This is a genomic window from Bacillus cereus ATCC 14579, assembly GCF_000007825.1.
Lineage (GTDB): Bacteria > Bacillota > Bacilli > Bacillales > Bacillaceae_G > Bacillus_A > Bacillus_A cereus.
Window position 1 is genome coordinate 1124387 of the sequence record NC_004722.1, and the last position, 922746, is coordinate 2047132.

Genomic DNA, 922746 nt, shown 5'->3' on the forward strand with positions numbered 1-922746 from the left:
TGGAATTCAAACTGTAGAAGAACTCTCAAAATATAGTGAAAAAGAAATTTTAAAACTGCATGGTATGGGACCTGCGTCTTTGCCGAAGCTTAAGAAGGTTTTGGAGGAGAGTTGGTTATCATTTAAATAAAATAGTGCCTCTTCACTACTTACTTGTTTATACCACTATTTGTGGACTGTAAAGCTCTTGCTTATTAAAATTTCATTTTAATAATTTTGAATTACATAAAAGAAAAAAGTAGGAGAATATCTCCTACTTTTTTTACGCTGTTCCAATCTGATCTTGATCTGCCACATCAGAATCAAATGTATTCGTTGCACTAACACCGTTAAACGTATTCACGACAAATCCAACATTGGAAGCTCCGGACCCATTATAAGCTTTCGTGTTTTCTTTCGGAGAAACGTTATAAAAATCTCCTAAATTGAAAGAACCGTTACTGTTTTGAACGACGAGATTTCCAACAACAGAAGGCATATCCATCCACCTACTTTACTAAACTTTGTAATTACTATATGAATTATTGTGCGGAAGGTTCATCTGTAATATATTGGCGGATTTGCATAATACGAGAGTTATTAAAAACATAATCAACATTTCCAATTTGAAATCCACCAGAGTTTAAAAGTGTGCGCAATTCAACGTTATTCACTTCAATAAAAGGGCATTCATTTACAATATTTAATTTTACATCTGTCGTTCGTTTTGGAATTGTAATGTGTTCATCTGTAAAGATTTCAAAAGCATCAAAGCTACCTTCTCCCCGTATATAACAAGGAATTTCACGGTGGACGGCAATAGCTCTACTTTTTAATTCCATTTGATTGGCATCTCCAACTTGAAATACGGCAGCAATCCCTAACGAAACAATAGAAACATTTTGGACAATAGACACATGATGCAACATAATTTTTCAGTCTCCTTAACCTGGAGTAGGAGGGACATCTGTTACTAATGGTACAAATGGACCCTCTGTAACTGTTTCAAATGGTGTATCGAGAATAGAAGATAGAATGAGGAGATTTGCATCTCCAATTAAAAAGAGTGCGGACGACGATACACCGTTCATTTTAATCTGTCCGACTTTTAACTCACGGTTTACAACGTTAAGGTTCATACATACTTACTCCTTTCGGAAATTTCCCGGTATGTGCTGAATAAAGGAGAGAAAGGCTTTGTCAATATCTTGTTTCATTGCCTGAATAATGATATCTCGTAAATAATCTGGATCTGTTGAAATACCTTCATATGATTGCGCTTGTGATAAATAATAAGGGAGTCGATGCTCCATCTGTTTTTTTATGTCATCCACCATCATTTGTCGATACATTTCATCAAGCGGTGTTCTCTCTTCTTGTTCAAAATGGAGAATACGATTATATGCTTCTTCATCTAAGTATCGATGCATTTCTTGGAGGATACCTTGATAAAAGTCTGGGTTTGTTTCGGTTTCAGGGTTTACCTTCAATGTTTCTGTATCCACTTGAAAATCTTCAATTTGTTGTCCTTTTGCTGAAAATGGGTTTAAACCAATATTTAAAGTACCATTTAAATTTTCGACTTTTAATTGATCGAATTTGTATTCCACTTTTCCTACAGAAGAGGAGGGGCGATTTTTTAATTCGTTAAGCTCTTCTTGGAGTTGGCGCACTTGATCTTCTAAATTTAGGATGGCTGCTTGTTGTGTTTGAAGAGCTTGTTGAAGTTGGTGTAAGTAAGTATATATATCTTGATTCATTTGTGAAACCTCCTTTTCAATAGGGAGGGTAAAAATATTCCTGCTATATATTTATGACAAGGATGTCTTAAGAAGAACTAGTTGATGGTTTGATAGAAATAATTTGTCCTTTTGCCTGTAATGGGCGAAGCGGTTCCGTAAATCCGCCCGTATTTGAAAATTTAGATAGGGCTTTAATACTTCCGGCAGTACCAATTTGGAACACAGAAGAGGTTGTAATGCTATCAATTTTAATACTGTTGATGATGATACTTTGGTTTACATAAAAATTCAATGCAATTGCCTCCTTTAAGTTGAGCCAATTATCGCTTGATCGATTACATCTGAATCGTTGACAGTCGTTGCACTTTGATAATTGTAGACAGAAACATTATCTCCAACGTTGAAAGAGCCGGCCCCGGCGAAAGCACGTGAGTAACTAATAGGCCTAATCGCAAATACATCTCCAATATGAAAAATACCACTTGATCCAATATTGACGATACGAATATGTCCGACCATAGCTGGCATACAAAACACCCTTCGTTTTTAAAATTTTCTTTTCTACTATTGTATGGGCGTTTCCAATAAAATGTGTATTTTTTTGAAATAAAAGAAACACACGCATTATTGCGTGTGTGTTTTGAACGTTTGATTAGGGTGTAAATCCGTATGTACATGACAAATTACATTTAAGAGCCTGTCCAGTTCTTGGCTACAATCCACTGTTTTTTGAGAAGTCATTCCATAGCGTTCAGCAAAATAAATCATTTTTTCACGTTTTTTTTCAATCGCTTGCTCAAACATTGAAATCGGCTCCATCTCTAAATGAAATTTTTAGTATATATGTAGTACATATTATACAAAAACTTCATAAAAAAGAAATGCATTCGCTAAAAAAAGTAAAATTTCTACATTTTATGCCAAATGATAAAGGGGTAACGAATAAGGGATGAGAAGAATATTGTAAAAATTAGCGTGCATGAGAAGGTTTTTTTCTTGCGGATGCGAATACAATTAAAGGGTATGAGTTTTAGGATGGAGAGTGGAAATATTGCGTTTTGTAACGGCGAAGAAAGAAGAAAAGGTATTTGTAGGTATTGTAGATGAAGAAGAAGAAAAGGTATTACACTTAAGAGAAGCGCAAAGACAAAAAGGGGAAAAGGTTACAATCCCTATTACAATGTTAGAGTGTATTGAAAGAGGGACTGAATGCTTTGAGAAAGTATGTGAAATTGTAAATTGGGCAAAAGAGAACGGGGAAGCGGCGTATTATCCGTTAACAGAGGTGAAAATATTAGCGCCGATTCCAAGGCCAAGAAAGAATATTTTGTGCGTTGGAAAAAACTATCGTGAGCATGCGGTAGAAATGGGCGGAGTAGAGTCTATTCCAGAAAATATAATGATCTTTACGAAAGCACCAACAACAGTTATTGGCATAAATGAGCAAATTAATGGTCACCCTCATGCAACGGACGAACTAGATTATGAAGGAGAATTAGCTATCATTATTGGTAAGCGAGGGAAGCAAATAAAAAAAGAAAAAGCGCTTGAGCATGTTTTTGGTTATACGATTATCAATGATGTAACAGCTCGAGACATTCAAAGAAAACATAAACAGTTTTTCTTTGGGAAAAGCTTCGATACATTTTGTCCGATGGGACCGTATTTAATTCATAAATCGGTGGTTAATGCGCCGAATGCATTACACATTGAAACGGTAGTAAATGGAGAAGTAAGGCAAACTTCTAACACAAATAAAATGATTTTTTCAATAGAAGAAATTATTTCAACGATAAGTAAAGGAATGACTTTAGAACCAGGTGATATTATTGCAACAGGAACGCCGGCTGGTGTCGGAAAAGGTTTTACACCACCGAAGTTTTTACATGCTGGTGATGAAGTGGTCATTACAGTAGAAGGAATTGGTACTTTACGAAATGTAGTGAAATAAAGAAAAGAGCTATCTTGTTAAAAGATAGCTCTTTTTTTATGGCCTTGGGTTATAGAGGTAATCGATAACGGCAAAAGTGTAAAGACCAATGAATGCAAGTGTACAAATGCCAAATAGTATAACCGTAAGTGCGCTTTTTTCTCGTCCAAAACCAATGATAGTAAGAATAACAGCAGTCCAAAATGATGCTTTCAGTAGTGTGAGTGTAGTAGGAGTTGAGTAATGAAGCCATGTTGTGGAAAGTAGGAAACCAAAGAATGTAACTAAAATAAAAGCTGTAGCTAAATAGTTAATATGTTTACCATATCTTAATAGCATGTCGCACCTCCTTTACGATTTTAAAATACAGAAAATTACAATTTCATCTTAATATAAATGAATATAAAAAGAAAGAGGTTGTCCCAACATGTCGGACAACCTCTCTATCATTACGATAATACAGCTTTAATTTTTTGGAATGCCCACTCTAAATCTTCTTCAGAGATTACTAGAGGTGGTGCGATACGAATTACATTTTCGTGTGTTTCTTTACATAATAGACCAGCTGCTTTTAGTTGTTCACAGTAAGGACGAGCTGGCTCGTTTAATTCGATACCGATGAATAAACCTTTACCACGAACTTCAGTGATCATTGGGTTATCAATCTCTTTTAATTGCCCAACTAATTTTTCACCTAATTGAAGAGAACGCTCTGTTAATTTTTCTTCTTCTAACACTTCAAGAGCCGCGATAGAAACAGCACATGCAAGTGGATTACCACCGAATGTAGAACCGTGAGAACCTGGCTCAAATACACCTAAAATGTCGCGGTTTGCTGCTACGCAAGAGATTGGGAACACACCGCCGCCAAGTGCTTTACCAAGTATGTACATGTCAGGAGTTACATTGTCCCAGTCACAAGCAAATACTTTACCAGTACGGCTTAAGCCAGTTTGGATTTCATCTGCTACAAATAAAACGTTTTCTTTTTTACATACTTCAAAAGCTTCTTTTAAGTAACCAGCTGGTGGGATATTAATTCCTGCTTCACCTTGAATTGGCTCTAAAATGAATGCTGCTGTGTTTGGTGTAATTGCGGCTTTTAATGCTTCTAAATCACCGTAAGGAATTACAACGATGCCAGGAAGCATTGGACCGAATCCACGCTTGTACTCTTCATTTGAAGACATAGAAACAGAACCCATTGTACGTCCGTGGAAGTTATCTTCACAAACGATGATTTCAGCACGGTTTGCTTCCACTTTCTTCACATCATAAGCCCAGCGACGAACTGTTTTAATTGCAGTTTCAACAGCTTCAGCACCTGTATTCATTGGAAGTACCATTTCTTTATTAGTTAGTTTCGCAACTTTTTCGTACCAAGGACCTAATTGATCGCTATGGAAAGCACGAGAAGTTAACGTAACACGATTAGCTTGGTCAATTAAAGCGTTAATAATTTTCGGGTGACGATGACCTTGGTTTACTGCAGAATATGCACTTAATAAGTCCATATAGCGGTTTCCTTCAGGATCTTCTACCCAAACACCTTCTGCTTTAGAAATAACGATTGGAAGTGGGTGATAGTTATTTGCTCCGTATGTGTCTGTAAGTTCGATAATATCCTTAGTTTGAATCATGATTGTTCCCCCTTTTGTTATTACAAGAAGTTTGTAAATACTCTAAATATTATAGCATTTAAATGTAAAAAAGCGAAACATTTCCTGAAAATAAATGAACATGTTATCATATAAAGTGAAAAAGTGTGAAAAGAGGAGGTAAGGGATACGATGGTACATATGCATATTACAGCATGGGCGTTAGGTTTAATTTTATTCTTCGTTGCGTATTCACTTTATTCAGCAGGAAGAAAAGGGAAAGGTGTACATATGGGGCTTCGCCTAATGTATATCATTATTATTGTGACAGGCTTCATGTTGTACATGAGTATTGTGAAGACAGCAACAGGTAGCATGCACATGTGGTATGGCTTAAAAATGTTAGCTGGTATTTTAGTTATCGGTGGAATGGAAATGGTTCTTGTGAAAATGAGCAAAAACAAACCAACAGGGGCGGTTTGGGGCTTATTTATTGTTGCGCTAGTAGCAGTATTTTACCTTGGGCTGAAATTACCGATTGGCTGGAAAGTATTCTAATAAAAAATAAAGCCACCTTATAATCTCAAAGACTTGGGAGATTATAAGGTGGTTTTTTACTTTATCCCGTAAACATCAGATTGGTGAAGGCTAATAATCAGTGGGCTCCCCCGCTGATTAAAGTTTCACTTTATGTCGCATCGATATGCAACTCTTCTCCATTTACTTTCGTAAAACGGAACATATTTTTATTTGACGTAGTGTGACGGACGAAATGGTGCTGCAGTGTACAGATCATTTCTTCGTTATCAAACAAAAGAATATTTACTCCTTCGCGTGACTCCTCTTGCGGTAAGAAAGATAAATAATTATGACAATACATGCAATCATATAAAGAGTAGTGAAGTGATTGCAATGATTCGGTTAATAATGTGAAGACAGAGTCAGGTAATTCCTCCAGCCATTCATTATAGCTAAGAAGTAACTTTTTTCGAATACGTATCATTTCACCATTTTGCAAATGGTGTTGCTCGTTGGCGATTTGTAATACATCTTGTTCATAGAAACGGGCTGGTAGCCAATTGTTATTATACAAAATTTCAAACCCATCTTCGGCAATATCTTCTAATAAAAACGCTTCATCATTTTCATCATCAAAGAATACCCACTCATTGTTTATATATTCTACATTACCGACTGTATGAGCACGGGGCTGATTATATAAAATATGTTTACGTTGTATCATACACGATTTCTCCTTTATGAAAAGTAGTTATTCCTGTTATAGACAGTTCGTGCATTCTTTATAACTAGACACATATAGACATAGGTGGGCATACAATAAAACACGTTTTACTGAGTGAAAATGCTATTCCATATGTGGATAGTAGGTTATCGTCAAGTTTTTCATTTTTTTGATCCGCACTCACAGGGTGGGGATTACTGCACGTTCAAGAAAAGAAATAAGATGGAAGGATGATTTATATGTGCGGGATTACAGGATGGGTGGATTATAAACGCTCATTAGAAGGAGAAAGAGATGTCGTTACGAAGATGGCTGAGACGTTAGCGAAACGGGGGCCGGATGATAATAAAGTTTGGATTAAAGGAAATGTCGCATTTGGGCATAAGCGGTTAATCGTTGTGGATCCTGAGGGCGGTAAACAGCCGATGACTTGTTTAAAAGATGAAACGAATTACGCCATTTGCTATAACGGTGAACTTTATAACACAGAAGACATTCGAAAGGAATTATTAAGAAGAGGATATAGGTTCAAAGGTCATTCTGATACAGAAGTATTATTAGCTTCTTATATTGAATGGAAAGAAGAATGTGTCGATCATTTAAACGGTATATATGCGTTTGCAGTATGGGACGAACAGAAAGAACAAGTATTTATTGCGAGAGATCGATTAGGTGTAAAGCCACTTTTTTATAAATATGATAGCGGACGCTTACTATTTGGTTCGGAGTTAAAAGCGATATTGTCGCATCCAGATGTGAAGGCGGAAGTAACGTTAGAAGGATTATCAGAAATATTCGGGCTCGGACCGTCAAGAACGCCTGGCCACGGTATTTATGCTGGTATAAAAGAATTGCGTCCAGGTCATGCGATGACATTTTCAAAGAACGGTTTGTGTATATGGAGATATTGGAATGTAGAAAGTAAAAAACATGAAGACTCTTTTGAAGAAACAGTAGAGAAAACGCGCTTTTTATTACAAGATGCTATTACAAGACAGCTTGTTTCTGATGTACCACTATGTACTTTTTTATCGGGTGGTGTAGATTCGAGCGCTATTACAGCTATTGCAGCGAAAGAATATGAGAGATCGGGAAAAGGGCAATTACACACGTATTCTATTGATTACGAAGATAATGACAAATACTTTAAAGCGAATGCATTCCAGCCAAATTCAGATGCTCCGTTTATTAATTTAATGACTGAGACATTTCAAACCAACCCATCATCGCTGCGTCATTTCGAATGAAAAATTAGCAGAGTATTTAACTGAAGCAGTACTCGTTCGTGATTTGCCTGGTATGGCAGATATCGATTCGTCATTATTATGGTTTTGCCGAGAAATTAAACAAGATTTTGTCGTTGGCTTATCTGGAGAATGTGCAGATGAAATATTTGGTGGATATCCGTGGTTTTATAGAGAAGATGATTTACAATCGAGTGCATTTCCGTGGATGCGTTCTACAGAGGCACGTGAACAACTTCTAAAAAAAGAATGGAGAAATAAATTAAATTTACAACAATATGTACAAAGGCGCTATGAAGAGTCGATTCAAGAAGTTCCTATTTTAGAGGGGGAAAGTCCGCTAGAAGCAAAAAGACGCCAATTATTTTATTTAAATATGATATGGTTTATGACAACATTATTAGACAGAAAAGACCGCATGAGTATGGGGGCGAGCTTAGAAGTACGTGTTCCATTTGCAGATCATCGTCTTGTCGAATATGCGTGGAATATTCCTTGGGAAATGAAAATGTATAAAAACCGCGAAAAAGGTCTATTACGTAAAGCGTTAGAAGGTATACTTCCACATGACATCTTATATAGAAAGAAGAGTCCTTATCCGAAAACGCACAATCCGCACTATACAAAAGCAGTAACAGTATGGCTTCAAAATCTATTAACGGATAAAGGTTCAATTTTACACGAACTGTTTGATAAAGAGCAGTTGAGCGGATTAATTCAGTCTGGCGGCAGTGCATTTCAAACACCATGGTTTGGTCAATTGATGACTGGGCCACAGCTTTTAGCTCATTTAGCACAAATTCACGTTTGGTTTAAAGAATATGGGGTAAATATTAAAGAATAGGAGAAAAGCGACTTACTTTATAAGTAAGTCGCTTTTTATTAAATAAATTGTCATATAAAATTCAGAATCATATTAGAAAAAATCCTTATTTAGAATAATTATCTTTACGTATTTATTATTAGTTGTTATAATTGGAAACAAATGTTCTTGAAAAAGATTCTCATTTATAAAATTGAGGTGTTATATAGATGAAAAAGAAAAAAATAGGTTTACTCGTAATGGCGTATGGAACACCAGAATCATTAGACGATGTAGAGGCGTATTATACACATATCCGTCACGGGCGTAAGCCATCAGAAGAAGCGCTTGAAGATTTAATTGGGCGCTATAAAGCGATTGGTGGAATTTCGCCGCTTGCAAAAATTACGAAAGAACAGGCGCATAAATTAACAGATTCAATGAATAATATATTTACAGAGTATGAATTTACTTGTTACTTAGGTTTAAAACATACTGCTCCGTTTATAGAAGATGCTGTAGAAGAAATGAAGCGTAATGGGATTGAGCAAACGATTAGTATCGTATTAGCGCCGCATTATTCTACATTTAGCATTAAAGCGTATAATGACCGTGCTATTCGTCTTTCAAAAGAAATCGGTGGTCCTGTTATTGAATCAATTGAACAATGGTATGATGAACCGAAGTTTATTTCGTATTGGGCAGACCAAATAAAAGAAACGTTTACAGAAATTGATGATAAAGAGAAAGCAGTCGTAATTTTTTCAGCGCATAGTTTGCCAGAAAAAATTATTGCAGCAGGAGACCCATATGTAGAACAACTAAAGCATACGGCAGATTTAATTGCAGAAGCTGCAAATATTCAAAACTATACAATCGGTTGGCAAAGTGCTGGGAATACTCCAGATCCGTGGATTGGTCCAGATGTGCAAGATTTAACGAAAGATTTATATGAAGAGCATGGGTACGAATCTTTCATATATTGCCCAGTTGGTTTTGTAGCGGAGCATTTAGAAGTTTTATATGACAACGATTATGAATGTAAAGTTGTAACGGATGAATTAAATGCCAAATATTTTAGACCAAATATGCCGAATGCGCAATCTGCATTTATCGACTGTTTGGCTGAAATTGTTTCCAAAAAAGTGAAGGAAATAGTTGACAAAGATCTAGTTTTGAATAATAATTAGTTTATAATAATTTTAAACAAATAATAATTACTATGAAAGAAAGAGGAGGATCCCCCTAGATGAATCCAAATAATCGCTTAACAACAAACCAAGGTGCTCCAGTTGGAGACAACCAAAATTCTCGTACAGCTGGTCGTCGTGGACCAGTATTATTAGAAGACTATCATTTAGTAGAAAAACTTGCACACTTTGATCGTGAACGTATTCCGGAGCGTGTTGTGCATGCACGTGGTGCAGGTGCTCACGGTGTATTCGTAACGAAAAATAGTATGAAGCAATATACGAAAGCTGCATTTTTACAAAATGAAGGAACTGAAACACCTGTATTTGTTCGTTTTTCAACGGTTATTCATGGTCAAGGTTCTCCTGAAACAGCACGTGACCCACGTGGGTTCGCTGTTAAATTTTATACAGAAGAAGGAAACTACGATATCGTAGGTAATCATTTACCAGTTTTCTTCATTCGTGATGCAATTAAATTCCCTGATATGGTACATTCTTTAAAACCAGCACCTGATACGAATATTCAAACGCCAGATCGTTACTGGGATTTCATGACGTTAAGTCCAGAATCTACACATATGATGACATGGGTATTTTCTGATTACGGTACACCAGCAAGTTATCGTGAAATGGAAGGTTTCGGTGTACATTCATTTAAATGGATTAATGAAGAAGGTAAAATTGTTTATATTAAATACCACTGGAAACCACAGCAAGGTGTACGTAACTTAAATGCGAAAGAAGTGCAAGAGGTACAAGGGAAAGACTTCAATCATGCTACTCGTGACCTGTTCGACGCGATCGAAAAAGGAAATCACCCGAAATGGGATTTACACGTACAAGTTATGCAATTAGATGAAATGGATTCTTTAGACTTTGATCCACTAGATCCAACGAAAGTATGGCCAGAAGATCGCTTCCCGTTAATTGAAGTAGGGACAATGACGTTAAATCGTAATCCGAAAAACTTCTTTGCAGAAGTAGAACAAGTAGCGTTCTCTCCAAGTGCCACTGTAAATGGTATTGAGCCATCGGAAGATAAATTATTACAAGGTCGTTTATTCTCTTACCCAGATACACAGCGTTATCGTCTTGGTGCAAATTACTTACAAATTCCTGTAAACTGCCCATACGCAGCTGTTCATAATCAACAACGTGATGGTGCGATGCAAGTGAATCAAAACCCATCTACAATCAACTACGAACCGAGCCGTCATGCTGAAAATCCAGTTGAAGACCCAGCTTACCGCGATTCAACTATGAAAGTAGAAGGCTATGTATCTCGTGAAAAAATTGAGAAACCAAATGACTTTAAACAAGCAGGTGAGCGTTACCGTTCATTCTCTAAAGAAGAGCAAGATAACTTAATTGCAAACTTAACAAATGACTTGAAAGACGTAAATGAACGCACGAAATTACTAGCTGTTTGTAACTTCTTCCGTGCAGATCAAGAATACGGTATGCGTTTAGCGCAGGCATTAAATGTTGATATTACGCAATATGTAGGAAATGCTCCGAAATAAATCGGAAAAGACGACTGGGTTTCGGTCGTCTTTTTTATGTGTAAAGTTACACGCGGGTATTCTTCAGTTTCGTTATGTCGGAATTTGTTGGTAAATCGATATCTTGTGTCGAAACGTTGATATATTGAAAGGAACAATCGATATATTTGAAAAATCGTTGATATATCCAAAAAACCGTTAATATATTTCCGGTTATACTAGGTGGGGTATATTGCCCGGTGCGCAAAAAAGAGATGCAATCTATTACTAATAGATTGCATCTCTTTTTTAGTTCACTCGCTCAGTATACTCATAAGCTTTCTCCCCGTGCATCGAAATATCAAGTCCCATATGTTCCTCGTGCTCATCTACCCGGACAGGGAGGAAGAAGTTGATTGCTTTAATAATGGCATACGTCATTATAATTGTGAACGCATATGTTGCGCCGATCGCTACAAGTTGTTTCAACAGCAGCGAGGCGTTTCCGTAAAATAATCCGTTAGCGCCATCGCCGTTTACGGCAGTAGTTGCAAATAATCCTGTCGCAATACCGCCCCAAGTTCCACCGATGCCGTGACATCCGAATGCATCGAGTGTATCGTCGTATCCGAATTTTGTTTTTAAGAAAAAGACCGCTCCGAAGCATAATACGCCGCCAATTGCTCCGATAAGAAGAGCTGAGAAAGGTGTAACGAACCCGCAAGCTGGTGTAATAGCGACTAGACCGGAAACGGCGCCACAAGCAGCTCCCATCGCAGTCGGTTTTGATTGGAAGAACCACTCTGAAAGCATCCAAGTTAATGCTGAGGCAGCAGCGGCTATATTTGTATTAATAAATGCAGTTAAAGCTACGTCGTTTAAGGATAATGCGCTGCCGACGTTAAAACCGAACCAGCCAAACCATAATAAGCCTGCGCCTAACATTGTAAATGGCAAATGGTGAGGAGAAGAACCATTTATGTTTTTTCGTTTTCCGAGGAAAATAGCTAATACAAGACCAGCAACTCCGGAAGTGATGTGAACGACGTTTCCGCCAGCGAAGTCTAGTGCACCAAATTCCCTTAGCCACCCGCCGACGCCCCATACCCAATGAGCGACAGGATTGTAAACAATCGTTGTCCATAAAAGGATAAAAATAAGAAAGGCAGAAAATCGCATTCTTTCAGCAAATGCACCTGAAATTAAAGCTGGAGTTAAAATGGCGAACATGAGTTGAAACATCATGAATAAATTGTGAGGAATAGTAGATGAGTAGTCTGGATTTGGTGCGTAGGTAACTCCGTTTAGACCGAACCAATCAAGTGTACCAATAAGCCCGTGCCAATCTGGTCCGAATGATAAAGAATAGCCGATAACAATCCATTGAATCGAAACGATAGCCATTGCACTATAACTATGCATCGTTGTACTGAGTACATTTTTGCTGCGAACCATACCTCCATAAAAAAGTGCCAATCCTGGTGTCATCAACATGACCATTACTGTCGTCACAAACATAAAAACTGTATCTCCCATATTCATGAGCTCTCCTCCTATGATGTTAGAAAAAATAACATCGTTTTGTTATGTTTCATATCATATTCGAAAAAGAACTAAAAATCAACTAAAAATTCAGAAAAATATATACATGATGTTAGAAAATATAACATAGATTATTTTGTGAGGATTGAAATCGACATATGCGTTTCTCTCGGATAATTGGTATAATATTCTTACAATTAAAAACTTGGGGGATGCGTGTGGGAAAAATACGGACTAGGAAACTATTCATTTGTTTTTGCTTAGCTTTTGTTTTGTTTGTACCAATACATACTTTTGCAGACGAAAAAAGAGAGTGGAAAGATGAAGTTATATACTCCATTATGATTGATCGCTTCAATAATGGAGAACCGAAAAATGACAAACAATTAGAAGTTGGTAATTTAGAAGGGTATCAAGGCGGGGATATAAGAGGAATTATAAAAAGGTTGGATTACATAAAAGAAATGGGTTTTACTACCGTTATGCTTTCGCCGCTTTTTGAAAGTGGAAAGTACGATGGATTAGACGTGCGAAATTTTAAAAAGGTAAATGAACATTTCGGGACAGACAATGATGTGAAAGAACTTGTAAAAGAAGCTCATGCAAAAGGAATGAAAGTTGTATTTCAATTTCCGCTTGGAGAAAACGAACGACAGGTAATTGACGCAATGAAATGGTGGATAAAAGAAGTTGATTTAGACGGAAGTTATGTTATACATAGTGAAAAAAAGCCGCGTTCCTTTTGGGATAACGCGCAAAAAGATATGCAAGTGATAAAGAAAGATTTTCGTATTATGACAAAGGAGGATAGCGAATACAACGAAAAAATCGTAGAATCGTTTTCCGAAGCGGATGTATCGGTGAAATCGTTATACGATGTGAGTAAAAAAGAAGGGGAATTTGTTACGTTTTTAGATGATCAAGAAACAAAAAGATATGCGCGTATTGCAAAAGAAAATATGTATTATCCGCCATCACGTTTAAAACTGGCGCTTACTTATTTGTTAACATCACCTGGGATTCCGAATTTTTATTACGGAACGGAAATTGCATTAGATGGAGGAAGTGTACCCGATAATAGACGATTAATGGATTTTAAGTCAGACGAAAAATTTATGCAGCACATAACAAAACTAGGTGAACTTAGGCAGGCGAGACCGTCTTTACGACGCGGTACGTTTGAGCTTCTGTATGATAAGAGCGGGATGAGCATACTAAAACGAAAATATAAAGATGAAGTAACTTTAGTAGCAATTAATAATACGAAAGAAACACAAAAAGTCTCCTTACCTGCAAGTGCAATTGGTGAAAAACAAGAGTTAAGAGGATTGTTACAGGATGAAATTATAAGAGAGGAAAACGGAAAGTTTTATCTCGTTTTAAAACGTGAAGAATCAAACGTGTATAAAGTTAACGGAGAAACAGGTGTGAATTGGTTATTTATCTCCTTAATCGTTGGTGTGAATGTATTATTTATTGCGTTTCTAATTGCAGTTAAAAGGAAGCGTAGATGAGATGAGAAATTACTCGCTCTATGTTCATGTCTTCTTATTGTATTTGTAAGTTTGTTCGGCGGGGCAATAGTGTTATTCTGTTGATATGAAATTTCTTAAGAGAAACGACGTGAGAATGAAAACGTCCCTAGTGAGAGGAGGGCTAGGTTAGGAAGAGGATATTCTTCCTAACCTGTTTTTTGTGTTAACACCGATAGGGAAGAATCTTTGAAGCAATCAATAATTGCAACTATATTAATTTTACATTACATTAAAAGTTAGAGAATACTCTTATACTAATACAGTGCTAAATAGTAGGTGGGAAAATGGAGTTTTACGATTTGGGTATTACCATTAAAGAGCTTAGAATTAAAAAAAATATATCACAATCCGAATTATGTCATGGAATATGTTCGCAAAGTCAAATTAGCAAAATAGAAAAAGGTGTGATTTATCCATCTAGTATATTGTTATATCAATTATCAGAAAGACTTGGTATTGACCCAAATAATATATTTGCATTAACTCAAAACAAAAAATTAAAATATGTAGAAAATGTAAAATGCGTAATAAAAGATTGCTTAAAGCAAAAACAATACAAAGAACTTTATGAAATAGTGAAAAAAGAGAAAAACGAAAATAACTTCCAATCAACAGAAGATAAACAATTTTTAATATGGCATGAAGCGATTGCTATATTTATGGTGGATAAATCAATAAAAACTGCTTTAGATTTTTTAAATAATGCATTAAAATTAACTGTAACTAATTCTGATTTTTTATCAGAAAGAGAAATAGATATTATGCAGACAATTGCTATATTCCATGGGGAAAATAAAGAATATGAAAAAAGTATTAATATATTAAGAAGGTGTTTAACTAATTTTAATAAGTTAGATTTTCCTAGAGATAAAGAAATTAAATTGAAAATTATTTTTAATTTAGCAAAAATTTTAGGTCATGCAAATCAACATGAAGAGGCAGTAAAATACAATGATATGGGTATCAAACTAGCTATTAATCTAAATACTTTATATTTACTAGGTGAATTATACTATGGAAAAGCTTGGAATTTATTGAAACTTAAACAACCTAATGAAGAAGATGTTGCAAATAACATGAAAAAAGCATTATTTATATTTGAACTAACAGAAAAAGAAAATCTGATAAAAATGGTTAAAGAAAAATATTTTGAAAACCAAACTGAAAAAAGTCACTCATAATTCATTTGGAAATCACTTGAAATATAATAAAACCTACAGGGGAAATCTCTGTAGGTTTTATACTTATAAACTTGCTTCTAAAATATTAGTGCTTAATATAAATTTTTGAATAAGAGTTTACTTAGCGCTTTAGTGTACTTTTTTATTTTGAAGCCTGCATCTTTATTAAAGATGTATGCTTCTGTTTAAATCCATCCGAATATTATTGGTTCAAGTCGGAGGAAGGTACTTTGGGGTGTCTTTTCTTTAGATCTTTATCATTAACTATTTAATGTTTTTTAAATGATTACATGACATATTTTTTTTGTACCAAGCTTTGTTGATACAGTTAGATTTATCCGTTAGTGTATTCGTATTATTAGAACATCCTACAGTATTTAGGGAGAATGTGGCTAATAAAAACCATAATATTAATTTCTTCAAAAAACCACTTCTAACTCTTTTTTAATTAACATTTTTGAGATCCTTACTAATTTTACATTACATTAAAGGTTGGGAAATATTCTTATACTCATAAATTGTTACGTTTTGGCGGGGAGAGGAATTATGAGTCACAGCGATTTTTAAGATGACTTTGGCCCAGGATGTGGTTATTAAGAAAAGTAATTCAAATTGAAGGGGAAACGTCTTAAGGTATATTTTTCTTATTTTCAATAAGGTCTGCTAAATACATGTATAAAACAAATTCTACAATAAGGCCTAGTTTAATCATGTGCTCACTTGTAAAGTATTCGTATGGTTAGACTCTGTTCACTTAGTGATTTTCACCGCATATACCATTTTTCTATGGTTTGTTCTCGGAATATTGTCTCTACAAAACAAAAAACTCCTCTAATTAAGAGGAGTTTTCTTTTTAGCGGTAGTTAATGAACTGTACGTCGATTGGTAAATCAGCGCTACGAACAGCTGCGATTACTGCTTGTAAGTCATCACGGCTTTTCGCTGTAACACGTACTTGATCATCTTGTACTTGTGTTTTTACTTTTAATTTCATTTCTTTAATGATGTTGTTAATTTTTTTCGCGTTATCTTTATCGATACCTTGTTGAAGTGTTGCGCGTTGGCGAACAGTGTTGCCAGTTGCAGCTTCAACTTTTCCGTAATCTAAGTTCTTAATTGGAACGTTACGTTTTACAAGTTTAGAGATAAGAACGTCTTTTACTTGCTCTAATTTAAACTCGTCATCAGAAGTTAAAACAAGTACTTCTTTTTCTAATTTAATATCACTTTTACTTCCTTTAAAGTCATATCGGTTTTGGATTTCTTTTAATGCGATGTTAATTGCGTTTGTTACTTCAGGTAATTCTACTTTCGAAACGATGTCAAAAGAACTATCTTTTGCCATAGTTAGCACCTCCAAATAAATTTCTAATCTTGTTATGTACTGTACATACTAAAGTATAGCTGAAAACGAGTCTAGACTTAAGTGTTTTCGTACTTATATTCATGTAACCTTATTTTATTATAGTGAATTTTGGGCAGTTGGACAAATACAGGAAAAATCATGTTATAATTAACTTTTGTTTGGAATGATAAAAAAGATAATTTTATATATATAGAAGGGAATTAAAAAATATGTATTTGCAAATAGGATCGATTGAACAGGTAACTGTTTTACGCGAAACGGAAATTGGATATATGGTTGGGAATGAAGAAGAAGAAATTTTCCTACATAAAAACGAAGTAGCTGGAGAAATTGAAGAAGGCGATACGATTGACGTATTCTTATACCTTGATCACCAAAATCGTATTTCAGCAACAATGAAGGAGCCAATTATTACAACTTATGATTGGAACTGGGTAAAGGTTGTAGAAGTTATTCCGAGTTTAGGTGTGTTTGTTGATATTGGTGTATCAAAAGATATACTAATTCCAGCTGATGAATTCCCAATTTATATGCCGGTATGGCCAGAAGTTGGAGACGAATTATATTGTACGTTAAAATTAACGAATCGTGATCGTTTAATTGCTCTTCCAGCAAGAGATAGTGATATGCAAGAAATCGTTGTAGATGCGACACCATCTATGCGTAATAAAAACGTAAACGGACGTGTATATCGTTCGCTTCAAGTTGGTTCATTCATACTAACTGATGAGCATTTCCGTGCTTTCTTACACCATACAGAAAGAAAAGAACAAGTTCGCATCGGTCAGCGTGTAACAGGACGTATTATTGACGTAAAAGATGACGGTACAATTAACATTTCACTTCTTCCTCGTAAAGAAGAAGGAATGGAAGACGATGCTGCAGTAATTTATGCATATATGGAAGAACGAGGCGGAGCAATGCCGTTTTGGGATAAGAGCCATCCAGAAGATATTAAAGAACGCTTTAACATGAGTAAAGCTGCATTTAAGCGCGCACTTGGTAAGTTGATGAAAGAAGAAAAGGTTTACCAAGAAGAAGGTTGGACTTACTTTAAGAAATAAGATGAAAGATTAAAAAGCACACCCTTATCTAAAAAGATAAGGGTGTGCTTTTTTTAATTTCCTTGCGGAGAAACAAGAGTAAACGTATCTTTCAAATCACTATCATTTATTTTAATATTTGCCTTTTTTAATTCCTCTTGTAACAATTTTTTGCTGAATACAGGATCAGCAGTACGTTCTTCCTCTAAGTTTTTGCGAATAGAGTCTTTCACTTCATCATAAGGCTTTAAAGCTTTTTTATCAGTTAATTTAATAACGTGATAACCGTTTGATGATTTTACGGGATTGCTAATTTGTCCAACATTTAGTTTGTAGGCAGCGGTTTCGAATTCAGGGGCCATTGTACCTGAATTGAAGTATCCAAGGTCTCCACCTTTATCTTTTGATAGCAGATCTTGTGATTCTTGTTTTGCTAATTCTTCAAATGAAGCACCAGCATCTAGTTTACTCTTTATTTCTTTCGCTTCATTTTCGTCACTTACTAAAATGTGACTCGCTTTAATTTCTGGCTTATAGTGGTCTTTTACGTCTTTTTCTGTAATGCTTTTCTTAATCGCTTCATTCATAGCAAGTTTGAACTTAATTTGATTTTTGAAATCCTCTTCATCTTTTAAACCATAATTTTCTAATACTTTTTTGAATTGATCTCCATATTGTTTTTTTACTTTTTCTACTTCTTTATTTACCTCTTCATCAGGTACTTTATATTTTTTTGTGATGACGTCTTGTGCCATCATTTCGTATAGCATGTCTTTTCCGTAACGATCTTTCAATTGTTTTTCGAAGTTATCCTTTGTAATGGTGGAGTCTGTTGCTGTAGCGACTGTAGCTGAGCCATTCTTTTGTCCGCAAGCAGATAGCATCAATATACTTATTAGTGCAGTAATAATGAAAATATGTTTCCCTCTCATGCCAACACCTCATCCGAATATGTTATCGCTATTGTAGAATATAGAAGTGAACATGAAGTGAATTTTTAATGTTTTTTCCTTTAAAATGTAAAAAAGTACATCAACATAATTGTTGATGTACGATGGAATCAAAGGTGATCGGTCTTTTTAGAGTATGCACGTTTACCTTGCTGAATATTTTTTTGCTCTTGCTCATTTTTTTGTGTGCGTTTTGCGTTATTATCACGTGCTTTTTTGTCGTTATCACTCGTATGTGGCATATGTATCAACTCCATTTCTAAACGTTGTACGTTTATCATTTCCTTTTTCGTAAAGACTATGTATAGCGGTGCATTTATGAAGGGTAAAGGTGGATTCGAAATGGATTTGAAGTTGAATTATACTGAACTTATAAAGAAGTTAATCGTTGTAATCATCGCAGGTTTATTAAACGCGATTGGGATGAATTTATTTTTAACGCCAGCAAAAGTGTATGCGAGCGGCTTTGCTGGATTGTCTCAATTATTATCACAAATATTAGGTGATTTTTTATCGATTCACATATCTACGGGAGTATTGTTTAGCTTATTTAATATTCCTGTCGTTATTTTAGCGTGGAAAAAGGTTGGAAAGGCCTTCACCTTTTTTAGTTTTCTTTGTGTTATATTTATGACTTTGTTTCTAGAAATCATCCCTGTTAGAGCGGTTTCGAATGATATCATATTAAATGCGATTTTTGGCGGGATTATTTCGGCAATTGGAGTAGGGATTGCTTTAAAGTGGGGTGCTTCTACAGGTGGATTAGATATTATCGCCATGATTTTATCAAAAATAAAAGATAAGCCTGTCGGTACATACTTTTTCTTTTTTAATGCAATTATCATTATCGCTGCTGGCTATGTATATGGATGGGAAAAAGCGTTATATACGCTAGTGACTTTATATGTATCAACGAGAATTATTGATGCAATTCATACTCGTCATGTAAAGATTACAGCATTAATTGTTACGAAGAATGGGGCAGATGTAAGAAAGGCGATTCACTCGCGATTAGTAAGAGGGATTACAACGATACCAGCAACAGGTGCTTATACGAATGAAAATAAAGAAATGTTAATGATGGTTATTACTCGTTATGAGTTATACGAATTAGAGAGGATTATTAAACAAGTGGACCCAGGTGCATTTACAAATATACTGCAAACAGTTGGGGTGTTCGGATTGTTTCGGAAAGATTAAAGAGGACCAAAGTTGGTCCTCTTTTTTAATGTAAATTCGTAATGTTTTGCAATTGCTCTTGCATTTCACGGAGCTGAACTTTTTCAGCAGTTGAAGAGTTTGCGTAAGCGGATTGCAAAGCATTTTTTGCTCTATACACGAGATCTTGTTGCTCAGTACCGCTTGAACAAGATACGGCATTTTCAACAGCATCTCTAGCTTGTTGGAATAGTAAGTTCCCCATTTAAACCCCTCCAAAAGAAGAGTTACTTCTTGCTTTTTCTGCCTCAGCTAATGTACCTCTGTACGGGAATCTTGCATCATGCTTCATAACAGCATCGGCTCCTTGTTGGATAAAACGTTTTGATTTGTTCTTTTTACCCATTCGAAAAACCCCCTTTATTTAGCTGAAAACAATCGACGCGATGTCTCATGCGTCTACTTATAGTATGGACATTTGGCAGGAAACTATAAGTAGGGAATTTTTAGATTACAACCCAAGAACCTCTTCTAAATATAAAGCAATACCATCTTCTTCGTTCGTTAACGTCGTATGGTTTGCGAGTGATTTTAATTCAGGGATGGCATTTCCCATTGCGATGCCGTGACCAGCAAATTCAATCATTTCAAAATCATTATCTTCATCACCGAAAGCGATAATGCGCTCTTGTGGAATGTTGTAATGACTAGAAATTTTTTGTAATCCAACTGCTTTATTTAATCCGCTTTTCACAATTTCAATAATCGGCCAAGGTGCGCCCCATTTTCTATGGTCGATTACTTCCGCATGCATATCGGTTAAATGTTGACGAATTGCAGTAGAATGCTCGTCATGTGCGTCAATTAATAAGCAAGTTGGATGATCGTTTAAAATATTTAATAAGTCTCCCGTAAAAATCTTAGGAGAGCCGAATTCGAAAATATGTTTTTTATCTTCATCAATTTCACGAACATACACATCGTCCATTACTTCCGCGTATATATTTTTTACGCCAAAATCAAAGCAAGCTCGGACAATTTCTTGCGCTGTTGCTAGCTCAAGAGGAGAGTGATGTGTTCCCCAGTTTGAATCAAGAGGATGATGTACGTAAGCGCCGTTAAAGTTTACGATAGGTGTGTTAAGATCAAGTTCTTTATAGTAATCATAACTAGCACGGAATGGACGTCCTGTTGAAATAACGACAATATGTCCCTGTTCCTTTGCTTTTGCAATTGTATGTTTCGTTCGAGTGGAAATTATTTTGTTGTCTGTTAATAAAGTGCCGTCTAAGTCTAATGCGATTAAATGTTGTTTGTTCATAATTTCACCTCTTATAATAATTTTTTTGTATCTATCTGTATTTCCGTTTTTAATATGCAGAAATAAGAGGTTAGACTCGGTGAAATCACCATAGATGGAAATTTCACTATATATCCATCTTACGTCTCAAAGTGCTGTGGTGTCTACTATTTATCGTTGGAAATTAAGAAAAGTCAACATCTTTTTAGAAAGTTCAAACAATGTTTCTTTCATTATGTACAAATTGTGAAAAGGGTTACATTGCTCGTGTGATGAGGCATATAATGAACATGTAATCTTCTCGTATATGTTTGACTCTCCTTTGAAACTAGCCTAGAGTAGGTTGGTTTCTTTTTTTTTCTACAGGTAGGAAAGAAATCCCTGCTTACGCTTGTGTCATTCATATATATGTACAAGAATGAGATGTAGTACTGTTTCCTAAACATGACAGAAAAGCTTTCTTTTAAAATGGATATACTAATGAGGCAAGACGTCATGGAAGGAGAATGAAGATGGGACAAAATCGCAGGTTTCGTTCTGGACAAAAAGCGCCGAATGATGGCATTTACGTAGAAATTGGTGAAACGGGAAGTATGGTGAAAGATCCGCAAATGGTGAAATTAACTGCCGGTGAAAAGTTTCCGGATAACACGAATCATAACCGCCAGTGGACATATAAAAGAAAACCGTAACAGAAGCCGCAATCATTATTGCGGCTTTTTTGTCGTTACACATTGTAATTTCATTTACCGTATTTTTTAGCAGTATAATGAATGCTCTCTTTTTCTTTTTCAAATAATAAGTTTGAAAATACATAGGCGAAATTATTGTATAAAAAAGTCAGTTGGCGTATAATCAAATCAAAGGTCAAAGAAAGTCAAACTTTTGGAGGGCTGTAAAGATGGACTTAAATCAAATGACAACAAAAACACAAGAGGCGATTATGAGTGCCCAATCTTTAGCGGTATCTCATCATCACCAAGAGGTGGATACTGTTCATCTATTACTTGCATTATTAGAAGAGCAAGATGGATTAGCAGTACGTATATTTCAAAAAATGAATGTTGATATAGAAGCATTAAAGCAAGGTGCTGAAAGTTTAATTAAAAAGAAACCTTCTGTAACGGGGAGCGGTGCAGAAGTTGGGAAATTGTATGTAACGAGCGCTCTGCAACAACTTCTTGTAAGAGCAGGAAAAGAAGCAGAAAAACTGCAGGATGATTACATTTCAGTAGAACATGTATTGCTTGCTTTTTCTGAAGAAAAAGGCGATATAAATCAATTATTTACAAGATTGCATATTACGAAAGATAACTTATTACAGTCTTTAATGACAGTTCGGGGGAATCAAAGAGTGACGAGTCAAAATCCAGAAGCAACTTATGAAGCGTTAGAAAAATATGGCCGTGATTTAGTGGCGGAAGTGAGAGCAGGGAAAATCGATCCTGTAATCGGCCGTGATAGTGAAATACGACGTGTAATTCGTATTCTTTCACGTAAAACGAAAAACAATCCTGTTTTAATTGGGGAGCCAGGTGTTGGTAAAACAGCAATCGTTGAAGGGCTAGCACAGCGTATCGTGAAAAAGGATGTACCTGAAGGATTGAAAGATAGAACGATTTTTGCGTTAGATATGAGTGCGCTCGTAGCAGGTGCGAAATTCCGTGGTGAGTTCGAAGAGCGTCTGCAAGCTGTATTAAATGAAATTAAAAAGAGTGAAGGACGCATTTTATTATTCATTGATGAACTTCATACAATAGTTGGAGCGGGTAAAACAGAGGGAGCCATGGATGCAGGAAATATGTTAAAACCGATGCTTGCGCGCGGTGAACTGCATTGTATCGGGGCGACGACGCTCGATGAATATCGCAAATATATTGAGAAAGATCCAGCGCTAGAAAGACGTTTCCAACAAGTATTAGCAGAAGAACCAACTGTTGAAGATACAATTTCCATTTTACGTGGATTAAAAGAACGCTTTGAAATTTATCACGGTGTAAATATTCATGACCGTGCGATTGTAGCAGCGTCAGTTTTATCAGATCGATATATTTCAGATCGCTTCTTACCCGATAAAGCAATTGACCTTGTTGATGAAGCGTGTGCAACAATTCGTACAGAAATTGATTCTATGCCAACAGAATTAGATGAAGTAACGCGCCGCATTATGCAGCTGGAAATTGAAGAAGCGGCTCTTGGGAAAGAAACGGATCGTGGTAGCCAAGAGCGTCTAAAAACATTGCAACGTGAATTATCGGATTTAAAAGAAGTTGCAAGTGGCATGAGAGCGAAATGGGAGAAAGAAAAAGAAGACATTCACAAAGTTCGTGACTTACGTGAACATTTAGAACGTTTGCGTCGTGAATTAGAAGAAGCAGAAGGCAATTACGATTTAAATAAAGCAGCGGAACTTCGTCACGGGAAAATTCCCGCAATTGAAAAAGAGTTAAAAGAAGCGGAAGAAATGGGCGCGCATAATAAACAAGAAAATCGTTTATTACGTGAGGAAGTAAGTGAAGAAGAAATTGCAGATATTGTTTCACGCTGGACTGGTATTCCTGTTGCGAAACTCGTGGAAGGTGAACGCGAGAAATTATTACGCTTAGAGCAAATCTTATCAGAGCGTGTCATCGGACAAGAGGAAGCAGTAAGCTTAGTGTCAGACGCAGTTCTTCGTGCTCGCGCTGGTATTAAAGATCCGAACCGCCCGATTGGTTCTTTCATCTTCTTAGGACCAACAGGTGTTGGTAAAACAGAACTTGCAAAAACGTTAGCCCAGTCTTTATTCGATAGTGAAGAGCAAATGATTCGCATTGACATGTCTGAGTATATGGAAAAACACGCCGTGTCTCGCTTAATTGGTGCACCTCCTGGATATGTAGGATATGAAGAAGGCGGTCAATTAACAGAAGCGGTAAGACGTAAACCATATTCCGTTGTTTTATTAGATGAAATTGAAAAAGCACATCCAGAAGTATTCAACATTTTATTACAAATGTTAGATGATGGACGCATTACAGATTCGCAAGGTCGTACAGTGGACTTTAAAAATACAGTTATTATTATGACTTCAAATATTGGATCTGCTCATTTACTAGATGGATTAGAAGAAGATGGTTCCATTAAAGAGGAATCAAGAGACCTTGTAATGGGGCAATTAAGAGGACATTTCCGCCCTGAATTTTTAAACCGTGTGGATGAAATTATTTTATTCAAACCTCTTACAACGAATGAAATTAAAGGCATTGTTGATAAAATTGTAAAAGAACTACAAGGTCGTCTAGCTGACCGTCACATTACAGTAGAATTAACAGATGCAGCAAAAGAATTTGTTGTGGAAGCAGGTTTCGACCCAATGTACGGAGCTCGTCCATTAAAACGATACGTACAGCGTCAAGTGGAAACGAAATTAGCACGAGAATTAATTGCAGGAACAATTACTGATAATAGTCACGTAGTTGTTGATGTAGAAAATAACGAGTTAGTCGTTCATGTGAAATAAAAATAAAAAAGAGTTCGGATAAAATCCGGACTCTTTTTTTAGTGTTGTTCTACTGGCTCGTTTGGAATTGCAGCTGAAATTGCTAGTACTAACACAGCAAGAACAACTGAGAAAATAGACGCTTGGTTAAAGTCGTATGTACCGCCAGTCATAGAGCCGATTACATAGCTCATCATATGTACAAGTAAGAACGACCAAATTAATGCCCAAATGAAACGCATATTTTACACCTCTATTCGTTCAATCTGTCCTTATTGTAACACAATTGAAAAAAGAATATAGAAAAATATTTGTAGATTTTTCAACGCAAATTTGCATTCCGTTCATACATTATAAAAGAGTGGTTTTATATGTTTAGAAAATAAGGCGGGGGAAAAATGAGTATTACGGAACGTTTTTTTTACTTAGAAAAAGAACCATGTGTCATTTATTTACCGGAGAAGCCAAATGGATTTTCTGTTATGCTCCTCGGTGATTATAACTACTTTATTGAGAATGGTACAAGTTTATGGACACAGCATGCGGGTAGATCTTATTTTTTACATGGCCTTATTGAGCAAGGCTACACAGTCTTTTCTTCTAATTTATACGGAAGACATTGGGGAAACGACCAATCTGTTCGTCTAGCGAAACGTTTATATGACGTTGTGTTGAGAAAAGAGACATTGAATGCGAAAATGCACATTATGGCAGATGGTATGGGAGCACTTGTAGCACTCGAAATGATGAACAAATACCCTGAGTGTATACGCTCTGTCATTATGTTAAATCCGTGTTTAGATTTACCAGAATATGTGGAGTTTGAGAAAGAGCATAAGTTTTTTTACAAGAGACTCGTGAAGGAATTAAGTTTGGCGTATGATGCCAAAGAAGAAGAATTAGAATCAAAAATAAATAAGAAATCATTTACGCTTCTTCCATCTTGTGTACCTGTTAAAATTTTCGTATCAACACAAGAAAAAAGAGGAAGAAAACAGCAGTTGCGTAGATATGAGAAAATGAGGCAACTAAATCAATGTGATACTTCTGTCTTGTTCCATCTGCAAGATGTGAAATATAAAATGGTTAGGCAAACGACCGATTTCTTTAAAAAATATGAAGAAGAATTATGAAGCTCCCATATACATAAATGAGGAGCTATTTGTTTCAGAGGGAAAGGGTTGGTGGTATGGAACGCGTGCTAATTGTAGGTGCACTTACGTTTGTAGGTTATCACCTTGTAAATAAAATGATTGCAGAAGAAGTGGAAGTATATGGTCTTGATTTTGATGAATTCGATAGTATGACGAAAATTAATGAAGAGAAGTTATTATTAATTGGGCGAAATGCATTATTTACGTATTATTCGATAAGAGATGAAGATGGATGGAGATCGGTTGAGGAAGAGAGATTCGATACTGTTTACTTTTGCTTATATGAGCCAAATCAGCAAAGTGGATTTCGGAATGAAAGAGTCATATTACAATATTTAAAGCGAATTATAAGAATGTGTGAAGAACAAAAAGTGAAGTTAAATTTAATTTCTTCTATTGAAGTAGGCAGTACAGATGAATCCGAAAATAAGCGACTATTTTTGAAAGTAGAAGAAGGATTGAAAAAAGGGAATTTACAATATAGTGTATTTCGAGTTCCAACATTATATGGACCGTGGCAACCGTCCTTTATGATGTTTCATCAGCTTATTTTATCAGAATTAGGTGAAAAAGAGTGCCGTTGTACGATTGAGGAAAAGGGGAATGATTTACTTTACGTTGAAGATGTATGTGAATACTTATGGGAAAATGGAACGAACGGGGCGCATCTTGGTATATACAATTTACTTAGTGGTAAACAGTCATTATGGGAAAAAGGTATGAATCTTTTACGCGCGGATGATAAAGTAAATAAAAATAATAACGAAGTAAGAGATGAGGCTATCGAGGTAATTTCAATAAAAAGAAATACTCCGTTAGAATACGGTTTAAATAAGCAACTGGCACACATGAAAAAATATAAAGAGTTATACGAAGGGTAGTACGCGTGTTACACTATTGTATGTGAAAGTTTTAATGGAGAGGAAGAGCATAATATGAACGAAAAAAGCATGCAGTTTTTACAAATCGCAATGAAGCATTTACCGGAAGCAAAGGCAATTTTAGATGATAATGGAATTGCACTTGATATGGAGAAGGCACAGCCGGTGTTAGAGTTGTTAATGAAAGTTATGAACGAGGCCTATGAGCTCGGGAAAGCAGATAAAGAATAAAAAGAATAAAAAGCATCTTTTTAAGATGGAAGAGAGGCCCGAACCGTGGATAGAAGCGGTCAGGGCCTTTTTTATTCTCGCCTGGGGGAAAACCAGAGATATGAAGAGGATAAAGGAAAAGTAGTGAGGAGAACTCTCTAGTTTAGAAGGAAAGCAGATGAAGAATAAAAAGCATCTTTTTAGATGGAAGAGAGGCCCGAACCGTGGATAGAAGCGGTCAGGGCCTTTTTTATTCTCGCCTGGGGGAAAACCAGAGATATGAAGAGGATAAAGGAAAAGTAGTGAGGAGAACTCTCTAGTTTAGAAGGAAAGCAGATAAAGAATAAAAAGCATCTTTTTAAGATGGAAGAGAGGCCCGAACCGTGGATAGAAGCGGTCAGGGCCTTTTTTATTCTTGCCTGGTGGAAAACCAGAGATATGAAGAGGATAAAGGAAAAGTAGTGAGGAGAACTCTCTAGTTTAGAAGGAAAGCAGATAAAGAATAAAAAAGCATCTTTTTAGATGAAAGAGAGGATCGAACTGTAAATAGAAGCGGTTTGAGTCTTTTTATATTTGAGAGGTATGTTTCCGTTTCTTTTAATGAAAAATAACGTGAATAATGCGTTAGCTTTCTGTTTTATGCGAAATATATTCTAGACAAAAATACATTTATGTTTTAAAATTAGTACCAAGTCATAATAATTGATATAAAACGGAGGGCTGCGATGTGAACGTGGGCATTTTAGGGATCGGAAGATATGTGCCAGAAAAAGTAGTCACAAATCACGATTTAGAGAAAATAATGGAAACATCCGATGAATGGATTCGTACGAGAACGGGAATTGCAGAAAGACGCATTGCCGATGATACAATAGATACTTCATATATGGCCGTAGAGGCTTCTAAAAAAGCACTTGAAGATGCAGGAATTAGCGGAGAGGATATCGATCTTATTTTAGTAGCAACAGTAACACCAGATCGTGCTTTTCCAGCAGTTGCTTGTGTAATTCAAGAAGCAATAGGAGCGAAACATGCAGCCGCAATGGATTTAAGTGCAGCATGTGCTGGTTTTATGTACGGAATGATTACAGCGCAGCAATTTATTCAAACAGGAACGTATAAAAATGTATTAGTAGTTGGTAGTGATAAACTATCTAAAATTGTAGACTGGAACGATCGAAATACAGCAGTACTATTTGGAGACGGAGCCGGTGCTGTCGTAATGGGAGCTGTTTCAGAAGGTAAAGGCGTTCTATCTTTTGAATTAGGAGCAGACGGAAGTGGCGGCAAGCACCTTTATCAAGACGAGTATGTTATGATGAATGGCAGAGAAGTGTTTAAATTTGCCGTTCGTCAACTTGGTGATTCTTGTCTTCGCGTTTTAGATAAAGCTGGTCTTACGAAAGAAGATGTGGATTTCTTAGTACCGCATCAAGCAAACATTCGTATTATGGAATCTGCAAGAGAGAGGTTAAATTTACCACAAGAAAAAATGAGTATGACGATTGAGAAGTTCGGTAATACATCAGCTTCTTCAATTCCGATTGCAATGGTAGAGGAATTGCAAAACGGACGTATTCAAGACGGTGATTTAATTATACTTGTTGGTTTTGGCGGCGGATTAACATGGGGAGCAGTCGCTCTTCGTTGGGGTAAATAAGGACTGAGAGAAAAAAAGGAGTGTATTTTGTATGGAAAAAAAGAGGGTCGTAATTACAGGACTAGGAGCTGTTACACCGGTCGGAACAGATGTTGAAACAGCGTGGGAAAACATTAAAAAGGGTGTATCTGGAATCGGGCGACTTACAAGAATTGATCCAGAACTATTTCCAGCAAAAGTAGCAGCGGAAATTAACGACTTTGAAGTCGAGAAATATATTGATAAAAAAGAAGCGCGCCGTATGGATCGCTTTACACAATATGCAGTGGCAGCAGCGAAAATGGCAGTTGCAGATGCAAAACTTGAAATTACAGAAGAAAACGGACCTCGAATTGGTGTATGGATTGGATCTGGTATTGGCGGTATGGAAACATACGAAGAACAATTTAAGATTTTTACTGAGAAAGGCCCACGCCGCGTGAGCCCATTCTTCGTGCCGATGATGATTCCAGATATGGCAGCAGGTCAAGTATCAATCGCAACAGGAGCAAAAGGAATTAACACTTGTTCTGTAACGGCTTGTGCATCTGGTGCAAACTCAATTGGTGATGCATTTAAAGCAATTCAGCGTGGTGATGCTGATGCAATGATTACAGGCGGAGCAGAAGCGCCGCTAACAAGTATGGCATTCGCAGGATTTAGCTCAGCGAAAGCATTAACATTTAATGAAGACCCAGCAACGGCTTGCCGTCCATTTGATAAAAACCGTAGCGGTTTCGTAATGGGTGAAGGCTCAGGTATTCTAATTCTTGAAGAATTAGAGCACGCATTAGCACGCGGTGCTCACATTTACGCGGAAATTGCGGGTTATGGTGCAACTGGAGATGCATTCCATATTACAATGCCTGCTCCTGGTGGGGAAGGCGGAGTGCGTGCAATGCGTCAAGCTTTAGCTGATGCAGGCCTACAGCCAGAAGATATTGATTACATTAATGCGCACGGTACAAGTACTGATGCGAATGAAAAATATGAAACGATGGCAATTAAAGAAACTTTCGGTGAGCACGCGTATAAAGTAGCAATTAGCTCAACGAAATCAATGACAGGTCACTTATTAGGAGCAGCTGGTGCTGTTGAAGCGATTTTCTCTATTAAATCAATTACAGACGGAGTAATTCCTCCAACAATTAACTATGAGACACCAGATCCAGAATGTGACTTAGATTACGTCCCAAATCAAGCGAGACACCAAGAAGTAAATGCAGTATTAAGTAACTCATTAGGATTTGGTGGTCATAACGCAGTGTTAGTATTTAAATCGTATAAATAATCGATGAAATAAGGAGTTTTTTCGCAATAGATTGCGAAAAAACTCCCTTATTTATTTTTACGCCTTTTTCTCCTGTAGCATATACATAAGAAAAAGGAGGGATAAAGATGGGGATTGTTGAAACAGCTGAATGGTTACATTTATATTATGGACGGCCAGAAAAACTTTGTGAGAAATTTACGAAGTATATTCCGTTGCCAAAAGAAAGGTTGTATCGCTTTTTAATTTCAAAAGGGATGTATCGCCCGATCATGCGCGGAGAAAAGGAAATTAAAGAATTAGAAGAAAAGGAAATTTGGAAAGAATTGAGCCTGGAGTATGATAAACTGAAAAATTGGTTAAAAGGTCCAGATGTCCCTGTCTTTATTTTATTATCAGATTCCTATAATCAAACTGTACAAGAAGAGTATAACGGTAGGGCTGGATTATCTATGCGTCATGTTATTTTCTTATTCGTATGTGGGCGGAATTCGGTAGAAGAATTAAAAGTGTTATTGGCGCATGAATATCATCACATATGCAGGTTACATCAAATTGAGACGAAAGAAACAGAATATACATTACTTGATACGATGATTATGGAAGGGCTAGCGGAACAAGCAGTAACAGAAAGGTATACAGAAAAAAACAATGCACCGTGGACGGCGTATCTTTCAAAAGAAGAGGCTGTTTATTATTGGAAAAATGTTGTACATGAAAGAATAAGTATAAAACGAGGAACAAGGGAACATGACATCTTATTAAATGGCTTTCACTCTTATCCGAAGATGCTTGGCTATGCGCTTGGATTTCATATTGTCAAAGATTGTGTAACTTTGGAAGGAGAAGATACACTTTCTTTATTATCTATAGATGCAAAAGAAATATTGAATAAAGCAAATACATTTCATATATAAAAAAACAGGAATTCTATTTCCTGTTTTTTTAGTATTAATAGAAGAAAAAATAATAATTAGAATATATTTCCTCAAGTGGAATAAAGTTAAGCAAAAATGAACATAATGATTGGTACAAACAGTAGTGAAGTGAGGGGTAGTGAATGTTATATCTACATGATGTATGGGTAAATTGGTTTGAAGGTGAAGAAAATGGGTATAACGTTTGTCATTTTTACGAATGGCGGAAAGATGATACGATTGAGCTATTAGATCAAGTGCCATTATTAAAAGTAGATGCCACATTATATCATTACATCGAGAACGAATTGTTAGAGCTTCCGCAAAAAATGCTGAAGACGTACATCATAAGGCTTATATTCGTAAAAATCATGAACGTTTGCAGCAAGAGTATTGCTTTGTTGTTACAGAATGGAAAAGGAATTATTGCGATTGACACAATTGGTTACAATGTACCAATTCGCAAAAGTAGACTTATACCACGTCAAGAGCAGATGGTATATGAGATGGTAGAAAACGTACAAGCAGAAAAGTATGAGTTCCAAGTAGAAGAAACAGAAAAAGAACATCATATTTTATCACCATCGCCTTTCATTATGAATGGCTTGACTCGTAAAGAAAGACAGCTAAAACAATTATTATTTATGGCGTTAGATCAATTACATACAACGAAAAACACAGCAGAAATTCGCTATTGGTTCACAGAGTGGGATCCATCAGCATATGGAATGGTTCAACATATGGAATTTGAAGATATTTGGGCTAAGCTGTATGATGAAGCGAAAACAGGCTGGTCTGATAAGCACGAACAATTATGCGAGCGTCTCGTAAAAGGACAGCCATTTTTTGAAAAGTTATGGGAAATGGAAAATGAGCAAAAGGTAAATTAAAAAACCGCCAATTGGCGGTTTTTTAATTTTGTAGAAATCTAGTTCCAGCGGCAAGAATGTTCGGTGGCTTCGCGCCTTCACATTCTAAACGAGCCGCCTCCGCTTTTTGTAGAAATCCAGCTCCGGCAGCGAGCTCTTCGTGTCTAAGAACCTTCCGCATAAGAAGACAAAAAGCGTCTTCTATGCGAAAGAACCTTATCCAGTCAGAGCTGAACGAGCTGCCTCCGCTTTATATGTAATCTAGCTCCGGCTCCTAACCCTTCGCGTCTAAGAACCTTCCCCACAAGAAGGTAAAAAGCACCTTCTGTGGGAAAGGTTCTTAGACGTCAGGGCTAAGCAGTCGCCTCCGCTTTATATGTTACCTACGTTTTCTGCTTAGTCCCATTGCGTTTTCTACTTTGCGTAGTTGTTTGAATGCAACGCGGTTTGCTTTTTCTGCACCTTTGTCTAGGATTTCGTCTAGTTCTGGTGAGTTGATTAGTTCGTTATATTTGTCTTGGATTGGACGAATAGCTTCTACGACTACTTGCGCTAGGTCGCCTTTGAAGTCGCCGTATCCTTTTCCTTCGTACATTGCTTCGATTTCTTCAACTGTTTTTCCAGAGAATGAAGAGTAGATTGTTAATAAATTAGAGATACCAGGTTTGTTTTCCTTATCAAATTTCACAATACCTTCAGAGTCAGTTACAGCACTCTTAATTTTCTTTTCAATTGTTTTTGGCTCATCAAGCATACTAATCATTGATTTTGGATTCGGATCAGATTTACTCATTTTTTTCGTAGGCTCTGTTAATGACATAACGCGAGCTCCTACTTTTGGAATGCGAATTTCAGGCATTGTGAAGATTTCGCGGTAACGTTTGTTGAAACGCTCTGCTAAGTCACGTGTTAATTCGATATGTTGCTTTTGGTCATCACCAACCGGCACGATTTCAGTGTTGTAAAGTAAAATATCAGCAGCCATTAATGGTGGATACGTAAGTAATCCAGCTGGAACTGAATCTCTACCAGAAGCTTATCTTTATATTGCGTCATACGTTCTAATTCTCCAACGTAAGCAACAGATTGCATGATCCATCCTAGTTGAGCGTGTGCTGGTACTTCTGATTGTACAAATAAAGTAGCTTTTTCAGGATCGATGCCGCATGCTACATAAAGTGCAGCAAGACTGCGGATGTTTTTACGAAGCCCGACGGGATCTTGAGGTACTGTAATCGCATGTTGGTTTACAATACAGAAATAACAGTCGTGTTCATTTTGAAGCTCTGTAAACTGCTTCATTGCTCCTAAATAGTTTCCAAGTGTAATCGTTCCACTTGGTTGAATACCAGAAAAGATAACTGACATAAGTAATTCCTCCTAAAATAGAATGCGTGATGTGGGGAAGAGAAGGCAAACAAAAAAGCCCATTCATCCCAAAAACTATAGGGACGAATGGACCGTGGTACCACCCTAATTATTTCACTACTGTGAAATCTCTCTAATCCATAATAACGTTTGGATATAACGCCAAAGCCTACTACTTTCGGTTCGGTTTGGTGCTCAAAAGCCCATTCCATACTGTACAATTACTTGTTCACACCAACCACAAGCTCTCTGAAATTGCCTCAATATGTACTCTTCTTTATCATCGCATACATATAAATTTATTTATTGTTACTTGAGCTCTTTTAATATGAAAGAACTAAAGTTTTATAACAAAATGTTTTGCTGATTATTATATCATATGGGATAGTGTTTGCAAACTACATCAAAATAGTAAAGCTAATGAGGGTCGAGAACAACCCAAGGAAGATACCTGTAATACAAATTGGATATGTCCATTTGAATGAATATGTTTTATAAATACGTTCTTTCTTATCTGTAGGTTCCTCGACTTCTTCAATTAAAGAGTCAATCTTTTTGTTCGTACCAAATACTCTTTGGAATGCGTAAATGGTTACATTGAAAAAACCATTTTGAAATATGTATAAAAAACCGCCGATAAGAATAAAAAACAGTGCAATATAAAACAAAATGTTGACAAAGTTCAACAAAAATTGAGATGAAATGAGGAATGCGCCAATACTAGAAGCAATCATCGCTATAAAAATTAGTATACAAGTATGAAAAAAAACTTTATTCAAAATATTCCCCTCCGTCAAAATATTACTAGAATTATTATACTATAAAAGCTATAATAAGTACTAGGATTAATTTTTTGAAAATTATACGCAATTAAAGGTCTGATTTTAAGATGATGGTAGCAATGTTAATGTATCCCTTTACGAAAAATTAAAAATATAAATATTTTATTAAAAATTTTAACAAAAAAACAAAAAACTATATTCACAATTGTTATATTATATGTATAATGAAAATTGTAGAAACTTGGAGATTATTCTTTCAATTCTACTTTTTAACAAGTGAGGGTACAGGAAGTGCAATTAGGGGAGGCAACACAACATGAAGAAAAAGATACCGTTATTACTTGCATCAACTTTAACTGCAAGTATGTTGCTTAGCGCGTGTAGCTACCAAAAAGATGACGCAAAAGCAAAAGGGAAAGAGAACGCTACGAGTAGTAGTAACGGAAAACAGATTCTTAATTTAACAGAGTTATCTGAAATTCCGTCAATGGATGCATCATTGGCATCTGATTCTTCATCTTCTACAGCATTAAATAATACGATGGAAGGTTTATATCGTATTGGCAAAGATCAAAAGAGAATGCCTGGAGTTGCAGAAGATGTCGAAAAGCTAGATGATGGGAAGAAATACATATTTAAATTAAGAAAAGATGCGAAATGGTCGAATGGGGAACCTGTAACAGCTAAAGATTTTGTGTATTCATGGAAAAGAGCAGTAAATCCAGATACAAAAGCAACGTATTCGTACATTATGTTCGATATTAAAAATGCAGAGAAAATTCATAAAAAAGAATTACCTGCTGACCAATTAGGTGTAAAAGCGATTGATGATTATACATTAGAAGTAGAATTAGACAATCCCGTTCCTTACTTTATCGATTTAACAGTTTATCCAGTATTTTACCCACTAAATGAAAACTTTGTAAAAGCACAAGGGGATAAATTTGGTTTAGAGGCAAATACAACATTATATAACGGTCCATTCGTTATGAGTGATTGGAAACATGAACAAAGTTTCCAATTCAAGAAGAATCCTTCATATTGGGATAATAAAACGGTTAAAATCGAAGAAATCAACTTTAATATTGTAAAAAATACAGCAACTGATGTAAATTTATATGAGACAAACGCGATTGATCGAGCGGCTTTAACGTCTGAATTTGTTGATAAATTTAGAAAAAGCCCAGAGTTCCAAACAAGAAAAGAAGCAGGGGTTGCTTACTTAAGATTTAACCAAAGTAATCAGTACTTAAGTAATAAAAACTTAAGAAAAGCAATTTCAATGTCCTTTGACCGTGATAACATTGCAAAAGTTATTTTAAATAACGGTGCAATTGGAGCTTACGGATTTGTTGGAAAAGATTTCGCTGAAGGTCCGAATAAAAAAGATTTCCGAGCTGAAAATGGAAAGCTAGTTGAAACAAATCCAAAAGAAGCGAAAAAGCTTTGGGAAACAGCGAAGAAAGAGCTTGGAACTGATAAAATCGAACTAGAATTCTTAAACTTTGATAATGAAGATGCTAAAAAAGTTGGGGAATTCTTAAAAGGTGAGATGGAAAAGAACTTACCAGGTTTATCAATTAAAATTAAACAGCAACCATTCGCACAAAAAAATAAATTAGAAGATTCTCAGCAATATGATATTGCGTTTGGTATTTGGGGACCAGATTTCCCAGATCCAATCTCATATTTAGATATGTTTGTTACGAATGGTTCTCAAAATAAAACAGGGTATTCTAATCAGAAATATGATGAGTTAATCCTAAAAGCTAAAACAGATACAAAAGATTTACAAGCTCGCTGGGACAACCTTCTAGAAGTAGAGAAGATGTTAATTAAAGAGGATGCAGTTATCACTCCAATCTTCCAAAAAGGTTCAGCGTATGTAGTAAAAGGTGCCGTAAAAGATATTATCCCAATTAACTATGGTGGTAAATTAACTTACAAATGGGCATCTGTTGAACAAAAATAATCTTTTTTTCCATCGTTTACAAGGGTATATGCCTATGATGGGCATATGCTCTTATTTTAAAAAAATAAAAGTAAGAATATTTTAAACTATCTTATTGCTTTTGAGAAAAACGGGGAGGTGCTTGATATGGGACGTTATGTATTAAAACGTTTCGTGTACATGGCTTTGACATTATTTTTAATTACTACACTGACTTTCTTTTTGATGAAATTACTTCCGGGTTCTCCGCTTAAAAACCAGGAGAAGCTATCACCGGCACAAAAAGAAATCATTCTTGAAAAATACGGATTGAATGATCCGGTACCAGTTCAATACGCACGTTACTTAGGTAACCTAGCAAAAGGTGATTTAGGGGTATCATTCCAATATGATAACCGCCCAGTAACAGACATGATTGTGGATCGTATTGGACCATCAGCCCAATTAGGTTTACAAGCGATTATATTAGGAACATTTATCGGTTTAATTTTAGGTATTGTTGCCGCACTTCGTAATAATACGTGGGTAGATTATAGTGCAACAGTTATTTCGGTACTCGGAATGTCGGTACCATCATTCGTATTCGCCGCATTACTGCAATATTTCGTAGGGGTAAAACTTGGCTGGTTCCCAGTAGCATTCTGGAAAGGACCAGAGTTTACTGTAATGCCTACAATTGCATTATCGATGGGAGTTATCGCAACAATCGCACGTTTCTCTCGTGCAGAATTAATTGAAGTTATGCAAGCCGATTACATTTTAACAGCGAAAGCGAAAGGAATTAGCCAAGGCGTTATTATTGTCAAACATGCACTTCGTAATGCGTTAATTCCAGTTGTAACAATTTTAGGACCAATGGTTGCGGCATTAATTACAGGAACACTTGTTATCGAGCAAATTTATGCTGTACCAGGACTTGGGGAACAATTCGTTAAATCGATTACTTTAAATGACTATACAGTTATTATGGGAACTACGATTTTCTATAGTGCAATCTTCATTTTAGTTATTTTCATTGTCGATATTTTATACGGAATTATTGATCCTCGTATTCGTTTAGCGGGAGGGAAAAAATGATGAAAGATGTACAAAAATTATCTCCAGATTTATTTCAACAAGCCAATCAAAATAATGTTGATAATGAAGTCATTGCCCGTCCAAGCCTAACGTTTTGGCAAGATGTAAGAAGACGTTTATTCCAACATAAAGGTGCGATGCTTGGCCTTGTATTATTAGTTATCATTGCACTATTAGCGATTTTTGGACCGATGGTAAGTAAACACTCGTATAAAGAGCAAGATTTAGGTCGAGCGAAATTACCACCAAAAATTCCAGTTATTGAAAATGTTCATTGGTTACCATTTGACGGTACAGATCAATATGGTGTTGACCAATATGAAAAACGTGATATTAAAGAGTACTTCTGGTTTGGTACAGATGATCTTGGCCGTGACTTATGGACAAGAACATGGGAAGGTACACGCGTATCATTATATATCGCTCTTTTAGCAGCAGCAATTGACTTAGTAATTGGGGTTGCATACGGAGGTATTTCAGCATTCTACGGCGGTAGAGTAGATAACATTATGCAACGTATTATGGAGATTATTAACGGTATTCCATACTTAATCATCGTTATTTTAATGGTAATCATTATGGGATCTGGTATTTGGTCAATTACACTCGCGATGGCGATTACAGGTTGGATAGGGATGTCGCGTATTGTTCGTGGACAAATCTTAAAGTTAAAAAACCAAGAATATGTATTAGCATCTCGTACATTAGGTGCAACAAATACACAATTAATTGTGAAACATTTAATTCCAAACGTAATGGGACCTATTATCGTAATGACAATGTTTACAATTCCATCAGCGGTGTTTGGTGAAGCGTTCTTAAGTTTCATCGGTTTAGGAATTCAGCCGCCATTTGCGTCACTAGGTTCTCTTGTAAATGATGGTTATAAATCTATTCAAACGTATCCGCATATGATGTTCATCCCTGCGGTTGTCATCAGTATATTAATTTTAGCGTTTAACTTAATGGCAGACGGATTACGCGACGCGTTAGATCCAAAAATGCGTAAGTAAAAGAGGGGAGAGGCAAAGATGAAAACATTGTTAGAGGTAAAAGATTTACAAGTCTCCTTTGATACACATGCAGGTGAAGTACAAGCTGTACGCGGCGTTACTTTTGATTTGGAAAAAGGAGAAACATTGGCGATTGTAGGAGAATCTGGTTCAGGGAAATCAGTTACTTCTAAAGCGTTAATGGGATTAATTCCGAATCCTCCTGGACGCATTAAAAATGGTGAAATCGTATTTGAAGGTCGTGACTTAACGAAATTAACAGAAAAAGAAATGCAGCAAGTACGCGGTAAAGATATCGCGATGATTTTCCAAGATCCAATGACATCATTAAACCCAACGATGACAATTGGAAATCAAATTATGGAAGGTCTAATTAAACACCAAGGAATGAGTAAAGCAGATGCACGTAAAGTTGCTTTAGAATTAATTGACCTTGTAGGTATTCCAAATCCAGAAGCTCGTTTAAAACAATATCCTCACCAATTCTCAGGTGGTATGAGACAGCGTGTAGTTATTGCGATGGCGTTAGCTTGTAACCCGAAATTATTAATTGCCGATGAGCCGACAACAGCGCTAGACGTTACGATTCAGGCGCAAATTTTAGAACTTATGAAAGACATTCAGCAAAAAACAGAAGCAGCAATCATTTTCATTACGCATGACTTAGGTGTAGTAGCAAACGTTGCGGACCGAGTGGCAGTTATGTACGCTGGTAAAGTTGTTGAAATTGGAACTGTAGATGAAATTTTCTACAATCCGAAACATCCATATACTTGGGGTTTAATCGCATCTATGCCAAGTTTAGATGGTTCAGAAGAAGAGTTATATGCAATCCCTGGAACGCCTCCAGATTTATTGAAGCCGCCAAAGGGAGATGCTTTTGCCCCACGTAACCCACAGGCACTGAAAATTGATTTTGAAATGGACCCACCTTTATTTAAAGTAAGTGATACGCACTATGCGGCAACTTGGTTACTTCACGAGCAAGCTCCAGAAGTAAAACCGCCAGCAGTCGTTGAAAAACGCATTCTTCAAATGAAAGCAGGTGAACAACATGACTAAACAACGTGAGAAATTAATTGAAGTAAAAAATGTAAAGCAGCACTTCGACGTGAGTGGTGGTGTTGTCAAAGCGGTTAATGATATTTCATTTGATATTTACCGCGGAGAAACATTTGGTCTTGTAGGAGAATCAGGTTGTGGTAAATCGACAACTGGAAGAACGATTATTCGTTTATATGATGCAACTGCTGGTGAAGTATTGTTTGATGGTGAAAACGTACATGGTAAGAAATCACGCGCAGAACTGAAGAAATTCAACCGTAAAATGCAAATGATTTTCCAAGATCCATACGCATCATTAAATCCTCGTATGACAGTAGGGGATATTATCGCAGAAGGTATTGATATTCACGGATTAGCGAAAAGTAAAAAAGAGCGCATGGACCGTGTTCATGAACTATTAAACACAGTTGGTTTAAATAAAGAGCACGCAAACCGTTTCCCACACGAATTCTCAGGTGGACAACGTCAGCGTATCGGTATCGCTCGAGCGCTTGCTGTAGACCCAGAATTTATCATTGCCGATGAGCCGATCTCAGCACTTGATGTATCGATTCAGGCGCAAGTTGTAAACTTACTGAAAAAGTTACAAAAAGAAAAAGGTTTAACATACTTATTCATCGCCCATGATTTATCAATGGTAAAATACATTAGTGATCGTATTGGTGTAATGTACCGTGGCCAAATCGTTGAGTTAACAACAAGTGATGAATTATATGCGAATCCAATTCATCCATATACGAAATCACTATTATCAGCGATTCCACTTCCAGATCCAGATTATGAGCGCAATCGTAAACGTATCGTATATGATCCATCACAGCATAATTATGGTAGTGAAGCACCAACAATGCGTGAAATTCGCCCGGGACATTTCGTACTATGTTCGGAAGCGGAGTACAAGAAATATAAAGAGATTTATCAATAAGAAAAAGAGCCATTCTTCTGTTATGGAAGGATGGCTCTTTTTCTACTATATAAAAGAATTGTATACATTTGTCGGTCAGTCGATATATTTAAAGAATCGCCGATATAAATCTCATGTATCATTAGTGATATCCATATGCAAAATTACTGAACTTGAACAGAAACATTCTCCTCTTGTTCTTCAGGTTTAACAAGTGCATAACGCTCCCATGCTCTACTTTTCCAGCGGAAGAACATAATAATGGCACGTGTCCATTCGTCGATGGCGATTGCTAGCCAAATACCAACGAGCCCCATATCTAAATGAAAGGCGAAAAAGTAACCTAGTGGTAAACTCATTAACACCATAGAGAATGCACCGATTAAAACAGGATATTTTGCATCACCAGCTGCACGAAGCGAATTAATGATGACGATATTCATCGTACGTCCCGTTTCAAGTAGTACACTTAGTAAAAGAACACTTGCGCCTAACCCGATAATGTACGGATTATCTGTAAACAGTCCCATTAATTGTGTACGGAATGTAATAACGAGAGCGACCATACATAAAGTTACACCAATCGCCCATTTTACACTTTTCCACAAGCGTTCGTATGCTTCATCTTTTTCGCCACCACCAACGAGGCGGCCAATAATAATGGCTGTTCCCATACCAATTGCAATAGCGAATAAATAAGTGAACATAGAAATGTTCGTAGCGTATTGTCTAGCCGCTAACGATTCCGTTCCTAAATATGTTGCATAGTATAAGAAGACAATTTGACAAGCTTGATACATAACTTGCTCAAAAGCAGATGGAATCCCGATTTTTAAAATTTTTCCGATATATTCTTTTGATAAGGTGAAATAATATTGTAATTTCACACGATATTCCATAACGCGGTATAGTAACCAGAAGAAAACAATAAGCGCTATAAGTCGGCTGACAGCAGAAGAAATGGCAGCCCCTTGTACACCGAGCTCAGGAAAACCAAATTTCCCGAAAATGAGTACGTAGTTTCCAGCGATATGAATCATATTCATTCCGAGTGAAATAAACATCGCTTGCTTTGTAAAACCGTGTACACGGATAATTGCGGCTAATGAGTTAATAATAGCTTGTAGGAAGATGGCTCCTCCGACGATAGATAAGTAGTTTTGCGCATACGTTAGTACATCGCCTTGTAAGTTCATTGCGAGCATCATATGTTTCGAAAATAAAAGAAAACCAGTGCTTATAACGAGCCCAACTATTAAATTTAATGTGACGGCTAATGCTGATATTTTAGATGCTTCCATAAAGCGTTTGGAACCGAGGTATTGAGATACGACGATAGCTGCGCCGTTCCCGATGACTTCTAGTACCAAAATAGCGATATGGAGGTATTGATTCGCTGCACCAACCCCAGATACAGCATCGTCTGATAATGCACTTAACATGAAAGTATCAGCGATCCCCATTAACATAAAAAGAAAAACTTCTAGAAAAATAGGCCATGTTAATAAGAATAAACTTAATTTCTCAGTAGGCCCGTTTTTTGCCTGAATTGCTGCCATGTCCGTCCCCTCTTTACCGATATCTATTTTTAGCAAAATGTATCGTAACATACTTTCTTAACCTTTGCACTCATTTTAGCCTACATATTTTTATTATGAAGAGAGTGCTATTTTATGATAAAAACAAAAGGATAATTATACATAAAGTATTATGAGATATAAAATTCATTTTTCTCTGATAATTTAGAAAAGTATAAAAAATATTGTTTTTAACACTTTAGTAAGAATAATCAGCAATATGAAACGTTTACAAAGATTTATTTTTTAACAGGAAATTTTAATGAAATAGAAATATAAATATACAAAAAATATATTTGTGTGTATAATATGAATTATTAGAACATATATATATTTCTTTCTGTTTGAAAATGAAAGGGCTAACATTTTTATGGAGGGTGGAAGTATGAAAAAAAAGATGCCAGTTTTTGTAGTATCAACAGTAGCAATGAGCATGATGTTAGGGGCATGTAGCTACCAAAAAGATGAACCGCAAGCGAACGCAAAAGGGGATAGCGGGAAAAGCGGTGCGAAGCAAGTTATTAACTTAATTGAAACGCAAGAAATTCCAACGATGGATCCAGCGTTATCAGCTGATGCAGTTTCTTCAAGAGTAATGGGTAATACGATGGAAGGCTTATACAGTTTAGGAAAAGATGATAAGCTAGTTCCTGGTGTAGCGAAGGAATTCCAAAAATCAGAAGATGGTAAAAAATATACATTTAAATTACGTGAAGACGCAAAATGGTCAAATGGTGATCCTGTGACGGCAAAAGATTTCGTATACGCATGGCAAAGAGCGATTAACCCAGATACAGCTGCGAAATCAGCGTACATTATGTATGATATAAAAAATGCAGAGAAAATTAATAAAAAAGAGATGAGTCCGGATCAATTAGGGGTAAAGGCGATTGATGATTATACATTAGAAGTGGAATTAGATAATTCAATTCCATACCTTGTAGATTTAATGGTATATCCAATCTTCTATCCTGTGAATGAAAAGTTTGTGAAAGAGCAAGGTACGAAGTTTGGTTTGGAAGCGAATACAACGCTTTATAACGGACCATTTACATTAAGTGATTGGCAACATGAACGTAGCTTTAAAATGACAAAGAGCGCGTCATATTGGGACAATAAAGAAGTGAAGATTGAAGAAGTAAACTTTAATATTGTAAAAGATACATCTACGCCAATTAACTTATATGAAACAAATGCAATTGATCGAGCGTCGTTATTAGCGGAGTTTATTGATAAATATAAAGGAAAACCAGATTTCCAAACAGTAGAAGATACATCTGTATTCTTCCTTCGTTTAAATCAAAAAGATCCAGCTTTAGCAAATAAAAATATTCGTAAAGCAATTTCACTTGCTTTTGACCGTAAGCCATTCGTGGATACATTATTAAATAACGGTTCTAAGCCAGCAACAGGATTAATTCCTGATAACTTCATTAAAGGACCAGATAAAAAAGATTTCCGTGCTGTAAACGGGGATATTGTAAAACCAAACGTGAAAGAAGCGAAGAAATATTGGGAAGCTGGTAAAAAAGAACTTGGTAAAAATGAAATCGAATTAGAATTATTAAATGAAGATGTAGAGTTATCAAAGAAAACTGGTGAATATTTAAAAGGTGAATTAGAAAAGAATTTACCAGGTTTAACAGTAAAAATTAAACAACAACCATTCGCACAAAAACTAAAATTAGAAGATGCGGGCGATTATGTCATGTCATTCTCTGGATGGAGTGCGGACTTCCCAGATCCAATTACATATCTTGATATGTTTGTAACAGATGGGTCACAAAATAAGATGAAGTACTCTAATCCAAAATACGATGAAATCATTATGAAGGCGAAAAAAGATGGAAGCGATGTAAATGCTCGTTGGAAGAACTTATTAGAAGCAGAAAAAATGTTACTTGATGATGCTGCGATCGTTCCAGTATATCAACGTGGTAGAGCATATTTACAAAGAGATTCAATTAAAAATATGTATAACCATAAATATGGCGGCGATTTAAGCTTTAAATGGGCGTCAGTAGAGAAATAAAAAAAAAGCAGGTGATCGCCTGCTTTTTTTTTAATACGTTCGTTTCTTATAAATGCCTTTTCCGCCAACTTGGTTCCAGCCAGATTGTACATCCAAACTTTTGTTAACAAACTTCATTTTTTCTTTTCCACCAAAGAGCTTTTCGCCGATGCTATTTGTAATGACACCAATCAATGCTGTTATTCCGATGATGAGGGCAGCAACCGTAATAAAATCAATAAAAAAAGCAATCATTTGAAAACTCCCCCTTTGCCTGTCTGTATGTTTATTGTATGAGATAAAAAATGAAAAAGAAAGAAATGTCAGAAAAATATTTAATTTACTTTAGAAATCGTGTAGACAGGAGGGAGGATATTTGTTAAAATGAGAACAAATGTTCCTTTTTATTCTCATTTGTATAGTCTTACATTTCTTAATTGATTTATCAAGAAAAAGTAAGAAAACGTTCTCTTTTTCATAGGGAAGATTATAGATAAATAACTATATATTATATGAAAAATCTATGAGAAGTGAGTAGTAAAAGGATTGAAAGTTATTGTTAAAGTACAGCTGAAGTGAGCGTAATCATGTTACATAGCAGTGAAATGCACGGAAGAGTTTTCTCAACTAGCAGGAAATTTACTGTATATTTCTTGCAAAATCTATTGTATAATGATTATAGAAGTTACTTATTAAAAGTAATTGTTGTTTATTATAAGTTGTTGCTTACATGAAATGCGATTTTTGTACTTTTCAATAAGACAAGTTATCGCGAAAAATTGCTGAAGTTAGAAATTAAAACTGTATTTAGTACAGAATTTGTACTCTTTAAGGAGAGTGAGCTTTGTATGGTAACATTATATAGTTCTCCAAGCTGTACGTCTTGTAGAAAGGCGAAATTATGGCTAGAGGAAAATCATATTCCCTATACAGAACGTAATATTTTCTCAGATCCATTAACGATTGAGGAAATTAAAGAGATTTTACGTATGACAGAAAGCGGAACGGATGAGATTATTTCTACTCGTTCGAAAGTTTTCCAAGAATTGAATGTAAACTTAGAGTCTTTACCACTTCAAGATTTATATAAGATGATTCGTGACTATCCAGGGATTTTACGTCGTCCAATTATGATTGACGAGAAACGCCTTCAAGTTGGTTACAACGAAGACGAAATTCGTCGTTTCTTACCACGTACAGTAAGAACGTTCCAATTACGTGAAGCACAACGTCTTGTAAATTAATTATAATAATATGAAAACCTTCTACCTATTATATAGTAGAAGGTTTTTTTTAATGTTTCACATTGCGTAATCGAACTTGTTGTACGATAAAGCCGATGCATAAAATAGTGAAAATGAACAAATAAGGAATGCTTGTAGTGAAACTTGGATTGTTATGAAAAAAGGTTGCAAGTCTGTCTTCATGTGTAACCATTTTTCCTGCAGTATAGGCAAGAATCGCTGCACCGCAATAAATGAGGAATGGAAATCGTTCCATAAGTATTAAAATAAGTTTGCTGCCCCAAATAATAATCGGGATAGAAATGAGTAAGCCGATTATGACGAGTAAAAATCTCCCGTGAGCTGCACCTGCAATGGCAATAACATTATCAAACCCCATAACGAGATCCGCGAAAACAATTGTCCGCACAGCTTGAAATAAAGTTGTTTTTCCTTGAATAGAAGAAAGATCGTTGCTATTATCGGTTAATAAATTGACTGCAATTAATGTAAGTAAAACCCCGCCAATCAATTGTAGAAATGGAATGTCGAGTAAATAGACAGCTAGTATAGTAAGGATGATTCTTAGTACAATCGCTAAAAGAGTACCGATCAAAATAGCCTTATTTCGTTTCGATTCAGGTAAATTTCGGCTAGCTAGTGCGATGACGATTGCATTGTCACCACCTAATACAACATCGATACCGACAATCATTAGTACGGATGTTAAAAACTCTAAGTCCATTCGTCTGCCTCCATTTATGATGTTTTAATAAGCGAACTATATGTATGTGATGAAGAAAGTTGTTGTTAAATAATCTCTTCTAATAGAAGTTTCACTTTATTACAGTGTACGGGGGAATGTGGAAATGTATGTCCAAATTTTTTGTAAGTAAGAAATCGCTATAATAATATATTTATGTAGTTTATCGAGTAAAGATAGGCATATAACTATTTTTGTAAAATAAATCGATTTTATTTCCATTCTGGAGAATCTTATCATAAAATGAGAGTACAAGAATCTATTGATTTGTCATATGAGTGGGGAATCCCTTCATAACAATTCTAAGCAGGAAGGGAGAGTTGTATTTTGGATATTGAAAGAATTAATGATCATACGATGAAATTTTTTATTACGTACATTGATATAGAGGATAGAGGATTTAATCGTGAAGAAATTTGGTATGATCGCGAACGAAGTGAAGAGCTCTTTTGGGAGATGATGGACGAAGCTCGTGATCATGACGATTTCTTTATTGATGGACCGTTATGGATTCAAGTGCAAGCAGTCGATAAAGGGATTGAAGTACTTGTCACGAAAGCAGAGCTTTCAAAGGACGGACAAAAGCTGGAACTACCGATAGGGGTAGACAAAATTATAGATATTCCTCTAGATGAAGGCATCGAATCATTATTCCAACAAGAATTAGTCGAAGAGGTAGAAGAACAAACAGGAACAAACTTTAATGAAGATGGTACGTTTGGCTTTTTAATTAAATTTAATGATTTTGAAGATGTCATTTCATTAAGTCATCGTCTTATCTTTGAAGATATAAAAGATGAGCTGTATTCATTTGAGGACCGCTATTATGTATATGTGGAATTCGATGAAGTGCTACATGATGAAGAAGAAATCGATCGTATTTTAAGTATTATTTTAGAATATGGAGAAGAATCAACTTTAACAATTCATCGTGTAAGTGAGTATGGAAAACAAATTGTGAAAGAGCATGCGCTTGAAACGATTCGCAATAATTTTCCTGCTAAAACGTAGGCCGATTTCTGTAGTATGAAATCGGCTTTTTATATGAAGAATAGGAAAGCTTTCTTAGTTAGGAGGTAAGAGATGAAAAATACGTTAAAGCTGATTTTCTTTATACTGCTATTGTTCGCATTATTTGTTTCGTTACGTATGTTTATTGATGTAGCATTTTATTCAGATGTGATTGGGATAAAAGATGTTTCGATTTTAGGTATTATTAGTATTTTATTTACAGTATCTGCGTTTTTAATTGGTTGCGTTATTTTCTTAGAAAATCGACATCCATCTAAAACACTTACATGGTTAATTGTTTTAGGAATTTTTCCGGTATTTGGTTTCTTTGCTTATTTATTATTCGGACAAAATTTTCGAAGAAAAAGAATGTTCCAAAAGAAGGCGTTACTTGATGAACAGGCGTTTTTACAATATAAAGGGCATGAAGATTACGAAGAACGAATTTTACGCAATCATAAGCATCAAGAACTGTTATTTCGTTTAGCGGATCGATTAGGAGCTTTAAATATTTCATTTCAAACTGAAACGAGGACATTAACAAATGGAGATGAAACGTTTCGGGCTATTTTAAATGGGTTAAAACGAGCGAAACATCACATTCATATGGAATATTACATTGTGCGTGATGATAAATTAGGAACAGAAATTAAAGATATTTTAATACAAAAATCGAAAGAAGGCGTTGTTGTTCGCTTTTTATATGATGCGGTTGGAAGTTTTAAGTTATCGAAATCGTATATTGAAGAATTAAACGATGCAGGTGTAGAAATGATTCCATTCTTTCCTGTGCGCTTTCCGATTTTAAACGATAAGATTAATTATCGAAATCATAGGAAAATTGTTGTGATTGATGGGAACGAAGGATTTGTAGGCGGATTAAATATCGGTGATGAGTATTTAGGGAAAAATAAATATTTTGGCTTTTGGCGAGATACGCATTTGTATTTACGTGGTGAAGCGGTTCAAAGTTTACAACTTATTTTCCTTCAAGACTGGTTTTATATGACTGGAGAGGCTGTGCTAGCCCCTGAATATTTACAAGCAAAAGCAGTTGAGGGTGATCATTGGGGAGGAGTGCAGCTAGTTGCAGGTGGCCCCGATAATAAGTGGGAAACGATTAAGCATTTATATTTCGCAATGATCGCTTCTGCTCGGAAATCAATTTGGATTGCAACGCCGTATTTTATTCCGGATGATGATATTTTATCCGCATTAAAGGTTGCTGCACTTGCTGGTATTGATGTTCGTTTATTAATGCCGAGTAAACCGGATAAGCGTACTGTCTTTTACGCATCGAGATCGTACTTCCCAGAGCTTTTAGATGCAGGAGTAAAGATATATGAATACGAAAAAGGTTTTCTTCATAGTAAAATTGTCATCGTTGATTCTGATTTAGCTTCAATTGGGACAGCTAATATGGATATGAGAAGTTTTCATTTGAATTTTGAAGTAAATGCCTTTTTATATGATACAGATAGCATTCGAAAACTTGTTCAAGACTTTAAAGATGATTTAGAAGAATCAAGTGAAATTCATGGTGATCATTTTCATAAAAGACGTCTTCATAGACGAATTGTTGAATCAACGTACCGATTATTATCACCTTTATTATAAAAAGAGATGTCCGAAATTGGGACATCTCTTTTTTAAAAGGAATTTGTAACAAATTGTAGAATATAAGGAGCTGAAAGGGTGTGATTACGATATTTATCGCTAAAAGAGAAAACGGTGAAAAAATTCATTTACTCTATAATTGTAATGAAGAGCTTTTGCGCCGTATGCGTCAACAAGAACGATTCTTTTGTGTAGCTTGCGGAAAGGAAGTGCAAATGAAATTAGGGAAACAAAAAAGTTGGCATTTTGCTCATAAAAAAGTGGATTCATGTCTTGCCTTTTATGAAGCGGAATCAAAGTATCATATGCATGGTAAAGAATTGTTATATAGATGGTTCAAACGTCAAAACTTTCAGGTGGATATAGAGTACTACCTCCCAGAAATTAAGCAACGACCAGATGTTTTTGTGGAGAGGGCGGGTAGAAAAATTGCAATTGAATACCAATGTGCAAACCTCGCTATAGAGCAGCTGTACAAAAGAACATATTCGTATTGGCAAGCTGGTATACAGGTCATTTGGATCGTTGGTGGAAATCAATTGAAAAAGCAATCTGCATATTGGATGAAATTTTCCTCACTTATGGCTTTCTCCTTACAATCTTATCCTCAGCCACTTCTTATTTTCTTCTGTCCGAAACAAAAATCATTTATGAAATGTGCATTTGTCACTCCCTTTTCTACAAATGTTTTTTTCTCACATACTATATATTTACCAACTGATGCGACTACTTTTGAAATGCTTTTTTCTCCTGTTCCTTTCGGGAAAGAAAGATTGGGTGAAGAGTGGAAGAAGAGAAAGAAAAACTTTCGCCAAAATGCCTTACCGATTTGGAATTATAATTATAAGTCATTATTACGCCTCTTATATCAATTTAAATGTACCCCAGCGAGCTTTCCTTCTGAAATTGGTGTTCCACTCCCTTCTGCATTTGCTTTTCAAACAAACCCATTTATATGGCAAGCTTTTCTATATATGAAGTGTATAGGGGAGCTTACAGTGGGAGAGTGTATTTCTCTTCAATACGTGTGTAGTTATGTAAAAAGGTATACGAAAAGGCGGATACTTCCGTACTTTTCGCAGCACATATGGAAAATGGCAGTTACTGAATATATGACATTTTTATGCTATATAGGTGTTTTACGTAAAGTGAGAACTTATACGTACCGAAAAATAAGGGATGCCGTGATGTTAAAAACAGAGGAGGAAATTATGAAACATGATGAGATTTGCTTAATACATGCGCTATCTTTATTTGAGGCAAATTTTAACATGAGAGGAGGAAAAGCGGATATAATAAAGAATGATTGTGAAGGAATTACATAAGAAAAAAACGAATTGTACTTAAGTAGAGATATTTAAAGGAGGGCTTAAAGAATGTCTGAACAAAACAAAGCGAAAGCATTACCAGATCGCAACGAGATTGAAGAAGCAAGTACGTGGCGATTAGAAGATATTTTCCAAACGGATGCAGAATGGGAAAAAGAATTCCAAGCTATTAAAGAGCTATTACCGAAGTTAACTGAATTTAAAGGGAAACTTGGTGACTCTGCGGACAATTTACTTGAGGCATTGCAATATGAAGATGAAATATCAATGCGATTAGGTAAGTTATATACATATGCTCATATGCGTTACGATCAAGATACAACAAACTCTGTATATCAAGCATTAAATGATCGTGCAACAAATTTATATTCACAAGTATCTAGTAGCACAGCGTATATTGTGCCTGAAATTTTATCGATTTCAGAAGATACATTGCAAACATTCTTGAAGGAAAATAGAGATTTAAGTGTATATGAACATGCATTAGAAGAAATTACACGTCAACGCCCGCACGTATTATCAGAAGCTGAGGAAGCTTTATTAGCGGAAGCATCTGAAGTAATGAGTTCATCAAGCAATACATTTGGTATGTTGAATAACGCGGATTTAAAATTCCCATCTATTAAAGGGGAAGACGGAGAAGAAATAGAAATTACACATGGCCGTTACATTCAGTTTTTAGAAAGTGATGATCCTCGTGTTCGCAAAGATGCATTTAAAGCTGTATATGAAACGTACGGAAAATTTAAAAACACATTCGCAAGTACGTTAAGCGGAGCAGTAAAACGTAATAATTTCAATGCGCGTGTTCGTAAATATGATTCTGCTCGCCAAGCTGCACTGAGCAATAATAATATTCCGGAAGCAGTATACGATCAACTCGTTGAAACAGTAAATGACAACTTACATTTATTACACCGTTACATCGATATTCGTAAGCGTGCACTAGGACTTGATGAGCTTCATATGTATGATTTATATACACCACTTGTACCAGAAGTGAAAATGAATGTGAAATACGAAGAAGCGCAAGACCTTTTATTAAAATCTTTAAACGTACTTGGTGATGAATATGTTGATATTTTGAAAGAGGCATATGAAAATCGCTGGGTAGATGTGTATGAGAATAAAGGAAAACGAAGCGGGGCATATTCATCTGGTGCATATGGAACAAATCCGTATATTTTAATGAACTGGCATGATAATGTAAATAATTTATTTACACTTGCTCATGAGTTTGGTCATTCGGTGCATAGTTACTATACAAGAAAAACACAACCGCACGTATATGGTGATTATTCCATCTTCGTAGCAGAAGTGGCATCTACTTGTAATGAAGCACTTCTAAATGATTATTTATTAAAAACGACAGAAGATAAGAAAGAGCGTCTATATTTATTAAATCATTATTTAGAAGGGTTCCGTGGTACTGTATTCCGTCAAACGATGTTTGCAGAGTTTGAACATATTATTCATAAGAAAGTACAAGAAGGACATGCTGTTACGCCAGACATGTTAACGGAAATTTACTATGATTTAAATAAGAAATATTTCGGTGACGCTTTAGTAATCGACGAAGAGATTGGTTTAGAATGGTCTCGTATTCCACACTTCTACTACAACTATTACGTATATCAATACGCAACAGGATTTAGTGCAGCGACAGCTCTATCTAAACAGATTTTAGAAGAAGGACAACCAGCAGTAGAACGTTATATTAACGAGTTCTTAAAAGCAGGAAGCTCTGATTATCCAATTGAAGTGCTGAAAAAAGCAGGAGTAGATATGGCATCTCCTGAACCAGTAAAAGAGGCACTACAAGTATTTGAAGAGAAATTAAATGAATTAGAAGCATTATTATTTGAAGAAAAGTAATGAAAAAAGACGAGGGATTGTATCCTCGTCTTTTTGTTGAATAGATTCAATGTCGATATTTGTCGGAGAGAAAGGTGAATTTCTTTGTTTTTCTAACTGAAAGGATAGTTTTACGACTGATTTTTAAAATTAAAACCCTTTGAATCGTTTTTTATAATTGAAATAAGAGAGAGTGATAACGATGATTCCAAATAAAAGAGGTAAGGCAATAATTTTAGGAAAAGCTTGTAGTAGAGAGAGGATGTACAAGAAAAAAGAAACGATGACAGCTAGAAAGAGAAGAGCAATATAAGATTTTTTCATAAATAAACCCCCTAAATGACCTTTTTTATAGCTTATTCAAAAATGAAAACGTTTAGAATGTGACAAAAGTGTGAAATTCGACAAAAGGGGTTGTCATCTGACGTCGAATCTTGTAATATAATAAGCGTGAACGAATTCACATACAAACATATACCCCTTTGTTTGAACGTGAAAATTTCTCCCATCCCCTTTAATATTTTTATAAGCCGTAAAGAAAAAGACCTGGTGTTTACACCAGGTCTTTTTCTTTTGCTATCCATTTCCAATAACGTTCGCATTTTACTTCTATCATTTGTACTTTTCGTTTCAGTTGTAATTTTTTTAGTTCGCGTTCAATTTCTTGTTGCGGACAATCATAAATAAATGCTACTTCTTTTGAAGATATAAATTGTGTTGCTTCTAGTAACACTTCTAAAGGTGGTAATGGTTCTGGCTCAATTTCACATTTTACAAGTTCTTTCAATAATTGTACGTATACATCGTAGGAATAATTTCCAGCGATTTTAATACCTTCTTCATCTGAGTTCGCATGAAAAAAGACGAGGGAAGGTATTTCTGTAATATGCATTTCATTCGTGAATTTCAAGTCACATTGGAAAGCTTTTTTTGCACTAGCAGAATGTAGATCTTTTTTAAATTCTTCTACATCAATATTGCTATCTTTCGCACATGCAAGTAATAGTTCGCAGTCAGGGTTTGATACATTTTCAAGGAAAATGTATTCTTGGAGTTTTCGCAAAAACTTCGAACCTGCTTTTCGGCCTTGCAACTCCGCTGCCTTAATTGCCATCGAAACTAAATATGGTGTTGACGATGCTTCTTGCATATGTACCTTTCCATCACATGAAAAACCTTGTAAACTGGTTGTCTTTTCCCACACAAATCGAATATTAGCAGGTTTATTCCATTTGTGTGAGGAAGCGTTCGTTCCATCCACTTTTCCTGTTACGATATGACGAATAGAGAAGTATTTCCCGTATTCAAGCCATAGTTTAATAATAAAAGGCTCAATTTCCCAGCAATCTTTACAAAGTGGATCAATAAATAAATATGCTTCTACAGACTTATGCTCGCATGCGGAAGGAGATGGCATATTTATATGCTTTGCTTCCTGCTTATCCATTACACTTCACCTGTTTCGTTTGGAGTATTAACCATATGCTGAGCGGTTAATGCTAAACGTTCAAAAACAAACTCTCTTATATGACCATGAACTCCAGTATCATCCATTGCTTGCTCCATACATGATAGCCAAGCCTCTGCTCGTTTTGGAGTAATCTCAAACGGAAGATGGCGTGCTCTTAACATAGGATGACCATGTTCTTCAGTGTACAAATTAGGACCACCTAAATATTGTGTTAAAAATTGCTTCTGCTTCCTAGCGGTTTCTGTTAAATCTTCCGGGAAGATGGGAGATAAGTCAGGGTGTTTACTGACATAGGAATAAAATGTATCTACTAATATTGCAATGCATTGTTCACCGCCAATTGCTTCAAATGGTGTCATCGGTTGCTTGCTCATCCTTTATAAACTCCTTTTTCCATGAAATGTATATCTATTGTAGCAATGGAATGTTCGAGAGGGCAAATAAACAGCTTTCTCAAAGATTCTTTGCTTATTCTACGGGTGTAAACTTTTTTAGTGAGATGTATCCACTAGTGAAACATATTCACTAGTGGAATTTTCACTTTAGCGTGCTTTTTTTTGTTTGGCAAGGAAAAAGCGTTTTACTTTGTTATTTGTATGGCGAACAGGTATGTTATGTTGCGTTAATAAATGAATAAATGCAGCTTTTCCTGTTTCTTCATCTTGCACTTCAAATTCAATTTCATAATCATCGTGATTGTAATAGAAACTATGATCAAAGACAAGCGTTCCGCCTTTAAATAATGTTTCTGCTCTTTCTGTTGTTAAACTACCCATATATGTTAAAGCAGAAACAGGAATTTGTAATTTGTGTAATTGATCTACTACTGCTCCTTGAATGATTGTGTTTGTTTCCATCATCATTTTTGCTTCGTCTTCTGTTACGACTTGATGCGTTTCTAATAAACCGATTTCTGCAGGTTGTTTCAACGTTAACGTATAAGTTTCTCCTTTATGACGAATACGAAGTGCAGAGCCAGCTTCTTTTAACGAGAAGTCAGGTGTTTCAAAGTAGTGATTCACTTGTTTTGTAAATGCTTCAATAGAAAACGATTTACATAATGTATCGAATTCTTCTTTTGTAACGATATTTTTGAATTCAATTTCAATTTCTTGTGTCATTGTATAATCTCCTTTTGAAAAATAATTCTTTACACATTATCGCTTTTTCATAAATTTGGTTCAATGTTTTATTTGTTTGCGTCCATGTTATGATACAATAATACTGTTAAGTAAGACAGGAAGTTGAGATGGAGGAGTTAGAGCATGCAAAATAAAATCCAAGTTAAGAGCGTAGAAAAGAGAGAGAATGCTCTTATTTTTTGTGCGGAAAATAGTGAAATAGAGGTAAAGGAGTTAAGTGCGCGTAATCACGTACTTGTAGACTCAGACAATTTATCATTTTTATATATCTTAGAAAATGAATCATCTTTCATTTATGTAAGTATTCCGCACACATGCTGGGAAGCAATGCATGAAGCGATGAATAACGATGTGGTTATGTTCGTTCGCGTGAATGACATTGAAATGGAATTAGAAGGATTAAAAGAAGAAGTAGAATATTTAGTTGAAAATATTGAAGGTAATGCAAATTACGGAGAAGAATTAGTAACTGCTGTAGAAAAAGTATTTCTATAAGCAAATGGATTGATTTTGGTGGTGGTTGAAATGAATCGAAATTGGGAAGAATTTTTAGCACCTTACCACCAAGCGGTGGCAGAGCTAAAAGTGAAACTAAAAGGAATGCGTACTCAATTTGCAATGTTAACAGAGCATTCTCCAATTGAGTTTGTAACAGGAAGGGTAAAGTCGGTTGCAAGTATTATTGATAAAGCGGAGAAGAGAAATGTACCGCTAGACCGATTGAGAGAAGATATGCAGGATATTGCTGGGCTTAGAATGATGTGTCAATTTGTTGATGAGATTAAGCCTGTTGTAGAATATCTTCGAAAACGAAATGACTTTGAAATCGTGGAAGAACGTGATTATGTCACGCAAAAGAAAGATAGCGGTTATCGTTCTTATCATGTTGTCATTAGTTATCCTGTTCAAACGATTCAAGGTGAACAAAAAGTATTGGTAGAAATCCAAATACGCACGCTAGCAATGAACTTTTGGGCAACAATTGAGCATTCTTTAAATTATAAATATAGTGGACGTTTTCCTGAAGATATTAAAATACGATTGCAACGTGCAGCTGAAGCGGCGTTTTTATTAGATGAAGAAATGTCTTCTATTCGTCTTGAAATTCAAGAAGCGCAAAAGGCTTTTTCAAGAAAGCAAGAAACGAAAGATTCCGAATCATAAACTAAAGGGTGTTGGGCGATGAAATTTACAATTATGTCAAAGGGAGATCAATCATCAGATACACTGGCAAGCACGATGAAAGAGTACTTGCTAGATTTTGGATTTATAATGGATGAAAAGGAACCCGATATTGTAATTTCTGTTGGGGGAGATGGAACGCTTTTATATGCGTTTCATCGTTATTATAATCGATTGGATGAAACAGCATTTGTTGGTGTACATACAGGACATCTAGGTTTCTATGCAGATTGGTTACCAACAGAAGTAGAGAAATTAGTAATTGCGATTGCGAAAACACCATTCCAAGTGGTGGAATATCCGCTTTTAGAAGTTATTATTCGCTATGTGAATGGAAGTAAAGAGTCACAGTATTTAGCGATGAATGAGGCGACTGTAAAAAGTGCAGAAGGTACATTAGTAACAGAAGTAGAAATACGCGGAGAATATTTTGAAACATTCCGCGGAGATGGCCTTTGTATCTCTACTCCTTCAGGAAGTACCGCGTATAATAAAGCGCTTGGCGGAGCAATTATTCACCCATCTATTGAAGCGATTCAAATTGCAGAAATGGCGTCCATTAACAATCGTGTATTTCGTACTGTAGGATCGCCACTCGTATTGCCGAAGCATCATACATGTGTGTTAAAGCCAGCTGCAGGAATGAACTTACAAATTACAGTGGATCATTTAACGATGGTTCATCAAGATGTGAAATCAATCCAGTATCGCGTCGCAAACGAGAAAGTACGATTTGTTCGTTTCCGCCCATTCCCGTTCTGGAAACGAGTTCGTGACTCGTTTGTTGCAGATAAATAGAAAGGGTTATATATTTGAACAGATTTACATTGAAATGGGATATAGGGCCGGCTCAAGAGGGAACTTTAGTTAGGGAATTTTTGAAAACGAAAGGTATTTCTAAAGCCGCTTTAACGGATATAAAGTTTCATGGCGGAGCAATTGAAGTAAATGGTCAACATGCGAGTGTTCGTCATCAGTTGCGTGCTGGTGAAGAATTACGTGTCTTTTTTCCAGTGGAGGAAAGAAGTGAAGGGATGATGGCAGAAGATATTCCTTTATGCATTATATATGAAGATGACGCGGTTCTTATCATTAATAAAGAGGCGAATATGTCAACGATTCCGTCTAGAGAACATCCGGCAGGAAGTGTTGCCAATGCGCTGTTATCTCATTATGATAAGCAGCATCTTGCAAGTACAGTGCACATCGTAACACGTTTAGATCGTGATACTTCGGGGCTTATGCTTATTGCAAAAAATCGTTTCGTGCATCATCTTTTATCGAAGCAGCATCAACAAAAAGCTGTGAAACGAACGTATGAAGCAATTGTTCACGGAAAGATTGTAGAACGAGAAGGAATGATTGATGCACCAATTGGTCGAAAATCTGATAGCATTATTGAGCGAATGGTTTGTGAGGATGGACAAAGGGCAGTTACTCATTTTAAAGTAATTGATAGTACATATCATAAGACACATGTAGCGCTTGAGCTTGAGACAGGAAGAACGCATCAAATTCGTGTGCATATGGCTCATATAGGACATCCATTACTTGGTGATAGCTTATATGGAGGGAGAAGGGATGAAATGAAACGGCAAGCACTTCATAGTAAATCTTTGACGTTTTATCATCCTATTTTAGAGAAAGAGATGTCTTTCACTATAAAGCTTCCAAGCGATATGCAAGAAGTGTTGCGGCATACTTAAAAAGGGAACAAAATTCTTATATTATAAAGAATTTTGTTCCCTTTTTTCTTAGCGGAATAATATTAAAATTTGGTTTTCACCCGTACGCTTTATAACGAAAAATCCATTTTCGGCTTTTGTAGCAATGCCATTGTCATTTGGAAGACAAAATCCATGTGCTTCGCAAGTGCCGTCATCACGTACTAACATTTGTCCAATTAATCCGACAGGAAGCCACTCGGCGCGATCTTTTCTGGCTACATATTTGCGAGTTGGATCCCATTCTGTATTTAAAAGAGTTGTATTTCTTCGGTTTCCGTCCATACATATTGGCGTTTTCCAAAGTTATCTGTTTTATAACGTTTTTCCCAACTTAAAGCCCCGCTATTTCCTATAAGGGCAGGGGTTGCACTAGATATTCCTAAAATGAACGAGTCGTGTGAAGTAGCTATCCGAATTTTTTCTTCGCTACTAAATGTAACGAAATAACCGACATCAATAGGTTTATGATCTTCGGTTTCAAACATTTGTGCAAAATCCGTTCCACTTGCATTGTAAGACGCACCCTCAATGTACATTTCTCCATTATGGGCAAGCCATTTAGCCCCGATATTATGGTCGGTGTCGCTTACACCATTTGCAATAAACCAAGAATAAGCTTCTTCTGCAGTGCCGAAGCGCCCCATAATATGGCTACCTGCAAAATGAGCTGTTGATGTATGATGACCTTCCGCATGAGAAGAGGATCCGTTAGCGATAGTTGCGGTTCCTTCTGCGTGTGCTGCTTCGCCTAAAGCAATCGTCTGTTTACCCTCTGCATGAGAATAAGCTCCGCCTGCTGTCGTTTCACTTCCCTCACTATGCGAACTATGTCCAGTTGCTTTTGAGTTTGATCCCTCTGCATGATATAAAGAACCTTTTGCGTGTGTTAATAAGCCTTCCGCATGTGCTGCCATGCCCTCCGCATGAGAGTGAAGCCCTTCCGCATATGCATATCGGCCGCCCCTTTTAACTTTTGTATTTTCAGGTGTAGGTGTCTCAATTATGAGTGGTTTTTCAGTTTGTATATCATTCGATGAAGCCAATGCCTCTTTTATTTTTTTTACTTTGGTTATAATAGCAGCTGGAATTTCTGGTTCCACTTTTTTATTTATTGCTACAGAAATATTTTCTTCCGTCTTTTCTTCTGTTTGATTAGAATGTATTACCTGTTCATCTTGATTTGAGAGCTGTTTATTTTTTTGCTGCATTTTTATTTTTCTGCGATCGATTATGCGGCTCATCACAGCATTTTCTAAAGAGACATATGTTGGTTTTACTTTGCTTTTTTTTGATGACTCTTGTTCTTCCAGTTCTTCTATCGCTGCAGCCCGAATACTACACCAGTTGTTAATTCCGTACATGGGCAGATATAAAGGGGGAAATTTTCTTTTTTGTTTAGAAGATTTTTTCTTCATTATGTCACCTCCTGCGACATTATATGTAGTGTAATTAAAAAAAGATGCACTTTATTGCATCTTTTTTTAATTACTTTACCTAGTTTTATATGAGATCTGCCTAAATAATACGGTAATCTTTCGCTAAGTAAGGTAGTTATGAAATTGGACGGAATTTCTCAGCGACAAAAGGTAAAGAAGAAGGAACAGAGATAGTCTCCATTTCAGGATAACGTAATCCGGTTAATTTGCCACCAAATACAGCACCAGTATCAATATTGACTGTCTGATTGACGAATCGAGGTTCTGCTACTGGTGTATGTCCATATACAATCCAAGCTTGCCCCTTGTACTCTTGCGCCCAATCGCGACGGACAGGTGAGCCATCGGCATGCTTTTCTCCTGTAATATCGCCATATAATACAAAGGTTTGTACTTTTTTATCTCGTCTTCCTATGTAATCTTGCCGAATCCCAGCGTGACATACGATTACTCTTTTTTCATCTAGTATGTGGTAGAGCGGTGATTGTTCATAAAGAGTGATAAACTTTTCTTTTATAATGTTTTGCTTATGAGAAGGGAGTGCCTCATATTCAGCAACAGTTGTTTCAAGTCCGTGAGCGACTGTTACATTACGCCCAAGGAAAAATCGATATAGTTTATTACAGTGATTTCCAGGAGCGTAATAAGCTTCTTTTTTATGTATGACAAGTTCCCATACAATTTCAATCATACGTAATGAATGAGGACCACGGTCTGTAATATCGCCAACGAATGCAAGTTTACGTTGGTCAGGGTGAACCGGTAGACCGCTACTCCAGTTATATCCTAGCTTCTCTGTTAAATTTTGAAACTCTTGGAAGCATCCATGAATATCTCCTATAATGTCATATTTCATATTTAAACCTCCATCGTATTTTTCATTAGTATATCTAAAAAAGGATAGAGATAAAAATATAGCGTTTTTGTGTTGTTCATTTAAACATAAAGATTTTCGTTCTTGAGCGAACATTTAAAATGAATCCAATCGCAATCATGTATGTAAGCAGTGAACTTCCTCCGTAACTCATAAGAGGTAATGTTATCCCTGTAATGGGAAGTAATCCGATTGTCATCCCGATATTTTGGAATACTTGGAAAGTAAACATTCCGATTGTACCAGCGCAAATGTAACTACCGAAAGGGTCATTACTTTCTAAAGCAATATGAATCATTCGAAAAATGAGTAAGAAAAAAAGAGAAATAATGACACTTGCGCCTAGAAAGCCAAATTGTTCAGCGACATTAGTGAAAATAAAATCTGTATGTGGTTCTGGAAAATATACTTGTCCATTTTCCCACCCTTTTCCTTGCATTTCTCCGGATCCAGTCGCTAAGAATGCTTGTCTTAATTGATAGCCTTGTGCATCATATTTGTAAGGTGCTAACCATCCGTAGAAGCGATTTAATTGATACTCTTTTAAAATGTGTGCTTTAAAGAAATCTGTGTGAGTAAAAAAAATATATATTAATGTAGATCCAGCAACGAAAGTACCTGAAACTAATCCAAAAATAAAACGCCATCGTATGCCAGAAACTAGTATCATTGCTGCAAGCATCGCTGAAATGACCATTGTGTTTCCTAAATCTGGTTCTTTTGCAATAAGTAGTAGTGGTGGCAAGCTTGTCGCAAATATTTTTCCAAGTAGTAAAAAATCGTCATGTATCGTTTGGGAAAAATATTTCTCATTATGATTTGCTATAATTCGTCCAATGACGATAATTAAAAACAATTTCATAATTTCAGAAGGCTGAAAATTTCCGATGCCTGGGAGCCTGTACCAAGCGGTAGCGCCTTTAATTGTAACGGCACCTGGTACTTGAAGTTCTAGTCCAATAAGTAGTACCATTGCAAAGCTGTACAAATACCAAGCAATTTTTTGATAACGATCGAAGTCGATAATCATAATAACACCAATGGCTATAAATCCAATGAAATACCATTGGATTTGCTTTAGTACAAAATTGACGTTTTGTAAAAATGGCGGTAAAGAGGCTTGCGCACTTGCAATAGCACAACAACTAACAATCCCAATGGCAAATAAAATAAATAGTAATACGTAGTCTATTTGATATTGAGAATTTGGATCTTTCAATGTAGGTATTCCTTTCTACTGCTCTTTATAGTAATGGATTTTATCCCGCATTAATGGGCAGTAAGACCCCCACCTCAAAATTCAGCGAAAGCGAAGAAGTTAGGTGGGGGATCAACTGCCCGTAAAAGCCCGATTGGTGAGAGCTGATTAAAGTTTCACTTTATAGTATGAGAAAGAATGTATGAACTATACGAATGATTCACATATAGTCCATACACTTTTAATTTTGCAGAGTAGTTTAATTGTTTAGCTCTTTAATAATTATATCCAAACAATGAGAGAGACGTACATGTGCGTCAGGAAAAATATCTAGTTGATGAAGATAGTATTTTAAGGAACTTTTACACCATTGGTAAGCACTAAGTAGAGCTGCTCTATAGTCCGTAGTATTTTGTAAAAAGCCATATTCTTTTGCTGTTATAACAAGGTGTGTGAAATCTTCACAACCTTGAAGGAGCTTATTGTGTATTTGTTGTCCAGCATGGTAGCGAAATTGACTTAAAGGCTCAGAAATGTATATTGCATTTCCTTTAGAAAGTAAAGAAATCCATGAGGCCATATCAACACTACAAGAATATTGTCGCTCTTTAAGGGTGCCAAAAGGTTCAGTGAGCAATTCCTTTCGGAACAAAGTAGTTGTAGGCTCACCGATAATGTTGTGTCCGCCCTTTAACATCCAATTACCTAAAAATATCCCGTTTAATGGGGTGTCTTCACTATATAACCTTTGTGTTGGATGGGAATCACCTATTAGATTTCCATGATCATCAATGCGTACTCGATAAGAAGTAACAAGAGCAAGATTTTTATTGGGATCTTGCTCAAAATAGGTCATCATTTTTTGTATTTTATGCTTATAAAACACGTCATCGTCCATTAAAAAATTTATATACTCACCATTTGATTTTTCTATGAGCATAAGGTCATTGTGAAATTGTCCTAGAGTAGGGGTATTTCGAATGTATGTTATATTTTTATAATTTGGTAAGTATTGTTCGCGTATTAAAGTTGCTGTTTCATCATTTGTACTATCATCTCCGATGATGATTTCAATATTTGAATAAGTTTGTGCCAATGCACTTTCTAGAGCAATTTTGAAATAATGAGGCCGATTATAAGTAGGAATAAGGATGGAAACGAGAGGTGGATTTTTTTCATTCATCATACATAACTTCCTTTCAGAAGCTTTTTTTTGTTAGAACAATATCTTGGTAACTTGTATATTCATGTCTGCCGCACCATAAACCGTAATGCGGCTTATTGATTATTTCTAGGCCGTACTTATTCAATAGATTGCAAATATCTGTCTCAGGATAAGCAACTGCGAAATTCGGAATATCTTTATTTACAACGTAGCAATTTTCGATTCGATGATAAAAACCTAATGTACTTTGTCCTGCATTTAAATAATAGGATGATTCAGGGTTTATAAGAAAGAATGTAATGAAACATCTCCCGTCTTTTTTTAATACACGTACAATTTCAGATACGTAATGTTCTAATTCTTTTGGGAGAAGATGTGTAAATACAGAAGTTAAAAAGATAAAATCGAATGTTCCGTCTTCATAGGGAAAACGATATTGAGAGGCATCTTCTTTTCCTTCCGGATTATAGAATTGATTGTATATGTCAACATGTTCAAAGTGAAAATTATTACGCATAGTTGAAATGTTATTTTGACACCAAGTAATTCCATCTTTAAACAAATCAAATCCATAATACGCTCCATCATCATTTAAGTAATTCATTAATGGTACAGCCATTCGGCCGACACCGCAGCCTACATCTAATACTTTTTCATTTGATTTTAAAGCACCAATTTGAATAAAATGCTTTAGGAACTCTTTTCCAACCTTTTTGAAGTCGCCACCTACATATTGGACGAGTTCAGGAGGGGGGAGTAAAGTCATTTCTTTGTTAAGTTCACTCATGAGTATACCCCTTTCTTGTATGAGAAGATGCAGTAAATCTATTAATAAAATTTTCAATTTGTAGTGAGAGAATACAGGAAAACAATTGTTATATGTAAGGAGATTCCGAAAAAGAATACTTAATTGGATTAGAAGTGAGAGAAGAATGAGTGAAAATGGAATCTCCTATAGATTAAATCTTTTTTTATTCTTTTCTCCAATAAACGCCAAATACATCAATTTTAGTAATAGGGGCTTTTAAATTTCGTTGGTTTCTAAAGTCTGTCACAGCCTCAGCGCATGGCGGTAGCCCGTAGTCATCGATAATTATATAGCCACCTTTAGAAACTTTATCATATAAGTTCACGAGACCATCCATTGTGGATTCGTACATATCACCATCAAGCCGTGCAATTGCTATTTTTTCAATTGGTGCTGTTGGTAAAGTATCTTTAAACCAACCTTTTAAAAATTTCACTTGATCATTTAGTAAATCATATTTTTTGAAATTCTCTTGTACTTGTTCTAAAGAGACGCGTAAGTAATCGAATGTGTGTAAATAATCACCGTAATCTTTTGGATATTGTTCTAGATTCGGTGCTGGCAAACCTTCAAATGAATCTGCAACCCACACATTACGATCCGTAATGTTGTTTGCTTGTAAAAAACCATTCATAAAAATGCATGATCCTCCGCGCCATACACCTGTTTCAATAAAATCACCTTCTATATTTTCACGAACAACGGTTTCCATCGCCTCTTGTAATTGGTTCATACGTTCTCGACCAATCATGCTATGTGCTGCTCTTGGCCAATCCATTCCATCATGACGTTCACTTTTAGAAACATTTGGTTTTACAATTTTTAAGTTATGGTTTTCAGCATATTGCTTAATGAATAAAGGGAGGGGGACTGTAACTGGTTCGAATTCTAGTTCTTTTGAAATATGTAGAGATGCGGGTAAGTATGCCTCATATTCTAACCATATTTCAAATAAAATGGTCTTCTTTAGCAATTCGAGATAAAGCTGAACAGCAGATTTACTTTCCATATTTGTGCCTCCTGCAAAATGTCATACAACAATATGATTATGTAGATAGCGAATGTTTCATGATTGAATTTGAAATTGAAAAAGCAGTAAAACTGATATCAGTTTTACTGCTAAGTAAAAAATTAAGCGATTTTTTCAATAATAATAGATGCATTTGTACCAAGAGCTAATGATAGCCCAAGTCCTGTAACGATTACTTCAACTAATGATGGAGTTGTCGTAATTTGCGTAATTGCTTGAACAACGATAGGTGCTCCAACTGAGATTAAAGTAGCCCCAGTACCTGGTACAGATACCCCATTTACTTGGATTGTAAGCCCCCCTAATACACTTATTGCCGCAGTATATACGATAACAGTGATTTTATAGAATCCAGTTTCAGCAATAACGAAAGTATCAGCATCTAATTGAGAAATTGCTGTACCAAACTGAGATCCAACAGTATTAAATGGTACTGGAGCATTTAGTCCAAGATCTAAAGAAATTCCAGCGGAGTTAAATGCATACAATCCTGCTGGAAGTACCAGTCGGCCCCGTAGGTCCAGTCGGCCCCGTAGGTCCAGTAGGTCCAGTTGGCCCGGTAGGTACAGTCGGCCCTGTAGGTCCAGTCGGTCCAGTCGGCCCGGTCGGCCCAGTCGGAAGGGTAAACGGTGGTATCGGTGGTAATGTTGGTCCTACAAGATTAGGGTCAAATGCACTAGCTGATAAAGATTCATCGGGATTTAATCCATTTGAATAATTATTATTTGACATAAATTCACCTCCATAAAGCGTTCATTATATAGTAGATGCAAAACCGAAAGAAAATGACACGGACATTTGAATTATTGAAAAGAAATCTTAAACTACTTGAACAATTTAAAAAAATGGAAAGTTTAGTATATGTATAACATATGATTGATTTGGAAGAGGGTGATTATGTTGAACAAGCAAGGAATTACAATTAGTTTATGTATGATTGTTCGAGATGAGGAGGAGACAATAGCCCGTTGTTTAGAAACAGTTGAAAAAATTGTGGATGAAATTATAGTAGTTGATACAGGTTCCGTCGATCGAACGAAAGAAATCGTAGAGAAATATACTTCTAACATATATGATTTCCAGTGGATTGATGATTTTGCAGCAGCAAGAAATTTTTCTTTTTCAAAAGCGACGCAAGAGTATATATTGTGGCTAGATGCAGATGATGTCTTATTAGAAGATGCTCAAGAAGCATTGAAACTTTTAAAAAGAGAATTAGATCCTAAAATTGATGCTGTTTCGATGCCTTATCACCTTGCAATGGATTCTAACGGGAAACCTTTATATTGTACAAAAAGAAATCGACTTGTAAAGCGTGAAAAACAATTTCAATGGTTTGGAAAGGTTCATGAGTATTTAGCTATTTCTGGTGAGGTTTTTAGTAGTAATGTTGCTATTACACATAAAAAAGAAAAAAAAGTAACAAATCGTAATTTGAAAATTTTTCAAAATACTGTAGCGGCAGGTGAAGAATTAAGTCCGAGAGATTTATTTTATTACGCAAATGAATCTACGGATAACCAAAAATATGATGATGCAGTTCTTCTATATGAAACATTTCTTAATCAAGACGAAGGATGGTATGAAGAGAAAATTTATGCATGTGGTAAGTTAGGAGATTGCTATGCAAAGCTCGGAATGTGGGAGAAGGCAATCGAATCTTGTGTGAAGTCGTTTCGGTATGACGTCCCTAGAGGAGAGAATTGTACAAGAATAGGATATATATATATGGAACAAGAAAAATATAATGAAGCGATATTTTGGTTTAAACTTGCTACGGAAGTACCAATGGCAACGGAAAGTCCTTTCCATAGTCCAGCTAGCTACACATGGCTACCCTATTTACAAATGTGTATTTGTTATAGCAGGTTAGGGGAGCAGGATAAAGCGTATTATTACAATGAATTAGCAGCTTCTTATGTTCCGAATAATGCTGCAATTGAATATAACCGTAAATATTTTCGGGGAGTTTTTGATAAACCATATAAAGTGTAATAGGTTTCGTTTTTTAGAAATGATTTATCGCTATTCTAACTCTAATAGATTGGTTATATATTAGAGTATCAGTAACGTAACCAATATAAATAAAAGATTTTATACTGCTATTTGCGGGCTAATAATCATTGGGGGATGAACAAAATCTGCACTTTATAGAATTCATATGAGATTTATATTTCTAATTCAATTTGCATAAGGAGTGTGTGAAATGAATCGCGAAAAAAGTTCTTTATATGAAGAAAAATCCGAGCATTATTATAATGCAGCGAATCCGAATTTATTAAAGCATATAAAAAAGGAATGGAAAGAAGTTCTTGATATTGGTTGTTCGAGCGGTGCATTGGGAGCAGCTATTAAAGAAAACGGTACACGTGTATCAGGAATAGAGGCATTTCCAGAGGCGGCAGAAAAAGCGAAGGAAAGACTAGATCATGTTATTTTAGGGGATATAGAAAAAATAGATCTTCCTTATGAGGAGGGGCAATTTGATTGCGTCCTATTTGGGGATGTATTAGAGCATTTATTTGATCCGTGGGCTGTGATTGAAAAGGTTAAGCCATATATAAAGCAAAATGGTGTGATTTTAGCAAGTATACCAAACGTTGCTCATATTTCAGTATTAGCTCCCTTACTTGCTGGAAATTGGACGTATACAGAATATGGTTTATTAGATAAAACACATATTCGTTTCTTTACATTCAATGAAATGCTAAGAATGTTTTTAAAAGCAGGATATTCAATTAGTAAAGTAGATCGTGTATATGTTGATCATAAAATGTATGAGCCGCTTATTGAGGAGTTATATGGAATTTGTAAAAAATATCGTCTTGGAAGTGGCTTCATGGCTGAGACAGTTGTATTTCAGTATATTATTGAAGCTGAAAAATCACAATTATGAGTGCTGCAGACAAAACAATATTATTTGTTACATGTATAAATGATCGGAAATTGTATGCAAACTGCGTGCGACATATATTGCAATTGTTAGTACCGCCAGGGTATATTGTCCAATTTATGCCGATTCGAAATGCGAAAAGTATGACGAGTGGATACAATCAAGCCATTTCGCATCCAGCGAAGTATAAAGTGTATTTACATCAAGATGTTTTTATTATAAATAGGGCTTTTTTATACGGATTACTTCAATTATTTGAGGAACATGAAAACCTTGGGATGATTGGGATGGTTGGAGCGCAATATGTTCCTCCGACTGGCGTATGGAACGAAGGGCGTGGAATTGTAGGGAAAGTCATTGGTTATATGAATGATTTGTTTTATATGGCAAGTTTAGAACAACCGTATCATGAATCAAAAACATTTATTCCTGTAGAATGTATTGATGGTTTATTAATGGCGACACAATATGATGTTCCGTGGCGAGAAGACTTATTTGACGGATTTGATTTTTATGATGTATCTCAATCATTTGAATTTAGAAAAGCAGGATATACAGTCGGTGTACCTGTACAGCGCGATGCTTGGTGTATCCATTATCATTTTGATGTGAATATGACGAACTATGAAAAGTATCGGAAAATATTTGTGGAACACTATATGTCAGATGTAAATAAGGAAGAATAAAAGGGGGGACAAAAATGAAAGATCATACAATATTAGTCGTTGTTTGTGTAAATAATGAGGAGCTTTTCAAACAATGTGAGAGCCAAATAAGAAACATTTTTGTTCCCCCTGGTTATGTCGTGCAAATTTTTCCGATACGAGATGCGCAAAGTATGGCAAGTGCATACAACCGAGCTCTTTCATATCCAGCGAAATACAAAGTGTATATACATCAAGATACATATCTTATTAATCGAGACATGTTTTCTACACTTATATCTCTTTTTAAAGAAAATGAAAAGCTTGGTTTAATAGGAGTCGCTGGGGCTCAGTTTTTACCGAATAACGGGATATGGTGGGAAGGAAAAAATTTAGTAGGGAAAGTGATTGAATATAGAAGACAGAATTATCAATTATTAAATTTAGATCAGGTTTTTTATGGTAATCAACCATTTTTGTCAGTTCAGGCAATTGATGGTTTATTCATGGCAACGCAGTATGATATTCCGTGGCGAGAAGATTTGTTTCAAGGGTTTCACTTTTATGATGTGTCACAGTCTTTAGAGTTTCAAAGGGCTGGTTATTTAATTGGTATCCCAAATCAAGCAAATTTATGGTGTATTCATTACAACGGGGATGAGTTTGATGCGGATACATATGAGAAGTACCGGAAAGTGTTTGTAGAACATTACAAAGATATATTATCTCCATCATAAAGGAGAGATGCAAAGTGAAAGGAATTATTTTAGCAGGTGGTACTGGATCGAGATTATATCCAATAACGAAAGTAACGAATAAACATTTACTTCCTGTTGGTCGGTATCCGATGATTTATCATGCGGTATATAAGCTAAAACAATGCGATATTACAGATATTATGATTATTACAGGTAAAGAGCATATGGGGGATGTTGTTAGCTTTTTAGGGAGTGGTCATGAATTTGGGGTTTCCTTTACGTATCGTGTGCAAGATAAAGCGGGCGGGATCGCACAGGCGTTAGGGCTTTGTGAAGATTTCGTCGGGAATGATCGTATGGTAGTTATATTAGGTGATAATATTTTTTCAGATGATATTCTTCCGTATGTTGAAGAGTTTGCAAATCAAAAAGAAGGTGCGAAAGTGCTATTGCAATCTGTAGAAGATCCCGAAAGATTTGGCGTAGCACATATTCAAAACCGAAAAATAGTTGAAATTGAAGAAAAGCCGAAAGAGCCGAAAAGTTCTTATGCGGTTACGGGAATTTATTTGTATGATTCGAAAGTCTTTTCTTATATTAAAGAATTAAAACCTTCTGCACGGGGAGAACTTGAAATTACAGATATAAATAATTGGTATTTAAAACGAGGGGTACTTACTTATAATGAAATGAACGGCTGGTGGACTGATGCGGGAACTCATGCTTCGCTTCAAAAGGCGAATACGTTAGCGCGTGATATTAATTTTGGGAAACAGTTTAACGGAGAATAGGTGAGAATATGAAAGTTGTAGAAACAAATTTTACCGATGCAAAATTGTTAGAACCGAGGTTGTTTGGAGACGAGCGTGGCTTTTTTTCAGAGAGTTATAATAAGCAGGTGCTAGAAACATTAGGGATAACGTATTCATTTGTACAGGATAACGTATCTTATTCGGCTAAGGCAGGAACGATTCGGGGACTACACTTTCAAAAAAAACCGAAAGCACAAACGAAACTCATTCAAGTTATGCAAGGGGCAATTTATGATGTTATCGTTGATTTACGAAAAAAATCACCAACATTTAAACAATGGAAAGGATATATTTTAAGTGCAGATAACCATCGGCAATTACTAGTGCCAAAAGGGTTTGCGCATGGATTTTGCACGCTTGTTCCGCATACTATCGTTATGTATAAAGTAGATGAATATTATAGCGCAGAGCATGACTCAGGATTACTTTGGGAAGATAAAGATTTAGCAATTCCTTGGCCAGTAACCGATCCTATATTGTCCGATAAGGATCAGATATTACCATTATTAGAGGAATATGAAGATAGTTTTTAAGTAGGAGCGTTGTTTATGAATATATTAGTAACAGGTGGGGCTGGATTTATTGGAAGTAATTTCGTTCATTACATGCTACAAAGTTATGAAACATATAAAATTATTAATTACGATGCATTAACATATAGCGGGAATTTAAATAACGTAAAATCTCTTCTGGATCACCCGAATTACTCTTTTGTAAAGGGAGAAATTCAAAATGGAGAGCTATTAGAACACGTTATAAAAGAGCGGGACGTACAAGTGATTGTAAATTTTGCAGCTGAATCACATGTGGACCGTAGTATTGAAAATCCGATTCCTTTTTATGATACAAATGTAATTGGGACGGTCACTTTATTAGAACTAGTTAAAAAATATTCGCATATAAAACTTGTGCAAGTATCAACGGATGAAGTGTATGGCTCTTTAGGAAAAACAGGGAAGTTCACAGAGAAAACGCCGTTAGCTCCAAATAGTCCATATTCTTCAAGTAAGGCGAGCGCGGACATGATAGCTCTATCTTACTACAAAACATATCAATTACCGGTTATAGTAACGCGTTGTTCTAACAATTATGGACCGTACCAGTATCCTGAAAAATTAATTCCATTAATGGTTACGAATGCACTAGAAGGAAAAAAACTACCGTTATATGGTGATGGTTTAAATGTAAGAGATTGGTTACATGTAACGGATCATTGCAGTGCGATTGACGTTGTTTTGCATAAGGGACGTGTCGGAGAAGTATATAATATAGGTGGAAATAATGAAAAAACAAATGTAGAAGTTGTGGAACAAATTATTACTCTTTTAGGAAAAACAAAAAAAGACATTGAATATGTTACAGATCGTTTAGGGCACGATCGTCGTTATGCGATTGATGCAGAGAAAATGAAGAATGAATTTGATTGGGAACCGAAATATACGTTTGAACAAGGATTACAAGAGACGGTGAAATGGTATGAAAAGAATAAGGAATGGTGGAAACCACTAAAAGACCAGTAAGGGGCATGTTAAATGAAAGAGAGGGTTATCATAACAGGAGCAAACGGTCAATTAGGAAAGCAACTATTTGAAGAGTTAGACTCTGAAGAATATGATATATATCCATTTGATAAAAAGTTATTAGATGTGACAAATATATCCCGAATACAACAAGTGGTACAAGAAATAAAACCACATATAATTATTCATTGTGCTGCCTATACGAAAGTAGATCATGCGGAGAAAGAACAGGATCTTGCATATAGAATAAATGCAATCGGAGCTCGAAATGTAGCGGTTGCTTCACAATTAGTAGGGGCGAAGCTAGTTTATATTAGTACTGATTATGTATTTCAAGGCGCCAGACCAGATGGATACGACGAATTTCATAGTCCAGCGCCGATAAATATATATGGGGCCTCTAAGTATGCGGGGGAGCAGTTCGTCAAAGAGTTACATAATAAATATTTTATCGTTCGCACATCGTGGCTATATGGTAAATATGGGAATAATTTCGTGAAAACGATGATGCGATTAGGAAAAGAAAGAGATGAAATATCTGTTGTAGCGGATCAAGTTGGCTCTCCTACGTATGTGGCGGATTTGAATATGGTTATTAATAAGCTCATTCATACTTCTTTATACGGTACATACCACGTATCAAACAGAGGCTCATGCTCTTGGTTTGAATTTGCACAAAAGATATTTTCGTACGCCAATATGAAAGTGAATGTATTACCTGTTTCAACGGAAGAATTCGGGGCTGCGGCTGCGAGGCCCAAATATTCTATTTTTCAACATAACATGCTAAGATTAAATGGTTTTTCACAAATGCCGTCTTGGGAAGAAGGATTAGAGCGGTTTTTTATAGAAACCAAAAGTCATTAACAAATTTCTGTTAATGACTTTTTTGTTTGCCTTTAAGCGGTTTTATGGTACTATAATTATAGTATCAGGTACTAATAACAAGTATAAGTATTTCTGGGAGGATATATCATGGAACTATTACAAGGGAAAACATTTGTTGTTATGGGCGTTGCGAACCAAAGAAGTATTGCATGGGGAATAGCTCGCTCTTTGCATAATGCAGGTGCAAAATTAATATTCACATATGCAGGAGAACGTTTAGAAAGAAACGTTCGTGAATTAGCGGACACATTAGAAGGACAAGAATCACTTGTATTACCTTGTGATGTAACGAATGATGAGGAACTTACAGCTTGCTTTGAAACAATTAAACAAGAAGTAGGTACTATTCACGGTGTAGCACATTGTATTGCTTTTGCAAATCGCGATGACTTAAAAGGTGAATTTGTAGATACTTCTCGCGATGGATTTTTACTTGCACAAAATATTAGTGCATTCTCTTTAACAGCTGTAGCAAGAGAAGCGAAGAAAGTAATGACAGAAGGCGGAAATATTTTAACGTTAACATACCTTGGTGGCGAGCGCGTTGTGAAAAATTATAACGTTATGGGTGTTGCGAAAGCTTCATTAGAAGCGAGCGTGAAATATTTAGCGAACGATTTAGGTCAACACGGTATTCGTGTTAACGCTATTTCTGCAGGACCAATTCGTACGTTATCTGCAAAAGGCGTAGGCGATTTCAACTCAATCTTAAGAGAAATTGAGGAGCGCGCACCACTTCGTCGTACAACAACGCAAGAAGAAGTTGGCGATACAGCAGTATTCCTATTCAGTGATTTAGCACGCGGTGTAACAGGAGAAAACATTCATGTTGATTCAGGGTATCATATCCTAGGATAAATATAATATTAATTTTTAAAGGACAATCTCTAAATGCTGAGATTGTCCTTTTATTTGTTCTGAGAAAGAACGATTTTTAACGAAAGTTCTTGCCACGTGATGAATATAACTATAATAGTACACGATTTATTCAGCTACGTATGGAAGTGGGAGGGACGAGTGTGAAGAATAAAAATAAAAGTTCAACAGTTGGAAAACCGTTGTTATATATCACGCAAGTAAGTTTAGAACTTGCTGCACCGAAAATAAAAAGGATTATCCTGACAAACTTTGAAAATGAAGATCAAAAAGAAAAAAGTAACATACAGGAAAATGTTGTAAGTAGTGCTGTGGAAGAGGTAATAGAACAAGAACAACAAGAAGAGCAGCAAGTGGAAGAAAAAATAGAAGAAGAGGAAAAAGAAGAACACGCAGAACAAGAAGAGCAAGAACCAGAACCAGTAAGAACCGTCCCACATAATAAATCATTTAAGGATATGAATAATGATGAAAAAATTCATTTTTTATTAAACCGCCCTCATTATATTCCGAAAGTAAGGTGCAGAATAAAAACAGCTACAGTTTCTTATGTTGGATCAATCATATCGTATCGTAATGGCATCGTATCTATTATGCCGCAAAATAGTATGAGAGATATTAGGTTGTCTATAGATGATATCCAATCAATTAGTATGGCCGGCTTTTAAATATGTAAAGGTGGTAGAAAGCTTCTACCACCCCAATAGTTTTTTAGTTTACTTCACTTATTAGATAGTAACGTCGCGTAAGCACTGAATCGCACAGAAACAGCTTAAATCAACAGTAATGCAAGTAGATGTCGATACTAGTCTTGCATTTGGTACAGCTAAAAACGTACAAATTGGGTCATCAGTAGGTGGTACAGGAGAGCTATCACCTAATACTACACTTAATACACGTAGTACAGCACAGCTATCATCATCTACACTTTCCACACGGAAAATTGGAGATCGGCAGCCAACAAGGCTTGCAGATGGCGCAAATGCTTCAAATGGTGCTCCAGCTTTTGTGTATAAAATAAAAGGACGTGTATTTGCTACTGATGCAGTATTATGTGCACCTAAAAATGGGATTTCACAACCAGATCCACACGTTGTTGTAGAACAATCTTGTAATTCATTGATGAATTTAACAACGTCAACTACACAATGAGAAGAGCCATGGTGTTTATTTTCGTTACAACTCATTAATGTCACTCCTTATCTTCTTGTTTGTATTTACATTAATAAGATATTGGAGTCGAGGAGATTTGGTCACAATCTCAAGACCTTTTTTTTTAAATAGGCGAAAGAGGATAAGGGAAGGTGGAATTATGCTGTTTACAAGCTGGCTTTTATTTTTTATTTTCGCGTTAGCAGCCTTTAGGCTCACTCGTTTAATTGTTTATGATAAAATTACAGCCTTTTTGCGAAGACCATTTATTGATGAATTAGAGATTACGGAGCCAGATGGAAGTGTATCAACGTTTACAAAAGTGAAAGGTAAAGGATTAAGAAAGTGGATTGGCGAATTATTAAGCTGTTATTGGTGTACAGGTGTATGGGTTAGTGCTTTTTTATTAGTTTTATATAATTGGATTCCTATTGTTGCGGAGCCGTTACTTGCATTATTAGCTATTGCAGGAGCAGCAGCAATCATTGAAACGATTACAGGATATTTTATGGGAGAATAATATATTTTCATAATAAGAGAAAAAGCGGAGTTTAAAAGAATGAGGGAACGGAAATAAAGAGTTGTTCATATAGTAAATAGACAGAATTGACAGTAGAGGAGATGTTTGCTGTGAGCAATAATCCAAGGCAAAATTCATATGACCTGCAGCAGTGGTATCAAATACAGCAACAGCACCATGCACAACAACAGGCATATCAAGAACAATTGCAACAACAAGGATTTGTGAAGAAAAAGGGATGTAATTGTGGGAAAAAGAAGAACACAATAAAACACTATGAAGAATGAAACACTCATGTTACTGTGAGTGTTTTTATTATATATAAAAAGCGGTATTTCTGTATTAGAAATACCGCTTTTTACTAGCTAATTTGTGCAACTGTTAATGCTGCTGCACGGATGTCTACAGTTCCAATTAACTCAACTGGTACAATTTGAATTAAGTCACCAGGGTTTAAGTTAATAAGAATAACACCGCTGGATACGTCTACTTCACCAGTACCAATAACGTTAGAACGAACCGCTGTACCTGATCCAGGAATAATGTTAGCTGGTGTACCTAATGATAAGAAGAAACGACCAGCTTCTGGTGCTACAGGTGCGTTATCAAGACTAATCGTTAATGTATAACTGATTTGATAAATACCAGCTCGTAGAATTCGAATGCCATCTCCAACACTTACTGTATCATTTATTACAGGAACAGTAATATTTGGGTTTGGACTTACGCTAGGTAATAATAGTGGTGTAAATAGTGAAGCGAACTGAGGTGCAGACGCGTTGAAAGCAAAACCGAAGGCAGGTAATGTACTAGCTGGCTTCGCCTCGCAATCGATTTTAGTAAATTCGCAATCAGAAGAGAACATGTTTTTCACTCCTTTATCTGTTTCTACTTTCAGTTAATGAAAAGGACAGGTTCTATGTTCTAGACAAGTTCCCAATTTTAAGAAATTTACATAAGAATACTCTTTAAGCATGGATTGGGTGGCAGAATACTCTGCCACCCAATCCATGCTTAACTCATTATTTAGTTTTAAATAGAAACATCGCGTAAGCATTGAATAGCACAGAAGCAACTTAAATCAACAGTAATGCAAGTGGAGGTTGATACTAATCTTGCATTTGGTACAGCTAAAAATGTACAAATTGGGTCATCAGTAGGTGGTACGGGTGAGTTATCACCTAATACTACAGTTAATACACGTAATACAGCACAGTCATCATCATCTATACTTTCTACGCGGAAAATGGGAGATCGGCAACTAGTAAGGCTTGAAGATGGTGCAAATGCTTCAAAAGGTGCTCCGGCTTTTGTGTATAAAATAAAAGGACGTGTATTCGCTACTGATGCAGTGTTATGTGCTCCTAAAAATGGAACTTCGCAACCAGATCCACATGTTGTCGTTGCACATTCTTGCAGTTCATGTATAAAGCGAACGACATTAGATACACAGTTGAAATCACAATCATGTTCATGATGGTCTTCGTTACAATTGCAGCTCATTATGTTCACTCCTTCTCGTGAGTTCTGACATACACTATTACAATATGAGTGGGATATGGCTGATATTACGTTAATTCTCACGATAAAAACAAGGAATTTATATAGGAGGGATGTACATAACGTGATATAAAAAAAGACATCCTTATTTAGTGGATGTCTTTTCAGGCAAATCTTTTCGCACAGTATATAAAAAACGAGATATGTCTAATTTCTTTCCTCTGAAAAATTGCGGAGAAGAAATGTAAAGTTCTTCTTTCGCACGTGTAATGGCGACATACAGTAATCGGCGTTCTTCTTCTAGCGCTTCAGAAGTTTCCGTAATACGATCATTTGCATCTTTTAAAGAAGAAGTATGGGGCAGGATTCCATCACTCGCTCCAAGTAAAAAGACACATGGAAATTCAAGGCCTTTTGCGTTATGGATTGACATAAGTGAAACGGCATCTTTTTGCGGCATTGTTTTTAATGCTTCCATTTCTTTTTGACCTTGAATCGCCTCGTCGATAAATTGTAAATAAGCTGGAATATCGGTGAAACGAGTTGCAGACTCCATTAATTCTTCCAACATTTCTTCTTGTATGTCTTTATGCATCGTAAAGGAAGAACGATCGTTACTTTGTAAGTACTCTAAATATTTTCCTTTACCATGAATGATTTCTTTTAATGCTTTTTTCGGTTCTAATTCTTTAATAAACTTAATAAAATCGATGCGCTCATTTACCTTTTTCACTTGAAAAGGTTTTAAGCTTGGATTTAATAGTAAGAAATGAAGAAGAGAAGGGAAGCGTCCCTCACCATATTTCCATTGTTCACGTTCAATAAATGAAATACAATCATCACGTCCGATATACATCGTCGGCAATATGTTTGAAAGTGATTCTAGTCGAAACGGCTCAATCACGAGTCTTAAATGATCTAATACAGGCTTAATTAAAGAATGTTCATAAAATGATTGGCTCGCCCCGTGTTTAATAAACGGGATTTTATGAATGGTAAGCTGATCAAGTAACGAACGACTTACAGAATGTGTGCGATACAGTAAACAAAAATCTTTATAGTTTCGTTCACCGCTATCTACTTTTTCTTGAATGAGCTGTAAAATTTGATTTGCTTCATCAAGAGTCGTAGCAGGTCTTGCATAAAAAGGTTGTACACCTTCCTCACGAACGGAGTATAGCTCTTTATCAAAACGTTCTTGATTTAATTTTATAACTTCATTTCCAAGCCCGACGATAAAGGGATTGGATCGATAATTCGTATTTAGTGCAATAATTGTTGTGTTATCAAATTCTTTTGGAAAAGATAAAATAATTTGGTGACTTGCCCCTCGCCAGCCATAAATTGCTTGATCATCATCACCTGCGATGAACAAATTATTTCTTGGCGTGGCTAACAATTTTACAATTTCATATTGTGCATAGGATGTATCTTGAAACTCATCTACTTCAATGTAGTGAAAACGTTGTTGTAATTGAGTTAGTAAAGGAGCATTATTTTCTAACATGTAATATGTTTCCAATAAGATGTCATCGAAATCAATATAATTGTATCGTTGTTTTACCTCTTCAAAACGTTCATATACTTCTTTAAATTCTTGTTCCACTGGTGTTTTCGCTTTTACATCTTTCGGACGATTTAATTTGTTTTTCTCAAGTGAAATCATCGCGAGCATCGTTTCCGCATCATAATCGTCTTTTAAACGCAATTCTTTTAAGATTTTCTTTATCATAATTTGTTTATGTTTTTCATTTGCTAAAATTTGCTGATTATACCCTTGACTACGAAGCAATTTTAAGAAAACAGAGTGAAATGTACCAGCAACAACGTAGCTACTTGCTGCATGATTCATACCTGGTAACTTCGCAACACGACTTCGGATTTCTTCAGCTGCTTTTTGTGTAAATGTAAGTAATAAAATATTTCGTGGATGAACTTGTTTTACATTTACTAAATAACCAACGCGAGTTGTTAAAACAGATGTTTTCCCGCTTCCAGCACCAGCTAGTGTAAGAACAGGACCTTCTGTTGTGCGCACGGCTTCTAATTGTTTTTCGTTTAAAAAAACATTTTGTTGTTCAAGAGCGCGGAAATAAGCCGCATCTACATCTTCTTCCATAATTAAATGGGTAGATGTTTTCGGAATATGATATGTCGCACGCGGAATATCAGCGTGTGTTAACGATTTTTGTGAAAATTTTTCTTGTGTCATATGTTCACCTTCAAAACTATAGCATCAACATTTAACTTTAGCGGAAGAAAAAGAAAATAGCAATGTAAAAAAACAGGAGGGGTTACCTCCTGTTTTCAAATTACAATTTTTTTATCATTACGACGTGCGGGATATTTGCTTCCATAAATACATCAGAACTTGTTACATATCCAAGTTTTTTATAGAAATCTTCAGCATGTGTTTGAGCGTGAAGTTTCAATTTTGGTAGCGAATTTTCTTTTGCATACGCTTCAAGAGAATCCATAACAATTTTTCCAATCCCTTTTTTGCGATGGGAATTTAGCACGCAAATGCGTTCCATTTTTCCTATACCATCAAGGATGCGAAAACGTCCAGCACCAACTGGAACATCGTTGTCATATATAACAACGTGTGTTGAAGTTTCTTCAAACTCATCGTACTCTTCTTCAGCAGAGACACGTTGTTCATTTACAAACACTTGTTTACGTACAGAGAATGCATCTCTTAGTTGTTCGTCCGTTTGTACAATCTGTGCGTGCAAATTAGTTGTTCCCCTTTCCAAGACGGAATGTTTCGTGTACAGTCCATGTTCCATTTTCTAATTGATATAGAAGATGGAAACGATCAATTGGTTGTTCGTAATAGAAATCTTTCATACGTAATCGGCCCAACACATCAGCATGCTCTGCATCTGATAAGCCTTGTCCGATTGTTAGATGAGGTACGAAAGCATATTCGCGTTCTTGCGTGAATAACCCGCTATGCATTTCTTCATTTAAGAAAGTAAGTTCAGGTGTTTTTTCTACTTTAAAGTAAAGGACGTTATTAACAGGTGCGAAAGAACCAACTTTCCCAACATGAAGGGTGAAAGGGTTCGTTTTACTTGCGATTGTATGTAACTCGTTTACAATCGACTCTAATTGTTCATCTTGCGCCTCAAAGGGTGTTTTCAATGTAATATGTGGCGGAACTAATGCGTAGTGCGGGTCATAACGTTTACGCAATCCGTTCGCTTTATCTTGAATCATTTTAGATGGAAAAATTACAATGCCTAATTTCATGTTCCAATTCCTCCCTTTGTAAGTCTAGTTAGATTTTGAGATAAATAAATCTCTTTATCTATTATATCAAATTATTCTGAATACTGCTCTCTATTATTTCATTGATAGAATATGAGAGAAGGCTTTCGGTAAATCGGTCTGCCAATATTTCCAAGTATGATTGCCTTCAAATTCCTCGTAATGCGTGATGAAGTTTCTATCTGTAAGAAGCGTATTTAACTCACGGTTCGGCCCTACGAAATCAGATACTTGTCCATCAGTACGCTTTACAGCCGTTTCTTCTGTACCGATGACGTGATACAGTTCTAACGCCTGTGGATCTTTGAATTCTTTTGCTAAGTTCATCACTGTCTCATCCACAAATGGTGATTGCATAACGACTTTACCGAATGTATGCGGATACATAAGTGCAGTCATAAAGGAAACTGTTCCGCCAAGAGAATCACCAATTAAAACACGACCTTTTCCCATTTGATACGTTGGATAATTTTCATCAATATATGGTGCAAGTTCATGAGCAAGGAAACGAATATATGCAGCATTTTTCACTTCATTTGGGAAATATTTTTCTTTACGATCATGTACATTTTTATATGGAATACCGACAATAATTGTACGGTCAATTTCTTCGGTTTCACGAAGGCGCTCAATTACACGGTGCGCTTTACCGAGCTGAAAATAATCTCTACCATCTTGTGCAATTACAACTGTATGTTTGTGCAGTGGTGTGTAATTTACTGGTAAATAAACGAGAAGTGTAACATCATCTTGAAGTGATGCGCTATAAAATGAAATTTCTTCAATTCTCCCTATTGTTTGACTCATGTAGATCCCCCTAAATAAAAATTTACTGTAACGATTGTAAGAGCGACGCTTGTAGTGAAAAGGAAAGAAATATTCACTAATTGGTGCCTTAATTTCTATTTTACCATAATGGTACGAAGAATCTAAAAAATTAGTATTTAAGTTACGAAAGAAAACGGATATAATGAAGTGGGATTTTTGACAGGTGAGAGGGGAGACAGGATTTGAAACAAGAAAAATCAATCGCACTACCATTGGCTATTTCTATAATTGCCATTTCCTTTGCAGCAGTTTTTGTAAAGATGTCCTCAGCACCATCTTCAATATTAAGTATGTACCGCTTATGGATTATCGTACTTATTATGCTGCCTATCGTATGGAAAAAAAGAGAGGAATTTAATAGGATTCAAATGAAAGATTGGGGCTTTTTAATTGGATCTGGTTTCTTTTTAGCACTTCATTTTCTTTTATGGTTTGAATCTTTAAAGCATACAACAGTTGCTAGTTCAACAATTATTTTGGCGCTTCAACCAATCGTATCTTTAGTTGGAGGTTTTTTTCTATTTAAAGAAAGAACAACATATTCAGCCATTGCAACGATGGGAATCGCTATTTTAGGAGTAATGTGCATTGGTTGGGGAGATTTAGGTTTAAGTAAGCAAGCAATTTATGGTGACATATTATCCTTTCTAAGTGTAATAGCAGTTGTCGGTTATTTATTTATCGGGCAAACGACAGTGAAGAAAGTATCGCACTGGATTTATAGCTTTACAGTCTTTGCGTTCGCAGGTCTTTTTATGGGGATTTATAATGTCATATTACAAGTTCCCTTTACAGGTTATACGAGGTGGGATTGGACTGTTTTTCTTTTACTTGCAATTGTGCCAACAGTGTCACATGTAATTAATACCTGGCTATTAAATTATGTAAATGCAACGCCAATTTCAATGAGTATTTTAGGAGAACCTGTTGGAGCATCTATACTTGCGTTCTGCTTACTTGGAGAAAAATTAAATGCAATGCAAATTATCGGTAGCATGCTCGTATTGTTTGGTGTATCTGTTTTCTTACTGCAGCAACAAAAGCGAACAGCAAAAAATGTCGTAAACGAGCCGGTGTATACACAGGAATTATAGTGTTAGGGGAGAAAAGAGAAGTTGTGATACTTCTCTTTTTGTTTTATAGAAATACGGGTGTAGAAGGGGGAGGAAAATGGAATTTCCATCAAAAAAAGATGTATGGTTACATCCAATTTTTTTTTATTGTTGTAGGCGCCTGTTTTGCTCCTATATTTGCAGGGAGAGAATATTTTCTTTTGCTTTTTACAATTCCATTAGCAATGTTGTTTAGTTGGAGTTGATTTTTGGCAAAATATATTGCCGAGAAAGAAACAATTACGATTAGATCGGGTCTCGTTACAAAACGTATATTTATACGAGATATAAAACAAATTTCAAATACGAAAAATCCAATAGCAGCTCATGCATTATCATTTGACCGACTTGAAATTGTTTACGATACACATAAAACAGAAATTATTTCTCCAAGAAATAAAGAACAATTTATTAACCTTGTAAAAAGTAAAAACTCAAATATTGAAATCAAGTAAAAGAGTGGCTATGAAGCCACTCTTTTACTTTGGATTTGTCATATAAGGTTGTACATGAATGACACATAGGTCACGAAATTTGCCTTCAGCAGTTGTGACAATTACGACTGCTTTACCTGCACTTTTTCCAGTAATCGTTACGGTGTCACCTTTTGGATATATGGTGATGATATCAGAATTCATGTTTGACCAAATAAGTTCTTTATTCGTTGCTTGTATTGGCAAAATGGAAGCTGATAACACAATGTTTTGTCCTGTTTTTATTTTTAATTTATGTTTTTCCATATGAACACCGATGACTGAAATAACAGAAGGAGCAATTGAAATTTTAGGCGGATTAGGTTGCATGTTTAAACAAGACGCAGAAGTATTTGTGATAGGTGAAAATTTTCGTGTTTGTTGTTGCTGGAAAGCTGCTAACATGTTGGAGTCCCCTTTCTGTATAAGTGCTGATACTCATACTATAAAGGAGTAGTGTTATGTTAAATTTAACGAAACATAAAGAATTTGTTAAATTTGATAAGAAGATTGTCGAACTGTAAAAAATCTCTGCTGTTACGATAACAGCAGAGATTTTTTTATAAATTATGACGATGTTGTTTTTCGAAATCCTCAAATTGCTCTTCAACTTCTTTTGAAGGTTGTGTTAGTAAACTAACAATTACGATGGCTAGTAAACTAATAGCGAAACCTGGAATCATTTCATATAAGAAATCTCTTAAGAATTTGAATTGAGTCCAGATAATAACAGTAGCGGCACCAGAAATCATACCAGCAAGCGCGCCCCATTTCGTCATACGCTTCCAATATAAGCTTAATAAAATAGCAGGTCCCAATGAAGAACCAAAACCAGCCCCAGCGTATCCAACAAGAGCTAAAATCGTATCATTTTGTTTAAACGCTAAAGCGCACCCAACTAATGCAATACCAAGTACAGCCATACGACCGACAAATACAAGTTCTTTATCAGATGCAGAACGTTTGAAGAATGTACGATATAAGTCTTCCGTTACGGCACTAGAAGTAACGAGTAACTGAGATGAGATTGTACTCATAATCGCTGCTAAAATTGCGGCTAATAAAAATCCAGTAATAAGTGGGTGGAATAAAATTTTCCCAAGTTCAAGGAAAATTGTTTCTGGGTTAGATAATGTTAACTCTTGTTGTGAATAGTAAGCAATACCAATAAGACCAGTAAACATAGCTCCGACAACAGAGAAAATCATCCAGCTCATACCAATTCTTCGTGCGCTTTTAAGTTCTTTTACAGAAGCGATTGCCATAAAGCGTACGATAATATGAGGTTGTCCGACATAACCAAGGCCCCATGCGAATAGAGAAATCATTCCTAAAGTAGAGGCACCTTTAAAAATATCTAGACGTGTTGGATCTACAGATCGAATTGTATCAAATGCAGGTCCAAGTCCGTTCGAATTCATAATTGTTACGATAGGAACAAGAATAAGAGCAACTACCATAATGATTCCTTGCACGAAGTCTGTCCAACTTACTGCTAAGAAACCACCAAATAATGTGTAAGCTACAACAACGCCTGCTACAATGAATAATCCAACATGATAGTTCATGCCAAATGAATTTTCAAATAATACAGCGCCTGAAACTAATCCTGAAGCTACATAGAAAGTAAAGAAAATCATAATAACAAGTCCAGATACTAAACGTAGCATATGAGATTTGTCGTGGAAACGGTGTTCCAAAAATTCTGGGATAGTAATAGAGTTATTTGCAATTTCTGAGTAGGTACGTAAGCGAGGAGCGACATAAAGCCAGTTTGCGTATGCGCCTAGTGTTAGGCCGATCGCAATCCAACTACTACTTAATCCAACGCTAAACATTGCACCGGGTAATCCCATTAAAAGCCAACCACTCATATCGGATGCTCCAGCACTTAATGCTGTTACTGCGGGGCCTAGTGTACGCCCGCCAAGCATATAATCTGTTAAGTTGGACGTTCGTTTGTAGGCGAAATAGCCAATTACTAACATCCCGAGCATGTAGATAGAGATCGAAGTTAAAGTTAACATCTGCGTACTCATGTAGTTCCCCTTCCTTTTGTCATGTCTTTTGATGCGTTATGCATATTTATAATCTATCATGATTATTCTGAAAAATCCATATAGAAATATGAATTTTCAGAAATGTAAGCGTTTTTTGACGTCATTTTAATTTTTTAATATATAATATTCATACAAAAAACCTTATTTTTAATAGAGTATTTATTATATTTACATAAAAAGAGGTTGTTTTGTCAATATAATATTGAAAGGAAAGAAAAATAAAATTTTTGAAAAAGTATTGACTTGTGAAAAAAGTTAGGTCTATAATGAGTGCAACTTAAAAAAATGCAAGCGTTGATGAAGAAGAGTACACATGATGAACATGTCAGAGAGCTGATGGTTGGTGCGAATCAGTATGGAATTGATGTGGAATGGGCTTCGGAGCTTCCAAACCGAAACGAAAGAAGTAGGCTTTGGCGACATGATCTCATCGATACAAGAGACACGTATTGTTTTTGATACGGTAAAGTGCGTTACATTTGTAACGAATTAAGGTGGCACCACGGGAGTACCCGTCCTTTCTATAGGATGAGTACTCCCTTTTTGTGTATAAAAAATTAAATAAGTGAAATCGTTTAAGTAAGAAGAGTACGTATATTGGAGACGTTACAGAGAGCCGGGAATAGGTGGGAGCCCGGTACGTGCCATATACGGAATGGGCTTACGAGAGGTATGCTGAACAATTATTTTCAGTAGGCAACCCGGGTTCCGCCGTTACAAGGATAAGGTATAAATTTTGTACCTGAACAAAGCGGGATGCTTTTGCATCCAACACGAGGTGGTACCGCGGTATATTTATCGTCCTCTACATATTTTCGATATGTAGAGGATTTTTTTATTTTTCAGGGCGAGGTGAAGGACATGATGACGAAAGAAGAATTTATAAAACAAAAAAGAGAGAGAAAGACATTTTTAGTAATCACTGAAGAAGAAGGAGATAGCATTACGCCAATTTCTTTATATAGACGTATGAAAGGGAAGCAGAAATTCTTATTAGAAAGTTCACAGCTTCATCAAGATAAAGGGCGTTATTCTTACTTGGGATGTAATCCTTATGGAGAAGTGAAAAGCGTTGGTACGGAAGTGGAACGAACAATTTACGGCCGGGCAGAAAAGTTACAAGGTAATGTACTGCAAGTGTTAGAAGAAGTAATCGCACCATCACAAGTAGACAGTCCATTTCCATTTTGCGGAGGAGCAGTTGGTTATATTGGATATGATGTCATTCGGCAGTATGAAAACATTGGAGCGGATTTACACGACCCATTAAATATTCCGGAAGTACACCTTTTACTATATCGTGAGTTTATCGTTTACGATCATTTACGCCAAAAGTTGTCGTTTGTATATGTATGCAGGCAAGATGATTCAGCAGATTATGAAGAAGTATACGAAAGGCTACGAGTATACAAAGAGGAAGTGCTACAAGGAGAAGAAGCTGAAGTAAATACAATACAATCCCCATTATCATTTACTTCTTCTATAACGGAAAAAGAGTTTTGTGAGATGGTAGAAATGGCGAAAGAATATATAAGAGCGGGAGACATATTCCAAGTTGTACTGTCACAGCGTTTACAAAGTGAATGTATTGGTGATCCATTCGCGTTATATCGAAAACTTCGAATTGCAAATCCATCACCATATATGTTCTATATCGATTTTCAAGATTATGTTGTACTCGGTTCTTCGCCGGAAAGTTTACTATCAGTAAGGGAGGATAAAGTGATGACGAATCCAATTGCTGGTACAAGGCCGAGGGGGAAAACGAAGAGGGAAGATGAGGAAATCGCAAAAGAACTGTTAGGCAATGAGAAAGAGCGAGCAGAGCATATGATGCTTGTAGATCTTGGGCGAAACGATATTGGTAGAGTGAGTGAAATCGGCTCGGTTACGATAGATAAATATATGAAAGTAGAAAAATATTCTCACGTTATGCACATTGTATCCGAAGTTTACGGAACATTGCAAAAACAAATGGGCGGATTTGATGCGTTAGCGTATTGCTTACCAGCAGGGACGGTTTCTGGAGCTCCGAAAATTAGAGCGATGGAAATTATAAATGAACTAGAGAATGAAAAAAGAAATGTATACGCTGGTGCAGTTGGATACGTTAGTTTTTCAGGAAATCTTGATATGGCGCTCGCCATTCGAACGATGGTCGTAAAGGATGAAAAAGCATACGTTCAGGCAGGAGCAGGAGTCGTTTACGATTCAGATCCAGTAGCTGAATATGAAGAAACATTAAATAAAGCGAGAGCGCTTTTGGAGGTAATGAAATGATTGTACTTATCGATAATTACGATTCGTTCACATATAACTTGTATCAACTGTTAGGCGAACATGAAGAAGAAATTGTAGTTGTAAGAAATGATGAAATAATGATAGAACAGTTAGAAGAGATGAATCCAACAGGAATTGTGCTTTCACCAGGACCAGGAAAACCAGAGGATGCTGGTATTTGTATCGAAGTGATTCGTCATTTTTATAAGAACGTTCCCATATTAGGTATTTGCCTTGGTCATCAGGCGATTATATCAGCATTTGGAGGAGACATTGTTAGAGCAGAACGTATTAAACATGGAAAAACATCACGCGTGAAACATAATGGAACGTCAATTTTTTCATACGTTACACAGCCTTTAACAGCGATGCGCTCCCATTCCCTTGTCGCAGCGCAAACGAGCTTGCCAGAGTGTTTTCTCATATTAGCGACAGCGATGGACGATGGAGAAATTATGGCAGTTCGTCACAATTATTATCCGCTATTCGGATTACAGTTTCATCCGGAATCAATCGCGCCAGAAGAAGGCGGAAAGTTAATACGTGCCTTTTTAACAGAAGTGAAGGAGGAGGAAAGAGTATGAATAGCTATCTTCGTAAATTAGTGGAGGGGAAACATTTAACAGAAGAGGAAATGTATAGAGCAGGGCTTCTTTTATTAAATGAAAACATATTGGAAAGTGAAATTGCAGCTTTTTTAGTCTTACTGAAAGCGAAAGGTGAAACTGCAGAAGAAATATACGGCCTTGTTCGAGCTCTTCGCGAAAAGGCACTACCATTTTCGAACCATATACAAGGAGCGATGGACAATTGTGGAACGGGTGGTGACGGTGCTCAAACGTTTAATATTAGTACAACATCGGCATTTGTACTGGCAGGAGCTGGCGTAAAGGTTGCAAAACATGGTAATCGTGCTGTTTCTAGTAAAACAGGAAGTGCGGACTTATTAGAAGAATTAGGTGTAAATATTAGCAGTACGCCAAGCGAAATTGATTATTTACTAGAGCATGTGGGCATTGCATTTTTATTTGCACCAGCGATGCATCCAGCACTAACGCGCATTATGAAAATAAGAAAAGAGTTAAACGTGCCGACGATCTTTAATTTAATTGGTCCTTTAACAAATCCGGTAAATTTAGAAACACAATTTGTCGGCATTTATAAACGAGATATGTTACTACCAGTTGCGCAAGTATTACAGAAGCTGGGAAGAAAACAAGCGCTTGTCGTAAACGGAAGTGGATTTTTAGATGAAGCATCATTACAAGGAGAGAATCATGTTGTCATTTTAAAAGATAATGAAATAGTAGAAATGAGTATTGATCCAGAAAAGTATGGTTTTTCAAGAGTGAAAAATGAAGAGATTAGAGGAGGGAATTCAAAAGAAAATGCAAAGATTACGCTTGAAGTATTGAGCGGAGAAAAGAGTGTTTATCGCGATACCGTTTTATTAAATGCAGGTCTAGCTCTTTTCGCAAATGGAAAAACGGAAACGATTGAAGAAGGAATTAAACTCGCGGCACATAGCATTGACTCTGGAAAAGCATTAGCCAAATTAAACTTATTAATTGTAGCAAGCAACGAAAAATTAGAAAGGGTGAACTAAAGTGGGGACGATTTTAGATAAAATTGTAGAACAGAAGAAAAAGGAAGTTGCGGAGTTATATGAAATATATACACCAGTAAAAACAAAAAGAAAGACACAGTCACTTGTAGAAGCGTTACAGCAGTTTACTGTCATTGCAGAAGTAAAGCGAGCATCACCATCAAAAGGAGATATCAATTTACACGTTGACGTACGAAAACAAGTGGGAACATATGAGAAATGTGGTGCAGGAGCAGTATCTGTTTTAACAGATGGTCAATTTTTTAAAGGATCGTTTCACGATTTACAAACAGCAAGAGAAGAAAGTAACATTCCGCTTTTATGTAAAGATTTCATAATTGATAAGATTCAAATCGATAGAGCGTATGAAGCGGGAGCAGATATTATTTTACTAATTGTAGCAGCGTTAACGAAAGAGAAGTTAAAAGAGTTGTATAGCTACGTGTTAGAAAAAGGATTGGAAGCGATTGTTGAAGTTCATGATGAACAGGAATTAGAAACTGCGATTGTATTAAATCCGCACGTTATTGGCATTAATAATCGTAATTTAAAAACGTTCGAAGTAGATTTAAGCCAAACTGAAAAGCTTGGAAAAAGATTGAATGAGGAGAAACTACTTTGGATTAGTGAGAGTGGCATTCATTCAAAAGAAGATATTATCCGTGTTAAAAGAGCTGGAGCCAAAGGTGTATTAGTTGGAGAGGCGCTTATGACATCATCTTCTATTAGTAGTTTTTTTGAAGATTGTAAGGTGAATATATGAAAGTGAAAATTTGCGGCATCACTGATGTGGAAACAGCGAAAAGTGCGTGCGAATATGGCGCAGATGCACTCGGATTTGTTTTTGCAGAAAGTAAGCGGGAAATCACTCCAAAGAGAGCGGAAGAAATCATTCAGGAGCTTCCAGCCAACGTGTTAAAAATCGGTGTTTTCGTAAATGAATCAGTAGAAGTGATCCAGAAAATTGCAGATGAGTGCGGGTTAACACATGTACAACTACATGGGGATGAAGACAATTATCAAATTAGAAGATTGAATATTCCGTCTATAAAGTCACTAGGAGTAACTTCAGAGAGTGATATGAAAAACGCCCAAGGGTATGAAGCGGATTATATATTATTTGATAGCCCGAAAGAAAAGTTTCATGGAGGAAATGGAAAGACATTTTCATGGGAACTACTTAGAGATATGCCAAAAGAATTGCGAAAGAAAATGATATTAGCTGGTGGATTAAACGCTCTTAATATAGAAGAAGCAATTCGAACTGTTCGGCCATATATGGTCGATGTGAGCAGCGGAGTAGAGACAGAAGGAAAGAAAGATGTAGAGAAAATAAAACAATTTATTATAAAAGCGAAGGAGTGTTCCAAATGAACTACGCATATCCAGATGAAAAAGGACATTACGGTATATACGGAGGACGATACGTTCCAGAAACGTTAATGCAATCTGTACTAGAACTAGAAGAAGCATATAAAGAAGCGATGCAAGATGAAGCATTTCAAAAGGAATTAAATCATTATTTAAAAACGTACATCGGAAGAGAAACACCGCTATATTATGCTGAAAATATGACGAAGTATTGCGGTGGTGCAAAGATTTATTTAAAACGTGAAGATTTGAATCATACAGGAGCTCATAAAATTAACAATACAATCGGTCAGGCACTACTTGCAGTGCGAATGGGCAAGAAAAAAGTTGTCGCTGAAACAGGAGCTGGACAACACGGAGTTGCAACAGCTACTGTATGTGCTCTTCTCGGATTAGAATGCGTCATTTTTATGGGAGAAGAAGATGTAAGACGTCAAAAATTAAATGTGTTCCGAATGGAATTACTCGGAGCGAAAGTAGAAAGTGTAGCGGCAGGTAGTGGTACATTAAAAGATGCGGTAAACGAGGCGCTTCGTTACTGGGTTTCACATGTGCATGATACGCACTACATTATGGGATCTGTTCTCGGACCACATCCATTCCCGCAAATTGTACGTGATTTCCAAAGTGTAATTGGAAATGAAACGAAAAAACAATATGAGGCGTTAGAAGGAAAGTTACCAGAAGCAGTCGTTGCTTGTATTGGCGGTGGCAGTAATGCGATGGGAATGTTTTATCCGTTCGTACACGATGAAGAAGTTGCTCTTTACGGCGTAGAAGCAGCTGGAAAAGGCGTTCATACAGAAAAGCATGCAGCAACTTTAACGAAAGGAAGCGTTGGCGTTCTCCACGGATCAATGATGTATCTTCTGCAAAACGAAGAAGGACAAATTCAAGAAGCACACTCTATTTCAGCAGGACTTGATTATCCAGGTGTTGGTCCAGAACATAGCTTGCTAAAAGATATTGGCCGCGTTTCCTATCATTCGATAACAGACGAAGAAGCATTAGAAGCATTTCAATTATTAACGAAAAAAGAAGGCATTATCCCGGCGTTAGAAAGCTCGCATGCTGTCGCATACGCATTAAAATTAGCGCCGCAAATGAAGAAAGATGAAGGGCTTGTCATTTGTTTATCTGGCCGCGGTGATAAAGATGTAGAGAGTATAAAACGTTATATGGAAGAGGTGTAAAAAATGGGAGTAGAAAAAATTAAAGCAGCGTTTGAAAATGGCAAGAAAGCATTTATTCCGTACGTAATGGGCGGAGATGGTGGCCTTGAAAAATTAAAAGAAAGAATTCGTTTTCTTGATGAAGCAGGAGCAAGCATCGTTGAAATTGGTATTCCGTTTTCAGATCCAGTTGCAGATGGCCCAACGATTCAAAGAGCAGGGAAACGAGCGCTAGATAGCGGCGTAACATTAAAAGGCATTTTTCAAGCGTTAGCAGAGGTAAGGAAAGAAGTACAAATGCCCTTTGTTCTTATGACATATTTAAATCCGGTACTTGCATTCGGAAAAGAGAGATTCATCGAGAACTGTATAGAAGCAGGTGTAGACGGCATCATCGTTCCAGACTTACCGTATGAAGAACAAAATATTATTGCGCCGTTACTTCGAGAGGTAAACATTGCGCTCATCCCACTGGTTACCGTAACGAGTCCTATTGAAAGAATTGAAAAAATTACGAGTGAATCAGAAGGGTTCGTTTATGCTGTTACAGTAGCGGGCGTAACGGGAGTACGTCAAAACTTTAAAGAGGAGATTCATAGTTACTTAGAAAAAGTAAAATCACACGTCAACTTACCAGTAGTCGCTGGATTCGGCATCTCAACAAAAGAACATGTAGAAGAAATGGTTACAATATGCGACGGAGTTGTCGTTGGAAGTAAGGTCATTGAGCTTTTAGAAAATGAAAAGCGAGAAGAAATATGTGAATTAATATATGCAACAAAACAAAAAGAAGAGGCATAGTCTCTTCTTTTTGTTTTGCGTAATAAGTGTTAAAATATACAGAAAATACATATAATTCAGAGGGGGAGAAGGCATGCTAAGACGTAAATTACTATATCTATTTTTAACTGTACCATTATACGCTTGGCTCATTAGCATGACGAAAATAGAGTTAATGGCTCTATTTTTAGGGTATGTATTCATCTTTTCCAACTTAAATCGCATTCAAGAACAGTCTATTTTAGAAATATGTCTATTTTCGATTAGTATAGAATTATTTAGTATCGTTTCGATTGTATTATTAAACGAATTATTTCTACGGATTCATTCATTTACATTAATGAAATTTTGGAATATTATATTGCAAGCAATATGTACTTACATTGTGTTTGTTGTGTTGAAAGAAATAGTCGGAAAGCAGACAGTTTTTCAGGATAATAGAAAATGGGAGTGAATGAAAAGGAGCCGTTTGGTTCCTTTTTTGAATCTGTTTTAAAAACAATTGAAAATTATAGCATCTGTTATATAATAGTTAAAAATTGTATTTTAAACGAAATGAGATGATAACATGGCCATATTGTTGGCACTTATCCCAATTATGATGATTTTCATTTGTTTATTTTTATTTAAACAAACGTCATTAAGGTCCTCGTTAATTTCTTATGCTGTGTCTGTTGGAATCGTTTTACTCTCGCCAACGTTTCAATTAGGGATAAGTGAAACTGTACACGCAACGATTAAAGGATGGTTAATTTGTTTTATTGTCGGGTACGTTTTATTTTTCGGTATTTTTTTATTTCACCTCATGAACAAAATGGGGTACATCGATCAAGTAGCACGTTTTCTAGAAGAAGTTACTCAGGATCGCTTATTACAAATGCTGCTTATGTGTTTTGGCATTTGCCCGCTTATTGAATCAGTAAGTGGATTCGGTATCGGCTTCATGGTTGCAGCACCTATTTTTCTTTCACTAGGATATAAACCATTTCAAGCTGTACTACTCTCATTCATCGGCTTACTAGCTAGTTCATGGGGCGCAATGGCAACGGGTACGATTATCGGTTCGCAGCTAATAAATATGCCTCTTACAACACTTGGCACAAATACAGCGCTATTAAGTATTCCGATGTTTGCTTACTTCGTTATTCTTTCTTTACACGTTGTTGGCGGCTGGCAAGCGGTTATAGAAAAGTGGAAAGAAGGAGTAGGATTCTTTCTATTATTTTCTCTCGGAATCTATCTTTCTAATGCATACGTAAGTGTTGAACTAGCCGGGATATTAAGTTCTATCGTTACGATTACCTTTGGCTTTCTTATCATTAAATTAAAAGGAAAAAGTGGGCAAAATCTTATAACAGAGCATGCGGCTGCAACGGAGAGAGAAGTATCCATTATAAAAATTATTAGCCCTTATATATTTCTAACAGTTTGTATTTTACTTTCTCGCCTCGTTCCAGCATTACATGATTTGTTCAGATCATATGCGGTTCTTGATTTGAAATCATACTCTTACAAACTAGAGTTACTATATTCACCAGGATTTTGGCTCGGTATGACTTGCTTATTTACTATTATTTTCTTCCGCATCCCGTCTAATATTATTAAACAATCACTCTCACAAACGATCAAACAATGGATTCCTTTTGCGATTACGACGACAATGTTTATCGCCATTTCAGAACTAATGGGTGCATCAGGCATGCATTCATTACTCGCAAAGACAGCTGGTGATACATTTGGAACATTTTTCGTTTTCGTTGCGCCGTTTATTGGCGCTATTGGTGGATTTTTAACAGGTAGTAACGCAGGATCAAATGCAATGTTTATAAAACTACAAATGCAAACCGCACAAAACGTAGCACTCCCGTGGCAATATGTCACAACACTTCAAAACACCGCATCATCAGTAGCGACAATCGCTTGTCCATCACGGATTACACTAGGTGCTTACTTATGTAATATCCCTTACCGTGAAAATGAACTATTAAAGAAGACGACGTTAATGATTTTTGGTGCGGTTTTGCTTGTAGTGGTAGAGGTTATTGTTTGGTATATGTTGAGAAATTAAAAATCCTCCTAATATAGGAGGATTTTTTTTATGAGTGGATAATGATTTAAATATGAATAGCTTCTACTAGATGAATAGGAGATGAAATGTATGACCCTAAAAAACTACGGTGTGTTAAAAGGTACAGTTATACAATCAGAGATTGGAAAAGGGAAAACACCTCATTATCAAGTTCATTTACAGGGCGAGACAGGAGTAGATTATCGTATTGCAATTAACGTAAAGTCACAAAGTTATCCATCAGAAGTTTTATATTTTGCGAGTAACAATATTAAGTCAGAGGCGATTCATATTTTACCGACATTACCATTCGGTTTTACAGAAATAAAAAACAATGAACCGAAAGTAGCTTTAGATTATATAAGAGGAAATCTATTTGACTCAAATCAAATGATTCCTTTACCTCCCGAAAAAGCAGGAGCAGATAATGATTTAAATGAAAAAATAGAACGTTATATAAAACGAGCGATAGAAGAAAAAGCAATTATTTACGCATTTGGTGAAAGATGGGGACCAGAAGAAAATACACCAGATTCCTATTTTCATTTCAAACCAGGAAACGGTATACATGATATTCATATGAATCAAGGGAATGTAGAAAAATGGCAAGGTGATGATGGCATATGGCAAGACGGAGGAATACTCATTCACTTTGAAAAGGAAGAAGAATGGATTGGTATCTTTCTGGCATTCCAATCACAGTCATGGTGTACCGATGAAGAAGGGCATGCTCGTGTGCCTGTTGAGCATTGTGATTATAAGGGGAATATAAAATAAGAAGAGGGAGTTCAAAAAGAACGCCCTCTTCTTATTTTATAAAACGAAAAACTAACAAGTGTAGAAATACAAGAGAAAAGCAGTGCTACACTAGAAAACGCAATGAGATACATATTATATTTCATAACCTGTCCAATTAGCTGGTTACTGTCGTATTGGAACAGTCCCGTTATGATGTTGAATAAAAATAAAACGATAAACATGACGATAACTCCGTCTATTGATCCTTTAATGTCTGGTTTACTTAAAGCGATATGTGCGGAAATGCAAATGGCGATAAATAAAAATAACCAAAAGGAAGGATTCAATAAATTACCGATTGTAAATAAGCTTTTCAATAATACAAACGTCGACAAGAGCATGTTTTGGATCATTTCTATATTAATAGAAGTAGAAGCAATCGTTTTTTCGAGAGTTGTATTAAATAAAAAATATGATTCTGGTACGAAATAGCGCATTAAAAGGATTAGTGCAGTAATACCAGAAATAATAGGCCCAATGCCGATGAAGAAATTCCCAATTCGTTGATACACACTTTTTTGATTGTATTGATGTTGTACGTAACCTAAAGCCCCTTGACTTGTATCTGTTGGGAAGAACTGAGTCGCCACAATTTTATGACGGAACAGTACGCACATAATGGCATGTCCAAGTTCATGAATCGGAACACCGATCCAAGCCGTTAATAGGAATCCTTTTCTTCCAAAAGCTCTCGACCAATACATGCGTGTGAGAGATTCTAAATAGCCTAATAGAAATCCAATTACAATGATAACGCCAATTAAAGATAATAATTGGATTACGCTTGTAAGGAGTATTTGAAAAATTGAGTTTACCAATTCCATTGCCAGTCATCCAATCTGTTAAAAATATTATTTATTCTGTTTCATAATAGCATTTTTTTTCAAGATTACTAGCACATATATTTTCTTTCGGAAGAAGGATTTCAGAATCTTTTTCTTGTAGTCATGTTTTATGTCCAAAGTCATATATTGAACTTGTAACACCCTATATGGTATATGCTTAAGGAGGGATAAGAGAATGAAATGTCCGTCATGTCATACAGGAAATGCAGCGGAGGCAAAGTTTTGCGGGAATTGTGGACATTCGTTAACGGAAGAAGTAGTGGCAAGTAGTGGCCAAGAAGAAGGGCCGGAACAAGCAAAGGAAGCTCGGCCAAATGAAACGGTAGAGCAAGCGAAGCGGTTCGCGAGCGGCTATTTTCAATTTTTTAAACATGCATTACAAGCACCGACAGCGATTATGAAAAGCGGCGCTATTGAAGTGCGAAATGGAATTGTAAGCCTTGTTCTTATTTGTTTTTTAGGAGCATGTATTTTTTATAGAATGATGAGTGCAGCATCAGCAGTTACGAGAACATTTGCACCAGATATATCTACTCCCACGTTTTTTGGAGAATCTATAACGGTCTTTTTCTTTTTATTAATTTTAACTTTATTTGTCGGATTTATTATTTTTGTAAGTGGTAAGATGATGAAATCGTCTTTTTCGTTTCTTGAAGTATTTGGTATATGGGGAACGATAGCGACGCCGACTATTGTCATATTAGTCCTTTCTTTTCTTTTTAGTTTCTTATTAATCTTTTTCTTACCTATATTATTATCCGTAGCTGCAACTTATATAGGGATTAGTATAACTGTAGCCGTATTAAAGCTAGACAATGGCGGATTAGATCTTGTTTACACACTTATTATTGCAAATGTTTTAATTGGAATTGCAACGTTCATGGTACTTTGGTCTTACATTAGTACGATAATTCAAGCCTTAACAAAGGGAATAACTGGCTTCTAATGAAAAGGTGGTTGACTGAATGAATGTATGTACAAAGTGCGGAGCTCAGTTTGAAGATGGTGTGCAATTTTGTCAAAACTGCGGGTCGAAGAGGGGACGTCCTGTAGTAAAGAAGAACATGAGCGGTGGTACAAAAGTTGGCATTACACTGTTAGCACTATTCGTTATAGTGATTATTGGATTGTATTTGTACGGAGCATCGTATTATACGCAGGTGGCACAAGTAGACCGGATGATTACGATTTTACAAGAGAGGGATGGAGAGAAATTAGCTGAGATCGTTACGGCAGATGATCCATCGGTTATGATAACGAGAGAGAGTTTAACGCCTCTATTTTCATATATAAAAGAAAATCCATCTTACGTAAATGAATTAAAAGGATATTTGAGACAAGGTGAAAAACAACGGGACGGAATAGAAAGAGTTGATTTTTCATTAACGAAAGACGGAAAGTATTTCTTTATATTTGATCGATATAAATTGAAAGCGAAGACGTACTATACAACTTTGCTTACAAATGAAAAAGGCGTATCGTTAAAAATGAATGGAAAAGAAATTGATAAGACAGATGACAAAAAGTTTGAGAAGCAATATGGGCCATTTCTTCCGGGAAATCAAGTGTTTCAATCAGATTATAAAAATGACTATGTAAAATTATCTCGTGAGGAAAAGGTTGTACTTATGAAACAAAGCCAATATAACGTAACGATAGATTTAACGTTGCAAGGTCAATATATTACAGTTCAAACGAACGCGCCTGGTGCAACATTGTACGTAAATCAAAAACCGGTTACAGCGCTGGCAGGAGAAGAAATTACATGGGGGCCTGTAGCGACTGATGGAAGTGCGACGATTTATTTAGAACGAAATGGAGAAAGCGGACGAGAAACGACACAAGTAGAGACGATAACGACACTTTCGTCTTATAATCTTCCATTCCAAAAGAAAAGTACAGAAAAAACAGTTGTTTATAATGTTACTCCAACGCCCGCGACTGGGCATGTATATAATGGTTTCATCTTTCCTGATAGTGATATTCGAAAATTAACGAGTGCAGATTTAACATATTTATCGAAAGAGCAGTTGAAAATTGCTAGAAATGAAATATATGCAAGGCATGGACATATTTTTCAAACGAAAGATATGCAAGCGTATTTTGCAAAACAGTCTTGGTATAGAGAAAATCCTTATTTTAAAGGAACGTTAACAGATATTGAAACTTATAATATTGAACTAATCAAATCAAGAGAATAGGCACTTGAAAAAGGTACAGTGTATATTGCTGTACCTTTTCTATTGTTATTTAGCTGGACCAGGATCCCTTGAGAAAAAGATATGAAAGAGAAATGTGACTTTACTTGATCCTCCTGATGTACTAGCTTGTATATGTGATAAAGGACCAGACGTTAGAGCAGCCTCGGAATGGGGTGGTACGACTATTTTGAGCGCATGATCTGATTCTGGTGAAGCAGTAACAGTAATTGTATCATCAGAGAAGTTTATAATTTTAACAGAACCGACTGGAAAGATGGACTTGCCAGCATGTGATGCTGAAGCGAATTGGGTAGCTTTCCAAATATCTTGCGCAAACGTATCATCGTTAGATAACCAAGCACGAGCGCTATATATTGTTGCATTAATGGAAAATTCTTGGTCAAGTGAGACGGCGGGTTTCGGTTCTTTTGGTTCTTGCGGTTCATCTGGAAGCTGGGCGAGAAGGCCGGCGCACATATATTTCACCTACTTTCAATAGTAACTGTTATAGCATATTAAACATGTTGTTTATAAGACACGACAGTTACCTATTCATACATAAGTTTGTGCACCAAATTTGAAGATAAAATTCTCTTTCTTTACAATGGAGGTAGGTGTTATTTTTATAAAATATGGAAAACGTAAAGAGTATGTAAAAAAGAAGGAGTGGTAAAGTGAACTATGTCATTATTGGCGGAGATGCAGCTGGTATGAGTGCAACTATGCAAATTGTTACAAACGATGAAAATGCAAATGTTGTGACGCTAGAAAAAGGTGAAATTTATTCGTACGCACAGTGTGGGTTACCGTATGTCATTAGTGGTGCTATCGCTTCAACGGAAAAGTTAATCGCGCATAATGTAAAGACGTTTCGTGATAAATACGGAATTGATGCGAAAGTACGACATGAAGTAACGAAAGTAGATACGGAAAAGAAAATGGTATACGCAGAGCATACGAAGACGAAGGATGTCTTTGAATTTCCATATGATCGATTATTAATTGCGACTGGAGTGCGTCCTGTTATGCCAGAATGGGAAGGACGGGAATTACAAGGCGTTCATCTTTTAAAAACAATTCCTGATGCTGAGCGCATATTAAAAACGCTAGAAACGAATAAAGTTGAAGATGTAACGATTATTGGCGGTGGCGCAATCGGACTGGAGATGGCAGAAACATTCGTCGAACTTGGTAAGAAAGTAAGAATGATTGAGCGAAATGATCATATCGGTACGATTTATGATGCAGATATGGCAGAGTACATACATAAAGAAGCAGATAAGCATCATATTGAAATTTTAACGAATGAAAATGTAAAAGCGTTTAAAGGGAATGAACGAGTAGAAGCAATTGAAACGGATAAAGGTACGTATAAAGCAGATCTTGTTTTAGTGTCGGTAGGAGTGAAGCCAAATACTGATTTTCTTGAAGGGACAAATATACGTAAGAATCATAAAGGGGCAATTGAAGTAAATGCATATATGCAAACGAATGTGCAAGACGTATATGCAGCTGGTGATTGCGCAACACATTACCACGTTATAAAGGAAATTCATGATCATATCCCGCTCGGAACGACTGCCAATAAACAAGGCCGACTTGCTGGACTGAATATGCTTGATAAACGAAGAGCATTTAAAGGTACGTTAGGTACAGGCATTATTAAATTTATGGATTTGACGCTTGCAAGAACAGGATTAAATGAAAAAGAAGCGAAAGGGCTACACATCCCGTATAAAACAGTCAAAGTAGATTCGACTAATATGGCGGGCTATTATCCAAATGCGAAACCACTTTACTTGAAATTACTATACCGTTCCGACACGAAACAATTATTAGGCGGACAAGTAATTGGAGAAGAAGGTGTAGATAAACGGATTGATGTAATCGCAATGGCACTCTTCAATAAAATGAGCATTCACGATTTAGAAGATGTCGACTTAAGTTATGCCCCACCATATAACAGCGTTTGGGATCCAATTCAGCAAGCGGCAAGGAGAGCGGAATAGCACTTTTTAAAGTGCTATTTTTTTTACAATGAGGGAGTAAATAAAGTTTCACTTTATTTTGAATATACCGTTTCCCCTTGAAAACATATTACGTATCGCTTATATTTTCATATAGTATTTATTTTTTAAACGAAGCAATGAACGAACCAGGGGGCGCAGTATGGCAATTAACATGAAAACAATCGAAGAATGGATTGCTGAATCAAATGCAAGACATGAAGAAGACTTTGGACACGTTGTGGAAGAAATGAAAGAAGTATGTGTCGGACTTGATAACGCGACATTAATTTATACGAAAAATGTATTTTGTTTCGGTAAAAAAGTAGAAGTATTTTTCTTCTTCCAAGACCATGTCGTGATTGGACAAGAAAAAGACGAATATGTTGAGATTGAAAAATTAAAGTATGATGCCATTACAAATAGTAACTTAAAAACAAATGACAAAAATACTACGTTAGAATTAAAGTTTGCTAACGGACAATCTATCAATTTAGATAGTTTAAATGATAACTACGGTACGAAAAATTGGTTATTTGCTAGACAAATTAAGAGTATTTTTAAGTTAATCTAGTAAAAAAGCACGCCGTCTACCGGCGTGCTTCTAATTATGCAAAGCCCCTTTTAACCAATTCCGCGCCCGATACGCCCCAACTGGAACTTGAATAAGAGACGTTTCATTCCCAGCATCTATTCCGTACAATTGATCACATGAATTTGTATCAAAACTAAGTAAAGGATGCCCGCCCATCCCCATCGCGGTCGCTGCAAAAACGAGTTTATGAACAAGTATACCTGCTTCCATTTGATGAATACGATACCCTCTATAGCCTAATGCATTTGTATAATAATCTTTCTTTCCAACTACATGTAGGCAAAGTGATACTTGAAAAAGGTTTACGTTATCCATCGTCATACTAGATTGAAGAGGATAACGAAGGTCCCCATATCGAAGTGGTTGTATGGAATGCGTTTTACTGTTATAAGTGTAAGCGCCGTTTTTTATATCTTTTACATTATAGAAACATCCATATAATGAGACGCGCGCATTTTCATTTATATACTTACCATCAAGGTCGTTGGAATAAGGGAGGGAGAGGCTCGCTTCTTGTAGTAAAGTAGCGAGCTCGGCTGCATCCCATTTCGTTAAAGTAAAGTCAGCATCAGGGGAATACCGTTTTCTGCAAAGTTGTAAGAAATCATAAGATAAACGCTCTACTTTCGGCAGTTGTACAGCATGCTCATGATATTGATAGTGCTCTTCATGAGCTAGTGTTTGGAAGTGTGCTGTCGATTCGATCATAGAAGCTTCATTTATTTTTGTTATCATCGGATATTCATCTACATGTTTTGAGCGAACGAAATGTTCATGTGCGAGCGGCGGAATTTGTTGCAACAACTCATGAGAAGTAACTGTTTTATTTTCATGGTAATCATTGTGAAACCAATTAGTTTCTGGCTCTGTACTTAAAGGAATAACGGCATACACACTTTCTTCACCTTCTGACAATCCGAGTAAATGGTTCAGTGCACGGTCTAGAAATTGAAAGTATACGCCGTTCGTATAACCGAACTGTTTTGCACATTCAAGTAATTGTCCAATGAGAACCCCGCTATCTAATCCTTGAAGGCGATATGAAAAGTTATTGTATTTAAAGAAGTTTTTCCAAAACATAGTGGATACGAATGCGGCACCGAAACAATCATGTATATTACAGCGATTACCGAGTGCGTCTGCTAAATAAGAATCGAAATTTCCTTCGCGAAGTAAAATAAGCCGGTGATGCGCGGCGTCATAATGGTAAATGCCGTCTGGATAATCGTCAATCTTTAAATAGATATACAATTCATTCGGGTATAAGGCACCGCCTGAAGGAATGGATCTACGTAATACATTTCTCCCGCTATTTAGCTGACATAATTGTGTTACACCAAATGAATACCAAAGGTAGTGACCAATCTCATTTAGAGTAGGTGTAGTAGAAGAGTTCGATAAAGATAACGGGATTTCTAAGGAGAGCGGGATGGTAGGTACATTTCGATATAATTTATAAGGAAGCGGTGCGTCTTTCCAGTCCACCTCATGATTTGGCATAATTTCATCGATAGAGAAATGGAGATGATGTAAAAAAGTATTTAGCTGCATGAAATCCCTCCTTTACTATGGAAACGGATGTGGATGTGGATTTAATTTTTCATTTGTTAAAGGTTCGTCTGTATATCCAAGTGTCATCGGTATGGTATATACCCGGTCCAGTCCTGTAACCCGAGTAAGATGGTGTCCGAACGTCATCGGTAACATACCTGGAATAATAACTTTTACACAGTGTAGTCCGTTCTTTTCTATAAGGGGAACGGTTTGATCTACAACGATTACTTCAAGGTCAGATTGATGCAAACGATTTAAAAGTTGGTGGAGATCGGATGTTAAATCCATATCAAATGATTGTGATACATTCATTTCTTGGAACATTTGCACCGGTGCATCTTCTCGTAAAAGGAAGTGAAGACGTTCTTCCGTTTCTTTCAATCCATACAGCATACTATGGTCTTCCATTTTATTAACGAAATAAGGATCTTGTAAGCATTTTTCGTAGTATTCTCTTTTGTGCTCGAGCTCATCGTCTGTTATAAGTAACATGCCTGCTATTTCTTGAATGGCACTTTTTAAAGCTCGAATAGGATCTAAATGAGCGCCTCCTGCACAAACAACGTTCATTCCATTTTCACGCGTATTTTTTGCAATTACCCATAAGCTAGGGATGCCGTGTTCCATCGTCGCGTTAAAAGCGTGTAATTCATATCCGGTAATCGTACGTAACCGCTGAATCATTAATTGTAATTCTGTATCATTTGCTGAACTCAGATCAAGGCGGGGAAGAGGTAATTCTGCATACCAAGTGAGTAAGAAGGCATCACGCTCTACAATTTCTAAAATGCCGTGAAAAATCGCTTCTTCTAAACTACCGCCAATTGCACATCCATTTGATGTTTCATATACGAAAGCGTCTCGATGACCGAGGCTATAATAAGCAATTGATTCAGGAACTAAAAGCGGTCTGTTTTGTGATAAAGAATATCCCCATACCCAGTTTTGCTCATAATCAGGATCAAACGGTTTAAATGGAAAATTATCACGATTGTAATGTTCATTTGTATGTACACCGAGCGAGAGGGGATTTAGTGCGTGTTCTTCTAAATCATGAAAACTACCATGCACATTTGTCTTTTTCCCGCGAGGCGACATCCCGCAATATCGTTCTAAACCTTCTAAAATAGCAGTTGCTTCACTCACTGCAAATGAATGAGTTCGGCCTGCAACACCTTCATTTCCGAACATTAATGGCATGTTTATAATGACGTCAGCGAATGGTAATAATGAATGCTGCATTTTGCCGTTCAACATACCGACCCGATAATCTAAATAGTCTCTCGTTAAAAATGTGTTTAATTCATGAATGGAACGGCAGCGATACGTTTCGGTGCTTACTTTTAAACTCGGTTGTAAAGAAATTTCCGCCGCATCCGCAGTATCATTAGGTAAATTACTACATACAGGACAGAGAGGATCTGGAAGAAAAGAATGCCGCGTACATTGTAATGTTTGTAAGTTTAGTAAAATAAGTTCATTTTCTAAAGAAGAATGGTTATGAGTTAATATTTTTTCTGTTTCTGCGCAAATAAGATGGCACATTTGTAACATTCCATTTTGGGTGGCACGTACATCACGCCTCGTTACATCATCTGCTTTAAAGGCATATTTCCGCTGTAGTTCCCACATTTCTTTTTGGTCAAAGCCAGCGATAAAACGGCGTCCATCAGAACAATGGGAACATCCGGGCGTAAGAGGATGAATGTAAGGACCGATAATACCTTCGCCAAATGAAGTAAAACCACGTAGCCATGGAATATGATTTGACCGAAAAATTAGCTCAGCGTCATGATGAATAGTAGAAGGAGATCCGTCATGTAATACGAGAGCGAGATGAATATTTTCAGGAAGTACTTCTGGAAGGGTATGCTGACGAATGATGGAATATTGTTTGCATAATTGATCATGTACATAGTCTGCAAGAAGGCCATCTCCTATAAGCAATATATTTTGAGTCATAGACCGTCCTCCTTTGCAATTAATACCCCATACACACCGTCTAAGTTTTCTTTCAAAAATGGTTCGATTGCTAAATCAAACACGAAGGGATAAAAATTATGTTCTTCTAAATGCTGTAAGGCAAGCTGTAAAGATTGCACACTTGGAATTTCTTCTTCCGCTTGTATTTCCACTCTAAAAGAATCCGTGTCATATAAAATAATAGATGATTCAGGCAAGATATTAGCTCTGTAAGGAGTCTCTTCACTTTGAATGTGGAGCAGTGATAGTTGTAGTGCGTTCCGTAAGGCTAACGTCATATTAATATTAGATGCACCGTACCATCTATCATTTATACCAACCCAAATGACTGGAAAACTGAGAATCTCTTCACTCATTGCAATTTTAGGTGTTTCATGAATTGTAGCAAGAGCATCGTAATAAAATCTACAATGTTTATCGTGAATATCAGTTAAATCAATCGTTGTAAGTTCTTCTAGCATATGTGACTGCCGCTCATACAGTTTATTGTTTAAATGTTGTTGTAGTGCCCGGTAAAATCCTTCTGTCATCGTTTCTCCAGCACCGATACCGATATCGTTATGTTCAGGAATAAGGCGGTGAATGATTTCTGCTACATATGTTTCAATTCCTGTTAAACCGGCTTCTCGGCGTGCTTCATTATGAGTCAATCCACTGCAAGTCATAAGAGGCAGAAGGGGAGCTGGGCCATCTGATAGTGGAGTGGCTACTTGAATATAGCACTGTGATAACGGTAATTGATATGAATCTTGTTCATCCCATACATGGAATATACCGGCTTCTTTAGAAGTTAATGAGTCGAAAAAGCGGAATATATCAGTTGAAGTATGTTGGCCATACCGATGCTCAAGTTTTTCAGAAAGATTTTCTATCGTATCAATTGTAAAACTTTCATCAGTTGCAAGAGGGTGTTTTATAAAAGGATGCCACGTTCCTTCAAGTGTTTCATAGTTTAATAAAAAGAATTGTGCTTCTTTTTCACGATAAGAATCATCCGCGACATGTTTAAACAATTCAAAAACGATTACATTTGCTAACATGGCAGATGTAATTTGTGAGAAGGAATCCGATGAATTTTCATTTTGCAAAGTCGTTTCATGTAGCCGATGCCATGCGGATTCCCAGCATTCATCACGATTTTCCATTACGACAGGTCCAGCTATACCGAGTGTTGATAAACAAATAGCTGGTATAAAATTCTTTTTCGTTTCTCTACAAATAGTGTGAACTGTTTTTAAACCGTCAATGTCTCCATTTTGAGAAACATATAAAATCCAATCAAAAGGTTCGAATACTTCATGTAAGGGACGGTCAATTGTAGTATCGATTTCTTGAAGGAGTACACTGTTATCAACTTCATATGCACGTTCTATTAGCTCATGTATTCTGTCATAGTTTGTTTCATCTCGATCTGTAACGAGGTAATGAAATGTAGGTAAACCAGATTCTAATAAAGAAGAAACTAAGGAAGTGAGCATATCCCCAGAACCAAGTACAAGGACATTTGCTCCGCGGTACGTTTCGAATTTTAAAGCACCTGAATGAGAATCGGCTTCTAAAAATTCAATTTGCGAAGCATATCTGTCGAGTAATGTACTGTTTAATTCATGAGGTGCATCTTGATTTGCATCACGCACGAAACCATTTTCATATAAAATCTCTCCAATTTCAAATACACGGTTTTGATAGGGGAGAGGGAGGCCATCGGTTATTTCTGCTAAAGAATAATTCCCGTTAAACATTGGCATTAATTTTTCAATCCAGTCATAAATTCCATCACCGTCCATGCGAAATGAACTGGCGTTATTTCGAAAATAGACACCCCCGTTTGAATCGGGGAGGAAGAAAGTATCCTTATTTACTTTAAGTTTTGCATGAATTGGAAGGTTATTCATTTTAATCCTCCTTACGTTTAGGCATACATTATTACCTTATGTCATGAAATTTGTCCCGTATGAACACAATAAAAAAAGGCTGTAGAATGAATCATTCTACAGCCTTTAATAGATTTTTAATCTATCAACCTTCTAATAATAATGACTTTGGATCTTCAAGCATATCTTTAACAGCAACAAGGAAGCTAACTGCTTCTTTACCATCAACAATACGGTGATCGTAAGATAAAGCAATGTACATCATTGGGCGGTTTTCCATACGTTCGTTATCAATTGCAACTGGGCGTACTTGGATTTTATGCATTCCTAAAATACCAACTTGAGGGCTATTTAGGATCGGTGTTGACATTAGAGAACCGAATACACCACCGTTTGTAATTGTAAATGTACCACCTTGTAGTTCTTTTAATGAAAGTTTGTTATCGCGTGCTTTTTTACCTAATTCACGAATTTCGCTTTCGATTTCAGCGAAGTTTAATTGGTTAGCATCGCGTACAACTGGAACAACTAATCCATCTGGAGCTGCTACTGCAATACCGATATCATAGAATTTTTTAATGATAAGCTCGTCACCTTGAATTTCAGCATTTAATAATGGGAATTGTTTTAATGCTGCAACAACTGCTTTTGTGAAGAATGACATGAAGCCAAGACGTACATCATGTTTTTTCTCGAAAGCATCTTTGCGTTCTTTACGTAATTCCATGATCGCACTCATATCAACTTCGTTAAATGTTGTTAACATTGCAGATGTTTGTTGAACTTCTACAAGACGTTTTGCAATTGTTTGACGGCGGCGGGACATTTTCACGCGCTCAACTGGTTTTTCAAATTCCGTTTTTGCAACTGGAGCAGGAGCTGGACTCTTTGGAGCAGCTGGTGCTTCTTTTGGTGCTGCAGCATGAGCTTGTACATCATGTGGTCTCACGCGTCCAAGTGGATCTGTACTACGTACGTCGTTTAAGTCGATTCCTAATTCACGAGCCATCTTTCTAGCAGCTGGTGATGCGATAGGACGGTTTGTATTTGGTAACCCTTGTAGTGTTGCAGTTTGCTCAGCACTTGGTGCCGCAGCTTTCGGTGTTTCAGCTGTTTCTTGTTTTGGTTGCTCAGCAGCCGGTGCAGGTGTACTTACTGCAACTGGTGCTCCATTAGCATCTAAAATTGCGATAGTTGCGCCAACTTCAACTGTATCCCCAGGTTCGCCTAGTAACTTCGATACAATACCTGAATCTTCTGCAATGATTTCTACATTGACTTTATCAGTTTCAAGCTCAACAACGCTGCCACCTTTCTCAACTTTGTCGCCTACGTTGATAAGCCATTGTGAAATAGTTCCTTCAGTAATAGATTCTGCAAGCTCAGGTACTTTAATTTCGATCATTTTAAATGTCCTCCCCTTATTTGCCTAACGGTGTGTTTTTTCTTCTTTTGTCTTCGGTAATCTCCATTTGTTAGCCTGGCCTTGGGCAGAATATCTGCCCAAGGAACAAGCTAGAAACATTCATTGTTACTTTTTAGTTGCTGTAAACTTCAATTTCTTGTTTATCTTGACGGAAGTTATACTTCACATCTAAAGCGTGTGCAACAATTAGTTCTTGCTCAGCTTTGTGAGCGAATGGATCGCCGCCAGATGGACTAGAGCGATCAGGACGTCCAATGTAGCCTGTTTTCACTTTATCTCCAGCAAGTTCGAACAGAATTGGAGCCATGTAATGCCATGCACCCATATTGCGAGGTTCTTCTTGAACCCAAATGATTTCTTCTAAGTTTTTAAAGCGTTTAATAATAGATTGAACTTTCTCAGCAGGGAATGGGTACAATTGCTCAATACGAACGACATGAACTTCGTCTAAGTTGTACTCATGTTTACCAGACTCGATTTCTGCTGCTAAGTCAATCGCCATTTTACCTGTGCTTAAAACAAGACGTTTTACTTTATTTGGTTTCATGCCAAGGTTTTCTTGTTCTAAAGCAGGTTGGAAACGTCCTTCGCTTAACTGACTAGCAGTTGAAAGCGTAAGTGGGTGACGTAATAAACTCTTCGGCGTCATCAATACTAATGGTCGAACAGCTTCTGTTCCTAAGATAGATGCTTGACGACGCAGGATATGGAAGTATTGAGCCGCGCTCGTTAAGTTTGCAACTGTCCAGTTATTCTCAGCAGCTAACTGTAAGAAACGCTCAGGACGTGCACTAGAGTGCTCTGGTCCTTGACCTTCATAACCGTGTGGTAATAGAAGAACTAAGCCAGATTTTTGACCCCATTTTGCTCTTCCAGCTGAAACGTATTGATCAAATAATGCTTGCGCAGTATTTGAGAAGTCACCATATTGCGCTTCCCACATAACAAGAGTTTCTGGAGCGAATACGTTATAACCATATTCGTAACCAACAACAGCAGCCTCTGATAACGGACTGTTATGAACAGAGAACGATGCATTAATGTTTGGTAAGCGATGTAACGGTGAATATGTTTCATTTGTATCAGTATCGTGTAATACGATATGACGGTGTGCGAATGTACCACGCTGTGAATCTTGACCAGTTAAACGAATTGGCGTACCTTCTTGTAAAATAGAAGCGAATGCTAACGATTCAGCAAGTGCCCATTCAATTTTACCGTTCTCTTCAAGAGCATCTTTACGGCGCTCAAGAATTTTCTTCACTTTCGGATATACGTTAAATCCTTCTGGCCAAGATAGTAGACCTTCATTAATTGCACGAAGTGAGTCAATCTCAACACCAGTATCAATTGGTTGAATACCTTTTGCAACAACATCTGGTACTTTAACGTGAATTGTTGCGTCGCTCGTATCAGCTGGTGGTACTTGTGCATAGTCGGATTTTAATTGCTCTTGTGTAAACTGTGTAATTGTTTCAACCTCATCTGCATTTAGAACACCAGCAGCTTGTAATTGATCTGCATAAATTGCCCTTACAGTTGGATGGTTTTTAATTTTTTTGTACACTTGTGGTTGCGTAACTGCTGGATCATCCATTTCGTTATGACCGTAGCGGCGGTAACCAATTAAATCGATTAAGAAATCTTTTTTGAACAACATGCGATATTGAATCGCAAGGTTAGCAGCTGCAAGACAAGCTTCCGGATCATCAGCGTTCACGTGAACAATCGGAATATCGAAACCTTTTGCAAGGTCACTAGAATATTTCGTAGAACGAGAATCATAGCTATCAGTCGTAAAACCAACTGCATTGTTTGCGATAACATGAATCGTTCCGCCTGTTTGATACGCGTTCAATCTGCTTAAGTTGAGTGTCTCAGATACAATACCTTGACCAGGGAATGCAGCATCACCATGAACTAAAATTACGAATGATTTTGAAGTATCTTGATCTGGAAGACCAGATTTTTTACGATTCTCTTGAGCAGCACGTGCAAAACCTTCTACTACAGGATTCACGAACTCAAGATGACTCGGGTTATTTGCTAATGTCACGCGAGTGCTAACTTCTTCGTTACTAACGACTTGTTCTCTACCTAGGTGGTATTTCACATCGCCAGTCCAGCCAGAATTAGCCACTGCGCCTTCTATTTTTGCATGTTTGAACTCAGCAAACATGTGGCTATATGGTTTTTCTAATACGTGAGCAAGTACGCTTAGGCGACCGCGGTGAGCCATACCAATCATGACATCCTCAACGCCGTTTTTAGCACCTTCTAGAACAATTTCATCTAAAACAGGTACAAGCATATCAACGCCCTCGATAGAGAAACGTTTTTGCCCAACGAATGTTTTATGCAAGAATTGCTCGAAACCTTCAACAGCTGTTAAACGTTTTAAAAGAGCAGTTCGTTTTTTATTTGATAGTGGTTGACGCAATGAATTTGATTCCACCATTTGATGCAACCACGCGCGTTCTTCACTATCTTGTATATGAGAAAATTCATAAGCTAAAGATTTTGTATAAACGTCTTTTAATCTATGAATTACATCAAGTGCAGTGTGAATACCTTCTGGTGCATCTTGCCATACTGTTTTCGCTGGAATCGCTTTCAAGTCAGCATCGCTCAGTTCGCTCATTGCTTTCTCAAGAAGAGATTGTCCATTTGCAGCATCTTCCATCGGGTTGATGTGAGCCAACGTGTGCCCGAAAGAACGAATCTGCTCAACAAGTTGAACGACTTTAAGAATTTTTTCAATGTTACCTGTGTTTTGAGGAGAAAAATGTGTTGCTGTGTTGTCCCCTGTTACGACATCATCTTGAAACGAAGGAGCTCCAAAAATTTCAAAAAGCTCTTGTAATTCCGGATCAACAGAACCTGCTCCAGTTACGTAAAGATCATACTGCTCAATAACATAACCAAGGTTCGGACCGTGGAACTTGGCCCAAGGGTTTGTCGTTGTATTCTTCCTCGTCATTTGTTTAAACCTCCCAATGCATATAATCCTTTTCCATACAAAGGTGCATTTTGCTCTTTTTCAATAAGTAATAAATCAATAATCAATGTAAATGTTTTCTTTACTCTTATGTTATTACAATAATTTACATAATACCAAACACTATTACTTATCTGTTTTGTAAAAAAACATTCACAATAACTTATCACCCAAGTTAATCTTTCATGTTATAAAGTAATTTTACAGAAAAATGGGGTGGATATATTTGGTATGCCTATACTAATAGCTATAATTGTTGCATTTAAATATAGGTATAATAGTTAGAATGTTTCGATAAAATTAGTTTGAATTATGTATATTGAAATAATAAGCGCTTTCATAGATATTATACAACAATATAACGGAATATAGTATAAAAAATAAAAAATTATGAATTTATCGTAAACTTTATTTAGATAGTGTTAAATATTGCAAGGAAAGTGAAGGATTTCTACAAAAAAAGTTACTAAACATAAAAAATGCTCCATAAACAGTTAGTTTCTATAAATATGACGAAAAACACCGTAAAACAAATAACGTATTTCGTGAAATAAAGAAATAAATGAAATGTTTTAAAAGGATAAAACAAATATGGAGATATTAAATTTTTAAAAAAGAAGTGAGGAGATATAGTAACATTTATTTACAGTGTTCCGTGTTTCGCTTCAAAATAGACGTGCTGAAATTGAAAAAAGTTTCTTCTATATAAATAGCGTGAATAATAATCAAAATATATGTAAAGGGAACTTGACGTAAAGTTTCCTTTACATATATACTCGGTATATGGAAGGAGGGAGAAATTTCCTTGGAAAATAAAATGGTCGAATACCGAAAAAAATTTGGACTATCTCAAGAAAAGTTGGCTGAGAAACTTGGAGTTTCCAGACAAACCATTATCTCAATTGAAAAAGGGAAATACGATCCATCACTTCCGCTAGCATTTGAAATAGCGAAAACATTTCAGACAACAATAGAACATGTATTTATTTATAAAGGAAAAGAAGAGGGGGAATAGGGATGAATTATTCACAAAAGTACTTTGTAATTATGGGGATTATTTTTCTATTTATGAGTGGATTTATGATATTAACAGGTATAATGACGCATTCTGCACCGCCAGCCATAACGTATCCATTGCTTGGGATGATGATTATGTGTTTCTGTCTAAGCTACTTGCATCCGCAATTTAAAGAAAAAGACGAGCGAATGAAACTTATTCGTTATAAAGGAATGTTTGTAACCTTTTTTGCATTAACGGCATATTATCTTCTTTTCTCTATCGGCTTAAATTTAAAAATACTTACACTATCTGCTACTGAATTATTGAATATACTTATGGCACTTACGATGAGTACCGTCTTTATCTCATTTGTTGTTTTGGCAAAAAGATATTAAGATGGAAGAGAGAAAGGAAGATTAATATATGCAAATGATGTATGCTTTTGGCATTGGGCTTGTATTATTTTTAGCAGTATTCTTATTTATTCGTAAAGACGTTCAAGGCGGGACGTTAACGAAACGAGGATTTTATAAAATGATCGGCTGTTTAGTTGTTATGTTTATAGCGATTATTGTAATGATTGTTTTAATAAGTCGGTCACTATAGAATGTAAAAACGGAACCTTACTTCGGTAAGGTTTTTTCTTTATTGTTCAACCTAAAAATTACCACTAAATCCATTTACTATAAATGACTTGTATTATATAATCCAATGAAATGATAGATAAGGAGTGTAGTATATGAATAAAAAAACTATCTTCTATTTATTAACTTGTCTACTACTTGTAGCTAGTACTACTTATATAATATGTAACAAACGAGAACAAGTGCCACCTATGTTAGTATGGGACGAACAAGAATACTATGTTACGAATGAATCTGCCAAAATAGAAGAAGTTGGGCAAAAACTTGGCGAAGTAACAAAGAAAATTAAAACAAGTAAAAAACCTACTAAAAATAAAGAATCTAATACATTACAAGAGAAAACAGAAGTATTCACAATGATTGAGGAAGAAAAAAGTGATTACCCGCCTTTAATCATAAAGGAAGCTTATAGTGATAAATATAGGGTAGTGAGGCCGATGTCGAAGCAGGTATTGTGATGAAAAGGAGAATCTTTTGTAGACAGTAATTTAGTATTCGTGGTCGTTAAGAAAAATATTTGTCTTTTCCTCCTATCGGTGCCGTTTACATTTTGATGAATAGAGGAGCAATGCAAAAGAGAGATTTCATTTTATATTTATTATTTACTGCTATTAATATATCGCTTTGGTTATCGTTTATGATTTTTGATTGGAGTATGTGGATGGTAGTAGGGCATTATTTGTTTGGAGCAGTTGTTATTGTTTTTTCGAATATGAATAAGAGCTAAGCCAGCAACCTTAAAGTTGCTGGTTTTTATTTTGCTATTTATAATGAAGAAACAAATTTTTAATAGAGAGTAGTGGGCGTTATGAGATGGAAAGAGGGAACGTTTGAAAAAATAGACACGAATGACTCATCTGTTGAGCAACTTATAAACACGTTTAAGGAACAAAACTTAATTGGTGGAACAATAATAAGCTGTTTTAAAGTGCATAACGAAAATTTTTTTAAAGAAATACCACATTCGAAAGATGGACATGAGCACTTCTTTAGAAGAATCTTCAACTCTTTAGACATAATCAATAACTTAGAAGAGTTAAAAATACATACATCAGACAAATATAAGTTTCGTTTTAAAGAGCAGCTGGCAGTTATGCTTGATGGTAGCATTGCTGCGCAAATTTTGTGGGGCGGAGCATATGAAGGGTTTAAGGAACGACCAGTTATCGCAAAACAATTAGCAGTCAATGTATGTCAATATATGTTCCAAGATTGATACGAAGATATTAAAGTGTTCGAAAGCTATCGCCCTTGGACAGATTGGTTTTACGATGTTGCGTGGGATGTTACTTGGATGGTGTTAGATAGTAGGGAACAGAAAATGTGGTTCATTTGTGCTACGGATACAGATTGATAGAAGAGGGCCTTGTAGGAATGCTGCAAGGCCCTTTATCTTTTGGGAATTAATAGAAAACGAATCATATAAATGCTATACTAAAAAATGTTTGTAATGTCAGTTTCATAATATTGTATGATGCTGACTTACTAGAAAAGATAAGAGGAGAATGAGCGTGCAAAAGATAAAGAAATTATTGCTATTAATGATGGTAGTAGGATTAACAGCAGGTGTTTTAGCAGGGTGTGCAAATCCGAAAGATACTACAGAAGAATTTTTAACAGCGATACAAAAAGGTGATATAGAAAAAGCTCGTACATTTGTTGAGAGTGACAAGGAATTTAATAAACTAAATGAAAAAACAGATGATGCTGAGGCAAAAGCAATGCTAAGTGCAATTACAAAGAACTTTAAATTTGAAAAGCTAGAAGAAGTATCGAAAAAGGATGACAAAGCAGAAGTGAAAGTGAAAATTACATCTGCTGATCTATCCGTTGCTGTAACAAAAGCAGTGGGAGAAGTTATGCCAATGGCCTTCGCTAGCGCATTTAGCGAAGACAAAGAACAATCTGAAAAAGCGATCGAAAAAACAATGACCTCAACTATCATCAAAAACTTAACGGATAAAGATGCAGCAATGGCAACTCGCGAAGTTACATTGAACTTAAAGAAAGACAAAGATGGCGACTATAAAATCGTTGCTGACGATAACTTGAAAGAAGTATTGTTTGCAAATGCGAAATCTTTGGAGAAGATGTTTGGTGGGAAGTAATTGAATGAGATAAAAAAGAGACACTATATCACGTAGAAGGTTGATATGGTGTCTCTTTTTTATATGACCCCGGAGAGGCTCGAACTCACGACCTCCACCCTGTCAAGGTGGCGCTCTCCCTGCTGAGCTACGGGAGAAACGTTGATTTAAAGGCATTTTTATGGATTTGTATAAAGGAAATTCTATTAAAAAAGCAATGATTATTGTAAGTTCTGTGACCATTTGTGACCACAAAATTATGCTCTTAACTGTCTGTATAGTGGTAGATTAATCATTTTGATAGCTTTATATATCTATTAAAAGTTATCGATATTCTTGAAGATTATGTGTAGGATATACATCATAGTTTAGATTGGAATGAGGGTTTATAGAGAGAATAGGATTGTAATCTACACTTTCTGTATAATGTAGCGCGAGTATCTGATAATAATTCTTTTTTACTAGGTTTATCATTAAATGCTAAGTAGCCATTTATTGTCACAATAACCATTTGAAGGCGAAAGTATTATAGTTGTGAGAAGGGGATAAATGAACAAAAGCTGACTCAAATAGAAATATTGGCACATCATTTGATTCTTCCTTTACAAAAATGTAAGTAACTATTTAATAGTGACAATTATATTGTTATACGATATCTTAAAGGAATAGAGGAGGTAAATTATGTTATTAAAAGATTTTAAATTATTACTAGATGTAGATGAAGAAGATTTTATAAAGATAATTAAAAAGTTTGGATTTGAAGGTTTAACAGAAATTGATGATGATTTAGCAAACGATATTATTAAAAGGATAAATATTAAAAAGAAATTTAAAAATGATAGTTCATTAAAGGGAATAAAAATACATGGCTTATTTAATAAGTATGACTACGAGGTAGTATTTAATGAAAATATTAATATTTTTGTTGCTGAAAATGGTCATGGGAAAACTACAATTATAAAAATAATAGTAGCTGCATTAAATGGAGATTCTGTAGCGCTTAATAAACTCCCTTTTGAAAAGGTAGAACTGGACTTTGGTAATGAAAATGTAGTTAGTATCAAAAAGCTTAAAAATTCAAAGACGTTTTCGAATATGGAAACTTATTATCAGAAAATAATTGATTTAGAAGAATTATTTCAGCGGAAAAATCTACCTAAAGCTTTAAGAAACATAGTGCTTCATAATGGAGACGAAATGATTTCAGAAGAGGTACTTCGGATGTATCTTAAAGTTTTGAGAAAATCAGGTGACCTTAGTATCGACGAAATTAAAAATGCAAACAGATTTATAAATCGTGTAAAAGATAGCCAAACTGAAAGTTGTAAGAAAATCAAAGAGAATTTAAAAGAGAAGGTTAAATATCTACCAACTTTCAGAAGGGTTGAAGCAGAGTTAAGAGAAATCTACACTGAGGATATTGAGTTTGAGGGGAAATTTGAAGAAGGTAGTATGAAGTTTGGACTAAAGGATGTTGAGTCAAGAATTAACAGACTTACAAATAGGCTTACCAAAGAGGCATTTGAAACGCATTCAAAAATTAATGGGGAAATATTAGGTGATTTATTAAGCGATAGTCCATTAAAAATTTCGGAGAATCAAAGAAAAGAAATAACTATAGAAAAAATGGAAATTATTATAGGGCGGATTGGAAAAGAGAATATTAAAGAGTATGATAAGTTAATTCATTTTTTGTCTAATCTTGATAGCAATGAATATTCTAATAATAATGAATTTCTTGAGTATTATATTTATAAATTGATAAAAATATTTGACAGTCAAAGAGAAATTGATAATAAGATTAAAGAATTTAAAGATGTGTGTAATAAGTATCTTATTAACAAAGAATTGGAATATGATGAAATTTCCCCTAAAATGCAAATTGTGGATAAAGAAGATGGAAGTCCAATTCTATTTTCAGAACTATCTTCTGGTGAGAAACAAATACTTTCTATTTTTTCTGAATTATATTTAGAAGACACGGAACCATTGATTTATATTATTGATGAACCTGAATTATCACTTTCAATTGCATGGCAGAAAAAGATTCTTAAAGATATTTATAATTCTGGAAAAGTAGCATTAATGATTTCAACTACTCACTCTCCATTTATATTTAAAAATGAATTTGAAGTGTTCGCTAAAGACTTGAATAAATTTAAAACAAAAACATATCGTAATTCTAATAAGGATAAATGATTTGCTATGATACTCGATTTAGAAAATTTAAGCGAAACTGAGAGTCCAGAAGATTTAGTTGAAGAAATGTTGGGAGAGTTAGATGCTATAGAGGTTATTTTTCAAGAATTAGTTCAATCGAAAAAAGAACATGGAATAGATGAAACGATTTTTTGTTTTTATGAAGGAAAGGATGATTTTAAATATTATCCTACACGAATAAGAACATGGTTAGAGTTACATTCAAATAATAAAAGTCTCTTTTCTAAAGGTTGTGGAAATAGAGACAAAGTTATCAAAGTTTATAATAAAATAAAGTTCGATTTTGAAGAAATTGATGATGTATCGTTATATTTTATTGATAGGGACTTTAATAAGGAAAATAATTTAGGAAAAAGAATTTATGTAACTCCTTGTTATGCGATAGAAAATCTATATGCTAAAGAAACTGTTCTGGAAAAATTTTTAGAATCGCATATTTATATAAACAGTAAATCTATTGGGAAGGATTTAAAAGATTATTGCATCATTAGGGAGTATTATGTCCAAAATCTTTTTGAAAAATTAACTCAAATAGCCCTAATAAATGCTTGGTATTCAATACAGATAAACAAAAAGATAGAGGACTTGAAGAATGGAGGCGAAATTTCACTAGATTTAAAAAAATTAAAATCTTTATCGGACATAAAGAAATCCACAAGTGTGGAAGAATTTTCAGAAATAGATATAGAAATGTTGAGGGAGATAACTGATAATCCCTATGAAGTAACAGAAGAAGAAATCGAACTTGAACTTAGGCATATAAAGGGAGATATTTTAAGTAATTCAAGAGGAAAGTACATAGAAGAAATTTTAATTGAATTGTATAAAAAAATTATAGATGAAACTAATCTTCCTACTGAATTTGAAATTGAAAAGCGTAGTATATCGCTCCCAATTGGAAAGAAAAACTTTAAAATACATTTAATGCCATTTGCTGATACTCCAGAATGCTTCAGGACATATTTGAAAGAGAGAATAAAGTAAACTACCATGGTAAATAAAATATTAATGGTTTGATTTATTATTTGAATAATTTATAGTCTGTTAAAGAGGGGCTTTGAACCAAGTTTGTAAATATGTAGTCCACAAACTTTAAGACATTACTATGCACAAAAACAATCAAGTTTAGGTTTGGATGTATATAGTTTAAGTCGATTGTTAGGGCATGAATGGATTATCATTACTAATCGATATTTACAGTCCATACAAGATGAAGAAGTTATAGGGATAGTAAGGTCAACAAGTCCTTTAATGAATCTTTAAACAAATAAAAAAACAGGCGTATAAAGTCAATAACAATGTTTGTTTAATACATTGTTAGTAGCATTATATTTATGTTTAATTTGCAGTTGCAACTCCGTTGCCCTGCATCTGCTTTGACAATCTAAAAATAAATGTTAAAAGCCCCTCCTGTAACTTGGAAGGGCTTTTGTTATAATCTCATAACGTGAAAGAATGAAATACTTATGTGTAAGTGCTATTGACGAGTCACTAGCGTAGCAGGTGACTCGTTCCAAATGAATTATAAGAGCTGTAGCCCTTTAGGGCGTATAGCTCTTAATTCATGCGGAAGTAAGCAGTGTGCGAAGCGCACCTGCAAGGTAAATAGTTTTCTGGTATATAACACATTAACTTGAAAAATAAAGTGAAATATTATATAATATAATTAATATTAAGTCAATAATTTTTGGTCACTTTTATATAATCTTTATTTAAGAGATGCCCTGTAAAACCCTTGATGTATAAGGGTTTATTTTTATTTGGTGCACTTTTTAGTACCGAAAGTTATTGAGTATAATTTATAGCTTTATATTTTGTAAATGCTTTAAAAAATAAATAGAAAGGATGGGATTGTATGTGGCTTTGAAGATAACATTTTCTTTTATAGGAAGAAGGGAATTTGTTTTATTAATTAATAAATTTAAGTTAGAAAGGTAAGATGTAAAATGACAAAAGTAACTGTTATTGATTCGATTATGGGAAGTGGGAAAACATCTTGGGCTAAACAGATGATGTTGAAAGAAAGAAACGATAAAAGATTTATTTATGTTACACCATATTTAAATGAGATAGAAAATAATATTTTGATAGATTGCCCATTTCTGGTACAACCTAATGAGAAGAAAGGTAAGGGGAGTAAATTAAAGCATTTTAAAGAGTTGTTGGTTAATGGAGAAAGTATTATTACGACACACGCATTATTTAGTATGTTTGATAATGAGGTCATGGAATTGTTGGAGAATGCAGGATATACATTAATTTTAGATGAAGTTGCCAATGTGCTGGAAAAAATGGATAAAGTAACATCAAGTGATATTAAAATATTGTTAGAAGCTAATGTTATTAAGATTGAAAATAGAAAAGTTGTATGGCTGGATAATATGTACAATGGGGTATTTAGTAGCAAGTACGCTAATATTAAGTACCAATCTCAACAAGGGAATATATATGTTTGTAGAGATAGTATAATGTTTTGGACATTTCCTACTAAAGTTTTTGATTTGTTTGATGAAACATATATTTTGACATATTTATTCGATGGACAAGTACAACGTTATTATTATGACTTTTTTGAGATTAAGTATACATATAAAAGTATTAAAAAGATGGGAAAAGGGTATTGTTTGGTATCTAATGCAGGAGATACTAAAGAAAGAGAGATATATATAAAGTTTATTAATGTCTATGAAGGATTACTAAATGAGAATTATACAGAAAAAAAACCTAAAGGAAATGAACTATCATCAACATGGCTTAGTCATGCTGATACGGCAAACATTAAGCGTTTGAAGCAAAACTTATATACATACTTCAGAAAGAATTGTAATGCTAAAAGTGCTGATATCATTTGGACAACCAAAAAAGATTTTAAAACAAAGTTAAAAGGAAAAGGGTATACTAAAGGATTTATTTCTTTAAATACTAGAGCAACAAATGATTATCAAGAAGCTCATAATTTAGCTTACGTTTATAACCGTTATATGAATCCTATGGAAAAGGCGTTTTTTGAAGATGCAGGAGTTAAAGTGAATGAAGATTTATTAGCAGTAAGTGATTTATTACAGTGGATTTGGAGAAGCGCAATCAGAAAACATAATCCAGAGCCAATAAACATTTATATTCCAAGTCTTAGAATGAGAACACTTTTGTATCAATGGCTTAGTAATAAAGAAATAAAGTTTAAAAAATAGCCCTTTACCATGTCTGGAATTTTGGTTTGATTTTAGGTGGAAGAGAAATGCAAAAACTAGAATTTACTAGGGATAAACATAAAATTAAACGAGCATTTCAAACATAAAGTAATAAAAAATAATAGCTATTAACTAATCACTTATTTGAAAATGGGTGGGAGCTGTATAAAATTGGATTTTTATGTACAACGCTCCTACTCATGTTAAAAATACACCACGTGTGAAAATCAAGATTATCCTCTCAAATAACATAACTTTCCGTGCAAAAATCATATATTATTGAAGTTGGGGGATTTTTACTAATTATTATTTAGGGGGATATGAAGATGCTGAAAAAATGGGGAATTATCTTATTAATGTTTGGATTAATATTTGCAGGATGTTCTTCTAAAACGGACCAAAAGGTAGAAAAAGAAGATGCCGAAAAAACAACGGAAGTAAAGAATGAAAAAGAAAAAAATAAGGTGGAAGAGAATAAAAAAGGGGAAACCAATAAATCAGTAGAAACTGCTAATTCAGCAACTTCTTTTGGCGAAGGTATGTATAAAGTTGGTGTAGACGTTCCAAGTGGGGAATATATGCTAATTGCTCAAAATGGAGTGGGGTATTTTTCTATTAATAGTAGCAGTAGTTCGAATAGTATCCTAGCAAATGATAATTTTGCGGGAAACTCCATAATAACAATTGAAAATGGACAGTATGTAACAATAAATCGTGCTAAGATGTACCCTATAAATAATGCTCCTTCTCTTACTCCTGTGAACGGTATATTGTCTGATGGTATGTATATTGTAGGGAAACATCTTTCTGCTGGTGAATATAAAATAACTTCAAGTTCTGGACAGATGGGGTATTTTTCTATTAATAGTGGAAGTACAGTTTCTCAATTGAAAAATATTATTGAGAATGGTAACTTCAATGGTGAGAGATACATAAAGGTTAATGAGGGTCAATATTTAAAGATTAATCGTGCTTCAATTAAGGTAGATGGAAAAATAAGCGGGGAAAATGTTTCACCCACCGAAGAAATTAAGCTTACAAATAAGAAAGAGGATGGAATGCACTTCTGGAAAGGGGAAAAGGAAATTATAACAGGGCATGATTGGATGGCACTAAGTGATACTGAAAAGACAAAATTGATTCAACTTAGCATAGACCATATCCAATCCGATGGGGTAGTGAAATTAAAAAAGAGTAATCAAGAGTACGTTAATTTATTGAATAAATATCTTAGTGATAATTCCAAGCAAAATGAAAAAATAAAGGATATTTTCGCCAATATCATGTTAGAAGATATTCAGAACAAATAAATAAAGTATGTAATTGTAAAAAGGCACTTGCTTTATAATAAGTGCCTTTTTATTTATTAAGGTATATCTTTAAGGGCCATGAAAAAGGATTGATACAAACCCGAGGAAATAGAGTTTGTATTAATCTATCAAAAGAGTTTTAAAAAAATCGAATTATTTAGATGAATCTTCTTGTATTTCGAGTTGTTTGAAAAATTCTTCATCCCTCTTTTCCATGTTATCTTCTAGCCCTAAATAAGATGCTACAGAAAGAATTATTAGAACTATACTTACAATAACTTGCCAAACATGTAACAAATTCCAAATCCAAAGGTTGTAGTTTGTATATGAGAAGTTAAAGAAAGACATAGAAACTCCATAAAGAAAATAATTATAGAAATAAGTACTAAAATCAAGTAGATTTTTCATAGTGTCATAGTGTATTAAGCTTGAATAAGAAATTAAGTTAACTATAGAAGGTGATTGCAACATTTGTTCATAGAATACTTTGGTAACTAAAAAATATAGTAATGAAAAAGTTAAAGCCATTTCCATCAAACTGTGTACCGCAAGTGATATTCTAGCCGGTTTTCTTAAATTAGAGTATCGCCATTTATGTATATAGATGACACTCTCTACTGTTTTTTTTTGCGATAAATCTTCGAATAGTGCAAAATTTACTCTAACCACGTCCTTGTAAAATGCAAATATGATTTCAGTAGAACGGGATAATGTTCGAAAAAGTAGGTAGAAAAGAAAAATGAGATGGGCTACATCGTTTTGAATAAATATAAAAGAAAATGCTAAAAAAACTAGCAGGAAAGTATATGTTAAATTTATCCAATTGGAAAATTCAATAAAAAACTTATTGGCGTTTTTTATTGAATCCCAACAATGTATACAAAGTTTGTCCTTTTTACTAACGTAAGTATACTCTTCGCACTTATGTAGTTTAATGGCTGGGTTTTTATGGAACTCTTTTATTCTATTTTTAAAATATGATGCAAAATGATAATCAGGAGAGTATAAGAAATGTTTGTGATAAAAAGTAAAAAGCAATCTATCAACTAAAATAAGTAACACTCCTTTTAGCTCCTGCTTAGGGTTTTGAATGAAATTATAACTTCTATTTACTAAGAGAAATGCAAAAAAATGATTAAAAAAAGAAATTAATACGTTAAGTATCCACCCCAAAAATAATGATATTATTAAATAATCTGTAATAATAAAGTTTGTTTGATGAGATGAAATTTTCACATTGTATGAACATGTAACAAGTAATAATGTACTTAAGGCAAGAATCCATTTTATCTTGCTGACACTATTAGCAATTTTATTTAGATTATAAAATCGCTTCACCTCTTTTTCATCTATAGGTGTTTGATAAATTAACATAGATTTATCCATATAAAGCACTCCTTTTCTGTATACTTTTGATTTTACATTATGTTGGAAGTAAATAGGTGAAATATTGGAAAATTCAATAAAAAAATCCAGTGAACAATATAGAAGTTCACTGGATTTCTTAATTAGGTAGTTAATTTTTTAGCTTAAAGGAAACCTTCTACAGCCTCAAGAGCATATTTTTTGTCGCATATACAGTGACTAAATTTAATAGGAATACAGTAATCACAAGGCTTTTCGATAAATAAAAGTGGTCACATTTCAGGTCACTAAAATGTTCAAAATCATGTATTTTATTCACTTTCGCTCGGATTATATCTGTATTGCTGCTTCTTCGCAACTCGCTCTACTACCTTCTTCAACTCATCAGTTTTCAAAAACTCAATAGGGGAGAACCCTTTCTCAAACGTAAGCGAGTCCGCTTCAATCATCAGTACATATTTATCTTTAACCTTCGCAATATGAATCTGGTCTTTAAAATCCGCAAGCAAGGCTTTCGCAGAAATATGGTCTGCCTTTAGCTTTCATTCGATTTCAGGGGTATGCTCCACAATTTGAGTCGTGGTTCTTCTGTTGTGAAATGCTCCATAATTTCACGCTTTGGGCTCGTAGCCCATACTTCCATCGCTTGGTTGAATTGTTCACGCTTTTCTGTACCTTCTTCAAATACATCCTCAATTTGGTCGTATACCATATCCATAACTTGTGTTTTCATGATTTATGGCATGGAACGCTCGTATTCTACGAATTTTAAGAAGTCTTCGAAGTAGCGAGCGTGTGATGCTTGGTGAAAAGCTTGTTAATTAAGAAGGTTTTACGTGTGTAACCGTGAAGTGATTAAGAAGAGGATAAATGGATAAAATATGGGTTTTATTAGGGATACTTTTGTAAGTCGCTCGAGATTTTTATGCAGCAAGAGAGACTCAAGATTCGTTAAATTTGGTACTTACATGAGTTCTGATGCTTCTTACTTAATATAGGCTAAGATTCTCAGGTAGATGCCAAATTGTATTTTTATGGATTTCAGGTGATTTTGTTAATCTGTATGTTATGGTGTTTGTTAAAGAGGAAGTCTTTATATAATGATTATCAAATAATTTGAAGAGATTTTTAGAAGTTAATACTGAGGAGATGTGACTATAATGAATAACGAAGTTATCTTACAAAATAGGCTTATTGTTAAACCAGATGTAATTGAAGAAGGCTTAACCTTGATTGAAAGGGAAACAAGGTTAAAGAATGGGAAAAAATGTGATATTTTATTTAAAGACAAAGAGAATAGAAAGCTTTATGTAGAAGTAAAAGAAACTATTAATAATAAGTCCATAGAACAATTAAGTGGATATCAGAAGATAGTTAACTGTAAAGATAGCAGATTTATGTTGGTAGCTAATAATTGTGTTAACGATAAATACAAAGATAAATTAAGAGAGCAGAAGTTAGAATTTAAGGTTATTAATAAAGATGATATTGTTATTCGTTTAGAAAAGGTGTTGAATGTCATTAAAGGTGATGCAGAATTTAGGTCAAGAGAAGGTGTATTTAAGGCATTAAAAGAGCAAGGGAAAATAGCAATTGAAATTTATAATTATGTGGCAATAAAATTGCATTCAATTGAAACTCCTATTATATGTAATATCTCAGATGGAATCATGTTTCATCCTGTGAATACTAATAATAAATTCTTGTCAATTACGACTAAACGGGATAGATTATTATTTCATTTTCCTAATGGGAATAGGGATGGAATATATTCGCAATTTAAGGGGAGGATTCCTGAATTATATTATAGTAGAAGTGGTGATAAAAATCAGATAGATATCAAGTTAAGTAATATAAAATGTCTTGAAAATGTAAAACCTTTGATTGATAAAGCATTCATTAGTATATTCTAAATGGAAAATGAGATGAAAGAAGAGGGGGTACATATCACCAGCGTTAACGAAGTACACATTGAATAGTGTATAAGCACATCTTCTCCCACACTCTGAGAGAAATATAGAAAAGATGAAAAAGGCTTATTGTACCTGCTTTTAATTAAGATTAAATGAATCGTTTACTGGAAAAATAAAGGGATTATAATAAGTGTGGAATGTGAAAAATTGACAAAAATGATTCGGAATTGATAAAATATACTATATATTTAGAATTAAAAATAAGGAAATATCTCTCGGTATTATTTCAATAAAATATATTTTATTGAGGATAACATGTATTGATTTAAAAAAACTTTTATAACATATTATTTTTATATTAATATATCGCTTTTAATTGGATGGATTATTTGTTGTGATTATCTTAGGAAGAGGGGATATTGATGGCAATTTTATCAGCAATTTATATTGATGGTGAAGAAAAAAGAGAATATAACAAGTCAGAAATTGATACAAACCTTTATAATAATCACTTAAAAGGAAAGCTTTACTGTCCTACTCCAAATTGTCAAGCTAGGCTTATTTTCAACTCAGGTTTACGGAGTTATCTGAAAACATGGAATAACGATAATCATATTGAAGGGTGCATACATGGGTTTGATAGAGTAAAAGGAAGAATAGGAGTGGATACCAGTCATTTTATAAATGTGGAATTGTCTTCTGAGAGAAAAAAACGAGCTTTGAAAGAAGCATTTGCCATGTATACTATGACTGAAGAAGAACGAGAGAAGCGTCAAAATAAAAAAACTAAAAAGAAAAGTACCCCTACAACTGTGACTAAACAAACTAAGCCAGCAAGTAAGATTGTAATGGATGGTGGAGTTGATGAAGCTACTACGCTGCAAGTAGGGGTAAGAGGACCAAATCTTTCTAAAAGAACAGTGGATATGTTGAAGGAGAAGGATACTGGTCAAACAAGGTTGTTAATAGGAATTATTAAGGATGTTATTTTAGATACTCAAGGAACGGCTACGATAATTGTAGTTGAAAATAACATGCAAGTATGTGTAAGGTTTGAAGAAGCTTTTAGGGAAGGAAGCCCTAATTATTTAGGATTGTTTCATCACATAAAGAAATATATTTCCGCTACCAAGAATGTGATTTTCACAGGAATTGGTGAGATTAGAAAGCGAGAAGAAAGTGATTCTTTTGACTTTGCTGTTTTTAACGGACAGGATTTTGAAATAGATAAAATGGATTTAAGGGTTCTTGCAAATCCATATAGATAACTGCTAATAAAACATAAGTTTGTTGAGTAAAAACAACTTCTGAAAATAATGGAGTTGTTTTTTTGTTGGAAGTAATAATTTTGATGGTTCAAAGTATTTGAAACGACAGATATAATAAGCTAGGAAATAAAACTAAACTCTTATTTTCAATGCCTATTTTTATTATATTAATGTTATAATTTGCGAAAGTATGTAATATTAGGGGTGAAATTTCTTGTTAAGGATAGAGAATGAAATTTTTAATAGCATGAAGATGAAAATTGAACAACTTGCAATATCACCTGTTTTTTTTGTAAGTTCAAGAATTTCTAGACGATATTTTAATGCTCCAGACTGGGAAAGTTTATTGCGCGAGGTTCGGGATACATGGGATAGAAGCTTTGACTATTATTTACAAAGTTTTAAAGCGGGGGATAAATACGAGTTAGAAAAGCTAGCAGAGAAATTATGTGATATGTATTATGAGAAATTGGCGGATGAACAATTAGAACCTAATAAAGATAAGATTTATTATTTTAAGAAGAGAATTACTGACATAATAAATGAATATTTTTATAGTCATATGGATTCCTTTGATGATAATCATGAGATTGAGGCTTTTAAAAAAACTAGTCCATCAGCAGTAATTACAACTAATTATGACTTATTTTTAGAGAGCATGTTTCCAGATTATGATGTTTATATTGGACAACAATCATTACTTTCTACTAACTTGGGAGCAGTTGGTGAAATATATAAGATACATGGCTGTGTCTCAGATATTAATAGCATAGTAATATCTGAAACAGATTATAAAAATTTTGAACAGAGAGAATTATATTTAAATGCTAAGTTACTTACTTTATTTTTAGAATATCCAATTATATTTTTAGGTTATAGTTTAAGTGATAGAAATGTTTTAAGCACTTTAACTTCTATTATTAAAATGTTACCTCAGGAGAAAGTAAATGAACTTTCTAATAGAATTTGGTTTGTAAGAAGAAATGAACATGAGGAAGATTATGTGAAAACGGAAAGGATTAACCTTGGTGAAGGTTTGTTTATTGATGTAGAAACTTTTTATTTAAATGATTTTTCAAATTTATATAATATACTATCTACAAATAAAATTCAAAAGTTGCCCATGAAGTTTTTGAAGTATCTAAAGGCTAATGTATATAAAGTAACCTCAAGCCAGGTATATAATCCTAAATTATTGAATGTGAATTTAACTGATATCCATAAAATTAATGATTTTGAAAATATCAACAACATCATAGGTCTAAGTTTTAGTACAGATAACAAAAATACAAAGGATATACTTACAAAAAGAGATATAATAGAGGCAATTTTACAACAAGAAGAATGTGAATATAGCGAATCTGCTATAAAATTTTTACTGCACAATTATAACACACGGTTGCCGATACATTTTTTTACTCAAGGAATTGAAAAGGATAATTTAGAAGAGCTAATTGATTCTGCCGAAGTTTCAGAGTTGGCTCGAGAAACAGTAAGAAGTAGATTATATAATAAACAAGATTATAAAATAAATATAGGTAAAAATAACAACTATAGTTTTAACAGGCAAGACATATTCGATATTGAATTACAAAAAGAATGTTTGCATGAGTTTATTGATAGATATTGTATGGATAGAGAAATATTACTATCTTCTTATAATACTGTTATGAAATACTTTTTATTAGAATTAATAAGAAATAGATTAGATGAGTTAATTCAAAGTGAAGAAATTTTGATTACATATAGGACATTTATTTTACAATGCTTAACTCATTTAGAAGAAGAAGATATACAAAGTAATATTACAGGGATAATAAGATTGTTAAAGAGACTTGATAATCAAACTTATGAAGCAGATTATAGGAAAGTTATTTGTTATGTCGACCAAATTTTATATTTTGGATAATAAATAATGAGAGCTATAGATTAGAGCGAAGAAAAAATATTTAGTTATCCTATAAAAGCTACCAGTTTTGAGAATGAAAGATTGGTAGGAATATCAAGATAAAACATCTTTTTATTAATATTTTTGAGTATTTTCTATACTCTTGTAAGGAAACGCTTATATATATGAGTGTTTCCTTTTTCTATTGTAATATCTTTATTATAGAAAATTTTAAGATGGCAATTTAAATATATCTGAAAGGGTTATTTTCTGTTGGTAAAATCGTATCAATTGTTCATAAAACTAAAGAATATTAGTTATAATAAAATTACCATATACAGTACAGTTAAGGACTCCAAGGAGGCTCTTAACGATGAAGGGAAGCGTCAAAAAAGATAAGAAAACAGGAAAGTATTTTTATATTGTAGATATTGATATCGACCCTCTAACAGGAAAGAGAAAGCAAAAGAAGAAAAGGGGGTTCACTAGTAAGAAAGAAGCAGAAAATGCCTTAACAAATCTGCTCTCAGAAGTTCATACTGGAACATATGTAGAACCTAGCAAACTCTCTTATGGTGAATATCTTGAGAGTTGGTTTAATACGAAGAGGCACAGTGTTGGTATCCAAACAGCAAAAGTGCTGAAAGGGTATTTAAACAGTCGTATCATTCCTTCTTTAGGTAATATCAAACTAGCTAAGTTAACATCATTGCATATGCAAAACTACGTCAATTCACTACGAGATGAAGGTTTAAAGCGAGGGACAATTGAGAAGATAATCAAAGTCATTCGGAACTCTCTTGAACATGCAATAGATTTGGAGTTAATTACTAAAAATGTTGCAGCAAAAACGAAGTTACCTAAAGCTGATAAGGAAGAATTAACGGTGTGGAACGAGCAGGAAGTGCAGTTGTTCTTGAAAGCCGCACAGGACGGCAGGTACTCTATTGTCTTTCATATGGCTCTTGTAACTGGAATGCGGCAAGGTGAATTGCTAGGCTTGCGATGGAAAGATGTTGATTTAGAAAAGGGACATTTGATTATCAGCCAAACGTTAAGTCATGACGGGAAGACGTTCTTGGTTGGAGGAAAGACGAAATCAAGTTTAAGAAAGATACTATTACCTGCATCCACAATAGCAAAGTTAAAGAAACATAGAGCAGTCATATTAAAAGAGAAGCTGAGTCAAGGTGAGGAGTATCAAGACAATGACTTAGTGATGTGTACTCCTTCTGGAACACCAATTAATCCTGCTAATGTTAGAAGAAGTTTAAACGCTTTGATTCAGAAAGCAGCTGTTCCTAAGATTCGCTTTCATGATTTACGCCATACACATGCAACTCTGTTATTGGCTAAAGGTGTGAATGTGAAGGTAATTTCCGAGCGTTTAGGACATAGTAACATCAAAATCACATTAGACACTTATTCGCATGTACTGCCAACGATGCAAGAAGATGCGGTTAACAAAATGGAAGAGATTTTGTAGGGAATGTGACCAATTCTGTGACCACTGGCTCTATAGAATGTAAAAGTAAACAAATAAAAACCGCATCAAACGTTGATTTGACACGGTTTCTTTTCATATGACCCCGACTGGTCTCGAACCAGCGACCTCCACCCTGTCAAGGTGGCGCTCTCCCTGCTGAGCTACGGGATCCCAACTATAAATGTTACCATCAGCAATGTGTTTTCATTTCATTCGTGTAATCGGAGGATTTGTATAATCTGTTGAATATTGTAACATTTGATGTATTCCTATAATAGCAACAAACTTTAGTAGTGTAAAGATGTAATTTTCTGAATATTATCATTCCAATTTTTATATAAAAAAATAAGCTCCGAAGAGCTTATTTTAATAATAATATTACCGCAATTATTAATGATATTATCAAAAATACAATCATAAATAATGGAGCTTGTTCATGAATTATCTTCCTGTAAGTGTCATTGAAGCTGTATAAATTGTATCTACAGAACCGTCAACATTTTTAATTTCAACTTTGTAACGATATTCCCCGTTTTCTGAAAGTTGTCCACCCCAACCAGTGGTATTGTAAAATTCTTCGTTTGTTCCAGCTGGTAATTCGGAGCCAAAATTGAAGTCAGTTTCATAGTAACCCCAGCCACTTGTCCATTTCTTTTCAATAGTTACACGATAGCGCACATCTTCAGCTCTATCATTTGTGATTTTTGCAATCATATTTTGGCCGTAGCTGTACTCTGTAGCGTGTAATTGAATTGTGAAACCATTCAACGTTTCGCTAGGACCACAAATATAACGACAGAACTCGCTTGCTCCGTCAGCATGTGTCTTCGGTGTATCAATGTTCATAGCTGTTAAACCGCCTAAAGCTAAAGCTCCTGTTAATAATACTTTACCAAATGCCTTCACTTGAAATTCCCCCTAAGTATATTCTCAATTCGTTCGATAGATATCACATTAAGTAGTTTTATAACATTAATCTAATCGAACACTTTTTTCCTCGAGTGTATTCGCTATGAATCTTTCATCTTGTAGTAATCTAACCTCTACATAAAATTTCATAGTTTTGATTTCATATATGTATCATGATTTACATAGAACAAATCTGTTAATACGTTTTGGTTATTTGCTTATCCCACTACTCTTTATTACCTTTTATTGGTAAAACGTTGGTTTTATTATATACCATTATTATCTATTTACAAGAGAAAACAATACTGTATGCAAAAATGCATAATAAAAAACACTACTTGTATTCTGAATTACAGAATACAAGTAGTGTTGGGTTTCAATTAATATTTAATTGGAACCTAATGCTAATTTTTTATGTTTAACAGTATACATATATCACTGTTTTTTTAGTCATAATTGATAAAATTTGTTCAGGGGACGCTCTTCCTGTTGAGCTATGGGATCTTTAAAAGGGAAAGTATAAGCGATTATGAGAGTAATGTATGAAGGGATAATGATGAGAAACGAATTTAGTAGAAAGTAGTCTTTGGATGTAGAGGTTATATTATTTCCGATACCAATCCAAAGGACCTTCATCACTCAAATCAACAAGAAAAGGGAACAAGAAGTGTAAAGGTAAGCTTATAAGTTCTGGCATAGCGTTCACTGTTTTCTTTGATAGATATTGCCTCCCAAAACAATACGGACAATCTTTTTCAAATGTCACGAGTATTGACCATACATCTTTTACTTTCCACTTCGTTTTACAATACGTACAACGCGCCATTGAGTTCCTCCTCAGTTTAAGGTGTTTTCTAATATATTCTACTTTATTGTACGAAAGTCATTTGAATTTGATGTGGTAAAATGCAAAACAAGCCTAACCTCGTTCTACATTCAGGGAGGGGTTAAGCTTGTTTTAATTCCGTTCAATGTCTCTTTGTATCAGGCTGTTTATACATTGCCTAGATAGCTTCGTGTTAAATTCGGGAGAATAATTTTTCCATCTTTACTGTATTTTTCGAATAGCTCTGATAGGAGAAAAATAAAGTTTTTATACTGTTCGTCATTTTCTTTCGGAGCATAAGATGCTGATAAATTCCTTCCCAAAAACCCTTCATAATCAAAAAGTAAATCATTTTGATATTCTTTAAAATCATACTTTCCATCTTTAAAAAAGTTGTTAAATACTTCTGGAGTTTCATCTATTCCACCGCTAAAGCCTTTAAAGTTTGGACAGGTTTTCTGGCAAATTTCTGCATTCTCTTTAATAAGTGGACTAGTTAAATCTCTACTATTCCAAACAAGTGCAACATTTGCTTTTTGTTTTAAAATTCGTTGGCATTCGATTTTGAAAGCCTCTTTATCAAACCAATGAAATGCTTGGGCAACAGTTACTAAATCTACACTATTTTCTTTTAAAGTGGTATTTTCAGCAGTTGCTTTTATGGATTGAAAACGAGAATATAGTTTTAATGATTGCTCAGCCATCTTTCTCATATCATCATTTGGCTCAACTCCAATAACATGTAAACCACTTTCAAGCAGCTGGTGGCTAAATATCCCCGTACCTGAACCAATATCAGCCACAATCCGATTCCCTTTCAGTTGGTTAGCTGAAAGCAAGTAATCAATATATTCATTAGGATAACTAGGGCGATATTTTGCATATATATCGGCCCTGTCAGTAAAATTTTCTGTTGTTTTCACAGTACTACCTTCTTTCTTACGATATGATGTACAGAAATAGAAATTAAATATGAATTCAGGCATCAGTCTTTAAGTCTACAACTTAAGAATCCAGCTAAATAGAGGGCCTCAGTTTCTTTATTCAAATATCCTTTATCCGTTTAGTATACTATTTTAGATAATATCTTCCAAAAGACTAGAATGGCTTACTCAATTATGTTTTAAAGTGTATACTTTTATGGATTTATTTAATAATTTATGAGCGATTGTATGTCGTATTACGTTTACGTAGGTAAGAGATTTTTATTTTTGCTATTTAAATTGGCCAATATATCCTTTTTACAATTTACTGAAAATCATGTATAACAGAGATACATGATTATTTTATCTCGCTATTTGCGGGCAGTAAGATCCCTTACCTCGAAATTCAGCAAAAGTAAAGAAGTTAGGTTCGGGTCGGAATGCCCGTAAAAGTCCGATTCGTGAGGGTTGATGAAAGTTTCACTTTATAAATATTCAGAAGTAGAGGGAGAAAAGTTGTAATGGTAAGAAAAACGTTCAAGATGCGCGTGTCTAAAAATAGAACGATTTCGATTAATGGATCGATTCTTGATGTGGATGTTACACATGATGAATTTTTACAAGAGTTTGTTGAGTGGGTTGATTCTAAAGGTTGGTCGTTTATGGGAATAACAGATGAGATTACGCCCGAGGAAGCTAGTCAAAAGTTAATAGATTCGTTGATTGATGAGAAGGATAAGAAAGAGTAATTCCTTCTTATTTTTATTGTATATTTATGTTCTTTATCGTAAAAGTATGATATAGTAAAAAATAGTGAAATTTCTTCCAATATAATACAAATTACATATGATTGGTAGATTTATTATTTTGTTAAGGAGTAAATGGAAAAGGGAGAGTCATATGGTAAATTTTAAGAAATTTTTGGTTTTTATTACAGTTATTTGTTCGTTTTTTTTGACGCCCATAACATTGCGTGCTGAGACGAATATTGGAGTAAATCCAGAACAAGTTGCACCACCACCTGCGGAAGGACCGAATGTTTTTAGTCAGTTTGCAACGACAATTGATGCGAAAACAGGAGATGTTTTGTATGATAAAAACGCATATCACCGAGCATATCCTGCTAGTACGACGAAGGTGTTAACAGCGATTTTACTCATGGAGCATACAAAGCCAGAGGATCAATTTACATTTTCACAATTAGCATTAGATCAAGAGAAGAGTAATTATCAAATTGAGTTTCAACCTGGAGAGACAATTAATAGAAATACTGCGCTTATGATTTTAATGGTGCTGAGTGCGAATGATGTGTCGTATGCGATTGCGGAGCGGATTGGCGGGAGTGTTGAGAATTTCGCTAATATGATGAATGAGAAAGCGAAGCAATTAGGAGCGAAAGATAGCCACTTTGTAACACCGAATGGATTGCATGATCCGAACCATTATACGACGCCGTATGATATGGCTATGATTACGAAGGGTGTGCAAAAGTATCCTGAAATTTTACAAGCGATGAATACGAAAAGAACGACAGTTACGACGTCTAGGCAGACGGTGTCTATTTTTAATAAATCTAATTTTTTTGAAAATCCATATAGCATTGGCGGTAAGACAGGGTTTACGAATGAAGCACGTAATACACTTGTTTTATTAAATGAGAAAGATGGAAATCGTATTATAAGCGTAGTAATGGCTTCTCAAAGACCTGAAATTTATGAAGATTTGAAGCAGATGGCGGAATATTCTTTCGGTCAATTTACGAAGCAAATGGTGCTTGATAAACATAATTGGCATCAAAAAACAACATATTTAAATAAAGATGTTAATTCTGAGTTGGAACAAAGTGCGGAGCTTATGCTTAAGAAAGATGAAGGGAAAAATGTGAAAACTATTTTCCGGGCGGCTTCATTAGATAAAGAATCTTTATATCATAAAGGAATACATCGTGGTGAGGTAGTTGGTGCAGTTGATATTACGAAAAATAATCAAACAATTGCGACGGTAAATGTTCTTTCAACAGAAGATGTCACTTTTACGATGCCTAAAAAAGATACAACTATGCCTGAAGTAAAAGACTCAAATGTGAAAGTAATAAGTGTTGGGATAGGTGCGATTATATTATTTGGAGCAATTTTATATGTAGTGTTGCGCCGAAATACAAAAGGAATGAAATCAGAAGGTAAATAAATTACTAATAAAAAGACTGTGTAAAATTTTGGCACAGTCTTTTTTCTATGTTTTAAATAACTAATAATTGTAAATTTTCTTATTGCAATAACTTAAAGTTCGTTATATCATTTACTTGTGTTCTTGTTAAAGAACAAAGTGGATATTGCATACTTCAAATAATATAAAACAACGGAGAGGGAGAGAGACGATGAAATTAATATGGAAGATAATTAGCAACGCGATCTCATTTGTTTTATTTGCATTGATGGTTTTTTTAGCTTTTGTAGTTATTTCTTCAAAAGCAAGCGGTGGTGATCCGACAGTGATGGGATATCAATTTAAGAGCGTTCTTTCAGGATCAATGGAGCCGACGTTTTTAACAGGATCAATCATTGCAATAGAACCAAACAAAGATGGTTCTAAATATCAAAAAGGTGATGTTATTACCTTTAAAGAGAAAGATCAAAAAATTATCACTCACCGTATTATCGGTGTGAAAGATACAAATGGAAAAGTAATGTATGAAACAAAAGGGGATAACAACAATGGACCAGATTTAGAGCCAGTACTTGCAGAAAATGTAGTTGGAAAGTATGCAGATATTACAGTTCCGTATGTTGGTTATTTACTGAATTATGCGAATTCAAAAGCGGGAGCAGCATTGCTTCTTATTATTCCAGGAGTCTTTTTGCTTGGTTATTCCGCTATTTCTATTTTTGGTGCTATTCGTAGCATTGACGGAGAAAAGAAAGATAAAAAAGTAGAACAATCCGTCTAGTTCGTTTGGTTATACTTTCCGTTTAGGAAGTTAACAAATATATATTAAGGGGATATGGACATGACTTTAAAGAAAAAATTAGGAATGGGTATTACATCAGCAGTATTAGGAGCAGCTTTAGTTGGTGGAGGAACATTTGCATTTTTCAGTGATAAAGAAGTGTCAAACAATACATTTGCGGCTGGAACACTGGATTTAGAATTAAATCCATCAACAGTTGTTAACGTATCGAATTTAAAACCTGGGGATACAATTGAAAAAGAATTTAAACTAGAAAATAAAGGTTCTTTAGATATTAAAAAGGTTCTACTGAAAACAGATTATAATGTAGAAGATGTAAAGAAAGATAATAAAGATGATTTTGGTAAACATATTAAAGTAACATTCTTAAAAAATGTAGATAAGCATGAGACAATTGTGAAACAAACTACTTTAGATAAATTAAAAGGTGACACACTTACAGCTGTAGATAATGATTTATCGGCTTGGTTCTGGGATGAAAAAGGTATTTCAGCAGGTAAATCTGATAAATTCAAAGTGAAATTTGAGTTCGTTGATAATGGAAAAGATCAAAATCAATTCCAAGGCGATAAGTTACAATTAAATTGGACGTTTGATGCACAACAAACAGCAGGTGAAGAAAAATAGAAAAAGGGCTATCACATGGATAGCCCTTTTTCTATTTTTCTAGTATTTGTCTATCAATTTTAATAGTTCTTTACTATAATATAGATAATGTTCTGTATAAAGAACGTAATGTTCGATGGGAGAGATTAAGATGCTGAAAAGACCGCGTAATTTTAAAAAGATGCTTATATTGCCGTGTATGTGTTCTATTACGTTTTATTTAGGATCTCAAATTATGACGCATACAGAAGCGGCGTTCATTCATGAAACGAAAGTAGAAGCGACGCTTTCTACAGCAATTATATTTCCGAAAACAGTTAATACGTTAAAAGAGCAATCTGAGAAACATAAACAGTTTATTGAGCGTGAGTATGGAACGATGAAGGGGAAATTGAAAGCAACTTCTATTGAAGAAATAAAACAGGCGATTTCTGTATGGCAACAAGGGCGTGAGAAAATTGTTGCTGAGAAGGAAGCTCTGCAAAATGTATATACTGAAATAGAAGCTCCTTACAATCAAATACAAGAAGAATTAAAGGTAAATAAAGATGAGTCGATGCAGCAAGTGTCCATATATGTAAATGAAGGATTTCGCAGTATCAAAGAGAAGCGTGACTATATTGAGAAAGAAATTAGCTTGAAAGCTATTGATGAGCAAATTCAGGCTCTTCAGCAACAATTAAACGTTGCAATTGAAGCGGAAGGACAAAAGAAAGTAGAAGAACAAAAGAAAGCAGAGGAACAGAAGAAAGTAGAAGAACAAAAGAAAGTAGAAGAACAAAAGAAAGCCGAAGAACAAAAGAAAGTAGAAGAACAAAAGAAAGCCGAAGAACAAAAGAAAGTAGAAGAACAGAAGAAAGCCGAAGAACAAAAGAAAGCCGAAGAACAGAAGAAAGTAGAAGAACAGAAAAAAGTAGAAGAGCAAAAGAAAGCGGAAGAACAGAAAAAAGTAGAAGAGCAGAAGAAAGCGGAGTAACTGCTTTAGTGAAACAGCTAGAAAACAAGAATGTGGTGTAAGAGAGAGTGAACGAATAAGCAAGACTAGTAATATTTATACGAGTGTGAGGGAACGTTAGCCCTCACCTCTTTGTTTTTCTTTTTTCTTATAGTATTAAGTGATTTGAGTGTGAAAAAAGTTATAAATTATCATTATTTTTTCCGAAAAGTCTAAAAAATATTGAGAAATAAAAATAACTGAAAATATTAATAAATATGTGTTGTGTTTATATAGAGTTGTTCGTTATAATGAACATAAGGTTTTTAAAAAAGAACGCATATTAGCTGAGCTAATATAGTTTTCTTTACATCTCTTATTGAAAAATAAGTGATAAAAATATAAAAAAAAGCTAGGGGGAATTGATTGTGAGTCTGAAAAAGAAATTAGGTATGGGAGTTGCATCAGCAGCATTGGGGTTAGCTTTAATTGGTGGAGGAACATTTGCATTCTTTAGCGATAAAGAAGTATCAAACAATACATTTGCAGCTGGGACGTTAGACCTTACATTAAACCCTAAGACGCTTGTAGATATTAAAGATTTAAAACCAGGGGATTCTGTTAAGAAAGAGTTCTTACTACAAAACAGCGGTTCGTTAACTATTAAAGACGTTAAATTAGCAACAAAGTATACTGTTAAAGATGCAAAAGGTGATAATGCTGGTGAAGACTTTGGTAAGCACGTTAAAGTAAAATTCCTTTGGAACTGGGATAAACAAAGTGAGCCTGTATATGAAACAACTTTAGCAGATTTACAAAAAGTTGATCCAGATCTTTTAGCTAAAGATATCTTTGCTCCTGAGTGGGGAGAAAAGGGTGGATTAGCAGCTGGTACAGAGGATTATCTATGGGTACAATTTGAATTCGTAGATGATGGAAAAGACCAAAATATCTTCCAAGGTGATACATTGAATTTAGAATGGACATTCAATGCCAACCAAGAAGCTGGGGAAGAAAAATAATAAAAAAGCGGGTATTCCCGCTTTTTTTTATAAAGAAAAAGAAGTGCTGGTTGTAAGCACTTCTTTCTATTATTATTTTTGATTTTGCTTCCACTTTGTAAATTCAAGAAATTCACGAAATTGTTCTTTGGAGACACCAGAGTTCATTGCATCTTTAACGAGTTGTGTCCATTCGGAGTCTAGGTTAGTTTCCTTTGTTGTTTCATCATGAAGTAAAGTATCAACTGGAATTTGTAGAACTGCTGCGATCTTTTCAAGAAACTGAATGGAAGGGTTTTTTTGTAAATTTCGTTCTATAGAACTAATGTAAGATTTAGCAACGCCAGCTTTTTCGGCAAGTTCAGTTAATGAAATCCCTTTTTGTAAACGAAGGCGTTTTATACGTTCTCCAATCATATTTGCGCACCTTTCTATCAATATGTAGTTGTCTTATGATGTCATTATTATAACATAAACTTCGTTAAAAAGAACAAACCTATTGAGCCTGACTGGATGGCTTCATACGTTGGAAAAATTGCTCGATGTCTTGCATGGCGATACCAGCATCTAGAGCTTCAAGTATTAAATCAATCCATTCTTGATCCAGTGCGTCTGTCTTATCTTTGTACAAATGTAATTCCTCCCTAATTATCGGTCATAATTGCTGCTACAGAATACATGATAATGCAATCGGATTTTGTGTTTTATATAGTGAATTATCAAATATTGTGTAGATGAAACAAAGATAAAATCCCCATTAAACTCCCTCTATGGAAATTATAAATTGTTCGATAAAAACTTTCAATATTTTCAGAAAACATTGTTGAATTGTGATATATTCGTATGCTAACTATGAAATTTTTACAAATATATTAAAAATATTACATAATATGACTAAATATTGAAAAAATATTGAATTTTTAATAAAATTCAATTTGTAATACATATTATTTATTAGGGGAGGAAATAAGGGATGAACAAGAAACCGTTCAAAGTTTTGTCATCAATCGCTTTAACAGCTGTATTAGGCCTTTCATTCGGAGCTGGCACTCAATCTGCATATGCTGAAACGCCTGCGAATAAAACAGCTACGAGCCCAGTTGATGATCACTTAATTCCGGAAGAACGTTTAGCAGATGCGCTAAAAAAACGTGGGGTAATTGATTCGTCAGCTTCAGAGAAAGAAACAAAGAAAGCTGTCGAAAAGTATGTAGAGAACAAAAAGGGTGAAAATCCTGGGAAAGAAGTACCAAATGGGGATCAACTTACGAAAGAAGCATCTGATTTTTTAAAGAAAGTGAAAGATGCGAAAGCAGACACGAAAGAAAAATTAGATAACCCTGCAACAGGAACACCTGCAGCGACAGGCCCAGTTAAAGGCGGTCTAAATGGTAAAGTACCAACTTCTCCAGCGAAACAAAAAGACTATAACGGTGATGTACGTAAAGATAAAGTACTCGTTTTACTTGTAGAGTACGCTGACTTTAAACATAATAATATCGACAAAGAGCCTGGATATATGTATTCTAACGATTTTAATAAAGAACATTATGAAAAAATGTTATTCGGCAACGAGCCGTTTACATTAGATGATGGAAGTAAAATTGAAACGTTTAAACAATATTACGAAGAGCAATCTGGTGGTAGTTACACAGTGGACGGAACAGTTACAAAATGGTTAACAGTTCCTGGTAAAGCTGCTGATTACGGTGCAGATGCTGCTAGCGGCGGTCATGATAATAAAGGACCAAAAGGCCCACGTGATTTAGTAAAAGATGCATTAAAAGCAGCTGTAGATAGCGGTCTTGATCTATCAGAGTTTGATCAATTTGATCAATATGATGTAAATGGTGATGGAAATAAAAATCAACCGGATGGTTTAATTGATCACTTAATGATTATTCATGCAGGTGTTGGACAAGAAGCAGGTGGTGGTAAATTAGGTGATGATGCAATTTGGTCACATCGCTGGACAGTTGGACCAAAACCATTCGCAATTGAAGGTACACAAGCGAAAGTTCCATATTGGGGTGGAAAGATGGCAGCGTTCGACTACACAATTGAACCAGAAGATGGAGCAGTTGGTGTATTCGCGCATGAATATGGTCATGATTTAGGTTTACCAGATGAGTATGATACACAATATAGCGGTGCTGGTGAGCCAATTCAAGCTTGGTCTATCATGAGTGGCGGAAGCTGGGCTGGTAAAATTGCAGGTACAACACCAACGAGCTTATCACCACAAAATAAAGAGTTTTTCCAAAAAACAATCGGTGGTAACTGGGCAAATATCGTAGAAGTAGATTACGAGAAATTAAATAAAGGTATCGGCCTAGCAACATATTTAGACCAAAGTGTTACGAAATCTAACCGTCCAGGTATGATTCGTGTTAACTTACCAGACAAAGATATAAAAACAATTGAGCCGGCATTCGGAAAACAGTATTACTACAGCACAAAAGGTGATGATCTTCATACGAAGATGGAAACACCACTGTTCGATTTAACAAATGCAACGACTGCAAAATTTGACTTCAAATCATTATATGAAATTGAAGCAGAGTATGATTTCCTTGAAGTACACGCTGTAACGGAAGATGGTCAACAAACGTTAATTGAAAGACTTGGTGAGAAAGCAAATAGTGGAAATGCAGATTCGACAAATGGAAAATGGATTGACAAATCATATGATTTAAGCCAGTTCAAAGGTAAGAAAGTAAAATTAACATTTGATTACATTACTGATGGTGGTTTAGCATTAAATGGTTTCTTACTTGATAATGCTTCATTAACAGTAGATGATAAAGTAGTATTCTCTGATGACGCAGAAGGTACGCCACAATTCAAATTAGATGGTTTTGCTGTTTCTAACGGAACAGAGAAGAAAAGCCATAACTACTATGTTGAGTGGAGAAACTATGCTGGTTCAGATAACGCGTTAAAATTTGCACGTGGTCCAGTATATAACGCTGGTATGGTTGTATGGTATGCAGATTCAGCTTACACAGATAACTGGGTAGGTGTACATCCAGGACACGGTTTCCTAGGTGTAGTTGATTCTCATCCAGAAGCAATTGTAGGAACTTTAAATGGTAAACCGACAGTGGAAAGTAGTACGCGATTCCAAATCGCAGATGCGGCGTTCTCATTCGATAAAACGCCAGCTTGGAAAGTTGTATCTCCAACGCGTGGAACGTATACGTATGATGGTTTAGCAGGTGTACCGAAGTTTGATGATTCTAAAACGTATATTAATCAACAGATTCCAGATGCAGGACGTATTTTACCGAAGCTTGGTCTGAAGTTTGAAGTAGTAGGACAAGCTGATGATAATTCTGCAGGTGCTGTTCGTTTATATCGTTAATACTGTAAAACTACCGAGAGATTTTCTTTCGGTAGTTTTTTTGTGAGCAATGAATTTTATATAGCTGAAAAAGTCATATATAATGTAACCTTAAGAATAGAAATTTGTTATATATGAAGTCTATATAAATAATGAAAGAATTGGATAAAAATAGTGGGAGAAGGTGAGTGAATGAGTATTTCCTCTATTGTAAGTAGGCAAAAGGAATATTTTTTAAAAGGGCATACGAGAAGCATCGAAATGCGAAAGAATAATTTGAAGAAGCTTTATGAAGGCATTCAGCATTTTGAAGAAGAAATATTTCAGGCATTGAAATTAGATTTAAATAAGTCAGTTCACGAGTCGTTTACAACGGAAGTTGGATATGTATTAAAAGAAATTTCCTTTCAATTGAAACATATTTCATCGTGGAGTAAACCGAAACGAGTTCGAACAGCACTTACTCATTTGGGATCAAAAGGAAAAGTAGTGCCAGAACCGTATGGTGTGACGCTTATTATTGCACCGTGGAACTATCCTTTTCAATTAGCAATTGCACCACTTGTAGGAGCACTGGCAGCTGGAAATACAATCGTTTTAAAGCCGTCAGAGTTAACACCAAGCGTTTCAAAAGTGCTTAAGAGAATGTTAGATGAATTATTCCCAGAAGAGCTTGTAGCGGTAGTAGAAGGTGGCGTTGAAGAGAGTACATCTTTGCTGAGGGAACCGTTTGATTATATTTTCTTTACTGGTAGTGTTGGCGTTGGAAAAGTTGTAATGGAAGCAGCAGCGAAGCAGTTGACGCCACTCACTTTAGAACTTGGCGGGAAAAGTCCTTGTATTGTACATAAAGATGCAAAGATAGAGATGACAGCAAGAAGAATTGTTTGGGGTAAGTTTTTAAATGCGGGGCAGACGTGTGTAGCGCCTGATTATATGTATGTGCATTCTTCCGTGAAAGAAAAGCTAATTGAGGCACTGCGACATGAAATTATAGAGCAGTATAGTAAAGAACCTTTGCAAAATGAAAATTATGTGCGTATTGTAAGTGAGCGCCATTTCGAACGATTATGTGGATTTTTACAAGATGGTCAAGTCGTAATTGGTGGAAACTATAAGAAAGATACATTACATATTGAACCGACAGTACTAGCGGATATTACATGGAAAGATACTGTTATGGAAGATGAAATTTTTGGTCCGATTTTACCAATCATAGAGTACGACAACATAGAAGATGTAATTGGCACAATCCAGCAACATCCGAAGCCGTTAGCGTTATATGTATTTTCTGAAGATAAAGAAGTACAAAAGAAAGTGACGAGTAATATTTCATATGGTGGAGGCTGTATTAATGATGTTGTCTATCATCTTGCCACGCCATATTTACCTTTTGGGGGTGTTGGAAGTAGTGGATTAGGGGGTTATCATGGGAAAGAAAGTTTTCGGACTTTTTCACATTATAAAAGCATTTTAGCCCAATCTACAGCATTCGACATGAAAATTCGTTACTCTTCTACAAAAAGTGCTTTAAAATTCATACGAAAGTTGTTAAAATGATGATGGTGTTTATCAGTAGGCGTAGCCGTATGATAATAGCCCCTTCGCAATGGAAGGGGTTTTTCTGTTCGACGTTATGTATCATGCGAAAATGAATCAAACATACTACATAAAGAATAGAAACGAACGCTTGTTAAATAACCATTTTTGTTTGGATCGAAACAAAAAAATAGTCTATAGAACATAAATATTTATTCATGAATATAAAAATTTAAAATTTAAGGTAGATAGGACGGGAAAATGAAAAAGATTATTAAAGTTGAAGCAGTTGAAAAACATTTTGGAAATCAAGTGATTATCCCACCTCTTTCTTTAGATATTAAAGAGGGAGAGTTTTTAACAATTTTAGGGCCGAGTGGCTGCGGGAAAACGACTTTACTTCGTATGATCGCAGGATTTGAAACTCCAACTAAAGGGAATCTTTTATTAGATGATGAAAGAATTAACGATTTGCCGCCATATAAGCGTCATATGAACCTAGTGTTCCAACATTACGCACTATTCCCACATATGACAGTAGAGAAGAATATTTGTTTTGGTATGAAAATGCAGAAAGTATCAGCAGCAGAGCAGAAAGAGCGTGCTGAAGAGGCAATGCGTTTAACGCAGTTACTTGAGTTCCGTAATCGTAAACCTGCGAAGCTTTCTGGTGGACAACAGCAGCGTGTTGCAATTGCAAGAGCGATTGTAAATAATCCGCGTGTATTACTATTAGATGAGCCACTTGGAGCGCTTGACTTTAAGTTACGAAAAGACTTGCAACGTGAATTGAAAAACTTACAACGTAATTTAGGAATTACGTTCATATACGTAACGCACGATCAAGAAGAAGCAATGAGCATGAGCGATCGTATTGTCGTTATGAATAAAGGACATATCGAACAAATCGGAACGCCGAAAGAAATTTATAATAAGCCGAAAACATTGTTCGTTGCGACATTCATCGGTGAAAATAATATTGTGAAGAACGGGGAAGGCTATGTAGCAATTCGCCCTGAAAATGTAAAAGTACGTTCGGTTGAAGAACCAATTTTAAAAGAATACCATCTTGGACATATTGAAGATATTGAGTTTGTCGGAAATATGGAGAAGCTTTATGTACGTGATGAGAAAACATCAGAATTACTAATGGCATATCAAACTGCTGAAGAGGCAGCGCAGTGGAGCATTGGAGATAATGTATATGTAGGCTGGGAGCAAGAGGACGAGGTGACCTTAAATTGAAAAAAGGGAAATTACTCGCACTACCTACAGTCGCGTGGCTGTTAATTTTCTTCCTAATCCCGCTCGTATTCGTATTAGGATTCGCCTTCATGCAGCGCGGAGCTTACGGGACAGTAGAAATGCAATTTACGCTGGAGAATATATCCCGTGTATTTGATCCATTGTACTTAGGAACGTTATGGGAAACTGTTAAGATCGCAGTTATTACAACAGTAATATGTTTATTAATTGGTTATCCGTTTGCGTATACAATTACAATTGTTGACCGCAAATACCGCTCTATTCTTTTATTATTGGCAACGATCCCGTTTTGGATTAACTTTCTTGTTCGTTCATACGCATGGATTGTTATTTTACGTTCACAAGGTCTTGTGAATACGTTGTTATTAAAGCTTGGCATTATTAGTGAACCGTTAAATTTATTATATAATACTCCTTCTGTAATACTCGGAATGGTCTATTCTTTATTACCATTTATGATTTTACCAGTGTATGCAGCAATTGAGCAGCTGGATAAGCGTAAGCTAGAAGCGGCTTATGATTTAGGAGCAACACCAATAAAGGCATTTTGGAATATAACAGTGCCGATGACGATGTCAGGAATTGCGACTGGTTCTATTTTAGTATTCGTTTCTTCTATCGGAATGTTTGTTGTATCAGACGTGATGGGCGGATCGAAAGTAGCATTAATCGGAAACGTTATTCAAAATCAATTCTTAGGTGCACGTGACTGGCCGTTTGGATCTGCGTTATCGATTATCGTTGTTCTATTCTCTGTTCTGTTAATTTACTTATATTATCGTGCAACGAAAGTATATAAATATAATGAGAACGGAGGGGAATAGGCAAAGATGAAGAAGTTTTTAGTTTCTTATTCTTGGTTAATTTTGTTATTCTTGTATTTTCCAATGATGGTTTTAATGGTCTATTCTTTCAACGACTCTCGCATTAATGCGGAGTGGGAAGGTTTTACATTCCATTGGTATACAGATTTATTTCAAAAACAAGATGTTATTGATGCATTTGTAAATAGTATTACGATTGCAGTTATAACAACGATTGTGACAACGGTACTTGGTGTATTCTTTGCAATTGCTTTACATCGTTATAAATATCGTTTCGAAGGGGCTATTAATGGCCTTGTATATTTACCAATTTTAATTCCTGATATTTTAATGGGATTATCTTTACTAATTCTTTTCAGTCAGTTAGGAATGGAACTTGGACAAACAACGATTATTATTGCACATATTACATTTAGTATTTCGTTTGTTGTTGTTATTTTAGCTGCGCGTCTTTCAAGTATGGGACGTGACTTAGAAGAAGCTGCAAATGATCTAGGAGCAACACCTTGGCAAACGTTTCGTTATGTAACGTTCCCAGCAATTGCACCGGGAGTTATTTCGGCAGCATTATTAACATTCACATTATCAATTGATGATTTTGTAATTAGTTTCTTCGTATCAGGACCAGGATCAACAACATTGCCACTATACATTTACAGTATGGTTAAGCGCGGAGTATCACCAGAAATTAATGCTCTTTCTACAATTTTAATTGTTGCTATTGTAGGATTAATGGTTTTATCTGAAATCTTCCGGAACAAAGGTGCAGATGGTGAAGAAAACTCTGGAGGACACCTTCCTTTATAATACGAACGATATAGAAAGTACAAGGGGGTAATAAACCGATGAAATTAATGAAAAGAATAGCTGGCGCAGCAATTAGCTTTAGCCTTGTTGCTGGTGTGCTTGCTGGTTGTGGTGAAAAGAAAGAAGAATTAAATATTTATAGTTGGGCTGACAATTTTGATGAGCAAGTGCTAAAAGATTTTGAAAAGAAGTATAATGTGAAAATTAACTATGACAAGTACGCAAGTAATGAAGAAATGCTTGCGAAATTACAAGCTGGTGGCGCAAAGTATGACTTAATTCAGCCGTCGGATTACATGGTTAAAACAATGGCGAAAATGGACTTATTAGCTCCGTTAGATAAAAAGAATATCCCGAATATCGAAAATATGGTTTCTAATTTTAAAACACCTGCGTTTGATCCAGAGAATAAATATTCTTTAGTGTACACTTGGGGTGTAACAGGGATTGCATACAATAAAAAGTATGTGAAAGAAGCACCTACAAGCTGGGCGGACTTATGGAATGAGAAATATAAAGGACATGTAACGTTACTGAACGATTCTCGTGAAGTATTAGGAGTGGGTCTTAAGAAGCACGGGTTCTCAAACAGTACGAAAGACGATGCACAATTAAAGACAGCAGCAGATGATTTAAAGAAGCTGCTTCCAAACTTATTAGCATTTGATACAGATAACATTAAACAAAAATTCATTACAGAAGATGCTTGGATCGGAACAGTTTGGTCTGGAGATGCAGCATTTATCGCAAAAGATAATAAAGATGTAGAATATGTTGTACCAAAAGAAGGCGGCACAATTTGGGCTGATACGTTAGCAATTCCAAAAGGTGCAAAACATAAAGAGCTTGCTGAGAAATTTATGAACTACTTACTAGATGAAAAAGTAAGTGTGAAAAACTACGAGTCAATTGGTTACAGTAATCCAAATGAAAAAGCTCATCCTCTTCATAGTAAAGAATACCGTGATAATCACATGATTTTCTTAACGAAAGAAGAGTTAGATCGTACAGAATGGCTTGTTGATGTAGACGATAAGTTAAAAGACTATGATCGTTACTGGACAGAGCTAAAAACAAAAGGTAAATAAGCAAGGAAATGCGGTTTCTAAAGTAGAAATCGCATTTTTTCATAGTAGGAGGAAATCGTTTGAAGAAGAAGTTACATCAGTATGAGGTAATGTGTATCGGTTTGTTATTTGCTGTATTTGGTATTGTTGCTTGGCGCGTACATGCAGGTGGCGTTACAGTGATGGATACATATGTCCGTGGATTAGTAAGAGGGCTACAAACGGAAAGTTCGCTTACATTTTTCTCGTACTTTACAAAATTGGGATCAGCAATTGGGATAGTCGCTACGCTCGTTATAAGTTTGCTTGTTTTTTGGAAGAAGCGTTATTATGCTGCGATGATTGTATATCCAATGGGAATTTTAATAACACATCTTGTGAATAAAGGGATAAAAGAGATTGTAAAGAGAGAACGTCCGTCATTAAATGAAGCGCTAGATGCACTTGGGTATAGTTTTCCTAGTGGACATGCAATGTTATCGATTATGACATTTGGATTTCTTACTTATATCATTGCTGCTAATTTGAAAAGCGTAGCTGGGAAATGTGTCACAACGATTTTGATGGGTATAGTAATTCTATCGATTGGATTAAGTAGAGTCATTTTAAATGTACATTACCCAACTGATATTTTAGCTGGTTACTGCGTAGGTGGTATTTTGTTAATTATCGCGATTTACTACCATCGTTTACTTACTGAGAGATTAGGGCTTAATAAAGAGAGATAGAAAAACGTCTGGAAAAACTATTATTATAGTTTTTCCAGACGTTTTTTGTTTATATCAAGATGTGATACAGTATAAGTGACAATTGAATTATGTAAAGTAGGTGAAAATGTGTGAAGACAAATGTACATAAAGTTGATAAGTGGGGGAAGTTAGGAGCCTTTTTGTATCAGTTTCGTTATACAGTAATTGTAGCGTTACTGTTGCTCGCAATCGCACTTGGGATTTTTGCTCCAAAGCTACCGGGAGTATTAGGTGGTGACGGTTTCCAAACGGAAGGCGACTATCAAAAAACGAAAGAAATTTTAGATAAAGATTTTAAGAAGTCTCAAGATACGCTGCTGCTCGTTTTTGAGAAAAATAAAGATGCTTCGCATGAGGAATTTAAAAAGCGAATAAATGAAATTGTAAAGAATGTTCAAGAGAAAGAGAACTATGAATCTTTCCATCACCCAATCCAAAATAAAGAAATGCTACAAGATGACATCGGCTATGCGACAATTTTATTTTCCGGGAAAACAAATAAGGAACGAATGGAAAAGACATTACAATTTGCTGATGAGATTGAGAAAGAAAGTAATATAGCATTAAAAGTAACACCTACAGGGTTTCCGAAAATTAATAAAGAGATTAATGAAAGAACGCAAAATGATTTAAAAGTAGCAGAGATGATTGGATTACCAATTGCGTTTCTTGTATTACTATTTTCGTTTGGTAGCCTTTTGGCATCAATTTTACCGATTTTGAATGGGGCGCTTAGTGTTATTAGTACGATGGGTATATTGTATTTCATCGGTGTTGATAAAGAACTATCTATTTTCGTGTTAAACGTTGCACCGATGATTGGACTTGCATTATCTATTGATTTTGCGCTATTATTTGTGAACCGTTTTCGAGAGGAAGTTGCTAAACGAACGGTAAAAGAAGCGATAGCAATTACATATCAAACGGCAGGACGTGCGATTGTATTTTCAGGATTATGCGTATTTGTTGGGTTATCCGGTTTGTTTTTCTTTAAGATAGATTATATTCAATCTGTCGCGATTAGCGGAATGATTGTTGTCATTATGAGTATTTTATTCTCACTCACACTTCTTCCAGCACTATTATCGTTAATCGGTAAAAGAATATTAAAAAAGAATCAAGTAGCACATACGCCGGCAAAAGCATGGCGTAAATTTGCAAAATTTGTGATGAAACATCCAATTGCAATGATTATTGTTGTTACAACATTTATTGTTATTTGCTTATTACCGTTACGTACAGCTAATTTGCAGTTCCCTGGTGTTGAAGCTTTACCTGAAAAGAGTGATACAAGGATTGCATATGAAAAGTATGAAGAAGCATTTAATGAAACTGTCAAAACACACGCTGATGTTACGTTAGTTGTAGAGACGAAAAAAGATATGAAAGAAAAAGAAAGTCTACAAAAGATAGAAGAAGTCGTTCAAAAGTTAAAAGGTGATAAGAAAGTACATGAAGTAAGAAGTTTATACGACGGGTTAACTGGAATGAAAGCAGATCAAGTTGTTGGAATGTTGCAGTCGCCAGAATCAGCGAAACTAGCTCCTGTATTTGAAGCATACACGCAAGGGAATAAGACGACGATAGAAATATTTTTGAAAACAAAACCACGTACAGAGACTGCAAAACAGTGGGTACGTGACTTTAAAAAGAACTATAAAGAAACGGATGTTACGTATTATCTAGGCGGAATGACGACGTTTCAACAAGAATTAGAAGATGAAATTAAAGATAAAGTTGTAATTGGTATGTCTGTTATATTTGGATCGACCTTTGTTATATTATTATTTGCATTCCGATCTATACTCATTCCAATTAAGGCAATTGTTATGAATATACTTAGTTTAAGTGCAACCATTGGAATTGTTGTTTGGTTATTTGAAGGTGGTCATTTCGGTTTAGAAGCAAGTCCGGTTCTGTTTGTCTTACCAATCTTCATTTTTGGCCTCGTATTTGGGCTTAGTATGGATTATGAAGTATTTCTTATTTCACGTATTCATGAGCTCTATGAAGAAACAGGAGATAACGATCAAGCAACGTTAGAAGGGCTCGTTTCAACAAGTAGAATCATTACCTCAGCTGCTTTAATAATGATTGTTGTAACTGGTGCATTCGCATTTACTGATATTTTACCAGTAAAGCAGATGGGTCTTGGCGTTGCATTAGCAATATTTCTTGATGCAACAATTATTCGTCTTATGCTCGTACCAAGCTTAATGAAGTTATTTGGAGACTGGAACTGGTGGTTACCATTTCGAAAAAAACGAGAAAAATCATCGTAAAAAATGCTCATCAATATGATGAGCATTTTTTATGAATAGCAAAGCCTACATTTTGCAAATAGTATGTGATAAGAACATTACATAATAAGTAGGTGAAGGCAATGTTTCGTTATTTTAAGTTTAAGTTAAATGATACAGTACAGTTTGCCGAGAACGATGGGCATATGTATCGCATTGTCGGTTATCGGTTAGAAAAAGGATTTTATCCAAAAGATGAATGGACTCATATCATTTATGAACTACTTAGAGAATTTGACGGGTATACGATGGATGCAGAAGAGGAAGAACTTGTAAAGGTCGTTCAAGTAGAGGATGAGTATTACAAAATACAAGAAGTATCAGGTTATCGCTATCCAGTAAAAATGAAACAAAAACAACAAGTGATGAAAATAGAAAAGATGGACGATTTATTAGATGCTTACAATGATTATAAAAGGTTGGCGGATTTCTTTAAGGATTTATTGTATGTACAAAAAGTTGAAGAAGTATTGTTAGAAATGAAAAGACTTAGAGCTTGAGGGGCAGTTTATTATAAGACTGTCCTTTATTTTTGACGGTGCATCAAAGTGTGTTTTCCGTTACAATGAGAGAATCAATAGAAATAAGGTGATAAACAGTATGGAAACAAAGAAAAAGGGTGAATGGTGTGAAATTACCGTTCCAGCTAAATGGAATGGTATAAGTATTGAATCGGTATTAAAAGTAGAATGGGAAATACCGAAAAAGCTATTACATCAGCTTCGTATGGAAAAAGGTGTTACGGTTAACGGGGAACAAAGAAGATGGAATGAGCTTTTAAAAGAGAACGATAAGTTACAAGTCCATATGTTTGCGGAGGAAGAGTACGGTGTAGATCCAGAATATGGTGAATTACATGTAGTATACGAAGATGATCACGTACTTATCGTAAATAAACCAGAGCAAATGGACACACACCCTGCTGAAAAAGGTGGAACCGGGACGCTTGCAAATCTTGTTGCTTTTCATTTTCAAATGCAAGGTTTAGAGACGAAGGTGCGTCATATTCATCGTTTAGATAAAGATACGACAGGTGGTGTCGTGTTTGCTAAGCATAGAATTGCTGGTTCAATTATGGATCGCTTATTAATGGAAAGAAAAATTAAAAGAACGTACGCAGCGCTCGTTGAAGGGAAAGTAAAGAAGAAACAAGGAAAGATTGATGCTGCTATCGGAAGGGATCGCCATCATGCTACAAGGCGTCGTATTTCTCCAAAAGGTGACCAAGCTATCACATATTATAAAGTAGAAAAGTATTTTAAGAAGCAAAACACGACTTTCGTAACGTTACAATTAGAAACGGGTAGAACACATCAAATTCGTGTTCATATGAGTCATAATGGTAATCCATTAGTTGGGGATGTATTATATGGTGGACAAACAAAATATATGTCCAGTCAAGCATTGCATGCGATGAAGATACATTTCTTGCATCCAATTACGAAAGAAGCGATTGAAGTTGATGTGCCGTTTCCTACAAAGTTAAATAATAAAATAAAAGAATTTCAAAAAGAAAATGCGTAAAGTATAAGTTTTAACTTGAAAAAAGTAGATTTTTGCAGGGATTTCTCTAAAAGAAGCGAAGCCGTTAAGAGAAAAGAGAGGTGAGAATCACTTGATTAAATATAAGTATGTACTGGGAATATTTTTCGCTTGTCTTTTACTTACTCTATTTCTCTATCCCTATTTACCAAATCGTATGGCAGTACATTGGAATGTAAATGGTCAGCCAAACGAGTTTATGAGTAAACAAGTCGTTGTAGCATTTATTCCCTGTTTTATTATTTTTTCATATGGATTTTTGTATATTATTTCACATAATATATTTAAGTTTAATGAAAGAGAGCATGGTATTATAGGCGGATTTATAAAGAAAATTACGTTATTTATGTTGTTTATTCATACGCTTATTCTCTTTATTAATTTTGGGGATTTGATATCCTTTCAAACAGGATTAACGATTGGGATTAGTATGTTTCTTTTTATGCTGAGTAAAGAATTTAAGAAAATAAAAGGCAAAGAAAAAGAAAAAGAAAAAGATCCAATTAAATTACAAAAAATTTGTTTAGTGAGTAGACGGATTTTTCAAGTGATGGCATGTGGCATATTGTTTTCATTGTTTTTGAACTTAGAGTGGGGATTTTATGTATTGCTTAGTGTAATAAGCTGTGGATCTATGTTGTTTATGTTATATATTTTCTATTCATACATAATAGAAAGCTATGAAACTTAAAAAAGAGTCTTCTCATTATGAGAAGACTCTTTTAATCTATTTACTTCGTAATAAATTGTTGTGTCCAGTAGTTGCCGCTTTCTACATAACCAACACCGATGTGAGTGAAGCCGTTATTTAAGATGTTTGCACGGTGTCCAGCGCTGTTCATCCAAGCTTGTACTACTTCTTCAGGTGTACGTTGACCTTGAGCGATGTTTTCGCCTGCAGATGTATAAGAAATACCAAATTTCTTCATCATGTCAAACGGAGACCCGTATGTAGGGCTGTTATGATCAAAGTAGTTGTTTTTTTGCATATCTTCAGACTTAATACGTGCTACTTTGCTTAATTCAGTATCGATTTTTAGTGCTGGTAAGCCTTGTTTTGCACGCTCAGCGTTTGTTAATTCAACAACACGTTGTTCAAACTCGCTTAAAGATTTTGCTTCTTCAGCAGGCTTTTGCTCAGCTGGTTTTTGTTCAGCAGGTTTTTGAGTATTGTTGTTTTCAGCAGGCTTTTGAGCTTCTGGTTTTTGAACTTCTTCAGCAGGCTTTTGCTCGGCAGGTTTTTGCTCAACTGGCTTTTGAGTTTCTGGCTTAGCTGTTGGTTGCTCAGTTACAACATTTTCAGTAGGTTGTTGACCAGGAATGAAGCAGTTTGGTTGGAAGTTTCCTTGTTGCCATTGTGCTAATGATTCAACTCCCATAGATTGTAAGAATGCTTGTAATTCTTGTTGGCTCATTTGTTTCATCATTACTTTTGAATGCTGAATATTTTGAACCTTTACGTTAGATGGTTGTACTGTTGCAGCTTGTGCATCTAGAGAAGATACTCCTAAAGTAAGAGCTGTTGCAGCAGCTACAGATAATAAAACACGCTTTTTCATGATGTGTGTCCCCCTATATAAAGTTTTAATTTGTTTTCACACGATTTGTTTTTGACAGCCTGTCTGACTGACAAATTCATCGTAGCATACAATTTGCGAGAAAAAAGATGGAAAAAAATTCATAGACTTTAAAATTACCTAATTTATCCTAAGAGAAGAAGGGGGTAAAAATAAGAGAAATATAGAGTATAAAAGGAATTTATAGTGTTTTTATACTTGGTTTTAAGAGGGGATTTTTGGATAAAGTTACCTAAATAGAAAATGAAGAATCCTATTGTATCAATGGTTTGAACGATTTTTAGAGGAATATAATGGATTGATTTTTACAAAACTGTAATGTTTCTGTTGTTCTTTTTTATAATAAAGTAACATATTTTTAATGTTGTAGCAGACAAAAAAGCGGCTATCTCTTTACATAGACGAAGGAGATAGCCGTTTTCCTATTATTACGTATGTTACGAGTTAGTTTCAATTGCTTCTAATAATAAATCCACAATGTGAATTCCTCTCATTTTATGAGAAAGCCCTTCTCGCTCAATGCCCAATTTCATTTGTAATAAACAACCTGGATTTGCAGTAACAATGGTTGCTGCTTCTGTTTCATGCACACGGTCCATTTTGTAATCTAGAAATTCCATTGATAACTCTGAATGAACAATATTGTAAATACCAGCAGAGCCACAGCAGCGGTCGGCATCTTTCATTTCTCGATATGTTGCACCTTGGATAGCCTCTAGTAACATACGAGGTTCAGAAGATGTGCGCATAACATTGCGTAAATGACAAGAGTCTTGATACGTAATAACCTGCGGCGTGAGTCGTAAGTCAGTTCGCTTATGGAAGTCTAGTTCTACTAGTATAGCAGTAATATCTTTAATTTTAGAAACAAACTGCTTAGCACGTTCAGCCCAATCCGGATCATCCTTTAAAAGATAATCATAGTCTACAAGATAAGCCCCGCAACCACCTGCATTCGTAATAATATAGTCGATGTTTAAATTTTCGAATGCTTTTATATTTCGCTTTGCTAATTCTTTTGTTCCACTCTTTTCACCAGCATGTCCATGCAATGCACCGCAGCAACTTTGTGTTTTCGGAATAACGATATCACAACCAGCTAATTGAAGAAGTTTCATCGTTGCATTATTTGTTTCTAAAAACATCGTATCCATTAAGCAGCCTGTAAAGAATGCAACTTGTTTTTTCTTTGTACTTTCTGCAGGTAAAAATGAAGGACGATCTTTCATCGCTTTCATTTTAGGGACTTTTGGTAAAACGAGATCCATCGTTGCAAGGGTTTCAGGGAATAACTTCATAATCCCTGTTTTATGTGTTAGCGTTTGTAAACCAGAACGTTGATAAAATCCGATTAGTCCAGTTAATGTTCTCATTCGATTTTGATGGGGGAATAATCCTTCAAAAACGACTTGTCGAACAGCTTTCACTGGCACTGAGAATTTTTTATTTTGATTAATAATATCACGAGTTTCTTCTAATAAATGTCCATAATTTACACCAGATGGACAAACAGGCTCACAAGCACGGCAACCAAGACAAACGTTTAATGTATTTTCAACATCTTCATCTGGTTCGATTAAACCATCAACGACTGCTTTCATTAATGCAATACGTCCGCGCGGTGAATGTGACTCTTTATATCCGGATTGAATGTAGGTAGGACAAGTAGGTAAACAAAAACCGCATCGCATACAGTTTAGTAATTCATCTTCACATAATCGTTCTTTAAATTCTTTTTGAATATTTTCTTTATTTAATGTGGTCATCGCTCAACCACCACTCTTTTTCGAGTGTCTTTCGCGAACATTTTTCCAGGATTCATAATGTTATTTGGATCGAAAGCTTGCTTTATTCCTTGCATAGCTGCAATACCTTCTTTACCTAATTTCATTTCTAAATATGGAGCTTTCATTGCACCAACACCATGTTCACCAGTAATTGTGCCACCAAGTTCAATTGCTTTCGCAAATATTTCAGCAAAAGCTTGCTCAGCTCGGTGCATCTCTTCTGCATTACGAGCGTCTGTCATACAAGTTGGATGTAAATTACCATCACCAGCATGTCCAAACGTACAAATAGGAATATTATATTTTTTTGCAATGGCATTAATAGCTTCAACCATCGGAGCGATTTGTGAACGTGGTACAGTCGCATCTTCTAATATTGTAGTAGGTTTTAATCGTGCGAGCGCTGATAGAGCACTACGGCGAGCGGTACGAAGCGCATCTGCTTCTGTTTCACCTTTTGCAACGCGAACATCAACCGCATTCATAGAGTGACAAACGTTAGCCATTTTTTCAATATCTCGATTGACTACTTCGGGCGGACCGTCTTGTTCGATTAATAAAATTGCTTTTACATCTGTAGGTAAACCGATTTGTGCAAACGCTTCTACTACTTCAATTGTCGGTTGGTCTAAAAACTCCAGTGTTGCTGGAATGATTTTATTTGCAATAATAGAAGAAACAGCACGTGCAGCTTCATTAATATCTTCATATAGTGCAAGCATTGTTTTCTTTGTTTCAGGCATAGGAACAAGTTTTAATATAGCTTCTGTTACCACGCCAAGTGTTCCTTCAGAACCGATAAATAAACGAGTTAAATCGTAACCAGCTACATCTTTTGCTAATTTACCACCAGTGCGAATAATATCGCCATTTGGTAAGACAAGTTCAAGCCCCATTACATAATCACGTGTTACGCCATATTTCAAACCGCGTAATCCACCTGAGTTTTCATTAATATTACCGCCGATTGTAGAAATTTTCATCGAGCTTGGATCTGGTGGATAAAATAAACCTTTTTCTTCTACCGCTTTAATAATATCAAGTGTAATGACACCAGCTTGTACAGTAATTGTTAAGTTTTCTTCATCAATTTCTAAAATATTGTTCATATGGCGGAAAATAAGGACGATACCGCCTTCAAGTGGACATGTTCCTGCGCAAAGGTTTGTTCCAGACCCGCGCACATACACAGGGATTTTGTGAGTGTTACATACTTTTAACACTTCAGCTACTTCATTTGTATTACGAGGAGCAATGACTGCATCAGGCATTGCTTGGAAGTTTGGAGTGGCATCATAACTATAAGTTAAACGCCCCATATTGGATGTATCTACATTATCTTCGCCAACAATAGATACGAATGAATGAATAATTTGTTTTTCTAACATTGGAAATCCCCCTCAAACTGTTAACGTGTTTAGTTATAATAAACAACGTGGTAACAGTGCTTTCATTATAATGATAAAAAAGTCGAGGGATTCTTTCTATGTATAATCATCTAAAGATTAATCTGTTTTATCATTCTTTTTTGTATAATTATCTAATAGGAGAAGTGCGAAGTACAAAACGTTTAAGTCTTTGAATTGTTTTGGATCAAGTCCTGTATGTTCTTCAATCTTTTTTAGCCTGTAATGTAATGTGTTAATGTGTATATGTAATTGTTTAGCCGTCTGTTTATAAGATTGGTTATAATCGACAAATAAGCGTAAAGTTTGCATAAGCTCAGGAAATGATAATAAGTTTTCGATGGTACGCTCTAGAAATTGTTCACGCGTTTCGACAGAAATATCTTGTAAACACATTTCTAAACGTAAATCTTCATTAAATACAATTTTTTTCGTCTCCAATGATACAGAAAGAGCGCGTAATGCTTGTTCGTAACATATGCTCATATTGTTTGGGGTAACTGTTTGTCCAATCCCTATATATAAAGGAATAGAAAATAAAGTTTCGCAGTCTTGTTTTAACCGTTTTAAAAATTGATAAGTTTGTTCTTTGGAGCTCATCGCTGTAAATAAAATAAAACGATCATTTCCCCAGCGAACAAATAGATGCTCTTTTGTTAAAATATTACGTATGTGTTGCCATATTTTACGCTGGAGCATCGTGTCATTTTTGCCAATAGAAAACAAAATAAGTTGTTTTTTCTTATATAAATCAATGCCAAGTGTTTTGGCGCGATCAAGAAAACTTGGAGACCACTCTGTATTTTGAAGCCAATCAAAGACAAAAGCTTCATAAGAACGGTGCTCAAGTTCTAGTTGCTCTAAAAAGTAGTTTTCATGAATTAATAATTCGGTCATCTTACGCAATATTTCTCCGTAGCGTGAAATATTTTCAGGTTCTCCTGTAATTCCAATGACACCAATTACTTCATCATGAAATAATAAAGGAAGATTCATCCCAGCCTTTACACCTTGCAATCGCCTTTCATCTTCTTTTGTAATGATGACGGTTTTCTTTTGTTTGGCACAGCGGAGTGCACCTTCATGAAATTGACCAATTCTTTCTGTATCTGTACTTGCGATAATAACGCCTTCTATATTAATGATAATAATATTTTCTGTAATTAGTCTGCGTACTTCTCGTACAATTTTATTCGCTAAATCAGGAAATAGCATAATTGACACACCTCAAATTCTATTTGTTGTACATTATATATGTAAATTGAGTAAGAAAGGGAAATTTCACACTTTCCACACATTTATTTGTTATTTTACAATTATAACGAAATCATCCGAAGATGGAGGGAATCTTTTGAGAAAGTATGTTTTTCTTCTCTGTTTTTTATTTCTACTAGTAGGGTGTCAAGGAAGTTCATATACACCAATTGCTAAAGATAAAAATGTTATTATAACTACGAATATAAAAGAAGGCAGCATTAGTTTTATTGATAAAAAAGATAAAAAGTTAATTACGACATGGGAACTAAATGAGCCAATGGCCGGAATCACACTGCTTCCAAATGGCGATGAAATACTTGTATACGGTAAGCAATTAGAATATATGTATGTATATTCACTAGCGGAAGGAAGGCAAGTGGGAAAATATAAAACTGGAAAGGGCATTGTAAATGTGGTCGTATCAGCAGATAAAAAACAATTATTTGCTGCTGATCAAAATGTTCAAAAGGTAAGGTTCTTTACGATAAATGGGAAAGAGACAGGAAATGTTTCAACAGGAAAAGGGCCTATAACGATGGTAGAGTATCAGAATCGGTTATCTGTACTAAACTTTTATGATACGAAACTAACGACAATTGATACGAAGAAAAAAGAAGTTATTCAATCCTTTATGATTCCGCCAGCATCAACAGGAGCGACGATTAGTCCTGATGGGAAAGAAATATGGATTGGCGGACATGGTGATGGAAATCAAGTAAATGAGAAAGTGTTAGTGTATTCTTTACAGAGTGGAGAAATGGTGCGTTCTTTACACGCTCCATTTATGCCTGTGAATATAACGAGGGATAGTAAGTACGTATATGCACTCAGTCATGGGTCGAATACACTTAGAAAGTTTGATATTAGAACATATAAAGAAATAGCTTCTGTAGAAGTAGGGTCGAATCCATTTGCATTTTTTGAGAGCGGAGCAGAAGGGTATGTAGCCAGTTATGATAGTGATGAAGTGTGCGTTATAGATATGAAGAATTTGAAAATAAAACAAACAATTAAAGTCGGAAAAGGACCGTTTCAACTCATAGAGAGGGAAGGGAAGGACAATGAATAAATATAGAGTGCTAGTTGTAGATGATGAAAGTGATATGAGACAGCTTGTTGGAATGTATTTGGATAACTTTGGATATGAGTGGGGAGAAGCTGAGAATGGAAAAGAGGCTCTTAAAAAACTAGAAACGGATCATTATGATTTCGTTGTATTAGATATAATGATGCCAGAAATGGATGGACTTTCAGTTTGTAAAGAAATTAGAAAAACGTCAGATGTGCCGATTATATTTTTAACGGCAAAAGGTGAAGAGTGGAATAGGGTGAACGGCTTACGTATGGGAGCAGATGACTATATTGTAAAACCGTTTAGTCCTGGTGAATTGGTTGCCCGTATGGAAGCTGTGCTAAGAAGATATACAAAGCAAGAACAGCAAGAAGAGATTCAATTTGGACCAATTCTTATCAATGAAAAAAGTAGACGAATAGAGGCGGATGGTGAGTCGATTTCTCTTACTGTAAAAGAGTTTGATTTATTATATTTTCTTTGCCAACATACAGGACAAGTATTTAGCCGGGAGCAATTACTTGAAAAGGTATGGGGATATGATTATGCCGGAAGTACAAGAACGGTAGATACGCATGTGAAAACGATGCGCTTGAAGCTTGGAGAAAGTGGAAACTACATTCAAACTGTTTGGGGTGTAGGCTATAAATTTGAGGTGTAACGTATGTTTACGATGGTACAAAAACTTTGGCTTACAGTAGTATGTGCAGTATGTGTAACAGTGTCCTTTCTTTATTTCGTATCTTTATACTCGTATGAAAAATTATACGTTGATAATTTAAAAGCTTCGTTAGTAATGGAAGGAAAAAGTCTTGCTGCTCAATATGATAAGCGTGAAGGAATATCAACTTTTGAAGAGAAAGTAAGATCGTTTGATCAAATATCTAGTTCAGACGTTATTTTCGTGTCTAATCCGCGTGATTTAAGCGCATGTTTGCCTTTTGATGTGCATCATCATTCTCTTATAAGTGAAGGAGATAGGCAAACGCTATTAGACGGGAAAACTGTGACAAAAATAGGATATGAAGAACATTTTGACCGTAATATTATGGGGGTTGTCATCCCTGTATTGGAAAATAAAAAATTAGTCGGAATTGTCTATTCGTATATTCCTTTAAAAAGTATAAAAGATTTAATCTATGATATGGGTCTTATTTTAGCACCGTTAGCAATTGCTATGATTTTAATTACGATATGGGTTGGAAGGAAAATTATAATTGCAATTACGAAGCCACTTTCGCAAATGGAGCGGGTTGCAAATCATTTGGCTACGGGAGATTTTTCGGAGCGGATTACAGTTTCTTCAGAGGATGAAATTGGACGATTAGGAAAAGCATTTAATAAAATGGCAAATTCATTAGAAACAGAAGATGTAAAGCGTAAGGAATTTTTAGCAAATGTTTCGCATGAACTTAGAACACCACTTAGTTATATAAAAGGGTATAGCGAGGCTATTTTAGATGGTGTTGCAAAGGGACCGCAACAGGAAAAAGTAACGCAGCTAATTCATAAAGAAGCAGGTCGTATGCAGCGTCTCGTTCATGACTTGTTAGACTTAGCACAATTAGAAGGTGAGCACTTTCCGTTAAAGAAGCAACCTATCGTTTTTTCACAGCTGATTGAAGACGTATTAGATACGTATGAGATTAAGTTTATAGAAAAGGAAATTCATATTTCAACTAATTTAAATCCAGAGGTCATTGTCATGATTGATGAAGATCGTATGCAACAAGTGCTTCATAATGTGTTAGATAATGCGATACGGTATACAAATCAAAAAGGAAATATCGTTATAACTTTAGAGCAAATCGATGATTACTGTGAATTAAAAATAAAAGATACAGGAATTGGTATTGATATAGAACATTTGGAGAATCTTGGAGAACGCTTTTACCGAGTTGATAAAGCGAGAAGTCGTCAACATGGTGGAACAGGTTTAGGCCTTGCTATTGTGAAACAAATTGTTCATATACATGGTGGACAGTGGAAAATTGAAAGTGAAAAAGATAAGGGAACAACGGTTATTATTAAACTGAATGTACAGGATGAGGGGAGCATGTTCTAATTTTTAGGACATGTTCTTTATATTGAAGAAAATATTTATCCCGATATTCGCCGGGCAGTAAGACCCTCACCTCAAAATTCAACGGAAGCAAAGAAGTTAGGTGGAGGCCCTGCTGCCCGTAAAAGTCCGATTCGTGAGGGCTAATAATCAGTGGGCGATGAACAAAACCCCCACTGATTAAAGTTTCACTTTATACGTAAAAATATAAATTAATATGTAATAAATATCGAAAATTTGACTATTTTATGAACAAAACATTTGTACTTCTTATCAATTCGGTCTAAAATAGTTATGATGCAAAGTTCTTATAAATCGTTTCAATTGTTGTTTGGAAGATACTGAGGTGATTTAACTGGAGTACAAATCTATTAAACCGAAAAAAATTTACGAAGAAGTATCTGAAGCTATTTTAACAATGATTAAAAATGGTACGTTAAAACCTGGTGACAAACTACTCCCTGTGCATCAATTAGCTGAGCAGTTTCAAGTTGGCAGATCTGCTGTTCGTGAAGCGCTAAGTGCGCTAAGAGCGATGGGCTTAATTGAGATGAAACAAGGAGAAGGTACATATGTGAAGAACTTCGATTCTTCTTCATTAACGAAATCATTAAACAATAGATTATTAATGAAGAAAGAAGATATTTTGAATTTATTAGAAGTACGAAAGGTGCTTGAAGTGGGGGCAGTTCGAGTAGCGGCGGCAAAACGTACGGAAGATAATTTACAAAATATGAAACATTGGTTAGATGAAATGGCAAAGAGCATTGGAGATGAAAAGGCTGGCGAAAAAGCCGATTTTCAATTTCATATGGGAATTGCAGAGTCTTCGCATAATAACATTTTGCTTGAACTCATGAATCATGTTTCAGAGATGATTGCTGAAACAATTGGTGAATCAAGACGCATTATTTTATATGGTGAACAAACGACATCAGAACGACTTATAGAAGAGCATCAAGTTATATATGATGCGGTGTTAAAACAAGATGTAGAATTAGCGCAGCAAGCAATGCTAGATCATTTAACAAATGTAGAACATATTGTCACAGGTAAAAACGATATAAATTCGTAATTTAATCTTTTAAAAATTTAATTTTCTGATAAAATAGAGAAAGATTAAGTAAGCGTTTTCTTTAGAAGAGGGAGAGGATAGGCCATGGTTGAGCCTATTTCTTCTCTACTAAGTCATCTGATGACCATATGTTTGTTGGTGAAGTTGTAAAAAGGGGGAGTAATAGTTATGAAAGTTACTTTATTTGTTACTTGTTTAGTCGATATGTTTGAAACAAATGTCGGCAAAGCAACAGTTGAAGTGTTGGAGCGTTTAGGTTGTGAAATTGAATTTCCAGAAGCACAAGTTTGTTGTGGTCAGCCTGCTTATAATAGCGGCCATGTAGAAGCAGCAAAAGAAGCGATGAAACATATGATTGAAACTTTCGAAGATGCAGAATATATTGTTACGCCATCTGGTTCTTGTGCGACAATGTTTCATGAGTATCCGCATGTTTTCAAAGATGATCCAAAGTGGGCTAAACGTGCACAAAAAGTTGCTGATAAAACTTATGAATTTACACAGTTTATTGTAGATGTTTTAAAAGTTACAGATGTTGGTGCAAGTTTACCAGGGATAGCTACTATTCATAAATCATGTCATATGACGCGTATGCTTGGAGTAAAAGAAGCACCAGGAATTTTATTATCAAATGTAAAAGGATTAACTGTGAGAGATTTGCCAAACGTGCAAAATTGTTGCGGGTTTGGGGGAACGTTTTCAGTTAAGATGACTCCAATTTCTGAGCAAATGGTAGACGAAAAAGTAGATAGTGTCATGGAAACAGGTGCAGATTATTTAATCGGTGCAGATTGTGGGTGTTTGTTAAACATTGGCGGACGTATTGAGCGTTTAGGAAAAGAAGTAAAAGTAATGCATATTGCTGAGGTACTGAATAGTCGCTCATGAAGGGGGAACATAAGCTATGTCTATGAAAATCAGTGAGAAAAAATTTAATGATCGCGTTGGTGATGGAATTCAAGATTCGTTTATGCGCGGAGCAGTATCTTCTGCACAAACGCGTTTATATACGAATCGCTTAAAAGCTGCAGATGAATTAGGAAACTGGGAAGAGTGGCGTGAACTAGGTGAACAAATTCGTCAACATACGTTAGAAAATCTGGATTATTACTTAATGCAGTTAAGTGAAAATGTATCAAAAAGAGGCGGACACGTGTACTTTGCGAAGACGAAAGAGGAAGCTGCAAAGTATATTCAAGACGTTGCCAAAAAGAAACAAGCGAAAAAAGTAGTAAAATCAAAGTCGATGGTAACAGAAGAAATTAGTATGAACCATGCGCTTGAAGAGATTGGCTGTGAAGTGTTAGAGAGTGACTTAGGAGAGTATATCTTGCAAGTAGATAACGATCCACCTTCACATATTATTGCACCTGCACTTCATAAAAATAGAACGCAAATTCGCGATGTATTTAAAGAAAAGCTAGGCTATGAAAATTCTGATGACCCATATGAAATGACAAAGTTTGTTCGTAAACAACTTCGTGAGAAATTTATGGATGCAGAAATTGGTGTAACTGGTTGTAACTTTGCTGTTGCAAATACTGGATCTCTTTGTTTAGTAACGAATGAAGGTAATGCAGATCTTGTTATGTCAATTCCTAAAACACAAATTGCGGTAATGGGTATGGAACGTATGGTTCCGACAATGGAAGAATTAGATGTTTTAGTTGGTTTACTATGTCGTAGTGCAGTAGGTCAAAAATTAACAAGTTATGTAACAGTAGCAGGACCAATTCAAGAAGAGGAAGTTGATGGACCTGAAGAATTCCATTTAGTGGTTGTTGATAATGGTCGCTCTCAAATTCTTGGATCTGAATTCCGTTCCGTATTACAATGTATTCGTTGCGCTGCTTGTGTTAACGTATGTCCTGTATATCGTCACGTTGGTGGACATTCATATGGATCGATTTACTCAGGACCAATCGGTGCGGTATTAACACCGCTTCTAGGTGGATATGATGATTACAAAGAGCTTCCTTATGCATCTAGTTTATGCGGAGCATGTACAGAAGCTTGTCCAGTAAAAATTCCATTGCATGATTTATTATTAAAACATCGTCAAGTCATCGTTGAGCAAGAAGGTCGTGCACCACTTGCAGAAAAACTAGCGATGAAAATGTTTAGTATGGGTGCTTCTTCAGCTGCTTTATATAAAATGGGTTCAAAAATGGCACCAGCGGCAATGAGTCCATTTACATCTGGTAATCGTGTATCAAAAGGTGTTGGACCACTTAAAAACTGGACGGATATTCGTGAATTCCCAGCTCCAAGTAAAGAACGATTCCGTGATTGGTATAAAGATCATAAGAAAGGCGGGGATAAATAATGACAGGATTAATTCAAAACCGTGATGCCTTTCTAGATAACATTGCAAAAGAACTTGGGCGCGCACGTAAAACAGAAGGTGTAGAGCGTCCAGTATGGAAAAGTAATGTGAATATAGAAACGTTAAAAGATTATTCACAAGAAGAATTACTAGAAGTGTTTAAAAAGCAATGTACAAACATTCATACAACTGTAGTAGAAACGACAAATGACCGTTTAGGTGAAGACCTTCAAAAAGTAATCATGGAAAACGGCGGGGGACCTATTTTATTATCAGCAGATGATCGTTTTGATGCATATGGTTTAACATCTTTATTTAAAGAAGAACTTCCAAAGCGAGACGTTGAAGTAAACGTATGGGATCCAGAGAGAAAAGACGAAAATATGCGTTTAGCTGAAAAAGCGAATATTGGTATTGCATTTAGTGATTATACATTAGCCGAATCTGGTACAATTGTTGTACAAAGTCATAAAGGGCAGGGACGTTCTTTACACTTTTTACCGACTGTATATTTTGCTATTATTCCACGTGAAACACTTGTGCCTCGTATTACACAAGCAGTTCAGGATATGAACTCACACGTAGAAAATGGGGAGACAGCGGCATCTTGTATTAACTTTATTACAGGGCCAAGTAACTCGGCTGACATTGAGATGAATCTTGTTGTCGGAGTACATGGACCATTAAAAGCAGTATATTTCATCGTATAAAAGAGGGGAAAGCAGGCCGGAAAATGGCCTGCTTTTTTAGTAGAATAAAGGATAATATGAAGTAGAAGTTCTCTCCTTTTTTTGCTATGTTTTTTTGGAAAGGAGAGGAAGGGATGTTCACTTATTTATATGCACTGTTAGCAGGGATGGTGTTTGGTTCTTTTTTTATGTTAGTTGCGGTGAGGGTTCCATTAGGTGCGTCTATTATTACCCCGCGTTCACATTGTTATTATTGCAAATATGTGCTAAGGCCAAAAGAACTAATCCCCATCATTTCATTTTATATACAAAGAGGCTGTTGTACGAATTGTAAGAGGAAAATTCCAATTATATATGTAGCATTTGAATGTATAACAGGAAGTATATTTCTTCTTACCGTGTATATGATTGGAATAGAACGAGAACTTATTATCATTTTATCCCTTTTTTCGCTACTTCTTATTATTTCAGTTACAGATTACTTATATATGTTAATTCCTGATTGTATTTTAATTTCGTTTGCCGTTTTACTCATTCTCGAAAGTATTTTTGTACAATTAGTTACTTGGACAGATAGTATAGTTGGTAGTGGTGTTATATTCCTTTTGTTATATTGCATGCAAAAGATATATCCAGAAGGGCTTGGCGGAGGAGATATAAAACTACTTTCGTTACTTGGTTTTATAGTAGGAGTGAAGGGAGTTTTTATCGTTTTATTTTTAGCATCTTGTTTTAGTCTTTGTTTTTTCGGGATTGGTATCGTATTAAAACGTATAGAAGTAGGAAAGCCAATTCCATTTGGTCCTTTTATTAGTCTTGGGGCAATGTGTTATGTATTGGCCGCATATTCAAATTAGAGAGGGAGTCAAAAATGAACGTATATATGGATGATCAAAGAAGTTGCCCGTTCGGGTATGTGTCCGCAACTACGGTAGAATGTGCCTTGCAAATGGTTCGGAATTATGATGTGAATATTCTTTCCCTTGATTTTAATATGGGGTGGAGAGCAAAAAATGGACTAGATTTTGTAGAAGCTTTTTGTACAGAGGGATTATATGTGAATGAAATTCACCTTCATACGAATGATGTCATCGGTATGCACAAGATGAAACAGAGAATGGATAAGGGAAAAGAAGAAGGAGAAATTAATCCTCACCTTGTTGTTAAATACGTGGGAAGCTAAAAACTCCAAAGTAAAACTTTGGAGTTTTTAATGTTTCATATGTGCTTGTAAAGGAATAATCTCTTCTTGTTGAGCTGCTGCGATTTCAGTTTCTTCCTGTTGAACTTCAGGTGTTTTCTTTGTTAAGTAGTGGTATACCATACCGACAAATACTGATCCGCCAATAATGTTACCGATTGTAACAGGAATTAAGTTATGAATAGCACCTGAAAAAGAAATTGTCTCAGGATGCGGTGAAACTAAAGATAAAGCAAAGAGTGATAAGTTTGCAATACTATGTTCGTAACCAGATAAGAAGAATGTGAAAACAAGTAGCATCATGACTATTATTTTTGCTGTGTCACCTTTAACCTGAGAAGGTAAGAAACAAGCAAGACATACGAGCCAGTTACATAAAATGGCTTTAAAGAATAACTGCATTGTAGGTGTGTTCATCTTTCCTTCAACGACTTTACTCATTAAGTGACCGTGATCAATTGCTTCAAAAATTCCAGTTGCGTAAAATAGTAAGGCAAAGAATAACGCGCCGGCTAAGTTACCTGCATAACAAGCAACCCAGTTACGTAGTGTATCAGAAATCGTTGTTTCTTTTCTTAAAGTTGCTACAGTAAAGTACATTGTGTTCCCAGTAAACAATTCAGCACCGCCATATATAATAAGTACGAGAGCAATCCCGAAAAACATAGAAGCAGCTAAATAAGTTGCTGGTGAATCTGCAATGTGAAAAAAGTTACCTAATTTAAAACATAGTACAATAATAAAACCGATATAAATACCCGCAAGTGCAGCACGAATGAAATATTGCATTGGGTTTGTATCTAGTATTTTCTTTTTGCTTTTAGCCAGTTTGACAACATAATCTAGTCCTTGTTCTAGCATGAGTAATACGCTCCTTTAGTAAATCTTCTATAAATACTCCTTATATGAATAAAGTACATGGAATTGTTCTCACTTTCAATAAGTTTGTGCAATGTTTCACAAAAAGGACATACATACATTAAGAAAACGTTTACAAAAGGTAGTATAATGGAATTTTTTCTGGACATTGGGAGGAAGAAAGAAAAAGAAAAAGCGCTGTAATTACAGCGCTTTTTCGTCTAAATTCTTTTCTACTTTTACTTCTACTTCTTTTGAGAAGAACCAACCACCAACTGCGATTCCGACTAATACAATCCAGAATGTAAGCTTCCACGGAGTGGATTCTGGGAATGAATGTGGAATTACATTTAATGCAGGGTGTGCTAATGTATAAACTGCTAGCTTCACACCAACCCAACCTACAATTAAGAATGCTGCGGTTTCAAGTCCTGGTTTACGTTTTAAGATTTGTACGAAAGCAGTTGCTGCAAATCGCATAATGATTAATCCGATAAGTCCACCTACAAAGATAACAACGAATTGCCCAGTATCAAGACTACCAATTGTACCTAATCCTGTTTTTGGTAAAGTCATTGCTAGTGCAACAGCAGCTAAAATTGAATCAACTGCGAAGGCGATATCAGCAACCTCAACTTTAAATACAGTCCACCAAAAGTTCTCTTGTTTTTTCTTTGCTTCTTTTTCTTCTGTTTCTTCATCTGTGTTCTGTTTAACATATGTTTTAAATAAGTGATTACCAGCGATAAACATAAGGTAGATGGCACCGATTGCTTGCACTTGCCATACATCGACTAAGAACGAAATCATAAATAACGATCCAAATCGGAAAACAAATGCCCCCGCTAATCCATAAAATAGTGCTTTCTTTCTTTTTTCTTCTGGTAAATGTTTTACCATAATTGCAAGAACAAGAGCGTTATCAGCCGCTAAAATCCCTTCAAGTGCAATTAGGATGAGTAATACCCAACCATACTCCAATAATAATGATACATCCATGTACATTCTCCTCTCATTTCTATAAGTTCTAAATAAGTGAAGAATTTCCCCACTATTTAGTTTCCCCATACTCCTGCCTATTAACTTTGGAAGAATCTGGAAGTGAATGCAAAAAAGACCTCTGCCGTTAATAGGCAAAGGTCTTGCTAGACATATGTAATAAAAAATGCCAACAAAGCCGGAAGAACTAAGTTCTACGTAATGACGACTTTGTTTCCAAGAAATATTCTTGGACGCTACTCCCCTTTGGAGATATGTTATTGTATTCTCATTATATGGATAATTTATACGGTTGTCAACCTGTTAAAATATCTTCATTCGGATATTTTATTTTCAGGTTCTTTTTACGAGCAAATGAAAAAGCCAATGTTAAAGGACCCATTTTCCCGAAAAACATCATAAAGATAATAATAGCTTTTCCGATTATAGTTAAGTGGGGTGTTAAATTCATACTGAGGCCAACAGTCCCAAATGCTGAAAATACTTCGAAAGCACTCATCAATAGAGGAACTCGCTCAGTAATACTCAAAATTAAAATAGCAAAAAAGATAAATGAAATTGAAATAATAGTAATGGTTAATGATTTGACAATGAGAGTATCTTTAATGGATTTTTTAAATACGACAATATCCTCTTGTTGTTGTAAAAATTTAAATACGCCAAAAAATATGATTAAAAATGTTGTTAACTTAATCCCACCACCAGTTGAAGCGCTACCAGCACCAATAAACATAAGGAGCATCATTAATAGAAGAGAAGGTTTTGACAATGTAGAAATATCAACTGTATTAAACCCGGCAGTTCGCGTTGAAATTGCTTGAAAATAAGAGGCTAATCCTTCTTCAAATGGGGTAAAACCTCTCATAGAAAGGGAGTTATGGAACTCGAATATAAAAATAAAAAGGGTAGCAATAATGTTGACGATTAGAGTAGAAGAGAGCATAAGTTTTGAATGTAGTGTAAGGTTTTTAAAGTTTTTCTTTCTTTTTATGTCTACGATTACTGTAAAACCAATTCCACCTAAAATGATGAGAGAGGAAATGACGAGATTGACAAGAATGCTATGAGAATGGGACATTAAATTATCGCTCCACACAGAAAAGCCAGCATTGTTAAAGGCTGAGATTGAATGGAAAAAACTATAATAGATCCCTTTCATAACCCCATATTTTGGTACCCATTCAAAAGAAAGAATTATAGTAGCGATACATTCGACTGTAAAAGAGAATAAAAATAATGCTTTGGCAAGACGGATGATGCCGCCGATATTCGTTTGATTTAATGCTTGTTGCAGTAAAATCCGATTTTGAAGACCGATTTTTCTTCCGAGCATAATCGCAATTAAGACAGCAAAGCTCATAATGCCAAGCCCGCCAACTTGTATAAGCGTTAAAATGACACATTGTCCAAACAAAGTAAATACTTTTCCAGTATCTACAACACCAAGCCCAGTAACAGTACAAGCGGAAACGGTTGTAAATAAGGCATCGAGCCATGAAATGGACGTTGTCGTAGCAATGGGTAGTTTTAATAAACATGTGCCGACAACTGATAATACAAGAAAAGACAAAGTAAGAACGCGGGGAGGGCTCATGCTAATATTAATCCGTTTCATTTCACATATCGCTCCTTTTCGTTTTGCTTTGATTAGTATGTGAAAAAGCACCATTATGTATGTTGAAAATAGAAAGAGGCAGAGAATATCTGCCTCTAAGCCATATGTTATATTATTATCCACGTAATTGTTGTTGAGCTAAAGCACCAAGACGTTTTGTTACTTCACCGCCAACTGAACCGTTAGAACGAGATGCTGTATTAGATCCTAAACTTACACCAAAATCTTGTGCAATTTCATATTTAAATTGTTCAAGTGCTTGTTCTGCACCTGGAACTAATAATTTGTTTGTTTTTACCATGTTGATACACATCCTTATGAGTAGTCCAGTTCAGCTAAGTTCTTATCTAAACTGGTAACGTTATTTTATGTGGAAACGACGTACTCATACGCGGAAGTAATCGGTGCGATTAGAAGTTCTTGGATAGAAAAAAGAGTAGCAAATTTGCTACTCTTTTTTTAGTATTGTCGCTGTTCCTTCCACGACAATATCATCTGATTGATTATATATGTTTGTTTGCAGCGTAATGATTTTTTTATCATCACGCTTCTTAATAACCTCTGCCACAACGCGAAGTGTATCACCGATTTTGACAGGGGCACGGAATGAAACATTTTGGGATAAATAAATCGTATTTTTGCCTGGGAGTTTCGTTCCAAGGATGGTAGAAATAAAACTCGAAACGAGCATACCGTGAGCAATACGTTCTTTAAACATTGTCGTTTTTGCAAAAGAATCTAAAATGTGAATAGGATTCACATCCCCAGTCAATTTTGCAAAATTGATAACATCTTCATCTGTAATTGTTTTTGTAAGGGATGCTTGATCACCGACTTGAATCTCATCATAACGAAGCTCCGGAACAGTTTGTGCTTCTTGAAATGGATTCATTTTGTCCTCCTTCTTTTCCATATCGAAAAATGTTAGCCATCTTGATGTAGTAGGAGGAAGAAAGAGTTTTGTTTGTGCTGCGGTTAGCTCCCACATTTTTCTTACTTGATGGAAGTAAATAGATTTTTTGAGTTTTCCTCGAACTTTTTTGCGAGTTCCAACTGTTTTGACTTGAACTCTTCCAAAAAACCCTCTAACTGTTTTTGAGCCTCTTCACGTTGTAATTGTTGTTGCTCAATAAATTGTTTTGTTGTTTCTTCAAATTGGCCGCTTGTTTGGGTAAGAATTGACAATGATGTTTTTGTAGGAGAAACAGTAAGCTGATGCATATGAGCAGAAAGTTCCTTCCATTTGTCCTGCCACTCGTTAATTTGATCATTTAAGGAGTTTCCAGTTAATTGTTTCACGTAATCTGTATATTGGTTATTGAACTGAGCAGTGAGTTGTTGTAGTTCTTTTTCTAGTTCATCTACTCCTGATGTTAATTTATGCAAAGCGTCTTGTTGTTGTTTTAATGTTTCTAAAGTAAGTTGCTCTAATTGCTTCCCAGCTGAAGAGAAAAGGGAAAGTGATTGAGACCAGTTTTTCCAAAATGCATCGACTAATTCGTATGGTTTAGTTTCCATTGTTTGACCCCCAAATGTTTTTTTGCATATTGTGAACGCAGATTACTCTGCTGTACCACCAGGTGAAGATGAAGAATCCGTTTCATCCTTTTCTGGAGAAGTAGAAAATGGAAAGAATGCATTGGTGTATAACGTGAAAAACGTTCGCAACATATTTTGATAATGTTCAAAAGAAGTCGCACATGTTGTTAAATATTGCTCTCCATATTCAGTTAAAGAATAAATTCTTTTTGCCGGCCCTCCATCGCTTGTATCCCAAGTAGAAGAAATAAGGTTTCTTTTCTAATTTGCGTAGTGTTCTATAAACATTACCTTGGTCAACAGAAGAAAAGCCGATATCCATTAGCATTTGAATAAGTTTGTAACCATGAAGACTCCAGTCTTTTAGACAGAGAAGTAAGAAGGGAACTAAGAAGTTTTTTGGCATGGAGTTTGGTTGTTTCGCTTGGTTGCTCTCCAAACTTTCGCGTTGTTCTGGTTCATTTTGTAGCATGATTGTGCATCACCTCATGAATCAGTTAGATGGAATTTTTTGCTTATAAGTGCAATTTACACCTATCTGTTTTTAAAGTCAACACATTTGTTAGAAAATAGAAAAAATAAAATATAGACTTGAAGTTTTATTCAGAATATTAGAAAATAGTGAATAGGTTGAATTGTTTCAAAAACGAAAAAGGGAGTGTAGGTAAAGTGATTGATCAAAAATTCGATCCACTACAAGCATGGAAAAATGCTTATGAACAAACCGAAACATTTTGGGGAAAAGCGCTCAATGAAACAATTAAAACAGAAGAATATTCTGCTTGGATGGGCAGCGTTCTAGATTTGAATTTGTTTTATCAAAAAGCATTAAATGATACGACAAAAAACTATTTAGAACAAGTAAATGTGCCGACGAAAGAGGATATCGCAAGAGTGGCTACGCTTGTTATTAACTTAGAAAATAAAGTAGATAACATTGAGGAGTTTCTAGAGGAGAAAGTAGATTCTTTAGGGCAAGCTCCTACATTAAAGCGTGATGTAACGAAAGTAAAACAAGATATTCGTACGCTTGAAACAAAAGTAGATCAAATTTTAGAATTGCTAGAAAAGCAAAATGCAGTACTAGCTAAACTACAAGTACCTGTAAAAGAAGAGGTAAAGCCTGCGAATAAACCAGAAAATAAAAAATGATAAAAGCGCTTGTTTATAACAGATAAAAGAGAGAGGGAGAATCTCTTTTCACGTATAAACAGCGAAACATAATTATATATGGACTCTATAGTATGAGTACCAAAATGATTCATAACAATCGTTCACAAATTCATTTAAGGGGGAAAAGAAATGGTTCAATTAAATGGAAAAGTAGCAATCGTAACAGGTGGAGCAAAAGGAATTGGAAAAGCAATTACAGTAGCATTAGCACAAGAGGGAGCGAAAGTAGTTATTAACTATAATAGCAGTAAAGAAGCAGCTGAAAATTTAGTAAATGAATTAGGAAAAGACGGACATGACGTTTATGCAGTGCAAGCGGATGTTTCTAAAGTAGAAGATGCAAACCGACTTGTAGAAGAAGCTGTGAATCATTTTGGTAAAGTTGATATTCTTGTTAATAATGCTGGTATTACAAGAGACCGTACATTCAAAAAGTTAAATCGTGAAGATTGGGAGCGCGTAATTGACGTGAATTTAAGCAGCGTATTTAATACGACAAGTGCGGTTCTTCCATACATAACGGAAGCAGAAGAAGGAAGAATTATTAGCATTTCTTCTATTATTGGTCAAGCAGGTGGATTTGGCCAAACAAACTACTCAGCAGCAAAAGCGGGGATGTTAGGATTTACAAAATCATTAGCGTTAGAACTTGCAAAAACAAATGTCACTGTAAATGCTATTTGCCCAGGATTTATTGATACTGAAATGGTAGCAGAAGTACCAGAAGAAGTACGTCAAAAAATCGTTGCAAAAATCCCGAAAAAACGTTTTGGTCAAGCTGATGAAATTGCAAAAGGTGTAGTATACCTATGCCGTGACGGTGCGTATATCACAGGTCAACAATTAAACATTAACGGCGGATTATATATGTAATGAAGTAAGAAAAAAGTGCATATCCATAGCAGGAATGCACTTCTTTTTTTAGAAGGAAATCGACCAAAAAGGAGATAGAAAAATGACTACATTCGCAACAGAATGGGAAAAGCAATTAGAGCTATACCCAGAAGAGTACCGAAAAGCATACCGCCGAGTGAAAAGGGCGAGTGAAATTTTATTACGTGAACCAGAGCCGCAAGTCGGATTAACGCCGAAAGAGGTTATTTGGACGAAGAATAAGACGAAGCTTTATCGCTACATTCCAAAACAAGATAAAACACAAAGAGTTCCAATTCTGTTAATATATGCTCTTATTAATAAACCATATATTATGGATTTAACTCCTGGAAATAGTTTAGTGGAATATCTAGTGGATCGTGGTTTTGATGTATATATGCTTGATTGGGGCACATTTGGTTTAGAAGATAGTCATTTGAAATTTGATGATTTCGTGTTTGATTATATTGCAAAAGCAGTAAAAAAAGTAATGCGAACTGCAAAATCGGACGAGATTTCTTTACTTGGTTATTGCATGGGTGGAACGCTAACTTCTATTTATGCAGCGCTTCATCCGCACATGCCAATTCGTAATTTAATTTTCATGACAAGTCCTTTTGATTTCTCTGAAACAGGATTGTATGGTCCTTTATTAGATGAGAAATACTTCAATTTAGATAAAGCGGTTGATACATTTGGAAATATTCCGCCAGAAATGATTGATTTCGGAAACAAAATGTTAAAGCCAATTACGAACTTTGTTGGTCCATATGTTGCTCTAGTAGATCGTTCAGAGAATGAACGCTTCGTCGAAAGCTGGAGATTGGTTCAAAAGTGGGTTGGTGATGGTATTCCGTTCCCAGGTGAATCATACAGACAGTGGATTCGTGATTTTTATCAAAATAATAAATTGGTTAAGGGTGAACTCGTTATTCGCGGACAAAAGGTAGATCTTGCAAATATTAAGGCGAATGTCTTAAATATTTCCGGGAAACGTGATCATATCGCTTTGCCATGTCAAGTAGAAGCATTACTAGACCATATTTCTAGCACAGATAAACAATATGTATGTTTACCAACAGGGCATATGTCTATCGTTTACGGTGGAACAGCTGTAAAACAAACATATCCGACGATTGGAAATTGGCTTGAAGAGCGTTCTAATTAAAAATAAAAAATCCAACTAGCCTATGTTAGTTGGATTTTTTTATGAAAAATAACAAAACATAGAAAGGAGAAATTTATATTTTAGGAGTATAATTATGAAACTTATGACAGGTAAGTTGTTTTGGAATACAGGAGTTTCAGTCCCTTGTTATCCCCCGTTAGGAAATGATATGATATGTGATGCGCTTGTAGTCGGAAGTGGCGAAGCAGGTGCCCATATAGCGTATTCTTTAGCGAAAATAGGTATGAGTGTAATGCTTATTGAAAAAAGACAAATTGCATGTGGTAGTACATTTGCAAATGTAGGCGTACTACAGTTTCTTCATGATAAATCGTTAACCTCACTTATCCATACATTTGGTGAAGAAAAAGGGGTACGAGCATATAAACTGTGTTACGAAGCGTTACGGACAATGGAGAAAGTGGCACCTACTCTCGATATTGATCCCTATTTTATTCCGAGAAGTAGTTTATATTATGCAAGTAAAAGTGAGGATGTCTCATTTTTACAAGAGGAGTACAATACGTTACAGAATTATGGATTTCCTGTTGAGTATTTTACAGAATCTGATATTAAGAAACGTTATCCTTTCATAAAACAAGCGGCATTATATACACACGGTGATGCCGAGGTGAATCCGTATTTATTAGCGCACAGTCTTTTGCATAAAGCAAATCAAATGGGAGCTAATATATATGAACATACAGAGGCAATACATATAAAGAAACGCAAAAATGATTTAATTTGTTACACGAAAACAGGAAATCAAATTGTAGCAAAGAATATTATTATGGCGACAGGTTATGAAGCGCTTTTTGGAAAGAAAGAAAGAAAAAATACAACAGTAGACACCTCTTATGCAATTGTAACAAATGAAATAGATCAGTTTGAAGGCTGGCATGAGCGATCGTTAATTTGGGAAACGGCACGGCCCTACTTATATTTTCGAACGTATCGAAACCGCATTATTGTAGGCGGATTAGATGAAGCGCTGCAAATTCAAACAATTGGTGATACGAAATTATTGCATAAGCGTGATATCCTTATTAATATTGTAAAAGAGATGTTCCCGCAGTATAAAAATATACAGGCAGACTACTATTGGGCAGCTGCATTTGGTGGTACTCATGATGGTCTCCCCATTTTAAAAGAAGACGAAAAGATACATAATTTGTTTTACGCATTGCCGTATGGAGGTAATGGAACTGTATATGGAATGGTCTTTGCCAAATTATTTGAGCAGTTACTTACAAATAAAGAAAGTAAAGATTTTTCTTTATTTAATCGATAGAAAAAAGGTAGCGAAGTGATGGAATGAGAGATATAAAAAAGTTTTTACAAAAATTACGTCCTGTACAACTCATCGTTTTGTTTTATTTGTTAGCAGTAGTTGTATCGGTGATATTGCTTAGTTTACCGTTTGTTACGAAGCCTGGTGTGAAATGGACATTTATAGATGCGCTTTTTACATCGGTTAGTGCGGTAAGCGTTACGGGACTATCTGTTATTACGATTTCAGATACGTTTACTACAGCAGGAATTATTGTTTTAGCCCTTATTCTACAATTAGGCGGCTTAGGAATTATGGCGCTTGGTACATTTGTTTGGATCATTACGGGGAAAAAGATTGGTTTGCAAAGAAGAAGATTAATTATGGCAGACCATAATCAAGGGAATTTATCGGGTCTTGTAGAATTGATGCGTTCTATTTTGATTGTAATTATTTCAATAGAACTTATTGGAGCAATCCTATTAGGTACAAGATTTTTACTTTACTTTCCGACTTGGCAAGAAGCTTATTTTCACGGTTTCTTTGCAGCTGTTAGTGCAACTACGAACGGCGGATTTGATTTAACAGGACAATCATTAATTCCTTATAAAAAAGATTATATTGTTCAAATGATTCATATGTTACTAATTATTTTAGGAGCGATTGGTTTCCCTGTGCTAATGGAAGTGAAACAATTCCTTAGTAAAAGGAGACAACAATTATTCCGTTTTTCATTATTTACAAAATTGACGACAACAACATTTTTTGCACTCGTTGTTGTTGGTACAATTATGATTTTTTTACTGGAGAGAAATCATTTTTTAGTAGGAAAGTCATGGCATGAAACTGTCTTTTATACATTATTCCAATCTGTGACGACGCGAAGTGGTGGACTTGCTACGATGGATATACGTGAATTGTCACAACCGACGCTTTTATTTATGAGTATACTAATGTTTATAGGGGCATCTCCAAGTTCGGTTGGGGGCGGAATACGTACAACAACATTTGCTGTTAGTATATTGTCACTATACACCTTTGCAAGGGGCGGTAGAACAGTTAGAGTCTTCAAACGTCAGCTACATGAAGAGGATGTACTGAAAGCATCTGTCGTTATGACGATGGGGATTTTGTTATGTGCTACTGCGCTATTCATTTTATCTATTACGGAAAATGTACCGCTTATGAGCTTAATTGTTGAAGTTTGTTCGGCTTTCGGAACGACGGGACTATCAACAGGTGTTACGCCTGATTTAACAACTGTTGGGAAACTTGTACTTATTGTGCTTATGTTTATCGGACGCGTTGGCATTTTAACATTTATTTTAGCTAGTGGTGGAAGGGAACAACCACCTCGCTATAAATACCCGAAAGAGCGGATTATTATTGGATAGTATGAAACCATTCTACCTACGTTAGGTAGAATGGTTTTTTAGTCGTTAATGCCAAATTGTGGATGCATAAAAGCTTCATTTTTATTATCCGCTTCGTTTTTTAGCAATTCTTGATTTTCTTCTGAAATCCAGCCAATATCATTTGTAGGATGGATCCACTCATCGCCAGCCATAATGGCAGGATCTACTTCATCACTCCAATTGTTAAGCGGACTGTTCTCGGAATTATATTTACTGTCTCCAATTACAACATCATATTGATTCACAAAAGGTTGTTGCATCGTTTTTCCTGTTCCTTTAAAAGATGGAAAATTCATTTGATGCGGGAGCGTTTCGTCTAAAATCGGTGATTGAATCTTTTCTTTTTTCTTCAAAATCATCGCTCCTTTTTATAATGGTTTCTTCATATGTAGTATTTCCATCGAACGCCTCTTATGTACTTGTTAACACTTGCCAGTAATAATTATTTTAAGTTGTTTCAAAATAGAGTAGAAAGTGATTTCTTGAGAGCAGGTGAATGTATTGGTAAAAAGAAAAGTGAAACAAAATGCGGCAATCAATAATAATAAAACTCCGAAAGAAAGCTTACCAGATGCAGAATTTGCATTAGAGTATGAAGGAGAAAATAGCGCAAAGTATGCTAATCGTAATTCAAAAAAAGGGAAACAAAAATGAGGCGTTTTTTACAAACGCCTCATTTTTTTGTGGGATTATAAAGGTTTTTTTAATTATTTGTAAATTTAGTGTTTTCTATTAGCAGAAAAATGCGAAAAAACATAGAAGTAGCAACGTATTACACAAAAACAAACAACAAACAAAAGATTAATGTTGGTTTAATACTGCTTTTACACTAGTTGTTTATATTTGAGTTGTACATAAGATTTGTAAAAGGAGAGAGAAACAGTGAAAAAAACAATCTTTAAAGCTGTAGCGACTGGAATGGTATTTTCGTTATTAATGGGGTGTGGTGCAAAGAAAGAAGAAAGTGCTGGAGCGAAAGTGAAAGATGACAAATTATCTGGATCATTAACTGTTTACACAGCCATTGAAGAAGAGCTTGTACCAATTTATCTTGATTCCTTTAAAAAGAAATATCCTGATGTGAAATTGAACATTGTACGTGATTCAACAGGAGTTATTACTGCGAAATTACTAGCTGAAGGGAAAAATACACAAGCAGATGTTGTATGGGGAACTGCGGCATCAAGTCTATTAGCTTTAGATAAAAAAGATATGTTAAAAGGATACTCTCCAAAAGGAGCAGATCGTGTTCTTCCACAATTTAAAGATGATAAGCAACCTGAAAAATGGGTAGGAAATACTGCATTTATGACGGGGATTGCTGTAAATAAAGAAGAGTTAAAGAAGAAAAATTTACCGATGCCAGAATCATATGAAGATTTAACGAAACCAGAGTATAAAGGAACACTTGTTATGCCACATCCAGCATCATCTGGAACAGGATTTTTAACAGTTTCTGCATGGCTACAAATTATGGGTGAAGATAAAGGCTGGGATTACATGAAGAAACTTCATGATAATATGGCAAGTTATACGCATTCAGGTTCAAAACCAGCAAAATTAGCAGGAGCAGGTGAATATCCAGTCGGTGTATCAATGGTTTATAGTGCTTTAAAAGAGAAACAAAAAGGTGCACCAGTTGAAGTTGTACTGCCGAAAGAAGGATTAGGATGGGAAGTAGAAGCGAACGCACTTATTAAGAAAGATAATGCGAAAAATGATAAATTAGCGCAAGCATTTTTAGATTGGGCAATTACTGATGATGTAATGAAGTTATACTTTGAGAAAAATGGATTTGCGACAATTAAAAATGACTATAAACTTCCAGAGGGATTCCCGAAAGATGTTACGGAAAAATTATATAAAAAGAATGACTTTAAATGGGCAGCAGAAAATCGTGACAAAATTTTAGAAAAATGGGAAAAAGAGTTTGGCCAAAAAGCAGAACCGAAAAAGTAAGTGAGTGGGAGAGAGAAAAATGAGCGAATATTTATCAATTCAACACATTCAAAAACAGTTTGATGCATTTACAGCGTTAAAAGATATTTCTTTTACTGTGAAAAAAAATGAGTTTGTTTGTTTATTAGGCCCAAGTGGCTGTGGGAAAACGACGTTGCTTCGCATTTTAGCGGGACTAGAGGAACCAACGACTGGCAGTATAGCTGTGAATGGAAAAGATATTACAGCATTGCCTCCTGGAAAGAGAAACTTCGGAATGGTTTTCCAATCGTATGCTTTATTTCCGAATTTAACAGCACTTGAAAATATTGAATACGGCTTAAAGACAAAAAAATATGGGAAAGCAGAAGTGAAAGAGAAAGCGCTAGATGCGTTAAAACTTGTAGATTTGCTGAATGTAAAAGATAAATATCCTGCTCAAATGTCTGGTGGACAACAGCAGCGAGTAGCACTTGCACGTGCGCTCGCTCTGTCTCCAGATATTTTGTTACTCGATGAGCCGTTATCAGCTTTAGATGCAAAAGTGCGTGAAAAATTACGTAGGGAAATGCGTGATTTGCAAGAGAAAATAGGAGTAACGACGATTATGGTAACGCATGATCAAGAAGAGGCATTAACGATGGCTGATAAAATTGTTGTAATGAATCATGCGGAAATTATGCAGATTGGAACACCAGAGGAGATTTATCAAAGACCAGCCAATCCGTTTGTGGCAGATTTTATTGGTTCTATTAATTTCTTTTCGAAAAATAACGAAGAACATGCAATTCGTCCTGAACATGTAACAATTGTACAAAAGGACGGTATTAAATCAGTTGTGGAAAGTATGGAATTTCGCGGATCTGTATATCGGACGGAAGTGCGAGTCTTAGAAGAAAACACACACCTTTATAATGAGAAAATTGTAGTGGATATATTAGCATCAGAAGTAGAAGCAACGGCTATTAGAAAAGGAAAGCCGATTCAAATCTCTTTCTCAGAAAATCATATGTTGTCATATGGAAAGAAGGTCATTGTATAGATGGAGATGTTAGAAAACTATAAGGTAGAAAGTACGAAAAAAAAGATTAAGAGAAGTATAGGGAAAGAGGAATGGATCCAAAGGCTCGTAATTATCGGTATGATTTTTTCTTTCCTTATCATACTTGTATTACCGCTATTACAACTATTTACACAAGCTTTTTATAATAAAGATGGAGTTTTCGTTGGTTTATCGAATTTCAGTAAATATTTCACAACACCAACTTTAGTTCAGTCTTTACAAAATACAGTATGGATTTCGGGCGCAACAACAATTATTTCAGTTGCAATCGCATTCGTTTACGCATATGCAATTGCCCGTACGAATGTTTTTGGAAAGCGCGTATTTCAGTATGTAGCGTTATTACCATTGTTTGCACCAACGATGATGCACGGTATAGCACTTACATATTTATTTGGTAATCAAGGGCTAGTAACGAAAGGAATGTTTGGTTTATTTGAAGGTATACAAATCCCTTTATATGGACCAGTAGGAATTGTAATAGCTGAAGTTATGTATACATTTCCGCAAGCCTTTCTCATATTGCTAATTGCCTTTCAAGGATCTGATTATCGTTTATATGAAGCTTCTAATATGTTAGGAGCCAGTAAAACAAAGCAATTTTTCACGGTTACTTTACCTAGTGTAAAGTACGGATTAATTAGTGCAATGTTTGTTGTGTTTACACTTAGTTTTACTGATTTTGGGGCACCAAAAATTGTTGGTGGGCAATATAATGTGCTTGCTACTGACGTATACAAACAAGTAATTGGACAGCAAAATATGCCGATGGGTGCAACTGTCGGAATGATTTTATTAATCCCAGCTATATTCGCATTTGTAGTTGATCGTATTACGCAAAGAAAGCAGGCGAATTTCTTATCTTCAAAAGCAGTACCGTACAGAATAATAGCTAATAAGAAAAGAGATGTAATTTCATTCATATATTGTAGTGTGATTACCCTTATGATCATTCTATTATTTGTTGCAGTTGGTATTGCTGCAAGTGTGAAAGTATGGCCATATAATATGAGTTTTACATTTGAGCATTTTAATTTTTCAAGTTTAACAGGAGATGGACTTGAAGCATTTAAAAATAGCGTAATTGTTTCAGCAGTTACAGCAGTTATTGGGGCGATTTTAACATTTGCATTCGCATATGCAATTGAGAAAATAGACCAGCTACAATTTTTCAGAAAAACAGGTTACTTTTTCTCTATAGTGCCGTTAGCGATACCAGGTTTAGTACTCGGATTAGGATATGTCTTTTTCTTTAGTCAACCAACGATTCAAATTCTTGGACTATCAGTAACGAATCCGTTTCATTCTTTATACGGAACAATCGCTGTATTAGTACTAGTAAATATCATTCATTTTTATTCTGTAACATTTGTCACGGCAACGACTGCCTTAAAGAAATTAGACCGAGAGTTTGAGCTTGTTTCGCAGTCGATGGGTATTCCGTTTTATAAAACATTCTTCCGAGTAACAGTACCAATGTGTTTACCAGCAATTTTAGAAATGGGAATGTACTACTTCGTAAATTCAATGGTAACTGTATCGGCAGTTGTATTCCTATATGCAGCTGATTTTAAACTAGCTGCCGTATCAATCGTAAATATGGATGATGCAGGAAATGTAGCGCCAGCAGCTGCAATGAGTGTACTTATTGTTGTTACAAATATTGTAGTGAGAGTTGTATATGAATGGGGAACGAAAGCACTTCGTAACCGAACTTCACAATGGCAAAAAAGATAAGTAAGAAGGGTGATGGACAGAATGAAAATTGAAGCAGTTATTTTTGATTGGGCAGGTACGACGGTTGATTACGGATGTTTTGCACCGCTAGAAGTATTCATGAAGATTTTTCAAAAACGCGGCGTTGAAATTACAGCAGAAGAAGCACGTAAGCCAATGGGATTATTAAAAATAGATCATGTAAGGGCACTAACAGAAATGCCTCGTATTGCGGATGAGTGGAAGCGTGTCTTCGGTCAATTACCAACAGAAGCAGACATTCATGAGATGTATGAAGAGTTTGAAGAAATTCTCTTTTCTATTTTACCAAGTTATGCTACGCCGATTGATGGGGTAAAAGAAGTAATCGCTTCTTTACGTGAGAGAGGCATTAAAATCGGTTCAACAACGGGCTATACGAGAGAAATGATGGAAATTGTAGCAAAGGAAGCAGCGTTACAAGGATATAAACCTGATTTTCTTGTTACGCCAGATGATGTTCCAGCAGGCCGTCCATATCCATGGATGTGCTATAAAAATGCAATGGAACTTGGTGTGTATCCGATGAACCATATGATAAAAGTAGGGGACACAGTATCAGATATGAAAGAAGGTAGAAATGCTGGAATGTGGACAGTTGGTGTAATTCTTGGAAGTAGTGAGCTTGGTTTAACGCAATATGAAGTGGAGAGTATGGATTCGGTAGAGCTTCGCGAAAAAATATAAATAGTTCGTAATCGGTTTGCTGAAAATGGGGCTCATTCTACGATTGAAACGATGCAGGAGCTCGAAAACGTAATGGAACATATCGAGAAACAAGAACTTATTATTTCATAAAAGGGGCACGGGATCATGAATGAAAATCACTACTTATTATTAACACCAGGACCATTAACGACAACAAAATCAGTAAAAGAAGTTATGCTATACGATTGGTGTACGTGGGATGATGAATATAATACGATGGTGCAAGAAGTAAGAGCTAAACTTGTATCGTTAGCGACGAAGGAAGAAGAGAAATATACAACAGTGTTAATGCAAGGAAGCGGTACGTTTTCAGTTGAAGCAGTAATTGGTTCTGTTATTCCGGCAAATGGGAAGCTTCTCGTTTGTACAAATGGTGCGTACGGTAAGCGAATTGTGCAAATGGCAGAGATGTTACAGATTGATGTAGTGATCAGTCAAACAGAAGAGTGGGAACCTACTAATATTGTAGAAGTAGAAAAGTTATTGCAAGAAGATAAAGAGATTACGCATATTGCAGTTGTTCATTGTGAAACAACGACAGGAATTATAAATCCAATTGTAGATGTATGTAAATTAGGACAACAGTATGGAAAGGTTACAATTGTTGATGCGATGAGTAGTTTCGGCGGGATTGAAATAGACATTGCTGATTTACAAATTGATTTTTTAATTAGTAGTGCAAATAAGTGTATTCAAGGGGTTCCTGGATTCGGATTTGTAATCGCAAAACGTGATGAATTATTGAAGTGTAAAGGGCAAGGACGCTCTTTATCTCTTGATTTATATGATCAGTGGGAAACGATGGAAAAACAAAATGGGAAATGGCGTTTTACTTCACCTACACATGTTGTACATGCTTTTTATCAAGCGCTACTTGAGCTAGAAAAAGAAGGTGGAGTAAGAGCGCGTTACAATCGATATTACAACAATCAAAAACTACTAGTGAATAGAATGGGAGAAATCGGATTTAAGCCACTAGTAGATAAGAAATATCAATCTCCTATTATTACATCTTTCATTTATCCAAAAGAGGGGTTTGAGTTTCAACAGTTATATAATGAATTAAAGCGTTATGGATTTGTTATTTACCCTGGGAAAATTTCGAAAGTAGATACGTTCCGCATTGGAAATATCGGTGATGTACATGAAGAAGATATTAATCGCTTAGTTGATTGTATTGCTAAAGGAGCTGTTATTGGGTGAAAGTATTTTGCTTAGGTGGAGCAGGTAAAATTTGTCGTGAAGCTATTTTGGATTTAGTTCAATTTTCATCTTTTGAGACGATTACTGTAGCCGATTTTAACGAGGAAGAGGGCCGTAAAGTAGTAGAATGGCTCAACGATCCTCGTGTTGATTTTGTAAAAGTAGATGTAACGAATCACGAGGATACGGTTGCAAAAATGAAAGGTTATGACATTGTAATGGACGGTACGACGATAAAGCTAAACGGATTGTCGACTCGCTGTATTGCAGAAGCAGGCTGTCACGGTGTGAACTTAAATGGATTTGGTGAAGAAAATGAATCGCATGCTATATTTGTTCAAAATGAAAAAACATGTTTACCTGGATTTGGCATGACGCCAGGTGTAACGCAAATGATGGCAATGCATGCAGCAAATCAACTGGATACTGTAGAGTCCGTCCGTGTAAGTCACGGTTCGTATCGTCCGATTGCTTTTTCTGCTTCAATTACAGAGACAACGACATATGAATATGATCCACATTTATCATCGCGTATAGTGTATGAAGATGGTGAATTTAAGCAAGTACTTCCGTTTGCGCGTCCGAGAGAAATAGAATTGCCAGCGCCTTATGGTAAGGCAACACAGTATATCATTCCGCATTCTGAAACGATTACGTTAGCAAAGGCACTAGAAAATAAAGGTGTCAAACTGATAGAGACGAGAGGAACTTGGCCAAAGCAAAATATGCAACTTGTACGTGCTTTATATGATTACGGCATATTGCGTAATGATCAGATTGAAATAAACGGGAAAGAAATAGGAATTATGGATTGTATTTCGCAGTATTTATTGCAATCGAAAGAAGGTCAAGAAACAGAGCTTTATGGTTATGCACTTCATGTAGAAGTAATAGGTATGAAAAATAATGAGAAGCAAAGACATGTGTTATATCATACACATCCGTTATCTGATGGTTCTGTTGTAGGATGGGAAAAATTAAGAGCGTATACGAGAAACGTCGGTATTCCATTTGGGGTTGCTACAGAGTTAATTGCAAATGGAAATGTAAATAGGGTGGGTGTTGTTACGCCTGAAGAAGCCTTTGAAAATCCACAATTGATTTTTGATGAGCTAGCAAAGCGCGGTATTCATATTCATGAAGAAGTTTCTACTTATAAAGAAAATTATAACTTTGTATAAGTAAGGAAGTTTATAAGGGAGATATAAATGAGGTGAAGCTATGTCTGTAGTAGGAGAAGAAAGAAAGCGAACCATTCTTGAAAAGGTAGAATTTAAAGGGAAAGTAAAGGTCTCAGAATTAGCGAGAGAATTTGCTGTATCAACAGAAACGATTCGTCGATATTTAGAAGAATTAGATCGTGAAAAGAAGCTGAAAAAAGTGTATGGTGGAGCTGTTCAACTTCCAGGCGCTGGAGTAGAGGCACCAATGTTAGAAAGAGAAATGCTACATATAGAAGAGAAGAAAAGAATTGGTTATAAAGCAGCGACATTTGTAGAAGATGGTGATGTCATTGCAATTGATGATGGAAGTACACCGCTTCAGATGGTTCCATACCTTGTTCATCGTAAGAACTTAACAATTGTAACAAGTTCATTTCCAGTCGCAACACAATTAATTTCTTCTATTAATAAAAAGATGTTTCATGGTGAAGTTTTATTTATAGGTGGAAAAGTATCTCCAAAGCATTCGCGTGTATCAGGGTCTATTTCTCAGCAAGTCATACAGCAATTCCATTTTCATAAAGCGTTTGTTTCGATTGATGGGTTATTACCTAGTTTTGGAGTTTCCAGCTTTGAATTAGAGAAAGCGAAATTGTCAGAGGCGATGATGAAATTAGCTGAGAAAACATATATTTTATGTGATCATACGAAGGTAGGCGTGAAAGGGAATTATCGTATAGCAGCAATTTCGCGTATTCAACACGTAATTTGTGATAAAAAAATGCCATATAGCTTTGAAGAAGAACTTATGAAGCATAATATTCAGTGGACAGTTTGTTAAATACAGTGAAAGCACATAAACTCCCACCTAATTTTTAGGAGGGAGTTTTATTATCTGTAAATCGTAAAATAAAAGATTTGCAGTTATGCAAAAAGTGGACACATTTTCTCACCTCTTTCATATAATTTACCAATACAAAAAAAGTTGGTCGAAGGAAAGAAGGGAGAACATGTCAGAACGAATATATAATAAACTTGTATTGTACGCGAATATTTTGCAAAAAATAGGTGTCATCAATGAGAAGGAAAAAAGTGAAATTCTTCATACGATAGGTAAAAAAGCCCTTTGAATAAAGGGCTTTTTTATTTTGTACCTTTAAAAATATAAATTTAATGTAATATTCTCATTGACAATGATAATGAGATTCATTATCATTTATTTGTGATTAATTGATAAATGTTATCAATTGTGAAAATTATATATGATAGGGGATATTATTTTGAAAAAAAATTATATGAAGGCGCTAGTAGTAGCGACAACATTAGCGATTCCATTTGCTACGTACTCTACTCCAGCATTAGCGGCATTAAAAGTTGAAGCAAATCAATCGGTAGCAGCAGCGAGTGATCGCACGTATGATACTGAGATTAAAATATATAAGGACCAAAAAGATGAGCCATCTATGGTTTCTCAATATATAAAAGATCCTAAAGTAACGATTGCAGCTGGCAAAAAAATTGTCACTGTAACAATGCAAGATAGCGATTATTTTCAATATCTTAGAATAGAAGATAAAAACCAGCCTGGTGTATTTCATGATGTGAAGGTTTTGTCAGAAGATAAGAGGAAGAATGGAACGAAGGTAGTTCAATTTGAAATTGGCGAGTTTGAGAAGAAGCACAATATGCAAATGCATATACTTATTCCAGCTATTGGATATGATCACAAATATCAAGTTCAATTTGAAATTAAAGATCCAACTGTAGGTAACAAAGAAACAGAGAAACCAGATGATAACTCTAATTCAGGAAATACGGAAACGGATAATCCAGTTGATAATCAAAATATGATAACAGATAACAAATTAAGAGAGCTTGTTAATAAAAAAGTATTTAATAGAAAAGATTTAAATACACCAATTACGAAAGAAGATTTATTACAAGTAAAGGATTTGTTTTTAAATACAAATGAGATACTTGATTATAGTGCATTAAAATATATGCCAAATTTAAAATCTTTAACAGTTGCGAATGCGAAGATAAAGGATCCGTCGTTCTTTGCGAACTTAAAGCAATTAAATCATTTAGCTTTGCGTGGTAATGAATTTGCAGATGTAACGCCACTTGTTAAGATGGATAATTTAGAATCCCTTGATTTAAGTAATAATAAAATTACAAACGTTGCACCACTAACTGAAATGAAAAATGTAAAAAGTTTATTTCTATCAGGCAACCAAATAGAAGATGTAACAGCATTAGCGAAAATGGAACAACTAGATTACTTGAATTTAGCAAATAATAAAATTACGAACGTTGCTCCATTAAGCAATTTGAAAAATGTAACATACTTAACTTTAGCAGGTAATCAAATTGAAGATATTAAACCGCTTTATACGTTACCGTTAAAAGATTTAGTATTAACACGTAATAAAGTGAAAGATTTATCAGGCATTGATCAATTGAATCAATTACAAGAGCTATGGATAGGGAAAAATGAAATAACAGATGTTACTCCTCTAAGTAAGATGACACAGTTGAAAATTTTAAACTTACCCAACAACGAGTTAAAAGATATTACTCCATTATCAAGTTTAGTAAACTTACAAAAGCTTGATTTAGAAGCGAATTATATTTCAGACTTATCACCAGTTAGTAATTTAAAAAAATTAGTATTTCTAAGTTTTGTTGCAAATGAAATCCGTGATGTCCGACCAGTTATAGAACTAAGTAAGACGGCTTATATTAATGTCCAAAATCAAAAAGTATTTTTAGAGGAAACAGAAGTAAATAAAGAAGTAAAAGTACCTATATATGAAAAAGATGGTGAGATTTCTACGAAAATCCGTCTGAAGAGCGATAATGGTACGTATAGTAATGGTGTAGTGAAATGGAGTACACCAGGTGAGAAAGTATATGAATTTGGTGTGAAAGATCCATTCGCGGATACAGGAATCTTCTTTACAGGATCTGTTATTCAAAATGTAGTAGAAAGTAAAGACGGTAATACATCTAAAGAAGATGAGAAAACAGAAGTGGTAGAATTTAAAGATGTACCAAAGGGACATTGGTCAGAAGAAGCAATTAATTACTTAGCGAAAGAAAAATTATTTATAGGCTATGGAAATGGTGAATTTGGATTTGGTGATAACATTACTCGTGGACAAGTAGCACTTCTAATACAAAGATATTTAAAATTAGAAAATAATCTAGAACAAAAAACGGCATTTACAGATACGAAAGGAAATATGTATGAAACGGCTATTGATGCAGTGGTTCAAGCTGGAATTATGACAGGCTATGGAAATGGTATGTTCCGTCCGGATGGAGTATTAACTCGATATGAAATGTCAGTAGTACTACAAAGAGTATTTCAGTTAAAAGAAAATGAAAATAGTGCAGAGAATTTTAAAGATGTACCAAATGGCCATTGGGCGAAAGGATATGTGAAAGCTTTAGTGGATAATAAAATATCAAAAGGCGACGGGGAAGGGAATTTTTTAGGAGATAATTTCGTAACACGTGAACAATACGCACAGTTTTTGTATAATGCAATAAAGAAATAAAGTGAAACTTTATTCAGTGGGGGTTTTGTTCATTCCCCACTGATTAGTAGCCCTCACCAATCGGGCTGCCCGTTAATGCGGAATAAAAAATGAGGAAAATACGCTATTCTTTAATTAAAGAATAGCGTATTTTTTATGTGCATAATGAAATAGGAAATAGATAGGAGTATAGACATATGAATAGCCTATTTTAAAGAAGAACCACGAAACTATATTGACAAAAAAGCGTTCTCATGTGATAATTCAATTAAATTTTTAGAATAATCAAAAAATATTCCTTTTACATAGAAAGGATTCGAACCTTATATGAATATTATGCCGGGGGTGACGAAATGTTATTTTTTCTGAAGAAATGGAATGAATTAAAAGATGTGAAATCTGAATTGGCACTTCGTGATTGGTTTTATGGTACCAAAATTAGCTTATCGCTATGTACGTCAAAAGAGCCGTTAACATTTTTAGTAAATGTTGAGGGAAGAGATAAAGGGCTATTTTCGGAAGAAGATTTTATTGTCGTAAATTGCATGTGCGAGTCAGTATTTGAAAATGAAGAAAAACCAGCTGCAGAGTCATTTATGCATGCGGATATTTATAAAAAAAGTAGTGCAGGATGTATTTTACAAGTGCAGACTGTAGATAGTCATTTAATATCAGAGTTATATGGGGAAGAAGGAGAAGTAACGTTCGATAAACGCAGTGTGGAGCGTGTTTTCGGAAAAGAAGGTATAACAGAAATGACAATTCCAATTGTAGAAGATGAAAAAAATTCGCTGATTTATTAGAAAGCAATGTTCCGAATTTCATTGAAGGTGGAGGAGTAGTTCTTGTTCATAATTACGGCATGATTGTGTGGGGAAAAACGCCAGAAGAAGCGAAAAAATGGCTAGAGGGTATAGAATATTTAATGAACTATCATGTAAAGTTATTAATGATTAAGGGTGCAAGGAGCTCTGTTATATAAAAATGGATGTGATATGGATACAAGTTAATAAATAAATGAAAGCGTTTTAAAAATAATTTCACTCATAAAATATAGGTCTCCTTATTATATATAGATTACATGTTGACATGTAAGGAGGAACATATTTTGCGAGTTAAATATCATTTTCTGCCAAAGCAGCAAGTAACATTTTGCAAGATAAATGATTCTGGTGAAGAGGCACTGCAAATGATGAACGAAACGGGATTTCGAGCCATCCCGGTATTAGCAGAAGATGAGAAGAAATTCACGGGGATTATTTATAAAGTAGATTTATTAGAAAAAAAATGCAATAGCGGATTAGAGCATGTAAGTGCAGGGGATATGCTTGATGATTCCAATGCATTTATTTTTGAAAAGGATTCATTCTTCAGAGCTTTTTATGTAATTCGTCGGCTTCCGTTTTTAGCCGTACTAAATGATTATAATGAATTTGTCGGGATGTTAACGCATTCGAATATATTTGATGTTATTGAAGATTCATTTGGTATGCGAACAGGTGGTTATATATTAACAATTGCAACACAAGATTGTAAGGGAACGATTAAAGAGCTTGGGACATTGTTAAAAGCATATAATATCGGTGGCCTATTTACGTTAGATAACGGTGATCAATATATCCGCCGCGTTATTGTAAATATATCAGATGAGTTAGATGACACAAGATTAAAGCAATTAATCGGAAAAATAGAGAAAAAAGGATTCAGAGTGAGTCATGTAGATTATATTTAAGTTAAAAAAAGTACCTATCTGTTATATATAGATAGGTACTTTTTTGTCCCGCCATTTGTGGGCAGTAAAATCCGAGCCTCAAAATTCAGCGCAAGTAAAGAAGTTAAGTGGGGGGACGGATTGCCCATAAAAGCCCAATTGGTTAGGGCTGATTATATGTGAGTAATGAACTTTATTTTGAAACAGGAGGCGGGGATAATGCTAGATCAGATAAGAAAATAAAGTCTGCATGCTCACGAATTTTAGGGATAGAAGTTTCAATAACGCGTGATGTAATTTCACCTGGAGGGCCCACATGCCCGATAGCTACCATAATAGGTTTTTCTTGAATTTTTTTGATGAGTAATTGGGCTTGTTTTGAAATATGTCCTGCTGTATACACATCATCAAAAAATAGTTGGTTTTCAATAATAGGAACTCCTAATTCTTTTCCGATTTTTGGGACGACACTATTAGGATTCGTTTTACTATCTAAGTAAAATAAACCGTGTTTTTTACAAGCAGCAAGTATAAGGCGAACAATTCTTTCATCCGCTGTTACTTTTGACCCCATATGATTGTTCATTCCAATTGCATGCGGTACTTCTTGAATCGCTTGTTCAAGTCGGTTGTTTATTTCTTCATCGCTTAAATCAGTTGTAATTGCTTTCGGCCCAAGCCATTCTTTTTTACCTTTTATAGGTTCCATTGGCATATGTATAATAACTTCATGGCCTTTCTTATGGGCAGCTATTGCATCTTCTTTTGTGGAAGGAAGAAAAGGCATAACAGCAACAGTGAGTGGAATGGGAAGTGATAACATTTGATTAGTCCCCTTCATATTATTTCCGAAATCATCAATGACAATAGCAACTTTATTCGTATGAGCATTTGCTTGAATAGGAAATAAGAAGGACGGTAAAAACAAAACAATGATGAATAATGCAATCGTATATTTTCGCATATAAATATTTCCTTTCTATTGTTATCCCGCTATTTGTGGGGAGTAAGACTCCCACCTCAACATTGGGCTGGATAGGTGGGAGACCCACTGCCTATAAACGCCCGATTGGTGAATGCTAATAATCAGTGGGGGCTGAACAAAAAACACTGATTAAAGTTTCACTTTATCAATCATCATTATGTTTTGCTTTTTTATATAAATTAAACAAAAAATGTCGAAGAAAAGTAGATGGAAAATTAAGAATCCTCGGTTTACGTAGAATTTATAAAAAAACAAGATGAAAAAAATGTCTATTATTGCGAATGTATTTACAAAGATAGAATAATTTGTAATAATTCTCAAAGTGAGGGTAAAGATTTGTAAATTACAGGGAGAAAATGTTAAATTTTCTGATTCTTCAAATTTGCATATGATTAAGTAGTTAAAAAAGTCAATGGAGAAGTGAAGTTAAGAGCATGGAAGTATAATAAGGGGGATATGGATGTTTACTGTAAAAAGGAAGTACACATTAGAAAAGCTTTCACGTGATATTCATATGAAACGTGAAGAAATGATTCAACTAGGATTAACAAGTGGGCTAAATAGTAGGGAGACAATTCAAGTTAGTCAAGAATTGGACAAGCTTATTTTACAATATCAATGTTATAAAGAAAAACAAACACCGAAATGGTTTTCAATTATAAAAATACCTATTTTCCAAATCGGGTATGAAGGAAAATCAAATAATTTTTGGCGAATGCTTGTGGCTGGTTTTATGAAATAAGTATAATTACCCTTATAGGATAAGGATAATTATACTATGTGTAACGGAATTTCGATATGAACTGTTGTTCCTTCGTTTTCTGTACTGTCAATAAAAATATGCCCATTATACATCTCTACAATTCGTTTACATATGACAAGTCCAAGACCTGTTCCAGTATCTTTATTAGTAAAGAACGGATGAAAGAGGTGTTTTTGAATATGTTGTGGAATCCCTTTTCCAGTATCTATAATCTGCAATTGTGCGTGTGTTTCATTGTTTTTTACTACAATGGTTAGTGTATCACTAGAAGTCATGGCCTCAATTGCATTTTTTGTAATGTTTAAAACCACTTGTTTCATATGGTCTTTCGAACAACGGATATGAACAGGATGGTCTGGCAAATGTAAATGGAATGCAATGTTATGTAAATTCGCCTCAGATTGAATAATTAATGCTACCTCATTTAGAATTGTTCTTACATCATACGTTTGTTCGATGATGGCGGTTGGCTTTCCGAGAATAAGAAATTCACTTACAATTTCATTGATTCGCTCTATTTCTTGTTCAATTACGGAAAAGTAGAACTGATCTTGCTCATCTTTATATTTCTCTTTTAATAGAGCGACGAGCCCTTTAATTCCAGTAAGAGGATTACGGATTTCGTGTGCTGTACTCGCTGCAAAAGTTCCAACTAATTCAATTTTCTGTAGTTCATTTTGTTGTCTTTCAAGTTTTGTTTGCCGTTTTAACAACATATATTGAGCAAGTAAAAATAAAATAGACATTAAAAATAAAGTAGCTATACACTCTATTGTAACCCACTGGTATAAGGTTTTTTGATGAATAGGTAATGGAGAAACAGAAACCTTCCAATTTAATCTTTGGAGTGGGGTAGTAAGCATATTAGAATGCGTATCACTTGTGTCGTTATTATCATCGGTTAGAAAAACTACATCATGTTTATCAGTTACCTCAAAATGGTATTGTGGTTTAATGGCATTTAAAGAAGATGAAATGTAATCAAAGCGTAAACTAGCTAATAATAATCCTGAGAGCTCCTTCTGTTTATTAAATATGGGGGCAGCAATTATAATAGCTTTATGTCCAAGAACGCGATCAGTAATGACTGATGATACAGTGGTTTTTTTAGTTTGGAGCGCGTCTTGAATATATTTACGGTCTGAAACATCTATAGGCTTTGATTCATCTTCAGATGCGATTGTAATGACTCCTTCTGGTGTAGCGTAATATAGACCAGAAAAGCGTGCATCGTTTCCATCTGTATCATGTACAATTTGTTTAATGCCATTTATATTACCAGTCTCGGTGCCTACAACTTTTGCAAGCATGTCTAAAGCAGAAATTGCTTCACCAAGATGATGATCCAAATAATCTCTATATAAAAAGAGAACTGTATGAGCAGATAATTTGTTTTCCTGTTTCATTTTATATGTATGATACGAATAAAATGTAGCACCAATCCCTATTGTCGGTAGGATAACAAGCAATATATATACAATTATGCTTTGGAATTTGACTTTCAAATGTGGTACTCCTTCTTTTTTTATTATCATTATATATAAACTATGTTAAAATTGTCATGTTTTTATTCAAGAATGATTCTTAATATATTAGGGGAGAGGAAATGGATGAGTGAATGCTCATTCGGAATTCACATGAAGTATGAAGTGGCATTTTCTTTTTATTGCTGAGAATTTAAGTGAAGGGTTGAAAGTTGTATGACATCAAATAATGAACGAGAAGATATTTCTCAATCTTTAAAAGTATTTATTGCATTATCTCGTGTACATCGTTCTGTTATGGATACTACAAATAAATCTATACAAAGTAACGGATTAAATCCAACTGAATTTGCTGTATTAGAACTGCTATATCATAAAGGCGGTCAACCACTTCAGCAAATTGGTGAGCGTATTTTAATAGCTAGTGGCAGCATTACATATGTTGTAGATAAGCTGGAGAAAAAGGGATTAGTAAAGAGAATTCCATGTCCGAATGACAGACGTGTTATTTACGCGCAATTAACTGAGTCTGGCGAGAACTTTATTGCTTCTATTTTTCCGGGGCATGAGAAAGTTATACATCAGTCTTTTGAAATGTTAACGAAAGATGAAAAAGATGAATTACTTGATTTATTAAAAAAAATTGGGAAGTATGAAAAATAATATGTTCCAAAGGAGCTTTGGATAAATAAATCCAAGGCTTTTTTATTTGTAATGAACTCAGGGCAGTCACTGCCGAAATTTGTTGAAAATTAAGAGGGAATTCAAGAATACGTATTGAATTATAATAAAGGTATGTAATGGAGAGGAGGCTCGTTCATGTCATTTAAAGACTATGAATATAAACGCCCAAATATTGAAGAGTTAAAAGAGAAATTTACTGTTGCTTTAGAGAAGTTTGATAACGCAAAAACTGTAGAAGAACAAAAACAAGTCATTCATTCAATTAATGAGATTCGCAACGATTTTGGTACAATGGGAAACCTTTGTTACATTCGCCATTCTGTTGATACGACGGATACTTTTTATAAGGAGGAGCAGGATTTCTTTGATGAATTCTCTCCAGTTGTACAAGGATATGGTACAAAATATTATAAGGCACTCATTAATTCTCCATTTCGTGAAGAATTAGAGGCGTATTATGGAAAACAATTATTTGCTCTAGCAGAATGTGATTTAAAAACATATTCAGATGAAGTCGTGAAAGATTTACAATTAGAAAATAAATTATCATCGCAATATACACAGTTATTAGCATCTGCAAAAATTGACTTTGCTGGAGAAGAAAGAACGTTATCGCAACTGATTCCGTTTATGCAAGGAAAAGAAAGAAGCGAACGTAAAGCAGCAAGTGAAGCATACTACGGATTTTTAGCTGGAAATGAGGAAGAACTAGATCGTATTTATGATGAGCTTGTTAAAGTGAGAACGAAAATCGCAAAATCTTTAGGTTTCAAAAACTTTGTTGAACTTGGATATGCAAGAATGTACCGTACAGATTATAATGCGGAGATGGTGGCTAATTACCGTCAGCAAGTGCTAGATTATATCGTTCCCGTTACAACGGAATTAAGAAAGCGACAACAAGCACGTATCGGTGTAGAGAAGTTAGCTTATTACGACGAAAACTTTGAGTTTGCTACAGGTAACCCAACTCCAAAAGGAGATGCGGATTGGATTGTTGATCATGGAAAGACAATGTATAAAGAGTTATCGGCTGAAACAGATGAATTTTTCAATTTCATGCTAGATAATGATTTATTAGATTTAGTTGCGAAAAAAGGAAAAGCTGGTGGCGGATATTGTACATATATTGAGAATTATAAAGCGCCATTTATTTTCTCAAACTTCAATGGAACATCTGGTGACATTGATGTATTAACACATGAAGCAGGTCATGCCTTCCAAGTATATGAAAGTCGTAAATTTGAAATTCCAGAATATAATTGGCCAACATATGAGGCGTGTGAAATCCACTCTATGAGTATGGAATTCTTTACATGGCCATGGATGAAGCTATTCTTTGAAGAAGATGCAGATAAATATTACTTCTCTCACTTAAGTTCAGCACTTCTGTTTTTACCTTATGGTGTATCTGTTGATGAATATCAACATTATGTATATGAAAATCCTGAAGCATCACCTGAAGAGCGTAAGACAGCATGGCGTAACATAGAGAAGAAATATTTACCACATCGTGATTATGAGGAGAATGATTATTTAGAGCGCGGTGGTTTTTGGCAACGTCAAGGGCATATTTATAGCTCACCGTTTTATTATATTGATTACACGCTTGCTCAAATTTGTGCGCTACAATTTTGGAAACGTGCAAGAGATAATAGACAAGAGGCGTGGGAAGATTATGTGAATCTGTGCCAACAAGGTGGAAGTAAATCGTTCTTAGAATTAGTAGAGGTTGCAAATTTAACATCACCATTTGCTGAAGGCTGTGTGAAAAGTGTTATTACAGAAATTGAAGCATGGTTACATGCGATTGACGACACAAAATTGTAAAAAACATGCGCTTTTTTCACATGTTTAACATCGACATAATGGGAAAATGATGAGATAATAAAAGAAAATTCAGAATACTGAAGGGGTGTTTCTAATAAGGAGCACCTCTTTTCACCAACAAAAGGGGGGAACAAGTATGCTTCAATCTAATATGGATGTAAGTTTAGAAAGTTTAGTAAACTCATTACAGGCTACTCGAAGCACGCTATTATCAGAAATTGAAATGTTAAATGACACAGAAGTGAATGTAAAGCCACGCCGTGATAAATGGAGTATTATTCAAATTTTACACCACTTGCATTTAGTTGAACAATCTGTCACGTCTGCCCTTGTATATGCTTTACAAAAAAATGAAAGAAACATGACTCCATTTAAAGACCTCCAACTTACGCTTGATCGCACACATAAACGAGAAGCTCCTCAGCAAATGCAACCAACAGAAACTTTAATGAAAAAACAGCAAGGAATTCAATTACTAGAACATTCACGCCAAGAACTATTACACGCGCTTCATAGTGTTATAGATGAAAAAGATTTATTTGAAAATGGATTAAAGCATCCTGTTTTTAATGATCTGAATTTGTATCAATGGGTTCAATTTCTTGATTTGCATGAACAAAGACATCTTACGCAGTTAAAAGAGGCGAAACATGCAATTTTGCAACGCTAAAGTGGAAGAAGTGGGAAACCACTTCTTTTTTGATACGTGCATAGTTTTCTTTCTTATTTTGGAATACTACATGGAGAAAGAAAAGAAGGAGTTGAAAAAACATGTCTAAGAAGAAGCGAGAAGAAGAGCGCGCCTGGAAAGCACGTAAAGAAAATCAACAACCGCACGGAAAAGTGAAAGCTTTTGCTGAATTAGTTGAAGGAACAGAAAAAACGTGATGAGTATTTCATCACGTTTTTTGTATGAGTGGAAAAGTTAATAAAAAGGTTGTACCGATTCCTTTTTCACTTATAATATCAATTTTTCCATTCATAGCTTGAACAACACTGAATACGACCATCATTCCAAGTCCAGTACCTTTTTCTTTCGTTGAATAAAAGGGCGAACCAAGACGTTTTACTTGTTCTGAATCCATACCGACTCCTGTATCTTTTATATATAACTGAATATGCTTATGATCAGGAACTAATGTGAAATAAAGATCACCGCCTTTTGGCATAGCCTCAATGCAATTTTTTAAAATATTTAATAAACATTGATTTAGTTTTTGCTTTTCTCCAGCGATAAAAAAAGAAGTGCTTTGCTTTATATAATGAGTACGTACATTTGTTAAATTAGCAAGCGGTGTAATTAACGACAATGCATGTAGTAATTCTTCTTCTAACTGTAATGTTTGTTCTTTTTCAATGCTTGGTTTAGCAAAGGTTAAATAATCTGTAAGAACATGATTTGCTTGTTCGATGCCATTAATGGCAATGTCGATATATAATTTTCGTTCCTGCTCAGTGCATGTATCTGATTGTAACAGTTGTAAAAAACCTTTCGTTGAAGTTAATGGATTGCGAATTTCATGAGAGATAGACGCTGCCATTTCACCAATTAAATGAAACTTTTCAGCATTTATAAGTTCGTTTTGGAGACGAACTTGAGTTTGTAATATGTGTAGTAAATATAAAATTAGAATCGTACCAAGCATTGAACATAATTCATACACAATAATATGCGGTATATAATCAGTCTTATTTGTAACCTTTGAAAGGAAGAAGGGTATCCAACTAAATCCGTATGTGAGACTGTAGATAATAGCAAGTGTTATTTTTATACGATTAGAAGTTCGATTGAAAAATTTATATGTTAATAATAGAACAATAAATAGAAGAACAGAACCGATAAGAGATGGGAAAACACCTATCCCACCTAATAATAAGCGATATATGTTTAATACAACTAAGATAGAACCACCAGCAATAGGCCCTCCCGTTAATGTACCGACAATTAATACAATATGGCGCATATCAAATTGAAAACCATTATTTGTTTTTGCTGCAAATGTAATACAGAGTACGGTAGCAAGGCAACAGAGTACAATGAATATAGCTGAATTTAATTTAGGAGAGCGTTTCCCTTTTTGATTCCAAAATAAATGATATACGAGCATTGTAATCAGGATGAATAATATATTTAAAAAGAGATAAATAATAAAGGGTTTCAGTGGGATGCCTCCTCTCTTCTTATATTAAATTAATCATACTATAAAATGAAAGAAATGAAATAATAAATAGCTGAAAAATCAGAAATTTTTACGCTAGTATACAATATGTTACAATAAGCTGTGTCAATGAAAGAAGAAATTCCGTGCACCGCGCGGGAGAGGTTCGCGAACTCCCTCTATAAAAAACTATGGAAACAACAATATCCTTAGGTATTGTTTTGTTTTTTTATTGTGACAGTTCAAGAACGTTCTTTCTTCTTATTTATAGTAGAGAAGGAGAATGAGTGAAATGAAAAAAGAAAAAGCAGTTGTTGTTTTTAGTGGAGGACAAGATAGTACGACATGTTTATTTTGGGCAATAGAGCAGTTTGCAGAGGTAGAAGCTGTAACGTTTAATTACAATCAACGTCATAAGCTAGAAATTGATTGTGCAGCGGAAATTGCAAAAGAACTAGGAATAAAGCATACGGTACTAGATATGAGTCTATTAAATCAACTTGCTCCAAATGCTTTAACGAGAACGGATATGGAGATTACACATGAAGAAGGTGAATTGCCATCGACATTTGTAGATGGACGAAATTTACTCTTCTTATCATTTGCTGCTGTATTAGCAAAACAAGTTGGAGCACGTCATATTGTAACGGGTGTATGTGAAACTGATTTCAGTGGTTATCCAGACTGCCGTGACGTGTTTGTGAAATCGTTAAATGTTACTTTAAATTTATCTATGGATTACCCGTTTGTCATTCACACGCCACTTATGTGGATTGATAAGGCTGAAACATGGAAATTATCAGATGAACTTGGAGCATTTGAGTTTGTTCGAGAAAAAACATTAACATGTTATAACGGAATCATTGGTGATGGTTGCGGTGAATGTCCAGCATGTCAACTTCGTAAAGCAGGATTAGATACGTACCTACAAGAACGCGAAGGAGCGAACAACTAATGGATAACTTTTTTGGATTTCGCATCGTAGAGAATTTGCAAAAAATGGACAAGGATATTCAGCGTAAACAACTCAAATACCATAATAAAAGAGTAATGGTCAGCAAGGAATTTACATTTGATGCAGCACACCATTTACACTGTTATGAAGGGAAATGTAAAAACTTACATGGTCACACATATAAAGTTGTATTTGGAATTAGTGGATATGTAAATGAAATAGGTCTTGCAATTGACTTTGGAGATATAAAAGAAATTTGGAAGAATGAAATAGAAATTTATCTAGATCATCGTTATTTAAACGAAACGTTACCTGCAATGAATACGACTGCTGAAAATATGGTCGTTTGGATTTATGAAAAGATGGCAGAAGCACTAACAAAAGAGAATCGAGTGAACGAATATAAAGGAGCTCGCGTTGAATTTGTTCGTCTATTTGAGACGCCGACTAGTTATGCGGAAGTAAGACGGGAGTGGATGCTTGATGAGTAAAATCCCTGTCTTAGAAATATTCGGTCCGACTATTCAAGGTGAAGGAATGGTTGTAGGGCAAAAGACAATGTTTATCCGTACAGCTGGTTGTGATTATAGCTGTGCTTGGTGTGATTCTGCTTTTACGTGGGATGGATCAGCTAAAGATCAAATTAGACAGATGACACCAGAAGATATTTGGGATGAGCTTGTTGCAATTGGAGGAGAAAATTTTTCTCATGTTACGATTTCAGGTGGAAATCCGGCATTACTGAAAAATATTGAGTTTCTTCTTTCTATATTAAAAGAAAATGGAATGCGAACGGCAATTGAAACGCAAGGGAGTAAATGGCAAGATTGGTTACTTCAAATTGATGAGATAACAATTTCTCCAAAACCACCAAGTTCAACGATGAAAACAGATTTTCAGAGGTTAGATGCTATTATTCAGAAACTAGCAGGAAAAGATATTAGTTTAAAAGTAGTAGTATTCGATGATCATGATTTTGAATATGCAGTTAAGATGCACGAACGTTATCCAAAGGTACCATTTTTCTTACAAGTAGGAAACGATGATACAAAAACAGTGGATGATGCGATGCTTATAAAAAAATTATTAGATAAGTATGAATGGCTGATTGATAAAGCTGTAAATTGTAAAGAGATGAATGATGCAAAAGTATTGCCTCAGCTTCATGCGTTAGTATGGGGAAATAAGCGCGGCGTATAACGAGAAGGGATGTTTAAAATGACAGGAAGATTAGATGAAGATTTAAAAGATGTAACATTACTAGGGAATCAAAATACAAAATATTTATTTGAATATAGCCCAGAAATATTAGAGGTATTTGATAATAATCATCCAAACCGTGATTATTTTGTAAAATTCAATTGTCCTGAATTTACAAGTTTATGCCCGAAAACAGGACAACCAGATTTTGCAACAATTTATATTAGCTATATTCCAGAGCAAAAAATGGTAGAGAGTAAATCTTTAAAGTTGTATTTATTTAGTTTCCGCAATCACGGTGATTTCCATGAAGATTGCATGAACGTTATTATGAACGATTTAATTAAATTAATGGATCCACGTTATATTGAGGTATGGGGGAAATTCACACCACGTGGTGGTATTTCAATTGATCCATACTGCAACTACGGGCGCCCAGGGACGAAGTATGAACAAATGGCTGATTACCGCATGATGAACCACGATCTATATCCGGAAACAATTGATAATCGTTAATAGAAAGAAAGGGCCTGTATAGTATACAGGCCCTTTCTTTCTATTATATTATGCATTTTGATTAATGACAGTATAGTTTTTATGACTTACAACTGTAAGAGGTTCCATATCTAGTTCTCTAAAATTCTTCATAATTGTTATATCAACAATAACAGAGTTTTGATTTACTTTTTGAACACGGCCTTGCATTCCACCTTTAAATTCGATGATATCTCCAGTTTCTGCGATCTGCATAAGCAACTCTCCTTGTTACAGTTTTCCCAAAAAAAGAATAAATTTGGGTTTTTTTATTTCCTCCTATTTTGAACCATATTTCCTACTTTGTAAATGTTTCCAAAGTAAAAATTCGAAAAATATTCACTTTTTGTAAGAAAATATGTAGAAAATCCATGTTTTTTGAAAAAAATAGCAAAAATGCGAGAATCTTTATATCGAGGTATAATGAAAAAGTAGAATAACCTGCTGAAGTGGGAGAAATTAGAGGCGGTAAAATGATGTTTGAATTTGTGGGGAGTGTTATAGCTTTAATTTTATTTTTATTTTCTTATATGCATTTAAAAAAGATTCGTCAATATGATACGAGTACATATTTTGATGGGATGGATGGTATCCATGCTTCGATAACACATGATAATGGTGGGGAGATGTAAAGGTATATAACTCTATTTTCTTGCGTGGTATGATGTTTAGAACTAGTGCATAATAGAGTTCATAAGTGATGAATGGAGAGTGAAAAGAATGAAGACTTCTTTTATTCGTCATGGTCGCTTAGATTGTACTATAGAACCAATGACGGTTACATCCTTTCATGAATGGATAAAAGGATATGACTTACATACTATAACAGAAAAACAACCTATACCATTGGAAACAAGAGAAGCGGTTGAAGTAGCGAAATTGATTGTAACGAGTGATCAAAAGTGTGCTGTACAGTCAGCAGCTGAATTAATGGATTCTTTATGTTTTATACAAAATTCTCTTTTTAGGGAAGTGGCAGTTCCGGCGAGCTTTTATGCGCCAAAATGGTTGAAGTGTAAACTTAACGTATGGATGTGTATTGGACGAGCATTATGGATACTTGGTTACCATAAAAATGTTGAATCTTATAAGGAAGTAAGAGAGAGGGCAAGGCAAGCAGCTTACGTATTACATCGTTATGCTCTCGTACATGGAAGTATTGCTCTTGTAGGTCATAATTATTTTAATTCGATGATTGGAACGGAGCTGAGGGCAATGGGATGGTCTGGTTCGCCTATTTTGCATAGAAAGCCATGGGGATGTACAACATATACGTTTCACGAGGCGATGGATGGAAATATATTAAATACGAATTTAACATAAAAGCACACGATTTATATAAATCGTGTGCTTTCTTTTTAAGATATAGAAATTTTGACGTTTAATGGTTTTACGAGATGAGCATAAGGTTCGCCTACTAGCATAACAATTTCATCTTTTTTATAACCTAACTTTTCGTATAGTGAATAGGCGCGTGTGTTTTCTAAATTAACAAGTAAAGCGATTTTTTCATGCCCTTTTTCAGTTGCATAGATTTCGGCAACTTCAATTAATTTAGAACCGATACCTTTTCCGCCGTGTGCACTTGAAACTGATAGTGTATCAATGTAATACTCATCAAGCTCAGCTTCTTTTTCTAACGTAATTGATTCATCTTTATGTAATTCTCTTAAGTGATGTACAATTGGTGCGTCAAGCTGTGTTGCTTCACTACCGTGATAAGCGACAATAACTCCAACTGCACTCTCGTCTTGTTCATAGACAAAACAGTTTTCGTAGCTCAGACGGTTATTTTCTTTTGAGAACCATGTCTCAAGTCCTAGTAATACTTCTGCTTCATCTGTGCTACCTGTGATTTTTTCAGCAATTTCATGCAGAGCATTATACAATAAAGGAGCTATTGCCATTGCATCTGTCTTTTTTGCTTTCCGAATCATAGTATCCCTCCTAGTTCTATTTGTATATTGTAGCATAGTGGTATGGAACTTTGCATAATTGAATGCCGAAATGTTTGATATAGAGAAGTAGCTATGTTAGTATATGATATTTAGTGGACATATAGTAAAACGATATTGTTTGCGAAATAACGAAAATAAAATCATGGCATAACAACGAGATAAAGTGAAACGTTAATCAGTAAGATTTTTTGTTCATTCCACGACTGATTAGTAGTCAACACCAATCGCACTACCTGCAAATAGCGGGATAAATTTACAGTTGTTGACCTATAGAATATACGATAAAATAAAATATTGCAGAGAGGTGAAATACATGGATAAAGAATTAGCAAATACAATTTTAGATCAGCTAAAAAATGGTGAAATAAAGGAGTATGTTGTTACGAAAGATGTATTTTATACGTTCAGAGAAGTTGTTGTAAATAGAGAAGACTTTAAGCATTTCATTGGTAACGCACAGCGAGGCGGGCAAGTGATTTATACATATTCAGAAACGCCACGTTCATAAAGGGGAATTTTGATCAGCAGGGCATCTCTCACTGATTAGTAGCCTTTCACCAATCGGACGTTTAATGCGGGATAAATAAAAGATAAAGGAGAGGGGATTTATGGGCGATTTTAAACAAGGCATTTTACCACATTGGGATTATATGTGGAAAGATAGAGCCGGCAATCGATTTATGGGAATGGTTATGTATCCAGAGAAACGAAAATGTTCAGCAAAAATGCTTCAGAAAATAAAAAGAGCATATGAAGAAGCAGTAGAAATTAAAGTAACTGTACAAGTTCGACATACATATCAGTACGTAGAAGGAATGATTGTATACTTTGATGAAGAGGCTCCGGTATGTACAATGATTGATAAAGATGAAAATCCGCATCATATATTTGTAAAAGATATTTTGCGCATTGAGCACTCTGAATAAACTTTTCATAAATAAATTGAAGTTCCATAATAATAATCTTTTTCTATAATAGTTATCTTTTAGTATGTAACGAGAAACGAAAGTATATGTATAATATATTTAATAAGGTAAATTTGATAAATGTAATCGTTTTTTAGAGCAGATTATAGTTTCATATCTGTTCTTTTTTGCGTGATGCTGGAGAAATATATTTCTTCAGCATCTACCGTTTTATGACAAAATATATTGTTAACTTTTTTAAAAATAAGGTTAAATTCGTTGACAACTTTTTTGAAAAGCACTTTATTGACATGAGTTTTAGAATGTTGTTTCATAGTCATTGTATTGAAAAAAAACGGCTATCATGTCGAAAAGTAAAAGTTAAAAAAAGAAAGAATTTATACATATATCTTGTGTCTTATTTTGAAACGTAATACAATATATAGAGAAATCAAGAACAACATATAGAGAATATAGATTTGAGAGGGAGGGTCGGAAATGTTAGTTGCATATGATTCTATGACAGGAAACGTGAAGCGTTTCATTCACAAATTAAATATGCCGGCCGTTCAAATTGATGAAGATCTAGTAATAGATGAAGACTTTATTCTTATTACGTATACAACAGGTTTTGGCAATGTACCAGAACGTGTTTTAGACTTTTTAGAGCGCAATAATGAAAAATTAAAAGGCGTATCTGCAAGCGGCAATCGTAACTGGGGAGACATGTTCGGTGCAAGTGCTGACAAGATTTCTACTAAATATGAAGTGCCTATTGTATCAAAATTTGAGTTATCTGGAACAAATAACGATGTAGAATATTTTAAGGAAAGGGTGCGGGAGATTGCGACACATTGAACTGAATAATGAAATCACGCAAATGCAGGACGGTTTTTATCAGCTTCATAAAGATAAAGAGGCATTAGAAGTCTTTATGGAAGAAGCTAGAGAGAATACCGTTCCTTTTAATAGCGTGGCAGAGCGAATGGAGTATATGAAAGAACATGATTACTATTACAACGTTCTGGACGAGTATAGCTTGGAGGAAGTAGAGGAAGTATATAACATCGCTTATGGTGAAAACTTCGAGTTCCAATCTTATATGGCAGCATCTAAGTTCTACAAAGATTATGCGTTAAAAACGAATGATCAAAAACAATACTTAGAAAGCTATGAAGATCGTGTAGCAATTGTTTCATTATACTTAGGACGCGGTGATGTTTCGAAGGCAAGACAATTCGCAAGCATGATTGTAAAACAAAACTACCAACCAGCGACACCAACCTTTTTAAATGCGGGAAGAAGCAGAAGAGGAGAAATGGTGTCTTGTTTCTTGTTAGAGATGGACGATAGCTTAAATTCGATCGGCTTTAACATTAATACTGCGATGCAATTATCGAAAATCGGCGGGGGAGTAGCTTTAAACTTATCTAAGCTACGCGCACGCGGTGAGCAAATTAAAGGTATCGACAACGCTGCAAGTGGCGTAGTACCTGTTATGAAATTGCTTGAAGATTCGTTTTCATATGCGAATCAGCTTGGTCAACGAAAAGGTGCCGGTGCAGTATATTTAAACATTTTCCATTGGGATATTATTGAATTCCTTGATACAAAAAAAATAAATGCCGATGAGAAGAGCCGTATTCAGTCTCTATCAATCGGAATTATCGTTCCAAGTAAGTTCTTTGAGCTTGCTGAGAAAAACGAACCTTTCCATGTTTTCGCGCCTTATACGGTTTATAAAGAATATGGCAAGCATTTAGATGATATTGACATTGATGAAATGTACGATGAATTAATGAGCAATCCGAAAGTGAAGAAGAAGCCACTAGATATTAGTGCACGTGATATGCTTATTAAAATCGCTATGATTCAGCTTGAGTCTGGTTACCCATACTTAATGTTTAAATCAAATGCAAATAATCAACATCCATTGAAGGATATTGGAACTGTGAAGATGTCGAACTTATGTACAGAAATCTTCCAGCTTCAAGAAACTTCAGAAATAAATGATTACGGTACAGATGACATTATCCGTCGTGATATTAACTGTAACTTAGGATCGTTAAATATCGTAAACGTAATGGAAAATAAAGAAATTCGTGAAGCAGTTCATGCGGGAATGGAAGCTTTAACAGCTGTTTCTGATATGACGATTATTCCGAATGCACCAACTGTGAAAAAAGCAAATGACGAGCTTCATTCAGTTGGACTTGGAGCAATGAACTTACACGGATATTTAGCAAAAAATAAAATCGCTTATGAAAGTGCAGAAGCGAAAGAATTCGCTCGTACATTCTTTATGATGTTAAATTACTACTCTATTGAGAAAAGTATGGAAATCGCTACAGAAAAAGGCGAGACATTTAAGGACTTCGATAAATCTGATTATGCGAATGGCACATACTTCGAAAAGTATGAAACGACAGATTACAGCCCAGTAACTGAAAAAGTTCAGCAACTATTTGAAGGAATTCATATTCCAACAAAAGAAGATTGGACAAGTTTAAAAGAGCAAGTACAGAAGAATGGTTTATACAACTCATATCGTCTTGCCATTGCTCCAACACAATCAATCAGTTACGTTCAAAATGCAACTTCAAGCGTAATGCCGATTGTAAGTCAAATCGAATCAAGAACATATGCGAATGCGACAACATATTATCCAATGCCGTATTTATCAAAAGATACGTTCTGGTACTATAAATCTTCTTACGATATGAATCAGTTTAAATTAATTGATTTAATCGCAGAAATTCAAGAACATATTGACCAAGGAATTAGTACAATTCTTTACGTTAATAGTGATATTTCAACACGTGAATTAGCACGTTACTACATCTATGCACATAAAAAAGGCTTAAAGAGTCTGTATTATACGAGAACACGTAAATTAAGCGTGGAAGAGTGTGTGGCTTGTACCGTTTAATATAAAAAGTGAGACATGATGAGCAGGGTTTTCTGAACCCTGCTCATGCTTAGTTATCATATTTAGAGAAGGGGCGATTTAATGCGTGCGGTAAACTGGAACAAAAAAGAAGATGATTTTAGTTTAATGTTTTGGAAGCAAAACATCGCTCAGTTTTGGACAGAAGAAGAAATTGCGGTTTCGTCTGACAAAAATACTTGGGTGCAATTATCGAAAGAAGAGCAAATTGCTTATAAGCGTGTATTAGGTGGTTTAACACTTTTAGATACGAAACAAGGTGGCGAAGGAATGCCACTTGTACTGGTTCATCTTGAAAATTTACAAGCGAAAAGTGTATTAGCTTTCATGGGAGCTATGGAAGAAGTACATGCGAAAAGTTATAGTCACATTTTCACAACATTAGCTACAGAAGAAGAGATTGATGATATTTTTGACTGGGTAGACAATCATCCGTTACTTGAGAAAAAAGCTGGTATTATTACTAGTTACTATCGTCGTTTATTAAAGCCTGAAGTAACAAAAAAAGAGTTATACATGGCAATGGTAGCAAGTGTGTTCTTAGAAAGTTACTTATTCTATAGCGGATTCTTCTATCCACTTTACTTAGCTGGTCAAGGAAAACTAACAGCAAGTGGTGAGATTATCAACTTGATAATTCGTGATGAGTCAATTCACGGCGTATTCGTCGGTATTTTAGCACAACAAATCTTCGCAGAACTTTCTGCAGAAGAGCAACAAGAAGTGCAAAAAGAAACACAAGAGTTATTAATGGAACTATATGAAATTGAAATGGCCTATACAGAAGAAATTTACACTTCTATCGGTCTTGTAGAAGATGTAAATCGTTTCGTTCGTTACAATGCGAATAAAGGGCTTATGAACTTAGGACTTGAGCCGAAGTTTGAAGAAGAAGAAATTAACCCAATCGTTTTAAATGGTTTACGTACAGATACGAAAAACCATGATTTCTTCTCTGTAAAAGGAAATGGTTACGTAAAAGCAACGAACGTTGAAAAGTTAGCTGACGATGACTTCGTGTTTAACTTTTAATATAGGATTATAAAGAAAAACTGTCTTATTCATTGATAAGACAGTTTTTCTTTATAATTTTGTTTACATAACACTATTATTTTTGTATAGCGATTTATATTTGGGAAGTTCTATTCGTTTAACGGATAGAACTTTTTTGTAATTAAATGGGTATTTACAAACTTTTTGTATCGGTGTATTATTTAACTAGTACACTGATACAAAAGGAGGGAAGAAATGAAAATAGAGTTTTCTCCAAATACACCAATTTACATTCAGGTAATGGAATACATAAAAAAAGAGATCGTAACAGGACATTTATTACCTGGTGATAAAATTCCCTCTGTCCGTGAATTAGCGAGTGAATTACAAGTGAATCCAAATACGATTCAGCGTACATTTCAAGAGCTAGAACGGGATGGAGTTGTTGTCACACGTAGAGGAATGGGACGGTATGTAACGAATGAAGGGGAGAAAATTATGGAGCTGCGAAAAGAGATGGCGAAAGAATTACTTCATTCTTTTATAGATGGAATGGACAATTTAGGTTTTTCAGAAGAAGAAATTCTTACAATTCTTCGTTCTTCATTACATGATAAGAGGGAGGAGAGCCAATGACAGAGCTATTGAAAATAGAAAACTTATGGAAGAGATACGGATTAAAAGCAGTGATCCGTGAATTAAACATAGAGATTACGGAAGGGAAAATCGTTGGGCTTGTTGGAGATAACGGGAGCGGGAAAACAACGTTATTGAAAATGATTGCAGGCTTGCAACACCCTTCTGAAGGTAGTATTACAATAGACGGTAAAAAGGTAGGGTTACAGACGAAAGAAATTGTTTCATTTATGTCCGATAAGCCAATCTTTGATGATTGGATGACTGTAAAAGACGCTTTATTTTTCTACCGAGATTTTTATAAAGACTTCGATATTCAAAAAGCGGTAGATACGATTGCAGAATTTAAAATACCGTTAGAAGAAAAAATTACAGCATTGTCAAAAGGTATGGTTGAGAAGCTGCAGATTATTTTAACGTTTTCTCGAAAAGCGAAGCTATATGTACTGGATGAGCCATTGGGCGGGATTGATCTTGTTTCTAGAGAACATGTACTTGAGTTAATACTTAAATTTTATCGTGAAGATTGTACGCTACTTATATCGACTCATTTAATAAGAGAAATCGAAAATATATTCGATGAAGTAATCTTTTTGAAAGATGGAGAAATAATATTGCATGAAAATGTGGAAGAACTACGATTTCAAAAGGGTAAAGCAGTACATGAGCTGTTTAAGGAGGCCTATGAGAAATGAGTCAGCTTTTTCTTTATCTATATAATTGTAATAAGAGAAAGATAGCCATTATTTACTTTGGTTTTATTACAGTTTCATTAATTCTTTTATTTAATATGAAAGGAGTTTCAGGAGTTAGAATTTCAGGTAGGCAAGATATAATTATTATTATATTCTTTATCGTACTAGGTATAAATGGATTTGCAATTCTTTTAACAGGTATATCGTCTTTTCGGAAAATGTTAAAAAACTCTATGCTACGTTATACTTCTATTTCAGCAAAAAAGTATATATGTGCAAATAGTTTATTCTGTGTACTACTCTTTATGATTTTGCTAGGAATAGGAATCATTTTTCTATACTATTTTTCTTTAAATATTTACAATGGAAAAACTAATTTAGGTATTCAGCAAGCAATACACAGTTTATATAATTATGGAATATTACATCATATGTTATCTATTTTCTTATGGGGACTAGATTTTCTTAATATGCTAGTTTCTATTTATTTCATTATAGTAATTGTAAAACTATTAAATGTGAAATCATCTATGAATAAAGTTGCTTGTTTAGTTTTATTCGTCATTTTTACCGCATTTAATGGAGGAATAACGTATATTTTTCAGCAAATAGAAAAGTATGTGTTTGCTATAAATAATATTGGATTTATAGATCAAAATGGTTTTTTAAATACATCATTTTATTCTGGTACAGAGGTTACAATTTTAAATCTATTTTTTAATTGTTTATTAACAATTATATTACTAGTAGTTACAGGTCACATAGTCGATAAAAAACTAGAAGTCTAAAGGAGGAATCAGCATTGGGAAACGTAGTAGTAAAGTTAGAGAATGTTCGAAAAAAGATTGGTGGAACGGAAATTATTCGTGGTTTATCATTTGAGGTTCGTGAAGGAGAAGTATACGGATTCCTTGGACCGAACGGTAGCGGTAAGACGACGACGATCCGTATGATGACAGGTCTTATTTCAATGACAGAGGGCGATATTACAATTTGTGGACATAGTATTCGCTCAGAGCGTGAAAAGGCATTAGAGCAAATTGGAGCGATTGTAGAAAATCCAGAACTATATGATTATATGACAGGAATGCAAAACTTAAAGCATTTTGCAAACATGGCCATTACACCAATTAGTAAAGAGCGCATTGCTGAGATTGTAAAGCTTGTTGAGTTAGAGCATGCGATTCATAAAAAGGTGAAAACATATTCACTTGGTATGAAACAACGTTTAGGAATTGCACAGGCATTACTGCATCAGCCGAAAATCTTAATTTTAGATGAACCGACAAATGGATTAGATCCAGCTGGTATTCGCCAAATTCGTGATTATTTACAACGTTTAGCGAAAGAAGAGAATATTGCTGTAATCGTATCAAGTCACTTATTGAGTGAAATTGAATTAATGTGTGATCGCGTCGTTATTATTAAACAAGGTGAGTTTGTACAAGAGTACAACTTACATGAAAAAGTGAAACATGATGAGGCAGTCGTTGTAGCGTTTGAAGTAGATGAAGTTCAGAAAGCAAATGAAATCATTAAAGGTAAAGCAAAAGGGAATGTAATTGTAGCATCTGTAACAAAAGACAACATTCCGCAACTTGTAAAAAAACTTGTTCATGCTGATGTGCTTGTATACGGAGTTACTGTTCAAAATAAAACGTTAGAGGATGAGTTCTTAGCGATTACTGGGGGAGTGAAAGCGTAATGTTTAAATTAATTCAAAATGAATTTTTAAAGTTGCATGCGAAAAAAGGTATGTATATTTTAATGGGTGTCATTGCGGCAATCGAAATTTTAGGTACTTTAGCAATGTTGAAGTGGGGAAAAGGTGATGAGTTTAAGGGATCATATTTAGATTATGCAAACTCAGAGATTGGCTTAATTGTTTTATTTACAACGATTTTTGGGATTACACTTGCTGCCCGTACTCTTACTGATGAGTTCCAAAAAGGTACAATTAAACAATTGTTAATCCGTCCAAGAAAAAGACTTGCAGTTTTATTTTCTAAATATATTACAGTGTTATTAGCAATGTTATTTATCGTATTAGCTGGTATGCTAATTGCAATGATTATTGGCGGTATTGTAATGGATGGTAGTAAAACAGAATTAACATTAGGAATCGTTATGAAGTCCACTTTATATCAACTACTTTCACCGTTCTTTTTTGCAACACTTGCATTTTTCCTAGCAAATGTCTTTAGAAAATCTGTATTACCATTAATTATTACGATGTTCCTATTCTTCTTACAAGGTGCAATTAATATGGTATTAATAATGTTTGCAAAAGGTGTAGCGAAGTTTGTAGTATTCAACCATTTGGATTTAAGAGCTTACGATAGTAATAAATTAATCAATGGTGGAATGGAACCAACATTTACAGAATTTACGTTTACAACTTCATTATTACTTGTAGCTGCATACTTTGTTGTGTTACTTGTAGCATCAAGTGCATTATTCCAAAAACGTGACGTATTATAATAAAAGAAATCCCCGCTTGTAAAAACGGGGATTTTTATTACATAAATTTCACTTGGATTGCAACTTGAAGAACACCGATATGGTATTTTAAAAACTATGTTGTTTGAAAGTAATTGAGAAAAATAGGAAGAGTTTCAACTATATTCATATTATAATGTAGTTATCCGACCATTTACTTTTACTATCTTTGGAGGTGTTCTATATGCACTATGCATTTTCACGTATAAGGCTACGTAGCTTTTTTGGATGGATGATTATAGGGGTGTTCCTTATAATGATTCCATTAGATCTAACAAATGTTTCTGAGAATACGATGGAGGTTATTTCACAAATAACTGTATTTTTTGTATTTCCGTTACTTTGGCTATACGTAAAAACAAATAAAAATAATGTTGTATTTAACAGTTTTTTTGATAAGCCAGGACGTTTATCTTGGGGATTAATTGTATTAGCAACGATAATGGGGATGATTTTTTCAGTTGGCATATCTCAGATTCAATTTTACATATTAGCACATACGTTACCGAATTTCTTAGTTACTATGCTAGAAGACGGAAATGTTATTAATACGAGTAACGTATATATGACGATATTTACTTTCATTTCAGCATGTGTGTTAGCACCTATTATGGAAGAGGTTATTTTTAGGGGATTTTTCTTACAGCGAATGGCTTATAAATGGGGAATTAAAAAAGCTGTAATTATATCTTCAATTATTTTTGGCTTAGGACATTTCGATGTTATTGGTGCGTTCATGTTTGGTGTCGTTATGTGTCTTTTATACATAAAGACAAAAAATATATGGACGAATATAGCTGTGCACGCTCTAAATAATTTGATTGCAACAAGTATGCAATTTTTCGGTGGAGAAGAAAGCGGTACAATCTCAATTACTGAATTACAAGCGCAAAGTAATTTATGGATTGGTATCGGTCTTACAGTTGTTGGATTGCTTTGGTTAATTCCTTATGTTTGGAAACAATGGCGTACAGTAAAAGAAGTTGGCGTGCCACCAGTACGTTTTATAAATGAGCAAAAAGTAGTGAGTTCATCACAAGAAAATGAAGTGTATAGTCAAGTGATCTTAACCGATAGATTGATGGCCATAGAGTTACCAGATGAGGCTGTAAATAAGCTTCGGTTAGAAGAAAATGATTATGTAACAGTATCTGTAGAAGAAGATAAAATCGTTATAAAGAAAGCACATAATAGATAATTAAAAAGTAGCTCCTAAAGAGCTACTTTTTAATTTGTAATAATTTCTACTCGAAAATTATTACCGTTCTTTACATATTTAATATCTGTAACAGTGCGGACCGTCTTTAAAATCTCCACTTTTTCACCAATTCGCGGGATGGTTGGAACATTGTCCCAAATACCAAGCAAGTCATCTAATTGTGCCGTTTTTTCATAAAACCAGATTTTCAATGTAAAGCCCCTTTCTCGAACTTTATGTATTTTAATACATAATATATTATTTTTATTCTTATTGTAAGGGGTTTTTTTATATTTTTTGAATAAAAATAAATTAATCTTCTGGGAAGATATGTTCAATATCAGGAGTAAGAGATACTTCTGATAATACGATATGAGAAACTGTCGTTGCATATGAAGAAACATCATTGATAAATTCTTCAAGTTCAACGAGTGAAGGAACAGAAATTTTTACAATGTAGCATAAGCTTCCTGTTACTCGGTAACAAAAACTTGCAGATGGATAAGACTGAATAAATTGTTGCATACGTGTTGTATCACCATTTTTTAAAGTGATTTCTAAAATACAATCTAAAACGAGTCCTGCCTTTTTATAATCAATATCGATTGTGTATTTTTGAATAACACCTTCGCTTTCGAGCTTACGAACACGTTCTGAAGTAGACGGAGCAGATAAGTTTACTCGTTTCGCCAATTCACGCATCGAAAGGCGACTATCATTATATAATTCATTTAAAATTTTTCGATCAACACGGTCTAATTGCATTTGTAAATATACCTCCAGTAAAATAATGATTTTTGTAAAGGGAAAATATAAATTAAGATTCATATGAAATGTAAAGTGAACGTTATTTATTTTACAATAAAACAGAAGGAAATAGGAGGGGAAATGATGGAGAGAATTTCATTATCAAATGTAGGAGATACAAAGTTTCAAAAGTTATTAGGGCATAATTCGGATATATTACATTCGTGGAGTACGTTAGAAGATACACTGTACAATACAGGAACTCTTTCAGCAGAGTTGAAGGAGCAAGTGAGAAGAACATTAGCGTATGGGAATGAATGTCCGTACTGTATGGCAAAGGGAAGACCTGATGATGTGCAAAAGGCAGAGGAGATTGGTGTAGCTGTTACTTTTGCGCATACATTTGTTCATGACCGAAAAGCAATAGATGATACTATGTTTCACGTATTAAAACAATATTGGACAGAAAAAGAAATTGTAGAGCTTTGCGCCTATGTTTGCTTTATTACTGCGTCACAACAACTTGGTTTTCTATTTCAATTACAGCCAAATTAAGGGGGAAATGATGACAAATCAAATAGCACTTATCATAATCGATGTACAAAAGGCATTTCAATTACCAGATTGGGGCGAGAGAAATAATATTTTTGCTGAAGAAAACATGAGAATTTTGTTAGAAGAATGGAGAAAAAGGGAACGACCAGTTTTTCATATTCAACATGTAAATAAAGAAAATGCTCAGTCAATGTTTTATGAGAGAGCGGAAACGGTAAACTTTAAAGAAGAAGTGCAACCACTACTTGGTGAAGTGGTTATTCAGAAATTCGTTAACAGCGCGTTCATTGGGGCAAATTTAGAAGAGCAATTAAGAAAGAACAAATGTAATGCAGTAGTGGTTGTAGGATTAACGACAAATCATTGCGTGGAAACTACGACACGAATGGCAGGGAATTTAGGATTTACAACATATTTAGTGAGTGATGCAACGGCTACGTTTAACCGTAAAGGTTTAGATGGTAAGGAGTATAGTGCAGAGGATATTCACAATATGACACTTGTAAATTTACATGAAGAGTTTGCTACGATTGTGACGACAAAAGAAGTATTAAAATTATTTTAAGAAAATAATTGCGAATTATGTAGAAAAAAATAAGAATATTTCGTATAATCTAAGTGCAATCATTTTGAAAATAGGGGTGGCATCATATGGAGCAAATTTCAGTAAAGAAATTAGAAGAGGTACTTGTTGTAGCAGGGGATGATAAACAGAAGCAAAAGGAATTTTATGAATTGCTCTTATCTACTGAGTTTTATGTTGCTGGTTCACTAGAAGCAGAGGACGGGGCAACAGAAGGGATACTTCGTTTGCGTCATTTCCAAGGAGAAGGTAGATGGATCGTTCCGTTCTTTACACAAATGGAATTTGTAAAAGATGTGTTGCCAGAAGGAACGCCCCTTATTACGATACGTGGGAAAGAGTTATTTGGTAGCATTGAGAAAGATGCTACAGCTGTATTAAATGTTGGCACTGATATAAGTAAAACATTTATTCCAGAAGAAATTGCAGATATCGCATCTGGACGAATTTTTAATTATTATAAGTAAAAGGAAAAGCGTAATCGCTTTTCCTTTTTAATTTGAATATGGAGTGGCTATACCAGAAGAAATAGAGACTGTTTTATTATTCGTGTTTATTGTTGCTGTAGCTCCAAGTGGAATACCGATGTTTGGACTTATATGTCCAATTGGTAAATCGAATAGGACAGGTATATGATATGGCGCGAAATATTCATATAATATTGTTTGCAATGATTGAGAGGGCTTTGAAGGAGTGCAGTCGTGACAACTTGTGAAAATAACGCCCCTGCATTCATTAAACTTTCCAGATAAAAGTAGCTGATTTAACATACGGTCAATGCGGTACGGTTCTTCACCAATGTCTTCAAGTAATAAAAGTGTATTGTCCGTATTTATCTCGTAGGGCGAGCCAATTATACTTGTTAACACAGCTAAATTTCCTCCAACTAACGTACCTGTAACTGTACTGTGAGAGCTAGGTACGATACATTCTGATGCAGATAAAATGGTTGAATACGGATGGAATAGCTGATTAAAAGAGGATAAAGATAGGGAATCAATGCCTTTTCCTAGTTCTTCAATCATCGGACCATGAAATGTTATAAGCTTTGCATAACGTGAAACAGCAGTATGTAAAGCTGTAATATCGCTATATCCCCAAAAGATTTTTGGATTCTGCCTAATAACTTCATATTGAATGTGAGGAAGAAGACGAGCACTTCCATAACCACCTCGTGCACAAAAAATTGCCTTCACTTCATTATTTGTAAATGCTTCATGTATATCGTCAAGCCGAACTTGATCACTTCCGGCTAAAAATCCATATTTCTCGTAAACACTCTTCCCGATTATTACGGATAACCCCATCTCTTGTAATACATTCACACCTTTTAATACATTTTCGATTGTAGGTGGACCAGATGGTGCAATAATCATTACTGTATCACCTTGTTTTAATGCATTTGGATAAATCATTAAGCTCAGCCTCCTTCTCTTTCAATATATTCGCTTCATATGAAGTTCAACCCTTGCAAAAGCAGGGGAAAGCTTATCAAATAAAGAAGATATAAAGGAAATAGGAGGGGAAATGATGATTACAAGTCGAGTAACAGACATATTAAAAATTGAGTATCCCGTTGTTCAAGCCGGTATGGCAGGCGCGATTACGACGCCAGAACTTGTTGCAGCAGTAAGTAATAGTGGAGGATTAGGGACGCTTGGAGCGGGCTATATGAGCCCAGAACAAATTCGTGAAGCGATTTATAGAATAAGAGAACTAACAGATAAGCCTTTCGGTGTTAATTTACTTGTAACGAAAGAGATAGAAATAGAAGAAGAGAAGGTAGATGAGGCGAAAGTATTACTAAGCGGAGTGAATAGAGAATTAGGTATAGAAGTAGAAGGAACGTTAAAGCTTCCAAAAAGCTATAAGGAACAATTACAAGTGCTATTAGATGAAAAAGTACCGGTCGTTAGCTTTGCATTTCAAACGTTAGAAAAAGAAGAAATAAATGATTTAAAAAGAAGTGGAATAAAAGTTATCGGAACAGCTACCCATGTGAAGGAAGCGAAAGTACTTGCTGAGCTAGGAGTAGATATTATTATTGGGCAAGGTAGCGAAGCAGGAGGGCATAGAGGAACGTTTATTGGGAAAGAACGAGATGCTATGATTGGTACGTTTGCGTTAATACCTCAGTTAGTAGGGGCTGTTCCGCATATCCCAATTGTCGCAGCAGGTGGTGTAATGAACGGACAAGGGCTTGTTGCGGCATTGGCACTAGGAGCAGAAGGTGTTCAAATGGGATCAGCCTTTTTAACAAGTGAAGAGAGTATTACGCACGATGTGTATAAAGAAGCGGTTTTACATAGTACAGATACGAGCACAACTGTAACTCGTGCGTTTTCCGGGAAATATGCACGCGGTATTCGGAATGAATTTATAGAGAGACATGAAGGAAAAGAAGAAGGGCTTCCGGTATATCCAGTGCAAAACGTATTAACTTCTAAAATACGCCAAGAGGCAGCGCAGCAAAATAAGGAAGAATATATGTCACTTTGGGCAGGGCAGGCAGCATCATTGGCACGAATCGAATCAGCTCAGCATGTAGTGGAGCGAGTTATGAAAGAAGCGGCGAATGCAATCGAGCAATTACAAAATATATACAAAAAGACCACTTGAGTAATTCAAGCGGTCTTTTCGTTAGTTTGCTTTATAAAATTGTTGGATGGCTTCGTCGATGTAAACCCAGCCTTTCCAACCTAAGTGCATATGATCTTTTAAGAAGTATTTATCGTATTCATGATTTGAGAAGTCGGCAATTGGATAACCAGCTTTTTCAATTTGCTCATGAACTTTCTTATAGTATGCTTCGCGGCGTTCTTTCGGGAAGCCAGCGTAGTCGTACCAAGGACCTTTGACAGGAACAGAAATGAAGAGTGGTTTTGCACCAGATTGTTTTAATAAATCAAGTACAATTTGTAAATCTTCATATTCTGGCGATTGGTCATAAGCATCATTTTTTAAGTAACCTTCACGTTGCTTTAATTTTTTCTTAATTTTGCTATTGAAGTAACCATCTTCGATACCATATTCATTAGATCTAGATTCTGCTGCACCTGTTTGATCCGCATGTTTACGAGCCTCTTCCCAGTTCATTTGTTTTAATGAAGAATCGAGCTTCTCTTTGTGCGGTTTAATATTAAACATAGCTGTAAATAAATCTTTACGATCTAAAATGTTACGGTAAATATAAGCGAAAGGTTTAGCAGCAAGTGCTTTTACTTTATACTTCGTATCATCATAAGCGATACCTTCAAGCGAAATTTTTAATAAAGTTTCTTTTTTTACAATCTCAAAGTTTAATAAACGCTTTGCAATTTGTTTTTTCATTTCAGGTTTTAAATCATTGTTGAAAATGAAGTGGTAACCTTGTTGTTTTGAAAAGTTAGGTGCAAAGTGCGTTTCGTCAATACCTTGTGGTACAAACCATTGTGGAGAAAGAACGAATACCATTTTCTTATCTTTCAATTGATCCATTGTAGATGCGAAGTTTAATACATGTACAAGGTCTTGTGTTCCGCCGCGTCCAAGAAGGAATGGCGTAAATCCTTCAGGCTTTACTTTAAAATAATTAGATGGATGGAAAGCATCCATACGTGCGAATTCCGATGAACCGTACATCGGAAGATATTTTGGATCTGCTAACATCTTTTGCTGTAAAATCATACTTTGAATTTTTTCTTCTTTTAAAGAAGTAGCAGCTTGTTCTACTTTTTCATCACTTAAAAGTGGAAGTAGGAAGCGCGTTGGAATAAGTAAGAATACAGCAAAAAGGGCCAATGCTAAAAGCATCGGACCAAATTTTGCTTTGTTCATCGGATTTCTTCCAACTTTTTAATAACCATGTTTGGTGTAGCCCACTCGTCACGGTCAAAATCAGAAATAGAAACTTCAATATCTAAACGCTCTTGGAATTCAACTAATAAAGATACTACAGCGAAAGAATCAAGGATACCTTCTTCAAATAATTGAACATCTAAGTTTTCTTTCACAATATCGTTTTCACATACTTCTTCTAAAATATCTAATACTTGCTCTTTGAATTCTGCCATTTTTAAAATCTCCTTTATATCCGAAATTATTATATGTGCAACTTCTTAATGGAATAAGAAGGGTGCATTAAAAGTATCTGTTAAGGTGTCCAGAGAAGATTAGGAAACCGAAACATACAACGTGGAACGTAATTACAATCGCAAGGATGTGTGTAAATTTATTGTTTGGCCAAAACTTATGCTTCTTGTTTTTTCGTTCAAAAATATCGAATAAAATAAACAGTGCGGCATGGTATAGACCATAAATAACATACTGCGCAACAGCGCTTCCTTGGATGTGCCAAATTCCCATAATGAAGAAGTTTAACAATGCTCCGATATACGAAATGGTGTAACGGTTCTTAATTAACTTTTTCTTCGTTGCAAAAAAGACGAAACGCATGTAAATAAAATCACGGAACCAGAATGATAAACTCATGTGCCAGCGGTTCCAGAAGTCTTTAATATTACGACTAAGGAATGGCTTATTGAAGTTTTCTGGCGTTTTAATTCCCATCATGTAACTTACACCAATTACAAAAGAGCTATAACCAGCAAAATCAAAGAATAGATATAAGCTATAGCTATACATGTAAATCATATTTGAAAATATTGTATCGTGTTGAGCGAATGCTGGATCCATACAATATTGCTTTATTAAGTAAGCAATAATAAATTTATACAAGAAACCTTGGAAAATACGATTTAGTCCTGTATATAGTAAATTTTGATATTCTTCAGCGCTAGGTGGCTTTTGAATATCTTTTTGGAATCTTCGGTAACGATCGATAGGTCCTGTTGAAATCGCAGGGAAGAATAAAACGAATTCCCAGAAGTTAAAGAAAGAAAGCTCTTTAATTAAACCATCACGAACTTCAAATACCATTTGAACTGCTCTGAATGTTACGTAAGATATACCTAGGAAAACAACAAGTTTTAACTCAGGTAAAAACGATGCAAACGGCGCGATTTTTGCCAAAATAAGAGGCAAAATCGATAAAATAACAGCTATGCAAAATGTGAATGTACTATTATTTTGTTTTCTTAAAATTAAATAGCCTTTAATAAGGACATATTGCCAAATAATAAATGCAGCTAGCATCATTGCTTGCTTTGGTTTATCTGAGAAGATAATAGCAAGCATGACTAATGTTAAAACGGCATTATATTTGCGCAACATTTTACCTTTTAATCCAGCTATGATAGTAGGTATTAATAAAATGCCCACTATAGCGAAAAAATAAAATGATCCATATGCGGTCATGCTGTAACCTCACTCAATAATTTTTTGCGATCTACCTTTCCATTTGGTGTCATTGGAATAGAAGATTGATACATGAATTTACGTGGAATCATGTAGTTTGGTAATCGCTCATTGAGTTCTTTTTTGATTGCAGATGTTAATTTGAATTCTTTTTCAAACGAATGCTCCCCAGGAACAACAACCGCTAATAAATAATCGTATTTCTCACCTTTTTTAATTGGAACGATAACTGCTCCTTCTACGTAAGAACACGCACGAAGGTGATGCTCAATTTCTTCTAATTCCATTCGATAACCATGCAGCTTAATTTGGAAATCAAGACGACCATTATAGAATAGAAGACCATTTTCAACATAGCCAGCATCGCCTGTTTTATAGGCGCGCTCACCGTCAATCATAGTAAATGCTTTTTCTGTTAATTCAGGGCTTCCTAAATATCCAACGCTTACGCTTGGACCGACAATTACGATTTCACCTTTTTCACCATCAGGTGCGATCGTGCCATCTTCTTTCATAATAAGAAGGCGACAGTCTGATTTACAATAGCCAACTGGAAGTGATTTGTATTGATCAAGCACTTCTTCTGTAACGTGAATACCTGTTACAGCGACAGTAGCTTCTGTTGGACCATACGTATTCATAATTGTTGCTTTAGGGAAACGCTCAATTAATTTTCTAGCTACTTCATTTGGTAACACTTCACCGCAGAATAAGAATGTTTTCATGTTCGGTAGCATACTCTCAGAGAAAGATGCTTCCATTAAACACATTTCAGCGAAAGAAGGTGTGGAAGTCCATACTTGAATATCCGATTGCTCTAAAGAAGCAAACAAGTCTTTTGGACGCGCAATCATATCTTTATCGATTGCCCAAAGTGTACCACCTGTTACTAATGATGGGTAAATATCCATTACAGATAAATCAAATGAGAAAGGTGCTTGGTTTAAGAATACTTGCCCTGTTTGTAAGTTGAAATCTTCTACAGCCCATTTTGTAAAGCTAACAAGGCAGTTATAAGTAATCTGAACCCCTTTCGGATTACCTGTGCTTCCTGATGTGTAAATAATGTAGAAGTTCTCATCACCTTTTACCGCATGTTCAGGATTTGGAGTGTTCCCTTTATGAGTAAAGAAAATATCTTTTAAGTTGTCTTCACTTACGATGCGAACTGGTAAATCAGTTACAGTTACTGCTGTTGCCGATAAAAGTAATTTCGCACCAGAATTTTCAGCAATACGTTGTACACGATCAGCTGGGATAGATAAATCTACAGGAATGTAAGCATGTCCAGCTTTTACACATCCTAAAAAGTTAATAATCATTTCAGGTTGCATATGGCCATACACCATAATTGGTGAACGATCGTCTGGATACTCAGAAGAAATCCAATGTGCCAACGCATCAGAATCTTCCTTTAATTGTTTGTACGTAATTTTCGCATCTCGCCAAACAAAAGCGGTTTGATCAGGCGTTTCTGCAGCCCACTTTTCAATTTGTTCTAATAACTTCATAACGTTCCCACCTTAGAATTCATTGTAAATAAATGTACTTGTGTTTGTATCATGGAATCCATACAACCAAAGTAATGCAAATAAAATTGCAAGATAATAAACCGTCTTTGCAACCCATTGTGTGAGTGGTCGAGACCATATCTCTTTTAATCTTTCCATGTCTTTCCCTCTCTTAATGAAATAATAGCTCTTTGTAGGTATCATGTCCTACATTATTGTGAAAAAAACAAAATCCCACATTTTAGGTAAAAATAAGTCAAAAGGCTCTTTTTTGATATTAGCACTAAATACTAAAAAAGAAAATCCCTAACTTAGCAATTATATTACATTCAGCATGAATTTGTAATGGGTTTGACATGTAAATAGAAAGTGGATTGTGTGAATACATAAAAGTGGACTATAAGAATACGTAAAAATACAGTGTTTGTTTTTATTAATCATTTAAGACGGAGTAAACTTTTAAATTTCTAGTTCTTTTGAAAAGGAGGAAATTATCATGAATAGAGTGTGGAAGAATCTAATTTCGGAAGAAAATATCGTGAAATGGAGAAGGCATTTCCATAAGTATCCGGAATTATCATTTCATGAAAAAGAAACTTCGCAATTTATATATGATACATTATGCTCATTTTCTTCTTTTGAAGTAACGAGACCGACGAAGTATAGTGTACTAGCAATTAAAAGAGGTGTGAAGCAAGGGAAAGTAATTGCGATTCGAGCTGATATAGACGCTTTGCCAATTCAAGAGGAGACAAGTAAATCTTATACATCTGTGAATAAAGGAATGATGCATGCATGTGGGCACGATGCTCACGCAGCTATTTTATTAAGTACAGCAGAGGTGTTATCAAATATAAAGGAAGATTTTGCAGGTGAGATTCGTCTATTCTTTCAGCACGCAGAAGAGGTGTATCCCGGTGGGGGACAAGAAATGGTTGAGGCAGGTGTAATGGACGGTGTTGATTATGTAATAGGTTTACATGTTATGTCAGGACTTGAGAGTGGAAAGATAGGAATTGCATATGGACCGATGATGGCAGCTCCAGACGTATTTACAGTTGAGATTCAAGGCAAAGGAGGACATGCGGCGCGACCAGAAGAAACGATAGATCCTATTGCTATCGGAGCACAGATTATTACAAATCTACAACATATCGTATCAAGAAATACAAATGCTTTTATGCAAAGGGTTGTTTCAGTTACACAATTTCATGGGGGAACGGCTGACAATATTATTCCTAGTACAGCAACTTTAATGGGAACTGTTCGTTCATTTAATCAAGCATTGAGGGTGGAAGCAGAAGGGAAAATCGAGAAAATTGTGAAAGGAATTACAGAAGCACATGGAGGATCGTATACATATACGTATCGATATGGATATGATCCGGTTATTAATGATGAATATATTACGAAAATAGTAGAAGAAAGTGCACTACATTTGTTTGGGAATGAGCGTGTTGTGAAGCTTGAACCTTCTATGGGTGGAGAAGATTTTTCAGCATATTTAAGAAAAGCACCTGGTTGTTTCATTAAATTAGGAACAGGTAATGAAAATATATATACTTGTTATCCACATCATCATCCGAAATTTGACGTGGATGAATCAGCATTAATTTGTGGAGTGGAGATATTTTTAGAGACGACTATAAGATTACTAAAATTATAGAAAAACAAAAAAAGGCAACTGCACTCTATTGCAGTTGCTTTTATTTCTTTCCGTCAGAGAGGGCTGAGAAAGAACTATGCTCATTCATAGTATATGAATAGCTAACGGACAAGCTTGTACATTTTAATCATTTTTTTTAAAATAGTTATTGACATTGATAATCAATGTCAATTAATCTAAATATAGTTGAAATTGATAATTATTATCAATAGGATGGATGCGACATGTTAATGAGAAAGAATTTTCACCTTCTGCGGAGGGGATTAAAAGATAAAAATAAAGATGTTGATCAGCATATGGAATGGCAAAGAAATGTAATTCGGTCTGAATATGTAGATGAGAAGAAGAGCATTCAAACAGAAAAAGAGATACAAAGTAAAGGGAGAGGTTCAGTTGAGTAAGTTAGTAATGATTTTTGCAAGTATGAGTGGAAATACAGAGGAAATGGCTGACCATATTGCCGGCGTAATTCGTGAAACAGAAAATGAAATTGAAGTTATTGATATTATGGATTCACCAGAAGCTTCTATATTAGAACAGTATGATGGAATTATTTTAGGTGCATACACTTGGGGAGATGGCGATCTTCCTGATGATTTCTTAGATTTTTATGATGCAATGGATTCTATTGATTTAACTGGGAAAAAAGCGGCAGTATTCGGATCATGTGATTCGGCTTATCCGAAATACGGAGTGGCAGTTGACATTTTAATAGAAAAGCTACAAGAGCGCGGGGCAGCAGTTGTGTTAGAAGGACTAAAAGTAGAATTAACGCCAGAAGATGAAGATGTAGAAAAATGTTTACAGTTTGGAGCTGAATTTGTAAAACACCTTTCTTAATGGCAGAAGGGAGATGAAGAGCAAGTGCATGAGAAAATCTCAATCAAAACGATGACAGATTATCATTTGTATGATTTTATGCGTTGTCCGCATAAATTTTATTTTCGTCACATAAAAAGAAGAGAACCTTCTTCATTTGAATGGCAACAAATAGCACAAATGATTGTCAATCAAATTATTAACGAGTATTACACGCTACCTGCGGGTCAACAAACGAAAATTGTACTTTTAATATTAATAGAAAAGTATTGGAAAAAAGTAAGGATTAATATGTTTGCTTCGAAGACGGAATACTATATTGTATTAGCGAAGCTAACGGATCACTTATTACAGTTCGTTGAAAAGGATGATAGTCAGACACCACCATTGTTTTTATACGAGAAGTTTCAAACATATATGGAAGAGTTAGGTGTCCACATGTCATTGACATTTGAAGTTGGTGAGTGGAGTGCTGAGTCGTTTGTAATTAAAAAGTATGTTGTCGATGCAGATGAGGAAATGCTTGCTCTTTGTCAGAAGCTAATGACAGTATTCAGTTATAAAGCTTTCGGAGTTCTTCCAGGAAAAATTGAAGTTATTAATTTAATAGAAGGAACTAAGTATGAGTACATTCCGAAACAGGAAGATATTATAACTGGAATGGCTGATTTATCTAGAATGAAAGAAATGTTAGAGCAACCTGAGCATTATACAGAGCGTCATTTTCGTTCTGAGTGTATAAGTTGTGCGTTTCGTAGTGAATGCCAAGGGGAAGAAGTAAAGACAGAAGCGAAACAGAAGAAAAATATAGTTCATTAAAGGATGCAACTTTGCATCCTTTTTTGTTATTGACATGAAAAGCTTTTCATCATTTACGGTATATTTGTAGCAGATTTTAATAAAGTGAAACTTTAATCAGTGGGGGTTTTGTCAATCACCCACTGATTATCAGCCCTCATTAATCGGGCTACCCACAAATCAGAATAAAGGGAGGAATAATCAATGAAAGATGAAACAAAAGTATTTCAATGGTTAAAAGAACAAAATGCTCCTTTTGAAATTCAACTGCAAATTTTACAGGCGTTTCAATTGTATAAAGTTATTGTTGAAATGGATAAAAAGTTAATGATGTATGAGGAGAAAAATATTAGGGAGAGAATGTAATCTCATCCCTGTAATATCGTTTTTAGCTGTTCTGTGCCTGTAATGAATTCGAGTTCATTCTCTGACTCAAAATTATAAATAATATTATGTAGTAAAGGACTGTATTGATAAAAGGTAGTAATACGATGAATGAGTAATGGATCATGATGAGAAATAAGTGTACTGTACTGTTCATATACAGATGTAGTAAACTCATGTCCGAAATCATAATATAGTCCTGCAAAATCAAAAGCAGGATCGCCAATTTGCGCATCACCAAAATCGATAACACCTGAAATGCTTTTGTTATGCTTGTTAAATAAAATGTGATGATGAGTAAAATCAGCGTGAATGATTGTGTTTTGAAAAGTGGATGTAGCTAAACATGCAAAGAAATTTTCAAATAAGCGATTTAAGGCTAGTTTCTGTAATGAAGTAAGGCTAGTAGTGAGATATTGGTTTAATTTTGTTTGTAGCTCTTTCCAGTAGGTACATGTTTTTTCAATAGGGAAACATAGCGTTGTAACTTGGTGTAAAGGAATACTATGTAGTACCGCAAGGAAAGTAGCTAATTGTGTAATAATTGCTTTCAGCTTTGGATCCTCCAGCGTGGCAACTGTTTCTGTTTTTAATGGTTCACCATGAATGAGAGTATAGTAACTACAAAGAGGAACCTCATCAGATTCATTTTTATAAATTAGGTGATATTGTGGAACTTCGATTTCTTGTAGTGATTGAGTGAGAATTGCGCATAGTTCTTTTTCTAACGGAATTCGCATCGCATATTCCTGTTTTCGCGGGAAACGAAACAGTAGCTCATCATTTACTATAACTGCTACATTATCCCATCCTTCTTCATTTTGTTTATATGAATGTATAGAAAGATTAGGCAAAGCTTCTTTTATATAATGTTTGTAAGAGTCCATAATTGTTCCTCGTTTCTGAGTTAAGTTATTCTATTTTATGATATCAGAATTTTCTTTCTATATGTTAAAATATATCTATTATTATGAAGAAGGGCGGGAGTATTACGAAAAAAAGACTGTTAATCATTTCTCTATGTATCGCTTTTGTATTGTTTTGGTCATATAAAGAGGAGGTTTTTGCTACCTTTAAACCGATTGATCAGTACGAGTTAAATAAGGAGTTAAAGAACAAAAGTATAGAAAACTTAACTCATAATGAAATGAAAAAGGTAGGAGAGCATTTTGTGACCGAGCAACTATCAGTGTTTGGGTCTACTAATAAAGAAGATGTGAAACGAAAAGGTGAAGAACTATTTTTAAATAGAGGGTATGAACAATTAATGGGAAATTATTATCCAAATCGTTTTCAAGATTTAGAGTATAAATTTACAAACGAGGAGATACGTGAAGAGACCAATGAGAGTTTTCTTTATCAAGCTGTAGCGTACGTTGCGGGTACTGAAAATGGTAAGAGTAAGAGAAGCGAAATGAAATTGAATTATGAAGTGAAAATTGTAAAGGTTAATAATATATTTATGGTGCTAGAACAAAAGCAGCGCGTACAATAAAGGAAATTCATTGCTCAATAGAACATTTGAGGGTGTATTACTTAATGCGGAATAAAAAGACCCTTAAGGAATAAAGGGCCTTTAAAGATTTTCATTTTGTTGACCAAGTTCTTTTTGAGCAATATATAAATTCCCTTGCTCGACTTGTTTAAGAGTATGAACAGAATCTCCTGCATATCCTTTTTGTGTTTTAACAGTTCTTTTTGAACGATTGGAATCTTGTTTCTTCATATAATAGGCCACCTTTCATCAAAAATAAACGAAAATGATAAGTATGAGTAATACAGCAGCGAAAATGGTAATGCCCATTAAAAACGAAGTGTTTTTATATTTAGGTGGCTTATGTACATCTTGCCGATATCCAGGTGAAATTTCAGGGGCAAATTCTTCATCGAATGATTGCTTTTTTTCTTTGTCGTCCATATGTACCCACCTTTCTTTTTCATTATATTATACGTTACAAGAAAAAATATGCATAAAGAAAACAGCCGCTTTATTATTAGCGGCTGTTTTGTGTTGTATATTTTCGTTGTACTTGAAAGAGACGGATAAGTAGGAAGGCAGCGCCAAATGCTAGACCGATAATAAGACCGATCCAATAGCCTTTCGCGGCCCATTCTGTATACGTCGCTAATATGTAACCTAGTGGTAGACCTATTATCCAATAAGCAATTAAAGTCATAATTAGAGCAACATTTACATCTTTATAACCACGCAAAGCTCCTTGTACAGGGGTTGCAATTGCATCTGAAATTTGAAATAAAATTGCAAAGATAAGAAATTCTTTTGCTAAATGATGAACTTTTGCATCTGTCGTATAAATAGAAGCAATTTGATCATCAAAGAAGTAGAGAAGAATCGAATATAATAAAGCAAAGGCAAGGGCTAATCCAATTCCAATCAGTCCGTATTGTTTTGCATTATCGTAACGTTTTGCTCCAACTTCGAATCCAACCGCAATAGTCATTGCCATTGCTAAACTTAGCGGAGTCATATATAACAAGGAAGCAAAGTTCATAGCTGCTTGGTGAGCTGCAATAGTTGTCGTACTAAAATTACTCATCATGAGCGTTACCGCAGCGAAAATACTCGTTTCAAAAAAGATAGCAAATCCGATAGGGACGCCAAGTTTTAAGAATGCTATCCAACTCGAAAGAGAAGGTCGGTATAATTGTTTGAAAATGTTGAAAGAGGCAAAAGGCTCTTTCGTCTGAATAATAATGACTGTAATAATTAAAATGCACCAATATGTTGCAGTGGAAGCAATTGCTGCTCCGACACCACCGAGCTTTGGGAAACCGAAGTTACCAAAAATTAATAGGTAATTTAATATTACATTAATTGGTAATGATAATAATGTAATAATCATCGTTGTTCGAGTTTTTCCTAATGCATCAATAAATCCACGTAAAACAGTGTAAGTGAATAAAGGTATAATTCCTATTGCGATAATACTTAAAAATTGCGCTGCAATACGTTCCACAGGTTCTTCTAAGCGCATGCCATTTAAAATAGGTGAAACGACGAAAAAACCGATGAGGATAACAACGAAGCTAGCACAAATTGCTAAATAAACTGCTTGTATGACAACGTGGGGAACGTCCTCTTTTTTCTTGGATCCAACGAGCTGTGCAACAATGGGAGTAGTAGCCATTAAAATTCCTGTTAACCCCGTACTAACTGGAATCCATATACTTGTTCCAATTGCCACACCTGATAAATCAGTTGGACTTGCATGTCCTGACATCGTTGTATCAAAAAAACTCATCGCAAATAATGACATTTGCGTTACGAAAATCGGAAAAAATAGTAATACAAATTGCTTTAACTTTTGTGAGAATGAAGTAGTTTCTTTCATAAAATCCCCTTTCCGTATAAAAAAACAAACTCTTACTATCATACAATTTAATCAAAGATTAGAAAAGAAATACGCGCCTATAACATATGAAGCCAATAAAAAAAGGATGCACTTTGAAAAGGGATAAGGTATTATGATAAGGTGTGAAAAAATTACATATTATTTGTTATTAAGGAGGCACTACTTGTGGCTGATTGGTTAATTGGTTTAATCATGGGTGCTGTTGAAGGGTTAACAGAGTTTCTACCAGTATCATCAACAGGACATATGATTTTAACAGGACATTTAATTGGATTTGACGATGAGAGAGCGAAAGTTTTTGAAGTTGTTATCCAATTGGGATCGATTTTAGCAGTTGTTGTTATATTTTGGAAGCGTCTATGGTCGTTAGTTGGAATAGGTAAAGTAACAGACGGACCATCGTTAAATTTATTACATATTATTATCGGGATGATTCCTGCCGGGGTACTTGGCGTATTATTCCATAGCACTATTAAAGAGGGTTTATTTGGTCCAGGACCAGTTGTTATTAGCTTAGTAGCCGGTGGTATTTTAATGATTGTTGCTGAGAAGTTTTCGAAACCAAGTACAGCAAGAACGTTAGATGAAATCACATATAAACAGGCATTTACAATTGGAATGTTCCAATGTTTAGCTCTTTGGCCAGGATTTTCTCGTTCTGGTTCTACAATAAGTGGTGGTTTATTAGCTCGCGTGTCGCATACAGCGGCAGCTGAATATACGTTCATTTTAGCGGTACCGATGATGGTAGCTGCAAGTGGCTTAGATTTAATTAAAAGCTGGGATGTATTAAGCTCAGCAGATATAACGCTATTTGTAACAGGATTTGTAACTGCATTCGTTGTTGCGATGCTTGCAATTGTTTCATTCTTGAAATTATTATCTCGTGTAAAACTAACACCGTTCGCTTATTATCGTTTCATTTTAGCTGCGGTATTCTATTTCTTCATTATGTAATAAAAAAACCTGCCGAGCTCGGCAGGTTTTTATTTTACTACTTTTTCCATCATGTTTTCCATTACATGTTCCCAAAGAGAAGTATCATCAGCTAATGTAGCACGGAAATTAGCATACATTTCTTTTTGTTTTTCTTCGAAAGTTGGATCTTCTTTTTCAGGTAATGTAGCGCGCATTGAAGTTACTAATTCTTGTACTTTTGGAGCGCGTGGTCCCCAAACAGCTTGTTCATTTCCATCTTTATCAATGAAAATAAAGATTGGAATCGCACGTGCTGTTCCATTTGTTAAATATTGATCCATTAATTCTAAGTTTTCATCGCGAATTAATAAACTCATATCAATATTTGCAACTTCAGAAATTCGTTTCATAACAGGTACGCATAAAAGAGCATCGCCACACCAATCAGCAGTTAATACGATAACACGCCAGCCATCATTTTGACGTTCTTCTAATACAGGAAGTAATTCATTTGGAATTAAAAAATTATTGTAAATGTGTAGTAGCTCGTATTGGTTTACTTGCATTTCATTCACATATGTATCAAAGGACATACCTTTATCAGCCCATTGTTGTAAGTTCATAATTAACACCTCTTTAGTAAGATTTGCTTTCATTGTACCAATTTTTATATAGAAAAGCTTGTATTCTTACTCTTTCTTGTCACTTAATAATTTATTTAATAGAAAAAAGAATAGTACGACACATAATTCAGTTAAGTTGGACATTTGTACGCTTTCTATCCAATCATCAGCAGTATGAATGACGAACCAATCTAGTGTAATTTCAATGAATGAGAAAAGAGTGAGAGAAATCCAATTTGACATGTTTTGAGTCAATGGATATAGCAGCGCTTTGAAGAAACTGAAAATAAATAATGTAATACCATCTAAGAAAGTGATTAATAAAAAAAAGAGAAGTAAAGCAGTACGTGAACTATACGCTATACCTGTAATTTGAAAGATTCCTACATATACAAAAAATATAAATGTAAAAACTATAATGAGAAAAAGAGCAATAATACTAATGATAATTGTTTTATCTTTTAGGCTGAGATTTGAGAACCTATCCTCCTCATGCATTAAAATACCCCTTTTTCTTGGAAGTTGACTTCATTTTATCATGAAATACATATTAAAAAACTACGAATTATGGGAAAATAAGGTGACAAAAAGTAAGATTTCATGTAAAATTATTAATAAGGTTTTTATTTAACTAAATGAAATAAAAGGAGCTGTCAATGTTGTCTCAAAATCGAGAGCAATTAATGGAAGAACTATCGACAAATGTGTTTGCTATGTTTCGCACGTTGCGTAATGATATCGGAAAAATATTTGGTGGTTACATACCGTGGAATGAATTCATCGTCCTAAGAATATTAAATCGTACGAATAAAGAAATGGTATCGCGTGTAGCAAATGAATTAAATGTGTCGAATAGTCATATTACAGCTGTTACAGAAAAATTAATTAATAAGGGTTTTGTAACTCGTTCACGTTCTACATCAGATCGCCGAGTTGTGTATTTAGAGATTACAGAACAAGGGAAAGATTTAGTTGCGAAAATGGAAGATGCGAAAAAACAATATTTACAAGAAAGATTCTCTGCACTTTCAGAAGATGAAATGAATGTAATGATTTCAATTTCCAAAAAACTTATTTAAGTGATTATAAACAAGAAAACGCTTACGTGATAAAATAGAAGGTCTTCCTTATAGATGGGAGATCTTCTTTCGTGTGTAATAGATGTTAATAAATAAAATGTGTACGAAAAAAGATAGAGCGCCATACTACTAATACAAGGAAGGAGGGAGAAATATGACGAATCGTAACGGTAGTAAAGGGAGCGGTAGTCAAGGATCACCAAAGTCCGGCCAGTTTAATCAGGAATTTAGCACTGAATTTGAAACTGGTAATGATAATAAAGGGAAAGAATATCGTTCTAAAAAAGGGAGTAAATCAAAAAAGGAGTGAAATAATTCACTCCTTTTTTGATTTACGATGCTGCCGATTGATCCGTATTATATTTTTCTTCTGATTTTGCGACAATCATTGCGCAAATTGCATCACCAGAAATGTTTACAGCTGTTCTAGACATATCTAGAATACGGTCAATACCGATAATTAAAGCGATACCTTCTACTGGTAGATTTACTTGATTTAAAACCATTGTAAGCATTACAAGTCCAACACCAGGTACACCAGCAGTACCGATACTAGCTAGTACAGCAGTTAATACGACCATAGCTAATTGCGGTAATGTAAGTTCAACTCCGTATACTTGAGCGATAAATACAGTGGCTACTCCTTGCATAATGGCAGTACCATCCATATTAATAGTTGCCCCTAGTGGTTGTACAAATGAGCTTATCGCTTTTGGAACGCCAAGCTTATCTTGTGCTGTTTTCATTGCAAATGGAAGCGATGCATTAGAGCTAGATGTACTAAATCCAATTGCCATTACTGGTCCGAAATGTTTAAAGAAACGAACAATACTTTCTTTTGCTAATACCTTTAATAAGCCGCCATATACAAAGACCCCGTGAATAATGAGTACTAACATAACGACAATCATATACTTGAACATCGCAGCGACGCCTGCAAGCCCCATTTTACCAACGGATGAAGCGAGCAAACCGAATGTTCCAATTGGGGCTAATTTCATAACGAGATTAACAAGATACATCATTAATTCGTTGCCCTGTTCAAGTAATGAATGGATACCTTGAACTCGTTTTCCTAAAATAGCTATACCGAGTCCAATCAATACGGCAAAGGCAATGATTTGTAACATGTTTCCGTCAGCCATCGCTTTTGCTGGGTTATCTGGTACGATATTTAGCAATGTGTCGACGAAAGATGTTTCAGTTTTTGCACCTTCATACTTAAGACCTTCTGTTTTAAAATTACCGCCAGCTCCTGGTTTTATAATAAGTGCAAATGTAACCGCTATAGAGATGGCAACCGCAGTTGTTACGAGAAAGAATGAAATTGATTTTAAACCGATTCTTCCAAGTTGTTTCGGATCTCCAAGGCCGGCAGCACCAAGTACGATAGAAATGAACACAACAGGAACAACTAGCATTTTAATAAGTCGAATAAACAATTGACCAATTGGGTTGAACACATATTGATTTAGTGGCTCAAAGATAGATGGAGCAGCTAAATTTAGAGTGAGTCCAACAACTAGACCTAGAAATAATGCGATTAAGATTGCTTTTGTTTGTTTCAATAAAATCCCCCCTTTTGTTTTTGCGAAATTTCTTTCTAAAGTAATTATACCGAAAAAATACCTAATTTGACAATATTTTCTGAATTTTTCATTTTTGTTTAAGTGTAGATAGACCGATTTTGTGTTTGGAAAATAAAATAGACCATCACATAGGATGGTCAAGGGAAGGGGACAATTTATGTCAATTTAATTAGGGATGGAAGTTGCTTTAAGACACTGGGGAATGTCTTATAAATTAGGGAGGAACAACTTCGATACATATACTATAAAAGATAGGTGTGACTCTCATGTGAACATAGGGTGAAAGAGAGGGGGAGTTTTAAATAAAAGATAGAAAGACAAAAAAATAAGACCATCATATATAAGATGGTCAAGGAAGGGGACAATTTATGTCAATTTAATTAGGGATGGAAGCTGTTCAAAGACACTGGGGAATGTCTTATAAATTAGGGAGGAACAACTTCGATACATATACTATAAAAGGTAGATGTGACCTCTGTGTGAACATAGAGTGAAAGATATGGGGAGTTTTAAATAAAAGATAGAAAGACAAAAAAATAAGACCATCATATATAAGATGGTCAAGGAAGGGGACAATTTATGTCAATTTAATTAGGGATGGAAGCTGTTCAAAGACACTGGGGAATGTCTTATAAATTAGGGAGGAACAACTTCGATACATATACTATAAAAGGTGGATGTGACCTCTGTGTGAATATAGAGTGAAAGAGAGAGGGAGTTTTAAATAAAATGAAAATTTAATGAGTGTTTTTTGTTCATCCCCTGTTGATTATTAGCCTTAACCAATCGGACGTTTATTGCCCACAAATAGCGGAATAAAAGATAGAGAAAACAAAAAAATAAGACCATCATATATAAGATGGTCAAGGAAGGGGACAATTTATGTCAATTTAATTAGGGATGGAAGCTATTCAAAGACACTGGGGAATGTCTTATAAATTAGGGAGGAACAGCTTCGATACATATACTATAAAAGGTGGATGTGACCTCTATGTGAACATAGAGTGAAAGATATGGGGATTTGAAAAATAGTACATATGAAATTGTTATTGCTAGCAATATTGAGTTAGGATATAGAGTTTTCCGGCATAAAACGAAAAGGAATCTGAATATAAATAAAAGTTGTAATCTATGAAAAAAAGGATTATGCTCAACTATATTATGAGAATATAAGGTTTGTCCCAATTATTTAAGGGCTTTTAAAAAGCTTTTTATTGTATGAGGGGAAAGCTTCACTTTAATAAGGGAGTTAGTGATATGGACGTAACAAAAAAACAAGGGCTGTATAATCGTCTTATACGATTAAACCCACCACAAATATTAGCATTAGGCTTTTTCTGCTTAATTGTGGTTGGCGGTTTGTTATTAAAATTACCATTCGCAACGAAAGTACATATTAGTTGGGTAGATGCTTTCTTTACAGCAACGTCAGCAGCGACCGTAACTGGTTTGGGAGTAGTGGATACAGCAAGTACATTTACGATGTTTGGCGAAATTGTTATTATGTTTTTAATTCAAACAGGTGGTCTAGGTCTTATGACAATTGCCATTTTAATTGTTTGGGTACTAGGTAAAAAAATCGGATTACGCCATCGTTTATTAATTGGAGAAGCATTTAATCAAACAAATATAGGTGGTCTTGTAAAATTAGTAAAGCGTGTCTTTATATTTTCGATTTGTATTGAACTTATTGGGGTCATCTTTTTATCGTTTCGCTTTATTCCAGAGTTTGGTTTTGGAAAAGGTTTATATTATAGTATTTTTCATGTAATTGCATCTTATAATAATGCAGGATTTGCTTTATGGCCAGATAATTTAACAAGATATGTAGGGGATCCCATTATTAATATTGGGATTTGCTCTTTAATTGTAATTGGGGGACTCGGTTTTACCGTATTAATTGATATATGGTATAGCCGCAGTTTTCGAAAATTATCACTTCACTCAAAAATAATGATTATTGGAACAGTAGTGCTAAATGTTATAGCAATGATTGTAATTTTTGTATTGGAATATAATAATGTGAAGACGTTAGGGAATTTATCTTTAAATGAAAAACTATGGGCTTCCTTCTTTCAAGGTATTACTCCGCGGACAGCTGGATTTAATACGGTTGACTATGGAGGTATGGAAGAATCATCTATATTATTTACGATGATTTTAATGTTTATTGGTGCAGGAAGTGTATCGACAGGTGGAGGAATTAAATTAACGACGTTTGTTATCTTAATTACATCTGTCCTTTCTTTCTTTAGAAAAAAGGAGGAAATTGTTTTATTTCAGCGTACAATTAAAATGTCGACAGTAACGAGGGCCTTAGCGATTGCTGTTGCCAGTCAAATACTTATTTTAGCAGCGGTATTCATATTAATGCTTACAGAAAACTTCAGCTTTATTCAATTATTATTTGAGACAATATCAGCGTTTGGCACAGTCGGATTAACGATGGGAATTACTGCAAAGCTATCGGCATTCGGAAAATGTATTATTATGTTTGTTATGTTCTGCGGATTAATTGGACCATTAACACTTGTGTTCTCTTTAGCGCGACCAGCAAAACAAAAAATAAAATATCCATCGGAAGATGTGTTTACAGGATAAGGTATCCCGCGTTAAGCGAGATACCTTTTTCTTTTTTAGAACAGGGAGAACAATAGACCAATAAGTGCTACTCGGAATAAAATTGCGATAAGTGCAGCAATTCCACCGACAACTGCAGCGATACCGCCAGTTACAGTAGCTCCGCGATTATAAGCGTAAATACCGAGTAAAACAGAAACAAGACCAAATAGTGTTGGAAATGTAAATAGCGATAAGATAGATAGCGCAAGAGCGATAAAACCAGCAGTTGATCCAGCAGCGGACGATTTTACAACATCTTTATCGTCTTTATCATCGTAATCATAATCAATGCGTTGTGGTGCAACCTCAGCGGCGTACTCTTCTTTATAGTCACTATAATCACTATCTATTCTATCTTTTCTTTTATAATCATCAAATTTCTCAGTCAAAGTCATGACTCCTTTCATAACAAGGTTCAATAGTAGTATGTATCTCTTTTTCTTTTTTATCCCGCTATTTGTGGGAGTCGAGAAACGTGCACATCCCACTGATTAAAGTTTCACTATACCGGAGCATGTACAGGGAGTAGTATCTTTTAAAAGGAGGAAAATGTTTTCTTGAAATAGGAAAAGTTAGTATGACTTCCTCTATTTTGGAAAATATAAAAAGGAATAATGAGGAAAGGGTGCAATACATAATGGAACATCCAATTGAAAATTTAATGAAAACGGCAATGACAAATTTAAAAGAGATGGTAGATGTAAATACAATTGTTGGGAGCCCGGTTTCAACAGCTGACGGAAATGTAGTATTAACAGTATCTCAAGTGGCTTTTGGTTTTGGAGCTGGTGGAAGTGATTTTAAAGGGGATTTCATTACTGAAAAACATAACGGTGGGCAAAATCAGCATAAAGAGAACAAACAAGGGCATCCATTTGGAGGAGGAAGCGGGGCTGGGGTTTCCATTAGTCCAGTAGCTTTTTTAGTAGTTGGTTAAAAAGGGGTGCAAGTATTACATCTCAACAGCAGTACACATTTAATTGAAAAGGCTTTAAATACTGTACCAAGCACTGTAGATAAATTTGTGAATGGTCGTCAAAAGTGAACTTGCATTTTTTAGGAATTATGATATATTAGAAAAAGTGCGCTTTAGGATGATCGGAATAATTGAAATGTAAATATATATGATGTGTGGAATAAGGGAGAGGAATTTATGATTAATATCAAAAACTTAGTAGTTGGCTTATTCATGTTAGTAAGCGGCTTTGTTGTATATGTAATAAAAGAAAAAGCTCCATTCTAAAACAGACAAACCGTTAATGTCTGTTTTTAATTTGCGGAAAAAAGTTGACAAGTTATTGTATTGGTGTTAGAATTTTAATTCGTGTCTCGGTTACAGCTAGTGTAAAGTAAATATCTCTTATGAATGCAATACGAAAAGTTTGCGAAAGATCGGGTAATTTTATCAACAACTTTTGTGAACAAACCCTATAAATTGTATTTGTAAGCTATATATGTATACTAGTGAATCAAGGAGCGGTCAGTGGAACCGTAATGATGAGAGAGAGGTAGGGCTTTCATCCAGTATATGTTACTTTCCCGTTAGGTGAATATAAAAAAGAGGACTCCTTTTAAAAGGAGTCCTCTTTCATTTTTTAAGTGCGACTTTCAACTTGTTGACAAATTTCATCTGTTGTTAAACCGTGAGCTGTAATGACTGATCCTTTAATTGATGTATCTGCAATGCCCATCACATTAGAATCTTGCCCAGTTACAACGCAACAATCACACCCTTGTGCATCCTGTTCTGAGTTAAGTGTAACAACTTCATGACCTTGTTGCTGAAGAGCTTGTTGAACGTCTGTTAATGAGTTTTCAACGCCAATTCTAGCCATAATTCTCACCTCCCTACCATCTAATTGCTAGTATGCTCAAGTTCACTGCATATATTTATGAAAAGACGGTAGGAAGTAAATCTTTGTTTAGTCGTTATATACGCCAGTAAGCATTTGACTAACGAATTGATCGTTTAATAATGTATCTTGTGCTGAAGAAGTATTTGAATGGATGTCGATTGAAGCAATAAAATGATTATGTTCTTGCGTATTTGGTTCTACCTCTACGTAATTATCGAATTTACAAAAACCTTTCGTATCCATTAGATCAAATAATTGCAGCATTTCTACTACCTCTTGTCTCGTTCCTTTAATTTGTACACACGCCATATTTATTTCCTCCTTCATTTTGACAAATTGTTTTTTAAAAATAGGATTATGATTACGAAATGAAAAATATGAATGTTATTTTTAGACAGCGCTATTTTTGTTATTTTCCCCCTTTTTCAGCAAAAGTCGTTATATATTTCCGGATTTATAAAATCGGACGTCCGTTTATTGAATACAATAGATTCGTATCAATTGATGAAAATCCTTCTTTTAAACAAATATTTTTTTAGTGGAAATTGGCGAAAAAAATTTTTTGACTTTTTGTAAACGTTAACAATGTTGTTAAATCAGTATAAGTAAAGAAGTACGTATGATTAAAAATTATAAATTTTCTAAAAATTCACTTGATTTATTTAGAAAGGAGAGTAAACTAGGAAACAATAAAAAATTCATAGAACATAGGAGGCGCTTCTAGTGAATGAGCAATGGATTTTCTTAAATGGAGAATTTGTTCCAAAAGATGAGGCAAAAGTTTCAGTATATGATCATGGCTATTTATATGGCGATGGAGTGTTTGAAGGAATTAGAGTTTATAGCGGTAATGTTTTCCGTTTGAGAGAGCATCTTGTCCGGTTGTATGAATCAGCAAAATCAATCCTTTTAGAAATTCCATATTCATTAGATGAAGTAACAAATATTGTTGTTGAGACGATTCGACAAAATAAATTATCTAATGGATACATTCGCCTTGTTGTATCAAGAGGAGCAGGAAATCTTGGATTGGATCCCGATTCATGTAAGAAGCCGAATGTAGTAGTAATTGCAGAACAATTATCTTTATTCCCACAAGAATATTATGAGAAAGGGATTCCAGTTGTAACAGTTGCAACGCGCCGAAATCGTCCCGATGTTTTATCCCCTCAAGTAAAATCTTTAAATTACTTAAACAATATTTTAGTTCGTATTGAAGCGAAATTAGCTGGAGTACAAGAAGCGCTTATGTTAAATGATCAAGGATATGTAGCTGAAGGATCAGGAGATAACGTGTTTATTGTTAAAGGAAATAAATTAATTACACCACCAAGTTCTGCTGGAGCGTTAGAAGGTATTACACGAAACGCCATTTTAGAAATCGGCGAAAAACTTGGGTATGACGTAAGAGAAGAGTTATTTACAAGACATGATGTATATGTAGCTGATGAAGTGTTTTTAACAGGAACAGCTGCTGAAGTGATTGCTGTTACGACAGTAGATGGTAGAACGATTGGCTTAGGGCAAACAGGTCCACATACGAACCGTTTATTAGAAGAGTTTCGTAAGTTAGTTGTAGAAGATGGAGAGAAAATTTACGAAGAAAATAAAGTTGGATAACAACTTTTTTAACATAAGAAAGCGTTGATAGGGAGGAGTAGTTGATTGTGAAGCCTCACAGAGAGTCGGTGGTTGCTGAAAACCGATGGTTCACGTCGACGAACATCGCCCTTGAGTGCTAAGCTAAAGCATTTGTCTAGGCTTAGACGGTAGCTCCGTTATTAGCTAGATCCATTTATGGATCACTGAGGCAAGAGTATTCTTGCAAAGAAGGGTGGTACCGCGAAATCTTTCGTCCCTTCAGCACATAGCTGGAGTGTGGACGTAGGATTTTTTTATTGTATAAAAGGTTGAAAAAGGGGGCTTATAAGAACAATGTCTTCAAAAACGGAAGAGAAACTGGAAACTGGTGCACAGCTATTGTTAGAAGCGCTAGAAAAGGAAGGCGTAGAAGTGATTTTCGGTTATCCGGGTGGTGCCGTTTTACCTCTCTATGATGCATTGTATGATTGTGAAATTCCGCATATTTTAACAAGGCATGAGCAAGGGGCAATTCACGCTGCTGAAGGGTATGCCAGAATTACAGGGAATCCAGGGGTTGTAATTGCAACGAGTGGACCAGGTGCTACAAATGTAATTACGGGTCTAGCTGATGCGATGATTGATTCATTGCCACTTGTAGTATTTACAGGCCAAGTAGCAACAACGTTAATTGGGAGCGATGCTTTTCAAGAGGCAGATATTATGGGAACTTACGATGCCAGTGACAAAACATAACTATCAAGTGCGAAAGGCCTCAGATTTACCTCGAATTATTAAAGAAGCATTTCATATTGCTAAAACAGGAAGACCAGGACCAGTCGTTATTGACCTTCCGAAAGATATGGTAGTCGAGAAAGGTGAGCGATGTAGCAATGTACAAATGGATTTACCAGGATATAACCCTAATTATGAACCGAATCTACTTCAAATAAACAAATTACTCAAAGTAATTGAAACCGCAAAAAAACCGTTAATTTTAGCTGGAGCGGGTATATTGCATGCGAAAGCTTCGAAAGAATTGACAAGTTTTGCTCGTAAATATGAAATCCCTGTTGTGCATACATTACTTGGACTTGGTGGTTTTCCACCAGATGATGAACTATTTCTAGGGATGGGGGGAATGCACGGTTCTTATACAGCCAATATGGCATTATATGAATGCGACTTACTCATTAATATAGGCGCGAGATTTGATGATCGTCTTACTGGAAATTTAGCTTTTTTTGCTAAAGGGGCGACTGTTGCACATATCGATATTGATCCAGCAGAAATCGGGAAAAATGTGCCAACAGAGATTCCTATTGTTGCAAGTGCTAAGCAGGCGTTAGAAGTATTGCTTCAATCAGAAGGAAAGAAAGAAAATCATCATGAATGGCTCTTTTTATTAAAGAATAGAAAAGAAAAATATCCATTCTCTTATAAAAGAAATTCTGAAAGTATTAAACCTCAATATGCGATTGATATGCTATATGAAATTACGAAGGGAGAAGCGATTGTAACAACAGACGTTGGGCAACACCAAATGTGGGCAGCGCAATATTATCCTCTGAAAAATCCAGATAAATGGGTAACTTCTGGTGGATTAGGAACGATGGGGTTCGGATTTCCAGCAGCAATCGGTGCGCAAATTGCAAAGCCTGAAGAATTAGTTATTGCAATTGTTGGTGATGCTGGGTTTCAAATGACTCTGCAAGAATTAAGTGTATTAAAAGAACACGCTTTACCCGTTAAAGTATTTATTTTAAATAATGAAGCTTTAGGAATGGTAAGACAATGGCAAGATGAATTTTACAATCAAAGATATTCACATTCTTTATTACCATGCCAACCAGATTTCGTCGCTCTTGCAAATGCATATGGCATAAAAGGTGTTCGTATTGACGATCCACTTCTTGCAAAGAAGCAAATCCAGCATGCGATCGAATTACAAGAGCCAGTTGTAATTGATTGTCGTGTACTTCAATCAGAGAAGGTTATGCCGATGGTTGCGCCAGGAAAAGGTGTTCACCAAATGGAGGGAGTGGAAAAAGGGTGAAGAGAATTGTTACAGCGACAGTTCGAAATCAAAGTGGTGTGTTAAACCGAATTACAGGGGTTATGACACGAAGACATTTTAATATTGAAAGTATTTCAGTAGGTCATACAGAATCATCAGATATATCGCGAATGACGATTGTTGTACACGTTGAAAGTGAACAGCAAGTGGAGCAGTTAATTAAACAACTGCATAAGCAAATTGATGTTCTGAAAGTATCAGATATTACAGAAGAAGCGATGATTGCTAGAGAGCTTGCTCTTATTAAAGTAGCAACTTCTGTAGCGAGGGCAGAATTATATAGTTTAATTGAACCGTTTCGAGCCGCTGTAATAGATGTTGGGAAGGATTCCATAGTTGTGCAAGTAACAGGTACGCAAGATAAAGTAGAAGCGTTAATTGAATTACTTCGTCCATACGGTTTGAAAGAAATTGCTAGAACAGGTGTAACAGCATTTACACGTAGTATGAAAAAACAAGATAAGCAAGTTATGTTAATTCAATAATCATTTAAATATAGGGGGAAATGAAAATGGCAAAAGTTTATTATGAGAAAGATGTAACAGTAAATGTATTAAAGGAAAAGAAAGTAGCAATCATCGGATATGGCTCGCAAGGTCATGCGCATGCGCAAAATTTACGCGATAACGGATTTGATGTAGTAGTAGGTTTAAGAAAAGGTAAGTCTTGGGATAAAGCGAATGAAGATGGGTTTTCTGTATATACAGTAGCAGAAGCTGCGGAAAAAGCTGATGTAGTAATGATTCTATTGCCTGATGAATTACAACCAGAAGTATATGAAGCTGAAATTGCACCAAATTTACAGGCTGGAAACTCTCTCGTGTTCGCACATGGATTTAATGTTCACTTTGATCAAGTAAAACCACCAGCTAATGTAGATGTATTTCTAGTAGCGCCAAAAGGACCAGGGCATCTCGTACGCCGTACGTTCGCCGAGGGCGGGGCTGTTCCTGCATTATTTGCAGTATATCAAGATGCAACAGGAGTTGCGACTGAAAAAGCACTTTCTTATGCTGACGGAATTGGAGCAACGAGAGCTGGTGTACTAGAAACGACGTTTAAAGAAGAAACAGAAACAGATTTGTTTGGAGAGCAAGCTGTACTTTGCGGCGGAGTGACTGCACTTGTAAAAGCAGGGTTTGAAACGTTAGTTGATGCGGGATATCAGCCTGAACTTGCATATTTTGAATGTTTACATGAATTGAAGCTAATCGTTGACCTTATGTACGAAGGTGGACTTGAAAATATGAGATATTCAGTTTCAGATACAGCGCAGTGGGGAGATTTCGTATCAGGACCACGCGTTGTGACTGAAGATACGAAGAAAGCGATGGGGGCAGTATTAGCAGAAATTCAAGATGGTACATTTGCAAGAGGGTGGATTGCAGAACATAAAGCAGGAAGACCAAATTTCCATGCGACAAATGAGAAAGAGAATAAACATGAAATCGAAGTAGTTGGACGTAAATTACGTGAAATGATGCCTTTCGTACAGCCGCGAGTAAAGGTAGGGGTTAAATAATATGAAGCAGGTTTTGTTCATGGATACAACGCTTCGTGATGGCGAACAATCACCAGGAGTAAATTTAAATGAACAAGAGAAATTACAAATTGCTAGGCAATTAGAGAGGCTTGGTATTCATGTAATGGAAGCTGGATTCGCGGCAGCTTCCGAAGGCGACTTCCAATCGGTAAAACGTATTGCGAATACAATTCAAAATGCTACGGTTATGAGTTTAGCTAGAGCGAAAGAAAGTGACATTCGAAGAGCATATGAAGCTGTGAAAGGCGCTGTATCTCCTCGTCTACACGTATTTCTAGCTACGAGTGATATTCATATGAAATATAAACTTTGTATGTCAAAAGAAGATGTGTTAAATAGTATTCATCGCTCGGTTACGCTCGGAAAATCATTATTTCCGACAGTACAATTTTCTGCAGAAGATGCGACAAGAACATCGAGAGCATTTTTAGCTGAAGCAGTAGAAATTGCGATTCGAGCAGGAGCGAATGTAATTAATATTCCGGATACAGTTGGATATACAAATCCGGAAGAGTATTATTCTCTTTTTGAATACTTACAAGAATCCGTTCCATCATATGAAAAAGCGATTTTTTCTTGTCATTGTCACGATGATCTTGGTATGGCAGTAGCAAATTCGTTAGCTGCGGTTGAAGGGGGAGCATTGCAAGTAGAAGGAACGATTAATGGCATTGGAGAAAGAGCAGGGAATGCAGCGTTAGAAGAAGTTGCGGTAGCTCTTCATATTAGAAAAGATTTTTATAAAGCAGAGCCTTCGATGACTTTAAAAGAAATTAAGGCGACGAGTATATTAGTAAGCAGGTTAACGGGTATGGTTGTACCGAAAAATAAAGCAATCGTTGGAGCGAATGCATTTGCTCATGAATCGGGCATCCACCAAGACGGGGTTTTAAAAGAAGTAACAACTTATGAAATTATCGAACCAGCGCTTATAGGAGAATCCCAAAATCTCTTTGTACTTGGGAAACACTCTGGCCGTCATGCGTTTACGGAAAAAATGAAAGAGCTTGGTTATGAATTTACAAATGAAGAGCGAGATGCGGCATTCGAAGCATTTAAAAAATTGGCTGATCGTAAAAAGGAAATTACTGAAGAAGATTTACGCGCACTTATGCTTGGTGAAGCAGCATTTGCAGCTCAGCAATATAACATTACGCAATTACAAGTGCATTTCGTATCAAATAGTACACAATGCGCAACAGTTGTGTTGAAGGATGAGGAAGGAAATGTATATGAAGATGCAGCCACTGGTTCTGGTAGTATTGAAGCGATATACAATGCGATTCAAAGAATTTTAGGATTAGAATGTGAATTGGCAGATTATCGCATACAATCTATTACACAAGGTCAAGATGCACTTGCTCACGTTCATGTTGAATTAAAAGAAGGTAGTCACCAAATATCAGGTTTCGGAGTTGCGCAAGACGTATTGGAAGCGTCGGCGAGAGCTTATGTCCATGCAGCAGGGAAATTAAAATCTCTTATAGCGCTTGTGAAATAAATAATTGATAGGTGAGAGAAGCTTTCCTCACCTATCAAATTAAAGTTCTGAAAATTCTGTTAAAAGGAGTGTTAAAAATGGAAAAACGTATCGTTTGTTTAGCTGGTGATGGTGTCGGTCCAGAAGTAATGGAGAGTGCGAAGGAAGTATTGCATATGGTAGAAAGGCTATATGGACATCATTTTCATTTGCAAGATGAGTACTTTGGTGGTGTTGCTATCGATTTAACTGGGCAACCATTACCACAGCGAACACTTGCCGCCTGTTTAGCGAGTGATGCGGTTTTACTTGGAGCAGTAGGTGGACCAAGGTGGGATAGTGCGAAAGAAAGGCCTGAGAAAGGATTATTAGCATTAAGAAAAGGACTCGGTGTATTTGCGAATGTTCGCCCTGTAACGGTAGAAAGTGCAACTGCACATTTATCACCATTAAAAAACGCTGATGAAATTGATTTCGTTGTCGTTCGTGAATTAACAGGCGGAATTTATTTTTCTTATCCGAAAGAGCGAACGGAAGAAGTGGCGACAGATACACTTACGTATCATCGCCATGAAATTGAACGTATCGTTTCGTATGCTTTTCAATTAGCAAATAAGCGGAAGAAAAAAGTAACATCTATTGATAAAGCGAATGTTTTAGAGTCTAGTAAATTATGGAGAACTGTGACAGAAGAAGTAGCACTTCGCTACCCAAATGTGGAAGTAGAACACATTTTAGTAGATGCAGCAGCTATGGAATTAATTCGGAATCCAGGAAGATTTGACGTTATTGTAACGGAAAATTTATTTGGTGATATTTTAAGTGATGAGGCTTCAGTATTAGCTGGATCATTAGGAATGCTTCCATCAGCAAGTCACGCTGAAAAGGGACCTTCATTATACGAGCCTATTCACGGATCAGCACCGGATATTGCGGGGAAAAATAAGGCGAATCCAATTGCGATGATGCGTTCTGTTGCAATGATGCTTGGGCAATCGTTCGGATTAACGAGAGAAGGATATGCAATTGAAGAAGCAGTTTCTGCAGTCCTTAAATCAGGGAAATGTACAGCAGATATCGGGGGGACTGAAACGACAACTTCATTTACAAAGGCAGTTATTCAAGAAATGGAAGAGCAAGCGTTAGTAGGGAGAGGGAGATAATGGGAAAAAGGTTACTAGATAAGCTTTGGGAAAGACATGTAGTTGCGACTAATGAAAATGGATTGGATTTATTATATATCGATCTACATCTTGTTCATGAAGTAACGTCACCGCAAGCCTTTGAAGGCTTGCGGCTTACAAATCGAACAGTCCGCAGACCAGATTTAACATTTGCAACGATGGATCATAATATTCCAACGAAAGATGTTTGGAATATTACCGACCGCATTGCGAAGCAGCAACTAGATACACTTCGGCAAAACTGTAAACAATTTCAGGTGCCATTAGCGGATATCGGAGATGAAGAGCAAGGGATCGTTCATGTAATAGGACCAGAACTTGGACTCACACAGCCAGGAAAAACGATTGTTTGTGGTGATAGTCATACAGCAACACACGGTGCTTTTGGCGCACTAGCGTTTGGTATTGGTACGAGTGAAGTGGAACATGTATTGGCAACGCAAACGTTATGGCAACGAAAGCCGAAAGCGATGGGCATTGAGTTAAAAGGGAAGTTACCGCAAGGTGTCTATGCGAAAGATATTATTTTACACCTTCTTTCAAAGTACGGAGTAGCAGTTGGAACAGGTTACGTAATGGAATTTTATGGAGAGGCCATTCATGCTATGGATATGGAAGAGAGGATGACGCTTTGCAATATGGCAATTGAAGGGGGAGCAAAGGCTGGCATTATTGCACCAGATGAAAAAACGTTTGCTTACGTAAAAGGGCGTAAATATGCACCGAAAGACTATGAATCTATTAAGAAAAAATGGTCAGAACTTTATACAGATTTAGATGCAGTTTATGATTTACATATTCTAGTAGATGTTACGGATTTAGCGCCGTACGTTACGTGGGGAACAAATCCTAGTATGGGTGTTCGGATCGATGAGAAATTGCCAGAAAAGCATGATGCAAATGATGAAAGAGCGTTTTCTTATATGGGATTGAGTCCCGGACAAAGTACGTATGACATTCCAGTTCAACATGTTTTCATTGGATCTTGTACAAATTCCAGGCTTTCTGACTTAGAAATTGCTGCATCTGTCGTGAAAGGTAAAAAAGTAAAAGAAGGTGTGCGAGCACTTGTTGTACCTGGATCTCAAAGGGTAAGAGAAGCAGCGATGCATAAAGGATTACATCGCATATTTGAAGAAGCTGGATTTGAATGGAGAGAGCCCGGATGCTCAATGTGTCTAGGTATGAATCCAGATCAAGTGCCTGAAGGAGAACATTGTGCCTCTACGTCCAATCGCAATTTTGAAGGAAGACAAGGAAAGGGAGCACGAACGCATTTAGTTAGCCCGGCAATGGCGGCAGCGGCTGCGTTATATGGTCATTTTGTTGATATTAGAAAGGAGAGTTATGATGGAGCCATTTCGTATTCATAAAGGTACTGCCGCAGTACTGATGAATGATAACATTGATACAGATCAAATTATTCCGAAGCAATATTTAAAGAGAATTGAAAGAACTGGGTTTGGGAAGTTTTTATTTGATGAGTGGCGATATGATAATAATCGCCAAGAAAACCCTAATTTCCCGCTTAATGCACAAGAAAGAAAAGGAGCCAGCATATTAATTACAGGTGATAATTTTGGATGTGGCTCGTCAAGAGAACATGCTCCATGGGCACTTGCTGATTATGGTTTCCGCGTTATTATCGCTGGAGGATTTGCCGATATCTTTTATATGAATTGTATGAAGAATGGCATGTTACCGATTGTAATGGATAAAGATATGCGTGAACAACTTGCTAAAACAGATGCGAGGGAACAAATTACAGTTGATTTAGAAAATGAAATAATGACAACGAATACGCATAGATTCCATTTTACGATCGAGAAAATGTGGAAAGAGAAGTTATTAAATGGTTTAGATGAAATTAGTATTACAATGCAATATGAACAAGAAATAAAAGAGTATGAAAGAAAAGTGGCTTTACATTAAAAAAAATGACGGAATATTAAAAATGTATTTACATTCAAAATTAACTGTTATATACTATGTGAAAATCAGAGGAGAAAGGGAGTAAGTATTATGAATATCGTGCAATCTATTACAATGCTTACACAACTACATCATCATACATGAAACCCTTGAACCTAGCGTGAAAACGTGTAGGTACAAGGGTTATTCCCGTTGTACCTACACTCTACTGAAGAGCCTTGTAGGTATTTTGTCTACAAGGCTCTTTTTATTTTCGGCTTAGGGGAATGAAATAGGCATACATTAGAAGGGGAAAGGTGTGAAAATTTAGATGACAAAATGGAAACGAGCAAACCCGAATGGAACGAGAGATTATTTATTCGAAGAATGTACGTTAATTGAAGAAGTAGAACAAAAATTAAGGCTTACTTTTTTAGAGAGAGGTTATGAGGAAATAAGAACACCTACAATTGAATTTTATGATGTTTTTGCATTTCAAAATAGACCGATAGATGAAGAGAAGATGTATAAATTTTTTGATGAAAAGGGAAGGATTATCGTTTTACGTCCAGATATGACAATTCCTTTAGCGAGAGTTATTGGAACACAGAGATGGGATACGCCACTTAAAGTGACGTATAGCGGGAATGTATTTCGAGCGAATGAATCCCATTCTGGAAAATATAATGAAATCGTACAAAGTGGTATTGAAGTTATCGGGATTGATAATGTAAGAGCTGAAATTGAATGTGTAATAAGTGTCATTCAAGCACTTCAAAAGTTGAAGGTGCAATCTTTTACAATTGAGATTGGGCAAGTACAGTTATATAAATGTATTGTAAAAAAACTCTCCATCCAGGATGAAGAAGAAAGGGTACTTAGAACGTATATAGAAAGTAAAAATTATGCAGCCCTCTCAAATTTTATCGGAGAAAAGAAATTAGATCGATGCGATGAGACAGTAAGATTACTTGAGAAATTGCCAAGGCTATTTGGAAATTTAGAAGTTATTGAGGAAGCAGAAAAGCTTGCTTCAAGTAATGAAATGAAAATGGCAATTGCAAGAGTAAAAGAAATGTATGAAACAATTGAAATGTTAGGATATGGTTCTTACATATCAATTGATTTGGGCATGATTCAACACTTAGATTACTATACGGGTGTTATTTTCAAAGGATATATATATGAAATTGGAGAAGAAATCGTTAGTGGCGGAAGATACGATGAGCTAATTGGGAATTTTGGAGAAATGCTGCCAGCTGTTGGACTCGCGGTACAAGTAAATCAAATTGTGAAGGCACTGCAAGAGCAGCAAGAACCATATGAACGAAATCAAATTGATATTGTGATTCATTATGAGTTAAATAGATTAGCGGAAGCAGAAAGGTTACGAAATTTACTTCGAAAGGATGGGAAAAATGCTTGGTTATCTCTATTCTCTAATTTAAGCGATACCTTTCAATTTGCAAGAAAAAATAAAATAGGAACGGTCGTTGAGGCACAGAATGAATACTTAGTGGAATATGTATGGAATGAGAAATGGGTAGTCCAGAAAGAAGGAGAGGCTTCATGCGTAACATTCAAATTGCGTTAACGAAAGGAAGATTAGAAAAACATGTCATTCCACTTTTTGAGCAGATTGGAATTGATTGTTCCGAGCTCAAAAATAAAGGTCGGAAGCTTGTATTTCAAAGTAAAAATACAAATGTTTCATTTATTTTAGTAAAAGCGGTTGATGTTGCTACTTATGTAGAACATGGGGTAGCTGATATTGGCATCGTTGGAAAAGATATTTTAATGGAAAACGAGAAAGATATTTATGAAATGCTGGATTTAGGAGTGGGGATTTGTAAGTTTTGTGTTGCTTCTATTCCTACGTATAATCCGAAGAGTTACCGGAAGAAAAGAATCGCTACGAAATACCCCCATATTACTTCTACTTATTTTCATGATAAGGGAGAGGATGTAGAAATTATTAAGATAGAAGGTTCTGTAGAAATCGCTCCTCTTCTTGGATTGGCAGATGCGATTGTAGATATTGTTGAAACAGGAAAAACATTACAAGAGAATGGACTCATTGTATTTGAGGAAATGTACTTTATATCGGCTCGGATGATTGTAAATAAGGCAGCCTTAAAAACTAAAAAAGACGAAATATTCAGCATTATAAATATGATGGAGCAAGAAATCTTATCAGGGAAATAGGAGGATTTAAAATGGAAATCATTTATGAAGAATTTAAGGAGGCATTATCTAAAATAAAAGTGCTAAGAGAAAACGCTAATATAATAGAAGAAACTGTTCAAAGAAGTGTAAGAGAAATCATTAGACATGTAAGGGAAGGGAAAGATGAGGCTTTATCTTTCTATACAAAAAAGTTTGATGGTGTAGAGATGAAAAATTTTCGTGTAAGTGAAGAAGAAATACAGCAAGCGAGTATGTTTGTAGAGAATTCATTTTTAGAAGCTTTAAAAGAGGCGAAGAAAAACGTTGTTTCGTATCACGAAAAGCAAAAGAAGCACTCAATATTCGATTGTGAAAGTAAAGGGATAATTAGAGGGCAACTCATTCGGCCGTTAGAAAATATAGGTGTATATGTACCGGGTGGGACAGCCTCATATCCTTCTTCAGTATTAATGAATGTATTGCCGGCGAAACTCGCAGGTGTGAAAAAGATTGTAATGGTAACACCGCCGAGGAAAGGAGGAATTGATCCGCATATATTAGCTGCTGCAGATCTTGCGGGAGTAGATGAAATTTATACGATAGGTGGCGCACAAGCAATTGCTGCTTTAGCATACGGGACGGAATCGATTCCGAAAGTGGATAAAATAGTTGGACCGGGAAATTTGTACGTCGCTCTAGCGAAACGAGAAGTATACGGAATAGTAAATATCGATATGATTGCTGGTCCATCAGAAATTGTAGTTGTCGCGGATGAAACAGGTAATGCAAAATATATCGCAGCGGATTTATTATCGCAAGCAGAGCATGATGAGAGAGCAACGGCGATTTGTATTACAACGAATATGGAACTAGCTAAAGAAGTGGAAAAAGAGGTAGAAAGACAGTTAGAAACGTTACCAAGAAGTGAAATTGCACGTGAATCAATAAATAGAAATGGAGCCATCTTTATCGTTCCTTCTTTAGAGGAGGCGCTAAAGTTATCAAATGAAATTGCTCCAGAACATTTAGAGTTACATATAAAAGAACCAATGAATGCTCTAGATTATGTGAAACATGCAGGCTCTATTTTCCTTGGGCCATATTCACCTGAACCGCTCGGGGATTATTTAGCGGGACCGAATCATGTATTACCAACGAGCGGAACGGCAAGATTTTTTTCTCCGTTATCAGTCGATGATTTCGTGAAAAAATCAAGTTTTATTTCTTATACGGAGGAGGCATTAAAAAATGTACAGCATCATATTGTAGAGCTTGCAAATAAAGAAGGGTTACATGCACATGCGAGAGCAATCCAAATAAGGTTTGAGGAGGAAAAATAATGCGTCAGTCCAGTCAAGCACGTGAGACGACAGAAACAAAAATTAAATTAAATTTGCAGCTTGATGAAAGTACAAATGTATCTATTCAAACAGGGGTTGGTTTTTTCGATCATATGCTTACTTTATTTGCTAGACATGGAAGATTTGGATTGCAGGTTGAAGCAGAAGGTGATGTATTTGTCGATGCACATCACACCGTTGAAGATGTTGGAATTGTACTTGGAAATTGCTTGAAAGAAGCATTGCAAAACAAAGAGGGAATTAATCGTTACGGTTCTGCGTATGTACCGATGGATGAATCTTTAGGATTTGTCGCAATTGATATAAGTGGACGCTCATATTGTGTATTTCAAGGGGAATTAACAAATCCGAAGCTCGGGGATTTTGATACAGAATTGACGGAAGAATTTTTTAGAGCAGTTGCACATGCTGCCAATATTACATTACATGCGCGCGTTCTATACGGAAGTAATACACATCACAAAATTGAAGCATTATTTAAAGCTTTTGGTAGAGCGCTTAGAGAAGCGGTCGAAAAAAATGCCAACATTACTGGTGTAAATTCAACGAAAGGAATGTTGTAATTGATTGCCATTATAGATTATGGAATGGGGAATATTCGCAGTGTAGAGCAAGCATTAAAATATATTGGCGCAGAGTACATTGTAACGAGTGATAAAAAAGAGATATTGAGAAGCGATGGCGTGATTTTACCGGGAGTAGGTGCATTTCCGAAAGCGATGGACGTATTAGAAGAAAGAGATTTAGTGTGTGTACTAAAAGAGGTTTGTGATATAGGAAAACCACTCCTCGGTATATGTTTGGGCATGCAGCTTTTATTTGAACGAAGTGAGGAACTAAAAGATTGTAGCGGGTTAGGTTTACTACCAGGGGAAATTCGTAAGTTAAAAGTTTCGTATAAAATTCCTCATATGGGATGGAATGAATTAAGGAAGGAAAGAGAATTTCCGCTTTGGAATGGATTAGTGGATGGTTCTTTCGTGTATTATGTTCACTCATATTACGCGGATTGTCCAGATGAAATTGTATGCGGAGTAAGTGATTATGGAATGCAAGTACCAGGGTTTGTCGCGAAAGGAAATGTATTTGGTGCACAGTTTCATCCAGAAAAAAGTGGCGAAATTGGCATGCAAATATTAAAAAATTTTCAAGGGGTGGTAGAAGCATGGAAATCTTCCCAGCTATCGATTTAAAAGAAGGACGATGCGTTAGACTTTATCAAGGAGAGTTTAGTAAAGAAACGGTGATGAATGAAGATCCAGTAGCGCAGGCGATCATATTTGAAAAGCTTGGAGCGGAAATACTACACATTGTTGATTTAGACGGTGCAATTGCTGGCGAGTCTTTAAATTTGCCCGTCATTGAAAAAATCTGCAAGGCGGTACGTATTCCTGTGCAAGTGGGAGGAGGAATTCGTTCACTTGTAACGGTGGAGAAGTTATTGTCAGCAGGTGTAGAAAAAGTGATTTTAGGAACAGCAGCTCTTTATGATAAGTCATTTTTAGAGGAAGCAGTTCGTCTATATAAAGAGAAAATCATTGTTGGAATTGATGCGAAAAATGGTTTCGTAGCAACGAGAGGTTGGCTTGATCTATCTGAAATTTCTTACGTTAGTTTAGCGAAACAAATGGAAAGTTTAGGTGTTCAAACGATTGTGTTTACAGACATTTCGAAAGACGGGACGCTTGCAGGTCCAAATTTTGAACAATTAGCGATACTTCAAAAAAGTGTGGGCATTCGTCTCATCGCTTCTGGAGGAGTGGCATCTATTCAAGATGTGAAAAAGTTAAATGATATGAATATATATGGTGTCATAATTGGAAAGGCGCTTTACGAGAAAACGATTGATTTAGAAGAAGTATTACAGGTAACGAAGTTATGTTAGCGAAACGAATTATTCCATGTCTAGATGTGAAAGAAGGGCGAGTCGTAAAGGGTGTAAATTTTATAGGATTACAAGATGTCGGTGATCCGGTTGAAATAGCTGAAGCATATAACGAGGCAGGGGCAGATGAAATCGTATTTTTAGATATTACGGCGACTCATGAAGGAAGAAAAACGATTATAGATGTTGTAGAAAAAACAGCAGCAAAAGTATTTATTCCTCTTACGGTTGGCGGGGGGATATCAAGTGTGAAAGATATGTACAATTTACTAAGAGCTGGGGCAGACAAAGTTTCAATAAACTCAGCGGCAGTGCGAAACCCGAAGTTAATAGAAGAAGGGGCAGAACACTTTGGATCACAATGTATTGTCGTGGCAATTGATGCTAGAAAAGTAGCAGAAGGTAAATGGAACGTATATGTCAACGGCGGAAGAGTTGACACAGGAATGGATGCCATAGAATGGGCGAAGCGTGTTGTTAAACTTGGGGCAGGTGAAATTTTGTTAACGAGTATGGATGCAGATGGAACGAAAAGCGGATATGACCTTCGTTTAACAGAAGAAATTTCAAAAAGTGTTTCTATTCCAGTCATCGCATCAGGAGGCTGTGGTCATACGGATCATATTATAGAAGTTTTTCAAAAGACAACGGTTGATGCAGCGTTAGCGGCATCCATCTTTCATTATGGTGAGGCGACAGTGCAGAGTGTAAAGCGAAAATTAAGAGATGCAAATATTGAGGTGCGGTTATGAAACCTAATTTTTCAAAAGGATTAATACCGGCAATTGTCATCGAAGAAGGTACGAAAGACGTTTTAATGCTAGCTTATATGAATGAAGAAGCATATAAAAAAACGTTAGAGACGAAAAGAACATGGTTTTATTCTCGTTCGAGGCAGTCGTTATGGAATAAGGGGGAAACATCAGGGAATGTTCAATATGTGCAATCTTTATATTTAGATTGTGATCAAGATTCAATTGTTGTGAATGTGAAACAAGTAGGACCTGCTTGTCATACGGGAGAGAAGACATGTTTTTACTATCAAATTATATAGGGGGATACATATGGAAAATGCCTTTAAGTTGCTGTATAAAACAATTGAAGAACGAAAGGGAAGCCCACTTCCTGAATCGTATACAAATTATTTATTTTCAAAAGGAGAAGATAAAATTTTAAAGAAGATTGGTGAAGAGTGTGCTGAAGTAATTATCGCATGTAAAAATAATGATAAAGAAGAAGTAGTGAAAGAAATGGTTGATGTATTTTATCACTGTTTCGTTTTATTAGCTGAAAAAAATATTGCATTGGAAGATGTGATGCGAGAGGTGAAAGAACGAAATGGAAAGCTTTCGAGAGTTGGGGATAGAAGGGAAATAGATACATTATAAGGGGGAATGTATATGAAAGTAGATTATCATCTTCACTTATAAGAAGGACCGTATTCAATAGGATGGCTTGCTAAAATAAATGAAGCGTTGGAATGTTATGAACCGCTTCAAGAAAGACATTCTATTGATTGGCTTATGAAAACACAAGAGCGTTTGCAAAAGCGTGTGAAGGAAGGGCCATTTACAACAGAATGGATAGATCTATATTTAGAAGAAGCTGTGCGAAAAGGAATAAAAGAAGTGGGAATTGTTGATCATCTATATCGTTTTCATGAAGCAAAAGGATATTATGAAAAATATGTAGATATTAGTGATTCTAAGCTCGGTCGTATACAGAAAGAATGGTTAGATCAAGTAAAGGTAGTTTCACTGTATGATTTTACAAAGGCAATTGAAGAGGCGAAAGAACGATGGGGGAAAAGAGGTGTCACACTTAAACTTGGAATTGAAGCGGATTATTTTATTGGTTGTGAAGGAGAGTTAAAAGAATTATTAGCGCTAGGAGACTTTGATTATGTAATTGGTTCCGTTCATTTTCTAAATGGCTGGGGATTTGATAATCCAGATACGAAAGAATATTTTGAGGTGCATGACCTACGCGCATTATATGATATGTTTTTTAAAACAGTTGAGAGTGCGATTCGTACCGAGTTATTTGATATTATCGCTCATCTTGATAATATAAAGGTATTTAATTATCGATTGGATGAGAATGAACAGCTTTCTTATTATGAGGAAATTGCCTGTGCATTAGTAGAAACGAATACGGCAACAGAAATAAATGCAGGATTATACTATCGTTATCCTGTTCGTGAAATGTGCCCAAGTCCACTATATTTACAAGTATTAGCTAAGTATGGTGTTCCAATTACGATTTCTTCGGATGCCCATTACCCAAATGATTTAGGGAATTATGTACAAGAAAATATACAAACATTACGAGCTCACGGTGTTACTCAGGTTGCAACATTTACGAAGCGAGCAAGAGTAATGAGGTCGCTTGAAGAAGAAGTAACAAATTCAAAATGAAACGCAATTTTTTGATGAAAACTGTCCTTTTTGTTCAAAATAAGAAAGAATGAAAAGGAGGGTAAGAAATGGCGAAACAACAAAACAAACAAAATGTACAAGGTGCACAGCAACAAGCTTATACTTCTGAAACGAATGCTGCATCTCAATCGGTTATTGAGGAGCAAATTAGCGATACGGTTGCAGAAGGAACTATTGATGTGAAGCTTGGAAAAGAATCGCAGGAAAAAGCGTAAGAAGAGGGGAGAGTTGCATCTCCTCTTTTTTCATGGAAAAGTGTCGATTTTCAAAACTATAATCAAATTCCTTGGTTTTTATATGTGGATTTCTTACAATGAAATATAAGAGATGTCTTATTTTCTATAGAAGAGGTGTTAGTAGTGGCAAAAATATTAGTAGCGGGAAAAATTCCGGAAATTGGATTAGAACTATTAAAAGATCATAATGTAGAAATGTACAATAAAGAGGAGTTAATTTCTATAGATGAATTAACAGAGCGTGTAAAAGATAAAGATGCATTGTTAAGTTTACTTTCGACAAAGGTGCCAAAAGAAGTTATTGATGCAGCGCCTCATTTAAAGATTGTTGCAAACTATGGTGCTGGTTACGACAATATTGATTACACGTATGCGGGCGAAAAAGGAATTGCAGTTACGAATACACCGAAAGTATCAACGGAAGCGACTGCAGAATTAACATTTGCACTTCTTTTAGCAGCGGCGCGTAGAATTCCTGAAGGGGATACGTTATGTCGTACGACTGGATTTAACGGATGGGCACCGTTATTTTTCTTAGGACGAGAAGTCCATGGTAAGACAATCGGAATTATAGGTCTTGGAGAAATCGGGAAGGCTGTTGCAAAACGTGCGAAAGCATTTGGAATGGATGTTTTATATACAGGGCCAAATCGTAAGCTTGAAGCTGAAAGTGAACTGGGAGCAACGTATGTGACGTTGGAAGAATTATTACAAACAGCAGACTTTATTACAATTAACTGTGCTTATAATCCGAAATTACATCATATGATTGATGAAGAGCAGTTTAAAATGATGAAGAAAACAGCGTATATTGTAAATGCTTCACGTGGACCAATTATGAATGAAGCAGCACTTGCTCATGCATTAAAAACGAATGAAATTGAAGGAGCAGCTCTTGACGTGTTTGAATTTGAACCGAAAATTACAGAAGAGCTAAAAGAATTAAAGAATGTAGTACTTGCTCCACACGTAGGGAATGCAACATTTGAAACTCGTGATGCGATGGCTGAAATGGCTGTCAGAAATATTTTAGCTGTATTAAACGGCGAAGAGCCAGTAACACCTGTAAATCAAAAGGTATTAGTTACAAAATAAAAAGAAACCTTCCGGACTCGGAAGGTTTTCTTATTTTTCTTTATTGGCTTTTTTAGACGGTCTTTGTCTAATGAATTGAGATAACATGTACAAAATATATAGTGGAATGGCAATGAATAAGAAAACAGAAAAATTTCCAAATCCTGTTTGATACATTGTAATAATGATTCCAACTAAAAATAGTGTAATAATGATGCTATATCGTGGAATTGGTACATCTTTTAAACTTGGGATACGAATGCGGCTCACCATTAAAAATGCGAACGTTACAAATACGGTAATAAGAACGATTTTTGGAATGGTATGTGAAAATAATGTTAAGAAAGCAACAAGCCCTCCCGCTGCTGTAATCGGTACTCCAGTGAAATATTTCATTGAAGTAGAAGATGGTGTTACATTAAATCGTGCTAAACGATATGCTCCGAAAAGAGGGAATAATCCCGCTATGTATAATCCGATGATTCCGTAGTTTGAGAAAGATGTGTAATACATTAAAACAGCTGGTGCTGCACCAAATGTTACGACATCTGCAAGCGAGTCGAGCTCTTTTCCCATTTGTGAATCAACACGTAATAAACGAGCAACACGACCATCAAGACTATCTAACATCATCCCGATAAGTACTAAAATAGCAGCTGATTTATAATATCCTAAAGATGCATAGCCGATTGATAAAAATCCGCTATATAAATTTCCGAGCGTAAATAAGTTTGGAATAGCTGCTCTATACAAAATCTGATCCCTTGCTTTCTGTAATAAATTCTTAATTAGTGTATGAAAGTTTACTTATTTTATCATACCATAAATTTATTCCTCATACGAAAGAAATTACCAATTTGTGAAAGATTTCATAGAAGGATGGTTCGAAAATTAAGTGGAAATAAAAAGAGGAAGCAACTTGTATAAAGTTGCTTCCTTTACTATTCAAATTTCGTTGTCATCGTTCCGGTTTTATATCGATTATTAGGATCGAAGCGTAATAAATCTCCATAAATTAATTTATCGGAGAGTTTTAATTCTGTTTTTGCTTTTTCAATATACGGCTGACATAACGTCATGTCAGCTTCTTCACCCGTACTTCTTTTGTAGCACATATTTTTTGTATAAACATACTCTTCAGAAACAAAGCTACCATCACGAATTACCATAAGCGGGTCTTTCTCTTTAATAAATAAGTCAGTTCCAAATTCAACGGATTTATTTGTTTTAATACCAAGTAAATGAAGGAGCGTTGGCTTAATATCAATTTGACCGGATACTTTAGAAACAACTTTTCCTTCTTGGCCAGGCACATGAATAATAAGAGGGACTCGTTGTAATTGCATAGAATCGAATGGTGTAATAGTATCTTTTCCTAGGAACTGTGCCATAGCTGCGTTATGGTTTTCGGAAATACCGTAATGATCACCATAAATGACAATAACGGAATTATCATATAATCCTTCTTCTTTTAATTGTTGAATAAATAATTTAAGAGCTTCATCTGTGTAACGAACAGTTGGGAAGTAGCGGTTTACAACACCACTTTCCGAGTTGAATTCATCAACATATTGATCTTCCGGATTTAGAAGAAACGGAAAATGATTTGTTAATGTAATAAATTTTGTATAGAACGGTTGCGGTAAAGATTTTAACTTTGGAATAGATTGTTCAAAGAACTCTTTATCTTTTAATCCCCAACCGACAGACATTTGCTCCGTTCCTGCGTAATCATTTAAATTAAAATAACGATCATATCCAAGCGCAGGATACATTACATCCCGATTCCAAAACGTTTTATCGTTTGAATGGAAGACGGCAGAAGAATATCCGTATTTCTTTAATTGTTCTGGTGTCGCTGTGTATTCATTTGTTGCATGAGTAAAGAATACAGAACCACGATCTAGCGGATAAAGTGAGTTTTCAACGATAAATTCAGCATCAGAAGTTTTGCCTTGTCCAGTTTGATGATAGAAGTTATCGAAATAGAAACTATCCTTAATAAATTCATTTAAAAATGGTGTAATTTCTTTTCCATTTATTTTTTTATTAATAACAAAGTTTTGTGTAGATTCCATTGAAATTAAAATTACATTTTTACCTTTTGCAGCTCCAAATAAGTTTTTATCAACTTGTTTGTCTTTTGAGTCTGTATAGTTTTTAATTTCAGAAAACCCATCTCCACTTGCAAATACACGCTCAGCTGAAGACTTGGATTGAAGCGTAATGTCAAATAGATGGTATGTGTATAAACCTAAATTCTTCACGACAGTTTGACGGTCAAATGAGCGCGAGAACATTTGTGGTTTATAAATAACTGATACAACAATTTGTAGTGCTAATAAAGCTGTTACACCGCTAAAGAAAGTTCGCTTCTCTGAGCGGGAAAGTGGTGTTTTGTCGCCAAATGATGGGAATTTACGTGAAATAAACATTAAAATAATTGCATCTGCAAATAAAAGTAATGTTTTGTACGTAAAGAGTTCTTTTATACTTGTCCCTAAATCAGCCATATTGTTTGTTTGGAATAAAACCGGGAAAGTAACGAAATCGTTATAGAACCCATAAAACATTGCGTTTCCAAATAAAATAAATGACAGTATAAAACTGATTCCAATTATAATTCGGTTTCGGTGCTTAGATGCAAGTAAAGCTAAGCCGAAAAATAAAAGTAACGCAGCTAGTGGATTGATAAAAAGCATGAATTCTTCAAAGAAATTATCAATTTTAATATCAAATGCTAGCTTGTACACAATATATGTTTTAATCCATAGTAAAACGACTGCAACGAGTGCAAATCGCAGTTTTGGAAACAGATGTTGTAGCATAATATACTCCTCTCCTAAAAAGCATGACAGTTCTTGTGAGTCAGTTTGCTTAACGACTCATTTTATATATACGAACAGTCCTTTGTTATTATGATTATTATACTATGAGTATCATTATACGAAAATAAAAGAAGGTTGTGGGCTTTTTTATAATAATCGAGTAGAAAAAGAGTGGTGGGAGACAATAAAACAGAATTTCTATGTATGATAATTATCGTACGCAGAAAGAATCGCGTGATAATACGGAGGTTATAATGCGAAAATTATTATATTTTATAGCATGCAGTAGTGTTATACTTTTTACTTCACCGAGTGTGTCGGTAGCCCAATATGATGCACCTCTTATGGAAGATGCACTTTATTCTGTTTTATTTCCAAAAATAAATAAAGCAATTGAAAAACAATATGGAAGTTTGAAACCTTATCAATGTCCTAAAATTATTAGTTTAAAAAAAGTGTATAGCGGTACATATTTATTTCAAGCAAGTATTGAAGTGACAAAGTATGAACGTGTTGCTGGGAAAATTGCTCCACCATTTGAGAAGGTAACGATTACATTTAATAACGAAGAAGGCGAATGGGAAGTGACAAAGATTTCAGTAAAGCGCTTACCAAATGATACGAAACTAAACTGTAAAAAAACAATATAAAAAATTGTTTGACAAATAAAATGGTCCTTTGGTATTGTTAATAGCAACAATTAGATGTTTGAAAATTAAATAGACTTACCTCATCTACTCTCAAAGGTAGAGGCCGCGATAGGAAAGAGTAAGCTATGGGAGATTTAATGGAATCTGTGATCATAGGTTGAAAGGGACTATTGCCGAAATATAAGAATAACCATCTTATTCATATATTGGGACTGCATTGAATAAATGTAGTACTGTCATAAGATTTATTTTATGGAGAGCTATTTGGAGATGTTGATGCGGTTTCTTATTTTGAGGAGATAACAACTCGTTTATTTTTTCAATATATATTTTTCCTAATAAGAAACGCGTGTGAACATTGTTCCGCGCGTTTTTTGTCTATCTAAAAGCGTGCTGCAATGAATAGAAGATTGGGGTTATGAGTTTTAGAGGAAATAAGGGAGGAATTTAAATGTATTTACACGGCACAAGCCGAATTAATGGGCAAGGACACTTAGAAATTGGAGGGTGCGATACGACGCAGCTAGCAAAGCAATACGGAACACCACTTTATGTATACGATGAAGGGTCTATTCGAGGAAAATGCCGAGCATTTCATCGTGCTTTTAAAGAAAGTGGTTTCTCTTATCAAGTAGCATATGCAAGCAAGGCGTTCTTGTGCATGGAGATGTGCCGAGTAGCTCGTGAAGAGAATATGTCATTAGACGTTGTTTCTGGGGGAGAATTATATACTGCGCTCCAAGCAGGATTTCCGGCATCACGTATTCATTTTCATGGAAATAATAAAACAGAAGAAGAAATAGTGATGGCTCTTCAGGCGAATATCGGTTGTTTTGTCGTAGATAATTTCTTTGAATTAGAAGTTTTACACGATTTAGCGATGCAACATGGGAAATTTGTGAACATATTAATTCGTGTAACGCCTGGAGTAGAGGCGCACACACATGAATATATTACAACAGGTCAGGATGATTCGAAATTTGGATTTGGTGTTTCAAATGGTCAAGCAATGCAGGCAATTGGATTGGCTTTACAAAAATCCAATTATAATGTGCTAGGGATCCATTCACATATTGGGTCGCAAATATTTGAAACAGCTGGTTTTGTTCGAGCAATTGAAGTTCTTCGCCAATTTTTAGAAGAAGTGAGAGAGCAAACAAACTATGTAGTAAAAGTGTTAAATGTAGGCGGGGGATTTGGAATACGTTACACAGAGTCAGATACACCATTAACTCTTGAGACATATGTGCGAGCTGTAACAAGTGCAGTGAGAGAACAATTTACTGTATGTGAATATCCATTGCCAGAAATATGGATTGAGCCAGGCCGTAGCATTGTAGGTGATGCTGGGACAACAATTTATACAGTTGGATCTGTGAAAGATATTCCTGGTATTCGGAAATATGTATCAGTCGATGGTGGAATGACAGATAATTTAAGACCTGCTTTATATAATGCGCGTTATGAAGCGATGTTAGCGAATCGAGCGAATGATGAGAATGAGGAACTCGTTTCGATTGCCGGGAAATGCTGTGAGAGTGGAGACATGTTGATTTGGGATATTCATTTACCGAAAGTCGCTGCTTCTGATTTACTAGCAGTTTCCTGTACAGGAGCATACGGGTACTCGATGGCGAATAATTACAATCGGATTCGAAGACCAGCCGTTGTCTTTGCAAAAGGCGGAACATCGCAAGTAGTTGTGGAACGCGAAACATATGAAAATATTATTGGGAACGATCGCATACGTATTAAAGAGCTTGTCTAAATAGGAAAAGGAGTTGTTCGAATGGGCAATTCCTTTTTTATAAAATAAAATAATTAAAATATATCGGAAAACTAGGATTGAAAAAAATCAGAATTGTGATAAAATACAAATACAAAGCTTATCAAGAGAAGCGGAGGGAACTGGCCCGAAGAAGCTCGGCAACCTGCTTATAGAAAGCAAGGTGCTAAATCCAGCAAAATGGGATCCATTTTGAAAGATAAGGTAAAATATATTACCGAACAGTCTTTTCGAAATGGGAAAGATTTTTTTTATGAATAAAAAGGGGGGGCTGTTCGCGTGAGTGTACGGGAACATTTTGATGAAGTATCCGAGAAGATTGAAGCGATGCTTGCTGATATGAAATATGGTTCAATTACAATTGTTGTGCAAGATGGGAAAGTAATTCAGTTAGAGAAAAGTGAAAAAGTACGTTTAAAGTGAAAAGCGCTGACTAGAAAAACTAGAGGCGGTTTTAACCTATTTTCATTAGGTTAAAACCGTCTTTTTGCTTTTACAGGGGGAAAAAACATGTTGACGTATGAAACGTGGGAAGAAAATGTTGTTTCGTTTTCGGAAGAAGATGAAACAAAAGGTGCGTTATCAGTATTAAATTGGGCTTATAAAGAATATAAAGATGAGGTTGTCTACGCATGTAGCTTTGGGGTGGAAGGTATGGTATTGCTGCACATTATAAACCAAGTAAATCCATCTGCTAAAGTTGTATTTTTGGATACAAATGTTCATTTTCAAGAAACGTATGAATTAATTCGAAAAGTGCGGGAACGATTTCCTTCATTGAATATTATAGAAAAACAGCCAGAACTTACACTTGATGAACAGGCGAAGTTGCATGGTGAAAAACTGTGGGAGAGCAATCCGAATCTTTGTTGTAAGATTAGAAAAATTTTACCTTTAGAAAAATCATTAGTCGTGGAAAAAGCATGGATATCGGGCTTAAGAAGGGAACAATCAGAAACACGTAAGCATACAAAGTTTATAAATCAAGATCATCGTTTTCAATCTATTAAAGTTTGTCCACTCATTCATTGGACGTGGAAAGAAGTTTGGCGATATGTATACAAACATAGCTTGCCGTATAACCCGTTGCATGATGTTGGCTATCCAAGTATTGGGTGTGAGAAATGTACGTTACCTGTAGGGGATGGTGGCGATTCAAGAGATGGTAGATGGGCTGGAAAAGTGAAAACTGAATGTGGTCTTCATTACCAATAAGATGAATCTTGAAATAAAGCTAAGAGAGGATATAGAAAAATGAGCATAGTAAACGAATTAGTAAACCGTATAGATGAGACATATGACGTATCACAAATTGAAAAAGAAATTAAATTAGACAATATTGCGTTAAGTGATTTAGAACTATTGGCGACAGGTGGATATAGCCCCCTTACTGGTTTTTTAGGGAAGGAAGATTATGATTCTGTTGTAGAAACGCTTCGTTTAGCAAATGGTAGTGTGTGGAGTATACCGATTACATTACCGGTAACAGAAAAAGTCGCAGAAAGCCTGAAGGCTGGAGAGGAAGTAAAGCTTGTCAACAATGGAAATATATACGGTGTCATTCAAATAGAAGATATTTTTGTACCAGATAAAGAAAAAGAAGCGTTACTTGTATATAAAACAACGGATGAGGCTCATCCAGGAGTGAAAAAATTATATGAACGACCAAACGTTTACGTTGGAGGAACTATTATTCTAACAAAACGCTTTGAAAATAATCAATTTCCTTCTTATCATTTAGACCCAATTGAAACGAGGGAAGCATTTAAAAAACGTGGGTGGAAAACAGTGGTCGGATTTCAAACGAGAAACCCGGTACATCGTGCCCATGAGTATATTCAAAAATCTGCTCTTGAAATTGTAGATGGTCTCTTTTTAAATCCGCTCGTTGGAGAAACGAAATCGGATGATATTCCTGCTGATGTAAGAATGGAAAGCTATGAAGTACTTCTTCAAAACTATTATCCGAAAAATCGTGTCTTTTTAAGTGTATTTCCTGCTGCCATGCGTTACGCAGGACCAAGGGAAGCGATATTTCATGCGTTAGTAAGAAAGAATTTTGGATGTACCCACTTTATAGTAGGGCGTGATCATGCTGGAGTAGGAGATTATTACGGAACGTATGAAGCGCAAGAAATCTTCACAAATTTTACGATAGAAGAGTTAGGAATTACACCACTATTCTTTGAGCATAGTTTTTACTGCACGAAATGTGAAGCGATGGCTTCAACGAAAACATGTCCGCACGGAAAAGAAGATCATGTTATTTTATCGGGTACGAAAGTAAGAGAATTATTAAGAAACGGTGAGATTCCGCCAAGTACATTTAGTCGTAAAGAAGTAGTGGAAGTGCTAATTAAAGGCTTGAAAAAAGAAGTAGTAACAGAATAGGGAGAGAACGAGATGGATACGAATATTACTTGGCATACAGCTTCGGTTTCAAAAGATGAGAGAAGAGTGAAGAATGGACATCATAGTTTTGTAATTTGGTTTACTGGTTTATCAGCTTCGGGTAAATCTACAGTAGCGAATGCGGTCGCTCGTAAACTGTTTGAAAAGAATATTGGAAATTATGTGCTGGATGGGGATAACATTCGCCACGGTTTAAATAAAGACTTAGGATTTTCTGAAAGTGATCGCATGGAAAATATAAGACGTATTGGCGAAGTGGCAAAGTTATTTGTAGACCAAGGAGCAGTTGTCCTTACAGCATTTATTTCACCATTTCGAGTAGTCCGCAAACAAGTAAGAGATTTATTAGCGGCAGATGAATTTATTGAAATTTTTGTGAAGTGTCCGATTGAAGAGTGTGAGAAACGTGATCCGAAAGGTCTTTATAAAAAGGCAAGAAAAGGTGATATTAAGGATTTCACAGGTATTGATTCGCCTTATGAAGAGCCAGAGCAAGCGGAATTAATTGTAGAAACGCACAAATATTCTATTGAAGAATGTGCAGAACAAATCGTGAAGTACTTACAAGAGCGTAGTTTTATATAGGGGGATAAACAATGAGTTATGAAAAAGTATGGGCTAACAATGAAAAATTAAATCAGACCGAGAAAAATAAATTAGAAAAAGATGGCTTAGAAATTTTTAATGATATTCCTTACTATGCGGAAAATGGTTTCGAATCTATTCCGAAAGAAGAGTGGGATGCCTTTAAATGGGCAGGCTTGTATTTACAAAGACCGAAAGAAGCTGGTTATTTTATGATGCGGGTAAATATTCCGTCAGGGATTATTACAAATGCACAGGCAGAAGTACTTGCTTCTATCGCTGAAGATTATGGACGTAATGTAATAGATATTACGACGAGACAGGCGATTCAGTTTCACTGGTTAGAAATTCAGCAAATTCCAGATATTTTTAAAAGATTAGCAAGAGTTGGGTTATCTTCAGCGGGGGCTTGTGGTGATATAACGCGGAATATTACAGGTAATCCGCTTGCTGGCATTGATGCAAATGAACTATTCGATACAACGCATATTGTAAAAGAAGTATATGATTACTTCCAACATAATGAAGAGTTTTCTAACTTGCCACGTAAATTTAAAATGTCTATTAGTTCTAATATTTATAATTCAGCAAACGCAGAAATTAACTGTGTTGCATTTACGCCTGCAACGAAAGAAATAGATGGTGAGAAAAAAGTTGGTTTTCATATAAAAGTAGGTGGAGGATTATCAGCTCGACCGTATTTAGCTGATGAATTAGATGTATTCGTTTTACCAGAAGAAGTGAAGGCGGTGGCGATTGCGATTGCTACTATATTCCGTGATTTTGGATATCGTGAAAAACGTCATTTAGCTCGGTTGAAATTTCTTGTTGCGGACTGGGGAGCAGAGAAATTTAAAGAGAAACTAATAGAGTATACAGGGCCTTTACAAAGTAAAGGGGAAAGTGCACTCAAAGGATGGAATGCAGGCTATTTTTATGGTGTTCAAGACCAAAAACAAAAGGGATTAAAATATGTAGGTTTTAATGTACCGGTAGGTCGTTTACATGCAGAAGAAATGTTTGAGATTGCAAGAATCGCAAAGCAATATGGAAATGGACAAATTCGTACATGTAATTCACAAAATTTCATTATTCCGAACGTTCCTCCGGAAAATGTAAAAGGATTACTTAGTGAACCGTTGTTTGAAGCGATATCTGCAAGCCCAAAATCATTTATTGGTCATGCGGTTTCATGTACCGGTATTGAATATTGTAATCTTGCACTAGTAGAAACGAAAGAAAGATTACGAAAAATTGCAGAATACTTAGATACACAAATTGCACTCGATGTTCCAGTTCGAATTCATATGGTAGGCTGCCCAAATTCATGTGGTCAACGTCAAATTGCTGACATTGGGTTACAAGGGGTGAAAATGAAAACGAAGGAAAAGGGAATTGTTGAAGCATTTGAGATATATGTAGGTGGAACGTTGTTAGATGGCGGTGCCTACAATCAAAAGTTAAAAGGAAAAATAGATGGTGAGGATTTACCTGATGTACTCGCATCATTTATAAGTTATTTCAAAGAGAATAAATTACCAGCCGAAACATTTTATGATTTTGTAGGTCGTGTTGGTGTAGATACATTACAAATAGCGTTAAATAACGTGCTAGAAGAAGTAATAGCGTCTTAGGAGGGACGATATGGATTTATATCGATTTGAAGCTGTGTTAGTAAATAGTATTGTTCCGATTGTTGTTGTTGCTCAAAGTGAAGAACAGGCATTTAAGCTTGCGGAGATTGAGCTTGAAAAGCATTTTTTACCGTTGCCAGAGGTAAAAGAGATTTCTTTGTTTGAAAAAAAGAAGATTCGAAAAGGTGGGGCATTTGTTATCCATGAGTAGAGATCAGTAATACGAAAAAATAAAAACTTCCATTCTTATATACGAATGGAAGTTTCATTTTAATAGTAGAAATGAGGAGAGATGATGGGGAAGGTTTATATTGTTGGAGCGGGTCCTGGCGATCCAGATTTAATTACTGTTAAAGGATTGAAATGTATTGAGAAGGCAGATGTTATTTTATACGACCGACTTGTGAATAAAGAGCTGCTTTCATACGCAAAGCCTGACGCGGATTTAATTTATTGTGGAAAACTCCCGAATTATCACACGATGAAGCAAGAGACAATTAACACGTTTCTTATTAAGTATGCGAAAAAAGGAAAAGTTGTAACGAGGCTCAAGGGCGGCGATCCATTTGTGTTTGGTAGAGGGGGAGAAGAAGCTGAAGCATTAGCAAAGCAAGGTGTACCATTTGAAATCATTCCTGGTATTTCAGCTGGAATAGCTGCTCCTGCTTATGCGGGCATTCCAGTGACGCACCGTGATGCAAGTGCAAGTTTTGCTATTGTGACTGGGCATAGGAAAGAAGGTGCTGAAGAAGAAGTGAAATGGGAAAGTTTAGCGAAAGGTGTAGAGACTTTAGCGGTATATATGGGGGTTAGTAATTTACCCTACATATGTGAGCAACTTATGAAGCATGGAAAAGATAAAAGTACGCCAGCTGCTATTATTGAGCAGGGGACGACGTCTATGCAACGCACAGTTGTTGGAACGTTAGGGACAATTGTAGATGTTGCGAAAAAAGAGCAAATTCAAAATCCGAGTATGATTGTAATTGGAGAGGTTGTCCGTTTTAGAGAAAAAATTCATTGGTTTGAGAAGCAGACAGAAAATGCTTATCAAGTAAGTGGAGTGTTGTAAAATGAAAGCCGTCTTATATATATGTCATGGAAGTCGTTTGAAGACAGCGAAAGAAGAGGCGATTCAATTTATTACATCGTGCATGAGCTGTATAGAAGCGACTATTCAAGAAGTTTGTTTTTTAGAGTTAGCGAATCCTTCTATTGAAGATGGTTTTCGTACATGTGTGAAGCGTGGGGCCACTGAGATTATTGCTATCCCTGTTTTTTTATTAGCGGCAGGTCATGTAAAAAAAGATATCCCTTTTGAATTGGAAAAGTTAACCAATCAATTTTCGGATGTTAAAGTTACCTATGGTAATCCGTTTGGTGTATCAGAAACACTTGTTAAATCGGTGTATAGCGGAAGTGGCATCGAACAGGAAGATAAAAATGAAGTGACGTTACTTCTTGTTGCAAGAGGGAGCAGTGATCCTGAAGTATTAAGAGATATAAACTGGATTGCTTCTTTATTTCAAACAAAAGAGAAGGTTAAAAAAGTAGAAGTTTGTTATTTAGCGGCTGCAGAGCCAAAATTTGAGGAGAAGTTAAAGGAAGTTGTAGAACGAAAAGAAAAGAACATCGTTGTACTGCCTTACTTGTTATTTACAGGTTTACTTATGAAACATATTGAGAAAGAAGTGCGCCAATATGAAGTGGAAGAGATAAAAATTAGTCCATATTTAGGGAAGAATGAAGCGTTTCAAGATATGTTAATTCAGAAAACGACGGAGTTATTGAAAGGAGATCAGTATGTATCCACTTACAGTGCGAGTTAATGAGAAACGCGTTGTTGTTATTGGCGGGGGAAAAGTTGCAGGATTTAAAATTATTCCTTTACTCAAACAGGGTGCGGATATAGTTGTGATAAGTCCAGAATTAGATGCGAATTTAGTAAAACTTGTGGAAGAAAAGAAAATTCGTTGGTATCAAAGAGAATATGAAAAAAGTGATATTAAAAGTGCTTTTTTAGTTGTTGCAGCGAGTAGTGATTCAATATTAAATGAACAAGTTGCTGAAGATGCCGCTGAGAATCAATTAGTAAATGTTATTACAAATCCGCAAAGTGGTAATGTTCATTTTCCGGCAGCGATTCATCGTGGTTTACTTAATACAGCAGTTTCTACTGGGGGAGCGAGCCCGAAGCTCGCAAAAAAAATTCGAGATGATATTGCAAATAAATATGATGAGACATATGAATCGTATTTAGATTTTTTATATGAAGTAAGGTTGAAGTTAAAAGATTTACAGTTAGAAAAGAGGGAACGAAATATATTGCTCCAAGAAGTGTTGAAATCAGTATATGTGCAAAATGAGGGGAAAAGAGAAAGTTTTTTACGTGAGTTAGAGGAAAAGGTTTTAAAATAATAAAAGATAAAGTGCGCTTTACAAATATAAAAATATAATTTATAATCACAAGTAACTTCAATAGATGAAATCGATGAGCAAGAAGAGTACGTATATTTGATGCGTTCAGAGAGCTGGGGTTAGGTGGGAGCCCGGTACGATAAAATATACAGAATGGGCTTGCGAGAGGTATGTTGAACATTGTAGTAGGCAATCCGGGTTCCGCCGTTAAAAGGATAGAGTATCGGAATTATTCCTGTACTTGTACAAGTGGGATTTATCAATCCAATTGAGGTGGTACCCCGGTATTTACATTACATATATCGTCCTCTACATGCATATTTGCGTGTAGGGGACTTTTTTATTTTCTAAAGGAGGTGTGCGAGTATGAAATGAAAGTGTATAATTAACAAAAGTTTAAATATTCAGAAAAGGAGAAATTATGATGAAAGAAACACAGCAATGGACGTCGAAAATAGGCTTTGTACTCGCAGCAGCCGGAGCCGCAGTAGGTCTTGGTGCGATATGGAAATTTCCATATGTTGCAGGTAATGGCGGGGGAGGCGCATTCTTCCTTGTATTTTTACTATTAACTTTATTTATAGGTATGCCTCTTCTAATAGCGGAGTTTGTTATTGGACGTAGCACGCAAAAAGAGGCGGTTACAGCTTATAAAGTACTAGTGCCAAATAGCAAATTATATCCTTGGATTGGTCGTATGGGAGTTGTTACTTGTTTTAGTGTACTATCTTTTTATAGTGTTGTAGGTGGATGGATTTTACTTTATTTATATTATAGTGTGACAGGAAGTTTCTGGAATGGTGCAGCTGATTATGGACAATTGTTCGGTGAAACGATTTCAAATCCATTAAGTGCGATTGGAGCACAATTTATCTTTATGCTTTGTACGATTTTTGTTGTAAGTAAAGGTGTAGAGAAAGGTATAGAAAAGGCAAGTAAGTACATGATGCCGCTATTATTTATTTTATTTATTGCGATTATTGTTCGTGCGTTAACACTCGATGGTGCTTTTGCTGGAGTAGAGTTCTTCTTAAAACCAGATTTTTCAAAGCTTACAGCAGATACAATTTTATATGCGATGGGACAATCTTTCTTCTCGCTAACTGTAGGTGCCTCGGTAATGGTAACGTATAGTTCGTATTTAAAGAAAGAGGAACATTTAGCGAAATCGGCAACATCTATTGTAAGTTTAACTGTTTTTGTTACAGTACTTGCAGGATTAGCAATTTTCCCAGCGATTTTCGCATTAGGAGTTAAACCGACTGAAGGACCGGGATTACTGTTTATCGTCCTTCCAGCAGTATTTGCAAAAATACCATTTGGTCAATTTTTCTTTATTATGTTTTTAATTTTATTCTTCTTTGCGACTTTAACATCAGCAATTTCAATGCTTGAAATTGTAGTAGCATCTGTTGCGAAAGGTAATGAGAAGAAGCGTCCGTCAGCATCATTATTAATTGGTATTCTTATTTTTGCAGTCGGTATTCCATCAGCGTTATCATTTGGGATTATGAGTGACGTGAAAATATTTGGGAAAACATTCTTTGATTTAGTCGACTTTTCGGTAAGTAACGTATTGCTGCCGTTAGGAGTACTAGCTATTTCATTATTTGTACCAAATAAAATGAGTAAAGAGTTGTTGATGAAAGAATTAGAAGTGACGGAAACGAAAGGGAAAACGTTATTTAACATTTGGTTCTTCTTACTTCGTTATGTTATTCCGGTAACTGTAATAATTGTATTTTTAAATGCGATAGGTGTATTTAAAATGTTTGCATAAAAAAGGCGGGGATCTCCCGTCTTTTTTTATGTTGATGAATGTAATAGACGATTATACGCTTTATAGGCTGTGGTGACTGCGAGGAATGAACCGATTAAAAATAAAACTGAGCCGCCAAATGTAAATATCCGGCCAATATACGTTTCTCTAGCTTCTTCTATTTTTTGTTGTAATTGCGTATTCATATGGATCACCTCGTAAACTATAGGCATTTAGTTATAGTCTATGTAGAATGCCTATATTGTGTGAAGTGTAAATGAAAAACCTCGGTAGGCACCGAGGTTTTTTATAATCCGATATAAGGAGATGGGTCAACTGCGTTTGTCTTGCCGACATTCCATTCTCCAAGATGAAGTTCGAAGTGTAAATGTTGTCCGTATGATTGGCCCGTATTCCCCATAAATCCAAGCTGATCGCCTTGTTTTACAGTTTGTCCATTCGATACAGAACGACTGTTCATATGAGCATATACTGTCGTATATGTTTTTCCGTTTATACGGTGAGATAAATACACTACGTTTCCGTAACTAGATGATAATTCTGAGCGAATAACAACGCCATCTGCAGCAGCGATAATTGGAACCGTTCCCGAAGCAGCGATGTCAATTCCTTTATGGTTATCTAAAGAACGTACACCAAATCCGGAAGTTTTTGATCCGGCTGCTGGTTTGATAAAACCACCGATATTTGTATCATGTGGTGTTGGGGCCGCTTGAGCAGATTTAGTAGCTTGTTGTTTGCGAGCCTCTTCTGCCTGGCGGGCTTCTTCCGCTTTACGAGCTTCTTCCGCCCGTTTTTCTTCTTCAATTGCTTTTTGAACAGCTTGACGTTGATTTTCTAAAATGCCCTTGGATTCTTCTAATCCTTCAATCTCTGAATCTACTTTTGCTACTTTCGTATGTAGATCGTTAATAAGAGTTTGTTGCTGCTGTTGGTTATTTTGTAATTCTTGTTGTTTTTGTTCTAGTTTTTGTTCAGAGTCTTTCAGTTGTTGTTCTTTTTTCTCAACAGCCTCTTTTTCTGTCGTTACAGCATTTTGATCAGATGTTTGTTTTTTTCCAATATCTGTATCGTTGTTTAATATTAAACTTACGGAGTACATATTATCAACAAGATCAGCAATGTTTGTAGAGTTTGTTAATACTTCTGTAATGATATTTGTACGCGGTTTTTCTTGCATAGATTGTAATCGTTGTTTAATAACTTCCTGACGTGTATCTATGTTTGTTTGTAATTGTTCTATATGTTTCTTTTTATCAGTAATTACTTGTTGTGTTTTGCTAATTTCTTTTTTTGTATCGTTTAATTCAGTCTCATTTTTATTAATGGAAGTAGTTAATTCATCGATTTTCTTCTGTAATTCTTTAATTTCTTTTTCTATTTGTTCTTTCTCGACTGATTTATTTTGTAAGTCACTTTGTTTGCCTTCTAATTCAGATTGAATGTTAGATAATTTATCTTGATTCGTTTCAGCGTATACGGGTGAAAGTAACGGGGAAGCAAAAATCGTTCCTGCTGCTAAAACACTAAACGCTGCAAATTTCTTTTTCATTGTTGTCTGACTCCTTTCCCTATGAATGTTATATATCATAAGAAGAAGGGTGTCTATCGTTGTAATCATAATGTAAAGAAAATTTTATAAAATTGCTAAGTTTTGTCGGAATTTATCATTTTTCAACTGTAATTGTCATAGTGCTTACATTTTATTCATATGTGTAACAAAGGTATATTTTGGGATTTTCCTGTAAAATGAAGGAGGAAAGTAATCGTTTTTATGAGGTGAAATATTACTTGGAAAGCTAATAAAACACTAGTGAGGAATCGTTCTCATGTGAGGTTTTCTGACATGGGTCTACTTTTTGTCAAGAAAATTATTTGTGTTCGGGCAAAGTTATTTTGTTGTCAGATTTAAATTTTTGATTTATGATTTTTAACAGGGACAAAATGTAGTGAATTGTCGAATAATATGTAATACTCTTAATTTCTTAGTTTTATAGAGATAGAATGAGAGATAGAGTGACACATCGAAGAGGGGGTTACAACAAATATGAAAAGAATAGGACTAGCATGGCAAATATTAATAGGACTTGCGCTTGGTATTGCGGTTGGGGCGATTTTCTTTGGCAATCCAGCAGTGGTGAGTTATTTACAACCAATTGGTGATATTTTCATCCGATTAATTAAAATGATCGTTGTGCCAATTGTTGTAGCAAGTATTGTTGTTGGGGTTGCTGGTGTTGGCGATGTTAAAAAATTAGGTCGACTAGGCGGAAAAACAATTATTTACTTTGAAATCATTACAACAATTGCAATTATTGTCGGTCTATTAATAGCGAATATTTTCCAACCAGGAAAAGGCGTAAATATGGAGCAGTTAACAAAGACAGATATTTCGAAATATACACATACGACAGAGCAAGTACAAAGTCATTCATTTGCAGATACATTTGTAAATATTGTTCCAACGAACATTATGAAGTCGTTAGCTGACGGAGATATGCTAGCTATTATCTTCTTCTCTGTACTATTTGGTTTAGGTGTAGCAGCAATTGGTGAAAGAGGAAGACCAGTTCTTCAATTTTTCCAAGGTGTGGCTGACGCAATGTTTTACGTAACAAACCAAGTTATGAAATTTGCACCATTTGGTGTATTTGCACTAATTGGTGTTACAGTTTCTACATTTGGTCTTGCTTCATTAATTCCATTAGGGAAATTACTAATTGTTGTATATGGAGCAATGATCTTCTTCGTCGTAGTTGTCTTAGGACTTACAGCGAAAATATTTGGAATTAACATTTTCCAATTCTTTAAGATTTTAAAAGACGAGCTGATTTTAGCGTATTCTACAGCAAGCTCAGAAACAGTTTTACCAAAAATCATGGAGAAAATGGAGAAATTCGGTTGTCCGAAAGCAATTACATCTTTCGTTATTCCGACAGGTTATTCATTTAACTTAGATGGATCAACTTTATATCAAGCAATTGCGGCTATTTTCTTAGCGCAAATGTACGGTATTGATTTATCTATTACACAACAAATTACATTGTTGCTTGTATTAATGGTTACATCAAAAGGGATCGCAGGTGTACCGGGCGTATCATTCGTTGTATTATTAGCGACACTTGGTACAGTAGGTATTCCACCTGAAGGCTTAGCGTTCATTGCTGGTATTGACCGTATTTTAGATATGGCTCGTACAGCAGTTAACGTTGTAGGAAACTCTTTAGCAGCTGTAGTTATGTCTAAGTGGGAAGGTCAATATGACGCTGAAAAAGGACAAGCTTATTTAAAAGAGATTTCTGAAAAGGGTCAAGCGGCTTAATTATAATATGAACAAGCTCTCACATAATATGTGGGAGCTTTTCTGTATATAGAAGAGGAGTAGACATAATGAAACGTAAATATGGTGACGGTTCTTCGTGGAAGAGACTAATAGAAAAGAGTTATACGGTTAAGCAAATGGAAGAGGGAATGCTCGGAATACTGGATATAAAAAAGGTGAGAGAGCCTAGTTGTAAAGAATATGATGGTGAAGAACTTTGTATTGCAGCAGATCAGTATACGTGGATTCAATATTTCATAGACGGGAAAAACTTTGCGATTACCGCTATGTTAGATGATCAGAAAAAATTAGTGCAATATTATATCGATGTGGCGAAAGAATATAAAATAGACGATCGTGGTTTACCGTATTTTGATGATTTATATTTAGATGTAGTATTATTATCTAGCGGTAAGGTGTATGTATTAGATGAAGAGGAGCTAGAGGATGCTTATAAAAGTGGTGATGTCACCAAGGAAGAGTATGAGCTAGCTTGGCACACTACGAAATGGATATTAGCACCAATAAAAAATAGTGAATTTTATTGGATTTCAATATTGGAAGAAGAAATCGAAAAGTTAAAATGATTGTTGTATTCAAATTTTTGTATAATTACCAAAAAAATCTATACAAAAAATAATTGACTTTTGTTTTGTAAGCGAGTAAAGTTAGGGAAGAAATTATTATTAAAAAATAAATATGAAACCTTCTTATAAAGAGAGGCGGAGGGACTGGCCCTACGATGCCTCGGCAGCGGACTCGATTTCAGAGTGCTGTGCCAAATCCAGCAAGCGTGTGCTTGAAAGATGAGAAGAGTGTTTCTTATAGATGTATAAGACCTCTTCTCATCGGAAGAGGTCTTTTGTTATTTATTAGAAAAAGGTTGAAACTAGGGAGAGATGGTACTTTGAAAGAAACGAGAGGAAATGGTTTAGCTTTATTACCACTTGGGATATTTTTGGCGCTATTTATTGGTTCTGGAATTATTACAGGTGATTTCTATAAATTGCCGATACTTGTAGCGATTTCAATTGCTGTAGGGGTCGCTTTAGTGATGAATCGTAAAGAAAGTTTTAATGTGAAAGTAGAGCGGTTCGCTAAAGGTGCAGGAAATCCGGATATTATGATTATGGTATTAATTTTTGTGCTTGCAGGTGCGTTTTCTGAAACTGCTAAAGGAATGGGCGGAGTAGACTCAACTGTTAATTTAGCGTTAACTATTTTACCGCCAGGATTTATCGTAGCTGGAATCTTTGTTATTGGTGCATTTATTTCATTAGCGATGGGAACTTCAATGGGAACAATTGCAGCATTAGCGCCGATTGCTGTAGGTATTAGTGGTCAAACTGATATCTCAATTGCGCTTGCAATGGCTACTGTTGTTGGCGGAGCGATGTTTGGTGATAATTTATCATTTATTTCAGATACAACAATCGCAGCTGTTCGTTCACAAGGAACAGAAATGAAAGATAAGTTTAAAACGAACTTTTTAATTGTGTTACCAGCGGCTATTATTACAATTGTACTATTAGTAATAGTTACTTCAGGAAGTGACACGCAGATTAAAGCACATAGCTTTGATTGGATAAAGATTTTACCGTACGCAGGAGTACTTATTACAGCGCTACTTGGCTGGAATGTACTTATTGTATTAACTGGTGGAACTGTACTATCTGGTGTTATCGGCCTTATAGATGGAAGTTACACGTTAGAAAGTTTCTTTAAAAGTGTAACGACTGGAATGGGCGGTATGATGGAGTTAGTATTACTTGCTATATTAATTGGCGGTATGGTTGAATTAATCCAATATAATGGTGGTATTCAATATTTAATGAATGTATTAACACGTAATATTCGTTCGAAAAAAGGAGCGGAATTTGGTATTGCTGGTTTAGTGAGTATGACGAATATGTGTACAGCGAATAATACGATTTCAATTATCTTTACAGGCCCGCTTGCAAAAAATATTGCAGATCAATATGAAATAGACCCTCGTAAATCAGCGAGTGTATTAGATCTTTTCTCATGTTGTGTGCAAGGATTAATTCCGTACGGTGCCCAAATGTTAACGGCAGCAGGATTTGCAGCGTTATCTCCGGTTGAATTGTTGCCATATGCATTTTATCCAATCTTAGTTGGAGTATGTGGTATTGTTTCTATTTTAATTGGGTTTCCAAGGTTTTCGAAAGTAGCTGAGAAAAAAGAGTATCATAAAACAGCTTAATTTAATATGAATGTTAGTAATTAAAAAACGTGCAGAGAATAGACTCTGCACGTTTTTTTGCGTAAAGGGCTGAATATGACTCGGTCTTAAGTCTGAGTTAAAAACGGTTCTTAAGCTCGTTATGGAAAGATGAAAAAATAGTTAAGATAAGAGTATCAAATCGAAGGGAGGCAAGCACAAGATGAAACAATTTCTAGCGTTTATCGCAGCCGGTATTTTGGCTTTAATTGCTCTTGGTAGTCTTGCTGGTATTGTAGGATTCGCAATCGGAGCAGGAGTTGTATATTGGAGCTATAAATCATTTGTGCGAGCTAAATCATTTTTTGGAAAGTTAGCTTGGGGTATTGTGGGTTTAATCGGTTTATCCATTGCACTTTCTCATTCGCCAGCATTAATCGGTATCGCTGCTTTAGTGGTTTTATACTACGGATACCGTGAGTGGAAAAAAGAAAAAGATGTAGTTGTTGAATCTGCTCCAGAAAGTTCTAAACCATATAGTAACTTTGAAGATGAGTGGAACAAATTAATGAAAAACTAAAACAATAAATCAAATTATAAATAAAGTAGAAGAGAGGAAGATTTATAATGAAACAATCTTTATTCGGACGTGTACGCGATGCAATTTTAGCTGATTTTCATAACGTGTTAGATGAGAAGGAAAGAAAAAATCCAATTGCGATGTTAAACCAATATTTACGTGATAGTGAGCGTGAAATAACAAAAATTGAGAAGTTAATTGAGCGTCATAAAACATTAAAATCTAATTTTGCTCGTGAGCTTGAGCAAGCACGTTATTTCGTTAATAAAAGATCAAAGCAAGCTATCATTGCTCAAGAAGCAGACGAATTACAATTGCACGAACGTGCGTTAGAAGAGGTAGCTTATTATGAAGGGCAAGTAACTCGATTAGAAGAAATGTATGCAGGTGTTGTAGAGCAAATTGATGAGTTAGAGCGTCGTCTTTCTGAAATGAAAAATAAATTAAAAGAAATGCACGCAAAGCGCATGGAACTAATGGCACGTGAAAATATGGCACATGCAAATCGTCGTATGAATACTGCGATGCATAAAATGGATGAAAATAATCCGTTCTTACGATTTGAAGAGATTGAAGATCATATTCGTGACTTAGAAACTCGTATGAATGAAGAGCATGAGCGTGACACGTTTGATATGAAAATTGCAAAACTTGAGCGTGAAATGAAAGAAAAGAATGATGTATCGTTAACGAAAGAGTTAACAAAATAATAGTAGTATATTATAAAACAGGCTTATGATATAGTGATAGGAGAAAAGGTGTTGGAAAGCAATGCCTTTTCTTCTATGTATATGTGACAAGAAGGGGGGAGCTGAAATGAAGAAACATTTTTCAAAGACACAATTAATGGGGATGCTCCTCATCATATTTGGATTCGGTCTTTTTCTTGATATGATACTTGGACATTTTGAACCAGGTGGTCTCATTTTTGCATTTATTATGCTTATGTTTGGAAGGCATTATCGTAAAAAGAATCGTTATGTACGGGGAAATGTATTTTTATTTGTTGGTGGTATCGTATTTTTATTTTTCTTATTTTCATCAGCAGCATTTGTTCTTGTCGTATTTGCTTGTTTAGCTTTAATTGGTTATCAATTGATTCAACAAGGGCATCAGCAAAAAGCAATGAAGGTTGAAATTAAAGAAAAAGGGATTATAGACGAAGAGAAGCAAATATATCGTACAGAAACATATTTGAAAAATATGTTTGTAGGCAATGTACGAATGATGGATCATATTTATGAACTTGAGGATATTAATGTTCAATATGGTGCTTGTGATGTGGAAATAGATTTAACAACTGCTATGATTCCAGAAGGGGAAACGGTAATTGTTATTCGGGGTGTCGTTGGTAATATTCGTTTATATGTGCCATATGATATTGAACTTTCTTTAAATCATTCTGTTATTGTCGGACGTGTGCTCTTGCCAGGTCATGAAGAGACAGGGTTTAACCGCAATGTTACATTTAGAACAGAGCAGTATAAAGAGGCTCCTCGTCGTATTAAAATTATTTCTTCGCTTGTCGTAGGCGACACGGAAGTGAGGAAAGTATAATGAAGAACCAAAAAAATATTTCGTGGATGTATATTCGTTATTCTATGTTGTCCTCTGTTAGTATCGCACTCATTTGTACAATTGTATATGTATGGAAAAGCGAGCAACAAGTGTATGATTTATTATGGAAGGAATCCATCGCTTCTGTTCCAATTGGCTTGTTTATTATGACTACAAGTTTACTTATCGGGGGAATTGTAGGATATGCAATCGGTTATTATATAGAGCAGCGTATACAAGGATTAAATACTTTTCTATTTGAAGTAGAGCGAGGGAATTTTCCGAGCGATGTTTCGTTTACTGCAGATGATGAATTTCATGAAGTGGAACGAAAAGTAATCGTTCTGGCTCGTCGATTAGAGGAGCAAGCTGGACTCTTTCAAAAAGTAACGAATGAACGAGCTCATTGGAATGAAGAGATGAGACAAGAAGCGATTTCTCAAGAAAGGCATCGTTTAGCAAGGGAGTTGCATGATTCAGTAAGTCAGCAGCTTTTCGCAATGTCGATGATGATGTCAGCGATTAATGAACAAATAACTGAATTTCCAGATGTGACAAAAAAACAATTGCAACTTGTTGAAAATATGGTTGTAAATGCTCAATCAGAAATGAGAGCATTGCTCCTTCATTTACGTCCTGTACAATTGGAAGGTAAGAAACTGACAGAAGGTATAGAGGAATTATTAACGGAATTATCGCGAAAACAACATATGAAAATTGAATGGCTTATTGAGCCAATAGAATTAAAAAAAGGTGTAGAAGATCATTTATTCCGTATTGTGCAAGAAGCGCTATCAAACACGTTGCGACACGCGAAGGCAAAGAAAACAGAAGTGCGCCTTCGAAAAATTGATCAATATGCGATTTTAAAAATCATTGATGACGGCGTTGGGTTTGAAGTAGGGGTTAATAAGGCTGGTTCATATGGCCTAAGATCGATGCAAGAGCGTGTTCATGAAATTGGTGGGACACTTAAGGTACTTAGTTTCCCGGCCAAAGGTACACAAATAGAAGTAAAAGTACCGATCATGATTGAGAGAGGGGGAGAAGTATGATAAAAGTATTGCTTGTCGATGATCATGAAATGGTTCGTATGGGTGTATCGGCATATTTATCTACACAGCCAGATATTGAAGTAGTAGGGGAAGCTGAGAATGGAAGAAAAGGATCAGAGTTAGCATTGCAATTAAGGCCGGATATTATTTTAATGGACCTTGTTATGGATGAGATGGATGGTGTCGAAGCAACACGTGCTATTATTCAAGAATGGCCAGAAGCAAAAATTGTAGTTGTAACAAGCTTTTTAGATGACGAAAAATTGTATCCTGTTATTGAGGCTGGGGCGACGAGTTACTTATTAAAAACATCAAGAGCAAGTGATATTGCTGATGCTGTACGAGCTACTTATGATGGAGAAACAGTATTAGAGCCGAAAGTTACCGGGAAAATGATGTCCCGTATGCGTCAAAAGAAAGAGCAACCTTTGCATGATGATTTAACGGAAAGAGAGTTTGAGATTTTGTTATTAATTGCAGAGGGAAAAAGTAATCAAGAGATTGCGGACGAGTTATTTATTGCACTGAAAACGGTAAAGACACATGTGAGTAATATATTAAATAAATTGAATGTAAGTGACCGTACTCAGGCGGTTATTTATGCATTTAGGCATCAATTAACGAAGTGATAAAGTGAAACTTTAATCAGTGGGGAGGTTGTTCCTCTCCCACTGATTATCAGCCCTCACCAATCGGGCTTTTACGGGCAGTTAATGCGGGATAAAGTAAAACTTTAATTGGTGGGGAATTCCTCGCTGATTATTGGCTCGATACAATATAGATTTGGCATTAAAACAATTGAATGTTTTTATTGACGATAAATAATGTAAGCGTTATCATTGAGGTGTTAACAGTACATATAAAGGGGAGAATGTATATGTTAGTTCAAACTATATTCGGAATGGATAAGTCTAAAAAATTAGGGGATTATGTGAACGCATTGCAAGCGCTTTGTGAACAATATAATATTGAAACAGATAAAATTGCGATTATTGAGGCAACAGAGGAATACTATTTATTTTTAGTAAAGCAAGAAGAGCTCTATGATGTTGTCAAGGTAGAAACAGTTGATACAAATATTGAATATTATACGAAGGCTTATAAAATAAGCAGTTTTAATCATGCTGCGTATCAAATGTAAAAAAACTCCCTTTTGGGAGTTTTTTTAGGAGGCTTTTACTTCGTGAGATTCGGTTACTAATGGAACTTTTTTCGTACCGCTTAACCTAGCCGTTGCAAGACCAATAAGACCTCCTACTAATGCTGGTATTAGCCAGCCGATTCCTTCATTATATAAAGGGATAAATTCAAAATATGGTGTGATAAATGAAACTGAAATACCACCTTGTTTTAATCCATCAAATACGCTCACTACAGCTGCTCCAATTAAAGCACCTACATAAACAGAGCGATATCCACCGAAGTATTTATGAAGTAATGATAGTAGTACGAGTACAATCGCAATTGGATACACAACAAGTAGAATTGGAACAGAGATTGCGATAATTTTCGTTAAACCTAAGTTGGCAACTAGTAATCCTAATGCGCAAATGATACTCGCGAACGTTTTGTATGAAAATGTAGTCAATAATGTTGAAAAATATTGGCTGCACGCAGATACGAGTCCAACGCATGTCGTTAAACAAGCGAGTGTAACGATAAGAGATAATAGGAGCAAACCGTATGGACCGAATAATTGTTGTACGATAACAGTAAGTAGCTGTCCGCCATTTTTTGCATATCCGAGCGAGACGCTAGTTGCCCCAAGCCAGCCGAGTGCACCGTATACAAGTACGAGCCCTGTAGCGGCAATAAGCCCTGCTTTTGCTGTGGCGATGGCAATGGACTTACGATCATTCACACCTTTAGAGCGAATTGCATTTACAACGATAATTCCGAATGCAAGTGCTGAAATAGTGTCCATTGTTAAGTAGCCTTCCATAAAGCCTTTGAAGATTGGAGAAGTTTGATACTCTTGCATCGCTGGTCCTGATTGCCCAAGTGGTGTAAATACACTTTTAACAAATAATAAGAAAATAGAGAGTAATAAAATAGGTGTTAATACATTCCCAATACGATCAACAAGTTTAGATGGATTCAAACTCAGCCAAAATACGATAGTAAAGAAGATGATTGTATATACAAATAGCACTAGGCTGCTAGAGCGGATTGTTTCTGGCAAGAAAGAACTAACCCCCATTTCATAAGCGACATTTGCAACACGTGGGATGCCCATGGATGGACCGATGGCAATGTATACAACTACTGTAAAGAAAATTCCGAATAATGGATGGGCATGACTTGCAAGTTGCTGCATTCCATTTCCTGATAGAGAAATTGCGATAACAGTAAGTAGTGGTAAGCCAACTCCTGTTAGTAAAAATCCAATCATTGCTGGCCAAAAGTTTTCACCTGCGTTTTGCCCAAGCATGGGAGGGAAAATTAAATTACCTGCCCCAAAAAATAAAGAAAATAGCATAAGACCCGTGAAAAAAATATGTTTTTTTGATACAGTGTTCATTGGTTTTCCTCCTTTTTCATTCATTTGTAAGAACACAAAAAACTCGTCCCTAAAGAAAGGGACGAGTTATATTTACCCGCGATACCACCCTAATTTACACATGTAGAAATAAATCTATATGTATACGGGTTTGCAACGTACAACATGATACGTGTTCCTTGTAACGGGGGACGGCCGGTAAGAACTTACTGTAACATTCGGTTCTACTTCTCGGAGATGATTTTCGGTTACGCACTGAACGTTGGCTTTCAGCAAATCGCCAACTCTCTGGGGAACAGTTCTATAACGTACTCGTTCTCGTCAATGAATTTTTATTCAAGTATTCTGACAGTATTGTTGCATGTTTTTTTTAGAAAGTCAATATGTTTTTTGGAAGATATATTTATATATGGAAATATCGAAAGTGATATTCGTTGTTGCAAAAGGAATAATGAATTGTAAAATAGGAGTAAAAATTTGCGGAGAATTGTAAAATTTATAGAGAAAGTTGATATTTATAGGAGTAAAGAAGGGATTGTTTGAATTTACAGAGAATAATACAACAATCCACTTGCTGGAAAGAACAAACCAAAAGAGGTGACTGAAATGCTTGCGATGGGAGTATTATTTGGCATTATTGCTATAATTGGTTTTATGTGGTTATATTATTCGCGTTCGTTTAAACAAGCAGAAGTTTTACTCTTTCAAAAAGGTAGTTTATTGACAAATCAGTCTAGATATTTAGTATGTCCGAAGTGTGGAAGTGCACAGGCCAGAAGTGGAGGATATCAAGAGTGTTGTAAAATTAGATTATGAAAGAAAGGAAGCCTCACATTATTTTGTGAGGCTTCCTTCCTTACAACTTCATGGCGCTCCAAATTGTCCATCGATCTCTTTCAATAATAGGAGAGACGTTTTGTAATGCGGTCTGTATATGTTGTAGAAGTTGAGAAAGTTCATCATCTGTTAACTCATATAGAATGGATCGACCTGTTCGAGGAGATAAATCTTGCAATAATGCTTCTACAGAATCATGTATTTTTCGTATTTCCCATTGTGTTTGTGCGGGAAGTACATGAAGAGAATGTTTTTGTAATTCTGTCTGTATAGTGTTGGTTTTTGGACGTCTTTTTGACTCTATTTCAATAAGTTTTGGAAATAGAGAGAAAAAATATCCGCGAATGTGTTCGGGACTTCCTGGAATTGTACAATCTTCAATTGTTCGATCTTGTAAAATAAGTACACCGTTTTTATTTAATATACGAGAAGCTTCACGTAAAAATGTAGGAATGTCTTGTAAATGATGAATAACTGCACGCGAAATAACTATGTCGAATGTTTCATTAGGGTATGGGATATTATGTGCATCACCGTGGATGAATGAAATGTTTGAAAAGTTGTTACAATTTTCTTTTGCAGCTTGTAATATTAGTTTTGAAAAATCAAGTCCCACAACATTTTTGGCTCCCATAAGAGCGAGTTCTTTCGTATAAATCCCACCACCACAGCCGATATCAATTATTTGCTTGTTTTGTATTTCTGTAATGTTTTTTACCATTTCAGCCCAAGAAATATGAGCGTTTCTTGTTGCATATGTGTACTTATTATTTTCATCATGAAAATTAATGGACATGATAAAGACCTCCTTTCAATGATTAGTATAGCGTATTTAATAGGATGTCACGTTTTTGTTTTATGTATGAAGATTATAAGGATTTCTTATCGTAAGAGGAGGATTAATTTGAAAGGGAAATATGTATTGGTGTTGTTGTTTGTTATGTTACTAGCAGCTTGTGGTCAAGTTGAGCCGAAAAAAGAAACAAAAAAAGTAGAAGAGACGGTGAATGAAGTGAAAGAAACAATAGGGGTAACCGTTATACAAAAAAAACATAAAGAGAAAAAGTTGCAGGAATCAGAAGCGAAGTTAGTAATAGACATTTTGAATAAAGCTGAGAAACAAGAAATAACAGGAAGCTTCGGTGAACCTGAATATGAAATACAAATTAGTAGAGATGGGAAAAAAGAAACTTATTATGCATGGTTAAGAGGAGAAGATAGACGAGGATGGGTGCAATATAAGAAAGCTATGTATATGTTGAATGAAAAAGATACGGAAAAGCTTTTGGATATATTTCCAAATGTCTCAGAACAAAAAGAAGATGAGATGCAGGTAAGCCCTTTAACAGAAGTAACAAAAAAAGATTTACAGATTACCGCATTTCATATTAAAACAGGCGATCAAAACGTGAATTATACGGTACGGTATACGATTTCACAATCACTATACAATAAGTTAGTGAAGGAGCAAGAATATTATTTGCAACTCAATTTTCCAGAAAAAGTTCAAAAATTAATTGGAGCAAAAGAGAGTGAAATAATTTTAGGTGAAAAAGTAAAGGAAGGGTATAAGCAATATGAATTGCATGCTACTGTTCTGATAAAAAGCGCTTCACAATCACAATTAAAATCATTAGAAACATATTACGAAAATTATGATTTGAAAATATTAAACAGTGAAAAAGAAAAAATAGGTGTGTTTCAAAATATAATTCAGATTGTTAAAGATTATGGTGAAAAAATGAATTTTCAAAGATAAAGTGAGCCTTTAATTAGCCCTTACGGATTGGAATGAATGTAAACTCGTCAAATCTATATGGCCTTTCCTAGGAAATGATAATAGAGAGGGGAAAGCACCCCTCTCTATTACTTTGCTTTTGCAGATGGCTCATTCATTGATTTTCGTGTAATAAGAAAAGAAATCATAAGAGCGGAAAGGATGACAAGGGCAATAAATACGTGATTGGGCAACAAATCTAATAATAATACGTAACTAACGGTATAAAAAATAAGAGTTGAAGCTAAAAACGATAGAGCACCTATTATAAGAGATTGTAAATTCATTTGTGTACACCTCCTTTTATTTATATTTTTGGCTGAAAATGGATTATATAAACATTATTTCTAACAATAGAAAAAAATATGTCATAATAGAGAAAAGAACAAGCTTTGATGAATGAATATGATTCATTAATGAGAGATAAAGGAGAGGAATATGAAAAATAATAAAAAAGGATTATGGGGAATTATTGTTGCGGTAGGTCTATTTTTACTGTCTAAGTTAAAGTGGGTATTTGCAATTTTTAAATTAGCAAAGTTTTCAACGGTATTTAGTATGTTTCTATCGCTTGGCGCATACGCAGTTCTATATGGTTGGAAATTTGGAGTAGCGCTCATTTATTTGTTGTTTGTTCATGAAATGGGCCATTTATGGGCTGCGAAAAGAAAGGGGATTCCGACATCGCCAGCAATCTTTATTCCATTTATGGGGGCCCTTATTGGAATGAAAGAGATGCCGAAAAATGCGAAAGATGAAGCTTACATTGCCTATATGGGGCCGCTTTTCGGACTTCTGTCATTTTTACCGGCGATACCGCTTTATATAATGACGAAAGAGCCATTTTGGGCGCTTGTTATTTTGCTTGGAAGTATGATTAATTTCTTTAATTTAATTCCCGTTTCGCCGCTAGATGGTGGGAGAATTATTTCAGTTGTCAGTACTAAAATTTGGGGAGCAGGCCTTATTTTATTACTTGGCTATTCAATTTACTTTAAAAGTATTTTGGGAGGATTTATTGTTATTATCGGTTGTATGGAGTTATATAGAGTAATAAAGAGAGATGAGCCGATTAAGGAATTAGGGCATAAAATTTATGGGATGAAAGAATATGTTACTAGGCTTGAAGAGGAATTAAAAGAAACGGGTGCTGTACATCGGACTATATACGTGATGCATCATGAGATGAATGCATTAAGACAAAGAGAACGGGAAAAAGAGTTACAAATAGGTGAACTTAAAAAAATGGAAGTGTTAGAGTATCTTTTACCGAAGTTCGAACCGTTAGATTATGTTCCATATGAAGATGAAAAAGATGAGTATACAATTCACATAAGGGAAGCATTTGAAGCGTCAGAAAGAAAATTAAATGAATGGAAAACAGAAAAGGAACAACAAGAAAACTATTATAAAGTGGATGCGAAAACGAAATGGACAGTATTTGCTTGTTATATCGGATTAATGGTTATACTCGGTTACACAGCTTATGAAGGATATATTGTTTTACAAGAACATTTGCCAACGAGAAATGTATAGAAAAATATTGTCGAAATGATAGGAAGAATTAATACAGGAATTATATTTCTACGAGAGAATGTTACAAGTATAGTCATACGTTGCAATATTTTTAGTAGAGAAGGAGTTCTGTGTATGAAGAAATTGTTAAATGTATTAGGTATTATTATCGTGATGATCATTGCGAGTTATAGTCTTATGAAAGTGCTGTTACATTATGCGAATAAGCCTGCTGAGGTAAATACAATAGCTCAAATAGAAGATGTGCAAGAAGAGACAAAAGTGCTAGATTTTATTCGAATGACACATGAAAGCTATAATAATTTCTTAAATTATGGTAAAGCAGAGAATTATACAGACGGGGATTGGAATCAATTTAAGCAATGGTTTCAACAACAAGAACAATCTTTAAAAAATATACATACGGAAATAAAGAATGAAAAAATAAAACGCGATGTAAATAGAAGCTATGAAATTGTAAAAAAAGGTGTGGAAATTCAAAATATTGAGTATGTAGTGTATGCCCACCGTGTATATCATGACTTGGATATTATCGTAAATAAATATAGAGGTGAAACGAATATCTGGGGGTATACGGAGTTTGGCGATGGGAAAGATATAAAAGTAATCGAACAAGCTATACAAACAAAATAATAAGCTAGCTAGAATTCTAGTTAGCTTATTTTCTTTTGTAAATGCAATGTTCATATATTATTCACAAAAACACCGTGTTAATAGTGATTAAAATCACAATCTGCATTATAAGATTCAGTTAAACTAAAAACAGTTAAGGAAATAGAGGAGTGGGATACAATGTTAAGTGCAAAAACAATTGAAATCGTAAAGTCAACAGTACCATTATTACAAGAAAAAGGTGTTGAAATTACAACGAGATTCTATCAAATTTTATTTTCGGAACATCCGGAATTGTTGAATATTTTCAACCATACGAATCAGAAAAAGGGAAGACAACAACAAGCGTTAGCGAATGCTGTTTATGCAGCTGCAACGTACATTGATAATTTAGAAGCAATTATTCCAGTTGTAAAACAAATTGGTCATAAGCATAGAAGTTTAGGGATTAAAGCTGAGCATTATCCGATTGTAGGTACATGTTTACTACGTGCCATTAAAGAGGTCGCAGGTGCACCTGATGAAGTTTTAAATGCATGGGGAGAAGCATATGGTGTAATTGCTGATGCATTCATTAGCATTGAAGCAGAGATGTATGAAGAAGCTGCACATAAAGAAGGTGGATGGAAAGACTTCCGCAACTTTGTGATTGTAAAAAAAGTGAAGGAAAGCGATGTTATTACGTCATTTTATTTGAAACCTGAAGATGGAGGGAAAGTTTCTTCATTCATCCCAGGTCAATATGTAACAATTCAAATCAATATTGAAGGTGAGACATATACACATAATCGTCAATACAGTTTATCCGATGCTCCTGGGAAAGAATATTATCGTATTAGTGTAAAAAAAGAAAAAGGTGTAGATACACCAGACGGTAAAGTGTCTAATTACTTACATGGACATGTAAAAGAAGGAGATGTTTTACCAGTAAGTGCACCAGCGGGAGATTTCGTGTTAAATATGGATTCAACATTACCAGTTGTACTAATTAGTGGTGGAGTGGGGATTACACCGATGATGAGTATGTTAAATACGTTAATTGAACAAGATTCAAAACGTAATGTATATTTTGTTCATGCAGCAATAAATAGTAATACACATGCAATGAAAGAACACGTTAAGGCAGTAGAAAATGAATATGAACAAGTTAAAGCATATACTTGTTATTCTGCACCGACTGAAAAAGATTTAGAAATGAAGAACTTTGATAAAGAAGGTTTCATTGAAAGTGAATGGTTAAAAACTATTATTCCGACAACTGAAGCAGAGTTCTATTTCTGTGGTCCAGTAGCATTTATGAAGCATATAAATGCTGCACTAACTGATTTAAGTGTGAAACAAGAGCATATTCATTATGAATTTTTCGGCCCAGCAACAAGCTTACAATAAGCAAAAAAACGAGGTATTTATTTTACCTCGTTTTTTATTTGTTCTCGTAATAAACGGTTTACTGTTTCACGGCGTATACCTATCAGTTGGCCAATTTCGGTTTGTGTTAATATTTCATATATAGGAATGTCACCTAAATATAGGGTGAACCATTCTTGTAAACGATGAAGACGTTCTTTCGGGGAGACGGTTGTCAATTGATCAATTCGTTGTTGCATCATTCTTAATTTAGATTGCAATTGCATAGCAATGTTAGCATACGATTCGGGATTTGCTTGAAGTCTCTCATACCATTCACTACTAGTGATCGGTTCCACTTCTGTTTTTATTAAAGCGATAGCTGTACCGTGATATTCTTTCGGTGAAATTAAAGAATGATGAGGTATCGTTTCACCTGGAACGATAATGTTGAATAAAAATGGTGTTCCGTTTTCTTCTAGCCGAACTACTTTTAATAAGCCTGTTTTTATAAAGTATAAAGGACCGTCCTCGCCTTGACGGAATAGTACATCTCCTTTGTGTAGAATCAATGTTAGCCCCCCATTAATATGTTTCTATTTCTTCTATTTTAGCGTATATGTATATAGACAATATGCTATTTCAACAGCAATTTCATTGACGAAATGTATGCTATTACAGTAGTATACTATTTAGTGTGTAATAGTACTAGCAATGAATACGCTGTAGGGGGTTTAGTATATTGTTAGATGCGATGAGAATGACGGATATGAGAATTCCGGCGAATGCTATCATTCATGTAGAAGAGATGAAAGGTGGAGTCGTTTTATCCGTTGAAGTAGACGGCCAAATTATTTATACGATGGCTTATGATGAAGAAACAGATAGTTATGCTGAATTATATGATCGAAAGGATAAGAGGGCGTGCCAAGTACATGAAGACTTCATGGGATGGTCACTTCTTCACTAAAAAAGATGTCAATATGACATCTTTTTTTATTAAATCGATAGAATATACAAAGAAATGAAATATAAGGATAAAATTTGTAATAATTGATTTTGCATTGTTAGCACTCTGTAACTGCAAGTGAACTATTTTTTCGCTATCATAAAGATAACAGTCGCAGTTATAGGAGTGGTCAACTTGAAGAAAGTACATATTTCAAATTATATGTTATTATGTGTTTGTTTAATTTTATTTGTTCTCCTCGGAGGATTTTTATATTCATGTGTATAAGAAAAACGCATTCTAAAAAGAATACGTTATAAAAGGGAAATAATGATTAATCTAGTTCCAAGAATAATTAACGTAATACGCAATAAATTAATTACGGCGTTACCACTTAGTTTTGTATTAATGTAAGCCCCGATTTTTCCGCCAATCCATGCACCAGGAATCAGGATTAATGCATAAATCCAGCTGACATTTCCAAGTGAGATGTGAGTTGCAGAACTTACAATTGCTGATAGAAATACGATGAACATTGAAGTTGCTACTGCAATATGTGCTGGGAATGCAAAAAGAAGCATCATTGCTGGAACAAGTAAGGCACCGCCACCAATTCCAAATAATCCAGATATAAACCCAACTATAAAAGCGATAAAGATAGCAAGAAACGGTGGGAATTGGTAGTGTACAGTATTTCCATCATTATCTGTAAAAGAACGCTTAATTACAGACGTATTTGAGAGGGAAAGAGGTTTTAATTTGTCTCGAAGCATAAGTAGAATTGAGACGAATATAAGGAAAATCCCAAAGTATAAAGAAAATGTGTCTTGGTTTAAAAATTTATTTGCCCATGATCCGATAATACCACCAGGGCCGCTTCCGATAAATAAAATAAGTCCACTTTTATAATCTACTCGCTTATGCTTCATGTAAGTAAGGGTGGAAGATAGTCCTGTGAAAACGACTGTTACCATAGAAGTCCCTACTGCAAGTTGTGGTGATAAACTGTGTAATCCAATTAATAACGGAACAATAATAATTCCGCCTCCAAGCCCAACTAGGCTGCCGACTGTTCCGGCGATTAGTCCGATGAAAAGTAACATGATGTATTCCAAAATTGCCAACTCCTCTAAATAACTTATCCATCAATTATTATACACGCTTTTTAATGAGAAATAGGCTTGTTCACAAAAAAGTCGTCTTCCTAGAAAAATAAGGAAGACGACTTTTGATTAGAAAACAAAATGTAATAGGTAGTAAAACAGAGCAGCTAAAGAAGCTGAAATAGGAAGTGTAATAACCCATGTAATTAACATACGTTTTGCAGTTCCCCATTTTACCCCTTTCACACGGTGAGAAGCACCAACCCCTAAAATAGAAGAAGAGATAACGTGCGTCGTACTAACCGGTAAGTGAATGAATGTTGCACCGAAAATAACAAGTGATGATGATAAATCGGCAGCTACACCATTTACAGGACGAATTTTCATAATTTGTCCACCGACAGTTTTAATAATTTTCCATCCACCGACAGAAGTACCAAGCCCCATTGCGATAGCACAAGATAATTGTACCCAGAACGGGATATCGCTAGAAGTATGATAGTTATTAGCCATAAGAGCCATCGTAATGATTCCCATTGCTTTTTGTGCATCATTCGTACCGTGTGTGTAGGCTTGTAATGCTGCAGTGAAAATCTGGAATATACGGAAGTTCTTATTCGTTTTTGTTAAGTTAAAGTTTTTAAATACTACTTTAAAAATACTGTATACGATATAACCAATAACGAAAGCGATAATCGGTGAAATGATTAAAGCTTCAATAATTTTAATAAATCCTTTAAGATTTAGCGAGCTAATCCCAGCGGCCGCAATTGCTGCACCTGCGATTGAGCCGATAATTGCATGCGAAGAACTACTTGGAATACCGTAGTACCAAGTAATTAAGTTCCAAGCTATCGCCGCAAGCAAAGCAGCTAAAATTACAAGAGAACCATTTTGTAAGGCGAATGGATCAACGATATCTTTTGTAATCGTTTTTGCTACACCTGTAAATGTCATTGCGCCTAAAAAGTTCATAATAGCCGCCATAATAATGGCATGTCTAGGCTTTAGAGCTTTCGTTGAAACAGCCGTTGCAATAGCGTTTGCTGTATCGTGAAATCCATTGATAAAGTCAAAAGCTAAAGCGCAAATGACTACTAAAACGGTCAGTATCAAGAGTGTATCCATGATCAAACTCCTTACGCGTTCTTCATAATAATTGTTTCTAATACGTTTGCAACGCTTTGACAGCTATCAGCTACTTCTTCAAGCTCTTCGTAAATCTCTTTAAATTGAATAATCTTAATCGGATCTTTTTCACGAGAGAATAAGTTCTTAATCGCATGACGGCGAATATCATCACACTGTGATTCATAATCCTTAATTTTAATCGCATTTGTACGAATGTCGACTAATTTTTTGTTAGACATTAATTCAACAGAGTTTGCAATCTCAATCGCACATTGATTAATTGCTTCTACGAATTTAATCATGTATTCATCAGCTTCTGTAATAGAATACATTTCAAACAGACCAGCACTGTGATCTAATCCGTCTAATACATCATCCATACTCATTGCAAGTTGTAGGATGTCCTCACGCTCAATCGGAGTGATAAACGCTTTGTTTAACTCCATAATGATTTCGTGAATAAATGAGTCACCTTTTGACTCATACTCTTTCATGCGCATAGAAAACTCTTTTAAATCGCTAGCATTTTTAATTTTATACTCCACGAAAAACTGCGCGCCTTCTTTTAAATTTTCGGAAACATTCATTAACATTTCAGAAAATTTATCTTTTTTTGATTTAAAGACCATTATTGTTACCCCCACAAAAGTAATATATGTAAAATATATTGGCTAATCAATTCTAACAAAAAACTGTCGTTTTTTAAAACATTTTATCGAAAAGTTTACAAAAACTTAACATAACTCTCGTTGTTCTATTAATAATATTAATATCCAATAGTGAATATCTTACTTGTAGAATGTCCTTTTCTTGCAAAAAGTATGAATGCAAAAGAAAAGCTTTACACTATAGGAATGACTACGTTATTATAATAAATTTAAAAGGCGGTATATTCTTCCTTTTAAAAAGAAGAGTGTAAATAAATGAAGGAAGTGAACGAATGAAATTGAAGAACACTCATTTTAAAAAAATGCTTGAGTGGTTCAATAAGAGGAAGAAACTTCGTAATTCATTAGTTGTATTGGGAAGTGTATTCGTTACTCTATTTATTGCTGTAAATATAATAATTTCCATTCAAGACATATCTGAATTAAAACAAGCTGTTCCACAACCGACTTTAATTTATGATGCAAATAATGAGGTCGCAACTAAATTAGCTTCTTCGAAAACAGAAGGTGTTAAAAGAAAAGATATTCCTGATATTATGGTTCAGGCAATTGTTGCAGTAGAAGATAAGGAATTTTTTAACCATCATGGTATTTATTATAGTGGAATTATAAGTGCGGTTTTTAAAAATATTACAGCAGGAGAAGTTGTAGCAGGGGGAAGTACAATAACTCAACAACTTGCGAAAAATGTATTTCTGACACAAGACCGCACATACTCCCGAAAAATAAAGGAATATTTTTTAACGAAAAAAATAGAGCGCACGTATACGAAAGATGAAATCATTGAAATGTATATGAACCAAATTTATTTTGGTGAAGGTGCTTGGGGTATAAAAAGGGCAGCTAAATCTTATTTTGATAAAGATGTAAAAGATTTAACAATTTCAGAAGCTGCAACGATTGCGGGCTTGATTAAAGCACCATCTGCGTATTCACCTTATAAAAACTTTAACAAGTCAATTGAAAGACGTAATGTCGTATTAAGTTTAATGAAAGAGCAAGGGTATATTTCTGACGAACAGTATAATAAAGAAAAAGAGAGCGGACTTGTGTTAAAACGTGGCGTTGATGATAAATACAAGGGAAAATACTCTCAATATGTAGACTATATTGTTAGAGAGGCGATGGAAAAGTACGAATTAACACAAAATGAAATTTTAGCGGGTGGTTATCGTATTTATACAGAGCTTGACCCGAAAAAACAACAGGCTGTAGAAGACGTTGTGAATAATGATAGTTATTTCAAAGATAGTGGCTCAGACCAACTTATGCAAACGGGTGTAGTTCTTATGAACCCAAAAACAGGTGGTGTACCAGCTCTAGTTGGAGGCAGAGGGCCGTATCAGTTTTTACAGTTTAACCATGCAACCCAATTAAAAAGACAACCTGGCTCCACGTTAAAGCCTTTGGCTGTATATGTACCAGCGTTAGAACAAGGATATGAAGTATACGATATATTAAAAGATGAACCATTTAACATTAAAGAATATAAACCACAAAATAGCGATCATACTTTTCACGGTGATGTGACAATGTATGAAGCTGTGGCAAAGTCGTACAATGTTTCAGCTGTGTGGCTATTAGAACAAATTGGATTAGATAAAGGATTGAAATCTTTAGAGCGATTTGGTATCCCATTAGTGCCAGAAGATCGTACGTATCCGATTGCTTTAGGCGGTATGCATGTGGGGACATCTCCATTTGTAATGGCTCAAGCATACAGTACATTTGCAAATGATGGAGTCCAAGTGGAAGCTCATGCAATTAGGGAGGTACAAAATGCTGAAGGTGAAACGCTTGGAAAGTGGTATAAGAAAGAGACACGAGTGACGAGCGAGAAAATTTCTCAAAAGATGACATATTTATTAAAAGGTGTTGTCGAAAAGGGAACGGGTGAAAAGGCGAAAGTTAATAATGTTGATACGGCAGGTAAGACAGGAACTACTCAAATTGTAAATGGCCCGAGCACCGGTGCAAAGGATTCATGGTTTGTTGGATACACGCCAGATTTGGTAGGTGCGATTTGGGTAGGATATGATAAAACAGATAGCGATCATTATGTTCCGGGTGGTAGTCAAATTACGACGACAATGTTCCGGGATATTATGAAAAAAGCAAACGCAAATCCAGCTCAAAAAGCATTCCAGTTATCGCTCATATCTGAGGCTGATTATAAAAAACAATTGACTACAATAGAAGAGGAAAAACGAAGAAAAGAAGAAGAGAAGAGAAGGAAAGAAGAGGAACAACAACGAAAACAAGAGCAACAAGAGTGGCTTGATAAAGTGAAAGAATGGATTCCTTCATTTTGGTAAAAGAAAGAGGCGAATAAAAAAATTCGCCTCTTTTTTTGGATGAAAACAAAATAAAATTTTAATCGGTAGAGATTTTTGTCTATCTTAATTAGCTATTAATCCATATCCGTTGAGATACATGATATTACTCATTAAGTACAATATTCGTACTGCCAAAGGATTCGGAATCGTATGTGACGATTATTTTGCCTTTACTAATAGGTTCGTAAGGCAATTCTTCTTCGTAAATACCATTATTTTCATTGTGGATAGAAAGTGTAATTTCATCGATTTTTTTATTTGTATACTGATCTTTAATCGTTTCAGCAATTTGGAGTAACGCCTCGGAACTAGAAGCTTTCGTAATAAGCATTCCTTTTATAACTTTTTTTTCATTATTTGTTGCATTGGAATAAGGGATGTTGCTTTGTTTTGTATACAAAAGTTTGTATGGAACAGTTTTTTTCTCTGCTTTTGATATAGTGGAATATTTTAGAGTTAAAAAAAATCCTACACATAAAATAATGCATACCATAAGAGCAAACCAAATGCGTATTAGTGACATAACTCTCATTTTCATCCCTCTTTCATATCTTTGACTTCATTATTTATCATACAAAAAGAGGATTAAGATAGAGTAAATTTGAGGTAAAGAAACGTAAAGAAGGAGCACTTATCCTCCCAAACAAGTGCTCCTTTTTATTAAAAGAGAGATTTAATAGTCAATCAAAATCACATCTATTACTTATAAATGTGCTTAGTCCTCCCAAAATATTTTCGGAAATTGTGGTTAGTAAATTCGGAAGACAGATAGTGTCGCAGTTGTATCACCCGCAGGTCCTTGTTGAGGCCCTTGAGCACCAGTAGTCCCCGTAGTTCCTCCGCCTAGGCAACCAGATCCATATTGAACTAGAATAGCTTGACCAAGAGTTTGAAGAAGTCTAACAAATTCTGTAAGTTCTGACTTAGGGATGTTAATATGGCTACATGCTCTTACTTCGCAACAATCATTACCATAAAATACTTTTCCTTTATTTTTATTGTTCATCTTTTCATTCTTTTCTTTCATAGAATCATTAGTCATTACTATATATTAAAATGAAATTTATACTAAATTCGTGATGGACAAACTACCATTTCTAAAAAAATAAGAAATTGGCCCACCTAGAAAGAAATAAGTAAGTAAGATATAGAGAAAGGTTTATATAATGTAAAGAAGAAAAGTTCAACATAAAAACTGCATGTCAATTGTTGAAGGATGTAACAATTGACATGCAGTTCGTGGATTGGATTTTATTTGTATTGATTTAATCTTTCAAGGGCTGTTTTAGGTAAGATTGGAATTGAAATAGTAAAAGTAGTACCATCTTCATTACTAGTCATTTTTAATGTACCGTTATGATTTTGAATAATTTTTTTCGTTACTGACAAGCCCAAACCTGTGCCGGAATCTTTTGTTGAGAAGAATGGATCAAAGATATAGTCTTGAATCGCTGGTGGAATACCAGTCCCATTATCAGTGAAAGTAATACGAACAAAATTATCTAGGCGGTAACTAGTGATTTGGATAGAAAGTTTTTTTTCTCCTTGAGCATCGACAGCGTTCTGGAATAAGTTTAAAAAAACTTGCACAAGTTCATGACGATCAATATGAACTAATATATCATCTAATTCGGTAGAAAAATTATAATCAATTGAAATGTTATGTAAAAAGACTTCGCTAGCTAGTAACTGTTGAATATACTCACGTAAAAATGTATTAATGGGAAAGGGTTCTCTTTTAAATTCACGTGTTTTTGAAAGAGATAAAAATTTTGTAATGATACTATTTGCTCGATCTAATTCAGGAATAAGTAAATTTTTAAATAGTTCTTTATTAGATGGAGAAACACTTTCTTGTAAAAATTGTAAGTATCCTCGTACTGTTGTAAGAGGATTTCGTACTTCGTGTGCAATTCCAGCTGCGATTCGCCCTGCTAACGAAAACTTCTCTGCATCACGTTCTGTATTTAAATAATGAAAGACACTAATAACTCTAAAAATCTCCCCGTTATAATCACGAATAATTCGGTTATTTATAATGCCATAGTTTTTGTCTAAAACTTCTTCATTATATATTTCTGTTCCCGTTTTTAATGTTTCAATAGCTTTAATTTTTTCTTCCGGCAAGTTTAGTAATTGTTGAATCGGTTTTCCGATAATATCATTTCGTATTACACCGAAATCATCTGCAGCAACTTGATTACATAAAGTAATATTCCCTTTATTATCGACAAAAGTTACATGATGTGAAAAGGCATCAAAAATATGTACAAAGTGTTTTTCGAGTTGTTCAAATAAAAATAATGAATCACAAGTAAGTTGAAAATGAGCCTCTTTATTCTCTTTTGGTATTTCTTGAATGGAATGGGTTGTTCTAGTTTTCTTTATTCGTAAACCAATATGTGGATTTTTGTATGTGAAATGATGTGGTAATTGATTCACAAGTTCTTCATAAAAACGTACTTTATTTTCTAGTTCTTCAATTCGTTTTTCATGAGATACAGTAGCATCGTTTGGAAGCATAAATAAATAACCCCTCATTTTAAAAATTCTTCCATATAGTATATCATATTTTTATAAGGATACTCTTAAAGAAAAGGCTACATGATGCAAAGTGTTTGGAAAGTGAATAGAAGATGAAGTTAAAAAGGGAGGGGTATATGTGCTGTTTATTGGAGTGACAGGATGGGGAGATCATGATTCTTTATACATAAATCCCTATGAAAATAGAAATAAATTACGAACATACAGCGAGTATTTTCCTATAGTAGAAGTGGATAGCTCATTTTATGCGATGCAACCTGCACGAAACTATACAAAATGGGCAATGGAAACACCGAAAGATTTTTCTTTTATCGTAAAAGCATATCAAGGAATGACAGGACATATGAAAGGTGAAATTCCTTTTTCTACGTTCGATGAGATGTTTGATGTATATAAACAATCTATTCTTCCTTTAATTGAAGCTGGTAAATTAAAAACGATTTTATTTCAATATCCACCATGGTTTGATTGTAAAAAGAAAAATGTAGATTTTCTTCGATATACGAAAGAAAAAATGGAAGGTTTACCATGTGCAATAGAATTTCGAAATCAAACATGGTTTTATCCAGAAATGAGAGATAGGACGTTACAGTTTCTAGAACAAGAGAAATGGATTCATACAATTTGTGATGAACCACAGGCTGGGATAGGTTCTGTGCCACTCGTGTTAGAGGTTACGAATTCAGACATGGCATTAATACGTTTTCACGGTCGAAATGTTCATGGTTGGCTTGATAAAGGGGAAAACTGGAGAGCAGTTCGCTGTTTATATCGCTACAACAATAAAGAACTGGAAGAATGGGTTGAACGATTAGAGCAATTAAAAAAGAAAACAAAGGATATATACGTACTGTTTAACAACAATTCAGGTGGGGATGCAGCAGATAATGCGAAACAGCTTATGAAAATGATGAACATTACATATGGTGAGCCGAAGCCGGAGCAATTAAATTTTTTTGAATGATAATAAACAAGAAAGGCACTGTACAAACAGGGGGAATGTACAGTGCCTTTCTATATGAAAAAGAGGGGTAACAATGTTACTGAGCGTTTGGTTGATTCATCAATTGTTGGCTTCATAATAAATGATAATGGTTATCATTATCATTGTCAATGGTTTTTCTAAAAATATATAAAAAACTTTGTATATTTTAAATAGAGATAAAAAAAGAACAGCATTAATGCTGTTCTTTTCCGTTGACGAATTGTTGCAAATCAAAAGGAGTTATCGCCTGGATAAATTCTTTTGAGATAAGTGTTTGAACGAGAGTGCTCTCAGAGATAGAAGCACCTGTTTTCTTTTCATAAGCTTGTTTTAATAAATCAAGTTTTTCAGCCGTTTCTTTTGGTAATTCAATTGTAAGTGTGTTCATAATTTCTCCCCCTTATTATTAGAGTACCACTACAGTATAGGAGAGACAAGAAAAGAGAATATGAAATATAAAAAAGGTTACCAAATTTTCAAATGGTAACCTTTTTTATGTATAAGAGTTATTAAGCAATACCGATATACTTTAAAGTTTTTGATGGAGTACTGTGATCAAAGAAGTGTTGTAAAAATGCAATATCAACACCTGATTTGTATGCACAATAACCCCAAGTTTTTCGAAGTGTATGTGAGCTAATCCCTTCTAATCCAACTTCTTTTGCAGCTTTGTTTAAAATGTACCATGCATGTTGTCTCGTAATAGATTTTGTTCCTTTTTGAGATTTTAACAATGGTTCATTACGTTTCCAAGTTTTACGTTCTTTCATGTAGTCTTCGATTGCGTGCTGTAAGTCTTCATTTACAGCAAACCATTTATGTTTCTTCACTTTTTCATTGTAAAATAAAATGGAATGGCGAACATTTTCATTTTCATCGATTACATCACTAACTTTTAATTGTAAGATTTCACTTACTTTTAAGCCAGAATTTACAGCTAATACGAATAATAAGCCATCACGTTTCGAAGATTGTAAAAGTATATTTTTGATAGTTTCTAATTGTTTTTCATTTTGAATAGGTTGTCCTGCTTGTTTCATTTCACGCACTCTCCTCTTTTATATGTGTAAAGGAAAGGATTAACTTGTTTCTTACTATAAAGGGAGAGTGTGAATTTCATGTGAACTCCTAGTGAAATTAAGACAAATTATTTGACTTCTTTTACTTTTTGTAAATTGAAATAGAATACAACACTGTTAGTCGTATTATACACACCGTATTCGGCATGATGGAGGTCTAAAATGTTTTTTACAATAGATAATCCGAGACCGGTACCTCCAGTGTGACGGCTACGTGATGCATCTAGACGATAGAAGCGATCCCAAATTTTTTCAAGACTTTCTTCAGGGATAGGGTTTCCTGTATTCTCGATTTCGACTTTTACGTTATCTTCTGCTTCTATAATGGAGACTTGTATTTTTTCTCCCTCTGGCGTATAACGGATTGCATTACTTAGTAAGTTCACAACTACTTGCTCAATGCGACTGCGATTTGCTTTAACAAGTATAGAAGGGTCTGCATCGATGTTCACTTGTAAATGTTTTTCTTCCATGCTAAATAATAATTTTGTGTAGACTTGTTGCGTTAATTCACCGATTGAGAACGTCGTCATATCTAGTTTGTAAGTACCAGATTCCAACTTTGCTAATTGCTAACATTTCAACAATCAGCCTGTTCATATTTTCTGTTTCTTCTAAAATAACATCAGTATAATACGAAGTATCCTTACTAACACCATCTTTAATTCCTTCTGCAAAACTTCTAATTACACTTAGCGGTGTTTTTAATTCGTGTGATACGCCAGAAATGAATTCTTTTCTTGTTTTTTCTAATTGACGTTCACGTTCAATATCTTGTTGTAACTTTGTATTAGCAACATTTAATCGATCGATTCGATCTTTTAAATTTACAGATAATGTATTGATACTGCCAGAAAGCCCGCCAATTTCATCGTCAGCTGTAACAGGTAATTTCTCGCTGAAATCAAAATTAGCCATTTTTTTTGTAACACGATTTATTTTAATTAATGGCTTAACAATGATTTTTGAGTAGTAGAAGGATAACAAAATAATTACGAGAAACACGATGATTAAGGCATAGACATAATAATCTTTTAAAACGAGCATCGCTTCATTAACAGGCTGCAAAGATGCTATCGCAAAAGCGTATTCTGTAATCCTTCCATTTTCTATAATCGGTTTTACAAAGATACTATTTTTTATATTTTCTCCGCCATCTAATATGAAAGTACTTAATTGGTTCGAGTTAGAAGTTCCCTCTCTAATCATATCTGCAAAATATTGAACGGCTTGTAATGTTTCAATATCATTTGCAAGACGAACCTCCGCTTTGGATGGGAGCTGTAACTTAGTTATAACACCTGTAAAGACGATTCGAGTTGTAGATTTGTATCGGCTTGCAAGTCTGCTCTTAGAAGGGTTACCATTAATTGACTGAAAATCCGAATAGAAATGTTCGTTCTGCCATTGATTATAATTCGTTCCTAATTTTTGTGGTGTGATTATATTATTCTCTTGTACGACTCCATCAACATTGATTATTACATCTTTTTTTAAACCTAAATTCTCGAATTTATTATATTCTTCTGGTGTTAAAAGATTGTTGAGTGGAATGGAATACTGTTTATTATTATTGGGATTAAATACATCGATATAGTAATTGTTATCACTTTTAATAATACCGTTAGAATCCAAAAACTGCATATCGGCATTTGTTTTATCATGAAATTCTTGTTTTAGTTTTCTAACCTGCTCATAACTTTTATCACTTTTATCATAATTATCTACGAATTTTTCAAAAGCAGTTTGGACTGTTTTTACTTTCTTATTAATATAAAATTTCTCTAAAAATAGAGATTGTCCTAGAAAAAAAAGTAGGAATATGATTGTAAATAAAGTGGATGTTAATAAAAATAGTTTAAAGACAATACTTCTGTTTTTCACTGCGTCACCTCTTATGAGAAATACTGTAAATGATTTCTTTCTCCCGTTAAATCCGATTGGTTCAACTAATAATCAGTGGGGGATGGAAAAAACCTCCACTGATTAAAGTTTCACTTCATTATAACAAACGTTACAAGAAAGTAGAGGGGAGAAATCTGTCTCTTTATAAAGTAGTTATTTATAAAAAGTCACATAAAAAGAACTCGCCAGACGTATGACAAGTTCTTTAGTGTATTATTGTTGAATTGCTGCATCTAAAGCGATTTCAATCATTTCGTTAAATGTAGTTTGACGCTCTTCAGATGTTGTTTCTTCGCCAGTGAAGATGTGATCGCTAACTGTTAATACAGATAATGCATTTACACCGTATTTCGCTGCTAATGTGTAAAGAGCAGTTGTTTCCATTTCTACTGCTAATACACCGTAATCTCCAAGTTTTTTAACTATGTCCATGCTTTCACGATAAAACACATCTGCTGTTAAAACGTTACCGACACGAACGTGTAATCCTTTTTCAGTTCCAGCATCATAAGCTTTCTTTAAAAGGTCAAAGTTTGCAGCTGGTGCAAAATCAAATCCTGGGAATGTTAAACGGTTCATATTAGAATCAGTACAAGCCGTCATTGCGATAATAACATCACGAACTTTTACATCTTTTTGAATTGCACCGCAAGTTCCAACGCGAATTAAATTTTTAACTCCGTAGCTTTGGATTAATTCGTTTACATAAATAGAAATAGAAGGAACACCCATACCTGTACCTTGAACAGATACACGTTTTCCTTTATAAGTTCCAGTGAAACCTAACATACCACGCACATTATTATAGCAAGTAACGTCCTCTAGAAATGTTTCAGCGATATATTTTGCACGTAATGGATCACCAGGTAATAGAATAGATTCAGCGATTTCGCCTTGTTTTGCTTCGATATGTACACTCATAAAAAAGTCCTCCTTATAATGTATTGATAGAAATCAATATCATTTGCATTATACACTACGAATCCTTTCAATTAAAATCTTTTTATTATTTGTAATATGTGCAAAATAGGAGGATTTCATAAATCATAATCTAGAATATATATCTTAAGAAGTTTTGTATGAATAGAGACAATAAAAATGGTAGGTGATGTTTTGAAAAATCTTGTCATTGGGCTTATTGCGTTAGTACTTATTGTGGCAGGAGGATTTTACATAAAAAAATATCAAGAAAACGAAGAGACTGTAGGAGATGTTCAGGAAGTAAAGTGGGATGTTTCAAATGGAAAGGGAAATGAGAAAGTAGATATTGTATTTCAGTTGTTAAACAACAAGAATAATGAAATTCGTGGTGTAAATGATCAAATGCGGGCAGTGATTGTAGATGGACAGTTAAAAAACATACAACAAATTAAACCCACATTTGCAGGGAACGGGTCATATAAGTTATCTTCCAAAATAGCAAAAGACGAAGAATATACAATATTTTTATACGAAGACAAAAATAAGTCCGTAGAGTCATTCGCTAGGAAGAATTTTGGTAGAACGAAAGAGGAGAACAATAAGAAAAAAGTGAAATTTCCAATCGACAGTGTACTTACAAAAAAAATAGGAGAGTATGAAGTTTCTCTTTTATTTGGCGCATTACATCCGAATGAACCAGTTACGTTAACATTTCAGTTTCAAGCGAAAAAGGGTGAAAAATTGAAATTGCATTCAGAGAGAGGAGAAGTAGAGTCACTCTATATAGTGGATGAAACGAAGGAGAATTTTTTATACGCTATGCCTGTAGATACGGATGAGCAATTACAATACCGAATTACATTTCCTGCCGAGGGCACGTATAAAATGTGGGGGAATTTCTATATAAATGGTAAGAAGTATGAAAAAGAATTTATTGTACAAGTTCAAAAAAGAAAAAACAGCTAAGAATTTAGCTGTTTTTTCTTTTTCCTATTAATTTTGTTACAGAGAGCATTGTAATTGGTAAAGAATGATTCTTCCTAAATGCTAAATATTTACCGCTCCATGCTGGTTTATATTTTTCTTTAAAATGTCGTAATCCGCTGAAACTATACGTATAACGAACGTTATTAAAGATTGCAGCAGCCACTCGTTCAGACCAGAAAGACTGTGTGGATAAACCAACATTTGAAAGTGGTGCCATACCGATATTAAAGGAGTGGTATTCATTTTCTTTTGCCCACTGGAATAAGTGGATGAAAATTGCGTCCATAATGCCGCTAGGCGCATCTGGATAATATCGCATTAAATCGACAGATAATGATCCGTTTTGATATACAGGCATGAATGTTGTGAATGCAATAATTTTTCCATCCGCATCAGATAATGTTGCGATAGGAGCGCGACTAATATATTCACGATCGAAGTATCCGAGTGAAAAACCTTTCTCTTTTTTTCCACCAAGCCATGCATCTGAAACTTTTCTTAACTCTTCATATAATTCGTCGGAGAAAGGTGGCTCATGAATAGAGAATGTATAGCCTTCTCTTTCAAAACGGTTGAAAGTAGCTCGCATGCCAGCGCGTTTCTTTCCTGTTATTGTAAAGGTATTTAAATCAACAACAGCTTCTTCACCAAGCTTAAAGAAGTTATAACCAAAATCGTGGTATAAACTCATCCATTTACTTTCAATTTGATAGAATACACAAATGTATCCAAATCGATCAGCCTCAGCTAAAAACTCTTGCAATACAGTACGATAGGAGGAAGGGTCCCCAATTGGATCACCCAGTACAATAAGTCGTTTTCCAGTTATTGAGAAGAGAATGAGTGCTTTTCCATCACTACTGAAAAAGAACTGTTTATCTCCTAAAAAACCTAAATGACTAAGTACATTTCCACCATGTTCATCTAAGAAGTTTTGTAATCGTTTATCATTAGCTGGTTGCCCGGGAAATTCATTTCGATAACGATTTGCAATGAGTGAACCAATTAGTAAAAAAGTAGGAACAAAAAAGGCAGCTGCTAATGCACTTCGTTTTACTTGTGTAATATTACGAACGACAAAATCAGGTTTGAAAGCTTCTTTTGCACCTGCAAATAAAATACCTAAGTTTTTATATAAATATAACGTTACAAGTAGGAATATAAAAACTTTTACGATATCGGAAAGTGAGACTTCCATTTTCTCACGTACAAACCTTTTACGAAGCATATACAATACAGCGAGTACGATTAATAAAATAAAAGTTTCTTCAACATCAATTCCTTTTAGTGTGTTAAAAATAGCCGCTCCAATTAAAGATACAATCGTCATATAATAAGAACGTTTTGTTCCGTAATATATCCCCCGCGAAAGAATGAGGAGGAGAATACCGAATGTTAGCGATAAGCTAAAAGAAAATTGAATAAGATGTTTTGGAGCTAGAATATGTAAGGCGTGTGCCCGATTTATACTTGTCGGTAGAATGGTTGATAAAATAACCATTAAGCCAGCAAATACTGTTAAAGCAGCAGATGCCCAAGAACCTAACTTTCCTAGAAAGTCACGCTGCAAAGTCCATATAACACCAGTTGTCTCTAATGCAGGCGCAATAAAAGGTTTATCTTCAAACTTTTTAATGGCTACTCCTGTCATTTCAAAAGCTGCAAAAATGAGACCAAGGCAGAAGGGCAAGATGTAATAGACGAGACGATATAATAACATAGCAGGGAGTAAAACACCTGTATCGATGCCGTATTGCCCAAGCCCAGTTAAGAAGACAAGATCAAATGATCCAAGGCCACCAGGAACAAGACTAACGACACCAGCTAAAGCAGCAATAACATATACGCCTAAAAACTTTTGGAATTCGATTTCAATGCCAAATAATAGTAATATGACGTACATAACAATACCAGCAGATACCCATTCGACTAATGAAACTAATGAGTATAAAACAGTTGGGTTTTTCTCCTCTTCTTCTTGTTCCTCTGTTTGCGTCGCTTTTCTATTTTTTAATTTAGAAAATCCGATATATATAGGGACGAAAAGAGCGAAGAAGATAAGAACAGGCCATAGCCATGGTTTTTCATGCAAAATAAATCTCGTGTCTAATATTCCGATAAGACCAAGAAATGAAAGAATGGCTAATCCATTAATAAAGGCAGTTGTCATCCAAGCGATACTTTTAATAAGTTTTCCATTTTCTTTTATATATGGACGATAAAGCATTGTGCGTACGCCGGCTCCAACAAGACCACCAAACCCGATAAATCCATTTAAAGTATTAGCAATCCACGAGATACGGAAAATCTTTTGGACAGGAATGTCAGCTTTTAAGTAACGAAGCATAACATAGTCATAAAAGAACATTGTTGATACAGCGAATGCACCAAGTGTAATTGCTAAAAAGACTCCTCCAGTTGGAATGTTTTTAATTGTATCAATCGCTTCTAAAAAAGAAATGCCCGCTAATTCTTTTTTTGCTTGAAAGAATACAATTGTTAATACAACAAATGGGAAGATAATTTTCCCGATTTGTAAGAAACGTTTCCATGAAAACGACATAAATACAACTCTCCTTGTATAAGAAAACTGAGACAATAATATTATTATGACAAACTTCAAGAAAAATAAAAAGGTAATTTCCTGTATAGGGGAGCTATTTTTTATATAGGTATATTTAAAAGAATATTTTGTTTATCAGAAAATTAAGTTAGAATAAGGTGAAAGAAGGTTGAGGGGGGAGTATATGATTATAAAAGGTTACGTAGGATATGAGTTAGAAAAAGAGAAACCTAATACATCAGAAGATTTTTTTAACAGATCTGAAGTGACATATATATTAAATGGTAAAGAGAAAACTTTTTCGGTTTTATACGTTCGATATTTTGAAGAAGTTTTACAAGAAATTACTCCTTTTGAAGGAAATCCAGTGTATAAAGTAGAAGAACAAAACATATATTTGCGCGATATTGTAGCGATATGTTGTTTAATGAAAGATAAGGAGCTTCGTGCGCAAAAACGTTTGTATTTAAATAATATGGAAGAATTTCAACAATATTTTGATGAGGGAACGGTGTCGAAAGTACAAGAAATATTGGCTGAATTACATAAAAATAAAAGAGTAGAAATAGCGTGAAATGGCAAAGGAGAGAGAAAAAATGTCTAATTTTATGGTTGAAAATCAAACAGAACAAGTTTCTATATTTTTAGAAGATGCTATTAATTTAATAACCAATTATGTAAATTATCATACGTTACCTTCTTTATTAGAGGAAACACCAGCAGGGAATGAGCGATATTATAAAGGGTTATTAGCATCAATGAGACGACTTCTCGTTTTTTGCGAAGAAGGACAGGATGCATGTTTTGTTTTGTTGAATAGCCAGCCATTTCGAAAAACAGCAGCTGAAAAAATTTTATATAAGATTTACCATCAAGTAATTGCAGAGTTTTTTTCACCGAAGAGTGATCATTGGTATGAAAATAGTCGGTCTGCATATACAGGGAAAAATTCTATCGTTTTTCAACAAACACCACCTGCATCTTTAGAGCAAGTGATGAAGAGTTTAGAAGGTAAATTTCAATTGATGCGTGAAGAACTAGAATATTATGAGACGGATTATCAGACAAAGATGTTACACAAATATTGATTGAGGAAAAGAAGCTAAGGTGACTTAGCTTCTTTTCCTTTTGTACAGTTATATAAGGGATTTTCATTGAATATAGTTAAGTGGATAGCATTAGGGAGGTGCAATATGAATCAGCAAGGTGTATTTACAGATTACTTTCATGAAGTAGAAAATTGGTGTGAAAGTGTTCTTCACGTATTAGATAGTCGCGCAATGGAAGTGTATGATGTCCATATGCTTGCTTATAAAATTCAGACGTTATTAGAGCGTATGAAAGAGCATGAGTATGAAACAGATGCAGAGTTTATGTATGAAATAAGCGATGATGTAGAACATATTCAGCATCACTTGCAGGAAGTATTTATGCAAGAAGAAGAGGAATATGAATTATATGAAAGAGGGGATAGTGAACGAGCTGTCCCAATTGGAGGACATACACTCCCGCCATTACCTTTTCCATATAATGCGTTAGATCCGTATATTTCTAAAGAAATTATGATGTTACATCATGATAAACATCATCGGAGTTACGTGGAAGGATTAAATAAAGCAGAGAAGATGATGGAAGAAGCGAGAAAAACAAATAAATTTGATTTAATTAAGCATTGGGAAAGGGAAGCGGCTTTTCATGGGTCAGGTCATTACTTACACACGATATTTTGGAATAACATGAAAAAAGACGGTGGTGGAAGTCCAAGAGGAACTTTTTCACAACAAATTGAACAAGATTTTGGGAGCTTTTTACGTTTCCAAAAACATTTTACAGAAGCAGCCTCTAAAGTAGAAGGTTCAGGCTGGGCAATTCTCGTTTGGGTACCCCGGTCTGGAAGGTTAGAAATTTTGCAAAGTACACTTCATCAATTATTTACACAATGGGATACGATACCGCTCCTTGTACTAGATGTCTGGGAACATGCGTATTATTTACAATACCAAAATCGAAAAGATGAATATATTAAAAACTGGTGGAATGTTGTAAATTGGCCTGATGTAGAAAAAAGGTTTGAAACTGCGAAACAAATTGAATGGACACCATATTAGACGCAAATTCTCTGCGTCTTTTTTAATGGAAGTAGAAGGAAGGTTTCGTTCATATTTTAAAAGGCCAAGCATACACTTGTACAAAAAGTGCCAAAAGGACGTGGGGGGAAATATGAGACGAATTTGTGTAATCATTACGCTTCTTATGATGTATGCAAGCGTTATGCCGATTCCTACATATGCAAAGATGAACAGCAATGTTAGTGCTCGAAATGCTGTATTAATGGAGCAACAGTCTGGTCGTGTATTATACGGAAAGGCAGAACATGAGCCTCAAAAAATTGCTAGTATAACAAAAATTATGACCGCCTTATTAGCTGCTGAATCAGGGAAGATGAAAGAAATGGTATCAGTTAGTAATGAAGCGGTGAGGGTGGAAGGATCGGCAATCTATTTAAAGCCTGGACAAAAAGTGAAGTTAGAAGATTTAGTATACGGACTCATGCTTAGATCTGGTAATGACGCAGCGCAAGTAATTGCTGAAAGTGTGGGTGGGAGTATAGATGGATTCGTATATTTAATGAATCAAAAAGCGAAAGAAATTGGAATGAAAGATACGCACTTCTCAAACCCTCATGGCTTAGATGGAGATGGATCACATTATTCGTCGGCTTACGATATGGCATTATTAACGAAATATGCAATGGGAAACGAGACATTTAAGAAAATCTTTGGAACCAAAACATATAAATCAGATTCTTGGGATTACCCGTGGAAAAATAAACATAAGCTGGTAACGTCTTATTATGAATTTGCAACAGGGGGAAAAACAGGCTTTACGAAGAAAGCTGGGCGAACGCTTGTTACAACGGCATCAAAAGGTGGACTAGATTTAATTGTCGTAACTTTGAGTGCCTCTAGTGATTGGGATGATCATATGAATTTGTTTGATAAAGGTTTTGACCGTTTCAAACAAACGAAAGTTTTAGGACAAGGAGCAATTGCTGAAATAAATGAAAAGAAGTATGCCAACCATGTTTATACGAAAAATAGTTTTTCGGTACCGTTAACTGAAGAAGAAAAAAAGAACGTAGTATTAAAAGTTGAACTCGATAAAAGTACAAAACTTACGGATGGAGTAAAGGTTGGAAAGACAGACATTTATGTTGGTAATGAAAAAGTTGGAGAACGGAATTTATTTTATAGTAAACGAAAGTTAGTAGCTACAACGGGACTTTACTGGAATAATGTGAAAGAAATTTTTTCTTACATGATAGGTGTTGGGAACGATGGTTAATCTCGTATGGGTAGCGATGGCTGTCATTGGGATTGTATACGCCATGATAAATGGAACGATGGAAGAAGTGAATAAAGCTGTATTTGACGGAGCAAAAGATGCGGTAACGATTTGTATAGGACTTATTAGTGTTTTAGTATTTTGGCTCGGTTTAATGAAAATTGCAGAGGAAGCCGGATTGTTAAAAAAATTAGTTACACTTTTTATGCCGATAGTAAAAAGGTTGTTTCCAGAAATACCAAAGGATCATCCGTCTATGGGATTTATTCTATCAAATATGATGGCAAACTTTTTTGGTCTAGGTAATGCAGCGACCCCTCTTGGTATTAAAGCGATGGAACAACTGAAAGAGTTAAATGGAGGAAAGGATTCGGCGAGCCGTTCTATGGTGACGTTTCTAGCATTAAATACATCAGCTATTACATTAATTCCTACGACAGTCATTTCCATTCGAATGACGTATGAATCAGCGAATCCTACTGAAATTGTTGGGGTAACATTTATTGCACAAGTACTTTCAATGATTGGAGCAATTTGGATTGACCGCTATTTTTACCGAAGAAGGAGTAGAAAGGGGCGGAAAAAATGAGCATTGTAAATACAATTTCCTTATGGGTAATCCCTTGTGTAATTGGTTTTATCCTTTTATATGGCACAATAAAGAAAGTGCCGACGTATGAATCGTTCGTTGAGGGAGGAAAAGAAGGGATTCAAATTGCAATTTCCATCTTACCGTTTATGGTTGGAATGCTTGTGTCTATTTCTATATTCCGGTCTTCAGGTGCGTTAGATGCAATGATATCGGTAATGAAGCCAATGTTAGATTTGATCCATGTTCCAGCAGAAATTGTACCCTTAGCACTTATACGCCCTATTTCAGGCTCTGCTGGTTTAAGTATTACGACCGATTTAATTGCAACATATGGGCCAGATTCGTTTATTGGGAGATTGGCTTCTACGATGCAAGGGAGCACAGATACGACTTTCTATATTTTAACTGTATATTTTGGAGCGGTTGGGATTAGAAAAATGGGGGATGCACTAAAAGTAGGACTTTTTGCAGATTTAATCGGGATTATATGCTCAATTGTGTTCGTTTCTTTATTGTTTCAGTAATACTATTCATTTTTTACGCTATTTCGCTTATAATACGTATACGACCACTATTAAGGTGTAGCTTAATAGTGGTTTTTTTATGTGGTATTTTTGACAAAATGATGAACTTTTATTGTGAGAAATATGAAAAATATGGACAATAATAAAGGGTAAAAACATGATTTGACCTTTATATGTTTATTATCATCGCTATGTTGTTTAAGTAAGATGAAGCGAATAGCCGTAAAGCGTATGCGGTTGCCAAGTCTTTCTAATGTAAGGTAAGATAAATTCGAGGTGAAAAAAAGAAATGGAACGATTACAAAAAGTGATTGCGCAAGCAGGTATTGCATCGAGAAGAAAGGCTGAGGAATTAATTCAGCAAGGAAAAGTGAAAGTTAATGGAAAAATAGTGAAAGAGTTAGGGACAAAAGTAACTCCTCAAGATAAAGTAGAAGTAAATAATATCCCTCTTGAAAAAGAAGAACCTGTTTATTTTTTACTATATAAACCAACTGGCGTAATTTCAAGTGTATCAGACGATAAAGGAAGAAGTGTTGTAACGGACTTTTTCCCGGAAATTACACAACGTTTATTCCCAATCGGACGATTAGATTATGATACGTCTGGCGTATTATTAATGACAAACGATGGGGACTTCGCAAACGTATTAATGCATCCTAGATATAAAGTTGAAAAAACATATGTTGCAAAAATAAAAGGGCCATTAACAGGTGAGAAAATTCGCATGTTAGAACGCGGTGTTACGTTAGAAGACGGTAAAACAGCACCAGCACGTGTGAAAATTATTTCTTGGGACAAGCGTAAAGAGATGGCTATTGTACAATTAACAATTCATGAAGGACGTAATCGTCAAGTACGTCGTATGTTTGAAGCGTTAGACTGTAAAGTAGTGAAATTAAAACGTGAACGTTATGCTTTCTTAGAAGTAGGAAGCCTGCGACCTGGTGATGCGAGAGAATTGACACCACATGAGGTGAAACAATTACGCGCGCTTGCTTCTACAAAGCCAAGATAAGCTATAGAGTTAAAAATTCACCAGTGGAGTGCTCTGCTGGTGATTTATTCAATACAACATTTACAGAAGATAATACATAACATTTACCGAGGAGAGGAGAGGTAATATGAAGAAAAATCGCTTATTATTTCGCGTTATTATTCTACTCATTTTATGTGGTGCTGTAGGATTTACCCTTTATCAAGGATTCTTTGCTAATAAAGAGAAAATGCAAATCGGAAAAGAAGCACCTAACTTTATTGTGACGGATTTAGAAGGAAAGAAAATTGAACTAAAAGATTTAAAGGGAAAAGGTGTATTTTTAAACTTTTGGGGCACGTGGTGTAAACCTTGTGAAAAAGAAATGCCTTATATGAATGAATTATATCCAAAGTATAAAGAAAAAGGCGTTGAAATCATAGCGTTAGATGCAGATGAAACGGATATTGCAGTAAAGAACTTTGTGAACCAATATGGTTTGAAATTCCCAGTTGCCATTGATAAAGGACAAAAGATTATAGGAACATATGGAGTAGGTCCTTTACCGACAAGCTTTTTGATTGATAAAGATGGAAAAGTAGTGGAGCAAATTATAGGGGAACAAACGAAAGAACAGTTAGAAGGGTATTTAAAGAAAATTACTCCGTAATAAAGAAAGCCTTTACATAAGGGGTGCGTGTTTATAGTGCCTCTGGTTTAAAAATTCTGAGTATTGCGGTAACTTGAGGTTAGAATATACAATAGTACATATAGATACAGGGGCGGTGAGAGTGTTGAAAGAAATTAAATGTGAATGTGGACATGTTAATCCGATAGGAACCGTTTTTTGTGAAGCTTGCGGGAAACCATTTGAAAGCAATGAAAATGCAAAACTATTGGATATGCGCTATGAGGGGAGTGCACGGAGATCTCTCACGCAGACAAAAACGATAGTCGATAAAATTTGGAGCTTTTTCTCTTCTGTAAAAGTAGGTGTATGGCTAATCGTAATAACTTTAGCTGCATCAGCGATAGGAACTATATTTCCGCAAGAAATGTACATAACTCCAGGTATTGCACCAGCTGAATATTATAAACAAGAATATGGATTTTTAGGACAATTATACTATCAATTAGGGTTTAATAATTTATACGGTTCATGGTGGTATATGATTTTGATTGCTTCTATCGGTATTTCACTTGTGATATGTAGTTTAGACCGCGTTATTCCACTTTATAAAGCTTTAAAAAAGCAAGGCGTAAAAAGACATCCTAGTTTTTTAAAGAGACAGAGATTATATGGGACTGGTACACCGCAAGAAGGTGACCTGGAAAGAGTGCAAGAGAATTTAAAGAAAAGAAACTATAACGTGAAAGTGGAAGACGGAAACGTTTTAGCAGAAAAGGGACGCTTCTCGCGTTGGGGTCCATATGTAAATCATATCGGTCTTATTATCTTTTTATTCGGTGCGATGCTTCGTTTTTTACCGAGTATGTACGTAGACGAAGCACTTTGGTTACGTGACGGTGAAACGAAAGAAATACCAGGGACGGATGGACAATACTACTTAAAAAACGAGAAATTTATAAAAGAAGTTTATGATAAAAGTAAGGACAAGGAAGTTTTTGATGAAGCGATTGATCGTGTAGGCGATAAAATGATTGCGAAAAACTTCCAAACGAATGCCGTATTATATAAAGCAGTAGGAGAAAATATAGCAGGCCAAAACCCGAAATTAAAAATAAAGAAGCGGAAATTCGAGTGAATGAACCACTGAAATTTGATCAATTTGCAGTGTATCAAGTTTCTTATAAAGAAAGTGAATTTAAAAGTATGTCCTTTAACTTGCAAAATAAAGAAAATAATCAAAAGTGGGGACCAATTAAAGTAGATTTAACGAATCCTAAGGAAAAATATGATTTAGGAAATGGTTATTCTCTAGAACTATTAAGCTATTTTCCTGATTTTTATTTTGATGAGAATGGAAAACCAAATACAAAAACGAAATTACCAAACAATCCTGCATTTGTATTTAAAATGTTTACACCTGAAACACCAGATGGTGAAGTGAGTTTTGTTGGTATTCAGCAAAATATAGAACCAGATGGAAACAACAAATATAAAATGTCGTTTGCAGGTGTTGAAATGCAAAATGCAACAGCACTTACTGTAAGAAAAGATTTAACGCTTTGGATTCTCGGCATTGGAGGATTTATATTTATGGTTGGTGTCATTCAAGGTATGTATTGGAATCATCGCCGTATTTGGATACAACGTGTTAATGATGAATGGTGGATTGCAGGGCATACAAATAAAAATTGGTTCGGTTTAAAGAAAGATATTGAAAGAGTACTAGAAGGTACAGCAATTCCACAGCCAAATGATAAAGTAATTGATAAAAAAATTAGTTAAGGTGGGGAAACGATATGGTGCAAATAAGTAGTAACTTTCTCTTTACCGCATTTATTTTATATTTAATTGCCACTCTATTTTTCGGGGGAGCAATTAAAGAAAAGGGTCATAAATGGGCAAATGTAGGAATAACGATTACAATTTTAGGGTTTATTGCACAAACAGTATATTTTGTTACAAGGTGGATTGCATCAGGACATGCGCCAGTTAGTAACTTTTTTGAATTCGGTACATTTTTCGGCATGATGCTTGTAGGAGCATTTATTGTCATGTATTTTATGTACCGTGTAAGCATAATCGGACTATTTGCATTACCAGTTGCGCTTTTATTAATTGCCTATGCAAGTATGTTTCCGAGGGAAATATCTCCGCTTATTCCATCTTTAAAAAGTAATTGGTTACATATTCACGTGACGACGGCAGCAGCAGGACAAGCCATTTTAGCGATTAGTTTTATTACAGGTGTTATGTATTTATTGAAAAATGTAGATCAATCGACGAGAAGTAAACGTACATTTTGGCTAGAGACAGTAGTATTTACACTTGTTTGTACAGTTGGATTTATTGGAGTAACAACGGTATTTTCTAGTATGAAATATGAAGCGAAGTTTCAATGGATTGATAAAACTGAACAACAAGTGGAAATGAAGTACAATCTTCCGGCTTTAGTTGGACCGCACGAAGGGAAGTTACTGACAGAAAATAAATTAGAACCGGCAGTTGAAGTTCCAGCGATTGTAAATGCGAAAAAATTAAATACTGTTATTTGGTCAGTGTTAGTTGGAACATTACTGTATATTGTATTAAGACTTGTTTTACGGAAGCGAGTATCGGCGGCACTTCAGCCGTTAGTAAAGAATACGAATAGTGATTTACTAGATGAAATCGGATATCGATCTATTGCAATTGGATTCCCAGTGTTCACATTAGGTGCATTAATTTTTGCGATGATTTGGGCACAAATAGCGTGGACACGTTTTTGGGGCTGGGATCCAAAAGAGGTTTGGGCACTTATCACTTGGCTCTTTTATGCGGCAGTATTACATTTACGCCTATCAAAAGGATGGCATGGAGAGAAGTCAGCTTGGCTTGCAGTAATTGGTTTTGCAATCATTATGTTTAACTTTATTGTAGTAAACTTAATTATTGCCGGTTTACATTCATATGCATAGAGAAATAAAATAGGGGAGTGCATGTCACTTTCCTATTTTATTTTTGTCAACTTTTCTTCTTTTTTGAGAAAAACATGACAAAGTAGCGGTTGATTTTGTAAAATGATGTCGAGGACATTATATGCTGTTCAAAAAAAATACATAGTTTTGGAAAAAAATTGAACAAAATTTATTATTCTTGTGAAGCATAATATGGGAAGTGAAACATTTAGAAGATTGCTTAAATAAACGAGAATAGCGCAACATAATAGTTAAAGAAGGGTAGGTGTGAACCGCTGAGGTGAGAGTGCGCAGCGGGTAGAGATGGAAAATGAATCAAGAATTTTAATTGTAGATGATGAGGATCGTATTCGTCGTTTATTGAAAATGTACTTAGAAAGAGAACAATATACGATTGAAGAAGCAGATAATGGTGATACAGCTTTAGAAATGGCGTTGCAAAATGATTACGATTTAATCTTATTAGATCTTATGATGCCTGGTAAAGATGGCATTGAAGTATGTAAAGGGGTTCGTGAGAAGAAAGCGACACCAATTATTATGCTGACAGCAAAAGGTGAAGAAGTAAATAGAGTACAAGGATTTGAAGTTGGAACAGATGATTATATTGTAAAGCCATTTAGTCCACGTGAGGTCGTACTACGTGTGAAAGCGGTATTACGTCGTGCTGTACCAACAACATTCTTTACACAAGATACAACGACAAAAGATGTTACTGTATTCCCGCACTTAACAATTGATAACGATGCACACCGTGTTACTGCAGATGGTAATGAAGTAAACTTAACGCCGAAAGAATATGAGTTACTATTATTTTTAGCGAAAGCTCCTGATAAAGTATTCGATCGTGAGCAACTGTTAAAAGAAGTATGGCAATATGAATTCTTCGGAGATTTACGTACAGTTGATACACATGTAAAGCGTTTACGTGAGAAGTTAAGCAAAAAATCACCAGATGCAGCGAAAATGATCGTTACTGTTTGGGGTGTAGGTTACAAATTTGAGGTTGTGAACGACTGATGCTTTGGAGAAGTGTAGTAGGGAAGTTATGGATGACCATATTACTTCTCGTTTCGTTTGTTCTTGGATTTGTTGCGATTTTACTTTCACAGTTTTTTAGAACGTATTATGTTGATATGAGTGAAGCTAGGCTTCAAAAAGTTGCAACAAGTGTTTCAGAGTTAATTGAAGAAGGTGCCGATGTAAAAACGATTGAGAATATCGCTTACAAATTCTCTGACCCACTTTCAAGGATTATTATTGTAGAAGATGGTAAAGAAATCTCTTCTTCACCGAAACAAGAAGGGTTAGTCACTCTTACAATGGATGACTTAAAAGAAGATAAAGAATTAGCGGCTGTGTTTACAGACAAAAAAGAAATTAAGAATAATATTAGAAAAGCGTCTAATAGTAGGAAGAATAAAAACACCGAAAATGATATTATGATCGTCGGAAAACCAGTGCAATCAAAAAATCAAAGTGCAGTGTTCGTATATGAATCTTTACAAGTACCGATACAAGGTATGGAAAGAACAACTGATTTTATTTTCTTATCGGCTGGAATTGCGATTATATTAACAACTTTCTTTGCGTTCTTCTTATCTACTCGGATTACAGCACCGCTTCGTAAAATGCGTGAGGTTGCTTTTGAAGTGTCACGTGGGAAGTTTGATGCAAAGGCTCCTATGGTATCTCAGGATGAGATTGGTGAGCTTGCAACGGCCTTAAATCAAATGGGAAAACAGTTGAAGTTTAATATGAACGCCTTGCAACAAGAAAAAGAGCAGTTAGCAAGTATTTTGAGTAGTATGGCAGATGGGGTTATTACGTTAAATCAAGAAGGTGAAGTCGTTGTAATCAATCCGCCGGCCGAACATTTCTTACAAGTTTGGCAAGAAGAAAAAGAGATAGAGCTCAGTAAAAAACTACCTTCTGAACTTGTGGAATTATTCCATCTCGTTGTAGAAAGCGAACAACAACAAGTTGTTGAAATTAATTTACAAAAAGGAAACTATGTAGTTCTTATGACGCCGCTTTACAATCAAACGAAAATTCGTGGAGCTGTAGCAGTGCTGCGAGATATGACGGAAGAACGTCGTCTTGAAAAGATGCGTCAAGATTTTATTGCGAATGTATCACATGAACTTCGTACACCAATGGTCATGCTGCAAGGGTATAGTGAAGCGATTTTAGATGATATTGTGCAAACGAAAGAGGAAATAGATGAGTTTGTTCAAATTATTTATGATGAATCTGTTCGTTTAGGTAAACTTGTAAATGAATTGTTAGATTTAGCTCGTATGGAAAGCGGTCATGTAGAGTTACATATTGGTGAAGTGGATATACATCCGTTTGTTGAAAAAATTGGTCGTAAATTCCAAGGGATTGCAAAGGATAAAGAGGTCGCGTTAACGGTTGATTTCAAAGGTCCAATTGAACAATACCCGTTTGATGCAGATCGTATGGAACAAGTATTGACGAATTTAATTGATAACGCAATACGTCATACGAATGCAGGCGGACATGTAACGCTTGTAATTGATACGAAAAATAACGGTCTTATTTTTGAAGTACAAGATTCGGGTGCAGGCATTCCAGAAGAAGATATTCCATTTTTATTTGATCGTTTCTATAAAGCTGATAAAGCAAGAACACGTGGGAAAAAGGGTGGAACAGGACTCGGGCTTGCGATTGCGAAAAATATTGTTCAAGGCCATGATGGTAAAATTTCTGTATCAAGTGTTGTTGGAGAAGGAACTACATTCTCTGTATATTTACCGAATCGTATAATTTAGATATGCGTTTTTAAAGTTGATAATGAATAAAGTTCTGCTGTTTTTTATTTTTTTGTAAACTCAATTAAATAAAGAATGGTAGAACTTTTTTCTATGTTGCTCAAATAAAGAATAACAAGAGAGGTGCTGTGAAGAAATGAAATTATATACAAAAACAGGAGATAAAGGAACGACAAGTGTAATAGGTGGCAGGGTTGATAAAGATGATATCCGTGTGGAAGCGTATGGAACAATAGACGAGGCAAATTCTCATATTGGATATGCAATGACTAAGCTTCAAGGCGGGGCTTTTATAGATATTTACAATGAGCTCGAAAATATTCAACATGAACTATTTGATTGCGGAGGAGACTTGGCAATAGTGGAACAAAAAATTCCTTATAAAGTGACAATTGTGATGGTTGAAAGTTTAGAAAGAAAGATTGATTTATATATAGAAGAAGCCCCGCCACTAGAACGCTTTATTTTGCCAGGTGGTAGCGAGGCAGCGGCTACTATTCATATTGCACGTACTGTTGTAAGGAGAGCAGAACGCTCTATAGTATCATTGCAAAAAGAAGTGAAAATAAATGAAGTTGTATTAAAGTATGTAAATAGATTATCTGATTATTTGTTTGCGATAGCTCGAGTAATAAATGCCCGATTACAAGTGAAAGATGTGGAGTATAACCGTAGTGCAGTAGTTTTTCGTGATAAGAAAGAGAAGGAAGTGGAGTAATTCACTTTCTTTTTTTGTATACTTTTTTCTGTAATATACCAAAATAGAGAAGGTATGGTGGTAATTAGAAAACGGAGGATGTATATGAAAGTTTTAAAATGCGGTGTCATGTTATTGAGTATACTGTTTGTATCTCAATTACATGTTTATGCAGAAGAAAATCGATGGACATGGCCTGTTGAAGGTCAGATAAGTGATTATTTTGGGACAAGGCATGGAAAACACTATGGTATTGATGTAGCTGCGCCGATTGGAACGCCTGTGGCAGCTATCCAAGATGGTAAGGTAACGAGGTCTTATTATTCAAGTAGTTATGGAAATGTTGTATTTATTAAACACGGAGAATATGAGGCTGTATATGCACATTTAAATAAGAGATATGTGGATCAAGGAGATTATATTTCCAAAGGAGAAAAAATTGGAGAAGTAGGGAACACGGGAGAATCGCGAGGTGCGCACTTACATCTAGAACTTCATCAAGGAAGATGGACGATGGCGAAAAAGAATGCGATGAACCCATTGCTTGTTTTAAGTGAACAAAGAAATGAAGTTGTTTCTTCGTCATTATATGTCGTACAAAAAGGGGATACTTTAGTTAGTATTGCACGGAAATTTATTATGACACTTAAGGAAATTAAAGAAAAAAATGGATTGCAGCAAGAGCTAATTTATCCTAATCAACAATTATATGTTAAGTAAAGGAAACGCTTCAAAAATTAAACTTTGAACAAATTTATGTTCTTCTTAAATAAGATTCAATGTAAATGAAATTATATGGGCGCTTTTGCTAGAACTATTGAGTGAATCAGAGCATCTATATCTAAAAGAAAACCGTCCCAAAATTTATTTTGGGACGGCTTCTTTTACCAAAAAATAAAGACACATATAAATCCAGAAATAGCTAAATAGCTATATAAGTAAAAAACTTTTGTTCTTGTTTTCTCTTTTGTTCGAAACAGTACGATAGTCGGTTCAATTAAACCGATTGTCAAACAAAGTAGGCCAAGAAGCATACAACCAATCGAGATAGAATACAGGGCGATTTGTGGTGCTTGAAATGGAATCATCCATTTTAATAAAAATGCAATAAGTGCAGTGTAACAAATACTACCGATGTATTTATTCAGTGGTGTATTAGAACGAAAACCAGGAAGTTTTTTTAAGAAAGAGCGGGAAACAACTTCTGTTTGTAAAGATGTATGCTCTTCAATAATTTTTTGAGCTTCTTTTCCTTTTTGAAAAAGAGATAAGATCCAATTTCGCTCACCCTGAAAAATAAATTGAGAAGTTGTCAAATAGTGATCAATCTTCACTTTATTCCAACTCTTCCACGGATGACGCTCACACAATTCTAATTTACTTTCTGTTTTTTTATCATACTGATAAATACTGATGCCATCTTCATCGAAAGTAGCATAGTATGTCTCGTTTGAGAATGTGCCTAAATCAATTGGGCAGTAGAAAAGTAATTCTTTTTTTAAGTAAAAGTATTCTTTTCTTAAGTTTTTTTTCATTGCTTCTCGAATAGAATGTCTCTTGTCTTTTTTCATGACATTTCCTCCATAACTCAGAAAATGTTCTTATCTTAACAATTCAATATCTTATCACTTTTAATTATATATGACTAGGTAATTCAAAAGAGAAATGCCGAATAATAAAAAATATGGATTGTATTGTAAAATATCTCGCAATTTATTTGTTGTTACGAAAAATAAATAACTAATTTTAAATAAGTTACAATTTTTTAGTTCACAATGTTATGAGGTTGTTGTATAATGAAGGGGAAAATAGAATATCGGTCTATCTTCGGGGCAGGGTGAAAATCCCGACCGGCGGTGATGAACTATTTATGATTTTGTTCTAAGCCCGCGAGCCGTTAAGGCAGGATTTGGTGTGATTCCAAAGCCGACAGTATAGTCTGGATGGGAGAAGATGGAGGTTCAAGCGTTCAAAAAAGATATGGATTTGAACGTCTGTTTGATGTGCCTTAAATTCTCCCTTTGTGTAAAACACAAAGGGTTTTTTCGTTCTATGAAAAAATAGGCATAGCAGAACCTTTCCACTTTCCATGAGATGATCGATGGAAAAGGAGAGAGAAAGATGAAACAAAAAAACAGTGTAGTGCAGATGGTGAGTGTAGCGATGCTAAGTAGTATTGCATATTTACTAATGATGTTGGATTTCCCGTTCCCAGGGCTTCCGCCATTTTTGAAAATTGATTTTAGTGATGTACCAGCTCTAATTGCGGCAATTATCTTTGGACCAGTAGCAGGAGTGATTGTAGAGGCGATAAAGAACATTTTACATTACGGGATTCAAGGAAGTTTAACGGGAGTACCAGTTGGAGAAATTGCAAACTTTATTGCAGGATGTTTATTTATTGGGCCAGCAGCTTTCTTATTTAGAAAGTATCGTACTGTGAAGAGTTTAACTACAGGATTAATGCTAGGGACAATTACAATGGCACTTATTATGAGTGTATTAAACTACATCATCATATTCCCGGCGTACACTTGGTTTTTAAATTCACCAGCTATGTCTAGCGAAGCTATAAAAACAACGGTTGTAACGGCAATCTTACCATTTAATTTAATTAAAGGGATTGTTGTAACAATTGTATTTGTAGCATTATTCTCACGCCTGAAAGTATGGGTGTTTGCAAAAATGAAAAATGCATAATATATACTAAAACCATTAGTAGTGTGAAACTACTAATGGTTTTTTATTAAGGAAAATAAAATTTAGATACAAAAAACGCCCCTCATCAATAGGAGGGGCGTTTTTTGAAGTTAATAAAAGACTATTCGAATTTTAAAGCGTCTCCGTCGAATGATTCGTCAGCAACTTTAATTGAGTCAGTTGGACAGCCTTCGAATGCATCCATCATATCTTCAATTAATACATCTGGAATTTCAACGATACCTTGGTTATCATCTAATGTTACAAATGCAATACCTTCATCATCATAGTCATAAATGTCTGGTGCAGCAGCGCCACAAGCACCACATGCAATACAAGTATCTTTATCAACGATTGTATATTTTGCCATCTTTTTTCCCTCCTGATAATATGTATGTGAAAAGCTCGCCATAAAAATTATAACCTTATTGTAAAACGGTTTGTAAAACTTTTCAACATAAAATTATAATGATAATGCTTATCAATTAGAGTGTCAACTTATTTTTGAATTATGTCATAAGATTTTCAAAATACGTAAATATGATTTCGTTTGATACAATAGAATATATACAAGTATATAGTTCTTATATGATAAGTTTAATGAGCGACAGTAGATAGTGTAATTGTACTGAAAAGAATGAAGTTAAGATTGGAAGGTGGAAGCGGTCATGCAAATACAATATACTTTGTTGCATTGTTTAAAACAATTGAATGGTGAAAGAACCGTTTCTTCTATTTATTATTTACTAAAGGGCAAACGTTCTTCGCAAACTTTACAAGATGGAAATATGTTCCGAGTTTCTTTTTTGTTCGGAATATATAAATCATTAAATAGAAATGACTATGATGGTGAAGTTGCAAAGTTGTTGCAAGCGGATTTTATTCAAGAAATACATGAAAATACATATGTGTTAACACCTACGGGTAAAATGCAGTTACATAAATGGGAGGAAGTTTATGCTTTTCCGGCGCATTTGCATGGTTTACATTATGGTGAATTAGGTGAAACATTTTGGAAAAGATTATCATTAATTATTCAAACCATATCAAATTTACAACAGAATAATACGAGATTTATTCCAATTCAGCAAGATACAGAAATAATGATGTGGGTGAAACGTTTTCTAACAGGAAGGCCATATAAGAGAAGTGAGTTGGCGAGAAAACTATGGACGGAAGTACATAATCTTTTAGAAAAGAGTAATGCGATAGAAGCGATGATTGTAACATATCGATTAACGGGTTATGAACGCATTGGTTGTACATTGCAACAATTAGCAGAAATTACGAAACAAGATATATTCAGGGTGTATTTTTTATTTTGGGGTACAATACATTTCTTTATACAAGAAGTTCGTGATAAAGAAAATGAATTTCCACTATTAGCTGAAATTATATCTTATCCAAATGAGAGAGCTGAATTATTTAGTTTATCCACGAAAAAAACATATAATTTTTGGAGACAAGGACGTTCTTTAGAAGAAATAGCGACGATTCGGAATTTAAAGGTTGCAACGATAGAAGATCATTTTGTTGAAATTGCTTTGCGAGAAAAAGATTTTTCTATTGAAATGTTTATGGAAAAAGAAAAGATAGACAAAGTAATAAAAGTAATTGAAGCATTGCAAACGCGGAAGTTACGTGTTTTGAAACAAGCGGTTGGAGAAGATATTTCTTATTTTGAAGTTCGTCTTGTATTAGCGCGGATGGAGGGTGTAAATGAAACTTGAAGAATATTTATATAAGTGGTTTGGATATTCTGAATTTCGTCCAGGTCAAAAAGGAGTAATTACAGATTTATTAGAAGGAAAAGATGTGATAGCAATGCTTCCGACTGGAAGAGGGAAATCTATGTGCTATCAGTTTCCGGGGCTTATGCGAGAAGGAACAGTGCTTGTTGTATCACCGTTATTATCTTTAATGGAAGATCAAGTGACACAATTAAAGTATGTTGTGAAAAACCGAGTGATAGCATTTAATAGTTTTCGGACATTAAATGAAAAAAGAGAAGCGATGAAAAAATTATCTTCATATAAATTTATTTTTGTTTCACCAGAGATGTTGCAGTCGGAGTTATTAATTAGGGAATTGAAGAAAATTCATATTGCATTATTTGTTGTTGATGAGGCTCATTGTATTTCTCAATGGGGTTATGATTTTAGACCGGACTATAAAAAACTAAATGTAGTTATTGAAAATATTGGTTCTCCTACAGTATTAGCATTGACAGCCACAGCGACAAAAGGGGTACTGCAGGATATCGCAGATAGTTTAAATTTAAAGGGTGCCGCGGAACATGTATACTCTATTGATCGTCCTAATATTGCAATGGATGTGCAATTTGTAGAGACGATAGAAGAAAAGAAAGAGGCGCTTTTAGAGCAGGTGATGTATTTACAAGGGCCGGGGATTGTATATTGCTCAAGTAGAGCGTGGACAGAAAGGTTAACAGAATACTTGAGAGGGAAAGGTGTTACTGGTGTAGCTTTTTATCATGGTGGTATGGAACATGAAGAGCGTATGTTAATTCAACAGCAGTTTATGAACGATCAATTGCAACTTGTAATATGCACAAGTGCATTTGGTATGGGGGTAAATAAGGCGAATACGCGATATATTATTCATTTTCATTATCCAACTAATATAGCCTCTTACTTACAAGAAATCGGAAGAGCTGGAAGAGATGGCGAACCGAGTATAGCTATTTTATTATGTAGTCCGTTGGATCATGATTTACCAATTTCAATCATTGAGGATGAATTGCCAAGTAAGTCACAAATAAAATTTTTATTTTCTTTACTACAAGAAAGAATATTTCAAACGAAGGAATTACCAATAGAAGATGTAGAAGAAATTTGTTATAATGCAGCAAGATTTAATGAGCAATATTGGCGTTTCGTTCGTTATCATCTCGAACAGGTTGGAATTATACAACAACGAAGATTATTATTAGAAGGTTTGTCAGATGAAATCATGAACCGATTAATAGCTGAAGTAGAAATAAGGTTGCGTAATAAATATAGTGAGCTAGAAAATATGAAGTCATGGATACAAGTTAAAGGGTGTAGACGTGAATATGTGCTGCAACAGTTCGGTTATAGGAAAGAGCAAGAGTTAATTAATTGCTGCGATTATTGCGGTATTACCAAAGAAGATTATAAAAAAAGACGAGCGCAACAATCGGATTTCGACTATAATTGGGAAACAGAGTTACAAAAGCTTTTCGGCCTAGAAAAGATGGAGGAATGATGAACATTCAAAGGCATAATGTTGAAGATATGAGTCCGCAGGAAATAAGGCTGAATCTATATATAACACAGTTAATTATTATCGGTATTGGCTGTTTACTGGCATATATATTATTTCAAGATGTAAAAGAAGTCTTTAATTTATGGAAATGGGAACCAGTATCTATACTTATTATAGGTGGTTTGTTAGCGATTGGTATTGTGTTATTAGATTATGTTGCAATGCGAGTGTTTCCGGAGTCATGGTTTGATGATGGTGGTATTAACGATAAGATGTTTCGAGGAATGTCCGTTCTACACTTACTCGTTATTACGTTCTTGATTGGTTTTGCAGAAGAATTTTTATTTAGAGGTGTAGTACAGACTCATTTTGGAATTGTAATTGCGAGCTTCGTATTTGCAGTGTTACATATTCGTTATATAACAAAGCCATTTTTATTTTGTTTCGTCTGTTTTATTAGTTTTGTCTTTGGTTATGTATTTGAATGGACAGGAAATTTGTTTATAACAATCTTTGCACACTTTCTTGTTGATTTTATAATGGGACTCCAATTAAGAAAATAAATGGAAGGTGGTGGTGAACAACATGAGGAAACGAATTCCTGATTTTGAAGAGGAATTAGAAGTTGAGCGAGTGGAAGAAAAAGAAAGTTTACCGCCGCGTAGTGAAATTCATAGAAATAAAGAGAAAAAACAAAAGTTTAAAATAAATCACATTTTCGTCCGGGTTTTAACATTTCTATTCATTCTTCTGCCGATTAGTATTTTGTGGTACACGGATAAATATATTCAGGTGAAGGGTGATAGTAATAATGCTGGAAAAAGTGCGTTTGAAGTAATCTTCTTTGATTCAGCTAAATCTGAGTCGCAGAAACATTCTGAAAAAGTAATAACGCATACTGTGAAAGAGGGAGAAACTTTAGAAAGTATAGCGAAGCAATATTTTTCAGATGGAAATGGAATTGAAGTAATTAAAAAGTATAATAACTTGCAGGAAGATGAAGTGAGTGCAGGTCAAGAATTAAAAATTCCGATAAAAGATAAGTCCACAAAGCAAGAAAGCTAGCGAGTTAAGCGATCACAGTTTGTTATAAAAGCCTAGGATTATCTTTATGAGGAGGGAGTCAAAAATATGATATGGATTATATTATTCAGTACTCTCATAGGCATGGGGATTTTATTACTTTTTGTGATGTATAAAGAAGCGATGCGTAATACGGTGTTGGAACATACTTTAGTATTTAAAGAATTTCCGAAAAGTTTTCAAAAAGTAAATGTGTTTTTTATTTCTGATATTCATAGAAGGGTCATTTCGAATTTGTTAATTGAACAAGTAAAAGGAAAAGTAGATCTCGTAATTATCGGAGGAGATTTAGCAGAGAAAGGTGTCTCTTTATCAAAAATCTCTGCGAATATTCAAAAGTTAAGAGAGATAGGTCCTGTATATTTTGTGTGGGGAAACAATGATTATGAGATAGAATATCATGAATTAGATGCGTTATTATTAGAAAATAACGTAAAAGTTTTAGATAATACAAGAGTGGTATTTGAGTCTGAATTAGGAGAGAAAATTTGTTTGCTCGGTATAGATGATGTTGGATTGCACCGTGATCGTCTAGATTTGGCATTGGCGGATTGTAAAGAAGATGGTTTTCGTATCCTAGTTAGTCACAACCCTGATATAATAAAAAAAATGTCTGGAAATGAACAGATTTCACTTGTGTTAAGTGGCCATACGCATGGAGGACAAATCCGATTATTCCCATCTAAAAAATATTTAAAAGGTGGCGTATATAACCATTTGAATACGATTCTCTTTGTTAGTAATGGGTATGGAACAACATTGATACCACTTCGTTTCCGAGCACCTGCTCAAACACATATCATTACATTGTGCGGAGGGAAATGATGCCAACTCTTTGTGGGAAATATAATATAAAAGCCGTTTCGAATATAATTGGAGTTCAGCCGAGTACGCTTCGTGCATGGGAAAGACGATATCAAATTATTGCCCCAAAGCGGAATCAAGCTGGGCATCGCTTATATACAGAAGAGCATATTCAAATTTTAAAATGGTTAATGGAAAAAGTTTCTTCCGGTATGATGATTGGACAAGCAGTTCAGTTATTAGAAGAGAATCGTTTGCAGAGTACAGTTCAAAAAGAGATACATTTCGATAAAGAAGTTGTTTTAGTGGACGATTTGCTACAAGCTTTGTTAAAATTTGATGAAATTACAATTGCTGCATTATTAAACGAAGCTTTTAGTATATATTCAACAGAAAAGGTTGTTGCCAGTATCGTTCTTCGAGTGACAGACAAATTATTAACGTCAAAAAATAATAATGAGATTTCAATGGTGCAATTTCAATATGCACTATCATTTTTACAAACGCGTCTAGGGATGGTGTATCACAATGCCTCAATGTTTTCCTCTTTACACAAAGTTATTGTGTTAGAAAAGGATGCATTGAAAGGATTTATTTTTTCAACTTATTTACGCTTAAAAGGATATGAGGCGATATATATTAGGACAAGCTTAGCTGAAGATGGTATGTTATCAGCGGTAGAGGAAATACAGCCGAAATATGTATTTATATCTTTTGCTGACGAACAAGAAATGAAAAAGACGATGAACTTTATAAATTTATTACAAGAAAAAAGGGAATCTCTTTCTGTTGGATTTATCGGAAATCTAGGCGTTCTAAACCAGTTGGACATTGAAACAATCTTAATTGGTGATACGAAAGAAGAATGGGATGGATGGTTAAAAATGTCGGAATAGTTGTTCGAAAAGAACCATCTATTTTCTATTTCATATAATAAAAATTAGATGCATTGGTTACGTAGGGAGGGTATGAGATGAGGCTGGAACGATTAAATTACAATAAGATAAAAATTTTTCTAACATTTGATGATTTATCTGAACGAGGATTAACGAAAGAAGATTTATGGAGAAATGCACCGAAAGTACAGCAATTATTTCGTGATATGATGCAAGAAGCAAATAAGGAATTAGGGTTTGAAGCAGATGGTCCGATTGCAGTTGAAGTGTTTTCTCTACAAGCACAAGGGATGGTTGTAATTGTAACGAAAGAAAATCAAGAAATGGATACAGATGATGAGTTCCGTGACGAGTTTATTGAAATGCAAGTGACTCTAGATGAAAGTGAGCATATATTATATGAGTTTGCTACGCTAGATGACGTAATTAACCTGTCGAATCGCTTATATAACCTTGGTGTAACTGGCGGAAAGCTATATACGTGGGATGAGCGCTTCTATCTTTGGGTGGAAGAAGAGGAACAAATTCAATTGTTAAAGGCGGATTTTATAGCTATTTTAGCGGAATACGGTAATCCGTCTACAGCAACCATTTATCGCATCATGGAGTACGGTAAAGAATTAATGGATGTTAACGCGATAGAACAAATACACAATTACTTTGTGAAAAAACAAAACCTCAGCTAATACAACATAGCTGAGGTTTTGTTTTTATTTGGAGAAGGGAAGGGATGATTGTAAATACTCGAACATACTTTTTGAAAATAAAATATGCAGTTTTATGGGAGGGTGGTTGATGAAAATAAAAAATATTTAAATATTTAAGTATTTTACTTTTCTAAAAGTAATAAAAGGACTATAATAATAGTGAAAACGCTTGCAACAGAAAATAGTTTGTATATATTTGTTAGCGTTTTCTATTGCATTCCAAATTTAAGGGTGTATACTAGGCAATGAAGGTTTACTAAACAAGTGAAATTACAGGGGGTTTACTTACTATGGTAGCCGAAAAGGGAACTCAAACAAAAACACAACAACAAAGGGAACAACATTTTGAACTATTGAATTCAACACAAATTGTTATTAGTGAAGCGTTAGAAAAATTGGGTTATCCAAACGAAGTATATGAATTATTAAAAGAACCAATTCGTATGATGACAGTGAAAATACCAGTTCGTATGGATGACGGGACTGTTAAAATATTTACAGGATATCGTGCGCAACATAATGATGCTGTTGGTCCAACGAAAGGTGGAATTCGCTTCCATCCGAATGTAACAGAAAATGAAGTGAAAGCACTTTCAATCTGGATGAGTTTAAAATGTGGTATTGTTGATTTACCATATGGTGGAGGTAAGGGTGGAATTATCTGTGATCCACGTGAAATGTCATTCCGTGAGTTAGAAAGATTAAGCCGCGGTTATGTACGAGCAATTAGCCAAATCGTAGGTCCGACGAAAGATATTCCAGCTCCAGATGTATTCACAAACTCTCAAATTATGGCGTGGATGATGGATGAGTATAGCCGTATTGATGAATTTAATTCACCAGGATTTATTACAGGTAAACCGCTTGTATTAGGTGGATCACATGGACGTGAAACAGCAACAGCGAAAGGTGTAACAATTTGTATTCGCGAAGCTGCTAAAAAACGTGGCATTGATATTAAGGGTGCACGCGTTGTTGTTCAAGGATTCGGTAATGCTGGTAGCTTCTTAGCTAAATTTATGCATGATGCAGGTGCGAAAGTTATTGCAATCTCAGATGCTTACGGCGCGTTACATGATCCAAACGGATTAGATATTGATTATTTATTAGACCGTCGTGATAGCTTCGGTACAGTAACAAAGCTATTTAACAATACAATTTCAAACAAAGAATTGTTAGAACTTGATTGCGATATTTTAGTACCAGCTGCAATTGAGAACCAAATTACAGAAGAAAATGCTAATGATATTAAAGCGAAAATCGTTGTTGAAGCTGCAAATGGTCCAACAACATTAGAAGCGACTAAAATTTTAACAGATCGCGGAATTTTGCTTGTTCCAGACGTGTTAGCAAGTGCTGTTTGGTTACCAGTATCTACCTTGAGTGGGTCCAAAACACCCAAGGTTACTACTGGACTGAGGAGGAAGTAGAACAACGTTTAGAAAAAGGTAATGGTAAGATCATTTGATTCTATTTATGAAACAGCACAAGTTCGTAAAGTGACATGCGCTTAGCGGCGTACATGGTTGGTGTTCGTAAAATGGCTGAAGCAAGCCGCTTCAGAGGTTGGGTATAAAATATTATATCTTGAGAAAACGTGATTTCCTTTCGAGGGAATCACGTTTTTTTGTTGAAGTATTAAATGAGGTGTTGTATATGGAGAATGAAATGCTGGAACGAGTAGAACAATTAGAAGAGAAGGTTAAGAGGTTAGAGGGAGAACTTGCAAGAACGATGAAAGCTCGAAAAATAAGTACCGTTCGGATGTTCGGGGAAGGGTTACTGTTTTTGGTATTTGGTGTGGTTGTAGTAGGGCCGATTATTGCCGTTGTAATCTCGATTTTTACTTGGCTTGCTGAAAAATAAAATAAAAATAAAAAGAACGCTTGTTCTATACGAACAAACGTGCTATACTCTCCTTAGATAAACAAAACGGAAATGATTTTAAGGAGAGATAAATGATGAAAATGACAGTAGACCAAAGATTTATGATGCCAGCAGATGTTGTAGAGCGAGTGGAAGTATTACGAAACAAACAAAGCAAGCGTGGCACATTATTACAATCGGTAAATAAATTTTTCGGTTTAGATACGAAAGAAGATTGTGTTTGGTTTTACGGTTTTTATGGAGTGGCTGTAAGTATCTTGTTGTTTATGGTGTTCACTTCAAATATTTTCGATTTTCTCTTCGCGTAAGAAATATGCGATAAGGACATTGCTACCGAATACATATATAAGGAAGTAAGGTAATCTTCTAGAGCGGGAGTTGGTAGCAATGGCGATGTTTCCTATATAGCGCAACTATATTGGATATGGAAGTTCACGACCGGGGATTCCTCTGACTAAAGTGAGATTTATTGTAAGCCATGATACGGGGAATCCTGGAAGCAATGCGATAGGGAATCGAGATTACTTTAATGAATTACAACCGAAAGCTTCGGCGCATACATTTATAGATGATGAAACAATATTGGAGATTATTCCTATAAATGAAGTTGCGTATCATGTTCGATATGGTGTGCCGACGGATAATGACTTATATGGCTATGACGCGAATAAGGCGGCCATTGGAGTGGAACTTTGTTATGGAGGTGATGTTAACTTTTGGGAAGCATATAATCGTTTTACATGGTGTCATGCGTATTTATGCCAAAACTTTGGCTTATATCCGAAAAAAGATATCGGGTCACATAAAACGCTTGATCCAGCTAGAAAGATTGATCCTGAGAATGTATTAGGGAAACAAGGTATTAAATTTCAGCAGTTTTTAGCAGATGTCTATCGGATGTACGTTTCGTTTAGATGACAAATATATGAAAAATGAATACAATAAAGATAGGTGCCTACTGCTGTAAGTAGGTTTTTTCTTGTTTTTATAAATAGTGTATTGGTAGAAGACTAGGAGTGGACGAGTATGCAGAAAGAAACAGTTATTATAATCGGAGGCGGTCCGTGCGGATTAGCGGCTGCAATTTCGTTGCAAAAGGTAGGGATAAATCCGTTAGTAATTGAAAAAGGAAACATTGTAAATGCCATTTATAATTATCCAACTCATCAAACATTTTTCTCTTCTAGTGAAAAATTAGAAATTGGTGATGTAGCTTTTATTACAGAAAATCGTAAGCCAGTTCGAAATCAAGCGCTTGCGTATTATCGTGAAGTAGTAAGACGTAAATCTGTACGTGTAAATGCTTTTGAGCGAGTGGAGAAAGTTCAAAAAGATGGAGAAGCTTTTCAGGTTGAGACGACAAAGCGTGACGGAAGTAAGGAAATATATATAGCGAAATATATTGTTGTAGCAACTGGATATTATGATAATCCAAATTATATGAATGTTCCAGGTGAGGAATTGAAGAAAGTAGCTCACTATTTTAAAGAGGGGCATCCTTATTTTGATCGAGATGTAGTAGTTATAGGTGGGAAAAACTCGAGTGTAGATGCCGCGTTAGAACTTGTTAAATCTGGTGCACGTGTAACGGTACTGTATCGTGGAATTGAGTATTCACCAAGCATAAAGCCTTGGATTTTGCCGGAATTTGAGGCGTTAGTACGAAATGGTACAATTCAAATGCATTTTGGGGCTCATGTGAAAGAAATTACTGAGCATACATTAACGTTTACAGTTGATGGTGAAGCTCTTACAATCAAAAACGATTTTGTATTTGCGATGACTGGTTATCATCCTGATCATAGCTTCTTAACGAAGATGGGTGTTCAGATTGATGAAGAAACAGGACGTCCATTTTATACAGAGGATAGAATGGAAACGAATGCTGAAAATATTTTCATTGCAGGTGTCATTGCTGCTGGAAATAATGCAAATGAAATATTTATCGAGAACGGAAGATTTCATGGAGATGCGATTGCGCAAACCATTGCATCAAGAGAAAAATAAAAAGGAGCTGTCGGGAAAACCTCGACAGCTCCTTTTTATTCGTGCATAAACATATTTTGAATGGATTCATGAGAATTTGTATTCTCTAATGCAACAAGTAATTTAATGCGTGCTTTTTGTGCATTTAAGCCGTATGTGAATACAATGCCCATATCTTTTAAGTGTTTACCGCCACCTTCATACGAATATACGTCTTGAACGATACCGTTGAAACAGCGAGAAACTAATACGACAGGAATACCTCTATTTAATAATCTTTCTAGACTAGGTAGTGTTCTTGGAGGGAGATTACCTTGTCCAAGAGCTTCGATAACAATGCCGTCTACAGGAAGATTTTCGATTGCTGCTAATAATGTATCATCCATGCCAGCATATGCTTTTAGAACAACTACATTTTTAGACACTTTGTTTATCGTATATGTTTCGTGATGTACTAAAGCGTGATGGAAGACAACGCCGCGTTTTGTTACCATTCCAATTGGTCCGTATTGTGGGCTTTGGAATGTTGCAACATTACTTGTATGTGTTTTCGTTACATTTGTAGCGCAATGAATTTCGTCGTTTAATACGACTAAAACACCTTTTTCTGCAGCTTCATCACAACTAGCAACTTTTACAGCTGATAAGAAGTTATATAGACCATCAGCACCTAACTCATTGCTAGAGCGCATTGCACCTGTCACTACGATCGGAATAGTTGCTTGTACTGTTAAATCTAAGAAATAAGCTGTTTCTTCTAATGTATCCGTGCCATGCGTAATGACTACGCCATGAATGTTGTCTTGTTTTACTCTTTCATCAATGATGACTTGTAATTGTAACATTTCGCTCGGTGTCATATGAGGAGATGGTAGGTGGAACACATCTTCAACGATTAAATCAACATCGGCTTCTAAATCAGGAATGAATTTTAAAAGAGGATTTTCTTCACCTGGTTGTACGACCCCAGTTTCTTTATCTTCCTCCATTGCAATTGTTCCACCTGTGTGTAAAACTAGGATTCTTTTCAATGCTTATACCCCTTTCAAGTAAAAAAATACATTTAGAACATAACATGTTTTGAGTAAATTCGACAATGGAAATGTATAAAAGTATGCCTCGAAAATGACAATAAAATTAACTGCTATATGTACGATGTATAAAATCATGAAACGAAATGTGCAAATATAGTATAGGAGGGAAGAATTCCGGTGAAAAAGATGGAGAGAATTTTTATTCGTATATTAATAATACAATTCATTTGTCTTTCTGTTGTGCAATTGTTATTTATACATAAGTCATCAGTGAAATATTTATCTAAAATTGTTTATTATGAGGGTGTCATGGTAAAAAACAAAGTGGAAATCTTGCAGGTGAATAGGTAGTTTTCATTTTCTTCTATGAAGGATTATGCTACAATAATTGAGGATTTAATGACGTGAAGCAAATGAGAAGAAGCAGGGTGAACACCTGCTTTTCGTTTTGTTTTATAAGTGAAAAAATGAGGTGTTACAATGGATAAACGAATTTCAATTGCTATAGATGGTCCAGCAGCTGCTGGGAAAAGTACAGTGGCAAAAGTTGTTGCGAAGGAACTTTCTTACGTTTATATTGATACAGGCGCAATGTACCGTACGCTTACATATGCAGCCCTTGAACAAAAAGTAGACATTGAAAATGAAGAGCAGTTAATGGAAGTTGTAAAGAATGTAAATATTGAGTTTCAGCAAGGAGAAAATACACAGCTTGTATTTTTAAATGGACAAGATGTTTCTGAAGTAATTCGTACACCTGATGTGACGAATCGAGTATCTATTGTAGCGAAACATCGCCTTGTTCGTGAAGAAATGGTACGTCGTCAGCAAGAGTTAGCGAAAAAAGGCGGCGTTGTAATGGACGGCCGTGATATTGGTACACATGTATTACCGGATGCTGAAGTGAAAATCTTTATGCTTGCTTCTGTTGAAGAAAGAGCGGAAAGAAGACATTTAGAAAATTTAAATAAAGGTTTCGATTCTAATTTAGAGCAGCTAAAAGAAGAAATTGCTCAGCGTGATAAATTAGATTCAGAACGCGAAGTTTCTCCACTAAAAAAGGCTGATGATGCATTGGAATTAGATACGACTTCTTTATCAATTGAAGAAGTTGTCCAAAAAATTATGAGCATTGTTTCTGGAGTGTTTGCGAAATAAAGAAAGGGGATAGTCCTCTTTCTTTTTTTGTTTAAATAGAAATGTAAAGGATACGTGAATTGTGAGTCTCTTTCCTTGACAAATGAGCTGATTTGTAAGAAGTTAGTTAAAGAGGAATAAAACTGTCAGAATATATTCGCTATTATATTTCAAAACATACTTTTTTCAAGCTGGTTTTGCTGTATACTATTTATATAGGTTTAATATATTTTCTTGTGAATGTTATTGAAAAAGAGTATGTGATGAGAAATTCTTAAACATGCAAATGAAAACTTTGTTTTCATTTCGTATATACATAAAAAATGCTTTGTCAATTCTGTAGGGAGGTATTTCCATGGTAGAGAAAATGAATGAAGAAGTTATGGATTCAAAAGAATTACAAGTTGGTGACGTTGTTACAGGTTCTGTAACGAAGGTTGAAGAGAAACAAGTGCTTGTAAATGTTGGATACAAAACAGATGGCGTAATTCCAATTAGTGAATTAGCTAACGTTCATATTGAAAAAGCAAGCGATGTTGTAGAATTAGATCAAACACTAGAGTTGAAAATTATTAAATTAGAAGAAGATGATCTTGTCTTATCTAAACGTGCTGTTGATGCAGAAAAAGCATGGGTAGAACTACAAGAGAAATTTACTTCTGGTCATGTATTTGATGTTATTGTAAAAGATATTGTGAATGGCGGATTAGTTGTGGACCTTGGTGTTCGCGGTTTTATTCCAGCTTCACTTGTAGAAGTACATTATGTAGAAGACTTTACTGACTATAAAGGTAAAACATTAGCGGTGAAAATTGTTGAATTAGACCGTGAAAAAAATCGTGTAATCCTTTCGCATAAAGCGGTAGTAGAATTAGAACTAGATTCTAAGAAAAAAGAAGCAATTTCTTCATTAAAAGAAGGGGACGTTGTTGAAGGAACAGTACAACGATTAACTGACTTTGGCGCATTCGTTAACGTTGGTGGAGTGGACGGTTTAGTTCACATTTCACAAATTTCACACGAACGTGTAGAGCAACCTTCTGAAGTGTTAGAGCAAGGTCAAAAGGTTAAGGTAAAGGTGTTATCTGTTGATGCTGATACACAACGTATTTCTTTATCAATTAAAGCAGCTCAACCAGGACCTTGGGAAAACGTTGCTGGCGAAATAAAAGCTGGAGATATTCGTGAGGGAGTAGTAAAACGCCTTGTTACATTTGGTGCATTCGTTGAGATTTTACCGGGCGTTGAAGGGCTTGTACACGTATCTCAAATTGCAAATCGTCACGTGAAAAATCCGAATGAAGTATTGGAAATGGGACAAGAAGTAAAAGTGAAAGTACTTGAAGTTCACGTAGCAGAGAAACGTATTTCTTTAAGTATAAAAGAAGCGCTTGAGGAAAATAATGTAACTGAAGATTATAGTCAGTATGAGCCAAATGCTGATTCTGCTACTTTCCAATTAAGTGATATTATTGGTGAACAACTGAAAAAATTAAAGAAATAATGAGGGGTACAAGTGGTAAGGGCAAAACGTAAATTAGATCATATTGAATACGCTCTTTCTACTGGCCAGTCTCGTACGCATGGCTTTCATGATATTGATTTTGTGCATCAAAGCTTGCCAAATTCAAATTATGACACAATAACATGTGAAACAAAAATCGGCGAACTTTCACTAAGTTCGCCGATTTTTATCAATGCGATGACTGGTGGTGGAGGAGAGAAAACGTTACATATTAATGAGCAATTAGCATATGTAGCGAAACATCATAACCTTGCTATGGCTGTAGGTTCGCAAATGGCGGCGTTAAAAGATGAAAGTGAAGCTGCTTCTTATAAGGTGATTAGAAAGGTAAACCCAAATGGTATTTTCTTTGCTAATTTAGGTAGTGAGGCAACTATCGAGCAGGCAGAGCGCGCCGTTGATATGATTGAAGCGAATGCATTACAAATTCATTTAAATGTCATACAAGAGTTAACGATGCCAGAAGGAGACCGTGATTTTACTGGAGTACTTCAGCGCATTGAGAAAATTGTTTTAAATAGTAAAGTTCCTATCATTGTAAAAGAAGTTGGATTTGGGATGAGTAAGGAAACAATGCAACAGTTAGTGAACGTAGGTGTAACAGCAATTGATATTGGTGGGCAAGGTGGTACGAATTTTGCTGCTGTTGAAAACGAAAGAAGACAGCGAATGCTTTCTTATTTTAATAACTGGGGCATACAAACAGCAACCTCGATTATTGAAGCAACCTCTACAAATAATAACCTCTCTTTTATTGCATCTGGGGGTATACAAACAGCGCTTGACGTAGCGAAAGCAATCGCATTAGGGGCGAATACAACTGCGTTTGCTGGTTATTTTTTACGTATTTTAATGCAAGATGGTATCGAGAAGTTAGTAGATGAAATTGAGCTTCTACATACAGATTTGAAATTTATAATGACAGCTCTTGGTGCGAAGACGATAGAAGAGTTGCAATCTGTACCTCTTGTTGTAAAGGGTGAAACATATCATTGGTTAATGCAGCGTGGTATTGATACTGCGCATTATAGTAGGAGATAAAAAATCAACCATTCGGTTGATTTTTTTTTGTTCTATTCTTTTTCGTAATATAAAGTGGAGAATGGAATTAGTATTATATAAAAATATCATTTCGTAAAAATTGTAATTGAAAAAGGGTTGAAAAATGTAGATGGTGTGTTGTCGAATTACTGGAGAGAACTTAATTTTTAATGGGAATAGGTGAAGGTAAAAAGAAGTAATGGGAGGATATAGTATGCGAAATATTATTTCGATATAAATAGAAATCATTAAACTGATTATGTAAAAGACGGTTTCGTACAATATAGAAACCGTCTTTTTGTATTAATTAGTGCTGGTTTTGTTTTCGAGCCTGTTCTGGTGTATCAAGTCCAGTTGCACCTGGATATTGTAGTGATTGATCACGATCGGATTCAACGCGGCGTGATTCTCGTAGTTTTCGTTCTTGGCGATCTTTACCCATAATGAATAACACCTCCTTGTTAAAAGTGTTGCTGTTATAAGAAAAAACTATGCGTAAATAAAGTGGATTAACTTTCATAAAAAGTTCCCATAATGGAAAACATAGGAGGTGAAGTTGATGGATGGAAGTACTTTTTATTTTGTAGCTTGGATAGGGTGGATCATTGTAACCTTTTTTATGAAAAAGGACCCTATCCGATGGAAGTTAGGCGCTTGTATACTGATTTTTATAATTTGCTCTCCGTTACATGTAACGATTGCCTCATTCGTGGTATCAGTAAATGCTCTTTTACTTTGTATTATTTCTTTTATAGGGATCACGCTATATTCCGTCTGGAAAAAATTGTATAGCTTACTTTCGGCACTTATTATTGCAATGTTATATACAAGTTTTCATCTGTTAGAAATATATGATCCGATTTGGATTGTGGTGGATAGAGTGTTTCTGCTAAGTAGTGCTCTTGTGTATGCATCGGTGTTATTGCATGGGGATCGCATATTACGATTATGTTCTCTATATGTAGGGATGTTACAAGCAGAGCTGCTAGTCACATTTATTTTTAGCAAATTGAATTTTCCATATGATTACGGTAGTTTAGCATTTTTTGATATCGTCGCCATTTCTACATTATTCATGGCAATATTGTTTTGGATTGCAAAAGCATCAGTATACATGGAACGGTTTAAGAGAAAAACACGTAAAAGAAAGGCGAGGGTAATACATGACTGAATATACACCAGCCATTTTATGCGGCGTAATAGCGGGGACAGTTACAAGGGTGCTAATGCTTCGGACGGATACGCGGCAATATCCGACGAGGCTACATGGGAAAATTATTCATATTGCAATGGGGTTAATTGCAGCTGCTTTAGGAGCGATTGCAATCCCGTCTATTTTGAAAAAAGATTTTTCTGCCATTACATTTCTTACATTAGCAGCGACACAATTTCGTGATGTACGTAATATGGAAAGAAATACGCTTCAACAATTAGATGGGTATGAGCTCGTACCGCGTGGAAATACATACATTGAAGGAATTGCATTGGTTTTTGAAAGTCGCAACTATTTGGCAATGTTAACGTCGTTTGCAACGACGTTTGCGTATATAGGATTCCGTTCATGGATTGCAGGAGTAATTATGGCTATAATCGCATTTTTTATCGCGAAAAAATTAATGTCTGGTAAAAGGCTACATGATCTTGTTGAAATTGAGCACGTTCCGCTTCGTTTTGAAGGAGCAGGGCTTTATATTGACAATATTTACATTATGAATATTGGATTGCCAGCAAGACAAGAAGAAATTATGAAATATGGTATGGGTTTTATTTTAAAGCCGAAATCAATTGATGCGATGGTTACAATCTCAAATTTAGGGCAACGACAAGCTATTTTACACGATGTTTCAGTAGCGTTAGGGATTTATAGAGATTCTGGTACACCAGCGCTTGTACCGTTAGCAAAGCGTGATTTAGAGGATGGCAGGGTTGGGATTTTTGTCCTGCCGCAAGATCAAGATGCAGAGAAAGCGATAGGTGTCATAGGAAATGTACCAACGTTAGAAAGTGCTGTCCATATGTCATCGGAAGCCCCAAAAGGAAGGGGAGATAAGCGATGATGTTAGAAAGTGTTATTCTGGCAGTTATAACAACGACTCCAGAAAAATTTGCAGGTGGTGCTCCTTTATTCGTTTGCGAATCGACGGAGGAACTAGAATTTGTTGCAAATAATTTAGAAGCAATTTTAGATGGTATTGCACATCGCTTACAAGAGAATGTATATATTATTGTGAAACATTAGCAACGTGTGTTATAATGTGAGGTGTTTTGATACGTTGAGAAATATTCTGGAATGCAAATCCCTTCTTGCACAAAGAAGGGTTTTTTACATAATAAACAGAAGCAAGTTGAAAGGATGAAAGTATATGCCGAAACCAGTAATAGCGATAGTAGGTCGCCCGAACGTAGGGAAATCTACTATTTTCAATAGAATTGTTGGAGAAAGAGTTTCAATCGTAGAAGATATTCCAGGTGTAACGCGCGATCGTATTTATAGCGCTGGAGAATGGTTAAATCATGAATTTAACATTATTGATACGGGCGGAATTGATATTGGAGACGAGCCGTTTTTGACACAAATTCGTCAACAAGCTGAAGTAGCAATTGATGAAGCGGATGTTATCATTTTTATGACAAACGGTCGTGACGGTGTAACAGCAGCTGATGAAGAAGTTGCAAAAATTTTATATCGTTCAAATAAACCGGTTGTACTTGCAGTAAATAAAGTAGACAATCCGGAAATGCGCAGTGACATTTATGACTTTTATGCATTAGGATTTGGCGAACCATTCCCAATTTCAGGTACACACGGATTAGGGTTAGGTGACTTACTAGACGAAGCTGCACAACATTTTCCAAAGATTGAAGAAGACGGATATGATGAAGACACAATTCGTTTCTCTTTAATTGGACGTCCAAACGTAGGGAAATCATCACTTGTAAATGCTCTTCTTGGTCAAGAGCGTGTAATTGTTAGTAATGTAGCAGGAACAACTCGTGATGCTGTCGATACACCATATAGTAAAGATGGAAAAGATTATGTAATTATTGATACAGCTGGTATGCGTAAAAAAGGAAAAGTGTATGAAAGTACAGAAAAATATAGTGTACTTCGTGCGCTAAGAGCGATTGAACGTTCTGACGTTGTTTTAGTCGTTTTAGATGGTGAAGAAGGAATTATTGAGCAAGATAAAAAAATCGCTGGATATGCTCATGATTCAGGGCGAGCTGTTGTTATCGTTGTAAATAAATGGGATGCAGTGAAAAAAGACGAAAAAACAATGAAAGCATTTGAAGAAAATATCCGTGCTCATTTCCAATTCTTAGAATACGCACCAATTGTTTTCTTATCTGCAAAAACGAGAAAACGTACACAAACATTAATACCGGTTATCGATGAGGTAAATGAAAGTCATAGTATCCGTATTCAAACGAACGTATTAAACGATGTAATTATGGATGCGGTAGCGATGAATCCGACGCCAACTCATAATGGTAGCCGTCTGAAAATTTTCTATGCAACACAAGTTGCGGTAAAACCACCGACATTTGTTGTGTTTGTAAACGATCCTGAATTATTGCACTTCTCATATGAGCGTTTCTTAAAGAATCGCTTACGTGAATCATTTGGCTTCGTAGGAACGCCGATTCACATTATCGCTAGAGCAAGAGACTAATGGAGAGGATGTGATTTTATGACAAAAATCACAGTAGTAGGAGCAGGTAGCTGGGGAACAGCGTTAGCGATGGTATTAGCTGACAATGGACATGATGTACGTATTTGGGGAAATCGCCCAGAACTTATGGATGAAATTAATACGAAACATGAGAATAGTCGATATCTCCCAGGCATTACATTGCCAAGCACAATCGTAGCCTACTCTTCTTTAGAAGAAGCATTAGTAGATGTAAATACAGTACTGCTAGTAGTACCAACGAAAGCGTACAGAGATGTATTACAAGAGATGAAAGAAATTGTTACTGAACCAATTACTTGGATTCATGCGAGCAAAGGAATTGAACCTGGTACGTCAAAACGTATTTCGGAAGTGATTGAGGAAGAAATTCCAGAGCACTTAATTAAAGATGTTGTTGTACTGTCTGGACCGAGTCATGCTGAAGAAGTCGGTTTACGACAAGCGACAACAGTTACGTCTGCAGCAAAGCGTATGGAAGCGGCTGAGGAAGTACAAGATTTATTTATGAATAGTTATTTTCGTGTATACACAAATCCAGATATCGTTGGAGTTGAACTTGGTGGTGCGTTAAAAAATATTATCGCATTAGCTGCTGGTATAACTGATGGTCTTGGATTAGGTGATAATGCAAAGGCGGCATTGATGACACGTGGTTTAACAGAGATTGCTCGTTTAGGAAGAAAAATGGGCGGGAATCCGTTAACGTTTGCTGGTCTAACTGGTATGGGAGACTTAATTGTAACTTGTACAAGTGTTCATAGCCGAAATTGGCGCGCTGGAAATATGCTTGGAAAAGGACACTCTTTAGAAGAAGTGTTAGAAAGCATGGGTATGGTTGTGGAAGGTGTAAGAACAACGAAAGCTGCTCATGAATTGGCAGAGAAAATGGAAGTTGAAATGCCGATTACAGCTGCTTTATATGACGTGCTGTTCAATGGGAATAACGTAAAAGATGCAGTAGGCTCATTGATGGGACGTGTTCGAAAACATGAAGTGGAAGCTATACCTGATTTACTGTAAAGAAAAGCGACAGAAGTACATTTGTACTTCTGTCGCTTTTTTATTTTTTGGGTCTTTTCACCATTTTTTCATTTTTGCATAGGATGAAGAGTAACTTGAGGAGAGGGTGAAAAGAATGGATAATAATATTTTTAATAATATTGAGAAGGAAGCGAAAGTAAATAAAGAGGATATTTTTAAATTAGCATCATCCGTGCAAAATGCGAATTTACGTGATGAAACTGTACTTCGTCAATTAATTCATCAAGTGGCTCTTATGGCGGGACGTGAAGTGCCGAAAGAGCAAGAGGATCAAATTGTAAAAGCGATTATTAATAATAATATGCCAACAGATTTTGGTTCGTTAAGCAAAATGTTTAAAAAATAAATTATGAGAAACAAAGAGTTTGGAGATTGCATATGATAGCCATGAAAGAATGGGAATAGAGCTGTTTTTGGGCATATTTGGTCAACCGAAGCGAGAGATACAATCGCTTCGGTTTTATTTTTGCCTAGATTGGTGAGAAATGCTGGAAAACCTATTGATTAAAGTTACATACTCGCGATTTGTAGTAAAATGTTCTTTTTGTATTTGTTTAAAGATTTTAATTTGTTAAAATAGTATAAAAATAGATTAATAAAAAGGGGTGTGTATATGTCAGAAGGGCTTATGAAAATGTGGCTGGCTTTAGGGGCAATTGGATTTATGTTTTTTGCAGTAAGTTTTATTTTATTAAGTAGACATAGAATAAAGAATAAATTTTTGAAAGGGATTACAGCGTTAGTAGCGTACACCCTTATGATTGTGTCAGGAATTGTTATTTTTCTTGTTGTATTTAGTGGACCTGTACAGCAGTAAATGGAATGGTCTCGAAAATACTACATACGGAGCAAATTAGATTAGTATGAAAAGGTGATGCTAGTGAAAAAATTCCATATTATTTTAATATTTTGTTGTATGAGCCTTTTAACGGGGTGTCTGTATCCGAAAGAAAATATGAAGCAAAATGCGGTTCCTTATGAAGATCAGCTACAGGTTGTTCAAAAAGCTGTTGTGACATTTAAGGAGCAAAATGATGGGATATTGCCAATTAAGACGAGGGATATGAGTACACCTATTTATCAAAAGTATCCAATCGATTTTCAACAGATTGCCCCGCGTTACATACAAGAAGCGCCAGGGAATGCGTATGAAAGTGGAGGAGTATATCAATACGTATTAATAGACGTTGAAACAAATCCGACAGTAAAGTTAATTGATGTTAGGATGGCTGAACAAATTCAGGAACTATCTTTAAAGCTTAGGATGTATCGTGATGAACATCAATATCCACCTTTTAAAAAAGTAATTTCAGATGGTGTATATGAATTGGATTTCAAAAAACTAGGATATAAAGATGTGCCACAAGTGACAAGTCCATATTCTGGTAAAGGACTTCCTTTTGTAATTAATGAAAAAGGAGAAGTTTTTGTTGATTATAGAATCGACCTATATGACGCTTTGAAAAAAAATGAAGGGCAGTTTACAGAGGGAGAAGATATTCGAAATATACTTTCGAAAGGTTCCCCGTTTGTACCAGCTTATTCTTTACCGTACACAGTAAAGGACGGAGAACCAATTTTTTTAAAATGATAAGTCATGAACCTTTCTTTTAGTGAATAAGTTCTAGAAGAAAGGTTTTTTATGTTATACAACTTACGATGCAAACAAAAGATATTTTTTAATAGTCATATGAAATTGGACAAAATTATATGATATATTGTCCGAACTTCTAGAATACCATTATATTATATCAGATATTATAGGCAACGTTAGAGAAGGTATTAGTTGACTATAAACGCGGAATTATTCCCAAAAATTTTGAGGGAGGGAATCACTTGGAAAAGGTAGATATTTTTAAAGATATTGCAGAACGAACAGGCGGTGATATTTATTTTGGAGTTGTAGGAGCTGTTCGAACAGGGAAATCAACATTCATTAAAAAATTTATGGAACTTGTAGTTATTCCAAATATTGAGAATGAGTCTGACCGTCAAAGAGCGCAGGATGAATTGCCTCAAAGTGCTGCTGGTCGTACAATTATGACGACGGAACCGAAGTTTGTTCCAAACCAAGCGGTTTCTATCGAAGTAGATGAAGGACTTGAAGTGAATATTCGATTAGTAGATTGTGTTGGATATACGGTTCCTGGAGCGAAGGGCTATGAAGATGAGAATGGCCCGCGTATGATTAATACCCCTTGGTATGAAGAACCTATTCCATTCCATGAAGCTGCAGAAATCGGCACGCGTAAAGTAATTCAAGAACATTCAACAATTGGTGTTGTAATTACAACAGATGGAACAATTGGTGAAATTCCAAGAAGAGATTATATAGAGGCAGAAGAACGCGTTGTAAATGAGTTGAAAGAAGTAGGAAAACCTTTCATTATGATAATTAATACGGTACAGCCGTATCATCCAGATACAGAGCAATTACGCCAAAGTTTATCAGAAGAATATGATATCCCGGTTATTGCAATGAGTGTGGAGAGTTTAAGAGAAACAGATGTATATAATGTACTTCGTGAAGCGCTATTTGAATTCCCTGTATTAGAAGTGAATGTGAACCTTCCGAGTTGGGTAATGGTGCTAAATGAAGGGCATTGGTTGCGTCAAAGTTATCAAGAAGCAGTTCAAGAAACTGTGAAGGATATAAAACGTCTTCGTGATGTGGATCGCGTTGTTTGGCAGTTTAGTCAATATGAATTTATTGATCGAGCGAGCCTAGCTGGCATTGATATGGGGCAAGGTGTGGCGGAGATTGATTTATATGCGCCAGATGAATTATATGATCAGATTTTAAAAGAAGTAGTAGGAGTAGAAATTCGAGGGAAAGATCATTTGTTAAAGCTTATGCTCGATTTATCTCATGCGAAAATAGAGTACGATCAAGTGGCGGATGCACTGCGTATGGTTAAGCAAACAGGATATGGTGTAGCAGCACCTGCATTAGCGGATATGAGCTTAGATGAGCCAGAAATTATTCGTCACGGTTCAAGGTTTGGTGTGAAGTTAAAAGCGGTAGCGCCATCTATTCATATGATTAAAGTAGATGTAGAGTCAACGTTTGAGCCGATTATTGGTACTGAAAAGCAAAGTGAAGAATTAGTTCGTTATTTAATGCAAGATTTTGAAGATGACCCGTTATCAATTTGGAATTCTGATATATTTGGACGTTCACTTAGCTCGATTGTTCGAGAAGGAATTCAGGCGAAATTATCTTTAATGCCAGAAAATGCTAGATATAAATTAAAAGAAACGCTAGAAAGAATTATTAATGAAGGATCTGGCGGATTAATTGCGATTATACTATAAGAAAAAATCCCTCTCATTGTAGAGGGATTTTTTGTTTTTTTTGATTATAAAATAGAAAAATAAACAGTCATTATCTAATACATTGTTGTAAATTGTCAAGTTTCATCAGATTTTCACATTTTAAGAGTAACAATTTCCTTAAAAATATTGAATTATAAAGGAGAATCGTATAATATAGGCGTTGATAATGATTTATCTACATCTTTGTAGTATAGAATTTGCAAAAATTGCCTACAAATGAAAGTAAGACTCATTTTATGATCATTATACAGTCTTATCTTTGGGAGGAGGTGAATGGCATGAACAAGACAGATTTAATCAATGCTGTTGCAGAAGCAAGTTCCCTTTCTAAAAAGGACGCAACAAAAGCAGTAGACGCTGTTTTTGATTCTATCTTAGAAGCTTTAAAACAAGGTGATAAAGTACAACTGATCGGATTCGGTAACTTCGAAGTTCGTGAGCGTGCGGCTCGTAAAGGTCGTAACCCACAAACAGGTGAGGAGATTGAAATCGCTGCAAGTAAAGTACCTGCATTCAAACCTGGTAAAGCGTTAAAAGATGCGGTTAAATAATCCTTACATATTAACAGGGAAGAAGAGTTTCCTTTTTGGGAACTCTTCTTTTTGCTTTTAAAAACATAAATATGCTAGAATGTGTTCGTATCACTTTTAGGTTTTCGGGAGGGCTAGCGGATGGCAAAAGTTAATTTAGAACAAATTGAACATGCAGTACGCCTTATTTTAGAGGCGATTGGGGATGACCCAAATCGTGAGGGAGTACTTGATACACCAAAGCGTGTTGCAAAAATGTACGCAGAAGTGTTCTCAGGTATGCATGAAGATCCGAAAGAGCATTTGCATAAAGTATTCGGAGAAGATCATGAAGAGCTTGTACTAGTAAAAGATATACCATTTTATTCGATGTGTGAGCATCATTTAGTACCATTCTATGGAGTTGCTCACGTTGCATATATTCCGCAAGGTGGAAAGGTAACAGGGTTAAGTAAATTAGCTCGTACCGTAGATACAATTGCACGTCGCCCACAACTGCAAGAACGTATTACATCAACAGTAGCGAACTCTATTATGGAAGTACTAGAGCCTCATGGTGTAATGGTAGTAGTAGAAGCAGAACATATGTGTATGACGATGCGTGGTGTGAAAAAACCAGGTGCGAAAACAGTAACGACAGCAGTGCGTGGTGTGCTTGAAAATGATGCTGCAGCGCGCAGTGAAATTTTATCGTTTATTAAAACGAAGTAAAGAAAAGCGGGAAACTGCTTTTCTTTTTTTTTTTAGTAAATAAATGATATAGTTTTAACTAGACAGAGTGAGATTAGAAAGATTGCTTACATGAATGGTAGGTGTAGCCAAGTTTTGGTTATAGAAAATAGAGTGTATGTGTTATAATAAGTTTTATGAATTAGAAAACAAGGGTGATTTTTTGTGTGTGACATCTACCGAGGGTATGCGGGTATAAAAGAAAAATTGATGGAGAAATTACGCCATCCTTATTTTATAAACTATATTGAAGAACCATTTATTGATGAAGAAAAGATAGCATTGTTATATGGTGCTTTAAAGAGTGCAAACTTACATATAGAACAAATTGAGCATTACGTAGTAACAATTATGCTTGTACAAATTGCGCTTGATACGCATGAAAGGGTATCAAATAAAGCAGGCGAGGAAGAGATTGGATTCCATAAATGTCGTCAATTAACAGTACTTGCAGGCGATTACTATAGTGGACTATATTATTATTTATTGTCTATGAATCGTGATATTGTTTTAATTCGTGCACTTGCTGAAGGAATTAAAGAGATAAATGAACACAAAATTATGTTATACCAAAAAGCGCATGAAACGACGGATGACATAATGAAAAGCATAGTAACGATTGAGTCTGCGCTCCTTCAAAAAACATGTGATCATTTTCAGTTATCACATTGGAAGCCATTTATCACATACGTATTAGGTGGAAATCGCCTTCAAAAAGAAATTCAATTGTATGCTGATAAGCAACATTCACCTGTTTTTCAAGCTATGCAAGATGCTTTAGGGGATAAAGCAGAAGTAGTGATTAATGGTTGGATGAAGGAATTGAGAAAGAAAGAAAAACAATTTTTAGAAAATCACACAGACATAAATGAAATAAATTCTGTGTTAAGGAATAAATAGAAGACATAAGCAATTTTACATTGGAAGAAGGTACGAGCATGCAACAATCAAAAGAAGAAAGAGTACATGACGTATTTGAAAAGATTTCTGATAAATACGATGTGATGAATTCTGTAATTAGTTTTCAAAGACATAAAGCGTGGCGGAAAGAAACGATGCGAATTATGGATGTACAACCAGGCAGTCAAGCGCTTGATGTATGCTGTGGAACCGCAGATTGGACAATTGCGCTAGCTGGAGCCGTAGGTGAGCAAGGAAAGGTTGTTGGCTTAGACTTCAGTGAAAATATGTTATCTGTTGGTAAGCAAAAGGTAGAGGCGTTACAATTAAAACAAGTGGAACTTCTACATGGGAATGCAATGGAACTTCCGTTTGAAGATAATACGTTTGATTATGTGACGATTGGGTTTGGTTTACGTAACGTACCGGATTATATGCACGTATTAAAAGAAATGACGCGTGTAGTAAAACCAGGTGGAAAAGTAATCTGTTTAGAAACATCTCAACCAACAATGATTGGTTTTCGACAAGGGTATATTTTATACTTTAAATATATCATGCCGTTATTTGGAAAGATGTTTGCGAAAAGTTATAAAGAATATTCATGGCTTCAAGAATCTGCTAGTACGTTCCCAGGGATGAAAGAATTGGCTCAAATGTTTGAGCAAGCTGGACTTGAACGTGTGCAAGTGAAACCATTTACTTTTGGGGTAGCAGCAATGCATTTAGGAATTAAACCAGAATCAAAATAGAAAAAAGAAGTTTTAGGTTAAGGTGAACAATATGAAGTTACAACTTATGTACTCTTTTTTACGATCGGATATTAATGTGATAGAAAAAGAATTAAAAAAGACAGTCGCTTCTGAACAGCCATTAGTAGAAGAGGCAGCATTACAGCTTATTGAAGCTGGTGGGAAACGAATTCGTCCTGTATTTGTGTTGCTTGCAGGGAAATTTGGAGATTATAAGTTAGATGCGATTAAGCATGTTGCTGTTGCGTTAGAACTTATTCATATGGCTTCTCTTGTTCACGATGATGTTATTGATGCTGCATTTTTACGACGCGGCAGTGCGACTGTGAATGCGAAATGGGGAGATCGTATTGCGATGTATACAGGGGACTATCTGTTTGCTAAGTCTCTTGAATGTATAACCAATATCGAAATTCCAGAGGCACATCAAGCGTTATCACATACTATTTTAGAAGTCTGTAAAGGTGAAATTGAACAAATTAAAGATAAATACAATTATGACCAAAATTTAAGAACGTATTTAAGAAGAATAAAGCGAAAAACAGCATTATTAATTGCCGCGAGTTGTCAATTGGGAGCGATTGCTGCTGGTGCTAATCGTGATACGGTAAATCGTCTATTTTGGTATGGGTATTTTGTAGGAATGTCTTATCAAATTATTGATGACATTTTAGACTTCGTTTCTACAGAAGAGAAACTTGGAAAACCTGCTGGTGGGGATTTACTACAAGGGAATATTACACTTCCTGCTTTATATGCGATGGAAGATCCCGTACTTCGTCAGAAAATCACATCTGTACATGAAAATTCAACAGCAAGTGAAATGCAAGAAATTATTGATGCTGTAAAAAATAGTACAGCAATTGATCAAGCATTTGCGTTTAGTGAACGTTATTTACATAAAGCTTTAGAAATAATAAAACCACTCCCACGTGGAAAAGCAAAGTACGCATTACAAAATGTTGCAAAGTATATTGGAAAACGAAAATTTTAAGGTTTATTCTAAAAAATAAAATAATCTCTCTATTTCAAAACTATTGCACAATTGTGATAAGGGTGATAATATGTGTGTGGGGATATACAATTACATACATAATTCAGAAGTGGAGAGATTTTTTATGGAAAAAACATTTCTAATGGTAAAACCAGACGGTGTACAACGTGCCTTCATTGGGGAAATTGTAGCTCGTTTTGAGAAAAAAGGCTTTCAATTAGTTGGTGCAAAATTAATGCAAGTCACTCCAGAAATTGCTGGACAACACTACGCTGAGCATAAGGAAAAACCTTTCTTTGGTGAGTTAGTAGACTTTATTACATCTGGACCTGTATTCGCAATGGTATGGCAAGGTGAAGGTGTAGTAGATACAGCTCGTAACATGATGGGGAAAACAAGACCACATGAAGCAGCTCCTGGAACAATTCGTGGAGATTTCGGTGTAACTGTTGCGAAAAACATTATCCATGGTTCTGATTCTTTAGAAAGCGCAGAGCGCGAGATTGCTATTTTCTTTAAAGAAGAAGAATTAGTTGACTACTCAAAATTAATGAATGAATGGATTTACTAATTATTTTGAAATAATTTGTAAACGCTTTAATCACTGTGATAATAGTAAAAAGTGCAAGGAGAATAGGGGTATTCTTCTTGCACTTTTTTTATTTTCAGTTAGTTACGAAGTTTGAACTGTTATGATATGTTGATATTTAAATTAGGACTATCGGAAATATAGAATAAGAAAATGGTCGATTTATGATATAATTTCTTTAATATTTTTAGAATGATAAAAGTTAATATAGTGAGATAAATACATATACGAAAAGAGGAATAACGTATGCGATATATTACAGCTGGTGAATCTCATGGTCCACAACTTACAACGATTATAGAAGGTGTTCCGGCAGGATTGTCTTTAGTAGCAGATGATATAAACGAAGAGTTAGCTAGAAGGCAAAAGGGATATGGGCGCGGTAGACGCATGCAAATTGAAACGGATCAAGTGCAAATTTTAAGTGGTGTTAGACATGGAGAAACATTAGGTTCTCCTATTGCACTTGTTGTTGAAAATCGTGATTTTGCACACTGGACAAAAATTATGGGGGCGGAGCCTTTAACTGAGCAAGAAGAAAAAGAGATGAAAAGGAAAGTGACAAAACCAAGGCCTGGGCATGCTGATTTAAATGGTGCGATTAAATATGGTCATAGAGATATGAGGAATGTACTGGAACGTTCGTCAGCGCGCGAAACGACGGTGCGTGTTGCTGCTGGTGCGGTTGCTAAAAAGGTGTTAGCAGAACTTGGTATTAAAGTAGCGGGCCATGTAATTGAAATTGGCGGTGTACAAGCTAAGGAGATTACGTATAGTTCAATTGAAGAATTAAAGAGTATTACCGAAGCATCTCCTGTACGTTGCTTAGATGACGAAGCTGGTAACCAAATGATGAAAGCGATTGATGATGCGAAAGCAAATGGTGATTCAATTGGTGGAATCGTTGAAGTAATTGTGGAAGGGATGCCAATTGGAGTAGGTAGCTACGTGCATTATGATCGAAAACTGGATGCGAAATTAGCAGCTGCAATTATGAGTATTAATGCTTTTAAAGGTGTCGAGATTGGAATTGGTTTTGAAGCAGCGCATAGACCAGGAAGTGAAGTTCATGATGAAATTCTGTGGAATGAGGAGCATGGATATACACGAAGAACAAATAATGCAGGTGGATTAGAAGGCGGTATGACGACTGGAATGCCAATTGTTGTGCGCGGTGTGATGAAACCGATACCTACACTTTATAAACCTCTTCAAAGTGTAGATATTGATACGAAAGAGCCTTTTACAGCGAGCATTGAACGTTCAGATAGTTGTGCAGTGCCAGCAGCTAGTGTCGTTGCAGAAGCGGTTGTGGCTTGGGAATTAGCGACAGCTTTAATAGAACAATTCGGATTAGATCGTATGGAACTAATTCGTGAAAATATTGAGAAACATAATGAATATGCGAGGGGATTTTAATGGGAAACATACATATTCAAACGAAATCAAAAGAATATGATGTACATGTTGGTAAAGAAGTGTTGTCAAACTTAACAACGATCGTTCAAAATATGCAGCCAGCGGTATCTAACGTAATGATTATTTCAGATGAAGCTGTTGCATCACTACATTTACAGACAGTTATCGATGCATTACAAGTAGAGCAGCACGTGTTTTCGTTTGTTGTACCAAGTGGCGAAAAAGAGAAGTCTTTCGAAAATTTCTATGCGGCTCATACGTCAGCTCTTGAAAATAAATTAGATAGAAATTCTTTAATTCTTGCACTTGGAGGCGGAATGATTGGAGATTTAGCTGGTTTTGTTGCTGCATCGTTTATGCGTGGTATTCGCTTTGTGCAGGTTCCGACAACTTTATTAGCGCACGATAGCGCAGTGGGTGGGAAAGTAGCGATTAACCATCCGTTAGGTAAAAATATGATTGGTGCATTCCATCAGCCAGAAGCAGTTGTATATCATACACCGTTTTTACAGTCTCTTCCTGAAAAAGAGTGGCGTTCAGGTTATGCAGAGGTGATAAAGCATGCTCTTATCGGTGATGTGGAGCTATACCATTGGTTAAAAGAAGAAGTGCAAACATTAGCGGATCTTCATGATGAGAAGTTAATCCATATATTAACGAAGGCGATTCCTGTAAAGGCAAATGTTGTGTCACAAGATGAAACAGAGAAGGGTGTACGTGCTCATTTGAATTTTGGACATACGTTAGGACATGCTCTTGAAAAAGAGCTAGGGTATGGAAATATTACTCACGGTGACGGTGTAGCGGTTGGAATGTTATTCGCCATATTTTTAAGTGAGCAAGTGTACAAGGTTGATCTTGCTTATGAAGATATGAAGCAGTGGTTCTTGAAATACGGCTATCCAAAAATGCCAGGAGATTTGAATGTAGAGCGCATCGTTCAATTGATGAAACAAGATAAGAAAGCAAATGCAGGAGCAATTCATATGGTGCTTATGCAGGAATATGGGGTAGTGAATGTCGTATCTATTTCAGATGAGACTGTTCATATTGCGTTAGAGGCATTTCAAAAAGATATGGTTTAAAATGATAGCGAAGTGCTGTGAAGTGCTCATTTAGAGGTATTCTCGTAATAGTGACGGTTATGACAAAAGATTACAGTAAGGGGCTATAACCGTATTGTAATCAAATTGAATGAAATGACTGGGGGAAGAAAAATGAGAGTGAAAGAGCAATTGTTAACTTTGAGAGCGTATGTGCCTGGGAAAAACATTGAAGAAGTAAAACGAGAATATGGTTTATCAAAAATTGTGAAATTAGCATCCAACGAAAATCCATTCGGTTGCTCAGCACGTGTGACAGAAGCATTAACTTCTTTAGCGAGCCAATATGCCCTTTATCCAGATGGATATGCCTTTGAACTTCGGACAAAAATAGCGGAACATTTAGGTGTAAAAGCAGAACAACTACTATTTGGTAGTGGATTAGATGAAGTCATTCAAATGATTAGCCGAGCGTTACTACATGAAGGAACAAACGTTGTAATGGCGAATCCTACGTTTTCACAATATCACCACCATGCTGTTATTGAAGGAGCAGAAGTTCGTGAAGTATCACTTAAAGATGGTATTCACGATTTAGATGCAATGCTAGAGCAAGTAGATGAGAAAACGAAAATTGTATGGATTTGTAATCCGAATAATCCAACAGGTACATATGTTGAGAAACAAAAATTACTTTCATTTTTAGAATCAGTTCCTAAGTCGGCTCTCGTTATTATGGACGAAGCATATTATGAATACGCGGAAGCAGAAGACTATCCGCAAACATTACCACTTCTTGAAAAGTATGAAAATCTTATGGTTTTACGCACGTTTTCAAAAGCATATGGTTTAGCTGCTTTTCGTATCGGATATGCGATTGGGGATGCGAAGTTAATCGGACAGCTAGAAGTAGCTAGGTTACCATTCAATACATCAACTGTAGCCCAATCTGTAGCACTCGCTGCATTAGAAGATCAAGCTTTTTTACAAGATTGTGTGCAAAAGAATGCTGAAGGTTTAAATCAGTATTATGCATTTTGTAAAGAATATAACGTATTCTATTATCCATCTCAAACAAATTTCATTTTCTTAAAACTCGGTATACCAGGTAATGAAGCTTTCGAACGATTAATGAAAAAAGGATATATCGTTCGTTCTGGTGCTGCATTTGGTATCGATGATGGTATTCGTATTACTGTCGGTTTGAAGGAAGAAAATGATGAAATTATAGAGTTACTGAAAGAGCTTGTAAATGAGCAAGTACAGAAAGAAGAAACATATTCTTAAGAGATTGTGAAGGCTCCTATTATAGGAGCCTTTTTTATCGCATTCAAAATAAAGGTTGAAGACTGCTAATTAAGTTATTCTGTAAACCACGGTTTGTATGGCTTGATAATTAGTGAGAGAAGTTATTTGCACGGTCATAAAAGAAAGCGGTACAATAGAAGATGATGATAAGGTATCGGTGTCATATCCGAACCTTTTGAACAATTAACTACTCTGTAGGAAGAAGTATAAGAAGAAGCATGCTCATTCTAAAGGTTGCGTTCTAACAGTGAGTTGCTTATGATAAATGAACAGAAAAGATATTTTTTAGAATTAAAGGAGACGTTTATGCAAAAGTTTGAACAAGCTGTTTCATATATTGAAAATGGTGAAGCAGAAAAAGGATTACAATTATTAAAAGAACAATTAAAAATTGCGAATGATGAAGAGAAGTATGATATCGCTCGTTACTATCATACACTTGGATTTACAGATGAGGCATTAGCAATTACTGAAGACTTACGTTTACTGTATCCAGAAGAAAGTGAATTCACTGTATTTTTAGCAGAATTATATATTGATCTAGATAAAGAAGATGAAGCGATTGAAGTGCTTCATGATATTCCAGAAAATGACGATTTATATGTTCAATCGTTATTACTTGTTGCAGATTTATTCCAAATGCAAGGTTTTGATGATGTAGCGGAGCAAAAACTATTAAAGGCGAAAGAAATGATGCCTGATGAACCTGTTATTACGTTTGGGTTAGCAGAATTATATAGTAGTAAAGGTGAAGAACAAAAGGCAATTACTTATTATGAATCGCTATTAGCGGAACATAAAGTAATGGGTGGTGTTGTGATCGCACTTCGCCTCGCAGAAACGTTAAGCGCGATCGGAAACTGGGAAGAAGCGATTTCTTATTATGAAGCAGGCCTAGAGGAACAAAAAGATATTCACTCATTATTTGGATATGCCTTCACATTATACCAAGGTGAAGAATATCAGAGAGCAATTGGTGCTTGGCAAGAACTAAAAGAATTAGACCCTGAGTACGCATCACTGTACATGTATTTAGCGAAAAGCTATGAAAAAGAAGGAATGCTTCAAGAAAGCTATGAAACGCTTCATGAAGGAATTAAAGTAGATGAGCTTTCAGTTCCATTTTATGTAGAGTTAGCGAACATTGCGGCGAAATTAGGAAAAATAGTAGAAGCAGAGGAAGTTCTTCAAAAAGCGCTTGAGTTAGATCCAGGGCATTTAGGTGCAACATTAAAATATGCATATATCTTAAAAGAACAAGAAAAGTACGAAGAGTTAATTGCAATTGTAGAGCGTGCTATTGATAGTGGAGAACCAGATACACAACTACTTTGGGATCTTGCGTATGCAAAAAAACAATTAGAAATGTATTCGGATGCATTAAAACACTATGAAAGTGCATATACTTCTTTTAAGAATCATCCAGACTTCTTAGAAGAGTACGGTTATTTCTTATTGGAAGAAGGAAAACGAAAAGAGGCGAAAGAAGTATTTACCCAGTTATTACAACTAGACCCGACACAAATTCATATTGAAGAGTTGTTATATAATTTAGAGGATTTTTCATAAGTTGGAAGGAAACTGAATGCCGCTTCTTGAATCTAAAAAGAAAAGAGAAAGACAGAGGAGGGACTTAATTGCTATGAATACCCCTGTTTCTGTAAACGAGAAGAAGGATTTTGTAAAATGGTTTTTGAATAATTACCAACTGAAACAGCGTGAATGTGTATGGATTCTGAATTATTTAATGAGTCACGACCAATTGATGCATAAAGTCCACTTCGTAGAGCATGCAAAATATTGTCCGCGTGGCTTAGTGATGTCAGCGAATTGTGTGAAAGACACACCGTTTCACTTTTTTAAACAAAATGTTATGACAACAGATGCTGAAAAATCGTTTCATGATATTCGTTTAAATCGAGATGAGGATATTTATATTCAACTCAACTTTAAATCATCGTTTCAAAATGCGAATTATGTAGCTGTATTAGAAGAAAACCCATATCTACCAAAGCATATTGAAGTAAATGAAAAAGATCGTTTACTTGCAGAAAGGTTTTTGGAAGAAAGTGTATTTTCGTTTAGGAGAGAACGCCTTTTGAAACAAATTGATGAAGCGTTAGATAAGCAAGATAAGGAAGCGTTTCATAGATTAACGGCAGAGTTAAAAACTTTATAGAATTTATTTGGATTAATAAATTTTTACAAATTTCAGACTTTCATCAAGAAAAACTACCTATATTGGGTAGTTTTTCTTTTTTTACCTCTTTTAGTATGGTTTAATATATATAAAGTGAAAGTTCTGTCATTTGTAAGTGAAGGAGGGAAGGAATTTGAAGTGGATTGTAAAAGATGTGGAACAGTTTGAGCAAGCAAGAGAGTATGTTGATACAGGAGTAATACCGCTGTTATCAATTTCGGCAGCAAAAGAAATGAAAATGGTTGTAGAACAAGGTGAATTTATCGAATTGTTGAGCACGGAATTGGAAAGAGAGTATAAGGGAAGAGTGCTTTTACTGCCTGCGTTTACGTATTTGGTAGAAAGTCAAAAGAATGAAAAAGGTCGTTTGCAAGAATGGACAAATCATTTACGAAGTGAAGGTTTTAAGCATATTGCTTATGTTACAAGTGATTTTTCATGGAAAGAGGATATGCAAGAGTTACAGGGAGATTTGTTTTGGTTTCCTTCATTAGCATTAGAACAATTTAGTGATCAAGCAAAAAGAGAAGTTATTCATGCACATATAAAAAATATAATGGTGATGTTGGAAGAGAAATGGGGAAACTCATAATAAACAGAAAGTTCTTATTATTATGAGTAGTATGATATTGACCTGTGCATGAGCGTATTATATCATGATAGTGTCCTAGTTTTTATTTTTTATATAATTTATCACGAGGGGACAATTTCTGATAGAGGGGGGAAATTTTCGTGAGCGAGAAAGAACATCGCGTGTCAAGAAGACAATTTTTAAATTACACACTCACAGGGGTAGGAGGCTTTATGGCTGCCGGTATTTTAATGCCGATGACGCGATTTGCGCTTGATCCGGTGTTAAGAAAAGAAGCGGGAACGGATATGGTTGCTGTTGCGCAAGTAAAGGATATTACAACAGAGCCGAAGCGTTTCGATTTTAAAGTGAAGCAGGTTGATGGTTGGTACAAGTCTGAAGAACCAAAATCAGCTTGGGTTCATAAAGATGAAAGCGGAGACATTGTTGCGTTCTCTCCAGTATGTAAACATTTAGGATGTACAGTTAACTGGAATTCGGACAAAGCACATCCGAATCAATTCTTTTGCCCATGTCACGGGGGTCGTTATACAAAAGATGGGATTAACATTAAAGGTACGCCACCCCTTGCTCCGCTTGATGTGTACGAGTCTAAAGTGAAAGATGGAACGCTGTATCTAGGAAAAGCGAAGCCAAGAGGGGGTGCAAAGTAGATGTTAAATAAAATTTATGATTGGGTGGATGAAAGATTAGATATTACACCAATATGGCGTGATATCGCTGATCATGAAGTACCTGAACATGTAAACCCGGCACATCACTTTTCTGCATTCGTCTATTGCTTTGGAGGACTTACCTTTTTCGTTACTGTAATTCAAATTTTATCTGGAATGTTTTTGACGATGTATTATGTGCCTGATATTAAAAATGCTTGGGAATCAGTTTACTATTTACAAAATGAAGTTGCTTATGGGCAAATTGTTCGTGGTATGCACCACTGGGGTGCTAGTCTCGTAATTGTAATGATGTTTTTACATACACTCAGAGTTTTCTTCCAAGGTGCGTATAAAAAGCCCCGTGAGTTAAACTGGATTGTTGGTGTTCTTATTTTCTTTGTTATGTTAGGTCTTGGTTTTACCGGATATTTATTACCGTGGGATATGAAAGCTTTATTTGCTACAAAAGTAGGGATTCAAATTGCAGAGCAAACACCGCTCATTGGTCCTTATATTAAAACATTACTCGCTGGTCATTCCGAAATTGTTGGCGCTCAAACATTAACTCGCTTCTTTGCTATTCACGTCTTCTTCTTACCAGCAGCACTTCTAGGTTTAATGGCCTTCCACTTCATCATGATTCGCAAACAAGGTATTTCCGGTCCACTATAAGAGATTGCTAAATTAAAGGGGAAAGAACTAAAGGAGGGAGATTATGCATCGCGGCAAAGGGATGAAGTTTGTAGGAGATTCTCGGGTACCAGTAGCTCGGAAACCAAATATTCCAAAAGACTATTCTGAATACCCAGGGAAAACAGAAGCATTTTGGCCGAACTTCTTGTTAAAAGAATGGATGGTTGGTGCAGTTTTTTTAATCGGTTATTTATGTTTAACAGTGGCGCATCCGTCGCCGCTTGAGAGAATGGCGGACCCAACAGATGCTGGATATATACCACTTCCAGATTGGTATTTCTTATTCTTGTATCAGTTATTAAAGTATTCGTATGCTTCCGGTTCATTTACTGTAATTGGAGCATTTATTATGCCAGGGATTGCGTTTGGAGCATTACTGTTAGCTCCATTTCTTGATCGAGGTCCAGAAAGACGTCCATTGAAGCGTCCTGTGGCAACTGGATTTATGCTTTTAGCAATTGCATCGATTATCTTTTTAACTTGGGAATCTGTAGCACACCACGACTGGGAAGCTGCAAAAAAACAAGGAGCAATTGTAAAAACAGCGCCAGTTGATAAAAATGATGATGGCTATAAATTAATGCAAAAAAATACTTGTTTAACATGTCATGGTGACAATTTACAAGGCGGGGCAGCAGCACCGGCACTGCAAAACTTAACTTTAAAGCCAGAAGAAATTGCTAAAATTGCGAAAGAGGGAAAAGGTTCAATGCCTAAAGGTGTATTTAAAGGTACGGATGAGGAACTGAAGAAGCTTTCGGAATTCGTTGCAAAGTATAATAAAAAATAATAAAAAAGCTGACTACAAAATTTGTAGTCAGCTTTTCTATTTAGTTGGATGAAGTTTGTTATAATAGAGTAGGATTTAGTGAATGAATTACTTTGCTTGAAAGGTGTTGGACATACGGATTGGTGTACTTGTATGCAATGTTAAGACAACGCTCGGTATTATTATTTTTATTAATTGTTAACTTATTAGGTACAATTTATGGATTTATATGGTACGGAAATCAATTGAAAGAAACGTCACCTATATTTTGGCCGTTTGTACCAGATAGTCCTATGGCGACTCTCTTTTTTGTCTTTGTTTTAATTGCTTTTTTGGCAAAGAGAAACTGGGGATTAATAGAAGCGTTAGCGATTGTAACTTTAATAAAATATGGTATTTGGGCTGTTGTTGTAAACGCGATTATGATTTACGTAAAAGGGCCTATAGGCCTTATGGGCTACATGTTAATGCTTTCGCACTTCGCGATGGCAATACAAGGATTTTTATATGCTCCATTCTATCGTATAAAAAAATGGCATTTTATAGTAGCAGCTGTGTGGACGTTGCATAACGATGCAATTGATTATTTATTTTGGCAAATGCCGCGATATGGAATTATGCATTTGTTTGTAGAGGAAATTGGTTATTTTACGTTTTGGTTAAGTATTGCTGTACTATGTATTACATATTATTGTTGCTTACGTGAGCAAAGAAAACAATTTTCTTTATGATGGTTAGAACATTTAGGGGGAGAACATGGAGAAAAATAAGAGTGGTACAAAAATATTGGATCGATTGATTACTTTAGTTGTTTCATATAGCATAGCATTTTCTATTTTTGCACTCGCAACAATGGCAGTTGTATATGGAAAATGGTTGTATTATTTTGAAATTGATTTTTTAAATATTCCTGATTTAGCGGATATGACGAAGGATGAAATTAAAAGAAATTACGATGTGCTTATTACATATTTATCCCCGTTTTATGACGGAGCATTACATTTGCCCACATTAGATATGTCCACAAATGGCCGTATTCATTTTGTAGATGTTAAAAATATTTTAGTAAAGATTCAATATGTGATGTATGCGACAATTATGATTGCAGTGATAGGCGGAATTTATTTATTAAAAAAGAAAAATGAAAAGTTTTTACTGCACGGATCGATTTTAACAATCATTTTTCCGATAGCGCTTATGTTACCAATTGCTATTAATTTTGAAAAGAGTTTTGTATTATTCCATAAACTTTTATTTAGTAATGATTATTGGGTTTTTGATCCTGAAAAGGATCCAATTATATTAATGTTACCAGAAGAGTTCTTTATGCATGCTGCGTGTGCTATTTTATTATTCATTTTAGGTGGGAGTATACTTTGTTACAGCTTATATAGATATCTCGTAAAAAAGAAAAGGATGTCACAGAAAAAATTCTCTGCTTAAAGAGAATTTTTTTCTTTGTAAAACGATAATATATTTTTCGGTCTAGTTCTGTTCTATTCTTGTCCAAATTAACATATTTTGTACTAGTAGTTAAGGGGGGACCGGGATGAAGAGAACATTAATTGGATTGATAGCATTTCTAATTATAATGTTTCCGTTACGTATATATGCTGAAGAGTGGAATGAGCTAACAGGGTTGTTAGACGACTCGTTACAGTTAGTGAAGCGTAATGAAGATGAAAAAGCGGTACAAGTATTACAACATTTCTCGGAGCAGTTTTTAATAAAGGGGAATGAAAAGAAGCAGGAAGTAACACCAGATCAAGTTAGAGTTATTTCTTTAGCTTACGATAAGGCGCAACAATCGCTCTCTGAAGAAGGTTTAGGTAAGCAAGCTAAAATTGATAATGTGCTGGCATTACAACTTGCTGTTGATGCACAAGTATCGAAATATCAACCACTTTGGATGGAAAGAGAAAGGAAAGTAATGGATGCCTTTTCTCAAATGGAAAAAGCGATGGAAAAAGAAGATGCTGGGCAGTTTCAACAAACGTTAAATACGTTTTTAAATGAATTCAATATTATTTATCCAAGCTTAATGATTGCTTTGCCAGAAAACGAGGTCCAGCGTGTAAATGTTCATTTATCTTATTTAGATGAATTTCGTAACGTTATGTTAAAAACGAAAGGCGGCCAAATGCAATTAGGGATTATTAAAGGGGATTTGCAAAAGATATTTCACACAGTAAAAAAAGATGAAATTGCACCCTCTCTCATTTGGTTTATGACAATTACTGGGGGACTTATTTTATTCACATTAACTTATGTTGGATGGAGAAAGTATAAAGGAGAGAGAGAAAAAAGAAAAAGTAATGTACATTCTAAAAATAGATAATGCAATAAATAAAGATATGGATTGTAAGGTTTATTCATTGACAATAGTGGCAGAAGAAAATAGAATGAGAAGTACTATAATTAAAACTTCAATGGAGGTTCATGATGTTTTATTTAATTTACTTCGCGATCATAATGATCATACCGTTGTATGCACAGTCAAGAGTACGTAGTGCCTATAGCAAGTATTCACAAGTTTATTCAACATCAGGTATGACAGGAGCGGAAGTGGCTCGAAAAATTTTAGATGAAAATGGATTATACAACGTAGCTGTCGAAGAAACACCAGGTCATTTATCAGACCATTATGATCCAACCGCTAAGACGGTTCGATTATCAACAGATAACTATTATGGACATTCAGTTGCTGGTACAGCAGTTGCAGCACACGAAGTAGGACACGCAATTCAAGATGCACAAGATTATAACTTTATGCGTATTCGTCATTCGTTAGTTCCTGTGGCTAATTTTGGATCGAATATATCATGGGTATTTATTATGATTGGTATATTTGCGACAATGTCAAAACTATTGTTATTAGGTATCATTTTAATGGCAGCAGGTGTTGTGTTCCAGCTCGTTACATTGCCAGTTGAGTTTGATGCGTCAAAGCGCGCAATGCAACAAATTGAAGCGTTAGGTATTGTATCAACAGATGAATATGGGCAAGCTCGTAAAGTATTAAATGCGGCAGCATTAACATATGTAGCAGCTGCAGCTGTAGCGGTATTTGAATTATTACGTCTCGTATTAATGTATACTGGTATGCAGCGTAGCGACGACTAAAGACTATCAATTTTGATAGTCTTTTTTTGTTGTGTGGATTGAATTATATAATGTATTGCAAATAGAAATAATAGAAGTAATGCGGAAAGGTGGTGGGGGAAATGAAATATCCAGACCATTTAGTAAAACAAGTGCAAAAGCGTAGTGCTCCTTATCAACTAGAAGGTTTTTTAAGTGGACAAGGTCCTGAAAATCCCAAATTTATGTTGTTAGGAGAAGCACCTGGTGAAACAGAAATTCATAATGGGATTCCGTTTAGCGGGAGGGCGGGAAAACAATTAATGGTTTTTTTAGAGCGTATCCACGTTACAAGGGAAGAAGTATATATTACGAGCGCTGTTCGGAGTAGACCTTATAAATGGCGAGAGAAAAAAGAACGAAATGGTGAAATCATACAAAAAAAGTATAATAGAACGCCAAATCAGGGAGAAATAGTTGCCCATGCGCCTTTGTTAGATTATGAATTAGAGAAAATACATCCGAAGCTTATCGTCACGCTTGGAAATATCGGTCTTCAACGTTTAACAGGAAAAAATAAAAAAATCACAGATGTACACGGGCAATTATTAAAACAGCCCATTCAAAAATTAAAGGATATGCAAAGTGCAGAGTTTACATGGTCAGAGAAAGAATATCATGTTTTTCCGACTTTTCATCCAGCTTCCATTTTTTATAATCGGAGTTTATTGGAGCTTATTCATGAGGATTTTGAGAAGCTTAAAAGACTTGTAATAAAAAACTAGAAAAGCTAAGGCGCTTTTCTAGTTATATTTAATTATGTAAAGGGTTTTTATTTTCATCTAACGTAAACCCTTCACCAACTACATCATGTACATCACTTACAGCGACAAAAGCATGAGGATCTACAGAAGTAATGATATTCTTTAATTTCACGATTTCATTTTTAGCAACAACGCAATACAATACATTACGTTCCACTTTTGTATACGATCCAACAGCTTTTAAAAAGGTTGCTCCGCGCTCCATTTCAGATAAAATTTTGGCAGCAATTTCATCGTTTTTCTCTGAGATAATAGTCGCTCCTTTGGCAGCATAAGCTCCTTCTTGCATAAAATCAATGACTTTAGCACCGATAAAAACAGCAACTAGCGTATACATGCCCTCACGGTATGATAAATAGGTAAGAATAGAGACGACGATAACGACAGCATCAAACATAAACATTGTTTTCCCCATACTCCAGCCAACATATTTGTGCGCTAGTCGTGCGATAATATCTACACCGCCAGTAGTCCCGCCATATTTAAATATTATTCCAAGGCCGATACCGATAAATGCCCCGGCGAATAAAGCTGCGAGTGTCATATCATTTTGCAAGTTTAAATGTAAGTTGAGTACTTCGTAACGCTGGAAAATCCATAGAAATAAAGATACGCTAAAGGTTCCAATTAATGTATATAAAAATGTCGTTCTGCCAAGTAACCTCCAGCCAATAAAAAATATAGGGATATTTAAAATTAAGTTTGAGTAGGAAGGATCAAACTTAAATAAAAAATACAATAATAGTGTAATACCAGTAAACCCACCCTCTGCAAGGTGGTTTTCAATATTGATATTGACAATACCGAAAGAAAATATAGCGGAACCAATTAAAATAAAAATAATATTTCGCATCTTCAATTTTGATGTCATATAGAAATCCCCCTAATTATGTAATGATTGCATTGCTCCGCTGAAACGGTAAAACATAATAATAAGTAATTTCTAGTTGCTAGTGAAAATAGTAAGAACCTGATTGATGTGGGCTGATTTTTTGTGAAAAGTGCAAAAGAAAGTTTCACTTTATCCCGCTCTAAAGGCTGATAGGAGATGAAGCAAAGAAGAGGGGCAAACCAGCCGTAGGAACCCGATTGGTGTGGGCTGATCTTTTGCAAAAATCGCAAAAGAAGTTTCACTTTACCCCGTACCAACGGCTGGTAGGAGATAAACCTCTGAAGAAAGGCAAACCAGCCGTAGGAACCCGATTAGTTCAACTAATCTTTTGCAAAAAAATCACAAAAGAAGTTTCACTTTATTATAGTCTATCCAAAAATGGGTCGCAAATAGGTGTTTGGCGGGGAATAATATTTGTCAAATCGCGATGAATTGGCTAACATGAAAGAGGAAGGATTAGAGGTGAATAGTATGGAAGCAAAAACGATGAAAGATATGCAGAAAGAAGTAGATGCATATATTGGTCAGTTTAAAGAAGGTTATTTCAGTCCGCTTGCAATGATGGCTCGTTTAACGGAAGAAATGGGAGAGCTTGCAAGAGAGGTAAATCATTATTATGGTGAGAAACCGAAGAAAACAACTGAAAAAGAAAGAAGTATTGAAGAAGAGCTTGGAGATGTATTATTTGTTATGATTTGTATGGCAAATAGTTTAAATATTGATTTAGAGACAGCACATAACATTGTAATGAATAAATTTAATACACGTGATAAAGATCGCTGGACACGTATTGATGAGGGAGAGAAAGAATAATGAAAGAAATTAAAGTAATTATCGCCGGACCAAGAGGACGTATGGGACATGAAGCAGTCCTTCTTATGGAAAGAACGGAACATTTTAATTTAGTAGCAGCAGTGGATTATAAGCATGGTGGTGAGAAGATTTCTGATTTACCTGGCATGCCAGCATTACATGCGCCGATTTACGCTGATTTACATACTTGTTTAGATGAAGTAGAAGCAGATGTGTTGTTAGATTTAACAACACCAGAAGTGGGGAAACAACACGTTACACTTGCAGTTGAGCGTGGACTTCGTTCGGTTATTGGTACAACTGGATTTACAGAAGAAGAATTGACACGTTTAACAGAGAATGCAAAAGAAAAAGCAGTAGGAACAATTATTGCTCCAAACTTTGCAATTGGTGCAGTTCTTATGATGAAATTCTCACAAATGGCAGCGAAATATTTCCAAGATGTTGAGGTAATTGAATTACATCATGATCAAAAATTAGACGCACCATCTGGTACAGCTGTAAAAACGGTAGAGTTAATTCGCCAAAATCGTGAATCAAAGCAGCAAGGTCATCCAAATGAAGTAGAGCAACTAGCAGGTGCACGAGGTGCAAATGTAGACGGTATTCACATTCATAGTGTACGTTTGCCAGGGCTTATTGCACACCAAGAAGTAATGTTTGGTGGAGATGGACAAATGTTAACAGTTCGTCATGATTCATTCAATCGTGCATCATTTATGTCAGGTGTAAAACTATCAATTGAGACAGTAATGAACCTTGATCATCTTGTGTACGGTTTAGAAAATATTATCGACTAAAGGGGAGACAACGGATGAAAATTGCCTTAATCGCACATGACAAAAAGAAAAATGATATGGTTTCGTTTGCATACGCATATAAACCAATTTTTGAACAACATGAATTATTTGCAACAGGAACGACAGGGCTTCGCATTATGGAAGCGACTGGATTAGTTATAACAAGATATCAATCTGGCCCTCTTGGTGGAGATCAAGAAATTGGTGCAATGATTGCAAAGAACGATTTAGATATGGTGATTTTCTTCCGCGATCCATTAACAGCACAGCCGCATGAACCGGATGTGAATGCATTACTTCGTTTATGTGATGTATATGCGATTCCACTTGCAACGAATATGGCAAGTGCTGAAATGTTAATGCACGCATTAGAGCGAGGAGATTTAGATTATCGTAAGTTAAGAAAATGAGGGGAACAATTATGAGTGGATTACATATATTAGCGTTTGGTGCTCATGCCGATGATGTTGAAATCGGCATGGCTGGTACCATCGCTAAATATACAAAGCAAGGGTATGAAGTAGGTATTTGTGATTTAACAGAAGCTGATCTTTCTTCAAATGGAACGATAGAGTTGAGAAAAGAAGAAGCGAAGGTCGCAGCTCGTATAATGGGAGTAAAAACGAGGCTGAATTTAGCGATGCCAGACCGTGGTTTGTATATGAAAGAAGAGTATATACGTGAAATTGTCAAGGTGATCCGTACATATAAACCAAAACTAGTTTTTGCGCCGTACTATGAAGATCGCCATCCAGATCATGCAAATTGTGCAAAGCTTGTGGAAGAGGCTATTTTTTCAGCAGGAATCCGTAAATATATGCCGGAACTTTCACCACATCGTGTGGAGTCTTTTTATAATTATATGATTAATGGTTTTCATAAACCGAATTTTTGTATAGATATAAGTGAGTACCTCTCTATAAAGGTGGAAGCATTAGAAGCGTATGAAAGTCAGTTTTCAACAGGGAGTGATGGTGTTAAGACACCGTTAACAGAAGGTTACGTTGAAACTGTGATTGCTCGTGAGAAGATGTTTGGAAAAGAAGTTGGAGTCTTGTATGCCGAGGGATTTATGAGTAAGAAACCGGTTTTATTACATGCTGATTTATTAGGGGGATGTAAATGAAATTAAAAATAGGTATTACATGTTATCCTTCTGTAGGTGGTTCTGGAGTTGTTGGAACAGAATTAGGAAAGCAATTGGCGGAACGTGGGCATGAAATTCACTTTATTACATCGGGTTTACCATTCCGGTTAAATAAAGTATATCCAAACATTTATTTTCATGAAGTGACGGTAAATCAATACTCTGTATTTCAATATCCACCATACGATTTAGCGTTAGCAAGTAAAATGGCCGAGGTTGCACAAAGAGAAAACTTAGACATTTTACATGTGCATTACGCAATACCACATGCAATTTGTGCATATTTAGCAAAACAAATGATCGGAGAGCGTATTAAAATTGTTACAACCTTACATGGAACAGATATTACTGTGTTAGGTTCCGACCCTTCGTTAAATAATTTAATTCGTTTTGGTATTGAGCAATCGGATGTTGTTACTGCTGTCTCGCATTCATTAATTAACGAAACACATGAGCTTGTAAAACCAAGTAAAGAAATTCAAACGGTATATAACTTTATAGACGAACGTGTATATTTCAAGCGTAATATGTCTCAATTAAAGAAAGAATATGGTATAAGTGAGAGTGAAAAAGTACTTATTCATATTTCGAATTTCCGTAAAGTGAAACGTGTGCAGGATGTTGTTCAGGCATTTGCTAAAATTGTTAAAGAAGTAGACGCGAAGTTGCTTCTTGTTGGAGACGGACCAGAATTCTGTACGATTTTACAGATAGTGAAGAATTTACATATTGAAGATCGCGTTTTATTCCTAGGGAAGCAAGATAATGTTGCAGAACTACTTGCGATGAGTGATTTAATGTTGCTTCTATCAGAGAAGGAAAGTTTTGGTCTTGTTTTATTAGAAGCAATGGCGTGTGGTGTACCTTGTATCGGAACACGGGTTGGAGGTATTCCAGAGGTTATTCAACACGGGGAAACAGGATATTTATGTGAAGTTGGCGATACAACAGGAGTGGCAAATCAAGCTATTCAGCTATTAAAGGACGAGGAACTTCACCGTAATATGGGAGAACGAGCAAGAGAAAGTGTTTATGAGCAATTTCGCTCAGAAAAAATTGTTTCACAATATGAAACGATTTACTATGACGTACTAAGGGATGACAAAAATGGAAAGATTTAAAAAAGCTAGTTCTATTATTGAGACATTAAAGCAACAAGGACATGAGGCTTACTTTGTTGGTGGGAGCGTACGAGATCTTATTATCGATAGGCCGATTGGAGATATTGATATTGCGACATCTGCTCTACCAGAAGAAGTGATGGCTATATTCCCAAGAAATGTTCCTGTTGGTCTTGAGCATGGAACTGTAATTGTTGTAGAAAATGGTGAGCCCTATGAGGTAACTACTTTTCGAACAGAAAGCGAATATGAAGATTTTCGAAGACCTAGTAGTGTTCAATTTGTTCGTTCATTAGAAGAGGATTTAAAACGTCGTGATTTCACGATGAATGCAATTGCTATGACAGAAGAAGGCAAAATGGTCGATTTATTTGCTGGACAGGAAGCCATTCAACAGAGAGAAATTGTGACAGTTGGAAATGCTGCGGATCGTTTTCAAGAAGATGCCCTGCGAATGATGCGTGGTATTCGGTTTGTAAGCACGTTAGGTTTTTCATTAGAAATGAAAACGAAGCAAGCGATTGAAACGTATGGGCATTTGCTAGAACATATAGCAATTGAGCGTATTACAGTAGAGTTTGAGAAACTGTTAACTGGTACATATTGTGTGAAAGGTCTCAAAGAATTAGTAGAGACGAAGCTATTTTCTCATTTGCCATATTTACAAATGTCAGAAGAGAGACTGTTAAAAGCTACGCAGTATAAATGGGATTCTTTCGAAACGGATATTGAGGCGTGGGCATTTTTCTTATATTGTATCGGGGAAGAACATCCATCTGTCTTTTTACGTCAATGGAAGTTTTCGAATAAAAAAATAAAAGATATTGTTGCAGTTTTATTGACAATCCGTACTAGAAAGGAGAAGGATTGGGATACAGTCCTTCTTTATAAAACGGGAATTCATATCGCTGAAATGGCAGAGAGAGTATATGAAGCGATGATTGAACGCTATGACCCTACATCTGTTGAACGAGTACAATCAATGTTTCATGCATTGCCAATCCAGGAGCGTCAAGAAATGAATGTGACTGGTAATGATTTATTAAACTGGGCAAACAAAAAGCCTGGTCCGTGGGTTGCTGAGATGCTTCAGAAAATCGAAGAAGCAATCGTACAAGGAAACGTAGTTAATGAGAAAGAGCGTATAAGGGAGTGGCTACAAGGATGCAATCTACTATAAGAAAGCAGTTATTGCAAGTTTTTTCTGAAGCGGATGGCGAGTTTGTATCCGGCCAAACAATTAGTGATAAACTTGGTTGTTCAAGGACTGCTGTGTGGAAACATATGGAGGATCTGCGGAGTGAGGGATATGAACTTGAAGCTGTGCGTCGATTAGGTTACCGAATTGCAAGTAAGCCAGACAAAGTGACCGCTAATGAAATTCAGTTAGGGCTACAAACGAAGCGGATTGGTAGAACAGTGTATTTTGAAGAAACTGTTGAATCAACGCAGCACATTGCAGCAAAACTTGCTTATGAAGGTGCAGAAGAAGGAACAGTCGTTGTAGCAGAAGAACAAACAGCGGGAAGAGGTCGTTTAAGCAGAAAATGGCATTCACCAAAAGGAACAGGGATTTGGATGAGTATTATTTTACGCCCATCAATCCCAGTTCATCATGCACCGCAACTTACTTTGTTAGCGGCCGTTAGTGTTGCACAGGCAATTGAAAAATGCACGGGTGTAAACGTAGGAATAAAATGGCCAAATGATATTTTAATTCAAGGTAAAAAGGCTGTAGGTATATTAACAGAAATGCAAGCGGATCTTGATAAAATTAATGCTGTCATTATGGGCATCGGTATTAATGCGAATCAAAAGCAAGAACATTTTGATGAAGAAATTCAGCACATTGCTACTTCATTAGCGATTGAATCAGGTAAGCCGATTGTTCGTGCAGAACTTATGCAACAAATCTATTTACAACTAGAAAAATTATATGAAGAGTATTTACAAAATGGTTTCTCTGTCATTAAAATTCTTTGGGAAAGTTACGCTGTGAGCATCGGGAAAGAAATTACCGCTCGAACGATGAGAGAGACAATTACGGGGTTAGCAAAAGGAATCACAGAGGATGGTGTATTACTTCTGGAGGATCATGAGGGGAAAGTACATCATATTCATTCTGCAGATATTGAAATTAAGTAAAAGAAGTTCCTCTTTTGGAACTTCTTTTTATTTCAATAGTTTTGAGTTGAATTTGTAACATGATAATAAATTTTTTTCATATTTAAAGTTCATTTCAAAATATCTTCCGCCTAATTGGCAGGGCATGTTATTTGACGATTACTTTGCCTGCCATTCCTTTAAGAAGATGGTATCGACATATTAATTCATATGTACCAGTATTTTTAGGTTTCACGGTAATATTCTTTTCTTTTCCTGACTCGATTACGACGTCAATGCCGAGTTTTTTCACTGTAAAGGTGTGCTCGTTTTTACCTTTATTTTTCAATAGTAATGTTGTTGATCCTGCAAGCGGAATCGTGATAACATTTGGATTAAAGTAATCATCATTTAGTTCAACCTCAATCACTTTCGTTAAATCGGTGGGGGGTGTTACGACAGTAACTGAGGCAAATACATGGGAGGATCCTAAAGACATCCACCATACAATCATTACAAGCAAACTGCTGAATCGAAATAACCACCTGTTCATAGACATCTGCAATTCTCCTTTGTTAAGTACTTTCCTCAATTAACCTGCATCATTAGTTTAAGAGTTATACTATACAGTTAAATGGATTACAGAAAAAATTAACTTGGACTTTTTTAGCATGCGTTGAAAAAACATGTATCTTTTCAGGATAGAATTCTCCATAAAAACTGTATAGCATATATACTCTCGTGTTAAATTTCATATACCGTAATAAGAATAAAAAATTATTTTTTCAAAAAAATGTAGTAATTCCTTTTTGTAGTTTGCTATAATTAGTTCGAATGTGGGCAGTATCAGAGCGAACTGCACCATGATTCGAAGTCATACGAAAAATAATAACTTGGATTCTGCCTTGATCCAATAACGGACTGGGACAGAGGGATGAATAATGCCGACTAACACACAACCCTTCTGCCCTTTTATGGTCAGAGGGGTTTTTTATATGATTTCGGCCATCTCCTCTCTCCTGCATAAAGGAGGAGTAGTTTTTGAAAACAAAAACAGATTTTTTGAAGATGAAAGAGCAAGGTGAGCCGATTACAATGCTAACGGCGTATGATTATCCATCTGCTAAATTAGCAGAAGAAGCTGAAGTTGATATGATTCTAGTTGGAGATTCTCTTGGAATGGTTGTACTCGGATACGATTCAACAGTACCTGTAACAGTAGAGGATATGATTCATCATACGAAAGCTGTACGCCGTGGAGCGAAAGAGACGTTTATTGTAACTGATATGCCATTTATGTCGTATCACGTATCATTACAAGAAACGATGGTGAATGCACGTCGCATCGTTCAAGAGAGCGGGGCACACGCACTGAAGGTAGAAGGTGCTGGAGAAGTTATATCGACGATTCAATATTTGACGAACGCAGGAATTCCTGTTGTAGCGCATTTAGGTTTAACCCCTCAATCGGTAGGAGTGTTGGGTGGATATAAAGTGCAAGGAAAAGATGCGGAGAGTGCAAAAAAATTAATAGAAGATGCAAAGAAATGTGAAGAAGCTGGTGCAATAGCGCTTGTGTTAGAATGTGTACCAATGCAGTTAGCAGAACTTATTTCAGAGCAACTAACAATACCAACAATTGGGATTGGTGCAGGACAAAAAGTAGATGGACAAGTGCTTGTTTATCATGATCTTATCTCATACGGCGTAAATCGTGTTCCGAAATTTGTGAAGCAATATACGTCTGTTCAAGAGGAGATTGTGCGTGGGATTTCACAATATGTTACTGAAGTAAAGACAAGGCAATTTCCTGAAGAAAAACATTCGTTCACAATGAAAGAGGAAGAATGCTTATCGTTATACGGAGGAAAACAATAATGAAAATCGTAACTACAGTGCAAGATATGCAGCAAATTACAAGCGAACTTCGTGCAAGTGGAAAGAGTATTGGTTTTGTTCCAACAATGGGTTATTTACATGAAGGCCATGCTACTTTATTACGTAAGGCAAGAGAAGAAAATAAAATTGTAGTTTTAAGTGTATTTGTAAACCCGCTACAATTCGGCCCAAATGAAGATTTAGATCGATATCCTCGTGATATTGATAGAGATGAAAATGTAGCAAAAGAAAACGGTGTAGATTATTTATTTTATCCGAGTGTAGAAGAAATGTATCCAGCAGAACAAACAACAACAGTAGAAGTTGTGAAGCGCACGGACGTATTATGCGGTCAACAAAGACCTGGTCATTTCGCTGGTGTTGCAACTGTACTGATGAAACTATTTAATATTACGGTGCCAACGCGTGCTTATTTCGGTATGAAAGATGCTCAACAAGTTGCAGTAATTGAAGGATTTGTAACTGATTTCAATATTCCAGTTACAATCGTACCAGTTGATATTGTAAGGGAAGAAGATGGTTTAGCGAAAAGTTCTCGTAACGTGTACCTATCACAAGATGAACGTGAAGAAGCTCTTCATTTATACCGCAGCCTATGTATAGCGAAAGAAAGAATTGAGGCAGGTGAACGTAATCCGGAAATCATTACAAATCTTGTGAAAGATTATATTGAGACGCATACGAAAGGCACTGTAGATTATGCGGATTTATATGCATATCCGTCATTAACAATGGTAGAGAAAGTCGAAGGAAGAATCATTTTAGCTATTGCAGTTAAGTTTGAAAATGTAAGATTAATTGACAATATAACATTAACGGTTAAATAAGGGGGAGCATCTATGTTTCGCACAATGATGAGAGCAAAGTTACATCGTGCAACTGTAACGGAGGCAAATTTAAATTATGTAGGTAGTATTACAATTGATGAAGACTTAATGGATGCAGTAAATATTGTAGAAAACGAAAAAGTCCAAATTGTAAATAATAATAATGGTGCTCGCTTAGAGACATACGTTATTAAAGGGGAACGCGGTAGTGGTGTTGTTTGTTTAAACGGTGCTGCGGCAAGACTTGTACAACCAGGGGACAAAGTAATTATTATTTGTTATGGGCTAGTTACGGAAGAAGAGATTCATACACAAGAACCAAAAATTGCAGTACTAGACGATAATAATCAAATTATTGAAATGTTAGGTGCTGAAAAAGCGGGTACGATATTATAAGTAGAAAGGCTATCTCCATTGCGGAGATAGCTTTTTTGTGCATCTTTTCATTAAGATGAGATAAAACGTGGTATAGTAACATTATATAAATTATTGTTGTTTGAAAGGTAAGAAATTGAGGTGTTACATATATGAGTAAGCGTTATGTCGTTGTTGATTTAGAGACGACAGGGAACTCCTGGAAAGATGGGAAGGATAAAATTACCCAAATTGCAGCTGTTGTAGTAGAAGATGGAGAGATATTGGAGATTTTTTCGTCTTTTGTTAATCCAAAGAGAGAGATCCCACCATTTATTACAGAATTAACAGGGATTGATGAAAGTCTTGTAAAACAAGCCCCGTTATTTCAAGATGTAGCCCCGATGATTGTTGAGCTATTACAAGGTGCGGCTTTCGTTGCGCATAATGTTCACTTTGATTGGAATTTTTTAAATGAAGAATTAAGGCAAGCTGGATATACAGAAATACATTGTCCGAAAATCGACACGGTTGAATTGGCTCAAATTCTTTTGCCGACAGCCGATAGTTATAAATTACGTGATTTAGCTAAGAAGCATGAACTAGAGCACGATCAACCACATCGTGCGGATAGTGATGCTCTTGCAACAGCGGAATTATTTTTACAATTTTTAAATGAAATTGAAAAGTTACCACTTGTCACGTTGCAATCGCTTTATGAATTAAGTGATGTGTTCCAAAGCGATATAGCTGATGTGCTTTCTGAAAATATTTTAAAGAAAGTAATGCACGGTAAAGAAGATATAGCGGAGTATGAAATACATCGAAATATTGCGCTGAAAAAGCGGAACTATTCCTTAAACCTTGGAGAAACGTGTTCATCAAAGTTTGATGCTTTCTTGAATAAAACGATGGATAAATTGGAATCACATATGCCAAAGTTTGAAAGAAGAGAAAGTCAACAACTGATGATGAAAGAGATATATACGGCGTTAAGAGATTCTCGTTTTTCACTAATTGAAGCCGGTACAGGAACAGGAAAGACTCTCGCTTATTTGCTTCCTAGTCTTTATTTTGCAAAGAGAAAAGAAGAACCTGTCATTATAAGTACACAAACGGTACAACTCCAACAACAAATATTAGAAAAAGAAATTCCGTTATTACAAAAAATAATGCCATTTTCATTTGAGGTAGCTCTTCTAAAAGGAAGAAAGCATTATTTATGCTTACATAAATTTGAGTATGCTTTGCAAGAGGAAGAAAAAAATTATGATATGGCACTTACAAAGGCGAAGATTTTAGTTTGGCTATTGCAAACTGAAACAGGTGATCGAGACGAATTAAATATTCCTGAGGGCGGAAAGTTACTTTGGAATCGTATTTGTAGCGATGCGTATAGTCCAGGCGGTATGCAAAGTAATTGGTTTAGTCGTTGTTTTTACCAGCGAGCGAAGAATAAAGCTTTATTTGCAGATATCGTTATTACAAATCATGCGTTATTATTTCAAGATTTTTCAAGTGAAGAACCGTTGTTTGCTTCATGCGAACATATTATTTTTGATGAAGCTCACCATATTGAAGAAGCCGCGAGTAGAACATTGGGTGAACAGTTCTCTTGTATGTATTTTCAATTGGTTATATCTCGTCTTGGGACACTAGAAACAGAAGATGTACTCTCCAAAGTATATAAAATGATGAAAAAATCAGAGCAAGCATCTCGTTCAACTTTCCGTATGATAAGTTATAGTTTGAAGGAACTTAAGTTTGATGCGGATGAACTCTTCCAAATGTTACGTACTTTTATATTTAAACAAACAAAGCAAGAGCAAGGAACGAATAATATGCCGCTCATCTATAGGTATAACGCAGAACTAGAAAAAGGTAAGTTGTGGGATAGTATCGTCGAATTAACAAATCGTTTTATATATGAATTAAGAAGGGTAGTAACTGCTCTTGAGAAGCAAGTGGATATATTGCAAAGTAAGTTAGAATGGGAGATGCATGTTGTAACAGGTGAATTTATGCATTTAATTGAGTTGCTGAGAAAGATGGCAGAATCATTACAGTTACTCGTATTAGAAAAGAATTCGTATGTAACTTGGATGGAGACTGAAACGAAAGGGACGATTCATTCAACAGTTCTATATGCACAGCCTGTTCATATTGGTGAAAGATTTGCTGATGAATTTTTAACAGAAAAAAAGAGTGTTATTTTTACATCCGCAACACTAACAGTTAACGATACGTTTGATTATATAAAAGAGGAACTTGGTTTACATGATTTCGCTCCAAATACTTTAAAGGTTCCGTCGCCATTTCGTTATGATGAACAGATGAAATTAATGGTGTCAACGGATGTACCTTTTATTAAGCAAGTAAGTAATGAGCGATATATTGAATCTATATCGGAACATATTGCAAAGATAGCGAAAGCCACAAAAGGCAGAATGCTCGTTTTATTCACTTCGTATGAAATGTTAAAAGAAGCGGATGCGAATTTAAAAAATAATGATGAATTAGAGGGTTATTTATTACTCACCCAAGTGTGAATAATAGAAGTCGAAGCCGCTTAATTCGAAAGTTTCAAGAGTTCGACAAATCAATTTTATTAGGGACGAGCAGTTTCTGGGAAGGAATAGATATTCCTGGAGATGCCTTAAGTTGTCTTGTTATAGTCCGTCTACCATTTACACCTCCTCATCAGCCGATGATGGAAGCGAAAGGTGAGTGGCTAAAAAATCAAGGTGAAGATGTATTCGCTAAATTAGCGCTCCCACAAGCAATATTACGTTTCAAACAAGGATTCGGCCGCTTAATTCGAACGAATACAGATACAGGAACGGTAGTAGTGTTAGATCGTCGTTTGACGAGTTCTTCCTATGGAAAACGATTTCTACAATCGATTCCTAACGTACCTCTTTATGAAGGACCATTAGAAGAATTGTTAGTACAATTAGAAGAACCATCAAATGAATAAAAATGGAAGAAAAATACGCCTGAAGTACTTATAAACTTCAGGCGTAAAAAATGTGGGTAGGAGGAATTTTATTTTTCTTACTTCTTGTATACAAAATGTGTTGGTTTTCGACTTGAAACCTTTTTTTGCTGTACATGTCCTGCTATAATAGATGGGTGATGAAGCAGGGGTTGTAAAGAATGTACTCTTATTGTAACCGCATTGCGTTCTTCTATAATTAGAAATTTTTGTGTAACGGAGGAGTTTTTTCATGGATAAGAAAATCGAAGTACTATCAACGACGCGTATTAAATATTCGTCGGATTTGTATAAAATTGTTGATAGTTTAAATCGTACGTTAAAAGAGCAGGACCTCATGTTCGGACTAGCATTAGACGAAAAAGATAAAGAAACAGCTGTATTTACGATTTACAGAACGTAGTGATACAATGAAAAAGTGGATCTTTGCAATCATTATTGTTATCGTTGCTAGCGGAATATATGGGGCGTATGTTTATAATAAAGCGATGGGAAAGAAAATTCCAAAAGAGTCGAAATTTGTAGAAATTGCTAAAGAAAAAGCAAAGCTTACAAAGGTGAAATCTGTTGATTATTACAACGGAAAATCTGCATATATAGTCGTGCAAGGTACAGATGAAAAGGGAGAACAACTTATCGTTTGGGTGCCTGAGAAAAAAGGGGATACTGTAGTAAGGAAAAAGAGCGAAGGTATTTCTGAAAAAGAGGCTATACAAAGAACAATAGAGCAAGTCGGCAATGAAAGTAAGGAATCAAAAAGTAAGCCGAAAGAGATTATGAAAGTGAAATTAGGCTTTGAAAATGATGTACCACTATGGGAAGTTACATATATTGATGATGACAATCGTTATAGTTATTACTATCTTGAATTTAAAGATGGAAAATTTTTAAGACGATATAGCATTGAAAAATAGATGTAGGGGGAACTACAAATGAAATTAGCAAAGCGAGTAGCTGCTTTAACACCGTCTTCAACTTTAGAAATTACAGCAAAGGCACAAGCACTAAAAGCAGAGGGTCATGATGTAATTGGATTAGGGGCAGGGGAACCTGACTTTAATACACCAGAGCATATTATGGATGCTGCACATAAAGCGATGTTAGAAGGGCATACGAAGTATACACCAACAGGTGGATTACAATCGTTAAAACAAGAAATTGTGAAGAAATTTACTCGCGATCAAGGTATTGCGTATGATCCATCTGAAATTATTGTATGTAATGGTGCAAAGCATGCATTATATACATTATTCCAAGTATTACTTGATGAGGGAGATGAAGTTATCATCCCAACTCCTTACTGGGTAAGCTATCCAGAGCAAGTAAAGCTTGCTGGCGGTAAGCCGGTTTATGTAGAAGGTTTAGAAGACAATGAGTACAAAATTACAGCAAAGCAGCTGCGTGAGGCAATTACAGAGAAAACGAAAGCAGTTATTATTAATTCACCGAGCAATCCAACAGGAATGATTTATAGCAAAGAAGAATTACAACAGCTTGGAGAAGTATGTTTAGAACATGATATTTTAATCGTTTCTGATGAAATTTATGAAAAATTAATTTATGGTGGCGTAGAATATACTTCAATTGCCCAGCTTTCTAATGCATTAAAAGAACAAACACTTATTATTAATGGTGTATCTAAATCTCATTCTATGACAGGATGGCGTATTGGATATGCTGCAGGAAATAAGCAGCTTATTAAAGCAATGACGAATTTAGCGAGTCATAGTACGTCAAACCCTACTTCAATCGCTCAATACGGCGCAATTGCGGCATATACAGGCTCACAAGAACCTGTGGAAACAATGCGTCAAGCCTTTGAAGAGAGATTAAACATCATTTATGATAAATTAATTCAAATCCCTGGCTTTACTTGTATTAAACCGCAAGGGGCATTTTACTTATTCCCTAACGTAAAAGAAGCTGTAGCTTTATCAGGATATGCAACAGTTGATGATTGGGCAAAAGCTCTATTAGAAGAGGAAAAAGTGGCTCTTGTACCAGGTACAGGATTTGGTGCTCCAAATAATGTTCGTTTATCATATGCGACATCTCTTGAACAAGTAGAGAAAGCATTAGAGCGCATCCATACATTTATGAAAAGTAAAGTGCAAGCTTAATTTTATATTTCATTCATGTAATATAAAAAACCTCCCTATTAATGGGGAGGTTTTTTTGACGGATTGTGGCAAAAAGAAATAGCTAAAGGTGTGTTATACTAGAGAGCGAGGTGTTTGGTGATGAAAAAGAAAATGATGTTACAGTGGTTTGAGCAGGGAAGCATTGCAATTCCAAAATTACTTATGATGCATTATAAAAAATTAGGTTTAAATGAGACGGAATTTATGGTTGTACTTCATGTACACACATTTTTAGAATCAGGTAATTCGTTTCCGACTCCTTCAGAGATTTCTGAACGGATGACGATAACGGAAATGAAATGTATGGAAGTAATTCAGACGTTGATTCAAAAAGGTTTTTTATCACTAGAAGGTGGACAAAGATCAGAAGCGATGATGTGCGAAAGTTATTCTTTACAACCGTTATGGGAAAAAATATTACATTTCTTAATGGATGAATCAATAGAGGAAGAGCAAAAAGAAAAAAAACAGCTACAAGTAAATTTATATACAGTATTTGAAAAAGAATTTGGAAGACCACTTTCGCCGTTCGAATGTGAAACGTTAGGGATGTGGGAGGACCAAGATCAACATCATCCAAATTTAATTCAAGCGGCTCTTAGAGAAGCTGTAATGAGTGGAAAACTAAATTTCCGATATATTGATCGTATTTTATTTGAGTGGAAAAAGAATGGAATTAAAACGGTAGATCAGGCTCAAAATCAAGGTCAAAAATTTAGAGCGAATCAACAAAGGGCACAACAAATGACAAAACAAGAGACGAAATTTACTGGAAAAGTGCCTTTTTATAATTGGTTGGAGCAGTAATATAGGAGGAAAAATATGCTTAACAAAACGCAAATCCGTTATTGTTTAGACACAATGGCGGATATGTATCCAGAAGCACATTGTGAATTGGTTCATGATAATCCATTTGAACTTGTAATCGCGGTGGCGTTATCTGCACAATGTACGGATGTACTTGTAAATAAAGTGACAAGAAATTTATTTCAAAAATATAAAACACCAGAAGATTATTTAAGTGTTTCTCTAGAAGAATTACAACAAGATATACGCTCTATCGGATTGTATAGAAATAAAGCAAAAAACATTCAAAAATTATGCCGAATGTTATTAGATGACTATAATGGAGAAGTACCGAACGATCGAGATGAACTTACGAAATTACCAGGTGTAGGAAGGAAAACAGCGAATGTTGTAGTTTCCGTAGCGTTTGGAATTCCGGCAATTGCTGTTGATACACATGTGGAGCGAGTGAGTAAACGATTAGCTATGTGTAGATGGAAAGACTCTGTGTTAGAAGTAGAAAAAACATTAATGAAGAAAGTACCAATGGATGAGTGGGGAGTTACACATCATCGTATGATTTTCTTTGGACGTTATCATTGTAAAGCACAACGACCGCAATGTGAGGAATGCAGACTGTTAGAAGTATGTCGTGAAGGAAAGAAGCGAATGAAGGTGAAATAAAGGATGGAACGAGTTATAGAAATACCGAAAGAATTTCACTGTTTACCATTTTTTAAAGAAAGTGTAAATTTAATTAAGTATCATACAGACAATTCTTTTGAAGAGATAATACAAAATACTTACTTTATATTTGATATTGAAAGACAGTATGAGCCATGGAAGGAAATTGAAAACAGCATTCCAGTGATGTTGAATGTATGGAAAAATAAGCATGAAGACATTGCTATACTGTTTCGAAATAGAAATAAGCAAGAGGCTGAGGGACCAATGATTCTTTTTGCAGCTCACTTGTTATCGGTTGTCTATTGGCTAAATGAACAACCTGTTCATAGTTTGAATGAAATGCAAATAAATACGAATAAATTAAAAGTGCAACCTGTTAATTTTATGGAAAGATATTCATTCATTATAAAGAAACCGAGTAATTATCATTCTTATATTCAATTAGCGCAGTTGTATATCGAAATAGAAAAGCTGTATGTAAAGAAAATGATAACAAAAAAGAAGTCCGCTTCTCGTTAAGAGAAACGGACTTCTTTTTTGTATATTAGGACTCTGTTGTAACAACAGCACCGTCTGCGTGAGGTGTATCTCCTCCGGGATTTTGGTGTTGCTGTTCTTGTTGTTTCTTAGCCTCTTCTTCAGCTTTTTTCTTGGCCTCTTCTTCAGCTTTCTTCTTAGCTTCTTCTTCAGCTTTTTTCTTAGCTTCTTCTTCAGCTTTCCTTCTAGCTTCCTCATCAGCTTTCTTTTGAGCTTCTTCTTGCTGTTTACGTTGTTGTTCTTGCTGTTGTTCTTGTTGTTTCTTAGCCTCTTCTTCAGCCTTTTTCTTAGCTTCGTCTTGTTTTACTTTATCTTCATTAGCCTTTTTCTGGGCTTCCTCATCAGCTTTTTTCTTAGCTTCTTCATCGGCCTTTTTCTTAGCCTCTTCTTCAGCTTTTTTTGCATCTGGAGTTCCGCCAGGCGCAGTGAAGGATGCACCAACTGCTGGGCTTGTGCCAGTACCTTTTTTCGCTACTACAGAGAAGCTGTAAGTAACACCTGGTTTAATACCACCAAGAGTAGCTGTCGTACCACTTATTGATAGGCTACCACTTGAACCGTCAGTTGCTTTATAGCTGGCTGCATATGCATCAACTTCTGCTGGTCCAGACCAGTTTAGTGTAACTGTGCTAGCGCCATCAAAAGTGACATTCAGACCACTAGGGGCATCTACTTTAATTTGTTTAATTGCATCTTTTTTCGCACCTTTTACGTATAACTCTCCGTTTATTTCTTGTACAGAAGAAGGACGTTCAAAGCGTGATTTATCTGTAGCGAATTTGCTCATCATTACTTGGAACATTTGCTGTGCAATTCTAGTGGAGCGATCGCTAACATAATTTTTTGGACCATCTTTTTCGTAACCGGTCCAAACAGCCATTGTGTATTGTGGCGTATATCCAGCAAACCAGCTATCTCTGTTTGCATCAGCTGGGATGTCATATTTTTGAAGAACTGATTCATCAAAGTTTTGTGTTCCTGTTTTACCTGCTACGTCAACACCTGAAACGTATGCTGTTGGACCTGTACCACCAGAACCAGGTTTTACTACGTCACGAAGAACGTCAGTAACCATATAAGCTGTATAGTCTTGCATTGCGCGATGTTCTTTCGGTTTAAAGCTTTTCTTTTTCCCGTCCGGGAAGGTTACTTCTTTTACGAAGTGTGGTTTATTATAGTTACCACTATTACCAAAGGTTGCATATGCACCTGCTACTTCTAATGGAGAACTATCGTTACTACCGATTGCTGTTGATTCGTAGACTTTTCCTTCTTTAAAGGTCATGCCTAAACCTTCAGCAAATTCTTTTGACTTATTAAGACCAACTGTTTGTGCTGTCTTTAAAGCTGGAATGTTTAATGACTTTTTCAAAGCTTCACGTAGTGAAACGTCACCTTTGTAACTCTTTGTTGCATTTTGTATTTTCTTACCATTGGAATACGTATACTCTGAGTCGTTTAATTGATGGTATGTAGACCATTGTAAATTTTCAATTGCCGGACCGTAGTCGAAAATTGGTTTCATTGTTGAACCAACTTGGCGTTTTAAATCAGTTGCCATATTATGACCTTTGAAAGTAGACTTACTTTCTTTACGTCCAGCACCAATTGCTCGAACTTCTCCAGACTGTGTATCCATAAATACGAATGACCCTTGGAATTGATCGTCCGGATACTTAATAAGATTGCCATCCATAATTTTGTCGGCGTAATCTTGAGCATCTTGATCAAGTGTTGTATGAATCGTTAAACCATCTGAACCGATATTTACATCAGGATATTCTTTTTCAACTTCTTTTACAACCGCATCTAAAAATGCTTGATACTTCATCTCAGTTACTTCTGAAGACGGTTGAAGGCCCTCAGTTACTGGAATCTTAACGGCGTTATTCATTTCTTCTTTTGTTATATAACCATGTCGATTCATTAATGATAATACGACATTACGACGATTTGTTGCTCGTTCAACATTTTCCTTTTTTGTTGGATCATAAATGTTTGGACCTTGGGGTAAACCAGCGAGCATAGCAGCTTCATGTAATTGCAAGTCTTTTAAATCTTTACCATAATATTTTTGCGCTGCTGTCGCAATACCGTATGAACGGTTACAGCCCTTTCCGAACGGGAAAGCCCATCGCCTTTAGGCATGGGATGAAAGTGAGGTTGGATACGGAGTACCACTAAAAATCGCTAAGTTTGTGGTACTTTAAGTATCCAAAATATTGGTATCTTTTGTGGTGTAGTTTAAAAGTAAAACTGATACAATGTGAATATGATAAATGATTATAGAAGAACCAAAACAACTGTGTCATTAATTAACTACCATTTTGTGTTTTGCCCGCGATACAGAAGAAAAATTTTTCTTAACACAAAAGTAGAAGAACGTTTCAAAGAGTTGGTTCAAGAAATATGCGGAGAAATGGATGTTGCTATTGTCGCAATGGAATGCGACAAAGACCACGTTCACTTGTTCTTAAATACACTACCAACACTTAGTCCTGCTGACACAATGGCGAAAATTAAAGGAGTGACATCGAAGCGTTTGAGAGGAGAGTTTCCTCATCTTCAACACTTGCCAAGTCTATGGACACGTTCCTATTTTGTTTCTACTGCTGGAAATGTATCGACTGAGACAATTAAACAGTATGTTGAAAATCAAAAGACGAGGGGGTGAAAATTGTGTCACAAACAATCACAGTCAAAGTTAAATTGCTTCCAACAAAAGAACAAATTCAGTTATTGGAACAAAGTAGCTATGAGTATATCAAAGTCATTAATACACTTGTATCTGAAATGGCTGAAGCGAAGAAGAGCACTAAGAAAAGTACAAAAGATGTTGAAGCGAATCTTCCAAGCGCAGTGAAGAACCAAGCAATTAAAGACGCTAAAAGTGTGTTTTCTACAAAGGTGAAAAAAAGTAAATACAAAGTTATTCCGATTCTAAAGAGACCTGTTTGTGTATGGAACAATCAAAACTATTCGTTTGACTTCACGCACATTTCAGTTCCACTCATGGTAAATGGAAAATCAACTCGCTTAAAGGTTCGTGCTTTATTAACTGATAAATATAATCGCAATTTTAATTTGTTAACACACAAGTTAGGTACACTTCGTATCACGAAGAAATCTAATAAGTGGATTGCTCAAATATCTGTCACAATTCCTACAAATGAAAAAACAGGAACGAAGATTTTAGGGGTAGATTTAGGTCTTAAAGTCCCTGCGGTAGCCATCACAGACGATGAGAAAGTTCGTTTCTTCGGCAATGGTAGACAAAACAAATATATGAAACGTAAGTTTCGTAGTGTTCGTAAGAAGTTAGGTGAAAATAAGAAATTAAATGCCATTCGACAACTTGATGATAAAGAACAAAGATGGATGCAAGACCAAGACCACAAAGTAAGTCGTGAAATCATTGACTTTGCAACTGATAATAACATTTCTGTTATTCGTTTAGAACAACTAACGAATATTAGACAGACGGCAAGAACAAGCCGTAAAAACGAGAAAAATCTACACACTTGGTCATTCTATCGTTTAGCACAATTCATTGAATACAAAGCGAATTTAGTTGGTATTAAGGTAGAATATGTGAACCCTGCTTATACAAGTCAAACATGTCCGAAATGTTCTGAAAAGAACAAAGCACCAGACAGAAAATACAAGTGCCGATGTGGATTTGAGAAACATCGTGATATTGTTGGGGCGATGAATATTCGCTACGCAACTGTGATTGATGGTAACAGTCAATCAGCCTAAGATGCTATACGCACTGTCTTAGGAGGGGCAATGAGATGCCCTCATCTTGAAGTCTGTTCAAAACAGAAATGGACTGCGAACGTTTAGTCATTCAAGAATCCCACCCGTCAATCCGTAAGGATTAGGGCTTGCGACTTTAGTCGTGGGAGTCTCAACTAAATTAATCTTATTTAAGTACATTTCTAAAATCTCATGTTTAGAGTATTGTTGCTCTAATTTGTAAGATAAGTACCATTCTTGTACTTTTCTTTTAGCAGTTTTGTCCATCGTTAGAAAGTAGTTTTTAACGACTTGCTGTGTAATCGTACTACCACCTTGGGAACCGAAACCACCAGTGACATTTTCCATAACTGCTTTTGTAGTTCGTTTAAAATCAATTCCATTATGATCATAGAAACGCGAATCCTCAGTTGCAAGGAATGCATTTTCAACTACTTTTGGAATTTGATCATAAGTAACGTGTGTTCGTTTTTCAGCACCGTATTCATAGAAGAAATTCCCGTTTTTATCAAGAAACTTTGTTGATAAAGGATTAACAAGTTTGGCTTTGTCTAATTTTGGAGCATCCTTTACCATAACAAAGAAAGCGGAAACGCCGGCTACAAGACCAACGATACCAAGAAGTAGACAACCTATAAGAAATTTCTTGAAAAAGGAGCCTTTTTTCTTTGGTTTTTCTTCTTTATGTGTTTTTTTCTCTTGATTTTTCACATGATTTCGTTCTGTACGAGAACGATAATTATCTGACATTATACTTTCTCCTACCTTTCATTCTCTCCCCCAAAAGTCGAAAAAAGAGCCTTAGTGATGACTCTATCACGAAAAATAAACCATGTCTAGTACACGGATATAGTCAATCCGAGGGTGATAACCGCATGATAATAAGGATCCATGCTCTTCTATTTCTTCTTTCGTAATCGACTTGCGTCCACCAGTATTTTGACGATTCCAAAATGCAATAATATGTTTTGCATCTAGTAAATAAAATTCATCAAAAAGTGTAAATTTAATAATAACAAATGCAATTCCATTATGAGCAACCACTTGCTTCATATGTTCAATTTGATGAAGGTGGAAGTTTTGAAGTGGGAAACTAGTTTTATTTTTTGTTTCCTTTGCTTCAAAATCGATGTATTTCCCTTTGTATACACCGTTGTAATCTGTTGTAGAAGGTTGTTTAAAATACGCTTCTTTTACCACTGCAGCACTTCGAGCGGGGTAATCTACTTTTACAATTTGAAGAGGTGTAGGCTTTTTATGTACACATGCAATATTATGGGTTAAGTAATATTGATTTGTTTCATTCAATTCCTCTTCAAGGGACATACCTCTATTACTATAAGTATGTGTTTTTATAGGTGTTTTTTGAGGTTGTGAAGCTTGATTATACCTTTTTCCATTTGGGTAACGAATGGTCATAGTGTGTCCACCCCCAACTTGCTAAGAATTACTTACAAAGGTGATTATATCAAAAAATGAAAAAAGATGTGACCTTTTTGATGAAAGGTATGATGACTTATTTATGTTTACATGGAATGATTATATGAAAATGAAACAAAATCGAGAAAAAAATTTTTGTACAGAGGAAGAAAAAGCAATCATTCACAATATTAAAAAGAAAACAGAAATAGCTAATGTGGACAATATTTCTCGGACACAATCTTATCAAGAATATTATTTAAGAAATAGTGAAATCAGGTGGGCCTTTTTAGCGAGTATGGTTTCGAGAAATGCGGGCTGGAATATGACTGATTTAGAAGGGAGATATTATGCTACTGTTTTACCTAGAACGGTAAAAAAACATTTATTTATTCTGTACGAACAGGCTAATTGGATTATTTTTTTAGATGCATTTCCTCAGCTATTATTGTATGAGGAAAGTAAGAAGAGACGTGCACCTCTCTTTCATTTGTTGCAATATTTCAACGTATCAATTTTTATGGAAAAAGAATGGTTACTTTTCTGGGAAAGAAGAGATATGAATAGGCTTATGACAGCGCTTATTATAAATGAACAAAATAAAATTCAAAAACCAGTCATTGAGAACACATATTTTAAAAAACATGTATTCCATACTGCACTTTTTAAAGTACAAGAAAGACTTCATATTAGTGCAGTTATCTTCCCAACAATTGAAGGGAGAATGTATGGATTTTCGGTTTATCAATTTGAAACGTTACAACAGCGCATAGAACTAGGAAAAAAATTAGCATGGTTATTGTTTCATCCAATTTATAATGGTTCGTTTTATAAGTTTGCATTGCAAACTACACATACTGGGTCTAGAGAAGATTATGAAGTTTACGCAAAGGAAACTCGAAAGTCTTATACGCCAACACTTAGAGATATTTATCCTGTTATTTTACATGAAGAAATAAAAATGAGAGATTGGTTTTGTGCAAATATGAAAATGAATGTGCTATTTGTACCTGAAGAACCTAAAGGGGAAGTTAATATAACAGAATGGTATAGAAGAAAGAGAGAACAAATCTATAGGCTATCTATCGCAAATCGTTTTGCTAAAAGGATGGATGAGTTCATGATATAATAAAAAAGAAGTCCCGTCTTCCATTTTGAAGACGGGACTTCTTAATTTGAAACAATCCTGCTATGTGTGCTACAACTTTAATCTCAAAACGTAATGCTAGTAGGAGATTAAGGGTGACTTGAAATTTAACTGTTCGTAATAAAGTCTCGCTTTATGTAGCAGGGAAGTTTGGACCATCTAGCTTTGGATTGCCAGTCTCGGGTTTATTTTGTTGTTTGTTTTGGTTTTTCTTTTTTTCATTTTTGTTCTTTGCCATTGTAATACACCTCCTTTTTGTATTGTTACCATTTCTATAAATGACATACGAAATGATTTCTTTGACGAATAACAACTAGTTTTGTCATGTGGGCAGGAGTGGTGAATCATTCGGCGAAATTACATGACAAAGGAAAAGCAAAGAAGGAGGCGTTTTGTATATGGCGATGGTTCAGAAGGAAGATGTAATGAAAAAAATGGATCAAATGTTAAGTTCTCTCGATTTGCTGGAAATGAATATAGGGATTAGAATGAATCATGCATTAAAGGATGCGAGTGAAAAAATATGCAATAAGATAGAAATAACAGAAATGCATATTGAACATATGGAAAATAAATTAGTGCATCACGAAGAGAAAGGGAATTGGGTAAAGACATTTCAAAACGTCGTAGTGAGTGCATAATAAGGTGGGAAAGAAATGAAGAATGAAGCATTAATACAGTCTTCAGAAAAACTCATGCAGTATAATAATGAAGCGAATGTAAAAAAGAGAGAACTAACCGAATACGACTTTTATAAGGATATGAAACCGTTTGTAGATATGGTAGATGAGGAATTAAAGAAGTGGAAAGAATTAGCTTATAAGTGGATTAAAGAAGAAAAGCCAAAATATATACATGTACAGCAAATTGATCAAGTATATGATAATTTACAAACGAATGTGTTGCAATGCTTTGTAAATAAAGGTAAAGGTAAACGATTCTTTGAAACACACCAAGCCATTTCGTATACTTTGCAAAATATAGTTGAGCAATGTAAATAACAAGAGGGAGAGCCCTCTTGTTATTTTTATGCTTCTGTCATTGTTGTAGGTTTTGTTGCGCCGTTTATTTCTAATTCTTTTATTAATGTTCGATAATCTGATATGCATATTTTTCCTTCGAGATACCAATGTCTCGCAAAGTCTAATAATTCATTTGCATTCTCTGTGCAATACCCCTTTTTTTGAGAAAACGCTTGTTTTAAATCCCCTAATACCATGTTGATTCCTCCCCCATGAGAATCTTCTTCTTCATTATCATAGCATGGAAGGGTTTTCTTTTTTAATTTTTTAAAAATTTAAACTTCCGACAAAAATAGACAGATACTCCATCACACATATTATTTTATAGGTACATATTATATATGTAGAAACTTATGTGAAGGAGGAGAGAATGCATGTTTCAACAACCTAACTTATATCAGCAAACGAATCCATATGCACAGCAAAATATGTACCAATATAATACGGATACATATTTACGGTATAATATGTATCCTTTCGAGCCTTATTATGGAAATCAAAATTATTATCAACCGTTTGAAGTGTCCTTTATGAATCAAGCTCAACAACCACAACAGCAGCAGCAACCTTATGTGAATCAAGCTCAACAACCACAACAGCAGCAACCTTATGTGAATCAAGCTCAACAATCACAAGCTCAGCAACCATACATGAATCAACCACAGCAGCAGCCTTATATGAATTCGCAATATTATATGCCACCACCATCTCCGTATGCTAATCAACAAGCGATGTTTTATCCACCAAAACAACCGTACCCGACGCAGGGTAAGCAAAAGCAACAACAGCCAAGTCAGTTTTCTAGTTTTGTTTCTCAATTTAAAACATCAGATGGTAACTATGATGTAAATAAAATGATGAATACAGCTGGACAAATGATGAATGCGATGAATCAAGTGACAGGTATTGTAAAGCAAGTTGGAGGCTTTTTTGGTAAGTGATGTTGAAGGATTGTCTATAAAAACAATGTAAATGAAATAAAGGACTAGACAAATTTCCTTGTAATAAATGGGTATATATAACAAACGGCTTTCTCTCTTTTCTCATACTGTAAAGTGTAATCAGATTTTTTTAACGAGAGAGGAGAGAAAAAACTATGCATCATTGTCATCCTTGCTTTGGAGGGCATAAGCCTACAGGACCTATTTGTACGACTGCTCCTGTCATTCATCCGACGAAACAATGCGTAACACACTCTTTTTCAACAACGGTGGTGCCACACATTTTCCCAACACATACAACACATGTACATCATCAACAAATTAAAAACCAAAACTTCTTCCCGCAAACAAATTCAAATGTAAATGTTGTGGACCCAATCGACCCAGGATTCGGTGGCGGATGTGGACCGTGTGGCCATGGTCATCATCATCATCACCACGGTCATCAAATATCTCCATTTGGGCCAGGACCGAATGTATCACCGTTTGGACCAGGACCAAATGTATCACCGTTTTTACCAAACAATGTATCACCAGTAGGTCCAAATATCGGACCAAACGTTGGTGGAATATTTAAAAAGTAAATGATATGTTAGAACTAGCGAAATGCTAGTTCTTTTTTTGTAATTGGAGTGTTGATATGAAAGTTATTGCAGTAACAGGATATAAGCCATTTGAACTTGGAATATTTAAAAATGATCATCCAGGAGTGGAGTGTATAAAGAAAGCATTACACCGTAAATTAATCACTTTTGTAGAAGATGGTTTAGAATGGGTTATAATAAGCGGCCAATTAGGTGTAGAATTATGGGCTGCTGAAGTTGTTTTTGAAATGCAAGTAGAATATCCTGATTTAAAATTAGCGGTATTCACTCCGTTTTTAGAACAAGAAGAAAATTGGAAAGAAGATAATCGTGAATATTACGAATTTATTCTTTCTCAAGCAGACCATGTTGATAGTATCACGAAACGGAAGTATGAAAGCCCAGAGCAATTTAAATTAAAAAATCAATTTTTTATTGAAAAAAGTGATGCGCTTTTAGCGGTATACGATGAAGAAAAACCAGGAAGTCCCAAATATATTGTAGAATCAGCAAAGAAAAAAGGAGAAATAGAAAATTATCACAGTTATTTCATTCTTTTTTCTGATTTACAAGATATAATAGAAGAGGAACAGTGGAATAATGCAGAGTAATATGTAATATAGTACTCGTATATATGATTGACAAAAAGCATTGTTTCTGAAAAAATTTAGTTAATGAAAGTTTTGGTAAAAATTTGAGGTGAAGAAAATGATTTCGGATAAAATTAAATTAACAGCGAAAGATATTTTAGAAAAAGAATTTAAAACAGGTATGAGAGGTTATCAGCAAGAAGAAGTAGACAAGTTTCTTGATATGATCATTAAAGACTATGAAGCTTTCCACAAAGAGTTTGAGCAATTAAAGCAACAAAATGCTCGTTTAAAGCGTGAATTAGAGGAACAAAAACTAGCAGTAACGCAAGTTCCACAACAACCTGTACAAACACCAGTTGCACAACCGGTTTATAACAACACGAATACGGATATTTTAAAACGCTTATCTAACTTAGAAAAAGCTGTATTTGGAAGTAAGTTATACGAATGATGTAAGGTGGGAAAAGGTTTAAGCATTTTACATAGAAAAAAACGTTGCAAAATCTTTTTGTTTCCACTATACTAATGGATGTCATAACGTTTGGGTAATCGCTGCAACGCCAACGTTGTAGAGGAAAGTCCATGCTCGCACGGCCTGAGATGGCTGTAGTGTTCGTGCCTAGCCAATTCATAAGCTAGGGTATTCTGGCTGTAAGGCTGGTTTAACGGCAGGGAAAAAGCCTAAGTCCTTTCGGATATGGTTTGACTACCTTTAAAGTGCCACAGTGACGAAGTCCTTGAAGAAATGATAGGAGTGGAACGAGGTAAACCCCACGAGCGAGAAACCCAAATAATGGTAGGGGAATCTTTTCCAAGGAAATGAACGACGGGAAAGGACAGGTTTTATAACCTGTAGATAGATGATTGCCACCGGAGTACGAGGCGTGGGCCGTTTGTAGTACAAAGGAACAGAACATGGCTTACAGAACGTTATGAACCAACTATGAAATAACTCAGCTCTCCTTTGTTAGAGGAGGGCTTTTTATTTGTATGAAGTTATAAAGTATGAGTTAAAATGGTTAATGAGAAAATTTTTCGTAAAATGTAATAATTAATAGGACCAATTGCTATTAATTATTGTTTGAATATACATAAGAGGTGAATGCAAATGGGAAAAGTTACTTTAATTGCAACAGCGGCAATGGGTATTGAAGCGTTAGTTGCCCGAGAAGTTCGCGATCTTGGTTATGAATGTCAAGTAGAAAACAGCAAAGTAACATTTGAAGCAGATGAAAAGGCGATTTGTCGTACGAACTTATGGGTACGTACTGCGGACCGTGTAAAAATTAAAGTTGGCGAATTTAAAGCAACGACATTTGATGAGCTATTTGAAAAAACAAAAGCATTAAACTGGGGAGATTATATTCCAGAGAATGGTGAATTCCCTGTTATCGGTAAATCTTTAAAATCTGAATTATTCAGTGTTTCGGATTGCCAACGTATCGTTAAAAAAGCTGTCGTTGAAAAATTAAAAACAACATATAAACGTACAACTTGGTTTGAAGAAGATGGTCCGTTATTCCGTATCGAGATTGCAATGCTCAAGGATATTGCAACATTAACAATTGATGCGAGCGGTGTTGGGCTTCATAAACGTGGATACCGTATGGATCAAGGGGAAGCTCCGTTAAAAGAAACATTAGCTGCGTCTTTAATTAAATTAACAAACTGGAAGCCAGATCGTCCATTTGTTGATCCATTCTGTGGATCAGGTACAATTCCGATTGAAGCAGCATTAATTGGACAAAACATTGCACCAGGATTTAACCGTGGTTTCGCATCTGACGAGTGGGGCTGGGTAGGGAAACAAAACTGGCGTGAAGCTCGTCAAGAAGCTGAAGATTTAGCGAACTATGATCAACGATTACAAATCATTGGATCAGATATTGATCATCGTATGATTCGAGTTGCTCAAGATAACGCAGAAGAAGTAGGCTTAGGCGATTTAATTACATTTAAACAAATGCAAGTAAAAGATTTCACAACAAAAGAGGATTATGGCTACGTTGTAACGAATCCTCCATACGGAGAACGTTTAAGTGAAAAAGCACTTGTTGAACAACTGTATAAAGAAATGGGACAAGTATTCCGCCCATTAGATACATGGTCAGCGTATGTATTAACAAGCTACGAAGCATTTGAGAAGTGTTACGGAAAAGATGCGTCGAAGAAGCGTAAGCTGTTTAACGGATTTATCCGTACAGATTACTACCAATACTTCGGAAAACGTCCACCGCGTAATTCATAGTATAAAACTCCTCTAGCGCGCATATACTGGCTATTATGTAATGCGTAAAGGAGGAAGTCATATGGATAATTTTCAATTATCAATGATTCAAAAAGCTATTCACCGTACGTATGATGAGCTCGGAAAAGAAGTGGATAGTCAAGGTGCGATTGTAGATGAAATACAAAAAGCACAAGAAGAATATTTGTCAGCTCTTTCACATGAAACAGCGATTGATAAACGGTATTTAAAGTCATTAATATAGAAGAAAATTTTCCTTTTTCGAAAGGGAAATTTTTTTTCGTGAATTTCTATGTATTGCAACAGGGGAAAGTGGCTGCACACATATGCGTAGCAGTTGCTATTATCTTTTTATAGAAAAACTTTTTGGTTGGAGGCTAAGGATGTTTACTGAGAAGAGATTACCATTTGAAGTAGGAAAACAAGATAATTTTTATGATAAGTTGAATGAGTGGATTGGAGATGTGTTTTACGACATCCTTCCGGAAAAAGGCTTTGAAGAGCGTGATGAACAAATTTTTATGGCGTTTCAGTTAGAACGCGCTTTCCAAGAAAAGAAAGTTATGTTCGCAGAAGCTGGTGTAGGAACAGGGAAAACAATTGTATATCTTCTATATGCAATTTGTTACGCGCGTTATACTGGGAAACCAGCTATTATTGCTTGTGCAGATGAAACGTTAATTGAGCAGCTTGTGAAAGAAGAAGGGGACATCGCTAAGTTATCTGAAGCATTAGGGCTATCTGTTGATGTAAGGCTTGCAAAATCAATGGATAATTATTTATGCTTACGTAAACTTGAAGATGTTATGAGTGGACGAGCTCCAGAAGTAATTGAAGACGTATATTACGAGTTACCACAGTTTGTATTCGATCATGGTACGATGCAAAACTTTACTCACTATGGTGACAGAAAAGAATTTCCACTTTTAAATGACGAAGAATGGTCAAAAGTAAATTGGGATTACTTCCAAGATTGCTTTACTTGTGATTCTCGTCATCGTTGTGGACAAACTCTTTCTCGTGAACATTATCGTAAAGCAGCAGATTTAATTATTTGTTCTCAAGATTTCTATATGGATCATATTTGGACGTACGATGCTCGTAAGCGTGAAGGGCAAATTCCATTATTACCAGAAAGTAGTTGCGTTGTATTCGATGAAGGACATCTTGTAGAATATGCAGCTCAAAAAGCTTTAACATACTGTTTAAAGCAAACGATGATGGAGCAACTATTAACGAGATTGCTACAAAACGATATTCGTGAGGAGTTTGCACATTTAGTAGAAGAAACAATTTGGCAAACTGAACGATTCTTTGATGTGTTACAAGAGAATAAAAAGGAAATTGCCGGTTCTGATCGTCTAGAAATTACTGTGACAGAAAAAGTAACAGCTGAAGCGAAACGACTTTATGCAAAAATCGGTGAAGTTGGAGATGCATTAGTATTCGAAAGTGAAATGCATACAGTAAACACGTATGATTTAAATATTGTTGATGAGCATTTAGATGTATTAGAACATTCACTTCGTCTGTTCATGCACGAGAAAAATGTAATTACTTGGGGTGAAGAAGGTGATGGTGCCTTCACGTTAGTTATTATGCCGCGTGCAGTTGAAGAAGTGTTACAAGAGAAAGTATTCTCGAAGAAAATACCGTATATTTTCTCTTCTGCGACATTATCGAACAACGATTCATTCGCTTTCACAGCTAATAGCCTAGGGGTAAAAGATTACTTGTCATTCTCAGTTGCTTCACCGTTTGATTACGAAGAGCAAATGACAGTAAACTTACTATCACATACGAAAGAAAATGAATGGGAAAGAAAGTGTCAATATACACTTGAAAATATACAAAAAACAAATGGACGTACGCTTGTATTATTCCGTACAACGCAAGAGCTTGCAGCGTTCAAAGAGTATGTAAGTAAAGAGCAAATGTCGGTTCCGTTCTTATATGAAGGAGATCAGGAAATTAGCCAGCTCGTTTCTCGTTTCCAAAATGAAGAAGAGACTGTACTTTGTGCGGTTCATTTATGGGAAGGTTTAGATATTCCTGGTTCATCATTATCGCACGTTATTATTTGGTCTTTACCATTCCCTCCAAACGATCCTGTGTTTGAAGCGAAACGTAAGCACGTAAATGATCCATTCTGGGATGTAGATGTACCATATATGATTTTACGACTTCGTCAAGGAATTGGGCGTTTAATTCGTACAAGTGAAGATAAAGGTGCTATATCAATTTTCTTATCTGATTCAGAAGATGAGAAAGTAGTTGCAGCTGTGAAAAATGTACTGCCAGTAGAAGGTAAAGAATTATAAGGAGAAAGCTTGGCGCTCGCCAAGCTTTTTTTCTATTATAAAAGGAATTTATGTTTCTGTGTCGAATTAAATTTGAGGTAGAAAAAGGAGGCTTTTATACGATGACAGTTGCTACATATGAAGTAGAAAAACAATTTTTAACATACGTGAAGAAGATACAAAATTACGGAGAAGCATTAAGTTTAATGTTTTGGGATTTAAGAACAGGTGCACCCAAAAAAGGTGTAGATCAGCGTTCAGAAGTAATTGGTATGCTTTCGTCAGAAGTGTTTGCTATGTCGACTTCAGATGAGATGGGAAACTATTTAACAGAGCTTGAAGCTTTAATACGTGAAGATAAACTTTCTGAAACAACCAAGAAAATGGTTGTAGAGTGTCGGAAAGAATATGATAGAAATAAAAAAATTCCACAAGCTGAATATGAGGCTTATGTGAAATTAGAAGCGAAAGCAGAGAGTGTGTGGGAAGAAGCTCGTGAAAAATCTGATTTCGAAATGTTCCGCCCATACTTAGAAAAAATTGTTGAATTTAAAAAGAAATTTATTACATATTGGGGTTATGAAACATATAAATATAATACATTATTAGACATGTATGAGCCAGGTATTACAGTAGAAGTTTTAGATCACGTATTTGGTCAACTTCGTGAGCGCATCGTGCCGCTTGTAAAAGAAATCTCTGAGTCTAAAAAAGGATTAAAAACAAGTGCTTTATCGGAACAATTTTCAAAAGAAAAACAAAAGAACTTTACATTAGAACTATTAAAGCAATTGAATTATGACTTTGAAGCAGGTCGTCTTGATGAAACAGTGCATCCTTTCGAAATTACATTAAATAGAGGGGATGTTCGTATTACGACACGCTATGATGAAAAAGATTTTCGTATGGCTGTTTTTGGAACGATTCATGAATGTGGTCATGCAGTATATGAACAAAATATTGCAGAACAATTTGAAGGTACACCACTTTGCAGTGGTACATCTATGGGTATTCACGAATCACAATCATTATTCTTTGAGAACTTTATCGGCCGTAATAAATCATTCTGGAAGAAAAATTATGATTTATTAAAAGAGTATAGCAATGGTCAATTTGATGATATGTCAGTCGATGAATTTTATAATGCAATTAACGAATCGAAGCCGTCATTCATTCGTATAGAAGCAGATGAGCTTACATACCCGCTTCATGTTATGGTGCGTTATGAATTAGAGAAAGAATTATTTGATGGTACATTACAAGTGAAGGACTTACCAGCAGCTTGGAATGATAAGATGGAAGCATATTTAGGAATTCGTCCGGAAAATGATGCACAAGGTGTATTGCAAGATGTTCACTGGGCTGGTGGCTCATTTGGATACTTCCCATCTTATGCGCTTGGTTACATGTATGCAGCGCAATTTAAGCAAAGAATGTTAAAAGACATTCCGAACTTTGATGCATTATTAGAAGAAGGAAACGTAACACCGATTCGTGAATGGTTAACAGAACATATTCACCAATATGGTAAAACGAAAAAGCCGCTTGAAATTTTAGAAGATGTAACAGGTGAAGGCTTAAATGCAAACTACTTAGCCGATTATTTAGAAGCGAAATATAAAGAGATTTATGAGTTGTAAAAAAAGAGCTGCTTAATTGCAGCTCTTTTTTAAAGGGGGATGGGAGAATGGACTATACATATACAGTAATGACGCAAGAAGAAGCAGAAGAAATTGCATACAACTGGCATTATGAAGGGAAATATTCCTTTTACGATATAGAGGCAGATGAAGAAGATTTAGCTGAATTTTTACATGATGAAAGTAGAGGGAATCATACATTTTCTGTGAAGGAAAATGGCACTCTCATTGGTTATTTTACTGTTTGTAAAATAAATGACGGAACGGTTGATATTGGTCTTGGAATGAGACCTAATATAACTGGGAACGGATTTGGTTTACAGTTCTCAAACGCTATACTAGCTTTTAGTAAAGAAAAATATGGATGCAAGTATATAACACTATCAGTAGCTATATTTAATGAGAGAGCGATTAAAGTGTATAAAAGGGCAGGATTTGAAGTAGTTGGAACGTTTATACAGAAAACAAATGGTAGTTGTTTTGAGTTTTTGAAAATGAATTATATATGTAAAAATGATTAAAAAACAGAAGAATCTCCTTCTGTTTTTTTATGCAGAAATAAATCATACTTTTTGTAATTGGAAGTTTTGAAATTTTGGAAGAGGATGTGTATGATTGAAGTTTAATAGTAAATAGCAAGTTTAGTAAGGAGAGACAGCATGAGTATAATTAAAACGAAAAATGAAATAGAGTTAATGCATGAATCTGGAAAATTACTTGCTTCATGTCATAGAGAAATTGCGAAGATGATGAAACCAGGTATTACTACAAAAGAAATTAATACGTTTGTTGAAGCATATTTAGAACAGCATGGTGCAACGTCTGAGCAGAAAGGGTACAACGGATATCCATATGCGATATGTGCATCTGTAAACGATGAAATGTGTCATGCGTTTCCGGCCGATGTTCCTTTAACTGAGGGTGATATTGTAACAATTGACACGGTAGTAAACTTAAATGGGGGTCTTTCAGATTCTGCTTGGACGTATAGAGTTGGAAAAGTTTCTGATGAAGCAGAAAAGTTGTTGTTAGTAGCTGAGAATGCTTTGTATAAAGGAATTGACCAGGCGGTAATTGGTAATCATGTAGGAGATATTGGCTATGCAATTGAAAGTTATGTAACAAATGAAGGTTTTTCTGTTGCAAGAGACTTTACGGGACATGGAATCGGTAAAGAGATTCATGAAGAACCAGCAATTTTTCATTTTGGGAAACAAGGACAAGGACCTCAGTTACAAGAAGGAATGGTAATTACAATTGAACCGATTGTAAATATAGGTATGCGATATTCTAAAGTAGATTTAAATGGGTGGACTGCACGAACGATGGACGGGAATTTATCAGCTCAATATGAGCATACAATTGCGATTACAAAAGATGGGCCAATCATTTTAACGAAGTTGTAATTGGAAATGAAAGAGTTTGCAAAACTCGAACAAAAATAGTAGTTTTTAAAAATTTGTACGTGTTTTTTCGATAAATGCTTTTCAAAGCATAAAAAGTACGTTATAATCCTTCTATAAAATAAATAGTTAGCTACACTCATATAATCGCGGGGATATGGCCTGCAAGTTTCTACCGAAGTACCGTAAATACTTTGACTATGAGTGAGGACGAATATAATTGCTTGTTTAGCATTCTTTTTTTGCGAAACTCCAAAAGCGCGTCTCTCACTTGTAACGAGTGGTGGTGGCTTTTGGAGTTTTTTTATTGCATAAGAGGGGGAACAAACATGAAAGTATTACAAGAAAAGATTTTGAACGAAGGAAAGGTTTTATCTGGTGACGTATTAAAGGTAGATGCTTTTTTAAATCATCAAATTGATCCAGTACTTATGCAAGAAATCGGAAAAGAATTTGCTAAACGTTTTAAAGAAGAGAACATTACAAAAATCGTGACGATTGAATCTTCAGGCATTGCACCAGCAGTTATGGCTGCATTAGAGCTTGGTGTAAAAGTAATTTTTGCACGAAAACGTAAATCGTTAACGTTACAAGATAATATGTACGTTGCAAACGTATATTCATTTACAAAACAAGAAACAAATGAAATTTCATTATCTCGAAATCATATCGATGAAAATGATCGTGTATTAATCATCGATGACTTTTTAGCAAACGGTCAGGCTGCTTTAGGTTTAATGAGTTTAGTAGAGCAAGCTGGAGCGAGTATTGCAGGAATTGGAATTGTTATTGAAAAAGCATTTCAAGATGGAGGAAAGAAGCTTCGTGAACAAGGCGTTCGTGTTGAATCACTAGCAGAAATTGCATCACTTGATAACGGCACAGTTACATTTGTACAGCAAGAAACTGCGGAGGTGAAATAAACGATGAAGCAGCATCCATTTAAAATTGCATCGCTTGGTATGCAGCATATGCTTGCAATGTATGCTGGAGCAATTATCGTTCCGCTTATTGTGGGCGGTGGACTTGGTTTAAATCAAAAAGAATTAACATATTTAGTCTCAATTGATTTATTAATGTGCGGCGTTGCAACAATTTTACAAGCATTATCAAATCGCTTTTTCGGTATTGGACTTCCCGTTGTACTCGGTTGTACATTTACAGCCGTTGGACCGATGATTGCGATTGGAAAACAATACGGTGTGTCTTCAATTTATGGAGCAATTATTGCTGCTGGGTTATTCGTTGTTATTTTTGCGAAATTATTTGGAAAACTTGTAAAACTGTTTCCACCTGTTGTAACAGGATCTGTTGTTACTGTAATTGGAGTTACACTTGTTCCAGCAGCAATTAATGACATGGCTGGAGGAGTAGGAAGTAAGGATTTCGGTAGTCTTGAAAATTTAGCATTAGCATTTGGTGTGTTATTATTTATCATCATTATGTATCGTTTCTTTGATGGATTTATTCGTTCAATCTCTATTTTACTAGGTCTATTGTTCGGTACTATCGTTGCAGCGTTTATGGGGAAAGTAAGTTTGCAAGCGGTTGGAGAGGCGGATTGGTTCCACGGTATTCAACCATTTTACTTTGGTACACCAACATTTGAATTAACACCAATTATTACGATGATTCTCGTTGCTTGTGTAGGGATTGTAGAAGCAACGGGTGTATACTTTGCATTATCTGATATTTGCAATAAAAAAATCGGTGAAAAAGAATTAACAAAAGGCTATCGCGCAGAAGGATTAGCGATGGTGTTAGGTGGCATTTTCAACGCGTTCCCATATACAACATACTCTCAAAACGTAGGACTTGTTCAATTAACTGGAGTAAGAAATCGCGTTATTATTTATACTTGCGGTGGTATGTTAATCGCACTTGGTTTCATTCCTAAAATCGCAGCTATTACAACAATTATTCCGAAATCAGTACTGGGCGGTGCGATGTTAGCGATGTTCGGTATGGTTATGGCATATGGTATTAAAATGTTAAGTAGCGTTGACTTCGGAAGACAGGAAAACTTATTAATCGTTGCATGTTCTGTCGGAATTGGGCTTGGCGTAACAGTCGTTCCTACATTATTTTCACAACTCCCAGAAAGCATTCGTATTTTAACAGATAACGGAATTGTACTTGGAAGTGCGTCAGCAGTACTTTTAAATATCGTATTTAATATGGTGCCGCAGCGCAAAGTGAAAGTAGAAGAAGAGCCAGTATCTATGCAAAGTGCAGTAAGAGAAGCGTAAAAAAGCAAGGTCTCGTTATGAGACCTTGCTTTTCTTTTTAAGTGGCATCATTTTCCCGTAAGTACCAAGACGCCAAATGTACTCAAGTGGCCCGTATTGGTAATGTGAAAGCCACCAGCGGCTAATAAAGATTTGTAACGTGTAGAAACTAATGCAGAATATTGGTCCAACCCATAATGGAGCAGGATAATAATTTTTAAGAAATAGACCAAATACAAGTAATGTAACAATTGTATGCGAGATGTAATTTGTTAATGCCATTCGTCCAACGTATTGGAATGGACGTAATAACGTTTGCCATTTTTCTTTTTGTAATAAACGCATTAGTGTGAAAATGTAGAATATGAATAACGTTTTTCCGCTAAACATTGTAAAGACCTGCATATAAATTGGTTCATAAAATGGTTTTGATAAGAAGTAACGAACCATGAAGAACCACATTGGTAATGTAAAAAGGAACATAATAATTTGCCATTTTTTAAGCTTTGGATCTAACTCTTTCGCGCGGCGGAAAATATCCTTTTTGCCGGCGTATAAACCAAGTAAAAACAGCCCAACTGTTTCTGGGAGCATAAGTAAATTTAATCCAATTCCATCAGCGTAAAATGCATGGAAACGATTTTGTATTTGTGACAGCCAGTCTTCTAATGGCATGATAGGTAAGGAAAAACCTAGCTCTTCCTTTGGTACCAATGCAACCGTAATACCAGCCATTAGCATAATGAATTGAAAAATACTCAATAAAACGATAGCCCATATTAAAATAGTACGAGGTTCTCTCTTATAAAATAAAAATAAGAAAAATCCAGCAATCGCATAAGTATGTAAAATGTCTCCGTCCCATAAAAGAACGTAATGTAAGAAACCGAATAATAATAAAATAAGTAAGCGGCGAACAAATAAAATTTTTGGATGATCTGTTTTCGCTTCAGCACGACTCATAAAAATATAAAAACCTAATCCGAATAAAAACGAAAAAATTGTATAAAATTTCGTTTGAATAAACATATCGTAAAATAGGCGAATGTAGCTGTCTATCCCTTCGTAAATTCCTGAAAGATCACGTGAGTCAACCCCAGCGATAACAGGCCAATTCACAAGAAAAATACCTAGTACAGCTATTCCTCTAATAATATCAATGGAGTGTATCCTCTCGCCTTGTGTGAGATTTTGTGTCATTTTTTTCCTCCTTGTTAAGTAATTCCCTTTTATTATACGAAATGTAAGGTGGAGGGGATAGGGGATATTTCCATTTTTTTAAACTGTTAAGTTATGTAGGATGAGATATAATAAGAGTGCACAACAAGTTTTAACCTTTTTCAAAACAGGCAGTAAAGCTCCTTCTTATAAGGAGCTTTCTTTATGAAAAGTGTTGATAATGATTCTCTTTAATGATAAACTGTATTCAAAAGTGATAATCATTATCAAAAAAAGGTTGGTGCGTAAGTATGGTATATGCATTAGTAGCAGGTACAGTCGCTGTATATGCAGTTATTGCGAAGTATGTTTTAAATGGAGTAGGAACAGCAAAATGAGTGATATGACATAAAATCCCTTTCATTTGTAAAAAGAATGAAAGGGATTTTTTATTTTTAATGAGAATATGCTGAAAATTTAGTATGATAGTAAAGTGAAACTGTAATCAATGGGTAGGTGTAACTCTCACTGGTTATGAGCTCGCAAATAGCGGGGAAAAGTATATACATCTTGGATAAAGGGGAACAAGGGGATGACAAACATAGTACAGACAAACGGTATGAAAAAACTTGTTTGTTTTTATGAAGAGTGGCAAAAACACGGCGATGCAGAGAATAGTTTAAAGTTGTTTGAGGTAATTCAAAAATATAAACAAGAACAGCTTATGATAGCGTTCTGCGGTCACTTCTCTGCAGGGAAATCAACGATAATGAATCATCTATATAAAGCGCAGTTGTTACCGACAAGTCCAATTCCGACAAGCGCTAACGTTGTCAAAATTGAAAAAGGAATGGATCGTGTTGTTGTAACGGTTAAATCTGGAGAGCAGTACGAATATGACGGTGCATATTCAGCAGAAGAATTAAAACAAATTTGTAAAGACGGCGATGAAGTAATTGGTGTTCATATTTATCGAAACGACGCGCCGATTCCTGAAGGGGTTATGTTAGTTGATACACCAGGGATTGATTCAACAGATGATGCCCATCAATTAGCGACAGAGTCGACACTTCATCTGGCAGATGTCATTTTTTATATGATGGATTATAATCACGTCCAATCGGAAGTGAATTTACAATTTGTTAAAGAATTGAAACAACGTAATAAAACGGTTTATCTCGTTGTAAATCAAATAGATAAACATAAAGAAAATGAATTATCGTTTGAGAATTATAAAGATAGTGTAAAACAATCATTCTCTAACTGGGATATTGAAGTAGATGGTGTTTATTATACGTCATTACGAATGATGAACCATCCACATAATGAAATTAGAAGCTTAGAAGCGTTAATTACTTCTATTATGAAAGAAAAAGAGCAGTATGTAAGGACTGGAATGGAGCGAGAAACAGAATATTTAATGGGAGAACATTTCTCGTTTATTGTTTCTGAAAATGAAAAAGCTCTCTTGAAATATGAGGAAGAGTTAGCATCACCACTTTCTATTTCAGAGGTAGTTGAAAAGAAGGAAGAGTTAACGGAAGCGAAAAATCGTGAGGCAAGTAAAGAATCTCATGTGAGAAACGAATTTATAAAAGGTTTACAAGCTATATTAGATAACGCTTATTTAATGCCATTTGAAATGAGAGAATTGGCAAATGCATATTTAGAAACGAAATTAACAAAATTTAAGGTCGGTTTGCTATTTTCGAAAGGAAAGACGGAGCAAGAAAAACAAAGACGTGTAGAGGCGTTTTATTCTGCCCTTCAAAAGACTGTTGAAACGCAGCTTGATTTTCATGTGAAGGAATTTATTGTAGCCTTCTTAAAAGAAGAAGGATTGTTCACGGAGGAAATTGGGAAAGACATATATGGGTTAGAAATTGCTTTCGGACCAGAAATGTTGGCCGAAGTAATTAAACAAGGTGCAGGTTTCACAGGTGATTACTTACTTCTTTATACAGCGGATGTAGCGAATGAACTGAAGAAACGTTATTTTATAAAAGCACAGCAAATTTTTGATAAAAGTGCGGTCGTTTTAAAGCAAAAGGTGAGGGAAGCAGTTGCTCGTATTGAAGAAGAGATTGAAACATATACGATGTTGCAAACGGCGAAAGAAACACAATTACAATACAGTAACAATTTGGAGGCATATGAAGACTATTTACGAAATGTTTGGCACGATCATGTTGCTACGCCTGAAGGGCTGCAAATAGATGAGATATTGCAAAGGGAAAAGCAAATTGTTAGTGAGAAATTTACACTACAAGAGCAGGAAATCGTAAGCGATAACGTAGCGGTTCATGAAGAAGAGCTGAAAGGAACGGCGGCTTTAAATATTCAGCGGATATTAGAGAAAGTGAAAAAAGCTGAAACGATATTAGAGCCATTGCCAGCGCTGAAACATGTACAGCAAGAGGTAATAGAGAAAAGAAGACGTGTGGAAACAAAACAATTTACAGTAGCGTTATTCGGGGCATTTAGTGCTGGAAAATCATCATTTGCCAATGCCTTACTCGGTGAGAAAGTACTTCCTGTATCACCAAACCCGACGACGGCAACGATTAATCAAATTTTGCCGGTTACAGAGGAAAAACCACACGGAACAGTAATTGTTCAGTTTAAATCAAAGCAAGCGTTATTAGAAGATATGAAAGCTGTTTATAAGCTGTTTCATTATGAGATTGCTACGTTAGATGAAGCGTTAGCACAAATTGATAAAGTTATGAAATATCCTTCACCAACTGGGAAGCAAAAAACAACATTTAGCTTTTTACGAGCGGTACAAAAAGGATATGATGCAGTTTCTACTTATTTAGGAGAACAAGTACAAGTTACATTAGAAGAGTTCTCTGATTATGTAGCGAATGAAGAGAAATCATGCTTCGTTGAGTATATGGAACTTTATTATGATTGTGCTTTAACAAGGCAGGGAGTAGCGCTTGTAGACACACCTGGAGCGGATTCTATTAATGCTCGCCATACGGATGTTGCATTCCAGTATATTAAAAACGCAGATGCTATTTTATTTGTAACATATTATAATCATGTATTCTCTCGTGCTGACCGGGAATTTTTAATTCAGCTTGGTCGTGTAAAGGATACTTTTGCCCTTGATAAAATGTTCTTCTTAATTAATGCGGCGGATTTAGCAGAGTCTGAAGAAGAACTTGAAATGGTAAAAGGTTATATCGCAGATCAGCTGCTGCAATACGGTATTAGAAATCCGCGTTTATTTGCAATTTCAAGTTTATGTGCGCTTGAAGAGAAACAAGGAAAGAATGTTGAAAAAGAGAAGTATGGTATTTTACAAAACTCTGGGATTACGAAGTTTGAGGAATCATTTACGTCCTTTATGATGAGAGATTTAATGCTTGTTTCTGTGCATGCTCTATATGGTGCTTTGCAAGGGGCAGATCAGCTTTTAGTAAACATGATAAAGGGTGCAAAACAGGGGAATGAAGAGAAAGAGAAGCAAACGAAAAAATATGAAGCAGAGCGTGATCAACTACTTCATATCATTTCATCATATAGTGTACTTGCTGAAGAACAGGCGATGCAAAATGAAGTGAAAGAGTTGCTTTATTACGTGCAACAGCGTCTATTCCTGCGCTATAACGATGTGTTTACTGAATTTATTAATCCGGCGTCACTTCGAACGGATGGAAATGTGAAAACACAATTGCAACAGTGTGTTATGGAATTAGTAGCATTTATTCAGCATGATTTATTGCAAGAAATGCGTGCGACATCATTACGCCTTGAAAAATGGATAGACGAAGCGATGAAGCGTGCAAAGGGCGAAATTGTAGTGAACTGTAAAGTAGAAAATGAATCAATTTCTATGAATGGAATAGTGGAGTATGAATATAAAGATATTACACATAAAGAACCGTTCCCTTCAGTTGAAATAAAAGATTTCAAAAAAGCACTGGCACATTTTAAAAATGAGAAAAGCTTTTTTGAAAAGAATGACAAAGCTTTTATGCAAGAAGACGCTAAATCTGTATTAGAACCGTTCGTATCAAACTATGTAGCTGATGAAAAAGATTTATTTGTTCATCATTATAAGCAAGAGTGGGATATGAAGTGGAACTTATTCCAAAAAGTGATGCAGCAAGATGTGATGAACTATTATGAAAGTATATTGTTTGCATTGGCTGAAACGATCGATGTATCTCTATATGAACAAAGTAAAGAACAATTGCAAAAGCAGTTAGTAGAGATTGAAAAAGAAATTTATGTTATATAGTCGTTATGAGAAAAAGATTCGTTCAATTTTCTTTTGCAGTACAGTATCTAAAGATTTTACAAATCCAGCAAATTCATCGGTAGAAATCATATGAGTAAGAACGAGTCGTCTGCCATCTGGTGTTTCACCGCATAAGACGAATGAAGAAAATTCATATGTTTTGTTTTCAACTACTAATTTTGGATAGGAATACGTGTCGCTTTTCTTCTTCTTTCCATCAATAGAGATGACGTTGCATTTTTTCTCATTGTTGTCCATGGTGAATCCCTCCTTTCTATTACTTATGGTAGACAAGGAGGGTTTAGAACAATAGAGAAGGGGGAATTTTTTATGTCTGTTGTAATAGAACGTATTCCAAAAGAGGCTATACCGAAGTCTTTATTGCTACTTGCTGATCCAAGTGAACGGCAAATAGCTACATATGTACAAAGAGGATTAACATACGTAGCTAAGCAGGGGGGGAGCGTTATCGGTGTATATGTTCTTTTGGAAACAAGGCCAAAGACGATGGAAATCATGAATATTGCGGTTGCAGAGCATTTACAAGGAAAAGGGATTGGGAAGAAGCTATTAAGGCATGCTGTAGAAACTGCTAAAGGATATGGTATGTCAAAACTTGAAGTTGGTACAGGCAATTCTAGTGTTTCACAACTTGCTTTATATCAAAAATGTGGATTTCGTATTTTTTCTATTGATTTTGATTACTTTTCGAAGCATTATGAAGAAGAGATTATTGAAAATGGGATTGTATGTCGTGATATGATCCGGCTTGCAATGGAATTGAATAAAAACGTATAACTATTTAGGGGGAAGAGAAGATGGAAGTACATAAAGCAATTACAGCACATTCTCGTAAACAAAATGAAAGTGTAAAAGCATGTTTACAATTAGATGCACAGCGTGAAGCAGCTATTGAAGCTGCCGTATCTCTTGCGTCAAATGGGAAAGAATTTTCGGTTGATGTCATTAATGTTGTAACGAAGCAAATTAATGATCTTGCAAAAAATGGTGTTACCTTGCAGCGTAAATATGTTACAGAAGAAATGGTTATGGAGTATGTAAGTCGTTTGAAAAAGAAAGAAGGTCGTTAAAGATGATAGTTACAGTCGAATGGTTACGTGAGCATATAGAAGATGAGAATGTCCGTATAATCGATTGTCGTTTTGATTTAGCGAATCCTAATTGGGGTAGAGAAAAGTATGAAGAAGGACATATTCCTCATGCGTTATATTTTGATTTGAATTTAGATTTATCAAGTCCTATAGCAGAACATGGTGGCCGCCATCCTTTACCAAATATTGAGGAGTTTGCAGACAAGCTTTCGGAAGCTGGTATTGATGAGCATACGACAGTAATTGCGTATGACAGTCAAGCCGGTGCAAATGCTGCTCGTTTATGGTGGTTATGTAACTATGTAGGACATGAGAAAGTATATATATTAGATGGTGGTTTCCCGGCTTGGAAAGAGAATGGACTACCGACAACAACGGAAATTCCTGTTGTTATACGAAAAACATTCAAAACAAACATACAAGATCATATGCTTGTAACGATGGAAACGGTCAGAGAGAATATCCGTGCAGGTGCGGATGTTACATTAATTGATTCAAGAGAGCCGAAACGTTATGCTGGTGTAGAGGAACTTGTCGATCATAAAGCAGGTCATATTCCGACAGCGGTAAACCATTTTTGGAAGGATGGAATGTTGCAATCAGGACAATTTAAGAATGGAGCTGGGCAACAAGAACGCTTCCAAAATCTTTCGAAAGATAAGGAAACCATTGTATATTGTGGTTCTGGTGTTACAGCGTGCCCAAATATCGTTGCATTAAAATTAGCTGGATTCCAAAATGTTAAATTGTATGCAGGTAGCTGGAGTGATTGGATTTCTTATCCAGAAAATCAAATTGCAAAAGAAGAAGATTAATCACTTGCATGCAAAAATAATTTGTATTAAAATAAGGTCACAAGCAAGAGATTGCTCGAAAAACTTTGTATTTTACACATTGGAAACAATGTGATAATATAACGACAAGTAAATAATACATCCTGCGGTGTACGTAACTTATTTATGTCTAAAACCGATGTTAGTTATACGGAAGCTCAATATTTAGCGACCATCATCAAGCCTTCCTTGTGGAGGAAGATGTACGGTAACTGTGAGGGCATCCACCTGCGAGTAGCGGGTTTTTGGACATTTACGAGGAGCGGCACGTGCGGGGGTCTTATTTCAACTAACCTTATATAAAATTCCTACGGTGTACGTAGCTTATGCATGTCTTAAACCAATAAGTTTAATATGGAAGTTCAATATTTAAATGTAGCTAACATGCCATCTTTTTAAGAAGGAAGTTACAAACATTTGTGAGAGCATCCACCTGTGAGAGCAGGTTTATGGACATCTAGAGAGAACGGCATATGTGGGGCTATATAAAAACCTTACGTTTTATACGTAAGGTTTTTTTGTTGCATAGATATATCAATATTATCTTGATTCACCTGTGAAGTTTCCGTAATAAATGTAGCACTTTCTGTCTTCATCAATCTCTCTTGAATCTAAGGAGAACTCCATAGACATGCCGTCTCGCTGAATATATATAATATCTGAATGAAGAGATGGTAAAATTTCTTCATAGTTCCATACATCTTGACTATCTACTATGTTTGAACTCGTTTCACTTAGTTCTCTAATTTCAAAACCGATGTAGGAGTATGTAGGGTCTGAAGGGTCATTTGCGAAAACTTCTTTTTGAATATAAATAACTGCTGTTCCGTCTGGATCAACCGAAGTTGCAGTAACAACATAAGTATTTTTCTCTTTAATAAAATATTCACAAGTCATGCGTGCGATAATTTCAGAATTAGAAATATTGGCGTAGTTCCATAAAGCAGGATACCCTTTCGTTTCATCATTAAGTCGATATTCTAAGCGCATTTAATCCCTCTTCTTCCTTTTTCTTCTACTTTATCATGCCATCCTATATAATAGGAATAGAATTTAAAAAGGGGAGTGCGAAGGTGACAAAAACGAAATGGCTAGTAGGTGGTGTCGTAACGTCTTTAATGACTGGCACTTTATTTGGTTGCGCACAAGATCTTCCCCCAAAACCAAATGATAATAGTTGTTCTGATTGGGATTGGGATGATGAACTTGGGGTATGGCAGTGTGATGATAGTAGTTCAGGTTATCGTGGGCATTATTTCTATGGTGGGCGATACTATCAAAATAAATCCACTTTTAAAAATTCATCGGCGTTTAAATCGTATCAATCGTCTGCTGAATTTAAAGGTGGAATTGGAAGCGGTTCAAAGGGAGGATTTGGGGGCTAAAATATGTCGCAATACATAAGGGATCGAAAAGAATTTTATTTAAAATATCCGGATTTTTGGTCGGATTTATATGAATGTGAGTATAGTTTGTTTCATGTTTTTTCTATAACAAATCAGACTTTGGACCAATTACACTTAGCGACTGAACGAATGGGGAAAATATTTTTTAAGACTGCTAGACTGCTGCGTAATTTAAGTGACGAACAGCTTCTAGATCTTGGCTTTCCATCCGCGAGTTTATCTTTCATTAGAATGAAAGGGCTCTATCCTGAATCTGTAATTTCGCGATTTGATTTTGCTGTAACAGAGGATAACAAAATCAAAATGCTTGAGTTTAATAGTGATACACCAACTTTTATTGTGGAATGTTTTCAAATGAATGGGAAAGTATGTGGAAATCTAGGCTATGATGATCCAAACTCGGATCAAGAACGATTGCTATCTTCTGGTGTAACGAAAGCAGTAATGGAAGCGACAAAGGGATTAGATAATCCAAATGTTGTTTTTACAGCACATCATGAACATATCGAGGATTGGAATACCACTATGTATTTAAGTCAGCTATGCCATGTTGAAAATAAAGTAGTGCCAATGTCAGAACTTAGAATTACAAAGGATGCTCTAGTCGATAAAGATGGGGCGAAGATTGATGTTTTATATCGCCAAACATATCCGATAGAAGATTTAATTGAGGATCAAGATCCTGAAACAGGAGATTTGGTAGGTGTGGAATTGTTACAACTTGTAAAAGCCGGAAAGCTTTTTATAATAAATCCTTTGTCAGCATTTTTACTTCAGCCAAAATCAATTCAGTGTCTTATTTGGGGGTTAGCAGAAGAAGAGGCCTTTTATACAAATGAGGAACAACAGTGGATTAAAGAATATATGTTACCTACATATTTAGAACCAGATTTATTTTTAGGAAAAGGTTCTTTCGTTCAAAAACCTTCATTTGGGAGAGAAGGAGATACAATTACGATTCGCGATAAAGACGAAAATATTATGCTTCAAAATGCACACCAAACATATAAAGCGTCACTGCCGATATTTCAAAAGTATATCGAACTGCCAGTCGTATCCTTGGAAACAGAAAAAGGGATCGAGAAACTGTCATATGTGTTTGGTTCGTTTTTAATTGCTGGAAAAGCGAGTAGTATCGGTATTCGTGCGGGAGAAAAGATTACAGGAAATGAATCGTACTATTTACCGGTAGGTATAAAAAGGAGGGGAAAAAATGATTAATTTTTTATTATATTTAGTAGTAACACTCGGCCTTTTATGTATAGGTCTGTTCTTGATGGAAGTGACAACGAAAGTAAAGGAATTTAAGTTAATGGCTCAAGGAAATAAGGCGGTAAGCTATGTGCTTGGAGGACGATTACTTGGGTTAGCTGTTGTTTTATATTCGACAGCAGCTAATTCAATTTCACTTCTTGATATGATTTCGTGGGGAGCAGTTGGGATTTTGGCTCAAATTATCGTCTTTTATTTATCTGAGTGGCTTACACCACGCTTTAATATAAACAAAAGTCTCGAAGAAGATAATCAAGCAGTCGGTATTTTTCTTATGTTTTTATCAATTTCAATTGGGATTGTAATTGCTGGTTGTATAACTTATTAAAAACTTTACGTTTAAACGTAAAGTTTTTTATTTTATCCCGTAAAAGCCCGATTGGTGAGGGCTAATAATCAGTGGGGGATGAACAAAACCTCCACTGATTAAAGTTACACTTTATATATGTTAGTTTGCCATACCTTTTGAAAAAATTGTAGGCTACGGTTGACATCTATTTTAAATAAGAGTAACATTTTCAATGTAATGAAAATAAGTCTCTGTTAGGTGAGGCTCCTGTATAGAGAAATGCTACTGCCCAAAAATGTCGAGAGACGCCAATGGGTCAACAGGAATGATCGAATTAAGGTTTTTCTTAACGTAGCTGGTAATGTACCTATGCTATACAGTGCTAAAACTCGGTGAGGGAGAGGTCCGTAGATTTCTAATTATATTAGAAATCGTTTATTTGTGTATGTAATGGCCGCTACTCTCTTAAGGGTAGGGGCCTTTTTTGTTACCAAGCTATGAGTAATTTCATAGTATAAACTATAAAATTAAACGAGGAGGTGAGGAGCATGTCAAATTCTGACTCGGTTCCGTTACCCATATACTTCAAATCAAAAATATATGATGTAGGCAGGAAACGATTTGTTCCTCCCTCTATATTTATCATAATGTAGCGTTTATAAAACGCGAGACACTTTCACAGTAAAGTGGATAAATTGAGAAACAAAGCGTTTCTTCCTATGTTGTAAAGGAGGAGACGATAATATGTTATATGCAAACAAAACTGTGGGTAACACGTCATATAAACTAAGTAAAAAATCAATAAAAGAACAAACAATGCTCCAAAAAAATAAAGATTTATTAATTGAAATTGCAACAAGAGATGTAAAATCTGTATTTGCATATTTTAAAACAACAAGAGACGGACTATCAATGAAAGAGGCGCAAAAACGTATTCAAGTATATGGCCGAAATGAACTAACTTCAAAAAGAGCACTTCTCGCAGAAGTAATGATGAAGCTTGGTGGCATGATTCCAGGTTTTTCAAAACAACGTGTGTGTGATGAATTACAACGTGAAACGATTACTGTATCTAGAGTAGAATGTTCTAGTAGTACAGGGTTAAATAGTGAACTGAAAATGATGGAGATACCAGTGCAAGAACTTGTACCTGGAGATATGATTTTTCTTTCGGCTGGAGATGCTGTGCCAGCTGATGTACGTATTATTTATGCAGATGATTTATTAGTGAATGAGTCTGTGTTAACGGGAAACGAAGCGAATATAGAGAAGTTTGAGAGCTGCTATCACCTTGAACGTAAACGATTTATTCCATTAAAACGGATGAAAGATTATAATCCACTTGAGCTTGAAAATGTATGTTTTAAAGGTTCGCATATCGTTAGTGGAAATGCAAAAGCTATCGTTGTTTCTACTGGAAAAAATACGTATTCAGGCATATTGCATACTTGTTGTAGTAGAACGTCTTAATGTGTTAATGGTGCTAAATATACAAAAACAATGTATAATAGACAAAGTTGAGCAAAAACGTAGAATGGTAATCTATTTATATAACCTTACGTGATAACGTGAGGTTATTATTTTTTTAATAGGAGAGGAATTATGAAAAAAGTACTATTAGTTGATGGTATGGCACTATTATTTCGTGCTTTTTACGCAACAAGTGTCTACGGACAATTTATGAAACGACAAGATGGAACCCCTACGAACGGGATTCATGGTTATATGAAACACTTGTTAACAGCTACGCAAGCGATCGAACCAACACATATCGTTACATGCTGGGATATGGGAAGTACGACATTTAGAACAGAATCGTTCTCGAATTATAAAGCAAATCGTGCAGCGCCACCAGAAGAATTAATTCCTCAATTTGATTTAGTGCAAGAAATGACTGCGAAATTATCCATTCCAGTTATCGGTATGAAAGGCTACGAAGCGGACGATTGTATCGGTACGCTTGCAAAACAATACTGCAATGAAGCTGAAGTTTATATTTTAACTGGTGATACAGATTTACTTCAACTTGTTGATAAGAACGTTACAGTTATGCTTCTGCGTAAAGGAATTGGAAATTACGAATATTACACACCGGAGAGAATCATGGAAGAAAAAGGTGTAGAGCCGTGGCAAATCGTCCATGCAAAAGCTTTCATGGGAGATACAAGTGATAATTATCCAGGTGTAAAAGGTATCGGTGAAAAAACAGCGTATAAGCTTATTCAAGAGCACGGAACAGTATCCGCTGTACTAGAAAATGTAGAATCATTAACAAAAGCGCAGCGTACGAAGATTGAAAGTGATTTAGAGAACTTAAATATTTCGTTGCAATTAGCACAAATTCACTGTGAAGTTCCAATTTCATGTTTACTAGAAGAGGGATTACACACAATGGATGAAGAAAAACTTAGATTTGTTTGTGAAGAAATGAATTGGGGAAGACCTGAAATATTAATAAATATGCTATAAATAGTTTGGAAAGAGGGATGTTGCATAAGTCGAACTTTGACTTGGTGACACCTTCTTTTTGTTTTTGTAAACAGTATGATAGTAAATAAAATTATGTCGAACTCAATTTTAAATATATAAATGTTTCGACAAGATATAATGATAAAAGTTGATGAAAATAGTAATTTTTATAATGAAGTGAATTAATTTCAACATAGTTTTAGAGAGTCTTTTTTTCGTGTTCACAAAGTTGTCAGAAAATAAACGGAATTTTCATATGAAGTTCAAATAGAATTCACAACAATCAATTATTATAAGGACACACAGATAATTCTTTATCTTTTATATAAATCATCCCCCAAGGAGGACAATGAAAATGAGAAAAAAAGTGAGAAAATCTTTTAAACAATTATTAATTGAAAATAAACAATCACTATTAAATAATAAAGAAAATATGAAAGAAATTGAAGAGAGAATTGAGAAACGACATGTAGCATATAGTGGTGCTAGTAATTAAATAAAATAAAAAAGATAGCCTATGCAGGCTATCTTTTTTATTTTATATTGAAAAAACGCTATGCATCTCTTTAATTTATGTAAATTTGCAAGATATTTTTATAGCGTTTTTCTATCAATATTACTCATTTTTCGAGGTTGAAATTGGTATATACCAATTTTTGAGATTCGCTATTCATAATATTACAAAAAATGTTACAATACACTCAAATTTATACTATAAAATCATTTTAATATGAAAAATTGGAATGAAAAGAAAGGAGAGGAATATGAATAAAGATGTCGCTTTGAAATGATTATTATCATTTCATTAGGAGTTGATGTAAAAAGATGAAGAGATACGAGGAATTGGATTCTATAAGAGGGATTTCTTCATTAATAGTAATGATCGGTCATCATTTAATGATTTTTTCAGCATTTCAAAATTACAGTTATGAAGATAATAAACCATTTGTTGTGTATCTATTAAAAGAAACGCCTGCTCGTCTAATTTTTAGTAGTGGTAATGAATCTGTTATTATCTTTTTTGTTTTGAGCGGATTTGTTTTGTATGAATCTATTCAAAAAACCTATAGTAGTTATGGATCATACCTTTTAAAACGTATATGCAGAATATACATTCCCTATATTGTAGCACTAATTATAGCTATTATATGCCAGACTACAATTAGTGGATATGGTATTTCTTATTTAAGTGAATGGTTTAATCGCTCGTGGACGATTGAAAGTTCTTCAAGTTTAATAGCGCAACATATTTTATTGGTTGGGAAATATAATACAGATGCATATAACGGTGTGATTTGGTCACTTGTCCATGAAATGCGAATATCAATAATTTTTCCGCTAATTTTGATGATTTGCTTACGAAAAACGTTGAGGTGTTCATTACTATTATTGTTTAGTTTTAGTATATGTTCTGTCGTAATATTATTTTTGTTTCGCTCGGGCTTAACATTAACAAGCTATGCATTAACGTTGCATTATACGGTGCTGTTTTTACTAGGGGCACTAATTGCGAAGTATAAAAATAAATTAATAGTTTTTTATAGTAATTGTACTAAAAACACGAAAATTGCATGGTTTTTATTTGCGATTTTACTTTTTATGTACGAAGGACTTATTGGAGAAATGAAAGTGCTCAATAATTTCATATTTCGAGACTACGTAGTGGCGATAAGTGCAAGTCTATTTGTCATATTAAGCTTGTCAATATCAACTTTGTCGTCCTTGCTACGCAATAAATACTTGTTATATTTGGGGAAGATTTCTTACAGTCTTTATTTATACCATATTATATCGTTGTTTTCCCTTATATACATGCTCCATGAAATATTACCGTTGCCTATTATTTTAATTTTTTCACTTGTTTTTTCGTTTATACTTGCAATACTTTCGTATATATATGTAGAAAAATTTGCATTCAGAGTCGGAAAGTATGTAACAAAACAAGTGGATAGAAAGAAGAGAGGGGTATCTGTAAAGAGTGACTTGCAGGATGTTATTCAGAAAAGGGCGGTGAAATAATTGAAGCAAGAAATGAGTATAAAAGATTTTCAACAATTATTGAAAAGAAGATTCGTAACGATTATTTTAACGATGTGTTGTTTAACCGCTTCTTTAGTTCTTATCTCTATGTATGTTTTAAAGCCATCATATCAATATTCAACGCAAATTCTTGTTGGGAATTTAGATGAGTTTAATAAGGAAAATTCAACAAATAAAACACAAGAAAATAAGCAACTAGTAACATCGTATGTTGATATTTTAAAAAGCCCATTAATTATATCAACAGTCAAAAAAACTTTGAAATTAGAGCAATCAAGTTATGAATTAGCACAAAAAATCTCGGTTGTGAATACGGACAACTCACAAATTGTAACTGTTACAGTAAAAGATTCCAATCCGAAAATCGTGAAAGACATTGTAAAGACATTGGCAGAGCAATCACAAAAAAGCTTTCAACAGTACACAAATGTACAAGGGGTGAAAGTATTAACTGATCCTGAGTTACAGGAACAGGCTGAAAAATTGTTTCCGAAATTTCAACTGATCATTCCTATTTCTTTAATTGTTAGTTTTTTTGTTGGGATAGGTTTAGCTGTATTTCAAGATTATTTTGATGAACGTATATACACGGAACAAGATTTAGAGAAAATAACAACAGTCTCTGTTATTGGTCACATAAATATGGAACCAAATAGAAAAAAGAAACCTACAGAGGTTGATAAAAAATCATCTATATATCGAGGTGAACATGTCGATGTTTAGGACAAAGAAGCAGCTTCCATTCAATTTGCATGATGATCTGATGAAAGAGCAGTTTTATACGGTGTATCACGAGCTGAAAAAATCCGGAAAACAACTGTTCACAGTTAGTTCAACGAAGGACAGAGGTGTTGTTGCCTCGCTTATAGTAAATATGGGTCTAGTGTTTGCGGAAATGAAAAAAAAGGTGTTACTTATTGATGTGAATTTTTCTGACCCTAAACTACATGTATTATTACAAAGTGATCACATGATAACAGTAAACGATATAATAAGCTCTTCCTCCTGCAATTATGAATCTTTTTCTAGTAATTTGTCTAATTACTTATATTGTATTCCTGCAAAAAAAACAGTACATACAGGGACGCCTTTAGTTGCTATGGATGAATTTGATAATGCGATTGCTAAGTGGAAAGAAGATTTTGATTACATTTTCGTTTATTCTTCTGAAGTATTTGAACTTCCTGCTACGCACATTATTGCAGGGAAATGCGATGGAGTGGTTTTAGCAGTTAAAAAGCAAAAAGATTCATTACGTACAGTGCAAAAAGTAATAGCGGATATAAATAGGAAAGAATGTGAATTAATAGGTATAATTTTATATTCTTGAATGTGGGGGTAACGATCCATGATTCGTGAAACAAATCAAGCCAAGTTGTATACGATTCCGGCTCAAGAAAAGCCTAGCATATTGAATCGAAGTGTAAAACGCTTGTTTGATATTATATTTTCAATCATATTGTTACTATTAACAATACCAATTATGTTGTTCTTTTGTATTATGATTACCTTAGAAACATCAGGGGCTCCAATATACTTTCAAGAACGTTTAGGTATAAACGGGAAGAAGTTTAATGTATTTAAATTAAGGTCGATGGTAAAGGATGCTGAAATGAACGGACCACAATGGGCAAAAGAACATGATCAAAGAATTACAAAAGTTGGATTGTTTATAAGAAAAACGAGAATTGATGAATTACCACAGCTCTTAAACATTTTAAGAGGAGATATGTCTTTTGTAGGCCCTAGACCAGAGAGAGAGTTTTTTTATAATGAGTTTGATGCGTATATTCCAGAATTTAAGGAACGTTTAATAGTAAAACCAGGATTAACAGGATGGGCACAAATAAATGGAGGGTATAATCTTGATCCAAAGGAAAAGTTGAGGCTGGACATGGAGTATATTGAAATGAAAACATTTCGGATGGACATCCGTATTTTATGTAAAACCGTTTTAATTGTATTGAACGGTAATGGTGCAAGATAAATATATATGTAAACAAACAACATATGTAAGTAGGTTACTTGCAAAGGAGAACTTGTATGGGTAGATCTATTCTAAGCAATATTATCCATCTATTTTATAGTACGATTTTAGCTAACCTTCTTCAGGCCGTCAGTTTAATTGTTTTAGCAAACTTTTTTAACGCACAACATTATGGGATGTTTAGTGTTGCCATAGCAGTGACGTTTGTTATGTTATTTTTTACAGACTTAGGACTTAGTAATACGTTTCTTCGAGAAGGGGCAAAGGATGGAGCAGATTTAGAGAAGATTTTATCATCGTATATAAAAATAAGGATGATTCTACTTATTCTTATTTCTATAATCGGTTATATTGCTATTCATTATATGTATGCGGATAAAAATTTAATTTATATGATGATAAACGTAATGTTTTTCATGTTAATAGGATTAACTTGGCAAAACATAGGGATTGCCTATTTTCAACTGACGGAACGTATGAAGTATATAGCGCTCATAAAAGTTGTATCAGCATCAGTTGTCATTATAATTACATGTTTTTGTATTTTCGGAGAGTTACCGGTGTATGTAACAGCTCGCTTATATGCTTTTGGGTATATGATTGGTGGTTTATTCAGTATATATATCATGAGAAGAAAGACGAAAATGAATATGAAAGTCGTAATTCATAAAGCGTTATTTTGGCAATTAACTCCCTTTATTATTAGCGGTTTTTTAATAATGAGTACGCCACAATTAGCGCCTATCTTGCTTAACTATACATTGCCATTAAGTATGGTAGGTGTTTTTGCAGTGGCGTACCGGATGCCGGCAGCTTTATATCAAGTACCAGGGGTAATTGCAGGTGCATTTTTTCCGGTGCTCTTTAAGCATTATAACCAGAATAATATAGAAGAGCATACGAAATTAAATTTACTTCAAATTAAATCAATGGCGATTGTAGGAATATGTATGACGATCGGTTTATATCATTTAGCACCATACTTTATTTCTATATTTTTTCATGAAGAATGGAGGAATGCAGTAGAACCACTCCAAATATTATCATTTCTTATTGTGCTACAAAGTTTAAATATTGCCATTGCTGACGGTTTAACGACGAGTGGTTGTCAAAATAAGAGGACTGTTGTGCAGTGTGTAGCATTGGTGATAGGTGGGGTTATGCTTTATAGCTTTAGTAGTCTTGGTGGAGTGATAGGAGCGGCATACGCTATGGTTTTATTTGAAATAGTCGCTTTAGTGGGATATATAGCGGTAAGTGTAGTGAAGAAAAAAATTGTATTCCAAATTGTAATACCGTATACAATTTATTTTGGTGTAACCTTTATTGGAGTGCAATATATATTGCATACATATCATTTAATTGCGCTTGTTCTTAATATACTAATTGTAGTAGCTGCCATATTCCTATATGATTATGAGCTAAAAAAACTTCTTCTTTCTTTTATAAGAAAAATACGCAAAAAGGATTATATTACGAAACAGGGGATATAGCCTATGGAAAATAATATGAAAGTATCAATGGGATGGATTATTCTTCTAATATTATTTGTCATGTTAAGTAAATACAATTTATATATTGGATTTTCATTGAAGATATATATGATTTTTTTAGTCATATATTTTTGTTTAACAATTAAAGACTTTCATATTCAAAAGTTATATTTTCATGAAGTTATATTTTTACTGTTTTATTTCATTTATTGTTTAAGCGGAATTCTTTCTATGTATTTAAATGCTAGTATTCGTATGATTTTTGGCGTGCTACTCGTTTTAGGATGCTATTTTATAATGAGAAATTTATTGGGGAATACTGAAATAGTGGTACTTGAATCATCTATTGCTTATGTAGGAATAGTATTTAATGTTGTAAGTCTACTACTCTATATAATCGGTTTACAATACTTTAGTTTATACGGTGGAGAAGAGAGAGAAATTTTTGCTGGTTTATTAGTGGATAGAGGATATCCACGGTTAATTGGATTGCTAGATGATCCTAACATTTTTATTTTCTATAATACAATATTTTTTATGTACTATATGACGAATTTGCAAAATATCACTAACATCTTAAGGTTAATTTTATGTGTTACAACGAGTCTATTAACCTTTTCAAGAGGGGGAATATTAGCGCTTGTGCTTGTCATTTTTGTATATATATGTATGTCTAGTTTCGCTAAAAAAATAAAAATAATTATGAGTTTAGTATTGTTTAGTGTAGTTATTTTTAGTTTATCGAATAGTGTAATGGGGGGCCAATTAGATGACATATTAAATAAACGAATTTCTGATTTTTCCCATGATAATGGAAGTGGTAGATTTACATTATGGGAAGCTGCTTTTAAATATTATTTATCCAATCCATATATCGGAATTGGTGCGTTTAACTTCTCGAATTATTATGAGTATCAATTTAATGAAAAATTATATGTACACAATACATTTTTAGAAATTTTGTCTGAGTCGGGTACAATTGGTTTTCTTCTATATAGTGCGTTTTTATTCATATTAATGTTTAAGTTAGCGCAGCATACTTTGTTTCGTGAAAAACCATACCTTCTATTGACTATGATTGCATTTTTATTTCAGATGATGTCATTGTCACTCATTATTAACGAAGCGTTCTTTTTATTTTTAGCAGTTGTTGTGAAGTATATTTCAATATATGAAGGAAGGGGAAAGATAGATGGTAAAATGTCTATCAGCACATAATAAGGCGCCTCATGTTTCTGTAATAACACCTTCTTATAATAGTAGACGATTTATAGGTGAGACAATTTTATCTGTACAGAATCAATCGTATGAAAACTGGGAAATGATTATCGTTGATGACTGTTCAACCGACCAATCTGCCGCAAAAATTAAAGAGATAATAGAAGGAGACTCACGTATTAGGTTATTATCATTAAAAGAAAATGTTGGTGCTGCTAAAGCTCGGAATTTAGCGATTCGAGAGGCGAGAGGAAGGTACATTGCCTTTTTAGATAGTGATGATATATGGTTGCCGCATAAATTGAAGACACAATTGTTATTTATGGAAGAAATGAATATTGCTTTTTCATATGCGTCGTATAGTTTAATTGATGAAAATGGTAATGAATTAAATCGCGAAGTGAGTGTACCAAAATCTGTTGACTATCATTATTTAGTAGGAAATACAATTATCGGGTGTTTAACGGTGATGATTGATCGTGAAAAAATTCCGTATGTCGAAATGCCTAGTGTACAGCCGGAAGATACAGCGTTATGGCTGAACTTATTACATGAAGGGCATGAAGCAAAAGGGATACAGCAAGTATTAGCGAAGTATCGAATTGTAGCAAATTCTGTTTCGAGTAATAAAGTTAGAGCAGCTTTTCGGTATTGGAAATTATTAAGGGACCAAAAAAGTCTTAATGCAGTGCAAAGCTTTTACTATTTTAGTAAGTATGCTTATCATGCTTATAAAAAAAATAAAATCAATGTAGTTGGGAAGACGCAATTATGAATATACTGTTGATGACTGATAAATTGATAACTGGCGGAGCCGAAAATTATTTCTGTAAATTAGAAAATAATTTGCATTATGAGGATTTTAAGATTTATACAGCTGCAGGTGATGGAGAACTATATGAATCCCTTACTAGAAAAGAAAATTTCATCTTACTTAGTCGATGGAATCATTTGAGAAATATTTATTATTTACGAAACGAAATTTGTAAACGAAAGATAGAGCTTATTCATGCAAATAGTTTGCGAATGGTATTATATGCTTTTCTAATTCAAAAGTTTATTAAAAAAAAGATGAAAATTGTTTATACGAAACATAATGTAACGATATTAGAAAAGAAAATGCCAACGCTTTTTCGTTATTTCATGAATAAATATGTGAACAATATTATTACAGTAAGTGAGTTTGAGAAGAATAATTTAATTTCAATTCATGTAGCAGAAGAAAAAATAAATACAATTTATAACGGTGTCGATATTGAAAAGTTTTTATTCCAGCAGAAAAAGAAAGAATCTACATATAAAATAGGGATATTAGCTAGATTATCCAAAGAGAAAAACCATCAACTATTTGTCAAAATTGCAAATGTGTTGAAAAAGAGAAATGATTTTATGTTTTATATTGCTGGTGATGGACCAGAGAAAGAATCGATTATGAAAGAAATAGAAAAATATGGATTACAGCAAAGGGTGAAGATGCTAGGGAATATTTCAGAGCCGCATGAGTTTATAGGGAATATGGATGCTTTACTTTTATTATCTTTTCGTGAAGTGTTTCCAATGGTAGTAATTGAAGCGATGGCTACAGGGACACCAATTGTTTCAATAGATGTTGGTGGAATACATGAAGCGGTAATAGATGGAGAATCAGGTGTTTTAATATCTGAATATTGCGAATCTGAATTCGCAAGTGCACTTGAAGAACTACAAGGGGATGAACAAAGGGTAAATGATATTAGATTGAAAGCACGAGAGAAAGCAGTGAGGTATTTCTCGTTAGCTAAAATGATAGAAGAAACGAAAAATATATATGAGTTAAACAAATGACCGGGTAGGTCGTTTGTTTTTTTTATTATAGAAACTTTTAAGAGAGAACTCACATATTATATGAAAAAAGGTAATATGAGGAGTGAATTTATTTTGTCAGAATATATTTCTTCCCAAGAAGATTGTGCGCCAGAAAGTAGCGTTCACATTGATTGTTTTGGCGCAGTTCCAAACTCGGGAAATGATAGCTCATTAGCAATTCAGCAAGCTATTGATTATTGTGTAGCGAATCGAATTTCGACGGTTAGAATTACAGGGGTAAATACGTACAAAATTGTAAAGCCGATTGTTATTAAATCAAACGTAAGATTAGAGTTAGATCCTACCGTAACGCTGCAAATTGATGGGGATTTTAATGCATTTGAGCTACAAAGTAACGCTTCGATAGTTGGTGGTACTATTCAAGTTATAAATCCGTTGTTTCAATCGGCTGTCATTTATGTTTCTGGTTCACAACAAATCGAAGTACCTAATCAATCTGTTATATCAAATATAAATATAATAAATACAACTCCATCGTATAAAGGAAAAGCTATACATTTTTATTGTCAAAAGGCATGGGATTATATTAGTTTCTTTCAAGTTAAATTTATTCAAATTAAAAACTTTCAAACTGCAATATATTTGAAAACAGAGTATATAGATGATATCAATACACCTTGCTGGATTAATGCCAATGTATTTCAATCAATATTTATTGATGGATGTGTGTATGGGATTGAAGTAGATGGAAATAGTGATTTGCCAAATGAAAGTTCAGGAAATACGTTTCATGATATTCAAGTGCAATGTAGACAACAAACGAAAAAAGCAATTCGTTGCTCAGGTGCGTATAATACATTTGATTGTATGATTTGGGATACGTACCGGATGAGTAGTGAACAAATTGTCATTGAATTTTCTTCTAATTCGCATCGTAACTACCTTTTTTCAAATTTACTTTCTACAACTATTGTAGATAAAGGACAATACAATGTTTGTAAGTCTACCTATGAAGAATCTCTTCGAATTCAGTTACCGATTACGTTAAATAAACCACATTTAATAGGGAATCAAGATGATATTTTAGTAAATGCTCAGCAGAAGTATACGATTAAGCAAGTAAGTGGGAAAGTGCCTTACGGGGGGAATCTCGCAAATTGCTTTAATTTAATAGATGAACAAAGTGTAAACTATATTGACGTTCCAGATAGTAATCCAGTTGTAATTGAACTGGATTTTACGAAAAAACCAATACAAATGTTAAATTGTTTTGGAATGTATTTTGGGTGGGGAGAGAGCCCAAAGAAAATTAAAATTGAATATGCATTAAGCGCAACTGGAAGTTGGGTTATCGCGTTGGATGTTCCATTAAATGTTGGCGATACAATTATATCGAATATGAAGGCGAGTCAGTTATATAAAGTTAGAATTACATTAAGTGGTTATTCTCAAGATCATAAGCGTTTTCGAATTAATCGTATTTTTGCAAGGTCTTCTATGGAAAATGGGAACGCTTGGTTAGCGACAACTGGCGGAAGAATGTTTGGAGATATTGAAATAGAGGCAAGTAAAGGTATAATCATGAAGACTGCTAGTGGAGTGAAATGGAAAGTTACTATTAATGAAGCTGGCCAACTTATTACGACTAAGATAACTTGAGATGTTGTTTAATTGTATATCCTTGGACGAGTTACAACGTAGTGGGATATAGGTAATGAAAAAGAGATTGTAATTTGGTTTCAACCAAACTACAATCTCTTTTTTGTTTCAATTACTTCCACCAAATCCAAGTCCAAAGGTAATTTCGTATATTTCGAGGAGTAATGCGAATGAAGCGTTCACCGTCAAAGAAGCAATTTAAATTTGGAAGTGTTTCATCTGGATTTTCTGGAAAAAAAGTGACGATGTTTTCGTTACTTGTAACGGTTACTGTAATTGGTGGGTCGGTAGGCGAGACTTGAAGTTGTAACGAAATATTGGCCGTATTTTTAAATTCATTATTAACAGGTGGACTTATTACTTGTACTGTGAATAATACGATAATTGTTTCGTTTGGTTCCAAATTAGTGGCAACTAGGAAACCGATATTCGGATTCGCTAGTGGAGAGCGTTCACCGTTAATAAAGACAGTGCCGTTTATAAATTGTAAACCTGCTGGAATGGTATCTTGTAAAGAAATATTTGAGAGTGAAATTTTGGAATTATTGGTAATACGTACCGTGTAATCAAAATATTGATTTAAATAAGCTGAGCTGACGGAAGCATTTTTCGTGACTGTTGCAGTTATAAATTGAATTGGTATACGAACAATATTTGAATTAACAATGAAAGTAATAATTGGATCCTGTGGTGTCAATTGAAAGGCAGCGGTAACTGTTGCAGAATTTATAATTGTACTGTTTGAAGGAATAGAAGTTACGAGAACTTGAAATGTTATAGTTGCTACTGAATCTGCAGGTAAAGAGCCGATATTAATACCAGTGTCTGGACGAACATTTGTAACGGGAGTACCGTTAATTGTTACGCTGTTTTCTATAAATGTTGTACCAGCTGGAATGCTGTCTATAACAGAAGTACTGATTGTCGGAATTGGGGAGTGATTAAATACCGCTAATGTGAATGTAATGATATCTCCTATAACGACAATAGATTTGTCAGCTGTTTTTTCAATGTCAACCATCGGATCAACGACTGTCGTTGTAACGGTATTTGTTTGCTTTGTAACTGTATTTATTTGCTTTGTAATCGTAATAGGTGGTTGGATTGGACCGACAATAGGCGTATAGGAAATAGTAGCATCGTTATTGATTGTAGATTGAAGAGTAGAAGAAGAAATTGTCACTTGGAATGTAATAATAATAGATTCATTTGGAGCAAGATTTCCTAACGTAATACCATTTTCCGGATTCGCATTAGGTTGATTGATTCCGTTAATCGTAACACTACCAATAACAAATGTCGTATCTGCTGGTGCTGTGTCTACTAAAAGAAGGTCTTCGATAATGATATTACCATTATTAGTAATTGTGATGGTATACGTTAAAGTTTGACCGGGTAAGGCACTTGTGAAATCAACAGCTTTTATCGCAATGACATTATCATTTTGGACAGTAGTTGTGACGGTGTTTGTTGTAGTCGTATTTGTAACAGGTACGTTATTTGGGTTGACTATATAGTTAAAAGTAGTAATTGCGTTGTTGTTTAGTTCATTTGGTGTTGGAATAGAAGTCACAGTTACTTGGAATGAAACGATAGCATCTTCACCAATAGTTATAGTACCAATTGGTATGCCGCTTACTGGATTCACTCCTGGAAGAGTTTCTCCGTTTACAATGACGCTATTTTCTATAAACGTAGTACCTTGAGGAATAATATCTTGAATGATTACATCATTTACTGCAACATTACCGGTTTGATTTAGTGTAATCGTATACGTTAACGTATCACCAACCGTTGCAAATGCAAGGTCAACAGCTTTATTACTATTCAAATTTGCGTGATTAATTTCTGTTGCGGCAGCTGATGAAATAATAGTTTCGGTAATAGGTGGTCGATCTGGTACCGTGTATTCATATTTAATTGTACTCGTGTTAGAGATTGGATTTGTTTGTGGAATCGAAGTAACCCGTACTTGGAATAGAATAGTTGCTGTCGTATTAGGTGGAATGGTATCAATTTGTATACCGTTAAGAGGGTTGTCATTTGGCCGAGCGTTGCCGTTCACGATAACACTATTCTCTATAAAGCTCGTATTTACTGGGATGATATCTGTAGCAATAATGTTTTCTACTTGTATATTCCCATTGTTTGTAATGGAAATGGTATAAGGGATAATAGTTTGTAGGTCAGCATATTGGATAGGCGTTGTTTTTGTCGCAATTACATTAGCAGAAATAACTTCAGTGAAGGTAATATTGCTAGTCGATATTTGTTCTTCCACGTTTATTGTATAACGAGAAGTTGATTGATTTTGAACATGACCGCTAGCAGGAAGAGCTACGACGGTAACAGAAAATGTGACTGGGATAGAAATGTTAGGAGCAATCGTTCCCACAAGTATACCTACACTTGGGTTGGCGTTAAGCTGCGGAATGTTATTTACTAAAACGCTACCGTCAATAAAGGTTGTTCCATCAGGTATATTGTCTGTAAATACAACAGCAGTGGCATCCGTATTCCCTGTATTCGTTAAAGTTGTTGTATAAGTTAAAATGTCACCAATCGTTACAGAGGTTAAATCAACAGTTTTAAGTGAAACGATATCAGCATCATTAATTTGAACAAAAGTAGTATTGGAAGTAGTAGATTTTTGAATTGGTGCAAAGTCAGGATTGAAAATAAAGTCGTAGACGATGTTTGCAGTATTAGGTGTTGGATTTACAGTAGGTAAATTCGTAACGGAAACTTGGAATGTTATTGTAGCCATTTGACCTGCTGCGACATTAGGAATGGAAAAGCCGATATTCGGATCTGCTGCAGGAAGTACAGTATTATTAACTATTACACTTCCTGGAATAAATACTGTTCCATCTGCTATAGTATCTGTAAAAAAGATGGAGTTAGTTGTAGCCGATCCATTATTTTGAATGAATACTGTATATTCAATGGTTTCATCAATAGTAGCTAATACAGTATTAGCAGATTTTGTAGCAATAAGAATAGCATCAATAAATTGTATGTTTGTAGCATTGGAAGAGGTCGTTTCTGAAATTGGTGGTGTGCTTGGGTCTGGTCGATACTCATAGTGAATGACGGCGATATTATTAATGTTATTTTGTGGCGGTATAGAAACTACGCTTACTTGGAACGTAACAATAATCGTATTATTTGGAAGAATTATATCAAGATTGATACCGGTAATTGGATTTTCGTTAGGTCTTGGTACGCCATCTACAAGAATGCTATTTGGAACGAATGTGGTGCCAGAAGCAATTGCGTCAAGTAGGAGAGTATTTGTAATAGGTATTGTACCGGCGTTTGTAACTGCGACTGTATATGTGATGATTTGACCGATACGTGTAATGGATCTGTTAGCGGATTTAATTGCACTAACATTTGCCGTTCGCACTTCAGTATTTACTGCATTTGATAACGATCTACGCTGAATAATTGGAGAACTAGGGTCAATTTGGTATTCGTACGAAGTGTCTGAAATATTAATGACTGTATTGCCCTCTGGTATATTTGTAAGTTGTACTTGGAATGAAATAGTGACTGTTTCATTTGGTTGTATCGTGCCGAGAGTTACTCCGTTTTCAGGATTCACGCCAGGCTGAATTACATTATTTATTGCTAAGCTATCTTCAATGAATATAGTATCTTCTGGAATGTTATCAATGAACACGATATTGTTAGCCGGAACGGTTCCTATATTTTGAAGTGTATTTGTGTAGGTAATCATTTGCCCGATTGATACGAAATTTACATCCGCACTTTTAACAGAAATAATATTTGCATTTTGAAGTGATGTTGTAACAATGTTAGAATTTGCAGAGCGATTTACTGGTGGGGCTGTAGGAATACTTACATATTGGTAAGTTGCTGAAGATTGATTTACAATTTCAGTTTCATTCGGTGGATTATTTGTTTGCACTTGAAATAGTATCGTTTTGGAACTGTTTGCTGGAATTGTTCCAATCGGTATTCCGTTTTCAGGATTTACACCTGGCTGAAGGACACCATTAATTGTGACACTATCGGGAACGAATGTAGTCCCAGCAGGGATAGAATCTGTGAAATTAATATTTATTGCGTCAACATTACCGATATTTTTCACTTCAGAAATATAAAGTATAGTTCCACCGATATCTACAGTTGTTGGATTGGATGTTTTTGTAATTGCCAATTGTGCTTGCACGAAATTTGTAATAACGATATTACTAGTAGATGTTTCAGTAATAGGCGGTTGCCCTGGGTCTGGTTGGATTGTATATGTTGTATTGGATTGATTTGTAATCGATTCTTGGGAGAATGAATCGTTAATAAGAATTTGGAACGAAATAAGGTGAGTAGCGTTTGCTGCTAAGGTAGGTAAAGTAACACCTACATTTGGATTGGCATCAAGTATAGTTGTTCCGTTAAGTGTAAAACTATTTTCTACGAATGTAGTATCTTGGGGGATCGTATCTGAAAATATGAGATTCGTAGCTGGAATATTTCCGGTATTTTCTAGTGTTATTGTGTAAGTCAAAATATCACCTGTTGTTGCTTGCGGTGCATTGACTGCTTTTAAAGAAAGGATAGTCGCATCCGAAATTTGTGTGAAAGCAGGATTAGACGTAATTGTTCGAGAGACGATAGGAGCAGTTGGATCGGTGATAAAAGTATAGTCAATACGGGCTGTATTAGAAATTGGGTTTACGCTTGGAATAGATTGAACGATAACCTGGAATGTTACAGTGACGATTTCTGACGGTGTGATGGAGTTTAATGGTATTCCTACGTTAGGATCAGCATCTGGAACGGAAACGCTATTAATAGTTACGCTATTCGGAATAAAGGCAGTTCCTTCGGGGACCAAATCTGTTAAAGTAACTGTATTTGCAGTAGTATTTCCGTTATTTTGAACGACTACTGTGTAAGTGATTGTACCGTCAGTAGATTGTACGAGAGAATCTGTACTTTTAATTACGGATAATGATGCATCAACAACAGCTGTATTAACCGTATTAGACGAGGAGGTTGCTGTAACAGGAGGTTGACTTGGATCGACAATATACGTGTAACTTGTAAGTGCTTGATTTATAATTGCTCCTTGTGGTGGAATAGAACTTGCAAGAAATTGGAACGTAATAGTAGCGGAATCACCTGGTGCGATAATACCAACGGGAATACCGAGAGTTGGACTTGCATCTGGAAGTGAAATCCCGTTGAGCGTAACACTATTTGGAACAAATAATGCTCCTTCAGGAACTCCGTTAATGAGTAATACAGAGTTTGCAGGGAAGTTTCCAGTATTCGTTAATGTTGCTGTATACGTAATTACATCCCCGATAGACACAATTGAACGATTTGCTTGTAAAACAGTTGTAACAGTCGCGTTATTAATTTGTGTTGAAGCGCTATTAGAATTTATCGTGCCTGTAACAGGAGGAGAGGCCGGATCAACGATGAATGTGTATTGAATAGATGCTACGTTTGTAATCGGATTTGAAGGTGGAGTTGATGTAACTATGACTTGGAAAGTAACGGTTAAGGAACTATCCGAGCTAATTGTTCCGATATTCACTCCGTTATTTGGATTTGCACCTGGAATGGTACTTCCATTTACAGCAAAACTATTTTCAACAAAGGTTGTTCCTGCTGGAACTGGGTCTGAGAAATTTACATTCGTAGCGTTTGTATTGCCGCTATTTTGAATCAAAACTGTATAAGTGATCGTATCTCCAATATTTGCAAAGGCTGTATTAGCAGTTTTTACAGCTGAAAGTATTGCTGTATTAATAGAAGTAACGAAGACATTCGTTTCCACATTGCCAGGTTGAGCCAGTAATGCATTGCCTACGTTATATTGGAAGTTAACAAATCCTAAGTTTTGGAGTTCAGGTGTGAACGTTGTTGGATTGCTTACAATTTGAACTTGGAATACGATTGTTACGATTTGATTTGGAGTTATTGTATTTATGCCAACGCCGTCAATGATAGAAGCGGATGGTAATGGAGTGCCATCAACAATAACTGATCCTGCAACAAATTGTGTCCACGATGGTAAAGGGTCTGAGAATATAGCGTTGTTAGCAGGAATATTGCCTGTGTTCGTAATAGTCGTTGTATACGTAATCGTATCACCAATCGTTGCAAAAGTTTTATCTCCTATTTTAATAGTATTTAAAATAGCACTTTCAATTTTTGTTGTAACGTTGTTAGAAATAATATTTTTTGAAACTGGGGGATTAGCTGGATTAACGATATGTTGAAAGCTAACGCTAGCTTGATTAGTAATTGGATTTATAGGCGGAATTTCATTGGCGATAATGTTAAATGCTACGATGACAGATTCGTTTGGCGCGATATCACCGATTGGAACGCCTGTAATGATATCTGCATTTGGGATGCTAGTTCCGTTCAGTGTAAAGCTATTCGGTTCAAAGGAAGTTCCGTCTGGAATAAGGTCGGTAAAAATAACATTTGTTGCACTTACATTTCCGCTATTTGTAATTGTAACGGTGTAGGTAATATCCTGCCCGATATCTACCGTAGATACATTTGAATTTTTTTGTGCAGTAAGGATAGCGCTATTAATTTGTGTGGTCGTTGTATTAGATTGATTGGAAGTTGTAATAAGTGGCTGGCTAGGATCAACGACATAATGATATGTGGTAGAAGCAGAGTTAGAAATAGGATTAAGTGTTGGAAGTGTAATAACAGTTGCTTGGAATGTAACGATTGCCGTATTACCACCATTAATGGAACCAATATTTACACCAGTTGATAAATCGGCGTTTGGAATGGTTTGCCCATTAGCTGTGAAACTATTTGGAACGAAACTTAAATTGCTATCAAGAATATCGATAATAGTTACATCAGTTGCGGTCACATTTCCGGTATTAGGAAGGTTAAGTGTAAATGTTATTGTATTACCAACATCCGCAAAAGTAAGATCTGCTGTTTTGGTGCTAATAATAGTTGCGTTGTTTATTTGAAGGAGTGTAGTGTTGGAAGTAGCTGCACTTGAAACGGGAGAATTAACAGGATCAACAGTAAATTCATACGTCGTTGATGCTGTATTTGGTGCTGGGTTACTAGGGGGAATATTGTTTACTGTAACTTGAAAGACGATACTATATATTTCATTTGGTGGAAGTGTTGCAAGTAATACACCTGTATTTGGATCCGCGTTAGGTTGTAAAACGCCATCGATAGTTAATGTGTTAGGAACAAATGTGAGTCCACTTGGTAATGCATCTGTGAATACAATATTAGTTGCATCGGTATTGCCTACATTGGTAATAGAAGTAGTATAAAAAGCAGTTTGCCCGATATCTGCAAAGGATACACTTTCATTTTTCGTCATAGACAATATTGCTTCGTTAATTTGGGTTGAAACAGGATTACTAATTGAAGTTTCTGCATCAGGCGGTGAGACTAATTGATACGATGTTGATGAGAAATTTACAATTGGGTTTTGGGTTGGTAATGATGTTACAGTAACTTGGAACGAAACTGTTACTGTAGTCCCGGCTGTTATTGTCCCAATATTCACACCGTTCGATGGATCCGCCCCACTTTGAGGAACTCCATTAATAGAAAATGTGTTTGCAATAAATGTAGTGACGCTTGGCACTGTATCTGTAAATATAACATTTTGTGCAGATGAGTTTCCATTGTTTGTTAAAACGACAGTATAAGTGAGTATGTCTCCAATACGACTAAAGGATTTATCGACTTGTTTTAATGAAAGAATGTTAGCTGTATTAATCGTAGTAAACACTGTGTTTGAAGTAACGTTTCTTGAAACAATCGGTGCATTTGGATCAGCGATAAATGTGTAAGAAGCAGTAGCGGAATTGGCTACAGGATTTTGGTTTGGTGTAGAAGTAGCAGTAACTTGAAATGCGATAGATATTGAGTTGTTAGGAGCAATTGATCCGATTGTTATACCTGTATTAGGATCGAGTTCGATGTGTGTACTGCCATTGATTGTGACACTATTCGGAATGAACGTTGTGCCGTCTGGAATAAGATCAGTGAAAGTAATATTCGTTGCATTTGTATTGCCATTATTCGTTAAAATGGTTGTATAGGTAATGGTATCACCTAGTGTTACAATTGTTTGATCGACCGATTTTACCATCGTTATCATAGCATCTAGTACCGGGTTTGTAACAATATTCGTTGAAGTAGAAGTTGTAATAGGAGTTCCGTTTGGATCGACAGTATAAGAATATAAAATTGTGTCATTACCCATAATCGAACTTGAAGGGGGAACAGAAAGAACATTTGCTTGGAAAGTAACGGTTACTGTTTCACCAGGAGCGATATTTGGTATAGTTACTCCAAGTGCTGGTTGCGCACCAGATTGCTGAACCCCATTTATTTTGACTGAGTTTGGTATAAAGGTAGTGTTAGCTGGAATTGCGCTCGTGAACGTAATATTCGTTGCAGTCGTATTTTCTGTATTTGTAATAGTTGTTGTATACGTAATCGTATCTCCAACAGAGATGATAGATTTATCAACGCTTTTTTGGGTCGTTAATATTGCACTATTAATTGTTGTCGAAACAGCATTAGATACGTTCGTTTGTGTTACGGCAGGTTGGCTAGGATCAACTACATGTGCAAATTGTACAGAACTAAAATTAGAAATTGGATTTATACTTGGAATGTTTGTAACAAGTACGTTGAGAGTAATCACGGCCGTTCCATTTGGGTTTATATTTCCAATCTGAATCCCTTTAGATGGATTTCCGATTTGCTGTGTACCAGAATCGTTTGTAAGAGTGCCAGATATGAATGTCGTCCCATCAGGTAAAGTATCCGTGAAAATTATATTTTGTGAAGTGACATTCCCAGGGTTACTTAATGTAATTGTATAAGAAATTGTATCACCAATCGTTGCGAAAGTTTTATCTACAGATTTGATTGCCACAATTTCCCCAGAATTTATTTGTGTCGAAACAGAATTAGATGTCGTATTTCGTGAAACAAGTGGTAAATTAGGTCCTGTCATAAATTTATAATCAATAGAAGCGCCGTTTACAACCGGTGAGTTTGGTCCGCCTGGTCCAATTGTGAAAATTGGATTTGGAATGCTAACTACTTGCACACGGAAGGTAACATTTATAAAATCTCCTGCAATAATATCTCCAATTGGTATCCCGTTAGCTGGATTTACTCCAGGTAATAAAACTCCGCCTACTCGAACGCTATCTTCTATAAATACTGTGTTATTTGGAATCGGATCTGTAAAAATGATATTCGTAGCAGTTGTGTTTCCTACATTTTCTAATAAAACTGTATACGTTAAAAATGAATTTCCAGGTGCTATGTCAGAAAATAGCCGATCCACACTTTTCGTTGCTTGAATAATCGCTTCGTTAATTTGAACTAAAGTTGGATTACTTGTAGCTGTTTCTGTCACCGGCGGCTGGGTAGGATCAACAATGATCGAGTATGTCGTGCTAGACTGGTTCAAAGTTGGATTTGTAACTGGTATTGAGCCAACGATAGCTTGAAAGCTAATTGTTGTCGTTCCTCCAACTGGAATTGAGTCTAAAGAAATCCCGCTATCTGGTCTAAATCCAAGTTGTGGGATGGTATTAATTTGTACGCTATCAGGAACGAATGAAAGTTCAGGTGGTAATATATCGATAAAAACAGGTGTGTTTGCGGCAGTATTTCCGCTATTGGTGAGGGTAGTTGTATACGTAATTGTATCTCCAACAGCAGCAAAAGCACTGCTTGCAGTTTTTGTTGCGATAACAGAAGCAGTATTTACTTGTGTAAAGGTTTTATTAGATTGAACCGTTCGTGAAACTGGCGGTTCATTTATATCTACAATAAAGCTATATTGAAGCGATGATTTATTCGGGATTGGATTAGGGTTTGGAAGTGTTGTAATGTTTACTTGAAAACTGAGTGTAGCAGATGCATTTGAATTTAAGTTACCAATATTGATACCGTTTTGTGGATTTGCATTCGGAACGGTTACACCATTTATCTTAAAGCTATTTGGGATAAAGGTAGTACCGTTTGGAATTGTATCAGTAAAAATAATGTTGTTCGCAGTAGTATTTCCGTTGTTTGTAACAGCTGAAGTGAATGTAATTGTATCACCAATTGTAGCGAAAGTTGTACTAGCGCTTTTATTTATTACTAAAGTAGCGTCAATAATTGGTGTAACTGTTGTATTTGTTACAGTGCTACCAACAGCAGGAGATTGGTTTGGATTTACGGTATATTCATAATTTACAAGAGCATTATTTGTTAATGTGCCACTAGGTGGTATCGCTAAAATTTGTGCTTGAAAAGTAATGAATACAGTATCTCCTGGCGAAATATCTGCCAAGTGAACACCAAGTGATGGATCTAATCCTAGTTGTGGAACATTATTGATCGTTACGGAGTTTTGGATAAATGAAGCTCCTGCGCCAAGCCCATCTGTTAAAACAGTTGCACTAGCAGGGATATTACCTGTATTTGTTACTGCAATCGTATAAGTAACAATATCACCAATTGCAGCTGTCGGTGTATTCACAGACTTAGTAGCGACAATAGTAGCGTTATTAATTTGAGTTGTTATTACGTTACTTAACGTATTGGCGGATGCTGGAGGTAAGTTAGGATCTACGACATACTGGTACGTTGTATTATTTTGGTTCGGGATTGGATTTGGATTCGGGATAGAATTTACTTGTACTTGGAATGAGATGATTGTATTTGCATTCGGATTTATTGGGTCGATTGCAATTCCGCTTGCTGGATTGACATTAGGCAGTGTATTCCCATTTACAGTAACACTATTAGGAATAAACGATGTTCCGTTTGGAATTACATCTGTAAATATTACATTTGATGCAAGTGTGTTCCCGTTATTCGTTAAAGTAGTCGTGTACGTAATAATATCATTTACGTTAGCAAACTGTTTATCTGCAGATTTAGTAGCGGCAATTGAGGCGTTATTAATAGTTGTCTGTACAGTGTTAGAAGCAACCATCTGCATCACAGCAGGTTTGGATGGATCATACGTATATTGGAATGTTGTGCTTGATTGATTTGTAATTGGGTTTACAGCAGGGATAGTTGGTACAAAAACTTGAAATGCAACGGTGCGTGATGAATTCGCTCCTATCGTACCAATTGAAATGCCAGTGGCAGGATTTGCGTTAGCTACAGGGACATTATTAATCGTTACAGTATTAGGAATGAAGAGGGTACCCGCTGGAATGATATCTGTAAACGTTACATTAGCAGCAGAGATATTCCCGTTATTTGTTAAAATAGTTGCATATAGTATGACATCACCAACATCAGCGAAGTTTGTGCTTGTGAGTTTTGTAGCAACGATATTAGCAGTATTAATTTGTGTAGTTACTATATTGCTAGCAGTGTTTCTAACGAGAGCAGGTAAGTTTGGATCAGCGATAAAGCTATATTGAAGTGAAGCAATGTTTTGAATTGGGTTTGGTGAAGGTAGCCCATTTGCACTTATTTGAAAAACAATCGTTGTAAAACCACCTGAAGGAATGGAGCCGACTTGAAGACCGGTACTAGGGTCTGCACTTTGTTGTAAAGTACCACCTATAAAAATACTATTTGGTACGATAGTGGAGCCATTAGGGATTATATCGGTAACAATAACATTATTTGCTGTAGTATTGCCAAGATTAGCTAAAGAAATTGTATATGTGATTGGTTGCCCGACATCGGCGATAGTTAAATCTACTTCTTTGACAATCACTACATTTGCTAAATTAATTTGTGTACTTACAGTATTACTTACAGATGTTTCTATAGTTGGTGGATCGCCCGGATTTAGAATAAAGCTATACTGTGTACTAGATGAATTTAATGTTGGGTTTTGTGTTGGTAAAGAGGTGACGGTTACTTGATAAGAGACAGTAAGTGAGCCATTAGCAGCAATGGAAGGTAGTGGAACACCTATATTTGGATCTGCGTTATTTTGGAGTACACCATTAATAAGAAAAGTGTTTGGGATAAAGGTAGTACCGTCTGGATTCGTATCTACGAAAGTAGGACTATCAGCAGAAACACTTCCTGCATTCGTCAAAGTAACAGTATAAGTTAATATATCCCCTACGGTAGCGAACGCTCGGTCCACTGTTTTGGCTGAAATGACATTTGCATCGTTTACTTGAGTAAATGTAGTAGTTGAAGTAGTGTTCTTACTTACAGGTGAAGCGTTTGGATCAACGATAAAGTTATAGGAGATGGAAGCGCTATTTGAAATAGGGTTTGGATTTGGAATGCTAGTTATTACTACTTGGAATGAAGCTGTAATTGTAGTATTAGCATTGATGCTACCAATATTGATGCTAGCTGGTGTAACGCCTGGCTGAGTAACACTGTTAACTATAACGCTGTTTGGGACAAAGGCGGTTCCATTCGCAATTAAATCAGATAGTAATACATTGTTTGCTGCAACATTCCCATCGTTCGTAAGAGCGAAGGTGTAAGTTAATACATCGCCAACTTCCGCAAACGTTTTATCTACAGATTTATTAGCACGGAGATTTGCTAGTCTAATTGTTGATGTAACAGAATTAGAATTTGCTGTTTTTGAAGTCGGTGGCAAACTTGGATTTACAGTATATAGATAAGAAGCGAAGGCGTTATTAATGATAGGATTTTGGGTCGTAATATTGATGACTGTTACTTGGAAAGAAAGGGTAACAGTAGACCCACCAGGAATTGTGCCGATAGGTAAAGCAACGAGAGAATCTACATTTTGTAAAACTCCGTTTAGTGTTACAGTACCAGGAGTCAATATCGTTCCGTTTGGAAGTGGATCTGTTAGTTGCACGTTATTAGCGGCTGTATTTCCACTGTTTGTAATAAGGATTGTATAACTTATTGTTTCGCCAATTGTAGCAAATTGTTTATTTGTTGATTTTGTTAATGTTACATTCGCATTGTTAATTTGAGTGGAAACGAGATTCGAAGAAATATTTTTTGTAACAGGTGATTGGCTAGGATTGACAGTATATTGATAAGAAGCGCTTGATCCGTTAGATACGACATTTGACGTGGGTATTGTGTTTACTACTACTTGAAATGCAACATTTTTTGTTGTGCCGCTTGTTATGGATCCAATGTTCACGCCGGTAGCGGGATTTGCACCCACTTGTGTCGTGCCATCTATTGTTAAACTGTTTAGAACGAAAGTTGTTCCAGTAGGGATGACATCTGTAAAAATAACATTGTTCGCATTTGTATTACCTGTACCTGTAAAGGAAACGGTGTACGTTAGTGTATCACCAATATCTGCAAAATTTTTATCTACTGCTTTCGTCATTGTTACAGTAGCATTATTCACTTGAGTGGAGACAATATTTGTCGTATCAGTCCCACTTACTGCTGGTTGATTAGGTACAGGAATGTATTGATATGTTGTTGTTCCACTATTTAATATTGGGTTTGTTTGAGGGATAGAAGGAACGAGCACTTGGAATGAAATAGTAGTAGTGGAATTTGCGGCAATTGAACCAATTGTTATACCATTAGCGGGATTTGCGCCAGCTTGAGTAACTCCGTTCACAGTTACACTCCCTGGAATGAAAGTAGTCCCGCTAGGAATCGGATCCGTATATATCACATTCGTTGCAGCGATATTTCCTATATTAGCTAAGGCAATACTGTAAGTTAATGTTTCACCAATATCGGTAAAAAGTTTGTTAACTGATTTTGTTCCATTAATATCTGCAAGGTTAATTTGTGTTCCAGCAGAGTTACTTGTTGCAAGACCATTAAAAGTTGTTCCTCCGGCGATTGGTGTATATTGAAATGTAATATTAGCAGTGTTAGAGATAGGATTTTGACTTGGAAGAGAAACGACAGTAGCTTGGAAAGTTACTATACGAGAAGCACCATTATTAATTGTTCCAAGAGATATACCAGCCGCAGGATTTGCATTTGTTTGTGGTACGTTATCTACTGTTACAGTGCCGGGTATAAAAGAAGTACCATTAGGGAGACTATCTATAAAAATAGCGTTATTGGCAGGAAGAAGCCCGGTGTTAGGGATAGTAACTGTATAAGTGAGAATATCTCCAATTGCAGCAACACTTTTATTTACGCTTTTCGTTGCTTGTATATTTGGGGAGTTTATATTAATTTGTAAGCCGACTGTATTTAACATATATGCATCTCCGTTAGTAGTTAAACGGATTGCAGCGGATACTTGTGAGTTTGTTAAATAAGGAGAAATATCAATAGAAGTAATATCCCAGCCCTGTCTTCCTGCGGAAATGTTTGTACCTGTAGAAGCACTTTGATTTCGCGTTCCAAATGTCCCAGTTGTATCTAAGTTTCCTGCAGCATTATTAACTTGAGAACCGAAGAAATTATTTATGGCATTATTTGGTCCAGATAAAGCATTTAATGAACTGAAATTTGGTCCAAATAAAGCTTGATCCCCGGTTAAATCTGCATCTCCTTCGGTAGAACTTAAAAATAATCTCCCGCTTACTGGTCCTCCTGAAGGTGTTAAAAATCCAGAAACAGATACATCGGCACTACCAGTTTCTGCAGAAACACGGTTACCAGCTACATAAATGGTTAAGTTTCTTGCTGGCAATGTCCCGTTTTGATAAGCGACGATAAGCGTCCATCCAGCCGAATTAATTGTTCCATTAGAAGCATCTATAGGATCTACAAGTCCAGGAACCGCTCCTGTAGTATAGGAACCAGCACCTCCCGCTTGAATAAGAGTTGTTACGTCTGCTGAACGAGTGTAAAAGCCAAATGTAATAGAGTTTGAAACGAAAGTTTGATTTGAAGCCGTAACAGCTGAAGGAGTAATCGAGTATGTTGAAACAGGTGTTGTAAAAGAAACTGGGTTTCCTAATACACTCGTAATGTTTTGATCACGAGATAAATAGTTTCCACCCCAAACGAGTTCTGCGTAAAGAATAGTACTACCAGCAGGGATATTTAAAATAGCGGTAGAACTATTTTGTGTATAGTTTAATGTTGTACCAGCAGGAAAAGTAGTTACTTGTAAAGCAGTATTCGTAGTTGCGAATGCACCAATTGCCCCGATTGTACCAGCACGGTTTTGATTGCTGATTTTACTTAAGCCTAAAGTATTACCTGTAATAGCGAGTGCGCCGTTAGTGGTGGTAGAAAATCGATTCGTAATGGGCATGTTGTCACCTCATTTACAATATAGTCTTGGTCAAAATAACATATGTGTGTGACAAATAAAGGGAAACATGTACAAGTTGATTTCGTAATAATGATTTAAATGTCTAGATAAGGGGATGGAGTATGATTGAATTGGAATTTAGAGTGGAGCGTCTTCGGAAAGAACAAATAAGCGACATTGTAGCGCTATCTTCTTATATTGGTTGGGATTATAACAGAGAAGAAATTGAGACTATTTTTAACGCAGGGATTGTATACGGTGTTTGGAATGAGAAAGAGGAACTAATTGCTAGCGCAGCAATAATATTATATGGGGAGAAATTAGCATCTATCGGAATGGTGATTGTACATCCAGATTATAAGGGGAGAGGGATTGGAAAGATAATAACGGAAGCGTGCGTTAAAAGCGTATCAGCTCATACTCCAATTATGCTTATTGCTACGGATGAAGGGAAACCTTTATATGAAAAGTTAGGATTTAGGGCAGTAAGTTATGTTTCTAAATACATATGTAACTCATACAATGCGAAACATTATTGTGTAAGAAATGAAGATTATGTGATGAATTATGAAGAGGGTGATTTAGAAAAAATAATAAAAATAGATGAATATGCGTTTGGAACAAATAGAAAAGAGTTTTTAAAGAAAAGAATTATGCAAAGTGAACAGTGTATCGTTGTAAAGGACAAGGAACAAAATGTATTAGGTTACGGTTTAAGCATACAAACACCAGAAAATAAGATAATAGGGCCGGTTGTTGCTAAAAATGATGAGATGGCAATGAGAATTGTACATGATTTAGCAAAAGGGCATAATGGTAAATTAAGAATTGATGTACTAGAAGGAAAGAAAGATTTCATGAAAGTATTAGAGATTGCTGGTTTTAAAAAGGTGAATACACCACCAATTATGATGAAAAATAGCGATCAATTATTAAAAAGGAATAATGAGTTATATAGCATTGCAGCACAAATTTTTGGGTGAAAAAGAATCCTTCTGAATGAAGGATTCTTTTTCGCTAATCACGATATTGATCATGAGTCGGCTGAAAGAGGTCTTCCTCGATATCTCTCACCATAGAAAAATGATCAAGGTTATAATGACCGTGTAAAGTTTTATTGTGATGACCAATAATTTGTTCTGCAGACAATACGTTAGAATCAGTTGTTGAATGACCGTTTTTAATTAAGGTAACGTCAAATCCTTGTACAGTTGCTGCTCTAACTGCAGTGTCAATGCAATGTTCTGTTTTACATCCGCCTATAACAATATGATTAATGTTTTCTTCTTTTAAAAGTTCAAGTAAAGAAGTGCCGTAGAATGAATTGGTTGCTGCTTTATTAATAAAGATTGCAGACTGGGGTACTTGAATTTGATTATGTACTTCAAATCCTTCGCCACTACCAGAAGCAACATCGATATCTCTTACGAAAACAATAAGAGCATTTGAATCTATTGCTTTCTGCAGGGCTATATTTAGTGTAGATAATAGCTCGGTTTTACGAAAAACTTCATTTTCTTGCTCATTCCCATCAATTAATTCTTGCTGAGCGTCAATAATTAATAGTGCTTGTTTCATCGTGTCTCCCCTTTAATATGAAATAAGTTCCACTGTACATATTCCTTCAGATTGTTAGAAAATCCTCCATTGTAAGAGAAGTAGAAGATTGATTTACAAAGTTGTCAAAGAAATTTCATTCTCATAGCGTGTAAAAACATGTATGATAGGAGATGGAGAATTTTTGAGTAGGTGGGAATAACATGCAAACAGTAGAAGATTATCTTTCATTCTTACATACGAAAGGATTTAAATTATCAGAGGAAGCACAAGGGTTTATTATGTTTGGACAAGGATATACTGGTGCGTCTGATGGGATTGTGAACGCAGCAATAGAAGCCACAATTAAACATCAATTGCAGTTTGATGGTAGTTATTTCGTTGCGTTATTAGAACGATTGAAAGAGGAAGAAATTACAGATAAAAAAAGCGCTAAGGCTTTTATGCGGAAGTTACAAGCGTAACTTCACGCAGCCTGCGCTTCTTTTTTTGTTTTGGAAGGTAATTCAACAAAAATCATGCCTAGAAAAATACATAGACATCCGATAATAGCAGAAATAGAAAGTTGTTCATTTGCAACGAGAACGCCTGTTAATGCAGCAAAAACGGGCTCCATTGCGAAAATAATTGCTACTCTCGTTGGAGAAGTGTGTTTTTGTGCCGATGTTTGAATGAAAAAAGCAATAGATGTTGCAAACAAGGCAGTTAGAAAGAGTGCGAATAAAAAGGATTGATTCGTCCATAGTGATACTGAAAATAACTTTTCCCAATCTTCAAACAAGAAAGCGCAAATAGAAGAAAATATACCAACAGCTAATACTTGAGATGTGCTTAATAATAAAGGTGATATTTTTTTAGAAAAGAAGCCGTTAATAAGAATATGGGCAGCGAAAGCGACTGCACAACCAAGAACAAGTATATCTCCTATATTTAATTGGAAAGAATCAGCAGCTGTTAATAAGTACAAACCTGTTGTAGCTACAGCAATACCAAGTATGATGAAAATGGTGGCTTTTTGTTTTAAAAAGATAAATGATAAGATTGGGACCATAACAATGCTTAGCCCAGTTAAGAAACCTGCTTTTGAAGAAGTTGTATAGAGTAAGCCAAATGTTTGTAATAAATAGCCGACAAATAAGAAGAACCCAACCATTAATCCAGCTAAACTACTATGTTTTAATTCTTGTTTTGAAGTTTTCTGTGAGAAAATAATTTGAACGAATAATAAAATAATTCCAGCGAATAAAAAGCGAATACCATTAAACGTAAATGGACCAACGAAAGACATAGCGTTTTGAACGACAACAAACGTAGCTCCCCAAATAAAAGAGACAAATAATAAAGCAAGAGGAGCAATCCACTCTTTTTTCACACTCATACCCCCGTTAATTTTGTAAGATAGCTTTTCTAGCTAATTCATCAGCTACTTTATTTTGACTACTTGGAATCCACTTAATAAAAAAGAGATCGAAGTTTTTTATGTACTGCAGTGCTTCATCTAAAAGAGGTGCAAATATTTTATTTTTTGCGTATTCCTTTTCAACAGCCCGCTCAACAAGCTGCGAATCTGTACGAAAAGAGACAGTGCTATAATTATGCTCGATGCAATATTTTAATGCTAAAAGTAAAGCGCGGTATTCTGCTTCATGATTGGACATTGTTCCAAGTGGTACTGATAATTGTACAGGTGGCTGAACGCCTTTAATAAACACTCCTGCACCAGAAGGACCAGGATTTCCTTTTGATGCACCATCAATATATACTTCAATCAAAATGAGAAACCTCCAAATTATAAGATGATCCCCTACTTAAATATTTTTTTGAAGTAGGGGATAGAGTAGTTATCCGATTGTGATGCTGTAACGACATGTAAATGTTTCATTCGCTTGTAAAGATTGAATTCCCTTTTTGTTCTTGAAATCTTTTGCTGGATTTACTTCATCAGCGATGCCATACCAAGGTTCAATACATAAGAAAGGTGCGTTATCCCCTGGTGTCCATACGCCAACAAATGGGAATCCATCAAATTCTACTTTTACAAATTTATTATGTTTATGAGAACGAATCGAAATTTCATTCGTATTCATATGTTCAAAAATAAGTGCATCATTTTTGAATAAATCATATGTAAGTGGCAATTCAGTCGTATTTTCAGCGATTAATTGCTTTTTGTTTGAAAGATAAGGTCCTTCTAATACGCTTGTTTCTAAGCGTTCCGAACCATTAAACGATAAGTGATAATCTGTAAATGATTCACCGTCCAATAAAGGGAAGTTGAATCCAGGATGTGCTCCGATTGAGAAGAACATCTCTTTTGAAGTAGGATTGTTTACTTCATATGTTATATGAACGCTTTGTCCATTTAGCTCATAAGAAACGAGTAATTCGAATTCGTATGGGTATTTTTTTAATGTTTCTTCATTACTAGTAACGATATAAGTGATTTTTGTTTCGCTTTGTTCTTTCACAAAGAAAGTAAGATCACGAGCGAAACCGTGTTGTGTTAATGAATATGGTTTACCGTCTACGTAGTATGTATTATCTACTAATCGGCCGACAATTGGGAACAAAATTGGTGCACGGCGTCCCCAATAAGTAGAATCACCTTGCCATAAATATTCTGTGTTGTCTTCTTTTAAGCGAACGCTCTGTAATTCTGCACCTTTGTCAGAAATGGAAACGATCACTTTTTCATTTTGAATTGTTGCTGTCATGAAGTGAAACCTCCTAAATCTTTCATATGTTTCATTATACGTTGTCTAAAAGGAAAAAGGTAGTTTATGATAGGAATCTATTGACGAAAGAGGGGCTACGACGTAAAATATAATCTTGTTGCTTAAAAAACGAATAACGTGGTTCGAAACCATCCCACGTAAAAAAACTAAGGAGATTTTGTCATGAATATTAGAACTTTAGTCGGTAATGGTATTTTAGCGGCATTATATATTGCTGTTTCTATGCTTATTCAGCCATTTGGCTTTACGAATGTACAATTTCGTATTTCAGAGATGTTTAATCATCTCGTTGTATTTAACAAGAAAGCAATTTACGGAATTGTATTAGGTGTATTTTTAACGAATCTCTTGTTCTCACCTATGATCGCTTATGATTTAGTATTTGGAGTAGGTCAATCTATTCTTGCATTAGTTGCAACGATTATTTCTATGCGATTTATTAAAGGTGTTTGGGCTCGTATGATTTTTAATACAGTTATCTTTACGATTACAATGTTTATGATTGCAATTGAACTTCATCTTGCATTGGGTTTACCATTTATGTTGTCTTGGTTAACTTGTGCAATCGGTGAATTTGTTGTCATGGCGATCGGTATGCCTGTAATGTACTGGATTAATAAGCGAGTACAATTTGAAAGATTTATGTAATAGATGAAAGAGCTATTCCTATAGGGATAGCTCTTTTTGTATGTAATCATATTGAATATAATGCTGTGACTCTAGATAAAATATAATAAAATAAAGTGAGGCTTCAATTAGCCGGATATATATAAGAAGTCTTACATAAGGGGAATGTAGTATGAAATATAAAATTCATTGGTTGTATAAAACGAAGCGTGGATTGCAGACGGAATTAACAACAGAGTATATGAACATAGAAGAAGTACTTCAATTTGCAGAGGATTTTGAGAAAACAGGAAGAGCTAAGGAACTTTTATTTTACGATGAAATGGACGCAGAGTGGTCATTAAAAGAGATGAAAAAGTTAAGTAAGCAAGTAGAGGAAGAGCCCCAAGAAATACTCGTTTATTTTGATGGGGGGTATGATGTGCAAACGAAAGAAGCTGGCGTTGGTATATGTGTGTATTATAAAAAAGGAAATACAAACTACCGCATTCGCCGCAATGCATATATAGAAGGTATATATGATAATAATGAAGCGGAATATGCATCATTATTATACGGTATGAATATACTCGAGGAACTAGGGATTAAGTATGAAGCAGTTACACTTCGCGGAGACTCACAAGTGGTACTGCAGCAATTAGCCGGAGAATGGCCTTGTTACGATGAACATTTAAATCATTATTTAGATCAAATTGAACAAAAGGCGAAGCAAATGAAATTAAAACTTGTATGTGAGCCGATATCTAGAAAACAAAATAAAGAAGCACATCAATTAGCAACGCAAGCATTAGAAGGAACAGTTATTGATAGTCATAAAGAAATAACCGAATAGAGAGGTGCAAAGGTGGATAAAAAGCAACTCATTACAGAGGTAAATGACTTATTAGAAACGTATTGTGAAGGATGTTTCTTGCGAGAACATAATCGAAAGACAAATAGTAAGTATTACGCTCATTCATTTTGTATAAGGCAATGTACAGTGGGAGAAACATTGAAAAAGTATGGGGAACAGTTGTCATGAAAAAACATCCAGAGAAAATTCTCTGGATGTTTTTTAGTGTCTTGCTTCGTTTAGTTGATGCTCACATTTATTTAATTTTTTTTCCTCATTCATTAAAAATGGCTCATCTAAATCAGTTGCAACAGATTTCATAATTTCAAGCTGAGAGCGAGCTGCTTCTACAGCAGTAGTAGCATGTTCTAATGTATCTGGATCCATTGAAATTGTTGCTGATCCTACCATTTTTTGTGCTGTTTCTACACGGAATTTCACTTCTTCAAAATCATTTACTTCTGATCCCATTAATAATTCCTCCTTTGTATAGTGCGCATTTCACATAGTTTTTGCTCTGTAAAACGGAAATATACAAAGGAATAACAAAGGAGGTTACCAAGTAAGGTAACCTCCTGTTATATGTTGGATTAAAGTTTTACTACGTTAGCAGCTTGAGGTCCGCGGTTACCTTCAGTAATGTCGAAAGATACTTCTTGACCTTCTTCTAAAGCTTTGTAGCCGTCGCCTTGAATAGCAGAGAAATGTACGAATACATCGTCAGCGCCTTCCATTTCGATAAATCCAAAACCTTTTTCGTTGTTAAACCATTTTACTTTTCCTTGCATGTTACAATTCCTCCTAAAAGCGTTTACTATTTTCATTTAGTGAAATTCATTTTAAAAAAATAATATAAACTAAAAATGCTATATTCTTGAATATTCTGCTAAATGATTAATTTAAATATACACGAATTGGGAGAATTTAGTCAAGTAAGCGATTTTATTTTTTTGTATTTTTAAATAATTTTTCAGTCAAATTTTTAAATAGGTATAGGACAGGCTGAGTATATAATATTCTTAATTGAATGCTATACATAATGAGGTGAAAGAATGAATAAGTCTTACTTATTAGATAATGAAGGAATGAGAACGAGAACCGACATACCGGATTGGGTTGCAAAAGAATTTGAGATTTTTTCAAATGTTGTGTTAGAACCAACTTTTCCATGTTATTTCGGTTTAACAGCTTTGAAAAAGAATGAACTTCGTTATTCATTTCTTTCTCATAATGATTGGAGTCATTTACCACATACAATGTTATCTTTTTTAGAGTTAATGAAAGAGAGGCCGATTGTAAGAAGGGGCTTTTTCCTTTTTGTAGAACCGGAATGTGAAGAACAGCCACTCGAATATTACCGTGATTCCTTTTGGAAAGTGTTACAGTATTTACATGAAAACGATAATCAAGCATGGCCAAAGCAAATTCCTGAAGATCCAGACCATTATTTATGGGAATTTTCATTTGGTGGTGAGCCAATATTCGCATTTGGAAATGCGCCAGCTTATAAACAACGAAAAACTAGACATTTAGGGAATTCTCTCGTTATTGGGTTTCAGCCACGCACTATTTTTGATGGATTAGAGGGAGATCGTCCTAAAGGAGCATATTCAAGACAAATGGTTCGTGAGCGAGTTGAAAAGTGGGATCAATTGCCGAAACATCCTAACATTAGTCATTATGGTGACCCAGAGCATCGTGAATGGAAACAATATTTCATAGGAGACGATGTAGAGCCAATAAAAGGGAAATGTCCTTTTATTCATAGGATAGAAAAGTAAGAGCCATCACCTAGATGGCTCTTTTGTATATTTTGGATAAAAAAGGGTATTTTATTATGAAAGCTAGTCTATTTTTTCAAATTACATCATTAACTAGTAGTAAAGAGAGTAGAAAGGATAGAGCGATGTTTGGAGCAATTATACAGCAAATCGTATTAGGTATATCATTAGCTGCGCCAGTAGGGCCGATTAATATTGAAATGTTAAAACGAGGAATTGAACGTGGGTTTTGGCACGCTTGGGTTGTTGGAATTGGTGGAATGACTGCAGATGTTTTATTTATGCTTCTCATTTATTTCGGTTTATCTTCTGTGTTTATGTATACATATGTACAAGCCTTCATGTATTGCACGGGTTTTTTCTTGTTATTTTATTTAGGATTTCAAAGTGTAAAACAAGGAATTTTCGACTCGAATATGGAATATAAAAAAGAAGAGGTAGGTGGCCTTAAGCAATCGTTTATGGCAGGATTTTTAATTGCGATATCCAATCCATTAAATCTTGTTTTTTGGTTTGGTATATACGGAAGTACACTTAGCTCATTACTTACGAAGGTAACGAAACAAGAGGCTTTTTTGTACAGTCTTTGCATTATTGTTGGTATTATTTTATGGAATTTAAATATTGCTTTTTCTGTACATTTTGGAAGAACTTTATTAAAACCAAAAGCGCTTGGCTACATAACAGCCGGAGCAGGTATTATTTTAGTAGGTTACTCTATACATTTTGCATACAAAGCTTTACAGTTGTTCACATAAGATTGAAGGGGAGATTTTTATGTATCGAACCACTATTGACGGAAAAGAAATTATAATTACGTTAGCGCCAAAAATCCGAAAAGAAATTACTGATAGAAATCCACTATATGAAGCGGTATTTCATAATGCTGCAAGATTGTTACAAACAAAGCAACCGACGTTTGCAGTAAATCATGAAATATTTGGGCTCATTATTGGAGAAGTGCAAAGAGGAGAAGTAACAGTGTTTGCAGTGGAACATATTATTCCGAAGCAAAATATATTTGGACCAAACAATTTTTTCTCGACAATAGAACAGCAGGCAAATTTGTAAAGTGAATAGAATAAGAATAGAAAAGAAATAGTCGTAACGATATGTTGCGGCTGTTTTTTTGGAAAAGGGGGAAACAAGATGAAGAAAGTGGGGAAAGAGTTCTTTTTACAACATGATATCGTTATTATGTATAGCATTCTATTTGTTTTCATTATTATTTTAAAAATGCAATTTTTTACGTGGTTTGGCATGTTAGCATGTATGTTTGGGATTGTTTTCTATACACTTAATGAATATATGACACATCGTTTTTTATTCCATATAAAGCCACCTAAAAACACATTTCTATTAAAAATGTTAAGAAGATTGCATTATGATCACCACGTATATCCAGATGATTTAAAACTTTTGTTTTTACCTGTATGGTTTAGTATACCTAGTTTTACTATATATTTACTTATAGCATATGGTATTACAAAAAGTGTTACTATTACACTTTCATTTGGAATCGGAATGATTATTATGCTGCTCGTTTACGAATGGAAACATTATATTGCTCATAGACCGATTCGTCCCGTCACTAAGTTTGGAAGATGGCTAAAAAAACAACATATATTACACCATTATAAAAATGAAAAGTTTTGGTTTGGTGTTTCAAATCCAGTATTCGATTTTATATTTGGAACACTGAAAGACGGAAAAGATGTTGAGCTAAGCGAAACGGCTCGTAATTTAGAAAAGGAAAAAAAGACAAAAGTAGTGCGTTAAGCACTGCTTTTGTCTTAATGAGGATAAATAAGTAAAGTGTCACTTTATTTTGAAAAAGTATATTAAAAATTTAGGGGAAATTGCCGAAAAATGTCTATCAAAAAATCTTTGCATGAATGCATGGATTGTCTAAAATGAATATAAGTTTCTGAATATTTATAAAATTTAGTCTTTAGGTATGCAAGGGGGAAGTGTATTTCAAGTAAGAGAGGGGATCGGTTAATGAAACGAGACGATACGTCAGCACGTAAGTTGCAAAATGAGGTGAATTATACAGAGGTCGTTCAGTCGGAAGAATTTCAATTGTTATTAAATACGAAAAAGAAGTTTATCATTCCAATGAGTATTTTCTTTTTTAGTTTTTTTATCGCATTACCTATTCTAACATCGTATTCAAAGGTGCTTAATACACCTGCATTTGGAGACGTTACATGGGCGTGGGTATTTGCTTTTTCCCAATTTATCATGACATGGGCACTATGTATGATTTATAGCAAAAAAGCAGAATCATTTGATGAAATCTCCCGAAAAATTCTGCAAGATATGCAAAAAGGGAGGGGCTGAACTTGAATACTACTGCATTTGCACTATTTTTAATTATTGTTCTTGGTACGCTCGTCATAACCTATTTTGCATCGAAAAAAACGAAAAATGCGAGTGAATTTTATACGGCTGGAGGGGGATTAACTGGTTGGCAAAATGGTCTGGCCATTGCTGGAGATTACATGTCTGCTGCTTCATTTCTCGGTATAGCTGGAGCAATCGCATTAACTGGGTTTGATGGATTCTTTTATAGTATCGGTTTTTTAGTTGCTTATCTAGTTGTACTATATCTTGTTGCAGAACCGCTTAGAAATTTAGGAAAGTACACTTTGGCGGATATGATTGCAGCACGCTTTGATGCGAAAAAAGTTCGCGGAGTTGCAGCTCTTAATACGATGACGATTTCTATCTTTTATATGATTGCACAATTAGTTGGCGCGGGTGCACTTATTAAATTATTATTAGGGATTGAATATACGACATCTGTATTAATCGTTGGAACACTTATGACGGTGTATGTTATTTTTGGAGGTATGACAGCAACGAGCTGGGTACAAATCGTAAAGGCTGTATTACTTATGGCTGGTACGTTTATTATTTCTGTTATCGTTTTCGCAAAATTCAACTTCAGCGTGACTGAAATGTTCGCTCAAATGAAAACAGCTACACCTTTAAAAGATTCATTTTTAAATCCAGGTGTAAAGTATAAGGATGGTCTTGATACACTTTCTTTAAATTTAGGACTAGTACTTGGTACAGCTGGATTACCACATATACTTGTCCGCTTTTTTACAGTACGTGATGCAAAAACTGCACGTCAATCTGTCGTATATGCGACGTGGTTAATTGGTGCATTTTATATTATGACGATTTTCTTAGGATTTGGTGCGGCAGCGTTTGTAGGAAATGAAGCGATTATTAAAGCAAACCCAGCTGGTAATATGGCGGCACCTTTATTAGCCAAAGCGTTAGGTGGAGACTTCTTATTTGCTTTCGTATCAGCAATTGCTTTTGCAACGATTTTGGCTGTAGTGGCAGGTCTTGTATTAACAGCAGCATCAGCATTCGCTCATGATTTTTATAATGAAATCATTCGTAAAGGAAAATCAACGGAAAAAGAGCAAGTATCCATGGCTCGTTATGCATCTATTGGAGTAGCGATACTATCTATCATACTTGCATTATTTGCCCAAACATTAAACGTAGCATTTTTAGTATCATTAGCATTTGCAGTTGCAGCGAGTGCAAATCTACCAGTAATTTTATTTACAATATATTGGAAGCGTTTTAATACAACGGGTGCTATTTCGGGTATGATTGTAGGTCTCGTATCAGCAATTGTTCTCGTAGCGTTGAGTCCGAATGTTTGGAACCCTGTAGCTGGAAAAGCTATTTTTGTTGGGGAAGCGTTATTCCCATATACGACACCAGGAATTATTTCAATTCCACTCGGATTTCTTGCAGCATATTTAGGAACGGTTTTATCTAGTAAGAAAGAAGATGAAGCGAAATTTGATGAAATTCTAGTGAAATCTAATACTGGTCATGGCATTAGCGATGCGTCTTCACATTAAATAAAAGAGGAGCTTTTCGATAGATAAGAAAAGCTCTTTTTTCTTTTGTCATTTTCTTGTAAATATTACTGATTTGTAAGTAGGATTTGTCTTAATTTTGTGGAATGAAAATAGCAGGGAGAAATTTAAGTCATCATGGCACCAGCGCAGCTTTTGTGAAAAATAAGTTGTTATGGAAGGTGGAAGTAATGATGAAAACGAAGCAAACTGATGAATTATTAGCAAAAGATGAGCAATATGTTTGGCACGGAATGCGTCCCTTTAGTCCAAATAGTACAATGGTAGGGGCAAAAGCTGAAGGGTGCTGGGTTGAAGATATACAAGGAAAAAGATATTTAGATGGTATGAGTGGCCTTTGGTGTGTCAATAGTGGATATGGAAGAAAAGAGCTCGCAGAAGCGGCTTATAAGCAATTACAAACATTATCATACTTTCCAATGTCACAATCCCATGAGCCAGCTATAAAGCTTGCTGAAAAGTTAAATGAGTGGCTTGGGGGAGAGTATGTTATTTTCTTCTCAAATAGTGGTTCAGAAGCGAACGAAACAGCTTTTAAAATAGCAAGGCAATACTATGCTCAAAAAGGTGAACCACATCGTTATAAATTTATGTCACGTTACCGTGGGTATCACGGGAATACAATGGCGACAATGGCAGCGACGGGACAAGCGCAGCGTAGATATCAGTATGAGCCGTTTGCTTCAGGTTTTTTACACGTAACACCACCGGATTGTTACCGTATGCCTGAAATTGAAGGGCAGCATATTTATGATGTAGAATGTGTGAAAGAAGTCGATCGTGTTATGACGTGGGAATTAAGTGAAACAATTGCCGCTTTTATTATGGAACCAATTATTACAGGCGGGGGCATATTAATGCCACCACAAGACTATATGAAAGCTGTTCATGAGATGTGTCAAAAACACGGTGCCTTGCTTATTAGTGATGAAGTAATTTGCGGTTTCGGTCGTACAGGAAAAGCATTTGGGTTTATGAATTATGATGTGAAGCCAGATATTATTACAATGGCAAAGGGCATTACGAGCGCATATTTACCATTATCTGCAACAGCTGTGAAAAAAGAAATATATGAGGCTTTTAAAGGTAAAGGAGAATATGAATTCTTCCGCCATATTAATACATTTGGTGGAAATCCAGCAGCTTGTGCATTAGCACTTAAAAACTTAGAGATTATGGAAAATGAAAATTTAATCGAGCGATCTGCGCAAATGGGTTCCCTTTTATTAGAGCAACTAAAAGATGAAATTGGGGAACATCCGCTTGTTGGGAATATTAGAGGAAAAGGTCTATTAGTTGGAATTGAATTAGTAAATGATAAAGAGACGAAAGAGCCAATTGATAACGACAAAATTGCAAGTGTTGTAAATGCTTGTAAAGAAAAGGGCTTAATTATAGGACGAAACGGTATGACAACAGCAGGATATAATAACGTTTTAACATTAGCGCCGCCTCTTGTTATTTCAAGTGAAGAGATTGCTTTCGTTGTTGGAACGTTGAAGACAGCGATGGAGCGTATTTAATAAATAGAGAGAGGAGCGAGCTGTAATATAAGGCTCGCTCTTGTTTAGTAGGAGGGGACTTTTAATGGAGAAATATGATCCTAACAAACATTATCACATCGGATATTATGAAGACGGATATGATTTAGAAGTGACGGCGTACAAAAGAATAAATGAACCAGTTTGGGATGCTTATATTCCGCACTATGAGGCAGACGATTTTTATAAGAAAGTGGAGGGAATGAAGCTAGGTAAATATATAGATGATTATGGCATTATGGTGTATTCATTTGGGAATGATATTGATGATGATGAAGCACGAATTATTTTTGAAAAATGGTTAAAAAAGAACGGGATTGTTTAAAGATAAAACAAAAAGGAGATTGCTATCTTATAAAATAGCAATCTCCTTTTATTATAGTAAATTTATTTACTTGCTTTCATTGCTTTATCTTTTGCACCAAAAGTGTATTTTAACATTGGTGGTGTAATCATTGTAGTTAAAATAACGACAATACCGATTGCTGTAAAGTAATCTTGTGCCAATAGACCTGAAGAAAGTCCTGTTCCTGCAATGATAAGTGCAACTTCACCACGAGAAACCATTCCAGCACCGATAATTGCAGAAGACTTAGCGTCAAATCCAGTCATTCGTGCACCGAATCCACAGCCGATTAATTTCGTTAATACAGCGATAACAGTTAATGCTAAGATGAACCAAATTTGATTGCCGATACCGTCAAATGTAATATTCATACCGATACTAACGAAGAATACGGGAACGAACATAGCGTAAGCAATTGGTTCTACTTTCTTTTCTACTTCATGTTTGTAGTTTGTTTGAGAAATTGCAATACCAGCAGCGAAAGCACCGATAATACCAGCAATTCCTAATAATTCGCCAAAATATGCGAATGAGAAACAGATGATAAGAGCCGCGCTTACGATAGACTCAGATACGCGCAGTGGTGATAACCAGCGCATAATCGCAGGAACACCTTTCCATCCGATTAAAATAATAGAAGCGAAGAATACTATTTTCTTCAAGATAACCATTGTTAAGTTAACATCATCAGTACCTAAGAAGCTCATTGCAAATGCTAATAAAATAACAACAAGAATGTCATCAAATACAGCGGCTCCAAGCATCGTCGTACTTTCACGTGTTTTCATTTTACCTAAATCACGAAGTGTTTGTACGGAAATACTAACACTTGTCGCACATAGAAGTAATCCTAAGAATACAGCGTTTCCTTGTTCCATTCCCATCACAAGACCGGAAACGTAACCACCTACGAATGGAAGAATGATACCTCCGAGTGCAACTGCTAAAGAAGAATTACGATTTGCGTTTAATTCTTCTAAGTCTGTTTCAAGTCCAGCCATAAACATTAAAAGAATAACCCCGACATTACTTAATTGAGTTAGAAGCTCTGAATTTTCAATCCAACCTAATACAGCTGGACCGATAACGATACCGACAATTAATTTACCTAGTACAGAAGGTTGACCTAATCTAACACTAAGATCACCACCGAGCTTTGTACTTAATAAAATAACTGCAATTTGAAAGAAAAATTCGAATTCCATCTGATCCTCTCCTCGTCATTTTTAATTTTATCATACGATTTCTCGGAATTTGCCTAATGAAAATATGTAAAACCCATTAAACAAAAGGGTCTGATTACAAGTTCTTTTGAACTCGTAATTTGAACCTGTAATTAATATATAATAGATTTTATAAAAAATCAATGAAAAAATGGGAGCTTTTTGAGGAAGAAGCTGCCTTATTGGGATATAGGTGTAAGAGTAGTGTGTGAATTTTATATGTATAAAATAGTATGAAGTCCTTTTCCATTACAAATAATAAATTCTACATACTATTTCACGAACTATAACTGTGAAAGGGAGGATTTATAATTTGAAGGCATTAAAAAATAACTTGTCTATTGTTGCTTTAGGTGGAGTAAATGAAATAGGAAAAAATATGTATGCTATCCAATATGAAAATGATATTGTCGTCATTGATTGTGGATCTAAATTTCCAGATGAAAGTTTATTAGGGATTGATTTAATAATTCCAGACGTCACATATTTGCAAGAAAATAAAGAAAAAATTCGCGGTTTAATAGTAACGCACGGGCATGAGGACCATATTGGCGGAATACCATATTTTTTAAAACAACTAAATGTACCAATCTATGCAACAAAGTTAACGTTAGGTTTAATTGAAATTAAATTAAAGGAACACAATCTTCAAAATGATACGGAATTAATCGTTATTCATTCAGAATCAGAAATTGATTGTGGTTCTATTAAGGCAACTTTTTTTAAAACGAACCACAGTATTCCGGATTGTCTCGGTATTGTTTTTCATACACCAGAAGGTACTGTAGTACATACAGGTGATTTTAAATTTGATTTAACACCAGTAAATAATCAACATCCTGATATTCATAAAATGGCTAAAATAGGAAGTGAAGGTGTACTAGCTTTATTATCTGAAAGCACAAATGCAGAACGCCCAGGTTTTACTCCATCAGAAAGGTCAGTAGGAGAACGGATAGAGGAAATATTTATGAAAGCAAATAGAAAAGTAGTTATTTCTACGTTTGCTTCTAATGTGAATCGTGTTCAGCAAATAGTTGAAGCATGTATAAAAACAAATCGAAAACTAGCTTTGCTAGGGAGAAGTATGGTAAATGTAGTAGAGGTTGCTCTAGAGAAAGGTTATTTACATATTCCAGAAGGTATGTTGATTGAAGCAAATGAGGTAAATCGTTTAGATCCAAAGCAGGTTGCAATACTTTGTACAGGAAGTCAAGGAGAACCAATGGCAGCTTTAGCGCGTTTAGCTAGTGGAAACTATAGACAAGTGGATATTTTACCAGAAGATACGGTTATTATAGCCGCGACCCCTATCCCAGGAAATGAACGTAACGTTTCTCGAATTATCGATAATTTATTTGCATTAGGAGCAAAGGTGATTTACGGATCAGGTAGTTCTACTGGAGTGCATGTATCCGGTCATGCATATCAAGAAGAGTTGAAGTTAATGCTTACATTAATGAAGCCAAAATATTTTATTCCAATTCATGGAGAGTTTAGAATGCTACATCACCATAGTTTGTTAGCAGAATCAATTGGTATTGAAAAGGAAAATATCTTTATTGTACGTAATGGAGATGTTGTAGATATAAGTAATGAAGTGGCAATTCAATCTAGAAGAATACAGGCAGGAAATATATATGTAGATGGATTAGGAATTGGAGATGTTGGAAATGCATTATTACGTGATCGTAAACAACTTTCAGAAGATGGAATGCTCGTTATAGTTATTACTTTTAATAAAGTGGATGGAGAAATAATTTCAGGTCCAGATATTATTTCTCGTGGATTTGTCTATGTCCGTGATTCAGAAGAATTTCTAAGAGAATTAAATAAATTAGCTGTTATTACGATTAATAATTTAAAGAAAGAGAATGTGAATAGCTGGGGGATTTTGAAAAGGGAGGTAAGAGAAGCGTTAGGGAAGTATATATATACAAATACAAAACGAAAGCCGATGATTCTTCCTATAATAATAGAGGTTTAATAGTAAAAAAGAATTCTCGTATGGGAATTCTTTTTTGTTTTGAAGAGAAAATGAACATATAATGAAATAAATAGAAATGGAAGGAAATAAAAGATGTTATTAAATAAACGTTTTACAATTGGAGAAATGGCGAAAATGCATAATATCGCAGAATCTACATTAAGGTATTATGATGAAAAAGGAATTTTTCATCCGTCCATTGTGGATCCTCAAACGAATTATCGTTATTATACAATCGATCAATTTTCACTGTTAGATACGATTAAATTTTTACGCCAGTTAAATATTCCGTTAAAGGAAATTAAGAAATATATTGATGAAAGAAATCCAGCATACGCACTCAATTTACTGGAAAAACAACAAGAGATGATGCTGAAGAAACAAAGAGAAATTGAGTATGCTTTGGCGAAAATGGAGCATAGAATTCATTTAATTAAGAAAGCAACAAAAGCAAAAGCTGAACAAATGGTAATTAAAGAGATTCCGCAGCGAAAAATTACAGCAATTGCGGTTGCTCCAAATACGACGGATGATATGTTTGAGTACTACATTCATTCGTTACAAAAAAATATGAGGCAAATGGATGATAGTTTATTTTCTGGAGATATTGGTGTAACTGTTGCGAAAAAAGGATTAATGCAAAATGAGTTTCAAGCATATAGCAGTGTATTTATTCTTTTGGATTATATGCCGTATGAAGTGCATACTTCAGATGAAATTAAAGAAGGTTTATATGCTTGCTCTTATCATCATGGACCGTATGAAGAAACAGATGCAACGTACAAGGAGTTACTTATATACATTGATAAAGAAGGTTACGAAGTACATGGAGATTCGATTGAGATTGGATTGATTGATTGGTCTGTAACAGAAAATCCAGAGGAGCAAGTAACAGAAATTCAAATTCCTGTAGTGAAAAAATAAGATGAAAACTTTTGAATTGATTACAAATTTACATTCATTAGTATAAGTCAGTTACCTGTTTTTTTAATTCTCTCTTGACCTTCAAGTTACTTGAAGGTTTAAACTAAGAAAAGAGAGTTGAAAAAAAGGAGCATATTAGAGTATGGAAGCAACAGAAAAATTAAGAGAAAAACCGATAAAAAGCTTATTTATTTCTTATTTAATACCAGCCGTTCTTGGAATGGTATTAATGTCAGTGAATATTGTAATTGACGCGGTCATGATTAGTAGAGGAGTTGGGGCGAACGGTTTAGCAGGAGTGAACGTGGCTATTCCAGCATTTTCGATTTTCTTCTCTATTTCATTATGGATCGGAATGGGCGGGGCAACGTTATACTCCATTGCATTAGGCGAAAATAAACGAGAAAGAGCAAGGTCTATTTTTACTCAATCCATGACGGTAGCAGTTGTTATCGTAGGGATTTTAGCAGCGATTTGCTTATGGAGAATAGAAGATTTAGCATACTTATTTGGTGCAAATGAAGTGATTCTACCATATGCGTTAGACTATTTACACGTATTATTAACATTTGGAATGATATACGTTTTAGAAAATATTTTAAGTACATTCATACGGAATGATGGAAATCCTAATTTAGCAATGGCTGGTCTTGTTGTAACAGCTGTATTAAATATAGTGTTTGACTATATCTTTATTTTTATCTTTGGATGGGGCGTAACAGGTGCTGCTTCAGCGACTATTCTTTCGGCAGCGATTGGTTTCCTTGTATTATTAACTCATTTCTTTAGAAAAAGTAGTATTTTAAAGTGGACGAAATTCCATTTTGAATGGGATACTGTCAAACAAATTATGGTGATTGGTTTCCCAAGTTTTACAGCAGAAAGTACGGTTGCAATCGTAACGATTGGTTTTAATATCGCATTCGTCCAATATGCAGGAGAAGTAGGAGTAGCTTCCTATGCGATGGTGAATAGTATTCATGCAATGACATTACTATTATTCTTTGGTGTTGGAGCAGCATTACAGCCAATTGCTAGTTTCCATTATGGGGCAAATTTATCAGAGAGACTTCGTGAAGGATTGAAGTTTGCTGTGAAAATTGCAGTTGTCCTCGGAGGCATTGCGATAATTGTCGGATTATTCTTCGGGAAATATATCATTGGTTTATTTGATGTTCAATCTCCAGAATTATTGGAGTTAACCTTAACAGGTATTAGCTTATTCTTTATCCAATACGTATTTTTAGGTTATAACATTGTGTATGGAGAGTATTTCCAATCAGTGCGACAAACGAAGAAATCAGTACTTATTATAATGAGCCGAGGATTACTATTTATTATTCCATTGTTATGGATTATGCCGAAATTATTTGGGATAAACGGAATTTGGCTCGTTATGCCAGTTGCAGAAGTAATGACAGCGATTATCGTATTTACGATGAATCGTATGAAACATCCTGTTCCATTAAATATGGCAGGAGAGAAAGAAGCGATATGATGAAGAAAATCCCCTTAAGCAATTAAGGGGATTTTTTTATTCCTTTAAACTAATCGCAAAAGATCCATCCGTTTCTTGAACAGAAGCAAAGGCAACGTTTTTAATATTTGTAATTCCTTTTTCCTTTAATTCTTTATATAACCATTTTTCATCTTTATGTATTAACTTTAAGTTATCATATTGAATTTGTGAATCGACGATAAGTGCAATTGGTAATCCAGCATACTTAACTTCTATGTTTAAATCTTTTGGAGTTAATGGTACAAGTTCTCTTTTTGGTAAAATACTAATAGCGCCGTTCGCTTCTAAAATAGCGTATTCAATTTCATGAACACTTGGATATCCTGCAACGCGAAGGTTAGAAAGTAATTCAGCAATTGGATATCTACTTTTTTGTAAATTCTCAAAAATAATGTCACCATGTTTAATTAAAATAATAGGGTGCCCGAGAATAAAACGATTTAGTTTGTTGAATAGGCTTAATTTTGTAAGGATTAAATGTAAACATGTAATTACAAGCATACCGAGAAAAGCTTGCAAAGCACCAGAGACTGGTATGGCCTGAAAAGCTAAATAAGATAAAAAGATAATAGCACCAAAATCATGAGGAGTTAGTTGTGCTAAAGCTGATTTACCGAGCATCTTAAGTGATAGTAAAAATAAAATAAAAAAGAACGATACGTTACATAAAAAGAGAAGCAATAGAGACACTCCTTCGTGCAAAGTTGTACTTACTGTTCCCGAAAGAAATATAAATATTACTTTCTAGAGGATAAATTAGGTTGAATTGGAATTTGTCTGTATACAAACAAATAAATGGATATTATCATGAAAGAAGCAAAGAACATAGGAGTATATGGATATGAAAAAGAAAAAAATAATTAAGTATATGATAGGAATTATAATGGTTTGCGCCGTTTATGTGGGATTTTTACAATATAACATTTATAAGCATGGGCAAATGAATGCGACCTATGAAGCTGATTATATAATTGTATTGGGCTCGAAAGTAAACGGAACGAAACCATCGTACTCATTGCAATATCGTATTGATAAAGCAGCTGAGTATTTGAAATCACATGATAAAGCAATCGCTATTGTATCTGGAGGGAAAGGAAAAGGGGAAGATATTTCAGAAGCATTAGCAATGAAAAATGAATTAATGAAATTAAAAATTGCAGAAGACCGCATTATAATGGAAGATAAGTCAACGAGTACTGATGAAAATATTAAATTCTCAAAACCTTTAATTCCGGACAATATGAAAAAAGGAATGATCGTAACAAACGATTTTCACATGTTTAGAGCGAAAAAAATAGCGGCAAAACAAGGTTTACAATTAGAAGGTCTTCCGGCAAAAACACCGAAACCAATCATCATTCCATCGAATGTACGAGAATATTTAGCAATCACACAGTACTGGTTTATGAATCGAATATAGTGAAAGTGATCCCGGCTGAAACTTCAGGCGGGATTTAGTTTGAGGAAAATCTTACAAATATGTCACGTTCGTGAAAGGTAAAGCGATAGTTTCTAGAATGATTTCCTGACATAATGAAGGTAACAAAAACTATTTAGAGGTGAATCGGATGAAAGGAAATAATATTTTATCTTCGTTATGTTACTTTAGTATCTTTTTTGCACCATTTTTACTACCAATTATCGTGTACTTTGTTGCAGAAGATGAAGTGAAGTATCACGCGAAAAAAGCATTTTGGTCACATGTTTTCCCATACGCAATCTTATTTGGAGGACTAGCAGTATCAGGTATGTACGGTTTAGGTTTCAATCAATCTGACGGTGCTGGAATTGGAATGGCTATCACATATGCAGTGTTCATTCTTGTAGGAATTTACTACTTCATTTGGAATATCGTAAAAGGTATTAAAGTTTTGAAAACGGCGTAATATAATAAGTATAATTTCATTTACCGTATCGATAAACGTTTTAAAAAAGAGCAGTTCAAAAAGAATTGCTCTTTTTGTGCTTATAAGTTGTGAAAATTGAAAAAGATATGTTAATTTTTCATTAGGAAGAGAAAAAAGGAGTGATTTTCATGAATGAGATCATACATAAGATGGAGCAACATGTTTCAGTTCGTAAATATAAAGAAGAATCAATTCCGAAAGATGTAGTAGAAAAGATGGTGCACGCTGCGCAACATGCAGCTTCATCACATTTTGTACAGGCTTATTCTGTTATATATGTAACAGATCAAGACCTAAAGATTAAACTAGCAGAGCTATCCGGAAATCGTCACGTGAAAGACTGTGCAGCATTCTTTGTTTGTTGTGCAGATTTAAAACGACTTGAAATTGCATGTGAAAAACATAGTACAGAGATAAAGTATGAGGGAGTAGAAGACTTTATCGTTGCGACGGTAGATGCTTCACTTTTTGCGCAAAACTTAGCACTAGCAGCAGAATCGTTAGGATACGGTATTTGTTATATTGGTGGTATTCGTAATAATCCGAGAGAAGTGAGTGAACTGCTTCATTTACCTGATAAAGTATATCCTGTATTCGGAATGACAGTCGGCGTACCAGATGAAGATCATGGAGTGAAACCACGTTTACCGGTAGCAGCAGTTCTTCATGAAAATGGATATGATGAACAAAAATATGATGAATTACTAAACGAATATGATGAAACGATGAACGCGTATTATAAAGAAAGATCATCAAACAAGAAAAACGTAACATGGACGGAATCAATGAGTTCGTTTATGTCTAAAGAAAAAAGAATGCATATGAAAGAGTTCTTAAGTGAAAAAGGATTAAATAAGAAGTGAGTAAAGAGGCAAACCTGTGATGTAGGTTTGTCTTTTTGGGAAGGAGAAATACCTAAGGCCAGAAAGTTGTTTATTCTTTCTGAACTTAGGTATTTTGTTTTTTATCATATACATAGAAATAAAAATTAATAATTTTTTACAAAAGTGATAGAAAATGAGAATGAAATGCCAATAGTAAGTAAAAGCGGCATAATAGCCGCTTTTTATCGTTTTATTTAGTATTTGATTTGAAATGTTTATCTTATGAAAGAAAGATTATTGCTAATTGTAAACTGTCAATAAAGTTATTTAAGTTTTGATATGGAATACCCTGCCGGAAAATACAGCAATAATTTTGTTTGAACATATCTGTTATGGCACAATCTAAAGCATCTTCTATAACAAGTTCAAACTTTCAATAAGAAGATAACCCCCTGTACAACTTAAAAGAATGTACGTAAATATTTTAAAAATCCGTTGATTAAGCCATTTAAAAATAATTTGACCTATAAACAAACCTAAAAATACAATTGGAATGGCATAAAAACTTGATTCCCAAATGGTTTTGTTTGTGCCAGTAAAGAGTATTTGAGTTACTAGGCTAATGAAATATATAAACAAATAAAAAGCTAATGTAGTTGCTCTTAACTTCTCTTTTTCAGTATCAGTTCCTGTAAAATAAAGTAACAGGGGTGGACCGGGCATACCGATACTTGTCGTTAAAAGACCAGATAATCCACCAACTATGAAATCTCTAGATTGTGTTGATCTAACCTTAACGTTGCATATTAGCAATAATGTTAATAGTAAGAGTAGGATGCTAACTGCTAATTTAAAAGTGTTTATGTTAACGGAAATGAAAATTAAAATGCCAAAAGGAACACCAACTATACTTCCAAAAATAAACCTTTTCAGTAGAGCAAAATCAACGTCCATTCTTATTTTCCAAATGAGTGAAATGGAAATAATTAAAGATAAAATAATGTTTATTTGTATAGCTTCTTGTGGTAGAAATAACATAAGTAAGAAAGGGGTTGCCATTATGGAAAAGCCAAAACCTGTACTTGCTTGCAGAATAGAAGCCACTAATATAATACATACGAAAATGAATGTTATACCCAAAACAGCCCTCCTATTTAATCAAGTTTAACTAGTTAAAGTCTATTATTTAAGTGCAATATTTCACAAACTCATTTGTATTTTAACATAAATATCTAGTTTTTTCTCAAATAGTATTGCCATATAAGGCTCTTTAACTAAAAAATCCGACTTACATTTTGAAACAATTTTATTATGGGGAAACAAATAATGAATGGGATCAAAATGTATTGATTATCATTAATTTATTCACTGAGATCCCCGCGATAAAACAAGAACAGCCATATAAAACTTACAAAAATACAGCATGTAGCTAATAAACTGCCAATCATTTGAGGAGAAAGAATTTCTAACAGCCCTCCTGTAAAAAACATCGATAACTGAATAAGAGATCCGTAAATAGAATAATGGAATGAAAAAACTTTACCTATCATATTTTCGTGTGTGTAAGTTTGAAGTAATGTCGTATCAAGTGGAACGATGATTCCTCCTGCTATACGCATACAGAATAAAGTAATGATACCGATAATAAGTTGATCGGATAGAATGAATCCGAGAAAGAAAATTCCTTGTAATAAGTAGGCCCAACCGAATACTTTTTTCATTTTTTCTTTATTATGGGATATATAAAGATTAACGAGAAGGCTTCCTATCATAAGCCCAGCCCCTTGAACCGTATATAAAATCCCAATGTTCGTATGGAAAATTTTTTCGGCATAGATCGTTAGAAGTAGTTGATAAGCGCCTCCAATAATGCCCCATGAAATGCCGACAAGAATTAATGTTAAAATGATTTTTGTTTGTAATATGTATGTATAACCACCTTTTATATCAGTGAAAAATGCTTTGTTCTTGTTACAAGTATCATGAGCAGGAATACTCATGTTATAAATAAAATAGGCTGAAATAAAGTATGATAGGCTATTTACTAAAAAAGCGAACTCAATATGTAAAGATTGTGCAATTACTCCGCCCAAAGAAGCCCCCATAATAGACATAAAACCATTAATTGTACTAGAAAGAGAGTTAGCAGTTACGAAATGATTTTGGTGTACGATATTTTTTAGGGTTGCTTGTTTAGCCGGTTCAAATACACAAGAAAGTACAGATAAACATATATTAGCAATGAAAATAATCTCAATTTTATAGCCTGCGAGTAAGTATGTAAGGACTAGAATTCCCCGTGTAATATCGGTAAAAATCATAATATTCTTTTTAGAGAAACGATCTACAATTCCGCCTATGAATGGACTAAGAAGAAGCTGTGGTAAACTTTTACTTATAAAAGTAAGTGCGATCATAAACGGCGATTCCGTTATGCTGTAGACAAATGTTAATAAAGCTACCGTATGGAACCAATCCCCAAGTACACTTAATGTTTGCCCATAAAATAGTTTATTGAAGTTTTTATTTGTTTTAAGAAGTGTGGAATAAGAAACTGACATAAATAGATTAATCCTTATGTAATGACGATGTTTGAATTTGTTTTTTCCACTCACTTAAATACACTTTTTCCCCTCTGGGAAGTCCAACAGGTAAATGTGCTTCGTAAAGACCTCTAATCATTGTAATCCCCCTTAGTAAAAATGTTTCTTATTCCATAGTAAACAATATGTTGCTAGTTGAAATCGCAAATAAGAGGGATATAAATTCATACGAAAGTATGAAAAAAAACAGCTCATATTTGAGCTGTTTTTCTATAGTTTTTAGTTCATTTTTCAAGGATAGGATATATTAATATCCGTATCCGCCGCCACCCCAACAGCTACATCCGATGATGATTAGAAGGATGAATAGTACGATAAGCAAAGCAAATCCACCGCCGAAACCAGCGCAACTTCCACCATAACTCATATGTTTTCCTCCTTTTTAGTAAGTTAATCTATATGGTTCATGGACTACTATATACAGTATGTTTTTTGTATAGAAAACGAGCCAGTCTCATTTATAATTAGACAAATGCCTGTAGATTCATTAGGATTGCATGTTAGTGATTTGTAAATAAACCTTTACGTAATTCATAATTTAGGCATAAAAAATAAAAAATTGTAAAAAAAACCATTTTCTTATTTTTTTATGAGAGAATATGTACTATAATTTTACAAGTAATATTATGGGAAAAGGGAGTTTTAGTATAGAGATGGAGATGGGACAATTAAAAAATAAAATAGAAAACAAAAAGAAAGAGTTAATTCAACTTGTTGCGAGACACGGATTGGATCATGATAAAGTTTTGTTATTTAGTCGTGATTTAGATATACTTATTAATAAGTTTATGAACATAAAAGACAAAATGCATAAATAAAAAATTTATAGTTTTTTATATTAAGATGTTTCACAGAAAGGAGAGGACAGTAATTGGAACATTTACAGGAAGAATTGTATAAACAAATAAAAGAAGAAAAAGGTACAGTTACAATTTTCTTAAAGAGTGGCGTTAGAATAATAGGAGAAGTTGTTGGAGTGGATAAATTTACACTTTTAATCTTAGTGGATGGAAAACAACAGCTTATTTATAAGCAGGCTATATCAACAATAATGAAATAAGACACTCTTGTTGAGTGTCTTATTTCATTATTGCTTGCATGCCTCAACATCAATGCCGGCAGCAATTAACTTCTTTTCTCCATCTTGTTCAATGATTTTTTGTAATTTAGATAGGAAAGAATCAAAGTTTGTATGCTTTGCTACTTGGAATGTCATTTTATGTTCAATTGGTAGCCACGTATCAATATCAGCTTCGTTATGCTGGATTTTCACCTCAAGTTTATCGAGTGCATTAGCAACTTTTGCTTCGTACGTTTCTTTCGCTTCAAACTCCATCCATAAGTCATATAATTCCTCACCGAGAGAACCTGTTAATGTTTGTTTAATATTTAAAATAGCTTCTAGTTCATTTTTTTGTTTTTGTAGCTGTAAGTCATGACTATTCATTGTATCAAATGCAGGGATATCACCAGCTTCGGCTTCGACTAGATCGTGAATAATAACCATTTTAAGTAATTTCTCAATACTTACTTTTTGATCCAAATAAGGTTCAACTAAAATGGCCATTAGAGACATGCGCCATGTATGTTCGGCAACACTTTCTTGACGTCCGTTGGAAAGCCAGCTATGTCGCATTTCATATTTTAGTTTTTCTGCTAATGCAATGACTTGTAAAATGTTGTGTTCCATCGTGATCCTCCTCATTTATTCATACCATAATTCTAATATAGAAATGAAATGTGTCAATTTCATGAGTATATTGCGATAAACAGATGATAAGCGTATAATACATGTTATATGTGAAAACGTATTATTAAAATAAAAAAATGTTATATAAAAATGGAAAGGAAAGGGCAGAAATATGGGAGAGAAAAATCAAGTATTAGCTAGACCACAAAGAAGAAAAAGGAAGTTTGATATTTCTAGCCCAGTGGGCATTATAGTAGGTTTCATTATAGTGATAGCGGCAATTATGCTTGGCGGCGGTGGAATAAAAGCTTTCAAAAACTTTTTAGATGTTTCATCTATTTTAATTGTCATAGGGGGAACAACAGCGACAATTGTTGTGGCATATCGATTTGGAGAAATAAAAAAATATACGAAAAGCATTTTTACTGTTTTACATAGAAGAGAAGAAGATTTAGAACAGTTAACGGATTTGTTTGTCGATTTTTCGAAAAAGTCTAAAAAGCACGGCTTGCTTTCTTTAGAGGTAGATGGAGAGCAAGTGGATAATCCTTTTATTCAAAAAGGAATTCGATTAATGTTAAGCGGTTACGATGAAGATGAATTAAAAGAAGTGTTATTGAAAGATATTGAAACGGAAGTGTATGAGTTAAGAAAAGGAGCAGCATTATTAGATAAAATTGGTGATTTTGCTCCAGCTTGGGGCATGATAGGGACTTTAATTGGTCTTATCATTATGCTCCAAAACTTACAAGATACATCGCAAATTGGTACAGGGATGGCAGTTGCGATGTTAACGACATTATATGGGTCTGTACTTGCGAATATGATTGCAATCCCTCTTGCGGAAAAAGTATATCGTGGTATTGAAGATTTATATACAGAGAAGAAGTTTGTAATAGAAGCTATTTCAGAATTGTATCGTGGACAAATCCCTTCTAAATTAAAGTTGAAACTGGATACATACGTATACGAAACAAAGGTAAAAAAGGTAAAAGGAGCAGCCTAATATTTCAAGGAGTGGTATGATGAGTAAAGGACCGCAAAAGGGATCGCCTCGTTGGATGACGACTTTTACAGATTTAACGATGTTATTATTAACTTTCTTTGTATTACTAGTTGCTACATCAAAGCAAGATGCAGTAAAATTGTCAAAGATGCTTGAAAAGTTTAGTGATACGGAGCAAGTAGATGCAAAAGTAATGGAAAATACAATACCGGATATTTCACATGAAAAAAATGATGAAAAAATGATTTCAAAAAAGAGAATGGATGAATTATATAAGAAGTTAAAAGCGTATGTAGATAATAACGGTATTAGTCAAGTGAATGTATATCGAGAGGATACAGGGGTAAGCGTCGTTATAGTAGATAATTTAATATTTGATACAGGCGATGCGAACGTTAAGCCCGAAGCGAAAGGGATAATAAGTCAATTAGTTGGATTTTTTCAATCCGTACCTAACCCAATTGTTGTAGAGGGACATACAGATAGTAGACCTATTCATAACGAGAAATTCCCTTCTAATTGGGAGTTATCTTCAGCACGAGCGGCAAATATGATTCACCATTTAATTGAAGTGTATAATGTGGACGATAAAAGGCTAGCTGCGGTAGGATATGCAGACACAAAGCCAATTGTACCAAATGATTCACCGCAAAACTGGGAAAAGAACCGTCGCGTTGTTATTTATATAAAAGAGTAGTATATTGTTATTTTAATAATAAAATAATAAAAATACGAAAATTCTTTTAAAAAAATATTAAATTTTATCATTTTATTTTGTATAATGAGTGAGAATGATAAGGTGAAATATTAAGATATATTTATACATAGAAGGAGAGAATTAAAAAGAATGGCACATAAAATTTTAGTAGTAGACGATGCGATGTTTATGCGAACGATGATTAAAAACTTATTAAAAAGTAATGCTGAATTTGAAGTTATTGGCGAAGCAGAGAATGGGGTAGAAGCAATTCAAAAGTATAAAGAACTTCAACCTGATATTGTAACATTAGATATTACTATGCCAGAAATGGACGGGCTTGAAGCATTAAAAGAAATTATTAAAATTGATTCAAGTGCAAAGGTTGTTATTTGTTCTGCAATGGGACAACAAGGTATGGTATTAGATGCAATTAAGGGCGGGGCAAAAGACTTTATTGTAAAGCCATTCCAAGCGGATCGTGTAATTGAAGCTTTAACAAAAGTAGCAAATAGTTAATATAGAAGGGGTGCCACAAGGAATCAAAACAGTGATAGCGGATCGACGTGTGGCCCCCTTTTTTCTCATTGTAAAACACTAAATTGTTATACATAAATGAAATGTTTGTTAGACAGGTAGGGGATAAAAATGCAAACAGATCTATTAAATATATTTTTCGAAGAGTCAGAAGAACATTTACAGTCGCTAAATGAAAATGTGCTAGTGTTAGAACAAAATCCTGCTGATATGGATGTTGTAGGAGAAATATTCCGATCCGCTCATACATTCAAAGGTATGTCTGCGAGCATGGAATTTACGGAAATGGCTGATTTAACGCATAAGATGGAAAATGTGTTAGATGAAATTCGTCATGGAAATATAGTTGTAAATGCGGATATTATTGATGTGATTTTTGAGTGCATTGATAATTTGGAGAAGATGGTTGCAGATGTGCAACAAGGTGGAATGGGCAATATTGATGTAGCCTCAACTAAACAGAAATTAGAAGCATTATTGAACGGCAATGTAGAAACTCCTACGGAACATATAGAGCAAAATCATATAGACACCGATGATGGAGTTTCGCATGAAGTGCATATAACAGTTGAACAGCAAGCGATTTTAAAAGCAGTACGTGCCATTATGTGTATTGAAGCATTGCAAAATGTAGGGAATATACAAAAAACAGCTCCGAGTATTGAAGAAATTGAAGCAGATGCTTTCGGATTTGAATTTACAGTATTTATGGATACGGATTGTAGTATAGAAGAGTTGAAACAAGTAGTACTTCATGTTTCTGAAATTGAGAAAGTGGAAGTAAAGCAAGGAGAACCTATATCGAAGGAAGTAGCTTCTAAAAAAGTCGTGACACAAGAAGTTGTGCAAGTAGAAGAAAAGCTACAACCTGCTGTGGTTACGCAAGTAAAATCACCGATAGAGGCAACGAATCAACCTTCAAGTACTATGCCAGCTAAAAGTACTACAAAAACGAAAAATGCTAAAGTGGAGAATCGTTCAATTCGTGTTCAATTAGAGAAAATCGAAAGATTAATGAATATGTTTGAAGAAAGTGTAATTGAACGTGGGCGCATTGATGAATTGGCTCAAACAATTCAAAACAAGGAGCTAATTGAACATTTAAATCGATTAGGCGATATTTCAAAAGATATTCAAAATGTACTATTAAATATGCGTATGGTGCCGATTGAAACTGTGTTCAATCGTTTCCCGCGTATGGTACGTATGTTAGCGAAAGATTTAGGGAAAAAAATCGATTTACAAATTACAGGTGAAGATACTGAAGTAGATAAAATTGTTATTGATGAAATCGGTGATCCGCTCGTTCATTTAATTCGAAATGCAATCGATCACGGTGTTGAAACTGTTGAAAAACGACGTGATGCAGGTAAAAATGAGACAGGTACGATTAAATTAGAAGCCTTTCATAGTGGAAATCATGTCGTTATTCAAATTACGGATGATGGAAACGGTATTAATAAAGGGAAAGTATTAGAAAAAGCGATTAAAAATGGCGTTGTAACTGAAGCGGATGCGAATAGATTAACAGATCGTGAAGTGTTTGATCTTATTTTCCAACCAGGATTTAGTACAGCTGAAGTTGTATCAGATCTTTCTGGACGCGGTGTCGGATTAGATGTTGTAAAACATACGATTCATAGTTTAGGTGGACATTTAATTATTGATTCTGAGGAAGGAAAGGGAAGTACATTTAGAATTGAACTTCCATTAACGTTGTCTATTATTCAATCTATGCTTGTTCAAACGAATGATAAGCGTTATGCTTTACCTCTTGGAAATATCGTTGAAGCAATTCGAATTAAGAGAGAAGACATCCAATCCTTACAAGGGAAAGATGTGTTAAATTATCGTAATCAAATTATTGAAGTGAAACATTTAAGTACTGTATTTGGTGAAAAAACAGTAGATGAGGCGTTTGCGTCATATGATGGTCAAATGGTTCCTGTGTTAATTGTTCGTAATACACATCGCAGCTATGGACTTATTGTAAACACAATTATCGGTCAAAGAGAAATAGTCTTAAAGTCATTAGGTGACTTCTTTGCAGAGAGTTCTAACTATTTCTCTGGTGCGACGATTCTCGGTGATGGACGAGTGGTCCTCATTTTAAACCCAGAAGGTTTATAATAGGAATGAAGGAAAGCTCCCCACTTGTATACAATTGGGGAGCTTTTTGGCTAATTGCTACGAATCTAATAATGGGATACATAGTAACGTTTTATACTAATGAGTTTGCTAAAATAAAATAAGAGTTTATATTATTTGATAGAAAAACAGAAATGAGGAGGCAGGGAAAATGCCTGAGCAACACACAAAAGGGGATACAAGCACGATTGTGCTAGAAAAAGAAAATGAGCATTTAACGCCTCAAGAATGCGATATTCTTGGCGAAATTGCAAATATATCATTTGGTTCAGCTTCGACTGTATTATCAACAATTTTAAATAGGCAAGTAAGCATTACTGCTCCTCGCATAGAGTTGGTAGATTTATATGATTCAAGAGATGTCGAAGTTCCACATGTTGTATTAAACATTCATTTTACAAAAGGATTAGATATGGAAAACCTTCTTGTCCTTAAGCAAGATGTTGCATTATCCATTGCTGATTTAATGATGATGGGAACAGGTGAAGTGGAGGACGGAAAAGAACTTGGTGAATTAGAGCTAAGTGCTGTACAAGAAGCGATGAATCAAATGATGGGATTCGCAGCTACATCTATGTCGGAATTCTTCCAAGATACAGTAGATATGTCTCCGCCGACGATTAAAGTTGTAAAGTTATCAGAAGAAATGGAGAAAATCTCTGAAATCGATGGGAATCATACGATTGTTAAAGTGTCGTTTGATTTAAAGATAGATAATCTTGTAAACTCTAAACTTGTACAAATTGTTTCAGTTGAGCATGCGAAACAAATGGTAAATAAATTAATGCAATTATCTGGTGAAGTAGAAGAAACAGTCGAACCATCAGAAGTAGTGGAAACTGAGATTGTAGAAGAACAAGTTGAAAAAGAGCATTTAACACAAGAAGAGAAAGATGTGCTTGGTGAAATTGCAAATATTTCAATTGGTTCCGCTTCAACAGTATTGTCAACGCTTTTAAATCAGCCAGTTACAATTAGTACACCAAATGTGGAAGCAATTAATGTTCGTCATTATGATGGAGTACCAGTGCCATTTGTTATTTTAAATGTCGACTTTGTTGAAGGGCTAAAGAATGAGAATGTATTCGTATTTACGAAAGATGTCGCCTTAACAATGGTAGATTTAATGATGATGGGAACAGGGGAAGTTGATCCGGAAAAAGAGCTTACTGAATTAGAACTGAGCGGTATTAAAGAAATTATGAACCAAATGATGGGTCATGCTGCTACGGCGATGTCAGAAATGTTCCAAGAAAAAATGGACATGACGCCGCCAAATGTTAAATTTGTAACGTTAAAAGAAGAAATGGAGTATTTGGGAGAGTCAATGGAAGTGGACGAACTCGTTCAAATTACGTTCAATCTTGAAATTGGTGATCTGCTTCAATCGAAAATGTATCAAATTTTGCCAATTTCTGAAGCGAAAGAAATGGTAAGGCGACTTCTGTATCCGATGGTGGAAGAAGAAGAGATTGCCACAGAAGAAATTGAAGAAGAAAAAATTGTAGAACCAGTTGTGCAACCTATTGAATTTAAAGAAGTAAAACAAATGGAACCAGTATATATGGACACGTCCATTCTACAAAATGTAGAAATGAACGTGAAATTTGTATTTGGAAGTACAGTGAAAACGATTCAAGATATATTAAGTTTACAAGAAAATGAAGCAGTTGTGCTAGATGAGGATATTGATGAACCAATTCGTATTTATGTAAATGATGTATTAGTGGCGTATGGTGAACTTGTAAATGTAGATGGATTTTTCGGAGTAAAAGTGACGAAATCACTATAAGGCATTGAAATAGGAGTTTGAACTAGTAGATGAAAAACGTAAAGTTTTTTCTAATGAGTTGGCTATGCATACATGTATGCTTGTTCTTCCCCTTGCAAAGTCAGGCTGAGGAACAAATTGAGTCAGATCAAAAAATAAATGAAGTGAATGTACAAGAAGAAAATAAGGAATCTCAAGAATCGTCAGAGCAAGTGGAAACGAGGCAAGATGAAGAGAAACAAAAAGAAGCAGAACAACAAGAAGTAGTAAATAAACAATTGAGTGAAAGAAAGATAGAAACAGAACAGGGAATTATTACAGTAAATAAGCCGGAGCTTAAAGTTGGCGAAGAGGTGCGAATTGCTGTAGAACCAAATGGGAAAAACATTCAAAGTATGAAAGGTATATTGCAGTTACAAAAAAATGGGGAGCAATATGCGCAAGAAAGAATGTTATCTTTTGAGTATGATGAAGAAACGAAGAGCTGGGTTGCTAACTATAAAGCAGGGGATTTTGATTTGCAAGGTGATTGGAATCTTCAGCTCGTTCAAAGTTACAAAGAGAATGAGAAAGAAGAGCTCATAAAAAATGAAGTGAAAGTCCCGCTCATTCGTATTAAAAATGAAACGCCAACTATAGATAAAGAATTGCCAAAGTTACAGAAAGTTACTATTGATGAAGTAAAAGAGAACTTAGTTGAACGAAAACAGGGAGATTCTATACATATACGAGTAAAAGCATCAGATATAGAATCGGTTGTAAAAGAAGTGCGCGTTACATTAAAAGGGAAAGAAAATAAAGAGCTTTCGTTTTTATTAGACTACAACAAGCATGATATGGATTGGCAAAAAGTATTTGAAATAACAGAAGCATTGCCGGCTGGGCCATACGAATTACTTGTAGAGATAATAGATGCAGCAGGTAATAAACTTGTTGAGGAAAGTGAATATACCATTTCTGTTTTGGTGCCAAAAAATGAAGATGATAAAAAGATAGAAGAGAAAGAAGATAAATTAGATAATAAACTAGAAAATGAATTAGAAGATAAGAAAGAAAATGAGAAGCAAGAAGATTCCAAAGTCAAAAACCCGGTTCCAGAAGAAAATTTGCCAGTTGTTCAAATTCCGAAGCGAGATGAGAAAGTAAATAAGTTTATAAAAGAACCGTTGGAAGAGAAAGAGGAATTTACTTACGTTATAAAAGAGCCGTTTGAAGACAACAAGGAAGTACATAAGGCGAAGGACCAAAAAGAGAAAAATAACAAACAAGTTGCCTCTAAAAAGAAAGAACAAAAAGAAGAACCGAAAGACAAGAAAGAAGAAAAAGGTGAACAGGGAGTGCAAGCTTCTGATGTGTTTACTATCATGTCAGGTTTATTCGTACTGTTTTTAGTTTTAAAGAGTAATAAAGAATGGGGCTAATTATTTCATAGTAGTGGAGGCGCTTAAATGGAGATTAAACGTACGACAATTGAAGATAAGGCGTTACAACCATTAAAACAGCCTGTAGCTATTTCGGAGCATGAGATCCAGAAAGAACGAAAGCGTAGCAATTTAGTGTTTACTGGACATTCTAAAATTATTTCGAAAAATAATGAAATAGGTATTTTACTTGCAAGTTTAAGTGATGGAAAGATTATGAAGGAAATGCTTTCTAAAGAGATGGATACAGTGTTACAACTTTTTAAAAAGTTACACACGTTATCTGGAGAAGGAAAGCAAACAGAAAAAATATTTGAACAAGTAATTAGAAGCCTACAAGGGCTTGTTAAGCAGGCTCATATAAAAGAACTTCCTTTGTTAGATGGAACATATGATTTCGCTGAAGTACAACTATCATTTGGTAGAAAAGTACATATTCCGTTACTAGATGTGAGTGCACTTATCTCTAGAGTGGAAAGTGATTCTTCAGAAGGAAATATAAATTTGATGGTAACGGTTATTACTGCTTATATAACGAAATTGTCTAACGAAACAATTTTAATTAGTGTTACAGACCGCATTGCTAAAGATCGGGATGTAAGTGTATGGAGGGCGCTTGCGGAAATGAACATGACACAATTATCACAGGCATTGAAACAAACGATGCAAGAACATAAATGGTCTATGACGCTTCTTTTTCTCTTTATATGGATTGTTGGTATTATTTTAATTCGAGTTATGTAAAAAGGTCGTCACTCCATTGTGACGACCTCTTTTATATTTTTTCGTAGAAGAATGTATCAAATCGCTGAAGATTGTAACGTTCGGGTGTTAAAATTTGTTCCGTACTACCAACAAATAGTACACCGCCTTTTCGTAAAGAACGACTAAATTTTTCGTAAAGTTTTACTCTTGCTTCTTCTGTGAAATATATCATTACATTGCGACAAATAATCAAATCATAATTTGTATCGAATGACTGCATTAAAAGGTCATGTTGTTTAAACGAGACGTTTTGTTTAATGTTTTGATGCAATGAATATAGATCATTCTCTTTTGTGAAATGACGTTCTTTCAAATCAGTAGGTAATTCCTTTAAAGAACGTTCTGTATATTGACCGCGTTTTGCGGTTTCTAAAATATGAAAATCAAGATCTGTTGCTTGAATTTCAAAACGAAATGGAGCAAGATGCTTCGATAAAATTAAAGAGAGTGTATACGGTTCTTCACCAGCAGCGCAAGCGGCACTCCATACCTTTAATTTTCCGCTATTTTGTTCGAGTAATTTTGGTAGTGCTTTCGACTCTAAAGTTTGCCATCGTTCTTTATTTCTAAAAAACTCTGAAACGTTAATTGTAATATAGTCAATAAAATTTAAAAATAAATTTTGATCAGCGCGTAATTTGCTTAAAAAATTAGTGTAGTTTTCGAAGCCTTTTCTCGAAATGAAAGCATCGATTCTACGGCGCATTCTATCTTGTTTATATGAAGCGATGTCCATATTGAATTGTTGTTTAAAACTCGCGATAAAATGATCATAATCTTGTTCAATTATCATATTTACAATGGGCACAATAATGATATTGTGCCTCCCCCTTTACATCATACGAATTTTTTGTTCAAAGCTTTTTTTCATTTGCTTTTCATGTAATCCTGGTAAATCATAAATGACAGCATCAATACCTGCTTCTTTTGCAACATCGACAGGGATGACAGATGTATGTTTGTCCCCATTATAAAAACAGAGAACTAAATCAGTGTCTTCAATAATTTGTTTAACAAAAAACATATAATCTGATCGGTAAATGGAGTCAGAAGGATGATCAAAAGCAACATATTCGGCTCCGTGTTTTTTTAAGTAATCAACGACTTCTTGGAATTCATCTGTAATTGCTTGCAATGGTTGCAGCGTGTAAAGGCATAAATTTTGAGCGAGTCTTTCATTCTCAACGAAAAAACGAAGAACCTCATTTTCAATAGATTTATAACATAATATGTAAATTTTATGTTTGTGAGCATAGTCAGTTAAAAATTTTTTAATTTCTTCTTGATCTAATGCTGTTAATTGATTTGAACCACAAAGGAAAATATTCATAGAATTGTGCCACCTCATGCTAAATTGTAACATATCTTTTATAAAAAATAACTGCAAAATATTACTGTTCACAGTATAATTATAAATAACTGGATTTTACGATTAAGTTTAGGAAGAAATAACAAAATAAATAGGTGATATATATGCTACGTTCTATCTCGCATAATCCAATTTTATCGCATATACCACCTGCTACTCAAATGCCGAAAGAAGCAAATGTCAGGACAGGACTTGCATTTTCGGATAATTTGCATGCAGATCCGAAAAAAGATAAATTACTAGAACAAATGGAAGCGTTTGTCGATAATATTGGAGAAATTAAAGAGAAAATTGAAATGGAATTAACGCTTGATAATGTAATGGAATACAAAAACACAGTAAAATCATTTTTGAATTTCTACGTTGATAATGTATTGCAGTATAAAGATGTCATGTCTCGTCACCCACGTTACGGATATTCACAGAAAATGACGATTGTGAAACAGGCAGAAATGGGATTGAATGAATTAGAAGATGTGATGAATCTAATTAATACGAAAACAGGACATTTAGAAATGTTAAATCAAATTGGAGAAATCCATGGTTTAATTGTGAATTTAGTCTTGTAAAAGGAAGGAAGCTATATGTACATACAATTATATGAAAAACTCGTTATTATTCAAAAAGCGTATGAAAATATTCAAGCGCTTGGAGAGCAAATATATGAGAATTTAAAAAATAAAAATGTAAATGCAGTTCAAAAGTTGCAAGTAGAGCAATTGCAGTACATTGATGGTTTAAAAGGGTTATCAAGCTCATTTGAAGAAATGGTTGTTCAGTTCTGTAAAGAACAAGGAGTTGAATCGTTTCGTGTAAGTGCGTTATTTTCGTATTTTTCTCAACAAGAAATTGAAAAAATGGGTGAATTACAAAAAAACGTAACTGAATTAGAAGAGAATGTAAAAATGATTCTTTTGAAAAATCAATATTACTTAAACGTACTATTAAAAACTACAGAAAGTATTGTGGATTCTGTTTCTGAATATAACTTAGAGCGAAACAATAATTCGCAAATCTTTATGAACGAACTATTGTAAAGGAGAAGTGAAGCTTTATGAGATTATCTGATTATAATACACCGCTATCGGGTATGTTGGCGGCTCAAATGGGGTTACAAACAACGAAACAAAACTTGTCTAATATTCATACACCAGGTTATGTTCGTCAAATGGTGAATTACGAATCTGCTGGAGGGAGTAAAGGGTATGCACCAGAACAAAGAATAGGGTATGGTGTACAAACGTTAGGTGTTGATCGTATTACAGATGAAGTGAAGACAAAGCAATATAATGATCAAATGTCACAGTTCTCTTACTATGCATATATGAATTCTACTTTGTCGCGAGTAGAGTCTATGGTAGGAACGACAGGTAAAAATTCATTATCTAGTTTAATGGATGGGTTTTTCAATGCTTTTCGTGAAGTTGCAAAAAATCCGGAGCAATCAAATTACTACGATACATTAATTGCTGAAACGGGGAAGTTCACAAGTCAAGTAAGTCGTCTTGCGAAAAACTTGGATACAGTGGAAGCACAGACGACAGAAGATATTGAAGCGCATGTTAATGAATTTAATCGACTTGCTGCTAGTTTAGCAGAAGCGAACAAGAAAATTGGACAAGCTGGTACACAAGTACCAAATCAACTATTAGATGAACGTGATCGTATTATGACAGAAATGTCTAAGTATGCAGATATAGAAGTATCGTATGAAGCTACAAATCCTAATATTGCAAGTGTTAGGATGAATGGTGTTTTAACTGTAAATGGTCAAGATACATACCCACTTCAATTACAGAAGGATAAAAAGCCAATGTCTGTACAAATATCTGGAACAGATATCCCATTAAGTGGTGGAACAATTTTATCGGCAATTGATACGAAAGCAAAGATTACAAATTATAAAGATAATCTGAATGAGTTTGTAAATTCATTAAAAAAACAAGTGAATAATACTATGAAGAAAGAGCTTTTTGTAGGAGAAGATGCGAAGAAGCTTGAATTGAATCCTGATTTTATAAAAGATATTTCAAAAATGAAAATTTCGGCTGAAACTGCCAACAACCTTGCGGCTATTACAGATAAAGGCTATAAGGATGGACTTACATATAAGCAAGCCTTAGATCAATTTTTAGTTGGTGTAGCCTCTGATAAAAGTTCAGTAAATGCATATCAAAATATTCATAAGGATTTATTAGAAGGTATCCAGCAAGAAAAGATGAGCATCGAGGGCGTAAATATGGAAGAAGAAATGGTTAATTTAATGGCCTTCCAAAAATACTTCGTGGCGAATTCTAAAGCTATAACTACTATGAATGAAGTGTTTGATAGTTTGTTTTCGATTATTAGATAAGGAGTAGTCATGTATAGTTGGTAATTGGAAATATTTAAGGAGGAGATAGAAATGAGAGTATCTACATTTCAAAATGCAAACTGGGCAAAGAATCAGTTGATGGATTTAAATGTGCAACAGCAATACCACCGAAATCAAGTAACCTCAGGGAAGAAAAACCTTCTTATGAGTGAAGATCCACTTGCAGCAAGTAAATCATTTGCGATTCAACATTCATTGGCAAATATGGAGCAAATGCAGAAAGATATAGCGGATTCGAAAAATGTATTAACACAAACTGAAAATACTTTACAAGGTGTTTTGAAATCTTTAACAAGAGCAGACCAATTAACAGTACAAGCGTTAAATGGTACAAATAGTGAAAAAGAATTGCAGGCTATTGGTGTAGAGATTGATCAAATTTTAAAACAGGTCGTCTATTTAGCGAATACAAAAGAACAAGGTCGTTATATTTTCGGTGGTGATAGTGCAGAAAATCTGCCATTTACAGAAGATGGTACGTACCAGGGTGGAAAAAATGATGTGAACTGGAAACTAAATGACGGTTATGAATTCAAAGCGTTCCGTAACGGTGAAGCATTATTATCCCCTGTTATAAAAACGTTAAAACAGATGAGTGAAGCGATGCAAAACGGTGACCAAAAAGCATTAAAACCGTTATTAGAAGAAAATAAGCAAAACTTAGATGGCATCATTAACCGTACAACTGAAGTTGGTTCAACAATGAACACAATGGAGACGTTTAAAACAATTTTAAGTGAGCAAAATGTAGCACTTCAAGAAAACCGTAAAGAAATTGAGGATGTTGATTTAGCGGTCGCAATTTCTGATTTAGCTTATATAAACGCAACGTACGAAGCGACATTAAAAGCTGTTAGTACGATGAGTAAAACGAGTATTTTAGATTACATGTAAATGATAAGGAGTGAAAAATATGGCAGGAACAATATCTGATTATGGTGGCAGACAACAAATATGGAATTTAGGAAATAACATAATAGATACAAAGAAGTTAGTAGATTTAGAGTTACAAGCATTGGAAATGAAAAAATCACCTTATACTACACAAAAACAAACATTAACAAATGAAAAAAACGTGTATGCAAGCATGAAAAAAGAATTTGGAAATCTTGTACAAGTGTTCAAAGATTTATACGCATTTAAAGGTGATGAAAAGAAAACAACTTTATCCAAAGATGGTTTTATGAAAGCACAAGCAGACGCTGCTGCAATTCCTGGAACATACACGATTACAGTAGAACGGGTAGCTGAAAGACATCAAATAACTACAGCTCCACTTACTCCTTCAAAAACTCCTGAAAGTATGGAGCAAAAGTTTAGTTTAGATTTAAAACTTGGAGTAGATGATGTATTTCAGATAAATGGAAAAGAAGTTAAAATCTCAAAAGATATGACGTATAAAGATCTTGTCAATAAGATAAATAATGGGAATTATGGTGCATCAGTATACACATTAGGGGATCAACTATTTTTCACATCGACTACTGCAGGAGAAGCTGGAGAGCTGAAATTAACGGATGGCGCCAATGGTTTTTTACAAAATATAGGGTTAGTTACTTCTGCGAAAAATCCGGATGGAACGAATGTTGTTGCACATCAAGTGACAGGAGCAATAAATGCTGAGTATACAATAAACGGAATAAAAGGAACTAGTAAAACAAATAAGATTGATACAATTCCAGGATTAACCATTAATTTAGAAAAAGAAACTACAGAGCCAATAAAATTAACTATTGAAGATTCTGATATAAAAAATTCAATAGATTTAATAAAAAAAATGAAAGACGAGTATAATAAGGCTGTTAAAAGTTTGGATTTATTTGCTGGAGAAAATGGAGTAATGCAAGGGAGTAATGTGTCATTTGCTATCAATAATGCAATGACAGGTATTTTTAAATTTTCCCAAGATGATAAGTATTTATTTTCTTTTGGAATTCAAATTGATAAAAAAGGCAATATGACTCTTGATGAAGAAAAATTAAAAACAGCTTTTAAAGAGAATCCGGAATCTACGAAACAATTTTTCTTTGGTTTAAATGGTTTAGGTCATGATACAGAGAAAAAGTTAGATGGGATATTTGGAGATGAAGGAATTATTGGGAAACGTTCTAAAAGTATTGAAAAGCAAGTAACTGATTTAGAGAGAAAAATTCAAGATATTGATACAGTTAATAAGGAAAAACAAAAAACAATTATTGATAAATATGCAAAATTAGAAAGTCAGTTAGCATTGCTTGATAGTCAGTTGAAGACAATTCAAGCAATGACAAAAACAAAAAGTGATGACTAATGAAAGCTGAGGAAGTGATTGTATGCAAGCATGGCAACGTTATATGCAAAATGATATTATGACGAGTAATCCAATTAAAAATACAATATTTATTTATGAAAGATGCATCATTGAGTTTCGTAAATTGGAAGAACTTTTAAATACATTCAAACTTCAAGATGGTGATGAACTTCTTGAAAAGTTAGAACGTATATTTGAAGAGTTGAAGCTCCAGTTAAATCCTGATATTACGAAAGATTTATACGATAGTTTATTTGGTTTATATGATTGGATTAGCATTCAAATTCAAACGATGAAAGTCACGCGTGAAGTAAAAGACATTGATGCCATTGTGCAAGTGTTACAAGATTTAATAGATGGATACCGTGGAGCGCTTGAAAATGAACAATGATATTTATCGAACGTTTGTCAGTTGTTTTAATGAAATCGGTGAATTACAAGTGTCAGATGAAGAGTTTGCTGAGAAGAGTGAGATGTTAAATCGCTGGATGATGACACTAGATGAAGAAAGACGTGCACAAGTTGCAGCAGAAGTAAGCCCATTCATTATTAAGGCAGCACAGCACATTCGAGATAAGCAAAAGATTTTGGAAGAAATGATAATGGCAAATGATGGGCGAATGAAGGCTAATTCATTTTACGGTAAATATTAATAATAACGTCTGGAAACAGATTCCCCTTTTAAAAGGGGGTCTATTCCTTCGTTTACATAAAGAACTCCGCTGATTGAGGTTTCATTTTATGACTGTGATGAAAAAATAATAGTAATCTAAATAATAGAAAAATGGACTTTAGTTTATAGTTTATATATTGAAATGTTCTATAGATTACTATGTGTATACAGTTTTTTGCATTCTTTTTTTATATTTTTGTATTTTTCTAAAGACAACAATGAAAAAATGGAATAAAATATGTAAGGGTACATAATAGTAAATATTTTAATAAACGCATATAAGAAAATAAATAATGAAGTGAAACTTCTATCAGTGGATCATTACGTTAGAAAAGGAAGGGTGTGGAATATGCCAGATTTAGTGAGTGATGTAAGCCATTATATGAATTATTTAGTAACGAAACGAAATACTGTTTCCAGTAATATTGCAAATGCGAATACACCTGGCTATAAAGCACAAGATGTAACATTTGCTGAGCAGATGAATAAAAGTAGTGCATTATATAAAAACAATGCGGCTGATTTAAAGAGCAATCCAGATTTATATCAAACGAATGAAATGCACTTGCCGACAGTAAATACGAAAAATACATATGCAAAGATTCAAACAAAATCAATGCAAACGAATAAAGACGGAAATAGTGTGGATGTAACGACAGAAATGCTAGATTTAATGAAAGCAAATCAGTTATACGGTATTTCAATTAACGCAATTAATACACAATATGCAATTAACCAAGCGGCACGCGGACGTTAAAAGTAGAAGGAGAGACAACGAATGTTTCAGGCAATTAATGCAAGTGGCTCAGGGCTAACAACAGCGAGAAAGTGGATGCAAGTTACTTCTAACAATATTGTAAATGCAAATACGCCGGCGGCTCCGGGGGCAGATTTATATGAGCGTCGTAGTGTGGTGCTAGAATCAAACAATAGTTTTGCAAGTATGCTAGATGGGGCTCCTACTAACGGAGTAAAAATAAAAAGTATTGAAGCAGACAAAACGGAAAATTTAGTGTATGATCCGACGCATCCGCACGCAAATGAAGAAGGATATGTACGTTATCCTAATATTGATGTAACTGCTGAAATGACGAATGTAATGGTTGCTCAAAAAATGTATGAAGCGAATACGAGTGTATTAAATGCGAATAAAAAAATGCTTGATAAAGATTTAGAAATCGGCCGAGGATAAGGGGGAAGATAGTAATATGAAAATTCAACCAATGTTACATACACAACCATTTGGAGCAATTCAGTCAATTGGTGCACCGAAAACTTCTCAAACATCTGTAGTTGAGGGGAAAAAGTTTATTGATTTATTGGAAGATATGAATCAAACACAAAACAATGCACAAACAGCAGTATATGATTTACTAACTAAAGGGGTAGGAGAAACACATGACGTTTTAATTCAGCAAAAGAAAGCTGAGTCTCAAATGAAAACGGCTGCTCTCGTACGTGATAATCTTATTGAAAATTATAAGTCACTAATTAATATGCAAATTTAGGAAAGTGGACGGGTGTGTTTAAATGGAAAAGATGAAAAATGTTATCCAATCGTTAAAAACGTGGCATAAGTTAGTAATCGGTGCTGCGCTTTTAGCGATTGTAACAGGAGCACTTTTATATTTCACCTTGCCAGATAAATATGTTGTTGTATATCAAAATTTAAATGATGCAGATAAACAAGAGATTACAGCAGAATTATCGAAGTTAGGTGTCGATTACCAATTAGCGGCCGATGGTTCAATTCGTGTGCAAAAGAATGATGCTCCATGGGTTCGAAAAGAAATGAATGGGATGGGCTTACCGTTTAATTCGAAAAGCGGTGAAGAAATTTTATTAGAAAGCTCTCTCGGTTCAAGTGAACAAGATAAAAAAATGAAGCAAATTGTCGGTACGAAGAAGCAATTGGAACAAGATATTGTAAGAAACTTTGCGACAGTTGAAACGGCAAATGTTCAAATTACATTGCCTGAAAAAGAGACAATTTTTGATGAAGAAAAAGCGAAAGGAACAGCGGCGATTACGGTTGGAGTGAAACGTGGACAATTGTTAACAGCTGATCAAGTTGCAGGTATACAGCAAATGATTAGTGCAGCGGTTCCTGGTGTGAAAGCAGAAGAAGTAAGTGTTATTGATAGTAAAAAAGGTGTTATCTCAAAAGGAGCAGATGAAGCACATTCTAGTAGTTCCTCTTCTTATGAGAAAGAAGTAGAGATGCAGCACCAACTTGAAGGTAAATTAAAGCAAGATATTGATGCAACGTTAATGACGATGTTTAAACCGAATGAATATAAAGTGAATACGAAAGTATCTGTAAACTACGATGAAGTTACACGTCAGTCAGAGAAGTATGGTGATAAAGGTGTACTTCGTAGTAAACAAGAGCAAGAGGAAAGCTCTACTGCGCAAGAAGGGGCAGATACGAAGCAAGGTGCTGGTATTACAGCGAACGGTGAAGTGCCAAACTACGGTACGAACAATAATCAAAATGGTAAAGTTGTCTACGATAATAAAAATGGCAACAAAATCGAAAACTATGAAATAGATAAAACAGTTGAAACAATTAAGAAACACCCAGAACTAACGAAAACAAATGTTGTTGTATGGGTAGATAATGATACGTTAGTAAAACGAAGAATTGATATGACTACTTTTAAAGAAGCAATTGGAACAGCGGCAGGACTTCAAGCTGATCCGAACGGTAACTTTATAAATGGTCAAGTTAACGTTGTAACTGTTCAGTTCGATCAGCCGAAAGCTGAAAAAGAGAAAGAGCCAGAAAAAAGTGGTATGAACTGGTGGTTATTCGGTGGAATTACAGCTGGCTTATTAGCAATCGGTGGTCTAGTATGGTTCTTATTAGCAAGACGTAAGAGAAAGAAAGAAGAAGAGGAATATGAAGAATACTTAGCAGAAGATGAAATTGCTGCAAGTAATGAAAGTATCTTGGAAATTCCTGAAGAAAAAATAGTGCCAGAGCCAAAACCTGAACCAGAAGAACCGAAAGAACCAACGTTAGATGAACAAGTGCAGGATGCTACGAAAGAACATGTAGAAGGTACTGCAAAAGTAATTAAAAAATGGTTAAACGGACAGTAAGGGAGGAACAACGATGTTAGATGAAATCTCCTCCAAAGAAAAAGCTGCCATCCTCATTCGTACATTAGACGAAGGGGTGGCAGCAAAAGTCATTGAATATATGACAGCTGAGGAAAAAGAAGTATTACTTCGTGAAATTGCGAAGTTTCGTGTATATAAACCAGAAACGTTAGAGAATGTACTAGGAGAGTTCTTATATGAACTAAATGTAAAAGAATTGAACTTAGTCACTCCAGATAAAGAGTATATTCGTCGTATATTTAAAAACATGCCAGAAGACGAACTGGAAAAATTATTGGAAGACCTTTGGTATAACAAAGATAATCCATTTGAATTCTTAAATTCACTTACAGATTTAGAACCACTTCTTACAGTGCTTAATGATGAGTCACCACAAACAATTGCAATTATCGCTTCTTATATTAAACCGCAACTTGCGTCTCAATTAATTGAGAGATTGCCAGATCATAAGCGAGTAGAAACGGTAATGGGTATTGCGAAACTAGAACAAGTTGATGGTGAATTAATTAATCAAATTGGTGAGTTGTTAAAAACGAAATTAAATAATATGGCATTTAGTGCAATTAATAAAACTGATGGCTTGAAAACAATCGTAAACATTTTAAATAATGTTTCACGAGGTGTTGAAAAAACAGTCTTTCAAAAACTGGATGAAGTCGATTATGAGTTATCTGAGAAAATTAAAGAAAATATGTTTGTCTTTGAAGACTTACTTGGTCTTGAAGATCTTGCGCTTCGCCGTGTATTAGAAGAAATTACAGATAACGGTGTTCTTGCGAAAGCACTTAAAATTGCAAAAGAAGAAATTAAAGAGAAATTATTTACATGTATGTCTTCAAACCGTAAAGAGATGATTCTAGAAGAATTAGATGGCTTAGGACCGCTTAAGATGACGGATGCTGAAAAAGCGCAGCAAACGATCACTGGTACAGTGAAAAAGCTAGAGAAAGAAGGAAGAATTATCGTTCAAAGAGGTGAAGAGGATGTCCTTATTTAAAAACAGAATTCCGAAGAATTCTGTTTCTTTTTCTGAAGAAACGTATGAATTACAATTTCCAAAACCAGCTTCAGTCCAAATAGAAGAGGAAGAATTACAAGCAGATCATGCAGAGCTTCGCGCCCAGCAAGAATCATTACATATGGAAATGAATCAGCTAAGGCAAGAGCAGCAAATGCTAGAACGAGAGCGTCAGCAGTTATTACAAGATAAAGAACAATTTCAAATGCATATTCATGAACAAATGGAACAGATGGAAGCAGCGCGTGTGCAGTTTCAAAAAGAACAACAAGAAATAGCATATGAATGGACAGAGTTATTATGGGATCAATCATTTCATTTAGCAGAAAAAATCGTGAATCAAGCGGTAGATTCACGATTGCTTGATGTGCTACCTATTTTAACTGGCATCGTGCAAACATTGCCAACTTCGTTTGAAAAATTAATCATTACAGTACATCCAGAAACGTTTGAACGTATTCAAGAAGAGAAGGAGAATACGAAAGAATATTGGTTACTACAATTAGTAGAATGGAAATATGATTTCTCCCTGCAGTTTGGTGAATTTGTTCTGGAAGAAGAGAAAGAGTTCTTTGAATTTAAATTTGCACCTATATTTGCGAAACTTCGTCAGAAATGGGAAGAAGAGAAGTTATTTGAGGAGCAAAATGTATGAGCCGCCTGTTAATGAATGAGAACGAAAAATGGAATAAGTTCATTGAAACACCGCTGTATACGAAAGTAGGCAAAGTTCATAGTGTACAAGAACAGTTTTTCGTAGCAAAAGGGCCGAAAGCGAAGATCGGAGATGTTTGCTTCGTTGGAGAACATAACGTCTTATGTGAAGTGATTGCCATTGAAAAAGAAAATAATATGCTACTTCCATTTGAACAGACAGAAAAAGTATGTTATGGAGATTCAGTGACACTAGTTTCAGAAGATGTTGTTGTACCACGTGGTAATCACTTGCTCGGAAAAGTGTTAAGTGCAAATGGTGAAGTGTTAAATGAGGAAGCTGAAAACATTCCATTACAGAAAATAAAACTAGATGCACCGCCTATACATGCATTTGAACGTGAAGAGATTACCGATGTATTTGAAACAGGAATAAAATCAATTGATTCTATGCTAACAATTGGTATCGGTCAAAAGATTGGTATTTTTGCTGGGTCAGGTGTTGGTAAATCAACTTTACTTGGAATGATAGCAAAAAATGCAAAAGCTGATATAAACGTTATTAGTTTAGTAGGAGAACGTGGCCGGGAAGTAAAAGACTTTATTCGAAAAGAGTTAGGCGAGGAAGGGATGCGAAAAAGCGTCGTTGTTGTAGCGACGTCAGATGAAAGTCACCTTATGCAACTTCGTGCAGCGAAACTTGCAACGTCTATTGCTGAATACTTCCGTGATCAAGGCAATAACGTATTACTTATGATGGACTCTGTTACTCGTTTTGCCGATGCACGAAGAAGTGTTGATATTGCTGTTAAAGAGTTACCGATTGGTGGTAAAACACTGTTAATGGAAAGTTATATGAAGAAGTTGTTAGAGCGTTCCGGAAAAACACAAAAGGGATCTATAACAGGTATTTATACGGTGCTTGTTGATGGGGACGATTTAAATGGTCCTGTACCAGATTTAGCACGTGGTATTTTAGATGGACATATCGTATTAAAGCGTGAGCTTGCAACGCTTAGTCATTATCCTGCAATTTCAGTATTAGATTCAGTAAGTAGGATTATGGAAGAAATTGTTTCGCCACATCATTGGCAACTTGCAAATGAAATGAGAAAGATTTTATCAATTTATAAAGAAAATGAATTGTATTTTAAGCTAGGAACGATTCAAGAAAATGAAGAAAATGCTTATATTTTTGAATGTAAAAATAAAGTAGAAGGCATAAATACATTTTTAAAGCAAGGTCGATCGGATAGTTTCCAATTTGATGATATCGTTGAAGCGATACAGCATATAGTATAAGGCCTCTGCATAAGAGGTCTTATTTTTTTGTTTTTTAATATTTCACAGATTTTTTTGGAAAAAAACTATATAATAGAAAAAGAGAACGTTATAATAGAAAGGGGTTATGAAAACAGGTGGATAAACAGCAGTACGACACAATAAAATTGCAAATAAATCAAGAAAAAGAACATATTTTAAAAGAAGTGTATGAATTAACAGCTGAAAAAAGAAAAATAGAACAAAAAAAAGAATATGATTTATATGTTGTGAAATCGCGTAGTAAAGTCGTACAAACTGGGCAACGTATTATGGCTGGTATGCTTTCTTCACATACGTTTTCACCTGAAAGAATAGAAGAATGGAATCGGAAAATTAAAAAAACGGAAGGTTTTATTCAAAAAAATGAAAGTCTTTTAGAGCAAGTAAAAGAAAAAGAACGTGTCATTGATGAGATGTATCAAGAAGATTGCAAAAAGCTTGCGAAAGCACAAGAAAAGCTGGAAGAAAAAATGCTTCTGGATTTGAAAATGTGTATGAATGGATGAGGTGAATGTAGTGATACAGTCTGTATTACCGGTGCAACAAAGTTTACCTCCGCAAAAAGAAAAAGGGCTAGAAGTACAATCAAAAAATGAAGATTCTTCATTCGATCGTACGATGAGAATGGAAAATAAAAAACAGCCGCAAACGGAGAAAACGAAACGAGAAGAAGCACCAAAAGAAGAGAGAAAAGATTATATTCTTTCTAAAAAATCGGTAACGGAAGAAGAACCTATTGTAAAGAAAGAAGAAAAAAAAGAGACAGAACAGTTGTTATTAGCTGTATCTGAGCAAATGGTTGCAATTGAGCAATTACATGTGCAGCCGGAATTGTTATATCAATACATACAAAAAATACAAGAGCTATATAAAGAATATGGCAATATTAAACTTAATGAATTACCTGTAGCTGAATTACAACAATTACAAGAACTTCTTTCAAATATGAATATCAAAAATGCTATATGTTTAGAAGATACAATGCAAATGGTATTAGACAAAATGAAGATGCCAGAGCAAACGATGCGAAGCATTGAAGGTTGTAGAAACAGAAACTTGTAATATTGCAAAGGAACAAGAAGAGTCTAGAGAGCTAGATCTTCCGAAACTTGAGAGCGATGATGCAAAGGTAGAGTTGCCAGAAGTTGATGCATTAAACGATTCGAGCTCTGCAGGTGCAGAATTATTAAATAAAGCGACGAGTACCGAACAAATAGGGAAATCAAATAGTGGTGCTGAGAGAGTTTCATTACCTGACTTAGGAAAGAAAATGGAAGAGCAAGTAGAAGCGCTGCAAAAATTTGTAGTGAAACAAGAACGTGTTTTATTCCAGTTAAATCCAGAAAAACTTGGTACATTAACAGTGTTTATGAAAAAACACGGAGATCAAATTGACGTTCACGTAGAAATGGAAAAACACGATGCGAAAAAACGTGTTGAAATCATTTTTGATGAATTGAGATTAAAGTTAAAAGAAAAAGAAATCAATATTCAAATTAGCTATTCAGATAAAGATGAAAATCGTAAAGAACAGCGAGAACAAGAGCAAAGGCAAAAACAGAAATTAGCAAATACAAATCATGAAAAACAACAATCAACAGAATTTGCGGGATTATTGGAGGAATAACGCGTGCCAACAGTTGGATTAAATACAACGAGTACAAATCATATTCCGTTACAAGCAGGAGCGCAAACAAAAAACGCATCTGTAAATGGTGTGCAATCGCCAGTTCAACAAACAAACGGAGTATCAGCAAGTAATCAAAAAACACCCGGTATTATGGATAAAGATGATTTCCTGAAACTTTTTTTAGCGAGCTTTCAACATCAAGACCCGTTTAATGCGATGGATATGAACCAAATGATGAATCAAACGGCTCAACTATCGCTTATGGAGCAAGTACAAAATATGACGAAAGCAGTAGATAAACTACAATCAACGATGTATACGACAGCTCTTGATGGTGGGATGAAATTTTTAGGAAAGTATGTTAGAGGTATAAACAATAAGGGGGAGCAAGTGACTGGTCAAGTGGAAACAGTTCGACTTGCCGAAAATAACGATGTACAACTTATTGTTGATAATCAAGTTGTCTCACTTCGTTTTGTAGAAAGGGTTTCAGATAAACCGATAGCAGAAACAAATCCAGAAGATGAGAAGAAAGATGATATAGAGAAAAATGAAGAGGTTAAGCAAAATTAATAAAAGGAGTGTATATAGGTTATGATTAAAGCGTTATATACGAGTATTACAGGGATGAATGCGGCACAAAATGCATTAAGTGTTACTTCAAATAATATTGCAAATGCACAAACAGTTGGATATAAAAAGCAAAAAGCTATTTTTGATGATCTGCTATATAATAATACGGTTGGTTCACGTGGGGATGGTGCTTATGCTGGTACGAATCCAAAGAGTATCGGTAACGGTGTAAAGTTTAGTGGGACATCTACAGATTTTAGTGATGGTTCTATTACTTTAACTAGTGATAAGATGGAGACAGCAATAGAGGGAAATGGTTTATTTTTAGTTGGCGATCGTAATAGCGGAAATGTAGAGTATACGAGAAAAGGGTCTTTCGGTGTATCGAAAGATAACTATGTTACAAATACAAGTGGTCAGTATGTGCTAGGGTATGGTGTGAAAACAGGAACTCAAGAAATAGATTTTTCTTCACGACCAAGTCCAATTCATATTCCAATGGGATCAGCTGTTGGTGGGATTCAAACAGATAAAGCAACAATAGGTGGAAACCTTCCTAGAAATCAAAATGCGTTATCTCACGAATTCACAGTTTTTGATGAGGAAGGGAACTCGTTAACGTTACGTGTAAATATTAAACAAAAGACTACAAAAGAGACTGTAGATGGTAAAGAAGTTGAAAAGCCTGTGCCAGGTGAATATACGTATACGGTTTCTGTAAGAAATGATTCTAAAAACGAAAAAGAGTTTAAGCCGGTTGAAGGCATGACGGGCGAAAAAAATCTTAAATTTGATACATTAGGAAATCTAAAGGAGACAGATGAAGCTGTACAAAAAAATCCAGTAACTGGTGAAATTACTAAAGGTGGAACGGTTAAAATTCCTTTTGGTAAGGGACTGACACTGGACTTAAGTGGTTTAACAAATTATCCAACAGGGAAAACTATTTCTACAACAGAAGTAACGGGGCGTCCAGCTGCAATTGCAAATGACTATTCAATTTCTGACGGTGGTTTCGTTATGATGAGATATTCGGATGGTAGTATGAAGGTTGTAGGACAACTAGCTGTAGCTACATTCCCTAATTCAGGTGGATTAATGAAAACTGGGAATGGCAATTACATTGCCACACCATCAGCAGGGATTCCAGGGATAGGTGTTGCTGGTGAGAATGGTGCAGGTAATGTAAGAGGTTCAGCAAAAGAAAGTTCAAACGTAGATTTATCTGTAGAATTCGTTGACTTAATGTTATATCAACGTGGATTCCAAGGAAATGCGAAAGTAATTAAAGTGTCAGATGAAGTATTAAATGAAGTTGTAAACTTAATTCGATAATGTATTATAAAGAAAGATCGTAATGTAGTAGAAAGGGTTTTTATTCGTATGACAAGACAAGAACGAATTTTACAATTGCCATTTTTCGAGAATAAACGTGAACTTGCTGAGCAAGTGCTAAAAATGGAACGAGAAGAGCATGTATATTTACCAGATCAATTTGAAATTAAGCAAGTGCCCCCGTATTCATTTGCTGAAAAGGAAGCGATTATTGGTCGTATTCATGAGTTTTATTTCGTCAGTATTGGCAGTGATGGCGCATGGAAGTATCAACTGTTTAAGGACGAGATGAAGTGCCGTGAGTTTTTTGTTACATTATCAGGCATTACGGATCAGCAAATTGCGTTTTGGTTCAACAATATCGAGTTGCTTAAAGGCGCTTAAAAGTGTTTTTAGTCTTAGGTGGCTCGGAGCTGTAAGAAGAGAACTATAGAAATGTACTGGAATGGTTGAACAATAATCTCTTTATAGCAAGTCAGTACTTTTTATAGTCTGTGAGTTGTGACAATAGGGCAATGAAATGAGAGTATACTAGTTTCATTTCATATGTTTGTGACGATAGATTTTTATAAAAGGAGAGGTGAAGAGGATGGCGCAAAATAAGTATCGCGTTACATTCATTTCGCCGAGTGAGGTTGAGCAGCGGACTGTAATGGCGGCGAATAGTTTGCCAGATTTAATTCGTAAAGTAGAAAGTATTATTGCAGATCCAAACGGTTATTTTGTAAACGATAAAAAAAATAATTGCTATTTTAAAGTGATTAAAGAAAATGTTACGTTTATTCAATATGAGTTACTATTTTCGGATAAGGAAATTCATATTGAAAAATTAAAACATATAGCACCAGTGGTATTAAAACGATTATTTAAAAAAATAAATGACCCGGAACTATATGCACTCGCGCTACTTGATGTTGATATAGCAACGAAAGAATATGTGCTAGCAGAAATGAATTCTGAACTGAGAATAAGAGTAGAGACGGAGCTTTCGAAAAAATGGGAAGCAATGCCGACGGAAATTGTAGGTGCACAAGAAGTTTTATTAGAGGCACTTGCTTCGTTTATACAAGATTAATTGTTTTTTAATAAAATGAATCGTTCGACTATCTATATTTTTTATATAGGTAGTTGACTTTTTCTCTTTTATAAAGCTTAATAATTAGATATACGGAATTAATGGAAGGGGAGCGACACCTTTATGTCACAAGCACAAAGTATTTTATTAGAAAGCGGAACAAATGAATTAGAGATTGTTACGTACACTGTTGGTGAAAACCTATTTAGTATTAATGTAATGAAAGTACGTGAAATCATTAATCCATTCCCTGTTACAACTGTGCCAGAATCTCATCATGCAGTTGAAGGTGTTGTTCAAGTACGTGGTGAAATTTTACCTGTTATTAACTTAGCGATGGCTCTTAATTTAAAGTCAACAAAGCCACTTGATCAAACGAAATTTATCATCTCAGAATTAAACCAAATGAAAGTTATTTTCCGCGTTGATGAAGTGCATCGTATTCAACGTATTTCGTGGGAACAAATTGATGAACCAGCTTCATTATCTATGGGACTAGAAGAAACGACATCTGGTATTGTAAAACTAGATGGAAAAATCATCTTACTATTAGATTATGAAAAAATTGTATGTGAAATTAGCGGCACTGGTTATGACAATAAATCCATTGCAGGATTAGAACAAAAAACAGATCGAGCTGAAAAAGTAATTTACATTGCAGAAGATTCAGCGATGCTTCGCCAAATATTAGAAGAAACATTATCATCAGCTGGATATACGAAAATGAACTTCTTCAGCAATGGTGCAGAAGCGTTAGCACAAATTGAAAAATTAGCGAAAGAGCAAGGCGAAAAAATGTTTGAACATATTCACTTGCTAATTACGGATATTGAAATGCCAAAAATGGATGGACATCATTTAACGAAAGTGGTTAAGGATAGTGAAGTAATGAATCGTTTACCAGTCATTATTTTCTCTTCATTAATTACAAATGAATTATTCCATAAAGGTGAAGCTGTAGGAGCAAATGCTCAAGTAAGTAAGCCAGATATTCAAGAGCTAATTGGTTTAGTTGATAAGTTAGTGCTTTAAAAGCTTCTATTTAGCCGGAATAGAAGCTCTAGCCAAGTGTTGAGCGGTCAGTGCTTAATAGAGCCCTATGCGATGTTGAGATATAGGTAACTAGAAGAGCTGGTGTATAACATTTTTCTATTTAGTAGGAATAGAGGAACTACTTATGTAAGGAAGTTTTCAGTGCTTAATAGAGTCTCATGCGATGTGAGTTCAGAGGTATGAAGTAGTTTTAGGTAAGAAGAAGTGAGACTTCGATTGAGGATTTGAAGACTGGGTTTATAACTCTATTCTGTTAGAGAGAGGAAGGAATTAGCCAATGCTACATATGGCTAATTCCTTTTTAGTATTCTATACTTTAAGCTGGTAGAAAAATGAAAGGTTTCTTGGGTGTTTGTCGCTGTATGTGTGAATAATCTTTATTTAGAGATTTTTGATTTAAAAATATAAGCAAACGTATTTTCGATTGTTATTTTAGTAATATTTCGTGGTAACGCAAATTTTTTCGGTGAAAAAACATTTAAAATACCATATAATATAATTAAATGTAATTAATATGCAATTTTACATATTAATCAAAAAATATTTTCCAAATTTTTATACTTTCTATACATTTTTGTATGTTTATTATTTGACAGATAATTTCGAACTGTTATAATATGGATATGTAAAAATTGCTATTTTCTTAAAAGACATGGGAGTCAGATGAGAATTGTGAAAGGATGAGGGGGAGTGGCACAGATTATGTATCACCACACAGCAATTAATGTATTAGGTCTTTTACAAAACATGTCAAATAATAAAATGAACGATATGCAACTAGAGGTGGAATTTAAAAAAATAGAAAAAGAATTCCAAGTAAAGTATGAAGAATTAGTTGATTTACATAATAGAATGGTATTATTCCAAATAGATATAGAAAAAAATGGCGGGATGCGAGCATATGAAAAATCAACAATTACATGGCTGAAGTCTGAACTAGAGCTACTGTATGAAGTGTATCAATTTTGTCAGCGTCACGGTTTAAACATTTTAAATATTTCAAAATACGTAAGTAAAAATGAACTAAATCTTTTTCCTAAAACGGAAAGTCAATTGCAAAATACGTATTATAAATTGAAAAAACGTGAAATACCGTTTGAAAATATTGAAAAACAAAAACCGGGACGAAAGCGAAAATATATACCAGTAAAAGAGACAATCGTTGCAAGAAAACAAGAAAACGAGTACGAATTAAAAGAAGAAATCCAGCATAAAGAGGATGAAAAAAATCTTGTAACAGTTATATCTGGTATCGTTGATAACTTTGAAACAATTAATCAGTGTAGTGAAAGGAAAGAAGACGAACTACATCAGTTTATGGAAGGTATTTATAAGCTTTCTAGCATGGCGGCAGGGCGTTCTAGAGAAGCAAAGAATACACGTAGCTTAGAAGATGAATTGCAGTCGTTACAACTAGAAAATGAAAGGCTAAAACGAGAGAAAGAAGATCTTGTACAAGATATTAAAGGTATGACGCAGCTTTTAATTCATTTCATTACAAGTTCTGATATTGATCAAATACGTAAATTACCAACTTTCGTACAAGATTGTAAAATGGAATTACATAAACTAGGGCTATATAATGCACAGGACGGTAAAATGAAAATTATGGTTGATCGTAGCGGACAAGTTATGACCGTAACACAGTAATAAAATTTGGGTACAAAATAAAAGGGAGATACATAGTTTATATGTATTTCCCTTTTATTTTGTATGGAATCGTTCCAAAGAAGGAAGATGAATTTTTACGAGTGTAGTAGTTTAGAAACCATTTGCGGAATTTGATTTGCTTGTGAAACCATACTAAGCGTAACTTCAGTCAACAATCTGAACTTTAAAAAATCACTTATCTCCTGCGCCATATCCGCATCTTCAACTTGAGATACAGCATCTGTTAACGCCATACTTTGGCTATTTAAATTTTCAATATTGAACTGTAAACGATTTATCATAGAGCCAAGGTCGGCACGGTGAAGTGATACATTTTGTAAAGCCTCTTCAATTTTAAGAATCGCCGCGCTTGCTTCTTGTTCTGTTGAAATCTTGATGTCATGTTGTGTAGGGGAAGGGGGAATATGTTTCGTCATATGTACCGTATGACTGATATCGTCTAATGTAATAGGGCGGTTTTGACCGTCAAATACGGATAAATCATTAAATTCAGTTGTCTCGCTAATATAGCCAATTTGTTCTGTTAAAGATTGAAACTCTGTATTCAGTGAATCACGGTTTTTATTTGAATTCGTACCGTTCGTAGATTGAACGGCTAAATCACGCATACGCTGTAAAATATTCGTCACAGTTTGAAGGGCAGCTTCTGCCGTGCGAAGCATTGATATCGCATCCTCATTATTACGAATCGCCACGCGCATACCACTTGCTCTCGCATGCATTCGAGTCACAATTGCAATATTAGCGGGATTATCAGAAGCATGGTTTAACTTCTTACCAGTCGCCAAATGCTCCATTGACACATTCATACGTTTCTCATTCTCATACAACGACTGCCTAGCATTCATACTTAAAATATTCGTACCAATACGCATAATAGACACTCCTTATAGATTGATATAGTCAGTGTTCTAAAGTTAATAAACGGTTATGAAAAGATAAAAAGGCTTATGCTTATTTGCTATTTGTGTTTTAACATAAGAGGGGATCAAGATAAGCACTAACCGCTTCTATGCACCGCAGATGCTCTCTTCCATCAAAAAAAGAAGTTTTTATAAAAAATAAACCTCTCCGCAAGCAGAGAGGTTTATTCAGGAAACTAACTCAAATGGCTTATTGTAATAATTTGGAAACCATTTGTGGAGTTTGGTTTGCTTGAGAAAGCATGCTGATACCAGCTTCATTCAAGATTTTGAACTTAGTCATTTCAGACATTTCTTTCGCCATGTCAGCGTCTTCGATTTGAGAAGCAGCTGAAGCCATGTTAGTAGCTTGGCTTGTTACGTTGTTTAAGTTATGGTCTAAACGGTTTAATTGAGAACCGAAAGTTGCTCTTTCATCAGCAATTTTTTGAATTGCAGTGTCCAGTTTTGTTATTTCAGTTTCAGCAGTGGCTCTATCTGCTAAAGTAGTTAAAGTATCAGTTGTAATTGTTTTTGCATTCAGAGAATCAATTGTCATTGTATCGCCAGAAGCATCAGAAAGTTGAACTTTGATATCAGCCGCACCACCCTTATCAGTACTTAAGAATTTAATACCATTGAAAGATGTTTTGTCAGCGATATGATCAATTTCACTTTTTAATGCTTCGTATTCTTTGTTTAAAGAAGCAGTATCTTCAGTGTTATTCGTACCGTTAGAAGCCTGTGTAGCAAGGTCACGCATACGAAGTAAGATGTTAGAAATAGATCCCAAAGCAGCGTCACCAGTACGTAAAGCAGACATAGCGTCTTGCGTGTTACGTGCTCCGACGTTTAATCCGCCTTCTTTTGCACGCATACGAGTAGCGATAGCTAAACCAGCCGCATCGTCAGCTGCACTGTTAATAGATTTACCGCTAGATAAACGATTCATCGCAGTATTCATTTTGTCTTGGTTTTGTCGCATGTACTCTTGCGTACGCATACTATTAATATTTGTATTAATTCTCATGTTAAGAACCTCCATTGTTATCTTTAGTTTTTTAGTTATATATAAATCTCTTTGTAGACAAAGAGATTTATATAATCAAATAGATTATTGTAATAATTTAGAAACCATTTGTGGTGTTTGGTTAGCTTGAGAAAGCATGCTGATACCAGCTTCGTTTAAAATTTTGAACTTAGTCATTTCAGACATCTCTTTTGCCATATCAGCATCTTCGATTTGAGAAGCAGCTGCTGCCATGTTAGTAGCTTGGCTCGTTACGTTGTTTAAGTTATGGTCTAAACGGTTTAATTGAGAACCGAAAGTTGCTCTTTCATCAGCAATTTTTTGAATTGCAGTGTCCAGTTTTGTTATTTCAGTTTCAGCAGTGGCTCTATCTTTTAAATTAGTTAAAGTGCCAGTTGTCAATGATTTTGTATCAATGGCTTTGAGTGTCATTGTATCACCAGAAGCATCAGAAAGTTGAATCTCGATATCTTTTCCGGGAGGAGTGGCAGTTGTATCTAAGAAAGAATTACCGTTAAAATTCGTTTTTCCAGCAATGTGATCAATTTCATCTTTTAAGGCAACATACTCTTTGTCTAAAGAGGCAGTATCTTCAGCGTTATTCGTACCGTTTGCAGCTTGTGTAGCAAGGTCACGCATACGAAGTAAGATGTTAGAAATAGATCCCAAAGCAGCGTCACCAGTACGTAAAGCAGACATAGCGTCTTGCGTGTTACGTGCTCCGACGTTTAATCCGCCTTCTTTTGCACGCATACGAGTAGCGATAGCTAAACCAGCCGCATCGTCAGCTGCACTGTTAATAGATTTACCGCTAGATAAACGATTCATCGCAGTATTCATTTTGTCTTGGTTTTGTCGCATGTACTCTTGCGTACGCATGCTGTTAATGTTTGTATTAATTCTCATGTTAAGAACCTCCATTGTTATCTTTAGTTTTTTAGTTATATATAAATCTCTTTGTAGACAAAGAGATTTATATAATCAAATGGCTTATTGTAATAATTTAGAAACCATTTGTGGTGTTTGGTTAGCTTGAGAAAGCATGCTGATACCAGCTTCGTTCAAGGATTTTGAACCTTAGTCATTTCAGACATCTCTTTTGCCATATCAGCATCTTCGATTTGAGAAGCAGCTGCTGCCATGTTAGTAGCTTGGCTCGTTACGTTGTTTAAGTTATGGTCTAAACGGTTTAATTGAGAACCGAAAGTTGCTCTAGCGTCAGCTAGTTCTTGGATAGCAGTGTCAAGAGCTTTTATTTCAGTCTCAGCAGTTCCTCTGTCTGCTAAAGTAGTTAGATTAGCTGTTGTAATTTTCTTTGCATCTAGAGAGTCAATTGTCATTGTATCGCCAGAAGCATCAGAAAGTTGAACTTTAATATCAGCCGCACCACCCTTATCAGTACTTAAGAATTTAATACCATTGAAAGATGTTTTGTTAGCGATATGATCAATTTCACTTTTTAATGCTTCGTATTCTTTGTTTAAAGAAGCAGTATCTTCAGTGTTATTCGTACCGTTAGAAGCCTGTGTAGCAAGGTCACGCATACGAAGTAAGATGTTAGAAATAGATCCCAAAGCAGCGTCACCAGTACGTAAAGCAGACATAGCGTCTTGCGTGTTACGTGCTCCGACGTTTAATCCGCCTTCTTTTGCACGCATACGAGTAGCGATAGCTAAACCAGCCGCATCGTCAGCTGCACTGTTAATAGATTTACCGCTAGATAAACGATTCATCGCAGTATTCATTTTGTCTTGGTTTTGTCGCATGTACTCTTGCGTACGCATGCTGTTAATGTTTGTATTAATTCTCATGTTAAGAAACCCCCATTTTTTTATATTGATTTTTCTGTTAATTGTTAAACGTAAATATGCAAAAAAATCAATTTCGAGATTAATTGTAATCCTTGGTATATATCGTGTCAACGAATAATTGTAATTAATGAATATAAAAAAATGATAATTTCCTATTTGTTCATTTTTTTATTACAATATTATCAAAAGGATTATTGCAAACTTTTAAAAAAAACTCTAATATTAGATTATCTTTGTTTACCGAAAAGGTGATATTATGATAGTTGGAAATATAGTAAAAGAAGTGCTTGCATATAAGAAAGGGCAAATTCAGCAAAAGCTAAGTAGTCCACAAGCATTTGTTAGTAGTCGTTTTCAAGAGAAGTTGCAGAGTGAACCTGCGAAGGAGACGAAGGCTACTACGCAGCCGGCAAAAGTAGAAGATATGAGTCAGCCGGTACAATCTACGAAAATAGAAGCGGTTGTTAATAAACCGACAGAATCTATTAATAAAGTAGAGGAAGCGAGTAAGCCTGAAGAAAAGGTTGAAACGAAGAAAGCAGATGAAGTGCAAGTTGCGCAAAAAGAGTTTGAACGACGTTTCCCAGAAACGAAAAATGAGGCTGCTGATACGTGGGAATTAACGAAGAAGTATAATATTCAAAAAATACGTTCTTCCAATGAAGGGAAGTATGAGGATATTATTGATCGTGTAAGTCGTACATATGGAATTCCAAAAACGTTAATTCAAAAAATGATTGAAGTAGAGTCTAATTTTAATCCGAAAACGGTGTCACATGCAGGTGCGATGGGTCTTATGCAGCTTATGCCAGCGAATGTGAAGGAGATGGGTGTGAAGAATCCCTTTTCACCAGCTGAAAGTATTGAAGGTGGCGTGAAAGAGTTAAGTGGTTATTTAAAGAAAAATAACGGTGACTTAGTATTGGCACTTGCTTCTTACAATGCTGGTCCTGGCAATGTGAAAAAGTACGGAGGCGTGCCGCCATTTAAAGAAACGCAAGGATATATTAAAAAAATATTAAATATCGACGTTTCAAAATAAGAAGTTTCATATATAGAGAGAACATGAAATTTTCGTGAACATGATATGGGAGTTGGCTAGATTTGAAATTACAAGATGATATTCCGTTAACAATTTATTTTGAAATCGGAAATACGAAAAAGAAAATTGAAGATCTGCTTCATATTACGAAAGGTACATTGTATCGTCTTGAAAATTCAACGAAAAATACGGTGCGTCTTATGCTTGAGAATGAAGAGATTGGAACCGGAAAGATTTTAACGAAGAATGGAAAAATGTACGTTGAAATCGTTGAATTGAAAAGGTAGGGAAGGGGATTGTCATGAGTGGCGAAAAATTAAGCCAAGAGCAAATTGATGCCCTGCTGAAGGCGGTAAATGAAGGCGAGGAAATGCCAGCTTTCGCACAAGAAGCAGGAAAGCAAGAGAAATTTCAAGAGTATGATTTTAATAGACCAGAGAAGTTCGGTGTTGAGCATTTACGTAGTTTGCAAGCGATTGCTTCTACGTTTGGAAAGCAGACGTCACAGACGTTATCAGCGCGTATGCGTATTCCGATTGAACTAGAGCCTTCAACAGTTGAGCAAGTTCCATTTACGAGTGAGTATGTGGAGAAGATGCCGAAAGATTATTATTTATATTGCGTAATTGATCTCGGTTTACCAGAGCTTGGAGAAATTGTTATTGAGATTGATTTAGCATTCGTTATTTATATTCATGAATGTTGGCTTGGCGGAGATAGTAAGCGTAACTTTACGATGCGCAGACCGTTAACAGCGTTTGAGTTTTTAACGCTTGATAATATATTCTTGCTTCTTTGTAAAAATTTAGAGCAATCATTTGAAAGTGTTGTTGCGATTGAACCGAAATTTGTAACGACAGAAACAGATCCGAATGCACTAAAGATTACGACAGCGAGCGATATCATTTCATTACTTAACGTAAATATGAAGACAGATTTTTGGAATACGACGGTGCGTATCGGGATTCCATTCTTATCTGTTGAAGAAATTATGGATAAGTTAACGTCTGAAAATATTGTCGAACATTCTTCAGACAAGCGCAAAAAGTATACGTCTGAAGTGGAAGTGAAAGTAAATCAAGTGTACAAACCTGTTCACGTTGCAATTGGTGAGCAGAAAATGACAATGAGTGAAATTGAACAAATTGAAGAAGGCGATATTATTCCGCTTCATACGAAAGTTTCGGATGAATTACTTGGTTATGTAGATGGAAAGCATAAATTTAATTGTTTTATTGGAAAAGATGGAACGCGTAAGGCGCTCCTATTTAAAAGTTTTGTAGAGTAGGAGGATCCATATGAAGCATGAAGTATCTCCTGTGTCATTAATGGGATTAGAAGATTTTGCAGGAAAGCGAAATGAAGCAGGTAAAGCACATATTGATACTGTTTCAGATATTTCGATTGAACTTGGTGTAAAGCTTGGAAAGTCATCTATTACGCTTGGTGATGTGAAGCAGTTAAAAGTTGGCGATGTTCTTGAAGTAGAGAAAAACTTAGGACATAAAGTAGATGTGTATTTAAGTAATATGAAAGTCGGCATCGGTGAAGCAATCGTAATGGACGAGAAATTCGGTATTATCATTTCTGAAATTGAAGCTGATAAGAAACAAGCGGCGCTTATGAAAGCGCAAAGTCAAATGCAAGATAAAGAGTAGAGGAGGAGTCATATGTCGTATATGACGACCTTATTTCAAGTCGTTTTACTGTTTGGTGCGCTCGGTTACGGTGCATATTATATGACGAAAAAGACGCGCAAACAGCAGTTTTTTAAGCAGGGTGAAAATGGCCATATACAAGTAAAAGACGGCGTTTATTTAAATCATCAAACGAGTGCCTTTTTATTTGAAGTGGACGGCAAGCAAGTGTTCACTGTTATTAGTAATAACGGTGTACAGTCTGTGCAATTAACCGGAACAGGAAATCAGTTTCAACAAGCACTAGAAGACGCGGTGAAGAGTGAAACGAAAAAAGTAGAGGATCCATCATGAGAATAAAGAAACAGTTATCATTATTAGCCGTTATTTTCGTATTTTCTATCGTTTTTTCAATTATTTTTGTAAATCCAGCGTATGCAGCCCCGAACGGTTTTATTAATTTCGAAAATGGAAAAGAGTTTACGAGTAATTCAAGTGTACAACTATTTGCGCTCGTTACCCTTTTATCATTATCATCTTCTATCGTTCTATTATTTACACATTTTACTTATTTTATGATCGTTCTAGGGATTACACGTCAAGGACTTGGGGTAATGAATTTACCACCAAACCAAGTGCTTGTTGGACTTGCATTATTTTTATCACTCTTTACGATGCAGCCTGTACTTGGGCAACTGAAGAGTGATGTGTGGGATCCGATGACGAAAGAGAAAATAACAGTAAGTCAAGCTGCGGAAACGACAGCTCCTATTATGAAAGAATATATGTCAAAGCATACGTATAAGCATGATTTAAAAATGATGTTGAAAGTACGCGGAGAAGAGTTGCCGAAAGATTTAAAGGATCTTTCACTATTTACGCTCGTACCATCCTTTACGTTAACGCAAATTCAAAAAGGTTTACTAACAGGGATGTTCATTTATTTAGCGTTTGTATTTATAGATTTGATTATTAGTACACTTTTAATGTACCTCGGGATGATGATGGTACCGCCGATGATTTTAAGTTTACCGTTTAAAATACTCGTTTTCGTATATTTAGGTGGATATACAAAAATCGTCGACATTATGTTTAAAACGGTCGCCTGAAGCGTTTGATGCTATGTGATAGGAGTCATATAAATGAATACGTCACCAATTATAGATATTTTTCAAACCTTTTTTTATAAAGGGGTTATGATTTTAATGCCGGTTGCCGGCGTAAGTATGATTGTCGTTATTATCATCGCTGTCATTATGGCGATGATGCAAATTCAAGAGCAAACGCTGACGTTTTTACCGAAAATGGCGAGTATCGTCCTCGTTATTATCATTTTAGGTCCGTGGATGTTCCAAGAGTTAACGACGCTTATTTTAGATTTATTTGATAAAATCCCATCGCTATTGCGTTCGTACTAAGATAGGTGAACTGAAATGAATATGGAATTATGGGCGGCGACGTTTTTTGCGTTTTGCCGCATTACTTCATTTTTATATTTTTTACCGTTTTTCTCAGGACGATCCATTCCAGCTATGGCGAAGGTTACATTTGGGCTCGGTCTGTCGATTACAGTTGCCGATCAAGTTGATGTTTCTCACATAAAGACGGTTTGGGATGTAGCTGCTTATGCAGCGACGCAAATTGTAATTGGATTATCTCTTTCAAAAATTGTAGAAATGCTGTGGAACATTCCGAAAATGGCTGGACATATTTTAGACTTTGATATCGGTTTATCACAGGCAAGTTTGTTTGATGTGAATGCAGGATCACAGTCTACTTTACTTTCAACACTTTTTGATATGTTCTTCCTCATTATTTTTATTTCACTTGGCGGCATTAATTATTTCGTTGCCACTATTTTAAAGTCGTTTCAATATACAGAGGCGATTTCAAAATTGCTGACGACTAGTTTTTTAGATAGTCTACTCGCAACGCTATTATTTGCGATCACATCAGCGGTTGAAATTGCTCTGCCGCTGATGGGAAGTTTATTCATCATTAACTTTGTTCTAATTTTAATTGCAAAAAACGCTCCGCAATTAAACGTTTTTATGAATGCATACGTAATTAAAATTACATGTGGTATTTTGTTTATTGCGATGAGTGTACCGATGCTCGGTTATGTGTTTAAAAATATGACGGATGTATTACTTGAAGAATATACGAAACTATTTAACTTTTTCTTAACGAAGTAGGGGGACGCGCATGGCAAAGGATAATAAAACAGAAAAGGCCACCCCGCAGAAGCGTAAAAAATCGCGTGAAGAAGGGAATATTGCCCGGAGTAAAGATTTAAATAATTTATTTTCCATTCTCGTATTAGCAGTTGTCGTTTATTTCTTCGGAGATTGGCTAGGGTATGAGATTGCGAATTCCGTAGCGGTGCTGTTTGATCAAATTGGAAAAAATACAGATTCAACCGAGTATTTTTATTTAATGGGGATTTTATTACTGAAAGTATCGGCTCCGATATTAATACTCGTATACGCTTTTCATTTATTCAATTATATGATTCAAGTCGGTTTCCTATTTTCTTCTAAAGTCATTAAACCGAAGGCGTCACGTATTAATCCGAAAAACTATTTTACGAGACTGTTTAGTCGTAAAAGTTTAGTTGATATTTTGAAATCACTATTTTATATGGGATTAATCGGTTACATCGCTTATGTTCTTTTTAAAAAGAATTTAGAGAAAATCGTCAGTATGATTGGATTTAACTGGACTGCATCACTTACTGAAATTATTAGGGAAATTAAATTTATTTTCTTAGCAATTTTAATTATTTTAATCGTTCTTTCTATTATTGATTTTATTTATCAAAAATGGGAGTACGAACAAGATATTAAGATGAAAAAAGAAGAAGTGAAACAAGAGCATAAAGATAATGAAGGGGACCCGCAAGTAAAAGGGAAACGAAAAAACTTTATGCATGCAATCTTGCAAGGAACAATTGCGAAGAAGATGGATGGCGCAACATTTATTGTAAATAACCCGACTCATATTTCGGTCGTACTTCGTTACAATAAACACGTTGATGCAGCACCAATTGTCGTTGCAAAAGGGGAAGATGAGCTCGCATTATATATACGAACGCTTGCCCGTGAACAAGAAATACCAATGGTGGAAAACCGTCCGCTTGCTCGTTCTTTATATTATCAAGTCGAGGAAGATGAGGCGATTCCAGAAGATTTATATGTAGCTGTAATTGAAGTTATGCGCTATTTAATTCAGACGAATGAACTTGAAGTATAATAGCGCGTTTGGAGGAGATCTCTTTGTTTAAGATAGATTCTGCAAGAACCTATTTTTCTATCTTTTTAGCAGCGTCATTCGTAGTGGCGCTCTTAATTCCACTTCCACCATTTATACTTGATATTATTATCGTTTTTCTACTAAGTATGTCAGTGCTTATTTATATGCGAGCGACAAGTATTAACGAGTGGGATGAATTAAAGTCATTTCCAACGATGTTGTTATTAATCGGGATTTTCCGCGTATCGATTAACGTTTCGACGACGCGAGCGATTTTGACAGATGGAAATGCCGGTCATGTTATTGAAGAGTTCGGCCAGTTCGTAATTGGCGGAAACTTATTAATTGGTATCGTTATTTTTACAGTATTAATCATATTCCAGTTTATCGTTGCAAACGGTGCATCTCGTACAGCTGAAGTAGCAGCTCGTTTTACACTTGATTCTTTACCAGGGAAACAAATGTCTATCGATGCTGATTTAAACCAGCGTATTATTTCAGAAAAAGATGCACAAGCAAAACGTAAAAAATTAAATATGGAAACAGAGTTTTACGGAGCGATGGATGGTGCCGGGAAGTTCATTAAAGGGGACGTTATTTTCGGGATTGTCATTTTATTTGTAAACATTATTTTCGGTTTAATTGTCGGAATGATGCAGCAAGGAATGAGCTTTGCAGATGCAGCTCTTCATTATACACAGTTAACTGTCGGTGACGGAATCGTAAACCAAATCGGTTCATTAATGCTTGCAATTTCAACAGGTATTATCGTAACGCGTGTATTTGACGGCTCACCGGATACAGTAACAGAAGGTATCTTTAAAGAGTTATTAGCGCATGAAGTCGTTGTATATGCGCTCGGTGGTTTATTTATCGCAATGGGTATTTTTACTCCGCTACCGTTTCTACCATTCGCACTCGTTGGCGGAACAATTATCCTCTTAGGCATTCGTAATAAAAATCGAATAAAGAAAGAAAAAGAAGACGAGCTTCAAAAAGAAATAGAAATGATCCAAGGCGAAGATGAGCAACTGCAACAAGTAGAAGATTCATTTGGAGTATTTACAGATAAATATCCAATTATAGTAGAACTCGGTTTAGATTTAGCAGCACTTGTAAAGCAGAAAATTAACGGAGAAACAGCTCGTGATAAAGTTGTTCTTATGAGGAAGTCAATTATTACTGACCTCGGTATTAATGTTCCTGGAATTAACTTTAAAGATAATACGAGTTTTAGACCACGCGGACGTTACATTATTCGAATTAAAGGTGCGAAAGCGGCTGAAGGTGTTTTAAAATCAGGTTATTTATTAGCACTGAAAACACCAAACGTAATGGCTGATTTAGATGCAGAGCCAGCGAAAGATCCAATTTTCGGTGAAGATGGGTATTGGATTTTATAGCATATGGTGCAAGATGCACAAATGAAAGGCTATCAAGTGTTAGAGCCACTTAGCATATTAATTACACATTTAGATGTTGTCGTTAGACGTATTCTTCACGAATTAATTCAGCGCCAACATGTAAAAGACTTAATTAACTCACTTGAAAATGATAATGGCGTTCTATTAGAAGAGATTAAGAAGAAAGAAATTGATTTATCACTCGGTCAAAATGTTATTAAACAACTTCTAAAAGAAGGTATTTCTATTCGTGATTTACCAACCATTATTGAAGGTATTATTGACGGCAAAGAAATTTATCAAAACCACGTTGATGGTGTGACATCATTTGTTCGTGAATGTATTTCAAAAGTTATTTGTGAAAATGCGAAAAATCCGGACGGAAAAATATATGCAGCGCTCTTCTCTGATTCAATTGAGTTAGATGCAGATGTTGTGAATAATTCATATCAAGGTTACTTATTAAACTGGGATTTAGATTTAGAAACACGTGTCGTTGAGCAAGTGCAGCGTGTCTTTAAACAAGCACGTTTAATGGGAAGAGAACCAGTGTTATTAACACGTAGAAAAGATTTTAGATTTGCGATTGTAAGACTGCTAGAACGTTATCAAGTGGAAGCACAAGTACTTTGTATTAGCGAATTAGCACCAGAAATTGTTGTGGATCAAATTGCCTATATTGAATAGTAGGGGGTGAAGTAATGGAAAGTACAGAAAAGAAAGAAGCGTTAATGCGAATAAAAGCAGCTTCGAAAAATGAATTGTATCGAAAGTTATTTGACCAATATGGTACAGATTATTATTACGTTGTCGATGAAAGTGTAAAACGAAATATACCGTTTTTTTGGAAAAAGGATTATGAAATGTTAGTTGCATTTCCAGAAGAAAAACAGGAAGAAGTGAATGAAGGTACAGCTCAATTTCATGAACAATTAATGGATGTTGTGAATGATCCTTCAGAACAAATTGTGAAGGCGAATGGAATTCAATCAGTACTGCACAATTTAGAAAACGTAACGACTTCTATGTCATACGCGGCGATGCAAACAGGAAATAGTGAAGAATGGGCAAGAAAAAAAGAGAAACTATTAAAGCTGTTTGAAAAAGGAATCGTCGTTGTGAAACCGATGAAAGAAACGGAAGTAACGAAAGTAACGAAAAAGAAAAAAGTTGTGAAACAAGTCGTTCCAGTAAAGAAAGAAGAAGTAGCTCCAAAGAAAGAAAATCAAGAATCTGTACCGTTTATTATTCAAAAAGTAATTCGGATGCTAGAACAAAACGATGTGGAACAATATTTCATTCATGCATATGCTGAAAAGTTAAAAATAAAGTTTGAAAATGCAACGATGATTACGGAAGAAGAAGTTATCAGGTACATATTGGAAGATATGAAATCTCATTTTAATACGGAAAACGTCTTTGAAAAAGAAGTACAAACAATTGCATTAATCGGTCCAACTGGCGTTGGTAAAACGACGACACTGGCGAAAATGGCATGGCAATTTCACGGTAAGAAAAAAACAGTTGGTTTTATAACGACCGATCATTCGCGCATAGGGACAGTGCAGCAATTGCAAGATAACGTAAAGGACAATTGGATCTGAAGTAATTGCTGTGCGTGATGAAGCTGCAATGACAAGAGCGCTTACGTATTTTAAAGAAGAAGCACGCGTCGATTATATTTTAATTGATACAGCAGGGGAAAAATTATCGTACGTCAGAAACAGTGGAAGAAATGATTGAAACGATGGGACAAGTAGAACCAGATTATATTTGTTTAACGTTATCAGCTTCTATGAAAAGTAAAGATATGATTGAAATCATTACAAACTTTAAAGATATTCATATAGATGGTATTGTGTTTACGAAATTTGATGAAACAGCAAGTAGTGGCGAATTGTTGAAAATTCCAGCAGTATCATCAGCTCCTATTGTATTAATGACAGATGGCCAAGACATAAAGAAAAATATACATATCGCTACAGCTGAACATTTAGCAAAACAAATGTTACAAACATCGTAGAAAAGAGGTGAAGAATAAGGCGCTTGCCTTATTCAAACGAATATGAACGGTCTTTATATAGGTTCTATGGGCATGATGAATTACATGCAGCGCATTAATGTTCATTCGAATAACGTTGCAAATGCTCAAACGACAGGATTTAAAGCAGAAAATATGACGTCTAAAGTATTTGATGTACAAGACACATATCGCCGCGGAGATGGGGCGGTAACAAATATCGGTTCGGTCGATTACGCTGTAGTACCAGCTGCAACGCATGTGAATTTAGTACAAGGAAATATACAAATGACAAATAGCGCTACAGATTTCTTTTTAGATGACGGCGCGGCCGGTACAACATCATTTTTTGTTACTTCTAAAAATGATGAAACGTTTTTAACGAGAGATGGTAGTTTCACATTAAATAGTGATCGATATTTACAAACATCTTCAGGTGCTTTCGTAATGGGAGAGAATAATGAGCGTATTCGTATTCCAGAAGGAGCAAAGGTTGCTGTACAAGCAGACGGTACATTATATGATGAAGTAACACAAAATAATATTGCTCGTTTGCAAACAAAAACAGTAGATGCAGAAACGAATGCACGTCTCGTGCAACGTGAAAACAAAAGCTTTACACTAGCAGAAGGAAACATTGCTAATTTACCGAACGGAACAGGAATAGTAAAAAATCATATGCTAGAAAATTCAAATGTAGATATGACGAAAGAGATGGCAGATCTTATGACAGATCAAAAGATGATTCAAGCATCACAGCGCGTTATGACTTCATTTGATAAAATTTATGAAAAAGAAGCGAATGAAATATTGAGATAGTGGACTCCTAATAAAGGAGTCTTTTATTAATTGTAAATTTCAGAATTATCATTTGACTTTAAGGAGCTTCTTTTTTATATTAGTAGGTATAACTATAACTACTAAAGAGGTGAGAGTATGACAACGGCATTATATTTAGAAGATGCATACAAAACGAGTTGCGAAACAGAAGTGATAAAAGTAGAAGGGAATAAAGTATTTGTAAAGGAAACAGTTTTTTATCCAACTGGTGGAGGGCAAGAATGTGATACGGGTGTTATTGTACAAGATGGGTCTGTATTTGAAGTTGAAAAAGTAAAGAAGGAGCAAGGAGAAATAGTTCACTATATAAAAGACGAAGCACAAGTAAAGTTAGGTCCAGTTAAATTAGAGATAAATTGGGAAAGACGTCATAATTTAATGCGTCATCACTCTTTACTGCATCTTATCGGAGCTGTTGTTTATGAAAAGTATGGAGCTCTATGCACTGGAAATCAAATTTATCCTGATAAAGCACGTATCGATTTTAATGAGTTACAAGAGTTATCGAGCGTGGAAGTAGAAGAAATTGTTGAGGAAGTGAATAAACTTATTAAGCAAAATAAAGAAATTTCCACTCGTTATATGAGCCGCGAAGAAGCAGAAAATGCTGTAGGAATGATTAAAACAGCAATAAATCTCCTACCAACTACCATCCAAGAAATCCGCATTGTTACAATTGAAAATTTAGACGAACAAGCTTGTGGAGGCACACATGTGAAAAATACGAGTGAAATAGGAACACTTGTTATTGATAAAGTAAAAAGTAAAGGGAAGCAAAATCGTCGTTTTGAAGTAAGGGCGATTTAGATTGTGAGGGGTTACCGATGGATAAAATTATAAAGGAATTACAAAAGTTAGGATTTTCCCAGTATGAATGTAAAGCGTATATTGGACTACTAAAACATTCCCCAGTAACAGGCTATGAAGTGAGTAAACAAACAGGAGTACCTCGTTCTATGATTTACGAGGTACTCGGTAAGTTAATGGATAAAGGAGCAGTGCATATTGTACCTTCTGAACCAGTTAAATATGTACCAGTACCAGCTACCGAATTAATGAATCGAATGCGAAAAGACTTTGAAAAGTCCTTTGAATTTTTAGATGAGAAATTAAATTGTTTAGAACAAGAGCGACAAATAGATGTAATTTCGCATATTCGTTCAAATGATCGTGTTTTGAAAGAAATATGCAATATAATTAGTAGAGCTAAGGAAGAGTTATGGGTTTCTGTATGGGAAGAACAAGTGCATGAAATTGAACCATACATTCATCAAAAGGAAGAGGAAGGCGTACATATATTTTCAATCTTATTTGGAGCTCCAGAAACAAAAATAGGAGCGACATTTCACCATAATTATATGACGCCCCACGTTGTTGAAAAGAGAATGGGTGGTCATTTAACTGTTATTGCTCGTGATGGAGAGGAAGTATTAATTGCGAACTTCTCAAATGATAGCACTTCATGGGCCGTTACAACGTATGACCCAGCGCTAGTTCTCGTTGCTACAGAGTATGTGCGGCACGATATTATGGTTGAAGAAATCACAAAGGAATTTGGAGCTGATAAGTTAGATACGTTATGGCGTGAAAATATAGATTTAGTTCATGTCGTAACAGGAAAACGAACTTTAGAAGGAATGGAGGATGATAGAGATGAGTAAAGCTGAGGCACATGTAGCTTTGCAGAGCGATGATACATTTCAGCAAGGAGTAAAAGATTGTTTACCAACTGTATTTGGTTATTTGAGCATCGGTATAGCAGCTGGTGTAATTGCAAAAACAGCAGGTTTTTCTATCATTGAAATTGCATTTATGTCGACTTTAATTTATGCAGGTTCTGCCCAATTTATATTAGCTGGTATGTATGCAGCCGGTGCTCCTGCTTCCGCAATTATTTTTACTGTGTTTTTTGTTAATTTACGCCATTTATTAATGAGTGCTGCCCTCGCGCCGTACTTTACGAAACTACCTCTATTAAAAAACGTCATTATTGGTTCGCAAATTACAGATGAAACGTTCGGCGTCGCAGTGCAGCATGCAACGCAAAAAGGATATTTAGGCGAAAGATGGATGATTGGGCTAAATGTAACGGCTTATTTAAACTGGATTCTTGCTACTATCATTGGCGGGCTATTTGGTGAGTGGATACCAGATCCACATACATACGGGATGGATTATGCATTACCAGCGATGTTTATCGGATTATTTGTACTTCAGCTCATAAGTAGTAAACCAAAGCTAGCAATTCATTTAAGTGTTGCAATTGTATCGATTATTATCGCATACGTTTCACACCTATTTATGCCAGATAGTATAGCGGTTATTATCGCAACATTACTAGCTGCGACGATTGGAGTGGTGATTGAAAAATGGAAATGAGATTAGATGTATTATTACTTTTACTAGCAGCAGGAGCTGTTACACTCGTGCCACGTATTTTACCTCTACTCGTATTTAGCAAACTACAAATTCCTGAATGGGGTTTAAAATGGTTAAATTACATACCAATTGCGATATTAGCAGCGCTTTTAGCACAAGTTTTATTTATGCATGAGACAATGCAGTGGGATTATCTTATTGCAGCAATTCCAACATTTCTTGTAGCGATATATACTCGTAGTTTATTAGGTACAGTATTAACGGGAGTGGTTGTGATTATTTTGTTACGTTTCTTTTTCTAAAAAGGATTACGCTCATATAATAGCGAAAAGTGTAATAACATAAAAAATATAGGGGTGGTGTTATGATACTTTTAACGATAGGAGCAATTTTGTTAACGTTGTTTATTTTCTTTACTATCGGTTTCGTTACGTTTATGATGTTTGTTGATAAGGCGACACCTCAAATATATTATACACCTTGTGAATCAGTGACAGTGAAAACTAAAGGTAAACAGAGAAGGAAGAAAAGTTGAATGTTAGCTTTTCTTCCTTCTTCTATTACATCCCCGAAAGAACTAACAAAAACAGCACAAATAAAAAACTAATAAAGGAAAGAAAACCGATACATATGGAGAACACACGATTGTTTCTCCATTCGCGCCAGAAAGTGATAAAACTTAATATACAAAGGAAAAACCAAATGGGTAGGAATAGGAACTCACTAATCTTTTCGGGAAGTAACGCATAAAAAGTTGATAAATATAAAATCCAATTTGTAAAAAATAAAATGCAAACGATAATAGATTGTAAGTAGAGGCGGTTGAAAAATATCCCTTTTTTTACGGTTATAAAAATGATAGTTAGCGCTGAGATAAAGGAAATGAGTATGAAAATAAGTAAGAGTAATGTAAGTGTCATTTACATCTCCTTTATAAGAGTGTTTTTTACAAGAAATGAATCTATTAAATTGTATGCTTGTTTTGTAGAGTGCTCGTTATATTTTTCAGTGTACGGATTTAGAAATCCATGTTCACCGTGTAGTTGTTTTATTTCTAATAAAGGGTTATTCTGTTGCTGCAATGTTTGAATGAAAGAGGATACTGAAAAACTAGCTTCTTTTTCAGGGAATATAAGTAGTGTAGCGCATGTAGGCTTTATGTGAACATAGTCGCGTATACGAGAACCGTAACATCCGATAATAAAATCTATTTTCGGATTGTTACTACATAGCCATGAGATGGTAGCTCCAACACTAAAGCCGATAAGTCCAATATGTGTATAACTACTAGAAAGATGAGAAATGAATTCTTCAATTTGCTTTTTTCCATCATCAAATCCAATATGATTTACAAAATGTTCATATGCTTTTTCTTCATCACGATAATGAAATGCGTGTTGTGATTGTAGAAGATTAGGACAGAATACATCTATATGAGATGAAGTAAAGTGCTGGGTAACGTGATGCATATGGTCGTTCACACCATATATTTCATGAACAATAACGAGAGCTAATTTTTCCTTCATAGTTATAAAGTACCTCTATGAAACTTAAATTCTTTCTCAACAAGGCAAATACGCAGATGGAAGTTTTCATACCATTGCTCACGACCTCTTTTTTTCGCTTCTTTATGTAAGGTGTTCTTCTTCCAATTTTCAATCGCATCAAGTGATTCCCAATAAGAAATTGTTATTCCGAGTCCAGAATTACCTCTTGCACTTTCTACACCTAAAAATCCAGGTTGTTGCTTTGCAAGTTTCTCCATTTCTTCGGCAACGGTATTATAGTCTGTTGTATCATTTGATAAATTAGAAGTGAATATAACTGCATAATAAGGCTTGTTTTTTTCTAAAGTAGATGCCATTATTTTTCCTCCTTAATGTATAGTACGAATAATTAATCCATAGTTTGTATTTTAGCAGGTCACAAAAAGAAAAGAAGTAGAAAATTCTTATTTTTTCAGCTCATGTAAAATAAAGGGTTGAAGAAATTTATAGTAAGTAATCTGAAAGAAGAAAAATGCCACTTCAAAAGAGAAGTGGCATTTCTTATATTTCCTCTAAGCTATTAACTGGAACAGTTAATTCGCGTTCTGGGTTTTTTACTTCATATATGCGGGCGGTTTCATTGCTTTCATCGACGTGTTGAATCATAACAGGCATGCCTTGAAAACTGACATTGGCTTGCTCTGCTGACACAGAAAGCTCTTTTGCACGTTGTATATTCATTTATATTCCTCCCATCATTATTATCTTTGCTAAAAAAGAGGAATAATATACCATTTAGAGACATTCTTAAAGTTTTTGTATTATTTGTAATGTTTCTTTAATAAATGAAGAAAAGATGGAATCAGGATAACCATCTATCGTTTGAACTGCTTCTTTTGCTTCTTTCAGAGCAGCTGGTTTATCTTGAAGTTTTATATGACACAGGGCACGATAAGAGCCAGCTGTTAATAACCATGACTGATCAAGTGGATGACTCATATAATCTGGAATATTAGCACGTTTTAATGTTTCCAAAGCTTCCTCGTAACGTTTTAAACCATACAGAGATTTTCCTTTTTCAAGATAATACAATCCATCTTCTTGAAAAATCGGTACATCTTTTAGTTTTTCTCGGAATTGTTCTAAATGTTCTAATGCAATTGTATATTCATTTGTAACGGTATTGTAGTAATAAGCTTTTAATATATCTATATTTGCAGCGGATAGAGTATCTTCTGTAAAAATGGCAAATTGCTCCGATTTTTTTATGTAATATAAATATCGTTCTTTATCGGTTGTAATGATTTTTTGATAAGATAAAATACGGTAAAATTCATCTGTTTTATAATACACTTGATGTTTTTTTGAAAATGCAAGTGCATCTAAAATGATTTTTTCACATTTTTCATAATTACCGTATGCGAGTAAAATAATTGCTTCTTTTAAATATAATTGTATATGTGTAATAAGATCCATTTCTAAATTCTTCGTTTTATATTCATCGCGAATTTTGGTAATCAACTGTAAACATTCTTTATATTTTTTCCGTTTGTAGAGCATATAGTAAAACAGTAGTTTCGTTTCAGTACTTTCACGATACAAAGTATATTTTTCAAATATAGAAACAGCTGTTTCAACGTAATATTCAATATTGTAATCGTTCATAATGGCCGCTCCAGTTATGAACTGTTTATATAAACGTGCTGTGTTTAAAGTAAGGGGTAGTTCTTTTTGAACGATAGGTAGTAAAGTCTTGTATACTTCATCGCATTTATTTGATTTTATTAATGGCTCCATTTTTTGAATGAGTTCCACAATTTCTTCTTCATCTTCTTCTAATAAAAAGCTCGTTTCACATTCAAGTTTTTCCGCAATATATTGTAATGTTTTCATAGAAGGTGTAGCTTTTCCATTTTCAATTTGACTAAGCATACTTTTTGTCAGTTCCGAACCTGCCAGTGCTGTTTGCGTAAGCTTTTTTTCTTTTCGTAATGCTTTAATTTTTTCACCGAGAGTTGCCATATTATTGCTCCTTTATATTTAAAAAGTTTAATTGTATTTAACTTTTTGTTGTGAAAATTGGAAAGTTGATTATATAATAAGTTTAACACAATTTAACTTTTAAGGGGAGAGAGTCAAAAATGGGAGATATAAGTATAGGAAAACATGATTCAAGAATGAAGATTGCAACTAGAAATATCATTTTAATGATGATTGGAAAAATGACGTCTTTATTAGGTGCAGGTATTTATACGTTCGCAATGGGATTATATGTATTAAAGACTACTGGTTCAGGGATGGGTTTTGCAATTACGCTCGTTTGCGGATCACTTCCAAGGATGATCTGTGGCCCAATTGCTGGTGCTGTAGCAGACCGTGTGAATCGAAAATGGCTTGTCATTGGTACTGATTTATTAAGTAGTTTAACGATGCTTAGTATGTTTATTCTTGCTACTATATTTGGGCCATCACTTCTTTTTATTTATATTTCAGCAGCATTATTATCAATTTGTGCAAGTTTTTATTCTGTTGCATTAACTTCGTCTATTCCGAGTTTAGTAGATGAAGGACGTATTCAAAAAGCGAGTGCTTTAAATCAAACGGCGGCTTCTTTATCAAATATTTTAGGCCCGATTATTGGCGGAGTTGTATATGGTTTCTTTTCAATTAAATCGTTTTTCCTATTAAATAGCATTACGTTCTTTTTAGCGGTTATTTTGCAATTATTTATCGTATTTGATTTATATAAAAAAGAAGTGGCTGAAAGTACAGAGCATTTCTTGACGAGTATAAAAGAAGGTTTTTTATATGTAAAAAGACAACGTGAAATATATGGTCTAATGAAAATAGCATTGTGGGTAAACTTTTTTGCGTGTGGTCTAACAGTTGCACTTCCGTACATTATCGTCCATACATTGCATTTATCTTCAAAGCAACTCGGTACTGTAGAGGGAATGTTAGCAGTCGGGATGCTAATGGGAGCGATTGCTTTATCAGTGCGTAAAGAAGTGAATAATCCGTTTCGTTCTATTTATACTGGACTGTTTTTGTTTGCAGGTTTAAGTTTATGTACAGCCTTTCCGTTGTTAGTTATCATTCCAAAAGTAGCAAGTTTTATTTACTATATTGCTTTTATGATGTTAACTGGTATAGCAATTATGATTGTAAACATTCCAATGCAAGTACATATGCAAAAAACGACAGATCCGAGCTACCTAGGGCGTGTGTTTGGCCTACTTGAAACAATTGCGACTGCAATCGCACCGCTTGGTATGATTGTATATGGACTACTATTAGATATGTTGCCAACTAGCATTGTTATGATGACAATAGGTGGAGGGTTATTGTTAGTTGTATTAGTTGGAGTAAAGCAACATATGGCGAAAAAACAAGTAGATGTGTCCGCTTAAAAATAAGAAAATAATAAAAATTTGACTTATCATTATAAAAATGACTAAATTAGTATTTTAGTTTTTGAAACTCTTTTTCATGTATGTTAAAGTAAAGTGAGCTTGCAAAGAAAAGGAGACAACAGCATGAAAAAATTAAGTTTTGTTATGCTTTTTCTATTAGTCGTAATGGCTGGATGTAGCAATTATGACACATATATTGAAACAGGTATGCAATCATTGAAAGATGAAAAGTATAGTGATGCAACAATGTGGTTCGAAAAAGCAGAAAAAGAAAAATCAGGAAACGAAGCGAAATCATATAAAGAAGTTGCTGAGAAAATGGATCATGGAGCAACAGCATTAAAAGACGGTAAGTATTTAGAAGCGAAAGACATTGCAAATGAAGTGTTACAAAAGAAAAAAGATGATGAACTTGAAAAAGCTGTAACATCAAATGCAGAGAATATGCTTCAAAAAGCAAAAGATGTGGAAGAGAAAGTAAATGAAAGAGTGGCAAAGCGTAGAAAGGTAGAAGAAGAAGGAATCGATAAACTTATTAAAGCTGTCGATAGTATAGATGAAGTGAAAGAAAAAGAGAAGAAAGTATCAGAAGCATTAGATAAGGCTGAAGAGGCGCAAGCAAAAATTGAGGCAAAGAAAAATAAATAGATTTATAGTTTAAAAGGCTGTCGTGCATAACGACAGCCTTTTAATTTTTTGTTGTAAATGAAGTGATGCTTTGTAGTAAAAAAGAAATGATTTTAGAATTCCATCTGTCCTCATGATGAATCGTATAAATATTACGCTGAAATTCAAATTCAGGGATTGGTATATAGCATAGCTCATTTCGTTGTATTTCTTGCTCGATAGCAAGTTTAGAAATAAAGGCAATTCCATTACCATATTTTAAAATTTGTTTCATCGTTTCTAATGAGTCTAATTCAATTTCAGATTGGAATGTAATGTTGTGCGCCAACGTCCATTGTGTAAGTAAATCTCTCGTTGTAGATGGATTACGATGCAATAGTATGCGTTCCTTTTCGATATTTTGTAACGATACATTGTCTTTCTTTGAAAAATGATGTTCTTTGGAAAAGGCAAGAACAAGTGTATCGGGCATTATATTCGTTTGTTTTAAAAGTGGTTCATCAAATGGAGCAGCGGAAATTATCCCAAGATCGATTTCGTGATTTTGTAGCATCATTCGAATTTCAGGGGCTGTTTTCACTAGTAGCGTTATTTTTATATTGGGAAATTCGCATTGAAATTGATGAACGACTTCTGGCAAAAGATAAGTCGCTGGTACATAACTAGCGCCGATTGTTATAGCACCTTTATGAAAATCTTTAAACTCTTGCGTGACACGTCTAGCTTCTTTCATAAGCGCATCTATTTTACAAGCATAATGGTGCAAAGCCTCACCAGCCTCTGTTAAGAAATACCTTCCAGAACGTAATTCAAATAAAGACACACCGAGTTCTTCTTCTAAGCTTTTTATATGAAATGTAATAGTTGGTTGTTTAACGCCAAGTTTTTCTGCAACGATTGTAAGCTTTTTGTATTTCTTAATAAGTACTACAATTTCTAATTTTAAGAGATTCATTATGAATTGCCGCCTTTTTTATTTTAAATATAGAAAAAATCTATAGAAATAAATAGTTTATTAGAAGTTTTTTAATTTAATCTTTACAGTACATTAACATTCAGTATAAATCTTCCATATAGAATGAAAGCAGGTTAAGAATGAGGGGAGAGAGGTGAAGCAATGGATATTAAAATTAGTGGATTAGAAAAGACATTTGGAAAAACACAGGCGTTAAAGCCGTTGCAGATTGTAATGAAACAAGGGGAATTTACTACACTTTTAGGGCCTTCGGGGTGTGGGAAAACGACTTTACTTAGAATGATAGCAGGGCTTGAGGAACCGGATAAGGGAGAAATATATTTTGGAGACCAGTGCATGTATTCTGCTGCAAAAAAGATAAAGACATCTCCTCATGAACGGAATATCGGTATGGTATTTCAAGATTTTGCTTTATGGCCGCACATGACTGTTTTTGAAAATGTTGCATTTGGTTTAAGGGCTACAAAGCAAACGAATCATTTACGAGAAAAAGTAGAAGATGCGATAAAGCGAGTTCGCCTGCAAGGTATGGAGAAACGGTATCCACACGAACTTTCTGGTGGACAGCAACAACGTGTCGCATTCGCTAGAGCAATTGTAACAAAACCTCATTTTATTTTGTTTGATGAACCGCTAAGTGCACTCGATGCAATTTTGCGAGAAGAAATGAGAATAGAGCTTATGGATATCGTTCATTCCATTGGTTTAACTGCACTGTATGTCACTCACGACCAAACAGAAGCAATGTCAATGTCAGATCAAATTATTGTCATGAAACAAGGAGAAGTATTACAAAAAGGAACACCGGAAGATATTTATGTGAAACCGTCTCATGAATTTGTTGCCAAATTTGTTGGTAAGGCGAATTGGCTTGTAGAGGGTGAAAAAATGATTCGTCCAGAGCATGTGAGTTGGACAAAAAATGATGTGTGCGAAATGTATACAGGTGAAATTCAGCACGTTACATATGTAGGAGAACGTTATGAAGTGAAAGTAAATATGGGGACTTTAGGCATCTGGACAGCCTATCACAATAGTAAGCTAAGCATCGGTAAACCAGTATCGTTATATGTGCCAAAAAAATGTATTCATCATATAGGGGGAGAATCGTATGAAGAAATTCAGTTCGCTTAAGTCTTTATTTGTATGTACTTTATTATTTTCGGCTGTAGTAACAGGGTGTAGTTCAAAGACAGGCGATGCAGATGCGAAAAGTAAAAATACGACTGAAAAGAAAATTGTTGTATATAGTGCAGGGCCAAAAGGGTTAGCAGAAAAAATTCAAAAAGACTTTCAAAAGAAAACTGGTATAAAGGTGGAAATGTTTCAAGGGACAACTGGTAAAATTTTAGCGAGAATGGAAGCTGAAAAGAAAAATCCAGTCGTTGATGTAGTCGTACTTGCATCATTACCAGCGATGGAAGGATTAAAGAAAGAGGGTCAAACGTTAGCTTATAAAGAAGCGAAACAAGCTGATAAGCTGCGTTCTGAATGGTCAGATGATAAAGGACATTATTTCGGGTATAGTGCTTCAGCATTAGGGATTGTGTACAATACAAAAAATGTGAAGACAGCGCCTGAAGATTGGAGCGATATAACGAAAGGAGAATGGAAAGGGAAAGTGAATCTTCCAGATCCAGCACTTTCAGGTTCAGCTTTAGACTTTGTAACAGGATACGTGAAAAAGAATGGACAAGATGGATGGAATTTATTTGAGCAGCTTAAGAAAAATGAAGTTACAGTAGCAGGAGCAAATCAGGAAGCGTTAGACCCAGTTGTAACAGGTGCGAAAGATATGGTCATTGCGGGTGTTGATTATATGACGTATAGCGCAAAAGCAAAGGGTGAACCTGTTGATATTGTATATCCAAAAAGCGGAACAGTTATTAGCCCACGTGCAGCTGGGATTATGAAGGATAGTAAAAATGTTGAAGGTGCAAAAGAGTTTATTGATTATTTATTATCCGATGATGTACAAAAACAAGTTTCTAAAGCGTATTTATTGCCTGGTAGAACAGATATAAAAGCTGAAAATAGACCAAATGTAGAAGAGATTCCAGTATTAAATATTGATTGGAAAACAATTGAGAAAGAGCAAGATGAAATAGGAAAACAATTTAAGAAAGTATTTCAATAAGATGGTGATTCCATGGTAAATCGATTCGTATCAGTAAGACAAGTTGGAATGACGGTAGCGTTATTACTTGTAGCGATGTTAATCGTCATTCCACTTTTTCTTATTTTATTTTCTAGTGTATATGAAAATAGTAGTTGGAACTTTTTAAAGCCTTTTGAAGTGATGCAGAGTGGTGGATTAGCTGGGATTTTTCTAAATTCGATGCTTCTAGGTGTACTCGTTGTAATAGGTGCTACAATATTTGCATTTCCATTGGCATTTATTATGAGCAAAACAGATGTAGGAAAGTATAGTAAGTTAGATATTGTTTTTATGATTCCATTTATGACACCGCCGTATATTGGATCGATGGGCTGGATTTTGTTCATGCAACCTAACGGCTATTTTGAACAATTTTTCCCGATGCTAAAGACAGTTTCATCATCGTTTTTTAGTTTAGGAGGTATGGTATTAATTATGAGTCTGCATTTATTCCCATTCCTTTATTTCATGCTGAAAAACACGTTACTTCAGATTGGGAGTAGTAAAGAAGAAGCTGCAGCAGTTCATGGCGGAAGTTTTTTCTATCGTTTAAGAAAAATAATATTGCCGTTATTAGTATCAAGTTATGTAATGGGTGCTTTACTCATTTTCGTAAAGACGATTGCTGAATTTGGAACACCGGCTACATTCGGACGTAGAATAGGATTCCACGTGTTAACATCAGAAATCCATAAATTTATTTCGAGTTGGCCAATTGATTTTAGTAGTGCAACAGCATTATCTTCTTTATTACTTAGTGCTTGTATGCTCATTTGGTATATGCAAAATGTATTGAATCGAAAGTATTCATATGCAATAGTTAGTGGAAAAGGTGTGAAATCTAAAAGATATACTTTGTCTATATTTACGCGCGTTGTAGCATGGATGTATGTAATTGGTTTATTAATCGTATCAATTGGAATTCCATACTTTTCTATACTTATTGCTTCTTTTTCAAAATTAAGAGGCGGCGGTTTACATGTAAATAACTTTACAACAAGTCATTATGAGGCATTGTTTACAATGGGATCTCCGGGATTAGAGGCTTTATGGAATAGTTTTCTTTTTTCACTCGTAACAGCGATTATTGCGGTAATGATTGGAGTCTTTTTGGCACTTATGATTCGAAAGGGGAAAAAAACCTCTGAAAAATGGCTTGATATGTGCGGTATGTTACCGAATATGGTACCAGGAATCGTTATGGTTGTAGGTCTTATTCTATTTTGGAATTCACCATATATGCCTATGTCAATTTACAATACACCAGTCATGGTTATCGTAACGTATGTTGTGCTGTTTTTACCTTACACGGTGCAATATGTAAAATCATCACTCGGACAAATTGATGATTCTCTCATGCAGGCAGGAAGTATTTTTTCTGGAAATTATATTTATATTTTCAGAAAAATAATATTGCCTCTTATTATCCCAGGCATTCTTGCTGGATGGGCGATGACATTTACAATTTCGATAAGAGAGTTAGTAGCATCGCTTCTCGTATTACCTCCATCAGTAGAAACGTCAGCAACGTTTATTTTTGCTCAATTTGAACAGGGTGAAGTATCTATAGGCATGGCGATGGCCGTTGTTTCTGTTGGACTTACAACAATATGCTTATTACTGCTACCAACATATGGAGCAAAAACGAAAAGGGGTAGCATGATGAGAGTGGAAGTATGGGGAGGAGCAGGAGAATACGGTCGCTCCTGCTATTTTGTAAAAAATAAAGAGACGAAAATAGTATTTGATTGTGGTATTAATCGATCTTATGAGGATAGTTATCCAAAAATAGAGAGAGAAGCTGTTCCATTTTTAGATGCGGTATTTTTATCACATATTCATGAAGATCATACGATGGGTTTACCTTTATTAGCGAAGTATGGCTATAAGAAAAAAATTTGGACGACTCGTTATACGAAGGAGCAACTGCCGTTATATTATGAAAAATGGAGAAACTATAATGTGCTGCAAGGGTGGAATTTACCTTATAGCGACCAACATATAAAAGATTTAAATTATGTATGTATTGATGAGATTAGCAATCCAAATAAATGGGTACAAATTACTCCTACATTGCGGTTTCAATGGGGATATAGTGGCCATGTATTGGGAGCTGTTTGGTTTTTAGTTGATATGTGTAATACATACGTATTTTATTCAGGTGACTATTCAGCAGAGTCTAATATACTACGAGCTAATTTACCTGAGAAATTAGGCCACAATATAAAAATCGCAATTGTGGATGCCGCTTATCACACAGATGATGTTTCGCAAAATGAACGTGTAAACGAACTATGTGCAGAAATTGAACGAGTTATGCAAAATAAAGGAATAGCATTATTACCGCTTCCACAACTTGGTAGGGCGCAAGATATAGTATTGTATTTATATGAACGATATAAAGAATTTCCGCTTATAGTAGATAAAGAAATTTTGGCTGGATTTGAAGAGATGTTCGTATATAAAGATTGGATAAAAAATAATGAAGAATTTAAATGGATTATGGAGAGTTTAAAAAGAAACATAATAGTGATGGATAATGACATTAGTATGCAAAATAGTTACGGAATAGTTGTAATGAGTGATGCGAATATGCAAACGAAACGAGCGCAGTTATATTATGAACAACTTCGGAATGAAAAGCGAAATGCCGTTATTTTTACTGGGCATATTGCGAAAGGGAGTTTTGCAGAAAAAGTTATGAAAGAGCATGTAGGTAAAGAATGTAGGGTGAAGCGAGTTCCATATAAAGTTCACCAAAGTATAAGAGACGTTAAAGAGATGTTAAATACATTATTACCAGAACATACGGTGCTAGTGCACGCTTTGAAAGAGGATACGGATCGATTACAACAAAAGCTAAGTACAGCAGGATATGAAAATGTATATTCACTTGCAATGGAACGTATAGAAGTCATTTAAAATGCAAAGGGGATAGGTATATGAAAAAAGTATTTGTATTCGTAAGCATTTTCTTTTGTTGTTTCCTTTATAACGTTAAGGAAGGGTTTGCTGCTAGTCCAATGAAACCTAGTTTTGAAGTAAAGTTATTATTGAAGCCAGAACAAGTATTAGGTGATAACAAAGAGATGAAGCAAGAGGTGTTAGAACATTTCCAGGCTGGTACAAAATATGAAAGAATACAAGTGCAATTTTTAGATACTGCGAATAAAAGTTTAAGCGAGGAAGGTTGGTTTGCTAGAATTCGAAAGAAAGAATTTAGTAAAGATTTTGAACTAACATATAAAAAAAGATATCCTATTCCAAATGGTGTAATTCAAGATGCACTAGAAGTAGCTAAAAAAGAAGGATTCGATAGTAATACGGATAGTTATGAGGCGGAAATAGATTGGGGATTTGAGAAGAAAACATTAAGCATTTCAAATAAGAAAAGTTACAGTGCTAAAGGATATGGAATACTTGATTTACCAAATAAACAAGCTGCTCAAAACATGTTAATAGAAAAATTACCAGGGAAAATGAACAAATGGTTGTATACAAATTGGGGAGAAGAGATGTTAAAGAATTCCCGTATTTACGGTCCTGTATTAATGAAACGATATACAGGAGAGTTTGAAAACATAAAAGCAAATATTGAAATTTGGCCATTAAGTAATACAGGAAAATTAGAAGATGACTTCGTAATAGAAGTGTCATTTAAAACAAATGAAGAAAGTATTGCGACAAAACAAAGGGAATTATTAATGGCGAGTTTAGAGAAAAAAGGCTGGTTGTTACCGAAAGATAGTTTGAAGACAGAGCTTATTTTTCAGTAAATAGTAAAAAGGAATCCATATGCCATGGATTCCTTTTTATATATGAGTATTAAGCTAAATCAGCTGACACGAACATATCACTATTTTGAAGGTTTTTAGAGCGTAAACTATAAGCAACTACCTTCTTTTTATATTGTTTTACAACATCAACATGCTCTTCATGACTATAAATATAAAATGTAAAATCTTTTTTACCACGTTTTGCATGGATAATTAAAGGAGTGCCTTCATTATGGGGTGGTGCATAATAGCGATCTAAAAATAAACCTTCGTTAAAATCATGAATAATTTTTGATTTCTGTTCGCCTTCTACGTTATTTCCATGAATTGTAATAGTCACATTCTCTTCTTCAAGTTTTGGATGTGTTTCGTACTTGCTAATAATGGATTCAATAACAGAGTTAGGAAGGCTAGAAACGATAATTTTAAATGCTCCAAATACAACTAACATTACAATAAACCAAGTCGTCATAGTATATCATCCCCTTTATTCTATTTAATAATATAACTCATATGGTAATAGTACATATGGTGAAGTTTTGTATAATTTGTGAAAAATATGCCATTTTCACGAACGAAATGTTAGAAAAATCAATTTTGTTACAAAAAGTTGAAATCGAAGTATTTTAAAAGAAAAAGGTTTATAATAAAAATATAACTAATAACCACATTACTAATTATAAGGAAGTGTAACTATGAGTACTGTAGCAATCGTATATGGTATTATTCTTTCCACAATTATTGTTTTGTTTTTTGTTGGGGTTTCACGTTATATTCATAAATGGAAAGAAGGCGTTGCGAAATTAAATCACATTGAAGAAGAACTTAGTGATTTAATGTTACATCATGGTAAGTAAACATTTATTTTTTAACCAAAAAATGTGAAGGATATCACAAAGCATGCTTTCCTAATGAAGGCATGTTTTTTTGTTGTTTAAGAAAAGATGTATTTTTGTATAAATAATCTAATTATTACTTAAAAAGGGAAATTTATTTAGTATAATATATAATATGTTTATTTTAGGGGGAGTATCATGAGGGGATTAAAAGTTGTTGGAATTATAGCTGGAATTACTATAGTAGGCTGTATAGCTTTCTTTTCAGTGAAGGAATATGTCAATTCCAAAGAAGACTCTAATTATGTGCTAAATTACATAAAAGAACATAAGGATGATAAAACAACTTCTTTAATTGTTAAAAGAAATGGTGAAACATTGACATCAATAAATGAAAAAGAAAAACTACCGCTAGCAAGTATGTCGAAAATCATTATAGCAATTGAATATGCTAAGCAAGTAGCTGAAGGGAAAATAAGAAAAGACGAGCAAATTTCATTGAAAGAATTAGAAAAATACTATGTGAAAAATACTGATGGTGGTGCACACCCTGCATGGCTAGATGATGTAAAAGTTAAAGAGTTAGTGAAGGGTGGTCAAACTTCTTTAGAAGAAGTAGTGAAAGGAATGATCCATTATAGTTCGAATGCGAATGCATCATATTTATTAGACAAGCTTGGAGCAGCGCGGATAAATGAAAGTTTGAAAGAGTTAGGCTTAAATAGTCACGATGAATTTTATCCAACGTATACAGGGGCATTATATATGAGGGGCTATGTTGAAAAAGAACTGCATATTCCTCAAAATAAAGCATTGGACAAGCTACGTAATATGTCTAATGATGAATATGTTAAGCATGTATGGCAAATACATGAATGGATGAAAGACGAGAAAGAATGGACAAAACGCGAGATATCTTTAAAAGCCGATATGGACTTTCAGCGTATTTGGTCAGATCGGTTTATAGGTGCAAATGCGAAGGATTACATGAGTTTACTGGAAAAGATAAATAGCAGAAATTATTTTACACCACAAATGCAAGGTGAGATTGAGAATATATTTAAAGGAACCGTAGGAGAGGGTATGTTCGAATTTGCTGGACAGAAAGGTGGTTCTACTGCATTTGTATTAACAAATAGTTTCTATGGTACTGATAAAAAAGGGAATAAGATTGAGATTGTCTTTATGATGAACAATTTGAGTGAAAAAGCATTTGAAAAGCTTCTAAGTAATATGGATTACTTTATTCGAGATATTGTCATAAGTGAGGAATTCAGAAATAAATTACAATGAAATAATTTTATTATGTAAACAAAGGGGCACTTATGAAAAGTGCTCTTTTGTAATACAGGATTTTCCAATCTTATTATTGAATATGAATTGAAAATAAGAAAGGAGGTTGAAAAATGACAACAATATATTTCGTTCGCCATGCCCATTCTACATATACAAAAGAAGAACGGGAACGACCTTTATCTGAAAAAGGGCACTGTGATGCAGAGAATGTAACACATTTATTAAAAGATAAACATATTGATGTTGTTATTTCTAGTCCGTACAAAAGAGCAATCCAAACTGTACAAGGAATTGCGAATACATATAAATTATCAATACAAACAGAAGAAGATTTGCGTGAAAGATTATTGAGCACAGAGCCAGTATCAAATTTTAATGATGCTATGCAGAATGTGTGGGAAGATTGGAGTTTTGCATACGAAGGCGGAGAATCGAATGATATCGCACAAAGGCGCGCTGTAATATGTATGCAAAATATATTAAAACAATATGAAGGTAAGAATATTGTAATAGGTACGCATGGAAATATTATGGTATTACTCATGAATTATTTTAATTCGAAATATGATTTTGAGTTTTGGAAAACACTTCATATGCCTGATGTGTATAAATTAAATTTTGATAAAAATCGTTTCATTTCTGCTGAAAGAATAGAGAAAACAGGTCATCGGTTAAATATTTTGTAAAAGTTTATCAAAAAAAGAGGAAAGAGAGAAGTTATTGTAGAAGTATGACTTTGTAACATAAAAAATATATGTTAAAGGAGGCTGTTTACATGTTTGAGAAAGAGAAAGAAGGGCTTATTGAAGTTCAAAACGTATATGAAATTGCACCAGAAGATGGAACAATCATTGGTATGGCAACGGAAGAAGAAATGGAAATTGCTGCTGAACTAGAGTTACAGTACTATGCCCATTCTCGTTTGTTAGAAGCAAATATTCAGTTAGACGGTTCCTCCTACAAAGAGTTACTTCAGGAGTTCCAGGAGTACGAAAGAAAATCAATGAGCTTTTGGCGAGCGATACATAAACGTTTAGCTGTGCCATGGGCGTGGGTACTACGTATTGATGTTGCGAATGGCCCTATATATGTAAGTAATGGAAGTTCATATTACGAAGAAATCGATGATGAAGAAGATTATGAATAGATAAGTAAGGAAGCAGCTTTAGTTGCTTCCTTTTTTTATTTGTAAGAAATGAATCGCCTCAATAATAATATCTGGTCGATCATTTTCTATACCGTGACTAGCATGTTCGGCAAGAATATATTGGCTGTTAGTTGAGAGGTGTAATTGTTCGTGAATTAGTTCTTGCCACATTGCTTCAAGTTGTGTTGCTTCCTCTTTTGGCATGCCACCATTAGTCAATTGAGTAATAGAATATTGAGGATCTCTACCGATAACGATTAATGGTATTTCTAATGTTTTACATAGCTCTTTTAGTAAGAGAGCACAGTTTTTCCACTCCGATAGTTCAGAAGCTGTCGCTTTATATAATGAAGGCGAGGTAGAGAATTCAATTTGCTGTTTTGATTGATCGGTGAGAATAGGTTTTAGTTCATTATAAAGTGTGTCTACATCCATTTTGGAATATATATTATATTTTTGAAACCAAACATCATCAGAATCAGTTTGATCAGAAATTGGTAAATGAAGTTCATCTAAACGGTGTAAGTTCATCGAAGTAGAATCAACTAAAATAAGTGCTTGCAGCTTATCTTCATGTAACATCGCAAAATGTTGTGCACATAATCCTCCATAGGAATGACCGATTAGAATAAATGGTTCTTGAATAGCTAGTTTGTTTAGTAACATATGTAGCTCTTTTGTAACGTGCCTTATTGTACGCGGCTGATTGCCTAAATCACTTTTTCCGTAACCTGGGCGATGGTATGAAACAACTGTAAAGTGCTCTGAAAGCTTTTCTATAATAGGAAACCAATCATAAAATGAGCAAGTCATTCCGGTTTGAATGACTACAGTTTGTTTACCATCTCCTTTTATATGTACTTCTATATTTTGCCCCATTATTTCTACAAATTTATGAATGTTAATTCCTCCTAAGCTTGAAATAATTTTTGACAAGCAAAAACGATACACCAAACACCTATACCAAGTAGGACAGATGTACTAAGTGTAAATGAATTTTTTAAACCAATATAGACAATAAATAATAGTAGTGCTGATGCGGGGAATCCATATAATACCCCTAAAGCAAATTGACTCAATTCTTGTTTATTTCCGCCTTCGAATGAAATCCAAAATAAACTAAGTAAACTCACGAGAGGAAGGGCAGCAATAAAGCCACCTATCGTACTGTAATGTTTAGCGACTTCAGTGATAATGCCAATAATAAGTGCCGAAACGATTACTTTAACGAGGAAATGCATATTTTGCCTCCTTCGCTAATAACGAAAATGCTTTTTCAATTAATTGTTGTTCTTCTTTTGATAACTGTGATTCTAATATTTTTATCTTTTCTTTATCTAGTAAAGTATGTTTTTCTAATCCTTCAATTCCTTCAATTGTTAATGTAAGGTTTACCACTCTTTCATCTTTTTTATTTCTCTCTTTAACGATGAAACCCTTTTGAATAAGGCGTTTTATATGTTCAGATGCTGTGTTATGAGAAAGACTAAGCTCAGTAGCGACTTTTCCAATTGTTATATCTTTCTCACGAGAAACGATTTGTAAAATACGAATTGCTTGGTGGGAAAGGTTGTCCTCGTATTCGTATCGTAAGTGATAATAAATGCTCTCCCAATGTTGATTAATGTTGTACATAATAATAAATCTCCTTTTTATATCGTATAGTAAGATATATTCGTGATTTCAGAAATAAAACCCTTTTATTTGGATAAAAAATGTTGAAAAAGTTTATTTTTATTGAAATATAAGGTAATCTATGTGTAAAGGTATACATTTAGCAAGAGAGAGGATGATAGCTGTGAATACATTCAAATGGATTAGTCATGAACAGATGTATGTAGATGAAATACATGTTGAAAAATGTGGTCCTCTTTCAGTCGGCGTATATGGGGGAAATCAAGAGAGTGATGCATATGAACGAGGAGATGCGGTGCTGGCTTGGTGGGATCCTGAATTACAATTTGAATTTGTTATGATTTTTGATACACATCACAAAACAAAAAATATAGATTATATAATAGAAGCGATTTCGGAAAGAAAAGAAAAACTAAAAGAGTTATTCTCATATCCAATACATTTAGCTTTCCATCATACACATATGTACTTATTAGCGTTATTTACAGATGAGTTATTTATTAAAAAGTGTGATCAAGATGATGAGGAACTCGCTTGCTTAATTTGTTTACGAAAAGGCGAATTTTTATATTGGTTATCAGTTGGTGATTGTTTCGCGTATTTATTCCATTCTGAGAAAACGAAAAATGGAAAAGGACGATTAAATAAACGGAAGAATTACGAATATATTGGCAGGAAAAATATTTTTGCAGCAAATACACCTTGCTTTACGTCAGGTGTAAGAGGATTAGAAAAAGGAATGAATCACATTGTAATGGCAACGGACGGTATTTTAGAGTGTGACAAACGAAGGTTTGATGATGATCAATCTTTAGTAGAAATATTACACGACGGAAATAGCTTGCAGATTGAGCCCGTATTAACAAATGTACTGCAGTGGAAAGGTAGAGACTGTGCCACGATTATTGGATGGTCTATTGATACTGATAATAAACAATGTGCTAATTAATATAAAAGGAGTTCAAGGTTTTTATCCTTGAACTCCTTTTTGTTAAGCAATATGGATGTGATATGTTTTTAACCATTCATTTACTTGTAGCATATACTCCATGGCACTTCTTGCTTCAAAATTGTTAATCTCTTTATTACTTTGATCAGCAATTGAAAGTAAGATGGAATGGTTAATAAGTGAGAAAATAGGATTGTTTTTATGGCTACACATATCAAGTGTTAAATTACGGATTGTTTGTAAGTAGTGTGGATCTTGTGAAGTTGGATAAGCGCTTTTTCTTCTATTACGTACATCGTCAGGTAAAGCTGGTTGTAGTGCTCTACGTAAAATGCCTTTTTCAATATTATCAATACTTTTTATGTTGAAAGGAACATTCCATAAATATTCAACTAATCTATAATCGCAAAACGGTACACGAACTTCAAATCCAACAGCCATACTCATACGATCTTTACGGTCAAGTAAGAAAGGAAGGAATCTTGTTAAAAATAAATAAAACATTTGGCGTTGTTTCGCGGATTTTTTACTTTCCCCTTCAAGAGTAGGTACTTCAAGTATCGCTTCTTGGAATCGTGTATCAATATAGTTTTCTAGATTACATTGGTTACTTACTTCATTTAGTAGAAGAGGAGATGTATTTTTCCAATTTGTTAGCCAAGGAAACTTATCTACATATAGTAATTCTTCTTGATGAAACCAAGGGTATCCACCGAATACTTCATCAGCCGATTCACCGGATAAAGCTACGGTCGCATCTTTTTTCATTTCGCAAAATAGTAAATATAGTGAAGTTTCCATTTCACCAGCACTTGGTAAATCTTTCGCATGAAGGGGAACGAATAAGTGATTTGCTAATTCTTCAGCATTCACAATAATATCATGATGCGCTGTCCCTACATGTTCAGAAACGCGTTTTACCCAAGGAGCGTCTAAACCAGTGCGAGCAAATGTCAGCTCGAAATCTTTTGCACTATTTACAAAGTCAACGGAATACGTATGAAGTGTTTTATTTTCCGCAGCAAATTCTTTACCCGCAAGTGCAGTAATACCGCTAGAGTCTAATCCGCCTGATAACATACAAACGAGAGGAACATCGGCAATTAATTGTCTTTTTACTGTATCTTGTAAAATAGATAAAATATGCGAAGATGTATCTTCTATAGAGTCTGTATGGAACTTACTTTCTAAATTCCAATACTTCGTAACTACTTTTTTATGACGTGTAAATGTTATAGAATGTCCAGCACGCACTTCTTGAATATGTTTAAAGACGCCACATCCAGGAGTTCGAAATAAGCCTAATCCAAATATTTCATTTATGCCATCCGCATCAATTTCAGCAGGAACAGATGGATGCGCTAATAATGCTTTTATTTCAGATCCGAAAATAATGCTGTCATTTCTTTCTGTGTAAAAGAGTGGTTTTACACCTAAATGATCACGCGCTAAAAATAATTGTTGCTTCTGATCATCCCATAAGGCGAAAGCGAAAATTCCGTTTAAATGTTGTACGCAGTCTTCTTTCCATTCTAAATAAGCATGTAGTAATACTTCTGTATCTGAATGGGTTTCAAATGCATGCCCACATTTTTGAAGCTGCTCTTTAAGTTCACGGAAATTATAAATTTCTCCATTATAAGTAAGAGCATACGTATAATCACCAGCACGGAATGTCTTCGGCTGTGTCCCGCCTTCTGGATCAATTACAATTAAACGCCGGTGTGCAAAGGCCGCATGAGGTGAAAACCAAAATCCTTCAGCATCTGGACCACGATGCTCAATACTATTTGCCATCTTTTTTAAAATAACATGTTGATTTGAAAGGTCTTCCTTCCAATCTACCCAACCTGTAATTCCACACATACACATCTCATCTCCTAAATTAAAATAGTAGATTAACGAAATAAAATGTACACTAAGTTAAAAAGTGACTATATAAATAGTGTACTACATGAATTAAATTACAGACTTGAGAAAATTTTCTTTGAACGCATAGTTATGTGAGACAATGGCTAAGGGAAAGTATTCCAAAAAATAAAAAGATGAGAGAAAAAATTTTCTCAGACGTTATATAGGGTGTAAAAGCTTTTACAAAACAATAAGGGGAATCGCTACATGAAATCAAATGAGAAAAATTTTATAAAAAGATTACAGCGGCAAAAAGAAGACGCGTTAGAATTTGTTGTCGATACATACTTACCACTCATAAAGGGGATCACGCATAAAGTTCTACTTCCCATTCAAAATGATGGACTCATAGAGGAATGTATAAACGATATATTTCTTTCCATTTGGAATAACGCAAATAAATTTCATGGAGAGCCGAGTGATTTTAAAAAGTGGATTGCAGCGATTGCAAAGTTTAAAGCAATTGATTATTACCGGAAATCGACTAAAACGGTAGAAATCATTTCAGATGAGTTTCATATCAGTACAGAAAAATCAGCAGAAGACGAATTAATCGTTATGGAAGATAGGGAAGAATTATTGAAGCTCATTAATCAATTAGAACCGCTAGATCAAAAGGTGTTCATTATGAAATATTTACTTGGTATGAAGACAGAGGAAATAGGTGACAAGTTAGGATTAACTCGGGCAGCAATTGATAATCGAGTGTACCGTGGGAAAAAGAAACTACAACAAAATGCTACGAATATTAGTTTTGGAGGTAGTGCAATATGAAAGACATTTATGAACTATTAAATGATATTGATATAGACGAAAAAGAACTAGAAGAAATTGAGGCTTCTGAAATTGAAAAGGAAAAAGTAAAACGAAATGTAAAACAATCGATACGTACGAAGAAAAAGATGAAAAGTTGGAAAAAAGGTGTGGCTGCTGCATCTATTTTAGTAGGATTATCAGTTGCAACACTCGGTATCGGATTTCCTACATATGCGGGGGGATTGCCAATTGTCGGTGACATATTCCGATTATTAGATAATGGTAGAACAGGGTTATATGAAAATTATAAAGAGTTTTCGACTGAGTTGAATATGACAAGGGAGAGTAATGGGGTTAAGGTTACAATTAATGATGCTGTGTTCGATGGTAGAACAATCACAATCACATACTCTATTGAGAGTGATAAAGATTTAGGTGAGAAGCCAAATATATTTGGATATCCGCAGGTGATGGGGTTTAATGGCGGGGGAGGAAGCTCTCAAGTAACAAAAGTTGGAGAGAAAAAGTACGTAGGTATGACTACGATGAGTGGTAATAGTAGTAAAAGGTTAGATGTTGCAAACGTTTGGTGGAATATGGAAGAGATTGAGTTGGATTATAAAGGTAATTCAATTAAGGGGAATTGGAACTTCGCACTTAGTTTAAAAGCAATGGAGAGTAAAGAAGTAAAGGTTAATAGGGTTTCTGAAAATGAATTAATAAAAGTAAATATAGACAAAATGGAAGTAACTCCGATGTCATTTATCGTTTTTTTCAATCAGGAAGAATCTAAAGTATTAAGAAGTATATGGGATAGCGCTGATGTGGAATTAGAAATAAAAGATGATTTAGGAAATAAATATGCTGGTGAAGGAAATGGCGGAACTAGTACAGTAGCCGAACCGCACAAAAGTAGTTGGAGTTCTACATTCCAAAAGTTAAACGAAAATGCAACAAAGCTTATCGTTACACCTCGTGTACACTTGCGAGTTCATACACCTGAAAATCATGGTGGAGTAGAGTATGTGAATGGAAAAGAGAAGAAAATAGAAGTGCCGAAAAAAGAAGCGAAGAGTAAAGATATTGTGTTAGATGATATTGTCATTGATTTAAAGAAATAAAAGAGAGACTGCCTAAAACCATTTAGGCAGTCTCTTTTTCGTTAAGAACTAGTAACGAGTAGTGCATGCGGATGCTGCGTTTTATATTCATCTTTCCACGGAATGTTTAGTTGTTCCCATGATTCGCCGCTATCATTGGATTGAAAGACGCCATTGTTATTTAACGTGTAGAACGTATGTGGTTCGGCTTCGTTTGTAGCAAACATCGAAATGACTGTACCGATTGCAGATGGTAGTCCTTGTTGTACTTGCTGGAACGGAGTATCTTTCGTTTTTCGATAAATATAAGATTCATAAGGGATACGGTGATGAGCCAGATCAGCACTCGGTGCAGCTGAAACGAGAATCGTATTGCAATCAGCTGGATCAATTGTCATGCTGTATAAATAATGATGTTCAAGTCCTTCACTACATGAGATCCAGCTGTTTCCATTGTTATAACTTTCAAGATAAGCACGATCAGGTCCGCCCATAAATCCGTCACCACATGATGCATAAAGACGATTTGGTGCTTCAGGGTGCATAAGTAATTGATGAGCATCGATAGGAGCACCGAATTTTTTATCAATCCATGTATGCCCTTTATCATTACTTTGAATAACAGCACCAGCTTCGATTGAAACGTGTATTGTATTAGGGTTGTTTGGATCAACTGTAATCCAGCGTACGTGATGGGTAAAAGGTCTAGGCGGGAAAGCCCACGTATAAGAAGATAATAATGATTTCATATTTTTAAGTTCAGTCCACGTTTCACCACCATTTTCAGAGCGAAATAAAGCGCTCGGTTCTGTGCCGACATAAACGACCCCATATCCGTTCACTTGTTCATTTGAGCTTATTGTTATGGAAGTGATAGAGGAGTGTAAAATACCATCTTCTTTAGGGAAATCAAAGTAACGATAAGAATCTCCAATTGGTCTCCATGAATCCCCGCTATCGTCGCTTAACCATAGACCTCGTCCGAATATTCCGCAATATACACGGTTTGGGTGGAACGGATCAACAGCGATACAGGTAGGTTGCATATTTTGTAAGTGGTAAGTCGTTTCATAGTTATCATATTGTTCTTTCACTACAACAAGTTCACGTTCCATACAGAGAAATAAACGTTTCATTTAAGTAACCTCCTTAAAATTCTTTCATTAGTAAACAATATGAAAATAAAAAAGAAGTAGTCTTGTTTTATTTGAGAAAAAGGGATTGTCTAAAAAATAGCGAAGTGTGTATACAGAGGAAGCGGGCGTTTACAATCAGTCGATTCGGGATAAAGATGGGGAGTTTGTTTCATACTAACATACAGATATTGTACTTAAAGGAGTATAAGTATGGGACATTCGCATGATCATGGTCATTCAAAAAATAAAAAGGCATTACTAATTGCCTTCCTACTAACAACAAGTTTTATGATTGCAGAAGTTGTTGGTGGCTTTGTAACAAATAGCTTAGCACTACTATCTGACGCGGGGCATATGCTAAGTGATGCAGTATCTTTAGCTTTAAGTTTACTTGCGTTTAAGCTCGGAGAAAAAACAGCAACATCTGCGAAAACATACGGGTATAAGCGAGTCGAAATGTTAGCAGCATTATGTAACGGTGTCGTTCTTATTGTCATTTCGGTATACATTTTTATTGAAGCAATCCGTCGTTTTAAAGAACCAGTTGAGATTGCTAGTAATGGGATGCTCATTATTGCAGTCCTTGGTCTGCTTATTAATATTTTATCAGCTTGGATATTAATGAGAGGCGGAGATGTGAAAGGTAATTTGAATTTAAGAAGTGCTTTCCTGCACGTACTAGGCGATCTATTGGGTTCCGTCGGAGCGATCATTGCTGCGTTACTTATTAAATTTTTCGGATGGACTGCTGCAGATGCGATTGCTAGTATTCTTGTGTCTATTTTAGTTATTATTAGTGGATGGCGTGTAACACGTGATACGGTTCATATATTAATGGAAGGTGCACCACAGCACATAAATGTTGAAGAGGTAAAAAGTACGTTATTAAATATTCCGATTGTCAAAGAAGTTCATGATTTGCACATATGGTCTGTCACATCAGATTTTCAAGTATTAACATGTCATCTTATTATTAAAGGGAATGAAACGCAAAGTGTATTAAAAGAGGCTACGTATGTATTAAAGGAGAAATTTCATGTAGAACATGTCACCATTCAAGTAGAAATAGATGGTGAATTTCATCACGATGAGACAACTTGCAAAGTATGAAAGAAAAAGGATAAGAAAAAGTGTCATAACATTTTTCGCACGGCATACATATATATAATGTGGCCACAAATACTTTGCAAGGTAAATATTTCATGAAATTACTTTACTTATAAAGAGTCATCTTTTATAATCAAAAGTGGTAATTGATAAAGATTATCATTTTCAATGATCGTAGAAAGGAGTTTTTTAAAAGATGAGTAGTCAACTCCGTTTTGCTGTTGAAAATCGTAAGAGGCATTTAATTGATGAGTTAATTGGAGCAGGTGTGTTTAAGATTCGCGACCGACAATTATACGAGCTGTCTTTAGAGGAATTGGAAAAAGAGTACGAAGATATGGAAGATTATGCAAATATTCAGGCGTAGCTATATAGATTAGTAAAAGGAGAGCTGGTTACGATTTTGTGTAACCAGCTCTCTTTTTATTTCGTAGAAATTATTTTTTGTATTTCTTTCATGGGACGGAGCCAGTTTTGGGTCATTATTTGTTCCATTTGTTTTTCGTCCTGCTTCTGTAATGCTTGAATGATAGAGTGATGTTCTTCAATAGATTGACTTGCTGGAACAAAGTTTTGGAAAAACAAATATTCAAGACGTAAAACGTGAAGTTGCATATTTTCTAGAAAGGGTTCAATATATTGGTTTTTAGCAATAGAAGAAATTGTATTGTGGAATTGTATATCTAATTTTAAAGCTTGTTTTGCGTTTTTTTTCTCTATAGAGTGCTGAAAATGATCATTTATTTCAGAAAGTATTTGAATATCAGCGTCTGTAATGTTTTGAAGAGCTTGCTTTCCTATAATAGAGTGAAGACCAGCCATCGTTTCATAAATGATAGATACGTCGTCTAACTTAATAGGAGCAATTTTCGTTTTTTGCCCTGGTACCATTTCCACTAATCCAGAAAGCTCTAATATTTGAAGTGCTTCCCTTACAGGTGTTCTGCTTACTCCTAGTGCCTCAGCCAATTCCCCATCATTAATTTTTTCATTGGGCTTCAGTACACCTTCAATAATCCAATTTTGTAGTTGATTTAAAACGAGTGATTTTGCTGAAATTCTTCCTGGTTTTTTATAATTTTGAGGGACAGGCATAGTGAATTCAATCCTTTCATTGTATATTTTCCTTTTTTGCATGAACAAGCTTTAATTTTTGTTTCCCTTCATCCGGTTTTTGGCTTAAGATGAGCACCATTACAATGACACAAAAAGCGCCTAATAACTGAAAAGATTGAAATGGCACGTGCAATATAAGTACAGAAGAAATAATAGCTGCGAGTGGTTCTGTGCAACCAAATAATGTTGTTTCTTTCGGAGTCAGGTATCGTATGCTGTCTAAGTATAAATAAAAGGCAATAAGTGTCCCGAAAATGACGACAAATGTGATGAGCGGTAGGGTACTTAGTTTTACATATTTCATAGTTGATAATAAAATGAATTCGTTTGTAGAAATAAAGTGTACAATCGTTACACCAATACCCCCAGTAATCATGCCCCATCCAACGATAACGGAGGAAGACCATTTTTCTAACAATTCCTTTGAATATAAACTATAAAAAGCGAGAGATAATCCAGATAAAATACCCCAAATAATAGCTGGTGTAGAAACAGCCAAGTTATGAACAGACCCGTTTGTTAGTAAGAGAAAAGTGCCTACTAATGAAAGGGTAATTGAAATGAAATCAATTTTTGATGGACGAACGTTCCATTTGAAAAGTAAGTATACAGTGATGAATATAGGAGCTAAATATTGTAATAATGTTGCCACGGCAGCATTTCCCTCTTTAATTGAAGCGAAATACGTATACTGTACAGCAAGCATACCGAATAGACCAAACAAAATCATTTTAATAGCATCAGATTTTTGTTTCCAAATGCCAAATATCTCTTTTTTTCTCGTTCCGAATGAGGAAATAATGAGCAAAATAATTCCAGATATAAGTAAACGGATCGTAACTAACCATTCGGTTGAAACATTGTCATATTGAAAAAGCTGTTGTGCAGCTGTACCAGACAAGCCCCATAAACAAGCACCGATTATGACCATTATAATTCCTTTTAATCGATTTGAATCCATATGATTTAAAATTCTCCTTTCTAAAAATATAAATTGAATACAATATGCAATATATCACAGAATAACTCGTTAATAAACTGAAATTTCTAATTTTATTTTTTGTGTATAGTAAAATATTGTAGAGGAGGGGGAGTATATGTTAGCTGGATTTTTAGTTTGTTTATTTGTTGGGTTACTTATCATTTTTTTAGGGTATCAAATACATGTGAAAAAGAGGTTGTTTTTGTTAGCAGGATATCAAGAAGAAACGTTTGTTGGAGATAAAAATAAATTAGCGAAGCTTTCAGGAGCATTTTCTTATATAGTTGGAGTTGCTACTATAATATTACCGCTTGGCTTGGAAAAAATAGGGGATGTAGTTGGTATCGTATATGCTATATTAATTGTTTTAGGTACAATTGTATTTATAATTAAAGCAAACCTATTAAATAAGAGTGCTATAAAGTAAAAAGGCTTCATTCTACTGAAGCCTTTTATTAATTATTATGAAGTATAAGTAAAAGCCGGAATAGGATCAATAAATGTATTCCACTTTTGTCCCATTTCCTTTTCTGTTAATAGACAATCATCTAATGATTGTTCAATCACAGAACGATTCATATCAATACCGATAAATACGAGCTCAGTTATTCGATCTCCATATCGCTCGTCCCAGTTTTTTAATACTTCTGGTTCTTCTGCAATCATTTGATTTCTTTCAGTTTCAGGTAATGCGGCTATCCATTCACCGGCTCCTTGAATTGTAATAGAGGAACCTGCTTGAGATAGAAGCCCTATCATATTATTACGAGATGCCAGCCAGAAGAATCCTTTCGCTCTTACAACATCTAAAGGCCATTTTTCTAGCCAATTCATAAGGCGCTCGGGATGGAAAGGATATTTGCGGCGGTAAACAAAGGAATTGATACCGTATTCTTCCGTTTCCGGTGTATGATAGTCACTATTTAATTCTTGTATCCAGCCGGCCGATTGACTGGCTTCTTCATAATTAAATAGATTTGTGTTTAAAATTTCTTGTAATGGTACTTTGCTAAACGAAGATTCAAGAACTTTTGCATTAGGATTTAATTTTTTTAGTAAATGATGAAGCTCTATCACATCTTCTTTTTCTAGCAAATCTATCTTATTAAGAATGATTACGTTTGCAAACTCAATTTGATCTATTAATAAATCAATAACTTCCCGGGTATCATTCTCATCGATTGCTTGTTTTCGGTCTAATAAACTTTCTCCATCTGCAAAATCATCCCAAAATCTGTTTGCATCTACAACTGTAACCATCGTATCGAGGCGACAATTTTTCGTTAAATCAATGTTAAGAACTTCGTCTGTATAAGTAAACGTTTGAGCAACTGGAATAGGCTCACTTATACCAGAAGATTCAATAATAATATAGTCAATATCACCATTTTCCACAAGACGATTCACTTCTATCATTAAATCTTCTCGTAGTGTACAACAAATACAGCCATTTTGAATTTCTACTAGTTTTTCCTCCGTACGTGAAAAACCACCCTTTTTTATAAGAGATGCATCAATGTTTACTTCGCTCATATCATTAACGATAACAGCTACTTTTAAGTTATTCTTATTAGTCAAAATGTGATGTAGTAAGGTAGTTTTTCCAGATCCTAAAAAACCACTTAATACAGTGATAGGTACTTTTTTCATGAAATGATCTCTCCTTTAAATCGTAATGATTACGTTTTATGTTAAACGATAGGAAAAGAAAAAGCAAGAATAAATCATAATGATTACGATTTAAGAATAGAAATAGACTATAAAATTTGTGCTGTAGTATGGAGCATTTGGACAAGCACATGTTTACATATAAATAAAATGGAGGCGAGAAGCTTGGTCTTTAATAGAGTTTCAAAAGAATTAGTAGGCATAGCTCTTATCGCTATGTTTTCTTTTTATTATTTTTTGTAGATTTTACAAGTCTAGCAAATTTGCACAAAAATATGCCACAGGAATGGTTGAATGTGAATACAGTATTTTTAAGTATCATTTTTGAAGCAATACCCTTTATTTTATTAGGGGTAATTGTTTCTTCATGTATTCAAGTGTTTGTGACGGAAGATATGATTCAAAAAGTACTGCCGAAATCTCCGATTGTTGCAATGATTCCGGCAGTATTTGTGGGAGTTCTTTTTCCAATGTGTGAATGTGTCATTATACCAATTGTAAGAAGGCTCATTCAAAAGGGGTTACCACTTCATGTAGGCATTGTTATTTTACTGAGTGCACCCATTATGAATCCAGTTGTTCTTTTATCTACTGTATATGCGTTTCCAAAAAATGATTACGTTGTATATGCACGCTTTGGGATAACAATTTTAGTTGCTCTATTCATAGGTCTAATTGTGTATTATTGCTATCGCGAAAGAAATGTTTTAAAAGATATAGAGGTTTCAGTTCAAACAAGCAATAAAAAGAGTTGGAAAGATGTTATGAATCATATTGTAGATGAGTTTTTTGATACTGGTAAGTATTTATTGATTGGTGCTTTTTTAGCAAGTGTATTTCAAACGTTTTTTGATCGGAATGTACTGGATGCAGTAGCACATAACGAAGTAATTGCCCCCTTTATTATGATGGGATTTGGTTATGTTTTATCAATTTGCTCTGCAGCCGATGCTTTTATAGCGGCATCTTTTGGACATGTTTTCTCGGTAAAGGCACTTCTCGCATTTCTTGTATTTGGGCCTATGCTTGATATGAAAAATACGTTAATGCTATTTGCATATTTTCAAAAGAGATTTGTATTCTTTTTGATCGGAATTGTCATTGCATCTGTGTATACCATCCTGCAAATCATAATGTTATAGGAGGTGAGAAAGAATGGAGAAAGAGGAGCAGAAGGCATATCATCGCTATATACGTGGCATTATTTTAATTGGTTTAGCAATGCTCTTATTTAAACTACTTGTAACAGGGAATATTTATAATTTTATCGCTCCAAAAATGATTAAATTTACGTATATAGCTTTTGTAGTAATTTTAATTTTTGGTATTGTACAAGTTTGGAGAGATGGAAGAGAAAAACAGCATGATTGTAATTGTTGTAAACATCATACAACATCAAAATCAGGGATAAAAAGTTTCTTTGTATATGTTTTATTTGTCGTTCCGATAGTTAGTGCTTTTCTCTTTGGAAGTGTAACAATTGATGGAAGTTTAGCAGGAAAAAGGGGTATGAATCAAAGTGTACAGTCGAGAAGTCTAGAAAGGAACGAAAAAGAGGGGAAACAGGTTAAGTTTGATGGGCGAGAAGTATCAGTTGATCCAGAAGAAACATCAAATTTAGCAACGACTTATAAAACGGAAGAGCAAGTAGTAAAAAGTATGTTAGGACAGCGTAAACTACAAGTAAAGGATAAGGATTATGTTCAAACAATGAATGTAATTGGTCAAAATGTCAATTGGTTTAAAGGGAAAGAAATTACATTCTTAGGGTTTATATATAAGGATAAAGATGTGACGGGTAATAAAGCAGTAGTGGCTCGATATGGTATAACTTGTTGTATTGCGGATGCATCAGTCTGGGGGATGATTGTTACCGGGAAAAATATTGAAAAAATTCCAGAAGAAACATGGGTGAAAATAACAGGATTATTAGATGAAACGACATATAAAGGAACAGTCTTTCCACTTGTAAAAGTAAACAAAATCGAGAAAATTAATAAGCCAACTGACCCATATGTATATGATGCTTTACCTCAATAGAAAAGAATAAATTCTTCATATTTTCATGAAATAGAATCATAATCATGGCAATAAAAAAATAAAGATAAGAGTAATTTGGTTTGTTAAAAATATGTGCAGAAGGAGTTATGCGATGAACTGGGTTACTCATAAACCATCATTTGAATTTGAAACATTTAGTCCTATTATTCGGTCACAATCTGCGTGGAGTGGACATTTAGATTTTGCATATGACTTAGTACGATTTGAAAAACCGGAAACTTTAGTTGAGTTAGGTACACATCTAGGTGCTTCTTTCTTCAGTTTTTGTCAAGGAGTAAAAGATGGAGGGTTATCGACTAAATGCTTTGCAGTAGATACTTGGGCTGGAGATGGGCATACAGGTCCATATGGAGAAGGGGTTTTTCAAATAGTAGAAAAAGTAGTGAGCGATAACTACCTTAATATAGGAAATTTAATTCGATCTACTTTTGATGATGCTGTAGACCGGTTTCAAGATGAAACGATAAATCTGTTGCATATTGATGGCTATCATACGTATGAAGCTGTTTCTCACGATTATAATACATGGCTACCGAAAGTCGCGAAAAACGGTATTGTATTATTTCATGATATTGAAGTTAGAAGTGGTGATTTCGGCGTGTATAAGTTTTGGGATGAGGTAAAAGCGAAGTGCCCTCATTTTCAATTTGCGCATTCATATGGACTGGGAGTGTTATTTCCGAAGGGTTGTAGTGATAAGTTTGAGGAAATACTTAAAAATAAAGAAGAAATACAAAATATGTATAAATAAAGATAGGGCATACATCATTTTAAGGATGTGTGCCCTATTTTTTGCGTAGAAAATAATGGTGTGAATTAAAAAGTTAAGATAGTTGTAAAAAGTTTTGTTGCAGCAAATATTAAAAAAGTTAGTATGGGATTGTTCCTTGTAAATAAAGTGAAGCTTTAATATGTTCATATCGATTCGGAATTTTACAGTAGTTAATTTCTTACCTAAGTGCTTTGCACTTACTGAATTTTAAGGAGGAGGTCTTATTGGCCGAAAATATCGGGATAAATAAAAATACAACATTTTTTATATTTTTCATTGCGAAAAACGTAATCTACTTTTACAATAGAAAGGGTTGTGAATATATTATACTGGAAAAATAAATCGAAATAATATGAAAATTTTGTTTTGTCTTCGCTAATTGTATATTACATACATGTAAGACGACATACGTCATGTTATCGACTTGTAAGGAGAGAAAAAAATGAAAAGTGTAAGATTACCATCGATGCTAGAAATCATAGTTCTTTTATTACTATTTCTTGCTGTTGTCTTTTCCTTCCAAACGATTTTTGATCTCCCAATTCAATTAGCGCTATTTATTTCATGGTTTTTAGTAATTGCGCTTGGATTAAGATTAGGATTTCGTTATCAAGAATTGCAAGATGCAATTACGAAAGGGATTTCTAACGGATTAGAAGCAATACTGATTTTAGTTGCAGTAGGTGCTTTAATTGGAACGTGGATTGCTGGTGGGGTAGTACCAACATTAATCTATTATGGATTAGAATTTATTCACCCTAGCATATTCCTATTAGCAACATTAATTATTTGTTCTATAACTTCTATCGCAACAGGAACGTCTTGGGGAACAGTGGGAACAGCAGGTATTGCTATGATGGCGATTGGTGAAGGACTTGGTTTACCACTTCCGCTTGTTGCTGGTGCAGTTCTTTCAGGAGCTTATTTCGGCGATAAATTATCACCACTTTCTGATAGCACAGTTCTTGCAGCTTCTATGGCGAAAGTAGATGTTATTGCTCACGTTCGAGCTATGCTCGTATTAGATGTTCCGGCTTATATTATTACTAGTATTATGTTTACTGTAGCTGGTTGGATGTATGGCGGCGATAATGTAGATTTGAATCGAGTAGAATTTTTAAAAGAAGCTTTATTAAAGCAATTTGATATTAAAATATGGATGCTTGTTCCGGCGGTCATTGTTATCGTTCTATTAGCGATGAAGAAACCGTCTATGCCAACAATTGCAATGGGAGCTTTAATTGGTGCAATTTGGGCAACTCTTTTCCAAGGGATGAACTTTGGAGAGGCGATTGGAACAGCTTATAACGGATTCTCAATTCAATCTGGTGTTGAGTTTGTTGACAAGTTATTAAACCGTGGTGGAATTAACGGCATGCTTGGCTCAGTAGCCGTTATTATTTTCGGTTTAGGATTTGGTGGATTACTTGAAAAACTAGGTGTTTTAAAAGTAATCGTATCAAAATTTGAGAAGAAATTAAATTCTGCAGGTAATGTAACATTGTCTACATTAATCGTGGCATTCTTAGCTAATATATTTGGTTGTGCGATGTATGTATCACTAATTTTAACACCAAAAATTATGGAAGATAGCTATGATATATTAAAAATAGACCGTCGTGTATTAGCGCGTAACTCAGAAGTAGGTGGAACGTTAACTTCAGGTATGGTTCCATGGTCTGATAATGGTATTTTTATGGCTGGTATTTTAGGTGTAGCAACGTTCTCATACGTTCCGTTTATGTGGTTAAGCTTCGTATCGTTAATTTTAGCAGTTATTTTCGGATATACAGGCAAATTCATCTGGTATGTAGATGATGCAGATAAAGGAAAGCAAGCATCATAAAATAAAAATCACCTTCTACAATATGTAGAAGGTGATTTTTTTATTTTTTAATAGCATTTGCTGAAGTTATTTCATTCTCATATTTAGCAATTTTTTGTTGTATCTTTTTTAAGTTTTTTTCAGTGTCTTGCATGAGCTGTAAGACATTGGTCTCCTGTTGTTTCATTAATGCTAACCTTTGAAGGATGGTAGATTCTCCTTCCATAGACCAGTCGATAAATTGTTTTATTTTTTGAATTGGCATACTGGTGTTTTTTAAACACAAAATCATTTCTAAATATTTCAGTGCTTCTTCATCAAAAACTCGATCTCCTTTTTCGTTTCTTTGCAGAAAAGGAAACAGTCCTTGTTTATCGTAATAACGTATTTGAGAAATAGTTAAATGTTGCATTTTGGCGACTTGCCCAATTGTATAATACATATCATTCATCCTTTTATTACCAAGGTATAATGCCATCTTTGTTAAGTATTTTACCATTATAGTTTGTTTCACTTAATGCATATTTAATAATAATTTTAGCACTTTCAGTGGTTGTATGGCCACCAGGGGAATTTCCATTAAGATCCGTAGTTGTAAAACCAGGAGTTACCCCAAATACTTCTGGACCGTTAGTGGCAAATTCTTTACTAAAAGCTAATGTTAAAGCATTAATAGCTGTTTTGGAAGAATTATATCCTAGTGTATTAATTGGATGTGTTTCACCATTAGCAAACATTGTTAGTGAGGCCATGTCAGTTGTTACATTTATTATTTTACTGTTGCTTGAATTCTTTAATAATGGTAAAAAGGCTTGCATCATTTGGAAAGTTCCAAAAAAATTAACTTCAAATCCTTGGCGTAAAGTTTCAATATTTAATTCACTAGGTAGTGTATTGAAGTCTAGCGCTATGCCTGCGTTATTAATTAATAAATGTAAGTGGTCAGTCATTTCGTAAATTTTCTTTATTGCTTCTTGAATGGATTGTGAATTTGAAATATCTACTTGAATATAGGAAACGTTTGAAACATTTAAAGATTCTACGGCTTGTTGTCCAAGTTGTTCATTACGAGCACCTAAAAATACGTGATAATCTTTTTCTGCTAATTGACGAACAAGTTCATATCCAATTCCTTTATTTGCACCTGTTATAAAAGCATATTTTTTCATATTGAATTCCTCCAGTAGTGTTATAGTAGGTTACAATGGAAAGGATACAGCCTAAACTTAAGTTTAGGTCAAGAGGAATTTTTTAAAATAAATATAGAATATCTATATATAAGAGTGAGAATTCTTATCATTTAAGAGAAAGTCTGTTATTATAAGAGATGTAGGTATTATATTTTCAAGGGGATGAAAACATGGAGTACAGAATTGAAAGAGATACATTAGGAGAAATAAAAGTTCCAGCTGATAAATTATGGGCAGCACAAACACAACGTAGTAAAGAAAACTTTCCAATTGGAACAGAGCAAATGCCACTTGAAATTGTAAAAGCATTTGCAATTTTAAAGAAGAGTGCAGCGCTTAGCAATCAAAAATTAGGAAAGCTATCAGAAGAAAAAGCAGAAGCAATTGTAGAAGCTGCGGATGAAGTGATTGCAGGGAAATGGAATGAACATTTTCCGCTTGTCGTATGGCAAACAGGTAGTGGTACACAGTCAAACATGAATGTGAATGAAGTAATTGCAAATCGTGGGAATCAAATTTTGAAAGAGAAGGGATCTGACGTACATATTCATCCGAATGATGATGTGAACATGTCACAAAGTTCAAATGATACATTTCCAACGGCGCTTCATGTAGCTTGTGTAATCGCAGTAGAAAATCACGTATTACCAGCAATTACGAAATTAAAAGAAACTTTAGTAGAAAAAGTAACTGCATTTGAACATATCATAAAAATTGGTCGTACACATTTACAAGATGCAACGCCGTTAACTTTAGGGCAAGAAATTAGCGGATGGCACCGTATGCTTGAAAAAACAGAGCGTATGATTGCAGAGAGCAATACATATATGAAAGAGTTAGCAATTGGTGGAACTGCGGTTGGAACAGGTATCAATGCTCATCCTAAATTTGGTGAGATGGTATCAGAGGAAATTAGTCAATTTACAGGTAAACAATTTGTTTCTGCACCAAATAAGTTCCATGCATTAACGAGCCATGATGAAGTTGTATATACTCACGGTGCATTAAAAGCATTAGCTGCGGATTTAATGAAAATCGCTAACGATGTACGTTGGCTTGCAAGTGGTCCACGTAGTGGTCTTGGAGAAATTATTATTCCAGCAAATGAACCGGGAAGCTCTATTATGCCAGGGAAAGTAAATCCAACGCAAAGTGAAGCATTAACGATGGTTGTAGCGCAAGTGATGGGGAATGATGCAACAATCGGATTTGCTGCGAGCCAAGGTAACTTTGAGTTAAATGTATTTAAACCTGTTATTGCTTATAACTTCTTACAATCAGCTCACTTATTAGCGGATGCAATTGTTTCGTTTAATGACAATTGTGCAGTTGGTATTGAAGCAGATGAAGAAGTAATTAATGAAAATGTGAATCGTTCACTAATGCTTGTAACAGCGCTAAACCCACATATCGGATATGAAAATGCAGCGAAAATTGCGAAGCATGCTCATAAAGAAGGGTTAACTTTAAAAGAAGCAGCATTGCAATCTGGGCTACTAACAGAAGAGCAATTTGATGAAATTGTAGATCCAAAGAAAATGATTGCTCCAAAAGAGTAATAGAGAAAGCCAAGGTTCTTAGTATAGAATCTTGGCTTTTTTGATGTTCATTTTTATGTTTCATCTACTTGCAATACTACAAGCTTCAAAATATATTATTTGTTAGCAGGCGTATTCATTACTTTCATCTGTGGGCAGTTCTCTTTTAAGAGTGAAATGAATTTTTCTTCTTCTAGTGGTACGAAAGTGGTCACTGAGTCAAATAAATTGTAATGGATTTCTAATTGTTGTCTAGTCCATTTTTTTGAATGAAGTTTTTTACCAGAGTATTTAACGTGACGAATATCTTCAAATGGAATTTCAGTATGAAAAATGAAACCGTGTTTTACAACAAGAGATGATTCCGTTATGTTGTAGTGAGAGAAATAGAATGAAGAAAGATTCACGATATTTAATAGCATCATGAGAGTGAAAAAAATAGAATTTTCATTTTGGAAGAATAACGAAACGAAAAAAATAATTATAAATAATGTAATGAAAATGACGTGGAATGGATTTTTTTTCGCTTTAAATTTCAAGTTAGTCACCTCGGTATACTTGTTCTTTAACTAAATTAAATCATAACATTGTGATAAAACGTGTGAATATGCAGAATTGCATATTCGCGCGTTTTATTATTCATGTAAAATTTCTTGATGGGATAAATTCAAAAGAAGTTTTGTAATAGTGGAGTGGCATAAAGTGACTTACAAGAATAGAAAGATAGCGTTAGTCATAATTAGTTGTATGATCATTATGAGTAGTTGTGCTAATAAATTTGTTGAAGATAGAAATCGAAAGCATACATTTGTACAAGCAAGTAAGGTTTTAGTAGAGACTGTAAATAGAATATATAAAAAGTAAAGGATGTTTTCTTATACGAAAACATCTTTTTTGTAGTTAAAATTGAATACTGAAGTTTTGGAATGAGTGAATACCAGTTCCATATTCACTAATCGCATATGTATTCTGTGCAATTTGTTTAACGGTAAACTAAGGGTCTTAAAGAATATTTATGTTCTATTTCACATCCTATAAAATGAATTTGTATAAACATATTCGCTTTTCGTTGTATTAAACCCTTTTGTTAGATGTTTTTATAAAAGTTTATAAAATGGGCAAACGAAACGTTGAAATGTTTGTTTGTGTTGTGATAAGATGATGAAGTGATAATAAACGATATATTGATTTGTTTGGTTTTAAATAAACATTTTGAAGGAGTGTTTAGTATGAGTGATATTTCAGAGAAGTTTTGGGATGCGTCAATAGAGGAATTAAAGAAAGGGTATGTGTTTGATGAAGAAAAAGAGGAGTACATTTGCTTAGCTTGTGGTGAAACATTTATTAAAGGTGTTATTTATCAAGATAACCAAATTTTGTATGAAGCAGAGAAGTTCGTCCAATTGCATATTCAAAATGAGCATACGTCTATGTTTGATTATTTGTTAAATATGGATAAGAAATTTACTGGTTTAACGGATTTACAAAAGAAAATGGTTCAGTTTTTCCATATGGGACTGAATGATAAAGAAATTGTAAAAGAGATGGATGGCGGAAGTACATCAACAATTCGTAATCATCGATTTACACTGCGAGAGAAAATGAAGCAAGCAAAAGTATTTTTAGCGCTAATGGAATTATCAGAAGAAAAATCAAAAGTACAAACGAAATTTGTGCCAATTCATAGAACAGCAACGATGGTGGATGATCGATACAATATTACGGAAGAAGAAAATGATGAAGTATTAAAAGCTCATTTTACAGAAGGATTAGATGGACCTCTCTCTAAATTTCCGAAGAAACAAAAGCGTAAATTAATTATATTGCGCCATTTAGTGAAGAAGTTTGATAGTAATAAAAAGTATACTGAAAAAGAAGTAAATACAGTGATAGAAAATGTATACCCTGATTTTGTAACTTTAAGAAGATATTTAATCGAATATGGATTTTTAGATCGAACAGCCGATGGAAGTCAATATTGGGTGAAGTTATAATCATACGAAAAGAAAATGAATAGAAGCACAGTATTATAACAACTATACAAAGAGATAGAGATTGAAAATAGATGTTTAATAAAAGGAGAAATGAAATTTGAAACCACCTGCAGATAACAATAAAGAAGGTGCGGAGTCACATAAGTTGGAAAGTGAGAGTAAACCGATTTGGAAATCGATGTCGATGTTTTTAGTACCGTTATTATTAAGTAATGTACTACAATCAGTTGGACAATTATTTGGTATGGTAGTAGTAGGAAGATGGCTTGGAGTTAATGATTTAGCGGCTATATCAGCATTCTTCCCATTATTTTTCTTGCTCGTTTCATTTGTAATTGGTATCGGTTCAGGAAGCTCTATTTTAATTGGTCAGGCGTTTGGTGCTAAAAACGAAGATCGTTTAAAAGCTATCGTTGGTACGACGTTGACGTTTACCTTTATTATTGGAGTTTTGTTGGCGATAATAGGCAGTATTTTTGCAATGGATATTATGCGTCTAATGGGAACGCCAGAAAATATTATTGAAATAAGTGTACATTATGCACGGATTTTATTTATATCGATGCCAGTATTATTTTTATATTTCGCATATACAACATTTATGAGAGGTACAGGAGATTCTAAAACGCCATTTTACTTTTTAATTGTAAGTACAGCGCTAAATATGATCTTATTACCGATTCTTATTTTTGGATGGTTAGGAGCTCCGAAATTAGATGTGTATGGAGCGGCCTATGCATCTGTTATATCTACAGTTATTACGTTTATTGTCATGCTTGTGTATTTAAAGAAGAAAAATCACCCATTACAACTAGATGGAACGGTTAGAAAATACCTTCGAATGGATGGGGAGTTATTAAAGCTATTACTAAGGCTCGGTATTCCAGCGAGTATTAATATGATATTAGTTTCATTATCTGAAATTGCCGTAATCGCATTTGTAAATCGTTACGGTTCGGATGCAACAGCTGCTTACGGCGTTGTGAATCAAGTTGCAAGTTATGTACAAATGCCAGCAGTTAGCCTTGGTATTACAGTTTCCATTTTTGCGGCACAATCGATTGGTGCGAATCAATTTGATCGATTACAGAAAGTTGTGAAGGCCGGAATTATTATGAACTACGTCATCGGTGGTGTGTTAATATCTCTTATTTACGTATTCTCAAGAGACATTTTATCACTATTTTTAACGAGTCAAACTACAATTGAAATTGCTCATAGCTTAGTTATGATTACATTATGGAGTTATTTAATTTTCGGTCATGCACAAATTATTAGTGCGACAATGCGAGCGAGCGGTACAGTACTTTGGCCAACTGTTATTGGAGTTGTTTCAATTTGGCTTGTAGAAGTACCCGTAGCATATTATCTTTCTTACCATACAAGTCTTGGAATAGAAGGCATTTGGATCGGGTATCCAGCAGCATTTATTGTCAGCTTAATATTACAGTATGCATATTATAAGCTTTCATGGCAAAAGAAACGAATTACACGATTAGTTAGTTAAATAGAAAAATGTCCCTAAGTTATTAGACTTAGGGACATTTTTTCGTAAGTTCAGGTTTATAAATAGCTTTTTAAAGTTATATCAAAATGTTGTCTAATGAGTGTTTTATCACTCATATAAAACTCCCACGCTCTTTCCGGTTCACCGATAATCTCAAAGGATTCCTCTGTAATATATAAAGCGCAATTATCCTCCAGTGCAATTCCTTCTATATTCCCTTGATGATTTTGTAAAAAGGAATGGAAGGCGTTCATTCTGTTTAATTGATTATAATGTGGACAAAATCTTTTATTAACAATACCCCATCCGTTACTCTCTATATAACCAGAACCTTCATAATCTGATCGGATACTAGACGTGAACCAACACATAGCACCAGCGCTATAACCAGCAATAAGTGTTCCTTGCTGCAGAGCCAATAATAATTTTTCATCGAGTCTATGTTCTTTCCATTGCGTAAGCATGTGAATATAGTTCCCGCCACCTAAATAAATTAAATCGGCTGAATGAATCATCTCGTCTATTTCATACTTTGAAGGTGAATCTGTTGTAGTACGTAAAATTTGTACTTCACAATGTAATTGTTTTTCAAAAGTGTCTAAAAATAATTTTATATAGCTTTCATCATCATGACTAGCCGTTGGAATAAACAATATTTTTGGGTACTGTTTATTTGTTAATTCTATAAGGCGTTCATTAATAGGCAAGTGATTTGAATCTTGTAAATCACCGCCACCAATGACAGCTAATTTCATAGTAAAGCACCACCTAATTATTTTTGTTATATAAAAATTCGATAGAAGAGAGTTACATTCCTTCCGTAATGTAATCAATAATTAGAAAATGTAGCTTAAGTATATCGGAATAGTAAAGAAACTACTGACTATATATACCAATGCATTAGAAACCATACATTGATATATAATATTTCATACTAATGTTTCAAAATATGGAAAAAATATGTTTAAATAGATATAATGACGCATTGATTCATATTGAATTTATACTTATATTTTAAAAGGGTATCGGAAATAATAGCGATTTTTTAAAACAGTTTTTACTTTTAATAGGAAGTTGTATTACAATATGTTAAAATTATTTCAATATATTTATTTAATATGAAATACAAAGAAGGAGAGTGAAAAAAGTGGATTTTCGATTTGAATTTACAACGAAGCTGAAAGAATACTTAGACGATGAGAAGGATGAAAAAATAATAAAAGATGGACACAGAGATGTAATTTTTCACTATTTATATGCGTTAGAGACTGAAATTGGCGTTGTTAAAAATCCTAATTTTACTTTTTTTGCATCAGGAAGACGTTCACATATAGTGTTAGAAAACGTTGAATTTAAAACAGAAGTAAATGTAAAAAGTAATATAATTGAAATTACAAAAATAGTGGATAATGTAGCTATTCCGTTAGATACTATCGTAGCGAAAGATCGGGAATTATTTGCACTTGGACGTAATGAGAAGTTTAGTGTACAAATATTAGAGCAGTATCTTTTTGATACATTTGGAGAAAAATTAGGTTTAAAATGAATGGAATAGCCTATGTATTTATGGGTAGTTAATTTTCATATATATCATTTACGTTTGACCTTTCATTTAATTTATACTACAATTCGTAGTGTGAAAGGAGTTGTACAATGTTTACTCAAAACTATAAGTTAAATGAGCACGGGTTAAATCATTTCTTTGGACCGCTTGAAGCGAAAATTATGGAGATTGTTTGGTCTAGCGATGGTATTACTATTAAAGAAGTGCAGCAGAGATTAAGTGAAGAATCACCTGTGAATTTTAACACTGTTATGACAGTTATGAACAGGTTAGTAGAGAAATTACACTTAGAAAAACAGACTGTGAAAAGAAGTGGTATATATCGTGCTGTACAAACAAAAGAAGAATTCTTATCCAATCAAACGAAGAAAATGACACAGGAATTGATGGGGGAATTTGGAGATTTAGTTGTAACTCATATGATAGATGAGCTAGAGCAGGCTGATCCGAATTTAATAAAAAAATTAGAAGACAAATTGAATCAGTTAAAAAAAGAGGATCGATGAAATGAAATGGCAAATGCGTAAAATCGTATTGTTAGCGCTCATTGTTAGTACCCTCTTTTTCAACTTGTTATTGTATTATGTTACATACCCATTTCTTTTTCAAAATAAGGCATTATTCCTTTCAAAGTTTTGCTTGTTTCAGTTAGAAAAACATATGAAAGAACTATCAATGGTTCGTATTATAATAGCAGGGTTATTATTAATTACTGTATTGATTGTCTGTAAAAGAATTTGGCGACAATTTTTCTATAGTAAAAAAGTACAAAAGGCACTTATCCCATTTATTAGAAAAGGGAAACAAATACATATACTGCCGACTGCGGAAGTTGCAGCATTTACAATTGGATTATTCCGTCCGAAAGTTGTCATTTCGGAAGGGTTGCTTCAAACATTTTCAGATGAAGAAATTGATGCGATTATTTTCCATGAAGAATATCATCAAAATAATTGGGATCCGCTAAAATTATTTTGTTTTACGTTATTAGCAGAAGGAATGATGTACATCCCGATATTAAAAGGATTGTTACAACGATATCATACGTATCAAGAGTTAGCAGCAGATAAATATGCGATGCAAAAAATGAAATCTTCATTTGAGTTAGGTAGTGCATTATTAAAATTGATTAAAATAAAGACAATGGAAAATGGATGTGTTACAGCTTCATTTGCAAAAACAGCAATAAATTTACGAATCAAGCAAGTGTTAAATGAAAAAGTTGTGAAGTTTAATATCCCGTTACATACGAATTCGGTATATGTAACAATAGGGTTATTCTGTGTGTCGGTTGTCCTTATTGTCGGAGAGTGCATATAGCCTCTTTTTTTAAGAATAAACACTACTCATTGTAGTGTTTAAGGGGGAATAAAATGAATGCAGCAGATTTAACAATTTGGCTTGTGGCTGGGGCGGGAGTATTGTCATTTATATCACCGTGCTCTTTACCGCTATATCCATCTTATTTATCTTATATTACAGGTGTGTCTATCCAAGATTTAAAAGAAAATCGTGGGATTATGCAAAAATCAGCGATTATACATACAGTATTTTTTATGATCGGATTTTCGGTTATATTTTACGCGTTAGGTTTATCGGTAAGCTGGATTGGAATAACATTTTCATCTAACCAAAAATTGATTCAACAAATTGGTGGGATTTTTATTGTTTTAATGGGGCTATTTATGACGGGCTTGTTTCAGCCTAAGTGGCTTATGGCAGAGAAAAAGGTGCAGTATAGAAGTAAATCGACTGGATATATTCGCTCGATTTTAGTCGGTATGACATATGCAGCGGGTTGGACGCCATGTGTTGGACCGATATTTTCAGCTGTACTCATGCTTGGCGCGACGAATCCTGAAGGGGCGCTTCTTTATATTACAGCGTATACTCTTGGGTTTGCGGTTCCATTTTTCGTGATGGCATTCTTTATTGGGAAGGTAAAATGGATTGTTACATATGCCAATGTCATGATGAAAATTGGCGGTGGAATGATGATTGTAACAGGTATTTTATTGTATACAAATCAAATGACGAAAATTACAGCATTCTTTATTCGTCTATTCGGTGGATTTACAGGTTTTTAAAAATGAGGAGGAAGAAAAGTGAAGAAAATAATTGCTATTATATTAGTAGGGGCACTCGTTTGGGCGGGGGTTAACTTTTATAATTCAAAGAAAGAAGAGAAGGAAAGAAAAGCGAAACAAGCAGAGTTACAGGAGAAAGAAGTATTACCACAAGTCGGTTTTAAAGCACCTAGCATCACATTAAAAGGATTAGACGGAAAGTTACAGTCGTTAAATGATGCCAAGGGAAAACCGTATATTATTAATTTTTGGGCATCATGGTGTGGGCCGTGTGAAATGGAGGCACCTGACTTAGTTCATATGTATGATAAATATAAAAAGGATGTTGAAATTTTTGCGGTGAATGCAACTGTTAGTGACCCAGTACAAGAAGCAAGCGCATTTGCTAATCGTTATGGTTTTGAGTTTCCTGTTCTACTAGATATGGACGGAGTAGCTGGACTAGATTATAAAGTATTCTCTTTACCGACGACATTTTTTGTTAATAAAGATGGAATTATAGTAGATCATGTACGAGGTGTATTACCACCAGATCAATTAGAAAAGAAATTTAAGAAATTGATTGAGAATTAAAAGGAGATTTGGTGACGATGGAGTGGATTGTGAGGTTACAACCCATATCTCTTATAATTGGAAGTCTATTTGGTTTTATGTTGATGAAACGAAAGATGAAGTGTCAAAATGTATCATATGAAAAAATGATGGATGCCGTAACAAATGCTTTTCTTATCATCGTATTTGTATGGAAGTTTGCACCAGCAATTTTAAATCCTGTATGGGCTTTTGGGGCGCCGGTGCAAGCAATATTAGCTATTGGAAGTATGCAACATATTGTAGTAGGATGCGTAATTGCGAGTGTATACATTGTTTGGAAAAGTAAAAAGGAACAATTTTTGCTTCGTATTTTACTTGATGTACTCCCTTTTGGATTGTGTGTGTGCATTATCTTTTATTTTCTATTCCATCATGAAGTAGGTGTACAAACGACACTACCATGGGGAATGAATATATATGAATCTAAATTTTTATATCATCCTATTTTCGTATATGAGATCATCCTTGCTCTTTGTATAATGGGCTTGTTATGGATGAAAAATGAAAGGCTCGGAAATGGAAAGAATATAAGTATTTTTCTAATTGTTGAGGGGTTTGCTCATATTATTATTTCGCTTGTTAGTGAACAAAATTCGGTTCTGTTTGGTCTATCAGCACAGCAAATAATGAGCTTTTGTATTATTAGTTTAGGGATTTTGTTGGTGCCTAAAAAATAAAAAATAGCCATTAACGGATATTCCCCGTACATGGCTATTTTTTTATTACATATATTAAAAAATCGGCGGAGTAACAGAAAATAAGACTACCGCATTTTTCTCAAAATGATTCACCCATTTATGCTTTAAATAAGCAGGTATCTTTACACTGTCACCAGTTTCTAATACGTATTCTTCCTCATTTAAATATAATGTGATTTTCCCATCTAAGACAAATGCTAATTCTTCTCCTTTATGTTCTAGCACATTTTCTGATGAAGCTGTATTAGGCGGGACGGTCATAATTGCTGTTGCTAAATTTCCAGTGAAATCAGGTGAAAGCATTTCATATGATAAATTATCAATAATCATTTTCTTTCGTTTATGGGAACGTACAATTAAATCGTCTGTATTTGTATCTTCAAGTAAAAAGCTAAATGTTGGCACATCAAGAGCTTTAGCAAGCACTTTTAATGTTTGGATAGAAGGGTTAGCGGACCCGCGCTCAATTTGACTTAACATTGATGGTGTAATATCGGCCATCTTTGCTAGTTCTTTACTAGTTAAACCTTTTTCTTTTCTTTGTTTTTCAATTTTTTTACCAATATCTATATTTTCCATAATGAAAATCTCCTTAATAATTATTAAATTATATTTAAATAAATTAAATTAAAATTAACTTAATGGGATTATTTGTGTTAAACTATATTAAAATTAATTTAATTATAATTTATTGTATGGTGAGCTACAAGGATATAAGGAGGAAACAAAATGAAAGAAATAGGGGCATTACAAGCAGAATATCCATTAGTGAATAAGCTTATTGCAACAGAAGAAGTATTTTGGATAAATCCAAACATAGAAAAGTATGAAACAGCAATAAAAGATTCACCACTTAATGAAGAGAATGTAAAAGATGCGGAAGAGAGATTAAAGCGTTTTGCACCATATATTGCGAAAGTTTTTCCTGAAACGAAAGGGGCGAACGGCATAATCGAATCACCTTTAGTGAAAATACCTTCTATGAAAGAAGCTTTAGAGAGAAAATATGAGCAACCTATTTTAGGAGAATTATTATTAAAATGTGATAGTCATCTTCCAATATCAGGATCAATTAAAGCTAGGGGCGGTATTTATGAAGTGTTGAAACATGCTGAGCAACTAGCATTGCAGCACGGAATGGTAACAGAAGAAGATAATTATTCCGTTTTAGATAGTGATACATGTAGAGAGTTTTTCTCGAAATATTCAATTGCAGTAGGTTCTACAGGGAATTTAGGACTTAGCATAGGGATTATGAGTGCGAATCTAGGTTTTAATGTAACTGTTCATATGTCAGCAGACGCAAAAGAATGGAAGAAAGATTTATTAAGAAGTAAAGGTGTAAACGTTATTGAATATGAAGATGATTATAGCAAAGCAGTAGAAGAAGGAAGAAGACAAGCGGATGCGGATCCTAGCTGTTATTTTGTAGACGATGAAAACTCGCATGATTTATTTTTAGGATACGCAGTAGCAGCATCACGATTACAAAAGCAATTAGAAGAGTTAGAGGTTGTAGTAGATGAAAATCATCCTTTATTTGTTTATCTTCCGTGCGGAGTAGGAGGAGGACCTGGCGGAGTAGCATTCGGTTTAAAGTTATTGTATAAAGATAATGTTCATTGTTACTTTGCAGAGCCAACACATTCTCCTTGTATGTTACTCGGCTTAATGACAGGCCTTCATGACAAAATTTCCGTTCAAGATATCGGAATTGATAATGTAACAGATGCGGATGGACTTGCGGTAGGAAGGCCATCTGGATTTGTCGGTAAAACGATGGAACCATTTTTGAGTGGGAATTACACAGTAAGCGATGAAGAGTTATATAGATTGTTAAAAGAGCTAGCTGATACGGAGAATATTTATTTAGAGCCTTCTGCACTAGCAGGTATGATAGGGCCAGTGAAAGTATGTAAAGAAGATGAGTATTTACAAAAGCTACAGTTAACAGAGAAGGTGAAAAAAGGTACTCATATTGTGTGGGGAACGGGTGGAAGTATGGTTCCAAACGATACAATGGATGAATATTATAGGAAAGGTTTGGAATTAACGATATAAGAAAAATGAGGCTAGTTGTAGCCTCATTTTTTCATGTACATAAAAATCTTTGTTATTTTCACAATAGTTCTTTATAGTATATATAAAGGATAACTAATATTGAATAAATACAACAAAAAGCTTTATTTTACATAATAAGAGGATGTGTATACGATGTCATTACAGACTAAATATATAGCGGGTATTTCACTTGGGGTTATGGGTGTCGGCTTTGCGGCTTCTATCCCTTTTCAAGGAACGATAGCTGGAGAGATTATACAAGGGGGATTTGAAGCTGGGTTAGTTGGCGGGCTTGCAGATTGGTTCGCAGTTACAGCATTATTCCGTCACCCGATGGGAATACCAATTCCGCATACAGCTTTGTTACCTAAAAATCGTAAACGAGTAACGAAAGGGCTCATCAATACGTTAGAAAATGAATGGCTGACGAAAGAAAGTATTACGAATAAAGTAAAAGAGATGCAGTTAGCACAAATGGTACTGCAAATTGCTGAGAGAGAAATGCAGTCTGATGCTGTGAAAAAGGGGATTGTAACGATTGCAGAGAAAGCAATTGTTACAATAGATACAGAAAAGTTAGCTGTTATTATTGAAAAAGAATTAAAAACATATTTGCATACAATTAATACAAGTAACATTTTACAAGTGCTTGTTGATCAATTAGTTGTGCAAGAATATGATGAGAAGACACTTGATTACATTTTAGTAAAAGTGAAAGATTGGACAGCGCAAGATGAAGCACGCTACCAGCTTGGAAGTTTAGGTATGAAGGCGATGGAAAATATAAAAGTAGATGGATTCTTACAGTTTACATTGAAATCGTTTATGAATATTGTAGATGAAGATAAAATTGGCGGCATTTTGCAGAAGTTTATTATTAGCAATATTAACAGCTTACAAGATGCAGATAATAGCACGAGACAACTTATATTAGCGAAAATTCGTCAAGAAATTATAAATGTAAAAGAAAATGAAGCGTTACTACAAGAATTAGAAAATTGGAAAGAAAAATGGATTGCCAATTGGAATGCTACTGACAAAATAAAAGAGATGCTAGAGCAAGTACAACAAAGAGCAGTTGCTTTTGTAAATAATGAAGAATTTGCTGATAAATATGTTATTCCATTTTTACAAAAACAAATGAACAAAATAAAAGAAGATGAACAAACTGTTCAAAAAATAGAGGAGTGGTTACAAAAGCAAGTTGTTACACTTGTGGAAAAAAACCATTCGAAAATCGGTAAGCTTGTACAAGAAAATCTTGATAAGTTAGATGATAAAACGTTAATCGAAATGATTGAAAATAATGTCGGTAAAGATTTGCAGTGGATCCGAGTGAACGGGGCGGTTTGCGGATTTATGATTGGATTAGTGTTAGAAGGAATTAAAGCGATTATATGAGAAAAACCTTCCGCAATTGCGGAAGGTTTTTTATTTTTCGAGAACACTCATATTCAAATTATAAGCTTTCTCAATATTTAACTTGTACGTGCCATTTCCAGTTTTAATCGAATTTTTATACCAATGTTCTTGGTTGTTTAATTCTGGATGTTCTTCTGAAGAAGTATTTTCGTTTTTCGTTAAATCTTCTACTTGTTCCCAAGGTGTGCTTCCGTGTGTTTCTTTTTGATTTGTTACTGCTGTTAAAGATACATCACTCTCTTTTGCAAGATGGACAGATACTCTTGAGCTTTCCTGTACAAACCAATTATTTTTGTAATTGACCTGGATAAAGAGATAGTTCGTTATTTGAAGCACGGATTTCCACATTTTTATTTTGCGGAAGAACAAGCGTTGGTTTCACCTGTGGTGCTGAATTAAATAACGTATGTTGAACAGGTAATGATTTTAAAGTGATATACATCGTTTCTCCAGCCGTTTGAACTGAAAGGAAATCATCTTGTTTTAAATTGAGTTTTTCATTTGCTTTCGTTGTCATTTCATAAGTTCCCAAAAGATGAATTTGATTTGTATTATTTCCCTCTATCGTTAGAGGTTGATGTCCCGCATCTACTACGATTTTTTTAATAGATTCAGGTATATCAAATTGTCCGTCTGGAATATTACTCGTTTGCCTCGTTGTGTTAATAGAGTGACGAACTTCTTCTAGTAATCCAGTTGATAATAAACAGTAAAAAGCAATTCCGACGCTTCCTAAAACACCGATAAAGAAAATACTAAAAATATCATATTTAATAAATGATTGTTCCTTCTTAGAAAATAGAAGGTATAGTAAAACTTCAGCTCCAAGTATGATAAGTAAAACTGGCCACCATGCAGTTAGTGTATCTAATACTTGAATTCCTTTTACGACTGAAAATAGTAAAAAGCACCCTAACGATATAATAGAAAGCCCCATTGAGAATGTTCCAACACGCCAAGTCCTCATTCGCTTGTCCCACCTTTGTTTTCTTTATTTCCAAGTAACAATTTAAAGCCGCCGCCAATTAAAAGGAGCGCAACGATAGATGTCTGGAAATAGCGATAATATAGTTCACTAAGATGAATATTAAATATAGTTACAAAATAATCATTCAAAATAGGAAGGACTGTTTGATTTAATAAATAATAACCACCGAGTGTAATTAATCCGATACCGATCCATCTTTGATGATTTATAAAATAATCGATAATGGGCTCGTCTTGTACTCGTTCTTTTCCGTATTTTGCTGTTTGCTGTAACGCATCAAAAAAGCTATAGAACCAAATGATTGGTACTAAAAATAAAAACGCAGAAAGTCTTAATAAGTCGAGTAAATAAATAGATAGTAAAAAGGCTGCCATAAGCTGAAGACCACGGCGTTGTAAACCTAAATACATATGACCTGCTCCAGGGAACATCGCTAAAATAGAAGCAAATGTTTTACTTTTCTTTCCTTGCTCTCGATGTTCTTCAAAATCTTCGAAAATAGTACGGTCAATTAATTGCTCGTCGCGTTCTTTTTTCTGTAGTTGCTGAACAACGTCAAAGAAATTATAAATCCATAAAACAGGTAACGTAATAAGAAAGATAAGGAAACTTCCTTGAGATGTTAATAATGTTACAAATATAATCATGCTGCCTAAGCCAGCGCAAGCGACTAAAAACGTAAGACCGCGTTGCATAAGTCCTAATTGGAAATGGCCAAGTCCAGGGATGATGGATAGGAGAATGATATAAAATCGTTCGCTCTCTTTAGAGGAATTTATCAATTCTCCAGCTTCTTGTTTTTTCGTTTGTTTTATAATGGTGATAACTAAATCTAGTAAGTTAATTACCCATAGAACAGCTAGTAAAAATAGAGAAAGAAAAGCAATATCACGTTCTCTTACTACTATGGTACAAAATACTGCAAAGGAGAATAGAAATAAAGATCCTCCGCTATATAAAATAAACCGTCCTAGCTTTTTTAAGTATAAATGTCCAAGCCCAGGAATTAGCCCTAATACAAGTGCTAAAAAGGGGTTTTTATTCATGCTTTAAACCTCCGTCCTTTTTTGATGTATCTACCGATTTGTTTACAATTTGTTGTGAGATAGAAGACTCGTTATGTTTTGAAGATTTCTCGAAATTTGATGTCGCTGTAAAAATATATTGGAATAAACCACTTACCATAAAAATAATTGTAGCTGCAGTCGCAATTATGTAGTGAATAATTGTGCGCTTTAGTGAGTTTGTTTTTATATTTTCATTAGGTTGTAGCGTTTCAAAATTAATTTGCGTCATAACTTCGTTCGTAAATGAATCATCATTTATCATTGGAAGGTTTTCATGTTGTTCATCAATACTTTCCATATAAAGTGTTAAACAATGATCACATTCGTAAAGATGTTCTTCCATAGATTCACGTTTATTGTTTTCTATAAAATCTAATGTATAATTGCGCCAATCTTCTTTTGAATAATGCATCATAGAAACTCTTCCTCCTTCCAATGTTTTTTAATCCATTTTCGTGCCCGATACAGTTTCATTTCGACTGTTTTTACTTCGATGTTTTCCTGTAAAGCAATTTCTTGATAACTTTTTTCTTCTAAGTAATGTGCGAGAACGACGTCACGGTAATTTTCGGGAAGTTCTCTCAGTTTTTGAGCAATGAGTAATTTCTGCTCTTTCGTCAATAATAAAGCCTCAATATTATGAGAGGACTTTATATTTTCCTCAGCTTCTTTACATAAGGAGAGTTCTTCACTTTCTCTAGCTTTCTTCCTCTTATAATCAATAGCGTGATTGGTGGCAATACGCGCCATCCACGTTTTTAATCCGCGAAATTGATAATTTGGGAGAGAGGTGTGAATTTTTACGAATACTTCTTGTGTAACATCTTTCGCATCTTCTTCATGTCTTAAAATAGAAAAGATAACTTGAAAAATATAATGACGATATGTTTGTACAAGGATACGAAAAGCATGCTCGCTTCCTTGCTGTGCTTTTTCAATTAATTGTTTTTCCTCAATGGGTCTCTCCCTCCTTTTTGACGCATTCTATTATATAGACGTAAAGAATGATAAGTCACCCTACACATATTGTAAAAAAAGAATAATATATTTTTTGCAGGAGAGCTAGATGAAAAAAGGTGTGAAAAAATGGTAAAGAGAAGTATATAATGAGCAAGTAGGAAATGTTACACGGAGAAAGGATGTGAATGTTAGTAGGGGAAGGGCCATACTAACAAACATGAAAATTAAAATATTAATAGCGGATGATAACTCTTTTATTAGAGAGGGCATGAAAATTATTTTAAATACATACGAAGAGTTCGAAGTAGTAGATACTGTAAATGATGGGGAAGAAGCTGTAGCATATTGTAAAAAGCATGAAGTTGATATTGCTCTTTTAGATGTTCGCATGCCAAATATGAACGGGGTAGAGGCGACGAAGTTCATTTGTGAAGAGACGAAAACAAAACCGCTTATTTTAACGACGTTTGATGATGATGAATATATTTTGGATGCAGTAAAAAACGGAGCGAAAGGTTATTTGTTAAAAAATAACGATCCGGAGCGTATTCGTGATGCGATAAAAGGAGTATATAACGGTCAAACTGTTATGCAAGATGTTGTCCTCGATAAAATTAAGTCTAATTTAATGGAAAGTAAAGAGGAAGAATGTAAAATTGATAAGAGCCTTTTCACAGAAAGGGAGCTTAGTATTATCGCATTAATTGCAAAAGGTTTCTCGAATAAAGAAATTTCGAAACAGCTTTTTATATCTGAAGGAACAATTGCAAATTATATTACGTCAGTTTTAGGGAAAACTGGACTTGAACATCGCACACAAATTGCGATTTATTACTTAACAGGGAAAGTAGATTAGTGATATGGAATTTTGGCTAACTGTAAGTAAATTAATTGTCTTTTTATATATTGTGTTTAGTTATATTTACGCAAATGTAGTAAATTTACCTTGGGTTATATTTACTTTACTTATTTACCTCTCTGTAAACGTAATGATTTCTATATTTAAAAAAGATACGTATAAAAAATTATTAATCTGTATGTCAATTGGCATAATTATGTTATTTACATGGAGGGTTCATCCATTTTTTATTTTGTTTTTACCTTTGAACTTATACGAAATTACATTCCATTACATAGAAAAGAATTGGCCACGCTTTGTTGTTATGATGCTCCCAATTACGATTGCAGATGAAAGTATTCGAATGACTTATGGATTAATTGTTGCATTTTCTTTTCTCGTTTTAACTATAGCAGATCGATATATATCGCGTGTAGTAAAGCTTGAATCGCAAAATGATAAGATGCGAAAAGATATGCAACGACTTACGAAAAGCTTACATGAAAATAAAGAGTACATAAGACAATCTGAATACACATTTAAGCTAGAAGAGAGAAATCGGTTATCGCAAGAAATTCATGATAAAATTGGTCACTCGATGACGGGTGCACTTATTCAAATGGAAGCAGCAAAAAGGTTAATGGAAATAGATAAAGAAAAATCTGCGGAGTTATTACAAAATGCAATTCACATTTCAAAAGATGGAATTGAAAGTATTCGCATTACATTAAAAAATATGAAGCCTCCAACTGAGCAAATTGGCATTCATCGTATGAAATTATTCATAGAGGAATTTGCCGGTAAGAATGATGTGAATATTCCTTTTGTATACAAAGGGAACTTAGATATGATTTCTCCCATTCAGTGGAAAATTATCGGTGAGAATGTTACAGAAGCACTAACAAATGCAATGAAATATGCTGATGCGACAGTTATTTCTATAGATATTCATGTACTTAACAAGATGGTTAAGGTGCAAGTGAAGGATAACGGAAAAGGGGTAGCTCTTGTTAAAAAAGGTCTCGGTATTATGGGGATGGAGGAGCGAACGGCGTCTGTAAACGGAAAAATTATTGTAGATGGGACAAGTGGTTTTTCAGTAACGATGTTGTTGCCAATATAAAGAGAATGGTACGAGGATGAACCATCTCATATGAAAAAAGTGAATATTCTCATGTGAAAAGAATGAACTTCTGCACTGAGCAGGTTCATTCTTTTTGTTTATACTAAAAGCAGAGAAACCGAAATAGGGGTGAAAATGATGAATACATTAGAAATTAAAAATTTAACGAAAAAATTTGGTAATTTCATCGCAGTTGATAATATGTCCTTATCTATTAAAGAAGGAGAAATATTTGGCTTTTTAGGATCAAATGGTGCTGGTAAGAGTACAACGATAAATATGATTGCTGGTTTGTTAAGAAGTAATGAAGGTGAGATTAGCATACTAGGAAAAAATATAAAGAAACATAATCGATTTGCGAAAATGAATATCGGTATTGTTCCGCAAGATATTGCGATTTATGAAGAGTTAACTGCCTATGAAAATGTGAAATTCTTTGCTGGATTGTACGGGTTACGAGGAGCCGAATTAAAAGCTAGGGTAGAGGAAGCTCTTAAATTTGTAGGACTTAGTGATAAACAGAAAAGCTATCCGAAGAACTTTTCTGGTGGGATGAAGCGAAGACTGAATATCGCTTGTGCAATTGCTCATAGACCGAAGTTAATTATTATGGATGAGCCGACAGTTGGAATTGATCCACAGTCAAGAAACTACATTTTGCAGTCAGTACGTAAATTAAATGAAATGGGAAGTACAATTATTTATACGAGTCACTACATGGAAGAGGTAGAAGAGATTTGTACGAAAATAGCGATAGTAGATCACGGTAAAGTAATTGCAGAAGGTACGAAAGAACAGTTAAAAGCAATTATTACTGACACGAAAGATATTTGGATTGAAGTGAAATCGGTAGAGAATTTAGATGTAGAAAAATTAAAAGAGATAAACGGTGTGAAAGCAGTTCAAATTGAAGAAAACGTAATTAAAGTGAATTCTGATGCAGGATTAAATAATTTAAATAAAATCATTCAACACTGTATCAATCATGATATTGAAATTCGTTCATTAGAGGAGCAGGCTCCCAACTTAGAAACAGTATTTCTTACCTTAACCGGAAGAAACTTACGAGATAAATAAAAGGTAAATGAAGAAAAGGTAAAGGGAGGTTCATCAATTGAACATCTTCAATATTGCAATTATGCACATTAAAAGAGAATTTAGAGACGTAAGAACTTTAGTTTTTATGTTAGCATTTCCGATTGTACTTATGCTTGTGTTAGGAACAGCGTTAAGTAATGCATTTAATAGCGATAGTCATACTATTAAAGATATACAAGTGATATACAAAGATGAAGCAAATGGTACGTTTTCTCAATCATTTGAAGCATTTGCAAAAGAAGTAAGTAAATCTGGTATTCACTTTAAGAAAGTTTCTGAAGAGGTAGATGGAAAAGAAAAAGTAAAACAAAACAAATACGCTGCGTATGTAGAATTGAATAAGGACGGGGTAAAGTTTTACGGAAGTGATAGGAGTAGTATTGAAAGTAGCATAGTTGAAGGAATGATGACTACATTTGTTGATAAGTACAATGTAGTAGTTGAGATTGAGAAAGTAGACCCTAGTAAAATTAGCACAATAATTCCGAATGGAGAACGTAATGAGTATATTAAAGAAACGGCATTACAAGCGACTAAAAAACCAGGTTCTATGGATTACTATGCAATTGTAATGACAACGATGGTTGCTTTGTATGGTGCGATGGGAGCAAGTAATTTAATTAGAGGCGAACGAATACGTAAAACAGGAGATCGTCTCATTGCTGCACCTATAACGAAAGCGGAAATTTTTATCGGGAAAATATTGGGTAATATGGTGGCGAATGCACTGTGCATACTACTTGTCGTTTTATTTAGTAAATTTGTTTTTCAAGCTAACTGGGGCGATCATCTTGGAGTTGTCTTACTTATTTTACTAACAGAAGTCCTTTTAGCAACTAGCTTCGGCCTCGGCATCGGATATATTACAAAAACAGGTGAAGCATCTAGAGCAATTATTTTAGTTATCGTACAACTAGCTTCTATTTTTGGCGGGGCATACTTCGTAGTAGAAGAAAATTTCGTTACGAATTTATCACCATTAACGTGGGCAAACACTGCCGTTATGAAAATTATTTATGCAAATGATGTAGGGGCGGCACTACCAGTCATCTCTTTAAATATCGGAATCTCAGCACTCTTTTTATTCATATCGATTATCGCATTACGCAGACGGGAGGGGCTATAGTATGAAAGATATTTTATGGCTTATGCAAAAAACATTATCAGTCCTTTTGAAAAATAAAAAAGGGTTACTCATTATTATTAGCTTGCCGATAATAGGAACGTTAATCTCCTTTTCAATATATGGAAATGCGGGGCAAGGGGCGTTAAATATCGGAGTTATAAATAAAGAAAATGAGTCGATAGCAAATGATACGGTGAAATTTTTAGAAGAAATCAATCATGTAAAAGTAAGTAAAGTGAAAGAATCTGAAGTAGAAGATAAACTCACTTCAAAAAAACTTGATGGAGTGATTACGTTACAGTCTGGTTTTTCAGAAAGTGTCCGAGAAGGAAAACCAAGCAATATTGAAATTTCATCGATTAAAGGTGATCAAGTAACAGCGTTTATTAAGTCATATTTGTACAATTATATTGATAATGTAGCAGCGATAAGTAAAGTAGCAGGAACAGATCAAAGTGCATTTGATACGATGTACGCAGGATATCAAAAAAGTTCATTTAAAGTGAAGACTGAGACGTTAGAAGATACTTCGAAAAATAAAGATATGACGAACCAAACCATGGGTTATCTTATTATGTTTATGTTATTTTCAGCAGTGAACTTATCAGGCTATATTTTAAAAGAAAAAGAGAATAGAACGTACTTTAGATTATTATCCACGCCGATAGATGGAAAGAAATTTATATTATCTAACGTCGGGGTAAATATGATTATATTAACAGTACAAATTATGATTACAATCCTATTCTTAACGAATGTTTTTCATACGAATATCAATATGCCCTTCATCGTTATGGTTGGTGTACTGATGATATTTGCTTTAATAGCGATTGGAATGTCGTTAGTAATTGTTGCTTTTTCAAAAAACTCATCATCGGCAAATGCGATGCAAAACATGGTCATTGTACCAACATGCTTACTAGCGGGTTGTTATTTCCCATATGACATTATGCCAAGTGCAGTACAAAAAGTAGCTAATTTTCTTCCGCAGCGCTGGTTGTTAGACACAGTATCGAAACTACAACAAGGAATACCATTCTCGGAGTTGTATTTAAACATTTTAATTTTATTCGCTTTCGCAATTGCATTCTTCTTAATTGCTATTTATAAGTTTGGAAGAAATAATGATGCGAGAAATTTTGTTTAATGTGAAAAGGATGTGACGTTAAGTCACATCCTTTTTTGTATGAAGCATGAAATCTAAATTTGAATGACAAAATAGAAAGGTGGAAAGAAAATGATCGGAAGGAAATCAAAATGATTAAAAAAATATTGCGAGTTACTTCTATTGCTATTGCTATTTTCGTTTTTATTTTAATTTGGGTTCATATTGACGTTACACTCGGAAGAAAAATGGAAGCCGGGAAAAACATGCCGACAGAGTATGCGCCTCATTATAGTGACTTTCAATTATATGTAGAAGGGAAGTCTTTTTATAAACAATTATTTACTGATATAAGTGAAGCGAAAAGCTCCATTTACACGTATTTCTTCATTTTGTCGGATGATAAAAGTAGCCATACTTTTTTAAACTTATTAAAAGAGAAGGCAAAAGAAGGAGTAAACGTCTATTTATCCGTTGATCGCATTAATGATTTATCATTTGAAAGAAAGATGAAAAATGAATTGCAGGAAAATGGTGTGCATTTTACATATAGTAGAAAACCTGAATTACCATTCGGCTTTTATTCTCTTCATCATCGTAATCATCGCCGTATTACGACGATTGATGGGGAGATTGGCTATACAGGCGGATTTAATATAGGAGATGAGTACTTAGGGAAAGATAAGCGATTTGGATATTGGCGTGATTATCATGTACGACTTAAAGGAGAAGGAGCAAAAGATTTAGAACAGCAATTCGCTTTAGACTGGAAACGAGATACGAAAGAAGAGATAAAGAGAAGTACGAATAAAGCTAGTAAAGGGAATACATTACATACTATGACTAGTTACAATGGGCATTACGTTGCTGAAAAATATATAGAGCTCATAAAACAAGCTCAGCACTCCATTGTAATTGCAACACCGTATTTTATAGCGAAAAATAAAGAATCTATGAATGCTTTAATCGCAGCACAAAAGCGTGGTGTTACAGTAAAAATACTTTGGTCATATAAACCAGATCTACCTCTTATAAAAGAAGCGGCGTATCCATACATACGTCAAGCTGTTAATAATGGGATTACTGTATATGGGTATAAAAAAGGAATGTTCCATGGTAAATTAATGCTTATTGATAATGAATTAACCGTTATTGGTACAACAAACTTTACTTCGCGTAGCTTCAATATAAATGATGAAATGAATTTTTATATTTATGGTGGTCCTATTGTAGGACAAGTTAATAAGGCGTTAACAGAGGATTTTCATGATTCGAAAGAAATGACGAAAGAGTTTTTTGAAAAGTTATCTTTTTGGGAGCGTTGTAAGGAGAAAGTGGCGGGATTGGTTGACTTCTATTTGTGATGATGAATTAGGAAAGGGTGCCTACAAAAGGCACCCTTTTTTGGTGGGAAATCATTATTTTTCATGCACCAGCATCGTAACATCATCATTAATCAACGTCCCCACATGTTCGCCTAAACATATTTTCTTCATGACACCAGGCTCATCAAAGTTAAAGACGTGTGCTGGTAAATTGTAGTCCCGGGCAAGCAGTAATGCCGCTTGATCCATGACTTGTATATTTTGTCTAACGACATCATTATAGTTTAGTTTGCTGTACATTTTTGCTGATTTATTATGCTTTGGATCACTTGTAAAGACGCCATCGACCCCTTGTTTTGCGACTAATATGGCATCACTATTCATCTCGATGGCTCTTTGTACACTTGGATAATCTGTCGTCACGAACGGTTGGCCGTTTCCGCCTCCAAAGATAACGATATAACCGTTATCTAAATGGTGGACTGCACGCAAGCGAATGTATGGTTCAGCTACTGCATTAAATGGAATGGAAGTCATAACGCGTACTTCTCTATTTGTTTTACTTGTTAAAACACCGCGAAGCATTAAGCTGTTAATGATTGTACCTAACGTACCGATATTATCAGCTTCTACTCGATCGATTCCCCATTCTTCAGCTAGATGCCCCCTAAAAATGTTACCGCCACCGATGACGATGGATACTTCGATACCTAAATCAACAATGGATAAAATTTCGTTTGCGATATGTTCTAATCGTTTGGAGTTAAAGCTATTTCCGGTTTGATCGGCAAGTGCACCGCCGCTTAATTTAATTAAGACACGTTTATATGGTCTCATAACAATTCCCCCTATATAGATCGCAATAAAAAAGGAACAAAGGCGAATGCCTTTGTTCCTTTTTAAGAAAATGAAAAAGAAAAGAAGAAGATAGGACGAATTGCTTTGTATAGTTTTTCATAACATCCACTCCTTTTCATTTTGATTTGTTTTAAGTATATATCTTTTTGATTATACGAAACAATCTGATTACTTATCAAGTTTATTTTATCGTTTTTTAACAAAATGGTGTCAATGAAAAAAAGAAGAAAAATATTTGAATTTTTTGTGACGAACTTGTAGGTTTTTGTATGATTTTGTAGGTTCGCTTATAAGATGTGTGAGTAGCTTTTATAAATTCAAATTGAAAGCGTTCGCATGAAGGGGATGAACATAAATGAAAAAATTCGGATTGGCAACACAAATTTTTGTCGCGCTTGTTTTAGGGATTGTAGTAGGGGCAGTCTTTTATGGCAATAAAACGGCGATTTCTTATATCACACCAATTGGGGATATATTTATTCACTTAATTAAGATGATTGTAGTACCAATTGTTATTTCAGCCTTAATTGTTGCGGTAGCTGGTGTAGGAGATATGAAAAAGCTTGGGAAACTGGGTGGTAAGACAATTCTTTATTTCGAAATTATTACGACGATAGCTATTTTAATGGGATTACTTGCAGCGAATATATTCCAACCAGGTACTGGTGTTGATATGAGTAATTTACAGCAAAGTGATATTTCTTCTTATAAACAAACAGCAGATGCAACGGAGAAGAAAGGTTTTGCTGAGACAATTGTTCACATTGTACCAAAAAACGTATTTGAATCGATTGCACAAGGTGACCTATTACCGATTATATTCTTCTCAGTATTATTCGGCTTAGGAGTTGCGGCAATTGGGGAAAAAGGAAAGCCTGTTTTTAACTTCTTTGAAGGCGTACTCGAAGCAATGTTTTGGGTTACAAATCAAGTTATGAAATTTGCACCATTTGGTGTATTCGCATTAATTGCCGTTACAGTTGCAAAATTTGGTGTAGCAACATTACTTCCGCTAGGAAAACTAGTGCTAGCTGTATACGTAACTGTTATACTATTCGTTGTGATTGTATTAGGTATTAATGCACGAATGGTTGGAGTAAACATTTTTACATTAATAAAAATTTTAAAAGAAGAACTGATTCTTTCGTTTACGACAGCAAGTTCAGAAGCTGTTTTACCTAATATAATGAGAAAAATGGAAGAGTTCGGTTGTCCAAAGGCAGTTGCCTCTTTCGTAATTCCGACAGGTTATACATTTAACTTGACTGGATCGGCTATTTATCAAGCGTTAGCGGCATTGTTTGTTGCACAAATGTACGGTGTGCACATGTCACTAACGGAGCAAATAACGTTATTATTCGTTCTCATGTTAACATCCAAAGGTATGGCGGGAGTTCCAGGTGCATCGTTCGTTGTTGTATTAGCAACGTTAGGTTCGATGGGGTTACCACTAGAAGGTATCGCGTTAATTGCGGGAATTGACCGCATTTTAGATATGATTCGCTCATCTGTCAATGTATTAGGAAATGCATTAGCGGCCATTGTTATGTCGAAGTGGGAAGGCGAATTCGATAATGAGAAAGCAAAACAATATGTAGAAACAGTCAAAGAAACAAAAGCAGCATAAGAAATCGTTAAGGAGTGAATAATCATGGCAACATTAACTGAAGTTAAAAATGGTGTTCGAATTGAAAAAGATTTTTTAGGTGAAAAAGAAGTACCAAACTATGCATACTACGGCGTACAAACAATGCGTGCAGTTGAAAACTTCCCAATTACAGGATACAAAATCCATGAAGGTTTAATTAAAGCGTTCGCAGTTGTAAAAAAAGCAGCAGCACTTGCGAATACAGATGTAGGAAGATTGGAATTAAACAAGGGCGGTGCGATCGCAGAAGCTGCTCAAGAAATTCTTGATGGAAAATGGCATGATCATTTCATCGTAGATCCAATCCAAGGCGGAGCGGGTACTTCAATGAACATGAATGCAAATGAAGTCATTGCCAATCGTGCGCTTGAATTATTAGGAATGGAAAAGGGAGACTATCATTATATTAGTCCAAATAGTCATGTAAATATGGCCCAATCAACAAATGATGCATTCCCAACGGCGATTCATATCGCAACGTTAAATGCATTAGAAGGCTTATTACAAACGATGGGTTATATGCATGATGTATTTGAATTAAAAGCAGAACAGTTCGATCATGTGATTAAAATGGGACGTACACATTTACAAGACGCTGTGCCAATTCGCCTTGGACAAGAATTTAAAGCGTACTCTCGTGTACTTGAACGTGATATGAAACGCATTCAGCAATCGCGTCAACACTTATATGAAGTGAACATGGGAGCAACTGCAGTTGGTACAGGCTTAAATGCAGACCCAGAATATATTGAAGCAGTTGTAAAACATTTAGCTGCAATTAGTGAACTACCACTAGTTGGTGCAGAAGACTTAGTAGATGCAACGCAAAATACAGATGCATACACAGAAGTATCTGCAGCACTTAAAGTATGTATGATGAATATGTCTAAAATTGCGAATGACCTTCGCTTAATGGCATCAGGTCCACGTGTTGGTTTAGCAGAAATTATGTTACCAGCTCGTCAGCCAGGTTCATCTATTATGCCAGGAAAAGTAAACCCTGTTATGCCAGAAGTTATTAACCAAATTGCGTTCCAAGTAATTGGTAATGACCATACAATTTGCCTTGCTTCAGAAGCAGGACAATTAGAATTAAACGTTATGGAACCAGTACTTGTTTTCAACTTACTGCAATCAATTAGCATTATGAATAACGGTTTCCGTGCCTTTACAGATAATTGCTTAAAAGGAATTGAAGCGAATGAAGATCGCTTAAAAGAGTATGTTGAGAAGAGTGTAGGAATTATTACAGCCGTGAACCCTCATATCGGTTATGAAGCTGCAGCTCGCGTTGCGAAAGAAGCAATCGCGACAGGGCAATCCGTTCGAGAACTTTGTGTGAAAAATGGTGTACTGTCACAAGAAGACTTAGAGTTAATTCTAGATCCATTCGAAATGACGCACCCAGGGATTGCAGGAGCAACTCTTTTAAAGAAAAATTAAAAGAAGAGGGGGGACAAGCCCCTCTTTTTTGTTTACAATATAGAAATGCTATATATGAATAGAGGTAGGGATGTTATGAGCAAGTTTACAGTAGCTTCTAATGGTGCATTAGAAACAACATTAAGAGGAGCAGAAGTATTATCAACACCACTTTTAAATAAAGGGGTAGCTTTCACACAAAATGAAAGAGAAGAGTTAGGTTTAAAAGGGTTATTACCGCCAGCGGTTTTAACGTTAGAAGAACAGGCACGCCGAGCATACGAACAATTTAGTTCTCAGCCGGATGATTTATTAAAGAATGTATACTTAACTGCGTTACATGATCGAAATGAAGTATTATTTTATCGTATATTAACAGATCATTTACGTGAAATGTTACCGATTGTATATACACCAACTGTCGGTGTAGCAATTCAAAGATATAGTCATGAATATCGTAAACCACGTGGCGTTTATTTATCAATTAACGATTCATCAGGTATCGAAGAAGCATTTACCAATATCGGTGCAACAGCTGAGAACATTGATTTAGTCGTTGTAACAGATGGAGAAGGCATATTAGGAATTGGTGACTGGGGCGTTGGTGGTATTAACATTGCAATCGGAAAACTAGCTGTTTACACTGCTGCAGTTGGAATCGATCCTAGCCGCGTATTACCGGTAATTTTAGATGTAGGTACAAACCGTGAGGAACTATTAAACAATCCATTTTATATTGGAAATCGTCACCCTCGTATAACAGGTGAAGCTTACGATGAATTTATTGATACGTTTGTACAAGCGGTAAACAAACAATTCCCGAAAGCACTTTTACATTGGGAAGACTTTAGCTCTCGTAACGCACGAAAAATTTTAGATAAATATCGTCATGATGTTTGTACATTTAATGATGATATTCAAGGTACAGGTGCAGTTTCACTTGCGGCAGTATTATCGGCAGTGAAAGCTTCTGGTGTACCGCTAAGTGAACACCGCGTTGTTGTATTTGGTGCTGGTACGGCTGGAATCGGTATCGCAGATCAAGTTAGAGATGCGATGGTCCGCGTAGGCGTATCTGAAGAAGAATCATATAAGCGTTTCTGGTGTATTGATCGTAACGGGTTAGTTACAGATAATATGGAAGATCTTCTTGATTTCCAAATTCCGTACGCAAGAAAAGAAGCAGAAGTAAGTGAGTGGAAAGAAAATGATGTGATCGGACTTGCTGAAGTTGTGAAACATGTAAAACCGACAATTTTAATTGGTACATCTACTGTTGCAGGTGCATTTAAAGAAGAGATTATTAAAGAAATGGCTTCTCACGTAGAAAGACCAATCATTTTACCAATGTCGAATCCAACGCCACTTGCTGAAGCAAAACCAGCAGATTTAATCGAGTGGACAGAAGGAAGAGCGTTAGTTGCAACAGGAAGTCCATTTGAACCAGTTACATATAACGGTGTAACGTATGTGATTGGACAATCAAATAATGCACTTATTTTCCCAGGGCTTGGTCTTGGAACAATTGTAGTACGAGCAAGCGTCATGACGGATGGAATGTTCGCAGCGGCTGCTGAAGCAGTTGCAAGTATGGTAGATACAAGTCAGCCAGGAGCACCTATTTTACCAGAGGTCGAAGAATTACGTAATATCTCAGAAATGGTTGCAATTGAAGTAGCGAAAGTTGCAGTTGCAGAAAGTGTTGCAAGAGTGAACTTAAGTGATAACGATATCAAGATGGCAGTGCAAGAAGCAATGTGGAAGCCCAGAGTATCGCCAAATAAAAGCGGTAGAAAAGGTTAGAATATAGAAAAAAAGCCCGTTTATAACAATAAGCGGGCTTTCACTTTTACTACTGAAAAAAAGTATAGGAAGTGTCACCTTTGAATTGGAATCAATTATGGAAGAAAGATATGTCCCTTTTAATTATATTAATGGTCGTTGTTCCGATTGCTGGGGAGCTGAACTTTCATCCCTTTAATGATACGTTTCGAGTTAGCTTCGGTACACCGCTATTCTTCTTTTTATTATTATTTTTAAGAAGAGTACCAGCAGGAGTTGCAGGTATTCTTGTTGGTATATCTGTAGTCTTATTCCGAGTATGTCTTGACTGGATTATGCAAGGTTCATTTCATATGACAGAATCATTTTATTTGCGTTATCCTGTGTTCTTCTATTATTTTATTTATGGCAGTTTTTTTTCGCTTTGTAGGGTAAATAAATTCCATCAGAAACCAATCATTATTGGATGCCTTGGAATTTCAATTGAAATTGTTGCAAGTATGTCAGAACTTGCGTTTTATCACATGTTAGTACTAGGTACAACAATAACGATTTCTGAAGTGAATAAACTTATTATTATTGCTATTTTTCGTAGTTTCTTTGCACTTGGTTTTTTAAATATGATGAATTTATATGAAACGAAATTAAAAGAATCGCAAGTTCGAAAAGAAAATGAAAATATGTTAATGCATCTTTCTAATTTATATGTGGAATCTGTTCATTTGAAAAAGACGTTACAAAATGCGGAGTTAATTACACAAGAAGCATATCAACTATATCGAAATTTACAAGTAAGCGCTGATTCAAGTAGTAAAACAGCATTGAAAATAGCGGGGGAAGTGCATGAAATAAAAAAGGATAATCAAAGGATATTTGCAGGATTATCTAAACTGTTATTAGATAAAAATGTGGCTGAATATGTAGAAGGACATGAGTTAGCAGAGATGATTGTTAGAATAAACGAGAAGTATGCTGAAATGCTAGAAAAGGATATACGTTTTTCTAAACATATAGAAGGTGAGCATGCTGCATACCACGTGTATACAGTTCTATCAATTTTTAATAACCTCGCTGCAAATGCAGTTGAAGCAATTGAAGATAAAGGTGTCGTTATTATTAAGCTATATAAAAGAGATCAACATATATTTTTTGAAGTAATTGACGATGGACCTGGTATTGCACAAAAGTATAAGAAATTAGTATTTAAGCCAGGATTTACTTCCAAGTATGATCAAACGGGAACACCGTCAACTGGTATTGGGCTTTCTTACATAAATGAAATGGTAACAGAGCTAGGCGGAGAAGTGAGATTAGAAGGCCGAGAAAATAAAAGAGGATGTAAGTTTATCGTTTGTTTACCAGAGGGTAGTTTAAAGCGGGAAGGGGAATAGATTTGTTTTATTATATCGTAGACGATGATGAAGTTTTCCGTTCGATGCTTTCGCAAATTATTGAAGATGGAGATCTTGGAGAAGTAATTGGTGAGGCGGATGACGGAGCTTTTATTGAAGCGGATCAACTAAATTTTAAAAAAGTAGATATTTTATTTATTGATTTGTTGATGCCGATGAGGGACGGAATTGAAACAGTTCGTCACATTGCGTCAACTTTCACGGGGAAAATCATTATGATTTCTCAAGTGGAATCGAAGCAGCTTATAGGTGAGGCATATACACTTGGTGTAGAATATTATATTACAAAACCATTAAACAAAATCGAAGTTGTATCTGTTGTACGCAAAGTGATGGAGCGTATTAGATTGGAGCGTTCTATACATGATATTCAAAAATCATTGAATAACGTGTTTCAGTGGGAAAAGCCGCAATTGCGTACTGAACCAGTGCAAGAAGGAAAAAAGATAGGGGATTTAGGACGCTTTTTACTATCAGAACTCGGTATTGCGGGAGAGAATGGAAGTAAAGATTTACTTAGTATGCTGGAATATTTATATGGTCAAGAAAAGGCACAGACATTTGAGTTTGGCTTTCCTGCGTTAAAAGAAATTTTTCATCATATTACGATAAGGAAATTAGGGGATCTAGCTTTAGAGGCGGATATTGATAAAGAGAAAAAAGCGTCTGAACAAAGAGTACGTCGAGCTATTTATCAGTCGTTAAATCATTTGGCTTCTTTAGGATTAACAGACTTTTCAAATCCAAAATTTGAAAGCTATGCTCCAAAATTTTTCGATTTTACCGTAGTTAGAAAACGGATGACAGAAATGACGAAAGATGAACTCGCATCTTCTGGTCATACGCGAATTAATACGAAGAAGTTTATTCAAGTGTTGTATTTTGAGGCGAAGAGGTTGATGGAGATAGAGTGAAGAAGATGCTTATAAATAAGCATCTTCTTTTGTTAAATCAACATTTTATATTTTCTCGTGGAGCATGTAAAATGTTAAGTAAGAGAAAATGGTTTTATATTAAGGAAGTGTCAAAGCGATGAGTTTCACATTGAATAAATCGATTATTAAAGAAGTGTGCGGAGAGACCTCATATAAAAGAGGTGAAGCCTATTATAAATCAAATAAAGTGATAATAGATCATTACGATGAAAATAAAGAAATTTGTGAGGCGACAGTAAAAGGGAACGAGGATTTCCATGTTACAGTAGCAAAAGCCAAAAAGGGTGATGTTGTTGCAAAATGTAGTTGTCCTTCATTAGCGTCTTTTCAAACGTACTGTCAACATGTTGCAGCAGTATTAATACAAATAAACTATAATCAACAAATAGGTGGAATGAGCTCCACTAGTAGCAGAAATGATCAATTGACAAGTGGTATGTTTCAGCTGTTTGCAGACAAACCACTGAGGCCAAAAAGTAAACAACACCGTTTTGATACACGTGAAATATTAGATATTGAGTTTATATGTACACCAGTTGCTACGAGAAGTGGTGGGGCTCTTCTTGGAATTCAATTGAAACTTGCCAAAGTGTATTTCATAAATCATATTAGAGAATTTCTTTCTAAGGTGGAGAAAAGAGAGTCTTTTCATTGTTCAAATGAATTTACATATACACCAGATGTACATAGTTTTAAACAAGAAACGGATGCGATTATTCAGCAGCTCATTAAAATGTATCATAACGAAAAAATGTATGAAGATACGCTAGAAGTACACGCGAAACAAGATGAAAGTATGATATTTATACCACCAGCTTCATGGAAAGATATGCTCTTTTCACTTTCTAAAGCTGAATATGTACAGCTGAAACAAAATGAACAACTGTTTCAGGGATTACAAGTTTCAAAAGGGTTGTTGCCGTTACACTTTGAATTTACGAAGGGAAATAATGGCGGATTTACACTTCATATAGAGGGTTTAAATCGTGTACAAGTTATGGATATGTATAACAATGCACTTTACGATGGGAAATTATATCACTTACACATTGAAGATTGTATGCGACTTATTGAATTACAAAAGATGATGAGTCGCTCAAATAGTAATCAGTTTTATATTCCAGAAAGTAAGATGGAACATTTCGTCGCGAAAGTTGTACCGGGATTAATGAAGCTCGGAACTGTACACATTGATGAAGTAATATCGGATCGTGTTGAAACACCTTCGCTAAAAGCGAAATTGTATTTAGACCGCGTGAAAAATCGCTTATTAGCAGGTCTTGAATTTCACTATGGGAACGTCATGATTAATCCGCTAGAAGAGGATGGACAGCCGTCTGTTTTTAATCGTGATGAGAAAAAAGAAAAAGAGATTTTAGACATTATGAGTGAAAGTGCCTTTGCAAAAACAGAAGGCGGTTACTTTATGCATAATGAAGAAGCTGAGTATAACTTTTTATATCACGTCGTGCCAACATTAAAAGGTTTAGTTGATATTTATGCGACGACAGCAATCAAATTGCGAATTAGTAAAGGGGATGCAGTTCCTCTTATTAGAGTGAGAAGAAAAGAAAGAATTGATTGGTTGTCATTTCGTTTTGATATAAAAGGAATACCAGAAGCAGAAATTAAAGGTGTATTAGCGGCCCTTGAAGAGAAACGTAAATATTATCGATTGGCGAACGGTTCGTTTTTGTCGCTAGAGAGTAAAGAGTTTAATGAAATTAATCAGTTTATAAAAGAATCAGGTATTCGGAAAGAATTTTTACATGGAGAAGAGGTAAATGTTCCGCTTATTCGGAGTGTAAAATGGATGAACGGACTTCACGAAGGCAATGTTTTAAGTTTGGATGATTCTGTTCAAGAGTTAGTAGAAAACATTCAAAACCCGAAAAAATTAAAGTTTGCTGTGCCAAATACTTTAAATGCAGAAATGAGAAAGTATCAAGTATATGGGTTCGAATGGATGAAAACACTTGCTCATTACCGTTTTGGCGGTATTTTAGCAGATGATATGGGACTTGGAAAAACGTTGCAAAGCATTGCTTTTATAGATTCTGTTTTGACTGAGGTTCGAGAAAAGAAACTGCCCATATTAGTCGTTTCACCATCATCTCTTGTTTATAATTGGTTTAGTGAATTGAAAAAATTCGCCCCGCATATTAGAGCAGTTATTGCAGATGGAATTCAAGCAGAGCGCCGGAAAATTTTGAAAGATATAACGGAATTTGATGTTGTAATTACGTCATATCCATTACTGAGAAGAGATATAAGATTGTATGCAAGACCATTTCATACACTATTCCTTGATGAAGCGCAGGCGTTTAAAAACCCTACAACGCAAACGGCAAGAGCTGTGAAAACAATTCAAGCTGAATACCGTTTTGGGCTAACGGGTACACCTGTAGAAAATTCATTAGAAGAGCTATGGTCTATCTTCCATGTCGTCTTCCCAGAATTGTTACCAGGAAGAAAAGAGTTCGGTGATTTAAGGCGTGAAGATATAGCGAAGCGAGTGAAACCATTCGTATTAAGACGATTAAAAGGGGACGTATTAAATGAGTTGCCAGAGAAAATAGAGCACTTACAATCATCGGAGTTATTACCCGATCAAAAGAGTCTTTATGCTGCTTATTTAGCGAAGCTAAGGGAAGAAACGTTAAAGCATTTAGACAAAGATACGTTACGTAAAAATAAAATTAGAATTTTAGCTGGTTTAACGAGATTGCGACAAATTTGTTGCCATCCTGCTTTATTTGTTGATGATTACAAAGGAAGTTCAGCTAAATTTGAACAACTGTTAGAGATTTTAGAGGAATGTAGAAGTACAGGGAAGAGAATATTAATTTTTTCTCAATTTACAAAGATGCTTTCCATTATTGGTCGTGAGTTAAATCGACAAGCAATTCCATACTTTTATTTAGACGGGAGTACACCAGCGCAGGATCGTGTAGAGCTGTGCGATCGGTTTAACGAAGGAGAAGGGGATCTATTTCTCATTTCTTTAAAAGCTGGTGGTACCGGACTTAATTTAACTGGTGCAGATACAGTAATATTATACGATTTATGGTGGAATCCAGCTGTTGAACAACAAGCGGCTGATAGAGCGTATCGAATGGGGCAAAAAAATACAGTACAAGTTATAAAGCTAGTAGCCCACGGAACAATTGAGGAGAAAATGCATGAACTGCAAGAAAGTAAGAAAAATTTAATCGCTGAAGTGATTGAGCCGGGAGAAGAGAAATTGTCCTCAATCACAGAGGAAGAAATTCGAGATATTTTAATGATTTAATATGAAAAAGCTATGCTTTCACATGTGAAAGCATAGCTTTTTGTTGTAATAATTATATTTTGTTTTGTGCAAAGTAAAGAAATCAAATGTTATTTAAATTACTTCTTTGTACCTTTACTTTTGTAGGGTTTGGCAGCTGCTTTTTTCTTTGCACTTGATTGCCAACGGTTCCATCCTTTACTTCCTGTACCTTGTCCTACACCTTTTTTCGGTTTTGCTTTCGTTTTACTCATATGATCACTCCGTTACATAAAAATCTTATTTGATAATAGTCAATGATTTAGAAAATACTCTTTATAAATGACTATGATTGCTTTAAGTAAAAATAAACTGCTTGAATGCTATAGTATAACATGAATTTGCAAGTAAGCTGAAAGGAATTATAAAGAAAATGAAAATAATAAGAAATACTGCAGATTCTATATTCCGAACGATCACATTAATTGTTGTGTATACGTTAGTTTCGGTCAGTGAAACATTTTTGGGATTGACGAGGCAGAAAAAGTAAAGATGTTAAATTAACAACAATCAATAAAGCCGTAAAATAAAGAATTGAAAAATATTTTAAAACTTTTTGTTGACTTTCTTTATTTTTTGTATAGAATAATCATTAATAAAATGTTTCAGAGATGTGACAACAAAACGACTATGAAAGGACGAGTAGTAGTAGGACGTAGTTTAAGCGAGTCAGGGGTGGTGTGAGCCTGATACGAAGCCTATTATGAAGAACCTCCTGGAGTTGCTAACCGAAATCCTTTATAGGAAAGTAGACTTAGCCGGGAACTTCGCCGTTACAAGAAGAACAGTATCGAGATATTTCATCTCCGTATTGTATAAGTGAGCAACCTCTGTTGCTAATTTGGGTGGTACCGCGGAACCAAAGCCTTTCGTCCCAGTTTTTTGGGAAAGAAGGGCTTTTTTTGTTGGCTTCTTTTCACAACATCCAAACATTTTAGGAGGAAACCACCATGTATCAATCATTAATGACAGTAAGAGAGACTCAAATTGCAATTAAGGAAGTTAAAACATTTTTCGAGGACCAATTAGCAAAACGCCTTGAACTATTCCGCGTATCTGCACCATTATTCGTAACGAAAAAATCAGGATTAAACGATCACCTAAACGGTGTAGAACGTCCAATTGAATTTGATATGTTACATTCAGGAGAAGAATTAGAAATTGTTCATTCACTAGCGAAATGGAAACGATTTGCATTACATGAATACGGATATGAAGCTGGTGAAGGTTTATATACAAACATGAACGCGATTCGTCGTGATGAAGAACTTGATGCAACGCATTCCATTTATGTTGACCAATGGGATTGGGAAAAAATCGTTCAAAAAGAATGGCGTACTGTTGAATACTTACAAAAAACAGTACAAACAATTTATGGAATATTCAAAGATTTAGAAGATCACTTATTTGAAAAATATCCGTTCCTTGGAAAGTATTTACCGGAAGAAATTGTTTTCGTTACTTCTCAAGAATTAGAAGATAAATATCCAGAATTAACACCGAAAGATCGTGAACATGCAATTGCAAAAGAACACGGTGCAGTCTTCATTATCGGAATTGGTGATGCACTTCGTTCAGGTGAAAAGCATGACGGACGCGCAGCTGATTATGACGATTGGAAATTAAACGGTGACATTTTATTCTGGCACCCAGTACTACAATCTTCATTTGAGTTATCATCAATGGGAATTCGTGTTGATAGTAAATCACTTGATGAGCAGTTAACGAAAACTGGTGAAGACTTCAAACGTGAGTATGATTTCCATAAAGGTATACTAGAAGACGTACTACCATTAACAATTGGCGGTGGCATTGGACAATCAAGAATGTGCATGTACTTCTTACGTAAAGCACATATCGGTGAAGTTCAATCTTCTGTATGGCCTGACGATTTACGTGAAGCTTGCAAGAAAGAAAACATTCATCTGTTTTAATAGAAGTAAGGGAATAGCTTAAATATAGAGCTATTCCCTCTTTTTTATAAAACATTACTTATTTATTACCGAGTTCTTCTGCTAAACCGATTAAAATTCCTTCGACTCCACGAATGTAGCAGAGACGATACGAGTTCTCGTACTGAACTACTTCGCCAACGAGCTCTGCACCATGCTTAGTGAGTCTCGATACCATTTCGTCAATATCCTCGACAGTGAACATGACGCGTAGATAACCGAGGGCGTTTACAGGAGCTGTTCGGTGATCTGCTATAGTAGGAGGGGTGAGAAATCGCGAAAGTTCAATTCGGCTGTGGCCATCTGGAGTGACCATCATAGCAATCTCTACGCACTGAGAACCGAGTCCAGTTACGCGACCAGCCCATTCACCTTCGACATTTGCTCGACCTTCGAGATTCAAGCCAATCTCCTCAAAGAAAGAGATTGCGTTATCAAGGGATTCTACAACGATGCTGACATTGTCCATTCGTAGTAATTTGTTTTTTGCCATAGTCTTATCTCCTTATGTATAAAAGTTTATTATTTAATTATCCTCATAATTATACTACTAAGTAGTTACAAATTCCTTTCAGTCAAAAACACCTTGTCACAGTATAGGAAAATGTGACAAGGTGTTTTTTAATATATCATATAGCATCTTGTTAACGAATAGCTTTTTATTTAATAGGAAGGAAGTAGATTAATATGTTTTTTTTATAAGCGTTACTAAACATATCAAATTAGCTCATTTGCACGAAAGGCTCAATTTTCGCCATAAATGATTGATGCAGCGCCTCAACGCCTGTTACTAAATGAAGGCGGTCAATAACGACAGACACTTTAATTTCTGATGTACTTACCATTTTAATATGAATATCTTCTTCTTTTAAAGTAGTGAACATATTTGCAGCGACACCTGGGTTAGATACCATGCCAGATCCTACGATTGATACTTTTGCTAAATGATTTTCATATTCTACTGCTTCATAGTGAAGTGCCTCTTGATTTTGTTCCAATACTTCTAATGTTTCTCTTAAATCATTAGAATGGATGGAGAAGGAGAGATGAACAGTTCCTTCATTTGTAATACTTTGAATGATGATATCTACATTAATATGTGCCGCTGCTAATGTAGAGAAAACTGTTGAAAGCGAGCCTTGTTCTAGTCCTTTAATTGTGACACGTGTAATATTATCCTCAAATGCAATACCTTTAACGATTGATTGTTGTTCCATGTTACATTCTCCTTTTACAATTGTTCCGTTTTCTTGTTCCATACTTGAGCGAACTTCTAAAACTACGTTATGATTTTTAGCAAACTCAACGGCGCGCGGGTGTAATACGCCAGCACCGAGATTAGCAAGCTCTAACATTTCGTCATAAGAAATTTCGTCTAATTTGTAAGCATCTTTTACAACTCGTGGATCCGTCGTATATACGCCTGTAACATCCGTATAAATATCACATTTTTTTGCTTTAAGTGCAGCGGCTAATGCGACAGCAGTTGTATCAGAACCGCCTCGTCCAAGCGTTGTAATTTCAAAATCTTCACTGACTCCTTGGAAACCAGCTACAATAACAATCGTACCTTCAGCAAGATAAGATTGAATACGGTCTGTATGAATGTCAGTAATCCGTGCACTACTATGTACAGATTCTGTCGTGATACCTGCTTGCCACCCTGTTAATGAAATTGCATGATAGCCTTTTGCTTGCAGTGCCATTGTTAATAATGAAATAGTTACTTGTTCTCCTGTAGATAGAAGCATATCCATTTCACGTTTACTTGGATTTTCTGTGATAGCGTTAGCGAGTGCGACAAGTTCATCTGTGCTTTTTCCCATTGCTGAAACGACAGAGACAATGCTATGACCTCGTTCATATTCTTCAATAATTAAATTTGCTACATGTTGAATGCGTTCGACGCTTCCGACAGAAGTGCCACCAAATTTTTGAACAATTGTTTCCATTACAAATTCCTTCTTTCGTCTATTTTTAAGAATAGATTAGGAAATATATCAATCCCAATACTCCTGTAGTTACCAGAAAGACAAACAAAAAACACCATCTCAAATAAGTGAGGATGGTGCTGTTACAGGAAAAGGGAAACAGAAAACGGAGCTAATAAAAAAACCGCCAAAAAAGGAATATCATAAAAAATGATATCTCTTTTTTGTAGATAGCTCTTCATACGTACACGTCTGTACATATGACAGTTCTGTTTCTATTCGAAAACAGCCCCAATTGATAAATGCAGAGAAATTTATCAATTTCGGCAATACTTCCTTTCATCTAAGTTCATAGACATCTCTGTGTCTCCATTAGAATACTCATAAGTATCGCAACCTCTATCTCACGTTTTAGGCGAGAGTGTTTGATTTATGAAGTTGTTGGTAACATTTGTTTTATAATAATTTAAATTTTTCGGGGAATCAAGTGTTTTATATATATTTTAAAAATTCTTTCTTTTTTCTGAGGAAGTTTGTGAAAAATGTAGCAAAATAAATTCATTGCATGTACATTAAACTTATAGTGCATAGGAGGTGGGGAGAATGAAAAGGAAACAGCCTATTTATGTTGCGACAAAAATGAACACGACGATGGAAAAATTATGGGAATATACGCAAGAACCACATATACATACAGTGTGGGATGCTCGCTTTACTGAAATTTCGTATTTAGAGAAAAAAGAAGGAGAACCACAGAAGTTTTTGTATAAAACAAAGATTGGATTTGGGCTTGAAATAGCTGGAGAAGGGGAATCAATAGGTGAAATAAGAAAAGAAACTGGTGAAAGAATTTCTTCTTTAAAATTTTGGACGGATAATACATTATCTCTTATTCAAATAGGACGTGGTTATTGGAAGTATACGCCAAATAAAGAATACATCCATTTTGAGACACAATATGATTATGATACAAGATTTGGTCGTGTAGGGAATGTAATAGATTGCTATATATTTCGGCCGTTATTAGGTTGGGCGACTGCTTGGAGTTTTGATGCTTTAAAATTATGGTTAGAAAAGGGGCTTCATCCTAGGTTACTAATTAGAAGAACAATGACGTATTGGCTCGTATGTTTTTTATTTGCTTTTGTATGGATATATCAAGGGATAGTGCCAAAACTACTGTTTACTCATTTAGAAGAAGTAAAGATGCTTTCTGTATTAATCGGTTCAAATGAAAGTAGTATATGTATACTTAAAATAATTGGGATGTTAGAAATAATTTTCGGCGTCGTATGGCTGTTGCCAATAATAAAACGAAAATTATTTATACTGCATATTATTGTATTACTAGTTTTAACGTTAGCAGCAGGATTTACGAATATTGCAAGCTTTACAGGGCCGTTTAATCCGATTACATTAAATGTTCTTCTAATGGGGTTATCAATTGTCGGTTATATAAATAGTTTCGATTTACCAAGCGCGAAAAATTGCAAGAGGGCGAGAAAGGGATAAGTGTATGGCTAATATGTATGAACGATTATTAGGGGATACCTATAAAAATCTTCATCCTGAATTGCAGAAGCGTTATGCGATTACAGAAGAGAATAGTTTTACAGGGGAAGGAAAAATGGATGAAATTTACGGTGGCTCTTTTTTCGTGAAATTTATATTGAAAATTACATCGAAGTTTCGAATGTTTTTCTCGGAACGAGGAGAGGAAATTCCATTTACGATACAAAACATAGCTGAGCGAGATGAATATGCACGAGAATTAGTAAGGTGGAACCGTACTTTTTATTTCCATAATAAGAAAAGATATTTTAATGCAGTTATGCAATTGGATGAAAACGAAAATGAAATTGTAGATTATTTTGGTGAACCACATTTACTCGTTTCTACACTGCATTTTCATATCGATGAGTTAGGGGCAATGCATATTTCTTCAAAGAAACAATGGTTTTATATGTTTGGAAGAAAAATGCCGTTACCAAAATTTTTGTATGGTGAGGCAAAAATTGTTGAAAGTTATGATGAAACACTACAATGTTTTCGAATTCATGTACAAGTACGAAACCCGTTAATTGGTTCGCTTTTTTCATATAAGGGAACATTTGTGGAAAGGGAATAGACGATATGAAAAATATAATATTTGGGCTTGCTTGCTATGTTGTTTTTCCTAATATATGAGTGGTCGAATATAAATCCTGTTGAAGCAATTATATTATTATCTGTTTTATTATTTATACCAATGTCATTTTGTATTATTGATAAAAGAAAAAGAGATGGATCGCAATTATTATTTTATAAATCCGTATCATTTTTATATCCAATCGCAGCAATTTGTGCAATGCTAGCTTTCGTCACAAATCACTATTTATTTGCGCTAGTTTGGTTTGTATATACAGGAATTGTTGCGTTATTTGGTGTAAGTAGATTGCTAGAAAGAGGATGGAAGCCGTTAGAAGAGATCGCCATAGATAGTGCGTTTATTTATTTGTTTTTAGGTGGTTTTTGGTTTTCTGCTTCAGTAGCAAAACTTTCAATTATGCATTTTAGCTTTGACATTGTTTTACTCACAGCTGCACATTTTCATTATTCGGCGTTTCTATTGCCATTATCAGCTGGTTTAATAGGGAGAAAAAGAGAAAAGAGAAGTAAAGTGTATGATGCTATTATGTTTATCAGCATGATTTCACCTATGACAGTTGCAATAGGAATTACATACTCAAGAATATTTGAATTTTTTGCAGTGTTCCTATATTTATGTGCAATTTATGGGTATGGATTTTACGTTTGGAGAGCAAAATTTAATGCTATCAGTGCAAAGATTCTTCTAATCGTTTCGTCTAGTACACTCATGGTTACAATTATGTTCTCACTTATATATTCATACGGGAATTTGAAGCATGTCTTGACGATTACAATTGCTCAAATGGTTTGGATTCATGGTGTTGTCAACGGAATTGGAGTAGCGTTACCGGCATTTATCGGCTGGGTGATTGAAAAGAGTGTTCCGAATTATAAATACTATGGGAAACCAATGAGTAAGTTAAGAGGAAATGTGGCAATTGGTGAGGCTTATTTATATAGCAACAATTTAGTAGACAGTAAGGAATACAACGGTTTAGTCGATAAAGTAAATGACTTTCATAGTGAGGCATTTGATGTGACGAAGGTTCCTTTAAGTATGATTCATTTTTATGAAAATACAACAGAGTATGAGTTGCAATCAAATATTAAATGGACTCGTTGGTTCCGTCCGTTCGCACTTTGCTATGAGAAAATGAGTAAGCGTGTAGAACAAATACATTTAGGTATGGGCGGCAATTGGGAAACGATGCATGGCTCTATCATTAGTGTAATAGATGAGAAAGATGGAAGAGAGAATGTAAGGGCTTGGATAAGGAAAAATGAAGCAGGTGAATCTATTTTTGTAGCTCTTTATTCAAAGCATACAAATAAGAATGAGACATATATGAATATCGCCTTACCTTTACCTTATTCGAATATGACTGGTATTTTGAGGCTATGTAATGATAATCATGATTTAATCATTACTAGTAAGTTAAGAGAAAATGGCCAGGGAGATGAGGGGATTTATTTACATACTCGGTTCTTAACAATCCGTTTACCGTTAGCAGAGACTTTCATCATTACAGAGGGTAAGGATAAAATGTTAACAGCTCATCATAGCATGTGGCTATTTGGACTTGAATTTTTACATATTCATTATAAGATTGAAAAAATTGCACAGAAGTAAGAAAGGCTTGGATGGGTTTCCAAGCTTTTTTATGTATGAGTAATTGTCATAGAAATTTGTTTATTTAGCTCATTATCCCAAACACGTTGAATTTCAAAAGTGCCTGTTTCAAAAAATAATGGGAATCTTTCTTTAAACCAAGTTTGCATAGGTAGCTTTAGTGCTGTATTGATTGGTATCCATAATAATTCACCCTCAGGAGGATTCAAAAGAAGTTCACCTTCAAATGAGTCTGTCCAATAGTTAAATACCATATATCGAACATTACCTTTCGGATTGACATATTCATCTAATCCTTTAAAAGTTAAATTGGAAACAAGTAATCCAGTTTCTTCTTTTACTTCTCTTATAGCGGCTTGAACGATACTTTCGGGGAAATCTACTTTGCCGCCAGGAGCGATGTAGCCAGGGAAACCTCGATGGCTGGGGCGTTTTATGAGTAAAATTTCATTGTTACGTTGGATCATACACATTGTATAGATCTGATGTTCGATGTTATGTGAATTTGGAGGCATAATGATGTATTCTCCTTTATATTTTTTTGATAATTTTACCATAACATAATTGTTTCTTATATAATTAGAAATGGAATGTTATAAATTTTCAGTTATATATTATAAATTCTATAGTCATTCGAAAAGAGGGGAGAGACATGCAAGGAGAAATACAAAAGGAGAAAAGTTTAGGTTATATTGGAAAATTATTATTACCAGTTAAAGTATCAACGCACTTTAAGTTTTTATGGATTGGACAATTACTCTCGGCCTTAGGTAGTTCGATAACTATGGTCATACTTCCAGTTGTTGTGTATTCATTAACTGGTTCAACAGTTGTAATGGGGATGACGATGGCAATGTACATGCTACCTAATATTCTTGCTTTACCGTTTGCGGGTTTAATTGTAGACCGAATTGATCGGGTTAGGTTAATGTTATTTACGGATATAATCCGCTGTATATTAATGCTATTACTTGCATCGCTTATATTTATGGATTTATTAACAATTACGATTTTATATATTCTCGTTGCCATATACGGACTTATGGAAGGGATATTCCAACCAGCATATTCTGCTGTAAGGGCGAAAGTATTCGTCCCTGAAATTCGTAATGCAGCTAACGCACTCACTCAAATGAGTAATCAAGGTATACGATTAATTGGGCCAGCACTTGGTGGGTTAATCGTATCGGTTGCATCTGCAGGGATAGGTTTCGGACTAGATGCAGCAACGTACTTATTATCATTTTTATGTTTATTATTTTTAAAAGAAATTAAGTTTAAAAAAGTAAAACCCATTGAAAAGAGTAAGCTTAATTACAAACAAGAGTTTATGGAAGGTGTTTTCGTTTTAAAAAGTCATCCGTGGCTGTGGATTACAATTTTAGTTTTTTCTTTTATAAATATTTGTTATGCCGGTATTATCGTCGTATTAATTCCATGGTTATTTAATGTTCATCATCATTTTGAAGCTTACGTGTATGGACTTGGCATGGCCTTTTCTGGTGGTGGGGCTGTAATTGCCGCATTAATATTTGGTGGGAAAGAGCTGTGGCATAAGAGAGGATTACTGGCTTATGGAGGTGTTTTAATGAGTGGCATTGCTTTATTAATTATGCCATTCATTTCTTGGGCACCCGCTTTAATATTCTTAATGGCAATTGAAGGATTTGGCATGATGATATTTGGACTCATTTGGGAAACGAGTTTACAGGAGCTTGTACCAGAAGAAGCATTCGGAAGAGTGGCAAGCCTTGATATGTTGGGTTCTTTTGCTTTATTGCCATTAGGATACGTAGTTGTAGGCTGGTTAGCTACTGTCATAGGTGGCGAGATAACTATTATAACACTAGCTAGTTTAGTAATTTTAACAATTGGAATAGCATTGTCTGTACCGAGTATTCGTCGATTTAATTGATTATATGGGAAAAGAGGGCTAGACCTATATAGAAAATAACTTAGCATATAATCAACTAGTATTAATAAAACATCTTTGTAATGAAAAGCCTTCCATACACATTTGGCACAAAAAAATTAGTATGGAAGCAACAAAAATAGAAATCACAAAAGAAGTGATGGAAGCGATACAAGTAGGTTTCAAAAAAGAAGAATAAGCCCTAAAGAAATTAGGACTTATTCTTCATTAAATACAAATGTTTGTTTCATTTTTTTACCTTCATTTACCGGATGGCCGTTATAAGAGAAATTCTTTTCTTCCCAAGTGATCACAACTTTAAAATTATGACTATTAAAGTCTAATGGGAATACCATGTAGTCAAAGCTTGTATGACTTTTAGAAATGTTTTCATTAGGTGTAGAAGGTTTAAAGGTAGCTTTAGAGGTAGGATTGTTATCAAGTATTTCCACAGATACGTTTGATACATCATGACCGATGTTTTTTACGAGTAAACTATACGTATCAAATACACCTTGTTTCGGCTGGATTGCTTGCTTGTTTGAGTTATGAGATTTATCAATTTCGACATACCATTGTTTAGACTTTGACGCAATCGGTAGTGACTGAAATGTGTAAGCACTAGCTTGCATTGGTAGTGCTAAACATATAAGCGTAAAGAGAGTTAATATTTTTCGTTTCATTTTTTAAGAGCTCCCATTCTTTAATGGATTTACTTGTTATTATCTTCTTTTTACGAGTAAATATACCATATAATGTAAAGTGGGTATTGTGAGTAGTGAATTAATATATTATTCACTACTCTTATAGCTGGCATCATTACGTATGTAGTAAGAAAGAATAAATTTGTTTTTTCTATACTTAGATTGCTACCCTTTTTAAAAGGGCTATTTTTATGTTTTAATAAAAAAAATATACTAAGAGTTCCGTATAAATTATTTATTTTAATGTAGTTAAATGTGCTTGTATATTGTGAAATTAGAGAGGGAAGTTGTGTAGAGATGTTTCTACACAGCTATTTAGGATATGAAAAAATTACCAAAAATATGTTAAAATAACATTGTCATACAACAAGGGGGATTTGTTTTATGGAAAATGGACATCTTGCTAAAGTAGACTTAACGAAAAAAATTGAATCAAAATCTAAGTACAATAAGAAATTAGAAAAATATCAAAGGCGCTTATTAGCATTACAACAAATTTTGAAAGAAGAAAAAATCGCGGTTATGCTTGTTATGGAAGGATGGGATGCGGCTGGTAAAGGTGGGGCAATTAAGCGGGTGACGGAACATCTTGACCCACGTGGGTTCCAAGTAGATCCAATTGGAGCGCCTGCACCTCATGAAAAACGTTACCATTATTTGCAACGTTTCTGGCGCAAAATTCCACAGTACGGGCAAATCACCATTTTTGATCGCTCATGGTACGGTCGTGTGTTAGTTGAGCGTGTTGAAGGATTTGCTACAAAGGAAGAGTGGATGAGAGCATATGATGAGATTAATGATTTTGAAAAACTACTAACAGATGACCATTACATAATAGGGAAGTTCTTCTACCATATAAGTAAAGAGGAACAGTTAAAGAGATTTAAAGATAGAGAGAAAAATCCTTTGAAAAGATGGAAAATTACAGACGAAGATTGGCGTAATCGTGAAAAATGGGATGAATATGTTGAAGCAATGGAAGACATGTTTGAAAAAACAAGTAAGCCAAATGCGAAGTGGCATATTATTGAAAGTAACGATAAATTGTATGCCCGTGTGAAAACGTTAAAAATCATTATTTCATTCATTGAGGATTATTTCTTAGAACATGGTATAGAATTGCCTTCTTATTATTATGAAATGAAAGAGGATATTGAAGTTTTGCAAGATGTAGGTGTTAAAGAGTAAAAAAGAAAATGGTCCTGTGAATTGGTGAAACCAAATTATGGGGCTTTTTTATTTAGAAACATTTTACAATTAACAGAATAAGGTATATAATCAATAATCATATTAACATTGTTAATATGATTATTGATTATATACTATGTGGGGGTTTTACTTTGAAGGGAAGAGATGTTGTTTTAGGTTTATTAATGCAAAAGGAATTGTCTGGTTACGATATTAAAATTGTGTTTGAAGACGTATTTACTCATTTTTTTGATGGAAGTTTTGGAATGATTTATCCAACGTTACGACAATTGGAGAATGAAGGGAAAATAAAAAAAGAGGTTGTCATGCAAGAGGGAAAACCGAATAAGAAAATGTACTTTATTACAGATGAGGGGCGTGAAGAATTTTATCAATACATGCAGACACCTGTAGAGAAGGATGTTTTACGTTCGGATTTTTTAATGAGAATGTATTTTGGTAACTATAGTGATGATGTAACAATAAAAAAATGGATTAAAGATGAAATTGAAAGAAAAGAAGCGTACATTGCAGATCTTCGATTGAAATATGAAAAGTGGAGAGTAGGTATTACTTTCGTCGAAGAAATTTCACTAGATGTAGGTATTGCATCGTATAGTGCACAAGTGGAGACTTTGAAGAAAAAATTAGAAGAGTTAGAGGCGAAAGAAAACAATAAAACAGAAGAATGAAAAACGCGTTCACAATAAATAAAGGGGTATATAAAGATGGAGCAATCAAAGGGTATTAAGATTGTCTTTTTAATGTGTCTAGGTATCTTTCTTTGTATGATTGATACGACAATTATGAATATAGCTTTACCGGCAATACAATCGAGTGTAAATACTTCGTTAGAAAAGATGTCTTGGGTATTAAATGTTTATACAATGACGATTGCAGTACTTGCCATTCCGTTAGGGCGGATAGCTGATATCTTTGGAAAAGCAAAGATGTATATTCTTGGTCTGGTGATTTTTGGTGGTGGATCGGTACTTTGCGCTTTTGCTAATACAGGTGATTTTCTTATTTTTTCTCGTTTTATACAAAGTATTGGGGCAGCGATTTTATTTCCAACAAGTATGGTAATTGGTGTATCAGCTATGCCATTAGCTAAGAGGCATGTTGCGCTTGCAATTTTAGGAGTAACACAAGGATTGTCAGCTGCTATGGGACCAGTAATAGGTGGAATTATTACGCAACATTTAGGATGGAGATGGGTGTTCTTCGTTAATGTTCCGGTTTGTATAATAGGAATCGTGTTATGTTGCATCATGCTACAAATAAAAAATGAAGAACGTATTATCTCAAAAATAGATTGGATAGGACTACTATTAAGTAGCACAGCAATTTTTTCATTTACTCTCATATTAGTAAAAGGTAATACATGGGGATGGCAAAGTAATATTGCTTTGTCTTGTTATGCAATTAGCACTATTTCTCTTATTCTATTTGTTTTAGTAGAACGAAAGATTCATAATCCAATGGTGAATTTAAAGTTATTTCAAGATCGAATGTTTGTCGGAGCGTCTATCGTTGTTATATTAAGTAATTTATTTTTAATTGGAGTTACTGTATTGCTTCCAACGTTCTTGACGAAACTACAAGGTCGAACGGAAATTGAAGCGGCTTTTTTAGTGACACCTATTTCAGCAATGATATTTTTTGTCTCACCAGTTGCAGCAACTTTAATTAAAAAACTCGGAAAAGTAACTATTATTTTGTCAGGATTTCTTATTATGGGGCTTTCCTACTATTGGTTGCAAATGATTGATGTTCATTCAACAAATATAGAAATTATTATTCCATGTATGATATTAGGTGTTGGATATGGTTTAGTAGTGGGGCCAATTACAGTTTTAAGTGCGTCTTCGTTTGAAGGAGAATTGTTAACTGCTTCTCAAAGTGTTGTATCAATGTTACGACAAGTTGGAATTGTATTGGCAGTCGCAATATTTGTCTCTAACTTAACTCACAATTTAACTGTAAATAAAGAAAAAGTATATCGTTATGCAGAAGAAAAGGTGCGTACTATTCATGTGAATAGTACTGAGCAAACTGAAATTTTACAAATGACTAAAGAGAAAATAGAGAATCAAAGTTTAGAGTCGAATATAAATAAGAAACAAAATGCAATGACAATGGGATTAAGTAAAGAGAAAAAGGAAGAATTGATTCGCGACAAGACGGATGAAATATTAAGAAAAGTTCCAGTAGAATATAGAGATGTAAAAAGAGAAGAAGTTATGAGGCAAGTGACAAAAGAAGTTGAAAAACAAGAGGAAAGTATAAAGAAAGAAGTACTCACATTTTCAAATGATGTGAATCATTATGCCAAGAATCAGATGGCTATGAGTTTTACAGATTTATATAAAGCAAGTGTGCCAATTATTTTAATTTGTGCTTTCGTAAGTTTGTTGTTTTGGGAAGGGAAAGCTTTGAGTAAAAAGAGAAAGGGAAGGATAGTAGAAGAAGCGTAAAGGAAAACAGGCTGCTATTAGCCTGTTTTCCTTACGTTAGTATGAAAAATCTGGATTTAATTCTTTAAATTTATGACTATAATGCCTTTTATTATTAAAACCAACAAAATCAATTCCGACACAAGATTCTAAATTTCCGTCTACAATCGTAGAATCCACGAAGCTTAAATGTTTTAATTTTTGTAGTTCTTTAATGAATTGTAGATTTCGTATGTTACCACAACTTGATAAGATGAGAGTTTCTAATTCCGTTAAATAGCGCAAATATTCGTGGTTTTTAAGCTTACTGCAATGGTCGAATTCGATGTGTTTTAAAGTTGAAGCATTGTTTTCAATTTCATCAATATGCTCTAAATTTCTTAAATAATTGAGTTCTAAATGCTTTAATTTAGGTAATGACCTACATCCTTTTAATGAATTAATGTTCCCTTGTGTAATGCTTAGTTTTTCAATTTTTTGTAAAGACATTAATTCTTCAAGGTTCTTTTGTTTCGGTTTGTATTTCCAAATGTATAGTTCTTTTAAGTTAGGACAAGATTCGAAGCCTTTAATGTTTTTATTACACTTTATGTGAAGTTCCTCTAAATTTGTAAAGCTTTCTAGCTCTGTTAAGTTTAGTGGAACTTGTGGTTCTTCTAGTGATAAAGATTTTAAGTTTTTTAATTTATATAGGGCTGAATAATCAGTAATATATATACTACTAATGTGTAAGCTTTCAATTTGCGGGCAGTGTTCAAGAAAATTAATATGGTGCAAACTATACCTAAGATCATTAATGAAAACATCAGTAAAGTTGTTTGTATTAATGAAGTCTACGTATTCATCCAGTCTGTTTTCATGGATTTGTACTGTGCCATCCATAACTAAAAAGTTTTGTGGTTTCTTTTTGATAGATATTTGTAAAGGATTCATGTATTGAAATATTTCTGTCTTGTTTTCTAAAATAGTTTCAACACTTCTTTTGACAGTTGGAACATTGTCTCTTTGTTTGTAAGCTATTAAGGTTGACTTTATTTCTGACGGATCTGCTAATAAAATTTTTGGAGCCATTTCATATAGTACATCTTCATTTGCAGGTATGCAGCTAACCATTGCATCAAGTGCTATTAAACTTAAAGGGTGTCCTTTTGTTAGCCAAGACTTAATTCGTCTCCAAGTTAGTTGTGATACTGCAGCTAATCGCGCCCAATCGTTATGAAATGATACTGCATGTTCCTCTATCCAATCTAATGTTTCTGAGGATTGAAAAGAATGCAGACAAATGAAGGAAGTGGTCGGAAGCTCACTTTTTAATACTGTTTTTAGCCTTTCTATTACTAAAGGAAAGGCTTCTTCAAATGGTAAACAATAAGCTGCAGCGTGAGAAAGAGGTGCAAGTAAATCTTCATCAAATGCCTTCCACAGTTTTCTTATCCAATCTGAGGCGAATTCTCCTAGTACACATATAACAATCTCAAGTAATCTAGTTTTAATTACACCATTCATTGTGTTTGAAAAGCGGTTTATAACAGCATCTAGTACTTCGTTTTGATCGTACCTATTAAGAGCTTCAATTTCTGCTTCTTGAAGAAACCATCTAGTCATGGTGTAATCAAGTAATTCCTCTAAACTAGAGCGAACTTCTTCTAAAGTGGGCACGGGTGTAAGTTTGTGCTCATTCATCTCTAATTTTGGTTGCTTCGCTTTACCATCTTCTTCATAAAAACTATCATGCAAATAATATTTATAAGGTGAGTGAATCATTACAAGGTGGTACCATTCTTTAGGATGTAAAGATAACGAAATAAGACGCTCATGACATTGGTTACATAATTTATAAGGTTGATTTGCTTGATCGGATTCTTCTATTTTATATACTGGATCATGTTTGCAAGCTTCACATAATTCTACTGTTTTTTTCATTGTTTCCTCCTTGCCTATTGTGAATAGTAGTATTTTTAATATAGCATGGGATAAGTCGAGTATGATTAGAAAGTTTTTTAGAATGAAAGGAAGGAATGGAAAATGCCATTGAATATGTAACGTTATACATAGTACATTAACAAGAGGGATTAATTTTAAAAGGAGGATGGGGAATTGCTAGATAAGGCAGGGGCTTTAATAGATAATCATGTGTACACAGAAGAAGAGCAACAAAAACTATACAAACGAACGTTAATAATCGTCAGCATTTCACAAATGTTTGGCGGTGCAGGACTAGCTGCTGGTATTACAGTGGGCGCACTTCTTGCGCAGCAAATGCTTGGAACAGATGCGTTTGCAGGATTACCAACTGCTATGTTTACATTAGGATCGGCATTAGCAGCTTTCATAGTAGGGAAGCTTTCGCAACGATATGGACGCCGGATAGGTCTTGCAACAGGGTTTATAGTGGGTGGATTTGGAGCGATTGGTGTTGTAATGGCAGCTTTAACGAACAGCATTATTCTTTTACTTATTTCTTTACTCATATATGGTGCCGGTACAGCCACGAATCTACAAGCTCGTTATGCAGGTACAGATTTAGCAGATAAGAAGCAGAGAGCAACGGCTGTTAGTATTACGATGGTAATGACGACTTTCGGTGCAGTTGCAGGACCAAATTTAGTAGGGGTAATGGGAAGTTTTGCTCATTCAATTGGAGTTCCTAAACTTGCAGGTCCGTTCATACTATCGGCAGCAGCATTTATACTGGCGGGTCTAGTTCTTTTTGTTATGCTTCGTCCAGATCCTTTGATTATTGCTAACATAATAGAAAGATATAAACAGGAACATACATATAAAGGACAACCAATAACAGAAGAAGCGAAAGAAAATAAACGAGGTATTACAGTTGGAGCAATCGTAATGATACTTACGCAAATAGTGATGGTTGCGATTATGACGATGACCCCAGTTCATATGGGACACCACGGTCACGGTTTAAGTGCAGTAGGACTTGTGATAGGTTTTCATGTAGGTGCAATGTATCTTCCATCTCTCGTTACAGGAATGTTAATTGATAAAATTGGCCGAACTACAATGAGCATAGCTGGTGGAGTGATTTTACTTGCAGCGGGTGTCATAGCTGCGATAGCGCCAAGTGATTCTTTATTATTATTAATCGTTGCTCTGTCTTTACTTGGGCTAGGATGGAACCTCGGATTGATAAGTGGTACAGCACAAATCGTTGATTCCACAACACCGTCTACACGTGCTAAAACACAAGGGAAAATAGATGTTTTTATTGCGCTAGCTGGAGCTTCTGGTGGAGCAATGTCAGGTATGGTAGTAGCGAATTCAAGTTATGCGGCATTGTCATTGGCTGGAGGCGTGTTAGCGTTATTACTTATTCCTGTTGTGATATGGTCTCGAAAAGGGGCAAGAAATTAAATGAAAAAGAGGTTCTAGTTACTGACTAGAGCCTCTTTTTATACACTTAAATTAAATTCCACTCTACAATAAGCCCTAAATGCGTAAGTCCGCCACCAAATCCGTATAGTAAAAGTGTGTCTCCGTTATTTAATTTCCCTTCTTTTATAGCTAAATTTAAAGCGAGTGGAATGGTGACTGAAGAGGTATTCCCCATATATTCCACGCTCGTTAATGTTTTTTGTATTGGAATTTGAGACTTTTCGCAAATAGATTCGATCATTCGTAAGTTAGCGCTGTGGGGTATGAACCAGTCTATATCATCTACTTGCATATTTACGGTATGTAATAAATTTTTTATGCCTTTTGGTACTGTGCGTGTTGCCCATTTATATACTTCTCTTCCATTTTGAACGATTTTTTCATTTGTTTGCAGTGGTGTGCCATTCATAGTAGTAGATAAGTTTGTTCTATATAGATGAATGCCGCCATCACCGTTTGTTCCCATGTGAGCAGCGATAAAGCTTGGGGTGTTTTCATCTCTTTCTAATAAAATAGCTCCAGCACCATCACCGAATAAAATACAGGTCGTTCTATCGGTATAATCAGTAACTTTAGATAATGTCTCTGTCGCTACGACAAGTACTTTTTCATGTGATTCAGAAGTGATTAAGCTATTACCGACGTGTAGTCCATATGTAAAACCAGCACAAGTTGCATTTAAATCAAAAGCTAGTGTATGAGGTATGTTGAAGTATTGTTGTATTTGGCAAGCAACACTAGGGAAAACGTAATCAGCAGTAGTAGTAGCGACAATGATACAGTCGACATCTTCTAAGTTTTTCTTATATGTTGTACATAAATTTTCAATTGCTTTAATGGCTAAGTTTGAGGAGTATTCTTCTTCGCTAGCGATTCTTCTTTCCCTCATTCCTGTTCTTTGTACAATCCATTCATCATTCGTATGGACCATTTTTTCTAAATCGTTATTAGACAATATTTGATCTGGAACATAAGTACCAATTGCAGTAATACGAGATTTAGAATGCATAGGAACATCTCCTAACTTTTATTTTTATAACCTGATACTAATATTAGGTTATAAAAATGTCAATAAAGATTTTTGTTGTATTAAAACAATAATACTTAACTTACTATGAAGGAATTTGGCGAGTGCTGTAAAAATAATATACGAGAAGTTTCTAAAATTGATAATTGCTTTTGTTATTTTTATTGTGAGAAAAACTCGCAAAAAATGACGATTAAAGTAAAAATATAAAGATTTTCTTTCCGTGTGATATAGGTTGTTAAACCTTGTGAAAGCGAATTACTTATGCTACACTTTATGTAACTTAAAATGAACGGAGGGGCTTCCTTTGATCTTAATCAGATTACGTCTCAATACTTTGTGCCAATAATTGAATAGCGCTCAAAGGCTCTGTCTGTGTACAGAGTGAACGGGATTGGTCTGCCTATTTTAAAGGAACCCTTTATTAAGCTTATATGTGAAAAAGAGGGAGGGACGAATATGCCCTCTTTTTGTTTTGCCTTTATAAATAGAATGGGGTTGTATAAGTGAACACTTACTGTGGATACGTATACAATCTTGGGACTTTTTGACTATAAAATAGGATGAAAGCATAGCTTTCTTCTATTTCTTTGGTGAACCCTTATCCGTTTACGAAAACACAGGCAGCGACCTGTGTTTTTTATTTTACGTAATCGAAATGGAGGAATAAATATATGGAAGAAGTATTACAAAGAGCAGTTTTAGTTGGAGTAAATGTAGGTAATGAAGATGATTTTGCATATTCGATGGAAGAGTTAACAAATCTTGCGGAAGCTTGTGATGTAGAGGTAATTGGGCAAGTAACGCAAAATTTACAACGAGTAAATCCATCGCATTATATCGGAAAAGGAAAGATTGAAGAAGTTGCAGCGTATGTACAAGAAATAGATGCGAATATGGTTATCTTTAATGATGAATTATCTCCTTCACAAATTCGAAATTTAGAAGAGGATTTAGATTGTAAGGTAATTGATCGTACCATTTTAATTTTAGATATTTTTGCGCAACGTGCGAAAACGAAAGAAGCACAGCTACAAGTAGAAGTAGCACACCTTCAGTATATGATGCCTCGTTTAATCGGTCTTCGTGAATCGTTAGGGAGACAGAGCGGCGGCGTTGGTACGAAAAATAAAGGTGTCGGTGAAAAGAAGTTAGAGTTAGACCGTCGTAAAATTGAAGAACAAATTTCAGTTTTGAATAAAGATTTAGAAGCGCTCGTTGCCCAGCGTCAAACGCAGCGAAAGCAGCGTAAGAAAAATGAAATACCTGTTGTAGCATTAGTAGGTTATACGAATGCAGGAAAGTCAACGACGATGAATGCAATGCTTGAAATTTATAATGGTACAGAAGAAAAACAAGTATTTGAAAAAGATATGTTATTCGCGACGTTAGAAACATCTGTACGAAATATTGATTTGCCAGATAATAAATCATTTTTATTAACAGATACAGTTGGATTTGTAAGTAAATTACCACATCATCTTGTGAAGGCGTTCCGTTCAACGTTAGAAGAAGTAGCGGAAGCAGACCTACTTATTCACGTTGTAGATTACGCAAATCCAAATTATGAACAATTAATTGATATTACAAATGAAACGTTAAAGAAAATTGGAGTAGAAAATATTCCAACGATCTATGCTTATAATAAATCAGATATGGTAGATGTTGAAATTCCGAAAGTGCAAGAAGATCGCGTTTATTTATCAGCGAAGAAACATGTTGGAATTGAAGAACTTGTAGAAATGATTCGCTCACACATCTATAAAGAATATACGAAGTGTGAAATGTTAATTCCATATGATCAAGGACAGGTAGTTTCGTATTTCAATAATCATGCACACGTTTTATCTACGAGTTACGAAAACGAAGGTACCAAATTACAAATAGAATGTAAGACGAGTGATTACGAGAAGTATAAGCATTTTGCAATTTAATGTAAGAGGCAACCCAGTATGTGATTGGGTTGTCTTTTTTTTTGTACTGTTTTACCGCTGAAAGTTACAAGGATGCAAGCCAATGACGGGAGTTAAGTTATATTTCTGGAAAAAGAAATGAAAGCAGTATAGAATAGAAATGTTTCAAAAGTCAGAATTTATTACACCTACTGTAATAAATATATATTTTGTACAGAAAGGGGAGATTCACATATGCATGCAGTTTCACACAAAAAAACTGTAGAAACACCGACAATATATCGAATTTTATTTGCGATTAGCTTTGGGCATTTTTTAAATGATTCGATGCAAGCAGTTGTGCCGGCGTTGTTTCCTATTTTGGAAAAAACGATGAATTTATCCTATATGCAAGTAGGGTGGATTGCGTTTGCATTAAATATGACGTCATCGATTATGCAACCGGTGTTTGGTATGTATTCAGATAAGAAGCCGTCACCATTTTTATTACCACTCGGCATGTTTTCAAGTATGCTTGGAATGATTGGACTCGCGTTTGCACCAAACTTTATTATTGTTATTATTTCTGTTTTATTTATTGGTTTAGGTTCCGCAGTCTTTCATCCAGAAGGCGCTCGTGTTGCGTATATGGCGGCAGGTGCAAAACGAGGGTTAGCGCAAGCAATTTATCAAGTTGGGGGAAACACGGGGAATTCTCTAGCTCCTATTTTTACAGCGCTAATTTTCGTTCCACTCGGTCAAATTGGTTCATTAGGTTTTACAGCATTTGCAGCAGTAGGAATTGCATTATTAATTTTCGTATCGAATTGGTACAAAAATGAATTAGCAACCGGTGCTGTAAGAAGGAAGAAGAGGGCTGCACTTGAGGCGGAAAATGCAATTGTAAGTACACACATTAAATTCGTTATTATACTTCTTGTTTTTCTTACTTTTGTACGCTCTTGGTACGGTGCTGGTATCGGGAATTTCTATCAATTTTACTTAATAGAGCATTACGGTTTATCTATAAAAAATGCCCAGTATTTCGTATTCGCATTTATGATTGCTGGTGTGTTAGGCACTTTCTTCGGAGGACCGTTAGCAGATCGATTTGGTAAGAAAAATATCATCGTATTTTCAATGTTAGGTTCAGCGCCACTTGCACTGTTATTACCACATGTCTCACTTGTGTGGGTCGTACCGTTATTTTTATGTATCGGTTTTATTAGTTCAAGTAGTTTTAGTGTAATTGTTGTATATGCACAAGAGCTTGTGCCTGGAAAAGTGGGAATGGTGTCAGGATTAATCGTAGGTCTTGCATTTGGACTTGGAGCATTAGGTGCTGTAGTTCTTGGGAAATTAGCAGATATATATAGCCTGCAATTTATTATGCTATTATGTAGTTGTCTACCATTAATTGGACTCACTTCATGGTTACTGCCAAGTGATAAGAAAACGATAGAATAGGGGATGCGCTATGAAATTGTGTGAAAACGTTACGGAATTAATAGGAGATACACCTGTCGTCCGATTATCTAAATTTATTCCAGAAGACGCAGCAGATGTGTATGTGAAACTAGAAATGTTTAATCCATCGCGCAGTGTGAAAGACCGTGCTGCTTATAATTTACTTCACGTTGCAGAAGAAAATGGTCTCATCAAACCAGGAGATACAATTATTGAACCGACAAGCGGGAATACAGGGATTGGTTTAGCGATGAATGCAGCAGCTAAAGGGTATAAAGCGATTTTAATTATGCCAGATAATATGTCAAAAGAGCGTATTAATTTATTGAAAGCATACGGAGCAGAAGTAGTTTTAACACCAGCAGAACAAAGAATGCCAGGAGCAATTGCGAAGGCGTTAGAACTGCAAAAACAAATACCGAATAGTTTTATCCCGCAACAATTTGAAAATCCAGCTAATCCGAATATTCACCGTTATACGACTGCACTTGAAATTTACGAACAAATGGATGGAGAGCTTGATGCTTTTGTTGCAACGGCAGGAACAGGCGGAACGATTACAGGGACTGGTGAAACGTTAAAAGAGAAATTGCCAAACTTATATATTGCAGTAGTGGAACCGAAAGGATCTCCCGTTTTATCCGGTGGTGTACCAGGTCCTCATAAACTAGTAGGAACAAGCCCAGGATTTATTCCGAAAAACTTAAATACAGAAGTGTATAACGAAATTATTCAAATTGCAGATGAAGAGGCTTTAACGACAATGAGAAACTTAGCTAGACAAGAAGGATTATTAGTTGGGCCATCTTCTGGAGCATCTGTTTACGCTGCAATCATGATAGCGAAACGCCTAGGCGTTGGTAAAAAAGTTTTATGTATTGCGCCTGATACAGGTGAACGTTATTTAAGCATGGGGTTATTTGAATAAAAAGGATAGAAACACCTTAATAGTGAATAGCTGCTATTAAGGTGTTTGTTTTATGGAATGAAGAGGGGGAGAAGAACAATGAAACTATTAAAACCAATCCATGAATATAGTGAGCATATTACGGCGTATAGACAAGCGTTTTTACACTCAGGGGAACAACCACATGGAAGTAGTTCTTTACAAAACTTTGATTCTCTTGATGAATGGTTTGAAAAAGTGAGTAAACAAGAACTAGGAGAAAATTTACTAGCTAATCGAGTGCCATCTAGTCAGTTTTTAAGTTTTGAAAAAGGGGAACTTATAGGTTTTGTGAATATTAGACATAGATTAAATCCAGAATTATTACGGGAAAGCGGTCATATTGGATATAGTGTCCATCCGAATAAACGTCGCCACGGTTACGCTACGAAACAACTACAACTTGCATTAGCTGAAGCGCAAAAATTAGGATTGCAGAAAGTATTAATAACTTGCGATAAATCCAATATCGGTTCTGCTAAAACGATTCAAAAGGTTGGAGGTGTGTTAGAAAATGAAGTAGTTTCTTCTCGTACTGGTGAAGTTATTCAGCGCTATTGGATACAAATATGATTAAGTAGGAATTTGAAAAGGTAATGCAAGCTGTAATATCGAAATAGATAAATGAAATATAGGGGATTACTGCAATTTTAGGGGGAAATGAAATGGGATTAAAAGAGAAAGCGATAGAGATGTCAGAGATTTATAGGAAAAATCCGAAAGTAGAAGCTATTATTTTAGCGGGTTCAGTAGCTAGAAAGCTTGAAGATGAACATTCAGATATAGAATTACATATTTTATGGTCAACACCGCCAGAAGATGAGGATCGTAGGGCCCCTATTCATCATATTGATGGGACAATATTATCGTATCATCCGTATGAGGAAGAAGAATGGTCGGAAACGTATTTAACGAAAGAGGGAATTAAATTAGAGATTAGTAACTTTTTAACAGAGACAGTAGAGAAAGTGATTTCGGATGTGGTGGATCAATATGATATAAGTTATGAAAAACAATGTATTGTATCATCCATTCATGATGGTGTTAGTTTGTATGGAGAAGGGAAAGTGAATGAATTAAAAGAAAAAGTAGCGGCATATTCAGATGAACTAGCAAAACGGATGATTTCAGAAAATCTATGGTTAAGTAATCGTTGGCACAATCGAAAGGCGCTTTTAAAACGGAAAGATTGGCTTATGCTTTATGACGTTATTTGCGAAGTACAAAGGAACATATTCGGTGTTTTATTTGGTTTGAATAAAATGTACGTACATCATCCAGCGTTTAAATGGATGCCTAATAATGTGGAACGAATGGCTATTAAACCTGAAAAATTATATGAACGTATGGCGGACACATTAATAGGGAATCCAGAAAAAAGTGTGCAGGAGTTAGAGTTGCTAATAGAAGAAGTGTTGCAACAAGTTCATACATACGCACCAGGAGTAAATGTGGATGAGCAAGAAAAATCTATTTTTTATTTTGTGAAATAGAAAATAGTAATAAGGGGGAAGTTATGGGGTTTTTTAATAGGTTTTTTAAAAAAGTTGAAAAAGTAAATGAGCAAGAAGCTACTCTTCATGAATTAAGTGAAGAATTGTATGTTGAATCACCGGTAGAGGAAGCGACTAGTTACTGGGTATCAATGGCACAAAATATAATTGTTAATGCTGTAAAAGCGGCTGACAATGATGTGGAACGTGCCTTCGTGTTATTGAATTTGAAGAAAGGTGAGGCTTCATTTGATATTTTTTATCAAATAAATGGGCAATTGTATTTCTGGGATCAGCTAGAAAATGAGACGATAAGAAATAGAATTCAGAACGAGTTGTTACCGCAAGCTCCAGAAGTTTCAAATGCAGTAAATGAGCAATTTCGTGGAGCTGATCACCCTATAATTTCGTTCGCACAATTGCAGTTTGAATGGGAAACGAAAGCCTGGTTCTCACATATAATTTGGGAAGATAGCCTTGCTGCTCAATTGCCCAAAAATCAAATTCTAAATGAATGGTTTCGTGTAATTAAAGAAGAAACGAAAAATAGACCATTGGATAGTGATGCGAAATTTTCTTGGTATCCATCAAACTCTTAAAAAATGAATACAGAGAGACAGGTTATGTTTCTAGATGATTTGTATTATTGAATAAGTATCAATAATACGTAATTCTTTTTCTATTGCCTGTTAGAATTCGTTATGTACTAAGCTACTTGTTTTCTAAACTAAAACTTATATTTCGAATTTTTAAATAGATTGTAATACATAAAAATTCGAAATATAAGTTGACACTATTTTTAATGTGTGATAAAAATGATAGTAATCAATTCGGAAAATAATATTTGGGCAATGAAAGGGTATAGTAGTGAATATCTCCCTATTTCAGAGAGCTGATGGTTGGTGTGAATCAGTATATAGATTATTCATGAAGTTCGTCCTGGAGCATCTTTCATAAATCTCATATTTTGAGGAAATGAAAGACGGTAGTTTATACCGTTATCAAATAAAGTGGTGAAGATTTTTTCACAACTAGGGTGGTACCGCGATATTTATCGTCCCTACGTATTTACGTAGGGACGTTTTTTATTTAGGTCCTAACTTTGGTGTGGCTTCATAACTAGGGTGGTACCGCGATATTTTATCGTCCCTACGTTTTTGCGTAGGGGCGTTTTTATTTAGGTGGTTTCTTAGTGTTCTTCACAACTAGGGTGGTACCGCGATAATTTTGTCGTCCCTACGTATTTACGTAGGGGCGTTTTTTTATTATTAGGGAGGAAGTGAACGTATTAGAAAAGAGTATTGATAGAACAATATAAATACCGAATTGTAACAAAGAAAAAGAGATAGAGAGGAGATTAACAAATGAATTCACAGCAATGGACATCGAAATTAGGTTTCGTATTAGCTGCAGCAGGTTCGGCAATTGGTCTTGGGGCGATTTGGAAATTCCCATATATGGCCGGCATTGGAGGAGGCGGAGCGTTCTTCCTAATTTTCATCGGTTTCACATTATTAATTGGTTTACCGCTATTATTAGCTGAATTTGTTATTGGAAGAAGTACACAAAAAGAGGCTGTCGATGCATATAGAGAGATTGCTCCTAAAACGTTATGGCCTTGGTTAGGTAAATTAGGAATTGTAACATGTTTCATATTACTTTCTTTCTACAGTGTTGTAGGAGGCTGGATTTTATTATATTTATGGAATGCAATTACAGGTAGACTATGGGAAGGAAATGGAGCATACGAAGCTACGTTTGGTGAAATCATTTCCAATCCATATTTAGCAGTTGGATCACAGCTATTATTCATCCTTATTACTATTTTCATCGTAAGTAAAGGTGTACAAAATGGTGTTGAAAAAGTAAATAAATATTTCATGCCAGCACTATTCGTTTTATTCTTTGTATTAATCGTTCGTGCACTTACGTTAGATGGTGCTGGAGAAGGCGTTCGTTTCTTCTTACAACCTGATTTCTCACATGTAACATCAGAAGTTATTTTATACGCAATGGGGCAATCGTTCTTCTCATTATCTGTTGGGGTAGCCGTTATGGTAACGTATAGCTCATACTTACCGAAAGAAGAAAGCTTACCACGTTCAGCATTTTCTATCGTAGCCTTAACTCTTGTTATTACATTACTTGCAGGACTTGCAATTTTCCCAGTTGTGTTCGCATTTGGGATGGAACCATCTCAAGGACCAGGACTATTATTTATCGTATTGCCAGCTATTTTCAGTAAAATGGCATTCGGAAAATTATTCTTCATCGTTTTCTTATTACTATTCTTCTTCGCTACGATTACATCAGCAATTTCGATGTTAGAAATTAGTGTTGCATCGTTAACATCAAAAGGTAAAGGGAAACGTGAAAAAATGGCCTTAATCGTAGGGTTATTAATCTTCGTTGTTGGGGTACCATCAGCATTATCATTCGGTATATTAAGTGATCTGAAGATTTTCGGGAAGACAGTCTTTGATTTAGCGGACTATGCAGTAAGTAACGTATTAATGCCACTTGGTGTATTATTAGTTTCTATCTTTGTTCCTTTAAAAATGAAGAAAGATGTATTAATGAAAGAGCTAGGTGTAAGTAAAAATAAAGGTTATAAACTATTCGTATTATGGTTATTCTTACTTCGTTATATCGCACCAATTGCGATTATTATCGTATTCTTAAATGTACTTGGCATTATATAAAAAGAAAGGTAGCGTATCATACAAAGATACGCTACCTTTTTATTTTGCTCTTTTTTGCAATTCATTTACTGTTACGAACTGATAGCCCTTCTTAGATAAAGAATCTAAAATACCTTCAATCGTTTGTAAATTTTCATTAGACTCATCATACATAGAGTGCAGTAAAATGATAGAACCTGGTTTTACATTTTTATTAACGTATTTAATTTTATCAGCCGCAGATTTATAAAAAGTATCGGGCTCAAGATCCCATGTGATTGTTTCGATATTGTTTTTATTTAAATAATATGGCAGCCCTATTAACTTCTTACCGTTAGGGGGCCTAAAATCAATTTCGTCTGTAAATCCTGTTTGGCGGATTAATGAATTCGTTTTTTCTATTTCATCTTTAATAAAAGAAGGTGTTTTGAAAACCATTCTATTATGAGAATATGTATGGTTTCCAAGTTGGTGTCCAGATTGCGCGATAGCTTCTCCTAACGATAAATTTTGCTCTAATTCATTTCCAATTAAAAAGAAAGTAGCTTTAGCGTTGTATTTATCTAGTAGCGGTAATATTTGTTTTACATTGTTAGTAGGGCCATCATCAAAAGTTAAAGCAATCACTTTTTCATTTGTTTCTACGCGTTGTGTTAAATCTCCAAATAATTGAAAGCTTCTTGCGTTCATCAATTTGTATGTTCCGAATAATGCCGTGATAATAAAGAATAGTGTAACGATTGTAATGATAATTTTTTTCTTCATAATGTAACCTCACAATGATTTTTAATTCAGTTAAAAAGTATTATATCAAACTAAGTAATTTCGTGCTTTAAGAAGGGTGTGGATGCAAGGAGAAGGAATTTATCATATAATAAAATGCAAAAGGTATATTAGGAGGTGTTTATATGGCGATTATAATTCAATTGCCAGACACTGCAACGTCTCATGCAAAGCCAAGTATGGAAATGGCGATACTTTGCGTGAGGTAGACAAGTAATATACAATCGCCTATATGAGCTCGTATCATTTTTTATATTTGGCTTTGCACCTTATTGAAATGAACCATAAAAAATAAGGGGCGAGCAGAAATGAAATACGTAAAAGCTAATGCTGTTTTACCAGAGAGTTTAATTACTGAAATTCAAAAGTATATACAAGGTGAAACAATTTACATTCCGAAACAAGAAACGAAACATTATAAATGGGGTACACGATCTGGCGGAAGAAAACAACTAGATGAAAGAAATAAAGCAATTAAAGAAGCGTTTAAAAGTGGGATTGCTATTCATCAACTTGCAGAAGAATATTTTCTTTCTGGGGAAACGATTAAAAAGATTGTGTATTCTAAATAAGAGGAAAAGAGTCTGATTCATATATTACTTTGAATCAGACTCTTTTTGTTTTATGTGTATTGGATATATGAGGTGTGAACGGGCATGATAATAGAAAAAATGTGCCGTTTTTTTACTAAATGGTATACAGAGCACTTGAAAAGTAGAAAGGTGAACATATATGAATCATATTGGACAAATAACGATAGAGCTTTTAGTTGGTTTTTTTGTTCTATTAATTGCTACAAAAATATTAGGGAAAACACAAATATCTCAGCTAACGCCATTTGATTTTATTTCTGCAATCGTCCTAGGTGAGCTCGTTGGAAATTCAATATATGATCCTAAAATTAAAGTATGGTCTATTTTATATTCAGTATTTGTTTGGGTAATTTTAATTTATACTATAGAAGTGATAACACAAAAAGTAAGAGGAACAAGAAGGTTTTTTGAAGGGTATCCTTCAATTATTATTCGTAACGGAAAGATTGATCGTGAACAATTAAGCGTAAATCATTTGGATATAAACCAATTACAACAAATGCTTAGGCAACAAAAAGATATATTTTCAATCCGAGAAGTTGAATATATGATATTGGAACCGAACGGAAACATAAGCGTTCTGAAAAAAAGTAAATACGAATCTCCTACTATAAATGATTTAAGTTTAAAACATAAGCCTGTATACTTACCAATTTCATTAATTAGTGATGGAAAAGTAGTTAAGGATAATTTGAGGGAAGCGGGATTTGATGAAGGATGGCTTTATAAACAAATAAAGCAAAAAGGAATTACTAAATTTGAAGACGTATTATATGCGGAATGGAAAACAGATGATGGCTTCTTTTGTCAGGAAATGCAGCGGTAGAGAATAAGTGATATATGTAATGTTTGTTTCTAAGTTATCTTTTACATATCAAAAAATGTAATCATTGTATACAATAAAACTAGATCAACAATTTGTATGGAGTGATAAAGATGGAAGCGTTTATTAGAAGTGATCAATATAATTTTATAAAATCACAAGCTTATATTTTAGCAAACGGGCATGCAACGGCAAATGATAGAGGTGTAATTCAAGCGTTAAAATCGCTTGCTATTGAAAAGATAATACATGTATTTGAGAATTTAACGGATGAACAGAAAGAGTTAATTGATACGGTATTAACAGTTCAAAATAGAGAAGATGCAGAATCATTTTTAATGAAAATAAATCCGTATGTAATTCCGTTTCAAGAAGTTACAGCACAAACATTAAAAAAATTATTTCCTAAAGCGAAAAAGTTAAAACTTCCTGATATGGAAGAAATGGATATGAAAGAAATATCTTATTTAAGCTGGATTGATAAGGGGTCAAGCAGGAAATTTATTATAGCGAAAAATGATAAAAATAAATTTGTTGGTCTGCAAGGAACGTTCCAAAGTTTAAATAAAAAAAGCATTTGTTCGTTATGTCATGGACATGAAGAAGTAGGAATGTTTTTAGTTGAAATTAAAGGCGATGTACCAGGAACTTTCGTTAAAAAGGGAAACTACATTTGCAAAGATGGTGTAGCTTGCAATCAGAATATGAAGTCACTTGATAAATTACATGATTTTATTGAGCGATTGAAGAAATAACGAGAAAACCTCTAGTATTTAAACTGGAGGTTTTTATTTTTTGAAGAAGTAAAATAAGCTTTCTTTGTAAATGTAGATTTATAATGAAATTTGATAAAAATATCTATTATGATACAGTTGCTTATATGCAAGGAGGTAAAACATGGATTACCTTTTATCGAAAGAAAAAGTGAAGCGATGGCCCAAAGATATGATAGCGGCGGGGCGTTGTCATACAGTTGGCCTGAAATCGGATGGCACGGTAGTAGCGGTGGGCCGGAATAAAGAAGGGGAATGTAATGTAAGTGGCTGGCGAGATATTGAAGCAGTCGCAGTGGGCAATGTTCATATGGCAACGAACACGGGTAATGCTCATACAATCGGTCTTACATGTGACAGTACTGCGGTAGCACTGGGTTGGAATAAGCATGAACAATGTGATGTAAACGATTGGCATAATATTGTAGCGGTTGCGGCAGGGTGGCGTCGTACTATTGGCCTGAAATCGGATGGCACGGTAGTAGCGGTGGGCCGAAATAAAGAAGGAGAATGCAATGTAAGCAGTTGGCAAGGTATTGTGGCAGTCACAGCGGGTGACTGGCATACAGTCGGTCTTAAATTGGACGGCACATTGACGACTGTGGGGAATAATCGATATGGTCAATGCAATGTAAGTAGCTGGCGAGGTATTGTAGCGGTCAAGGCTGGGTATCTTCATACTGTTGGTCTTAAACGAGACGGTACGGTGACAGCAGTGGGAAATGATAAACATAACCAGTGTGATGTAAGTGGCTGGCGAGATATTGTAGCAATAGCGGCTGGTACGAATCATACAATCGGACTTAAATCAAACGGTACCGTGGTCGCAGTGGGTTGGAATGAGTATGGCCAATGTAACGTAAGTGATTGGAGAGATATTGTAGCGATAGCGGCTGGTTGTGCACATACAGTCGGACTAAAATCAGACGGCACGGTGATCGCGGTAGGTAATAATGAATTTGGCCAATGCGATGTAGGTAGCTGGCGCGACATTCGGTTACCTGGCAAATAGTCAATTTACAATAAATCATTAGTAATATTATTCTATTTTAGGAGTAATTATGGAATAGGATATGTAGAAAATAATTAAACTTAAATCTGCTGAATAAGAATCTCTTTTGAAAAGGGATTCTTATTATTTTTCATAAAATGAGGGTGTAAATGGAATTTTTGAACAAATTTTATTTCAAAATTACAGTAGAAGATATAAATTAAAAAGTATAGAGGAGATAAAGGAATGCTTAAAAGGTTTTTACTTTCTTTACCGGATGTTTTACTTATATGTATCGTTCTCTACATAATGTACACAAATTCTTTTAGTTTTGGACAGATGCTAGTAATTTCCATTGCAATCGGAATTATTGGTGGTCTTGCTATTAGAATTTGTAAGGATGTATTCACGTATATAAGATGGACAATTAAACAAAGAAAAAATTGAATATGTTTAATAGTTATTAGGAGGGAATGAAATGACTAAGAAAAAGAATAGAGTGAAAAACGAGATAGTACTTTGGTCACTAACAGCAATTGTTCTGTTAATTGTATGGTACTTTTATCAAAAATAAAAACGCAACGTACTAAAAAAGCACGATGCGTTTTTATTATTTTTTTTGCCAATTTTCTTTTATAAAGTCTTCACGCCCAGATTCTTTTTGCTCAGTAGCATATTTCTCTGGATTCTTTTTATAGAAATGTTGGTGGTATTCCTCTGCTTCGTAAAAAGGTGCAGCAGGACGAATTTCAGTCACGATTGGATCTTTAAACATACCGCTTTCTGCAAGAGCTTGTTTTGATTTTTCAGCAAGCCCTTTTTGTGTTTCGTTATGATAAAAAATAGCGGTACGATAAGATGGACCACGGTCAAAAAATTGTCCGCCATCATCAGTTGGATCGATTTGTGGCCAATATAAGTCTAGTAATTTCTGATAAGGAAAAATAGAAGGATCGAATGTAATTTGAACAACTTCTAAATGTCCAGATGTTCCAGCTTTTACTTGTTCATATGTTGGGTTTTCTACATGACCTCCTGCATAGCCAGAAAGTACTTTATGAATACCAGGAAGTTCATCAAATGGTTTTACCATGCACCAAAAGCAACCGCCTGCGAAGGTTGCGAGTTCGTATGTTTTTTCGGACATTGCTGTAATCCTCCTAAATGTATATGTTTTATATAGTATTATATAAATTGTTTTATTGCGCAATAAAAAAGATTTGAAAATATATGTTTTTTACAAACAAGATCCTCCGCTCACATCAATTAATTGTCCAGTAACCCAGCGGCTGTCTGGAGAAGCAAGGAATGCAGCAGTATCGGCAATGTCTTCTACTTCACCTAAGCGATTGAAAGCGGAAATAGTAGTAGCGTACTGCTTCATCATCGGGTCGCTCAAGAGTTCTGCATTCATATCTGTTTTAATAAATCCTGGAAGTATTGCATTCACCGTTATTCCTCGTGCTCCAAGCTGTTTTGCTAGCGTAAAAGTCATTGTATTAATAGCGCCTTTCGTCATACTATATGCAACAAAATCAGGTAAAGAAATGCGGGTGGCAGCGGATGAAATATTAATAATTCGACTATTGTCACGAAAACGTGGTAGTGCTAGTTGAATGATAAAAAATGAAGCTTTTGCATTTACTGAAACCATTCTATCAAAAAACTGTTCAATCGTTTCTTCAATAAAAACACCAAAACCAATGCCAGCATTGTTTATTAAAATATACAAATTGTGTTTCACCAGTGCGCTTTTGTAATTCAGTATCTAAAGCGTTATAAAGGTTTTCTACACCGTGTAAGGATTCTAGATTTGCGCCGATAGAAAAAGCTTGGCCACCATCTGATCGAATTTCATGAACAGTTTCTTCAGCGTCATCTTTTCGACTACCGTAATGAACAGCAACCAATGCACCGTCATTTGCTAAACGTTTAGCGATCGCTCGTCCAATTCCTCGGCTTGCTCCTGTAACTAACGCTACTTTCCCTTTTAACATAGTTTCCTCATCTCCTCATAAACTTTATAAGTTTTTCTTTATGTAGTAATGCAAACATACTTAAGTAATATATGAGTGTATGTAAGTAATGCATTCCAATTTTGATTTGAGAAAAAATAAATAGAATGAATTTTGATTTTTTTGAAAAAAACATATTGACAACGAAAAGAACAACGTCCTATAATACGTGTAACAAATAAAAGTTAATTAAGAATTTTCTAACTTTATATGTTGTATATGCAAAGAAGAGGAAAGTAGATGATTATGATCGTTTCAGAGAGCTACTCCAAGGCTGTGAGGGTAGTAACAATCGAATCATTGAAGATCACCTCGGAGCATCGCTTGCGAAAGGGAAACTGAGTAGAGGGCGGCGGCATCGTCTCCGGTAAAAGGACGGAGGTCTGATTGGACCTACAAAGCTTATATTTCGTGAGAAGTATAAGGAAGCTGAGTGGTAACGCGAAACTCTCGCCTCAGCAATCAAAGCTACTAAATTGTAGTAGTTGATTGCTGAGGCGAGAGTTTTTATTTTTAAAAATAGAAGAAGAGAATGCGTAGAAGAGGAGAGTAAATGATAAAGATTGTTTCAGAGAGCTGCCCCGAGGCTGTGAGGGTGGTAACAATTCACTCATTGAAAATCACCTTGGAGCACTACTTTTGAAAACTAGTAAAAAGTAGCGGGGTTGTTCCCGATAGAAAAACAAAAGTCTAATTGGACTTGCAGAGCTTATATTTCGTGAGAAGTATAAGGAAGCTGAGTGGTACCACGATTCCCTCGTCTCAGCAATGGATTGCTACAAGTATGTAAGTAATCGATTGTTGAGACGAGTATATTTTTAAGGTTTATATACTGAATATTCTGTTAAAAATACTCATCTCAGCAATCGATGTAGAAATAGATTGCAAAAAATAGAGAAAAAAAGAGGAGCGATGTGAGATGGGAAACCAGTACATTTACATGAATGGGGAATTTGTAGAAAAAGAAAAGGCAGTTGTTTCAGTATATGATCACGGTTTTTTATACGGAGACGGTGTATTTGAAGGGATTCGTAGTTACGGAGGAAATGTATTTTGTTTAAAAGAACATGTGAAACGATTGTATGAATCAGCGAAATCTATTTTACTAACAATTCCAATGACGGTAGAAGAAATGGAAGAAGCAGTTTTACATACACTCCAAAAAAACGAATATACTGATGCTTACATTCGCTTAATTGTCTCAAGAGGAAAAGGTGACTTAGGGCTCGATCCGAGAAGTTGTGTGAAGCCGAGCGTAATTATCATTGCAGAACAATTAAAGTTATTCCCACAAGAATTTTATGATAATGGGCTAAGCGTTGTATCTGTTGCATCAAGACGTAATACGCCAGATGCGTTAGATCCACGTATTAAGTCAATGAATTATTTAAATAACGTACTTGTAAAAATTGAAGCAGCACAAGCAGGGGTGTTAGAGGCTCTTATGTTAAATCAACAAGGATATGTTTGTGAAGGTTCTGGTGATAATGTTTTCGTTGTGAAAGATGGAAAAGTATTAACCCCGCCATCCTATTTAGGAGCATTAGAAGGTATTACGAGAAATAGTGTTATCGAGCTATGTGAGCGACTGAGTATTCCGTGTGAGGAAAGACCGTTCACTCGCCATGATGTATATGTAGCGGATGAAGTATTTTTAACAGGAACAGCAGCGGAGTTAATTCCAGTTGTAAAAGTTGATTCCAGAGAAATTGGAGATGGGAAACCAGGAAGTGTAACGAAACAATTGACCGAAGAATTTAAAAAATTAACGAGAGAAAGAGGAGTACGTGTTCCCAGGCTGACGGAAAGCTTAGCATAAATAAGGAGAGGAGTTAATGGAAATGAAGCAGCAGTATACAGCGTATGAGAAGTTACAGTATGAAGAAATGACAGGCGCTGGGCACGTGATTCAATGTTTGAAGAAATTGGGTGTAACGACCGTTTTCGGCTATCCAGGCGGAGCGATTTTACCAGTATACGATGCGTTATACGAAAGTGGTTTGAAACATGTTTTAACTCGTCATGAGCAAGCTGCCATTCATGCGGCTGAAGGATATGCGAGAGCTTCTGGAAAGGTCGGGGTAGTCTTTGCTACCTCTGGCCCAGGGGCGACAAATTTAGTTACGGGCTTAGCAGACGCTTATATGGATTCGATTCCTTTAGTTGTCATTACCGGGCAAGTTGCAACGCCTTTAATTGGTAAAGATGGATTTCAAGAAGCGGATGTTGTCGGAATTACAGTACCTGTTACGAAGCATAATTACCAGGTTCGTGATGTGAATCATGTATCACGAATTGTGCAAGAAGCTTTTTACATCGCCAAAAGCGGGCGCCCGGGACCAGTATTAATTGATATTCCAAAAGATGTTCAAAATGCAAAAGTCACCAGTTTCTTTAATGAAGAAGTTGATATTCCGGGGTACAAACCAGAATTTGTACCAGACAGCATGAAACTTAGAGAGGTGGCTAAAGCAATTTCAAAATCTAAGCGTCCACTTCTTTATATTGGAGGAGGTGTCATTCATTCAGGTGGATCCGATGAACTCTTCGAATTCGCAAGGGAGAACCGTATTCCAGTCGTTTCAACTTTAATGGGACTTGGTGCATATCCACCGGATGATTCATTGTTTCTAGGGATGCTTGGTATGCATGGGACATACGCTGCTAATATGGCGGTAACAGAATGTGATTTACTACTTGCATTAGGTGTTCGCTTCGATGATCGTGTAACAGGAAAATTAGAACTTTTTTCTCCAAACTCGAAAAAAGTACATATTGATATTGATTCTTCTGAGTTTCATAAAAATGTAACTGTAGAACATCCGATTGTTGGTGATGTAAAAAAAGCGTTACACATGCTGTTACATATGTCTATTTATACACAAACAGACGAATGGCTTCAGAAAGTAAAGACATGGAAAGAAGAATATCCACTTTCTTATAAGCAAAAAGAATCTGAGTTAAAACCACAGCATGTGATCAACTTAGTAAGTGAATTAACGAATGGTGAAGCGATTGTCACAACAGAAGTAGGTCAGCATCAAATGTGGGCTGCTCACTTCTATAAAGCAAGAAAACCTCGGACGTTCCTTACCTCTGGAGGATTAGGAACGATGGGGTTTGGTTTTCCAGCAGCAATTGGTGCTCAGCTAGCTAAAAAAGAAGAACTTGTCATTTGTATTGCAGGTGACGCTTCTTTTCAAATGAACATTCAAGAACTACAAACAATTGCTGAAAATAACATCCCTGTAAAAGTATTTATCATAAATAACAAATTTTTAGGGATGGTAAGGCAATGGCAAGAAATGTTTTATGAAAATCGTTTATCAGAATCAAAAATTGGATCACCAGATTTTGTGAAAGTAGCAGAAGCTTATGGAGTAAAGGGATTAAGAGCAACAAATTCAACCGAGGCAAAACAAGTGATGTTAGAAGCATTTGCTTATGAAGGTCCTGTTGTAGTTGATTTTTGTGTAGAAGAAGGTGAAAACGTATTTCCGATGGTTCCGCCAAACAAAGGGAATAACGAAATGATTATGAAGAGGTGGGAAGAATGAGTCATACTTTTTCACTCGTTATTCATAACGAGCCAAGCGTCTTATTACGTATAAGTGGGATTTTTGCTCGGCGTGGTTATTATATTTCTTCTTTACATTTAAAAGAAAGAGATACTAGTGGTGTTTCTGAAATGAAACTCACAGCAGTTTGTACTGAAAATGAAGCGACATTACTTGTTAGTCAGTTGAAAAAATTAATTGATGTTCTGCAAGTAAATAAATTATAAGGAGTGTATGGAATATGAAAACATATTATGAAAAAGATGCAAATGTAGAGTTATTACAAGGAAAAACTGTTGCAGTAGTTGGTTATGGATCACAAGGTCATGCGCAAGCACAAAATTTACGTGATTCTGGTGTAGAGGTTGTAGTTGGTGTTCGTCCTGGTAAGTCGTATGAAGTAGCGAAAGCGGATGGATTTGAAGTAATGTCTGTTTCAGAAGCGGTTCGAACCGCACAAGTTGTACAAATGTTATTGCCAGATGAACAGCAAGCTCATGTGTATAAAGCAGAGGTAGAAGAGAATCTTCGTGAAGGACAAATGTTACTTTTCTCACATGGATTTAACATTCACTTCGGACAAATTAATCCGCCAAGTTACGTAGATGTAGCGATGGTCGCGCCAAAAAGTCCAGGTCATCTCGTTCGCCGTGTATTTCAAGAAGGAAATGGTGTTCCAGCATTAGTCGCAGTGCATCAAGATGCGACGGGAACAGCGCTACATGTAGCACTGGCGTATGCAAAAGGTGTAGGGTGTACACGTGCGGGGGTAATTGAAACGACATTCCAAGAAGAAACCGAAACGGATTTATTCGGTGAGCAAGCTGTACTTTGCGGCGGGGTAACTGCACTTGTGAAGGCCGGGTTCGAAACGTTAACGGAAGGTGGATATCGTCCTGAAATTGCATACTTTGAATGTTTGCATGAATTAAAGCTAATTGTCGACTTAATGTACGAAGGTGGATTAACGACTATGCGCCATTCTATTTCAGATACGGCAGAGTTTGGAGATTATGTAACAGGATCGAGAATTGTTACAGATGAAACGAAGAAGGAAATGAAGCGTGTTCTGACAGAAATTCAGCAAGGTGAATTTGCGAAGAAATGGATTTTAGAAAATCAAGCAGGGCGTCCGACGTATAACGCAATGAAAAAAGCAGAACAAAATCATCAATTAGAAAAAGTGGGAGCAGAGCTTCGTGAAATGATGAGCTGGATTCATGCACCGAAAGAATTAGTAAAGAAATAGAGTAAGAGAGTATAAATGAAAAATATGTAAGAGGGGATTTGACAAGATGAGAAGTGACATGATTAAAAAAGGTTTTGATAAAGCACCGCACCGTAGTTTATTAAAAGCAACTGGTTTGAAAGATGAAGATTTTGATAAACCTTTCATAGCGATTTGTAATTCTTTTATTGAAATTATTCCAGGGCATAAACACTTGAACGAGTTTGGGAAACTTGTAAAAGAGGCAGTTCGCGCGGCAGGTATGGTACCATTCGAATTCAATACAATTGGAGTTGACGATGGTATTGCGATGGGACATATCGGTATGCGTTATTCTCTTCCGAGTCGTGAAATTATTGCAGATTCAGTAGAAACGGTTGTAAATGCACACTGGTTTGACGGCATGATTTGTATCCCAAACTGTGACAAAATTACACCAGGTATGATGATGGCTGCACTACGTATTAATATTCCGACTGTGTTTGTTTCAGGCGGCCCGATGGCGGCTGGAAAAACGTCAAAAGGAGAAGTTGTTGATTTAAGCTCTGTTTTTGAAGGGGTAGGAGCTTATCAATCTGGGAAAATTTCAGAAGAAGAATTAAAAGATATTGAAGATCATGGCTGTCCATCTTGTGGCTCTTGTTCGGGTATGTTTACCGCGAACTCTATGAATTGTTTATGTGAAGTATTAGGTTTAGCTCTTCCTGGTAACGGGAGTATTTTAGCAATTGATCCAAGACGTGAAGAGTTAATTAAACAAGCAGCAGAGAAATTGAAAATTTTAATTGAAAGAGATATTAAGCCGCGTGATATTGTAACAGAAGAAGCAATTGACGATGCTTTTGCACTTGATATGGCGATGGGTGGATCAACGAATACAGTATTACATACGCTAGCACTCGCACAAGAGGCAGGACTAGATTATGATATGAACCGTATTGATGCAGTTTCAAGACGTGTACCTCATTTATGTAAAGTAAGTCCAGCCTCAAATTGGCATATGGAAGATATTGATCGTGCGGGCGGGATTAGTGCAATTTTGAAAGAGATGAGCCGGAAAGAAGGAGTACTTCATCTTGATCGAATAACTGCTACTGGGCAAACATTAAGAGAAAATATCGCTGAGGCAGAGATTAAAGATAAGGAGGTTATTCACTCTCTCGAAAACCCTCATAGTGAAGAGGGGGGCTTACGTATATTAAAAGGAAATCTTGCTAAAGATGGAGCGGTTATTAAAAGCGGTGCAACAGAGGTAAAGCGTTTTGAAGGGCCTTGCGTTATTTTTAATTCACAAGATGAGGCACTTGCGGGCATTATGCTTGGGAAAGTGAAAAAAGGAGATGTAGTTGTCATTCGTTATGAAGGACCAAGAGGTGGGCCTGGTATGCCAGAAATGTTAGCCCCAACATCAGCAATTGCTGGAATGGGATTAGGTGCTGAGGTTGCATTATTAACAGATGGACGTTTTTCTGGAGCTTCACGTGGAATTTCAGTAGGACATATTTCACCAGAAGCAGCAGCGGGCGGGATGATTGCACTTCTTGAACAAGGGGATATTGTATGTATTGATGTTGAAGAACGCTTGCTAGAAGTAAGGGTGAGTGATGAGGAATTAGAAAAGCGTAAAAAAGAATGGAAACGACCAGAACCAAAAGTGAAAACTGGCTGGCTCGGACGTTATGCACAAATGGTAACATCGGCGAATACAGGGGCTGTCCTGAAAATCCCACATTTTGATTGAGCCAATTTAAAAGAGATAAGGATGATATATAATGGTGCAAAAGGTAAAGGAGAGAGTGAAAATTGAAGATATCTTAATGGCTCATAATTGCCTGAAAGATATCGTTATTAAAACACCGTTACAACGTGATACAGTTTTATCTGAGAAATATGATTGTGACGTTTATGTAAAACGAGAAGACTTACAATTAATTCGCTCTTTCAAAATTCGTGGTGCATACAATTTGATTCAAAGTTTACCGAAAGAAAAGTTACAAAACGGTGTTGTTTGTGCAAGTGCTGGTAATCATGCGCAAGGAGTTGCTTATACGTGTAATTTATTGAAGATTCCGTCAAAAATATTTATGCCCACAACAACACCGAAACAAAAAGTATCACAAGTACAATTTTTCGGTGGTGATTTCGCAGAGATTGTATTAGTTGGTGATACATTCGATAGCTCTTTCCAAGAAGCACAGTGTTATTGTGAAGAAAATAGAATGACATTTGTTCATCCGTTTGATGATCCGTATGTAGTTGCTGGTCAAGGGACAGTGGCAGTTGAAATTATGCATGATATGGAGAAACCGGTTGATTATATCTTTACAGCAATCGGTGGTGGTGGATTAGCATCAGGAGTTGGTACATATGTAAAAGGTGTTAGTCCTACTACAAAGGTTATTGGTGTAGAGCCAATGGGAGCTGCATCTATGAAAGAGGCTTTTCTTCAAAATGAAAATGTAGCATTGGAGAAAATAGATAGCTTTGTTGATGGGGCAGCTGTTAAAAAAGTAGGAAAGTTAACATTTGAAACTTGTAAAGATGTAATTGACGATATTATTTTAGTACCAGAGGGGAAAGTTTGTACGACGATTTTAGAACTGTATAAGAAAAATGCGATTGTAGCTGAACCGGCTGGTGCACTCTCTATTGCAGCGCTTGATTTATATAGAGATGAAATAAAAGGTAAAACAGTTGTATGTACGCTAAGTGGTGGAAATAATGATATTGATAGAATGCAAGAAATGAAAGAGCGTTCGCTCATTTATGAAGGACTGAAACATTACTTTATCATTGAATTTCCGCAGCGTTCAGGTGCGCTAAGAGAATTTCTTGATAAAGGATTAGGACCAGAAGATGACATTACGCGCTTTGAGTATATTAAGAAACATAATAAAGAAAATGGTCCAGCATTAGTCGGCGTAGAATTAAAACATAAAGAAGATTATGAGCAATTAATTACTCGCTTTAAAGAAAATAATATTCAATTTATGGAACTTAATAAAAACCCTGTTTTGTTTGATTTGCTTATTTAATAGAAGGAAAGAGTTAGAATGTAAATAAAAAAGATAGATACAAGCGAGGGAATATAGTGCTTGTTCTATCTTTTTTATAGTTAAACTAGGTACTCATTAAATTCAAGAAGAATAAAGCTAGCTAACCAAAAGAGTATCGCAATACGAATGATTACATACATTGTAAATTCAAAAGGAGTAAGATTTCTCTCTCGCTTTATTTTTTTAAATAGTCTCACAGAATAAAAGGAACATAAAAGCAGGATTGCTATAGACATTTTATAGATGTTTTCTAAGAGGTTTATATTTTCTAATAACTCTTTCAGCATGTTTATCACCTATTCTGTAAAGTATATTACAGAGAAATAGATCTTGAGCTGTCTAGTTTCGTTTGTTTTTTATTTTCCCTGTATCATCAATTTCTACATCAGTTGAAATTGTTTGTAAATATTGAAGAGCTTTTTTCTTTTCTCCTTCATTTACAGGGGAAACTTGGTTGTTGCGAATGATATAAGGATTGAATGACATTTGGACATCCTTTCCTTTAAAAGTTAAAGTTAATACGCCAGTTTCAGCGCTTTTCCCATTCACATAACTCGGGAATAAAAAGTTACCTAATGAGTAAGCGATAGGAACTTTATTATAATACTCAAACCCTTGTAACCAATGTGGATGGCTCCCGACAATTGCGTTAGCTCCTGCTTCAACCATTTTAGGTACATATTGCTTTTGGTATTCTACCGGACGATTTGATTTTTCAACGCCCCAATGCATATAGACGATTAAATAGTCTGCATCTTTCTTTTGTTCTTTAATTGTTTTTGTTACAAGATTTAAATCATAGCCATTCGCAACGCCAGGTTTATTCTCACCAGCTACCCAATTAGAATCAGGCATAAATCGAACGAAGGAAAGAAATTTAAACTTTTTCCCTTTTACGGTCATTTCTCGTGCTGTATATGCATCTTTCGCATTTTTTCCGGCTCCAATGTAAGGGAACTTTAATTTTTCTACGTGAGAAATCGTATCTAATAATCCATCTTGCCCATAATCAAGTGTGTGGTTATTCCCAATATTTACGATGTCATATCCAGTGTTTTTAATAGCTTGTAGTGTAGATGGATCACTTTTAATCCAAAACAGTTGCCCAGGTGCTTTCTTTTCTTTCGTTGTAAATGCCGACTCTAAATTCACAAAAGAAATATCAGCTTTTTTTATTTCTTCTTTTACATGTTGGAATGGGTAATCAGCCCCATTCTTTTCGATTATAGGACGTAATTGCCAATCAAACATTGTATCACCAGAGAAGGTGAGTGTGATTTCTTGGTCTTCTATTTTCTTTTCGCTTTTTGAAGCGGTTTTACTAGATTTGTTTTGCAAATCGGGTTTGTCTTTTGCTTTTGAAATAAAAGAGTAATTGATTAATAAAACAATCGGTGTAATGAAAAAGGCTATTAACAAAAATCGTTTTAGTAAAGTTTTCATATATACCTTCCCTTTTAATATTATCCCGCAATTAAATTAACACTGAATCTATTAAAGGTAATTAAAGTTACAAAAAATAGCGGGTTATGTAGTGGAAAACATTTGTTAATATTCTCAATATTAAGTTAACATATAGATAACCTGTAAATCAATGTATAAACCAAAATATAGAAATAAAGAATTCGAAGGGTGAAGAATGAGAAATGGTTATATTAGGAGCAGTTGTAAATGGAATTTGTATTATATTTGGTACTTTACTTGGTAAATTATTTAGTAGGATTCCAGAAAGTATGAAAGGGACGATAATGCACGCAATCGGTTTAGCGGTTACTGTGCTTGGGCTTCAAATGGCATTAAAAAGTGAAAACTTTCTTGTTGTCATACTGAGTTTAGTGATTGGTACGGTAATTGGAGAATGGTTACAATTAGAAGAAAAGTTAAAACATTTAGGGGATTGGCTAGAAAATAAAGTTGGATCGAAAGGGAAAGGTAGCATATCAGAAGGTTTTGTAACAGCTACTTTAATTTTTGCAATTGGCGCGATGGGGATACTTGGTGCACTTGACAGTGGGATTCGCGGAAATCATGATATTTTATTTACAAAGGCGATTATCGATGGATTTATTTCTATTATATTAACGACAACTCTAGGAATTGGCGTAGTATTTTCGGCGATTCCAGTTGTTTTATATGAAGGTGGTATTGCAGTTTTTGCAACACAAATTAATAGTTTTGTCCCGAAAGAATTAATGAACCAATTTATAGTGGAGATGACGGCTACGGGCGGCATTATGATATCTGCTATTGGATTGAACTTGCTTAGTATTATTAAAATCAAGGTGGCAAATTTACTTCCAGGTATATTGGTAGTGGGTGTAATTGTTTCAATTATTTATGGTTACGGTTTGTTAGTAAATTAGTAGAGGATGGAAACACATATGGAGGAATTTCAATTTACAAAACGTGTGCATAAAATATTGGAGATTGCAGCAAAAGAGAGTGAGTATAACATAATTCACCCAGTCCATCTGTTTATAGGTATGTGTAAAGAAGGTACAGGAGTTTGCGCTGAGTTATTTATGTATTTGTTTCACAAAGTCGGTCCAGATTTTTTAGAAAAACTTTCGTTACGAAAACAATTCGATTTACATAATCAAGAGTATAAAAAAATAGGGCAATATAAACTATCTTATAAGGCGATAGAAATTTTACAAATAGCGAAGAAACGTATGGAACGCTTTCAGCAAGTAGTAGTAAATGAAGGACATGTTATGTATGCATTATTTCGTGTAGATACAAATATTGGTGGATTTATACATACACAAATGCAAGAAGATATATTACGTATTACAGCTACACCGAGAGACTTAGCGGTTGATTTAAATAGTTTTAAATCTATTTATAATACATTATTTTGTCATGTAAGAAGAGTTAGTCCTTCTGATTTTGATAAGTTATCACGATTTGTAGTGGATGAATTTGGTGAACGGTGGTTACAGTCGGTTGATTATGGATTTCGGACATATAACGAAAAGTTACCTATCTATATTGCACAGCAGGAGGAAGTAATAGTTGGTTTCGCCTGTTACGATGTAGTGAGAGGAAAGAAAGGCTTGTTTGGTCCAATGGGCATAGCGAAACAAAATCGTGTGAAAGGTGTAGGAAAAGAATTATTGCATCATTGTTTATATAATATGAAGCAAGATGGATATGAATATGCGATTATTGGACAAGCAGGTCCCATTGAGTTTTACGAGAGAAATTGTAATGCTCGTTTAATACCGATAGATAATAAGTAACCAACTTCATATAGAGGAGTTGGTTTTATTATGAAAATGATGTAGAGATGTAGTGTTTTTTACTAGAAAATAGCGGGTTTTGTAGTAAATCTTGCATATAAAGCAAATTACTAAACTTTTTACAAGAAAGGGTGTAGAATGGGTATCTAAAGAAAGAAGGTGTGAAAATGGCCAGCTGGAAACGGAATTTAATGATTTGTTGGCTAGGTTGTTTTACCACTGCAGCCGGTATGAGTTTAGTAATTCCTTTCTTATCTTTTTATATTGAGGAATTAGGAGTAACTGGCACTTCAAGCATTGCACAGTGGTCGGGACTTGCATTTGGTGTAACATTTTTAATGGGTGCGATCGTATCGCCAATATGGGGAAAGCTTGGTGATATACATGGACGGAAATTGATGCTTATTCGTGCTAGCCTCGGTATGGCGATTATTATGACGCTTATGGGGTTTGTAACGGATGTGTATCAACTAGTCGCACTAAGATTTTTAATGGGAGCAGTATCTGGTTTCCTTTCAACAGCGATGACATTTATTGCAGCAGAAACTCCGAAAGAACATTCAGGTTGGGCGATTTCCACAATTTCAACTGGTGGTGTGAGCGGTTCGTTACTTGGCCCGTTACTTGGCGGTTATTTGTCTGAGTTAATTGGAATGCGTCATGTCTTTCTTGTTACGGGAGCTTTTTTATTCCTATCCTTTCTCATCGTTTTTTTCTTCCTGCATGAAGAAAATCACTCTGCTCAAGCAAAAAAAATACAGCCGAAAAAAGTATGGACGATGGTCCCAGCGAAGCATTTAATTATTAGTTTATTTGTAACAACATTTATTATTCAACTTGCTAATATGTCAGTTCAACCAATTGTTACATTGTACGTGAAAAATTTAGTAGGTCCTCATACTGCACATATTGAAACAATTGCGGGTGCAGTTATGTCAGCGACAGGATTAGCAGTTATTTTGGCAGCACCAAGACTAGGAAGATTATCAGATCATATCGGTCCTCAAAAAACGTTAGTTGTAGCGTTATTTGCTGCAGGAATTATTTTTATCCCGCAAGCATTTGTAACGTCAGCTTGGCAACTATTAATTCTTCGATTTTTATTAGGTATCGCACAAGCAGGATTATTACCTTCCGTACAAACTCTACTAAAACAACATACACCAACCCATGTTACGGGACGAATATTTGGATATAATCAATCATTTCAGTTTTTAGGAAATATGATTGGTCCAGTGCTCGGGGGACAAATTGCAGCGCATGCAGGTTTCCAATATGTTTTCCTCTCTACATCTTCACTATTATTTATTGCGTGTATTTGGGTTTATTTTCATAATAAGAACGAAGAGGTATCAGAGAAACGACATTTGGAAGTTAGTTAACTAAGTGAATGAAAAAGAAAAAGGATGAAGCAGCATGTGCTTCATCCTTTTCTTTAAAATCGAAGACAAAGATAACTTAATGTACCAAGCTCGTAACTACGGTGAATGACTTCACCGCTATTTTCACCACTTCCCATAGCGATAAATAAAGGAACAAAATGTTCTGCTCTTGGTACTGCTAATTGTGCATGAGGAGCATTTTTCTCCCAATTAAACAATGCATCTTTATCGTTATTCTGCATATGTTTAATAATCCAATCATCAAATTCAATTGCCCATTTTTCAGGTGTAGTTTGATTCCATTTCAGTGCTCGTAAATTATGAACGGTAACGCCACTCCCGATTACTAAAATATCTTCTTGTCCGAGTCCTTTAAGTGCTTCTCCAATTTCAAATTGTTCTTTTGCAGAAAGGAATGGATTGACTGATATTTGCACGACAGGAATATTTGCTTCTGGATACATGCGGTGCAGGAGTGTCCATGAACCATGATCTAAACCTCTCGTCATATTATGATGGACTGAAATACCTTTGTTCTTAAATTTTGTTTCTAAAATAGATGCAATATGAGAAGAGCCTTTCGCACGATATTTGATTTCGTATAACTCAGGGGGAAAACCTCCAAAATCATAAATTGTTTCATACTCGTTATCTGATGAGGAAATCGTTAATACTTCACTTTCCCAATGAGCAGTGAAAATAACAATTGCTTTCGGTTTATATGTTTCTCCAAGTGTTTTTAAAAATCGTGTATAGTCTGTATCTTGAATAGCGAGCATAGGCGAACCATGTGCTAAAAATAATGATGGCATCATAATAGTAGGAACCTCCTAAAAATTATATAGTTACTTTATGTAAGTAACTATATAATTTTATTTTGGATTCGTCAAGAAATTAGTTTAAAAGCAAGTCTGAAAAATACATCATTTGTCATAATGAAAGCAATTACATATAATATAAAATAAGAAAAGTGAATGGATATTCATTTTCTTAAAGCTATACATAATAGAGTTGGGGGCTGACGAAATGAATGTACAGGAAAGTTTCGTTACGGCATTGGATGGATCGGAAATTTATTTGCGTAAGTGGTTACCAGAAGGAGATCCGAGAGGAATTATTCAAATTGCACATGGCATGACAGAGCATGCAGGGGTGTATACAGAATTTGTAGATGCTTTATTGGAAGCAGGGTATGGTGTTTATGCGCATGATCATAAAGGACATGGGAAAACAGTAAAAAAAGAAGAAGATTATGGTCATTTTGAACCAAATATAGGCTGGAATCAAGTTGTATCGGATGTTATCTTTGTTTCAGAAAAGATAAAAGAAGAGCAGTCAAGTCCTTTGTTTTTACTTGGACATAGTATGGGTTCTTTTTTATCAAGACGTGCTGTACAACTTAGAGGCGAATTATATGATGGATTTCTGATTTCAGGAACAGGTGGAAATCCAGGGCTTTTAGGAGCTATTGGTCATAAAGTAGCAACAATCGAAATGAAATTGCGTGGGGCAAAAACGAAAAGTCCAATGTTAAACTTTTTATCTTTCGGAAACTTCAATTCGAACTTTAAGCCAAATCGTACAAAATTTGATTGGTTATCTTCAGATAATAATCAAGTTGATAAATATATTGCGGATCCGTTATGTGGTTTCATTTGTACGACGAGTTTTTACCGAGAATTATTTTCTGGTGTATTAGAAGTAAATAAACTAGAAGAATACAAGAAGACGCCAAAGAATCTTCCAATACATATATTCTCTGGTGATCGTGATCCTGTTGGCGATATGGGGAAAGGTGTAAAAGAAGTATATGAAAACTATAAAAAATGTGGTGTGAAAGACGTGACACTACGTTTATATGAAAATGGTAGACATGAAATGTTTCATGAAGTAAATAAGGATGAAGTATTTAAAGATTTAATTTCGTGGTTAGATGCGCATAATAAATGAGAAAGATAATCCCAAACTGTTTGTAGTTTGGGATTATTTATTATACAGAAATAGGGGCAATAAATTCTTAAATTCACTTTACTTAATAAAAAATAAAAAAATATTGTATGAGAGGAAACCTCACTTTTCTGAAGTGAGGTTTTTTGTAGTAACGAAGTAATAGTGAATAAAACTAATTTTAAAAGTAATTTAAAATTAAACTTTTTATAAAGCAACAGATGCTCGTTCATAATAGTAGTATAATAGTGAATGAGGTGTTAATAGAATGGAAGATAGAACGTTAGGTTTATTACTAGATGTTGTTGGGGAACTATTTTCAGATGAAATTTCAATTGCTGTTTCGAATACGAAAGAATATATTTACTATCGGCCAAGTAAACGAATTGATTTAAAGATTAGTGTCGGGGATCCTATAAAGGAAGGAACGATTGCTCATAAAGCGATGGTGATGAATCAAAAAACATCTGAGTTTATGAATCGGGATGTTTTTGGTATTCCTTATCATGGAATGGCTGTACCATTTTCAAACAATGGAAAGCTTGAAGGGTGCGTGACGGCAATTTATCCAGCTTTAACGGATGGAAAGTCAGTTGTTACTTTAAAAACAACAGACGGCTGGATTCCGGTTCCTTTTTCAAAGGTTATGTATTTAGAGGCTAAAGATAAAAAGACGTATGTGAATTCAGAAGAGTTATCAGGAACACATAAATACTCTCTGCAAGAATTCGAATACTTGCTTCCGAAAGATTCATTTATTAGATGTCACCGTTCGTTTATTGTAAATGTTAATCATATTAAAGCGATTTATCCTGATACCCATTCTACTTTTGTACTTTCGATGGATAATGGTGAGAGAGTACCAGTTAGTCAATCATACGCTAGTTATTTCCGTAAACTTCTAGGATTCTAAATTTTTCTGCTTTAGAACCTAGATTTGCTGTTCTGTCTGAATTTTCGGCATTGTATACTAAAATCCCTATTTTGATAGTGTTAATGTGTAAAATAATTATGAATATTCAATGAGAGAGGGATTACATATGGAGAACAATTTAGATAGAATCAGAGATCAACGTCTAAAAGATCGGGTAGTTACACCTGAAGAAGCAGCTTCCTGGATTCAAAGTGGAATGACTTTAGGCTTAAGTGGGTTTACACGTGCAGGTGATGTAAAAGCAGTCCCATTTGCGCTTGTAAACCGAGTTAAGAATGATGAATCTTTTAAAGTAAATGTTTATACTGGGGCTTCTTTAGGATCGGATGTAGACAAATTATTTGCTGAGGCAGGAATTTTAGGGAAAAGATTACCTTTCCAAGCTGACGCTACTATGCGAAAAGGAATTAATAACGGAGACTTTTTATTTGTGGATCAACACTTGTCTCATACAGCAGAGTTACTCCGTGCTGACGTTCTGGATATAGATTTCGCTATTTTGGAAGCGGTTGCGATTACAGAGGACGGAATGATTATTCCAACCACTTCAATTGGAAATTCCTTAGCGTTTTCCTTAAATGCTAAGTCTATTATTATTGAAATGAATATGGCTCAATCCGCGCAATTAGAGGGGCTACATGATCTATATGAACCAGGTAAACAAGGGGAGAGGCTTCCAATTCCGCTTGTGAAAACAGATGACCGAATTGGAACAATCGGTATTCCAATTGATCCTGAAAAAGTAAAGGGAATTGTGTTTACGAATCAATTGGATTCGCCATCGACAATTGTTCCTCCGGATGAAGAAACTGTTATTATGGCACAGCATTTAATAGAATTCCTTCGAGAAGAAGTCAAAGTAGGCCGATTAACAAATCGTTTAGCGCCGTTACAATCAGGAATTGGTTCAGTGGCTAACGCCGTATTGCATGGAATGTTAGATTCAGAATTTGAAGATTTAGAAGTATATTCCGAGGTTTTACAAGATGCAGTTTTTGATCTTATGGATGCTGGAAAAGTCAATTTTGCTTCTTGTTGTTCTATCACGCTTTCTGAAGAGAAAATGCAACAAGTATTTTCTAACTTTGAAAAATATCGTGACAAATTAATGATGCGTCCACAAGAGATTTCCAATCATCCTGAAATTATTCGTCGCCTTGGATTAATCTCAATTAATACTGCATTAGAATTAGATATATACGGAAATGTTAACTCTACTCACGTTTTAGGTACAAAAATGATGAATGGTATTGGTGGGTCTGGTGATTTTGCAAGAAATGCTCGCCTAGCTATCTTTGTTACTAAATCGATTGCGAAAGGTGGTAACATTTCAAGTATCGTTCCTTTCGTTTCTCATGTAGACCATACTGAACATGATGTAGATGTTATCGTCACTGAACAGGGATATGCCGACTTAAGGGGACTTGCGCCAAGAGAAAGAGTGGAACTTATTATTGAGAATTGCGCACATCCAATGTATCGTGAACAGCTACGAGCTTATTACGAAGAAGCAAAAATAAGAGGTGGACAAACTCCTCATATTTTAGAAAAAGCTTTTTCTTGGCATACGAACTATGCTAAAAATGGAACAATGCTTGAAGCGGTAGTAGAAACTGTATAGGTTTGTATCGTACGAAATAGTAAAACGAATGAGTGAGCTTGAAGATTAAATTTTAGAAAAAGAGAACGCCAACTTTTAGGGATGGCGTTCTTTTTCTTTAAAAAAATTGTTGAAAATCGTACTGATTATAATAAAGATTTATAAAACCAATTTCTATTTTATGGAAATTAAAGGTTTTTTTGAAGTGCTTTCCGAATCAATTTAGTAGTGTACATATTGAAAGTGAGGAAAAAGAATCATGAAGATAAGAGAAGCATTATTAAGTGAAGCAAATGAATTAAGTGAACTCGCACTGCATTCAAAAGCAACGTGGAATTATAGTGAAGAATTCATACTTGCTTGTAAGGAAGATTTAACAATTACGGAAGAGTACATAAAAAATAATTTTGTATATGTTTTAGTAAACGATAATGCGAAGATTGGTTTTTTCTCATTTTTACGTAATGATAAAGCTCTCGATTTCTTGTACATTCATCCTCATTACAAAGGAAAAGGTTACGGGAAAATACTTTGGGAGTATGTAATAGAAAAAGCCAATGAACTAGGATTAAAAAGTTTTACAATTGATAGTGATCCGAATGCAAAAGGATATTACTTGAAAATGGGAGCACAGTTAATAGGAGAGACACCATCAACTGTCTTTAAGGGTCGTGTACTGCCTCTTTTGAAATATGATGTGTAAAACTATTAATAGTAGGGGAAGATTAGAATGGATGATGTAAAGGAAAAAAGAATATATGAAGCACTAATAAAATCGTGGTCGATTGAAACGAGTTCAAAGTGGACAATTGAAAACCCAGCAAAGGGACAATGTGGTGTTACAGCTCTTGTCGTTCAAGACATATACGGAGGAGAAATTAAAAAGACAAAAGTAAGAGAGGTATGGCACTTTTATAACTTTATAGATGGGCAGAGATTTGATTTTACAGAGACTCAATTCAATGGGAAATTGAATTATATGGATGAAAAGTCAAATCGGGAAGAAGCATTTGCAGATACAAATGAAAAGCAATATAACATTTTGAAGGGAAAAATAACGAAAGAATTAAAATTATCTTTTGACTCTTAATCTTTAATAAGTTACTATAATGGTGGTAACTTATTAAAGGGAACTTCATAGAGTTGAAAGGGGAAATACTTTTGAAAACAACTTATGTAAACGCTACAATTGTAACGATGAATGAACAAAACGAAGTGATAGAAAATGGATATATCATTGTAGAAAATGATCAAATTATAGATGTAAAGAGCGGAGAATTCGCTAATGATTTTGAAGTAGATGAAGTAATTGACATGAAAGGAAAGTGGGTTTTACCAGGGCTTGTAAACACACATACACACGTTGTAATGAGTCTCTTAAGAGGTATTGGCGATGATATGTTATTACAACCATGGCTGGAGACGAGAATTTGGCCACTTGAAAGTCAGTTTACTCCAGAGCTTGCGGTTGCTAGTACGGAATTAGGATTACTTGAAATGGTGAAAAGTGGTACAACATCATTCTCTGACATGTTTAATCCAATTGGAGTAGATCAAGACGCAATTATGGAAACGGTATCAAGGAGCGGGATGCGAGCTGCTGTTTCAAGGACTTTATTTAGCTTCGGAACGAAAGACGATGAAAAGAAAGCGATTGAAGAAGCTGAGAAATATGTGAAGCGTTACTATAACGAAAGTGACATGTTAACTACGATGGTTGCACCACATAGTCCATATACATGTAGTACAGAATTGTTAGAAGAGTGCGCACGGATTGCAGTAGAGAATCAAACGATGGTTCATATCCATCTTTCTGAAACAGAGCGTGAAGTACGTGATATTGAAGCACAATATGGAAAACGTCCAGTAGAATATGCAGCGAGCTGCGGATTGTTTAAACGCCCAACAGTTATTGCACACGGTGTAGTATTAAATGATGATGAGCGTGCATTTTTAGCAGAACATGATGTTCGAGTAGCACATAACCCAAATAGTAATTTAAAACTAGGTTCTGGTATAGCGAATGTAAAAGCGATGCTAGAAGCAGGAATAAAAGTAGGAATTGCAACAGATAGTGTTGCATCTAACAATAATTTAGACATGTTTGAAGAAATGCGCATAGCGACTTTATTACAAAAAGGTATTCACCAAGATGCAACAGCATTACCAGTTGAAACAGCTCTTTCTCTTGCGACAAAAGGAGCTGCGGAAGTAATCGGGATGAAACAAACAGGGTCACTAGAAGCTGGTAAGTGTGCTGATTTTATTACGATTGACCCGTCTAATAAGCCGCATTTACAACCAGCGGATGAAGTGTTATCACACCTTGTATATGCTGCTAGTGGAAAAGATATAAGCGATGTAATTATTAACGGAAAACATGTCGTTTGGAATGGCGAATGTAAAACGTTAGATGAAGAGCGTATTATATTTGAAGCAAGTCGTTATAAACGAGGTTTGCAAAGATAGATAATTATGTGGCAGTTGAAAAAGCTATCCTTTTAAAAGGATAGCTTTTTTCTTGAACGAATAAATATTCAAAAGAATGTCGCATCTTTCTGTTAGTATTTCTGCTATAATATATTACGCTTTATAATATTTTATATTTAAGGAGAACAACTCATGAAGCGAAAAAAGAGCCATTTAATGGTAATGGCACTTGTTACATCTTTATTATTAACAGCTTGTAATAATAAAGCGAATAAAAGTGATACAGAGGTTAAAAAACAAGTGTTAAATGTAACAGTATCAGAAGAAATTCCTTCTCTGGACACTGCGAAAACAATGGATGGTACATCAGCCCACGTTATGCAGAATATATTTGAGGGGTTATATGTATTAAATGATCAAGATCAGCCTATTCCAGCAGTAGCAAGATCGTGTAAAAGAAGTGAAGATGGTAAGAAATATACATTTGATTTGCGTAAAGATGCAAAATGGTCAAATGGAGACAGTGTGACAGCAAATGATTTTATATTTGCATGGAAACGTGCAATTAATCCTGAAACGGCATCTCAATATGCATACATGCTCTTTTATGTGAAAAATGCGAAAGAGATTAATAAGGGAACAATGCCTCTTGATGCACTTGGGGTTAAAGCAATAAATAATTATACGTTAGAAGTTGAACTCGAACAGCCAGTTCCGTATTTTTTACAGTTGTTAGCACTACCTATATACTTACCACAGCATGAATCATTTTTGAACGAACAAGGAAACAATTATGCATTGGAACCTAGTAATCTCATATATAACGGTCCATTTGTATTAGAAAAATGGAAGCATGAACAAGAGTTTCAATTAAAGAAGAATGCTACATATTGGGATCGAAAGAAAGTGAAATTAGACGAAATAAACTTTCATATCGTAAAGGATACAATGACAGCTGTAAATTTATATGAAGCCGGAGATTTAGATCGAGTACCTATTAATTCGCAAGTTGTAGACAAGTATAAAGGGAATAAGGAATTACATATGTCGAGTGATCCTGGAATTGCTATGCTTCGTTTTAATGAAAAAAATAACGCGTTAGCAAATAAAAAGGTGCGTCAATCTATTTCATTAGCGTTAAATAAAGATGATTTCGTTGCTCACTTTATTAATAACGGAGCAAAACCTGCAAGTGGACTTGTACCAGTTGGTCATGTAAATGAAGTGACTGGTAAAGATTTTAGAAAAGAAAATGGAGATATTTCCTCATATGATTTGCAAAATGCGAAAAAACTTTGGGAAGAAGCGAAAAAAGAGCTTGGGGTAGAACAAGTAAACCTAGAGTTCTTAACGTTCGAACAAGATAACGCAATACGTATGGCAGAATATATAAAAGGTGATTTAGAGAAGAATTTGCAAGGGTTAACGATACAAATTAAACAACAGCCATTTAAGCAAAAATTACAGTTAGAACAAATAGGTGATTACGATATAACTATGGCAAATTGGGGACCTGACTATAAAGACCCAATTAGTTATTTAGAGTTATTTACGACAGGGAATCCGAATAATAAAATGAATTATTCTAATGTTCGTTACGATGAATTAATAAAGAAAGCGAAAACGGATTTTGTACTAGATACGGAAAATCGATGGAAAGCGTTGCGAGAAGCCGAGCAGGTATTATTAGAAGATGCTGCGGTGGCGCCGCTTTATCATATTGGCTCAGCATATGTACAAAAGGATTATGTAAAAGGAATTGAAAAGCATCAATTTGGTGGTATTTATACTTATAAGAATGCTTATATTGCTAATGAATAAATACAAAAAACCTTACTTTTTAAAAGTAAGGTTTTTTTTACAGAGGACCGGGAAATCCTTTGGTGGTGTTCCTAGCATATAAAGAAGAGAAGTGCAAAATTGTAGTTACACATTCATAAGAAGTTGCAACAAATAATATTGAGCAGTTTGTTTAAGTAAAGAGAAGAATAGAAATATAGCATACAAGGAATAAGGGAATGTAGTACAGATCAGCATACAAGCATTTTCTTTCTGTAACTATGTTTGTTTTTAATTATATAAAAAAATATTAGGTTATATATTTTGTCCTTGGTATACTTAAAAGGTAATTTGGGGTATTAAGATGAATTGATAGAGGTGTTTGTGTGGAATTATTTGAGTATTATAAAAAAAGGGGGCGGTTTAAGTGTTTAATTGGGACAGGGATTTTTCTCTTTGGATTATATTGTCTGTATAATAGTTGGGGTGATGTTAATTGGGGAGAAATAATATTTATGGTTATAGCTTCTTTTGTTTTTGGGGGGATTGGATTTTGGCAATTAAGAAAAGGGAACTTATTAGAAGAGAATATAGCTAAAAATGATTTGAAGTTTTGGGATATTGATACTTATGTTTTACTAGAATTACCTCAAAATAATAAACATTACGGTTTATATACTCCCGATGGGGCCTATATAGTAGGAACAACTATGGTTTCAACTGATATAATTTCTTCAAAATTACCTTTTTTAAAAAACAAGCAAGTTATTGGATTGGAAGCAAAGGATGGGGAAACTCTTGCATATTTTCATAGTGAAGTTGAAAACTATGATTGGGCTATTTATGACTCAAATTATAATTGTGTAGGTATGTTTAAAGAAAATATGATACAAGGATTTGGAATGGTACGTGGTTCTTTAATGAATGAAAAAGAGATAAGACTTTCTGAAGTAGAAGTTGGATTTGATTTTTTCGAAACTTCTTTTCGTACAATGGATAACCGGATATTAATAAACTGTAAAAGAGGATATATGCCTTTGGAATGGAGCGAAAGATTCGGATTAAATGTACCTATTATTAAATTAGGTAATAATATTTCTAATGCTGAAAAGATATTTGGTTTAGGGGTTCTTTTCTACATTTTAGAAACAATTAAAGTAAGAAAAAGTAGGGTTTTTAATGATTAGAGTTTCAAAAATTATTTAAAAAAGAAATTGAAGAAAAGCAGTGATTCTTTTTAGGTGTTGGTGTTTTTGAAATAGTTAAAGAATGAATCTTAATTCACATATACATAAAAAAGGGGAATTTCTATGAAATCATTACGTTTATTTATGATTCTCACTCTTGTTGTATTGTTAAGCGCGTGCAATACAGCGACACAAGTTACAAAGGTTCAAAAAAATGGCGAAACGACTTTAAAAATTGGTTCTCTGCAAGGGTATTACGATGTACAAACACTTAAAGCTGAAAAAGGAAATGTGGAAATCCCTTATGAAGCAGCTGTTGAAGAAGGTACGATTTTATTACAAGTTACAAAAGATGATAAGGTTATTTATGAAGAAGAAATCACTTCTCAAAAAGAAGGTTTGCTTTCTTTTGAAGCTTCAAAATCCGGATCATATGATTTAATTGTACGCGTGAAGGGTGAAAAAGAGAAAGCAAAAGAAATTCAAATACATACTAAGCTATGAAAAAACGGTAAGTGGAGTGCACCCGCTTGCCGTTTCCATTTTCAGTTGATTCTGTCACAACATATGTTTATCAATTTAAGAGGTGATCTTCCGAAATTCCTAATGAAGTTAAAATAAGAGATCAACAAAAAATATGTTACAACCTTGGCGTGGTAGTAACGGAATTTATAACTCTCTTTTACACGATAAAAAGACTGGGTTTGATACATTTTTATTCGAAAGAGATGTAGATGGTAAAAAGCAAGTAGTAGTATTTAGGAGAAGGGACATAAGGTGATGCTCTTTTTGGAGAAGGTGTACTAGATCTTACTACCGATATTGATTATATATGGGGGGAAATAAGTTGAAAAGCATTGAAGTTCTAAATACATATATTGAAGGGAGTTCTGTTTCAATCCCTACGTGGTTAAAGCATCTAATTGAGGCAGAGGAGATACATCAAAACTATGAGAATGTACAAGTACTTGGTGCATTAAAAACAGATGCGGTGTTGTACTATGTACACCGTACGCTGCAAGTGTTGGATGGACTGTCTTTAGATGAAGAAGCATATCGTATTATTGAAAAGGTACTAACGTATAGTGAGCTTGCAAAGGTAGGATCTTTAAAACAGCGGGAGCAATGGAAGAAAAAAGGGATTAATCTATTGGTACATAACGAGGGTTCTGCTGATATCTTTAGTGATATTCAGTTTATTGAACGTGTAGAGACAAACTTAAACTCTACTGAGTATTTGTTTATTCAAGATTTAATTAGAACACATGGATTAATCGGGCAGTATATACGCGGGGAGGCTCGTTTGGACTCTCATGTTGATTTAATTAACACATATAAAGAAGAATACGGAGACGTTAGGTTAAAGGAGATTCTATACTATCTTAACCAATGCATTATTGAGGGCGTATCAAAAGCTTTGTGGAGTGAAGTGAAGAACGATGTGAAGATTACAATTGATGGTCTGTTTGATGGTTATATGGAGCCATTTACTTCTCGTATACATAGACTCACGCCAAAACATAAGGAGTCAGCATTTGAAAAAGATATAATTATGGGGAGCGAGAAGAGTGACGTTCAAACATTCCTATCTAATAAGGATTTGTGGTATGTAGAACCTTCTATGCATGCTCTTAGCTTTGAGGATATTTGGACAGTTTTTGTTATGTTAAAGAATGAGATAGGCACTAGAAAAGTTCAGCATATACATTTCGAGAAATTGATGCAGCAGCTACATTATGATTTCAAAGGCGAAAAAAAGGACAACGTGTATCGTAAGCGAGTTATTGAGAAGTATCTACGGGAGTACCGTGAGAACGAGAAACCGAATACAACGCATGTTTCTTTTCAGGTTAAAGTCGATGAAGATATGAAGACTGCGTATGTGTCGTTTCGGTTTTCTGCTGTAGGTGAGGCGTTAATTACCTTCTGTGTAGAGGCAGAAAAGATAGATATGATGCATGCTCGGGCAAATGTGCTGCTGTTTGATTTCTTCGGGTTACGAAAGGATGCATATGATAGATTCCATAACGAAGAAGTGTATCTGGAGCATATGAATAGCTCGGCTGATGATAAACGAATTATTCTTGATTATATAAAGGGAGATACGATTGTAGATGTCGGAGCCGGTGGTGGTGTCATGCTAGACATGATTGAAGAAGAGACCGAGGATAAACGAATCTACGGTATCGATATTTCCGAAAACGTGATTGATACGTTGAAAAAGAAGAAGCAGAACGAGGGGCGTTCTTGGAACGTCATTAAAGGGGATGCAATCAATTTAAGCAGCTCATTTGAAAAAGAATCGGTTGATACGATTGTATATTCTTCTATCCTTCATGAGCTGTTCTCTTATATCGAGTATGAAGGTAGGAAATTTAATCATGAAGTAATTAAAAAGGGGCTGCAGAGTGCTTATGAGGTGTTAAAGCCAGGAGGCCGTATTATCATTCGTGATGGCATCATGACCGAAGATAAAAGGTTAATGCGGGTGATTCGTTTTAAAGATGCAGGCGGAATGAAGTTCTTAGAGCAGTATGTCCAAGAATTTAAGGGGCGTATAATCCAGTATGAGGTACTTGCAGACAATACAGTCAAAATGCCTGTTAATGATGCAATGGAGTTCTTATATACGTATACTTGGGGTGAGGATTCCTTTGTTCATGAAGTGCAGGAGCAGTTTGGAATTTTTACGCCAAACGACTATAAGGACTTCGTAAAGGGTATCTTTGGAGATAAAGTAAATATCGTTCAAGCTATGAACTATTTGCAGGATGGATATACAAACCATCTTAGCGAGAAAATCGAGTTTACAGATGAGTCTGGGAATGCTGTTACGCTACCAGATAGTACGTTCTTTATGGTTTTAGAAAAGAGGTAATGATGTTGAAAGACTTTAAAAATATAATTTTAAGAAACTTAATTTAATAGTCTTCAGTTAAATAGCGTATTTTTAGAGTAATGAAAAATTCCTAATTTCTTAACTTTATACCGAGAAACATATCCAAGTGGGGTATTGACGATTAAAACCGGGAATATTAGAACAAATTCGCTAGCTGAAATCTATCGAAACTCCCCTGTTTTTCAAAATCTTCGTAATCCTGACAAGTATAAGGGAAAGTGTGGTGTTTGTGAGTTTCGATATGTTTGTGGGGGATCTCGTTCTAGAGCATATGCAATGACGGGGGGATTATATGGAAAGTGAGCCTTTCTGCGTATACGTACCAAAAGCATTGCGAAAACAGAAAAAGAACATAAAAAAGGGCTATGAGTAAAAGCTTACTCACAGCCCTTTTTTAATGTTTTATAATGTATAGTACTTCGCATCCGTCATTAAAAATTCGCTACCTATAACTGTTGTACTGAAACAAGTTTTTTACACATGTATTCTACTAAACCGATTTTAATAAAGAATAAAAATTCGTATCATAGGGAATGTCATCTTGATACATATAATTTTTTAGAACGCCTTCTTTTTCAAAGCCTAATTTTAATAGTACTTTATTGGAAGCTTCATTTTCAAGAAATACAATTGCTCCGATCCGCTTTAAATGAATCGTATGGAAACCGTATGATATAACCTCAGAAACAGCTTCAGTCGCATATCCTTGTCCCCAGTGTTCAGGCAAAAAGGCATAACTTATATTGGCTCGTTTATGCTCAGAAGACCAATCGTGAAAACCAATGGTACCGATGAGTTCTTTCTTGTCTTTTAATTCGATTCCCCATTTTATACCGCTTCTTGCATTGTAACTCAGTTTAAAGTTATGAATAATTTGTTTCACTTGATCAATATCTTGTAACGGTTTTTGGCCATAATAGCGCAGTACGTCAGTATTGGAGAAGCATTGTAGTATACCTGGTGCATCTTCTTCGGTAAGTTCTCTTAAAATAAGTCGGTCGGTTTTCAATATAGGAAACATGCTTTCACTCCATTTCTTTTAAAACTAGAATGTGTTGTTATTATATAATCTAGTCTGAAAATAAAGATTATTCAAGAGGGAAGTATGGTTTTAATTTATGATAAAATGGATTGTGGAATATATTTCAAAAGAGGTTTGTATATGGAGAAAAATTCAATTTTAATTGTAGATGATGATCAAGATATTGTTCGATTTGTTAAAGCGAATTTAATGCAAGAAGGTTTTAAAGTTTTTAGTGCTCATAACGGAGAAGAGTCTTTAGAAATAATAAATAATAACAGTATTCAACTTGCTATTTTGGATATTATGATGCCACAAATGGATGGGATAGAATTGTGTAGAAGAATTAGAGAGAAACATAGTTTGCCAATTATGTTTTTAAGTGCAAAATCATCGGACGTAGATAAAGTCGTCGGATTTAGTACAGGAGCAGATGATTATATTGTGAAGCCGTTCAGTACAATTGAATTTATAGCGAGAGTGAAGGCTCAATTAAGAAGGTATACATATTTCAATCAACACGCTGTCCAAGTAATAGAAAAGAAAATAAATATTAGAGGTTTAGAAATAGATGAAGCGTCGAGAACAGTAATGTTATATGGAGAAACCATCAATCTTACAAAAACTGAATATGATATTTTGTTCTTAATGGCAGCTGCAAAGAATCGTGTATTTACAATTGAAGAAATATATGAGAGCGTTTGGAAAGAAAGGGCCTATGAAAGCAATAATACAGTCATGGTTCATATCGCAAGATTAAGAAATAAAATTGAAGAGGATCCAAAAAGAACCGAAGTTTATTCAAAATGTTTGGGGAGTCGGATATAAAATTGAAGATTAAATCATTACAAGGCATTAGAGCTAAGTTTTTTATCGCATTCATATGTAGCATCTTTTTAGCAATTGTAAGTATAATAGTGTTTCAAATTTTAATTGGAAATATATATAGTCATGTTACTGCATTAGAAGAAAAATATTCATTTTTATATTTTATAGTTTTTTTGATTTTTACTACAACATACTTTGCATTCATGACAAAAACGCTGATGAAAAGGTTGTCTCAAATTAACAAGAACGTGAAAGAAATAAGTGAAGGTAATTTTGAAATACATATACCTATTTCGAAAAGCGATGAGATTGGTGAACTAGCGGCAAATGTTAATAGAATGGCGAAAAGCTTAAAAGAGTCTATCGAGAATGAAAAAAAATCACAGGAAATGAAAAATGAAATGATTAGTAATATTTCTCATGATTTACGAACGCCAGTAACATCTTTAATTGGTTATGCGGATCTGTTAGGAAATAAACTTCATTCGAATGGTGAAGAATGTGAACAGTATGTAAGTATATTAAAGCGAAAAAGTTATGAATTAAAAAATCAAGTAGATGATTTATTAGAATACTGTCAAATAAATTATAGAGAGATTGAATTACATAAAGATGAAGTAGATATGAAAGCATTAATTGAACAAATCATGATTGACTTTGTACCACAATTAGATGATGCTAATATGAGCTTTTATATTAAAAGTGATGAAGTGCTGCATGTAGAAGTTGATGTAGCACTTATAGTGAGACTATTTGAAAATGTAATAGGTAATAGTATTATGTATGGAAAAGATGGAAAGGAAATTGCAATTGAAATTTCCAATAAAACAATGAATGTTGAAGTAGAAATTAAAAATTTTGGACAATGCATTCCGAAAGAGGACCTTCCTTACGTTTTTGAGAAATTTTATCGTAGTGAAAAATCACGTAGTTCTCATACTGGTGGGAAAGGAATGGGGCTTGCAATTTCGAAAAGTATAGCTCAGCTCCATCAAGGGGATATCACTGTACGTAGTAACGATAAAGAAACAGTTTTTACTGTGAAATTACCGCAGTATAAAAAAGTAAGAAAGTCGTAAGTATTTCTTTTATATGTTGTAATTTTTACTTTGTATCATTGAGAAAAAGGATATGAGAGTAGGGATGCGACATGTGGAAGAAATTTTTATTAGTAATTATAGTTTCTTTTTTAATTATAAGTTGGATCTTAGTTTATGTAGCTAATGGTGTTACATCAGTTTTTGTTTGGTGGAGTATTCAGGCTTTTAGTTTTATTTCAGTTTTCCTTTTGGTAGGATCAGTAATAATATTTTTTTGGAAAGGCATTTTTAGAAAACGGATAGATAGAACGCTATTTTTAATCATTCTGTTTTCTATCATTGGAGCTTGGCCTATCGGTTGGTTTGCTAATATAGGTAGAATTGCTTATCCAGCAGATATACAATCGATGAGTCCTAAAGCAGTAGTTCGTTTTCCTTTGAATGAGCGAGCATTAATAGGTTGGGGTGGTGATCGGTTAGAAATGAACTATCACGTTATAAAACCAAATGAAAGGTGGGCATATGATATTCTCATTCCACCTGCTGAAGTGAAAAGTAGTAAGTTAGAGGATTACGGAATATATGGAGCGAAAGTAATGGCACCAGCTTCTGGGACGGTTGTATCAATTAATAATAATGAACAAGATTTAGTTCCTAGATCGGAAAATTTTCAGTCGATGGCGGGGAATCACATATATTTACGAGTAGATGAAACAGGCACATTTCTGATTCTTGCTCATTTAAAGAAAGGGTCAATTAATGTGAGGGAAGGACAACATGTGAATGAAGGAGAGTTTCTTGCTCAAGTAGGTAACTCAGGAAGTTCAAGTGAGCCCCATTTACATATTCATCATCAAAGGCAAGATCCGTCCAAGGTAAGTATGTTTTTTGCGGAAGGATTGCCACTTTACTTTCGAACTAAAAATGGTGTCTTGATGCCGGAAAGAGGGACATACACAAGTGGTAACTAGAAGAAAATCATTTCATCCAAAAAGGGTACTCCAAATTAAAATTGGAATACCCTTTTTTCATTACCCTACAAATGTTTGATACAGTAAGAAGATATTTAAAACGATAACGAGTGCTGCAATTATCCAAGCGATAAATGTTGTTATACGGTGGTTAACGAGTGCACCCATAATCTTTTTGTTACTTGTAAACATAATAAGTGGCACTAGTGCAAATGCAATACCGAATGATAAGACGACTTGGCTCATGACTAGAGCGTAAGTTGGATTTACACCTAAAGCGATAATAACTAATGGTGGAATCATTGTAATAAATCGGCGTAAGTATAACGGAATATGCATGCGAATGAAACCTTGCATAATAATATCACCCGACATTGTACCGACAGAAGAGCTAGATAGTCCTGCTGATAAGAGCCCAATTCCAAACAAAGCAGCTGATACAGGACCTACTAAGTTGGTAAATTGAGTGTAAGCAACATCTAAATCTTCAACGTGCAAGCCGTTTTTAAAGAATAGTGCAGCAGCAACAATTAACATACTTGCATTAATTGCTCCAGCAATAACCATTGCAATAATAATATCGATAAATTCGAAACGAAAAATCTTTTTCTTTTGTTCGTCAGTTGTTCCGACCACACGGCGTTGTGTTAATGCAGAATGCAAGTATATTGCATGCGGCATAACTGTCGCACCTAAAATCCCTGCTGCAAGTAATATACTGTCTACACCTTGGAATTTTGGAATAAATAGTCCTGAAAGAAGGGGACTTAATTCTGGTTTTGCATAAAAAACTTGAATCCCAAAAGCAATTACTACAATGAAAATCATTCCTGTAATAATAGCTTCTAGTGGACGAAATCCTCTACGTTGAAATTCAAGGATAATAAATGATCCGGCTGCTGTAATTAAAGCGGCAGGTAGCATCGGGATTCCAAATAGTAAGTAAAGCCCCAATGCAGCTCCAATAAATTCCGCTAAATCTGTAGCCATAATAACTAGTTCACCTTGTATCCATAAACCGATAGACACAGGCTTTGGAAAGTTTTCACGAGCTATTTCGGGTAAATTGTTTCCTGTAGCAATTCCTAATTTAGCTGATAAAGTTTGGATTAATACAGCCATTAAGTTAGAGGCGAGTATAACCCATAATAGTAAATATCCATATTGTGAACCAGCTGCGATATTTGTAGCAAAGTTGCCAGGATCAATATAAGCAACGGACGCGATAAAAGCGGGTCCTAAAAATGGTAACAGTCTTTTCCAGCCTTTTGTTTCTCCACTTAAAGCTAAGTGAGCTGATTGTACGGTTGTACTTTCAGAAGGGAGATGTTCATCTTTTGTTATATCTTTATTCATAGTAGTTTTCCCCTTTAAAATGTTAACTTGATGAAATTATTGTATTTATTCTTACTCATTATTTCAATACATTTAGATATGTTATATGATAATTTCATTTGAACACGAAAGTTTCCTTAATGCAAATTATATGCCTTTATGCAATGGATGGTGTGATAACGTAAAATAAATTGGGAGTTTATGGTGTGATGACGTGGGGAAACATAATAAATTAAAGGGTCAATTTTGAAATTTATGTGAACATAAAGCCGATAATCCAGCATATTAATTGATGGAATTGCATTTGTATGATATATAATATATTGGGATTACAACATAACCATAGTGTTTTGATGTGTAATCTTGTTTTTTATTTTTGTTAACTGATAGAAAATAGTATAAAGAAAAGAAAATGGGATTCATTTTCTTATTATATATGTTTTGATATGAACGTTAACTTATACATGATTTTAAAAATTAGATAGGTGGTAGAAATACATTGGCAACTACAAAACCATACAGAGTATTACTATATTACATGTACACAACAATTGAAAACCCAGAAGAATTCGCGGCAGAGCATTTAGAATTTTGTAATTCACTTGAATTAAAAGGAAGAATTCTTGTAGCGAAAGAAGGTATTAACGGAACTTGTTCTGGAACTGTAGAACAAACAGAGAAATACATGGAAGCAATGAACAATGATCCACGTTTTGACGGTATCGTATTTAAAATAGATGAAGCTGATGGTCATGCATTCAAGAAAATGCACGTGCGTCCTCGTCCAGAGTTAGTTACACTTCGTCTAGAAGATGACATTAACCCACACGAAATAACTGGGAAGTATTTAGAGCCAAAAGATTTTTATGAAGCAATGAAACAAGAAGATACAGTTATCATTGATGCACGAAATGATTATGAGTTTGATTTAGGTCACTTCAAAGGTGCGATTAAACCTGATATCGAATCATTCCGTGAATTACCAGATTGGATTCGTGAAAATAAAGAAGTACTTGAAGGTAAAAAGATTTTAACTTATTGTACAGGCGGAATTCGTTGTGAGAAGTTTTCTGGTTGGTTAGTTCGTGAAGGCTATGAAGATGTAAGTCAGCTTCACGGCGGAATTGTAACGTACGGAAAAGACCCAGAGGTACAAGGTGAGCTTTGGGATGGACAATGTTACGTGTTCGATGAGCGTATTGCTGTACCAGTAAACCAAAAAGAACATGTTATCGTTGGTAAAGACCACTTTACAGGTGAACCTTGTGAGCGCTATGTAAACTGTTCAAATCCAGAATGTAATAAGAAAATTTTATGTTCTGAAGAAAACGAAGCGAAATATTTACGTGCATGTTCTCATGAATGTCGTGTAAGTCCACGTAACCGCTACGTAATACAACATGAATTAACGGAAGAGCAAGTAGCTGCTGCATTAGAGCAAATCGAAGCAGGGAAGTAAAATGAATTCGTATAATAAAAGGGGTACTCCAAGTTTTATTTTGGAGCACCCTTTTTTTATTATCCGGTCCTGTCATTTGTCGGTAAGTCGATATATTAAAAAAATCGCTGATATATTTCGAGTTGCGCCGATATAATCGGAAAATCGCTCATAAAAATTTCACTTACTGCAGCGCACCAAGAATTTGAAAATAACCTTTTTTAATTTTTATCTTCTTTCTCTTTAACGGCAGAAAGTACAGTTTGTTTTACCCAAGCTTTTCTTCGTTTATGTTGTAGACCCCATTGGTATAAACTTTGGGCTCCTAAAATAAGTGAAATGACAATGCCGCTAATCGCAATTAATAGAGCGAAAAATTCAAGAGGTGACGATATTTTGTTTGAATCGGTGTTTCTTAAAAGGTCAATCATAGTAAACCCTAACATTTGGCCCACTACAGAGTAGAGCGTTAAAATTAACAATAAGAGGCTATCTTTTTTAGAGGCGACATTTTCTTGATATTTAAACAAACTATCAAGATTTTGTTTCGCGTTCGAGTATAGAACCTCAATATTAAAAAGTTTTCTTAAACGAAAGAAAATATCTTCACTTTGTGATTGGGATACTAATTCTAAAGAAAAATAATTAGCAGTGAACGAATTGATCGAATAAATTAATTTCTCTATTTCATTAGTATCTTGTTCAATGTTTAGCTCAGCATAGGCGTTAGCCATTTTTAATAAAACAATTTTATGGAATAGGTTTAATAATAAAGCGTAATAAAATTCTCCGTACATTTGACTAGCAAGTTTAGCGATTTTACGTTCTCCTTCATTTGTTACACATGTAAAAATATGTTCTTCCATTATGAAATAACGATTTGGAGCCCATCTCTGGTAAGCGTGTTTTTTTAAATAGTCATGAATGTAAGGAAGGTTATTTGCGCTCACATATGGCTTACCATCACTTGTTAATCCGGAAAGACTAGAAGTACGATAAACATCCACTTCATTAAGCTCCATACCTTCTTTTAGTGACAATAAAGTTTGGACGTACATTCTTTGGTCTTCGAAGAAAGGGAAGGTTTGAAAGTATGAACTTCTTAATCTCTTCTTTTCAAAGAAATCAGTTACGCCATGAAATAAATAACCAAAAATGAATTTTTCAACTTGGGAATACTTTTTTCCGTTACATTCAATACAAATAGTTTCATTTGTATCATTTTTAGTTTCAAGTACACGGAAGCGAGCAGCGAATTCGATTGCTTCAGATAAAGTCATGTTTGGAGCAGTGTTTACTTCTGTTCGAATTGTTAAGAAGCCAAGTTCATAAGGACAAAGTGTGACATCAATAGAGTGTATCTTGAATGGGATTGAAATACGGTTTGTTGTTAAATGTCCAGTTAAGTTAAGGTCCTTTGAATAACGTTGCAAGCCCTTTTGATGCTCTGAGTGAGGAAAGAGAATTTTATTTGTAAATGAAAGATAGTATGCTTCCATATTTTGATGTGAAACTTTAAACTCCCCATAATATGTATTTTCATCATCGAGATGATCGAGCCGAAAAGGACGAAAATCGTTTTTTTGTAAGAAAGGGAACATCTCTTGTTCATATCCAGCTTTAAACGAAAACGGGAATATAAATTGAAATATAGCTATTGCTACACCTTTTTCCTCAATTGATTGTATTGCCTCCATCTACATTGTGTCCTTTCCATATATGCTATAGAAACAACATGCCCAAATTTATTTGAAAATAACCACTCTTTTATACTCAATTGAGAGTGAAAATTCAGCTTATTTAGCAGAGGACATGTATAATGTTATGTATACTAAAAGTTATAAAATTTTATTTTGAAAAGGGGGATGCTGTATGCGGATTTTAGTATTAGGCGCTGGTGGAGTCGGAGGATTTTTTGGTGGCAGATTAGTCGAAAAGGGAGAAGATGTCACGTTTCTTGTTCGTAGTAAACGGAAAAAACAATTAGAGGAAAGAGGACTTGTAATCCGAAGTGTTAACGGGGATTTTTCCTTCCGACCGAAATTAATAACGAAAGAAGAGAGAACTTCTCCATTTGATGTCATTTTATTTTCAACAAAAGCGTATCACTTAAACGAGGCAATTCAAGATTTGAAGCCGTTTGTTGGCGAAAATACTGTAATCATTCCATTGTTAAATGGTATCGCTCATTTATCGCTATTACAAAAAGAATTCGGCGAAGAAAAAGTAATTGGCGGTTTATGCTTTATCGAGACGACGTTAAACGATCAAGGAGAAATTGTACAAACTAGCGCTGCCAACAGACTTGTGTTTGGAGAAATTAAGTCTCAAAATTCAGAGAGAGTAAAGCATATTTCTAAAGCATTTGCAGGTACGAAATCTAGTTTTGTTTTAAGTGAAAATATTACGCAAGATATGTGGCATAAATATTTATTTATTACTGTAATGTCCGGTGTGACAACGTTAATGCGTGCACCAATTGGACCAATCCGTGAAAGTGAAGGCGGCCGTGATTTTATCCGTAATGTATTTGAGGAATCTGTACAAATCATGAGAGTATTAGGAGCTCCAGTAAAGGCTAATATTGCCCAGGAACATATGAAAACAATTGATAAAATTTCGTATGATATGAAGTCATCAATGCAACGTGATATGGAGAAGGGTTCGTTTATTGAAGGGAAGCACTTGCAAGGATATTTACTGGATGTAGCAGAGCAATTTTCTATAGCGGCACCATTATTAGGCACTATATATCAAAATTTAAAGGTGTATGAAGAGATGACCTTTAACAGATCTGTAATAGAATTAGATGTATGAAAAAATAAAAAAGATAGCAATATATAAGTGTATTGCTATCTTTTTTATTTTTTGTATGACAAATTATTTATTTCTTTTCGTTCTATCTGTCAAATTTATTTCCTGTTCACGTTTACCATATAACTGATTAATTTCATTTGCTACTGCATCTAAATATGAATCGGAAAAAATAGGCTTCTTTTCTTTAGACATATGGGTCTCCTTTGCGGATTTTTTAGTATTCATTATGTATATTTCTCAGTGGATTATGCGCAATCATTTTAATTTTTTTCTTATTAAAAATTTTTGTTTACTTTTTGAAAATAAAGGAGTATTATAATCCACAGTTTCAATTTTCTAAATCGCTGAAACCGCATGGTACGGGGGACCCGTTTTTACGGATTAGTACATAATCCGATGGGGTGAATCCTTGAAAAAGGTAGGGCTACTCATAGGCCCGAATCCGACAGCTAACCTCGTAAGCGTTATATTGAGAAGGAAGGTGGAGCTTGTGCGACAAAAAAAATAATGTCTACAAGTCTATTTCGCTATGGCTTGTAGACATTTTTTGTTTTCTGAGGAAATCGTTTACTGGCTGTAACAAGCAGTAAAGTTCGTACAAAATTATTGGAGAGTGGACAGCATTGGTTTCATCTATTAAAAGATTTTTAATTGGAAGACCGTTAAAATCAACGGAGCTTGGAGAACAGAAGCTTAATAAAACGAAAGCTTTAGCTATTTTATCTTCTGACGCATTGTCATCAGTTGCTTACGGTCCAGAGCAAATTTTAATTGCTTTAGCAGGTGTTGGAGCGATCGCTTATTGGTATTCCATTCCGATCGCTGTTGGGGTATTAGTATTATTGACAGCCCTTATTTTATCTTATCGTCAAATTATTTTTGCTTATCCGCATGGCGGGGGAGCGTATGTTGTATCAAAAGAAAATTTAGGGATGAATCCAGGCTTAATTGCTGGAGGATCTTTATTAGTTGACTATATTTTAACTGTTGCGGTAAGTGTGTCCGCTGGTACAGATGCAATTACGTCTGCATTTCCTAGCTTACATGCACACAACGTAATTATTGCGGTTATATTTGTTATATTAATTACGATCTTAAATTTAAGAGGAGTAACGGAATCAGCTTCCGTTTTAGCATATCCTGTTTATTTATTCGTTTTAGCATTATTTATATTAATTGGTGTAGGCATATATAATATTTTAACTGGTCATGTTTCACCCACTTTACATGCGCCGATTGGTACACCAGTTGCAGGGATTAGTTTATTTTTATTACTAAGAGCATTTGCATCAGGTAGTTCTGCTTTAACAGGTGTTGAAGCAATTTCAAATGCAATTCCGAACTTTAAAGATCCTGCGCCAAACAATGCTGCAAAAACATTGCTTGCAATGGGTGCATTACTTGCTGTGTTATTTTCAGGAATTGTGTTTTTAGCCTATTATTACGGAGTGACTCCGAGTAAAGAAGTAACAGTTGTTTCTCAAATTGCTGAACAAACATTTGGACGTAATTTCATGTACTATTTCATACAAGGTACAACAGCTTTAATATTAATTCTTGCTGCTAATACAGGTTATTCTGCATTTCCTTTATTAGCGGTTAACCTTGCAAAAGATAAATTCATACCGAGAATGTTTACGATTAGAGGAGACCGTCTAGGTTACTCAAACGGTATTATAATACTTGGAGTTGCTTCGATTATTTTAATTGTAGCTTTCCAAGGACAAACAGAACATTTAATTCCGTTATATGCAGTAGGGGTATTTATTCCATTTACACTTTCTCAAACAGGGATGGTATTAAAGTGGCTTCGCGAAAAACCTGAAGGATGGGTTTTAAAATTAACGGTTAATTTAATTGGTGCAGTTATTAGTTTTATCGTAATGAGCATGTTCTTTTTAACTAAATTTGCACAAGTTTGGTCGATTCTTATTTTCTTACCTGCTATTATCTTCTTGTTTCATCGAATTAAGAAGCATTATGATGCAGTGGGTGATCAATTAAGTTTAAAAACTTGTGAACCTCTTATTCCAATTGAGGGGAATGTAATTGTCGTTCCTGTAGCAGGTATGACGCATGTAGTAGAAAATTCATTGAACTATGCGAAATCTCTTTCTGCAGATCAAGTTATCGCTGTATATGTTGCTTTTGACAGAGAAGAGGAAAAGAAATTTGAAGAGAAATGGAAGGTGTGGCAACCTGAAGTAAGGCTTGTTACATTACATTCTCATTATAGAAGTATTATTCAGCCGTTAACGAAGTTCATTGATACAGTGCAATATAAGGCAAGTGAATCGAATTACCGCGTTACGGTCGTTATACCACAGTTCATTCCGAAAAAAGGTTGGCATAACATTCTTCATAATCAATCTAGTTTACTCATACGTGCGTATTTACTTTATAAAAGAAATGTTGTTATTACGACAGTTCCATATCATTTGAAAAAATAAGAAGATTTTTGAAGGATAGCTTCGTGAAAATGAAGCTATCCTTTTTGTGTATATGCTATGCATAATTGCATATGAGTTTAAAAATTATATCGATATAATTTTATCGGTTATTTGTAAGTAGTGTTTTCTGTTGTGATATGTAGATATTTCAATCAATAAAGTGAATCGGATTATATTTTGAAATAAGGACATGAAAGCTTGAAAATAAAGGGAATGAAAATACTTCTTTACGTTATATAAACAGCTGTGTTTAAATGACCTTACAGTACAAAACATATATGAAAACAAAACGAAATTTCATATTTACGCATGTTGTTTAGTTTGAAATGAATAATATTTTTACGTAATATATTCACTATGTGAATGTGGGAATTTCTATAAAATAGAAAATTTATACAATATTATTCATACTAAACACATATGAAAAATAATAAAATGTTTTGTGACGATAAGTAAGTACTGTAGCAATACGAGAGAGGTGGTTCATACATGGATCACGGTGAGAACGTTCTCTATTTTAATCATCTCAAATTATGGGCAAGAAAATAGAATAATAAAATGCGATAGTAATAGTTGCTAATACATAGGAGGAGTTAAAGTGAAAAAGACTTTAATTACAGGGTTATTGGTTACAGCAGTATCTACGAGTTGCTTCATTCCTGTAAGCGCTTACGCTAAGGAGGGGCAAACAGAAGTGAAAACAGTATATGCGCAAAATGTAATTGCTCCAAATACATTATCCAATTCAATTAGAATGTTAGGATCACAATCACCGCTTATTCAAGCATACGGATTAATTATCTTGCAACAGCCAGACATTAAGGTAAATGCGATGAGTAGCTTAACGAATCATCAAAAGTTTGCAAAGGCGAATGTACGAGAATGGATTGATGAATATAATCCGAAGCTAATTGACTTAAATCAAGAAATGATGAGATACAGCACTAGATTTAATAGCTATTATAGTAAGCTCTATGAACTAGCAGGAAACGTAAATGAAGATCAGCAAGCAAAAGCAGATTTTATGAGTGCATATGGAAAATTACAATTGCAAGTACAAAGCATCCAAGAGAGTATGGAGCAAGATTTATTAGAGTTAAATCGATTTAAAACAGTATTAGACAAAGATAGTAACAACTTATCAATTAAAGCCGATGAAGCAATAAAAACACTGCAAGGATCAAGTGGAGATATTGTGAAATTAAGAGAAGATATTAAAAGAATTCAAGGGGAAATTCAAGCTGAACTAACTACTATTTTGAATAGACCTCAAGAAATCATTAAAGGTTCTATTAATATCGGTAAACAAGTATTTACAATCACAAATCAAACTGCACAAACGAAAACAATCGATTTTGTTTCTATCGGTACTTTAAGTAATGAAATTGTAAATGCTGCAGATAGTCAAACGAGAGAAGCAGCTCTTCGCATTCAACAAAAGCAAAAAGAGTTATTACCACTTATTCAAAAGTTATCACAAACTGAAGCAGAGGCGACTCAAATTACATTCGTTGAAGATCAAGTAAATAGCTTTACAGAATTAATTGATCGTCAAATTACAACTTTAGAAACGTTATTAACGGATTGGAAAGTTTTAAATAATAATATGATTCAAATTCAAACAAATGTTGAAGAAGGTACGTATACAGACAGTAGTTTACTTCAAAAACATTTCAATCAAATTAAAAAAGTAAGTGATGAAATGAATAAGCAAACAAATCAATTTGAAGATTACGTTACAAACGTTGAAGTACATTAAACAGAAAAATAATTAGCGATATAGGGAGAGAAGAAAAATGACAAAAAAACCTTATAAAGTAATGGCTCTATCAGCACTGATGGCAGTATTTGCAGCAGGAAATATTATGCCGGCTCATACGTATGCAGCTGAAAGTACAGTGAAACAAGCTCCAGTTCATGCGGTAGCAAAAGCTTATAATGACTATGAAGAATACTCATTAGGACCAGAAGGCTTGAAAGATGCAATGGAAAGAACAGGTTCAAATGCTTTAGTAATGGATCTGTACGCTTTAACAATTATTAAACAAGGTAATGTTAACTTTGGAAATGTATCGTCTGTTGATGCGGCTTTAAAAGGGAAAGTAATTCAGCACCAAGATACAGCTAGAGGAAATGCGAAGCAATGGTTAGATGTATTAAAACCACAGCTTATTTCAACGAATCAAAATATCATTAACTACAATACGAAATTCCAAAACTATTATGATACTTTAGTTGCTGCAGTTGATGCAAAGGATAAAGCGACTCTTACGAAAGGCTTAACAAGATTATCAAGTAGTATTAATGAAAATAAAGCGCAAGTGGATCAGTTAGTAGAAGACTTGAAGAAATTCCGAAATAAAATGACTTCGGATACGCAAAACTTCAAGGGTGATGCAAATCAAATTACATCTATATTAGCTAGTCAAGATGCAGGAATTCCGCTTCTGCAAAATCAAATTACAACGTACAATGAAGCGATTAGTAAATATAATGCAATTATTATCGGTTCATCTGTTGCGACAGCTCTAGGACCAATTGCAATTATCGGTGGTGCAGTAGTTATTGCTACGGGTGCAGGAACACCGCTAGGAGTAGCATTAATTGCAGGTGGTGCAGCAGCTGTAGGCGGTGGTACAGCTGGAATCGTATTAGCGAAGAAAGAGCTTGATAATGCACAAGCAGAAATTCAAAAGATAACAGGACAAGTTACAACTGCGCAATTAGAAGTAGCAGGATTAACGAACATTAAAACACAAACAGAGTATTTAACAAATACAATTGATACTGCAATTACAGCGTTACAAAATATTTCAAACCAATGGTACACAATGGGATCAAAATACAATTCTTTACTTCAAAATGTGGATTCAATTAGTCCAAACGATCTTGTTTTCATTAAAGAAGATTTAAACATTGCGAAAGATAGCTGGAAAAACATTAAAGACTATGCAGAAAAGATTTATGCTGAAGATATTAAAGTAGTAGATACGAAAAAAGCATAATCGAATACGAATCGTTAGGGCGTTAAGTGTTGATGAATGATTTGAAGCTCCTGTTCAGTTGTGAGCAGGAGCTTTTGATATCCTTATAAAGAGAATAGGTGAAAAATATGCAGAAACGATTTTATAAAAAATGTCTTTTAGCGGTAATGATTGCTGGGGTGGCAACGAGTAACGCATTTCCTTTACATCCTTTTGCAGCAGAACAAAATGTAACGGTGCTACAAGAAAATGTGAAAAACTATTCTCTTGGACCAGCAGGATTCCAAGATGTAATGGCACAAACGACATCAAGCATATTTGCAATGGATTCATATGCAAAATTAATTCAAAATCAACAAGAGACGGATTTAAGTAAAATAAGTTCGATTAATAGTGAATTTAAAGGAAATATGATTCAGCATCAAAGAGATGCAAAAATTAATGCAGCATATTGGTTAAATAATATGAAGCCTCAAATTATGAAAACAGATCAAAATATTATAAATTACAATAATACTTTTCAATCGTATTATAATGACATGTTAATAGCGATTGATCAAAAGGATAGCGGAAAATTAAAAGCGGATTTAGAAAAGTTGTATGCAGATATTGTAAAGAATCAAAATGAGGTAGATGGATTATTAGGAAATTTGAAAGCTTTTCGCAATAGAATGGCGAAAGATACAAATAGTTTCAAAGAAGATACAAATCAGTTAACAGCGATATTGGCAAGTACGAATGCTGGTATTCCAGCTCTAGAGCAACAAATAAATACATATAACGATTCGATTAAAAAGAGTAATGATATGGTCATTGCTGGTGGCGTACTTTGTGTAGCATTAATAACATGTCTTGCTGGCGGGCCAATGATCGCGGTTGCGAAAAAAGATATCGCAAATGCAGAAAGAGAAATCGCTAATTTAAAAGATAGAATTTCAGGAGCGCAAGCAGAAGTCTTAATTTTGACTGATGTAAAAAATAAAACAACAAACATGACAGAAACAATTGATGCAGCAATTACAGCACTACAAAACATATCAAATCAATGGTATACAGTAGGTGCAAAATATAATAATTTACTACAAAACGTAAAAGGAATTAGTCCGGAAGAGTTTACGTTTATAAAAGAAGATTTACATACAGCGAAAGATAGCTGGAAAGATGTAAAGGATTATACAGAAAAATTACATGAAGGCGTGGCGAAGTAAACAGTGGACTAGTTCTGCTGTTTATTTTTTTATCCTGTTTTTTGTGAGAGTTGAACTTGCAATTATATATAAGTTTGTCATGTGTTTTATCCATGTGTGTATAAAAATCTTTTCGTTATCGTTCCCTTTGATAGAATCTATTTTTATATGGTTTTTTACCGAATTTTTTAAAAATTAAATTTTATGGCTTGATAATTCATTTAAAATGATTTAATCTTATGTCAAATGATATGTTTATCTATCAAAAATGCTTTTGTAAAGATAAAGGAGTGATTGAGAATGTTAAACGCCCCATTGATGGTAAGTCTTTAGGTACAGCAGCATTGAAAAGATTGGGAAGAAATGAGTGAGCTTTCACAATAAAGAACTCTATAACTTTATGTAGTGTTTGATACCCTTCGATTAGATTTTTTGAAAAACAAATCAATATTAATTGAATCAAAGTTTAGAAATTAAATATATGAGTAGTAGAAAAAATCCATTAGTTGTTATCATGTTCTAATAAAAAATGGGAAATGGAAATTCTGAGAAAACTTGTTCAGAAAGTAAGTTAGTGAGGGGAATTCAAAACCAATTTAATAAAAGCGAGGTAAATAATATGACTTTTGAAGAAAAATTACAAGCATATGCAGAACTTACGGTGAAAATCGGTGTCAATATTCAACCAGGGCAATACTTATTAGTCAATACATCAGTGGATGCATTGGATTTCGCCCGTATAGTTGTGAAAGAGGCTTATAAGGCTGGGGCAGGGCGTGTTCATGTTGATTTTTCGGATGAAGAAATGGAACGTGCTTACTTTGATTATGCCTCAGATGAAGAATTTAATCGCTTCCCAGAGTGGATAGTCAAAATGAATGATGAGCTGATCGAACGTAAAGGAGCACTATTAATGATAGATGCTACAGATCCTGATAAATTTACAGGTATTTCATCTGATCGTCTAGCTACCTATCAAAAGGTAGCAGGAGCTGCTCTGAGAAACAATCGCAACGCCGTAATGAAGGATTCAATAGCTTGGTCGATGGTAGCAGTTCCTTCACCAAAGTGGGCATCGAAGGTGTTCCCGGATTTAGCAGCAGAGGATCAAGTACCAGCATTATGGGAGGCTATTTTTAAAGCTGTTCGTATTGGTGAAGGCAGTACTATTGAAAAATGGCGTGAACATGTAACAAATTTAGAATCTCGTGCGGTCCTACTGAACGATAAAAAATATATGAAGCTTCACTATACAGCGCCAGGTACTGATTTAACAATTGCATTAGCACCACAGCATAAATGGGTTACTGGAGGTGGTAAAACTCCTGATGATACTATCTTTATGGCTAATATGCCGACAGAAGAGGTTTATACGTTACCGATGAAACAAGGTGTAAATGGCTATGTAAGCAATACAAAACCATTAGTTTATCAAGGGAATATTATCGATGGCTTTAAACTGACATTTGAAGAAGGAAAAATTGTTAAAGCTGAAGCACAGGTAGGACATGATTTATTACAAGAGCTTATTAATGTGGATGAAGGCTCTTGCTATTTAGGTGAAGTAGCACTTGTACCACATGAATCACCAATTTCAGCATCGGAAATTTTATATTTTAATACATTGTTTGATGAAAATGCATCGAACCATTTAGCGATTGGTAAAGCTTATCCAACTTGCTTAGAGGGTGGAAGAGATTTAGAAAACGATCAGCTTGAAACGTTAGGGGCAAATATTTCAGTAACACATGAGGACTTTATGATTGGCAGCAGTGAGATGGACATCGACGGTATTCTACCAGATGGAACTGTAGAACCAATTTTCTGTAAAGGTAGCTGGGCATTTTAAGTTTTTAATTTGAATAAAGGAGTAGAGTGGATGAAACGGTTACTAAGCATAATTAGTGCAACTATATAGGTGTTTCATCTGCTTTTGCTTAGGCTGAAAACTACCTCTTTAATTAGAAATAAAATGCATGCAAAGGAGATAGGCCAATGAATTTCTGGGAAGTTGTTTTGATAGTAGTGAATTTTAGTCTATTGAGTTGGATACTGTTAATAGGCAGAGAAACGAAAAAGTGGTCTAAATTAGCTACTTTGATTGCCGTTGTAATGGTTACAGTTCAGTTATTGGCAGAAGGTTTTAGGTGGCAGATGATTCCGGCATATGTATCCCCAGTTATCTTAATTTTATGCTATTTATTAGCTGGGCGGAAAAAGGGCTTTAGAAGTTCGGGTATATTCATAGTTAAGACTTCGTTACTATGTATCTATTTGTCTGTAGCAGTTGCGTTACCCTTACTTATGCCAGTATTTTCATTTGAAGAACCAACTGGTCCACATAGGGTCGGTACGAAGCTATATCATTGGGTTGATCATCAGAGAAATGAACCATATTCAAAAAATCCAAACGATCGGCGCGAACTGATGGTGCAAATTTGGTATCCTGCAGCTGAAAAAAGCAAGGGGGATCCAGAACCTTATATTCGTAACATAAATGAGCTCTCCAAGGGATTGGAAAAAACATTGTCTATTCCTGCATTTGCATTCAGCCACATGGAATTGGTAAAGTCTCACTCGTTTATGGATTTACAACTCTCAGACTCAGAGAATCACTATCCCATATTACTCTTCTCTCATGGTTTTAATGGTTTTCGTAATCAAAACACGTTTCAAGTTGAGGAGTTGGCTAGTCAAGGATATATTGTTCTAAGTATCGATCATACCTTTGATGCTGCAGCTACCGTCTTTCCAGGTGGTCGAACTGCTTACGTACAGCCCATCAATTTAACTGATGAAGGAGATAGTCACATAAAATTATGGGAGGAAGATGTCAGCTTTGTCCTTAATCAGATAGAGAAACTTAACGAAAACGATGAGACCGGTTTCTTTACAGGAAGACTGGATACCTCGCGAATTGGAATGTTTGGCCACTCTTACGGTGGAGCTACCGCAGCACAAATACTTGCAAAAGATTCTCGTGTCAAAGCAGCTATCAATATGGATGGTACATTGTATGGTGAAATCTTGCCTGAAAGTGGCATTGGAAAACCATTTCTGCTCATGAATGCAGAAGAGCCTGATGAAGCAGATCCCTTTGAAGTGAGGGAGCGATACGGACGCGGGTTAGCTGGCGGTGGTATGTCAATGGTCATTCCTCATACGGATCATACAAGCTTTACCGATTTACATTTGTTCTCACCTCTGTTGCAGAGCCCAGGTGAAAATCCAAAGGAAGTTCATCGTATTATTAACGAATTCAGCCTGGCATTTTTTGACCAGTATGTAAAACAGAAGGATGACGGCTCAACCCTTAAAAGGCTGATAACCCAATACCCGGAAGTGAATTTTAAAATAAACCGATAACTTTATGCAGAAAGTAACTCGTACCATTTTCTTTGGCTCTTGTATTTATTACATTAAAGAATTTAATTTCTTCATCGTTATCTAAATAATGAAATACTAAAAATGAAACATTCAAAGTACTATCAGTTTCAGGAATATAATTCTTTTTGAAAAGCTACATTCAGCAGCTGGACACTTTATTTGAGATTGTTTATTATAATATCAAATGATATATTTATCTATCAAAAATGACGACTTTATATAGAAAAAGGGAGAGATTGACGATGAAGAAAGACTTGTCAGCGTTGAAGGAAGCGAGATTTAATGCAATTCTTGATTCAGCTACTATATTGCTTGTTGAAAATCCTACTGCTTCGATGAATGAAATTGCGGAATATGCGGGAATTGGAATTGCTACACTCCATCGCTACGTCGAAAGCAGGGAGAAATTGATGCTGTTCTTGGGCCATCGGGCTATACAACTGGTAAGTGATACTGTAAACCAGATTCCACTGGATGAGGAAAGAAGCGAAAACTATATCCCGGAACTCATTGAAGCGTTAATCCCTTTAGGTGACAAAATCTATTTTCTAGGTCATGATGCATCTGTATTTAACAACAAAGAATTAGGTGAAGCAGAAGAGAAGCTGAGGGAACCCTTAAGACGCGTTATTGAATTGCTACAACAAAGAGGTTACTTTCAGCAAACAGTTAGCAGTGAATGGATTTTGAATACGCTTTATGCTCTGCTTTTCCATACCTGGGAACAGGTACATGAAGGAAATGTGGCTAAAAAATCTGCTGCAGAGCTTGTTTTAAATACATTTTATTATGGTTTCAAAGCTAAGGATGAATTGAGAGGGAAGTGAACTGATTCAAATCCATGATAATTAATATTAATAATATAGAAAGTGAAAAGGAGCAATAGGATAATGAATAAAATCTCTATTGTAAAGGCTGTTCATCAATCCATGGTCGGCGCCCAGCTAAATGTAATGGCATTGGAATACATGGTGTTTCCACTTGCAGGATCTGAGGAGAAGAACACAGTCGATTGGACATTTTGTAAGCTATGGCGGCAGGAGAACAACCGTTTTAGTCATCAATACGCCTATGAAGCTCAAATGGACGGGAAAACTTTAGGGATGATTACTTGCTATCCCATACCCGTTTTAAATCGTCTTGCCTGGCCCACTTTTAAACAGCTGCTTTCGTTCCGAAAGCTGGGTTTTGTTGTTTATAACATTTTGAATATCAAAATGCTTTATTCCATGTTTACCTTGAGGGAGGGAGAAGATGACGAGTTTCACATCGGAACAATTGCCTTACTGCCCGAAAGTCGAGGACTAGGGATAGGTACCAGATTAATTGAGTTTGCTGAGGAACAAGCTTCGCTGCAAGGCTTTGCCAAATGCTCTCTAACGGTAAAGAAAGAGAACCAACTTGCCATTAAATTGTATCAGAGGATAGGCTACCAGATTACAGGTGAAATCAATAAACCAAAGTTATCGTTGTACAGAATGGTCAAAAACGTAGAACCTTACAACCATTTATAAAAAATTTGTACAGTATTAGAGGGTACCAGCACATGCCCATAAGCTTAAGGATTCAAAATTACCCCAAAGTAAAAAATGTACATTTTTTATAAGTTAACACAAAATTTTAGCTTGATAGTGATGGGATGAGGCTTCTATATAAAAAAACACAGTTTACACTCAAACTGTGTTTTTTCGACGTATAATGCTTTATCAACATCTCTTTTTATTCTTTAAAATCTGCAACAGAACCAGGCCCCTCCTCAAAGTATAAATTCCAAGGGAGGAACCGTTTTTTTATTTACTTATATACGTACAGCTGTACCACTGACAGCAACCATTAACATTCCATCACGTACAACTTCGTAATCTACGTCAATGCCGATGATAGCGTTCGCACCTTTTTGTTTTGCAAGTTCTTTCATTTCGTCCATTGCAATATCACGAGCGTCTTTTAGCTTACTTTCATAAGCACCAGCACGGCCACCGACAACATCACGAACTGAAGCGAATAAATCGCGGACAATGTTTGCACCCATAATAGCTTCACCATTTACAATATCAATATACTCAATAATTTCTTTACCTTGAATTCCGGAAGTTGTTGTTACAATCATGACTGACACTCTCCTAATAAGTTGTAGTTTTGATAAGATTTCTTATGCCTTAGAAAAAGTGGTTCTGGTGCCAAAAATACTCGATAGAAACATAGAGTATTTTTGCATCAAAACCTTCAATTACATATGTCTTGTTATGACATATGCAATTAAATAAAAGGAATAAAATTGTTTAACATATGTATCGCTATAACATATGCAAGGGATCTATTAGAAATAAGATAAGCCGCAGTAAGCATCACTGTGCCAGGTAAATATATAGCAAGATCCGAAAGTTGATTTGAATGAAGACCTGCAAAAATTATAATCGAAACGATGGATGCAATAGCAGTACCAACATATTCCGAAAAACGATTTACTAATATATGACGAAATATAATTTCTTCAATTATTGGTCCTATAATCCCAAATAGAAGTAATGTGAATATAATAGGCATCTCTGCGCCATTTGTAAGGATCTGTTCTTGGTTCTCTGGCTGACCTGTATTTAGAAAATGCATAATAGAATTTTCCACAATTATCATAAGTAAAACTACCATAGGAATGCTTACTATTTTCAAAATTGTTTTCTCTTTAAAATAAGTAAAACTTTCAATAATTTCTTTCCTAAAGAAAATGATTCCTACAATAGCAGGTACAGTCAAACCGATGGCACTAAGAGCAAATTCTGATTCAACTAAGTTGCTGTTAGTTAAAAGGGAGATGCCAAATAATATGAACAAGCCAATTTGAAGTAGTGCAAACAGTATATAAACTATTAGCATAACAAGTTCTTTTGTATTCATTTTTATAAAGCTCACTTTATTACCTCCATAATGAAATTACTTAGAATCTTTGATTTTTCTTGTTGCATTAGGTTCTCCTTCTAAAATATATTTATTTAATACCGAACCGGACCGTTCGGTTCGAAAACTTATGATACTATAAGTTTCTAGTTTTTTAAACCCCTTTTATAAATTATTAATAAAATAAAAATGGTAAATAACAAATATATTTATATCTCAGTTGCTTATTTACAAGCAAATTTCAGTACTCATTAATTTTTGACAATTAGCTTTTTATAGAATGAAGTGATAAGGCTTTTAACTGCAAGGACTGCGGGAGATATCCTAATATACGAAGTGAAAGTGGGAGTAGTTCAAACACTTTAGCTAAACATATTAATAAAAATTATATATAATAATCATAGTCTATACGTTAAAATTAACTATATATTTTTACACCTTCTACGATTGTAGGTGAAATTAGTTGTATAACAGGACTGAATTAAATAATTGGACATGTTAATTTTGACAGAAAATTCATTTGAATGATATAGGTAATACAATTTGATTACCTCTTTTCAAACTGTATGGTTTGAGGTTCACATAATATAGGGATGGATAATATATTTTTGTTCCAAACTTATTTATACTTACAAAAAAATTCAAGAAAATAGATGGTAAATATCACCTGGAATATTAAGCTCGTTTTTATTAGGAGGATTACAAAGTATGACTAAAGTTGATAAGATTAAAGAAAAAATTATTGAAACATCTTTATATTTATTTAATACTAATGGGATAACTCGCACATCCATACAGGATATAATGACAGCTACTGAACTACCTAAAGGATCTATTTATCGTAGATTCAAAAGTAAAGAAGAAATTGTCCTTGCTGCCTATGACAAAAGTGGTGAGATTATGTGGAGTCATTTTCATAAAGCAATGGAAAATAAAAAGACAGCAATCGATAAAATTCTTGCAATTTTCCTTGTATATCAAGATGCAGCTAATAATCCTCCTATTGCTGGAGGCTGTCCATTACTTAATAGCGCAATTGAAAGTACTGGAGTATTTCCAGAATTACAAAAAGCAGCAGCAAAAGGTTATGATGATACAGTAATGTTAATGGCTTCTCTCATAAAAGAAGGAATAGAGAAACAAGAACTTAAAGAAGATATAGATATTATATCGCTCGCTTCTTTTCTTGCATCTTCAATGGAGGGAGCTATTATGGCAAGTCGCGTATCTAACGATAATATACACCATCATTATTTTATTGAACAAATAAAACATCATCTTTTCTCTTATTCTAAATAAGTGAGAACTTGCAGTGTTTCCATCCGATTTTTATAAACTTAAATTGAATACATACCCCTTATGAACAGTATCTTTTGTTTATGAGGGGTATTTGAATAGCTTTTAGACGATGTTTCATGTTTCTTATTGAACGGCTTTGTTATCGTTACTACAGGAAAAGCAATAAAGAATGAATTACATATAAACTGATTTATATGTTGTAAGTGTTTCTATATTGGGTTTGTAAATCTACACAATAAGGTTTCATTGTATATAATAAGTGGAATAGAAGTTCAGTTAGATAAAATTCGGTAGTCGAATTTTTTTGCATAAAGCTGTATAATGCTTGTAACGAAAGGGAAATACAGGAAGGGATTTGTAATGAGTTACTATGGAAAAAGATAAACAACAATTAAGCGTTGAAGTTGCAAGATTATATTATCAATCAGATTATAGTCAGCAAGAAATTGCTAACAAATTAAATATTTCAAGACCGACGATTTCTAGATTGTTAAAGTACGCGAAAGAAAAAGGGTTTGTTCAAATTAGCATCGCCGATCCATTTGCGGATTTAGATAACGTTGGGAATTTACTGAAAGAAAAGTACAACTTGTTAGAGGCACATGTTGTGTTTTCTCCAGTACCGGAATATGCAACGATTACAGAGTATATAAGTAAATATGCTGCTGAGTATATGGAAAAGACGGTTAAAAACGGTGATATTGTTGGTGTAAGCTGGGGAATGACGATGTATGAAATCGCTAGAAAAATCGTACCTCAACATGTAAAAGGGGTAGAGGTTGTCCAGCTAAAAGGTGGTATTAGTCATTCAAGTGTAAATACATATGCGAATGAGACGATAGCTTTATTTGCAGATGCTTTTCAAACGACGCCAAGAAATCTACCTCTTCCAGTTATATTTGATAATGCAGTGACAAAAGAATTAGTGGAGCAGGATCGACATATTCATCACATTATCGAAATGGGAAAACAAGCGAATATTGCAATTTTTACTGTAGGAACAGTGCGAGACGAAGCGTTATTATTCCGATTAGGTTATTTCGATAAGGATGAAACAAATTTACTCAAAAAACAATCGGTCGGTGACATTTGTTCACGTTTCTTTGATGGAGACGGAAATATTAGTAGCGAAGAAATCAATAAGCGTACCATTGGAATTGAGTTAGAGGAACTGAAATTAAAGAAACGCTCTATTTTAGTTGCAGGTGGTAATAGAAAAATAAAAGCAATTGATGGTGCGTTACGTGGCGGGTATGCGAATGTATTAATTATCGATCAGCATACAGCAAAAGAACTGTTACATTATCAAAAAGGTTAGAAATAAAAGGAGTTCTCAAAATTAACATATTGAGAACTCCTTTTATTTTGTTATGTATGAATGATAGGAGTCTTTTTTGAACACAATTTGCCTTTTTAAAAATAATTATGGATATGGAGATACATACTACCATTGTTAACATAGAAAATTTGATTATATAGGAAGTGTTCTTTGTTAGAATGCGCTTTATTTACTACAAGAAAATTCCTTTTAAAAAAGAATGAACAAAATTTCAAAAGTGTATTTACATTTGTTCAACTAAGAGTTAGAATGAAGTTGTTAAAAGATATGAGGAGTGAAGATAATGAACATTGCAAAGTTAATTGACCATACAATTTTAAAAGCTAATACTACTAAAGAAGATGTTATGAAAGTAATCGAAGAAGCAAAGGAATATAAATTCGCTTCTGTTTGTATTAACCCACCATGGGTAAAATTAGCGGCTGATGAACTAGCTGGGCATGATGTAGACGTTTGTACTGTAATCGGTTTCCCATTAGGAGCAAGCACTACTGAAACAAAAGCATTTGAAACAAAAGATGCTATTGCAAAAGGTGCAACTGAAGTTGATATGGTAATCAACGTAGGCGCTTTGAAAGATGGCGACAACGAACTTGTTGAAAAAGACATTTATGAAGTAGTACAAGCAGCAAAAGGAAAAGCTCTTGTAAAAGTAATCATTGAAACTTGCCTATTAACAGATGAAGAGAAAGTACGTGCTTGTGAATTATCAGTAAAAGCTGGTGCTGATTTCGTAAAAACTTCAACTGGATTCTCAACTGGCGGAGCAACTGCTGAAGATATCGCATTAATGCGTAAAACAGTAGGACCAAACGTTGGTGTAAAAGCATCTGGCGGTGTTCGTACACGTGAAGATGCAGACAAAATGGTAGCTGCTGGAGCTTCTCGCGTTGGAGCAAGTGCTAGTGTTGCAATCGTATTAAATGATGCAAAAGGTGCTACAGATAACTACTAATCGATAAAAGCTTAAAGCAATAGATATACGTTTAAAGTATATCTATTGCTTTAATAATTGAAAAAAATGTAAGCGGATACGAATGGGAGGAAACGGCTTATGAAATACTTAATCGGTGTTTTTGGCCTCGTATTGATTTTAGGTATCGCTTGGCTTGCTAGTAATGATAGAAAGAAAGTCAAATATCGTCCAATCATAACGATGGTTATATTACAATTTATTTTGGGGTTTCTATTATTAAATACAAGTGTAGGGAATATATTAATTAGCGGAATAGCAGATGGTTTTGGAGAGCTATTAAAATATGCCGCTGACGGTGTGAATTTCGTATTTGGTGGATTAGTAAATCAAAAAGAGTTTTCGTTCTTTTTAAGTGTATTAATGCCAATCGTATTTATATCAGCCTTAATAGGTATTTTGCAACATATTAAAGTATTACCTATTATTGTGAAATCTATCGGTCTAGCATTAAGTAAAGTAAATGGAATGGGGAAACTAGAATCATATAACGCTGTTGCATCTGCGATTTTAGGACAATCTGAAGTATTTATTTCAGTTAAGAAACAACTAGGGTTATTGCCAGAGAAAAGAATGTATACATTATGTGCATCAGCAATGTCTACAGTTTCTATGTCTATCGTTGGATCATATATGGTGTTATTAAAACCACAATATGTTGTAACCGCTTTAGTGCTTAACTTATTCGGTGGTTTCATCATTGCTTCTATCATTAACCCATATGAAGTTACTGAGGAAGAAGATATGTTAGAAGTACAAGAAGAAGAGAAGAAGACCTTCTTTGAAGTATTAGGGGAATACATTATTGATGGATTTAAAGTTGCGATTACAGTAGCAGCTATGTTAGTCGGTTTCGTTGCTCTTATCGCATTCATTAATGCAATATTTAAAGGTATAATCGGTATTTCATTCCAAGAAATTCTTGGTTATGCATTTGCACCATTTGCATTTATTATGGGTGTACCTTGGCATGAAGCAGTTAATGCCGGAAATATTATGGCAACAAAATTAGTATCAAATGAATTTGTCGCTATGACAGATTTAGCACAAGGAAACTTTAATTTCTCAGATAGAACGACAGCGATTATCTCTGTATTTTTAGTTTCATTTGCAAACTTCTCTTCAATTGGGATTATTGCAGGGGCAGTTAAGAGCTTAAATGAAAAGCAAGGGAATGTAGTCGCAAGGTTTGGTTTGAAATTACTATTCGGTGCAACATTAGTAAGTTTCTTATCAGCAACAATCGTTGGCTTATTATTTTAATAGATTTATATAATATAAAAAGGAATGGTGATTGTAATGAGAATGGTAGATATTATTGCAAAAAAACGTGACGGCAAAGAATTAACGACTGAAGAAATCAAATTCTTTATTAATGGATATACAGACGGAAGTATTCCTGATTATCAAGTGAGTGCGCTTGCAATGGCAATCTTCTTTAAAGATATGACAGATCGCGAACGTGCAGATTTAACGATGGCGATGGTTGAGTCTGGAGAAACGATCGATTTATCAGCAATTGAAGGAATTAAAGTAGACAAACATTCAACTGGCGGTGTTGGTGATACAACAACATTAGTATTAGGACCGTTAGTAGCTGCTTTAGATGTACCAGTAGCAAAAATGTCTGGTCGTGGTTTAGGACATACAGGCGGAACAATTGATAAATTAGAAGCGGTAGAAGGATTCCACGTTGAAATTACGAAAGAACAATTCATTGATATTGTAAACCGTGACAAAGTAGCTGTTATTGGACAAACAGGAAACTTAACACCTGCAGATAAAAAGATTTATGCATTACGCGACGTAACAGGAACTGTTAACTCAATTCCTTTAATCGCAAGTTCAATTATGAGTAAAAAAATTGCAGCTGGTGCTGACGCAATCGTACTTGATGTAAAAACAGGTGCTGGTGCATTTATGAAAACAGAAGAAGATGCAAAAGAATTATCACATGCAATGGTACGTATCGGAAATAACGTAGGACGTCAAACAATGGCAGTTATTTCAGATATGTCACAACCTCTTGGATTTGCGATTGGTAATGCTCTAGAAGTGAAAGAAGCGATTGATACGTTAAAAGGTGAAGGTCCAGAAGATTTAACAGAATTAGTACTTGTATTAGGAAGTCAAATGGTCGTACTTGCGAAAAAAGCAAATACGTTAGAAGAAGCTCGTGAAATGCTAATTGAAGTGATGAAAAACGGAAAAGCAACTGCGAAATTTAAAGAGTTCTTAAGCAATCAAGGCGGAGATAGCTCAATTGTAGACAATCCAGAAAAAATGCCACAAGCGAAGTATGTAATTGATGTACCTGCAAAAACTTCAGGTGTTATTTCTAACATTGTTGCAGATGAGATTGGTATTGCAGCTATGTTACTTGGTGCAGGTCGTGCAACGAAGGAAGATGAAATCGATTTAGCAGTAGGATTAATGTTACGTAAAAAAGTTGGCGATGCAGTAAAAGAAGGCGAGCCGTTCGTAACAATCTACGCAAATCGTGAAAATGTAGAAGATGTAAAAGCAAAAATTTATGAGAACATCTCTATCGCTGAAACAGCAGTGGCTCCTAAATTAGTGCATACAGTTATTACTGACTAATGATCATTTCATTTACTTTGAGGGGGAAATAATATGGATAAGAAAAAATATATGAAGAAGCAAACAAGATGTTATCGAAAGCGTATATTCCGTATTCTAAATTTCCTGTTGGCGCAGCGTTAGTTACGAAAGAAGGGAAAGTCTATACTGGTTGTAATATAGAAAATGCTTCTTACGGTTTATGTAACTGTGCAGAAAGAACAGCAATATTTAAAGCGGTATCAGAAGGGGAGCGCGATTTTAGTTACTTAGTTATTACAGGAGAAACTGATGGACCGATTTCACCATGTGGTGCGTGTAGACAAGTAATTGCTGAATTCTGTGATCCGAAAATGCCTGTATTACTAACGAATGTAAAAGGTGATGAAAAAGAAGTGACTGTTGAGCAATTACTTCCAGGTGCTTTCACAATTGACGATTTAAAATAAGTTAAAAAGCCATTTTGCAATTATTAATTGTGAACTGCACCCCAATTGTTAGACACAGTCTAACAATTGGAGGTGCAGTTTTTTGTATGACAAAATTTACGAAGGATTTAAAGTCAACGCTCGTTCAAGGATTTAATCCGAAAATAATTTCTCAAGCAGAATATGCAAAACAGATGCATATTACAAAGGCACAATTTCAATACTGGTTACGCTTATACGAACTCCATGGAGAAGAAGGTTTACACGAGGTCTATACAAATTACACCGCAGAGTTTAAACTAGACGTACTAAATTTTATGGCTCAATCGGGTATATCGTTAATGGATACAGCGGCTATATTCATGGTTCCTTCTTTTACAACGGTTTATCAATGGAAGAAGCAATTTGAAGTAGGTGGCTTAGATGCCCTTGAACCAAAGAAAAAGGGGCGTCCATCCATGAAAAATAAAAACACAAAACATGATACTAAAAAGATTCCGGCAGAAGGTTCAGTTGAAGCGTTACAAGCTGAATTAGAACGCTTACGTATGGAAAATGCGTATTTAAAAAAGTTGAATGCCTTAGTTCAAAACAAGGAAAAATCACCAAACAAGACAAGGCACAAGTAGTCTATGAATTAAGGCATGAGTTTCAAAGTGAAAGAATTAGTAAAGTTAGCGGATATCCCTCGAAGCACCTATTATTTTTATGTAAAACAAATGGATAGAATCGATCCAGATGCCGATTTAAAAGTAGAAATTAAAGCGATTTATGATGAACACGAAGGTCGTTATGGATATCGTCGTATTCGTAATGAGTTAGCCAATCGTAATCAAATAGTGAATCATAAAAAAGTGCAACGAATTATGAAAGAGTTAGGTTTAAAATGTCTTGTACGTATGAAAAAATATAAATCTTATAAAGGAACAGTTGGTAAAATTGCACCTCATATTTTAGAGCGTAAATTTACGGCAGATACGCCAAATGAAAAATGGGTAACCGATATTACAGAATTTAAATTATTCGGTGAGAAACTTTATTTATCACCTGTATTAGACTTGTATAATGGTGAAATCATTACCTATACAATTGGCTCTAGACCGACGTATTCACTTGTTTCAGAAATGTTAGAGACAGCATTAGAAGGTTTACCTGAAAATCACCAACTAATGATGCATTCAGATCAAGGGTGGCATTATCAAATGAAACAATACCGTCACGCATTACAAAAAAGAGGTATCGTACAAAGTATGTCTCGTAAAGGCAACTGTTATGACAACGCAGTAATGGAGAATTTCTTTGGAATCATGAAGTCTGAGTTTCTCTACATAAAAGAGTTTGAAAGTGTAGAGCACTTCAAAATAGAATTAGAAAAATATATAGATTATTACAATACAAAACGGATAAAGGCAAAATTAAAAATGAGCCCGGTGCAATACCGGACTCATTTTTATCAAGCTGCCTAATGAAATAACCGTGTCTAACTTTTAGGGGTCACTTCATTGCAGAATGGCTTTTTTGTTCATATTCCGTTCATAAACTTTGCGTAAAATGATTGCAGCGAATATGGAAAGTTTACAGCAGGAGGAATATAATGAAGAAATTCTATAATGTGGCATGTAGTTACTTATTGGTTTATGATTTTGTTAAAAAAGTCATTTAAATAGATAGGAGTGGAAAGTATGATAGCACTTTTATCAAGTGTCGTAGCAGTTTGTATGGCTGTTGGGGTAATGTTTCTACGTTTTAAAGCAGCGAAAAAGCCGGTAACGAAAAAGAAAATTATATTGCCGCCAATTTTTATGAGTACAGGCGCAATGATGTACTTTTTACCAGAGTTTCGATTAACATCGTTAGAAATAGTCGAGGCAATTAGTATAGGGCTTATTTTCTCTATTTTTCTTATTAAAACAACTAAGTTCGAAATAAAAGGCGAACATATATTTATGAAACCGTCAAAAGCATTCATATTTATTTTAGTAGGCTTATTAGCTGTACGCGTGGCATTAAAGTCATATTTAAGCCAATCAATTGATTTGGCAGAGTTAAGCGGAATGTTTTTCTTACTTGCATTTGCGATGATTGTGTCGTGGAGAATTGCGATGTATCGCTCGTTTACTAAATTAAAAAAGACAATAAAAAGAGCTGGAATTTCTATATAGGAAATCCAGCTCTTTTTATGTTTTATTAGAATTCTTTAGCTCGGAACTCATTTGCTTAATTTTAAACGTATTTGAGCATCTTGTAATGCAGCAGGTGTAACGTTAAGACCATTTTGATCAACAATTTTTGTGTTTAATAAAATGGAATCTAGGCTTCCACGAAATGTTTCTGTATAGTTTTGACGTAACATTTGTTGTTCTTGTTTTTCATCAACTGTTAATCCAGTTGCTTTTTCTTTTTTTGACAATTCGTTAATACGGAATAAAATGTTTTTCATTTGATTCACCTCTAGTTAGATTTAATTATATTAGTTACTTACTAATATATAGTTATTTTAACGCTTAATTTTTATTATGTCAACACCATCTAAAAGGTTAAAAATTGACGAAAAATTATAACAATAATAAAATGAATAACAGAGGACAATTAGCTTTACAAGCATACATAGAACACTAGGGGGATTATTATGAAATCAACATTTTTTGCTCAAAATAGAGAAAGACTAACGAAAACATTACCTGATGAATCCGTTACGATTTTATTTGCGGGACAAGCACCGCATATGTCAGCTGATGCACATTATAAATTTGTACCGAATCGTAATTTTTACTACTTAACGGGAATCGATGAACCAAATGTTATTTTTATGCTGAAAAAGTTTGGGAATAGTGTAGAAGAGACACTTTTCATTGAAAAATCAGATCCAGTAATGGAAAAATGGGTTGGGAAGACAGTTTCTAGCGAAGAAGCAGAGGGAATTTCAGGTATAAAGAAAGTTGTATATTTAGATAGCTTTGAAAAGACAATGTCAAATATACTTTTTACAGAAAATGCGAAGCATCTATATTTAGATATAGAACGTCGTGATTGGAATGGTACGGAGACAAAAACATTAGCATTTGCTAAACATGTAAGAGAAAAATACCCACACGTAACAATTGGTAATGTATATCCGAACATTTGTGAATTACGAGTATTTAAAACAGAGGAAGAAATTGAAATTATTAAAGAAGCGATTGCTGTAACGAAAGATGGTATTTACAATGTGTTAAAAAATGCAAAAGCAGGCATGATGGAGTATGAATTAGAAGCTCAATTTGATTTTACACTGAAATCATCTGGCATTAAGCACCATGCGTTCAATACAATTTTGGCGAGTGGGAAAAATGCTACAGTTCTTCATTATGAAGATAATGATGCACAAATTCAAAATGGTGACTTAGTATTACTAGATTTAGGTGCTCAAAAAGACTACTATAACGCTGATATTAGTTATACATTCCCGGCAAATGGAACATTCTCTAGTCGTCAAAAACAAATTTATAATATTGTATTAAAAGCATTAAAAGAAACAACAGCGCTTATTAAGCCAGGATTAAAGTTCGCTGCATTAAATGAGCATACAAAAAAGGTACTGGCAGAAGAGTGTAAAGCAATTGGTTTAATTCAAGAAGATGAAGAGTTATCAAAATACTATTATCATGGTGTCAGCCATTTCCTTGGTTTAGATACACATGATGTAGGAACATATAAAGATAGAGTGTTAGAAGAAGGTATGGTTATAACAATTGAACCTGGTCTTTATATTGAAGGAGAATCAATTGGAATTCGTATTGAAGATGACATTCTTGTAACGAAAGACGGGTATGAAAACTTGTCAAAAGATATCATTAGGGAAGTTGAAGAAATTGAAGAATTTATGAGTGTAAATAATGAACATGTAAAAGGAAACCAAGCTGTAGTTAAATAATAAAAGAGTCATCACTAATTTATTTGAACTTTATCTCGAACCGTGGACAATTAAAAAATCCATGATTCGGGATAGGGTTCTTTTCTTCGAAATACTAATCTTTAATTATTAATCCTAATAAAGTAGCAAACTGAACAGCTTGATATGTTGATACTTTACATCCTCTTAAATCGTTCACTGAAACTGTAAGTGTATCAAAGGTAGAAGAACTAATATCTATCCCCTTCAGTGATGTCTGATCAAAATTAGCTTCATCAAGACTACATAATTGGAATTCAACTTTTTTAAGTTTACAGTCAAAAAAATCTGCATTATTTAATGAAGTTTCATTGAAGATGATTTTTTCTAGTTTGGAATTTCCAAATGCCGCTAAATTCAAAATTGAATTCTCAAATTTAACATTTCCTAAGCTAGATTCTGTGAAATTTACTCCGATTAATTTACTGTTTTTAAATTCGACTCTGTGAACAGAAGAATTGCTTAAATTAACATTTGATAAATCACAGTTTTCAAGACAAACATCTGTAATATCAATATTGCTAAAGTCTGTATTAGTAAACTTACAGTTTTTTATCACCGCATCATATAATCGCACTCTATCTACAGATTCATTTTCGAAAGTGGAGTCTATAATTTCACACACTTCCAATGTTGGATCTTCTTCATAAAAAATATCTTGAAAATTCTTTGAAGATAACTCTGGTGAAATTTTTGGTCTATCAATTTTCATCGTATATCAATCCTCTTCTATTTGATATATTTGTGTAATTTGAGTCTATTGTCTTCTTGTAAGGAACATTAGTTCTTATTATACAAAAATGTAAGTTCTTTTGTGAAGAGCATTTTAGCTACATTTTTCTTATTTAATAATAGCAGTGTTATTGTTTCTTAAGAAATAACGTCAAAACAAATACGAGAACGGCTAGTATAGTCGCTACAAGGAAAATATTTTGTATTTCTAAAATATTCGCCTCTTGTAATGTCTCCGCTTTTAGTAATCTTCCAATTAGCTTACGTAAGATCTAATTACATCTCCTTATTTTCTTGAAAATCAACTTCTATAATGATTTTGAAAAAGAAAAAGGAGGGATTTTCCATGAAGCGATTTGTATTAACAGCCGTTACAGTCTCTGTAATATTTTTAATTGCTGCCTGTTCTGTGACGACAAATATAACAACTGATCATAAAAATATGAATGATAAAAAAACACTACAGACTGAAACAGCTACAACACCATTGAAAGTTGAAAAAGGACCAGAAGTTACTTTAATAGCGAAAGAAGAAAAGCAAAAATTAAGTAACGGTGTTATTGTTCCAGTCTGGACATTTAATGGCTCATCTCCTGGTTCAGAAATTCGGGTGAAAAAAGGTGAAAAGGTGAAAGTGACATTAAAAAATGAATTATCTGCACCAGTATCTATTCATTGGCATGGATATCCTGTCCCAAATAACATGGATGGAATTCCAGGCGTGACACAAGATGCAGTTGAACCAGGAAAAAGTTTCACTTACGAATTTGAAGCGAACGTACCAGGAACGTACTGGTATCACTCGCATCAAGATTCTGTAAATCAATTAGATAGAGGTTTGTATGGAGCGCTCATTGTAGAAGATACAAAGGAAAAATATGATAAAGATTACACATTAATGTTGGATGAATGGGTTACAGATAAAGAAGAAATGAATAAGCAGTTAAAAGAAATGACAAAAGGGCAAATAGGTAATAAATCTAAAGGTAATGAAAATGGGGAAAAGAATGATGATAAGAACGGCATGGATCATTCTGATATGAACATGGGCAGTGATAAAAAAGACTCTAGTAATATGGAAGGAATGGACCATGGAAATATGAAGATGGAAGGTCATGATATGAGTATGTACGATTTATTCACAATCAATGGAAAAAGCGGTGATTTAGTAGCGCCATTAAAAGTGAATAAGGGAGATAACGTTCGTCTTAGACTCGTCAATGCTGGTTATCTATCACATGATATACATGTTCATGGCCATGATATAAAAGTAATTGCGACAGATGGTCAACCAATAAACGATCCAAAAGTTATAAAGGATAAAGTAATTTCAATCGCACCGGGTGAACGTTATGATATTGAATTTACTGCTAATAATCCTGGGAAATGGTATGTTGAAGACCATTCGAAAAATAAAGGTGCAAAAGGAATGAAAGCTGTTATTGAGTATGATGGCAGCAAAGAGATGAAAGATAAAACAGACGAAAAAGAAAAATTACCGAAAGTAGATATAATGAAATATGGTACTAAAAAATTAGGTAGTTTCACGTTAAATCAAGAGTATACTGCCACATATAATATGGACTTAAATACGCAAATGAATGGAAATGAAATGGTATATACAATTAACGGAAAGGTATTTCCGGATATTGACCCAATTCAAGTGAAAAAGGGTGATTTAGTAAAAGTGAGATTGGTAAATCGTTCTAAAATGGATGATCACCCAATGCATTTACACGGACACTTTTTCCAGGTGTTGAGTAAAGATGGAAAACCGATAGAAGGTTCTCCCATTGTAAAAGATACATTGAACTTAAAACCGGGTGAAGAATATGAAGTAGCCTTTGTAGCAGATAATCCGGGCGATTGGATGTTCCACTGTCATGATTTACACCATGCTTCAGCTGGGATGGTAACAGAAGTAAAATATACAGATTACAAATCGGATTATGTTCCAAACCGAAACATTCCTAATAAGCCAGAGTAATATTAAGCAGTTATCCTATGGATAGCTGCTTATTCATTTTTGTTGCAAGTACTAATGTATATGTTGGTTATGCCCAGGTGAAGGTGCAGGAGTATGATCTGGGAATGTCGTAAATACGGCAACGATAATTACTACACTAATTGAAAGTAATAACAAAAAACGCTGTTGGATAAAAGTAGAAAAGTTCTCCGATAACAATTGAATCACACAGGACATAGTAATCGTTATAGTAAGTAAAAGGCTAATGAACAATATACTATGAGCTTGTTGAGCGTTTAACATCTCTGTAATCATTGCTCCCATCATACTTGCCATTAATCCAGAGAACATTCCTTCTAAAGCAGTATATAGGTGAAAACGTAGACCGATTAAGAAACCGATAAAACCACTAATTAAAATAGCAAGCAAAGTAGAATATAGTAATTCCCCCTTAAAGAGAATGCCTAAGTAAAAACCAATACTTAAACCAATACTCATACTAAAAGACATAATAAATACCATATACTCCATTAGGGTACCCTTACGTTTAGAAATATAGGATGTAATAAGAATCGAAGTACAGCAAAGTGTTAAGGTAGTTAACGTATAAGCAAACATTATGATACCTCCTTGTCCTATCGTTCATTTCATCATATGTTTATATGGAGGGTACTTATGCTTATTAATATCTGCATATTATCTGCACAATTTCATAGATGTAAGCAAAGGAACGCTTGATTTTTTAGGGCGTCTTTTTTAATTATAAGCATGTGAAAGAAATTGTTATATTATGAGTTTCTATTGTGAAGCCATAAAGAATAAGCGTATAATATTATAGGTCTCACATTTGCGAGACAAACCGCGAATGATAAATAAGATTGTTGTTTTATCATCGCTTCTAAACATATAGACAATGAAAGTAACACTGGAATACAGATAGGGAGTTATAAAATGAAATTAATTATTGCCGAGAAACCAGATCAAGGGTTGGCTCTTGTTTCACAGTTTAAATATCGCCGGAAAGATGGATATTTAGAAGTAGAAGCGAATGAGTTATTTCCAAATGGAGCGTACTGTACATGGGCAATTGGTCATTTGACGCAGTTATGTAATCCAGAGCATTATCACGCAGAGTGGAAAAAATGGTCACTTAATACGTTACCGATGATTCCAGAGCGTTTTCAATTTGAAGTAACAAAGTCGAAGTATAAACAGTTTAACGTTGTGAAACAGCTGTTACATAATCCACAGGTAACAGAAATTATTCACGCAGGCGATGCTGGGCGTGAAGGGGAACTGATCGTACGAAATATTATTAATCTTTGTAACGTGCAAAAGCCGATGAAGCGTCTATGGATTTCGTCTTTAACGAAGCAAGCTATTTACCAAGGGTTTAAAAATCTACTTGATGAAGCAGATACAATTAATACGTATTATGAGGCGTATACAAGGTCATGTGCGGACTGGGTCGTTGGTATGAATGCATCACGTGTTTTTAGTATTTTGCTAAAGAAAAAAGGAATGAATGATGTATTTTCTGCTGGTCGTGTCCAGACACCAACGTTAGCATTGATTGTAAAGCGAGAGAAAGAAATTGAAAACTTTAAGTCAGAGCCTTTCTGGGAAGTGTTTGCAACCTTTAATATAGAAGGAAAGAAATATGACGGAAAATGGGAAAAGGATAATGAATCCCGCTTAAAAGACCCTGATATGGCGAATAAAATTGCGGCATTTTGCCAAGGGAAACCGGCTGTTGTGAAGGAAATGAAAACGGAGCGTAAAGAGTTTCAGCCGCCGCTTTTATTTAACTTATCATCACTGCAAGCAACGGCAAATAAAGCCTTTAAGTTTTCACCGAAAAAGACGCTTGATATAACGCAAGCACTCTATCAAAAAGGGATTGTTTCTTATCCACGTTCAAATTCTAACTATGTTACACAAGGAGAAGCAGCGACGTTCCCTGATATTTTACAGAAGTTAAGTCAGTTTGATGAATATAAAGGCTTATTACCGGCTCCGGTTGAATCCATTATGAATAACAAGCGTTATGTAAATGAAAAGAAAGTAACAGATCACTACGCAATTATTCCGACAGAGCAAGTTACAAACCCAAGCAGACTCTCAGGTGATGAAAAGAAAATATACGATATGATCGTAAGAAGGCTTATTGCAGCTCATTATGAAGTTGCAATCTTTGACTATACAACGATTGTAACGCTTGTAGATGAACGTGCTGAATTCATTTCAAAAGGAAAACAGCAAATTCAAGAAGGTTGGCGTAAAGTTATTTTCCAAGACGATAAAGATGACGAAACCATTCTTCCAATTGTAGCTGAAGGCGAAGAAGGAAAAGTTGTAAAGGTGAAAGTGAAAGAAGGAAAAACACAGCCACCGAAGCGCTATACAGAAGGACAACTTATTACGTTAATGAAAACAGCTGGTAAGTATTTAGAGAATGAAGAGCTGGAGAAAGTATTAAAGAAAACAGAAGGTTTAGGTACGGAAGCGACTCGCGCAGGTATTATTACGATGCTGAAAGACCGTAAGTATATAGATGTAAAGAAAAACCAAGTGTATGCGACTGATAAAGGAAAAGTATTAATTACCGCAATTGGTGATAAAATACTAGCTTCACCAGAAATGACTGCGAAATGGGAACAACGTCTTGCGGAAATTGGTGAAGGTACAGCTTCACCAGCTACATTTATGGAACAGACGAAAAAGCTATCAGCTAAAATTATTGAAGATGCAGTGGAAATGTCTGAGAAGTGGGATTTCACTGGACTACATGTTGAATCGATTGAACGAAAAGGATCGAAATTTACAACGGGTAAAAAGGTTGGTAGCTGTAAAAAATGTGATGGCGATGTAATTGATAAGTCAACGTTTTACGGTTGTTCTAACTATAATACAACGCAATGTGATTTCACCATTTCAAAGAAGATATTAAGTAAAACAATTTCGCAAAAGAATATGAAAAAGCTCTTAAAAGGTGAAAAGACTGACTTAATTAAAGGCTTTAAAAAGGGCGAGAAAACGTTTGATGCGAAATTAGAGTGGAAAGATAATAAGATTAATTTTGTATTTGAGAATTAATTTGTTAAAAGAGCATGACATAAAACTGTCATGCTCTTTTGTTTTTCTTTTATATAAAATTTAACGATAAAAAAAATCCTTTAAATAATAATTTTTTATTGTAAAACGATAAAACTTGTATTAAAATCAAAATCATAATAAATGAGTGAGGTGCTTTTGTTAAAAGGTAACAACCTTATTTTTAAAATTAGAGGAGGTATAACTATGAACATTAACAATTTGATTGTTAAAAATATGGATAACCCCCATGAGTTGGAGAAGATGTATAGAAAAGATCCGAAAGCTTTTAAAAAAGCATTCTCACAAGCATGGGACCAAAATCCTGATTCCCAGGTTCTAGCTGCTTGGTATGAAAGGTTGCATTTCAAGGAGAAAGTAAATAAAGAAAAAACATCTTTGTTTCAAAAAGGTTTCTTATTCATGGGCCTTTTAGCTATTCTGGCCGGCATAAGCACCAGGATCATTTTCCACTTTGTTGAGCAGGAAGCAATTGCTCCAATTAACTTGGCTTTTGGTGTAATTCCCTTTATTGCTGCTTATTTTGTTTACAATAATACTCCGAAAAAAAGTATTATTTATTCCCTTGCAGCGTTGTTCCTAATTTCCGGGTATTATCTTAATACGCTGCCAGTAAATTATAAAGACAGTACCATACTTGCGTATTTACATCTTCCTATATTTTTATGGGTCTTAGTAGGGCTTGCATTTACAGGAAATGAATATTCAAAAGGCAGTACAAGATTAGCCTATATTAAATTTAATTTAGAATATTGTCTTCTCTACGGGAGCATGGCAGTGAGCGGAATGATACTTGCGGTATTCACCATGCGTTTATTTAGCTTTGTTGACTTAGATATAGGAGAATTCTATTTTAGTAATGTTGTTTTATTTGGAGCAGCGGCTCTCGCTATTGTGACTGCATACTTAGTATCAATGAATCTTAAGCTTGCTAAAAATATTACACCATACATATCTAAAATTTTTAGTCCTCTCGTCCTGATTACCTTGCTTATCTATCTTATAACGGTAATTTGGATCGGGAAAAATCCATTCTTGGATCGCAATTTCCTAATGGCCTTCAACGGAATACTGCTTGGCGTATTGGCTGTTACTATATTTTCTATCGTTGAGAGTGACTCGGACGAGAAAAAGAACATTTCAGATTATATAAATTTTTCCTTAATTGTTCTGGCGCTTATTATTGACACTGTCGCATTGTCAGCCATAGTATTCAGACTTTCTTCTTACGGGATTACACCTAATAGACTTGCTGTTTTAGGAGTAAACATACTGATTTGGGCAAATCTCATTTGGATTATGTTTGCCTATATGCGTTTCTTGCAAAATAAATCAGGACTAAAAGCTATCCAAGATGCCGTTACGAAGTATTTGCCAATATATGGACTTTGGGCAGCTTTCGTTATATTTACGTTTCCTATCATTTTTAATTAGAAAGGATCTGTTAATGCGGGAGTGGTGAGGGCTAATAATCATTGGGGGATGAACAAAACCCCCAATGATTAAAGTTTCACTTTATTACAATTGGTATTATTACGTTTGTAGTTTCGGTAATTTCATTTGTATTGATAAATAAGAAGCAAGTGTTATATGTAATCTTTCCATAATAAAAACCGTCCCAAAATGGGACGGTTTTTATTATGCGTATTGCCGTTTTTTCTTAATAAGCAACAAAACTTGTGAAACAAAAGCTAGTACCGGTAACTCAATCAACGGTCCAATAACGAGTGCAAGTGCGATAAGAGGCTCGTCTGGAAAAGCTGTTACAGCGATAGCGAGTGCAACAGGTGAGTTTCTTGCTAACGTTGTTAAGCTTAGACTTACTGTATCTTTGTAAGATAAATGCATGATGCGCCCGATAAATTGTCCTAGTAAGAAATTAATGATGAAGAACAATAGAACAGGAACGAGTAATAATAAAACGACATTCATATTTTGCAGTAAATATTTACCTTGTGATGCAAACATCGCTACTATTGCTAAACTTAAAAATACAATTTGAGCAGAGCTGAAAAACGGAATGAGTTTATTCTCGAGAGTTTCAGCTTTTTTCATTTTATTCATAATGAACTTTGTAGCGTGTGCAAGTATAAATGGTAAGACGATTACGATAACAATACTTTCTACTAAAACAGAAATCGCTACAGTTTTCATGACACCAGCAAATAAAAATAAATAAATGGGAAGGAGCAGTACTTGCAAAATTAAATTTACAGGTAAAATTGCAGTAGAAAGTGCTACATTACCTTTCGCTATTTCAGTAAAGATTAAGTACCAATCTGTACATGGAGTAACCATTAACATTATAAATCCAACCCAAAGTGCTGGATGATCGGAAAGAAATAGTGCTCCTAACCCCCAAGCGAGTAAAGGTGTCCATAAGAAGTTAATAGTAAGACTTGTTCCAGCAAATTTTAAATTGCGAAATCCGTTTTTTATTTCTTTTAATGGAATGCTGAGGAATAATCCATATAGCATGAAAAATAAGAAGGGGACAATAAATTTGTCTGAATACGTATGTATCATATTAAATTGTCCGAGTACGATGCCGCATGTAACAGCAAAAAGAATAATAAAAGTTTGAATCTTTTCTATAGTGCTCATGAATAAATCCTTTCTATATATGAATTTTCCTCTCAAAGTTTATTATACAAGTAATAAAGATGTATTTGGTGTTCAATTGTATTTTAGTTAATATTTTTAATTTGAGATTTTATTTTTTATTAAAAGTTACTTGACTAAAGTAAGTGACTATATTACAATCACTTACATAAGGTAATTAAATAACAAAAAGTTGTGATAGCGTAACTTAAGGTATCTATTGGAACTTTTTCTTAGAATAAGAATTTTTATGATGATGAATAATGAATATGAAAAGAAAGATTAGGTGAAGAAAATGGGACTATTTAGCTCATTATTTGGTAAAAAAGAAGAAAATACGAATGTAGAGGGGAATAAAAAAATGTCAAAAGTATTATTTGTAAAAGCAAACGATCGTCCAGCGGAGCAAGCAGTTAGTTCAAAAATGTATGAAACATTTGTAAGTACTTATAAAGAAGCAAATCCAAATACAGAAATTACGGAATTAGATTTATTTGCATTAGATCTTCCTTATTACGGAAATATCGCGATTTCAGGTGGATATAAACGTAGCCAAGGCATGGAGTTAACTGCTGAAGAAGAGAAGGCAGTTGCTACAGTAGATCAATATTTAAATCAGTTTTTAGAAGCTGATAAGGTTGTATTTGCATTCCCATTATGGAACTTTACAGTACCAGCGCCATTAATCACATATATTTCATACTTATCTCAAGCTGGAAAAACGTTTAAATATACAGCGAATGGCCCAGAAGGTTTAGTTGGTGGTAAAAAAGTAGTTGTGTTAGGTGCTCGTGGTTCAGATTACTCTTCAGAGCAAATGGCTCCTATGGAAATGGCAGTTAATTACGTAACAACGGTACTTGGATTCTGGGGAATTACAAATCCAGAGACAGTTGTAATTGAAGGACACAATCAATATCCAGATCGTTCACAACAAATTGTTGAAGAAGGTCTAGAAAACGTTAAAAAAGTAGCAGCAAAATTTTAATTCATGATAGTAAATGGAAAAACCAACATGGATGACCATGTTGGTTTTTTAGTCTATTTTTCATGTTAAAAAATGTATATTTATAAAATAAAAGAAAAGTTCGAAAATAGTATTGCAAAATATTATATAGCAAATTATAATGAGTTCAAGAATAGTTGATACTTAAATTAAATATTCAGAAAATTCAATTAGTTAAAATTGGAAAATGAGATAAGGAAACTTGAATGGGGGTTATATTATGGCGAATAAAGTACCGTTTTCGTTCATAGTAGTTATTGGATTAATGTTATTTGCACTATTTTTTGGAGCGGGAAATTTAATTTTCCCAGCGATGCTTGGTCAATCAGCAGGAGAGAATGTATGGATTGCTAACGCTGGATTTTTAGTAACTGGTGTTGGATTACCATTACTAGGTGTGCTAGCATTTGGTTTTTCAGGTAAAGATGATTTGCAGTCGTTAGCTAGTCGTGCTCACCCAGTGTTTGGGATTGTGTTTACAACAGTTTTATACTTAGCGATTGGTCCGTTATTTGCAATACCGAGAACAGGAAATGTTTCTTATGAAATTGGTCTTAAACCGTTTATGCCAGAAGGAGTAGGTTCTACACCTTTAATTCTTTTCACAATTATATTCTTTAGTATCACTTGTTTTTTTTCGCTAAATCCCGCGAAAATTGTCGATATTGTTGGAAAAATCTTAACACCAATTAAGTTGACTTTCATCGGTATTTTAGTAATCGTTGCTTTTATACATCCGATTGGAGATATGCAAGCACCAGTGGAAGCTTATACATCACATGCATTCTTTAAAGGATTCCAAGAAGGATATTTAACGATGGATACGCTTGCATCATTCGTATTCGGGATTATCATTATCAATGCTATTAAAGAAAAAGGTGCGAAAACGAAAACACAAATTATGGTCGTTTGTGCAAAAGCGACAATTATTGCAGCATCTATTTTAGCAATTATCTATACAGCACTTTCTTATATGGGTGCTTCAAGTGTTGCAAAGCTTGGACATTTAGAGAACGGCGGAGAAGTATTAGCGAAAGTTTCTAACTACTATTTCGGATCATATGGCGGAGTATTATTAGGATTAATGATTACAGTAGCTTGTTTAACAACTAGTGTGGGACTTGTATCAGCATGTTCTTCATTCTTCCATAAGTTATTCCCAAATGTTCCTTACAAAGCAATTGCAATCACGCTATGTGTATTTAGTGCAATTGTTGCAAATGTAGGATTAACACAGTTAATCGCAGTTTCTGTTCCAGTATTAACAGCAATTTATCCACTAGCAATCGTATTGATTTTCTTAACATTCTTCCATTCATTATTCAAAGGAAGAGCTGAAGTTTATCAAGTGAGCTTAATCGTAACATTTATCATCAGCTTATTCGATGGATTAAGTGCAGCTGGAGTTAACATTGAAGTAGTAAGCCAAGTGTTCACTAAATTCCTTCCGATGCAGGAAGTAGGATTAGGCTGGATCTTCCCAGCGATTATCGGTGGATTTATCGGATATGGACTTAGCATTTTAAAAGTGAAAAACCAAGTTCAACCAGCAACTAGAGCGGATAAGAAAATAGGTTAAATAAAAAAAGTTATAGAACTTGTTTCTATAGCTTTTTTTGTTACTATTAATAATGAGAAAAAATAAAGTAGTAGGGGAAATAAAATGAAAAAAACAATTGATCATATCGGAATCGCAGTTCGTGATATAGATAGTACGATACGTTTTTATGAAAATGTGTTACTAGGAACTTTAATAGATCGTTACGTAAGTGAAGCTCCTGGTGTGGAAAGCGAAGTAGCCATTCTTGAAGTGGATGGAGATAGAATTGAATTACTTGCACCGACGAATAATACGACATCTCCAATTGCCCGTTTTATTAAACAAAAAGGTAAAGGTGTTCATCACGTTGCGTATCGTGTCGATGATTTAGATGTGGCTCTAGAAGAGTTAAAAGAACAAGGTATTCGGACATTAGAGCATACACTACGCATTAATAAGCACGGTAGAAGGTTAATTTATCTTAACCCAGCGGATACTGAAGGAACGATTATCGAGTATTGTGATTATCCGGAAGAGAAATAGAAGAGGGATATTTTTTTAAAGGTGTTACGTAATAACGTAATACCTTTTTATTTATGTATTTCACATTTTCTTCACAAATGATTCACGATAACTTTTCTTCTTTGATAACTTACATAAATATATTTTATGATATAATAACAATCTACTTTAAAAATGTAAGTTGTATCTATCATGATAGTTACTATTATATTGGAAGTTTAGAGGTGGAAGAGAAATAAAGAGTTATACTTTCTAGAAGTTTATATTTAATCAGGTTAATATTTTGCCCAGAATCAAACTTTGGAAGTTAAAGTAATGAAAATAGAGCAATGAGGAAGAAAGAAGTGAAATGAGTGTGAAAGTAATGAAAAGGTTAGGGACATTGTTATTACTCGTGTGTGTGCTTATCATATTGATCCCGCAAAGTGCATCTGCTCATGCGTACGTTGTGAAATCAAACCCTACTGAAAATGAAACATTGAAGAAAGCACCATCTGTTGTAAAAATCGAATTCGATGAGGACATACAAGTTTCACGTTTTAATACATTGTACGTGAGAGATACATCAGGTAAAAGGGTCGATTTAAAAGATGCTCATATTGATAAAAAAAATAAAAAACTATTAGAAGCCGGATTAAAAGAAAACCTCAAAAATGGTCTCTACTCTATTCAGTGGAAAGCTATTTCAGCTGATGGACATCCAATTCAAGGGGTTATTCCATTCCGTATTGGATTAGCGGAAGCGGAAACAGACGATGTACAAGTGGAAGAGATGGGGTATGTTCCGCAAATTGATATGATCATGGAACGTGGAATTTTATATACAAGTTTCTCACTATTTATAGGAGTGCTATTCTTTAATCTTATTATGTATAAAGGGAATGCAACCTCGGTTCGATCAAGGAGTAAGAACATAATATGGATCTCTTTATTTGGGATATTGATTAGCTTGTTATTCAATCTACCACTGCAAGCGAAAATAAATGCTGATGTTTCATGGCTAGAAGCATTCAACCCTTTACTATTAAAAGAAACATTACAGCTTTCTGTTTTTGGTTATGTATGGATTACTCAAATGGTTCTCATTAGTACGCTTATAATTGTTACGTATTTTGCGGTGAAGCATGAGAAGTTTTCGTCGTTTAAAGTATGGAGTATTCCAATACTATTGTTTATAGGGTTACTTGTTATGAAGGCCTTTAATAGTCACGCATACGGTTTAAAGTTTAAAGACATTGCTGTCGTTATGGATTTTCTACATTTATTCGCAGCTTCATTATGGGTGGGTGGTTTATCATCTATTATTCTTCTTTTACGTAATGAGGATAACAAGTGGCATATGTATTGGGATATGATTAAGCGTTTTTCACCGTGGGCAACAGGTGCCGTCATCGTGATTTTAATAACAGGCCTTTTTAACAGTACATTTTTTATTCCAACAATCCACTCGTTATTTGATACGAAGTATGGATTGGTTTTATTAACAAAGATACTTTTATTCATTTTCATGGGGATATTGGGAATTATTCATTATGTGAAAGGGAGAATGCGAGCGCAGCAAGGATTAGGTGCTACGGTGAAAGTAGAGTTTATCATTGGAATTATCATTTTCGTCATCGTAGCTTTTATGACAAACGTACAAACACCACCGATGCCTCCTACTGGACCTTTTACAGAGAGTAAACAATTAGATAATGGATATGAAATGACGCTAAATGTAAGTCCTAATAGAGTAGGACAAAATATATTCCATATTACTTTAAAGGATGAGAACGGACAACCCGTTACTGATATGGAACAAATTATATTAACGACTCAATCGTTAGATATGAATATGGGAAAAGGATCATTTAAAGTTTCGGCAGTTTCACCGGGAGAATATGAAGCAGAAGGTATGTATATTAACATGACAGGAAACTGGAATATACAAGTACATGGATTAACGAAATCGCTTGATAGCTTCGATACGGATTATAAATTTATTGTAGGTGGCAGATAAAGTGAAACTTTAAGCAGCCCTCATCAATTGGGCTACCCGGCGAATAGCGGGATAAAGAGTAGGTATAGATAAAAAGGAGCTAATTGAAAATGGAACGTATAAAAAAATTAGGAACAACAATGATCGCAACAGCAATTACAATGGGAATGTTTTCGTTACCTGTTAGTGCGCACGTTACTGTGAAGCCAGCAACTTCTGACATCGGTTCTTGGGAGACTTACACGATAAAAGTACCAGTTGAAAAGAATATAGCAACAACAAAAGTTACACTGAAAATACCGTCTGGTGTGGAATTCCAACAGTATGAACCAGTGCCAGGGTGGAAAATGGAAGAGCAGAAAGATAATGCCGGAAAAGTGAAAACTGTAGTATGGGAAGCAATAGGAGAAGGGATTTTACCCGGTCAGTTCCAGCGATTTACTTTCGTCGCTAAAAATCCGGATAAAGAACAAAAAATAGCTTGGGATGCATATCAACAATATAAAGACGGAGAAATTGTTGAATGGACAGGCGATGAGAAAGCTGAAAAACCGCATTCACTTACTACAATTGCAAAAGGTACGTCATTAACAGGAGAACATGGTGAAGTATCTAATGTAGAAAAGAATGAAGGTACTAGTAATATGCAGTTGATAGCAATTGTTTTATCTATTTTGGCAATTGTATCTTCGGTAGGTGCGTGTGTTTTTGTAGTGCGTCGTAAAAAATAAGATATGAGAAAGAGCCTACAAATAGTAGGCTCTTTCTCATATTTATTTCACTTCAACCTGCTGCCTTACAGCAAGTGTTTTCGGCTTTATATTTACAAAACAAATGCTCACAACAATAAATAATAGGCCAATAAATAAGCTCATTGTAATGGCTTCATGTAAGAAGATTGAACTTACAATAATAGCGATAAGGGGAATAAGGAATGTATAAGCCCCTACTTTACTCGCTTCACCAGCTCCAACGAGTGTGAAGTATGCAAGCCACCCCATTGCAATAACAAAGAATGAAATAAAGAGTAGTACACTAACAAATGGCATACTCCAAGCAATACTAGACCAACTTTCAAATTCTGAGCCAAATCCGATTAAACAAAGACCACCGATAAGAAGCTGAATTGTTACCATCCAAATGGCATTCACACGGTGCCCAGTCTTCTTAATGAATACTGTGCCAAGTGCCCAGCCAATAGCGCATCCTAACGCGAGAAGGATTCCAATAACAGAAATATGTCCTGTTAAACTGCTTGAGCTAATAACACCTACACCAATAAATCCGAGAACAAGCCCGAAAATTTTCAAGCCGTACATTGATTCTTCAAGCCATATCCACGAGAAAATACCGAGTAAAACTGGTTGTAGAAATACAATGGCGGAAAATAACCCAGCAGGCATATATTGAAGACCAACAGTTTGTAACCCGTAAAATATAATGATGTTAAGTAAAGAAGAAATAACGTATAAATGCCACGTTTCTTTTAAATGTAATTCTTTATATTTGGGTAGAGCGAAAAGGAGTAAAATGAATCCTCCAATTAAAGTTCGAACGCCTGCAAATAAAACGGGTGGTGTATAATGCAGGGCAAACTTAGATAAAGGCCAATTGATTCCCCACATGAAAACGAGAAAGGTAAGGATTATGGCCGTCTTAGTTCGAGAAAGCTGTGTCACGGTAAGACCTCCTTGTTGTTATTCATTTCACTATGATATGATATCGAATGTAATAAATAAAATGAATCTTTTTTATAAGGAGTATAAGTGATTAGTTATGACTATTACACAACTGCAAGTATTAATAAAAACTATTGAGTTAGGTAGTTTTACGAAGGCTGCTAGGGTGTTAAATATGACGCAGCCAGCTGTAAGTCATGCCATTTCAAGTATTGAGTCAGAGTTAGGAGTTACGATTCTTATACGTGATAAACGACAAGGATTACTCGTTACGGATGTAGGAAACAGAATTCTTGTACATATTAGAGAGATTTTGAACGGTGTAGAGAAGATTGAACAAGAAGTTGCGATGGAGAAAGGACACGAAGTGGGGACGATTCGAATTGGGAGTTTTCCGAGTGCTTCTGCACATTTCTTACCGAAAATGATAAACCATTTTAAGGAGAAGTATCCGAGCTTAGAGGTCGTTCTTTGTGAAGGAACAATTAAAGAAGTTGAAGATTGGTTAATATCGAGGGTTGTTGATATAGGAATTGTTATTTTGCCTAATAAAGAGATGGAGATTGTCCCGTTAACGAAGGGAAAAATGGTTGCTATCTTAAGAGAGGATCATCCTCTTTGTAAGAAGGACTCTATTACAATTCGTGATTTGGAGAATGAACCGATCATATTATGTAAGGGCGGATACGAACCACCCATCATTGATATGTTTAAACAAGCCAACGTACCACTTCGGGCTGAGTATGTAATTTCTACCGTTACTACAGCTTTAAATATGATTCAAGAAGGATTAGGCATTGCAATATTAGCTGAATTATCTTTAACGAATTTACCACAGAATGTGCAAACGAGAGAATTGGAGCCGCAAGTATGGAGAGAAATTGCTTTAGCTGTTCCTTCATTAAAGGATTCTTCAATCGCTGTACAGCTATTTATTGAAGAATTTCAAGCGCTATTTGCAGAATAAAAAGGGGTGTCTCATATATCATAATGGGGCACTTTTTAATTTACTTATAAAAAATCTATGAAAAGGATTGACTTATTTTTTGGTTGTAACTATAATGATTACATCAAGGTGGTGATTACGATGAAAATTAGTAGCCGCTTTTCCATAGCTGTTCATATTTTATCTATTTTGAAAAACAATCCATCTTCACTTTGTACTTCAGACTATATGGCTGAGAGTGTCAATACAAATCCAGTAGTCATTCGTAAAATCATGTCGTACTTGAAACAAGCTGGCTTTGTTTACGTAAATCGTGGACCGGGTGGCGCGGGATTACTAAAGGATTTACATGAAATCACATTGTTAGATGTGTATCATGCAGTGAACGTAGTCGAAGAAGACAAGCTATTTCATATTCACGAGCAACCGAATCCAGATTGTCCAATTGGGGCGAATATTCAAGCGGTGTTAGAAATTATTTTAATTCAAGCACAATCCGCGATGGAAGAAGTTTTGAGAAATATTACGATGGGGCAGTTGTTTGAAACTTTGCAAGAAAAAATGAATGCTTAAATAATATTTATATTTTTTTATCACTAATGTAACTGATTTGATTACAACGATAAGGTAAGGTGTAAAAGTTATGACTGTAAAAATGAAAGTATACTCAGATTTTATATGTCCGTTTTGTTTTTTAGCAAAAGGTCCATTAGATGAGGTAGCGAAAGAGAAAGATGTAGAGATTGAATGGATGCCATTTGAATTACGTCCAAGTCCATATTCAAAAATAGATCCATGGAATGAACCAGAAAAATTAGGTTCATGGGATGCTTTCATTCTTCCGACAGCGAAGAAGTTAGGAATTGATATGCGCTTGCCACGTGTTTCACCACATCCATATACACATTTAGCTTTCGAAGGATGTCAATTTGCGAAAGAACGTGGACTAGGTAATGAGTATCATCACCGCGTATTCACAGCATTTTTCCAAGAAGAGCAAAACATTGAAGATATTGATGTGTTAACAAAATTAGCGGTAGAAGTAGGACTTCCTGAGGCGGAATTTAAAGATGCTTTAGTAACTCGTAAATATAAAGAAAAGCATCAAGAAGCAATTCAACACGCATATGATGAAGCGAATATTATGGCTGTTCCAACTGTCATGATTGGAGATGAAGTCATTCAAGGGCTTGCTAGTAAAGAAACACTAGAAAGGGTCATTGATAAAGAAATTGAAAAGGATAAAACAAATTCATTTGAAGGTATGCAATGTAATACCGATGGATATTGCTAATTCGCTTGTTATGAAATAACAAAATAAATTATAAAACAAACATTTGGAGGAATTAAAATGTCAGCAACTACAACAAACTTAAAAGAAGCAATCGTGAACCGCCGTTCAATTCGTAAAGTAACAAAAAACGATGCAATTACGAAAGAAAGAATTGAAGAAGTGTTAAAAACAGCTTTACACGCACCAACATCTTTCAATATGCAAAGTGGTCGTATGGTTGTATTAATGGATGGAGAGCATGAAAAGTTTTGGGATATCGTTAAAGAAACACTAAGAGCACGCGTACCAGCAGAAAACTTTGAAGCGACTGTAGAAAGACTAAAAGGCTTCCATGCAGGTGTAGGAACAGTTCTATTCTTTGAAGATCAAGCAACTGTAGAAAAAATGCAAGAAAATGCCCCATTATACAAAGATCAGTTCCCATTCTGGTCTCATCAAGGAAATGCGATGTTACAACATACTGTGTGGATGCTATTATCTGCTGAAGGAATTGGGGCGTCATTACAACATTACAACCCAATCGTAGATGCTGAAGTGAAAGAAACTTGGAACATTCCGGCAGAGTGGAGCTTAGTAGGTCAAATGCCATTTGGTGAACCAAACGAACAACCAGCAGAAAGAACGTTCTTGCCTACTGAAGATGTAGTGAAATTTTATTAAGAAATACAATATGTAACGAGAAGGAAGCTGTGCTTAAAAACAGCTTCCTTTTTTGTAGTGGTGTTAATTTATGCGCATTTAGGGAAGAAATATAAGAAATAATACGGTGAGAAGGGAATTAGAAAAATGAATGATGAGAAAAAATATACAGTGGTAGGTACTGATGTTGAGGAAGTAAAGCGTTTAAATAAAAATTCAGGATTAACGTATAATCAAGTGAAAGAAATGTTAGCAAAGCAAATGCAAAAAAAGAAGTAATTAGATTGAAATCTTTCATTTTTTCATTTAGCATTTTGATTGGAGAGAGTTAAGTAAAAGGTAACTCTCTTTTTTGTATAGCTAAGCATCTTATAGAGTGGAGGAAGCAACATGAAGAAATGGGTAAAGGTAACGCTGTCTATCACTGGAGGCATTGTCTTATTAGCGTGTGCCGGCGGATATTACGTGTATAAAAATTATTTTCCAAAGGAACCTGAGCGTATTGTATATGATAAAGAAAGAGTGCTACAACCGATACATAATCAGCTTAAAGGAATCAATATAGAAAATGTAAAGATAAAAGAAAGAGAAGTCGTAAATGCGACTGTAGATGAGCTTCAAAAAATGATTGATGATGGAAAGTTGTCATATGAAGAATTAACGAGTATTTATCTCTTTAGAATACAAGAACATGATCAAAATGGAATAACATTAAATTCTGTTACAGAGATAAATCCTAATGCGATGGAAGAAGCAAGAAAGTTAGATCAAGAGCGAGGTAGAAACAAAAATTCGAATTTATATGGTATTCCTGTCGTTGTAAAAGATAATGTACAGACGGAAAAAGTGATGCCGACTAGTGCAGGAACTTATGTATTAAAAGATTGGATTGCAGATCAAGACGCAACAATTGTGAAGCAGTTGAAAGAAGAAGGAGCATTTGTTTTAGGAAAAGCGAATATGTCTGAGTGGGCGAACTATTTATCTTTTACAATGCCAATGCCATGTATAATTAGGGGATAAAAATAAAAACGAGAAGATATGTGTCTCCTCGTTTTCCAATGTTGTAATGGGAAACTTTACCGTTGAATATGGAAAAGTTTTCTACTACAATCGATTCATAACAACTCTTTTTTCTCATTTAGAAATTGTGTGTAGAAAAGGAGTTGTTTACAGAATTGTTCTCGTTGAGATTCATTCAGGCCTGCGAAAACCGTTTGAATCTCCTCGAGAATGATTTTTAATCGTTCTTCAGATTCTGGGATGTTTCGTCCCAAAAGCGCATCAATAGATACATTGAAGAAGGATGCGATTCGATCTAACGAATCTAAGTCGGGTTCATTAAAGTGGTTTTCTAAGTTACTAATCTGACTCCGACTTAATTGGATCTTATCACCAAGCTCTGCTTGTGTTAGCGTGTGACTGTTTCTAAATTTTTTTAAATTTTCTCCAAAAGTGTTCATGCCTTTAGTATAAATAAAGGCATGTTTTTTAACTATAGTTGACAGATAGTTTGTATTTAAAATGATTAATGACAGTATTTATACCAAAAAACAGAAAAATAACTAGAACATTAGTTCTGTTGGTGGTAAAATATTCTTGTGGGAATTCTGAAAGATTTAGAAAAAACTTTCTCAATATGGTTTGAGAAAAGAGTGAAACGAATGTTCTAAATTTTATGATAAGATAAAAATAATAAAATAAAAGAGCAAAAAGACCCACGGCGTTACAGTAGTGTCGCCGCACTACTGTAACGTTTTACCCTAGTGTACGTAGGGAAAACTTTCCATGAGTCAACTTCAAGTATATCATACTTCTTAGCCCATGTTAGCATGGTGGTACGTTTTCCTATTGAGAAAAACAGAGGGGGTGTCTTAAGTTCAAGGGAGGGACCGTCGTGCAGAATTGTACAAACTTAAGTAACATTGTGGTAGAAAAAGATATAACGCCTACTAAACTCTCTAAAATCACAAGTTTATCACAATCAAATTTGTGGAAAACAATGAATGGTCAGGTGCCTATGAATTTTTCGAAACTGATGAAAATTTTGGTGAGTACGGAAAACGAGAATGAAAAAATAAAAACAGTTCAAGAGTTTTTGGAATCTACGAAAAAAGAATCGGACATTAGGACAGCCATGTACTACGTGTATTTAGCGGGCTATACAGATATATTAAAAGAATTGCTCGAAAGAAAGTGTAAACATACGGTAACAAAGAACTATAAAGATATTTTAAAAGTTGGTTTGGAACGTCAATCTGGAAATCTACGCTCAAAAGAATTTTTTAAGAGCCTAGACAATCTTCGAGCAAAAGTGAATTTAAATAAGGTTAATGTAAATGTTTTAGTAAACTTATTAAGTGTCTATGGGTATTTTGACATGGGGGCTTACAACGTATTTACTACGATGCATGATATGATTAAAGATAAAATATGTGAAATGCCGCAAGGATTAGAAAAAACGTTAATTGATGCCGAATTAAAAGCAATATGTGCATATGCGTATTTAATGCAGGATGAAGTAGAAACTGCAAGATGTTTGCTGTTTGAGGTACTGGGGGTACAAGAAGCCCCACGTTTGTTAAAAGCTACAGCATATAGTGTGTTAGGGGAAAGCTACGTTTTCGAAGATGCGGAGAAATCTATTCAATATTTTGAAAAGTCACTACAGGAATTGGATAAAATAACAAACAGTAAGTCGCTATTGAAGCGGAAATTAGTTGAAAATACATTTTCGTTTTGTTGTATAATTCATAATTTTCCTGTAAAATTGGAATATATTCATGATAAAGCTGAGCAAGCGCTACGGAAAATTTCTTTAAATGAGTATGAGGAAGCGGCTAAAATGTTGTACAAAATTGAGAATCGTACAGCTTTTCAGGATCTATACTTAGCTGTTGCTATAGAAAATCCTGAGCTGCGTCAGAAAGCGTATCATCGATTTTTGAAAGAAGGTAATTTATTTTACATAAAAATTTTTGATATTTTAAAATAAGGGGATAGTTAAAATGAAAAAATTTCTAGCTGGTTTAGTTATTGTTTGTGCTCTTGCGCTGACGTTATCACCGGTATCAAGTGAACTTAGCAAGGCAAAAGTTAAAGAACCTGTACAAATGAGGATGGATCCGGGGACGATCGGCTAACTGTTAAAAGAGAAATGCCACTACACTTTCGAGTGCAGTGGCATTTCGTACGTTATAGGGGTTATTCATTTTCTTTATTTTAACATTTTTGAATAATTAATTGGATGAAGGGGAGGAAATAAGGTGAAAAAAGAGACTGCAAAACAAGAAACAAAACGTTTAATCGAGGAATTATTCGGTGCTGAAAATGTAAGTTGTGATATGAATTATCTGATGGGGGAACTTTATAAGCAAGGACAGATTACACAAGAGCAGTACAATCAAATTACAACTATATTGCAACAAAAAAAGGAATAGCATCTGGCTAGTCCTTTTTTACTTATTGCTGCTTTCTTTGTAGGAGTTGTCTTAATAGAACATTAGCAATTTCAGCTTGCTCATCAGTAATTTCTACCCCATCAGAATGAAGTCTGCCTTGATCTAAAAAGTCTTTTACATTAAAGTTAAGACCGTTTGGATTTTCTGTTCTTCCTAAGATGAAGTCTGTAGTAGTATCAAATATGTCTGCTAACTGTACAAGAACCTCAGCGTTTGGTTTTCTTTTATTTGTCTCATATCCACTATACGTAGAATCATTTTTACCAATACGATCTGCAACTTCTTGCATTGTCCAACCGCGTCTATTTCGTAAGAATTTTAATTGAGTTCCTATATCCATACTTTTTACCCCCGTTAAATTCTTTTTTATATTTATTCTTAGTTTTATTTTTTATAAATTTTATAAAAATATATAAAACGTTTTTTGTTTTATGTGTTTTGATACTTATAAGATACCACTTTATTGCACAATTACACAATGGTAAATACGTGCATATTGCAAGTAAAAGAGGATGGAGGTTTATAAAAAAGTTGAAATGCCACTTTACTTACTTGCAAAACGCCAGTATAATAAAAAACATCAAAAGTTGTCTGGAGGTGGACATGTGAAAAGGACTTGGCTAGCAGATTTACGTGGTAAAAAACGTATGTCACAGGTGGCTCTAGCAGATAAGGTTGGTGTGACTCCTGGACATATTGCAGATTTAGAGACTGGTAGACGCGACCCAGGAGGGAAAACTAGCCTTTCAAATCGCGATAGTACTTGGGTTCCCTATGGAACATTTTTATTTACCTACATACTTGCAAAACGCCAGTTAAAAAGAGATTAGACAATCATTTGAGATGGGGTTTCCTTCCAAAGAAAAATTTTTAGAACACTATCCTCAATACGTAAATAAAACTGTAGGGGGCTGAGAAGTGTGGTGAAAAAGTTAAACTTACGTCTTGGTAACGAGTACTACGGTACAGAGAAAAAGGAAGTTCTATTTCAAGAAGTATATGAAAAATATTTAGGTGTTAAAGTAACGGTCACAAGAAAGAAAAAAACAGAAGTAAAGGCAAGTTAAATCATTGAAAGGAGGTGATACACATGCAACGGTACGTGACTTATGCGACTCGATTAGTAAAAGCAAAAGACGTAAAAGCTGTATGTTGCGAAAGTAAAAATTACTTCAAGAATGGCTCAGAAGAACAAGCGGTAAACACCATGTTAAAGCTAACGGAAAGGGGTGAACGTGTTGGCTAACATTAATGAGATTTTCGTAGAAGGATTCCAGTCACATACAAATAGCCATTTCAATTTAGGAAATGGGCTGAACGTAATTACCGGACCATCTGATAGTGGTAAAACATCCATAATACGAGCGGTTCGCTGGATAGCATTTAACGAACCTCAAGGTGAGGCTTTTGTTAACGAATCGGTTGGGTATGCTACGGTTGCGATTCACTTGGATAACGGCATTATTATTTCGAAGCATCGTAGAAAAGGGAAAACATCGTACAGAATCCAAACAGATCCTGGGGATGTAGGAAGTGTATTTGAGAAGTCAGAGGTACCAGAAGAAGTAAAACAATTACTCGGTATCACAAAGCAAACATTTGGGGATTTTGTTACTGCTTTAAACTTTGCATTTCAGCTCGAAGCCCCGTTCTTAATAAGTGAGACACCGTCATCGGGTGCAAAAGTACTAGGTAAGTTAGCGGGAACAGAAGCTGTGGATCTCGCTGTAAAAAGTGTTTCAAAAGATACATACGCAGCAAGACAAGAGAGGTTACTAGCTGAAAAAGAAATTGAGAGATTAGCAGGTAACTTACTCGAGTACTTGGATGTGGATGATAAAGTACAGCAGTTAAAAACAGCTGAAAGTCTGATGGAGCACGTAGAGGAATTGCATAAAAAGAAAGATGTGCTGCAGCAACTACAAACTCAGCAACAGATAGCATTTGAAAAATTCCGTGTAGCGTTTGTTGAGGATGAGAGGCTTTCAAAAGTGCCGGTTCTTATACAAATACTTGAAGAAACAGAAAAAGACCAGCAGTGTCTGCAAACACTACTGGACTTACAAAAAAGATATGAGTCACTGTCCACCGCCAAGAAGACATTGACCGATACATTAAAACAATTTGATGGATTAGTAGAAGTAAGTAACTTGTTACAAGATTCTACTACATCTGAAGAAAGATATTCTTTGCTTTCTATCTTATCACAAAACTGTAAGAAGTATAGTCAAGTATTACAAGAAGCTCAATTACAGGTCGAGAGGTTAACTGTAATTGAAAACATTAATGTAGCTGTGATTGAAGAGGAAGTAAAGAAAACGGATGAGTTAAAGAAACTTTATGTACAACATAGCGTGGTTAAACAAGGTTACGAAAAAACAAGTAAGGATGTAGAAAGATTATCTGTACCTGGTAATGCGTCAGATCAACTACAAGAATGTGAAACAAGTATTACACAGCTAAGTCAAATGAGTGCGCTCTTACAAAAATACCAGAATATACAAAATTATTACATGAGCTGGACAAGTCGTGTGGAACGTTTAAATGTTCCGAGAGAAGTGGTAATACAGATTGTAAATGCTGAGAACAATGTCACTCATCTAGCTGAATTAAAAGAGTTGTTACGAAACTATATGATCTGGCATCAAAGAGTACGTCATAGTACAAGCACATTGGAACTATATGAAAAGCACATTGAAAATTACACAAAGGAATTGGAAGAGACATGGAACGAGGCTGGTGGAGTTTGTCCGCTATGCGAATCGCCGATGTCTTTTGACCATTCTCATTGAGGGGTGATTCGTGGTGATTGATACAGATAAAGTTAGTGACTTTTTACAAACAGCTGAGAGGCTGAATAATTCGTTAATAGAAATCAATGAAATTATTGAAGCTTTTGAAGATACATCCAATGTTCTAAAGGTCTCATTATTTCATAAAAAATTTAATGAGAATTTACCAGTAAGTGAATCAGAAAGTATAGGAGAAAAGAGTATTGATTTTGCTACCCGACCAACTGTGTTGGCCTGTTTAAGAGATCAAAAGAAGTTTCTTGAATCAGAGCTACAAAATTTACTATCAAAACAACTTGAAGGGGGAAATGAGTAATGGAATTAAAACAACGTATTGAAATTGCAAAAGCAAATTTAAAGAAAGCAGAAACAGCAAAAATCCAAGCAGAGGCTGAAAAGTCTTCAGCTGAAAAGCAATTAACGGAAATCGCTGAACAAATGGCGCAGTACGGGGTAACGCCTGAAACGATCCAGGAAGAAATCACTAAGCTTGATACATCAGTTAAAGAAAACCTGGAGCATGTAGAACGACTCATCCCGCAGGTATAAGGAGGCTACTTTTATGTACGAGCTTCTAAAAGCAAGAGCGGATATCCGTCAGGCAAGCGATAAATTGAAAATGAAAATCGGTCAACGGGATTTATTAGTTAAGCAACAAAAAAGCGCAGAAGCAAGAAAAGCAAAAGCTGAGGAGCAGCTTGGGGAGTTTGATTTAGTACAAATTCTTCTTCAAAAGACAAGTGATTATGCAAGGCAGCAAGCAAAACGTCGTATAGAAGAAATTGTTACGTCAGCTCTTACAGTTGTTTTCGATAAAGACTACAGATTCGAAATTGAAATTGCCGTAAAAGGTAATCAACCAGTAGCAGAGTACTGGTTACAGTCTGAAGATGTAAGAACACAATTAAAGCCACCTGATTATGATCGCGGCGGTGGTGTAGCGGATGTAGTTAGCTTAGCGCTCAGATTGGCCGTAGGGGAGATTAGTGGTGTAAGAGGACCATTATTCTTAGATGAGGTTGGAAAGCACGTGAGTCAGGAATATGCTCCGAACGTGGCGTATTTCTTGAAGGAATACAGTACGAAATTTAAACGTCAAATCATTTTAATTACGCACAGTACTCACTTGGCTGAGATAGGTGACGTAGCACTTGGTGTGACTCAAAAACAAGGGAAAAGCATAATAACTGCTTTATAGAAAGGGAGATCTGGATATGTGTATGAAATGCGAAATTAAAAACGTGTTAAAAGGTGCATTAGCAAACGTTGCAGGTTTGAAAATTACTGAGGAAGTTATCGGGAAAGCAACGGAATCTCAGTTAAAGGAATTGCTAGCTGCAGATGAGGCGGAAAAAGCTATTAAAAAACAACTTCAAGCTGAATATAAAGCCGAGATTGCACCGATTCGTGAAAAGTATCTAAAACGAACTGAGGAACTATTAAAGCCGGTTTTTGAGCGTCATGATAAGGCTTGTACAGAAATTCAAAATGCTTTAGGTATCAAAGAAGACGATCATGTATCGATAGACCTTGGAACAGGTGAGGTTACAAAAGAAGTTTTCAAAGAAAAAGAGACGAGTGACCTTCACTAATTAGTAAAGGTACCTTATAAAACACGAAAAAGCAGAGGTGAGAGTATGAAGTTTCTATATTTCGGGGATCCACATATACGAGGTACAAACCCTCGTAACCGTAAGGATAACTACAAAGAGGCACTAATCGCAAAGTTACGTGAGATCTTCGCGTTAGCGAAATACAAAGGTGTGACAGCAATTATACAACCTGGAGATACGTTTGATAGACCTGAGGTTACAACAAGCGTATTACTGGAGTTTGCGAAGGTACTGAAAGAGAGCCCTGTTCCAATTTATACAACAGCTGGTAATCACGATATATACGGGTACAATCTTGCAACGTATGAACGGACAAGCCTTAGGGTACTAGAATTAATTGTCCCGCAACTTACAGTTATTAATGATCCTGGGCAAGCTCAAATGTTTCATCAAGACGGTAATCACGTACAGCTAACATTTACACCTTATAGTGATCAAATCGATAAAGCTGGGTACGGTTATTCACCAGAGATTATTGAAGATTATGAGTCAACCAAAATACACATAGCGCACGGAATGCTACTTGATCATGATCCACCTTTTGATCGGTACACAAAAGTACAGGACGTAAAAACAGAGGCGGATTTGGTTTTGTGCGGCCATGACCATACAGGATTCGGTATCTATGAGCGTTCTGATGGAAAAGTGTTTGTGAATGATGGGAGCCTAACGCGATTGTCAGCGTCAGAGGCTGAGATGCGACGACAGATTTCTGTTCTTCTAATCGATGTGAAAGCACCTCGTGTTTTTGATCTAGAACGTATACCACTTCAAAGTGCAAAACCCGGTGAAGAAGTACTTGATCGTAGCCGTATTGAAGCGGAGAAGAAACGTGCCTACGCAATGGAAGAGTTCGCCTCATTGATTCAAACAGAAACGGGAGAAGATGTGCTAGTTGATATTAATACGATTGTTGAGAGTATTGCTAAAACACAGTCTATTAATTCTGACGTGGTAGAAATAGCGTTAACGAAAATAGCGGAAGCAAAGGAGGGATTACGAACATGATTGTAAACAAACCGCAGTTTGATGAGAATGAACTAGGCGAAGGTACGGCGGTACAGGTCACAAGTGGTAACCCGTTTGGACGCCCTAACTATAGTAATAATAAACATGATTGGAATGCTGTAGTAGTAGAGTTTTCACCGCTGATGATAAGTGTAGCTGGTTACAACAAAGAGGAACATGATCGAGTAGAAACGATGAACATAACAATTGACTCAATTGTAAAAGAGCACGTGACGCTTAAAAAGTTAGTAGTAGAACTACCAAAAATTCAATGTGAGGCGGGACCAGAAAATGACTGAATTAAATAATCAAATTCGTAGTTTACAAGAGGAGCATGGGAAAGAAAAGCTACTTGCAGCGGCAACAAAAATTTTAGGTAAGAAAGTACCGACTGACTATGTTCGAGTATTAGATCCACTTGAATTACAAGCATCCTTACAACAAATTGATGCTGCAGTACAGGATGTTCTTGAAAAAGGTAAGGCGCGTGAAGAAGCTTATGGTGAAAAAGCTTCGCTCATTAAACAAAAGGTGAAGCTGAAAACCGCTGTAGAGCTAAAAGAAGCTGAAGCATTTATGCAAATTCAAGGTGAAGGACGTAATCAATTTGCGTATGTAAATGATCAAAAAGTCGCTCTTACGAACGATACATTACGTGATGCGTATCGCCTACATTACAGCAAAGAAGAACGCCAACAACTTACAGATGTAGAGCAAGAATTAGCATCAATTGACATTAAAATTTATCAAACAAAAGATGCTTGGGAAACAGCTAAAGAATCAGCGGATCTTGTAAAAGCAAAAGCTTATGTACAAGCGAATCTACTGAAGTTTTTGGCATAGGAGGTTGCTATGGATCCAAAACAAACAGCAATGAGAAATAAACAGCGTGAACGTCAGCAACGTGGGGATGATTTTCAAGCTGAAATCAGAAGAAGCTGGAGAGAAATTCCGAATGTATGGCGTATGAGAATTGCAGATGGTGCAGGTGCGACTCGTCCAGGTGACGAGATTGTAATAACACCTGAAGTAAATATATTAGCTGAAATGAAACGTACAGAGAGTCGTAGATTTTCACTAGATTATATGAGACCGAATCAGATTCTCGGATTACGAGATTTTGATCAAATTATTGATAGGAATTTAGGTTTAGTGTTTATCAGTTTTCTAAACGATAGCAAAGGGCTTGATGAGGCTTATGCATTCAGACTTATTACAGCTCTTATTCATATGAAAAAACGAAATATGAATCATATAAAACTTGAAGAATTTCAAAGTCAGACGGTTCCCTGTGTACCACTTCCAAGACTTACATACCATGAACCTTCTTACGATCTATCGGGGGTGCTCACTTGCTACAAATCTTTGTAAAACACAACATCCGAATAAGAGGTGCTAGTACACCTCTTAAGGCGGCAATTACTAAGGCGCTAACATTTGATAATCCAGCGTATTTGAAAGCAAAAAAACAACGTAGACCTACATGGGGTGTACAAGCAAAACTTGAATTGTTTTTACATGACAGAGGCGATATTGTTACGCCTCGAGGTTTCTTGTCAAAGCTAGAAGAGGTACTGAAAAACCTAGGTTACGATCCAAGTAAAGTTATTACCTCACAGATTTCATATGGCCGAGATGTTAGTTTTGGGGAATGGGATGACGGGTTTGTATTAAAAGAAGACCAGATACCAATGGTACAAGCACTTATGCAAGAAAACGGAATAGGTGTTGCGCCAGCTGGTTCAGGTAAAACCGTAATGGGCATGCGCTACATTTACGAAAAGGGTAAAGCAGCATTATGGCTTACGCATACAAAAGACTTAATGTATCAATCCGCAAAGCGAGCTAAGGATACAATGCCTGGTATTGGTCGTATCGGCTTTTTCGGTGACGGTGTACATGATTGGGGAGACGGTAAACTAATTGTTGCTACAGTACAAACCTTGCAGCGAAATCCACAAATAATCGATGCACTAAATGATTTTATCGGGACGGTAGTAGTGGATGAAGCCCATCATTTTCCGGCAATACAATTCATTGAAACGGCTGGGAAGTTAACGGCTGAAAATGTGATTGGCCTCACCGCAACACCTTCCCGAAAAGATGGATTAGAAATCTATATGTACAACGGTGTAGGTCCAAAAGTGTATGAGATTAGCAGAGACGGAATGTATGAAGCTGGGAGACTGGTAAAACCGACAGTGAAATTCGTATATACCGAGTTCAATTACGAGACGGCAAGTAACCGTAACGAGATTGATAGTGTAGATGCCGGAGGAGAAGATCTTGATTATACAGATTTAATAAGGCACCTCATTTCGGATAAAAAGCGTGCAAAATTAGTTGCTAAAAGTATCGTGGAGCATTATCCATTAGGACCAGCGATAGTTATTACGGAATCTGTCCGGTACTGTTTTGTCTTGCAGAAACTCGTACAAAAGCTATTGAAAGAACGATACGGTGATACGTATTACGGGAAACCGATTCATACAGCGTGTGGTACACGGCGGAATCAGTCGTTACACCTGGAGAAAAGCGAAAAATGAAAAACATGCACAGCAGCTTATCAATAATGGACAGGCAGTAGATAAAAAGCAAGGTGAGTACGGGTGGCAAGTAAAGGTTGCACAGTATTCGGAAAAAGAAATTAAAGAATGGCAAGTAACAAAGCAGCAACGTAAGGACATTTTAGAAGCTTGTGACCGAAAAGAAGTAGACATTTTATTTGCAACTCAATTGGCCCGAGAAGGATTGGATATGCAGCATTTAGCAGGTGGCCACATGGTAATGCCAAAACGTGGTGACTCACGCGAAAGTAACAGCGGTTCATCCGTAGAGCAAGAAATTGGACGTATTATGCGTCCTGATCGAAACAATCTGGATAAAGAAGCGCACTGGTTCGATTACGTTGATTACAACGTTGGGGTGTTTAAGGACCAGTACCATAGCCGTAGGAAAGTATACAGCCGAATCGGATTAACTGTACCGAGAAAACCGAAAACAGAACGCGATACGGTAGCTAGTTTCTTAAATGACATGCCTTGGTGAAAGGGGTGATAACGATGGAAAAGTTTGAATATGTAGGTGCATTCTATGAAATCACGGAACTAATTGCTTCAGCGAAAGAGGTGAAGTAAGTGGATCCGGTAGATAAAGAACAGGCAGAGAAAGCATTTCGAATAATTGCAGATACTTTTAGTAAAGTTTGGACGGCTGTAAAGGCTGTAGTTCAAGGTATTGGTGAGGGGTTAATAACGACAGTAAGGGAAACACAGCCGTTTTTAGAAGAAGTTCAACGACTTGAAACAAAACGTGCAAAGCGTAGAAGACAAGTGACTTATCGGAAAAAGAAAAGCCAGGCAAAACGAAAAGCATGGAAAAAATATGGCCTACAGGGGCGCAGGAGGAAACATTAATGACACAAGAAACTAATCAAAATGAAGTAGTGGTACAAAATAACGCTGTAGCAAAAACAAACACTGGAAGTAATTATATTACAGCTATTTTAGAAGAAACGAAACAGGGATTCGTTGAAGCGAATAACGGTCTTGATATGGATTTCGTCCGTATGGGCGAGTGGTTAACAGTTACTAAGAAAGGTAATTTTGTCGAGAAAGACGATGAGAACGTATCGTATGGTGACAATATTGATGTAGTAATCGGATACGGTGAGCAACGTTGGTCTGTATGGGGATTAGAAGAATCACCGGAGGCTGGACAATTAATCGTAGCCGAGAGAACAAAAGAAGAAGCAGAGATAGTTTTAAATCAGTGGCTAGCTGAGAACCCGCAAGCACAAGAAAGATACGAGTTAGACGCTATTCAGCTTCGTTATATGGCATCAGTGGTACCAGTATCAACGTTAAGACCAGACGACTTCCCTCGTATCTACTTAATGAGCTTTAGCCCGACAGACACAATTATTTTCGGTCGTTTTGCGATGAATGTGTATACAGGGAAATATAAAGCTTTAGAAATCCCATCAAAACTTGGGGTAAACAGAATTGTTACACGTCTTGTAACAGCTGAAAGAAAGAGCCGTACAAATGCTAGTAACCAATGGATTGGTATCGACTTCCAACCTGTTGGTGTATTTAAACCAGAAGACTACGGAATTAACGTAGAAGAAACAGAACAAGCAGAAAAAGCTTCAGAATAATTAAGGAGGGCGTCTACAAATGGCAAAAAAGAAAGATAAAACAAGTGAATATCAATATGTAGACGCATGGTACAGCAATCAGAACGGTAGAAGCATTCCGTGGAAACGAATCCCTTCCTCTGAAGTGAAGCAATTCCAAACGGGAGAGGCATTCAATTTCAATTGCTTTGCTACAGTTCAACGATTTGCGAACGACACAAAAGTAAAGGGGGAGGCATTTATTGCTCCCTTATATTTTGACCTTGACCATGCGGAAGACCCATCAGTCAGCCAAAAGGATGCAATAAAGCTGGTGGAATTTTTTACGAAAGAGATGGATATTCGTGAATCGGATATGTGGATTTACTTTTCTGGATCAAAAGGATTCCACATCTTAATAAGCTCCGATGCGCTCGGTATTGAGCCGAGAAACGACCTTCATAAAATCTTCAAACATATGGCTGGGTACTTAGTCCATAGATTAGGACTCACGTCACTAGACCTTGTGGTGTATACAGAAAAGCGGATGATTCGTTTACCGAACAGTATGCATCAAAAAACAAACCTATTTAAAACAGAAATTAGTGTAAATGAGTTAAACAAATTAACTCTGGAAGAAATTAAAGATTTAGCGAAATCGCCAAGACACGCTGACGATCTACCTTATACGGCAGAAGAGCGTAAAAAGGCAATGAAATACAGCCCTCGTACGGGGTATTTACTAATAAATAAGACAGAAGAATATGAGCAAGCTGCAGCAACAAGTGCTCGTAAGTATGCGAAAGAAGAATTCCAGTTTAAGAAAGATAAACCACCGGCATGTGTAGTTGATATTTTAAATGGTGGTTGGAAAAAAGATGGTGACCGAAACCAGGCAACCGTACAGCTTGCGTGTTACTTCAAAGACGCTGGCTACACGAGAGAGGAAACGATGAAAGAACTGGAAGACTGGGTGCTTAAATTTACATCTGAGGATAACGAGTATGGTAAGCAACAACGTGTTGCAAATACTAGAAGTGTGATCGATGCGGTATACAGCGGTGATAATACATACAAATTTGGTTGTGCGTTTATTCGTTCACTACATGGCGAAAAGAAACCAGGCAGCAAAGATTATGAACGTGTAGCGTGTGCAGGTGATATGTGCCACTGCATTAAGAAGAATGCGGAAGAAGAGGAAAATGCAAAGCTGCTACATTTAGCAGAAACGGGTAACGCAGACCTTACTGGAAAGCTTGTAAAAACGCGTGTCATGGTTGCGGGTAAAAAGCATACGCCTTACATCATTCCGAAAAACATTGAGTACCATTGCTGGGGCAGGGAAAGTTGTAAAAAGGTACATTGCCCTCTATACGACATCCATACGCATACAGGATACAAAGACCTAGGTGTAAGTGATCGGGAAGTTATTCAAATGACGGGTGTAGGTGACGATAACATAAAAGGTATTTTACGAGAAATATCAGGCATACCGAATTGCCCGAAATACAATACGGATATTTTAGAGAACATGAACGTGGAAGAGTTACTTGTAATCCCAATGGCTGAAGAAGATGACGAAAAACAAGAGCAGCATAAAGGGAATTATGTACTACGAAAAGTGTACGCCGTAAATGGACTAAACGTAAGTGAGAATAAGTACTACGAATTAACAGGTTATGTATACCCACATCCAAAGAATCAGGAGTCAACACTACTTGTAAAGAGTGCGGTACCGCTTCAGGATGTGGTTGAAAGTTTTGAACTAAATGAACAAGTGAAAGAAGATTTAGCAACATTTCAGCCGGCAGATTATACAGCAGAATCGATTGAACAAAAGTTAGGAGCTATTTGTAACGATTTAACGTACAACGTAACACACATCGTAGAACGCGATGAAACGCTACTTGCAGTATTGTTAACACTTCATAGTGTCCTTCGCTTTAAAGTACCGTGGGATTTAAATCCGTTACGTGGTTGGGTGGAATTGAAAATCGTTGGTGATACAGGTACTGGTAAGTCGGCGCTCATTGAAAAAGTAATGAAATATTCAGGACTTGGAACACGAGTGAATGCGGAAAGTACTTCTCGTACAGGTCTAACATACAAAATGGAACAGTCAGGTGCTCAAGGTGCATGGTACATCGTTTGGGGTGCATGGCCGTTAGCGGACAAAGAAATGATTTGGATTGATGAAGATACAGGTATTACGAAAGATGATTATGGTGAAATGACGCTTGCTCGTTCTGACGGGAAGCTGGAAGTAAAACGAGCTGTAACAGCTGAAACACCTTGTAGAGTACGTGCCATCATGTCAGGGAACGTACCGAAAGGGAAACGGCTTGCTGATTACTCTCAAGGCGCAGAAAGTTTAAAAGATATTTTCAATAACGAGGATATACGTCGTTTTGACTTTGCAGTTTTTATGAGAGCGAGTGACGTGGATCCTGAGTTGTACAACCAAACGCTTGCTACGTATCCATCGATTATACAGAAGGATACTTTGAAAAATAACATCTTATATGCTTGGTCACGTAAGCCGGAGGACGTGCTATTTACAGACGGTACGATTGATAAAGTACTGGAGGTTGCGACAGACCTTGCGAAAGTATATGGAAATGCGAATGACATACCACTTGTTTCTCCTTCAGATCAGCGGAATAAAGTAGCAAGATTAGCAGTTGCACTTGCAGCTCTTACGCATTCAGTTGATGAATCAGGCGAAAGAATTCAAGTTTGGCCGGGACACGTTGAGTTTATTGGGGAGTATTTAAAAGCTTTATACAATGCTCCAGGTTGCGGCTTAAATTACTATGCTCGTTTAGCAATAAAAGATGAAGAAATGACAGAAGAAAGATACCAGAAGTTTACGGCAGATCTTAAGAAAATCGATACGTTAACAGGCGAAATGAAATTCTATGAGTTTATCAAACTGTTCGCTCAGCAGAAGTATTTACGACTTGGTGATGTTGAGGCGATGCTTTCTATCGATAAAGAAGAAGCGAAAGCAATCGTAAATCAATTAGCGAAAATGAGGATGATTCTTTTAACAAGCGGTGGTTATCGAAAAACACCACGCTTTAATGCCTACATTGCGTATTGCATGAAGAAAGGACTCTTTGATCATATACAGGATGAGTACTACTAATTATATGGACAAGCACTACAAATATGACTGGAAGTGAAAATATGAAACTCGGAAGTTTATTTGGAAGACCTAAAACATTAGCAAGTAGTAAAAAACAGGTACCGGTAAAAGAATCAAAACTAGCGGTTGAAATGGAAAAAAAGAAAAAGCCGGGACAATTCGATATTGTTTGGCCAAAAGTAGAACCGCAGCAAGTGAAAGATTATAAAGCGATTCTTACAGTCTCAGAGTTAAAGAAATACTTAGAACGTTGTATACAAACAGGTAAAGTAGGATTCGACTGGGAGACTGCAGCAAGTAAAGAAATTAGAGTGCATTATAAAAAGGCGTTTGAAGATATAGAAGAAGCACGTACTACAGGGATTATCGATGATAAAGAAGCGGAAAGCCGAAGTGAGAGCTTAGAAAAAGCGTATTTAAAAACACCATTGGATCCGTGGAAAGGTGAAATTTGTACGGTATCGCTGTCAGCGGCGGCACACGAGTCAAGAGTTGTTCCAATCTCACATAAAGTTGGCCAAGTATTTGAACCAAGTATGGATAGAGATGAAGCTAGGAAATTAGTTCTAGATTTGCTTGATGAATACCTATTTAAAAATGAAAAGGTATTAAAGATTGCGGTCAATTTGTCTTTTGAAACGAAATATGCAGCGAAGTACGGTAAATACATTTTAGGAAAAGTAGCAGATCCATTGATTATGTGGGTACGGTGTTTACAAATCGCAGCACCTCAAAAGATTAATAACCCGAAAAAACCTACAAGCGGATGGGGTTTAAAACCAGCTACGAAACACATTTTTGGTGTAACGATGAACGACTTTTCAGCCCTTTTAAAGAAATACAAGGTCAATTTCTTTGACGAAATTGATGCGAGTAAAGGTGAAGGGTTGCTTTACTCAGCTGAAGACTCGGATTATGCTGTGCAGCATTACGAATATTGGTCTCAAATTGCAGCTCAAATTTCGCGATATGAGGAATGGCTTCATAAGATTGAAATGCCATTCACACGTGTTATCGGCCTTATGGAATATTGGGGGATGAATTGGGATCCAAACCTTGCAACGCAAAAGAAACAAGAAGCAGAAATTATGCAAGAGCAAGCGGCTGAACGTATTAAACAAATCGCGAAAGAAACGTTCAATATTGATATAAATACCGGTAAATCAGGTAAAACGAACGAAGTGAAAAGCTTAATGTTTGATTACTTAAAAATACCGATTGCCAAATATGGAAAAACAGGCGCGAGTCTTGATCAAGAGGCGCTTATCGATATGGCATTTATGCTTGAAAACAAGCTGAACGATATCGACGAGGAAAAATACCTCGGCGTTTCATTACCTGAAAATTGGGAAAATATCGATCCGGAAAAGGATCCTACTTTAGATAAGCTAGAACGCGGAGCGATTCGTATCGCAAAACGTGAACCGCATCCCTATAAAGAACAGGCACTAGAAGTTATTGACCAGCTAAAGAAAATACAAAAATACACGACATTACTTTCTTCGCACATCATAGGACGTGAAAAGTACTTGAACTTTATGAGTGGACGGATCCATGCAGGGTACAGTCCATTCACAGAAACAGGACGCTTAAACAGTTTTAATCCGAACGGACAAAACGTACCGAGACCAGATAATGATGAGTTTAAGATTAGAAACTTCTTTGTACCTAAACCAGGAAAGATATTATTTTTCATTGACTTCTCAGGGTTTGAGCTTCGCTTAATGGCATGGAAATCAGGTGACGAGGTCATGACGGAGCTATTTAATACAGGCGGGGATATGCACCGTAGAACCGCATCTGTAATGACTGGAAAGTCTGAGGCTGAAATTGTAAAGAAAGAACGTACAGATGCCAAGGCGGGCAACTTCGGTATCTCTTATGGCGGTACGGAACACGCTCTACAGTTCACATTTAAAACGAAATACATGATTCGTAAAACATTAGATGAATGTGCGCAGATTGTGAATGCCGTTAAAACAGCGTACAAACGCATACCAGAGTATCAACGCAAGATTGTTTTAGAAGCACGGGAGCAAGGCTATGTACAAACGATTTATGGATATATGAGATTACTACCTGGCATTAACAGCGCGAATAGAAGAGATCGTGGCTCTGCTGAAAGACAAGCAGCGAATACACCAGTACAAGGAAGTGCCGCTGACATTATGAAGAAAGTACAAAATGAAATTTATGAATCTATCGGTAAACAGGAAGGCGTACTTTCTCATGGAAGTGCCGATATGATTGCACAAATTCACGATGAAATCATTTTTGAAATAGATGATGATCCGGAAATTGTAGTTGCAGTAGAAAAACAAATTAAACAAGTTATGGAGCAACCTCCAGTACCAGGATTTCCAGTTCCGATTGAGGCAGAAGGAAGTGTAGGTTATCGATGGGGCGAGAAAATGAGTGTTGAGTCCTGGCTTAAACAAAGGGAGGAATAGCATGTGGGAAGAGGAGAGGGACCGCGTAAATCATTATTTGCGAAGCGTCATGCAACAGCATTACCACGTGTAAAGCCGGCAAGAATTGTAGGAAGTATTGCTGGAGAACCGTACAACATGGTTTGGGTAGTAAGTTCATTAAGAAAAGATAAAAAGACTGGTGTGCTAGACCCAGTACCACAAGATCCATACGCAGAATTACTACTTAGCAGTTGCTTTAAAAAATGGAGGGAAGACGATGAACGCCTTGAACCGTCAACAACGCCGGGCGAGTGAACGTGAGAGAAAGAAAACAAGGGAGCGGCAAAGTTTTCACAGAGGTGAAGTGCAGCAAGTATCCCTTTTATCGTATAAAGATGGCCGAACATTAGCATTACGTGCAGTAAAAGAAGTATTAGGTTTGGGGGCAGTACGTTTAGAACGTGTACAGAAGAGGTTGGAAGAACTAGAAAACGAGAATTTCAATAAACTATTTTTAGAGCATTTAAGAAAATAAAAAGCTGTAGGAAGGATGTGCGATTGTGGGTGTAGACAGCAAGGAAAGGGGTACGAAAATCGGAAAAGTGATCGGAAGATGGAAAGATTAAAGCGTGAAATGGTTAAGCAAAAAAGGAAAGTAGCAAAAGGTGAGCCACGAAAGGCGGTAGTGTATTTGGACAATTCGGAGCAACAGTTAAAAGATGTAATGCAAGAAAATCGTGATTTGCAGTTAGCAGTTGATTTATACAAATCACAAGTGAAAGTGAAAGATAATTACGCAAAGCGTGTATTGAAAGAAAATAACGAATTACGGAAGCAGATTAAAAGTTTACGTAAAAAGTCTATTTCATTATTTGTTTCTTATATGGTGGTAGCGGTCATTGTTAGCTTCGTGATCGCTAGATAAGGAGGGAGCGATTGAGATGTCTGTGGTGAAAGACAACGAGTTTTGGAAAGAAGTGTATTACTACATGGAAAAGCATGATTGCTATAAGGATGAGGCTGTAAAGGTCGTGGAGGCTCAGTTCAATAGTAAGAACGAGAAAAGAGTGAAAATTATTGAAGCCGTAAAAGAAAAGTTGATTTGTGCGGGAATACCTGAAAAGGACTCTTTAAAATTCGCAGAAACTGCACCCTTTGTTAATTCCTTAACTGGTGCCAGTGTAGAAAGAATGGTGAGAAGTTTTATAGATTTGTTTAAAAAAGGGGAGCGTGCAAAACAATGAATATCATTCATTTATTCCATCTTCAAAAAGATCTTGATAACAAGATTGCGGAAAAACGTAGTTTGCAAAACGTGTCTTTGTTTCAAGAAAAGAAATTATCATTTCGTGACGAGTTAAGTGAGTTACTTCATGTGTGGCGTGGTCATAAGTTTTGGAGCGAAAATAACAAGCCGATTACAAAAGGTGTACGTAACAAGGGGCAAATGATGGAAGAAGATAAGGTGTACTACAATCCGTTATTAGACGAATTTGTTGATGCACTTCACTTTGCTTTATCGATTGGATTAGAACGTGAATGGAATAAAATATATCGATGCCTTTGTAGTGCGTAATAACAAAGGAAATACAAAAACAGAAATTATCGATGTGTTTAACGATTTATATGAAAACAAATTATGGACTGCAGCACATTACATGACCTTGATGAATGACTTGGCTTACTTAGGTGCAGCGCTTGGATTTTCGGCTATTGAAATTTACAACGCATATATCGAAAAAAATAAAATCAATCATGATCGTCAGGCATCCGGATATTAAAAGGAGGCGAAATAGTGGGGAAAGTTATTCTTTGGACAAAAGAAGAAATAGCGTATCTGGAGGATTCCTGGGGGACATACAGCATTAAAAGTATTGCGAAGAAGTTAGATCGCACTGTAAATGCCATAAAACTAAAAGCAAATCGTATAGGGTTAAGCGATCCACGGTTACATTTCAATGGGCTTACAGTGCTCCAACTAGCAGATGTATTACAAGTAAGTTATAAAACAATCGAATCGTGGTATGAAAGATTCGCATTTCCTATAAGACTAAAGTTATTTGCAAAAGCTCAAAAAATAAAGGTTGTTTACTATAAGGACTTTTGGGGTTGGTTAAAACGACATAAGCAGGTAGTTGATTTTTCAAAGGTTGAATATGGGATTTTAGGACCTGAACCAGAATGGATGAAAGAGAAACGTGACGCGGATGTGTATAGAAGGAAAAAAGAGAGAGAGCCTTGGACTAAACAAGATGAATTATTACTAAAAAGTATGGTCAAAGCGAATTGTTATACGTATTTGTATATCGCGAAACGTCTCCAGCGAACAGAAAGTGCAATAAAGAAAAAACTGGAGGAGCTTGGGATCTTCGAGAGACCTGTAGAAAGCCAAGCATCTTATACAGAAAATGAAATACGAATTAGTTTAGACCTATTTGAAAAAGGTTATACGGTAGATGCAATTGCAGAAAGGTTTGGGAAAAGTGCGTTAACACTTGTTGGTTACTTAGAAAGTAAGGGGTATCGATTCAGAGCAAAAATGGTGATAAAGCCTGAGAATCTTGTGTTTTAGATTTCAAATAAAAAAGGCTAGGATTTCTCCTAGCAAAAGAGTTATGTCGTACAGAAAGGTACTTGTTCGCAAACCATGTGTTTGCAAATTCATTATATAACGTTTCTGGGGTGGACAGGCCGAGTCGTAGCAATCTTTACGTAAACTTTACATGGTATTGAAGATTTTGATAGAGATCAAATTTGAATTTTATTAAATAAGGAGAGATGGAAAATGAGAAAAGTAGAAATCACAGTAGAAGAAAGAATTAAAAGAAAAATATCTTATGATTTTATCTTGCCAGAGCATGTATCTGAAAATCAGATGAATATCATAATTGCCCGTGTAGAAAGTCGTTCGGATTGTGCAGATGATGTTGTACATTTGTTGCAAAAAGAAATACCTGGTTTGAAAGTGCGGAAAATAGAAGAAACAGACTTGGATTTTGATGACGCTGAAATAGTTGGTTATGACATAAAAGAAAACTAAACAAAATTGTTATTTGAGGGGGAGGTAGATTTGCACGCTGCCTATAGAAACTAAAAATCTGAAGATGATTAATTATCTAGAATATATGGAGTTTGTTGCTAAGACGAACATTAAATATTTAAAGAAGGAAATAACAGCTGAAGAAGCGATGGAAATAATTTGTGAATTAAGCATTAAGGTTGGAGAAAATCTAGAAAAACTTAAATAAAATCTTTATTTGGAAAGAATTCAGCCCCTAACGGTGCGCTGTTAGGGGCTGAATCTCGAGAACTTTTATTAAAATTACATGAGGTTGATCGGTGAATGTAATTATCGATCTCTCGAATTATAGCACTAAATTGATATGTATTTCAATTTAATATTCGAATTTTATAATGGTGAGGAGAATGAAAATGAAAGAGATTAAGTTCAAGGCCCATGATGGAGAACAGTGGATTTATAGTGAATGTGTATCGAAAGATAAAGAAGGAAATTGGTGGATTTTAGATGAAGAAAGCGATGGATGGAATATGTGTTCTGAACCGAAACAATGTACAGGTTTAATAGATAAAAACGGAAAAAATATTTATTTTGGTGATGCTGTAAGGTGGACGAGGGTAATATATACGGATTGTAGTCGAGCAGAAATTAAAGGTACAGAAGTAATTGAAGGCACTATTGGTTGGTTAGTCTCTATCTTAGCAATTAAGACTGAAGAATTTTCTAGATTATTGCCGCCGCATTTGGTTGAAGATCAGAATGAGTTTGAATTGATTGGTAATGGCTATGACAATCTAAAGGTATTGAAAAACTAAATAAAATCGTTATTTGGGCATAAAAAGAGCACAATATATGTGCTCTTGGACAAGAAAGGTAGATTTCTATGAGTGGATGCCTCCATACAATAACATATGCTTGTCCAGTTAAAAGGTGAAAGGTTTTTAACAAAATAGTTATTCGGTAGAAAAGGAGCGGGTTGAATTGAAACCAAGAGATATTAACAAATTAATCGCTAGTAAAATATTTGGTTATGAAATTAAAGATGACAACATCATTAAGGACGGTCGATATAGGCTTGGTATTCCTTTATACAGCCAAAATATAGAGTCTGCATGGCAAGTAGTCGAGAAGTTGGAGTATGACGTAAAAGTAACGAAAACAGATTTAAAACCAAAATATCAAGTTCATGTATTTGTTCCTGGTGGAGTAAAAATGGTATTTGCTGAAACAGCGCCGATGGCAATTTGTAAGGGTGCGTTAGCAAGTGTAGACATAGAACTGCAAGATTAAGACAAAATTCTTATTTTAATAGAGAGTGAGGTGATGATGGATGGCAGCAAGAAAGTGTAAGGCGTGTGGTGGTAAAGGATTTGTTTTTATAACGGTACCTGATATTAAGTTTAAATCTATTTATAATTATTCGATTCGTGATACTGGTGAAAAAGCACAATGTAGTAAGTGTTTTGGAAAAGGCGTGAAATAGAACAAAATCCTTATTTGGCAGGAGGTAGAGGGTATGGATTTAAAATGTAGCCAATGCGGAAAATACGGTAATCATAACGGCATATGCAAAGAGTGTTTTGAAAAGATACTTGTTAAAAACGGAGACAACAAACCAAAAATCATGAGAGAACGTGAAAATTGGGATGTATTATGTGAGGTTTGCGATAAAACGATTGAACGTGGAGTATCAACAGAATCTGGCGATAATTACTGTGACTCATGCTATGAAAAGTTAGTGTATGGAAACAAAGATAAATAAATTTGAACAAATACGCTATTTGAGTAGCTAAGGAGGAGATAAGGGATGAGGAATACATTAGGTGACTTAAATAACCACTTGTTTGCGCAGCTAGAACGTTTAAGCGACGAGGAATTAAAAGGTGATAAGTTAATTGAAGAAATCGGTAGAGCACGTGCAGTTACCGATGTAGCGTCGCAAATTATTGAAAATGGCGCTCTGGTCTTAAAAGCACAAAAAGTGTATGACGATTTACTAGATGCAAACGCAAAAAAACCAAAGATGCTGGAAGGGTAAAGATGAAGCATTTTTATACAGAAGAACAGAAACTCTTTTTAACAAAGAACATAAAAGGTCGTACACGTAAAGAATTATGCGAAATGTTTAATGAGCATTTCAATCTAAACTTAGGACTAAATCAAATCACGGCTTATATAAAAAATAATGGTTTAAACAGTGGAATTGATACTAGGTTTACGAAAGGGCAAGATTCATGGAATAAAGGGGCAAAAGGAATTTGTGCCGGTGGAATACAGACGCAATTTCAAAAAGGTCAGAAACCGCATAATTACAAACCTGTTGGTAGTGAAAGAGTAAATGGGGATGGTTACGTAGATGTTAAAATCGCGGATCCGAATAAGTGGAGAGCAAAACATCGATTGCTATGGGAAGAAGAAAATGGACCAATACCTAAGGGATACGTAATTATCTTTGGTGATGGTAATCGGCGTAACTTTCAACAAGACAATTTAATACTAGTATCTAAATCGCAGTTGGCTATATTAAACAAAAATCAATTGATACAAAACGATGCGGACTTAACACGAGCAGGAATTGTAATAGCAGATATTTACAAGAAGATTGGGGAACGAAAGAAAAATAAATGAAAATTTCATTTCAGTAGAAAGGACTGGTAAACATGAGTCTGAAGAAAAAGCTTGGAAACATCGTTTGGCACATTGAAAATAACCGCGGAATTATAGGTGATACAAAGGTACTAGATCAAGTACTTGAGAGCTTAAAAGGAATAGAAAGTGAATTACCAAAAGATACAGCGGAAGTTGGGCAATTAATCAGTACAGGTTTTATGAACGGTATTCGAGCGCAGGCAGGCGCACCAATAACTGTAAATGAATCGCTCAGACGTATAAAATACGGTGAATATAATGGCCATCATCAATGGGATTTAGCAAAAGACTTTTTTCAGATGTCTAATGATGCGTTTTTTAAAATTTATGGTTTCAATTTTGTTCCAACTGGTCGGCTTTATGATGAAGCGAAAAGCTATTTAGCAAGACAAGAAAACGTATTTAGTGGAGGGGCTATGAGTAATGGCGCGTATTAAATTAATCGATGAAACAACAGATTTATCACAAGTAAGAAGGCCTATCGGCTGGGACTTAGAAGTAAATGGTGTTCCATATGACGTGTATCGCATTGATGGGTACAATCATACCCTTGGCGGTAAATTCTCAGAGAATTGTTATTGGGCATGTCCAGCAGGAAAGAAACCTACTTATAAAAACTTGATTGAGTTTAACGGTGATGCACCAACCTGGGGTATAGTATTTGATCGTTCTAATTATACAAAAACAAAGTGGGATGAAACGTCAGTCGAATGTAACGGTATCTGCTGGATAACACGAAATGGCAAGAAATTTTACAGCATTCCTGCACGTTACATGGATTACGGATTAGCAAAGGCACAGTATATTTTAGTGAAACTATTAGAAGAGTGTCCACTTTGGTTATCGGAGAGAAATTGGAAAGAAAAAGCTATTGGACGAAAGATTTGGTATGAGAATCAACCAGCTAAAATAATAAGAATTAATGAAGAGAATGAATTGTGGATTGAACCAGACGGTATTCCTGTATTCAAAGCCCCTGCCCATTGGGATCACGATGATTATTCTGATTATGAAAATGGATTACGAGTAGACTTGTTATCCCCTAATATCTATTGGTTTCGAGATTAGAGGAGGTTCAATAAATGAACATGGTTGGATTTGCGGATGAAGAAACATATAAAAGAGTTGTAAAAGCACTGGGATTTATCCCAGATAATCTTAAAATGAACTCACATATGCCTAAAGGAAAAGTGGTACTAGTTGATATAGACGCTTTATCAGAATTGCCTAGATTGCAAGGTAGAGAGGTGTATCCAATACTATGAAACCCGTAAAAGCGAAATGTGAAGTATGTGAGCACATGTTTCGTGTCCAGATGCTCACAGCACGATTATCGAACCGTGTGGACAAGCACTATTTCATTTGTCCTAGTTGTAAAACGGAATTTATAAGTTATTATTCGAATCGTGAAATGAGGCAGCTGCAGAAAGAAATTTCAAATTTATACAAAGGTTTCCGTACATGTTATACGAAGGAACAGGCAAAGGTGATTCAAGCGAAAATCGATAAAAAAGATTTAGAGTTTAAGTGGTTACGAGATATATTGCGGACGGAGATTGAAAATAATTTACCAAACTAAAGGGGGACAAAGTTATATGAGTATACCTAAGCAGTTGATGATTGGTAGTGTTCCGTACGAAGTGGAAGTTGTAAAAGGCTGGATTGATGAAAAAGAAAACGGAGAAGTAAGAATTGCTGAAGTAACGTATCACGAACAACAAATCAAGATTTCGGACAATGTAGCGAAGCATGAAGGGCAAATGAAAAACGTACTTCATGAAGCGATCCACGCAATGCTGTATGAATATGGACTGGATCGTTTAAATAAAGAAGTGAATGTAAATGCACTAACTACAGTCTTCTTCGACTTTATTAAGAACAATATTCGTGGTGGTATCTCCAGTTTTGTAGGGTATCAGTATTTATTACTTAAATGTCCAGAAAAAACAAATGTAGAATTTTATGACTCTGATACGGATCCTGCCACTCTAAGATTTAAAAAAGAAACAGATGAACTTTCCTTTATCAACACAGCAGCAGAACTTGTAGAAACTATTAATCAACACCCACCGGAAGTGGATGTATCGGCATTAGGTGTTGCAATGGCAAAAGCGGAGGTTCATAAGGCTGTAGATCTAGGTGTTGCGCATGAACAGATTCAGGAATCGGCTGTTAAGATGACCACGGATAAGCAGACGCGTAAACTGCCAATCGTAGACGTAAATCGTAGCTCGTTCCCTATGGAAGAGATAGCAAAGATTACGAAAAAAGAAGAAACGGATCCGATTCATTGGAAAACAGGTATTAAATATGACGATGAGGGTACACCGAGATATCGTACACGCTATGAGTGCTGCATGTGTGGAAATCGTGGGAATCAATACGAGTACGAGGAGAACAAATTCACGAAATGTCATAAATGTAATGCGAAACTCAAGATAGTACAGGCAACGAAAAATGGATTCCCTGAGCGAGATGCATTCGGTAATTTTTACGTAGCTAATGATGAATACAGTGTTATTTTGGATGGTGAGTAAAGGTGAAGAATATACCTACAAAAAATTTAAGTGAAGAGCTGGAAACACGTGCAGGTGTCACAACGGTGCAAGTAAGTCCCCATGAAAAGATTGAAGTAGCCGGTATTACGGTTGAGGGTCCGGCTGTGATTCTTATTAATAAAGACTAGGAGTGGTTGGATGGAACTTGTATACGAATATCCGATTTGGACAACGTGGTTTATCTGTGTAATATTTTTTGGTTTAGCAAGTGTTATAGAAACAATTAAAAAGTAAGGAAAGGGAGTCGGAAGAAATGAGAGCTGTAATTAAAACGATTGACGGTTCTGTACACACTGTAGAGGAAGCAGATTTTATTTTTGAAGGATACAAAAAGCTAGAAGGGGCGCTATTTACGGAAGGAAATGCGATAGATACTTTTGATGATGATGATGGGCGTATTACGGGAATTGTGAATATGCAGCATGTTTCTGCGATTAAGTTTGAATATTGATAAAAGAATAGGAGCTGAAGAGAAATGAAAGAAAAAGACTTGAATATTTCAGAAGTACGTGGTGCGAAAAAGAACATTTCAGACTTACAAGTTTATGGTGATGGAGATACGTTCGCGTTACTTTGCAAAGCGAGTTCTCAAGAACAAGGTTGGATGAAATCAACTAAGGTTTGTAATGTTGATGGTGGTTGCGTGATGCAGGTGACGACGCAGCAGAAGAACCCAGATGGTAGTTACGCTGTAGCAGAAGCGTTGACTTATGTACCAGGTGTTCATATTGATACAGAAAGTGAACCACGAAAGATGGTACCAATCCCTGCGGAAAAATATGAAGTTAACCTTCTTGTGGAACAAGGGAAACGAAACCTTCAATCTAGTTGGATAAAAGGAGATGAAGAAAAATGAAATCAACAGGTATTATTCGTAACATTGATCCATTAGGAAGAATTGTGGTTCCCATGGAATTACGCCGTACATTAGGTATTCAGGAAAAGGATCCAATGGAGATTTTCGTAGATGGTGAATCTATTATTCTACAAAAATATAATCCTAATAACTCTTGCCAAATTACAGGAGAGGTTTCAGAAGAAAATATTGAACTAGCTGGCGGGAAACTCGTGCTAAGTCCTGAAGGGGTTGATCAGGTATTAGCGGAACTCGAAGCACGTTTGAAGGGGCGATAAAATGAGCGAACCGAATAAGCAATATACAAATATTGAACTGGAAATGATTTTGGATAACTTTGTAAAGGCATTACCAATGCAAATGCGTATGCAGCGTGAGATGTCTAAAGTATATAAGGCGCGTTTCGATGCACTTGTTTCCGAAGGTTTTACGGAACAACAAGCACTGGAAATCGTAAAATCACGTGGTATTGAGTGAAAGGTTCCGAAGCTATCTTACGAGCGATGCACCAGGCAGGAGGAGAAATCCCAGCCACGCAGTTCGATACGTGGCTGGGGCAACTCTCTCAGTTAGGACTACTGGAGCAAGTCACGAAAGATGATAATCATGTTTATTATTACAGGCTTACGGATAGTGCAAGGCAGTTTTTAGTAAAGAAAGGTGTGGAGTGAAGGTGAAAATACGTGTATGGACCTTAGTAATGAATTTGTTGTGAAATAGGGATAAAAATACAAGATTATCATTTTATATGATGATAATGGACAGGTTGTATATAAATGCACAGTCAAAGCAAAGGACGGCAGTAATTTACTAATTGATGTTTATGAGACAGATGGGGAAGAAGATTACGGAGAAACGTGGATAAAATGGCGCTGGATTCTCGAAATGGAACAACTGGGGGTAAACGTAAAAACATTGGAGGTTCCTAAATAATGAAAAAAGAAACACCGATTAAAACTTTAAAAATTAACGGGGAGAAAGTTATGTGCGACAGTCCTGTATTGCATGAACCGCCAGCTGCTACGTTTATACAGGGGAAAGGTATCTTCCAAAAACAGGACCACACTTGGTACATCGATTTCATCACATATGCTCGTAAGGATTTCTTTGATTCTTTAGAAAATCGTGTGTCTGTCTTAGTAGAAATCACAGAGGAAAACGGAAGTATACGCCAGGGACGTGCCATATTTACAAGTATTGATTCTAATTTAGATGAACCACTCGAATATCGTATGGAAGGTATGACGGAATTAGAGCCTGTAACAAATCAACTGATTCCAGAGGTTCCTGAGTTCCATATGAAAGATCTTCACGGTAAACAAGTCACGCTTTACTACAGTTCTGATACTTCTACGACAGGTGATTATACAGTTGAGACACTTATCGCGTTAGAGAATGCAGGTAGTAATAAAGTGGGAATATATGTTCTTAGTAGTGAGGTAAAGGAGAGAAACAAGTGAGATTCGTAGAACGTGTGGCTGCAAGGAGCAAGGAACATGACGTCTGAAGAAATTCGTAACTTACAAATCGATGGTCTGGACGTTCCGTTTTACGATGGGTATGTAACGGTACAAGAAGGAGTTGTTACGGGTAAGCTCAGCTGGAGTCTTCATGTTGTGGATTATGCGGTAAGTGAATTTGTGGCCACGAACCAGTTACGTGATGTGAATATCGAGACAGAGCAGGGCAATGTATATGCCGGAGAAGGATTGATTACGAAAGTGACTGAGGAACAGTTTCTCTTAGCTGGAAAGTCGGTGCTACGTGGGTATGAGACAACAGCGACGTGGCACGTGTTTCGAGATTCGGAGATTCACAGCTGTTAACACGAGAATCAAAATATATAAAAGAAAAGTTTTTAGGAGGGGGTCTAATACACTACAGTATTTAAAAAAGAAAAACAAAATAAAAAAGAACCCCCCCTTAAAAAAATATACCTTATATATAATATAAATATAAAACTAATAATTATATATTATATATATAGTATTATTTGTTAATAGTTATATAGTATGTAATACTATTAATGGTTTAAGGTGTTTGTTTTAGGGGTTTGATTTTCTGAGTCAGGAGGTTCGGAGATGACCAGAATTGATGGCTATGTTTCGAAGAAGACGATACAACTGTGGCTGGAGAATTACGAATCACTGGCTGTAGGTGATCGGTTCCCTGATGCACCGCCTAGCTTTACGGGACCTGGTGCACTGGACGGGAAAGGCGATGGACGGTTGAATAAGATTGTGCTGGATCAGGCGATTAAACAATTACCGAAGAACATGAAATATATAGTGCTTGCTCGGTATGTGTACAAGATTCCTAGAAGGAACACGTTACGAACTATGAATATTACTGCGAAAGTATATTACACACGTTGTAGACAAGCCGTGGATTTATTACACATGAGTATTAACGGTGACATGGTTGGCATAAGAAGTTTAATAAAAAAGTTGTACGAGGCTTGACAAGATGTGGTCATAGTAGGTACAATTTATGTTAGGATGGTGAAATTGTGTCCTACTCCAGTACTAAATAATACGCATAGCCATGAGGCCCTTGATGAGGGTATCATGGCTATTTTTATGTCCGTTGGATTTAGCTGACTGTGGCATATATAGTAGGTAGGAAATAGGAGAAGCTATGTTGCATACTATGAACTATAGGCAACGTGAAAGAGAAGCCTTAGGGTAATTTCACCAGTCACTCTCTCCTGGAGAAGAAGGCCCTTCGAAACTCAGGGGGTCATGATCCAATGTTCAGTTAGTTAATAAAGTGAAGCTTATGCATTAATTCAAGTGATTGAAGCTGTGTATATGGCTTACAAACGTTGATATAACAACGATGTATAATAATTGTATATTGATTACGTATTGAAAAAAGAAAGAATCATTGATATCAATGGATTCCGCTTCTATCCAGTTTACATAACCAATGTTATAGGCAGTCATTATTAATACGATATTCATCTTTATTCAAAATAGGTATTTTAGATTATTAAACATTTGGTTTTGTTTTAATCCCCCGGGGGAGGTCAAATCTGGTGAGGGGCTGGCAGGCGCTCGTAACGTTCCGCCAGAATTTTTAAACTCGGGGGGCTATACAAAATATACGAATTTCAAGGCAATCGATACTAAATCGGTTGCCTTTTTCTATTTCAGGAAGAAAGGGGAGCGAAATGATGGCGAAGTTAGACGAATTAAAGCAGAAACTTACGGCTAAACAAATTCAAGCGGCGTACCTGCTTGTAGAAAACGAATTGATGGAATCGAACAACGAGGAAAAAAGAACCCAAGACGAAATGGCCAACGAGTTAGGCATAAATCGGACAACGCTTTGGGAGTGGCGAACTAAGAACCAGGACTTCATTGCATTCAAGAGTGAAGTGGCCGACAGTTTCCTTGCAGAGAAGCGCGAGCAGGTGTACAGCAAGTTAATGCAGTTAATTTTAGGGCCGCAACCGAGTGTAAAAGCCATGCAGTTGTATATGCAGCGATTCGGTTTACTGACTGATAAGAAAGTAATCGAGGGTGATCTAGGAAATGCGACTCGTACAAATGCGGAAATCGAAGAACAGCTTCAGAAATTAAAAAAATTGACAGGCGAGTAAAAGGAGGGCGGGCTACATGGCATATATAGACGGTAAATGGTTAGCCCGTCAAGAACGTCAGGAGCGTATCAATCTTGTAGCAGAAAGAGCAAAGAAATTACAGGAGTTGTACGAAACTGGCGAGGCTACAGAATATTATATGGATACACTACTTGCTGACATCGATGAGCTAGAAAAGTTAAAAAGGGTACATCGTGGAGAACATGACATGCTGTACTTCATGTATGAGTATTTCTCTGAAGAAGGGAATCCAGGGAATCCAGATAACTTAATCCCAGCTGGAGTAACGATGGATGATGCGGCTGAATTTCACGAAACCTTATGTGGCTTGTTAGATGACATCACAACAGGTAGGGAGAAAAAGAAAAAAGTAGCCTGGAGTGTAGGTCGTGGCCATGCGAAAACCGCATACCTGAGTAATGGTTATTTGTGTCATCAAGTTGTGTATCGATTAAAGCAGTATATTGTTTTGATTTCTGAAACATCTGATGTAGCCGGTGACTTTATATCCTGGGCACGTGATCAGTTAAAGTATAACGAAAAATTACGCGAGGATTTCGGAATCTTACTTTATGAGCAAAAAAGCCGAAATGAAGTAGATAACGACAAAGAATTTGTTACGTTAACGAACACGAAAGTCGAAGCAAAAGGTATAGGGACACAGGTACGTGGTTTACGTCACGGCTCAAAAAGGGTTCAGCTCTACATTTTGGATGATTTGGAGAGTAAAGAAAATACCGCGACGGTTGACTTGATTGCCAAAAACAAACGCTGGTTCAAGGAAGAATTGCTTCCAGGTTTAAGTCGTCAAGAAGGTGCCTGTATCTATATGGGTACCATCGTTTGTTACGACAGTTTGTTGCATCACGTGATTAAAAACCGTCGTGATTTCGTATCGAGATCATTTCCGGCAATCCTAAAATGGTCAGAGCGTGAAGATTTATGGCAAGAATGGCGTGAGATTCGTCAGGTCGATGATCCAGACTCGGCAGATCGTGCTCGCGAATTTTATGAACAGAATAAAGAAGAGATGTTAAGTGGTACAAAAACGTTATGGCCATCACATTTCCCTTACATCGATTTGATGGAAATTAGAGAAGATGACGGTACCAAAGCGTTTAACCAGGAGTATCTATGTAACCCGACTGACGAGGAAAGACAGATATTTAAACCTAAATATTTCACGTACTGTACTGAAGATGATTTAAAAGACAAAAAACTTTTGTATTACGGTGCGGTTGATTTCGCAATGGGAAAAGAAAAAGGTGACTACAGCGTAGTAGTTACACTTGCGAAAAACGTGGAAACAGGAACGTGCTATATTATCGATATTTTTATGGAGCGTGTGCATCCAAATACGTTGTTAGAAAAGGCTGTAGAATACACGCTGGCATATCAATATGAATCAATTGCTGTAGAGGCACAACAAGCACAGGAGTGGTTTGCTGAGAAAGTTGGGGAAGCGTTGCAGAAGAAAGGGTATCCGTCATCGACTCGCTTAAAACAAATTAAGCAACGTACGAGAAAGGCATTACGTATCGAGTCGTTATTACCAGATATACAGAGCGGTAAATTACGTTTTATGAAACATTTACGTGCTTTATTGGAGCAATTTGAAATGTATCCGATGCACCCACACGATGACGGTCCGGATGCAGTTCAAATGGCTTTTTCTATTGCATATAAACGTGCAAGACGTAAAGCGGGAACTACAGGGAATTCAAGATATTGAGAAAGGAGGGGCTTGAATGAGAGTACAAGGTGATCGTAATTTTATGAATCCTGTGGAAATTGTAATGCCAGTTCGTACCGCACTCGGCGATTCTGAGTGGACACGCATTATGTCCGAGGTTCGTTTGTATGAGCGTTATGAAGGAGACTTAAACGTATGGTCTGATTATAAAAAACCAGAAAATCTCGACTATGAACCTACGAAAATACAACTTGATTATCCTCAAAAAATTGTAAACATGATTGCAGCGTGGCAATTTGAAAAAGAACCGAAAGTCACAGTTCCTCCTGATGTGATAGACGACCCGGCACTTATGATTCAATCAGGATACGAGCCTAGTGAGGAGCAGCAAGCAGAAAACAGTAGAGCGAAAGCGAAAGAAAGGCTATTAACATGGGTTTGGGATGACAATCGAATGCATGAGAAGTTATTAGCAGCAGCAAAAGACAGGGCTATTTCAAAAACTGGTGTGTATGCTCGTATTCACTATGATAAACGTCGTGGTGAATTTAAGATTATTTGGCATCCATCCACAGAAGTTATTGCAAAGTATAGCGACTGGGATATAGATCAGCTGGAAGAGATTCATTTTATTGCATGGCTTGATGAAGAACAAACGAAAATGTGGAAGTTATCGTATTACTTAGTTTGGCATGAAGAAGCTGGTGAGTACGACTGTGAAATTGAAGAGGCTGTATACAACGGTGACTTAGAAAAGCAAGAGAATAGGGTTGAGCGCTCATCAATGGGCATCGATTTTATTCCCGTTGTACCTGTACCGACTGAAAAACTAAGTAAACGTACTACAGGTTATAGTGAATTGGAGAAAACGATTGAGTTGTCTGATGAAATTGACAAAAAGATGTCCGATTACTCGGATGCGTTACGTTTTGAGATGTTTGCTATTACTTTGTTAACGAATGTAGATGAAGATCCTAAGAATCCACTTCAAGTTGCACCAGGTGCGAAATGGGATTTAGGTGACGGTGCGGAAGAGACCGGTGAACCAAGTGCTAAAAAGCTAGAAAGTGGATTTAGATTTAAAGAAACTATTGAAGCATATCTGGACCGGTTGCAGAAACGCCTACATGAAAAAGCAGAGGTACCGATGGTGAACACTGCGGACATGAATACGGGCGGTATAAATGACATGGCGGTACAGCTTTTGTTTAGTAATATCATTTCAAAAACACAACGCTCATGGGTGATATGGCAGTCCCGTCTACAAACCTTAAATGAGTATATTTTACGTTATATGAAAGCTAGGGAGGATGACTCCAAATTCAAATACGATAAAGAAATGTTAGCAAAAGTAGATAACTATTATGCTAGTAAGATTATTTTCGGTTTACCGTTACCGCAAGATCAAAAAGCACTTATCGAACAGTTAGGCGATGAAATTTCAAACGAAATCGAATCAATTAAAGGTGCAATTACGAGAAGTGGTAAAGAAAATGCGGAACAAAAGTTCATGGAGATTATGCAAGAGCGGATGTTGAAAAGACAATCTCAGGATCCGTATAACGAAAAGTAATACTTGCCTTACGAAATGGCGCTATAAACTTTCGGAAATTATAGCCGACAGGCTCAAAATGGAGGATTTGCAAATGGAATACGCAAAACAAGCTACAGCATTAAAATTTTTTGTAGGACAAGTACAAAAAACACCTAAGTTCCCACTTCGATTAGACCTACAGTTTTTCTCTGATGGTGGTCCTGGAGGTGATCCGGACAAAAAGCCTGGGGGTCCTGACGATCCGTCAAAAACTTTTACGCAAGAAGAACTAGATGAAATTGTTAAGAAGCGCTTAGAACGTGAACGTGGTAAATCCGCTGAGAAATACGGTGATTACGATAATGTGAAAGCGAAATTAGCAGAATACGAAAAAGCTGAGGAAGAGCGTAAAAAGCAAGAAATGACGGAAATTGAACGTTTGCAGGCTGAAAAAGAAGAAGCTGACAAAAAGGCACTAGAAGCTTCCGAAGCAGCACAAAAAGCGCAAGAAAAAGCAAATACACGTATTCTAAATACAGAAATTAAGAGTATTGCACGTACTTTAGATGCAAATGATCCAGGTGACGTATTGGCGCTTTTAGATAAGTCGACCATTCAACTTGATGAGAATGGAAATTATCAAGGAGTTGAAGAGGCTGTTAATGCGCTAAAGGAAAGCAAACCTTGGATGTTCAAGAAAGTTGTGGGAGCTGATGCAGCCGGTGGCGCGAATCCAGGAACAAATCCGAGAGCGAATGAAATTCTTGCTTTAGAAAAAGAACTGGAAGAAGCAAAAACAAAAGCGTTAAAAGATTCAAAGTATGCGGGAGAAGTAACACGTATTTATAACAAGTTGTTAGAAGCGAAATCGAAGAAATAACGGATCGTTGATTAAAAGTCAGCGATTTTTTAATTTTAAAATTTGAGGGGGCTACAAATATGCCAGTACCAACTACGTACGAATTTCAACAACAAGTAAGACAAATGCAAGCGAATGTGGATTTAATTCTTACGAAAGCACCTGTTCTTTTCGGATTAATTGGTGTAGGAGACGCTTTAACACAAACTAAATTTGAATGGCAGAACGACTATTTAAACTCTGATACAGGTATTGTAAAAACTGCCGCAGCTGTTGGGGATACGGACCTAGTTTTAGAAAAAGGCGAGGCTCGTAAATTCACTGAAAATGCTCTGGTACAAAACGGCTTAGAAGTGCTACGTGTAGTAAGTGTTGATGAAAATGCCGATAAAATCACTGTGCAACGTGGTTACGATAGTACGAAAGCGGAGGCAATTACAGCTGGTGGTGAATTAAAAGTCATCGCAAGACCGAGACCAGAAGGTGAAGATGCTTTCCGTAAGAATGAGATCAATGACCGTTTAGTGTCACATAACTTCTCACAAATCTTTTCAAGATACGCATCTGTTTCACGTACACAACAACAAGTGAATACATACGGCGTATCAAACGAATTAGATTATCAAGTAAATCTGCGTTTACAAGAGATGATTCGTGAAGCGAACACGTCTTTAATTTATGGTCGTAGAAATGGCGGTTCTCCGACACAACCACGTACTACAGGTGGTTTATTTGCATTTACAGGTATTGAAGGTTCTCATAAGCAAGATTTTAAAGGGAACGAAATCGCGGCTAAACCACTGAATGACGCTGTAGAGCAAGTGTTTACGCGAGGCGGTTCAGCAAATACGATTCTATGTGGACCGAATATCGCACGACAAATCACAAAACTTGGTGGCGATACAATTCGTACTACGCGTCAAGATACTGCGGCAGGTTACCAAATCTTATCGTTTGTATCGGATTTACCAGGTGGAGCGATTTCTAGTGTGGTAGTTGATTTAAATATGCCTAAAGATCGTGCGTTACTTCTTGATACAGATAAAGTAAAGGCACGTTACTTAACTCCAATTTATGATCAAGATGCTACACCAAATGGTGCTGACTACTTCTCTCGTGTCATTCGTGGGGAATTTGGATTTGAAGTTAAGAATGCGAAAGAGTCTATCGCTGTTCTTGAAAATATCTCTAAAACAATGGCTTAAAAGGTAGCGTGTATGCTACCTTTTTTGTATTTTGAAAGGAGTTTTATGCATGTCTATTTCTGAAAATCAAGCACAACGTTTAAACAGATCGATGCCGATTGCGAAAGACACATCACTTGGCAATATTATTAAAGGTCTTGAAGAAAAAGTAGCTCTAATACCCAAAAAGGTTGATAAACAACCAGATAGTACAGCGACTGACGTAGCGGGTGTAGTGAAAGACTTAAATGCACTTATTGCAAAATTAAAAGCTGCAGGAATCATGATGCCTTAACAAAATACAGTGACGGAGGTGACGCAAAATGAAGGTGTCGGAAAGGCTGGAGAGTCGGTTAGCAAAAGTTCCAAAAGTAACTCCTGAAGACATCGGAAATTGGCTAGCTGAAGCCGAAACTGAGTCAGAATTAACCGAAGAATTAAACGCAAATGCTGTATTTTATCTTGCTCTGTCATTTGCTTATGAATCGATTGCGGCAGACGCGGCGCGCTATTTTTCTTATACAGATGGCGAAGAATCGGTTGATAAATCAATGATCTTTGCAAACTATAAGAAGTTATCAGCGGACGCGCTTAAAAAGTACAGGAAATATCGACGGGGAAAAGGTACTCACCAAACATTTGCTAAACGGGCAGATGGGAGATGATTACATGAGCGATTCTCAACAAGAGATGGATGCGGCGCTCGATACCATTTCCGAAGAATTTAAAGAGGAGCACGAAAAACAAGTTTCTGATACTGTAAAGGCCATTATCCTAATACGTTTGTTTTTAGTTGATTTATTGAATGACTATCAAAAGGATGGAATCGTGAAGCGTAGTAGGTTAAATGCGTTATTACGAGACCTTACTTTATACGAAAAAGAATTTCGTAAACAAGCAGAGCGGTCATTCCATACATTGATTGAAAACACATCGAAGTGGACCACGTCAAAATTATCAGAGGCAGGTTTGGACGTGAAATCTATAACTGCGGTAAATAAGCAAATTATTCAAGGGGTTATAAAAAGAACTGGTGAAGATGGCTTAGTTTTGTCTGATCGTGTATGGAATTTATCTGGAGATATGAGAGATCGATTAAGTAGTGTCATTCGTCCATCTGTATTAAAGGGCGAGAGCATTACAATGATTTCTCAAAAGATAAAGGAAGTACACGACAATGAGAAATGGAAGGTTGAGCGTGTAGCAATTTCTGAGAGTACTAACACGTACCGAGCAGCTACTATACAGAATGGATTAGAAAGTGAAATTGTGACAGGTTATCAAATTATTGATAATGGCCATCGCCACAGATACCACTCAAAGCATATGTGTTACAAGCTAGCTAGACGTGATGCATACGGTTTAGGAGCTGGGAAGTATCCGAAAAATATTCCGGAAAGTCTTATGAATCAATTAATAAGCCCACATCCACAATGTTCGTCACGGCTGAACTACTTAATAAGTGAGGAGGTGTAGCAATTGCTTACTGAAGATGATATTAAAGAGATTCGCGAAAATCGTGAAATGATTGAGCAAGGACGTAGGGAACCGGTGACATTATACATTAAAGGTGTTTCTGAAAAGGATCCAATTACAGGAGAAGAAATCCAAGGTGAACCCCGAAAAGAAAATGTTCAATTAGTTTGGAAGAAATTTACGTCAGTGGAAAAGACGAAGTTCGCTGATCTCGATGTAAAAAAAGGAGAGGCGCTTGTTACATTTCCTCTTAATGTGGACTTAGAGAACATTGAAAAAATTGAACGTAAAGGTGTTTTTTACGTTATCGAACTTATCGATGAACGGGGGCTTGGTGGCGTAAACCGTCGTGAGGTCATTGTAAAGAGGGTGATTTGATGAGAATCAGAGTTGTTGTTAAAGGAAAATCAAATGTGTTAAAAGCACATAATCCCAATAGATACAAAACACCAATTGAGCAAACGGTAGAAAAACATACACGCTTACAAGCTAATCAAGCCTCTAATCGAGCACCGATATTACACGGTCCTTTATCTGAAAGTATTCCTGCAAGTGTAAAGATGGTAGTCGGTGCGAGAATTATTGGTACGTATGGATCTCCTCTTATTTACGCGGCCGTACAAGAATTTACGCACAAAACCAAAAAAGGTTTTATGCGTAAAACAGCATTTGAAGGTGAGCAACCATTTGTTGAGGATATAAGCAAAACTGTTCAACGTGTGGCGAAGGGGCATTAATTATGTTGAATGATGTAATGTATTCATTAAAAAAGTTGTTGGATGTTTTTGCGCCTACTACATGGATATACGATGGTGTTTCTGTATCAGGAAAAGACAAACCCTTCATTACCATTGAGGATTTGTCTGGAACAATTAGCAGGTATTCAAAGGAGAATTTTTCACGTAATCATCTGATACAAGTAGGTGTGTATGCAGATAAAATTTTTGATAGGAACGATTTGCAAGATAGAATAATTAACCGATTCGAAAAGAGTTCAATTGACTTGTTCGATACAAGTAAAAAGAATCCAGAACGAATCGGTTTTTTTAATGCAAAAGTAAAGAATTTTGAACCACTGTCTCAAAAAGACGTTGAGATTTTAACAGCGAAACACTTGAGTTTTATTACTATAACAATCAGAAATTAGAGGAGGAACAAAAATGGCAGAAGTAAAAAAAAGTAATGCACCTGAGTTTAAAGGTGCCGAAACGCTTTACTTGATTGACATTCCGCAACCTGATGGGAAAACTACAAAAACAGTTCGATTTTTTAACCAAACGTCAGGTTCACGATCAATTGAGGCTGGAGAAATCGAGTTAAAAACGAAAGATAAGAGTGGATCTGATTACGGTGACGTAACACAATCAGCTAGTATTGAAGGGATTTGTACTGAAGGTGACGAGGGACTTGATTATGTAGAAGAAGCAATTCTTAATAAAGTTTTAGTAAGAATTCATGAAGTTAACCTACGTAGTGCAACCGCTTCTGAGTTTAAAGTTAAATCAGGAACATACATGTTGAATAGTTTGGAACTTTCTCATGAAAATGAGGAGTACTCAAAGTATTCTATCGGCTTAAAATTAAACGGGAAAATTTCTAAAGGGACGCTTAATAAAGTACCAGAAGGTGCACCTTCTGGTGATGTAGCTACACCAGGAACTGAATAAGGATGTTTTGAGGAGGATGAGAGATGGAATCTATAACAGAAATAATTGCTGATTTTGAAAAAAGAATTAACGATCTACAAAGAGATAATGAAGGTTTAATTCAAACGTTAAATTGTGTTTCGGCAGGTGTAAACAAATTAAACAGAAGGGTCAATATGTTAGAAGAGGGATTAGCAACGAAAGCTGATATAACTCATGTTCAACTAATAAATAAACAATCTGAAATAATTAAGAAGATCAATGATAGTAAATTGGTAGGGATGGATTGTAAGGTTGGGGTTTCATTAGATGGAAGAGTTGTAGCGGAATCCATTGTCGAACATACAGCTGATTCAATCCAAGGTCGCGTAGTAAAAGGGAGTGAGATAAATGAAACTAGATAAACAAGAACAAGCGGTTGCAATTGGTACATTTATTTCAATGCTAGGACAAGACCTTGTAAATGAACGCATCGATAAACAGAAATTAGAAAGTGTACTTCCTATCTTTAATGAAATGCAAGATAATACAACACCAAAGCAAAAGAGAGAAGCAATGATTAGTTTGCTTGGTAAAGCAGTGGATGAATTCCTGGAAAATAAATAATTGAGATTTGAATAAGCGTTCATATAAACGCTTTTTTATTTTGAACAAAAAATTGGAGGTAATTATTATGGCTGAAAAATCGTATACGCGTTTTGTAATTAATGGTAAAGAACAAGAACTGAAATTCTGTTTACAAGCACTGAGATTATTAGATGAAAACGGTGGACCGATGCAATTCGTTTCTCAAACCATGCAGGGCGGAATTACTAATTTCACGGATGTGGTTTATTACGCACTGATTCATACAAATGAGGGAATCACGTATGAAGCTGTACAGAAAGAGATTGAAAATATGTTTAATGCTGAAAAACTAGACCTTGATGAAATTCTAAAGTACAACAAAGCAGTTGTGCTAAATAGTTTTTTCTTCCAGAAGACAGTGAAGAAACTTCTAGGGACAATGACAGCGGAACAACAGAAATCGTTCGAGAACCTGTACGCATAAATATTGATGAATTGCAAGGTGAGTGTTTTCGTTTTTTTAATATGACCACCTTGCAATCTTGGCGTATTAGTCTCAAGGAGTATCACCTTATGTTGACCGGATATAAGGACCAACTACTTGATAAGTACGAGTTTGCAAGTGTACAAGCTTTGTTTAATCGAAATGCTCAAAGTGACAAAATCAAGTCATTAGCGGATATATATACCCGTCCAGAAAGTGTTCGTGATATTGAAAAACAAGCAAATGAACGGAAAGACGTAGTTGAAAAAATTCAAAGAAACGAATCGTTCTTTGATCAAATAGAATCAATGATTAGAAGTCAAATACAAGAAGAGGAAGGGTAGGTGAGGTGAATGAGCCAGAACAAGGTAGAAACTCAGGTGATTGCAGACATATCTAATTTAATAAGTAACCTTGGAAGAGCTACACAAGCATGGAATACATTTTTTCAGCAGATTAGTAGACCACCTCCTATCCCACCAGCACCGCAACCGCCGTCACCTCCACCATTACCGCCAGCGCCACCAGCACCACCGCCTCCTGATTATTCAGGGTGGCGTGCTAGATTTCAAGAAGTAGGTAATCAAGCAATTGAAATGGGTCGACGTGTACAGCAAACAGGGCAAACAATGCAAAATGCATTTGGTCCTGCAGCTGCAGCGTCGGCTTTTGCTTTAGGGAGTATGATTCAAAAGTCACGAGAATTTGAATCGCAGACTCGTAAAGCGGCAGTTTTAACTGCAGGTGACTACGGTCAAGTAAAGAAAGCGATTCTTGATATGGCAAAGGATTCTGTGTATTCAACAGGGCAGGTAGCAGCGGCTTTCGCTGAAATGGGTGCGAAAGGTTTCGATTCGGCTCAAGCAACGTCCGCATTACCTGGTGTGTTGAGTGCAGCGGCTGCGTCAGGCGAAGACCTGGGGATGGTTGCTGATACGATTACGTCAGCTTTAAACTCATTTGGTATGGAGGCAAGTCAAAGTACACATGTTGCTGATGTTCTAGCAACAGCCGCAAACGCAACAGCTGCAGGTGTAGGGGATATGCAATACGCTTTTAAATATGCGGCGGGTCCAGCAGCTCAATTAGGCATATCGATGGAAGAATTAGCGGCTTCTGTTGGTATTATGTCAAATAGCGGTATTAAAGGGGAGACCGCTGGTACAGCATTACGTGCATCTTTACTACGTTTAGTTAAGCCGCCAAAAACAGCGGCAAATGAGTTAAAACGGCTTGGCGTATCTATTACGGATCAACAAGGTAATATGAAACCATTGTCTCAAATTATTGGTGAGTTGAAATCAGGAATGGAAGGTATGACAAGTGCACAAAAAGGTGCGGCGTTAGCAACAATATTTGGGACAGAAGCTGTATCTGGTATGATGGCACTTGTAGCAGCGGGACCTGAAAAGATTGAAGCTTTAACACAATCCTTAGTGAAATCGGACGGTGCTTCTAAAAAAGCTGCGGACTCTATGCTTGAAGGATGGGCCGGAGCACTGACGAAAATGGAATCCTCTCTTGATGCTGCAGCACGTGCGTTTACTGATGCATTAGCTCCTGCATTAATGGCTGTAGCTGGAGTAGTTGAAACCTTAGCAAATGCGTTTATGAAATTACCAGCTCCTGTGCAGACGGTGATTGCTTCGGTAGTAGCATTTACTACGGCTTTTTTAGTTATAGCAACGGTAGCGGGTATTGTTATTAACGCAATCGGCGGTGCAATTATCACTCTCGGTCAACTTATGCTATGGATGTCGGGAACATCAAAAGGTGCGGTAATGCTGCGGGCTGCTTTGTCAGCACTGAGAGCCGGATTTGCCTTATTGTTAGGACCGGTTGGTGCGGTTATTGCAATTCTAAGCTTAGTGGGGGTAGCGCTAGTTCAACTATACAAACATAATGAGACTTTTCGAAATGCCGTTAATAATGCATGGGAATCAATAAAAAGTGGGACAGTAGCGGCAGTTGAAGCTATGAAATCTGCTATTGATTCTTTAGGTTCTTATCTTGGGACAATACCGGGAAAATTTTCAGCAATGGGTACAGCAATCGGCACAGCATTAGAGGCAGGGTTAATTAAAGCGGGTCAAGTATTTTCTGGTTTTGCAATAGCTGTAGAGAATTCGCTAGTTACGATAAAATCAAAGTTCAGTGAGTTTGGTCAAGGAATAAGCGGTGCGTTTAGTTCAGCAATATCAGGACTTAGTTCAGCATTCTCCGGAATTGGTTCTGCCGTTTCTCCAGTGATTGACTTTATAAAAATGTCCTTCTCTTCAATAGGAAATACGATAGCTACTTTAACACCATTAATTGTACGTTTAGGTTTATCGTTTTTAGGTGTTTCTGGACCCGTAGGGTGGGTAATCGCTATTGTAGGTTCTTTAGGTGCTACGATATTTAAATTGATAAATACAAACGATCAAGTGAAGTCTGCTTTTATGTCGGCTTGGCAGTCTATACAATCAATTTTTAGTTCTGTAATGTCTGCGATTTTGCCTGTTGTTCAGTCAATAGCTCAAGGGATTACACAAGCATTTGCACCACTTGCTCCTGAATTTGCGAAAACTGGACAAGTTATAGCAGAAAGTTTCGCGACACTTGGACCTGCTCTTTCTGAGTTAGGTGCGGCTTTTGGTGAGTTAGGTGCTACAATAGCTAGTTTGTTTAGTGAAGTAGTACAAGCTGTAGTACCGATAGCACTCGACTTATTCCGTTTGTTTGGAGAAACAATCCAAGCCGTAGTACCTTTAGCGTCTGACTTATTTAAGCTTTTCGGTCAAGTAATACAAGAAGTAATGCCTATGATTACTGAATTAATTCAGATGTTTGCTGATACGACAATAGAAATTATGCCAGTGATAACAGAGGCTATACAACAAGTAGCCCAAATTTTTACTGAGCTAGCAAGCACAGTTTTACCGATATTCGCTCAAGCTTTTCAAACGGCATTCCCTATTATATTACAAGTAATCCAGGCGGCATTTAGCATAGCAGGAATGCTGATTCAAGGGTTTGGAGAAGTCTTATCAATCATAGCGACGTCGGTGATTCCGATTATTCTCCAGGCGGTACAAGCGGTCTTCCCAGTAATAGCTGGGATTATAGCTGCTGCGATTTCCGTTGCGATTCCTATTATTCAATTATTGGGCCAGGTAATCTCTATCATAGCGAATACAGTTATCCCTTTAATTTTACAAATCGTTCAGGCGGTTTTCCCGGTAATAGTTTCGATAATTCAAGCGGCGATTCCCGTAGCGACTGCGATACTTGAAGGTTTAGCGACAATAATAAAAGGCGTAGTGATCCCGGCGATTCAATTTATTTTGTCGATTGTCCAGGCAGTTTTTCCAGCTATTATGGGCGTAATAACCTCTGCTATTGGGATAATCACCAACATAATAAAGCTTTTCACTTCAGTTTTAAAAGGTGATTGGAGTGGAGCGTGGAACGCGGTGAAAGGCATTACGTCGAGTGTAATGTCATTAATCGGAAATATCATCCAAGGGGCGATAAATTTAATTTCCGCGGTCGTGACTGGTGGGCTAAATCTAGTAAAATCTATTTTTTCTAGTGTTTTATCAGCGATAGGTTCTCTAGTAAGTTCAATTTTTTCAGGTATAGGTTCAGTCATTTCATCTGTTATGAACGCAGCAGGTAGCATCATTTCTTCAATTTGGAATGCGGCTAAGTCAGCGACATCTAACATCCTAAATTCTATCTATAACACAGTGACTCAAATTTTTGGCAATGTAAAGTCATTCCTAAGCGGAATTGATTTAGGAAGCATAGGAAAAAATATGATGCAGGGGCTTTTAAATGGTATAAGCTCTATGGCTGGGGCTATTTGGGACAAAATTACGGACATTGGAAATGGAATCAAAGATAAAATTTCTGGTCTGTTATCGATTCACTCACCGAGTCGTTGGTTCAGGGATTTCATTGGTGTCAATATGATGAAAGGTTGGATTAATGGTATAGATGCTATGAAAGGTGCTGTACAAAGAACAACCGAACAAATGACTGAATGGATGAAACCTGAAGCCCTACAAGTAGAGACTGTATACGGAATGCCAAGAGGACTTGGCGCGTACCAGACAGCTAAACCACAAACAAGCTCAGGGAATACGGATGCCGGAACTGCTTCAAATTCTACAGCTAGTGAAAGACAACCCGCTTATATTAATATACAGCTTGGTAGACAAGAGTTTAATAGGTTCGTTGATGATATCACTGGAGAGCAAGAAGCTGTGAAAAAACGGAAAGAAGTATTTTAAAGGAGGGCGGTAGATTGTTAGTTTTTAATGGGATTAATTTAGAAGAATATTTCGAGCAAAAATACGAAAAAGGATTTTTTATGGTTAACGATATAAGAGGTCGCGGAATTTTAAGTGATGAAATTAATGAGTTAACCGTACCTCACCGCCCAGGTTCATATTTTTTAAGTAAAAGGACTCCCAAGAGAGTATTAGAAGTAGATTTCTCTCTTAAGGGAGTCTCTCTTTTTGAACTAAGGAAACGGATAGACGAATTAAATGGTTTATTAGATACAGAAGGACCTGTAAAAATTACCTTCACAGACGAACCAGATATTGTGTATTACGGGATTAAGGAATCTGTAGAGGAGACTTTAGAAAAATCTAATATTCATCAAGCAACTATTACACTAGTATGTCCAATGCCATATAAGTTAGGAAAAGAGCAAACCGTTGAATTTAAAAAAGATGTTAATGGGTTAGTTGCTAATATCCAAAATAAAGGAACAGTTCATTCTAACCCTATCATTGAAATTGATATTACAAAGCCAAACACTTTTTTAGATGTATGGTTCGGCGGGGTGTCTTTAAGTGATCGAGATTATTTTCGTATCGGTATGCCACTAAAAACTGTGGAAAAGCCTGTAGAAAGGAATCAACGTATATTATGGGATGAAATGGCTACTACGGTCGGATGGAGTAAAGTCAGCTCAATGGAAGATGGGGAACCGGTTGGCGAAATGAAATCCGATAAATATCAGTTTTATTGTTCTGATTTTGGCACAGGAACAGGTAAAGGTTGGCATGGTGCAGCGGTTAAAAAAAGTATACCTGGTGGTCCAGTAGAAGATTTTATTATGCAAGCTTACGTTACTTGTAAGAGCAAGAAAATCAATGAAATGGGACGGGTTGAGATAGCGATACTCGATGAAAACAGCAAAGTTCTTTCGAAAATTGCTATGAATGATCTTTATTGGCAAGCTGAACAAAATTTTGGAACGATGGTAATTGGATATGATAATAAGCCGGGGAAAACAGGGTTTGATCTATGAGAGTGGCGATTACCCAAATACATGGAATCAATATTTGGGTCGATTGTGGATAGCTAGGACCGGAAATGTATGGGAAGCGTATATTTCAAAATTCCTTCCAGGGACAGAAAAAGATGATTCAGAGCGCTTTGCGAGATGGACTGATAAAGACAATAAGCATATGGAAAAAGCAGCTCAAATACAGATTAGTATCATGCAGTGGCAGGATGTACCGCCAGTAGAAGCGATGTCAGTTAGTGATTTGAAGTTTTGGAAAGTGAATTTAAATACGAATAACACACCACCTTATATAGTTGATGTTGGTGATAAAGTCGTGATTGATACAGAAAGTAGTCATGTCAGTATTGAAGGAAAAAACGCAATTAACATAAAAGAGTTTTTCAGTAATTTTCCTGTTATTAATAAAGGCGCTAATATACTCGAAATTATACCATCTGATATTGGAACAGCAAAAGTTAAATATAGGGAGCGATTTCGATGAGAACACCAAGCGGATTACTTCATGTTGTTGATTTCAAAACAGATCAAATTATATCCGCTATTCAACCAAAGGACTACTGGGAAGATAAACGTCATTGGGAAATCAAGAATAACATTGATATGCTAGAGTTCAAAACTTTTGACGGCACTCCACATGCAATTACATTACAACAGCAGAACTTGGTTTTAAAGGAAGTACGAGATGGTCGAATTGTTCCGTATGTTATTAACAATGAAGTAGAAAAAGATTCAAAGGATAGATCATTAACTGTACACTCTTCCGGTGCCTGGGTTCAAATAGCCAAAGATGGGATTATTAAACCTCAACGTATAGAGAGCGAAACAGTTAATACGTTTATTGATATCGCTCTTGCTGATTCAAAATGGCAACGTGGAATAACGGATTATTCTTCATTCCACACGATGACTATTGATGAATTCATCGATCCCCTCACTTTTTTAAAGAAAATTGCGGCTTTGTTTGAGTTGGAAATACAATATCGTGTTGAAGTATCCGGTTCTCAAATTACTGGATGGTACGTCGATATGATAAATAAACGAGGGAGAGAAACAGGGAAGGAAGTAACCCTGGGAAAAGACTTAGTAGGCGTTAGGCGCATTGAACATTCCAGGGATATTTGCACAGCACTTGTCGGTTTTGTACGAGGTGAAGGTGACAAACTTATCACGGTTGAGAGCATCAATAACGGACTTCTTTATATTACAGATAATGATGCCTTTCAACGCTGGAATGCGCATGGTAAACATAAATTTGGTTTCTACACTCCAGAAACAGAAGACCGAAATATGACACCACAGCGATTACTGACTTTGATGAAGACGGAATTAAAAAAACGTGTCAATTCTTCAGTCGCATATGAAGTAGAAGCGCAATCGATTGGACGTATTTTCGGATTAGCGCATGAACTAATTAATGAGGGCGATACAATCCGAATCAAGGATACAGGCTTCACGCCTAAGTTATACCTTGAAGCACGTGTGATTGCTGGTGATGAATCTTTTACAGATCCTACACAAGATAAATATGTGTTTGGTGATTATCGCGAAATTACTGATCCAAATGAAGAACTACGAAAGATATATAATCGTATTCTTAGTTCATTAGGAAGTAAGCAAGAACTGATAGATCAGTTAGATAAATTAGTGAAAGATGCAAATGAAACAGCTAGTAATGCTAAGAAGGAATCCGAAGCAGCGAAAACATTGGCTGAAAAAGTGCAAGAGAATCTTAAAAATAACACGGTAGACATCATTGAAGCTAAGAATCCACCGACAACAGGACTTAAACCTTATAAAACACTTTGGCGTGATATTAGTAATGGGAAGCCTGGTATTTTAAAAATATGGACAGGTGCAGCTTGGGAATCAGTTGTTCCTGATGTGGAATCAGTTAAGAAAGAAACATTGGATCAGGTGAATAAAGATATTGAGTCTACGAAAACGGAGTTAAATCAAAAGGTTCAAAGTGTGGAAGGTAAAGCGCAAGAGATAGCTGGACAAATAGTGGATGTTCAAAAGCAAGTTAATGGAAAAGTGGATCAAACATGGATTAATACACAGTTAAAAGATAAAGCTGATAAATCTGGAGTGTTTACAAAAGAGGAAATTAACAATGGATTTATTGGTAAACAAATCTATGAAACTGATAAGAATGGTAACGTTAAAAAGTTCCAAGATATTAACACATCTATGAGTCAAACAAATGAGGCTCTTAAACAAAAAGCAGAGAAATCTGAGCTAACGAAAACAAACGATGGTTTAACTAAACTGCAAAACAAAACAAATGAAATTGAAACAACAGCAAATGGTACTAAACAAAAGTTAAACGAACTAGAGACCACTGTTAATAACACAAATGTCGGTGTAAGAAACTATGTCCTTGATTCTGATAAATTTATATCTCCACCTAATACTATTCAAAATTTTAAATTTGTAAATGATTTAAAAGATTTACAAGGAAAACAGGTTACATTGAGTGTTTCTGTTGAAATTAAAAATGCAAAAACAGGTGTTAGTCCAAATAATAGAATTGGTTTTGAACCTTCCATACGATATTCCGATAATTCAATTCAACATCTAGGTGCTTGGTTAAGAATAACGGATGGTATGAATTTTAAAGGTATCATAAGTACAACTGTGTGGATTAAAGATATAGAAGTTTTAAAAACAGAACAGAATGCAGTGTATATCCAATGTGGCGGTGACTATGTAAAAGTAGGTAGACCTAAAATAGAAATCGGAAACAAAGTAACAGATTGGACACCAGCGCCAGAAGACCAAGTAACAACAACTGATTTTACTAAAAAAACGGTAGAAATTGAAACTACTATTAAGGGTATTAATACTTCTGTTAATAGTATTCAAAACGAACAAGGAAAGCTTACGGAACGTGTAACAAAATCAGAGCAAACCGCAGATGGATTTAAAACTTCTATTGAATCGTTAACAAAAAAAGATACTGAAATCAGTAACAAATTAAATACAGTCGAACAAACTGTAGAAGGTACAAAAAAGACGATAACTGATATACAATCCGATACAAACGGATTAAAGAAAACAACAACCGAAATTAAAGAGCAAGCTGGGAAGACTAGTGAAAAATTAGAGAGTGTTGAGAAAAAGTTTGATGATATTAAAATTGGTGGCCAGAACTTTTATAAACAAAAATCCTTTGGTGCAGCCGGAGGAACAAGCATAACGTTTGACGATAGTAATAAATGGTGGAACATAGCAATTCCTGCTGGGGCAAGTGGTAGTTGGAAAGGTATTTTATACACTTCTAAAAATGCCTTGTTACTTGTAGGCAGAACATATACCATTAGTTACGAAATTTTTGCTGACGAAGTTATCCCAACCGCAATTGATATTAACAATTTTGGTGTTACTACTGTTACGGGAACAAATGACAATGATCTTGTAGCAAAACGAATTATGCGTACACCTAAAACAATAGCAGGTCAATGGGTTAAGGTGTCTGCCACGTTTATAATGCCCGACAATATCACACAAGATTTGTACGATAATTCTGTTATTGGTGTAGGCAACGGATGGACTCCTACAAAAATCACAAACATCAAGATTAGAAACATGCAATTAGAGGAAGGAAATATACCAACAAGTTATCGTACTCCTTCAGAAGATCAAGTAACAACCGATGAATTCACCAAGAAAACAACCGAGATTGAAAAAAGTGTGGATGGCGTAAAAAACACTGTAACCACTGTTCAAAATAGTCAAGCCGGATTCGAAAAGCGTATGACTACAGTAGAGCAAACAGCAAGCGGACTATCCACCACAGTGGGCAATTTAAATAATGTAGTATCAGATCAAGGGAAAAAGCTTACTGAAGCAAATTCAAAGCTCGAACAACAGGCAACAGCAATCGGTGCAAAAGTTGAGCTTAAACAAGTAGAGGATTATGTTGCAGGGTTTAAGATACCTGAATTAAAGCAAATAGTTGATAAAAATAAACAAGATTTGTTGGGTGAACTAGCTAACAAACTTGCAACTGAACAATTTAACCAGAAGATGACTTTAATTGATAACCGCTTTATTATCAATGAACAGGGTATAAATGCTTCAGCCAAAAAGACAGAGGTATATACAAAAGATCAAGCAAATGGGCAATTTGCCACATCATCTTATGTAAGAGATATGGAAACCCGTCTTCAGTTAACTGAAAAGGGCGTTAGTATATCTGTAAAAGAAAATGATGTAATCGCAGCATTTAATATGAGTAAAGAAAACATTACTTTGAATGCGAACAGAATTAACTTAGTAGGTTTTATTACAGCAAATCATATCAAAGGAAAAGTTTTAGAAGGAGTAACACTTAAAACGAGTGGAAACAGATTTGTTGAAATAAATAAACAAGACATGAAGATTTTCGATTTAGATAAGCCACGTGGCTATATAGGATTTATGGAAACAGATGATGGAAGTATTCAACCTTCATTAGTCCTTGGTTCTGATAATAGAAAATACGCTGGTACAGGATCATTTTATATTTATCAAGTCATGCCGCGAATTAATGGAGTTGATCAACCTTCTAAAGCATATGCAAAATTTGGGATTTCTAAAGGAGAAAATGCAGAAGGAACTAATATTTGGTCAAACTATATTCAAATGCATAATGACGGTGGACATCTGAGCGTATATTCAGATGGACAATTTCGTTTTCAAAACTTGAATAATATTATTTTTGAATCTGAAGGATGGGCTCCAGGATATGGTTACTTCTCTGTAACTACAACTGAACCACATATTTTTACAAATAACGCGGGGCAGTTTACTTTCAAAAGAAAAGGCAGTGACTATAAAATACATTTCGTAAACGGCGCCACCGATCATGATTTAATTATGGGTAATGCAATGATAAGGTCAAGTTTTGTACAAGGTTATAACAATGGCTTGCAGATTAAAGATATGATGGGTAAGGGATGGAAAGATATAGAATTAAGAACATTACGAGCGCAAGAGAATATTAGCGCTACAGGGCGTATGTGGGCGCAAGAATTTATCCCTAATTCTTCTCGTAAGCTTAAAACGGACATAGAAGACCTTCCATTCTCTGCTTTAGATAAAATCAACTCTGTAAACATCAAACAGTATCACTTTATAAGAGATGTTGAACGCTTCGAGTCAGGGGAGTCTATTACACTTCCAATTAATTACGGTATGATTGCGGAAGACTCTGACGATGTATTCACCACACCACAGAAAGACGCTGTAACACTTTATAGCTCGGTTTCAATTTCTATTCAAGGAATACAAGAAGTTGACTTTAAAGTTAAAAATCTTCAATTTGACCACGGTATGTTGAAGCAGGAAGTTGATACTCTTAAAGAACAACTTAAAGCAGAAAAACTTGAGAAAGTTTCAATGAAAGCTGAAATTGCTGAATTAAAGGTATTAGTACAACAATTAATAAATGAGGAACCAAAGCAGCCATAAGCTGTTTTTTATTTTGCATAAAATACGGCTTTTATAAGAAAAGAGGGACAAATAGATGTCTCTCTTTTTATTTTGAAATGAGGTGGTCAAAATGGAAGGGTTACAAGATGTAAGAAACGATGTTCAAGAAATTAAGCAAGAGATCAAGGACATTCGTTTAGAGATTAAAGGGTTAGAAATACGAACAACTGGTAACGAGAAAGATATTGATAATATCAACAAACAGTTAGATAAAATCAGCGCCAATACTACCTGGATTTTACGACTTATTGTCGGTGGAATTGTTGGAGCAGCTCTCACTTTCTTTTTGAAAGGAGGTGGTATGTAATGTTTGAAATGACTGTAATGATTGGAATTGTAGTAGGTCTTTCACAGATTGGAAAAACAATTGGATTACAAACAAAATATGTTCCGTTACTAAATTTAACGCTTGGCATTATGCTAGGCGTTTTATTTATGGGCGGAGATATCAAAACAAATGTATTCCAGGGAATCATCATTGGACTATCAGCGAGTGGATTATTTGCCCATACAAAAATTATGAAAAAGGATGTTGATGCTAAATGAAAAAGACAATGAAACATATTACCTCGTTACTTATGATTCTAGTACTTGCTGTTTCTTTTGCTACAAGTGCTTTTGCTGATCGAACACTTATTATTCCTGATTTACCAAAACAACCTTACCGTTATGGTGTAGGTGCTTATGAGGGCGTTGTAGCGCATTCTACAGCAACTCTAGAAGCTCCAGCTATTAACATTCAAAAATATGAGTCTCGAACATGGAGAAATGCTTTTGTTCACTATGCAGTCGATTGGGACGAAACAATCCAAATTGCTGATACAAAATACATTGCTTATGGTGGCGGTCCTGCTGCTAATAAACGATTTGTACATGTAGAGTTATGCGAAACAGCGGACTATACAAAGTTCAAACGCAGCTATGACAAATACGTTAAGTTACTAGCTAAAATCTTACGTGATCGTGGGTTATCTGTAGAAAAAGGATTATGGACACACAGCGATGTAACTCATTACCTTGGCGGTACGGATCATGAAGATCCAATTGATTACTTAAAGTCTCATGGCGTTTCAGAAGCTCAATTTAGAGCAGACGTACAACGAGCATACAATAATTCTAGCGTGGATGTTTCTGTCCCAGAAAAGCCATCTAAACCAGCGGAAGTACCCACAGCAGTAACAGACGGTATCGCCTATATTGAAGGTTACAACGTTAACTTACGTAAAGGACCAGGTACAAGCTATTCTAAAATTCGTCAACTAAACAAACCAGAATCTTATATTGTGTGGGCTGAAAAGGATGGTTGGCTAAATCTTGGTGGAGATCAGTGGATTAAGAACGATCCATCTTATGTGAAGTTTAATAAGAAAAGCACAGTAGATTCTACTATTGTTGGAAAGCGCGTTGTTTCAAAAGTTAACAATCTACGTTTCTATGACGCTCCATCTTGGCAAGATAAAGATGTTGCTGGTACTGTAAATTCGGGTGAAGGATTCATAATTGATGCGAAAGTAAGTGTAAATGGTTCACCACAATACAAGATGCACAATTCAAAAGGGAACACATACTATATAACAACAAATGAAGCCTATGTGTATGTGAAGTGATAGAAAAATAAAAGGGGTTCTTCTTGAGAGAAGAACCTAGTTTGTAGAACATTATAAGATATACTATCCCCGTAATGGTGTTCTATATCATATGTATGTAATGATGGGCAAAGATATGATGGCAATAAAAACAGAGTACTCTTAACCAGGGAGTGCTCTGTTTTAGTGGTTTCTCTTGAACCAATTTATTTATATACAGAAAATTGGTTTGCATGATTAAAAAGTCAGAAAAAAGCATTTCATGATGGTGATGAAATGTTTTTTTCTGTATATAAAATGGCATCATGCCAGGAGCAGTTTATTTATATGCTATTAAAATAGATGATATGCAATGAGATAAAAAAGAGTATTCCTGGTTGGATGGGAGGAATACTCTTTTTCTGTATTACAGTATTGGCATTTTAATTATATGAATTCATTGCATACAATATGACTTAAAAATAATAAAGACACCTTCCCCAGCTGAAGGTGCCTCATTTGATGATTCTCTAGATGTATAAATAGTATACCCAATATTAGTGAAGGGTAGAACTTATTATTTTTTCAATGTTGCCTGACCTTGACGTCTTTGTACTTTAATCTTAGTTGGCTGGTGGTAGTAATAATTTCCCGTATTTTAACCAATCGTAAATTCGTATTAGTCTTTTTAGTTCCATTGACGCAGGTGTATCTGCGTCCAATTTATCTACATGCTGTTTTAACAAATGATGTAATTCATCGAGGTTAATCCCATCTGCCCCTAAATGAGGAATACACTGGAGGGCTTTTGTAAAATCAGCGTACCCATCTATTGTTTCGGGAATACTATTATACAAACGTAATTGCGATTTTTTGATATCTCTCTGTGATTGAGTCAAAAAGTAATTCATGGTTAGTTTCTTTTCTAGTTTCCTTTTTAATTGTACAGGTAATTCTGCAGTTTCAATTCCGCATTCCTTTATAAACCTAAAAACAGGAAGTCTATGATTTGTTCCTAACAATTGCGGTAATGTCTGGCTAATTAATGCATCATAGTCATATGAAGGTGGATCAGCTAAAATTTCTTTATAAATATCTATTTGTGGAATAGACTGGTACCCTATTGAATTTAAGTAACCTGTATCCAGCATTTCATCTCGAGCCGCCCTAAGTTGTTCCGCTGCTTTAGTTACCCCAACACCTATAACAAATTCAATGTCTGCAGCATTTAGATTTTCTCCATCAATAACTGCTACTTTTCCACTTGGATCATTCGTTTTTACTAATTCATAAATTTGTGATTTAATCTGACGCATAGTTTTCATGCTGAACTTTCTTTTGTTTTTCGATAGTGCTTTATAAACTAATTCGTAGTTATCAGTCTTTATTTTTGTAATCGGAATTGTAACACGGTTACTGGTTGTAAAAGAAGAAGATTCAAAAGCGTCTGCCGCACCACCTGCACGCTCCACAAAAATTAACCGATTTTTAAGTTTATCTATGTTTTCTTGATCTAAACATGCAGTAATAGAATCTAAAATTTGTTGAATATTAGGGTCAGATATTGAATAACCGAGAAAAATGACAGGGTGTTCTATGAAAATTGTTAATAATTTGGCTGCAAGGTATGGGTTCTTTTGATTGAAAAGTTTGTAGTCATTAGAAGTTAGTACTAACGACTCGTGGTTAGTACTACACCCATGTATCTTATAGAGCTCATTGACTTCAAAAGGTTGGGAAAATAAAAGTTCTTTTTGGCCAATATATGCTTTTATATCGGAATCTGCGAATACCTGCTCTAAAAAAATATCCCAATTAGTAGTAATAATGCCGTCTATCACAACTTGTTTTAAAGCATCGATTTCTCTGTCATTATTTTCGTTTTTACCATATTCATAGGTAATATCCCTTAGATATTGGGCAATCTCAATTTTTAGAGGGCTCTCTATAGTATTGATTTTACCTTTAAATTTTTCTCTGCTCGTTAGGTATTTATCATCATCCCACCAAATCGGGTGGAAATCTTGAGCTATTAGTCTTGCAACTTCAGGTAGTTCTTTATTTGCCGTTGAGACATAATAGTCATAACTTCGAGGAACTAACTCCGAAAATTGTTCTAATAGACCATCCCAATTAGGTAGGTTTAAGTATCTTCTAGAAAATCCTGAGCCTATAAATAAAAAAGGTGCTGTACTTATTTTCTTTAGATGTTCTGCTAAAAGTTCTTCTATATTAATCATACTATCCATCCTCAATTATTAAGTTTTATGTGTTGTTAGTACGGCACTTAATAGTTATGGCATTTGATCGTTTTATCTCCACTCTACTAAAGTACGTTTCTTGCAACTTCCACAATTAAAATAACCATTTCCTTTTGTAATTCTTTGTTTATGACTGCAGTTGGGACACTGGATTTCTTGTTTTTCAAACGCTGCATATATAAAGCCTAACGAAAAAAGAAACAGTGGAACCGCAAAAAATAACCCAACTATTGTGATACCTAAGATAACAGAAAGTAGGATGCCAAAAATTCCGGAAACTAATGAAGCTTTACGGCCAAATTTTTCTTTTATGGAACTCTTTTTTTGCTCAATCTCAATAATGTAAGTATTACCGTCTACGGTTGTTTTTGTCTCCATATTTCTCCTCCTTTACCATTTTCGAATAATTATATCAGAGTATTAAGAAATATTTCTATAAACAAAAACAGTACATTTATTTTATGTACTGTACAACGTCTTCAATACGGTATGTTTTATCAACACCGTTTTCTTCAGCTAATTGATTTAAAGCATCCAGGATTGACTTTAATGTGTCAAAACGTACAAGACCAACCTCACCATTAACTAGATTACTAATAGTGGCTGGACGAACTTTTGATTCGACTGCTAACTTGTTTTTGGTAATCCCAATTTCCTCCATTGTTTCTCCTAAAGTGAATACCATAGAACTCATGGTAATACCTCCGTTCATTCCGATCATTTATTACTTTACATTTTACACAATTTACATATCAAAGTAAAACTTTTTTCGAAAGACTATTGACGTATGACTTCTAGAGTTATATATTAACACTAATAAAGTTTTACTTCTAGAGTCATACTTTTATGAAACGAGAAGGGTGGAACGGTATATATGCAAAAAATAAGCGATTACTTCGGTTTAGAAACAAAATCTGATTGTATTTGGTTTTATGGTTTTTATACTGTAGCTTCGGTTTTATTCATTATCAATATGCTTATAGCTCATGTTCTATAAGCTCTTTCTTTAACTAAATATCGGACAACCTCCAGCCTCGTGAGTATCTTCATTTAAAAAAACAGATATACACGAGGTCTAGTTTCCTATTGTCTTTTTTTAGGTAACTAAGAGGAGGATCCACACGAGGAATGACCTAACACTCGTTAAACTTGAACAGGTTAGCTAAGCCAACGTCAGAAAGTTAAGCGTCCTAAAGAATAGCGTTTCCTTGTTTACGTTGTTAGGAGTCTAGGCGAGTACGGCCATTAACGGTACGGCGGTTGCTTGGCGTGTTACGGCACGGGTAGCAGCTGATAATGAAAGAATTATAGGTTACGAGTAATGAAGGATACGCCAGTAGTGCATTTCCTTTCCTGGTTCTTTCTGCAGATAGGACAAGCTTTATCTGTAAAAAGTCAGCTGTGTAAGAGATTACAGCGTTTAAACAGGGTGTTACTATACGGATTCCTTAACCCGATAGACCATGATTGACAGAACGTCTACTTTACGACGCTTTTTATTTTTGAAGCGTTGTAAGGTAGTCATTCTCTGCCCTAGCCGTTGTCCTGTACCCTCATCCCATGATTGTCTGCCGAACACAAAAGTCAAGTGTAAAAATAAAGATAAAAACTTATTAAGGCTGGAGGGGGAGGAATTACTCCTCGATGGTCCAGATCTCCTCGATTGGTTTACCGAGTTCTTTGCAAATTAGATAGGCCGTATCAAAACGAGGTTTAGTACGATTACGAACAATTGCACTAAGAGTAGAATCATCAACTCCAATACGTTTTGCAAAATCACTCTGCTTAATATCAAGCTCTGCAAAGATTACTTTGAGTTTACATTTAAACTTCATATACGTTCACCTCAAGGATTTACTTTCTATATACAAAAATAAACTCCTTTATAAATAGTACAAGCTAGAAAGAAAAAAATTGGTGTGGACGTGCAAAAATAATTCTCCAGGTCATATACCTATATCAAGACCACTTGGTATTCCTCGTGGAAAAAAGGACATCAAGAAGGGAAAGGTGAGGAACAATGAGACCTGGATATAAGTATTTAAATCGCATGCAACTGTATCCGTCACAAACACTTTACAACATGTACGCAGAGGCTGATGATCATGATGAAGTGCAATGTGTGTACGATCACATTGCAAAGTACGGTATGTTACAACATCCAAGCTACATCGATATTGTTGACTTATTAGGGGGGGAAGAGCCTTACGGTCCGTATAACGAAATAGGGATTCAAAAAAGGATTGATGCATACTTAGAGGACTGTAAACAGTGGAGGGATGAGCGATGAGGTGGCAATATGATTACTTGAATGACACGCCGTATCTGTATCCTTCTAAAGAGCTGAGAAGCATGTATAAAGAGTCCAGGGGTAAAGGTGAAGTAAACTCTATTCTAAAACATATGGAAAGACACGAGGTATCTAACAACAAAGAGTACCGCGGTTACTACAGCTTATCTAATGATATTATGGAAGATCTATACGGGGAAGAGGAAAAAATTCTTGAATGGGATGAAATGGTTAATCAGTATCAACCGATTCTCACGTCAAAAGGATTACAACTAAAAAGAAAGAGGGATTCGATATGACACTTGCTGGGGAAGTTGTAGTAATTTGGACAGCGACAGGATTGTCTGTAGTGGTGATGAAGGTAGCTGAGAAAATGGGGATGAGTGTTCCACATTGGCTTCCACGTATGACGATGTATACAACTCTTACCGGCTCGTTTTTGTATCTTCTACGTTATGTGCTAATGGTGTTTCTTTGAAGGAATGGAACCTGGAATCATAGGACACTTTGTTATATAAGAAAAATAACTTGTATGTAAATCTTCCAGTAAAGACCAACTATATCCTTTAAGGATATATAAGGAGTGAACCCCTATGCTTGAATTGTTATTAATACCTGCAGTTTCGCTCGGGTACGCTTTGCTAAATGATAGTTTAAAAGGTAAAGAGGATGATAGAAAGAAGATACAAGTATTCTTTGAAGTAAGTGGGATTGCAATTAGGAAGGATGAAAAATTACATTATCCGGTTTTTCTCGAAAGAAAAGAAGATGATCGTAGTACGACTTATGTATATAAACTTCCGTTAGGGATGCCATCTAAATTAATACAAAAGGTTGAGGATGTTGTAAGTGAAGGATTAAATAAGCCTGTACGTATCAAATACGATAACTACAAGATAATGATTCGGGTATTCAGTAAACGTATCCCAAAAAATGGTGTTGGAATGAAGGGCTAGTAAAAAAAGGTGAATGGCAAGTACCGATGGGGCAAAGCCTCGAGAAGTTAATTTATCATGACTTTGATAAAACTCCTCATATGGTACTAGGTGGTCTTACACGAATGGGGAAAACAGTATTTATGAAAGTACTACTTACTACTTTGATTGAGGCGAACCCTGAAAATGCTCACGTATATTTAATTGATTTAAAGGAAAAGGGATTAGAATTTAGTGAGTTTAGCGGCTTAAAGCAGGTGGTGGAAGTGTCTGACTCTGTAGAAAAAGCACATCATGTATTAAAACAAATAATGAAAAAAATCGAAGAGCGTGGAAAATTCATGAAGGAAAATGGTTACAAGAATATTGTTGAAACAAAAGAAAAAGATCGGTATTTCGTTATTGTTGACGAAGGTGCCGTGCTTGCTCCGGCCAAAGGATTACCACGTCATATTAATAAGATCCGAGAAGAGTGTCAGTACATGCTTAGTTATATAGCGACTGTATCGGGCGGCTTAGGATTTCGTTTGATTTTGGCTACACAGTATCCTACAGTCACATCAATTCCATCAGTAGTAAAGCAGATGTCTGATGCGAAGTTAGGATTTCGGCTACCAACATATAAGGCATCTGAGGTTGTTCTTGATGAATCGGGACTAGAAACATTGCCGTCCTTACCTGGTAGAGCTATTTATAAAACTGATCGACTAACTGAGCTGCAGGTACCGTTTATTAGCGATGAAATGATGTGGGAATATCTAAAACAATACGAGGTGAAAAAAGATGAACATCCAGACACATATCAAAATAAACCGTCAGATGACGATTCTGACCTCGATTAGAAAGCTGAAATTCGCAACACGTAGGCATTTAATGGCGGTGCACGATATGGGAGGGATTCGCAACGCAAATCGTATTTTAAAAGACCTCAGTCCTTATGTAAATAACACAGTGTACCAAAAAGAGTACGTGTATTATCTAAATAAAAAGGGCCGTGAACTGTTCGACGATACAGAGAAGATTGTACCAAATAGTCGACTAGCACACAGCTTAATGAGAAATGAAGCATGGCTCTATCTGTTTTGTCCCGACGACTGGCAGATAGAAGCACCTATACGTTATAAAGTAAATGATAAAAAGAAGACAATTATTCCTGATGTGAAGTTCAGGGATGAAGAAGGCACATTAAATGCTGTAGAAATAGATCGTACGCAAATGATGAACGTGAACGCTGAAAAGATGAGTAGGTACAGGGAATTTTCGTTATACTACAAAAACAAATACAACGGGAAAATACCGTTGATTCATTTCTTTACCGTGACAGAATATAGACAAAAAAAGCTAGAACAACTTGCAGTTAAACATGATGTGTATGCCAAGGTTTATGTAGTTCCTGGTGTTTCGTAATGAGAACATACTGGACTCGTGTAAACATTTTAGGGTGTAATAACCGGTTATGGATTAACGGTGAAAGTGGTGCGGTTTATCAAAGTAAAAGAGATAGCAAACGATGGATATGGAGAAACAATATTATTGATGCACCGGATCTGGATAGTGCTGAAAAGGTTATAAGGTTACTGGATTTACAGCCTGAAACGCACAGAAAGTTGTTTAGTGGTCTAATTACAAGGAAGAGGTGATTCACCTATGAAATTATTCCCACCTCCACAAATCAATCCAATCAATAAGGATGCTGTAATTGATGACTTGAAAAGACGATTAGCAGCAACTGAATTCCAGCGCGATCACTATGAACACTTATACTGGGAATCAAATAGGGAAGCTTATAAATATTGGTGCGAATTGAATTCTAAAAAAGCATTGGATTCAAAGTAGAAATGAGGAGGGGAATTATATGACTTCTATCAAAGTTAACGGTGAATATATAGCTCCAAAAGGAAGCACGATTTGCGAATGGTGTAAACGTACACTAAAAAAAGGAGAATGGGTAAAAAATAATTTTGAATACGGTATCTTTCATGAAGAATGTCACGATGAGTACATGGCGAACGAATTTCCATATGATTACGGTAGATGGGGAAATGATATTACAGAGGAAGATGTAGACTAAAACCTTAGAACCCTAACAGTAATAATACTTATATATTATTACTAATAATATACTCTATATATAATATATATTTATAAGTTATATATTTATATTATATATATAAGGTATATTTTTTATAGAGGGGGTTCTTTTTTGTTTTTGTTTTTACTAGATGTTGTTGTGTATTGTTTACCCCCTCCTAAATTTTTGAGATTTATATATTTTTATTTTGACGACTGTAGAAAGTCGTCTTTTTACATTGGTAATAGATTGCCAGTATATCCGGAGGGCTATATACTGTAGTCATAAGAATTTAGTAAGAGGATGAGGTGTGTACGAATTGAAATATGCTGTATATGTACGTGTATCAACGGATAGAGACGAACAAGTTTCATCGATTGAGAATCAAATTGATATCTGTAGATACTGGATCGAAAAAAACGGGTATGAGTGGGATGAAAATTCAATTTATAAAGACGAAGCTGTATCTGGAACGGCGTGGTTAGAAAGACATGCGATGCAGTTGATTTTAGAGAAGGTTCGAAGAAAAGAATTAGATACGGTTGTTTTTAAGTCTATCCACCGATTAGGGCGGGATTTAAGAGATGCATTAGAAATTAAGGAGATACTTTTAGGACATGGTGTTCGTTTAGTGACAATTGAAGAAGGTTACGACAGTTATTATGAGGGGAAAAACGACTTAAAATTTGAGATGTATGCCATGTTCGCATCACAATTACCTAAAACAGTATCAGTATCCGTATCAGCAGCGTTAGCTGCTAAAGTAAGAAGAGGTGAGTATACCGGGGGGATAGTGCCATATGGATATAAAATTGTAGATCAAAAATATACGATTAATGAGGAAGAAGCTGAACTTGTTAGGAAGATGTACGAATTATACGACAATGGATTAGGTTACATGAAGATTGCAGACGCAATAAACGATATGGGGGTACCATCAAGAACTGGAAAGTTGTGGGCCTATCCAAGTATACGAGCGATAATTACAAATGCTGCATATAAAGGTGATTATATAATGCAGAAGTATGCAGAAGTAAAAGTAGATGGAAGAAAAAAGATGATTATAAATCCTAAAGAAAAATGGGTAGTATTTGAAAATCATCATCCGGCTATAATTACGCGGGATCTATGGGATAGAGTAAATAATTCAAAAACAGATAAAAAAACAAAACGTCGTGTAGCAATAAAAAACGAATTAAGAGGGCTAGCCTGTTGTGCTCATTGTAGGACACCGTTAGCCTTACAACAAAGAATGTATAAAAATAAAGAAGGGGAGACACGTTATTATTGTTATTTAATATGCGGTAGGTATAAGAGAATGGGGGCGCGTGGATGTGTCAAACACTCTGGACTACAGTATAGTGATTTACGCTTGTTTGTACTACAAAAATTAAAAGAAAAAGAAAATGACTTGGAAAAGGTATTTAACTTAAATGACACAGATAAACATCAAGAAAAGCAGAAGAAATTAAGAAAAGAAAAGAAAGAACTAGAGATAAAAAGGGAACGCTTATTAGATTTGTATTTAGACGGTGGACCGATTGATAAAGAAACCTTTACTAAACGAGATAAAAATTTTGAAAAAATTATAAAAGAAAAAGAGTTAGAAATATTAAAATTAGATGATGTTAAGACCTTAGTAGTTGAGCAGCAGAAAGTGAAAGAAGCATTCGAATTGCTGGAGAAGTCCGAAGACCTGTATTCAACTTTTAAAAAATTGATTACAAGAATAGAAGTAAGTCAAGATGGTGTGATAAACATCGTATATAGATTTGAAGAATAATATTTTTATCCTTATTGACATATGAGGAAGCGGGTATAGCGGGAAGAAAGGACAAAATTTAAACCCGTACGGTCCGATTACATTCGATACTTCAGGATCAAGTTCAGGATCTGCTACAGTAGTTGCAGCAGATTTTGCGCCGCTTGCAATTGGAACAGAAACGACGGGATCGATTGTTGCACCAGCGGCGCAGCAATCAGTATTTGGGTTACGTCCATCTTTAGGTATGGTAAGTAGAACAGGAATTATTCCATTAGCTGAAACTCTTGATACAGCAGGACCTATGGCAAGAACAGTAAAAGATGTAGCAACGTTATTTAATGCAATGATAGGTTATGACGAAAAAGATGTTATGACAGAAAAAATGAAAGATAAAGAAAGAATTGATTATACAAAGGATTTATCAATAGATGGATTAAAAGGGAAAAAGATAGGGCTTCTTTTTTCTGTAGACCAACAAGATGAAAATAGAAAAGTAGTAGTAGAAAAAATTAGAAAAGACCTTCAAGATGCAGGTGCGATATTAACTGATAATATCCAGTTAAGTGCTGAGGGTGTAGATAATTTGCAAACATTAGAATATGAGTTCAAGCATAATGTAAACGACTATCTTTCACAGCAAAAGAATGTACCGGTAAAATCGTTAGAAGAGATTATAGCGTTTAATAAAAAGGATAGTAAAAGACGAATAAAATACGGACAAACATTAATTGAAGGGTCTGAAAAATCTGCTATAACGAAAGAAGAGTTTGAAAACGTAGTGCAAACGAGTCAAGAAAATGCAAGAAAAGAGCTAGATAGGTATTTAGTAGAAAAAGGTTTGGATGCTCTAGTTATGATTAATAACGATGAAGTCCTTCTATCAGCTGTAGCTGGTTATCCGGAATTAGCGGTTCCTGCTGGATATGATAAAAATGGAGAACCAATCGGTGTAGTGTTTGTAGGGAAACAGTTTGGTGAAAAAGAGCTTTTCAATATTGGATATGCGTATGAACAGCAGTCCAAAAATAGAAAATCACCTAGTTTATAAAAGATTATATGAAAAATAACTGCCACCGAAATTATGTTGGTGGATTCCAGTTAAACGAATCTAACAATATGAAAAGAAAAAAAGGATTCTTCTCAATTAGTAAGAAAGATTGTCTATAGGAGTTCATAAAATGTAATATATTCAATTTCCATCCATTGAAGGGGGAGGTTAATTCTTAATGAATGAAGTAAAGAGTTTTTTTCGAAGTAGAGGGTTTCAACGGTTTCTCGTTTTAATAATAGTAGCGCTTGTATTATACGCATTAAAAAGTATGATTAATTTAATATTAATTACGTTTATACTGACGTTTTTAATGGATCGATTTCAACGTTTTATTTCAAGAAAATTGAAAGTAAACCGGAAAATTGTTATTGCATGTTTATATATAATACTAGTTTCCTTTATAGGCACCACATTATATAAATATTTACCTGTGCTGACGATACAAATTTCACAATTAATTTATCAATTTAAACTGTTTTTTCAAAATCCACCTGATAATGAAATCGTTAAATATGCACTTTCGACAATTAATGGGATGGAAGTATCAAAATATATAGAACAAGGTGTAGACGTCATATATCAATCAATAGCAAATATAGGGAAGGTAAGTTTACAAATATTATTATCTCTAATTTTAAGCTTATTTTTCTTATTAGAAAAAGAGCGTATTATTACATTTACATCAAAGTTTAAAGATAGTAAGTTAAAAATCTTTTATGAAGAAATTGCATATTTTGGTGAAAGATTTGCAAGATCGTTCGGCAAAGTAATTGAGGCTCAGTTTTTAATTGCCGTTGTAAATTGTATTCTTACTGTCATTGCATTAATCGTTTTAGGATTTCCACAGCTACTTGTATTAGCTGTTATGATTTTCTTACTAGGGTTGATTCCTGTTGCAGGTGTGATTATTTCTTTGTTTCCACTTTGTATCATTGCTTACAACGTAGGCGGAGTTATGTACGTAGTATACATACTCGTATTCATAACAGTAATTCATGCTCTTGAAAGTTATTTTTTAAATCCGAAGTTTATGTCTGCAAAAACAAATTTACCAATATTCTACACATTTATGATTCTTATCTTCTCAGAGCATTTCCTTGGAATATGGGGGCTTATTATCGGGATACCAATCTTTATCTTTTTATTAGATGTACTTGATATAAATAATGAGGATGCGACTAAAAAATAAGAAATGATAGAAAATCACTAAAAAGTCATAGGAGATAATGAAAATAAAAAGCAATCCAAAATAAATTGGATTGCTTTTTATCTTAATTAAAGAACCGGAGCCATTGTTTCTTTCAATACTTGAACAGAGTGGTCGAATTTTAATTCTTCATCTTCACTTAATTCAACCTCTAAAATTTCACGAACACCGCCGCGATTTAAAACAGCAGGTACCCCGATATAAACATCTTTTTGACCGTATTGACCTTCTAAGTAAGCTGATACAGTTAATACACTATTTTCGTCGTTTAAAATTGCTTTTGTAACACGTAGAAGTGACATACCGATACCATAATAAGTTGCGCCTTTACGCTCAATAATATGGTAAGCTGCATCACGGACGTTTATGAAAATTTTGTCTAAATCTTCTTGATTATACGTGTTGTCTTTTTCAAGCAGTGTTTGTAGTTTTTGGATACCAACGGAAACATGGCTCCAAACTGGAAGTTCAGTATCGCCGTGTTCTCCGATAATATAAGCGTGAATGTTGTGTGGACCAATATCGAAGTACTCACCTAACATATAGCGGAAACGAGCAGAATCAAGCGTTGTACCAGAACCGATTACACGTTCTTTCGGTAAACCAGATTCTTTCCAAGTTACGTAAGTTAAAATATCTACAGGGTTTGTTGCGATTAAGAAGATGCCATCAAATCCGCTATCCATAATACTGCGAACGATTTGTTTGAAGATTTTAGCGTTTTTCTCAACTAAATCTAAACGTGTTTCGCCTGGTTTTTGTGGTAATCCAGCTGTAATAACTACAAGGTCAGCATCTTTACAATCTTCGTAGCTGCCTTTCCATACTCTAGTTGGAGCTGGTGCGAATGGAACAGCATGACTTAAGTCCATTGCTTCCCCTTCAGCTTTTGCCTCATTTACATCGACTAAAACAAATTCTTCAGCTACAGCCTGGTTAATCATGCAGTAAGCATAACTACATCCAACTGCTCCTGTTCCTACTAATACAACACGGTTAATACCTTTTTTCATTTCAAAATTCCTCGCAATTTCATTGATTTTATTATGTAAGATAATACGTCTTACTTCTATAGAGTCATATCTAGTTTATTACATTTTATAAAAGATATTCAAGTATTTGAAAATGTATCCGTGCAAATCCGCGAACAAAACATAGGAATTCAGTGAACCGAATATAATTCAGTAAAATCCTTTGTAAAAGGGGAAATGGCATGGGGAATCCATTAGCAATGGAAGAAATGCTTCATATTATTCATGCAGGGCTTGTTAAAAAGAATAACCCAAAACGGATTACGATTGCAGGTGCAGGGATTTCTGGATTAGTTGCAGGTTCTTTATTAAAAGAGGCTGGGCACGAAGTAACGATTATAGAAGCAAATAACAGAATAGGTGGCAGAGTGTATACGATTCGGGAACCATTTAGTGTGGGTTTATATTTTAATGCGGGACCGATGAGAATCCCTGACACCCATAAGTTAACCTTAGCGTATATTCATAAATTTAAACTACCTTTAAACCTTTTTATAAATAAAACTTTTGCAGATATCATTTATACGAATAACATTCAAACGAGATTGAATGTGTTTGAAAATGATCCAAGTGTACTTGAATATCCGGTTTTGGATAAAGAAAGAGGAAAAACGGCAGAAGAGCTAATGATTGAAGTATTAGAACCAATACTAAATTACATTAAGAAGGATCCTGATAAAAACTGGCTTATCGTTGAAAAAAAGTATAAAACGTATTCGCTTGGTTCATTTTTAATGGAGTATTATTCAGATGGTGCGATAGATATGATTGGGGTACTTCTTGATATGGAAGCTTATATGGGAATGTCCTTAATTGAAGTATTACGTGAAATGATTTTCTTTACTTCAACAACGAAATATTATGAAATAACTGGTGGAATGGATAAGTTATCGAATGCATTCTTACCACAACTAAGGGAACATATTTTAATGCCGTATAAGGTTGATAAAATTATACAAGAAGATAATAAAGTAATGTTACAAGGAAATCATGAACAAACGTTAGAGCAATTTACAATAACAAGTGATTTTGCTATTATTACAATTCCATTTTCAGCGTTAAGATTTGTAGAAGTTCAGCCATACTATTTATTCTCTTATTTTAAAAAAAGAGCAATTCGTGAATTAAATTATATTGCTGCAACTAAAATTGCAATAGAGTTTAAAAGTAGATTTTGGGAGAAAGCGGGACAGTGTGGCGGTAAATCTATTACTGATTTACCGATACGGTTTACATACTATCCGAGTTATGGCATTCATACTCCAGGACCAGCTATCGTTATAGCAAGTTATACGTGGGCAGATGAGGCGTTAACATGGGATAGTCTCCCGCAAAGAGATCGTATTCGGTACGCATTAAAAAATTTAGCGGAAATATACGGTGACATCGTCTATAGTGAGTTTGTCACTGGAACATCTTTTAGCTGGAGTAAAAATCCGTATTCTTGCGGTGCATTTACAGCTTTCGAACCAGGCCAAGAGCTCGAGTTATTTCCGTATATTACACCACCATCTGGAAAAGTACATTTTGCAGGAGAGCATACGACATTAACACATGGATGGATGCAAGGGGCAATTGAGTCTGGAGTTAGAGTTGCATATGAAGTAAATGAACAGTGAATCTCTTATATTTACAAATGGTCATTCTTTTAATAAAATGATAAATATAAATCGTAATTATTACGCTTTGAATACATTTGAAGTAAAGAAATGGATGGTCGGTTGAATGAATAAAGTGGAGATTCATATATTAGGTGGTTTTTTAGGTAGTGGAAAATCAACATTATTACAAAATTTATTGTTAGCAGAGAAAAAGAAGAATAGAAAAGTTGCAGTATTAATGAATGAAATTGGTGAATACTCAGTAGATACAGATATTATTGGAAAAGAGAATGTTTTAAGAGAACTTCTTAAAGGATGTATTTGTTGTACGTTAAAAGAAGAGCTTGAAATACAATTACATTCGTTATACCAACAAGAAAGACCAGATGTAATTTATATAGAAACGACAGGTGTTGCGCATCCAATTGAAGTGTTAGACGCGTGTGTCTCGCCAATTTTAGCTCCTTTTCTGGAAGTGAAATCAATTGTAGTCGTTTTAGATGCAGTAAGGTGGTTAAATCGAAGTATATTAAGTGCAAATGTACAACAGCTATTGCATGAGCAACTGAAATTTGGTAGTCACATTCTTGTTAATAAAGCAGATTTACTAACAGATGAAGATAAGAATACAGTATTTGAAGAAGTAAAGGCAATAAATGATCATGCGAAAATGTATGAGACAAAGTATTGTAATATATCTTTAAAAGATATAGAAGAAGCAGAATTTCCAAATGATGAGGAACACGAGACACTACATGTCAAACAGCATTTACATATACAAACAATGACATATCAATTTACGAAACCGATTGATCAAGACAAATTATATGAATGGCTTTCGAATTTACCAGATAGTATTTATCGAGTGAAAGGTTTTGTGAAATTCCATGGAGATAAATACCCTCACCTATTCCAATATTCGTTCGGAGTACCAACTTTATTAGAACAAGACTTCGGTTTCCCGACAAACTTAGTAGTAATAGGAGAAGGACTAGATAAGAAACAATTGGCTGAAGGGTTAGAGAAAGTAGAACTTAACTCTAATTAAGGGGAAAAGACTAACTTAAAAATAAGTTAGTCTTTTTGTATGGTCATTACTGAAATGAAACAGTATTTTCAATTGGATTGCAGAATATATATTGATTGTATGTCCGTTTCCATTACATAGGAAGGTGATTATATATTTGTGCCGAATGTAGAGGGTACTACAAGAGTTTTCCATTATCTATCGAATTAGTTAGTCATGATTACGGACAGGGGATTTTGGCGTGTTTGATTCTATCAGAAAGTAAAGTATGGGGAGGATCACAATGTCGATGAAAAAACGTAAGTGGCTAAAAACAATGTTTACTGGTTGTGTTTTAGGTTCGTTATTAATAACGGCAGCTTGTTCAGGAAAGAAAACAAGTACAGAGGATGAAAAAACGATTAAGGTAGGAGTCCTTGCTTCTTTAACAGGACCGCTAGAATCGTATGGAAAACAAACAGTGAACGGATTTGAATTAGGGTTAGATTATGCAACTGGTGGAACTGGGAAAGTAGATGGGAAAAAGATTAAGTTTGTTGTAGAAGATACAGAAACGAAAGCGGATGTAGCAGTTAAAAAAGCTACGAAGTTATTAGAAGAAGAGAAAGTTGATTTTTTAGTTGGATCGTCTAGTTCAAGTGATACGTTAGCGGTTTTGCCACTGGCTGAAGAATATGAAAAGATTATGGTTGTAGAACCGGCAGTTGCGGATAGTATTACCGGGAAGAACTGGAATAAATATATTTTTAGAACTGGAAGAAGTTCCTCACAAGATGCGATTGCAGGAGCAGCAGCAATTGCGAAAAAAGATGTAAAGATTGCAACATTTGCCCCAGATAACGCTTTTGGTCGTGAAGGGATTGCTGCATTTAAAGCGGGTGCGAAAAAATTAGGTGCGAACATTGTGAATGAGCAATACGCGGATACAAATTCAACAGATTTTACAGCGAATATTCAAAATATCATTAGTTCAAAACCAGATTATTTATTTATCGTTTGGGCAGGGGCAAATTCACCTTGGAAACAGTTGAAAGATATGAATGTGGAAGCGCAAGGTATTAAAATTTCTACAGGTGCGCCAGATATACCAGCATTAAAAACAATGGATGCATTAGTAGGTATGCAAGGTTTTTCTGTATATTATCACACACTTCCAAAAAATAAAGTGAATGATTGGCTAGTTGAAGAGCATAAAAAACGTTTTAATGGTGCAGTGCCAGATTTGTTTACAGCAGGAGGAATGTCAGCAGCAATTTCTATTGTAGAAGCCTTAAAGAAAACAAAAGGTGATACAGATGTAGATACCTTGATTAAGAAAATGGAAGGAATGGAATTTGATACACCGAAAGGAAAGATGAAGTTTAGAGAGAAGGACCACCAAGCGATGCAGACACTGTATTCTATCACATTGAAAAAGCAAGACGGTGTTGATTATCCGGTGCCAGTGTTAGAGCGAGAATTAACGATGAAAGAAACAGAACCACCAGTTCAAAATAAATAGACTGAATTTTCTGTTGTTTTTGTATAAAGAGGGGGGACTCTCTTTATACATATTTCTTTCATACTCACGGCTTTAAAGGGAGGGATTTCGTGACACATTTGCTAGAGACGAAAAATCTTAGTGTATCTTTTGGTGAACATCAAGTTATTAAAGATGTAAATTTAACTGTCCAAAAAGGAAAGCTCATTTCTATTATTGGGCCAAATGGTGCGGGGAAGACAACGTTATTTAATTTACTAAGTGGACAGATTTCACCCACAACAGGTGAAGTGTATTTTAAAGGGCAAGATATTACAAAACTATCGATTTCAGATCGAACACGCTTAGGAATCGGTCGCTCTTTTCAGCTTACAAACATATTCCCAGAACTAACGGTACTTGAAAATGTCCGTTTAAGTGTTCAATCATTCGTACAAGATTACTATAGTTTTTTCCCGAGTTCAGCAAAATTAAAGCAACAAGTTGGAGAGGCGAGACGTTTCTTAAAAACAGTATTACTTCATGAAAAAGAGAACGTATTAGCGAAAGATTTGGCACATGGAGAGAAAAGGAAGCTAGAACTTGCGATGTTATTAGCTTTAAAAACGGATGTGTTATTACTTGATGAGCCGACGGCAGGTATTTCGGTTGAGGAAGTCCCTGCTATATTACAAGTGATTGAAAATATTAAGAAACATCCAGAGAGCACAATTGTACTTATCGAACACAAAATGGATATGATACTAGGTTTGTCAGATCATCTTATCGTTTTATTTCATGGAGAGTTATTGGCTGAAGGATTGCCAGAAGAAATTATGAAAGATGAGCGTGTACAAAGTGCTTATTTAGGGGGGATTATATAGTGGCACTATTACAAGTGAATAATATAGAAACGTATTTAGATCAGTTTCATATTTTGCAAGGAGTATCTCTTGCTGTTGAGAAAGGGACGATTACTGTACTGTTTGGTAGAAATGGGGCAGGGAAAACAACGACATTACGTTCAGTGATGGGGTTTCACCGCATTGCAGATGGTGAAATTTATTATGATAGTGCAAAAGTGAGTGGATTACCTACACATTTAATTTCAAGAAAAGGAATAGGGTATGTACCAGAAAATCAAGGTATTTTTCATGATTTGACAGTAGAAGAAACTTTCGCTCTTGCTAGGGGAAAAGGTGAGGAAGTAGAAGGGAAAATAGAGTGGATGCTGGAACTATTTCCGGATTTAAAGCAGTTTTGGAATAAGAAAAGTGGGCTCTTGAGCGGAGGGCAAAAGCAAATGTTGGCTATTTCAAGAGCGTTTATTAATAGTGATGGATTATTACTTATTGATGAACCGAGCAAAGGGCTATCCCCGATAATGGTGGAGAAATTAATGGTAGCTATTTTGAAGATGAAAGAGAAAACAACAGTTTTACTTGTTGAGCAAAATTTTATGATAGCCAGTCAAATTGGCGATTATTTTTACATTATGGATAACGGACGAATTGTTCATAACGGTTTTATGAATGAATTAAAAAAGGATAAGGAAATGTGTCATAAATATTTAGGAATCTCTTAACATGAATCCGAGGTGAAAAGGATGGATGTGTTAATCAATTTATTTGTAAATGGGATTTCAACAGGGATGCTCATTTTTTTGTTAGCATCAGGTCTTTCACTTATTTTTGGTTTAATGAGCGTTTTAAACTTTGCACACGGTGGTTTGTTTGCATGGGGAGCATTTACAGGTGTTTGGTTATTTAATATGACAGGAAGTTATATATTAGCTTTAGTTGGAGCAGTAGCCATGGGAATGTTCCTAGGATTTATTTTAGAAAGGTTTCTTATTAGGCCGGTATATGGAAATCATGTTCGACAGCTGCTCGTTACGCTTGGAGGAATGCTCGTTCTTAGTGAGTGTATTAAAATATTTTGGGGGCCAAACCCTATTAGTGCAAAATTACCGTTATGGTTACAAGGAAGTTTTACATTCGGAGGTATTATATTAATTAAATATCGTCTATTTGTTATTTTGATTGGGATAATTATTTACATTGCACTACTACTATTACTCAAAAAGACGAAGATAGGTCTTATGATCCGTGCAGGTGTAATGGATAAAGAAATGGTTCAAGCGCTTGGTATTAATGTAAAAGCGATATTTTCTTTCGTCTTTTTATTAGGGGCAGGGATGGCAGCTTTGGGAGGATTCTTATTAGCGCCGTATTCGGGCGTTATTTTCGCCGAGATGGGCATGCAGTATGCAATTTTAGCTTTTATAGTAGTAATTATCGGTGGATTAGGAAGCGTTCAAGGTTCAGCTATTGCTTCTTTAATTGTCGGATTAGCTGGTGCTTTTACAGCGTATTTTATACCAGATTTATCACTTGCAATTAATATGTTAATGTTACTATTTTTCTTAATAGTGAAGCCAACTGGACTTGTTGGTGAAAAGGGGTGAAATGGTGAACAACACATCGGACCGAATTAAAGTATACTTCGGAGTATGTATGCTCATTTGTTTAAGTGTATTTCCGTTCGTAAATGATTCACGGAGCCTGTTAATTTTGTTCACTCAAATCTTCATCTTTGCTATTTTTGCAATGAGTTTTGATGTATTGCTTGGGTATACAGGAATTGTATCGTTCGGTCATTGTATGTTCTTTGGGATAGGAGCATATGGGGTAGCGCTTTTATTTGATCGACAAGGCGTATCAATAACGAACTTTTTAATTGGAATAGTAGCTGCAATTATCGTTTCAGCAATCGTTAGTTATATAATTGGTTTGCTTTCTTTACGATTGAAAAGTCATTTTTATGCAATGTTAACACTTGCTATTTCACAGCTATTTTTTGTACTTGCTGAAAAATGGCGTGGGCTTACTCACGGAGGAGATGGTTTTACATTTGGTGTACCAGACGTATTCCGTGATCGTTTTACGTTTTATTATGTAACACTTATATGTTTACTTATCATTTTTGTTCTGTTACGTCTTTTCACCAAATCTTCTATTGGAAAAGTATTAAAGGCAATTTCCCAAAATGAGCAACGTGTTGAAGCACTAGGATATAAAGTGCTTCATTATAAAATTATTGCTAGCATTGTTGCAGGAGTAGTAGCTGCGATTAGCGGTGGTTTATTTGTTATCACATTGCGTTTTGTTAATACGACTGTATTTTCAATTGAAATGACATTAAATGCATTATTGATGACGATGATTGGTGGGGTTGGAACGTTAATTGGAGCAATTGCAGGAGCTGGAATTATTGAATCTCTAAAATATTATTTATCAGAACTAGCTACAGAGTATCCGATCTTTGAACGATGGACGATTATTCTTGGTTTATTGTACATTATCGTATTGCTAGTTTTCCCGAAAGGATTAGTTGGCACGGTTAAGGGACTGAAGAATATGAAGCGGAATAAGAAGGAGAAAAGTGCAGAAGTGGAGCAAAATGTGTGAAAAATCAATTGTATAGAATATGAAAATCCCTCTTTTAGATTCATAAAGGAGGGATTTTTTATTAACCGAATAGTTCATCAGGGATTTGTTTGAAAGAGTTTTGATTTGTAAAAAAATGAACAGCTAATTTTTCAACTGGAACATCTTCAATTGGTACCAATTTATCATTTTTAATCGGCAAAAAGGCTATCCCTTTTCCGTCCTGAATAAACTCTTCCATAAGCGAATAAGAATCTAATTGTTGAAGTTGACGCTGAGATAAATTATTTTCTTTTAGAAATTGTATCGTCTTATTTCTAAAAGGGCACTTTTTGTCATTGCTAACGAAGAAGAGTTCCTTTGAATAGTCAATGATACATTTTTCTTGATCTTTTAGTAAGCCTATAGAAATTGAAGTAGTAAATACTTTTTTAAAACCTGCACCAGAATCATCCTCATAAGTGATGACCATATCAACTTTTTGTTGCTGCAGTAATTTTGGCAAATGACTACTATTTTCTACATATATTTGATAATTCATGAAATTTTCTTTAATACGCTTACTTAAATAATTAGTCAAAATCGATTGTGACGTCGCGATTATATAAGAAGACCCACTTGTTTTAATTTTATCTTTCGCTTCTTCTAATAGAGTTAATATTTGATTCGTGTAATCTAATAAAATGTCACCAGAAGGTAATAAGGAAACGCCTTTGTTATCTCTATGTAGTAAGGGTGTTTCTAATTCTTGTTCTAATTTTTTGATTCTTTCAGTTACGTTCGGTTGAACATAACCTAACTCTTTAGCAGCTTTACTAATAGAACCCTCACTGGCTACAGTTTTGAATATAATAAGATCATTTATTTCCATGTATCTCAGCCCCTTATGCACTATCATTATAAATGATACCAAACATAATTTATACCTATTTTACGTTAGCTACTTATCGATTTATCATAATGTATATAAGATTGAAAGCGAGTGATAAACATGATTGGAATGCAATATAAGGTCATTTTGCCAAAGGATTATGACATGGAAATTATTAAGAAAAGGGTAAAGGATAATGGTTATAAAACTGATGGTTTCCAAGCACTAAATTTTAAAGCTTATTTAATTACGGAAACGGAGAAAGACGGGAATTTTTATAACTGCTATGCACCTTTATATATTTGGAATGGGCATGAAGGGATGAATAAATTTATCTTTGAAGGGTATTACGATAATATTTTACAATCGTTTGGTTGGCAACAAATACATATAGGTGTTCCATTAGTTGTTAATCTAAGTGATGATTTTAAGAAATGTAAGTATGTTGTTGAATACGTGGGGAGTATTTCTCAAAAGAATTCATTGATTGAAACTCAATTTAACTTTTTTAATAAGAATGTCCAGAATACAGAAAATTGTAAAGGGAATGTAATAGTGTATAACCCAGATAAGTGGGGATATAGTCAGTTTGAATTTTATGAAGTAAAGCCTGAAATTGAAGAGATAGAGGATATTACATTATATGAGGTTTTACACATTTCACAGTAGATGCGGAATTGAAATAGAAATAAATTATTTATAAAAAATCCATTTTGATTCAAGTAATAATGTTCAAAATGGACTTTTCTTAATTATCTTATGTATATTCAAAACAAATTACTGCTTTTCTTAATTCTTTATTAAAGAATAAGTAAATACGATCGGCACCATAAGCTTGAAAATAATATCCTGTAACAAATCCAACATATGTAAAGGGATGTCCATATTCATCTTTTGGTACATATAGAAGATTCGTAAAGTCAAAAATTTCGTCTTCGTTATCGCAGTCTTCTAATAATTCTTCACCTTCTTCTGTCATAAAACGAACATCATCTAGGATACCATTTACCACAGGATAATTTAATCCCCAGCCATTTGTTTGTTTTTCAACAAACTCTTGTTCTAATACTTCTACAGATGTTATTTCTTTTCCTAAGCTAGAATAAGGATAAATTTTTTGATTACGTTGAAAATACTCTTTACGGATTTGATAATCTCTTTTATTACTCTCATAGGCTTGTTCTATTATGTCAGAATTATTTTGTTCGATTTCGAAATAATTCCAATCCGCTTCAAATTTATATTTTCCATTAATGACATCGAATCCTAATGTATCTGCTTTCGTAAAATTTGTGTGAAATGGTTTGGTGAAATCACCCACGCAACCATCATGGATTTCTTTTGCTGACACAATATGTACCCATTCGTCCAATTCCGGTTCAATACATTGTAAGTTTATAGAACAAATGGGTAAAAAGTGCTTTTTATGTTGTTCCAAATCATCATAAAATATGTCTTCATATTCAGGGAATGGTTTTATAAATTGTTTAGAAATATGCATGTTCTGCCCACCTTTACATTAGTGATTTGTTTAATTTTATCATTTTATTTTAATTTTTTCTTATTTAAAAATTTATGATACACATAGTTATGGGAATAAAGAGTTCGTAAGTAAGGTGGATGTCTTATTGTTAAAATTTTATCATATGTCGAACAGTTGAGAGATGAAGCAAAGTAAGACTTCATACTTATACATAGCCTTATTACATTCGACACATAACGACAATATGCTGTTCATTTATCTGTTAGTATAATATATAGTTTTTGAGGATTTTTATCATTTTTACATTGGGGGAAGGGAATTTATGTTTAAAAAAATCGCAACAGTCACTTTAGCAGGGACGTTAGCTTTCAGTTTATCGGCATGTGATGAGAAGAAAGAAGTAGCTAAAACTGTATCAAATAATAAGAAGGAAGAGCAAAGTAGTGCCAAAAAAGAAAATACGAAGAATGAAGATACAAGAGAATATAATGTTGAAAAAACTACTCAAATTAGAAATCAAAAATTAACAGTCCATAAAGTACAAATAGCACAAGTGGCAGAATATGATAAGCTGGAAAAAGGTAATGAGTTTGTTATTGTTCATGTTACAGTAGAGAATATTGGTAATCAAAAAGTTAGAATTAATCCATTAGATTTTTACCTTGAAAGAGGAGATGGAAGTATCGTGGACCATACATTTTCAACTAGTAATAAAAACGTTTTTAAAATTAAAGATGTAGATCCAAACGGTAAGATAACAGGAGCCATAACGTTTGAAGCGAAAAAAGGTGATTCTAATCTTGAATTAATTTATAGACCTGATGTTATGTCTAAAGAGGAAGTAAAGGTAGAACTTAAATGATATATCCTGTAAAAGCCCAATTGGTGTAAACAAGGGTTTTTTATGCAAACTTATACAGGTTTTACATGAAGACGGTATGCTCAAATGAATTTACGCTACGATAAAAGAAAATAATAGATTAGATGGTGTGAATTTCAAACATACGGTTTTGAAAACAAAAAATAAATGCATGATAAGGATTGGCGTTGGAGCTTAATCCTTTTTTTATGAAGATGTAGAGAATGGCAAGTAGAACTAATACTACACGAGTGATGCCTTTAGTTAAGTAAAAGTAAGTTGAGTTATATAAAAAAGGTGATTTTCTCTTGCATTACTATCACTTGAGTGGTAAAGTGATAGTAAGATTCACGATAGGAAGTGATCAAACATGCGTGATAATACGATAGGGTCATTAATATGGTTACGTTTAATACGATTTACGAACCAAAGTAATCAATTGTCAAATGAGTTTTTAAAACGTTTTGATTTAACGACAGCTCAATTTGATGTGCTTTTGCAAATACGTACGTATCAACCACTAACACAAATGGAGTTAGCTGAAAAGGTAACTGTTACACAAGGTGGCATTTCTCGAATGTTAACTCGTCTTGAAAAAGAAGGATATATTGTACGAAAACAAGATTGGAAAACGAAAACAATTAGTCTTACAGAGCAAGGAGAAGCAGCTTTAGAGAGAGCATTGCCAGAACAACTTGCATTTCAATCTTCGTTTTTTGATGATGTATTAAATGAAGAAGAGCAGAAAATATTATACGAGCTGATGACGAAAGTTCATAAGCATAGCGAAAAAAAAGAATTACCGCAAGAGTAATTTTTTTACACTATCAATTGACTAATCAAGTGATGGTGTAGGTAATACGGAGATAAACTTGACTTACCAACGTTTTTAGAAAAAAACTAATACTACTTTATTAAAGGGGAGAGTAACTATGGAAAAATACCGTATAGATACAAGAAAAGGAATTGAGTTTGGATTATATTCAATTGGTGATCATGTTTTAAATCCACATAATGGGGACAAAATTACGCCAGAGAAAAGAATTCACGAACTAATTGAAACAGCTAAGTTAGCAGATGAGGCAGGGCTTGATGTGTTTGCTGTCGGCGAAAGTCACCAAACACATTTTACAACGCAAGCTCATACAGTTATTTTAGGTGCGGTCGCGCAAGCTACGAAAAATATAAAAATTGCAAGTTCCGCAACGATATTAAGTACATCTGATCCAGTTCGAGTATATGAGGATTTCGCTACCATTGACTTGATTTCTAATGGACGTGCAGAAATTGTGGCTGGTCGTGGATCTCGTATTGGAGGATATAGTTTACTTGGTTATGACGTGAATGATTATGAAGAATTATTTGAAGAGAAGATGGATCTTTTATTAAAAATTAATAACGAGGAACATGTAACATGGAATGGACAGTTCAGAGCACCGCTCGCACATGCATCGGTTATTCCAAGAGCGAAAAATAATAACTTACCAATTTGGCGTGCAGTTGGAGGTCCACCAGCTAGTGCAATTAAAGCAGGACGTGCAGGTGTGCCAATGATGATAACAACACTTGGTGGTCCAGCAATTAACTTTAAAGTGTCAGTAGATGCTTACCGCGAGGCTGCTCAGCAAAGCGGATTTGATCCAGCTAGTTTACCAGTTGCGACAACGAGTTTATTTTATACGGCAAAAAATTCACAAGATGCACTTAGTGAATATTACCCTCACATTAATGCTGGTATGCTTACACTGCGCGGTGATGGGTATCCGAAACAGCAATTTACAAATGCAATAGATTACCGTGATGCTTTAATGGTTGGTAGCCCACAACAAATCATTGAGAAAATGCTTTACCAATATGAATTGTTTGGCCAACAACGCTTTATGGCACAAATTGATTTTGGCGGTGTACCATTTGATAAAATTGAGAAAAATATTGAATTAATTGCTACTGAAATTTTACCAGCCGTTAGAAAACATACAGCAAAATAAATAAAAAAACTGAGAGTTTAATCGACTCTCAGTTTTTTTATTTGTTCTGGAAAAATGACAAAAAAATGAACTTTTAGTCGAGGAAGAGGGAAGTTGTTTTCTATTTTTGAATAACATTATTTCGAGTTTGAATTTTGAAAATACATTTTTCTCTTGACAAAAAATAAGCATTTATCGTGGGTGCTTTCGAGGACATTTTTCCGAGTAAAAGTCAAGCGTATGAAGAAAAAACGATTGTTTTATAGATATAAAAGTAAGAAGTATATTGAAAAAACACATTTTACTAATGAGAAAAATCTGATTCAAAAAAATGACAAAAGACATATTTCAGACAAAATGATGTCAATAATACGTCAAAAATAACCTGAATTTACTATGCAGGTATATTATACAATTCGATTAACGAATAAAACACTACAGAAATAGTGAAAAGGTAAAAAATAGCATTACAATAGTTTGAAAAACTGAAACTTCATATTTTTCGACAATACATACAAAATGTTTTTGTCTTTTCGTATTTCTTAATAATTGAGTTTGATAAGATTGCTCAATTAACTTTTATTATAAAAACTATGAAGGAAGTGATTTTAGTATGGAAACGCTCGAATTGGCACGAATACAGTTCGCATCAACAACGATTTTCCATTACTTTTTTGTTCCGCTGTCAATTGGTTTAGCTTTTATTATTGCGATCATGCAGACGTTGTATGTGGTAAAAGGGCAAGAGGTATATAAGAAGATGGCAAAGTTTTGGACGCAATTATTCCTTATTAACTTTGCAGTAGGTGTAGTAACAGGTATTTTACAAGAATTTCAGTTTGGTATGAACTGGTCAACGTATTCACGTTTTGTAGGTGATGTATTTGGTCCCTCGCTTGCAATTGAAGGATTACTGGCATTTTTCATTGAGTCTACATTCCTAGGTTTATGGGTATTCGGTGAGGACAAATTACCGAAGCGAATTCACTTAATGTGTATTTGGCTCCTTTCAATTGGCACGATGTTATCAGCATTCTGGATTTTAACTGCAAGTGCATTTATGCAGTCACCTGTCGGGTATGAAATGGCAGCTGATGGTCGTGCGCAAATGAATGATTTCTTAGCCATTATTCAAAACCCACAACTATGGGTACAATTCCCGCATACAATTACAGCGGCAATTGCAACAGGTGCATTCTTTATTGCTGGTGTAAGTGCATGGAAAATTACAAAAGGACAAGAAACTGTAGTATTTAAAAAATCTTTCCGAATTTCTATCATTGTTGGAACAATTACAACGGCGCTTGTATTATTCTTTGGTCATGCACAAGCGCAACAATTAATTAAGACACATCCAATGAAGATGGCGGCAGCTGAAGCGCTATGGAATACAAGTGAGGATCCAGCACCATTTACAGTATTTTCGAAAATTGATACGGAGAAGAAAGAAAATTCGTTTGAAATTCAAATCCCTTATATGCTAAGTCTATTATCGTATGATAAGTTTAGCGGTCAAGTTGAAGGGATGAATCAAATTCAAAAACAATATGAGGAAAAATATGGACCTGGAGATTATATTCCTCCAGTGCATACAATGTTTTGGAGTTTTAGAGCGATGGTAATGAGTGGAACATTCATGCTTCTTCTAGGAGCTTACGGATGGCTCTTATCAAGAAAAGATCGTTTAGCTGAAAAAACGTGGTATTTAAAATTAATGGTGTATGCAATTTCTCTTCCATTCATCGGTAATACAGTAGGGTGGATTATGACTGAAATGGGTCGTCAACCTTGGGTAGTATTTGGTGTAATGAAAACAGAAGATGCTGTATCACCAAATGTAACATTCGGTGAAGTATTATTCTCACTTATTTCATTCACATCAATGTATTTAATTATGGGTGGAATTTGTGTGTACTTATTCGTTCGTACCATTAAGGGCCACACGAATAAGAAAACGAAAAAGGATTATCAAAGCCATGATCCATTTGATAAGGAGGAAGAGTATGTTATCTCTTAATGAGTTGTGGTTTTTAGTTATTGCAATCTTGTTTGTTGGATTCTTCGTACTGGAAGGTTTCGATTTTGGTGTAGGAATGGTTTCGAGGTTTTTAGGAAAGAATGATTTTGAAAAACGAGTTTACTTAAATACAATAGGACCGTTCTGGCACGCGAATGAAGTATGGCTTGTTTGTGCTGGTGGAGCCATGTTTGCGGCATTTCCGCACTGGTATGCAACTTTATTTAGTGGTTTTTATATTCCATTTGTATTTATGCTTCTTGCTTTAATTTTAAGAGGTGTTTCCTTTAAATTTCGTGCGAAAATAGATAATCATAAATGGAAGAGTGCATGGGATTGGGGGATGTTTATTGGAAGTATGTTACCTCCTATCCTTTGGGGAGTTGCGATTGCAAACTTTATGGTAGGTGTACCTATTGATGAGAGTAAAAATGTTGTAGGTGGATTCTTGCAATTACTTCATCCATTTGCGTTACTTGGAGGAGTAATGTTTCTCCTACTATGTATTGTTCACGGATTACAATTTCTTACGATACGTACAACTGGTAAATTGAGAGAACGTGCACGAATTGCTGCAATAAAAATTGCACCATTTTCATTACTTACACTTCTTGTTTTTGCTGGTGTGGGGTTATGGAAAACCGACATTTTCACTGCTCATGGAACAGAATGGATTATGGTACCAATCGGAGCTTTTGTAGCACTATTAGTGTCCACTTTATTAAATAAAAGAAGAAGAGATGGTTGGGCTTTCTTTATGACGAGTTTAACGATCATTTTACTAAGTGCGAGTGTATTTATCGGTATGTTCCCACGTGTTATGATTAGCTCTTTAGGAGCAATGAATGATTTGACAATTTACAACGCAGCATCAGGAGCTTATGCATTAAAACTTATGACTTACTTTGCGATTGCTATTTTGCCTTTCGTTATCGGAAGTCAAATATGGAGTTATTATGTATTTAGACAACCTGTTAAGTCAGACAACGATTTGGAGTACTAATGAAAAGAAAAAGAGGACTTCCGTCTTATCCCGGTAGCCGTATTTTATATGTAGCGTTAACGATTATTAGTATTTTAGAAGCTTTTAGTATTATTGCGCAAACAATCTTTTTAGCACGAGCTATTACGTTTTTATTTCATGGAGAGACAGTACAAACAATATTAAGTGAAGTTGTTTATTTTGGTATCGCGTTTGCAGCGCGTAACATAGTAGTTCGAACATCACAAATATTAGTGGAACGTTTTGCTGAAAAAACAGGGTCGTTACTAAGGAAACAATTGATAGAGGCATATTTCACATTAGGTCCAAGGTATGTTCAAACTGTTGGAACTGGTCATCTGGTTACCTTATCAATTGAGGGGATTGAGAAATTTAAAACATATATTGAATTAACGATTCCTAAAATGATTAGAAGTAGTATCGTTCCAGGTCTAATTGTACTATATGTTTTTACGCTAGATATTGAGTCTGGAATCATTTTAGTTGTAACGATTCCTATCGTGATCATATTTATGATTCTTCTCGGATTAGCAGCGCAAAAAATGGCAGATAGTCAGTATGAGATATATCGTGTACTTTCGAATCATTTTGTAGATACGTTAAAAGGTTTAGAAACATTAAAGTATTTAGGGAAAAGTGAACAGCACGAAGGAAAGATTGAAAAAGTAAGTAAAAGATATAGAAAAGCAACGATGCGTACTTTGCGAGTTGCTTTTCTTTCTTCTTTTGCATTAGATTTCTTTACGAGTTTATCAATTGCGTTTGTGGCAGTTGGATTAGGGATACGTTTAATAGATGGAACGATTATACTATTACCAGCCCTTACAATTTTGATTTTAGCTCCGGAATATTTTCTGCCGATTAAACAAGTGGGAGCAAATTATCATGCGACATTAGATGGACAAATTGCGATGGAGCAAATAGAAGAGATTTTGCAACAACAAAAAGGAATACAAAAGAAAGATTTAAATGAAGATATAGTATGGAATGCCTCTAGTAGCTTGAAATTACAAGATATCAAAGTTAATAATACTGAATCTGAAAAGGCTATATTAGAAGGAATTAATTTTACTTGGGAAGGTAACGGTGCTATTGGTGTTATTGGTGAAAGTGGTGCAGGGAAATCGACGTTAATCGACGTATTAGCAGGTTTTTTATCTCCTTCGAGTGGAAAGATGTTAGTAAATGGTGTAGAAGTTGATGGATCTACTCGTGAAGATTGGCAAAAAAATATTGCTTATATTCCGCAGCAACCTTATATTTTTCCGCTTTCATTAAAGGATAACATTCGGTTTTATGAAACAAATGCAACAGATGAAGAAGTTGAAAGAGTTATTAATGAAGTCGGCCTTCGTTCACTCGTTACATCACTTCCAAATGGGATACACGAAAGAATTGGAGAAGGTGGACGTATGCTAAGTGGCGGACAAGAACAGCGTGTTGCTATGGCGCGTGCGCTTTTAAGTAAAAAACCAATCATTTTATTAGATGAGCCTACGGCACATCTTGATATTGAAACCGAATTTGAAATAAAGCAAGCGATGTTACGTCTATTTAATGGAAAGTTAGTATTTTTAGCAACTCACCGTCTACATTGGATGAAACAAATGGACCATATTCTTATTCTAAATAAAGGGGAAATGAAAGAAAGTGGGACGTATGAAGAACTTTTAGAGAATGAGACATTACATTTTCATAGGGAAGAGAGGGGAGAGAAATGAGTAACTGGGTTAAACCTTATATAAAACAAAATAAAGGTAGAATGACTTTAACTATTTTCCTTGGTCTTCTTGGAGTTAGTTCAGGAGCGATGTTACTTTTTATTTCAGGTTATTTGATCTCAAAATCTGCCCTTAGACCAGAAAATGTAATGGCTGTATATGTTCCTATTGTTGCAACAAGAGCGTTTAGTATAGGGCAAGCTGTATTTCATTATATAGAGCGCCTAGTCGGACATGATGTCGTACTACGTATATTAGAAAAAATGAGAACGAGGCTATATAGAATAGTAGAACCACAGGCGTTATTTTTCCGTTCTCGATTTCAAACGGGTGATATGTTAGGAGTGTTATCCGAAGATATAGAGCATTTGCAAAACCTATATTTACGTACAATATTTCCTAGCATATTAGCGCTAGTTGTTTATAGTATCTTCGTACTTGTTATCGGTGCATTTGATTTTGTTTTTGCACTTATTGTAGGTTGTATGTTAGCTATTATCGTTTTTCTTCTTCCGTTTGTATCATTACTTTTGATGAAGAAACATCATGTTACTTTAAAGCAAGGAAGAAACCGTTTGTATCAACAACTGACAGATGCTGTTTTTGGATTATCTGATTGGCAAGCAAGTGGTCGTAAAGATGAATTTATTAATGAGTATGTAAAACAAAATGATCAGTTGTTAAAAATCGAAAAGAGAGTGAAACGCTGGTATCATATTCGGGACAGTATCATTCAATTAGTAGTAGGTATTGTAGTTATTTCGATGATCATATGGACTGGGAATGAAGCGGCAAGTGAACAAATTGCTCCTACAGTTATCGCAGCTTTCGTATTAATGACTTTATCTGTAACAAACGCGCTTATTCCTATTGCAGATGCCATCGATCGAATACCGTCGTACGTAGAATCTACCCATCGTCTTAATGGCGTAGAAAGTGATAGTGTTTTACATGATGAAACGGATTTGCATGGAGAGAAAGATTATATTGAACCAAAACATGTAGATATTGAACTGAATCACGTATCGTATAGTTATCCAGATAGTAATGAGATTGTATTAAAAGATGTATCATTACAAATAAAAGCAGGGAAGAAAATTGCTATTTTAGGAAGAAGTGGGACAGGGAAATCTACTTTACTAAAATTGTTAACAGGGGCGTTAAGCCCAGTAAATGGCCAAGTTGTATTGAATGGTGAACGAGCTCATACGAATCTTTTATCTAAATATATTTCTGTATTAAATCAAAAGCCGCATTTGTTTGATACGACAATTGGAAATAATGTACGAATTGGCAAACCGGAGGCGACGGATGAAGAGATATGGAAAGCTTTAGAGAAAGCACAATTAGCTTCACATGTTACTTCTCTTCCAGACGGATTACAAACAAAAATGCATGAAATGGGAAAGCGGTTTTCTGGTGGGGAAAGACAAAGGGTTGCTTTTGCTAGAACTCTTATGCAAGAAACATCAATTATTGTACTTGATGAACCGACTATCGGTTTAGATCCAAAAACAGAATTGTCTTTAATCGAAACAATGTTTTCTGCAACGGAAGACAAGACGGTTATTTGGATTACGCACCATCTTGTAGGAATAGAACATGTAGACGAAGTTATATTCCTTGATCGTGGCCAAATTGTCATGCAAGGTAGTCATAAACAACTTCTGAAAGAAAATGAAAAGTATCGTAAACTTTATGAGTTAGATAAAGGAATATGATTTAAATAAGCAATAATTGTAAAAATAGCTACGCCTAATGGTGGAGCTATTTTTTTTGTTAGATTGCAGGTGTATATGATTGTTACGAATTAAAAATGAATTTCATATTATACATATAATGGAGGGGATGTACATGAAGGAGCAATATAAAATCATTGTTTTAAGTGATGAGTTATCAGGGGAGAGGATTCGAAATACGTTAGACAAAAATAAATGTAAAACAATAGTTCATGTTGTAGACGTTTCAGATGTTGTTCGTATAGAAAGTTCTTTTCAATATATAGTCATTTGGAGAGGGGACGCAGAAAAACTTACAAATGACTTGATAAATAGGGGCGTGCAAAGTTCAAAAATTATTAATTTAACAAAATACATGTATGAATGGAAGGATAAATTAATTTCTATCTATCAAATAAATCCGGATCTTATGTCTTTATACATTTCTATGAAAAAAACAAAGAGTGATCCGACGTATGAATTGTTTGCTACCGGTTTGTCTTATCCACATTGTGGCATAAGTACGGAGCTTCTCTCAAAAAAGTCAATAAAATTAACACTTCCATCGCAAGATCTATACTATGATTATTTAATAGCGTCACAACTTTTATCAAACAATCATTCATTTCAATATTGTTTAATAGGAATAGCCTATTTCTCGTTTTACTTTGATATGTCGTTATCATCTGAATCATATAGAATTCACAAAGTATATTATCCATTGTTTCAAGATGGTCATCATACTGTAGTTCACTCTCCTCTACCCACTGATGGATTCTCCCATCTAAATACTCCGAAACCACTTTTTTCTATTTTTAATTTGCATTTTGAATATATTTTATTAGACGAACTAAAAGATGAATCATTGACGCTGCCTTGGATAAATGCTGAGTGGAATACCACTCCTCTTCACATTCCTTTTGAAGAACACGGGAAAATAAGAGCAGCTTCACATGCTAAATTGGCGTATCCTCATACTTTAGTTGAAAATAAAATGATTTTTAAGAAATATTTAGAATTACTGTTAAAAAACGATATAAAGCCATTAATTGTTGTGTTCCCTGTTACTTCACATTATTTCAATTGTAGTAGTAAGAAATTAAAAGAAGATTTTTATAAAGTTATAAATGATTTTCAAACTCAATATTCTTTTCAAATTATAGATCTATTTGATTCGCCATTATTTTGTGACGATGATTTTTATGATAGTGATCATATGAATAAAAAAGGTGCAAATAAAATGTCCGCATTATTAAATATGTTTATTCAGGAACGAAAAGTATGATATTTTGTTTCCTGTTTGCATAAAAGTATATAGGCTCCATACAGTTAAAGTAATGTGATTTTTGTGTCGCGTATATAAATAATATGCGAAGAGGTGAGAGAGTTAAAATGAGAACTCGTATTGAAAGAACTGAAGAAATGGTAGAGCAACTTCCGTTGGTAAGTGTATTAATTCCTACGTATAATCGTCCTAGTTACTTTGAAAAGGCGTTATGTAGTGTGTTAGAACAAACGTACCCTAATATAGAAATTATAGTTGGAGATGACAGCACGAATGATGAAACAGAAAAATTGTTACAAAAATACTTATGTGATCATTCAAATATTATTTATATAAAAAATAGGTCAACTCTCGGACAATTTGAAAATGCGTTAATGTTATTTAATGAAGCGAACGGTGAGTATATAAATTTTTTAATGGATGATGATGTATTTCATGTGAATAAAATTGAAAAAATGATGAAGTATTTTTTCAATGATTTAGATAATGAAATTAAGCTTGTAACATCTCATCGTCAAGTCATTGATGATAAAGGGAAAGAACTGCGACATATTTATTCGACTGTCCGTTTATTTGAAGAGGATACCATTATAGAGGGAACAGAATTAGGAAATAAGGTAATTGTGGATCAAAAAAATTATATTGGAGAACCGACAACAGTTTTATTTCGTAAAAATGATTTACAAGAACCATATGGGATTTTTGATAAGAGGCGGTATTTATGTAACGTAGATATAGCTTCATGGTTATCTTTATTAAGTAAAGGAAAAGCAGTATATATAGCAGAGACACTGAGTTACTTTCGATTACATCCAGATCAACAGTTAAATGAATCTAATAAAATGATGGATGGGTTAGAAGATTTTTCACACAGTATTATAGCAGGAGAACAATATGGTTTCTTATCCACCGAAAAAGAGTTAGACAAAGCGATAACTAATTTTCTAGATTATGCAAGAAGGATAGTTCCATCATCAATATTATATACATTAGACTATTACCAAAAAATTAGAGCGAAGAAAATAAACATAGAAAAGAAAAAACAACATATAAATAATAATTCTTCATTACCGAAAGTAAGTATACTTATTCCTGCATACAATAGACCTTATTACTTGGAATTAGCACTCAACAGCGCTTTGAATCAAACATATGAAAATATTGAAATTATTATTTCTGACGATAGTACAAATAATGAAGTCAATGCTATGATTCAACCGTACTTACGTGAATATGAGTGTATTACATATGTTAAAAATGAAACGCCGTTAGTTGCCGAAAACTTTAATAAGTGTGTAGAACTTGCGAATGGGGACTATATGAACTTTTTATTAGATGATGATTTATTTCATCATGAAAAGATCGAGAGAATGATGAAATACTTTTTGACGTTAGAAAATATTTCATTTGTGACGTCATATCGTGAACTGATTGATGAGAATGGAGAGATATTACCACCTTCAACATTAAATATGAAAATCGCGAAAGAAACTACACTTTTTGAAGGAAAAGAATTAGGAAATTATATGTTAAAAAACTTAAAAAATGTAGTTGGTGAGCCGACAACTGTTTTGTTTAATCGGGATTTGTTTGACGGGAAGTTTGGATATTTTAAAGGAAAGGCTTATTCTGCTATTAATGACATTGCAACTTGGCTAGATATGATGAGGAAAGGAAAAGTAGTTTATATACATGAACCTCTTAGTTATTTTAGACAACATAGTGGACAAAATCAAAAACAAATGCATTTTATTTTAATGACAATTGAAGAGTGGATTGAATTAATTATAGATGCATATAATAGTGGATTTTTAAGCTCCGAAAGTGAGTATAAAGAGAGTTTATCTTATTGTTTAGAAAATGCGGGATTTATAGTTAAGGATGCAGTAAGAAATGGCGAACTAGATCAAATTTATAATGAAAAGATAAAAAAAGGGTTAAACAAGTTAGTTGCTCATATGTTTGAGAAAGAATCTTGTTATTGTCAATATTGTAATCAACAATTTGAAAAATTTTCACCTTGGCCAGCACATTATGATTTTCCGAAATATAAATTTGAAATGTGGAATAAAGATACAGGGATATGTCCAGTTTGTAATTCGATGGATCGTGAAAGATTGTACCGTGCGTACATTGAAACGGAAACGGACTTGTTAAATAGAAACTATACAATGCTTCATATTGCACCTGAAGCGAAGTTAAGAGATTGGTTTAACGAGTATAAAAATATTACGTATGTATGTGGTGACTTAGAACCAAAGGATCCATTAATGAAGGAAATTGATGTTACAAGGATTACATATGATAGTAATACTTTTGATGTAATATTATGTAGCCATGTGTTAGAACACGTTCCTGATGATGACAAAGCAATGCGAGAGTTATATAGAGTGTTAAAGCCAAATGGATGGGGAATTATTCAAGTACCGATCGTAATGAATGTAGATTTTATTATAGAGAATGAATTAATTGTAACACCACAATTGAGGAAATTAGCTTTTGGTCAAGAAGATCATGTGAGAATTTACAATCAATCGGGATTTATTCAACGATTAATGAATGCAGGATTTAAGGTAGAATTATATAACATAGCGGAAAAACAAGGAATGAAAGGTGCTAGGAAATTTGGATTATCTGAAACAGATATGCTCTATATTGTACGAAAATGATAGGAAGGAATAGATAGATATGGAGAATATTCCTTTTTTACGTGCTTCAACTGTACCTGTAAGTGAGTATTTGGACGAATTGAAGGAAATTGATACATCTCACATATATACGAATTATGGACCTATAAATCAACGTTTTGAGGAAACAATTATGTCGTCATTTTTTCAAAACAGGGGAGCTGTTACAACAGTAGCAAACGCAACGTTAGGGTTAATGGCGGCTATTCAACTAAAGAAAAGAAGAAAGGGAAAGTATGCTCTCATGCCTAGTTTTACATTCCCTGCGACTGCCTTAGCCGCTATTTGGTGTGGATTGGAACCGTACTTTATTGATATTTCAATAGATGATTGGTATATGGATAAAACCGTACTTTTGGATAAGATAGAAGAATTAAAAGAAGAGGTTGCGATTGTTATCCCGTACGCCACTTTTGGATCATGGATGAACTTAGAAAAATATGAAGAATTAGAGAAGAAGGGGATTCCGGTTGTCGTAGATGCGGCGCCGGGATTTGGTTTAATGAATGGAGGGATGCATTACGGTCAAGATTTTAGTGGAATGATCGTATATAGCTTTCATGCAACAAAGCCTTTCGGAATTGGTGAAGGAGGGCTCATATATAGTAAAAACGAAGAAGATATACAACATATTAAAAGAATGGGGAATTTCGGATTTGATAAAAATCGTGAATGCACGATGATGGGGTTTAATTGTAAAATGTCTGAATACGCAGCCGCTATTGGGATTGCGACTATAAAAAAGTGGGATCAAAAATTAAAAGAACGCAGCCGTATTTCTGAATGGTATAAACAGTTGTTACAAAATACTGGGTTAATGAAAAAAGGGTGGAAAGTCCAAAAGACAGAAGCAGTTATTCACCAATTTATGCCTATCATTTGTCCAGAAGAAGTTCGCAACATACAAGTAATAGAAGAACTGAAAAAACAGAAAATAGAAGCTAGATTATACTTTTCACCATCTTGCCACCAACAAGTTCTTTTTAAAAACTATAAGTCTACAGATTTAACAAAGACGAATAAAATAGCAAAACGAATCGTAAGTTTACCTTTATGGGAAGGAATGACGAAAGAACTAGTAGAGCAAATTGTAATCTGTTTAGAGCAGAGGGTGGTGTCGGTAGATGAATAGTTTTTATAGTCAAGAAGAACTAAAGCAAATTGGATTTTTATCTGTTGGGAAAAATGTATTGGTTAGTAAAAAAGCAAGTATATATAATCCGAGTGCTATATCAGTTGGCAATCATGTAAGAATTGATGATTTTTGCATTTTAAGTGGTAAAATCACAATTGGAAGTTATTCGCACATATCAGCGTATACAGCGTTATATGGAGGGGAAGTTGGGATTGAAATGCATGATTTTGCAAACATCTCAGCTAAAACAATCGTATATGCAGTACTTGATGATTTCAGTGGAAATACATTAATGGGGCCAACCGTCCCGAATCAATATAGGAATGTGAAAGCAGAAAAAGTTATTTTAAAAAAACATGTGATTATTGGTGCCAATTCTATTATTTTTCCAAATGTAATTGTAGGAGAAGGTACGGCAGTCGGCGCGATGAGTATGGTAAAAGAGAGTTTAGATGATTGGTATATTTACGCTGGAATTCCCGTAAGGAAAGTAAAACCTCGTCAAAAAAAGATGCTAGAGCTAGAAATTGATTTTTTAAAAAGCATTCATTCTTAACAAAAAAGAATGAATGCTTTTTATTTTTATCCCGCTATTTGCCGATAAAGATTCGACTGGTGAGGGCTAATTAAAGTTTCACTTTATGATAGAGCAGAGTGTATCTTAACTTATTATGTTTTAAATTTTGCTGACCAAGGCAATACTGAGCCATAGTGAATGTAAAGTTGGAGGGCGAGCGTATATGTTTGATGAGGATGGGATTGTTTTAATTATGGAACCAGCTGATGAAAGAAACTTGAGGAGATTTATTTTTTCAGTGCCAAAGTCAGTGTATGAAAAGAAGGGGCTTACATTACACTATGGAACAGCTATAGGACAAGGATATATGGATATAATTGAAGATATTATAAGCGTACATATAGAAATAGATGTTGTAACGATAATAGGGCATGTAAGAGGATAAATAGCTATTTGAAAAAGGTTATAAACAATTTAGCTAGAAGTTATGTATAGAGAAAATTACAGACAATGATAAAGACGAAGGGGGTCTAAAATGAAAATAAAATCAATTTTATTAGTATTTATAGTTTCAATTGGTTTAATGGGATGTTCAATAGTGGAAGAAGGAAAGAACTCCATAGATTATGCTCAAAAGGCGACAGACTATGTAAATGAAATAAGTGCATTTGCAAATGATGCACCAGCATTAGCAGAAAAGGCCGTTAATGATAGCGAGGCTCGAAAAGAATTAGAAACGAAGCTTAGTGAAATTAAACAAGATATACCCGCATTCAATGAATTAACGCCACCTGATGTAGCAAAGGATATTCATCAACAAATCGTCGGATATAACGAAAAGTTAAATGCGTTAATTGATACGGCGATGACAAAGATAGAAGAAGGAAAAGTGGATGTAGAGCAATTTAAAAACTCCGAGCTTATGCAGACGGTAGATCAAGTTCGAGATGTGAAAGATAAAGTGCAAAATTTAGGTCAATAGTAAAAAGCTCCGTTTGTGATAAACGGAGCTTTTTACTATTGGATACAATAAACGATTACACCAACGATAATAATCATGTTGCCGATGAGTTTACGTTTCGTTATTTTTTCTCCCAGGAAATACCAACCGAAAATTAATATGATGATATAACTTAAGGATTCTAATGCTGATGCTTGTTTTAATGCCATGCCCTTCATGGCGATAACATTTAATCCGGCGTTAATTACAAATAAAGAGTAGCCGATAATAACATAAGGATTCACATATTCTTTTATTCTAGAATCGTATTGTTGCAAAGTAGCTTTTTTTAATAATATTTGTGAGTAATTAGCTAAAATTATCCCGAAAATAAATAATAACATATAACTATTCATCTTTTGTCACCACCACAATTCCGACGATAATAATAGCTGCACCAAGTAAATGATTCCACTGAATCGTATCTCCAAATAGAAATACTGACCAAAGCATTGACCACAGTATAATAATCCCGCGATGTGAATATGCTTTTGAAATTTCGAAATGTTTAATTACTTGTTGCCATAAAATTGCATATCCGAATAAAAGTATAACTAATCCGAAATAAGCAACAAAAAATGAGATGGAAGCAATGGGGAATTTAGCTGCCCATTTCATGTAAACCATAATGATAGAATATATCAAAAAAGCTACATGTAAAAATACGTAATTTTTAATAGTTGGTTTCATTTATTCACTCTCTTTTGCATATAAATATATATTTATACCTAATTTTTCTAGTGTTAGATATTGGAACATATTTTGTTTAATCTTTCACATTCCAAATTATATAGTATCATGGCTTTTATTGTAAAACAATAGAAGCTATGTATTCATTTTTTCCAAGGTTCTACAATGTGTATCGTTTTATTTGTTGCATCCAACTCTACTTGAACACCGATAGGCATGGTAATCATTGGATGTGTATGACAACAATCGAAGTCAGCTAGAAAAGGAATTCTTTGATTTTGAAGTACTTCTAGTAGTATTTCAAAAGGTTTTCGATTTGTACCACAATCATCAAATTGCTCATGTTTTCCAAGAATGATACCTGAAATTTTATCGAATACACCGTTAATTTTAAGTAATGAAAAGCTTCTTTCAATAGTAGCTGCATCTTTTGAACTGTCCTCAATGAAGAGAATGTCGCCTTCTTGAATATGTGGCATATAGGGGCTACCCCAAATTCCTTGTATCGTGTTTAAATTCCCGCCAATAATACGCCCAGTAGCTTTTCCATCAATTACTGAAATCCAATCGTTTGGTCGAAGTTCTTTCTCCTTTGTCTTTTCTTCCCAATTAATAAATTCATCTGACCAAAATAATGGTTGTTTTATATGATAAGGAAGAGAATGATCATGTAGTAAAGTTTCAGCGAAATATTTGTATGTGCAATCAACAAAAGGTTCAAATTCGCCAAAGGAAGGGACGAGAGCTGGTCCATAAAATGTAGGGATTCCTGTTTTGGTGTAAATTGCTAGTAATAAAGCAGTTGCATCTGAATACCCAATCATTATTTTAGGGTTCTTTAGAAAAGCATCATAATCAATATAAGGTAATATTGAATTTGAATTCATCCCACCAATTGTTGACATAATACAAGAAATATTAGGATTTCTTATTAAGACATTTAGCTCCTCAGCACGCTCTTGTATACTACCAGAACGATAAAAATCATATCGACCTGTTAATGAACCTTCTAATATATGAAACCCTTTCTGTTGTAAGTAAGATTTTGCTCGTTCAAATCTCTTTGGTGAAGTGTAGGTTACTGGTGAAGAAGGGGAGTAAATCCCAACTGTGTCTCCGTATTTTAATGATTTTGGAAGTAGCATTTGTATGAATCCCTTCTATTAAATAGTTTATCTCGCTATTTGACGGGTAGCCTGATTGGTGGGGCTGATTAAAGTTTCGCTTTATTTACGAGATTTTATTATTAAATATTCTTACGTTTCAATATTGTAAGTTTAACATAAATAAATTAAAATAATCATTGCTGTACTATGAATAAATATACCTTTTACCTTGACTGTATAAAGGAATTGTTGATAAGGTTAAATGTGAGTGTATAAAAGGTTTGCTAAAGGAGTTTTGAAATGAATCGGTTAAAATGGGGAAGGATGACAGTCCTATTAGTCATTATTTTAGGGATATGTTGGTTCTTATTCCAAGGAAATCAAAAGAGCATAGCGAATGTAGAGGGACAACCTTTGCAAGTGGCAGAACTACCTAAAGCAGGATTTACTGAAAAAGTAGTCCCGCCAAAGTACATCCCACCAGAAATTAACGCAAAAGCAGCTATGATTATCGATGCGAGTGATGGAGATATTATTTATCAATATAATGAAAATGAAGCTTTTGCACCGGCTAGTATGTCTAAGATGATGACAGCGTATCTCTTACTAGAGAGTATACATAACGGGAAAGTTCGCTGGGAAGATCCAGTAAAAATGAGTGCGAAGGCGGCACAAACAGAGGGAGCGAGAATCCCAGTACAAGTTAATGATACATTAACTGTTAAAGATTTATATCATGCATTAATGATTGAGTCAGCTAATAATTCAGCTGTGGCTTTAGCAGAACATATGGCAAAATCGGAGAAAGATTTCGTTCAGCTTATGGATGCAAAAGCGAAACAGTTAAAAATGTCGGAACATGCTAAATTTGCAAATGCTTCTGGATTACAAGAGCCAGATGGAAGTGAAACAAAAATGACGGCTGGTGATGTAGCGCAATTGGCATATCATCTTATAAAAGATTATCCGGAAATATTAGAAGTGACTCACTTACGCCAAAGTCAGCTAGCATTTAATAATATTAATGTTATAAGCACAAACGACATGTTAAATAAAAATAATAAAAGTTTATATATAGAAGGAATGGACGGACTAAAGACTGGATTTACAGATAGTGCAGGATACTGTTTTACTGGGACTGCAAAGCAAGGTGATAATCGAATTATTACAGTGGTCATGGGGACATCAAGTAAAACAAAACGTTTTACAGAGACAAATAAGTTAATGTCGTATGCATTTGGATTAGTTAATTAAGTAAGTAAAATACGAATCTAGATCGCTACATAAGTAAGACTGTTTGTTGTTACTAATTTTAGATAACAACAAACAGTCTTTTTATTTTCATTTTAAAAAGGAAAAAGGGTCTAAATATAAGTGTTATTATTTGAGTTTGTTTGTTGCTGTGATATTATAAAGTTATAAGCTTATTAATAATAAGTTTGAGGGGGCGTAATATGATATATACATATGAAATAGCCTCAATTGAAAATTGGAGGGAATTATGATGGCAAAAGATTTTTACTCAGCAATTGAAGACAGAAGATCTATTTATGCAATTAGTAAAGAGCAAGTAGTTTCTGATGAGAAAATTCAAGAAGTGATTTATCATGCTGTAAAACATACACCTTCAGCTTTTAATTCTCAAAGTGCTCGCGTTGTTGTTTTATTAGGAGAACAACATGATAAATTATGGGATATTACGAAAGAAACGTTACGAAAAATTGTACCTGAAAATAACTTTGCACCTACTGAAGAAAAAATGAATGCATTTAAAAGTGGTTATGGAACGGTTTTATATTTTGAAGACAGTGAAGTAGTGGAAAGCCTTCAAGCTAACTTTGCATTATATAAAGATAATTTCCCAACTTGGTCTCAGCAATCATCAGGAATGTTACAATTTGCAATTTGGACAGCTTTAGAAATTGAAGGGTTTGGTGCTACGTTACAGCATTACAATCCGCTAATTGATGAAGAAGTGAGAAAAGAGTGGGATGTTCCAGCAAATTGGAAACTTATTGCGCAAATGCCATTTGGTAAACCGGTAGTACAGGCTGGTGAAAAAGAATTCCAACCGTTAGAAAACCGTGTGAAAATTTATAAATAAAATAATTTGATAAAAGGTGAACAGGAATATAACCTGTTCACCTTTTTTTATACGTAATAAGGGTTTTTTTGTCCGGCATTTTTCATCTGATTTTTTAATTCATCTTTACGTGTTTCAATAGCGGATACTTTTTGTAATGTTATCATTGAAACGAATTGAATAAAAGCATAGTATAGCTCTATATTTTTTTGTATTGGATCATCTATTATATTTCTCACAAATATGCCTCCTCTTTTTATTCCAATAAAAATCCGCATTAACGGGCAGCCCGAGTGGTGAGGGTTAAAAATTAGCGGAGGATGTATAAAACCCTTACTGATTAAAGTTTCATTTTATAAAATGAAACTTTAATCAGTTCGCTAAAATTCTTATTTATTAAGATATGTATATAATACTATAAACATCCTATAAATTCCATTATCGAAAAAGAGAACAGTTGGTATAGTGTGTGTTTTCTTTAAAGGAGAAATCGGCTTTTGTGAAATAAATCTTACAATTCGTCAAATTATTTCAAAATTGTAGATAGTATAGAAATTTAGTTTTCTAAAAATATTATACTATTGATAAATAGAGTGATTTTTGTCATGATGAAAGTATACTTTATGTAAGGAGCTTTATAAGGAAATACATACTTGAGTTTGTATTAGGTTAATAGAATTTTTTATAATAGATAGAAAAGAGATATTTTATATTAAAATATTAAATAGAATGTCGAATTTTTATGTGATATATAAGAAATTTGAAAAAACCATTGCAAAAACACTGTGTTTAATGATAAAGTTCACATGAAGTTCACACGGATTTCACTTTGTTCATTTAAAATGAACTACGTGTGAAAAATAAAACTCTTGCTAAAAAATGGAACTGGATGAATATTTTACTTTGATAATATTGTAAAGTATTAAAGTTTTAGTTTTTTTTAAGAGGATAGTAGGGAAAGGAAGTAAAGACAACTTATGAAAAAAGTAATTGCAGGTTTAGCAGCAGCTTCTGTAGCTGGCGTTGCAGTTCCAGGAATGGATTCTGCTCATGCACAAGTTTCAAATGAAGCGCTAAAAGAAATTAATGGACAAACTCAAACTCAAACTCAAACTCAAACGACTGTAACTGAAACAAAAACTGTAGAAACAACTTCTGAATTAAAATACACAGTAACTGCTGATGTATTAAATGTTCGTTCAGGTGCTGGTACAGGACATAACGTTATTTCTAAAGTAAAATCAGGCCAAGTGCTACAAGTAGTTGGACAAGAAAATGGTTGGTTCAAAGTAAACGTAAATGGTCAAACAGGTTATGTAAGTGGTGACTTCGTAACCACTGGTGGCAAAACAGGAACGACTGTTCAACAAGGAACAGGTACTTACACAGTAAACGTTTCTTCACTTAACGTACGTACAGGCCCAAGTACATCTCATACAGTATTAGGTTCTGTAAACAAAGGTAAAACAGTACAAGTTGTAGGTGAAGTACAAGATTGGTTTAAAATCAACTTCAATGGTGGAACTGGATACGTAAGCAAAGACTTCGTAACAAAAGGTGGTTCTGCTGTATCTAACGAAACACAACAACCAACTACAAACAACAATACTACAACAGTTCAAACTGGTGGTTCTTATGTTGTTAACACTGGTGCTTTAAAAGTACGTACAGGCCCAGCTACATACAACGCTGTAATCGGTGGAGTAACAAATGGTAAAGTATTAAACGTTACTGGTGCTGAAAATGGTTGGTACAAAATTAACCATAACGGCCGCACAGGTTACGTAAGTGCAGACTTCGTTAAGTTTGTAAAAGGCGGAGTAAACAACGTTACAAATAACAATAATGTTACAAATAACGTTCAACAACCAGGTAAAGACGTACAAAAACCAACAACAGGTGGAGATACATCTTCAATCGCTGGATTCGCTAGATCTTTAAATGGTTCACCATACAGAACTGCTGGTACAACACCTGCTGGTTTTGACTGCAGTGGATTCATTCACTACGTATTAAATCAAACTGGTCATAAAGGCGCTCGTCAAACAGTTGCTGGATACTGGAGCTCTAAAACAAAAACTAGCAATCCACAACCAGGTGATTTAGTATACTTCCAAAATACTTATAAATCAGGTCCTTCTCACATGGGTGTTTACTTAGGAAACGGTCAGTTCATTAGTGCAGAAACAGATGCAACTGGTGTACGTATTAGTTCTGTAAGTAACTCTTACTGGAGCAAGCACCTATTAGGTTACACAAAAGCATACTAAGAAAAAGTAGTTTTATATACTTTTCGTATAGTGAAAAGGCTTTCCAAGGAAACTTGGGAAGCCTTTTTATAGTTGAATAAATTGGAAGTTTAATAGTTTTTATTTTAACTTTCCATTTAAAAATCGATCATATAAGTCATGGAAATAGTTAGGACGAAATAAGTTCGCTGCATGTCCCGCTAACGGTATTTCCTTATATAGAACGTTAGGCAAAATAGATTTCAAATCAAATAGACAAGATTTATAGAGATGATCATGCTCTCCCATTACCCATAGTATAGGGTGAGGAAGTGATTTTAATTTAGATTTTAAATCGAATTCTAACCGATGTCGTAATGACTGGGCAATTATGGATGAATGTAATTGTAATCCGAAACGGTAGTAAATATTTCTTGAAATGACTGCGAACGGATTTGCTTTTAATATACCGCTTGGAAAAATAGTATTTGCGTATTGAGAGAGCCATTTAGAGTATTCATCTCCTCGCTTCTCCCAAAAATTTTGAAATACATTATATAAACGAGAAGGGTTATTGTAATGTCCTCCAATATGACAAATACTTAATACTTTTTCTGGATGCATTTGTGCAAAAATTGTAGAGATGTAACAGCCGTAACTTAGCGCACAAATATGTGCTTTTTTAATACCTTCTTGCTCATATAAGTTTAATAATTGATCTACGAGGCGCTGTAATGAAAAGTCGATTGCTTCTCCTTTATCATCACCGTGACCTAATAAGTCATAAGTTATAATGTTGTAGGAGGAAGAAAAACGTTTTTGTTCCTTTTTGAAGGCGCGACGATTGCCAACTAATCCATGAATAAAAATAATTGTTTCCTTTTCAGAATGTATATTTGTTTGCAAAAAGGATACTCCTTTCACTAACTGGAGATTTATATCGTGTTGTAAATTATTTATCTATCATTTACATAGAATAATATTAAGTACCAGGTAATAATATCAGATGTTTATATCTGTTGTAAAGATGAGTTTTTATGTATATTTTGTAAAAATAGAAAAAGTGTGTTTACATTCAGTTTACATTTGTATCGTATTCTAATTTTAGAAAGAACAGTTTTGTTTACCACGAGGAGATGAACAGGAATGGAAGTTAGAAATGAAATGAAGAAAAAAGGGAGTTGGAGGCAGTTTTTACGCCTTATTCAAGATACAAATCCTCCGAAAGGAATTTTAGTTTTTGCGTTATTAATGAGTTTGCTTTCTACGGGAGCGAGTTTATTTATTTCCTATGCTGACAAAAGGATTAGTAGATAATTTTTCGCTTTCTTCAATTAGTGCAGGACAAATTGTTGGATTAGTTGCTTTCTTTGTAATGCAAACTATTGCGGCAGGGTTGTCTATATATTTACTAAATTATATTGGGCAGAAGATTGTAGCGGGACTAAGAGAACGTTTGTGGAAAAAGGTACTTATCTTGCCGGTATCTTATTCCGATCAAAATAGAACAGGTGATACAATTACCCGTATGACGAATGATACAGGTGTAGTGAAAACGTTAATTTCTGAGCATTTGTCAAACTTATTAACAGCCGGTATTTCAATTGTTGGATCGTTAATTGTATTATTTGTTTTAGATTGGAAAATGACTGCGTTACTTTTAACGGTTATTCCGTTGTCTGTGTTAATTTTAGTTCCACTTGGACGAAAAATGTATAAGATTTCAAAAGCGCTTCAAGATGAAACGGCATCTTTTACAAGTGTGTTAACGCAAGTGTTATCAGAAATTCGTTTAGTGAAATCTTCAAATACAGAAAAAAGAGAATATGAAACGGGTAATACAGGTATACAAAAGTTATTACAATTTGGTTTGAAAGAAGGAAAAGTGCAAGCATTAATTTCGCCAGTTATGTCGTTTGTTTTAATGGCACTACTTGTTATTATCGTAGGATATGGCGGGATGCGAGTTTCTAGCGGTGCATTAACAACCGGTGAACTTGTAGCGTTTATTTTGTATTTAGTTCAAATTGTAATGCCGATGAGTCAATTATCTATGTTCTTTACACAATTCCAAAAGGCAATTGGTGCAACGGAAAGAATTAGTACGATTTTAGAATATGAAGTAGAAGATCATGAAACTGGTGTGAAAGTGACAAATGCTAAGCAACCAATTGTTCTTGAAAATGTACATTTTGAGTATAACGAAGAAGAGCAAGTTTTGAAAAATATTGATTTCACAATTGAATCTGGGAAAGTGACAGCGATTGTAGGACCAAGTGGTAGTGGGAAAACAACGTTATTCTCATTACTGGAACGTTTTTATGAGCCAACTAGTGGCGCCATTAAATTAGGGGAAGAATCAATTACGAGTTATTCATTAGAGTCATGGCGACGTCAAATCGGTTACGTATCACAAGATAGTCCGTTAATTGATGGAACAATTCGTGATAATATTTGTTACGGTGTTGAGGGCGAAGTAACGGATGAAGAAATTGAAAAAGTAGCAGCAATGGCATATGTTGATGCATTTATTCATGACTTACCAAACGGTTATGCAACAGAAGTTGGAGAACGCGGTGTGAAGCTTTCTGGGGGACAAAGACAGCGAATTGCTATTGCCCGAGCGTTACTTCGAAATCCGCAAATTCTTATGCTCGATGAGGCAACTTCAAGCTTAGATAGTAAATCTGAGTCTGTCGTTCAAAAAGCATTAAATAACTTAATGAAAGGCAGAACAACATTAGTGATTGCACATAGACTTTCTACTGTTGTAGATGCAGATAAAATTATCTTTATTGAAAAAGGGAATCTTACAGGTAGTGGTACGCATGATGAATTATTACAGACGCATGATATGTATCGTGAGTTTGCAACGCAGCAATTGAAAATTAAAGAGGGTGCATTATAAAATGAATCATCAGTGGGATTTTACTCCACTGATGATTCATTTTTAAAAAATATATTAGATGCTAAGTAGAAAGGAAATGGTTCCTTTGATACCTAAAATTTTAATAGTAGACGACGATCCACACATTAGAGAACTCGTTTCTGTATTTTTAGAACGAGAAGGTTTTCAAACATATGAGGCAATTGATGGAGTAGATGCACTTCAGAAAATGGATGACGTAAAAGTCGATATGGTTATTCTTGATATCATGATGCCAAATATGGATGGATTTGATGTATGTTTTGAATTAAGAAAATACTATGATATCCCGGTTCTGATGCTAACTGCCAAAGGAGAAACATCACAAAAAGTAAAAGGATTTCACCTTGGGACAGATGATTATCTTGTAAAACCATTTGATCCTATAGAACTAGTAGTGAGAGTAAAGGCATTATTGAAACGTTACCAAATTACAGTTTCGCAATCGATTCAAGTTGGAAATGTATTATTAAATCGTAAAACATTCGAAGTTACATCTGGAGAACAAACGGTTACGTTACCGTTAAAAGAATTTGAGCTGCTCTTTACTTTAGGGGCTAAATCGGGAAGAACTTGTTCGAGAGAGCAATTAATTGAAGAAATATGGGGATATGATTTTGAAGGGAATGAACGTACACTAGACGTTCATATTAATCGGTTACGTGAGAAGTTTCAAGAAGAGCAATCGAAATTTAGTATTAAAACAATAAGAGGATTAGGGTATCGCTTAGAGGTAAGTAAATGAGAAAAAGAAAACGAATGAGTAAGTTGAAGATGCTGAAAGTATTTGGAGCGGTATTAGCGCTCTTTTCTATTCTTACTATCATTTGGTCTATCGCATTTTATGTAGCAACTAGTTTATTGAATGCTTTTGACGTAAACGTATCGCCGTTTGTTGCCTTTCTAATTAGTGATATGGTCGGTTTTGTCTTTATTATTCTTATTTGGACATTGATTGGAATATTAATGAGACCAAAACGAGAGGCGATGATTTGGACTATTATTGAACCGATACAAAAAATTGCAAAAGGAGACTTCTCCGTAAAAATAAGAAATGAAGAAAAGTATGATGGTGAAATTGGCGTGCTCGTAAAAAGTATAAATGATATGACAGATGAACTGAATACGATGGAGAAAATGAGACAAGAGTTTGTATCGAATGTTTCTCATGAAATACAGTCACCGTTAACTTCTATAAAAGGATTTGCTAGAGCACTACAAGACGATAATCTTTCTGAGGAAAAAAGAAAGCATTATCTTACCATTATTGAAACTGAAACAACGAGATTATCTAAACTAAGTCAAAATTTACTAAAGCTAACTCTTTTAGAATCAGAAGAGTATACACCAGAAAGAGTGAGCTATCGATTAGATCAACAATTAAAGCAAATTGTGTTAAATAGTGAACCACTCTGGGCTGAAAAAGAAATTGAGTTAGAACTAGATTTAGAAAAAGTATATGTTATTGCTGACCAAGAAAGTATGAGTCAAGTGTGGATTAATTTAATTCATAATAGTATTAAATTTACTCCAAGCGGTGGTACGATTACTATTCAGTTAAAGGAACATGAGACAGTAGTGGAAGTGCGTATCCGTGATTCAGGAATTGGTATATCAGAAGAACAGAAACAACATATTTTTGAGCGTTTTTATAAAGCGGATTCTTCACGAAATCGTGCCTATGGAGGAAGTGGCTTAGGTTTAGCTATTGTAAAGAAAGTACTCGACCTTCATCATGGGGAAATAAAAGTTGAGAGTGAGGAAGGAAAAGGTACTGAATTTATTGTGCGTATGCCAAATCATGAAGAGAAATAGTGTTAGAAGGAGAACCTTCTAACACTATTTCTCTTTAAAAATGCATTTACCGTTACTGCAATTATATTGAAAAGCTTTTCCTTCGCTTTTCATACTCATACACTCCCCTATGCTGGATTTGTTTTTATTTTACATGAATAATAGTAAAAAAATGAAACTTATAAATAAAAACTTTCTACAGTTACCTACAAGTAACCTACGCACATGAAAGTGCATCATTGCCTTTTTACATAAACATAGATACAATTTTAATATAATACATAACTGAGATGATTAAGGAGTGTTATACTTGGCAGAATTATTACAAGGTAAAAATGCTTTAATTACAGGAGCAGGTAGAGGGATTGGTCGCGCTGTAGCAATCGCATTAGCGAAAGAAGGCGTAAATGTAGGCTTATTAGCTCGTTCAGAAGAAAACTTAAAAGCTGTAGCGAAAGAAGTAGAAGCAGAAGGTGTAAAAGCTGTTATTGCAACTGCTGATGTTTCTTCATACGAAGAAGTAACAACTGCGATTGAAACGTTAAAAAATGGTTTAGGATCTATCGATATTTTAATTAATAACGCTGGTATTTCTAAATTCGGTAAGTTTTTAGAACTAGACGTTGCTGATTGGGAAAAAATCATTCAAGTAAACTTAATGGGTGTATACTATGCAACTCGTGCAGCTTTACCGAGCATGATTGAACAACAATCTGGTGATATCATTAACATTTCATCTACAGCAGGACAAAAAGGTGCACCTGTAACAAGTGCATATAGTGCTTCTAAATTTGGTGTCCTTGGCTTAACAGAATCGTTAGCGATGGAAGTTCGCAAACATAACATTCGTGTAACAGCTTTAACTCCAAGTACAGTAGCAACTGATATGGCTGTAGATTTAGGATTAACTGATGGAAACCCTGATAAAGTAATGCAAGCAGAAGATATTGCAGAATTTATCGTAGCGCAGCTGAAATTAAATAAACGTACATTTATTAAATCTGCTGGGCTTTGGTCTACTAATCCATAGGAATTAAATTTAACTTTAAAAGAAGGGATATCTATTCTATAAGGGGTAGATGTCCCTTCTTTATTTTTTGTATTCAAGATAGAATTTTCGGTATAATTAAAAGTGAATGGTAGAAAGCATTGGTAAATTGAAAGGAATGGCAGTTGTAAAAGAGTGATGTAAGGAGGGAAAAGGAATGAAAAAGAAGTTTCAAAAATTATAACGTGTAGCGTGTATAACGAGACTAGCTCGTGGACCTCCAATATACATAACACTATATTGTATATTAAAAAATTGGAGGCTATAAGTAGATGAGAACTGAAAAAGAAATGTTAGATTTAATTATAAATACAGCAATAGAGGATGAAAGAATTCGAGCTGTCATCATGAATGGATCGCGTGTAAATCCAAATGTGAAAAGAGATTGTTTTCAAGACTATGATATTATGTATGTTGTAAATGATATACAATCTTTTACGTCTAATCATAATTGGATTCATAGATTTGGAGAAATAATGATTGTACAAATGCCAGAAGAAATGTTGTTAGTTCCACCAGATGAAGACGGGAAGTTTCCATATTTAATGCAGTTCATGGATGGGAATCGGATTGATTTAACGCTAGTTCCAGTTGAGTTAATAAAAAAGTTCGTTGGACAAGATAGTTTAAGTAAACTGCTTCTTGATAAAGATAATTGTCTGGAAGAATTCCCGCCAGCAAGCGATAAGGATTACTTAATAAAAAAGCCTACAGAAAAAGAGTTTTTAGATTGTTGTAATGAATTTTGGTGGTGTAGTACGAATATCGCAAAAGGGTTATGGCGAGAGGAACTTTCTTATGCAAAAGGAATGCTTGAAGGACCAGTGCGAGATATGTTCATCGTAATGCTAGAATGGCATATTGGTATGAAAACAGACTTTACAGTTAATACAGGGAAGTTTGGAAAGCATTTCGAGCAATATATTGAAGAAGATATGTGGGAGCAATTTAAAAGGACATTTTCTAATGCAGAATATGAAAATATATGGGAGTCATTCTTTGTTATGGGTGATTTATTTAGGGAAGTGGCGAACGAAATCGCTAACACATATGAATATCAATATCCGCAAGATGAGGATGATAAAGTGACGAACTATTTAAAACATGTGAAAGCTTTGCCAAAAGATAGTACATCAATTTATTAATAATATAAAGTAGTAAGGCTTTCCTAATTAAGGACAGTCTTATTTTTGTTTATGAATAACAATTTCTCTAACAAAGTGCAGATGAATCACATATGAAAATTTAGGGAGGTTTTTTATCATGTATTATTTTTATTCGCCAGAAATGTTTGCTCCATATCAATGGGGACTAGAACGAGATGTTTCGTATGCTTATATGCCATATAACTCATTTTATTATGGAGACTATATAAACTCATTGCCATACGCATATATCCCTCAAAATTATGAAGTACAAATGAAAGCAGATGATCGTGGATCGTGGACACCATTTTCATGGGTTGAAAAATATGCATACGCATTTTCAGGACCGTATAATAAAGCGGAAGTCGCTCTTACATTTGATGATGGACCAGATTTAGAATTCACGCCAAAAATTTTAGATAAGTTAAAACAACATAATGTAAAAGCTACTTTTTTCTTACTTGGTGAAAACGCAGAAAAATTTCCGAACATAGTAAAGCGTATTGCAAATGAAGGGCATGTAATTGGTAATCATACGTATAGTCATCCGAACTTAGCGAAAGTAAATGAGGATGAGTACCGTAATCAAATTATAAAAACGGAAGAAATATTAAATCGTTTAGCTGGTTATGCACCGAAGTTTATACGTCCGCCATACGGTGAAATACTTGAAAATCAATTAAAATGGGCCACAGAGCAAAATTTTATGATTGTACAGTGGAGTGTTGATACAGTTGATTGGAAAGGTGTGAGTGCTGATACGATTACAAATAATGTGTTAGGGAATTCATTTCCTGGAAGTGTCATCCTCCAACATTCAACACCAGGTGGGCATTTACAAGGATCTGTTGATGCACTAGACAAAATCATTCCGCAGTTAAAAACGAAAGGGGCACGTTTTGTAACACTTCCAAGTATGTTCCAGACATCAAAAGAAAGAAAGTGAATGTGTTATAAATTGGAAAAATAAGGGTTGTGTCGTATAATGAAAGTGTAAGTTAGGGGGGGATATAATTGATTGATGCACTAGTAAACATAGGAATAAGTATATTGATTGGTATTATTTTTATACTTGCGGCAATTATTCTTCAAAAAAATCCACCGACCGATATTAATGCGGCATATGGTTATCGTACGAAACGATCTATGAAAAATAAGGAATTATGGGATGCGGGTAACAGGTATAGTGCAGAAGTGATGAAGCAAAACGGATTTATCATGATGTTAATTGGAAGTGTTATTAGTATACTGTTTAGATATCCACATACAATAATAGCGATTATAGTGGTTATGCTGTTATTAATCATTCGTTTATTTATACAAGTAGAGAGTAGATTAAAAATCCTTGAACAATAATAAAAAATAGGACTCTACGCAATATTATGCTAGGAGTCCTATTTTATTTATAAACTATTATTTTTTAATAATTCTTTTCCTTGCTCTATAACAAATTCATAGTATGCAAGATCATACGGATAAATATCTTCAAATGTTATCGTAATCGGTGTATTGTTTAAGACTGAAATAGTCGTTAAAGATGAAATCTCTCCTTTTAATAGTTGTAGAAAAGAAGTTGCATGTACTTTCATCACATCGTCTACTTCTTCACCTGGTGCGAATGGAAGTGGATTGATGACGTTGTGAAAATACATATGACAAAACTCGCGATCAGTAAGATTTGAAATTTCATAATCTATTTTAAAGATTCCCTTGTATGTTAAATCATTAGTTTGAAAGGAAAGCCCTAATTCTTCCTCAATTTCACGAAGACCACCAATTTGTACATCTTCATCATGCATAATATGTCCAGCTGAAGTAATATCCCATATACATGGAGCTTCTTTTTTATTTTTAGAGCGTAATTGGAAATATAAAAACATATCTTCAGTATCTTTTTCTACAAACCAGCAATGAAATGTCTCGTGCCAATCGCCGTCACGATGCACTTCATCACGTAATTTCTTCCCAAGTGTATTTCTTTCAGGATCAAATATTGTTAACCACTCTGTCATTTTAATTCCCCTTTCCTCAAATTTTATTATACAATATTTGTATTGAATTTTGGGAAAATAAAGAAAAAGGAGTGGTTATAAGTGGGGATAGAGCGTACGGAAATAAAATCGATTATTTCAACAGAGGAAGAGTTACGGAAAATATTGGGGCAACCAAGTGAGCGAGCGTTGAAAAAAGTCATTTCATCATTAGACCACCATTGCGTAGATTTTCTTTCTAAATCTCCTTTTCTAGTATTATCCACTGGAAATCAGTTGGGGGAGTGTGACGCCTCGCCGCGAGGAGATGCACCTGGATTTGTATACGTACTCAATAATAATAAAATTATCATTCCAGAAAGACCAGGAAATCGTCGTATAGACTCCATTTTGAATATTATTTCAAATCCACGTGTAGGACTAATCTTTTTTATTCCAGGTCTTGGGGAGACACTCAGAATAAATGGCCGAGCGTATATTACAAACGACGAAGAAATTTTGAAAGAAATGCAGGCGAATGGACGCAATCCGTTGCTTGGAATTGTTGTTGAAATAGAAGAGTGTTATATTCATTGTGCAAAAGCGTTTATTCGTTCTAAGATGTGGGATCCAGAATCTTGGTTAAATAAAAAAGAGTTACCATCAGCAGCAAAAATGTTGCTGGAGCATGCGAAAGTGAATGCTTCAGAAGAAGATGTTGCACGTTCTTTAGAAGAAAGTTATACAAAAAGATTGTATTAAAAATTTTATTGATATAATTTTGTAAGGTGAGTATGTACGGGTTTTAGAATGGGGATTTATCCCGCATTAACGGGCAGTAACACCCCTACCTCAAAATTCAGCGAAAACAAAGAAGTCAGGTGGGGATCAACTGCCCGTAAAAGCCCGATTGGTGAAGGCTAATAATCAGTGGGGATGAACAAAATCCCCACTGATTAAAGTCTCACTTTATATATGAACCGTTGATTTATAAACTGGAGAAATGACAAAATAGGTAAATTGAGTGGCAGTTGCATAATGCTATTGTGAAATATAATAAAAAGTTATTTTGAAAATAGTTAGTAAAAATAGGCTTGCTTTTTAAAAAGTTGATAACTATAATAAGTTAACAAATAGACATGAACGAAAAAGTAATGATAAGGACACGAAATCATTTTTACGGTTTACAGAGAGGGAAGCCAAGGGTGTGAGCTTCCTAACACGAGAAATGATTTTACCACCTTTGAACTTCAATAGTGAACGAGTAATCTAGTAATTATTGACGGTATCAGCCGTTATCTGAACTTGAGCAATCTAGGGAGAAATACGTCTAGATTGGAACAAGGGTGGAACCACGAAAACACATTCGTCCCTTTCCTAGGGAAGAGTGTGTTTTTTTATTACTTTGAAAGGAGGTGCGGTAATATGAAACGATTTATAAGTACGGAAATAACCACCACCTGCATGACAAAAAAGCAGAGTAAGGTGATTTATAGATGTAACAATTAAACTTTTAGGAGGAGATTAGAAGATGAATAACGTTATAAATGTTGGAGTATTAGGTTTAGGTACGGTCGGAAGTGGTGTTGTTCATATTTTGAAAGAACATTATAAAAAAATCGCACTTGATACAGGATACGAAGTGAAAGTGAAAACAGTCGTTGTACGTGATTTGGAAAAAGAACGCGATGTTTGTATTGATGGAATTGCAGTAACAAGTCATGCAAATGAAGTTCTAAATGATTCAAATATTGATATTGTAGTAGAGGTAATGGGTGGAATTGAAGAAGCAAAGCAGCATATTGTTAAGGCTTTACGAAATAAAAAGCATGTCGTAACAGCAAATAAAGATTTAATGGCTGTATATGGTGCAGAGCTTCTTCAACTGGCGAACGATAATGATTGTGATTTATGTTACGAAGCGAGTGTAGCGGGCGGTATTCCAGTGTTAAGAGGACTAACTGATGGGCTAGCATCAGATCAAATTGAAAAAATAATGGGAATTGTAAATGGTACAACAAATTATATGTTAACAAAAATGAGTCAAAATGGATGGTCTTATGAAGAGGCTTTACAGGAAGCACAAAAATTAGGCTTTGCAGAATCGGATCCGACAGCAGATGTAGATGGACTAGATGCGGCGAGAAAGGTAGCAATTCTTGCAAACTTAGGTTTTTCGATGAATGTTTCATTAGATGATGTGCAAGTAAGAGGGATTCGAAAGGTCGAAAAAGAAGATTTACAAATGGCTGAAAAGTTAGGATTTACTATGAAGTTAATTGGGAAAGCAGAAAAACAAGGATCAGCCATTCATTTAAGTGTAGAACCGACGCTTTTACCGAGCCAGCATCCATTATCAAATGTGAATAATGAATTTAATGCAGTATATGTTCACGGTCAAGCGGTAGGAGAAGTAATGTTTTACGGACCTGGAGCTGGAAAGTTGCCAACTGGTTCTGCTGTAGTAAGTGATATTATTTCCATCGTTAAAAATATGAATCAAGTGCCGAAAAATAAAAGTGCGTTAAAAGAACCAGTTCCTTATGAATTACAAGGTGATGAAGAAGTAGTTTCGAAATATTTCTTGCGTATTTCATTACGAGATGAGCCTGGGATGTTACAAAAAATAACAGAATGTTTCGTTAATTACTCTGTAAGTTTAAAAGAAGTTATTCAATTACCTTTAAACCGTGAACTGGCAGAAGTTGTTGTTGTGACACATCGAACTTCCAAGTATCAATTCGAACGAGTTTTAGGAGCGATAGAAGCTGTCGCAAGTGAAATAAACAGTTACTACATTATTGAGGAGGAAAAACAATATGTATAAAGGACTATTGAAACAATATGCTTCTTATTTACCGGTGAATGAAAACACACCTGATGTCAGTTTAATGGAAGGAAATACACCTCTTATTCCGTTATTAAATATATCAAAGCAATTAGGGATTCAGCTATATGGTAAGTACGAAGGAGCGAATCCGACAGGTTCTTTTAAAGATCGTGGTATGGTGATGGCAGTTGCTAAGGCGAAAGAAGAAGGTTCAGAAGCAATCATTTGTGCATCAACAGGTAATACATCAGCATCAGCTGCAGCATATGCGGCACGTCTTGGGATGAAATGTATAATCGTAATCCCTGAAGGAAAGATTGCGCATGGAAAATTAGCGCAAGCGGTCGCTTATGGAGCTGAAATTATTTCAATAGAAGGGAATTTCGATGATGCACTTAAGGCTGTAAGAAATATTGCTGCAGAAGAGCCGATTACATTAGTAAATTCAGTGAATCCTTATCGAATTGAAGGACAAAAAACGGCAGCATTTGAAATTTGTGACCAATTGCAAAATGCACCAGATGTTCTAGCTATCCCTGTTGGGAACGCAGGGAATATTACAGCATATTGGAAAGGTTTCTGTGAATATGAGAAAGAAAAAGGTTATAAGAAGCCAAGAATTCATGGTTTTGAAGCAGAAGGAGCAGCTGCAATTGTAAAAGGGCATGTAATTGAAGAACCTGAAACAATTGCAACAGCGATTCGCATCGGTAACCCAGCAAGTTGGTCGTATGCAGTAGAGGCTGCCGAGCAGTCTTGTGGTGAAATAGATATGGTATCAGATGAAGAAATTTTACATGCGTATAGGTTATTAGCAAAAACTGAAGGAGTTTTCGCTGAACCAGGATCAAATGCTTCATTAGCTGGCGTAATTAAACATGTTAAATCTGGAAAAATCAAAAAGGGAGAAACAGTTGTTGCAGTATTAACTGGAAATGGTTTGAAGGATCCTGATATCGCTATTTCTTCAAATCAACTAGACATCGCAAGTTTGTCAAATGATATAGAACAGATTAAAGATCATATTAAAGGGGTGATTATGTCGTGATACCATTAAGTGTTCGTGTCCCTGCTAGTACGGCAAATGTTGGTCCTGGATTTGATTCAGTTGGAATAGCTTTGTCATTGTATTTAGATGTGGTGGTTAAAGAAAAAGCTGATAAATGGCAAGTAATCCATTCCTTTGAAGAATCAATTCCGACAGACGATAAAAATTTAATCGTTAGCACGGCATGTAAAGTCTGTCCTTCTATATCACCCCATATAATAGAAGTTACTAGTAATATCCCATTAACAAGAGGGCTAGGAAGTAGTGCATCAGCGATTGTAGCTGGGATAGAACTTGCGAATCAACTAGGCAATTTGAACTTAACTGCTGATCAAAAAGTTCAAATTGCTACAAATTTTGAAGGACATCCTGATAATGTTGCTGCTTCTATATTAGGTGGAACTGTAATCGGAGCACTTGATGGAAAGGATATTTCCGTCGTAAGAATTGAGAGCAAGGAGTTAGGGGTAATTTCTCTTATTCCGAATGAAGAATTAAATACAGATGAAAGTCGATCTGTATTACCAAAGATGTTTCCGTTTCATGAGGCAGTTAAAGCTAGTGCGATAAGTAACGTATTAGTAGCTGCATTATGTCAAAAGCGGTGGGAAGTTGTAGGTGAAATGATGGAGAGAGACCATTTTCACGAGCCATATCGTTTAGAACTCGTACCGTTATTACCATCTATTCGTAAATGCGCAAAAGAATTTGGTGCGTACGGTACAGCACTTAGCGGTGCGGGACCATCTATTTTTATATTAACGCCATATGAGAAACGTCAAGAAATCGCTGAGCAATTAGCGAGAGTATTTACAGATATGAAAGTATGTGAGCTTGAAATCGACCATAAAGGTATTATTGTAAATAAGGAAGAGCATATTGGATCGTAAAGAAAGCTGGCATGGCTAGCTTTCTTTACGTTGCAAACCTATTTTAAATTGGGTTTTTTCGGAAAAAAATATAAAACAAATGTTGATTTTGAATAATGTAAGTAAAGAGTGCATTCATTTTGGAGGTGATTAAATGAATAAAGAGTCACCAGAAGAAAAAAGAGAGCGTATGAGACAAAGTGAATTAAAAAGTATTCCTACGGGTTCTTTACATGACGGACTCAATAGAGCGGAAACAGGTAGTCCAGTTGATATAGCAGGCGGTATGAATTGGAAAGGTACAGGGATAATCATTTTAGTACTACTTTTAGGATACATTGTATACACTTATTTTTTCAGTTAAAGAATGCTTGTTAAAATTTTGATTTGTTTAGTTTCATAATTGTTGAGAAAAAATGCAGTTACTGTATTACATATCTTCTAAGCAAGTTATAGTTGTTCATATCAACTTTTAATAATCCAAATAGAGCTAGCAAAATGCTAGCTCTATTATTTTTTGCCACATTCCTGTAACAAACCACCTGTATATTCATTGGTGGAGGTGCAGAGGATGAAAAAAATGATAGCGATATGTCTTCTAACAACTATGCCATTTTCGACTTTAGTCGGTTGTGACGTAAAAGGTAGTAATGCTGTACAAGAGTCTAAAATAAAGAAATCGACGTATAAAGATTTTACTTATGATGTAAATCCAGAAACATTCACATTAACTGTAGAACATGAGGGGGTAAAGGAACAGGCATCACGACCCCTACCGAAAATGAAGGTATCGAATGTAAAAAAAGAAAAGGATCGTACATCGTGGGAATATCCAGATCAAAAAGTAAAAATAAAATTAGAAAAGAAAAAAGACCACTTAAACATTGAAGTGGAATCGACTGGTGCAGAAAGCTTTACATGGCCGAAAGTAGAAGCTGAAAATTATACACTTCCGTTATGGGAGGGTAAGCAAATTCCGAGCAATGATGAGAATTGGAAGAAGTTTTTAAAGGATGATGCATATTCATTTGCTGAATCATTTTCTATGAAGTTTTTCGCATTAAATGGTTCGAAATATTCAATTGTATATATTGCAAACAATATGTTTAATAATGAATTGAAGTTTCATTCGGATCCGAAAATAGGATTTGGTTTTACACATGAATTTCCGAGCATAAATAAAAATAAAACATATGGATTTCAATTATATGTGACAAATAATGATGCGGTAAGCATTGCTAAACTGTATAAGGATGATATTGTTCGAAAAGGTGAATTTAAAACATTACAAGAAAAGGCTAGAAAAAATAAAGAAATCGAAAAGTTATATGGAGCGGCGCATTTTTATTTTTGGAATCAAAATGGTCTATCAGAAAATAATATAAATTGGCCAAAACTAAGGGAGCAAATAAATAGCCCGCTGTTTAGTCATATAAAAGAACTTATTCAAAAGAATAGTTCAGAGCCTGGGGAACTGAATGTATTAGATCAAGTAAGTAAACAAGATTTCATTGATAAGTATCAAAAAAATGTTATTTTACGTTATATAAACGAAGTATTATCCATGAAGGAATTTTATAAAGAGGATATTTTTCAAAACGTTGATCAGGAAGCTAGTGTGCTATTAAAGAAAGGTGTAGGTTACTTAACGAACACAGAATTGTATAGCTTAAATAAGCATTTATTAAAGTCGTTACTTGGTGATGCGGTTGAAGAGGTAAGTAAATGGGGTAATGCAGATGGAACGGACATACTAAAGGAAATGAAAGAGGTAGGAATAGAAAAAGCGTGGATTGGTCTGCCGAACTGGGAACAAGGATTTATGCAACCTAATTTCGTGACAAAAGCGAAGGAAATGGGGTATTTAGTCGGTCCGTATGATTCATATCATTCCATTCACGAAAAAAGTGATAAAAATTGGAACACAGCATCCTTTAATGACCCATCATTATATGAAGAGGCTACTGTAACGAAGAAAAACGGAGAAAAGGTGCAAGGCTTTTTAGGCAGAGGTCGCAAGTTAAACCCGACTTTATCGCTGCCTAGTGTAAAGGAACGCATGAATGATATATTACAAAATGGTCCTAAATATAATTCATGGTTTATTGATTGTGATGCGACAGGTGAAATTTACGATGACTATTCAGCGAAACATATAACGACACAAGAGCAAGATTTAAAAGCACGTTTAAAACGAATGGACTACATTGCGCAAGAAAAGGGTATGGTCGTTGGTTCTGAAGGTGGAAATGATTTTGCTAGTAGTACGATTGCATTTGCACACGGAATTGAAACACCTGTTATTAAATGGGACGATGAAGATATGCGGAAAAATAAAACAAGTCCGTATTATGTCGGTGGATATTGGTCACCAAATCAAAATGTGCCTGAAAAATATGCAAAACAAGTACCATTGAAAGAAGAATATAAACAAGTATATTTAAACCCAGTATATTCAGTACCATTATATAAATTAGTATACAATGATTCCGTTATTACAACGCATCATTGGGAATGGGGAAGTTTAAAGGTAAAAGATGAAGTTGGAAATCGAATGCTGTCTGAATTATTGTATAATGTTCCTCCGTTGTACCATTTAGATGAAGTAGAGTGGAATAAACATAAAAAAGAAATTACAGAGCATCTAAAAGTTTGGAATGAAGTTCATGAAAAAGCAGTAAAAGAAGAGATGACGAATTTTGCGTATTTGTCAGAAGATAAGCTAGTACAATCTGTTTCTTATGGAAAAAATATTAAAATCATTGTGAACTTCTCAAATGAAGACATGGAAGTAGAAAAAACGAAAATAAAAGCAAAGTCGGCTTTTATTGATAATCAGGGGAAGAAAAGCATGTATACGCTGTTTGAGAAATAATAACGTGAAATATACTGTATTCATAGAGGTTTTATCATTAGCTGGACTCTTTATTCATATCGTTTATCTGGAAAAAGATATCCTAATTTAAAATGAAAGAGTTAATGAATTTATAAATTCGCATGTTGCGAAGTGCTAAATTTTTGAAATTGGTAAATAGTGACTTGCCAAAAATAAGTACGAGAGTATAATGTGAAATGGAATACATATTGGGTTTTAGTAGTAACCTTACAAAATTGTAAGGTTAATGAAAGGAAATTCAATATGAAGATAAATAGACTTACATTATACTTGGTAAAGAGAAAGAGAGGCGAATGGGTATGAGCTCTGAATTAGAACAAAATACGAGAAGTAATAAAAAGCGTTCTAAAAGAAAGTCAATAAAATGGTTCATATTAATTCCATTTTTCCTACTTATTTTTGGAGGAGTAGGATATGGTTCGTTTATATATAATAAAGCAAAAGCTGTTGTAAATGATGCGTATGCGAAAATTGAAAAGTCATCAAAGCGTGATAAAGAAGTTGAACCTTTAAAGGATAATATTTCAATATTAATCATGGGTGTAGATGGAAGTGAAATGAGAAAAAGCCAATATGGCGAAGCAGTTCGAACAGATGCACTTTTATTAGCAACAATTAATAAAGATGATAAGTCTGTTAAGCTAGTAAGTATTCCACGTGATTCACGTGTTTATATTCCAACTAGAAAAAAATTAGATAAAATTACTCATGCTCACGTATTTGGTGGCGTAGAAAGCACACGCGATACGGTGGAAAGATTCTTAAATGTCCCTGTTGATTATTATGTGAAGTTTAACTTTGAATCATTCGTACAAATTGTCGATTCAATTGGTGGTATTGATATTGATGTACCAGTTACTTTCACTGAACAAGATAGTAAAGACCAAGCTGGTATGATCCATTTAGAAAAAGGTTACCAACATTTAAATGGAGAACAAGCACTTGCACTTGCAAGAACGCGTAAAATTGATAGTGACGCAATGCGTGGACAGAGACAGCAACTTGTAATAGAAGCAATTGCTAAAAAAGCGATGTCTGTTCAATCAATTATCAAGATGGGCTCTTTACTAGATGCGGTTGATAAAAATATGAAAACGAACTTAACATTTGACGATATGCTTGCCATTACAAAAAATATGGCAGGATCTAATTTGGAAATGGAAAAATTGCAAATAGAAGGCACAGATAAACGTATCGGTGGTATTTATTATTACATTCCAAATGAAAAAAATGTAAAAGATATTTCAAAAAAATTAAATGATCATTTAGGTGTAACGCCAAAATCAGTCCGAAATGAATAATAAAAAAAGATTGGCTTTTGCCAATCTTTTTTTTTGGAATGTATTTGTAACTTTTCTGTAACGATTTTTTAGTTTAGAAAAATTATACTCATATGTATGAGTATAATGGATAGGTAAAAAAGTAAAAGGACATATTCAAAATTTGTGGTAAGGAAAGATATCATATGCAGAAATGGTTAAGTATGATGGGAATTATCTTTATATTGACTGGATGTAAAATGTCTGAAGCTCCAACAAGTCTAATGGAAGCTCCTACAAATGAAAAATGGATTAATGAATTAAAGGAACAAATTGATAAAGATTTACCTGTTAATTATCGCTTACTTACTCCAATGTCTAACAAAGATAAACAGATGATTTGGTCAATGAATTTTAAACAAGATAATAAGAAAGAAGCCATCTTATTTTATAAATTGCCGAATGAAGATCATAGCGTATATTTAGCCGTATATGAAGAAATCGGAAATGGCTGGAGAATAAAGTCCACACATAAATTTGATGGTGGAGATGTAGATATCGTTGAAGTCGGTGATTTTACAGGGAACGGGAAGAGAGAGTTGTTAATCGGAATCTCTGTAAATCGTGAATCGTTAGAACATGTTATGTATGTTTTTTCGGAAGAAAATGAAGAGATGAAGGAAATATATAATCGAAGTTATACGAAGTTATTCATAGAGGATCTAAATGAAAATGGACTGAAAGATATAAGCCTTGTTACATTTGAAAAAGATGAGAAGCTGACAGTTGAGTTCATGGAACAATTTAAGACTTTATCTGAAGTGTCATACGATCCATTTATAAATAGTATTCAAAGAATACAAATGGGTCGTATTTCTAAATCATTAAAGGCAGTTGTAATCGATGCGGGAACAGGGGCTCATTCAGGTATAACTTATGTAGCAAAATTTGATCAGGATCATTATGAAGTATTACCTATGGGATGGGAAAGAAGATTTATTTAATGAATATGTTGTAGAAAGTAAAGATGTTAATGAAGACGGCATTATTGAATTTGTTCGTACTGTACGCCCAAAAGGTTGGGAAGATAAATCACATGGTGATAGTCCGCTTTTCGAACGTTACATACAGTGGAGTGAATCTGGAATTAAACCAATTGAAGAACGATATATAGATATAGAAAAAGGGTATTATGTGAAAATTCCTAAAGAGTTAATAGGGAAAATTACAATACCAGATCAGCAAAAAGAATCAAATTCTCAAAAGTTTTTGGATACAAGAACAAATAAAATATGGCTTGAAGTTCATATTTTTAAGCGGAAAGAATGGTTCAATATAAAAGGCTACAGCGCAGCAATTAAAACGGCTTCTCACGTATATGCAGTACCGAAGCAATCGGAATTTGAAAAAGTGAAAGCATATATAAAACCGCTAGCGGATTATCAACAAGAGTAGGGGGTGGGAATTATGTCAAAAATTTTAGTTTTAGAAGATGAATTAACGATCCGTAGCTTTATTGTTTTAAATTTAAAACGTGCTGGATTTTATGTAATAGAAGCTACTACTGGAGAAGAAGCGTTACAAATTTTGAGTGAACAAACTGTTGATATAGCACTGCTGGATGTAATGTTACCGGGGATTGATGGTTTAGAGGTTTGTAAGGCTATCAGGAAAGAAAATAAAAAAATGGGTATTATTATGTTAACCGCACGTGTACAAGATGAAGATAAGGTGCAAGGACTAGGAATGGGTGCAGATGATTATATTGCAAAACCGTTTAGTCCAGTAGTATTAACTGCACGTATACAGTCTTTATTAAGAAGAATAGAAGTACATGAAGAAAAAACGAATATTGTTACGTCAGGTCCATTTTCGTTAAATATTATAGAAGAAAGATTGTATAAAGATGGACAATTAGTCGATTTAACACCTACAGAGTATATGATATTACAGTATTTAATGAATCAGGCTTCAAAGCCAGTTTCGCGTGATGAAATTTTAAATATGATTTGGGGAACCAATTACGTAGGTGAGACGAAAGTAGTAGATGTAAATATGAGACGGTTACGTCAAAAGATAGAATGTAATCCATCAGAACCTGAATTTATTCTTACGGTGTGGGGAAAAGGATATGTGTGGAAGGAAAGTATGAGATGAAACGGAAAGTGACTTTATATTTTATGACGGTCATTACACTTATGCTTGTATTATTTGAAGTTGTATTTTCAGTCTCAATTTATCGATACTATTATAATGGTATTGTGCAATATATAGAGTCTCATGCGAAAACGAGTACACGTTTTTTTTCAGAATACAATTCACTATACTTTATTCGATTACAAGAATATAGTGGTGACATAATTAGTAGCTTTCAATTAGAAGGAACAGAATTACAGTTAATCGATCGTCACGGCTCGGTTATACAATCTTCAAGTGGTGAAAAGGTAGAAGGTAAAGTGAATATTCCACAATCATTATTAGAAGGTGAAATGTATAATCAAGTTACTACGAAAGGTAATAAAAAACAACTAGAGGTGCTAAGCCCACTTATACATCAAGGACAAACTATTGGTGTTTTAAAATATACGACTGTTTTAACAAATGTAAATAAAAAGATTATTGAAATTATTACGTTTACTATTTCTGTAGGTATTGTTATTTCGGGAGTCGTCTTCTTAATTAGTAGACGTTTGGCAAATTCATTTGTTGAGCCAATTGAATCCATTATTCAAGCCTCTTCACAAATTGCAGAAGGCACATTAAAGCAAAAAATTAAAGAAGATTATCCTGGAGAATTAGGTGACTTGGCACATAGTTTAAATTATATGGCCTATAAAATAGATAAGGCTGAGCAGATGAAAAATGAATTCATTGCTTCTATTTCGCACGAAATACGAACGCCTTTAACAGGAATTAAAGGTTGGAGTGAGACGTTAAAAACAGTAGATCATTTAACAGAAGAAGAAATAAAGCAAGGTATGGGCATTATTTCAGGTGAGACAGATAGATTGATTCATTTAGTAGAAGAATTGCTAGATTTTTCAAGATTACAATCAAATCATTTTAATTTATATAAACAAAAGGTGCAGTTGTACGATATACTAGAGGAGACGATTTGGCAATTAACTCCTAAATCGGAAGAGAAGGAAATTCAATTTATTACTACTATAGACCGAATGGAATTGATGGGAGATCGAAATAGGTTAAAGCAAGTTTTCTTGAATATTGTTCAAAATGCAATTAAGTATTCACATAAAAAAAGTACAATACACATTGAAGCGACTAAAATAGAAGGACAAGCAGTGATTAAGGTAAGAGACGAAGGGATTGGAATTGCTAAAGAACATTTACCATATATTGAGCAATCATTTTACCAAATTAATAATCATGCTGCAGGTGCAGGTATTGGTTTAGCTATCGTTAAAAAAATGGTAGAGCTTCATAGCGGTGTGCTTAGTGTTACAAGCAAAGAAGGAATAGGAACAACAATTTTGATAAAACTCCCATTATAATACAAATAAAATCTATTTATATGGTGAAATAAAAATAAATAGATGTATAATTATATTGGGCGATTTATATATAAGATTAATAGGGAGAGGAATTCGATAGAATGGAAAAAGCTTTAAAAATTAAACAAATAGTAGTCGTTTTAATAGCGATTGCCGCAGTAGCTATTGGGTATTACATGTTTCAATCAATTACTTCACCAGCAAAAGCTGTTGCGAAACAAGAAAATGTAGTGCAGCTTGCAAGTGAACAGCCGAAAGTTGAAATGAATAAAACGGCACCAAGTCGTTTTAATGGAAAAGAAAGAAAAGTTGCTTATCTTACATTTGACGATGGGCCAGGGAAATATACGGCTGAATTATTAAATACGCTAAAACAACATGATGCGAAGGCGACGTTCTTTTTAATTGGAGCGAATGTAAAAGAATTTCCTGATTTAGTGAAACGTGAAAATGCTGAGGGTCATTATGTAGGCATGCATAGTATGACACATAATTTCGCAAAGTTATATAAAAATGGCGAGTATGTAAATGAGATGAAAGAAGATCAAGGTTTAATCGCTAATATTATTGGGAAATCACCTAAATTAACACGTCCTCCATATGGTTCGATGCCTGGATTGAATGAAGGTCTTCGAAATAAAGTGGTAGAAGGCGGATTTAAAGTATGGGATTGGACAATTGATTCATTAGATTGGAGATACAATAAAATGCCAGTTGATGCAGCTGCAGCACAAATTGCTCAAAACGTATTAACAAACGCAACAAAACCACAAGAAGTAATTTTAATGCATGATATTCACCCGCAATCAGTTGCTGCTGTGCCAGCAATTTTAAAGGGGCTAAAAGAAAAAGGTTATGAGTTTGAAGCTTATCATGAAGAGAGTCACTTCCCAGTGAACTTCTGGCATGATAACCGTATGTAATGGAGGAATGAACGTTGAAGTATGGAAAAGTAGCAGTAGTTGGAGCGTTATCAGTAGGACTTTTAACAGGTTGTTTCGGTGAAAAGCCAGAAGAAAATCTATATACAGCTTTTGAAACAGCAGCAACACAAGAAAAATCTTTAGTGGATGAAGCAAAAAAATTAGAGCAATTAGAGAAACAAGGGCAAGAATTATATGCTCAAATTTTGCAAGAAGGTAAAGAACATAATGAAGCAGTTGTGAAGAAAATAGAGCAAGCTACTGCAAATGTAGACGATCGTGAAAAAGTATTGAAAAGTGAGAAAGAAATGCTAGAAAAAGCACAGAAGGAAACGAAGTCTGTTCAAAGTAATATAGAGAAGATTGAAGATAAGAAGTTACAAAAACAAGCAAAAGCAGTAGAAGAGTCGTATAAGAATCGTTATGATGCATTCCAAAAGATGAATGAAAATTACACGAAAGTGTTAGCGACTGAAAAAGAACTGTATGAAAAATTAAAAGTAAAAGAAACGAAATTAAAAGAAATCGGTGAAAAAGTTAAAACTGTTAATGAATTAAATGTGGAAGCACAAAAGTCGAAAGAGCAGTTTAACAAATTTACAAAAGAGTATAATGACAGTAAATTAGCATTCTACAAAGGTGCAGAAATTAAGATTAAAGATCAGAAATAAAGAAGAATCTAAAGTGTAATAAAAAGCCGGAGAAACATCGTTATAAATGTTTTTTCGGTTTTTTACGTTAAATGAATAGAAAAGACTGGAATTGATATCATAAAAGAGTTATAGTGAGTTATTCTAAGGGAAACATTGTAAAGTAAGGAGAATAGGAATATGTCATATGAATTTTTACTCAAATTAGGTTTAGCACTCTTTTTAGGATTATTCATCGGGATAGATAGGCAGCTAAAGAATAAACCACTTGGTGTGAAAACAAGTATGGTTATTTCTGTAGCAAGTTGTTTAATTACGATGGTTTCAATTGAATCTGTGCATGTATATTCTGTTCCAGGACATACAAATATGGATCCGATGCGACTGGCCGCTCAAATTGTTAGTGGAATTGGTTTTCTTGGCGCAGGTGTCATTTTACGAAGAAGTAATGACGTTATTTCTGGATTAACAACAGCTTCTATGGTGTGGGCTGCTTCAGCTTTAGGAATCGCAATTGGTGCAGGATTTTATTTACAAGCGACAGTTGCTATGGTTTTAATTATTTTAGCGATTAATGTACTTCCGCAACTTGTGAAAATTGCAGGACCGTATTCATTAAGACAAAAGGATTTATCTATAAAAATTACTGTTAAAGAGCATCATGAGTTAGATGGTATATTTAAGCAAATTAAAAATTTAGGCATGCATGTGAAACGCGTGAAAATTAAAGATATAGATAGTGGAGCATTTCAGCAACTAGAGATGGTTATTTTAGCTCCAGAAGATTTATATACAACAGAGTTATATAGTTCCCTGAAAGAGATAGATCGAGTAGTTTCAGTTGAAGTGGAAAGTAGATAATTGTGATAAAAAAGAGTGAAGTGAATTCACTCTTTTTTATTTGGATTTTTAAGGAATGAAATTGATATAATGATGAGTAATAAAGGGAGAGAAATGATGGGAATACATATTAGAAGAGCAATAAAGGATGATATACAAGGTATAGCAAAGGTGCATGTCGATAGTTGGAAAGCAACGTATAAAGGGATATTTGCTGACGAAATTCTAGATAATATAGCATATGAGAAACGAGAAAAACAATGGGAAGATATTTTTCAAAAAGAGGGTAATCATCAATTTAGATTTGTAGCAGAGAATTTAAATGGAGAAATAGTTGGATTCATCGATGGGGGAGTAGAAAGAACTGGTACATATAATTGTGATGGAGAATTATATGCAATCTACCTTTTACAAGAGTATCAAGGAATGAAAATAGGACAAAAGTTATTTCAAGCTTTATTATCGGATTGTATAAATAATGATATGCAATCACTTTTAGTTTGGGTTGTTACGAATAATCCTTCTAAAAAGTTTTATGAAAAATTTAACCCAGAAAAAATTGATACAAAATTTTTAGAGCGATTACAGGTAGAAGAGACAGCATATTGCTGGAGAGATATAAATAATATTATTATGTAAATTTTATGTTTGAAAGAGGTATACCAATTAAGGTATACCTCTTTTGTTTAAACATTTTGGATAGATTACTAATGAAAAATAGTAAGTATGTAGTTTGAAACTGAGTATTTTTTTGTGTATTTTTAACTAGATCAAAGAAAAGAGGGAAAACAATAAAAATTAAAGCAGATAAAAAAATTCTGAAATATACTATTGAATTGAATATCATTATCAATTAGAATCATAGTTGATAACGATATTCAATTATCAATTGTAATATGAAATTCTCATAGCGTTAATATAAAGAGGAGGACCAACATGCAGCATGCGAAACAAATCGCAGAACATGCAACATTACAAAGCTTTTTAAACTGTTATTTAAGAGAAACAGGGAGTGGAGAATGGATTACAGAGGATGAAAGAATGAAGAGTATCTTCAGTAATACGTTGAATAGAGATACAGTCCCCACATATTTATGTTGTCGGCTATCGGCACAGAACGTTACTTTGTATGGAGAAGTTATATATAAATCATCAACAGATCGCCATTTGTTTGGAGAACAATTTTATTATCAAATTGGAGATAGTAATTCTGTTATTACAGCAGATTACGTTACAGTTATCACATTTTTAATAAAAGAGATGTCTATCAACTATGGAGAAGGAACGAATCCTGCGGAACTTATGCTTCGAGTCATTCGTAGTTGTCAAAATATTGAGGAATTTACAAAAGAGAGAATAGAAGATACATCCGCATTATACGGTTTCCATACAACTTTTATAGAAGCGGAGCAGTCTTTATTATTTGGGCATTTAACTCATCCTACACCAAAGAGTAGACAGGGGATATTGGATTGGAAAAGTGCAATGTATTCTCCAGAATTAAAAGGAGAATGTCAGCTTCATTATTTTCGGGCACATAAAAGTATAGTAAATGAAAAATCATTATTATCAGATTCTACAACAATGATTATAAAAGAAGAATTAAGCAATGATGAGACGGTTAGTAAGGAATTTATAGCGAAGTACTGTAAGGAAGATCAATATGCATTAATTCCAATTCATCCGCTTCAGGCAGAATGGCTCTTGCATCAAGCTTACGTACAAGATTGGATAGTTCAAGAATTGCTTGAGTATATTGGACCTATAGGTAAGTATTATATGGCAACATCATCACTAAGGACACTGTATCATCCCGATTCGAAGTATATGCTTAAGTTTTCATTTCCGGTGAAAGTAACGAATTCAATGCGTATTAATAAACTGAAAGAACTTGAGAGTGGTCTTGAAGGGAAGGAAATGTTAAATACGGCTATTGGTGAAGTACGAGAAAGATTTCCAGGATTTGATTTTATTTGTGATCCAGCCTTTATTACATTAAATTATGGAACACAAGAATCTGGATTTGAAGTAATTATTCGTGAGAATCCTTTTTATAGTGAACATGCAAACGACGCAACATTAATTGCTGGGCTAGTTCAAGACGCTATACCTGGAGAGCGTACGCGGTTATCGAATATTATTCATCGTCTAGCAGATTTAGAAAGTAAAAGCTGTGAAGAAGTAAGCTTAGAGTGGTTTAGACGATATATGAATATTTCTTTAAAGCCAATGGTATGGATGTATTTACAGTATGGTGTTGCATTAGAAGCTCATCAGCAAAATAGCGTTGTTCAGCTAAAAGATGGTTATCCGGTCAAATATTATTTCCGTGATAATCAAGGATTTTATTTCTGTAATTCAATGAAAGAGATGCTTAATAATGAATTAGCTGGTATTGGAGAACGTACTGGAAATTTATATGACGACTATATTGTGGATGAGAGATTTCGTTACTACTTAATTTTCAATCATATGTTTGGCCTCATTAATGGTTTTGGCACAGCAGGATTAATTAAGGAGGAAATTCTTCTCTCGGAATTAAGGTCTGTACTAGAATCATTCCTTCCGTATAACCGGGAACCTTCAACATTTTTAAGAGAATTATTGGACGAAGATAAGTTAGCGTGTAAAGCAAATTTACTAACGAGATTTTTCGATGTCGATGAGTTAAGTAATCCATTAGAGCAAGCAATTTATGTGCAAGTACATAATCCGCTCGTTAGAGAAGTGGCTGTTCGTTCATAAATAGCGTTAAAATTTCACGTAATACAAATAATGGTATTTTGTCATAAGGTGGAGGGTTTTATGAGAGTGGACATGTATCATACGAAAGTATTGAAGGCGCTCGAATCAGAAGATTACATTTCAGTAAGAAGAAGAGTGCTACGTCAATTAGTAGAATCGTTAATTTATGAGGGGATTATTACACTGGTTCGCATAGAAAAAGAAGAACAAATTCTTTTTCTAATACAAGGACTTGATGAAGAAGACAAAAGTGTCACGTACAAATGCTATGGCAGGGAACGGATGACATTTGGACGTATTTCTTTAGACTCATTAATAGTAAGAGTCCAAGATGAACAGCAAGAAATACAGTCTGTCTCGCAATTTCTAGAAGAAGTTTTTCGGGTTACTAGTGTAGAACAAGCTAAATTAGATTCTTTTATGCACGAATTAGAACAAACAATATTTAAAGACACGATTGCACAATATGAAAGAAATAATAAGAGAGAATATACTCAAAAATCTTACGATGAGTTTGAAAGCCAATTAATAGATGGCCATCCATATCATCCTAGTTATAAAGCACGTGTTGGATTTCAATATCGTGACAATTTTCAATATGGTTATGAATTTATGCAGCCAATAAAACTCATATGGATTGCAGCACATAAGAATTATGCGACTGTAGGTTATGAGAATGAAGTGATGTATAACAACATTTTAAAAGAGGAGATTGGCGATCGTAAATTAGAAGAGTTTATGGAACGAATTCGTAATAAGGGATGTAATCCAAAACAGTACGTGTTTATACCTGTTCACCCATGGCAGTGGGAGAATTTCATCATTTCAAATTATGCGGATCATATACAGGGTAAATTTATTATTTATTTAGGAACATCAGAGGACGATTATTGCGCGCAACAGTCAATGAGAACGTTAAGAAATATTACGAGTCCAAAGAAACCGTACGTTAAATTATCGATGAATTTACTCAACACTTCAACACTTCGTACGCTGAAACCATACTCTGTTGTAAGTGCACCAGTAATATCAAATTGGTTAAATGATGTTGTAAGTAATGACGCCTATTTAATGGATGAAGCACGTTTAATCTTGTTAAGTGAGTTTTCAAGTGTAACGTATGACATGAATAAGAAAGCTATATATGGTTCATTAGGATGTATTTGGCGCGAAAGCGTTCACAAGTATTTAGATGCACAAGAGGATGCAATTCCTTTTAATGGTTTATACGCTAAAGAGAAAGATGGTACACCAATTATTGATGCGTGGTTGAATAAATATGGAATGAAGGATTGGCTACAATTACTTATTCAAAAAGCGATAATACCAGTTATACATCTTGTTGTAGAGCATGGCATCGCACTGGAATCACATGGACAAAATATGATTCTAGTCCATAAAGAAGGGGTGCCTGTTCGTATTGCGTTAAAGGATTTTCATGAAGGGCTTGAGTTTTATCGTCCATATTTGAAAGAAGTTGACAAATGTCCCGACTTTACTAAAATGCATAAAACATATGCGAATGGAAAAATGAATGATTTCTTTGAAATGGATCGCATTGAATGTTTGCAAGAGCTGGTGTTAGATGCACTATTTCTGTTTAATTTAGGAGAATTAGCATTCGTACTTGCGGATGAGTATGGATTGAAAGAAGAACATTTTTGGATGATGGTTGTTGAAGAAATTGAAAATCATTTAAGAATATATCCACATTTGAAAGGTAGATTTGAAAATATTCAATTATATGCACCTACATTCTATGCTGAACAATTAACGAAACGTCGATTATATATGGATGTGGAATCGCTTGTTCATGAAGTTCCAAATCCATTGTATAGAGTAAGACAACTTATGAAACAAAAATCAGCTGTTACAGGGGGAAATTATGCTAATCGTTAATAAACAAGAGTATAGCAAAAGTGATTTTGAATTGAGATTACAAGTTTATGAGGAAATGGAACAATTTCAAAAAGCAGAAGGAAATAGATTTGCACTTTGTCTGAAAGATCCATTCGATATTATTACGCTTGTGTTTTTCTTAAAAGAAAAGAAATCATCAGTATTACTTATACATGAAGATACGCCAAAAGAAACGGCTATTGAAATGGCAAAGCGTGCAAATTGTGTAGGGATTTTATATGGAGAATATGGCGATTTTACAAAATTAGAAGTAGGGAACTTTTTACTAGAAGAGCCTTCTTTATTGCAATATAGTTCGGGAACTACGGGAGAACCGAAACTGATTCGTAGAGCATGGACGGAAGTTGATACAGAAATTACTGCCTATAATGAAGCTTTAAATTGTGAAGTAGATGAAGTGCCAATCGTTATGGCTCCTGTTTCACATTCATACGGACTAATATGTGGTACGTTATCAGCAATTACGAGGGGGAGCAAGCCTGTAATCATTACGAACAAAAATCCTAAATTCGCATTAAATATAGTTCGCAATACAGAAAAACATATTATATATGCAGTACCACTTATGTTACACATTATGGGGAGTTTTCCATTAGGAACGTTCCAGTTTCATAAAATTATGACATCAGGATCGCCTTTGCCAGAAGCACTATTTTATAAACTAAAAAAAATGACAACATATATGATGCAGCAATACGGTTGTTCTGAAGCAGGTTGTATTAGTATATGTCATGATATGAAAAGCCATTTAGATTTAGGAAACCCTCTACCTCATGCAAGTATAAGCATAGGTTCAGATGAAAATGCACCGGAAGAAATCGTCGTGAAAATGAATGATAAGGAAATTTTCACGAAGGATTTAGGGTATAAATCTGAGCGTGGCATTCATTTTATGGGGCGTATGGACGATGTAATTAATGTCTCAGGATTAAAAGTCTTTCCTATAGAGGTAGAAGAAACGATGCTTCGATTGGAAGGTGTGCAAGAGGCAATTGTATATCGGGGGAAACATCCTGTGATGGGCGAAATAGTTAAAGCGAAAGTGATCTCTCATGTTGATCCAGTGAAAATAAGAGAATGGTGTATTCAGCACTTACCTTCTTATAAAGTTCCGCATGAAATTGAAAGTGTAAATGAAATTCCTAAAAATAAAACTGGAAAAGTAAGTAGAAAGTTACTAGAGATGGGAGAGGTTACAACATGAGACGGGAAGCGTTAAAGACTGCCGTGTTAAAAATTATGATAGAAAAAATGGAACTGAAAAATGTAACGCATTTAGAAGAAACGATGCGCTTAAATCAAGATTTATATATAGATTCGGTCATGATGTTACAGCTTATTGTATACATAGAAATGGATGTAAAGCTATGCGTTCCAGAGGATGAGGTAGACCCAAAGGCATTTCTTACTGTAGGATCTTTGCTTGATTTTATGGAAGAGTTAGAGCCGTTACAGGAAGTAAATGTGAATAACTAACCTTTAGGAAAGTGGATGAGAGTATGACTTCAATTAAAGTGCACTGTTTAGTGAGTTGTTTTTGTGAAATTATAAAAAGGCGTAGCGACATTGATTTTCGTCCATTTTATTTTGGACTATGGGATGGAGATTTTGATATAACACAAGGAGGAATTATTTCATATCACTCTGAAAACATTAACCATGATCATTATTTACTTTGGTTTGAAAAATTGTACGGTATTAAAGTAAACGAATGGTATGATCATGCAAAAGATAAAGATAGCAATGTAGAAACGTTTTTAGAATTAGTAGAAATCAAGCCGGAAAATCGTTATGTCATTGTAATGGTTGATATGTCTCTATTACCAGAGAGGGAAAATAAATTTCATCAAAAACCGTTTCCACATTATTTAATGATATCAAAAACAGAGAAAGAAGAAGAGTGGTTCATGCTAGATCCTGATTTTCGTTGGGAAGGCAATATGCAAAGAGAAAAAGTACTTCACTCTATTCAAGATAACCCATTTGGTGGAGGTTATTTCATTGATATAGAAGGAATTGGGGAGCCAACGCAAGAAACAGTAGCTAGTTATTTCACAAAAACATTCAAAAAGAACGAAAATGAACTGACTATGGAACTGAAAAATTTAATTGTAAAAATGGCAAATGAGGAAGAAGGATATGCGCTTTCTGGACTTGTAGCAGCAGTAAAACAAATACCAGTACTTGCAATTCGTAAATATAGTTATGAGCATGCCTTTGCATACTTCCGTGAAACGTTGCAATATTCGGAGCAAGAATTTGATTATTGGTGTGATCGGGTAGAGGATATTGTACAAGGATTTACAAATGTACAGTATCGTGCAATTAAAATGGCAATGACGAATAATAAAGGTATGCTAGTATCGATTATTGAAAAACTGGATGAAATGAATGCGATTGAACTGCAAATTAAGAAGGAATTAGAGAGACAGTTTCTATCATGGAAAGGTATGAAAACAAATCAATCTGTCGCAACTCTTTAATAAGCTAACTGAATTTAAGATAGGGGAGTTTAATACTATGAAATATTCGCTATGTACCATTTCATTTCGTCATCAATTAATTTCATTTACTGATATTGTTCAATTTGCATATGAAAACGGTTTTGAAGGAATTGAATTATGGGGGACGCATGCACAAAATTTGTACATGCAAGAACGTGAAACGACAGAACGAGAATTGAATTTTCTAAAGGATAAAAACTTAGAAATTACGATGATAAGTGATTACTTAGATATATCATTATCAGCAGATTTTGAAAAAACGATAGAGAAAAGTGAACAACTTGTAGTACTAGCTAATTGGTTTAATACGAATAAAATTCGCACGTTTGCTGGGCAAAAAGGGAGCAAGGACTTCTCGGAACAAGAGAGAAAAGAGTATGTGAAGCGAATACGTAAGATTTGTGATGTGTTTGCTCAGAACAATATGTATGTGCTGTTAGAAACACATCCCAATACACTAACGGACACATTGCCTTCTACTATAGAGTTATTAGAAGAAGTAAACCATCCGAATTTAAAAATAAATCTTGATTTTCTTCATATATGGGAGTCTGGCGCAGATCCAATAGACAGTTTCCATCGATTAAAGCCGTGGACACTACATTACCATTTTAAGAATATATCTTCAGCGGATTATCTGCATGTGTTTGAACCTAATAATGTATATGCTGCAGCAGGAAGTCGTATAGGTATGGTTCCGTTATTTGAAGGTATTGTAAATTATGATGAGATTATTCAGGAAGTGAGAAATACGGATCTTTTTGCTTCCTTAGAATGGTTTGGACATAATTCAAAAGAGATATTAAAAGAAGAAATGAAAGTATTAATAAATAGAAAATTAGAAGTAGTAACTTCGTAATGTGAAATGATGTGAGAGTCTCGTTAGAGGCTCTTTTTTTATGGTAAAAAATAACCAAAAATTTCCATGTATTTTAATTTGAATTTAACACAATTTATATATAAATAAGGAGGTGATTGGTAATGGCTAGAAATCGTAATTCTAATCAATTAGCATCACATGGAGCACAAGCAGCTTTAGATCAAATGAAGTATGAAATTGCACAAGAGTTCGGTGTACAACTTGGAGCTGATACTTCTTCACGTGCAAACGGTTCTGTAGGCGGTGAAATCACAAAACGCCTAGTAGCGATGGCAGAACAACAGCTTGGTGGCGGATATACTCGCTAAATGCATAAGGTTATAGGAGAAAGGAAGGATTCTTCCTTTCTTTTTTTTTCAATTAATTGGTATGGATATATAGTGAACAGAATTCAAAGAATAGAAGTAATACTATATTTTACCCAATTTCTTTTGTTGTGAATGGGAAGTATTAAAGATGTAATAGCCCTGGTGGAATGAAAATTATGTTCCAGCAGGGCTATTATATGGTAAGAAATATATGATGAAAGGTTCCGAAATCAACATGTTAAAAAAAGAAAACTGTTGTTTAATTGCGCTTGCATCAGTTCCACTTGTCATGACATTAGGGAATTCAATGCTCATTCCAATCTTGCCGACAATTGAAAAGAAATTACATATTTCATCGTTTCAAGTATCCATGATTATTACAATTTACTCTATCGTAGCCATTTTACTTATACCGATTGCTGGTTATTTATCAGATAGATGGGGACGAAAGATGGTAATGGTTCCGAGTTTGCTGATTGCGGCTATAGGAGGAGCGATAACTGGTTGGGTATCATGGAAAGTTGATAATCCCTACATTTGGATACTAATCGGTAGAGCGATTCAAGGTATTGGTGCTGCTGGTGCAATGCCGGTTGTTATACCGTGTGTTGGTGATTTATACAAAGATGAAAAACAAGTTAGTACAGGTTTGGGAATCATTGAGACATCCAATACATTTGGAAAAGTGCTGAGCCCTATTTTAGGATCTGCTCTTGCTGCCATTGTATGGTTCTTACCATTTTGGGCGATTCCAGTTTTATGTGTCGTATCAATTGTTTTGTTACTTGTTCTAGTAAAGGCAAAGAAACAAGAAGGAGAAGTACCACCACTTAAAGAGTTTATAAAATCTATTCTGTCTACGTTTCGAGAAAAAGGAAGATGGTTAATTGCCATTTTTGTATTAGGTGCAATTTATTATGCTTATTTTATTCGGAATTCTCTTTTATTTGTCGACTATACTGGAATCAAAGTATGACATTCATGGTATATGGAAAGGGTGTGTGCTTGCTATCCCGTTACTTGTACTGTCACTTAGTTCCTATATGGCCGGTAAAAAAATTGGAGATAATCAAAATGTTATGAAGAAGTGTATTTATATTGGTTTTTTAATGGCAGCTGCATCAGTCATCATTCCTTTATTTATAAAAGGGATTTATTTACTACTTCTTTGTCTCGTTATTATGGGGATAGGGATTGGTATGGCACTCCCATGTTTAGATGCCCTCATTACACAAGGAATTGAAAAGGAGCAAAGGGGAACGGTTACGTCATTTTATAGTTCAATGCGATTTATCGGTGTAGCAGCTGGACCACCTTTATATTCTTTTTTCATGAAAGGGGCGGACCATGAAGTGTTTTATTTGACAAGTATTTTCGCTGCCATTGGTGCTGTCATAGCAATCATTTGGATTAAACCAGCAAAGGATGCAAAGACGGTAAAACAGAAACCAGAGCCTACTTCATAATTTGTAAGAGAATTGCATGATGTTTTGAGTAACATGCAATTCTCTTTCGTTCATTAAGAATAAATAACTTGTTTTAACATATAAAGCGCGACACCCCATATGATGAGACCAGAAAATTTATTTAATAATAAAATTGTCTTTCCGGTTGAGTCTAGTCTTTTTAGAAATTTCCCCGCTAACGCTAAGCTTATAAACCAAATCCAAGAAACGATAATAGTTGCAAGTGTGAAAGCCCATTTTTCACTTCCTATGTATTGAATAGAATTTGTTCCAATTACACCGATTGTGTCTAAAATAGCATGTGGATTTAATAACGAAACGGATGCTGCGAAAAGGATTTGCTTTTTTAAGGGCATACTTTTTTCTTGTTTTACATCGTTGGAAGGGTTACTTCTCCAAATAACAAAGCCCATGTATAGGAGAAAGAAAAATCCAATTATATATAACGAGTTAGTTAGCCAAGAAAAAGTAAGGAGTACAAGGGAGACACCTTGCACTGCAATCAATATGAGTAACGTATCACATATAGAGGCAGTTAATACTACAGGGGCTGCCCTCCAAATGTTTGGTTGGCTCGCACCTTGGTTAAAGACAAAAACATTTTGTACACCTAATGGAATGATAAGTCCAAATGCAAGAATGATACCATGAATAATTGCTTCACTCATCATATTACCTCCTATTTTAATTCATTATGATAGTGTATATTGTATAGAAGAAATGAAAATTTGTATCCATCCATATGGTTGGGGAGGTTACCAACCAAAAAGAATATAAGGTGATATAATGGAAAGATTCGTTTGGAAACCGAATATGTCTCTAGCGACTCCTCTGTATAAACAAATAGAAACGTATATAAAAGAAAGGATTGTTAATGGAGAATGGACCGTTGGAGCGAAATTACCTTCACAAAGAGATTTGGCACATACATTTGGTGTGAATCGAAGCACAATTGTAATGGCTTTCGGTGAACTAGTTGCAAAGGGATACATAGAAGGGAATGGCAGGAAAGGAACAATTGTTGTAAATAATAATGAGAATGCTTCAACTTACGCACCCCCGCCTAATTGGCAGTCTTATGTAGAAACAGGACTTCATTATCCGAATCTCCCAGCTATTCAGGAGATTAATCAAGCTGAATTTTATCCACATGTAATTCGATTAGGAACAGGTGAGCTCGCGCCGAGTCTCTTACCTGAGAAAAAGATGAAAGAAATTATGAATAAGCTTTTAAAGTCAAATGTGACGCTTGGGTATGAAGAGCCGAAAGGAAATTTTTATTTAAGGGAAAAGATTTCCGAATACTTAAAGGGGCATGGTATATGTGTATCTCCTGACTCTATATTAATTGTTTCAGGAGCAATTCAAGCGCTGCAACTTATCTCTATGGGGCTTCTTCCAAAAGGGGCATCCATCTTATTAGAAAAACCATCCTATTTATATTCGCTTAATGTTTTTCAATCCGCAGGAATGCGTTTCATTGGAATACCAATGGATGAGAACGGTTTAAATACATCATATATTACAAAATATAAGAAGCAATTTAATGCATCTATTTTATATACAATCCCGTCTTTTCATAATCCAACGAACTTTAGTATGAATGCGAAGAGACGAATAGAAGTGATGGAAATATGTAATGAAATTGGATTACCTATTATAGAGGACGCAGTGTATCAAGACTTATGGTTTGATGCACCTTGTTCGAAACCTTTAAAAGCCTATGATAAAAATGGAATCGTACTACATATTGGAAGCATGTCCAAAGTAATTAGTCCAGGGTTAAGAATTGGATGGATTGTTGGACCTGAGCCAGTAATTCAAAGATTGTCAGACATAAAAATGCAAACAGATTATGGTTCAAGCACTATATCCCAGCAAATTGCAGCAGAGTGGTTTACAAATGGTCTATATGATGAGCATTTGCGCTTTGTAAGAAGTGAATTGAAAAAACGAAGAGATTTTATGTTACTAATGTTAGATAAATATCTTCGTGAAATAGCAACTTGGCATGAACCAACAGGGGGATTTTATATATGGGTACATATAAAAGTAACCATTTCATATCGCAGTTTATTTGATAAAGCTCTGCAAGAAAAGGTTTTATTAAACCCAGGTACTTTATATGATAGAAGTGCAAATCAATTTTTGCGCCTATCGTATTCATACGCAACGTTAGAAGAAATTGAAATAGGTATAAAAAAACTTGCACAACTAATGAAAAAGTAAGAGGAGAAAGTAATGAAACAATATGTAATTTGCCAAATGATCAATGGAGAAAAATATTTAGCTGCTTATGCAGAGACGAAGCAAGAAGCGATTGAAAAAGCAGAACTGTTAGGATTAAGAACGGGAAATCGTTACATAGTTATTACTGCAGAGGAAGCCGAAGGGTTAACGTATCCTTAAACAATGTACGAGATTATATAATAATAAATAAGCCTAGTAATATAAGAAATTACTAGGCTTATTTATTATTAAGTTGTTAAACGTTCTCGTATTTATACGCAAAGTAATAATATTATGAGTCAAGTTGACGAAAAAATCGATTTGTCTTTCGGTCTTGATTTCCTTTTCTATATTCATCGATATATTGCCTAAAGTTCCAAGCTTGTAAAAATTTATTAGCAGAGTTATAACCAGAATTGTAAAGCCATTCTTTTTCTTCCTTTGTCAGTTCAAAATTAGTACTTGTAATCGTTCCTGTTGGAATTGTAATCGTTCTTGCTTTTGATTCCTTATCTAAATGACGTAAATCATGAGCTTGCATCATTGTTTTAAATAGTCCTTTGAACATGGAAATAGGCTCGTTATAGTGAGCAGGATCAGCTTGAATCTCATCTTTTACAAAATGAAATCCGAAAGTCGGCCAGCGAGGAGTGGTAGGTGAATCGAAGATCCAAATTGGATAATTACTTAGAATTCCTCCATCAACCATATAACAAGGCTGCTTCCATTTTGGAGTTCTCCATTTTACGGGTTCAAAGAAGAAGGGGATTGTACTACTCATTCTTACCGCTTTAGCGATAGAGAAGCGATAATTTAAAAATCCGTAGTTTGGTAAGTCGTCAGGAAAGACAACCATTTTACCATTACTAATATCAGAAGCGATGATTTTGAGTTTGTTTAGATCCGGTAAATCAGTAAATAAATGAACACCTTTTTTTCGAAGTAATTCTTCAATCCATTCTTCTATAAATACATTAGAATATATACCTAGAGTAGTCCATGCACTGAGTCCCTTGCCGATAAAAGGAATTCTATCAATAAAAGTTCTTTTCGTGAATTTATTATAATCAATATCAGTTATAATCGTTTTTAACTCTGAACAAGAATATCCTGCCGCTAGGAGCGCTGCAATAATCGAACCAGCCGATGTACCAGCTACACGTTCCCATTCATAACCTTTTTCGGCTAACGCGCAAATTGGCCCGACATGCGCAATACCGCGCACACCGCCTCCTTCAAAAACACCATCAATCTTCATTAAACATACTTCCTTTCGAATGAAAGATTTAGAAATGGCAAAAAAGCACGTATTGTACGTGCTTTTTTACAATAGTTTTTTAGTTTACTAGCAGCCTACAAAGCCGCCCCAACAGCTAGCTCCGATGATGATTAGAAGGATAAATAAAACGATTAATAAAGCCGAAACCTCCGTAACCACAACCGCCGCCACCGTATCCGTAACCACAGCAACTATATCCGTAACCCATGTGGAATTCCTCCTTATATTTAAAAATGAACGAGGGGAAAATGTACTGGAAGAACTAAAGAATTATCATGTTTGTAGGAACAATGTATAGTATGCTTTTTTAAACTTGTTCGCGTACGAAGGATAAGCCCGTTTTTGGGAGGCTTGTTGATTTTGTAAAGAATGAAGTATAATCTTTGTACTATGATATAAATAAGTATGTAAATGTAAGGAGAATTTATGAATAAAAAAATTGAAGTATTAATTGATAAATATGAACTAACACATTTGAAAGAAGAACTTATTAATACTGTATTTCCTTGTATAAAAGTTGTGCCAAAGCAGCAGGGAACTGTTGCGATAGGTAGTTCGAAAATGGGAGGAGTTCCTGATCTACCAGCTTTATTTGAATATCCAAAGCATAAAGGAAATCCACTACAATTTATCGCGCAATTTAACTTAAGTGATTTACAAAACGTTGGTATGGATCACAATCTTCCTAAGACGGGGATGCTGTATTTCTTTTGCATTGAAAATTATTTTGAAGAAAATGTGAATCTAACAGAAGCTGGGCGTGTACTTTATTATGATGTTCCTGTAGAGCAATTACGAAGAGAAAATGAAATACAAGCGAAATATAACCAGTGTGCAATTACTTTTGAACTGACATACAAATTACCAGAACTTTTCATTGAAGATGAGGCTGATTCAGATCGTTTCTTGCAATTACTTGAAGAGCTAATTCCAGATAACTACGATAACCATCAAATGTTTGGTGAGCCATTCTCTGTACAAGAAGAAGTGTTATATGAGACAGGAGAATATATGGGAGTAGACCCGCAGCAAATGACTCTTTTATTCCAAATTGATTCAGATCATAAAAATTGTAATATGGTTTGGGGAGAATTAGGGATGCTATATTTCTGTATTAGTAATGAAGATTTGAAAAATCAACGTTTTGAAAATACATGCTGTGTATTACAAACATGCTAATGAAAAAAGGTTGTTCTTTTAAAAAGAACAACCTTTTTATGTGAATTAGTTAATATGCATAATCTCATATGACCTATACGAAAAAGTATTGTATACTCTGAAACTATACGATACCTTTTCGTATAGTTATAGAATATAAGGAGTGACAAGATGGGAAAGACAAGTAAGTATGTGACAGCTGCCGCACTTTGTTCAACTATAGTAATGGGAGGCTTACAAGCATCATCTGTATCTTATGCAGCTACAAATCCGACTACAGTGACAGCACAATCAGATGTAAAGTTATTAGATGATTTCAGAAAAGAATTAAAAAAACAGATTGATAATCGAGAAGAAAATATTACAATCACATATAAAACAAAAGATAGAAATGCTAGAAATATTATGGATCAATTGTATGGTGAGTTTAATAAAATTGTAGATGCTGATGAGTATGTAAAATATAATGTAGCGTCTACTAGATATTCTATTAAAGGAATGCCAGGGGACTATACGTTTACACTGCAAGTAAAATACCGTGAATCAAAAGAACAAACTCAATATGTAAAAGCTCAGGCGAAATCAATTGTTGGATCAATTGTAAAACCAGGGATGGATGAGCATGAGAAAGTAAAAGCTATTCACGATTACGTTGTTAAGCATGTGTCTTATGATACGTCTTATCAAGCGTATACAGCATATGAAGCATTAGCGAATCGTTCTGCCGTTTGCCAAGGATATACATTATTAACGTATGAGTTGTTAAAAGAGGCAGGTATTCAAAATCATATTGTAACAGGCACAGGAAATGGACAAGCTCACGCGTGGAATTTAGTGAACATTGAAAACAAATGGTATCACCTAGATACTACATTTGATGATCCAGTACCAGATAAAGCAGGGCGTGTAACTTACTCATATTTTAATATGTCTGACGAACAGTTAAGTAAAGATCATGAATGGGATCGTAGCAAATATCCAGCGGCAACTACAAGTTATTTTGGTGAATTAACAAATAAAATAAAAGCTGGTAGCTCAAAGACTGTCGTATATGAGCAGATGTTAAAAGAAACAAATTTACAATACTTATCTGCAGAATACGGAGCAGAAAATTATAATGAATTTAAGCAAAAGTTGCAGCAACAGTTTGCAGCCAAACCAGAAAAAGTAGAAGTACGATATAAGCAGTCCATGGATGGGACGATGCAAGATATAAAGAAAGTATTAAATGAAATAAATTGGCCAAAAGGTGCAAAGCGTGTGTCTTATCAAGTAGCGCCTTATAGTGCATTGGCTGGTTATTCATTGGCGACAATTACATTTACGTATTAAGCAATGAGAAAGAGCATCTGTAAAAGATGCTCTTTTTATATTTGTTGATCACTTTAAAATATTGGGAATTATGTGATAAAATAAAAAGGAGAGGATGTGAATGCTGAATGAACTTGTTCGAAAGTAATATTTTTACATTGATATATACTTGTTTAGTAATCGGACTTATCGTTTTGTTTTTCATATCATTTACTTTGTTTATTAGAAGAGTATTACAAAGCAGCGTTGCAAAGAAACACCACGTGATTAATATGAACCAGAAGCTAGATCGAATCATTGAATTGCTTGAAAAAGATAAGAAATAGCGATAGAAGAGGTATGAAAAGGGGAATGAGAATGGCGAATTATATAAAAGAATTACGTGAAAAAGTAGGACATGATTATGTTTTCTTAAACTTTGCCGGTGGTTGTGTATTTAATAAAGAAGGAGAAGTATTACTGCAAAAAAGAGGAGACTTTAACGCTTGGGGCTTTCCAGGTGGTGCAATGGAGATAGGAGAATCAGCTGCGGAAACTGCAATCCGGGAAATAAAAGAAGAAACCGGGTATGATGTAGAAATAAATGAGCTTATTGGAGTGTATACAAAATATTTTCAATCATATCCAAATGGAGACAAGGCCCAGTCAATTGTGATGTTCTTTTCATTCTCAATAGTTGGAGGTGACAAAAAAGTAGATGGTGATGAAACGTTGGATTTGAAGTTTTTCCCGTTAGACGACATGCCACCGTTATTTTGTAAACAACATGAAGATTGCCTGCAAGATTTATTGGAGAAAAGAGTAGGGGTATATCGTTAACATATAAAAAAGAAGCTAAATGAAGATTAGCTTCTTTTTTATGTTTAATTTATTTCCACCAATCATCAAACATTGACGCTGGTACTTGTCTTTTATGCTCACTCACTGTGTAACGTTTTTCAATTTTCTCTGCAACGTCAGCTGGAACTGCTTTACCTTCTAAATAATCATCTAATTGATCATAAGTAATACCTAACTCTGTTTCATCAGCTTGACCTGGTTTTTCATCTAATAAATCAGCTGTTGGCATTTTTAAGTAAAGTCGCTCGTCTGCGCCTAACTCTTGTAATAATGCACGTCCTTGGCGCTTCGTTAATCCCGTTAATGGTAATAAATCTGCACCACCATCTCCGAATTTTGTAAAGAACCCTGTTACAGCTTCTGCAGCGTGATCTGTTCCGATAACAAGTAACCCTTTTTGTCCACCAATTGCATATTGAGTAACCATACGGATACGTGCTTTCACGTTACCTTTATTAAAATCTGTTAGTGATTCACCCAATAAGTTTTCATATTGATTTGAAAAAGCATCAACAGTTGAAGCAATATCAAATGCAACAGATTGATCTGCTTGAATGAATTGTAATGCTAATTGTGCATCATCTTCATCTTTTTGTACTTTATAAGGAAGACGCACGGCGATAAACGTTACATTACCACCTTCGTTACGAATTTCTTCAACTGCAAGTTGTGCTAAGCGTCCTGCTAATGTAGAGTCTTGGCCGCCGCTAATACCAAGTACAAATCCTTTTGCGCCTGTTTTTTTTACATAATCCTTTAAGAAATCAACTCGTTTACGAATTTCAACTTTTGGATCAATTACAGGCTGAACATGTAATGCTTTCATAATCTGTTCTTGTAATGTCATTATGTTTTCCTCCTATTCATATTAAAGCGGTAAATAAGTTTATATGTATAATGGTACATACTTCTATCCTTTATTATTTCGCAAAACTAACGAATATACAATAGGATGTGTGTATGAATATGAATGTAGTCATTATAAATAAAGTACTACGTATAAGCAATTTTTTTAAACCTTTCAAAAATGTAAGGTTTTTGTCATTTGAATCGATGGAAGGTATTTCCGCACTTTACTAATATAAAAACATAGATAGTAGAAGGGCGGAGAAGTAATATGAACATTAGAGAACTAGCATATCGGAATGTAACCCGAAATAGACGGACATACTCAGCCTATTTTTTGAGTAGTGCATTTGCAATTATGGCCTTTTTTGTGTATTCATTTTTTGCGTTTCATCCGGCATTAAGTGCAGGAGAATTAGGTCAGTACGTATTCGTAAGTATGTCTTTTGCACAGTCTATTATTTACTTATTTACATTCTTCTTTATTTTATATTCGATGGGAATGTTTTTAAAAACGAGAAAGCGTGAACTAGGAATTTTAATGATGCTAGGTATGACGAAATATCAATTAAAGCGTCTGATCTTTTTTGAAAATATTATGATTGGAATAGGGGCAATTATTTTTGGTATTCTTTCAGGTATGTTATTTTCAGGGGTATTACTATTTGTCGCTCCGATGATATTGAAACTAGATATCTCCTTATCCTATTACATACCGATGAAAGCAATTGTTGTAACGGGTATTATGTTTTTTATTTTATTTATGATCATATCATTGTTTAGTGCAGGAATGATTCGTAAAAATAAGATTATGAAGTTGTTTAGAGGATCAGCAGAGGCGAAACCGGAACCGAAAGCATCAATTATTTCTTCAATATTAGCAGTAGTATTGCTTAGTGCTGGCTATGTAGGAGCTCTTCTATCACATGGAGCAATGGTATTTATTATGATGATTCCTGTTACAACGGTAGTTATTATCGGGACGTATTTGTTGTACAAGCAGCTGAGTGTCTTTATTATTCGATTATGTAAAAAAAGTAAACGTTTCTATTGGACACAGACTAATATTATTACGTTATCAGATTTAGCGTATCGTATGAGAGATAACGCAAGAATGTTCTTTATTGTAACCATTATTTCTACTGTAGCATTTTCCGCAATAGGGACATTAGTAGGCTTCGCATCCATGACGAAAGGTATAATGGAGAGACCAATTGCGTTTCATTACCATTCTAAGCAAGGGAATAGTAACGAATCACAACATATACAAATGATTGACAAAGGATTAAAGAAACATAATATAGAAGCTTCAAAAACTAATATTTCGACAAAGAAAACGGAGGAACAGTCGTTAAGAAGCGCCACTTTTATAAAAGAATCAGACTATAAGGAATATGCAAAGTTAACGGGAGAACCATTTAATACTGTAGCAAATAAAGAGGTTGTATTTTTGTCAGCTGATATACCAGGGCCAGCGATGAAAGAAAGAAAAGAAATTACTTTACCTAATATGAATGAAAGTTTAAAGGTGAAAAAAGTTACTTCATCTTCATTGGGGAAAATATTAAGAGGAAATGTTTATGTAATCTCTAATGATCAATATGATTCATTACAAGATGGATTTATAGAGACAAAAGATTATATGTATAAAACTGAAAGAACGAAAGATGAGATTGAAATTGGTAAAGAGCTTACGCATCAAATTAAACCGTATCAAGAATATTCAACGTTTAGTGCGGAAGAGTACGAGCAAAACCAAAGTTTACAAATTGCAGGACCGATTTTATTTGTAGGTTTCTTTATTGGTATAGTATTTTTCGTTTGCGCAGGAAGTTTCCTTTACTTCCGTTTATTCTCCGATTTGGAGGATGATGTTCGCTTGTTCGAAATGATTCGAAAAGTTGGATTGACGAGTAGGGAATTATCGAAGGTAGTTACAATTCGATTGGCGCTTTTATTCTTCGTTCCAATTGGTGTTGCAACATTACATGGGGCAGTAGCCTTAACGGCGTTAGGGCAAATGTTTGAGTACTCATTGTTTAAAGAAAATACAGTTGTATTAAGTATTTTCATAGGTATTCAAGTTGTATACTTCTTACTTATAAGATCCCGTTATGTAAAACAATTGAAAGAGAGATTACGTATGCATTAAATGTGTTTTTTTAACTCGAGTACAAAATTTTCTAAAAAGAGGCAAGTATTGCCAAAAAGTGATAAAATGGAAAAAGCGAGGTGAAAAAAATTAATAGAGAGAAAGGGGGGAGAAATATGAAAGCAACAGGAGTTATTCGAAAAGTAGACGAATTAGGACGAATTGTTATCCCTAAAGAATTACGCGATGTATTGGGAATACAAATCAAATCACCGCTTGAAATTTTTGTAGAAGCAGATAAAATCATTTTACAAAAATATCAACCTTACAATGCTTGCCAAATCACAGGTGATGTTTCAGAGCAGAACATATCATTAGCAAATGGAAATATTACTGTTGGGATAGAGGGAGCGGAATATTTAGTAAAAGAAATAGAAAAGTTTTTAAACAAGAGTGAGGTTTAGTCTTAATTTATATTATTTTTCAAATTACATATCATTCTTTTAAAAGACTGTAAGAGGACCATTAATTGGTCCTTTTATTTTGGTTATTAGTTGAATGACCCAGGCTGTTATTTCCTATAAATCATAGGGGAAATACAAAAGTAGTATAGAGTTAGTAAATGATGTTGAGAAATATTTGAAAAGAAGGAAAACAAAAAGAATAAAACGAATGTTACATTTACACGTATTCAAAAGTGGTCTGAAATGAAAATAATACATTTTCAGGAGGGATTACGATGAGTAGTACAGTGAATAAACAAAAAGGTATACAATTGATTCCATTTATCGTAAATAAAGTTGTAGAACAAGTAAATGAAATTCCACCAGGTGTACAACTGATTCACGCTCCGCAAGTATGGGAAAAGAGTGTGAAGGGGCAAGATGTAGTCGTTGCCGTATTAGATACAGGGTGTGATACTAATCATATAGATTTAAAAGATCGTATTATCGGCGGAAGAAATTTCACAAAAGATTATGAAGCTGATCCAAATGTGTATCTTGATAATAACGGACATGGTACTCATGTCGCGGGGACGATTGCAGCAACTGAAAATGGTGTCGGTGTATTAGGAGTTGCACCGCTTTCTAAAATGTTAGTATTAAAAGTTTTAGCGGGAGATGGTTCTGGAAGTTACGAGCAAATTATTGAGGCAATTCATTATGCTGTAAATTGGAGAGGGCCGAATCAAGAGAAAGTGAGAATTATTTCAATGTCACTTGGTGGTCCGCAAGATGTTCCAGAATTACATGAAGCAATTCAAAAGGCGGTAAAGCAGGATGTTCTCGTCGTATGTGCTGCTGGGAATAATGGAGATTGTAATGATAATACAGAGGAACTAGATTACCCAGGTGCTTACTCGGAAGTAATTGAAGTCGGCGCTGTCAATTTAGAACGGAAAATCACATGTTTTAGTAATTCAAATCAAGAAATTGATCTAGTAGCGCCAGGTGATGAAATATTATCTACGTATCCAGATGGGAAATATGCAGTGTTAAGTGGAACTTCCATGGCGACGCCGCATGTTGCTGGAGCGCTTGCCTTGCTCATTAAACAGTGTGAGAAAGAATACGGTCGAAAGTTATCAGAGCCGGAAATATATGCACAACTTATTAAAAGAACTGTACCTTTAGGGTATGAACGTACATCCGAAGGTAATGGATTATTAGATTTATTAAAAGAATAGCCATATTAAAAAAACATCTCATATGAATATGAGATGTTTTTTTAATATGGCTCTGTCGCATGTAATACAACTTGTAATAAACCTGGGAATCTAGCATTTAAATCTTCTTCACGAATTGAAATGAAACGTTGTGTTCCTTCAAGGCGCGTGTACATAACACCTGACTCACGTAAAACTTTGAAATGGTGAGATAAAGTTGATTTTGCAACAGGGATGTTTAAAGCACCACAAGATTGTTCATTTTTCTCTAGTAACATATTTACAATTTGTAAACGAATTTGATCGCTAAGTGCATATAAGACAGAAGAAAATTGAATTTCTTCTCGATTTGGATGATAGAGTGTACGCATATTTCACCTACTTGTATAAGTTAAGATATTTGCACTATAACATATAAAGTGGTATATTTCTATTGTTCGAATATATTCGAACAATAGAAATATAGGGGGAGAAAAAATGAAGTATACAAAATTGCAAAAGGCAGGATTAAATATTTCAAAGTTGGGTTTAGGTACAAATGCAGTAGGGGGACATAATTTATATGCTGATGTGAATGAAGAAGAAGGAAAGCGATTAGTAGAAGAAGCTATTCAGCAAGGGATTACATTTTTTGATACAGCAGATTCATATGGTTTCGGTAGATCAGAGGAATTAGTAGGAGAAGTATTAAAGGGAAAACGTCATGAGTTTATACTTGCTACAAAAGGTGGAATTCAACCGTTGTTAAATGGAGAAACTTATATTAACAATGAACCAAGTTACTTAAGGAATGCTGTGGAAAATAGCTTAAGAAGATTACAGACTGAATATATTGATTTATATTATTTACACTTTACAAATCCTGAAACAAGTTACATAGATTCAATCGGAGAGCTTACTCATTTAAAAGAAGAAGGGAAAATTCGTTCAATTGGAATATTGAATGTAAACATAGAACAATTAAAAGAGGCGAATCAACATGGTCATATAGATGTTGTACAATCTCCATACAATATGTTAGAACGTACAGCTGAGGAAGAACTGTTGCCGTATTGTATAGAAGCGGGTATTTCATTTATTCCATATGGGCCTCTTGCTTTTGGAATATTAGGCGGAAAATATACAGAAGATTTCAAATTAAATGAAGTCGATTGGCGTCAAAATGTAAATCTATTTGAAGAAAATACATATAAGAGTAATTTTAAGAAAGTGAATAAGTTAAAAGGGCTAGCTAAAGAAAATGATATTGAAGTGTCTCATTTAGCGTTAGCATGGTTATTAAATAAAGAAGGAATTGATACTGTTATACCTGGTGGAAAGCGGGCAGAGCAGGTAAGAGAAAGTGTGAAAGCGGTAGACGTTGCATTGAATGAAAGGGTCATGAAAGAAATCCAATCTATTTTAGAAGATTAGTTAAACAGAGGGAGAGTACCCTCTGTTTATATAAGGAGAAGGTCTAAATGAACAGAGTACTAGCTGTATTTTTTATGATAATGTTTATGATCGGTACAGATACTTTCTTAATTTCACCACTGTTGCCGACATTACAACAGGTGTATCATGTTTCAACTGAGTTGTCAGGATGGATGGTGAGTTCGTATGCTTTAGGGTATGCTGGATTTGCGCTTATTGCTGGTCCTATATCAGATGGATTAAACAGAAAAAAGTGATGGTACTAGGTATGAGTTTTTTTGCAATAAGTACATTTTTTTGTGGAATTGCACCGAGTTTTTTATGGATGCTAACATTTAGATTTTTAGCAGGTGTAAGTGCAGCTTTTGTATCTCCACAAGTGTGGGCATCCATTCCGATCCTTATAGAGAAAAAGCAAATTGTGAAAGCAATTGGGGTTGCAACAGCAGGGTTATCAATCTCTCAAATTTTAGGGCTGCCACTGGGAGCTTATTTAGCAACGATACATTATACAATCCCATTCTATTTCATTGGTATATTATCAGCACTACTTGTCATTCTTATTTATGTTGTATTACCAGAAATACAGTCGGTTCATATAGGTGGAAATAAAAAAGCGATTTTACAGCGTTATAAACAATTACTTACAGATTCAAAGGTTTCACTTTCTTATTTTGCATACTTTGTTTTTCAAACCGGAAATTTTGCTGCATTTTCATTTTTTGGTGTATGGCTTTCCATTCAATTTGGCTTACAAGTTCATGAAGTAGGTACAGCTATGCTCGTATTAGGGTTAGGAAATTTAACTGGTAATATTTTTGGTCCTAGAATCGTAAATAAAATTGGTTATAACCTTTCTTTCTATGGTGGAATTATATTTACAGCAGTGCTATATGTATTACTTCCACATGTAAAGAACATTGTATTGGTGGAGTTATCGTTCTTTGCTTTGTTTTTTTGGACAGGAATTTTGTTTGTATTAATGATGAGGCACTTACAAAACATATCTAGTGTAGCAAGAGGAACAGGAGCCGCGCTTGCAAATGCTTCTATGTACATTGGTCAAATGATTGGTGCGGCAATAGCTGGAATGTTATTTGCAATATCTCACAATTTTATCCTTATAGGTAGTTTTACAGCGTTACTATATATAGGAGCTTTATTTTTGTTTAGAAAAAGTGAAAAACTTACTGAAAATAGTGAAACAGGAATCGCATCATAAAGCTTGTATAAATATTTCGCAAATCAGAATTAATAAGAGTGTGAATACATGAATGTGCTTTTAATTAAAGTGGTTACTAAAAGTATAGAAATAGTAGAAGAAATGTATTGTAACAAAGTTATGAGGAATCAAAAAATAAAAATCCCTATAAAGATAGGGATTTATATATCGGCATATAGTTCCTTGGAAAAGGATATACTTAGCTTAGCATATCGGACTACTTATATTTGTGAAATAGATGTGAAAGTAATGTGAAAAATGCCGAAGGAAAAAACTATTTAAATAGAGGGCAATTTAGATGGGGATATGGATTTTACATAAATATTGTGTTATATTTCTACTTATCTGTTAATAATTACATATTTTAATTTTATTGGGGATAAAAGGGAGAGGTTTAAATGCAATGGTATTTGAAAGCTCTAAAGAATTATGGGAATTTTAGTGGTAGAGCTACGCGAAAAGAGTACTGGATTTTTAGTTTATCCAATATCGTAATTTTTTGGCTACTGTTATTTTTATCATCATTTTCAGAGGTGTTAGTTGCTATTATTGCGTTGCTATTTATGTTAGTAATGATTATACCAAGTTTTTCGGTTGGTGCACGACGATTACATGATATTGGGAAAACGGGATGGTGGCAACTATTAAATTTTGTACCGTTTGGTAGCGTTGTTTTACTTGTATTTTTTATCATTGAAAGTGAAGAAAATGACCATCAATACGGACCAAATCCGCATTCAGATTTAAAAGAAGCGATTTAATAAACTTATTTAGTTTGTAGCATTACTAGTTCAATTATTTTATCTATTATTAAAATGGTTTGCGTGGGCTAATATTATTAGGTTGATCTTTAGGTCTAGATGACTTTTGAAACTGTAAAAATGGAAAGATAAAGGCAGAGAGAATATAGCATGGAAAGAAAAAAATTCTAAATAAAAAGCACTGTTTTAGCTAATGTAGCTAAAACAGTGCTTTTCTCTTTGATTGAACAGTTGCAGCATTTTCATCATGTATACCTGCATCTTTAATAATTCGTTGTTTTGCTTTATTTAATAGATGGTTTACTGCTTCACCAAAATAGTTAGCTTCGCTTTTTGTGCGGGCTTCTCGTAAACATTTATAGTTTTCTAGCAGTTCCTCTTTTTCGGAGTTTGTTAAGAAATCTTCTATTTTCTTTTTTGTCATACGAAACACCCTTTCTCCTGACAAACGACGCAATAGAAAATATTTATTTCTCATTATAACAATAATTTTAAAAGAAAGTATACACTAACGTCGCAATAATTTGTCAATTTCTTGAATCTTCTCATCAGCTTTCCCAATTTGCGTATTTTTAGCCTGTTCGCCACCAAGAGCTTGATGTAGTAAGAAAGTTTGACCGGAAATAGCAGTTACAATGGATACTTTTATAATTTCTTTTATTGCGGTGACATCGAATAAAACGAGCCCAAGAAGTGCGGCTAGGCTACCAGTAAAAATGTCAGTTAAAAATCCAAAATGAAAAAATGTTTTCAAACGGCGTGGAAGCAATAACTTACCTTGGTTATTGATTAGATGGGAAACGAAGCCGGTAATGCCACCAACGAGAACAGCGGTTAGCCATTGATACATTTCCATCGAATCCACTCCTTTTAGTGAATAAGATTCGATTATTTTATATTGATTCCTTTTAATATTTCATATAAGCATATTGAGAAAGTTTGTTTGGGTATATTTTGTATTCAATTTAATTATAACAGAAAATTTCGAAAGGTTTCAGTCTATTATATGAATCATTTTTACAATAATATGAATGCAGAAAGGGGTGCGTGATATGAAGATAGATTATCGAATAAGAAGTGTAGATGGTTATACAAAAACTATAGGGGAATTAGTAAGCATGCTGGAGCATACGAGGGCTGTAACATTAGGCGAAGTAAAAAATTTATTAGTTGAGCAATTAGATTTAATTATGCAGAACAGCGGAAATTCAATTGGCGCCTTATTAAAGCATATAGCAGCTATTGAAAAAGTTCATCAGCTTATTTCATTTCAAAATCGTGACTTTACAAAAGAAGAATTAGAAATATGGGAAGATGCACTGTATTTAGGGGAAGCAGGTAGAGCGATCCGTGGTCATGAAATACAGTATTATGTACAACTTCTACAAAGTGTTCGAGAAGAATCTCTGAAGTATTTAAGTGAACAAAGTGATGAGTGGCTCATGTCAGAAAGAAAGTGGCCTAACGGTGTAATATATAACCAGCACTATCTTTGGTATCATGTGCTAGAAGATGAAATTAGTCACCGAGGACAAATTAGAATGCTCAAAAGAAAGTTGTTTGAAAATTACGTTAAATAATGTAGCTTTTTATAGGAGAATTCCATATAATGAGAGTAATTAAAAGAAGAACGGGGTGATGTATTATGGCGAAAATAACTTATATGAATAATAAACCAAATACAAAGGTGGATGGAAAGGGCGAGACTATATAAGTGAGCGCACGATCCTTCCGCTTAGCTTACACTAGGGAGGATATCAATTTGAATCAAAATATTTTAGAATCGTTCGGCTGGGATTCTTTTTTTGAGGAACAAGCTGTTGAGAACTTTGAAGTAGGACGAATTTTACTCGAGCATAAGCATATATATCGCATTATTTGTAATGATGGTGAATATATGGCAGAACTGTCTGGGAAGTTTCGGCATGAAGCGATTACGAAAGGCGATTATCCAGCAGTTGGTGATTGGGTGTATATAAAGAAAATAGAAGATGAAAAGAAAGCGATTATTCATCGTATTTTCCAGCGAAGAAGTTCTTTCTCAAGACAAGAGGCTGGAACAAGAACAGAAGAACAGATTATAGCAGCAAATGTAGATTATTTATTTTTAGTGAATGCACTTAATCATGATTTTAATGTTAGAAGGATGGAACGTTATTTATTATTGGCGTATGAAAGTGGCGCTATGCCAGTTATTGTTTTAACAAAGAGTAGTATATGTAATGATGTAGAACAAAAAATTGTAGAAACGGAAGCTATAGCAATTGGTGTTCCTATTTTCGTTGTTGATAGTTTAGAGCATACAGGTATTGATTCGTTGAAACAATTCGTTTCTTCAGGGAAAACAATTGCTTTAGTTGGGTCATCAGGGGTAGGAAAGTCAACTTTGTTAAATGCTCTAATAGGAATTGATGTAGCAAAAACGGGAGATATACGTGAAGAGGATAGTAGGGGGAGGCATACGACAACGCATCGAGAATTATTCCAATTGCCTAGTGGCGCTCTCGTGATTGATACGCCTGGCATGAGGGAATTGCAACTTTGGGAAGGCAGCGAAGCGATTCAAACAGCATTCTCTGATATTGAAGAATTTGCGACAACATGTCGTTTCCGTGATTGTAAGCATGAGAATGAACCAGGATGCGCGGTGTATAGTGCAATTGAAAACGGACTTATTACGATAGATCGTTTGAAAAGCTATAAAAAATTACAAAGAGAACTGGCGTATTTTATGAGGAAACAAGATGCAATCCTTGCCAGAGCAGAGCGTGATAAATGGAAGAAAATTTCTAAACAACATAAAAAAATGTAAAAACCAAAGGGGCCCCTTTGGTTTTTTCTATTTGTAAATTTTATAATAATATTATTCGTATATATAGACAAAGAGAAATTAATTGTTTAAACTTTACAAAGTATTCACCATAATAGGTTATGAAAATAATAATTAAGGAATGGGAAATATTCATAATTAACTCAATTTAACTTTTAAATTCGAAAATTAGGAGGTTCATAATGGGTAAACTATTAAATTTGTTTCGTGATATGAAAGTAGCAAAAAAGCTATTAATTTCATTCTTTGTAATTTTAATTGCAGCCGTTTCTATAATCGGGGGCATGTCTTATCAAACTGCTAAAAAGAATTTTGAATCACAAATTACGAGTAGTGCTAACGATAATATAAAAATATTAGATAATTTAATCAATCAAATGATTGAAGCAAAATTTAACGATGTGAATAACTTTGCACGAGTAATTCAAGGGAATATGTATCAAGGGGATAATCAGGATGAGCTAAGAAAGACATTATCTCAGTATATCAATTTGAATATAGATGTTGAACAAGTGTATGTTGCCGGTAATGATAAGAAATTTGTACAGGAACCAAATATACAAATGGCAGCAGATTATGATCCAACAACACGACCTTGGTATAAAGATGCAGTGGCAAAACAAGGTGGTATTGTTGTTAGCGAGCCATATAAGGCAAAAGGAAATGGACATATTGTCGTAACGATTGCAAAACAAACAGAAGATAAAAATGGGGTTGTTGCGCTAGATTTAAGTTTAGACAATTTATTAAAAACAACAAAGTTAATCAATATTGGTAAAAAAGGATATGCCTTCATTTTAGATGGAAAGCAAAAAATCATTGCTCATCCACAAGAAAAATCAGGGGATAAAGCAGCTGATTCTTGGGCAAAGAAAATTTATGAAGATAATCACGGTGCTTTTACATATTCTTATGGTGGTAGTGAAAAGAATATGGTATTTGCTACAAACGTAAAAACAGGTTGGAAAATTGGTGGGACGATGTACGCAACTGAAGTAATTGAAGCTGCTCAACCTGTATTTTATAATATGTTAATTGTTATGCTTATCTCATTAGTAGTAGGCGGGGCACTTATTTATTTTGTGACACTTTCAATTACGAAGCCTTTAAAGAGATTAGTTGTTACCTCTAAAGAAATAAGCGAAGGGGATTTAACGCAAACAATTGAAATCCATTCTAATGATGAAATCGGCCAACTTGCTAAAGGCTTTAATGAGATGACGAATTCGTTACGGACGTTAATTGGAAGAATTAACGATTCAGCTGGGCATGTTGCAGCGGCATCAGAAGAGCTAACTGCAAGTGTAAGGCAAGCAAGTGAAGCGACTGAGCAAATCACAATCGCAATGGATGAAATATCAAGTGGGGCAACGACGCAAACAACAAGCGTAGAAAATGGCGCTATGTTACTGTTTGATGTAACGGAAGGAATTCAACATGTAGCAAATAGTTCATCATCTATTAATACGGCTTCTGCACATACTCGTGAAAAAGCAGAAGATGGTGGGAAACTAGTAGGAAGAACAGTAAACCAGATGCAGTCTATTGCAGAATCGGTTTCACAATCAGATGCAGTTATACAATTACTAAATAATAAATCAAAACAAATTGGTGATATTTTAGAAGTAATTCAAAATATTGCAGATCAAACAAACCTTCTAGCTCTAAATGCGGCGATTGAAGCCGCAAGAGCCGGTGAGCATGGAAGAGGTTTCGCAATTGTTGCAGATGAAGTGCGTAAATTGGCAGAGCAGTCTAGCGTATCTTCTAGTGAAATTAGTAAATTAATATGTGAAATACAAGATGATATGGGTAAGACAGTCAAATCTATGAATCATGTAAATGAGGAAGTTCAATCTGGACTTGTTATCGCAAATGAAACGAAGCAAAACTTTGCTGAAATCTTACAATCTACAAATGAAATAGCTAATCAAATTAAGACGATGGTTGAAACGGCTAATGGAATGTCAAAAGGGGCAAATGAAGTATCTATTTCGGTAGGACAAATTGCAATGACAGCACAAAATAATGCGACAAGCACACAAAATGTTGCGGCTTCAGCTGAAGAACAGCTAGCTTCGATGGAGGAAATTGGATCTGCAGCAGGCACGTTATCTCAAATGGCTGAAGAGTTGCAAGGACTAATTGACAGATTTAAAGTCTAATAGAGAACAGACTACCTCTAGTAGCATTATGCCAATAGAGGGTAGTCTGTTTTATTGTGTAAAATCAAATGGAGATGTAAACTTCCTTTATGACGTTTAAAATGGTATTTTGCATAATGTTTGTCGAAAAATAGAGGTATTTGTTAGCTTTGTGTATAATTATTAACGTATAGAATACAAATAAAAGGAGAGTATTATGGGAGTGTATTGGGGGACAAAAAGACATTCTTGGCTTAGTTACGTCTCATTTTGGCTAAGTATTTCATTTTTTATTGTTTTTCTAATTGAAGTGTTTATATTAAAAACACTTTCGAATAGCTCGGTGCAAATTGTTAAATATTTTTATTTTATATTTGTACCAGTAAATATTTTTCTTAGTTTAAAGTTACTATTTAAGAAGAATGAAAAGAAAGCGTTACCTATTTTTAGTTTCATTGTCTCATTATTATTTGCAATTTTAATAATCGTATTAGTTTTAGCAGCTATAGGGAAGGTCTTTTGAGGGGAGTGGTATAAGTCACTCTCCTTTTTTATTTGTGGTAGTCTTACTATATATAAAAGTGTGAATGCTGTGAGCTAATAAAAGCAGAGAGTAGACAATATTTGCATGGATTAAAGTCTGTCGTTATTTGAACTTGTAAGAGTGTATGGAGTAATGAGGTAATATACATAATAATGGAGATAGAATTAGTTATTTTATAAGTATGTATGAAGCAAATGAATACGGTAAGAACGTTGATATATGGTACAATAGCTATGGATAGTGATAGAGATAAAGGGTATATAAAATACTCATCGTTTTTTAGTAAGAGAGGGGTTATCTTATGCTATACGAGGATTTGGAGACATTATTTCAAACAGCTCCGAAAGAAGATAGAGGCGGATGGAAATATATAATCCAAGAACAAAATAATACATTTAAAATTGTTGATGAAATACTGAAAAATCAAATGAGTGTCGAATTATATTTTAATGAATACGATGAGGTGAAAATCACTTTATATAAAGATGGAATTCCCATTACGACTATGCAAAGAATTGCGATTTCAAAAGTTGAATTAGACGAAGATGAAGAAGGTATTCAATTTGTTTTAGAGCGCATGCCTAGTCGAATGATTCGGTTGCAGTTAAAGCCATATTTAGCATTAGAAATGGGACCGTACTGGGAAGTATGTGATGATTGTGAATGAGCGTAAAAAAGCATCCAATAACATGGATGCTTTTTTATGTTTTTTGAAGTTGTTTAAACGCAATGATTGGCAGTATAACAATACTTACCCATCCGATGATAGGATATAGAATGTGAAGTAAGTCACTGTAACCGATGTAGCTAAAGCAATAACTAATTAGTAAAATGAAGAAAATAATATTGTTATTTTTCCACCCAGTAATAGATTGCATCTGTTTTGTCATTCCGAACACATTACCAACTAAAGTTGTGAAAACTTCACCGAAAATAATGAGAACGAAAAAGAAGTGAAAAGTTGCATTAAATCTTCTTATGACTTCAGCCATTGGGATGTTATATTGGTAAAATTGATCGACTGATAAGATTGCTAAATGGCTGCATAATAAAATTAAAGAAAGTCCAGCACCACCTAAAATCCCACCCCAAAAAATAGCTTTTCGGTCCTTTACTTCACTGGCTAATGGGACGAGAACACTTTGGGCGAGAGAAAGATTTAAGGCGACATATGTAATAGGGCTAGTAATCCATTTCATATTCCAGTTCTCTGCAGGAATAGTGTTATTAATGGAAGGTGTACCGTGAAAAAAGGTTGTAATAGCAAGTCCGATAATAAAAATCATCATAATAGGTACGACAAGTGTATTTACTTCAAAAACACCTTGTAATCCGCGGCTACTTATAATAAGACAAGCGATAACTGTAATAAGAATACCGAGTTGTCTTGGTAAGCGAAGTTGCTCTTCAAATACTGCACCAGCCCCTGATAACATAACGCTCGTTACGCCGAATAAAACGAGTAATAATAATGTGTTTACAACATTCCCAAATACATCCCCAAATAAATATTTGTTAAATTCTTGCGCTGAAAATGCCCCGATTTGTGATGAAAGTAACATCATCTTTGTGCCAAGCCAAATAAAAAAAAATCCACTTACACATATGCCAATGGTCCCGTATAATCCATTCACTGTGAAAAATTCAACAATTTCTCGTCCAGTAGCAAATCCAGCTCCAACGACAGTTCCGATATAAGTAGCGGCTACTTTCTTTGCTACTTGCCATTGTTGATTGTCCATGTTATCCCTCTTTCTACTATGATGAGCTTGATGTACTATTATGCATATGTATGAGCTTGGACAATTAGACGTATGAAGTGTTTGAAAAAATACATGAATTTAATGATATTAGGGAAGCATTAAAGGTGTTAAAACTTTGTTACATATAAGCCAATTGTTCGAAAGGAAAGGGAATGTATGGTAAAATGTAATTGGGTTATTAAAAGATAAACATTACAAAATGATAAGAGGAGTGATTGTATGAGTACGAAAACAAATGTTGTTGAAGTATTAAACAAGCAGGTAGCAAACTGGAATGTGTTATATGTTAAACTACATAATTATCACTGGTATGTGACAGGGCCACACTTCTTTACATTACATGAGAAATTTGAAGAGTTTTATAATGAGGCTGGAACGTATATTGATGAGTTAGCAGAACGTATTTTAGCTTTAGAAGGTAAACCATTAGCGACAATGAAAGAATATCTCGCAACATCTAGTGTCAGCGAAGGGACAAGCAAAGAATCTGCAGAAGAAATGGTGCAAACATTAGTGAATGATTATTCTGCACTTATTCAAGAATTAAAAGAAGGTATGGAAGTTGCAGGTGAAGCTGGTGATGAAACATCAGCTGACATGCTGTTAGCAATTCATACAACATTAGAACAGCATGTATGGATGCTAAGTGCATTCTTAAAATAACGATAAATATAATAGAAACCCATTGAAAAATTATTTCAATGGGTTTTTTTATGATTTTTCAGTTTTCTTTTATGCTATAATATAGTAAAAAGGAGGCGATGCGATGTTTCGCTTTTTCAGAACTGGAAAAGAAGAACGGGAAATTACGAAAGATGAATTAGAACAAGCGATGGCTCAGTTTTTAGAAACGAATGCTAATATCGTTTATACAGTATTAGTAAATGAAGATTATACAGTAAATTATGATTTGTTAAAACCGTATTTACCTGCATTTCCAACAAATGATTTTCTCATAACGAAGGAAACGCTTGAGGTATTTGAACATACAGCAGAAAATTTAAGCCTAGTGAAAGAAATTGATGTCGTACAAAAAGCAGTAGACCAATACGTAACAGAAAAAGAAATGTTCCCAATTGTTGAAGGTAGCGAAGATCGCCTCATATGCGGAATGAAGCTAGGACCTTACTTAAATCGTAGCTTAAAAAGAGACTTATATATTTCAGAAAAACATTATTTAGTTTCAAGTAAACCAGATAGAAAAAAACAAAAGAGCGGGTAGATGTAATGAAAACAACAATACATATATTGTTGTCTTTTTTTGTTTTTTAAAATATTGATTTTTCAGTCTATTATTATTTATACTAAATGTATTGGACAGGGAAGAGTAACTATTAAGCATCATTTTGAGAATAAGGTATTGTTAGCGTGGGTTATACAAAGTGGTATAAAGATTCGCAAAAAATATTATAAAAGGTTTCGGGGGAATTGGTACATGAAAAATAGCATGACTTACATTCAATTATTAAATGAAACGTTACGTTGTTATGCAAATAAAGGAAGTTTTGAAGCGTACAATTATATAATGGAAAACGCTACAGGTGTAATAGGGAATGAGGCGCAAATATATAATTTTAAGTATGCACTCGCAAGTGCATCGGGACTTGAAAAAGAAGCATTACATTTAATGAGAGAGGCCATTATAGAAAAGGGATTCTGGTATGGAAATGAGTATTTAATTTCCGACGAAGATTTAAAATCACTACATAAATTTGAAGAATTTCATACAATGGTGCAATTATGTAATGAAAGAGAAGAATTAGCACATAAAAAGGAAAGACCAGATGTGAAATATATATACAGCAAGAAAGAAGGAAATCTACTACTTACATTGCACGGTGACCAAGAAAATATTCAAATAGTAGAGCCATATTGGAAATCAGTTTTGACACAAGATTACACGTTAGCTTTACCACAGTCTTCACAAATTCAGTTTTCAGATGGATTTGTTTGGGATGATATAGAGAGAGGGAAAGAAGAATTAAAAGGGCATTACAATAAGTTTATAGAAAACCATACAGTAGAAAATGTAATCATTGGTGGTTTTTCTGCAGGGGCAAGAGTAGCTTTATATACGATTTTGCAAAAAGATATAGAGGTTGATGGTTTTGTTTTTATGGCACCATGGCTTCCCGAGATTGAAGAATGGGATGAGTTGCTAAGAGTGCTGCAGGATAAACATATAAAAGGATATATAGTATGCGGGGATCAAGATGAAGATTGTTTCGAATCCACGCAGCAATTTGTACAACTATTAAGAGAGAAGAATATAGAACATAAGTATAAAGTTGTGCCTGACTTAGATCATGATTATCCTATTAACTTTGAAGAGCTATTAAAAGAAGCTATTGAATATATAGGAAATGAAAACAATAAGTAGTAAGAAAAAGAGATGCATCATATGTGATGCATCTCTTTTTAGAATTATAAATTAAAAGCATTTGCTAATAAGCGATAAGACTTTAATTTATGTTCAAATTGATGAGTAATCGTGACAATCATAAATTCGTCAGTATTGTATGCTTTGCTTAAGTTTATTATTTTTTCTTTTACAGAAGACGGATCACCAACAATCATACGTTGACGATTTTCTTTTATACGGAATAAATCATAAGCGCTGTATGAATAATTTTGAGCAGTTTCAATAGAAGGTGTACCAGTAGTTCGTTTTCCTTGCTCTAATAATAAGATTGATAAATCTAAACTAGAAGCAATTTTTTCCGCTTCTTCATTTGTTTCTCCGCATATAACAAAGATGGCAACGATTGAATTAGGCTTATCTCCTAAAAATGAAGGCTGATATTGTTCTTGGTAAGCCCTCATAACTTCAGGGCCTCCGAAGCCGTTAATAAATTGTGCAAATGCGAAAGAAGCTCCGTTGTTTGCAGCAATTTTAGCGCTCTCTCCGCTAGAACCGAGCATCCACATTTCAGGAGACGTTGGGATAACTGGAGTGGCTTTTAAGTTTGCATAGTGATGGTTTTCTGGTACTTGATCATGTAAGTACATTGCAACGTCTGCAATTTGTTCTGGATATTGATCAAGTGAGACCATTTTCCCTTCTTGAAGTGCGCGAGTTGCTATTGGCATACCACCAGGAGCTCTACCAACACCGAGATCGATGCGGTTCGGATACAATGCTTCTAGAACACGGAAATTCTCAGCAACTTTATATGGGCTATAATGCGGTAACATAACACCACCTGAACCGACTCTAATACGGTCCGTTTTAGCGGCAATATGAGAAATAAGTATTTCTGGACTTGAACCAGCTAAGCTTACGGAATTATGATGTTCGGATACCCAAAAACGTGTGAATCCGAGTTTTTCAACTTCTTGTGCAAGCGTAACTGTATGTGAAAAAGCTTGGGCTGCTGTGCTACCATCTGAAATAGGTGATTGGTCTAATACACTTAACTTGATCATAGAATATACCTCTCAATCTTAATGTACATCCTATTATATATTTACTTATGAAAAATGCGTAGTGAAATGCTCAAAATGAAAAGCGGATAATCTTATTTCCGCTTTTAACGAGAAAATCCGCGTTCATAATGATTCATTTCGACTAGATTTAAAATATATTCATAGTTGTCAATTTCACGTTTTAGTTGTTCACGTTCTTTTTCAGATAGTGTCATATTGCTAAGTTTTTTACATAAGTTTTGTTTCTTTAATTCTAAATGCTTTTTTGTAGCGTGGTAATCATAAGTATGTTTCATTTTTTAGTCACTCCTTCGTTGCGGTTGTTATATTATACGAGGCATAAAGAAATATGAAATCTGTCTCTTATGTACTTTTAGTGAATATTCAAATTGCAATGGTGTTATGTTTATGGGGATTTATGAATAAAATGCACTAAACCACTAACGTCCATTTGATGAAGTAAGGGGTGGAATTGTGCAGAAAGATATAATGTATAACACTGAAATGGATGAAGCGTTAAAAGTTATAGATAAAGGATTGAATAAGACGACAAGCCCAAAACAGATTATTGTAGTGGGAGCTGGTATGGCTGGGTTAGTTTCAGCCTCTTTATTAAAGGCTGCAGGACATGATGTGAAAATTTTTGAAGCAAATAACCGGGTAGGTGGCCGTATAGAAACGGTTAGAATGGAAGATACCGGATTATATTTAGATGTTGGAGCAATGAGGATTCCATATTCGCATACATTAACGATGACATATATAAGAAAATTTGGGCTACAGGTGAGACCTTTTATTAATAGGAATGAGACGGATATTATATACGTAAATGGACGGAAAACGACGTTAAAACAATATGAAAAAGATCCAAGTATTCTAAGATATCCTGTGGAAATGAATGAAGTTGGAAAAACGTCAGAGGAATTATTATTGTTAGCGGTACAGCCCATTATAAATTTTATAAAAAAGAACCCAGAAAAAAATTGGGACGTTGTAGTAAAGGATTTTGGAAGATACTCTACGGGGCAATTTTTAAAGTATCATCCTTATGAGTATAATACTTACTTTTCGCCAGTAACAATTGAGATGATTGGTGTTCTATTAGATTTAGAAGGTTTTTTGGAACGATCGTTTGTAGAGACTTTACGCTTTCTATACATTATGCAAGAGGAGAGCGGATTTTGTGAAATTGTGGGCGGGAACGATAGATTGCCAAAGTCATTTTTACCGCAATTAGAAGAGAATATTATATATAATCAAAAATTAATGAAGCTACATCAACACGATAATGGTGTGACAGCTTTCTATCGGAACGAGGAAACTTTTGAATATAGTAGTATTACAGGAGATTTAGTTATTGTTACCATTCCGTTTTCGACAATGCGTTTTGTAGAAGTAGATCCGTTTGATTCTATATCTCATGAAAAATGGAAAGCAATTCGTGAATTACATTATATGCCTGCGACGAAAATAGGAATTCAATTTAAAAGCCGATTTTGGGAAGAACAAGGACAATTAGGCGGCAGAATTATAACAGATTTGCCAATTCGTTATGCCTATTATCCAAGTTATGGAATTGGGCAGAAAGGACCGGCTATGATGTTAGGTAGCTATACATGGTCTTATGACGCGTTGTTATGGGATGGTTTATCAAAAGGTGATCGTATTTATTACGCATTACACAACTTAGCAACAATATTAGGTGGTCAAGTGTATGATGAGTTCATATCTGGAATATCAAAAAGCTGGACATTGGATCCGTATGCGCTTGGAGGATTTGCACTTTTTCAAGCAGGTCAAGAATCTGAGTTGCAACCAGCGATTGTCAAACCAGAGGGGAGAATATTCTTCGCTGGAGATCATACAACGCTATATCACGGATGGATTCAAGGTGCGATTGAATCTGGAATTCGTGTAGCGGTGGAAGTGAATGAGTAAAAGGTTTTCAATTCAGAAAATTCTTTACTATATAACTTGAGATGGATATTATTATATATAAAAGAAATATAGGGAGTGTTTACAGTGAATCCGTTATTATTCGATTTTCCTTCTGAATTTTATACTGACAGGCTTTTTATTCGAATGCCGAAACCAGGAGATGGTAAAGTTGTATATGATGCAATTCAGGCTTCAATACAAGAACTAAAACCTTGGATGGTGTTTGCACAAAAAGAGCAAACAGAGCAAGAAGTAGAAGAAAGTATTAGAAAATCACATATTCAATTTTTGCAACGTGAGGATTTAAGATTACTAGTATTTTCGAAAGAAACAGGTGAATTTATTGCTTCAGCCGGATTGCATCGTATTAATTGGGATATACCTCAATTTGAAATCGGATATTGGATTGATACAAGGTTTAGCGGAAAAGGCTATATGGTAGAGGCTGCGAAAGGTATAACGGATTACGCTTTTTCTGAATTGAAAGCAAACCGTGTAGAAATTCGTTGTGATTCTTTAAATAAGAAGAGTAGAGCGATACCTGAGAAATTAGGTTTTAAGTTAGAAGGTACGTTAGAAAGTGCGAGTGTTGCGGTAGATGGAAACGGATTAAGGGATATGTGTGTATTTGCCATGACTAGAAATACATATGAAAAAGAAGAGCTGTAAGAAAATAGCTCTTCTTTTTATGCATTATGGTACAGGATGTCCATTAGAGCTTTCGAAAATTGTAAACCATTGTTGACGGTCTAAGTTAACTTTTGTAGCAAGAGCGGCAGTTTTTACGCGATCTAATTTACCAGAGCCAACGATTGGCATCATATTAGCTGGATGAGCAAGTAACCAAGCATACATAACCGTATCGATATTAGAAACACCTAGCTCAGTAGCAACTTTTTGCACAGTTTCGCGTACACGTACAGCACGTTCTGATTGACCAGTAAAGATCTCACCACCAGCAAGAGGTGACCAAATCATTGGATTGATTCGTTTTTCTTGGCATAAGTCAATTGTTCCTTTTTCAAAATGCTCAAGCTGCAATGCAGAAACTTCAATTTGGTTCGTAATAAGTGGAAAATCTAAGTACGAATTTAACATATTAAATTGTGAAGGTAAGAAGTTAGATACACCGAAGTGACGAACTTTTCCTTCTTGTTTTAATTGTGAAAAGGCTTTTGCCACTTCATTTGGATCCATAAAAGGATCGGGACGATGAATAAGTAATACGTCAATATAATCTGTATGTAAATTTTTAAGTGATGCTTCTACACTTTGCATAATATGCTCTGTACTAGTATTGTAGTGAGCAACATATCGTTCTGGAAATTTCGGTGATGGGGGAGCGATTCCACACTTTGTAATAATTTGCATGTTTTCTCGTAAGGAAGGCTTTAATTGTAAAGCTTCGCCAAATAACCCTTCACACGTATATGCGCCGTAAATATCAGCGTGATCAAAAGTAGTAATTCCCATATCCATACAATCTTCAATGAAAGAAAGTAATTCTTGTTTTGTCATATTCCATTCTGCTAAACGCCAAAATCCTTGAATAATACGAGAAAATTCTAGCGTTTCAGCCATTTGAACTCGCTCCATTATAAGTACCCCCTTGATGAATAATAATGTTTTGAAAAGGCTTTCTTACTACATATTATTATATAGTTAATTAGGTGTACAGACAATAAATATGTTTTGCTACAAAAACGATTTTCTCTATATGTTATAATGTAGAAACATATAGCTATAAGGAGATGTACGAAATGATTCCAGTAACAATATTAACTGGTTTTCTTGGATCGGGGAAAACGACATTATTAAATCGTATTTTATCAGAAAATCACGGTAAGAAATTAGCGGTGATTGTAAATGAAATAGGGCAAATTGGCATTGATAATCAGTTGATTATGAATGTGGAAGAAGAAATTATGGAAATGACAAATGGCTGTTTATGCTGTACTGTACGTGAAGACTTACTTGTTGCTTTAAAACAGTTATTGGACGTAAAAGCAGAAGGGAAAATGGATTTTGATGGTTTAGTAATTGAAACGACTGGCCTTGCAAATCCAGGCCCGATTATTCAAACATTCTTTTTAGATCCAGTCATCCAATCTGCTTACCAAATTAACGGTGTTGTAACGGTGGTAGATAGTTATCATATACATAAACATTTTGAAAAAGGATTAGAAGCAAAAGAGCAAATTGCGTTTGCTGATGTTGTTTTAGTAAATAAATTAGATTTAATTGAAGAGAATGAGAAAGAAAATCTCTTGCATGAAATTCAAGGAATTAACCCGACTGCAAAGTTAATTGAGGCGACTAACTGTGAGGTAGATATACCATCTTTATTACAAATCCAAACGTTTAAAACGAAAGATACGTTGCAAATTTACCCTCATAAAGAACATAACCACTTAGAAGGTGTGAAATCATTTGTATTACGTGAAGAACGTCCGCTGGATTTACAAAAGCTTAATGAGTGGATGTCAGCTGTCGTGCAAGAGCTAGGGGAATATTTATATCGTTACAAAGGAATTTTATCGATAGACGGAGTAGATAAACGTATCGTTTTCCAAGGTGTACATACGTTATTTGCTGCTTCGTACGATAGAGAGTGGCAAGAGGGCGAAGAGCGAGTAAGTGAAGTAGTTTTTATCGGAAGAGATATTAATAAAGAGTGGTTCCAAGAACATTTCGAGGAGTGTGTGAAATAAGTCTGCGTAAATTGTAGGCTTATTTTTTATGAGTATTCTATTAGATTGCAAAACAGAATTAAATAAGGGGAAGAAACTAAAAATTGATGACTGTATAATAAAAAGCCTGTTTTCACAGGCTTGTATTTTCGTCTATTAGTAACTCCATTACAACACCTACAACTGGACCTTCATCATCAATATCCCCATTTAAGCGGAAACCAAATGATTCATACAGTCCCATTGCAAGTTTGTTGTCTGGATGTAAACTTAAGTAAATTATTTTACATTCAAATTTTTCTTGTAAGAATTGAATAAGTAAGCGAAGGAAACGTTTTGCGTATCCTTTTCCTTGATATTGTTGGTCAATCATAAAGCGATCGAGCCATACACTTTTATGTTTTACTGAATACCATCCATACATTGCGTATCCTACAAGTGTTTCGCTATCATATAAACCTACTGACGTTCCGTTTCCTTCATATAATGATTCTGCTAAAGAAAACGCGTTACTTTCAATAAATTGTTGCTGATCTTTTGCGACGTCTAAAGCAACTACTGAACGCCAATTTTTTGCTGTTACTTCACAAATGTGAAGATTCATAATTCCAACTCACCTTCTAAATTAATATAGCTTTCAAGCTAATATGGATAATTTTACTTGTTATTTTGGTCAAGTCAAGGATAAATACATAAAAAGGCAGCTGAATAACAGATTCAGCTGCCTAGAAAATATAATGGATTAGTTTGTTGCTTCTTTCAATGTATTTACGTTTTCTTCCATTAAAGTGAAGTAATCTTTATTATTTTTTGCATCATCTTCAGAAATAGTAGCTAAGTGATTTAAGCGTAAAACTTTTGTACCAGTTTCTTTTTGAATTACGGATGCTACTTTTGGAGTAGAGAACGTTTCGAATAAAATATATTTTAGATTATGTTCTTTTACTGTTTTTGTAATGTCAGCAAGCTGCTTTTGAGATGGTTCATCAGAAGCTGAAATTCCAGCGATAGGAATTTGTTTTAGGCCGTATCGTTGTTCCCAGTAACCATAGGCAGCATGAGAAACTAAAATTTCTTTCGTTTTTGCGTTGGCTACAGCTGCCTTAAATCCATCGTCTAAATCAGTAAATTTAGTTTGAAGTGCTGCAAAGTTTTTTTCGAATTCTTTTTTATGTTCAGGTTGTAATTCTACAAGTGCATTTTTAATTTTTTCTGCTTGTTTCATTGCTAGAGTAGGATCTAACCAAACATGTGGGTCTTTATCGTGATGATGTTCATCTTCTTTATGGCCATCTCCATGATCATGATGCTCTTCTTCAGTAGAAGCACGAAGCTCAATACCTTTAGATGCATTTACAATTTTAACATTTTCTTTTTGTAATGTTTTTTCCATTTTTTCAGCAAATGGTTCTAATTCAGCGCCGTTATAAACAAATAAATCGGCTTTTGCAACTTGTACTGTTTGTTTTTGACTTGGTTCAAATGTATGTGAATCTGCACCAGGTGGGTAAATTGCTTCAACATTTACATAGTCGCCACCAATTTTCTTTGCGAAATCAGCAAGTGGGAAAATCGTTGTATAAACTGTTAGCTTTCCATCTTTCTTGGCATTACTTTCTTTTTTATTTGAGCAGCCAGCGAAAATTAAGGTGAAAATAAGTAAGAATGAAAATATAGTCAATCTTTTAGGCATGAAGTTCTCCTCTTTTCTTTTTTACGGATATATTTTCCCCAATTATAGAAGAAAAATATCATTTTAATACAAAACGGAATAATTACGTTTTAGTTTGCGAACTTAGTATAATACATCTTTAATAAAGTTGCAATAAATAATAATCATTCCGATTTGTTTTTGTTATAAATTTGTCAAATATAGGTGTATTATTTTTGCAAATGCATGCATATGTGACAACGCTGTTTTCATATATTGAAAAGGAGGTAAAGAGGGGGATGAGCGCTTGGGTTACTTAATGGAAGCTATTTTATTAATATTAGCGGTAGTATTGCCATTATCTTTCGTATTAATTTTTTTAAGAAGATTAATAAGTAATTTAGGGGACGCTACAACAATAACGAAATTACAAGAGAGAGATGAGAAAAAAGAGTGAGTAAAGCACTATGCGTACGCATAGTGTTTTACTTGTGGTAAAATAAGAGCAGGAAACTCCTAAAGGTTGTATTTTACTGAAGGAGAGAAAAGTAAAATAAGAGGTATATGCATATATGAATAAGCGAACAGCGTTAATACTTGGTGCAAGTGGTTTAGTTGGACAAGAGATAACGCGTCTATTATTTGAATCAGATTACTACGATTCGGTTACTATTTTTGTAAGAGAGCCAATGCAATTGCAACATGAGAAGTTACAGCAGAAACAAGTTGATTTTTCGGTATTAGAGGAATATAAAGAGTTCTTTGCTGTGGATGATGTTTTTAGTTGCTTAGGAACAACAATAAAAAAAGCAAAAACAAAAGCAAATTTTAAAAAAGTAGATTATGAATATACGTTACGAGCTGCTTGTTTAGCTGAAAAACAAGGGGTACAAAATTTCCTTGTCGTGTCTTCTATGGGAGCGAATCCTAAATCATTTTTCTTTTATTCACAAGTAAAAGGGAAAATGGAAGAAGAATTGCAAAAGTTAGTGATCGGTGGTATTCACATTTTTAGACCATCATTATTAGTAGGAAATCGACAAGAATTTCGTTTCGGCGAACAAATGGCTGAAAAGTTATCTCGTATTATTCCTTTTATTTTTAAAGGGGCTTTCAAAAAGTATAAACCAATTTCAGCTAAAGATGTGGCGAAAGGTATGTATATAACCGCGCTGCGAGAAGAATCGGGTATCCATACTTATAATTCAAATGAAATTACAACGATAGAATAAATAAAACCGAGAAGAATGACTTCTCGGTTTTATTTATTCGTATGAATTTTTCCTGGTGCTCGCTTATATTGGTGAGGTTCTTGCAATTCAAAGCCAAGTTCATTGGCCGCTATTCTTGGGAAGTACGGATTGCGAAGTAACTCACGTCCGATAAAAATTAAATCTGCTTCGTTATTATTTAAAATTTGCTCTGCTTGTGACCCAGTCGTAATCAATCCCACTGCACCAGTTGCAATGTTAGTATGCTCTTTAATATGTTTGGCGTATTGTACTTGGTAACCAGGATACACATCAATATGTGCTGGTACAACTGCACCAGAACTACAATCGATTAAATCTATTCCCTGTTCTTTCATCCACTTTGTATACTGAACGTAATCTTGAACCGTTAGCCCGTCAGGGTGATAATCATTTGCTGAAATACGAACGAATATTGGTCCGTCCCAAACTTCATTTACAGAGTCGATAATTTCGCGTAAGAAACGATAGCGGTTTTCAGGTGAGCCGCCGTATTTATCCGTTCGTTTATTAGTAAGTGGTGATAGGAATTCATTGATAAGGTAACCGTGAGCGCCATGTAATTCGATAACATCAAATCCGGCTTGTTTTGAACGTAACGCGGCCCTCTGAAAAGCTAATATAGTCTCTTTGATTTGCTGTATATTCATTTCTACTGGTATCTTCATCTTATCATTAAAAGGAATTGCAGAAGGAGCGAAAGCATTCGTATCTAATTCAGCTTTTCTTCCGGCGTGAGCGAGTTGAATGGCAGCTTTTGCGCCGTTATCATGTATAAAAGTAGTCGTTTTATGTAAGCCTTCAATTAGGTTGTCATCCCAAATACCTAAGTCGTTGTTAGAAATTCGTCCTTCAGCTAACACCGCAGTTGCTTCAACCATAACTAAACCTACTTGGCCAGCAGCGCGAGTTCCATAATGAATGAGATGAAAATTCGTAACGCGGCCATCCTCATTCCCCGATGAATACATACACATAGGCGACATAACGATACGATTTTTTAGTGTAACGTTCTTAATTGTATAAGGTGAAAAAAGCTTGGAATTCATCAAATAGCCTCCTTGATTGAATTTTCTTATATTTTACCATTCTCTTTTTTGTTTCTCTAATAAAACGCTTATACGAAAAATTTTGTATATTCGTGTTACAATGACTAATATGAACTGAATTGGAGGATGGCATATGTACCAGGCTTATTATGAAAGCGAAGTAGGTTTGCTTGAAATTACAGCGAATCAAGAAGGAATTACGTCTGTTATATTTGTTGATGAACGACAAGAAGAAAATAAAAATGAAATGATAGAACAATGTATAAATGAGTTAGATGAATATTTTAAAGGGAAAAGAAAAGAGTTTACGGTCCCGCTGTCTGCGGAGGGAACAGCATTTCAAAAAAATGTATGGGATGCACTTTATACTATTCCATACGGCGTAAGTGCTTCATATTTAGATATTGCAGAGAAAGTTGGAAATATAAAAGCTGTACGGGCAATAGGAGGGGCAAATAGTCGGAATCCAATTTCAATAATTGTTCCATGTCACCGTGTAATAGGATAGAGTGGAAAGCTTGTTGGATATGCTGGTGGTTTATGGAGGAAAGAGTGGTTATTAAAACACGAAGGTATTTTGAAATGACGTATGGATGGGAAGAGGGATTGTTTTGAAATGTATAAATTGTGGGCAACCTTGCGAGGAGGAACAGTTAAATTGTGCAAGTTGTCAGCGAAACTTGGATAATGAACAAGAGGAAGGTAGCTCTTTAATAGATAAAGAACTGGAAGTATATGTAGGGAGACAATATCCGTATTACAAAAGGAAATGGGATCTTGAGAATAAGCGGATTGCTAGGTGGAGCTGGAATGGTTGGGCTGCTATTTTCAATATAGGCTGGCTAGGATATCGTAAGTATTATGTACCAGCTGCTTTATTTATGTTGTTATTAGTAGCGTGTGATGCATTTTCGTATTATATGGGATTTAATGTAGCGTTGCCAATTATTAATATGGTGCCTCTTACGTTTTTATTACTCATTTTTATTCTGTTTGGAATGGGGATTTTTGCAAATGGATTATACTATCAATTTGTGGAAAGACGTATATACCGAATAAAAGCAAGAGAAATAAAAGATAAATCAGTTGAAAACTATCTAATCAATGATAGCGGCGGAACGAGCAAAATGGGAGCGACAATTGTTACTATTTTAGCAGTTGCTAGCATATTTTTTAGCCATTTCTTTTTTCCGACTGATCGAGACGTTATTCAAAAGGTTCGTACAAGCTCGCTTTATGAATATCCTTTCTTTTCAATAGGTGAATCTTTCGAAAATTATTTTCAAAATTCAGGTTGGATATATTATCGTGGAACGGAAGGGTTAGAATTAGTAGAATTCCAAGGGTATAACACCGGAACGCCAAGACAAAAGGTGAAGATTCAATTTGTTGTCGATTATAAATTAGGTGAAGTGGAACCATACTCACTTATGGTTAATGGTGAATCTAAAACTGAAGAAGAGTTTTTGAAGCTGATGGAAGAAATATTTAAAGTTCAAAATCCATTTGATATAGAGGATGGATTACAAGTAAATGCTATTCAAGAAAGCGGCTGGAAAGAAATTTCCGATCGCTTTTTTCTATGTTTGTTAAAATAAATATTTAAAATAATCAGAATCTTTTGTATAATGAAATATATTATATAGGATTTAACTTATACATATAGATTGGGGGAAGGAAGAATGAAGAGAAAGACAACAACAATTGCTGCACTTGCGTTAACGACGAGTGTATTGGTTGCAGGATGTGGGAATGGTGAGAAGGCTTCGACAACGAAGAAAGAATCGAATAAGGGAATGGCCGATAAACAAGTTTTAAATTTGCTAGAAACAGCTGAAATTCCTTCAATGGATACATCTAAATCAACAGATTCTGTATCTTTCCGTGTATTTGTAAATGCAATGGAAGGTTTATATCGTCTAGATAAAGATAATAAACCAACACCAGGTATGGCAAAAGATGTGAAGATTAGTGAAGATAAAAAGACATATACATTTGAATTACGTGATGCGAAATGGTCAAATGGTGATCCAGTTCGAGCACAAGATTTTGTATATGCATGGCAACGTACATTAGATAAAGCATTAGCGGCAGAATATGCATTCATTTTATTTGATGTGAAAAATGCACAGAAAGTAAATAAAGGTGAATTACCAGCAGATCAATTGGGTGTTAAAGCGAAGGATGATAAAACGTTGGTAGTAGAATTAGAGCAACCAGCACCTTATTTTCTTGAGCTTACGTCGTTCCCTACATTTTTCCCATTAAATGAAAAATATGTGAAAGAGCAAGGAGATAAATACGGATTAGAAGCAGATAAATTATTATATAATGGACCATTTACAATGAGTCAATGGAAACATGAACAAAATTATCAGTTGAAGAAAAATCCTAATTATTGGGATAAAGATACTGTAAAATTAGACGAAATTAATGTAAGTATTGTGAAGGAAACAAGCACGGGAGTAAATTTATATGATAGTGATCAAGCAGATCGAGTTATTTTAACTTCTGAATTTGTTGATAAATATAAAAAGAATAAGCCAGATGAATTTAAAACGAAGTTAGATCCACGCATATATTTCTTACGTTTTAACCAAAAAAATGCAACATTTAAAAACCAAAAAGTACGTGAAGCGATTGATTTAGCATACGATAAAAAAGGAATTGCTGATGTCATTCTAAATGACGGTTCATTGCCAGCATATTTCTTAGTACCTGAAAAATTCACGACAGGTCCGGATGGAAAAGATTTCCGCTCTGTAAATAAAAACTTCCGTGATAGTAAAGATAATGCAGAGAAAGCAAAAAAATTATGGGAAGAAGCGAAGAAAGAGCTTGGTCAAGATACAATTACGGTTGAATTACTAAACGATGATAACGGTAGCCGTAAAAAAGTGGGCGACTTTATTAAGGAAGAACTAGAGAAAAACTTGCCTGGTATTAAAGTGAATTTGAAACAGCAACCATACAAGCAGAAGCTAGATTTAGAAAAGAAATTCCAATATGAATTCTCATTATCTGCATGGAGTCCTGATTATCCGGATCCAATGACTTATATTGATATGTTTGTTACTGGAAGCTCATTTAATGAAATGGATTATTCTAATCCGAAGTATGATGATTTAGTAGCGAAATCAAAAGGAGAGCTATTAAAAGATGATAAAGCACGCTGGAATGCACTTGCGGAAGCTGAAAAAATCTTAATTGGTCAAGACGCAGCAATTTCTCCTACGTACCAACAAAGTACAGCTTATTTAGAGAAGCCGTTTGTAAAAGGCATTGCTAACCATACGTTTGGTGGGGACTTCAGTTATAAATGGGCATATATTACAAAAAAATAGTATAATGAAAGGTGAGTGAATTTTCGCTCATCTTTTATTTGTATAAGGAGGAATTATAGTTGTTAAGGGGAATCAATCATATTTGTTTTTCGGTATCTAATTTAGAAAACTCTATTATGTTTTATGAAAAAGTATTAGAAGGAGAATTATTAGTTAAAGGAAGAAAATTGGCTTATTTTAACATATGTGGAGTATGGATAGCGCTTAATGAAGAGACGCATATTCCGAGAAATGAGGTTCATCAATCTTATACGCACATTGCATTTTCTGTTGAACAAGAAGACTTTAAATGTCTAATACAGCGATTAGAAGAAAATGATGTTCATATTTTACAAGGAAGAGAACGTGATGTAAGAGATTGCGAATCTATATACTTTGTTGATCCTGACGGTCATAAATTTGAGTTTCACTCAGGGACACTGCAAGACCGTTTAAATTATTATAGAGATGAGAAACCTCATATGACATTTTATTAGGGAGGGATAGCATTTGCATGCACTTGTAATTGGTGGAACAGGAATGCTAAAGAAAGTTTCTATGTGGCTTTGTGAGAAAGGATTTTATGTTTCTATTATCGGGCGAGATGAAGTGAAATTAGAAAATGTTAAGCGAATGAGTTCTGCACCAGAAAATATTACATGCCTTTCGTTAGATTATCATAATGATGAAGATGTAAAGCTAGCTATTAAAAGTACAATTAAGAAAAATGGCCCAATCACATTAGTTGTTGCATGGGTACACACAAGTGCAAAGCATGTACTATCAAATATTTGTAAAGAACTAGATTTGTCGTCTAAAACATATAGTTTATTTCATATTTTAGGTAGTAAAGCATCACGTATGCCTGCACAAAAAATAGGGAGTACGCGATGTATTTATCATAGAATTATTTTAGGTTTTATTTTAGAAGATACATATGGAAGATGGCTTACGCATGAAGAGATAGCTGATGGAGTTATAAAAGGGATTGAAAGTAAACGAGCGGAGTGGATTGTAGGGAGAGTTGAACCGTGGGAATTACGACCAACATGGTGAGGGGGAGTAAGAAATGAAAACAACTATATATGTAACAAGGCATGGTGAAACAGAGTGGAATGTAGCGAAGCGAATGCAGGGACGGAAAAATTCTGCTTTAACTGAAAATGGTATAGTTCAGGCGAAACAATTAGGGAATCGAATGAAAGATTTACCAATCCATGCGATCTATAGTAGTCCGAGCGAAAGAACGCTTCATACGGCAGAGTTAATAAAGGGGGAACGTGATATACCGATTATAGCGGATGAGCATTTCTATGAAATCAACATGGGTATATGGGAAGGACAAACAATCGCGGATATAGAAAAGCAATTTCCAGAAGAAGTACATCTGTTTTGGAATGAGCCACATCTTTTTCAGTCAACATCAGGCGAAAATTTTGAGGCCGTTTATGAAAGAGTAATTGAAGGGATGCAGCTTCTTTTAGAGAAGCATAAAGGACAAAACATATTGATTGTTTCTCATGCGGCAGCAGCAAAATTACTTGTAGGGCATTTCGCGGGAATTGAAATAGAAAATGTGTGGGATGATCCATTTATGCATAGTGCCAGTTTGAGCATAATAGAATTTGAAGAGGGTATTGGTAAAGTGAAACAATTTGCAGATATAAGTCACTTTCAATAAATGTAAAAAAGGCCGCAAAACGGCCTTTTTTGGGTGGTATAAAAACTAGCAGTTACGTTTTTTATACCAGAAGTGATCAAATTTCTTATTTTTGCAAGATGGGAATTTATGTCCGCCTTTGCAATCATTCCATTTGTGTCCGCTATCGTGACAGTCTTTACCATGATCACATGAATCATCGCAAGAGCCACCGTGTCCGTGAGGGAAGAATTCGCATTTTTTACAGAAACTTCGTTTTGTCCAGAAAAATTTCTTTTCAAAGCGTATGCATTTTGTAATGAATGTACAATGTTTTCTGCGAGTACGTTTTGTAACTAATACGCATTCTTTTCTACGCGTTACTTTCGTAACGAACGTCCATTTTTGAACACGTACACGTGTACATTTCGTAACAAATGTCCATTTTTTTACGTGCGTACATTTTGTAACGAACGTACAATGTTTCACTCGAGTACATCTTGTTCTTGGACATTTACCCCGAGTTGTACATTTACATCCAGTTGTACAATGATGATGAGTGAATTTATCATCATCGCATTCAAAAGTACTTGGATCTTGGTGTAAGAAATCCTCCATCCCAGCACTTTTGATTTCTTCAACAGCTTTTCTAATATCACGTTTCATAGAAATCCTCCTTATCATGTATTAAAGTGAAAAGGTATTCTTTTTCCTTAACATGATATGTATGTAGGCATCTTTCTGAACAGGACAAGAGTGTAATTTTATATAAATAGATGATTGCGGATGTATGGACAAGACAAGGCGCATACATTGAATGAAGAGAACTGAGAAGGGATGAGAAAACATGCTGCCTTCATATGATTTTTTTGTTCATCCAATGTACTTAGTGGAATTGAAAAAGGACATTTGGTCAGATAGTCCAGTGCCAGCAAAATTAACTTATGGAAAAAAGAAGTATGATATTGATATCGTATACCGAGGAGCTCATATTCGCGAATTTGAGAAAAAGTCTTATCATGTTATGTTTTATAAGCCTAAAAAATTTCAAGGTGCGAAAGAGTTTCATTTGAATTCGGAGTTTATGGATCCGTCTCTCATACGAAATAAATTATCTTTAGATTTTTTTCATGATATTGGTGTACTTTCGCCAAAATCACAACATGTATTTATAAAAATTAATGGTCAAATTCAAGGTGTGTATTTACAGTTAGAATCGGTTGATGAAAATTTTTTGAAAAATAGAGGATTACCGAGTGGTTCTATTTATTATGCGATAGATGATGATGCGAATTTTTCATTAATGAGTGAACGAGATAAAGATGTTAAGACAGAGCTCTTTGCGGGTTATGAATTTAAATATTCGAATAAAAATAGTGAAGAACAACTGAGTGAATTTGTATTTCAAGCGAATACTTTGACGAGGGAAGCCTATGAAAAAGAAATTGGGAAGTTTCTACATGTAGATAAATATTTACGATGGTTAGCAGGAGTTATTTTTACGCAAAACTTTGATGGTTTCGTTCATAACTATGCACTATATCATAACGATGAAACAAATTTATTTGAAGTTATACCGTGGGATTATGATGCGACTTGGGGGCGAGATGTACAAGGGAGACCACTTAATCATGAATATATTCGCATTCAAGGGTATAATACGTTAAGTGCAAGATTGCTAGACATACCTGTATTTAGAAAGCAGTATCGAAGTATTTTGGAAGAAATATTAGAAAATCAATTCACAGTTTCGTTTATGAGGCCGAAAGTAGAAGGGTTGTGTGAATTGATTCGCCCATATTTACTACAAGATCCATACATGAAAGAAAAATTAGAAACATTTGATCAAGAGGCTGATATGATTTATGAATATATAAATAAAAGAAGAAAGTATATACAAGACCACTTACATGAATTAGATTAATTTTGAAAGAGATTGAAACGTTATCAATCTCTTTTTTTTGTATAATAAAGATGTATCAATAAAAATGAAGTAATATATTTGATAGAGAATGGGGATGCGGATATATGACGATTAAATGGATTGATTGGGTAAAACAAATACAATCTATAGCTCAAGCGGGTTTAACGTATTCTAAGGATGTGTATGATATTGAGCGTTTCCAGCAATTACGAGATATTTCTATTTCAATGATGTCACATTACACGAAAACAGATTGGGAAGTCGTAGAGAAATTATTTGCAAGTGAGACGGGCTATCAAACACCTAAAGTTGATATAAGAGCGGTTGTTTTTCAAAATGAAAAGTTATTATTTGTGAAAGAAAAAAGCGATGGGAAATGGGCATTGCCAGGTGGATGGGCTGATGTCGGTTACACGCCAACCGAAGTTGCAGCAAAAGAAGTTTTCGAAGAGACTGGTTATGAGGTAGATCATTTTAAGTTACTAGCTATATTTGATAAAGAAAAACATCAACCATCTCCATCGGCGACGCATGTATATAAGATTTTCATTGGATGCGAGATTATTGGTGGAGAAAAGAAAACTAGTATTGAAACAGAAGAGGTGGAGTTTTTTGGTGAAAATGAATTGCCTAATTTATCAATTGCTAGAAATACAGAAGACCAAATTAAAGAGATGTTTGCCTACATGAAAGACCCGCAGAAAGAGAAATTAATAGATTAATCCTGCTTGAATTGTACATATTGTTAAAATGAAGATATTGGCAGATTGCAGCCTTTATGTAATAATGGGATGGTATGTGAAGAAAAAAGGAGATAAAAAAGAACATGTTAGCAAACATAATAGATCAGTTATTGCAATTTTTTGCAAGCTTAGGTTACTTTGGAGTAGCTCTTGCTTTAATGATTGAAGTAATCCCGAGTGAAATTGTACTTTCGTATGCTGGCTTTTTAGTAGCGAATGGTAAAATTAGTTTTGTAGGTGCAGTTATCGCCGGAACGATTGGTGGTACTTTAGCGCAAATCTTTTTATACTGGCTTGGATACTACGGAGGGCGTCCGGTTGTAGAGAAATATGGGAAATATCTACTTATTAATAAACATCATTTAGACATAGCAGAAGGTTGGTTTAAGCGTTATGGAGCAGGCGTAATATTTTCTGCGCGCTTTATCCCAGTAGTACGTCATGCGATCTCTATTCCAGCAGGACTAGCTAAGATGCCATTAAAACTATTTACACTTTATACGGTTGTAGCGATCATTCCATGGTCAATTCTATTTATATACTTAGGTGAAAAACTTGGTGGGAATTGGCGACAAATTAAAGAGTATGCATCTGATTACACACATTACATAATTATAGGAGCTGTTCTTTTTATTGCTCTATACTTTGGTTTGAAATATTTCAAAAAGAAAAAAGCAGCGCGTTAAAGTCAATGATTTTTCATTGGCTTTTTTTGTTTGTTTCGGTTCTAAAGAAAAGGAGTTGTCCATAATGTGTAATAATAAAGCGTAGCGGAGGAATGTGATGAAAGGGTCACCGTTTATACGTGGAACGATATTTTTAACGATGGCAACGATGATATCAAAAATGTTAGGGTTTATATATGTTATACCATTTACAGCGATGGTCGGTACGAGTGGTTACGTTCTATACACATATGCATATCGTCCTTATACCATCATGCTCAGTATAGCAACAATGGGATTACCGCTAGCTGTTTCAAAGATGGTATCAAAATATGATCAACTGAATGATTATCATACGGTTAAGAGAGTGTTGAAAAGTGGAATCGTGTTTATGTTTATAATGGGAGTCATTTCGTGTTTTACGTTATATATGCTAGCTCCGCATTTAGCTAAACTTGTCATCGATGGGAATGATCAAACGGGGAATAGTGTAGGAGCGGTTACTACTAATATTCGAATTGTAAGTTTTGCGTTAATACTTGTGCCAGTAATGAGTTTATTAAGGGGCTTCTTTCAAGGATTCCAATCGATGGGGCCTTCTGCATTAAGTGTAGTTGTAGAGCAATTTTTTCGGGTTTTAACCATTTTAATAGGAAGCTTTGTCGTTTTATATGTTTTAAAAGCTTCTGTTTCGCTAGCGGTTGGTATTTCAACGTTCGGTGCATTTATGGGAGCTGTAGGTGGATTAACTGTTTTAAGTGCGTATTATATAAGAAGGAGAAGGCACTTAAAGAAAAAAGAGATGGAAAGTATACCACAAACAACGAAATCTTTTTTCTCATTGTATAAGGAGCTCTTTACATATTCTATTCCTTTTGTTGTGGTGGGCTTAGCAATTCCGTTGTATCAGACGATTGATACATTTACAATTAATAAACTACTTATACAAATAGGGTATATGCAAGGAGAAGCGGAAAAAATTAATGCGATAATTGGTCTTGTTCAAATGGTTGTACTTATCCCGGTATCCGTTGCGACAGCTTTTAGTATGTCTCTCGTACCAGAGATGACGAAAGCTTATACAGCAGGAAATACGAAGCTATTGTACAAACATTTTACGAGAACAAATGTATTAGTAGTAGCAATTACGGTACCGGCGGCAATTGGAATGATGGTGTTAGCCAAACCTGTATATACTCTTTTATTCGGTGCTGGAAATGATCCAGAGATGGGGAGAATCATTTTACAGTATTATGCTCCTGCTTGCATACTATTTTCTCTTTTTACAGTAACGGCTGCTATGCTACAAGGAATCAATCAACAGCAGAAGACGGTGCTAGGACTAGTGATTGGAATTATTGTGAAGATAGTTTTAAATATTGTATTGCTTCCGTATTTCGATTATGTAAGTTTTATCATTTCAACATACGCGGGCTATACGATTTCAGTCGGGTTTAACTTGTGGATGCTTTCTAAATATGTTATAAAGGCAACATAAGCTTTTAAGGCAGAGAGCACTCTGTCTTTTTCTATGTTTATCCCGCTTTAACGGGCAGTGAGACCCTCACCGCACAATTCAGCGAAAGAAAAGAAGTTTGGTTGGGGGCGGATAACTCGTAAAAGCCCGATTTGTAAGGGCTAATAATTAGTGAGGATGAAGCCCTCCACTGATTAAAGTTTCACTTTATAATATTTTTCTTATAAAAACGTTTTCAAAATAATTTTTCTATTGAAATTTAAACGTATGTTTCATATGCTGAGAATGGCGGTTTAAAAACTGTGATTTAAGAGAGGTAGATTCCTACATGTAAAAAGAATCGGGGTGATAGTATGTTAAATATATATTTAACAGACCGAAACGGAAAACTACAAGAGATTGAGGAAATGCAAAAGGGGTGCTGGATTAATGTACTTCATCCAACAGAAGAAGAAATTCAATATCTAGTACAAACTTTAAATGTAGACTTAGATTTCATTAAAGACCCTTTGGATGATGAAGAACGCTCTCGTATTGAAAAGGAAGACAATAATACTTTAATTATCGTGGATATTCCGACAGTTAGACATGATGAAGAAGGAAATTCGATTTATGACACGATTCCAATAGGTATGATTGTGATGCCGGATTGTTTTGTTACAATCTGCTTAGAAGAGAATCCAATTTTTGAACGTTTTATTAATCAACGTATTAAAGAATTTTATACGTTTAAGAAGACGCGCTTTGCACTTCAGCTCTTATATACGATTTCTACTTATTATTTAAGATACTTAAAGCAAATAAATCGAAAAACAATTGATTTAGAGCATCAATTAAATCAGTCAATGAAAAATAAAGAGATTTTCACATTGTTAGGCCTTGAGAAAAGTTTAGTATACTTTACAACGTCATTAAAGGCTAATAAAATTGTAATTCAAAAGTTAATGCGTAATAGTACATTTTTAAAAATGTATGAAGACGATCAAGATTTATTAGAAGATGTATTAATTGAAAATAAACAGGCTATTGAAATGGCGGAAATATATAGTCACATTTTAAGTGGAATGATGAATACTTTTAGCTCCGTTATATCAAATAATTTAAATAGTGTTATGAAACTGTTAACGTCAATTACGATCATTTTATCTTTACCGACGATGGTTTCTAGTTTCTTTGGAATGAACGTAAAGGTTCCGTTTGAAGGGGAAGCCCACGGTTTTGTAATTGTACTCATCATATGTGTAACACTATCTTTCACGTTAGCTTTTGTTTTTTGGAAGAAACGTTACTTTTAACGATAAGAAAGCTGCTCTAGCATAGTTATATAACTACGCTAGAGCAGCTTTTTTGCTATGAAATCTCAAATTTTGAATAGAATATAACTTGTACAATGTAATGTATATAAAGGGTATGTATGCCATATAAACCTTGTTCAATTAATGAAATGGGGTTAAAATTACATATTGTTAATGAAAAGTTGGAGGAAATACATCATGGAATTGTTTCAATTACCGAAAGCATTCCTGCAAATGAATACAATTTTTATCTCCATATTGATCGAAGCACTTCCTTTCGTGCTCATTGGTGTATTTATTTCAGGATTCATTCAAATGTTCGTGACAGAAGATATGGTGGCAAAATGGATGCCGAAGAACCGATTTCTGTCTGTTTTATTAGCTACTTTTTTAGGTATGTTGTTTCCAGGTTGTGAATGTGGAATTGTTCCGATTGTAAGACGATTAATTGGAAAAGGCGTTCCACCATACGCAGGGATTGCATTTATGTTAACTGGACCTATTATTAATCCAGTTGTATTATTTGCTACTTATGTTGCCTTTGGGAGTAGTATGCACATGGTATGGTATCGTTCTATTGTAGCGATTATCGTAGCCATTATCGTTGGAATTATATTATCCTTTATGTTTAAAGAACATCAATTAAGAGATGATCACTTCCCAGAAGTGAATAATAAGCGTCCACTGCGTAAAAAAATGTGGGATGTATGTACACACGCTGTTGAGGAATTCTTCTCAATGGGAAAATATTTAGTACTAGGTGCGTTAATTGCAGCAGCGGTACAAACGTTTGTACAAACTTCAACACTTCTTGCTATTGGACAAGGTCCGTTTTCTTCATCAGCTGTTATGATGGGACTTGCTTATATATTATCACTTTGTTCAGAGGCAGATGCATTTATCGCTTCTTCGTTCCAAAGTACGTTTTCAACAGCTTCACTTGTCGCGTTCCTCGTTTACGGACCGATGGTGGATATTAAAAATATGTTTATGATGCTTGCGACATTTAAAACTAAATTTGTAATTGTTGTTATAGTTACAGTTACTCTTGTTGTTTATGCAAGCTCACTACTCATTTATGCGATGGGGTGGTAGGTTATGTTTCGAGCATATATATTATTAGGTTTTACAATATTAATTGCGCAGCTTCATATTTCCGGTAACATTACGAAGTATATCAATATGAAGTATGCCTATTTATCAACAACAGCAGCAATTATTTTAGGTTTCTTAACGATTATACAAATTATCGTCGTTTTCCAAAAAGAGCACCAAAAGGAAAAAGAGAAAAATGATTGCAGTTGTGACCATAGCCATTGCGGGCATGATCATTCAAAAGATGAGAATACATGGTGGAAAAAAGCATTTTCGTACTCCTTGTTTTGTTTTCCAATTATCTCAGGGTTATTTTTCCCAATTGCGACGTTAGATTCGGATATTGTTAAAGCGAAAGGATTTCACTTTCCTGTTGCACAAGCAGAAAGTAAGGATCCATTTATGACAAGACAATTTCTAAGACCTGATACGAGCATTTATTACGGGAAAGAAGGATACCGTGGTGTAATGGAAAAAGGGAAGAAAGAGTTTGTTACGAAAGACAATATTAATTTGAAAGATGAAGACTTCCTAAAGGGTATGGAAACAATTTATAATTATCCTGGCGAGTTTACTGGGAAAAAATTATCTTTTAAAGGGTTTGTTTTTAGGGATGATTCTTCTAAAAAAGAACAATACTTCTTATTCCGTTTCGGTATTATACATTGCGTAGCAGATTCTGGTGTGTATGGTATGTTAGTGAAAAAGCCAGAAGGCGTAGAGTGGAATAATGATGACTGGATTCAAGTAGAAGGAGAGATAACTACTGAGTTTTATCAGCCGTTTCATGCGAATATTCCTGTATTAGAAGTAACAAAATGGAATAAAGTTGAACAGCCGAAAGAACAATATGTATTTATAGGAGCCGATTGATAAAATCGGTTCTTTTTTGTGGACTAAAAGTTCTGAATGTTGTTAATATTAAACGTGTAGTTCATTTATTATAGTGATTATTGAAATATTAAGGATAAATCATTAAAGGGGTGATAACAATGACAGAAGTAAAGGGGAAAACAGCCAATGAGTCAAGGGTGTTCAAAACGAGCCGAGTATTCCCAACAGATTTAAATGATCATAACACGCTATTTGGTGGGAAGATATTATCGGAGATGGATATGGTTGCTTCTATTTCAGCATCCAGACATTCGAGAAAGGAATGTGTCACAGCATCTATGGACTGGGTCGATTTCTTACATCCTGTTCGTTCTTCAGATTGTGTTAGTTATGAATCTTTCGTAATTTGGACGGGAAGAACTTCGATGGAAGTGTTTGTGAAGGTAGTATCTGAATATTTAATTTCAGGTGAGAAGCGTATAGCGGCAACGTCATTCGTTACTTTTGTGGCACTTAGTAAGGAAAATAATCCAGTTCCAGTACCGCGTGTTATCCCTGACACAGAAGAAGAGAAAGAATCACATCGTATTGCTGTGTTACGTGCAGAACAGCGTCATATACGTAAGGCAGAGAGTAAGAAAGTAGCCACATTGTTAACCTTTTGAGATGAATATTTAGCCATTTAAGTTACTATAGCAGTCGGAAATGGTTTTAAAATGAAAAGCGGACACCTAAAAATAGGTGTCCGCTTTTATAGTTTTTTCATCCACATATCATATGACAGTAGCTACTTAGCAGAAGCAAGCAGCACCGACGATGATTAAGAGGATAAATAATACGACTAATAGCGCAAATCCATTACCATGTGCGAAGCCCATTGTTATTTCCTCCTTTTATTTTAAGATACAACATACAATATGCAAATGAGCTATTGTTTGATATGGACATATATCATGCAATGACATATTTTCTTGAATGATAATGTAATAAAAAAGGGAAGATATAGAAATAACAGTAAGTGGAGAAAGGAATTTATCCATGAAGCACTTTTTCGCTATAATCCTTTGTTTAATAGGTGTATTCATTTGGATGAACATCGATGTGGAAATGGGGAAGGAAATGGCTAGTGAATATGAATTAGGACAAGTTCGATTAGGTGAATTTCAATTATATACGAACGGTGAAGAGTTATATAGAAAATTATTTGAGGATATAAACGATGCAGAAAAGTATATATATATCCATTTTTATATTGTAGGAAAAGATGAAATAAGCCAAGAGTTTTTACAGTTATTAGAGAAAAAAGCATCTAGCGGAGTAGAAGTGAAATTGTCAGTCGATCGGATAGGTGGATATAAGCTGAAGAAAAAGGTAATTAGCCGATTAAAGGAAAACGGTGTGAAGTTTACATTTAGTAAAAAACCGAAACTGAAAAATGTGTTCTATTCTTTGCATCAACGGAATCATAGACGTATTGTTACGATAGATGGAAAGGTATCATACGTCGGTGGTTTTAATATCGGAAAGGAGTACCTTGGACAAAATCCAAAGTTTGGGCCATGGCGTGATTATCACGTGCGCATCCATGGTGAGGGTGCAGCGGATATGGAAAGAAAGTTCGCCGAAGATTGGAAAGAAGATACAGGAGAAAAAATGCCTATACATGAAAGTATACCTACATTAGGGAATGTGAAATATCAATATTTATTTTCAAATGGAAAAGGCTTATGGGAAAAGTATGGGGCACTTTTAAAAAAGGCTAAAAAGTCTTTAATTATCGCTACACCATATTTTGTACCAAGTAAAGAAATGGTGAAAGAGTTAAAAGCTGCATTAAATCGTGGTGTTAATGTGAAAATTCTCGTGCCATTTAAAAGTGATGCCATATTGTTAAAACAAGCTGCCTATCCATATTTGAAAGATATGTTACATGCTGGAGCGGAGATTTATCAATATCGAAATGGATTTTTTCATGGGAAAGTAACAATTATTGATGGAGAAATTGTTGATATTGGGACAGCGAATTTTGATAATAGAAGTTTTTATTTAAATTGTGAGTCTAACTGTATCATATATGATAAAACAGTTGTTGATGAAGTATGGAGTCGATTACAGGTAGACTTTCATAAATCAAAACGATTTTCTGAAGAAGATTTTGAGAAAATTAGTAGATGGGATTGGTTTTTAGCGAGAATAGCGAATGTTTTAGCATCATATTTATAGTATATGGACAAAAGAGAAGGGAGGCGCTTTAATGGACTGTATGAAAGAATTAATGAAATATAGTTATATGCTAATATACAAGGTTGGAGAGTATGCTGGAAAGGTCAGAGACGAAGAATTAAAAAATCTATTACAGCACCATTTACCATATATGTTACAAGCATATAATGAACAAGTAAATTTTCAAGAAGGAGAGAATGTGCAGCATATAACCTGTGAAACAATGGAGTTTGATTTGCATGAAATGGGAAAGGAAACAGTTAGTAAATATACAGGGGATATTCATATTGCAACCAGTTATATTGCGCATTTGAAACGATTAGCTTTAAAGTTTGCTCAAGTTGCAGTGGAAGTTGCTAACCCAGAGTTTCGCTCATTTTTGGAAAATTGTTTCCTGAAAATGAACCGTTACGCTTATAGTGTGTGGCAATATGTTATGAAGAAGGAATATAAGATTACACATCTGTATGAAAATGAAAAGTTTGCATGAGAAACTAAGGCGAAATGGTATGCGCCTTAGTTTTTTTACGTCCATTGAGAGAAAAAACTAGTTTTATTGTGTATCGATTGGAAATGAAATATATAAATTAAAATTAGGTTTTGTTATCGGAAAATTTACAAAAATTTACCGTATATTTACTGTTTTTCAATCTCTCCTTTAAAAATAGAGAGTAATATGAGGTTGTACATATTCTATCACAAGGAGGAAACGCAAATGAACAAATGGGTTAAATCATTAACTGCTATGGCACTTGCAAGTTCTTTATTAATGGTAGGTTGTAGTAAAGGTGAGGACAAGAAGAAAGAAGACGACACAACAACACAACAAGAGGACAAAAAGGATAAAGAAACAAGCGGAACCGAGAAGTCTACTGATTCTAAAGAAAAGAAATAAAGTAATAATAAAGCTTCCTCTTATATATGAGGAAGTTTTTTTGTTGTAAATTGACTAAGATTATTGAAAAATAGAAAGAGAATGAAAGAGGGGGAAAACAAATGAAAGTATGTATATTGGGAGCAACAGGACGAGTAGGTTCAAACATAATTAATTTAGCATTAAAGGATTCAGCTGAAGTGACTGCATTAGCGCGTGATTTAAATAGAATAGAAATACAACATGAAAGGTTAAGAGTGATAGAAGGGAATGTATTGAACGAAAATGATATAAAGAAAGCGATAGAAGGAAGTGATATAGTAATTAGTGCACTTGGAACGGATCAAAATGGAACATTAGCGAAGAGTATGCCACAAATTATAAAGGAAATGGAAGAAGATGGGATTCGCGGGATCATAACAATAGGAACAGCTGGTATTTTACAAGCAAGAACAGATCTAAATTTATATCGTTTTCAATCAACGGAATCAAAAAGGAAAACGACAACGGCAGCGGAAGATCATTTGGCTGCATATAAGGTACTAAGTAATAGTAATAATTTATGTTGGACAGTTGTTTGTCCGACACATTTAATAGATGGTGAGGCGACAGAGGTATATCGAACTGAAAAAGATATATTGCCAGAGGGTGGATCAAAAATTACAGTGGGTGATACAGCACACTTTGCATGGGATCTATGTAAGAAAAATATATATGAAAATAGTCGAGTAGGTATTGCATATTAAAAAACCATCCCAAAGTCGGGATGGTTAAAAGATGATATAACACAAGAAGATGATAATCATAATGATTTGGAGAATTGCTTTCGCTACTGTACTGCTTAAAAAACCAACTACAGTAGCGACTCCAACTAGAAAAGCATCTTTTGGCGATTTTTTATGTACTAGTTCTGTTATAAATACTGATAAGAACGGTATGATAATAAGTCCGAATGGTGGGAAGAAGAACGAGCCGACAATGATAGAAATCATTCCGACACGTTCACCCCATTTAGAACTACCGTATTTTTTTAAGAAATATCCATTTGCAATAAAATCAGCAACGAAAATGAAAAGAGTGAAAATGACTTGAATAATCCAAAAAGAAGTTGTTAATTCGCCTCCATTTATACCGAAATGGTAAATCAAATATCCAGCCCAGACAGCTAGTATGCCAGGGATAATTGGATAAATAAAGGCGAGAAATGAAACAACGAAACAGGCAATGATACAAATTGTTAATAAAACAGTCACTTTATAGCTCCTTTTTAATATCTAGTTTATGTACAGCAACTTTTTTGACTTGATGTCCATCAAGTTCTAATACTTTAAATTGAAAACCAGCATATTCAATGGAATAGCCAGCTTCAATATTTAAGTCAACTGCTTGAGAGAGAAGCCATCCTCCGATTGTATCTAAATCACTATCATCAATATGTAGGCCAAACATATCATTTACTTCAGAAATAAGCACCTTTCCGTCTAAAACAGTAAGCTTAGGTGTACGCTTTTCAATCATAGGTGATTCATCAGCATCGAATTCATCTTGAATTTCTCCAATGATTTCTTCAAGAATATCTTCCATCGTTAAAAGTCCGGCAGTACCACCATATTCATCCATAACGATTGCCATCTGAACGCGATTTTTTTGAAGGTGGACTAACGTTTTACGAATTGGAACTGTTTCAAATACAGTTAGAACAGGATGTATATAAGATTCAAGTGGTTTATAAATACCTTTCGTTTGATCATGGAATACTTCTTTCGTATTGATCATCCCAATGATATCATCTTTATCTTTTTCAATGATTGGATAGCGTGTATATTTTTCAGTAGCGACGATATCCATATTTTCTTCTAACGTATTTTCAGTAGACAAGCAAATCATTTCGGTACGAGGAACCATAATTTCTTTCGCAACTCGATCATCAAATTCAAAAATGTTATTTACATATTTATATTCGGTTTGGTTTATTTCACCGCTTTTAAAACTTTCACCTAAAATGAGTCGCAATTCCTCTTCAGAATGAGCAAGTTCACTTTCCTTCGCAGGTTCTAATCCGAGTAGTTTTGTGAAAAATATAGCTGTACTATTGAGTAGCCAAATGAATGGATACATAATTTTATCAAATAAAATAAGCGGTCTTGCAAATTTGAGTGTGATTGCTTCTGCTTTTTGAATTGCGAAAGACTTTGGAACTAATTCACCTAATACAACGTGGAAAAATGTAATAACACTAAAAGCAATAACAAAAGATAAAGTGTTAGCCATTGTTCCAGTAATATTAATTTTTTCAAAGAGCGGTCGTAGTATATGTTCCACAGTCGGTTCACCAAGCCAACCAAGCCCTAAAGAAGTGATTGTAATTCCGAGCTGACAAGCTGATAAATAAACATCTAAATTAGATAGGACGCTTCTTGCAGCTAAAGCTTGTTTATTACCTTCATTTGCAAGTTGGTCAATTCGACTTTTTCGTACTTTTACAACAGCGAATTCTGATGCAACGAAAAAGCCAGAAATAAGAATAAGTACAAAGATGAGAAAAATATTTAATATGTCCAAGCGTGTTCTCCATTCCAAGGTCTGGAATAAAGATGTCACCTCCTGCAATTATGTTATACTTTTATAATAAATCCAAATGAAAAGAATAGTCAAAGGAAAAGGGTAAATATTGGTATGTTTCTGTAATAGTTTTTGAATTTGCTGTTATTTTGTCCGCTATACAAAAGGAATAACCCCCTACTTTTAGATTATAGAGGGTTATTTTAAATTAAGGTTTTGGAACACTTCTCGTTAAAGTGTATGACTGTTGCTTGGAGTAGTTTGTGGTCCATAGTGTTTGAAGGAAAGAAAGTATGCTATATGGGATATAGAGTAGTAATAAGCCAATTGTAACAATTATAGGTGAATTTCCGCCAAATTGAACGATAAATTGTAACAGTCCATTTGCATGAAAAACGCATTCCATAAAAACGAATGAAAGAATAATGGAACCTAAAATTGATTTATGATTCGAAGTAAGCGCCAAAAACAATGTATCCACAAGAAAAGAATCATGTTTTATTTCATATTCATTTGTGTTTTTTAAGAAAGGAATCCATTTTTTTACTGCTTGCATAACGATAATCATGGAAGTACTACATACGATGATAAATGATGAGTAGTAAGGAAGGTTTATAAATTGTGCGATGTATAGAAGTAGTAATAAGACTGAACATTGTAATACTACAGTGCAAAAAGAGTAAGGTATCCATTTCAATACAGTAGTAAACTTTTTAAACGAGTTAGGTACTTTGAAAAATAAATGGCCGATACCCAAACTTATGAAAAATCCGATCGCAAGGGTAAAAGTAAAACGAACAATCGATATAAAATATATTTCCCATATGTAAGGGAATAATGGTGTTGAATGATTAGAAGTATGTATCATTTGGTTTGCTGAGAAAAAGATAGATTCATGCATCCAATCAACCTTTGGAATTGATATAGAAGAAAGCTGTGCGAAGTTTTGAAAAATGCTAATAAATCCATTTTGATAAGAGTAATTGTGTGTAATAAAAAGAGCTGGAATAGGACTTATGGCAAAAATAACAATAACACCAATTATAAATTTACATATATGTGAGCGTAATAAGGACATATAACCACCTACTCTTAGAATATTCAGAAAATTCTTATTCTTATTTTAGCTTTTTTTGAAAGAAGTTACAATATATTTTTCATTTAGTAATTCAGAGAGAAGATTTGATAGCAAAAATATACAAGTGAAGGATTCATGAATAAATTATGACAAGAAAATGAATAATTTTCAGAAAAATAAAATAAATTATTTATTTTTTTCTGAAAATATAATATAGTTATGGCACAGAAAGTATTTTAACATAAGGAGGCTTTTTATGAGGATTAAAGGGAATTACGTGCCGAAAAGGGAAGTTTTACTGTGCTCAAGTTCGATTACGATTGGGGAAGCGTTAGAGCATTTAAATAAAACGGGGTATCGCTGTGTACCAGTTTTAGATGAAAAAAAAGAGAAATTTTTAGGGAATATATATAAAGTAGATATTTTAGAATATAAAGGATCACTTGATGAGAGTGTAATACAATTATTAAACGATAAAGAAGGATTTGTGAGAGAAGATTCATCTTTCTTTAAAGTATTTTTTACAATAAAAAAATTGCCTTATTTATCAGTAGTTGACGAAAAAGGGGTTTTCCTTGGAATTTTAACGCATAAAAAAGTTTTTGAGTTATTAGAGGATGCATGGGGCGTTCACTCTAGTAAATACTCTGTCATGATTGGAACGCAAGACTATAATGGAGCAATCCAAAAATTATCGACAGTTTTAAAGAAATACACTGGTATTCAAAGTTTGATGACTTTTGATAATGATGCCTTATTAGTTCGTAGAATTATGTTTACATTAGGAGAAGAGTTTAACGACGGTGAATTAGAGACATTATTGAAAGATTTAGAAGATCACGGATTTAGAGTTGTGTATGTGGAAGAGATGAAAAATCCACGTGAAGTTGAAACGATAGAGTAACATAACAAAAGCCATCTAATTATATATTAGATGGCTTTTGTATGTTACGTGTATAAAGTTATTTGAAAATAACAATTGAATAATAGGTGAGATTGTAACAATATTTGTGTAAGAGAATAAAAAATGTAGATAATTTCGATTTTCAAAAAAATCAATTTGAAAATATGTTTTTATTTTGCAAATAAATATGTTACTATATGTGTGATAAAAACAAAGAGGTCTGACATCTACACTCCACGTAATAACACTCTAATGATTTGAAAATTCAAAAAAATCAAAATTCAAAATAATAATTGTATTAATGATTAGAGTAAAAATAAGGGGAATGGAGAAATTATGGAGAAAGACACTGCTTTGTAAGGGGCATATTTTATCATCTTGAGCAGAGAGGAGGATGCATAGCATATTGTAAAATATAGAGATAAACAATGAAAAAGTGCTATGCAAATGAAGAGCATGAAGGGACGTTTAAGGCCAGGTGATACGGTAGCAATTGGTTTAATGCTATTTGCATTATTTTTAGGAGCAGGAAATTTAATTTTTCCGCCAGTTTTAGGTCAACAAGCAGGAGAGAATGTTTGGATTGCTACAATAGGATTCCTTGTAACGGGAGTCGGATTACCCCTACTAGCTGTAACAGCTGTCGCGTTTGTAGAGGGGGACTTGAAAGCGCTATCTTCTAGAGTCCACCCTATATTTGCGTTTATTTTCCCATTGATTAGTTATTTAGCAATTGGACCATTTTTCGCGATTCCTCGTACTGGAGCTGTTTCGTTTGAAATGGGTATGAAGCCGTTTTTATCAGAGGCAATGGTTTCAGAGTGGTACATGCTATTTCTTTTCACGATAGTTTTCTTCGGAATAACGTGGTATTTATCATTAAATCCATCTAAATTAGTGGATTGGTTCGGAAAGTTTCTTACACCATTATTAGTATTAATTGTCGCTGTTATTGTCGGAAAGGCAATTATTGATCCAATTGGAGAGCCAGCTGCGCCGTTAGCTGCTTACAAAGAAAATGCTTTCTTTGGTGGATTTATTCAAGGATATTTAACGATGGATGCAATTAGCGCGCTCGTATTCGGAATTGTCGTTGTACAAGTTATCCGCTCTAAAGGGATAAAAGAGAGTAGTCAAATTGCAAAAATAACAGTAGTATCAGGTATTATTGCTGTACTTGGTTTAACGTTAATTTATTTATCACTTGCTTATCTTGGTTCAACAAGTACATCACTTGGTATCTCAGAAAACGGTGGCCTTATTTTAACGAATGTTGTAAATGAGCTATATGGGACGAGTGGTAAAATTTTATTAGGGCTTGTTATTATACTCGCTTGTTTAACAACTTCTGTTGGGTTAACATCTGCGTGTGCAGGTTTCTTTACAAACTTATTCCCAAAACTTTCGCATAAAACGATTGTAACAATGGTATGTGTATTTAGTTTAATTGTATCTAACCTAGGTTTAACACAATTAATCGCAGTAACATTACCTGTGTTAATGATCATTTATCCAGTTGCAATTGTATTAATCGTACTTTCGTATTTCCATAAGTGGATTGGGAAGCGTAATACAATTTATATTGGAGCTATTTTAGGTGCATTGTTAATTAGTTTCTTTAACGGTTTAGAAAGTGCGAAAATTAAAATTGACGCGATTTCTAATGTACTACAAATGTTACCGTTATATAACGAAGGAATCGGATGGTTAATTCCATCATGTATTGGCGGGATTCTTGGTTTCTTCTTCTATAAATCAAATGAATCAAGTGAATTACAAAAGAAAGGTGCTTAGGCACCTTTCTTTTTTTGAAGGGGATTTTTGTATTTTGTCTAAGTAATAATTGGGGGGAATGATAAATGGCTAATTTTGAAGATTTTTTAAATTTGGATTTGAGAATTGGAACTGTAATACATGCAGAGGAATTTAAAGAAGCGAGAGTACCAGCGATTAAACTAGCAATAGATTTTGGAGAAATCGGGATAAAGCAGTCAAGTGCTCAAATTACGAAAAGGTATATTCCAGAAGATTTAATCGGTCAACAAATCGTTGCTGTTGTAAACTTTCCACCAAAGCGTGTAGCTGGATTCAAATCAGAAGTGCTTGTGCTTGGTGGTGTTCCTGAAGCTGATGATGTTGTGTTACTTCAGCCTAATATGGAATTGCCAAATGGAACAAAAATTAGCTAGGGTGAAGGTAGGGGCTAATATGGATATCGGACGAGAATATTTGCAATGTGCGATTTCGAACTTTAAAGCAACAAAGAAACAAGGGGAACGGGCACTTTCTCAATTATCATATGAACAAATACAATGGTCTTCTCATGAAGAAACAAATAGTATAGCGATTATTATTAAGCATCTGCACGGTAATATGCGTTCTAGATGGACGGATTTTTTAACGTCTGATGGTGAAAAAACAGATCGTAATCGAGATGGTGAATTTGAAGGATGCTATCATTCAAAAGAAGAAACCCTTATAGCTTGGCAAGAAGGATGGAAATATGTTTTTAATACGATGAATACTTTAACGCCGGAACACTTATTGAAGACGGTATACATTCGCGGTGAAGCACATACTGTCATGCAAGCAATTGAAAGGCAAATTTCTCATTATGCATTGCATATTGGTCAGATTATTTACATTGGGAAGATGTTAAAAGAAAATGAGTGGGAATGTTTAAGTATTCCGAGAGGTCAGTCTGCGCGTTATGTAGAGAAAAAACGTTCAACATAATAATAAGAAAGAAACCGATAAAAAATAGGAAAAAAGAAAGTCAGCCAAATAATAGATGGTTCTGTAATCATAAGAATACTGCCAAAAATAAGTCCATATATAATAAGAAAGAAATTGACAAGTGTATTCACAGGGAGAAATCGTGAGATAAATACTTGCTGTCGTTTAAAACAATCACTGTGAAATAAATAAAAGCGGAAGTACCATGTGGCTGTAATAAGGTCTTTCTTTCTCACAATTCTTTTTTTGCATGTATGACAGATAAATGGTGGTTGCATTTCATTACGCTCCATTTTTTATTTTCATAATAATGTGAGACAAAAGTAGGTACAAAGTGTATGTTCCTATATACGCTCCTGCAATAAGGAAAAATGGATTCAGTAAAATTCCATGAATGCTCGTCATGAAAACTAAATCTTGTATTAAAACATCGTATATATTAATGGAAATAATTGTACCAAGTACATATAGTGCCAAGTACGCAGAAATATGTAGCACAATAGAGATTTTTGGTTGCTTAGCGGACAAATAAAAAATGAATGATAGAGCGATTGGTAATATTCCTATTAATAGCTTCAATTCATTTCACCTCATTAACAATATAGCCGAAATTTTAACGGTCTATTCTCTAGGGCTTGTACATAACTTGAAATAGAGAGGTGATAGTATGAATCGGGGCTTTTTTTTTATGAAGTTTACAAATATGCGTAAGTTAGTTTTATTTGTTATTACTACAGTGCTAGCGACTTTTTTTCTTATTAGTCTGATGGTAACCTCTATGAAAGAGACAAAGTCAACGTATTTATATAATTGGTTAAATGAGTTATCGATGAATGGTTACATGTATGTACTTGGAAAAGAGAATCATTATTTTACACAGGAGTATCGAAATTTGAATCAAGATTTTTCAATTTCTTCTTTTCTCTTTTCTATGGCTACAAATATTCGCTTTAATGATGTACGCAGTTTTGTCGGGAAAGAGCTCCCGGGATTTGGTAAGTACGATACAGAAATTGTTATTGCGGGTGAGGGTACAAATTATTCTAACTTACCGATAGAGTCGAGTGTTCCTCTTGAAGAAGTAGTGAAGGAACGGACTAGTGGAACTGGACAAGCACCTAAACAAGATACGAATAAAGAGAAAAAACAGCCGTCCCAAACGACTGGGAAGAGACAAGTTGCGTTTATTTATCATACACATAGCTGGGAATCTTATTTACCTTTACTTAACTTAACGAATGACCCGAATCCGAATAAAGCAACGAGTTCTGTGTCGAATATTTCTATATTAGGAGATCGTTTCCGTGAACAACTAGAAGGTGAAGGGATTGGGGCTACTAACGATAAGAGTGATGTTGGTCAAAAGTTAATAAGTAAAGGTTTAAACAGTAATAGTTCGTATAAAATGTCACGAGAAATTGTGCAGCAAGCTATGGCTGGAAATAAAGATCTTCAATACTTTTTTGATTTGCATCGTGATAGTGCCCGAAAGAATGTAACGACAAAAACAATTGGAGATAAATCATATGCAAAGCTTGCATTTGTAGTAGGGAAAGGAAATAAAAACTATGAAAAAAACTTACAATTAGCGACAGCTTTACATGAGGCGATTAATAAGAAATATCCAGGAGTGAGCCGTGGGGTCATTCAAAAAGGGTTCCAGACAGGAAATGGAATCTATAATCAAGACCTATCAGGACAAGCGATATTAATAGAAGTTGGTGGTGTAGATAATACAGAGGAAGAATTGAATCGATCAATTGATGCACTTGCTAAAGCATTTGGTGAATATTTTTGGCAGGCAGAAAAAGTGAATGGATAAAGTGAATGGATAAAGTGAAACGTGAATTAGCCAGGACATCTATCGATAATTATTAGCTCACTTCAATCTTGGAAAAACGTAAGTGTAATGCTTGCGTTTTTTCTTTGTAATGGTGAGATGTCACAGAATAGACATAATTTGTCGTTGTTATAGTAATATCGAAATTTGTCAATTTATAGTAGGAGATTTACAAAGGGATTTTCGAGAAAGTAGAGAAAATCTTTTTATAAGGAAAACTTTTTATTATGAAACTGGTAGGGTGATTGAAGTGATTAGAGAGATCGAAATAGAAGATGCAGCATCATTTTTACAATTAAGTAAGCAATTAGATGAAGAAACGAAGTTTATGTTATATGAACCAGGAGAAAGAAAAACTACAGCTGAGCAACAAGAAAAAATAATCGATCGATTTATAGAAAATGAATATGCAACAATATTTGTAGCAGTTGAAGATGAGAGGATAGTAGGTTTTATATTAGTGAATGGAAATAACATTCAAAGAAAGAGACATGTGGCAACCATTGTAATTGGTATTTTGCAAGAGTATAACGGGCGAGGTATTGGGACGAGATTGTTTAAAGAGGTTGAGAAGTGGGCAAAATTACATGATGTATGGCGTTTAGAATTAACAGTAATGGCCCACAATACAAGAGCTCAGACACTATATAAAAAAGCTGGATTTGAGAAAGAAGGTGTCAAAAAAGCTGCTCTTATTATCGATGGAAAGTGCATCGATGAGTATGAAATGGCCAAATTATTAAAATAAGAGGTCGTTATATGAAAAAAAGATGGGCACTACTTGGTATTGTAGCTGCAATAATTATTGTTGGAGTAGCAGGAATCAATTATAAAATGTATAAGGATAAGCAGGCGCGGGAAGTAAGTGTAAATAGCATATTTCCGAAAGCGAAAGAAACGATTGCTAATATGGATGGGGATATTGCGGTAATTAATAATCCGAATTCAATGCTTGTACTTGTAAATAAAAGTAGGCGTTTACCAGATGGGTATAGACCGCCAGATTTAGTTATTCCGAAAGTGCGCTACTCTAGTGAAGGTGATCAAGAAAAGAAAAAGATGAGAAAAGAGGCAGCGAGGGCGCTTGAGGATATGTTTCAGCAGGCTGACAACGAGCGTATTTTTCTTTTTGCAGTTTCTGGATTTAGATCTTTTGATCGACAAAAAGCATTAAATACGATGTATAAAAAACAAGACGGGGAAGCAAAAACAGCAATGTCTAGCGCGGTTCCTGGCACAAGTGAGCATCAAACTGGACTAGCTATGGATATTACGTCTCAATCTGCTAAATTTCAGTTAGAGACAGTTTTTGGGGAAACGAAAGAAGGTCAGTGGCTTTCTGAAAATGCCCATAAATTTGGTTTTGTGGTTCGATACACAAAAGCGAAAGAAACGATTACGGGCTATCGGTATGAACCATGGCACGTAAGGTATGTGGGAAATCCACAAGCTACATATTTGTATGATAATCAACTGACGCTTGAAGAAGTAACAGAGTGAACAATTGAGGGGAGAGATGTACAATGACGATGTTATATAAGAAAAAAGTACATGCATATATTACAAGAGAACAAGAGGGGGTTATGCAATTACTTGTTTTTAAACATCGTGATATACATGAAGCTGGTATTCAAGTGCCAGGGGGAACGGTTGATGAAGGTGAAACGTTAGAAGCTGCTATATTGCGTGAAGTACAGGAAGAATCCGGATTGCGTCATTTATGCATAGAGCGGTTTTTAGCAGATTACATTATACATATGAAAGAAAAACAGGAGTATGAAAAACGCCACTTTTTCCATGTAACTTTACTAACAGATGTAAAGGATACTTGGGAACATATTGTAAGTGCTGGTGAGGAAGATAAAGGATTAGTATTTTGCTATGAATGGGTTGATATTGCAAAATGCCCTGAATTAGCTGGGAAACAAGGTGAGTTTTTACATTTATTAGATGAAGTATACGCACAGTAATGTAAGAGTCTGAAGCGAAGGTTAATCCGTTTCAGACTTTTTTTATTTTTCGGGAAATTAAAGGTGTTTAAATAAGAGTATTGAATTTCTTTAAAGGGATATTAATTTAGGATGTGTTGAGATGAAAAATTGAAAAAGTAAGGGGTATATGTTAAAAAAGTTCATATAAGGGAGAATATAAATGGAAATTCAGTTTAATTCAATCTTAAAAAAGGAATTAACAATTCAAGATATTCAAAATGAAATGGAATCTGGAAAGCTAACTTCAAAAGAGCTAGTGATGTATTATCTCTATAGAATTGCAAAGTATGATCAAGACGGGCCGAAAATCAATTCAATTTTAGAAATCAATCCAGATGCTATTTTTATTGCAGAAGCGTTAGATTATGAAAGAAAGACAAACGGCGTAAGGGGACCATTGCATGGAATACCTGTTTTGCTTAAGGATAATATTGAAACGAATGACTTCATGCATACAAGTGCAGGTACAATAGCTCTAGAACAAAATATAAGCAGTGAAGATGCATTTCTCGTTACTAAACTGCGAGAAGCAGGGGCAGTGATAATAGGAAAAACGAATATGACAGAATTAGCAAATGCAATGTCTTTTGAAATGTGGGCTGGATATAGTGCAAGAGGTGGTCAAACAATCAATCCATATGGAACGGGCAAGGATCATATGTTTGTTGGCGGATCTAGTACAGGATCTGCAATAGCAGTTGCTGCTAACTTTACAGTAGTATCTGTTGGGACAGAAACCGATGCTTCTATTTTGAGCCCCGCTGTTCAAAATTCTGTAGTAGGTATTAAACCGACTGTCGGTTTAATTAGTCGTAGAGGAATTATTCCATTTACTTATTCGCAAGATACAGCTGGACCATTTGCTAGAACGGTAACCGATGCTACTATTTTGCTAGGGAGTTTAACTGGAGTGGATGAGAAAGATGTAGTTACTCACAAAAGTGACGGTAGGGCATATCGGGATTATACATCTTACCTTGATGCAAATGGTTTAAATGGAGCGAAGATTGGTGTGTTTAACGATGCACCAAAAGATTATTACGAAAATGGTGAGTATGATGAAATCTTGTTTAAGGAAACGATCCAAGTATTACGTAATGAAGGAGCGACAGTAGTAGAAAATATTGATATTCCTTCTTTTCATAGAGAATGGAGCTGGGGAGTTCCGCTTTATGAGCTGAAGCATAGTTTAGATAACTATCTTACTAAATTACCTTCTACTATCCCGGTACATTCTATTTCGGAGTTAATGGAGTTTAATAAAAACATAGCAGAAAGAGCTTTAAAATATGGACAAACTAAGTTAGAGGGAAGAAAAGATTTTCCTAATACGTTACGAAATCCAGAATATTTAAATGCGAGATTAGAAGATATATATTTTTCTCAAGAACAAGGCATTGATTTTGCATTGGAAAAATATAATCTTGATGCGATACTGTTTCCTTCCTATATAGGTTCTACTATATGTGCGAAAGCGGGTTATCCGTCTATAGCAATACCAGCAGGGTATATGGAAAGCGGGAGGCCTTTTGGAATTACCATTGCAAGCACTGCCTTTAGTGAAGGGATATTAATTAAATTAGCTTATGCTTTTGAACAAGCGACAAAGCATAGAAAAATCCCCAGCTTATCATGAATAGAATAAACAAAGAGGACAGGAATCCCTATCCTCTTTGTTTTAGTGATTAAATTGAAATATCGTTCTGCTCTGTCTTATGATATTTTAATAAACTAAAAGATAAACAAGCGGAACATAAAATAAGAATAGAAGCGATGATATAAATTGTACGAACACCGAACATATCAGTAATAATGCCAATGCTAAGCATAGATAGTCCAGAGGCTGTTGAAAGAAGTGCGCCATGTGCTGTATACATTTTTGATAATAAAGAAGGGGCGACACTTGATTGTAAAACAGTCGTTTGGGAAATATCTCTAATTTGATAACATGGTCCCATTAGAACACATAGAAAAAGCGCAATAAATCCGCTGCTTGTCATACCATATAAAAATGTAAGAATGCTAAATATAAGAGAGCTAATCGACATAGATCGTATTAAATTGTTTTGAATATAGGAACTCATTTTCCATGCTAATAGACCACCGATTAACGTGCCAACATAATAACTTGTATTAATATATCCCCACCATTCTTCGCCCTTATGAAGGATAGTCGTAACGTATGCCATCGTAATAGCACCAATCCATATTGTCCCTGCGAAAGTTTCGATTAAGTCCATATATGTAACGGTACGGAGAGAAGGATTTTGAAATAGGAGTTTCCAACCTTCCAATAAAACAGTACTTTTGGAAGAGGGAGAATCTGCTATTCTTTCAGTATGTATGGAACGTAATGAAAAATGTAATGCAATGCATCCGAAAATCATTAAAATGTTATTAATCATGAGTGTAGAAGTAGCGCCAATGAGAAGAACGACAATACTCGTAAATGAATAAGCAACGGCTTGCACAATTTGTGTTGAAAAGGAAAAGATACTATTTACTTTTACTAATTTTTCTTTCGGTGTAAGGCGTGGAAGAATACCGTATAATAATGGAGCACTCCACCCGCTACATAATGAAATGACAAAAATAAAAGTTAATAGAGCTATAATGTTTGTGGATAAGACCGGGAACAAAATCATTAATAATAGTAAAAAGACTGTTTTCAACCATTGGAGCGTATATAACAGCGTATAAGATGGAAAACGATTTATTATAAGTGGTGCAGAGATGTTAGCAATTAGATTTGTGATAACTTGTAATAATGGAAAAAGAGCAGTAATAGTAGCTGATTTAGTTGCTATATAAATATGAGTTGTAATAATCATTACATATACGATGTCAGCGAGAGTAATGCATATTTTGGAACCTAAATAGTAGATTAGTGACAGGTTTCTCAATAAGAATATCACCTCTATAAAAAATAGTATTTAGTAATTGTAATAATTGTAATTTAAAAATTAAAATTTTTAAAGAATTTAATTTTTTGTCACTTTTTGAAAGGGATTTTCATGTATAATGAAGAATATATTGATATAGTATTATATTAATGATCATTGTAACAGTGAATATGTACAATAGCTTGTAGCAAACGCCCAAGTGTAAGAAAGGGCGGATAAACCATTCTTTTCTTCATATACATATAGAAAATGAGAAAGAAAGTGAGGGTTGCATATGGCTGCTTGGGTAATTTGGTTTATAATAGCTGGTATTTTATTTATCGCGGAAATGTTGTCGATTACATTTTACATGCTTTGGCTTGGAATTGGAGCTGTTGTCGGAGGTCTTATTGCTTTGTTTGCTCCTGATGCACTACTGTTACAAGTTACTGTTGGTGCAATTGTAAGTTTAACTTTGACATTCTTTACGAAAAGAATTTCAAAAAACTTTCGAGAAGCAAAAGGTTTTACTGATACAGTAGATATGCTTGTTGGTAAAAGAGGGATTGTTATGCAAGCGATTACAAATGAAGCGAATGGTATTGTGAAGGTGGATGGAGATACTTGGACAGCTATTGCAGATTCTTCAATTGATGCTGGAGAAAAAGTCGTTGTTATAAAGAGGCATAGTACTATATTACAAGTGAAAAAGGAGAGTGAATAAATATGGTAGCATTAACGTTAACGATTATATTCGCACTAATTGTAGTTACATTTATCGCATTAACAATTAAAATTATTCCTCAGCAAAAAGTTGGGGTTGTTGAAAGATTTGGTAAGTTTCAACGTATAATGCACCCAGGGTTAAATATTTTAATACCAATTGTAGATCGTGTTCGTGTATATCATGACTTACGCATTCAACAAACGAATGTACCACCGCAAAAGGTAATTACGAAAGATAATGTTCAAGTAGAAATTGATACAATTATTTTCTATCAAATTGTTGAACCAGAACTTGCGACATATGGTATTTCAAACTATGAATATGGTGTTCGTAATATTACTTCAGCAACGATGCGTCAAATCATCGGTAAAATGGAACTGGATGAAACGTTATCTGGTCGTGAAAAAATTTCAACAGAAATCCGCTTAGCGCTTGATGAAGCAACAGAAAAATGGGGCGTACGTATTGAACGTGTCGAAGTTGTTGATATTAACCCGCCAAAAGATGTGCAAGCATCAATGGAAAAACAAATGAAGGCTGAGCGTAATAAACGTGCGATTATTTTAGAAGCTGAAGCAGCAAAACAAGATAAAGTCTTTCGCGCTGAAGGAGAAAAGCAAAGTAAAATCTTGATGGCTGAAGGGGATAAAGAAGCACGTATTCGCGAAGCTGAAGGTATAAAAGAAGCAAAAGAATTAGAAGCACAAGGGGAAGCACGAGCAATTGAAGAAATTGCAAAAGCAGAACAAAATCGTATTGAATTGCTTCGTGAAGCGAATTTGGATGAGCGTATACTTGCTTACAAATCATTTGAGTCATTAGCTGAAGTTGCAAAAGGACCAGCAAATAAAGTCTTTATTCCGTCTAATGCAATTGAAACACTTGGTACTCTTGGGGCAATTGGAGAAATATTTAAAGAAAAACAAGCGAAGAAACTACTTTCAAATGATACAGGAAAAGAACAATAAAAGTGAGGAAGAGAAATGGTATACCATTTCTCTTTTTTTGTGCGTATATTCTGAAAAGCTTGTACATATCCATGTATAAAGAAGGTGATGCAGTGAAAAAGTATGCAACTCGAATACATGGGAAGAAGCTGATTTCGTTACTCCTTTTATATGCGCTAATAGTAATTATGATAGCGTCGATTTTGACGTCATTTTTACATACAATGAAATCGAATTATGCAAATCAATGGTTTGGAAAAGTATCGATGCAAGGTTTTGTTCAAATGATAGAAAGTGAGAATCGCTATTACGGATTTGATTATTTTAAGAAGAATAAAAGAGAGTCAGTTGGGAATTTAATGTTCTCTATCGCGACAGATTTGAAAATTAAAGATTTAAGAACATTCGTCGGTAAAGAAGTACCTGGTATGTCAAAGTATTATTCTAATATTATCGTAGCTGGGGAAGGGACAAACTTGACAAATATCCCAAATGAATCTAGTGTACCGATTGAAGAAGTAACGAAAGAACGGGAAATAGCAAAAGATAAAGTTACAGAAGCGGAAAAGAATAATCCGGTTCAGAAAAAGAACGGAGCGAAAAAAGGTGAAAGTGCAGTATATATTTATCATACACATAGCTGGGAATCCTTCTTTCCATTATTACCAGGGGCAACTGATCCATCTAGCCCAGATGTAAATGTGTCTTTACTGGGGAAACGTATGAAAGAGCAACTTGAAGGACAAGGAATTCCGGTAGTTCATGATAAAACGAATATGGGTGATTTATTAGCGAGTAAAAAGTGGGTATGGTATCAGTCATATAAAGCGTCTCATGAATATGTAAAAGAAGCATTAGCACAAAATAATAAAATTGCGTTTCCGATTGATATACACCGTGACGATCAGCGTAAGAAAGTAACAACAAAAGTAATTAACGGAAAATCGTATGCAAGATTATATTTTATAATTGGGATGGAAAATGAAGGCCGTGCTGAAAATGAAAAAATTGCAAGAGCGATCAATAGTTATTTAGATGAAAACTATTACCGAGTAAGTAGAGGGATTTTTCCAAAGTTTAAAAAAGATGGAAATGGCGTTTATAACCAAGATTTATCGAAAAATGCGATGTTAATTGAAGTTGGTGGTGTTGATAATACGTGTGATGAATTATACAACACAATTGATGTGTTAACAGAAGCGTTTAGTAAATATTATTGGAATGATGGCGGAAAAAGCGAATGGATGAGGGACGGGAGACCGTTCCTTTTTTATTTTGGAATCTTAAAATGTGATATAATGGAATTTTATGAATGTTAAATAAAGGGAGAGAAACATGCAAATACTACTAATACGCCACGGAGAATCAGAAGCTGATATTTTACATGTGCATGAAGGTCGAGCTGATTTTGAGTTAACTGACAAAGGGAGACAACAAGTACAAAGACTTGTACAGAAAGTGAAAAAAGATTTTGCACCAGATTTCATTTGGGCAAGCACATTAAAACGCGCTCGTGAAACGGGTGAAACATTAGCAGAAGCAATTGGTTGTCCAATTCAATTAGAAGAGGAATTAATGGAGTTTAATAATGGAGTGCAAGCAGGCTTATCATTTGAAGAAGCAAAGAAATATCCAGAGCCAAAGTTTCTTCATGATCGTTTTGAAAACGGGGAATCGTTTATTGAGTTTCGAATGAGAATAGAAGGAATCTTTTCTAAAATCTTGACAGAGAATACATATGACCGAATTGCAATTGTTGCCCATGGGGGCGTAATTAATAGTCTATTACGTGCATTTTTCAAAATGCCAATTTCAATGGACTACTATTTCAAAATGGGAGATACGGGAATAAGTTTAATTGAAATTGAGGGTGAACAAAAAACGGTGCATTTCATTAATGATACGAATCATTTGGACGGGATGTAAAGACTTATGTACAAAGTTGTATTTTTCGATGTTGACGGTACGTTATTAAGTGAGATTGATAGAAGCATGCACGAAAGTACAAAAGAAGCGGTACAAAGATTAATAGATAAAGGAATTCACGTAGTTGTTACAACTGGAAGACCATATAGTTTATGCTCACAATTTAAGGAACTAGGTATAAATACGTTTATTTCAGCAAATGGTGCACATATAAAATGTGGGAAAGAAGTTATACATAAATCAGTACTTTCAAGCGAAATCGTTCATGATATTTCAAATTTTGCTGAATTACATGGTCACAGTGTTTCTTACTTTACAGAAGAATTTGCAATGAATAATATTGCTTCCAAAGATGAACGTGTCATGCGAGCGTTAAATGAAACTTTATATTTAGAGCAGTATCCTGACAAAGTTAGAAACTTATCAGATGAGATGTATTGCATATGTCTGTATGCTGATGATACAGAAGCTCAAAAATTCATTGAAAGATATCCAGCACTTACGTTTGAGCGTTTTCATGGTTACGTTATAAATGTATTGGAAGATAGTAAAGTATCGAAGCTAACTGCAATTCAAAAAGTATTGGAACATTTAAACATTAGTAAATTAGAAGCCATTGCTTTTGGCGATGGTGGAAATGATATTGAGATGTTGCAGTATGTAGGATTAGGAGTTGCGATGGGAAATGGTGGAGAGGAGTTGAAGAGAAGGGCTGATTTCGTTACAACGAAGGCGAGTGAAGGCGGAATTTCTTATGCCTTAAAGAAGTTGCGCATTATTTAAAACTAATAGTTAGTCAGTGTGAAAAATCCTGTTTTATTAATGGCTTTTGTTAATATGTATACTGTTTTAGGGAATTATTTGAGCTCTCCTACTTACAATTTAACTGCAGAACAAATCCTTTATTTTCGCTTAGCAGGGCTGTTTGGTATGTTGCTCTCACCACTTGCAGGTCGTTTAACAAAGAGGTTTGAAGTAAGGAAAGTTCTTCAAGGAGGATTGTTGATTGCTATTTTTAGTCTAAGTTCAATAGGCTTTGTTTCGTATCTATCTCTACTTGTAATGATGAGTGTCTGTTTTGTAATAGGTATTGCTATATCCGTTCCGTCTTTAGTTTCTCTTGTAGGTCAATTAGGAGGGGAAATTAGGAATGATACTTTTTATTGGTTTTGTAGCTTCTCTATTTATAATTAATGAATGAGTGGAAAATCACTCAAATAAAGGAATGCGAGGATCGTTCATATGCTCGCATAATAAAATATGAATTTGTCCACGATGATGATAAAAGTGTGCAACGATTTCAAGTAACCATTCAAAGCGCGAATAAGAAATACCCCAATAGGCAGTCATAACTTCTGCTAATTCTATTTGGGAGTAGGAAAGAAATGTTTTAGAGAGAAGGTTGTAACCTTCAATCATCGTTTGTTGCATGTGAGCAACTGTTACGGGGGTACGTTCTATATAAAAGGTATGTAATTCTTTTTCTGGAATACCATTTAAAATGAGTAAATCAGCATGACAAATAAGAGAAAGATGTGCACACATTTCAAATAATGATCGTTTTGAGTGAATCGGTTGTATTTTTAAATCGTTTTCACTATATTGGTTAAGCATATCAATAGAAGTATCAATAGCAACTTTTAGTTGATGCAATGCAGATTGAACAAACATTGTAATTCTCCTCGTCTCCGTATATAATAGTTTCTTGAGGATATTATATCATACTCAAAATTCCGAAAATTCTAGTAGTTTGACTAGCATAATGAAAAGTATTATATTGTAAAAGGTCATATGAAACGTGAAATAGAATGGAATGCAATTATTGAGTTAGGAGTTAGACCAATGAGTTTGAAATATGGAAGAGATACAATTGTAGAAATTGACTTAAATGCTGTAAAACATAATGTAAAAGAATTTAAAAAACATGTAAATGATGAAGAAATTAAGATGATGGCTGCTGTAAAAGCGAATGGGTATGGCCATGGGGCAGTTGAAGTTGCCAAAGCTGCAATTGAAGCAGGAATACATCAACTTGCAGTTGCATTTGTAGATGAAGCAATAGAATTAAGAGAAGCAGGAATTACTGTGCCGATTTTAATTTTAGGATACACACCAGTAGCGGCTGTAGAAGATGTAATTCAATATGACGTTATGATGACTGTTTATAGAGTAGAAGATTTACATGGTATAAATGAAATTGCAAACCGTCTTCAAAAGAAAGTACAAATTCAAGTGAAAATTGATACAGGAATGAGTCGTATCGGTTTACAAGAAGAAGAAGTTAAACCATTTTTAGAAGAATTAAACCGTATGGAGTATGTAGAGGTAGTAGGGATATTTACGCATTACTCTACGGCAGATGAAATCGATAAATCATATACGAATATGCAAACAAGTTTATTTGAAAAAGCTGTTAATACAGCGAAAGAATTAGGAATTCAAATACCATATATTCATAGTTCAAATAGTGCGGGATCAATGGAATTAAGTAACACATTTCAAAATATGGTACGCGTTGGAATAGGAGTGTACGGTATGTATCCGTCAAAAGAAGTGGATCATTCAGTCGTTTCTTTACAGCCTGCGTTGTCGTTAAAATCAAAAGTAGCTCATATTAAACATGCGAAGAAGAATCGTGGTGTAAGTTATGGGAATACGTATGTAACAACTGGTGAAGAATGGATTGCGACTGTACCAATTGGTTATGCTGATGGTTATAATCGTCAATTATCTAATAAAGGCTATGCGTTAATTAACGGGGTTCGAGTACCTGTTATTGGCCGTGTTTGTATGGACCAGTTAATGTTGGATGTTTCAAAAGCGATGCCAGTACAAGTAGGAGACGAAGTAGTATTCTACGGTAAACAAGGTGAAGAAAATATCGCAGTAGAAGAAATAGCGGATATGTTAGGTACAATAAACTATGAAGTTACATGTATGCTAGATAGAAGAATTCCGCGTGTCTATAAAGAAAATGACGAAACAACTGCAGTTGTAAATATATTAAGAAAAAACTGAATCATTTCGATTCAGTTTTTTTATTCATATCAAATGCGAATATACCCTCGTTATGTAATACGGAGTAAACTTTGTGAAACACACTTTTTAGTTCATCTAAATTAAACTATCACCGGTAGAGATGACCAGTCCCGCAACAAAGATCTAATATACGAGAGTAGGGAAGAGCATCTTGTAAAACGAGGCTGGGTAGGAGTATTAAACAAAATGTCTCCAATGTTTATTATAGATGTTTGCTAAAATATCATAATTAGAATAAATTGTTTTTTTAACATATGTATTCACCTAAAAATTCATTAAATTATAATAGTCATGCCTCGTTTTAATTTCAAAACCACATTGTGTATATAGTTTTAAAGCGTGGATATTTTTTGTTTCGACGTCTAATTCAATTGTTGAAACTCCTTCTGTAATAAGGGTATGTACTATATTACAAAGAATATCTTTTCCGTATCCTTTACCTTGATAAGAAGGATGAACGGCGAATCCTGATAGTGTAGTAGATTGCTCTTGTTTAGAAACTGTAATTGTTCCTATCACTTTTTCAGCAATAAGGGCACTGTAAACTTGATGGGAAGATGAATTCATCATTTTTTGTAACCATGTAGTCGTATTTTCTACTGAATCACCAAAAGCTTTACTAGAAATTTTAATAAGATCAAGAAGTGATTCTGAAGTTGCAAGAGTAAGCTGTATATTATTATCTGTTGTTTTTTGAATTTCGTTTGTTTTGCACTCCATACTATATTCACTATATAAATATGGTAACTTCATATGTTTTACAAATTCATTCCCAGAAATAGAATCCCCATTAATAATAAGAAGAGCTTCATCTGTCTCTCTATTTTGTATTTCTTTCATTGCAGTTTGTAAAAGGATAGTTCCGAAACGTTGTTTTCTAAAATGAGGATGTACAAAGCCTATTAGTTCAAGCTTTGTTGGTCTTTCGAAATCATACATATTTAAAGCGCCAATTAATTGAGTACCGTTATAAAGAAGAAAATCGTTTATATAATCTTCATTTCGATTTTTTAAAAAGTTGATATGTAAATCTGAAGAGTAATCAAGATTGTCTTGTTGCCCACAAATATAAGCCAAATCCTTCATTTGCTGTATTTCACTTTCTGTTACAGAACGCTTTTTCTGAATATCCATTGTATACTCCCTCTCATTCGTATTTAAAAATAGGATGGGTGACTTAACCATTTTTTAAATTCCACATTACCTTGCACAGATAACAGTCGGTATAAATAACGATAAGGCTGTCTATATTCTTCTAAGTGAGGAATAGACATAATTGTTTCGTAACCACTTTTAAAGGCATGTGCTTCTTTTTCGGTAAGTACATATTCTAGTCCGATAAAATCAAGCTCTCGCGGAGCAACAGCGTAAGCTTCAGTATCTACTAAACCCGTAATAGTTGTACCGTCAGATAAAAATTGAGTAGGATCCATATCAATTAAGACGAGTGTAGATTCCTTTGGTACGGACAGGGAAGAAAGTTGTGATTCAAAAGTAGGGAATGCATTTTGTATGCTTTCATCATCGGAATAAAACATATTCACAAGCTCTTTACTCACGTTTAAAATATGTGATTGGAATTCATCTAGTGGAATTTGGAACGTGCCTGACGGATTTCCTATGAAATCGGCTTTAAACTTATGTATTTCTGCAAGTCCTTTTCCTAGGCTGAATAAAATAGAATCTGGTTGCTCGATAAAAGATTGAACTGTGTTACCTACTAACTTTTCGACCACCACAAATTCACGGCCATTTAAAACATGTTTTTCTAATGTTTTTGGGATAGGAAGATTCGTATGTTCTTGCAGCAATGTATGTACAGTTTCTAAATGATGGACGTTCCTTGGATCAATTCCAAATAGATTTTTACATCCCCACCAAAAATCATTATTTGGTTCTTCATTCATTTTAGAAGCACGAACGATAACTTCTGTATCTTCTGTTTGAACGAGAAAAACATCACTTGCATGATCTTCATAACCTGGGTGCAAGGCTTGAACGGATAGAATAGGTGAATTGAATAGTTGTTGTAACATGAAAAAACTCCTTTTTCTGTAAATACTGTAAATTCTATAAATTTATTATATAACAGATGATGTGTTATGAGGATAAAGATAAAAAGATTGAAAGCATACTTACATGTATAGTGAAAACTCATTAAAAATATTATATTTCTCTATTTTTGTATGAATTGTCTAAAAATAATGGTGGTAATACTTGAATGTAAGACTCGTATCTTTAAATCTATGAAGAGTAAAAGTAAAATTAAGCATTCATTTATAAGATTGTGAATCACAATAATGTAGACTATAGAAAATATTTCTCAATAATAAAATGAAGAGAAAAGCATGAAGAAGTAGAATGCATTCATTTATAATAGACTTAAATTAATTAATATAATTAATTGTTAATTTTATTATATTAATTGGATAGGAGAGAATGTTATGGCAAATGTACTCGTAATAAATTTTCCTGGGGAAGGTCATATTAATCCGACTTTAGCTGTTGTAAGTGAGTTAATTCAGCGAGGGGAAACAGTTGTTTCTTATTGTATTGAAGATTATAGAAAGAAGGTTGAAGCAACAGGTGCGGAATTCCGAGTGTTTGAGAATTTTCTCTCTCAAATTAATATTATGGAACGAGTAAATGAAGGTGGGAGCCCTTTGACGATGCTATCTCATATGATTGAAGCATCAGAGCGTATTGTTACTCAAATTGTAGAAGAAACAAAAGAGGAAAAATATGATTATTTAATATATGATAATCATTTTCCAGTAGGACGTATTATAGTGAATATTTTACAATTACCAAGCGTTTCATCCTGTACAACGTTTGCTGTTAATCAGTACATTAATTTTCATGATGAGCAAGAATCGAGACAAGTAGATGAAATGGATCCATTATATCAATCTTGTTTAGCGGGAATGGAAAGATGGAATAAGCAGTATGGAATGAAATGTAATAGTATGTATGATATTATGAACCATCCTGGTGATATTACGATTGTATATACTTCAAAAGAATATCAGCCACGTTCAGAGGTATTTGATGAATCGTATAAATTTGTAGGTCCATCAATTGCTACTCGAAAAGAAGTGGGGAGTTTTCCTACCGAAGATTTAAAAAATGAAAAAGTGATTTTCATTTCTATGGGAACAGTTTTTAATGAACAACCTGCTTTGTATGAAAAATGTTTTGAAGCGTTTAAAGATGTTGATGCGACAGTCGTATTAGTCGTTGGTAAGAAGATAAATATAAGTCAATTTGAAAATATCCCGAAAAACTTTAAGTTGTATAATTATGTCCCGCAATTAGAAGTATTACAGCATGCTGATGTATTCGTGACACATGGTGGTATGAATAGTTCGAGTGAAGCGTTATATTACGGTGTTCCATTAGTTGTAATTCCGGTAACAGGAGATCAGCCATTCGTTGCAAAACGATTGACTGAAGTAGGGGCAGGCATAACACTTAATCGTAACGAGTTAACTTCTGAATTGTTACGTGAGACTGTAAAGAAAGTAATGGATGATGTGACGTTTAAGGAAAATAGTCTTAAAGTGGGAGAATCGCTTAGAAATGCTGGTGGATATCAAAGGGCAGTTGAGGAAATATTCAAATTAAAAATGAAGCCGTACGTAAAGATTAAATAGATGTTAAAAACACACTTACTTTTAATTTGTAAGTGTGTTTTTAGTATTACGCGTTACATGTATTACATAAAAATAGCGATAAAGGTGAAACTTTTCTGTATATAAATCGATACCTTTGAATTAATAGTAAAATTACGTTAAAATAATACTAAGAAAATATATAAGTTTTGGGGGTAATGAATGAAGAAAGTATTTGAATACGTATTATTAACAATTGGCTCAATTATAGTAGCAGGTTCATTAGAGCTTATTTTAGCACCTAATGGATTAGTAGATGGCGGGGTAACGGCTATTGCTATTATGGCAAATAAAGTCGCAGGATTGCCGCTTTATGGTGTGTTCTTAGGAATTAATATCCCAATTTTATTATTTACTGCAAAAGTAATGGGAAAGAAGTTTTTTATCCGTACATCTTATGCGAATGTAGTTACAACACTCGGATTAATTTATTTAAAACCATTTCCAGCAATTACGACTTCTGAGTTATTAATTGTACTTTATGGTGGAGTACTGTTTGGAATTGGTGTTGGGATTGTTGTTAAAATGGGTGGAGCAATTGACGGTTCAGAAATGTTAGCAGTTTGGATGAATAAACACTTTAATGTACCGATTAGTACATTTTTACTTGCAGTAAATGCAGTTATTTTCATCTTTGTTGCTATTTTATTTTCAATCGAACAAGCGATGTTCTCGTTAGCAATTTTCTATATTGTTACGAAGATGATTGATTTTATACTAGATGGTATTAATCAAGGTAAGAGCGTTATGATTATTTCTAGTAAGAATAAAGAAATAGGCGATTTACTTATGAAAGAATTGCAACTATCTGTTACGTATCTACATGGAGAAGGTGGTTTTTTAGGGGAGCATAAGAGAATCATTTATTGCATTACAAACCGATTCATTTATCCGAAAATGAAAGATCTCGTTCTCTCTGTAGATCCAACCGCTATAATTGAAGCTTCCTATTCAACAGAAACGACTGGTGTGAAACGTCCGGGAAGGAAAGCTAGGTCAGGTGAATAACTAGAAGAAGGCTGTCCAAAAAGTTATTTTGGAACAGCCTTCTTTTTTATTTTGTTGAATTGTTAACATGTTACAAGTTAAATCTACTGTTAACAAGTTTCCTTGCAACTAGGAAACCAAGCGTCTTTCAATAATGTAGCCAACGTTTCAATTTTATTTTCCGGAATACTACCAAAGCCGAGTAATACGTATGATTCCTTACGTAAATCATTCACGAAATCATATGGAGAAAGTGGGTATAATTTAACGCTTTGTTTTTTAGCGGATTCAATCAGTTCATTTTCATTCATACTGTTATTTACACATAAAACAATATGAAGTCCGGACTGTTCGCCAAGAATTTGAACATTAGCCCCCATTTCTTTCATAATGGATTTTACTAACGTATGATGTTTTCTTTTATATAGTGTACGACTCCGATTAAGGTGACGTTCCCAATTCCCGCTTTGTATAAAGTTAGCAAAAGCAAGTTGTTGTATTGTAGCGACTGTTTGTTTGAAAATTCCATGCAGTTCTTGATATGTTTTTAAAAGGTGTGGTGGTAAAACAACATATCCCATTCGTAAAGAAGGTAAAAAAGATTTTGAGAAAGTTCCCATATAAATAACGCGTTCATTTGAATCAAGACTTTGTAAAGAAGGAATCGGCTTACCAGCGTAGCGAAACTCTCCGTCATAGTCATCTTCAATAATGTATCCATTGCAATCATTAGCCCACTTTAACAATTCTAATCTTCTAGATAAAGGCATAATAATCCCGAGTGGAAATTGGTGTGATGGTGTAACGTATGCGACATTGGAATTTGTATTGTATAAACTAGAAATATCAATCCCTTTTTCATCCAATGGTATGGGATGAATTTGTCTATCACAGCTTTTAATAATTGCGTGTATACGGTGAAATCCAGGGTTTTCAATGCCGTATTCTTTTGTAGGGCCAAGCAGTTGAAGCAGTAGCCAGAGAAGTGGCTGTGTTCCGGCGCCGATCACAATTTGATCAGGTGAAGAATGTACACCGCGAGAATGATATAAATATGTTGATATATGCTCTCGAAGAGCGAATTCACCTTGAGGATCTTCTTTGGCAAATAGTGCATTTTCGTATATAAGTATGGATTCTTGTAATGCTCGTTTCCAATTTGTAATCGGAAATGCATTTTGATCAATAAGCCCTTGGCTACAATCATATTCAAATTTTTCTTCTATCAAATTGTTCGTCTTCTTTGCTGCATTTCGTTTTTTATTTGGGATAATGTCAATATCGAAATTTGCTACAAAAATACCACGTTTCGGTTTACTTTCTGCATAACCTTCAGCTAATAACTGTTGATAAGCTGATTCAACAGTAATGCGGCTAATATTAAGTTGTGATGCTAAATTTCTGTGTGAGGGTAGACGTGTGCCAACAGAAATAGTCCCTTGTATAATTTCAGCTTTTATATATTCGTAAATTTGCAAGTAAATAGGTGTGTTACTTTGTAATTGCAATGGGATAGTAAAATCCATATAAAACTCTCCTTTAAAACTGGCCTTATAAAAAACACTTAAACTGCCACTTAAGTAAAGGGCAGTTGCTTTCTATAATAATGATATAACATTTAGAAAATTATTTAAATAGTAAAGGGAGAGTTAAAAATGAATGTTAAAGAAGTAGTAACAGAAGAGCAATTACATGACGTATTACCTGTTTTACAGCAATTAAGAACGAAACTTTCAAAAGAGGAAACAAGCTCTTTATTTCGAAATATGAAAGAAGAAAATTATAAACTATTTTCGCTGCGTAATGAGGATGATGAAGTTGTTAGCCTTGCAGGTGTAGCAATTTGTACGAACTTTTATAATAAGAAACACGTTTTCGTATATGACCTTGTAACAGCAGAAGCACATCGTTCAAAAAGACATGGGAAAGTATTACTTTCGTATATAGAGAACTGGGGAAAGGAAAACGAATGTGAGTCTATCGTCCTCACGTCAGCATTTTCAAGAATTGATGCTCATCGTTTTTATGAAAGAGAAGGGTATGATAAGGTGAGTTATTCTTTTCATAAAGAATTATAAAAAATAAGAAGAAGTTGTCCCGCAAAAGTTGGGAACAGCTTCTTCTTATTTTTTAAGTTATTATTAAACCGTAAATAGGTTGTAAGTTATTGTATATGTATTTGAAAAGGTTATATAGTGTATTTTGTCGAATTGTTTTAATTTAATAAAGAGAATGATTGGAGCGCTTATACTTGAAAAAATAAAGAAACTATCAATCCCTAATGATGCTAGAGTTATCGTCATATCTGATATTCATGGAGAATTAAATCTTTTAAAAGAAGCACTACATAAAGTTAACTTTAAAGATGAAGATTATTTAATTATTAATGGAGATCTTTGCGAGAAAGGACGAGATAGCGTAGGCGTAGTAAACTACGTTATGAATCTTGTAAAGAACAATTCAAAGGTTCACGTTGTTGAAGGGAATTGTGAAGTTTTAGTTGATGCTCTTCTAAATGAAAATCCTGATCTTATTAATTATTTATGTATGAGAAAGCACTCGATTTTTAATGAATGGCTAGAGCAATTAGGTTTTTCAGTTCATGAGGGCACTTCAATTCGTGAAGTGAAAGAAGCATTGTTAAGTGAATTTTCACAAGAACTATATTGGCTAACAGACTTGCCAACAGCGATTGAAACAGAAGATTATATTATTGTGCATGCCGGTCTAGAAGATAGAGTAGATTGGAAAGAAACAGAGCGCAAAAATGCGATAGCAATGCCAGAGTTTTTTAATAAATCACATAAAGCAAATAAGTATGTAATAGTTGGTCATTGGCCTGTCGTGAACTATTCTGAAGAAGCACCGTCTAACAATCCAGTTATTGATAAGGAGAAAAAAATTATTGCAATTGATGGAGGAAATGCAATTAAAGAAGCAGGACAATTAAATGCATTTATTATTCAGAGGAAACAAACGGGCGATACGTTTTCTTATACATATGTAGACTATTTTCCAGAGTATGAAGTAATAGCGGATTTTAATGCGAATTCAGAAATGCAGGGCGGAGTGACATATCCGTATTATTACATAGAGCCTATCGAGAAGATGCAAGATTACACCGTATGTAAACAAAAGGAAACGAATAATTTGCTCACTGTAAAAAATGAATATATGAAACAACTTGAGTCAGGTGAATATACAGTGAAAACCGATATTTCTTGTGCGCAAATAAGCGTTAGGAAGGGAGATATCGTTTCTCTCATTGATGATAGCTGTTCAGGATATGATTTAATTAAAAAAGATGGTGTAGAGGGTTGGATAGGGAAAGGGATTTTAGTTGAGATAGAAAAAGTGAAAAATAAAACATTAAGCTGAAATAGGAGGGATATAACCTCCTATTTTTTTTAAGGAGTAGATTGCTTGCTGTCTTTAATAAGTAAATAAATCGTACTCGGCAGAATGATAAGCGTCATTCCTAAAAGAATTGCTAGTATAGCATAACCTCTATAGGGAGCAGAAACGATAAAAGGAAGTATCGCTAAAAAAATACCTGCTATCATCATTGAAATACTACTAATATTTGAAGCTCTTTTTTTAAGGTGCTTATCATTCCATTCTAATGAAACGGTTGATTTAGTCGTATCAATTTTGGAACTGAAATAACCTATTAATATAAATAAAAGCCCTAATGCTAAAAATATGAAATGATCAAGAGGAAGTGAAAAGCCAAGAGCGATGAGGGCGATGACAATATCGACAAAAAATAAGAATAGTAACATTGTGTTGCCGATCCAATGGAAAAATTTCTGGTTACTCGCTGCTTTAGATAAAGCTAAAAATACAAAGAATAAGAAGGAACATATAATTATATTTACGATTACAAAAGTGCTTTTATCCATTGTTGATGTAGGCATTCCATTAAAGTCCCATTTCGTAACAATACTTAATGGTAAGAAGAAATAGAGAATAATATTTGTCATAATAATAGTAAGAAATAAAGCAATACTAAATCGATTATTCACTGAATCACCAGCTTTCTAAATCAATAATTGGTATCTAATAACAAAATTATACAATATAATATATGATATTAGTTTTGATTTTTCTGAAAAAATATTATAATTATATATGAAATAAAGAGGAATGCAGGAGGGAATTATGCAAAACGTTGTATTAAAGGGGAAGAAAGTTACAATTTGTACAATAGAAGAATCGGATATAAAAACATTATGGAATATCATATTTAAAGAAGAAAGCCCAGAATGGAAGAAATGGGATGCGCCATATTTCCCGTTCTCAATGCAAGAATACTCTTCCTATAAAGAGAAGATGCAAACTCGTTTGCAAGAAGAACCACTGTCAAATTTAATTATAGAAAATAACGGTCAAATTATAGGGACGGTCGGATTTTATTGGGAGCATAAACCGACGCGTTGGTTGGAGATGGGAATTGTTATTTATGACCCAACATACTGGAATGGTGGCTACGGTACAGAAGCGTTAACGTTATATCGAGATTTATTATTTGAAAAGATGGAAATTGGTAGAGTAGGGCTCACGACTTGGTCTGGTAATGAACGAATGATGAAAGTAGCGGAGAAAATAGGAATGAGCTTAGAAGGTAGAATGCGAAAGTGTCGTTATTATAACGGAACATACTATGATTCTATTCGAATGGGCATGATTCGTGAAGAATGGGAAGCGCTATGTGTAACGAAGGGGTGAGAAAGATTGTACGCTATTATTGCTACATTTGATCGTGTGTTTACTAATAAAATTACAGAACTGCAAAATGAATTAACAAATGTAATTGGAACAAATCAACTAGCTGGAGTAGAACCTCATATTACGTTAGCTGATTATAATGAGTTAGATGTTCATTTGTATACGGAGAAACTAGGGGAGTTTGTAGCTATTCAAGAAAATATGGATGCAGTAACTTTTCCTTCTGTTGGAATTTTTCCTACTAATGGAACGGTCTTTTTAGCGCCCACTGTTACCAGTGAATTGTTAAAACTTCATCATTCTTATCATGATTATTTTAAAACTTTTCATGACAACCCAAATTCATATTACGTACCGGGAAAATGGGTTCCGCATTGTACAATTGCAAATAGATTACATACAAAGCAGTTTTTAAGTGTACTGGAATATATTTATGAGAAATTTGATTTTGTAACAGCTTCAATTGAGAAATTAAAATTAATTAAGGTGAATTATGAAAATGGTTCTGCCATTTCTTCTAGTATATTAGCAGAATATAATTTAAAGAGAATGGAGACATCGAGATGACATATATAATTAGAGAAATGAAGCAAGAAGATATTCATGCTGTACAATCAGTAGCAAAAATAGCTTGGCATGATACATATGAAGGCATTATTCCGAGAGAAATTCAAGATAGTTTTTTAGACGAGGCATATTCTGATGAAAAAATGAAATATCGTCTTAAAAATACGCATTTATTCGTTGCGGAAGAAGAGGGTGAAGTAATAGGGTTTGCAAACTTTTCACCTGTTAGACTACAAAACGAAGCAGAATTAGGTGCGATTTATTTGTTACCAGATCAGCAAGGAAAAGGGATCGGAAGTGCTTTATTACAAAGAGGGATTAAAGCATTAAATGGGATACGGAAATTGTACATACATGTAGAAGCAGCAAATGAAAAAGGAAAACGCTTTTATGAAGCGAAAGGTTTTGCTGAATTAGAGCAATTTGAAGAAGACTTTGAAGGACATATGATGCAGACAGTAAGGATGGTTTTATACGTATAAGGAGAACTAGTAATGAAAATTTTTGATTTTAGTGAAAAAGTAGGAAAGCACCTATCAGTATTTCAATCTAATTTCATCATGTCGAAAATATTAAACCATCGAGGAAATATACATATCGGTGCTATGCATTTACACGAGAATGGAATCATCGGTAATCATGAAGCAGTTGTATCTCAACTGCTTCTTATTGTGGACGGGACAGGATATGTATGTGGAGTAAATAAAGAAAAGATAAAGATAGAGGCGGGACAAGCTGTGTTTTGGGAAAAGGGAGAGCTCCATGAAACAAGTACAGAACACGGATTAACGGCAATTGTTATGGAAGCGGAGAATCTTGAACAAGCGATAGTAATGCCTATTATTCAAGGGGAGTTGTGAAAAATGATAATTAAGGCGAATCAAGAAGATACCAATGAAATATTAAAATATGCGGCTCAATCGCTTTTTGAAGGGACGAGAGGCAATTGTCAATTAAGTACCAAGAAAGCAATTGAGATTACAAAGCCGATTGTAGAAAAAGGAGCATACTATTTAATTATTAAAGAAGAAAATAAAGTAATGGGATGGATATTAATAGGGGAAAATACAGACTATTTTTCTCGTGAAAAACTTGGATTTATATATGAATTGTACGTTTTCCCAAAATATCGCGGGAGAGGATTATCGCGAGAACTGATGGAAGCTGGTATTAAGGAATTAAAGGAGAAGTATTCAGAAATTCGGTTGAATGTATTTGCTGGGAATTTTGCAAAAGAGATGTACGAAGAGTTTGGGTTTGTTGAAAGGCAGGTAATTATGACTTTGAAGTGAGTATTATAGTCTGAATGGGAGGAAAATAATGATTTAGTGGCTACTTTATCGCTGGGATTTAAAGTGAATAAGTCCTTATAAATATATAAAATAGATGGTTTGCCTTTATTTTATAGTAGATTTATAGAGTGTGCTTAAAAAACAAATAAATTATTATTATACAATATATCGTTATTATAGTAAAAGAGAAATTTTGGAAAAATATCATTTTTTTGTTTAGAAATTTTTAAATTATTGATATAATCAATTTGTAGAATTGATTATTGGTTAATTTTACTATTTTTTAATTTTAAGGGGGATTTAATAATGGCAGGACAAATTCGTATGTCACCAGAGGAGCTTAAATCGAAAGCGACTCGATATGGACAAGGTGCAAATCAAATTGAGGACATTTTACGTCAACTACAAAACTTACAAAATGAATTAAGAGGAGAATGGGAAGGTCGTGCTTTCGAAGGTTTTGACCAACAGTTCAATCAATTAAAGCCAAAAGTACAAAACTTCGCACAGCTATTACAAGAAATTAATATGCAGCTTAATAAAACTGCAGAAGCTGTTGCTAGACATGACGAAGATCTTTCTCGTAATTTCGGTCTACAATAAGACAGATAAAAAGAAATATATAATTTAGCCATGCAACCATACGTTGTATGGCTAAATTACTTTAAAACTAGAGTAAGATACGAAGTCTTTCATTAGATAGACTCGCAGTCGCAGGAGTGATAAGTAGTGAAAAAGTTCAAATGGAGCATCTTGTTGTTTATTATTTTAGCTCTTGTACTATCAACAGGGGTCTCCTATTTAGCATTAAATCAAAATGTTAAGAAAGCTAATGAGAATACTACACCAAAAATGACAGTTGCGTTGGTAAATGAAGATCAGGGTACTGTATTTGAGGGTAATAAAATAGCGTTTGGAGATCAATTTGTTAAAAATGTAAATAAAAATACGAAACAAGAATGGTACGTAGTTAGTCGCGGGGTAGCAGAAAATGGATTGAAAAATAATAATTACAATATGATGATTGTTATTCCAAATGATTTTTCTAGGAAAGCAGTTGCGATTGATTCAGAGATTCCGGAGAAATTAACGTTAAACTACAAAGTAAATGCAACTGGGAATAAGGATTTGAAAGCTGAGGCAGAAAATACAGCTTCTGTTATTTTAGAAGATTTCAATAAGCAAATAATCGACGTTTATTTTGCGAGTATTATCGGTAAGCTACAAGGTGCACAAGATAATATAGGTAAAATAATTGAAAAAGGAAACGTTCAAACAACTATGTATAAAAAAGATATACATAGTCCGTTAGCGAATTACACAAATCAATTTAAAACAGTACAAGATTATACAGGTGTTTCTGTTAATAGTTTCAAAGGATTTCAGGATGTTTTAAAAGGTTTCGGTCAAGCGTTAGATGAAGGGAATAAATCTAACAGTACGTACTTAGATGGTTTTAATAACTTTCAAAAAATGCAAACTGATAACAATTTGTTAGCGAATAATTTCATAAATCAATTCAATCAATATATGAATGATATGAATACAGGCGATGCTTTAAAGCAATTAAGTGCATTGGAATCCGCTAATAAAATTATTTCAAATCAATTTACGTTTTCAGAGAAAGAACCAAATATTTTAACTGATGCTTCAGCAATTCAAAAATATTTAGCAGATGTAAAAAAACAAGTGTCTGAATATGATACAGAACTTGCAGGGAAGTTAGAAAGTGATATTCAAGAGACGGTAATTAAGAAATTAAAGCAATCTATGTCGAATGATGGAAAGCAAGAAATCTTCATAAATACATTAATGAAACAACCAGATGCTCGAATAAAGAAACAAATCGAGAATTTAATTGCGAAATTACCTAGTTTAAACATGGAAGAAATCGGTCAAAGTGATTTGCCAGATACAACGAAATTACAACTGCAAAATGTAATTCAATTTACAAAAAAATATAATAAAGAAAATAATTTTTATTATGATCCTGTAAATAAAATATCTTTAGGAAACGCAATTAAAGAAGTAAAGGATAGACTTTATACAGAGGGAATTACATTTAGTGATACTGCTAAAGTAATTAAAATGGAATCTCCGCAAATTTTGAAGATAAGTATTCCAGAAGAATTTAAACTAGATGGAAGTACAGGATTCTTACATATTGATGATGTGGATCGTACAAGTGACTTTCTTCAAAGCGAAGCAGGAGAAATTACAATAGCTCCTCGTAATGAAGGGGATATAAAGATTAGCTTGGATGTGAAGTTAAAAGATCCAAACATCAATATAGATGTTTTCTCTCCTGTAACATGGCAGTGGGAATTGAGTGGGACTCATACAAAAGAAACTAGTCCTGAAAAAGAAAAACCTAACAAAGAAGATAAAGGAACACAAACGGAAAATAGCAAAGTGGAAAATGTGGTTCATAAATCACAGTATGGCATAATGCCGTTAGTACACAATGCTAAAACGCCTATTATTCAAAAAACGGAACAGAGTAATAATGGTGACAGTGTAAAGCCTGATGCAGGAGGAAAACCTGATACGGGAGGGAATCCAGACACAGGAGGAAAACCTGATACGGGAGGGAATCCAGACACAGGAGGAAAACCTGATACGGGAGGAAAACCTGATGCAGGAGGAAAACCTGATGCAGGAGGAAAACCTGATACGGGAGGAAATCCAGACACAGGAGGAAAACCTGATACGGGAGGAAATCCAGACACAGGAGGAAAACCTGATACAGGAGGAAAACCTGATGCAGGAGGAAAACCTGATACGGGAGGAAATCCAGACACAGGAGGAAAACCTGATACAGGAGGAAAACCAGACACGGGAGGAAAACCTGATACAGGAGAGAAACCAGACACAGGAGAAAAACCTGATACAGGAGAGAAACCAGACACAGGAGAAAAACCTGATACAGGAGAGAAGCCAGACACTGGGACAGATAACGGTAGCAATTCAAAAACTATTGAAAGTACAACGAATCAAGTTATACATCAAAAAACAGAAAAAATAACAGATATTACTTCCAGTGTATTAATTAAAGAAGCAGTAGATACAGTCGAAAGTTATCAAGGTTTAATGAGCCTTTACGAAATGTATTATGGGATTGATTTAAGAACGAAAGATGTAGGTCCTAAGTTAGAAGAGGGAAGTTTAGATGCAATTGCGACGGATCAATCTTTGTACTACGTATTAAATAAACAAAGCTTAATTGATTTAATTTCAAATCTTGTTTCATCAAGTATTACTACAGAAATAAAGCAAGATATGTCAGGTTTAAAACAAAAAATAAACTCTTATCAACAATCTATTACTAGTGCGGATCAAAATTCTATGCTACTAGCGGAGAAATTAAATGGAACGACGCAACAAGCAACTAGTATGAATGAAAATTTAGGAGAGTATGTAAAAGGTTTAGCGAAATGGCGTGAGAATAGCTTAAAGCTAGTTGAAGAGCAGCAAGTATTAACAACAAATCATGCTGGTGAGCAAACAGCTATTTTATCGTTAGATTCTGGTATTAAATCATTAATGATGCAAAGTCAGTCATTGGTCGAAAGTTCGAAGCATAGTTTAGCAACTTCAGACGATGTATATAAAACATTTGATCAAATTAATGGACAAGCAAAAGAAATTCAAGACAGCGGAACGACAATTGTTTCAAAAGCTGATTTATTATTAAACGACTTTACGAAGAAAATGGAAGATGATAAATCATTCTCCAAAAACTTTACGAAAATTTTAGCGAATAGTCGTATTGGAGATCGTCAAAATGAAATGCTATATGACTTTTTAGCTAGTCCAGTTCAAAAGCAAAATGATGGAGTAATTGTAGCAGGTAATGCTTTTACACCATACTTAATTGTATTAACTTGTTTCATTGTTGCATTATTTACAGCATACGCAATTGCGAATCAAGAAAAGAAACGAATGCAATCAGATCATTTTGAAGAGAAATTCTCATTAATTGATATGAATGTACCAACTACAGTAGTAGCTTTCGGTATATCAATTGTGGAAGGAATTAGTATAGGTATCATTTCTGGGCGTCTTTTAAAGTTCGGTCAGGATCAAAGTTTACTATGGATTGCGTTCATCACATTTATTATGATGGCGTTTGTATTGGTCTCAACCTACTTATTAAGACAAATAAAAATGGTAGGTATGTTTATACTATTAGTATTTTTAAGCATGTACCTATTTTTAACTGAGGCAGTTGGAAGTAAAGTAGATCAAATGTCCTCTGTCGGAAAGATACGTCAATTCTCACCGCTTCAGTATATAGAAAGTTTTCTAAATGATTTTATTAGTGGTAAAGATACTGGGAAAGTTATTTTTGTCGTATTGTTTGTAGTTGCCATTATTGGATTGGTTAGTAATCTATTTGTATGGCATAAGAAATGGGAGGAAAAAGAAGTAAATGATCAAACAATGGAGCATAGTGGCTAAGTTATCATTTCTCTCTATCCTTTTACTGTTTGTCGCGCTACCGATAAGGAGCGCGGCTGACAGTTATCTTGGTGATGATGGGAAGATTAAGTTTAAAGTGGATCGACTTGAAGAAAGCGACCAAGAAAAAAATAAAAAGGAACATAAGGAAACAGAATTAGATAAAGCATCGATTGAATTATTTAACAAAGATATAGAAGAAGAAATTGAGAAAAAGAAAAAGAAAGAACAAAAAGATATGGAAGCTTTGCGAGATTCTCTTTTTATAAAACAAAAAGAGAATAATAGTGTTAAAGATACGAAAAATAGTTTGTTTAGCAGTGAATACATTGTCAGAAAAAGTGCAGATGAAGTAGCAAGTAATGAAACAATGAATGAAGAGCCAATTAGTATAACAATAATATTATTATTTGGCGGTGGCATTCTACTTATTTGCATCGGTATTTATACGGTTCTTCGTAAAAGTTGGAGGTAAAGCGATGGCAATACAAACACATATCAATGTGACAGTAGATTTTAGTAAATGGAATGGAAATACATATGATTTGCGTATTCCGAATCATCAATCTATTAAATATTTATTGAAAAACTTATTAGATACGCTAAAGATTGATAATCATGAAGGTTCGCATTTTGTGATTAAAGTGAAAAATAAGTCAATTGTTTTAACAGATAATGATCGTTTAATTGATCACCAAATAACAGATGGAGATATTTTGCAAGTTTTATAAAGAATATTTTTTACTTTTAGTTATTTGAAAATAAGTTATTACGGGTTATAAAGAAAAGGAGAAGAGGATAAACATGACGGAAAAAATAATTCAAATTGATGCAATGAACTATCAATTTCAAATAGAAAAAGAAAATTGGAAATTGGAGATGACCAAATCTCAAACACGTATAAAAGACTTCCGTCAATTCGATATAATTACGGGCGAATCATCTGAATTTGTACCATTAACAATAGAAGAAACGGATGATATGTTTACGTTTCTATATCAAGTAGATAAAAAATTATATAAGTGGGGCGATCTTAGCCGTTTTGGAAGAAATGAGAAATTAAGACTACTTCGGAATGTTGCGCAGTTTCGTAAATATTTAAATAAACGAATCACGTTCTTTTTACATCCAGACAATATAGTTTTTAATGCTAATTTAATACCAAGTATTATACATAGAGGAATTCGAGATATTGTTCCGCCAACCCCATTATTAGAAGAGCAATTTTTAACACAATATAAGTGTCTAATTATTGCTTTATTCTCCCAAAAACATAACTTTGATGATTTGTATGCTGGGTTACTAAAAGATGCAAAAGAAACAACATTTGAACAGACCGTTGCTCAAATGGAAAGCTTAGATGCATTACTGCAGTTTCTTGATGACAGCTTTGAGAAGGAACAAACAAAAACAGAAAAAAATATGCAGTTAGTACCTAAAAAAAGCTATAAATCATTTAAATACTTAGCTTTTTCCTTCATAGCGGCGACAGTTATTTTAGCTGCTCCTTTAATATATTTCACTTTTATAAAATTTCCTTATCAAAATAAATTGTTAGAAGCAAATGCAAGTTTCATAGCAACTGATTATGACAAAGTCATTACGCAATTGAATGAGGAGGAGTTTGAATCATTACCGATTGCATCTAAATATGAGTTAGCATTTGCATACATTACAGCTGAAAAACTAGGTGAAGCTCAAAAGAAATCGATTATGAAAAACATTAGTTTGAAAAGTGATGAAAAGTATTTGCTGTATTGGATGTATAACGGAAAAGGTAATTTTGATAAATCATTAGATTTAGCTAAGACACTTGACGATCCTCAGCTTATTATGTACGGCCTTGTTAAACAAATTGAATCACTGAAAAATAATCCAGATTTATCAGGGGAAGAACGTGATCAAAAGTTAAAAACATATGAGCAACAATTAGATGAATATAAAAAGAAATATGGCAATTCATCAAGCGATAAAAATTTGTCGGACACAGAGAAAAAAGAGTAAGCACTTGATGAGACAGTTGAAAAGGAGCAGTGAACACGGATGGAGCAACTATTAGTATTGACTTATGGAGACAAAATATATAAGTGCACATTACATCCAAATGAGCAATCAATAGTGTCGATTGGAAAAGAGTGGACAAATGATATTACGAATCCAAGTTTAGAACAAGAAGTAGAGTTAAAGTGGAATAATGAAGTAAATGCTTGGATGGTACAGGATCAATTAATAGAATTTAATAAGGAAATTGAGATTGGGAAAACAAGAGATGTGAGCTTGAAAATCTTTATATCTATTGTTGGCACAACTAGAGTGTTTGATATCGGAACGAAACATTCTCTTACAGTGAGTCAAAACGATTACGATGATATTTCTATTACCGGGACTAGTGTAGATTTAATGCTATCTCGCGAAACGTTGTACGATTCTTTTAAAGTGAACGTGTATGGCGGGGATGTATTTCATAATTATACGAAGTTAAAAGATAGCGTTATGTTGGAATCAGGAGACGTATTATATTTTGATGGTATTTTATTGGAGATTGGTAGTGAAGACATTCAAGTACTTTCTTCAGAAGATAAAGTGAAATCTGAGTTACCTATTTTAGTAGAATCAGAAACAAATTATCAAAGTGGTTATCCAGACTATCATCGTTCACCACGTATTATTTACCGTGAACCAGAAGAGAAAATGACAATTGCAAAGCCTTCAAGTATGCCATCAAAACCAACGGAGCATTTAGCAAGAATCATTGCACCTTCACTTGTCATGATTGTCGTAACTGTATTACTTGCTATTTTCATGAAATATGGAATGTTTATTATCGCATCGATTGCGATGACATTAGTAACAATCATTGTTTCTGTCACATCGTATATTAAAAATTTGAAGCAATATAAAGTCGACATTGTTGAACGAGATAAAAGCTATAGAGAGTATATAAAACAAAAAACGAAAGATTTACATGCAGAAAGTGAAAAACAGCGTCACGCATTACATTATCACAATCCAAATGTAGAAGTAATACGTAATATGGCAGTTCAAGTAAATCCTCGAATTTATGAAAAAACAATGTTACATCATGATTTCTTAACATTTAGCGTTGGAACAGGACAAGCTAATACGAGTTTTGAAATTCAATTTAATGAAGAAGAATTTAGTCAAACGAAAGATGAATTAATTGATATAGCACGTGAACTAAGACAGCGTTATCTATCATTGGAAGATGTACCAGTTGTAACAGATTTAATGAATGGACCAGTCGGTTATATTGGTCAACGCTCTTTAGTGTTAGAGCAATTACAATTATTAGTTGCACAAACGGCTTTATTCCATAGTTATTATGACTTGCAGTTTATTACTATTTTTCCGGAAGAAGAAAAAGAAAAATGGGATTGGATGCGCTGGTTACCTCATGGAAGTGTTCGCGATATAAATGTACGTGGATTTGTATACCATGATCGTAGCCGTGATCAAGTGTTAAATAGTTTGTATCAAATATTGAAAGAACGAAAATTAAAACTAGATGAAAAAAGTTCTACTAATGAAAAAATGTACTTTGCACCGCACTATGTCGTTCTCATTACAGATGAAAAACTAATATTAGACCATGTTGTTATGGAATTCTTTAATGATGATCCGAGTCAATTAGGTGTATCACTTGTATTTGTACAAGATGTTATGCAAAGTTTACCGGAGCATGTGAAAACGGTAATAGACATAAGAGATGCAAAACAAGGGAACATCATCTTAGAACAAGGAGAACTTGTTAACCGTCAATTTAAACTAAATCATGTGCCAAAAGGATTCAATTTAGAAGATATTTCGCGGGCATTAGCACCATTAAATCATTTGCAAAACTTAAAAAATAGTATTCCAGAAAGCGTAACATTTTTAGAAATGTACGGCGTTGAAAAAGTAAAAGAACTGAATATCACAAGTCGCTGGGAGAAAAATGCAGCGCATAAATCTTTAGCTGTACCACTTGGATTACGTGGGAAAGAAGATATCGTAAACTTAAACTTACACGAAAAAGCACACGGACCACATGGGTTAATAGCAGGTACAACCGGTTCAGGTAAATCGGAAATTATACAATCGTACATTTTATCTCTAGCAGTCAATTTCCACCCGTACGAAGTAGCCTTTTTACTAATTGACTATAAAGGCGGCGGAATGGCGAATTTATTCAAAAACTTACCGCATTTATTAGGAACAATTACGAACTTAGATGGAGCGCAAAGTATGAGAGCGCTCGCATCAATTAAAGCTGAATTGCAAAAAAGACAACGCTTATTTGGGCAAAATGATGTAAACCATATTAATCAGTATCAAAAACTGTATAAAGAAGGCTTAGTAAGTGAACCGATGCCGCATCTATTTTTAATTAGTGATGAATTCGCGGAACTGAAGTCAGAACAACCAGAATTTATGAAAGAGTTAGTTTCAACAGCGCGTATCGGCCGTTCACTCGGGATTCATTTAATATTAGCTACGCAAAAACCAAGTGGTGTTGTAGATGATCAAATTTGGAGTAACTCAAAATTCAAACTAGCACTAAAAGTTCAAAATACGTCAGATAGTAATGAAATCTTAAAAACACCGGATGCTGCTGAAATTACATTACCAGGACGTGCTTACTTACAAGTTGGGAATAATGAAATTTATGAACTATTCCAATCAGCTTGGAGCGGAGCAGACTATGTAGAAAATAAAGAGGATAAAGAACATTTAGATGCAACAATCTATGCAATAAATGATCTAGGACAATATGAAATATTAAGTGAAGACTTAAGTGGACTTGGTAGCAGTAAAGAAGTAATAAGCGTACCATCTGAACTGGATGCTGTTATTGACTACATTCACGATTACGCAGAAATAAATGAAATTGAAGCGTTAGCTAGACCGTGGTTACCACCACTTCCAGAAAGCGTATATTTACAAGACTTACACGCTATTCAGTTCAAAGAAGCATGGACGAAAGAAAAGAAACCATTACAAGCAACAATTGGTCTACTAGATCAGCCTGAATTACAATCACAAACACCATTAACACTAGATATTAGTAAAGACGGACACGTAGCGGTCTTCTCAAGTCCAGGCTACGGAAAATCAACATTCTTACAATCAGTCATTATGGATGTAGCTCGTCAGCATAGTCCGGAGCATTTGCATGTGTATTTAGTGGACCTTGGAACAAATGGTCTTCTACCTTTGAAAGGATTACCTCATGTAGCGGATACGATTACGATTGATGAATCTGAAAAATGTTTAAAGTTTGTTGAAAGATTAACTCAAGAAATGAAAAATCGTAAACGATTATTAAGTGAATATGACGTTGCAAATATTGAAATGTATGAAAAGGCAAGCGGGAAAGAAATACCACATATTATTATTGCAATCGACAATTATGATGCAGTAAAAGAAGCGAAGTTCTATGAAAGCTTTGAAATGCTAATTATGCAAATTGTCCGAGATGGTGCAAGTTTAGGAATTCATACCTTAATTAGTGCAGGGCGACAAAATGCACTTAGAATTCAATTGTACAATAATATTAAAATCCAAACTTGCCTATATATGATTGATCAAAGTGAAGTAGCTAGTATTGTAGGGAGATCTGATATAAAAGTGGAAGAAACAGCAGGAAGAGCGTTAATAAAACTAGAATCTCCTACATTATTCCAGGTTGCACTACCTACGAAAGCAGAAGATGAATTACAGCAAATTCAATTATTACAACAAGAAGCAAATGATATGGATCGAGAATGGGATGGAGAACGTCCGAAGGCAATTCCAATGATGCCAGAAGTGATTGATATTGCTACTTATCGTAAAAATAAAGACGTTACAAAAGCTCTACAAGCAGCAAGAATTCCAATGGGGCTTGATTTTGCAAACGTAGAAGTTGTAGCTCATGATATTGCAGTGAATGATCATTTAATGATTTATAGTGTAGATGATAGTATGAGAAAACAAATTGTATCTAGCATCCTATCTCAATTGAATAAAGATTATTTTGAAAGTGTGACGTTGGTGGATACAGCAGAGTATAGTTTCGTTCAATATAAAGACGATGTGACGCACTACATTGTAGACGAAAATGAAATCAATATGCATGCGAAGTATTGGATGGAAGTAATTCGTGAACGAGCTTTTGAATTAGCACAAGCAAGACAAGAAGGTAGAGAAATTCCTGCATTCACAAAACAACTCATTATCATGACAAATGTTGAAGAGTTTAGTAAATTTGTTTATTTAGAAATGGAGGATGCAGCGACTTTAATTGATTTATCTCGTACAGTAGGTATTTACTTTGTATTAGCAGGTCACCACGACTACATGGACCGAAATCGTGAAGCTCTACCTATGAAAATGAGAAGTAAACTAACAGCAGCAATTATCGCAATGCCATTAAATGATCAAAGTATCTTCAATATAAAATATATAAGCAACGAAGCACCATTAGGTAAAGATGAAGTGTATTACTATCAAAAAGGGAACATAATGAAACTAAAAATGCCTAGAGTAACTAACGAGGTGACAGTATGAAATTAAAGAAGAAAGCTAAGGTGATGATAGTCGTGTCAATAATGGCAAGTTTATTAAGTGGATGTGGTTTTGGGGAAAAGCAAATAGATTATAAGCCATTTGTCAAAGCTTTGGATGAAGGTGACATGAGAAAGGTTATGTCTGCGAGTGATGATGGGTATGCGTATGTGAAACAAAGAGGTATATATAGTACATATGAACAAAAGGAAGATGGAGAGCATAGAAAAACAATCTATCAAACTTCGGAAGGGATATATAATACGAAAGATAAAAGTTTATATGGAAGTACAACACAAGCGGTTACTTCAGCAGTAGACAGCAAAGATAATAAAAAAGAAGGTGTTTATCGTACCAATATTATGTATAAAAATGGACAGGTGAAAAGTCCGGATTCAAATCTGGATGTTTCATACGTAAACTTAATTGTTGATCGTTTAAAAGGAATAGGGAAACTAAAGATGAAGCCCGGAGATGATATAAAAAAGTTTGATCAACCTAGTACAGTTGGATATAAACTAAATGAATCAGAGTTTCAGAGTATTGTTAATGATAAGTTGAAAATACAATATGATGAATATGATGGTGGATCGATTGTACTGCATATAGATTCTAAAGATGGTTCAGAGCAGATATTGGAGGTAAGTATTGTAATAAATTATAAGAAGCGAAATGATGAAGGTAAGTTAGTAGAATATATATCACAAATACACACATATTTTGATAGTCAAAAAGGCAATAATCAAGATGCAAAAAAAAAATATATAGATTACAGAGCACAGGATAAAAATAATAAGTAATTAGGAGTGAGTAATATGAGTAAGGATGTGGAGCAAGATAAAGAAATAATAGAGGATATAGAGGTAAGAGAGATAAATTCTGATTGGGGGAAATTGGAGCTAGCTGGAAAGGATATTTATGACTTTAAAGCTGGTAAAGAACCGTATAACCAACTAAGTCAAAAAAATAAAAAGACATTACAGGATAAATTTAACGCAGATTTTATAGATGATAAAGTTGATGAAAATACAGGATTTGCTGCATACGCTTTTAAAGATAGGTCTACAGGAGAAATTGTAATAACATATGTAGGAACGGAAGATGCAACGGATGCAATAACAGATGGTGAAATTGGGGGACATAATATAACAGGTGCAAATAAAATAATGTTAGGTAATTTGGAACACGATTTTACAGTTAGACAGTATGATCAAGGAGAAGAATTTTATTTGAAGGTTAAACATGATAACCCTTCTGCCAAAATTAGTGTAACAGGGCATTCATTAGGTGGTGGTATAGCTAATACTGTATCGTTAAGACACCAAGAAGATAATATTGAAACATTAACATTAAATCCAGCGCCTGTATTAAACCGAGATGTTGATAAATTTGGTAATGGGTTTGATATGAAAAATGTTCGGAATATCATTAATCAGAATGATCCACTACATATTGGGATAAAGGCAGCAGACTTCACACTTCCGGGAAGAATGTATAAAATTCCGAATCAAGCTGGTCACTCATATGCTTTTACAGTGAAGGATTATGATGAGAATGGACATCTAATATGGATTGATAAACTAGCAAGTGATAACGATACGGGGTGGGATATTATCCCAGGATTTATGGAGTTTTCTCAATCTGCTGGGGCTATATACACAGGAACTATACATGATGTATTTCATAGAAAAGTTTCTATAGAAGAAGAAAAGGTAGCTGGAACTGCAATTAATTTGATACTAAATGCAACGCCAATTTCTAGTATTATAGGTGGAATATTAGGTTACTCGGACATTGTACAAGGCAGCAAGGAGCTTGAAAAGCTAAGAGAAAAAGTTCAAGAAGGTTTTTCAAGATTAAATACAAAGTATGAAGGACTAAAGTCTCAAATTACAGCAGAAGCAATCCAATTTAGTATAATGGCTACAGTTGAAATAAAAGGAGCGGTAGATATCGCTGTAGAATGGATTGAAACAACTTTAGCGAAATGTAAGGAAAAAGTTTTAGAAGTATTAGAGTCTGTATTTAATACTGCTATAAATTTTTTATCTGGAAGTGTTGTAGTATATTTAGCTACAAGTGAAATTTTAGATATTGCAAAAGAAGTTGCAGCTTCTTACGTGCAAGATTTACTAGATTTGTTTAAAGGAGATTTTGTAGTTGATACAAATGTAGCTGCAATTGTATCTGAACATATATTAAGTCATCATCACTCATTGTTAAATCTCTTTATGAATGATAACAGTAGGGGGATAAACCGTTCTTTATTAGGTGAAATTGCTAAAGATGTGAAGGAGTTATCGAAAGATTTAAAACAATTAAACGACGATGTTTCAGAAGCAGTATTTTCTATGTTTGCAAAAGACGAAGAATTAGGAGCAGTTTCATATTATTAAAACTCCAAGTTTATAAATTTAAAAGAGAGGGGTATGAAGGTGGATTTACATACGATAATGTCAAGAGTTCATAGTACATTTCCAGCTAGTGGTGGACGAGAACAAATTATAAACGTTGTAGTGCAATTGGAAAAAGCAGCTGCATCTTTAACGGGAGATATTAGAAGGTTAGAGAGTAGTATTGATAGCACATTACAAGGAAAAACACGTGAGGCATTTATTGATCGTATCCGTCAATTAGAGAAAAAAAGACAAAAAATAGAAGAGAAAATTAGCGTACTAAAAGGGACAGTGAATTAATATGAAAGACTATATGGATAAAGTATTACCTTTAGGCAGTGTTGTAAGATTGGGTCTTAAAGAAGAGGAAGATGCGGAGTATGTAATTACTACGAGAGGTTTATTACTTGATGAAAACACATTCTATGATTATGGCGGAGTGTTGCATCCAGTGGGTTTAACCGAAGAGACGTATAAATTATTTAACCACACGGATATTGCAGAGGTTAAATTTGAAGGGTATCGAAATAAAATTGAAGGTCAATTCGCAGCTAAGTTTAAAATGTGGCGGAATGAGTTTGTTGAAAAAGTAATTGAAAAAAATAAAAAGCAACAACAAGCACAAGAGTTAGAAATAAAGGGAAAAAAATAAATTTAAAAGGAAATAAGCTTTCCTCTTCCAAAATGGAAAGAGGAAAGCTTATTTTGATTGAATAAGGGTGTCAGTATGAAGTTAAAGAAGAAAGCTAAGATGATGATAGTACTGTCAATAGTAGCAAGTTTATTAAGTGGATGTGGTTTTGGAGAGACAAAGATAGAGTATGAGAGATTAGTAGAGGCATTGGATGAAGGGGACATGAAGACAGTTATGTCTGCGAGTGATGATGGGTATGCGTATGTGAAAGAAGAGGTTAGGGATAGCACTTTTATTGAGGATAATAATAAGCAAATAGGAGTAGTTTATCAAACAACGCAAGGTATTTATAGTATTAAAGATAATATTCTTTTTGGTGAGGCACAAAAGAAAGTCAATACTCCAGTTGAGGATGAAAAACATAGTGACAACCCACAATATAAAGAAGAAGTTGTATTCAAGTCAGATATAAGATACGAAAATGGACAGCTAGAAGCTTCAAATCGAGGGGGAGATATGTCTAATATAAAATTAATGCTCAATAGAGTGCAAGGAATAAAAGAATTGAAACCAAATGTGAATAAAAAAAGCTTCAGCCAACCAGCTACGATAAGCTATAATTTATCAGAAACTCAATTTAAAGAGCTATTTAATGGGAATTTAGGATTAGAGTATGAGAAGTTTAGTTATGCAACACTACTAATTGAATTTAATTCTGCTAAGGATACAAAGGAAAATCCGATGGAAATAACAGAGATAACAATTTCGATAGGCTATAAACAAAGAAATGAAGAAAATAATATGATTAGGCATGATCAAGAAATAACAACATATTTACATAATAAAGAAGAAAATAATCGGAAATCAAAAAAAGATTACTTACAATATGAAAAGAAATTTAAAGAAAGCCATTAATATATAAGGGGGAGAATATGGTGAACGAGGAAGATTATAAATTAAGTAGTGATGTAGGAAAATTAAGATTATCGGCAAGAGATATTTATGATTATAATGGACAAGAAAAAAATATAATAATTCTGATCCAATAATAAATAAACAGAAGTTACAAGACAACTTTAATGCTAATCTTATAGTTTCTGATGATATTCATTCAGTGACTGGATTTGGGGCATATGCTTTAGAGGAAAGAAACACGCATGAAATTTTCATTGTATACGTTGGAAACCAACCGAGCCAAATAGGCTATTTAGCAACCGATGGAGCAATTTGGCTGCATAATTTAACTAATTCACCTATATTGGGATCATTAGCGGAATTTCAGTATAGTCAAGCAGAAAAATTTTATGAAAAAGTCAAGGCGAGTAATAAAGGAAAGAAGATAACTTTACTAGGGCACTCTTTAGGTGGCGGAGCAGCGAATACAGTTGCATTAAGACATCAAGAAGATAATATAAACGTATTAGCTTTAAATCCTGCGCCTGTTTTAAATAAGGATGTGGTTAAGTACATATACGGGACCAATATGAAGAATTGCCGCAGTCTTATAAATGAATATGGTCCTTTGGATGGCGCCATTAAAGCCACAGATTTTGTAATACCTGGACAGGTTTATAAAATGGAAAATGGGGATATTTCGGTATTTTTATAGTTAGGAAAAAGTTATTCTAAAAGGAGTAAGTTGGGTGAATCATAGACGTAAGAAAAAGAAACCGAAACAAATAAGAAAAGAAGCTGTTCAGATAAAACCGATAGTAGAAGAAAAACCACTAAAGAAGAGTAGCAATAAGTTGGTCGATATTTTCCTAGGTATTCTTCTTTTTCCAATTCTTATATGGGCTGTCTTGGAAGGTTGTGCAACACAATTAAGCAAAGGGAAGACTTTCCTTATTATCGTTTTCTTTCTCTTAATTGCAATAGGGTTATCTATGATAGGAAACAAATAAGGGGGAGTGCAGATGTTTAAGAAGAAGGAGAAAAAAAACATTTACGTTAGATTGGTAAACACACAAGGGGAAATCATTCGAGAGTTTAATTGTACAGAAAAAGACTTGCGAAAAGTAAAAGAAAATGGTACTGAAATTCGTTTGGTTGGAGATAACTCATATGAGATGGTAGCAACCGATGAACAACTAGAAAAACTAGCAAGAGCTGAAGCAGAAATCGAAGCGGAAATTAAGGCATGGGAAGATGCTTTAAATGAGAGTTTGGATGAACGCGAAGAAAGAGAAGCGAGACAGAAGGAATTGAAAGAAAAGAATAAATGGAGTACAAAGAAGAAAGTAATCGTATTTGGACTGATATTCTTTGTATTTATTGGATTACCTATTATCGAAGGGTATCAAAATAGTAAATTAGTTGAAGAAGGTACATCATTACATGCAGAAATTGTAGGTAGGCATGTAGAGAAGGAATTCATGTTTACACACCCCACATTAGTAGTTGAGGTAGATGGTAAAAAGCATAATGTATGGGTAAGTGAAGAGACATATAAGGGAGCAGAGTGGTTAGGTAGACTAAAAGTCATCAAAACAAAAGATGGTAAAGTTGAGAAAGACCCTAGATATGAGGGTGAAGACTTAATTACGAGTTATTAAGCAGTAGGTTTTTAATATTCGCTTCTCTCAAATTAAATAACATTATTATTTGCAAAAATCGAATCCATTAAAATAAAAACAAATTTAAAATAACTGTAATAACCTCCTAGCATATTGTTGATGGGAGGTTATCACCTTTCTGAAGATAAAATTAAAGAGCTTTATTATCTCGATACAATTGTGATGACAGTAATGTTTTTACTAAGTGAGTGCAGTTTCGGGGGAAACAAAAATAGAGTATGAGGGATATGCTTAAGTGAAAGAGAGAAGAATATTTAGAGCTTTTGAGGAGAAAGAAGGCTATTTGAACTATCAAAAGCATTCTGATTATGTACGGTAATTAATGTAGAGGTAATATTATCTGAATATAGTTACGCAAAGATGAATGTACTTAAAAAGTTAGGAATGTAATGGGATTTTAGTGTCTGGAAATTATTTAAACTGTATAGAAGGTGAAAAACTGAATGTGGAACATAAAAGAAGAAGATTTAGATGGATTTCGAGTAACATGTAGCAGCCGTTTAAGTCCTGAGGGTACTTTAGGTTTTATGATAGGAACAATAGTGTACGTTTCAGTTATGATGTTTTTTCTTATTGGTACTTTAGTAACCTTTGGTTGGGATTACTATACTACTTTATTCGAAAAAACAATTTTTAAAATTGAACTTGTGCTATATAGCTTACAAATAATTTTTTTAATTCTATATTCATTTCCAAAAGCTCGATTTAAATTTCAAAAATTACAAACGATTGTCGTGTTATTATATGCATTTCAATTAGGTACAATATTATTCACAGCTCTGATTCTTCCTGGAATGTCTGATTATACAATCGACGGAATTACATTAGTATATGTAAGCTTCTTATTTATAGGAGCAGTGATTGTTCATATTGTGACAACGATTGATACGTTTAAACAGGCAAGTGAAGGTACATTTAGTATGAATGAAAGATCCGCTTCCTTTTTTAGTAAAACAAAAGGAACTATGATGAAAGTAACTTCAATATACGCATTAATCCTACTTATTTTGATTTATTTTCATAATGATTATGCGATTGATACTTTTATTGGATATGTAATAGGTACTGTTTTACTGTACACAGTAGCCGTTGGTGTAGCAGAATTCCAGTTATTGGTGTACTGTAGATTCAAATTTAAATCATTTAATATTACGTGGGAAGAGAATGAGAGAATGCGTGGGAGAATTCGAAAACAAAATACAAAATCCAAAACGAAAAGTAAATAAGGGTGAAATGTATTACTTTTCAAAAAGGAACATAATGAACTTAAAAAAATGCTTAGGGAAATCAACGGGGTGTCAGTATGAAGTTAAAGAAGAAAGCCAAGATGATGATAGTTCTGTCAATAATAGCAAATTTATTAAGTGGATGTGGTTTTGGGGAGACGAAGATAGAGTATGAGAGATTAGTAAAGGCATTGGATGAAGGTGATATGAAGACGGCTATGTCTGCGAGTGATGATGGGTATGCTTATGTGAAAGAAGAGGTTAGGGATAGCACGTTTGGGGCGGAAAATGATAATCGCATTAGCGTTGTATATCAAACAACAGGAGGAGTATACAATATTAAAGAAAAAAAGTTCTATGGAACAACTTTGCAAGAAATTGCTAGTTCATTAAATAGTGAGCAAAAAAAAGAAGAGATTGTATATAGAACTAGTATTAAATATGAAGATAATCAATCAAAAAGTCCAGATCAAAATTTGGATGTTTCGAATGTTCGATTTATATTTAATAGATTAAAGGGAATAGATAGTTTAAGACCCAAAAAAGATAAAAAAAGATTTAGTGAGTCATCCAAGGTAACATATTACTTAACCGAATCGGAATTTCAAGAAATAATTAATGATAAGTTAAAGGTGGACTACGATAAATTTGATGAAGCAATATTATTAATGGAATTTAGTTCGGCGAAAGATTCAAAAGAAAATCCAATGGAATTCACTACAATAAGCATCACAATGGGATATGAAAAAAAGAATAAAGAAGGCCGATTAATAAGGCATGATCAAAAAATAGCAATCTATTTAAATACTAAAGAAGATAACGATAAAGCTTCTAAAACCCGATATGAGGAGTATGAAAAACAATATTTGAATAATAAGTAATGTATAAAATAAGGGGAAAGGTGTAGTTATGGCATGAGTAAAAGGTTAGTTAAAAAAATAGTTATTGTAATGACAGTAACGTTTTTACTAAGTGCGTGCAGTTTCGGGGAAACAAAAATAGAGTATGAGAGATTAGTAAAGGCATTGGATGAAGGGGATATGAAAACGGTTATGTCTGCGAGTGATGATGGATATGCATATGTGAAAGAAGAGACTAGCGAAAGTACTTATGAAGAAAAAGAAGATGGTGAACATAGCAGGATAATATATCAAACAACCCATGGAGTATATAATGTGAAAGAAGACGACTTATATGGGAAAACAACTCAAAAGGTTGTTACTGATATAAAAAATGATAAAAACGTTGGTAGTAATCAAAATTACAAAAAAGAAACGGTCTATAGTACAAATTTAAAAAATGAAAAATCCCGTTCAGTAGCTCAGGATCAAGCTATGAATGTTTCATATGTAAAATTAATGTTTAGAGGATTAAATGAACTTAGTAAATTGAAACCGAGTGAAGATACAAAAAGATCTAGTGAACCGAGCATAATAAGCTATGATTTAACTGAATTACAGTTTAAAAACATCATGAATGATAAGTTAAATTTAAAATATGATAAATTTGATTCTGCAATATTGATGATTGAATTTAATACGCCTAATGATACAAAAGAAAATCAAATGAGAATAACACAAATAACAATATCGGTAAATTATGAAGAAAAAAAAGAAGATAAGCTTATAAAACGCAATCAAGAGATTTCAACATATTATCATACCAGGGAAGATAATAATCAAAGTTCCAAAAAAGAATATGTAAATTATGAAAAAGAGTATATAAATCAAAAATAATATATTTTAATTGAATTTTGAGAACGATAAATGTTGTGAAAATATGAGTAAAGGGGTAGTGAAAAATAGTTATTGTGATAACAGTTATGTTTTACTGAGCGCGTATAGTTCTGGTAAATCAAAATAGAGTATGAGAGTCTAATAAAGGCATTGGATGAAGGTGACAAGAAGACGGTTATACTTAATTGAAAGAAGAATATTTGGAACTTTTGAGGAAAAAGAACACTACTTGAACCATCAAAAGGCATTCTGGTTAGATGATTATGGTAATTAATATGGTAATGATATACCTAAAAGATTATCTGAATTTAGTTGTACAAAAATCTATGTACTTAAAAATATTAAGAATGTAATAGAATTTTAGTGAATGAAAATTATTTAAACTGTATAGAAGGTGAAATGTCAGGGTGTGGAATATAAAAGAAGAAGATTTAAATGAATTTAAAAGTACTTGCAAGAATCGCTTAAGCCCCGATTGGGCTACAGGGTTTATGTTTGGAACGATGTTTTTTATTTCATTAATAATGTTTTTTCTTATTGGAGGGTTAATAAGGTTTGGTTGGAGTTATTACCCGACTCTCTTTGATAAAATAATTGTTAGCCTTGAGTTAGTGCTTTATAGTCTTCAAGTAATTTTTTTAATTATTTATTTGTTTCCTAAGATGCCATTTAAATTTCAGAAACTACAAACACTCGTGGTACTATTATATGCGTTTCAGCTAGGCACTATAACATTTACAATGTTGATAATTCCAGGAGCGTCAAATTATTCAATTGATCAAGTTACATTAATGTATGTCGGGTTATTATTTTTAGGTGCAGTCATTTTACATATTTTAGCGACTATTGATACTTTTAGACAGGCAAGTAAAGGGGCATTTAATACGGGAGAAGAGTCCTCTTCATTTTTTAGTAAAACAAAGAGGACTGCAATTAAGTGTGCTCTAATTTATGTGTTAACTCTTCTCATTTTAATTTATGTGCATAATGATTATACACAAAATATTTTAGGATTGTATGCGGGAGGAACTCTAATCATGTACGCGGTAGCCATAGGTGCAGCAGAGTTCCAATTATTAGCCTATTGTAGATTTAAATTTCCATCATTTTATATTTCGTGGGAGGAACATGAAAGGGAACGTCAGAAAAGACTAAAGCTTTATGAAGAGAAGGAAAAAAGAAAACTAAAGAAATAAAATAAGTTTTGGTTTCTGAAAATTCGAACAGAATGTATAAACAATTAAGGATTGTATATGAATTAATGCTATTAAAAATTAAAGTATCTTCAATATAATCTGTATGAGTTAATAAATACCGGTAAGTAAAGGTGAACTATATTACTATCAAAATGGGAATGTAATGAACCTAAAAATGCCTAGAGAAATCAACGGGGGGTCAGTATGAAGTTAAAGAAGAAAGCTAGGATGATGATAGTTCTGTTAATAGTATCAAGTTTATTAAGTGGATGTGGTTTTTGGGAGACGAAGATAGAGTATGAGCCATTTGTCAAAGCTTTGGATGAAGGTGACATGAAAAAGGTTATGTCCGCTAGTGATGATGGATATGCGTATGTGAAACAAAGAGGTATATATAGTACATATGAGCAAAAGGAAGATGGAGAGCACAGTAAAACAATCTATCAAACTTCGAAAGGCATATATAATACGAAAAATAAAAGTTTATATGGAAATACAACACAAGAAATTACCTCGGAAGTAGCTAATAAAAATTATAAAGAAGAAGTTAATTATAGTACAAATATTAGTTATGAGAATGGACAGGTACAAAGTACGGATTCAAGTCTGGATGTTTCATACGTGAACTTAATTGTAGATCGTTTAAAAGGGATAGGGAAACTAAAGATGAAGCCCGGAGATGATATAAAAAAATTTGATCAACCTAGTACAGTTGGATATAAACTAAATGAATTAGAGTTTCAGAGTATTATTAATGATAAGTTGAAAATACAATATGATGAATATGGTGGTGGATCAATCGCATTGCATATTGATTCTAAAAATGGTTCAAAGCAGATATTGGAAGTAAGTATTGTAATAAATTATAAGAAGCGAAATGATGAAGGTAAGTTAGTAGAATATATATCACAAATACATACATCTTTTGATAGTCACCAAGGTAATAATCAGGATGCGAAACAGGAATATATTGATTTTAAAGCACAGTATAATAAGAAGCAGTAATATTAAGGAGAGCATTTGCACGTAATGATAATAGCGATATAAGTGGAATAAATGTTTCATAAATATAGTGGAAAGAATTTGAGGATAAACGCCCCGATTACTGGAGTAAATGCAATAATTGGGGCCGTTAATCTGTCTGAATTTAGTTTGAATACATAACATGTTTTAGTTAGAGTATTGCTCCGCAAGTAGTTTTTCCATTTTCATAATAACGGTGTAAAGTTTTTGTATAATCTGCTTTTACTGCTAGGTTACAACTATTTCCGCTTATAGAGTCCCCTTATTATCGATACATCGTCCACATTCCAATGTCTTTAAATCCTAGTCGTTTATAAATTCGTCCAGCAGCTGGATTGTTATAAAATAAACAAAGTGTTCGGTCTTCTTTCATAAAGTCTTGGATCATTTTTTGTAATATGAGTGAAGCGTAACCATTTCCGCGATAATTCGGGTGTGTACATACACCAACTACCATAGCGGATAATGAATTTTCAGCGGAAGTAGAGGCGGATGCGATGATCACGCCATCTTTTTCAATATAGTATGTGCGTCCTGTATTTGTTTCGATAGCCTGCCTTAATATTTTCTCTGATTCATTGGTAGTCGGAAATTCAGCGATGTCACTTCGTAATTTCATAATTCGCTCTATATCATCTAGTGAGGCAAGTTTAATTGTTTCATGAATTGGTGTGCTAGGTAAGTTGTTGTCATTTAGACATTCGCAAAAATACATTTCATTTTTAGTACCTAGTTGTATATTTGAAGCAGTTTCAAATTGTTCTACGATAGTTGACTTACCAGAGAGTTTAAGTGGCTTATATGCGGAAAGAAGTGCCTCATAATCAGTGGTAATAAATTCTTCTTTACTATAGGGTATAAATGAATCGTGGAATCGGAGTAGAATTGATTTTAATGTTCCATTCTCTTTAAATACTCCCCATAATTCTTGAAAATCTGTGTCATAACCGAAAGCTTCAATATCTCCAATAATAAACAAGTTAAGGGCTGCTTCTTCTTTTAGATAAGCGAATACTTGTTCATGATCTTTCTTTGTTAATTTTCGCATCATAACGAATCGACCTCTTTTTTATTTTTCTAAATATTATAACTTAAGTTTTTTGAAATCAATATAAAATTTTATGTTTAGTTCACAAACTTTCGGAAAAACTAGGAAAGATATGACAAAGGAGGTTATGAACGGTGGATCATCCAATTCAAGGGTTAATGAAAGCAGCAATGGAAAATTTAAAAGAAATGGTTGATGTAAATACGATTGTTGGAGAGCCTGTTCAAACGGCTGACGGTGGTGTGGTGTTAACTGTTTCTAAAGTAGCGTTCGGTTTTGGAGCAGGAGGTTCTGATTTCCAAACGAATGATGGACAAAGAGCGAACGGTAACCCTGCATTTGGTGGCGGTAGCGCGGGTGGTGTTTCGATTACACCAGTAGCATTTCTTGTGGTGAATAAAGATGGAGTAAATATTCTGCATCTACAAAATGCGACACATTTAGCAGAAAAAATGATTGAATTAGCTCCACAAACAATTGATAAAATTCAATCGATGTTCCAAAAAGAAGAAAAGAAAGAGGGAAATCATCATCATCATCAAAACCCTGATGAAATCCTTTAAAAACGCCTGCTTATGAGCAGGCGTTTTTTCTTGTAATCACTATGTAATAAAACACATGAAATTGTAAATAGTTTTTGAAGTTTTTTCTATGTTTCTAAAATTTTTCATGTTAAAATATGCTATAGAATTGAAACATATAAAACGAAGGTGGCTAGGTGCTTTGTCTGGAGGATCTGACCAAGTAAAGAATATGATATATATTAATGGTAATCGTCGAGGTCATTGTTTTATTACATCAGGAATTACGTTTAAAGAGTTTGCGAGTAACATCCCTTCACCGCTTCATCAAGTGTTGCTTTTAAAGCACAACTTTGAATGGACGGATTTTCATTATCATACTTTATTTGAATATGTTGAGGAAGAAAATATACATAAGTTAATTCAAGCAGAGATTGATGAATTTGATGAATTTTGTTGGGTAGATTTTGATGATGCAAGCGATTTAGATGAATTAGAGCCGAAAGAAATTGCAGAATTATTATATTTGGCTCACAAAAAAGAACCACTTGCAAGAACATTCTTTCCGCTGTTGAAAAATAGATTTGTTTATTTTTCACATGATGACGGATGGTACAACAAAGTGTATTATCGTAGAATTGCTGATTTTGTAGGAATGTTAAGTAAAGTCATTCCGTATAAACTCGGTGCTTTCGGTAAGAAACGTTTTTCTTTCTTCCAAAAATCAAAAATTTTCCCAGCGATTTCAAAAGAATTGATTATGGGACTTATTCCACTAATGGAAGATGGTCTTTACATAGATCTAGCAGGGAAGATTGAGTCAAGAAGAGGTCTTGAAATTCCGGTATATGTAGTTGGTTCGTATGAAAGTACGGATGAGGTGTTAGATAATATCGATGAATTGAAAGAGGAAGCAACAGAAACAGGTTGGCTCATTTTTGATAAGAAAGAACAAGAGTGGCAATGGGTTGTTGACTAAGAAAACTTGGCGTATGAAGTCAAGTTTTCTTGTCATTTGAAAGGAGTACAAATGAAGAAATATTATACAATTGTGGGTATTATAAGTATTATTCTCGTGGCAATATTACTTATAACTTGTCCGAAAGAATCAGATTTTAAAGTGTATGTACAGGATAAGTATGCGTTGAATTGTAATGAGAGTAGTTTTGAATGCACGCAAAATGTAGATGGTAAAAAAGAAAAACTACAATTTGAAAGTACAGATGCACGAAATGGTGTATTCTTTATGACTGTAAAGCAAACATTTAAAACAGAAGCTGGTGTTTCAAAAGAATATAGCGGAGTAGGAATGTTTGGTACATTTCTTTTTGTTTCAGAGAAGACTTTCTAGTAATAGAAGGTCTTTTTTTTATGCTTATGTTCATATAGATGAAGTAAGACAAGCATAGGAGGGGTATTGATGAAGAACACATGTATTGTTTGTGGCGGTGAGGAGTTTTTTTCCTCAACGTTATATGCACGTACGAAACAAGATTGGGCATATGCACCAAACATGTATCGATTTGAAAAAGTATTTATTGAGCATCGAGATGAAGAAAATTATCCAGTGTTTCAAGAAATTACAGCGAAACATTGTTGTGGATGCGGCCATATTATGTTGTATCATGAATGAACACACCAAGCATGACTTGGTGTGTTTTTTTAAAACGCTGACAAAGCAAGCGGATAAAATAAAGTGAATAAAACAGAAAAACTACCAAAACCAATTGCTGTATATCCAAGTGTTCTTGCTCCGAAATTGACAGCTAATAGACCAACTAAAATTGCTAGGGAGCCGAGCGTAACTGGATAAAAAGCAATGGAGAATAACGAAAGAAATAAAGCGACATAGCCTACCATTGCACCGGTATTTGTACCTTCTATCTCATTTGCAATTTCTTTACGCTTATGTCTAATTGGAATGCCAGCTGGTGATATTTCAGCTGCATACTCTTCGTTTTTTTCACCACTTTTAAAATGATGATTTCTCTTTCTTCGCATGTACATCCCTCTCTTTCAATTGGGTGTACCTATAGTATCTTTCATAAAGAGAAGAACATGAGTATGAGTTAAACCCAAGTAAAGCAAAAATTGGAGAATAAAGATTCCTTCATTAGCATGTATATCTCCTTATGAAGATAAAACAGGAATTTTGGAAAATGATATAGAATGAAATGAGTGATAAAGCGTGAAGGTAGGGGAATGTATGACGAAATTTAATTGGCATGAATCAGCAGAAAAGAAATGGGATAGTAGCGCAGAGTTTTGGAATCAAAATAGTCAAGAGATGTGGGACAGTGGTAGCAGAAGTACAATTATTCCGTTTTTTGAACAATACGTGAAGAAAGAAGCACAAGTGCTCGATGTTGGTTGTGGTGATGGGTACGGTACATATAAATTAAGTAGCGCAGGCTATAAAGCAGTGGGAGTAGATTTATCGGAAGTGATGATTCAAAAAGGTAAGGAGCGCGGAGAAGGACCGAATTTATCTTTTATAAAAGGAGATCTTTCTGCATTACCATTTGAAAATGAGCAATTTGAATCAATTATGGCAATTAATTCTTTAGAATGGACGGAAGAGCCATTACGAGCGTTAAATGAAATAAAGCGTGTGTTAAAGAAAGATGGATATGCATGTATTGCAATTTTAGGGCCGACAGCAAAGCCACGAGAGAACAGTTATCTTCGCTTGTATGGAAAAGACGTTGTTTGTAATACGATGATGCCTTGGGAATTTGAACAGTTAGCGAAAGAACAAGGTTTTAAAGTTATAGATGGCATCGGCGTATATAAGCGCGGAGTAAATGAGAAGATGTTAGGTCAACTACCTACAGAGTTACAACAATCGTTAACATTCTTATGGGTATTTATGTTAAAAAACGTATAAAGAAATGAAAGAATTTTTAGGAGGTAAATAAGTGCAGAAAATACAAAAAACTGATACAATATCATCAGAACCAATTAAAGGGGGACTAGGGTATATGACAACTACTACAACAGTGAAATCCGATATTGAAATCGCACAAGAAGCGAGTATGAAGAAGATTCAAGAAATTGCAGCTGATTTAAATATTTTAGAAGATGAATTAGAGCCATACGGGCATTATAAAGGTAAGTTATCTCTTGATATTTTTAAGCGCTTACAAGATGAGAAAGACGGTAAAGTTGTTTTAGTAACAGCGATTAACCCAACTCCAGCTGGAGAAGGTAAATCAACAGTAACAGTTGGTTTAGGTCAAGCTTTTAACAAAATTGGTAAGAAAACAGTAATTGCACTTCGTGAACCATCTCTTGGACCGACGATGGGATTAAAAGGTGGAGCAGCAGGTGGCGGTTTTTCACAAGTCGTACCAATGGAAGACATTAACCTTCACTTTACTGGAGATATCCATGCGATCACAACTGCCAATAACGCATTAGCAGCGTTTATTGATAATCATATCCAACAAGGAAACACACTTGGAATTGATACGCGTAAAATTGTTTGGAAACGCTGTGTTGACTTAAATGATCGTGCCCTTCGTAACGTAGTAATTGGTCTGGGTGGACCTGTACAAGGTGTACCACGTGAAGACGGTTTTGACATTACAGTAGCATCTGAAATTATGGCCGTGTTCTGCCTTGCAACAGATATTCAAGACTTAAAAGCGCGTCTATCTCGCATCGTAGTTGCTTATAACTTTGCAAATCAACCTGTAACGGTTAAAGATTTAGGTGTAGAAGGTGCGTTAACACTATTATTAAAAGACGCATTAAAGCCGAACTTAGTACAAACGTTAGAAAATACACCAGCTATCATTCATGGCGGACCATTTGCGAATATCGCTCACGGTTGTAACAGTGTTATCGCTACAACAATGGCAGCAAAATTAGGTGATTATGTTATTACAGAGGCTGGATTCGGTGCTGATTTAGGTGCTGAGAAGTTTTTAGATATTAAAGCTCGTGCAGCTGGCATTAAACCAGAAGCAGTTGTTATTGTTGCGACGATTCGTGCGCTTAAAATGCATGGCGGCGTTGCAAAAGATCAATTAAAAGAAGAAAATGTAGATGCATTAGCAAAAGGTATGGAAAACTTACAGAAGCATGTTGAAACAATTCAAAGCTTCGGTGTGCCTTTCGTAATTGCAATTAATAAATTCATTACAGATACAGATGCAGAAGTTACATACTTACAAGAGTGGTGTAATGAGCGTGGCTATGCAGTATCCTTAACAGAAGTTTGGGAGAAAGGTGGCCAAGGCGGAGTTGACCTTGCTGAAAAAGTACTAAAAGAAATCGAAAAAGGTGAAAACAACTACGCACCACTTTATGAATTAGAATTACCATTAGAAGAAAAAATTCGTACAATTGCTCAAAAAGTATATGGCGCAAAAGATATTGAATTTGCTCCGAAAGCACGTAAGCAATTAGCTCAATATGAAGGAGAAGGTTGGAGTAATCTACCAGTTTGTATGGCGAAAACACAATACTCTCTTTCTGACGATGTAACAAAATTAGGTCGTCCATCTGACTTTATCGTTACAATTCGTGAGCTAAAACCATCGATCGGTGCAGGCTTTATCGTTGCGTTAACAGGTACAATGTTAACAATGCCAGGTCTTCCAAAACAGCCAGCAGCACTTCAAATGGATGTAAATGAAGATGGAAAAGCAGTAGGTTTATTCTAAAAGGTTGTAATTCATCTCGTTTATCTGTAAACTATATATACATCAAGTGGCGCCTTTCCATCGAAAGGCGCCTGTTTTTTGGAGGAAATTATGTTTGATCCAACTGCTTTTGACAATTTAAAAGTAATCGTAGAAGGTGCTGTGTATGATTTTGATCTACATGGAGATATTCTTGTAACAGATCGAAAAGATATGATGGATCTTGCTTCATTAAGTCGTATATATCATATCTCATTTCAATTAACAGAACCGTTTGAACCATTAGTAGAAGCAACATTTTCATTATCTGTGGATGCAAAGAACTTGTCTGGTGAAATACTAGAAGTGCCTCAGTTTACACCAGGTTGTGAGATGAAGCTAGCATTTTCATTCCCGTTAGAACAACCAGAAGTAAAATGTGAAGAAATTGAAACATTAATGCGTTCTATATGGGGAAAAGAAAGAATGATTATGCAGAAAGTTTCATACGAATATAATAAGCAAGCGATTTCATATCATAATAAGGTAGAGGTTCTATTTCAAAAAGCGATTACAGAAGACCATGTTGATGATTTAATAGCTGTTATTTCACACATGATAGAAACGGTGCGAACAATACAGCATTTTCTTCAAAAATAGAGATAAAGGAGAAAAACAAATGATAAAAGATATGCAACCATTTTTACAACAAGCTTGGGAGAAGGCTGGTTTTAAAGAGTTAACTGAAATTCAAAAACAAGCGATTCCAACTATTTTAGAAGGACAAGACGTTATAGCTGAATCTCCAACTGGAACAGGAAAAACATTAGCGTACTTATTACCCCTTTTACATAAAATTAATCCTGAAGTAAAACAGCCACAAGTTGTTGTTTTAGCGCCAACACGTGAACTTGTAATGCAAATTCATGAAGAGGTTCAAAAGTTTACAGCAGGAACTGAAATTTCAGGTGCATCTTTAATTGGTGGTGCAGATATTAAGCGCCAAGTTGAAAAATTAAAGAAACACCCAAGAGTAATTGTCGGTTCACCAGGCCGTATTTTAGAATTAATTCGTATGAAAAAGCTAAAAATGCATGAAGTAAAAACAATTGTATTTGATGAGTTTGATCAAATTGTAAAGCAAAAAATGATGGGCGCAGTGCAAGATGTAATTAAATCAACGATGCGCGATCGTCAATTAGTATTCTTCTCGGCGACAATGACAAAAGCGGCAGAAGATGCGGCACGTGATTTAGCAGTGGAACCACAATTAGTACGTGTAACACGTGCAGAATCAAAAAGCTTAGTTGAGCATACGTATATCATTTGTGAGCGACGCGAAAAAAATGATTACGTAAGAAGAATTATGCATATGGGCGATGTAAAAGCAGTTGCGTTCTTAAACGACCCATTCCGTTTAGATGAAATTACTGAGAAATTGAAATTCCGTAAAATGAAAGCAGCAGCTCTTCATGCAGAAGCAAGTAAACAAGAGCGTGAAGCGACAATGCGTGCTTTCCGCGGAGGGAAATTAGAAATTCTACTTGCTACTGATATTGCAGCACGCGGTATCGATATTGACGATTTAACACACGTAATTCATTTAGAGTTACCAGACACAGTAGACCAATATATTCACCGCTCAGGACGTACTGGACGTATGGGTAAAGAAGGAACTGTCGTGTCTCTTGTAACACCACAAGAAGAGCGTAAATTACTACAATTTGCGAAAAAACTAGGCATCGTATTTACGAAGCAAGAAATGTTCAAGGGATCATTTGTAGAAACGAAACCGAAAGCACCAAAGAAAAAGAAACCAGCATTTACTGGGAAGAAAAAGCCTAGATAAATGATAGGGAAGGCGTAACCATTTGTAGTTACGTCTTTTTTGTTTGTAAACAAGCGATAATGGGAATTGTATTAGTGTTTTTAATGTGCCTATCATATATATGCTTCTACTGGGAGTATCGAAAAAAGGGTAGTTTATTTATTTGGTTTATACGAGGAAATAATATAAAAAAAGTCGAATATTAAACTGACACGAAATAATAAAAAGAAGGTACACATATGGATAGGAAATTAGGAATGTTTTTAAATACGAAACATATTGAAGTAAACGAAGGAATACAAAAAGCAAGGGAATGGGATTTAGAATATATTCAATTATATGCTATGAATAAAAACTTTAACTTAGCTAATATCTCAATGGTAGAATGGAATACTTTAAAGAAAAGCTTATCTTTTAATGGAATAAAGATTCCATCATTAGCAATTAGTTTTGGAGAAAATGGAATTATGGGAATAGAAGCTGAGAGTGCAATAGA

The 922746-nt window shown here is 34.9% G+C and carries 932 protein-coding genes, 1 tRNA gene, 3 other RNA genes, 54 pseudogenes, 11 riboswitches and 10 other annotated features (2 of these 1011 only partly in view); of the genes and pseudogenes, 749 read left to right on the top strand and 241 right to left on the bottom strand.

Going from position 1 to position 922746, the window contains the following annotated elements:
- Positions 1 to 130 carry the 3' end of an RNA polymerase alpha subunit C-terminal domain-containing protein gene (locus BC_RS05700; RefSeq protein ID WP_000255732.1) on the top strand. 158 nt of this gene lie to the left of the window's left edge, so only the last 130 of its 288 coding nucleotides appear in the window; its start codon lies beyond the left edge, outside the window; its stop codon occupies positions 128 to 130.
- Between the two features lie 132 nt (positions 131 to 262).
- Here BC_RS05700 and gerPF read toward each other — a convergent pair whose 3' ends face one another.
- From gerPF to BC_RS05735, 7 genes are all read right to left on the bottom strand, one after another.
- Entirely contained in the window at positions 263 to 478 is a 216-nt protein-coding gene (gene gerPF / locus BC_RS05705; RefSeq protein ID WP_001141566.1) for a spore germination protein GerPF, read from the bottom strand.
- Between the two features lie 43 nt (positions 479 to 521).
- The gene (locus tag BC_RS05710; protein WP_000902333.1) at positions 522 to 908 is read right to left on the bottom strand and encodes a spore germination protein GerPE; all 387 of its coding nucleotides are present in this window, start codon (positions 906 to 908) and stop codon (positions 522 to 524) included.
- Positions 909 to 923: 15 nt separating this feature from the next.
- Positions 924 to 1118, bottom strand: a complete 195-nt coding sequence (gerPD, locus tag BC_RS05715) for a spore germination protein GerPD (RefSeq protein ID WP_001052807.1) — start codon at positions 1116 to 1118, stop codon at positions 924 to 926.
- 6 nt (positions 1119 to 1124) lie between these two features.
- Positions 1125 to 1739: a spore germination protein GerPC gene (gene gerPC, locus BC_RS05720; protein ID WP_001070760.1), complete on the bottom strand. Its 615-nt coding sequence runs from the start codon at positions 1737 to 1739 to the stop codon at positions 1125 to 1127.
- 67 nt (positions 1740 to 1806) lie between these two features.
- Complete coding sequence (gene gerPB / locus BC_RS05725) at positions 1807 to 2013, bottom strand: spore germination protein GerPB (protein WP_001012508.1); 207 nt, start codon at positions 2011 to 2013, stop codon at positions 1807 to 1809.
- Between the two features lie 14 nt (positions 2014 to 2027).
- A complete protein-coding gene (gene gerPA / locus BC_RS05730) occupies positions 2028 to 2249 on the bottom strand; it encodes a spore germination protein GerPA (RefSeq protein WP_001111187.1) in 222 nt (73 codons plus the stop codon).
- A gap of 96 nt (positions 2250 to 2345) precedes the next feature.
- On the bottom strand, positions 2346 to 2525 hold the full coding sequence (locus BC_RS05735) for an aspartyl-phosphate phosphatase Spo0E family protein (RefSeq protein WP_000462841.1): 180 nt from the start codon (positions 2523 to 2525) through the stop codon (positions 2346 to 2348).
- Positions 2526 to 2772: 247 nt separating this feature from the next.
- Between BC_RS05735 and BC_RS05740 the strand changes: the two genes are divergently transcribed.
- Positions 2773 to 3672, top strand: a complete 900-nt coding sequence (locus BC_RS05740) for a fumarylacetoacetate hydrolase family protein (protein ID WP_001213070.1) — start codon at positions 2773 to 2775, stop codon at positions 3670 to 3672.
- Between the two features lie 36 nt (positions 3673 to 3708).
- Here BC_RS05740 and BC_RS05745 read toward each other — a convergent pair whose 3' ends face one another.
- Both BC_RS05745 and rocD read right to left on the bottom strand, forming a co-directional pair.
- The gene (locus BC_RS05745) at positions 3709 to 3990 is read right to left on the bottom strand and encodes a hypothetical protein (protein WP_000926857.1); all 282 of its coding nucleotides are present in this window, start codon (positions 3988 to 3990) and stop codon (positions 3709 to 3711) included.
- Between the two features lie 110 nt (positions 3991 to 4100).
- The gene (rocD, locus tag BC_RS05750; protein ID WP_000616659.1) at positions 4101 to 5291 is read right to left on the bottom strand and encodes an ornithine aminotransferase; all 1191 of its coding nucleotides are present in this window, start codon (positions 5289 to 5291) and stop codon (positions 4101 to 4103) included.
- Positions 5292 to 5441: 150 nt separating this feature from the next.
- Between rocD and BC_RS05755 the strand changes: the two genes are divergently transcribed.
- On the top strand, positions 5442 to 5807 hold the full coding sequence (locus BC_RS05755) for a YisL family protein (protein ID WP_000233494.1): 366 nt from the start codon (positions 5442 to 5444) through the stop codon (positions 5805 to 5807).
- A 130-nt stretch (positions 5808 to 5937) separates the two neighbouring features.
- On the opposite strand, the gene BC_RS05760 is transcribed toward BC_RS05755, so the two are convergent.
- Positions 5938 to 6492 (bottom strand): DUF2777 domain-containing protein, encoded by a 555-nt coding sequence (locus BC_RS05760; RefSeq protein ID WP_000616046.1) that lies wholly within the window; start codon positions 6490 to 6492, stop codon positions 5938 to 5940.
- Positions 6493 to 6731: 239 nt separating this feature from the next.
- Here BC_RS05760 and asnB (BC_RS05765) point away from each other — a divergent pair.
- The 3 genes and pseudogenes from asnB (BC_RS05765) (at position 6732) to katB (ending at position 11254) form a co-directional block, all read left to right on the top strand.
- A pseudogene (gene asnB / locus BC_RS05765) lies at positions 6732 to 8580 on the top strand (asparagine synthase (glutamine-hydrolyzing)).
- A 188-nt stretch (positions 8581 to 8768) separates the two neighbouring features.
- Entirely contained in the window at positions 8769 to 9728 is a 960-nt protein-coding gene (gene hemH / locus BC_RS05770; protein WP_000727378.1) for a ferrochelatase, read from the top strand.
- Between the two features lie 59 nt (positions 9729 to 9787).
- On the top strand, positions 9788 to 11254 hold the full coding sequence (gene katB / locus BC_RS05775; protein WP_001069177.1) for a catalase KatB: 1467 nt from the start codon (positions 9788 to 9790) through the stop codon (positions 11252 to 11254).
- Positions 11255 to 11521: 267 nt separating this feature from the next.
- On the opposite strand, the gene BC_RS05780 is transcribed toward katB, so the two are convergent.
- Positions 11522 to 12754, bottom strand: coding sequence for an ammonium transporter (locus BC_RS05780; RefSeq protein ID WP_001055852.1), 1233 nt, complete (start codon positions 12752 to 12754; stop codon positions 11522 to 11524).
- Between the two features lie 158 nt (positions 12755 to 12912).
- Between BC_RS05780 and BC_RS05785 the strand changes: the two genes are divergently transcribed.
- Together BC_RS05785 and BC_RS05790 are read left to right on the top strand one after the other, a co-directional pair.
- Positions 12913 to 14268 (top strand): alpha-amylase family glycosyl hydrolase, encoded by a 1356-nt coding sequence (locus BC_RS05785; protein ID WP_013141814.1) that lies wholly within the window; start codon positions 12913 to 12915, stop codon positions 14266 to 14268.
- 305 nt (positions 14269 to 14573) lie between these two features.
- The gene (locus tag BC_RS05790) at positions 14574 to 15470 is read left to right on the top strand and encodes a helix-turn-helix domain-containing protein (RefSeq protein WP_000397889.1); all 897 of its coding nucleotides are present in this window, start codon (positions 14574 to 14576) and stop codon (positions 15468 to 15470) included.
- A gap of 853 nt (positions 15471 to 16323) precedes the next feature.
- Here the strand turns inward: BC_RS05790 and BC_RS05795 are convergent.
- Positions 16324 to 16815 (bottom strand): YajQ family cyclic di-GMP-binding protein, encoded by a 492-nt coding sequence (locus BC_RS05795; protein ID WP_001040149.1) that lies wholly within the window; start codon positions 16813 to 16815, stop codon positions 16324 to 16326.
- 230 nt (positions 16816 to 17045) lie between these two features.
- Between BC_RS05795 and BC_RS05800 the strand changes: the two genes are divergently transcribed.
- Positions 17046 to 17900 carry a CvfB family protein gene (locus BC_RS05800; RefSeq protein ID WP_000281264.1) on the top strand — a complete coding sequence of 285 codons (855 nt, stop codon included), beginning with the start codon at positions 17046 to 17048 and terminating at the stop codon, positions 17898 to 17900.
- Between the two features lie 53 nt (positions 17901 to 17953).
- Here BC_RS05800 and prsA read toward each other — a convergent pair whose 3' ends face one another.
- Positions 17954 to 18811, bottom strand: a complete 858-nt coding sequence (gene prsA / locus BC_RS05805; protein ID WP_001214214.1) for a peptidylprolyl isomerase PrsA — start codon at positions 18809 to 18811, stop codon at positions 17954 to 17956.
- Positions 18812 to 18939: 128 nt separating this feature from the next.
- Entirely contained in the window at positions 18940 to 19071 is a 132-nt protein-coding gene (locus BC_RS05810; protein WP_001120851.1) for a DUF3941 domain-containing protein, read from the bottom strand.
- Positions 19072 to 19171: 100 nt separating this feature from the next.
- On the opposite strand from BC_RS05810, the gene BC_RS05815 reads away from it, so the two are divergent.
- A complete protein-coding gene (locus BC_RS05815) occupies positions 19172 to 20029 on the top strand; it encodes a YitT family protein (RefSeq protein WP_000364431.1) in 858 nt (285 codons plus the stop codon).
- 25 nt (positions 20030 to 20054) lie between these two features.
- On the opposite strand, the gene BC_RS05820 is transcribed toward BC_RS05815, so the two are convergent.
- The 3 genes from BC_RS05820 to BC_RS05830 form a co-directional block, all read right to left on the bottom strand.
- Positions 20055 to 20252, bottom strand: a complete 198-nt coding sequence (locus tag BC_RS05820) for a DUF3813 domain-containing protein (RefSeq protein ID WP_000527407.1) — start codon at positions 20250 to 20252, stop codon at positions 20055 to 20057.
- Complete coding sequence (locus tag BC_RS05825; RefSeq protein WP_000516816.1) at positions 20253 to 20393, bottom strand: hypothetical protein; 141 nt, start codon at positions 20391 to 20393, stop codon at positions 20253 to 20255.
- A gap of 105 nt (positions 20394 to 20498) precedes the next feature.
- Positions 20499 to 21308 carry a Cof-type HAD-IIB family hydrolase gene (locus tag BC_RS05830; protein WP_001041232.1) on the bottom strand — a complete coding sequence of 270 codons (810 nt, stop codon included), beginning with the start codon at positions 21306 to 21308 and terminating at the stop codon, positions 20499 to 20501.
- 491 nt (positions 21309 to 21799) lie between these two features.
- On the opposite strand from BC_RS05830, the gene BC_RS05835 reads away from it, so the two are divergent.
- Both BC_RS05835 and clpB read left to right on the top strand, forming a co-directional pair.
- Positions 21800 to 21979: a YjzC family protein gene (locus BC_RS05835; RefSeq protein ID WP_000531421.1), complete on the top strand. Its 180-nt coding sequence runs from the start codon at positions 21800 to 21802 to the stop codon at positions 21977 to 21979.
- Positions 21980 to 22188: 209 nt separating this feature from the next.
- A complete protein-coding gene (gene clpB, locus BC_RS05840) occupies positions 22189 to 24789 on the top strand; it encodes an ATP-dependent chaperone ClpB (protein ID WP_000365401.1) in 2601 nt (866 codons plus the stop codon).
- Between the two features lie 38 nt (positions 24790 to 24827).
- Here the strand turns inward: clpB and BC_RS05845 are convergent, their stop codons facing one another.
- Positions 24828 to 25010, bottom strand: coding sequence for a YjzD family protein (locus tag BC_RS05845; protein WP_001211116.1), 183 nt, complete (start codon positions 25008 to 25010; stop codon positions 24828 to 24830).
- Positions 25011 to 25166: 156 nt separating this feature from the next.
- Here BC_RS05845 and BC_RS05850 point away from each other — a divergent pair, with 156 nt between their 5' ends.
- The 7 genes from BC_RS05850 (at position 25167) to BC_RS05880 (ending at position 31729) form a co-directional block, all read left to right on the top strand.
- A complete protein-coding gene (locus BC_RS05850; RefSeq protein WP_000028712.1) occupies positions 25167 to 25901 on the top strand; it encodes a hydrolase in 735 nt (244 codons plus the stop codon).
- A gap of 29 nt (positions 25902 to 25930) precedes the next feature.
- Positions 25931 to 26803, top strand: a complete 873-nt coding sequence (locus BC_RS05855; RefSeq protein ID WP_002164601.1) for an NAD-dependent epimerase/dehydratase family protein — start codon at positions 25931 to 25933, stop codon at positions 26801 to 26803.
- 54 nt (positions 26804 to 26857) lie between these two features.
- The gene (locus tag BC_RS05860) at positions 26858 to 27034 is read left to right on the top strand and encodes a ComZ family protein (protein ID WP_001986215.1); all 177 of its coding nucleotides are present in this window, start codon (positions 26858 to 26860) and stop codon (positions 27032 to 27034) included.
- A gap of 706 nt (positions 27035 to 27740) precedes the next feature.
- Positions 27741 to 28673, top strand: a complete 933-nt coding sequence (fabH, locus tag BC_RS05865) for a beta-ketoacyl-ACP synthase III (protein ID WP_001100547.1) — start codon at positions 27741 to 27743, stop codon at positions 28671 to 28673.
- 31 nt (positions 28674 to 28704) lie between these two features.
- Positions 28705 to 29943 carry a beta-ketoacyl-ACP synthase II gene (gene fabF, locus BC_RS05870; protein WP_000412656.1) on the top strand — a complete coding sequence of 413 codons (1239 nt, stop codon included), beginning with the start codon at positions 28705 to 28707 and terminating at the stop codon, positions 29941 to 29943.
- A 107-nt stretch (positions 29944 to 30050) separates the two neighbouring features.
- Positions 30051 to 30839, top strand: a complete 789-nt coding sequence (locus tag BC_RS05875) for a DUF2268 domain-containing protein (protein WP_000513272.1) — start codon at positions 30051 to 30053, stop codon at positions 30837 to 30839.
- Positions 30840 to 30982: 143 nt separating this feature from the next.
- Complete coding sequence (locus BC_RS05880; RefSeq protein WP_011109911.1) at positions 30983 to 31729, top strand: YjbA family protein; 747 nt, start codon at positions 30983 to 30985, stop codon at positions 31727 to 31729.
- A 22-nt stretch (positions 31730 to 31751) separates the two neighbouring features.
- Here BC_RS05880 and BC_RS27575 read toward each other — a convergent pair whose 3' ends face one another.
- From BC_RS27575 to BC_RS05890, 3 genes and pseudogenes are all read right to left on the bottom strand, one after another.
- On the bottom strand, positions 31752 to 31889 hold the full coding sequence (locus BC_RS27575; protein ID WP_001233403.1) for a hypothetical protein: 138 nt from the start codon (positions 31887 to 31889) through the stop codon (positions 31752 to 31754).
- A 198-nt stretch (positions 31890 to 32087) separates the two neighbouring features.
- A pseudogene (gene trpS, locus BC_RS05885) lies at positions 32088 to 33076 on the bottom strand (tryptophan--tRNA ligase).
- Positions 33077 to 33152: 76 nt separating this feature from the next.
- Positions 33153 to 33369 (bottom strand) — a binding site (T-box leader).
- 105 nt (positions 33370 to 33474) lie between these two features.
- Positions 33475 to 33855, bottom strand: coding sequence for a DUF3899 domain-containing protein (locus tag BC_RS05890; protein ID WP_001044997.1), 381 nt, complete (start codon positions 33853 to 33855; stop codon positions 33475 to 33477).
- A gap of 319 nt (positions 33856 to 34174) precedes the next feature.
- Here BC_RS05890 and BC_RS05895 point away from each other — a divergent pair, with 319 nt between their 5' ends.
- The 5 genes from BC_RS05895 (at position 34175) to BC_RS05915 (ending at position 39889) form a co-directional block, all read left to right on the top strand.
- Positions 34175 to 35830 carry a peptide ABC transporter substrate-binding protein gene (locus BC_RS05895; RefSeq protein WP_000727217.1) on the top strand — a complete coding sequence of 552 codons (1656 nt, stop codon included), beginning with the start codon at positions 34175 to 34177 and terminating at the stop codon, positions 35828 to 35830.
- Positions 35831 to 35956: 126 nt separating this feature from the next.
- The gene (gene opp3b, locus BC_RS05900; protein WP_000534167.1) at positions 35957 to 36886 is read left to right on the top strand and encodes an oligopeptide ABC transporter permease; all 930 of its coding nucleotides are present in this window, start codon (positions 35957 to 35959) and stop codon (positions 36884 to 36886) included.
- On the top strand, positions 36883 to 37899 hold the full coding sequence (opp3C, locus tag BC_RS05905) for an oligopeptide ABC transporter permease (protein ID WP_000974106.1): 1017 nt from the start codon (positions 36883 to 36885) through the stop codon (positions 37897 to 37899). Before opp3b ends, opp3C begins: the two co-directional genes overlap by 4 nt.
- An 18-nt stretch (positions 37900 to 37917) precedes the next feature.
- Positions 37918 to 38961, top strand: a complete 1044-nt coding sequence (locus tag BC_RS05910) for an ABC transporter ATP-binding protein (RefSeq protein WP_000854337.1) — start codon at positions 37918 to 37920, stop codon at positions 38959 to 38961.
- Positions 38954 to 39889 carry an ABC transporter ATP-binding protein gene (locus BC_RS05915; protein ID WP_000166348.1) on the top strand — a complete coding sequence of 312 codons (936 nt, stop codon included), beginning with the start codon at positions 38954 to 38956 and terminating at the stop codon, positions 39887 to 39889. Before BC_RS05910 ends, BC_RS05915 begins: the two co-directional genes overlap by 8 nt.
- Before the next feature lie 143 nt (positions 39890 to 40032).
- On the opposite strand, the gene BC_RS05920 is transcribed toward BC_RS05915, so the two are convergent.
- Positions 40033 to 41478, bottom strand: coding sequence for an MATE family efflux transporter (locus BC_RS05920; RefSeq protein ID WP_002182545.1), 1446 nt, complete (start codon positions 41476 to 41478; stop codon positions 40033 to 40035).
- A 352-nt stretch (positions 41479 to 41830) separates the two neighbouring features.
- Here BC_RS05920 and BC_RS05925 point away from each other — a divergent pair, with 352 nt between their 5' ends.
- The gene (locus BC_RS05925) at positions 41831 to 43477 is read left to right on the top strand and encodes a peptide ABC transporter substrate-binding protein (protein ID WP_000728609.1); all 1647 of its coding nucleotides are present in this window, start codon (positions 41831 to 41833) and stop codon (positions 43475 to 43477) included.
- A gap of 30 nt (positions 43478 to 43507) precedes the next feature.
- Here BC_RS05925 and BC_RS05930 read toward each other — a convergent pair whose 3' ends face one another.
- The gene (locus BC_RS05930; protein ID WP_000559971.1) at positions 43508 to 43711 is read right to left on the bottom strand and encodes a hypothetical protein; all 204 of its coding nucleotides are present in this window, start codon (positions 43709 to 43711) and stop codon (positions 43508 to 43510) included.
- 593 nt (positions 43712 to 44304) lie between these two features.
- Here BC_RS05930 and spx point away from each other — a divergent pair.
- On the top strand, positions 44305 to 44700 hold the full coding sequence (spx, locus tag BC_RS05935; protein WP_000258267.1) for a transcriptional regulator Spx: 396 nt from the start codon (positions 44305 to 44307) through the stop codon (positions 44698 to 44700).
- Positions 44701 to 44749: 49 nt separating this feature from the next.
- On the opposite strand, the gene BC_RS05940 is transcribed toward spx, so the two are convergent.
- Positions 44750 to 45424 carry a TerC family protein gene (locus BC_RS05940; protein ID WP_000362607.1) on the bottom strand — a complete coding sequence of 225 codons (675 nt, stop codon included), beginning with the start codon at positions 45422 to 45424 and terminating at the stop codon, positions 44750 to 44752.
- Between the two features lie 345 nt (positions 45425 to 45769).
- Between BC_RS05940 and mecA the strand changes: the two genes are divergently transcribed.
- The 4 genes from mecA to pepF all read left to right on the top strand — a co-directional run bounded on the left by mecA (position 45770) and on the right by pepF (position 51273).
- Positions 45770 to 46453 (top strand): adaptor protein MecA, encoded by a 684-nt coding sequence (gene mecA, locus BC_RS05945; protein ID WP_000350713.1) that lies wholly within the window; start codon positions 45770 to 45772, stop codon positions 46451 to 46453.
- 72 nt (positions 46454 to 46525) lie between these two features.
- Positions 46526 to 48070 carry a cardiolipin synthase gene (locus tag BC_RS05950; protein WP_000799194.1) on the top strand — a complete coding sequence of 515 codons (1545 nt, stop codon included), beginning with the start codon at positions 46526 to 46528 and terminating at the stop codon, positions 48068 to 48070.
- 80 nt (positions 48071 to 48150) lie between these two features.
- Positions 48151 to 49395, top strand: a complete 1245-nt coding sequence (locus BC_RS05955; protein ID WP_000628317.1) for a competence protein CoiA — start codon at positions 48151 to 48153, stop codon at positions 49393 to 49395.
- A gap of 51 nt (positions 49396 to 49446) precedes the next feature.
- Complete coding sequence (gene pepF, locus BC_RS05960; RefSeq protein ID WP_000003348.1) at positions 49447 to 51273, top strand: oligoendopeptidase F; 1827 nt, start codon at positions 49447 to 49449, stop codon at positions 51271 to 51273.
- A 129-nt stretch (positions 51274 to 51402) separates the two neighbouring features.
- On the opposite strand, the gene BC_RS27580 is transcribed toward pepF, so the two are convergent.
- From BC_RS27580 to BC_RS05975, 4 genes are all read right to left on the bottom strand, one after another.
- Complete coding sequence (locus tag BC_RS27580; RefSeq protein WP_000750355.1) at positions 51403 to 51576, bottom strand: hypothetical protein; 174 nt, start codon at positions 51574 to 51576, stop codon at positions 51403 to 51405.
- Between the two features lie 229 nt (positions 51577 to 51805).
- Positions 51806 to 52699, bottom strand: a complete 894-nt coding sequence (locus BC_RS05965; RefSeq protein WP_000360645.1) for a ClpXP adapter SpxH family protein — start codon at positions 52697 to 52699, stop codon at positions 51806 to 51808.
- Positions 52699 to 53097, bottom strand: a complete 399-nt coding sequence (locus BC_RS05970) for a hypothetical protein (protein ID WP_000043386.1) — start codon at positions 53095 to 53097, stop codon at positions 52699 to 52701. The genes BC_RS05965 and BC_RS05970 overlap by 1 nt, the downstream gene beginning before the upstream one ends.
- A 168-nt stretch (positions 53098 to 53265) precedes the next feature.
- Complete coding sequence (locus tag BC_RS05975; RefSeq protein ID WP_000191121.1) at positions 53266 to 53844, bottom strand: CYTH domain-containing protein; 579 nt, start codon at positions 53842 to 53844, stop codon at positions 53266 to 53268.
- Positions 53845 to 53988: 144 nt separating this feature from the next.
- Here BC_RS05975 and BC_RS05980 point away from each other — a divergent pair, with 144 nt between their 5' ends.
- The 4 genes from BC_RS05980 to BC_RS05995 are packed head-to-tail and all read left to right on the top strand — an operon-like array spanning position 53989 to position 56753.
- Positions 53989 to 54360: a hypothetical protein gene (locus tag BC_RS05980; protein ID WP_001180003.1), complete on the top strand. Its 372-nt coding sequence runs from the start codon at positions 53989 to 53991 to the stop codon at positions 54358 to 54360.
- Positions 54361 to 54390: 30 nt separating this feature from the next.
- Positions 54391 to 55029 carry a GTP pyrophosphokinase gene (locus tag BC_RS05985; protein ID WP_001081482.1) on the top strand — a complete coding sequence of 213 codons (639 nt, stop codon included), beginning with the start codon at positions 54391 to 54393 and terminating at the stop codon, positions 55027 to 55029.
- 18 nt (positions 55030 to 55047) lie between these two features.
- Positions 55048 to 55845: an NAD kinase gene (locus BC_RS05990; protein ID WP_000673190.1), complete on the top strand. Its 798-nt coding sequence runs from the start codon at positions 55048 to 55050 to the stop codon at positions 55843 to 55845.
- A gap of 14 nt (positions 55846 to 55859) precedes the next feature.
- The gene (locus tag BC_RS05995; RefSeq protein ID WP_001079143.1) at positions 55860 to 56753 is read left to right on the top strand and encodes an RluA family pseudouridine synthase; all 894 of its coding nucleotides are present in this window, start codon (positions 55860 to 55862) and stop codon (positions 56751 to 56753) included.
- A gap of 48 nt (positions 56754 to 56801) precedes the next feature.
- Here BC_RS05995 and BC_RS06000 read toward each other — a convergent pair.
- The 7 genes and pseudogenes from BC_RS06000 to BC_RS06030 all read right to left on the bottom strand — a co-directional run bounded on the left by BC_RS06000 (position 56802) and on the right by BC_RS06030 (position 64017).
- Positions 56802 to 58189: pseudogene (locus tag BC_RS06000) on the bottom strand (peptidase G2 autoproteolytic cleavage domain-containing protein).
- A 136-nt stretch (positions 58190 to 58325) separates the two neighbouring features.
- Positions 58326 to 59066, bottom strand: a complete 741-nt coding sequence (gene prpE / locus BC_RS06005; RefSeq protein ID WP_000872698.1) for a bis(5'-nucleosyl)-tetraphosphatase PrpE — start codon at positions 59064 to 59066, stop codon at positions 58326 to 58328.
- A gap of 76 nt (positions 59067 to 59142) precedes the next feature.
- Entirely contained in the window at positions 59143 to 60303 is a 1161-nt protein-coding gene (locus BC_RS06010; RefSeq protein ID WP_000654702.1) for an FtsW/RodA/SpoVE family cell cycle protein, read from the bottom strand.
- Between the two features lie 238 nt (positions 60304 to 60541).
- Entirely contained in the window at positions 60542 to 61468 is a 927-nt protein-coding gene (locus tag BC_RS06015) for a glycosyltransferase family 2 protein (protein ID WP_000980807.1), read from the bottom strand.
- Between the two features lie 13 nt (positions 61469 to 61481).
- Positions 61482 to 62234, bottom strand: coding sequence for a class I SAM-dependent methyltransferase (locus BC_RS06020; RefSeq protein ID WP_001292843.1), 753 nt, complete (start codon positions 62232 to 62234; stop codon positions 61482 to 61484).
- Positions 62235 to 62418: 184 nt separating this feature from the next.
- Complete coding sequence (locus BC_RS06025) at positions 62419 to 63264, bottom strand: TylF/MycF family methyltransferase (RefSeq protein ID WP_000444381.1); 846 nt, start codon at positions 63262 to 63264, stop codon at positions 62419 to 62421.
- A 122-nt stretch (positions 63265 to 63386) separates the two neighbouring features.
- Positions 63387 to 64017, bottom strand: a pseudogene (locus BC_RS06030) (BclA C-terminal domain-containing protein).
- A gap of 165 nt (positions 64018 to 64182) precedes the next feature.
- On the opposite strand from BC_RS06030, the gene BC_RS06035 reads away from it, so the two are divergent.
- The 10 genes from BC_RS06035 (at position 64183) to BC_RS06080 (ending at position 72284) form a co-directional block, all read left to right on the top strand.
- Positions 64183 to 65280 (top strand): glycosyltransferase, encoded by a 1098-nt coding sequence (locus BC_RS06035; RefSeq protein ID WP_000932913.1) that lies wholly within the window; start codon positions 64183 to 64185, stop codon positions 65278 to 65280.
- 211 nt (positions 65281 to 65491) lie between these two features.
- The gene (locus tag BC_RS06040) at positions 65492 to 66181 is read left to right on the top strand and encodes a class I SAM-dependent methyltransferase (protein ID WP_001078432.1); all 690 of its coding nucleotides are present in this window, start codon (positions 65492 to 65494) and stop codon (positions 66179 to 66181) included.
- Positions 66178 to 66864: a glycosyltransferase family protein gene (locus tag BC_RS06045; RefSeq protein ID WP_001271188.1), complete on the top strand. Its 687-nt coding sequence runs from the start codon at positions 66178 to 66180 to the stop codon at positions 66862 to 66864. The genes BC_RS06040 and BC_RS06045 overlap by 4 nt, the downstream gene beginning before the upstream one ends.
- 14 nt (positions 66865 to 66878) lie before the next feature.
- Positions 66879 to 67559 carry a glycosyltransferase family protein gene (locus BC_RS06050; protein ID WP_000651524.1) on the top strand — a complete coding sequence of 227 codons (681 nt, stop codon included), beginning with the start codon at positions 66879 to 66881 and terminating at the stop codon, positions 67557 to 67559.
- A 14-nt stretch (positions 67560 to 67573) separates the two neighbouring features.
- Positions 67574 to 68311: a sugar phosphate nucleotidyltransferase gene (locus BC_RS06055; RefSeq protein ID WP_000676157.1), complete on the top strand. Its 738-nt coding sequence runs from the start codon at positions 67574 to 67576 to the stop codon at positions 68309 to 68311.
- 8 nt (positions 68312 to 68319) lie between these two features.
- Positions 68320 to 68865, top strand: a complete 546-nt coding sequence (gene rfbC / locus BC_RS06060) for a dTDP-4-dehydrorhamnose 3,5-epimerase (RefSeq protein WP_000869415.1) — start codon at positions 68320 to 68322, stop codon at positions 68863 to 68865.
- Positions 68866 to 68880: 15 nt separating this feature from the next.
- Positions 68881 to 69852 (top strand): dTDP-glucose 4,6-dehydratase, encoded by a 972-nt coding sequence (gene rfbB / locus BC_RS06065; protein ID WP_001024161.1) that lies wholly within the window; start codon positions 68881 to 68883, stop codon positions 69850 to 69852.
- Positions 69853 to 69864: 12 nt separating this feature from the next.
- Positions 69865 to 70719, top strand: a complete 855-nt coding sequence (gene rfbD / locus BC_RS06070) for a dTDP-4-dehydrorhamnose reductase (RefSeq protein WP_000664653.1) — start codon at positions 69865 to 69867, stop codon at positions 70717 to 70719.
- A gap of 108 nt (positions 70720 to 70827) precedes the next feature.
- The gene (gene fabI, locus BC_RS06075) at positions 70828 to 71598 is read left to right on the top strand and encodes an enoyl-ACP reductase FabI (protein ID WP_000421886.1); all 771 of its coding nucleotides are present in this window, start codon (positions 70828 to 70830) and stop codon (positions 71596 to 71598) included.
- 140 nt (positions 71599 to 71738) lie between these two features.
- Positions 71739 to 72284, top strand: a complete 546-nt coding sequence (locus BC_RS06080; protein ID WP_002195273.1) for a spore coat CotO family protein — start codon at positions 71739 to 71741, stop codon at positions 72282 to 72284.
- Between the two features lie 60 nt (positions 72285 to 72344).
- Here the strand turns inward: BC_RS06080 and exsY are convergent, their stop codons facing one another.
- On the bottom strand, positions 72345 to 72803 hold the full coding sequence (gene exsY, locus BC_RS06085; RefSeq protein ID WP_001277735.1) for an exosporium assembly protein ExsY: 459 nt from the start codon (positions 72801 to 72803) through the stop codon (positions 72345 to 72347).
- A gap of 125 nt (positions 72804 to 72928) precedes the next feature.
- Here exsY and BC_RS06090 point away from each other — a divergent pair, with 125 nt between their 5' ends.
- Both BC_RS06090 and BC_RS06095 read left to right on the top strand, forming a co-directional pair.
- Positions 72929 to 73288 carry a DUF1360 domain-containing protein gene (locus tag BC_RS06090; RefSeq protein WP_000899662.1) on the top strand — a complete coding sequence of 120 codons (360 nt, stop codon included), beginning with the start codon at positions 72929 to 72931 and terminating at the stop codon, positions 73286 to 73288.
- A 101-nt stretch (positions 73289 to 73389) separates the two neighbouring features.
- A complete protein-coding gene (locus BC_RS06095) occupies positions 73390 to 73575 on the top strand; it encodes a hypothetical protein (protein WP_014894818.1) in 186 nt (61 codons plus the stop codon).
- 74 nt (positions 73576 to 73649) lie between these two features.
- Here the strand turns inward: BC_RS06095 and exsF are convergent, their stop codons facing one another.
- The 6 genes from exsF to BC_RS06125 form a co-directional block, all read right to left on the bottom strand.
- Positions 73650 to 74153, bottom strand: a complete 504-nt coding sequence (gene exsF / locus BC_RS06100) for an exosporium protein ExsF (protein ID WP_000492933.1) — start codon at positions 74151 to 74153, stop codon at positions 73650 to 73652.
- Positions 74154 to 74320: 167 nt separating this feature from the next.
- A complete protein-coding gene (gene cotY / locus BC_RS06105) occupies positions 74321 to 74791 on the bottom strand; it encodes a spore coat protein CotY (RefSeq protein WP_011109914.1) in 471 nt (156 codons plus the stop codon).
- 142 nt (positions 74792 to 74933) lie between these two features.
- Complete coding sequence (locus tag BC_RS06110; RefSeq protein ID WP_000191201.1) at positions 74934 to 77000, bottom strand: ATP-dependent helicase; 2067 nt, start codon at positions 76998 to 77000, stop codon at positions 74934 to 74936.
- A gap of 100 nt (positions 77001 to 77100) precedes the next feature.
- Positions 77101 to 77523, bottom strand: a complete 423-nt coding sequence (locus BC_RS06115; RefSeq protein WP_000543296.1) for a GNAT family N-acetyltransferase — start codon at positions 77521 to 77523, stop codon at positions 77101 to 77103.
- 1 nt (position 77524) lies between these two features.
- Positions 77525 to 78043: a YjcG family protein gene (locus BC_RS06120; RefSeq protein ID WP_000765863.1), complete on the bottom strand. Its 519-nt coding sequence runs from the start codon at positions 78041 to 78043 to the stop codon at positions 77525 to 77527.
- 93 nt (positions 78044 to 78136) lie between these two features.
- The gene (locus BC_RS06125) at positions 78137 to 78868 is read right to left on the bottom strand and encodes an alpha/beta hydrolase (protein WP_000084007.1); all 732 of its coding nucleotides are present in this window, start codon (positions 78866 to 78868) and stop codon (positions 78137 to 78139) included.
- Between the two features lie 203 nt (positions 78869 to 79071).
- On the opposite strand from BC_RS06125, the gene BC_RS06130 reads away from it, so the two are divergent.
- Together BC_RS06130 and BC_RS06135 are read left to right on the top strand one after the other, a co-directional pair.
- Entirely contained in the window at positions 79072 to 79983 is a 912-nt protein-coding gene (locus BC_RS06130) for a DMT family transporter (RefSeq protein WP_000806945.1), read from the top strand.
- A 76-nt stretch (positions 79984 to 80059) separates the two neighbouring features.
- Positions 80060 to 80456 (top strand): annotated as a pseudogene (locus BC_RS06135) (PH domain-containing protein).
- 24 nt (positions 80457 to 80480) lie between these two features.
- Here BC_RS06135 and BC_RS06140 read toward each other — a convergent pair.
- Positions 80481 to 80879, bottom strand: a complete 399-nt coding sequence (locus tag BC_RS06140) for an Ig-like domain-containing protein (RefSeq protein WP_000878734.1) — start codon at positions 80877 to 80879, stop codon at positions 80481 to 80483.
- Positions 80880 to 81034: 155 nt separating this feature from the next.
- The gene (gene putP / locus BC_RS06145) at positions 81035 to 82513 is read right to left on the bottom strand and encodes a sodium/proline symporter PutP (protein ID WP_000107207.1); all 1479 of its coding nucleotides are present in this window, start codon (positions 82511 to 82513) and stop codon (positions 81035 to 81037) included.
- Positions 82514 to 82819: 306 nt separating this feature from the next.
- Positions 82820 to 83057 (top strand) — a binding site (T-box leader).
- A gap of 42 nt (positions 83058 to 83099) precedes the next feature.
- Positions 83100 to 83343: a binding site (T-box leader), on the top strand.
- Positions 83344 to 83395: 52 nt separating this feature from the next.
- On the opposite strand from putP, the gene trpE reads away from it, so the two are divergent.
- The 10 genes from trpE (at position 83396) to BC_RS06200 (ending at position 92588) form a co-directional block, all read left to right on the top strand.
- Positions 83396 to 84814, top strand: coding sequence for an anthranilate synthase component I (gene trpE / locus BC_RS06155; RefSeq protein ID WP_033685036.1), 1419 nt, complete (start codon positions 83396 to 83398; stop codon positions 84812 to 84814).
- A complete protein-coding gene (locus BC_RS06160; RefSeq protein WP_000636314.1) occupies positions 84811 to 85398 on the top strand; it encodes an aminodeoxychorismate/anthranilate synthase component II in 588 nt (195 codons plus the stop codon). Before trpE ends, BC_RS06160 begins: the two co-directional genes overlap by 4 nt.
- Complete coding sequence (gene trpD / locus BC_RS06165) at positions 85395 to 86420, top strand: anthranilate phosphoribosyltransferase (protein WP_001089853.1); 1026 nt, start codon at positions 85395 to 85397, stop codon at positions 86418 to 86420. Before BC_RS06160 ends, trpD begins: the two co-directional genes overlap by 4 nt.
- Before the next feature lies 1 nt (position 86421).
- Positions 86422 to 87183 (top strand): indole-3-glycerol phosphate synthase TrpC, encoded by a 762-nt coding sequence (trpC, locus tag BC_RS06170; RefSeq protein WP_000536703.1) that lies wholly within the window; start codon positions 86422 to 86424, stop codon positions 87181 to 87183.
- Positions 87180 to 87794 (top strand): phosphoribosylanthranilate isomerase, encoded by a 615-nt coding sequence (locus BC_RS06175; RefSeq protein ID WP_000865141.1) that lies wholly within the window; start codon positions 87180 to 87182, stop codon positions 87792 to 87794. The genes trpC and BC_RS06175 overlap by 4 nt, the downstream gene beginning before the upstream one ends.
- The gene (gene trpB, locus BC_RS06180) at positions 87791 to 88984 is read left to right on the top strand and encodes a tryptophan synthase subunit beta (RefSeq protein WP_001105014.1); all 1194 of its coding nucleotides are present in this window, start codon (positions 87791 to 87793) and stop codon (positions 88982 to 88984) included. The genes BC_RS06175 and trpB overlap by 4 nt, the downstream gene beginning before the upstream one ends.
- A gap of 3 nt (positions 88985 to 88987) precedes the next feature.
- Positions 88988 to 89764 (top strand): tryptophan synthase subunit alpha, encoded by a 777-nt coding sequence (gene trpA, locus BC_RS06185; RefSeq protein ID WP_000537825.1) that lies wholly within the window; start codon positions 88988 to 88990, stop codon positions 89762 to 89764.
- Positions 89765 to 89837: 73 nt separating this feature from the next.
- On the top strand, positions 89838 to 90197 hold the full coding sequence (locus BC_RS06190; protein ID WP_000946131.1) for a DUF4029 domain-containing protein: 360 nt from the start codon (positions 89838 to 89840) through the stop codon (positions 90195 to 90197).
- Between the two features lie 114 nt (positions 90198 to 90311).
- Positions 90312 to 91811 (top strand): L-lactate permease, encoded by a 1500-nt coding sequence (locus tag BC_RS06195; RefSeq protein WP_000996262.1) that lies wholly within the window; start codon positions 90312 to 90314, stop codon positions 91809 to 91811.
- Positions 91812 to 91901: 90 nt separating this feature from the next.
- Complete coding sequence (locus BC_RS06200; RefSeq protein ID WP_000172949.1) at positions 91902 to 92588, top strand: DUF2278 family protein; 687 nt, start codon at positions 91902 to 91904, stop codon at positions 92586 to 92588.
- An 11-nt stretch (positions 92589 to 92599) separates the two neighbouring features.
- Here BC_RS06200 and BC_RS06205 read toward each other — a convergent pair whose 3' ends face one another.
- Positions 92600 to 93433 (bottom strand): hypothetical protein, encoded by an 834-nt coding sequence (locus tag BC_RS06205; RefSeq protein WP_000424526.1) that lies wholly within the window; start codon positions 93431 to 93433, stop codon positions 92600 to 92602.
- A 196-nt stretch (positions 93434 to 93629) separates the two neighbouring features.
- Here BC_RS06205 and BC_RS06210 point away from each other — a divergent pair, with 196 nt between their 5' ends.
- Together BC_RS06210 and BC_RS06215 are read left to right on the top strand one after the other, a co-directional pair.
- Complete coding sequence (locus BC_RS06210) at positions 93630 to 94400, top strand: zinc ribbon domain-containing protein (RefSeq protein ID WP_000650103.1); 771 nt, start codon at positions 93630 to 93632, stop codon at positions 94398 to 94400.
- A gap of 19 nt (positions 94401 to 94419) precedes the next feature.
- Positions 94420 to 95655, top strand: coding sequence for a TcaA 3rd/4th domain-containing protein (locus tag BC_RS06215; RefSeq protein ID WP_001099910.1), 1236 nt, complete (start codon positions 94420 to 94422; stop codon positions 95653 to 95655).
- Between the two features lie 45 nt (positions 95656 to 95700).
- On the opposite strand, the gene BC_RS06220 is transcribed toward BC_RS06215, so the two are convergent.
- Complete coding sequence (locus tag BC_RS06220) at positions 95701 to 96132, bottom strand: hypothetical protein (RefSeq protein WP_000332407.1); 432 nt, start codon at positions 96130 to 96132, stop codon at positions 95701 to 95703.
- Positions 96133 to 96329: 197 nt separating this feature from the next.
- On the opposite strand from BC_RS06220, the gene BC_RS06225 reads away from it, so the two are divergent.
- Both BC_RS06225 and BC_RS06230 read left to right on the top strand, forming a co-directional pair.
- Positions 96330 to 97664: an FAD-dependent oxidoreductase gene (locus tag BC_RS06225; protein ID WP_001110258.1), complete on the top strand. Its 1335-nt coding sequence runs from the start codon at positions 96330 to 96332 to the stop codon at positions 97662 to 97664.
- Between the two features lie 160 nt (positions 97665 to 97824).
- The gene (locus tag BC_RS06230; RefSeq protein WP_000996782.1) at positions 97825 to 98235 is read left to right on the top strand and encodes a DUF3908 family protein; all 411 of its coding nucleotides are present in this window, start codon (positions 97825 to 97827) and stop codon (positions 98233 to 98235) included.
- 30 nt (positions 98236 to 98265) lie between these two features.
- Here the strand turns inward: BC_RS06230 and BC_RS06235 are convergent, their stop codons facing one another.
- The 5 genes from BC_RS06235 to odhA form a co-directional block, all read right to left on the bottom strand.
- Positions 98266 to 99807: a SagB family peptide dehydrogenase gene (locus BC_RS06235; protein WP_001176762.1), complete on the bottom strand. Its 1542-nt coding sequence runs from the start codon at positions 99805 to 99807 to the stop codon at positions 98266 to 98268.
- A gap of 15 nt (positions 99808 to 99822) precedes the next feature.
- Entirely contained in the window at positions 99823 to 101772 is a 1950-nt protein-coding gene (locus BC_RS06240) for a TOMM precursor leader peptide-binding protein (RefSeq protein WP_000192983.1), read from the bottom strand.
- Positions 101769 to 103688 carry a putative thiazole-containing bacteriocin maturation protein gene (locus tag BC_RS06245; protein ID WP_001061553.1) on the bottom strand — a complete coding sequence of 640 codons (1920 nt, stop codon included), beginning with the start codon at positions 103686 to 103688 and terminating at the stop codon, positions 101769 to 101771. Before BC_RS06245 ends, BC_RS06240 begins: the two co-directional genes overlap by 4 nt.
- Before the next feature lie 124 nt (positions 103689 to 103812).
- The gene (gene odhB, locus BC_RS06250; RefSeq protein ID WP_000569903.1) at positions 103813 to 105072 is read right to left on the bottom strand and encodes a 2-oxoglutarate dehydrogenase complex dihydrolipoyllysine-residue succinyltransferase; all 1260 of its coding nucleotides are present in this window, start codon (positions 105070 to 105072) and stop codon (positions 103813 to 103815) included.
- A gap of 133 nt (positions 105073 to 105205) precedes the next feature.
- Positions 105206 to 108073, bottom strand: a complete 2868-nt coding sequence (gene odhA / locus BC_RS06255; RefSeq protein WP_000197160.1) for a 2-oxoglutarate dehydrogenase E1 component — start codon at positions 108071 to 108073, stop codon at positions 105206 to 105208.
- A gap of 823 nt (positions 108074 to 108896) precedes the next feature.
- On the opposite strand from odhA, the gene BC_RS06260 reads away from it, so the two are divergent.
- From BC_RS06260 to BC_RS06310, 11 genes and pseudogenes are all read left to right on the top strand, one after another.
- Positions 108897 to 109106 carry a helix-turn-helix transcriptional regulator gene (locus BC_RS06260; protein ID WP_000428513.1) on the top strand — a complete coding sequence of 70 codons (210 nt, stop codon included), beginning with the start codon at positions 108897 to 108899 and terminating at the stop codon, positions 109104 to 109106.
- A gap of 2 nt (positions 109107 to 109108) precedes the next feature.
- On the top strand, positions 109109 to 109486 hold the full coding sequence (locus tag BC_RS06265; RefSeq protein WP_001109895.1) for a hypothetical protein: 378 nt from the start codon (positions 109109 to 109111) through the stop codon (positions 109484 to 109486).
- 28 nt (positions 109487 to 109514) lie between these two features.
- Positions 109515 to 109697: a DUF3976 domain-containing protein gene (locus BC_RS06270; RefSeq protein ID WP_001178303.1), complete on the top strand. Its 183-nt coding sequence runs from the start codon at positions 109515 to 109517 to the stop codon at positions 109695 to 109697.
- 133 nt (positions 109698 to 109830) lie between these two features.
- On the top strand, positions 109831 to 110193 hold the full coding sequence (locus BC_RS06275) for a hypothetical protein (protein WP_001036588.1): 363 nt from the start codon (positions 109831 to 109833) through the stop codon (positions 110191 to 110193).
- Positions 110194 to 110248: 55 nt separating this feature from the next.
- A pseudogene (locus BC_RS06280) lies at positions 110249 to 110462 on the top strand (hypothetical protein).
- An 81-nt stretch (positions 110463 to 110543) separates the two neighbouring features.
- Positions 110544 to 111089: pseudogene (locus BC_RS27960) on the top strand (hypothetical protein).
- Between the two features lie 157 nt (positions 111090 to 111246).
- Entirely contained in the window at positions 111247 to 111843 is a 597-nt protein-coding gene (locus BC_RS06290) for a hypothetical protein (RefSeq protein WP_001169480.1), read from the top strand.
- A gap of 660 nt (positions 111844 to 112503) precedes the next feature.
- Positions 112504 to 114021: an AAA family ATPase gene (locus BC_RS06295; protein WP_000924694.1), complete on the top strand. Its 1518-nt coding sequence runs from the start codon at positions 112504 to 112506 to the stop codon at positions 114019 to 114021.
- A gap of 6 nt (positions 114022 to 114027) precedes the next feature.
- Entirely contained in the window at positions 114028 to 115026 is a 999-nt protein-coding gene (locus BC_RS06300; protein ID WP_000599571.1) for a DUF4435 domain-containing protein, read from the top strand.
- 962 nt (positions 115027 to 115988) lie between these two features.
- Positions 115989 to 117233: a DEAD/DEAH box helicase family protein gene (locus BC_RS06305; RefSeq protein WP_000170169.1), complete on the top strand. Its 1245-nt coding sequence runs from the start codon at positions 115989 to 115991 to the stop codon at positions 117231 to 117233.
- Between the two features lie 326 nt (positions 117234 to 117559).
- On the top strand, positions 117560 to 118543 hold the full coding sequence (locus BC_RS06310; protein WP_000915151.1) for a hypothetical protein: 984 nt from the start codon (positions 117560 to 117562) through the stop codon (positions 118541 to 118543).
- A 153-nt stretch (positions 118544 to 118696) separates the two neighbouring features.
- Here the strand turns inward: BC_RS06310 and BC_RS06315 are convergent, their stop codons facing one another.
- Together BC_RS06315 and BC_RS06320 are read right to left on the bottom strand one after the other, a co-directional pair.
- Positions 118697 to 119929, bottom strand: a complete 1233-nt coding sequence (locus BC_RS06315) for a hypothetical protein (RefSeq protein WP_002195290.1) — start codon at positions 119927 to 119929, stop codon at positions 118697 to 118699.
- 290 nt (positions 119930 to 120219) lie between these two features.
- A pseudogene (locus BC_RS06320) lies at positions 120220 to 120716 on the bottom strand (DUF3898 domain-containing protein); the annotation flags it as partial.
- A 352-nt stretch (positions 120717 to 121068) separates the two neighbouring features.
- On the opposite strand from BC_RS06320, the gene BC_RS06325 reads away from it, so the two are divergent.
- The 4 genes from BC_RS06325 to BC_RS06340 all read left to right on the top strand — a co-directional run bounded on the left by BC_RS06325 (position 121069) and on the right by BC_RS06340 (position 126463).
- Positions 121069 to 121821, top strand: coding sequence for an endonuclease NucS domain-containing protein (locus BC_RS06325; RefSeq protein ID WP_001058568.1), 753 nt, complete (start codon positions 121069 to 121071; stop codon positions 121819 to 121821).
- A gap of 422 nt (positions 121822 to 122243) precedes the next feature.
- The gene (locus tag BC_RS06330) at positions 122244 to 123089 is read left to right on the top strand and encodes a hypothetical protein (RefSeq protein WP_000996452.1); all 846 of its coding nucleotides are present in this window, start codon (positions 122244 to 122246) and stop codon (positions 123087 to 123089) included.
- 253 nt (positions 123090 to 123342) lie between these two features.
- Entirely contained in the window at positions 123343 to 124998 is a 1656-nt protein-coding gene (locus BC_RS06335; protein WP_250702590.1) for an SIR2 family protein, read from the top strand.
- A gap of 352 nt (positions 124999 to 125350) precedes the next feature.
- Positions 125351 to 126463 (top strand): tyrosine-type recombinase/integrase, encoded by a 1113-nt coding sequence (locus BC_RS06340; RefSeq protein ID WP_000678909.1) that lies wholly within the window; start codon positions 125351 to 125353, stop codon positions 126461 to 126463.
- A gap of 98 nt (positions 126464 to 126561) precedes the next feature.
- Here BC_RS06340 and BC_RS06345 read toward each other — a convergent pair.
- From BC_RS06345 to BC_RS06360, 4 genes are all read right to left on the bottom strand, one after another.
- Positions 126562 to 126634: transfer RNA gene (locus BC_RS06345), tRNA-Val, on the bottom strand.
- Between the two features lie 270 nt (positions 126635 to 126904).
- A complete protein-coding gene (locus BC_RS06350; protein WP_000642904.1) occupies positions 126905 to 127369 on the bottom strand; it encodes a hypothetical protein in 465 nt (154 codons plus the stop codon).
- 607 nt (positions 127370 to 127976) lie between these two features.
- A complete protein-coding gene (locus BC_RS06355; RefSeq protein WP_000090221.1) occupies positions 127977 to 128198 on the bottom strand; it encodes a hypothetical protein in 222 nt (73 codons plus the stop codon).
- Between the two features lie 167 nt (positions 128199 to 128365).
- On the bottom strand, positions 128366 to 129121 hold the full coding sequence (locus BC_RS06360; protein ID WP_000858661.1) for a class I SAM-dependent methyltransferase: 756 nt from the start codon (positions 129119 to 129121) through the stop codon (positions 128366 to 128368).
- Between the two features lie 521 nt (positions 129122 to 129642).
- Here BC_RS06360 and BC_RS06365 point away from each other — a divergent pair.
- The 6 genes from BC_RS06365 to calY all read left to right on the top strand — a co-directional run bounded on the left by BC_RS06365 (position 129643) and on the right by calY (position 134651).
- A complete protein-coding gene (locus tag BC_RS06365; RefSeq protein ID WP_000251856.1) occupies positions 129643 to 129870 on the top strand; it encodes a hypothetical protein in 228 nt (75 codons plus the stop codon).
- Positions 129871 to 130021: 151 nt separating this feature from the next.
- The gene (locus BC_RS06370; protein ID WP_000245996.1) at positions 130022 to 131308 is read left to right on the top strand and encodes a D-alanyl-D-alanine carboxypeptidase family protein; all 1287 of its coding nucleotides are present in this window, start codon (positions 130022 to 130024) and stop codon (positions 131306 to 131308) included.
- Between the two features lie 190 nt (positions 131309 to 131498).
- Entirely contained in the window at positions 131499 to 132068 is a 570-nt protein-coding gene (gene sipW / locus BC_RS06375; RefSeq protein ID WP_000767792.1) for a signal peptidase I SipW, read from the top strand.
- A gap of 60 nt (positions 132069 to 132128) precedes the next feature.
- On the top strand, positions 132129 to 132716 hold the full coding sequence (locus BC_RS06380) for a CalY family protein (RefSeq protein ID WP_000172856.1): 588 nt from the start codon (positions 132129 to 132131) through the stop codon (positions 132714 to 132716).
- A gap of 130 nt (positions 132717 to 132846) precedes the next feature.
- A complete protein-coding gene (locus BC_RS06385; RefSeq protein ID WP_000919949.1) occupies positions 132847 to 133671 on the top strand; it encodes a DUF4047 domain-containing protein in 825 nt (274 codons plus the stop codon).
- 386 nt (positions 133672 to 134057) lie between these two features.
- On the top strand, positions 134058 to 134651 hold the full coding sequence (gene calY / locus BC_RS06390; protein WP_000053713.1) for a biofilm matrix protein CalY: 594 nt from the start codon (positions 134058 to 134060) through the stop codon (positions 134649 to 134651).
- A 72-nt stretch (positions 134652 to 134723) separates the two neighbouring features.
- Here calY and BC_RS06395 read toward each other — a convergent pair whose 3' ends face one another.
- Positions 134724 to 135047, bottom strand: coding sequence for a helix-turn-helix domain-containing protein (locus BC_RS06395; RefSeq protein ID WP_000578885.1), 324 nt, complete (start codon positions 135045 to 135047; stop codon positions 134724 to 134726).
- Positions 135048 to 135126: 79 nt separating this feature from the next.
- Positions 135127 to 135261 (bottom strand): anti-repressor SinI family protein, encoded by a 135-nt coding sequence (locus tag BC_RS06400; RefSeq protein WP_000276219.1) that lies wholly within the window; start codon positions 135259 to 135261, stop codon positions 135127 to 135129.
- A 342-nt stretch (positions 135262 to 135603) separates the two neighbouring features.
- Here BC_RS06400 and inhA1 point away from each other — a divergent pair, with 342 nt between their 5' ends.
- From inhA1 to BC_RS06455, 11 genes are all read left to right on the top strand, one after another.
- Entirely contained in the window at positions 135604 to 137994 is a 2391-nt protein-coding gene (gene inhA1 / locus BC_RS06405; protein ID WP_001035936.1) for a M6 family metalloprotease immune inhibitor InhA1, read from the top strand.
- A 171-nt stretch (positions 137995 to 138165) separates the two neighbouring features.
- The gene (locus BC_RS06410) at positions 138166 to 139533 is read left to right on the top strand and encodes an aldehyde dehydrogenase (RefSeq protein ID WP_000028370.1); all 1368 of its coding nucleotides are present in this window, start codon (positions 138166 to 138168) and stop codon (positions 139531 to 139533) included.
- A gap of 240 nt (positions 139534 to 139773) precedes the next feature.
- Entirely contained in the window at positions 139774 to 140757 is a 984-nt protein-coding gene (gene potA, locus BC_RS06415) for a spermidine/putrescine ABC transporter ATP-binding protein PotA (protein WP_000720333.1), read from the top strand.
- Positions 140754 to 141602: a spermidine/putrescine ABC transporter permease PotB gene (gene potB, locus BC_RS06420; RefSeq protein WP_000715500.1), complete on the top strand. Its 849-nt coding sequence runs from the start codon at positions 140754 to 140756 to the stop codon at positions 141600 to 141602. The genes potA and potB overlap by 4 nt, the downstream gene beginning before the upstream one ends.
- Positions 141603 to 141608: 6 nt before the next feature.
- Positions 141609 to 142409 (top strand): spermidine/putrescine ABC transporter permease PotC, encoded by an 801-nt coding sequence (potC, locus tag BC_RS06425; protein ID WP_000714192.1) that lies wholly within the window; start codon positions 141609 to 141611, stop codon positions 142407 to 142409.
- A 38-nt stretch (positions 142410 to 142447) separates the two neighbouring features.
- A complete protein-coding gene (potD, locus tag BC_RS06430; RefSeq protein ID WP_000772485.1) occupies positions 142448 to 143497 on the top strand; it encodes a spermidine/putrescine ABC transporter substrate-binding protein PotD in 1050 nt (349 codons plus the stop codon).
- 59 nt (positions 143498 to 143556) lie between these two features.
- On the top strand, positions 143557 to 144204 hold the full coding sequence (locus BC_RS06435; protein WP_000727792.1) for a phosphatase PAP2 family protein: 648 nt from the start codon (positions 143557 to 143559) through the stop codon (positions 144202 to 144204).
- 110 nt (positions 144205 to 144314) lie between these two features.
- Positions 144315 to 146507 (top strand): MMPL family transporter, encoded by a 2193-nt coding sequence (locus tag BC_RS06440; RefSeq protein ID WP_000856405.1) that lies wholly within the window; start codon positions 144315 to 144317, stop codon positions 146505 to 146507.
- Between the two features lie 101 nt (positions 146508 to 146608).
- Positions 146609 to 147025, top strand: coding sequence for a hypothetical protein (locus BC_RS06445; RefSeq protein ID WP_000490300.1), 417 nt, complete (start codon positions 146609 to 146611; stop codon positions 147023 to 147025).
- A 100-nt stretch (positions 147026 to 147125) separates the two neighbouring features.
- On the top strand, positions 147126 to 148049 hold the full coding sequence (locus BC_RS06450; protein ID WP_000448350.1) for an RluA family pseudouridine synthase: 924 nt from the start codon (positions 147126 to 147128) through the stop codon (positions 148047 to 148049).
- A gap of 91 nt (positions 148050 to 148140) precedes the next feature.
- Complete coding sequence (locus tag BC_RS06455; RefSeq protein WP_000599004.1) at positions 148141 to 148758, top strand: DUF1648 domain-containing protein; 618 nt, start codon at positions 148141 to 148143, stop codon at positions 148756 to 148758.
- Positions 148759 to 148798: 40 nt separating this feature from the next.
- On the opposite strand, the gene BC_RS06460 is transcribed toward BC_RS06455, so the two are convergent.
- From BC_RS06460 to BC_RS06475, 4 genes are all read right to left on the bottom strand, one after another.
- A complete protein-coding gene (locus BC_RS06460) occupies positions 148799 to 149626 on the bottom strand; it encodes a CAP domain-containing protein (RefSeq protein ID WP_000747596.1) in 828 nt (275 codons plus the stop codon).
- Positions 149627 to 150081: 455 nt separating this feature from the next.
- Positions 150082 to 151410 (bottom strand): (Fe-S)-binding protein, encoded by a 1329-nt coding sequence (locus BC_RS06465; protein WP_000209608.1) that lies wholly within the window; start codon positions 151408 to 151410, stop codon positions 150082 to 150084.
- A complete protein-coding gene (glcD, locus tag BC_RS06470; RefSeq protein WP_000890752.1) occupies positions 151407 to 152819 on the bottom strand; it encodes a glycolate oxidase subunit GlcD in 1413 nt (470 codons plus the stop codon). The genes BC_RS06465 and glcD overlap by 4 nt, the downstream gene beginning before the upstream one ends.
- A gap of 117 nt (positions 152820 to 152936) precedes the next feature.
- Complete coding sequence (locus tag BC_RS06475) at positions 152937 to 154061, bottom strand: CdaR family transcriptional regulator (protein WP_002023601.1); 1125 nt, start codon at positions 154059 to 154061, stop codon at positions 152937 to 152939.
- 127 nt (positions 154062 to 154188) lie between these two features.
- On the opposite strand from BC_RS06475, the gene BC_RS06480 reads away from it, so the two are divergent.
- From BC_RS06480 to BC_RS06520, 9 genes are all read left to right on the top strand, one after another.
- Entirely contained in the window at positions 154189 to 155163 is a 975-nt protein-coding gene (locus BC_RS06480; protein WP_001234152.1) for a YncE family protein, read from the top strand.
- Complete coding sequence (locus BC_RS06485) at positions 155156 to 155827, top strand: response regulator transcription factor (protein WP_001046397.1); 672 nt, start codon at positions 155156 to 155158, stop codon at positions 155825 to 155827. Before BC_RS06480 ends, BC_RS06485 begins: the two co-directional genes overlap by 8 nt.
- 3 nt (positions 155828 to 155830) lie before the next feature.
- On the top strand, positions 155831 to 157231 hold the full coding sequence (locus BC_RS06490; protein WP_000494796.1) for a sensor histidine kinase: 1401 nt from the start codon (positions 155831 to 155833) through the stop codon (positions 157229 to 157231).
- Positions 157232 to 157613: 382 nt separating this feature from the next.
- On the top strand, positions 157614 to 158303 hold the full coding sequence (locus BC_RS06495; protein ID WP_254904515.1) for a FadR/GntR family transcriptional regulator: 690 nt from the start codon (positions 157614 to 157616) through the stop codon (positions 158301 to 158303).
- 168 nt (positions 158304 to 158471) lie between these two features.
- Positions 158472 to 159191: a (Fe-S)-binding protein gene (locus BC_RS06500; protein ID WP_000869148.1), complete on the top strand. Its 720-nt coding sequence runs from the start codon at positions 158472 to 158474 to the stop codon at positions 159189 to 159191.
- A 16-nt stretch (positions 159192 to 159207) separates the two neighbouring features.
- A complete protein-coding gene (locus BC_RS06505; protein ID WP_000061930.1) occupies positions 159208 to 160629 on the top strand; it encodes a LutB/LldF family L-lactate oxidation iron-sulfur protein in 1422 nt (473 codons plus the stop codon).
- Positions 160629 to 161339 carry a LutC/YkgG family protein gene (locus tag BC_RS06510; RefSeq protein ID WP_000147185.1) on the top strand — a complete coding sequence of 237 codons (711 nt, stop codon included), beginning with the start codon at positions 160629 to 160631 and terminating at the stop codon, positions 161337 to 161339. The genes BC_RS06505 and BC_RS06510 overlap by 1 nt, the downstream gene beginning before the upstream one ends.
- Before the next feature lie 113 nt (positions 161340 to 161452).
- Positions 161453 to 162175 carry a prepilin peptidase gene (locus BC_RS06515; RefSeq protein ID WP_000495725.1) on the top strand — a complete coding sequence of 241 codons (723 nt, stop codon included), beginning with the start codon at positions 161453 to 161455 and terminating at the stop codon, positions 162173 to 162175.
- Between the two features lie 14 nt (positions 162176 to 162189).
- Positions 162190 to 162501: a cyclic-phosphate processing receiver domain-containing protein gene (locus BC_RS06520; protein WP_001103771.1), complete on the top strand. Its 312-nt coding sequence runs from the start codon at positions 162190 to 162192 to the stop codon at positions 162499 to 162501.
- Positions 162502 to 162528: 27 nt separating this feature from the next.
- Here BC_RS06520 and BC_RS06525 read toward each other — a convergent pair whose 3' ends face one another.
- From BC_RS06525 to phaQ, 7 genes and pseudogenes are all read right to left on the bottom strand, one after another.
- Positions 162529 to 163380, bottom strand: a complete 852-nt coding sequence (locus tag BC_RS06525) for a formate/nitrite transporter family protein (RefSeq protein WP_000893026.1) — start codon at positions 163378 to 163380, stop codon at positions 162529 to 162531.
- Positions 163381 to 163581: 201 nt separating this feature from the next.
- The gene (locus BC_RS06530; RefSeq protein WP_000383329.1) at positions 163582 to 164376 is read right to left on the bottom strand and encodes a TerC family protein; all 795 of its coding nucleotides are present in this window, start codon (positions 164374 to 164376) and stop codon (positions 163582 to 163584) included.
- A gap of 90 nt (positions 164377 to 164466) precedes the next feature.
- A riboswitch (yybP-ykoY riboswitch) is annotated at positions 164467 to 164633 on the bottom strand.
- A 38-nt stretch (positions 164634 to 164671) separates the two neighbouring features.
- The gene (locus tag BC_RS06535) at positions 164672 to 165991 is read right to left on the bottom strand and encodes a TrkH family potassium uptake protein (protein ID WP_000822361.1); all 1320 of its coding nucleotides are present in this window, start codon (positions 165989 to 165991) and stop codon (positions 164672 to 164674) included.
- Positions 165992 to 166106: 115 nt separating this feature from the next.
- A complete protein-coding gene (locus BC_RS06540) occupies positions 166107 to 166292 on the bottom strand; it encodes an alpha/beta-type small acid-soluble spore protein (protein WP_000241208.1) in 186 nt (61 codons plus the stop codon).
- Between the two features lie 147 nt (positions 166293 to 166439).
- Positions 166440 to 166883 (bottom strand): MaoC family dehydratase, encoded by a 444-nt coding sequence (locus BC_RS06545; protein WP_001067916.1) that lies wholly within the window; start codon positions 166881 to 166883, stop codon positions 166440 to 166442.
- A gap of 101 nt (positions 166884 to 166984) precedes the next feature.
- The gene (phaP, locus tag BC_RS06550) at positions 166985 to 167509 is read right to left on the bottom strand and encodes a polyhydroxyalkanoic acid inclusion protein PhaP (protein WP_000448594.1); all 525 of its coding nucleotides are present in this window, start codon (positions 167507 to 167509) and stop codon (positions 166985 to 166987) included.
- 42 nt (positions 167510 to 167551) lie between these two features.
- A pseudogene (phaQ, locus tag BC_RS06555) lies at positions 167552 to 168002 on the bottom strand (poly-beta-hydroxybutyrate-responsive repressor).
- A 197-nt stretch (positions 168003 to 168199) separates the two neighbouring features.
- On the opposite strand from phaQ, the gene phaR reads away from it, so the two are divergent.
- From phaR to BC_RS06580, 5 genes are all read left to right on the top strand, one after another.
- A complete protein-coding gene (phaR, locus tag BC_RS06560) occupies positions 168200 to 168682 on the top strand; it encodes a polyhydroxyalkanoic acid synthase subunit PhaR (RefSeq protein WP_000566942.1) in 483 nt (160 codons plus the stop codon).
- 150 nt (positions 168683 to 168832) lie between these two features.
- Positions 168833 to 169576, top strand: a complete 744-nt coding sequence (locus BC_RS06565) for an acetoacetyl-CoA reductase (protein WP_000250407.1) — start codon at positions 168833 to 168835, stop codon at positions 169574 to 169576.
- Between the two features lie 82 nt (positions 169577 to 169658).
- Entirely contained in the window at positions 169659 to 170744 is a 1086-nt protein-coding gene (gene phaC / locus BC_RS06570; RefSeq protein WP_000206330.1) for a class III poly(R)-hydroxyalkanoic acid synthase subunit PhaC, read from the top strand.
- Between the two features lie 94 nt (positions 170745 to 170838).
- Positions 170839 to 172035, top strand: a complete 1197-nt coding sequence (locus tag BC_RS06575) for an NAD(P)/FAD-dependent oxidoreductase (protein WP_000772571.1) — start codon at positions 170839 to 170841, stop codon at positions 172033 to 172035.
- A 23-nt stretch (positions 172036 to 172058) separates the two neighbouring features.
- Entirely contained in the window at positions 172059 to 173408 is a 1350-nt protein-coding gene (locus BC_RS06580) for a TrkH family potassium uptake protein (RefSeq protein WP_001204707.1), read from the top strand.
- A gap of 38 nt (positions 173409 to 173446) precedes the next feature.
- Here the strand turns inward: BC_RS06580 and BC_RS06585 are convergent, their stop codons facing one another.
- Complete coding sequence (locus tag BC_RS06585; RefSeq protein ID WP_000726024.1) at positions 173447 to 173782, bottom strand: DUF3905 domain-containing protein; 336 nt, start codon at positions 173780 to 173782, stop codon at positions 173447 to 173449.
- A 163-nt stretch (positions 173783 to 173945) separates the two neighbouring features.
- Here BC_RS06585 and BC_RS06590 point away from each other — a divergent pair, with 163 nt between their 5' ends.
- From BC_RS06590 to cbpA (BC_RS06640), 11 genes and pseudogenes are all read left to right on the top strand, one after another.
- Positions 173946 to 174083 carry a hypothetical protein gene (locus BC_RS06590; RefSeq protein ID WP_162200384.1) on the top strand — a complete coding sequence of 46 codons (138 nt, stop codon included), beginning with the start codon at positions 173946 to 173948 and terminating at the stop codon, positions 174081 to 174083.
- A 228-nt stretch (positions 174084 to 174311) separates the two neighbouring features.
- On the top strand, positions 174312 to 175388 hold the full coding sequence (locus BC_RS06595; protein WP_000750893.1) for a putative 2-aminoethylphosphonate ABC transporter substrate-binding protein: 1077 nt from the start codon (positions 174312 to 174314) through the stop codon (positions 175386 to 175388).
- A gap of 19 nt (positions 175389 to 175407) precedes the next feature.
- Complete coding sequence (locus tag BC_RS06600) at positions 175408 to 176409, top strand: putative 2-aminoethylphosphonate ABC transporter ATP-binding protein (protein ID WP_000006189.1); 1002 nt, start codon at positions 175408 to 175410, stop codon at positions 176407 to 176409.
- Complete coding sequence (locus BC_RS06605) at positions 176410 to 178167, top strand: putative 2-aminoethylphosphonate ABC transporter permease subunit (protein WP_000425522.1); 1758 nt, start codon at positions 176410 to 176412, stop codon at positions 178165 to 178167.
- A gap of 21 nt (positions 178168 to 178188) precedes the next feature.
- A pseudogene (gene phnX, locus BC_RS06610) lies at positions 178189 to 178983 on the top strand (phosphonoacetaldehyde hydrolase).
- 15 nt (positions 178984 to 178998) lie between these two features.
- Positions 178999 to 180096 carry a 2-aminoethylphosphonate--pyruvate transaminase gene (phnW, locus tag BC_RS06615; RefSeq protein WP_001004774.1) on the top strand — a complete coding sequence of 366 codons (1098 nt, stop codon included), beginning with the start codon at positions 178999 to 179001 and terminating at the stop codon, positions 180094 to 180096.
- Positions 180093 to 181277, top strand: coding sequence for a saccharopine dehydrogenase family protein (locus tag BC_RS06620; protein ID WP_000862165.1), 1185 nt, complete (start codon positions 180093 to 180095; stop codon positions 181275 to 181277). Before phnW ends, BC_RS06620 begins: the two co-directional genes overlap by 4 nt.
- A 40-nt stretch (positions 181278 to 181317) precedes the next feature.
- Positions 181318 to 182100, top strand: a complete 783-nt coding sequence (locus tag BC_RS06625) for a DeoR/GlpR family DNA-binding transcription regulator (RefSeq protein ID WP_000117668.1) — start codon at positions 181318 to 181320, stop codon at positions 182098 to 182100.
- Positions 182101 to 182521: 421 nt separating this feature from the next.
- Positions 182522 to 184822, top strand: a complete 2301-nt coding sequence (locus BC_RS06630) for an NEAT domain-containing leucine-rich repeat protein (protein WP_002195301.1) — start codon at positions 182522 to 182524, stop codon at positions 184820 to 184822.
- 332 nt (positions 184823 to 185154) lie between these two features.
- Positions 185155 to 185783, top strand: a pseudogene (locus BC_RS06635) (class II aldolase/adducin family protein).
- A 126-nt stretch (positions 185784 to 185909) separates the two neighbouring features.
- Positions 185910 to 186533, top strand: a complete 624-nt coding sequence (gene cbpA / locus BC_RS06640; RefSeq protein ID WP_001264206.1) for a cyclic di-AMP binding protein CbpA — start codon at positions 185910 to 185912, stop codon at positions 186531 to 186533.
- Positions 186534 to 186705: 172 nt separating this feature from the next.
- Here the strand turns inward: cbpA (BC_RS06640) and BC_RS06645 are convergent, their stop codons facing one another.
- Positions 186706 to 187476 (bottom strand): divergent polysaccharide deacetylase family protein, encoded by a 771-nt coding sequence (locus BC_RS06645; RefSeq protein ID WP_001234107.1) that lies wholly within the window; start codon positions 187474 to 187476, stop codon positions 186706 to 186708.
- A gap of 481 nt (positions 187477 to 187957) precedes the next feature.
- Between BC_RS06645 and BC_RS06650 the strand changes: the two genes are divergently transcribed.
- Complete coding sequence (locus BC_RS06650; RefSeq protein ID WP_000495536.1) at positions 187958 to 188239, top strand: aspartyl-phosphate phosphatase Spo0E family protein; 282 nt, start codon at positions 187958 to 187960, stop codon at positions 188237 to 188239.
- A 29-nt stretch (positions 188240 to 188268) separates the two neighbouring features.
- Here BC_RS06650 and BC_RS06655 read toward each other — a convergent pair whose 3' ends face one another.
- Positions 188269 to 189765, bottom strand: coding sequence for a DUF3149 domain-containing protein (locus BC_RS06655; RefSeq protein ID WP_000865066.1), 1497 nt, complete (start codon positions 189763 to 189765; stop codon positions 188269 to 188271).
- Between the two features lie 195 nt (positions 189766 to 189960).
- On the opposite strand from BC_RS06655, the gene BC_RS06660 reads away from it, so the two are divergent.
- From BC_RS06660 to BC_RS27965, 4 genes are all read left to right on the top strand, one after another.
- Positions 189961 to 190407: a MarR family winged helix-turn-helix transcriptional regulator gene (locus BC_RS06660; RefSeq protein WP_000203336.1), complete on the top strand. Its 447-nt coding sequence runs from the start codon at positions 189961 to 189963 to the stop codon at positions 190405 to 190407.
- Between the two features lie 156 nt (positions 190408 to 190563).
- Complete coding sequence (locus tag BC_RS06665) at positions 190564 to 192258, top strand: M3 family oligoendopeptidase (RefSeq protein WP_000008577.1); 1695 nt, start codon at positions 190564 to 190566, stop codon at positions 192256 to 192258.
- A 136-nt stretch (positions 192259 to 192394) separates the two neighbouring features.
- Positions 192395 to 192928, top strand: coding sequence for a DinB family protein (locus tag BC_RS06670; RefSeq protein WP_000941961.1), 534 nt, complete (start codon positions 192395 to 192397; stop codon positions 192926 to 192928).
- 101 nt (positions 192929 to 193029) lie between these two features.
- Entirely contained in the window at positions 193030 to 193146 is a 117-nt protein-coding gene (locus BC_RS27965; RefSeq protein ID WP_000038355.1) for a DUF6254 family protein, read from the top strand.
- An 11-nt stretch (positions 193147 to 193157) separates the two neighbouring features.
- Here the strand turns inward: BC_RS27965 and kinB are convergent, their stop codons facing one another.
- Entirely contained in the window at positions 193158 to 194366 is a 1209-nt protein-coding gene (gene kinB / locus BC_RS06675; protein ID WP_000964151.1) for a sporulation sensor histidine kinase KinB, read from the bottom strand.
- 206 nt (positions 194367 to 194572) lie between these two features.
- Positions 194573 to 194616, top strand: a riboswitch (PreQ1 riboswitch).
- A gap of 93 nt (positions 194617 to 194709) precedes the next feature.
- Between kinB and queC the strand changes: the two genes are divergently transcribed.
- From queC to queF, 4 genes are read left to right on the top strand one after another with little or no spacing between them, the layout of a single operon-like run.
- Complete coding sequence (gene queC, locus BC_RS06680) at positions 194710 to 195372, top strand: 7-cyano-7-deazaguanine synthase QueC (protein WP_000711595.1); 663 nt, start codon at positions 194710 to 194712, stop codon at positions 195370 to 195372.
- A complete protein-coding gene (queD, locus tag BC_RS06685; protein ID WP_000368414.1) occupies positions 195372 to 195863 on the top strand; it encodes a 6-carboxytetrahydropterin synthase QueD in 492 nt (163 codons plus the stop codon). The genes queC and queD overlap by 1 nt, the downstream gene beginning before the upstream one ends.
- Complete coding sequence (gene queE / locus BC_RS06690; protein ID WP_000036294.1) at positions 195856 to 196572, top strand: 7-carboxy-7-deazaguanine synthase QueE; 717 nt, start codon at positions 195856 to 195858, stop codon at positions 196570 to 196572. The genes queD and queE overlap by 8 nt, the downstream gene beginning before the upstream one ends.
- 18 nt (positions 196573 to 196590) lie before the next feature.
- Positions 196591 to 197088, top strand: a complete 498-nt coding sequence (queF, locus tag BC_RS06695) for a preQ(1) synthase (RefSeq protein WP_001986050.1) — start codon at positions 196591 to 196593, stop codon at positions 197086 to 197088.
- Positions 197089 to 197136: 48 nt separating this feature from the next.
- On the opposite strand, the gene BC_RS06700 is transcribed toward queF, so the two are convergent.
- A complete protein-coding gene (locus BC_RS06700) occupies positions 197137 to 197322 on the bottom strand; it encodes a YkvS family protein (protein ID WP_001165082.1) in 186 nt (61 codons plus the stop codon).
- A gap of 233 nt (positions 197323 to 197555) precedes the next feature.
- Here BC_RS06700 and BC_RS06705 point away from each other — a divergent pair, with 233 nt between their 5' ends.
- Together BC_RS06705 and BC_RS06710 are read left to right on the top strand one after the other, a co-directional pair.
- Positions 197556 to 197738, top strand: a complete 183-nt coding sequence (locus tag BC_RS06705) for a hypothetical protein (protein WP_002023607.1) — start codon at positions 197556 to 197558, stop codon at positions 197736 to 197738.
- A gap of 88 nt (positions 197739 to 197826) precedes the next feature.
- Positions 197827 to 198429 carry a hypothetical protein gene (locus tag BC_RS06710; protein WP_000858080.1) on the top strand — a complete coding sequence of 201 codons (603 nt, stop codon included), beginning with the start codon at positions 197827 to 197829 and terminating at the stop codon, positions 198427 to 198429.
- Between the two features lie 35 nt (positions 198430 to 198464).
- Here BC_RS06710 and BC_RS06715 read toward each other — a convergent pair whose 3' ends face one another.
- Complete coding sequence (locus tag BC_RS06715; RefSeq protein ID WP_000619543.1) at positions 198465 to 199043, bottom strand: GNAT family N-acetyltransferase; 579 nt, start codon at positions 199041 to 199043, stop codon at positions 198465 to 198467.
- Between the two features lie 334 nt (positions 199044 to 199377).
- Here BC_RS06715 and BC_RS06720 point away from each other — a divergent pair, with 334 nt between their 5' ends.
- The 11 genes from BC_RS06720 to BC_RS06770 all read left to right on the top strand — a co-directional run bounded on the left by BC_RS06720 (position 199378) and on the right by BC_RS06770 (position 208937).
- A complete protein-coding gene (locus BC_RS06720; protein ID WP_000356684.1) occupies positions 199378 to 199572 on the top strand; it encodes a hypothetical protein in 195 nt (64 codons plus the stop codon).
- A 100-nt stretch (positions 199573 to 199672) separates the two neighbouring features.
- Positions 199673 to 199990 (top strand): hypothetical protein, encoded by a 318-nt coding sequence (locus BC_RS06725; RefSeq protein ID WP_000502205.1) that lies wholly within the window; start codon positions 199673 to 199675, stop codon positions 199988 to 199990.
- A gap of 477 nt (positions 199991 to 200467) precedes the next feature.
- The gene (gene nrdI / locus BC_RS06730; RefSeq protein WP_000959447.1) at positions 200468 to 200827 is read left to right on the top strand and encodes a class Ib ribonucleoside-diphosphate reductase assembly flavoprotein NrdI; all 360 of its coding nucleotides are present in this window, start codon (positions 200468 to 200470) and stop codon (positions 200825 to 200827) included.
- Complete coding sequence (gene nrdE / locus BC_RS06735) at positions 200814 to 202898, top strand: class 1b ribonucleoside-diphosphate reductase subunit alpha (protein WP_001215839.1); 2085 nt, start codon at positions 200814 to 200816, stop codon at positions 202896 to 202898. Before nrdI ends, nrdE begins: the two co-directional genes overlap by 14 nt.
- 81 nt (positions 202899 to 202979) lie before the next feature.
- The gene (nrdF, locus tag BC_RS06740) at positions 202980 to 203948 is read left to right on the top strand and encodes a class 1b ribonucleoside-diphosphate reductase subunit beta (protein ID WP_001203029.1); all 969 of its coding nucleotides are present in this window, start codon (positions 202980 to 202982) and stop codon (positions 203946 to 203948) included.
- 216 nt (positions 203949 to 204164) lie between these two features.
- Positions 204165 to 204545 carry a GntR family transcriptional regulator gene (locus BC_RS06745; RefSeq protein WP_000687512.1) on the top strand — a complete coding sequence of 127 codons (381 nt, stop codon included), beginning with the start codon at positions 204165 to 204167 and terminating at the stop codon, positions 204543 to 204545.
- The gene (locus tag BC_RS06750) at positions 204542 to 205240 is read left to right on the top strand and encodes an ABC transporter ATP-binding protein (RefSeq protein WP_000137738.1); all 699 of its coding nucleotides are present in this window, start codon (positions 204542 to 204544) and stop codon (positions 205238 to 205240) included. Before BC_RS06745 ends, BC_RS06750 begins: the two co-directional genes overlap by 4 nt.
- Positions 205237 to 206028, top strand: coding sequence for an ABC transporter permease (locus BC_RS06755; RefSeq protein WP_000080432.1), 792 nt, complete (start codon positions 205237 to 205239; stop codon positions 206026 to 206028). Before BC_RS06750 ends, BC_RS06755 begins: the two co-directional genes overlap by 4 nt.
- 14 nt (positions 206029 to 206042) lie before the next feature.
- Complete coding sequence (locus BC_RS06760; protein WP_000528788.1) at positions 206043 to 206945, top strand: ABC transporter ATP-binding protein; 903 nt, start codon at positions 206043 to 206045, stop codon at positions 206943 to 206945.
- Positions 206945 to 207721, top strand: coding sequence for an ABC transporter permease (locus tag BC_RS06765; protein WP_000475455.1), 777 nt, complete (start codon positions 206945 to 206947; stop codon positions 207719 to 207721). The genes BC_RS06760 and BC_RS06765 overlap by 1 nt, the downstream gene beginning before the upstream one ends.
- A gap of 202 nt (positions 207722 to 207923) precedes the next feature.
- Entirely contained in the window at positions 207924 to 208937 is a 1014-nt protein-coding gene (locus tag BC_RS06770) for a CPBP family intramembrane glutamic endopeptidase (protein WP_000558806.1), read from the top strand.
- Positions 208938 to 208966: 29 nt separating this feature from the next.
- Here the strand turns inward: BC_RS06770 and BC_RS06775 are convergent, their stop codons facing one another.
- The gene (locus BC_RS06775) at positions 208967 to 209149 is read right to left on the bottom strand and encodes a DUF3913 family protein (RefSeq protein ID WP_000707107.1); all 183 of its coding nucleotides are present in this window, start codon (positions 209147 to 209149) and stop codon (positions 208967 to 208969) included.
- Between the two features lie 100 nt (positions 209150 to 209249).
- On the bottom strand, positions 209250 to 209702 hold the full coding sequence (locus BC_RS06780) for an Lrp/AsnC family transcriptional regulator (RefSeq protein WP_001175505.1): 453 nt from the start codon (positions 209700 to 209702) through the stop codon (positions 209250 to 209252).
- A 126-nt stretch (positions 209703 to 209828) separates the two neighbouring features.
- Between BC_RS06780 and BC_RS06785 the strand changes: the two genes are divergently transcribed.
- The 3 genes from BC_RS06785 (at position 209829) to BC_RS06795 (ending at position 211289) form a co-directional block, all read left to right on the top strand.
- Positions 209829 to 210239, top strand: coding sequence for a carboxymuconolactone decarboxylase family protein (locus tag BC_RS06785; protein ID WP_000439759.1), 411 nt, complete (start codon positions 209829 to 209831; stop codon positions 210237 to 210239).
- A gap of 10 nt (positions 210240 to 210249) precedes the next feature.
- Positions 210250 to 210804: a cysteine hydrolase family protein gene (locus BC_RS06790; RefSeq protein WP_000184428.1), complete on the top strand. Its 555-nt coding sequence runs from the start codon at positions 210250 to 210252 to the stop codon at positions 210802 to 210804.
- Between the two features lie 86 nt (positions 210805 to 210890).
- Positions 210891 to 211289 (top strand): SseB family protein, encoded by a 399-nt coding sequence (locus BC_RS06795; RefSeq protein WP_000435265.1) that lies wholly within the window; start codon positions 210891 to 210893, stop codon positions 211287 to 211289.
- Between the two features lie 27 nt (positions 211290 to 211316).
- On the opposite strand, the gene BC_RS06800 is transcribed toward BC_RS06795, so the two are convergent.
- A complete protein-coding gene (locus BC_RS06800) occupies positions 211317 to 212237 on the bottom strand; it encodes a S66 peptidase family protein (RefSeq protein WP_000640062.1) in 921 nt (306 codons plus the stop codon).
- 115 nt (positions 212238 to 212352) lie between these two features.
- Here BC_RS06800 and BC_RS06805 point away from each other — a divergent pair, with 115 nt between their 5' ends.
- Positions 212353 to 213441, top strand: a complete 1089-nt coding sequence (locus BC_RS06805; protein WP_000633255.1) for an NAD(P)H-dependent flavin oxidoreductase — start codon at positions 212353 to 212355, stop codon at positions 213439 to 213441.
- A gap of 21 nt (positions 213442 to 213462) precedes the next feature.
- Here BC_RS06805 and dltD read toward each other — a convergent pair whose 3' ends face one another.
- From dltD to BC_RS06830, 5 genes are all read right to left on the bottom strand, one after another.
- Positions 213463 to 214638, bottom strand: a complete 1176-nt coding sequence (gene dltD, locus BC_RS06810) for a D-alanyl-lipoteichoic acid biosynthesis protein DltD (RefSeq protein ID WP_001030273.1) — start codon at positions 214636 to 214638, stop codon at positions 213463 to 213465.
- Positions 214635 to 214874 carry a D-alanine--poly(phosphoribitol) ligase subunit DltC gene (dltC, locus tag BC_RS06815; protein WP_000807310.1) on the bottom strand — a complete coding sequence of 80 codons (240 nt, stop codon included), beginning with the start codon at positions 214872 to 214874 and terminating at the stop codon, positions 214635 to 214637. The genes dltD and dltC overlap by 4 nt, the downstream gene beginning before the upstream one ends.
- 67 nt (positions 214875 to 214941) lie before the next feature.
- Positions 214942 to 216117 (bottom strand): D-alanyl-lipoteichoic acid biosynthesis protein DltB, encoded by a 1176-nt coding sequence (gene dltB, locus BC_RS06820; protein ID WP_000127959.1) that lies wholly within the window; start codon positions 216115 to 216117, stop codon positions 214942 to 214944.
- Positions 216114 to 217628 (bottom strand): D-alanine--poly(phosphoribitol) ligase subunit DltA, encoded by a 1515-nt coding sequence (gene dltA, locus BC_RS06825; RefSeq protein WP_000770505.1) that lies wholly within the window; start codon positions 217626 to 217628, stop codon positions 216114 to 216116. The genes dltB and dltA overlap by 4 nt, the downstream gene beginning before the upstream one ends.
- 12 nt (positions 217629 to 217640) lie before the next feature.
- The gene (locus BC_RS06830; RefSeq protein ID WP_000440293.1) at positions 217641 to 217787 is read right to left on the bottom strand and encodes a teichoic acid D-Ala incorporation-associated protein DltX; all 147 of its coding nucleotides are present in this window, start codon (positions 217785 to 217787) and stop codon (positions 217641 to 217643) included.
- Between the two features lie 337 nt (positions 217788 to 218124).
- Here BC_RS06830 and amaA point away from each other — a divergent pair, with 337 nt between their 5' ends.
- The 5 genes from amaA to BC_RS27590 all read left to right on the top strand — a co-directional run bounded on the left by amaA (position 218125) and on the right by BC_RS27590 (position 221277).
- Positions 218125 to 219294 carry an N-acyl-aliphatic-L-amino acid amidohydrolase gene (gene amaA, locus BC_RS06835; protein ID WP_001082781.1) on the top strand — a complete coding sequence of 390 codons (1170 nt, stop codon included), beginning with the start codon at positions 218125 to 218127 and terminating at the stop codon, positions 219292 to 219294.
- 224 nt (positions 219295 to 219518) lie between these two features.
- A complete protein-coding gene (locus tag BC_RS27585) occupies positions 219519 to 219695 on the top strand; it encodes a hypothetical protein (protein ID WP_000929023.1) in 177 nt (58 codons plus the stop codon).
- Complete coding sequence (locus tag BC_RS06840) at positions 219688 to 220134, top strand: flavodoxin (RefSeq protein ID WP_000041153.1); 447 nt, start codon at positions 219688 to 219690, stop codon at positions 220132 to 220134. Before BC_RS27585 ends, BC_RS06840 begins: the two co-directional genes overlap by 8 nt.
- 24 nt (positions 220135 to 220158) lie before the next feature.
- Positions 220159 to 220932 (top strand): hypothetical protein, encoded by a 774-nt coding sequence (locus tag BC_RS06845; RefSeq protein ID WP_000544574.1) that lies wholly within the window; start codon positions 220159 to 220161, stop codon positions 220930 to 220932.
- Between the two features lie 183 nt (positions 220933 to 221115).
- Positions 221116 to 221277 carry a hypothetical protein gene (locus BC_RS27590; RefSeq protein ID WP_000651085.1) on the top strand — a complete coding sequence of 54 codons (162 nt, stop codon included), beginning with the start codon at positions 221116 to 221118 and terminating at the stop codon, positions 221275 to 221277.
- Between the two features lie 2 nt (positions 221278 to 221279).
- Here BC_RS27590 and BC_RS06850 read toward each other — a convergent pair whose 3' ends face one another.
- On the bottom strand, positions 221280 to 222182 hold the full coding sequence (locus tag BC_RS06850; RefSeq protein ID WP_000378982.1) for an aminoglycoside phosphotransferase family protein: 903 nt from the start codon (positions 222180 to 222182) through the stop codon (positions 221280 to 221282).
- 83 nt (positions 222183 to 222265) lie between these two features.
- Here BC_RS06850 and BC_RS06855 point away from each other — a divergent pair, with 83 nt between their 5' ends.
- Positions 222266 to 222790 carry a hypothetical protein gene (locus tag BC_RS06855; RefSeq protein WP_000715254.1) on the top strand — a complete coding sequence of 175 codons (525 nt, stop codon included), beginning with the start codon at positions 222266 to 222268 and terminating at the stop codon, positions 222788 to 222790.
- A gap of 81 nt (positions 222791 to 222871) precedes the next feature.
- Here the strand turns inward: BC_RS06855 and BC_RS27595 are convergent, their stop codons facing one another.
- The 3 genes from BC_RS27595 to BC_RS06865 all read right to left on the bottom strand — a co-directional run bounded on the left by BC_RS27595 (position 222872) and on the right by BC_RS06865 (position 224648).
- Positions 222872 to 223021, bottom strand: a complete 150-nt coding sequence (locus BC_RS27595; RefSeq protein ID WP_000743742.1) for a hypothetical protein — start codon at positions 223019 to 223021, stop codon at positions 222872 to 222874.
- Between the two features lie 18 nt (positions 223022 to 223039).
- Positions 223040 to 223213: a hypothetical protein gene (locus BC_RS06860; RefSeq protein ID WP_000341062.1), complete on the bottom strand. Its 174-nt coding sequence runs from the start codon at positions 223211 to 223213 to the stop codon at positions 223040 to 223042.
- A 76-nt stretch (positions 223214 to 223289) separates the two neighbouring features.
- Positions 223290 to 224648 (bottom strand): MATE family efflux transporter, encoded by a 1359-nt coding sequence (locus BC_RS06865; protein WP_000665560.1) that lies wholly within the window; start codon positions 224646 to 224648, stop codon positions 223290 to 223292.
- Positions 224649 to 224834: 186 nt separating this feature from the next.
- Here BC_RS06865 and uppP point away from each other — a divergent pair, with 186 nt between their 5' ends.
- Positions 224835 to 225626, top strand: coding sequence for a bacitracin resistance undecaprenyl-diphosphatase (gene uppP, locus BC_RS06870; protein ID WP_000796255.1), 792 nt, complete (start codon positions 224835 to 224837; stop codon positions 225624 to 225626).
- Between the two features lie 29 nt (positions 225627 to 225655).
- Here the strand turns inward: uppP and BC_RS06875 are convergent, their stop codons facing one another.
- Both BC_RS06875 and BC_RS06880 read right to left on the bottom strand, forming a co-directional pair.
- Complete coding sequence (locus BC_RS06875; protein WP_002023667.1) at positions 225656 to 226243, bottom strand: thioredoxin family protein; 588 nt, start codon at positions 226241 to 226243, stop codon at positions 225656 to 225658.
- A gap of 33 nt (positions 226244 to 226276) precedes the next feature.
- On the bottom strand, positions 226277 to 226708 hold the full coding sequence (locus BC_RS06880) for a regulatory YrvL family protein (RefSeq protein WP_000544069.1): 432 nt from the start codon (positions 226706 to 226708) through the stop codon (positions 226277 to 226279).
- 161 nt (positions 226709 to 226869) lie between these two features.
- Here BC_RS06880 and BC_RS06885 point away from each other — a divergent pair, with 161 nt between their 5' ends.
- Both BC_RS06885 and BC_RS06890 read left to right on the top strand, forming a co-directional pair.
- Entirely contained in the window at positions 226870 to 227289 is a 420-nt protein-coding gene (locus BC_RS06885) for a MarR family winged helix-turn-helix transcriptional regulator (RefSeq protein WP_000081432.1), read from the top strand.
- Positions 227290 to 227443: 154 nt separating this feature from the next.
- Entirely contained in the window at positions 227444 to 227599 is a 156-nt protein-coding gene (locus BC_RS06890; RefSeq protein WP_000184935.1) for a hypothetical protein, read from the top strand.
- 22 nt (positions 227600 to 227621) lie between these two features.
- On the opposite strand, the gene BC_RS06895 is transcribed toward BC_RS06890, so the two are convergent.
- Positions 227622 to 228857: a dicarboxylate/amino acid:cation symporter gene (locus BC_RS06895; protein ID WP_000814809.1), complete on the bottom strand. Its 1236-nt coding sequence runs from the start codon at positions 228855 to 228857 to the stop codon at positions 227622 to 227624.
- Positions 228858 to 230135: 1278 nt separating this feature from the next.
- Here BC_RS06895 and BC_RS06900 point away from each other — a divergent pair.
- A complete protein-coding gene (locus BC_RS06900) occupies positions 230136 to 231479 on the top strand; it encodes a TrkH family potassium uptake protein (protein ID WP_000383526.1) in 1344 nt (447 codons plus the stop codon).
- A 35-nt stretch (positions 231480 to 231514) separates the two neighbouring features.
- Here BC_RS06900 and BC_RS06905 read toward each other — a convergent pair whose 3' ends face one another.
- Positions 231515 to 231889: a hypothetical protein gene (locus BC_RS06905; RefSeq protein ID WP_000136541.1), complete on the bottom strand. Its 375-nt coding sequence runs from the start codon at positions 231887 to 231889 to the stop codon at positions 231515 to 231517.
- Positions 231890 to 232077: 188 nt separating this feature from the next.
- Here BC_RS06905 and ytfJ (BC_RS06910) point away from each other — a divergent pair.
- Together ytfJ (BC_RS06910) and BC_RS06915 are read left to right on the top strand one after the other, a co-directional pair.
- A pseudogene (ytfJ, locus tag BC_RS06910) lies at positions 232078 to 232545 on the top strand (GerW family sporulation protein).
- Between the two features lie 108 nt (positions 232546 to 232653).
- On the top strand, positions 232654 to 232743 hold the full coding sequence (locus BC_RS06915) for a hypothetical protein (protein WP_000608227.1): 90 nt from the start codon (positions 232654 to 232656) through the stop codon (positions 232741 to 232743).
- Positions 232744 to 233095: 352 nt separating this feature from the next.
- On the opposite strand, the gene BC_RS06920 is transcribed toward BC_RS06915, so the two are convergent.
- Positions 233096 to 233335 (bottom strand): YkuS family protein, encoded by a 240-nt coding sequence (locus BC_RS06920; RefSeq protein ID WP_000101022.1) that lies wholly within the window; start codon positions 233333 to 233335, stop codon positions 233096 to 233098.
- Positions 233336 to 233422: 87 nt separating this feature from the next.
- Positions 233423 to 233665 carry a DUF3911 family protein gene (locus BC_RS06925; RefSeq protein WP_000752513.1) on the bottom strand — a complete coding sequence of 81 codons (243 nt, stop codon included), beginning with the start codon at positions 233663 to 233665 and terminating at the stop codon, positions 233423 to 233425.
- Positions 233666 to 234079: 414 nt separating this feature from the next.
- Between BC_RS06925 and ilvE (BC_RS06930) the strand changes: the two genes are divergently transcribed.
- The 20 genes and pseudogenes from ilvE (BC_RS06930) to BC_RS07025 all read left to right on the top strand — a co-directional run bounded on the left by ilvE (BC_RS06930) (position 234080) and on the right by BC_RS07025 (position 252313).
- Positions 234080 to 234976, top strand: a complete 897-nt coding sequence (ilvE, locus tag BC_RS06930; RefSeq protein ID WP_001005486.1) for a branched-chain-amino-acid transaminase — start codon at positions 234080 to 234082, stop codon at positions 234974 to 234976.
- A gap of 15 nt (positions 234977 to 234991) precedes the next feature.
- Positions 234992 to 235219: a binding site (T-box leader), on the top strand.
- Between the two features lie 72 nt (positions 235220 to 235291).
- Positions 235292 to 236993, top strand: a pseudogene (ilvB, locus tag BC_RS06935) (acetolactate synthase large subunit).
- Positions 236990 to 237499 carry an acetolactate synthase small subunit gene (gene ilvN, locus BC_RS06940; RefSeq protein ID WP_000822952.1) on the top strand — a complete coding sequence of 170 codons (510 nt, stop codon included), beginning with the start codon at positions 236990 to 236992 and terminating at the stop codon, positions 237497 to 237499. The pseudogene ilvB (BC_RS06935) and the gene ilvN overlap by 4 nt, the downstream one beginning before the upstream one ends.
- Positions 237500 to 237525: 26 nt before the next feature.
- Entirely contained in the window at positions 237526 to 238536 is a 1011-nt protein-coding gene (gene ilvC, locus BC_RS06945) for a ketol-acid reductoisomerase (protein ID WP_001151741.1), read from the top strand.
- Between the two features lies 1 nt (position 238537).
- Positions 238538 to 240058: a 2-isopropylmalate synthase gene (leuA, locus tag BC_RS06950; RefSeq protein ID WP_000815750.1), complete on the top strand. Its 1521-nt coding sequence runs from the start codon at positions 238538 to 238540 to the stop codon at positions 240056 to 240058.
- A 77-nt stretch (positions 240059 to 240135) separates the two neighbouring features.
- Positions 240136 to 241200, top strand: a complete 1065-nt coding sequence (gene leuB, locus BC_RS06955; RefSeq protein ID WP_000415384.1) for a 3-isopropylmalate dehydrogenase — start codon at positions 240136 to 240138, stop codon at positions 241198 to 241200.
- Complete coding sequence (gene leuC, locus BC_RS06960) at positions 241200 to 242594, top strand: 3-isopropylmalate dehydratase large subunit (protein WP_000518111.1); 1395 nt, start codon at positions 241200 to 241202, stop codon at positions 242592 to 242594. Before leuB ends, leuC begins: the two co-directional genes overlap by 1 nt.
- Positions 242572 to 243153, top strand: coding sequence for a 3-isopropylmalate dehydratase small subunit (gene leuD / locus BC_RS06965; protein ID WP_000433189.1), 582 nt, complete (start codon positions 242572 to 242574; stop codon positions 243151 to 243153). The genes leuC and leuD overlap by 23 nt, the downstream gene beginning before the upstream one ends.
- Positions 243154 to 243463: 310 nt before the next feature.
- Entirely contained in the window at positions 243464 to 244726 is a 1263-nt protein-coding gene (locus BC_RS06970; RefSeq protein WP_000170297.1) for an ATP phosphoribosyltransferase regulatory subunit, read from the top strand.
- Positions 244702 to 245337: an ATP phosphoribosyltransferase gene (hisG, locus tag BC_RS06975; RefSeq protein ID WP_001244493.1), complete on the top strand. Its 636-nt coding sequence runs from the start codon at positions 244702 to 244704 to the stop codon at positions 245335 to 245337. The genes BC_RS06970 and hisG overlap by 25 nt, the downstream gene beginning before the upstream one ends.
- Positions 245338 to 245348: 11 nt before the next feature.
- The gene (hisD, locus tag BC_RS06980) at positions 245349 to 246638 is read left to right on the top strand and encodes a histidinol dehydrogenase (protein WP_000402931.1); all 1290 of its coding nucleotides are present in this window, start codon (positions 245349 to 245351) and stop codon (positions 246636 to 246638) included.
- Entirely contained in the window at positions 246638 to 247222 is a 585-nt protein-coding gene (gene hisB, locus BC_RS06985) for an imidazoleglycerol-phosphate dehydratase HisB (protein ID WP_001249949.1), read from the top strand. The genes hisD and hisB overlap by 1 nt, the downstream gene beginning before the upstream one ends.
- Positions 247223 to 247852, top strand: a complete 630-nt coding sequence (gene hisH / locus BC_RS06990) for an imidazole glycerol phosphate synthase subunit HisH (RefSeq protein ID WP_000560360.1) — start codon at positions 247223 to 247225, stop codon at positions 247850 to 247852.
- Complete coding sequence (gene hisA / locus BC_RS06995; protein ID WP_000402298.1) at positions 247825 to 248544, top strand: 1-(5-phosphoribosyl)-5-[(5-phosphoribosylamino)methylideneamino]imidazole-4-carboxamide isomerase; 720 nt, start codon at positions 247825 to 247827, stop codon at positions 248542 to 248544. The genes hisH and hisA overlap by 28 nt, the downstream gene beginning before the upstream one ends.
- On the top strand, positions 248538 to 249296 hold the full coding sequence (hisF, locus tag BC_RS07000; RefSeq protein WP_000880108.1) for an imidazoleglycerol phosphate synthase cyclase subunit: 759 nt from the start codon (positions 248538 to 248540) through the stop codon (positions 249294 to 249296). The genes hisA and hisF overlap by 7 nt, the downstream gene beginning before the upstream one ends.
- Positions 249293 to 249598 carry a phosphoribosyl-AMP cyclohydrolase gene (hisI, locus tag BC_RS07005; protein ID WP_000803957.1) on the top strand — a complete coding sequence of 102 codons (306 nt, stop codon included), beginning with the start codon at positions 249293 to 249295 and terminating at the stop codon, positions 249596 to 249598. Before hisF ends, hisI begins: the two co-directional genes overlap by 4 nt.
- 10 nt (positions 249599 to 249608) lie before the next feature.
- On the top strand, positions 249609 to 249932 hold the full coding sequence (hisE, locus tag BC_RS07010) for a phosphoribosyl-ATP diphosphatase (protein ID WP_000426358.1): 324 nt from the start codon (positions 249609 to 249611) through the stop codon (positions 249930 to 249932).
- 12 nt (positions 249933 to 249944) lie between these two features.
- Positions 249945 to 250961 (top strand): annotated as a pseudogene (locus BC_RS07015) (histidinol phosphate phosphatase domain-containing protein).
- Between the two features lie 68 nt (positions 250962 to 251029).
- Entirely contained in the window at positions 251030 to 251197 is a 168-nt protein-coding gene (locus BC_RS07020; RefSeq protein ID WP_001118878.1) for a YozQ family protein, read from the top strand.
- 144 nt (positions 251198 to 251341) lie between these two features.
- Positions 251342 to 252313, top strand: coding sequence for an NAD(P)-dependent oxidoreductase (locus BC_RS07025; RefSeq protein WP_001062858.1), 972 nt, complete (start codon positions 251342 to 251344; stop codon positions 252311 to 252313).
- A gap of 30 nt (positions 252314 to 252343) precedes the next feature.
- Here BC_RS07025 and pssA read toward each other — a convergent pair whose 3' ends face one another.
- Positions 252344 to 253045 (bottom strand): CDP-diacylglycerol--serine O-phosphatidyltransferase, encoded by a 702-nt coding sequence (gene pssA / locus BC_RS07030; protein WP_000285417.1) that lies wholly within the window; start codon positions 253043 to 253045, stop codon positions 252344 to 252346.
- 188 nt (positions 253046 to 253233) lie between these two features.
- Positions 253234 to 255120: an LTA synthase family protein gene (locus BC_RS07035; RefSeq protein ID WP_000939077.1), complete on the bottom strand. Its 1887-nt coding sequence runs from the start codon at positions 255118 to 255120 to the stop codon at positions 253234 to 253236.
- A 254-nt stretch (positions 255121 to 255374) separates the two neighbouring features.
- Here BC_RS07035 and BC_RS07040 point away from each other — a divergent pair, with 254 nt between their 5' ends.
- The 12 genes from BC_RS07040 (at position 255375) to BC_RS07095 (ending at position 266385) form a co-directional block, all read left to right on the top strand.
- Positions 255375 to 255770, top strand: a complete 396-nt coding sequence (locus BC_RS07040) for a DUF3888 domain-containing protein (RefSeq protein ID WP_001228823.1) — start codon at positions 255375 to 255377, stop codon at positions 255768 to 255770.
- A gap of 89 nt (positions 255771 to 255859) precedes the next feature.
- Positions 255860 to 256041, top strand: a riboswitch (Lysine riboswitch).
- A 180-nt stretch (positions 256042 to 256221) separates the two neighbouring features.
- A complete protein-coding gene (gene lysA, locus BC_RS07045) occupies positions 256222 to 257538 on the top strand; it encodes a diaminopimelate decarboxylase (RefSeq protein WP_000280679.1) in 1317 nt (438 codons plus the stop codon).
- Positions 257539 to 257653: 115 nt separating this feature from the next.
- A riboswitch (SAM riboswitch) is annotated at positions 257654 to 257762 on the top strand.
- A gap of 73 nt (positions 257763 to 257835) precedes the next feature.
- Positions 257836 to 257979, top strand: a complete 144-nt coding sequence (locus BC_RS07050) for a YezD family protein (RefSeq protein WP_000116158.1) — start codon at positions 257836 to 257838, stop codon at positions 257977 to 257979.
- 87 nt (positions 257980 to 258066) lie between these two features.
- Positions 258067 to 258771 (top strand): phosphoadenylyl-sulfate reductase, encoded by a 705-nt coding sequence (locus BC_RS07055; protein ID WP_000959022.1) that lies wholly within the window; start codon positions 258067 to 258069, stop codon positions 258769 to 258771.
- A 39-nt stretch (positions 258772 to 258810) separates the two neighbouring features.
- Entirely contained in the window at positions 258811 to 259947 is a 1137-nt protein-coding gene (gene sat / locus BC_RS07060) for a sulfate adenylyltransferase (protein WP_000029491.1), read from the top strand.
- A 12-nt stretch (positions 259948 to 259959) separates the two neighbouring features.
- The gene (cysC, locus tag BC_RS07065; RefSeq protein ID WP_000380506.1) at positions 259960 to 260553 is read left to right on the top strand and encodes an adenylyl-sulfate kinase; all 594 of its coding nucleotides are present in this window, start codon (positions 259960 to 259962) and stop codon (positions 260551 to 260553) included.
- 11 nt (positions 260554 to 260564) lie between these two features.
- Entirely contained in the window at positions 260565 to 262187 is a 1623-nt protein-coding gene (locus BC_RS07070; RefSeq protein WP_000119621.1) for a nitrite/sulfite reductase, read from the top strand.
- 10 nt (positions 262188 to 262197) lie between these two features.
- A complete protein-coding gene (locus tag BC_RS07075; protein WP_000366914.1) occupies positions 262198 to 262398 on the top strand; it encodes a DUF3906 family protein in 201 nt (66 codons plus the stop codon).
- A gap of 84 nt (positions 262399 to 262482) precedes the next feature.
- Positions 262483 to 263259 (top strand): uroporphyrinogen-III C-methyltransferase, encoded by a 777-nt coding sequence (cobA, locus tag BC_RS07080; RefSeq protein ID WP_000521262.1) that lies wholly within the window; start codon positions 262483 to 262485, stop codon positions 263257 to 263259.
- Position 263260: 1 nt separating this feature from the next.
- Positions 263261 to 264016 (top strand): sirohydrochlorin chelatase, encoded by a 756-nt coding sequence (locus BC_RS07085; protein ID WP_000648880.1) that lies wholly within the window; start codon positions 263261 to 263263, stop codon positions 264014 to 264016.
- On the top strand, positions 263991 to 264605 hold the full coding sequence (locus tag BC_RS07090) for an NAD(P)-binding protein (RefSeq protein ID WP_000283366.1): 615 nt from the start codon (positions 263991 to 263993) through the stop codon (positions 264603 to 264605). Before BC_RS07085 ends, BC_RS07090 begins: the two co-directional genes overlap by 26 nt.
- 64 nt (positions 264606 to 264669) lie before the next feature.
- Positions 264670 to 264918, top strand: a binding site (T-box leader).
- 111 nt (positions 264919 to 265029) lie between these two features.
- On the top strand, positions 265030 to 266385 hold the full coding sequence (locus BC_RS07095; protein WP_000665430.1) for a sodium-dependent transporter: 1356 nt from the start codon (positions 265030 to 265032) through the stop codon (positions 266383 to 266385).
- Between the two features lie 26 nt (positions 266386 to 266411).
- On the opposite strand, the gene BC_RS27600 is transcribed toward BC_RS07095, so the two are convergent.
- Both BC_RS27600 and BC_RS07100 read right to left on the bottom strand, forming a co-directional pair.
- Positions 266412 to 266570, bottom strand: coding sequence for a hypothetical protein (locus tag BC_RS27600; RefSeq protein ID WP_001096001.1), 159 nt, complete (start codon positions 266568 to 266570; stop codon positions 266412 to 266414).
- A gap of 101 nt (positions 266571 to 266671) precedes the next feature.
- A complete protein-coding gene (locus BC_RS07100; protein ID WP_000726077.1) occupies positions 266672 to 267937 on the bottom strand; it encodes a murein hydrolase activator EnvC family protein in 1266 nt (421 codons plus the stop codon).
- Positions 267938 to 268432: 495 nt separating this feature from the next.
- Here BC_RS07100 and gltP point away from each other — a divergent pair, with 495 nt between their 5' ends.
- From gltP to BC_RS07145, 9 genes are all read left to right on the top strand, one after another.
- Complete coding sequence (gene gltP, locus BC_RS07105; RefSeq protein WP_000821134.1) at positions 268433 to 269707, top strand: glutamate/aspartate:proton symporter GltP; 1275 nt, start codon at positions 268433 to 268435, stop codon at positions 269705 to 269707.
- Between the two features lie 68 nt (positions 269708 to 269775).
- Entirely contained in the window at positions 269776 to 270294 is a 519-nt protein-coding gene (locus BC_RS07110) for a DUF402 domain-containing protein (RefSeq protein ID WP_000824656.1), read from the top strand.
- Between the two features lie 120 nt (positions 270295 to 270414).
- Positions 270415 to 270520, top strand: a riboswitch (SAM riboswitch).
- A 94-nt stretch (positions 270521 to 270614) separates the two neighbouring features.
- On the top strand, positions 270615 to 271931 hold the full coding sequence (locus BC_RS07115) for a Na+/H+ antiporter NhaC family protein (RefSeq protein ID WP_000665496.1): 1317 nt from the start codon (positions 270615 to 270617) through the stop codon (positions 271929 to 271931).
- A gap of 181 nt (positions 271932 to 272112) precedes the next feature.
- The gene (locus tag BC_RS07120; RefSeq protein WP_000808640.1) at positions 272113 to 272469 is read left to right on the top strand and encodes a hypothetical protein; all 357 of its coding nucleotides are present in this window, start codon (positions 272113 to 272115) and stop codon (positions 272467 to 272469) included.
- Between the two features lie 47 nt (positions 272470 to 272516).
- On the top strand, positions 272517 to 273179 hold the full coding sequence (locus BC_RS07125) for a PspA/IM30 family protein (RefSeq protein ID WP_000814124.1): 663 nt from the start codon (positions 272517 to 272519) through the stop codon (positions 273177 to 273179).
- Between the two features lie 106 nt (positions 273180 to 273285).
- Positions 273286 to 274026, top strand: coding sequence for a cell wall-active antibiotics response protein LiaF (gene liaF / locus BC_RS07130; RefSeq protein ID WP_000716095.1), 741 nt, complete (start codon positions 273286 to 273288; stop codon positions 274024 to 274026).
- A complete protein-coding gene (locus tag BC_RS07135) occupies positions 274026 to 275081 on the top strand; it encodes a sensor histidine kinase (protein WP_000795776.1) in 1056 nt (351 codons plus the stop codon). The genes liaF and BC_RS07135 overlap by 1 nt, the downstream gene beginning before the upstream one ends.
- Positions 275078 to 275710: a response regulator gene (locus tag BC_RS07140; protein WP_000598707.1), complete on the top strand. Its 633-nt coding sequence runs from the start codon at positions 275078 to 275080 to the stop codon at positions 275708 to 275710. Before BC_RS07135 ends, BC_RS07140 begins: the two co-directional genes overlap by 4 nt.
- A gap of 173 nt (positions 275711 to 275883) precedes the next feature.
- Positions 275884 to 276222, top strand: a complete 339-nt coding sequence (locus tag BC_RS07145) for a DUF3922 domain-containing protein (protein WP_113732216.1) — start codon at positions 275884 to 275886, stop codon at positions 276220 to 276222.
- Between the two features lie 24 nt (positions 276223 to 276246).
- Here the strand turns inward: BC_RS07145 and brnQ3 are convergent, their stop codons facing one another.
- Positions 276247 to 277602 carry a branched-chain amino acid transport system II carrier protein BrnQ3 gene (brnQ3, locus tag BC_RS07150; protein ID WP_001099135.1) on the bottom strand — a complete coding sequence of 452 codons (1356 nt, stop codon included), beginning with the start codon at positions 277600 to 277602 and terminating at the stop codon, positions 276247 to 276249.
- 54 nt (positions 277603 to 277656) lie between these two features.
- Positions 277657 to 277915 (bottom strand) — a binding site (T-box leader).
- A 272-nt stretch (positions 277916 to 278187) separates the two neighbouring features.
- On the opposite strand from brnQ3, the gene BC_RS07155 reads away from it, so the two are divergent.
- The gene (locus BC_RS07155; RefSeq protein WP_000880630.1) at positions 278188 to 278397 is read left to right on the top strand and encodes a hypothetical protein; all 210 of its coding nucleotides are present in this window, start codon (positions 278188 to 278190) and stop codon (positions 278395 to 278397) included.
- Between the two features lie 40 nt (positions 278398 to 278437).
- Here the strand turns inward: BC_RS07155 and BC_RS07160 are convergent, their stop codons facing one another.
- On the bottom strand, positions 278438 to 279214 hold the full coding sequence (locus tag BC_RS07160; protein ID WP_000026282.1) for a class I SAM-dependent methyltransferase: 777 nt from the start codon (positions 279212 to 279214) through the stop codon (positions 278438 to 278440).
- 108 nt (positions 279215 to 279322) lie between these two features.
- Between BC_RS07160 and BC_RS07165 the strand changes: the two genes are divergently transcribed.
- Complete coding sequence (locus tag BC_RS07165) at positions 279323 to 280177, top strand: hypothetical protein (RefSeq protein ID WP_000677061.1); 855 nt, start codon at positions 279323 to 279325, stop codon at positions 280175 to 280177.
- A gap of 107 nt (positions 280178 to 280284) precedes the next feature.
- Here the strand turns inward: BC_RS07165 and BC_RS07170 are convergent, their stop codons facing one another.
- Entirely contained in the window at positions 280285 to 280482 is a 198-nt protein-coding gene (locus tag BC_RS07170) for a hypothetical protein (RefSeq protein WP_001053356.1), read from the bottom strand.
- Between the two features lie 151 nt (positions 280483 to 280633).
- Here BC_RS07170 and BC_RS07175 point away from each other — a divergent pair, with 151 nt between their 5' ends.
- From BC_RS07175 to hmpA, 3 genes are all read left to right on the top strand, one after another.
- Positions 280634 to 281731, top strand: a complete 1098-nt coding sequence (locus BC_RS07175) for a site-2 protease family protein (RefSeq protein ID WP_000794504.1) — start codon at positions 280634 to 280636, stop codon at positions 281729 to 281731.
- A 114-nt stretch (positions 281732 to 281845) separates the two neighbouring features.
- Complete coding sequence (locus tag BC_RS07180) at positions 281846 to 282364, top strand: hypothetical protein (RefSeq protein ID WP_000735224.1); 519 nt, start codon at positions 281846 to 281848, stop codon at positions 282362 to 282364.
- 159 nt (positions 282365 to 282523) lie between these two features.
- Complete coding sequence (gene hmpA / locus BC_RS07185) at positions 282524 to 283732, top strand: NO-inducible flavohemoprotein (protein WP_000947336.1); 1209 nt, start codon at positions 282524 to 282526, stop codon at positions 283730 to 283732.
- A gap of 17 nt (positions 283733 to 283749) precedes the next feature.
- Here the strand turns inward: hmpA and BC_RS07190 are convergent, their stop codons facing one another.
- The gene (locus BC_RS07190) at positions 283750 to 284262 is read right to left on the bottom strand and encodes a Crp/Fnr family transcriptional regulator (RefSeq protein WP_000600589.1); all 513 of its coding nucleotides are present in this window, start codon (positions 284260 to 284262) and stop codon (positions 283750 to 283752) included.
- 170 nt (positions 284263 to 284432) lie between these two features.
- Here BC_RS07190 and BC_RS07195 point away from each other — a divergent pair, with 170 nt between their 5' ends.
- Complete coding sequence (locus tag BC_RS07195) at positions 284433 to 284660, top strand: hypothetical protein (protein WP_000883008.1); 228 nt, start codon at positions 284433 to 284435, stop codon at positions 284658 to 284660.
- A gap of 293 nt (positions 284661 to 284953) precedes the next feature.
- Here BC_RS07195 and BC_RS07200 read toward each other — a convergent pair whose 3' ends face one another.
- From BC_RS07200 to BC_RS07210, 3 genes are all read right to left on the bottom strand, one after another.
- Positions 284954 to 285754 carry a sulfite exporter TauE/SafE family protein gene (locus tag BC_RS07200; protein ID WP_000455762.1) on the bottom strand — a complete coding sequence of 267 codons (801 nt, stop codon included), beginning with the start codon at positions 285752 to 285754 and terminating at the stop codon, positions 284954 to 284956.
- A gap of 117 nt (positions 285755 to 285871) precedes the next feature.
- Positions 285872 to 286870 carry an inorganic phosphate transporter gene (locus BC_RS07205; RefSeq protein ID WP_000380272.1) on the bottom strand — a complete coding sequence of 333 codons (999 nt, stop codon included), beginning with the start codon at positions 286868 to 286870 and terminating at the stop codon, positions 285872 to 285874.
- Positions 286871 to 286881: 11 nt separating this feature from the next.
- Positions 286882 to 287502, bottom strand: coding sequence for a DUF47 domain-containing protein (locus tag BC_RS07210; protein WP_000231449.1), 621 nt, complete (start codon positions 287500 to 287502; stop codon positions 286882 to 286884).
- Between the two features lie 311 nt (positions 287503 to 287813).
- Between BC_RS07210 and BC_RS07215 the strand changes: the two genes are divergently transcribed.
- A complete protein-coding gene (locus tag BC_RS07215) occupies positions 287814 to 289856 on the top strand; it encodes a transglycosylase domain-containing protein (protein ID WP_000769254.1) in 2043 nt (680 codons plus the stop codon).
- Between the two features lie 124 nt (positions 289857 to 289980).
- On the opposite strand, the gene BC_RS07220 is transcribed toward BC_RS07215, so the two are convergent.
- The 3 genes from BC_RS07220 to BC_RS07230 all read right to left on the bottom strand — a co-directional run bounded on the left by BC_RS07220 (position 289981) and on the right by BC_RS07230 (position 292400).
- Entirely contained in the window at positions 289981 to 290409 is a 429-nt protein-coding gene (locus BC_RS07220) for a hypothetical protein (protein ID WP_001265560.1), read from the bottom strand.
- 216 nt (positions 290410 to 290625) lie between these two features.
- Positions 290626 to 290904 (bottom strand): hypothetical protein, encoded by a 279-nt coding sequence (locus BC_RS07225; RefSeq protein ID WP_002182597.1) that lies wholly within the window; start codon positions 290902 to 290904, stop codon positions 290626 to 290628.
- A gap of 224 nt (positions 290905 to 291128) precedes the next feature.
- Entirely contained in the window at positions 291129 to 292400 is a 1272-nt protein-coding gene (locus tag BC_RS07230) for an ATP-binding protein (protein ID WP_000937244.1), read from the bottom strand.
- Between the two features lie 139 nt (positions 292401 to 292539).
- Between BC_RS07230 and BC_RS07235 the strand changes: the two genes are divergently transcribed.
- A complete protein-coding gene (locus tag BC_RS07235; protein WP_000897361.1) occupies positions 292540 to 293385 on the top strand; it encodes a DUF72 domain-containing protein in 846 nt (281 codons plus the stop codon).
- 214 nt (positions 293386 to 293599) lie between these two features.
- Here the strand turns inward: BC_RS07235 and BC_RS07240 are convergent, their stop codons facing one another.
- The 4 genes and pseudogenes from BC_RS07240 to deoD form a co-directional block, all read right to left on the bottom strand.
- Positions 293600 to 293794 carry a DUF3924 domain-containing protein gene (locus BC_RS07240; protein WP_001094860.1) on the bottom strand — a complete coding sequence of 65 codons (195 nt, stop codon included), beginning with the start codon at positions 293792 to 293794 and terminating at the stop codon, positions 293600 to 293602.
- A 121-nt stretch (positions 293795 to 293915) separates the two neighbouring features.
- Positions 293916 to 294446 carry a tyrosine-type recombinase/integrase gene (locus BC_RS07245; protein ID WP_000806236.1) on the bottom strand — a complete coding sequence of 177 codons (531 nt, stop codon included), beginning with the start codon at positions 294444 to 294446 and terminating at the stop codon, positions 293916 to 293918.
- A 107-nt stretch (positions 294447 to 294553) separates the two neighbouring features.
- Positions 294554 to 296369, bottom strand: a pseudogene (locus BC_RS07250) (sensor histidine kinase).
- 234 nt (positions 296370 to 296603) lie between these two features.
- Positions 296604 to 297311, bottom strand: a complete 708-nt coding sequence (gene deoD / locus BC_RS07255; RefSeq protein WP_000110703.1) for a purine-nucleoside phosphorylase — start codon at positions 297309 to 297311, stop codon at positions 296604 to 296606.
- A 177-nt stretch (positions 297312 to 297488) separates the two neighbouring features.
- On the opposite strand from deoD, the gene BC_RS07260 reads away from it, so the two are divergent.
- Positions 297489 to 298277 (top strand): hypothetical protein, encoded by a 789-nt coding sequence (locus tag BC_RS07260; protein ID WP_000232610.1) that lies wholly within the window; start codon positions 297489 to 297491, stop codon positions 298275 to 298277.
- Between the two features lie 4 nt (positions 298278 to 298281).
- Here BC_RS07260 and mprF read toward each other — a convergent pair whose 3' ends face one another.
- On the bottom strand, positions 298282 to 300861 hold the full coding sequence (mprF, locus tag BC_RS07265) for a bifunctional lysylphosphatidylglycerol flippase/synthetase MprF (protein ID WP_000010848.1): 2580 nt from the start codon (positions 300859 to 300861) through the stop codon (positions 298282 to 298284).
- Positions 300862 to 301045: 184 nt separating this feature from the next.
- On the opposite strand from mprF, the gene BC_RS07270 reads away from it, so the two are divergent.
- The 14 genes and pseudogenes from BC_RS07270 (at position 301046) to BC_RS07335 (ending at position 314095) form a co-directional block, all read left to right on the top strand.
- Positions 301046 to 301435 (top strand): hypothetical protein, encoded by a 390-nt coding sequence (locus BC_RS07270; RefSeq protein ID WP_000584367.1) that lies wholly within the window; start codon positions 301046 to 301048, stop codon positions 301433 to 301435.
- A gap of 22 nt (positions 301436 to 301457) precedes the next feature.
- Complete coding sequence (locus tag BC_RS07275) at positions 301458 to 301949, top strand: YpuI family protein (protein WP_000064519.1); 492 nt, start codon at positions 301458 to 301460, stop codon at positions 301947 to 301949.
- Between the two features lie 105 nt (positions 301950 to 302054).
- A complete protein-coding gene (locus tag BC_RS07280; protein WP_001075738.1) occupies positions 302055 to 302969 on the top strand; it encodes a superoxide dismutase in 915 nt (304 codons plus the stop codon).
- Positions 302970 to 303081: 112 nt separating this feature from the next.
- The gene (gene dacB, locus BC_RS07285; protein WP_001252638.1) at positions 303082 to 304206 is read left to right on the top strand and encodes a D-alanyl-D-alanine carboxypeptidase DacB; all 1125 of its coding nucleotides are present in this window, start codon (positions 303082 to 303084) and stop codon (positions 304204 to 304206) included.
- Positions 304199 to 304795, top strand: a complete 597-nt coding sequence (gene spmA / locus BC_RS07290; protein ID WP_000247811.1) for a spore maturation protein SpmA — start codon at positions 304199 to 304201, stop codon at positions 304793 to 304795. The genes dacB and spmA overlap by 8 nt, the downstream gene beginning before the upstream one ends.
- Complete coding sequence (spmB, locus tag BC_RS07295; protein WP_000029514.1) at positions 304792 to 305322, top strand: spore maturation protein SpmB; 531 nt, start codon at positions 304792 to 304794, stop codon at positions 305320 to 305322. The genes spmA and spmB overlap by 4 nt, the downstream gene beginning before the upstream one ends.
- Before the next feature lie 289 nt (positions 305323 to 305611).
- Positions 305612 to 306340, top strand: coding sequence for a 23S rRNA pseudouridine(2605) synthase RluB (gene rluB, locus BC_RS07300; protein ID WP_000440556.1), 729 nt, complete (start codon positions 305612 to 305614; stop codon positions 306338 to 306340).
- Between the two features lie 106 nt (positions 306341 to 306446).
- Positions 306447 to 306968 (top strand): thiol-disulfide oxidoreductase ResA, encoded by a 522-nt coding sequence (gene resA, locus BC_RS07305; RefSeq protein ID WP_000742192.1) that lies wholly within the window; start codon positions 306447 to 306449, stop codon positions 306966 to 306968.
- Between the two features lie 121 nt (positions 306969 to 307089).
- Positions 307090 to 308711: pseudogene (gene resB / locus BC_RS07310) on the top strand (cytochrome c biogenesis protein ResB).
- A gap of 14 nt (positions 308712 to 308725) precedes the next feature.
- On the top strand, positions 308726 to 309883 hold the full coding sequence (gene resC / locus BC_RS07315; protein WP_000250086.1) for a cytochrome c biogenesis protein ResC: 1158 nt from the start codon (positions 308726 to 308728) through the stop codon (positions 309881 to 309883).
- Positions 309884 to 310186: 303 nt separating this feature from the next.
- Positions 310187 to 310903 carry a DNA-binding response regulator ResD gene (gene resD / locus BC_RS07320; protein WP_000426861.1) on the top strand — a complete coding sequence of 239 codons (717 nt, stop codon included), beginning with the start codon at positions 310187 to 310189 and terminating at the stop codon, positions 310901 to 310903.
- The gene (gene resE, locus BC_RS07325) at positions 310903 to 312678 is read left to right on the top strand and encodes a sensor histidine kinase ResE (RefSeq protein WP_000964677.1); all 1776 of its coding nucleotides are present in this window, start codon (positions 310903 to 310905) and stop codon (positions 312676 to 312678) included. Before resD ends, resE begins: the two co-directional genes overlap by 1 nt.
- Positions 312679 to 312814: 136 nt before the next feature.
- Positions 312815 to 313396: a cob(I)yrinic acid a,c-diamide adenosyltransferase gene (locus BC_RS07330; RefSeq protein WP_000781269.1), complete on the top strand. Its 582-nt coding sequence runs from the start codon at positions 312815 to 312817 to the stop codon at positions 313394 to 313396.
- Positions 313397 to 313480: 84 nt separating this feature from the next.
- The gene (locus BC_RS07335; RefSeq protein ID WP_000866116.1) at positions 313481 to 314095 is read left to right on the top strand and encodes a peptidoglycan DD-metalloendopeptidase family protein; all 615 of its coding nucleotides are present in this window, start codon (positions 313481 to 313483) and stop codon (positions 314093 to 314095) included.
- A gap of 164 nt (positions 314096 to 314259) precedes the next feature.
- On the opposite strand, the gene BC_RS07340 is transcribed toward BC_RS07335, so the two are convergent.
- Positions 314260 to 314946 carry a hypothetical protein gene (locus BC_RS07340; RefSeq protein WP_000710836.1) on the bottom strand — a complete coding sequence of 229 codons (687 nt, stop codon included), beginning with the start codon at positions 314944 to 314946 and terminating at the stop codon, positions 314260 to 314262.
- 248 nt (positions 314947 to 315194) lie between these two features.
- A riboswitch (FMN riboswitch) is annotated at positions 315195 to 315334 on the top strand.
- A gap of 162 nt (positions 315335 to 315496) precedes the next feature.
- Between BC_RS07340 and BC_RS07345 the strand changes: the two genes are divergently transcribed.
- The gene (locus tag BC_RS07345) at positions 315497 to 316075 is read left to right on the top strand and encodes an ECF transporter S component (RefSeq protein WP_000810855.1); all 579 of its coding nucleotides are present in this window, start codon (positions 315497 to 315499) and stop codon (positions 316073 to 316075) included.
- Positions 316076 to 316196: 121 nt separating this feature from the next.
- On the opposite strand, the gene BC_RS07350 is transcribed toward BC_RS07345, so the two are convergent.
- Positions 316197 to 316445, bottom strand: a complete 249-nt coding sequence (locus BC_RS07350) for a ferredoxin (protein ID WP_001151993.1) — start codon at positions 316443 to 316445, stop codon at positions 316197 to 316199.
- A gap of 298 nt (positions 316446 to 316743) precedes the next feature.
- Here BC_RS07350 and BC_RS07355 point away from each other — a divergent pair, with 298 nt between their 5' ends.
- From BC_RS07355 to BC_RS07410, 12 genes and pseudogenes are all read left to right on the top strand, one after another.
- Positions 316744 to 317805, top strand: a complete 1062-nt coding sequence (locus BC_RS07355) for a helix-turn-helix domain-containing protein (RefSeq protein ID WP_001167018.1) — start codon at positions 316744 to 316746, stop codon at positions 317803 to 317805.
- Complete coding sequence (recQ, locus tag BC_RS07360) at positions 317795 to 319324, top strand: ATP-dependent DNA helicase RecQ (RefSeq protein WP_000762966.1); 1530 nt, start codon at positions 317795 to 317797, stop codon at positions 319322 to 319324. The genes BC_RS07355 and recQ overlap by 11 nt, the downstream gene beginning before the upstream one ends.
- The gene (locus BC_RS07365) at positions 319324 to 319887 is read left to right on the top strand and encodes a CPBP family intramembrane glutamic endopeptidase (protein WP_001025780.1); all 564 of its coding nucleotides are present in this window, start codon (positions 319324 to 319326) and stop codon (positions 319885 to 319887) included. Before recQ ends, BC_RS07365 begins: the two co-directional genes overlap by 1 nt.
- Before the next feature lie 22 nt (positions 319888 to 319909).
- On the top strand, positions 319910 to 320389 hold the full coding sequence (locus BC_RS07370) for a LysM peptidoglycan-binding domain-containing protein (protein ID WP_001231553.1): 480 nt from the start codon (positions 319910 to 319912) through the stop codon (positions 320387 to 320389).
- Between the two features lie 66 nt (positions 320390 to 320455).
- Positions 320456 to 321232 (top strand): metallophosphoesterase, encoded by a 777-nt coding sequence (locus BC_RS07375; protein WP_000637791.1) that lies wholly within the window; start codon positions 320456 to 320458, stop codon positions 321230 to 321232.
- Positions 321232 to 322107, top strand: a complete 876-nt coding sequence (locus tag BC_RS07380) for a MerR family transcriptional regulator (RefSeq protein WP_001142465.1) — start codon at positions 321232 to 321234, stop codon at positions 322105 to 322107. The genes BC_RS07375 and BC_RS07380 overlap by 1 nt, the downstream gene beginning before the upstream one ends.
- A gap of 77 nt (positions 322108 to 322184) precedes the next feature.
- Positions 322185 to 322793 (top strand): genetic competence negative regulator, encoded by a 609-nt coding sequence (locus BC_RS07385; RefSeq protein WP_001235402.1) that lies wholly within the window; start codon positions 322185 to 322187, stop codon positions 322791 to 322793.
- A 311-nt stretch (positions 322794 to 323104) separates the two neighbouring features.
- Positions 323105 to 324390 (top strand): annotated as a pseudogene (gudB, locus tag BC_RS07390) (NAD-specific glutamate dehydrogenase).
- A gap of 80 nt (positions 324391 to 324470) precedes the next feature.
- On the top strand, positions 324471 to 324680 hold the full coding sequence (locus BC_RS07395) for a hypothetical protein (protein WP_000426763.1): 210 nt from the start codon (positions 324471 to 324473) through the stop codon (positions 324678 to 324680).
- Positions 324681 to 324772: 92 nt separating this feature from the next.
- Positions 324773 to 325009: a DUF3961 domain-containing protein gene (locus tag BC_RS07400; protein WP_001983018.1), complete on the top strand. Its 237-nt coding sequence runs from the start codon at positions 324773 to 324775 to the stop codon at positions 325007 to 325009.
- A 109-nt stretch (positions 325010 to 325118) separates the two neighbouring features.
- Positions 325119 to 325619: a peptidoglycan recognition protein family protein gene (locus tag BC_RS07405; RefSeq protein WP_250702594.1), complete on the top strand. Its 501-nt coding sequence runs from the start codon at positions 325119 to 325121 to the stop codon at positions 325617 to 325619.
- Between the two features lie 108 nt (positions 325620 to 325727).
- Entirely contained in the window at positions 325728 to 326708 is a 981-nt protein-coding gene (locus BC_RS07410; RefSeq protein WP_001168520.1) for a YpdA family putative bacillithiol disulfide reductase, read from the top strand.
- Between the two features lie 35 nt (positions 326709 to 326743).
- Here the strand turns inward: BC_RS07410 and ansA are convergent, their stop codons facing one another.
- A complete protein-coding gene (ansA, locus tag BC_RS07415) occupies positions 326744 to 327718 on the bottom strand; it encodes an asparaginase (protein WP_000821999.1) in 975 nt (324 codons plus the stop codon).
- A 180-nt stretch (positions 327719 to 327898) separates the two neighbouring features.
- Between ansA and BC_RS07420 the strand changes: the two genes are divergently transcribed.
- The 4 genes from BC_RS07420 (at position 327899) to BC_RS07435 (ending at position 331424) form a co-directional block, all read left to right on the top strand.
- On the top strand, positions 327899 to 328072 hold the full coding sequence (locus BC_RS07420; protein WP_000738057.1) for a YpfB family protein: 174 nt from the start codon (positions 327899 to 327901) through the stop codon (positions 328070 to 328072).
- Between the two features lie 129 nt (positions 328073 to 328201).
- Positions 328202 to 328879 carry a (d)CMP kinase gene (gene cmk / locus BC_RS07425; RefSeq protein ID WP_000361252.1) on the top strand — a complete coding sequence of 226 codons (678 nt, stop codon included), beginning with the start codon at positions 328202 to 328204 and terminating at the stop codon, positions 328877 to 328879.
- A 334-nt stretch (positions 328880 to 329213) separates the two neighbouring features.
- Complete coding sequence (rpsA, locus tag BC_RS07430; protein ID WP_000229552.1) at positions 329214 to 330362, top strand: 30S ribosomal protein S1; 1149 nt, start codon at positions 329214 to 329216, stop codon at positions 330360 to 330362.
- A gap of 12 nt (positions 330363 to 330374) precedes the next feature.
- A complete protein-coding gene (locus tag BC_RS07435) occupies positions 330375 to 331424 on the top strand; it encodes a type 2 isopentenyl-diphosphate Delta-isomerase (protein ID WP_000251036.1) in 1050 nt (349 codons plus the stop codon).
- Positions 331425 to 331731: 307 nt separating this feature from the next.
- Here the strand turns inward: BC_RS07435 and BC_RS07440 are convergent, their stop codons facing one another.
- The gene (locus BC_RS07440) at positions 331732 to 331866 is read right to left on the bottom strand and encodes a YpzI family protein (protein ID WP_000513900.1); all 135 of its coding nucleotides are present in this window, start codon (positions 331864 to 331866) and stop codon (positions 331732 to 331734) included.
- A 117-nt stretch (positions 331867 to 331983) separates the two neighbouring features.
- On the opposite strand from BC_RS07440, the gene BC_RS07445 reads away from it, so the two are divergent.
- From BC_RS07445 to BC_RS07585, 29 genes are all read left to right on the top strand, one after another.
- Positions 331984 to 332595 (top strand): YphA family membrane protein, encoded by a 612-nt coding sequence (locus BC_RS07445; RefSeq protein ID WP_000349100.1) that lies wholly within the window; start codon positions 331984 to 331986, stop codon positions 332593 to 332595.
- Entirely contained in the window at positions 332588 to 333481 is an 894-nt protein-coding gene (locus BC_RS07450) for a YIEGIA family protein (RefSeq protein WP_000141596.1), read from the top strand. Before BC_RS07445 ends, BC_RS07450 begins: the two co-directional genes overlap by 8 nt.
- Complete coding sequence (locus BC_RS07455; RefSeq protein WP_000979059.1) at positions 333478 to 333663, top strand: capping complex subunit for YIEGIA; 186 nt, start codon at positions 333478 to 333480, stop codon at positions 333661 to 333663. Before BC_RS07450 ends, BC_RS07455 begins: the two co-directional genes overlap by 4 nt.
- Before the next feature lie 124 nt (positions 333664 to 333787).
- Entirely contained in the window at positions 333788 to 335098 is a 1311-nt protein-coding gene (gene der, locus BC_RS07460) for a ribosome biogenesis GTPase Der (protein WP_001125893.1), read from the top strand.
- Between the two features lie 18 nt (positions 335099 to 335116).
- Positions 335117 to 336139, top strand: coding sequence for an NAD(P)H-dependent glycerol-3-phosphate dehydrogenase (locus tag BC_RS07465; RefSeq protein ID WP_000161763.1), 1023 nt, complete (start codon positions 335117 to 335119; stop codon positions 336137 to 336139).
- A 115-nt stretch (positions 336140 to 336254) separates the two neighbouring features.
- Complete coding sequence (locus tag BC_RS07470) at positions 336255 to 336506, top strand: stage VI sporulation protein F (RefSeq protein WP_000369754.1); 252 nt, start codon at positions 336255 to 336257, stop codon at positions 336504 to 336506.
- A 267-nt stretch (positions 336507 to 336773) separates the two neighbouring features.
- Positions 336774 to 336977: a DUF2768 domain-containing protein gene (locus BC_RS07475; RefSeq protein WP_001289008.1), complete on the top strand. Its 204-nt coding sequence runs from the start codon at positions 336774 to 336776 to the stop codon at positions 336975 to 336977.
- A gap of 63 nt (positions 336978 to 337040) precedes the next feature.
- Positions 337041 to 337751 (top strand): hypothetical protein, encoded by a 711-nt coding sequence (locus BC_RS07480; protein WP_000713407.1) that lies wholly within the window; start codon positions 337041 to 337043, stop codon positions 337749 to 337751.
- A 245-nt stretch (positions 337752 to 337996) separates the two neighbouring features.
- Positions 337997 to 339475 (top strand): stage IV sporulation protein A, encoded by a 1479-nt coding sequence (gene spoIVA, locus BC_RS07485; protein WP_000416519.1) that lies wholly within the window; start codon positions 337997 to 337999, stop codon positions 339473 to 339475.
- Between the two features lie 299 nt (positions 339476 to 339774).
- Positions 339775 to 340047, top strand: a complete 273-nt coding sequence (locus tag BC_RS07490) for an HU family DNA-binding protein (RefSeq protein WP_001043860.1) — start codon at positions 339775 to 339777, stop codon at positions 340045 to 340047.
- A 120-nt stretch (positions 340048 to 340167) separates the two neighbouring features.
- Positions 340168 to 340737 carry a GTP cyclohydrolase I FolE gene (folE, locus tag BC_RS07495; RefSeq protein ID WP_001151482.1) on the top strand — a complete coding sequence of 190 codons (570 nt, stop codon included), beginning with the start codon at positions 340168 to 340170 and terminating at the stop codon, positions 340735 to 340737.
- Between the two features lie 183 nt (positions 340738 to 340920).
- Entirely contained in the window at positions 340921 to 341655 is a 735-nt protein-coding gene (locus BC_RS07500) for a heptaprenyl diphosphate synthase component 1 (RefSeq protein ID WP_000332860.1), read from the top strand.
- 38 nt (positions 341656 to 341693) lie between these two features.
- On the top strand, positions 341694 to 342407 hold the full coding sequence (menG, locus tag BC_RS07505) for a 2-heptaprenyl-1,4-naphthoquinone methyltransferase (RefSeq protein WP_001187674.1): 714 nt from the start codon (positions 341694 to 341696) through the stop codon (positions 342405 to 342407).
- A gap of 31 nt (positions 342408 to 342438) precedes the next feature.
- Positions 342439 to 343401, top strand: coding sequence for a heptaprenyl diphosphate synthase component II (gene hepT, locus BC_RS07510; protein WP_000776077.1), 963 nt, complete (start codon positions 342439 to 342441; stop codon positions 343399 to 343401).
- A 124-nt stretch (positions 343402 to 343525) separates the two neighbouring features.
- On the top strand, positions 343526 to 343972 hold the full coding sequence (gene ndk, locus BC_RS07515) for a nucleoside-diphosphate kinase (RefSeq protein ID WP_000415883.1): 447 nt from the start codon (positions 343526 to 343528) through the stop codon (positions 343970 to 343972).
- Positions 343973 to 344236: 264 nt separating this feature from the next.
- On the top strand, positions 344237 to 345409 hold the full coding sequence (aroC, locus tag BC_RS07520; protein WP_001269384.1) for a chorismate synthase: 1173 nt from the start codon (positions 344237 to 344239) through the stop codon (positions 345407 to 345409).
- Positions 345409 to 346494, top strand: a complete 1086-nt coding sequence (gene aroB / locus BC_RS07525; protein ID WP_000526818.1) for a 3-dehydroquinate synthase — start codon at positions 345409 to 345411, stop codon at positions 346492 to 346494. Before aroC ends, aroB begins: the two co-directional genes overlap by 1 nt.
- 132 nt (positions 346495 to 346626) lie before the next feature.
- Positions 346627 to 347739, top strand: coding sequence for a histidinol-phosphate transaminase (gene hisC / locus BC_RS07530; RefSeq protein ID WP_001264019.1), 1113 nt, complete (start codon positions 346627 to 346629; stop codon positions 347737 to 347739).
- Between the two features lie 327 nt (positions 347740 to 348066).
- On the top strand, positions 348067 to 349329 hold the full coding sequence (locus BC_RS07535) for a tetratricopeptide repeat protein (protein ID WP_001168671.1): 1263 nt from the start codon (positions 348067 to 348069) through the stop codon (positions 349327 to 349329).
- A gap of 73 nt (positions 349330 to 349402) precedes the next feature.
- A complete protein-coding gene (locus BC_RS07540) occupies positions 349403 to 349939 on the top strand; it encodes a ReoY family proteolytic degradation factor (RefSeq protein WP_001095925.1) in 537 nt (178 codons plus the stop codon).
- A 154-nt stretch (positions 349940 to 350093) separates the two neighbouring features.
- Positions 350094 to 350552, top strand: coding sequence for a YpiF family protein (locus tag BC_RS07545; protein WP_000871313.1), 459 nt, complete (start codon positions 350094 to 350096; stop codon positions 350550 to 350552).
- 140 nt (positions 350553 to 350692) lie between these two features.
- The gene (gene qcrA, locus BC_RS07550) at positions 350693 to 351205 is read left to right on the top strand and encodes a menaquinol-cytochrome c reductase iron-sulfur subunit (protein WP_001290418.1); all 513 of its coding nucleotides are present in this window, start codon (positions 350693 to 350695) and stop codon (positions 351203 to 351205) included.
- Positions 351206 to 351880, top strand: coding sequence for a menaquinol-cytochrome c reductase cytochrome b subunit (qcrB, locus tag BC_RS07555; protein ID WP_000932700.1), 675 nt, complete (start codon positions 351206 to 351208; stop codon positions 351878 to 351880).
- Positions 351881 to 351923: 43 nt separating this feature from the next.
- The gene (gene qcrC / locus BC_RS07560) at positions 351924 to 352691 is read left to right on the top strand and encodes a menaquinol-cytochrome c reductase cytochrome b/c subunit (RefSeq protein ID WP_000554603.1); all 768 of its coding nucleotides are present in this window, start codon (positions 351924 to 351926) and stop codon (positions 352689 to 352691) included.
- Between the two features lie 119 nt (positions 352692 to 352810).
- The gene (locus tag BC_RS07565; protein WP_025709269.1) at positions 352811 to 353401 is read left to right on the top strand and encodes a DUF1405 domain-containing protein; all 591 of its coding nucleotides are present in this window, start codon (positions 352811 to 352813) and stop codon (positions 353399 to 353401) included.
- Positions 353402 to 353426: 25 nt separating this feature from the next.
- Complete coding sequence (locus tag BC_RS07570; RefSeq protein WP_000414368.1) at positions 353427 to 354113, top strand: TIGR01906 family membrane protein; 687 nt, start codon at positions 353427 to 353429, stop codon at positions 354111 to 354113.
- Positions 354114 to 354219: 106 nt separating this feature from the next.
- On the top strand, positions 354220 to 355008 hold the full coding sequence (gene ypjB, locus BC_RS07575; protein WP_000831584.1) for a sporulation protein YpjB: 789 nt from the start codon (positions 354220 to 354222) through the stop codon (positions 355006 to 355008).
- A 101-nt stretch (positions 355009 to 355109) separates the two neighbouring features.
- Positions 355110 to 355793, top strand: a complete 684-nt coding sequence (locus BC_RS07580) for a zinc metallopeptidase (protein WP_011109966.1) — start codon at positions 355110 to 355112, stop codon at positions 355791 to 355793.
- A 101-nt stretch (positions 355794 to 355894) separates the two neighbouring features.
- A complete protein-coding gene (locus tag BC_RS07585) occupies positions 355895 to 356536 on the top strand; it encodes a uracil-DNA glycosylase (protein WP_000876878.1) in 642 nt (213 codons plus the stop codon).
- A gap of 28 nt (positions 356537 to 356564) precedes the next feature.
- Here BC_RS07585 and BC_RS07590 read toward each other — a convergent pair whose 3' ends face one another.
- Positions 356565 to 357446, bottom strand: a complete 882-nt coding sequence (locus BC_RS07590) for a YitT family protein (protein ID WP_000202121.1) — start codon at positions 357444 to 357446, stop codon at positions 356565 to 356567.
- A 492-nt stretch (positions 357447 to 357938) separates the two neighbouring features.
- Here BC_RS07590 and BC_RS07595 point away from each other — a divergent pair, with 492 nt between their 5' ends.
- The 7 genes from BC_RS07595 to BC_RS07625 are packed head-to-tail and all read left to right on the top strand — an operon-like array spanning position 357939 to position 363493.
- Entirely contained in the window at positions 357939 to 358280 is a 342-nt protein-coding gene (locus BC_RS07595; RefSeq protein WP_002108639.1) for a nucleotide pyrophosphohydrolase, read from the top strand.
- On the top strand, positions 358280 to 359080 hold the full coding sequence (dapB, locus tag BC_RS07600; RefSeq protein WP_000658813.1) for a dihydrodipicolinate reductase: 801 nt from the start codon (positions 358280 to 358282) through the stop codon (positions 359078 to 359080). The genes BC_RS07595 and dapB overlap by 1 nt, the downstream gene beginning before the upstream one ends.
- A gap of 14 nt (positions 359081 to 359094) precedes the next feature.
- Positions 359095 to 359490 carry a methylglyoxal synthase gene (mgsA, locus tag BC_RS07605; RefSeq protein ID WP_000684761.1) on the top strand — a complete coding sequence of 132 codons (396 nt, stop codon included), beginning with the start codon at positions 359095 to 359097 and terminating at the stop codon, positions 359488 to 359490.
- An 11-nt stretch (positions 359491 to 359501) separates the two neighbouring features.
- On the top strand, positions 359502 to 360206 hold the full coding sequence (bshB1, locus tag BC_RS07610) for a bacillithiol biosynthesis deacetylase BshB1 (RefSeq protein WP_000015673.1): 705 nt from the start codon (positions 359502 to 359504) through the stop codon (positions 360204 to 360206).
- Positions 360203 to 361348: an N-acetyl-alpha-D-glucosaminyl L-malate synthase BshA gene (bshA, locus tag BC_RS07615; protein ID WP_000768305.1), complete on the top strand. Its 1146-nt coding sequence runs from the start codon at positions 360203 to 360205 to the stop codon at positions 361346 to 361348. Before bshB1 ends, bshA begins: the two co-directional genes overlap by 4 nt.
- Positions 361335 to 362528 carry a CCA tRNA nucleotidyltransferase gene (locus tag BC_RS07620; RefSeq protein ID WP_000439321.1) on the top strand — a complete coding sequence of 398 codons (1194 nt, stop codon included), beginning with the start codon at positions 361335 to 361337 and terminating at the stop codon, positions 362526 to 362528. The genes bshA and BC_RS07620 overlap by 14 nt, the downstream gene beginning before the upstream one ends.
- Positions 362513 to 363493 (top strand): biotin--[acetyl-CoA-carboxylase] ligase, encoded by a 981-nt coding sequence (locus BC_RS07625; RefSeq protein WP_001192061.1) that lies wholly within the window; start codon positions 362513 to 362515, stop codon positions 363491 to 363493. Before BC_RS07620 ends, BC_RS07625 begins: the two co-directional genes overlap by 16 nt.
- 127 nt (positions 363494 to 363620) lie before the next feature.
- On the opposite strand, the gene BC_RS07630 is transcribed toward BC_RS07625, so the two are convergent.
- Positions 363621 to 364010, bottom strand: coding sequence for a cupredoxin domain-containing protein (locus tag BC_RS07630; RefSeq protein ID WP_000062387.1), 390 nt, complete (start codon positions 364008 to 364010; stop codon positions 363621 to 363623).
- A 482-nt stretch (positions 364011 to 364492) separates the two neighbouring features.
- On the opposite strand from BC_RS07630, the gene panB reads away from it, so the two are divergent.
- The 10 genes and pseudogenes from panB to BC_RS07680 all read left to right on the top strand — a co-directional run bounded on the left by panB (position 364493) and on the right by BC_RS07680 (position 373659).
- Entirely contained in the window at positions 364493 to 365329 is an 837-nt protein-coding gene (gene panB / locus BC_RS07635) for a 3-methyl-2-oxobutanoate hydroxymethyltransferase (RefSeq protein ID WP_000851109.1), read from the top strand.
- Positions 365329 to 366177, top strand: coding sequence for a pantoate--beta-alanine ligase (gene panC, locus BC_RS07640; protein ID WP_000706996.1), 849 nt, complete (start codon positions 365329 to 365331; stop codon positions 366175 to 366177). Before panB ends, panC begins: the two co-directional genes overlap by 1 nt.
- Before the next feature lie 12 nt (positions 366178 to 366189).
- Positions 366190 to 366573: an aspartate 1-decarboxylase gene (gene panD, locus BC_RS07645; RefSeq protein WP_000490184.1), complete on the top strand. Its 384-nt coding sequence runs from the start codon at positions 366190 to 366192 to the stop codon at positions 366571 to 366573.
- A gap of 131 nt (positions 366574 to 366704) precedes the next feature.
- Positions 366705 to 369508: pseudogene (gene dinG, locus BC_RS07650) on the top strand (ATP-dependent DNA helicase DinG).
- A 250-nt stretch (positions 369509 to 369758) separates the two neighbouring features.
- Complete coding sequence (locus tag BC_RS07655; RefSeq protein ID WP_000358352.1) at positions 369759 to 369929, top strand: YpmA family protein; 171 nt, start codon at positions 369759 to 369761, stop codon at positions 369927 to 369929.
- Positions 369930 to 369936: 7 nt separating this feature from the next.
- Entirely contained in the window at positions 369937 to 370440 is a 504-nt protein-coding gene (locus BC_RS07660) for a DUF5590 domain-containing protein (protein WP_000758739.1), read from the top strand.
- A gap of 18 nt (positions 370441 to 370458) precedes the next feature.
- The gene (gene aspB, locus BC_RS07665) at positions 370459 to 371646 is read left to right on the top strand and encodes an aspartate transaminase AspB (RefSeq protein ID WP_000761572.1); all 1188 of its coding nucleotides are present in this window, start codon (positions 370459 to 370461) and stop codon (positions 371644 to 371646) included.
- Between the two features lie 120 nt (positions 371647 to 371766).
- Positions 371767 to 372474, top strand: coding sequence for a DNA replication protein DnaD (gene dnaD / locus BC_RS07670; RefSeq protein ID WP_000728552.1), 708 nt, complete (start codon positions 371767 to 371769; stop codon positions 372472 to 372474).
- Positions 372475 to 372489: 15 nt separating this feature from the next.
- A complete protein-coding gene (gene nth / locus BC_RS07675) occupies positions 372490 to 373137 on the top strand; it encodes an endonuclease III (protein WP_000933034.1) in 648 nt (215 codons plus the stop codon).
- A 3-nt stretch (positions 373138 to 373140) separates the two neighbouring features.
- The gene (locus BC_RS07680; RefSeq protein WP_000442652.1) at positions 373141 to 373659 is read left to right on the top strand and encodes a YpoC family protein; all 519 of its coding nucleotides are present in this window, start codon (positions 373141 to 373143) and stop codon (positions 373657 to 373659) included.
- A 25-nt stretch (positions 373660 to 373684) separates the two neighbouring features.
- Here the strand turns inward: BC_RS07680 and BC_RS07685 are convergent.
- A pseudogene (locus BC_RS07685) lies at positions 373685 to 375787 on the bottom strand (penicillin-binding transpeptidase domain-containing protein); the annotation flags it as partial.
- 162 nt (positions 375788 to 375949) lie between these two features.
- Between BC_RS07685 and tnpA the strand changes: the two are divergent.
- Positions 375950 to 376351: an IS200/IS605 family transposase gene (tnpA, locus tag BC_RS07690; RefSeq protein WP_000606465.1), complete on the top strand. Its 402-nt coding sequence runs from the start codon at positions 375950 to 375952 to the stop codon at positions 376349 to 376351.
- A 5-nt stretch (positions 376352 to 376356) separates the two neighbouring features.
- A complete protein-coding gene (locus tag BC_RS07695; RefSeq protein ID WP_000084148.1) occupies positions 376357 to 377436 on the top strand; it encodes an RNA-guided endonuclease TnpB family protein in 1080 nt (359 codons plus the stop codon).
- A gap of 156 nt (positions 377437 to 377592) precedes the next feature.
- Here BC_RS07695 and BC_RS07700 read toward each other — a convergent pair.
- Both BC_RS07700 and recU read right to left on the bottom strand, forming a co-directional pair.
- Positions 377593 to 378186, bottom strand: a pseudogene (locus BC_RS07700) (transglycosylase domain-containing protein); the annotation flags it as partial.
- Positions 378187 to 378252: 66 nt separating this feature from the next.
- On the bottom strand, positions 378253 to 378855 hold the full coding sequence (gene recU, locus BC_RS07705) for a Holliday junction resolvase RecU (protein ID WP_000155598.1): 603 nt from the start codon (positions 378853 to 378855) through the stop codon (positions 378253 to 378255).
- A 103-nt stretch (positions 378856 to 378958) separates the two neighbouring features.
- Between recU and BC_RS07710 the strand changes: the two genes are divergently transcribed.
- Positions 378959 to 379984: a DUF2515 domain-containing protein gene (locus BC_RS07710; protein ID WP_000495658.1), complete on the top strand. Its 1026-nt coding sequence runs from the start codon at positions 378959 to 378961 to the stop codon at positions 379982 to 379984.
- 151 nt (positions 379985 to 380135) lie between these two features.
- On the opposite strand, the gene BC_RS28290 is transcribed toward BC_RS07710, so the two are convergent.
- Positions 380136 to 380315 (bottom strand): hypothetical protein, encoded by a 180-nt coding sequence (locus tag BC_RS28290; protein ID WP_001987054.1) that lies wholly within the window; start codon positions 380313 to 380315, stop codon positions 380136 to 380138.
- Positions 380316 to 380400: 85 nt separating this feature from the next.
- Here BC_RS28290 and BC_RS07715 point away from each other — a divergent pair, with 85 nt between their 5' ends.
- Together BC_RS07715 and BC_RS07720 are read left to right on the top strand one after the other, a co-directional pair.
- Positions 380401 to 380643 carry a hypothetical protein gene (locus tag BC_RS07715; protein ID WP_001252036.1) on the top strand — a complete coding sequence of 81 codons (243 nt, stop codon included), beginning with the start codon at positions 380401 to 380403 and terminating at the stop codon, positions 380641 to 380643.
- 15 nt (positions 380644 to 380658) lie between these two features.
- A complete protein-coding gene (locus tag BC_RS07720; RefSeq protein ID WP_000786939.1) occupies positions 380659 to 381003 on the top strand; it encodes a YppE family protein in 345 nt (114 codons plus the stop codon).
- Between the two features lie 26 nt (positions 381004 to 381029).
- On the opposite strand, the gene BC_RS07725 is transcribed toward BC_RS07720, so the two are convergent.
- On the bottom strand, positions 381030 to 381221 hold the full coding sequence (locus BC_RS07725; RefSeq protein ID WP_000242652.1) for a YppF family protein: 192 nt from the start codon (positions 381219 to 381221) through the stop codon (positions 381030 to 381032).
- A 177-nt stretch (positions 381222 to 381398) separates the two neighbouring features.
- On the opposite strand from BC_RS07725, the gene BC_RS07730 reads away from it, so the two are divergent.
- The 13 genes from BC_RS07730 to pbuX all read left to right on the top strand — a co-directional run bounded on the left by BC_RS07730 (position 381399) and on the right by pbuX (position 392982).
- Positions 381399 to 381965 carry a YppG family protein gene (locus BC_RS07730; protein ID WP_000487610.1) on the top strand — a complete coding sequence of 189 codons (567 nt, stop codon included), beginning with the start codon at positions 381399 to 381401 and terminating at the stop codon, positions 381963 to 381965.
- A gap of 155 nt (positions 381966 to 382120) precedes the next feature.
- Positions 382121 to 382549 carry a CotD family spore coat protein gene (locus BC_RS07735; RefSeq protein WP_000546270.1) on the top strand — a complete coding sequence of 143 codons (429 nt, stop codon included), beginning with the start codon at positions 382121 to 382123 and terminating at the stop codon, positions 382547 to 382549.
- A gap of 56 nt (positions 382550 to 382605) precedes the next feature.
- Complete coding sequence (locus BC_RS07740; protein WP_000862908.1) at positions 382606 to 383160, top strand: DUF1273 domain-containing protein; 555 nt, start codon at positions 382606 to 382608, stop codon at positions 383158 to 383160.
- Between the two features lie 97 nt (positions 383161 to 383257).
- Positions 383258 to 383593: a cell division regulator GpsB gene (gene gpsB / locus BC_RS07745; RefSeq protein WP_000622431.1), complete on the top strand. Its 336-nt coding sequence runs from the start codon at positions 383258 to 383260 to the stop codon at positions 383591 to 383593.
- An 86-nt stretch (positions 383594 to 383679) separates the two neighbouring features.
- Positions 383680 to 384070, top strand: an RNA gene (gene rnpB / locus BC_RS07750) — RNase P RNA component class B.
- Between the two features lie 180 nt (positions 384071 to 384250).
- Positions 384251 to 385390 (top strand): THUMP domain-containing class I SAM-dependent RNA methyltransferase, encoded by a 1140-nt coding sequence (locus BC_RS07755; RefSeq protein ID WP_000521236.1) that lies wholly within the window; start codon positions 384251 to 384253, stop codon positions 385388 to 385390.
- Between the two features lie 61 nt (positions 385391 to 385451).
- Positions 385452 to 385634 carry a DUF3921 domain-containing protein gene (locus BC_RS07760; RefSeq protein WP_000368570.1) on the top strand — a complete coding sequence of 61 codons (183 nt, stop codon included), beginning with the start codon at positions 385452 to 385454 and terminating at the stop codon, positions 385632 to 385634.
- A gap of 139 nt (positions 385635 to 385773) precedes the next feature.
- Positions 385774 to 387711, top strand: coding sequence for an ATP-dependent DNA helicase (locus BC_RS07765; protein WP_000493688.1), 1938 nt, complete (start codon positions 385774 to 385776; stop codon positions 387709 to 387711).
- A 101-nt stretch (positions 387712 to 387812) separates the two neighbouring features.
- Positions 387813 to 389330, top strand: coding sequence for a carboxypeptidase (gene ypwA, locus BC_RS07770; protein ID WP_000215086.1), 1518 nt, complete (start codon positions 387813 to 387815; stop codon positions 389328 to 389330).
- Between the two features lie 47 nt (positions 389331 to 389377).
- On the top strand, positions 389378 to 389851 hold the full coding sequence (locus tag BC_RS07775) for a GNAT family N-acetyltransferase (protein WP_000386780.1): 474 nt from the start codon (positions 389378 to 389380) through the stop codon (positions 389849 to 389851).
- 138 nt (positions 389852 to 389989) lie between these two features.
- A complete protein-coding gene (locus tag BC_RS07780; protein ID WP_000022488.1) occupies positions 389990 to 390736 on the top strand; it encodes a type I methionyl aminopeptidase in 747 nt (248 codons plus the stop codon).
- A 116-nt stretch (positions 390737 to 390852) separates the two neighbouring features.
- Positions 390853 to 390954, top strand: a riboswitch (purine riboswitch).
- A 108-nt stretch (positions 390955 to 391062) separates the two neighbouring features.
- The gene (locus BC_RS07785) at positions 391063 to 391656 is read left to right on the top strand and encodes a xanthine phosphoribosyltransferase (RefSeq protein ID WP_000866483.1); all 594 of its coding nucleotides are present in this window, start codon (positions 391063 to 391065) and stop codon (positions 391654 to 391656) included.
- Between the two features lie 3 nt (positions 391657 to 391659).
- Positions 391660 to 392982, top strand: coding sequence for a xanthine permease PbuX (pbuX, locus tag BC_RS07790; protein WP_000809213.1), 1323 nt, complete (start codon positions 391660 to 391662; stop codon positions 392980 to 392982).
- Positions 392983 to 392997: 15 nt separating this feature from the next.
- Here pbuX and BC_RS07795 read toward each other — a convergent pair whose 3' ends face one another.
- Complete coding sequence (locus tag BC_RS07795; protein ID WP_000193190.1) at positions 392998 to 394161, bottom strand: DUF418 domain-containing protein; 1164 nt, start codon at positions 394159 to 394161, stop codon at positions 392998 to 393000.
- A 550-nt stretch (positions 394162 to 394711) separates the two neighbouring features.
- Here BC_RS07795 and BC_RS07800 point away from each other — a divergent pair.
- Entirely contained in the window at positions 394712 to 398371 is a 3660-nt protein-coding gene (locus tag BC_RS07800; protein ID WP_000182111.1) for a dynamin family protein, read from the top strand.
- 3 nt (positions 398372 to 398374) lie between these two features.
- Here the strand turns inward: BC_RS07800 and BC_RS07805 are convergent, their stop codons facing one another.
- The gene (locus BC_RS07805) at positions 398375 to 398629 is read right to left on the bottom strand and encodes a DUF3931 domain-containing protein (RefSeq protein WP_000369740.1); all 255 of its coding nucleotides are present in this window, start codon (positions 398627 to 398629) and stop codon (positions 398375 to 398377) included.
- A gap of 72 nt (positions 398630 to 398701) precedes the next feature.
- Between BC_RS07805 and BC_RS07810 the strand changes: the two genes are divergently transcribed.
- The 5 genes from BC_RS07810 to ssrS (BC_RS07830) all read left to right on the top strand — a co-directional run bounded on the left by BC_RS07810 (position 398702) and on the right by ssrS (BC_RS07830) (position 400802).
- The gene (locus tag BC_RS07810) at positions 398702 to 399169 is read left to right on the top strand and encodes a GNAT family N-acetyltransferase (protein ID WP_000117689.1); all 468 of its coding nucleotides are present in this window, start codon (positions 398702 to 398704) and stop codon (positions 399167 to 399169) included.
- A 20-nt stretch (positions 399170 to 399189) separates the two neighbouring features.
- Positions 399190 to 399462 carry a YpbS family protein gene (locus BC_RS07815; RefSeq protein WP_000451819.1) on the top strand — a complete coding sequence of 91 codons (273 nt, stop codon included), beginning with the start codon at positions 399190 to 399192 and terminating at the stop codon, positions 399460 to 399462.
- 2 nt (positions 399463 to 399464) lie between these two features.
- Positions 399465 to 400298 (top strand): sulfurtransferase, encoded by an 834-nt coding sequence (locus BC_RS07820; RefSeq protein WP_000637560.1) that lies wholly within the window; start codon positions 399465 to 399467, stop codon positions 400296 to 400298.
- Between the two features lie 116 nt (positions 400299 to 400414).
- A non-coding RNA gene (ssrS, locus tag BC_RS07825) (6S RNA) lies at positions 400415 to 400597 on the top strand.
- A 21-nt stretch (positions 400598 to 400618) separates the two neighbouring features.
- Positions 400619 to 400802: non-coding RNA, 6S RNA (ssrS, locus tag BC_RS07830), on the top strand.
- A gap of 54 nt (positions 400803 to 400856) precedes the next feature.
- Here the strand turns inward: ssrS (BC_RS07830) and BC_RS07835 are convergent.
- The gene (locus tag BC_RS07835) at positions 400857 to 401306 is read right to left on the bottom strand and encodes a hypothetical protein (RefSeq protein WP_001235523.1); all 450 of its coding nucleotides are present in this window, start codon (positions 401304 to 401306) and stop codon (positions 400857 to 400859) included.
- An 83-nt stretch (positions 401307 to 401389) separates the two neighbouring features.
- Here BC_RS07835 and BC_RS07840 point away from each other — a divergent pair, with 83 nt between their 5' ends.
- The 15 genes from BC_RS07840 (at position 401390) to BC_RS07910 (ending at position 415955) form a co-directional block, all read left to right on the top strand.
- The gene (locus tag BC_RS07840) at positions 401390 to 401701 is read left to right on the top strand and encodes a hypothetical protein (protein ID WP_000169030.1); all 312 of its coding nucleotides are present in this window, start codon (positions 401390 to 401392) and stop codon (positions 401699 to 401701) included.
- A 3-nt stretch (positions 401702 to 401704) separates the two neighbouring features.
- Entirely contained in the window at positions 401705 to 402943 is a 1239-nt protein-coding gene (locus tag BC_RS07845; RefSeq protein WP_000084933.1) for a glutathionylspermidine synthase family protein, read from the top strand.
- Complete coding sequence (locus BC_RS07850) at positions 402936 to 403322, top strand: DUF350 domain-containing protein (protein ID WP_000606870.1); 387 nt, start codon at positions 402936 to 402938, stop codon at positions 403320 to 403322. The genes BC_RS07845 and BC_RS07850 overlap by 8 nt, the downstream gene beginning before the upstream one ends.
- Before the next feature lie 204 nt (positions 403323 to 403526).
- Positions 403527 to 403692: riboswitch (M-box (ykoK) riboswitch) on the top strand.
- Between the two features lie 335 nt (positions 403693 to 404027).
- Entirely contained in the window at positions 404028 to 404753 is a 726-nt protein-coding gene (locus tag BC_RS07855; RefSeq protein WP_000964949.1) for a cation-transporting P-type ATPase, read from the top strand.
- 132 nt (positions 404754 to 404885) lie between these two features.
- Positions 404886 to 405752, top strand: a complete 867-nt coding sequence (locus BC_RS07860) for a 5'-3' exonuclease (protein WP_000757073.1) — start codon at positions 404886 to 404888, stop codon at positions 405750 to 405752.
- A gap of 355 nt (positions 405753 to 406107) precedes the next feature.
- A complete protein-coding gene (locus BC_RS07865) occupies positions 406108 to 406248 on the top strand; it encodes an FbpB family small basic protein (protein ID WP_001228048.1) in 141 nt (46 codons plus the stop codon).
- Positions 406249 to 406577: 329 nt separating this feature from the next.
- On the top strand, positions 406578 to 407771 hold the full coding sequence (locus BC_RS07870) for an acyltransferase family protein (RefSeq protein ID WP_000833042.1): 1194 nt from the start codon (positions 406578 to 406580) through the stop codon (positions 407769 to 407771).
- Positions 407772 to 408515, top strand: coding sequence for a YveK family protein (locus tag BC_RS07875; RefSeq protein WP_000807054.1), 744 nt, complete (start codon positions 407772 to 407774; stop codon positions 408513 to 408515).
- Positions 408502 to 409122: a CpsD/CapB family tyrosine-protein kinase gene (locus tag BC_RS07880; protein WP_002100874.1), complete on the top strand. Its 621-nt coding sequence runs from the start codon at positions 408502 to 408504 to the stop codon at positions 409120 to 409122. The genes BC_RS07875 and BC_RS07880 overlap by 14 nt, the downstream gene beginning before the upstream one ends.
- Before the next feature lie 18 nt (positions 409123 to 409140).
- Positions 409141 to 409779, top strand: a complete 639-nt coding sequence (locus BC_RS07885; RefSeq protein ID WP_000617648.1) for a sugar transferase — start codon at positions 409141 to 409143, stop codon at positions 409777 to 409779.
- Between the two features lie 56 nt (positions 409780 to 409835).
- Positions 409836 to 411272, top strand: coding sequence for an oligosaccharide flippase family protein (locus BC_RS07890; RefSeq protein WP_000533742.1), 1437 nt, complete (start codon positions 409836 to 409838; stop codon positions 411270 to 411272).
- A gap of 3 nt (positions 411273 to 411275) precedes the next feature.
- Complete coding sequence (locus BC_RS07895) at positions 411276 to 412490, top strand: O-antigen ligase family protein (protein ID WP_000429871.1); 1215 nt, start codon at positions 411276 to 411278, stop codon at positions 412488 to 412490.
- A complete protein-coding gene (locus BC_RS07900; RefSeq protein WP_000237695.1) occupies positions 412465 to 413265 on the top strand; it encodes a glycosyltransferase family 2 protein in 801 nt (266 codons plus the stop codon). Before BC_RS07895 ends, BC_RS07900 begins: the two co-directional genes overlap by 26 nt.
- Positions 413262 to 414314: a glycosyltransferase family 4 protein gene (locus tag BC_RS07905; RefSeq protein ID WP_001023682.1), complete on the top strand. Its 1053-nt coding sequence runs from the start codon at positions 413262 to 413264 to the stop codon at positions 414312 to 414314. Before BC_RS07900 ends, BC_RS07905 begins: the two co-directional genes overlap by 4 nt.
- A 93-nt stretch (positions 414315 to 414407) precedes the next feature.
- Complete coding sequence (locus BC_RS07910; RefSeq protein ID WP_000006056.1) at positions 414408 to 415955, top strand: hypothetical protein; 1548 nt, start codon at positions 414408 to 414410, stop codon at positions 415953 to 415955.
- 112 nt (positions 415956 to 416067) lie between these two features.
- Here BC_RS07910 and BC_RS07915 read toward each other — a convergent pair whose 3' ends face one another.
- Positions 416068 to 431121, bottom strand: a complete 15054-nt coding sequence (locus tag BC_RS07915) for a DUF11 domain-containing protein (RefSeq protein WP_001123098.1) — start codon at positions 431119 to 431121, stop codon at positions 416068 to 416070.
- 122 nt (positions 431122 to 431243) lie between these two features.
- Here BC_RS07915 and BC_RS07920 point away from each other — a divergent pair, with 122 nt between their 5' ends.
- On the top strand, positions 431244 to 432104 hold the full coding sequence (locus BC_RS07920) for a GNAT family N-acetyltransferase (protein ID WP_000570994.1): 861 nt from the start codon (positions 431244 to 431246) through the stop codon (positions 432102 to 432104).
- 34 nt (positions 432105 to 432138) lie between these two features.
- Here the strand turns inward: BC_RS07920 and BC_RS07925 are convergent, their stop codons facing one another.
- Complete coding sequence (locus BC_RS07925) at positions 432139 to 432699, bottom strand: cysteine hydrolase family protein (RefSeq protein WP_000806318.1); 561 nt, start codon at positions 432697 to 432699, stop codon at positions 432139 to 432141.
- A gap of 182 nt (positions 432700 to 432881) precedes the next feature.
- Here BC_RS07925 and BC_RS07930 point away from each other — a divergent pair, with 182 nt between their 5' ends.
- Positions 432882 to 433142 (top strand): DUF6123 family protein, encoded by a 261-nt coding sequence (locus BC_RS07930; protein ID WP_001195212.1) that lies wholly within the window; start codon positions 432882 to 432884, stop codon positions 433140 to 433142.
- A gap of 2 nt (positions 433143 to 433144) precedes the next feature.
- Here BC_RS07930 and BC_RS07935 read toward each other — a convergent pair whose 3' ends face one another.
- The 3 genes from BC_RS07935 to BC_RS07945 all read right to left on the bottom strand — a co-directional run bounded on the left by BC_RS07935 (position 433145) and on the right by BC_RS07945 (position 435392).
- Positions 433145 to 434050, bottom strand: a complete 906-nt coding sequence (locus tag BC_RS07935) for a DMT family transporter (protein WP_000712605.1) — start codon at positions 434048 to 434050, stop codon at positions 433145 to 433147.
- Positions 434051 to 434063: 13 nt separating this feature from the next.
- A complete protein-coding gene (locus BC_RS07940) occupies positions 434064 to 434450 on the bottom strand; it encodes a reverse transcriptase-like protein (protein WP_000573880.1) in 387 nt (128 codons plus the stop codon).
- A 69-nt stretch (positions 434451 to 434519) separates the two neighbouring features.
- The gene (locus BC_RS07945) at positions 434520 to 435392 is read right to left on the bottom strand and encodes an aldose 1-epimerase family protein (protein ID WP_000127403.1); all 873 of its coding nucleotides are present in this window, start codon (positions 435390 to 435392) and stop codon (positions 434520 to 434522) included.
- Positions 435393 to 435524: 132 nt separating this feature from the next.
- Positions 435525 to 435569: riboswitch (PreQ1 riboswitch) on the top strand.
- Between the two features lie 6 nt (positions 435570 to 435575).
- Here BC_RS07945 and BC_RS07950 point away from each other — a divergent pair.
- The 3 genes from BC_RS07950 (at position 435576) to BC_RS07960 (ending at position 437061) form a co-directional block, all read left to right on the top strand.
- On the top strand, positions 435576 to 436061 hold the full coding sequence (locus BC_RS07950; protein ID WP_001026480.1) for a QueT transporter family protein: 486 nt from the start codon (positions 435576 to 435578) through the stop codon (positions 436059 to 436061).
- A 151-nt stretch (positions 436062 to 436212) separates the two neighbouring features.
- Entirely contained in the window at positions 436213 to 436872 is a 660-nt protein-coding gene (locus tag BC_RS07955; RefSeq protein ID WP_000875548.1) for a ribonuclease H family protein, read from the top strand.
- Between the two features lie 12 nt (positions 436873 to 436884).
- Complete coding sequence (locus BC_RS07960) at positions 436885 to 437061, top strand: zinc-finger domain-containing protein (protein ID WP_000358801.1); 177 nt, start codon at positions 436885 to 436887, stop codon at positions 437059 to 437061.
- A 33-nt stretch (positions 437062 to 437094) separates the two neighbouring features.
- On the opposite strand, the gene BC_RS07965 is transcribed toward BC_RS07960, so the two are convergent.
- Together BC_RS07965 and cspB are read right to left on the bottom strand one after the other, a co-directional pair.
- Positions 437095 to 437343 carry a DUF2564 family protein gene (locus BC_RS07965; RefSeq protein WP_000534392.1) on the bottom strand — a complete coding sequence of 83 codons (249 nt, stop codon included), beginning with the start codon at positions 437341 to 437343 and terminating at the stop codon, positions 437095 to 437097.
- Between the two features lie 119 nt (positions 437344 to 437462).
- Positions 437463 to 437660, bottom strand: a complete 198-nt coding sequence (cspB, locus tag BC_RS07970; protein ID WP_001161731.1) for a cold shock-like protein CspB — start codon at positions 437658 to 437660, stop codon at positions 437463 to 437465.
- A 264-nt stretch (positions 437661 to 437924) separates the two neighbouring features.
- On the opposite strand from cspB, the gene BC_RS07975 reads away from it, so the two are divergent.
- The 8 genes from BC_RS07975 (at position 437925) to BC_RS08010 (ending at position 444433) form a co-directional block, all read left to right on the top strand.
- Complete coding sequence (locus BC_RS07975) at positions 437925 to 438653, top strand: YqcI/YcgG family protein (RefSeq protein WP_001043766.1); 729 nt, start codon at positions 437925 to 437927, stop codon at positions 438651 to 438653.
- A gap of 14 nt (positions 438654 to 438667) precedes the next feature.
- The gene (locus BC_RS07980; protein ID WP_001196841.1) at positions 438668 to 439411 is read left to right on the top strand and encodes a LysE family transporter; all 744 of its coding nucleotides are present in this window, start codon (positions 438668 to 438670) and stop codon (positions 439409 to 439411) included.
- A gap of 19 nt (positions 439412 to 439430) precedes the next feature.
- Positions 439431 to 439724 carry a hypothetical protein gene (locus BC_RS07985; RefSeq protein ID WP_000286361.1) on the top strand — a complete coding sequence of 98 codons (294 nt, stop codon included), beginning with the start codon at positions 439431 to 439433 and terminating at the stop codon, positions 439722 to 439724.
- A gap of 78 nt (positions 439725 to 439802) precedes the next feature.
- Positions 439803 to 440432, top strand: a complete 630-nt coding sequence (locus BC_RS07990; protein ID WP_000755401.1) for a sterol desaturase family protein — start codon at positions 439803 to 439805, stop codon at positions 440430 to 440432.
- 222 nt (positions 440433 to 440654) lie between these two features.
- Complete coding sequence (locus tag BC_RS07995) at positions 440655 to 440996, top strand: DUF485 domain-containing protein (protein WP_000817366.1); 342 nt, start codon at positions 440655 to 440657, stop codon at positions 440994 to 440996.
- Between the two features lie 2 nt (positions 440997 to 440998).
- A complete protein-coding gene (locus BC_RS08000) occupies positions 440999 to 442549 on the top strand; it encodes a solute symporter family protein (protein ID WP_001098240.1) in 1551 nt (516 codons plus the stop codon).
- A gap of 191 nt (positions 442550 to 442740) precedes the next feature.
- On the top strand, positions 442741 to 444090 hold the full coding sequence (locus tag BC_RS08005) for an aspartate aminotransferase family protein (protein ID WP_000850957.1): 1350 nt from the start codon (positions 442741 to 442743) through the stop codon (positions 444088 to 444090).
- A 64-nt stretch (positions 444091 to 444154) separates the two neighbouring features.
- Positions 444155 to 444433, top strand: coding sequence for a DUF3986 family protein (locus BC_RS08010; protein ID WP_000417068.1), 279 nt, complete (start codon positions 444155 to 444157; stop codon positions 444431 to 444433).
- Positions 444434 to 444495: 62 nt separating this feature from the next.
- On the opposite strand, the gene BC_RS08015 is transcribed toward BC_RS08010, so the two are convergent.
- A complete protein-coding gene (locus BC_RS08015) occupies positions 444496 to 445659 on the bottom strand; it encodes a cation:proton antiporter (RefSeq protein ID WP_000393908.1) in 1164 nt (387 codons plus the stop codon).
- Positions 445660 to 445990: 331 nt separating this feature from the next.
- On the opposite strand from BC_RS08015, the gene BC_RS08020 reads away from it, so the two are divergent.
- From BC_RS08020 to BC_RS08030, 3 genes are all read left to right on the top strand, one after another.
- Positions 445991 to 447664, top strand: a complete 1674-nt coding sequence (locus BC_RS08020) for a ribonuclease J (protein WP_000645621.1) — start codon at positions 445991 to 445993, stop codon at positions 447662 to 447664.
- 93 nt (positions 447665 to 447757) lie between these two features.
- Positions 447758 to 448588 carry a MerR family transcriptional regulator gene (locus tag BC_RS08025; RefSeq protein ID WP_000925933.1) on the top strand — a complete coding sequence of 277 codons (831 nt, stop codon included), beginning with the start codon at positions 447758 to 447760 and terminating at the stop codon, positions 448586 to 448588.
- A gap of 142 nt (positions 448589 to 448730) precedes the next feature.
- A complete protein-coding gene (locus BC_RS08030) occupies positions 448731 to 450086 on the top strand; it encodes an MATE family efflux transporter (protein WP_000388389.1) in 1356 nt (451 codons plus the stop codon).
- 36 nt (positions 450087 to 450122) lie between these two features.
- Here the strand turns inward: BC_RS08030 and BC_RS08035 are convergent, their stop codons facing one another.
- Positions 450123 to 450788, bottom strand: a complete 666-nt coding sequence (locus tag BC_RS08035; protein WP_000923927.1) for a DUF421 domain-containing protein — start codon at positions 450786 to 450788, stop codon at positions 450123 to 450125.
- A 160-nt stretch (positions 450789 to 450948) separates the two neighbouring features.
- Between BC_RS08035 and BC_RS08040 the strand changes: the two genes are divergently transcribed.
- The 3 genes from BC_RS08040 (at position 450949) to nfsA (ending at position 452877) form a co-directional block, all read left to right on the top strand.
- Positions 450949 to 451527 carry a YdcF family protein gene (locus BC_RS08040; protein WP_000727393.1) on the top strand — a complete coding sequence of 193 codons (579 nt, stop codon included), beginning with the start codon at positions 450949 to 450951 and terminating at the stop codon, positions 451525 to 451527.
- Positions 451528 to 451675: 148 nt separating this feature from the next.
- Positions 451676 to 451993 carry a DUF4870 domain-containing protein gene (locus BC_RS08045; protein ID WP_000678055.1) on the top strand — a complete coding sequence of 106 codons (318 nt, stop codon included), beginning with the start codon at positions 451676 to 451678 and terminating at the stop codon, positions 451991 to 451993.
- Between the two features lie 149 nt (positions 451994 to 452142).
- Positions 452143 to 452877, top strand: a complete 735-nt coding sequence (gene nfsA / locus BC_RS08050) for an oxygen-insensitive NADPH nitroreductase (RefSeq protein WP_001002387.1) — start codon at positions 452143 to 452145, stop codon at positions 452875 to 452877.
- Between the two features lie 375 nt (positions 452878 to 453252).
- Here nfsA and BC_RS08055 read toward each other — a convergent pair whose 3' ends face one another.
- From BC_RS08055 to BC_RS08065, 3 genes are all read right to left on the bottom strand, one after another.
- On the bottom strand, positions 453253 to 453978 hold the full coding sequence (locus BC_RS08055) for a sulfite exporter TauE/SafE family protein (RefSeq protein WP_000513090.1): 726 nt from the start codon (positions 453976 to 453978) through the stop codon (positions 453253 to 453255).
- Positions 453979 to 454199: 221 nt separating this feature from the next.
- Entirely contained in the window at positions 454200 to 455399 is a 1200-nt protein-coding gene (locus BC_RS08060; protein ID WP_000117066.1) for an MFS transporter, read from the bottom strand.
- 289 nt (positions 455400 to 455688) lie between these two features.
- Positions 455689 to 455808, bottom strand: coding sequence for a YjcZ family sporulation protein (locus BC_RS08065; RefSeq protein WP_000120179.1), 120 nt, complete (start codon positions 455806 to 455808; stop codon positions 455689 to 455691).
- Between the two features lie 232 nt (positions 455809 to 456040).
- On the opposite strand from BC_RS08065, the gene BC_RS08070 reads away from it, so the two are divergent.
- Together BC_RS08070 and hfq are read left to right on the top strand one after the other, a co-directional pair.
- Positions 456041 to 456259 carry an aspartyl-phosphate phosphatase Spo0E family protein gene (locus BC_RS08070; RefSeq protein WP_000291687.1) on the top strand — a complete coding sequence of 73 codons (219 nt, stop codon included), beginning with the start codon at positions 456041 to 456043 and terminating at the stop codon, positions 456257 to 456259.
- A 53-nt stretch (positions 456260 to 456312) separates the two neighbouring features.
- Positions 456313 to 456501 carry an RNA chaperone Hfq gene (gene hfq / locus BC_RS08075; RefSeq protein ID WP_000400663.1) on the top strand — a complete coding sequence of 63 codons (189 nt, stop codon included), beginning with the start codon at positions 456313 to 456315 and terminating at the stop codon, positions 456499 to 456501.
- Between the two features lie 27 nt (positions 456502 to 456528).
- Here the strand turns inward: hfq and BC_RS08080 are convergent, their stop codons facing one another.
- Positions 456529 to 457131 (bottom strand): HD domain-containing protein, encoded by a 603-nt coding sequence (locus tag BC_RS08080; RefSeq protein WP_000400779.1) that lies wholly within the window; start codon positions 457129 to 457131, stop codon positions 456529 to 456531.
- A 172-nt stretch (positions 457132 to 457303) separates the two neighbouring features.
- On the opposite strand from BC_RS08080, the gene BC_RS08085 reads away from it, so the two are divergent.
- The 7 genes from BC_RS08085 (at position 457304) to BC_RS08115 (ending at position 465455) form a co-directional block, all read left to right on the top strand.
- Positions 457304 to 458137 (top strand): flagellar motor protein MotP, encoded by an 834-nt coding sequence (locus tag BC_RS08085; RefSeq protein WP_000504191.1) that lies wholly within the window; start codon positions 457304 to 457306, stop codon positions 458135 to 458137.
- 19 nt (positions 458138 to 458156) lie between these two features.
- Positions 458157 to 458834 carry an OmpA family protein gene (locus BC_RS08090; protein WP_000033625.1) on the top strand — a complete coding sequence of 226 codons (678 nt, stop codon included), beginning with the start codon at positions 458157 to 458159 and terminating at the stop codon, positions 458832 to 458834.
- A gap of 150 nt (positions 458835 to 458984) precedes the next feature.
- Positions 458985 to 459353 (top strand): response regulator, encoded by a 369-nt coding sequence (locus BC_RS08095; protein ID WP_000940568.1) that lies wholly within the window; start codon positions 458985 to 458987, stop codon positions 459351 to 459353.
- 129 nt (positions 459354 to 459482) lie between these two features.
- Complete coding sequence (locus BC_RS08100; RefSeq protein ID WP_001192618.1) at positions 459483 to 461501, top strand: chemotaxis protein CheA; 2019 nt, start codon at positions 459483 to 459485, stop codon at positions 461499 to 461501.
- Between the two features lie 169 nt (positions 461502 to 461670).
- Positions 461671 to 463311, top strand: coding sequence for a flagellar motor switch protein (locus BC_RS08105; RefSeq protein WP_001115005.1), 1641 nt, complete (start codon positions 461671 to 461673; stop codon positions 463309 to 463311).
- A 29-nt stretch (positions 463312 to 463340) separates the two neighbouring features.
- The gene (locus BC_RS08110) at positions 463341 to 464711 is read left to right on the top strand and encodes a hypothetical protein (protein WP_000800085.1); all 1371 of its coding nucleotides are present in this window, start codon (positions 463341 to 463343) and stop codon (positions 464709 to 464711) included.
- A gap of 27 nt (positions 464712 to 464738) precedes the next feature.
- Positions 464739 to 465455: a hypothetical protein gene (locus tag BC_RS08115; protein ID WP_000403954.1), complete on the top strand. Its 717-nt coding sequence runs from the start codon at positions 464739 to 464741 to the stop codon at positions 465453 to 465455.
- 31 nt (positions 465456 to 465486) lie between these two features.
- Here BC_RS08115 and cheR read toward each other — a convergent pair whose 3' ends face one another.
- Together cheR and BC_RS08125 are read right to left on the bottom strand one after the other, a co-directional pair.
- Positions 465487 to 466269, bottom strand: a complete 783-nt coding sequence (cheR, locus tag BC_RS08120) for a protein-glutamate O-methyltransferase CheR (RefSeq protein ID WP_000582882.1) — start codon at positions 466267 to 466269, stop codon at positions 465487 to 465489.
- A 39-nt stretch (positions 466270 to 466308) separates the two neighbouring features.
- Positions 466309 to 466806 (bottom strand): flagellar motor switch protein FliG, encoded by a 498-nt coding sequence (locus tag BC_RS08125; RefSeq protein ID WP_001020110.1) that lies wholly within the window; start codon positions 466804 to 466806, stop codon positions 466309 to 466311.
- A 143-nt stretch (positions 466807 to 466949) separates the two neighbouring features.
- Between BC_RS08125 and BC_RS08130 the strand changes: the two genes are divergently transcribed.
- The 22 genes and pseudogenes from BC_RS08130 (at position 466950) to BC_RS08235 (ending at position 485619) form a co-directional block, all read left to right on the top strand.
- Complete coding sequence (locus BC_RS08130; RefSeq protein ID WP_000946323.1) at positions 466950 to 467414, top strand: YaaR family protein; 465 nt, start codon at positions 466950 to 466952, stop codon at positions 467412 to 467414.
- Between the two features lie 15 nt (positions 467415 to 467429).
- Positions 467430 to 467882 (top strand): hypothetical protein, encoded by a 453-nt coding sequence (locus tag BC_RS08135; protein ID WP_000275880.1) that lies wholly within the window; start codon positions 467430 to 467432, stop codon positions 467880 to 467882.
- A gap of 17 nt (positions 467883 to 467899) precedes the next feature.
- Complete coding sequence (gene flgK / locus BC_RS08140; protein ID WP_001239697.1) at positions 467900 to 469198, top strand: flagellar hook-associated protein FlgK; 1299 nt, start codon at positions 467900 to 467902, stop codon at positions 469196 to 469198.
- A gap of 51 nt (positions 469199 to 469249) precedes the next feature.
- Positions 469250 to 470113 carry a flagellar hook-associated protein 3 gene (locus BC_RS08145; protein ID WP_001266408.1) on the top strand — a complete coding sequence of 288 codons (864 nt, stop codon included), beginning with the start codon at positions 469250 to 469252 and terminating at the stop codon, positions 470111 to 470113.
- A gap of 19 nt (positions 470114 to 470132) precedes the next feature.
- A complete protein-coding gene (locus tag BC_RS08150; RefSeq protein WP_000929221.1) occupies positions 470133 to 471509 on the top strand; it encodes a flagellar hook-associated protein 2 in 1377 nt (458 codons plus the stop codon).
- Between the two features lie 22 nt (positions 471510 to 471531).
- Positions 471532 to 471900: a flagellar export chaperone FliS gene (gene fliS, locus BC_RS08155; protein ID WP_001149504.1), complete on the top strand. Its 369-nt coding sequence runs from the start codon at positions 471532 to 471534 to the stop codon at positions 471898 to 471900.
- On the top strand, positions 471890 to 472162 hold the full coding sequence (locus tag BC_RS08160; protein WP_001058084.1) for a hypothetical protein: 273 nt from the start codon (positions 471890 to 471892) through the stop codon (positions 472160 to 472162). Before fliS ends, BC_RS08160 begins: the two co-directional genes overlap by 11 nt.
- Before the next feature lie 318 nt (positions 472163 to 472480).
- Entirely contained in the window at positions 472481 to 472939 is a 459-nt protein-coding gene (flgB, locus tag BC_RS08165; protein ID WP_370445031.1) for a flagellar basal body rod protein FlgB, read from the top strand.
- Positions 472940 to 472960: 21 nt separating this feature from the next.
- Positions 472961 to 473374 carry a flagellar basal body rod protein FlgC gene (flgC, locus tag BC_RS08170; RefSeq protein WP_000484688.1) on the top strand — a complete coding sequence of 138 codons (414 nt, stop codon included), beginning with the start codon at positions 472961 to 472963 and terminating at the stop codon, positions 473372 to 473374.
- A 16-nt stretch (positions 473375 to 473390) separates the two neighbouring features.
- Positions 473391 to 473690, top strand: a complete 300-nt coding sequence (fliE, locus tag BC_RS08175) for a flagellar hook-basal body complex protein FliE (protein ID WP_000701672.1) — start codon at positions 473391 to 473393, stop codon at positions 473688 to 473690.
- Positions 473691 to 473712: 22 nt separating this feature from the next.
- Positions 473713 to 475287 (top strand): flagellar M-ring protein FliF C-terminal domain-containing protein, encoded by a 1575-nt coding sequence (locus tag BC_RS08180; protein ID WP_000413931.1) that lies wholly within the window; start codon positions 473713 to 473715, stop codon positions 475285 to 475287.
- A 13-nt stretch (positions 475288 to 475300) separates the two neighbouring features.
- Positions 475301 to 476305, top strand: a complete 1005-nt coding sequence (gene fliG, locus BC_RS08185; RefSeq protein WP_000883356.1) for a flagellar motor switch protein FliG — start codon at positions 475301 to 475303, stop codon at positions 476303 to 476305.
- The gene (locus BC_RS08190) at positions 476292 to 476981 is read left to right on the top strand and encodes a FliH/SctL family protein (RefSeq protein ID WP_000051695.1); all 690 of its coding nucleotides are present in this window, start codon (positions 476292 to 476294) and stop codon (positions 476979 to 476981) included. Before fliG ends, BC_RS08190 begins: the two co-directional genes overlap by 14 nt.
- The gene (fliI, locus tag BC_RS08195) at positions 476978 to 478282 is read left to right on the top strand and encodes a flagellar protein export ATPase FliI (protein ID WP_000088693.1); all 1305 of its coding nucleotides are present in this window, start codon (positions 476978 to 476980) and stop codon (positions 478280 to 478282) included. The genes BC_RS08190 and fliI overlap by 4 nt, the downstream gene beginning before the upstream one ends.
- A 116-nt stretch (positions 478283 to 478398) precedes the next feature.
- Positions 478399 to 478809 carry a hypothetical protein gene (locus BC_RS08200; protein ID WP_000360855.1) on the top strand — a complete coding sequence of 137 codons (411 nt, stop codon included), beginning with the start codon at positions 478399 to 478401 and terminating at the stop codon, positions 478807 to 478809.
- 10 nt (positions 478810 to 478819) lie between these two features.
- Positions 478820 to 479930: pseudogene (locus tag BC_RS08205) on the top strand (flagellar hook-length control protein FliK).
- Between the two features lie 3 nt (positions 479931 to 479933).
- A complete protein-coding gene (locus BC_RS08210; RefSeq protein ID WP_001143477.1) occupies positions 479934 to 480506 on the top strand; it encodes a flagellar hook assembly protein FlgD in 573 nt (190 codons plus the stop codon).
- A 21-nt stretch (positions 480507 to 480527) separates the two neighbouring features.
- Positions 480528 to 481841 carry a flagellar hook protein FlgE gene (gene flgE / locus BC_RS08215; protein ID WP_000588310.1) on the top strand — a complete coding sequence of 438 codons (1314 nt, stop codon included), beginning with the start codon at positions 480528 to 480530 and terminating at the stop codon, positions 481839 to 481841.
- A 48-nt stretch (positions 481842 to 481889) separates the two neighbouring features.
- Positions 481890 to 482225 (top strand): DUF3964 family protein, encoded by a 336-nt coding sequence (locus BC_RS08220; protein ID WP_000198175.1) that lies wholly within the window; start codon positions 481890 to 481892, stop codon positions 482223 to 482225.
- Positions 482226 to 482430: 205 nt separating this feature from the next.
- Positions 482431 to 482916: a hypothetical protein gene (locus tag BC_RS08225; RefSeq protein WP_000068304.1), complete on the top strand. Its 486-nt coding sequence runs from the start codon at positions 482431 to 482433 to the stop codon at positions 482914 to 482916.
- A gap of 123 nt (positions 482917 to 483039) precedes the next feature.
- Positions 483040 to 483948 (top strand): chemotaxis protein, encoded by a 909-nt coding sequence (locus BC_RS08230; RefSeq protein ID WP_000075943.1) that lies wholly within the window; start codon positions 483040 to 483042, stop codon positions 483946 to 483948.
- 723 nt (positions 483949 to 484671) lie between these two features.
- On the top strand, positions 484672 to 485619 hold the full coding sequence (locus BC_RS08235; RefSeq protein ID WP_000274687.1) for a DNA-binding domain-containing protein: 948 nt from the start codon (positions 484672 to 484674) through the stop codon (positions 485617 to 485619).
- Positions 485620 to 485714: 95 nt separating this feature from the next.
- Here the strand turns inward: BC_RS08235 and BC_RS08240 are convergent, their stop codons facing one another.
- The 4 genes and pseudogenes from BC_RS08240 to BC_RS08255 all read right to left on the bottom strand — a co-directional run bounded on the left by BC_RS08240 (position 485715) and on the right by BC_RS08255 (position 489383).
- On the bottom strand, positions 485715 to 486515 hold the full coding sequence (locus BC_RS08240) for a flagellin (RefSeq protein ID WP_001219677.1): 801 nt from the start codon (positions 486513 to 486515) through the stop codon (positions 485715 to 485717).
- A 238-nt stretch (positions 486516 to 486753) separates the two neighbouring features.
- Positions 486754 to 487572 (bottom strand): flagellin, encoded by an 819-nt coding sequence (locus tag BC_RS08245; protein ID WP_001222376.1) that lies wholly within the window; start codon positions 487570 to 487572, stop codon positions 486754 to 486756.
- Positions 487573 to 487656: 84 nt separating this feature from the next.
- On the bottom strand, positions 487657 to 488478 hold the full coding sequence (locus BC_RS08250) for a flagellin (protein WP_001222373.1): 822 nt from the start codon (positions 488476 to 488478) through the stop codon (positions 487657 to 487659).
- Between the two features lie 84 nt (positions 488479 to 488562).
- Positions 488563 to 489383: pseudogene (locus BC_RS08255) on the bottom strand (flagellin).
- Positions 489384 to 490116: 733 nt separating this feature from the next.
- Between BC_RS08255 and BC_RS28400 the strand changes: the two are divergent.
- From BC_RS28400 to BC_RS08340, 17 genes and pseudogenes are all read left to right on the top strand, one after another.
- Positions 490117 to 490404 (top strand): annotated as a pseudogene (locus BC_RS28400) (lytic transglycosylase domain-containing protein); the annotation flags it as partial.
- 83 nt (positions 490405 to 490487) lie between these two features.
- On the top strand, positions 490488 to 490712 hold the full coding sequence (locus tag BC_RS08265) for a flagellar motor switch protein FliN (RefSeq protein WP_000775712.1): 225 nt from the start codon (positions 490488 to 490490) through the stop codon (positions 490710 to 490712).
- A gap of 14 nt (positions 490713 to 490726) precedes the next feature.
- The gene (gene fliM / locus BC_RS08270) at positions 490727 to 491713 is read left to right on the top strand and encodes a flagellar motor switch protein FliM (RefSeq protein ID WP_000012360.1); all 987 of its coding nucleotides are present in this window, start codon (positions 490727 to 490729) and stop codon (positions 491711 to 491713) included.
- A gap of 10 nt (positions 491714 to 491723) precedes the next feature.
- Entirely contained in the window at positions 491724 to 492083 is a 360-nt protein-coding gene (gene fliN / locus BC_RS08275) for a flagellar motor switch protein FliN (protein WP_000680010.1), read from the top strand.
- 12 nt (positions 492084 to 492095) lie between these two features.
- Positions 492096 to 492416, top strand: coding sequence for a hypothetical protein (locus BC_RS08280; protein WP_000121176.1), 321 nt, complete (start codon positions 492096 to 492098; stop codon positions 492414 to 492416).
- Positions 492413 to 493171 (top strand): flagellar type III secretion system pore protein FliP, encoded by a 759-nt coding sequence (locus BC_RS08285; protein WP_001220582.1) that lies wholly within the window; start codon positions 492413 to 492415, stop codon positions 493169 to 493171. Before BC_RS08280 ends, BC_RS08285 begins: the two co-directional genes overlap by 4 nt.
- A gap of 33 nt (positions 493172 to 493204) precedes the next feature.
- The gene (locus BC_RS08290; protein ID WP_001098085.1) at positions 493205 to 493480 is read left to right on the top strand and encodes a flagellar biosynthetic protein FliQ; all 276 of its coding nucleotides are present in this window, start codon (positions 493205 to 493207) and stop codon (positions 493478 to 493480) included.
- Between the two features lie 15 nt (positions 493481 to 493495).
- Positions 493496 to 494257: a flagellar biosynthetic protein FliR gene (locus BC_RS08295; RefSeq protein ID WP_001055706.1), complete on the top strand. Its 762-nt coding sequence runs from the start codon at positions 493496 to 493498 to the stop codon at positions 494255 to 494257.
- A 10-nt stretch (positions 494258 to 494267) separates the two neighbouring features.
- Positions 494268 to 495314, top strand: a complete 1047-nt coding sequence (gene flhB / locus BC_RS08300) for a flagellar type III secretion system protein FlhB (RefSeq protein ID WP_001030109.1) — start codon at positions 494268 to 494270, stop codon at positions 495312 to 495314.
- 23 nt (positions 495315 to 495337) lie between these two features.
- Positions 495338 to 497404 (top strand): annotated as a pseudogene (flhA, locus tag BC_RS08305) (flagellar biosynthesis protein FlhA).
- 14 nt (positions 497405 to 497418) lie between these two features.
- A pseudogene (flhF, locus tag BC_RS08310) lies at positions 497419 to 498740 on the top strand (flagellar biosynthesis protein FlhF).
- Between the two features lie 42 nt (positions 498741 to 498782).
- On the top strand, positions 498783 to 499556 hold the full coding sequence (locus BC_RS08315; RefSeq protein ID WP_001013934.1) for a flagellar basal-body rod protein FlgG: 774 nt from the start codon (positions 498783 to 498785) through the stop codon (positions 499554 to 499556).
- Between the two features lie 117 nt (positions 499557 to 499673).
- Positions 499674 to 500384 (top strand): alanyl-tRNA editing protein, encoded by a 711-nt coding sequence (locus BC_RS08320; protein ID WP_000205380.1) that lies wholly within the window; start codon positions 499674 to 499676, stop codon positions 500382 to 500384.
- 17 nt (positions 500385 to 500401) lie between these two features.
- Positions 500402 to 501238 carry a TrmB family transcriptional regulator gene (locus BC_RS08325; protein ID WP_000357819.1) on the top strand — a complete coding sequence of 279 codons (837 nt, stop codon included), beginning with the start codon at positions 500402 to 500404 and terminating at the stop codon, positions 501236 to 501238.
- Positions 501231 to 501956 carry an AzlC family ABC transporter permease gene (locus BC_RS08330; RefSeq protein WP_000029975.1) on the top strand — a complete coding sequence of 242 codons (726 nt, stop codon included), beginning with the start codon at positions 501231 to 501233 and terminating at the stop codon, positions 501954 to 501956. Before BC_RS08325 ends, BC_RS08330 begins: the two co-directional genes overlap by 8 nt.
- Positions 501947 to 502258, top strand: a complete 312-nt coding sequence (locus BC_RS08335) for an AzlD domain-containing protein (RefSeq protein ID WP_000425954.1) — start codon at positions 501947 to 501949, stop codon at positions 502256 to 502258. Before BC_RS08330 ends, BC_RS08335 begins: the two co-directional genes overlap by 10 nt.
- A 62-nt stretch (positions 502259 to 502320) precedes the next feature.
- On the top strand, positions 502321 to 502491 hold the full coding sequence (locus BC_RS08340; RefSeq protein WP_000602247.1) for a DUF3951 domain-containing protein: 171 nt from the start codon (positions 502321 to 502323) through the stop codon (positions 502489 to 502491).
- Between the two features lie 25 nt (positions 502492 to 502516).
- Here BC_RS08340 and BC_RS08345 read toward each other — a convergent pair whose 3' ends face one another.
- The 5 genes from BC_RS08345 to BC_RS08365 form a co-directional block, all read right to left on the bottom strand.
- Positions 502517 to 502876: a hypothetical protein gene (locus BC_RS08345; protein ID WP_011109988.1), complete on the bottom strand. Its 360-nt coding sequence runs from the start codon at positions 502874 to 502876 to the stop codon at positions 502517 to 502519.
- Positions 502877 to 503482: a dienelactone hydrolase family protein gene (locus BC_RS08350; protein ID WP_000660122.1), complete on the bottom strand. Its 606-nt coding sequence runs from the start codon at positions 503480 to 503482 to the stop codon at positions 502877 to 502879.
- A gap of 2 nt (positions 503483 to 503484) precedes the next feature.
- A complete protein-coding gene (locus BC_RS08355) occupies positions 503485 to 503820 on the bottom strand; it encodes an antibiotic biosynthesis monooxygenase family protein (protein WP_000168851.1) in 336 nt (111 codons plus the stop codon).
- A 184-nt stretch (positions 503821 to 504004) separates the two neighbouring features.
- Positions 504005 to 504184 carry an H-type small acid-soluble spore protein gene (locus BC_RS08360; protein WP_001025739.1) on the bottom strand — a complete coding sequence of 60 codons (180 nt, stop codon included), beginning with the start codon at positions 504182 to 504184 and terminating at the stop codon, positions 504005 to 504007.
- A gap of 66 nt (positions 504185 to 504250) precedes the next feature.
- A complete protein-coding gene (locus BC_RS08365; protein WP_000212348.1) occupies positions 504251 to 505465 on the bottom strand; it encodes a helix-turn-helix domain-containing protein in 1215 nt (404 codons plus the stop codon).
- 119 nt (positions 505466 to 505584) lie between these two features.
- On the opposite strand from BC_RS08365, the gene BC_RS08370 reads away from it, so the two are divergent.
- A complete protein-coding gene (locus tag BC_RS08370) occupies positions 505585 to 506853 on the top strand; it encodes an MFS transporter (protein ID WP_000502468.1) in 1269 nt (422 codons plus the stop codon).
- A gap of 126 nt (positions 506854 to 506979) precedes the next feature.
- Positions 506980 to 507504, top strand: a complete 525-nt coding sequence (locus BC_RS08375; RefSeq protein WP_000736438.1) for a DUF4398 domain-containing protein — start codon at positions 506980 to 506982, stop codon at positions 507502 to 507504.
- 40 nt (positions 507505 to 507544) lie between these two features.
- Here the strand turns inward: BC_RS08375 and BC_RS08380 are convergent, their stop codons facing one another.
- On the bottom strand, positions 507545 to 508438 hold the full coding sequence (locus tag BC_RS08380; protein ID WP_001050612.1) for a LysR family transcriptional regulator: 894 nt from the start codon (positions 508436 to 508438) through the stop codon (positions 507545 to 507547).
- A gap of 162 nt (positions 508439 to 508600) precedes the next feature.
- Here BC_RS08380 and BC_RS08385 point away from each other — a divergent pair, with 162 nt between their 5' ends.
- The 5 genes and pseudogenes from BC_RS08385 to BC_RS08405 all read left to right on the top strand — a co-directional run bounded on the left by BC_RS08385 (position 508601) and on the right by BC_RS08405 (position 514393).
- Complete coding sequence (locus BC_RS08385; protein ID WP_000351829.1) at positions 508601 to 509593, top strand: ABC transporter ATP-binding protein; 993 nt, start codon at positions 508601 to 508603, stop codon at positions 509591 to 509593.
- Positions 509571 to 510596, top strand: coding sequence for an ABC transporter substrate-binding protein (locus tag BC_RS08390; RefSeq protein WP_000714679.1), 1026 nt, complete (start codon positions 509571 to 509573; stop codon positions 510594 to 510596). The genes BC_RS08385 and BC_RS08390 overlap by 23 nt, the downstream gene beginning before the upstream one ends.
- 12 nt (positions 510597 to 510608) lie before the next feature.
- Positions 510609 to 512280: pseudogene (locus BC_RS08395) on the top strand (ABC transporter permease).
- Positions 512277 to 513539: an MBL fold metallo-hydrolase gene (locus tag BC_RS08400; protein ID WP_033685076.1), complete on the top strand. Its 1263-nt coding sequence runs from the start codon at positions 512277 to 512279 to the stop codon at positions 513537 to 513539. Before BC_RS08395 ends, BC_RS08400 begins: the two are co-directional and overlap by 4 nt.
- A gap of 20 nt (positions 513540 to 513559) precedes the next feature.
- Entirely contained in the window at positions 513560 to 514393 is an 834-nt protein-coding gene (locus BC_RS08405; protein ID WP_000755315.1) for a hypothetical protein, read from the top strand.
- A 49-nt stretch (positions 514394 to 514442) separates the two neighbouring features.
- Here BC_RS08405 and BC_RS08410 read toward each other — a convergent pair whose 3' ends face one another.
- A complete protein-coding gene (locus tag BC_RS08410; protein ID WP_000214569.1) occupies positions 514443 to 514865 on the bottom strand; it encodes a YfmQ family protein in 423 nt (140 codons plus the stop codon).
- A gap of 41 nt (positions 514866 to 514906) precedes the next feature.
- Here BC_RS08410 and BC_RS08415 point away from each other — a divergent pair, with 41 nt between their 5' ends.
- The 5 genes from BC_RS08415 to BC_RS08435 all read left to right on the top strand — a co-directional run bounded on the left by BC_RS08415 (position 514907) and on the right by BC_RS08435 (position 517672).
- Positions 514907 to 515023: a hypothetical protein gene (locus BC_RS08415; protein WP_001987133.1), complete on the top strand. Its 117-nt coding sequence runs from the start codon at positions 514907 to 514909 to the stop codon at positions 515021 to 515023.
- A gap of 65 nt (positions 515024 to 515088) precedes the next feature.
- Positions 515089 to 515250: a hypothetical protein gene (locus BC_RS08420; protein ID WP_000108701.1), complete on the top strand. Its 162-nt coding sequence runs from the start codon at positions 515089 to 515091 to the stop codon at positions 515248 to 515250.
- A 177-nt stretch (positions 515251 to 515427) separates the two neighbouring features.
- A complete protein-coding gene (locus tag BC_RS08425) occupies positions 515428 to 516522 on the top strand; it encodes a serine hydrolase (RefSeq protein WP_001214666.1) in 1095 nt (364 codons plus the stop codon).
- A gap of 113 nt (positions 516523 to 516635) precedes the next feature.
- Complete coding sequence (locus tag BC_RS08430; protein WP_000208265.1) at positions 516636 to 517211, top strand: histidine phosphatase family protein; 576 nt, start codon at positions 516636 to 516638, stop codon at positions 517209 to 517211.
- A gap of 89 nt (positions 517212 to 517300) precedes the next feature.
- Positions 517301 to 517672, top strand: a complete 372-nt coding sequence (locus tag BC_RS08435; protein WP_000461779.1) for a hypothetical protein — start codon at positions 517301 to 517303, stop codon at positions 517670 to 517672.
- Positions 517673 to 517690: 18 nt separating this feature from the next.
- Here BC_RS08435 and BC_RS08440 read toward each other — a convergent pair whose 3' ends face one another.
- Genes BC_RS08440 through BC_RS08450 form a run of 3 tightly spaced genes read right to left on the bottom strand, consistent with a single transcriptional unit; the run spans position 517691 to position 519307 of the window.
- Entirely contained in the window at positions 517691 to 518623 is a 933-nt protein-coding gene (locus BC_RS08440) for an alpha/beta fold hydrolase (RefSeq protein ID WP_063225442.1), read from the bottom strand.
- Complete coding sequence (locus tag BC_RS08445; RefSeq protein ID WP_000545616.1) at positions 518584 to 518913, bottom strand: DUF3147 family protein; 330 nt, start codon at positions 518911 to 518913, stop codon at positions 518584 to 518586. The genes BC_RS08440 and BC_RS08445 overlap by 40 nt, the downstream gene beginning before the upstream one ends.
- Positions 518897 to 519307, bottom strand: coding sequence for a MarR family winged helix-turn-helix transcriptional regulator (locus BC_RS08450; RefSeq protein ID WP_000282374.1), 411 nt, complete (start codon positions 519305 to 519307; stop codon positions 518897 to 518899). Before BC_RS08450 ends, BC_RS08445 begins: the two co-directional genes overlap by 17 nt.
- Positions 519308 to 519428: 121 nt before the next feature.
- Here BC_RS08450 and BC_RS08455 point away from each other — a divergent pair, with 121 nt between their 5' ends.
- Positions 519429 to 520256 carry a protein phosphatase 2C domain-containing protein gene (locus BC_RS08455; RefSeq protein WP_002040904.1) on the top strand — a complete coding sequence of 276 codons (828 nt, stop codon included), beginning with the start codon at positions 519429 to 519431 and terminating at the stop codon, positions 520254 to 520256.
- A gap of 42 nt (positions 520257 to 520298) precedes the next feature.
- Here the strand turns inward: BC_RS08455 and asnB (BC_RS08460) are convergent, their stop codons facing one another.
- Positions 520299 to 522122 carry an asparagine synthase (glutamine-hydrolyzing) gene (gene asnB, locus BC_RS08460; RefSeq protein ID WP_000333926.1) on the bottom strand — a complete coding sequence of 608 codons (1824 nt, stop codon included), beginning with the start codon at positions 522120 to 522122 and terminating at the stop codon, positions 520299 to 520301.
- A 252-nt stretch (positions 522123 to 522374) separates the two neighbouring features.
- Here asnB (BC_RS08460) and BC_RS08465 point away from each other — a divergent pair, with 252 nt between their 5' ends.
- Together BC_RS08465 and BC_RS08470 are read left to right on the top strand one after the other, a co-directional pair.
- On the top strand, positions 522375 to 522941 hold the full coding sequence (locus BC_RS08465; RefSeq protein ID WP_000840007.1) for a sigma-70 family RNA polymerase sigma factor: 567 nt from the start codon (positions 522375 to 522377) through the stop codon (positions 522939 to 522941).
- Positions 522938 to 524044 (top strand): DUF4179 domain-containing protein, encoded by a 1107-nt coding sequence (locus tag BC_RS08470; RefSeq protein ID WP_000653138.1) that lies wholly within the window; start codon positions 522938 to 522940, stop codon positions 524042 to 524044. Before BC_RS08465 ends, BC_RS08470 begins: the two co-directional genes overlap by 4 nt.
- A 41-nt stretch (positions 524045 to 524085) precedes the next feature.
- Here the strand turns inward: BC_RS08470 and BC_RS08475 are convergent, their stop codons facing one another.
- A complete protein-coding gene (locus tag BC_RS08475) occupies positions 524086 to 525159 on the bottom strand; it encodes a glycosyl hydrolase (RefSeq protein ID WP_000825317.1) in 1074 nt (357 codons plus the stop codon).
- A gap of 210 nt (positions 525160 to 525369) precedes the next feature.
- Between BC_RS08475 and BC_RS08480 the strand changes: the two genes are divergently transcribed.
- Both BC_RS08480 and fbpA read left to right on the top strand, forming a co-directional pair.
- On the top strand, positions 525370 to 526269 hold the full coding sequence (locus tag BC_RS08480; RefSeq protein ID WP_000510026.1) for a cation diffusion facilitator family transporter: 900 nt from the start codon (positions 525370 to 525372) through the stop codon (positions 526267 to 526269).
- Positions 526270 to 526462: 193 nt separating this feature from the next.
- Complete coding sequence (fbpA, locus tag BC_RS08485) at positions 526463 to 526633, top strand: Fur-regulated basic protein FbpA (RefSeq protein ID WP_000098302.1); 171 nt, start codon at positions 526463 to 526465, stop codon at positions 526631 to 526633.
- 56 nt (positions 526634 to 526689) lie between these two features.
- On the opposite strand, the gene BC_RS08490 is transcribed toward fbpA, so the two are convergent.
- The gene (locus BC_RS08490; protein WP_002040907.1) at positions 526690 to 527361 is read right to left on the bottom strand and encodes a GntR family transcriptional regulator; all 672 of its coding nucleotides are present in this window, start codon (positions 527359 to 527361) and stop codon (positions 526690 to 526692) included.
- A gap of 16 nt (positions 527362 to 527377) precedes the next feature.
- Complete coding sequence (locus tag BC_RS08495; RefSeq protein WP_000378082.1) at positions 527378 to 528343, bottom strand: DMT family transporter; 966 nt, start codon at positions 528341 to 528343, stop codon at positions 527378 to 527380.
- 136 nt (positions 528344 to 528479) lie between these two features.
- Between BC_RS08495 and BC_RS08500 the strand changes: the two genes are divergently transcribed.
- Entirely contained in the window at positions 528480 to 528791 is a 312-nt protein-coding gene (locus tag BC_RS08500; RefSeq protein ID WP_000879373.1) for a DUF3784 domain-containing protein, read from the top strand.
- A gap of 35 nt (positions 528792 to 528826) precedes the next feature.
- Here the strand turns inward: BC_RS08500 and BC_RS08505 are convergent, their stop codons facing one another.
- On the bottom strand, positions 528827 to 530014 hold the full coding sequence (locus tag BC_RS08505) for a GTP-binding protein (protein WP_000757677.1): 1188 nt from the start codon (positions 530012 to 530014) through the stop codon (positions 528827 to 528829).
- Positions 530015 to 530197: 183 nt separating this feature from the next.
- Here BC_RS08505 and BC_RS08510 point away from each other — a divergent pair.
- From BC_RS08510 to nhaC, 4 genes and pseudogenes are all read left to right on the top strand, one after another.
- A pseudogene (locus tag BC_RS08510) lies at positions 530198 to 531174 on the top strand (permease).
- A gap of 13 nt (positions 531175 to 531187) precedes the next feature.
- Positions 531188 to 532072, top strand: a complete 885-nt coding sequence (locus tag BC_RS08515; RefSeq protein WP_000409939.1) for a TIGR03943 family putative permease subunit — start codon at positions 531188 to 531190, stop codon at positions 532070 to 532072.
- 112 nt (positions 532073 to 532184) lie between these two features.
- Positions 532185 to 532844 carry a class I SAM-dependent methyltransferase gene (locus BC_RS08520; protein WP_001104669.1) on the top strand — a complete coding sequence of 220 codons (660 nt, stop codon included), beginning with the start codon at positions 532185 to 532187 and terminating at the stop codon, positions 532842 to 532844.
- A gap of 463 nt (positions 532845 to 533307) precedes the next feature.
- A complete protein-coding gene (gene nhaC / locus BC_RS08525; protein WP_000843991.1) occupies positions 533308 to 534711 on the top strand; it encodes a Na+/H+ antiporter NhaC in 1404 nt (467 codons plus the stop codon).
- Positions 534712 to 534751: 40 nt separating this feature from the next.
- Here nhaC and BC_RS08530 read toward each other — a convergent pair whose 3' ends face one another.
- Complete coding sequence (locus BC_RS08530; RefSeq protein ID WP_000291863.1) at positions 534752 to 535132, bottom strand: MerR family transcriptional regulator; 381 nt, start codon at positions 535130 to 535132, stop codon at positions 534752 to 534754.
- A gap of 16 nt (positions 535133 to 535148) precedes the next feature.
- Entirely contained in the window at positions 535149 to 535859 is a 711-nt protein-coding gene (locus BC_RS08535) for an SDR family NAD(P)-dependent oxidoreductase (protein ID WP_000759544.1), read from the bottom strand.
- 191 nt (positions 535860 to 536050) lie between these two features.
- Between BC_RS08535 and fumC the strand changes: the two genes are divergently transcribed.
- The gene (fumC, locus tag BC_RS08540; RefSeq protein ID WP_000456610.1) at positions 536051 to 537439 is read left to right on the top strand and encodes a class II fumarate hydratase; all 1389 of its coding nucleotides are present in this window, start codon (positions 536051 to 536053) and stop codon (positions 537437 to 537439) included.
- 95 nt (positions 537440 to 537534) lie between these two features.
- Here the strand turns inward: fumC and BC_RS08545 are convergent, their stop codons facing one another.
- Positions 537535 to 537957: a PH domain-containing protein gene (locus BC_RS08545; protein ID WP_000669069.1), complete on the bottom strand. Its 423-nt coding sequence runs from the start codon at positions 537955 to 537957 to the stop codon at positions 537535 to 537537.
- Between the two features lie 208 nt (positions 537958 to 538165).
- On the opposite strand from BC_RS08545, the gene BC_RS08550 reads away from it, so the two are divergent.
- From BC_RS08550 to BC_RS08560, 3 genes are all read left to right on the top strand, one after another.
- On the top strand, positions 538166 to 538282 hold the full coding sequence (locus BC_RS08550; RefSeq protein WP_002025596.1) for a hypothetical protein: 117 nt from the start codon (positions 538166 to 538168) through the stop codon (positions 538280 to 538282).
- Between the two features lie 365 nt (positions 538283 to 538647).
- Positions 538648 to 539412, top strand: coding sequence for a DUF2087 domain-containing protein (locus tag BC_RS08555; RefSeq protein ID WP_001280271.1), 765 nt, complete (start codon positions 538648 to 538650; stop codon positions 539410 to 539412).
- A 97-nt stretch (positions 539413 to 539509) separates the two neighbouring features.
- Positions 539510 to 540919, top strand: coding sequence for an MATE family efflux transporter (locus BC_RS08560; RefSeq protein ID WP_000804119.1), 1410 nt, complete (start codon positions 539510 to 539512; stop codon positions 540917 to 540919).
- Positions 540920 to 540975: 56 nt separating this feature from the next.
- Here the strand turns inward: BC_RS08560 and BC_RS08565 are convergent, their stop codons facing one another.
- Positions 540976 to 541674, bottom strand: coding sequence for a peptidase E (locus tag BC_RS08565; protein WP_000762118.1), 699 nt, complete (start codon positions 541672 to 541674; stop codon positions 540976 to 540978).
- Between the two features lie 392 nt (positions 541675 to 542066).
- On the opposite strand from BC_RS08565, the gene BC_RS08570 reads away from it, so the two are divergent.
- From BC_RS08570 to BC_RS08595, 6 genes are all read left to right on the top strand, one after another.
- Positions 542067 to 542465, top strand: a complete 399-nt coding sequence (locus BC_RS08570; protein ID WP_000347525.1) for a DUF3942 family protein — start codon at positions 542067 to 542069, stop codon at positions 542463 to 542465.
- A gap of 107 nt (positions 542466 to 542572) precedes the next feature.
- Positions 542573 to 542989, top strand: a complete 417-nt coding sequence (locus tag BC_RS08575) for a BlaI/MecI/CopY family transcriptional regulator (protein ID WP_000495055.1) — start codon at positions 542573 to 542575, stop codon at positions 542987 to 542989.
- 1 nt (position 542990) lies between these two features.
- Positions 542991 to 543803, top strand: a complete 813-nt coding sequence (locus BC_RS08580) for a M56 family metallopeptidase (protein ID WP_000871925.1) — start codon at positions 542991 to 542993, stop codon at positions 543801 to 543803.
- A gap of 53 nt (positions 543804 to 543856) precedes the next feature.
- Positions 543857 to 544570 carry a cytochrome c-type biogenesis protein CcdA gene (ccdA, locus tag BC_RS08585; protein ID WP_000990443.1) on the top strand — a complete coding sequence of 238 codons (714 nt, stop codon included), beginning with the start codon at positions 543857 to 543859 and terminating at the stop codon, positions 544568 to 544570.
- An 18-nt stretch (positions 544571 to 544588) separates the two neighbouring features.
- Entirely contained in the window at positions 544589 to 545143 is a 555-nt protein-coding gene (locus tag BC_RS08590; protein WP_000719879.1) for a TlpA family protein disulfide reductase, read from the top strand.
- Positions 545144 to 545160: 17 nt separating this feature from the next.
- Positions 545161 to 545841 carry a prolipoprotein diacylglyceryl transferase family protein gene (locus BC_RS08595; RefSeq protein ID WP_000454842.1) on the top strand — a complete coding sequence of 227 codons (681 nt, stop codon included), beginning with the start codon at positions 545161 to 545163 and terminating at the stop codon, positions 545839 to 545841.
- Positions 545842 to 545895: 54 nt separating this feature from the next.
- On the opposite strand, the gene BC_RS08600 is transcribed toward BC_RS08595, so the two are convergent.
- The gene (locus BC_RS08600) at positions 545896 to 546441 is read right to left on the bottom strand and encodes a helix-turn-helix domain-containing protein (protein ID WP_000427638.1); all 546 of its coding nucleotides are present in this window, start codon (positions 546439 to 546441) and stop codon (positions 545896 to 545898) included.
- Positions 546442 to 546591: 150 nt separating this feature from the next.
- Between BC_RS08600 and BC_RS08605 the strand changes: the two genes are divergently transcribed.
- Complete coding sequence (locus BC_RS08605; RefSeq protein WP_000658539.1) at positions 546592 to 547923, top strand: D-serine ammonia-lyase; 1332 nt, start codon at positions 546592 to 546594, stop codon at positions 547921 to 547923.
- A gap of 153 nt (positions 547924 to 548076) precedes the next feature.
- Positions 548077 to 549324 (top strand): DUF445 domain-containing protein, encoded by a 1248-nt coding sequence (locus BC_RS08610; protein WP_000058301.1) that lies wholly within the window; start codon positions 548077 to 548079, stop codon positions 549322 to 549324.
- A 30-nt stretch (positions 549325 to 549354) separates the two neighbouring features.
- Here BC_RS08610 and exsE read toward each other — a convergent pair.
- From exsE to BC_RS08630, 4 genes and pseudogenes are all read right to left on the bottom strand, one after another.
- A pseudogene (gene exsE / locus BC_RS08615) lies at positions 549355 to 550312 on the bottom strand (exosporium protein ExsE).
- The gene (locus BC_RS08620) at positions 550309 to 551379 is read right to left on the bottom strand and encodes a hypothetical protein (RefSeq protein WP_001039115.1); all 1071 of its coding nucleotides are present in this window, start codon (positions 551377 to 551379) and stop codon (positions 550309 to 550311) included. The pseudogene exsE and the gene BC_RS08620 overlap by 4 nt, the downstream one beginning before the upstream one ends.
- Positions 551372 to 551815: a hypothetical protein gene (locus BC_RS08625; protein WP_000972341.1), complete on the bottom strand. Its 444-nt coding sequence runs from the start codon at positions 551813 to 551815 to the stop codon at positions 551372 to 551374. Before BC_RS08625 ends, BC_RS08620 begins: the two co-directional genes overlap by 8 nt.
- Positions 551812 to 552357: an RNA polymerase sigma factor gene (locus tag BC_RS08630; protein WP_256737415.1), complete on the bottom strand. Its 546-nt coding sequence runs from the start codon at positions 552355 to 552357 to the stop codon at positions 551812 to 551814. Before BC_RS08630 ends, BC_RS08625 begins: the two co-directional genes overlap by 4 nt.
- A 220-nt stretch (positions 552358 to 552577) precedes the next feature.
- Here BC_RS08630 and BC_RS08635 point away from each other — a divergent pair, with 220 nt between their 5' ends.
- The 6 genes from BC_RS08635 to BC_RS08660 all read left to right on the top strand — a co-directional run bounded on the left by BC_RS08635 (position 552578) and on the right by BC_RS08660 (position 559014).
- Positions 552578 to 553216 (top strand): response regulator transcription factor, encoded by a 639-nt coding sequence (locus BC_RS08635; protein WP_000694093.1) that lies wholly within the window; start codon positions 552578 to 552580, stop codon positions 553214 to 553216.
- 4 nt (positions 553217 to 553220) lie between these two features.
- A complete protein-coding gene (locus BC_RS08640; protein ID WP_000397690.1) occupies positions 553221 to 554321 on the top strand; it encodes a sensor histidine kinase in 1101 nt (366 codons plus the stop codon).
- Between the two features lie 138 nt (positions 554322 to 554459).
- Positions 554460 to 555398, top strand: coding sequence for an ABC transporter ATP-binding protein (locus BC_RS08645; protein WP_001093845.1), 939 nt, complete (start codon positions 554460 to 554462; stop codon positions 555396 to 555398).
- Positions 555399 to 555435: 37 nt separating this feature from the next.
- Entirely contained in the window at positions 555436 to 556545 is a 1110-nt protein-coding gene (locus BC_RS08650) for an ABC transporter permease (RefSeq protein WP_001020162.1), read from the top strand.
- Position 556546: 1 nt separating this feature from the next.
- Entirely contained in the window at positions 556547 to 557692 is a 1146-nt protein-coding gene (locus tag BC_RS08655) for an ABC transporter permease (protein WP_000651900.1), read from the top strand.
- Positions 557693 to 557802: 110 nt separating this feature from the next.
- On the top strand, positions 557803 to 559014 hold the full coding sequence (locus BC_RS08660) for a phospholipase D-like domain-containing protein (protein WP_000591900.1): 1212 nt from the start codon (positions 557803 to 557805) through the stop codon (positions 559012 to 559014).
- A 54-nt stretch (positions 559015 to 559068) separates the two neighbouring features.
- Here BC_RS08660 and pyrH read toward each other — a convergent pair whose 3' ends face one another.
- Positions 559069 to 559812 carry a UMP kinase gene (gene pyrH, locus BC_RS08665; protein ID WP_001248059.1) on the bottom strand — a complete coding sequence of 248 codons (744 nt, stop codon included), beginning with the start codon at positions 559810 to 559812 and terminating at the stop codon, positions 559069 to 559071.
- Between the two features lie 376 nt (positions 559813 to 560188).
- Between pyrH and BC_RS08670 the strand changes: the two genes are divergently transcribed.
- The 6 genes and pseudogenes from BC_RS08670 (at position 560189) to BC_RS08695 (ending at position 570324) form a co-directional block, all read left to right on the top strand.
- Positions 560189 to 561460, top strand: coding sequence for a cation:dicarboxylate symporter family transporter (locus tag BC_RS08670; protein WP_000713291.1), 1272 nt, complete (start codon positions 560189 to 560191; stop codon positions 561458 to 561460).
- Between the two features lie 24 nt (positions 561461 to 561484).
- Entirely contained in the window at positions 561485 to 562924 is a 1440-nt protein-coding gene (gene aspA, locus BC_RS08675) for an aspartate ammonia-lyase (RefSeq protein ID WP_000224190.1), read from the top strand.
- Between the two features lie 75 nt (positions 562925 to 562999).
- Positions 563000 to 564713: pseudogene (malS, locus tag BC_RS08680) on the top strand (oxaloacetate-decarboxylating malate dehydrogenase).
- A 64-nt stretch (positions 564714 to 564777) separates the two neighbouring features.
- Positions 564778 to 566076, top strand: coding sequence for a sensor histidine kinase (locus BC_RS08685; RefSeq protein WP_002195356.1), 1299 nt, complete (start codon positions 564778 to 564780; stop codon positions 566074 to 566076).
- 2 nt (positions 566077 to 566078) lie between these two features.
- The gene (locus BC_RS08690) at positions 566079 to 567011 is read left to right on the top strand and encodes a response regulator (RefSeq protein WP_000500302.1); all 933 of its coding nucleotides are present in this window, start codon (positions 566079 to 566081) and stop codon (positions 567009 to 567011) included.
- A gap of 118 nt (positions 567012 to 567129) precedes the next feature.
- The gene (locus BC_RS08695; protein ID WP_000011040.1) at positions 567130 to 570324 is read left to right on the top strand and encodes a DEAD/DEAH box helicase; all 3195 of its coding nucleotides are present in this window, start codon (positions 567130 to 567132) and stop codon (positions 570322 to 570324) included.
- A 98-nt stretch (positions 570325 to 570422) separates the two neighbouring features.
- Here BC_RS08695 and BC_RS08700 read toward each other — a convergent pair whose 3' ends face one another.
- Positions 570423 to 570557 (bottom strand): DUF3934 domain-containing protein, encoded by a 135-nt coding sequence (locus tag BC_RS08700; protein ID WP_000047588.1) that lies wholly within the window; start codon positions 570555 to 570557, stop codon positions 570423 to 570425.
- A 406-nt stretch (positions 570558 to 570963) separates the two neighbouring features.
- Positions 570964 to 571222: a binding site (T-box leader), on the top strand.
- Between the two features lie 70 nt (positions 571223 to 571292).
- Between BC_RS08700 and asnA the strand changes: the two genes are divergently transcribed.
- A complete protein-coding gene (gene asnA, locus BC_RS08705; protein ID WP_000284917.1) occupies positions 571293 to 572276 on the top strand; it encodes an aspartate--ammonia ligase in 984 nt (327 codons plus the stop codon).
- Between the two features lie 58 nt (positions 572277 to 572334).
- On the opposite strand, the gene BC_RS08710 is transcribed toward asnA, so the two are convergent.
- Both BC_RS08710 and BC_RS08715 read right to left on the bottom strand, forming a co-directional pair.
- Entirely contained in the window at positions 572335 to 572787 is a 453-nt protein-coding gene (locus tag BC_RS08710) for a VOC family protein (protein ID WP_001107259.1), read from the bottom strand.
- A gap of 229 nt (positions 572788 to 573016) precedes the next feature.
- Positions 573017 to 574246, bottom strand: coding sequence for an aspartate kinase (locus BC_RS08715; RefSeq protein ID WP_000448037.1), 1230 nt, complete (start codon positions 574244 to 574246; stop codon positions 573017 to 573019).
- Positions 574247 to 574448: 202 nt separating this feature from the next.
- Positions 574449 to 574635: riboswitch (Lysine riboswitch) on the bottom strand.
- A gap of 193 nt (positions 574636 to 574828) precedes the next feature.
- Here BC_RS08715 and BC_RS08720 point away from each other — a divergent pair.
- The 3 genes and pseudogenes from BC_RS08720 (at position 574829) to BC_RS08730 (ending at position 577985) form a co-directional block, all read left to right on the top strand.
- Positions 574829 to 575737, top strand: coding sequence for a DoxX-like family protein (locus tag BC_RS08720; RefSeq protein ID WP_000823951.1), 909 nt, complete (start codon positions 574829 to 574831; stop codon positions 575735 to 575737).
- Between the two features lie 4 nt (positions 575738 to 575741).
- On the top strand, positions 575742 to 576353 hold the full coding sequence (locus BC_RS08725; protein ID WP_000002653.1) for a DUF4166 domain-containing protein: 612 nt from the start codon (positions 575742 to 575744) through the stop codon (positions 576351 to 576353).
- A gap of 5 nt (positions 576354 to 576358) precedes the next feature.
- Positions 576359 to 577985, top strand: a pseudogene (locus tag BC_RS08730) (YndJ family protein).
- 29 nt (positions 577986 to 578014) lie between these two features.
- Here the strand turns inward: BC_RS08730 and BC_RS08735 are convergent.
- Positions 578015 to 578500, bottom strand: a complete 486-nt coding sequence (locus BC_RS08735) for an 8-oxo-dGTP diphosphatase (RefSeq protein ID WP_001134945.1) — start codon at positions 578498 to 578500, stop codon at positions 578015 to 578017.
- A 137-nt stretch (positions 578501 to 578637) separates the two neighbouring features.
- Here BC_RS08735 and BC_RS08740 point away from each other — a divergent pair, with 137 nt between their 5' ends.
- Positions 578638 to 579900 (top strand): MFS transporter, encoded by a 1263-nt coding sequence (locus tag BC_RS08740; RefSeq protein WP_001161162.1) that lies wholly within the window; start codon positions 578638 to 578640, stop codon positions 579898 to 579900.
- A 215-nt stretch (positions 579901 to 580115) separates the two neighbouring features.
- Here the strand turns inward: BC_RS08740 and BC_RS08745 are convergent, their stop codons facing one another.
- Positions 580116 to 580580, bottom strand: coding sequence for a hypothetical protein (locus BC_RS08745; protein ID WP_000823333.1), 465 nt, complete (start codon positions 580578 to 580580; stop codon positions 580116 to 580118).
- Between the two features lie 405 nt (positions 580581 to 580985).
- On the opposite strand from BC_RS08745, the gene BC_RS08750 reads away from it, so the two are divergent.
- The 3 genes from BC_RS08750 to BC_RS08760 all read left to right on the top strand — a co-directional run bounded on the left by BC_RS08750 (position 580986) and on the right by BC_RS08760 (position 584266).
- On the top strand, positions 580986 to 581789 hold the full coding sequence (locus tag BC_RS08750; RefSeq protein WP_000427312.1) for a polyphosphate kinase 2 family protein: 804 nt from the start codon (positions 580986 to 580988) through the stop codon (positions 581787 to 581789).
- A 152-nt stretch (positions 581790 to 581941) separates the two neighbouring features.
- Complete coding sequence (locus BC_RS08755; RefSeq protein ID WP_000678346.1) at positions 581942 to 582481, top strand: PadR family transcriptional regulator; 540 nt, start codon at positions 581942 to 581944, stop codon at positions 582479 to 582481.
- A gap of 36 nt (positions 582482 to 582517) precedes the next feature.
- On the top strand, positions 582518 to 584266 hold the full coding sequence (locus tag BC_RS08760; protein WP_000438106.1) for an MDR family MFS transporter: 1749 nt from the start codon (positions 582518 to 582520) through the stop codon (positions 584264 to 584266).
- Positions 584267 to 584302: 36 nt separating this feature from the next.
- Here BC_RS08760 and BC_RS08765 read toward each other — a convergent pair whose 3' ends face one another.
- On the bottom strand, positions 584303 to 586168 hold the full coding sequence (locus tag BC_RS08765) for a hypothetical protein (protein WP_000754353.1): 1866 nt from the start codon (positions 586166 to 586168) through the stop codon (positions 584303 to 584305).
- 174 nt (positions 586169 to 586342) lie between these two features.
- Between BC_RS08765 and BC_RS08770 the strand changes: the two genes are divergently transcribed.
- Entirely contained in the window at positions 586343 to 587617 is a 1275-nt protein-coding gene (locus tag BC_RS08770) for an MFS transporter (protein ID WP_000884513.1), read from the top strand.
- Positions 587618 to 587663: 46 nt separating this feature from the next.
- On the opposite strand, the gene BC_RS08775 is transcribed toward BC_RS08770, so the two are convergent.
- A complete protein-coding gene (locus BC_RS08775; RefSeq protein WP_000555762.1) occupies positions 587664 to 588647 on the bottom strand; it encodes a ketoacyl-ACP synthase III in 984 nt (327 codons plus the stop codon).
- A gap of 692 nt (positions 588648 to 589339) precedes the next feature.
- Between BC_RS08775 and hflX the strand changes: the two genes are divergently transcribed.
- From hflX to BC_RS08810, 7 genes are all read left to right on the top strand, one after another.
- Positions 589340 to 590599: a GTPase HflX gene (gene hflX, locus BC_RS08780; RefSeq protein ID WP_000393283.1), complete on the top strand. Its 1260-nt coding sequence runs from the start codon at positions 589340 to 589342 to the stop codon at positions 590597 to 590599.
- Positions 590600 to 590812: 213 nt separating this feature from the next.
- The gene (locus BC_RS08785) at positions 590813 to 592024 is read left to right on the top strand and encodes an MFS transporter (RefSeq protein ID WP_000543417.1); all 1212 of its coding nucleotides are present in this window, start codon (positions 590813 to 590815) and stop codon (positions 592022 to 592024) included.
- A 10-nt stretch (positions 592025 to 592034) separates the two neighbouring features.
- On the top strand, positions 592035 to 592952 hold the full coding sequence (cysK, locus tag BC_RS08790) for a cysteine synthase A (protein ID WP_000762273.1): 918 nt from the start codon (positions 592035 to 592037) through the stop codon (positions 592950 to 592952).
- A 78-nt stretch (positions 592953 to 593030) separates the two neighbouring features.
- Positions 593031 to 593543, top strand: coding sequence for a GNAT family N-acetyltransferase (locus tag BC_RS08795; RefSeq protein WP_000771271.1), 513 nt, complete (start codon positions 593031 to 593033; stop codon positions 593541 to 593543).
- A 92-nt stretch (positions 593544 to 593635) separates the two neighbouring features.
- Complete coding sequence (locus BC_RS08800) at positions 593636 to 594463, top strand: DUF4037 domain-containing protein (RefSeq protein ID WP_000523173.1); 828 nt, start codon at positions 593636 to 593638, stop codon at positions 594461 to 594463.
- A gap of 23 nt (positions 594464 to 594486) precedes the next feature.
- Entirely contained in the window at positions 594487 to 595062 is a 576-nt protein-coding gene (locus BC_RS08805; RefSeq protein WP_000505543.1) for a hypothetical protein, read from the top strand.
- Between the two features lie 243 nt (positions 595063 to 595305).
- Positions 595306 to 595528, top strand: a binding site (T-box leader).
- 299 nt (positions 595529 to 595827) lie between these two features.
- Positions 595828 to 597165, top strand: coding sequence for a sodium-dependent transporter (locus tag BC_RS08810; RefSeq protein WP_001088187.1), 1338 nt, complete (start codon positions 595828 to 595830; stop codon positions 597163 to 597165).
- 39 nt (positions 597166 to 597204) lie between these two features.
- Here the strand turns inward: BC_RS08810 and BC_RS08815 are convergent, their stop codons facing one another.
- Positions 597205 to 597909: a polysaccharide deacetylase family protein gene (locus BC_RS08815; protein WP_000726858.1), complete on the bottom strand. Its 705-nt coding sequence runs from the start codon at positions 597907 to 597909 to the stop codon at positions 597205 to 597207.
- Positions 597910 to 598235: 326 nt separating this feature from the next.
- Here BC_RS08815 and BC_RS08820 point away from each other — a divergent pair, with 326 nt between their 5' ends.
- The 5 genes from BC_RS08820 to BC_RS08840 all read left to right on the top strand — a co-directional run bounded on the left by BC_RS08820 (position 598236) and on the right by BC_RS08840 (position 601554).
- Complete coding sequence (locus tag BC_RS08820) at positions 598236 to 598499, top strand: CD3324 family protein (RefSeq protein ID WP_000878325.1); 264 nt, start codon at positions 598236 to 598238, stop codon at positions 598497 to 598499.
- 160 nt (positions 598500 to 598659) lie between these two features.
- The gene (locus BC_RS08825) at positions 598660 to 599346 is read left to right on the top strand and encodes a DUF421 domain-containing protein (RefSeq protein ID WP_001015543.1); all 687 of its coding nucleotides are present in this window, start codon (positions 598660 to 598662) and stop codon (positions 599344 to 599346) included.
- A 110-nt stretch (positions 599347 to 599456) separates the two neighbouring features.
- A complete protein-coding gene (locus tag BC_RS08830) occupies positions 599457 to 600098 on the top strand; it encodes a FusB/FusC family EF-G-binding protein (RefSeq protein ID WP_000387072.1) in 642 nt (213 codons plus the stop codon).
- 142 nt (positions 600099 to 600240) lie between these two features.
- The gene (locus BC_RS08835) at positions 600241 to 601128 is read left to right on the top strand and encodes an RCC1 domain-containing protein (RefSeq protein ID WP_000385090.1); all 888 of its coding nucleotides are present in this window, start codon (positions 600241 to 600243) and stop codon (positions 601126 to 601128) included.
- A gap of 225 nt (positions 601129 to 601353) precedes the next feature.
- Positions 601354 to 601554, top strand: coding sequence for a hypothetical protein (locus BC_RS08840; protein WP_000919314.1), 201 nt, complete (start codon positions 601354 to 601356; stop codon positions 601552 to 601554).
- Positions 601555 to 601717: 163 nt separating this feature from the next.
- Here the strand turns inward: BC_RS08840 and msrA are convergent, their stop codons facing one another.
- Positions 601718 to 602254, bottom strand: a complete 537-nt coding sequence (msrA, locus tag BC_RS08845; protein ID WP_001291883.1) for a peptide-methionine (S)-S-oxide reductase MsrA — start codon at positions 602252 to 602254, stop codon at positions 601718 to 601720.
- Positions 602255 to 602344: 90 nt separating this feature from the next.
- Positions 602345 to 603104, bottom strand: a pseudogene (locus BC_RS08850) (SDR family oxidoreductase).
- 546 nt (positions 603105 to 603650) lie between these two features.
- Positions 603651 to 603890, top strand: a binding site (T-box leader).
- 151 nt (positions 603891 to 604041) lie between these two features.
- Here BC_RS08850 and ilvE (BC_RS08855) point away from each other — a divergent pair.
- From ilvE (BC_RS08855) to ilvA, 6 genes are read left to right on the top strand one after another with little or no spacing between them, the layout of a single operon-like run.
- Complete coding sequence (gene ilvE / locus BC_RS08855) at positions 604042 to 604941, top strand: branched-chain-amino-acid transaminase (protein WP_000528162.1); 900 nt, start codon at positions 604042 to 604044, stop codon at positions 604939 to 604941.
- 22 nt (positions 604942 to 604963) lie between these two features.
- Positions 604964 to 606679, top strand: a complete 1716-nt coding sequence (gene ilvB / locus BC_RS08860; RefSeq protein ID WP_002164572.1) for an acetolactate synthase large subunit — start codon at positions 604964 to 604966, stop codon at positions 606677 to 606679.
- Positions 606676 to 606906, top strand: a complete 231-nt coding sequence (locus tag BC_RS08865) for an ACT domain-containing protein (RefSeq protein ID WP_000019909.1) — start codon at positions 606676 to 606678, stop codon at positions 606904 to 606906. Before ilvB (BC_RS08860) ends, BC_RS08865 begins: the two co-directional genes overlap by 4 nt.
- Before the next feature lie 14 nt (positions 606907 to 606920).
- A complete protein-coding gene (gene ilvC / locus BC_RS08870; protein WP_000861143.1) occupies positions 606921 to 607928 on the top strand; it encodes a ketol-acid reductoisomerase in 1008 nt (335 codons plus the stop codon).
- 46 nt (positions 607929 to 607974) lie between these two features.
- A complete protein-coding gene (gene ilvD / locus BC_RS08875) occupies positions 607975 to 609648 on the top strand; it encodes a dihydroxy-acid dehydratase (RefSeq protein ID WP_001255814.1) in 1674 nt (557 codons plus the stop codon).
- Positions 609649 to 609679: 31 nt separating this feature from the next.
- Positions 609680 to 610942, top strand: coding sequence for a threonine ammonia-lyase IlvA (ilvA, locus tag BC_RS08880; protein WP_000250317.1), 1263 nt, complete (start codon positions 609680 to 609682; stop codon positions 610940 to 610942).
- 80 nt (positions 610943 to 611022) lie between these two features.
- On the opposite strand, the gene BC_RS08885 is transcribed toward ilvA, so the two are convergent.
- Positions 611023 to 611250: a hypothetical protein gene (locus BC_RS08885; protein WP_000910604.1), complete on the bottom strand. Its 228-nt coding sequence runs from the start codon at positions 611248 to 611250 to the stop codon at positions 611023 to 611025.
- Between the two features lie 52 nt (positions 611251 to 611302).
- Positions 611303 to 612406 (bottom strand): CapA family protein, encoded by a 1104-nt coding sequence (locus BC_RS08890; protein ID WP_000854536.1) that lies wholly within the window; start codon positions 612404 to 612406, stop codon positions 611303 to 611305.
- A gap of 203 nt (positions 612407 to 612609) precedes the next feature.
- Here BC_RS08890 and BC_RS08895 point away from each other — a divergent pair, with 203 nt between their 5' ends.
- The 3 genes from BC_RS08895 to BC_RS08905 all read left to right on the top strand — a co-directional run bounded on the left by BC_RS08895 (position 612610) and on the right by BC_RS08905 (position 615587).
- On the top strand, positions 612610 to 613326 hold the full coding sequence (locus BC_RS08895) for a DUF554 domain-containing protein (RefSeq protein ID WP_000236030.1): 717 nt from the start codon (positions 612610 to 612612) through the stop codon (positions 613324 to 613326).
- An 18-nt stretch (positions 613327 to 613344) separates the two neighbouring features.
- A complete protein-coding gene (locus BC_RS08900) occupies positions 613345 to 614205 on the top strand; it encodes a GNAT family N-acetyltransferase (protein ID WP_000390855.1) in 861 nt (286 codons plus the stop codon).
- A gap of 167 nt (positions 614206 to 614372) precedes the next feature.
- The gene (locus BC_RS08905) at positions 614373 to 615587 is read left to right on the top strand and encodes a multidrug efflux MFS transporter (RefSeq protein ID WP_000179295.1); all 1215 of its coding nucleotides are present in this window, start codon (positions 614373 to 614375) and stop codon (positions 615585 to 615587) included.
- Positions 615588 to 615640: 53 nt separating this feature from the next.
- Here the strand turns inward: BC_RS08905 and BC_RS08910 are convergent, their stop codons facing one another.
- Positions 615641 to 616402 carry a DODA-type extradiol aromatic ring-opening family dioxygenase gene (locus BC_RS08910; protein WP_000982899.1) on the bottom strand — a complete coding sequence of 254 codons (762 nt, stop codon included), beginning with the start codon at positions 616400 to 616402 and terminating at the stop codon, positions 615641 to 615643.
- Between the two features lie 211 nt (positions 616403 to 616613).
- On the opposite strand from BC_RS08910, the gene BC_RS08915 reads away from it, so the two are divergent.
- The 11 genes and pseudogenes from BC_RS08915 to BC_RS08965 all read left to right on the top strand — a co-directional run.
- A complete protein-coding gene (locus BC_RS08915; protein WP_001102581.1) occupies positions 616614 to 617537 on the top strand; it encodes an alpha/beta hydrolase in 924 nt (307 codons plus the stop codon).
- Positions 617538 to 617802: 265 nt separating this feature from the next.
- Entirely contained in the window at positions 617803 to 618447 is a 645-nt protein-coding gene (locus BC_RS08920; RefSeq protein ID WP_000390211.1) for a LytTR family DNA-binding domain-containing protein, read from the top strand.
- Positions 618448 to 618574: 127 nt separating this feature from the next.
- Complete coding sequence (locus BC_RS08925) at positions 618575 to 620089, top strand: acetyl-CoA hydrolase/transferase family protein (RefSeq protein WP_000429812.1); 1515 nt, start codon at positions 618575 to 618577, stop codon at positions 620087 to 620089.
- A gap of 238 nt (positions 620090 to 620327) precedes the next feature.
- Positions 620328 to 620771 carry a GNAT family N-acetyltransferase gene (locus BC_RS08930; protein WP_000701899.1) on the top strand — a complete coding sequence of 148 codons (444 nt, stop codon included), beginning with the start codon at positions 620328 to 620330 and terminating at the stop codon, positions 620769 to 620771.
- Positions 620772 to 620798: 27 nt separating this feature from the next.
- Complete coding sequence (locus BC_RS08935; RefSeq protein WP_000342907.1) at positions 620799 to 621158, top strand: YunG family protein; 360 nt, start codon at positions 620799 to 620801, stop codon at positions 621156 to 621158.
- Between the two features lie 53 nt (positions 621159 to 621211).
- Complete coding sequence (locus tag BC_RS08940) at positions 621212 to 622537, top strand: bifunctional S-methyl-5'-thioadenosine deaminase/S-adenosylhomocysteine deaminase (RefSeq protein ID WP_002195350.1); 1326 nt, start codon at positions 621212 to 621214, stop codon at positions 622535 to 622537.
- Between the two features lie 153 nt (positions 622538 to 622690).
- Positions 622691 to 624319 carry a peptide ABC transporter substrate-binding protein gene (locus tag BC_RS08945; protein WP_000823510.1) on the top strand — a complete coding sequence of 543 codons (1629 nt, stop codon included), beginning with the start codon at positions 622691 to 622693 and terminating at the stop codon, positions 624317 to 624319.
- Between the two features lie 344 nt (positions 624320 to 624663).
- Complete coding sequence (locus BC_RS08950) at positions 624664 to 625464, top strand: hypothetical protein (RefSeq protein ID WP_033685072.1); 801 nt, start codon at positions 624664 to 624666, stop codon at positions 625462 to 625464.
- 123 nt (positions 625465 to 625587) lie between these two features.
- Positions 625588 to 625968, top strand: a complete 381-nt coding sequence (locus tag BC_RS08955; protein ID WP_000838922.1) for a lipoprotein — start codon at positions 625588 to 625590, stop codon at positions 625966 to 625968.
- 328 nt (positions 625969 to 626296) lie between these two features.
- Complete coding sequence (locus tag BC_RS08960; RefSeq protein WP_002025623.1) at positions 626297 to 628342, top strand: class I SAM-dependent methyltransferase; 2046 nt, start codon at positions 626297 to 626299, stop codon at positions 628340 to 628342.
- A gap of 117 nt (positions 628343 to 628459) precedes the next feature.
- Positions 628460 to 628736: pseudogene (locus BC_RS08965) on the top strand (SPASM domain-containing protein); the annotation flags it as partial.
- Between the two features lie 117 nt (positions 628737 to 628853).
- Here the strand turns inward: BC_RS08965 and BC_RS08970 are convergent.
- Positions 628854 to 629384: a GNAT family N-acetyltransferase gene (locus BC_RS08970; protein ID WP_000483964.1), complete on the bottom strand. Its 531-nt coding sequence runs from the start codon at positions 629382 to 629384 to the stop codon at positions 628854 to 628856.
- A gap of 141 nt (positions 629385 to 629525) precedes the next feature.
- Here BC_RS08970 and BC_RS08975 point away from each other — a divergent pair.
- From BC_RS08975 to BC_RS08985, 3 genes and pseudogenes are all read left to right on the top strand, one after another.
- Positions 629526 to 630225, top strand: a pseudogene (locus BC_RS08975) (response regulator transcription factor).
- Complete coding sequence (locus BC_RS08980; protein WP_000466663.1) at positions 630191 to 631291, top strand: sensor histidine kinase; 1101 nt, start codon at positions 630191 to 630193, stop codon at positions 631289 to 631291. Before BC_RS08975 ends, BC_RS08980 begins: the two are co-directional and overlap by 35 nt.
- A gap of 71 nt (positions 631292 to 631362) precedes the next feature.
- Positions 631363 to 632223 carry a M23 family metallopeptidase gene (locus tag BC_RS08985; RefSeq protein ID WP_000265533.1) on the top strand — a complete coding sequence of 287 codons (861 nt, stop codon included), beginning with the start codon at positions 631363 to 631365 and terminating at the stop codon, positions 632221 to 632223.
- 60 nt (positions 632224 to 632283) lie between these two features.
- Here BC_RS08985 and BC_RS08990 read toward each other — a convergent pair whose 3' ends face one another.
- Complete coding sequence (locus BC_RS08990) at positions 632284 to 633579, bottom strand: Nramp family divalent metal transporter (RefSeq protein ID WP_001030679.1); 1296 nt, start codon at positions 633577 to 633579, stop codon at positions 632284 to 632286.
- A 478-nt stretch (positions 633580 to 634057) separates the two neighbouring features.
- On the opposite strand from BC_RS08990, the gene BC_RS08995 reads away from it, so the two are divergent.
- A complete protein-coding gene (locus BC_RS08995) occupies positions 634058 to 635017 on the top strand; it encodes a rhodanese-related sulfurtransferase (protein ID WP_000246231.1) in 960 nt (319 codons plus the stop codon).
- A gap of 200 nt (positions 635018 to 635217) precedes the next feature.
- On the opposite strand, the gene BC_RS09000 is transcribed toward BC_RS08995, so the two are convergent.
- Positions 635218 to 636693, bottom strand: a complete 1476-nt coding sequence (locus BC_RS09000; protein WP_000387434.1) for a hypothetical protein — start codon at positions 636691 to 636693, stop codon at positions 635218 to 635220.
- Positions 636694 to 636868: 175 nt separating this feature from the next.
- Here BC_RS09000 and panE point away from each other — a divergent pair, with 175 nt between their 5' ends.
- Positions 636869 to 637813 (top strand): 2-dehydropantoate 2-reductase, encoded by a 945-nt coding sequence (gene panE, locus BC_RS09005; RefSeq protein ID WP_001221911.1) that lies wholly within the window; start codon positions 636869 to 636871, stop codon positions 637811 to 637813.
- Positions 637814 to 637876: 63 nt separating this feature from the next.
- Here the strand turns inward: panE and BC_RS28180 are convergent, their stop codons facing one another.
- On the bottom strand, positions 637877 to 638005 hold the full coding sequence (locus BC_RS28180; protein ID WP_000031873.1) for a hypothetical protein: 129 nt from the start codon (positions 638003 to 638005) through the stop codon (positions 637877 to 637879).
- A 140-nt stretch (positions 638006 to 638145) separates the two neighbouring features.
- A riboswitch (cyclic di-AMP (ydaO/yuaA leader) is annotated at positions 638146 to 638292 on the top strand.
- Between the two features lie 144 nt (positions 638293 to 638436).
- On the opposite strand from BC_RS28180, the gene BC_RS09010 reads away from it, so the two are divergent.
- The 8 genes from BC_RS09010 (at position 638437) to BC_RS09045 (ending at position 649335) form a co-directional block, all read left to right on the top strand.
- Positions 638437 to 640263 (top strand): APC family permease, encoded by a 1827-nt coding sequence (locus BC_RS09010; RefSeq protein ID WP_000254889.1) that lies wholly within the window; start codon positions 638437 to 638439, stop codon positions 640261 to 640263.
- Between the two features lie 598 nt (positions 640264 to 640861).
- A complete protein-coding gene (nheA, locus tag BC_RS09015; protein ID WP_000751828.1) occupies positions 640862 to 642022 on the top strand; it encodes a non-hemolytic enterotoxin NHE subunit A in 1161 nt (386 codons plus the stop codon).
- A 37-nt stretch (positions 642023 to 642059) separates the two neighbouring features.
- On the top strand, positions 642060 to 643268 hold the full coding sequence (gene nheB / locus BC_RS09020; RefSeq protein WP_000162968.1) for a non-hemolytic enterotoxin NHE subunit B: 1209 nt from the start codon (positions 642060 to 642062) through the stop codon (positions 643266 to 643268).
- A 107-nt stretch (positions 643269 to 643375) separates the two neighbouring features.
- Positions 643376 to 644455 carry a non-hemolytic enterotoxin NHE subunit C gene (nheC, locus tag BC_RS09025; RefSeq protein WP_001171994.1) on the top strand — a complete coding sequence of 360 codons (1080 nt, stop codon included), beginning with the start codon at positions 643376 to 643378 and terminating at the stop codon, positions 644453 to 644455.
- A gap of 598 nt (positions 644456 to 645053) precedes the next feature.
- A complete protein-coding gene (locus tag BC_RS09030) occupies positions 645054 to 646283 on the top strand; it encodes an aminopeptidase (protein ID WP_000141969.1) in 1230 nt (409 codons plus the stop codon).
- A gap of 146 nt (positions 646284 to 646429) precedes the next feature.
- Complete coding sequence (locus BC_RS09035) at positions 646430 to 647800, top strand: alpha/beta hydrolase family protein (RefSeq protein WP_001012297.1); 1371 nt, start codon at positions 646430 to 646432, stop codon at positions 647798 to 647800.
- A 263-nt stretch (positions 647801 to 648063) separates the two neighbouring features.
- On the top strand, positions 648064 to 648648 hold the full coding sequence (locus tag BC_RS09040; RefSeq protein ID WP_000710981.1) for a TetR/AcrR family transcriptional regulator: 585 nt from the start codon (positions 648064 to 648066) through the stop codon (positions 648646 to 648648).
- A gap of 63 nt (positions 648649 to 648711) precedes the next feature.
- Positions 648712 to 649335, top strand: a complete 624-nt coding sequence (locus tag BC_RS09045; RefSeq protein ID WP_001033860.1) for a GNAT family N-acetyltransferase — start codon at positions 648712 to 648714, stop codon at positions 649333 to 649335.
- 284 nt (positions 649336 to 649619) lie between these two features.
- Here the strand turns inward: BC_RS09045 and BC_RS09050 are convergent, their stop codons facing one another.
- Both BC_RS09050 and BC_RS09055 read right to left on the bottom strand, forming a co-directional pair.
- The gene (locus BC_RS09050) at positions 649620 to 649931 is read right to left on the bottom strand and encodes a heavy metal-binding domain-containing protein (protein WP_000637504.1); all 312 of its coding nucleotides are present in this window, start codon (positions 649929 to 649931) and stop codon (positions 649620 to 649622) included.
- Between the two features lie 149 nt (positions 649932 to 650080).
- A complete protein-coding gene (locus BC_RS09055) occupies positions 650081 to 650731 on the bottom strand; it encodes a CPBP family glutamic-type intramembrane protease (RefSeq protein ID WP_000008141.1) in 651 nt (216 codons plus the stop codon).
- A 693-nt stretch (positions 650732 to 651424) separates the two neighbouring features.
- Here BC_RS09055 and BC_RS09060 point away from each other — a divergent pair.
- From BC_RS09060 to BC_RS09095, 8 genes and pseudogenes are all read left to right on the top strand, one after another.
- Positions 651425 to 652015 carry a TetR/AcrR family transcriptional regulator gene (locus tag BC_RS09060; RefSeq protein ID WP_000169640.1) on the top strand — a complete coding sequence of 197 codons (591 nt, stop codon included), beginning with the start codon at positions 651425 to 651427 and terminating at the stop codon, positions 652013 to 652015.
- Between the two features lie 370 nt (positions 652016 to 652385).
- A complete protein-coding gene (locus tag BC_RS09065) occupies positions 652386 to 653333 on the top strand; it encodes a sugar-binding transcriptional regulator (RefSeq protein WP_000409781.1) in 948 nt (315 codons plus the stop codon).
- A 304-nt stretch (positions 653334 to 653637) separates the two neighbouring features.
- Positions 653638 to 654309 (top strand): deoxyribose-phosphate aldolase, encoded by a 672-nt coding sequence (gene deoC / locus BC_RS09070; RefSeq protein WP_001017437.1) that lies wholly within the window; start codon positions 653638 to 653640, stop codon positions 654307 to 654309.
- A gap of 99 nt (positions 654310 to 654408) precedes the next feature.
- Positions 654409 to 655590, top strand: a complete 1182-nt coding sequence (locus BC_RS09075) for a NupC/NupG family nucleoside CNT transporter (RefSeq protein WP_000876187.1) — start codon at positions 654409 to 654411, stop codon at positions 655588 to 655590.
- Positions 655591 to 655626: 36 nt separating this feature from the next.
- Positions 655627 to 656928, top strand: a complete 1302-nt coding sequence (locus tag BC_RS09080; RefSeq protein ID WP_011110005.1) for a pyrimidine-nucleoside phosphorylase — start codon at positions 655627 to 655629, stop codon at positions 656926 to 656928.
- A gap of 33 nt (positions 656929 to 656961) precedes the next feature.
- Positions 656962 to 657356: pseudogene (locus BC_RS09085) on the top strand (cytidine deaminase).
- An 86-nt stretch (positions 657357 to 657442) separates the two neighbouring features.
- Positions 657443 to 658801, top strand: a pseudogene (locus tag BC_RS09090) (IS3-like element ISBce18 family transposase).
- A 216-nt stretch (positions 658802 to 659017) separates the two neighbouring features.
- Positions 659018 to 659497: a CcdC family protein gene (locus tag BC_RS09095; protein ID WP_000561075.1), complete on the top strand. Its 480-nt coding sequence runs from the start codon at positions 659018 to 659020 to the stop codon at positions 659495 to 659497.
- 47 nt (positions 659498 to 659544) lie between these two features.
- Here BC_RS09095 and BC_RS09100 read toward each other — a convergent pair whose 3' ends face one another.
- Entirely contained in the window at positions 659545 to 659775 is a 231-nt protein-coding gene (locus BC_RS09100; protein ID WP_000789782.1) for a DUF896 domain-containing protein, read from the bottom strand.
- Between the two features lie 189 nt (positions 659776 to 659964).
- Here BC_RS09100 and BC_RS09105 point away from each other — a divergent pair, with 189 nt between their 5' ends.
- Complete coding sequence (locus BC_RS09105) at positions 659965 to 661248, top strand: aminopeptidase P family protein (RefSeq protein WP_000842981.1); 1284 nt, start codon at positions 659965 to 659967, stop codon at positions 661246 to 661248.
- A 94-nt stretch (positions 661249 to 661342) separates the two neighbouring features.
- On the opposite strand, the gene BC_RS09110 is transcribed toward BC_RS09105, so the two are convergent.
- Positions 661343 to 661978, bottom strand: a complete 636-nt coding sequence (locus BC_RS09110) for a pentapeptide repeat-containing protein (RefSeq protein WP_000687274.1) — start codon at positions 661976 to 661978, stop codon at positions 661343 to 661345.
- Positions 661979 to 662344: 366 nt separating this feature from the next.
- Between BC_RS09110 and BC_RS09115 the strand changes: the two genes are divergently transcribed.
- Complete coding sequence (locus BC_RS09115) at positions 662345 to 663985, top strand: multicopper oxidase family protein (RefSeq protein ID WP_000820031.1); 1641 nt, start codon at positions 662345 to 662347, stop codon at positions 663983 to 663985.
- 51 nt (positions 663986 to 664036) lie between these two features.
- On the opposite strand, the gene BC_RS09120 is transcribed toward BC_RS09115, so the two are convergent.
- The gene (locus BC_RS09120; protein WP_000458541.1) at positions 664037 to 664582 is read right to left on the bottom strand and encodes a hypothetical protein; all 546 of its coding nucleotides are present in this window, start codon (positions 664580 to 664582) and stop codon (positions 664037 to 664039) included.
- 333 nt (positions 664583 to 664915) lie between these two features.
- On the opposite strand from BC_RS09120, the gene topB reads away from it, so the two are divergent.
- Complete coding sequence (topB, locus tag BC_RS09125; RefSeq protein WP_000766756.1) at positions 664916 to 667060, top strand: DNA topoisomerase III; 2145 nt, start codon at positions 664916 to 664918, stop codon at positions 667058 to 667060.
- Positions 667061 to 667264: 204 nt separating this feature from the next.
- A complete protein-coding gene (locus BC_RS09130) occupies positions 667265 to 668512 on the top strand; it encodes a DUF4153 domain-containing protein (RefSeq protein ID WP_001024715.1) in 1248 nt (415 codons plus the stop codon).
- Between the two features lie 204 nt (positions 668513 to 668716).
- Here BC_RS09130 and BC_RS09135 read toward each other — a convergent pair whose 3' ends face one another.
- Positions 668717 to 669682, bottom strand: a complete 966-nt coding sequence (locus tag BC_RS09135) for an arsenic resistance protein (protein WP_000103809.1) — start codon at positions 669680 to 669682, stop codon at positions 668717 to 668719.
- A 292-nt stretch (positions 669683 to 669974) separates the two neighbouring features.
- Here BC_RS09135 and BC_RS09140 point away from each other — a divergent pair, with 292 nt between their 5' ends.
- From BC_RS09140 to BC_RS09160, 5 genes are all read left to right on the top strand, one after another.
- Positions 669975 to 670667 (top strand): FMN-dependent NADH-azoreductase, encoded by a 693-nt coding sequence (locus tag BC_RS09140; protein ID WP_000522528.1) that lies wholly within the window; start codon positions 669975 to 669977, stop codon positions 670665 to 670667.
- 238 nt (positions 670668 to 670905) lie between these two features.
- Positions 670906 to 672264 carry a branched-chain amino acid transport system II carrier protein gene (gene brnQ / locus BC_RS09145; RefSeq protein ID WP_001284786.1) on the top strand — a complete coding sequence of 453 codons (1359 nt, stop codon included), beginning with the start codon at positions 670906 to 670908 and terminating at the stop codon, positions 672262 to 672264.
- An 84-nt stretch (positions 672265 to 672348) separates the two neighbouring features.
- Positions 672349 to 672768 (top strand): VOC family protein, encoded by a 420-nt coding sequence (locus tag BC_RS09150; RefSeq protein WP_000750850.1) that lies wholly within the window; start codon positions 672349 to 672351, stop codon positions 672766 to 672768.
- A gap of 328 nt (positions 672769 to 673096) precedes the next feature.
- Entirely contained in the window at positions 673097 to 674746 is a 1650-nt protein-coding gene (locus BC_RS09155; RefSeq protein WP_000114306.1) for a copper resistance CopC/CopD family protein, read from the top strand.
- A gap of 89 nt (positions 674747 to 674835) precedes the next feature.
- Positions 674836 to 675456, top strand: coding sequence for a YcnI family copper-binding membrane protein (locus BC_RS09160; RefSeq protein WP_000439685.1), 621 nt, complete (start codon positions 674836 to 674838; stop codon positions 675454 to 675456).
- 42 nt (positions 675457 to 675498) lie between these two features.
- Here BC_RS09160 and BC_RS09165 read toward each other — a convergent pair whose 3' ends face one another.
- The gene (locus tag BC_RS09165; RefSeq protein WP_000192812.1) at positions 675499 to 676404 is read right to left on the bottom strand and encodes a DMT family transporter; all 906 of its coding nucleotides are present in this window, start codon (positions 676402 to 676404) and stop codon (positions 675499 to 675501) included.
- Between the two features lie 97 nt (positions 676405 to 676501).
- Between BC_RS09165 and BC_RS09170 the strand changes: the two genes are divergently transcribed.
- The 6 genes and pseudogenes from BC_RS09170 to BC_RS09190 form a co-directional block, all read left to right on the top strand.
- Positions 676502 to 677371, top strand: coding sequence for a LysR family transcriptional regulator (locus BC_RS09170; protein WP_000156743.1), 870 nt, complete (start codon positions 676502 to 676504; stop codon positions 677369 to 677371).
- A gap of 120 nt (positions 677372 to 677491) precedes the next feature.
- Positions 677492 to 677923 carry an Rrf2 family transcriptional regulator gene (locus BC_RS09175; RefSeq protein WP_000704073.1) on the top strand — a complete coding sequence of 144 codons (432 nt, stop codon included), beginning with the start codon at positions 677492 to 677494 and terminating at the stop codon, positions 677921 to 677923.
- A gap of 70 nt (positions 677924 to 677993) precedes the next feature.
- Positions 677994 to 678644: a DsbA family oxidoreductase gene (locus BC_RS09180; protein ID WP_000216673.1), complete on the top strand. Its 651-nt coding sequence runs from the start codon at positions 677994 to 677996 to the stop codon at positions 678642 to 678644.
- 57 nt (positions 678645 to 678701) lie between these two features.
- Positions 678702 to 679304 carry a nitroreductase family protein gene (locus BC_RS09185; RefSeq protein ID WP_001277021.1) on the top strand — a complete coding sequence of 201 codons (603 nt, stop codon included), beginning with the start codon at positions 678702 to 678704 and terminating at the stop codon, positions 679302 to 679304.
- 126 nt (positions 679305 to 679430) lie between these two features.
- Complete coding sequence (locus tag BC_RS28185) at positions 679431 to 679562, top strand: hypothetical protein (RefSeq protein ID WP_000997344.1); 132 nt, start codon at positions 679431 to 679433, stop codon at positions 679560 to 679562.
- A gap of 111 nt (positions 679563 to 679673) precedes the next feature.
- A pseudogene (locus BC_RS09190) lies at positions 679674 to 680282 on the top strand (amidase family protein); the annotation flags it as partial.
- Between the two features lie 119 nt (positions 680283 to 680401).
- Here the strand turns inward: BC_RS09190 and BC_RS09195 are convergent.
- Complete coding sequence (locus BC_RS09195) at positions 680402 to 680746, bottom strand: helix-turn-helix domain-containing protein (protein ID WP_001091281.1); 345 nt, start codon at positions 680744 to 680746, stop codon at positions 680402 to 680404.
- Positions 680747 to 681180: 434 nt separating this feature from the next.
- Here BC_RS09195 and BC_RS09200 point away from each other — a divergent pair, with 434 nt between their 5' ends.
- The 3 genes from BC_RS09200 to BC_RS27610 all read left to right on the top strand — a co-directional run bounded on the left by BC_RS09200 (position 681181) and on the right by BC_RS27610 (position 682723).
- Positions 681181 to 682278 (top strand): AimR family lysis-lysogeny pheromone receptor, encoded by a 1098-nt coding sequence (locus tag BC_RS09200; protein WP_001178605.1) that lies wholly within the window; start codon positions 681181 to 681183, stop codon positions 682276 to 682278.
- Between the two features lie 13 nt (positions 682279 to 682291).
- The gene (locus BC_RS28190; protein WP_000713858.1) at positions 682292 to 682426 is read left to right on the top strand and encodes a hypothetical protein; all 135 of its coding nucleotides are present in this window, start codon (positions 682292 to 682294) and stop codon (positions 682424 to 682426) included.
- Between the two features lie 123 nt (positions 682427 to 682549).
- Positions 682550 to 682723: a hypothetical protein gene (locus BC_RS27610; RefSeq protein WP_000712293.1), complete on the top strand. Its 174-nt coding sequence runs from the start codon at positions 682550 to 682552 to the stop codon at positions 682721 to 682723.
- A gap of 22 nt (positions 682724 to 682745) precedes the next feature.
- On the opposite strand, the gene BC_RS09205 is transcribed toward BC_RS27610, so the two are convergent.
- Positions 682746 to 683084 carry a helix-turn-helix domain-containing protein gene (locus BC_RS09205; RefSeq protein WP_000351123.1) on the bottom strand — a complete coding sequence of 113 codons (339 nt, stop codon included), beginning with the start codon at positions 683082 to 683084 and terminating at the stop codon, positions 682746 to 682748.
- Positions 683085 to 683256: 172 nt separating this feature from the next.
- Here BC_RS09205 and BC_RS09210 point away from each other — a divergent pair, with 172 nt between their 5' ends.
- From BC_RS09210 to BC_RS09515, 68 genes and pseudogenes are all read left to right on the top strand, one after another.
- Positions 683257 to 683574, top strand: coding sequence for a helix-turn-helix transcriptional regulator (locus BC_RS09210; RefSeq protein WP_011110010.1), 318 nt, complete (start codon positions 683257 to 683259; stop codon positions 683572 to 683574).
- Between the two features lie 90 nt (positions 683575 to 683664).
- Positions 683665 to 683811 (top strand): hypothetical protein, encoded by a 147-nt coding sequence (locus BC_RS27615; protein ID WP_000239434.1) that lies wholly within the window; start codon positions 683665 to 683667, stop codon positions 683809 to 683811.
- Positions 683812 to 683834: 23 nt separating this feature from the next.
- Positions 683835 to 683990 carry a hypothetical protein gene (locus BC_RS27620; RefSeq protein WP_001190216.1) on the top strand — a complete coding sequence of 52 codons (156 nt, stop codon included), beginning with the start codon at positions 683835 to 683837 and terminating at the stop codon, positions 683988 to 683990.
- On the top strand, positions 683980 to 685536 hold the full coding sequence (locus BC_RS09215) for an AAA family ATPase (RefSeq protein ID WP_011110011.1): 1557 nt from the start codon (positions 683980 to 683982) through the stop codon (positions 685534 to 685536). Before BC_RS27620 ends, BC_RS09215 begins: the two co-directional genes overlap by 11 nt.
- 13 nt (positions 685537 to 685549) lie before the next feature.
- Positions 685550 to 685852: a hypothetical protein gene (locus BC_RS09220; protein ID WP_000567344.1), complete on the top strand. Its 303-nt coding sequence runs from the start codon at positions 685550 to 685552 to the stop codon at positions 685850 to 685852.
- Positions 685852 to 686085: a hypothetical protein gene (locus tag BC_RS09225; RefSeq protein ID WP_000421151.1), complete on the top strand. Its 234-nt coding sequence runs from the start codon at positions 685852 to 685854 to the stop codon at positions 686083 to 686085. Before BC_RS09220 ends, BC_RS09225 begins: the two co-directional genes overlap by 1 nt.
- A 13-nt stretch (positions 686086 to 686098) precedes the next feature.
- A complete protein-coding gene (locus tag BC_RS09230) occupies positions 686099 to 686734 on the top strand; it encodes a chromosome segregation ATPase (protein ID WP_000273131.1) in 636 nt (211 codons plus the stop codon).
- Between the two features lie 16 nt (positions 686735 to 686750).
- Positions 686751 to 687128 carry a hypothetical protein gene (locus BC_RS09235; RefSeq protein WP_000335907.1) on the top strand — a complete coding sequence of 126 codons (378 nt, stop codon included), beginning with the start codon at positions 686751 to 686753 and terminating at the stop codon, positions 687126 to 687128.
- 45 nt (positions 687129 to 687173) lie between these two features.
- Positions 687174 to 688157 carry a metallophosphoesterase family protein gene (locus tag BC_RS09240; protein WP_000670942.1) on the top strand — a complete coding sequence of 328 codons (984 nt, stop codon included), beginning with the start codon at positions 687174 to 687176 and terminating at the stop codon, positions 688155 to 688157.
- Complete coding sequence (locus BC_RS09245) at positions 688154 to 688456, top strand: hypothetical protein (RefSeq protein ID WP_000636791.1); 303 nt, start codon at positions 688154 to 688156, stop codon at positions 688454 to 688456. The genes BC_RS09240 and BC_RS09245 overlap by 4 nt, the downstream gene beginning before the upstream one ends.
- Positions 688449 to 689000 (top strand): hypothetical protein, encoded by a 552-nt coding sequence (locus BC_RS09250; RefSeq protein ID WP_000137803.1) that lies wholly within the window; start codon positions 688449 to 688451, stop codon positions 688998 to 689000. The genes BC_RS09245 and BC_RS09250 overlap by 8 nt, the downstream gene beginning before the upstream one ends.
- Before the next feature lie 9 nt (positions 689001 to 689009).
- Positions 689010 to 689528 carry a hypothetical protein gene (locus tag BC_RS09255; protein ID WP_000371312.1) on the top strand — a complete coding sequence of 173 codons (519 nt, stop codon included), beginning with the start codon at positions 689010 to 689012 and terminating at the stop codon, positions 689526 to 689528.
- Positions 689529 to 689611: 83 nt separating this feature from the next.
- A pseudogene (locus BC_RS28295) lies at positions 689612 to 691205 on the top strand (DEAD/DEAH box helicase).
- A gap of 89 nt (positions 691206 to 691294) precedes the next feature.
- Positions 691295 to 691573 (top strand): hypothetical protein, encoded by a 279-nt coding sequence (locus BC_RS09265; protein WP_000371577.1) that lies wholly within the window; start codon positions 691295 to 691297, stop codon positions 691571 to 691573.
- Positions 691573 to 692316 carry a hypothetical protein gene (locus BC_RS09270; RefSeq protein ID WP_000191312.1) on the top strand — a complete coding sequence of 248 codons (744 nt, stop codon included), beginning with the start codon at positions 691573 to 691575 and terminating at the stop codon, positions 692314 to 692316. The genes BC_RS09265 and BC_RS09270 overlap by 1 nt, the downstream gene beginning before the upstream one ends.
- Before the next feature lie 19 nt (positions 692317 to 692335).
- Entirely contained in the window at positions 692336 to 695422 is a 3087-nt protein-coding gene (locus BC_RS09275) for a DNA primase small subunit domain-containing protein (RefSeq protein ID WP_001074796.1), read from the top strand.
- A 23-nt stretch (positions 695423 to 695445) separates the two neighbouring features.
- Positions 695446 to 697872: a bifunctional 3'-5' exonuclease/DNA polymerase gene (locus BC_RS09280; protein WP_000147935.1), complete on the top strand. Its 2427-nt coding sequence runs from the start codon at positions 695446 to 695448 to the stop codon at positions 697870 to 697872.
- 3 nt (positions 697873 to 697875) lie between these two features.
- Positions 697876 to 698148, top strand: a complete 273-nt coding sequence (locus BC_RS09285) for a hypothetical protein (RefSeq protein ID WP_000532404.1) — start codon at positions 697876 to 697878, stop codon at positions 698146 to 698148.
- Positions 698111 to 698368, top strand: coding sequence for a hypothetical protein (locus BC_RS09290; protein ID WP_011110015.1), 258 nt, complete (start codon positions 698111 to 698113; stop codon positions 698366 to 698368). The genes BC_RS09285 and BC_RS09290 overlap by 38 nt, the downstream gene beginning before the upstream one ends.
- A 78-nt stretch (positions 698369 to 698446) precedes the next feature.
- Entirely contained in the window at positions 698447 to 698758 is a 312-nt protein-coding gene (locus BC_RS09295; RefSeq protein WP_000440296.1) for a hypothetical protein, read from the top strand.
- Between the two features lie 16 nt (positions 698759 to 698774).
- Entirely contained in the window at positions 698775 to 699077 is a 303-nt protein-coding gene (locus BC_RS09300) for a hypothetical protein (protein WP_000117787.1), read from the top strand.
- Entirely contained in the window at positions 699074 to 699409 is a 336-nt protein-coding gene (locus BC_RS28405) for a dUTPase (protein WP_011110016.1), read from the top strand. The genes BC_RS09300 and BC_RS28405 overlap by 4 nt, the downstream gene beginning before the upstream one ends.
- Positions 699402 to 699614 (top strand): dUTP diphosphatase, encoded by a 213-nt coding sequence (locus BC_RS28410; protein WP_033685087.1) that lies wholly within the window; start codon positions 699402 to 699404, stop codon positions 699612 to 699614. The genes BC_RS28405 and BC_RS28410 overlap by 8 nt, the downstream gene beginning before the upstream one ends.
- A gap of 14 nt (positions 699615 to 699628) precedes the next feature.
- Positions 699629 to 700405 (top strand): hypothetical protein, encoded by a 777-nt coding sequence (locus BC_RS09310; RefSeq protein ID WP_000521059.1) that lies wholly within the window; start codon positions 699629 to 699631, stop codon positions 700403 to 700405.
- Positions 700406 to 700618: 213 nt separating this feature from the next.
- Entirely contained in the window at positions 700619 to 700873 is a 255-nt protein-coding gene (locus BC_RS09315; protein WP_001233224.1) for a hypothetical protein, read from the top strand.
- A gap of 85 nt (positions 700874 to 700958) precedes the next feature.
- Positions 700959 to 701081, top strand: a complete 123-nt coding sequence (locus BC_RS28195) for a hypothetical protein (protein ID WP_002195393.1) — start codon at positions 700959 to 700961, stop codon at positions 701079 to 701081.
- A 184-nt stretch (positions 701082 to 701265) separates the two neighbouring features.
- Positions 701266 to 701667: a YopX family protein gene (locus tag BC_RS09320; RefSeq protein ID WP_000658753.1), complete on the top strand. Its 402-nt coding sequence runs from the start codon at positions 701266 to 701268 to the stop codon at positions 701665 to 701667.
- A 166-nt stretch (positions 701668 to 701833) separates the two neighbouring features.
- Positions 701834 to 702142, top strand: a complete 309-nt coding sequence (locus BC_RS09325) for a BC1872 family protein (RefSeq protein WP_000804493.1) — start codon at positions 701834 to 701836, stop codon at positions 702140 to 702142.
- A 40-nt stretch (positions 702143 to 702182) separates the two neighbouring features.
- On the top strand, positions 702183 to 702335 hold the full coding sequence (locus BC_RS27625) for a hypothetical protein (protein WP_000741276.1): 153 nt from the start codon (positions 702183 to 702185) through the stop codon (positions 702333 to 702335).
- A gap of 33 nt (positions 702336 to 702368) precedes the next feature.
- Positions 702369 to 702614 carry a hypothetical protein gene (locus BC_RS09330; protein ID WP_000364356.1) on the top strand — a complete coding sequence of 82 codons (246 nt, stop codon included), beginning with the start codon at positions 702369 to 702371 and terminating at the stop codon, positions 702612 to 702614.
- 45 nt (positions 702615 to 702659) lie between these two features.
- Positions 702660 to 702890: a hypothetical protein gene (locus BC_RS09335; protein WP_001246457.1), complete on the top strand. Its 231-nt coding sequence runs from the start codon at positions 702660 to 702662 to the stop codon at positions 702888 to 702890.
- Positions 702891 to 702892: 2 nt separating this feature from the next.
- Positions 702893 to 703480 carry an HNH endonuclease signature motif containing protein gene (locus BC_RS09340; RefSeq protein ID WP_000680282.1) on the top strand — a complete coding sequence of 196 codons (588 nt, stop codon included), beginning with the start codon at positions 702893 to 702895 and terminating at the stop codon, positions 703478 to 703480.
- A gap of 32 nt (positions 703481 to 703512) precedes the next feature.
- Positions 703513 to 703938: a hypothetical protein gene (locus BC_RS09345; protein ID WP_000053746.1), complete on the top strand. Its 426-nt coding sequence runs from the start codon at positions 703513 to 703515 to the stop codon at positions 703936 to 703938.
- Positions 703925 to 704569, top strand: coding sequence for a hypothetical protein (locus BC_RS09350; protein ID WP_000101076.1), 645 nt, complete (start codon positions 703925 to 703927; stop codon positions 704567 to 704569). The genes BC_RS09345 and BC_RS09350 overlap by 14 nt, the downstream gene beginning before the upstream one ends.
- A gap of 14 nt (positions 704570 to 704583) precedes the next feature.
- Positions 704584 to 704766: a hypothetical protein gene (locus BC_RS09355; RefSeq protein WP_001057582.1), complete on the top strand. Its 183-nt coding sequence runs from the start codon at positions 704584 to 704586 to the stop codon at positions 704764 to 704766.
- Positions 704763 to 705080, top strand: coding sequence for a transglycosylase (locus BC_RS09360; RefSeq protein ID WP_000805619.1), 318 nt, complete (start codon positions 704763 to 704765; stop codon positions 705078 to 705080). Before BC_RS09355 ends, BC_RS09360 begins: the two co-directional genes overlap by 4 nt.
- A 16-nt stretch (positions 705081 to 705096) precedes the next feature.
- Positions 705097 to 706038 carry a hypothetical protein gene (locus BC_RS09365; RefSeq protein WP_000026878.1) on the top strand — a complete coding sequence of 314 codons (942 nt, stop codon included), beginning with the start codon at positions 705097 to 705099 and terminating at the stop codon, positions 706036 to 706038.
- 2 nt (positions 706039 to 706040) lie between these two features.
- The gene (locus BC_RS09370; RefSeq protein ID WP_000790090.1) at positions 706041 to 706187 is read left to right on the top strand and encodes a BC1881 family protein; all 147 of its coding nucleotides are present in this window, start codon (positions 706041 to 706043) and stop codon (positions 706185 to 706187) included.
- A 125-nt stretch (positions 706188 to 706312) separates the two neighbouring features.
- A complete protein-coding gene (locus tag BC_RS09375) occupies positions 706313 to 706510 on the top strand; it encodes a hypothetical protein (protein WP_001202994.1) in 198 nt (65 codons plus the stop codon).
- Between the two features lie 24 nt (positions 706511 to 706534).
- Entirely contained in the window at positions 706535 to 706915 is a 381-nt protein-coding gene (locus tag BC_RS09380) for a hypothetical protein (protein WP_000659529.1), read from the top strand.
- A complete protein-coding gene (locus BC_RS09385; protein WP_000843022.1) occupies positions 706912 to 707193 on the top strand; it encodes an AbrB/MazE/SpoVT family DNA-binding domain-containing protein in 282 nt (93 codons plus the stop codon). Before BC_RS09380 ends, BC_RS09385 begins: the two co-directional genes overlap by 4 nt.
- 1 nt (position 707194) lies before the next feature.
- Complete coding sequence (locus BC_RS09390; RefSeq protein WP_001294615.1) at positions 707195 to 707392, top strand: hypothetical protein; 198 nt, start codon at positions 707195 to 707197, stop codon at positions 707390 to 707392.
- Between the two features lie 26 nt (positions 707393 to 707418).
- On the top strand, positions 707419 to 707586 hold the full coding sequence (locus BC_RS27630) for a hypothetical protein (protein ID WP_011110017.1): 168 nt from the start codon (positions 707419 to 707421) through the stop codon (positions 707584 to 707586).
- Between the two features lie 261 nt (positions 707587 to 707847).
- Complete coding sequence (locus BC_RS09395) at positions 707848 to 708375, top strand: hypothetical protein (RefSeq protein ID WP_000712433.1); 528 nt, start codon at positions 707848 to 707850, stop codon at positions 708373 to 708375.
- 36 nt (positions 708376 to 708411) lie between these two features.
- Positions 708412 to 708741 (top strand): hypothetical protein, encoded by a 330-nt coding sequence (locus tag BC_RS09400; protein WP_000200016.1) that lies wholly within the window; start codon positions 708412 to 708414, stop codon positions 708739 to 708741.
- A gap of 255 nt (positions 708742 to 708996) precedes the next feature.
- Entirely contained in the window at positions 708997 to 709377 is a 381-nt protein-coding gene (locus BC_RS09405; RefSeq protein ID WP_000196739.1) for a hypothetical protein, read from the top strand.
- A gap of 713 nt (positions 709378 to 710090) precedes the next feature.
- A complete protein-coding gene (locus BC_RS09410) occupies positions 710091 to 710519 on the top strand; it encodes a phBC6A51 family helix-turn-helix protein (protein WP_001086032.1) in 429 nt (142 codons plus the stop codon).
- Between the two features lie 16 nt (positions 710520 to 710535).
- Entirely contained in the window at positions 710536 to 712251 is a 1716-nt protein-coding gene (terL, locus tag BC_RS09415) for a phage terminase large subunit (protein ID WP_000323343.1), read from the top strand.
- A gap of 16 nt (positions 712252 to 712267) precedes the next feature.
- Positions 712268 to 713785 carry a phage portal protein gene (locus BC_RS09420; protein WP_001265884.1) on the top strand — a complete coding sequence of 506 codons (1518 nt, stop codon included), beginning with the start codon at positions 712268 to 712270 and terminating at the stop codon, positions 713783 to 713785.
- A gap of 73 nt (positions 713786 to 713858) precedes the next feature.
- The gene (locus BC_RS09425; protein WP_000455457.1) at positions 713859 to 714626 is read left to right on the top strand and encodes a phage scaffolding protein; all 768 of its coding nucleotides are present in this window, start codon (positions 713859 to 713861) and stop codon (positions 714624 to 714626) included.
- 59 nt (positions 714627 to 714685) lie between these two features.
- Entirely contained in the window at positions 714686 to 715810 is a 1125-nt protein-coding gene (locus tag BC_RS09430; RefSeq protein ID WP_001145076.1) for an SU10 major capsid protein, read from the top strand.
- A gap of 49 nt (positions 715811 to 715859) precedes the next feature.
- The gene (locus tag BC_RS09435) at positions 715860 to 716084 is read left to right on the top strand and encodes a head fiber protein (protein ID WP_000027968.1); all 225 of its coding nucleotides are present in this window, start codon (positions 715860 to 715862) and stop codon (positions 716082 to 716084) included.
- 28 nt (positions 716085 to 716112) lie between these two features.
- Positions 716113 to 716454, top strand: a complete 342-nt coding sequence (locus BC_RS09440) for a hypothetical protein (protein WP_000868476.1) — start codon at positions 716113 to 716115, stop codon at positions 716452 to 716454.
- 4 nt (positions 716455 to 716458) lie between these two features.
- On the top strand, positions 716459 to 717265 hold the full coding sequence (locus tag BC_RS09445; protein WP_001285264.1) for a hypothetical protein: 807 nt from the start codon (positions 716459 to 716461) through the stop codon (positions 717263 to 717265).
- A gap of 3 nt (positions 717266 to 717268) precedes the next feature.
- The gene (locus BC_RS09450; protein ID WP_000954647.1) at positions 717269 to 717643 is read left to right on the top strand and encodes a hypothetical protein; all 375 of its coding nucleotides are present in this window, start codon (positions 717269 to 717271) and stop codon (positions 717641 to 717643) included.
- Positions 717643 to 718002 (top strand): hypothetical protein, encoded by a 360-nt coding sequence (locus BC_RS09455; RefSeq protein ID WP_001222697.1) that lies wholly within the window; start codon positions 717643 to 717645, stop codon positions 718000 to 718002. The genes BC_RS09450 and BC_RS09455 overlap by 1 nt, the downstream gene beginning before the upstream one ends.
- A 2-nt stretch (positions 718003 to 718004) precedes the next feature.
- Entirely contained in the window at positions 718005 to 718412 is a 408-nt protein-coding gene (locus BC_RS09460; protein WP_000930921.1) for a hypothetical protein, read from the top strand.
- Positions 718413 to 718425: 13 nt separating this feature from the next.
- Positions 718426 to 718932, top strand: a complete 507-nt coding sequence (locus tag BC_RS09465; protein WP_000852562.1) for a phage major tail protein, TP901-1 family — start codon at positions 718426 to 718428, stop codon at positions 718930 to 718932.
- 23 nt (positions 718933 to 718955) lie between these two features.
- Positions 718956 to 719315 carry a hypothetical protein gene (locus BC_RS09470; protein WP_000443958.1) on the top strand — a complete coding sequence of 120 codons (360 nt, stop codon included), beginning with the start codon at positions 718956 to 718958 and terminating at the stop codon, positions 719313 to 719315.
- The gene (locus BC_RS09475) at positions 719302 to 719517 is read left to right on the top strand and encodes a hypothetical protein (RefSeq protein ID WP_000762691.1); all 216 of its coding nucleotides are present in this window, start codon (positions 719302 to 719304) and stop codon (positions 719515 to 719517) included. Before BC_RS09470 ends, BC_RS09475 begins: the two co-directional genes overlap by 14 nt.
- Before the next feature lie 67 nt (positions 719518 to 719584).
- Positions 719585 to 719962 carry a tail assembly chaperone gene (locus BC_RS09480; protein ID WP_000818630.1) on the top strand — a complete coding sequence of 126 codons (378 nt, stop codon included), beginning with the start codon at positions 719585 to 719587 and terminating at the stop codon, positions 719960 to 719962.
- Positions 719963 to 720051: 89 nt separating this feature from the next.
- Positions 720052 to 720306 carry a hypothetical protein gene (locus tag BC_RS09485; protein WP_000955319.1) on the top strand — a complete coding sequence of 85 codons (255 nt, stop codon included), beginning with the start codon at positions 720052 to 720054 and terminating at the stop codon, positions 720304 to 720306.
- A gap of 36 nt (positions 720307 to 720342) precedes the next feature.
- Positions 720343 to 724239 carry a phage tail tape measure protein gene (locus BC_RS09490; RefSeq protein WP_164928343.1) on the top strand — a complete coding sequence of 1299 codons (3897 nt, stop codon included), beginning with the start codon at positions 720343 to 720345 and terminating at the stop codon, positions 724237 to 724239.
- A gap of 14 nt (positions 724240 to 724253) precedes the next feature.
- Positions 724254 to 725751: pseudogene (locus BC_RS09495) on the top strand (distal tail protein Dit).
- Positions 725748 to 730724 (top strand): phage tail spike protein, encoded by a 4977-nt coding sequence (locus tag BC_RS09500; RefSeq protein ID WP_001260205.1) that lies wholly within the window; start codon positions 725748 to 725750, stop codon positions 730722 to 730724. The pseudogene BC_RS09495 and the gene BC_RS09500 overlap by 4 nt, the downstream one beginning before the upstream one ends.
- Positions 730725 to 730815: 91 nt before the next feature.
- Positions 730816 to 731052 (top strand): hemolysin XhlA family protein, encoded by a 237-nt coding sequence (locus BC_RS09505; RefSeq protein ID WP_000398730.1) that lies wholly within the window; start codon positions 730816 to 730818, stop codon positions 731050 to 731052.
- Positions 731052 to 731291 (top strand): holin, encoded by a 240-nt coding sequence (locus BC_RS09510; RefSeq protein ID WP_000462607.1) that lies wholly within the window; start codon positions 731052 to 731054, stop codon positions 731289 to 731291. The genes BC_RS09505 and BC_RS09510 overlap by 1 nt, the downstream gene beginning before the upstream one ends.
- Positions 731288 to 732352: an N-acetylmuramoyl-L-alanine amidase gene (locus BC_RS09515; protein ID WP_000753412.1), complete on the top strand. Its 1065-nt coding sequence runs from the start codon at positions 731288 to 731290 to the stop codon at positions 732350 to 732352. The genes BC_RS09510 and BC_RS09515 overlap by 4 nt, the downstream gene beginning before the upstream one ends.
- Before the next feature lie 581 nt (positions 732353 to 732933).
- Here BC_RS09515 and BC_RS09520 read toward each other — a convergent pair.
- The 3 genes from BC_RS09520 to BC_RS09530 form a co-directional block, all read right to left on the bottom strand.
- Entirely contained in the window at positions 732934 to 734550 is a 1617-nt protein-coding gene (locus BC_RS09520) for an SIR2 family protein (protein WP_000607108.1), read from the bottom strand.
- Between the two features lie 72 nt (positions 734551 to 734622).
- Complete coding sequence (locus tag BC_RS09525) at positions 734623 to 734949, bottom strand: hypothetical protein (protein WP_000448740.1); 327 nt, start codon at positions 734947 to 734949, stop codon at positions 734623 to 734625.
- Between the two features lie 76 nt (positions 734950 to 735025).
- Positions 735026 to 735265 carry a helix-turn-helix domain-containing protein gene (locus BC_RS09530; protein WP_000097410.1) on the bottom strand — a complete coding sequence of 80 codons (240 nt, stop codon included), beginning with the start codon at positions 735263 to 735265 and terminating at the stop codon, positions 735026 to 735028.
- A gap of 180 nt (positions 735266 to 735445) precedes the next feature.
- Between BC_RS09530 and BC_RS09535 the strand changes: the two genes are divergently transcribed.
- Positions 735446 to 735568 carry a DUF3961 domain-containing protein gene (locus BC_RS09535; RefSeq protein WP_001169624.1) on the top strand — a complete coding sequence of 41 codons (123 nt, stop codon included), beginning with the start codon at positions 735446 to 735448 and terminating at the stop codon, positions 735566 to 735568.
- Between the two features lie 637 nt (positions 735569 to 736205).
- On the opposite strand, the gene BC_RS09540 is transcribed toward BC_RS09535, so the two are convergent.
- On the bottom strand, positions 736206 to 736406 hold the full coding sequence (locus BC_RS09540) for a helix-turn-helix transcriptional regulator (RefSeq protein WP_000669088.1): 201 nt from the start codon (positions 736404 to 736406) through the stop codon (positions 736206 to 736208).
- A gap of 185 nt (positions 736407 to 736591) precedes the next feature.
- Here BC_RS09540 and BC_RS09545 point away from each other — a divergent pair, with 185 nt between their 5' ends.
- From BC_RS09545 to BC_RS09600, 11 genes and pseudogenes are all read left to right on the top strand, one after another.
- Complete coding sequence (locus tag BC_RS09545; RefSeq protein WP_001247348.1) at positions 736592 to 736861, top strand: hypothetical protein; 270 nt, start codon at positions 736592 to 736594, stop codon at positions 736859 to 736861.
- Positions 736858 to 737160 carry a hypothetical protein gene (locus tag BC_RS09550; RefSeq protein ID WP_001267619.1) on the top strand — a complete coding sequence of 101 codons (303 nt, stop codon included), beginning with the start codon at positions 736858 to 736860 and terminating at the stop codon, positions 737158 to 737160. The genes BC_RS09545 and BC_RS09550 overlap by 4 nt, the downstream gene beginning before the upstream one ends.
- Entirely contained in the window at positions 737157 to 737339 is a 183-nt protein-coding gene (locus BC_RS09555; protein ID WP_000170794.1) for a hypothetical protein, read from the top strand. The genes BC_RS09550 and BC_RS09555 overlap by 4 nt, the downstream gene beginning before the upstream one ends.
- Before the next feature lie 115 nt (positions 737340 to 737454).
- A pseudogene (locus tag BC_RS09565) lies at positions 737455 to 738638 on the top strand (FtsK/SpoIIIE domain-containing protein).
- The gene (locus tag BC_RS09570) at positions 738580 to 739203 is read left to right on the top strand and encodes a replication-relaxation family protein (RefSeq protein ID WP_011110021.1); all 624 of its coding nucleotides are present in this window, start codon (positions 738580 to 738582) and stop codon (positions 739201 to 739203) included. The pseudogene BC_RS09565 and the gene BC_RS09570 overlap by 59 nt, the downstream one beginning before the upstream one ends.
- The gene (locus tag BC_RS09575) at positions 739203 to 739436 is read left to right on the top strand and encodes a hypothetical protein (RefSeq protein ID WP_001261512.1); all 234 of its coding nucleotides are present in this window, start codon (positions 739203 to 739205) and stop codon (positions 739434 to 739436) included. The genes BC_RS09570 and BC_RS09575 overlap by 1 nt, the downstream gene beginning before the upstream one ends.
- A gap of 7 nt (positions 739437 to 739443) precedes the next feature.
- Positions 739444 to 739632 carry a hypothetical protein gene (locus BC_RS09580; RefSeq protein WP_000765496.1) on the top strand — a complete coding sequence of 63 codons (189 nt, stop codon included), beginning with the start codon at positions 739444 to 739446 and terminating at the stop codon, positions 739630 to 739632.
- A 19-nt stretch (positions 739633 to 739651) separates the two neighbouring features.
- Positions 739652 to 739867, top strand: coding sequence for a hypothetical protein (locus tag BC_RS09585; protein WP_000200736.1), 216 nt, complete (start codon positions 739652 to 739654; stop codon positions 739865 to 739867).
- A 310-nt stretch (positions 739868 to 740177) separates the two neighbouring features.
- Entirely contained in the window at positions 740178 to 741650 is a 1473-nt protein-coding gene (locus BC_RS09590) for a recombinase family protein (protein ID WP_000273126.1), read from the top strand.
- Between the two features lie 28 nt (positions 741651 to 741678).
- Positions 741679 to 742680: pseudogene (locus tag BC_RS09595) on the top strand (amidase family protein); the annotation flags it as partial.
- Positions 742681 to 742858: 178 nt separating this feature from the next.
- Entirely contained in the window at positions 742859 to 743872 is a 1014-nt protein-coding gene (locus tag BC_RS09600) for an AI-2E family transporter (RefSeq protein WP_001006597.1), read from the top strand.
- Between the two features lie 86 nt (positions 743873 to 743958).
- Here the strand turns inward: BC_RS09600 and BC_RS09605 are convergent, their stop codons facing one another.
- Positions 743959 to 744903 carry an L-lactate dehydrogenase gene (locus tag BC_RS09605; protein WP_000715321.1) on the bottom strand — a complete coding sequence of 315 codons (945 nt, stop codon included), beginning with the start codon at positions 744901 to 744903 and terminating at the stop codon, positions 743959 to 743961.
- A gap of 200 nt (positions 744904 to 745103) precedes the next feature.
- Here BC_RS09605 and BC_RS09610 point away from each other — a divergent pair, with 200 nt between their 5' ends.
- The 7 genes and pseudogenes from BC_RS09610 (at position 745104) to BC_RS09640 (ending at position 752478) form a co-directional block, all read left to right on the top strand.
- Positions 745104 to 746540, top strand: coding sequence for a flavin monoamine oxidase family protein (locus tag BC_RS09610; protein ID WP_000528002.1), 1437 nt, complete (start codon positions 745104 to 745106; stop codon positions 746538 to 746540).
- Between the two features lie 106 nt (positions 746541 to 746646).
- On the top strand, positions 746647 to 747570 hold the full coding sequence (locus tag BC_RS09615) for a CobW family GTP-binding protein (protein WP_001044939.1): 924 nt from the start codon (positions 746647 to 746649) through the stop codon (positions 747568 to 747570).
- A 262-nt stretch (positions 747571 to 747832) separates the two neighbouring features.
- Positions 747833 to 749050: a substrate-binding domain-containing protein gene (locus BC_RS09620; RefSeq protein WP_000061996.1), complete on the top strand. Its 1218-nt coding sequence runs from the start codon at positions 747833 to 747835 to the stop codon at positions 749048 to 749050.
- Between the two features lie 89 nt (positions 749051 to 749139).
- Positions 749140 to 749914 (top strand): annotated as a pseudogene (locus tag BC_RS09625) (ABC transporter ATP-binding protein).
- Positions 749892 to 750593 carry a branched-chain amino acid ABC transporter ATP-binding protein gene (locus BC_RS09630; RefSeq protein WP_001196695.1) on the top strand — a complete coding sequence of 234 codons (702 nt, stop codon included), beginning with the start codon at positions 749892 to 749894 and terminating at the stop codon, positions 750591 to 750593. Before BC_RS09625 ends, BC_RS09630 begins: the two are co-directional and overlap by 23 nt.
- A gap of 21 nt (positions 750594 to 750614) precedes the next feature.
- Positions 750615 to 751475 (top strand): branched-chain amino acid ABC transporter permease, encoded by an 861-nt coding sequence (locus tag BC_RS09635; protein WP_000382787.1) that lies wholly within the window; start codon positions 750615 to 750617, stop codon positions 751473 to 751475.
- A gap of 49 nt (positions 751476 to 751524) precedes the next feature.
- The gene (locus BC_RS09640; protein WP_002040965.1) at positions 751525 to 752478 is read left to right on the top strand and encodes a branched-chain amino acid ABC transporter permease; all 954 of its coding nucleotides are present in this window, start codon (positions 751525 to 751527) and stop codon (positions 752476 to 752478) included.
- A gap of 61 nt (positions 752479 to 752539) precedes the next feature.
- Here the strand turns inward: BC_RS09640 and BC_RS09645 are convergent, their stop codons facing one another.
- Entirely contained in the window at positions 752540 to 753328 is a 789-nt protein-coding gene (locus BC_RS09645) for a LysR family transcriptional regulator (RefSeq protein ID WP_000405005.1), read from the bottom strand.
- Positions 753329 to 753448: 120 nt separating this feature from the next.
- Here BC_RS09645 and BC_RS09650 point away from each other — a divergent pair, with 120 nt between their 5' ends.
- Positions 753449 to 753997 (top strand): DUF4865 family protein, encoded by a 549-nt coding sequence (locus BC_RS09650; protein WP_000579891.1) that lies wholly within the window; start codon positions 753449 to 753451, stop codon positions 753995 to 753997.
- An 88-nt stretch (positions 753998 to 754085) separates the two neighbouring features.
- On the opposite strand, the gene BC_RS09655 is transcribed toward BC_RS09650, so the two are convergent.
- Complete coding sequence (locus BC_RS09655) at positions 754086 to 754829, bottom strand: hypothetical protein (protein WP_000548215.1); 744 nt, start codon at positions 754827 to 754829, stop codon at positions 754086 to 754088.
- A gap of 304 nt (positions 754830 to 755133) precedes the next feature.
- On the opposite strand from BC_RS09655, the gene BC_RS09660 reads away from it, so the two are divergent.
- From BC_RS09660 to BC_RS09720, 13 genes are all read left to right on the top strand, one after another.
- Positions 755134 to 755673, top strand: coding sequence for a DUF4352 domain-containing protein (locus BC_RS09660; protein ID WP_000473156.1), 540 nt, complete (start codon positions 755134 to 755136; stop codon positions 755671 to 755673).
- A 367-nt stretch (positions 755674 to 756040) separates the two neighbouring features.
- On the top strand, positions 756041 to 756484 hold the full coding sequence (locus tag BC_RS09665; RefSeq protein ID WP_001205510.1) for a MarR family winged helix-turn-helix transcriptional regulator: 444 nt from the start codon (positions 756041 to 756043) through the stop codon (positions 756482 to 756484).
- A 118-nt stretch (positions 756485 to 756602) separates the two neighbouring features.
- A complete protein-coding gene (locus tag BC_RS09670) occupies positions 756603 to 757658 on the top strand; it encodes an LLM class flavin-dependent oxidoreductase (RefSeq protein ID WP_000417543.1) in 1056 nt (351 codons plus the stop codon).
- Between the two features lie 592 nt (positions 757659 to 758250).
- Positions 758251 to 759654, top strand: coding sequence for a cytochrome ubiquinol oxidase subunit I (cydA, locus tag BC_RS09675; protein ID WP_000448871.1), 1404 nt, complete (start codon positions 758251 to 758253; stop codon positions 759652 to 759654).
- Positions 759641 to 760657: a cytochrome d ubiquinol oxidase subunit II gene (cydB, locus tag BC_RS09680; protein WP_000950085.1), complete on the top strand. Its 1017-nt coding sequence runs from the start codon at positions 759641 to 759643 to the stop codon at positions 760655 to 760657. Before cydA ends, cydB begins: the two co-directional genes overlap by 14 nt.
- Entirely contained in the window at positions 760657 to 762378 is a 1722-nt protein-coding gene (gene cydD, locus BC_RS09685) for a thiol reductant ABC exporter subunit CydD (RefSeq protein ID WP_000824039.1), read from the top strand. Before cydB ends, cydD begins: the two co-directional genes overlap by 1 nt.
- Complete coding sequence (cydC, locus tag BC_RS09690) at positions 762375 to 764099, top strand: thiol reductant ABC exporter subunit CydC (RefSeq protein ID WP_000073646.1); 1725 nt, start codon at positions 762375 to 762377, stop codon at positions 764097 to 764099. Before cydD ends, cydC begins: the two co-directional genes overlap by 4 nt.
- Before the next feature lie 133 nt (positions 764100 to 764232).
- Positions 764233 to 765381 carry a hypothetical protein gene (locus BC_RS09695; RefSeq protein ID WP_000664266.1) on the top strand — a complete coding sequence of 383 codons (1149 nt, stop codon included), beginning with the start codon at positions 764233 to 764235 and terminating at the stop codon, positions 765379 to 765381.
- Positions 765382 to 765488: 107 nt separating this feature from the next.
- Complete coding sequence (locus BC_RS09700; protein ID WP_001260413.1) at positions 765489 to 768050, top strand: glycosyltransferase; 2562 nt, start codon at positions 765489 to 765491, stop codon at positions 768048 to 768050.
- A gap of 19 nt (positions 768051 to 768069) precedes the next feature.
- Positions 768070 to 769200, top strand: coding sequence for a DegT/DnrJ/EryC1/StrS family aminotransferase (locus tag BC_RS09705; protein ID WP_000427967.1), 1131 nt, complete (start codon positions 768070 to 768072; stop codon positions 769198 to 769200).
- Entirely contained in the window at positions 769193 to 769759 is a 567-nt protein-coding gene (locus tag BC_RS09710; protein WP_001084193.1) for an acyltransferase, read from the top strand. Before BC_RS09705 ends, BC_RS09710 begins: the two co-directional genes overlap by 8 nt.
- A gap of 184 nt (positions 769760 to 769943) precedes the next feature.
- On the top strand, positions 769944 to 770165 hold the full coding sequence (locus BC_RS09715; RefSeq protein WP_000459099.1) for a hypothetical protein: 222 nt from the start codon (positions 769944 to 769946) through the stop codon (positions 770163 to 770165).
- A gap of 90 nt (positions 770166 to 770255) precedes the next feature.
- Positions 770256 to 770702, top strand: coding sequence for a DUF6376 family protein (locus BC_RS09720; RefSeq protein WP_000695200.1), 447 nt, complete (start codon positions 770256 to 770258; stop codon positions 770700 to 770702).
- A 35-nt stretch (positions 770703 to 770737) separates the two neighbouring features.
- Here BC_RS09720 and BC_RS09725 read toward each other — a convergent pair whose 3' ends face one another.
- The 3 genes from BC_RS09725 to BC_RS09735 all read right to left on the bottom strand — a co-directional run bounded on the left by BC_RS09725 (position 770738) and on the right by BC_RS09735 (position 772555).
- On the bottom strand, positions 770738 to 771076 hold the full coding sequence (locus BC_RS09725) for an EamA family transporter (RefSeq protein ID WP_001089868.1): 339 nt from the start codon (positions 771074 to 771076) through the stop codon (positions 770738 to 770740).
- On the bottom strand, positions 771069 to 771410 hold the full coding sequence (locus tag BC_RS09730) for an EamA family transporter (RefSeq protein WP_000805125.1): 342 nt from the start codon (positions 771408 to 771410) through the stop codon (positions 771069 to 771071). The genes BC_RS09725 and BC_RS09730 overlap by 8 nt, the downstream gene beginning before the upstream one ends.
- Positions 771411 to 771553: 143 nt before the next feature.
- Positions 771554 to 772555, bottom strand: a complete 1002-nt coding sequence (locus tag BC_RS09735) for a S66 family peptidase (RefSeq protein ID WP_000926333.1) — start codon at positions 772553 to 772555, stop codon at positions 771554 to 771556.
- A gap of 261 nt (positions 772556 to 772816) precedes the next feature.
- Between BC_RS09735 and BC_RS09740 the strand changes: the two genes are divergently transcribed.
- On the top strand, positions 772817 to 773770 hold the full coding sequence (locus BC_RS09740) for a D-alanyl-D-alanine carboxypeptidase family protein (protein ID WP_001080871.1): 954 nt from the start codon (positions 772817 to 772819) through the stop codon (positions 773768 to 773770).
- A gap of 247 nt (positions 773771 to 774017) precedes the next feature.
- A complete protein-coding gene (locus BC_RS09745) occupies positions 774018 to 774620 on the top strand; it encodes a nitroreductase family protein (RefSeq protein ID WP_011110028.1) in 603 nt (200 codons plus the stop codon).
- Positions 774621 to 774667: 47 nt separating this feature from the next.
- Here BC_RS09745 and BC_RS09750 read toward each other — a convergent pair whose 3' ends face one another.
- Complete coding sequence (locus BC_RS09750) at positions 774668 to 774838, bottom strand: hypothetical protein (RefSeq protein WP_001244277.1); 171 nt, start codon at positions 774836 to 774838, stop codon at positions 774668 to 774670.
- Between the two features lie 738 nt (positions 774839 to 775576).
- On the opposite strand from BC_RS09750, the gene entFM reads away from it, so the two are divergent.
- Positions 775577 to 776869, top strand: a complete 1293-nt coding sequence (gene entFM, locus BC_RS09755) for an enterotoxin EntFM (RefSeq protein WP_000755498.1) — start codon at positions 775577 to 775579, stop codon at positions 776867 to 776869.
- 99 nt (positions 776870 to 776968) lie between these two features.
- On the opposite strand, the gene BC_RS09760 is transcribed toward entFM, so the two are convergent.
- Entirely contained in the window at positions 776969 to 777733 is a 765-nt protein-coding gene (locus BC_RS09760; protein ID WP_001194309.1) for an alpha/beta fold hydrolase, read from the bottom strand.
- Positions 777734 to 777973: 240 nt separating this feature from the next.
- Here BC_RS09760 and BC_RS09770 point away from each other — a divergent pair.
- The 3 genes and pseudogenes from BC_RS09770 to hitS all read left to right on the top strand — a co-directional run bounded on the left by BC_RS09770 (position 777974) and on the right by hitS (position 781568).
- Positions 777974 to 779735 (top strand): annotated as a pseudogene (locus tag BC_RS09770) (ABC transporter ATP-binding protein).
- An 85-nt stretch (positions 779736 to 779820) separates the two neighbouring features.
- Positions 779821 to 780498 (top strand): envelope stress response regulator transcription factor HitR, encoded by a 678-nt coding sequence (gene hitR, locus BC_RS09775; RefSeq protein ID WP_000612413.1) that lies wholly within the window; start codon positions 779821 to 779823, stop codon positions 780496 to 780498.
- Positions 780495 to 781568 carry an envelope stress sensor histidine kinase HitS gene (gene hitS / locus BC_RS09780; RefSeq protein ID WP_001231630.1) on the top strand — a complete coding sequence of 358 codons (1074 nt, stop codon included), beginning with the start codon at positions 780495 to 780497 and terminating at the stop codon, positions 781566 to 781568. Before hitR ends, hitS begins: the two co-directional genes overlap by 4 nt.
- Before the next feature lie 24 nt (positions 781569 to 781592).
- Here the strand turns inward: hitS and BC_RS28415 are convergent.
- A pseudogene (locus BC_RS28415) lies at positions 781593 to 781661 on the bottom strand (DUF3139 domain-containing protein); the annotation flags it as partial.
- 196 nt (positions 781662 to 781857) lie between these two features.
- On the opposite strand from BC_RS28415, the gene BC_RS09785 reads away from it, so the two are divergent.
- The 4 genes from BC_RS09785 (at position 781858) to BC_RS09800 (ending at position 785096) form a co-directional block, all read left to right on the top strand.
- Positions 781858 to 782577: a 3-ketoacyl-ACP reductase gene (locus tag BC_RS09785; RefSeq protein WP_000818985.1), complete on the top strand. Its 720-nt coding sequence runs from the start codon at positions 781858 to 781860 to the stop codon at positions 782575 to 782577.
- 290 nt (positions 782578 to 782867) lie between these two features.
- Positions 782868 to 783740, top strand: a complete 873-nt coding sequence (locus tag BC_RS09790; RefSeq protein WP_001258500.1) for an aminoglycoside 6-adenylyltransferase — start codon at positions 782868 to 782870, stop codon at positions 783738 to 783740.
- A gap of 118 nt (positions 783741 to 783858) precedes the next feature.
- Positions 783859 to 784686 (top strand): peptidoglycan-N-acetylglucosamine deacetylase, encoded by an 828-nt coding sequence (locus BC_RS09795; protein WP_000291199.1) that lies wholly within the window; start codon positions 783859 to 783861, stop codon positions 784684 to 784686.
- A 71-nt stretch (positions 784687 to 784757) separates the two neighbouring features.
- Complete coding sequence (locus BC_RS09800) at positions 784758 to 785096, top strand: SdpI family protein (protein WP_025118474.1); 339 nt, start codon at positions 784758 to 784760, stop codon at positions 785094 to 785096.
- Positions 785097 to 785143: 47 nt separating this feature from the next.
- Here BC_RS09800 and BC_RS09805 read toward each other — a convergent pair whose 3' ends face one another.
- Positions 785144 to 785752, bottom strand: a complete 609-nt coding sequence (locus BC_RS09805) for an NUDIX hydrolase (protein ID WP_000141357.1) — start codon at positions 785750 to 785752, stop codon at positions 785144 to 785146.
- A gap of 81 nt (positions 785753 to 785833) precedes the next feature.
- Here BC_RS09805 and BC_RS09810 point away from each other — a divergent pair, with 81 nt between their 5' ends.
- The 22 genes and pseudogenes from BC_RS09810 to BC_RS09915 all read left to right on the top strand — a co-directional run bounded on the left by BC_RS09810 (position 785834) and on the right by BC_RS09915 (position 810360).
- Positions 785834 to 786472, top strand: coding sequence for a pyridoxamine 5'-phosphate oxidase family protein (locus BC_RS09810; protein WP_000510731.1), 639 nt, complete (start codon positions 785834 to 785836; stop codon positions 786470 to 786472).
- 383 nt (positions 786473 to 786855) lie between these two features.
- Positions 786856 to 787087: a binding site (T-box leader), on the top strand.
- Positions 787088 to 787241: 154 nt separating this feature from the next.
- Positions 787242 to 788537 carry a homoserine dehydrogenase gene (locus BC_RS09815; protein ID WP_001066908.1) on the top strand — a complete coding sequence of 432 codons (1296 nt, stop codon included), beginning with the start codon at positions 787242 to 787244 and terminating at the stop codon, positions 788535 to 788537.
- Entirely contained in the window at positions 788530 to 789588 is a 1059-nt protein-coding gene (gene thrC, locus BC_RS09820; RefSeq protein ID WP_000276434.1) for a threonine synthase, read from the top strand. Before BC_RS09815 ends, thrC begins: the two co-directional genes overlap by 8 nt.
- A complete protein-coding gene (gene thrB, locus BC_RS09825; RefSeq protein WP_000612682.1) occupies positions 789585 to 790478 on the top strand; it encodes a homoserine kinase in 894 nt (297 codons plus the stop codon). Before thrC ends, thrB begins: the two co-directional genes overlap by 4 nt.
- Positions 790479 to 790611: 133 nt before the next feature.
- On the top strand, positions 790612 to 790821 hold the full coding sequence (locus tag BC_RS09830; RefSeq protein WP_001031475.1) for a DUF6366 family protein: 210 nt from the start codon (positions 790612 to 790614) through the stop codon (positions 790819 to 790821).
- A 207-nt stretch (positions 790822 to 791028) separates the two neighbouring features.
- Complete coding sequence (locus tag BC_RS09835) at positions 791029 to 793332, top strand: glycoside hydrolase (protein WP_000738108.1); 2304 nt, start codon at positions 791029 to 791031, stop codon at positions 793330 to 793332.
- Between the two features lie 320 nt (positions 793333 to 793652).
- Positions 793653 to 794654 (top strand): LCP family protein, encoded by a 1002-nt coding sequence (locus BC_RS09840; protein ID WP_164928329.1) that lies wholly within the window; start codon positions 793653 to 793655, stop codon positions 794652 to 794654.
- 164 nt (positions 794655 to 794818) lie between these two features.
- Positions 794819 to 796067 (top strand): annotated as a pseudogene (locus BC_RS09845) (hypothetical protein).
- A 12-nt stretch (positions 796068 to 796079) separates the two neighbouring features.
- Positions 796080 to 796769: a response regulator transcription factor gene (locus tag BC_RS09850; protein WP_000036073.1), complete on the top strand. Its 690-nt coding sequence runs from the start codon at positions 796080 to 796082 to the stop codon at positions 796767 to 796769.
- Positions 796766 to 798124 (top strand): sensor histidine kinase, encoded by a 1359-nt coding sequence (locus BC_RS09855; protein ID WP_033685471.1) that lies wholly within the window; start codon positions 796766 to 796768, stop codon positions 798122 to 798124. Before BC_RS09850 ends, BC_RS09855 begins: the two co-directional genes overlap by 4 nt.
- A gap of 101 nt (positions 798125 to 798225) precedes the next feature.
- Complete coding sequence (locus BC_RS09860) at positions 798226 to 799047, top strand: peptidoglycan-N-acetylglucosamine deacetylase (RefSeq protein WP_000409484.1); 822 nt, start codon at positions 798226 to 798228, stop codon at positions 799045 to 799047.
- Between the two features lie 14 nt (positions 799048 to 799061).
- On the top strand, positions 799062 to 799718 hold the full coding sequence (locus BC_RS09865) for a YkyA family protein (RefSeq protein WP_000873571.1): 657 nt from the start codon (positions 799062 to 799064) through the stop codon (positions 799716 to 799718).
- A gap of 159 nt (positions 799719 to 799877) precedes the next feature.
- Positions 799878 to 800558 carry an MgtC/SapB family protein gene (locus tag BC_RS09870; RefSeq protein WP_000119510.1) on the top strand — a complete coding sequence of 227 codons (681 nt, stop codon included), beginning with the start codon at positions 799878 to 799880 and terminating at the stop codon, positions 800556 to 800558.
- A 96-nt stretch (positions 800559 to 800654) separates the two neighbouring features.
- Positions 800655 to 801176 (top strand): GNAT family N-acetyltransferase, encoded by a 522-nt coding sequence (locus BC_RS09875; RefSeq protein ID WP_000511208.1) that lies wholly within the window; start codon positions 800655 to 800657, stop codon positions 801174 to 801176.
- A 297-nt stretch (positions 801177 to 801473) separates the two neighbouring features.
- Positions 801474 to 803282 (top strand): IucA/IucC family protein, encoded by a 1809-nt coding sequence (locus BC_RS09880; protein WP_001163354.1) that lies wholly within the window; start codon positions 801474 to 801476, stop codon positions 803280 to 803282.
- 60 nt (positions 803283 to 803342) lie between these two features.
- Entirely contained in the window at positions 803343 to 805181 is a 1839-nt protein-coding gene (locus tag BC_RS09885; RefSeq protein ID WP_001261814.1) for an IucA/IucC family protein, read from the top strand.
- Positions 805168 to 806406: an AMP-binding protein gene (locus tag BC_RS09890; RefSeq protein ID WP_000909573.1), complete on the top strand. Its 1239-nt coding sequence runs from the start codon at positions 805168 to 805170 to the stop codon at positions 806404 to 806406. Before BC_RS09885 ends, BC_RS09890 begins: the two co-directional genes overlap by 14 nt.
- The gene (gene asbD, locus BC_RS09895; RefSeq protein ID WP_001250566.1) at positions 806403 to 806678 is read left to right on the top strand and encodes a petrobactin biosynthesis protein AsbD; all 276 of its coding nucleotides are present in this window, start codon (positions 806403 to 806405) and stop codon (positions 806676 to 806678) included. Before BC_RS09890 ends, asbD begins: the two co-directional genes overlap by 4 nt.
- A gap of 23 nt (positions 806679 to 806701) precedes the next feature.
- Positions 806702 to 807685: a DUF6005 family protein gene (locus BC_RS09900; RefSeq protein ID WP_000200728.1), complete on the top strand. Its 984-nt coding sequence runs from the start codon at positions 806702 to 806704 to the stop codon at positions 807683 to 807685.
- 37 nt (positions 807686 to 807722) lie between these two features.
- Complete coding sequence (locus BC_RS09905; protein ID WP_000877687.1) at positions 807723 to 808565, top strand: sugar phosphate isomerase/epimerase family protein; 843 nt, start codon at positions 807723 to 807725, stop codon at positions 808563 to 808565.
- Between the two features lie 122 nt (positions 808566 to 808687).
- Positions 808688 to 808894 (top strand): alpha/beta-type small acid-soluble spore protein, encoded by a 207-nt coding sequence (locus tag BC_RS09910; protein ID WP_000113545.1) that lies wholly within the window; start codon positions 808688 to 808690, stop codon positions 808892 to 808894.
- Between the two features lie 235 nt (positions 808895 to 809129).
- Positions 809130 to 810360, top strand: a pseudogene (locus tag BC_RS09915) (MFS transporter).
- A 53-nt stretch (positions 810361 to 810413) separates the two neighbouring features.
- Here BC_RS09915 and BC_RS09920 read toward each other — a convergent pair.
- Complete coding sequence (locus tag BC_RS09920; RefSeq protein ID WP_001287303.1) at positions 810414 to 811028, bottom strand: LysE/ArgO family amino acid transporter; 615 nt, start codon at positions 811026 to 811028, stop codon at positions 810414 to 810416.
- Between the two features lie 118 nt (positions 811029 to 811146).
- Between BC_RS09920 and BC_RS09925 the strand changes: the two genes are divergently transcribed.
- Both BC_RS09925 and BC_RS09930 read left to right on the top strand, forming a co-directional pair.
- A complete protein-coding gene (locus tag BC_RS09925; RefSeq protein ID WP_000439403.1) occupies positions 811147 to 812589 on the top strand; it encodes a PLP-dependent aminotransferase family protein in 1443 nt (480 codons plus the stop codon).
- Positions 812590 to 812601: 12 nt separating this feature from the next.
- Complete coding sequence (locus BC_RS09930; RefSeq protein WP_000816389.1) at positions 812602 to 812769, top strand: DUF3933 family protein; 168 nt, start codon at positions 812602 to 812604, stop codon at positions 812767 to 812769.
- Positions 812770 to 812881: 112 nt separating this feature from the next.
- Here BC_RS09930 and BC_RS09935 read toward each other — a convergent pair whose 3' ends face one another.
- Both BC_RS09935 and BC_RS09940 read right to left on the bottom strand, forming a co-directional pair.
- Positions 812882 to 813847, bottom strand: a complete 966-nt coding sequence (locus BC_RS09935; RefSeq protein ID WP_000686827.1) for a patatin-like phospholipase family protein — start codon at positions 813845 to 813847, stop codon at positions 812882 to 812884.
- 87 nt (positions 813848 to 813934) lie between these two features.
- Positions 813935 to 814076 (bottom strand): annotated as a pseudogene (locus BC_RS09940) (YjcZ family sporulation protein).
- 218 nt (positions 814077 to 814294) lie between these two features.
- Here BC_RS09940 and BC_RS09945 point away from each other — a divergent pair.
- The 4 genes from BC_RS09945 to BC_RS09960 all read left to right on the top strand — a co-directional run bounded on the left by BC_RS09945 (position 814295) and on the right by BC_RS09960 (position 817156).
- A complete protein-coding gene (locus tag BC_RS09945) occupies positions 814295 to 815047 on the top strand; it encodes a YwqG family protein (protein WP_001034844.1) in 753 nt (250 codons plus the stop codon).
- Positions 815048 to 815197: 150 nt separating this feature from the next.
- A complete protein-coding gene (locus BC_RS09950; RefSeq protein ID WP_000520865.1) occupies positions 815198 to 816358 on the top strand; it encodes a transglutaminase domain-containing protein in 1161 nt (386 codons plus the stop codon).
- 107 nt (positions 816359 to 816465) lie between these two features.
- A complete protein-coding gene (locus BC_RS09955) occupies positions 816466 to 816663 on the top strand; it encodes a DUF4083 domain-containing protein (protein WP_001048104.1) in 198 nt (65 codons plus the stop codon).
- 31 nt (positions 816664 to 816694) lie between these two features.
- On the top strand, positions 816695 to 817156 hold the full coding sequence (locus BC_RS09960; RefSeq protein ID WP_000024999.1) for an NUDIX hydrolase: 462 nt from the start codon (positions 816695 to 816697) through the stop codon (positions 817154 to 817156).
- A 49-nt stretch (positions 817157 to 817205) separates the two neighbouring features.
- On the opposite strand, the gene nadE is transcribed toward BC_RS09960, so the two are convergent.
- Entirely contained in the window at positions 817206 to 818024 is an 819-nt protein-coding gene (gene nadE, locus BC_RS09965; protein ID WP_000174904.1) for an ammonia-dependent NAD(+) synthetase, read from the bottom strand.
- Between the two features lie 270 nt (positions 818025 to 818294).
- On the opposite strand from nadE, the gene BC_RS09970 reads away from it, so the two are divergent.
- The 3 genes from BC_RS09970 to BC_RS09980 all read left to right on the top strand — a co-directional run bounded on the left by BC_RS09970 (position 818295) and on the right by BC_RS09980 (position 821802).
- Entirely contained in the window at positions 818295 to 820175 is a 1881-nt protein-coding gene (locus tag BC_RS09970) for an ABC transporter permease (protein ID WP_001025992.1), read from the top strand.
- 116 nt (positions 820176 to 820291) lie between these two features.
- Complete coding sequence (locus tag BC_RS09975) at positions 820292 to 820579, top strand: AbrB/MazE/SpoVT family DNA-binding domain-containing protein (RefSeq protein ID WP_000648324.1); 288 nt, start codon at positions 820292 to 820294, stop codon at positions 820577 to 820579.
- 275 nt (positions 820580 to 820854) lie between these two features.
- Complete coding sequence (locus BC_RS09980; RefSeq protein WP_000099751.1) at positions 820855 to 821802, top strand: S8 family peptidase; 948 nt, start codon at positions 820855 to 820857, stop codon at positions 821800 to 821802.
- Between the two features lie 41 nt (positions 821803 to 821843).
- Here BC_RS09980 and BC_RS09985 read toward each other — a convergent pair whose 3' ends face one another.
- The gene (locus BC_RS09985; protein ID WP_001259906.1) at positions 821844 to 822152 is read right to left on the bottom strand and encodes an ArsR/SmtB family transcription factor; all 309 of its coding nucleotides are present in this window, start codon (positions 822150 to 822152) and stop codon (positions 821844 to 821846) included.
- 106 nt (positions 822153 to 822258) lie between these two features.
- On the opposite strand from BC_RS09985, the gene BC_RS09990 reads away from it, so the two are divergent.
- From BC_RS09990 to BC_RS10005, 4 genes and pseudogenes are all read left to right on the top strand, one after another.
- On the top strand, positions 822259 to 823194 hold the full coding sequence (locus BC_RS09990) for an aldo/keto reductase (RefSeq protein ID WP_000877963.1): 936 nt from the start codon (positions 822259 to 822261) through the stop codon (positions 823192 to 823194).
- A gap of 47 nt (positions 823195 to 823241) precedes the next feature.
- A pseudogene (locus BC_RS09995) lies at positions 823242 to 824416 on the top strand (MFS transporter).
- 48 nt (positions 824417 to 824464) lie between these two features.
- A complete protein-coding gene (locus tag BC_RS28305; RefSeq protein WP_001101741.1) occupies positions 824465 to 824671 on the top strand; it encodes a hypothetical protein in 207 nt (68 codons plus the stop codon).
- A gap of 143 nt (positions 824672 to 824814) precedes the next feature.
- On the top strand, positions 824815 to 825177 hold the full coding sequence (locus BC_RS10005) for a DUF805 domain-containing protein (protein ID WP_001198795.1): 363 nt from the start codon (positions 824815 to 824817) through the stop codon (positions 825175 to 825177).
- Positions 825178 to 825376: 199 nt separating this feature from the next.
- Here the strand turns inward: BC_RS10005 and BC_RS10010 are convergent, their stop codons facing one another.
- Together BC_RS10010 and BC_RS10015 are read right to left on the bottom strand one after the other, a co-directional pair.
- Complete coding sequence (locus tag BC_RS10010; RefSeq protein WP_000162602.1) at positions 825377 to 825601, bottom strand: hypothetical protein; 225 nt, start codon at positions 825599 to 825601, stop codon at positions 825377 to 825379.
- A gap of 84 nt (positions 825602 to 825685) precedes the next feature.
- On the bottom strand, positions 825686 to 826033 hold the full coding sequence (locus BC_RS10015) for a DUF4257 domain-containing protein (RefSeq protein ID WP_000426317.1): 348 nt from the start codon (positions 826031 to 826033) through the stop codon (positions 825686 to 825688).
- Positions 826034 to 826229: 196 nt separating this feature from the next.
- Between BC_RS10015 and BC_RS10020 the strand changes: the two genes are divergently transcribed.
- The 6 genes and pseudogenes from BC_RS10020 (at position 826230) to BC_RS10040 (ending at position 831362) form a co-directional block, all read left to right on the top strand.
- A complete protein-coding gene (locus BC_RS10020) occupies positions 826230 to 826757 on the top strand; it encodes a DinB family protein (protein WP_000687340.1) in 528 nt (175 codons plus the stop codon).
- A 182-nt stretch (positions 826758 to 826939) separates the two neighbouring features.
- Positions 826940 to 827989, top strand: a complete 1050-nt coding sequence (gene rsgA / locus BC_RS10025) for a ribosome small subunit-dependent GTPase A (protein ID WP_001073045.1) — start codon at positions 826940 to 826942, stop codon at positions 827987 to 827989.
- A 302-nt stretch (positions 827990 to 828291) separates the two neighbouring features.
- A pseudogene (locus tag BC_RS28420) lies at positions 828292 to 829230 on the top strand (HAMP domain-containing protein); the annotation flags it as partial.
- A gap of 123 nt (positions 829231 to 829353) precedes the next feature.
- Positions 829354 to 830172 carry a methyl-accepting chemotaxis protein gene (locus BC_RS28425; RefSeq protein ID WP_406741423.1) on the top strand — a complete coding sequence of 273 codons (819 nt, stop codon included), beginning with the start codon at positions 829354 to 829356 and terminating at the stop codon, positions 830170 to 830172.
- 196 nt (positions 830173 to 830368) lie between these two features.
- Positions 830369 to 830674, top strand: coding sequence for a hypothetical protein (locus BC_RS10035; RefSeq protein WP_000539569.1), 306 nt, complete (start codon positions 830369 to 830371; stop codon positions 830672 to 830674).
- Between the two features lie 322 nt (positions 830675 to 830996).
- Positions 830997 to 831362: a DUF3979 family protein gene (locus BC_RS10040; RefSeq protein ID WP_000965068.1), complete on the top strand. Its 366-nt coding sequence runs from the start codon at positions 830997 to 830999 to the stop codon at positions 831360 to 831362.
- Positions 831363 to 831396: 34 nt separating this feature from the next.
- On the opposite strand, the gene BC_RS10045 is transcribed toward BC_RS10040, so the two are convergent.
- On the bottom strand, positions 831397 to 832437 hold the full coding sequence (locus BC_RS10045; protein ID WP_000370204.1) for a YkvI family membrane protein: 1041 nt from the start codon (positions 832435 to 832437) through the stop codon (positions 831397 to 831399).
- A 240-nt stretch (positions 832438 to 832677) separates the two neighbouring features.
- On the opposite strand from BC_RS10045, the gene BC_RS10050 reads away from it, so the two are divergent.
- The 3 genes from BC_RS10050 (at position 832678) to BC_RS10060 (ending at position 834838) form a co-directional block, all read left to right on the top strand.
- Positions 832678 to 833121, top strand: a complete 444-nt coding sequence (locus BC_RS10050) for a Dps family protein (RefSeq protein WP_000105199.1) — start codon at positions 832678 to 832680, stop codon at positions 833119 to 833121.
- Positions 833122 to 833224: 103 nt separating this feature from the next.
- The gene (locus tag BC_RS10055) at positions 833225 to 833680 is read left to right on the top strand and encodes a DUF3939 domain-containing protein (protein WP_000488210.1); all 456 of its coding nucleotides are present in this window, start codon (positions 833225 to 833227) and stop codon (positions 833678 to 833680) included.
- A gap of 213 nt (positions 833681 to 833893) precedes the next feature.
- Positions 833894 to 834838: an alpha/beta hydrolase gene (locus tag BC_RS10060; RefSeq protein ID WP_000798324.1), complete on the top strand. Its 945-nt coding sequence runs from the start codon at positions 833894 to 833896 to the stop codon at positions 834836 to 834838.
- Between the two features lie 44 nt (positions 834839 to 834882).
- Here the strand turns inward: BC_RS10060 and BC_RS10065 are convergent, their stop codons facing one another.
- A complete protein-coding gene (locus BC_RS10065; protein ID WP_000594045.1) occupies positions 834883 to 835884 on the bottom strand; it encodes an LLM class flavin-dependent oxidoreductase in 1002 nt (333 codons plus the stop codon).
- A 104-nt stretch (positions 835885 to 835988) separates the two neighbouring features.
- Positions 835989 to 836180 carry a DUF3896 domain-containing protein gene (locus tag BC_RS10070; RefSeq protein WP_000683368.1) on the bottom strand — a complete coding sequence of 64 codons (192 nt, stop codon included), beginning with the start codon at positions 836178 to 836180 and terminating at the stop codon, positions 835989 to 835991.
- A gap of 178 nt (positions 836181 to 836358) precedes the next feature.
- Here BC_RS10070 and BC_RS10075 point away from each other — a divergent pair, with 178 nt between their 5' ends.
- On the top strand, positions 836359 to 837822 hold the full coding sequence (locus BC_RS10075; protein WP_001168129.1) for a flavin monoamine oxidase family protein: 1464 nt from the start codon (positions 836359 to 836361) through the stop codon (positions 837820 to 837822).
- 84 nt (positions 837823 to 837906) lie between these two features.
- The gene (locus BC_RS10080) at positions 837907 to 838491 is read left to right on the top strand and encodes a GNAT family N-acetyltransferase (RefSeq protein WP_001068750.1); all 585 of its coding nucleotides are present in this window, start codon (positions 837907 to 837909) and stop codon (positions 838489 to 838491) included.
- A gap of 24 nt (positions 838492 to 838515) precedes the next feature.
- Here the strand turns inward: BC_RS10080 and BC_RS10085 are convergent, their stop codons facing one another.
- Positions 838516 to 839418, bottom strand: a complete 903-nt coding sequence (locus tag BC_RS10085; RefSeq protein ID WP_000442783.1) for an aldo/keto reductase — start codon at positions 839416 to 839418, stop codon at positions 838516 to 838518.
- Between the two features lie 164 nt (positions 839419 to 839582).
- Here BC_RS10085 and BC_RS10090 point away from each other — a divergent pair, with 164 nt between their 5' ends.
- The gene (locus BC_RS10090; protein ID WP_000613422.1) at positions 839583 to 840533 is read left to right on the top strand and encodes a CobW family GTP-binding protein; all 951 of its coding nucleotides are present in this window, start codon (positions 839583 to 839585) and stop codon (positions 840531 to 840533) included.
- 112 nt (positions 840534 to 840645) lie between these two features.
- On the opposite strand, the gene BC_RS10095 is transcribed toward BC_RS10090, so the two are convergent.
- Positions 840646 to 841116, bottom strand: a complete 471-nt coding sequence (locus tag BC_RS10095; RefSeq protein ID WP_001048682.1) for a GNAT family N-acetyltransferase — start codon at positions 841114 to 841116, stop codon at positions 840646 to 840648.
- A 138-nt stretch (positions 841117 to 841254) separates the two neighbouring features.
- A complete protein-coding gene (locus BC_RS10100; RefSeq protein ID WP_001126148.1) occupies positions 841255 to 842205 on the bottom strand; it encodes a metal ABC transporter substrate-binding protein in 951 nt (316 codons plus the stop codon).
- A gap of 265 nt (positions 842206 to 842470) precedes the next feature.
- Here BC_RS10100 and BC_RS27635 point away from each other — a divergent pair, with 265 nt between their 5' ends.
- On the top strand, positions 842471 to 842620 hold the full coding sequence (locus BC_RS27635) for a hypothetical protein (protein ID WP_000540932.1): 150 nt from the start codon (positions 842471 to 842473) through the stop codon (positions 842618 to 842620).
- A 115-nt stretch (positions 842621 to 842735) separates the two neighbouring features.
- Positions 842736 to 843395 carry an oxidoreductase gene (locus tag BC_RS10105; RefSeq protein ID WP_001042729.1) on the top strand — a complete coding sequence of 220 codons (660 nt, stop codon included), beginning with the start codon at positions 842736 to 842738 and terminating at the stop codon, positions 843393 to 843395.
- 29 nt (positions 843396 to 843424) lie between these two features.
- Here BC_RS10105 and namA read toward each other — a convergent pair whose 3' ends face one another.
- Positions 843425 to 844462 carry an NADPH dehydrogenase NamA gene (gene namA, locus BC_RS10110; RefSeq protein ID WP_001086174.1) on the bottom strand — a complete coding sequence of 346 codons (1038 nt, stop codon included), beginning with the start codon at positions 844460 to 844462 and terminating at the stop codon, positions 843425 to 843427.
- Between the two features lie 133 nt (positions 844463 to 844595).
- Between namA and BC_RS10115 the strand changes: the two are divergent.
- The 6 genes and pseudogenes from BC_RS10115 (at position 844596) to BC_RS10140 (ending at position 849466) form a co-directional block, all read left to right on the top strand.
- Positions 844596 to 845048: pseudogene (locus BC_RS10115) on the top strand (methylated-DNA--[protein]-cysteine S-methyltransferase).
- 7 nt (positions 845049 to 845055) lie between these two features.
- Positions 845056 to 846060, top strand: coding sequence for a DUF2628 domain-containing protein (locus BC_RS10120; RefSeq protein WP_002195426.1), 1005 nt, complete (start codon positions 845056 to 845058; stop codon positions 846058 to 846060).
- Between the two features lie 84 nt (positions 846061 to 846144).
- Positions 846145 to 847806: a peptide ABC transporter substrate-binding protein gene (locus BC_RS10125; protein ID WP_000824276.1), complete on the top strand. Its 1662-nt coding sequence runs from the start codon at positions 846145 to 846147 to the stop codon at positions 847804 to 847806.
- Positions 847807 to 847865: 59 nt separating this feature from the next.
- Complete coding sequence (gene fosB, locus BC_RS10130; RefSeq protein ID WP_000943772.1) at positions 847866 to 848282, top strand: FosBx1 family fosfomycin resistance bacillithiol transferase; 417 nt, start codon at positions 847866 to 847868, stop codon at positions 848280 to 848282.
- 13 nt (positions 848283 to 848295) lie between these two features.
- On the top strand, positions 848296 to 848841 hold the full coding sequence (locus BC_RS10135) for a short-chain dehydrogenase (RefSeq protein ID WP_000543121.1): 546 nt from the start codon (positions 848296 to 848298) through the stop codon (positions 848839 to 848841).
- A gap of 13 nt (positions 848842 to 848854) precedes the next feature.
- Positions 848855 to 849466, top strand: coding sequence for a phosphoserine phosphatase 1 (locus BC_RS10140; RefSeq protein ID WP_000858827.1), 612 nt, complete (start codon positions 848855 to 848857; stop codon positions 849464 to 849466).
- A gap of 45 nt (positions 849467 to 849511) precedes the next feature.
- On the opposite strand, the gene exsB is transcribed toward BC_RS10140, so the two are convergent.
- The gene (gene exsB / locus BC_RS10145; protein ID WP_000817499.1) at positions 849512 to 850090 is read right to left on the bottom strand and encodes an exosporium protein ExsB; all 579 of its coding nucleotides are present in this window, start codon (positions 850088 to 850090) and stop codon (positions 849512 to 849514) included.
- Positions 850091 to 850271: 181 nt separating this feature from the next.
- Between exsB and cotH the strand changes: the two genes are divergently transcribed.
- The 8 genes from cotH (at position 850272) to BC_RS10185 (ending at position 858122) form a co-directional block, all read left to right on the top strand.
- Complete coding sequence (gene cotH / locus BC_RS10150; RefSeq protein ID WP_000938001.1) at positions 850272 to 851348, top strand: spore coat protein CotH; 1077 nt, start codon at positions 850272 to 850274, stop codon at positions 851346 to 851348.
- 104 nt (positions 851349 to 851452) lie between these two features.
- On the top strand, positions 851453 to 852070 hold the full coding sequence (locus BC_RS10155; protein ID WP_000153584.1) for an NUDIX hydrolase N-terminal domain-containing protein: 618 nt from the start codon (positions 851453 to 851455) through the stop codon (positions 852068 to 852070).
- Positions 852071 to 852174: 104 nt separating this feature from the next.
- Complete coding sequence (locus BC_RS10160) at positions 852175 to 852777, top strand: DedA family protein (protein WP_000880691.1); 603 nt, start codon at positions 852175 to 852177, stop codon at positions 852775 to 852777.
- Positions 852778 to 852874: 97 nt separating this feature from the next.
- The gene (locus BC_RS10165) at positions 852875 to 854254 is read left to right on the top strand and encodes a putative polysaccharide biosynthesis protein (RefSeq protein ID WP_000678845.1); all 1380 of its coding nucleotides are present in this window, start codon (positions 852875 to 852877) and stop codon (positions 854252 to 854254) included.
- Between the two features lie 332 nt (positions 854255 to 854586).
- Entirely contained in the window at positions 854587 to 855528 is a 942-nt protein-coding gene (locus BC_RS10170) for a magnesium transporter CorA family protein (RefSeq protein WP_000932389.1), read from the top strand.
- Positions 855529 to 855726: 198 nt separating this feature from the next.
- Positions 855727 to 856623: a permease gene (locus tag BC_RS10175; RefSeq protein ID WP_000418716.1), complete on the top strand. Its 897-nt coding sequence runs from the start codon at positions 855727 to 855729 to the stop codon at positions 856621 to 856623.
- Positions 856624 to 856626: 3 nt separating this feature from the next.
- The gene (locus BC_RS10180) at positions 856627 to 857496 is read left to right on the top strand and encodes a TIGR03943 family putative permease subunit (protein WP_000488042.1); all 870 of its coding nucleotides are present in this window, start codon (positions 856627 to 856629) and stop codon (positions 857494 to 857496) included.
- 119 nt (positions 857497 to 857615) lie between these two features.
- On the top strand, positions 857616 to 858122 hold the full coding sequence (locus BC_RS10185) for an acyl-CoA thioesterase (protein ID WP_000141176.1): 507 nt from the start codon (positions 857616 to 857618) through the stop codon (positions 858120 to 858122).
- Positions 858123 to 858248: 126 nt separating this feature from the next.
- Here BC_RS10185 and BC_RS10190 read toward each other — a convergent pair whose 3' ends face one another.
- On the bottom strand, positions 858249 to 858335 hold the full coding sequence (locus BC_RS10190; protein WP_000505094.1) for a YjcZ family sporulation protein: 87 nt from the start codon (positions 858333 to 858335) through the stop codon (positions 858249 to 858251).
- A 160-nt stretch (positions 858336 to 858495) separates the two neighbouring features.
- Here BC_RS10190 and cls point away from each other — a divergent pair, with 160 nt between their 5' ends.
- The 4 genes from cls (at position 858496) to BC_RS10210 (ending at position 861300) form a co-directional block, all read left to right on the top strand.
- Positions 858496 to 859680: a cardiolipin synthase gene (cls, locus tag BC_RS10195; RefSeq protein WP_002023919.1), complete on the top strand. Its 1185-nt coding sequence runs from the start codon at positions 858496 to 858498 to the stop codon at positions 859678 to 859680.
- Positions 859681 to 859711: 31 nt separating this feature from the next.
- On the top strand, positions 859712 to 860170 hold the full coding sequence (locus BC_RS10200; RefSeq protein WP_000340527.1) for a spore coat protein: 459 nt from the start codon (positions 859712 to 859714) through the stop codon (positions 860168 to 860170).
- A 225-nt stretch (positions 860171 to 860395) separates the two neighbouring features.
- Complete coding sequence (locus BC_RS10205) at positions 860396 to 860575, top strand: hypothetical protein (RefSeq protein WP_001045960.1); 180 nt, start codon at positions 860396 to 860398, stop codon at positions 860573 to 860575.
- A 101-nt stretch (positions 860576 to 860676) separates the two neighbouring features.
- Positions 860677 to 861300: an NAD(P)-dependent oxidoreductase gene (locus BC_RS10210; RefSeq protein WP_000861643.1), complete on the top strand. Its 624-nt coding sequence runs from the start codon at positions 860677 to 860679 to the stop codon at positions 861298 to 861300.
- A gap of 24 nt (positions 861301 to 861324) precedes the next feature.
- Here BC_RS10210 and BC_RS10215 read toward each other — a convergent pair whose 3' ends face one another.
- From BC_RS10215 to BC_RS10225, 3 genes are all read right to left on the bottom strand, one after another.
- Positions 861325 to 861807 (bottom strand): DUF456 domain-containing protein, encoded by a 483-nt coding sequence (locus BC_RS10215; protein ID WP_000217339.1) that lies wholly within the window; start codon positions 861805 to 861807, stop codon positions 861325 to 861327.
- A 1-nt stretch (position 861808) separates the two neighbouring features.
- Positions 861809 to 863116, bottom strand: coding sequence for a hemolysin family protein (locus tag BC_RS10220; protein WP_000353738.1), 1308 nt, complete (start codon positions 863114 to 863116; stop codon positions 861809 to 861811).
- A gap of 208 nt (positions 863117 to 863324) precedes the next feature.
- Entirely contained in the window at positions 863325 to 864194 is an 870-nt protein-coding gene (locus BC_RS10225; protein WP_000055268.1) for a hypothetical protein, read from the bottom strand.
- Between the two features lie 256 nt (positions 864195 to 864450).
- On the opposite strand from BC_RS10225, the gene cbpA (BC_RS10230) reads away from it, so the two are divergent.
- The 4 genes from cbpA (BC_RS10230) (at position 864451) to BC_RS10245 (ending at position 867834) form a co-directional block, all read left to right on the top strand.
- A complete protein-coding gene (cbpA, locus tag BC_RS10230) occupies positions 864451 to 865098 on the top strand; it encodes a cyclic di-AMP binding protein CbpA (RefSeq protein ID WP_001220526.1) in 648 nt (215 codons plus the stop codon).
- A 456-nt stretch (positions 865099 to 865554) separates the two neighbouring features.
- Positions 865555 to 866892, top strand: a complete 1338-nt coding sequence (gene brnQ4 / locus BC_RS10235; protein ID WP_011110049.1) for a branched-chain amino acid transport system II carrier protein BrnQ4 — start codon at positions 865555 to 865557, stop codon at positions 866890 to 866892.
- 65 nt (positions 866893 to 866957) lie between these two features.
- Entirely contained in the window at positions 866958 to 867287 is a 330-nt protein-coding gene (csaA, locus tag BC_RS10240; RefSeq protein WP_001263013.1) for a chaperone CsaA, read from the top strand.
- Positions 867268 to 867834: a DUF1572 domain-containing protein gene (locus BC_RS10245; protein ID WP_000435830.1), complete on the top strand. Its 567-nt coding sequence runs from the start codon at positions 867268 to 867270 to the stop codon at positions 867832 to 867834. The genes csaA and BC_RS10245 overlap by 20 nt, the downstream gene beginning before the upstream one ends.
- On the opposite strand, the gene BC_RS10250 is transcribed toward BC_RS10245, so the two are convergent.
- Both BC_RS10250 and BC_RS10255 read right to left on the bottom strand, forming a co-directional pair.
- Positions 867807 to 868112 (bottom strand): permease, encoded by a 306-nt coding sequence (locus BC_RS10250; protein ID WP_164928330.1) that lies wholly within the window; start codon positions 868110 to 868112, stop codon positions 867807 to 867809. The two genes, BC_RS10245 and BC_RS10250, sit on opposite strands and share 28 nt — an antisense overlap.
- A 4-nt stretch (positions 868113 to 868116) precedes the next feature.
- Positions 868117 to 868413 carry a hypothetical protein gene (locus tag BC_RS10255; RefSeq protein WP_000770738.1) on the bottom strand — a complete coding sequence of 99 codons (297 nt, stop codon included), beginning with the start codon at positions 868411 to 868413 and terminating at the stop codon, positions 868117 to 868119.
- Positions 868414 to 868501: 88 nt separating this feature from the next.
- Here BC_RS10255 and spoIIP (BC_RS10260) point away from each other — a divergent pair, with 88 nt between their 5' ends.
- The 5 genes from spoIIP (BC_RS10260) (at position 868502) to BC_RS10280 (ending at position 873301) form a co-directional block, all read left to right on the top strand.
- A complete protein-coding gene (gene spoIIP, locus BC_RS10260) occupies positions 868502 to 869656 on the top strand; it encodes a stage II sporulation protein P (protein ID WP_001079278.1) in 1155 nt (384 codons plus the stop codon).
- 268 nt (positions 869657 to 869924) lie between these two features.
- The gene (locus BC_RS10265) at positions 869925 to 870422 is read left to right on the top strand and encodes a GNAT family N-acetyltransferase (protein ID WP_000617568.1); all 498 of its coding nucleotides are present in this window, start codon (positions 869925 to 869927) and stop codon (positions 870420 to 870422) included.
- A gap of 11 nt (positions 870423 to 870433) precedes the next feature.
- Positions 870434 to 871174, top strand: a complete 741-nt coding sequence (locus tag BC_RS10270; protein WP_000747649.1) for a M15 family metallopeptidase — start codon at positions 870434 to 870436, stop codon at positions 871172 to 871174.
- 23 nt (positions 871175 to 871197) lie between these two features.
- A complete protein-coding gene (locus tag BC_RS10275) occupies positions 871198 to 871644 on the top strand; it encodes an NUDIX hydrolase (RefSeq protein ID WP_000178293.1) in 447 nt (148 codons plus the stop codon).
- A 181-nt stretch (positions 871645 to 871825) separates the two neighbouring features.
- Entirely contained in the window at positions 871826 to 873301 is a 1476-nt protein-coding gene (locus BC_RS10280; protein ID WP_000405420.1) for an amidase family protein, read from the top strand.
- 49 nt (positions 873302 to 873350) lie between these two features.
- Here the strand turns inward: BC_RS10280 and BC_RS10285 are convergent, their stop codons facing one another.
- Positions 873351 to 874568 (bottom strand): MFS transporter, encoded by a 1218-nt coding sequence (locus BC_RS10285; RefSeq protein WP_001245231.1) that lies wholly within the window; start codon positions 874566 to 874568, stop codon positions 873351 to 873353.
- A gap of 274 nt (positions 874569 to 874842) precedes the next feature.
- On the opposite strand from BC_RS10285, the gene BC_RS10290 reads away from it, so the two are divergent.
- The 6 genes and pseudogenes from BC_RS10290 (at position 874843) to BC_RS10315 (ending at position 879341) form a co-directional block, all read left to right on the top strand.
- A complete protein-coding gene (locus tag BC_RS10290) occupies positions 874843 to 875271 on the top strand; it encodes an NfeD family protein (RefSeq protein ID WP_000741976.1) in 429 nt (142 codons plus the stop codon).
- A 2-nt stretch (positions 875272 to 875273) separates the two neighbouring features.
- On the top strand, positions 875274 to 876242 hold the full coding sequence (locus BC_RS10295; protein WP_000226250.1) for an SPFH domain-containing protein: 969 nt from the start codon (positions 875274 to 875276) through the stop codon (positions 876240 to 876242).
- A 20-nt stretch (positions 876243 to 876262) separates the two neighbouring features.
- A pseudogene (spoIIP, locus tag BC_RS10300) lies at positions 876263 to 877469 on the top strand (stage II sporulation protein P).
- Between the two features lie 87 nt (positions 877470 to 877556).
- A complete protein-coding gene (locus BC_RS10305) occupies positions 877557 to 878147 on the top strand; it encodes a histidine phosphatase family protein (protein WP_001166435.1) in 591 nt (196 codons plus the stop codon).
- 6 nt (positions 878148 to 878153) lie between these two features.
- A complete protein-coding gene (locus tag BC_RS10310) occupies positions 878154 to 878930 on the top strand; it encodes a Cof-type HAD-IIB family hydrolase (RefSeq protein ID WP_000278977.1) in 777 nt (258 codons plus the stop codon).
- A gap of 39 nt (positions 878931 to 878969) precedes the next feature.
- On the top strand, positions 878970 to 879341 hold the full coding sequence (locus BC_RS10315) for a multidrug transporter (protein ID WP_011110050.1): 372 nt from the start codon (positions 878970 to 878972) through the stop codon (positions 879339 to 879341).
- Positions 879342 to 879356: 15 nt separating this feature from the next.
- Here the strand turns inward: BC_RS10315 and BC_RS10320 are convergent, their stop codons facing one another.
- Positions 879357 to 879818, bottom strand: a complete 462-nt coding sequence (locus tag BC_RS10320; RefSeq protein WP_000497991.1) for a DinB family protein — start codon at positions 879816 to 879818, stop codon at positions 879357 to 879359.
- 171 nt (positions 879819 to 879989) lie between these two features.
- Between BC_RS10320 and alr the strand changes: the two genes are divergently transcribed.
- On the top strand, positions 879990 to 881165 hold the full coding sequence (gene alr, locus BC_RS10325; RefSeq protein WP_002182683.1) for an alanine racemase: 1176 nt from the start codon (positions 879990 to 879992) through the stop codon (positions 881163 to 881165).
- A gap of 22 nt (positions 881166 to 881187) precedes the next feature.
- Here alr and BC_RS27990 read toward each other — a convergent pair.
- The 3 genes and pseudogenes from BC_RS27990 to BC_RS10335 form a co-directional block, all read right to left on the bottom strand.
- Positions 881188 to 881450: pseudogene (locus BC_RS27990) on the bottom strand (class I SAM-dependent methyltransferase); the annotation flags it as partial.
- Positions 881451 to 882320, bottom strand: a complete 870-nt coding sequence (locus BC_RS10330) for a GNAT family N-acetyltransferase (protein WP_000354423.1) — start codon at positions 882318 to 882320, stop codon at positions 881451 to 881453.
- Positions 882321 to 882343: 23 nt separating this feature from the next.
- On the bottom strand, positions 882344 to 883222 hold the full coding sequence (locus BC_RS10335; protein ID WP_000941367.1) for a hypothetical protein: 879 nt from the start codon (positions 883220 to 883222) through the stop codon (positions 882344 to 882346).
- 408 nt (positions 883223 to 883630) lie between these two features.
- On the opposite strand from BC_RS10335, the gene BC_RS10340 reads away from it, so the two are divergent.
- Together BC_RS10340 and BC_RS10345 are read left to right on the top strand one after the other, a co-directional pair.
- Positions 883631 to 884839 (top strand): macrolide family glycosyltransferase, encoded by a 1209-nt coding sequence (locus tag BC_RS10340; protein WP_000024498.1) that lies wholly within the window; start codon positions 883631 to 883633, stop codon positions 884837 to 884839.
- A 180-nt stretch (positions 884840 to 885019) separates the two neighbouring features.
- A complete protein-coding gene (locus BC_RS10345) occupies positions 885020 to 885865 on the top strand; it encodes a YitT family protein (protein WP_000755128.1) in 846 nt (281 codons plus the stop codon).
- Between the two features lie 89 nt (positions 885866 to 885954).
- Here the strand turns inward: BC_RS10345 and BC_RS10350 are convergent, their stop codons facing one another.
- The gene (locus tag BC_RS10350) at positions 885955 to 887370 is read right to left on the bottom strand and encodes a PLP-dependent aminotransferase family protein (protein ID WP_000348025.1); all 1416 of its coding nucleotides are present in this window, start codon (positions 887368 to 887370) and stop codon (positions 885955 to 885957) included.
- A 129-nt stretch (positions 887371 to 887499) separates the two neighbouring features.
- Here BC_RS10350 and BC_RS10355 point away from each other — a divergent pair, with 129 nt between their 5' ends.
- On the top strand, positions 887500 to 887922 hold the full coding sequence (locus BC_RS10355; RefSeq protein ID WP_001101108.1) for a GNAT family N-acetyltransferase: 423 nt from the start codon (positions 887500 to 887502) through the stop codon (positions 887920 to 887922).
- Between the two features lie 154 nt (positions 887923 to 888076).
- The gene (locus tag BC_RS10360; protein WP_000578574.1) at positions 888077 to 889222 is read left to right on the top strand and encodes a metallophosphoesterase; all 1146 of its coding nucleotides are present in this window, start codon (positions 888077 to 888079) and stop codon (positions 889220 to 889222) included.
- Between the two features lie 29 nt (positions 889223 to 889251).
- Here the strand turns inward: BC_RS10360 and BC_RS10365 are convergent, their stop codons facing one another.
- A complete protein-coding gene (locus tag BC_RS10365) occupies positions 889252 to 889869 on the bottom strand; it encodes a DUF1648 domain-containing protein (protein WP_001065167.1) in 618 nt (205 codons plus the stop codon).
- 136 nt (positions 889870 to 890005) lie between these two features.
- On the opposite strand from BC_RS10365, the gene BC_RS10370 reads away from it, so the two are divergent.
- The 26 genes and pseudogenes from BC_RS10370 (at position 890006) to BC_RS10490 (ending at position 914207) form a co-directional block, all read left to right on the top strand.
- Entirely contained in the window at positions 890006 to 890572 is a 567-nt protein-coding gene (locus tag BC_RS10370) for a GNAT family N-acetyltransferase (protein WP_001181848.1), read from the top strand.
- Between the two features lie 6 nt (positions 890573 to 890578).
- Positions 890579 to 891139, top strand: a complete 561-nt coding sequence (locus BC_RS10375; RefSeq protein WP_000270894.1) for a 2'-5' RNA ligase family protein — start codon at positions 890579 to 890581, stop codon at positions 891137 to 891139.
- On the top strand, positions 891136 to 891621 hold the full coding sequence (locus BC_RS10380; protein ID WP_000221050.1) for a GNAT family N-acetyltransferase: 486 nt from the start codon (positions 891136 to 891138) through the stop codon (positions 891619 to 891621). Before BC_RS10375 ends, BC_RS10380 begins: the two co-directional genes overlap by 4 nt.
- A gap of 12 nt (positions 891622 to 891633) precedes the next feature.
- Positions 891634 to 891999 carry a cupin gene (locus BC_RS10385; protein WP_000688074.1) on the top strand — a complete coding sequence of 122 codons (366 nt, stop codon included), beginning with the start codon at positions 891634 to 891636 and terminating at the stop codon, positions 891997 to 891999.
- A 3-nt stretch (positions 892000 to 892002) separates the two neighbouring features.
- Complete coding sequence (locus tag BC_RS10390; RefSeq protein WP_000584245.1) at positions 892003 to 892431, top strand: GNAT family N-acetyltransferase; 429 nt, start codon at positions 892003 to 892005, stop codon at positions 892429 to 892431.
- A 306-nt stretch (positions 892432 to 892737) separates the two neighbouring features.
- Positions 892738 to 893034, top strand: coding sequence for a WXG100 family type VII secretion target (locus tag BC_RS10395; RefSeq protein WP_000918601.1), 297 nt, complete (start codon positions 892738 to 892740; stop codon positions 893032 to 893034).
- 126 nt (positions 893035 to 893160) lie between these two features.
- Positions 893161 to 896892 (top strand): type VII secretion protein EsaA, encoded by a 3732-nt coding sequence (esaA, locus tag BC_RS10400; protein WP_000713819.1) that lies wholly within the window; start codon positions 893161 to 893163, stop codon positions 896890 to 896892.
- The gene (gene essA / locus BC_RS10405) at positions 896864 to 897367 is read left to right on the top strand and encodes a type VII secretion protein EssA (protein ID WP_000595653.1); all 504 of its coding nucleotides are present in this window, start codon (positions 896864 to 896866) and stop codon (positions 897365 to 897367) included. Before esaA ends, essA begins: the two co-directional genes overlap by 29 nt.
- Before the next feature lie 4 nt (positions 897368 to 897371).
- A complete protein-coding gene (locus tag BC_RS10410; RefSeq protein WP_001007571.1) occupies positions 897372 to 897623 on the top strand; it encodes an EsaB/YukD family protein in 252 nt (83 codons plus the stop codon).
- 73 nt (positions 897624 to 897696) lie between these two features.
- On the top strand, positions 897697 to 898896 hold the full coding sequence (gene essB / locus BC_RS10415; RefSeq protein ID WP_000136613.1) for a type VII secretion protein EssB: 1200 nt from the start codon (positions 897697 to 897699) through the stop codon (positions 898894 to 898896).
- A 39-nt stretch (positions 898897 to 898935) separates the two neighbouring features.
- A pseudogene (locus BC_RS28430) lies at positions 898936 to 899217 on the top strand (FtsK/SpoIIIE N-terminal domain-containing protein); the annotation flags it as partial.
- Positions 899212 to 903441 (top strand): annotated as a pseudogene (gene essC / locus BC_RS10420) (type VII secretion protein EssC); the annotation flags it as partial. The pseudogenes BC_RS28430 and essC, both read left to right, overlap by 6 nt.
- Complete coding sequence (locus tag BC_RS10425) at positions 903438 to 904238, top strand: DUF3952 domain-containing protein (RefSeq protein WP_000768467.1); 801 nt, start codon at positions 903438 to 903440, stop codon at positions 904236 to 904238. The pseudogene essC and the gene BC_RS10425, both read left to right, overlap by 4 nt.
- Positions 904239 to 904253: 15 nt before the next feature.
- Complete coding sequence (locus BC_RS10430; protein ID WP_000031236.1) at positions 904254 to 905834, top strand: lipase family protein; 1581 nt, start codon at positions 904254 to 904256, stop codon at positions 905832 to 905834.
- 39 nt (positions 905835 to 905873) lie between these two features.
- Positions 905874 to 906134: a hypothetical protein gene (locus BC_RS10435; protein ID WP_000363098.1), complete on the top strand. Its 261-nt coding sequence runs from the start codon at positions 905874 to 905876 to the stop codon at positions 906132 to 906134.
- 1 nt (position 906135) lies between these two features.
- The gene (locus BC_RS10440; RefSeq protein ID WP_000656382.1) at positions 906136 to 906486 is read left to right on the top strand and encodes a DUF4176 domain-containing protein; all 351 of its coding nucleotides are present in this window, start codon (positions 906136 to 906138) and stop codon (positions 906484 to 906486) included.
- A 75-nt stretch (positions 906487 to 906561) separates the two neighbouring features.
- Positions 906562 to 907383, top strand: a complete 822-nt coding sequence (locus BC_RS10445) for a DUF3952 domain-containing protein (protein ID WP_000768463.1) — start codon at positions 906562 to 906564, stop codon at positions 907381 to 907383.
- Positions 907384 to 907400: 17 nt separating this feature from the next.
- Positions 907401 to 908074 (top strand): annotated as a pseudogene (locus tag BC_RS10450) (lipase family protein); the annotation flags it as partial.
- 37 nt (positions 908075 to 908111) lie between these two features.
- Positions 908112 to 908372 carry a hypothetical protein gene (locus BC_RS10455; protein ID WP_001016544.1) on the top strand — a complete coding sequence of 87 codons (261 nt, stop codon included), beginning with the start codon at positions 908112 to 908114 and terminating at the stop codon, positions 908370 to 908372.
- 12 nt (positions 908373 to 908384) lie between these two features.
- Positions 908385 to 909023, top strand: coding sequence for a hypothetical protein (locus BC_RS10460; protein ID WP_000473567.1), 639 nt, complete (start codon positions 908385 to 908387; stop codon positions 909021 to 909023).
- Between the two features lie 464 nt (positions 909024 to 909487).
- On the top strand, positions 909488 to 910270 hold the full coding sequence (locus BC_RS10465; RefSeq protein WP_000267105.1) for a hypothetical protein: 783 nt from the start codon (positions 909488 to 909490) through the stop codon (positions 910268 to 910270).
- Positions 910271 to 910347: 77 nt separating this feature from the next.
- Positions 910348 to 911151: a DUF3952 domain-containing protein gene (locus BC_RS10470; protein ID WP_000768457.1), complete on the top strand. Its 804-nt coding sequence runs from the start codon at positions 910348 to 910350 to the stop codon at positions 911149 to 911151.
- 33 nt (positions 911152 to 911184) lie between these two features.
- Entirely contained in the window at positions 911185 to 912006 is an 822-nt protein-coding gene (locus BC_RS10475) for a DUF3952 domain-containing protein (protein ID WP_000044430.1), read from the top strand.
- A gap of 141 nt (positions 912007 to 912147) precedes the next feature.
- Positions 912148 to 912195 (top strand): hypothetical protein, encoded by a 48-nt coding sequence (locus tag BC_RS27995; protein WP_229163603.1) that lies wholly within the window; start codon positions 912148 to 912150, stop codon positions 912193 to 912195.
- A gap of 218 nt (positions 912196 to 912413) precedes the next feature.
- Positions 912414 to 913202 carry a hypothetical protein gene (locus BC_RS10485; protein ID WP_000267161.1) on the top strand — a complete coding sequence of 263 codons (789 nt, stop codon included), beginning with the start codon at positions 912414 to 912416 and terminating at the stop codon, positions 913200 to 913202.
- 204 nt (positions 913203 to 913406) lie between these two features.
- Complete coding sequence (locus BC_RS10490; RefSeq protein ID WP_000768486.1) at positions 913407 to 914207, top strand: DUF3952 domain-containing protein; 801 nt, start codon at positions 913407 to 913409, stop codon at positions 914205 to 914207.
- Between the two features lie 283 nt (positions 914208 to 914490).
- On the opposite strand, the gene BC_RS10495 is transcribed toward BC_RS10490, so the two are convergent.
- Complete coding sequence (locus tag BC_RS10495; protein WP_000984753.1) at positions 914491 to 915276, bottom strand: GNAT family N-acetyltransferase; 786 nt, start codon at positions 915274 to 915276, stop codon at positions 914491 to 914493.
- A 131-nt stretch (positions 915277 to 915407) separates the two neighbouring features.
- On the opposite strand from BC_RS10495, the gene ytfJ (BC_RS10500) reads away from it, so the two are divergent.
- The 4 genes from ytfJ (BC_RS10500) (at position 915408) to BC_RS10515 (ending at position 917427) form a co-directional block, all read left to right on the top strand.
- Positions 915408 to 915836 carry a GerW family sporulation protein gene (ytfJ, locus tag BC_RS10500; protein ID WP_000349990.1) on the top strand — a complete coding sequence of 143 codons (429 nt, stop codon included), beginning with the start codon at positions 915408 to 915410 and terminating at the stop codon, positions 915834 to 915836.
- Between the two features lie 160 nt (positions 915837 to 915996).
- Entirely contained in the window at positions 915997 to 916773 is a 777-nt protein-coding gene (locus BC_RS10505; RefSeq protein ID WP_000014087.1) for an oxalate:formate antiporter, read from the top strand.
- Between the two features lie 51 nt (positions 916774 to 916824).
- Entirely contained in the window at positions 916825 to 917145 is a 321-nt protein-coding gene (locus BC_RS10510; RefSeq protein WP_000761174.1) for a hypothetical protein, read from the top strand.
- Positions 917146 to 917214: 69 nt separating this feature from the next.
- Complete coding sequence (locus tag BC_RS10515; RefSeq protein WP_000798747.1) at positions 917215 to 917427, top strand: hypothetical protein; 213 nt, start codon at positions 917215 to 917217, stop codon at positions 917425 to 917427.
- A 29-nt stretch (positions 917428 to 917456) separates the two neighbouring features.
- On the opposite strand, the gene BC_RS10520 is transcribed toward BC_RS10515, so the two are convergent.
- Positions 917457 to 917795, bottom strand: a complete 339-nt coding sequence (locus tag BC_RS10520; RefSeq protein ID WP_001253200.1) for a hypothetical protein — start codon at positions 917793 to 917795, stop codon at positions 917457 to 917459.
- A 205-nt stretch (positions 917796 to 918000) separates the two neighbouring features.
- Between BC_RS10520 and BC_RS10525 the strand changes: the two genes are divergently transcribed.
- The 5 genes from BC_RS10525 to BC_RS10545 form a co-directional block, all read left to right on the top strand.
- A complete protein-coding gene (locus BC_RS10525; protein WP_000160047.1) occupies positions 918001 to 918681 on the top strand; it encodes a class I SAM-dependent methyltransferase in 681 nt (226 codons plus the stop codon).
- A gap of 94 nt (positions 918682 to 918775) precedes the next feature.
- Positions 918776 to 920464, top strand: coding sequence for a formate--tetrahydrofolate ligase (locus BC_RS10530; protein ID WP_011110057.1), 1689 nt, complete (start codon positions 918776 to 918778; stop codon positions 920462 to 920464).
- A 90-nt stretch (positions 920465 to 920554) separates the two neighbouring features.
- On the top strand, positions 920555 to 921082 hold the full coding sequence (locus BC_RS10535) for a hypothetical protein (RefSeq protein ID WP_000460219.1): 528 nt from the start codon (positions 920555 to 920557) through the stop codon (positions 921080 to 921082).
- 19 nt (positions 921083 to 921101) lie between these two features.
- On the top strand, positions 921102 to 922271 hold the full coding sequence (locus BC_RS10540) for a DEAD/DEAH box helicase (RefSeq protein WP_000588613.1): 1170 nt from the start codon (positions 921102 to 921104) through the stop codon (positions 922269 to 922271).
- A gap of 218 nt (positions 922272 to 922489) precedes the next feature.
- Positions 922490 to 922746, top strand: the 5' end (the start) of a protein-coding gene (locus BC_RS10545) for a sugar phosphate isomerase/epimerase family protein (RefSeq protein ID WP_000375206.1). It continues 553 nt past the right edge of the window; only the first 257 of its 810 coding nucleotides appear in the window; the start codon lies at positions 922490 to 922492; its stop codon lies off the right edge, out of view.

Excerpts from the sequence above, each read along its gene's own strand:
- BC_RS10100 (WP_001126148.1), bottom strand. The coding sequence starts at position 842,205 with ATGCCTAAAAGATTGACTATATTTTCATTCTTACTTATTTTCACCTTA.
- BC_RS09850 (WP_000036073.1), top strand. The coding sequence starts at position 796,080 with ATGTCAAAAATTTTAGTTTTAGAAGATGAATTAACGATCCGTAGCTTT.
- nrdF (WP_001203029.1), top strand. The coding sequence starts at position 202,980 with ATGCGTGCGGTAAACTGGAACAAAAAAGAAGATGATTTTAGTTTAATG.
- panC (WP_000706996.1), top strand. The coding sequence starts at position 365,329 with ATGAAAATCGTAACTACAGTGCAAGATATGCAGCAAATTACAAGCGAA.
- BC_RS09880 (WP_001163354.1), top strand. The coding sequence starts at position 801,474 with ATGCAGCATGCGAAACAAATCGCAGAACATGCAACATTACAAAGCTTT.
- BC_RS09795 (WP_000291199.1), top strand. The coding sequence starts at position 783,859 with ATGTATTATTTTTATTCGCCAGAAATGTTTGCTCCATATCAATGGGGA.
- BC_RS08935 (WP_000342907.1), top strand. The coding sequence starts at position 620,799 with ATGGATGATGTAAAGGAAAAAAGAATATATGAAGCACTAATAAAATCG.
- BC_RS10250 (WP_164928330.1), bottom strand. The coding sequence starts at position 868,112 with ATGCAACCACCATTTATCTGTCATACATGCAAAAAAAGAATTGTGAGA.
- BC_RS09650 (WP_000579891.1), top strand. The coding sequence starts at position 753,449 with ATGATTGGAATGCAATATAAGGTCATTTTGCCAAAGGATTATGACATG.
- BC_RS08335 (WP_000425954.1), top strand. The coding sequence starts at position 501,947 with ATGGAAATGAGATTAGATGTATTATTACTTTTACTAGCAGCAGGAGCT.
- BC_RS10190 (WP_000505094.1), bottom strand. The coding sequence starts at position 858,335 with ATGGGCTTCGCACATGGTAATGGATTTGCGCTATTAGTCGTATTATTT.
- BC_RS10125 (WP_000824276.1), top strand. The coding sequence starts at position 846,145 with ATGAAGAGAAAGACAACAACAATTGCTGCACTTGCGTTAACGACGAGT.
- BC_RS08295 (WP_001055706.1), top strand. The coding sequence starts at position 493,496 with ATGAATATGGAATTATGGGCGGCGACGTTTTTTGCGTTTTGCCGCATT.
- BC_RS09840 (WP_164928329.1), top strand. The coding sequence starts at position 793,653 with ATGAGCTCTGAATTAGAACAAAATACGAGAAGTAATAAAAAGCGTTCT.
- BC_RS10200 (WP_000340527.1), top strand. The coding sequence starts at position 859,712 with ATGGACTGTATGAAAGAATTAATGAAATATAGTTATATGCTAATATAC.
- BC_RS06195 (WP_000996262.1), top strand. The coding sequence starts at position 90,312 with ATGGCCATATTGTTGGCACTTATCCCAATTATGATGATTTTCATTTGT.
- BC_RS09610 (WP_000528002.1), top strand. The coding sequence starts at position 745,104 with ATGGGGAATCCATTAGCAATGGAAGAAATGCTTCATATTATTCATGCA.
- BC_RS06205 (WP_000424526.1), bottom strand. The coding sequence starts at position 93,433 with ATGGAATTGGTAAACTCAATTTTTCAAATACTCCTTACAAGCGTAATC.
- BC_RS07785 (WP_000866483.1), top strand. The coding sequence starts at position 391,063 with ATGAAAGTATTACAAGAAAAGATTTTGAACGAAGGAAAGGTTTTATCT.
- dltD (WP_001030273.1), bottom strand. The coding sequence starts at position 214,638 with ATGAACAAAGCAAAATTTGGTCCGATGCTTTTAGCATTGGCCCTTTTT.
- BC_RS08490 (WP_002040907.1), bottom strand. The coding sequence starts at position 527,361 with ATGCCTGTCCCTCAAAATTATAAAAAACCAGGAAGAATTTCAGCAAAA.
- BC_RS08425 (WP_001214666.1), top strand. The coding sequence starts at position 515,428 with ATGAGGGGATTAAAAGTTGTTGGAATTATAGCTGGAATTACTATAGTA.
- phnW (WP_001004774.1), top strand. The coding sequence starts at position 178,999 with ATGAATGAAAATCACTACTTATTATTAACACCAGGACCATTAACGACA.
- BC_RS06045 (WP_001271188.1), top strand. The coding sequence starts at position 66,178 with ATGAGTGCTGCAGACAAAACAATATTATTTGTTACATGTATAAATGAT.
- BC_RS09635 (WP_000382787.1), top strand. The coding sequence starts at position 750,615 with ATGGATGTGTTAATCAATTTATTTGTAAATGGGATTTCAACAGGGATG.
- BC_RS05825 (WP_000516816.1), bottom strand. The coding sequence starts at position 20,393 with ATGGGTAAAAAGAACAAATCAAAACGTTTTATCCAACAAGGAGCCGAT.
- BC_RS09110 (WP_000687274.1), bottom strand. The coding sequence starts at position 661,978 with ATGAAAATTGATAGACCAAAAATTTCACCAGAGTTATCTTCAAAGAAT.
- BC_RS06335 (WP_250702590.1), top strand. The coding sequence starts at position 123,343 with ATGAAAATTGAACAACTTGCAATATCACCTGTTTTTTTTGTAAGTTCA.
- clpB (WP_000365401.1), top strand. The coding sequence starts at position 22,189 with ATGGACTTAAATCAAATGACAACAAAAACACAAGAGGCGATTATGAGT.
- BC_RS07215 (WP_000769254.1), top strand. The coding sequence starts at position 287,814 with ATGAAATTGAAGAACACTCATTTTAAAAAAATGCTTGAGTGGTTCAAT.
- hisF (WP_000880108.1), top strand. The coding sequence starts at position 248,538 with ATGTTAGCGAAACGAATTATTCCATGTCTAGATGTGAAAGAAGGGCGA.
- spx (WP_000258267.1), top strand. The coding sequence starts at position 44,305 with ATGGTAACATTATATAGTTCTCCAAGCTGTACGTCTTGTAGAAAGGCG.
- BC_RS10315 (WP_011110050.1), top strand. The coding sequence starts at position 878,970 with ATGGCTTTTGTTAATATGTATACTGTTTTAGGGAATTATTTGAGCTCT.
- BC_RS06830 (WP_000440293.1), bottom strand. The coding sequence starts at position 217,787 with ATGGAAAGATTAAAAGAGATATGGTCTCGACCACTCACACAATGGGTT.
- BC_RS06110 (WP_000191201.1), bottom strand. The coding sequence starts at position 77,000 with ATGACACAAGAAAAATTTTCACAAAAATCGTTAACACACGCTGATATT.
- BC_RS08915 (WP_001102581.1), top strand. The coding sequence starts at position 616,614 with ATGAATGTACAGGAAAGTTTCGTTACGGCATTGGATGGATCGGAAATT.
- BC_RS10050 (WP_000105199.1), top strand. The coding sequence starts at position 832,678 with ATGAGTACGAAAACAAATGTTGTTGAAGTATTAAACAAGCAGGTAGCA.
- BC_RS08105 (WP_001115005.1), top strand. The coding sequence starts at position 461,671 with ATGCCTGAGCAACACACAAAAGGGGATACAAGCACGATTGTGCTAGAA.
- BC_RS06160 (WP_000636314.1), top strand. The coding sequence starts at position 84,811 with ATGATTGTACTTATCGATAATTACGATTCGTTCACATATAACTTGTAT.
- BC_RS07630 (WP_000062387.1), bottom strand. The coding sequence starts at position 364,010 with ATGTCTATGAACAGGTGGTTATTTCGATTCAGCAGTTTGCTTGTAATG.
- BC_RS08760 (WP_000438106.1), top strand. The coding sequence starts at position 582,518 with ATGGAGCAATCAAAGGGTATTAAGATTGTCTTTTTAATGTGTCTAGGT.
- BC_RS08220 (WP_000198175.1), top strand. The coding sequence starts at position 481,890 with ATGACAAGACAAGAACGAATTTTACAATTGCCATTTTTCGAGAATAAA.
- BC_RS07075 (WP_000366914.1), top strand. The coding sequence starts at position 262,198 with ATGGATTTATATCGATTTGAAGCTGTGTTAGTAAATAGTATTGTTCCG.
- BC_RS10010 (WP_000162602.1), bottom strand. The coding sequence starts at position 825,601 with ATGACAAAAAAGAAAATAGAAGATTTCTTAACAAACTCCGAAAAAGAG.
- BC_RS07385 (WP_001235402.1), top strand. The coding sequence starts at position 322,185 with ATGAGGCTGGAACGATTAAATTACAATAAGATAAAAATTTTTCTAACA.
- BC_RS09515 (WP_000753412.1), top strand. The coding sequence starts at position 731,288 with ATGAAAAAGACAATGAAACATATTACCTCGTTACTTATGATTCTAGTA.
- BC_RS10530 (WP_011110057.1), top strand. The coding sequence starts at position 918,776 with ATGACAACTACTACAACAGTGAAATCCGATATTGAAATCGCACAAGAA.
- BC_RS07375 (WP_000637791.1), top strand. The coding sequence starts at position 320,456 with ATGATATGGATTATATTATTCAGTACTCTCATAGGCATGGGGATTTTA.
- BC_RS07760 (WP_000368570.1), top strand. The coding sequence starts at position 385,452 with ATGGATAATTTTCAATTATCAATGATTCAAAAAGCTATTCACCGTACG.
- BC_RS09465 (WP_000852562.1), top strand. The coding sequence starts at position 718,426 with ATGGCAGAAGTAAAAAAAAGTAATGCACCTGAGTTTAAAGGTGCCGAA.
- BC_RS07225 (WP_002182597.1), bottom strand. The coding sequence starts at position 290,904 with ATGAAAGAAAAGAATGAAAAGATGAACAATAAAAATAAAGGAAAAGTA.
- BC_RS07330 (WP_000781269.1), top strand. The coding sequence starts at position 312,815 with ATGAAATTATATACAAAAACAGGAGATAAAGGAACGACAAGTGTAATA.
- BC_RS08990 (WP_001030679.1), bottom strand. The coding sequence starts at position 633,579 with ATGAATAAAGATATAACAAAAGATGAACATCTCCCTTCTGAAAGTACA.
- BC_RS07260 (WP_000232610.1), top strand. The coding sequence starts at position 297,489 with ATGGTAGGTGATGTTTTGAAAAATCTTGTCATTGGGCTTATTGCGTTA.
- BC_RS09065 (WP_000409781.1), top strand. The coding sequence starts at position 652,386 with ATGGAAAAAGATAAACAACAATTAAGCGTTGAAGTTGCAAGATTATAT.
- BC_RS10495 (WP_000984753.1), bottom strand. The coding sequence starts at position 915,276 with ATGATGCGAAAATTAACAAAGAAAGATCATGAACAAGTATTCGCTTAT.
- fabI (WP_000421886.1), top strand. The coding sequence starts at position 70,828 with ATGGAACTATTACAAGGGAAAACATTTGTTGTTATGGGCGTTGCGAAC.
- BC_RS07990 (WP_000755401.1), top strand. The coding sequence starts at position 439,803 with ATGAAGAAAGTGGGGAAAGAGTTCTTTTTACAACATGATATCGTTATT.
- prsA (WP_001214214.1), bottom strand. The coding sequence starts at position 18,811 with ATGAGAGGGAAACATATTTTCATTATTACTGCACTAATAAGTATATTG.
- BC_RS06080 (WP_002195273.1), top strand. The coding sequence starts at position 71,739 with ATGGAAGTGGGAGGGACGAGTGTGAAGAATAAAAATAAAAGTTCAACA.
- BC_RS10245 (WP_000435830.1), top strand. The coding sequence starts at position 867,268 with ATGGAACAAAAATTAGCTAGGGTGAAGGTAGGGGCTAATATGGATATC.
- fliG (WP_000883356.1), top strand. The coding sequence starts at position 475,301 with ATGTTAGATGAAATCTCCTCCAAAGAAAAAGCTGCCATCCTCATTCGT.
- rfbB (WP_001024161.1), top strand. The coding sequence starts at position 68,881 with ATGAATATATTAGTAACAGGTGGGGCTGGATTTATTGGAAGTAATTTC.
- BC_RS06630 (WP_002195301.1), top strand. The coding sequence starts at position 182,522 with ATGATAGGGGATATTATTTTGAAAAAAAATTATATGAAGGCGCTAGTA.
- recQ (WP_000762966.1), top strand. The coding sequence starts at position 317,795 with ATGAAACTTGAAGAATATTTATATAAGTGGTTTGGATATTCTGAATTT.
- BC_RS09875 (WP_000511208.1), top strand. The coding sequence starts at position 800,655 with ATGGGAATACATATTAGAAGAGCAATAAAGGATGATATACAAGGTATA.
- BC_RS09730 (WP_000805125.1), bottom strand. The coding sequence starts at position 771,410 with ATGAAACCAACTATTAAAAATTACGTATTTTTACATGTAGCTTTTTTG.
- BC_RS09835 (WP_000738108.1), top strand. The coding sequence starts at position 791,029 with ATGAAAAAAATGATAGCGATATGTCTTCTAACAACTATGCCATTTTCG.
- leuD (WP_000433189.1), top strand. The coding sequence starts at position 242,572 with ATGGAGCCATTTCGTATTCATAAAGGTACTGCCGCAGTACTGATGAAT.
- BC_RS09050 (WP_000637504.1), bottom strand. The coding sequence starts at position 649,931 with ATGATTGTAACAACAACTTCCGGAATTCAAGGTAAAGAAATTATTGAG.
- BC_RS06505 (WP_000061930.1), top strand. The coding sequence starts at position 159,208 with ATGTCTATGAAAATCAGTGAGAAAAAATTTAATGATCGCGTTGGTGAT.
- BC_RS06545 (WP_001067916.1), bottom strand. The coding sequence starts at position 166,883 with ATGAATCCATTTCAAGAAGCACAAACTGTTCCGGAGCTTCGTTATGAT.
- BC_RS08470 (WP_000653138.1), top strand. The coding sequence starts at position 522,938 with ATGAAAGACATTTATGAACTATTAAATGATATTGATATAGACGAAAAA.
- BC_RS08380 (WP_001050612.1), bottom strand. The coding sequence starts at position 508,438 with ATGAATCTCTTAAAATTAGAAATTGTAGTACTTATTAAGAAATACAAA.
- BC_RS07930 (WP_001195212.1), top strand. The coding sequence starts at position 432,882 with ATGCAAACAGTAGAAGATTATCTTTCATTCTTACATACGAAAGGATTT.
- BC_RS07590 (WP_000202121.1), bottom strand. The coding sequence starts at position 357,446 with ATGACATCAAAATTGAAGATGCGAAATATTATTTTTATTTTAATTGGT.
- gltP (WP_000821134.1), top strand. The coding sequence starts at position 268,433 with ATGAAAAGAATAGGACTAGCATGGCAAATATTAATAGGACTTGCGCTT.
- BC_RS10320 (WP_000497991.1), bottom strand. The coding sequence starts at position 879,818 with ATGTTTGTTCAATCTGCATTGCATCAACTAAAAGTTGCTATTGATACT.
- BC_RS08930 (WP_000701899.1), top strand. The coding sequence starts at position 620,328 with ATGAAGATAAGAGAAGCATTATTAAGTGAAGCAAATGAATTAAGTGAA.
- BC_RS09270 (WP_000191312.1), top strand. The coding sequence starts at position 691,573 with ATGACACAAGAAACTAATCAAAATGAAGTAGTGGTACAAAATAACGCT.
- BC_RS09290 (WP_011110015.1), top strand. The coding sequence starts at position 698,111 with ATGAACGCCTTGAACCGTCAACAACGCCGGGCGAGTGAACGTGAGAGA.
- BC_RS09425 (WP_000455457.1), top strand. The coding sequence starts at position 713,859 with ATGGAATACGCAAAACAAGCTACAGCATTAAAATTTTTTGTAGGACAA.
- BC_RS08115 (WP_000403954.1), top strand. The coding sequence starts at position 464,739 with ATGGAGATTAAACGTACGACAATTGAAGATAAGGCGTTACAACCATTA.
- BC_RS09900 (WP_000200728.1), top strand. The coding sequence starts at position 806,702 with ATGACTTCAATTAAAGTGCACTGTTTAGTGAGTTGTTTTTGTGAAATT.
- dltC (WP_000807310.1), bottom strand. The coding sequence starts at position 214,874 with ATGGCAGAATTCAAAGAGCAAGTATTAGATATTTTAGAAGAAGTATGT.
- BC_RS07170 (WP_001053356.1), bottom strand. The coding sequence starts at position 280,482 with ATGAATTTACAATCTCTTATAATAGGTGCTCTATCGTTTTTAGCTTCA.
- BC_RS05850 (WP_000028712.1), top strand. The coding sequence starts at position 25,167 with ATGAGTATTACGGAACGTTTTTTTTACTTAGAAAAAGAACCATGTGTC.
- BC_RS27595 (WP_000743742.1), bottom strand. The coding sequence starts at position 223,021 with ATGAAGAAACAAGATTCCAATCGTTCAAAAAGAACTGTTAAAACACAA.
- BC_RS09805 (WP_000141357.1), bottom strand. The coding sequence starts at position 785,752 with ATGACAGAGTGGTTAACAATATTTGATCCTGAAAGAAATACACTTGGG.
- BC_RS07955 (WP_000875548.1), top strand. The coding sequence starts at position 436,213 with ATGAAATATAAAATTCATTGGTTGTATAAAACGAAGCGTGGATTGCAG.
- opp3b (WP_000534167.1), top strand. The coding sequence starts at position 35,957 with ATGGGACGTTATGTATTAAAACGTTTCGTGTACATGGCTTTGACATTA.
- BC_RS09115 (WP_000820031.1), top strand. The coding sequence starts at position 662,345 with ATGAAGCGATTTGTATTAACAGCCGTTACAGTCTCTGTAATATTTTTA.
- BC_RS09470 (WP_000443958.1), top strand. The coding sequence starts at position 718,956 with ATGGAATCTATAACAGAAATAATTGCTGATTTTGAAAAAAGAATTAAC.
- BC_RS10310 (WP_000278977.1), top strand. The coding sequence starts at position 878,154 with ATGTACAAAGTTGTATTTTTCGATGTTGACGGTACGTTATTAAGTGAG.
- BC_RS10280 (WP_000405420.1), top strand. The coding sequence starts at position 871,826 with ATGGAAATTCAGTTTAATTCAATCTTAAAAAAGGAATTAACAATTCAA.
- brnQ3 (WP_001099135.1), bottom strand. The coding sequence starts at position 277,602 with ATGAACACTGTATCAAAAAAACATATTTTTTTCACGGGTCTTATGCTA.
- BC_RS08315 (WP_001013934.1), top strand. The coding sequence starts at position 498,783 with ATGAACGGTCTTTATATAGGTTCTATGGGCATGATGAATTACATGCAG.
- BC_RS08160 (WP_001058084.1), top strand. The coding sequence starts at position 471,890 with ATGAACAATGATATTTATCGAACGTTTGTCAGTTGTTTTAATGAAATC.
- BC_RS27580 (WP_000750355.1), bottom strand. The coding sequence starts at position 51,576 with ATGAAAAAATCTTATATTGCTCTTCTCTTTCTAGCTGTCATCGTTTCT.
- BC_RS07580 (WP_011109966.1), top strand. The coding sequence starts at position 355,110 with ATGATGTTTTATTTAATTTACTTCGCGATCATAATGATCATACCGTTG.
- dltA (WP_000770505.1), bottom strand. The coding sequence starts at position 217,628 with ATGAAGTTATTAGAACAAATTGAAAAGTGGGCTGCAGAAACGCCTGAT.
- BC_RS10380 (WP_000221050.1), top strand. The coding sequence starts at position 891,136 with ATGACATATATAATTAGAGAAATGAAGCAAGAAGATATTCATGCTGTA.
- BC_RS09155 (WP_000114306.1), top strand. The coding sequence starts at position 673,097 with ATGAGTGTGAAAGTAATGAAAAGGTTAGGGACATTGTTATTACTCGTG.
- BC_RS27590 (WP_000651085.1), top strand. The coding sequence starts at position 221,116 with ATGAAAGATGAAACAAAAGTATTTCAATGGTTAAAAGAACAAAATGCT.
- menG (WP_001187674.1), top strand. The coding sequence starts at position 341,694 with ATGCAACAATCAAAAGAAGAAAGAGTACATGACGTATTTGAAAAGATT.
- BC_RS06240 (WP_000192983.1), bottom strand. The coding sequence starts at position 101,772 with ATGACTCAAAATATATTGCTTATAGGAGATGGCCTTCTTGCAGACTAT.
- ilvC (WP_001151741.1), top strand. The coding sequence starts at position 237,526 with ATGGCAAAAGTTTATTATGAGAAAGATGTAACAGTAAATGTATTAAAG.
- BC_RS09520 (WP_000607108.1), bottom strand. The coding sequence starts at position 734,550 with ATGATTAATATAGAAGAACTTTTAGCAGAACATCTAAAGAAAATAAGT.
- BC_RS06725 (WP_000502205.1), top strand. The coding sequence starts at position 199,673 with ATGGGCGATTTTAAACAAGGCATTTTACCACATTGGGATTATATGTGG.
- BC_RS10210 (WP_000861643.1), top strand. The coding sequence starts at position 860,677 with ATGAAAGTATGTATATTGGGAGCAACAGGACGAGTAGGTTCAAACATA.
- essB (WP_000136613.1), top strand. The coding sequence starts at position 897,697 with ATGACGGAAAAAATAATTCAAATTGATGCAATGAACTATCAATTTCAA.
- BC_RS06235 (WP_001176762.1), bottom strand. The coding sequence starts at position 99,807 with ATGCAGCTAAATACTTTTTTACATCATCTCCATTTCTCTATCGATGAA.
- BC_RS06770 (WP_000558806.1), top strand. The coding sequence starts at position 207,924 with ATGCACTATGCATTTTCACGTATAAGGCTACGTAGCTTTTTTGGATGG.
- BC_RS07095 (WP_000665430.1), top strand. The coding sequence starts at position 265,030 with ATGAAAGAAACACAGCAATGGACGTCGAAAATAGGCTTTGTACTCGCA.
- BC_RS08625 (WP_000972341.1), bottom strand. The coding sequence starts at position 551,815 with ATGATGCATTATTCAAAAGAAGATTGGCGCAATTATACATTAGATTTT.
- BC_RS10225 (WP_000055268.1), bottom strand. The coding sequence starts at position 864,194 with ATGTCCTTATTACGCTCACATATATGTAAATTTATAATTGGTGTTATT.
- BC_RS08515 (WP_000409939.1), top strand. The coding sequence starts at position 531,188 with ATGGAGAAAGAGGAGCAGAAGGCATATCATCGCTATATACGTGGCATT.
- BC_RS10340 (WP_000024498.1), top strand. The coding sequence starts at position 883,631 with ATGGCAAATGTACTCGTAATAAATTTTCCTGGGGAAGGTCATATTAAT.
- ilvB (WP_002164572.1), top strand. The coding sequence starts at position 604,964 with ATGAAGCAGCAGTATACAGCGTATGAGAAGTTACAGTATGAAGAAATG.
- BC_RS06365 (WP_000251856.1), top strand. The coding sequence starts at position 129,643 with ATGGTAAGAAAAACGTTCAAGATGCGCGTGTCTAAAAATAGAACGATT.
- BC_RS08960 (WP_002025623.1), top strand. The coding sequence starts at position 626,297 with ATGGGGGGAAATAAGTTGAAAAGCATTGAAGTTCTAAATACATATATT.
- BC_RS07370 (WP_001231553.1), top strand. The coding sequence starts at position 319,910 with ATGAGGAAACGAATTCCTGATTTTGAAGAGGAATTAGAAGTTGAGCGA.
- BC_RS09320 (WP_000658753.1), top strand. The coding sequence starts at position 701,266 with ATGAAAGAGATTAAGTTCAAGGCCCATGATGGAGAACAGTGGATTTAT.
- BC_RS09240 (WP_000670942.1), top strand. The coding sequence starts at position 687,174 with ATGAAGTTTCTATATTTCGGGGATCCACATATACGAGGTACAAACCCT.
- BC_RS09095 (WP_000561075.1), top strand. The coding sequence starts at position 659,018 with ATGATAGCACTTTTATCAAGTGTCGTAGCAGTTTGTATGGCTGTTGGG.
- BC_RS09665 (WP_001205510.1), top strand. The coding sequence starts at position 756,041 with ATGCGTGATAATACGATAGGGTCATTAATATGGTTACGTTTAATACGA.
- BC_RS06515 (WP_000495725.1), top strand. The coding sequence starts at position 161,453 with ATGTTCACTTATTTATATGCACTGTTAGCAGGGATGGTGTTTGGTTCT.
- BC_RS06855 (WP_000715254.1), top strand. The coding sequence starts at position 222,266 with ATGAAGAAGGGCGGGAGTATTACGAAAAAAAGACTGTTAATCATTTCT.
- BC_RS06355 (WP_000090221.1), bottom strand. The coding sequence starts at position 128,198 with ATGGCGCGTTGTACGTATTGTAAAACGAAGTGGAAAGTAAAAGATGTA.
- BC_RS07445 (WP_000349100.1), top strand. The coding sequence starts at position 331,984 with ATGGATGGAAGTACTTTTTATTTTGTAGCTTGGATAGGGTGGATCATT.
- BC_RS06485 (WP_001046397.1), top strand. The coding sequence starts at position 155,156 with ATGAATAAATATAGAGTGCTAGTTGTAGATGATGAAAGTGATATGAGA.
- BC_RS08385 (WP_000351829.1), top strand. The coding sequence starts at position 508,601 with ATGGATATTAAAATTAGTGGATTAGAAAAGACATTTGGAAAAACACAG.
- BC_RS06540 (WP_000241208.1), bottom strand. The coding sequence starts at position 166,292 with ATGGTAAAAACAAACAAATTATTAGTTCCAGGTGCAGAACAAGCACTT.
- BC_RS08945 (WP_000823510.1), top strand. The coding sequence starts at position 622,691 with ATGAAGCGAAAAAAGAGCCATTTAATGGTAATGGCACTTGTTACATCT.
- potC (WP_000714192.1), top strand. The coding sequence starts at position 141,609 with ATGAAGAAGTTTTTAGTTTCTTATTCTTGGTTAATTTTGTTATTCTTG.
- BC_RS10330 (WP_000354423.1), bottom strand. The coding sequence starts at position 882,320 with ATGGATATTCAGAAAAAGCGTTCTGTAACAGAAAGTGAAATACAGCAA.
- nfsA (WP_001002387.1), top strand. The coding sequence starts at position 452,143 with ATGAATGAGATCATACATAAGATGGAGCAACATGTTTCAGTTCGTAAA.
- fliI (WP_000088693.1), top strand. The coding sequence starts at position 476,978 with ATGAGCCGCCTGTTAATGAATGAGAACGAAAAATGGAATAAGTTCATT.
- BC_RS08500 (WP_000879373.1), top strand. The coding sequence starts at position 528,480 with ATGTTAGCTGGATTTTTAGTTTGTTTATTTGTTGGGTTACTTATCATT.
- hisB (WP_001249949.1), top strand. The coding sequence starts at position 246,638 with ATGCGTCAGTCCAGTCAAGCACGTGAGACGACAGAAACAAAAATTAAA.
- BC_RS06565 (WP_000250407.1), top strand. The coding sequence starts at position 168,833 with ATGGTTCAATTAAATGGAAAAGTAGCAATCGTAACAGGTGGAGCAAAA.
- BC_RS08400 (WP_033685076.1), top strand. The coding sequence starts at position 512,277 with ATGATGAGAGTGGAAGTATGGGGAGGAGCAGGAGAATACGGTCGCTCC.
- BC_RS07765 (WP_000493688.1), top strand. The coding sequence starts at position 385,774 with ATGTTTACTGAGAAGAGATTACCATTTGAAGTAGGAAAACAAGATAAT.
- BC_RS06370 (WP_000245996.1), top strand. The coding sequence starts at position 130,022 with ATGGTAAATTTTAAGAAATTTTTGGTTTTTATTACAGTTATTTGTTCG.
- katB (WP_001069177.1), top strand. The coding sequence starts at position 9,788 with ATGAATCCAAATAATCGCTTAACAACAAACCAAGGTGCTCCAGTTGGA.
- BC_RS07905 (WP_001023682.1), top strand. The coding sequence starts at position 413,262 with ATGAATATACTGTTGATGACTGATAAATTGATAACTGGCGGAGCCGAA.
- BC_RS05915 (WP_000166348.1), top strand. The coding sequence starts at position 38,954 with ATGACTAAACAACGTGAGAAATTAATTGAAGTAAAAAATGTAAAGCAG.
- BC_RS07855 (WP_000964949.1), top strand. The coding sequence starts at position 404,028 with ATGTTATATGCAAACAAAACTGTGGGTAACACGTCATATAAACTAAGT.
- BC_RS06925 (WP_000752513.1), bottom strand. The coding sequence starts at position 233,665 with ATGGCGTGTGTACAAATTAAAGGAACGAGACAAGAGGTAGTAGAAATG.
- BC_RS08065 (WP_000120179.1), bottom strand. The coding sequence starts at position 455,808 with ATGAGTTATGGTGGAAGTTGCGCTGGTTTCGGCGGTGGATTTGCTTTG.
- hitS (WP_001231630.1), top strand. The coding sequence starts at position 780,495 with ATGAGAAAAAGAAAACGAATGAGTAAGTTGAAGATGCTGAAAGTATTT.
- BC_RS07070 (WP_000119621.1), top strand. The coding sequence starts at position 260,565 with ATGAGTTATGAAAAAGTATGGGCTAACAATGAAAAATTAAATCAGACC.
- hemH (WP_000727378.1), top strand. The coding sequence starts at position 8,769 with ATGAAAAAGAAAAAAATAGGTTTACTCGTAATGGCGTATGGAACACCA.
- BC_RS09545 (WP_001247348.1), top strand. The coding sequence starts at position 736,592 with ATGAGACCTGGATATAAGTATTTAAATCGCATGCAACTGTATCCGTCA.
- rfbC (WP_000869415.1), top strand. The coding sequence starts at position 68,320 with ATGAAAGTTGTAGAAACAAATTTTACCGATGCAAAATTGTTAGAACCG.
- BC_RS07915 (WP_001123098.1), bottom strand. The coding sequence starts at position 431,121 with ATGCCCATTACGAATCGATTTTCTACCACCACTAACGGCGCACTCGCT.
- BC_RS06765 (WP_000475455.1), top strand. The coding sequence starts at position 206,945 with ATGTTTAAATTAATTCAAAATGAATTTTTAAAGTTGCATGCGAAAAAA.
- asnA (WP_000284917.1), top strand. The coding sequence starts at position 571,293 with ATGTATCAATCATTAATGACAGTAAGAGAGACTCAAATTGCAATTAAG.
- BC_RS09510 (WP_000462607.1), top strand. The coding sequence starts at position 731,052 with ATGTTTGAAATGACTGTAATGATTGGAATTGTAGTAGGTCTTTCACAG.
- BC_RS08495 (WP_000378082.1), bottom strand. The coding sequence starts at position 528,343 with ATGGATTCAAATCGATTAAAAGGAATTATAATGGTCATAATCGGTGCT.
- leuB (WP_000415384.1), top strand. The coding sequence starts at position 240,136 with ATGGAAAAACGTATCGTTTGTTTAGCTGGTGATGGTGTCGGTCCAGAA.
- rpsA (WP_000229552.1), top strand. The coding sequence starts at position 329,214 with ATGGTAGAGAAAATGAATGAAGAAGTTATGGATTCAAAAGAATTACAA.
- BC_RS06900 (WP_000383526.1), top strand. The coding sequence starts at position 230,136 with ATGGACGTAACAAAAAAACAAGGGCTGTATAATCGTCTTATACGATTA.
- BC_RS07880 (WP_002100874.1), top strand. The coding sequence starts at position 408,502 with ATGTCGATGTTTAGGACAAAGAAGCAGCTTCCATTCAATTTGCATGAT.
- BC_RS08320 (WP_000205380.1), top strand. The coding sequence starts at position 499,674 with ATGACAACGGCATTATATTTAGAAGATGCATACAAAACGAGTTGCGAA.
- BC_RS09475 (WP_000762691.1), top strand. The coding sequence starts at position 719,302 with ATGAAACTAGATAAACAAGAACAAGCGGTTGCAATTGGTACATTTATT.
- BC_RS06525 (WP_000893026.1), bottom strand. The coding sequence starts at position 163,380 with ATGCTAGAACAAGGACTAGATTATGTTGTCAAACTGGCTAAAAGCAAA.
- qcrC (WP_000554603.1), top strand. The coding sequence starts at position 351,924 with ATGCATCGCGGCAAAGGGATGAAGTTTGTAGGAGATTCTCGGGTACCA.
- BC_RS10060 (WP_000798324.1), top strand. The coding sequence starts at position 833,894 with ATGAAAAATAGCATGACTTACATTCAATTATTAAATGAAACGTTACGT.
- resE (WP_000964677.1), top strand. The coding sequence starts at position 310,903 with ATGCTTTGGAGAAGTGTAGTAGGGAAGTTATGGATGACCATATTACTT.
- hepT (WP_000776077.1), top strand. The coding sequence starts at position 342,439 with ATGAAGTTACAACTTATGTACTCTTTTTTACGATCGGATATTAATGTG.
- BC_RS09535 (WP_001169624.1), top strand. The coding sequence starts at position 735,446 with ATGCAAAAAATAAGCGATTACTTCGGTTTAGAAACAAAATCTGATTGT.
- trpE (WP_033685036.1), top strand. The coding sequence starts at position 83,396 with ATGATGACGAAAGAAGAATTTATAAAACAAAAAAGAGAGAGAAAGACA.
- BC_RS07780 (WP_000022488.1), top strand. The coding sequence starts at position 389,990 with ATGAGTATAATTAAAACGAAAAATGAAATAGAGTTAATGCATGAATCT.
- BC_RS10015 (WP_000426317.1), bottom strand. The coding sequence starts at position 826,033 with ATGGAAATGTATCAATGGCTAACCGCTGTTCTCGTTGGTGGCATTACC.
- BC_RS07155 (WP_000880630.1), top strand. The coding sequence starts at position 278,188 with ATGCTTGCGATGGGAGTATTATTTGGCATTATTGCTATAATTGGTTTT.
- BC_RS07660 (WP_000758739.1), top strand. The coding sequence starts at position 369,937 with ATGAAAAAGTGGATCTTTGCAATCATTATTGTTATCGTTGCTAGCGGA.
- BC_RS08745 (WP_000823333.1), bottom strand. The coding sequence starts at position 580,580 with ATGAAACGAAAAATATTAACTCTCTTTACGCTTATATGTTTAGCACTA.
- dnaD (WP_000728552.1), top strand. The coding sequence starts at position 371,767 with ATGAAAAAGAAAATGATGTTACAGTGGTTTGAGCAGGGAAGCATTGCA.
- terL (WP_000323343.1), top strand. The coding sequence starts at position 710,536 with ATGGCATATATAGACGGTAAATGGTTAGCCCGTCAAGAACGTCAGGAG.
- BC_RS06460 (WP_000747596.1), bottom strand. The coding sequence starts at position 149,626 with ATGAAAAAGCGTGTTTTATTATCTGTAGCTGCTGCAACAGCTCTTACT.
- BC_RS08555 (WP_001280271.1), top strand. The coding sequence starts at position 538,648 with ATGAGTGATATTTCAGAGAAGTTTTGGGATGCGTCAATAGAGGAATTA.
- BC_RS06890 (WP_000184935.1), top strand. The coding sequence starts at position 227,444 with ATGACGAATCGTAACGGTAGTAAAGGGAGCGGTAGTCAAGGATCACCA.
- BC_RS06300 (WP_000599571.1), top strand. The coding sequence starts at position 114,028 with ATGATACTCGATTTAGAAAATTTAAGCGAAACTGAGAGTCCAGAAGAT.
- panE (WP_001221911.1), top strand. The coding sequence starts at position 636,869 with ATGCGGATTTTAGTATTAGGCGCTGGTGGAGTCGGAGGATTTTTTGGT.
- BC_RS07240 (WP_001094860.1), bottom strand. The coding sequence starts at position 293,794 with ATGAACACACTTACAATTGAATTACCAAAAGAAACGGCTGAAAAACTT.
- BC_RS08430 (WP_000208265.1), top strand. The coding sequence starts at position 516,636 with ATGACAACAATATATTTCGTTCGCCATGCCCATTCTACATATACAAAA.
- BC_RS10410 (WP_001007571.1), top strand. The coding sequence starts at position 897,372 with ATGGCAATACAAACACATATCAATGTGACAGTAGATTTTAGTAAATGG.
- BC_RS06140 (WP_000878734.1), bottom strand. The coding sequence starts at position 80,879 with ATGTTAGCAGCTTTCCAGCAACAACAAACACGAAAATTTTCACCTATC.
- trpB (WP_001105014.1), top strand. The coding sequence starts at position 87,791 with ATGAACTACGCATATCCAGATGAAAAAGGACATTACGGTATATACGGA.
- BC_RS07595 (WP_002108639.1), top strand. The coding sequence starts at position 357,939 with ATGGAAGCAAAAACGATGAAAGATATGCAGAAAGAAGTAGATGCATAT.
- BC_RS09570 (WP_011110021.1), top strand. The coding sequence starts at position 738,580 with ATGAACATCCAGACACATATCAAAATAAACCGTCAGATGACGATTCTG.
- folE (WP_001151482.1), top strand. The coding sequence starts at position 340,168 with ATGGCAAAAGTTAATTTAGAACAAATTGAACATGCAGTACGCCTTATT.
- BC_RS09445 (WP_001285264.1), top strand. The coding sequence starts at position 716,459 with ATGAGCGATTCTCAACAAGAGATGGATGCGGCGCTCGATACCATTTCC.
- BC_RS07020 (WP_001118878.1), top strand. The coding sequence starts at position 251,030 with ATGGCGAAACAACAAAACAAACAAAATGTACAAGGTGCACAGCAACAA.
- BC_RS07340 (WP_000710836.1), bottom strand. The coding sequence starts at position 314,946 with ATGAAAAAAGACAAGAGACATTCTATTCGAGAAGCAATGAAAAAAAAC.
- BC_RS09975 (WP_000648324.1), top strand. The coding sequence starts at position 820,292 with ATGAAAGCAACAGGAGTTATTCGAAAAGTAGACGAATTAGGACGAATT.
- cotH (WP_000938001.1), top strand. The coding sequence starts at position 850,272 with ATGCTGCCTTCATATGATTTTTTTGTTCATCCAATGTACTTAGTGGAA.
- BC_RS06310 (WP_000915151.1), top strand. The coding sequence starts at position 117,560 with ATGCTGAAAAAATGGGGAATTATCTTATTAATGTTTGGATTAATATTT.
- BC_RS06120 (WP_000765863.1), bottom strand. The coding sequence starts at position 78,043 with ATGAAATTAGGCATTGTAATTTTTCCATCTAAAATGATTCAAGATAAA.
- BC_RS06190 (WP_000946131.1), top strand. The coding sequence starts at position 89,838 with ATGCTAAGACGTAAATTACTATATCTATTTTTAACTGTACCATTATAC.
- BC_RS08060 (WP_000117066.1), bottom strand. The coding sequence starts at position 455,399 with ATGTCAGTTTCTTATTCCACACTTCTTAAAACAAATAAAAACTTCAAT.
- BC_RS10490 (WP_000768486.1), top strand. The coding sequence starts at position 913,407 with ATGAAGTTAAAGAAGAAAGCTAGGATGATGATAGTTCTGTTAATAGTA.
- BC_RS06650 (WP_000495536.1), top strand. The coding sequence starts at position 187,958 with ATGTTTACTGTAAAAAGGAAGTACACATTAGAAAAGCTTTCACGTGAT.
- BC_RS10390 (WP_000584245.1), top strand. The coding sequence starts at position 892,003 with ATGATAATTAAGGCGAATCAAGAAGATACCAATGAAATATTAAAATAT.
- BC_RS28425 (WP_406741423.1), top strand. The coding sequence starts at position 829,354 with ATGGATGAAATATCAAGTGGGGCAACGACGCAAACAACAAGCGTAGAA.
- BC_RS06450 (WP_000448350.1), top strand. The coding sequence starts at position 147,126 with ATGGAAACAAAGAAAAAGGGTGAATGGTGTGAAATTACCGTTCCAGCT.
- BC_RS06880 (WP_000544069.1), bottom strand. The coding sequence starts at position 226,708 with ATGCATGAGGAGGATAGGTTCTCAAATCTCAGCCTAAAAGATAAAACA.
- BC_RS10095 (WP_001048682.1), bottom strand. The coding sequence starts at position 841,116 with ATGAATCTTCACATTTGTGAAGTAACAGCAAAAAATTGGCGTTCAGTA.
- BC_RS08145 (WP_001266408.1), top strand. The coding sequence starts at position 469,250 with ATGAGAGTATCTACATTTCAAAATGCAAACTGGGCAAAGAATCAGTTG.
- BC_RS09585 (WP_000200736.1), top strand. The coding sequence starts at position 739,652 with ATGACTTCTATCAAAGTTAACGGTGAATATATAGCTCCAAAAGGAAGC.
- nheC (WP_001171994.1), top strand. The coding sequence starts at position 643,376 with ATGCAGAAACGATTTTATAAAAAATGTCTTTTAGCGGTAATGATTGCT.
- BC_RS10465 (WP_000267105.1), top strand. The coding sequence starts at position 909,488 with ATGTGGAACATAAAAGAAGAAGATTTAGATGGATTTCGAGTAACATGT.
- aspB (WP_000761572.1), top strand. The coding sequence starts at position 370,459 with ATGAAATTAGCAAAGCGAGTAGCTGCTTTAACACCGTCTTCAACTTTA.
- BC_RS09530 (WP_000097410.1), bottom strand. The coding sequence starts at position 735,265 with ATGAGTTCTATGGTATTCACTTTAGGAGAAACAATGGAGGAAATTGGG.
- BC_RS10035 (WP_000539569.1), top strand. The coding sequence starts at position 830,369 with ATGGGAGTGTATTGGGGGACAAAAAGACATTCTTGGCTTAGTTACGTC.
- BC_RS08765 (WP_000754353.1), bottom strand. The coding sequence starts at position 586,168 with ATGAAAAAAACAGTAGAATTATGTGAAGCTTGCAAACATGATCCAGTA.
- cmk (WP_000361252.1), top strand. The coding sequence starts at position 328,202 with ATGGATAAACGAATTTCAATTGCTATAGATGGTCCAGCAGCTGCTGGG.
- BC_RS05875 (WP_000513272.1), top strand. The coding sequence starts at position 30,051 with ATGGGGATTGTTGAAACAGCTGAATGGTTACATTTATATTATGGACGG.
- BC_RS10170 (WP_000932389.1), top strand. The coding sequence starts at position 854,587 with ATGTTAAATATATATTTAACAGACCGAAACGGAAAACTACAAGAGATT.
- flgK (WP_001239697.1), top strand. The coding sequence starts at position 467,900 with ATGAGATTATCTGATTATAATACACCGCTATCGGGTATGTTGGCGGCT.
- BC_RS09375 (WP_001202994.1), top strand. The coding sequence starts at position 706,313 with ATGAGAGCTGTAATTAAAACGATTGACGGTTCTGTACACACTGTAGAG.
- BC_RS09925 (WP_000439403.1), top strand. The coding sequence starts at position 811,147 with ATGGAAAGATTCGTTTGGAAACCGAATATGTCTCTAGCGACTCCTCTG.
- brnQ (WP_001284786.1), top strand. The coding sequence starts at position 670,906 with ATGGCGAATAAAGTACCGTTTTCGTTCATAGTAGTTATTGGATTAATG.
- BC_RS09390 (WP_001294615.1), top strand. The coding sequence starts at position 707,195 with ATGAGCGAACCGAATAAGCAATATACAAATATTGAACTGGAAATGATT.
- BC_RS07440 (WP_000513900.1), bottom strand. The coding sequence starts at position 331,866 with ATGGGTAAAGATCGCCAAGAACGAAAACTACGAGAATCACGCCGCGTT.
- BC_RS09350 (WP_000101076.1), top strand. The coding sequence starts at position 703,925 with ATGGCGCGTATTAAATTAATCGATGAAACAACAGATTTATCACAAGTA.
- BC_RS09615 (WP_001044939.1), top strand. The coding sequence starts at position 746,647 with ATGAATAAAGTGGAGATTCATATATTAGGTGGTTTTTTAGGTAGTGGA.
- asbD (WP_001250566.1), top strand. The coding sequence starts at position 806,403 with ATGAGACGGGAAGCGTTAAAGACTGCCGTGTTAAAAATTATGATAGAA.
- BC_RS08925 (WP_000429812.1), top strand. The coding sequence starts at position 618,575 with ATGGAGAACAATTTAGATAGAATCAGAGATCAACGTCTAAAAGATCGG.
- BC_RS06750 (WP_000137738.1), top strand. The coding sequence starts at position 204,542 with ATGACAGAGCTATTGAAAATAGAAAACTTATGGAAGAGATACGGATTA.
- dapB (WP_000658813.1), top strand. The coding sequence starts at position 358,280 with ATGAAAGAAATTAAAGTAATTATCGCCGGACCAAGAGGACGTATGGGA.
- BC_RS09555 (WP_000170794.1), top strand. The coding sequence starts at position 737,157 with ATGACACTTGCTGGGGAAGTTGTAGTAATTTGGACAGCGACAGGATTG.
- BC_RS08290 (WP_001098085.1), top strand. The coding sequence starts at position 493,205 with ATGAATACGTCACCAATTATAGATATTTTTCAAACCTTTTTTTATAAA.
- BC_RS06275 (WP_001036588.1), top strand. The coding sequence starts at position 109,831 with ATGAATAAAAAAACTATCTTCTATTTATTAACTTGTCTACTACTTGTA.
- hisD (WP_000402931.1), top strand. The coding sequence starts at position 245,349 with ATGGAAATCATTTATGAAGAATTTAAGGAGGCATTATCTAAAATAAAA.
- BC_RS07455 (WP_000979059.1), top strand. The coding sequence starts at position 333,478 with ATGATGTTAGAAAGTGTTATTCTGGCAGTTATAACAACGACTCCAGAA.
- BC_RS06745 (WP_000687512.1), top strand. The coding sequence starts at position 204,165 with ATGAAAATAGAGTTTTCTCCAAATACACCAATTTACATTCAGGTAATG.
- essA (WP_000595653.1), top strand. The coding sequence starts at position 896,864 with ATGATCAAACAATGGAGCATAGTGGCTAAGTTATCATTTCTCTCTATC.
- fliN (WP_000680010.1), top strand. The coding sequence starts at position 491,724 with ATGAAGCATGAAGTATCTCCTGTGTCATTAATGGGATTAGAAGATTTT.
- BC_RS07620 (WP_000439321.1), top strand. The coding sequence starts at position 361,335 with ATGGAAAGATTTAAAAAAGCTAGTTCTATTATTGAGACATTAAAGCAA.
- BC_RS08565 (WP_000762118.1), bottom strand. The coding sequence starts at position 541,674 with ATGAAATTAGCTGTCATTGGTGGCGGTGATTTACAAGATTCAAATCAC.
- BC_RS08815 (WP_000726858.1), bottom strand. The coding sequence starts at position 597,909 with ATGAAGAAAAAAATTATCATTACAATCGTTACACTATTCTTTATTATC.
- BC_RS07720 (WP_000786939.1), top strand. The coding sequence starts at position 380,659 with ATGAAGAATGAAGCATTAATACAGTCTTCAGAAAAACTCATGCAGTAT.
- BC_RS08905 (WP_000179295.1), top strand. The coding sequence starts at position 614,373 with ATGGCCAGCTGGAAACGGAATTTAATGATTTGTTGGCTAGGTTGTTTT.
- BC_RS05710 (WP_000902333.1), bottom strand. The coding sequence starts at position 908 with ATGTTGCATCATGTGTCTATTGTCCAAAATGTTTCTATTGTTTCGTTA.
- BC_RS05910 (WP_000854337.1), top strand. The coding sequence starts at position 37,918 with ATGAAAACATTGTTAGAGGTAAAAGATTTACAAGTCTCCTTTGATACA.
- cydA (WP_000448871.1), top strand. The coding sequence starts at position 758,251 with ATGGAAACGCTCGAATTGGCACGAATACAGTTCGCATCAACAACGATT.
- BC_RS08350 (WP_000660122.1), bottom strand. The coding sequence starts at position 503,482 with ATGAAGGAAAAATTAGCTCTCGTTATTGTTCATGAAATATATGGTGTG.
- BC_RS08825 (WP_001015543.1), top strand. The coding sequence starts at position 598,660 with ATGAATCATATTGGACAAATAACGATAGAGCTTTTAGTTGGTTTTTTT.
- ilvC (WP_000861143.1), top strand. The coding sequence starts at position 606,921 with ATGAAAACATATTATGAAAAAGATGCAAATGTAGAGTTATTACAAGGA.
- exsF (WP_000492933.1), bottom strand. The coding sequence starts at position 74,153 with ATGTTCTCTTCTGATTGCGAATTTACTAAAATCGATTGCGAGGCGAAG.
- BC_RS08330 (WP_000029975.1), top strand. The coding sequence starts at position 501,231 with ATGAGTAAAGCTGAGGCACATGTAGCTTTGCAGAGCGATGATACATTT.
- BC_RS05785 (WP_013141814.1), top strand. The coding sequence starts at position 12,913 with ATGCGTTTCTCTCGGATAATTGGTATAATATTCTTACAATTAAAAACT.
- BC_RS08805 (WP_000505543.1), top strand. The coding sequence starts at position 594,487 with ATGGGGTTTTTTAATAGGTTTTTTAAAAAAGTTGAAAAAGTAAATGAG.
- BC_RS06530 (WP_000383329.1), bottom strand. The coding sequence starts at position 164,376 with ATGGATGTATCATTATTATTGGAGTATGGTTGGGTATTACTCATCCTA.
- BC_RS06755 (WP_000080432.1), top strand. The coding sequence starts at position 205,237 with ATGAGTCAGCTTTTTCTTTATCTATATAATTGTAATAAGAGAAAGATA.
- BC_RS06295 (WP_000924694.1), top strand. The coding sequence starts at position 112,504 with ATGTTATTAAAAGATTTTAAATTATTACTAGATGTAGATGAAGAAGAT.
- BC_RS10470 (WP_000768457.1), top strand. The coding sequence starts at position 910,348 with ATGAAGTTAAAGAAGAAAGCCAAGATGATGATAGTTCTGTCAATAATA.
- BC_RS07350 (WP_001151993.1), bottom strand. The coding sequence starts at position 316,445 with ATGGCAAAATATACAATCGTTGATAAAGATACTTGTATTGCATGTGGT.
- BC_RS10515 (WP_000798747.1), top strand. The coding sequence starts at position 917,215 with ATGAAGAACACATGTATTGTTTGTGGCGGTGAGGAGTTTTTTTCCTCA.
- BC_RS08005 (WP_000850957.1), top strand. The coding sequence starts at position 442,741 with ATGAAAACGAAGCAAACTGATGAATTATTAGCAAAAGATGAGCAATAT.
- BC_RS07490 (WP_001043860.1), top strand. The coding sequence starts at position 339,775 with ATGAACAAGACAGATTTAATCAATGCTGTTGCAGAAGCAAGTTCCCTT.
- BC_RS08695 (WP_000011040.1), top strand. The coding sequence starts at position 567,130 with ATGAGTTTCACATTGAATAAATCGATTATTAAAGAAGTGTGCGGAGAG.
- BC_RS09030 (WP_000141969.1), top strand. The coding sequence starts at position 645,054 with ATGACTTTTGAAGAAAAATTACAAGCATATGCAGAACTTACGGTGAAA.
- BC_RS08810 (WP_001088187.1), top strand. The coding sequence starts at position 595,828 with ATGAATTCACAGCAATGGACATCGAAATTAGGTTTCGTATTAGCTGCA.
- thrC (WP_000276434.1), top strand. The coding sequence starts at position 788,530 with ATGTATAAAGGACTATTGAAACAATATGCTTCTTATTTACCGGTGAAT.
- BC_RS06210 (WP_000650103.1), top strand. The coding sequence starts at position 93,630 with ATGAAATGTCCGTCATGTCATACAGGAAATGCAGCGGAGGCAAAGTTT.
- BC_RS08080 (WP_000400779.1), bottom strand. The coding sequence starts at position 457,131 with ATGGAACACAACATTTTACAAGTCATTGCATTAGCAGAAAAACTAAAA.
- BC_RS27630 (WP_011110017.1), top strand. The coding sequence starts at position 707,419 with ATGCACCAGGCAGGAGGAGAAATCCCAGCCACGCAGTTCGATACGTGG.
- BC_RS09330 (WP_000364356.1), top strand. The coding sequence starts at position 702,369 with ATGGATTTAAAATGTAGCCAATGCGGAAAATACGGTAATCATAACGGC.
- BC_RS08890 (WP_000854536.1), bottom strand. The coding sequence starts at position 612,406 with ATGAAAACTTTACTAAAACGATTTTTGTTAATAGCCTTTTTCATTACA.
- BC_RS06035 (WP_000932913.1), top strand. The coding sequence starts at position 64,183 with ATGTTGAACAAGCAAGGAATTACAATTAGTTTATGTATGATTGTTCGA.
- dltB (WP_000127959.1), bottom strand. The coding sequence starts at position 216,117 with ATGACCGCATATGGATCATTTTATTTTTTCGCTATAGTGGGCATTTTA.
- BC_RS05975 (WP_000191121.1), bottom strand. The coding sequence starts at position 53,844 with ATGACACAAGAAATTGAAATTGAATTCAAAAATATCGTTACAAAAGAA.
- BC_RS08095 (WP_000940568.1), top strand. The coding sequence starts at position 458,985 with ATGGCACATAAAATTTTAGTAGTAGACGATGCGATGTTTATGCGAACG.
- BC_RS07920 (WP_000570994.1), top strand. The coding sequence starts at position 431,244 with ATGATTGAATTGGAATTTAGAGTGGAGCGTCTTCGGAAAGAACAAATA.
- BC_RS08455 (WP_002040904.1), top strand. The coding sequence starts at position 519,429 with ATGTGTAAAGGTATACATTTAGCAAGAGAGAGGATGATAGCTGTGAAT.
- BC_RS06500 (WP_000869148.1), top strand. The coding sequence starts at position 158,472 with ATGAAAGTTACTTTATTTGTTACTTGTTTAGTCGATATGTTTGAAACA.
- BC_RS08865 (WP_000019909.1), top strand. The coding sequence starts at position 606,676 with ATGAGTCATACTTTTTCACTCGTTATTCATAACGAGCCAAGCGTCTTA.
- kinB (WP_000964151.1), bottom strand. The coding sequence starts at position 194,366 with ATGCTCGTATATCATTTATTTTGGAATCAAAAAGGGAAACGCTCTCCT.
- BC_RS06385 (WP_000919949.1), top strand. The coding sequence starts at position 132,847 with ATGCTGAAAAGACCGCGTAATTTTAAAAAGATGCTTATATTGCCGTGT.
- BC_RS07730 (WP_000487610.1), top strand. The coding sequence starts at position 381,399 with ATGTTTCAACAACCTAACTTATATCAGCAAACGAATCCATATGCACAG.
- BC_RS07995 (WP_000817366.1), top strand. The coding sequence starts at position 440,655 with ATGAAACGAGACGATACGTCAGCACGTAAGTTGCAAAATGAGGTGAAT.
- BC_RS09275 (WP_001074796.1), top strand. The coding sequence starts at position 692,336 with ATGGCAAAAAAGAAAGATAAAACAAGTGAATATCAATATGTAGACGCA.
- BC_RS07355 (WP_001167018.1), top strand. The coding sequence starts at position 316,744 with ATGCAAATACAATATACTTTGTTGCATTGTTTAAAACAATTGAATGGT.
- BC_RS06850 (WP_000378982.1), bottom strand. The coding sequence starts at position 222,182 with ATGGACTCTTACAAACATTATATAAAAGAAGCTTTGCCTAATCTTTCT.
- cheR (WP_000582882.1), bottom strand. The coding sequence starts at position 466,269 with ATGATAATTGAACAAGATTATGATCATTTTATCGCGAGTTTTAAACAA.
- BC_RS07275 (WP_000064519.1), top strand. The coding sequence starts at position 301,458 with ATGTCTAATTTTATGGTTGAAAATCAAACAGAACAAGTTTCTATATTT.
- BC_RS08420 (WP_000108701.1), top strand. The coding sequence starts at position 515,089 with ATGAGTACTGTAGCAATCGTATATGGTATTATTCTTTCCACAATTATT.
- BC_RS09040 (WP_000710981.1), top strand. The coding sequence starts at position 648,064 with ATGAAGAAAGACTTGTCAGCGTTGAAGGAAGCGAGATTTAATGCAATT.
- pyrH (WP_001248059.1), bottom strand. The coding sequence starts at position 559,812 with ATGAGACCATATAAACGTGTCTTAATTAAATTAAGCGGCGGTGCACTT.
- panD (WP_000490184.1), top strand. The coding sequence starts at position 366,190 with ATGTTTCGCACAATGATGAGAGCAAAGTTACATCGTGCAACTGTAACG.
- BC_RS05925 (WP_000728609.1), top strand. The coding sequence starts at position 41,831 with ATGAAAAAAAAGATGCCAGTTTTTGTAGTATCAACAGTAGCAATGAGC.
- BC_RS09410 (WP_001086032.1), top strand. The coding sequence starts at position 710,091 with ATGGCGAAGTTAGACGAATTAAAGCAGAAACTTACGGCTAAACAAATT.
- rocD (WP_000616659.1), bottom strand. The coding sequence starts at position 5,291 with ATGATTCAAACTAAGGATATTATCGAACTTACAGACACATACGGAGCA.
- BC_RS07090 (WP_000283366.1), top strand. The coding sequence starts at position 263,991 with ATGTATCCACTTACAGTGCGAGTTAATGAGAAACGCGTTGTTGTTATT.
- odhA (WP_000197160.1), bottom strand. The coding sequence starts at position 108,073 with ATGACGAGGAAGAATACAACGACAAACCCTTGGGCCAAGTTCCACGGT.
- BC_RS10045 (WP_000370204.1), bottom strand. The coding sequence starts at position 832,437 with ATGGACAATCAACAATGGCAAGTAGCAAAGAAAGTAGCCGCTACTTAT.
- BC_RS05965 (WP_000360645.1), bottom strand. The coding sequence starts at position 52,699 with ATGGATAAGCAGGAAGCAAAGCATATAAATATGCCATCTCCTTCCGCA.
- BC_RS08230 (WP_000075943.1), top strand. The coding sequence starts at position 483,040 with ATGTCACAAGCACAAAGTATTTTATTAGAAAGCGGAACAAATGAATTA.
- BC_RS27620 (WP_001190216.1), top strand. The coding sequence starts at position 683,835 with ATGCAACGGTACGTGACTTATGCGACTCGATTAGTAAAAGCAAAAGAC.
- BC_RS06575 (WP_000772571.1), top strand. The coding sequence starts at position 170,839 with ATGAAACTTATGACAGGTAAGTTGTTTTGGAATACAGGAGTTTCAGTC.
- BC_RS09480 (WP_000818630.1), top strand. The coding sequence starts at position 719,585 with ATGGCTGAAAAATCGTATACGCGTTTTGTAATTAATGGTAAAGAACAA.
- BC_RS09725 (WP_001089868.1), bottom strand. The coding sequence starts at position 771,076 with ATGAATAGTTATATGTTATTATTTATTTTCGGGATAATTTTAGCTAAT.
- trpD (WP_001089853.1), top strand. The coding sequence starts at position 85,395 with ATGAATAGCTATCTTCGTAAATTAGTGGAGGGGAAACATTTAACAGAA.
- BC_RS07035 (WP_000939077.1), bottom strand. The coding sequence starts at position 255,120 with ATGCTACAACATCTGTTTCCAAAACTGCGATTTGCACTCGTTGCAGTC.
- BC_RS09205 (WP_000351123.1), bottom strand. The coding sequence starts at position 683,084 with ATGGATATAGGAACTCAATTAAAATTCTTACGAAATAGACGCGGTTGG.
- BC_RS07135 (WP_000795776.1), top strand. The coding sequence starts at position 274,026 with ATGAAGAACCAAAAAAATATTTCGTGGATGTATATTCGTTATTCTATG.
- BC_RS05880 (WP_011109911.1), top strand. The coding sequence starts at position 30,983 with ATGTTATATCTACATGATGTATGGGTAAATTGGTTTGAAGGTGAAGAA.
- BC_RS28195 (WP_002195393.1), top strand. The coding sequence starts at position 700,959 with ATGGAGTTTGTTGCTAAGACGAACATTAAATATTTAAAGAAGGAAATA.
- BC_RS07860 (WP_000757073.1), top strand. The coding sequence starts at position 404,886 with ATGAAAAAAGTACTATTAGTTGATGGTATGGCACTATTATTTCGTGCT.
- BC_RS09980 (WP_000099751.1), top strand. The coding sequence starts at position 820,855 with ATGAGTAGTACAGTGAATAAACAAAAAGGTATACAATTGATTCCATTT.
- BC_RS27575 (WP_001233403.1), bottom strand. The coding sequence starts at position 31,889 with ATGCGGAAGGTTCTTAGACACGAAGAGCTCGCTGCCGGAGCTGGATTT.
- BC_RS07835 (WP_001235523.1), bottom strand. The coding sequence starts at position 401,306 with ATGCGCTTAGAATATCGACTTAATGATGAAACGAAAGGGTATCCTGCT.
- BC_RS06050 (WP_000651524.1), top strand. The coding sequence starts at position 66,879 with ATGAAAGATCATACAATATTAGTCGTTGTTTGTGTAAATAATGAGGAG.
- BC_RS07950 (WP_001026480.1), top strand. The coding sequence starts at position 435,576 with ATGAATATTAGAACTTTAGTCGGTAATGGTATTTTAGCGGCATTATAT.
- BC_RS09955 (WP_001048104.1), top strand. The coding sequence starts at position 816,466 with ATGAACTTGTTCGAAAGTAATATTTTTACATTGATATATACTTGTTTA.
- ilvA (WP_000250317.1), top strand. The coding sequence starts at position 609,680 with ATGGTGCAAAAGGTAAAGGAGAGAGTGAAAATTGAAGATATCTTAATG.
- BC_RS07925 (WP_000806318.1), bottom strand. The coding sequence starts at position 432,699 with ATGAAACAAGCACTATTAATTATTGACGCTCAGCAAGAATTAATTGAT.
- BC_RS06015 (WP_000980807.1), bottom strand. The coding sequence starts at position 61,468 with ATGATGAATGAAAAAAATCCACCTCTCGTTTCCATCCTTATTCCTACT.
- potA (WP_000720333.1), top strand. The coding sequence starts at position 139,774 with ATGAAAAAGATTATTAAAGTTGAAGCAGTTGAAAAACATTTTGGAAAT.
- ilvE (WP_000528162.1), top strand. The coding sequence starts at position 604,042 with ATGGGAAACCAGTACATTTACATGAATGGGGAATTTGTAGAAAAAGAA.
- BC_RS08600 (WP_000427638.1), bottom strand. The coding sequence starts at position 546,441 with ATGGAAAATATAGATATTGGTAAAAAAATTGAAAAACAAAGAAAAGAA.
- putP (WP_000107207.1), bottom strand. The coding sequence starts at position 82,513 with ATGAGTACGCAGATGTTAACTTTAACTTCGATCTCTATCTACATGCTC.
- BC_RS09710 (WP_001084193.1), top strand. The coding sequence starts at position 769,193 with ATGAATAGTTTTTATAGTCAAGAAGAACTAAAGCAAATTGGATTTTTA.
- BC_RS09970 (WP_001025992.1), top strand. The coding sequence starts at position 818,295 with ATGAACATTAGAGAACTAGCATATCGGAATGTAACCCGAAATAGACGG.
- BC_RS05755 (WP_000233494.1), top strand. The coding sequence starts at position 5,442 with ATGGTACATATGCATATTACAGCATGGGCGTTAGGTTTAATTTTATTC.
- nadE (WP_000174904.1), bottom strand. The coding sequence starts at position 818,024 with ATGACATTACAAGAACAGATTATGAAAGCATTACATGTTCAGCCTGTA.
- BC_RS07755 (WP_000521236.1), top strand. The coding sequence starts at position 384,251 with ATGGGAAAAGTTACTTTAATTGCAACAGCGGCAATGGGTATTGAAGCG.
- BC_RS08785 (WP_000543417.1), top strand. The coding sequence starts at position 590,813 with ATGCATGCAGTTTCACACAAAAAAACTGTAGAAACACCGACAATATAT.
- BC_RS10355 (WP_001101108.1), top strand. The coding sequence starts at position 887,500 with ATGAATGTTAAAGAAGTAGTAACAGAAGAGCAATTACATGACGTATTA.
- BC_RS06095 (WP_014894818.1), top strand. The coding sequence starts at position 73,390 with ATGTTTGCTGTGAGCAATAATCCAAGGCAAAATTCATATGACCTGCAG.
- BC_RS09905 (WP_000877687.1), top strand. The coding sequence starts at position 807,723 with ATGAAATATTCGCTATGTACCATTTCATTTCGTCATCAATTAATTTCA.
- BC_RS06025 (WP_000444381.1), bottom strand. The coding sequence starts at position 63,264 with ATGGAAAGTAAATCTGCTGTTCAGCTTTATCTCGAATTGCTAAAGAAG.
- BC_RS06970 (WP_000170297.1), top strand. The coding sequence starts at position 243,464 with ATGACAAAATGGAAACGAGCAAACCCGAATGGAACGAGAGATTATTTA.
- BC_RS06465 (WP_000209608.1), bottom strand. The coding sequence starts at position 151,410 with ATGACCACATTAAATAAAGAAAATATTCAAAAAGAATTTAAAGAACGA.
- BC_RS08085 (WP_000504191.1), top strand. The coding sequence starts at position 457,304 with ATGGGAGAGAAAAATCAAGTATTAGCTAGACCACAAAGAAGAAAAAGG.
- BC_RS09035 (WP_001012297.1), top strand. The coding sequence starts at position 646,430 with ATGAATTTCTGGGAAGTTGTTTTGATAGTAGTGAATTTTAGTCTATTG.
- BC_RS09300 (WP_000117787.1), top strand. The coding sequence starts at position 698,775 with ATGTCTGTGGTGAAAGACAACGAGTTTTGGAAAGAAGTGTATTACTAC.
- BC_RS09045 (WP_001033860.1), top strand. The coding sequence starts at position 648,712 with ATGAATAAAATCTCTATTGTAAAGGCTGTTCATCAATCCATGGTCGGC.
- BC_RS08390 (WP_000714679.1), top strand. The coding sequence starts at position 509,571 with ATGAAGAAATTCAGTTCGCTTAAGTCTTTATTTGTATGTACTTTATTA.
- BC_RS09870 (WP_000119510.1), top strand. The coding sequence starts at position 799,878 with ATGTCATATGAATTTTTACTCAAATTAGGTTTAGCACTCTTTTTAGGA.
- BC_RS07900 (WP_000237695.1), top strand. The coding sequence starts at position 412,465 with ATGGTAAAATGTCTATCAGCACATAATAAGGCGCCTCATGTTTCTGTA.
- flhB (WP_001030109.1), top strand. The coding sequence starts at position 494,268 with ATGGCAAAGGATAATAAAACAGAAAAGGCCACCCCGCAGAAGCGTAAA.
- BC_RS06040 (WP_001078432.1), top strand. The coding sequence starts at position 65,492 with ATGAATCGCGAAAAAAGTTCTTTATATGAAGAAAAATCCGAGCATTAT.
- BC_RS09655 (WP_000548215.1), bottom strand. The coding sequence starts at position 754,829 with ATGCATATTTCTAAACAATTTATAAAACCATTCCCTGAATATGAAGAC.
- nheB (WP_000162968.1), top strand. The coding sequence starts at position 642,060 with ATGACAAAAAAACCTTATAAAGTAATGGCTCTATCAGCACTGATGGCA.
- BC_RS06445 (WP_000490300.1), top strand. The coding sequence starts at position 146,609 with ATGTTTCGTTATTTTAAGTTTAAGTTAAATGATACAGTACAGTTTGCC.
- aroC (WP_001269384.1), top strand. The coding sequence starts at position 344,237 with ATGCGATATATTACAGCTGGTGAATCTCATGGTCCACAACTTACAACG.
- spoIIP (WP_001079278.1), top strand. The coding sequence starts at position 868,502 with ATGAATCGGGGCTTTTTTTTTATGAAGTTTACAAATATGCGTAAGTTA.
- BC_RS08550 (WP_002025596.1), top strand. The coding sequence starts at position 538,166 with ATGATCATTATGAGTAGTTGTGCTAATAAATTTGTTGAAGATAGAAAT.
- BC_RS06490 (WP_000494796.1), top strand. The coding sequence starts at position 155,831 with ATGTTTACGATGGTACAAAAACTTTGGCTTACAGTAGTATGTGCAGTA.
- BC_RS09460 (WP_000930921.1), top strand. The coding sequence starts at position 718,005 with ATGTTGAATGATGTAATGTATTCATTAAAAAAGTTGTTGGATGTTTTT.
- BC_RS09230 (WP_000273131.1), top strand. The coding sequence starts at position 686,099 with ATGTACGAGCTTCTAAAAGCAAGAGCGGATATCCGTCAGGCAAGCGAT.
- BC_RS08895 (WP_000236030.1), top strand. The coding sequence starts at position 612,610 with ATGGTTATATTAGGAGCAGTTGTAAATGGAATTTGTATTATATTTGGT.
- pbuX (WP_000809213.1), top strand. The coding sequence starts at position 391,660 with ATGAAGCAGCATCCATTTAAAATTGCATCGCTTGGTATGCAGCATATG.
- BC_RS09860 (WP_000409484.1), top strand. The coding sequence starts at position 798,226 with ATGGAAAAAGCTTTAAAAATTAAACAAATAGTAGTCGTTTTAATAGCG.
- BC_RS08405 (WP_000755315.1), top strand. The coding sequence starts at position 513,560 with ATGAAAAAAGTATTTGTATTCGTAAGCATTTTCTTTTGTTGTTTCCTT.
- phaC (WP_000206330.1), top strand. The coding sequence starts at position 169,659 with ATGACTACATTCGCAACAGAATGGGAAAAGCAATTAGAGCTATACCCA.
- BC_RS09910 (WP_000113545.1), top strand. The coding sequence starts at position 808,688 with ATGGCTAGAAATCGTAATTCTAATCAATTAGCATCACATGGAGCACAA.
- BC_RS08370 (WP_000502468.1), top strand. The coding sequence starts at position 505,585 with ATGGGAGATATAAGTATAGGAAAACATGATTCAAGAATGAAGATTGCA.
- BC_RS05795 (WP_001040149.1), bottom strand. The coding sequence starts at position 16,815 with ATGGCAAAAGATAGTTCTTTTGACATCGTTTCGAAAGTAGAATTACCT.
- BC_RS08710 (WP_001107259.1), bottom strand. The coding sequence starts at position 572,787 with ATGGCAAAAAACAAATTACTACGAATGGACAATGTCAGCATCGTTGTA.
- BC_RS06915 (WP_000608227.1), top strand. The coding sequence starts at position 232,654 with ATGATTAATATCAAAAACTTAGTAGTTGGCTTATTCATGTTAGTAAGC.
- BC_RS06780 (WP_001175505.1), bottom strand. The coding sequence starts at position 209,702 with ATGCAATTAGACCGTGTTGATCGAAAAATTTTAAATGAATTATATAAT.
- glcD (WP_000890752.1), bottom strand. The coding sequence starts at position 152,819 with ATGTTAGAAAAACAAATTATTCATTCATTCGTATCTATTGTTGGCGAA.
- BC_RS09790 (WP_001258500.1), top strand. The coding sequence starts at position 782,868 with ATGAGAACTGAAAAAGAAATGTTAGATTTAATTATAAATACAGCAATA.
- flgC (WP_000484688.1), top strand. The coding sequence starts at position 472,961 with ATGTTTCAGGCAATTAATGCAAGTGGCTCAGGGCTAACAACAGCGAGA.
- BC_RS07055 (WP_000959022.1), top strand. The coding sequence starts at position 258,067 with ATGTTGACGTATGAAACGTGGGAAGAAAATGTTGTTTCGTTTTCGGAA.
- BC_RS07180 (WP_000735224.1), top strand. The coding sequence starts at position 281,846 with ATGAAGAAATTGTTAAATGTATTAGGTATTATTATCGTGATGATCATT.
- BC_RS09355 (WP_001057582.1), top strand. The coding sequence starts at position 704,584 with ATGAACATGGTTGGATTTGCGGATGAAGAAACATATAAAAGAGTTGTA.
- BC_RS08100 (WP_001192618.1), top strand. The coding sequence starts at position 459,483 with ATGCAAACAGATCTATTAAATATATTTTTCGAAGAGTCAGAAGAACAT.
- fliS (WP_001149504.1), top strand. The coding sequence starts at position 471,532 with ATGCAAGCATGGCAACGTTATATGCAAAATGATATTATGACGAGTAAT.
- BC_RS08190 (WP_000051695.1), top strand. The coding sequence starts at position 476,292 with ATGTCCTTATTTAAAAACAGAATTCCGAAGAATTCTGTTTCTTTTTCT.
- mgsA (WP_000684761.1), top strand. The coding sequence starts at position 359,095 with ATGAAAATTGCCTTAATCGCACATGACAAAAAGAAAAATGATATGGTT.
- BC_RS09885 (WP_001261814.1), top strand. The coding sequence starts at position 803,343 with ATGAGAGTGGACATGTATCATACGAAAGTATTGAAGGCGCTCGAATCA.
- BC_RS06785 (WP_000439759.1), top strand. The coding sequence starts at position 209,829 with ATGGAGAGAATTTCATTATCAAATGTAGGAGATACAAAGTTTCAAAAG.
- BC_RS07805 (WP_000369740.1), bottom strand. The coding sequence starts at position 398,629 with ATGGACAACAATGAGAAAAAATGCAACGTCATCTCTATTGATGGAAAG.
- BC_RS09920 (WP_001287303.1), bottom strand. The coding sequence starts at position 811,028 with ATGAGTGAAGCAATTATTCATGGTATCATTCTTGCATTTGGACTTATC.
- fabF (WP_000412656.1), top strand. The coding sequence starts at position 28,705 with ATGGAAAAAAAGAGGGTCGTAATTACAGGACTAGGAGCTGTTACACCG.
- BC_RS07715 (WP_001252036.1), top strand. The coding sequence starts at position 380,401 with ATGGCGATGGTTCAGAAGGAAGATGTAATGAAAAAAATGGATCAAATG.
- phaP (WP_000448594.1), bottom strand. The coding sequence starts at position 167,509 with ATGGAAACTAAACCATACGAATTAGTCGATGCATTTTGGAAAAACTGG.
- BC_RS06710 (WP_000858080.1), top strand. The coding sequence starts at position 197,827 with ATGAAGACTTCTTTTATTCGTCATGGTCGCTTAGATTGTACTATAGAA.
- BC_RS08285 (WP_001220582.1), top strand. The coding sequence starts at position 492,413 with ATGAGAATAAAGAAACAGTTATCATTATTAGCCGTTATTTTCGTATTT.
- BC_RS08110 (WP_000800085.1), top strand. The coding sequence starts at position 463,341 with ATGAAAAACGTAAAGTTTTTTCTAATGAGTTGGCTATGCATACATGTA.
- BC_RS10430 (WP_000031236.1), top strand. The coding sequence starts at position 904,254 with ATGAGTAAGGATGTGGAGCAAGATAAAGAAATAATAGAGGATATAGAG.
- hisI (WP_000803957.1), top strand. The coding sequence starts at position 249,293 with ATGAAACCTAATTTTTCAAAAGGATTAATACCGGCAATTGTCATCGAA.
- BC_RS09235 (WP_000335907.1), top strand. The coding sequence starts at position 686,751 with ATGTGTATGAAATGCGAAATTAAAAACGTGTTAAAAGGTGCATTAGCA.
- deoD (WP_000110703.1), bottom strand. The coding sequence starts at position 297,311 with ATGAGTGTACATATCGAAGCAAAACAAGGCGAAATCGCTGAATCTATT.
- rfbD (WP_000664653.1), top strand. The coding sequence starts at position 69,865 with ATGAAAGAGAGGGTTATCATAACAGGAGCAAACGGTCAATTAGGAAAG.
- BC_RS06580 (WP_001204707.1), top strand. The coding sequence starts at position 172,059 with ATGAGAGATATAAAAAAGTTTTTACAAAAATTACGTCCTGTACAACTC.
- BC_RS09500 (WP_001260205.1), top strand. The coding sequence starts at position 725,748 with ATGAGAACACCAAGCGGATTACTTCATGTTGTTGATTTCAAAACAGAT.
- BC_RS09400 (WP_000200016.1), top strand. The coding sequence starts at position 708,412 with ATGACGTCTGAAGAAATTCGTAACTTACAAATCGATGGTCTGGACGTT.
- queD (WP_000368414.1), top strand. The coding sequence starts at position 195,372 with ATGGATAACTTTTTTGGATTTCGCATCGTAGAGAATTTGCAAAAAATG.
- BC_RS08610 (WP_000058301.1), top strand. The coding sequence starts at position 548,077 with ATGTCATTACAGACTAAATATATAGCGGGTATTTCACTTGGGGTTATG.
- BC_RS08235 (WP_000274687.1), top strand. The coding sequence starts at position 484,672 with ATGTATCACCACACAGCAATTAATGTATTAGGTCTTTTACAAAACATG.
- BC_RS06265 (WP_001109895.1), top strand. The coding sequence starts at position 109,109 with ATGAATTATTCACAAAAGTACTTTGTAATTATGGGGATTATTTTTCTA.
- BC_RS10395 (WP_000918601.1), top strand. The coding sequence starts at position 892,738 with ATGGCAGGACAAATTCGTATGTCACCAGAGGAGCTTAAATCGAAAGCG.
- BC_RS10460 (WP_000473567.1), top strand. The coding sequence starts at position 908,385 with ATGTTTAAGAAGAAGGAGAAAAAAAACATTTACGTTAGATTGGTAAAC.
- BC_RS08980 (WP_000466663.1), top strand. The coding sequence starts at position 630,191 with ATGTTTGGGGAGTCGGATATAAAATTGAAGATTAAATCATTACAAGGC.
- resD (WP_000426861.1), top strand. The coding sequence starts at position 310,187 with ATGGAAAATGAATCAAGAATTTTAATTGTAGATGATGAGGATCGTATT.
- BC_RS09075 (WP_000876187.1), top strand. The coding sequence starts at position 654,409 with ATGAAATACTTAATCGGTGTTTTTGGCCTCGTATTGATTTTAGGTATC.
- BC_RS08450 (WP_000282374.1), bottom strand. The coding sequence starts at position 519,307 with ATGTACAACATTAATCAACATTGGGAGAGCATTTATTATCACTTACGA.
- BC_RS08520 (WP_001104669.1), top strand. The coding sequence starts at position 532,185 with ATGAACTGGGTTACTCATAAACCATCATTTGAATTTGAAACATTTAGT.
- BC_RS06535 (WP_000822361.1), bottom strand. The coding sequence starts at position 165,991 with ATGAAACGGATTAATATTAGCATGAGCCCTCCCCGCGTTCTTACTTTG.
- BC_RS07395 (WP_000426763.1), top strand. The coding sequence starts at position 324,471 with ATGGAGAATGAAATGCTGGAACGAGTAGAACAATTAGAAGAGAAGGTT.
- BC_RS08375 (WP_000736438.1), top strand. The coding sequence starts at position 506,980 with ATGAAAAAATTAAGTTTTGTTATGCTTTTTCTATTAGTCGTAATGGCT.
- rluB (WP_000440556.1), top strand. The coding sequence starts at position 305,612 with ATGGAACGATTACAAAAAGTGATTGCGCAAGCAGGTATTGCATCGAGA.
- BC_RS08130 (WP_000946323.1), top strand. The coding sequence starts at position 466,950 with ATGCTACGTTCTATCTCGCATAATCCAATTTTATCGCATATACCACCT.
- BC_RS08480 (WP_000510026.1), top strand. The coding sequence starts at position 525,370 with ATGGGACATTCGCATGATCATGGTCATTCAAAAAATAAAAAGGCATTA.
- BC_RS06625 (WP_000117668.1), top strand. The coding sequence starts at position 181,318 with ATGTCTGTAGTAGGAGAAGAAAGAAAGCGAACCATTCTTGAAAAGGTA.
- BC_RS07725 (WP_000242652.1), bottom strand. The coding sequence starts at position 381,221 with ATGGTATTAGGGGATTTAAAACAAGCGTTTTCTCAAAAAAAGGGGTAT.
- BC_RS08910 (WP_000982899.1), bottom strand. The coding sequence starts at position 616,402 with ATGATGCCATCATTATTTTTAGCACATGGTTCGCCTATGCTCGCTATT.
- BC_RS08125 (WP_001020110.1), bottom strand. The coding sequence starts at position 466,806 with ATGAATATTTTCCTTTGTGGTTCAAATCAATTAACAGCATTAGATCAA.
- BC_RS08640 (WP_000397690.1), top strand. The coding sequence starts at position 553,221 with ATGGAATTTTGGCTAACTGTAAGTAAATTAATTGTCTTTTTATATATT.
- BC_RS10305 (WP_001166435.1), top strand. The coding sequence starts at position 877,557 with ATGCAAATACTACTAATACGCCACGGAGAATCAGAAGCTGATATTTTA.
- BC_RS10180 (WP_000488042.1), top strand. The coding sequence starts at position 856,627 with ATGTTTCGAGCATATATATTATTAGGTTTTACAATATTAATTGCGCAG.
- BC_RS09195 (WP_001091281.1), bottom strand. The coding sequence starts at position 680,746 with ATGAACACTTTTGGAGAAAATTTAAAAAAATTTAGAAACAGTCACACG.
- BC_RS09395 (WP_000712433.1), top strand. The coding sequence starts at position 707,848 with ATGAAAAAAGAAACACCGATTAAAACTTTAAAAATTAACGGGGAGAAA.
- BC_RS08575 (WP_000495055.1), top strand. The coding sequence starts at position 542,573 with ATGTTTACTCAAAACTATAAGTTAAATGAGCACGGGTTAAATCATTTC.
- BC_RS07280 (WP_001075738.1), top strand. The coding sequence starts at position 302,055 with ATGAATCAGCAAGGTGTATTTACAGATTACTTTCATGAAGTAGAAAAT.
- BC_RS05820 (WP_000527407.1), bottom strand. The coding sequence starts at position 20,252 with ATGGGGAACTTACTATTCCAACAAGCTAGAGATGCTGTTGAAAATGCC.
- BC_RS08365 (WP_000212348.1), bottom strand. The coding sequence starts at position 505,465 with ATGGCAACTCTCGGTGAAAAAATTAAAGCATTACGAAAAGAAAAAAAG.
- tnpA (WP_000606465.1), top strand. The coding sequence starts at position 375,950 with ATGATAAATGATTATAGAAGAACCAAAACAACTGTGTCATTAATTAAC.
- BC_RS07845 (WP_000084933.1), top strand. The coding sequence starts at position 401,705 with ATGTCGCAATACATAAGGGATCGAAAAGAATTTTATTTAAAATATCCG.
- BC_RS07400 (WP_001983018.1), top strand. The coding sequence starts at position 324,773 with ATGATGAAAATGACAGTAGACCAAAGATTTATGATGCCAGCAGATGTT.
- alr (WP_002182683.1), top strand. The coding sequence starts at position 879,990 with ATGAGTTTGAAATATGGAAGAGATACAATTGTAGAAATTGACTTAAAT.
- BC_RS09440 (WP_000868476.1), top strand. The coding sequence starts at position 716,113 with ATGAAGGTGTCGGAAAGGCTGGAGAGTCGGTTAGCAAAAGTTCCAAAA.
- BC_RS09255 (WP_000371312.1), top strand. The coding sequence starts at position 689,010 with ATGGATCCAAAACAAACAGCAATGAGAAATAAACAGCGTGAACGTCAG.
- fliE (WP_000701672.1), top strand. The coding sequence starts at position 473,391 with ATGAAAATTCAACCAATGTTACATACACAACCATTTGGAGCAATTCAG.
- BC_RS07820 (WP_000637560.1), top strand. The coding sequence starts at position 399,465 with ATGATAGTTACAGTCGAATGGTTACGTGAGCATATAGAAGATGAGAAT.
- BC_RS07160 (WP_000026282.1), bottom strand. The coding sequence starts at position 279,214 with ATGTCCATTAATTTTCATGATGAAAATAATAAGTACACATATGCAACA.
- BC_RS06305 (WP_000170169.1), top strand. The coding sequence starts at position 115,989 with ATGACAAAAGTAACTGTTATTGATTCGATTATGGGAAGTGGGAAAACA.
- BC_RS08025 (WP_000925933.1), top strand. The coding sequence starts at position 447,758 with ATGTTATTAAATAAACGTTTTACAATTGGAGAAATGGCGAAAATGCAT.
- BC_RS06790 (WP_000184428.1), top strand. The coding sequence starts at position 210,250 with ATGACAAATCAAATAGCACTTATCATAATCGATGTACAAAAGGCATTT.
- BC_RS09985 (WP_001259906.1), bottom strand. The coding sequence starts at position 822,152 with ATGCGTACACTCTATCATCCAAATCGAGAAGAAATTCAATTTTCTTCT.
- BC_RS08505 (WP_000757677.1), bottom strand. The coding sequence starts at position 530,014 with ATGAAAAAAGTACCTATCACTGTATTAAGTGGTTTTTTAGGATCTGGA.
- BC_RS10370 (WP_001181848.1), top strand. The coding sequence starts at position 890,006 with ATGCAAAACGTTGTATTAAAGGGGAAGAAAGTTACAATTTGTACAATA.
- BC_RS08715 (WP_000448037.1), bottom strand. The coding sequence starts at position 574,246 with ATGGAAACAATTGTTCAAAAATTTGGTGGCACTTCTGTCGGAAGCGTC.
- BC_RS08660 (WP_000591900.1), top strand. The coding sequence starts at position 557,803 with ATGATTAAAAAAATATTGCGAGTTACTTCTATTGCTATTGCTATTTTC.
- dacB (WP_001252638.1), top strand. The coding sequence starts at position 303,082 with ATGAGACGAATTTGTGTAATCATTACGCTTCTTATGATGTATGCAAGC.
- BC_RS09485 (WP_000955319.1), top strand. The coding sequence starts at position 720,052 with ATGTTGACCGGATATAAGGACCAACTACTTGATAAGTACGAGTTTGCA.
- BC_RS08985 (WP_000265533.1), top strand. The coding sequence starts at position 631,363 with ATGTGGAAGAAATTTTTATTAGTAATTATAGTTTCTTTTTTAATTATA.
- amaA (WP_001082781.1), top strand. The coding sequence starts at position 218,125 with ATGAATAGAGTGTGGAAGAATCTAATTTCGGAAGAAAATATCGTGAAA.
- gerPD (WP_001052807.1), bottom strand. The coding sequence starts at position 1,118 with ATGAACCTTAACGTTGTAAACCGTGAGTTAAAAGTCGGACAGATTAAA.
- BC_RS10205 (WP_001045960.1), top strand. The coding sequence starts at position 860,396 with ATGAACAAATGGGTTAAATCATTAACTGCTATGGCACTTGCAAGTTCT.
- BC_RS07885 (WP_000617648.1), top strand. The coding sequence starts at position 409,141 with ATGATTCGTGAAACAAATCAAGCCAAGTTGTATACGATTCCGGCTCAA.
- BC_RS05800 (WP_000281264.1), top strand. The coding sequence starts at position 17,046 with ATGTATTTGCAAATAGGATCGATTGAACAGGTAACTGTTTTACGCGAA.
- asnB (WP_000333926.1), bottom strand. The coding sequence starts at position 522,122 with ATGTGTGGAATTACAGGTTGGGTAGATTGGAAGGAAGACCTTTCAAAT.
- BC_RS10275 (WP_000178293.1), top strand. The coding sequence starts at position 871,198 with ATGACGATGTTATATAAGAAAAAAGTACATGCATATATTACAAGAGAA.
- BC_RS09175 (WP_000704073.1), top strand. The coding sequence starts at position 677,492 with ATGAAAATTAGTAGCCGCTTTTCCATAGCTGTTCATATTTTATCTATT.
- BC_RS09185 (WP_001277021.1), top strand. The coding sequence starts at position 678,702 with ATGTCAGCAACTACAACAAACTTAAAAGAAGCAATCGTGAACCGCCGT.
- BC_RS08410 (WP_000214569.1), bottom strand. The coding sequence starts at position 514,865 with ATGACGACTTGGTTTATTGTAATGTTAGTTGTATTTGGAGCATTTAAA.
- BC_RS08735 (WP_001134945.1), bottom strand. The coding sequence starts at position 578,500 with ATGCCTCCAAATTCACATAACATCGAACATCAGATCTATACAATGTGT.
- BC_RS06875 (WP_002023667.1), bottom strand. The coding sequence starts at position 226,243 with ATGAAAGCAAATCTTACTAAAGAGGTGTTAATTATGAACTTACAACAA.
- BC_RS07210 (WP_000231449.1), bottom strand. The coding sequence starts at position 287,502 with ATGGTCTTTAAATCAAAAAAAGATAAATTTTCTGAAATGTTAATGAAT.
- BC_RS08620 (WP_001039115.1), bottom strand. The coding sequence starts at position 551,379 with ATGAATAAAAACCCCTTTTTAGCACTTGTATTAGGGCTAATTCCTGGG.
- BC_RS05940 (WP_000362607.1), bottom strand. The coding sequence starts at position 45,424 with ATGGACTTAGAGTTTTTAACATCCGTACTAATGATTGTCGGTATCGAT.
- BC_RS07625 (WP_001192061.1), top strand. The coding sequence starts at position 362,513 with ATGCAATCTACTATAAGAAAGCAGTTATTGCAAGTTTTTTCTGAAGCG.
- BC_RS06270 (WP_001178303.1), top strand. The coding sequence starts at position 109,515 with ATGCAAATGATGTATGCTTTTGGCATTGGGCTTGTATTATTTTTAGCA.
- BC_RS10070 (WP_000683368.1), bottom strand. The coding sequence starts at position 836,180 with ATGAAACATACTTATGATTACCACGCTACAAAAAAGCATTTAGAATTA.
- BC_RS10520 (WP_001253200.1), bottom strand. The coding sequence starts at position 917,795 with ATGCGAAGAAAGAGAAATCATCATTTTAAAAGTGGTGAAAAAAACGAA.
- BC_RS08010 (WP_000417068.1), top strand. The coding sequence starts at position 444,155 with ATGGAGAAATATGATCCTAACAAACATTATCACATCGGATATTATGAA.
- leuC (WP_000518111.1), top strand. The coding sequence starts at position 241,200 with ATGGGAAAAAGGTTACTAGATAAGCTTTGGGAAAGACATGTAGTTGCG.
- queE (WP_000036294.1), top strand. The coding sequence starts at position 195,856 with ATGAGTAAAATCCCTGTCTTAGAAATATTCGGTCCGACTATTCAAGGT.
- BC_RS10165 (WP_000678845.1), top strand. The coding sequence starts at position 852,875 with ATGAAAGGGTCACCGTTTATACGTGGAACGATATTTTTAACGATGGCA.
- BC_RS05980 (WP_001180003.1), top strand. The coding sequence starts at position 53,989 with ATGCAAAATAAAATCCAAGTTAAGAGCGTAGAAAAGAGAGAGAATGCT.
- lysA (WP_000280679.1), top strand. The coding sequence starts at position 256,222 with ATGTATTTACACGGCACAAGCCGAATTAATGGGCAAGGACACTTAGAA.
- BC_RS10290 (WP_000741976.1), top strand. The coding sequence starts at position 874,843 with ATGGCTGCTTGGGTAATTTGGTTTATAATAGCTGGTATTTTATTTATC.
- namA (WP_001086174.1), bottom strand. The coding sequence starts at position 844,462 with ATGAATTCCAAGCTTTTTTCACCTTATACAATTAAGAACGTTACACTA.
- BC_RS07800 (WP_000182111.1), top strand. The coding sequence starts at position 394,712 with ATGACAAACATAGTACAGACAAACGGTATGAAAAAACTTGTTTGTTTT.
- BC_RS07895 (WP_000429871.1), top strand. The coding sequence starts at position 411,276 with ATGGAAAATAATATGAAAGTATCAATGGGATGGATTATTCTTCTAATA.
- BC_RS10020 (WP_000687340.1), top strand. The coding sequence starts at position 826,230 with ATGAAGATAGATTATCGAATAAGAAGTGTAGATGGTTATACAAAAACT.
- BC_RS09430 (WP_001145076.1), top strand. The coding sequence starts at position 714,686 with ATGCCAGTACCAACTACGTACGAATTTCAACAACAAGTAAGACAAATG.
- BC_RS06700 (WP_001165082.1), bottom strand. The coding sequence starts at position 197,322 with ATGCAGATCGCAGAAACTGGAGATATCATCGAATTTAAAGGTGGAATG.
- BC_RS08415 (WP_001987133.1), top strand. The coding sequence starts at position 514,907 with ATGGTAATAGTACATATGGTGAAGTTTTGTATAATTTGTGAAAAATAT.
- BC_RS09435 (WP_000027968.1), top strand. The coding sequence starts at position 715,860 with ATGTCTATTTCTGAAAATCAAGCACAACGTTTAAACAGATCGATGCCG.
- BC_RS09210 (WP_011110010.1), top strand. The coding sequence starts at position 683,257 with ATGGAGGTTTATAAAAAAGTTGAAATGCCACTTTACTTACTTGCAAAA.
- cydD (WP_000824039.1), top strand. The coding sequence starts at position 760,657 with ATGAAAAGAAAAAGAGGACTTCCGTCTTATCCCGGTAGCCGTATTTTA.
- BC_RS05970 (WP_000043386.1), bottom strand. The coding sequence starts at position 53,097 with ATGAGCAAGCAACCGATGACACCATTTGAAGCAATTGGCGGTGAACAA.
- gerPF (WP_001141566.1), bottom strand. The coding sequence starts at position 478 with ATGCCTTCTGTTGTTGGAAATCTCGTCGTTCAAAACAGTAACGGTTCT.
- BC_RS10005 (WP_001198795.1), top strand. The coding sequence starts at position 824,815 with ATGCAATGGTATTTGAAAGCTCTAAAGAATTATGGGAATTTTAGTGGT.
- BC_RS10055 (WP_000488210.1), top strand. The coding sequence starts at position 833,225 with ATGTTTCGCTTTTTCAGAACTGGAAAAGAAGAACGGGAAATTACGAAA.
- aroB (WP_000526818.1), top strand. The coding sequence starts at position 345,409 with ATGGGAAACATACATATTCAAACGAAATCAAAAGAATATGATGTACAT.
- BC_RS08795 (WP_000771271.1), top strand. The coding sequence starts at position 593,031 with ATGAAACTATTAAAACCAATCCATGAATATAGTGAGCATATTACGGCG.
- BC_RS05780 (WP_001055852.1), bottom strand. The coding sequence starts at position 12,754 with ATGAATATGGGAGATACAGTTTTTATGTTTGTGACGACAGTAATGGTC.
- BC_RS08340 (WP_000602247.1), top strand. The coding sequence starts at position 502,321 with ATGATACTTTTAACGATAGGAGCAATTTTGTTAACGTTGTTTATTTTC.
- BC_RS08045 (WP_000678055.1), top strand. The coding sequence starts at position 451,676 with ATGAAAGGAAATAATATTTTATCTTCGTTATGTTACTTTAGTATCTTT.
- BC_RS08530 (WP_000291863.1), bottom strand. The coding sequence starts at position 535,132 with ATGTATTATACAATTGGGCAAGTCGCCAAAATGCAACATTTAACTATT.
- BC_RS07740 (WP_000862908.1), top strand. The coding sequence starts at position 382,606 with ATGAAAGTTATTGCAGTAACAGGATATAAGCCATTTGAACTTGGAATA.
- BC_RS07540 (WP_001095925.1), top strand. The coding sequence starts at position 349,403 with ATGAATACCCCTGTTTCTGTAAACGAGAAGAAGGATTTTGTAAAATGG.
- BC_RS06315 (WP_002195290.1), bottom strand. The coding sequence starts at position 119,929 with ATGGATAAATCTATGTTAATTTATCAAACACCTATAGATGAAAAAGAG.
- BC_RS06920 (WP_000101022.1), bottom strand. The coding sequence starts at position 233,335 with ATGGCTAGAATTGGCGTTGAAAACTCATTAACAGACGTTCAACAAGCT.
- BC_RS09365 (WP_000026878.1), top strand. The coding sequence starts at position 705,097 with ATGAGTATACCTAAGCAGTTGATGATTGGTAGTGTTCCGTACGAAGTG.
- BC_RS07145 (WP_113732216.1), top strand. The coding sequence starts at position 275,884 with ATGTTTTTATTGACGATAAATAATGTAAGCGTTATCATTGAGGTGTTA.
- BC_RS08800 (WP_000523173.1), top strand. The coding sequence starts at position 593,636 with ATGGGATTAAAAGAGAAAGCGATAGAGATGTCAGAGATTTATAGGAAA.
- mprF (WP_000010848.1), bottom strand. The coding sequence starts at position 300,861 with ATGTCGTTTTCATGGAAACGTTTCTTACAAATCGGGAAAATTATCTTC.
- BC_RS09540 (WP_000669088.1), bottom strand. The coding sequence starts at position 736,406 with ATGAAGTTTAAATGTAAACTCAAAGTAATCTTTGCAGAGCTTGATATT.
- BC_RS08595 (WP_000454842.1), top strand. The coding sequence starts at position 545,161 with ATGGAGTGGATTGTGAGGTTACAACCCATATCTCTTATAATTGGAAGT.
- hflX (WP_000393283.1), top strand. The coding sequence starts at position 589,340 with ATGGAAGAAGTATTACAAAGAGCAGTTTTAGTTGGAGTAAATGTAGGT.
- BC_RS09315 (WP_001233224.1), top strand. The coding sequence starts at position 700,619 with ATGAGAAAAGTAGAAATCACAGTAGAAGAAAGAATTAAAAGAAAAATA.
- BC_RS09160 (WP_000439685.1), top strand. The coding sequence starts at position 674,836 with ATGGAACGTATAAAAAAATTAGGAACAACAATGATCGCAACAGCAATT.
- BC_RS09225 (WP_000421151.1), top strand. The coding sequence starts at position 685,852 with ATGGAATTAAAACAACGTATTGAAATTGCAAAAGCAAATTTAAAGAAA.
- BC_RS09740 (WP_001080871.1), top strand. The coding sequence starts at position 772,817 with ATGAATCGGTTAAAATGGGGAAGGATGACAGTCCTATTAGTCATTATT.
- BC_RS06200 (WP_000172949.1), top strand. The coding sequence starts at position 91,902 with ATGACCCTAAAAAACTACGGTGTGTTAAAAGGTACAGTTATACAATCA.
- BC_RS05735 (WP_000462841.1), bottom strand. The coding sequence starts at position 2,525 with ATGTTTGAGCAAGCGATTGAAAAAAAACGTGAAAAAATGATTTATTTT.
- BC_RS06660 (WP_000203336.1), top strand. The coding sequence starts at position 189,961 with ATGACATCAAATAATGAACGAGAAGATATTTCTCAATCTTTAAAAGTA.
- BC_RS09280 (WP_000147935.1), top strand. The coding sequence starts at position 695,446 with ATGACTGGAAGTGAAAATATGAAACTCGGAAGTTTATTTGGAAGACCT.
- BC_RS10525 (WP_000160047.1), top strand. The coding sequence starts at position 918,001 with ATGACGAAATTTAATTGGCATGAATCAGCAGAAAAGAAATGGGATAGT.
- BC_RS07570 (WP_000414368.1), top strand. The coding sequence starts at position 353,427 with ATGGAGAAAAATAAGAGTGGTACAAAAATATTGGATCGATTGATTACT.
- BC_RS06175 (WP_000865141.1), top strand. The coding sequence starts at position 87,180 with ATGAAAGTGAAAATTTGCGGCATCACTGATGTGGAAACAGCGAAAAGT.
- BC_RS09580 (WP_000765496.1), top strand. The coding sequence starts at position 739,444 with ATGAAATTATTCCCACCTCCACAAATCAATCCAATCAATAAGGATGCT.
- BC_RS09000 (WP_000387434.1), bottom strand. The coding sequence starts at position 636,693 with ATGGAGGCAATACAATCAATTGAGGAAAAAGGTGTAGCAATAGCTATA.
- BC_RS27625 (WP_000741276.1), top strand. The coding sequence starts at position 702,183 with ATGGCAGCAAGAAAGTGTAAGGCGTGTGGTGGTAAAGGATTTGTTTTT.
- BC_RS10085 (WP_000442783.1), bottom strand. The coding sequence starts at position 839,418 with ATGGAGCGAGTTCAAATGGCTGAAACGCTAGAATTTTCTCGTATTATT.
- BC_RS08150 (WP_000929221.1), top strand. The coding sequence starts at position 470,133 with ATGGCAGGAACAATATCTGATTATGGTGGCAGACAACAAATATGGAAT.
- bshA (WP_000768305.1), top strand. The coding sequence starts at position 360,203 with ATGAAATTAAAAATAGGTATTACATGTTATCCTTCTGTAGGTGGTTCT.
- BC_RS10175 (WP_000418716.1), top strand. The coding sequence starts at position 855,727 with ATGGAATTGTTTCAATTACCGAAAGCATTCCTGCAAATGAATACAATT.
- ndk (WP_000415883.1), top strand. The coding sequence starts at position 343,526 with ATGGAAAAAACATTTCTAATGGTAAAACCAGACGGTGTACAACGTGCC.
- BC_RS08015 (WP_000393908.1), bottom strand. The coding sequence starts at position 445,659 with ATGGAATTCGAATTTTTCTTTCAAATTGCAGTTATTTTATTAAGTACA.
- BC_RS10385 (WP_000688074.1), top strand. The coding sequence starts at position 891,634 with ATGAAAATTTTTGATTTTAGTGAAAAAGTAGGAAAGCACCTATCAGTA.
- leuA (WP_000815750.1), top strand. The coding sequence starts at position 238,538 with ATGAAGCAGGTTTTGTTCATGGATACAACGCTTCGTGATGGCGAACAA.
- ypwA (WP_000215086.1), top strand. The coding sequence starts at position 387,813 with ATGACAGTTGCTACATATGAAGTAGAAAAACAATTTTTAACATACGTG.
- nhaC (WP_000843991.1), top strand. The coding sequence starts at position 533,308 with ATGAAAAGTGTAAGATTACCATCGATGCTAGAAATCATAGTTCTTTTA.
- entFM (WP_000755498.1), top strand. The coding sequence starts at position 775,577 with ATGAAAAAAGTAATTGCAGGTTTAGCAGCAGCTTCTGTAGCTGGCGTT.
- BC_RS09700 (WP_001260413.1), top strand. The coding sequence starts at position 765,489 with ATGAGAACTCGTATTGAAAGAACTGAAGAAATGGTAGAGCAACTTCCG.
- BC_RS05760 (WP_000616046.1), bottom strand. The coding sequence starts at position 6,492 with ATGATACAACGTAAACATATTTTATATAATCAGCCCCGTGCTCATACA.
- gerPC (WP_001070760.1), bottom strand. The coding sequence starts at position 1,739 with ATGAATCAAGATATATATACTTACTTACACCAACTTCAACAAGCTCTT.
- BC_RS09130 (WP_001024715.1), top strand. The coding sequence starts at position 667,265 with ATGAACATTAACAATTTGATTGTTAAAAATATGGATAACCCCCATGAG.
- BC_RS06215 (WP_001099910.1), top strand. The coding sequence starts at position 94,420 with ATGAATGTATGTACAAAGTGCGGAGCTCAGTTTGAAGATGGTGTGCAA.
- BC_RS10270 (WP_000747649.1), top strand. The coding sequence starts at position 870,434 with ATGAAAAAAAGATGGGCACTACTTGGTATTGTAGCTGCAATAATTATT.
- BC_RS08750 (WP_000427312.1), top strand. The coding sequence starts at position 580,986 with ATGGAAAATGGACATCTTGCTAAAGTAGACTTAACGAAAAAAATTGAA.
- BC_RS06805 (WP_000633255.1), top strand. The coding sequence starts at position 212,353 with ATGATTACAAGTCGAGTAACAGACATATTAAAAATTGAGTATCCCGTT.
- BC_RS28405 (WP_011110016.1), top strand. The coding sequence starts at position 699,074 with ATGAATATCATTCATTTATTCCATCTTCAAAAAGATCTTGATAACAAG.
- BC_RS09360 (WP_000805619.1), top strand. The coding sequence starts at position 704,763 with ATGAAACCCGTAAAAGCGAAATGTGAAGTATGTGAGCACATGTTTCGT.
- BC_RS10360 (WP_000578574.1), top strand. The coding sequence starts at position 888,077 with ATGATTGGAGCGCTTATACTTGAAAAAATAAAGAAACTATCAATCCCT.
- BC_RS09715 (WP_000459099.1), top strand. The coding sequence starts at position 769,944 with ATGTTTGATGAGGATGGGATTGTTTTAATTATGGAACCAGCTGATGAA.
- BC_RS06325 (WP_001058568.1), top strand. The coding sequence starts at position 121,069 with ATGAATAACGAAGTTATCTTACAAAATAGGCTTATTGTTAAACCAGAT.
- cobA (WP_000521262.1), top strand. The coding sequence starts at position 262,483 with ATGGGGAAGGTTTATATTGTTGGAGCGGGTCCTGGCGATCCAGATTTA.
- BC_RS28185 (WP_000997344.1), top strand. The coding sequence starts at position 679,431 with ATGAATGATGAGAAAAAATATACAGTGGTAGGTACTGATGTTGAGGAA.
- BC_RS07450 (WP_000141596.1), top strand. The coding sequence starts at position 332,588 with ATGACTGAATATACACCAGCCATTTTATGCGGCGTAATAGCGGGGACA.
- BC_RS07100 (WP_000726077.1), bottom strand. The coding sequence starts at position 267,937 with ATGAAAAAGAAATTTGCAGCGTTTAGTGTTTTAGCAGCAGGAACGATT.
- cydC (WP_000073646.1), top strand. The coding sequence starts at position 762,375 with ATGAGTAACTGGGTTAAACCTTATATAAAACAAAATAAAGGTAGAATG.
- BC_RS06380 (WP_000172856.1), top strand. The coding sequence starts at position 132,129 with ATGACTTTAAAGAAAAAATTAGGAATGGGTATTACATCAGCAGTATTA.
- BC_RS09960 (WP_000024999.1), top strand. The coding sequence starts at position 816,695 with ATGGCGAATTATATAAAAGAATTACGTGAAAAAGTAGGACATGATTAT.
- BC_RS08475 (WP_000825317.1), bottom strand. The coding sequence starts at position 525,159 with ATGAAACGTTTATTTCTCTGTATGGAACGTGAACTTGTTGTAGTGAAA.
- BC_RS08605 (WP_000658539.1), top strand. The coding sequence starts at position 546,592 with ATGAAAGAAATAGGGGCATTACAAGCAGAATATCCATTAGTGAATAAG.
- BC_RS09135 (WP_000103809.1), bottom strand. The coding sequence starts at position 669,682 with ATGAGCACTATAGAAAAGATTCAAACTTTTATTATTCTTTTTGCTGTT.
- BC_RS10540 (WP_000588613.1), top strand. The coding sequence starts at position 921,102 with ATGATAAAAGATATGCAACCATTTTTACAACAAGCTTGGGAGAAGGCT.
- BC_RS08250 (WP_001222373.1), bottom strand. The coding sequence starts at position 488,478 with ATGAGAATTAATACAAACATTAACAGCATGCGTACGCAAGAGTACATG.
- spmA (WP_000247811.1), top strand. The coding sequence starts at position 304,199 with ATGGTTAATCTCGTATGGGTAGCGATGGCTGTCATTGGGATTGTATAC.
- BC_RS10345 (WP_000755128.1), top strand. The coding sequence starts at position 885,020 with ATGAAGAAAGTATTTGAATACGTATTATTAACAATTGGCTCAATTATA.
- sat (WP_000029491.1), top strand. The coding sequence starts at position 258,811 with ATGAGCATAGTAAACGAATTAGTAAACCGTATAGATGAGACATATGAC.
- BC_RS06125 (WP_000084007.1), bottom strand. The coding sequence starts at position 78,868 with ATGAGTCAAACAATAGGGAGAATTGAAGAAATTTCATTTTATAGCGCA.
- BC_RS07085 (WP_000648880.1), top strand. The coding sequence starts at position 263,261 with ATGAAAGCCGTCTTATATATATGTCATGGAAGTCGTTTGAAGACAGCG.
- BC_RS09100 (WP_000789782.1), bottom strand. The coding sequence starts at position 659,775 with ATGAAAAACATTTTATTCCGTATTAACGAATTGTCAAAAAAAGAAAAA.
- BC_RS08885 (WP_000910604.1), bottom strand. The coding sequence starts at position 611,250 with ATGCTGAAAGAGTTATTAGAAAATATAAACCTCTTAGAAAACATCTAT.
- BC_RS27585 (WP_000929023.1), top strand. The coding sequence starts at position 219,519 with ATGTTAATGAGAAAGAATTTTCACCTTCTGCGGAGGGGATTAAAAGAT.
- BC_RS08355 (WP_000168851.1), bottom strand. The coding sequence starts at position 503,820 with ATGGCATCTACTTTAGAAAAAAACAAGCCTTATTATGCAGTTATATTC.
- ypjB (WP_000831584.1), top strand. The coding sequence starts at position 354,220 with ATGAAGAGAACATTAATTGGATTGATAGCATTTCTAATTATAATGTTT.
- BC_RS05950 (WP_000799194.1), top strand. The coding sequence starts at position 46,526 with ATGAAAAATACGTTAAAGCTGATTTTCTTTATACTGCTATTGTTCGCA.
- BC_RS06800 (WP_000640062.1), bottom strand. The coding sequence starts at position 212,237 with ATGATTTATCCAAATGCATTAAAACAAGGTGATACAGTAATGATTATT.
- BC_RS10425 (WP_000768467.1), top strand. The coding sequence starts at position 903,438 with ATGAAATTAAAGAAGAAAGCTAAGGTGATGATAGTCGTGTCAATAATG.
- BC_RS09620 (WP_000061996.1), top strand. The coding sequence starts at position 747,833 with ATGTCGATGAAAAAACGTAAGTGGCTAAAAACAATGTTTACTGGTTGT.
- BC_RS09105 (WP_000842981.1), top strand. The coding sequence starts at position 659,965 with ATGAAATCAACATTTTTTGCTCAAAATAGAGAAAGACTAACGAAAACA.
- BC_RS09640 (WP_002040965.1), top strand. The coding sequence starts at position 751,525 with ATGCTCATTTGTTTAAGTGTATTTCCGTTCGTAAATGATTCACGGAGC.
- BC_RS09120 (WP_000458541.1), bottom strand. The coding sequence starts at position 664,582 with ATGTTTGCTTATACGTTAACTACCTTAACACTTTGCTGTACTTCGATT.
- BC_RS10440 (WP_000656382.1), top strand. The coding sequence starts at position 906,136 with ATGAAAGACTATATGGATAAAGTATTACCTTTAGGCAGTGTTGTAAGA.
- BC_RS08955 (WP_000838922.1), top strand. The coding sequence starts at position 625,588 with ATGAAATCATTACGTTTATTTATGATTCTCACTCTTGTTGTATTGTTA.
- BC_RS10120 (WP_002195426.1), top strand. The coding sequence starts at position 845,056 with ATGGGAAGAGGGATTGTTTTGAAATGTATAAATTGTGGGCAACCTTGC.
- BC_RS10350 (WP_000348025.1), bottom strand. The coding sequence starts at position 887,370 with ATGGATTTTACTATCCCATTGCAATTACAAAGTAACACACCTATTTAC.
- BC_RS07230 (WP_000937244.1), bottom strand. The coding sequence starts at position 292,400 with ATGCTTCCAAACGATGCTACTGTATCTCATGAAAAACGAATTGAAGAA.
- BC_RS09950 (WP_000520865.1), top strand. The coding sequence starts at position 815,198 with ATGGGAAAGACAAGTAAGTATGTGACAGCTGCCGCACTTTGTTCAACT.
- qcrB (WP_000932700.1), top strand. The coding sequence starts at position 351,206 with ATGTTAAATAAAATTTATGATTGGGTGGATGAAAGATTAGATATTACA.
- BC_RS07535 (WP_001168671.1), top strand. The coding sequence starts at position 348,067 with ATGCAAAAGTTTGAACAAGCTGTTTCATATATTGAAAATGGTGAAGCA.
- BC_RS08245 (WP_001222376.1), bottom strand. The coding sequence starts at position 487,572 with ATGAGAATTAATACAAATATTAATAGTATGCGTACGCAAGAGTACATG.
- recU (WP_000155598.1), bottom strand. The coding sequence starts at position 378,855 with ATGACCATTCGTTACCCAAATGGAAAAAGGTATAATCAAGCTTCACAA.
- BC_RS10510 (WP_000761174.1), top strand. The coding sequence starts at position 916,825 with ATGAAGAAATATTATACAATTGTGGGTATTATAAGTATTATTCTCGTG.
- BC_RS09340 (WP_000680282.1), top strand. The coding sequence starts at position 702,893 with ATGAAGCATTTTTATACAGAAGAACAGAAACTCTTTTTAACAAAGAAC.
- BC_RS07380 (WP_001142465.1), top strand. The coding sequence starts at position 321,232 with ATGCCAACTCTTTGTGGGAAATATAATATAAAAGCCGTTTCGAATATA.
- BC_RS09705 (WP_000427967.1), top strand. The coding sequence starts at position 768,070 with ATGGAGAATATTCCTTTTTTACGTGCTTCAACTGTACCTGTAAGTGAG.
- BC_RS07865 (WP_001228048.1), top strand. The coding sequence starts at position 406,108 with ATGAGAAAAAAAGTGAGAAAATCTTTTAAACAATTATTAATTGAAAAT.
- BC_RS09150 (WP_000750850.1), top strand. The coding sequence starts at position 672,349 with ATGAAAAAAACAATTGATCATATCGGAATCGCAGTTCGTGATATAGAT.
- BC_RS09380 (WP_000659529.1), top strand. The coding sequence starts at position 706,535 with ATGAAAGAAAAAGACTTGAATATTTCAGAAGTACGTGGTGCGAAAAAG.
- BC_RS07175 (WP_000794504.1), top strand. The coding sequence starts at position 280,634 with ATGAAAAATAATAAAAAAGGATTATGGGGAATTATTGTTGCGGTAGGT.
- BC_RS27600 (WP_001096001.1), bottom strand. The coding sequence starts at position 266,570 with ATGAATACGCAATTACAACAAAAAATAGAAGAAGCTAGAGAAACGTAT.
- BC_RS05985 (WP_001081482.1), top strand. The coding sequence starts at position 54,391 with ATGAATCGAAATTGGGAAGAATTTTTAGCACCTTACCACCAAGCGGTG.
- BC_RS08030 (WP_000388389.1), top strand. The coding sequence starts at position 448,731 with ATGGAAGCAACAGAAAAATTAAGAGAAAAACCGATAAAAAGCTTATTT.
- BC_RS08580 (WP_000871925.1), top strand. The coding sequence starts at position 542,991 with ATGAAATGGCAAATGCGTAAAATCGTATTGTTAGCGCTCATTGTTAGT.
- BC_RS07585 (WP_000876878.1), top strand. The coding sequence starts at position 355,895 with ATGAAATATCCAGACCATTTAGTAAAACAAGTGCAAAAGCGTAGTGCT.
- BC_RS09695 (WP_000664266.1), top strand. The coding sequence starts at position 764,233 with ATGAAGGAGCAATATAAAATCATTGTTTTAAGTGATGAGTTATCAGGG.
- BC_RS10295 (WP_000226250.1), top strand. The coding sequence starts at position 875,274 with ATGGTAGCATTAACGTTAACGATTATATTCGCACTAATTGTAGTTACA.
- BC_RS09930 (WP_000816389.1), top strand. The coding sequence starts at position 812,602 with ATGAAACAATATGTAATTTGCCAAATGATCAATGGAGAAAAATATTTA.
- BC_RS09385 (WP_000843022.1), top strand. The coding sequence starts at position 706,912 with ATGAAATCAACAGGTATTATTCGTAACATTGATCCATTAGGAAGAATT.
- BC_RS08635 (WP_000694093.1), top strand. The coding sequence starts at position 552,578 with ATGAAAATTAAAATATTAATAGCGGATGATAACTCTTTTATTAGAGAG.
- csaA (WP_001263013.1), top strand. The coding sequence starts at position 866,958 with ATGGCTAATTTTGAAGATTTTTTAAATTTGGATTTGAGAATTGGAACT.
- BC_RS10445 (WP_000768463.1), top strand. The coding sequence starts at position 906,562 with ATGAAGTTAAAGAAGAAAGCTAAGATGATGATAGTACTGTCAATAGTA.
- nrdI (WP_000959447.1), top strand. The coding sequence starts at position 200,468 with ATGTTAGTTGCATATGATTCTATGACAGGAAACGTGAAGCGTTTCATT.
- BC_RS06720 (WP_000356684.1), top strand. The coding sequence starts at position 199,378 with ATGGATAAAGAATTAGCAAATACAATTTTAGATCAGCTAAAAAATGGT.
- BC_RS07810 (WP_000117689.1), top strand. The coding sequence starts at position 398,702 with ATGTCTGTTGTAATAGAACGTATTCCAAAAGAGGCTATACCGAAGTCT.
- BC_RS10105 (WP_001042729.1), top strand. The coding sequence starts at position 842,736 with ATGAATAAGCGAACAGCGTTAATACTTGGTGCAAGTGGTTTAGTTGGA.
- BC_RS08645 (WP_001093845.1), top strand. The coding sequence starts at position 554,460 with ATGAATACATTAGAAATTAAAAATTTAACGAAAAAATTTGGTAATTTC.
- BC_RS05990 (WP_000673190.1), top strand. The coding sequence starts at position 55,048 with ATGAAATTTACAATTATGTCAAAGGGAGATCAATCATCAGATACACTG.
- prpE (WP_000872698.1), bottom strand. The coding sequence starts at position 59,066 with ATGAAATATGACATTATAGGAGATATTCATGGATGCTTCCAAGAGTTT.
- BC_RS08725 (WP_000002653.1), top strand. The coding sequence starts at position 575,742 with ATGGCTAATATGTATGAACGATTATTAGGGGATACCTATAAAAATCTT.
- BC_RS06090 (WP_000899662.1), top strand. The coding sequence starts at position 72,929 with ATGCTGTTTACAAGCTGGCTTTTATTTTTTATTTTCGCGTTAGCAGCC.
- BC_RS07345 (WP_000810855.1), top strand. The coding sequence starts at position 315,497 with ATGAAACAAAAAAACAGTGTAGTGCAGATGGTGAGTGTAGCGATGCTA.
- flgE (WP_000588310.1), top strand. The coding sequence starts at position 480,528 with ATGATTAAAGCGTTATATACGAGTATTACAGGGATGAATGCGGCACAA.
- BC_RS07270 (WP_000584367.1), top strand. The coding sequence starts at position 301,046 with ATGATTATAAAAGGTTACGTAGGATATGAGTTAGAAAAAGAGAAACCT.
- BC_RS07140 (WP_000598707.1), top strand. The coding sequence starts at position 275,078 with ATGATAAAAGTATTGCTTGTCGATGATCATGAAATGGTTCGTATGGGT.
- BC_RS28180 (WP_000031873.1), bottom strand. The coding sequence starts at position 638,005 with ATGTCTAAAGAAAAGAAGCCTATTTTTTCCGATTCATATTTAGATGCA.
- BC_RS07410 (WP_001168520.1), top strand. The coding sequence starts at position 325,728 with ATGCAGAAAGAAACAGTTATTATAATCGGAGGCGGTCCGTGCGGATTA.
- BC_RS07795 (WP_000193190.1), bottom strand. The coding sequence starts at position 394,161 with ATGACACAAAATCTCACACAAGGCGAGAGGATACACTCCATTGATATT.
- BC_RS06715 (WP_000619543.1), bottom strand. The coding sequence starts at position 199,043 with ATGATTCGGAAAGCAAAAAAGACAGATGCAATGGCAATAGCTCCTTTA.
- BC_RS08180 (WP_000413931.1), top strand. The coding sequence starts at position 473,713 with ATGGAAAAGATGAAAAATGTTATCCAATCGTTAAAAACGTGGCATAAG.
- BC_RS09295 (WP_000440296.1), top strand. The coding sequence starts at position 698,447 with ATGGAAAGATTAAAGCGTGAAATGGTTAAGCAAAAAAGGAAAGTAGCA.
- BC_RS28190 (WP_000713858.1), top strand. The coding sequence starts at position 682,292 with ATGAAAAAATTTCTAGCTGGTTTAGTTATTGTTTGTGCTCTTGCGCTG.
- BC_RS09890 (WP_000909573.1), top strand. The coding sequence starts at position 805,168 with ATGCTAATCGTTAATAAACAAGAGTATAGCAAAAGTGATTTTGAATTG.
- trpA (WP_000537825.1), top strand. The coding sequence starts at position 88,988 with ATGGGAGTAGAAAAAATTAAAGCAGCGTTTGAAAATGGCAAGAAAGCA.
- BC_RS07220 (WP_001265560.1), bottom strand. The coding sequence starts at position 290,409 with ATGAGAGTTATGTCACTAATACGCATTTGGTTTGCTCTTATGGTATGC.
- BC_RS08535 (WP_000759544.1), bottom strand. The coding sequence starts at position 535,859 with ATGAAAAAATATGCTTTTATAACAGGTGCAAATAAAGGAATTGGATAT.
- hmpA (WP_000947336.1), top strand. The coding sequence starts at position 282,524 with ATGTTAAGTGCAAAAACAATTGAAATCGTAAAGTCAACAGTACCATTA.
- bshB1 (WP_000015673.1), top strand. The coding sequence starts at position 359,502 with ATGAGTGGATTACATATATTAGCGTTTGGTGCTCATGCCGATGATGTT.
- BC_RS06670 (WP_000941961.1), top strand. The coding sequence starts at position 192,395 with ATGCTTCAATCTAATATGGATGTAAGTTTAGAAAGTTTAGTAAACTCA.
- BC_RS09575 (WP_001261512.1), top strand. The coding sequence starts at position 739,203 with ATGAGAACATACTGGACTCGTGTAAACATTTTAGGGTGTAATAACCGG.
- BC_RS05895 (WP_000727217.1), top strand. The coding sequence starts at position 34,175 with ATGAAGAAAAAGATACCGTTATTACTTGCATCAACTTTAACTGCAAGT.
- deoC (WP_001017437.1), top strand. The coding sequence starts at position 653,638 with ATGAACATTGCAAAGTTAATTGACCATACAATTTTAAAAGCTAATACT.
- BC_RS08840 (WP_000919314.1), top strand. The coding sequence starts at position 601,354 with ATGCTTAAAAGGTTTTTACTTTCTTTACCGGATGTTTTACTTATATGT.
- BC_RS08070 (WP_000291687.1), top strand. The coding sequence starts at position 456,041 with ATGTACTATAATTTTACAAGTAATATTATGGGAAAAGGGAGTTTTAGT.
- BC_RS05835 (WP_000531421.1), top strand. The coding sequence starts at position 21,800 with ATGGGACAAAATCGCAGGTTTCGTTCTGGACAAAAAGCGCCGAATGAT.
- gerPA (WP_001111187.1), bottom strand. The coding sequence starts at position 2,249 with ATGCCAGCTATGGTCGGACATATTCGTATCGTCAATATTGGATCAAGT.
- inhA1 (WP_001035936.1), top strand. The coding sequence starts at position 135,604 with ATGAACAAGAAACCGTTCAAAGTTTTGTCATCAATCGCTTTAACAGCT.
- BC_RS06410 (WP_000028370.1), top strand. The coding sequence starts at position 138,166 with ATGAGTATTTCCTCTATTGTAAGTAGGCAAAAGGAATATTTTTTAAAA.
- BC_RS08775 (WP_000555762.1), bottom strand. The coding sequence starts at position 588,647 with ATGCATTCTAAATCTCGTATTACTGCAATTGGTACTTATGTTCCAGAT.
- BC_RS06220 (WP_000332407.1), bottom strand. The coding sequence starts at position 96,132 with ATGTGCGCCGGCCTTCTCGCCCAGCTTCCAGATGAACCGCAAGAACCA.
- BC_RS09855 (WP_033685471.1), top strand. The coding sequence starts at position 796,766 with ATGAAACGGAAAGTGACTTTATATTTTATGACGGTCATTACACTTATG.
- BC_RS06600 (WP_000006189.1), top strand. The coding sequence starts at position 175,408 with ATGAGCGAATATTTATCAATTCAACACATTCAAAAACAGTTTGATGCA.
- BC_RS09345 (WP_000053746.1), top strand. The coding sequence starts at position 703,513 with ATGAGTCTGAAGAAAAAGCTTGGAAACATCGTTTGGCACATTGAAAAT.
- BC_RS09140 (WP_000522528.1), top strand. The coding sequence starts at position 669,975 with ATGGGACTATTTAGCTCATTATTTGGTAAAAAAGAAGAAAATACGAAT.
- BC_RS07475 (WP_001289008.1), top strand. The coding sequence starts at position 336,774 with ATGTCAGAAGGGCTTATGAAAATGTGGCTGGCTTTAGGGGCAATTGGA.
- fumC (WP_000456610.1), top strand. The coding sequence starts at position 536,051 with ATGGAGTACAGAATTGAAAGAGATACATTAGGAGAAATAAAAGTTCCA.
- opp3C (WP_000974106.1), top strand. The coding sequence starts at position 36,883 with ATGATGAAAGATGTACAAAAATTATCTCCAGATTTATTTCAACAAGCC.
- BC_RS09420 (WP_001265884.1), top strand. The coding sequence starts at position 712,268 with ATGAGAGTACAAGGTGATCGTAATTTTATGAATCCTGTGGAAATTGTA.
- BC_RS08280 (WP_000121176.1), top strand. The coding sequence starts at position 492,096 with ATGTCGTATATGACGACCTTATTTCAAGTCGTTTTACTGTTTGGTGCG.
- fliM (WP_000012360.1), top strand. The coding sequence starts at position 490,727 with ATGAGTGGCGAAAAATTAAGCCAAGAGCAAATTGATGCCCTGCTGAAG.
- BC_RS10160 (WP_000880691.1), top strand. The coding sequence starts at position 852,175 with ATGTTAGCAAACATAATAGATCAGTTATTGCAATTTTTTGCAAGCTTA.
- BC_RS08830 (WP_000387072.1), top strand. The coding sequence starts at position 599,457 with ATGGAAGCGTTTATTAGAAGTGATCAATATAATTTTATAAAATCACAA.
- BC_RS09180 (WP_000216673.1), top strand. The coding sequence starts at position 677,994 with ATGACTGTAAAAATGAAAGTATACTCAGATTTTATATGTCCGTTTTGT.
- BC_RS08445 (WP_000545616.1), bottom strand. The coding sequence starts at position 518,913 with ATGCATTTCCTCGTTAAAGTAATCGTTTCGGCACTTATTATTGGCATT.
- BC_RS28305 (WP_001101741.1), top strand. The coding sequence starts at position 824,465 with ATGAATGTGCTTTTAATTAAAGTGGTTACTAAAAGTATAGAAATAGTA.
- spmB (WP_000029514.1), top strand. The coding sequence starts at position 304,792 with ATGAGCATTGTAAATACAATTTCCTTATGGGTAATCCCTTGTGTAATT.
- BC_RS10185 (WP_000141176.1), top strand. The coding sequence starts at position 857,616 with ATGACAGAAGTAAAGGGGAAAACAGCCAATGAGTCAAGGGTGTTCAAA.
- BC_RS09815 (WP_001066908.1), top strand. The coding sequence starts at position 787,242 with ATGAATAACGTTATAAATGTTGGAGTATTAGGTTTAGGTACGGTCGGA.
- BC_RS08135 (WP_000275880.1), top strand. The coding sequence starts at position 467,430 with ATGTACATACAATTATATGAAAAACTCGTTATTATTCAAAAAGCGTAT.
- BC_RS10475 (WP_000044430.1), top strand. The coding sequence starts at position 911,185 with ATGAGTAAAAGGTTAGTTAAAAAAATAGTTATTGTAATGACAGTAACG.
- BC_RS09550 (WP_001267619.1), top strand. The coding sequence starts at position 736,858 with ATGAGGTGGCAATATGATTACTTGAATGACACGCCGTATCTGTATCCT.
- BC_RS06395 (WP_000578885.1), bottom strand. The coding sequence starts at position 135,047 with ATGATTGGAGAACGTATAAAACGCCTTCGTTTACAAAAAGGGATTTCA.
- nth (WP_000933034.1), top strand. The coding sequence starts at position 372,490 with ATGCTTAACAAAACGCAAATCCGTTATTGTTTAGACACAATGGCGGAT.
- BC_RS09245 (WP_000636791.1), top strand. The coding sequence starts at position 688,154 with ATGATTGTAAACAAACCGCAGTTTGATGAGAATGAACTAGGCGAAGGT.
- resA (WP_000742192.1), top strand. The coding sequence starts at position 306,447 with ATGAAGAAAAATCGCTTATTATTTCGCGTTATTATTCTACTCATTTTA.
- BC_RS07965 (WP_000534392.1), bottom strand. The coding sequence starts at position 437,343 with ATGGGATCAGAAGTAAATGATTTTGAAGAAGTGAAATTCCGTGTAGAA.
- cysC (WP_000380506.1), top strand. The coding sequence starts at position 259,960 with ATGGATACGAATATTACTTGGCATACAGCTTCGGTTTCAAAAGATGAG.
- hisE (WP_000426358.1), top strand. The coding sequence starts at position 249,609 with ATGGAAAATGCCTTTAAGTTGCTGTATAAAACAATTGAAGAACGAAAG.
- BC_RS09250 (WP_000137803.1), top strand. The coding sequence starts at position 688,449 with ATGACTGAATTAAATAATCAAATTCGTAGTTTACAAGAGGAGCATGGG.
- BC_RS06230 (WP_000996782.1), top strand. The coding sequence starts at position 97,825 with ATGGCAATTAACATGAAAACAATCGAAGAATGGATTGCTGAATCAAAT.
- BC_RS07245 (WP_000806236.1), bottom strand. The coding sequence starts at position 294,446 with ATGAAACAAGCAGGACAACCTATTCAAAATGAAAAACAATTAGAAACT.
- BC_RS09505 (WP_000398730.1), top strand. The coding sequence starts at position 730,816 with ATGGAAGGGTTACAAGATGTAAGAAACGATGTTCAAGAAATTAAGCAA.
- hisA (WP_000402298.1), top strand. The coding sequence starts at position 247,825 with ATGGAAATCTTCCCAGCTATCGATTTAAAAGAAGGACGATGCGTTAGA.
- BC_RS05920 (WP_002182545.1), bottom strand. The coding sequence starts at position 41,478 with ATGTTACGATACATTTTGCTAAAAATAGATATCGGTAAAGAGGGGACG.
- BC_RS07125 (WP_000814124.1), top strand. The coding sequence starts at position 272,517 with ATGAAACAATCTTTATTCGGACGTGTACGCGATGCAATTTTAGCTGAT.
- BC_RS09455 (WP_001222697.1), top strand. The coding sequence starts at position 717,643 with ATGAGAATCAGAGTTGTTGTTAAAGGAAAATCAAATGTGTTAAAAGCA.
- BC_RS07945 (WP_000127403.1), bottom strand. The coding sequence starts at position 435,392 with ATGACAGCAACAATTCAAAATGAAAAAGTGATCGTTTCCATTTCTGAC.
- BC_RS05745 (WP_000926857.1), bottom strand. The coding sequence starts at position 3,990 with ATGCTATTAAGATATGGTAAACATATTAACTATTTAGCTACAGCTTTT.
- BC_RS08970 (WP_000483964.1), bottom strand. The coding sequence starts at position 629,384 with ATGTTTCCTATATTGAAAACCGACCGACTTATTTTAAGAGAACTTACC.
- BC_RS07980 (WP_001196841.1), top strand. The coding sequence starts at position 438,668 with ATGGCTCTTTTGTATATTTTGGATAAAAAAGGGTATTTTATTATGAAA.
- ccdA (WP_000990443.1), top strand. The coding sequence starts at position 543,857 with ATGAATGCAGCAGATTTAACAATTTGGCTTGTGGCTGGGGCGGGAGTA.
- BC_RS27965 (WP_000038355.1), top strand. The coding sequence starts at position 193,030 with ATGTCTAAGAAGAAGCGAGAAGAAGAGCGCGCCTGGAAAGCACGTAAA.
- BC_RS08325 (WP_000357819.1), top strand. The coding sequence starts at position 500,402 with ATGGATAAAATTATAAAGGAATTACAAAAGTTAGGATTTTCCCAGTAT.
- aspA (WP_000224190.1), top strand. The coding sequence starts at position 561,485 with ATGGCAACATTAACTGAAGTTAAAAATGGTGTTCGAATTGAAAAAGAT.
- BC_RS07890 (WP_000533742.1), top strand. The coding sequence starts at position 409,836 with ATGGGTAGATCTATTCTAAGCAATATTATCCATCTATTTTATAGTACG.
- BC_RS07985 (WP_000286361.1), top strand. The coding sequence starts at position 439,431 with ATGTATCGAACCACTATTGACGGAAAAGAAATTATAATTACGTTAGCG.
- msrA (WP_001291883.1), bottom strand. The coding sequence starts at position 602,254 with ATGTCCGAAAAAACATACGAACTCGCAACCTTCGCAGGCGGTTGCTTT.
- BC_RS09525 (WP_000448740.1), bottom strand. The coding sequence starts at position 734,949 with ATGGAGACAAAAACAACCGTAGACGGTAATACTTACATTATTGAGATT.
- BC_RS09405 (WP_000196739.1), top strand. The coding sequence starts at position 708,997 with ATGACCAGAATTGATGGCTATGTTTCGAAGAAGACGATACAACTGTGG.
- BC_RS06860 (WP_000341062.1), bottom strand. The coding sequence starts at position 223,213 with ATGGACGACAAAGAAAAAAAGCAATCATTCGATGAAGAATTTGCCCCT.
- BC_RS08820 (WP_000878325.1), top strand. The coding sequence starts at position 598,236 with ATGAAATACGTAAAAGCTAATGCTGTTTTACCAGAGAGTTTAATTACT.
- BC_RS08360 (WP_001025739.1), bottom strand. The coding sequence starts at position 504,184 with ATGAATATACAACGTGCAAAAGAGCTTTCTGTGTCAGCAGAGCAAGCC.
- BC_RS09745 (WP_011110028.1), top strand. The coding sequence starts at position 774,018 with ATGATGGCAAAAGATTTTTACTCAGCAATTGAAGACAGAAGATCTATT.
- BC_RS08345 (WP_011109988.1), bottom strand. The coding sequence starts at position 502,876 with ATGACACTTACATTACTCTTACTTATTTTCATACTCATTTCCTTTATC.
- BC_RS09605 (WP_000715321.1), bottom strand. The coding sequence starts at position 744,903 with ATGAAAAAAGGTATTAACCGTGTTGTATTAGTAGGAACAGGAGCAGTT.
- BC_RS07870 (WP_000833042.1), top strand. The coding sequence starts at position 406,578 with ATGAAGAGATACGAGGAATTGGATTCTATAAGAGGGATTTCTTCATTA.
- queC (WP_000711595.1), top strand. The coding sequence starts at position 194,710 with ATGAAAAAAGAAAAAGCAGTTGTTGTTTTTAGTGGAGGACAAGATAGT.
- odhB (WP_000569903.1), bottom strand. The coding sequence starts at position 105,072 with ATGATCGAAATTAAAGTACCTGAGCTTGCAGAATCTATTACTGAAGGA.
- BC_RS09830 (WP_001031475.1), top strand. The coding sequence starts at position 790,612 with ATGAATAAAGAGTCACCAGAAGAAAAAAGAGAGCGTATGAGACAAAGT.
- BC_RS09660 (WP_000473156.1), top strand. The coding sequence starts at position 755,134 with ATGTTTAAAAAAATCGCAACAGTCACTTTAGCAGGGACGTTAGCTTTC.
- BC_RS07680 (WP_000442652.1), top strand. The coding sequence starts at position 373,141 with ATGGAACGAGTTATAGAAATACCGAAAGAATTTCACTGTTTACCATTT.
- hisC (WP_001264019.1), top strand. The coding sequence starts at position 346,627 with ATGAGAGTGAAAGAGCAATTGTTAACTTTGAGAGCGTATGTGCCTGGG.
- BC_RS06795 (WP_000435265.1), top strand. The coding sequence starts at position 210,891 with ATGGAGCAAATTTCAGTAAAGAAATTAGAAGAGGTACTTGTTGTAGCA.
- BC_RS08655 (WP_000651900.1), top strand. The coding sequence starts at position 556,547 with ATGAAAGATATTTTATGGCTTATGCAAAAAACATTATCAGTCCTTTTG.
- der (WP_001125893.1), top strand. The coding sequence starts at position 333,788 with ATGCCGAAACCAGTAATAGCGATAGTAGGTCGCCCGAACGTAGGGAAA.
- BC_RS09600 (WP_001006597.1), top strand. The coding sequence starts at position 742,859 with ATGAATGAAGTAAAGAGTTTTTTTCGAAGTAGAGGGTTTCAACGGTTT.
- BC_RS07815 (WP_000451819.1), top strand. The coding sequence starts at position 399,190 with ATGGAAGTACATAAAGCAATTACAGCACATTCTCGTAAACAAAATGAA.
- BC_RS07335 (WP_000866116.1), top strand. The coding sequence starts at position 313,481 with ATGAAAGTTTTAAAATGCGGTGTCATGTTATTGAGTATACTGTTTGTA.
- BC_RS07775 (WP_000386780.1), top strand. The coding sequence starts at position 389,378 with ATGGACTATACATATACAGTAATGACGCAAGAAGAAGCAGAAGAAATT.
- exsY (WP_001277735.1), bottom strand. The coding sequence starts at position 72,803 with ATGAGTTGTAACGAAAATAAACACCATGGCTCTTCTCATTGTGTAGTT.
- BC_RS08920 (WP_000390211.1), top strand. The coding sequence starts at position 617,803 with ATGGAAGATAGAACGTTAGGTTTATTACTAGATGTTGTTGGGGAACTA.
- BC_RS08900 (WP_000390855.1), top strand. The coding sequence starts at position 613,345 with ATGGAGGAATTTCAATTTACAAAACGTGTGCATAAAATATTGGAGATT.
- BC_RS05930 (WP_000559971.1), bottom strand. The coding sequence starts at position 43,711 with ATGATTGCTTTTTTTATTGATTTTATTACGGTTGCTGCCCTCATCATC.
- BC_RS06020 (WP_001292843.1), bottom strand. The coding sequence starts at position 62,234 with ATGAGTGAACTTAACAAAGAAATGACTTTACTCCCCCCTCCTGAACTC.
- BC_RS08465 (WP_000840007.1), top strand. The coding sequence starts at position 522,375 with ATGAAATCAAATGAGAAAAATTTTATAAAAAGATTACAGCGGCAAAAA.
- BC_RS06865 (WP_000665560.1), bottom strand. The coding sequence starts at position 224,648 with ATGAAAGAAACTACTTCATTCTCACAAAAGTTAAAGCAATTTGTATTA.
- BC_RS08435 (WP_000461779.1), top strand. The coding sequence starts at position 517,301 with ATGTTTGAGAAAGAGAAAGAAGGGCTTATTGAAGTTCAAAACGTATAT.
- BC_RS09935 (WP_000686827.1), bottom strand. The coding sequence starts at position 813,847 with ATGAAGATTGATGGTGTTTTTGAAGGAGGCGGTGTGCGCGGTATTGCG.
- BC_RS05860 (WP_001986215.1), top strand. The coding sequence starts at position 26,858 with ATGAACGAAAAAAGCATGCAGTTTTTACAAATCGCAATGAAGCATTTA.
- BC_RS05810 (WP_001120851.1), bottom strand. The coding sequence starts at position 19,071 with ATGCCACATACGAGTGATAACGACAAAAAAGCACGTGATAATAACGCA.
- BC_RS08670 (WP_000713291.1), top strand. The coding sequence starts at position 560,189 with ATGAAAAAATTCGGATTGGCAACACAAATTTTTGTCGCGCTTGTTTTA.
- pepF (WP_000003348.1), top strand. The coding sequence starts at position 49,447 with ATGTCTGAACAAAACAAAGCGAAAGCATTACCAGATCGCAACGAGATT.
- BC_RS08720 (WP_000823951.1), top strand. The coding sequence starts at position 574,829 with ATGAAAAGGAAACAGCCTATTTATGTTGCGACAAAAATGAACACGACG.
- BC_RS08700 (WP_000047588.1), bottom strand. The coding sequence starts at position 570,557 with ATGAGTAAAACGAAAGCAAAACCGAAAAAAGGTGTAGGACAAGGTACA.
- BC_RS05845 (WP_001211116.1), bottom strand. The coding sequence starts at position 25,010 with ATGCGTTTCATTTGGGCATTAATTTGGTCGTTCTTACTTGTACATATG.
- BC_RS09060 (WP_000169640.1), top strand. The coding sequence starts at position 651,425 with ATGACTAAAGTTGATAAGATTAAAGAAAAAATTATTGAAACATCTTTA.
- BC_RS09990 (WP_000877963.1), top strand. The coding sequence starts at position 822,259 with ATGAAGTATACAAAATTGCAAAAGGCAGGATTAAATATTTCAAAGTTG.
- BC_RS07850 (WP_000606870.1), top strand. The coding sequence starts at position 402,936 with ATGATTAATTTTTTATTATATTTAGTAGTAACACTCGGCCTTTTATGT.
- BC_RS09720 (WP_000695200.1), top strand. The coding sequence starts at position 770,256 with ATGAAAATAAAATCAATTTTATTAGTATTTATAGTTTCAATTGGTTTA.
- topB (WP_000766756.1), top strand. The coding sequence starts at position 664,916 with ATGAAATTAATTATTGCCGAGAAACCAGATCAAGGGTTGGCTCTTGTT.
- sipW (WP_000767792.1), top strand. The coding sequence starts at position 131,499 with ATGAAATTAATATGGAAGATAATTAGCAACGCGATCTCATTTGTTTTA.
- queF (WP_001986050.1), top strand. The coding sequence starts at position 196,591 with ATGACAGGAAGATTAGATGAAGATTTAAAAGATGTAACATTACTAGGG.
- BC_RS07655 (WP_000358352.1), top strand. The coding sequence starts at position 369,759 with ATGGATAAGAAAATCGAAGTACTATCAACGACGCGTATTAAATATTCG.
- BC_RS06645 (WP_001234107.1), bottom strand. The coding sequence starts at position 187,476 with ATGCGAAAATATACGATTGCATTATTCATCATTGTTTTGTTTTTACCG.
- brnQ4 (WP_011110049.1), top strand. The coding sequence starts at position 865,555 with ATGAAGGGACGTTTAAGGCCAGGTGATACGGTAGCAATTGGTTTAATG.
- BC_RS10065 (WP_000594045.1), bottom strand. The coding sequence starts at position 835,884 with ATGATCAAGTTAAGTGTATTAGACCAATCACCTATTTCAGATGGTAGC.
- BC_RS10040 (WP_000965068.1), top strand. The coding sequence starts at position 830,997 with ATGCTATACGAGGATTTGGAGACATTATTTCAAACAGCTCCGAAAGAA.
- BC_RS09645 (WP_000405005.1), bottom strand. The coding sequence starts at position 753,328 with ATGGAAATAAATGATCTTATTATATTCAAAACTGTAGCCAGTGAGGGT.
- cspB (WP_001161731.1), bottom strand. The coding sequence starts at position 437,660 with ATGCAAGGAAAAGTAAAATGGTTTAACAACGAAAAAGGTTTTGGATTT.
- BC_RS08835 (WP_000385090.1), top strand. The coding sequence starts at position 600,241 with ATGGATTACCTTTTATCGAAAGAAAAAGTGAAGCGATGGCCCAAAGAT.
- BC_RS07710 (WP_000495658.1), top strand. The coding sequence starts at position 378,959 with ATGTTTACATGGAATGATTATATGAAAATGAAACAAAATCGAGAAAAA.
- BC_RS05790 (WP_000397889.1), top strand. The coding sequence starts at position 14,574 with ATGGAGTTTTACGATTTGGGTATTACCATTAAAGAGCTTAGAATTAAA.
- gpsB (WP_000622431.1), top strand. The coding sequence starts at position 383,258 with ATGATTTCGGATAAAATTAAATTAACAGCGAAAGATATTTTAGAAAAA.
- BC_RS07120 (WP_000808640.1), top strand. The coding sequence starts at position 272,113 with ATGAAACAATTTCTAGCGTTTATCGCAGCCGGTATTTTGGCTTTAATT.
- BC_RS09670 (WP_000417543.1), top strand. The coding sequence starts at position 756,603 with ATGGAAAAATACCGTATAGATACAAGAAAAGGAATTGAGTTTGGATTA.
- BC_RS08090 (WP_000033625.1), top strand. The coding sequence starts at position 458,157 with ATGAGTAAAGGACCGCAAAAGGGATCGCCTCGTTGGATGACGACTTTT.
- BC_RS06665 (WP_000008577.1), top strand. The coding sequence starts at position 190,564 with ATGTCATTTAAAGACTATGAATATAAACGCCCAAATATTGAAGAGTTA.
- BC_RS07975 (WP_001043766.1), top strand. The coding sequence starts at position 437,925 with ATGAATAAGTCTTACTTATTAGATAATGAAGGAATGAGAACGAGAACC.
- cotY (WP_011109914.1), bottom strand. The coding sequence starts at position 74,791 with ATGAGCTGCAATTGTAACGAAGACCATCATGAACATGATTGTGATTTC.
- BC_RS08740 (WP_001161162.1), top strand. The coding sequence starts at position 578,638 with ATGCAAGGAGAAATACAAAAGGAGAAAAGTTTAGGTTATATTGGAAAA.
- BC_RS06520 (WP_001103771.1), top strand. The coding sequence starts at position 162,190 with ATGAACGTATATATGGATGATCAAAGAAGTTGCCCGTTCGGGTATGTG.
- BC_RS07735 (WP_000546270.1), top strand. The coding sequence starts at position 382,121 with ATGCATCATTGTCATCCTTGCTTTGGAGGGCATAAGCCTACAGGACCT.
- ilvD (WP_001255814.1), top strand. The coding sequence starts at position 607,975 with ATGAGAAGTGACATGATTAAAAAAGGTTTTGATAAAGCACCGCACCGT.
- resC (WP_000250086.1), top strand. The coding sequence starts at position 308,726 with ATGGTGCAAATAAGTAGTAACTTTCTCTTTACCGCATTTATTTTATAT.
- BC_RS07470 (WP_000369754.1), top strand. The coding sequence starts at position 336,255 with ATGGATAATAATATTTTTAATAATATTGAGAAGGAAGCGAAAGTAAAT.
- BC_RS06330 (WP_000996452.1), top strand. The coding sequence starts at position 122,244 with ATGGCAATTTTATCAGCAATTTATATTGATGGTGAAGAAAAAAGAGAA.
- potD (WP_000772485.1), top strand. The coding sequence starts at position 142,448 with ATGAAATTAATGAAAAGAATAGCTGGCGCAGCAATTAGCTTTAGCCTT.
- BC_RS07365 (WP_001025780.1), top strand. The coding sequence starts at position 319,324 with ATGAACATTCAAAGGCATAATGTTGAAGATATGAGTCCGCAGGAAATA.
- BC_RS10155 (WP_000153584.1), top strand. The coding sequence starts at position 851,453 with ATGACGATTAAATGGATTGATTGGGTAAAACAAATACAATCTATAGCT.
- BC_RS08225 (WP_000068304.1), top strand. The coding sequence starts at position 482,431 with ATGGCGCAAAATAAGTATCGCGTTACATTCATTTCGCCGAGTGAGGTT.
- exsB (WP_000817499.1), bottom strand. The coding sequence starts at position 850,090 with ATGAAACGTGATATTAGAAAAGCTGTTGAAGAAATCAAAAGTGCTGGG.
- BC_RS09170 (WP_000156743.1), top strand. The coding sequence starts at position 676,502 with ATGACTATTACACAACTGCAAGTATTAATAAAAACTATTGAGTTAGGT.
- cbpA (WP_001220526.1), top strand. The coding sequence starts at position 864,451 with ATGAGGATTAAAGGGAATTACGTGCCGAAAAGGGAAGTTTTACTGTGC.
- BC_RS10090 (WP_000613422.1), top strand. The coding sequence starts at position 839,583 with ATGATTCCAGTAACAATATTAACTGGTTTTCTTGGATCGGGGAAAACG.
- BC_RS09945 (WP_001034844.1), top strand. The coding sequence starts at position 814,295 with ATGAATAAAAAAATTGAAGTATTAATTGATAAATATGAACTAACACAT.
- BC_RS08040 (WP_000727393.1), top strand. The coding sequence starts at position 450,949 with ATGAAAAAGAAAAAAATAATTAAGTATATGATAGGAATTATAATGGTT.
- BC_RS09335 (WP_001246457.1), top strand. The coding sequence starts at position 702,660 with ATGAGGAATACATTAGGTGACTTAAATAACCACTTGTTTGCGCAGCTA.
- fbpA (WP_000098302.1), top strand. The coding sequence starts at position 526,463 with ATGAGTAGTCAACTCCGTTTTGCTGTTGAAAATCGTAAGAGGCATTTA.
- BC_RS06605 (WP_000425522.1), top strand. The coding sequence starts at position 176,410 with ATGGAGATGTTAGAAAACTATAAGGTAGAAAGTACGAAAAAAAAGATT.
- BC_RS10140 (WP_000858827.1), top strand. The coding sequence starts at position 848,855 with ATGAAAACAACTATATATGTAACAAGGCATGGTGAAACAGAGTGGAAT.
- BC_RS07040 (WP_001228823.1), top strand. The coding sequence starts at position 255,375 with ATGCGAAAATTATTATATTTTATAGCATGCAGTAGTGTTATACTTTTT.
- BC_RS08240 (WP_001219677.1), bottom strand. The coding sequence starts at position 486,515 with ATGCGTATTGGTACGAATATTTTAAGTATGAATGCTAGGCAGTCGTTG.
- BC_RS05830 (WP_001041232.1), bottom strand. The coding sequence starts at position 21,308 with ATGAACAAACAACATTTAATCGCATTAGACTTAGACGGCACTTTATTA.
- cysK (WP_000762273.1), top strand. The coding sequence starts at position 592,035 with ATGAAATTGTGTGAAAACGTTACGGAATTAATAGGAGATACACCTGTC.
- BC_RS07205 (WP_000380272.1), bottom strand. The coding sequence starts at position 286,870 with ATGGATACACTCTTGATACTGACCGTTTTAGTAGTCATTTGCGCTTTA.
- BC_RS07465 (WP_000161763.1), top strand. The coding sequence starts at position 335,117 with ATGACAAAAATCACAGTAGTAGGAGCAGGTAGCTGGGGAACAGCGTTA.
- BC_RS07110 (WP_000824656.1), top strand. The coding sequence starts at position 269,776 with ATGAAACGTAAATATGGTGACGGTTCTTCGTGGAAGAGACTAATAGAA.
- cydB (WP_000950085.1), top strand. The coding sequence starts at position 759,641 with ATGTTATCTCTTAATGAGTTGTGGTTTTTAGTTATTGCAATCTTGTTT.
- BC_RS06340 (WP_000678909.1), top strand. The coding sequence starts at position 125,351 with ATGAAGGGAAGCGTCAAAAAAGATAAGAAAACAGGAAAGTATTTTTAT.
- BC_RS05815 (WP_000364431.1), top strand. The coding sequence starts at position 19,172 with ATGGATTTGAAGTTGAATTATACTGAACTTATAAAGAAGTTAATCGTT.
- BC_RS10535 (WP_000460219.1), top strand. The coding sequence starts at position 920,555 with ATGTTTGATCCAACTGCTTTTGACAATTTAAAAGTAATCGTAGAAGGT.
- BC_RS10335 (WP_000941367.1), bottom strand. The coding sequence starts at position 883,222 with ATGTTACAACAACTATTCAATTCACCTATTCTATCCGTTCAAGCCTTG.
- BC_RS06245 (WP_001061553.1), bottom strand. The coding sequence starts at position 103,688 with ATGAATAACCTTCCAATTCATGCAAAACTTAAAGTAAATAAGGATACT.
- BC_RS09080 (WP_011110005.1), top strand. The coding sequence starts at position 655,627 with ATGAGAATGGTAGATATTATTGCAAAAAAACGTGACGGCAAAGAATTA.
- liaF (WP_000716095.1), top strand. The coding sequence starts at position 273,286 with ATGAAGAAACATTTTTCAAAGACACAATTAATGGGGATGCTCCTCATC.
- BC_RS06510 (WP_000147185.1), top strand. The coding sequence starts at position 160,629 with ATGACAGGATTAATTCAAAACCGTGATGCCTTTCTAGATAACATTGCA.
- BC_RS09735 (WP_000926333.1), bottom strand. The coding sequence starts at position 772,555 with ATGCTACTTCCAAAATCATTAAAATACGGAGACACAGTTGGGATTTAC.
- cls (WP_002023919.1), top strand. The coding sequence starts at position 858,496 with ATGAAGCACTTTTTCGCTATAATCCTTTGTTTAATAGGTGTATTCATT.
- hisG (WP_001244493.1), top strand. The coding sequence starts at position 244,702 with ATGCGTAACATTCAAATTGCGTTAACGAAAGGAAGATTAGAAAAACAT.